Source organism: Mesorhizobium sp. HAY1-8B (assembly GCF_056868045.1).
This window is the reverse complement of record NZ_CP200321.1, coordinates 2,898,606-3,810,393: the sequence shown is the minus strand read 5'-3', so window position 1 is coordinate 3,810,393 and position 911,788 is coordinate 2,898,606. Positions and strand designations below refer to the sequence as shown.

General features: G+C 63.0%; 827 protein-coding genes, 5 tRNA genes, 17 pseudogenes and 3 riboswitches (2 of these 852 only partly in view). Of the genes and pseudogenes, 382 read left to right on the top strand and 467 right to left on the bottom strand.

The features are described from left to right. Positions 1-659 (top strand): annotated as a pseudogene (locus AC1VON_RS17840) (BTAD domain-containing putative transcriptional regulator) (it extends 1,350 nt beyond the left edge of the window). A gap of 645 nt (positions 660-1,304) precedes the next feature. On the opposite strand, the gene AC1VON_RS17835 reads toward AC1VON_RS17840, so the two are convergent. The 3 genes from AC1VON_RS17835 to AC1VON_RS17825 form a co-directional block, all read right to left on the bottom strand. Continuing rightward, the gene (locus tag AC1VON_RS17835) at positions 1,305-1,847 is read right to left on the bottom strand and encodes an invasion associated locus B family protein (protein ID WP_483124366.1); all 543 of its coding nucleotides are present in this window, start codon (positions 1,845-1,847) and stop codon (positions 1,305-1,307) included. A gap of 73 nt (positions 1,848-1,920) precedes the next feature. Continuing rightward, positions 1,921-13,299, bottom strand: a complete 11,379-nt coding sequence (locus AC1VON_RS17830) for an autotransporter-associated beta strand repeat-containing protein (protein WP_483124365.1) — start codon at positions 13,297-13,299, stop codon at positions 1,921-1,923. A gap of 423 nt (positions 13,300-13,722) precedes the next feature. Then, positions 13,723-14,616 (bottom strand): helix-turn-helix domain-containing protein, encoded by an 894-nt coding sequence (locus AC1VON_RS17825; protein ID WP_483124364.1) that lies wholly within the window; start codon positions 14,614-14,616, stop codon positions 13,723-13,725. 1,059 nt (positions 14,617-15,675) lie between these two features. On the opposite strand from AC1VON_RS17825, the gene AC1VON_RS17820 reads away from it, so the two are divergent. Then, positions 15,676-16,296 (top strand): hypothetical protein, encoded by a 621-nt coding sequence (locus AC1VON_RS17820; protein WP_483124363.1) that lies wholly within the window; start codon positions 15,676-15,678, stop codon positions 16,294-16,296. 125 nt (positions 16,297-16,421) lie between these two features. After that, positions 16,422-18,107 carry a hypothetical protein gene (locus tag AC1VON_RS17815; protein ID WP_483124362.1) on the top strand — a complete coding sequence of 562 codons (1,686 nt, stop codon included), beginning with the start codon at positions 16,422-16,424 and terminating at the stop codon, positions 18,105-18,107. 711 nt (positions 18,108-18,818) lie between these two features. Here the strand turns inward: AC1VON_RS17815 and AC1VON_RS17810 are convergent. Further along, positions 18,819-19,506, bottom strand: a pseudogene (locus tag AC1VON_RS17810) (D-lyxose/D-mannose family sugar isomerase). Between the two features lie 244 nt (positions 19,507-19,750). Between AC1VON_RS17810 and AC1VON_RS17805 the strand changes: the two are divergent. Then, complete coding sequence (locus AC1VON_RS17805; protein ID WP_483124361.1) at positions 19,751-20,809, top strand: D-TA family PLP-dependent enzyme; 1,059 nt, start codon at positions 19,751-19,753, stop codon at positions 20,807-20,809. Between the two features lie 25 nt (positions 20,810-20,834). Here the strand turns inward: AC1VON_RS17805 and AC1VON_RS17800 are convergent, their stop codons facing one another. The 8 genes from AC1VON_RS17800 to hutI form a co-directional block, all read right to left on the bottom strand. Next, a complete protein-coding gene (locus AC1VON_RS17800) occupies positions 20,835-21,599 on the bottom strand; it encodes a heme ABC transporter permease (RefSeq protein WP_483124360.1) in 765 nt (254 codons plus the stop codon). Positions 21,600-21,774: 175 nt separating this feature from the next. Further along, on the bottom strand, positions 21,775-23,547 hold the full coding sequence (locus tag AC1VON_RS17795) for a glucan ABC transporter ATP-binding protein/ permease (protein ID WP_483124359.1): 1,773 nt from the start codon (positions 23,545-23,547) through the stop codon (positions 21,775-21,777). Positions 23,548-23,919: 372 nt separating this feature from the next. Beyond that, positions 23,920-32,496: a glycoside hydrolase family 94 protein gene (locus AC1VON_RS17790; protein WP_483124358.1), complete on the bottom strand. Its 8,577-nt coding sequence runs from the start codon at positions 32,494-32,496 to the stop codon at positions 23,920-23,922. Between the two features lie 289 nt (positions 32,497-32,785). Beyond that, positions 32,786-33,364 carry a HutD/Ves family protein gene (locus AC1VON_RS17785; protein WP_483124357.1) on the bottom strand — a complete coding sequence of 193 codons (579 nt, stop codon included), beginning with the start codon at positions 33,362-33,364 and terminating at the stop codon, positions 32,786-32,788. Positions 33,365-33,376: 12 nt separating this feature from the next. Beyond that, positions 33,377-35,047 (bottom strand): urocanate hydratase, encoded by a 1,671-nt coding sequence (gene hutU, locus AC1VON_RS17780; protein WP_172350980.1) that lies wholly within the window; start codon positions 35,045-35,047, stop codon positions 33,377-33,379. Positions 35,048-35,076: 29 nt separating this feature from the next. Beyond that, entirely contained in the window at positions 35,077-35,895 is an 819-nt protein-coding gene (gene hutG, locus AC1VON_RS17775; protein ID WP_172350981.1) for an N-formylglutamate deformylase, read from the bottom strand. Further along, entirely contained in the window at positions 35,895-37,436 is a 1,542-nt protein-coding gene (hutH, locus tag AC1VON_RS17770) for a histidine ammonia-lyase (protein WP_483124356.1), read from the bottom strand. Before hutH ends, hutG begins: the two co-directional genes overlap by 1 nt. Then, positions 37,433-38,662, bottom strand: coding sequence for an imidazolonepropionase (gene hutI, locus AC1VON_RS17765; protein WP_483124355.1), 1,230 nt, complete (start codon positions 38,660-38,662; stop codon positions 37,433-37,435). The genes hutH and hutI overlap by 4 nt, the downstream gene beginning before the upstream one ends. Positions 38,663-38,759: 97 nt before the next feature. Here hutI and AC1VON_RS17760 point away from each other — a divergent pair, with 97 nt between their 5' ends. Further along, a complete protein-coding gene (locus AC1VON_RS17760) occupies positions 38,760-40,112 on the top strand; it encodes a formimidoylglutamate deiminase (RefSeq protein WP_483124354.1) in 1,353 nt (450 codons plus the stop codon). After that, entirely contained in the window at positions 40,109-40,849 is a 741-nt protein-coding gene (hutC, locus tag AC1VON_RS17755; protein WP_172350985.1) for a histidine utilization repressor, read from the top strand. The genes AC1VON_RS17760 and hutC (AC1VON_RS17755) overlap by 4 nt, the downstream gene beginning before the upstream one ends. Before the next feature lie 210 nt (positions 40,850-41,059). Here the strand turns inward: hutC (AC1VON_RS17755) and AC1VON_RS17750 are convergent, their stop codons facing one another. Further along, entirely contained in the window at positions 41,060-41,404 is a 345-nt protein-coding gene (locus AC1VON_RS17750; protein WP_172350986.1) for a RidA family protein, read from the bottom strand. A 221-nt stretch (positions 41,405-41,625) separates the two neighbouring features. On the opposite strand from AC1VON_RS17750, the gene aztA reads away from it, so the two are divergent. From aztA to AC1VON_RS17725, 5 genes are all read left to right on the top strand, one after another. Next, positions 41,626-42,456 carry a zinc ABC transporter ATP-binding protein AztA gene (aztA, locus tag AC1VON_RS17745; protein ID WP_483124353.1) on the top strand — a complete coding sequence of 277 codons (831 nt, stop codon included), beginning with the start codon at positions 41,626-41,628 and terminating at the stop codon, positions 42,454-42,456. After that, a complete protein-coding gene (gene aztB, locus AC1VON_RS17740) occupies positions 42,456-43,331 on the top strand; it encodes a zinc ABC transporter permease AztB (RefSeq protein WP_475451321.1) in 876 nt (291 codons plus the stop codon). Before aztA ends, aztB begins: the two co-directional genes overlap by 1 nt. Positions 43,332-43,360: 29 nt before the next feature. Next, positions 43,361-44,302 (top strand): zinc ABC transporter substrate-binding protein AztC, encoded by a 942-nt coding sequence (gene aztC, locus AC1VON_RS17735; protein WP_172350989.1) that lies wholly within the window; start codon positions 43,361-43,363, stop codon positions 44,300-44,302. Positions 44,303-44,404: 102 nt separating this feature from the next. Further along, positions 44,405-45,613: a zinc metallochaperone GTPase ZigA gene (gene zigA / locus AC1VON_RS17730; RefSeq protein ID WP_483124352.1), complete on the top strand. Its 1,209-nt coding sequence runs from the start codon at positions 44,405-44,407 to the stop codon at positions 45,611-45,613. 117 nt (positions 45,614-45,730) lie between these two features. Then, positions 45,731-46,069, top strand: coding sequence for a protein tyrosine phosphatase family protein (locus tag AC1VON_RS17725; RefSeq protein WP_056562770.1), 339 nt, complete (start codon positions 45,731-45,733; stop codon positions 46,067-46,069). Between the two features lie 10 nt (positions 46,070-46,079). Here the strand turns inward: AC1VON_RS17725 and AC1VON_RS17720 are convergent, their stop codons facing one another. Further along, positions 46,080-46,547, bottom strand: a complete 468-nt coding sequence (locus tag AC1VON_RS17720; protein WP_172350991.1) for an Lrp/AsnC family transcriptional regulator — start codon at positions 46,545-46,547, stop codon at positions 46,080-46,082. A gap of 138 nt (positions 46,548-46,685) precedes the next feature. Between AC1VON_RS17720 and hppD the strand changes: the two genes are divergently transcribed. Next, entirely contained in the window at positions 46,686-47,801 is a 1,116-nt protein-coding gene (hppD, locus tag AC1VON_RS17715) for a 4-hydroxyphenylpyruvate dioxygenase (protein ID WP_172350992.1), read from the top strand. A 22-nt stretch (positions 47,802-47,823) separates the two neighbouring features. On the opposite strand, the gene AC1VON_RS17710 is transcribed toward hppD, so the two are convergent. The 5 genes from AC1VON_RS17710 to hmgA all read right to left on the bottom strand — a co-directional run bounded on the left by AC1VON_RS17710 (position 47,824) and on the right by hmgA (position 51,958). Beyond that, positions 47,824-48,360 (bottom strand): DinB family protein, encoded by a 537-nt coding sequence (locus AC1VON_RS17710; protein WP_172350993.1) that lies wholly within the window; start codon positions 48,358-48,360, stop codon positions 47,824-47,826. Positions 48,361-48,364: 4 nt separating this feature from the next. Next, positions 48,365-48,658: a hypothetical protein gene (locus AC1VON_RS17705; RefSeq protein WP_172350994.1), complete on the bottom strand. Its 294-nt coding sequence runs from the start codon at positions 48,656-48,658 to the stop codon at positions 48,365-48,367. A 12-nt stretch (positions 48,659-48,670) separates the two neighbouring features. After that, entirely contained in the window at positions 48,671-49,687 is a 1,017-nt protein-coding gene (locus tag AC1VON_RS17700; protein WP_483124351.1) for a fumarylacetoacetate hydrolase family protein, read from the bottom strand. Between the two features lie 91 nt (positions 49,688-49,778). Continuing rightward, complete coding sequence (locus AC1VON_RS17695; RefSeq protein WP_483126343.1) at positions 49,779-50,633, bottom strand: MBL fold metallo-hydrolase; 855 nt, start codon at positions 50,631-50,633, stop codon at positions 49,779-49,781. Positions 50,634-50,644: 11 nt separating this feature from the next. Continuing rightward, positions 50,645-51,958 (bottom strand): homogentisate 1,2-dioxygenase, encoded by a 1,314-nt coding sequence (gene hmgA / locus AC1VON_RS17690; RefSeq protein WP_483124350.1) that lies wholly within the window; start codon positions 51,956-51,958, stop codon positions 50,645-50,647. A gap of 114 nt (positions 51,959-52,072) precedes the next feature. On the opposite strand from hmgA, the gene AC1VON_RS17685 reads away from it, so the two are divergent. From AC1VON_RS17685 to AC1VON_RS17670, 4 genes are all read left to right on the top strand, one after another. Continuing rightward, positions 52,073-52,516 carry a MarR family winged helix-turn-helix transcriptional regulator gene (locus tag AC1VON_RS17685; RefSeq protein ID WP_483124349.1) on the top strand — a complete coding sequence of 148 codons (444 nt, stop codon included), beginning with the start codon at positions 52,073-52,075 and terminating at the stop codon, positions 52,514-52,516. A 151-nt stretch (positions 52,517-52,667) separates the two neighbouring features. Continuing rightward, entirely contained in the window at positions 52,668-53,321 is a 654-nt protein-coding gene (locus tag AC1VON_RS17680) for a lysophospholipid acyltransferase family protein (protein WP_483124348.1), read from the top strand. Further along, entirely contained in the window at positions 53,318-54,268 is a 951-nt protein-coding gene (locus tag AC1VON_RS17675; RefSeq protein WP_172350999.1) for a phosphatidate cytidylyltransferase, read from the top strand. Before AC1VON_RS17680 ends, AC1VON_RS17675 begins: the two co-directional genes overlap by 4 nt. 7 nt (positions 54,269-54,275) lie before the next feature. After that, complete coding sequence (locus AC1VON_RS17670; protein ID WP_483124347.1) at positions 54,276-54,920, top strand: CDP-alcohol phosphatidyltransferase family protein; 645 nt, start codon at positions 54,276-54,278, stop codon at positions 54,918-54,920. A 32-nt stretch (positions 54,921-54,952) separates the two neighbouring features. Here the strand turns inward: AC1VON_RS17670 and tdh are convergent, their stop codons facing one another. Then, positions 54,953-55,987, bottom strand: a complete 1,035-nt coding sequence (tdh, locus tag AC1VON_RS17665; RefSeq protein WP_140768066.1) for an L-threonine 3-dehydrogenase — start codon at positions 55,985-55,987, stop codon at positions 54,953-54,955. Between the two features lie 52 nt (positions 55,988-56,039). Then, complete coding sequence (locus tag AC1VON_RS17660; RefSeq protein ID WP_172351001.1) at positions 56,040-57,227, bottom strand: glycine C-acetyltransferase; 1,188 nt, start codon at positions 57,225-57,227, stop codon at positions 56,040-56,042. A 308-nt stretch (positions 57,228-57,535) separates the two neighbouring features. Between AC1VON_RS17660 and AC1VON_RS17655 the strand changes: the two genes are divergently transcribed. Together AC1VON_RS17655 and AC1VON_RS17650 are read left to right on the top strand one after the other, a co-directional pair. Further along, positions 57,536-59,605 carry a putative bifunctional diguanylate cyclase/phosphodiesterase gene (locus AC1VON_RS17655; RefSeq protein ID WP_172351002.1) on the top strand — a complete coding sequence of 690 codons (2,070 nt, stop codon included), beginning with the start codon at positions 57,536-57,538 and terminating at the stop codon, positions 59,603-59,605. Between the two features lie 71 nt (positions 59,606-59,676). After that, positions 59,677-60,417, top strand: a complete 741-nt coding sequence (locus AC1VON_RS17650; protein WP_172351003.1) for a polysaccharide deacetylase family protein — start codon at positions 59,677-59,679, stop codon at positions 60,415-60,417. A gap of 120 nt (positions 60,418-60,537) precedes the next feature. On the opposite strand, the gene AC1VON_RS17645 is transcribed toward AC1VON_RS17650, so the two are convergent. Next, entirely contained in the window at positions 60,538-60,936 is a 399-nt protein-coding gene (locus AC1VON_RS17645) for a MarR family winged helix-turn-helix transcriptional regulator (protein ID WP_246740706.1), read from the bottom strand. A gap of 201 nt (positions 60,937-61,137) precedes the next feature. On the opposite strand from AC1VON_RS17645, the gene AC1VON_RS17640 reads away from it, so the two are divergent. After that, positions 61,138-61,545, top strand: coding sequence for a hypothetical protein (locus AC1VON_RS17640; protein ID WP_483124346.1), 408 nt, complete (start codon positions 61,138-61,140; stop codon positions 61,543-61,545). A gap of 149 nt (positions 61,546-61,694) precedes the next feature. On the opposite strand, the gene AC1VON_RS17635 is transcribed toward AC1VON_RS17640, so the two are convergent. Beyond that, a complete protein-coding gene (locus AC1VON_RS17635; protein ID WP_483124345.1) occupies positions 61,695-62,888 on the bottom strand; it encodes a phytanoyl-CoA dioxygenase family protein in 1,194 nt (397 codons plus the stop codon). Positions 62,889-63,001: 113 nt separating this feature from the next. On the opposite strand from AC1VON_RS17635, the gene AC1VON_RS17630 reads away from it, so the two are divergent. Then, positions 63,002-64,021: a LacI family DNA-binding transcriptional regulator gene (locus tag AC1VON_RS17630; RefSeq protein ID WP_483124344.1), complete on the top strand. Its 1,020-nt coding sequence runs from the start codon at positions 63,002-63,004 to the stop codon at positions 64,019-64,021. A gap of 13 nt (positions 64,022-64,034) precedes the next feature. Here the strand turns inward: AC1VON_RS17630 and AC1VON_RS17625 are convergent, their stop codons facing one another. Further along, positions 64,035-66,080, bottom strand: a complete 2,046-nt coding sequence (locus tag AC1VON_RS17625; protein WP_483124343.1) for an oxidoreductase — start codon at positions 66,078-66,080, stop codon at positions 64,035-64,037. 140 nt (positions 66,081-66,220) lie between these two features. On the opposite strand from AC1VON_RS17625, the gene queF reads away from it, so the two are divergent. Further along, entirely contained in the window at positions 66,221-66,682 is a 462-nt protein-coding gene (gene queF, locus AC1VON_RS17620; protein ID WP_140768082.1) for a preQ(1) synthase, read from the top strand. An 8-nt stretch (positions 66,683-66,690) separates the two neighbouring features. Here the strand turns inward: queF and AC1VON_RS17615 are convergent, their stop codons facing one another. The 4 genes from AC1VON_RS17615 to AC1VON_RS17600 all read right to left on the bottom strand — a co-directional run bounded on the left by AC1VON_RS17615 (position 66,691) and on the right by AC1VON_RS17600 (position 71,124). Further along, positions 66,691-67,299, bottom strand: coding sequence for a hypothetical protein (locus AC1VON_RS17615; protein ID WP_483124342.1), 609 nt, complete (start codon positions 67,297-67,299; stop codon positions 66,691-66,693). A 4-nt stretch (positions 67,300-67,303) separates the two neighbouring features. Further along, on the bottom strand, positions 67,304-67,783 hold the full coding sequence (locus AC1VON_RS17610; RefSeq protein ID WP_172351010.1) for a DUF3828 domain-containing protein: 480 nt from the start codon (positions 67,781-67,783) through the stop codon (positions 67,304-67,306). A gap of 97 nt (positions 67,784-67,880) precedes the next feature. Beyond that, entirely contained in the window at positions 67,881-69,530 is a 1,650-nt protein-coding gene (locus AC1VON_RS17605) for an ABC transporter substrate-binding protein (protein WP_483124341.1), read from the bottom strand. A 43-nt stretch (positions 69,531-69,573) separates the two neighbouring features. Then, entirely contained in the window at positions 69,574-71,124 is a 1,551-nt protein-coding gene (locus AC1VON_RS17600; RefSeq protein ID WP_483124340.1) for a trimethylamine methyltransferase family protein, read from the bottom strand. Between the two features lie 89 nt (positions 71,125-71,213). On the opposite strand from AC1VON_RS17600, the gene AC1VON_RS17595 reads away from it, so the two are divergent. Further along, positions 71,214-72,116 carry a LysR substrate-binding domain-containing protein gene (locus AC1VON_RS17595; protein WP_483124339.1) on the top strand — a complete coding sequence of 301 codons (903 nt, stop codon included), beginning with the start codon at positions 71,214-71,216 and terminating at the stop codon, positions 72,114-72,116. A gap of 50 nt (positions 72,117-72,166) precedes the next feature. Here the strand turns inward: AC1VON_RS17595 and AC1VON_RS17590 are convergent, their stop codons facing one another. Next, positions 72,167-72,475 (bottom strand): putative quinol monooxygenase, encoded by a 309-nt coding sequence (locus AC1VON_RS17590; protein WP_483124338.1) that lies wholly within the window; start codon positions 72,473-72,475, stop codon positions 72,167-72,169. 106 nt (positions 72,476-72,581) lie between these two features. On the opposite strand from AC1VON_RS17590, the gene AC1VON_RS17585 reads away from it, so the two are divergent. Both AC1VON_RS17585 and mutL read left to right on the top strand, forming a co-directional pair. Next, entirely contained in the window at positions 72,582-73,544 is a 963-nt protein-coding gene (locus AC1VON_RS17585) for a GlxA family transcriptional regulator (protein ID WP_483124337.1), read from the top strand. Between the two features lie 58 nt (positions 73,545-73,602). Beyond that, positions 73,603-75,492, top strand: a complete 1,890-nt coding sequence (gene mutL, locus AC1VON_RS17580) for a DNA mismatch repair endonuclease MutL (protein WP_483124336.1) — start codon at positions 73,603-73,605, stop codon at positions 75,490-75,492. Positions 75,493-75,534: 42 nt separating this feature from the next. Here the strand turns inward: mutL and AC1VON_RS17575 are convergent, their stop codons facing one another. Both AC1VON_RS17575 and AC1VON_RS17570 read right to left on the bottom strand, forming a co-directional pair. Then, positions 75,535-76,287 (bottom strand): hypothetical protein, encoded by a 753-nt coding sequence (locus AC1VON_RS17575; RefSeq protein WP_483124335.1) that lies wholly within the window; start codon positions 76,285-76,287, stop codon positions 75,535-75,537. Between the two features lie 110 nt (positions 76,288-76,397). Then, positions 76,398-77,291, bottom strand: a complete 894-nt coding sequence (locus AC1VON_RS17570; protein ID WP_483124334.1) for a DMT family transporter — start codon at positions 77,289-77,291, stop codon at positions 76,398-76,400. 90 nt (positions 77,292-77,381) lie between these two features. On the opposite strand from AC1VON_RS17570, the gene AC1VON_RS17565 reads away from it, so the two are divergent. Further along, the gene (locus tag AC1VON_RS17565; RefSeq protein ID WP_483124333.1) at positions 77,382-78,308 is read left to right on the top strand and encodes a LysR substrate-binding domain-containing protein; all 927 of its coding nucleotides are present in this window, start codon (positions 77,382-77,384) and stop codon (positions 78,306-78,308) included. A gap of 37 nt (positions 78,309-78,345) precedes the next feature. Here the strand turns inward: AC1VON_RS17565 and AC1VON_RS17560 are convergent, their stop codons facing one another. Next, on the bottom strand, positions 78,346-78,933 hold the full coding sequence (locus AC1VON_RS17560) for a hypothetical protein (protein ID WP_483124332.1): 588 nt from the start codon (positions 78,931-78,933) through the stop codon (positions 78,346-78,348). Between the two features lie 125 nt (positions 78,934-79,058). Here AC1VON_RS17560 and AC1VON_RS17555 point away from each other — a divergent pair, with 125 nt between their 5' ends. Continuing rightward, positions 79,059-79,292, top strand: coding sequence for a DUF2093 domain-containing protein (locus AC1VON_RS17555; RefSeq protein ID WP_172351021.1), 234 nt, complete (start codon positions 79,059-79,061; stop codon positions 79,290-79,292). A 97-nt stretch (positions 79,293-79,389) separates the two neighbouring features. Here AC1VON_RS17555 and lpxK read toward each other — a convergent pair whose 3' ends face one another. The 7 genes from lpxK to epmA all read right to left on the bottom strand — a co-directional run bounded on the left by lpxK (position 79,390) and on the right by epmA (position 86,205). Then, the gene (gene lpxK, locus AC1VON_RS17550) at positions 79,390-80,415 is read right to left on the bottom strand and encodes a tetraacyldisaccharide 4'-kinase (protein WP_172351022.1); all 1,026 of its coding nucleotides are present in this window, start codon (positions 80,413-80,415) and stop codon (positions 79,390-79,392) included. Between the two features lies 1 nt (position 80,416). Next, positions 80,417-81,733, bottom strand: a complete 1,317-nt coding sequence (waaA, locus tag AC1VON_RS17545) for a lipid IV(A) 3-deoxy-D-manno-octulosonic acid transferase (RefSeq protein WP_172351023.1) — start codon at positions 81,731-81,733, stop codon at positions 80,417-80,419. Beyond that, positions 81,730-82,521 carry a lysophospholipid acyltransferase family protein gene (locus tag AC1VON_RS17540; protein ID WP_172351024.1) on the bottom strand — a complete coding sequence of 264 codons (792 nt, stop codon included), beginning with the start codon at positions 82,519-82,521 and terminating at the stop codon, positions 81,730-81,732. Before AC1VON_RS17540 ends, waaA begins: the two co-directional genes overlap by 4 nt. 5 nt (positions 82,522-82,526) lie before the next feature. Next, complete coding sequence (locus AC1VON_RS17535; RefSeq protein ID WP_056562882.1) at positions 82,527-82,772, bottom strand: DUF4170 domain-containing protein; 246 nt, start codon at positions 82,770-82,772, stop codon at positions 82,527-82,529. Between the two features lie 76 nt (positions 82,773-82,848). Further along, positions 82,849-83,664, bottom strand: coding sequence for a 3'(2'),5'-bisphosphate nucleotidase CysQ (locus AC1VON_RS17530; RefSeq protein WP_172351025.1), 816 nt, complete (start codon positions 83,662-83,664; stop codon positions 82,849-82,851). Further along, positions 83,651-84,994: a TldD/PmbA family protein gene (locus tag AC1VON_RS17525; RefSeq protein WP_483124331.1), complete on the bottom strand. Its 1,344-nt coding sequence runs from the start codon at positions 84,992-84,994 to the stop codon at positions 83,651-83,653. The genes AC1VON_RS17530 and AC1VON_RS17525 overlap by 14 nt, the downstream gene beginning before the upstream one ends. Before the next feature lie 164 nt (positions 84,995-85,158). After that, positions 85,159-86,205 carry an EF-P lysine aminoacylase EpmA gene (epmA, locus tag AC1VON_RS17520; protein WP_483124330.1) on the bottom strand — a complete coding sequence of 349 codons (1,047 nt, stop codon included), beginning with the start codon at positions 86,203-86,205 and terminating at the stop codon, positions 85,159-85,161. A gap of 129 nt (positions 86,206-86,334) precedes the next feature. On the opposite strand from epmA, the gene efp reads away from it, so the two are divergent. The 9 genes from efp (at position 86,335) to AC1VON_RS17475 (ending at position 95,734) form a co-directional block, all read left to right on the top strand. Beyond that, the gene (gene efp / locus AC1VON_RS17515) at positions 86,335-86,904 is read left to right on the top strand and encodes an elongation factor P (RefSeq protein WP_206681856.1); all 570 of its coding nucleotides are present in this window, start codon (positions 86,335-86,337) and stop codon (positions 86,902-86,904) included. Between the two features lie 192 nt (positions 86,905-87,096). Next, positions 87,097-88,302, top strand: coding sequence for an MHYT domain-containing protein (locus AC1VON_RS17510; RefSeq protein ID WP_483126342.1), 1,206 nt, complete (start codon positions 87,097-87,099; stop codon positions 88,300-88,302). Positions 88,303-88,497: 195 nt separating this feature from the next. After that, entirely contained in the window at positions 88,498-89,361 is an 864-nt protein-coding gene (locus AC1VON_RS17505; protein WP_483124329.1) for an FAD binding domain-containing protein, read from the top strand. Between the two features lie 14 nt (positions 89,362-89,375). Beyond that, entirely contained in the window at positions 89,376-89,888 is a 513-nt protein-coding gene (locus tag AC1VON_RS17500) for a (2Fe-2S)-binding protein (RefSeq protein ID WP_172351029.1), read from the top strand. Next, positions 89,885-92,305: an aerobic carbon-monoxide dehydrogenase large subunit gene (locus AC1VON_RS17495; protein ID WP_483124328.1), complete on the top strand. Its 2,421-nt coding sequence runs from the start codon at positions 89,885-89,887 to the stop codon at positions 92,303-92,305. Before AC1VON_RS17500 ends, AC1VON_RS17495 begins: the two co-directional genes overlap by 4 nt. An 8-nt stretch (positions 92,306-92,313) precedes the next feature. Beyond that, positions 92,314-93,198 (top strand): AAA family ATPase, encoded by an 885-nt coding sequence (locus tag AC1VON_RS17490; protein ID WP_483124327.1) that lies wholly within the window; start codon positions 92,314-92,316, stop codon positions 93,196-93,198. Next, complete coding sequence (locus AC1VON_RS17485) at positions 93,195-94,403, top strand: vWA domain-containing protein (protein ID WP_483124326.1); 1,209 nt, start codon at positions 93,195-93,197, stop codon at positions 94,401-94,403. The genes AC1VON_RS17490 and AC1VON_RS17485 overlap by 4 nt, the downstream gene beginning before the upstream one ends. Positions 94,404-94,423: 20 nt before the next feature. Continuing rightward, positions 94,424-95,272, top strand: a complete 849-nt coding sequence (locus AC1VON_RS17480) for an XdhC family protein (RefSeq protein WP_483124325.1) — start codon at positions 94,424-94,426, stop codon at positions 95,270-95,272. Positions 95,273-95,275: 3 nt separating this feature from the next. After that, the gene (locus AC1VON_RS17475) at positions 95,276-95,734 is read left to right on the top strand and encodes an SRPBCC family protein (protein ID WP_483124324.1); all 459 of its coding nucleotides are present in this window, start codon (positions 95,276-95,278) and stop codon (positions 95,732-95,734) included. Between the two features lie 53 nt (positions 95,735-95,787). Here AC1VON_RS17475 and AC1VON_RS17470 read toward each other — a convergent pair whose 3' ends face one another. The 5 genes from AC1VON_RS17470 to AC1VON_RS17450 all read right to left on the bottom strand — a co-directional run bounded on the left by AC1VON_RS17470 (position 95,788) and on the right by AC1VON_RS17450 (position 102,206). After that, entirely contained in the window at positions 95,788-96,672 is an 885-nt protein-coding gene (locus tag AC1VON_RS17470; RefSeq protein WP_172351035.1) for a patatin-like phospholipase family protein, read from the bottom strand. Beyond that, entirely contained in the window at positions 96,669-98,141 is a 1,473-nt protein-coding gene (locus AC1VON_RS17465) for a M16 family metallopeptidase (RefSeq protein WP_483124323.1), read from the bottom strand. Before AC1VON_RS17465 ends, AC1VON_RS17470 begins: the two co-directional genes overlap by 4 nt. A 2-nt stretch (positions 98,142-98,143) precedes the next feature. Next, positions 98,144-99,496 carry a M16 family metallopeptidase gene (locus tag AC1VON_RS17460; protein WP_172351036.1) on the bottom strand — a complete coding sequence of 451 codons (1,353 nt, stop codon included), beginning with the start codon at positions 99,494-99,496 and terminating at the stop codon, positions 98,144-98,146. A gap of 128 nt (positions 99,497-99,624) precedes the next feature. Next, on the bottom strand, positions 99,625-100,179 hold the full coding sequence (gene rsmD / locus AC1VON_RS17455; RefSeq protein WP_172351037.1) for a 16S rRNA (guanine(966)-N(2))-methyltransferase RsmD: 555 nt from the start codon (positions 100,177-100,179) through the stop codon (positions 99,625-99,627). After that, complete coding sequence (locus AC1VON_RS17450; RefSeq protein WP_483124322.1) at positions 100,176-102,206, bottom strand: pseudouridine synthase; 2,031 nt, start codon at positions 102,204-102,206, stop codon at positions 100,176-100,178. The genes rsmD and AC1VON_RS17450 overlap by 4 nt, the downstream gene beginning before the upstream one ends. Before the next feature lie 241 nt (positions 102,207-102,447). Between AC1VON_RS17450 and AC1VON_RS17445 the strand changes: the two genes are divergently transcribed. Continuing rightward, a complete protein-coding gene (locus AC1VON_RS17445; RefSeq protein ID WP_172351039.1) occupies positions 102,448-102,903 on the top strand; it encodes a nucleoside deaminase in 456 nt (151 codons plus the stop codon). Here the strand turns inward: AC1VON_RS17445 and AC1VON_RS17440 are convergent. The 3 genes from AC1VON_RS17440 to AC1VON_RS17430 all read right to left on the bottom strand — a co-directional run bounded on the left by AC1VON_RS17440 (position 102,900) and on the right by AC1VON_RS17430 (position 107,955). Further along, positions 102,900-103,577, bottom strand: coding sequence for a hypothetical protein (locus tag AC1VON_RS17440; protein WP_172353003.1), 678 nt, complete (start codon positions 103,575-103,577; stop codon positions 102,900-102,902). The two genes, AC1VON_RS17445 and AC1VON_RS17440, sit on opposite strands and share 4 nt — an antisense overlap. 279 nt (positions 103,578-103,856) lie before the next feature. Next, positions 103,857-106,853 (bottom strand): isoleucine--tRNA ligase, encoded by a 2,997-nt coding sequence (gene ileS / locus AC1VON_RS17435; RefSeq protein ID WP_483124321.1) that lies wholly within the window; start codon positions 106,851-106,853, stop codon positions 103,857-103,859. 289 nt (positions 106,854-107,142) lie between these two features. Further along, positions 107,143-107,955 (bottom strand): MipA/OmpV family protein, encoded by an 813-nt coding sequence (locus AC1VON_RS17430; protein ID WP_483124320.1) that lies wholly within the window; start codon positions 107,953-107,955, stop codon positions 107,143-107,145. A gap of 189 nt (positions 107,956-108,144) precedes the next feature. Here AC1VON_RS17430 and AC1VON_RS17425 point away from each other — a divergent pair, with 189 nt between their 5' ends. Further along, positions 108,145-108,699 (top strand): HdeD family acid-resistance protein, encoded by a 555-nt coding sequence (locus AC1VON_RS17425; RefSeq protein WP_483124319.1) that lies wholly within the window; start codon positions 108,145-108,147, stop codon positions 108,697-108,699. 77 nt (positions 108,700-108,776) lie between these two features. Here the strand turns inward: AC1VON_RS17425 and AC1VON_RS17420 are convergent, their stop codons facing one another. Together AC1VON_RS17420 and AC1VON_RS17415 are read right to left on the bottom strand one after the other, a co-directional pair. After that, entirely contained in the window at positions 108,777-109,757 is a 981-nt protein-coding gene (locus tag AC1VON_RS17420; protein WP_483124318.1) for a bifunctional riboflavin kinase/FAD synthetase, read from the bottom strand. 6 nt (positions 109,758-109,763) lie between these two features. Continuing rightward, positions 109,764-110,624 carry a TIGR01459 family HAD-type hydrolase gene (locus AC1VON_RS17415; protein WP_172351043.1) on the bottom strand — a complete coding sequence of 287 codons (861 nt, stop codon included), beginning with the start codon at positions 110,622-110,624 and terminating at the stop codon, positions 109,764-109,766. A 363-nt stretch (positions 110,625-110,987) separates the two neighbouring features. On the opposite strand from AC1VON_RS17415, the gene AC1VON_RS17410 reads away from it, so the two are divergent. Both AC1VON_RS17410 and AC1VON_RS17405 read left to right on the top strand, forming a co-directional pair. Further along, entirely contained in the window at positions 110,988-112,973 is a 1,986-nt protein-coding gene (locus AC1VON_RS17410) for a TadE/TadG family type IV pilus assembly protein (protein WP_483124317.1), read from the top strand. 141 nt (positions 112,974-113,114) lie between these two features. Beyond that, the gene (locus AC1VON_RS17405) at positions 113,115-113,747 is read left to right on the top strand and encodes a LysE family translocator (RefSeq protein ID WP_140768156.1); all 633 of its coding nucleotides are present in this window, start codon (positions 113,115-113,117) and stop codon (positions 113,745-113,747) included. Positions 113,748-113,752: 5 nt separating this feature from the next. On the opposite strand, the gene AC1VON_RS17400 is transcribed toward AC1VON_RS17405, so the two are convergent. From AC1VON_RS17400 to AC1VON_RS17390, 3 genes are all read right to left on the bottom strand, one after another. After that, on the bottom strand, positions 113,753-114,619 hold the full coding sequence (locus AC1VON_RS17400; RefSeq protein ID WP_483124316.1) for a dienelactone hydrolase family protein: 867 nt from the start codon (positions 114,617-114,619) through the stop codon (positions 113,753-113,755). A gap of 100 nt (positions 114,620-114,719) precedes the next feature. Then, a complete protein-coding gene (locus tag AC1VON_RS17395) occupies positions 114,720-115,544 on the bottom strand; it encodes a DUF2189 domain-containing protein (RefSeq protein ID WP_483124315.1) in 825 nt (274 codons plus the stop codon). A 177-nt stretch (positions 115,545-115,721) separates the two neighbouring features. After that, the gene (locus tag AC1VON_RS17390; RefSeq protein ID WP_483124314.1) at positions 115,722-116,120 is read right to left on the bottom strand and encodes a VOC family protein; all 399 of its coding nucleotides are present in this window, start codon (positions 116,118-116,120) and stop codon (positions 115,722-115,724) included. A 97-nt stretch (positions 116,121-116,217) separates the two neighbouring features. Between AC1VON_RS17390 and AC1VON_RS17385 the strand changes: the two genes are divergently transcribed. Continuing rightward, complete coding sequence (locus AC1VON_RS17385; RefSeq protein ID WP_172351047.1) at positions 116,218-116,730, top strand: CAP domain-containing protein; 513 nt, start codon at positions 116,218-116,220, stop codon at positions 116,728-116,730. Between the two features lie 154 nt (positions 116,731-116,884). Here AC1VON_RS17385 and AC1VON_RS17380 read toward each other — a convergent pair whose 3' ends face one another. The 7 genes from AC1VON_RS17380 to AC1VON_RS17350 form a co-directional block, all read right to left on the bottom strand. After that, the gene (locus tag AC1VON_RS17380) at positions 116,885-118,420 is read right to left on the bottom strand and encodes a DHA2 family efflux MFS transporter permease subunit (RefSeq protein WP_172351048.1); all 1,536 of its coding nucleotides are present in this window, start codon (positions 118,418-118,420) and stop codon (positions 116,885-116,887) included. Positions 118,421-118,726: 306 nt separating this feature from the next. Further along, positions 118,727-119,908, bottom strand: a complete 1,182-nt coding sequence (locus AC1VON_RS17375; protein WP_172351049.1) for an HlyD family secretion protein — start codon at positions 119,906-119,908, stop codon at positions 118,727-118,729. Then, complete coding sequence (locus tag AC1VON_RS17370) at positions 119,905-120,384, bottom strand: MarR family winged helix-turn-helix transcriptional regulator (protein WP_172351050.1); 480 nt, start codon at positions 120,382-120,384, stop codon at positions 119,905-119,907. Before AC1VON_RS17370 ends, AC1VON_RS17375 begins: the two co-directional genes overlap by 4 nt. 138 nt (positions 120,385-120,522) lie before the next feature. After that, complete coding sequence (locus AC1VON_RS17365; RefSeq protein WP_483124313.1) at positions 120,523-121,572, bottom strand: FecCD family ABC transporter permease; 1,050 nt, start codon at positions 121,570-121,572, stop codon at positions 120,523-120,525. Beyond that, on the bottom strand, positions 121,572-122,519 hold the full coding sequence (locus AC1VON_RS17360; protein ID WP_483124312.1) for an ABC transporter substrate-binding protein: 948 nt from the start codon (positions 122,517-122,519) through the stop codon (positions 121,572-121,574). The genes AC1VON_RS17365 and AC1VON_RS17360 overlap by 1 nt, the downstream gene beginning before the upstream one ends. A gap of 45 nt (positions 122,520-122,564) precedes the next feature. Continuing rightward, entirely contained in the window at positions 122,565-123,353 is a 789-nt protein-coding gene (locus AC1VON_RS17355; protein ID WP_140768174.1) for an ABC transporter ATP-binding protein, read from the bottom strand. After that, positions 123,350-123,748: a DUF1636 family protein gene (locus AC1VON_RS17350; protein ID WP_483124311.1), complete on the bottom strand. Its 399-nt coding sequence runs from the start codon at positions 123,746-123,748 to the stop codon at positions 123,350-123,352. Before AC1VON_RS17350 ends, AC1VON_RS17355 begins: the two co-directional genes overlap by 4 nt. A 90-nt stretch (positions 123,749-123,838) precedes the next feature. Continuing rightward, positions 123,839-124,045: riboswitch (cobalamin riboswitch) on the bottom strand. 166 nt (positions 124,046-124,211) lie between these two features. On the opposite strand from AC1VON_RS17350, the pseudogene AC1VON_RS17345 reads away from it, so the two are divergent. Next, positions 124,212-124,523, top strand: a pseudogene (locus tag AC1VON_RS17345) (GyrI-like domain-containing protein); the annotation flags it as partial. A gap of 12 nt (positions 124,524-124,535) precedes the next feature. On the opposite strand, the gene AC1VON_RS17340 reads toward AC1VON_RS17345, so the two are convergent. From AC1VON_RS17340 to AC1VON_RS17325, 4 genes are all read right to left on the bottom strand, one after another. Then, complete coding sequence (locus tag AC1VON_RS17340; protein WP_172351055.1) at positions 124,536-125,486, bottom strand: bifunctional helix-turn-helix transcriptional regulator/GNAT family N-acetyltransferase; 951 nt, start codon at positions 125,484-125,486, stop codon at positions 124,536-124,538. A gap of 62 nt (positions 125,487-125,548) precedes the next feature. Then, on the bottom strand, positions 125,549-126,694 hold the full coding sequence (locus AC1VON_RS17335; protein WP_483124310.1) for a DSD1 family PLP-dependent enzyme: 1,146 nt from the start codon (positions 126,692-126,694) through the stop codon (positions 125,549-125,551). Continuing rightward, positions 126,691-127,968, bottom strand: coding sequence for a D-arabinono-1,4-lactone oxidase (locus AC1VON_RS17330; RefSeq protein WP_483124309.1), 1,278 nt, complete (start codon positions 127,966-127,968; stop codon positions 126,691-126,693). Before AC1VON_RS17330 ends, AC1VON_RS17335 begins: the two co-directional genes overlap by 4 nt. Positions 127,969-127,979: 11 nt before the next feature. Beyond that, the gene (locus AC1VON_RS17325) at positions 127,980-129,164 is read right to left on the bottom strand and encodes an MFS transporter (protein ID WP_483124308.1); all 1,185 of its coding nucleotides are present in this window, start codon (positions 129,162-129,164) and stop codon (positions 127,980-127,982) included. A gap of 124 nt (positions 129,165-129,288) precedes the next feature. Between AC1VON_RS17325 and AC1VON_RS17320 the strand changes: the two genes are divergently transcribed. The 3 genes from AC1VON_RS17320 (at position 129,289) to groL (ending at position 132,537) form a co-directional block, all read left to right on the top strand. Further along, positions 129,289-129,915, top strand: coding sequence for a TetR/AcrR family transcriptional regulator (locus AC1VON_RS17320; RefSeq protein WP_483124307.1), 627 nt, complete (start codon positions 129,289-129,291; stop codon positions 129,913-129,915). Positions 129,916-130,524: 609 nt separating this feature from the next. Beyond that, positions 130,525-130,821 (top strand): co-chaperone GroES, encoded by a 297-nt coding sequence (gene groES, locus AC1VON_RS17315; protein WP_006203049.1) that lies wholly within the window; start codon positions 130,525-130,527, stop codon positions 130,819-130,821. Positions 130,822-130,881: 60 nt separating this feature from the next. After that, entirely contained in the window at positions 130,882-132,537 is a 1,656-nt protein-coding gene (gene groL / locus AC1VON_RS17310) for a chaperonin GroEL (protein WP_483124306.1), read from the top strand. Between the two features lie 319 nt (positions 132,538-132,856). Here the strand turns inward: groL and AC1VON_RS17305 are convergent, their stop codons facing one another. Beyond that, the gene (locus tag AC1VON_RS17305; protein ID WP_172351062.1) at positions 132,857-133,465 is read right to left on the bottom strand and encodes a TetR/AcrR family transcriptional regulator; all 609 of its coding nucleotides are present in this window, start codon (positions 133,463-133,465) and stop codon (positions 132,857-132,859) included. 98 nt (positions 133,466-133,563) lie between these two features. Here AC1VON_RS17305 and AC1VON_RS17300 point away from each other — a divergent pair, with 98 nt between their 5' ends. From AC1VON_RS17300 to AC1VON_RS17275, 6 genes are all read left to right on the top strand, one after another. Next, the gene (locus AC1VON_RS17300; protein WP_483124305.1) at positions 133,564-134,577 is read left to right on the top strand and encodes a zinc-dependent alcohol dehydrogenase family protein; all 1,014 of its coding nucleotides are present in this window, start codon (positions 133,564-133,566) and stop codon (positions 134,575-134,577) included. Between the two features lie 36 nt (positions 134,578-134,613). Next, entirely contained in the window at positions 134,614-135,081 is a 468-nt protein-coding gene (locus AC1VON_RS17295; protein ID WP_483124304.1) for an OsmC family protein, read from the top strand. After that, positions 135,078-135,464 carry a nuclear transport factor 2 family protein gene (locus AC1VON_RS17290; protein ID WP_172351065.1) on the top strand — a complete coding sequence of 129 codons (387 nt, stop codon included), beginning with the start codon at positions 135,078-135,080 and terminating at the stop codon, positions 135,462-135,464. The genes AC1VON_RS17295 and AC1VON_RS17290 overlap by 4 nt, the downstream gene beginning before the upstream one ends. Positions 135,465-135,812: 348 nt before the next feature. Further along, positions 135,813-137,885, top strand: a complete 2,073-nt coding sequence (locus AC1VON_RS17285; RefSeq protein ID WP_483124303.1) for a TadE/TadG family type IV pilus assembly protein — start codon at positions 135,813-135,815, stop codon at positions 137,883-137,885. Positions 137,886-137,938: 53 nt separating this feature from the next. Next, positions 137,939-138,487, top strand: a complete 549-nt coding sequence (locus AC1VON_RS17280) for a TadE/TadG family type IV pilus assembly protein (RefSeq protein ID WP_483124302.1) — start codon at positions 137,939-137,941, stop codon at positions 138,485-138,487. Next, positions 138,484-138,924, top strand: a complete 441-nt coding sequence (locus AC1VON_RS17275; protein ID WP_140768207.1) for a TadE/TadG family type IV pilus assembly protein — start codon at positions 138,484-138,486, stop codon at positions 138,922-138,924. Before AC1VON_RS17280 ends, AC1VON_RS17275 begins: the two co-directional genes overlap by 4 nt. A 65-nt stretch (positions 138,925-138,989) precedes the next feature. Here AC1VON_RS17275 and AC1VON_RS17270 read toward each other — a convergent pair whose 3' ends face one another. The 9 genes from AC1VON_RS17270 to AC1VON_RS17230 all read right to left on the bottom strand — a co-directional run bounded on the left by AC1VON_RS17270 (position 138,990) and on the right by AC1VON_RS17230 (position 144,588). Beyond that, complete coding sequence (locus AC1VON_RS17270; RefSeq protein WP_464611202.1) at positions 138,990-139,601, bottom strand: LysE family translocator; 612 nt, start codon at positions 139,599-139,601, stop codon at positions 138,990-138,992. A gap of 103 nt (positions 139,602-139,704) precedes the next feature. Beyond that, positions 139,705-140,085, bottom strand: a complete 381-nt coding sequence (locus AC1VON_RS17265) for a YkgJ family cysteine cluster protein (protein ID WP_483124301.1) — start codon at positions 140,083-140,085, stop codon at positions 139,705-139,707. 4 nt (positions 140,086-140,089) lie between these two features. Continuing rightward, positions 140,090-140,254: a hypothetical protein gene (locus AC1VON_RS17260; RefSeq protein WP_172351069.1), complete on the bottom strand. Its 165-nt coding sequence runs from the start codon at positions 140,252-140,254 to the stop codon at positions 140,090-140,092. Position 140,255: 1 nt separating this feature from the next. Continuing rightward, positions 140,256-140,663, bottom strand: coding sequence for a hypothetical protein (locus AC1VON_RS17255; RefSeq protein ID WP_172351070.1), 408 nt, complete (start codon positions 140,661-140,663; stop codon positions 140,256-140,258). Then, the gene (locus AC1VON_RS17250) at positions 140,663-140,887 is read right to left on the bottom strand and encodes a hypothetical protein (RefSeq protein ID WP_483126341.1); all 225 of its coding nucleotides are present in this window, start codon (positions 140,885-140,887) and stop codon (positions 140,663-140,665) included. The genes AC1VON_RS17255 and AC1VON_RS17250 overlap by 1 nt, the downstream gene beginning before the upstream one ends. A 350-nt stretch (positions 140,888-141,237) precedes the next feature. After that, positions 141,238-141,447 (bottom strand): cold-shock protein, encoded by a 210-nt coding sequence (locus tag AC1VON_RS17245; RefSeq protein WP_010915421.1) that lies wholly within the window; start codon positions 141,445-141,447, stop codon positions 141,238-141,240. Between the two features lie 432 nt (positions 141,448-141,879). Continuing rightward, positions 141,880-142,203, bottom strand: a complete 324-nt coding sequence (locus tag AC1VON_RS17240; RefSeq protein WP_483124300.1) for a YciI family protein — start codon at positions 142,201-142,203, stop codon at positions 141,880-141,882. A 54-nt stretch (positions 142,204-142,257) separates the two neighbouring features. Further along, positions 142,258-142,926 (bottom strand): glutathione S-transferase family protein, encoded by a 669-nt coding sequence (locus tag AC1VON_RS17235; RefSeq protein ID WP_483124299.1) that lies wholly within the window; start codon positions 142,924-142,926, stop codon positions 142,258-142,260. Positions 142,927-143,142: 216 nt separating this feature from the next. After that, entirely contained in the window at positions 143,143-144,588 is a 1,446-nt protein-coding gene (locus AC1VON_RS17230; RefSeq protein WP_172351074.1) for a patatin-like phospholipase family protein, read from the bottom strand. A gap of 167 nt (positions 144,589-144,755) precedes the next feature. Here AC1VON_RS17230 and AC1VON_RS17225 point away from each other — a divergent pair, with 167 nt between their 5' ends. Further along, entirely contained in the window at positions 144,756-144,935 is a 180-nt protein-coding gene (locus AC1VON_RS17225; RefSeq protein WP_483124298.1) for a CsbD family protein, read from the top strand. A gap of 48 nt (positions 144,936-144,983) precedes the next feature. Here AC1VON_RS17225 and AC1VON_RS17220 read toward each other — a convergent pair whose 3' ends face one another. Both AC1VON_RS17220 and AC1VON_RS17215 read right to left on the bottom strand, forming a co-directional pair. Further along, entirely contained in the window at positions 144,984-146,117 is a 1,134-nt protein-coding gene (locus AC1VON_RS17220; protein WP_483124297.1) for a metallophosphoesterase, read from the bottom strand. After that, on the bottom strand, positions 146,114-146,338 hold the full coding sequence (locus AC1VON_RS17215) for a hypothetical protein (protein WP_483124296.1): 225 nt from the start codon (positions 146,336-146,338) through the stop codon (positions 146,114-146,116). The genes AC1VON_RS17220 and AC1VON_RS17215 overlap by 4 nt, the downstream gene beginning before the upstream one ends. Positions 146,339-146,399: 61 nt before the next feature. On the opposite strand from AC1VON_RS17215, the gene AC1VON_RS17210 reads away from it, so the two are divergent. Continuing rightward, positions 146,400-146,840, top strand: a complete 441-nt coding sequence (locus tag AC1VON_RS17210; RefSeq protein WP_483124295.1) for a hypothetical protein — start codon at positions 146,400-146,402, stop codon at positions 146,838-146,840. 53 nt (positions 146,841-146,893) lie between these two features. Here the strand turns inward: AC1VON_RS17210 and AC1VON_RS17205 are convergent, their stop codons facing one another. Continuing rightward, entirely contained in the window at positions 146,894-147,517 is a 624-nt protein-coding gene (locus tag AC1VON_RS17205; protein WP_483124294.1) for a TetR/AcrR family transcriptional regulator, read from the bottom strand. A 148-nt stretch (positions 147,518-147,665) separates the two neighbouring features. Here AC1VON_RS17205 and AC1VON_RS17200 point away from each other — a divergent pair, with 148 nt between their 5' ends. Next, complete coding sequence (locus AC1VON_RS17200; RefSeq protein WP_483124293.1) at positions 147,666-148,445, top strand: NIPSNAP family protein; 780 nt, start codon at positions 147,666-147,668, stop codon at positions 148,443-148,445. Here AC1VON_RS17200 and AC1VON_RS17195 read toward each other — a convergent pair. Both AC1VON_RS17195 and choX read right to left on the bottom strand, forming a co-directional pair. Next, a complete protein-coding gene (locus AC1VON_RS17195) occupies positions 148,442-149,278 on the bottom strand; it encodes an alpha/beta fold hydrolase (protein ID WP_483124292.1) in 837 nt (278 codons plus the stop codon). The two genes, AC1VON_RS17200 and AC1VON_RS17195, sit on opposite strands and share 4 nt — an antisense overlap. After that, a pseudogene (gene choX / locus AC1VON_RS17190) lies at positions 149,275-150,214 on the bottom strand (choline ABC transporter substrate-binding protein). Before choX ends, AC1VON_RS17195 begins: the two are co-directional and overlap by 4 nt. A gap of 81 nt (positions 150,215-150,295) precedes the next feature. On the opposite strand from choX, the gene betI (AC1VON_RS17185) reads away from it, so the two are divergent. Further along, a complete protein-coding gene (betI, locus tag AC1VON_RS17185; RefSeq protein WP_172351081.1) occupies positions 150,296-150,934 on the top strand; it encodes a choline-binding transcriptional repressor BetI in 639 nt (212 codons plus the stop codon). A gap of 54 nt (positions 150,935-150,988) precedes the next feature. Here betI (AC1VON_RS17185) and AC1VON_RS17180 read toward each other — a convergent pair whose 3' ends face one another. After that, positions 150,989-151,960, bottom strand: a complete 972-nt coding sequence (locus tag AC1VON_RS17180; RefSeq protein WP_483124291.1) for a glycosyl transferase family 90 — start codon at positions 151,958-151,960, stop codon at positions 150,989-150,991. A 186-nt stretch (positions 151,961-152,146) separates the two neighbouring features. On the opposite strand from AC1VON_RS17180, the gene AC1VON_RS17175 reads away from it, so the two are divergent. The 4 genes from AC1VON_RS17175 (at position 152,147) to AC1VON_RS17160 (ending at position 155,623) form a co-directional block, all read left to right on the top strand. Continuing rightward, positions 152,147-152,920 (top strand): SDR family NAD(P)-dependent oxidoreductase, encoded by a 774-nt coding sequence (locus AC1VON_RS17175; RefSeq protein WP_483124290.1) that lies wholly within the window; start codon positions 152,147-152,149, stop codon positions 152,918-152,920. A 128-nt stretch (positions 152,921-153,048) separates the two neighbouring features. After that, entirely contained in the window at positions 153,049-154,446 is a 1,398-nt protein-coding gene (gene fumC, locus AC1VON_RS17170; RefSeq protein ID WP_172351084.1) for a class II fumarate hydratase, read from the top strand. 176 nt (positions 154,447-154,622) lie between these two features. Next, complete coding sequence (locus AC1VON_RS17165) at positions 154,623-155,045, top strand: DoxX family protein (protein ID WP_172351085.1); 423 nt, start codon at positions 154,623-154,625, stop codon at positions 155,043-155,045. Between the two features lie 155 nt (positions 155,046-155,200). Further along, complete coding sequence (locus tag AC1VON_RS17160; protein ID WP_172351086.1) at positions 155,201-155,623, top strand: DoxX family protein; 423 nt, start codon at positions 155,201-155,203, stop codon at positions 155,621-155,623. A gap of 21 nt (positions 155,624-155,644) precedes the next feature. Here the strand turns inward: AC1VON_RS17160 and ppx are convergent, their stop codons facing one another. After that, on the bottom strand, positions 155,645-157,180 hold the full coding sequence (gene ppx / locus AC1VON_RS17155) for an exopolyphosphatase (protein ID WP_172351087.1): 1,536 nt from the start codon (positions 157,178-157,180) through the stop codon (positions 155,645-155,647). Further along, the gene (locus AC1VON_RS17150; protein ID WP_172351088.1) at positions 157,180-159,381 is read right to left on the bottom strand and encodes an RNA degradosome polyphosphate kinase; all 2,202 of its coding nucleotides are present in this window, start codon (positions 159,379-159,381) and stop codon (positions 157,180-157,182) included. The genes ppx and AC1VON_RS17150 overlap by 1 nt, the downstream gene beginning before the upstream one ends. A gap of 143 nt (positions 159,382-159,524) precedes the next feature. On the opposite strand from AC1VON_RS17150, the gene AC1VON_RS17145 reads away from it, so the two are divergent. Together AC1VON_RS17145 and AC1VON_RS17140 are read left to right on the top strand one after the other, a co-directional pair. Further along, on the top strand, positions 159,525-159,770 hold the full coding sequence (locus AC1VON_RS17145; protein ID WP_056563026.1) for a zinc-finger domain-containing protein: 246 nt from the start codon (positions 159,525-159,527) through the stop codon (positions 159,768-159,770). 19 nt (positions 159,771-159,789) lie between these two features. Continuing rightward, positions 159,790-161,028 (top strand): FAD-dependent monooxygenase, encoded by a 1,239-nt coding sequence (locus AC1VON_RS17140; protein ID WP_483124289.1) that lies wholly within the window; start codon positions 159,790-159,792, stop codon positions 161,026-161,028. A 130-nt stretch (positions 161,029-161,158) separates the two neighbouring features. Here AC1VON_RS17140 and AC1VON_RS17135 read toward each other — a convergent pair whose 3' ends face one another. From AC1VON_RS17135 to AC1VON_RS17110, 6 genes are all read right to left on the bottom strand, one after another. Then, positions 161,159-161,824, bottom strand: coding sequence for a TIGR02117 family protein (locus tag AC1VON_RS17135; protein ID WP_483124288.1), 666 nt, complete (start codon positions 161,822-161,824; stop codon positions 161,159-161,161). A 100-nt stretch (positions 161,825-161,924) separates the two neighbouring features. Beyond that, a complete protein-coding gene (locus tag AC1VON_RS17130; RefSeq protein WP_031240865.1) occupies positions 161,925-162,674 on the bottom strand; it encodes an amino acid ABC transporter ATP-binding protein in 750 nt (249 codons plus the stop codon). A 79-nt stretch (positions 162,675-162,753) separates the two neighbouring features. Next, positions 162,754-163,911, bottom strand: a complete 1,158-nt coding sequence (locus tag AC1VON_RS17125; protein WP_483124287.1) for an amino acid ABC transporter permease — start codon at positions 163,909-163,911, stop codon at positions 162,754-162,756. A 4-nt stretch (positions 163,912-163,915) separates the two neighbouring features. Beyond that, positions 163,916-165,103 (bottom strand): amino acid ABC transporter permease, encoded by a 1,188-nt coding sequence (locus AC1VON_RS17120; protein ID WP_483124286.1) that lies wholly within the window; start codon positions 165,101-165,103, stop codon positions 163,916-163,918. Between the two features lie 63 nt (positions 165,104-165,166). Further along, on the bottom strand, positions 165,167-166,195 hold the full coding sequence (locus tag AC1VON_RS17115; RefSeq protein ID WP_172351093.1) for an amino acid ABC transporter substrate-binding protein: 1,029 nt from the start codon (positions 166,193-166,195) through the stop codon (positions 165,167-165,169). Between the two features lie 26 nt (positions 166,196-166,221). Next, a complete protein-coding gene (locus AC1VON_RS17110; RefSeq protein ID WP_483124285.1) occupies positions 166,222-166,821 on the bottom strand; it encodes a hypothetical protein in 600 nt (199 codons plus the stop codon). 51 nt (positions 166,822-166,872) lie between these two features. On the opposite strand from AC1VON_RS17110, the gene AC1VON_RS17105 reads away from it, so the two are divergent. Both AC1VON_RS17105 and AC1VON_RS17100 read left to right on the top strand, forming a co-directional pair. After that, a complete protein-coding gene (locus AC1VON_RS17105) occupies positions 166,873-168,054 on the top strand; it encodes a cystathionine beta-lyase (RefSeq protein ID WP_483124284.1) in 1,182 nt (393 codons plus the stop codon). A gap of 224 nt (positions 168,055-168,278) precedes the next feature. Continuing rightward, positions 168,279-169,358 carry an HPP family protein gene (locus AC1VON_RS17100; protein WP_483124283.1) on the top strand — a complete coding sequence of 360 codons (1,080 nt, stop codon included), beginning with the start codon at positions 168,279-168,281 and terminating at the stop codon, positions 169,356-169,358. 80 nt (positions 169,359-169,438) lie between these two features. Here the strand turns inward: AC1VON_RS17100 and AC1VON_RS17095 are convergent, their stop codons facing one another. After that, positions 169,439-170,296, bottom strand: coding sequence for a crotonase/enoyl-CoA hydratase family protein (locus tag AC1VON_RS17095; protein ID WP_483124282.1), 858 nt, complete (start codon positions 170,294-170,296; stop codon positions 169,439-169,441). A 79-nt stretch (positions 170,297-170,375) separates the two neighbouring features. Here AC1VON_RS17095 and AC1VON_RS17090 point away from each other — a divergent pair, with 79 nt between their 5' ends. Then, complete coding sequence (locus AC1VON_RS17090) at positions 170,376-170,963, top strand: TetR/AcrR family transcriptional regulator (protein WP_172351097.1); 588 nt, start codon at positions 170,376-170,378, stop codon at positions 170,961-170,963. Here AC1VON_RS17090 and AC1VON_RS17085 read toward each other — a convergent pair. The 7 genes from AC1VON_RS17085 to AC1VON_RS17055 all read right to left on the bottom strand — a co-directional run bounded on the left by AC1VON_RS17085 (position 170,960) and on the right by AC1VON_RS17055 (position 175,676). Beyond that, positions 170,960-172,186 (bottom strand): anion transporter, encoded by a 1,227-nt coding sequence (locus AC1VON_RS17085; RefSeq protein ID WP_483124281.1) that lies wholly within the window; start codon positions 172,184-172,186, stop codon positions 170,960-170,962. The two genes, AC1VON_RS17090 and AC1VON_RS17085, sit on opposite strands and share 4 nt — an antisense overlap. Positions 172,187-172,315: 129 nt before the next feature. Further along, positions 172,316-173,278: a glycosyltransferase family 4 protein gene (locus tag AC1VON_RS17080; RefSeq protein WP_483124280.1), complete on the bottom strand. Its 963-nt coding sequence runs from the start codon at positions 173,276-173,278 to the stop codon at positions 172,316-172,318. A gap of 214 nt (positions 173,279-173,492) precedes the next feature. Continuing rightward, positions 173,493-174,281, bottom strand: a complete 789-nt coding sequence (locus tag AC1VON_RS17075) for a GGDEF domain-containing protein (protein WP_483124279.1) — start codon at positions 174,279-174,281, stop codon at positions 173,493-173,495. Positions 174,282-174,453: 172 nt separating this feature from the next. Beyond that, positions 174,454-174,675 carry a hypothetical protein gene (locus AC1VON_RS17070; protein WP_140768280.1) on the bottom strand — a complete coding sequence of 74 codons (222 nt, stop codon included), beginning with the start codon at positions 174,673-174,675 and terminating at the stop codon, positions 174,454-174,456. 173 nt (positions 174,676-174,848) lie between these two features. After that, positions 174,849-175,094, bottom strand: coding sequence for a hypothetical protein (locus AC1VON_RS17065; protein WP_246740713.1), 246 nt, complete (start codon positions 175,092-175,094; stop codon positions 174,849-174,851). Positions 175,095-175,244: 150 nt separating this feature from the next. After that, a tRNA-Arg gene (locus AC1VON_RS17060) sits at positions 175,245-175,321 on the bottom strand. Between the two features lie 49 nt (positions 175,322-175,370). Further along, positions 175,371-175,676, bottom strand: a complete 306-nt coding sequence (locus AC1VON_RS17055) for an ETC complex I subunit (RefSeq protein ID WP_015318428.1) — start codon at positions 175,674-175,676, stop codon at positions 175,371-175,373. A gap of 124 nt (positions 175,677-175,800) precedes the next feature. Between AC1VON_RS17055 and AC1VON_RS17050 the strand changes: the two genes are divergently transcribed. From AC1VON_RS17050 to AC1VON_RS17030, 5 genes are all read left to right on the top strand, one after another. Continuing rightward, positions 175,801-175,877 (top strand) — tRNA-Pro (locus tag AC1VON_RS17050). A gap of 176 nt (positions 175,878-176,053) precedes the next feature. After that, positions 176,054-176,491, top strand: coding sequence for a hypothetical protein (locus tag AC1VON_RS17045; protein ID WP_483124278.1), 438 nt, complete (start codon positions 176,054-176,056; stop codon positions 176,489-176,491). A 61-nt stretch (positions 176,492-176,552) separates the two neighbouring features. Then, positions 176,553-176,798 (top strand): hypothetical protein, encoded by a 246-nt coding sequence (locus AC1VON_RS17040; RefSeq protein WP_483124277.1) that lies wholly within the window; start codon positions 176,553-176,555, stop codon positions 176,796-176,798. Positions 176,799-177,200: 402 nt separating this feature from the next. Continuing rightward, positions 177,201-177,557: a hypothetical protein gene (locus tag AC1VON_RS17035; protein ID WP_483124276.1), complete on the top strand. Its 357-nt coding sequence runs from the start codon at positions 177,201-177,203 to the stop codon at positions 177,555-177,557. A gap of 124 nt (positions 177,558-177,681) precedes the next feature. Next, positions 177,682-178,431 (top strand): toll/interleukin-1 receptor domain-containing protein, encoded by a 750-nt coding sequence (locus AC1VON_RS17030; protein WP_483124275.1) that lies wholly within the window; start codon positions 177,682-177,684, stop codon positions 178,429-178,431. Positions 178,432-179,127: 696 nt separating this feature from the next. Here the strand turns inward: AC1VON_RS17030 and hdaA are convergent. The 3 genes from hdaA to AC1VON_RS17015 are packed head-to-tail and all read right to left on the bottom strand — an operon-like array spanning position 179,128 to position 181,562. Next, positions 179,128-179,832 (bottom strand): DnaA regulatory inactivator HdaA, encoded by a 705-nt coding sequence (hdaA, locus tag AC1VON_RS17025; RefSeq protein WP_483124274.1) that lies wholly within the window; start codon positions 179,830-179,832, stop codon positions 179,128-179,130. 1 nt (position 179,833) lies between these two features. Continuing rightward, positions 179,834-181,033 carry an AI-2E family transporter gene (locus AC1VON_RS17020; RefSeq protein ID WP_483124273.1) on the bottom strand — a complete coding sequence of 400 codons (1,200 nt, stop codon included), beginning with the start codon at positions 181,031-181,033 and terminating at the stop codon, positions 179,834-179,836. Then, positions 181,005-181,562: a CDP-alcohol phosphatidyltransferase family protein gene (locus tag AC1VON_RS17015; protein WP_483124272.1), complete on the bottom strand. Its 558-nt coding sequence runs from the start codon at positions 181,560-181,562 to the stop codon at positions 181,005-181,007. The genes AC1VON_RS17020 and AC1VON_RS17015 overlap by 29 nt, the downstream gene beginning before the upstream one ends. Before the next feature lie 210 nt (positions 181,563-181,772). On the opposite strand from AC1VON_RS17015, the gene purM reads away from it, so the two are divergent. From purM to AC1VON_RS17000, 3 genes are read left to right on the top strand one after another with little or no spacing between them, the layout of a single operon-like run. Then, positions 181,773-182,882 carry a phosphoribosylformylglycinamidine cyclo-ligase gene (gene purM, locus AC1VON_RS17010; protein WP_065004974.1) on the top strand — a complete coding sequence of 370 codons (1,110 nt, stop codon included), beginning with the start codon at positions 181,773-181,775 and terminating at the stop codon, positions 182,880-182,882. Continuing rightward, positions 182,879-183,586: a phosphoribosylglycinamide formyltransferase gene (gene purN, locus AC1VON_RS17005; protein WP_483124271.1), complete on the top strand. Its 708-nt coding sequence runs from the start codon at positions 182,879-182,881 to the stop codon at positions 183,584-183,586. Before purM ends, purN begins: the two co-directional genes overlap by 4 nt. A 15-nt stretch (positions 183,587-183,601) precedes the next feature. Next, positions 183,602-184,111 carry a SixA phosphatase family protein gene (locus AC1VON_RS17000; protein WP_483124270.1) on the top strand — a complete coding sequence of 170 codons (510 nt, stop codon included), beginning with the start codon at positions 183,602-183,604 and terminating at the stop codon, positions 184,109-184,111. Between the two features lie 49 nt (positions 184,112-184,160). Here the strand turns inward: AC1VON_RS17000 and AC1VON_RS16995 are convergent, their stop codons facing one another. The 4 genes from AC1VON_RS16995 to AC1VON_RS16980 all read right to left on the bottom strand — a co-directional run bounded on the left by AC1VON_RS16995 (position 184,161) and on the right by AC1VON_RS16980 (position 185,776). After that, positions 184,161-184,400, bottom strand: coding sequence for a DUF680 domain-containing protein (locus AC1VON_RS16995; RefSeq protein WP_483124269.1), 240 nt, complete (start codon positions 184,398-184,400; stop codon positions 184,161-184,163). A 221-nt stretch (positions 184,401-184,621) separates the two neighbouring features. Continuing rightward, entirely contained in the window at positions 184,622-184,855 is a 234-nt protein-coding gene (locus AC1VON_RS16990) for a DUF680 domain-containing protein (RefSeq protein WP_172351108.1), read from the bottom strand. 442 nt (positions 184,856-185,297) lie between these two features. After that, positions 185,298-185,525: a DUF680 domain-containing protein gene (locus AC1VON_RS16985; RefSeq protein WP_056563096.1), complete on the bottom strand. Its 228-nt coding sequence runs from the start codon at positions 185,523-185,525 to the stop codon at positions 185,298-185,300. Positions 185,526-185,572: 47 nt separating this feature from the next. Next, complete coding sequence (locus tag AC1VON_RS16980; protein WP_172351109.1) at positions 185,573-185,776, bottom strand: DUF680 domain-containing protein; 204 nt, start codon at positions 185,774-185,776, stop codon at positions 185,573-185,575. A 478-nt stretch (positions 185,777-186,254) separates the two neighbouring features. On the opposite strand from AC1VON_RS16980, the gene AC1VON_RS16975 reads away from it, so the two are divergent. Continuing rightward, a complete protein-coding gene (locus tag AC1VON_RS16975; RefSeq protein WP_172351110.1) occupies positions 186,255-186,923 on the top strand; it encodes a response regulator in 669 nt (222 codons plus the stop codon). Continuing rightward, positions 186,913-188,265, top strand: a complete 1,353-nt coding sequence (locus tag AC1VON_RS16970) for a sensor histidine kinase (RefSeq protein WP_483124268.1) — start codon at positions 186,913-186,915, stop codon at positions 188,263-188,265. Before AC1VON_RS16975 ends, AC1VON_RS16970 begins: the two co-directional genes overlap by 11 nt. A gap of 4 nt (positions 188,266-188,269) precedes the next feature. Here the strand turns inward: AC1VON_RS16970 and AC1VON_RS16965 are convergent, their stop codons facing one another. The 13 genes from AC1VON_RS16965 to AC1VON_RS16905 form a co-directional block, all read right to left on the bottom strand. After that, a complete protein-coding gene (locus AC1VON_RS16965; RefSeq protein ID WP_172351112.1) occupies positions 188,270-189,148 on the bottom strand; it encodes an ABC transporter permease in 879 nt (292 codons plus the stop codon). 13 nt (positions 189,149-189,161) lie between these two features. Next, complete coding sequence (locus AC1VON_RS16960; RefSeq protein ID WP_206681857.1) at positions 189,162-190,016, bottom strand: ABC transporter ATP-binding protein; 855 nt, start codon at positions 190,014-190,016, stop codon at positions 189,162-189,164. A gap of 263 nt (positions 190,017-190,279) precedes the next feature. Further along, positions 190,280-191,293, bottom strand: coding sequence for an ABC transporter substrate-binding protein (locus AC1VON_RS16955; protein WP_483124267.1), 1,014 nt, complete (start codon positions 191,291-191,293; stop codon positions 190,280-190,282). 158 nt (positions 191,294-191,451) lie between these two features. After that, positions 191,452-192,225 (bottom strand): 4-hydroxy-tetrahydrodipicolinate reductase, encoded by a 774-nt coding sequence (dapB, locus tag AC1VON_RS16950; protein WP_483124266.1) that lies wholly within the window; start codon positions 192,223-192,225, stop codon positions 191,452-191,454. Positions 192,226-192,234: 9 nt separating this feature from the next. Further along, positions 192,235-194,328, bottom strand: coding sequence for an ATP-dependent helicase (locus tag AC1VON_RS16945; protein WP_483124265.1), 2,094 nt, complete (start codon positions 194,326-194,328; stop codon positions 192,235-192,237). 287 nt (positions 194,329-194,615) lie between these two features. Further along, positions 194,616-195,659: a threonine aldolase family protein gene (locus AC1VON_RS16940; RefSeq protein WP_483124264.1), complete on the bottom strand. Its 1,044-nt coding sequence runs from the start codon at positions 195,657-195,659 to the stop codon at positions 194,616-194,618. Further along, positions 195,656-196,678, bottom strand: coding sequence for a succinylglutamate desuccinylase/aspartoacylase family protein (locus AC1VON_RS16935; RefSeq protein WP_483124263.1), 1,023 nt, complete (start codon positions 196,676-196,678; stop codon positions 195,656-195,658). Before AC1VON_RS16935 ends, AC1VON_RS16940 begins: the two co-directional genes overlap by 4 nt. 80 nt (positions 196,679-196,758) lie before the next feature. Next, positions 196,759-198,435 carry an ABC transporter substrate-binding protein gene (locus tag AC1VON_RS16930; protein ID WP_483124262.1) on the bottom strand — a complete coding sequence of 559 codons (1,677 nt, stop codon included), beginning with the start codon at positions 198,433-198,435 and terminating at the stop codon, positions 196,759-196,761. After that, on the bottom strand, positions 198,344-199,009 hold the full coding sequence (locus AC1VON_RS16925; protein ID WP_483124261.1) for a GntR family transcriptional regulator: 666 nt from the start codon (positions 199,007-199,009) through the stop codon (positions 198,344-198,346). The genes AC1VON_RS16930 and AC1VON_RS16925 overlap by 92 nt, the downstream gene beginning before the upstream one ends. 265 nt (positions 199,010-199,274) lie before the next feature. Further along, positions 199,275-199,493, bottom strand: a complete 219-nt coding sequence (locus tag AC1VON_RS16920; protein WP_483124260.1) for a hypothetical protein — start codon at positions 199,491-199,493, stop codon at positions 199,275-199,277. A gap of 344 nt (positions 199,494-199,837) precedes the next feature. Beyond that, a complete protein-coding gene (locus tag AC1VON_RS16915) occupies positions 199,838-200,998 on the bottom strand; it encodes a M20 aminoacylase family protein (RefSeq protein ID WP_483124259.1) in 1,161 nt (386 codons plus the stop codon). Between the two features lie 4 nt (positions 200,999-201,002). Then, positions 201,003-202,235, bottom strand: a complete 1,233-nt coding sequence (locus AC1VON_RS16910; protein WP_483124258.1) for an allantoate amidohydrolase — start codon at positions 202,233-202,235, stop codon at positions 201,003-201,005. After that, entirely contained in the window at positions 202,232-203,440 is a 1,209-nt protein-coding gene (locus tag AC1VON_RS16905; protein ID WP_483124257.1) for a diaminopropionate ammonia-lyase, read from the bottom strand. Before AC1VON_RS16905 ends, AC1VON_RS16910 begins: the two co-directional genes overlap by 4 nt. A 104-nt stretch (positions 203,441-203,544) precedes the next feature. Here AC1VON_RS16905 and AC1VON_RS16900 point away from each other — a divergent pair, with 104 nt between their 5' ends. Together AC1VON_RS16900 and AC1VON_RS16895 are read left to right on the top strand one after the other, a co-directional pair. Beyond that, positions 203,545-204,024, top strand: coding sequence for an Lrp/AsnC family transcriptional regulator (locus AC1VON_RS16900; protein WP_172351121.1), 480 nt, complete (start codon positions 203,545-203,547; stop codon positions 204,022-204,024). A gap of 82 nt (positions 204,025-204,106) precedes the next feature. Next, positions 204,107-205,249 (top strand): flavin-containing monooxygenase, encoded by a 1,143-nt coding sequence (locus tag AC1VON_RS16895; protein WP_483124256.1) that lies wholly within the window; start codon positions 204,107-204,109, stop codon positions 205,247-205,249. Between the two features lie 22 nt (positions 205,250-205,271). Here AC1VON_RS16895 and AC1VON_RS16890 read toward each other — a convergent pair whose 3' ends face one another. The 6 genes from AC1VON_RS16890 to AC1VON_RS16865 form a co-directional block, all read right to left on the bottom strand. Continuing rightward, positions 205,272-207,380, bottom strand: coding sequence for a molybdopterin-containing oxidoreductase family protein (locus AC1VON_RS16890; RefSeq protein WP_483124255.1), 2,109 nt, complete (start codon positions 207,378-207,380; stop codon positions 205,272-205,274). Between the two features lie 129 nt (positions 207,381-207,509). Continuing rightward, positions 207,510-209,387: an ABC-F family ATP-binding cassette domain-containing protein gene (locus tag AC1VON_RS16885; protein ID WP_483124254.1), complete on the bottom strand. Its 1,878-nt coding sequence runs from the start codon at positions 209,385-209,387 to the stop codon at positions 207,510-207,512. A gap of 137 nt (positions 209,388-209,524) precedes the next feature. Further along, positions 209,525-209,983, bottom strand: a complete 459-nt coding sequence (locus AC1VON_RS16880; RefSeq protein WP_056565530.1) for a Ros/MucR family transcriptional regulator — start codon at positions 209,981-209,983, stop codon at positions 209,525-209,527. 152 nt (positions 209,984-210,135) lie between these two features. Beyond that, the gene (locus AC1VON_RS16875) at positions 210,136-210,339 is read right to left on the bottom strand and encodes a hypothetical protein (protein WP_172351125.1); all 204 of its coding nucleotides are present in this window, start codon (positions 210,337-210,339) and stop codon (positions 210,136-210,138) included. Then, the gene (locus tag AC1VON_RS16870; protein WP_172351126.1) at positions 210,332-211,258 is read right to left on the bottom strand and encodes a DMT family transporter; all 927 of its coding nucleotides are present in this window, start codon (positions 211,256-211,258) and stop codon (positions 210,332-210,334) included. The genes AC1VON_RS16875 and AC1VON_RS16870 overlap by 8 nt, the downstream gene beginning before the upstream one ends. Positions 211,259-211,303: 45 nt before the next feature. Next, entirely contained in the window at positions 211,304-212,140 is an 837-nt protein-coding gene (locus AC1VON_RS16865) for a hypothetical protein (RefSeq protein ID WP_172351127.1), read from the bottom strand. A gap of 111 nt (positions 212,141-212,251) precedes the next feature. Between AC1VON_RS16865 and AC1VON_RS16860 the strand changes: the two genes are divergently transcribed. Next, positions 212,252-213,211, top strand: a complete 960-nt coding sequence (locus AC1VON_RS16860; protein WP_483124253.1) for a LysR substrate-binding domain-containing protein — start codon at positions 212,252-212,254, stop codon at positions 213,209-213,211. 66 nt (positions 213,212-213,277) lie between these two features. Here the strand turns inward: AC1VON_RS16860 and AC1VON_RS16855 are convergent, their stop codons facing one another. Beyond that, positions 213,278-213,790, bottom strand: a complete 513-nt coding sequence (locus AC1VON_RS16855; protein WP_483124252.1) for a DinB family protein — start codon at positions 213,788-213,790, stop codon at positions 213,278-213,280. Positions 213,791-213,956: 166 nt separating this feature from the next. On the opposite strand from AC1VON_RS16855, the gene AC1VON_RS16850 reads away from it, so the two are divergent. Next, positions 213,957-214,649, top strand: coding sequence for a glutathione S-transferase family protein (locus AC1VON_RS16850; RefSeq protein WP_483124251.1), 693 nt, complete (start codon positions 213,957-213,959; stop codon positions 214,647-214,649). Between the two features lie 84 nt (positions 214,650-214,733). Here the strand turns inward: AC1VON_RS16850 and AC1VON_RS16845 are convergent, their stop codons facing one another. Then, the gene (locus tag AC1VON_RS16845) at positions 214,734-215,006 is read right to left on the bottom strand and encodes a DUF2934 domain-containing protein (RefSeq protein WP_483124250.1); all 273 of its coding nucleotides are present in this window, start codon (positions 215,004-215,006) and stop codon (positions 214,734-214,736) included. Between the two features lie 442 nt (positions 215,007-215,448). Between AC1VON_RS16845 and ndk the strand changes: the two genes are divergently transcribed. Beyond that, complete coding sequence (gene ndk / locus AC1VON_RS16840; protein ID WP_091577236.1) at positions 215,449-215,871, top strand: nucleoside-diphosphate kinase; 423 nt, start codon at positions 215,449-215,451, stop codon at positions 215,869-215,871. A gap of 56 nt (positions 215,872-215,927) precedes the next feature. Here the strand turns inward: ndk and AC1VON_RS16835 are convergent, their stop codons facing one another. The 6 genes from AC1VON_RS16835 to AC1VON_RS16810 form a co-directional block, all read right to left on the bottom strand. Further along, positions 215,928-216,692, bottom strand: a complete 765-nt coding sequence (locus AC1VON_RS16835; protein WP_483124249.1) for a YbaY family lipoprotein — start codon at positions 216,690-216,692, stop codon at positions 215,928-215,930. A gap of 104 nt (positions 216,693-216,796) precedes the next feature. Beyond that, positions 216,797-217,276 (bottom strand): molybdenum cofactor biosynthesis protein MoaE, encoded by a 480-nt coding sequence (locus AC1VON_RS16830; protein WP_483124248.1) that lies wholly within the window; start codon positions 217,274-217,276, stop codon positions 216,797-216,799. A 5-nt stretch (positions 217,277-217,281) separates the two neighbouring features. Beyond that, positions 217,282-217,539, bottom strand: coding sequence for a molybdopterin converting factor subunit 1 (gene moaD / locus AC1VON_RS16825; RefSeq protein WP_483124247.1), 258 nt, complete (start codon positions 217,537-217,539; stop codon positions 217,282-217,284). Position 217,540: 1 nt separating this feature from the next. Further along, positions 217,541-218,137: a CDP-diacylglycerol--glycerol-3-phosphate 3-phosphatidyltransferase gene (pgsA, locus tag AC1VON_RS16820; protein ID WP_140768350.1), complete on the bottom strand. Its 597-nt coding sequence runs from the start codon at positions 218,135-218,137 to the stop codon at positions 217,541-217,543. A 97-nt stretch (positions 218,138-218,234) separates the two neighbouring features. Further along, complete coding sequence (gene uvrC / locus AC1VON_RS16815; protein WP_172351135.1) at positions 218,235-220,304, bottom strand: excinuclease ABC subunit UvrC; 2,070 nt, start codon at positions 220,302-220,304, stop codon at positions 218,235-218,237. Beyond that, positions 220,301-221,062: an SDR family oxidoreductase gene (locus AC1VON_RS16810; RefSeq protein ID WP_483124246.1), complete on the bottom strand. Its 762-nt coding sequence runs from the start codon at positions 221,060-221,062 to the stop codon at positions 220,301-220,303. Before AC1VON_RS16810 ends, uvrC begins: the two co-directional genes overlap by 4 nt. A gap of 413 nt (positions 221,063-221,475) precedes the next feature. Here AC1VON_RS16810 and AC1VON_RS16805 point away from each other — a divergent pair, with 413 nt between their 5' ends. Then, positions 221,476-222,132, top strand: coding sequence for an outer membrane protein (locus tag AC1VON_RS16805; RefSeq protein ID WP_172351137.1), 657 nt, complete (start codon positions 221,476-221,478; stop codon positions 222,130-222,132). Positions 222,133-222,193: 61 nt separating this feature from the next. On the opposite strand, the gene AC1VON_RS16800 is transcribed toward AC1VON_RS16805, so the two are convergent. Beyond that, positions 222,194-222,790, bottom strand: a complete 597-nt coding sequence (locus AC1VON_RS16800; protein WP_172351138.1) for a glutathione S-transferase — start codon at positions 222,788-222,790, stop codon at positions 222,194-222,196. A 46-nt stretch (positions 222,791-222,836) separates the two neighbouring features. Here AC1VON_RS16800 and AC1VON_RS16795 point away from each other — a divergent pair, with 46 nt between their 5' ends. From AC1VON_RS16795 to AC1VON_RS16785, 3 genes are all read left to right on the top strand, one after another. After that, positions 222,837-223,715 carry a hypothetical protein gene (locus AC1VON_RS16795; protein WP_483124245.1) on the top strand — a complete coding sequence of 293 codons (879 nt, stop codon included), beginning with the start codon at positions 222,837-222,839 and terminating at the stop codon, positions 223,713-223,715. A gap of 232 nt (positions 223,716-223,947) precedes the next feature. Continuing rightward, the gene (locus AC1VON_RS16790) at positions 223,948-224,187 is read left to right on the top strand and encodes a hypothetical protein (RefSeq protein ID WP_172351140.1); all 240 of its coding nucleotides are present in this window, start codon (positions 223,948-223,950) and stop codon (positions 224,185-224,187) included. Positions 224,188-224,223: 36 nt separating this feature from the next. After that, positions 224,224-224,535, top strand: a complete 312-nt coding sequence (locus AC1VON_RS16785) for a transcriptional regulator (RefSeq protein WP_172351141.1) — start codon at positions 224,224-224,226, stop codon at positions 224,533-224,535. Between the two features lie 78 nt (positions 224,536-224,613). Here the strand turns inward: AC1VON_RS16785 and AC1VON_RS16780 are convergent, their stop codons facing one another. The 4 genes from AC1VON_RS16780 to AC1VON_RS16765 all read right to left on the bottom strand — a co-directional run bounded on the left by AC1VON_RS16780 (position 224,614) and on the right by AC1VON_RS16765 (position 227,178). Beyond that, positions 224,614-225,450 carry an EamA family transporter gene (locus AC1VON_RS16780; protein ID WP_172351142.1) on the bottom strand — a complete coding sequence of 279 codons (837 nt, stop codon included), beginning with the start codon at positions 225,448-225,450 and terminating at the stop codon, positions 224,614-224,616. Further along, entirely contained in the window at positions 225,447-226,028 is a 582-nt protein-coding gene (locus AC1VON_RS16775; protein ID WP_172353009.1) for a TetR/AcrR family transcriptional regulator, read from the bottom strand. The genes AC1VON_RS16780 and AC1VON_RS16775 overlap by 4 nt, the downstream gene beginning before the upstream one ends. Before the next feature lie 137 nt (positions 226,029-226,165). Further along, positions 226,166-226,618, bottom strand: a complete 453-nt coding sequence (locus AC1VON_RS16770; RefSeq protein WP_140768369.1) for a hypothetical protein — start codon at positions 226,616-226,618, stop codon at positions 226,166-226,168. Positions 226,619-226,755: 137 nt separating this feature from the next. After that, positions 226,756-227,178, bottom strand: a complete 423-nt coding sequence (locus AC1VON_RS16765; protein ID WP_172351143.1) for a VOC family protein — start codon at positions 227,176-227,178, stop codon at positions 226,756-226,758. Here AC1VON_RS16765 and AC1VON_RS16760 point away from each other — a divergent pair. Then, a complete protein-coding gene (locus AC1VON_RS16760; RefSeq protein ID WP_172351144.1) occupies positions 227,165-227,365 on the top strand; it encodes a hypothetical protein in 201 nt (66 codons plus the stop codon). The genes AC1VON_RS16765 and AC1VON_RS16760 overlap by 14 nt on opposite strands. Beyond that, complete coding sequence (locus AC1VON_RS16755; protein WP_246740715.1) at positions 227,365-228,144, top strand: helix-turn-helix domain-containing protein; 780 nt, start codon at positions 227,365-227,367, stop codon at positions 228,142-228,144. The genes AC1VON_RS16760 and AC1VON_RS16755 overlap by 1 nt, the downstream gene beginning before the upstream one ends. Before the next feature lie 19 nt (positions 228,145-228,163). Here AC1VON_RS16755 and AC1VON_RS16750 read toward each other — a convergent pair whose 3' ends face one another. From AC1VON_RS16750 to AC1VON_RS16740, 3 genes are read right to left on the bottom strand one after another with little or no spacing between them, the layout of a single operon-like run. Then, the gene (locus AC1VON_RS16750) at positions 228,164-229,027 is read right to left on the bottom strand and encodes a 23S rRNA (adenine(2030)-N(6))-methyltransferase RlmJ (RefSeq protein WP_172351145.1); all 864 of its coding nucleotides are present in this window, start codon (positions 229,025-229,027) and stop codon (positions 228,164-228,166) included. Next, complete coding sequence (locus tag AC1VON_RS16745; protein ID WP_172351146.1) at positions 229,024-229,635, bottom strand: hypothetical protein; 612 nt, start codon at positions 229,633-229,635, stop codon at positions 229,024-229,026. The genes AC1VON_RS16750 and AC1VON_RS16745 overlap by 4 nt, the downstream gene beginning before the upstream one ends. A gap of 33 nt (positions 229,636-229,668) precedes the next feature. Beyond that, positions 229,669-230,346 carry a TetR/AcrR family transcriptional regulator gene (locus AC1VON_RS16740; RefSeq protein ID WP_172351147.1) on the bottom strand — a complete coding sequence of 226 codons (678 nt, stop codon included), beginning with the start codon at positions 230,344-230,346 and terminating at the stop codon, positions 229,669-229,671. 84 nt (positions 230,347-230,430) lie between these two features. Between AC1VON_RS16740 and AC1VON_RS16735 the strand changes: the two genes are divergently transcribed. Then, positions 230,431-230,901 (top strand): carboxymuconolactone decarboxylase family protein, encoded by a 471-nt coding sequence (locus AC1VON_RS16735; protein WP_172351148.1) that lies wholly within the window; start codon positions 230,431-230,433, stop codon positions 230,899-230,901. 189 nt (positions 230,902-231,090) lie between these two features. Here the strand turns inward: AC1VON_RS16735 and AC1VON_RS16730 are convergent, their stop codons facing one another. Next, complete coding sequence (locus AC1VON_RS16730) at positions 231,091-231,540, bottom strand: DNA polymerase III subunit chi (protein WP_172351149.1); 450 nt, start codon at positions 231,538-231,540, stop codon at positions 231,091-231,093. Positions 231,541-231,549: 9 nt separating this feature from the next. Further along, a complete protein-coding gene (locus AC1VON_RS16725) occupies positions 231,550-233,061 on the bottom strand; it encodes a leucyl aminopeptidase (protein WP_172351150.1) in 1,512 nt (503 codons plus the stop codon). Positions 233,062-233,425: 364 nt separating this feature from the next. On the opposite strand from AC1VON_RS16725, the gene lptF reads away from it, so the two are divergent. From lptF to rsmA, 6 genes are all read left to right on the top strand, one after another. Continuing rightward, the gene (gene lptF, locus AC1VON_RS16720; protein WP_483124244.1) at positions 233,426-234,628 is read left to right on the top strand and encodes an LPS export ABC transporter permease LptF; all 1,203 of its coding nucleotides are present in this window, start codon (positions 233,426-233,428) and stop codon (positions 234,626-234,628) included. Further along, positions 234,625-235,710 (top strand): LPS export ABC transporter permease LptG, encoded by a 1,086-nt coding sequence (gene lptG / locus AC1VON_RS16715; protein ID WP_483126340.1) that lies wholly within the window; start codon positions 234,625-234,627, stop codon positions 235,708-235,710. Before lptF ends, lptG begins: the two co-directional genes overlap by 4 nt. Continuing rightward, positions 235,710-238,130, top strand: a complete 2,421-nt coding sequence (locus AC1VON_RS16710) for an LPS-assembly protein LptD (RefSeq protein WP_483124243.1) — start codon at positions 235,710-235,712, stop codon at positions 238,128-238,130. The genes lptG and AC1VON_RS16710 overlap by 1 nt, the downstream gene beginning before the upstream one ends. 88 nt (positions 238,131-238,218) lie before the next feature. Then, entirely contained in the window at positions 238,219-239,154 is a 936-nt protein-coding gene (locus AC1VON_RS16705; protein WP_172351153.1) for a peptidylprolyl isomerase, read from the top strand. A gap of 13 nt (positions 239,155-239,167) precedes the next feature. Beyond that, positions 239,168-240,184 carry a 4-hydroxythreonine-4-phosphate dehydrogenase PdxA gene (pdxA, locus tag AC1VON_RS16700; RefSeq protein ID WP_483126339.1) on the top strand — a complete coding sequence of 339 codons (1,017 nt, stop codon included), beginning with the start codon at positions 239,168-239,170 and terminating at the stop codon, positions 240,182-240,184. A 25-nt stretch (positions 240,185-240,209) separates the two neighbouring features. After that, positions 240,210-241,049 (top strand): 16S rRNA (adenine(1518)-N(6)/adenine(1519)-N(6))-dimethyltransferase RsmA, encoded by an 840-nt coding sequence (gene rsmA, locus AC1VON_RS16695; RefSeq protein WP_172351154.1) that lies wholly within the window; start codon positions 240,210-240,212, stop codon positions 241,047-241,049. Positions 241,050-241,089: 40 nt separating this feature from the next. On the opposite strand, the gene gmk is transcribed toward rsmA, so the two are convergent. The 3 genes from gmk to mltG all read right to left on the bottom strand — a co-directional run bounded on the left by gmk (position 241,090) and on the right by mltG (position 243,940). After that, positions 241,090-241,746: a guanylate kinase gene (gene gmk / locus AC1VON_RS16690; RefSeq protein WP_172353013.1), complete on the bottom strand. Its 657-nt coding sequence runs from the start codon at positions 241,744-241,746 to the stop codon at positions 241,090-241,092. Positions 241,747-241,767: 21 nt separating this feature from the next. Continuing rightward, positions 241,768-242,658: a YicC/YloC family endoribonuclease gene (locus AC1VON_RS16685; protein WP_483124242.1), complete on the bottom strand. Its 891-nt coding sequence runs from the start codon at positions 242,656-242,658 to the stop codon at positions 241,768-241,770. 157 nt (positions 242,659-242,815) lie between these two features. Then, positions 242,816-243,940 carry an endolytic transglycosylase MltG gene (gene mltG, locus AC1VON_RS16680; protein ID WP_483124241.1) on the bottom strand — a complete coding sequence of 375 codons (1,125 nt, stop codon included), beginning with the start codon at positions 243,938-243,940 and terminating at the stop codon, positions 242,816-242,818. Here mltG and AC1VON_RS16675 point away from each other — a divergent pair. Then, complete coding sequence (locus AC1VON_RS16675) at positions 243,939-244,211, top strand: hypothetical protein (RefSeq protein WP_483124240.1); 273 nt, start codon at positions 243,939-243,941, stop codon at positions 244,209-244,211. The genes mltG and AC1VON_RS16675 overlap by 2 nt on opposite strands. Here AC1VON_RS16675 and fabF read toward each other — a convergent pair. The 4 genes from fabF to fabD form a co-directional block, all read right to left on the bottom strand. Next, positions 244,199-245,461 carry a beta-ketoacyl-ACP synthase II gene (fabF, locus tag AC1VON_RS16670; RefSeq protein WP_140768412.1) on the bottom strand — a complete coding sequence of 421 codons (1,263 nt, stop codon included), beginning with the start codon at positions 245,459-245,461 and terminating at the stop codon, positions 244,199-244,201. The two genes, AC1VON_RS16675 and fabF, sit on opposite strands and share 13 nt — an antisense overlap. 34 nt (positions 245,462-245,495) lie before the next feature. Further along, positions 245,496-245,732: an acyl carrier protein gene (locus tag AC1VON_RS16665; RefSeq protein WP_006203723.1), complete on the bottom strand. Its 237-nt coding sequence runs from the start codon at positions 245,730-245,732 to the stop codon at positions 245,496-245,498. Between the two features lie 199 nt (positions 245,733-245,931). After that, positions 245,932-246,669: a 3-oxoacyl-[acyl-carrier-protein] reductase gene (fabG, locus tag AC1VON_RS16660; protein WP_140768414.1), complete on the bottom strand. Its 738-nt coding sequence runs from the start codon at positions 246,667-246,669 to the stop codon at positions 245,932-245,934. A gap of 59 nt (positions 246,670-246,728) precedes the next feature. Continuing rightward, the gene (gene fabD, locus AC1VON_RS16655) at positions 246,729-247,676 is read right to left on the bottom strand and encodes an ACP S-malonyltransferase (protein ID WP_483124239.1); all 948 of its coding nucleotides are present in this window, start codon (positions 247,674-247,676) and stop codon (positions 246,729-246,731) included. A gap of 246 nt (positions 247,677-247,922) precedes the next feature. On the opposite strand from fabD, the gene AC1VON_RS16650 reads away from it, so the two are divergent. Then, entirely contained in the window at positions 247,923-249,884 is a 1,962-nt protein-coding gene (locus AC1VON_RS16650) for an LTA synthase family protein (RefSeq protein ID WP_483124238.1), read from the top strand. Positions 249,885-249,930: 46 nt separating this feature from the next. On the opposite strand, the gene AC1VON_RS16645 is transcribed toward AC1VON_RS16650, so the two are convergent. Further along, entirely contained in the window at positions 249,931-251,568 is a 1,638-nt protein-coding gene (locus AC1VON_RS16645) for a pilus assembly protein (protein WP_483124237.1), read from the bottom strand. A gap of 462 nt (positions 251,569-252,030) precedes the next feature. Between AC1VON_RS16645 and rpsF the strand changes: the two genes are divergently transcribed. The 13 genes from rpsF to AC1VON_RS16580 all read left to right on the top strand — a co-directional run bounded on the left by rpsF (position 252,031) and on the right by AC1VON_RS16580 (position 263,760). Continuing rightward, positions 252,031-252,522 carry a 30S ribosomal protein S6 gene (rpsF, locus tag AC1VON_RS16640; RefSeq protein WP_140768422.1) on the top strand — a complete coding sequence of 164 codons (492 nt, stop codon included), beginning with the start codon at positions 252,031-252,033 and terminating at the stop codon, positions 252,520-252,522. Continuing rightward, positions 252,522-252,770 (top strand): 30S ribosomal protein S18, encoded by a 249-nt coding sequence (gene rpsR / locus AC1VON_RS16635; RefSeq protein WP_006203718.1) that lies wholly within the window; start codon positions 252,522-252,524, stop codon positions 252,768-252,770. Before rpsF ends, rpsR begins: the two co-directional genes overlap by 1 nt. 216 nt (positions 252,771-252,986) lie before the next feature. After that, positions 252,987-253,571 (top strand): 50S ribosomal protein L9, encoded by a 585-nt coding sequence (gene rplI, locus AC1VON_RS16630; RefSeq protein WP_056563263.1) that lies wholly within the window; start codon positions 252,987-252,989, stop codon positions 253,569-253,571. A 176-nt stretch (positions 253,572-253,747) separates the two neighbouring features. Beyond that, positions 253,748-255,040, top strand: coding sequence for a class I SAM-dependent methyltransferase (locus tag AC1VON_RS16625; RefSeq protein WP_483124236.1), 1,293 nt, complete (start codon positions 253,748-253,750; stop codon positions 255,038-255,040). Between the two features lie 92 nt (positions 255,041-255,132). Further along, positions 255,133-255,456: a YnfA family protein gene (locus AC1VON_RS16620; RefSeq protein WP_483124235.1), complete on the top strand. Its 324-nt coding sequence runs from the start codon at positions 255,133-255,135 to the stop codon at positions 255,454-255,456. A 1-nt stretch (position 255,457) separates the two neighbouring features. Then, complete coding sequence (locus tag AC1VON_RS16615; RefSeq protein ID WP_483124234.1) at positions 255,458-256,435, top strand: small ribosomal subunit Rsm22 family protein; 978 nt, start codon at positions 255,458-255,460, stop codon at positions 256,433-256,435. A gap of 218 nt (positions 256,436-256,653) precedes the next feature. Beyond that, positions 256,654-258,147: a replicative DNA helicase gene (locus AC1VON_RS16610; RefSeq protein WP_172351163.1), complete on the top strand. Its 1,494-nt coding sequence runs from the start codon at positions 256,654-256,656 to the stop codon at positions 258,145-258,147. A gap of 45 nt (positions 258,148-258,192) precedes the next feature. After that, positions 258,193-259,596, top strand: a complete 1,404-nt coding sequence (gene radA, locus AC1VON_RS16605; RefSeq protein WP_056563272.1) for a DNA repair protein RadA — start codon at positions 258,193-258,195, stop codon at positions 259,594-259,596. Between the two features lie 47 nt (positions 259,597-259,643). Continuing rightward, complete coding sequence (locus AC1VON_RS16600; protein WP_483124233.1) at positions 259,644-260,309, top strand: CvpA family protein; 666 nt, start codon at positions 259,644-259,646, stop codon at positions 260,307-260,309. A gap of 93 nt (positions 260,310-260,402) precedes the next feature. Beyond that, entirely contained in the window at positions 260,403-261,872 is a 1,470-nt protein-coding gene (gene purF / locus AC1VON_RS16595) for an amidophosphoribosyltransferase (RefSeq protein WP_172351165.1), read from the top strand. Positions 261,873-261,896: 24 nt separating this feature from the next. Continuing rightward, the gene (locus tag AC1VON_RS16590) at positions 261,897-262,637 is read left to right on the top strand and encodes an SDR family NAD(P)-dependent oxidoreductase (protein ID WP_172351166.1); all 741 of its coding nucleotides are present in this window, start codon (positions 261,897-261,899) and stop codon (positions 262,635-262,637) included. A 93-nt stretch (positions 262,638-262,730) separates the two neighbouring features. Further along, positions 262,731-263,372 carry a hypothetical protein gene (locus AC1VON_RS16585; RefSeq protein ID WP_483124232.1) on the top strand — a complete coding sequence of 214 codons (642 nt, stop codon included), beginning with the start codon at positions 262,731-262,733 and terminating at the stop codon, positions 263,370-263,372. 169 nt (positions 263,373-263,541) lie between these two features. Next, positions 263,542-263,760 carry a hypothetical protein gene (locus tag AC1VON_RS16580; RefSeq protein WP_027045347.1) on the top strand — a complete coding sequence of 73 codons (219 nt, stop codon included), beginning with the start codon at positions 263,542-263,544 and terminating at the stop codon, positions 263,758-263,760. 162 nt (positions 263,761-263,922) lie between these two features. On the opposite strand, the gene AC1VON_RS16575 is transcribed toward AC1VON_RS16580, so the two are convergent. Further along, positions 263,923-264,429: an OsmC family protein gene (locus tag AC1VON_RS16575; RefSeq protein WP_483124231.1), complete on the bottom strand. Its 507-nt coding sequence runs from the start codon at positions 264,427-264,429 to the stop codon at positions 263,923-263,925. 231 nt (positions 264,430-264,660) lie between these two features. Between AC1VON_RS16575 and AC1VON_RS16570 the strand changes: the two genes are divergently transcribed. Then, positions 264,661-265,548 (top strand): DMT family transporter, encoded by an 888-nt coding sequence (locus AC1VON_RS16570; RefSeq protein ID WP_483124230.1) that lies wholly within the window; start codon positions 264,661-264,663, stop codon positions 265,546-265,548. A 54-nt stretch (positions 265,549-265,602) separates the two neighbouring features. After that, positions 265,603-266,512, top strand: a pseudogene (locus tag AC1VON_RS16565) (DMT family transporter). A gap of 196 nt (positions 266,513-266,708) precedes the next feature. On the opposite strand, the gene AC1VON_RS16560 reads toward AC1VON_RS16565, so the two are convergent. Continuing rightward, the gene (locus tag AC1VON_RS16560) at positions 266,709-267,572 is read right to left on the bottom strand and encodes a LysR substrate-binding domain-containing protein (RefSeq protein WP_483124229.1); all 864 of its coding nucleotides are present in this window, start codon (positions 267,570-267,572) and stop codon (positions 266,709-266,711) included. 111 nt (positions 267,573-267,683) lie between these two features. Between AC1VON_RS16560 and AC1VON_RS16555 the strand changes: the two genes are divergently transcribed. Further along, entirely contained in the window at positions 267,684-268,091 is a 408-nt protein-coding gene (locus AC1VON_RS16555; RefSeq protein WP_172351172.1) for a tautomerase family protein, read from the top strand. A 135-nt stretch (positions 268,092-268,226) separates the two neighbouring features. Further along, positions 268,227-270,443, top strand: a complete 2,217-nt coding sequence (locus tag AC1VON_RS16550) for an AMP-binding protein (protein WP_483124228.1) — start codon at positions 268,227-268,229, stop codon at positions 270,441-270,443. 27 nt (positions 270,444-270,470) lie between these two features. On the opposite strand, the gene AC1VON_RS16545 is transcribed toward AC1VON_RS16550, so the two are convergent. After that, positions 270,471-271,289, bottom strand: coding sequence for a CDP-alcohol phosphatidyltransferase family protein (locus AC1VON_RS16545; RefSeq protein ID WP_172351174.1), 819 nt, complete (start codon positions 271,287-271,289; stop codon positions 270,471-270,473). A gap of 3 nt (positions 271,290-271,292) precedes the next feature. After that, positions 271,293-271,991, bottom strand: a complete 699-nt coding sequence (locus AC1VON_RS16540; RefSeq protein WP_095204974.1) for a phosphatidylserine decarboxylase — start codon at positions 271,989-271,991, stop codon at positions 271,293-271,295. Between the two features lie 438 nt (positions 271,992-272,429). Between AC1VON_RS16540 and AC1VON_RS16535 the strand changes: the two genes are divergently transcribed. Further along, positions 272,430-273,296 (top strand): SMP-30/gluconolactonase/LRE family protein, encoded by an 867-nt coding sequence (locus AC1VON_RS16535; RefSeq protein ID WP_483124227.1) that lies wholly within the window; start codon positions 272,430-272,432, stop codon positions 273,294-273,296. Here AC1VON_RS16535 and AC1VON_RS16530 read toward each other — a convergent pair. The 4 genes from AC1VON_RS16530 to AC1VON_RS16515 form a co-directional block, all read right to left on the bottom strand. Next, complete coding sequence (locus AC1VON_RS16530; protein ID WP_172351176.1) at positions 273,293-273,640, bottom strand: antibiotic biosynthesis monooxygenase family protein; 348 nt, start codon at positions 273,638-273,640, stop codon at positions 273,293-273,295. The two genes, AC1VON_RS16535 and AC1VON_RS16530, sit on opposite strands and share 4 nt — an antisense overlap. A 132-nt stretch (positions 273,641-273,772) precedes the next feature. After that, positions 273,773-275,656 (bottom strand): ABCB family ABC transporter ATP-binding protein/permease, encoded by a 1,884-nt coding sequence (locus AC1VON_RS16525; protein ID WP_172351177.1) that lies wholly within the window; start codon positions 275,654-275,656, stop codon positions 273,773-273,775. A 26-nt stretch (positions 275,657-275,682) separates the two neighbouring features. After that, complete coding sequence (locus AC1VON_RS16520; RefSeq protein WP_172351178.1) at positions 275,683-276,030, bottom strand: ArsR/SmtB family transcription factor; 348 nt, start codon at positions 276,028-276,030, stop codon at positions 275,683-275,685. Between the two features lie 66 nt (positions 276,031-276,096). Beyond that, on the bottom strand, positions 276,097-277,029 hold the full coding sequence (locus AC1VON_RS16515) for a LysR family transcriptional regulator (RefSeq protein ID WP_483124226.1): 933 nt from the start codon (positions 277,027-277,029) through the stop codon (positions 276,097-276,099). A gap of 94 nt (positions 277,030-277,123) precedes the next feature. Here AC1VON_RS16515 and AC1VON_RS16510 point away from each other — a divergent pair, with 94 nt between their 5' ends. Next, the gene (locus AC1VON_RS16510; RefSeq protein ID WP_483124225.1) at positions 277,124-277,921 is read left to right on the top strand and encodes an NAD(P)H-dependent oxidoreductase; all 798 of its coding nucleotides are present in this window, start codon (positions 277,124-277,126) and stop codon (positions 277,919-277,921) included. A gap of 13 nt (positions 277,922-277,934) precedes the next feature. Here the strand turns inward: AC1VON_RS16510 and AC1VON_RS16505 are convergent, their stop codons facing one another. Then, positions 277,935-279,431, bottom strand: coding sequence for a LysM peptidoglycan-binding domain-containing protein (locus AC1VON_RS16505; RefSeq protein ID WP_483124224.1), 1,497 nt, complete (start codon positions 279,429-279,431; stop codon positions 277,935-277,937). 143 nt (positions 279,432-279,574) lie between these two features. On the opposite strand from AC1VON_RS16505, the gene AC1VON_RS16500 reads away from it, so the two are divergent. Next, entirely contained in the window at positions 279,575-280,186 is a 612-nt protein-coding gene (locus AC1VON_RS16500; RefSeq protein ID WP_140768468.1) for an LOG family protein, read from the top strand. A gap of 91 nt (positions 280,187-280,277) precedes the next feature. Here AC1VON_RS16500 and AC1VON_RS16495 read toward each other — a convergent pair whose 3' ends face one another. Beyond that, positions 280,278-281,162, bottom strand: a complete 885-nt coding sequence (locus AC1VON_RS16495; protein ID WP_483124223.1) for a LysR substrate-binding domain-containing protein — start codon at positions 281,160-281,162, stop codon at positions 280,278-280,280. A 111-nt stretch (positions 281,163-281,273) separates the two neighbouring features. Here AC1VON_RS16495 and AC1VON_RS16490 point away from each other — a divergent pair, with 111 nt between their 5' ends. Continuing rightward, on the top strand, positions 281,274-281,564 hold the full coding sequence (locus tag AC1VON_RS16490) for a muconolactone Delta-isomerase family protein (RefSeq protein WP_483124222.1): 291 nt from the start codon (positions 281,274-281,276) through the stop codon (positions 281,562-281,564). Between the two features lie 49 nt (positions 281,565-281,613). Here AC1VON_RS16490 and AC1VON_RS16485 read toward each other — a convergent pair whose 3' ends face one another. Beyond that, the gene (locus AC1VON_RS16485; protein ID WP_483124221.1) at positions 281,614-282,093 is read right to left on the bottom strand and encodes a hypothetical protein; all 480 of its coding nucleotides are present in this window, start codon (positions 282,091-282,093) and stop codon (positions 281,614-281,616) included. Between the two features lie 307 nt (positions 282,094-282,400). Here AC1VON_RS16485 and AC1VON_RS16480 point away from each other — a divergent pair, with 307 nt between their 5' ends. Next, the gene (locus tag AC1VON_RS16480) at positions 282,401-283,399 is read left to right on the top strand and encodes a transporter (RefSeq protein WP_172351185.1); all 999 of its coding nucleotides are present in this window, start codon (positions 282,401-282,403) and stop codon (positions 283,397-283,399) included. A 29-nt stretch (positions 283,400-283,428) separates the two neighbouring features. Here the strand turns inward: AC1VON_RS16480 and rarD are convergent, their stop codons facing one another. From rarD to cysS, 7 genes and pseudogenes are all read right to left on the bottom strand, one after another. Further along, positions 283,429-284,346: an EamA family transporter RarD gene (rarD, locus tag AC1VON_RS16475; protein ID WP_483124220.1), complete on the bottom strand. Its 918-nt coding sequence runs from the start codon at positions 284,344-284,346 to the stop codon at positions 283,429-283,431. An 83-nt stretch (positions 284,347-284,429) separates the two neighbouring features. Further along, the gene (cimA, locus tag AC1VON_RS16470) at positions 284,430-286,052 is read right to left on the bottom strand and encodes a citramalate synthase (protein ID WP_483124219.1); all 1,623 of its coding nucleotides are present in this window, start codon (positions 286,050-286,052) and stop codon (positions 284,430-284,432) included. After that, entirely contained in the window at positions 286,049-286,999 is a 951-nt protein-coding gene (gene pip, locus AC1VON_RS16465; RefSeq protein ID WP_483124218.1) for a prolyl aminopeptidase, read from the bottom strand. Before pip ends, cimA begins: the two co-directional genes overlap by 4 nt. Next, the gene (locus AC1VON_RS16460) at positions 286,996-287,472 is read right to left on the bottom strand and encodes a GFA family protein (protein ID WP_483124217.1); all 477 of its coding nucleotides are present in this window, start codon (positions 287,470-287,472) and stop codon (positions 286,996-286,998) included. Before AC1VON_RS16460 ends, pip begins: the two co-directional genes overlap by 4 nt. Next, entirely contained in the window at positions 287,469-287,960 is a 492-nt protein-coding gene (locus AC1VON_RS16455; RefSeq protein WP_483124216.1) for a GFA family protein, read from the bottom strand. Before AC1VON_RS16455 ends, AC1VON_RS16460 begins: the two co-directional genes overlap by 4 nt. A 6-nt stretch (positions 287,961-287,966) precedes the next feature. Then, positions 287,967-288,352, bottom strand: a pseudogene (locus AC1VON_RS16450) (VOC family protein). Next, entirely contained in the window at positions 288,349-289,782 is a 1,434-nt protein-coding gene (gene cysS / locus AC1VON_RS16445; RefSeq protein ID WP_483124215.1) for a cysteine--tRNA ligase, read from the bottom strand. The pseudogene AC1VON_RS16450 and the gene cysS overlap by 4 nt, the downstream one beginning before the upstream one ends. Before the next feature lie 416 nt (positions 289,783-290,198). Between cysS and AC1VON_RS16440 the strand changes: the two genes are divergently transcribed. Further along, a complete protein-coding gene (locus tag AC1VON_RS16440; RefSeq protein ID WP_140768494.1) occupies positions 290,199-290,354 on the top strand; it encodes a hypothetical protein in 156 nt (51 codons plus the stop codon). Positions 290,355-290,432: 78 nt separating this feature from the next. On the opposite strand, the gene AC1VON_RS16435 is transcribed toward AC1VON_RS16440, so the two are convergent. After that, positions 290,433-291,194: an SOS response-associated peptidase gene (locus AC1VON_RS16435; RefSeq protein WP_483124214.1), complete on the bottom strand. Its 762-nt coding sequence runs from the start codon at positions 291,192-291,194 to the stop codon at positions 290,433-290,435. 126 nt (positions 291,195-291,320) lie between these two features. Between AC1VON_RS16435 and AC1VON_RS16430 the strand changes: the two genes are divergently transcribed. The 4 genes from AC1VON_RS16430 (at position 291,321) to AC1VON_RS16415 (ending at position 293,769) form a co-directional block, all read left to right on the top strand. Next, complete coding sequence (locus AC1VON_RS16430; RefSeq protein WP_483124213.1) at positions 291,321-291,755, top strand: NUDIX hydrolase; 435 nt, start codon at positions 291,321-291,323, stop codon at positions 291,753-291,755. A gap of 62 nt (positions 291,756-291,817) precedes the next feature. Then, positions 291,818-292,195, top strand: a complete 378-nt coding sequence (locus tag AC1VON_RS16425) for a TIGR02301 family protein (RefSeq protein ID WP_172351195.1) — start codon at positions 291,818-291,820, stop codon at positions 292,193-292,195. A 453-nt stretch (positions 292,196-292,648) separates the two neighbouring features. Then, on the top strand, positions 292,649-292,906 hold the full coding sequence (locus tag AC1VON_RS16420) for a hypothetical protein (RefSeq protein WP_008874920.1): 258 nt from the start codon (positions 292,649-292,651) through the stop codon (positions 292,904-292,906). 71 nt (positions 292,907-292,977) lie between these two features. Beyond that, on the top strand, positions 292,978-293,769 hold the full coding sequence (locus tag AC1VON_RS16415) for a hypothetical protein (RefSeq protein ID WP_483124212.1): 792 nt from the start codon (positions 292,978-292,980) through the stop codon (positions 293,767-293,769). Positions 293,770-293,799: 30 nt separating this feature from the next. Here AC1VON_RS16415 and AC1VON_RS16410 read toward each other — a convergent pair whose 3' ends face one another. Next, positions 293,800-295,131 (bottom strand): dihydroorotase, encoded by a 1,332-nt coding sequence (locus AC1VON_RS16410; RefSeq protein WP_483124211.1) that lies wholly within the window; start codon positions 295,129-295,131, stop codon positions 293,800-293,802. Positions 295,132-295,206: 75 nt separating this feature from the next. On the opposite strand from AC1VON_RS16410, the gene ygfZ reads away from it, so the two are divergent. The 4 genes and pseudogenes from ygfZ to AC1VON_RS16390 all read left to right on the top strand — a co-directional run. Beyond that, complete coding sequence (ygfZ, locus tag AC1VON_RS16405) at positions 295,207-296,067, top strand: CAF17-like 4Fe-4S cluster assembly/insertion protein YgfZ (protein WP_483124210.1); 861 nt, start codon at positions 295,207-295,209, stop codon at positions 296,065-296,067. Continuing rightward, positions 296,067-296,702 (top strand): HD domain-containing protein, encoded by a 636-nt coding sequence (locus tag AC1VON_RS16400; RefSeq protein ID WP_483124209.1) that lies wholly within the window; start codon positions 296,067-296,069, stop codon positions 296,700-296,702. The genes ygfZ and AC1VON_RS16400 overlap by 1 nt, the downstream gene beginning before the upstream one ends. Before the next feature lie 65 nt (positions 296,703-296,767). Next, positions 296,768-298,909 (top strand): putative bifunctional diguanylate cyclase/phosphodiesterase, encoded by a 2,142-nt coding sequence (locus AC1VON_RS16395; RefSeq protein WP_483124208.1) that lies wholly within the window; start codon positions 296,768-296,770, stop codon positions 298,907-298,909. A gap of 165 nt (positions 298,910-299,074) precedes the next feature. Beyond that, positions 299,075-299,568: pseudogene (locus AC1VON_RS16390) on the top strand (SDR family NAD(P)-dependent oxidoreductase); the annotation flags it as partial. Between the two features lie 60 nt (positions 299,569-299,628). Here AC1VON_RS16390 and AC1VON_RS16385 read toward each other — a convergent pair. Further along, positions 299,629-300,519 (bottom strand): fatty acid desaturase family protein, encoded by an 891-nt coding sequence (locus tag AC1VON_RS16385; RefSeq protein WP_483124207.1) that lies wholly within the window; start codon positions 300,517-300,519, stop codon positions 299,629-299,631. 112 nt (positions 300,520-300,631) lie between these two features. On the opposite strand from AC1VON_RS16385, the gene AC1VON_RS16380 reads away from it, so the two are divergent. Continuing rightward, positions 300,632-301,549: a LysR substrate-binding domain-containing protein gene (locus AC1VON_RS16380; RefSeq protein ID WP_483124206.1), complete on the top strand. Its 918-nt coding sequence runs from the start codon at positions 300,632-300,634 to the stop codon at positions 301,547-301,549. A gap of 15 nt (positions 301,550-301,564) precedes the next feature. On the opposite strand, the gene AC1VON_RS16375 is transcribed toward AC1VON_RS16380, so the two are convergent. From AC1VON_RS16375 to rpoZ, 19 genes and pseudogenes are all read right to left on the bottom strand, one after another. Continuing rightward, the gene (locus AC1VON_RS16375) at positions 301,565-301,837 is read right to left on the bottom strand and encodes a DUF3303 domain-containing protein (protein ID WP_172351203.1); all 273 of its coding nucleotides are present in this window, start codon (positions 301,835-301,837) and stop codon (positions 301,565-301,567) included. A 121-nt stretch (positions 301,838-301,958) separates the two neighbouring features. Next, positions 301,959-303,425, bottom strand: coding sequence for a RimK family protein (locus tag AC1VON_RS16370; RefSeq protein WP_172351204.1), 1,467 nt, complete (start codon positions 303,423-303,425; stop codon positions 301,959-301,961). Further along, positions 303,422-304,528, bottom strand: coding sequence for a peptidase C39 family protein (locus AC1VON_RS16365; RefSeq protein WP_172351205.1), 1,107 nt, complete (start codon positions 304,526-304,528; stop codon positions 303,422-303,424). Before AC1VON_RS16365 ends, AC1VON_RS16370 begins: the two co-directional genes overlap by 4 nt. A 208-nt stretch (positions 304,529-304,736) precedes the next feature. After that, positions 304,737-305,528 (bottom strand): anti-sigma factor family protein, encoded by a 792-nt coding sequence (locus AC1VON_RS16360; protein WP_172351206.1) that lies wholly within the window; start codon positions 305,526-305,528, stop codon positions 304,737-304,739. Next, on the bottom strand, positions 305,525-306,043 hold the full coding sequence (locus AC1VON_RS16355; RefSeq protein ID WP_483124205.1) for a sigma-70 family RNA polymerase sigma factor: 519 nt from the start codon (positions 306,041-306,043) through the stop codon (positions 305,525-305,527). Before AC1VON_RS16355 ends, AC1VON_RS16360 begins: the two co-directional genes overlap by 4 nt. A gap of 161 nt (positions 306,044-306,204) precedes the next feature. Further along, positions 306,205-308,967 carry a DUF2339 domain-containing protein gene (locus AC1VON_RS16350; RefSeq protein WP_483124204.1) on the bottom strand — a complete coding sequence of 921 codons (2,763 nt, stop codon included), beginning with the start codon at positions 308,965-308,967 and terminating at the stop codon, positions 306,205-306,207. Positions 308,968-309,050: 83 nt separating this feature from the next. Then, complete coding sequence (locus AC1VON_RS16345) at positions 309,051-309,569, bottom strand: PaaI family thioesterase (protein WP_483124203.1); 519 nt, start codon at positions 309,567-309,569, stop codon at positions 309,051-309,053. Further along, on the bottom strand, positions 309,566-310,327 hold the full coding sequence (recO, locus tag AC1VON_RS16340) for a DNA repair protein RecO (protein WP_172351209.1): 762 nt from the start codon (positions 310,325-310,327) through the stop codon (positions 309,566-309,568). The genes AC1VON_RS16345 and recO overlap by 4 nt, the downstream gene beginning before the upstream one ends. Before the next feature lie 134 nt (positions 310,328-310,461). Further along, positions 310,462-311,598, bottom strand: coding sequence for a porin (locus tag AC1VON_RS16335; protein ID WP_483124202.1), 1,137 nt, complete (start codon positions 311,596-311,598; stop codon positions 310,462-310,464). Positions 311,599-312,175: 577 nt separating this feature from the next. Then, a pseudogene (locus AC1VON_RS16330) lies at positions 312,176-312,960 on the bottom strand (phosphotransferase). Positions 312,961-313,070: 110 nt separating this feature from the next. After that, a complete protein-coding gene (era, locus tag AC1VON_RS16325; protein WP_483124201.1) occupies positions 313,071-314,003 on the bottom strand; it encodes a GTPase Era in 933 nt (310 codons plus the stop codon). Then, entirely contained in the window at positions 313,988-314,701 is a 714-nt protein-coding gene (gene rnc / locus AC1VON_RS16320) for a ribonuclease III (RefSeq protein WP_483124200.1), read from the bottom strand. Before rnc ends, era begins: the two co-directional genes overlap by 16 nt. A gap of 2 nt (positions 314,702-314,703) precedes the next feature. Continuing rightward, positions 314,704-315,453 carry a signal peptidase I gene (lepB, locus tag AC1VON_RS16315; RefSeq protein WP_027053360.1) on the bottom strand — a complete coding sequence of 250 codons (750 nt, stop codon included), beginning with the start codon at positions 315,451-315,453 and terminating at the stop codon, positions 314,704-314,706. Positions 315,454-315,531: 78 nt separating this feature from the next. Next, positions 315,532-315,945, bottom strand: coding sequence for a holo-ACP synthase (acpS, locus tag AC1VON_RS16310; protein ID WP_172230668.1), 414 nt, complete (start codon positions 315,943-315,945; stop codon positions 315,532-315,534). After that, positions 315,942-316,541 (bottom strand): DUF2062 domain-containing protein, encoded by a 600-nt coding sequence (locus AC1VON_RS16305; protein ID WP_172351213.1) that lies wholly within the window; start codon positions 316,539-316,541, stop codon positions 315,942-315,944. The genes acpS and AC1VON_RS16305 overlap by 4 nt, the downstream gene beginning before the upstream one ends. Before the next feature lie 264 nt (positions 316,542-316,805). Next, entirely contained in the window at positions 316,806-317,207 is a 402-nt protein-coding gene (locus AC1VON_RS16300; protein WP_483124199.1) for a VOC family protein, read from the bottom strand. A gap of 103 nt (positions 317,208-317,310) precedes the next feature. Next, positions 317,311-317,889 carry an orotate phosphoribosyltransferase gene (pyrE, locus tag AC1VON_RS16295; RefSeq protein WP_172351215.1) on the bottom strand — a complete coding sequence of 193 codons (579 nt, stop codon included), beginning with the start codon at positions 317,887-317,889 and terminating at the stop codon, positions 317,311-317,313. Between the two features lie 24 nt (positions 317,890-317,913). Next, a complete protein-coding gene (locus tag AC1VON_RS16290) occupies positions 317,914-320,142 on the bottom strand; it encodes a RelA/SpoT family protein (protein ID WP_172351216.1) in 2,229 nt (742 codons plus the stop codon). 128 nt (positions 320,143-320,270) lie between these two features. Further along, positions 320,271-320,672: a DNA-directed RNA polymerase subunit omega gene (gene rpoZ, locus AC1VON_RS16285; protein ID WP_056563448.1), complete on the bottom strand. Its 402-nt coding sequence runs from the start codon at positions 320,670-320,672 to the stop codon at positions 320,271-320,273. A gap of 323 nt (positions 320,673-320,995) precedes the next feature. On the opposite strand from rpoZ, the gene AC1VON_RS16280 reads away from it, so the two are divergent. Both AC1VON_RS16280 and AC1VON_RS16275 read left to right on the top strand, forming a co-directional pair. Beyond that, a complete protein-coding gene (locus AC1VON_RS16280; RefSeq protein WP_056563452.1) occupies positions 320,996-321,577 on the top strand; it encodes a LabA-like NYN domain-containing protein in 582 nt (193 codons plus the stop codon). Between the two features lie 11 nt (positions 321,578-321,588). Further along, entirely contained in the window at positions 321,589-322,245 is a 657-nt protein-coding gene (locus tag AC1VON_RS16275) for a uracil-DNA glycosylase (protein WP_483124198.1), read from the top strand. 62 nt (positions 322,246-322,307) lie between these two features. Here the strand turns inward: AC1VON_RS16275 and AC1VON_RS16270 are convergent, their stop codons facing one another. After that, complete coding sequence (locus AC1VON_RS16270; RefSeq protein WP_483124197.1) at positions 322,308-323,321, bottom strand: zinc-binding alcohol dehydrogenase family protein; 1,014 nt, start codon at positions 323,319-323,321, stop codon at positions 322,308-322,310. Positions 323,322-323,431: 110 nt separating this feature from the next. Between AC1VON_RS16270 and AC1VON_RS16265 the strand changes: the two genes are divergently transcribed. Continuing rightward, positions 323,432-323,794 (top strand): winged helix-turn-helix transcriptional regulator, encoded by a 363-nt coding sequence (locus AC1VON_RS16265; RefSeq protein WP_483124196.1) that lies wholly within the window; start codon positions 323,432-323,434, stop codon positions 323,792-323,794. Between the two features lie 151 nt (positions 323,795-323,945). Here the strand turns inward: AC1VON_RS16265 and AC1VON_RS16260 are convergent, their stop codons facing one another. The 3 genes from AC1VON_RS16260 to dapA all read right to left on the bottom strand — a co-directional run bounded on the left by AC1VON_RS16260 (position 323,946) and on the right by dapA (position 326,212). Next, positions 323,946-324,656 carry a glycoside hydrolase family 25 protein gene (locus AC1VON_RS16260; RefSeq protein WP_483124195.1) on the bottom strand — a complete coding sequence of 237 codons (711 nt, stop codon included), beginning with the start codon at positions 324,654-324,656 and terminating at the stop codon, positions 323,946-323,948. A gap of 169 nt (positions 324,657-324,825) precedes the next feature. After that, complete coding sequence (smpB, locus tag AC1VON_RS16255) at positions 324,826-325,305, bottom strand: SsrA-binding protein SmpB (protein WP_006202221.1); 480 nt, start codon at positions 325,303-325,305, stop codon at positions 324,826-324,828. Positions 325,306-325,330: 25 nt separating this feature from the next. Then, on the bottom strand, positions 325,331-326,212 hold the full coding sequence (dapA, locus tag AC1VON_RS16250) for a 4-hydroxy-tetrahydrodipicolinate synthase (protein WP_483124194.1): 882 nt from the start codon (positions 326,210-326,212) through the stop codon (positions 325,331-325,333). 246 nt (positions 326,213-326,458) lie between these two features. Between dapA and AC1VON_RS16245 the strand changes: the two genes are divergently transcribed. After that, a complete protein-coding gene (locus AC1VON_RS16245; RefSeq protein ID WP_483124193.1) occupies positions 326,459-328,489 on the top strand; it encodes a lytic transglycosylase domain-containing protein in 2,031 nt (676 codons plus the stop codon). Between the two features lie 263 nt (positions 328,490-328,752). Beyond that, positions 328,753-329,640, top strand: coding sequence for an alpha/beta fold hydrolase (locus AC1VON_RS16240; RefSeq protein WP_483124192.1), 888 nt, complete (start codon positions 328,753-328,755; stop codon positions 329,638-329,640). Positions 329,641-329,708: 68 nt separating this feature from the next. Here AC1VON_RS16240 and AC1VON_RS16235 read toward each other — a convergent pair whose 3' ends face one another. After that, complete coding sequence (locus tag AC1VON_RS16235) at positions 329,709-330,785, bottom strand: tyrosine-type recombinase/integrase (protein ID WP_483124191.1); 1,077 nt, start codon at positions 330,783-330,785, stop codon at positions 329,709-329,711. A gap of 241 nt (positions 330,786-331,026) precedes the next feature. Further along, positions 331,027-332,199 (bottom strand): porin, encoded by a 1,173-nt coding sequence (locus tag AC1VON_RS16230; protein WP_483124190.1) that lies wholly within the window; start codon positions 332,197-332,199, stop codon positions 331,027-331,029. A 461-nt stretch (positions 332,200-332,660) separates the two neighbouring features. On the opposite strand from AC1VON_RS16230, the gene AC1VON_RS16225 reads away from it, so the two are divergent. Then, positions 332,661-332,751: transfer RNA gene (locus AC1VON_RS16225), tRNA-Ser, on the top strand. Between the two features lie 138 nt (positions 332,752-332,889). Further along, positions 332,890-334,077 carry a porin gene (locus AC1VON_RS16220; protein WP_483124189.1) on the top strand — a complete coding sequence of 396 codons (1,188 nt, stop codon included), beginning with the start codon at positions 332,890-332,892 and terminating at the stop codon, positions 334,075-334,077. Between the two features lie 290 nt (positions 334,078-334,367). Here AC1VON_RS16220 and AC1VON_RS16215 read toward each other — a convergent pair whose 3' ends face one another. The 3 genes from AC1VON_RS16215 to AC1VON_RS16205 form a co-directional block, all read right to left on the bottom strand. Beyond that, positions 334,368-336,047 carry a tetratricopeptide repeat-containing sulfotransferase family protein gene (locus tag AC1VON_RS16215; RefSeq protein WP_483124188.1) on the bottom strand — a complete coding sequence of 560 codons (1,680 nt, stop codon included), beginning with the start codon at positions 336,045-336,047 and terminating at the stop codon, positions 334,368-334,370. A gap of 180 nt (positions 336,048-336,227) precedes the next feature. Continuing rightward, complete coding sequence (locus tag AC1VON_RS16210; protein WP_483124187.1) at positions 336,228-337,889, bottom strand: tetratricopeptide repeat-containing sulfotransferase family protein; 1,662 nt, start codon at positions 337,887-337,889, stop codon at positions 336,228-336,230. A 399-nt stretch (positions 337,890-338,288) separates the two neighbouring features. Next, positions 338,289-339,941 (bottom strand): tetratricopeptide repeat-containing sulfotransferase family protein, encoded by a 1,653-nt coding sequence (locus AC1VON_RS16205; protein WP_483124186.1) that lies wholly within the window; start codon positions 339,939-339,941, stop codon positions 338,289-338,291. 121 nt (positions 339,942-340,062) lie between these two features. On the opposite strand from AC1VON_RS16205, the gene AC1VON_RS16200 reads away from it, so the two are divergent. Continuing rightward, positions 340,063-341,175 carry a pyridoxal phosphate-dependent aminotransferase gene (locus AC1VON_RS16200; protein WP_483124185.1) on the top strand — a complete coding sequence of 371 codons (1,113 nt, stop codon included), beginning with the start codon at positions 340,063-340,065 and terminating at the stop codon, positions 341,173-341,175. Here AC1VON_RS16200 and AC1VON_RS16195 read toward each other — a convergent pair. Next, positions 341,172-341,702, bottom strand: a complete 531-nt coding sequence (locus AC1VON_RS16195) for a MarR family winged helix-turn-helix transcriptional regulator (RefSeq protein WP_483124184.1) — start codon at positions 341,700-341,702, stop codon at positions 341,172-341,174. The two genes, AC1VON_RS16200 and AC1VON_RS16195, sit on opposite strands and share 4 nt — an antisense overlap. 185 nt (positions 341,703-341,887) lie before the next feature. Between AC1VON_RS16195 and AC1VON_RS16190 the strand changes: the two genes are divergently transcribed. From AC1VON_RS16190 to AC1VON_RS16155, 8 genes are all read left to right on the top strand, one after another. After that, positions 341,888-342,175, top strand: coding sequence for an acylphosphatase (locus AC1VON_RS16190; protein ID WP_483124183.1), 288 nt, complete (start codon positions 341,888-341,890; stop codon positions 342,173-342,175). Between the two features lie 68 nt (positions 342,176-342,243). Continuing rightward, positions 342,244-342,903 carry a TetR/AcrR family transcriptional regulator gene (locus AC1VON_RS16185; RefSeq protein ID WP_483124182.1) on the top strand — a complete coding sequence of 220 codons (660 nt, stop codon included), beginning with the start codon at positions 342,244-342,246 and terminating at the stop codon, positions 342,901-342,903. 54 nt (positions 342,904-342,957) lie between these two features. After that, positions 342,958-344,121 carry an isovaleryl-CoA dehydrogenase gene (locus AC1VON_RS16180; protein WP_172351230.1) on the top strand — a complete coding sequence of 388 codons (1,164 nt, stop codon included), beginning with the start codon at positions 342,958-342,960 and terminating at the stop codon, positions 344,119-344,121. A gap of 1 nt (position 344,122) precedes the next feature. Continuing rightward, positions 344,123-345,730: a carboxyl transferase domain-containing protein gene (locus AC1VON_RS16175; protein WP_483124181.1), complete on the top strand. Its 1,608-nt coding sequence runs from the start codon at positions 344,123-344,125 to the stop codon at positions 345,728-345,730. Position 345,731: 1 nt separating this feature from the next. Then, a complete protein-coding gene (locus AC1VON_RS16170) occupies positions 345,732-346,262 on the top strand; it encodes an O-acetyl-ADP-ribose deacetylase (protein ID WP_483124180.1) in 531 nt (176 codons plus the stop codon). Between the two features lie 120 nt (positions 346,263-346,382). Beyond that, positions 346,383-346,754 (top strand): hypothetical protein, encoded by a 372-nt coding sequence (locus tag AC1VON_RS16165; RefSeq protein ID WP_172353016.1) that lies wholly within the window; start codon positions 346,383-346,385, stop codon positions 346,752-346,754. 39 nt (positions 346,755-346,793) lie between these two features. Then, positions 346,794-347,168 (top strand): hypothetical protein, encoded by a 375-nt coding sequence (locus AC1VON_RS16160; RefSeq protein WP_172351233.1) that lies wholly within the window; start codon positions 346,794-346,796, stop codon positions 347,166-347,168. A gap of 49 nt (positions 347,169-347,217) precedes the next feature. Beyond that, positions 347,218-349,188 carry an acetyl/propionyl/methylcrotonyl-CoA carboxylase subunit alpha gene (locus AC1VON_RS16155; RefSeq protein ID WP_483124179.1) on the top strand — a complete coding sequence of 657 codons (1,971 nt, stop codon included), beginning with the start codon at positions 347,218-347,220 and terminating at the stop codon, positions 349,186-349,188. Positions 349,189-349,266: 78 nt separating this feature from the next. Here the strand turns inward: AC1VON_RS16155 and AC1VON_RS16150 are convergent, their stop codons facing one another. Both AC1VON_RS16150 and AC1VON_RS16145 read right to left on the bottom strand, forming a co-directional pair. Next, the gene (locus AC1VON_RS16150; RefSeq protein WP_483124178.1) at positions 349,267-350,388 is read right to left on the bottom strand and encodes a branched-chain amino acid ABC transporter substrate-binding protein; all 1,122 of its coding nucleotides are present in this window, start codon (positions 350,386-350,388) and stop codon (positions 349,267-349,269) included. Between the two features lie 432 nt (positions 350,389-350,820). Next, on the bottom strand, positions 350,821-351,087 hold the full coding sequence (locus tag AC1VON_RS16145) for an SEL1-like repeat protein (RefSeq protein WP_115145099.1): 267 nt from the start codon (positions 351,085-351,087) through the stop codon (positions 350,821-350,823). A 439-nt stretch (positions 351,088-351,526) separates the two neighbouring features. Here AC1VON_RS16145 and AC1VON_RS16140 point away from each other — a divergent pair, with 439 nt between their 5' ends. The 5 genes from AC1VON_RS16140 to AC1VON_RS16120 all read left to right on the top strand — a co-directional run bounded on the left by AC1VON_RS16140 (position 351,527) and on the right by AC1VON_RS16120 (position 355,207). Further along, entirely contained in the window at positions 351,527-351,868 is a 342-nt protein-coding gene (locus AC1VON_RS16140) for a DUF2147 domain-containing protein (RefSeq protein ID WP_172351236.1), read from the top strand. A gap of 225 nt (positions 351,869-352,093) precedes the next feature. Next, a complete protein-coding gene (locus tag AC1VON_RS16135) occupies positions 352,094-352,252 on the top strand; it encodes a hypothetical protein (protein WP_172351237.1) in 159 nt (52 codons plus the stop codon). A gap of 40 nt (positions 352,253-352,292) precedes the next feature. Further along, entirely contained in the window at positions 352,293-352,487 is a 195-nt protein-coding gene (locus AC1VON_RS16130; RefSeq protein ID WP_056563514.1) for a hypothetical protein, read from the top strand. Between the two features lie 116 nt (positions 352,488-352,603). Continuing rightward, complete coding sequence (locus tag AC1VON_RS16125) at positions 352,604-354,064, top strand: AMP nucleosidase (protein ID WP_246740717.1); 1,461 nt, start codon at positions 352,604-352,606, stop codon at positions 354,062-354,064. Positions 354,065-354,196: 132 nt separating this feature from the next. Then, the gene (locus AC1VON_RS16120; RefSeq protein WP_483124177.1) at positions 354,197-355,207 is read left to right on the top strand and encodes an endonuclease/exonuclease/phosphatase family protein; all 1,011 of its coding nucleotides are present in this window, start codon (positions 354,197-354,199) and stop codon (positions 355,205-355,207) included. A gap of 60 nt (positions 355,208-355,267) precedes the next feature. Here AC1VON_RS16120 and AC1VON_RS16115 read toward each other — a convergent pair whose 3' ends face one another. After that, positions 355,268-355,867 carry a DUF922 domain-containing protein gene (locus AC1VON_RS16115; protein ID WP_483124176.1) on the bottom strand — a complete coding sequence of 200 codons (600 nt, stop codon included), beginning with the start codon at positions 355,865-355,867 and terminating at the stop codon, positions 355,268-355,270. 55 nt (positions 355,868-355,922) lie between these two features. Continuing rightward, the gene (locus AC1VON_RS16110; protein WP_483124175.1) at positions 355,923-357,602 is read right to left on the bottom strand and encodes an electron transfer flavoprotein-ubiquinone oxidoreductase; all 1,680 of its coding nucleotides are present in this window, start codon (positions 357,600-357,602) and stop codon (positions 355,923-355,925) included. Positions 357,603-357,822: 220 nt separating this feature from the next. On the opposite strand from AC1VON_RS16110, the gene AC1VON_RS16105 reads away from it, so the two are divergent. The 3 genes from AC1VON_RS16105 to AC1VON_RS16095 all read left to right on the top strand — a co-directional run bounded on the left by AC1VON_RS16105 (position 357,823) and on the right by AC1VON_RS16095 (position 360,310). Further along, positions 357,823-358,467 carry a hypothetical protein gene (locus AC1VON_RS16105; protein WP_483124174.1) on the top strand — a complete coding sequence of 215 codons (645 nt, stop codon included), beginning with the start codon at positions 357,823-357,825 and terminating at the stop codon, positions 358,465-358,467. Positions 358,468-358,518: 51 nt separating this feature from the next. Continuing rightward, entirely contained in the window at positions 358,519-359,391 is an 873-nt protein-coding gene (locus AC1VON_RS16100) for a uracil-DNA glycosylase (RefSeq protein ID WP_483124173.1), read from the top strand. Positions 359,392-359,497: 106 nt separating this feature from the next. Further along, complete coding sequence (locus tag AC1VON_RS16095) at positions 359,498-360,310, top strand: helix-turn-helix domain-containing protein (RefSeq protein ID WP_483124172.1); 813 nt, start codon at positions 359,498-359,500, stop codon at positions 360,308-360,310. Here AC1VON_RS16095 and AC1VON_RS16090 read toward each other — a convergent pair whose 3' ends face one another. After that, positions 360,311-361,276, bottom strand: a complete 966-nt coding sequence (locus AC1VON_RS16090) for a DMT family transporter (RefSeq protein ID WP_483124171.1) — start codon at positions 361,274-361,276, stop codon at positions 360,311-360,313. It lies immediately after the preceding gene. After that, entirely contained in the window at positions 361,273-363,579 is a 2,307-nt protein-coding gene (locus AC1VON_RS16085; RefSeq protein ID WP_483124170.1) for a xanthine dehydrogenase family protein molybdopterin-binding subunit, read from the bottom strand. Before AC1VON_RS16085 ends, AC1VON_RS16090 begins: the two co-directional genes overlap by 4 nt. 154 nt (positions 363,580-363,733) lie before the next feature. Between AC1VON_RS16085 and pepN the strand changes: the two genes are divergently transcribed. Both pepN and AC1VON_RS16075 read left to right on the top strand, forming a co-directional pair. Continuing rightward, positions 363,734-366,379 (top strand): aminopeptidase N, encoded by a 2,646-nt coding sequence (gene pepN / locus AC1VON_RS16080; protein ID WP_483124169.1) that lies wholly within the window; start codon positions 363,734-363,736, stop codon positions 366,377-366,379. A 196-nt stretch (positions 366,380-366,575) separates the two neighbouring features. After that, a complete protein-coding gene (locus tag AC1VON_RS16075; protein ID WP_483124168.1) occupies positions 366,576-368,897 on the top strand; it encodes a PAS domain-containing sensor histidine kinase in 2,322 nt (773 codons plus the stop codon). A gap of 45 nt (positions 368,898-368,942) precedes the next feature. Here AC1VON_RS16075 and AC1VON_RS16070 read toward each other — a convergent pair whose 3' ends face one another. The 14 genes from AC1VON_RS16070 to AC1VON_RS16005 all read right to left on the bottom strand — a co-directional run bounded on the left by AC1VON_RS16070 (position 368,943) and on the right by AC1VON_RS16005 (position 384,786). Beyond that, positions 368,943-369,413: an EF-hand domain-containing protein gene (locus AC1VON_RS16070; RefSeq protein WP_172351249.1), complete on the bottom strand. Its 471-nt coding sequence runs from the start codon at positions 369,411-369,413 to the stop codon at positions 368,943-368,945. Positions 369,414-369,551: 138 nt separating this feature from the next. Continuing rightward, on the bottom strand, positions 369,552-372,512 hold the full coding sequence (locus AC1VON_RS16065; protein ID WP_172351250.1) for a bifunctional [glutamine synthetase] adenylyltransferase/[glutamine synthetase]-adenylyl-L-tyrosine phosphorylase: 2,961 nt from the start codon (positions 372,510-372,512) through the stop codon (positions 369,552-369,554). After that, the gene (locus tag AC1VON_RS16060; RefSeq protein WP_172351251.1) at positions 372,512-373,993 is read right to left on the bottom strand and encodes a sensor histidine kinase; all 1,482 of its coding nucleotides are present in this window, start codon (positions 373,991-373,993) and stop codon (positions 372,512-372,514) included. Before AC1VON_RS16060 ends, AC1VON_RS16065 begins: the two co-directional genes overlap by 1 nt. Before the next feature lie 130 nt (positions 373,994-374,123). Further along, positions 374,124-374,798, bottom strand: coding sequence for a response regulator transcription factor (locus AC1VON_RS16055; RefSeq protein WP_027041628.1), 675 nt, complete (start codon positions 374,796-374,798; stop codon positions 374,124-374,126). A 355-nt stretch (positions 374,799-375,153) separates the two neighbouring features. Further along, a complete protein-coding gene (locus tag AC1VON_RS16050) occupies positions 375,154-376,704 on the bottom strand; it encodes a Do family serine endopeptidase (RefSeq protein ID WP_172351252.1) in 1,551 nt (516 codons plus the stop codon). 133 nt (positions 376,705-376,837) lie between these two features. Then, a complete protein-coding gene (locus AC1VON_RS16045; protein ID WP_172351253.1) occupies positions 376,838-377,305 on the bottom strand; it encodes a cytochrome c-type biogenesis protein in 468 nt (155 codons plus the stop codon). Further along, positions 377,302-379,293 carry a heme lyase CcmF/NrfE family subunit gene (locus AC1VON_RS16040; protein WP_172351254.1) on the bottom strand — a complete coding sequence of 664 codons (1,992 nt, stop codon included), beginning with the start codon at positions 379,291-379,293 and terminating at the stop codon, positions 377,302-377,304. The genes AC1VON_RS16045 and AC1VON_RS16040 overlap by 4 nt, the downstream gene beginning before the upstream one ends. 26 nt (positions 379,294-379,319) lie before the next feature. Continuing rightward, complete coding sequence (gene ccmE / locus AC1VON_RS16035) at positions 379,320-379,763, bottom strand: cytochrome c maturation protein CcmE (RefSeq protein WP_027041623.1); 444 nt, start codon at positions 379,761-379,763, stop codon at positions 379,320-379,322. Between the two features lie 8 nt (positions 379,764-379,771). Continuing rightward, positions 379,772-380,911 (bottom strand): c-type cytochrome biogenesis protein CcmI, encoded by a 1,140-nt coding sequence (gene ccmI / locus AC1VON_RS16030; protein WP_172351255.1) that lies wholly within the window; start codon positions 380,909-380,911, stop codon positions 379,772-379,774. A gap of 187 nt (positions 380,912-381,098) precedes the next feature. Continuing rightward, positions 381,099-381,536 carry a hypothetical protein gene (locus AC1VON_RS16025; protein ID WP_172351256.1) on the bottom strand — a complete coding sequence of 146 codons (438 nt, stop codon included), beginning with the start codon at positions 381,534-381,536 and terminating at the stop codon, positions 381,099-381,101. A 187-nt stretch (positions 381,537-381,723) separates the two neighbouring features. Continuing rightward, complete coding sequence (locus tag AC1VON_RS16020; protein ID WP_172351257.1) at positions 381,724-383,151, bottom strand: ATP-binding protein; 1,428 nt, start codon at positions 383,149-383,151, stop codon at positions 381,724-381,726. Continuing rightward, entirely contained in the window at positions 383,135-383,800 is a 666-nt protein-coding gene (locus AC1VON_RS16015; protein ID WP_056563567.1) for a response regulator transcription factor, read from the bottom strand. The genes AC1VON_RS16020 and AC1VON_RS16015 overlap by 17 nt, the downstream gene beginning before the upstream one ends. Positions 383,801-383,904: 104 nt before the next feature. Continuing rightward, on the bottom strand, positions 383,905-384,204 hold the full coding sequence (locus AC1VON_RS16010; RefSeq protein WP_172351258.1) for a hypothetical protein: 300 nt from the start codon (positions 384,202-384,204) through the stop codon (positions 383,905-383,907). A 174-nt stretch (positions 384,205-384,378) separates the two neighbouring features. After that, positions 384,379-384,786: a DUF3168 domain-containing protein gene (locus AC1VON_RS16005; protein WP_172351259.1), complete on the bottom strand. Its 408-nt coding sequence runs from the start codon at positions 384,784-384,786 to the stop codon at positions 384,379-384,381. A gap of 358 nt (positions 384,787-385,144) precedes the next feature. Here AC1VON_RS16005 and AC1VON_RS16000 point away from each other — a divergent pair, with 358 nt between their 5' ends. Next, complete coding sequence (locus AC1VON_RS16000; protein WP_172351260.1) at positions 385,145-385,933, top strand: 2-keto-4-pentenoate hydratase; 789 nt, start codon at positions 385,145-385,147, stop codon at positions 385,931-385,933. On the opposite strand, the gene AC1VON_RS15995 is transcribed toward AC1VON_RS16000, so the two are convergent. The 5 genes from AC1VON_RS15995 to AC1VON_RS15975 form a co-directional block, all read right to left on the bottom strand. Beyond that, a complete protein-coding gene (locus AC1VON_RS15995; protein ID WP_172351261.1) occupies positions 385,930-386,736 on the bottom strand; it encodes an ABC transporter permease in 807 nt (268 codons plus the stop codon). The genes AC1VON_RS16000 and AC1VON_RS15995 overlap by 4 nt on opposite strands. Next, positions 386,736-387,569, bottom strand: coding sequence for an ABC transporter permease (locus AC1VON_RS15990; protein WP_172351262.1), 834 nt, complete (start codon positions 387,567-387,569; stop codon positions 386,736-386,738). Before AC1VON_RS15990 ends, AC1VON_RS15995 begins: the two co-directional genes overlap by 1 nt. A 20-nt stretch (positions 387,570-387,589) precedes the next feature. Then, on the bottom strand, positions 387,590-388,702 hold the full coding sequence (locus AC1VON_RS15985; RefSeq protein WP_172351263.1) for an ABC transporter substrate-binding protein: 1,113 nt from the start codon (positions 388,700-388,702) through the stop codon (positions 387,590-387,592). Between the two features lie 69 nt (positions 388,703-388,771). Next, the gene (locus AC1VON_RS15980; protein ID WP_483124167.1) at positions 388,772-389,866 is read right to left on the bottom strand and encodes an ABC transporter ATP-binding protein; all 1,095 of its coding nucleotides are present in this window, start codon (positions 389,864-389,866) and stop codon (positions 388,772-388,774) included. A 121-nt stretch (positions 389,867-389,987) separates the two neighbouring features. Continuing rightward, positions 389,988-390,884: a LysR substrate-binding domain-containing protein gene (locus AC1VON_RS15975; protein ID WP_140768646.1), complete on the bottom strand. Its 897-nt coding sequence runs from the start codon at positions 390,882-390,884 to the stop codon at positions 389,988-389,990. Positions 390,885-390,959: 75 nt separating this feature from the next. Between AC1VON_RS15975 and AC1VON_RS15970 the strand changes: the two genes are divergently transcribed. The 5 genes from AC1VON_RS15970 to AC1VON_RS15950 all read left to right on the top strand — a co-directional run bounded on the left by AC1VON_RS15970 (position 390,960) and on the right by AC1VON_RS15950 (position 397,183). Then, positions 390,960-392,546: a zinc-binding metallopeptidase family protein gene (locus tag AC1VON_RS15970; RefSeq protein ID WP_483124166.1), complete on the top strand. Its 1,587-nt coding sequence runs from the start codon at positions 390,960-390,962 to the stop codon at positions 392,544-392,546. Between the two features lie 40 nt (positions 392,547-392,586). Further along, a complete protein-coding gene (locus AC1VON_RS15965; protein ID WP_483124165.1) occupies positions 392,587-393,513 on the top strand; it encodes a dimethylarginine dimethylaminohydrolase family protein in 927 nt (308 codons plus the stop codon). A gap of 194 nt (positions 393,514-393,707) precedes the next feature. Beyond that, complete coding sequence (locus tag AC1VON_RS15960; protein WP_483124164.1) at positions 393,708-395,861, top strand: transglycosylase domain-containing protein; 2,154 nt, start codon at positions 393,708-393,710, stop codon at positions 395,859-395,861. Positions 395,862-396,036: 175 nt separating this feature from the next. Beyond that, entirely contained in the window at positions 396,037-396,621 is a 585-nt protein-coding gene (locus tag AC1VON_RS15955; protein ID WP_172351269.1) for a DUF1214 domain-containing protein, read from the top strand. Further along, positions 396,614-397,183, top strand: coding sequence for a DUF1254 domain-containing protein (locus AC1VON_RS15950; protein WP_172351270.1), 570 nt, complete (start codon positions 396,614-396,616; stop codon positions 397,181-397,183). The genes AC1VON_RS15955 and AC1VON_RS15950 overlap by 8 nt, the downstream gene beginning before the upstream one ends. 51 nt (positions 397,184-397,234) lie before the next feature. Here AC1VON_RS15950 and AC1VON_RS15945 read toward each other — a convergent pair whose 3' ends face one another. Continuing rightward, positions 397,235-397,420 (bottom strand): hypothetical protein, encoded by a 186-nt coding sequence (locus tag AC1VON_RS15945; RefSeq protein ID WP_136090370.1) that lies wholly within the window; start codon positions 397,418-397,420, stop codon positions 397,235-397,237. Between the two features lie 210 nt (positions 397,421-397,630). Here AC1VON_RS15945 and AC1VON_RS15940 point away from each other — a divergent pair, with 210 nt between their 5' ends. Next, a complete protein-coding gene (locus AC1VON_RS15940) occupies positions 397,631-398,665 on the top strand; it encodes a hypothetical protein (protein WP_483124163.1) in 1,035 nt (344 codons plus the stop codon). Here the strand turns inward: AC1VON_RS15940 and AC1VON_RS15935 are convergent. The 3 genes from AC1VON_RS15935 to AC1VON_RS15925 form a co-directional block, all read right to left on the bottom strand. Next, positions 398,643-398,990, bottom strand: coding sequence for a DUF1491 family protein (locus AC1VON_RS15935; RefSeq protein ID WP_172351273.1), 348 nt, complete (start codon positions 398,988-398,990; stop codon positions 398,643-398,645). The genes AC1VON_RS15940 and AC1VON_RS15935 overlap by 23 nt on opposite strands. Positions 398,991-399,058: 68 nt before the next feature. Continuing rightward, complete coding sequence (locus tag AC1VON_RS15930; RefSeq protein WP_483124162.1) at positions 399,059-399,871, bottom strand: peptidoglycan-binding domain-containing protein; 813 nt, start codon at positions 399,869-399,871, stop codon at positions 399,059-399,061. Then, complete coding sequence (locus tag AC1VON_RS15925; RefSeq protein ID WP_483124161.1) at positions 399,846-401,594, bottom strand: sensor histidine kinase; 1,749 nt, start codon at positions 401,592-401,594, stop codon at positions 399,846-399,848. Before AC1VON_RS15925 ends, AC1VON_RS15930 begins: the two co-directional genes overlap by 26 nt. 533 nt (positions 401,595-402,127) lie before the next feature. Between AC1VON_RS15925 and AC1VON_RS15920 the strand changes: the two genes are divergently transcribed. Together AC1VON_RS15920 and AC1VON_RS15915 are read left to right on the top strand one after the other, a co-directional pair. Further along, positions 402,128-402,478, top strand: coding sequence for a DUF5330 domain-containing protein (locus AC1VON_RS15920; protein ID WP_056563621.1), 351 nt, complete (start codon positions 402,128-402,130; stop codon positions 402,476-402,478). A gap of 119 nt (positions 402,479-402,597) precedes the next feature. Further along, a complete protein-coding gene (locus AC1VON_RS15915) occupies positions 402,598-403,026 on the top strand; it encodes a SufE family protein (protein WP_172351276.1) in 429 nt (142 codons plus the stop codon). Positions 403,027-403,114: 88 nt separating this feature from the next. Here AC1VON_RS15915 and AC1VON_RS15910 read toward each other — a convergent pair whose 3' ends face one another. Together AC1VON_RS15910 and AC1VON_RS15905 are read right to left on the bottom strand one after the other, a co-directional pair. Beyond that, positions 403,115-403,540: a Ros/MucR family transcriptional regulator gene (locus AC1VON_RS15910; RefSeq protein WP_010915014.1), complete on the bottom strand. Its 426-nt coding sequence runs from the start codon at positions 403,538-403,540 to the stop codon at positions 403,115-403,117. 448 nt (positions 403,541-403,988) lie between these two features. Next, a complete protein-coding gene (locus AC1VON_RS15905; protein ID WP_172353017.1) occupies positions 403,989-404,357 on the bottom strand; it encodes an SH3 domain-containing protein in 369 nt (122 codons plus the stop codon). Between the two features lie 115 nt (positions 404,358-404,472). Between AC1VON_RS15905 and AC1VON_RS15900 the strand changes: the two genes are divergently transcribed. The 3 genes from AC1VON_RS15900 to AC1VON_RS15890 all read left to right on the top strand — a co-directional run bounded on the left by AC1VON_RS15900 (position 404,473) and on the right by AC1VON_RS15890 (position 407,764). Beyond that, the gene (locus AC1VON_RS15900) at positions 404,473-406,596 is read left to right on the top strand and encodes a S9 family peptidase (RefSeq protein WP_483124160.1); all 2,124 of its coding nucleotides are present in this window, start codon (positions 404,473-404,475) and stop codon (positions 406,594-406,596) included. Further along, positions 406,593-407,219 carry a LysE family translocator gene (locus AC1VON_RS15895; RefSeq protein ID WP_172351278.1) on the top strand — a complete coding sequence of 209 codons (627 nt, stop codon included), beginning with the start codon at positions 406,593-406,595 and terminating at the stop codon, positions 407,217-407,219. Before AC1VON_RS15900 ends, AC1VON_RS15895 begins: the two co-directional genes overlap by 4 nt. A 155-nt stretch (positions 407,220-407,374) precedes the next feature. Continuing rightward, positions 407,375-407,764, top strand: coding sequence for an SET domain-containing protein (locus tag AC1VON_RS15890; protein ID WP_172351279.1), 390 nt, complete (start codon positions 407,375-407,377; stop codon positions 407,762-407,764). Between the two features lie 6 nt (positions 407,765-407,770). On the opposite strand, the gene AC1VON_RS15885 is transcribed toward AC1VON_RS15890, so the two are convergent. From AC1VON_RS15885 to AC1VON_RS15870, 4 genes are all read right to left on the bottom strand, one after another. Next, entirely contained in the window at positions 407,771-408,721 is a 951-nt protein-coding gene (locus AC1VON_RS15885) for a cytochrome c (protein WP_172351280.1), read from the bottom strand. A 7-nt stretch (positions 408,722-408,728) separates the two neighbouring features. Next, the gene (locus tag AC1VON_RS15880) at positions 408,729-409,166 is read right to left on the bottom strand and encodes a c-type cytochrome (RefSeq protein ID WP_172351281.1); all 438 of its coding nucleotides are present in this window, start codon (positions 409,164-409,166) and stop codon (positions 408,729-408,731) included. 162 nt (positions 409,167-409,328) lie between these two features. Next, complete coding sequence (locus tag AC1VON_RS15875; protein ID WP_056563640.1) at positions 409,329-409,925, bottom strand: superoxide dismutase; 597 nt, start codon at positions 409,923-409,925, stop codon at positions 409,329-409,331. Positions 409,926-410,102: 177 nt separating this feature from the next. Next, on the bottom strand, positions 410,103-410,981 hold the full coding sequence (locus tag AC1VON_RS15870; protein WP_172351282.1) for a branched-chain amino acid aminotransferase: 879 nt from the start codon (positions 410,979-410,981) through the stop codon (positions 410,103-410,105). 155 nt (positions 410,982-411,136) lie between these two features. On the opposite strand from AC1VON_RS15870, the gene AC1VON_RS15865 reads away from it, so the two are divergent. Next, positions 411,137-411,796 carry a haloacid dehalogenase type II gene (locus AC1VON_RS15865; RefSeq protein WP_172351283.1) on the top strand — a complete coding sequence of 220 codons (660 nt, stop codon included), beginning with the start codon at positions 411,137-411,139 and terminating at the stop codon, positions 411,794-411,796. A gap of 176 nt (positions 411,797-411,972) precedes the next feature. Beyond that, positions 411,973-412,803 (top strand): L,D-transpeptidase, encoded by an 831-nt coding sequence (locus AC1VON_RS15860; protein ID WP_172351284.1) that lies wholly within the window; start codon positions 411,973-411,975, stop codon positions 412,801-412,803. 85 nt (positions 412,804-412,888) lie between these two features. On the opposite strand, the gene AC1VON_RS15855 is transcribed toward AC1VON_RS15860, so the two are convergent. Next, positions 412,889-414,436, bottom strand: a complete 1,548-nt coding sequence (locus AC1VON_RS15855) for a helicase HerA-like C-terminal domain-containing protein (RefSeq protein WP_172351285.1) — start codon at positions 414,434-414,436, stop codon at positions 412,889-412,891. Between the two features lie 299 nt (positions 414,437-414,735). Between AC1VON_RS15855 and AC1VON_RS15850 the strand changes: the two are divergent. From AC1VON_RS15850 to AC1VON_RS15840, 3 genes and pseudogenes are all read left to right on the top strand, one after another. Further along, positions 414,736-416,177: pseudogene (locus AC1VON_RS15850) on the top strand (methylmalonyl-CoA mutase subunit beta). Continuing rightward, positions 416,174-418,294 carry a methylmalonyl-CoA mutase gene (gene scpA, locus AC1VON_RS15845; RefSeq protein ID WP_483124159.1) on the top strand — a complete coding sequence of 707 codons (2,121 nt, stop codon included), beginning with the start codon at positions 416,174-416,176 and terminating at the stop codon, positions 418,292-418,294. The pseudogene AC1VON_RS15850 and the gene scpA overlap by 4 nt, the downstream one beginning before the upstream one ends. A gap of 39 nt (positions 418,295-418,333) precedes the next feature. Then, positions 418,334-418,585 carry an AbrB/MazE/SpoVT family DNA-binding domain-containing protein gene (locus AC1VON_RS15840; protein ID WP_483124158.1) on the top strand — a complete coding sequence of 84 codons (252 nt, stop codon included), beginning with the start codon at positions 418,334-418,336 and terminating at the stop codon, positions 418,583-418,585. A gap of 6 nt (positions 418,586-418,591) precedes the next feature. On the opposite strand, the gene greA is transcribed toward AC1VON_RS15840, so the two are convergent. Beyond that, positions 418,592-419,065, bottom strand: a complete 474-nt coding sequence (greA, locus tag AC1VON_RS15835; RefSeq protein ID WP_056563662.1) for a transcription elongation factor GreA — start codon at positions 419,063-419,065, stop codon at positions 418,592-418,594. Positions 419,066-419,185: 120 nt separating this feature from the next. Here greA and AC1VON_RS15830 point away from each other — a divergent pair, with 120 nt between their 5' ends. Then, the gene (locus tag AC1VON_RS15830) at positions 419,186-420,562 is read left to right on the top strand and encodes a TIGR03808 family TAT-translocated repetitive protein (RefSeq protein WP_483124157.1); all 1,377 of its coding nucleotides are present in this window, start codon (positions 419,186-419,188) and stop codon (positions 420,560-420,562) included. Positions 420,563-420,571: 9 nt separating this feature from the next. Here AC1VON_RS15830 and AC1VON_RS15825 read toward each other — a convergent pair whose 3' ends face one another. After that, positions 420,572-421,576 carry an asparaginase gene (locus AC1VON_RS15825; RefSeq protein WP_483124156.1) on the bottom strand — a complete coding sequence of 335 codons (1,005 nt, stop codon included), beginning with the start codon at positions 421,574-421,576 and terminating at the stop codon, positions 420,572-420,574. A 125-nt stretch (positions 421,577-421,701) separates the two neighbouring features. Beyond that, entirely contained in the window at positions 421,702-422,868 is a 1,167-nt protein-coding gene (locus tag AC1VON_RS15820) for an acetyl-CoA acetyltransferase (protein ID WP_483124155.1), read from the bottom strand. A 199-nt stretch (positions 422,869-423,067) separates the two neighbouring features. Here AC1VON_RS15820 and betI (AC1VON_RS15815) point away from each other — a divergent pair, with 199 nt between their 5' ends. The 5 genes from betI (AC1VON_RS15815) to betB are packed head-to-tail and all read left to right on the top strand — an operon-like array spanning position 423,068 to position 429,350. Continuing rightward, entirely contained in the window at positions 423,068-423,658 is a 591-nt protein-coding gene (gene betI / locus AC1VON_RS15815; RefSeq protein WP_172351292.1) for a choline-binding transcriptional repressor BetI, read from the top strand. Continuing rightward, positions 423,655-425,184 (top strand): choline-sulfatase, encoded by a 1,530-nt coding sequence (gene betC, locus AC1VON_RS15810; protein ID WP_172351293.1) that lies wholly within the window; start codon positions 423,655-423,657, stop codon positions 425,182-425,184. The genes betI (AC1VON_RS15815) and betC overlap by 4 nt, the downstream gene beginning before the upstream one ends. After that, the gene (locus tag AC1VON_RS15805; RefSeq protein ID WP_483124154.1) at positions 425,181-426,185 is read left to right on the top strand and encodes a threonine/serine dehydratase family protein; all 1,005 of its coding nucleotides are present in this window, start codon (positions 425,181-425,183) and stop codon (positions 426,183-426,185) included. The genes betC and AC1VON_RS15805 overlap by 4 nt, the downstream gene beginning before the upstream one ends. Then, positions 426,178-427,830: a choline dehydrogenase gene (gene betA, locus AC1VON_RS15800; protein ID WP_172351295.1), complete on the top strand. Its 1,653-nt coding sequence runs from the start codon at positions 426,178-426,180 to the stop codon at positions 427,828-427,830. The genes AC1VON_RS15805 and betA overlap by 8 nt, the downstream gene beginning before the upstream one ends. A 56-nt stretch (positions 427,831-427,886) precedes the next feature. Continuing rightward, on the top strand, positions 427,887-429,350 hold the full coding sequence (gene betB, locus AC1VON_RS15795) for a betaine-aldehyde dehydrogenase (RefSeq protein WP_483124153.1): 1,464 nt from the start codon (positions 427,887-427,889) through the stop codon (positions 429,348-429,350). Positions 429,351-429,356: 6 nt separating this feature from the next. Here the strand turns inward: betB and AC1VON_RS15790 are convergent, their stop codons facing one another. From AC1VON_RS15790 to AC1VON_RS15780, 3 genes and pseudogenes are all read right to left on the bottom strand, one after another. Then, on the bottom strand, positions 429,357-429,965 hold the full coding sequence (locus AC1VON_RS15790) for a hypothetical protein (protein ID WP_483124152.1): 609 nt from the start codon (positions 429,963-429,965) through the stop codon (positions 429,357-429,359). Between the two features lie 4 nt (positions 429,966-429,969). Then, positions 429,970-432,207 (bottom strand): AGE family epimerase/isomerase, encoded by a 2,238-nt coding sequence (locus AC1VON_RS15785; protein ID WP_483124151.1) that lies wholly within the window; start codon positions 432,205-432,207, stop codon positions 429,970-429,972. Positions 432,208-432,250: 43 nt separating this feature from the next. Then, positions 432,251-433,149 (bottom strand): annotated as a pseudogene (locus tag AC1VON_RS15780) (LysR family transcriptional regulator). Positions 433,150-433,249: 100 nt separating this feature from the next. Here AC1VON_RS15780 and AC1VON_RS15775 point away from each other — a divergent pair. The 6 genes from AC1VON_RS15775 (at position 433,250) to AC1VON_RS15750 (ending at position 437,457) form a co-directional block, all read left to right on the top strand. Continuing rightward, on the top strand, positions 433,250-434,134 hold the full coding sequence (locus AC1VON_RS15775; protein WP_483124150.1) for an NmrA/HSCARG family protein: 885 nt from the start codon (positions 433,250-433,252) through the stop codon (positions 434,132-434,134). Between the two features lie 75 nt (positions 434,135-434,209). Then, positions 434,210-434,286: transfer RNA gene (locus tag AC1VON_RS15770), tRNA-Pro, on the top strand. Positions 434,287-434,970: 684 nt separating this feature from the next. Then, on the top strand, positions 434,971-435,258 hold the full coding sequence (locus tag AC1VON_RS15765) for a hypothetical protein (protein ID WP_172351299.1): 288 nt from the start codon (positions 434,971-434,973) through the stop codon (positions 435,256-435,258). Positions 435,259-436,275: 1,017 nt separating this feature from the next. Continuing rightward, on the top strand, positions 436,276-436,491 hold the full coding sequence (locus AC1VON_RS15760) for a hypothetical protein (protein ID WP_483126338.1): 216 nt from the start codon (positions 436,276-436,278) through the stop codon (positions 436,489-436,491). A 4-nt stretch (positions 436,492-436,495) separates the two neighbouring features. After that, positions 436,496-436,933, top strand: coding sequence for a hypothetical protein (locus AC1VON_RS15755; protein WP_483124149.1), 438 nt, complete (start codon positions 436,496-436,498; stop codon positions 436,931-436,933). A 179-nt stretch (positions 436,934-437,112) separates the two neighbouring features. After that, positions 437,113-437,457: a hypothetical protein gene (locus tag AC1VON_RS15750; RefSeq protein ID WP_483124148.1), complete on the top strand. Its 345-nt coding sequence runs from the start codon at positions 437,113-437,115 to the stop codon at positions 437,455-437,457. 46 nt (positions 437,458-437,503) lie between these two features. On the opposite strand, the gene AC1VON_RS15745 is transcribed toward AC1VON_RS15750, so the two are convergent. The 4 genes from AC1VON_RS15745 to AC1VON_RS15730 all read right to left on the bottom strand — a co-directional run bounded on the left by AC1VON_RS15745 (position 437,504) and on the right by AC1VON_RS15730 (position 442,949). Beyond that, positions 437,504-439,123 carry an ABC transporter ATP-binding protein gene (locus tag AC1VON_RS15745; protein WP_483124147.1) on the bottom strand — a complete coding sequence of 540 codons (1,620 nt, stop codon included), beginning with the start codon at positions 439,121-439,123 and terminating at the stop codon, positions 437,504-437,506. 33 nt (positions 439,124-439,156) lie between these two features. Beyond that, positions 439,157-440,278: an ABC transporter permease gene (locus AC1VON_RS15740; RefSeq protein WP_483124146.1), complete on the bottom strand. Its 1,122-nt coding sequence runs from the start codon at positions 440,276-440,278 to the stop codon at positions 439,157-439,159. Continuing rightward, on the bottom strand, positions 440,271-441,194 hold the full coding sequence (locus AC1VON_RS15735; protein ID WP_483124145.1) for an ABC transporter permease subunit: 924 nt from the start codon (positions 441,192-441,194) through the stop codon (positions 440,271-440,273). The genes AC1VON_RS15740 and AC1VON_RS15735 overlap by 8 nt, the downstream gene beginning before the upstream one ends. A gap of 162 nt (positions 441,195-441,356) precedes the next feature. Beyond that, positions 441,357-442,949, bottom strand: a complete 1,593-nt coding sequence (locus tag AC1VON_RS15730) for a peptide ABC transporter substrate-binding protein (RefSeq protein WP_483124144.1) — start codon at positions 442,947-442,949, stop codon at positions 441,357-441,359. A 283-nt stretch (positions 442,950-443,232) separates the two neighbouring features. On the opposite strand from AC1VON_RS15730, the gene AC1VON_RS15725 reads away from it, so the two are divergent. Next, positions 443,233-443,679 (top strand): TadE/TadG family type IV pilus assembly protein, encoded by a 447-nt coding sequence (locus tag AC1VON_RS15725; RefSeq protein WP_172353020.1) that lies wholly within the window; start codon positions 443,233-443,235, stop codon positions 443,677-443,679. After that, the gene (locus AC1VON_RS15720; protein WP_483124143.1) at positions 443,680-445,449 is read left to right on the top strand and encodes a hypothetical protein; all 1,770 of its coding nucleotides are present in this window, start codon (positions 443,680-443,682) and stop codon (positions 445,447-445,449) included. A 52-nt stretch (positions 445,450-445,501) separates the two neighbouring features. On the opposite strand, the pseudogene bglA reads toward AC1VON_RS15720, so the two are convergent. The 10 genes and pseudogenes from bglA to AC1VON_RS15670 form a co-directional block, all read right to left on the bottom strand. After that, positions 445,502-447,158 (bottom strand): annotated as a pseudogene (gene bglA / locus AC1VON_RS15715) (beta-galactosidase BglA). Further along, complete coding sequence (gene glgX, locus AC1VON_RS15710) at positions 447,158-449,158, bottom strand: glycogen debranching protein GlgX (RefSeq protein WP_483124142.1); 2,001 nt, start codon at positions 449,156-449,158, stop codon at positions 447,158-447,160. The pseudogene bglA and the gene glgX overlap by 1 nt, the downstream one beginning before the upstream one ends. A 199-nt stretch (positions 449,159-449,357) precedes the next feature. Beyond that, entirely contained in the window at positions 449,358-450,986 is a 1,629-nt protein-coding gene (locus tag AC1VON_RS15705; protein ID WP_483124141.1) for an alpha-D-glucose phosphate-specific phosphoglucomutase, read from the bottom strand. Between the two features lie 3 nt (positions 450,987-450,989). Beyond that, on the bottom strand, positions 450,990-452,435 hold the full coding sequence (gene glgA / locus AC1VON_RS15700) for a glycogen synthase GlgA (RefSeq protein WP_483124140.1): 1,446 nt from the start codon (positions 452,433-452,435) through the stop codon (positions 450,990-450,992). Positions 452,436-452,500: 65 nt separating this feature from the next. After that, the gene (gene glgC, locus AC1VON_RS15695; protein ID WP_172351310.1) at positions 452,501-453,766 is read right to left on the bottom strand and encodes a glucose-1-phosphate adenylyltransferase; all 1,266 of its coding nucleotides are present in this window, start codon (positions 453,764-453,766) and stop codon (positions 452,501-452,503) included. A gap of 53 nt (positions 453,767-453,819) precedes the next feature. Then, a complete protein-coding gene (gene glgB / locus AC1VON_RS15690) occupies positions 453,820-456,033 on the bottom strand; it encodes a 1,4-alpha-glucan branching protein GlgB (protein ID WP_483124139.1) in 2,214 nt (737 codons plus the stop codon). A 106-nt stretch (positions 456,034-456,139) separates the two neighbouring features. Beyond that, complete coding sequence (locus AC1VON_RS15685) at positions 456,140-458,608, bottom strand: glycogen/starch/alpha-glucan phosphorylase (protein WP_483124138.1); 2,469 nt, start codon at positions 458,606-458,608, stop codon at positions 456,140-456,142. Positions 458,609-458,739: 131 nt separating this feature from the next. Next, positions 458,740-459,549, bottom strand: coding sequence for an ATP-binding cassette domain-containing protein (locus tag AC1VON_RS15680; RefSeq protein WP_244493895.1), 810 nt, complete (start codon positions 459,547-459,549; stop codon positions 458,740-458,742). After that, a complete protein-coding gene (locus tag AC1VON_RS15675) occupies positions 459,525-460,586 on the bottom strand; it encodes an ABC transporter permease (RefSeq protein ID WP_140768752.1) in 1,062 nt (353 codons plus the stop codon). Before AC1VON_RS15675 ends, AC1VON_RS15680 begins: the two co-directional genes overlap by 25 nt. 160 nt (positions 460,587-460,746) lie before the next feature. Then, the gene (locus AC1VON_RS15670) at positions 460,747-461,724 is read right to left on the bottom strand and encodes a sugar ABC transporter substrate-binding protein (RefSeq protein ID WP_394811859.1); all 978 of its coding nucleotides are present in this window, start codon (positions 461,722-461,724) and stop codon (positions 460,747-460,749) included. 268 nt (positions 461,725-461,992) lie between these two features. Here AC1VON_RS15670 and AC1VON_RS15665 point away from each other — a divergent pair, with 268 nt between their 5' ends. The 4 genes from AC1VON_RS15665 (at position 461,993) to AC1VON_RS15650 (ending at position 465,991) form a co-directional block, all read left to right on the top strand. Then, positions 461,993-463,219 (top strand): ROK family transcriptional regulator, encoded by a 1,227-nt coding sequence (locus tag AC1VON_RS15665; protein ID WP_172351313.1) that lies wholly within the window; start codon positions 461,993-461,995, stop codon positions 463,217-463,219. Then, entirely contained in the window at positions 463,220-463,666 is a 447-nt protein-coding gene (locus tag AC1VON_RS15660) for an RbsD/FucU family protein (protein ID WP_172351314.1), read from the top strand. Continuing rightward, a complete protein-coding gene (locus AC1VON_RS15655; protein ID WP_483124137.1) occupies positions 463,663-464,601 on the top strand; it encodes a carbohydrate kinase family protein in 939 nt (312 codons plus the stop codon). The genes AC1VON_RS15660 and AC1VON_RS15655 overlap by 4 nt, the downstream gene beginning before the upstream one ends. A 247-nt stretch (positions 464,602-464,848) precedes the next feature. Next, positions 464,849-465,991 (top strand): DegT/DnrJ/EryC1/StrS family aminotransferase, encoded by a 1,143-nt coding sequence (locus AC1VON_RS15650; RefSeq protein ID WP_172351316.1) that lies wholly within the window; start codon positions 464,849-464,851, stop codon positions 465,989-465,991. Between the two features lie 13 nt (positions 465,992-466,004). Here the strand turns inward: AC1VON_RS15650 and cysQ are convergent, their stop codons facing one another. Genes cysQ through cysD form a run of 3 tightly spaced genes read right to left on the bottom strand, consistent with a single transcriptional unit; the run spans position 466,005 to position 469,652 of the window. Further along, the gene (gene cysQ / locus AC1VON_RS15645; protein ID WP_483126337.1) at positions 466,005-466,796 is read right to left on the bottom strand and encodes a 3'(2'),5'-bisphosphate nucleotidase CysQ; all 792 of its coding nucleotides are present in this window, start codon (positions 466,794-466,796) and stop codon (positions 466,005-466,007) included. A 10-nt stretch (positions 466,797-466,806) separates the two neighbouring features. After that, entirely contained in the window at positions 466,807-468,744 is a 1,938-nt protein-coding gene (gene cysN / locus AC1VON_RS15640; RefSeq protein WP_483124136.1) for a sulfate adenylyltransferase subunit CysN, read from the bottom strand. 2 nt (positions 468,745-468,746) lie between these two features. Continuing rightward, a complete protein-coding gene (gene cysD / locus AC1VON_RS15635; protein ID WP_056563762.1) occupies positions 468,747-469,652 on the bottom strand; it encodes a sulfate adenylyltransferase subunit CysD in 906 nt (301 codons plus the stop codon). Between the two features lie 593 nt (positions 469,653-470,245). Here cysD and AC1VON_RS15630 point away from each other — a divergent pair. Together AC1VON_RS15630 and AC1VON_RS15625 are read left to right on the top strand one after the other, a co-directional pair. Continuing rightward, entirely contained in the window at positions 470,246-471,478 is a 1,233-nt protein-coding gene (locus tag AC1VON_RS15630; RefSeq protein WP_483124135.1) for an O-antigen ligase family protein, read from the top strand. A gap of 18 nt (positions 471,479-471,496) precedes the next feature. After that, on the top strand, positions 471,497-472,450 hold the full coding sequence (locus AC1VON_RS15625) for an NAD-dependent epimerase/dehydratase family protein (protein ID WP_483124134.1): 954 nt from the start codon (positions 471,497-471,499) through the stop codon (positions 472,448-472,450). Here the strand turns inward: AC1VON_RS15625 and AC1VON_RS15620 are convergent. Together AC1VON_RS15620 and AC1VON_RS15615 are read right to left on the bottom strand one after the other, a co-directional pair. Further along, positions 472,429-472,977: a sugar transferase gene (locus AC1VON_RS15620; RefSeq protein ID WP_172351320.1), complete on the bottom strand. Its 549-nt coding sequence runs from the start codon at positions 472,975-472,977 to the stop codon at positions 472,429-472,431. The two genes, AC1VON_RS15625 and AC1VON_RS15620, sit on opposite strands and share 22 nt — an antisense overlap. 223 nt (positions 472,978-473,200) lie before the next feature. Next, a complete protein-coding gene (locus AC1VON_RS15615; RefSeq protein WP_172351321.1) occupies positions 473,201-475,189 on the bottom strand; it encodes a nucleoside-diphosphate sugar epimerase/dehydratase in 1,989 nt (662 codons plus the stop codon). 405 nt (positions 475,190-475,594) lie between these two features. Here AC1VON_RS15615 and AC1VON_RS15610 point away from each other — a divergent pair, with 405 nt between their 5' ends. The 9 genes and pseudogenes from AC1VON_RS15610 (at position 475,595) to AC1VON_RS15570 (ending at position 488,030) form a co-directional block, all read left to right on the top strand. Further along, positions 475,595-477,025 carry a phosphomannomutase gene (locus AC1VON_RS15610; protein WP_483124133.1) on the top strand — a complete coding sequence of 477 codons (1,431 nt, stop codon included), beginning with the start codon at positions 475,595-475,597 and terminating at the stop codon, positions 477,023-477,025. Continuing rightward, positions 477,025-478,441 (top strand): annotated as a pseudogene (locus tag AC1VON_RS15605) (mannose-1-phosphate guanylyltransferase/mannose-6-phosphate isomerase). The gene AC1VON_RS15610 and the pseudogene AC1VON_RS15605 overlap by 1 nt, the downstream one beginning before the upstream one ends. A 57-nt stretch (positions 478,442-478,498) precedes the next feature. Next, on the top strand, positions 478,499-479,485 hold the full coding sequence (gmd, locus tag AC1VON_RS15600) for a GDP-mannose 4,6-dehydratase (RefSeq protein WP_172351324.1): 987 nt from the start codon (positions 478,499-478,501) through the stop codon (positions 479,483-479,485). A gap of 38 nt (positions 479,486-479,523) precedes the next feature. After that, positions 479,524-480,465: a GDP-mannose 4,6-dehydratase gene (locus AC1VON_RS15595; protein WP_483124132.1), complete on the top strand. Its 942-nt coding sequence runs from the start codon at positions 479,524-479,526 to the stop codon at positions 480,463-480,465. Between the two features lie 36 nt (positions 480,466-480,501). Continuing rightward, entirely contained in the window at positions 480,502-481,287 is a 786-nt protein-coding gene (locus AC1VON_RS15590) for an ABC transporter permease (protein ID WP_483124131.1), read from the top strand. Between the two features lie 2 nt (positions 481,288-481,289). After that, positions 481,290-482,525, top strand: coding sequence for an ABC transporter ATP-binding protein (locus tag AC1VON_RS15585; protein ID WP_483124130.1), 1,236 nt, complete (start codon positions 481,290-481,292; stop codon positions 482,523-482,525). Beyond that, positions 482,522-483,382 (top strand): FkbM family methyltransferase, encoded by an 861-nt coding sequence (locus AC1VON_RS15580; protein ID WP_483124129.1) that lies wholly within the window; start codon positions 482,522-482,524, stop codon positions 483,380-483,382. The genes AC1VON_RS15585 and AC1VON_RS15580 overlap by 4 nt, the downstream gene beginning before the upstream one ends. Beyond that, on the top strand, positions 483,382-485,112 hold the full coding sequence (locus AC1VON_RS15575) for an FkbM family methyltransferase (protein WP_483124128.1): 1,731 nt from the start codon (positions 483,382-483,384) through the stop codon (positions 485,110-485,112). The genes AC1VON_RS15580 and AC1VON_RS15575 overlap by 1 nt, the downstream gene beginning before the upstream one ends. A gap of 2 nt (positions 485,113-485,114) precedes the next feature. Next, on the top strand, positions 485,115-488,030 hold the full coding sequence (locus tag AC1VON_RS15570; RefSeq protein ID WP_483124127.1) for a glycosyltransferase: 2,916 nt from the start codon (positions 485,115-485,117) through the stop codon (positions 488,028-488,030). A gap of 53 nt (positions 488,031-488,083) precedes the next feature. On the opposite strand, the gene AC1VON_RS15565 is transcribed toward AC1VON_RS15570, so the two are convergent. The 6 genes from AC1VON_RS15565 to AC1VON_RS15540 all read right to left on the bottom strand — a co-directional run bounded on the left by AC1VON_RS15565 (position 488,084) and on the right by AC1VON_RS15540 (position 494,651). Next, positions 488,084-489,208, bottom strand: a complete 1,125-nt coding sequence (locus AC1VON_RS15565) for an acyltransferase family protein (protein WP_483124126.1) — start codon at positions 489,206-489,208, stop codon at positions 488,084-488,086. 234 nt (positions 489,209-489,442) lie between these two features. Next, positions 489,443-491,587, bottom strand: a complete 2,145-nt coding sequence (locus tag AC1VON_RS15560; protein ID WP_483124125.1) for a hypothetical protein — start codon at positions 491,585-491,587, stop codon at positions 489,443-489,445. Then, on the bottom strand, positions 491,577-492,053 hold the full coding sequence (locus AC1VON_RS15555) for a hypothetical protein (protein WP_483124124.1): 477 nt from the start codon (positions 492,051-492,053) through the stop codon (positions 491,577-491,579). Before AC1VON_RS15555 ends, AC1VON_RS15560 begins: the two co-directional genes overlap by 11 nt. A 399-nt stretch (positions 492,054-492,452) precedes the next feature. Further along, positions 492,453-492,941 (bottom strand): class I SAM-dependent methyltransferase, encoded by a 489-nt coding sequence (locus AC1VON_RS15550; RefSeq protein WP_483124123.1) that lies wholly within the window; start codon positions 492,939-492,941, stop codon positions 492,453-492,455. Between the two features lie 151 nt (positions 492,942-493,092). Further along, a complete protein-coding gene (locus tag AC1VON_RS15545; RefSeq protein WP_483124122.1) occupies positions 493,093-493,737 on the bottom strand; it encodes a class I SAM-dependent methyltransferase in 645 nt (214 codons plus the stop codon). Next, positions 493,734-494,651 carry a glycosyltransferase family 2 protein gene (locus AC1VON_RS15540; RefSeq protein WP_483126336.1) on the bottom strand — a complete coding sequence of 306 codons (918 nt, stop codon included), beginning with the start codon at positions 494,649-494,651 and terminating at the stop codon, positions 493,734-493,736. The genes AC1VON_RS15545 and AC1VON_RS15540 overlap by 4 nt, the downstream gene beginning before the upstream one ends. Before the next feature lie 305 nt (positions 494,652-494,956). Here AC1VON_RS15540 and AC1VON_RS15535 point away from each other — a divergent pair, with 305 nt between their 5' ends. Then, a complete protein-coding gene (locus AC1VON_RS15535) occupies positions 494,957-496,081 on the top strand; it encodes a glycosyltransferase family 4 protein (RefSeq protein WP_483124121.1) in 1,125 nt (374 codons plus the stop codon). After that, positions 496,078-497,196, top strand: a complete 1,119-nt coding sequence (locus tag AC1VON_RS15530) for a glycosyltransferase (protein ID WP_483124120.1) — start codon at positions 496,078-496,080, stop codon at positions 497,194-497,196. The genes AC1VON_RS15535 and AC1VON_RS15530 overlap by 4 nt, the downstream gene beginning before the upstream one ends. Positions 497,197-497,253: 57 nt before the next feature. Here the strand turns inward: AC1VON_RS15530 and rfbD are convergent, their stop codons facing one another. The 6 genes from rfbD to AC1VON_RS15500 form a co-directional block, all read right to left on the bottom strand. Continuing rightward, positions 497,254-498,153 carry a dTDP-4-dehydrorhamnose reductase gene (gene rfbD, locus AC1VON_RS15525; protein WP_483124119.1) on the bottom strand — a complete coding sequence of 300 codons (900 nt, stop codon included), beginning with the start codon at positions 498,151-498,153 and terminating at the stop codon, positions 497,254-497,256. Next, entirely contained in the window at positions 498,150-499,220 is a 1,071-nt protein-coding gene (rfbB, locus tag AC1VON_RS15520; RefSeq protein WP_483124118.1) for a dTDP-glucose 4,6-dehydratase, read from the bottom strand. The genes rfbD and rfbB overlap by 4 nt, the downstream gene beginning before the upstream one ends. 13 nt (positions 499,221-499,233) lie before the next feature. Then, on the bottom strand, positions 499,234-499,785 hold the full coding sequence (gene rfbC / locus AC1VON_RS15515; protein ID WP_172351340.1) for a dTDP-4-dehydrorhamnose 3,5-epimerase: 552 nt from the start codon (positions 499,783-499,785) through the stop codon (positions 499,234-499,236). A 3-nt stretch (positions 499,786-499,788) separates the two neighbouring features. Then, positions 499,789-500,670, bottom strand: a complete 882-nt coding sequence (rfbA, locus tag AC1VON_RS15510) for a glucose-1-phosphate thymidylyltransferase RfbA (RefSeq protein ID WP_172351341.1) — start codon at positions 500,668-500,670, stop codon at positions 499,789-499,791. Between the two features lie 50 nt (positions 500,671-500,720). Then, a complete protein-coding gene (locus tag AC1VON_RS15505; protein ID WP_483124117.1) occupies positions 500,721-501,788 on the bottom strand; it encodes an NAD-dependent epimerase in 1,068 nt (355 codons plus the stop codon). A gap of 64 nt (positions 501,789-501,852) precedes the next feature. Continuing rightward, the gene (locus AC1VON_RS15500; protein WP_172351343.1) at positions 501,853-502,443 is read right to left on the bottom strand and encodes a biotin transporter BioY; all 591 of its coding nucleotides are present in this window, start codon (positions 502,441-502,443) and stop codon (positions 501,853-501,855) included. 114 nt (positions 502,444-502,557) lie between these two features. On the opposite strand from AC1VON_RS15500, the gene AC1VON_RS15495 reads away from it, so the two are divergent. After that, positions 502,558-503,466 (top strand): MBL fold metallo-hydrolase, encoded by a 909-nt coding sequence (locus tag AC1VON_RS15495; RefSeq protein WP_483124116.1) that lies wholly within the window; start codon positions 502,558-502,560, stop codon positions 503,464-503,466. 50 nt (positions 503,467-503,516) lie between these two features. On the opposite strand, the gene AC1VON_RS15490 is transcribed toward AC1VON_RS15495, so the two are convergent. Both AC1VON_RS15490 and AC1VON_RS15485 read right to left on the bottom strand, forming a co-directional pair. Further along, the gene (locus AC1VON_RS15490; RefSeq protein ID WP_172351345.1) at positions 503,517-504,302 is read right to left on the bottom strand and encodes a DUF1499 domain-containing protein; all 786 of its coding nucleotides are present in this window, start codon (positions 504,300-504,302) and stop codon (positions 503,517-503,519) included. 78 nt (positions 504,303-504,380) lie between these two features. Continuing rightward, a pseudogene (locus AC1VON_RS15485) lies at positions 504,381-505,841 on the bottom strand (long-chain-fatty-acid--CoA ligase); the annotation flags it as partial. 320 nt (positions 505,842-506,161) lie between these two features. Here AC1VON_RS15485 and AC1VON_RS15480 point away from each other — a divergent pair. After that, a complete protein-coding gene (locus AC1VON_RS15480) occupies positions 506,162-506,518 on the top strand; it encodes a hypothetical protein (protein WP_140768824.1) in 357 nt (118 codons plus the stop codon). Positions 506,519-506,652: 134 nt separating this feature from the next. Beyond that, a complete protein-coding gene (locus AC1VON_RS15475) occupies positions 506,653-507,042 on the top strand; it encodes a DUF427 domain-containing protein (RefSeq protein WP_483124115.1) in 390 nt (129 codons plus the stop codon). Between the two features lie 22 nt (positions 507,043-507,064). On the opposite strand, the gene AC1VON_RS15470 is transcribed toward AC1VON_RS15475, so the two are convergent. From AC1VON_RS15470 to ppdK, 3 genes are all read right to left on the bottom strand, one after another. Beyond that, positions 507,065-507,805: a polysaccharide deacetylase family protein gene (locus tag AC1VON_RS15470; RefSeq protein WP_172351348.1), complete on the bottom strand. Its 741-nt coding sequence runs from the start codon at positions 507,803-507,805 to the stop codon at positions 507,065-507,067. A gap of 206 nt (positions 507,806-508,011) precedes the next feature. Beyond that, a complete protein-coding gene (locus tag AC1VON_RS15465) occupies positions 508,012-509,115 on the bottom strand; it encodes a glycosyltransferase family 9 protein (protein ID WP_483124114.1) in 1,104 nt (367 codons plus the stop codon). A 119-nt stretch (positions 509,116-509,234) separates the two neighbouring features. Beyond that, positions 509,235-511,913, bottom strand: coding sequence for a pyruvate, phosphate dikinase (ppdK, locus tag AC1VON_RS15460; protein WP_483124113.1), 2,679 nt, complete (start codon positions 511,911-511,913; stop codon positions 509,235-509,237). Positions 511,914-512,138: 225 nt separating this feature from the next. Between ppdK and AC1VON_RS15455 the strand changes: the two genes are divergently transcribed. The 3 genes from AC1VON_RS15455 to AC1VON_RS15445 all read left to right on the top strand — a co-directional run bounded on the left by AC1VON_RS15455 (position 512,139) and on the right by AC1VON_RS15445 (position 513,921). Beyond that, complete coding sequence (locus AC1VON_RS15455) at positions 512,139-512,483, top strand: VOC family protein (protein WP_483124112.1); 345 nt, start codon at positions 512,139-512,141, stop codon at positions 512,481-512,483. Positions 512,484-512,622: 139 nt separating this feature from the next. Further along, positions 512,623-512,697, top strand: a tRNA-Gln gene (locus tag AC1VON_RS15450). A gap of 351 nt (positions 512,698-513,048) precedes the next feature. Next, a complete protein-coding gene (locus tag AC1VON_RS15445) occupies positions 513,049-513,921 on the top strand; it encodes a phytanoyl-CoA dioxygenase family protein (RefSeq protein ID WP_483124111.1) in 873 nt (290 codons plus the stop codon). Positions 513,922-514,007: 86 nt separating this feature from the next. Here AC1VON_RS15445 and AC1VON_RS15440 read toward each other — a convergent pair whose 3' ends face one another. Beyond that, positions 514,008-514,907 (bottom strand): LysR family transcriptional regulator, encoded by a 900-nt coding sequence (locus AC1VON_RS15440; protein WP_483124110.1) that lies wholly within the window; start codon positions 514,905-514,907, stop codon positions 514,008-514,010. A 128-nt stretch (positions 514,908-515,035) separates the two neighbouring features. Here AC1VON_RS15440 and AC1VON_RS15435 point away from each other — a divergent pair, with 128 nt between their 5' ends. Together AC1VON_RS15435 and AC1VON_RS15430 are read left to right on the top strand one after the other, a co-directional pair. Beyond that, positions 515,036-516,673, top strand: a complete 1,638-nt coding sequence (locus tag AC1VON_RS15435) for an ABC transporter substrate-binding protein (protein ID WP_483124109.1) — start codon at positions 515,036-515,038, stop codon at positions 516,671-516,673. Positions 516,674-517,180: 507 nt separating this feature from the next. Further along, on the top strand, positions 517,181-517,531 hold the full coding sequence (locus tag AC1VON_RS15430) for a VanZ family protein (RefSeq protein ID WP_483124108.1): 351 nt from the start codon (positions 517,181-517,183) through the stop codon (positions 517,529-517,531). 50 nt (positions 517,532-517,581) lie between these two features. On the opposite strand, the gene smc is transcribed toward AC1VON_RS15430, so the two are convergent. The 3 genes from smc to AC1VON_RS15415 form a co-directional block, all read right to left on the bottom strand. Next, a complete protein-coding gene (gene smc, locus AC1VON_RS15425; protein WP_483124107.1) occupies positions 517,582-521,040 on the bottom strand; it encodes a chromosome segregation protein SMC in 3,459 nt (1,152 codons plus the stop codon). Between the two features lie 57 nt (positions 521,041-521,097). Further along, positions 521,098-521,841: a DsbA family protein gene (locus AC1VON_RS15420; protein WP_483124106.1), complete on the bottom strand. Its 744-nt coding sequence runs from the start codon at positions 521,839-521,841 to the stop codon at positions 521,098-521,100. 154 nt (positions 521,842-521,995) lie between these two features. Continuing rightward, positions 521,996-522,505 (bottom strand): DUF721 domain-containing protein, encoded by a 510-nt coding sequence (locus AC1VON_RS15415; RefSeq protein WP_172351360.1) that lies wholly within the window; start codon positions 522,503-522,505, stop codon positions 521,996-521,998. Positions 522,506-522,618: 113 nt separating this feature from the next. Between AC1VON_RS15415 and mutY the strand changes: the two genes are divergently transcribed. Both mutY and AC1VON_RS15405 read left to right on the top strand, forming a co-directional pair. Then, a complete protein-coding gene (mutY, locus tag AC1VON_RS15410; RefSeq protein WP_483126335.1) occupies positions 522,619-523,713 on the top strand; it encodes an A/G-specific adenine glycosylase in 1,095 nt (364 codons plus the stop codon). Further along, positions 523,706-524,317 (top strand): HAD family hydrolase, encoded by a 612-nt coding sequence (locus tag AC1VON_RS15405; RefSeq protein ID WP_483124105.1) that lies wholly within the window; start codon positions 523,706-523,708, stop codon positions 524,315-524,317. Before mutY ends, AC1VON_RS15405 begins: the two co-directional genes overlap by 8 nt. Before the next feature lie 65 nt (positions 524,318-524,382). On the opposite strand, the gene AC1VON_RS15400 is transcribed toward AC1VON_RS15405, so the two are convergent. Continuing rightward, positions 524,383-525,516 carry a site-specific DNA-methyltransferase gene (locus AC1VON_RS15400; protein WP_172351363.1) on the bottom strand — a complete coding sequence of 378 codons (1,134 nt, stop codon included), beginning with the start codon at positions 525,514-525,516 and terminating at the stop codon, positions 524,383-524,385. A 177-nt stretch (positions 525,517-525,693) separates the two neighbouring features. Here AC1VON_RS15400 and AC1VON_RS15395 point away from each other — a divergent pair, with 177 nt between their 5' ends. Further along, a complete protein-coding gene (locus tag AC1VON_RS15395; RefSeq protein WP_483124104.1) occupies positions 525,694-526,383 on the top strand; it encodes an HAD family hydrolase in 690 nt (229 codons plus the stop codon). Positions 526,384-526,425: 42 nt separating this feature from the next. Here the strand turns inward: AC1VON_RS15395 and AC1VON_RS15390 are convergent, their stop codons facing one another. Next, entirely contained in the window at positions 526,426-527,157 is a 732-nt protein-coding gene (locus tag AC1VON_RS15390) for a hypothetical protein (RefSeq protein ID WP_172351365.1), read from the bottom strand. 129 nt (positions 527,158-527,286) lie between these two features. Between AC1VON_RS15390 and thrC the strand changes: the two genes are divergently transcribed. The 4 genes from thrC to AC1VON_RS15370 are packed head-to-tail and all read left to right on the top strand — an operon-like array spanning position 527,287 to position 533,494. Next, positions 527,287-528,684 (top strand): threonine synthase, encoded by a 1,398-nt coding sequence (gene thrC / locus AC1VON_RS15385; RefSeq protein ID WP_483124103.1) that lies wholly within the window; start codon positions 527,287-527,289, stop codon positions 528,682-528,684. Positions 528,685-528,698: 14 nt separating this feature from the next. Beyond that, a complete protein-coding gene (locus AC1VON_RS15380; RefSeq protein ID WP_172351367.1) occupies positions 528,699-529,991 on the top strand; it encodes a M16 family metallopeptidase in 1,293 nt (430 codons plus the stop codon). Between the two features lie 14 nt (positions 529,992-530,005). Then, a complete protein-coding gene (locus AC1VON_RS15375; protein WP_056563916.1) occupies positions 530,006-530,602 on the top strand; it encodes a GNAT family N-acetyltransferase in 597 nt (198 codons plus the stop codon). A 3-nt stretch (positions 530,603-530,605) separates the two neighbouring features. Further along, entirely contained in the window at positions 530,606-533,494 is a 2,889-nt protein-coding gene (locus tag AC1VON_RS15370; RefSeq protein ID WP_483124102.1) for an EAL domain-containing protein, read from the top strand. Between the two features lie 21 nt (positions 533,495-533,515). On the opposite strand, the gene AC1VON_RS15365 is transcribed toward AC1VON_RS15370, so the two are convergent. Continuing rightward, positions 533,516-534,124 carry a YqgE/AlgH family protein gene (locus AC1VON_RS15365; protein ID WP_056563921.1) on the bottom strand — a complete coding sequence of 203 codons (609 nt, stop codon included), beginning with the start codon at positions 534,122-534,124 and terminating at the stop codon, positions 533,516-533,518. 171 nt (positions 534,125-534,295) lie between these two features. Between AC1VON_RS15365 and AC1VON_RS15360 the strand changes: the two genes are divergently transcribed. The 3 genes from AC1VON_RS15360 to AC1VON_RS15350 all read left to right on the top strand — a co-directional run bounded on the left by AC1VON_RS15360 (position 534,296) and on the right by AC1VON_RS15350 (position 536,231). After that, positions 534,296-535,102 carry a protein-disulfide reductase DsbD domain-containing protein gene (locus tag AC1VON_RS15360; RefSeq protein WP_172351369.1) on the top strand — a complete coding sequence of 269 codons (807 nt, stop codon included), beginning with the start codon at positions 534,296-534,298 and terminating at the stop codon, positions 535,100-535,102. 76 nt (positions 535,103-535,178) lie between these two features. After that, positions 535,179-535,661 (top strand): peroxiredoxin, encoded by a 483-nt coding sequence (locus AC1VON_RS15355; RefSeq protein WP_056563927.1) that lies wholly within the window; start codon positions 535,179-535,181, stop codon positions 535,659-535,661. A 93-nt stretch (positions 535,662-535,754) separates the two neighbouring features. After that, positions 535,755-536,231 (top strand): DUF2938 domain-containing protein, encoded by a 477-nt coding sequence (locus AC1VON_RS15350; RefSeq protein WP_172351370.1) that lies wholly within the window; start codon positions 535,755-535,757, stop codon positions 536,229-536,231. Positions 536,232-536,235: 4 nt separating this feature from the next. Here the strand turns inward: AC1VON_RS15350 and AC1VON_RS15345 are convergent, their stop codons facing one another. The 13 genes from AC1VON_RS15345 to coxB form a co-directional block, all read right to left on the bottom strand. Then, complete coding sequence (locus AC1VON_RS15345; protein ID WP_483124101.1) at positions 536,236-536,820, bottom strand: histidine phosphatase family protein; 585 nt, start codon at positions 536,818-536,820, stop codon at positions 536,236-536,238. 42 nt (positions 536,821-536,862) lie between these two features. After that, positions 536,863-537,396, bottom strand: a complete 534-nt coding sequence (gene rnhA, locus AC1VON_RS15340; RefSeq protein ID WP_140768876.1) for a ribonuclease HI — start codon at positions 537,394-537,396, stop codon at positions 536,863-536,865. Then, entirely contained in the window at positions 537,393-538,370 is a 978-nt protein-coding gene (locus AC1VON_RS15335) for a homoserine kinase (RefSeq protein ID WP_172351372.1), read from the bottom strand. The genes rnhA and AC1VON_RS15335 overlap by 4 nt, the downstream gene beginning before the upstream one ends. Before the next feature lie 5 nt (positions 538,371-538,375). After that, a complete protein-coding gene (ispH, locus tag AC1VON_RS15330) occupies positions 538,376-539,386 on the bottom strand; it encodes a 4-hydroxy-3-methylbut-2-enyl diphosphate reductase (RefSeq protein WP_172351373.1) in 1,011 nt (336 codons plus the stop codon). A 118-nt stretch (positions 539,387-539,504) separates the two neighbouring features. Further along, positions 539,505-540,260 (bottom strand): SURF1 family protein, encoded by a 756-nt coding sequence (locus tag AC1VON_RS15325; RefSeq protein ID WP_172351374.1) that lies wholly within the window; start codon positions 540,258-540,260, stop codon positions 539,505-539,507. After that, positions 540,257-540,643 (bottom strand): DUF983 domain-containing protein, encoded by a 387-nt coding sequence (locus tag AC1VON_RS15320; RefSeq protein ID WP_483124100.1) that lies wholly within the window; start codon positions 540,641-540,643, stop codon positions 540,257-540,259. The genes AC1VON_RS15325 and AC1VON_RS15320 overlap by 4 nt, the downstream gene beginning before the upstream one ends. Positions 540,644-540,645: 2 nt before the next feature. Next, positions 540,646-541,137: a L,D-transpeptidase family protein gene (locus AC1VON_RS15315; protein WP_483124099.1), complete on the bottom strand. Its 492-nt coding sequence runs from the start codon at positions 541,135-541,137 to the stop codon at positions 540,646-540,648. Between the two features lie 90 nt (positions 541,138-541,227). Then, positions 541,228-542,106 (bottom strand): cytochrome c oxidase subunit 3, encoded by an 879-nt coding sequence (locus tag AC1VON_RS15310; RefSeq protein WP_172351376.1) that lies wholly within the window; start codon positions 542,104-542,106, stop codon positions 541,228-541,230. 1 nt (position 542,107) lies between these two features. Continuing rightward, entirely contained in the window at positions 542,108-542,740 is a 633-nt protein-coding gene (locus AC1VON_RS15305) for a cytochrome c oxidase assembly protein (protein WP_172351377.1), read from the bottom strand. Then, the gene (locus AC1VON_RS15300) at positions 542,740-542,901 is read right to left on the bottom strand and encodes a hypothetical protein (RefSeq protein WP_172347042.1); all 162 of its coding nucleotides are present in this window, start codon (positions 542,899-542,901) and stop codon (positions 542,740-542,742) included. The genes AC1VON_RS15305 and AC1VON_RS15300 overlap by 1 nt, the downstream gene beginning before the upstream one ends. 2 nt (positions 542,902-542,903) lie before the next feature. Further along, positions 542,904-543,848 carry a heme o synthase gene (locus AC1VON_RS15295; protein WP_172351378.1) on the bottom strand — a complete coding sequence of 315 codons (945 nt, stop codon included), beginning with the start codon at positions 543,846-543,848 and terminating at the stop codon, positions 542,904-542,906. Between the two features lie 74 nt (positions 543,849-543,922). Next, positions 543,923-545,575, bottom strand: coding sequence for a cytochrome c oxidase subunit I (ctaD, locus tag AC1VON_RS15290; RefSeq protein ID WP_140768894.1), 1,653 nt, complete (start codon positions 545,573-545,575; stop codon positions 543,923-543,925). 38 nt (positions 545,576-545,613) lie between these two features. Beyond that, positions 545,614-546,630, bottom strand: coding sequence for a cytochrome c oxidase subunit II (gene coxB, locus AC1VON_RS15285; protein WP_172351379.1), 1,017 nt, complete (start codon positions 546,628-546,630; stop codon positions 545,614-545,616). A gap of 259 nt (positions 546,631-546,889) precedes the next feature. Between coxB and AC1VON_RS15280 the strand changes: the two genes are divergently transcribed. From AC1VON_RS15280 to AC1VON_RS15265, 4 genes are all read left to right on the top strand, one after another. Next, entirely contained in the window at positions 546,890-547,450 is a 561-nt protein-coding gene (locus tag AC1VON_RS15280; RefSeq protein WP_483124098.1) for an invasion associated locus B family protein, read from the top strand. Between the two features lie 167 nt (positions 547,451-547,617). Beyond that, a complete protein-coding gene (gene tldD, locus AC1VON_RS15275) occupies positions 547,618-549,030 on the top strand; it encodes a metalloprotease TldD (RefSeq protein WP_483124097.1) in 1,413 nt (470 codons plus the stop codon). Between the two features lie 66 nt (positions 549,031-549,096). Beyond that, a complete protein-coding gene (locus tag AC1VON_RS15270; protein WP_483124096.1) occupies positions 549,097-549,804 on the top strand; it encodes an NAD-dependent deacylase in 708 nt (235 codons plus the stop codon). A 146-nt stretch (positions 549,805-549,950) separates the two neighbouring features. Then, positions 549,951-550,640: a transglutaminase-like cysteine peptidase gene (locus AC1VON_RS15265; protein WP_483124095.1), complete on the top strand. Its 690-nt coding sequence runs from the start codon at positions 549,951-549,953 to the stop codon at positions 550,638-550,640. Between the two features lie 190 nt (positions 550,641-550,830). Here the strand turns inward: AC1VON_RS15265 and AC1VON_RS15260 are convergent, their stop codons facing one another. The 4 genes from AC1VON_RS15260 to AC1VON_RS15245 form a co-directional block, all read right to left on the bottom strand. Beyond that, positions 550,831-551,256: a hypothetical protein gene (locus tag AC1VON_RS15260; protein ID WP_483124094.1), complete on the bottom strand. Its 426-nt coding sequence runs from the start codon at positions 551,254-551,256 to the stop codon at positions 550,831-550,833. After that, a complete protein-coding gene (locus AC1VON_RS15255) occupies positions 551,234-553,516 on the bottom strand; it encodes a caspase family protein (protein WP_483124093.1) in 2,283 nt (760 codons plus the stop codon). The genes AC1VON_RS15260 and AC1VON_RS15255 overlap by 23 nt, the downstream gene beginning before the upstream one ends. A 144-nt stretch (positions 553,517-553,660) precedes the next feature. Then, the gene (locus tag AC1VON_RS15250) at positions 553,661-554,905 is read right to left on the bottom strand and encodes a class I SAM-dependent RNA methyltransferase (protein WP_483124092.1); all 1,245 of its coding nucleotides are present in this window, start codon (positions 554,903-554,905) and stop codon (positions 553,661-553,663) included. Then, a complete protein-coding gene (locus tag AC1VON_RS15245; RefSeq protein ID WP_172351385.1) occupies positions 554,902-555,666 on the bottom strand; it encodes a TlyA family RNA methyltransferase in 765 nt (254 codons plus the stop codon). The genes AC1VON_RS15250 and AC1VON_RS15245 overlap by 4 nt, the downstream gene beginning before the upstream one ends. Before the next feature lie 163 nt (positions 555,667-555,829). Here AC1VON_RS15245 and AC1VON_RS15240 point away from each other — a divergent pair, with 163 nt between their 5' ends. After that, positions 555,830-556,231 (top strand): GFA family protein, encoded by a 402-nt coding sequence (locus tag AC1VON_RS15240; protein ID WP_483124091.1) that lies wholly within the window; start codon positions 555,830-555,832, stop codon positions 556,229-556,231. Here AC1VON_RS15240 and AC1VON_RS15235 read toward each other — a convergent pair. From AC1VON_RS15235 to AC1VON_RS15210, 6 genes and pseudogenes are all read right to left on the bottom strand, one after another. Then, on the bottom strand, positions 556,228-556,521 hold the full coding sequence (locus tag AC1VON_RS15235) for a hypothetical protein (protein ID WP_483124090.1): 294 nt from the start codon (positions 556,519-556,521) through the stop codon (positions 556,228-556,230). The two genes, AC1VON_RS15240 and AC1VON_RS15235, sit on opposite strands and share 4 nt — an antisense overlap. A 148-nt stretch (positions 556,522-556,669) precedes the next feature. Next, positions 556,670-558,584: pseudogene (gene dxs, locus AC1VON_RS15230) on the bottom strand (1-deoxy-D-xylulose-5-phosphate synthase). Positions 558,585-558,685: 101 nt separating this feature from the next. Next, on the bottom strand, positions 558,686-559,606 hold the full coding sequence (locus AC1VON_RS15225; RefSeq protein WP_172351389.1) for a pirin family protein: 921 nt from the start codon (positions 559,604-559,606) through the stop codon (positions 558,686-558,688). A 40-nt stretch (positions 559,607-559,646) separates the two neighbouring features. After that, positions 559,647-559,913 carry a DUF2277 domain-containing protein gene (locus AC1VON_RS15220; RefSeq protein WP_010914875.1) on the bottom strand — a complete coding sequence of 89 codons (267 nt, stop codon included), beginning with the start codon at positions 559,911-559,913 and terminating at the stop codon, positions 559,647-559,649. 112 nt (positions 559,914-560,025) lie between these two features. Then, positions 560,026-560,277 carry an exodeoxyribonuclease VII small subunit gene (locus AC1VON_RS15215; RefSeq protein WP_056565628.1) on the bottom strand — a complete coding sequence of 84 codons (252 nt, stop codon included), beginning with the start codon at positions 560,275-560,277 and terminating at the stop codon, positions 560,026-560,028. 3 nt (positions 560,278-560,280) lie between these two features. After that, positions 560,281-561,207, bottom strand: a complete 927-nt coding sequence (locus AC1VON_RS15210) for a histone deacetylase family protein (RefSeq protein WP_172351390.1) — start codon at positions 561,205-561,207, stop codon at positions 560,281-560,283. A 164-nt stretch (positions 561,208-561,371) separates the two neighbouring features. Continuing rightward, positions 561,372-561,567: riboswitch (cobalamin riboswitch) on the top strand. Positions 561,568-561,667: 100 nt separating this feature from the next. On the opposite strand from AC1VON_RS15210, the pseudogene bluB reads away from it, so the two are divergent. Further along, a pseudogene (gene bluB / locus AC1VON_RS15205) lies at positions 561,668-562,327 on the top strand (5,6-dimethylbenzimidazole synthase); the annotation flags it as partial. An 86-nt stretch (positions 562,328-562,413) separates the two neighbouring features. Here bluB and AC1VON_RS15200 read toward each other — a convergent pair. After that, complete coding sequence (locus tag AC1VON_RS15200; RefSeq protein WP_483124089.1) at positions 562,414-563,397, bottom strand: hypothetical protein; 984 nt, start codon at positions 563,395-563,397, stop codon at positions 562,414-562,416. Between the two features lie 92 nt (positions 563,398-563,489). After that, positions 563,490-564,098, bottom strand: coding sequence for a TetR/AcrR family transcriptional regulator (locus tag AC1VON_RS15195; protein WP_172351392.1), 609 nt, complete (start codon positions 564,096-564,098; stop codon positions 563,490-563,492). Between the two features lie 121 nt (positions 564,099-564,219). Here AC1VON_RS15195 and AC1VON_RS15190 point away from each other — a divergent pair, with 121 nt between their 5' ends. After that, a complete protein-coding gene (locus tag AC1VON_RS15190; protein WP_483124088.1) occupies positions 564,220-565,440 on the top strand; it encodes an MFS transporter in 1,221 nt (406 codons plus the stop codon). A 60-nt stretch (positions 565,441-565,500) separates the two neighbouring features. Here AC1VON_RS15190 and ribB read toward each other — a convergent pair whose 3' ends face one another. Further along, positions 565,501-566,601, bottom strand: coding sequence for a 3,4-dihydroxy-2-butanone-4-phosphate synthase (gene ribB, locus AC1VON_RS15185; RefSeq protein WP_140768934.1), 1,101 nt, complete (start codon positions 566,599-566,601; stop codon positions 565,501-565,503). A gap of 108 nt (positions 566,602-566,709) precedes the next feature. After that, positions 566,710-567,816, bottom strand: a complete 1,107-nt coding sequence (aroC, locus tag AC1VON_RS15180; protein WP_483124087.1) for a chorismate synthase — start codon at positions 567,814-567,816, stop codon at positions 566,710-566,712. A gap of 184 nt (positions 567,817-568,000) precedes the next feature. On the opposite strand from aroC, the gene AC1VON_RS15175 reads away from it, so the two are divergent. Beyond that, positions 568,001-568,261, top strand: a complete 261-nt coding sequence (locus AC1VON_RS15175; RefSeq protein WP_056564015.1) for a DUF1344 domain-containing protein — start codon at positions 568,001-568,003, stop codon at positions 568,259-568,261. Positions 568,262-568,271: 10 nt separating this feature from the next. Here AC1VON_RS15175 and AC1VON_RS15170 read toward each other — a convergent pair whose 3' ends face one another. From AC1VON_RS15170 to AC1VON_RS15155, 4 genes are all read right to left on the bottom strand, one after another. Beyond that, entirely contained in the window at positions 568,272-568,859 is a 588-nt protein-coding gene (locus AC1VON_RS15170; RefSeq protein WP_483124086.1) for a histidine phosphatase family protein, read from the bottom strand. Between the two features lie 52 nt (positions 568,860-568,911). Further along, the gene (gene fabI / locus AC1VON_RS15165; protein WP_483124085.1) at positions 568,912-569,730 is read right to left on the bottom strand and encodes an enoyl-ACP reductase FabI; all 819 of its coding nucleotides are present in this window, start codon (positions 569,728-569,730) and stop codon (positions 568,912-568,914) included. Positions 569,731-569,835: 105 nt separating this feature from the next. Next, positions 569,836-570,765, bottom strand: coding sequence for a DnaJ C-terminal domain-containing protein (locus tag AC1VON_RS15160; RefSeq protein WP_483124084.1), 930 nt, complete (start codon positions 570,763-570,765; stop codon positions 569,836-569,838). Between the two features lie 101 nt (positions 570,766-570,866). Beyond that, positions 570,867-571,328: an RT0821/Lpp0805 family surface protein gene (locus AC1VON_RS15155; protein ID WP_172351396.1), complete on the bottom strand. Its 462-nt coding sequence runs from the start codon at positions 571,326-571,328 to the stop codon at positions 570,867-570,869. A gap of 40 nt (positions 571,329-571,368) precedes the next feature. On the opposite strand from AC1VON_RS15155, the gene pdxH reads away from it, so the two are divergent. Then, positions 571,369-571,986 (top strand): pyridoxamine 5'-phosphate oxidase, encoded by a 618-nt coding sequence (pdxH, locus tag AC1VON_RS15150; RefSeq protein ID WP_172351397.1) that lies wholly within the window; start codon positions 571,369-571,371, stop codon positions 571,984-571,986. A gap of 6 nt (positions 571,987-571,992) precedes the next feature. Here pdxH and AC1VON_RS15145 read toward each other — a convergent pair whose 3' ends face one another. Continuing rightward, positions 571,993-572,742 (bottom strand): crotonase/enoyl-CoA hydratase family protein, encoded by a 750-nt coding sequence (locus AC1VON_RS15145; protein ID WP_172351398.1) that lies wholly within the window; start codon positions 572,740-572,742, stop codon positions 571,993-571,995. Positions 572,743-572,761: 19 nt separating this feature from the next. Next, entirely contained in the window at positions 572,762-574,531 is a 1,770-nt protein-coding gene (locus AC1VON_RS15140) for an acyl-CoA dehydrogenase family protein (protein ID WP_483124083.1), read from the bottom strand. 213 nt (positions 574,532-574,744) lie between these two features. Between AC1VON_RS15140 and AC1VON_RS15135 the strand changes: the two genes are divergently transcribed. Further along, a complete protein-coding gene (locus AC1VON_RS15135) occupies positions 574,745-574,981 on the top strand; it encodes a hypothetical protein (protein WP_483124082.1) in 237 nt (78 codons plus the stop codon). 66 nt (positions 574,982-575,047) lie between these two features. Here AC1VON_RS15135 and AC1VON_RS15130 read toward each other — a convergent pair whose 3' ends face one another. Further along, a complete protein-coding gene (locus AC1VON_RS15130) occupies positions 575,048-576,148 on the bottom strand; it encodes an autotransporter domain-containing protein (protein WP_483124081.1) in 1,101 nt (366 codons plus the stop codon). 418 nt (positions 576,149-576,566) lie between these two features. Between AC1VON_RS15130 and AC1VON_RS15125 the strand changes: the two genes are divergently transcribed. Then, positions 576,567-578,009, top strand: coding sequence for a caspase family protein (locus AC1VON_RS15125; RefSeq protein WP_483124080.1), 1,443 nt, complete (start codon positions 576,567-576,569; stop codon positions 578,007-578,009). 245 nt (positions 578,010-578,254) lie between these two features. Continuing rightward, the gene (locus AC1VON_RS15120; protein WP_172351403.1) at positions 578,255-579,352 is read left to right on the top strand and encodes a glycoside hydrolase family 25 protein; all 1,098 of its coding nucleotides are present in this window, start codon (positions 578,255-578,257) and stop codon (positions 579,350-579,352) included. A gap of 17 nt (positions 579,353-579,369) precedes the next feature. On the opposite strand, the gene purD is transcribed toward AC1VON_RS15120, so the two are convergent. Further along, positions 579,370-580,647: a phosphoribosylamine--glycine ligase gene (gene purD, locus AC1VON_RS15115; RefSeq protein WP_483124079.1), complete on the bottom strand. Its 1,278-nt coding sequence runs from the start codon at positions 580,645-580,647 to the stop codon at positions 579,370-579,372. Between the two features lie 154 nt (positions 580,648-580,801). Continuing rightward, a complete protein-coding gene (locus tag AC1VON_RS15110) occupies positions 580,802-581,623 on the bottom strand; it encodes a phytanoyl-CoA dioxygenase family protein (RefSeq protein WP_483124078.1) in 822 nt (273 codons plus the stop codon). Between the two features lie 89 nt (positions 581,624-581,712). Between AC1VON_RS15110 and AC1VON_RS15105 the strand changes: the two genes are divergently transcribed. Together AC1VON_RS15105 and ubiA are read left to right on the top strand one after the other, a co-directional pair. Next, positions 581,713-582,624, top strand: coding sequence for a LysR family transcriptional regulator (locus tag AC1VON_RS15105; RefSeq protein ID WP_483124077.1), 912 nt, complete (start codon positions 581,713-581,715; stop codon positions 582,622-582,624). Positions 582,625-582,693: 69 nt separating this feature from the next. Then, the gene (gene ubiA / locus AC1VON_RS15100; protein ID WP_483124076.1) at positions 582,694-583,677 is read left to right on the top strand and encodes a 4-hydroxybenzoate octaprenyltransferase; all 984 of its coding nucleotides are present in this window, start codon (positions 582,694-582,696) and stop codon (positions 583,675-583,677) included. 38 nt (positions 583,678-583,715) lie between these two features. Here the strand turns inward: ubiA and AC1VON_RS15095 are convergent, their stop codons facing one another. The 3 genes from AC1VON_RS15095 to AC1VON_RS15085 form a co-directional block, all read right to left on the bottom strand. Further along, a complete protein-coding gene (locus AC1VON_RS15095; RefSeq protein WP_056564066.1) occupies positions 583,716-584,282 on the bottom strand; it encodes a DUF6101 family protein in 567 nt (188 codons plus the stop codon). A gap of 184 nt (positions 584,283-584,466) precedes the next feature. Then, the gene (locus AC1VON_RS15090; protein ID WP_483124075.1) at positions 584,467-585,897 is read right to left on the bottom strand and encodes an FAD-binding oxidoreductase; all 1,431 of its coding nucleotides are present in this window, start codon (positions 585,895-585,897) and stop codon (positions 584,467-584,469) included. 9 nt (positions 585,898-585,906) lie between these two features. Continuing rightward, on the bottom strand, positions 585,907-586,881 hold the full coding sequence (locus tag AC1VON_RS15085; protein WP_483124074.1) for an L-threonylcarbamoyladenylate synthase: 975 nt from the start codon (positions 586,879-586,881) through the stop codon (positions 585,907-585,909). Between the two features lie 175 nt (positions 586,882-587,056). Between AC1VON_RS15085 and AC1VON_RS15080 the strand changes: the two genes are divergently transcribed. Then, complete coding sequence (locus AC1VON_RS15080) at positions 587,057-587,497, top strand: hypothetical protein (protein ID WP_483124073.1); 441 nt, start codon at positions 587,057-587,059, stop codon at positions 587,495-587,497. Between the two features lie 178 nt (positions 587,498-587,675). Then, positions 587,676-588,065, top strand: a complete 390-nt coding sequence (locus AC1VON_RS15075; RefSeq protein ID WP_483124072.1) for a hypothetical protein — start codon at positions 587,676-587,678, stop codon at positions 588,063-588,065. A gap of 76 nt (positions 588,066-588,141) precedes the next feature. On the opposite strand, the gene AC1VON_RS15070 is transcribed toward AC1VON_RS15075, so the two are convergent. Further along, the gene (locus AC1VON_RS15070) at positions 588,142-588,429 is read right to left on the bottom strand and encodes an ATPase (RefSeq protein ID WP_483124071.1); all 288 of its coding nucleotides are present in this window, start codon (positions 588,427-588,429) and stop codon (positions 588,142-588,144) included. A 109-nt stretch (positions 588,430-588,538) separates the two neighbouring features. Continuing rightward, positions 588,539-590,695, bottom strand: a complete 2,157-nt coding sequence (glyS, locus tag AC1VON_RS15065) for a glycine--tRNA ligase subunit beta (RefSeq protein ID WP_483124070.1) — start codon at positions 590,693-590,695, stop codon at positions 588,539-588,541. 191 nt (positions 590,696-590,886) lie between these two features. Between glyS and AC1VON_RS15060 the strand changes: the two genes are divergently transcribed. Further along, positions 590,887-591,063, top strand: coding sequence for a hypothetical protein (locus AC1VON_RS15060; RefSeq protein WP_483124069.1), 177 nt, complete (start codon positions 590,887-590,889; stop codon positions 591,061-591,063). 1 nt (position 591,064) lies between these two features. Here the strand turns inward: AC1VON_RS15060 and AC1VON_RS15055 are convergent, their stop codons facing one another. The 6 genes from AC1VON_RS15055 to AC1VON_RS15030 form a co-directional block, all read right to left on the bottom strand. Continuing rightward, positions 591,065-591,985 (bottom strand): glycine--tRNA ligase subunit alpha, encoded by a 921-nt coding sequence (locus tag AC1VON_RS15055; protein WP_172353028.1) that lies wholly within the window; start codon positions 591,983-591,985, stop codon positions 591,065-591,067. Positions 591,986-592,154: 169 nt separating this feature from the next. Next, positions 592,155-593,930, bottom strand: a complete 1,776-nt coding sequence (locus AC1VON_RS15050; RefSeq protein WP_483124068.1) for a tetratricopeptide repeat protein — start codon at positions 593,928-593,930, stop codon at positions 592,155-592,157. 183 nt (positions 593,931-594,113) lie between these two features. Further along, entirely contained in the window at positions 594,114-594,551 is a 438-nt protein-coding gene (locus tag AC1VON_RS15045; RefSeq protein ID WP_483124067.1) for a DUF1284 domain-containing protein, read from the bottom strand. Next, positions 594,548-595,141 carry a biotin transporter BioY gene (locus tag AC1VON_RS15040; protein ID WP_172351416.1) on the bottom strand — a complete coding sequence of 198 codons (594 nt, stop codon included), beginning with the start codon at positions 595,139-595,141 and terminating at the stop codon, positions 594,548-594,550. Before AC1VON_RS15040 ends, AC1VON_RS15045 begins: the two co-directional genes overlap by 4 nt. Positions 595,142-595,333: 192 nt before the next feature. Further along, positions 595,334-596,002, bottom strand: coding sequence for a GntR family transcriptional regulator (locus AC1VON_RS15035; protein ID WP_172351417.1), 669 nt, complete (start codon positions 596,000-596,002; stop codon positions 595,334-595,336). A gap of 106 nt (positions 596,003-596,108) precedes the next feature. Next, the gene (locus tag AC1VON_RS15030; RefSeq protein WP_172351418.1) at positions 596,109-597,125 is read right to left on the bottom strand and encodes a polyprenyl synthetase family protein; all 1,017 of its coding nucleotides are present in this window, start codon (positions 597,123-597,125) and stop codon (positions 596,109-596,111) included. Between the two features lie 199 nt (positions 597,126-597,324). Between AC1VON_RS15030 and AC1VON_RS15025 the strand changes: the two genes are divergently transcribed. The 7 genes from AC1VON_RS15025 (at position 597,325) to AC1VON_RS14995 (ending at position 601,664) form a co-directional block, all read left to right on the top strand. After that, positions 597,325-597,549, top strand: coding sequence for a putative signal transducing protein (locus AC1VON_RS15025; RefSeq protein WP_056564102.1), 225 nt, complete (start codon positions 597,325-597,327; stop codon positions 597,547-597,549). Further along, positions 597,549-598,364, top strand: a complete 816-nt coding sequence (locus AC1VON_RS15020; RefSeq protein ID WP_172351420.1) for a tRNA1(Val) (adenine(37)-N6)-methyltransferase — start codon at positions 597,549-597,551, stop codon at positions 598,362-598,364. Before AC1VON_RS15025 ends, AC1VON_RS15020 begins: the two co-directional genes overlap by 1 nt. A gap of 79 nt (positions 598,365-598,443) precedes the next feature. Continuing rightward, positions 598,444-599,304, top strand: coding sequence for a S49 family peptidase (locus AC1VON_RS15015; RefSeq protein WP_172351421.1), 861 nt, complete (start codon positions 598,444-598,446; stop codon positions 599,302-599,304). A 141-nt stretch (positions 599,305-599,445) separates the two neighbouring features. Further along, positions 599,446-599,631 (top strand): membrane protein, encoded by a 186-nt coding sequence (locus AC1VON_RS15010; RefSeq protein ID WP_013896713.1) that lies wholly within the window; start codon positions 599,446-599,448, stop codon positions 599,629-599,631. 26 nt (positions 599,632-599,657) lie between these two features. Next, positions 599,658-600,545 (top strand): 4-(cytidine 5'-diphospho)-2-C-methyl-D-erythritol kinase, encoded by an 888-nt coding sequence (locus AC1VON_RS15005; protein WP_483124066.1) that lies wholly within the window; start codon positions 599,658-599,660, stop codon positions 600,543-600,545. Between the two features lies 1 nt (position 600,546). Then, complete coding sequence (moaB, locus tag AC1VON_RS15000) at positions 600,547-601,101, top strand: molybdenum cofactor biosynthesis protein B (protein ID WP_483124065.1); 555 nt, start codon at positions 600,547-600,549, stop codon at positions 601,099-601,101. Continuing rightward, positions 601,035-601,664 (top strand): GFA family protein, encoded by a 630-nt coding sequence (locus AC1VON_RS14995; RefSeq protein WP_483124064.1) that lies wholly within the window; start codon positions 601,035-601,037, stop codon positions 601,662-601,664. Before moaB ends, AC1VON_RS14995 begins: the two co-directional genes overlap by 67 nt. 6 nt (positions 601,665-601,670) lie before the next feature. Here AC1VON_RS14995 and AC1VON_RS14990 read toward each other — a convergent pair whose 3' ends face one another. Continuing rightward, positions 601,671-602,645 (bottom strand): hypothetical protein, encoded by a 975-nt coding sequence (locus AC1VON_RS14990; protein ID WP_483124063.1) that lies wholly within the window; start codon positions 602,643-602,645, stop codon positions 601,671-601,673. 144 nt (positions 602,646-602,789) lie between these two features. Then, positions 602,790-603,317, bottom strand: a complete 528-nt coding sequence (locus AC1VON_RS14985; protein ID WP_172351426.1) for a glycosyltransferase — start codon at positions 603,315-603,317, stop codon at positions 602,790-602,792. 150 nt (positions 603,318-603,467) lie between these two features. Between AC1VON_RS14985 and AC1VON_RS14980 the strand changes: the two genes are divergently transcribed. Continuing rightward, entirely contained in the window at positions 603,468-604,622 is a 1,155-nt protein-coding gene (locus AC1VON_RS14980) for a PA0069 family radical SAM protein (RefSeq protein WP_483126334.1), read from the top strand. A gap of 154 nt (positions 604,623-604,776) precedes the next feature. Further along, positions 604,777-605,472: a ribonuclease HII gene (locus AC1VON_RS14975; RefSeq protein WP_483124058.1), complete on the top strand. Its 696-nt coding sequence runs from the start codon at positions 604,777-604,779 to the stop codon at positions 605,470-605,472. 104 nt (positions 605,473-605,576) lie between these two features. Here the strand turns inward: AC1VON_RS14975 and AC1VON_RS14970 are convergent, their stop codons facing one another. The 7 genes from AC1VON_RS14970 to AC1VON_RS14940 form a co-directional block, all read right to left on the bottom strand. Continuing rightward, entirely contained in the window at positions 605,577-606,068 is a 492-nt protein-coding gene (locus AC1VON_RS14970; protein ID WP_483124054.1) for a F0F1 ATP synthase subunit B, read from the bottom strand. A 10-nt stretch (positions 606,069-606,078) separates the two neighbouring features. Beyond that, on the bottom strand, positions 606,079-606,678 hold the full coding sequence (locus AC1VON_RS14965; protein WP_172351429.1) for a F0F1 ATP synthase subunit B: 600 nt from the start codon (positions 606,676-606,678) through the stop codon (positions 606,079-606,081). Between the two features lie 62 nt (positions 606,679-606,740). Next, positions 606,741-606,965 carry a F0F1 ATP synthase subunit C gene (locus AC1VON_RS14960; RefSeq protein WP_013896722.1) on the bottom strand — a complete coding sequence of 75 codons (225 nt, stop codon included), beginning with the start codon at positions 606,963-606,965 and terminating at the stop codon, positions 606,741-606,743. An 87-nt stretch (positions 606,966-607,052) separates the two neighbouring features. Continuing rightward, positions 607,053-607,811, bottom strand: a complete 759-nt coding sequence (locus AC1VON_RS14955) for a F0F1 ATP synthase subunit A (protein ID WP_172351430.1) — start codon at positions 607,809-607,811, stop codon at positions 607,053-607,055. Between the two features lie 83 nt (positions 607,812-607,894). Then, complete coding sequence (locus AC1VON_RS14950; protein WP_172351431.1) at positions 607,895-608,302, bottom strand: AtpZ/AtpI family protein; 408 nt, start codon at positions 608,300-608,302, stop codon at positions 607,895-607,897. Positions 608,303-608,558: 256 nt separating this feature from the next. Further along, complete coding sequence (locus AC1VON_RS14945) at positions 608,559-609,743, bottom strand: cell wall hydrolase (protein ID WP_172351432.1); 1,185 nt, start codon at positions 609,741-609,743, stop codon at positions 608,559-608,561. 145 nt (positions 609,744-609,888) lie between these two features. Continuing rightward, entirely contained in the window at positions 609,889-611,181 is a 1,293-nt protein-coding gene (locus AC1VON_RS14940) for an MFS transporter (RefSeq protein ID WP_483124040.1), read from the bottom strand. A gap of 120 nt (positions 611,182-611,301) precedes the next feature. On the opposite strand from AC1VON_RS14940, the gene AC1VON_RS14935 reads away from it, so the two are divergent. Beyond that, positions 611,302-612,219 (top strand): LysR substrate-binding domain-containing protein, encoded by a 918-nt coding sequence (locus AC1VON_RS14935; RefSeq protein ID WP_483124036.1) that lies wholly within the window; start codon positions 611,302-611,304, stop codon positions 612,217-612,219. A gap of 17 nt (positions 612,220-612,236) precedes the next feature. Here the strand turns inward: AC1VON_RS14935 and der are convergent, their stop codons facing one another. Beyond that, complete coding sequence (der, locus tag AC1VON_RS14930) at positions 612,237-613,676, bottom strand: ribosome biogenesis GTPase Der (RefSeq protein ID WP_172351435.1); 1,440 nt, start codon at positions 613,674-613,676, stop codon at positions 612,237-612,239. Positions 613,677-613,739: 63 nt separating this feature from the next. Next, positions 613,740-614,405, bottom strand: a complete 666-nt coding sequence (locus tag AC1VON_RS14925; RefSeq protein ID WP_172351436.1) for a tetratricopeptide repeat protein — start codon at positions 614,403-614,405, stop codon at positions 613,740-613,742. A 216-nt stretch (positions 614,406-614,621) separates the two neighbouring features. Between AC1VON_RS14925 and AC1VON_RS14920 the strand changes: the two genes are divergently transcribed. Beyond that, positions 614,622-615,638, top strand: coding sequence for a polysaccharide deacetylase family protein (locus AC1VON_RS14920; protein WP_483124028.1), 1,017 nt, complete (start codon positions 614,622-614,624; stop codon positions 615,636-615,638). Positions 615,639-615,673: 35 nt separating this feature from the next. Here AC1VON_RS14920 and sbmA read toward each other — a convergent pair whose 3' ends face one another. Together sbmA and AC1VON_RS14910 are read right to left on the bottom strand one after the other, a co-directional pair. Then, positions 615,674-616,933, bottom strand: a complete 1,260-nt coding sequence (sbmA, locus tag AC1VON_RS14915; RefSeq protein ID WP_056564147.1) for a peptide antibiotic transporter SbmA — start codon at positions 616,931-616,933, stop codon at positions 615,674-615,676. Positions 616,934-617,044: 111 nt separating this feature from the next. Then, positions 617,045-618,202 carry a YbfB/YjiJ family MFS transporter gene (locus AC1VON_RS14910; RefSeq protein ID WP_483124022.1) on the bottom strand — a complete coding sequence of 386 codons (1,158 nt, stop codon included), beginning with the start codon at positions 618,200-618,202 and terminating at the stop codon, positions 617,045-617,047. Positions 618,203-618,641: 439 nt separating this feature from the next. On the opposite strand from AC1VON_RS14910, the gene AC1VON_RS14905 reads away from it, so the two are divergent. From AC1VON_RS14905 to AC1VON_RS14895, 3 genes are read left to right on the top strand one after another with little or no spacing between them, the layout of a single operon-like run. Next, positions 618,642-619,634: a LysR substrate-binding domain-containing protein gene (locus AC1VON_RS14905; RefSeq protein WP_483124019.1), complete on the top strand. Its 993-nt coding sequence runs from the start codon at positions 618,642-618,644 to the stop codon at positions 619,632-619,634. Beyond that, positions 619,631-620,887 (top strand): aminopeptidase, encoded by a 1,257-nt coding sequence (locus AC1VON_RS14900; RefSeq protein ID WP_483124015.1) that lies wholly within the window; start codon positions 619,631-619,633, stop codon positions 620,885-620,887. The genes AC1VON_RS14905 and AC1VON_RS14900 overlap by 4 nt, the downstream gene beginning before the upstream one ends. Positions 620,888-620,912: 25 nt before the next feature. Next, on the top strand, positions 620,913-621,275 hold the full coding sequence (locus tag AC1VON_RS14895) for a DUF488 domain-containing protein (RefSeq protein WP_483124011.1): 363 nt from the start codon (positions 620,913-620,915) through the stop codon (positions 621,273-621,275). 94 nt (positions 621,276-621,369) lie between these two features. Here the strand turns inward: AC1VON_RS14895 and AC1VON_RS14890 are convergent, their stop codons facing one another. After that, on the bottom strand, positions 621,370-621,720 hold the full coding sequence (locus AC1VON_RS14890) for an ArsC family reductase (RefSeq protein WP_172351443.1): 351 nt from the start codon (positions 621,718-621,720) through the stop codon (positions 621,370-621,372). An 85-nt stretch (positions 621,721-621,805) separates the two neighbouring features. Between AC1VON_RS14890 and AC1VON_RS14885 the strand changes: the two are divergent. Next, positions 621,806-622,060 (top strand): annotated as a pseudogene (locus tag AC1VON_RS14885) (SRPBCC domain-containing protein); the annotation flags it as partial. A 90-nt stretch (positions 622,061-622,150) separates the two neighbouring features. Here AC1VON_RS14885 and AC1VON_RS14880 read toward each other — a convergent pair. The 7 genes from AC1VON_RS14880 to AC1VON_RS14850 all read right to left on the bottom strand — a co-directional run bounded on the left by AC1VON_RS14880 (position 622,151) and on the right by AC1VON_RS14850 (position 628,018). After that, complete coding sequence (locus AC1VON_RS14880) at positions 622,151-622,504, bottom strand: SnoaL-like domain-containing protein (protein ID WP_483124006.1); 354 nt, start codon at positions 622,502-622,504, stop codon at positions 622,151-622,153. Positions 622,505-622,632: 128 nt separating this feature from the next. Beyond that, a complete protein-coding gene (locus tag AC1VON_RS14875; RefSeq protein WP_483124002.1) occupies positions 622,633-623,271 on the bottom strand; it encodes a 2'-5' RNA ligase family protein in 639 nt (212 codons plus the stop codon). 133 nt (positions 623,272-623,404) lie between these two features. Next, a complete protein-coding gene (locus AC1VON_RS14870) occupies positions 623,405-624,490 on the bottom strand; it encodes an ABC transporter ATP-binding protein (RefSeq protein WP_483123999.1) in 1,086 nt (361 codons plus the stop codon). Next, positions 624,480-625,088, bottom strand: a complete 609-nt coding sequence (locus AC1VON_RS14865; protein ID WP_172351447.1) for a cupin domain-containing protein — start codon at positions 625,086-625,088, stop codon at positions 624,480-624,482. Before AC1VON_RS14865 ends, AC1VON_RS14870 begins: the two co-directional genes overlap by 11 nt. A gap of 134 nt (positions 625,089-625,222) precedes the next feature. Beyond that, the gene (locus AC1VON_RS14860) at positions 625,223-626,290 is read right to left on the bottom strand and encodes an ABC transporter substrate-binding protein (protein ID WP_172351448.1); all 1,068 of its coding nucleotides are present in this window, start codon (positions 626,288-626,290) and stop codon (positions 625,223-625,225) included. A 25-nt stretch (positions 626,291-626,315) separates the two neighbouring features. Beyond that, a complete protein-coding gene (locus AC1VON_RS14855; RefSeq protein WP_172351449.1) occupies positions 626,316-627,137 on the bottom strand; it encodes an ABC transporter permease in 822 nt (273 codons plus the stop codon). Further along, positions 627,134-628,018 (bottom strand): ABC transporter permease, encoded by an 885-nt coding sequence (locus tag AC1VON_RS14850; protein ID WP_483123985.1) that lies wholly within the window; start codon positions 628,016-628,018, stop codon positions 627,134-627,136. Before AC1VON_RS14850 ends, AC1VON_RS14855 begins: the two co-directional genes overlap by 4 nt. Positions 628,019-628,367: 349 nt before the next feature. On the opposite strand from AC1VON_RS14850, the gene AC1VON_RS14845 reads away from it, so the two are divergent. From AC1VON_RS14845 to AC1VON_RS14820, 6 genes are all read left to right on the top strand, one after another. After that, on the top strand, positions 628,368-629,525 hold the full coding sequence (locus tag AC1VON_RS14845; RefSeq protein WP_483123982.1) for a fumarylacetoacetate hydrolase family protein: 1,158 nt from the start codon (positions 628,368-628,370) through the stop codon (positions 629,523-629,525). Between the two features lie 103 nt (positions 629,526-629,628). Further along, complete coding sequence (locus AC1VON_RS14840) at positions 629,629-629,823, top strand: ATP-binding cassette domain-containing protein (RefSeq protein ID WP_483123979.1); 195 nt, start codon at positions 629,629-629,631, stop codon at positions 629,821-629,823. Positions 629,824-630,017: 194 nt separating this feature from the next. Continuing rightward, positions 630,018-630,953 carry a substrate-binding domain-containing protein gene (locus tag AC1VON_RS14835; protein WP_019856893.1) on the top strand — a complete coding sequence of 312 codons (936 nt, stop codon included), beginning with the start codon at positions 630,018-630,020 and terminating at the stop codon, positions 630,951-630,953. A 117-nt stretch (positions 630,954-631,070) separates the two neighbouring features. After that, positions 631,071-632,057 (top strand): ABC transporter permease, encoded by a 987-nt coding sequence (locus tag AC1VON_RS14830; protein ID WP_140769067.1) that lies wholly within the window; start codon positions 631,071-631,073, stop codon positions 632,055-632,057. Positions 632,058-632,060: 3 nt separating this feature from the next. Next, positions 632,061-632,852, top strand: a complete 792-nt coding sequence (locus AC1VON_RS14825; RefSeq protein WP_172351453.1) for an ATP-binding cassette domain-containing protein — start codon at positions 632,061-632,063, stop codon at positions 632,850-632,852. 137 nt (positions 632,853-632,989) lie between these two features. Then, on the top strand, positions 632,990-634,012 hold the full coding sequence (locus AC1VON_RS14820) for a LacI family DNA-binding transcriptional regulator (protein ID WP_483123968.1): 1,023 nt from the start codon (positions 632,990-632,992) through the stop codon (positions 634,010-634,012). A 313-nt stretch (positions 634,013-634,325) separates the two neighbouring features. Here the strand turns inward: AC1VON_RS14820 and AC1VON_RS14815 are convergent, their stop codons facing one another. After that, positions 634,326-634,916 (bottom strand): TetR/AcrR family transcriptional regulator, encoded by a 591-nt coding sequence (locus AC1VON_RS14815; protein WP_172351455.1) that lies wholly within the window; start codon positions 634,914-634,916, stop codon positions 634,326-634,328. Positions 634,917-635,395: 479 nt separating this feature from the next. On the opposite strand from AC1VON_RS14815, the gene AC1VON_RS14810 reads away from it, so the two are divergent. After that, positions 635,396-638,581: an efflux RND transporter permease subunit gene (locus AC1VON_RS14810; protein ID WP_172351456.1), complete on the top strand. Its 3,186-nt coding sequence runs from the start codon at positions 635,396-635,398 to the stop codon at positions 638,579-638,581. A 15-nt stretch (positions 638,582-638,596) separates the two neighbouring features. Beyond that, positions 638,597-639,748, top strand: coding sequence for an efflux RND transporter periplasmic adaptor subunit (locus AC1VON_RS14805; RefSeq protein ID WP_483123960.1), 1,152 nt, complete (start codon positions 638,597-638,599; stop codon positions 639,746-639,748). 44 nt (positions 639,749-639,792) lie between these two features. Here AC1VON_RS14805 and AC1VON_RS14800 read toward each other — a convergent pair whose 3' ends face one another. After that, positions 639,793-640,701: a LysR substrate-binding domain-containing protein gene (locus tag AC1VON_RS14800; RefSeq protein WP_483123956.1), complete on the bottom strand. Its 909-nt coding sequence runs from the start codon at positions 640,699-640,701 to the stop codon at positions 639,793-639,795. A gap of 101 nt (positions 640,702-640,802) precedes the next feature. On the opposite strand from AC1VON_RS14800, the gene AC1VON_RS14795 reads away from it, so the two are divergent. From AC1VON_RS14795 to AC1VON_RS14755, 9 genes are all read left to right on the top strand, one after another. Then, positions 640,803-641,591, top strand: a complete 789-nt coding sequence (locus tag AC1VON_RS14795) for a HalD/BesD family halogenase (protein ID WP_483123952.1) — start codon at positions 640,803-640,805, stop codon at positions 641,589-641,591. A gap of 123 nt (positions 641,592-641,714) precedes the next feature. Beyond that, positions 641,715-642,440 carry a GntR family transcriptional regulator gene (locus AC1VON_RS14790; RefSeq protein WP_172353030.1) on the top strand — a complete coding sequence of 242 codons (726 nt, stop codon included), beginning with the start codon at positions 641,715-641,717 and terminating at the stop codon, positions 642,438-642,440. A gap of 49 nt (positions 642,441-642,489) precedes the next feature. Continuing rightward, a complete protein-coding gene (locus AC1VON_RS14785; protein ID WP_483123949.1) occupies positions 642,490-643,593 on the top strand; it encodes a mandelate racemase/muconate lactonizing enzyme family protein in 1,104 nt (367 codons plus the stop codon). A 1-nt stretch (position 643,594) separates the two neighbouring features. Next, on the top strand, positions 643,595-644,779 hold the full coding sequence (locus AC1VON_RS14780) for a mandelate racemase/muconate lactonizing enzyme family protein (RefSeq protein WP_483123945.1): 1,185 nt from the start codon (positions 643,595-643,597) through the stop codon (positions 644,777-644,779). Between the two features lie 265 nt (positions 644,780-645,044). After that, complete coding sequence (locus tag AC1VON_RS14775) at positions 645,045-646,709, top strand: ABC transporter substrate-binding protein (protein ID WP_172351462.1); 1,665 nt, start codon at positions 645,045-645,047, stop codon at positions 646,707-646,709. A gap of 132 nt (positions 646,710-646,841) precedes the next feature. After that, positions 646,842-649,202, top strand: a complete 2,361-nt coding sequence (locus tag AC1VON_RS14770) for a molybdopterin guanine dinucleotide-containing S/N-oxide reductase (RefSeq protein WP_483123942.1) — start codon at positions 646,842-646,844, stop codon at positions 649,200-649,202. Between the two features lie 2 nt (positions 649,203-649,204). Beyond that, a complete protein-coding gene (locus AC1VON_RS14765; RefSeq protein ID WP_172353031.1) occupies positions 649,205-650,158 on the top strand; it encodes an ABC transporter permease in 954 nt (317 codons plus the stop codon). Continuing rightward, entirely contained in the window at positions 650,155-651,033 is an 879-nt protein-coding gene (locus AC1VON_RS14760; RefSeq protein WP_483123940.1) for an ABC transporter permease, read from the top strand. Before AC1VON_RS14765 ends, AC1VON_RS14760 begins: the two co-directional genes overlap by 4 nt. Next, positions 651,026-653,068 (top strand): ABC transporter ATP-binding protein, encoded by a 2,043-nt coding sequence (locus AC1VON_RS14755; protein ID WP_483123939.1) that lies wholly within the window; start codon positions 651,026-651,028, stop codon positions 653,066-653,068. Before AC1VON_RS14760 ends, AC1VON_RS14755 begins: the two co-directional genes overlap by 8 nt. Positions 653,069-653,086: 18 nt before the next feature. Here AC1VON_RS14755 and AC1VON_RS14750 read toward each other — a convergent pair whose 3' ends face one another. Then, positions 653,087-653,989, bottom strand: coding sequence for a LysR family transcriptional regulator (locus tag AC1VON_RS14750; RefSeq protein WP_172351466.1), 903 nt, complete (start codon positions 653,987-653,989; stop codon positions 653,087-653,089). Positions 653,990-654,104: 115 nt separating this feature from the next. Between AC1VON_RS14750 and AC1VON_RS14745 the strand changes: the two genes are divergently transcribed. The 8 genes from AC1VON_RS14745 to AC1VON_RS14710 all read left to right on the top strand — a co-directional run bounded on the left by AC1VON_RS14745 (position 654,105) and on the right by AC1VON_RS14710 (position 662,847). Beyond that, entirely contained in the window at positions 654,105-655,760 is a 1,656-nt protein-coding gene (locus AC1VON_RS14745; protein ID WP_483123935.1) for an ABC transporter substrate-binding protein, read from the top strand. A 172-nt stretch (positions 655,761-655,932) separates the two neighbouring features. Beyond that, on the top strand, positions 655,933-656,802 hold the full coding sequence (locus AC1VON_RS14740; RefSeq protein WP_483123934.1) for a DUF427 domain-containing protein: 870 nt from the start codon (positions 655,933-655,935) through the stop codon (positions 656,800-656,802). A gap of 116 nt (positions 656,803-656,918) precedes the next feature. Further along, positions 656,919-657,500, top strand: coding sequence for a hypothetical protein (locus AC1VON_RS14735; RefSeq protein WP_483123932.1), 582 nt, complete (start codon positions 656,919-656,921; stop codon positions 657,498-657,500). A gap of 59 nt (positions 657,501-657,559) precedes the next feature. Then, positions 657,560-658,324 carry an SDR family oxidoreductase gene (locus tag AC1VON_RS14730; RefSeq protein ID WP_483123928.1) on the top strand — a complete coding sequence of 255 codons (765 nt, stop codon included), beginning with the start codon at positions 657,560-657,562 and terminating at the stop codon, positions 658,322-658,324. 239 nt (positions 658,325-658,563) lie between these two features. Beyond that, the gene (locus tag AC1VON_RS14725; protein ID WP_172351471.1) at positions 658,564-658,719 is read left to right on the top strand and encodes a hypothetical protein; all 156 of its coding nucleotides are present in this window, start codon (positions 658,564-658,566) and stop codon (positions 658,717-658,719) included. Between the two features lie 26 nt (positions 658,720-658,745). After that, complete coding sequence (locus AC1VON_RS14720) at positions 658,746-659,720, top strand: ABC transporter substrate-binding protein (protein ID WP_483123920.1); 975 nt, start codon at positions 658,746-658,748, stop codon at positions 659,718-659,720. A gap of 77 nt (positions 659,721-659,797) precedes the next feature. Further along, positions 659,798-660,871, top strand: coding sequence for a quaternary amine ABC transporter ATP-binding protein (locus AC1VON_RS14715; RefSeq protein ID WP_483123916.1), 1,074 nt, complete (start codon positions 659,798-659,800; stop codon positions 660,869-660,871). After that, positions 660,868-662,847, top strand: coding sequence for an ABC transporter permease (locus tag AC1VON_RS14710; protein ID WP_483123914.1), 1,980 nt, complete (start codon positions 660,868-660,870; stop codon positions 662,845-662,847). The genes AC1VON_RS14715 and AC1VON_RS14710 overlap by 4 nt, the downstream gene beginning before the upstream one ends. A gap of 21 nt (positions 662,848-662,868) precedes the next feature. On the opposite strand, the gene AC1VON_RS14705 is transcribed toward AC1VON_RS14710, so the two are convergent. After that, entirely contained in the window at positions 662,869-664,227 is a 1,359-nt protein-coding gene (locus tag AC1VON_RS14705; protein ID WP_483123910.1) for an NAD(P)-binding domain-containing protein, read from the bottom strand. Between the two features lie 261 nt (positions 664,228-664,488). On the opposite strand from AC1VON_RS14705, the gene AC1VON_RS14700 reads away from it, so the two are divergent. Beyond that, a complete protein-coding gene (locus AC1VON_RS14700) occupies positions 664,489-665,208 on the top strand; it encodes a helix-turn-helix domain-containing protein (RefSeq protein ID WP_483123906.1) in 720 nt (239 codons plus the stop codon). A gap of 45 nt (positions 665,209-665,253) precedes the next feature. Here the strand turns inward: AC1VON_RS14700 and AC1VON_RS14695 are convergent, their stop codons facing one another. From AC1VON_RS14695 to AC1VON_RS14680, 4 genes are all read right to left on the bottom strand, one after another. Further along, on the bottom strand, positions 665,254-666,294 hold the full coding sequence (locus AC1VON_RS14695; protein WP_172351477.1) for a heme-dependent oxidative N-demethylase family protein: 1,041 nt from the start codon (positions 666,292-666,294) through the stop codon (positions 665,254-665,256). A 90-nt stretch (positions 666,295-666,384) separates the two neighbouring features. Further along, entirely contained in the window at positions 666,385-667,350 is a 966-nt protein-coding gene (locus AC1VON_RS14690; RefSeq protein ID WP_483123900.1) for a PDR/VanB family oxidoreductase, read from the bottom strand. Then, entirely contained in the window at positions 667,347-667,943 is a 597-nt protein-coding gene (locus AC1VON_RS14685; protein ID WP_483123897.1) for a dimethylamine monooxygenase subunit DmmA family protein, read from the bottom strand. The genes AC1VON_RS14690 and AC1VON_RS14685 overlap by 4 nt, the downstream gene beginning before the upstream one ends. Before the next feature lie 41 nt (positions 667,944-667,984). Beyond that, the gene (locus AC1VON_RS14680; protein ID WP_172351480.1) at positions 667,985-669,118 is read right to left on the bottom strand and encodes an aminomethyl transferase family protein; all 1,134 of its coding nucleotides are present in this window, start codon (positions 669,116-669,118) and stop codon (positions 667,985-667,987) included. Positions 669,119-669,404: 286 nt separating this feature from the next. Between AC1VON_RS14680 and AC1VON_RS14675 the strand changes: the two genes are divergently transcribed. The 16 genes from AC1VON_RS14675 (at position 669,405) to AC1VON_RS14600 (ending at position 686,770) form a co-directional block, all read left to right on the top strand. Next, entirely contained in the window at positions 669,405-669,692 is a 288-nt protein-coding gene (locus AC1VON_RS14675; RefSeq protein WP_172351481.1) for a hypothetical protein, read from the top strand. 12 nt (positions 669,693-669,704) lie between these two features. Continuing rightward, complete coding sequence (locus AC1VON_RS14670) at positions 669,705-670,082, top strand: hypothetical protein (protein ID WP_483123890.1); 378 nt, start codon at positions 669,705-669,707, stop codon at positions 670,080-670,082. A gap of 15 nt (positions 670,083-670,097) precedes the next feature. Continuing rightward, complete coding sequence (locus tag AC1VON_RS14665; protein WP_172351483.1) at positions 670,098-670,259, top strand: hypothetical protein; 162 nt, start codon at positions 670,098-670,100, stop codon at positions 670,257-670,259. A 14-nt stretch (positions 670,260-670,273) separates the two neighbouring features. Beyond that, the gene (locus tag AC1VON_RS14660) at positions 670,274-671,668 is read left to right on the top strand and encodes an APC family permease (RefSeq protein WP_172351484.1); all 1,395 of its coding nucleotides are present in this window, start codon (positions 670,274-670,276) and stop codon (positions 671,666-671,668) included. Between the two features lie 45 nt (positions 671,669-671,713). Continuing rightward, on the top strand, positions 671,714-672,403 hold the full coding sequence (locus AC1VON_RS14655) for a hypothetical protein (protein ID WP_172351485.1): 690 nt from the start codon (positions 671,714-671,716) through the stop codon (positions 672,401-672,403). After that, positions 672,400-672,729, top strand: a complete 330-nt coding sequence (locus AC1VON_RS14650) for a hypothetical protein (protein WP_483123884.1) — start codon at positions 672,400-672,402, stop codon at positions 672,727-672,729. The genes AC1VON_RS14655 and AC1VON_RS14650 overlap by 4 nt, the downstream gene beginning before the upstream one ends. Before the next feature lie 85 nt (positions 672,730-672,814). Further along, the gene (locus AC1VON_RS14645) at positions 672,815-673,711 is read left to right on the top strand and encodes a class II glutamine amidotransferase (protein ID WP_483123881.1); all 897 of its coding nucleotides are present in this window, start codon (positions 672,815-672,817) and stop codon (positions 673,709-673,711) included. 4 nt (positions 673,712-673,715) lie between these two features. Then, positions 673,716-674,447 carry a GltB/FmdC/FwdC-like GXGXG domain-containing protein gene (locus tag AC1VON_RS14640; protein ID WP_172351488.1) on the top strand — a complete coding sequence of 244 codons (732 nt, stop codon included), beginning with the start codon at positions 673,716-673,718 and terminating at the stop codon, positions 674,445-674,447. Positions 674,448-674,453: 6 nt separating this feature from the next. Then, positions 674,454-675,782, top strand: coding sequence for an FMN-binding glutamate synthase family protein (locus AC1VON_RS14635; RefSeq protein WP_483123878.1), 1,329 nt, complete (start codon positions 674,454-674,456; stop codon positions 675,780-675,782). A 33-nt stretch (positions 675,783-675,815) separates the two neighbouring features. Then, positions 675,816-677,123 carry a type III glutamate--ammonia ligase gene (gene glnT, locus AC1VON_RS14630; protein WP_483123876.1) on the top strand — a complete coding sequence of 436 codons (1,308 nt, stop codon included), beginning with the start codon at positions 675,816-675,818 and terminating at the stop codon, positions 677,121-677,123. Positions 677,124-677,159: 36 nt separating this feature from the next. Next, entirely contained in the window at positions 677,160-678,413 is a 1,254-nt protein-coding gene (locus AC1VON_RS14625) for a sarcosine oxidase subunit beta family protein (protein WP_483123875.1), read from the top strand. A 10-nt stretch (positions 678,414-678,423) separates the two neighbouring features. Continuing rightward, positions 678,424-678,699: a sarcosine oxidase subunit delta gene (locus AC1VON_RS14620; RefSeq protein ID WP_483123874.1), complete on the top strand. Its 276-nt coding sequence runs from the start codon at positions 678,424-678,426 to the stop codon at positions 678,697-678,699. Continuing rightward, the gene (locus tag AC1VON_RS14615; RefSeq protein WP_483123872.1) at positions 678,699-681,680 is read left to right on the top strand and encodes a sarcosine oxidase subunit alpha; all 2,982 of its coding nucleotides are present in this window, start codon (positions 678,699-678,701) and stop codon (positions 681,678-681,680) included. The genes AC1VON_RS14620 and AC1VON_RS14615 overlap by 1 nt, the downstream gene beginning before the upstream one ends. Further along, positions 681,673-682,299, top strand: a complete 627-nt coding sequence (locus AC1VON_RS14610; protein WP_483123869.1) for a sarcosine oxidase subunit gamma — start codon at positions 681,673-681,675, stop codon at positions 682,297-682,299. The genes AC1VON_RS14615 and AC1VON_RS14610 overlap by 8 nt, the downstream gene beginning before the upstream one ends. 141 nt (positions 682,300-682,440) lie before the next feature. Beyond that, complete coding sequence (locus tag AC1VON_RS14605; protein ID WP_483123866.1) at positions 682,441-684,810, top strand: trimethylamine N-oxide demethylase; 2,370 nt, start codon at positions 682,441-682,443, stop codon at positions 684,808-684,810. 250 nt (positions 684,811-685,060) lie between these two features. Further along, on the top strand, positions 685,061-686,770 hold the full coding sequence (locus AC1VON_RS14600) for a trimethylamine N-oxide permease (protein WP_483123865.1): 1,710 nt from the start codon (positions 685,061-685,063) through the stop codon (positions 686,768-686,770). Between the two features lie 74 nt (positions 686,771-686,844). On the opposite strand, the gene AC1VON_RS14595 is transcribed toward AC1VON_RS14600, so the two are convergent. From AC1VON_RS14595 to AC1VON_RS14575, 5 genes are all read right to left on the bottom strand, one after another. After that, complete coding sequence (locus tag AC1VON_RS14595; RefSeq protein ID WP_483123861.1) at positions 686,845-688,200, bottom strand: LLM class flavin-dependent oxidoreductase; 1,356 nt, start codon at positions 688,198-688,200, stop codon at positions 686,845-686,847. 192 nt (positions 688,201-688,392) lie between these two features. Further along, positions 688,393-691,533: an efflux RND transporter permease subunit gene (locus AC1VON_RS14590; protein ID WP_483123859.1), complete on the bottom strand. Its 3,141-nt coding sequence runs from the start codon at positions 691,531-691,533 to the stop codon at positions 688,393-688,395. 244 nt (positions 691,534-691,777) lie between these two features. Further along, complete coding sequence (locus tag AC1VON_RS14585; protein WP_483123856.1) at positions 691,778-692,914, bottom strand: efflux RND transporter periplasmic adaptor subunit; 1,137 nt, start codon at positions 692,912-692,914, stop codon at positions 691,778-691,780. 48 nt (positions 692,915-692,962) lie between these two features. Beyond that, entirely contained in the window at positions 692,963-693,568 is a 606-nt protein-coding gene (locus tag AC1VON_RS14580) for a TetR/AcrR family transcriptional regulator (RefSeq protein ID WP_172351500.1), read from the bottom strand. A gap of 422 nt (positions 693,569-693,990) precedes the next feature. Next, positions 693,991-695,631 carry an acyl-CoA synthetase gene (locus AC1VON_RS14575; protein WP_483123855.1) on the bottom strand — a complete coding sequence of 547 codons (1,641 nt, stop codon included), beginning with the start codon at positions 695,629-695,631 and terminating at the stop codon, positions 693,991-693,993. A gap of 202 nt (positions 695,632-695,833) precedes the next feature. Between AC1VON_RS14575 and AC1VON_RS14570 the strand changes: the two genes are divergently transcribed. Together AC1VON_RS14570 and AC1VON_RS14565 are read left to right on the top strand one after the other, a co-directional pair. Continuing rightward, positions 695,834-696,799 (top strand): sugar-binding transcriptional regulator, encoded by a 966-nt coding sequence (locus AC1VON_RS14570; protein WP_483123854.1) that lies wholly within the window; start codon positions 695,834-695,836, stop codon positions 696,797-696,799. An 86-nt stretch (positions 696,800-696,885) separates the two neighbouring features. Further along, the gene (locus AC1VON_RS14565; RefSeq protein ID WP_483123851.1) at positions 696,886-698,940 is read left to right on the top strand and encodes a bifunctional aldolase/short-chain dehydrogenase; all 2,055 of its coding nucleotides are present in this window, start codon (positions 696,886-696,888) and stop codon (positions 698,938-698,940) included. A 67-nt stretch (positions 698,941-699,007) separates the two neighbouring features. Here AC1VON_RS14565 and AC1VON_RS14560 read toward each other — a convergent pair whose 3' ends face one another. The 3 genes from AC1VON_RS14560 to AC1VON_RS14550 form a co-directional block, all read right to left on the bottom strand. After that, positions 699,008-700,060 carry a substrate-binding domain-containing protein gene (locus AC1VON_RS14560; RefSeq protein ID WP_172351504.1) on the bottom strand — a complete coding sequence of 351 codons (1,053 nt, stop codon included), beginning with the start codon at positions 700,058-700,060 and terminating at the stop codon, positions 699,008-699,010. 47 nt (positions 700,061-700,107) lie between these two features. Then, a complete protein-coding gene (locus AC1VON_RS14555) occupies positions 700,108-701,103 on the bottom strand; it encodes an ABC transporter permease (RefSeq protein ID WP_483123848.1) in 996 nt (331 codons plus the stop codon). Between the two features lie 82 nt (positions 701,104-701,185). Continuing rightward, a complete protein-coding gene (locus AC1VON_RS14550) occupies positions 701,186-702,697 on the bottom strand; it encodes a sugar ABC transporter ATP-binding protein (protein WP_483123844.1) in 1,512 nt (503 codons plus the stop codon). Positions 702,698-702,834: 137 nt separating this feature from the next. Here AC1VON_RS14550 and mtnK point away from each other — a divergent pair, with 137 nt between their 5' ends. Both mtnK and mtnA read left to right on the top strand, forming a co-directional pair. Then, on the top strand, positions 702,835-704,109 hold the full coding sequence (mtnK, locus tag AC1VON_RS14545; RefSeq protein ID WP_483123840.1) for an S-methyl-5-thioribose kinase: 1,275 nt from the start codon (positions 702,835-702,837) through the stop codon (positions 704,107-704,109). After that, the gene (gene mtnA / locus AC1VON_RS14540; RefSeq protein ID WP_172351508.1) at positions 704,106-705,200 is read left to right on the top strand and encodes an S-methyl-5-thioribose-1-phosphate isomerase; all 1,095 of its coding nucleotides are present in this window, start codon (positions 704,106-704,108) and stop codon (positions 705,198-705,200) included. The genes mtnK and mtnA overlap by 4 nt, the downstream gene beginning before the upstream one ends. Positions 705,201-705,212: 12 nt before the next feature. Here mtnA and AC1VON_RS14535 read toward each other — a convergent pair whose 3' ends face one another. Continuing rightward, the gene (locus tag AC1VON_RS14535; RefSeq protein ID WP_483123836.1) at positions 705,213-705,752 is read right to left on the bottom strand and encodes an Lrp/AsnC family transcriptional regulator; all 540 of its coding nucleotides are present in this window, start codon (positions 705,750-705,752) and stop codon (positions 705,213-705,215) included. 48 nt (positions 705,753-705,800) lie between these two features. On the opposite strand from AC1VON_RS14535, the gene AC1VON_RS14530 reads away from it, so the two are divergent. From AC1VON_RS14530 to dhaL, 4 genes are all read left to right on the top strand, one after another. Continuing rightward, a complete protein-coding gene (locus AC1VON_RS14530; RefSeq protein ID WP_483123832.1) occupies positions 705,801-706,976 on the top strand; it encodes an MFS transporter in 1,176 nt (391 codons plus the stop codon). A gap of 101 nt (positions 706,977-707,077) precedes the next feature. Beyond that, positions 707,078-707,260, top strand: a riboswitch (FMN riboswitch). A 76-nt stretch (positions 707,261-707,336) separates the two neighbouring features. Next, a complete protein-coding gene (locus AC1VON_RS14525) occupies positions 707,337-707,810 on the top strand; it encodes a 6,7-dimethyl-8-ribityllumazine synthase (protein ID WP_483123828.1) in 474 nt (157 codons plus the stop codon). 70 nt (positions 707,811-707,880) lie between these two features. After that, positions 707,881-708,894 carry a dihydroxyacetone kinase subunit DhaK gene (locus AC1VON_RS14520; protein ID WP_483123824.1) on the top strand — a complete coding sequence of 338 codons (1,014 nt, stop codon included), beginning with the start codon at positions 707,881-707,883 and terminating at the stop codon, positions 708,892-708,894. 15 nt (positions 708,895-708,909) lie between these two features. After that, on the top strand, positions 708,910-709,554 hold the full coding sequence (dhaL, locus tag AC1VON_RS14515) for a dihydroxyacetone kinase subunit DhaL (RefSeq protein WP_483123820.1): 645 nt from the start codon (positions 708,910-708,912) through the stop codon (positions 709,552-709,554). Here dhaL and AC1VON_RS14510 read toward each other — a convergent pair. Continuing rightward, positions 709,549-711,474, bottom strand: a complete 1,926-nt coding sequence (locus tag AC1VON_RS14510; RefSeq protein ID WP_483123816.1) for an autotransporter outer membrane beta-barrel domain-containing protein — start codon at positions 711,472-711,474, stop codon at positions 709,549-709,551. The two genes, dhaL and AC1VON_RS14510, sit on opposite strands and share 6 nt — an antisense overlap. Positions 711,475-711,723: 249 nt before the next feature. Here AC1VON_RS14510 and AC1VON_RS14505 point away from each other — a divergent pair, with 249 nt between their 5' ends. Then, positions 711,724-712,554 carry a FadR/GntR family transcriptional regulator gene (locus AC1VON_RS14505; protein ID WP_483123813.1) on the top strand — a complete coding sequence of 277 codons (831 nt, stop codon included), beginning with the start codon at positions 711,724-711,726 and terminating at the stop codon, positions 712,552-712,554. Here AC1VON_RS14505 and derI read toward each other — a convergent pair. From derI to AC1VON_RS14490, 3 genes are read right to left on the bottom strand one after another with little or no spacing between them, the layout of a single operon-like run. Next, positions 712,523-712,966 (bottom strand): D-erythrulose-4-phosphate isomerase, encoded by a 444-nt coding sequence (gene derI / locus AC1VON_RS14500; RefSeq protein WP_172351514.1) that lies wholly within the window; start codon positions 712,964-712,966, stop codon positions 712,523-712,525. The two genes, AC1VON_RS14505 and derI, sit on opposite strands and share 32 nt — an antisense overlap. A 27-nt stretch (positions 712,967-712,993) precedes the next feature. Continuing rightward, positions 712,994-713,752 carry a triose-phosphate isomerase gene (locus AC1VON_RS14495; RefSeq protein WP_172351515.1) on the bottom strand — a complete coding sequence of 253 codons (759 nt, stop codon included), beginning with the start codon at positions 713,750-713,752 and terminating at the stop codon, positions 712,994-712,996. 51 nt (positions 713,753-713,803) lie between these two features. Further along, on the bottom strand, positions 713,804-714,571 hold the full coding sequence (locus AC1VON_RS14490; RefSeq protein WP_483123805.1) for a DeoR/GlpR family DNA-binding transcription regulator: 768 nt from the start codon (positions 714,569-714,571) through the stop codon (positions 713,804-713,806). A gap of 272 nt (positions 714,572-714,843) precedes the next feature. Between AC1VON_RS14490 and fba the strand changes: the two genes are divergently transcribed. Then, positions 714,844-715,908 (top strand): class II fructose-bisphosphate aldolase, encoded by a 1,065-nt coding sequence (gene fba, locus AC1VON_RS14485; protein ID WP_172351517.1) that lies wholly within the window; start codon positions 714,844-714,846, stop codon positions 715,906-715,908. Between the two features lie 64 nt (positions 715,909-715,972). Here fba and AC1VON_RS14480 read toward each other — a convergent pair whose 3' ends face one another. From AC1VON_RS14480 to AC1VON_RS14420, 13 genes are all read right to left on the bottom strand, one after another. Continuing rightward, a complete protein-coding gene (locus AC1VON_RS14480; RefSeq protein ID WP_483123801.1) occupies positions 715,973-716,914 on the bottom strand; it encodes a sugar phosphate isomerase/epimerase family protein in 942 nt (313 codons plus the stop codon). A 49-nt stretch (positions 716,915-716,963) separates the two neighbouring features. Continuing rightward, complete coding sequence (locus tag AC1VON_RS14475; protein WP_483123799.1) at positions 716,964-718,052, bottom strand: class II aldolase/adducin family protein; 1,089 nt, start codon at positions 718,050-718,052, stop codon at positions 716,964-716,966. Continuing rightward, positions 718,022-719,539, bottom strand: coding sequence for a glycerol-3-phosphate dehydrogenase (locus AC1VON_RS14470; protein WP_483123798.1), 1,518 nt, complete (start codon positions 719,537-719,539; stop codon positions 718,022-718,024). Before AC1VON_RS14470 ends, AC1VON_RS14475 begins: the two co-directional genes overlap by 31 nt. A gap of 45 nt (positions 719,540-719,584) precedes the next feature. After that, on the bottom strand, positions 719,585-720,625 hold the full coding sequence (locus tag AC1VON_RS14465) for a 2-hydroxyacid dehydrogenase (protein WP_483123796.1): 1,041 nt from the start codon (positions 720,623-720,625) through the stop codon (positions 719,585-719,587). A 10-nt stretch (positions 720,626-720,635) separates the two neighbouring features. After that, on the bottom strand, positions 720,636-722,189 hold the full coding sequence (locus AC1VON_RS14460; RefSeq protein WP_483123794.1) for an FGGY family carbohydrate kinase: 1,554 nt from the start codon (positions 722,187-722,189) through the stop codon (positions 720,636-720,638). Further along, complete coding sequence (locus tag AC1VON_RS14455) at positions 722,189-723,313, bottom strand: ABC transporter ATP-binding protein (RefSeq protein WP_172351522.1); 1,125 nt, start codon at positions 723,311-723,313, stop codon at positions 722,189-722,191. Before AC1VON_RS14455 ends, AC1VON_RS14460 begins: the two co-directional genes overlap by 1 nt. Continuing rightward, positions 723,310-724,428, bottom strand: a complete 1,119-nt coding sequence (locus AC1VON_RS14450; protein ID WP_483123792.1) for an ABC transporter ATP-binding protein — start codon at positions 724,426-724,428, stop codon at positions 723,310-723,312. The genes AC1VON_RS14455 and AC1VON_RS14450 overlap by 4 nt, the downstream gene beginning before the upstream one ends. 2 nt (positions 724,429-724,430) lie before the next feature. Beyond that, positions 724,431-725,288 carry a carbohydrate ABC transporter permease gene (locus AC1VON_RS14445; protein WP_115143716.1) on the bottom strand — a complete coding sequence of 286 codons (858 nt, stop codon included), beginning with the start codon at positions 725,286-725,288 and terminating at the stop codon, positions 724,431-724,433. Positions 725,289-725,297: 9 nt separating this feature from the next. Next, positions 725,298-726,221 (bottom strand): carbohydrate ABC transporter permease, encoded by a 924-nt coding sequence (locus tag AC1VON_RS14440; protein WP_140769198.1) that lies wholly within the window; start codon positions 726,219-726,221, stop codon positions 725,298-725,300. Positions 726,222-726,377: 156 nt separating this feature from the next. Beyond that, complete coding sequence (locus AC1VON_RS14435; RefSeq protein ID WP_172351525.1) at positions 726,378-727,823, bottom strand: ABC transporter substrate-binding protein; 1,446 nt, start codon at positions 727,821-727,823, stop codon at positions 726,378-726,380. A gap of 45 nt (positions 727,824-727,868) precedes the next feature. Continuing rightward, a complete protein-coding gene (locus AC1VON_RS14430) occupies positions 727,869-728,843 on the bottom strand; it encodes a sugar-binding transcriptional regulator (RefSeq protein WP_172351526.1) in 975 nt (324 codons plus the stop codon). Positions 728,844-729,046: 203 nt separating this feature from the next. Beyond that, complete coding sequence (ftsZ, locus tag AC1VON_RS14425) at positions 729,047-730,078, bottom strand: cell division protein FtsZ (protein WP_172351527.1); 1,032 nt, start codon at positions 730,076-730,078, stop codon at positions 729,047-729,049. Positions 730,079-730,307: 229 nt separating this feature from the next. Further along, a complete protein-coding gene (locus AC1VON_RS14420) occupies positions 730,308-731,129 on the bottom strand; it encodes a LuxR C-terminal-related transcriptional regulator (RefSeq protein WP_244735191.1) in 822 nt (273 codons plus the stop codon). A 143-nt stretch (positions 731,130-731,272) separates the two neighbouring features. Here AC1VON_RS14420 and AC1VON_RS14415 point away from each other — a divergent pair, with 143 nt between their 5' ends. The 13 genes from AC1VON_RS14415 to AC1VON_RS14355 all read left to right on the top strand — a co-directional run bounded on the left by AC1VON_RS14415 (position 731,273) and on the right by AC1VON_RS14355 (position 745,275). Continuing rightward, complete coding sequence (locus AC1VON_RS14415; RefSeq protein ID WP_483123778.1) at positions 731,273-733,378, top strand: N,N-dimethylformamidase beta subunit family domain-containing protein; 2,106 nt, start codon at positions 731,273-731,275, stop codon at positions 733,376-733,378. Positions 733,379-733,419: 41 nt separating this feature from the next. Further along, positions 733,420-734,418 (top strand): ABC transporter substrate-binding protein, encoded by a 999-nt coding sequence (locus tag AC1VON_RS14410; protein WP_483123776.1) that lies wholly within the window; start codon positions 733,420-733,422, stop codon positions 734,416-734,418. Between the two features lie 72 nt (positions 734,419-734,490). After that, entirely contained in the window at positions 734,491-735,375 is an 885-nt protein-coding gene (locus AC1VON_RS14405; protein ID WP_172351530.1) for a polysaccharide deacetylase family protein, read from the top strand. Then, positions 735,372-736,085 carry an SDR family NAD(P)-dependent oxidoreductase gene (locus tag AC1VON_RS14400; protein ID WP_483123772.1) on the top strand — a complete coding sequence of 238 codons (714 nt, stop codon included), beginning with the start codon at positions 735,372-735,374 and terminating at the stop codon, positions 736,083-736,085. Before AC1VON_RS14405 ends, AC1VON_RS14400 begins: the two co-directional genes overlap by 4 nt. A gap of 56 nt (positions 736,086-736,141) precedes the next feature. Beyond that, the gene (locus AC1VON_RS14395; protein ID WP_483123768.1) at positions 736,142-736,882 is read left to right on the top strand and encodes an SDR family NAD(P)-dependent oxidoreductase; all 741 of its coding nucleotides are present in this window, start codon (positions 736,142-736,144) and stop codon (positions 736,880-736,882) included. 30 nt (positions 736,883-736,912) lie between these two features. After that, entirely contained in the window at positions 736,913-738,256 is a 1,344-nt protein-coding gene (gene hisD, locus AC1VON_RS14390) for a histidinol dehydrogenase (protein WP_172351532.1), read from the top strand. 46 nt (positions 738,257-738,302) lie between these two features. Continuing rightward, entirely contained in the window at positions 738,303-739,106 is an 804-nt protein-coding gene (locus AC1VON_RS14385; protein ID WP_483126333.1) for an ABC transporter permease, read from the top strand. Between the two features lies 1 nt (position 739,107). Continuing rightward, complete coding sequence (locus AC1VON_RS14380) at positions 739,108-739,893, top strand: ABC transporter ATP-binding protein (protein ID WP_244735192.1); 786 nt, start codon at positions 739,108-739,110, stop codon at positions 739,891-739,893. Between the two features lie 111 nt (positions 739,894-740,004). After that, positions 740,005-741,156 carry a C45 family autoproteolytic acyltransferase/hydrolase gene (locus AC1VON_RS14375; protein WP_483123761.1) on the top strand — a complete coding sequence of 384 codons (1,152 nt, stop codon included), beginning with the start codon at positions 740,005-740,007 and terminating at the stop codon, positions 741,154-741,156. Between the two features lie 204 nt (positions 741,157-741,360). Then, a complete protein-coding gene (locus AC1VON_RS14370) occupies positions 741,361-742,059 on the top strand; it encodes a GntR family transcriptional regulator (protein ID WP_172351534.1) in 699 nt (232 codons plus the stop codon). A 285-nt stretch (positions 742,060-742,344) separates the two neighbouring features. Then, the gene (locus AC1VON_RS14365; RefSeq protein ID WP_483123755.1) at positions 742,345-743,700 is read left to right on the top strand and encodes a glutamine synthetase family protein; all 1,356 of its coding nucleotides are present in this window, start codon (positions 742,345-742,347) and stop codon (positions 743,698-743,700) included. Between the two features lie 129 nt (positions 743,701-743,829). Further along, on the top strand, positions 743,830-743,982 hold the full coding sequence (locus AC1VON_RS14360; RefSeq protein ID WP_483123751.1) for an iron chelate uptake ABC transporter family permease subunit: 153 nt from the start codon (positions 743,830-743,832) through the stop codon (positions 743,980-743,982). Between the two features lie 177 nt (positions 743,983-744,159). After that, complete coding sequence (locus AC1VON_RS14355; RefSeq protein ID WP_483123748.1) at positions 744,160-745,275, top strand: anhydro-N-acetylmuramic acid kinase; 1,116 nt, start codon at positions 744,160-744,162, stop codon at positions 745,273-745,275. Here the strand turns inward: AC1VON_RS14355 and AC1VON_RS14350 are convergent. From AC1VON_RS14350 to AC1VON_RS14340, 3 genes are all read right to left on the bottom strand, one after another. Beyond that, on the bottom strand, positions 745,272-745,694 hold the full coding sequence (locus AC1VON_RS14350) for a GNAT family N-acetyltransferase (RefSeq protein ID WP_172351537.1): 423 nt from the start codon (positions 745,692-745,694) through the stop codon (positions 745,272-745,274). The two genes, AC1VON_RS14355 and AC1VON_RS14350, sit on opposite strands and share 4 nt — an antisense overlap. A gap of 68 nt (positions 745,695-745,762) precedes the next feature. Continuing rightward, positions 745,763-747,145: a sigma-54-dependent transcriptional regulator gene (locus tag AC1VON_RS14345; RefSeq protein ID WP_172351538.1), complete on the bottom strand. Its 1,383-nt coding sequence runs from the start codon at positions 747,143-747,145 to the stop codon at positions 745,763-745,765. Next, positions 747,142-748,962 carry a sensor histidine kinase gene (locus AC1VON_RS14340; RefSeq protein WP_172351539.1) on the bottom strand — a complete coding sequence of 607 codons (1,821 nt, stop codon included), beginning with the start codon at positions 748,960-748,962 and terminating at the stop codon, positions 747,142-747,144. Before AC1VON_RS14340 ends, AC1VON_RS14345 begins: the two co-directional genes overlap by 4 nt. 292 nt (positions 748,963-749,254) lie before the next feature. On the opposite strand from AC1VON_RS14340, the gene AC1VON_RS14335 reads away from it, so the two are divergent. Then, positions 749,255-750,583 carry a dicarboxylate/amino acid:cation symporter gene (locus tag AC1VON_RS14335; protein ID WP_172351540.1) on the top strand — a complete coding sequence of 443 codons (1,329 nt, stop codon included), beginning with the start codon at positions 749,255-749,257 and terminating at the stop codon, positions 750,581-750,583. A gap of 55 nt (positions 750,584-750,638) precedes the next feature. Here AC1VON_RS14335 and AC1VON_RS14330 read toward each other — a convergent pair whose 3' ends face one another. Genes AC1VON_RS14330 through AC1VON_RS14285 form a run of 10 tightly spaced genes read right to left on the bottom strand, consistent with a single transcriptional unit; the run spans position 750,639 to position 760,165 of the window. After that, on the bottom strand, positions 750,639-751,754 hold the full coding sequence (locus AC1VON_RS14330) for an ABC transporter ATP-binding protein (protein ID WP_172351541.1): 1,116 nt from the start codon (positions 751,752-751,754) through the stop codon (positions 750,639-750,641). Beyond that, on the bottom strand, positions 751,747-752,769 hold the full coding sequence (locus AC1VON_RS14325) for an ROK family protein (RefSeq protein ID WP_172351542.1): 1,023 nt from the start codon (positions 752,767-752,769) through the stop codon (positions 751,747-751,749). Before AC1VON_RS14325 ends, AC1VON_RS14330 begins: the two co-directional genes overlap by 8 nt. Continuing rightward, positions 752,766-753,488, bottom strand: a complete 723-nt coding sequence (locus tag AC1VON_RS14320; RefSeq protein ID WP_172351543.1) for a ribulose-phosphate 3-epimerase — start codon at positions 753,486-753,488, stop codon at positions 752,766-752,768. Before AC1VON_RS14320 ends, AC1VON_RS14325 begins: the two co-directional genes overlap by 4 nt. After that, positions 753,485-754,318 carry an alpha/beta fold hydrolase gene (locus AC1VON_RS14315; protein WP_172351544.1) on the bottom strand — a complete coding sequence of 278 codons (834 nt, stop codon included), beginning with the start codon at positions 754,316-754,318 and terminating at the stop codon, positions 753,485-753,487. Before AC1VON_RS14315 ends, AC1VON_RS14320 begins: the two co-directional genes overlap by 4 nt. Further along, positions 754,318-755,136, bottom strand: a complete 819-nt coding sequence (locus AC1VON_RS14310) for a sugar phosphate isomerase/epimerase family protein (protein ID WP_172351545.1) — start codon at positions 755,134-755,136, stop codon at positions 754,318-754,320. Before AC1VON_RS14310 ends, AC1VON_RS14315 begins: the two co-directional genes overlap by 1 nt. Then, positions 755,136-756,212: a Gfo/Idh/MocA family protein gene (locus AC1VON_RS14305; RefSeq protein ID WP_172351546.1), complete on the bottom strand. Its 1,077-nt coding sequence runs from the start codon at positions 756,210-756,212 to the stop codon at positions 755,136-755,138. Before AC1VON_RS14305 ends, AC1VON_RS14310 begins: the two co-directional genes overlap by 1 nt. Positions 756,213-756,223: 11 nt before the next feature. Further along, positions 756,224-757,045 carry a sugar phosphate isomerase/epimerase family protein gene (locus AC1VON_RS14300; RefSeq protein WP_483123734.1) on the bottom strand — a complete coding sequence of 274 codons (822 nt, stop codon included), beginning with the start codon at positions 757,043-757,045 and terminating at the stop codon, positions 756,224-756,226. Positions 757,046-757,050: 5 nt separating this feature from the next. After that, positions 757,051-757,887 (bottom strand): carbohydrate ABC transporter permease, encoded by an 837-nt coding sequence (locus AC1VON_RS14295; RefSeq protein WP_483123731.1) that lies wholly within the window; start codon positions 757,885-757,887, stop codon positions 757,051-757,053. Continuing rightward, entirely contained in the window at positions 757,884-758,816 is a 933-nt protein-coding gene (locus tag AC1VON_RS14290; protein WP_483123730.1) for a carbohydrate ABC transporter permease, read from the bottom strand. Before AC1VON_RS14290 ends, AC1VON_RS14295 begins: the two co-directional genes overlap by 4 nt. Positions 758,817-758,818: 2 nt before the next feature. Then, on the bottom strand, positions 758,819-760,165 hold the full coding sequence (locus AC1VON_RS14285) for an ABC transporter substrate-binding protein (RefSeq protein WP_140769269.1): 1,347 nt from the start codon (positions 760,163-760,165) through the stop codon (positions 758,819-758,821). 178 nt (positions 760,166-760,343) lie between these two features. Here AC1VON_RS14285 and AC1VON_RS14280 point away from each other — a divergent pair, with 178 nt between their 5' ends. Further along, the gene (locus AC1VON_RS14280; protein WP_483123725.1) at positions 760,344-761,492 is read left to right on the top strand and encodes a Gfo/Idh/MocA family protein; all 1,149 of its coding nucleotides are present in this window, start codon (positions 760,344-760,346) and stop codon (positions 761,490-761,492) included. 134 nt (positions 761,493-761,626) lie between these two features. Beyond that, on the top strand, positions 761,627-762,577 hold the full coding sequence (locus AC1VON_RS14275; RefSeq protein WP_483123722.1) for an alpha/beta hydrolase: 951 nt from the start codon (positions 761,627-761,629) through the stop codon (positions 762,575-762,577). On the opposite strand, the gene AC1VON_RS14270 is transcribed toward AC1VON_RS14275, so the two are convergent. Continuing rightward, positions 762,565-763,599, bottom strand: coding sequence for a LacI family DNA-binding transcriptional regulator (locus AC1VON_RS14270; protein ID WP_483123719.1), 1,035 nt, complete (start codon positions 763,597-763,599; stop codon positions 762,565-762,567). The genes AC1VON_RS14275 and AC1VON_RS14270 overlap by 13 nt on opposite strands. A 264-nt stretch (positions 763,600-763,863) precedes the next feature. Here AC1VON_RS14270 and AC1VON_RS14265 point away from each other — a divergent pair, with 264 nt between their 5' ends. Both AC1VON_RS14265 and AC1VON_RS14260 read left to right on the top strand, forming a co-directional pair. After that, the gene (locus AC1VON_RS14265) at positions 763,864-764,817 is read left to right on the top strand and encodes a sugar kinase (RefSeq protein ID WP_483123717.1); all 954 of its coding nucleotides are present in this window, start codon (positions 763,864-763,866) and stop codon (positions 764,815-764,817) included. Beyond that, entirely contained in the window at positions 764,814-766,097 is a 1,284-nt protein-coding gene (locus tag AC1VON_RS14260; protein ID WP_483123714.1) for a D-tagatose-bisphosphate aldolase, class II, non-catalytic subunit, read from the top strand. The genes AC1VON_RS14265 and AC1VON_RS14260 overlap by 4 nt, the downstream gene beginning before the upstream one ends. A gap of 6 nt (positions 766,098-766,103) precedes the next feature. Here AC1VON_RS14260 and AC1VON_RS14255 read toward each other — a convergent pair whose 3' ends face one another. The 11 genes from AC1VON_RS14255 to AC1VON_RS14205 form a co-directional block, all read right to left on the bottom strand. Continuing rightward, entirely contained in the window at positions 766,104-767,630 is a 1,527-nt protein-coding gene (locus AC1VON_RS14255) for a zinc-binding dehydrogenase (protein ID WP_483123712.1), read from the bottom strand. Positions 767,631-767,639: 9 nt separating this feature from the next. Next, positions 767,640-768,077: an SRPBCC family protein gene (locus AC1VON_RS14250; RefSeq protein ID WP_483123710.1), complete on the bottom strand. Its 438-nt coding sequence runs from the start codon at positions 768,075-768,077 to the stop codon at positions 767,640-767,642. Positions 768,078-768,118: 41 nt separating this feature from the next. Further along, the gene (locus tag AC1VON_RS14245; RefSeq protein WP_483123708.1) at positions 768,119-770,305 is read right to left on the bottom strand and encodes a flotillin family protein; all 2,187 of its coding nucleotides are present in this window, start codon (positions 770,303-770,305) and stop codon (positions 768,119-768,121) included. A gap of 89 nt (positions 770,306-770,394) precedes the next feature. Further along, positions 770,395-772,611 carry a Tm-1-like ATP-binding domain-containing protein gene (locus AC1VON_RS14240; protein WP_483123707.1) on the bottom strand — a complete coding sequence of 739 codons (2,217 nt, stop codon included), beginning with the start codon at positions 772,609-772,611 and terminating at the stop codon, positions 770,395-770,397. Next, positions 772,604-773,389, bottom strand: a complete 786-nt coding sequence (locus AC1VON_RS14235) for an ABC transporter ATP-binding protein (protein WP_202323499.1) — start codon at positions 773,387-773,389, stop codon at positions 772,604-772,606. Before AC1VON_RS14235 ends, AC1VON_RS14240 begins: the two co-directional genes overlap by 8 nt. 24 nt (positions 773,390-773,413) lie before the next feature. Continuing rightward, positions 773,414-774,661 (bottom strand): ABC transporter substrate-binding protein, encoded by a 1,248-nt coding sequence (locus AC1VON_RS14230; protein ID WP_056564548.1) that lies wholly within the window; start codon positions 774,659-774,661, stop codon positions 773,414-773,416. A 51-nt stretch (positions 774,662-774,712) separates the two neighbouring features. Next, positions 774,713-775,741 carry a branched-chain amino acid ABC transporter permease gene (locus AC1VON_RS14225; protein ID WP_172351558.1) on the bottom strand — a complete coding sequence of 343 codons (1,029 nt, stop codon included), beginning with the start codon at positions 775,739-775,741 and terminating at the stop codon, positions 774,713-774,715. Continuing rightward, complete coding sequence (locus AC1VON_RS14220; protein ID WP_483126332.1) at positions 775,738-776,739, bottom strand: branched-chain amino acid ABC transporter permease; 1,002 nt, start codon at positions 776,737-776,739, stop codon at positions 775,738-775,740. The genes AC1VON_RS14225 and AC1VON_RS14220 overlap by 4 nt, the downstream gene beginning before the upstream one ends. Positions 776,740-776,786: 47 nt before the next feature. Further along, on the bottom strand, positions 776,787-778,127 hold the full coding sequence (locus tag AC1VON_RS14215) for a metal-dependent hydrolase family protein (RefSeq protein WP_483123697.1): 1,341 nt from the start codon (positions 778,125-778,127) through the stop codon (positions 776,787-776,789). Between the two features lie 52 nt (positions 778,128-778,179). Continuing rightward, positions 778,180-778,959: an alpha/beta fold hydrolase gene (locus AC1VON_RS14210; protein ID WP_483123696.1), complete on the bottom strand. Its 780-nt coding sequence runs from the start codon at positions 778,957-778,959 to the stop codon at positions 778,180-778,182. Continuing rightward, positions 778,956-779,834: a fumarylacetoacetate hydrolase family protein gene (locus AC1VON_RS14205; RefSeq protein WP_483123692.1), complete on the bottom strand. Its 879-nt coding sequence runs from the start codon at positions 779,832-779,834 to the stop codon at positions 778,956-778,958. Before AC1VON_RS14205 ends, AC1VON_RS14210 begins: the two co-directional genes overlap by 4 nt. Positions 779,835-780,058: 224 nt before the next feature. Between AC1VON_RS14205 and AC1VON_RS14200 the strand changes: the two genes are divergently transcribed. After that, positions 780,059-780,730 carry a FadR/GntR family transcriptional regulator gene (locus AC1VON_RS14200; protein WP_056564565.1) on the top strand — a complete coding sequence of 224 codons (672 nt, stop codon included), beginning with the start codon at positions 780,059-780,061 and terminating at the stop codon, positions 780,728-780,730. Between the two features lie 18 nt (positions 780,731-780,748). Here the strand turns inward: AC1VON_RS14200 and pobA are convergent, their stop codons facing one another. From pobA to pcaD, 6 genes are read right to left on the bottom strand one after another with little or no spacing between them, the layout of a single operon-like run. After that, positions 780,749-781,921 carry a 4-hydroxybenzoate 3-monooxygenase gene (gene pobA / locus AC1VON_RS14195; RefSeq protein WP_483123682.1) on the bottom strand — a complete coding sequence of 391 codons (1,173 nt, stop codon included), beginning with the start codon at positions 781,919-781,921 and terminating at the stop codon, positions 780,749-780,751. Beyond that, positions 781,921-782,973 (bottom strand): 3-carboxy-cis,cis-muconate cycloisomerase, encoded by a 1,053-nt coding sequence (locus tag AC1VON_RS14190; RefSeq protein ID WP_483123677.1) that lies wholly within the window; start codon positions 782,971-782,973, stop codon positions 781,921-781,923. Before AC1VON_RS14190 ends, pobA begins: the two co-directional genes overlap by 1 nt. A 12-nt stretch (positions 782,974-782,985) precedes the next feature. Further along, complete coding sequence (pcaG, locus tag AC1VON_RS14185) at positions 782,986-783,600, bottom strand: protocatechuate 3,4-dioxygenase subunit alpha (RefSeq protein WP_483123672.1); 615 nt, start codon at positions 783,598-783,600, stop codon at positions 782,986-782,988. After that, complete coding sequence (gene pcaH, locus AC1VON_RS14180; RefSeq protein WP_483123669.1) at positions 783,600-784,355, bottom strand: protocatechuate 3,4-dioxygenase subunit beta; 756 nt, start codon at positions 784,353-784,355, stop codon at positions 783,600-783,602. The genes pcaG and pcaH overlap by 1 nt, the downstream gene beginning before the upstream one ends. Further along, complete coding sequence (gene pcaC / locus AC1VON_RS14175) at positions 784,345-784,752, bottom strand: 4-carboxymuconolactone decarboxylase (protein WP_483123666.1); 408 nt, start codon at positions 784,750-784,752, stop codon at positions 784,345-784,347. Before pcaC ends, pcaH begins: the two co-directional genes overlap by 11 nt. Further along, a complete protein-coding gene (gene pcaD, locus AC1VON_RS14170; RefSeq protein WP_483123663.1) occupies positions 784,745-785,554 on the bottom strand; it encodes a 3-oxoadipate enol-lactonase in 810 nt (269 codons plus the stop codon). The genes pcaC and pcaD overlap by 8 nt, the downstream gene beginning before the upstream one ends. Positions 785,555-785,647: 93 nt before the next feature. Here pcaD and pcaQ point away from each other — a divergent pair, with 93 nt between their 5' ends. Continuing rightward, complete coding sequence (gene pcaQ / locus AC1VON_RS14165; protein WP_483123659.1) at positions 785,648-786,565, top strand: pca operon transcription factor PcaQ; 918 nt, start codon at positions 785,648-785,650, stop codon at positions 786,563-786,565. Positions 786,566-786,677: 112 nt separating this feature from the next. Here the strand turns inward: pcaQ and AC1VON_RS14160 are convergent, their stop codons facing one another. Then, complete coding sequence (locus AC1VON_RS14160) at positions 786,678-787,607, bottom strand: aldose 1-epimerase (protein WP_483123654.1); 930 nt, start codon at positions 787,605-787,607, stop codon at positions 786,678-786,680. A gap of 60 nt (positions 787,608-787,667) precedes the next feature. Between AC1VON_RS14160 and AC1VON_RS14155 the strand changes: the two genes are divergently transcribed. The 8 genes from AC1VON_RS14155 (at position 787,668) to AC1VON_RS14120 (ending at position 795,928) form a co-directional block, all read left to right on the top strand. Next, a complete protein-coding gene (locus AC1VON_RS14155; protein WP_172351570.1) occupies positions 787,668-788,459 on the top strand; it encodes a FadR/GntR family transcriptional regulator in 792 nt (263 codons plus the stop codon). Continuing rightward, entirely contained in the window at positions 788,456-790,183 is a 1,728-nt protein-coding gene (locus tag AC1VON_RS14150) for an IlvD/Edd family dehydratase (RefSeq protein ID WP_483123645.1), read from the top strand. Before AC1VON_RS14155 ends, AC1VON_RS14150 begins: the two co-directional genes overlap by 4 nt. Before the next feature lie 9 nt (positions 790,184-790,192). Next, entirely contained in the window at positions 790,193-790,972 is a 780-nt protein-coding gene (locus AC1VON_RS14145) for an SDR family NAD(P)-dependent oxidoreductase (protein WP_483123641.1), read from the top strand. Between the two features lie 32 nt (positions 790,973-791,004). Further along, a complete protein-coding gene (gene araD1 / locus AC1VON_RS14140) occupies positions 791,005-792,003 on the top strand; it encodes an AraD1 family protein (RefSeq protein WP_483123638.1) in 999 nt (332 codons plus the stop codon). Between the two features lie 52 nt (positions 792,004-792,055). After that, entirely contained in the window at positions 792,056-793,003 is a 948-nt protein-coding gene (locus AC1VON_RS14135) for an ABC transporter substrate-binding protein (protein ID WP_483123634.1), read from the top strand. A gap of 155 nt (positions 793,004-793,158) precedes the next feature. Then, entirely contained in the window at positions 793,159-794,262 is a 1,104-nt protein-coding gene (locus tag AC1VON_RS14130) for an ABC transporter ATP-binding protein (RefSeq protein WP_483123632.1), read from the top strand. Continuing rightward, positions 794,259-795,131 (top strand): ABC transporter permease, encoded by an 873-nt coding sequence (locus AC1VON_RS14125; protein ID WP_483123628.1) that lies wholly within the window; start codon positions 794,259-794,261, stop codon positions 795,129-795,131. The genes AC1VON_RS14130 and AC1VON_RS14125 overlap by 4 nt, the downstream gene beginning before the upstream one ends. Then, a complete protein-coding gene (locus tag AC1VON_RS14120) occupies positions 795,128-795,928 on the top strand; it encodes an ABC transporter permease (RefSeq protein WP_483123625.1) in 801 nt (266 codons plus the stop codon). Before AC1VON_RS14125 ends, AC1VON_RS14120 begins: the two co-directional genes overlap by 4 nt. A 15-nt stretch (positions 795,929-795,943) precedes the next feature. Here the strand turns inward: AC1VON_RS14120 and AC1VON_RS14115 are convergent, their stop codons facing one another. From AC1VON_RS14115 to AC1VON_RS14085, 7 genes are all read right to left on the bottom strand, one after another. Next, positions 795,944-797,347, bottom strand: a complete 1,404-nt coding sequence (locus tag AC1VON_RS14115) for an FAD-binding oxidoreductase (RefSeq protein WP_483123622.1) — start codon at positions 797,345-797,347, stop codon at positions 795,944-795,946. A 213-nt stretch (positions 797,348-797,560) separates the two neighbouring features. Continuing rightward, complete coding sequence (locus AC1VON_RS14110; protein WP_483123618.1) at positions 797,561-798,820, bottom strand: ABC transporter substrate-binding protein; 1,260 nt, start codon at positions 798,818-798,820, stop codon at positions 797,561-797,563. A gap of 49 nt (positions 798,821-798,869) precedes the next feature. Then, on the bottom strand, positions 798,870-799,301 hold the full coding sequence (locus AC1VON_RS14105) for a DUF4440 domain-containing protein (protein ID WP_483123614.1): 432 nt from the start codon (positions 799,299-799,301) through the stop codon (positions 798,870-798,872). Beyond that, positions 799,298-800,353, bottom strand: a complete 1,056-nt coding sequence (locus tag AC1VON_RS14100; RefSeq protein ID WP_483123612.1) for an aldo/keto reductase — start codon at positions 800,351-800,353, stop codon at positions 799,298-799,300. The genes AC1VON_RS14105 and AC1VON_RS14100 overlap by 4 nt, the downstream gene beginning before the upstream one ends. Further along, positions 800,350-800,703, bottom strand: coding sequence for a TIGR04076 family protein (locus tag AC1VON_RS14095; RefSeq protein ID WP_483123607.1), 354 nt, complete (start codon positions 800,701-800,703; stop codon positions 800,350-800,352). The genes AC1VON_RS14100 and AC1VON_RS14095 overlap by 4 nt, the downstream gene beginning before the upstream one ends. 1 nt (position 800,704) lies before the next feature. Further along, positions 800,705-801,187, bottom strand: coding sequence for a DUF3830 family protein (locus AC1VON_RS14090; RefSeq protein ID WP_483123605.1), 483 nt, complete (start codon positions 801,185-801,187; stop codon positions 800,705-800,707). Next, entirely contained in the window at positions 801,184-801,918 is a 735-nt protein-coding gene (locus tag AC1VON_RS14085) for a GntR family transcriptional regulator (protein WP_483123603.1), read from the bottom strand. The genes AC1VON_RS14090 and AC1VON_RS14085 overlap by 4 nt, the downstream gene beginning before the upstream one ends. A 126-nt stretch (positions 801,919-802,044) precedes the next feature. Here AC1VON_RS14085 and AC1VON_RS14080 point away from each other — a divergent pair, with 126 nt between their 5' ends. From AC1VON_RS14080 to AC1VON_RS14060, 5 genes are read left to right on the top strand one after another with little or no spacing between them, the layout of a single operon-like run. Then, positions 802,045-802,845 carry an ABC transporter ATP-binding protein gene (locus tag AC1VON_RS14080; RefSeq protein WP_172351584.1) on the top strand — a complete coding sequence of 267 codons (801 nt, stop codon included), beginning with the start codon at positions 802,045-802,047 and terminating at the stop codon, positions 802,843-802,845. Beyond that, complete coding sequence (locus AC1VON_RS14075; protein WP_483123601.1) at positions 802,842-803,591, top strand: ABC transporter ATP-binding protein; 750 nt, start codon at positions 802,842-802,844, stop codon at positions 803,589-803,591. Before AC1VON_RS14080 ends, AC1VON_RS14075 begins: the two co-directional genes overlap by 4 nt. After that, positions 803,588-804,496 (top strand): branched-chain amino acid ABC transporter permease, encoded by a 909-nt coding sequence (locus AC1VON_RS14070; RefSeq protein WP_483123599.1) that lies wholly within the window; start codon positions 803,588-803,590, stop codon positions 804,494-804,496. The genes AC1VON_RS14075 and AC1VON_RS14070 overlap by 4 nt, the downstream gene beginning before the upstream one ends. Further along, complete coding sequence (locus AC1VON_RS14065) at positions 804,493-805,476, top strand: branched-chain amino acid ABC transporter permease (RefSeq protein ID WP_483123596.1); 984 nt, start codon at positions 804,493-804,495, stop codon at positions 805,474-805,476. The genes AC1VON_RS14070 and AC1VON_RS14065 overlap by 4 nt, the downstream gene beginning before the upstream one ends. Beyond that, the gene (locus tag AC1VON_RS14060; protein ID WP_483123592.1) at positions 805,473-806,777 is read left to right on the top strand and encodes an NAD(P)/FAD-dependent oxidoreductase; all 1,305 of its coding nucleotides are present in this window, start codon (positions 805,473-805,475) and stop codon (positions 806,775-806,777) included. The genes AC1VON_RS14065 and AC1VON_RS14060 overlap by 4 nt, the downstream gene beginning before the upstream one ends. A 21-nt stretch (positions 806,778-806,798) precedes the next feature. Here the strand turns inward: AC1VON_RS14060 and AC1VON_RS14055 are convergent, their stop codons facing one another. The 4 genes from AC1VON_RS14055 to AC1VON_RS14040 form a co-directional block, all read right to left on the bottom strand. Next, positions 806,799-807,455: a GntR family transcriptional regulator gene (locus tag AC1VON_RS14055; protein ID WP_483123589.1), complete on the bottom strand. Its 657-nt coding sequence runs from the start codon at positions 807,453-807,455 to the stop codon at positions 806,799-806,801. Positions 807,456-807,471: 16 nt separating this feature from the next. Beyond that, positions 807,472-808,782, bottom strand: a complete 1,311-nt coding sequence (locus AC1VON_RS14050; protein ID WP_483123585.1) for an aspartate aminotransferase family protein — start codon at positions 808,780-808,782, stop codon at positions 807,472-807,474. Beyond that, on the bottom strand, positions 808,783-809,724 hold the full coding sequence (locus AC1VON_RS14045; protein WP_483123581.1) for a phosphotransferase: 942 nt from the start codon (positions 809,722-809,724) through the stop codon (positions 808,783-808,785). A gap of 112 nt (positions 809,725-809,836) precedes the next feature. Further along, complete coding sequence (locus AC1VON_RS14040; protein ID WP_483123578.1) at positions 809,837-811,138, bottom strand: ArgE/DapE family deacylase; 1,302 nt, start codon at positions 811,136-811,138, stop codon at positions 809,837-809,839. A gap of 178 nt (positions 811,139-811,316) precedes the next feature. Between AC1VON_RS14040 and AC1VON_RS14035 the strand changes: the two genes are divergently transcribed. The 8 genes from AC1VON_RS14035 (at position 811,317) to AC1VON_RS14000 (ending at position 820,383) form a co-directional block, all read left to right on the top strand. Then, complete coding sequence (locus AC1VON_RS14035) at positions 811,317-811,964, top strand: GNAT family N-acetyltransferase (protein ID WP_483123575.1); 648 nt, start codon at positions 811,317-811,319, stop codon at positions 811,962-811,964. Further along, positions 811,961-814,675 carry a winged helix-turn-helix domain-containing protein gene (locus AC1VON_RS14030; protein ID WP_483123570.1) on the top strand — a complete coding sequence of 905 codons (2,715 nt, stop codon included), beginning with the start codon at positions 811,961-811,963 and terminating at the stop codon, positions 814,673-814,675. Before AC1VON_RS14035 ends, AC1VON_RS14030 begins: the two co-directional genes overlap by 4 nt. 85 nt (positions 814,676-814,760) lie before the next feature. Further along, a complete protein-coding gene (locus AC1VON_RS14025; protein WP_483123565.1) occupies positions 814,761-815,882 on the top strand; it encodes a class II histone deacetylase in 1,122 nt (373 codons plus the stop codon). Continuing rightward, positions 815,827-816,744 carry an urea ABC transporter permease subunit UrtB gene (gene urtB, locus AC1VON_RS14020; RefSeq protein WP_483123561.1) on the top strand — a complete coding sequence of 306 codons (918 nt, stop codon included), beginning with the start codon at positions 815,827-815,829 and terminating at the stop codon, positions 816,742-816,744. Before AC1VON_RS14025 ends, urtB begins: the two co-directional genes overlap by 56 nt. Beyond that, a complete protein-coding gene (locus tag AC1VON_RS14015; protein WP_483123558.1) occupies positions 816,741-817,727 on the top strand; it encodes a branched-chain amino acid ABC transporter permease in 987 nt (328 codons plus the stop codon). Before urtB ends, AC1VON_RS14015 begins: the two co-directional genes overlap by 4 nt. After that, complete coding sequence (locus AC1VON_RS14010) at positions 817,724-818,428, top strand: ATP-binding cassette domain-containing protein (protein WP_172351597.1); 705 nt, start codon at positions 817,724-817,726, stop codon at positions 818,426-818,428. The genes AC1VON_RS14015 and AC1VON_RS14010 overlap by 4 nt, the downstream gene beginning before the upstream one ends. A gap of 2 nt (positions 818,429-818,430) precedes the next feature. Continuing rightward, positions 818,431-819,132: an ABC transporter ATP-binding protein gene (locus tag AC1VON_RS14005; protein WP_483123551.1), complete on the top strand. Its 702-nt coding sequence runs from the start codon at positions 818,431-818,433 to the stop codon at positions 819,130-819,132. A gap of 81 nt (positions 819,133-819,213) precedes the next feature. After that, positions 819,214-820,383 (top strand): substrate-binding protein, encoded by a 1,170-nt coding sequence (locus tag AC1VON_RS14000; protein WP_483123548.1) that lies wholly within the window; start codon positions 819,214-819,216, stop codon positions 820,381-820,383. 44 nt (positions 820,384-820,427) lie between these two features. On the opposite strand, the gene AC1VON_RS13995 is transcribed toward AC1VON_RS14000, so the two are convergent. Both AC1VON_RS13995 and AC1VON_RS13990 read right to left on the bottom strand, forming a co-directional pair. Then, positions 820,428-822,074, bottom strand: a complete 1,647-nt coding sequence (locus tag AC1VON_RS13995; RefSeq protein ID WP_140769366.1) for an acetolactate synthase large subunit — start codon at positions 822,072-822,074, stop codon at positions 820,428-820,430. Positions 822,075-822,198: 124 nt separating this feature from the next. Beyond that, a complete protein-coding gene (locus AC1VON_RS13990) occupies positions 822,199-823,533 on the bottom strand; it encodes an aromatic ring-hydroxylating oxygenase subunit alpha (RefSeq protein ID WP_483123542.1) in 1,335 nt (444 codons plus the stop codon). Positions 823,534-823,666: 133 nt separating this feature from the next. Here AC1VON_RS13990 and AC1VON_RS13985 point away from each other — a divergent pair, with 133 nt between their 5' ends. Further along, on the top strand, positions 823,667-824,560 hold the full coding sequence (locus tag AC1VON_RS13985) for a LysR family transcriptional regulator (protein ID WP_483123539.1): 894 nt from the start codon (positions 823,667-823,669) through the stop codon (positions 824,558-824,560). A 4-nt stretch (positions 824,561-824,564) separates the two neighbouring features. Here the strand turns inward: AC1VON_RS13985 and AC1VON_RS13980 are convergent, their stop codons facing one another. Both AC1VON_RS13980 and AC1VON_RS13975 read right to left on the bottom strand, forming a co-directional pair. Then, positions 824,565-825,836 carry an NAD(P)/FAD-dependent oxidoreductase gene (locus AC1VON_RS13980; protein ID WP_483123537.1) on the bottom strand — a complete coding sequence of 424 codons (1,272 nt, stop codon included), beginning with the start codon at positions 825,834-825,836 and terminating at the stop codon, positions 824,565-824,567. A 16-nt stretch (positions 825,837-825,852) separates the two neighbouring features. After that, complete coding sequence (locus tag AC1VON_RS13975) at positions 825,853-827,835, bottom strand: alpha/beta hydrolase family protein (protein WP_483123535.1); 1,983 nt, start codon at positions 827,833-827,835, stop codon at positions 825,853-825,855. Between the two features lie 220 nt (positions 827,836-828,055). Between AC1VON_RS13975 and AC1VON_RS13970 the strand changes: the two genes are divergently transcribed. From AC1VON_RS13970 to AC1VON_RS13940, 7 genes are all read left to right on the top strand, one after another. Continuing rightward, on the top strand, positions 828,056-829,048 hold the full coding sequence (locus AC1VON_RS13970) for a dipeptidase (protein ID WP_172351605.1): 993 nt from the start codon (positions 828,056-828,058) through the stop codon (positions 829,046-829,048). Between the two features lie 293 nt (positions 829,049-829,341). Then, on the top strand, positions 829,342-830,901 hold the full coding sequence (locus AC1VON_RS13965) for an ABC transporter substrate-binding protein (RefSeq protein ID WP_483123529.1): 1,560 nt from the start codon (positions 829,342-829,344) through the stop codon (positions 830,899-830,901). 52 nt (positions 830,902-830,953) lie between these two features. Then, positions 830,954-831,901 (top strand): ABC transporter permease, encoded by a 948-nt coding sequence (locus tag AC1VON_RS13960; protein WP_172351607.1) that lies wholly within the window; start codon positions 830,954-830,956, stop codon positions 831,899-831,901. Further along, positions 831,879-832,769, top strand: a complete 891-nt coding sequence (locus AC1VON_RS13955; RefSeq protein WP_246740731.1) for an ABC transporter permease — start codon at positions 831,879-831,881, stop codon at positions 832,767-832,769. Before AC1VON_RS13960 ends, AC1VON_RS13955 begins: the two co-directional genes overlap by 23 nt. Continuing rightward, the gene (locus AC1VON_RS13950) at positions 832,766-833,749 is read left to right on the top strand and encodes an ABC transporter ATP-binding protein (protein WP_483123525.1); all 984 of its coding nucleotides are present in this window, start codon (positions 832,766-832,768) and stop codon (positions 833,747-833,749) included. The genes AC1VON_RS13955 and AC1VON_RS13950 overlap by 4 nt, the downstream gene beginning before the upstream one ends. Beyond that, positions 833,746-834,723 (top strand): ABC transporter ATP-binding protein, encoded by a 978-nt coding sequence (locus AC1VON_RS13945; RefSeq protein ID WP_483123523.1) that lies wholly within the window; start codon positions 833,746-833,748, stop codon positions 834,721-834,723. The genes AC1VON_RS13950 and AC1VON_RS13945 overlap by 4 nt, the downstream gene beginning before the upstream one ends. Positions 834,724-834,771: 48 nt before the next feature. After that, complete coding sequence (locus tag AC1VON_RS13940; protein ID WP_483123520.1) at positions 834,772-836,799, top strand: CocE/NonD family hydrolase; 2,028 nt, start codon at positions 834,772-834,774, stop codon at positions 836,797-836,799. 21 nt (positions 836,800-836,820) lie between these two features. On the opposite strand, the gene AC1VON_RS13935 is transcribed toward AC1VON_RS13940, so the two are convergent. Further along, the gene (locus tag AC1VON_RS13935) at positions 836,821-837,723 is read right to left on the bottom strand and encodes a LysR family transcriptional regulator (RefSeq protein ID WP_172351611.1); all 903 of its coding nucleotides are present in this window, start codon (positions 837,721-837,723) and stop codon (positions 836,821-836,823) included. A gap of 102 nt (positions 837,724-837,825) precedes the next feature. Here AC1VON_RS13935 and AC1VON_RS13930 point away from each other — a divergent pair, with 102 nt between their 5' ends. The 3 genes from AC1VON_RS13930 (at position 837,826) to AC1VON_RS13920 (ending at position 840,418) form a co-directional block, all read left to right on the top strand. After that, positions 837,826-838,815: a zinc-dependent alcohol dehydrogenase family protein gene (locus tag AC1VON_RS13930; protein ID WP_483123516.1), complete on the top strand. Its 990-nt coding sequence runs from the start codon at positions 837,826-837,828 to the stop codon at positions 838,813-838,815. Positions 838,816-839,044: 229 nt separating this feature from the next. After that, the gene (locus tag AC1VON_RS13925; RefSeq protein WP_172351613.1) at positions 839,045-839,338 is read left to right on the top strand and encodes a TFIIB-type zinc ribbon-containing protein; all 294 of its coding nucleotides are present in this window, start codon (positions 839,045-839,047) and stop codon (positions 839,336-839,338) included. Between the two features lie 75 nt (positions 839,339-839,413). Continuing rightward, on the top strand, positions 839,414-840,418 hold the full coding sequence (locus AC1VON_RS13920) for a Tim44 domain-containing protein (RefSeq protein ID WP_483123513.1): 1,005 nt from the start codon (positions 839,414-839,416) through the stop codon (positions 840,416-840,418). A 36-nt stretch (positions 840,419-840,454) separates the two neighbouring features. On the opposite strand, the gene AC1VON_RS13915 is transcribed toward AC1VON_RS13920, so the two are convergent. Further along, positions 840,455-841,552, bottom strand: a complete 1,098-nt coding sequence (locus tag AC1VON_RS13915; protein ID WP_172351615.1) for a lactonase family protein — start codon at positions 841,550-841,552, stop codon at positions 840,455-840,457. A gap of 199 nt (positions 841,553-841,751) precedes the next feature. On the opposite strand from AC1VON_RS13915, the gene AC1VON_RS13910 reads away from it, so the two are divergent. The 8 genes from AC1VON_RS13910 (at position 841,752) to AC1VON_RS13875 (ending at position 849,301) form a co-directional block, all read left to right on the top strand. After that, a complete protein-coding gene (locus tag AC1VON_RS13910; RefSeq protein ID WP_172351616.1) occupies positions 841,752-842,303 on the top strand; it encodes a MaoC family dehydratase in 552 nt (183 codons plus the stop codon). A 2-nt stretch (positions 842,304-842,305) separates the two neighbouring features. After that, a complete protein-coding gene (locus tag AC1VON_RS13905) occupies positions 842,306-843,466 on the top strand; it encodes a CaiB/BaiF CoA transferase family protein (RefSeq protein WP_483123503.1) in 1,161 nt (386 codons plus the stop codon). A gap of 14 nt (positions 843,467-843,480) precedes the next feature. Beyond that, a complete protein-coding gene (locus AC1VON_RS13900; RefSeq protein ID WP_483126331.1) occupies positions 843,481-844,626 on the top strand; it encodes an extracellular solute-binding protein in 1,146 nt (381 codons plus the stop codon). 24 nt (positions 844,627-844,650) lie between these two features. Next, positions 844,651-845,838: an ABC transporter substrate-binding protein gene (locus tag AC1VON_RS13895; protein ID WP_483123499.1), complete on the top strand. Its 1,188-nt coding sequence runs from the start codon at positions 844,651-844,653 to the stop codon at positions 845,836-845,838. 66 nt (positions 845,839-845,904) lie between these two features. Beyond that, a complete protein-coding gene (locus AC1VON_RS13890) occupies positions 845,905-846,642 on the top strand; it encodes an ATP-binding cassette domain-containing protein (RefSeq protein WP_483123493.1) in 738 nt (245 codons plus the stop codon). Next, positions 846,635-847,384, top strand: coding sequence for an ATP-binding cassette domain-containing protein (locus AC1VON_RS13885; RefSeq protein ID WP_172351620.1), 750 nt, complete (start codon positions 846,635-846,637; stop codon positions 847,382-847,384). Before AC1VON_RS13890 ends, AC1VON_RS13885 begins: the two co-directional genes overlap by 8 nt. Beyond that, positions 847,381-848,331 carry an ABC transporter permease gene (locus AC1VON_RS13880; RefSeq protein ID WP_172351621.1) on the top strand — a complete coding sequence of 317 codons (951 nt, stop codon included), beginning with the start codon at positions 847,381-847,383 and terminating at the stop codon, positions 848,329-848,331. The genes AC1VON_RS13885 and AC1VON_RS13880 overlap by 4 nt, the downstream gene beginning before the upstream one ends. A 1-nt stretch (position 848,332) precedes the next feature. After that, a complete protein-coding gene (locus AC1VON_RS13875; RefSeq protein ID WP_172351622.1) occupies positions 848,333-849,301 on the top strand; it encodes an ABC transporter permease in 969 nt (322 codons plus the stop codon). A gap of 63 nt (positions 849,302-849,364) precedes the next feature. On the opposite strand, the gene AC1VON_RS13870 is transcribed toward AC1VON_RS13875, so the two are convergent. Together AC1VON_RS13870 and AC1VON_RS13865 are read right to left on the bottom strand one after the other, a co-directional pair. Next, the gene (locus AC1VON_RS13870) at positions 849,365-850,204 is read right to left on the bottom strand and encodes an amidohydrolase family protein (protein WP_483123481.1); all 840 of its coding nucleotides are present in this window, start codon (positions 850,202-850,204) and stop codon (positions 849,365-849,367) included. Between the two features lie 66 nt (positions 850,205-850,270). After that, positions 850,271-851,056, bottom strand: coding sequence for an IclR family transcriptional regulator (locus AC1VON_RS13865; protein WP_172351624.1), 786 nt, complete (start codon positions 851,054-851,056; stop codon positions 850,271-850,273). Positions 851,057-851,223: 167 nt separating this feature from the next. Here AC1VON_RS13865 and AC1VON_RS13860 point away from each other — a divergent pair, with 167 nt between their 5' ends. From AC1VON_RS13860 to AC1VON_RS13825, 8 genes are all read left to right on the top strand, one after another. Then, positions 851,224-852,543, top strand: coding sequence for an ABC transporter substrate-binding protein (locus AC1VON_RS13860; protein WP_140769411.1), 1,320 nt, complete (start codon positions 851,224-851,226; stop codon positions 852,541-852,543). 125 nt (positions 852,544-852,668) lie between these two features. Further along, positions 852,669-853,565 (top strand): carbohydrate ABC transporter permease, encoded by an 897-nt coding sequence (locus AC1VON_RS13855; RefSeq protein WP_483123476.1) that lies wholly within the window; start codon positions 852,669-852,671, stop codon positions 853,563-853,565. Next, entirely contained in the window at positions 853,565-854,431 is an 867-nt protein-coding gene (locus AC1VON_RS13850; protein WP_483123474.1) for a carbohydrate ABC transporter permease, read from the top strand. The genes AC1VON_RS13855 and AC1VON_RS13850 overlap by 1 nt, the downstream gene beginning before the upstream one ends. Positions 854,432-854,435: 4 nt before the next feature. Beyond that, the gene (locus AC1VON_RS13845) at positions 854,436-855,533 is read left to right on the top strand and encodes an ABC transporter ATP-binding protein (protein ID WP_172351628.1); all 1,098 of its coding nucleotides are present in this window, start codon (positions 854,436-854,438) and stop codon (positions 855,531-855,533) included. A 3-nt stretch (positions 855,534-855,536) separates the two neighbouring features. Beyond that, entirely contained in the window at positions 855,537-856,649 is a 1,113-nt protein-coding gene (locus AC1VON_RS13840) for a mandelate racemase/muconate lactonizing enzyme family protein (protein WP_483123469.1), read from the top strand. Positions 856,650-856,658: 9 nt separating this feature from the next. Next, positions 856,659-856,988, top strand: a complete 330-nt coding sequence (locus AC1VON_RS13835; protein WP_483123467.1) for an L-rhamnose mutarotase — start codon at positions 856,659-856,661, stop codon at positions 856,986-856,988. Next, positions 856,981-858,057, top strand: coding sequence for a Gfo/Idh/MocA family protein (locus AC1VON_RS13830; protein WP_483123463.1), 1,077 nt, complete (start codon positions 856,981-856,983; stop codon positions 858,055-858,057). The genes AC1VON_RS13835 and AC1VON_RS13830 overlap by 8 nt, the downstream gene beginning before the upstream one ends. Further along, on the top strand, positions 858,054-858,509 hold the full coding sequence (locus AC1VON_RS13825) for a MaoC/PaaZ C-terminal domain-containing protein (protein WP_483126330.1): 456 nt from the start codon (positions 858,054-858,056) through the stop codon (positions 858,507-858,509). Before AC1VON_RS13830 ends, AC1VON_RS13825 begins: the two co-directional genes overlap by 4 nt. A gap of 14 nt (positions 858,510-858,523) precedes the next feature. Here the strand turns inward: AC1VON_RS13825 and AC1VON_RS13820 are convergent, their stop codons facing one another. From AC1VON_RS13820 to AC1VON_RS13780, 9 genes are all read right to left on the bottom strand, one after another. After that, positions 858,524-859,321: an ABC transporter permease subunit gene (locus AC1VON_RS13820; RefSeq protein WP_483123460.1), complete on the bottom strand. Its 798-nt coding sequence runs from the start codon at positions 859,319-859,321 to the stop codon at positions 858,524-858,526. Positions 859,322-859,323: 2 nt separating this feature from the next. Then, on the bottom strand, positions 859,324-860,181 hold the full coding sequence (locus tag AC1VON_RS13815) for a 2-aminoethylphosphonate ABC transporter permease subunit (protein ID WP_172351633.1): 858 nt from the start codon (positions 860,179-860,181) through the stop codon (positions 859,324-859,326). Then, positions 860,174-861,319, bottom strand: coding sequence for an ABC transporter ATP-binding protein (locus tag AC1VON_RS13810; protein WP_483123455.1), 1,146 nt, complete (start codon positions 861,317-861,319; stop codon positions 860,174-860,176). Before AC1VON_RS13810 ends, AC1VON_RS13815 begins: the two co-directional genes overlap by 8 nt. A gap of 32 nt (positions 861,320-861,351) precedes the next feature. Continuing rightward, positions 861,352-862,383: a 2-aminoethylphosphonate ABC transporter substrate-binding protein gene (locus tag AC1VON_RS13805; RefSeq protein ID WP_483123450.1), complete on the bottom strand. Its 1,032-nt coding sequence runs from the start codon at positions 862,381-862,383 to the stop codon at positions 861,352-861,354. 255 nt (positions 862,384-862,638) lie between these two features. Then, the gene (locus AC1VON_RS13800) at positions 862,639-863,649 is read right to left on the bottom strand and encodes a 2-hydroxyacid dehydrogenase (protein ID WP_483123446.1); all 1,011 of its coding nucleotides are present in this window, start codon (positions 863,647-863,649) and stop codon (positions 862,639-862,641) included. 2 nt (positions 863,650-863,651) lie between these two features. Beyond that, positions 863,652-865,010: a (R)-1-hydroxy-2-aminoethylphosphonate ammonia-lyase gene (gene pbfA, locus AC1VON_RS13795; protein WP_483123442.1), complete on the bottom strand. Its 1,359-nt coding sequence runs from the start codon at positions 865,008-865,010 to the stop codon at positions 863,652-863,654. 72 nt (positions 865,011-865,082) lie between these two features. After that, positions 865,083-866,540: a phosphonoacetaldehyde dehydrogenase gene (phnY, locus tag AC1VON_RS13790; protein ID WP_483123438.1), complete on the bottom strand. Its 1,458-nt coding sequence runs from the start codon at positions 866,538-866,540 to the stop codon at positions 865,083-865,085. A 256-nt stretch (positions 866,541-866,796) separates the two neighbouring features. Then, positions 866,797-868,056, bottom strand: coding sequence for a phosphonoacetate hydrolase (phnA, locus tag AC1VON_RS13785; protein WP_483123433.1), 1,260 nt, complete (start codon positions 868,054-868,056; stop codon positions 866,797-866,799). Between the two features lie 24 nt (positions 868,057-868,080). After that, the gene (locus AC1VON_RS13780) at positions 868,081-869,280 is read right to left on the bottom strand and encodes a 2-aminoethylphosphonate--pyruvate transaminase (protein WP_483123429.1); all 1,200 of its coding nucleotides are present in this window, start codon (positions 869,278-869,280) and stop codon (positions 868,081-868,083) included. Between the two features lie 266 nt (positions 869,281-869,546). On the opposite strand from AC1VON_RS13780, the gene AC1VON_RS13775 reads away from it, so the two are divergent. Next, positions 869,547-870,416, top strand: a complete 870-nt coding sequence (locus AC1VON_RS13775) for a LysR substrate-binding domain-containing protein (protein WP_172351641.1) — start codon at positions 869,547-869,549, stop codon at positions 870,414-870,416. On the opposite strand, the gene AC1VON_RS13770 is transcribed toward AC1VON_RS13775, so the two are convergent. The 14 genes and pseudogenes from AC1VON_RS13770 to ehuR all read right to left on the bottom strand — a co-directional run bounded on the left by AC1VON_RS13770 (position 870,413) and on the right by ehuR (position 885,673). Next, the gene (locus AC1VON_RS13770; protein ID WP_483123424.1) at positions 870,413-872,887 is read right to left on the bottom strand and encodes a GcvT family protein; all 2,475 of its coding nucleotides are present in this window, start codon (positions 872,885-872,887) and stop codon (positions 870,413-870,415) included. The two genes, AC1VON_RS13775 and AC1VON_RS13770, sit on opposite strands and share 4 nt — an antisense overlap. A 77-nt stretch (positions 872,888-872,964) precedes the next feature. Continuing rightward, complete coding sequence (locus AC1VON_RS13765) at positions 872,965-873,759, bottom strand: DeoR/GlpR family DNA-binding transcription regulator (RefSeq protein ID WP_483123420.1); 795 nt, start codon at positions 873,757-873,759, stop codon at positions 872,965-872,967. Between the two features lie 77 nt (positions 873,760-873,836). After that, the gene (locus AC1VON_RS13760) at positions 873,837-874,517 is read right to left on the bottom strand and encodes a GntR family transcriptional regulator (RefSeq protein WP_483123417.1); all 681 of its coding nucleotides are present in this window, start codon (positions 874,515-874,517) and stop codon (positions 873,837-873,839) included. Between the two features lie 97 nt (positions 874,518-874,614). After that, on the bottom strand, positions 874,615-875,736 hold the full coding sequence (locus tag AC1VON_RS13755) for an acyltransferase family protein (RefSeq protein WP_483123414.1): 1,122 nt from the start codon (positions 875,734-875,736) through the stop codon (positions 874,615-874,617). 196 nt (positions 875,737-875,932) lie between these two features. Further along, complete coding sequence (gene doeB / locus AC1VON_RS13750) at positions 875,933-876,934, bottom strand: N(2)-acetyl-L-2,4-diaminobutanoate deacetylase DoeB (protein ID WP_483126329.1); 1,002 nt, start codon at positions 876,932-876,934, stop codon at positions 875,933-875,935. A 5-nt stretch (positions 876,935-876,939) separates the two neighbouring features. After that, the gene (gene doeA, locus AC1VON_RS13745; RefSeq protein WP_483123411.1) at positions 876,940-878,118 is read right to left on the bottom strand and encodes an ectoine hydrolase DoeA; all 1,179 of its coding nucleotides are present in this window, start codon (positions 878,116-878,118) and stop codon (positions 876,940-876,942) included. Between the two features lie 89 nt (positions 878,119-878,207). After that, positions 878,208-879,200 carry a cyclodeaminase gene (locus AC1VON_RS13740; RefSeq protein ID WP_483123408.1) on the bottom strand — a complete coding sequence of 331 codons (993 nt, stop codon included), beginning with the start codon at positions 879,198-879,200 and terminating at the stop codon, positions 878,208-878,210. After that, positions 879,197-880,184 (bottom strand): annotated as a pseudogene (gene eutB / locus AC1VON_RS13735) (hydroxyectoine utilization dehydratase EutB). Before eutB ends, AC1VON_RS13740 begins: the two are co-directional and overlap by 4 nt. Positions 880,185-880,189: 5 nt before the next feature. Next, entirely contained in the window at positions 880,190-880,969 is a 780-nt protein-coding gene (gene eutA / locus AC1VON_RS13730; RefSeq protein ID WP_483123405.1) for an ectoine utilization protein EutA, read from the bottom strand. A gap of 3 nt (positions 880,970-880,972) precedes the next feature. Continuing rightward, positions 880,973-881,632: an ectoine/hydroxyectoine ABC transporter permease subunit EhuD gene (gene ehuD / locus AC1VON_RS13725; protein WP_172351648.1), complete on the bottom strand. Its 660-nt coding sequence runs from the start codon at positions 881,630-881,632 to the stop codon at positions 880,973-880,975. A gap of 33 nt (positions 881,633-881,665) precedes the next feature. Further along, positions 881,666-882,325, bottom strand: a complete 660-nt coding sequence (gene ehuC, locus AC1VON_RS13720; RefSeq protein ID WP_483123400.1) for an ectoine/hydroxyectoine ABC transporter permease subunit EhuC — start codon at positions 882,323-882,325, stop codon at positions 881,666-881,668. 120 nt (positions 882,326-882,445) lie between these two features. Continuing rightward, on the bottom strand, positions 882,446-883,297 hold the full coding sequence (gene ehuB, locus AC1VON_RS13715; protein ID WP_056564808.1) for an ectoine/hydroxyectoine ABC transporter substrate-binding protein EhuB: 852 nt from the start codon (positions 883,295-883,297) through the stop codon (positions 882,446-882,448). 79 nt (positions 883,298-883,376) lie between these two features. Further along, a complete protein-coding gene (gene ehuA / locus AC1VON_RS13710) occupies positions 883,377-884,162 on the bottom strand; it encodes an ectoine/hydroxyectoine ABC transporter ATP-binding protein EhuA (protein WP_274609139.1) in 786 nt (261 codons plus the stop codon). Between the two features lie 125 nt (positions 884,163-884,287). Next, positions 884,288-885,673 carry a MocR-like ectoine utilization transcription factor EhuR gene (gene ehuR, locus AC1VON_RS13705; protein WP_483123394.1) on the bottom strand — a complete coding sequence of 462 codons (1,386 nt, stop codon included), beginning with the start codon at positions 885,671-885,673 and terminating at the stop codon, positions 884,288-884,290. Between the two features lie 83 nt (positions 885,674-885,756). Between ehuR and AC1VON_RS13700 the strand changes: the two genes are divergently transcribed. The 5 genes from AC1VON_RS13700 to AC1VON_RS13680 all read left to right on the top strand — a co-directional run bounded on the left by AC1VON_RS13700 (position 885,757) and on the right by AC1VON_RS13680 (position 892,041). Further along, entirely contained in the window at positions 885,757-886,248 is a 492-nt protein-coding gene (locus AC1VON_RS13700; RefSeq protein WP_172351652.1) for an Lrp/AsnC family transcriptional regulator, read from the top strand. Between the two features lie 130 nt (positions 886,249-886,378). Next, positions 886,379-887,872: an NAD-dependent succinate-semialdehyde dehydrogenase gene (locus AC1VON_RS13695; RefSeq protein ID WP_483123391.1), complete on the top strand. Its 1,494-nt coding sequence runs from the start codon at positions 886,379-886,381 to the stop codon at positions 887,870-887,872. A gap of 37 nt (positions 887,873-887,909) precedes the next feature. Continuing rightward, positions 887,910-889,289, top strand: a complete 1,380-nt coding sequence (locus AC1VON_RS13690) for an aminotransferase (protein WP_483123387.1) — start codon at positions 887,910-887,912, stop codon at positions 889,287-889,289. An 8-nt stretch (positions 889,290-889,297) separates the two neighbouring features. After that, positions 889,298-890,407, top strand: a complete 1,110-nt coding sequence (locus AC1VON_RS13685; protein WP_172351655.1) for an alcohol dehydrogenase family protein — start codon at positions 889,298-889,300, stop codon at positions 890,405-890,407. A gap of 137 nt (positions 890,408-890,544) precedes the next feature. After that, on the top strand, positions 890,545-892,041 hold the full coding sequence (locus tag AC1VON_RS13680; protein WP_483123382.1) for an HAL/PAL/TAL family ammonia-lyase: 1,497 nt from the start codon (positions 890,545-890,547) through the stop codon (positions 892,039-892,041). Positions 892,042-892,053: 12 nt separating this feature from the next. Here AC1VON_RS13680 and AC1VON_RS13675 read toward each other — a convergent pair whose 3' ends face one another. Then, positions 892,054-892,980 (bottom strand): helix-turn-helix transcriptional regulator, encoded by a 927-nt coding sequence (locus tag AC1VON_RS13675; protein WP_483123379.1) that lies wholly within the window; start codon positions 892,978-892,980, stop codon positions 892,054-892,056. A 231-nt stretch (positions 892,981-893,211) separates the two neighbouring features. On the opposite strand from AC1VON_RS13675, the gene AC1VON_RS13670 reads away from it, so the two are divergent. From AC1VON_RS13670 to AC1VON_RS13660, 3 genes are read left to right on the top strand one after another with little or no spacing between them, the layout of a single operon-like run. Then, positions 893,212-895,416 carry a TonB-dependent receptor gene (locus tag AC1VON_RS13670; protein WP_483123375.1) on the top strand — a complete coding sequence of 735 codons (2,205 nt, stop codon included), beginning with the start codon at positions 893,212-893,214 and terminating at the stop codon, positions 895,414-895,416. Position 895,417: 1 nt separating this feature from the next. After that, positions 895,418-895,798, top strand: a complete 381-nt coding sequence (locus AC1VON_RS13665) for a hypothetical protein (protein WP_483123371.1) — start codon at positions 895,418-895,420, stop codon at positions 895,796-895,798. Then, a complete protein-coding gene (locus tag AC1VON_RS13660) occupies positions 895,795-897,063 on the top strand; it encodes an MFS transporter (RefSeq protein WP_483123367.1) in 1,269 nt (422 codons plus the stop codon). The genes AC1VON_RS13665 and AC1VON_RS13660 overlap by 4 nt, the downstream gene beginning before the upstream one ends. A 29-nt stretch (positions 897,064-897,092) precedes the next feature. Here the strand turns inward: AC1VON_RS13660 and AC1VON_RS13655 are convergent, their stop codons facing one another. Continuing rightward, positions 897,093-898,532, bottom strand: a complete 1,440-nt coding sequence (locus AC1VON_RS13655) for an NAD(P)-dependent oxidoreductase (protein WP_483123366.1) — start codon at positions 898,530-898,532, stop codon at positions 897,093-897,095. Between the two features lie 264 nt (positions 898,533-898,796). On the opposite strand from AC1VON_RS13655, the gene AC1VON_RS13650 reads away from it, so the two are divergent. Together AC1VON_RS13650 and AC1VON_RS13645 are read left to right on the top strand one after the other, a co-directional pair. Further along, positions 898,797-900,653, top strand: a complete 1,857-nt coding sequence (locus tag AC1VON_RS13650) for an ABC transporter ATP-binding protein (RefSeq protein WP_172351661.1) — start codon at positions 898,797-898,799, stop codon at positions 900,651-900,653. Then, positions 900,650-902,545 (top strand): ABC transporter ATP-binding protein, encoded by a 1,896-nt coding sequence (locus AC1VON_RS13645; RefSeq protein WP_172351662.1) that lies wholly within the window; start codon positions 900,650-900,652, stop codon positions 902,543-902,545. The genes AC1VON_RS13650 and AC1VON_RS13645 overlap by 4 nt, the downstream gene beginning before the upstream one ends. 1,519 nt (positions 902,546-904,064) lie before the next feature. Here the strand turns inward: AC1VON_RS13645 and AC1VON_RS13640 are convergent. Beyond that, positions 904,065-905,510 (bottom strand): DHA2 family efflux MFS transporter permease subunit, encoded by a 1,446-nt coding sequence (locus tag AC1VON_RS13640; protein WP_483123363.1) that lies wholly within the window; start codon positions 905,508-905,510, stop codon positions 904,065-904,067. A 320-nt stretch (positions 905,511-905,830) separates the two neighbouring features. Here AC1VON_RS13640 and AC1VON_RS13635 point away from each other — a divergent pair, with 320 nt between their 5' ends. After that, on the top strand, positions 905,831-906,151 hold the full coding sequence (locus AC1VON_RS13635) for a hypothetical protein (RefSeq protein WP_172351665.1): 321 nt from the start codon (positions 905,831-905,833) through the stop codon (positions 906,149-906,151). A 111-nt stretch (positions 906,152-906,262) separates the two neighbouring features. Continuing rightward, complete coding sequence (locus tag AC1VON_RS13630) at positions 906,263-906,619, top strand: hypothetical protein (RefSeq protein WP_483123361.1); 357 nt, start codon at positions 906,263-906,265, stop codon at positions 906,617-906,619. A 73-nt stretch (positions 906,620-906,692) separates the two neighbouring features. Here the strand turns inward: AC1VON_RS13630 and AC1VON_RS13625 are convergent, their stop codons facing one another. The 6 genes from AC1VON_RS13625 to hisD (AC1VON_RS13600) all read right to left on the bottom strand — a co-directional run. Continuing rightward, positions 906,693-907,475, bottom strand: a complete 783-nt coding sequence (locus AC1VON_RS13625; RefSeq protein WP_172351667.1) for an ABC transporter ATP-binding protein — start codon at positions 907,473-907,475, stop codon at positions 906,693-906,695. Between the two features lie 10 nt (positions 907,476-907,485). After that, complete coding sequence (locus AC1VON_RS13620; protein ID WP_483123359.1) at positions 907,486-908,349, bottom strand: ABC transporter permease; 864 nt, start codon at positions 908,347-908,349, stop codon at positions 907,486-907,488. A gap of 28 nt (positions 908,350-908,377) precedes the next feature. Continuing rightward, entirely contained in the window at positions 908,378-909,385 is a 1,008-nt protein-coding gene (locus AC1VON_RS13615) for an ABC transporter substrate-binding protein (protein ID WP_172353044.1), read from the bottom strand. A gap of 262 nt (positions 909,386-909,647) precedes the next feature. Continuing rightward, the gene (gene hutC / locus AC1VON_RS13610; RefSeq protein ID WP_483123357.1) at positions 909,648-910,379 is read right to left on the bottom strand and encodes a histidine utilization repressor; all 732 of its coding nucleotides are present in this window, start codon (positions 910,377-910,379) and stop codon (positions 909,648-909,650) included. Between the two features lie 31 nt (positions 910,380-910,410). Next, positions 910,411-911,436 (bottom strand): zinc-dependent alcohol dehydrogenase, encoded by a 1,026-nt coding sequence (locus tag AC1VON_RS13605; protein ID WP_483123355.1) that lies wholly within the window; start codon positions 911,434-911,436, stop codon positions 910,411-910,413. Positions 911,437-911,451: 15 nt separating this feature from the next. Next, positions 911,452-911,788, bottom strand: the 3' portion of a protein-coding gene (gene hisD, locus AC1VON_RS13600; protein WP_483123354.1) for a histidinol dehydrogenase. 986 nt of this gene lie beyond the right edge of the window; 337 of the gene's 1,323 nt are visible here — the last part of the coding sequence; its start codon lies beyond the right edge, outside the window — the gene reads right to left on this strand; its stop codon occupies positions 911,452-911,454.

The following is a 911,788-nucleotide window of genomic DNA, read 5'->3' as shown; positions in this document are numbered from 1 at the left end:
CCGGAGTTCGCCATAGCCTATGCCAGGGCGGCGCGATGTTATGTCACCCGAAAGAGCAACGGCTGGATGGTCGATCGCGCAAAAGAGGTTGCCGAAGCCATGCGACTGGCGAGGCGCGCGGTCGAGCTCGGGCGGGATGACGCGATCGCGCTGTCGTTCGGTGGATATGTGCTGGGCTACATTGGTGGAGAGCTCGAGGACTGTGCTGCCTGTATCGACCGGGCCCTTGTCCTCAACGCGAATCTGGCTGTGGCGTGGGGCTACAGCAGTTGGGCGAAGGCCTGCCTGGGCGAACCGGACGAGGCCGTCGAGCACGCCGCCCTTGCCATGCGCTGAGCCCATTGGACCCGCGCCTGTTCGCATGGCAGTTTTGCACTGCGCTGGCGCATTTCTGCGGTGGCCGCTACGACAACGCGGTCTCGTGGGCAAGAATGTCCTTGCTCTCCCAGCCCAACTACGCGAGCGCGATGCGCGTCATTGCGGCCAGTCATGCCCTTGCGGGACGGCTCGGGAAAGCACAGGAAATGGTCGCCCGCCTGCGCGTCCTCAATCCCACCCTCCGGCTTTCGAATCTCGCCGACGTGCTGCCCCCGTTCCGTCGAGCGGATGACCGCGATCGGTATATCGAGGGCCTCAGGAAAGCCGGGCTGCCAGAGTGACTTGCCCGCGAAATCGGGCTAGCGATCATTTCCCGAAGTCGACTCCAGATCAGCAACGGCTGTCGAAGCAGCGCCAGTCTCATCGCCCACTTCTTCAACAAAATCGGCGCAACCGCGACTTCCAGAGTGGTCGCCAGCTATGTCCGCTTCCAGGCGGAGGCAGAGCTGACCTTAACGGCCGAAACCAGGCGCAAAGCTGCCGTTCGCGTCGTGATAGCTTTTCGGGCCAGACTCTCCCATTCCCTGCCGGTCTGTGCAGCACCGAGACACGCCCATCACGCCCGACGCTGTGGAAGATATCGCATGCTCTCCGAGTGGGGGGAAAGGCGGTAGCGCTCTCCCGACTCGAACCCCCATAGATGCTTGGATCAAGTTGCACCACAGCGGATCCAGACACCCCGACCTCCTTCAGTAGCGCGCGCATCTCGACGGGAGCCGCAAGACAGAAAGTGCGAAAGGTTTCCAGGAACCCAGTCGATGGCCAATTGTAGAACCGTTGACGTCCGCATTGAGACCGGCAGCGGATCGACGGCTCTTGTTGTGAATTAATAGCCGACCACTGCATTACGACGCAGCGCAGCGCTACTTGAACCAGTGGCAAGCATCGGCTTTTTCGCTAAGAAGCGCGCGCTCCGGCAGGAATTGTCACGCTCCAGCGAGGACGCCAAGCCTGTCCAGAGCAGGTGCAAGCCCTTTCAACGACACGGGCAGGACCACATCCTTCTGGTCCGTGCTTCTGACCTTGATCTTCAGCACCGAACCGGCCCGCAAAGCTGCGACTGTCTCTTTCCCGAGGCTGAGGGGCACGATGCAGCCGGCCGGCAAGCAGGTGGAGAAGCGCAGCGCCTCCAGCGGCTGCCCGTCGTCGATCTGCAAGGTGGCGCCAGCGTCGAGCATAAGCCCAAACGGAAGGACGAGGTTGCCGCCAAGCGTCGCACCGCTGTTTCCCCTAAGCTCGACAGCCATGACTCGCTGGCCGTTCTGCTGCGTTTGTTGCTGGGAGACGGCGCACGCTATTTGTGGTGCCCCGCTTTGACAGGTCAGGTTCCAGTCCTGGTAGCTCTCCTGGAGCGAAGTCGCACCGCCTGGAAGCCCTGTCTTCTCTTGAGCAAATGCCGAAATCGCAAAGCCCATTACGAGCAGCGCGGTGGCCATCAATAAGCTTCTGCCCCAGTTCTTGCGCGTCATATCATCCACCTATCGAGCCGGGCGCACTCGATCCCGCTCCTGATCATTACATGCCAGCCCGGGTATCGGCTGACTACCATGTGACGCTGAGGCCGAGCTTCGCGCCGATCGACTGGCTGTCGCCAAACTCCTTCAGGCTCGACTTGGCGAAGGCCTCGCCAAAGACCGTGTAGCGATCGTCGGCCCAAGAGAGCGATCCGCCGAGACCTGCGCCGGCCCACAGAGGCTGATCGTGCTCGTGAAACGAAGTGCCCGAGACGTCCACGTTGTTGCCATCGAGGAAATCGTAATAGAGGTTGGCGATGCCGTAGAGGTGCGAGCGGTTTACCTTGCCTCGTGCACCCGTCCAGGCATCCTCATAGTCGAGGGACAGGCCGGCACGGCCGATCAGCGCCTCGCTGCTGTCAAGCGAAACCGCCGCGTCGAACGGATCGGTGAAGCTGTCGAAGCGGACCGCGGAATAGGAGAGCTGAGCCTGCGGCGCCAGCGTCCATTTGCCCCCGAGCGCTAATTTCTGGCCGGCTTCGATGCTCAGCGCATAGCCGAATCCATTATTGCCCTTGGCGAGCTCGCTGCCCAGCGTGGCGGACTTCAAGTCGCTGTCATACCACGACACCTGCGCCTGGCCATCGGCGTAGAAACCGTTATCGCCATACCAGGTCAGGGTACCAGCGAAGCCATAGCCCTTGGCATTGATGGAGCCGACGCCATAGATCGACGAGATCTCCGACGAGGCCGTGCCATAATGGAAAGAGACACCGCCGAGCAGGATACCGGTAGCGTCCTCGTAGAGCAGCCCGTCGACCCCCGTCTCCAGCTTCCATGTCGTCACGTCATAGTCCGAGACCGTTGTGGCGCTCTCGGGGCTCTGGCTCGTGTGAGCGGCCTCGATGCGGGCCCAAATGGCGTTCTGTGTCGGAACGCTGCCGATCTCGTCGGCGCCCTGAGCGGCACCTGTCCAGGAGCGGTTGCCGAGCCGCTGCTGCAGGGTACCCAGCTCGTTGAGACTCTGCAGGACGCCTGGATAGGCCTCATAGATCGGCACCGCCGGCGAATAGAGTGGGTTCGGCGATCCATTGATGAGCGCGGAGCGCAAATACCAGTCACCATCCGTCGGCGTGCTCACGCCGTTCTTGTAGAGCCGGTAGGCATAGGCGCCGCTGACCACGGCCTGGTCGCCCTGGAAGACATAGTCACCGGCAAGAGAGAAGGTGCCGACCGAGCTCCCGTCGATATCGACGATCTTGATGCCCTCGACGGTCTGGGCCCCTGCCCCACCGACATTGGCGACGGCAAGAATGCCGGTGCCGGAGGTGCTGCCGTGGATGACGACCTTGTCGGTGGTCGAAGCATCGCCATCGAGCGCGGCATTGAGGAAGATGGTTCCGCCGTTGCCGGTGTAATCGCCATTGACGGTGAGCGTCGTGCCCGGCGCGCTGCCCAACCGCACGGACCCCGCATTGCCGAGCGAGGCCACGGTCTGGTTGAAACTGCGGAGATCGAGCGTTGCACCTGAGGCGACGGTGTATGCCGATGCCGCGCCCAGCGCATCCGCCGCACCCGCCGACAAGGTGCCCTGCTGGACAGAGGTCGGGCCGGCGAAAGCGGAGCCCCCTGCGGTCAGCACAAGGGTTCCATCCCCGGCTTTGGTGAATGCACCCGATCCGGTCAGCGCGCCGTTCAGGGTCAAAGTCGTGGCGGCGGCGGTGGAGACCGTGCCGGAGCTCATCACGTTCACCGCGCGCGCGGTGGCGAAGCTGCCAGTGGTGCGCAGCGTGCCGCCGTCGAAGCTGAGTCCGCCTGCCGCGTCGCCAAGGTTAGCGTCGGCGGAGACCTGCAGCGTGCCGCCGTTGATCGCTGTACCGCCGGTGTAGGTATTGGCGCCGGTCAGGACCAGCGCGCCGCGGTCGGATTTGACCAATTGCGCGTCGCCCGAGAGAACCGAGGCGATCGTTGCCTTCATCGTGGCGCCGGCGGCGGTGCCGTCACCGACGACGATGCTGCTCGACGGTCCGGTAAGGTCGATGCCGTCACCCTGGACAACATAGCCATCGGTCATGAACTGCATGCCGGAGGCCGTCACCTGCCCCAAGCCGTCATCCACCGTCACCGCGCCGGCCTGGCCGGCAAAGATTCCAAAGGAGCCATCGTTAAAGGGAGCATTGATGGTGCCGGCCTCGTTGGCCCAGTTGTCATTGCCGGCCGAGGTCTGCCAGACGCCATCGCCGCCATTGATTACCCCGTTGTTCTTCGGCCCGGCAGCGCCGTCCCAGTAGTTGAAGGTCAGGCCTTGGGTGTTGACGAGGTTCACCTGGTGATCGATCGAGGTCTGGATCGAATAGCCGGTTGACGGGATCGTGCCCACGACGAGGCCGTTGTTGGTCAGCGTGCCGCCATAGCTGAAGACGCGGTAGACGCCCGGCCCGAAGGTACCGCCTGCGCTCGTGGTGACATTGAGCTTGCCGTCGAGGACGAGATTGCCGCCGACTGTCGTGAGGTCATTAAGCGCGCCACCGACGACGTTCGCCTCGCCGAAGGAATAGTTCAGGACCGAGCCGCTGGAGAGGTTGAGGTTACCAGTGATGGCCAGCGTGCCTGGGGTGCCGTCGACTGAGCCGGGCGCCAAGGTACCTCCGTCGGAGACAATCACATCGCCGCCGATCGAGCCCTTGCCGCCAATCGTCGCGCCGCTCGCGACCGAGACGAGGCCGGTAGCAGCGCTGTTGTCGCCATCGACATAGAGGCCGCCCGTCGTCACCGTGGTCGGCCCGGCATAGCTGTTGGAGCCGGTCAGGGTGAGTGCTCCGATGCCGGTCTTATTCAAACCGCCAACGCCGCTGACTGCACCCGAAAGCGTAAGGTCCGCATCGGTCTGGAAGGTGCCGGTACCTGCATTGAGAGTGACATTGCGCGCCGAGGTGATGGCGGCGGTGGTTTGCAGCGTTGAGCCATCGTCCAGGCTCAAGCCGCCGGCGGCGGCTCCCAGATTGGCATCGGCCGAAACCTGCAGCGTGCCGCCTTTGATGGCCGTGCCGCCGGTGTAGCTGTTGGTGCCGGCCAGCACCAGCGTGCCAAGGTCGGTCTTCACCAGTTGAGTCGCACCTGTGAGGTTCGATGCGATGGTTCCGCTGAAGCCTGCCCCGAGCAGCGTGCCGTCGCCGACCCGGATGGTCGACTGCGGCCCGAGCAATTCGATGTCCTGTCCCTGGACCACATACCCGCCGGTCGCGAACTGCATGCCCACGGCCTGCACCTGGCCATTGGTGTTGTCGACGCTGACCATACCGGCTGCGCCGGCAAAGATGGCAAGGCTGCCGTTGGTGAAGGCCGCGTTCAGGTTGCCATCCGAACCGGTCCAGTCGTCGTCTCCAGCGGCCCGCCAGGTTCCGTTTCCTCCGTTGACAACGTCATTGCTTTTTGGACCGGCGTCGCCATCCCAGAAATTGAGGGTCTGGCCGCTGATGTCGACGAGGTTGACCTGACCCGCGACCGACGTCTGCACCACGTGGCTGGCCGATGTTGTGTCCAGCCCGTTGTCGGCAAGCGCGCCGTCATAGCTGATGACGCGATAGATGCCCGGCCCGAAATTGCCGCCCGGGGCTTCCGTGACATTGATGGTGCCATCGAGCGTCAGATTGCCATGCACGACGGTCAGATCGTTGTAAGCGCCGCCGACCACGCCCGCCTGGCCGAACGAATAGTCGAGGTTCGACCCGGAGGCCAGATCGAGACTGCCATTGATCGTGAGCGTGCCGGGCGTGGCGCCAAGGCCGCCAGGAGCCAGTCTGCCTGCCACGTCAACAAAGACGTCACCGCCGACAACGCCCGTGCCGCCAAGCGTACCCGCGGCGACGATGGTCTGTCCGTTCGCCGCAGTCTGGTCTCCATTGATGTAGAGCCCACCGCCACCATTGATGATGGTGAAGCCGGAATAGCTATTCTCGGCCGTGAGCACGGTGGTCCCCGTTCCGGCCTGGGTAACGCTGCCGCTGCCGGAGATCGTGCCGTCGAATGTATAAAGGTTGGAGCGATTGAAGCTGAGCGTGCCGTCGTCGACCACATCGCCGAGAACCGCACCCGTCGTGCCGCCAGTGCCCAAAGCCAGGACGCCGCCCGCAATGGTCGTGCCGCCGGTGTAGGTGTTGTCGGCGCCGAGGAACAGCGCTCCCGTGCCGGTTTTTGTCAGCCCGCCCGCGCCGTCGATGGTTCCATTCCATACAAGCGTATTGTCAATCTCGAATGTGCCGCCGCCCGCTTCAAGGGTCGCGTTGCGTCCGGAAGTCACGTTGGACAGGCTGCTCACGTGCAGGGTGCCGCCATCGAAAGTGACCTTGCCCGCCGCACTGCCAAGATTGGCGTCGGCCGTGATCAGGACCGTGCCCCCTTTGATGAACGTGCCTCCCTGATAGGTGTTGGAGCCTGCCAGGACGAGTGTGCCGCCGCCTTGTTTGGTCAACGCGCCAACACCTGCGATGGTGCCGCCGAGCGCCAGGTTGGTCGCGCCGTCGATATCGAATGTGCCGCCGCCGGCGTTGAGCGTCACGAAGCGCCCGGAAGCGATACCGGCGGTTGTGTGCAGCGTGCCGCCGTCAAGCGAAAGAACCCCGGGGAAGCCGCCGAGATTGCTGTCGGAAGAAATCTGCACGGTGCCGCCATTGATCGCGGTGCCGCCGGTGTAGGTGTTGGCACCTGCCAAAACCAGCGTGCCGGCGTCGGTTTTGACCAGTTGCCCGGCCCCCGTGAGGTTCGAGGCGATGGTTGCCGTATAGCCCGCGCTCGCCGCCGAGCCGTCGCCAACGCGGATGGTCGACTGCGCCCCAACAAGCCCTAGGTCCGCGCCCTGCACCTGGTAGCCGCCGATCGCGAATTGCATGCCGACAGCCAAAACCGGGCCATTCGTGCCGTCCACCGTCACCGTCCCAGCCGTACCCTGGAAGATGGCGAAGCTGCCATTGGCAAAGGGAGCGGCGAAAAGTCCGGTCGAGTCCGTCCAGTTCTGGTCGCCGGCGGCACGCCAGGTGCCGTTGCCGCCATTGACGGCACCGTTGGAATGCGGACCGGCGTCGCCGTCCCAGTAGCTCAGCGTCAGGCCCGCCGAGTTGACCAAATTGACCTGGTTGGCGACCGATGTCTGCACGAAATAGTTCGGATCGGTGACGTTGAGGCCGTTGTCGATCAGCGAGCCGCCATAGTTGAACACGCGATAGATGCCGGGGCCGAAGCTGCCGCCCGATGTCTGCGTAATGTTGAGCATACCGTCGAGGGTGAGATTGCCGCCGACGTTGATCAGGTCGTTGAGCGCGCCGCCAGGCACATTGGCCTGGCCGAAATCGACGTTGAGGTTGGAATTGCCGAGGGCGAGATTGCCGTTGATGGTCAGCGTGCCGGGCATGCTGCCTGCTCCACCGGCGCTCAACGTGCCGCCGTCGGCGACCGTGACGCTGCCGCCGATAATGCCTGTGCCGCCAAGCGTCGCGCCGCCGGCGACCGAAATCTGCCCGGCCGCGCCCGACTGGTTGCCGTTGACGAGCAGGGTGCCGGCATTGACGTTGGTCGCGCCGCTATAGCTGTTGGTGCCAGTGAGCGTCGTAACGCCGCTGCCGAGCTTGTTGACCGTGCCGCTGCCCGAGATCGCGCCGGCAAAGATGTAATCGCTGTTGAGGTTGAAGGCGAGCACGCCGTTGTTCGTAACGGCTGGCGTCGCGAGCGCCCCGGCCGTCGCGCCGTTGCCGATTTGCAGCGTCCCGGACTGTATAGTCGTGCCGGCACTGTAGCCGTGGTTGCCGGTCAGCGTTAGTGTGCCGGCGCCCTGCTTGGAGAGAGTCTCGAAATTGCTGACATTGGCGGCGTCCAGTGTCCGCCCCGCGGCGGTAACCACTTGCAGCGTGTCGCCCGCGCCGGTTTCGCCGCCGGTGCCCGCATCGACGCCCGCGCCACTGATGACGGCGGTGTCATTGAGCACCAGCGTGTCGTTGCCGGCGCCGAGGTTGAGCTGTGCGGCGCCTGTGGCGAGCGTGCCGCTGACATTCACCGTGTCGTTGCCGGCGCCAAGATTGCCATTGCCGCGCAACGTATCGCCGGCGCCAATGTTGATGGTGCTTGCCCCGCCATCGCCGGTGATCGTCGAGAAGCCGCCGGCGGCGGCTCCGACCGTGCCGTTGACGGTGAGCGCGCCGGTGCCGTTCAAGGCGATCGTCGGCGTGGTGAGACCGCCATTGACCTGCAGGACACCCGCGTCGACTCGGGTCGCGCCGATGTCGTTGCCGGCTTGCGTCAGCACGGTGGTGCCCGTCCCGACCTGCGCGATGGTGCCGGGGCCGCTGAGAAGGCCGTTGAAATTGAACGTGTCGCTGCGGTTGAACGACAAAGTCGATGTGGCGGCATTGACGATCACATTGCCGGCGCCTGCATTGCCGGTGGTGCCGCCATTGCCGATCATCAAATTGCCGTTGTTGATGACGGTGTTGCCGGTAAAGGTGTTGTTGCCGGTGAGCGCCCAGGTGCCGGCATCGTTCTTGGCAAGCGTTGTCGCGCCGCCCGCGCCGTCGGCGATCGCCCCACCCATGATGTTGAGCGCGGTGTTGGTGCCGCCGAGCGCGATGGTGCGCGGACCGCTGCCGGAATAGGTCACGGCGGCCGTGTTGCTGAAGACGACGGCGCCCGTGCCGGAGGATTCGATGAAGCTGGTGCCGGCGGAAAGCGTGAACAGCCGGTCGGTCGTATCGCCGCTACCGGTATAGCGCAGGGTCGAGCCGTTGCCGATCACGAGGTTGGCGGCCGCGTTGGACGAGGCGCCGATGCTGCTTGCCGCGCCGCCATTTGCCAGCTTGCTGACGCCGAGTACGCCGCCATTGATCGTGGTGACGCCGGTGTAGCTGCTGTTTTGATTGTTGAGGATCCAGCTGCCGGCACCGTCCTTGGTCAGCGCGGTGACGCCGGCGCCATTGTTGGTGATCTGCGTGGCAAGGCTGTTGTTGCCGGTGTTGGTGCCGCCGAGCGCCAGCGTCTGGGGCGTGCCGGGAGTCGTGAACGCGATCGCCCCGGTATTCGTGAAGGCGATCGCGCCGGTACCCGAGGATTCGAGCCGGCTGCCGGCCGAGGCGCCGAGCGTGAACAGGCGATCGGTGCTGTCGCCAGTCCCGACATATTGCAGGGTGCCGCCGTTGAGGACGAGATTGGCCGCCGCGTTGCTCGACGCACCGATCGCGCTGTTGACGCCGCCGTTGGCTAGGCACGAAACCTGCAGTATTCCGCCTTTTGCTGTCGTGCTGCCGGTATAGGAACTGGCGCAGCTGGTGAGCGCCTGGGTGAAGGTTCCGCCCTTGACCAGCCCACCGCTCCCGCTGATCGCGCCGGCAAAACCGCCCGCTCCGCCGTTCGAGGCCATGGTCAGCGTCGCCGTGCCAAGCGTGACGTTGCCGCCTGCTGCGCCACCGCCATTCAGATAGGAGATGGAGGTGCTGAAATTGTTGAGATCCAGTGCGGCACCGGCGGTGTTGTTCAGGCCGAATCCACCCACTCCGATAGCACTGGTGGAGCCGGCGCGCAGGATGCCACCTGTAACCGTCGTGATGCCTGTGTAGGTGTTGTTGCCAGACAGGACGAGCGTGCCTGAGCCGTCTTTCCGGAGGGCGCCGGCACCGACGATCGGGCCGCTAACGCCGAGCACGGTGGCGGCATTCACCACGTTGATGGCGCCACCGGTAGTGGCGAGCGTGATGCCGCGGTCGATGCTGACGCTGCCGCCGGTATAGGCAAGGACGCCGCCGTTCAGGCCAAGGTTCGCCGAGGCGCTGGTCGAAGCGCCGATGCCGCTTGCCTGCCCGCCATTGGCAAGGCAATCCACGCTCAGCGTACCGCCAATGACGTTCGTCGCGCCGGTATAGGTGTTGTTGCAGCCAACCAGTGTCTGCGTGCTGCTGTTGTCCTTGGTGATGCCGCCGGCTCCAGTGATGGAGCCGCTGAAGCTGACGGTCGTCCCGCCCACCGTCAGGGTCGCTCCGCCGAGGCGCACGGTGCCGCCATTCGCGCCGCCTCCCGATAATCCGCCGACCTTGTTGTTGAAACCGTTGAGGTCGAGCGTGACGCCGGCGACATCCGCCAAATTCATGGCGTTGGGACCACCGAAGGCCTGGGTCGAGCCGGCGCGCAACGTGCCGCCGTCGATCATCGTCGGGCCGTTATTGGTGTTGGTACCCGAAAAAACCAAAGTGCCGGCGCCGGCTTTGTGGAACGGCACGGCGCCAACCACCGTGCCGCCGACGGTGAGCGTCGTAGCCGCATTGGTGACATCGATCGTACCGCCCGCGCTTCCGTTGAGCGTGAAGCCGCGATCGGTGCTGGCCGTCGCCCCGGTATATTGCAGCGTTCCGCCGGTCTGGATCACGAGGTTCGCGGCATCCGACGACGATGCGCCGATGCCGCTCGCCAGACCGCCATTGGCCAGCGTGCTGACAGACAGCGTACCGGCCGAGATGGTCGTGACGCCGGCATAGGTGTTGGCAGCGTTTGCGAGTGTCAGCGTGCCGGCACCGGTCTTGTTGAATCCGGCATCGTCCGACCCGACGACCACGCCGCCGAAACTCAGATTGCCGCTGTCGACCTGAATCGCCCGCGGCGCACCGCCATTGACCAAGGTGAAGCCACGGTCGGTCGTGCCCGCCCCGACACCCGTATATTCCAGCGTGCCGCTCTCGAGCACCAGGTTCGCCGAACCCGCGCTCGAAGCGCCAATGCTGCTCGCGGAGCCGCCATTGGCGACGCTGTCGATGGCCAGCGTGCCGCCGCTCAGCGTCGTGCCTCCGGTGTAGCTGTTCGCGCCGGTCAGTACGACCTTGCCGGTGCCGCCCTTGGCGAAGCTGGTCGCGCCGCCATTGTCGACGATCGTCGACGCGATCGTGAAGGTGCCGGTGCCGGTGCTGTTTTCGAGCACGCCCAGCGTACCACCGCCGGCCGCGCCGGTGATCGAGCCGCCGGTGATGGTCTGATTGGCATTGTTGACGCTGGCGGCGACAATGATCGTGCCGTCCACGCCCAGCGTGTTGCCGGCGCCGATGGTGACAATGGAGTTGGACGGGGCGGTGTATTTGATGCCGCCGAGCTGAACATTGCCGGCAACGGTGTTGGTGAACGGGGTGTTGGCCGCTCCGCCCGCGTCGCTGACCACGTCGCCGGTCAGCCAGGTGCTGGCATTGTCCTTGTTCGCATAGGCCGTGAAGGCGGTGATGACGCCGCCGCCGACCTGCGCGTAATCGGTGCCGTTGACGGTTGCCCAACTGAGCGCGCCGTCGCCGTTGGTCGTGGTGATGCTGCCGCTCGTCGGCAGCTTGAAATCGAGCAGGCCGCCGGTATGCGTGATCGCGCCGAGGTTGAGCGTCATGCTGCCGCCCGCGCCGGCGGTGGCAATGATCTGGTTGTTGCCCGCGCTGACGTTCAGGCCGTCGAACGTCTGGCTGTTCGCCACGCCCGCCGCGCCGGTCAGCGTGACCACGCCGCCGGCCAGGTTGAGGCCGGACGAGCCCGAGATGATGTTGCTGGCCGGGGCGCCAGCCGCGGCGAAGTTCAGCGCCAGCATGCCGCCATTGACCGTGGTGTCGCCGGTATAGGTGCTTGCCCCGCTCAGCGTCAGCGTGCTCGTGCCGCGCTTTACGAGTCCGCCGCCGACGGTGGCGCCGTCGGCGATGACGCCGGCATAGCTGGTGCTGGTGGTGCCGTTGATCGTCAGGTCGCCGCCGTTGAGCGTCACACTGCCGCCCGTGCCGGCGAGCGACGTGACGGTGGTATCAAAGGTGTTGAGGTCCAGCGTGCCGCCATTGACGATCACCGCGTTCGGCGCGCCGAACGCGGTGGCGCTGCCGGACCGCAGGGTTCCGCTGGTGACGGTGGTCGACCCAACATAGGTGTTGGCGCCGCTGAGCAGCCAGCTGCTTCCCGCAGCACCATTCATGACCAGGTTGCCATTGCCGGAAATCACGCCGGACACTGTGTTGCTGCCTGCGAAGCTGCCGCCAAGGGTGAAGGTGTCGCCGGGATTGGCTGGATTGAACGAGACCGCACCGCTCAGCGCCAGCGAGCCGGTGCCGTCATTGAAGACCGCGCTGGCGCCGTTGAGCGACAGCGTCCGGTCGGTGCTGGCCGCCGCGCCGGTGTAGGACAATATGCCGGTGTTGAGAAGGATGGACGAGCCCGTACCCAGCGAGCTGGCGACGCCCTGGTTCGCCAGTGAGCTGGCCTTCACGGTAACGGTCTGGATCGTGGCGGCACCGCCAAAAGTGTTGGCCCCACCCAATGTGATGGTGCGGTTTGTCCCGCCGCCCGTGAATACAAATGGCCGAACTGCAAGGTTGCTGCTGATGACGCCCAGCAGCCCCAGGTCTGCCGTCTGTGCGTTCAGAATGACAGATGGCGTATACCCGCCGCCCGCGATTATGTCCCCGGTTACCGTCAGCGTGCCGGTTCCCTGATTTGTCAGGGCGGAAGCACCGGTGCTGGGCGCCATGTTCCAGGCGCGGTTCGAGGTATCGCCGCTACCGATATAGATGGCGGAGGCGTTGCGGACGAAGACCGTGCCGTTGGCCACCGTGGTCGCCGCTCCGAGCGCGCTCGCCTCGCCCAGATTGCCGATCGACGTGAAGTACAGGTTGAAGCTGTCGGTAGCGACCTGGCCGGTGAAATCGTTGGTGTCGTCGCTCAGCGTCGTCTGTGCGACCAGGGAAAAGCCGCCGGCCCCGGTGATGTGCGCCGAACCGACGCCCCCACCAATGGCGGAGGCGCCGGAGAGCAGCGTAACAACACGGCCAGCGCCGAACGCGCCAGCGCTTTGCAGAATCGTGCCTGCCGACAAGGTGATGCCGTTGCTGGCGGCGCCGAGCGCCGAATCGCCACTGACGTTCAACCTGCCCGCGGTCACATTGATGCCGCCGCTGAAGGTGTTAGCGCCGGTAAGGGTCAGGATACCCGCGCCCGCCTTGGTCAGTCCCGCGGTGCCGGCCAGGATCGAACTGATGGTCGCATTTCCGTTGGTGGTGATCGTAGGCGTGGCGCCGGCGAGTGTCAGCGTGCTGCCCGTGACCGTATAGGTCGTGCTGGCATTGATGGTGAGGCTGTTCGCTGTGACCGGCGCGCCCAGCGTCACCGTGGCGGTGGTTCCATTGGCGCCGCCGAAGATGGCATTGTCGAGCGCACCGTTGTTCCACGGCGTGTAGGGACCGCTCACGCCGTCGCCATTGGGGCTCCACCTGTTAGAACTCACGTCCCAGGTCCCGGTGCCGCCCGTCCCGGCCGCCGTGCCGTTGGGATCCCAGTATCTGTCGGCGGCACCGGCCGTCCCGGTGGCCAGCGTCATCAGCAGGATCGCAGGCAGGAACGGGGCGGCTAACGCCCGCGCCGCCGAGAAGGCCGGCTGCGCCATATGAGCGGCGTAGCTCGCCGCTTCGCCCTTCCATTTGGTCATCCGGCCACCGCGCAGGAGCTGGGAGAAAATAGGCCTATCTGCTTCTCTCGCCGCCCGTCCCTTGTGAGCCGGTAGCGCTTGGGAGGATGCGCGCCCGGGATGTAGGTGGCCGGCTTTCAGCCTCGGGTCGCCGGCACCGCCGCCGCCGTCCTTCTGGTCATGGATGGTCCCATCGCAGGCCAAGCCAGCCATGTATCCCCCTATATTAGAAAGTAATAATGCGCCGAATCTTGAGGAATCAGGACATTGGATCAAAGATGGGCATGGAAACACCGAGCGGTATTTCAAAAAGGTACGCCGTTTGACAAAAACGTCCGACGCGCTTCGTTCTGATGATACGCTTCTACCGGAGTGTTACTCGAATACCACAACTCGTTATTTCGCAATGCTAATATAGGCTTAACGGACCCCCGAAATCGGGCGTTAGATTGAGGATCGAAGGCGGGTTGGCGTCGTGCCTCGATACTTCCTCATCGCCGCCGTCAGGTGGCTCTGGCTGGAAAACCCGCTCAGATAGGCAACTTCCGCAATCGTCACGGCTTCGTCCGAAAGCAGACGCGTGGCGTGGTCGAGCCGCAGGTCCAAAAGGTAGCGATGCGGCGCCATCCCGAAGGTTCGGCTGAATGCTTGGGTGAAATGCTTCGGTGAAAGCTTTGCAAGTGCGGCTAGCTCGTCGACAGAGATCTTGCGGGCGAGATTGATGCGCAGGAACTCCAGCAGTTTCTGCGCGGACTGCCTGGAAAGACCGCCCTTGAACTGCTCGGGTCCGCTGGTTCGTGTGGCATATGCGTGAAGCACGTGAATGCCCAGGATCGAGATCAGCTGCTCGACGTGGAAGCGGCTTGCTCCCTCCTTCTTCCTGAGCTCCGCCTTGAGCAGTTGGGCGACACGCAACGCATTGTCGTCCCGCGTGCCCGGGGGCGGAGGCGTCAACTCCGTTTCCACTGGGCCAAATTGCTGCCTGGCAAGTTCTTTGAGGCTGTCGTCCGGGTAGACGATAGTGGCGCTCTCCCGCGCCTGTGATAGACGCAGCCGCGCTTCAAGATGTGCCGGCTTGACGATGATGCTTCCTGCCGGCGCGTCATAGCGCTCGGCCTTGCCCCCTCCAAGTGTGGCACACACTGGTGCGGCCTCGAGACCGACAAGGACGACGTGTTCACCCGCCTCGAAGGTGTGCAGCCCGGGTGGCATGAGGTGATAAGTTGCCCTCCCCCGCTGCGTCGCAATTGTCCGCTCACCGGTTGTCGAAGAAAAAGCCTGCAAATCCTGATCGGATGAATTGAAGTCGGCATCAAGCTCGTGATCAGAAGAAATCATGTTAGTCGGTCGGTGTCATGGGCGGGTAGGAAACACATTCATGGCCTCTATTAGAATTCTCTAATTTACATAACGCTCTTCCATACAGCCTGGCTGAGCGTTTTCACCATTTGGTATGTAAACTGTTCCTCGAATGACCCGGTTCCCGGTCGTTCGATTTTGATTCAACTTAACGATGGGACAGCAGTCCTGTACCATACAAACGCAGCGGTTGTGGGCCACAGTCAAGCGGCTCTGCCCAGCGAAGCGGCTGCATCCGACCGCGCCTTGGCTCAATCATCGCCTCTGCCATGCGATGCCGGGCAAGCGGACGATAGGTCTATTACGGACGTCGTCCGTGCAGTAAACGGCTGAAGGAGGCGTCTCGCCGATCGCGCTTTTAAGTCAGTCCATAGGCTCCGAGTGTCACTCAATTTGACCAAACCCAGCCGCGAAAAAAATCCCATCGATAGGTTGCCGTGCGCAGATGCCGACGCATATTGATCGAGTTTTGAACCGCGGCTTGTGGCGCGAGCCACAAAATATCCAACAATGGTGACGGAACTTGCGTGCTCCGAAGCAGCAGCGCCTCCGGGGCTTTTGACTAAAGCATTGGAGGACCAGGAGAATGCGAGGGCGAAGCTGGATCCGGCAAGAGCGGCAGGCCGAAGCCCAACTGCTCAGGGAACAGATCGTCCAGCTGGAAACTGAGCTACTTACCTAGAGAGGCGCTGCCGAGCCAAGAAGGCTTACCGAGCTCGGCTACCACATTCATTCCAGCAAATTGCGGCTTCAGCGCCTGGAACGCTGCATCTCTGACCTGCAATCCGCCAATCGACGGCGAGAAGAACAGGCCCCATCAGGTCTAGGGATATTTCCTTAACACCTTGAACCCTTCGAACGCGTCATCCCACTGTTCTAACTCCTGAGGACTCACCCGTTGTGGCTTCTGGAAACGAGAGCCCAGTGCCTCGATCAACCGCCGTTCGGCCTCCCTAGCGTCTAGGCGTTCGAAAAAGATTGATGGCCGCGGTTGCCGCTGGCTAAGCTCCGTGAAGGTTTGCTGTATTGGGCTCCATAGTGGTCACTGACACCGAATTCATTCTCGAAAGCATCCGCCAAGGCTGTGTGATTCTTGCCGAGGACGAGTTCCTCATCGACCGACTGGTGAAGTATGTCGGCAACGGAAGGATCCGTTGGCATGTCGAGTTTCGTGGGCATCGCGTCGAGTTCACAACCGGCCAGTTGAAGAAGCAGCCCACCTTCCGCAGGAAGATGCTCGAACAGGCCGGTGTGCTGCCGCCGCAGCGTGCCGGGGCCGATTACAGGCGATGGGCTCTCGATCTGAGAAAGAATGCCATCGAGCTTCCCTGGCGGGATAGACCGGTTGATGCCGGTTTTGCCATCGACGGCCTTGTCAGTCTTGGAGGCGACCGCTGGACGGTTGACTATCAAGGCAAGGTCATCAAGTTCACGACGACCAAACTCCGCCGGCAAACCAGTTTCCGCAAGCGGATGCTGCTCAAGGCCAAGGTTCTGCCGCCCCAGCTGGATCCTGCTGCCTATCGCAAGTGGATGGATTGGCTCATTCAAAACGCCACCCAGGCAGATCTTCAGACCGGCGCTGCTTTGATGACCGAGAAAAGTTGGCTTGACGACTTGCCCGAGCTGGCCGGCTGGCAAAGTGAAGGAACCAACTAAGGCGGCTGGTGTGCCGGCGGTGCCACTCATGGTGTTTGCCATGCCTACAAATTTCGGCACACATTGATCGCTAGGGAATCTGGCCACGGCCTGGCTCGCGGCCGACAGGACTTTGAATGGAAGACATGGACCGATTCGACCTCGGCACCTATCGCCGCCCCATCTCCACACGCTCCACCGCGACCCAGCGCTGGTTCGATATCGGGCTCAACTGGTGCTACGGCTTCAACCATGAGGAAGGCATCAAGTGCTTCGACAAGGCGCTGGAGACGGATCCCGGGTGCGCCTTCGTGCATTGGGGCATCGCCTATGCGGCCGGGCCTTTCTACAATTTGACCTGGAAGGAGCATGGCGAGGCCGAGGCCAACGGCGCGACGAAGCGCTGCTTCGAGCATGTCCAGCTGGCGCGCGCCAACGCGGCTGGCGCCAGCGATGTCGAACGGCGGTTGATCGAAGCACTGGCCAGCCGTTTTCAAAAGCCGCACAAGGTAAGCCCGCAGGAATTCGAACAGTGGGATGATGCCTACGCCACCGCAATGCGGCGCGTGTACCAGGATTTTCCCGACGACCATGATGTGATGGCGCTGCTGGTCGAGGCGCTGATGATGCGCACGGTGCGGCGGCTTTGGAACCTCAAGACTGGTGAGCCGGCGCCGAATTCCGATGTCGTAGAGGCGCTGGAGGTCTGCGAGCGGTCAATCCGGCTGACCGAAGAGGCCGGCGCGGCACAGCACCCGGCGATCCTGCACCTGCATATCCATCTCCTGGAAATGTCCACCATGCCGGAACGCGGCATGCGCTCGGCCGACCGGCTCGGCGAGATGTGCCCCGATGCCGGGCACATGAACCACATGCCGGGGCATATCTATGTGCTGTGTGGCGACTATGAGAAGGCGAAGATCGCCAGCGAAAAGGCTGTCCGTGCCAACGACCTCTATCTCGCCTATGCCGACGAGCCGACCTATTATCTGCTCGGCTGCTGCCACGACCTGCACCTGATGATGTTCACCTGCATGTTCCTTGGCCAGTACCGGCCGGCGCTGTGGGCCGCCGACAAGGTGCGCAGCCTGGTGACGCGAGACGTGGTCGCCATCCAGGACCGGCCCAAGCTCACGCAAACAGTGGAAGGTTATCATGCGATGAAATCGCATGTGCAGGTGCGCTTCGGCCGCTGGCAGGAGATCATCGACGAACCCGTGGTTGAAGAGCCCGGCCTCTATGTACTGACGGCGGCCATGCAGCACTACGCCAAGGGTGTCGCGCATGCGACGCTCAGGCAATTCACGGAGGCCGAGCGCGAGCGTGTGCGGTTCCACCGTCATGTGGAGAACATCCCGGCCGAACGGCGTTTCCTCAGCAACCCAACCCGCGCTTCGCTGGCCGTCGGTGCCGCCTTGCTCGATGGCGAGCTCGCCTACCATCAGGGCCGGCACGAGGAGGCCTACCCCCATTTGCGGCGAGCGGTCGAGCTGGACGACAATCTCTCCTACACCGAGCCATGGGCGTGGATGCACCCGCCGCGCCATGCGCTGGCGGCGCTGCTGCTCGACCGGGGCCATGCGCAAGAGGCCGAGCAGGTCTATCGCGACGATCTCGGCCTGAGCGCCAAGGTGCAACGCTGCGCCCAGCACCCGGACAATGTCTGGGCGCTGCACGGGCTGGTGGAATGCTTGAGGCGCCGCGGCGAAAGCGAAGAGCTGCCGGCCCTGCAGGCAAGGCTCGCCGCGGCGATGGCCAAGGCGGATGTGGCGATCAGCTCGTCATGCCTGTGCCGGACGAGCGTGCAATCGGCGGCAAGCTGCTGTCATTGAGGCTACGGCAGGCGTGCCCCCTTGCCTCGACCACGTCTCATGGCCGGCCGCCGGTAGGTGTACCGATGCGACGTCCTCGTCGGCATTGGAAAACTGCCCATCGGCTCGCGAAACGCGCTGTCGTTGAGATCATCGTGACGGTCGACGCCTCGCAGAGCTGCAGTTTCACGCTGTCGATCAGGCCAGACCCACTGACCTGCATTCCTCAATTAGCACAGAGCAGTCTATCTCATCATGAAGTTGGGCGTGTGGGTCAGGCGCCAGCCAGGAAGCGTAAGACCGAAGCCGCTTGAGCCGGGCTGTTTTCTCGAGCCGCGCCTGACGCTCATCTTCGGGCTGAGTACGAGGCAGCCTTTTGTTCCACTCGCCAGGATACTGCATTCTCTGCTCTCCCCGGTCGGAGCGCATAAGAGACCCACTCAATGAGGGAGTTGGTCCCCTTGCCGGAGGACCACCTGTCGCTCCGGGTTCCCCGCTCTCCACCTGGGCTGGATGCCACCACAGGCGTCGACGAGAGTCGCCATCCATTTTGATGAGGCTGCCGCAATTAACCTCGGGCCTCGGCAAAGCTTTCCTTCACACCTCAAACTCGGCTTCATCGAGCGCCGTGGCTCAAACTGGCGACCAGCCTTGGTCATACCTGTGCCGGACGAGCGCGCAGCCGGCGCCAGGCTGCCGTTAAAGCTGCCGGTAGGCGACCGCCGCCTGCCCTCAGCCCAGCCATTTCTCATAGTCGGCCACCAGCAGGTGCACTGGAGCAACATCCTCGTCGATGTTGGAGAATCGGCCGATCGGCTCGCGGAACACGTTGTCGGTCAGATCGTCGTTGACGGTCGACACCTCACCGATCAGCACGTCCTTGCCCTCGGCCCAGAAGGCGTGCCAGACGCCGGGCAGCAGAGTGACGCTCTGACCGGGGTCGAGCTTCAGGAGGCCCCCCGCCGGCAGCCTGTGGATGGTTCCGTCGACCGGCACCGACACTTCCGCCTTGGGGTCGATACCGCCGTCGCGATCATGCATGAACAGTTCCAGCACCAGCTTGCCGCCGCCGCGGTTGATGATGTCCTCGGCCTTGATGTTGTGGCGGTGCATGGGCGACAGCTGGTCCTTGCGCGAGATCATGATCTTCTCGGCATAGAGCATGCCCATGCCCTTCTTCATGTCCTCGTAGCGGCCATTGCGCACGGTGAACAGGAACAGGCCGAGTTCCTTGAATTTCTCCTGGCCGTAGTCGGTGATGTCCCAGCCGAGCCGCGAGGTGAATATGGCGGAGGAGTTCGACCTGGCGTGCCTTCATCTCTTCCGGCGACCAGTAGGCGAAGGGCGGCATGATGTAGCCGAACGAGCGGATGAAAGCGTCGGCTTCGCGGATGATGTCGTTGATGGCGGAGCGTTTCATGATCGTAACCCTTCGTGTCGACATGCTTAGGTTGTTGCATGTCGTCATCCCAAAACCGCTGGGCACTTTTGGGCGACATGCATTGCAAATCGCATAGCCGAACGCCGATGCGGTGTCGATCCATCTCGCGCCTGCACGCCCGCTGCGCCAAGCGCGGATGGCCCATCGATCCGGTCCGCTGGCCGCGTGACATCACCCGCTTTCAGGCTCATAACCCCTGCGAATTCTCACAGAGTGATAGACTATGCCGACCATCCACGACCTCGACACGCCGTCGATCCTGATCGACGCCGCGCGCGCCGAAGCCAACATTGCCCGCGCACAGGCCCATGCCGACAGAAACGGGCTGAAGCTCAGGCCGCACATCAAGACGCACAAGCTTCCTTACTGGGCGAAGAAGCAGGTGGCGGCGGGTGCCGTCGGCATCACTTGCCAGAAGATCGGCGAGGCCGAGGTCATGGCCGACGCCGGGCTGTCCGACATTTTTCTTCCCTACAACATCCTCGGCCGCGCCAAGCTGGAGCGGCTGAAGGCGCTGCACGGTCGCGTCACCCTGTCGGTCACGGCGGACAGCATGGAAACGCTGGAAGGACTGGCCGCCACTTTCACCGATGCCGGCCATCGCCTCCCGGTGCTGGTCGAATGCGACACCGGCATGGGCCGCTGCGGCGTGCAGACGGCCGATGAGGCGGTTGCACTGGCAAGGGTGATCGACAAGGCCGGCGGCCTCACCTTTGGCGGGCTGATGACCTATCCTGCGGCGGGCCGCGCCGCGGAGGCCGAAGCTTGGCTCGCCGACGCCAGGCAGGTGCTGACCGCTTCGGGTCTCGCCTGCGAACGCATCTCCAGCGGCGGCACGCCGGACATGTGGCGCTCCAGCGATACATCTGTCGTCACCGAATATCGGCCCGGCACCTACATCTATCTCGACCGCTATCAGGTCGCCAAAGGTGTCGGTACCTTGGACGATTGCGCGCTGACGGTGCTGTCGACCGTGGTCAGCCACCCGACGCCGACGCGTGCCATACTCGATGCGGGCAGCAAGGCGCTGTCCAGTGACACGCTCGGGCTAAAGGATTTTGGCGAGTTGCTCGGCGCTGCCGACGCAAGGGTGACCGGGCTTAGCGAAGAGCATGGCACCGTCACGCTTTCCGGTGACGCGAAACTGCGCATCGGCGATCGCGTGCGCGTGGTGCCCGATCATTGCTGTGTCGTCACCAATCTGTTCAACCAGGTCAACCTGATCGACGGCGAGAAAGTGCTGGAAACGCTGCCTGTGGCGGCACGCGGTTTGATGGCGTGAGCACTTTCGGCGGGTAACAGGTGAACTAGGCCGGTTGCCTCTCGGCCTGTCGTGCCGCGACCCTGCGCATGGCGATGACCCTGCGGCGCCGTATCTCCGTGCGCATTGCCATCAAGTGCAACGCGAAGAACAGCACCGTGAAGCCGATAGCCATGACCAGCAGCGGCCACAGCAGGCTGGGATCGATGGTCGGCCCGCCGAGCCGGAATACCGAGGCCGGCTGGTGCAGCGTGTTCCACCAGTCGACGGAGAACTTGATGATCGGGATGTTGATGAACCCGACCAGCGTGATGATGGCAGCGGCCCAGGCTGCGCGACTGGCATCGTCGAGCGCGCGGGTCAGTGCGATGATGCCGAGATACATCAGGAACAGCACGAAGACCGAGGTCAGGCGCGCATCCCACACCCACCAGGTGCCCCACATCGGCTTGCCCCAGATCGAACCGGTGATCAGCGCAAGTGCCGTGAAGACCGCGCCGATGGGTGCCGCCGATTTCAGCGCGACATCGGCCAGCGGATGGCGCCAGACCAGCGTGCCGAGGGCGGAAACCGCCATCAGCGTGTAGCACATCATGGCAAGCCAGGCGAAAGGCACGTGGATGTACATGATGCGCACGGTGATGCCTTGCTGGAAATCCTCGGGCGCGGCGAAGCTCATATAAAGGCCGATGGCAAGGATGAGTGCGGCGATCGCCGCCAGCCACGGCACGACCTTGTCGACCAGCGCGACGAAGCGCGTCGGGTTGGCAAGGTCCATCCAGCCGCTCAGGCGTGAAGTCGTGTCGCTCATGCGACTTTACATAGACCGCCGGCGCGATTGGGGCAATCGAGCGGTGGTGTCGCAGGCTGGGTTACCCCTGCCCCTCGTGGGAGGGTCGCTGCGAAGCAAAGGGGCGGCGGCGCGCGCTGCCCCCACCCGGACCTCTGGTCCGACCTCCCCACAATGGGGAGGTAAAAGATGATGCTTACGCGGCTTCGCCCTGCACGGAGCGGCTGAGACGGCGGACTTCTTCGTCGTTGAGCAGGCCGCCGGCGCGCAGCAGGCTGGCGAAGCGGCCGTTGCGCAGCGACAGTTCAGCGAAGCCGCCCATTTCGACCACCCTGCCCTTGTCCATGAACACGACAAGGTCGGCGTCGCGAACGGTGGTCAGGCGGTGCGCGATGATAAAGGTGGTGCGGTCGCGCCGCAGTTCGTCGATCGCTTCCTTGACGCGATCCTCGGTCTCGACGTCGAGCGCGCTGGTCGCCTCGTCGAGCACCAGGATCGGAGCATCCTTCAGCACGGCACGGGCAATGGCGATGCGCTGGCGCTCACCACCCGACAACTGGCCGCCACGCTCGCCGACCACGGTGTCGTAGCCATTGCTCTTGTCCAGGATGAAGTCCTGCGCGGCAGCCGCGACGGCGGCGGCATGGATCTCAGCATTGCTCGCATCGGCGCGGCCAACACGAATGTTGTCCTCGATCGAGCGGTTGAGAAGCCCGGCGTCCTGGAACACGGTGGCGATCGAATGGCGCAGCGACTTGCGGGTCACGGTGCGGGTATCGATGCCATCGATCAGGATACGGCCGCTGGACGGCGAGAAGACGCGCTGCAGCAGATTGATCAACGTGGTCTTGCCGGCACCCGTCGGTCCGACGATGGCAACCGTCTGGCCGGCCTGAACCTCGAAGGACACGTCGCTGACGCCTTGCCCCGAATTGGCGAATTCGAAGCTGACATCCTCGAAACGGACATGGCCGGTGACATTGGTGAGGTCGCGCAAGCCATCCGGCTCCGCGGCATCGGCGGCCGAGTCCTCGAGCTTGTAGAAATCCTCAAGCTTGGCGCGGGCCTCGGAAATCTGGTTGGCGAAAGCCGACATCTGGTCGAGCCGCGAGATCAGCAGCGTGGCGAAGCCGGTGAAGGCGATCACATCGCCGACGCGCAACTGGCCATGCGTGACCAGATAGGCGCCGATCAAAAGCACCACCATCATCGAGATCGTTGACGACAGGCGATTGAGCGCATTGGCGATGGCCCACCAGTCGAGCACGGGATTTTGCGCGTCGAGCAGGTTCTTGACATAGCCGCGCAGCGTCTCAGCCTCATGGCCCAGACGGTTGTAGCTCTGCAGAACGGCGACGTTGCTCACCGAGTCCGTCACATGCGCGAACACCTTGTGGTAGTGACGCTCGACGGCGGCCTGGCCTGCCTTGGTGCGCTTCATGACCAGCCGGCCGATGCAGACATAGAGTACGCCCAGCCCGAGCAGCACCATCGACATGCGCACATCCATGCTTAGCGCCGTAGGCACCAGCAGTACGAGCGCAACGGCGGTGGACAGATGCTGGCGCATGAATTCGAGCCACAGGCTGAACAGCGTCTCAACGGCCCGCAACAACGTGTGCAGCGCGTTGGAAGTGCCACGCTGATGATGCCAGGCGAGCGGCATGGTAATGACGCGTTCGAACGACTTGCACAGCACTTCGCTACGCCGGGCGTGGGCAAACCGGTCGGCGCCGCGCGCCACCAGGACGAAAGCGATCACATTGAAGGCGCCCAGGCCAGCCCATACGGCAAGCGTGGAGAACACCGAGCCGTGCGCGGAAATCGCATCGATGACCCGGCCAAACATGATCGGCTCAAGAATTGCGATGGCGGCAAGGGCGACGTTGGCCGAACAGATCAGCGCCACGCGCTTCTTGTCGGCGGCCAGATAGCCCAGCGCTCTCCAATAGATCTGCAGAAGTGACACTTCAGCTACTCCGCCAACTCTCTATTGTGCCCAATACCAGTATTGTGCACTGCACCATTCCATGACACGTAACGGTTGATGCGTCGCAAAACAATGCCCGTCTATCGCTTCCGTTCCCATTTAGCGAACAAAACATGACGACGATGCGAAATCTGACGTGATCACCTAACGGTTTGAGATAAAAGGTGAAATGCCAGCCTTGCGGCAAAATCATGGCAGCAGCCGAGCACTGCCACATTTTTAATCACGACGGTATTGCGGGGCTTAATCGGAAGGCATCTTGCGGGCGCATTCGCGGACCGCGTGCAAGTAACGAGACGCAGCGTCGCGCGTCCCGAAGGACGCGCGAATAACTAACCTAAGCTATTGACTTTACGCTGGTATCTTGACCACGATCTCGGTCTTACTGCCGGCTTTGGGTTCGAATGAAGCGGACTTTGTTTTCGAACCGTCGACTTCAAGCGAGATCGTCTTGGTCTTTTTGTCGCGAATGACATGAACCTTGATCTCGGCGCCAAGCATCTTGAGCGTGGCGTGGTAGCCATCCCAATGGCTGGGCAGTTTCGGCCGGAACGTGATCTGCTTTCCGCGCCGTTCGATGCCGAGGATGCCCTCGACCGCCGCCCGGTAGAGCCAGCCCGCCGAGCCGGTGTACCAGGTCCAGCCGCCACGCCCGCCCTTGTCTTCTCCGGCATAGATATCGGCCGCCACCACATAGGGTTCGACGCGATAGTGTTCGGCCGAGGCCTCGTCGATTGCGTGGTTGACCGGGTTCAGCATCGAGAAGCAGCGATAGGCTTCGTCGGTCTGTCCCATCTCGGCGAGCGCGATGACGAACCACGTCGCAGCGTGGGTGTACTGGCCGCCATTCTCGCGCACCCCCGGCGGATAGCTCTTGATGTAGCCAGGATCCTTCTGCGTCTTAGAAAAAGGCGGCGTGAACAGTTTGACGATCTTGAGCTTGTCGTCCACGAGCAGGCTGGTTGCCTGCCGCATCGCCGTCGTCGACCGCGCCGGGTCACCCTCACCCGAAAGCACACTCCAGGACTGGGCGATGGAGTCGATCCTGCACTCTTCGGACGTGCGTGAGCCCAAGGGCGTGCCGTCATCGAAGCTGCCGCGCCGGTACCATTCGCCGTCCCATGCCGTGCTTTCAAGCGCCCGCTTCAGCGCATCGGCATGCTTTGCCCAGGCCTGCGCGCGCTTGCTGTCGCCCTCGGCCTTGGCGACGGTGGCGAAGTCGCCGAGCGTCTTCAGCAGGAACCAGCCCAGCCACACGCTCTCGCCCTTGCCGTGTTCGCCGACACGGTTCATGCCGTCGTTCCAGTCGCCGCCAAGGATCAGCGGCAGGCCGGCAGGGCTGCTGCGCTTGACGGCGAGGTCGAGCGCGCGCGCGCAATGATCGTAGAGTGATACCGTCTTCTTCGAGATTTCCGGAGTGAAGAAGGCATCGTGCTCGCCCTCGCCCAGCGCCTGTCCATCGATGAAAGGCAGCTGCTCCTTCAGGATCGCGGCGTCGCCGGTCACCGTCAGGTAGCGCGCCGTCGCATGGGCCAGCCAGACCACGTCGTCGGAAATCATCGTGCGCACGCCGGCTCCGGTGCGTGGCAGCCACCAATGCTGCACATCGCCCTCCGGGAACTGCCGCCGCGCGGCGTTGAGGATCTGGTCGCGCGCCAGCGTCGGATCATGCGCCAGCAGCGCCAGCGTGTCCTGCAACTGGTCGCGGAAGCCGAAGGCGCCGCTTGCCTGATAGAAGGCCGAGCGGGCGCGGATGCGGCAGGCAAGGCTTTGATAGGGCAGCCAGTGATTGACCATGGCGTCGAGCCCCTTGTCCGGCGTCTCGACCTGGATGGTATCGAGGAAGCCGCGCCACTCCCGCTCGTTGTCGGCCAGGCGCTGGTCGAAATCCTTGCCCCGGTGCTTTTGCACCAGCGCGCTCGCCTGCGCCGCGGAATCGGCATCGCCGAGCAGCCAGAGCAGCGTGACGTCGCCGCCGGCCGGGATCTCGATGTCGCGGGCGATCGCCGCGCAAGGATCGTCTCCGGCCTCGACGCGACCCGACAGCGCCGCGCCGCTCAGCACCGCCTGCGGCAGCTCGCTGGACCCGTGCCGGCCGAGGAACTCGGAACGATCTGCCGTCACCGAATGAGCAGCGGCATCAGCGGCGAGGAAGGCCACGCGCTCGCTGAAATCAAGCCCGTAGGGGTTTTGCGCCAGCAACGCGCCGGTCGCGCTGTCGCGGGACGGAACGATGGTCGCCGCGGTGCGTGACCGGTGCCCGCCAAGCACCCATTCGGCGTAAGCATAGACGCGCAGCCGCGCCGGCACCGAGCCGGAATTCTGGATGCGCAGCCGCGTGACCTTCACCGGATCAATGGGGTCCACGACATGGGTCAGGTCCATCGACAACGGCCCGCGCTTCGAGCGGAACGTCGAGAAGCCCTGCCCGTGCCAGGCCTCGTAGGTCATCGAGGGATCGCGCACCATCGCCGCGAGCGGCGAGAACGCCCGGCCGCTGGCCTGATCGTAGATATAAATGCCCTCGCCCGGCCGGTTCGAGACCGGATCGTTCGACCACGGCGTCAACTGGTAGTCGCGGCTGTTGCGGCTCCAGGTGAAGGCGGCACCCTCGGCCGAGGTGTGGAAGCCGAACGAGGCATTGGAGACGACGTTGATCCAGGGCTGCGGCGTGCTGCGCCGGCCAGCCAGGCGCACCACATAGTGCCGTCCGTCGCCGTCGAAACCACCAAAGCCGTTCCATTGGTTGAGGCCAGTGCCGTCGGCGCTGACATCCGCCACGGCCTGCGAGGCAAATGCATGCGCCGCTGGCGTCGAAATCTCTCGCAGCGTCGGCAACCCGGCCGGCACAATGGCGTCGCGCGCCTGCAAGGCAGCCGCCTCGGCCCGCTCTATCTGATCGAAGATAGTCCCGTTGCGCGTGTGCAGCACCACCCGGGCGACGGCGAGCAGCGTCTTGTAGGTGGTCTCTTCCATCAGGTCGCGGCGCACCGCGAAAATATGCTGTCGTGGCCCGAGTTCCTTGCCGCGCAGACGGCTGTTTTCGCACAGCGTCTCGACCGCCCGCTGCAGGTCCTGGACATAGGACGAGGCCTGCTCGTTGACGACGACGAAGTCGATCATCATGCCGCGGGTACGCATATATTCCTGGAAGCGCAGCGCCTGGGCGACGATTTCCAGGTCGGCGACGTCGCCGATCCTGACCAGGAAGATCGGAAAATCGCCCGAAATGCTGGTCGGCCACAGGCTCGACTGCTTGCCCAGGCCCGACGCGATGGATTCGGCGGGCAGGCGCAGGAACGCATCGGGATAGATCAGATAGCGTGCCAGTTTCTGCACATTGGCCGCATCGGTCAGGCTGAGGCCCATATGGCGGGTCTGCACCTGGCTGCGCGTCCAGGCAAGCATGGCCTGGCGGGCAAAGCTCTCCTGATGGTCAAGCCGATTGATGGCCTCGTCCAGCTCGGCGCGATTGGCCCCGACCACGGTCCAGAAGGTCAGCGATATCTTCTTGTTGGCGGGCACGCGTACCTGGCGGCGCAACGAGGCGATAGGATCGAGCGTGAAGCCGGAATGGCCGCCTAGTCTCGCGCCTGGATCGAAAGCGGCGGCATCGACGATGGAGCGGCCACGGCCGATGAAGGCGCGCCTGTCGGTCTCGGCCTCCGCATCGCGCGCCGGCCCGGACGGATCGGTGACGAAATGCGCCAGGGTGATATCAGGCTCGCTGGTTTCGCGCTTGCGGCGCGTGGCGAAGATCGCGCCTTTGTTGGCGGCGATCTCAGTCTCCACGAACATCTTCGAGAAGGCCGGATGGGCGTTGTCGGACGCCTCCGAACCCAGCACCAGTTCGGCGAAGGACGTCACCTCGATGTGACGATCGGATGTGCTTTCATTGTAGAGCGTTATGCGACGGCCTTCGCCATTGCCTTCGGAAACGACGATACATTCGACCTCGGAGCGCAACGTGCCGACCGATTTGACGAAGCTCGCCTTGTCGTCGGAGAACAGGGTCTGCGCCTTCTCCTCGGCCGCGCGCTTGGGCCCCGCCGTTGCCGACCACCAGTCTCCGGTGCTGACGTCACGCAGGAAGATGTAGGAGCCCAGACGGTCCTCGACTGGATCCGGCTGCCAGCGGGTCACGGACAGATCGCCCCAGCGGCTGTAGCCGGAACCGGTCGCGGTCACCATCACCGAATAACGGCCATTCGACATCACATTGGTCGAGCGCAACGCCCGCAAGGGATCAAGCACGATGCGGGTGTCGGGGCTCTCGGTCTCGGTCTCGTCCTTGGCTCGCTCGTCGGCTTCGGTCCTGACGGTGGCGGTCGGGATGTCGCGCGGCGCCCTTTCCTGCAGCAGCAATTCAGCCGATTCAATAACCGGATCGCTGTGGAAACGGTCGCGCAGGCGACCCTCGAAGATCGCGTCGGCGACCGCCGCGATCGACATGCCCGAATGGTGCGCATAGTAATTGAGCACGACCGCGTGGTTGGTGCCTTCCGGCACGCGCTGCGGCGTGAAATCGACAGCATCGTAATAGCCATGAGGGCCAAGCGCACCGATCTCGCGCAGCCGGGACAGGTTCTGCACGGCTTCGCGCGGGTTGAACTGCGCCGCCAGGATGGTGGCGTAGGGCGCGATCACCGTGTTCTGGCCAAGGCCGCGCTTCAGCCCAAGCCCGGGCACGCCGAAATTGGTGTACTGATAGGTCAGTTCCCGATCGCGGGCATTGTAGGCCGCTTCCGAAATGCCCCACGGCACGTTCTTCTGGCGACCGTACTGCATCTGGCGCTTGATAATCAGCTTGCTGGTCTGGTTGAGGATCGAGCCTTGCGGCTCCTTCATCACCAGCGGTGGCATCAGATACTCGAACATCGAGCCCGACCAGGACATCAGCGCGCCCTGGAAGCCGATCTCGACGATTGGGCGACCGAGCCGGAACCAATGCTCGGTAGGCAGGTCGCCCTTGGCGATGGCGAACAGGCTGGTCAGCCGCGCCTCGGAGGCGAGAAGGTCGTAGCAGCTTTCGTCGAGCTGGTGCTCCTCGACCCGGTAGCCGATCGACAGCAGCTTGCGTTCCGGCCGCATCAGGAAGGCGAATTCCATCTCGAAGGCGAAGCGACGCGTGCGTTCGCGCAAGGTCAGAAGCTTGGCGCGCAGTGCCTCGACGGCGTTGTCGTCGCTGTGGGCGTCGTGGACGTGCGCCTCGCAAGTCGCCTCCAGTCTTGCCGCCCAGTCGACGATGACGTCGCTCTGAGCCGACGCTGCCTCGGTGTGGATGGCCGTGGCCAGCTTGCGGATCTCGCCCGCCAGCACGGCAAGGTTGATGGTGCGGATCGAGGCCATTTCCGGCTGCGCCTTGATCGTCTCCACGGCACGCCGCATGCCGTCCAGGCGGTCAACGAGGCGCTGGCGCAAGGGCCGCAACTGGCGGCGATCGTCAGGCAACTCATCGAGGCTTTCGCTCAGAATGGTCACCGTGTCGAGAATGCCTTCGAAATCGCCCTGGAGGTGAACGGAAGGCGCTTCCGCCCATTCGGCACAGGCGGCAGCCACCGCCACCAGGTGGCCAGCGAGATTGCCGCTGTCGACAGCCGAGATATAGAGCGGGTAGAGCGGCTTCAGCGTCGTGGTGTCGTACCAGTTGAAGAGATGACCGCGGTGGCGCGGCATGCTCTCGATGGTCGTCATGGTGGCGTCGATGCGGGTGATGGCATCGGACAGGCTGATCCAGCCGAAATCGCGCGCCGAGACGACCGACAGCAGGTAGACACCGACATTGGTGGGCGAAGTGCGCGGTGCCACGACCGGTGCCGGGCTTTCCTGAAAATTGTCCGGCGGCAGATTGTGATGCTCCGCCGTGACGAAGCTTTCGAAATAGTGCCAGGTGCGCCGCGCCACGGTGCGCAGCGCGTGGATGTCGGCCTGCGATATGCGAAGGCGATCCTCGGTTTCGGCCGAGCGGCTGATCCAGCTGGCGATCGCCGGTGAGCCGATCCAGAACAGGGCGAAGAAGAAGGCGACGAAGGCGCCGGTGGAATCGGCCAGCACCGGGATGGCGAGGCCGACGAAGCCGATGATCACGGCGCCGTACATCATGCCATAATAGGAGCCGACATCATTGTCGCCCGCCTTGTGCGCCTGCGAGGCGGTGCGCCATTCCAGGAGGTTCTGGCGGCTGACGAACAACCGGTAGAGCGTGCGCACGATGGCATCGCCCATCATCCAGGCGTTGTGCGCCATCAGCACGATCTTCAGCGCCACCATGGCGGTGCCGAAGGCGACATCTCGAGCGAGAGCAGAGAAATGACCACGCGGCGTCTGGTCGCCGCTCTTGGGCAGGATGGCGTTGACGACGTCGAAAGTCGGCGCCATGAACAGGCTGAGGATCAGCAAGGCCTGCCATTGCGCGGCCTGCGTGAAGGGCAGCAAGGTCCAGCCTGCGATCGCCGCCATCACCCAGAAGATCGGCGTCAGCGAGCGGCGCAGATTGTCGACCATCTTCCAGCGCGACAGGGCCGGAACGCCTGAGCGTGGGTCGAGGATGAAGCCCAGCAACTGCCAGTCGCCGCGTGCCCAGCGATGGTGGCGCGAGGCGTCGACCGAGTAGCGGGTCGGGTAGTCCTCGACCAGTTCGACGTCGGTGACCAGTGCCGCGCGCGCCAGCGCGCCTTCGAGCAGATCGTGGCTGAGGATGGTGTTTTCCTCGATACGGCCTTGCAGGGCGGCCTCGAAGGCATCGACGTGATAGAGGCCCTTGCCGGTGAAGGACCCGTCGCTGAACACATCCTGATAAAGATCCGAGACGGCGAAGACATAGGGGTCGAGGCCGCGATTGGCCGAAAACACGCGCTGGAAGAACGAGGCTTCGTCACCGCTGGTGAGCGAAGCGGTGATGCGCGGCTGCAGGATCGTGTAGCCGGCGGTGACAACGCGCTTGGCCGCGTCGAAATGCGGGCGGTTGAGCGGATGGCAGAGCTTGCCGACAAGGGTCGCCACCGCATCGCGGGTGGTGCGCGTATCGGCATCGAGCGTCATCACATGGACGACTTTTTCGGGCAGCGGCACCTCGAGCGGCAGGAAAGTGGTGTCGCTGTCGCCACGCAGCAGAAGGTCAAGCTCGTGCAGCTTGCCACGCTTGCGCTCCCAGCCCATCCAGGCTCCTTGAGCGGCATTGAAGAGCCGGCGGCGGTGCAGGATGTAGAAGCGCGGCGCGCCTTCCGAAGGATAGCGGGCGTTGAGACGGGCGATCTCGGCGCGGGCATATTCGAGGATCTCGGTGTCGGCCGCATCGATCTCGATCTTGCTGTCGGGCCAGTCCGACAGCAGCGCGAAGTGGATCTCGTCCACCAGATTGGCCAGGTAATGCACTTCGATGTTGCGGATGTTCTCCTCGACATCGTCACGTGAGCCGATCAGCGAAGGGACGACCACAAGGGTGCGCGCCTCGGGCGGCACGCCGTGCCTGTAGTCATAGCCGATCAGGCGTGTCGGCTTGAGGAACAGCGAGACCACGGTGTTAAAGAAGGCAAGCGCGCCCTCGCTCGCCGGCACGGCAAACAGCGCCAGCATCAGCACGATCGAGGCCACCGACAGGCCGAGATTGGCCAAGGCATTGCCGGTGAGGACAAGAAGCAGGGCCGTCAGCGCGAAGACGGGCAGGACGATGCCGAGCCACCCGGTCTTGGCGAAGGTCCGCTTGGCTATCTGGCTGATCGTCGGCCGATAGCCGATCGCCTTTTCCAGCTCCAGCCGGCGTGGGCCGACGAGGAAGAAGCCGACATCGGTATGCGCGGACGGAGCCGGAATGGAATCGTCGCGATCCGATGCATGGTCGCTGGCGGCTTGGCCGGCCAGTTCGATGGCCTTTTCGGCGACGCGGTATTCCGAGAGGTTCGAGCGGCGCGCCAGTTCCTCGATCGCGGTGCGGTATTGGTCGCGGGAGAAGAAGTCGAGCGCGGCGAAATCGGTGCGCTCGCGCAGCACGGTGTCGATGCGGCTGACGCCCTCGAACCATACTGTCCAGTCGACGTCGTTGATGAGGCGCAGGCCGCGGATGATGTTGCCGGTCGTCACATTGCCGCTGGACAGCGTGTGATGCTCGGAGATGATGATCTCCTCGGCATCGGAGCCGGTCTTTTCGAGCTCGCCTTCCAGCCATTCCAGGGCCTTGCCGGCATTCTGCGATCCATCGCGCAGACGATAGAGAAGCTGGGTGGCGAAGGTGGTGTCCTGCGCGTGGGCGCTGAAATTGGCCAGGATGGCCTGGCGGTCGGCGCTGTCGTCGGTCGCCAGAACCTTGTCGGCCACGTCGTTGGCGATCTGGCGCATCTGGCGGGTGCGATTGACCCTGACCGCCAGCCGGCGGAGATTCTCGATCAGCACGAAGCGCAGCAGCGATGGCAGCGCCCAGAGTTCACCGATCTTCAGCGGCTCGACCGACTGAAAGCCCTGGACGATGGACTTGAACATGGTCGCGGAGACGGAACTGTCCGAATGCGCCACATAGGTCCAGGCCAGCGCCAGCGCGCGCGGCACGGTGCCGCCATCAGGCAGTTTCAGCGTCGGCAACTGGCGATAGAAGCGGCGCGGCAGATCGCGCTTGACCTGGAAAATGGTCTCCTCGACCAGGTAGTTGTTGTCGAGCAGCCATTGGGCGGCCGGGGTGATCGTTTCGCCCTTGGCCTGCGCCGCATTGGTCGAACGATAGACTTCGAGGATCTTCTTGGCACTGTCGCGGATGCGGGCCTGGAAATCGAACGGGGTCAGGCCGAACAGGTCGGCGAGATCGCCTTTTGCCAGGCTTTCGCCGAGCAGCCGGAGCCGTTCGTCCGGCAGGAATGTCGACCTTATCGGCTCTTCCGTGATGGCCGGAAAGCTCGCGCTGGTCTTCTCGATCTGGGCTGGATTCGTCTGAATATTCATTGAAAATTCCGTAAGCGGGCACTCAGCGGCGTTACCGCCACGGCAATGGCCCTAAAACCGGTTCAAATGCAATTGGTTGCATCAGCCCCTATGCCGAAAGTTTGTTTCCGCACCACGACAGGGCGTCCATCTTTCGACCAAACTCAAAGACGAGCGCCCCTCGCTCCCGTCAGGATCGATCGACGGAGAGGATTCGGGCTTTTTCGTGATGCCGGCAAGAGCTTACGCTATATTTCGCCGGCATTGCGATCATGTTTGGAAACAGGCGGTAACCGTTAGCGCGAAAGCGTCAGGCCGCGATGGTTATCCGGATCACGAACAACGTGGTATCCCGCACGGGTTCAACCCGCAGGATAGGTGCATCCGGCCCGAGCAGCAGCGTGTCGAGCGGCCCGAGGCGAATTGACCCGGCGTCGGGGAAAACAGCTTCGCCCTTGTGACAAAGGATGAGGGTCGAACCGGCCTCGGTTGCGATTTCCACAGGGCGCGAAATCGCCAGACGTTCGACCGAATGCAGCGTGCGGCCGCGGCGGGTCATGACGTTGAGATCGGTGATCGGGCCGGCGATCAGGGCCGCACTGGTCGGCAGGTCGGCCGGAAAGAAAAAAGGCGCGGAAGCCGGCGTTAACTGGGCCGCCGGCTGGCCGGCGATATCAAGCACGATCCCCTCGCCTTCGAGCACCGTCAGCGTGCGGTCGATGCCGGCAAAGCTGGAGAACGGCCCGCTGCCCTCGACACGTGCCATCGAGACGCGCCAGACGAAATCATCAAGGCCGGCGCCGTCAGGCGAGACCGCGATCTCGGTCGTCGCGCCGCCACCGTTCTTCCACGGCATCACGCGGTAGTCGGCGGCACGAAGGATGCGCATGACGTCAGCCTATCACCCGAGAATACCGGGCAGGTTGAGCTGATGCTCCCTGGCGCAGTCGATGGCGATGTCGTAGCCGGCATCGGCGTGGCGCATGACGCCGGTCGCCGGATCGTTCCACAGCACGCGCTCCAGGCGCCTAGCGGCGTCCGGCGTGCCGTCGGCGACGATGACCATGCCGGCATGCTGGGAGAAACCCATGCCGACGCCGCCGCCATGGTGCAGCGAGACCCAGGTGGCGCCCGACGCGGTGTTGAGCAGCGCATTGAGCAGCGGCCAATCGGAGACGGCGTCGGAACCGTCCTTCATTGATTCCGTTTCGCGGTTCGGCGAGGCGACCGAGCCGGAATCGAGGTGATCGCGGCCGATGACGACCGGCGCCTTGAGTTCACCCTTGGCCACCATCTCGTTGAAGGCAAGACCCAGCCGGTGGCGGTCGCCAAGACCGACCCAGCAGATGCGCGCCGGCAGGCCCTGGAACGCAATGCGCTCACGCGCCATGTCCAGCCAGTTGTGCAGATGGGTGTTGCCGGGAGTGAGTTCGCGCACCTTGGCGTCGGTCTTGTAGATATCTTCGGGGTCGCCGGAGAGCGCGGCCCAACGGAACGGCCCGATGCCCCGGCAGAACAGCGGGCGGATATAGGCCGGCACGAAGCCGGGGAAGGCAAAGGCGTTCTCGAAACCTTCGTCCTTGGCGACCTGGCGGATGTTGTTGCCATAGTCGAGCGTGGGCACGCCGGCGTTCCAGAACGCCACCATCGCCTCGACGTGTTCGCGCATGGAAGCGCGGGCCGCCTTTTCGACAGCCTTGGGGTCGCTGACGCGCTTCTCGCGCCACTCGGCCATCGTCCAGCCCTTCGGCAAATAGCCGTTGATCGGATCGTGGGCCGAGGTCTGGTCAGTGACCATGTCGGGGCGGATGCCGCGCCTGAACATTTCCGGCACGATCTCGGCCGCATTGCCGAGCAGGCCGACCGACTTCGCTTCGCCGGCCTTGGTCCAGCGTTCGATCATTTCCATCGCCTCGTCGAGCGTCTCCGCCTTCTCGTCGACATAACGGGTGCGCAGGCGGAAATCGATCGAATCCGGGTTGCATTCGATGGCAAGGCAGCAGGCGCCGGCCATGACGGCGGCCAGCGGCTGGGCGCCGCCCATGCCGCCGAGACCGCCGGTCAGGATCCATTTGCCCTTGAGGTTGCCGCCATAGTGCTGGCGGCCGGCCTCGACGAAGGTCTCGTAGGTGCCCTGCACGATGCCTTGCGTGCCGATGTAGATCCACGAGCCGGCCGTCATCTGGCCGTACATCATCAAGCCCTTCTTATCGAGCTCGTTGAACTTGTCCCAATTCGCCCAGTGCGGCACGAGGTTGGAGTTGGCGATCAGCACACGCGGCGCATCGGCGTGCGTGCGGAACACGCCAACCGGCTTGCCTGATTGCACCAAAAGTGTCTCGTCCTCGGCAAGCGTCTTCAGCGAGGCGACGATGCTGTCGAAATCGTTCCAGGTGCGCGCGGCCCGGCCGATGCCGCCATAAACGACCAGTTCGTTGGGGTTTTCGGCAACCTCGGGGTCGAGATTGTTCATCAGCATGCGCAGCGGCGCTTCGGTCGTCCAATAGCGGGCGTTGAGCTTGTCGCCGCGCGGCGCACGGACTTCGCGAATGTTGTGGCGAGGATTGTTCATCATTGTCCCTTCGAGTAAGGCGGCGCGCGTCAGCGCCCGGCCCAGTCAATGGCGGTTTCGAGAATCTGCTTCAGCGTGGCGCGGATCGGTGCAGCAAACCCGGCGTCGTAGGGTACCGGCCAATTGTCCGGTTCACCCTTTTCCTCGGGCTCGCGCATGTATCCGCGGTTGGAGAGCTCCATCTGCAAGGCGTGGACACCCTGTTGCGGCTGGCCAAAATGGCGTGTGATCCAGCCGCCCTTGAAGCGACCGTTGACGACAAAGGTTTCGCCGGTTTCGGCCATGATCTGGCTGACCATTGCCTGCAGATTCGGATCGGCGCTCTTGCCGTCATTGGTGCCGAGGTTGAACACCGGCAGCGTGCCTTCGAACAGGCGCGGCAGCACCGAACGGATCGAGTGGCAGTCGTAGAGGACGATCTTGTCATGCAGGCCACGCAGCCGGGCGATCTCGGCCCGCAAGGCGGTATGATAAGGCACGAAGAATTTCTCGCGACGCTCGTCGACCTCCGACGGTCCCGGCTCTTCGCCCTCGCGGTAGAGCGGATCGCCATCGAAGGTCTCCGTCGGGCACAGGCCGGTCGTCGCCTGGCCGGGATAGAGCGAAGCACCCGAAGGATCGCGGTTGACGTCGATGACGGTGCGCGAGATCGCGGTGTGGACGACGGTGGCGCCGAGGCTGCCGGCAAAGTCATAGAGGTTATCGATCCACCAGTCGCAGTCGCGCCGGCCGAGCCAGGGCGAGACCAGCCGGTTTTCGAGGCCGGCAAGGTCGATGCCGGTGTGCGGGATCGACACCAGCAGGGGTGCTGTGCCTTGGCTAACGGTGAGCCAGGGTGTGGCGGCCATCACGCCGCTCCTGAAATCGAGGGCAGCGCCACCGCGCCGGCAGCCCTGACGGTCGCGCCGCTGCGCACCATGGCGATTGCCTTCTCCATGTCGGGATGAAAGTGCCGGTCATTGTCGAGATGCGGCACTTCGGCACGGACCAGCTTGCGCACAGCCTCCAGCGCATCGCTCGACGCCAGCGGCTGGTGGAAATCGCACCCTTGCGCGGCGGCCAGCAATTCGATGGCGATCACAGCCGTCGCATTCTCGACCATGCCGATCAGCCGGCGCGCACCATGCGCGGCCATCGAAACGTGGTCTTCCTGATTGGCCGAGGTCGGGATCGAATCGACGCTGGCCGGATAGGCCTTCTGCTTGTTTTCCGAAACGAGTGCCGCCGCCGTCACCTGCGGGATCATGAAGCCGGAGTTCAGGCCGGGCTTCGGCGTCAAGAAGGCGGGCATGCCCGACAGCGCCGGATCGACCAGCATGGCAATGCGGCGTTCGGACAGCGAGCCGATCTCGCAAACGGCAAGCGCGATCATGTCGGCGGCGAAGGCCACAGGCTCGGCGTGGAAATTGCCGCCGGAGAGCGCGGTATCATCCTCTGCAAAGATCAGCGGGTTGTCGGTGACGCCATTGGCTTCGGTGCCCAGCGTGTCGGCCGCCTGGCGCAGCACGGTGAGTGCCGCCCCCATCACTTGCGGCTGGCAACGCAGGCAATAGGGATCCTGCACGCGCTCGTCGCCGATACGGTGCGATTCCCTGATAGCGCTGCCGGCCATCAGATTGCGCAGCGCGTCCGCCGTCTCGATCTGGCCGGGATGCTTTCTCAGCACATGGATACGCGCATCGAACGGAGCGTCGGACCCCTTTGCCGCGTCGGTCGACAAGGCGCCGGCAACCAATGCCGACTGGTAGAGCACTTCGGCCTCGAACAAGGCGGCAAGCGCATAGGCGGTGGAAAACTGGGTGCCGTTGAGCAGCGCCAGGCCTTCCTTGGCGCCCAATGTCACTGGCTCCAGGCCGTGCGAGACGAAAGCGACCTTGGCCGGGAAGCGGCCATGCGGCGTGAAGCATTCGCCGACGCCGATCATCACCGCCGTCATGTGCGACAGCGGCGCGAGGTCGCCGGAAGCGCCGACTGAGCCCTGCGCCGGCACGACGGGGATGACGTCGTTGGCAAGCATCGCTTCCAGCAACTCGATGGTTTCGGGACGCACGCCGGAGGCGCCCTGCGCCAGGCTGGCAAGTTTCAGCGCCATCATCAGGCGGGCGATCGCGACCGGCATCGGCTCACCGACGCCGGCGGCGTGCGACAGCACGATGTTGCGCTGCAAGGTTTCGAGATCGCCGGCCGGGATGCGCACGCTGGCCAGTTTGCCGAAGCCGGTGTTGATGCCGTAAACCGGCTCACCCTTGGCAACGATCCTGGCGACAGCCTCGGCGCTCGCCTTGATCTTTGGGCGGCAGGCATCATCCAGCTTCGGCACGTCGCCACGGTAGATGGCGCGCCAGTCGGCCAGCGTCGCATTGCCGGGCTTCAAGGTCAGTTCGGTCATTGTCCTCTCCATATGCGGGCATGGAGCGGGTTGAAGCCCATGCGGTAAACGAGTTCGGCGGGACGCTCGATGTCCCAGATCGCCAGATCGGCGGATTTTCCGACTTCCAGCGTGCCGGCCTTATCGAGAAGGCCAAGCGCTCGCGCGGCCTCGCGGGTGACCCCGGCAAGGCATTCATCGACGGTCAACCCAAAGAGCGTCGCGGCCATATTCATGGTGAGCAACAGCGAGGTGAGCGGCGAAGTGCCGGGATTGCTGTCGGTCGCCACCGCCATCTTCACACCATGGCGGCGAAACAAGTCGACAGGCGGCTTCTTGGTTTCGCGGATGAAGTAATAGGCGCCTGGCAGGATCGTCGCCACCGTGCCGGCCTTCGCCATCGCGGCAGCGCCCGCCTCGTCCGTATATTCGAGATGGTCGGCCGACAGTGCGCCATAGCGGGCGGCAAGCGCTGCTCCGTGCAGGTTGGACAGCTGGTCGGCGTGAAGCTTGACCGGCAGGCCCAAGGCCTTGGCGGCATCGAAAACCCGCGCCATCTGCTCCGGCGAGAAGGCGATGCCCTCGCAAAAACCGTCCACCGCATCGGCCAGTCCCTCGGCGGCAGCCTCCGGAACAATCTGCTTGGCGACCAAATCAATAAAAGCGTCCTTGTCACCCTTGGCTTCGGGCGGCAGTGCGTGTGCGGCGAGGCACGTCGTGCGGACGGTGACGGGGCGCTCATTCGCCAGCCGGCGGGCGGCGCGCAACGACTTCTTCTCGTTATCGAGATCGAGGCCATAGCCCGATTTGACCTCGACTGTCGTGACGCCTTCCGCCATCAGCGCATCGAGGCGCGGCAGCGTCTGGGCAACGAGTTCATCCTCGCTGGCAGCACGCAATGACTTGACCGAGGAAACAATACCGCCGCCAGCGCGGGCCACTTCTTCATAGGTAGCGCCAGCCAGCCGCATCTCGAATTCGTTGGCACGGTTGCCGGCATAGACCAGATGGGTGTGGCAATCGATCAGGCCGGGCGTGATCCAGCGGCCCTCGCAGTCAATGGTCTCGGCGCCCTGCCCTGCCGAAGCCGGCATCTCCACTTCGGCGCCGACATAGACGATAAGCCCGTCGCGGGCAGCAATTGCGCCCTTCTCGACGACGCCGAGGCCAGCCGTGCCGTCGGCCATGGTCGCCAACCGCGCATTGCGCCACAGACGAAAGCCGCTCTTCCCGTTTGCTCCAACCATCATCTTTTCCATTTGAAAGGATGGCAATTATGTATATACATATTGAAACGCGGCGCAAGTGGTATCGTCGCCCGGGCATGCAGATTTGGAGGCGGACGTGACGGCGATCTTTGCGGAACAGGCGCTTCTGCCCGAGGGCTGGCAAGGCAATGTCAGGATCGCGCTCGATGGAGGCCGCATCGCCTCCGTCGAAGCGGGCTCAGCTCCGCAGGCCGGCGACGAGCGCCACGCGATTCTGCTGCCGGGCATGCCCAATCTGCACAGCCACGCCTTCCAGCGCGGCATGGCCGGATTGGCCGAGCTTCGCGGCCCTTCTGCCGACAGTTTCTGGAGCTGGCGCGAGGTGATGTACCGCTTCGCTCTGTCGATGACACCGGATCAGGTCGAAGCGGTTGCCGCGCAGCTCTATGTCGAGATGCTGGAGGCCGGGTTTTCGCGCGTCGGCGAATTCCACTATTTGCACCACGACCGCGATGGAAAGCCCTATGCCAATCTCGCCGAGATGGCCGAACGGATCGCCGCCGCGGCTGGCGAAACCGGTATCGGCCTGACGCTGCTGCCGGTGTTCTATGCGCATTCCTCCTTCGGCGGTGCCGCGCCGAACGAAGGCCAGCGCCGATTCATCAACGATGTGAATCGGTTCACCCGGCTTGTTGAGAAGTCTAGCGAATCGGTTCGTGCCTTGAATCAAGCTGTCGTCGGCGTCGCGCCGCACAGTTTGCGTGCGGCGACGCCGGAGGAATTGACCCAAATTGCCGCTTTGGCGCCGAATGGACCGATCCACATCCATGTCGCTGAACAGGTGAGGGAAGTCGAGGACTGCCTTGCCTGGTCCTGCGCGCGCCCGGTCGAGTTTCTGCTTGGCGCTGCCGATGTCGATCAGCGCTGGTGCCTGATCCACGCCACGCATATGACCGACGCCGAAGCCATCGGCATGGGGAAGAGCGGCGCCATCGCCGGCCTTTGCCCTATCACCGAGGCCAATCTCGGCGACGGTACTTTTGCCGCGCCGCTATTCACCGAGCATGGCGGCCGCTTCGGAATCGGCTCCGATTCCAACGTGCTGATCGGACTACCGGACGAATTGCGCCAGCTCGAATATTCGCAGCGCCTTGCCTATCGTGCCCGCAATGTGCTGGCGGTGGCCGGCGGCTCGACCGGGCGCGCGCTGTTTGATGCAGCACTCGATGGCGGCAGCGTCGCGCTTGGCGCCGGCGCCTCGCAGATCGCCGCCGGCGCTGCCGCCGATCTCGTCTCGCTCGACGCCAAGACCCCCTCGCTGGCCGGCAAGACCGGCGACGCAATACTCGACGCCTGGATTTTCGCCAATGGAAGCAAGGTCGACTGCGTCTGGGTGCATGGGCAAAAACAGGTCAGCGGCGGCCGGCATGCACGGCGCGAAGCCATCGCCGAGCGCTTTCGCACTGTGATGACGGCGCTGTCGGCATGAGCACGGTCGAGACAGTTGATGCCGACAGCGGCGGTTCGCTGCACCAGCGCATCCTGTCCGACATCAGCGAGAAGATCCTGTCCGGTGCCTGGGCGCCCGGTCATCGCATTCCGTTCGAGCACGAGCTGACGACCGAGTACAATTGCTCGCGCATGACGGTGAACAAGGCCCTGTCGCAGCTGGCCAAGGCCGGGCTGATCGAACGCCGCCGCCGCTCAGGCAGCTTTGTCCGCCAACCGCAGTCGCAGGCAGCGGTGCTGGAACTTCACGACATCAGGATCGAGGTCGAATCACTTGGCCTACCCTATCGTTACGAGCGGCTGGAGCGCCTGAAGCGGCGCAGCAACGCTGACGACAGAGCGCTGCTCGGGCTGTCCGCCGCAGGGTCATTGCTATGGCTCGAAGGCCTGCATTTTGCCGGTGAGCGGCCCTTCGCCCTCGAGCAGCGCCTGATCAATCTTTCGGCGGTTCCGGAAGCCGGAGATGAAGAGTTCAGGGAAATCGCCGCCGGGCCCTGGCTGATCGGCCGTGTGCCGTGGAGCGAGGCCGAACACCGGATCCGTGCCATGGCCGCCGATGAGATTGTTGCCGACGCGCTCGACATCGATCCGGGCGCGCCCTGCCTGGTGGTCGAGCGCCGCACCTGGAGCGCGGAACACCCGGTCACCCATGTCCGGTTTGTCTATCCGGCGGAAAGCCACACGCTGGTGGCAAGGTTCACGCCGTCGCAGGGGTGAGGCGTATCCAGCCGAAGGCTGGCGAAAAGCCAACGATTTGGCTTTTCGAACGCCGAACGCCCGGAGCCACGGCGGAGGGCCGTTGCGCTGGGCTGGGTCCCCGCTGCCTTCGGGAGCGTCCCAGCGTTCGCTGGCCTTTCGGCGCGCCACGGACGCGCCGAATTCGCTGACGCGAACCGGCTCCTCACGCCCACAAGGGGGAGGTAAAGCTCAAATCGCCGCCGTGACGATAATCTCGACCAGATATTCCGGGCCGGCGAGCTTGGCTTCGCCGGTGGCGCGGGCCGGGGTGTGGCCCTGCGGCACCCACTTGTCCCATTCCGAATTCATCTCGGCGAAGGTGCCCATGTCGGCCAGCCAGATGATCGCCTGAACGATCTTGGTTTTGTCGGTGCCGGCCTTGGCCAGCAATTCGTCGATGGTCGCCAGGATATCGCGGGTCTGCGAGGCGACGTTGCCGCCGGGTTCGCCGACCTGGCCGGCCAGATAGACCGTGTTGCCGTGGATGACGATCTGGCTCATGCGCGGGCCAACATCGATGCGACGAATGCTCATGGGAGGTTCCTTCCTGTTATGGGTGGCGACTGTTTAGAGTTGCGGTTCGCTTCGGGCAAGGCCGCCGGCGCCAATTCCCCTTGGACCAGCAAGGGTGAGATTCACGGCAAGTTGAGCCGCCGGTCGCAATTCCGCCCGATTGGCTTGTTGACTAATGTAATAACATCACATATCCAATCGACCCCTGCCCGCAGCCGGGTTTCGCTGCTTCACGGAACGACATGACCCAGACCTGCCTGACCTTCCGTGACCTGACGCTGGGCTACAGCAGCCACCCGGCGATCCATCATCTCGACGGCACGATCCGCAAGGGGTCGCTGACGGCCGTGGTCGGTGCCAATGGGTCCGGCAAATCGACGCTGATGAAGGGTATCGTCGGGGTCCTGAAACCGATGGCTGGCGAGGTGGTTCGCGCACCCGGCGTGCGCGCCGCCTACCTTCCCCAGCAATCGGAACTCGACCGCTCCTTCCCGGCGCGTGTTGTCGACCTTGTTTCGCTGGGGCTCTGGCCGAAGCGCGGCATGCTCGGCCGCTATACCGCCGAGGATCGCGCGGCGGTCAGCCAGGCGCTGATGGCGGTCGGCCTTGGCGGCTTCGAGAAGCGCCCGATCGACACGCTGTCGGGCGGCCAGTTGCAACGCACGCTGTTTGCCCGCGTGCTGTTGCAGGATGCCGACCTGATCCTGCTCGACGAACCGTTCAACGCCGTCGATGCCAAGACTGTCGGTGACCTGATCGCCCTGATCAAGCGCTGGCATGGCGAAGAACGCACCATCATGGTGGTCGTCCATGATCTCGATCTGGTACGTCAGAATTTCCCCGAGACCCTGCTTTTGGCCCGCCAGCCGATCGCCTGGGGCGAAACGCGCGAGACGCTGAAGCCGGAAAACCTGTTGCGCGCCCGCCGTTTTCACGAAGCCTGGGAAGAGAACGCGCCCTGGTGCGAACCGGACGAGCACGCCCATGATCATGGCCACGATCACGATCATCATGACCATGCTCACGGGCACGATCACGACCATCACCACGGCGCCGGACCGAGGGCCGCCTGATGGACTGGGTCTACGGTCTTTTCATCGCGCCCTTCGCCGATTTCGGCTTCATGCAGCGGGCGCTGTTCGGCTCGCTGATGCTGTCGCTCGGCGCCTGCCCTATCGGCGTCTTCCTGATGCTGCGGCGCATGAGCCTGTCGGGTGACGCCATGGCGCATGCCATCCTGCCCGGGGCGGCCGCCGGCTTCCTGTTCTACGGCCTCGAAATTCTGCCGATGACCATTGGTGGCCTGATCGCCGGCATCGTCGTGGCGCTCGGCGCCGGTGCCGTCTCGCGCTTCACCATCCAGCGCGAGGATGCCTCAATGGCGGCCTTCTACCTGATATCACTCGCCATCGGCGTGCTGATGGTGTCGATCCGAGGCTCCAGCGTCGATCTCATGCATGTGCTGTTCGGTACGGTGCTGGCGCTCAACAATGAGGCGCTGATCCTGATCGGCGGCATCGTCGCGGTGACGTTGGTCAGCCTCGCTATCTTCTGGCGGGCGCTGGTCGCCGAATGCCTCGATCCGTTGTTTCTGCGTTCGGTCAGCAAGATGGGCAGCCCCGTGCATTTCATTTTCCTTGGTCTGGTTGTTCTCAATCTCGTCGGCGGCTTCCAGGCGCTCGGCACTTTGCTTTCCGTCGGGCTGATGATGTTGCCGGCGGCAGCCGCCCGCTTCTGGACGGTGCGCGTCGAGCCGATGTGCGTGCTGGCCGTGTTGATCGGCTTTGCCTCTTGCATCGCCGGGCTGCTTTTGTCCTATCACGCCTCACTGCCGTCCGGTCCAGCCATCATCCTGTCGGCCGGCGTCGTCTATTTCGCCTCGATCCTGTTCGGCACGCGCGGCATTCTGCGCGCCCGCATCATCCATCACCGTCACAGAACGGCCTGATCCCCGCCCCTGAAAGGAGACCCTCGTCCATGCTGAAATCCATCCGTGCCGCCCTGGCGATGAGCGTTATAACATTAACCGCCTTTGGCGCGTCGGCGGCCTTCGCGGCACCGCTGAAAGTGGTCGCCAGCTTCACCGTCATCGCCGATTTCGCCAGAAATGTCGGCGGCGACCGTGTCGACATCACCACCATCGTCGGGCCGGATGGCGATGCCCATGTCTATGAGCCGAGCCCGGCCGACGCCGTCGCCATGGCCAAGGCCGATATCGTTCTGGTCAACGGCCTGCATTTCGAAGGTTTCCTGCAACGGCTGGTCGATGCCAGCGCCACCAAGGCGTCGATCATCACCTTGACCAAGGGTGTGACGCCGATCGATTTCAAGCCTGAGTTCGCCGACGCCGACGCAGCCGAAGGTGCCGGCACCGGCGGCGGCAAGACGGTCACCGATCCGCACGCCTTCCAGTCGATCGCCAATGCCAAGATCTATGTGAAGAACATCGCCGAGGCGTTCTGCGCCGCCGATTCCGAAGGCTGCGTCAGCTACCAGACCAATGCCGCCGCCTACACCAAGAAGCTCGATGCGCTGGAAGGCGAAGTGAAGGCGGCGATCCAGTCGATCCCCGAGGCGAAGCGCGTCGTCATCACCTCGCATGACGCCTTCGGCTATTTCGAACACGAATACGGCCTGACCTTCCTCGCCCCGCAAGGCATTTCGACCGATTCCGAGCCGTCGGCCGCCGATGTCGCCAAGCTGGTCGAGCAGGTGAAGCAGGACAAGGCGGCCGCGATCTTCGTCGAGAACATCACCAACCCGCGCCTGATCGAGCAGATCGCCAGCGAGACCGGCATCAAGGTGGGCGGCACGCTCTATTCGGACGCCCTCTCGCAGCCCGATGGCCCCGGCTCGACCTATATCGACATGATGCACAACAACATCCGTCAGATCAAAGGCGCCATCCTCGGCAGTTGAGGAGCGCCACGCTCGGAAAGGCGGAGCCAGTCTCCGCCTTTTTCAGCACTCCATATGTAATAAAATAACATTACGATTTCACTAAGATCCCGGAACCCAATCATGAATAGAATGCCCGGTCTCAAACGCCTTCCCGTCACCGTGCTTTCCGGCTTCCTCGGTGCCGGCAAGACCACGCTGCTCAATCACATATTGTCGAATCGCGAGGGCCGCCGCGTCGCCGTCATCGTCAACGACATGAGCGAGATCAACATCGATGCCGAACTTGTGCGCGACGGCGCCGACCTGTCGCGCACCGACGAGAAACTGGTGGAGATGTCGAATGGATGCATCTGCTGCACGTTGCGCGACGACCTGTTGAAGGAGGTCCGCGCACTCGCCGAACAAGATCGCTTCGACTATCTGCTGATCGAATCGACCGGCATTTCCGAGCCCCTGCCCGTCGCCGCGACCTTCGATTTCCGCGACGAGCATGGGAATAGCCTGTCCGACGTCGCCCGCCTCGACACGATGGTGACCGTGGTCGACGCGCTCAATCTGCTCAAGGATTATTCCTCGTCGGATTTCCTCAAGCTGCGCGGCCAGTCGCTTGGCGAGCAGGACAGCCGCGCTCTGGTCGACCTACTGGTCGAACAGATAGAGTTCGCCGACATCGTGGTGCTGAACAAGATCGGCGTGGCGAGCCCGCACCAGCGCGACATGGCAAGGCTGATCGTGCGGGCGCTCAACCCCGGTGCCGAGATCGTCGAAGCCGATTTCGGCAAGGTGCCGCTCGACAAGGTGCTCGCCACCGGCCGCTTCGATTTCGACAAAGCGCAACAGAATCCGCTCTGGTTCAAGGAACTCAACGGTTTTCGAGACCATGTTCCCGAGACCGAGGAATACGGCATCCGTTCCTTCGTCTACCGGGCGCGAAAACCGTTCCAGCCGGCGAGGTTCCAGACCTTCATCGGCCGCGCATGGCCGGGCGTGGTGCGGGCCAAAGGCTTCTTCTGGCTGGCGACACGGCCGCGCCATGTCGGCGAAATGAGCCAGGCGGGCGCACTGGTGCGGACCGAAAAGCGCGGCCTGTGGTGGGCTGCCGTGCCGCGAAGCCGCTGGCCCGGCCATGCCGAATGGCGTCAAAGCATGGCCCCCTATCTCGACCCTGTCTGGGGCGATCGCCGCCAGGAACTGGTCTTCATCGGCTGCGAACCGATGGATGAGGCGCAAATCCGCGCCGAACTGGACGATTGCCTGGTCGACGCCGAGGACTTTCGGCCTGAATTGTGGCGAGCGCTGCCAGATCCGTTCCCGGCCTGGGCGGCCTGAGTTGGATTCTCCGCGGGAAACGTCTATCTGCGCTGAATGATTTCTGTCGGCGCGGATTGCCGGCCACGTCGGGGAGTGGCAAGACTCCTCGACAAACCAGATTGCGAGGATGTTGCCATGGAATACCGCGAGATCAGCGAAGACTATTCGGTCTCGGGCCAGATCCAGCCCGAAGACGTCGCGGCCATCAAGGCCGCCGGCTTCAAGAGCGTCATCTGCAACCGGCCGGATGACGAACAGCCCGGCCAGCCTTCGGCCGACACGCTCAAGGCGGCGGTGGAAGCCGCGGGCCTCGCCTTCCGCTACATCCCGGTGATCAGCGGCCAGATCACAGCCGAGAATGTCGAGGATCAGGCCGAGGCGCTGGACGAATTGGAAGGGCCGGTCTTCGCCTATTGCCGCTCCGGCGCGCGCTGCACGAATTTGTATGGGTTGATCCAGCAGTCGAAGGGCTAGAGACCAAGGATCAAATCGGCAGGGCGCCGGTCTCCTTCAGCGTCTCCAGCACGATCGCCGTCTTCACATGCTGCACCGATTCATGCGGCAGGAGCACACCGTTGACGAACTCCGACAGTGATTTGAGATCGGGCGTCACCACCTTCAGGATGTAATCCATCTCGCCGGTCAGCGCGTGCGCCTCTTGCACTTCGGGCAGCCGCGCCACCAACTCGCCGAAGCGCCGAGCGTTGTCGCGATTGTGTGTGGCCAAGGTCACCGAGATGACGTTGACCAGCGAGAAGCCGAGTTTGTCGCGATCAAGCACGGCGCGATAGCCCTTGATGTAGCCGTCCTCCTCAAGCCGCTGGCGACGGCGCGAGCATTGTGATGCCGACAGGTTCACCCGGTCCGAGAGATCATTGTTCGTCAGCCGCGCATCGCCTTGCAAGAGCGCCATTATCTTGCGGTCAAATTGATCAATGCGCGTCTCATCCATGATTTTTTCTCTCAACATGCATGCTTCGCGCATGAGATGATCATTTCAAGCGTTTGAATGCAAGCACCATGCGCCGGCTGCGCGCTATGATGGCGTCAGATGGCCGTCTCGGGCCAAGCCAGCTTCCGGAGGAATACCATGGGCCCCTTCCCGCATGACGCCCCGCCCGCCAAGATCAGCAGGGATAACCCCGCCGGCACCGATGGTTTCGAATTCGTCGAATTCGCGCATCCGGAACCGCGGAAGCTGGCTGAGCTGTTCACCCGCATGGGCTATGTGGCGGTCGCCAAGCATCGCACGAAAGACATCACCGTATGGCGCCAGGGCGACATCAACTATGTCGTCAATGCCGAGCCGGGCTCGCATGCGATGAAGTTCGCGGGCAAGCATGGCCCTTGCGCCGCCTCGATGGCCTGGCGCGTGGTCGACGCAAAGCATGCGTTCGACCACGCCGTCTCCAAGGGCGCCACGCCTTACGAAGGCGACGATAAGGCGCTCGACGTGCCGGCGATCGTAGGCATCGGCGGCTCGCTGCTCTATTTCATCGATGCCTATGGCAAGAAGGGCTCGGCCTACGATGCCGAGTTTGAATGGCTCGGCTCGCGCGATCCGCGGCCGCAAGGCGTCGGCTTCTATTTCCTCGATCACCTGACCCACAATGTCTATCGCGGCCAAATGGATAAATGGTGGGATTTCTACCGCAATCTGTTCGGCTTCAAGCAGATCCATTTCTTCGACATTGACGGCAAGATCACCGGCCTGGTCAGCCGGGCGATTACCTCGCCCTGCGGCAAGATCCGCATTCCACTCAACGAATCCAAGGACGAGACCAGCCAGATCGCCGAGTATCTGAAGAAGTACAATGGCGAAGGCATCCAGCACATAGCGGTCGGCACCGACGAGATCTACGCCGCCACCGACAAGCTCGCCGCCAATGGGCTGAAGTTCATGCCCGGCCCGCCGGAAACCTATTACGACATGTCGTATGCCAGGGTGAACGGCCATGACGAGCCGATCGAGCGGATGAAGAAGCACGGTATCCTGATCGACGGCGAAGGCGTGGTCGACGGCGGCATGACCAAGATCCTGCTGCAGATCTTTTCGAAGACGGTGATCGGGCCGATCTTCTTCGAGTTCATCCAGCGCAAGGGTGACGAAGGCTTTGGCGAAGGCAATTTCCGCGCGCTGTTCGAATCGATCGAGCAGGACCAGATCAAGCGCGGCGTGATCAAGGTCGACGGCAAGGCGGCGTAAGCTTGCAAGCGGGTCGAGCGGCCTACAAGCCGAGCCGCCCGACCTCATCGTTCCTGAGCTTCACATCATAATCGAGCAAAAACTCGTCCAGCTGCGGCGGCGCAACCGAGGTGCCGGACAGCATTGCGTGCACCTGGCCACGATGGTGGATGTCGTGCAGGAAGACATGGGCAAGGATATCGCCGATGCGCTCGGGGATCATGCCGTCCTCACGCCGGTCGGTGATGACCCGGCGGTCGAGATCGACCTCCGACAGGCCATCGCAGAAGGCGATCAGTCGCCGGTCGGCCGCGACCTGCGCGGCGAACAACGCATGGGGTTCGTCGAAAGGCACAAAATCATCATGGGCTGCGGCACCGATGCCGCCCTCTTCGAGAAAATCGAGATAGAGATGATCGACCGCCAGAATGTGGTTGAGCGTTGCCTTGATCGACGGGAAGAAGCTGGTGCGCTCGGCTTCGAACTCACCGGGCTTGAGCGCCAGAACGGCACGATAGAGCCGGTCATTCGACCAGAGATTGTTGCCGGCCATGCGGCGCAGATGATCCAGCAGGGTCATGAGATCATCCCCCTGACCGCACCAGATGCAAGCCTGCCGCCGTGATCGCGAATCCAGCGAGAACGATCAGCAGCAACCCGTTCATGTGCCGACGCATGGCTTGCGTTTCCTCGTCCCGCGCGACATTCATGTTGGTGATGGTGTGAAACATCATCGCCTTGCGCGGGAAGCCGCTGCGGTTGGTGAGATTCGGCGAGCGCGCCTCGATGCGATAGCTCAACCGTACCGCCAGGATGAAGACAGCCAGAATAGCCAGCGCCCAGACACCGGCCAACGGATAGAATACCTCCCCCGTCATTCCATTCCCTCGCTATCGTTCGTATTTCTCGACCGTCTGTTCGATGGCGCCGAAGATCGAATGTCCGGCCTTGTCCTTCATCTCGATCCGCACCGTGTCACCGAAGCGCAGGAACGGCGTCTTCGGTTCGCCTGACGCAATGGTCTCGATCATGCGCAGTTCGGCGATGCAGGAATAGCCGGCGCCGCCGGCCGAGACAGGCTTTCCCGGGCCGCCGTCGAGCTTGTTGGAAACCGTACCCGAACCAATGATGGTGCCGGCGACAAGCGGTCGCGTCTTCGCGGCGTGCGCGATAAGGGCCGGGAAATCGAAGGTCATATCGACACCAGCATTGGCGCGGCCGAACGGCTTGCCGTTGAGATCGGCAAGCAGCGGCAGGCTGACCTTGTCGCCATCCCAGGCATCATCGCCCAGTTCGTCCGGCGTCACCGCAACGGGTGAAAAGGCCGAGGACGGTTTCGATTGGAAGAAGCCGAAACCCTTGGCCAGTTCCGGCCCGGTGAGCGCGCGCAGGGTAACATCATTGACCAGCATGACCAGCCGGATGGCGGCGCGCGCTTCATCGAGGCTTGCCCCCATCGGCACGTCATCGACGATGACGGCGACTTCCGCCTCCATGTCGATGCCGAAGGCTTCGTCGGCCATGCGGATCGGATCGCGCGGCCCGATGAAGGAGTCCGAGCCGCCCTGGTAGATCAGCGGATCGGTCCAGAAGCTTGCCGGCATCTCGACGCCACGCGCCTTCCGCACCAGTTCGACATGGTTCACATAGGCCGATCCGTCGGCCCATTGATAGGCGCGTGGCAGCGGCGAATGCGCGTCGTGCTCGTGAAAGCGCGCTGATGGCATCGCATTGTTCTCCAGCGATTCCGCTATTGTGCCGAGATGCGGCGAAATCCTGCGCCAATCGTCGAGTGCCGCCTGCAGCGTGCGCGCCAGGAACGAAGCGTCGGTGTATTGCGTCAGGTCGCGCGAGACGACAACGAGTTTTCCGTCGCGCGTCCCGTCCTTCAATGTGGCAAGCTTCATGCGATTTCCTCTCCTGATGCGGCTTTGCCACCGCCTTGGCTTTTTGCCTTACGCATGATCTTTTCCGAAAACCGGTTTCCACTTTTCGGGATCATGCTAGCTCCACAACAAGGCCGTCGCGGGCGATCGTCAAGTCGCCGGCCCATGTTTTCCTGACAGCAGCAAGCCAGTCGGCCTCGGTGATCTCGGGATCGTCGGCGGGAATGAGGTGGTTGAGCACCAGCCTCTTGACGCCGGCATCGCTGGCGATGCGACCGGCTTCCTGGGCAAAGCTGTGGCTGGCGAGCAGATGTTCCTTGAGCCGCGCGCCATTGCCGGTTCTGGCGACCAACCGCTCGATGCCTTCCTCCAGCATGGCTTCGTGGACGAGAAGGTCAGCACCCTCGGCGAAATCGGCGAGCGGTGGAAAGAAGGCCGTATCGGCGGAAAAGACCACGGTTTTCCCGCCATGCTCGAAGCGCAGGGCAAAACAGTCGGTCACCGGCGGATGGTCGACACGCAGCGCCGTGACCTTCAGGCCACCTTGCTCGACCACCTGGCCCTCGCCGAACTCGTCGATCGAAACCAGATCGCGAATGTCAGGCCGACCCTCGTCGACGATGCGGATCTCGATGTCGAATTCCATCGCCTGGCAAAAGCGACGCCAGTAGTGGCCGGTGCCGGGCGGACCAAACACGCTGATCGGCGTCGCCAGCCCCGCCGTCCAGGCGGTATGGACCAGTGGCCCCAGTTCCAGCACATGATCGGAATGCAGATGCGTGATGAAGATCAGGTCGAGTGCCTTCAGGCTGATACCGGCATCGACCAGACCGCGGGTCGCGCCAAGCCCGCAATCGACGATGATGGTTCGCCCACCGATCTCAAGCAGCGACGAGCTCGGCCACGGCCCGCCTGGCCGCAATGCCGGCCCGCCCTTGGAGCCCAGCAGCACCAACCGATCCGGCATTGGCTTGCGGCTCAAGACCAGTCGCCCTCCAGCGTGCCATTAAAACGCTTCTTCAGGTCTGCCCAGCAATCGATGTAGTTGTCCTGGCGGGTTTCCAGTTCGGCGCCGTAGCGGGTCAGCATCTGCGGGAAGCGGGTCTCGAACATGAAGGCCATGGTGTTGTCGAGCTTGACCGGTTTCAGATCCGCGCGCGAGGCTTTTTCGAAGCCAGGGGCATCCGGGCCATGGGCCAGCATCAGATTGTGCAGGCTGATGCCACCGGGAACAAAGCCTTCTTCCTTGGCATCGTACTGGCCGTGGATCAGGCCCATGAATTCGCTCATGATGTTGCGGTGGTACCATGGCGGCCGGAACGTATCCTCGGCCACCAGCCATCGCGGCGGGAAGATGACGAAGTCGATATTGGCCGTGCCTTCCTCGCCGCTCGGCGCGGTCAGCACGGTGAAGATCGACGGATCGGGGTGATCGAACAGGATGGCGCCGACCGGCGAAAACGTCGCCAGATCATATTTGTAGGGCGCGTAGTTGCCATGCCAGGCGACGACGTCGAGCGGCGAATGGCCGATCTCGGTGACATGGAAATTGCCGCACCATTTCACGATCAGCCGGCACGGCGTCTCCTTCTCCTCGAACCACGCGCAAGGCGTCTTGAAATCACGCGGGTTGGCCAGGCAATTGGCGCCGATCGGGCCGCGATCGGGCAAGGTCAGCTTGGCGCCATAGTTCTCGCAGACGTAGCCGCGCACTTGCCTGTCGACCAATTCGACCTTGAAGACGAGGCCGCGCGGCAAAACGGCGATCTCGCCGGGCCAGAGCTCGATGACGCCCATCTCGGTGACGAGGCGCAAGGCGCCCACTTGCGGCACCACCAGCAACTCGCCATCGGCATTGAAGAAATGATCATCGACCATCGATGTGTTGGCGACATAGACATGCGCCGCCATGCCGCTCTGGCCGAGCACGTCGCCAGCCGTGGTGATGGTGCGCATCCCCTGAATAAAATCGGTCGGCTCCTTCGGCATCGGCACCGGGTTCCAGCGATACTGGCCAAGCGCCAGTTCGTGGTCACCGACATTGGGCGCGCTCTTCCACAGGGGATAGTTCGCCGCCTTGAAGCGGCCGGTGTGCTTGACGCTCGGCCGGATGCGATAGAGCCAGGACCGCTCATTGGTGCCACGTGGCGCGGTGAAGGGCGAGCCGGAAAGCTGTTCGGCGTAAAGGCCGTAGGCCGGCCGTTGCGGCGAGTTCCGCCCCTGCGGCAGCGAGCCGGGCAAGGTTTCGGTCTCGAAATCGTTGCCGAAGCCCGGCATGTAGGAAAAGGCCATCGCTTCCTCCCTTGCGCATCCGGCAAGGCGCCAGCCGGATTGACCAAACTGGTTTCATTTGTAACCATCGAAAATGTAACTATCAATGCCACCATGCGCGCAGGGAAATGAACCATGGACCCGGAGATCCTGGAACTCGAAAGCTTCCTGCCCTACCGGCTGTATCGCCTTGCCGATGCCGTCAGCCGCGAATTCTCGCGGATATACAAGGACAGTCACGGGCTGACGCGGCCGGAATGGCGCACGCTTTCCGGACTTGGCCAGCTCGGGACGATGACCGCGACAGAGCTCGGCGAGCAGTCGGCCATGCACAAGACCAAAGTATCGCGCGCGGTGGCCGAGCTTGAAAGGCGGCGCTGGCTCATCCGGACACCCGATGAGAACGATCGCCGTGTCGAGCATTTGAGGCTCACCAAAGCGGGCCTTGCCGCCTATCGTGAGATGGTGCCGTTGGCGAAGGCGTTTGAGCAAGTGCTGCTGGCCCAGTTGAGCGCCGACGAACGGACTTCCATCATAAAGGGCATCTTGTCGCTGGAAACCGCATTGGGTAGGAGATAGCCGCCGTCGCCGGAGGAGATATAAGACGGTCGCCGCGAAGGGGTAGCACGTTCAGGCAGCCACGGATCTCGCGATCCCTGCTTGTTCGATAGCGGATTTTCTGCGCCTGCGTGTCAGCTGGCGGATGATCCATGAGCGAATTGGGGGATGGATGAAGTCGCTGATTGCCAAGCCGGTGGCGGTGATCGTCTTGCTGTTTGCGCGTGCCATCACCGCTGTGCGGCCGTTCTGGCACGAAGGCAGGCTGCCTCGCCGTCGCTCGATCTTCTTTGCCAACCACTCCAGCCATGGTGATTTCATCTTGATCTGGGCTGTTCTGCCGCCGCGCCTGCGTCGGCGGGTCCGTCCCGTAGCGGGCGCCGACTACTGGCTGAAATCAAAACTCCGAAGGTTCATCGGGCGCGACGTTTTCAATGCCGTCCTGATCGATCGCAATCGCGACGCACGCACGATGGATCCTGTCGAGAGCATGGGGGAAGCGATGAAGGAAGGCTCTTCACTGATCCTTTTCCCGGAAGGCACGCGCAACCAGTCCGATGCGTCCTTGCAGCCATTCAAATCCGGCTTGTTCCATTTGGCGGCATTGCACCCCGATTTCGAGTTGGTGCCGGTATGGATCGCCAATCTCAACCGGGTGATGCCGAAGGGGGAGTTCGTTCCTATACCACTGATCTGCACGGTGACGTTCGGCGAGCCAATGCATCTGGCTGATGGCGAGGACAAGGATATGTTTCTCGAGCGGGCACGGGAGGCGCTACTCGCGCTGGCGCCGAAAAAGGCGGCGGCCGAGAGGGTAGAAGAATGAGCTCCACCCAATTCGACATGATGGTTCTCGTGCTCGGCGTCTGCGGGATCCTGCTTACGGCCTCCTTCGTGGGCCAGATCCTGGAACGACGCTTGTCGCCGGACGGCTCGAATCCTGCCATCGAGAACCTCAACGCCCGCATCAATGCCTGGTGGGTGATGGCGATCCTCATCGCCATCGCATTCGTCGCCGGGCGCATCGGCGTTCTGCTCCTCTTCGGCTTCTGCTCCTTCGCCGCCCTTCGCGAGTTCGTGACGCTGACCAATACGCGCCGTGCCGACCACTGGGCGCTGGCCACCGCGTTTTTCGTCGTGCTGCCGTTGCAGTACGTCCTGCTCTGGATCGAGGACTACGAGATCTTTTCCGTTTTCATTCCGGTCTACGCCTTCCTGTTGATGCCCATCATCTCGGCGGTGCGAGGCGACACGCAGCACTTCCTGGTTCGAATCGCGGAGGTGCAATGGGCGCTGATGATCTGCGTCTTCTGCGCCTCGCACGTGCCGGCTCTGCTGACGTTGCATATTCCCGGCTACGAGGGTCGCAATGTGCTTTTGATAGCCTTCCTTGTCATCGTCGTTCAGTTGAGCGATGTGCTGCAATATATCTGGGGGAAGATGATCGGGCGTACGAAGATCGCACCAAGGCTTTCGCCGTCCAAGACTGTTGAAGGTTTCGTCGGCGGCATCGCCTGCGCCAGCCTCGTCGGCGCTGGTCTGTGGTGGATCACGCCGTTCTCTCCGCTTCAGGCCGGCGCAATGGCCTTCCTGATCACGTTGATGGGTTTTTTCGGCGGCCTCGTGATGTCCGCCATCAAACGCGACCGCGGCGTGAAGGATTGGGGCCATCTGATAGACGGCCATGGCGGCCTGATCGATCGGCTGGATTCGGTGGTGTTCTCCGCTCCGATCTTCTTCCACCTCACGCGTTACTTCTGGTCGCCGGGATGAGGCAGTCATGAACACAGGCGATCGCAGACCCCTTGCAAGCCGCGACACGCGCTGGGCACAGGCGACGGCCAGACGTCTCGCCGCACTCTCGGTGACCCCTAACCAGATTTCGCAGGCCAGCATCCTCGCCGGCGCGCTGGCCGGCGCCGCCTTCTGGCTTGGCGGGCAGAGCGACGACATGGCGCGTTTGCTGTTGTTGCCGGGTGCCGCGCTGTTCTGCCAACTGCGCCTGCTATGCAACCTTTTCGATGGCATGGTCGCCGTCGAAGGCGGCAAGGCGTCAGCCGATGGGCCGTTCTGGAACGAGTTCCCGGACAGGATCGCCGACATCGCCATCATGGTGGGAATAGGCTACGGCATCGCCATGCCTGGCCTTGGCTGGGCAGCCGCCTGTTTTTCGGTTCTCACCGCCTATGTACGGGAACTCGGGCGGGCCAATGAAGCACCGAGCGATTTCTCCGGCCCGATGGCCAAACCGCATCGCATGGCGGTTGCAACCATGGCTGCACTGCTGTCCTCGGTGGAATTCCTCTGGCATGGCCGCAACGAGGTCCTGACGCTCGCGCTTGCCATCATCGCGATCGGCTCCGCCGCAACCGCGCTACGCCGCGCATGGCGACAAGTGCGATGGTTGAGAACCAAGAGCCCCTGAGGCCTTTTCCTGGCTAGGCTCGCCGAACGCGGCTACCAGTCCATCACGACCTTGCCCGAACTGCCGCTCCTCATCGCATCGAAGCCTGTCTGGAAATCGTCGATGCCGATGCGGTGCGTGATCAGTCCCGAGACATCGAGCGGGCCCTGCACCAGCGCGATCATCTTGTACCAGGTCTCGAACATCTCGCGGCCATAGATGCCCTTGAGATGCAGCATCTTGAAGATGACCTTGTTCCAGTCGATCTCGAAGCCGGTGGGCGCAATGCCCAGAATGGCGATCTTGCCGCCATTGTTCATGGTGTCGATCATGTCACGGAAGGCGGGGGCGGCGCCCGACATTTCGAGGCCGACGTCAAAACCCTCGGTCATGCCGAGCGCCGGCATGACGTCGCGCAGCTTTTGCTTCGAGGCGTCGACGACATGCTGGACGCCGAGCTTTTTCGCCAGCGCCAGCCGAACCGGGTTGATGTCGGTGATGACCACCTTTCGCGCACCGACGCATTGGGCAACCAGCGCGCCCATGATGCCGATCGGCCCGGCGCCGGTGACCAGCACGTCCTCGCCGACCAGATCGAAGGACAATGCCGTGTGGACGGCATTGCCCAGCGGATCGAAGATCGCCGCGACTTCGTCCGGCACATCGTCGGGGATCGGAACGACATTGTGCTGCGGGATCGCCAGATACTCGCCGAAAGCGCCCGGCCGGTTGACGCCGACACCGAGCGTGTTGCGGCACAGATGCCCCCTGCCCGCACGGCAGTTGCGGCAATGGCCGCAGACGATGTGGCCTTCGCCCGAGACGCGCTGGCCGACCTTGTATTCGGTGACGGCCGCGCCGAAATCGGCGACGGTGCCGACGAATTCATGGCCGGTCACCATCGGCACCGGCACCGTCTTCTGCGCCCACTGATCCCAATTGTAGATATGGACGTCAGTGCCGCAGATCGCCGTCTTCTTGACCTTGATCAGCACATCGTTGGGGCCGATCTCCGGGACCGGCACTTCTTCCATCCAGATGCCCGGCTCGGCCTTGGCCTTCACCAGCGCCTTCATCATGTTCGACATTCTCTTGTCCCTTGAATCTCTTGATCCGGAATCGCTTTTCGGCGCCGGCCGCTCAGGAAATCACGCCCAGTTCCCTGCCGACCGCGCCGAATGCCTCCACCGCCCGATCGATGTCGGCGCTGGAATGCGCCGCCGACATCTGGGTGCGGATGCGCGCCTGGCCTTTCGGCACCACCGGGAACGAGAAGCCGATGACATAGATGCCGCGCTTCAGCATGCGCGCCGCCATCTCCTGCGCCAGCGTCGCTTCGCCCAGCATCACCGGAATGATCGGATGATCGGCACCAGCCAGCGTGAAGCCGAGCTTGCCCATCTCAGATCTGAACCGCGCCGCATTGGCATATAGGCGTTCGCGCAACGCGTCGCCATTGCGAATCAGGTCGAACACCTTGATCGAGGCGCCGGCGATCGCCGGCATCAGTGTGTTGGAAAAGAGATAGGGCCGCGAGCGCTGGCGCAGCCAGTCGACCACTTGGCTCTTGCCGGAGGTGTAGCCACCGGAGGCGCCGCCGAGCGCCTTGCCCAGCGTGCCGGTGATGATGTCGACCCTGCCCTCGACGCCGCAATGCTCCGCCGAGCCGCGACCATTTTTGCCGACGAAGCCGACCGCATGGCTGTCGTCGACCATGACCATCGCATCGTATTTCTCGGCAAGGTCGCAGACGCCCTTCAGGTTGGCGATGATGCCGTCCATCGAGAACACACCGTCGGTGGCGATCAGTCGGAAGCGGCAATCCTTCGCCTCCTTCAATCGCGCCTCCAGATCGGCCATGTCGTTGTTGGCGTATCGGAAGCGCTTGGCCTTGGACAGCCTGACGCCGTCGATGATCGAGGCGTGGTTCAGCGCATCCGAAATGACCGCGTCGTCTTCACCGAGCAACGTCTCGAACAGGCCGCCATTGGCGTCGAAACAGGAGCCGTAGAGGATGGTGTCTTCCAGGCCGAGGAAGGAGGAAATCGTCGCCTCGAGCTGCTTGTGCTCCTCCTGCGTGCCGCAGATGAAGCGCACCGAGGCCATGCCGTAGCCGTAGCGATCGAGCGCCTGCGTGGCCGCCTTTCGCAGTTCGGCGCTGTCGGCGAGGCCGAGATAGTTGTTGGCGCAGAAATTCAGCACTTTCTCGCCGCCGACCTCGATCTGCGCCGACTGCATCGAGGAGATCACCCGCTCGGATTTGTAGAGCCCGGCCGATTTGAGCCCTGCGAGCTCGCTGTCGATATGGGAGAGAAATGCTGCGGTCATGGTCGGGCCTCGTTTGACGTGGGCAGACTGTCGTCCCGCTTGCGCAAAAAATCCATCGCAAAAGCGACCGGATCGGGTGGCCGGACAGCATCAACCGAGACGCGACGGGCATCGCCTGAGCGGCTACCCGAGAACGCACGCGAGAAGCAATGCTCAAATGCAGGCCGGCGGCGAAAGGAGCCGATAACCATTCAGCGATCTTTCCGCCTTTCCCCTTGCCGGCCGGCTGTCGATTTCCGGTCCTGTTAACGTTTGCGGTTCAATTGTGATCATACAGGAATCCGTTGGCGAGAGGGCCGCCCCCGAAAATGTCGCAGCAGCCGGTGCAAACCGTTTCAGGCAAGCTCATACTGCTGATCAAGGCCGGCTACTGGCTCGCGCTGCTGATCATCGCCACCATGGTGGCAGCCTCCTTCGTCCTGCTGCAGCAGACGATGGCCACGCAGCAGCACAACCACACCTTGCTCGATATCGTCGGCACGCAGAAGACATTGTCGCAGCGCATCGTCTTCCTTGCCAGCGCAACGGGTGCCGCGTCGCGCGACAAGCAGCCGGCGCTGGTCAGCGCGCTCAAGCAAGCCACGGCGGAATTCGAGACCAATTACGACCTGCTGCTCAAGGAGACGGGCGCGGATCCGCAGTCGCCGGCCAAGCTTGATGCGAAGTCGATCGAGAGCGTGCTTTTCGCCAAGCCCTTCCATCTCGACTATTTCTCGGTTGGGCTGATCGCCAATGGCGACCGTCTGATCTCGGCCTTTGAATCGAAACTCAATCTCGACAATGATGGCTACAAGGGCGGCGCTGAGCGCGTCAACCTCGATACGTCGGTCGCCAACGCAACCTTGTCGGGCTATGCGGCCCTTGGCCAGCGCATCAGCGCCGAGGCCGACGAGCGCTCCGAAAAGTTGCTCGCCCTCCACCGCACGCTGTTCTACGCCACGCTCGGCGTCATCCTGCTGGTGGCACTGTTCATCTTCAGGCCGATGTCCAATGCGATCCTGCGCAAGACGCGTGAACTGGTCGATGCGCGCAACTCGATGGCCTTCATCGCGGTTCACGACGGCCTGACCGGCCTGCACAACCGCACTTTCCTGACCGACCATTTCGACACGCTGATCAAGAGTGCGCACCGGCGGCGCGAACGCCTGGCCGTGGTCCAGCTAGACCTCGACCGATTCAAGCAGATCAACGATACGCTCGGCCACGCCGCCGGCGACTATGTCCTGGTGGTGACGGCGCAGCGCATGCGCGATTCGTGCCGGGCGTCGGATCTGTGCGCGCGGCTCGGTGGCGACGAATTCGTGATGATCCTCAATGGCGCGGGCAGCACCGAGGACATCAACATGCTGGCACGGCGGATCCTGGCGCATATCAACGAGCCGATCATCTTCCAGGGCACCACGATTCTTCCGGGTGCCAGCGGCGGCATCGCCGTCTATCCGATCGATGCCGACAATGCGCAGGACCTGCTCGTCCATGCCGATCTGGCGCTCTACTCCGCCAAGAAGATGGGCGGCGGCAATTTCTCGTTCTTCTCGGAGGAGCTGCGCCGCGAACTCGACTACCGCAAGCAGCTCGAGCACGACATCAAGGTCGCCATTTCAGAAAAAGCGTTCCAGGTCTATTTCCAGCCGCAGGTCTCCCTGACCAACGGCGCCATCAGCGGTATCGAAGCCCTGGTGCGATGGAACCATCCCGAGCGCGGCATGATCTCGCCGGGCGAATTCATTCCGGTCGCCGAGAAATGCGGTTTCATGCCGGAGATCGGCCGTATCGTGATCAGCAAGGCGATCAACGAAGCCGCCGAGTGGAACCGTGCCGGGATTGCCTTCGGCCGGCTTGCCGTCAACGTTTCGGGCACCGAACTGCGCGAGCACGATTTCGATGCGTTCTTGTTCGAGACACTGGAAAAGGCCGGGCTGCCGCCGCAGAAACTCTCGCTGGAAATCGTCGAATCCGTCATTCTGGACGACGAGAAGACAGGTATCGCCGCCAAGCTGCGCCACATCAGGGCCGCGGGCGTGCATCTGGAACTCGATGATTTCGGCACCGGTTATGCGTCGCTCAGCCACGTCAATCCCAACGAGATCGATCGGCTCAAGATCGACCGCCGCTTCGTCCAGAACATCCATGAGAATGGCGACAATTCCAAGATCGTGCGCGCCATCACCGAGCTTGCCCGCGGGCTCGGCATCTCGATCGTCGCCGAGGGGGCTGAAACCGAGGCCGAACTCGATTCGCTGATGGCGATCGGCTGCGACCAGGTACAGGGATATTCCATCGCCTTCCCTATGCCGCACGACAAGGCGCTCGAATGGCTGACCGCGCGCATGCCGAAGAAGGCCAGGCTGACGGTGCTGCAAGGCAGGCTGGCATAGGCGAAACCTGGCCCGCCTTGACAACCGCCGAGATGGCGGCCTGTCGTGATCGCAAACGGATATAGCGGCCTATGACATTCTTTCGGCTTGTGCTGGCGGCCATGCTGATGTCCGCGCTGCCGGCTTATGGGGCGGATCGCACCATCTATCTCACCTTCGACGATGGTCCGCTGAACGGCACCAGCAACATCCTCGATGTGTTGGCGGCGGAACAGGTTCCGGCAACGTTGTTCATGGTGGGCATGCACGCCGAGGCCAGTGCGTCCAACAAGGCCCTGGTACGGCGGGCCAAGGCGATGCCGCTGGTGACGATCGGCAACCACAGCTACAGCCACGCCTACAATCACTACCGGCACTTCTACAGCGACACGGAAGGTGTGGTTGCCGACATGCTCATGGCGAATGCCGTGCTTGGCCTGAAGCCCGCGGTGCACGCTCGACTGCCGGGGCGCGATGTATTCCGGCTGCCTTCGATGTCAAAGGACGACAACTCGCTTGGGCCCGCGCAAGCCGGCCGCGAGGATCCCGACTACGAATTCGTCGCGGCTTCCGGCTTCTATCTCTACGGCTGGGACCACGAGTGGGTGCACAAGGATAACGGCGAGCCGGTCCAGAGCGTCGACCATCTGGTCAGCGAAATCGATCACCTGTTCGGCTATGGCCGCTTCGCCAAGCCAGGCAAGCTGATCCTCTTGATGCATGACGAGATGTTCCAGGACAGTTTCGACGGCAAGACACAGCTCACCAACCTGATCACCGCACTGAAGTTGCGCCGCTATGCGTTTGGAACAATCCAGAGCTATGACGACTGAGCCAACGGCCTGGCTTTCCCGGAGCAGTGCAGTGTTCCACGGAAACGGCGCACCGCTCAAACTCTTTGTTTTGACGCAATTCCGGACGGAAAACCGCTCCACGCTTTTCCTGGAATTGCTTTAGCTCTCCAAATTGTCCCGCAATGCCGCCAGCACCTGCGCAAACTCCGCCAGACGCTCGTCGGGCAATCCTTTGCGGAGCCGCTTGTCGAAGGCGACTGCTGCTTGTCGCAACGTCTCGAACAGCTCTTCTCCCGCTTCTGTCAATTCGACCAGATGGACCCTCCGGTTGACGGGATCGCGGCGGCGCGTCAGCAGGCCCTGCGCCTCCATCGCGTTGAGATGGTGGGTCAGCGTCGCGCCCTGGATGCCGATCATGCCGGCGAGTTCGCGCTGATTGGCAAGCTTGCTCGACTTGACCGACAGCAGCGTGAGCCAGACCGGCAAGGTCCCGCCCGCTTCAACCAAAGCGGCGTCGAAGGCCTGCGCAACGAGCTTGGCGGTGCGGCCGAGATTCATGCCGACTGGCGGGCGTTCAAAGGGCGTCATTGCCGGACACTAGAGCAATTCCAGGAAAAGTGTGAAGCGGTTTTCCGCCCGGAATTGCGTCAGACAAAGACGGTGTCTTCCGCAGATGGAACAGGTTCGCGTTTATACATTGACATCTAATAGTTAGATATCTAACTATTGTGCACCAGCACGCGAGAGAGGAGAGCCGGCATGCAATATGTCTATATCGTGGTTATCGGTCTTCACGTCATGGCCGGCGTGTTCTGGGCTGGCACCACCATCACGCTCGCCCGCGATCCCGAGATCAAGGCGGAACGCTTCATCCAGCCGCAGATGGGCGCGGCCGGCATGGTTTTCCTAACCGGGGCACTGCTGTGGTATTTCTTCCACGGCGCCTATTTCGGCTCGATGGAAATGGTGCTGGCGCTCGGCATCGTGACCGCCTTTGCCGCCGCCGGCGTGCTCGGCGCCATGGTCAGGGCGCCCAGCAGGCGGCTTGCCGGCGCCAATGCGGAAATCGAAGCGCAACTGCGCGCCAGAATGGCGATGGGCGAACGCATTGCCGCATGGCTGCTGGTGGTCACCGTGCTGTGCATGGCAATCGCCAGGATGGTCTGAGCGTCGTCCGCATCGCAAGCTCACGAGATCGCACGTTGTCAGGCGATGAGCCAACGGCGTGCGGGCGCGCGGCCAGGCCGGCATATATGGGCTCTCGTATGCCGGTTCGACCGCGCGCCACCAACCCCGACAGTCGCGATAGGCGGTTCTCAGGTCAGTTTTTTACGCGCCTGTTTCTCGAGTTCGCCCACGAAGACGGCCGGGCTCCATCCTGCATCCAGAGCACGATGGAAAAGCGCCTGTTGTGTCTCCGGCGCAAGCCCGCCGAGCGGCGGGTCGCGATCGAGATTGGTCGGAAAGGAATAGCCTTCCGCCGACGACGCAATGGCGTTGCCCGCCGCCTGCCTGGTCAGGCTGCCGTCGCCCAGCATACGTTGCAGAATGGGATAGAGGGCCGCGCTCATGCGGGTCCGGTCCACGCTCTCCATGGCGCGGCCATAGGCCGATGAGACCTGCAAGAGATTCGCCATGCGCTGGATGTCGGCCGAACGGTTGGTGCCGGCGGCGTGGAACAGCGCCGGATTGAAGAAGGCCGCATCGCCCTTTTTCAGGGGCAGCTGAACATGATGCTCGGCGAAATAGGCCTGGAATTCGGGGCGGTTCATCGCCAGGTATCCAGGCAGGTAGGTCTGCGAATAGGGCAAATAAAGCGTGGGGCCGCTTTCCACCGGCATGTCGCAATGAGCGACGGCGCCCTGCAGCGTCAGCACCGGCGAGATGCGATGGACGTGCACCGGATAGCGTTCGATGATGGACGCGGTTTGGAAACCGAGATGATAGTCCCGGTGCGCCGACTGCGATGCGCCACCTGGCCTGACATTGTTCACCTGCGACGTCACCTGATAGGCTGGGCCGAGCCAGGCTTCCGATATCAGCGCGATGATATCGTTGCCGTAATAGGCGGCGAAGGTCGCGGGATCGCGCAGGCACAGCTTCTCCAGCGCATTCCACACCCGGTCGTTGGCGCCGGGCTTGGCAAAATGATCGCCGCCGCCTGCCCCGTCCGCACGCTCCTCGGCGATGATGGCATTGAACGCTTCAGTGGCTGCGTCGACTGGCGCCACATCCTCGAAGGCGCCGCGAAACACGACCACACCCGGACCGTCGGTCATCGCCTCGACCCATTCGGCCATAAGCGCCTTGCGCCGGGCCGGATCGCCGGCGACCGCACGAACCGGTGCACCATCGTAGATCAGGACGTTCTTCCGCACCTCGGACGCGAACGGATAGTTTGCTGGATTTGTCGTCCTTTGCGTCGACGCGGCAAAATCGTCGACGTTGCACACATCGGCGGCAAGCCAGACACGATCGGATCTGAGCTTGGCATAATTGTCGGTCTTCACGGCATCCTCCCCTTGGTCTTGTTTCGACTGGATGGCGGAAGTATAGCTCTGACTGAGAGGCGGCATACAGCTGAAACGCCTCAAAAACACCTCAAAACTTATCGAGACGGCCGATGTCGCATCCGTTCCTGGTGAAGGACATCGCCCTGCAGGCTGGCGTCAGCATCGCCACGGTCGACCGCGTCCTGCATGTGCGCGGCGGCGTGCGTCAGCACACCATACACCGCATAGACCAGGCGATCCGGGAACTGGAAACGCAACGCTCGCAACTCGGCCTGTCGGGCCGCAAATTCATTCTGGATCTCGTCATGGAAGCTCCCGTGCGCTTCACCGAGGCGGTGCGCGCCGCGCTGGAGGCCGAGATGCCGGGCCTCCATCCTGCCGTGTTTCGCGCGCGCCACCACCTTGCCGAAGTGCGCGTGGCGGCGAACACCGTCGCGCTGCTCGACGCGATCGCTCGTCGCGGCAGCAACGGGATTTTCCTCAAGGCGCCTGATATTCCGGAGATAGCGGCCGCGGTGGACCGGGTCGTCCGGTCGGGAATACCGGTCGTGACGCTGGTCACCGATCTGCCGAACAGCCGGAGGCTGGCGTATGTCGGCATCGACAACCGCGCCGCCGGCGAAACGGCTGCTTATCTGATCGGCGCATGGCTTGGCGGACGTCGTGCCGATGTCCTGGTCACCTTGAGCAGTAACCGGTTCCGGGGCGAGGAGGAGCGCGAAATCGGCTTTCGCCGCGCCTTGCGCGAAAACTTTCCCGACCTTGGGATCGTCGACATCAGCGAAGGCCACGGCATCGATCGCGCGACGGGCGAGTTGGTCCGCACCGCGCTGGCACATCATCCCCATGTTGCGGCCGTGTATTCGATCGGCGGCGGAAACGCCTCCATCGTGCAGGCATTCGCCGAGATGAACCGGCCCTGCCTTGTGTTCATCGGCCACGATCTCGACGCCGACAATCTCGAATTGCTGCGAAGCCGACACATCTCCGCCGTGCTGCATCACGATCTCAGGCAAGACATGCGTTCGGCCTGCATCCACATCATGCGGGCACAGGGCGCGTTGCCGAAATCGGTCGCGCCAGGCGCATCCAACATCCAGATCATCACGCCGTTCAACATGCCGGCCTGAGCAGACCCGCGCGTCAGATCCGCAGGCCGAACCTGATCCCGTCATAGATGGCGGCATGGATGTTGCGTGAGGCGACCGCGTCACCGATGCGGAACAGCACGAAGCCCGCCCCTGGATTGCGCGCCGGGAAAATGTCGCCGCCGCCGACCAGACGTTCGTAGTCGACCGCCCCGCCATTCTTCGACAGCGGCTTCAGGCTGAGATAGAGATCGTCGAGCGGCGCCGTGCCGTGCTCGACCACCACCTGGTCGACCCTGCGCTCCCCGCGCCAGCCATCGGCAAAATCCGAAGCGAGTTCCGCGACCAGCTGATTGCCCTCGCGGCGCACCGAGCGCAGGCGTGTGTTGATGGTGACGGTAACGCCCTTTTCCTGGAAGGCGTGCATATAAGGCACGTGGTTCATGCCGCCCATTTCAGGAGCGAAGAAACGCTCCGGCGAAACCAGCTCCAGTCTCGCGCCGCTGTTGGCGATCAACTCGGCCGCGCCCATGCCTTGATGGCCGCCATTGTCGTCATAGATGAGCACGTTCTCGGCCGGTTTGACGCTGCCGGCCATGATGTCCCAGCTCGAAGTGACGAGATTGTCGCCCGCTGTCAGCGGCGGGTTTTGCGGCAGGCCGCCGGTGGCGACGACAACCACATCGGGCGCCAGCGCCAGAACATCATCCTGCTCCGCCCAGGTGTCGTAACGGATTTCAACGCCGAGCCGGTCGAGCTCGGCCAGCCGCCAGTCGATGATGCCGATCAGTTCCTTGCGGCGCGGGTTCTGCGTCGCCAGACGCACCTGGCCGCCGGCCTGGCTCGAGGCTTCAAGCACCGTCACCTGGTGGCCGCGCTCGGCCGCGACACGCGCCGCCTCCAGTCCGCCGGCCCCGGCACCGACGACAACGACCTTTCTTCCCGGCCCCTCGGTCTTGACGATGATGTGCGGAATCTCGGCCTCGCGGCCGGTCGCCGCATTGTGCACGCACAGCGCCTCGCCGCCCTCATAGATGCGGTCGAGACAATAGGTCGCGCCGACACAAGGACGGATCTCGTGCTCGCGGCCCTCCATCACCTTCCTGATGATGTGCGGATCGGCGATGTGCGCACGGGTCATGCCGACCATGTCGAGCTTGCCGGTAGCAATCGCATGGCGCGCGGTGGCGACATCGGAAATGCGCGCTGCGTGGAAGGTCGGGAACTTTGTCGCCGCCCTGACCTCGCCGGCGAAATCGAGATGCGGCGAAGACCGCATGCCGGTCACAGGAATGACCTTGGTCAGTGCCGCGTCGCTTTCGATCGAACCGCGGATGATGTTGAGGAAATCGACCTTGCCGGAGCCGGCGAGCCGCCTGGCGATCTCGACGCCCTCTTCCTTCGACAGGCCTTGCGAAAAGTCCTCGTCGGCGACCATGCGAATGCCGACGACGAATTTTTCGCCGACCGCGGCGCGCACCGCATCCAGCACCATGTTGGTGAAGCGCAACCGATTGTCGAGCGAGCCGCCATACTCGTCGTCGCGATGATTGGTGGCCGGCGACCAGAAGCCATCCATCAGATGGCCGTAGGACTCGAACTCGATGCCGTCGAGGCCGGCGGCCTGGCAGCGCTGCGCGGCCGACGCATAGTCGGCAACAATGCGTTCGATGTCCCAGTCCTCGATGGTCTTGGGGAAAGCGCGATGCGCCGGCTCGCGCACCGGCGAGGCCGAGAGCACCGGCAGCCAGTCGGCCTTGTTCCAGCCGGTGCGGCGGCCAAGATGGGTGATCTGGATCATCACCTTGCAGTCATGCTCGTGGCAGGCGTCGGCGAGTTCGGCCAGCCACGGCACGATGCGGTCGTCATAGACATGCAAATTGCCGAAGGCGGCCGGGCTGTCGCGCGAGACGATCGCCGAGCCCGCGGTCATCGTCAGCGCCATGCCGCCCTTGGCCTTTTCGGCATGGTAGAGCCGGTAGCGTTGTTTCGGCATGCCGTCCTCGGAATAGGCCGGCTCGTGGCTGGTCGACATCACCCGGTTCTTCAGCGTCAGGTGCTTAAGCTGGTAGGGTTGGAGAAGCGGGTCGCTGCTGGTCATCGTCTTCCTGCCGTTTCAAATTGTGTTGGAGCAACATGTGCTGCTCCAGTTCCTATTTAAGCATCGGATTTATCCGAAAACCGCTGCGCACTTTCCGGTCCGATGCTAAGGAGCGGCGAAAATCGAAAGAGATCCCGCCCATGATCGATACCAAGACCCTTACCCAGCTCGGCGCCCACGTCGAGACGCCACAGAGCCCCGAACAGGCGGTCCTGGAGACCGTGCCGTTTTCGCGCGGCGACGGTCCGCCGGCGATCGTGCGTTTCACCTGCCCGGAATTCACCTCGCTGTGCCCGGTGACAGGCCAGCCGGATTTCGCCCACATCGTCATCGACTACGCACCCGATGCGGCTCTGGTGGAATCGAAATCGCTGAAGCTGTTCATGACCTCGTTTCGCAACCATGGCGCCTTCCATGAAGACTGTACGGTCATGATCGGTCGCCGCATCGTGGCGGCCACCAAGCCGCTGTGGTTGCGCATAGGCGGCTATTGGTATCCGCGCGGCGGCATTCCAATCGACGTCTTCTGGCAGACCGGCGCGCCACCCGAAGGCGCCTGGCTGCCGGACACCGGAGTGGCCCCCTATCGCGGGCGCGGCTAGCTCAGCCATCATTCGCACTGATATTGGCTGAGCGCCCATTCGCCCGTCACCGACAGCAGGTCCGATATCTTCCAGTCGCCGCCGACCTTCTTGAACTTCCACTCCAGCCGGTGCTGATGGCCTTCGACAACGAAGGCGACCACCACCTTGGCTTGATCGCCGTTCACCGCCTCGATGCTCTTCAGGCTCTTGTCGATTGCGAGCTTGTCGTAGTCGGCATTGTCGAGCGCCATGTTGGGGTCGAGGCATTCGCCCTGTCCCGAAGCCCGCAGCGCATCGCTCTTGTCGAGCACTGTCTTGGCCGGGTCGACAAAATTCTTGCGCTGGGTCGGATCGAGCTCCAGCCCGGGATGGTCGTAGAACGGCTTGACCATCGCCGTCGGCGAGCCCGGCAACACGGGCGCGGCCGGCTCGGATGGCGGCCATGCCAGCGGTGGCGTTGCCGGTTCCACCGCGTTGCCGGGTGGGTTTGCAGGGGGTGCATCGCCGCCGCCCGGCGCCGTCTGCGCCGGAGCGCTAGCCGGCGGGGCGCCGAACAGTCCCTGGGCAACAGCGCCGCTCAAACCCGCCGCCAGCAGGCACATTGCCGACAGAGCCAGGAATACGCGGCGGGCCATCGCATCACTCCGGATCTTGGCCCGCCATGCATTCGAGCTGGCTCAGCGTCCAGTCGCTGGTCTTCGAGGCAATGTCCGAAACCTTCCACTTTCCGCCGACCTTCTTCAGCGACCAGTTCATTTCGCGCTTTGAATCGTCTCCGTCCGAAAAAAGGCTGAAGCTCGCCACCACTTGCGCCGTATCGCCATCGACCGTCTCGGACAGTTTCAAGGTCTTGGAGACGGTCTTCTGGTCGAAATCCTGCGCATCCAGGCCAGGATCGAAGTCGATACAGGCGACCTGGTCGGGATTTTTCTTGGTCGCCTGGTCGTTGAGATCGAACAGTTTCGTCACCGGCTCGGTGAAGCGGTCCCGGTATTGTGCGTCGGCCTCGAACCTGACCGCCGGGACATAGAAGAACTTCACGGCGTCGGACGCCGGTCCGGCCAAGGCGGCTGCAGGCAAGGCTGTCGTAAGGGCGGCAAGAAGCACTGTCCGTCTCATGCAGAATCTCCGGCTTTTGATGGCTTGAAGCAATCAACACCACGCATCCTGCATATCGGCTTTTTTGCGGCTCATGAAGTCCCTGCCCGTCCTCCTTTCAGCTGTCGAGCCAGACGTTCTGGAGATCCATTTCGAAGGTCTGGTGGACCCCGTAATTCCTGACCTTCTTGTTGGTGTGGCTGAAGAGCTTCTGCCAGAAGGGCTGAATGATGACGCCCGAATCCTGCAGGATCTGCTCTACGTCCTTCATCACCTCCTTGCGCTTGGCCACGTCGATCAGCGACAGCGCCTGTTTGAGCTTGGCGTCGAAGTCGGGATTGGAATAGGCGGATTCATTCCACGCCTCGCCGGTACGATATCCCAGCGCCAGCACCTGAACGCCGAGCGGGCGCATGTACCAGATGGTCATCGAATAGGGATACTTCGTCCAGTCGTTCCAGAAGGTCGACCCCGGCAGCACAGTGCGCTTCACCTTGATGCCGGCGTCGCGCAACTGACCGGCGATCGCGTCGCCGGTGTTCTTCTGCCAATCGTCCTCGATGGTGATCAGCTCGTGCTCGAAGTCGGCCTGGCCGGCCTCCGCCATCAGCTTCTTGGCGCCGGCGGCGTCGCGCTCCTTCTTCGGCAGGGGATAATATTCGGGGTGGATGGGGCTGACATGGTGGTTTTCGCCGACCGTGCCGCGCCCATTATAGCCGAGTTGCAATACGGCGTTGTTGTCGACGGCCATCTGCAATGCGTTACGCACCCGTTTGTCGTCATAGGGTTTATGGGTGACGTTGGTGCGGGCAACGAGTGTCGTCGCCGTCGCAACCTCGGATTTCTGCAGACCCATCTTGTCGAGAATGTCGATGAAGTCGGCGGGCGATTCGAAATTGAGGTCGATCTCGCCGGAGTCGAACGCGTTGACCGTGGCATTGAAATCGGTGCCGTAGTCGATGAACTCGACGCCGTCGAGCGGCGCCTCGCCGCCCCACCATTTGCCGTTCTCGCGGCGCTTCACCACCGCCTTCTGGCCGACATCGTAGGAGACCAGTTCAAATGGTCCCGTGCCGACCGGCTTCTTGATCGGATCGGCGCCGTCGGCGTCGAAGTTTCGGTGCACGACAAGCGCGGGATAGTCGGTGAAGTTCGGGATCAGCGAGATGTCGGGCTCGCTGAGCTTCAGCTTGACCGTGTTGTCATCGACCTTGGTGATCGCGCCATCCCTCGCCTTTCCGGTTTTTGCGTCGATCAGCGCGCCGACGCGGGCGGCCATCGAATTGCCGGCGACGCCTTTCTCGCACCAGCGCGTGACGTTGTGGACCACGTCATCGGCGTTGAAAGCATCGCCATTGTTCCAGGTGATGCCCTTGCGCACATGCAGGACGTATTCGGTTGCGTCGTCGTTGATGTCCCAGCTTTCAAGCAGCACCGGCTCGAAGGTGAACTCTCTGGTATAGCGCACCAGCGGCTCCAGCCAGCTGCGCGAGATATTGGCAAGCTCCACCCAGTCATAGGTGCGCGGGTCCTTCTGCGCCTTGACCGACATCGAGACGTGCAGCGTGCCGCCCTTCTTCGGCTCCTCGGCCAGAGCCTGCTGCGGGGCGGCAAGACCGATCATGCCATAGGCCAAGGCCGTCGATGCGCCGAAGGCGCTTGCCAGGGCCAGGAACTCACGCCGGTCCATGCGGCCCGCGCGCGCGTCTTCCGCCATCGCCTCGATAGCGCTTGGGACACGATCGCCATTGCTTCTGAAGAATGTCATTTCTCTCTCCCATTGGTTCCGTCGGGTCGTTGCCCGTTCTTTCTCAACTGACGGTGTCCGGCAGCTTCTCCTCGCGCCGCGCGATCAAATCCCTGAGACCCTCGGCAATCCCCTCGTCCAGCTTCGGCTCCTCATAGTCGGCCAGCATGTTGCGCGCTTTCTCGCGGCCGCGCGTGTCGTGATCCTTCGCCCCTTCGGCATTCCATTGCTCGTAGGAATTGAAGTCCATGATCGAGGGCATGAAGAAGGCGGACTCGAAGTGTTCGAGCGTGTGCTGGGTGCCGAGGAAATGGCCTTGCGGACCGACCTCGCGGATCGCCGCCATCGCTTCCTTGAAATCGTCGAAGGAGAGCCCGCCCGCGTATTTGTACCAGCCGACAAGTTGCTCGCAGTCGGTGGCGAATTTCGAATAGCCGCAGGTCAGGCCAGCTTCCAGCCAGCCGGCGGAATGCCAGATATAGTTGGCGCCGGCGAGAATTGCGGCATGCATCAGCATGTTCGATTCGTAGCCAGCCTGGGCGTCGTTCAGCTTCGACCCGACATGGAAACCCGACGTGCGCCATGGCAGCCGGTATTTCCGCGCCAAGGCGCCCATCAGGTACATCATCTGGGCGGCTTCCGGCGTGCCGCCCATCGGCGCGCCGGTCTTCATATCGACCGTGACCATGAACTGGCCGTAGATCTGCGGCGAGCCCGGGCGGATGAGCTGGGTCAGCGCCACGCCGGCAAGCGCCTCGGCGTTGACCTGCGCCACCGCGCCGACGGCGGAAGCCGAGGTCGAAGCGCCGCAGAGCGCGAAAGGCGCCAGGATCAGCGGCTGATTGTGGCTCGCGTAGACCCGCATGGCGTCGATCATGGTGGCGTCCCATACCAGCGGCGAATTGCAGTTGGTGATCGCCACCAGCACAGGGTTGTCGCGTACGAACTCCTCGCCGAAGACGATGCCAGCCATCGCCATCGTGTCCTCGGCGCGCTCTTTCGACGTCACTATGCCCATGAACGGCTTATCGGAATGCTTCAGCGCCGAGTGGATGATGTGCAGATGCCGTTTCGGCACCGCTATCTCCATCGGCTCGCAGATGACCGAGCTCGAGGAATGCAGCGCCGGCGCCATGTAGGCCATTTTGTGGAAATTGTTGAGGTCGGCGAGCGTGCCATAGCGCCTGACATTGTCGAGGTCGCGGACGTAGGGCGCGCCATACATCGGCACGAAAATCGAGTTCTTGCCGCCGACGCGCACCGTGCGCTCGGGGTTGCGCGCATGGAGCGTGAACTCGGATGGAACCTTCGAGACGAGCTCCATGAGCAGCGCGCGGTCGATGCGGACACGCGTCTCCCTGACATCGGCGCCGGCCGCCTTCCAGAGCTCGATCGCGCCGTCGTCGCGGAATTCGCAGCCCACCTCCTCGAGGATCTTGAGCGATTCCTCGTGGATCAGTTCCACCGCCTCGTCAGGCACGATCTCATAGGCCGGAATCTTGCGCACCAAGGTCGGAAAGGAAGCGATCGGAGCGCTTCTGAGCGCCTTGCGGCCAAGACGGCCACCGCCGCGGCGATGGGTCTGTTCGGTCAATTCGACGGCCGGTGCGTTCATGGAGCCTCCTTCTTCCCGCCACACACGTTAGCGACCCGAAATATGGCTGTGACGCTGGAAAATCCTGATCTTCTGTATAAGCTGTGCTTATGCGAAGCTTGCGCCACCTCCTGCCCTCCGCCGGCAGCCTGATCGTCTTCGAGGCAGCCGGCCGGCTGTCGAGCTTCACCGCCGCCGGACGCGAGCTCGGCATGACGCAGGCAGCCGTCTCCTATGCGGTGCGCGGGCTGGAAGAGCAGCTCGGCGCCAAGCTGTTCCAGCGCCGTCATCGGCAGGTCAGCCTGACGGAAGCCGGCGAACGCTTCCACGCCGATGTCTCGCTGGGCCTGTCGCACATCCGCAAGTCGGCCGAGGATCTGCGCCTGCAGGCAACCGGCGGCCATGTGACGCTCGCAGCATCAACCGCTTTCGGCTCCTTCTGGATGATGCCGCGCCTGCAGCAGTTCCGCGACGAATTGCCGGGCATCGATCTGCGCATCCAGACCGCCGACCGCGACCTCGACATCATCGCCGAGGGTATCCCGCTCGGCGTGCGCGGAGGCGTGCCCGGACAATGGCCGGACTATCATTCGATGCCGCTCTCCGACGAGGAGATCTTTCCGGTCGCGGGCCCCAGCTATCTCGCCAAGTTCGGCCTGCCCAGGACCGTCGCGGAACTGGCCGCGCACCGGCTCATCCATCTTGAGGAGCCCTATCGCGAGGCCCCCAACTGGGACGAATGGTTCGCATCCGCCGGAACCAGCCTGCGCAACGCCGAGCGCGGACTGCGCATCAACGACTATGCCCTGGTGATCCAGGCGGTCATGGAGGGGCAAGGCATAGCGCTCGGCTGGCGGCATCTCGTCGAGCGGCTCGTGGCATCCGGCCTGCTGGTGCCGGTCACCGACCATGTGATGAGGACCGGCATTGCTTTCTACGTCATCTGGCCGAAGAACCGCGACCTCAGCGAGAATGCCCGCAAGGTAAGGGATTGGCTGGTGGCGCAGGCGTGAGTTCAATGCAATCCGACGCGTGGCCGGATTGCGTTCGCGGGCTGGAGCGATCAGACCGAACCGTCATTCTTGAGACCCAGCACGTCCACCTTGTCGATGGTCGGCGGGCCAGCGAACAGCGTTTCGGCATTGGCCATCAGCGCCTTTGCAATCTCGCCAGTGAGATGGGCCTGCCGCCCTGCCTCGTCGTGAAAGGCATCGAACACACCGAAGACGCTTGGCGAAAGCTGCAAGGCAAACCAGATCGGTGTTCCTGCTTCCCGATTGGCCAGCTGCAGTCCGGCTTTGAGGAACGCCGCGACATCCTTCTCCTTGCCCGGCTTGGCTTCGAAGCGTGCGAACAATGCGAGTTTGATCATTTGACTTCTCCTCTTTGTGCGGCCGAGGCGGCCGTCGAAACAACAGTTGCAGCATCGGGTGGCAAAGCGTATTGGCAAAAATGACATCTTTGATACCATTGTTGCCATGAATATTTCCGTCCTTGCGCTTGATGGCGTCTTCGACACCGGACTGGCCACGATGCTCGACGTGTTCGGCACCGCCAACGAACTGGTCGGAATGCTGGTGTCGCCGCCCAGCCGCTTCACAACGACTATCGTCGGGGTGAGCGCCTCGGTCCGCACGGCACAGGGCCTTCAGGTACCGGTCGTCGCGATGGGCAGCGAGCCAGATCCCGATTGGCTGGTGATCCCGGCGATCGGCCAGAAGATGCCGGGCCCGCTTGCCGCCGCCCTGAACCGGAGCGATATCGCCGACGCAACCAAGGCGTTGCGCGCGGCCGCCGAAACAGGCACACGCATCGGAGCTGCCTGTATCGGCACTTTCATCCTGGCGGAAACCGGCCTGCTCGACCACAAGCCGTCAACGACGACGTGGTGGCTGGCGCCGATGTTCCGGCAACTTTATCCGCGAGTGCGGCTCGATGCCGCGCGCATGCTGATCAATGACGGGCAGTTCGCAACTGCCGGAGCCGCGCTCGGCCACATCGATCTCGCTTTGATGATCATTCGCCAGACAAGCCCGGAACTCGCTGCGCTGACGGCGAAATACCTCATCGTCGACAGCCGGCCGTTGCAATCGGTCTATGCGATCTCCGACCACCTTGCCCATTCCAACCCGCTGGTCGAACGCTTCGAACGTTGGGCGCGCGACCATCTCGCCGCCGGGTTCAATCTCGACGAAGCAGCCACGGCACTCGGCGCCAGCAAGCGCACGCTGTCGCGACGGGTCAACGATGTGCTCGGCAAGACGCCGCTATCCTATTTTCAGGATCTGCGCGTCGAGCAGGCTGTGCATTTGTTGAAAACCACATCCGACAGCGTCGACGAGATCGCCGCGAAAGTCGGCTATAGCGAGGGGGTGACGTTGCGCAATTTGCTGCGTCGGCGGCTGCGCAAGGGTGTGCGCGAAATCCGTACCGCCAACTGATCCACCGCCAACGCAATTCTGCCTCTCCCGCGAAGCCCGAATCCGCCTATAGTGCCCCATGCCCATTCGCCAGCTTTCCGAAACGATGATCAACCAGATCGCCGCCGGCGAAGTCATCGAGCGTCCGGCAAGCGTGGTCAAGGAACTGGTCGAGAACGCGCTCGATGCCGGTGCTTCGCGCGTCGAAATCGTCACGGCAGGCGGCGGGCTGAACCTGATCCGCGTCACGGATGACGGTTCCGGCATCCCCCAACGGGAGCTGGCGCTGGCGATTGCCCGCCACTGCACCTCCAAGCTCGCCGAGGATATCAACGACATCCGCTCGCTCGGCTTTCGCGGCGAAGCGTTGCCGTCGATCGGCTCGGTGTCGCGGCTGTCGATCCGCTCGCGCACGGCATTGAGTGACAGCGCCGCCGAAATCGGCATCGAGGGCGGCCGCGTCCTGCCCGTCAAGCCGGCGGCGGCCAATCGGGGAACCACGGTCGAGGTGCGCGACCTGTTCTTCGCCACGCCGGCGAGGCTGAAATTCATGAAAGGCGAGCGCGCCGAAAGCTCGGCGACCAGCGATGTCGTCAAGCGCATCGCCATCGCCTTCCCGGCCGTGCGGTTCACGCTGGCCGGTTCCGACCGCTCGACGCTGGAACTGCCGGCGACCGATGACAGTCCGGAAGGCAGCCTGCGTCGCGTCGCCCAGGTGATGGGGGGCGAGTTTCCCGACAATTCCATTGCCATCGACGCGATGCGCGAAGGCGTGCATCTGACCGGCCATGTGTCGATCCCGTCCTTCACCCGCGCCAATGCGCTGCAGCAATATGCCTATGTCAACGGCAGGCCGGTGCGCGACAAGCTGATCGCCGGCGCCATCCGCGGCGCCTTCGCCGATGTGCTGCCGCGCGACCGCCACGCCGTAACGGTGCTGTTCCTTTCGCTCGATCCGGCCATCGTCGACGTCAATGTCCACCCGGCCAAGGCCGATGTGCGCTTCCGCGATCCGGGCCTGGTGCGCGGGCTGATCGTCGGCGCCATCCGCCAGGCTCTGGCGGACGCCGGCATCCGCTCAGCCACGACCGGAGCCGCCGGCATGATGGCGGCGTTCCGGCCGGGCGCCGCTCCCTACAATCATGGCGGCCCGGCCAACGGCCATCGCTCTTACGAAGCGGCATTCCACGCATCCGGCTCCACCGGTTTCGACCCCTCGCGCTCGTCGCAGCGGCCGCTCGACATGCAATTCGAAGGCTCTGGCTTTGAACGCGCCGGCGCAAGGCATGGCGGCTTTGGGGAACCCGGCCAGGCCGCATTCGATACCGGCCCGCTTGCCAGCGCCGATGCGCGCGCCGGGCAGAGCGAGGCGGCCGAGACGCTGCTTGGCACGGTGCTGGGTGCCGCGCGCGCCCAGGTGCACGAGAACTACATCGTTGCCCAGACCAGGGATTCGCTCGTCATCGTCGACCAGCACGCGGCGCATGAGCGGCTGGTTTACGAAGCCCTGAAGAACGCCCTGCATTCGCGCCCCGTGCCTTCGCAGATGCTGCTCCTGCCGGAAATCATCGATCTGCCCGAAGAGGATGCCGAGCGGCTCGCCATGCATTCTGAAACATTGGCTCGCTTCGGCCTTGGCATTGAGCGTTTCGGCCCGGGCGCCGTCGCCGTGCGCGAGACGCCATCGATGCTTGGCGAAACCAATGTCCCGCAATTGGTGCGTGATCTCGCCGACGAGATCGCCGACAATGACACGGTCGAAACGCTAAGAGAACGGTTGGACAAGATCGCCGCCACCATGGCCTGCCACGGCTCGGTGCGTTCCGGCCGGCTGCTCAAGGCCGAGGAGATGAACGCGCTGCTGCGCCAGATGGAGGCGACGCCGGGTTCGGGCACGTGCAACCATGGCCGCCCGACCTATATCGAGCTCAAGCTGGCGGATATCGAGCGGCTGTTCGGGCGGCGATGAGCAGTTCCGGACACAGAAGTCGGAACGAATAAAGCAGCCCACTCAGTGCACCAAGCGGTGATACTTTCCGGTTTTGAAAGAGAGGCCATACTCTACCGTATAGCCTCCGTTTCCGCCGCGAAAATTCACGGAAATAATCTCTTCGTCCTGCTTTTGAACGTTCATATAGATGGGCGTCATCAACATGCCTGCATTGCAGTCATCGTCGTCGAACCGGATGCTCTGAACGGCTTTCCTTGTCTTCTTGCTGATGACCTTCAGTTTGGTCATGCAGATGCCAGCATCGGTTTTGGTGAAGACACCGGCAAATCGATGGGCTGCCGTCTGCGCCCAAAAGGGAATCTCGACGATTCCATTGATCTTGCCCTCAGCCGTATCGTCGAGGCCCGCAACCTGCTTAAGCACGACCGGGAACTTCTCCGCTCCCTTGACCCAGACCCCCGTCGCGCCACTTTCGCTGATGTCGAGGGAAAGCGGGCATCCCGTGGTGTCGATGGGCGTCTTTGATCCCACCACCAACACGCGATCCAATTCCTTGTCGTCCGCGATCTCGCAAAGCGTGAGTTTGGTTCCTTCGGCTTTGCCGTAGAGCGCGACGGGGCTCTGCTTGGCATCATAAAAGTAGCTTCCCTCGACCGTGATCCCGCTGCCGAAGCCGTCATATCTTTGGAGCGACAGATGAACCGGGTTCGATCCGATAGAGCCTTCGAAATTTCTTACCTGATACCAACCCGCTGCGGCTTGCCCGGTCAGCGCCAACAGGCAGAAAACCACCGATATGAAAAGTCTTCCCATTCCGTCCCCCAGTGCAGGCAGCTAACCATAGCTGCGCTTCTGCGGGGTGTCTGCATGCTGGCGAAAAAGGGTTTTTGGTTTGAGTCCGCAAACGCCTCCAACCTCCTGTTTTACCTCTTCAAATTCACCACGATGACGCCGCCCAGCGCCAGCGCGCCGCCGAGGATGCCGAGCAGCGTCGGCACTTCGCCCAACCAGAAGAAACCGATCAGGGCGGACATGGGCGAGACCAGGTAGAGAAAGTTCGATGCACGCGCCGCCGGCAGGCGCGACAGGGCCGTCGCCCAGGCCGCGTAGGCGATCAGGCTCGGCACGATGCCGAGATAGATGACGGCGCCGAGACCCGCGGTGTTGGCGGCAGCCGCCTGCTGGAAAGCGGCGGGCAGGAAGGGTGCAAGGCAGAGCGCGCCGAGCACCATGTTGGACGCCGCGATGGTCAGCGGATGGTGGCGGGCAAACAACGGCTTCTGGACGATGGTGTTGACGGCCGAGCAGAGCGCGGAGCCGAGCACCAGCAGTGCACCGGCATTGAAGTGCAAGCCATGGCCGTCGGCCACGGCGATGATGCCAATGCCGGCGAAGGAAATCGCGGTGCCAAGCCAGGCCAGACGCGAAAAACGCTCGCCCAGCAGTGCCATCGCCATGATGGCGGTGAAGATCGGGCTGACATTGATAATGAAGCCGGCGGCTCCCGCCGAGACGGTCAGTTCGCCGAAATTGAGCATGGCCGTATAGAGCGCGACGAAAATGGCGCCGCCAAAGGCGAAGCGCCACAATTCGCCAACCCTGGGCAGCGCCGGGCGCTTGACCGCAAGGAAGATCGCCGCCGGCACCGCGGCGATGGCAAAGCGCAGGGCGCCAAGCTCCAGCGGCTGGAAGGCGGCAAGGCCGGCACGGATCGCCGGAAAGGCGGACGCCCAGCCGACAACCGTCAACGCCACGGCGACGGCGGCCGTGGTGTCCATCCGCTGTGTCTGATTCAACGTGCCCGTCATTGCGCTCATCTCATTGTCCTCGTGTTCTCCGTCCTGAAAGCCACAAAACGCCCTTTCCCGCTTGTTGACAAACGACCAAATCGAGGATCACCTGTGACTATGGATCACAGCTCAGACACAATGGTACCGCTCGAAACCCTGCGTGCCTTCGATGCGGCGGCGCGGACAGGCAGTTTTTCGGCGGCGGCCGAAAAGCTCAACATTACCCATGGCGCGGTCAGCCGGCAGATCGCCAAGCTCGAGGACTGGCTGGGGCTGAAGGTGTTCGATCGCGGCGCGCGCGGGGTGACGTTGACGATCGAAGGCAACCGGCTGTATCTGCGCACGTCCGAGGCTTTCGCGCTGATATCGACCCATTCCGACCGCTGGGTCGAGCCGCGCGGCACCGCAGTGGTGCGGCTGACCTCGATCCCCTCGGTGAGCGGGCTGTGGCTGATGCCGCGCATGGCGGCCCTGGAGAACAATCCCACCAAGCTGCGCATCGTGCTCGATGTCGACATCCGCCAGGCCGACCTTGCCGATGAAGGCATCGATCTGTCGATCCGTTGCGGCCGCGGCGGCATTCCGGGCCGCGTCTCGGTGAAACTTTTCGAGGAGCATGTCTTCCCTGTCGCCTCGCCGGAGCTTGCACGCGAGATCGGCCGCGGCGACCCGGCACGGCTGCTCAAATTCCCTCTGATCAACGATTCCGACGCCTCGGGCTGGCGCGCCTGGTTCGCGGCACAAGGCATGGACTATCGTCCGCGTCCGCAGGACCGGCGCTTCGAGGACTATAATCTGGTTCTGGACGCCGCCGCCTACGGGCTCGGCATCGCATTGGCACGTCCCCCGCTGACCGGGCATCAGCTGAAATCGGGCCGCATCGCCGCGGTCGAAGAGCGCACCGCGCTCAATCCGGTGTCCTACTGGCTAGACCGGCCAATGGGACGGCCACGCACGGCCGCGGCCGATCTCGCGCGCCGCATCGCGCAGCAGGCTGGATTGGCGCCCGAGAAGATCGAAGCGTTTATCGAGGCGGATCGATAGGCCTCCAGGCCGGCCAACCCGTCAACCGCTTCGCAACTCAGCGAAGCAGCAACAGAACGAACCCGAAGATCACGGTTGCCAATAAGCCGGTCATGATAGAAACAAAGCCTATTCTCACCAGCAGGCGCTCGGGGTTCGGCGCCGCACCACGGGATTGATTGCCCGGCCTTCGCTGCCCCGCCGGTGTACCCAGGGCGGCTGCGTTTTTCGGGACCGGAACCTGCGGTGGGATAAACGACAGCAAGGACACTCCCGCGGCCCTGGCGGGAGCGTTGTCATTGGCGGTTGCCGTGGGTGGCATGGCGCCTCGCTGCGTTTCGGTTTGCGGCGCCGCTTTCCTGGCCACGACCGTTGCCAACGCCGCCTCGTCCCTCGTCTCGATCTGGGCCTGATAGGCCTCAACGATGCCGGCCGACGCAATCTGCTGCGATTTGACGGCCATCGGCGCCGCCGGCATTGCCAACAGGGCCGGCGCCGTACGTTCCGCGAACAGGGAGGGCGCCGGGGGCTGGACCAGCTCCCTGACCAGGGCCGTCCTGACAGGATCTGCCTTTGCCAACGGCACGGGTTGCGGCGTCATCGCCTCCTTGAGCAAGGAAGCCAGGCGGGCGGAAGAAATATCCATCATGCCCCCGATAAAAGCGCTTTTCGGCCTCTCGTAGCGCCTCAGCATTGTCCGAGGCTTGTCGCGAGCTTGACCTGGCCGGAGATTTGTGGCGATGAAATCTCCATGAACCTCGGCACCACCGCATGATGAACCGTTTCGAAGGCCCGGGCGGCAAGGAAGCCCGCATCCGCTACCTCGATGGCGATTTCCAGGTCACCAGCCCCGGCTCGTTCGTGCGCTGTGCCGTGACCGGGGAAAGCATCCCATTGGATGAGCTGAAATACTGGAGCGTCGCCAGGCAGGAGCCCTACGTCAACGCCGCCGCCTCGCTGCGCCGCGAAATCGAAGCGCATCCGGAGCTGCGCAAGCGAAGCTAGAACGGTTCATCGTTTCACAGAAACGCCTAACCGTTCCAGCTCTTTGTTTGACGCAATTCCTGTAGGAAAACCGCTTCACACTTTTCCTGGAATTTCTCTAGCCTCTAAGCTTGCGTTGCCGCCAGGCATCGAGCGTTTCCTCGATGATGCGCTCAGGCACGTGGTCAAGCTCGAAAACCGTGTCGATTTCCAGCACGTCGAGACCGTCGAGAAAGCCCTGCGGGGCGCCGTGACGCAATCGGGCGGCGTCCTTGGCGGTGGTGATGAGGCCGAGGCCTTCGGTGCGTGCCGTCGCCGCCAGTTCGGCAAGCTCGTCCTCGGCGTAGAAATGATGGTCCGGAAAGGGCTTTGAAAGAACCACCTCGCCGCCGGCCTCGCGTACCGTGTCGAAGAATTTGTCGGGATGGCCGATGCCGGCGAAGGCCAGGAAGCGCTTGCCGGCAAGCCCTATCTTGCTGCTGGGCTCCGTATGGGCCTCGAAGATCGGCCGGCCGGCGCGGGCCGCCTGGCGCACCACGGCGTCGGCGGCGGTGCCCTCACCCATCTTCAGCAAGCCACTGGTGAAGACCAACTGATCGACGACCCTGGCCCTGAGCGGGCCGCCCGGAATGACACGGCCATTGCCGATCCCGTAGCGGGCGTCGACGACGACCAGCGCATAATCGATATGGATGCGCGCGCTTTGAAACCCGTCATCCATGATGAGGAAATCGCAGCCATGCCTTTCCAGCAGCAGCCGAGCGCCGGCGGCGCGGTTCGGCGTCACAGCCACCGGCGCGTGTTCGGCCAATAGCAGCGGCTCGTCGCCAACATGCCTGGCGCTGTCATGACTGATATCAACGACATGCGGTTCGGCGAAGGAGCCGCCATGGCCACGCGACAGGAAACCGGGCTTTAGCCGCATGCGCCTGGCCTGTTCGGCGAGCGCGATGGCGACCGGCGTCTTGCCGGTGCCGCCAACGGTGAAATTGCCGACGCACAGAACCGGCGCCTTGATCTTCTCGCGCCGGGCCCGCCGCATGCCGCGGCCGGCGACGAGCGCATAGACGGCCGACAGCGGCGACAGCGCCAGAACTTTCCAGTCCGGCTCTTGCCACCAGAATGGTGGTGCTTCGGAGGCCACCTTAACGCCCGTTCGCGCCCTTCAGGCGCGACTTGACGACCAGCGGCTGGATATAGGGTTCGAGCGATTTCAGCGTGCGCGCCAGCGCGCCGCGCATCTCATCGACAGTCGCTACCCCTGCCGCCATCATCTCATGGCGCGCCACTTCGTTGGTCAAAAGGAAGTTGACGGCGCCGGCCAGCATGTCGCGATCGCGCACCAGCTTGGCGCCGCCGCTGTCGATCAGCCGCTGATAGGCTTCGCGAAAATTCTGTACATTGCGGCCGGCAAGAACCGCGGTGTCGAGCATGGCCGGTTCGAGCGGATTCTGCCCGCCCTCGGAGGTCAGCGAACGGCCGACGAAGGCGATCTCGGTCAACCGGAGATAGAGCCCCATCTCGCCGATCGTATCGCCGAGCAGGATATCGGTGTCGGGTCCTATGCGATCGCCCTTGCTGCGCCGCGCGATCTTCAGCCCCATGCCCGAAATCTGCGCGGCAAGGGCCTCGGCACGATCGGGATGGCGCGGCACGACTATGGTCAGCAGGCCGTGGTGGCGCTTGTGCAGCGTGGCGTGGACCTCCGCCGCGACCACTTCCTCGCCATCATGGGTCGAGATCGCCGCCCAGGTCGGGCGGCCACCGATCTGCCGCTGCAAGGTGGCCAGTGCCCGTTCGTCGACCGGGGGCGGATTGGTGTCGACCTTCAGGTTGCCCGACACAGTGACCGGCCGGGCACCCAGCGCGCGGAAACGCTCGCCGTCGACATCCGACTGGGCAACGACATGGGCAAGGTTCTCAAACAGCGCCTCGGCGATGTTGGCGCGCTTTTTCCAGGAGCTGAAGGAGCGGTCGGAAAGCCTGCCATTGACCAGCACCTGCGGCACATGGCGCGCGCCAAGCTCGAGGATGGTCATCGGCCAGATTTCCGATTCGGCGATGATCGCCAGATCCGGCCGCCAGTGATCGAGGAAGCGGCTGACCGCCGGCTTCAGGTCGAGCGGCACATATTGGTGGATGATGCGGTCGCCAAGCCGCTCGTCGGCAACCTGGGCCGATGTCACGGTGCCGGTCGTCAGCACGATGTTGACGCCATAGTCGAGAATGCTTTCGACCAGGGGCACGACGGCTATGGTTTCGCCGACGCTCGCGGCATGGATCCAGATAACAGGCCCTTCGGGGCGAGGACGCCCCGCGACGCCGTAGCGCTCGCGGCGGCGGTTGCGGTCTTCCTTGCCGCGCGAGGTGCGCCAGGCGACATACGGTCCGACCAGCGGATAGGCCGCGGCACCTGCGAAACGGTATGCCCCCAGCATGGCGCGCGCCCAGCGGCCACTCATCGCCGGCCATCCACGAGACGGTAGGCCTCGGCGGTCGCGGCGTTGAGAGCGGTCGTGACTTCCTGGCGCTTGCGCTCCATTTCGGCGTCATCGGCGTCCGCCGCCACAAAGATCGGCTCGCCGATGGTCACAGCGGAACGGCCGAATGGCAGGTTGATGGTGGTCTTGTCCCAGCTTTTTTCAAGCACCTTGCGGCGGCTGGTGGCAATGGCGACAGGCAGGAGCGGCCGGCCCGAGAGGCGCGCCAGGAGAACGATGCCGAGCCCTGCGTCGCGCGGCGTGCCGTGTGGAATGTCTGCAATCATGGCGACGTTCTTGCCAGCCGTGAGCGACTTTTTGAGGGCGATCAAGGCCTTGGCCCCGCCCTTGTCGAGATGCCTGGCATTGTCACGCCCGCCCGAACCGCGCACCGCCTCAATGCCGAATTTCTCCAGCATGAGCGCGTTGAGCTCGGCATCGGCGCTGCGCGACACCATGGCGACCAGCGGCTTGCGCTTCGGATAATAGGCCGGCGTCAAAAGATGCTGGCCGTGCCACAAAGCGATGATGCCGGGCTCGAATTCGGCGTAGGCACCGCCCGAAAAGCGCGCCGATCCGGCGACCAGCGGGCTGGTCAGGCGAACCAGGCGCACGAACTGGGCGAGCAGGCTGGCAATGGCGTTCTTGACGAATCGCGACTGCGCGAGCGGTTCGCGTATCTTGCGCCAGAAGGTCTTGGTCGTGCGGCTGCCGCCCCTGCCCTTGGGCGCGGCGTCGCTGGCTGGCCCTTTCGCCAGGTCCTGCTCCATCGAAGTCAACCGGCGTCCTTGCTGTCGGGATCCAGCAGGCGGTGCAGATGAACGACGAAATAACGCATATGGGCATTGTCCACGCTGGCTTGCGCCTTGGCTTTCCACGCTGTGTGCGCGGATTGATAGTCTGGATAGATGCCGACAATGTCGAGCCCATCGAGATCGCGGAACTCGGTACCCCCAAGTTTCTTCAGTTCGCCGCCGAACACCAGATGCAAAAGCTGTTTCTTACCGTCTTCCGCGGTCATGTCGGTCCTTCACATATTGTGAGTTTGTGACAGGTCTAGACCAAAGCCGCCGACTTTGGAACCTTCGAAAATGCTTTCACGCATCCAGCCCGGCGATGACGTTGACGAGCACCGCCAGCAATTCACCGCTGCCGGCGGCGAGCGCGCCGTGGCGGGTCACCTCACCGGCATAGAGCGGCGCGCGGCCATTCGGGTCGAGCAAGCGGCCGCCGGCCTCGCGCAGGATGAGATCGGCGGCGGCGATGTCCCAGTCATGCGCGTTCGGCTTGACGAAGGTGGCGTCGAGCGTGCCGTTGGCGATCATTGCCAGGCGATAGGCAAGCGATGGGCTGTAGGGCGCCCGTGTCAGTCGCTTCTGCCAGCCGGCCGGCACCAGGTCGATCAACTGCTTCAACCCTGATATCTCGGCCTTGTCGCCAAGCGCCCGCACCGCGATGCGCTTGCCGTTGCGGAACGCGCCCTGGCCGGGCAGCGCCCAGTAGGTCTCGTCCATTGCCGGGCATTCGAGCACGCCGGCGAGCGTGCGGCCCTGCTCTACGACGGCGACGCTGACGCACCAGGTGCGCTGGCCTTCCAGGAAGCCGCGCGTGCCGTCGATCGGATCGACGACGAAGGTGCGGCGCGCCGAAAGCCGCGCCGCATCGTCGACCGTCTCTTCCGACAGCCAGCCATAGTCCGGCCGCGCCGCCAGCAGGGTGCGGCGCAGATAGGCGTCCGCGGCATGATCGGCTTCGCTGACCGGCGAGGTGCCGCCCTTCATCCAGACTTGCGGGCTGTTGCCGAAGTACTGCATGGCGATGAGACCCGCCTCGCGGGCGGCATCCTGCAGCAGCAGCAGATCCCCAGCGGCGTCGGAAGGGGCACCGGCGGTGGTCAGTTCAGGCTCCGGCAAGGGTCATGCCTTCGATCAGGAGCGTCGGTGCGGCGGTGCCGAAATTACGGTCGAGGTCATCAGCCGGCACCATGTTGAGGAACATCGTCTTCAGGTTGGAGGCGATGGTGACTTCGGCGACCGGATAGGCCAGTTCGCCATTCTCGATCCAGAAACCGGAAGCACCGCGGCTGTATTCGCCCGTCACCATGTCGACACCCTGGCCAAACACTTCGGTGACATAGAAACCGGTCTTGAGCGACTTGATCAGATCTTCGGGCGAGCGCTCGCCCGGTTCGATGGCGAGATTGGTGGAGGACGGCGAAACGGAAGAGCCGCTGCGCGATCCGCGCCCGTTGGTGGTCAGTCCCAGTTCGCGCGCCGCCGAAGTCGACAGGAACCAGTGGTTGAGCACGCCCTTCTCGATCATGAGAAGCTTTTCGCCTTCGACGCCTTCGCCGTCGAAGGGACGCGAGGCCTGGCCACGCGGCCTGAGCGGTTCGTCGGTGACCGTGATCGCGGATGCGGCAACCTGCTTGCCCATCATGTCGCGTAGGAACGAGGTCTTGCGCGCGACGGAGGCGCCGTTGATGGCACCGGCAATATGGCCGGCGATGCCGCGCGCCACGCGCGGATCGAACACCACGTCGACCGGCCCGGTCGCCGCCTTGCGCGCGCCAAGGCGGCGCACGGCGCGCTCGCCGGCCTTGCGGCCGATATCCGCCGGCGCGTCGAGATCGGCAAAATGCTGGCGCGAGGAGAATTCATAGTCGCGCTCCATGCCGGTGCCTTCGCCGGCGATGACGCTGGCCGAGCGCGAGAAACGCGAGCCGACATAGTGGCCAAGGAACCCGTGCGAGGTGGCCAGCACCAGGCCGCCAAGACCCGCACTGGCGCTGGCCCCGGCCGAATTGGTCACGCCCTTGACGGCAAGCGCTGCCTCATCCGCCGCAAGGGCTGCTTCCTTCAATTGGTCAGCGGACACTTCGGTGGCATCGAACAGGTCGAGATCGCGCGTTTGCCTTGCCAGCAGCGCCGGATCGGCCAGCCCCTGATAGGGGTCCTCGGGCGAGACCTTCGCCATGGCAACGGCTCGCTCGGCAAGCGCTGACGGGTCGGACGCAGCGGTGGCCGAGACACTCGCCACCCGCTTGCCGATAAAGACGCGCAGCGCGACATCCTCGCTCTCGGATGATTCCGTGCCCTCGACCTTGCCGAGCCGCACTGAAACTCCGGTCGAGCGGCCGCGCACGGCAACCGCGTCAGCGGCATCGGCGCCAGCCTTTTTGGCAGCTTCGACCAAGGCCGCGACACGGTCGGTCAACTTTGCTGCATCAAGCGTATCGGTCATGCCTGTGATCCTGCTGCTACGGCCAGCCCATGGCCGCCGCCCACCATCTATTGTTCCAATCCGGCTTGTGCAATGGCGAAGGCCGGAATCAGTGGATCGATTGCAGGTTGCCGACGCCGGCTTCTTGGCGGGCGGATCAAGGGCAAAGTCGGTGGCTGACCGGTTCACGGCTCCGCCACGGGCGTCCAGATCACATCCTCGATCTTCCGGGCACCGGTCGCCAGCATCGCCAGCCGGTCGAAGCCGAGCGCGATGCCGCTGGCCTGCGGCATGATGGCAAGGGCGGCGAGAAAATCGTCGTCCAGCGGGTAACGTTCGCCATAAATGCGCTCTTTCTCGTCCATCTCGAGGATGAAGCGCCGACGCTGCTCTTCAGCATCGGTCAGTTCGCCAAAACCGTTGGCGAGCTCGACGCCGCAGCAATAGAGTTCGAAGCGCTCGGCGACGCGGGCATCGCGCGGGCTTGGCCGCGCCAGCGCCGCCTCGGCGACCGGATACTCGCACAGGATGGTCGCGCGCCCCTGCCCCAGGAACGGCTCGATCTTTTCCACCATCACCCGGCTGAACAGGTCGGCCCAACTGTCGTCAGGTGCGGTTCGCAGGCCGGCCTTGGTCAAGGCGGCGTAAAGCGCGTGCCGGTCGGTGCCGCCATCGGCGGCGACGGTGGCCAGCAAATCGATGCCGGCATGGCGGGTAAAGGCATCCGCCACCGTCAGCCGTTCGGGCTCGGCGAACGGATCGCAGTCACGGTCCCGGAAAGAAAAGCGCGTCGCCCCCGCCCTCGTCGCGGCCAGCGCCAGCAGATCGGCGCAATCACGCATCAGGCTCTCATAGGTCTCGCCCACCCGGTACCATTCGAGCATGGTGAACTCGGGATGGTGCAAGGGGCCGCGTTCGCGATTGCGGTAGACCGGACCCAGGCTGAAGATCCTGACCTCGCCGGCGGCGAGCAGCTTCTTGCAGGCGAATTCCGGCGAGGTGTGGAGATAAAGCGGCGAGCGCGCGCCATCCGGGCCGACCGCTTCCGTGGCGAAAGCCGCCAGATGCGCTTCGTTGCCGGGCGAGACCTGCAAGGCCGATGTTTCCACCTCGATGAAACCCTTGCGGGCAAACCAGTCGCGCAGGGCAGCCGCCAGGCCATTGCGCAGCAGCAGGCGCGGCCGGCGGTCCGCGTGAACGTCAGGCGTCCACCAGGGTGAAGCGGCGGTCATGAGCGGATTGAAGGCGTGCTGGTGCGGGCCATGTCAGTTTGCGGCGGGGGCTGGCGGTTCGCGCCAAGATGCGCTACCAGCGCCGCACAAGCCGGCAAACGCCCGTCAACTCTCGCAGGATTTAAAACCGTGGTGAAAGTCATCGCCAGTTCGCTCCGCAAAGGCAATGTCGTCGACAAGGACGGCAAGCTTTATGTGATCCTCTTTGCCGAAAACATCCACCCAGGCAAGGGCACGCCAGTGACGCAGCTCGACATGCGCCGCATCGGCGACGGGGTGAAGGTGTCGGAGCGCTACCGCACCACCGAGCAGGTGGAACGCGCCTATGTCGAAGAGCGCGAGCACACCTTCCTCTACGCCGACGGCGAAGGCTATCACTTCATGAACCCGGAGACCTATGACCAGGTGACGGTGACCGAAGCCGTGGTCGGCGACGCCGCCCCCTATCTGCAGGAAGGCATGCCGGTGCAGGTCTCGCAGTTCAACGGCATCGCAATCGCCCTGGTGCTGCCGCAGCGCGCCACCTTCGAAGTGGTCGAAACGGAGCCGACGACCAAGGGTCAGACGGCGTCGTCCTCCTACAAGCCCGCCGTGCTCTCCAACGGCGTGCGCACCGCCGTGCCGCCGCACATCGCGCCAGGCACCCGCGTGGTGGTGATGACCGCCGATGGGTCCTATGTGGAGCGTGCGAAGGACTAGGCCTGCGCCAGAGCACGTCTTGTGATGGCCTGGTACCCTATGGCGCCAAGCTTGGAAATTTGTTGCGCTCACTGACGCGACGACTGCTGGAATCTGGCCGACAGCCGCATTGCAAATAGGGCCTTCGGATGTAAACTATCCCTCGGGAGAAGGTGCGCGGACAGGTGGATGTCTCGCGGGCCCAGTGCCGAGATGTTCGTAGGGCATAACCCCTATCTGGTCGCGCTCTCGGTGGTGATCGCGATCCTGGGAGGATACACAGGTTTCGGGCTCGCAGCCCGCGTGCGCGGTACCGCCGGTGCCGGGCGCAGGTTTTTGCTCGCCGGCGCCGCCTTTTTCCTGGCGGTTGGTATCTGGACCATGCACTTCGTCGGCGTGCTGGCGGCACCGCTCCCGAGCGACGCCGTTTATCTCGTCCTGCCGACCATCGTCTCCTTCCTGATCTGCGCCCTCGTCGTCGGCGTGTCGCTGTTCTTCGTCTCGGTCGGCGAGCCGTCGGATAGCCGTGTCATGGCGTCGGCGCTGTTGCTCGGAGCCGGTATCGTGTCGATGCATTATGTCGGCATACACGGCCTGGCCGGCGCCTTCCGCGTCGAGCACGAGCGCGCCATGGTGCTGATGGCGGTGCTGATCGCTGTCGGTACGGCCTATGGCGGCCTGCGCGTGTTCCTGGCGCGTCATGTCGGCAGGCGCCTGGCGCTCAGCGCGGCGGCTTTCGGGGTTGCGGTTTCCGGCATGCATTACACTGCCATGTACGGTATGCGCTTCGTGCCGGTGCCGGCTCTCGACCACGGCTCGGACGGCCTCATCGCCTCGCCGCAGGTCCTGTCCTTGATCGTCTCGCTTCTGTGCTTCCTGATCGTCGCAGGTTTTCTGCTGTTCCTCGTCCCCGAGCCGCGCGCTCGCGTTTCGGTCGCGTCCGGCGCTGCCGATGGGCAGGATTTCGATGCCGCGGAAAGCATGAGACCCGAGGGAAACGGTTTCGACCTGACGGGCCTGCAGGCGCAACGGCATTTGCCGCTGCAAGGACTCGGACAACGGCGTATCGCCGCCGCGACGCGACTGCCCGTCGAGGGCAGCGACGGCACACATTTCATCGATGTTGGAGAGATCCGCAGCGTCAAGGCGGACGCCCACTACACGCTCGTCCATGACGGCAATCGCGAACGCATGTGTCCATGGGCGATCTCGCAGGCCGAAACGCAGCTCGATCCCGCCACCTTTATCCGCGTCCACCGCAGTCATATTGTCTCGATCCCGCACGTCACGATGATCCGCAAGGAGGGAGACGGCGCCGTGGTGGAACTCGACGGCGTCGTGCCGCATCTTGTGCCGGTGAGCCGTGCCAAGATCGCCGAACTCAGGGCGAGGCTAGGCCTGATCCGACGCGCCACCTGACCACCTCCCCGGCATAGGTCACGATGACTGACGCAATTCGTGCGGATTTTACCGCATTTCGTGCCTTTCCGCGCTCTTCGTGACGCCTGAAGCCCGCATGTCTTGCGCATGCCGGACAGCGGGAACAGCCTTCCCACCAGATTATTCGTGACCGGAACCGCATCCGAGTTCCGGCTCGAGGGAGGATAGACCGACATGATTCCAGGACCTTTCAGCTATCACCGCCCCGCGAGCGTCGCCGATGCGATCAAGCTGCTCGCCAACCTTGATGAGGAGGCGCGGCCGCTGGCGGGCGGCCACAGCCTGATCCCGATGATGAAACTCAGGCTCGCGACGCCCGACCATCTGATCGACCTCCATGGCATAGATGGCCTCAAGGGTATCAGACGCGATGGCGACCGCATCGTCATCGGCGCCATGACCACCCAGCACGACCTGCTCGCCTCGGACGTGATCGCATCCTCCCTGCCGGTCCTGCATGAGACGGCGCTGCTGATCGCCGACCCGCAGGTGCGCTATCGCGGCACCATCGGCGGCAATGTCGCCAATGGCGACCCCGGCAACGACATGCCGGCGCTGATGATGGCGCTCGGCGCCGACTACCTATTGGAAGGTCCCGACGGCATCCGCACTGTGGCCGCACGGGAGTTCTACCAGGGCGCCTATTTCACCGCGCTCGAACCCGGCGAAATACTGACCTCGGTGTCGGTCCCCGTACCGCCGGTCGGCCATGGCTACGCCTACGAGAAGCTGAAACGCAAGATCGGCGACTATGCGACCGCCGCGGCCGCCGTGGTGCTGACCATGAGCGGCGGCAAGGTCGCGACCTGCGTGATCGGGCTCACCAACCTGTCGGAGACCCCGCTGCTGGCCGAGGACGCCGCACAAGCGGTCATCGGCACCAGCCTCGACGACGCTGCCTTGAAGAGATCGGCCGAGGCGGCGGAGGCGGTGATGGAGCCTGCCGGCGACGGCAGGGGGCCGGCCGAATACAGGAAACATGTCGGCGGCATCATGGTCCAGCGGGCGTTGAAACGCGCCGCGGCCAAGGCGGCCTGAGGAGGAGACCGGAGATGGCAACCCAGGCAAGGAAAACCCAGGTCAGCATGAAGGTGAACGGTGTCGAGGTCGACGGCCTCGTCGAGCCACGTACCCTGCTCGTTCATTTCATCCGCGAAAACCTGCAACTCACTGGAACCCATATCGGGTGCGAGACGACGCATTGCGGCGCCTGTACGGTGGATCTCAACGGCATGTCGGTGAAGAGCTGCACGATCTTTGCCGTGCAAGCCGACGGCGCCGAGATCACCACGGTGGAGGGCATCGCCAACGCGGACGGCACGCTGGCGGCATTGCAGGAAGGCTTCAGGCAGATGCACGGACTGCAATGCGGCTTTTGCACACCGGGTATGATCGTGCGCGCGCACCGGCTTCTGCAGGAGAACCCGAACCCCACTGAAGAAGAAATCCGTTTCGGCATCGCAGGCAATCTGTGCCGCTGCACCGGCTACCAGAACATCGTCAGGGCAATCCAGTACGCGGCCGCCAAGATCAACGGCACGGAATTCCAGGAGGCAGCGGAATGAACGACATGACCCCCACGCGCGAACAGCGCGAAGCGAAATTGGAAGGCATGGGCTGCAAGAGGAAGCGGGTCGAGGATATCCGCTTCACGCAGGGCCGGGGCAATTATGTCGACGACATCAAGCTGCCCGGCATGCTGCATGGCGACTTCGTGCGCTCGCCACACGCCCATGCCCGCGTCAAGTCGATCAACGCCGAGAAGGCGCTCAAAATCCCCGGCGTGCTCGCCGTGATCACGGCGGAGACACTGAAGACCGTGAATTTGGCCTGGATGCCGACGCTGGCGGGCGATGTGCAGATGGTGCTGGCCGACGGCAAGGTCCTGTTCCAGAATCAGGAAGTCGCTTTCGTCGTCGCCACCGACCGCTACACCGCCGATGACGGCATCAATGCCGTGGAGGTCGAGTATGAGGCGTTGCCGCCGCTGGTCGATCCGTTCAAGGCGATGGACCCCGGTGCGCCAGTGCTGCGCGAGGATCTTGCCGGCAAGACGACCGGTGCGCATGGCCCGCGCAAGCACCACAACCATATCTTCGAATGGACGGTGGGCGACAAGGATCTCACCGACGCCGCCTTCCGCAAGGCGGAGGTGACGATCAAGGAGATGATCTCCTACCATCGCACCCACCCGTCGCCGCTCGAAACCTGCCAGTGCCTCTGCTCCTTCGACAAGGTGAAGGGCGAACTGACCATCTACGGCACGTTCCAGGCGCCGCACGTCATCCGCACCGTGGTGGCGCTGATCGCCAAGATTCCGGAACACAAGATCCATGTCATCTCGCCCGACATAGGCGGCGGCTTCGGCAACAAGGTCGGCGCCTATCCCGGCTATATCTGCGCGGCGGTGGCATCGATCGTGACGGGCAAACCTGTCAAATGGGTCGAGGACCGTATCGAGAACCTGACGGCGACCTCCTTTGCCCGCGACTACCACATGACGACGGAGATCGCGGCGACCAAGGAAGGCAAGGTCACCGGCCTGCGCGTCCACGTGCTGGCCGATCACGGCGCCTTCGACGCCTGCGCCGATCCGTCGAAATGGCCCGCCGGTTTCTTCAACATCGTCACGGGTTCCTACGACTTCCCGGTGGCGCATCTGGCAGTCGACGGAGTCTACACCAACAAGGCGCCGGGCGGTGTCGCCTATCGCTGCTCGTTCCGGGTGACGGAAGCCGCCTACTGCATCGAGCGGGGCATGGATATCCTTGCCCAGAAGCTCGGCATGGACCCGGCGGAGCTGCGGCTCAAGAACTTCATCAAGTCGGAGCAGTTCCCATACCATTCCGCGCTCGGCTGGGAATATGATTCCGGCGACTACCACACCGCCATGAAGAAGATGATGGAGACGGTCGACTACGCCGGGCTGCGCAAGGAACAGGCCGCCAGGCGCGCAGCGTTCAAGCGCGGCGAGACCCGCGAGATCATGGGCCTCGGTGTCTCCTTCTTCACCGAGATCGTCGGCGCCGGCCCCTCGAAGAACTGCGACATCCTCGGCATCGCCATGTTCGATTCCTGCGAGATCAGGCTGCACCCGACCGGCGCCGGCATCGCGCGGGTCGGGACCAAGAGCCAGGGCCAGGGCCACGAGACGACGTGGGCGCAGATCATCGCGACCGAGATCGGCATTCCGGCCGACGACATCATGGTCGAGGAAGGCAATACCGACACCGCGCCTTACGGACTGGGCACCTACGGCTCGCGCTCGACGCCGGTGGCGGGCGCCGCCATCGCCATGGCCGCGCGCAAGATCAAGGCCAAGGCACAGATGATCGCCGCCTACAAGCTCGAGGTCCATGAAGACGATCTCGAATGGGACATCGACGGCTTCCGGGTAAAGGGACTGCCGGAGAAATTCCTCGGCATGAAGGATATCTGCTGGATCGCCTACAATTCCCCACCGCCCGGCATGGAGCCGGGGCTGGAAGCGGTGAGCTACTACGATCCTCCCAACATGACCTATCCGTTCGGGGCCTATATCTGCGTCATGGATATCGACGTGGATACGGGAGTCTACAAAGTCCGCCGCTTCTACGCGCTGGACGATTGCGGCACGCGCATCAACCCGATGATCATCGAGGGCCAGGTGCATGGCGGACTGACCGAGGCCTTCGCCATCGCCATGGGCCAGGAGATTGCCTATGACGAGGCCGGCAACGTAACCACCGGCTCGTTCATGGATTTCTTCATTCCGACCGCGGTCGAAACGCCGCGCTGGGAAACCGACTTCACCGTGACCCCGTCGCCGCATCATCCGATCGGTGCCAAGGGCGTCGGCGAAAGCCCCAATGTCGGCGGCGTGCCGGCCTTTTCCAACGCCGTCAACGACGCTTTCTCGTTCCTCGGCTCCACGCACATCCAGATGCCGCATGACTACTGGCGCAACTGGCGGGTGGCGAAGCAACTGGGGGCGGTCGGATAGTCCTTCCCATGGCCCTCCCCCGCGTCAAGATCGCCGGCCGCCTAGCCGCGGCAGGCTACATTGCCGACGCCGAACTGGCGACCGCCATCGGCATCATGCAGTTGCTCAAGCGGCCGCTGCTGCTGGAGGGCGAGGCGGGCGTCGGCAAGACCGAGGTCGCCAAGGCGCTGGCGTTCGTGCACGATACGGAACTGATCCGCCTGCAATGCTACGAGGGCCTCGACCAATCTGCCGCGCTCTACGAGTGGAACTATCAGCGCCAGTTGCTCGCCATCGAGGCGCACAAGGCCGGCACCGACCGCAACGCCGACACGATCGAGGACAGGATATTCTCCGAAAAGTACCTGCTCGAGCGGCCGCTGCTGGCCGCCATCCGGAGGAAAAAGCCGCCGGTGCTGCTGATCGACGAGGTCGATCGCGCCGACGAGGAATTCGAAGCTTTTCTTCTCGAACTGCTTTCCGATTTTCAGGTCTCGATCCCTGAGCTCGGCACCATCACGGCCATATCCGTTCCGCACGTTGTGCTGACCTCGAACGGCACCCGCGAACTGTCCGATGCGCTGCGCCGGCGCTGCCTCTACCACTATGTCGACTATCCCGACGTCGATCGCGAGGCACGCATCATCATGGCGCGAATCCCGCAGGCAGGTGCCGCGCTCTCGCTGCAGATCGCCCGCATGGTCGAAAGCATCCGCAAGGAGGAATTGCGCAAGGTGCCGGGCATCGCGGAAACGCTCGACTGGGCCGCGGCGCTTGTCGGCCTCGATGTGACGGACTTGCACGAGAAGCCCGAAAACGTGCACGAGACGCTGATCTGCCTGCTGAAAACCCGGGAAGACTGCGCGCGCATGACGCGCCAGGTCACGCAGCGCATATTGGGAAGAGTGGCATGAGTTGCTGCGGCACCCCTCCGAGCCTCGACGAGATGGACGAGGTTTCGCGCCTCGTCTCTCGCAAACTCTCGGCCTTCCTTGCCACGCTGCGCGGCGCCGCCTTCGCGGTGGGCGCGCGAGAAGGACAGGATGCCGCGGCGCTGCTTGCCGCTGGCTATGGGAAAAAGCCCGGCCTGCTGCGCTCGGCCTTCAAGCATCTGTTCTCGGCCCGCAAGGCCGACTGGGAGAAATTCGACGGCATCTTCGATGCGTTCTGGCTCAAGAAGCGCGTGCGTTCGCGCATTGCCGCTTCAGGCAGGCCCGCCAACGCCGACCATCCGTCGGTGAAGTCGCTTCAGGACGGCCAGGACAAGCAGAAGGGTGGCGAGGCGTTCGACCAGATCGCCTCCGGCGGCGAGGTGGGCGTCGAGGAACGGTCCGGCGAAGGACGCGCCGAGGGCGCCTCGCGGACGGAAACCATCGCCGAAACCGATTTCCGCAAACTCTCCGACCCCGCCGACATCGCCGAGGCGCATGCCGTCGCCGAACGGTTGGCGCGTGTCATGCGCACACGGCTGACGCGGCGCGACCTCGCGCGTCGGCGTGGCTACCGGCTGGACCTCAGGCGCACCATACATCGCAACATCAGCCATGGCGGCGTGCCGGTCAGCCTGGTCAGGCGACAGCGCAAGCAAAAGCCGCTGCGGCTGGTGATCCTGCTCGACGCTTCGGGTTCGATGAGCATGTATACCGGCGCCTTCCTGCGGTTCATCCACGGCGCCCTCGACGTCTTCCGCGAAGCCGAGGCCTTCCTGTTCCACACCAGGCTTGCCCATGTCTCCGACGCCATGAGGGAGAAGGATGCGGCGCGCGCGCTCGACCGTCTGTCGATGATGGCCCAGGGCGCTGGTGGCGGCACGAGGATCGGAGAGAGCCTGCAGACCTTCAACCGCTGGCACGCCGCCCGCGTCATCCATTCACGCACCTGCGTGATGATCGTCTCGGACGGCTACGAAACCGGCGACGCAGCCCTGCTCGGCCGCGAGATGGAGCAGCTCGGGCGGCGCTGCCGGCGCATCGTCTGGCTGAACCCGATGATGGGCTGGGAGGGCTACGCGCCGGAGGCCGCCGGCATCAAGGCAGCGCTGCCGCATGTTGATCTGTTCGCGCCGGCGCATACGCTGAAGAGCCTGGCCGCGCTCGAACCCTATTTGAGCAAACTGTGACGGAGACGGGAGGTTTTGCCATGAACGCCCATGTCGATGTGCTCGATATCGTATCCCGCCTGAAGGCGGCCGAAGAGCCCTTTGTGCTCGCCACCGTGGTGCGCACCGTGTCGGTGACGGCGGCCAAGGCGGGCGCCAAGGCCGTGATCCGTCCGGACGGCCGCATCGAGGCCGGCTGGATCGGTGGCGGCTGCGCGCGCGGGGCCACGCTCAAGGCGGCGCGCGAGGCGCTGACCGACGGGCAGTCGCGGCTGATCTCGATTCAACCGGAAAATCTTCTGGAGGAACTGGGCGTGCATGCGGGTGACGATCGTGACGGGATAAAATTCGCCAAGAACATGTGCCCGTCCAAGGGCACGATGGACATCTTCGTGGAGCCGGTGATGCCGCGCCCGTCGCTTGTCGTGCTGGGTTCCAGCCCGGTGGCGCTGGCACTGATCGAGCAGGCGAGGCCTCTCGGCTACCACGTCACGCTGGCATCGCCGATGGCGGACCTGTCCGCCATGCCCGACGCGGATCTGCTCGTCGACGGATTTCGGATCGAAGCACATCATGGCGCAAGACGCTTCGTCGTCGTTTCCACGCAAGGCAAAGGCGATGAGGCGGCGCTGAAATCGGCGCTCGGCATGGATGCCGACTACCGCGGTTTCGTCGGCAGCCGCCGCAAGATCGCGGCGTTGCGCGAAAAACTGGCCGCCGACGGCATCTCGCCTGCGGCGCTGGATGGCATCAAGGCGCCGGCCGGTCTCGACCTCGGCGCCATCACGCCCGAGGAGATCGCCCTGTCGATCCTCGCCGAAATCACACAACGCCGCCGCGAAGGACAGCGCAACACGGCGGCACATCAATCCGCAGCAGAAAAGGCATAGACGATGGATATGAACGGGCAAGAGCGCATCGAAGCGCCAATCGACGCGGTATGGCGGGCGCTGAACGATCCGGAGACGCTGCGTGCCTGCATTCCGGGCTGCGAGACGCTGGAGAAGACGTCGGGTACCGGCATGACCGCGACCGTCGTGCTGCGGGTCGGACCGATCAAGGCGCGTTTCGAAGGTACGGTGGAACTGACCAATCTCAACCCGCCGCACTCCTACACGATCTCCGGAGAGGGCAAGGGCGGCATTGCCGGCTTCGCCAAGGGCGGGGCCGATGTCTCGCTGGCCGAGGATGGGCCAAATGCCACGATCCTCTCCTACACGGTCAAGGCCGATGTCGGCGGCAAGATCGCCCAACTCGGCAGCCGGCTGATCGATTCGACCTCGCGCAAGCTTGCCGGCCAGTTCTTCACCAATCTCGGCAGCCAGATGACCGAGCACCCGATCTCGGCCTGACGGGGCAGAAGGAAAAGTTGCCAGTTCGGCACCCGCCGGTGCGCGCGACTATTTCAGCGTGCAAGGCGTCGGCTCGAAGAGGGTTGTCGTTTCGAGCCGATGACACGCTTTTCACGCGCCTCCACCACTCTCTCCAGCTCCCGCTTGAGTTGATCCTTGATATCAGCCGTCTCGTTCATCAGGGCGTCGATCTTCAGGAAATCGAGTACGCGGTATTTCGATACTGCCGGGCGGACCAGTATGTCGGGGCGGCATTGTTTCAGCTTGTTGGCGATGATCGACTGCATCATCAGCTGCGTGGCGCCGAACATCAGGTCGACGGAGGTGGGCCGCTTGCGGTCGACCTCTTCCGGCGCGCCGACGACGTCGACGCCGATGATGATGTCGGCGTCGTTCTCGATCAGGTCGAATGGCACGGGATTGTAGATGCCGCCGTCGATCAGCAGCCTGCCGTCGCGCATCACCGGGCGGAACACGGCGGGAATGGCGGCCGAAGCGGCCAGTGCGGAATGCAGGTCGCCATCCGCGAACACCGCCAGCTTGTGGCCGAAGTAATCGGTCGCCGTCACCTTCAGCGGGATTTTCAGCTCGGCGAAGGTTTCGGGGATGGCCTCGGGCAGAAACGCCTTCAGGATTCGCTCGACATTGAACTGGCTGACACGGATGCCGTTCTGCATGGCTTCGGCGATCGTGCCCGGACGAGCGCGCCACATGCGGCTCGCCACCTCGGCGCGCCGGCCGAGGATCGAGCGTGCATAGTCGTGGATATCCTTGCCGGTCATGCCCGCGGCCATGCCGGCGCCCATGATGGCGCCGATCGATGAACCGGCGATCGCCACCGGCTTGATACCGAGTTCGTCCAGCACTTCGATGACATGAATATGCGCCAGCCCGCGCGCGCCGCCGCCGCCGAAAGCTATGCCGAAGGTCGGGCTCATCCCTTGCCGGCCCCCGCCAGCCGAGGTCCGACCACCATGATGGTCGGCTCGGCTGTCAGCAGCTTTTTCGCCGCCGCCTTGACCTGGTCGAGCGTCACCGCGTTGATGTAGCCGGCGCGGCGCTGCATGTAGTCGATGCCGAGATCGTCGAGCTGCAATTCGACCAGCGTCGCGGCGATGGAACTCGATGAGTCCAGATTGTTGATAGCATAGGCGCCAATCAGGTATTTCTTGGTCGCCGCGAGTTCTGCCTCGGTCGGGCCGTTCTCGGCCAGCTGCTTGACGACATCGCGCACGATACCGAGCGTCTCGGCCGCGCGGTCGGAGCGCGTTCCGGTGGTGACAACCAGCGCGTTGGCATGGTCCTGGTTGACCAGCGAGGAATTGACGCCATAGGCCAGCCCGCGCTTTTCGCGCACCTCCTGGAACAGGCGCGAGGTGAAGGTGCCGCCGCCGAGGATCTCGTTCATCAGCACCGCCGGAAAGAAATCCGCCGACTTGCGCTTCACGCCGGGCCAGGCGAGCTGCAGCGAGGTCTGCGGCAAGTCGTAATTGACTTCCAGATGCTGCGCCAGGTTGGGCTCGATATCGGCGACAGGCGCGAGCGCCTGGTTCTGCGGCAGGTCACCGAACACCATGTCGAGCTTCTTCTTCAGCGTCTCTGCGTCGATGGCGCCGACCACTGCGATATGCAGGCCGCTGCGGGCGAACATCGCCTTGTGCAGGGCCTTCAGATCATCCTGCGTGATGGCCGCGATGCTCCCCCTGGTGCCCTGGACCGAGCGCGAATAGGGATGGTCGCCATAGATGGCGCGCGCCCATTTGTTCTGCGCCACCGTATCGGGGTCGTTCTCGTTGGCGATGATGCCGGACAGGATCTGGGCGCGGATGCGGTCGATCGGCGCCTGGTCAAAGCGCGGCTCGTTGACCGCCAGCCGCAACAGGTCGAACGCCTGGTCGCGCTGCTCGGCCAGCATGCGCATCGAACCATAGATGCCGTCGCGGGTCTCGTCGAAGCTCATCTCGGCTCCGGCATCGTCGAGCTTGATCTGGAAGGCTTCCGAATCGAGAGGCCCGGCGCCCTCATCGAACAGGCCAGTCATCAGATTGGCCAGACCTTCCTTGCCCACCGGGTCCTGCGTCGAGCCGCCGCCGAAGACGAAACGAACGGCGACGACCGGTACGGAATAATCCTCCACCAGCCAGGCCGTGACGCCTTTCGACGAGGTGACGGACTGGATTTCCATGGCGCGGGCGGCAAGCGCCGGCAGGACCAGGAAGAGGATGGCGAGGAGCAGAGTGAACAGCGGGACGCCGATATGTCTTGGCGACGATTTAGCAAGGTCGGCGCTGCCCCTCACCTGCCTGCCGGCATCCTCTCCCGGAAAACGGTCGGACGGACGCTCCGAGCGCCGATTTCGCCAATCACCGGCTTTTGCGGCACCAACGCCCATGCGGATCGAGCTCATCATCAATTCCCCGCCTGTTGCTGCGGCAAGAGATAGCCGGTGGTCGAGCGAGCCAGCACCAGGTAGCGTGCGGCGACGGCCTTGACCTCGTCGGCCGTGACCTTTCGGATACGGTCCGGCCATTGCTGGACATCCTGCACATTGCCGCCAGTGGCGAGCGTCGAGCCATACATTTCGGCCATGGAGTCCTGTTTGTCGCGGGTAAAGACCATCGACCTGATATAGCGGTCCTTGGCCTTTTCAAGCTCATCGGATGTGACGCCGTCGCTGGCGATGCGCGCCACCTCGGCATCGACCGCGGCCTCGACGTCGGCCAGCTTGGCGTCGCCGCGCGGCGCGCCATAGACGGTGAAATTGGTGTCGTCGAGCATGGTGCCCTGGAAATACGCACCGGCATTGGAGGCGATGCCCTGCTTGACCACAAGCGCCTGGTAGAGCCGGCTGCGATTGCCACCGCCGAGGATTTCGGCAAGCAGGTCAAGCGCCTCGGCCTCGCCCGGCTTGGCGGTGTGGTAGGACGGCACCACCCATTGCGTCGAGAAACTCGGCACGCTGACGCGGGCGTCGGAGAGCGTAACGGTGCGCTTGGTGTTCTGCTCCGGCTCGACCGGGCGGATGCGCGGCGGCAGGTCCGGGCCGCGCGCCACCTTGCCATAGGTCTTCTCAGCCAGCGCCTTCACCGTCTCCGGTTCGACATCGCCGGCCACGATCAGCACGGCATTGTTGGGCCGGTAGTATTTGTCATAGAAGGCGGTGGCGTCGGTGCGGTTCAGCTGTTCCATCTCCTGCATCCAGCCGATGACCGGAATGCGATAGGGCTGGTTCTGCCACAGCGTGGCATCGACTTCCTCGTCGAGCACCGCCTGCGGATTGTTGTCGATGCGCGAACGGCGCTCTTCGAGGATGACATCGCGCTCGGTCTTGATGACATCGTCTGTGAGGATGAGGTTGCGCATGCGGTCAGCCTCGAAGCCCATCATCTGCTCGAGCGCCGACGGCGCCACCGTCTCGTGGAAGGCGGTGTAGTCGTAGGAGGTGAAGGCGTTGTTGGAGCCGCCAATGTCGGAGACGGCGCGGTCGAACTCTCCGGCCGCGTGATTTGTCGTCGCCTTGAACATCAGGTGTTCGAAGAAATGGGCGATGCCGGATTTTCCCGGCGGCTCGTCGGCGCTGCCGATCTTGTACCACACCATGTGAGTGACGATCGGCGCGCGATGGTCGGGAATGACCACCACTTCCATGCCGTTGTCGAGCAGGAAGTTGGTGACCGTGCCATCATCGGCTGCAAGGGCGGGGCTGATTAGTGCCAGAGCGGTCGTCAGCAGCATTGCGCGCAGCCATTCAGGACGTTTCATTGATGGCTCCGGTTGTCATGGCGGGACGATAGGCGGGGTTGCCAGCCGAGGCAAAGCGAATTTGTTCGTCATTTTGAAGGCGCTCGGCCTACCCTTTGCCTTGGGAAGGGATCGCGAACGCGGGCGTATCAGTCAGCCTCGATGAAACGGATCACGGTTTCGCCGTAATTGCGCTCATCCAGCACGGAAAAGCCCGGGCCTGGTTCAAAGGGAACCACCGCCGTCTCCTCGACCACGCACAGCGCGCCGGGGCGCAGCCAGCCGCCGGCTTTCGCCGACCGCAAGGCAAGCTCGCCAAGGCCCTTGCCGTAGGGCGGATCGGCGAAGACAAGGCCAAACGGCGCCAGCGTGCCCGCCTCGCCAAGGCCTGTCGCATCACGACGAAAAATCTTGGTGCGGCCGGTCAGGCCGAAGGCTTCGACATTGTCGCGGATCAGGCCACGGCCTTCGGCCGATTCCTCGATGAAGACACCATAGGATGCTCCGCGCGACAGCGCCTCCAGACCCAGCGCGCCGGTTCCGGCGAACAGGTCGAGCACGCGCGCGCCGTCCAACTGTTCGGCAAAACGATGCGCCAGCACGTTGAAGACGGCCTCGCGGGTGCGGTCGGTCGTCGGACGGATGGCGCTGCTGCGAGGCGTCGCCAGCGGACGCCCACGAAACTCACCGCCGACGATTCTCATCTTGTCCGGGGACCCTTGGGGCCGCCGCGCGGCCGCTCACCGGCGCCGGCGCCGCCAGGACGCTCGCCACGCGGCTTGCCGAACGGCTTGGCGCCTGCCGGTTTGCCATAGGATGGTTTGAACGACGCCTTGCGCGCCTTGGCGTCGGCCGCCTTGGCGGCATCGGCTTCCGCCCTACCCTTGCCGATCGGCCGGGCACCAGGCGCCATCCAGACATTGGCCTTGCGCTGGCCAGGCGGCTCGATCGGCCGCTGCTCGCGCTCGGATTTCTTGCCGCCACGAGGTTTGTCGCCGAAGCCACCGCGCGGCTTGTCGCCAAAACTGCCGCGTGGCTTGTCACCAAAGCCACCACGCTCTGGCCTCGGACCACGCTCGCCAAAGCTCTTTTCCGGCCGCGTGCTCCTTTCGGGGCTTGTCGACAATTTGCCGAGCGCCTCGTCGCGGCTGCCTTCGCGGCGCTTGCGGTTCTTGATCAGCCCGCCCTCGCCGATCGGCCGGCGCTCGCCATCGCGCGTGAATTTCGGCCGTTCGGGTTCCGGCTCGCGAACTTCAGTGCGCCGCACCGGCTTGTTGGAAAAGGGTTTTGCTATCTCGGCGTCGAAATTGGCGCCGGATTCCTCCACCAGGCGTTCGCCAAGCTGGTCGCGCAGCACGCGGCCCTTGATCTCCAGCACGTGACCTTCGGGAAGGTCCTCGAGCTGGAACGGGCCGTAGGAGATGCGGATCAGCCGCGTCACGTCGAGGCCGAGCGCGCCGAGGATGTTCTTCACTTCCCGGTTCTTGCCTTCGCGCAGGCCGATTGTCAGCCAGGCATTGGAGCCCTGCTCGCGGTCGAGGCTGGCTTCGATGGCGCCATAGAACACCCCATCGACGGCAATGCCTTCGCGCAGGCCGGCAAGCGCGCTTTCCTCGACCTTGCCGTGGACGCGCACGCGGTAGCGGCGCAGCCAGCCGGTGGCCGGCAGTTCGAGCACGCGCGACAGGCCACCATCATTGGTGAGCAGCAGCAGGCCTTCGGTGTTGATGTCGAGCCGGCCGATTGTCATCAGCCGCGGCAATTCGGCCGGCAGCACGTCGAAGACGGTCTTGCGGCCCTCGGGATCACGGTTGGTGGTGACGACGCCAGCCGGCTTGTGGAACAGGAACAGGCGTGTGCGTTCGATCGGCGGGATCTCCATGCCGTCGAGATGGATGATGTCGCCAGGCATGACATTGAACGCCGGCGAAGACAGCGCCCGGCCATTGACCTTAACGCGGCCGGCGGCGATCAGTTCCTCGGCATCGCGGCGCGAGGCAAGCCCGGCGCGCGCCAGCCGCTTGGCGATGCGTTCGCCGGCCTCTTCCGTGGCCTCGGCGGGCCGAGGTCGCGGCCTGAAGCCTGCTGATGCCCCTTGCGGCCGATCACTGAAGTCGCGTTTGGGACGGTCAGAAAAGTCACGCTTCGGACGATCGCCGAAATCGCGCTTGGGTCGGTCGAAACGCTTTTCGCCACCCTCTGCCGAAGCGGCAACCGGACGGTCGCCACGCGGCGCGTAGGGTTTGCGCGGTCCTTCACGCTTCTCGTAGGGCTTGCGCTCGCCTTCAGCCGCCATCGGACGGTCGCCGCGCGGCGCGTAGGGTTTGCGTGGGCCTTCACGCTTCTCGTAGGGCTTGCGCTCGCCCTCAGCCGCCATTGGCCGTTCGCCGCGCGGTGCGTAGGGTTTGCGTGATCCTTCGCGCTTCTCGTAGGGCTTGCGCTCGCCTTCTGCCGCCACGGGCCGGTCGCCGCGCGGCGCGTAGGGCTTGCGCGGTCCTTCGCGCTTCTCATACGGCTTGCCCGCGGGGCGCGGCCCCTTGCTGAATGGCTTGTCGCCGCCCTTGAAGTCGCGCTTCGGGCGCTCGCCCTCGGCGGCCATCGGCCGATCGCCGCGCGGCGCGTAGGGTTTCTTGGCGCCGAAGGATGGCTTGCCGCCCCTGTCGCCTCGCGGAGCCGAGGGTTTCTTGCCCGGACCTTTTTGGCGCGGAGATTTCTTGTCGTTGTCGTCCATGTGGCCTTTGTCCGTTTGCGCTGCTACAGCGTGGCGCATCCTTTCGGGCGCGCAACGAACGCTGTAGCACTTTGATTTGGCGCATGATCTTTTCTGAAAATCGAGTCCGATTTTCAGGCTGATGCGCTCAATAACAGGATCATCAGAGTTTGTCAGGGAAAAGTGGCGACCGGTTTTTCCGGCAAGACAAGCGAAAATCAAAAGCCTGGAGTGGCGAGGAGACAATCGGAATGGAAACCGCGTGAAGCGGCCGGATTTCATGGCGGCGGCGCTGAAGGAGGCCGAAGCGGCAGCCTTGCGCGGCGAAGTGCCTGTCGGCGCCGTCATCGCCATGGGCAACACAATCGTGGCCAGTGCCGGCAACCGTACCCGCGAGCTGGCGGACCCGACGGCGCATGCCGAGATGCTGGTCATCCGCGAAGCCTGTGAGAAACTCTCAAGCGAGCGGCTTACCGGCCACGATCTCTATGTGACGCTGGAACCTTGCGCCATGTGCGCCGGCGCCATTTCCTTCGCCAGGCTGCGCCGTCTCTATTTCGGTGCCGCGGACGAAAAGGGCGGTGCGGTGGTCAACGGCGTGCGCTTCTTCGCCTCGCCGACCTGTCACCACACGCCAGACATCTATCCGGGCATGGGAGAAACCGAAGCGGCCCTGCTGCTCAAGGAATTTTTCAGGGAACGCCGCGACTTGCTCTAGAGCGACGGCAGCCAGTCGAACCAGCCGCCCTTCTTGCCTTCCGCCTGTTTCTTCAAACGGCGTTCCTTCTTGTACTCGTCTTCGCCGAGTTCGTTCTGTGGCGCGGCGTCCGATGCGACACGGTAGGCCAAGGGCGGCTCGCTCAAATACTTGCGCGTGTTCGGATCGCCCTGCTTGCTCTCGGCGAGACGGCGCTGGATTTCGGCGGCGCGACCCTTGTCGGAATCAGCAGGCGACCAAGCCGGCGGGTGGCTGGAGCCAGACTCTTCCATAGCCTTTTTCACCGCAGCCGGATCCGTCTGCACATCATCAACGATCTCCGCCTGGTAGTTCGGATCGTTCTGATGGGCGGTGGCGTCGGCGCGCAAGCGCGCGCGGCGCTGCTCGGGCGATTCGGGCCATTCGGCGCTTGCCGTCTCGATGCTGTCCTGCGGTACAGGCAGGGCTTCCTTCTGTCCGGGCCCGGGCTTTACCAAGGTGGGGCGCGGCTTGTAGTCGATCGGTTCCCTGCGCTTCGGCGCGAAGGAAACGGCGCCGGTGAGATCCCCGGCGAGCTGTTCGGCGGCAGTCTTGTCGGTGCCATAGGTCGGAGAGCCCATGCAGCCGGACAAAGCGAGGCCCGATGCGACAAGCGGCGCCAGCAGCGCGAGGCGCGCATTATATCTCTCGGTCATGCCAAAAAGTCCCACTCTAGACAGCCTCTCGATCGCCACCGGTCTTGATGTCCGGCCCCCATCGTCCAAGCACTTGCGACGGAAATCCGGCGACAATTTGTCTTCCGGAGTTTCGCGTGTTTACCTCAACCGCTCGTTAAGGGCAACGCACGGGCGGATCCGCGCCGCCCTGCGTGGCATTTGTGCACCGATATGCCGCGCATCCGGCCACGCGCGCCGTGATCCCAAAACCGCGGCACACCCTCGGGCCAGGCCCGAGAGTGGTTTGGGCGACATGCATCAAAGCCGGCCGAGCGCCTGCAGCTCATGCAGCACGGCAGCGTCGCGCGCCGAGACATCGGGAAATGCAGCATCCTGGCCGACATCCGCCGTGTAGCGCCAGGAACGCGCGCATTTGACCAGACCGCGATCCTCGGCCTTCTCGACCACCACGGCGACGCCCTTGACGTCGTCGAGCGTGAAGGCACCTTCCGGCGCCCGGCCATGGGCGATGACGAGATCGCTGGTGATCGCCATCTCTGCCATGTCGACGTCCGATATGGCCGCCTCAAGCGCCGCGTCGTTGATCGTGACCACTGGCACCGCCTCAAGCGAGGAGCCGATCACCTTCTGCGCCCGCGCAATCTCCAGCGCGCCGGTGACGACACGGCGGACCTGCCGCACCTTGCGCCATTTTTCCGCTAGCGCGTCATTCTTCCAATCCGCCGGGATTTCCGGGAATTGGTCGAGATGCAACGAAACGGCATCAGGATGCCGGTCGAGCCAGGCCTCTTCCATGGTGAAGGGCAGCATCGGCGCCAGCCATTTCACCAGGCAGTCGAAGAGATGGCGCACCACCTGCACCGAGGCCTTGCGCTTCACGCTCGACGGCGCGTCGCAGTAGAGCGCGTCCTTGCGGATGTCGAAATAGAAGGCCGACAATTCGACCACCATGAAATCGAGCAATGCGCGGGTGATGCGCTTGAATTCGAAGGCGTCGTAGCCCTGGCGCACCACCTCGTCCAGTTCGGCCAGCCTATGCAGCATCAGCCGTTCGAGTTCCGGCATTTCTTCCAGCGGCACCGTCTCGCCATCGTCATGGGCGAGCGTGCCCAGCATCCAGCGAATGGTGTTGCGCAGTTTGCGGTAGGCGTCGATGTTGGTCTGCAGCACGTTCTTGCCGAGCCGCTGGTCTTCCCAATAATCCGTCGTCACCACCCACAGGCGCAGAATGTCGGCGCCGGATTGCTTGATCACGTCCTGCGGCACCACGGTGTTGCCGAGCGATTTCGACATCTTGCGTCCGTCCTCGTCCATGGTGAAGCCATGGGTGACGACGGTGTCGTAAGGCGCCCTGCCCCTGGTGCCACAGCTTTCGAGCAGCGAGGAGTGGAACCAGCCGCGATGTTGGTCGGAACCTTCGAGATAGACGTCGGCCGGCCACTTCAGATCGGGACGGTCCTCCAGCGTGAAGACGTGCGTCGAGCCCGAATCGAACCAGACATCGAGGATGTCCGTCACCTGCTTCCAACGGGAAGCGTCGTGATTGCCAAGGAAACGCTCCTTGGCGCCGGCGGCAAACCAGGCGTCGGCGCCTTCCTTCTCGAAGGCATCCATGATGCGCTGGTTGACCGCCTCGTCCTTCAGCACATTGCCGTCCTCATCGGCGAATACGGCGATCGGCACACCCCAGGCGCGCTGGCGCGACAGCACCCAGTCGGGACGCTCCTCGATCATGGCACGGATGCGGTTCTGGCCGGCAGCCGGCACGAAGCGCGTGTCGTCGATGGCCTTCAACGCGCGGCTGCGCAGCGTGGTACCGTCGCCGAGGTTCTTGTCCATGTAGACGAACCATTGCGGTGTGTTGCGGAAGATGACCGGCTTCTTCGACCGCCAGGAATGCGGATAGGAGTGCTTCAGCCGGCCGCGCGCGAACAAAGCGTTGCGCTTGATCAGTTCATCGATGACCGCCTGGTTGGCGTTGCCCTTCTTGCCATTGTCGTCGATGACGCGTGCCGGTCCGCCTTCGCGATCCGGGCCGAAGCCCGGCGCGTCCTTGGTCAGGAAGCCGGCGTCGTCGACGGTAAACGGGATCGCGGTATCGACGCCGCGCGCGCGCAGTTCGGGCGCCGCATCCATCCAGGCGTCGAAATCCTCGCGACCATGGCCGGGTGCAGTATGGACGAAACCGGTGCCGGCATCATCGGTGACGTGGTCGCCGGCAAGCATCGGCACGGGGAATTCGTAGCCGCCGCCGAGGCCCTTGAGAGGGTGCGAAAGCACAAGATTTCCAAGCTGTTCGGTGCTGATGCCGTGAAGGCGCTTCAAGGTTACCTTGGCCTTGGCCTGGCTTTCCTCGGCCAGGGCGTCGGCAAAGATCAGCTTCTCGCCCGGTTGCGGACCAAACGCATTCTCGGCCGCTGTCACCTCGTAGAGCCCGTAGGCGACGCGCGGCGAATAGTTGACGGCACGATTGCCCGGGATGGTCCAAGGAGTCGTCGTCCAGATGACAACATGGGCATCCAGCAAATCCAGCGACCGCCCGCTCAGATCCGGATCGAGTTCCGCCGGCTGCCCGTCCACGACACTGGCAACGACAAGATTGGCGACAGGAAACTTCACCCAGATCGTATCGGACTCGTAGTCCTGGTATTCGATCTCGGCCTCGGCCAATGCGGTGCGCTCGACGACGCTCCACATCACCGGCTTCGAGCCACGATAGAGCTGGCCCGACATGGCGAATTTCAACAGCTCGCCGGCGATGCGCGACTCGGCATGGAAGGCCATCGTCGTATAGGGATTCTTGAAATCGCCGACGACGCCGAGCCGCTGGAACTCGCCACCCTGCACAGAGATCCAGTGCGCGGCGAATTCGCGGCATTCCTGGCGGAATTCGTTAACCGGCACCTCGTCCTTGTTCTTGCCCTTGGCGCGGTACTGCTCCTCGATCTTCCATTCGATGGGAAGGCCGTGGCAGTCCCAGCCAGGCACGTAGTTCGAGTCATAACCGCGCATCTGGAACGAGCGGGTGATGACGTCCTTGAGGATCTTGTTCAGCGCATGGCCGATATGGATGTTGCCGTTGGCGTAGGGCGGGCCGTCATGCAGTACATATTTCGTGCGGCCGGCGGCACTCTCACGCAGCTTGGCGTAGAGGTCCATGTCCTGCCAGCGCTTGACCAGCACCGGCTCCTTCTCGGGCAAGCCGGCGCGCATCGGGAAATCCGTCTGCGGCAAATAAAGCGTCTTGGAATAGTCGATCGTCTCGGCCTTGTCGGCGGTAGGGGTATCGGTCATTGATCTGCCATCTCAATTGCCCGGCGGCGGGAAAGCCCCGGGGCTTGAAGTCTTTGGTTGATGCATATCGTTTTCCCAAAACCGGACCCACTTTTGGGCGATATGCGTCGATGTTCTGGAAAAAGCGCGAGGGTGCGCGCAAAAGTCCCGGCGGCTCCGGCGGCGCTCAGGCCGCCCGGAACACCGGGCCGGTAATTCGTATCGTCAGCACACGAAGGCGCGAAAAGCTCGTCATTGGTGGGCTTTTAGCGGAGATAGGCGCAGGAATAAAGCGTCTCGTTCGATTCGCCTACATCTTGAAGTCGAAGCGATAGGTGGTCGACACACCGACCATGAACTGGTTGCGATCGCCGCGCTCCCTGACCAGGCTGGAATCGGCCGCCGGACCCTCCAGGCGCGAATATTCGCCGAACAGGCTGGCGGTCATCGGATCGGTCACTTTCCAGGTCACCGCGCCGCCGAGGCCGACGGATTTCAGGCCGCCACCAGGATTATACTGGCTCAGGCCCGAGGCCACGGCTTCCTGCGCGTTGACGCCATAATAGGCGTCGAAATAGTTGGCCGAGGCAAAGGACACGCGCGGGCCGCCCGAAATCCTGACGGTTGGCGTCACATCGTAGAAGGCGTCGGCGGCGATATCGGCGACAAAGCCATTATGGGCACGGATGCCGTGCCGCAATTCGGCGCGCGCGCGCATCCAGTCCGTCGGGTAGAATTCGAAAAAGCCGCCGACTTCACCACCCCAACGGACCGGATCGAGGCCCTTGAGTTCGTCGGCATCGCCGTCATCACGCGAAAACAGGAACTTGCCGGTCAAACCGGCGCGAACGCCTCCATCATCGACGAGCGCCAGCGAAATGTTGTCGTTTCGCGAGGTGAAGCGTGCCTGGGGACCGGCCTTGCCCAAAGAAATGATGGGCTGGGCGCTAAGCATGTATTTCTTGCCGCCCTCGAAATTCGGCGTAACCAGGCCAGTGGCGCCAACCGTCAGATACCAGTCTCCGGACAGCCAGCCGAAAGCGCCGTCGCCGGCCTCGGCCGCGCCTGACGTGGCCAGCATGACGGTAGCCAAGGCTGCAGAAATCTTTCCGAACGGACTCATGGCTACTCCACTAACACGATACAACTGTCCCTCAGCGACAGCTTTGACGAGGCTTTGGTAAAATTTGATTTAAAGCAGAGACATAAGCCTCGCATTGCTTGCATCATCCGATCCGCCCTTCGGCTGGACGCGGGTCGGCCCCAAGGGTAACTTGGTTTTATTCTGGCAGTCCTCAAGGGAGGTGGCGACATGACACTGCACGGCGATACACTGAAGAACGCGATCGGCCAGACGCGAGAAAAGTGGGGATGGTTTGTCGGTCTGGGGGTATTGCTGCTGATCCTCGGCGGCATTGCCTTCGGCAATTTGTTCATCGCCACGGTGGCTTCCGTCTACGTCGTCGGCTGGCTGATGCTGGTGGCCGGCATCATCGAGATCATGCATGCTTTCGGGGTCAAGACCTGGGGGCGCTTCTTCTACTGGCTGCTCAGCGGCCTGCTTTACGCGGTCGCCGGGTTTTTCGCTTTCGACAATCCGCTGCTGGCCTCGGCGGTGCTGACCTTCCTGCTGGCCGTCGCGCTCATCGCTTCCGGCGCGCTGCGGGCCTGGGTCGGCTACAGTCACCGTCCGGAACAAGGCTGGGGCTGGGTCGTCGCTGCAGGCGCCATCAGCGTGCTTGCGGGCCTGATCATCGCCATGGGTTGGCCGGTCAACAGCGTGTGGGTGCTCGGACTGTTCCTGGCAATCGACCTGATCTTCCAGGGCTGGACCTTCATCGCCGTCGGCCTGGCTCTGAAAAAGTAAACCTGGGGCCTTACCCGGGCACGGTCTTGTGCGAAAACCGGTCCACCGGCACGGACATCCGGTCCGGGATACCGCTTTTAAAAAGCGATGGCCGCGTCGAGCTGTGAAAGCGGCTTGACGCCGTCAAGCAGCGCCCTCGCCTCGGCTTCGTCCCTCTTCATCTGCATGACCAGAGCGTCGAGCCCGTCGAATTTGATCTCGCTGCGCAGGAAACCGAAGAACGAGACCTGGCAGGTCTCGCCATAGAGGTCGCCTGAAAAATCGAAGACGAAGGTCTCCAGAAGCGGCGCGCCATTGTCGTCGACGGTCGGGCGGCGGCCGAAGCTAGCGACGCCATCGTGCAACGCGCCGTCGACGCGCCGAAAGCGGACGGCATAAATTCCTTCCTTGAGGGTGGCTTCCGCGGGAAGCCGCATATTCGCGGTCGGAAAGCCGAGCGTTCGGCCGAGCTGCTGGCCACCGACGACCTCGCTTTCGACAGTGAAGCGATAGCCGAGCAGACCGGCGGCCTCGGCCACCTCGCCATCGCAGAGCAAGCCCCGGATCCGGCTTGACGAGACCACCTCGGCGCCCTCGTCGCGAAAAGCGTCGACGAGCGTGACGCCAAAGCCATGGCGTTCGCCGGCCGCCATCAGATAGGCTGGTCCGCCCTGGCGGTCCTTGCCGAAATGGAAATCGAAACCGGTCACGGCGTGGGTGATGCCGAGCGTCTTCTCCAGCACGTCGGTGACGAAGGCTTCCGCCGACAGCGAGGCGAAGTCGCGCGTGAACGGCTGCTCGACGAGCGCGGCAAAGCTGAGCAACGACAGAATGCGCGCCTTCATCGGCGGCGGCGTCAGCACGAACAACGGCATGTCGGGCCTGAAGACCTTCCGCGGGTGCGGCTCGAAGGTCAGCACCAGGGCCGGCACGTCACGCCGCGCGGCCTCGGCCAACGCCCGCTCAAGCACCGCCTGATGGCCACGATGGACACCATCGAAATTGCCGATCGCGACAACGCCGCCCCGCAGATCGGCGGGCAGCGGCGCGGTTGTCGAGAGATGCTGGAAGGCCACCATTGTCACCTACTGCAGTCTGGCTATGACGGCCACCGGACGATAGCCGTGCCGTTCCAGGAAGAGACCGAGCTTTGCCGGATCCGGCCGGGATGCATCGCCGTAGTCGCGGGCATGGATGCCGCCGGAGACATAGAGAACGTCGAAACCATTGTCGGCCGCGCCTTTCACATCGGTCATCATCCCGTCGCCGATGGCCAGTACCTGCGAACGCTCAACCGGTCGCCCAAGCACCTCCGCCACTTCTTTCATCGCGAGGTCGTAGATCGGCGTGTAGGGCTTTCCCGCGATCAGCGTGCGGCCGCCGAGCTGGGCATAGTCGCGCGCCAGGGCGCCCGCACACCAGATGATCCGTTCGCCGCGCTCCACCATGATATCGGGATTGGCGCAGATGAATGGCAGGTTCCTGGCACGCAATCGGCGCAAAAGATCCGTATAATCCTCAGGCTTCTCGACCTCGTCGTTGAACAGCCCGGTGCAAACAACACCGGCGGCCTCGAATTCCTCGACGAGATCGACATCGAGGCCGTCATAAAGGGTCAGATCGCGTTCGGCGCCGATGTGGAAGATCTTGCGCGGGCCCTCCGCGATCAGGTCGCGGGTCACATCACCCGAAGTCACCACACGGTCGTATGCCGATGGCGGAACGCCGATCACGCTCATCTGAGCCACGACGTCGGCGCTGCGGCGAGGCGAATTGGTGATAAGGACAACCGGGATACCGGCTGTCCTCGCCTCGGCAAGCGCCGCCGCGGCCGCCGGAAAATGCCATTCGCCATTGTGCACCACGCCCCAGACATCGCAAAGGATTGCCGAATAGGCTTTCGAGACGTCTTCGAGCGAGCCGACGATTTCAGGCGAATTCGCCATGCCGTTTCCTTCAATATGAGCGTTGCGAGTGCCACGGCCGACGGGTCGCCGCAGCGGGTTCGAATTATCCGAACCGCTTCATGCTGTCACCAGCTTTCGCCTGGCAGCCTCGTCAATTGATCAATGAGAGTTGGACTGAACGACCATGAGCGCCGTCTTATCCCTGTTACTTGTCAACCCAGTATGCCCAGATCCTGCGTCGGCAGGCGTTTTTCTGGACGGCATCAGGGCTGTGGCCTTTGATTGGTTAGCGGTTGGTGAAGCGCCAACCAAGCAATAGAAAGGTTTCCCAAACCCGTCTTTCAGCGTTTTGTGAGAAGCTGGCGCAGACCGAGAATCCGCCGGCGGGGGCCGCTGCAAGACATGCATGAAATCTGGCGTCAGTTCCGCCGCGACCGGCGCGGCAACTATGCTCTTATGACAGTCGTGGCGATGGTACCGCTGATGGGCGGCCTGGCGATCGCGGTCGACTTCACGGAAATGAACCGCGAAAAGCAGATGGTGACGAACGCGCTGGATGCCGCCAACTTCGCCACGGCGCGCCGGCTGACGGAAGGCGCGACCGACGACCAGCTGAAGGCCTACGCGCTCGACTTTTTCAACGCCAACCTGAATGATGTCGATCCCGCCAGCACGACGCTGAACGTCATATTGCCGAGCAACACCAGCGGCGGTGGCCTGCTCACCATGACGGCGCAGCTTGCCTACAAGCCCTATTTCTACCCGGCCTTCGCGCAGCTTGTCGGTAAATCCGCAATCGATGCGAACCAAAGGATCAGCTTCAACGTCACCTCCCAGGTGCGGCTGAAGAACACGCTGGAAGTTGCCCTGGTGCTGGACAATTCCGGATCGATGACCACACTCGGCACCGGCTCCGGACAGAAGCGCATCGATCTTCTCAAGACCGCGTCCAAGCAACTGGTCGACACGCTGGCCCAGCAGGCGGCCATGATCAAGCAGGTCGACAAGCCGGTGCAGTTCGGCCTCGTGCCCTTTGCCGCTTCGGTCAATGTCGGCCCCGGCAATGGCAACGCGTCGTGGATGGACACAGAGGGCCTGTCGCCGGTGTCGAACGAGAATTTCGACTGGTCGACGCTGAATGCCGCCAACAAATACGCCCAGCAGACCAACGGCATCTGGTACAAGCGCGGCACAGGCTGGGGCAGCGAGGAAGGCCAGATGCTGACCCGGTTTTCGCTCTACCGGGACATGAAGGTCGTCACCAACCACGAGCGCGTCGTCAACAGCAAGCGGGTGGTTTGCGACGAATACAATTCGAACAACACCTGCAAGCGCAGCCACGACGAATATGACTATATCAACTCCTACGGTCCGTTCGCCAGTTGGCAAGGCTGCGTGGAGGCCCGGCCCTACCCCTACAATGTCAACGACACGCCGCCATCCGGCGGCACCGCCAACACCGGCATAGGCGTCGGCGATCCGGCAACGATGTTCGTGCCCATGTTCGCCCCGGACGAGCCCGGTAATCACTGGAAGCTCACCCAGGATCCCGACGAGGCGGCACCGGTGACATACGGCGCGGTGAACAGTTGGTGGAATGACGATCCTTCGAGCAGCACCGGCCAGTCGCGACTGCGCAACATGGCCAAATATTTCCAGCCGCGGCCGATCAATGCGCCGGCGCTGCCTGCCGGCAACGGCCCGAACTACAGCTGCACCACCAATCCAATCACGCCACTGACCGATGTCAGCGTCACCGATGGGCTCACCTCGATCAAGGCCGCCATCGACCTGATGCAGCCGAATGGCGGCACCAATGTTCCCGAGGGCATGGCTTGGGGCTGGCGCGTGGTTTCGAGTGGCGAGCCGTTCACGCAAGGGCGGGCGGAAACCGAGAAAGGCAACGACAAGGTGGTGATCGTGCTGACCGACGGCGCCAACACCTATTATACGCCGTCCTCGCTGGGCTATTCCGATCCCGCCAACTCGAAATCAACCTACGCGTCCTATGGCTATCTCAACCCCGGCTACAACGGCACCTCGGTCGGTCGCCTGTTCATGGGCACGTCGAGCGCCATCGGCCAGTTCGACTATTCGAACGGCAACTACACCAACGCGCTCAACGAGCAGATGGCAGCGCTTTGCAACAACGCCAAGGCGGCCAACATCATGGTGATGACGGTGGCGCTCGACCTGTCGACGACCAAGGCCAGCGACAAGCTGGCGATCGATGCGCTGAAATCCTGCTCCTCGGACTCGCGCTTCCGCAAGGACCCGACGAACCCGAGCAAGCCGGCGAAGCTGTTCTGGAATGCGACCGGCGCCAGCCTGTCGAACGATTTCAAGGAAATCGGCAACGAACTGTCGAACCTGCGGGTGGTCGGCTAGAGCGCGTCGCGTCGAACGGAATCATGCACGCGCTGGCGCAATGCCTGCACCGCCCAAGCCCTTGCGGACGCCCGCGGCGACAGGCAGATATTGGCCGCTCGCGGGATCGCGCATCCATCGCGGCACGCTTGGGGACAAACAATGCCCGATACCGCCAACCATCTCGCCTTCGCGCTGGTCTGCCTCGGCATGGTGCTGACGCCAGGCCCGAACATGATCTACCTGATCTCACGCTCGCTGTCACAAGGGCCGAAGGCCGGGCTGATCTCGCTTGGCGGGGTTGCGGTCGGCTTCCTGTTCTATGTGCTTTCGGCGGCGTTCGGGATCACCGCACTGCTGCTCGCCGTGCCCTATGCCTACGATGCGCTGCGCTTTGCCGGCGTGCTCTACCTCTTGTGGTTGGCCTGGCAAGCGGTGAAGCCTGGCGGACGTTCGCCCTTTCAGGTGCGCGACCTGCCGAAAGACGGGCCGCGCAAGCTGTTCGCCATGGGGCTTATGACCAATCTGCTCAATCCGAAAGTGGCCGTTCTCTATCTGTCGCTGCTGCCGCAATTCATAAGCATTGGCAAAGGCCATGTCCTGTCGCAGCTGCTGGTTCTGGGCGCGACGCAGATCACGATCAGCTTGACCGTCAATGCCATCATCGCGGTGACGGCCGGTTCGATCGCCACATTCCTTGCCGGACGGCCATTGTGGCTGGTCATCCAACGCTGGATGATGGGAACCGTGCTGACGGCACTGGCGCTGAAGATGGCGACCGACGCGCAGCGCTGATTTCTCTAGCCGCTGAAGGCTTTTTCCAAAAAAGCACGAACGTCGTTTATCGATCGATCGGCCGCAGCCGCGTTGTACTCGACCCGATGGCCGTAGGCCTCGTTGCCGACCTTGAATTCCGGGGCGTCAAATGCATGACGAGCCCCCTCGTAGACGTTAAGCTGCACCGAGCTCCCCCTGCCGCTGCGCTGAGCCATCATCTCCCGGCACTTCTTGGCTGGACTGAAATCGTCAAGCTCGCCGACCAGAATCAAGGTCGGAACCGCCATGTCGCCATTCGCTACGGAACAATTTGGATAGTAGGCAATCGCTGCCTTGAATTTACGGTCCGTCAGCCGTTCGGCGCCACCAAATTGCACGGCCTCCAGCGTTGTGATCCCGCCAGCAGAGAATCCCAGCAAGGCTATACGCCGTGGGTCGACAAACCTATCTTTCGACAGAAACTCCTCGGCCCCATAGGCATCATAGACACGATCAGCAAGCACGCCGCGATCACACGTCTCGTGAATACCGCGTGTGCTGAAACTATCGACAACGAGCACGACGTAGCCCCAAGAGATCAGCCGGTCGGGCCAGGTTTGCCTGTCATTCGAGAGCACACCCGCACACCCGTGGAGAAGTACTATCGCGGAAAACGGCCCATTGCCCTGAGGTCGCGTCAGATATCCCTGCAGCGGCGTGCCGGGAACAGCTTCCAGGACTTTGCCGCTTGCTTGAGCATTGCGAAGCTGAAATGGAGTTGGCGTTATTGCGGCACTTGCAAAGCGTACCAGTTGATCGGCGCTTGCGTACGCCGCGTTGAGATAGCCAGCAACGCCAACGCAGACGAGCCAGACAATCGCTCTGGGCAATCCCTTCAGGGTGCACGCCATCGGTCAATCTCGGTCACTTACAAACGCCTGACGAGCCGAACACATCGGCTTGTCAAGCAGCTCAAGGCTTGCTCACGGGCTGTGTCGACCGGACGCTTCCCTACATTGGCCGGCGGATCGGCCGGATCTGCGCCGGCTCGATCACCTTGCGGTAGAGATGCCAGGTGGCGTGACCCAGGATCGGCATGACCACGGCCAGCCCGGCAAACAGCGGGATCGAGCCGATCACCAGAAGCACGGCGACCAGCAGCCCCCACAGTGCCACCTGAAGCGGGTTGGCCATCACCGCCCGGGCCGAGGTCTCGATTGCCGAGACGGCACCGACATCACGGTCGAGCAGCAGCGGAAAGGCGATCACCGTCGTGGCCAGCACCACCACCGCAAAGACAAAACCGGCCGCGTTGCCGAGCAGAATCAACGTCCAGCCCTTGCTGGTCGTCAGCACATCGCGGACAAAGGCGCCGATCGAAGCCGGTGGCTGGTCGCCGAACAGGCTGGTGTAGATCGATTGGGCGGTGAACAGCCAAAACAGGAACAGCGCAAACAACATGATGCCGATGACCGCGATCGACGGCAGCGCCGGGGAGCGGCGCACATCGAGCGCGTGGCGCCAATCCGTGTTCATGCCGAGTTCGCGCCGGCGGCTGATCTCGTAGAGCCCGATCGCGGCGAAAGGGCCGACCAAGGCAAAGCCCGACATCAAGGGATAGACAAGCTGGATGGCGTTGGAGCCCGACGTCCATTGCGTCAGGATCAGGCCGACGACCGGGTAGATCAGGCACAGGAACACGTAGTGCGAGGGCTTGGCCCAGAAATCCTCGGCGCCGAGCTTGAGCGCGTCCCAGAGATCGGCCGTGGTGATGCGGCGCACCGCGGGCTGCACATGCATCCCGTAGGCGTCCGCCATGACATGAAAGCCGGCCATAACCATCCTCCGTTTTTCTTCGGGGGGCGGTCACCGCCTGGGATGGCCGCCCGTAGCTGCCACTTCATGAACGAAGGTATCATAGCCGATCTTCCCGGGATTGTCGCCGCGCGGACCGCGTTTCGGCTCTCCTCACGGGATTTTCATCTCCCGGCCCGGCAGAACCCAATCCCGCCGCTATCGGGGCGAATTGAAAACCGCCTCTATGTGATGGCCATCCGGATCGATGACAAACGCAGCGTGGTAGTGTGGGCCATAGTCAGGCCGCGGGCCTGGCGCGCCGTTGTCGCGCCCGCCGTGAGCAAGCGCGGCCGCGTGGAACCGCGCGATGCTCTGACGATCCGGCGCGGCGAAGGCCAGATGGAAACCCGGACCGGGCGGGCGTTGTCCTTTCGGGCGAAGTTTCAGCGCCAGCTTGTCGCCGCCACCGGCAATCCCGTAGCCTACGGCCTGATCGGGCTCGCCGGGTCTGAGATCATCCCAGACCCTGACATAGCCGAGCGGCGCCAGCACGGCATCATAGAAGGCAGCCGAGCGCTCGATGTCGGAAACGCCAAAGGAGATGTGATGCAGCATGTCTTGGATCTCCTTTTCGAATCGGCTTGTGGCCTTGGGTCGCGATTTTCACCGCCCTGCCCGGCAAAAGCCATGATCGCGACTATGTCAGACGGGCATGAAAGCTGAAAAAGTCGAAATCCGTCAAAAAGGCCTGAACAGGCGCACATGGCTCAAGGCAGCCGGCCTCGCGGCCTTGGTCGGGCTCGCCGCCTGCAGCACGGTCTCGCTGCCGACCGGACAAGGCGCCGGGGTTTCCTCTTCCGCGACCGGCACGCTGGCGAGCCTGCGCGCCACGGCGGGGCTGGGGCCGCTCGTTCCCGACACCCAGCTTGAACAGGCGGCGCTTCAGCAGGCCGGCTACATGGCATCGCGGGAACGCATGAGCCACACCACGGGCTGGGGCAAGGATTTCGCCTCGCGCGTCAAGGACAATGGCATTGCCGGTGCCGCCGCCGAAAACATCGCCGAAGGCCGCTTCGACCAGCAGAAGCTGTTCGACATCTGGGCGCACTCGCCCGGCCATCGCCGTAACATGCTCGACCCGCGCTTCACCCGCTTCGGCCTCGCCTATGTGCGCGACGGCCGCGACTCCAGCCTGCGGTACTGGGCTCTCGTGCTCGGGAAATAGAAAGTCCCTGCCCGACCTATTTGGTGGTCGTCTTGAATTTTCCGTCCCGCTGGGTCAACGGCCAAACGATGCAGGCCGCTTCCGCAATGAGCTAGCACCAACCGACGCGGCTATCCTAGTCTATATTGGCGGCAGGCACATGCCTGCCGCGGGCCTAGTCCATATGCGCGGCGGGTGCGCCGCCGCCCGCCGGACCGGCTTTCGGCTTGCGCAGCAGGAAGACGAACGGGATGGCGAGCAGCGTCATCATCATCAGTATTTTGAAATCGTTGACGTAGGAGATCATCATCGCCTGGATATTGACCATGCGATCGACCTCCGACAGCGCTGTCGGATCGCCGCCGGCGGCCGCGGGCGAGACTGCCCAGAGGTTGGGATTGAACGGGTTGATGAAGGCAGAAAGCTCGGCGTGGTTGATCTGCGTGTTGCGCACCAGCAGCACCGTCACGACCGAGACACCGATCGACGAGCCAAGATTGCGCACCAAACTGAACAACGAGGTTGCGTCGGTGCGGTAGCGCGCGTCGAGCGTGGCGAAGGCAACTGTCGACAGCGGCACGAACACCATTCCCATGCCCAGGCCCTGGATCACGCCGGAGCTGAGGATCAGCCAGTTGTCCATCTGCGGCGTGAAGCTGGCCATGGTGTAGAGCGACTGCGCGGTCAGCAGAAAGCCGATGACGACGAGAATTCTGGCGTCGATCTTGTTCATGAGCCGCCCGACGACGAGCATCGAAATCATGGTGCCGATACCGCGTGGACCTATGACGACACCGATGGTGACAGTCGGATAGCCGAAAATGGTCGACAGCATTGGTGGCAGCAGCGACATCGAAGCCAGGATGAGCACACCCATGACGAAGATGAACGCCAGGCCGGTCACGAAGTTCCGGTCGAGAAATATCTTGGGGTCGATAAAGGGATGTTCCGCCGTCACTGTGTGAATGATGAACACCCAGAAGCCCGTGATGGCCAGGCCAAGTTCGATCCATATTTCGACCGAGGAAAACCAGTCGACCTCGCCACCCCGATCCAGCATCAGCTGCAGTGCGCCGACGCCGAGCGATATCATGGCAAAGCCGAAGAAATCGAAGCTGCGCACCCGCCGGGCAACGGCCGGCAAATAGGCGGCCATGCCAAGGAAGGCGACGATGCCAACCGGCAGGTTGATGAAAAACACCCAGCGCCAGTTGAAATTGTCGGTCAGCCAGCCGCCCAGCGTCGGGCCCAGGATCGGTCCCAGCATGATGCCGGCGCCCCAGATGGCCATGGCCTGACCGTGACGCTCCTTGGGGTTGATGTCGAGCAGGAAGGTCTGCGACAGCGGCACGATGGCGGCGCCGAACACGCCTTGCATCAGCCGGAACAGCACGATGGTTTCAAGGCTCCATGCCAGGCCGCACAGCATGGAGAAGACGGTGAAGCCGACCACGGTCGTCAGGAACAACTCCTTGCGGCCAAAGCGGTCGGCGAGCCAGCCGGTGACCGGCGTCATGATGGCGGCGGCGACGATGTAGGAGGTCAGCACCCAGTTGATGTTGTCGGGAGATGCCCCGAGATCACCTGTCATGGTCGGCAGCGCGACGTTGGCGATGGTGGTGTCGAGCGCCTGCATGACGGTCGCCAGCATCAGCGCAACGGTGATCAGGCCACGATGCGGCACTTCCTTGAAAGGTTCGGGCGTGCTCATGATGCGGAACTTCCAGCAGGTAACAAAAACGTGTACACAGGGTTTCCGGGCGGCAAAGCCTTCCGTTGAGAGACCTTCATCGCGGTGGGACGCGAGTATCGATGTGGGGGTTACATCGACTGAAAGTCTCTGATGAGCGGATGCCTGCCGCCCGGAAACATGAGGACCGAGGGGTCCGTGTCGAAGATTTCAGATTTCGGCCAGCCCGCGGCGCGGCTCGAACCAAGCGCTGATCCTTCCCACTCCTCCCATCAGACCAATCCTGCTATCCGCTTCCACCCGCTGGTCTGCGGGCCTCCGCCGACGTTACTGCGCGGGCTCGCCAGCCGTGGCGTGACCGAATATTGCGGGAAAACCACGCGCAACGCCGGTATCGACGGTAACGCTGGCGCTCATGCCGGTCCGCAACGCCATCTTGGCGTCGGCGTCGGTCAGTTCCAGGCGCACCGGGATGCGCTGCGTGACCTTGACCCAATTGCCGGTGGCGTTCTGGGCGGGCAGCAGCGAAAATTCCGCGCCCGTTCCCGCACCGATCGCCTTGACCGTCGCCTCGAAAGTCTTGCCCGGATAGGTATCGACGACGATCTCGGCCTTCTGGCCCGGCTTCATGTTGGTGAGCTGGGTTTCCTTGAAATTGGCATCGATCCAGGTGTCGTTGGTCTCGACCAGCGAAAACAGCGGCGTGCCGGAGCCGACGAACTGGCCGACCTTGAAGGACGAGGCCTGCGATATGACGCCATCGGCGGGCGCCTTGACCGTGGTCTGCGCCAGGTCGTAGGCGGCCTTGTCGCGCGCGGCGAGCGCCGACATCACGGTTGGATGCTTGTCGGTTTCGATGTCGGGATTGCCGCCAAGTGCGGCCTTGGCGCTGATGATGCCTTGCTGGGCAACGGCGACCTGCTGCTTTGCCTTGTCGAGGTCGTTGCGGGCCTGGTCCAGCGACGACTTGGCGTTGATGCCCTTCTGCGCGAGATCGGCGGCGCGGTCATATTGCGACTGGGCGTAGTCGACCTCGCTGCTGGCGGACTTCTCCTGCGCCATAGACTGGCTGTAGGCGGCACGCAGTTGCTCGACATTGAGGCGTGCCGCGGCAACCGCGGCGTCGGCCTGGGCGAGCGCGATCCGGTAAGGCTCGGGGTCGATGGCGAACAGGAGATCCCCCTGCTTGACCATCTGATGGTCCGATATGGCGACCTGGACGATGCGGCCGGCGGTGTCCGAGGCGATCGACACCTTGGCCTGCTGCAGATTGGCGTTCTCCGTCTCCTGATAGCGCCCGCCGGTCACCCAGACATAGCCGCCACCGATGATCAGCGCGGCCGGCAAGGCGAACATCAAGAGGAAGCGGCCCATGCGGCGCTTCTTCCTCGGCGCCGCCGGGACCGGCGCTACTGGCGGGGCAACCGCGACAGGGGCGGCAACCGGCTGGGCCGGCGCTTCCATCTCAACCTTGGGGGCGTTTTCGTCAACCTTGGCTGCCGCGTTCATGCTGCTGCGCCTTTCGTAGGCTCGACTTTGTCCGAGGACGAGGTATCGCCGTCGGCGAGATTCTGCGCCATCGCATCGAGCGCCCTGATCAGGACGCGGCGGTCCTCGGGCGAAACGCCGACAAGCGATTCCTCATAGACTTCGCCGGCGAGACTCTTGACCTCGGCATAGGCAGCGCTCGCCTTGGCTGTCGGGAAGATCATGCGCACGCGGCGGTCGGCGGCGTCGGCGCGGCGTTCGATCCAGCCGCCCTCCTCCATCCGGTCGACGAGGCGCGAGACGCTGATCGGCTCGATTTCGAGCAGTTCCGCGAGCCGCGCCTGGGTAACGCCTGCCTCCTTGGCGACACGCACCATGAGGCGCCATTGCGCCGACGAAAGGCCAAGCCCGCTGGCGCGCGTCTCGAAGCGCTTGCGCAGCAGACGTTGCACGTCGTGGATCAAAAAGCCCAGTCTGTCTATGCCATCAGAAACCATGAGCGATACATATAATAAGCGTGCTTACTATTCAAGATGTCACGTGACGGTGAAAGCCGGCAAATGTGCGTGGCGGTCGATCGTGGCTGGCAATCCGTGAACCGCTGGAGACAGCCGGACGTCAGGAATCGGCCTTTTTCACAGGCGGTTTCGGACGACCAGCGTAACGACGAAGAAGGCACCAAGCGAACTGGTGATGATGCCGATCGGCAGTTCCTGCGGCGGCAGAAGCGTCCGGGCCAGAAGATCGCTTGCCAGCAGGAGCACCGCCCCGAACAATGCACAGCTTGCGATCAGGCGCAGATGCAAGGGACCTGCCAGCGGCCGCGACAGATGCGGGATCATCAATCCGACAAAGCCGATGACGCCGGCGACCGAGACGAGAATTGCCGTCGAGAAGGCTGCAACGAGAAACGTCGCCCTGCGCATGCGCGCCACCGGCACGCCAAGGCTTTCGGCGGCACTTTCACCGGCCAGGAAGGCGTCCAGCCTGCGGTGGTTCCACAGTCCGTAGGCCGCGATCGTGCCGGCTCCCAACGCGCCCAGCCAGACATTGTCCCAGCGCGCCAGCCCGAGCCCGCCCATCGTCCAGAACAGCACCGAATGGGCGGCGCGCTGGTCTCCGGCAAAGACCAGATAATTGGTAAATGCCGTAAACAGGAAGGAGACGGCAAGGCCGGCGAGGATCAGCCGCTCCGGCCCCTGCCCCCTTACCCGGGCGACCAGCAGCAGCACGATGCAGGCGGCCAGTATGCCGCCGGTGAAGGCCGCGACCGGCAAGGTCCAGATGCCAAAACTGTCGCCGAAGACGGTGATGACGGAAACAGCGCCGGCGGCGGCTCCCGACGACAGGCCGAACAGGAAAGGATCGGCGAGATCGTTGCGGGTCACCGTCTGCAGCAACGCGCCTGTGATGCCGAGGCCGGCACCGACACAGACCGCCAGGATCGTGCGCGGCAGCCTGAGATCGATGACGATCTTGCCGACCGGGCCCGACACCTGGTGCTCATTCAACCCGACGGCATGGCCAAGCGAGGCGATGACGTCGCTCAACGGGATCAGCGTCGAACCATAGGCGATCGACAGCAGCACGAGGGCGACGACCGCCACCGTGCCCGCCACCATGGCCAGCGCGAATGCCTTGTGCCCGGAAAGCGCGCCGGATTTATGCCCGGGGGCAAGAAGCATCAGAACGCTTCCGGATGCATCGCCTTGGCGATCTTGGCGATCGCCTCGATGTTTGCCGGTCCAGGCGTCAGTTCGGCATAGCGAAGGGCCACGAAACGCTCGTTCTTGACCGCGTCCGTCTCCTTCATCGCCGGATGCGCCTTCAAGAAATCGAGCAGCTTCCTGTAGCCGCCGCCATCCTGGTAATCGAGCAGGATGAGGAATTGCGGATTGCGCGACGCCACCGTTTCCCAGTCCGTGTTGCCCCAGCTGGTGTCCATGTCGGCCATGATGTTATCGCCGCCGGCCGCTGTGATCATGGCGCTCGGGATGGCGAATTTTCCGGCGGTGAACGGCTTGTCCTCGCCGGAATCATAGAGGAACACACGAGTTCCCTTGGCGTCGCCGACCTTCGCGGTGATGTCCGCGAGTTGCGCCTTCCAGCCGGCGACAAGCTTCTGCGCCTCGGTCTCCTTGCCAAAGATCTTGCCCAGCTTTTCAACATCGCCATAGAGCAGGTCCATGGAAGCCGCCGGGCGGTTCTTGTCGAGATGGACGCAGCTTTCGGTCAGCACCAGTGTCTTGATGCCATGCGGGGCGAGCGTGTCGGGCGTCACGTCGCCGCCCGGCTTCATGCCATAGTACCAGCCGGCGAAGAAGAAATCGGGCTCGACGGCGACCAGGTTCTCGAGCGTCGGGTATTTGGGCGCGAGTTCCGGGATTGAGCCCTGCTCGGCCTTGAATTCGGGGCCGACCTTGTACCATCCGGTGATGCCGGTCAGGCCGACGATCGACGGCTGCAGCTTCAGCGCGAAGGCCATCTCGGCCATGTTGAGGTCATGGATGACGGCGCGCTTGGGCGGCGCGTCGAAGGTCAGCGGCTTGCCGCAACTGTCGACGGTGACGGGGAAAGCGAAGGCGGTAGAGGCCAGCAAGGAAAAGACGAGCGACAAGGCGAGACGTTTCACGGATTTTGCTCCTTGGTTGAACAGCGTTGATGAGGGATGGTTCGATCAGGATGGTGGCGCGGCGCGGTTCGGAACATCGAACACCGTCAGTTCACGGTCCTCGGTAGGGTGGCGCAGGCGAAACACGTCGACGCCGAAAATCTCGCGGATCAGCTGTTGCGTCAGCGCTTCGCGCGGTGCGGCCAACGCGTGCAGCCGGGCTTCGTTCATCACCGCGACCCTGGTGGCGAAAGGCGCCACCAGGGCCAGGTCATGCAGCACCGCGATCACCGTCATGCCGAAGCCGGCGACGAGTTCGAGAAGCTCGCCGCGAGCACGCGGGTCAAGATGGTTGGTCGGCTCGTCGAGGAACAACACCTTTGGTTGCTGTGCGATGGCGCGCGCCAGCTGGGCGCGTTGGCGCTCCCCTCCAGACAGCGAGCCAATGGTGCGGCCGAGCAGCGGCAAAAGGCCGGTCCGGCGCAGGGCGTCGACGACAATGTCGCGCTCCTCGCTCCTGCGCCTCAGGCCGGCATGCGGAACGCGGCCAAGTTCGACATAGTCGATCACCGCCAGCCGCGGATCCGGCTGGTCGGTCTGGCCGACGACGGCCATGTGCAGGGCCCGCTCGGCCGTCGAGATCCTGTCCAGCCGTCGCCCGCCAAGCTTCACCTCGCCCGAACTTGGCCTGAGCATGCCCGACAGCATGCGCAGCAGCGTCGTCTTGCCGGCACCATTGGGGCCGATGATGGCGAGACGATCGCCGGTGGCGATAGAGAGGCTGACCGCATGGACCAGATTCCGGCCATTCGCCACAGCACCCAGGTCGCGCGCCTCGAGGAGTGGCATTGTCATCGGCTATCACCCGCCAGCTTGCCCCGCGCCGGGATGCGGGCCAGCGTCTTGCCGGCCAGTCGCGACGGACGTTCTCCGGAATTGCACCAGCCGTCGGCGAGCGAGGCGTAGAGCCTGGCAAATCGCACGAGATCACCGGCGTCGGCCTCGGCATCGACGGAGCCGAAGAGATAGGTAGCCTTGCCCGGCGCCTGGAAGGCTACCGTCAGCGGCCGTGCGCAGCCCGCCATGCATTCGACGCCTTCGACCGTGAAGCCATGCGACACGGCGGGTTCATCATGGGCCGAGAGCCGGGAGCGCAAATCGGCGCACAGGCTTTCGCCCGACCTGATGCCGGTCGGAACGTCACGGCAAAGCGTGCACACGATGATGTGGTGATCGATAGCGCCGTCCAACTTCCGTCACTTTCCAAAACTGGCGACGGAAGGATGTTGGCGAGCCGGCCGACAAGACCGACGTCCACGTTTCCTCCCGGCACACCCCGTCCGGTCAACTCAGTGATGGCAGGTCTCCTGGCTCGCGGGTCCTTGCTCAATCCTGCCTTCCCAGCCTTGCCGGCCAGTGGCATTTCGGATCTTGCTCACCGCTTACAGTTGCGGGGGCAGCCACGGCTTCGACCTTTTTAGGATCTCACCGTGTTCCCTTTTCACCCCTTGCCTTTCGACTCGGGGACCATCACCACTCGATCGTAGTTTTCCCCAATTTGCTTCGCAACGGATTTCTCGATGCATTGTCGATCCCGCGGCGGCGCTGAAATTGCGGACGTAATGTAATTACATTACGATTTAAATCGTGCCGCTCGGCGAAGTCAAGTGAGGCTTTCTGCCGAAAGAAGACATCGAGCCAGTCTCGCTCCTGGACGTCGCCTACGGCGTCTGCGTCAACGGCGACGACGCCGGCAATTTCGACTACGTCGCCGGTGTCGAGATCACCGATTTTTCCGACCTTCCAAGGGAACTCTGCCGGGTGCGGATACCAGCCCGGAAATATGCGGTGTTCGCGCATCGCGAGCACATCTCGACCATCCGCCGCACCGTCAATACAATCTGGAACAAATGGCTGCCGGCCTCCGGGCACGAGATAGCGGACGCGCCCGAATTCGAGCGCTACGGTCCGGAGTTCGATCCGAACAACGGCAATGGCGGGCTGGAGATCTGGATACCCGTCAAGGCTTGGCGGAGATCACAATTCCAAGTCCCAGGTCTGGCCAACCAGATCCTTGCCGAAGGAGTGGTGCGGTTCTTCCTCGGTCAGTTTGAAGCCGACCGCCTGGTAGATGTGCCGGGCGGCGATCAGGATATCGTTGGTCCACAAGGTCAGCGTCTTGTAGCCCTTCGCACGGGCAAAGCCGATGCATTCCTCGACCAGCCGCCTACCGATGCCGAGGCCACGCGCCGAAGGTTCGACATAAAGCAGGCGCAGCTTCGCCACCTGATCCGATTTGCGCACGACGAAGACCGAGCCGACGACCTCGCCATCGCGCTCGGCGATCCAGCTTCGTTCCCATTTCGGGTCGAAGGATTTGACGAATGCCGCGAGGATTTCGGCAACCAGCGCCTCATAGGTTTCGTCCCAGCCATAGTCCTGCGCGTAGAGCATCCCTTGCCGGCGGGTGATCCAGCCGATGTCGCCGACCTGCAGCGGTCGTAACAGATAAGGGATCCTTGGCTCATCGCTTTCACCCAGCAAAGCCTGGACCGTCCGCATGGATTTCACCAGCCGGTCCTGCTCCGACGCAGGTAGCCTATCGAGAAGGGTCGCGACCTGGTCGTGCGAATCCTTGTTCAGCGGCGCGAAGGCATTCCTTCCCGCCGTCGTCAGCGCAATCGACGATTGCCTGGCGTCCGAAACCAGCGTTGACCTGGAGATAAGGTGAAGGCGCTCGAACTTCTTCAGCAGACGGCTGACATAGCCGGCATCGAGACCGAGGTCGCGCCCGAGGTCGGTCGCGGTCAGACCGTCGCGGTGCGCCAGTTCGTAGAGCACACGCGCCTCGGTCAGGGAGAAGGCGCTTTTCAGCAGCCCTTCGTCGAGCAGCCCGATCTGGCGGGTGTAGAAGCGGTTGAAAGCCCGCACCGCATCGATCAGGTCCTTGTTGGGCGCTTCGTTGCTGGGCTGATGGTGAATCGTCATCGACATCTCCTGTCTTTTACAGGATCAATCATTTACTTGACGGAGTCAATCATCCGATACGATCACATCATCGGCAACACCGGCCAGCGATCAACGATCCTGCCGCTGGAAAGCACCGCGATCGGCCCGAATTGCTGCAGCACCGCCTCGCTTTGCGTCGGCCGCAGGAACGCATAATCGCCGGGCATCACAGCTGCGTCAGCCGGCAGGCCCATGAATTGCTGGTTGGAGGAAAGGCCGAGCAAACCGTTCGTCTTCATGCCTTCTGGAAATACAGGCTCGGCCATCCACTTACCGCCATAGAGATAGCAGCCCTTGCGCGGGAACCGGCCAAGCGCCCGCAAGAGGCGGGAGACGGCGGGGGGGCCTGGCAGCATCGGTTCGACCACTTTCAGGATCGGCGTCGCGATGAAAGCCGCCGGTTGGAAATTTTCGAGGCCGGGCGTATCGAAATCGCCGGGCAGCACGAAGGCCGAGCCCATCGACACTTCGTTGGCAATGCCGCGGTGATGAAGCAGCGCGGTCTTGCTGCCGCCAATGTTGAGGATGCTTCGCTGGTCAACACCCACGCGCGCCACGAAATCGGCGGCCTGTTCCGAGGCCCGCGTCAACGCCCTGGCCGGCCCGCCGAACAGGCCGGGAATGTGCGGTGCGTGCGCCTCATAGGCCATGACGCCTTCGCAGCGCAGCGCTTTGTGGGCCGGCAGCATCTTCAACGCCCGCGACAAGGCCTCCGGTTTGGCAAACCCGCCGCGATGCAGGCCGACATCGATCTCGAAGGCGATACGCAGTTCGATAGCGAGCTCGGCGGCCAGAGCGCCATATTCCGCCAGTCTTTCGTCGCTGTCGACCAGCCAGCAGACACGCGACCAGTCGGCGTCGCCCTTCACCAGCGCCGCTCTTGCCGAGCTAACCGGCATCGGTTTGCCGTACAGCAGATCCGCATGCGGGAACGCGTTCAGCACCGCCGCGCTGATCGGCGGATGGAAGGTCATGAAGCGATCGGTTCCGAGCGTCTTGCCGATATGCGAAAGCAGCGGCAGGCAAGCGAGCGACTTGTCGACCAGCCGCACGGCAAGGCCGGGATCAAGCCTGTCCTTCACCAGGGCGATGTTGCTGTCCAGGCGGTCGCGGTCCAGCACCAGACAGGGCTGGAAGATACCGGCCTGCTTCAGCGCCCGCGAAAGCGTGGCAAAATAGGCACTCATGATTCGACGCCGAATAAGCCGGCCATGTAGGGTGAGACGAAACGGTTTCGCGGATCGATGTCGCGACGCACCGCCATGGCATCGTCCCAGCGTGGATAGAGCTTCTTGAAGTCCGCCGCCTTCAGGCTGTGCATCTTGCCCCAATGCGGCCTGCCGCCATATCTGCGAAAGATCGGCTCGGCCGCCTGCATGAATGGCAACGGATCGTTCGCCGCGTCATGGTGGATGGCGATCGAACAGGTCGGCCTGTTGAAGAAGGGCGAGAGCCAGAACTGATCGGCCGCGACGCTGCGCACCTCCATGGGAAAATAGACTTCGGGAAAGCGCTTCTCGGTCAGCTCGATGATTTCGGCCAGCGCCTTCGGTCCTTCCTCGAACGGAAGATGATATTCCATCTCATTGAATTTGGTCTGCCTGTCGCTGGCATAGACATTGAGCCAGTCCTGCACATAGTCCTCGGCCGGCACCTTGGCGACGGCGCCCTGGATCAGCCGGCGGCGCAGTGACGGCAGCCAGGCGAGCCCTGTGCGCAGCCGGCGCAGTGTCCTCAGTCCGGCCTCGTCATTCTCGGTAGGACGCGCGGTGGTCGCCGCGTCGCTCAAGTCGCTGGCGATGAACTGCGCATGGCCGGAGAACGGGATGTAGTAGAATTCGGCCGACCGGTGCGCGGTCATCATCGTTTCGAAATCGCGCAGCATGTCGGCGACCGGCAGCACCCATTTGCGGCGGCGCAGCCGGTAGGTCGCAATGTTGTTCAGCGTCACTTCGCTCAAGACGCCGAAGGCACCGAGCGCGACGCCGATGGCGTGGATCGTGTCCTGATCCCCTGCCCGCTTGAAGTCGCGAACCTTGCCAAGCCCGTCGACGATCTGCACCGTCTCCAATTGCGTGTGATAGGCGCCGAGCGTCGGTCCCGAGCCATGGGTCGCGGTGCCCAATGCGCCGCCTATCGCCTGGCGGTCGATATCTCCCATATTGGGCAGGCCCTGGCCGATACCCTGCAGGATGTGCATGAGCGAACCAAGCCGCGTCCCCGCCCGCACGCGCGCCTGTTGCTTTTCAGGGTCATGCGAGACCAGCCCCTCCAGTTTCTCCAGGGACAGGATGGTGCCTTGCGATTTCACCAGCGGCGTGAAGGAGTGACCGGCACCGACGACGCGGATCGGGCCGGGTGCGGTGCGAATGAGATCACCAACTTCACCGGCATCGGCGGGGCTGGCGATCAGCCGCGGCTCGGCGGTGACATAGCCCGACCAGTTGCTCCAGTTGGACATATTACCCCCGATCAGGCAACGGCGCCGCGGTGCCGCGAGACGACGACGAACAGGCCGAGCAGCAGCACGCTGGCCAAGGCACTGCCGACAGCGAATTCCGGAACCGGGCGAAAATCCTTGCCGTCAATGAGCAGCGACGCCGCGACCGGCCCGATCGCCAGGCCAAGGAGCTGCGCGGCCGGCACCAAGAGCACGGCCGTGCGTGTCTCGTCCGCTGTGATCGTCAGCCGGATTTGATAGGGCACGATGAACAGGAGAATAAAACCCATGACCAGGGCGGCGACCCAGAAGATCGCGAGATCAGGCCCGCTGGCGAGGATGAGCGAGGCGACAAGTGCGACGGTGCCAATTGCCGCTATGGCGACGCGATAGTCGATGCGCGCCTCGAACACGGTCGCCGTCATCGCGCCCAGAACCTGCATCGCGAGGCTGGCTGACACGATCAGGCCAACGGTGCGGCCGTCGATGCCGAATTGTGCGCCAATCGGTTCCAGAAAGGCCCAGATCGAGCCAAAGAACATGAAGTAGCAGAAGACGCACAACAGCGCCGTGATCGAAGGAGCCGTCAGCACATTGGCCAGATTCTCGTCCTTGGGCAGATCGGCGTAATCGGCGGGGACAGTGAAGGCGACCATCAGCGACAGGATGCAGACGACCGCCAGAACGAGGAAGCCGCCGGCCGACCCGGCCGCTGGAATGACATAGAGCGCCAGCAGCAGGGCAAGAGGGCATTGCGCCAGCGTCTGCATGGTGACGAAATAGCCGCCGATGCGCTCGGCCCGGCGCGAGCGGGCGATCAGTTCGGTGGCGACCGCGACAAGGCCGCCTTCGGCAAGGCCGGCCACGGCGCGGGCCGCCATCAACATGTTGGCGCCGGCGGCATAGGCGGTCCCGACATTCGCCAGCGCCAGCAGGAGCAGGAGGGCCGCACTTTTCCGGCGCATGTTGCGGGCCGAGAGCAGCGTCGCAACAATGGCCGAACCGATCGCGATGGCGATCAGCTCGGCGGTGGCGACCAGTGCCAGTTCATCGCCGCTGACATGGCCCTCTGTGTAAAGGGCGCCGAGCAAAACCGGCTGCATACCGAGAATGAGCAGACCGACCGATCCGATCCACAGGGCGGAGGCAAGCTGGCCGCCGGTCGGGTTGCCGACCAGCCAGTCGCCGCTTCCGGTATGCGAGTCACCAGATGTCAAAGGCGCCTCCCAACATCCTTGCCGCACGGCAAAAAAGCTGACAATCTGTCAGCTTTTCAGGACCTGATACTTGATCATATTTCTTGTCAACCAGAATTTGGCAGTTCGAGCGAAAGACCGGTGCATGACACAAGCGAGGCGAACAGCGACCGAACCGAGGCGCAAGCCGAAGCAGGAGCGCAGCCGCGAGCGCATCGATGCCATCCTGTCGACAACCATGAAGCTGATCGGCGAGAAGGGCATCGACGCCGTCACCATGAAGGAGGTCGGCATGCTAGCCGGCGGGCCAATCGCCACCGTCTATCACTACTTCCCCAACAAGTCGGCGATCCTGGCGATGCTATATGAACGGTTTTCGGAGGTCAGCCGCGCGCGACTGACTGGTATCATCGCCGATATCCGCGAAGCCGAGGACGTCATCGTCGCGGCCGACCGGCTGCTCGACGATTACCTCAGCCGCGTCGCCGGCGATCCGGCCATCCAGGATCTGCAGAACGCCATCCAGGCCGACAAGGCGCTCAAGAATCTCGACATCGCCGAAACCCGGCACCAGGCCAGGATGTTCTGCGACCGCGTCATCGGCTTGATCGAGCCGCCGAAGCACGAGCAGTTCGAACGCATCGTTCTGCTGATCTTCCAGCTCGCCGGCGGCGTGGTGCGCCTGGCACTCGCGGAAGGCGAAGCGGAAAGCCGCCGCACCATCGAGGATTACCGGTCGATCATCCACACCCAGTTGCGGCTGTTTCTTTAGCGGGAGCGGCGACCTTGGCCACTGTTGGCCTATATTGCCTGACGGATGAGGCCTTCGAAGCCGTCGGCCAGATCGGCGGCGCCGGCCGCGAACATCTTCGCGAGATTCTGGGGACGGCCGGGAGTTCTTGTTAACATCGAGGAGAATGGCCCTGCCCTCATGCAGGACGAAATCGAACTTTCCGTAGTCGAAGCCGAGTTCGCGCCGCCGCTCACGCATTTCGTCGGGAACCGGGACGGGCTTACGCCGGATCGTTTCCGATGCGTGACCAGGCTGTTGGCGAGACATAGCGGGTACAGCGCTCGTGCTCTCCGCAAAACACCAGAAACGCCCCGCAAAACCGTCGGGTTCTCTTTCCGGGGTGAACTTCTCCACGACCAGATCAACCGGGATTTTTCGGCACCGCCGGTCAGCGCGAGAAAAATTTCCCGTGACTGCCCCTTCCGGTGCGCCTTGACTCTCGCAGGTCGGCGGCCTATTTCAGCGCCACGTTAGCACTCGCCATTGGTGAGTGCTAACCACAGCTCCGGCGCCGCCGGGCGTTGTAGGTTGTCCGGCTTCGCCGGACGGAGGAACTGTTTCTCACCGTTCTCATTCGAGGAAGAAAAAATGGCAAAGTCGAAGTTCCGCCCGCTTCATGACCGTGTGGTCGTTCGCCGGGTCGAATCCGAATCCAAGACCGCCGGCGGGATCATCATCCCGGATACGGCGAAGGAAAAGCCGCAGGAAGGCGAGATCATCGCTGTAGGCTCCGGCGCTCGTGACGAAGCTGGCAAGCTGGTCCCGCTGGACGTCAAGGCTGGCGACCGCATCCTGTTCGGCAAGTGGTCGGGCACCGAAGTCAAGCTCAATGGCGAAGACCTTCTGATCATGAAGGAATCCGACATCATGGGCATCATCGGCTGATTATCGGCCTCACCGTCAACTGAATTCGGGCTTACCCCAAGCCCCTGCCAGGAGCTCAAAATGGCTGCTAAAGACGTAAAATTCTCCCGTGATGCCCGCGAGCGCATGCTGCGCGGCGTCAACATCCTCGCCGACGCGGTGAAGGTGACCCTCGGCCCCAAGGGCCGCAACGTCGTCATCGACAAGTCGTTCGGCGCCCCGCGCATCACCAAGGACGGCGTCACCGTCGCCAAGGAAATCGAGCTTGAAGACAAGTTCGAGAACATGGGCGCGCAGATGGTCCGCGAAGTTGCTTCGAAGACCAACGACATCGCCGGCGACGGCACCACGACCGCGACCGTTCTGGCGCAGTCGATCGTCCAGGAAGGCCACAAGGCGGTTGCCGCCGGCATGAACCCGATGGACCTGAAGCGCGGCATTGATCTCGCCGTCACCGAAGTCGTCGCGGCTCTTGGCAAGGCTGCCAAGAAGATCAAGACCTCCGAGGAAGTTGCCCAGGTCGGCACGATCTCGGCCAATGGCGACGAGTCGGTCGGCAAGATGATCGCGGAAGCGATGCAGAAGGTCGGCAACGAAGGTGTCATCACCGTCGAGGAAGCCAAGACCGCCGAGACCGAACTCGAAGTCGTCGAAGGCATGCAGTTCGACCGCGGCTATCTCTCGCCCTACTTCGTCACCAACGCCGACAAGATGGTTGCCGATCTCGAGGACGCCTACATCCTGCTCCACGAGAAGAAGCTCTCCAATCTGCAGGCCATGCTGCCGGTTCTCGAAGCCGTCGTGCAGACCTCGAAGCCGCTGCTCATCATCTCGGAAGACGTCGAAGGCGAGGCTCTGGCCACGCTCGTCGTCAACAAGCTGCGTGGCGGCCTGAAGATCGCCGCCGTCAAGGCGCCGGGCTTCGGTGATCGCCGCAAGGCCATGCTGGAAGACATCGCCATCCTCACCGGTGGCCAGGTCATCTCGGAAGACCTCGGCATCAAGCTCGAGAATGTCGGCCTCAACATGCTCGGCCGCGCCAAGAAGGTGTCGATCTCGAAGGAGAACACCACCATCGTGGACGGCGCCGGCAAGAAGGCCGAGATCCAGGGCCGCGTTGCCCAGATCAAGCAGCAGATCGAAGAGACCACCTCGGACTATGACAAGGAGAAGCTGCAGGAACGTCTCGCCAAGCTGGCGGGCGGCGTTGCGGTGATCCGCGTCGGCGGTGCGACGGAAGTCGAAGTCAAGGAAAAGAAGGACCGCGTTGATGACGCCCTGAACGCGACCCGCGCGGCCGTGGAAGAAGGCATCGTCGCCGGTGGTGGCGTGGCCCTGCTGCGCGCTTCGGCCAACATCAAGGCTACCGGCGCCAATGCCGACCAGGCTGCTGGCATCAACATCGTGCGTCGCGCGCTGCAGGCTCCTGCCCGCCAGATCGCCTCGAACGCCGGTGCGGAAGCTTCGATCGTTGCCGGCAAGATCCTTGAGAACAAGGGCGCTACCTTCGGCTACAACGCCCAGTCGGGCGAGTATGGCGACATGATCGCCATGGGCATCGTCGACCCGGTCAAGGTCGTACGCACCGCTCTCCAGGACGCTGCTTCGGTCGCCGGCCTGCTCGTCACCACCGAAGCCATGATCGCGGAGGCTCCGAAGAAGGAGTTGGCTGGCGGCGGCATGCCTGGCGGCATGGGCGGCGGCGGCATGGGCGGCATGGGCGGCATGGACTTCTAAGAAGTCCATAAAGCACGCCCATGAACTAGGATTGCTCAAGCCCGCAAGCGGGCTTGAGTGGCGGCATGGACTTCTAAGAAGTCCATAAAGCACGCCCATGAACTAGGATTGCTCAAGCCCGCAAGCGGGCTTGAGTGGCGGCATGGACTTCTAAGAAGTCCATAAAGCACGCCCATGAACTAGGATTGCTCAAGCCCGCAAGCGGGCTTGAGTGGCGGCATGGACTTCTAATCCAGCCTACCTGGCTTATGCATGCGAAAAGGGCGGCAGCGATGCCGCCCTTTTTGTTGTGCGGTTGGCCTGGCCGGCAATAGCTCTCTTATGCTGCGGTCTCTGCTTGCCGCGCCACCTTGCCGGCAAGCACCGCCTGCTCGATCAGCGCAGCCACCTCGTCGGCCACGGCATTGAGCGGTGCGCGGTCGTGGGTGGCGCGGGCAATCACCATCAGGCCCTCCAGCGAGGATTCGACCAGCAGCGCCAGCGCCTGCGCGCGGCGTTCGGCCACCCCTGCCCTGACGAATGCCTGTCGTAGCAGGCCTATCCACTGCTCGAAGGCGGAGCGGCAGATTTCCGCAAGGTCCGGCACGTCATTGGGCGCGTCGAGCACGACCGGCGCGATCGGGCAGCCGAGCGAAAACTCATTGTCCTCCAGCATCCGGGCCACGGACTGATAGATATGGTGGACAGCGACCGCCGGATCATTTTCCGCAGCCAGTTGCGCGCCCAGCCGCTCCGTCACCTCGGCCACGCTGGCGCGAGTCACCTCTACGACCAGCTGGTCCTTGCCGCCCGGGAAATGGAAATAGAGCGAGCCTCGGGGTGCCGCGCTGGCACTCAAAATGTCGTTCAGCGACGTGCCGTGATAGCCGCGCCGCCGCAAAAGCAGCGCCGTCGCCTCGATCATCCGGGTGCGTGTATCCGTTGCCATGTCAACCTCTGTCAGGAGCACGCATTATAGGTCTTGCGTCGAATATGACAATCGGTCTACATAATATGTAAATCGGTCTACATATTCCAGAGAGAACAATGCGCAGCTACAGGCTTGAAGAACGGGGTGACGGCATCGACAGGCTGGCGATGCGGGAGGAAGCGGTGCCACAGCCGGGGGCGCATCAGATTCTCGTGCGGGTGCGCGCTGCCTCGCTCAACCGCCGCGACACCATGATCCTTAACGGCACCTACCCGCTGCCGCCTCGCCTGGGCATCGTGCCGCTGAGTGACGGCGCCGGCGAAGTCTTTGCCATCGGTGACGGCGTGACGCGTTTTGCTGTCGGCGATCGTGTCACCGGCAGCTATTTCGCGCGCTGGGTCGATGGCCGCATGCATCCGGGCGTGGTCGACCAGCTCGGCTGCACGCTGGACGGTATGCTGAGCGAATATGCCCTGCTCGACGAGCAATGGGCGGTCCGCCTGCCGGAGCATCTCTCCTGGCATGAGGCAGCGACACTCACCTGTGCCGGGCTGACGGCCTGGAGCGCGTTGACAGGCGCGGAGGCTCCAAGGCCTGGACAATGGGTTCTGACCATCGGCTCGGGCGGTGTCGCGCTGTTTGCCTTGCAGTTCGCCAAACTCATGGGCTGCCGTGTCGCCGCTATCACCTCGCGCACCGAGAAGGCCGACAGGCTCCGCGCGCTCGGCGCCGACCTCGTCATCGCCACCGCCGACGCGCCGCAATGGGGCATGAAACTACGCGAGCAGACCGGCGGGATCGATCTGGTCGTCGAGACCGGCGGCCCGGCGACCTTTGGTCAATCGCTGATCGCCAGCGCTCTCTACGGGCGGATCGTGCTGCTTACCGTGCAGGACCAGAAAGGCAGATCGGTGGAGATTCCAGCCGCCGTCTACCAACGCAGCCTTGCCACCATCGGCCGCGTGTTCGTGGGCAGCCGCGACGGGCTGGAAACGATGCTTGCCGCCGTCGCCACGCATCGGCTGAAGCCGATCATCGACAGGATCTTCCCGTTCACCGATGCGCGCGAAGCTTACCGCCATTTCCGGCAGGGCGACGTCTTCGGCAAGGTCGTCATCGACGGCGCGTGACCGCAGCATTCCCCAAACCAGAGAGGAGTATCAGCCATGACAATCCGCGAAGCATCCGCCCAATGGCAGGGCACGCTCAAGGAAGGAGCCGGGCGGCTGCGGCTGGGCAGCGGCGTGTTCGAGGGCGCCTATTCCTTCCCCTCACGTTTCGACAACGGTCCGGGCACCAATCCGGAGGAACTGATCGCGGCCGCGCACGCCGGCTGCTTCTCGATGGCGCTTGCCGCCGCCCTCGGCAGCGAAGGCCATACGCCCGGCAGCATCCACACGACCGCACGGGTGCATCTCGGCGCCACGACAGCCGGCCCGACCATCACCCGTATCGAACTGAAGACGCAGGCAAGCGTCGCCGGCCTGGCGGCTGAAGACTTCGAGCGGCTGGCGCAATCGGCCAAGGCGGGCTGCCTCGTCTCACGGGCGTTGGCCGGCGTCACCACGATCACGCTGAAGGCCGACCTCATCGACGCCGCCATTGACCACGGAAAGAAGGAACCCATTCAATGACCAGGGAAGTCATCATCGACATCGCCACCGCAAAGCGCTCCAGTGAAACGGCGGAAATCATGCAGCGTTATAACGACGTGTTCCAGCGCCACGATCCGTCCGCGCTCCACGAACTGGTGGCGGAGGACTGCGTGATCGAGAACACCACGCCGGCGCCGGACGGCACCCGGCGCGCCGGCAAGGCCGCCTGCGTCGAACTGTGGTCGGCGATCGCCACCGGGCCGGACACGCGCTTCGACATCGAAGAGACTTTCGTGGCCGGCGACCGCGCAACCATCCGCTGGCGCTACTGGATGGCCGACGGCAACTCACTGCGTGGCGTCAACCTGATGCGCGTCGCGGACGGACAGATCGTCGAGGCGATGGGCTATGTGAAGGGGTAGAGCGTCGCAACTCCGCAGAGATTTCCTGGCGGCTTTCTCAAGAACCGGGCGACGACAAATACGGGGAAGCGGGCCGGCGAAGGCGTGCCGCTCCCCGCACCGGGCGTGCGACACAACAATTCGTGGCATGGCGCGACGGCGGAGATGTGCCGCCTTGCGCGAGCGCCCCTGCCATCAAGGAGAACGGCTGACTATTCCTCGGTCATTTTCGTAAACAAAATCATATACTTAAATCAATTCTCCGTGATCCAGAAAAAACTGTCAGACAATATTTTTTAACACATTCGCGATTACTAAAGAGGGAGAGCAGACGAAATTGCTCGAGCGTGTGGTGTCGGGTAATCATCGATGCAATTTTTCCAGCGATTTTTGCGGAACCGCGACGGCAACATCCTGATCATCTCGGCACTGGTGATGCCGGTCCTGATCGGCATGGCCGCCCTGGTAACCGAATATGGCGCCGCGCTGGTCCAGCAGGCCGACAATCAGCGCGTTGCCGACCTTTCGGCCTATGCTGGCGCGCTCGCCTACAATGCCAACAAGTCCACCGACCAGATGACTGCCACAGCTGTCGGCGTCGCGGTGCTTAACGGCGTCACCGCCGCCAATGTCCAGGTCAGCCTGGTTGCCTCCCCCAAGACAACCGGCGTCAAGGCCGTTTCGGTTTCGATCAACACTTACAGGACCCTGTTCCTGGCACGCGTCCTGAACGATCGCCAGCAGTTGCAGATCTACGCCAATTCGGTGGCCGAGGTTGGCGCGCAACCACAGACCCCCGGATGCATGCTCGCGCTCGACGGTACGCAGACCGGCGTGACGCTGAGCGGCGGCACCTCGATCTCGGCGCCGAAATGCACCGTCTCTTCCAACAACACCGTGACCGTCCCTTGCGGCACCAGCATTTCGGCGATCGGCGTCAACTACAATTCCGCCGCGGCTCCAAGCCAGCCCTGCAACGGCATCACCGGCCCAAACGGAGCGGCTGCGGTGATCACCAAGAAATCGACCCCTGACCCGTTGGCCGGCAATGCCGCGGTCGCCGCCGCCGTGGCCCGCATTTCAACCGTGGCCGCATTGTCGGCGACGACCGCCCCTTCCGCTCCAACCAATACGACCGGCACCAACATCGACTTCGCGTGGGACCAGACCGCGACAATGAACGCAGCTGTGGCCGCTGGCTGTACCGCGTCCTGGTCGCAGCCGACCTGGACGTTCAGCTGTGGCAACAAGACGACCGTCAATCTGGGGACCGTCACTATTGGCGGCGGCATCAACCTGAATTTCGCCCTGAACGGCGCGGCAACGACCACCTACAATTTCGCCGGGGATTTCACCACCAGCGCCACGACGAGTTTCGGTCCCGGAATCTACAATTTCGCCAAGTCCCTGACGACGGCGGGAACGACCACTTTCAAGGCCGGTACCTATAAGTTCGGCAAGCAGGTGACCACCGCCGGAACTACCACCTTCGGCGCCGGCACTTTCAACTTCACCAAAGGCTTGACCACCGGCGGCGGCGCCACAACGACGTTCGGAGCCGGCACCTTCAAGATCGGCCGCAGCGACACCGCCTGCAGCGGCTCGGGGCAGGTCAGCATCTGCAATACCTCCACCTTGACCTTTGGCGGACCGAGCGTTTTCGAGCTGCCCGGCGGCTATACCAACACCGGCGGCTCGACACTCACCTTCGGCTCGGGCACGACCAATTCCTACAAGATCGGCCCCGGCAGCAACGGCGATGCCATCACGATCGGCGGCGGGTCCACGACCATCATGGCCGATGCGACCGGCGCGAGCAGCGTCTTCCAGGTCGTCGGCAATGTGAATGGCGGCGGCGGCGGCAGCTGCTTTGTCGTCAGCGCCGCGGCACAGCACGACATCTCAGGCAACTTCATCGGCTCGGGCGCCATCCTGCTCGGCGCCGGCGTCTATACCGTGGACGGCTATTTCGCGCTTGGCGGCAATGGCGGCGGCAGCGCCAACTGCAACGGCAGCACGATCAGCGTCAGCGGTGCCAATGTGACGCTTGTGCTGTCAGGCAAGGCCAAGTCCAGTTCGGGAAGTTGCAACGGCTATGTCTTCTGCGTCGCCGCCGGCTACAGCAACATCGTGCTCACCGCACCGCAATCGGGAGCAACGGCGAAGCTGGCGGTTATCGGTCCGACGGCGACCACAAACACCGGCGGCGCGACATTCGCCGAAGGCGGCTCCAACGCCCAGATATCAGGTGCATTCTACTTTCCCTATGGCCCGATCGTGATGAATGGCGGCTCGAGCGTGCTGGGATCGAAAACCGACTCGACCAAGTGCCTGCAGATGATCGGCTCGCGCATCACGCTATCGGGCGGCACCGCGGCCGCTTCGGAATGCATCGCCGCCCCGAGCACCGGCGCCAGCAGCAAGGTGAGCCTCGTGCAATGAGAAATCCGTCACGCCTCGGCCTCGGCCTGCCCGCCGGCAGGGCTCGTTCATTCATGGACTTCCTTCGTCGTCAGAAAGCAGGCGTGTCGGCGGTCGAGTTCGCGCTCGTCACTCCGGTGCTGCTCGTCATCCTCGCCGGAACCGTCGACATAGGCGGCTCGCTGAAGGCCAAGTTCGAACTGAGCTCGGCGGTCTCGGCCGGTTCGAACTATGCGCTGCTCAATGGCGACAAGGTCAACTCCTCCGGCGGCAGCGCACTGGCCGGCAACATCGCCACGGTGGTGACGAGCGGCCTGAGCGGCAATGCCGGCAACATTCAGGTCGTCATCAACAACGGCCCGACGATTGCGTATGACGCCAGCACGTCCAAGGCGACCCAGAGCGGCACGGCAGCGAATGCGGACCTCTGCTACTGCCCGGGCAATTCCGGGACCGTCGCCTGGAGCGTCCCGGTCGCATGCGCCAGCATCTGCAGTGCCGGCGGGATCGCCGGAAAATTCGTGACGATCGCGGCCAGCAAGCCCTACACGCCGCTTTTCGGCGGCTTTGGCATCGTCACCAACGGCAATATCACCGTCAACTCGGTGGTGCAGCCGCAATGAGCCGTTGCCGGTCGTTCCTGCGCGACAGATCCGGCGCCAATGCCGTCGAGTTCGCGCTGCTGTCGGTGCCGTTGCTGATGGTGTTGATGGGCACGTTCGAGTTCGGTCGCATGTACTGGGCGCAGCACGTGCTGAATGAAATCGCCGCCGCGGGGGCGCGTTGCGTCGGCGTGCTGCAGAGCGGATGCACACAGAACGGCGCCTACAACGCCGCCAGCGCCATCAGCTATATCAGCAACAGGGCGGCAACCGACGGCATCGTCCTGAGCACGACCAACATCACCGTCAGCAACAACACCACCTGCTCGGGCCTGTCCGGCTTTTCGAGCGTCCAGGTCTCCTACACGTTCGCGACCGTGCTGCCGGCCTTCCTGACTTCGCTGGCGAATGGCCCCAACCTCAGCGCCAAGGCTTGCTTCCCAAATCAGGGTGCCTGATGCAGTTCGCCCATAAGCGATCTCGGTTTTGAGAGAGCGACACGCATCGAAACAAGGGCGTGGAGCTACCGATCGGCAAGTGCCAGCTTGGCGCCGAGCATGACAAAGGCGCCCGCGAACGTCCTGCGCATCCATGTCAGCACCATCGGCCGCGACACGACATGACTGCGGATCGAGGCGGCGAAGATGCCGTAGCCGACGAAAACCACGAAGGTCAAAAGCATGAAGACGGAGCTGAGTTCCAGCATCTTCGACAGCGCATTGGGCTCGGTGGTGCTGACGAATTGCGGCAGGAAGGCGAAGAAGAAGATCGACAGTTTCGGATTGAGCACGTTGACGAGGATGCCGGTGGCGATCACCTTGCCGGCCGAGCGCGGCGCGACATTGTCCTCGACGCTGAGGCCGCCCTTCTCCTTCAGCGTGTTCCAGGCCATGTAGATGAGATAGGCTACGCCGATATATTTCAACGTCTCGAAAGCAACCGCGCTGGTGTGCAGCAGTGCCGCAAGCCCGGTGATGGCGGCCGCCATGTGCGGGATGATGCCCAGCGTGCAGCCAAAGGCCGCAATGATCGAGGCTCGCGCGCCGCGCGAAAGTCCGGCGCTCAGCGTGTAGAGAACGCCCGTGCCGGGCGAAGCCACGACGATCAGCGACGTCAACAGGAATTCGATGCTCACGATGGTTCCTCCACGGCCCTGCCCGGCCAGGAAGGTACCGGGCCAGCGGGCGCCGCACAAGCGGAGGCGATTTGCGCAATCCCCATTCGGGTGAGATCGGTAGCTACACCGGCAATCCGATCGCCCGGCGCGCCATCAGGCATTCCGAGTCGCCGGGCATGCAGGCGCGACAGACATCCGGACGCAATTCGTAGATGCCGCATGCGGTCAACTTGCCGATTTCGCCCGACAAGGCCGAACAGCGCACGCCCTCGCAGCGCATGCCCGACAGGTCGGCCGCTACGTATTTCTCAGGGATGCGGTCGAGCTGCGCGTCATCCTCGGTCGAGAAGCGCGGCCATTCGGCTGAATAGGAACAACACGCGCCACAGCTCTGACAGTCGAAGGCAGAAGCGGTGTCGCGTTGCGGCGACGAAAGGCTTGCAGCAGGAACCAGGGCGAGCAGCCCTGGCGTGGCAGAATTGCGATCGGCGTCCTGCGGCAAGGCGCTATTTCTTCTTGCCTGTCTTGCGCGCCGGCGCTTCAACGGGCGACTTGAACAGATCGGTCGCGGCGTCGGCAGCTTCGCCGGCCTTCGCGGCAACTGGCTTGGCCGGCTTTGCAGCGGGAGCCGGCGTTGCCGGCTGATCCTTGGCGGAGAATTTAATGGCCATGTCAGTCCTCGTCGGCGAAACGCGATGATGGTGCGCGCGGATTGCGCAAGCGGCCGATCAGCGCCGAAACCGCCGTGATGTTCATTTCCTCGGGCGACCAGTTCCTGGCTTCCGCGATGTGATGCGGCGCCAGTTCGCGATGCGTGCTGCCGCTATAGGCGGCATCCTGGTAGGTCACCTGCTCCTGGGTCTTTTTGTCCTCGCGGACATATTCGATCAGGTAGTTCGGGGCTTCGGCACGGCCGCGCACGCCAACGCGCACCTGGGCATCGCCGTGGGCGCGCTTGCAGCGTTCGAGTTTTTCCAGCACGCGCCGGACGTATTCGACCGGCTTGTCCAGGGTTTCGACCATGTCGGCAATGGTCGCATCGGCGGCGATCGGCGTCGGGGGTACGCGCTTGGTGGCCATCAGCGTTTTCCGGCTCGTTTCGGCTGCACCGCGAGTGCCGCCGCCGCCGCCATCTCGTCGGCTTCCTTTTCCAGTCGCAGCTCGCGCAAACGGGCGGTCTTGGCTTCACGCGCCTCGCTTACGGCATCGCGCTCGGACATGATGCGGTTGAGCGACATTGACTGGGTTTGCGTCCTGCTGAACAGCGACACCGCGGGATCGGCGGCCTTCGAATGGGCGGTCAAAATCTTTCTCCTGTCAGGAGCCTGGTGCCGATAGGACGAGACCGGCTCTTCGGTCAGGACCTTGCACGAAGCAACACGGCATTGGGGCAGCGGATTCAAATTGCTGAGGCGTTCCTTAGCACGTTCAGCCCGACGCGCAGCGCATTTTCGGCGGCAACAAGCGTAAAATGAAAAAGGCCAGGCACCGCCTGACCTCCCTAGGAGCACCGGACATCCAGATGGATGCACAGGAACACTCCTTCCATGCGCATGATGTGCCTTGGAAACTCAGGTTTCCAGGCCATGCGCCCGAATTCGCCCTTCACCGGTGCCAGTACATCCGTGGTCACCGGGAGGGCTGAATTCTTTCTTCAGGCCGCCTTCAACTGGTCGGCGGACATCTTGCCCGACTTGTTGTCGCGGACCATCTCGTAGCCGAGCTTCTGGCCCTCGACGATGTCGCGCATGCCGGCGCGCTCTACGGCCGAGATGTGGACGAAAACGTCGGCCGAGCCGTCGTCAGGCTGAATAAAACCAAAACCTTTGGTGGCGTTGAACCATTTAACTGTGCCGGTGCTCATAAACGAACCCTTTCCATGGCAAATATTCGTTAATCGCGGTGCGAATGCACAACGATTTTTGTCTCGATTTTTGATGGGGAAGTTCGTCAAAGACGCGCATGCATGCGCGGATAACAAAAGTCAGTCAAACAAATATCGACATGTTTCTTGTAGGCTTCTTTTATCACCGAGTCAATTTCTGGTTTTCCATCGACCTGAATTCAACCTAGAATTGCTCAGGCATGAGACCTCAACTGGCGAGGCGGCCGAAAGACAAGGTCCCCACAAAAACGCGCGACGCCCGGAACCAACCCCATGCCGACGCATTTCAACGGTGTCAGCAATTTAGAGAGCAATCTCGGAAAGCTGACAAAAGGACGCCTCCCGCACGACAATCGGTGCGAGAGGCGTTCTTGCATGTGCCAGGAGGCCGAAGCCGGGCCGCGAGCCTTGCTATATAATGGCGCTGATCAGCGGCAGGATCTCGTAGTGGAAACCGCGGCCGGAACGCGACACCGGATCGTCATCGATCACGGCCCTCGCCTCGGCTTCGCTCCCGACACGCAGGACCAGTAGGCCCCAGGGACCGGCCGGGTCGGCGACCGGCCCAGCCACGATCATGGTACCCTCGCGAAGCTTGCGACGCAGGTAGTCGGCATGCCGCCCCATCAGTTCCCTTTCTTCCTCGGTCATGGTGAAGGCGAAATCCGGTCGAGGCGGGATCAGCCGGCAGTGAAAGATCAATGGCACCGTGGGCGGTCCGTCGTTGCTGGCCATCGATCCTTCTCCAAAACCCCGTCAATCGACCATCGGTGTTCCGCCTCGATTGACCTATTCGTCCGGTCCCGGCTCCGGCCAGGGCTCCTTTGCCGCTTCCGCGTACCAGTGCCACATCGCCGGCGTAGCCAGCACGGCGTCGACATAGGCCCTGGTGTCGGGCGCGAGTTCGCCGCCATAGGTGTCGAAGCGGGTGACGACCGGCGCGTACATGGCATCGGCCGCGGTGAAATGGCCGAACAGGAAGGGGCCGTCCTTGCCGTATTTTTCGCGACACGCGCGCCAGATGGCCTCGATGCGAGCACGCTGCACTTCCCCTTCGGCGTCGAGCGGCTTGTGGCCCTTGGGCCGGCGTAGATTCATCGGCCAGCCATAGCGGACCTCGCGAAAGCCGGAATGCATTTCGGTGGCCACCGAGCGGGCCAAGGCACGGGCGCCGACATCATCGGGCCAGAGCCCTCTGTCCGGAAACAGGTCGGCAAGATATTCAAGAATGGCAAGGGTTTCCCAGACGATCCTGCCCCCGCCCTGCAACGGCTTATGATCCAAGACGGGGACCAGTCCGGTCGGCGACACCTTGGCAAGATTGGCAAAGGTCTCGGGCGTCCGCAGGCGCACGAAGCTCTCCTCGAACGGGATCTCCAGATGCTTCATCGCCAGCCATGGCCTGAGCGACCAAGAGGAGAAGCATTTGTTGCCGATGTAGAGCGTGAATTCAGCCAAGGCGATTTCCCCAAATTTTCGTCACACTAGAGCAATCCCACGAAAGGTGTGTAGCGGTTTTCCCGGGAAAAGCGCGAGCGCTTTCCCTTGGGGGTTGCATCCAAACAAAGAGTTGGAGCAGTTCGACGTTTCCGTGAAACGATGAACTGCTCCAGCCACGCGGCGCAATGGCAGCCAAGCGTTTCGGCCGCTTTGCTGCGTTCACCCGTGATGAATTCAGTTTGCCTGTGCAGCCAATTGCGCCCCCGGCGAAACACCGGCGCGGGCGCGGATCGCGGCGACCGCGCTGGCAATATCGGCATTGACGCGCAGCGCCTCACGTCCGGCTTCTATGGTGAGGTCGACCTGCTCGACCGGCAGCTTCAGCCGGGTCGGTATGGCGTTGAGCCTAATTTGCACCGCCGGATCGAGATCGGCGAAAGACAGGTGCTGCACCACGAGCCGGACGTCGCGGCAATTCCAGCCGCCCGTCGAGCCTCGATAGGCGGCCACCGTCGGGGCCGGCAAAGCGCAGCGGTAGCGCACCAACTCCTGCTTCCACTGCGAGACGGCCAGGGTCAGGGCATCGAATTCGTCACGCACCGAGGAAGAAAGCGTGGTGCTGGTCACGGCGTCGAGCAATTCCGAGGCCTTTGGCCCATGGAGTGTTTTCGCCCAACTCACATCCCTGTTGCTGCCCGCATCGGCGACGATGAAGATCAGCGTCGTCAGGCGAACGGCTGCCGAAGGCGACAGCGGCCCGTAGGGCGTGCCGGCGGCCGAGCGCTCAAGCGAAAAGCCGGTTACGCCGATATTGTCGGTCAAACCGCCGTCGAGCAGCTTCACATAATCGAGCGGATCGGCGTTCTGGTAGGAATCGAGCGCGCTGGCGTAGGCCTTCAGCCTAAGCGAGGCGTTGCGGTCGGCAAGCGCCCGGCTCAGCCACAATGGCTTGCGGTAGCCGCAATCCGGCTTGGTCGCGGCGACCACGATCGGGGCGAAGACGATGGGCACGGCGGCGGAGGCGGCAACCGCATCGGCCAGCCGCACCTTGTCAAGGTCGCTGCACAGGGCCGCGAAGGTGTCGTAGGTGAACATGAACGGCGTACGGTTGTAGATATCCGACGCGTTGACCCAGACGATCGGGCGGTCCGGCCTGCGGAATGCCTCGAAAGTCGCGCCGTCGAAAAGATGGTCGTTCAGCCATTTGGCGAAGCCGCTGCGGTCATTGACGCCGCCATAATAGGCGCGCACGAGATTGAGCGGCGACACCGACGTCCTGAGATCGGCTTCCGCGTCCTGGATCAGGAAGCGCTGGCGAAAATCCTGGTAGCCGTCCTTGCCCTTGTAGCCGAAATAGGCCGCCGCGATGGCGCCGCCAGACGCTCCGGAAATCATCCTGATGTCGTCGACCAGCGTGCGGCGGTACGGTCGCTCGTCGATGACGATGTCGTCCAGGGCCTGCAGCACGCCATAGGAGAAGGCTGCCGCCCTGGTGCCCCCGCCTGAAAAGGCGAGGCCGACCACGGTCGAACCATCGTCGCCCGGATCGGGGATGAAGGTCGGTGAAGGGTGTCCTGCTTCGGATGTCAGGACGTTGATCGGTCCGACATCGTCGGCGATGCAACCTGCCGTCAGCAGGGAGACAGCGACCGCCAAGGCAAGGCGAGACAGAAAACGCATAGAACTCCCCCGGCGGGCCGTAGGCTGATCCCGCGCAGAACCTAGCCGCATTGCCTCGGCAGAGGCAACCAGTTGTCTGGGGGCACCCTTCAGGCCTGCGGAACGTAAGCAAGGCTGGCCCGTTTGCCTATCGCGAGTGAAAATCCCGAAATCCCAGGAGATGCGAAATGGTGAACAAGGATCAGGTCGCCGGCGTGGCCAAGCAGGTCAAGGGCTCGATCAAGCAAGCAGCCGGCAAGGCCACCGGCAACCGGCAGACCCAGGCCGAAGGCATGGCCGACAAGGTCGCGGGCAAGGTGCAGAAGGCCTATGGCGATGTGAAGGACAAGGTCAGGAAGGCGTTCTGATTCCGCATCAGGAAGATCGGAAAAGGCGGCTGCCCGATGCCGCCTTTTTCATGTGCTCCAGCCCTTGCTGAAAGCGTTGGTGAAAGCGATCTCGCCGTGGTCGTCGGTCGCCTCGCCCAGCACCACGTCCATGCCATCGCTGGTTACCCTGGCCAGAGCGAACCCTCCCATATAGGCAGCCTTCGGCTTGAACAGGTCCAGCCCGTCGCGACGGTAGATCAGCGAGGTTTCGTGCTGATGACCGTGGAAGATGGCAATGACATTGTAACCCTTCAGCGCCACCACCAGCGCCTGCCTGTCGGCCTCGCCCCACCAGTGCGGCGCACCGGCGCCGTCATCGTCATAGGTCCGCTTGGAGGGATCCCACCGCTCCGTCGAAAATGTGTCCCAGCCATAATGCTGGAACAGGATGACGGGACGGCCATCCGCCGCATAGGTCGCCAGATCCTGCTTGAGCCATGGCAGGCTGCTATCGGCGCCATGGCCGGTATCGCCGGCGAAGCGATGTGTCTGGACGAGATGCAGGCCGCCCCAATCCCATGAATAGCAGTCGGTCTCGACATCGTAGTCGGTGGCCGGCACGGGCGGCTTGAAGAACACGCCGGCACGATGGTTGACTTCAACATAGTCACGCAGTTCGCGTCGGTACCAGTCGACATGGTGCGGCGGGCCGTTCTGGTCGAGATCGTGGTTGCCGAGCCCGACATAGACCGGCATGTGGACGCGATCCGGGCCGACGCCTTGGCTGTAGCGCTGGCTGAATTGAAGCAGCTGCGTACCCTCGCTCGGCTGGGTGATCTGGCCGCCGCCATCGTCGGTGATGTCACCGCCGATGACAAGGCCGAGCGGCATGCCGATCCGGCGGCCCGCTGAACGCAAGCGGGTGGCGACACCGTTGATCTCGGCCGGCCAGTCCTTGTCGCCGATGGCATTCAGTGCAGCGACGTTGCGCAGCAGCGCGGCGTCGGTCTTGCCTTCCTGCTGGCAGTTGGGGCTCAGGCCGCTTGCCATGCGACAGGCATGGACATCGGCGATGAACAGGAAGGTGGCGTCGATGGGCTGGATGCGCTGCCCAGTCTGGCCGAACGCCGGACGTGAAAGCGCGCCAGCCGCGGCAAAACCGGCGGCCTGGACCAGAAAGCCGCGTCGTGAAAGCAAAACAGGGGAATGGCGATTCATCATGCCGGAATTTCAGCACAAGCGATGTCCGTCCGTCCAGTTTCGGCAATATCGCCACTGCCTTGACCATCGACATCGCAATCAACGTCTGCCACTTCTACCTGCGCTTGTATTTTCAAGAACGGGGGCGTCATGAAGAGCGCGCTTGTCGGCATGGCATTGGCGGTTCTGCTGCCTGCAAGTGTTGCGTTTGCCGGTCCATGCGTCGATGCGAAATCGGCCAAGAATGGCTTCATTCTGGCGAGGCCTGGTATCCAAAGCGAATTTCGGCCAGTGGCGGGCGGGATGATTTCCGTCGCCAATACTTACGAGTTGCAATCACCGCAGAAGCAGTTCCTGTTTGCCGGCCTGATCGAGGTTTTTCGCGACAGCGCCACCGGCCGGGTGGCAATGATCCCGTTTTCCGACCTGCGAAAACTGTTTCCGCTGAAGACGGGAGCCAAGAGCACGATCGAGTTCGTCGAGCTGTCGCCTGACAAGCAGCCGAAGGCCACCAGGACGCTGACCCTGGTCGTCAAGGGCAAGGAAACCTTCAGCCTGGGCGACTGTAAGTACAACGTTCTGGCGATCAAGGAGACCTTCAAGAACGGGAGTGGCGAGACGCTCGATGCGTTCACCGCGCTCTACTCACCCGACCTGCAAGCCGCTCTTGCCCGGCGCTATGATGAAGGGACCAGTGCGGAATTGGTCAACGGCTACGAGACGATCAAACCGCTGGCCGAATAGGGACCGGGCTGCCCGCGTTTATCGCGGCACCGGCCGCGAAGCGACAACTTGCCTTAGATGGTGCCATGCCGCCGCAGCACCCTGCGACGTCGCCTCTCGCCCCGAGACGGTGCGACTTGGGAGGCGCCGCGCTCCAAAGCCGCGAGGCAGTCGCGCAACGGGCCGGCGTCCTGCGCCGTCTTGGCCATCGACATGGCGCCGGAATAGGTGGCGATGGCAAGTGCGGCAAAATGCTGGGGATCGGTACCTTGCTCCCTGCCCTCCTGCTGGTCGGCACCGACCTTGTCGGCGATCGCCTGGCGCCATGCCGCAAAGATGCCGGCAAGGGCAGCGCGCAGATCGGGATCGGCAAGCGACAGTTCATGCGCCAGATTGTTGAGCGGGCAGCCGCGCACGAAACCCTGCTGGTCCAGTTCCGCCGCCACGGCCTCGAACACGGTCCGCACCCCGTCGCGCGCCGAAGCCGCCGTCTTGACCGGCGCGATCCATGTCTGCTCGACCGCCGCCGCCACGCGCTCCTCGATCACAGCCAGGGCAAGCGCCTTTTTGGTCGGGAAATGGTGATGCAACGCGCCGCCGCTGACCCCTGCCGCCGCCATCAGGTCGCCCAGGCTGGAAGCGTGATAGCCGCGTGCCTGAAACGCGACCTCGGCCACATCGAGAACTTTCCTGCGCATCCCCTCTGGGTCGTTGACGCGTTTTCCAGGCCGTACGCCCGATCGGGTGGTCATCTCTGCTGACATTACCGGACAATAGCATGTTGACAAAACAGGACAACCGGTCTGTTTATAAACAGGACGATCACCCTGTTTCTGGAGACTCCCGATGAATCCGCGCCTCGAACTTCCCATGAAGGTGCTCGCCTCGCCCGTCGTCGAGTTGAGGCAATACACATTGAAGCCAGGGCAGCGTGAAACGCTGATTGCCCTTTTCGACCGGGAGTTCATCGAGAGCCAGGAGGCGACTGGCATGGTCATCATCGGCCAGTTTCGCGACCTGGACCGTGCCGACATGTTCGTCTGGCTGCGCGGTTTCGAAAGCATGGACACCCGCAAGGAGGCCCTGGCCACCTTTTATGGCGGGCCGGTCTGGGCCGCGCACCGTGACGTGGCCAATGCGACGATGATCGATTCCGACGACGTGTTGCTGCTGAAGCCGGCATGGCCGGGCGCCGGGTTCGACCTCTCGGGCACGCAGCGCGCCGCCTGGGCCACGGGCGAAAAGCCAATTCAAAACAAACCGCTGGCTGGCATTGTTGTCATCCGGATTCATCATCTGCGGCCAGGCGTGGAGACCGACTTCGCCAGTCGCTTCAAGGCCGAGGCGGTACCCATGATGAACGCCTCCGGCGTCCGCCTCCTCGCCGCTTTTACCACGGAGCATGCCGAAAACAGCTTCCCGCGCCTGCCCGTGCGGGCGAGCGAAAACGTCTTTATTTCCGTTACCGGCTTCGACGCCGAGGCGCATGCCCGCCATGAAGCCGTCCTGGCCGCGTCGCCGAACTGGCGGGCCTTTTGGCAGGCAGCTGAGCTCGACCTGACCAAGCCAACGGAGACTTTGCGGCTGTCGCCTACTTCGCGATCGTTGGTCGGGCTGAGCCTCTAGGCTCCCAATGCCTCGATGATGGCCCCGGCGACGAAGGCCGGATCCTCCCAATGCGGGTTGTGGCCACACGTTTCGGCACGCACGAGTCTCGCCCCCGCCAGGCTGCGCAACAGCGCCTCCTGGTGCGCCTTGCCGAACAGCGGGTCGCACGCGCCGGCGATGATCAGCGTTGGGGTCCGCACGGCCTGTGCCCCACTGGTCAGGTCGGCCGGGCATATCTCTTCCAGAATGGCGCGCCAGCGCGCCACGGGCATCGCCGATGCGTCTTTCGCCAGGCCGGCTAAAAACGGCTGGGGCACATCGGGCCGGCAGGCATGCCACCAGTCATAGAACGGGTCGGCTGGCGATATCGGGTCACATAGGGCCTGGACACCCGTAACGAGTGGATGGTCGTGTGCGAAATCGGGCTTCAGCGTGCCTGCCATGAGCACTAGCCCCCCTAGGAGCTCGGCGTATCGTGCAGCCAGAGCGATGGCCACCATGGCGCCCAGCGAATGGCCAACGACAACAGGCCGATCGAGTTGGAGATGCCGGATCAGCCCGGCAATATCATCGGCGAAGTCGGTAATGCCGCAACCCTTGCCCGCTGGCGACGCACCGTGGCCGCGCAGGTCGGGCATGATCAGCCGGCGGCCGGCCAGGTGCGGCGCCAGCAGCGAAAAGCTGCGGCTGGTGTCGGTGAAGCCATGCACCAGAACCAGCGCCGGCTCGGCGCCCGATATCTCGACATAGGCGATCTCGAGGCCGCCGGGATTGACGAATTGCTTGCGGTCGGCCCAGCCGTCCTGCTCCGCCCAGGCATCAGAGACCGCTTCCAGCGCGATCGCCGTCACAGCCCGAGCTTCTCCTTGACCGCGGCAAGGCCGGGCTTGCCGTCGAAGGTGGTGACGCCGGCGAGCCAGGTGTCGAGGCGGTCCTTGTTCAGCGTGATCGCCTTCAGTGCGCCGTCCTCCGGCTTCATGCCGTCATTGATCAGGTAGCCCATGCCGACATTCTCGAAATCGATGTCGAAGGCGAGATTTTTCAGGAACTGCGCGACGTTGGGACATTGCTGCAGATAGCCCTTGCGCACCTGCGTCGTCACCGTCGCGGCACCGAAATTCGGGCCAAAGAACTTGTCACCACCAGTCAGATATTTGAAATCGTACATGGTGTTCATCGGATGCGGAGCCCAGCCCTGAAAGACGATGAACTGCTTCTCCTTGATCTCATAGCCGACCTCCGAGAGCATGCCCGCTTCGCTCGAACTCGACCACGTGCCAGCCGTCAAGGCCGAAGGCCGGATCGGCAATGGCGTCCATCATCAATTGATTGGATCCGGGTTCGATGCCGTACATTTTCTTGCCGAACTTGTCGGCGAATTTGTGCAGGTCGGAAACATCCTTGACCCCGGCCTCCCAGACATAAGTCGGTACGGCGAAGGTGTATTTGGCGCCGACGAGATTGACGCGGACATTCTCGATCGAGCCGTCCTTCTTGTAGGGCTCGTAATAGGTGACCATCGCGGGATCCCAGTAACCCAGGAACAGGTCGAGATCCCTGTTTTTCATGCCCTCGTAGATGACGTTGATGCCGAGCACTTCGCTCTGCGACTGATAGCCGAGCGCTTGCAGCAGGACGTTGGCCACCCCTGTGGTGAAGGCGAGATCGTTCCAGCCAGGCTCGGCCATGCGAACCGTCTTGCACTCTTCTGCCTCTGCTGCCCGGGCCGCGTGAGACGCCAGCACCAAAGCGGCAAGGCACACGCCATTTGCAAGGATGCGCAACATTCCGGTTCTCCTCTTGTCCTCAATTGACCAACTGGTCTTTTTATTGTCCCGCTGGTCAATAGTTGATCTAGACGGACGAAGATGTCAACGTGGATTCGCAATGCCTGGATCGAACCCGTGAAACTCAAGCGTCTCGGTGACATACGCCGCAAAGAGTTGCGGCAAGCCGCTTTCGCGGTGCTGGAGCGCGAAGGCATTGCCGGCGCGACCCTGGAAAAGGTTGCCGCCCATGCCGGCGCCTCCAAGGGCATCGTGCTGCACTATTTCCGCAACAAGCAGGAATTGTTCGAACATGCGATGCGGGAAGCCAACGCCGTGCTGCGCGACGCTGTGGTCGCCCGGCTTCGCCAGGCGCGCACGCCAAGGGAACGCCTCGATGCGGTGATCGATGGCAATTTCGAGGAGCATCTGTTCCAGCCATCGCTTTGCCATGCCTGGCTTTCGCTCTGCGCCGAGGTGCCGCGCGACGAAAAGCTGGCGCGTATCCAGAAGGTGCTTCACGCGCGCATGCGCTCGAACCTGTTGTCCGGTCTGCACGGCCTCACCTCGCCCAAAATTGCCGACGACATCGCGCTTGGCGTCACCGCGCTGATCGACGGGCTTTGGTTGCGGCTCGGCCTGGAGCCGGGCAGCGTGTCGCGCGAACAGGCTATCCGCCAGGTCAAGGATTTCGTCGCCGCGCGGCTGGCCATGCACCAGCCTGCGACCGTCAGCGCATAGGCCGGCCCGGCCTCTGGGCAGGCCGGAATTCCATGCCAAGCGAAGGGCGCGCCGTCAGGGCGGCCAGCCGGTCGCGCGCTTGCGCCGCTCAAGGCCGGATTTCAGATTGCCGCCGGCGGCGGCGTGATCCTTCAGAAGCCTCGCCCATGCCGCCACCGCTGCCGCCCGTGTCAGGCGGGTCCTGGCGAAATCCTGCGCCTCCGCGGCTATCTCGGCCTCCAGTTTCGGATTGGCGCGCAGCCATTCTATGCGTTCGGCCAGATCGGACAGGTCGCGCGCCACCGGGACATAGTGGCGAAACGGTTCGATATCGTCGAAGAACCACTCGCGCCACGGCCGATCCTGCAACAGCACGACCCGTTTGGTGTGGAGCAGCATCTTGAAGCGGCCACTGTAGCCCGCGCCCTCGACATCGATCATGTACCTGTAGGTAGCGACCTGGTCTTCCATTGTCTTGAAGGTCGCGGAATACCGATTGATGCTGGTGTTGTAGTTCGGCTCGGTGTCGTAGGCCTCAAGCAGATCCGGCCGCGCCTTTGCAATCTCGACTATCGCATGGCGAGCATGGTTCATGCAGCGTCCCGCCCAGAACAATCTGTCATCGCGCGGCGGCTCTTCCGAGGCGGCAGCCATCGCCCGCGTCTTCTGGTCGTAATCGTCGAACTTCGCGTCCGGCCAGCCATCGAAAACGAAATCAGGCGCGGCCACCTCGCCATAGCCGTCGGCTTGGGAGAAGGCAAAGCGTGTGCGGAAATAACGATGCCTTCTGCGCGACGGCGTATCGCCGAGCAGCATATAGAAGGGCGGCAGGCTTTGGACGCCCAGGGACGCCAATGCCTCGGCGATCAAGGTCAGGACCTGCACGTGCCGCTCAAGCCAGGCAGCGCGGGAGCGCACCTTGAGCGTCCCGCCTTCGAAACGGCAGTGTATCTCGCCGCGATTGAGCCCAGGCAGAAAGCGCCTGCCAACCTCGACGACGTCGACAGCCACGGGAAGCGCTTTCGGTCGGTTCTTGAGTGGTGCCATTTTCAAAAGACGCTCGTCGCGGCCCGTTTCAATCAACGCGGCTATCCCGTTGGCGCGGCGGATGCAAGGGGCAGACAATCCCGGCATCGGCACCTGACGAAGTTCATACCGTGGGATAGGCCCGCGGCTTGACCCGGGCCGCGACCATGCGGTGCTCTGGCCTGACCCAAAACTTCGGAGCACCAAATGAGGCTTCAAGACAAGCGTGCCCTGGTGACCGGCGGCTCGGACGGAATCGGCCTGGCAATCGCCGAAGCGTTCCTGCGCGAGGGCGCCGATGTCCTGATCGTCGGCCGCGACGCCGACAAGCTCGAAGCCGCGCGCGACAAACTGGCCGCGGCCGGCCCAGGCGGAACCGTGGAGACATTGTCGGCCGACCTTGCCACAAGCCCCGGTATCGCAGCGGTTGCCGAACACGTGAAAGCTTCCGGCCGGCCGCTCGACGTTCTCGTCAACAATGCCGGTGTGGCCTATCTCATGCCATTCGAGACCGTCAGCGAGGCGCAATTCCAGCACTCCTTCGCGCTCAATGTGACAGCCGCGTTCTTCCTCACCCAGGGACTGTTGCGGCATTTCGGTGCTGGCGCCTCCGTCATCAACATCTCCTCCTATTTCGCCAACAAGATGATCCCGAAGCGGCCGTCCAGCCTCTACTCCCTGTCCAAGGGCGCGTTGAACTCGCTGACCAAATCGCTTGCCTTCGAGCTCGGCCCGCGCGGCATCCGCGTCAACGCCATCGCGCCCGGCACGGTCGACACAGCCATGCGCCGCAAGACCATCGACAACCTGCCAGCCGCGGCAAAGGCGGAACTGGCTGCCTATGTCGAACGCAGCTATCCGCTGGGCCGCATCGGCCGGCCCGAGGACCTTGCCGGGATGGCGGTATATCTCGCCAGCGACGAGGCTGGGTGGACCAGCGGTGGGGTCTTCCCGGTGGATGGAGGCTATACGGCGGGATGAGGCCACACGGAGAAAGGAGAAGCGCCCATCTTCAACCGATTTGCATTCGCACCACCCGCAATCTCCGCTTGAAGGCCATTGTGCAACGCGATACGCCGTTGCCCAAATCGACAGACCGGAGACTTGCCGTGAGCACGCCAAAGACCAGAACCGAAACCGATACGTTCGGCCCCATCGAGGTTGCAGCCGACCGCTATTGGGGCGCACAGGCGCAGCGCTCCCTGGGGAATTTCAAGATCGGCTGGGAAAAGCAGCCGGCTTCGATCGTGCGCGCGCTCGGCATCGTCAAGCGGGCCGCGGCGGAAGCCAACATGGAGCTGAAGCGGCTTGATCCGGCGATCGGCAAGGCGATCATCGCGGCCGCGCAAGAGGTCATCGACGGCAAGCTCAACGACCATTTCCCGCTGGTGGTCTGGCAGACCGGCTCCGGCACCCAGTCCAACATGAACGCCAACGAGGTGATCTCCAACCGGGCGATCGAGATGCTTGGCGGCGTGATGGGGTCGAAGAAGCCAGTGCATCCCAACGACCACGTCAATATGAGCCAGTCTTCGAACGACACCTATCCGACGGCCATGCACATTGCCTGCGCCGAGCGCATCGTGCACGATTTGCTGCCAGCGCTGAAGCACCTGCACAAGGCGCTGGACGCCAAGGCCAAGGCCTTCAATCACATCATCAAGATCGGCCGCACGCACACGCAGGATGCCACTCCCCTCACCCTCGGCCAGGAATTTTCCGGCTATGCGGCGCAGGTCGCCTCCTCGATCAAGCGCATCGAAATGACGCTGCCCGGCCTGCAGGAACTGGCGCAGGGCGGCACCGCCGTCGGCACCGGCCTGAATGCGCCTGTCGGCTTCGCCGAGCGGGTGGCTGATCGCATCGCCGCCATCACCGGCATCGCCTTCGTCACCGCGCCGAACAAGTTCGAGGCGCTTGCCGCCCACGATTCCATGGTGTTCTCGCACGGCGCCATCAACGCGGCTGCCGCCGCACTGTTCAAGATCGCCAACGACATCCGCTTCCTCGGTTCCGGCCCACGCTCTGGGCTTGGCGAATTGTCGCTGCCGGAGAACGAGCCTGGCTCTTCGATCATGCCCGGCAAGGTCAACCCGACGCAGTGCGAAGCGATGACACAGGTCTGCGTGCAGGTGTTCGGCAACAACGCCGCGGTGACCTTCGCCGGCAGCCAGGGCCATTTCGAGCTCAATGTCTACAATCCGCTGATGGCCTACAACTTCCTGCAGTCGGTACAGCTCCTCGCCGACGCGTCGGTCTCCTTCACCGACAATTGCGTCGTCGGCATCGAGGCCCGCGAGGACAACATCAAGGCGGCCCTCGACCGCTCGCTGATGCTGGTGACGGCGCTGGCCCCGACCATCGGCTACGACAACGCCGCCAAGATCGCCAAGACGGCGCACAAGAAGGGCACCACGCTGCGCGAGGAAGCGCTGGCCACCGGCCTGGTCAGCGAGGCTGACTATGACCGGCTGGTGCGGCCGGAGGACATGACGCATCCGGGATAAGGTGTTTTCGGCGGGAGAATTTACTCCCGTCGCCGCGCCGTTCGACACGAATTTCACGCCTACTGCCCGATCACGGGAATGTATAGGCTGTGAACAATGTGTCGCCGGATAGGCGGCTTTGGTGAACAGTCGGCATCGTCTATCTCTGGGTCATTCAACCCATTCGGAGAGCCACCATGTCCATCAACACTTCAGCCGCCGGCGCCGGCGCCGCGTCCAACAGCTCTGTCACCATCCTCCTTGGCCGCATCCTGCTCGCGGTTATTTTCCTGCTTTCCGGTTTCGGCAAGCTCACCGCCATCTCCGGCACAGCGGCCTATTTCGGCGGCCTCGGCTTGCCGGCGCCAACGGCAACGGCCGTCATCGTCGGTCTGATCGAACTGCTTGGCGGCCTCGCCGTACTGGTCGGCTTCCAGACCAGGATCGCTGCCTGGGTTCTCGCTGTCTTCACCGTCGCCACCGGTTTGGTCGCGCACACCGGCTGGGCCGACCAGATGCAGATGATCCAGTTTCTCAAGAACCTCGCCATCACCGGTGGCTTCCTGCTGCTGGCTTCATCAGGCGCCGGCGCCTACTCCATCGACGCCAAGCGCGGCTAATCCTCCTTTCCTTACATGAAAGAAGCGGCGCGGAATTTTCCGCGCCGCTTTTTCGTTGTCTGGAATAACCAGTTCGGTTTCGGCTCTAGCCTCGCAGGCGTAAACTGCGCGGTGGCCGGCTCGAGCCCAATCGGGCGCCGGCAAGGGAGGTGGCCATGACCCGCAACGCATTGCTTCTGGTTTCGCGACTGCTGTTTGCCGTGCTGTTCGTACCGTCCGGCTTCCAGGCCCTCGCCAACATTGCCGGCACGACCAGTTATTTCGCCGGCCTCGGCCTGCCGCTGCCTCCCCTTGCCGCCTGGGGCACGGGCCTGTTCGAGCTGATCGCCGGATTGCTGGTCCTCGTCGGCTTCCAGACGCGGATCGTGGCGCTGCTGCTGGCGGCCTTCTGCGTCGTTGCCGGCTTCATCGGCCATTACGGCCAGGGCGCTGACGATGCGACGCTCGCCTTCCTGCACCAGCAGATGCTGATGAAGGACATTGCGATCGCGGGTGGCTTCCTGGCGCTGGCCATGGCCGGTGCCGGAGCCTGGTCGGCCGACGGACGCAGTTTCGGCATCGGTGCGGACGCGACCTGAGCCTCGATCCACCGGAACGCGCTATTTGACCGAAACGCTCGGCCCGCCTTCCACTGCCAGCACCAGCCTGCGGTTGGTGATCCGAGCCAGCTGCGCCAGCCGGCCGGCCGGCCGCTCGCCGTAGAGGTCCGAGAGCGAGGCCGGCAACACCAGCGCCAGCACGCCATTGGCGCGCTGCTCCCATTTCAGCCTGGGCATGATGCCGGGCATCGAGGCCGTCAGCAGATAGACGACGCGCATCATCGCCGCCAGCACCCGGGCACGCTCGAGGTAGCGCGGCGTCGCCAGCGCCTTGATTTCCGGCGCGATGGATTCGTTGAAGATGCCGTCGTGACGATAGGCGTTGGCCAGTGCCAGGAAGGCACGGCCCGGATGGTCGACGCCGAAGAAAGAGGCATGGGCAATGATGTTGAGCGATTGCCTGCCGCGATACTCGGGATGCGCGCGCCAGCCGATATCGGCCAGCAGTGCGGCGGCATGGCGGTAGCGCGCCTCATCCTCGGTCTCGTCGATGCCGAAGGCAGCGAAGGATTTGGCCGTCCAGTCGACCAGTTCATGCGCATGGGTGACCGAGCGCGAACGCAACCGGGCGAGCTCCTCGGACGCCGAAATCAACGGATCCGCCTTCTGCTCCGCCTCGTCGAGCAACGAATATAGGAAGCCTTCGCGCACACCGAGCGCCGAGACGATGATCTTCGACGGCTGCATCGCCGCCATGATCTCCTGCAGGACGATGGCGCCGTAGGGCAGCAGCGAACGGCGGTTCTTCGAGACGCCTTCGATCCCCTTGACCTTCTCGATCTCGGCTTTGCCCACCTGCTTGAGAAAGTTCGCCGCACTGTCGGCTGATATCTCGTAATGGTGCATGACGCCGAGCGGGTAGTTCGTCATCTCCATGTGCAGCCGGGCCAGGTTTCGCCAGGTGCCGCCGACGGCGTAAAAAGGCCGGCCCTGCCCGCCCTTCAGCAGCTTGGCCCGCGCAAGCTCTTCGCGCGCGATCTTCTGCGCCTGAGTGAGCGAGTTCTTTGCCATGTCCTGCAGGCGCAGGCCACCGAGCGGCAGCGTTATGCCGTCACCGATCGCCTCGCCACTGACGTCGACCAGTTCGAGGCTGCCACCGCCCAGATCGCCGGCGATGCCATTGGCCGGATGGAAGCCGGAAATGACGCCGAGCGCCGAATAATAAGCTTCCTGGCGCCCGCTGATCACCCGGATCTCGGTCTTGAGCACGTCCTCGGCCCGATGGATGAAATCGGGACCGTTGATCGCCTCGCGCGCGGCGGCGGTGGCCAAGACATACATATGCTCGGCGCCGGCCTGGTCGGACAGCGCGCGAAAGCGGCGGAACTCCTCCATCGAGCGCGTCACCGCCTCGGGGTCGAGTTTGCCGGTCGAGACGATGCCGCGGCCAAGACCGGCCAGCATCTTTTCGTTGAACAGCATGGTCGGCGAGCGCGCCAGCCCTTCATAGACAACGAGGCGGATCGAATTCGACCCGATGTCGATGATGGACAGCGGTCGGCGATCCTGCAGCCGGCCCTGGGAATCAGACAGCATCAGGTGGACGCTGCGGCGTTCTTCTTGCGGCGCTTGAACTGCGCGATGCGCCTGGGCGCATGCGACTTCAGCGCGTCACCCCGTCCGGACAGGCTCGGATTGGTCATGAAATATTCCTGCGCGTTGAACGGTTCCTCGCCCTCCTCCAGCACCACGCGCCGGGAGGTTCCATCAGCCAATACGTCGAAACTTTGCTGATTGTCCATGATATTGCCAAGCATGATCTGGCCGAGCACCTGTTCATGCACAGTTGGATTGGTGATCGGCACCATGGTCTCGACGCGACGATCGAGATTGCGCGGCATCAGGTCGGCCGAGGAAATGTAGACGATCGCCTCGTCCGACGGCAGGCCATGGCCGTTACCGAAGCAGTAGATACGGCTGTGCTCGAGGAAGCGGCCGACGATCGATTTGACCCTGATGTTTTCCGACAGGCCCGGCACCTGTGGCCGCAGGCAGCAGATGCCGCGCACGACGAGGTCGATCTCGACACCGGCGCGGCTGGCATCATAGAGGGCGTCGATGATGATCGGGTCGACAAGCGCGTTCATCTTCATCCAGATGCGCGCCGGCCTGCCCTCCAGTGCATGGGCGACTTCGTCGGAAATGTGCTGCAGGATGCGGTTCCGCAGCGTGAACGGCGAGATCGCCAGCCGCATTTCGGCGGTCGGCTCGGCATAGCCGGTGATGAAATTGAACAGCTGCGCGACGTCGCGGGCAATCGTCGGGTCAGTGGTGAAGAAGGACAGGTCGGTGTAGATGCGCGCGGTGACCGGATGATAGTTTCCGGTGCCAAGATGCACGTAATTGCGTAGCTTGCCATCCTCGCGCCGCACCACCAGCGACATCTTGGCATGGGTCTTAAGTTCGAGGAAACCGAACACGACCTGCACGCCGGCGCGCTCCAGGTCGCGCGCCCAGCGGATATTGGCTTCCTCGTCGAAGCGCGCCTTGAGCTCGACCAGTGCGGTCACCGACTTGCCGGCCTCGGCCGCGTCGACCAGCGCGCGCACGATCGGGCTGTCGTTGGAGGTGCGGTAAAGCGTCTGCTTGATCGCCACCACTTCGGGGTCGGCCATTGCCTGGCGCAGGAACTGCACCACCACGTCGAAGGATTCGTAGGGGTGGTGGACGATGATGTCCTTCTCGCGGATAGCGGCAAAGCAATCGCCGCCATGCTCGCGGATGCGCTCGGGAAAGCGCGGATTGTAGGGTGTGAATTTGAGGTCATCACGGGGCACGGCGACGATCTCCGAGATCTGGCTGAGCGCCAGCGGTCCGGTCAGGACGCTGATGCGGCTCGATGACACGCCGAGTTCGCTGGCCACGAAATCGCGCAATTCGCCAGGCATCAGCTTGTCGAATTCGATGCGGATCACCGATCCGCGACGGCGGCGCTTCAGCGCGGTCTCGAATAGGCGCACCAGATCTTCCGATTCTTCCTCGACCTCGATATCGCTGTCGCGAATGATGCGGAACGTGCCTGAGCCCTTGACCTCGTAGCCGGGGAACAGCTTGCCGATATAGAGCCCGACCGCCTCTTCCAGCGGGATGAAGCGGACATGGTGCTTGCGATCCGGAAGACGGATGAAGCGCTTCAGCGCCACTGGCAGGCGCAGGAGCGCGCTCATTTCCTCGCCGTTCTTGCGATGGCGAAGCTGCAGCGCCATCGAGAAGCCGAGATTGGGAATGAACGGGAACGGATGCGCCGGGTCGATCGACAGCGGGGTGAGCACCGGAAACACCTGGTCCTGGAAATGCTCTTCCAACCAGATCTTCTCGTCCTTGGTCAGAGCGTCGCGGGTGATGGTCTCGATGCCTTCCTTGTTGAGCAGCACAGTCAGCGCCGAAAGGCTCTTCTGCTGGTCTTCCTGCAGCCGTTCGACCTCCCGCAGCAGTTGTTCGAGCTGCTGCTCGGGAGTGCGGCCATCAGGGCTCTTCAGCACGATGCCCTCGCGGACCTGGCCGGCGAGGCCGGCGACCCGCACCATGAAGAATTCGTCGAGATTGGCAGCCGAGATCGAGAGGAAACGAACGCGCTCCAGCAGCGGATGATGGGTGTTCAGCGATTCCTCGAGCACGCGGCGATTGAACTGCAGCCAGGAAAACTCGCGATTGACGAAACGATCGGGATTGCCGCCTTCCGGGCTCGCCGCTTCGACATTGATGAATTCGCTCTGCACCGGCTTCAGTTCGTTCATGGTTCCTGCTCTTTCCACCGCTCAGCCGGTTAACCGGCTTAACTTATCCTCTGACAGGCTTTTGCGACAGTTTCATTTCATCGATCTTGCAAAGAGACCTGTTATGATCCAGATGCATGCGAGACTGCGTTAAGGAGACGACGATGGCAGGCGGTTCCATTCCCCATTTCCAGAACGATGCGGGCCATCCGGCGATTGACATCGGCGTCAGGGAATTCATGTGCACGGGCGCCAACCCGCCTTTCGATCACCCGCATGTGTTTCTCGACATGGGCGACGACAATGAGAAGGTCTGCCCCTATTGCTCGACGCTCTACCGCTATTCGCCAAAGCTGAAGGCGACGGAAACGCTACCTGCCGGCTGCCTCTACATCGACCAAGCCGCCTGATTCCTTCGCGACGGACCTGATGGAAGACACGCGCTCCCGGCAAATCGTCATCGCCGGAGCGGGCGTCGCCGGGCTGACCTCGGCACTTGCTTTTGCCAGACGCGGCTATCCCGTGCAGGTGTTCGAGCAAGCGCCGCGCCTGGAAGCTGTGGGCGCCGGCCTCCAGCTTTCCCCCAACGCGACACGCATCCTGCGTGACCTCGGCGTACTCGACCGGCTGTTGCCGGCGGCGGTGCGGCCGGAGGCCGTGGTGCTGAAGGATGCGAGGACGTTGCGCGAATTGGCGCATGTGCCGTTGGGGCAGTCGGGTGAAGACCATTGGGGCGCTCCCTATCTCGTCGCGCACCGGGCCGACCTGCAGAGCGCGCTGATGGCGCGTGTTGCCGAGATGCCTGATATCCATCTCACCCTCGGGGGGCGTGTCCAAAGAATTGCGACTGGCAGCCATGGTGTCACGGCGACCGTCGAGATCGGCGGCAAGACGGCGGAAGAACAAGGCTCCTTGCTGGTCGGCGCCGATGGCGTCTGGTCTTCTGTGCGCGGGCTTGTCGATGCAAAAAGGATGGCATCGCCAAGAAACCGTTTTTCGGGAGAGTTGGCCTGGCGCACTACCGTCGCTTCCGACAGCAGCGCCGGGCGGGCTTTCGCCGCGATCGGCGCAGCCGATTGCGTCACGACTTTCCTGCATCCGGGTTTCCACATGGTCGCTTATCCGGTCAGCAAGGGCGACGCATTCAACCTCGTCGCCTTCACCAAAGGCGAGCGCATTGCCGAGGGCTGGTCCGGCCATGCCGATCCCGGCATCCTCGCCGCCGCCATGCGCGGCACCGCGCCAGGGCTTGTGCAGCTGGTGGAAATGGCCGGCCCGTGGCTGACCTGGCCGTTGCATACCGTCGAACAGAAACAGCCCTGGACAACGCCGGCCGGCGTTGCGCTGATCGGCGATGCCGCGCATGCGATGACGCCATTCGCGGCACAGGGCGCGGCGATGGCGATCGAGGATGCCGCGACGCTTGCCACTCTGGTCGCCGGCTTCCCCGCCGATCCGCGACAGAGCCTCACCATCTGGGAGAATCTGCGGCGGCCGCGCGTGGAGAAGGTGCTCAAGCGCGGTGCGCTCAACCGGCTTGCCTGGCACGCCCGGGGCCCGGTGGCGCTGGCCCGCAACCTGGTGCTGGCGACGCGGCCGGCGGAGAAGCTCGCGGCCGATCTCGACTGGCTTTATGGCTGGGAGGAACCGAAGGTCGTCAGGCGGTAGGACGTCGAGACAAGTCAGCCCGATAGGTTGTCGGGACAGCGCCTCCCTCTGTCCTGCCGGACATCTCCCCCCACTGAGGGGATTTTTGGCGGCTTTGGCGCCGGCGTCATCTTGGAAACGTTGCCGAGTCTCAATTATACAACCGCATCGACCACCCCAGCGACACCGGCAGCGGGTTCCACCAGCCGGTCCGCAGGCCAGCGGTACGCAGAGCGGCAGCGGTCCAGGTGTTGCATCCGACCAGCGCGTTGAAATGGCCGTTGGCTTCGAAAAAGCCGTCGAATTTTGAATAAGCGGCGTTCTGGACATGGATCGGACCGTTCAGTCCCTGCTGAAAACTGGCCTGGATGAAATCGAGCAACGCCGCGAACCGCTTCCCGTCAATGTCGAAGCCCGCGACATCCGGGTGTGGTTCGGCGATGGCGCCGGCGACATCGACATGCATCACCGAGGCATCGAGCGTCAGCGCCTTCATCACCGGACCGGCTTTGAGTTCGGACCAGGTCGGTGTTTCCAGATAGAAGGCGCGGCCTCCCCAACCGAAGACGATGTAGCGCACCTCCGGACTATCGGCCGGGATGCCGGCTCCGACCAGAAAATGAAAGCGCTGACGCACGGCATCGTCCACCGGGATGGCAATGTCGGTATGGATCGGATTCTTCAGCACCAATATGTGCCGCATGCCCTCGCCCGCGGATGCCGCCGGCCAGAGCGGGCGCGGCACCAGCGTGCCGAGGCCCGCTGCAAGCACGATCACGGCGAGCGATATGGAAAGGAAACGCAGGACTTTTCTCATCGATGACGCCCGCTGCTCTGCCGCCAATCGCATCAGCCGACCCATAACAAAAGAGCCCGGCCGCATTGCGGCCGGGCTCTTGCGCTCGGTGTGAAACCGGTCAGTGCAGGATCTGCGACAGGAACAGTTTCGTGCGCTCATGGCGCGGATGGTCAAAGAATTCGGCCGGCGTGTTCTGCTCGACGATCTGGCCCTGATCCATGAAGATCACCCGGTTGGCGACCTTGCGGGCAAAGCCCATTTCGTGGGTGACACACAGCATGGTCATGCCTTCCTCGGCGAGCCCCACCATGGTCTCCAGAACTTCCTTGATCATTTCCGGGTCGAGCGCCGAGGTCGGCTCGTCGAACAGCATGATGCGCGGGTTCATGCACAGCGAACGCGCGATCGCCACACGCTGCTGCTGGCCGCCTGAAAGCTGTCCCGGATACTTGTTGGCCTGCTCCGGGATTTTCACGCGCTTGAGGAAATGCATGGCGATTTCCTCGGCCTGCTTCTTGGGCGTCTTGCGCACCCAGATCGGCGCCAGCGTGCAGTTTTCCAGGATGGTCAGATGCGGGAACAGGTTGAAGTGCTGGAACACCATGCCGACCTCGCGACGCACCTCGTCGATCTTCTTCAGGTCGTTGGTGAGTTCCTTGCCGTCGACGATGATCTTGCCCTTTTGGTGCTCCTCCAGCCGGTTGATGCAGCGGATCATGGTCGACTTGCCGGAGCCCGAGGGCCCGCAGATGACGATGCGCTCGCCGCGCATCACCTTCAGATTGATGTCCTTCAGCACATGGAATTCGCCATACCATTTGTGCATGGCGATGATGTCGATGGCGACATCTGTGGTCGAGATGTGCATCTTGGCGGCGTTGACCTTGATCTCTTCCGCGCTGACGGCATTTTCGGTGGCCATTGACAGGGTTCCCTTGGTCTTTCGTTTAGCGTTTGTGGCCGGTGTCGAGCCGGCGTTCGGTGTACATTGAATAGCGCGACATGCCGAAGCAGAACAGCCAGAAGACGAAGGCGGCAAAGATCAGGCCGGACTTGGCCGTCTGCGCCGTCGCCCAGTTGGCGTCGGAGAAGTTCTGCTTGACGATGCCAAGCAGGTCGAACATCGAGATGATGGTGACCAGGCTGGTGTCCTTGAACATGCCAATGAAGGTGTTGACGATGCCCGGTATGACCAGCTTCAGCGCCTGCGGCATGACGATGAAATACATCTTCTGCCAATAGCCGAGACCGAGCGAATCGGCACCCTCATATTGCCCCTTGGGAATCGCTTGCAGGCCGCCGCGCACCACTTCGGCCATATAGGCGGCCGCAAACAGCGACACGCCGATCAGCGCGCGCAGGTACTTGTCGAAGGTGACGCCCGGCGGCAGGAACAGTGGCAGCATGACGCTGGCCATGAACAGAACGGTGATCAGCGGAATGCCGCGCACGGCCTCGATGAAGATGACGCACAGCATCTTGACGATCGGCATTTTGGAGCGCCGGCCAAGCGCCAGCACGATGCCAAGCGGCAACGACACGACGATGGCCACAAAAGATAGCGACAGCGTTACCAGCAAGCCCCCCCAGCGCGCGGTTTCGACATGTTCCAGACCGAACACGCCGCCCACCAGCAGGAAGAACGCCACTACAGGTAACCCGACAATCAGCAGCAGGGCGTTGAGGCCCTTGCGCGGCACGCTCGGGATCAGCATCGGCACCATAAGCACGACGAGCAGTATGCCAACCAGAATCGGCCTCCAGCGTTCCTCGAGCGGATAGGTTCCGAACATGAACTGGCCGAACTTGGCGTTCACAAAGGCCCAGCAGGCGCCAGACCAGCCGTCCGGCTGAATTCCGCCTTGCGTTACCGTGGCACAGACGGTCCGGTTCGGTCCTGTCCAGACAGCGTTGATGAAGGCCCAGTTGATGATCTGCGGGAGGATCATCACCACCAGTGCGATACCGATTATGGTCATAATGGTATCGCCCGTCGAGGCGATCAAGTTCCTGCGCACCCACGCACTGAAGCCCGAGACGCCGGCAGGCGCCGGTTGCGCCAGCACCATTTCGGTGCGAACCCAGGACATATCATGTTCTTGCATGTCCTTACCTCTCCACCAGCGCCATTTTGGCGTTGAACCAGTTCATCAGCAGCGAGGTCAGGATGCTGATGGCCAGATAGATCACCATCATGATGACCACGCATTCCACTGCCTGGCCGGTCTGGTTGAGCACCGTTCCGGTCGTCGCCGTCAGGTCGGGATAGCCGATGGCGATGGCGAGGGAGGAATTCTTGGTCAGGTTGAGATATTGGCTGGCCAGCGGCGGAATAACGATGCGCATGGCCTGCGGCACGACCACCAACCGCAGCGCCTGGCCGGAACGCAGGCCAAGCGCCGCCGAGGCCTCGCTCTGACCCTTGGCGACACCGCGAATGCCGGCGCGCACGATTTCGGAAATGAAGGCGGCGGTATAAAACGACAGCGCCAGATAGAGTGACAGAAACTCCGGCTTGACGACGAAACCGCCGCTCAGGTTGAAAGTCGACTGCTTGGGAAAATCGAAAGTCAGCGGAAAGCCGCTCAGCGCGTAGGCGAGCAGCGGCAGCCCGACAATCAGCGCCAGTGATGTCCAGAACACCGGGAATTGCTGGCCGGTCGCCATCTGGCGCTGATGCGCCTTGCGGGCGACGAACCACGCCATGGCGATGCCGACAAGCAGACCCACCAGAATCAGCCAGGAGCCGTCACCCCAGATAGCGCGCGGGAAATAGAAGCCGCGCTGGTTGAGGAAGGAACCGAAAGGCAGATGATAGCTGTCACGCGGCGCCGGCAGCACGGCCAGCACGCCGGAATACCAGAAAAAAATGACCAGCAGCGGCGGGATGTTGCGGAACACCTCGACATAAACGGTACAGATCTTCTGGATCAGCCAGTTTTTCGACAGCCGGCCGATGCCGACGATGAAACCGATGATGGTGGCGGTGATGATGCCGACAAAGGCGACGATCAACGTGTTGATCAAGCCGACGATGATGGCCCGGCCATAGGTGGAGTCCGACGTGTAGGCGATGGGCGTGTCCGAGATGTCGAAACCGGCGCGGCCCCTCAGAAAGCCGAAGCCGGAGGCGATGTGAAGGTTCGTGAGGTTCACGATGGTGTTGTGGACAATCCACCAGACACCCGACACCAGCAAAGCAACGACCAGGCATTGATAGAAAATGCTGCGGACTTTGGGATTGTTTATAAGAGAAGCCCGGCTGGGCTCTTCGCGAAGAACTTCCTGCGATGCCATGTGACCGTCCCCTGGAAAGAGAAACCGGAAGGCAGAGTATCTGCCTTCCGGATCACATTTCGGTCAGCGGATCGGCGGAGCGTATTGCAGGCCGCCCTTGGTCCACAGCGCGTTGATGCCGCGCGCGATCTTGAGCGGGCTGCCCGAGCCGACATTGCGATCGAACATTTCGCCGTAATTGCCGACGGCCTTGACGATGTTGACGACCCAATCGTTGGAGACGCCGAGATCGGTGCCGATCTTGGTGTCGGCCTCCTGGCCGAGCACGCGCTTGATCTCCGGGCTGGCCGAATTCTTCATCTCATCGACATTGGCCTTGGTGATGCCGAGTTCCTCGGCGTCGAGCAGCGCGAAATAGGTCCACTTGACGATATGATACCACTGGTCGTCGCCTTGGCGCACGGCCGGGCCCAGCGGCTCCTTGGAGATGATCTCGGGCAGCACGACGTGATCGGCCGGCGAGCCGAGCGTCAGGCGGATGCCGTAAAGGCCCGACTGGTCGGTGGTGTAGACGTCGCAGCGGCCGGCATCATAGGCGGCATTGACCTCTTCGAGCTTCTCGAAGACGACCGGATTGTACTCCATCTTGTTCGCCTTGAAGTAGTCGGCGAGGTTGAGTTCGGTGGTGGTGCCGCTCTGCACGCAGACGGCGGCGCCCGAGAGCTGGAGGGCCGAATTGACGCCCGGCAGCTTCTTGGCGTTGATCATGAAGCCTTGGCCGTCATAGTAGGTGGTGCCGATGAAATTCAGGCCGAGCGCGGTGTCGCGGTTGATGGTCCAGGTGGTGTTGCGCGACAGGATGTCGACCTCGCCGGACTGCAGCGCGGTGAAGCGCTCCTTGGCGCTGAGCGGCGTGAACTTGACCTTGCTGCCGTCACCAAAGACGGCGGCCGCGACAGCGCGGCAGAAATCCGCGTCTATGCCCTGCCAGTCGCCCTTGTCATCCGGCGCCGAGAAGCCAGCCAGACCGGTCGAGACGCCGCACTGGATGAAGCCCTTCGCCTTTACGGTGTCGAGCGTCGTGGCCGACGCGGCCGACGCCATCAATCCAAGCGTAGCGGCGCCAAGAATGCCGATAGCAATATGTTTCATGACCCACAGACCCTTTTCTCTGTTTTTCAGGCAAACCCTGATCTTTTTTCCCGCGTGAACGCAGCTCCCATCCCGGCCCATTCCCGGAACCCCGCATCGTAACCGACGCGCCGCCTCCCATTCACGAATGGCATCGAAGGCGATAATTCCGGTGAGGTCAAGGAAAATGACCGAATCCGAACGTGTTTGAAAATCGATTGCCCGAAATGCCCGAACCGCAGACAAACGCGCTCGATATCCAGGCCGTGAACCCATAAATCTGCCGAACGGACGGCATGCAAGATCCTCTGCGACCCGATAGCCAACTTATTATTACTGCACAGCAACACATCAACGCTGCACCAACAGCCGACACTTCTTGACCAGTTGGCGCTCAAGCGCCCGATTTTACCGACGGCATAGTGCATGCTCGACATCGTCCCGATCTCGTGAGCGATCCGGCCCGCAGCAGCTCGAATTCCAGAATCGGCGAGCGCTCTCTCTATTGCCGCGCGCAGCGATATCGTATCCGGGTTCGGCAGCGCGATGCCCGAGCCGGTTCGGCCGGCACATGACAGAAGACGGCCTCCGCGAAAGAAATTGGCATATCCGAAGTCGGTTTCCTGGCGAACGCCATGCTGTTGCACGGCCCATGCCGCCGCACTATGGCTAGCGGCCTACCAGAAGAGGCAGGACGAATGGCAAAAGACGGCAACAAGCAGGGTTCCGGCACTGTGGGCATCAACACGCGGCTTGCCCATTCGGGTAACAACCCGCACGACTATTTCGGCTTCGTCAATCCGCCGGTCGTGCATGCCTCGACGGTGCTGTTTCGCAATGCCGCCGCGATGGCGAGCCACAGCCAGAAATACACTTACGGCACGCGCGGCACGCCGACGACGGACGCCCTTGCCCAGGCCATCGATGCGCTGGAAGGATCCGCCGGCACGATCGTGGTGCCATCGGGCCTGGCGGCGGTGACCATTCCGCTGCTCGCCTTCGTATCGGCGGGAGATCATCTGCTGATCGTCGACAGCGTCTACCATCCGACCCGCAATTTCGCCGACACGATGCTGAAGCGGCTCGGCGTCGAGGTGGAGTATTATGATTCCCGTATCGGCGCCGGCATCGCCGCCTTGATCAAGCCCAACACCAGGGTGGTGTTCACGGAATCGCCGGCGTCCAACACATTCGAGGTGCAGGACATCCCGGCGATCGCCAAGGCGGCGCATACGGCCGGCGCCATCGTGATGATGGACAACACCTGGGCGACGCCGCTCTATTTCCGGCCGCTCGACCATGGCGTCGACATCTCCATTCATGCCGCGACCAAGTATCCGGCCGGCCATTCCGACGTGCTGCTCGGCACGGTGTCGGCCAATGAAAGCTACTGGAAACAGCTCTATGAGAGCTTCTGCACGCTTGGTTGCTGCGCAGGCCCCGACGATGTTTACCAAGTGCTGCGCGGCCTGCGCACGATGGGCGTGCGCCTGGAACATCACCAGCGCAGCGCACTTGCGATCGCGTCGTGGCTCGAAGGCCAGAAGGGCGTGGCGCGTGTGCTCCACCCGGCCCTTCCCAGCCACCCGGACCACGATTTGTGGAAACGCGACTTTTGCGGTTCGAGCGGCATCTTTTCCATCGTGCTTGCCGGAGGCGGCCAGAAGGAGCAGCACGCTTTCCTGGACGCGCTGCAGATCTTCGGGCTCGGCTATTCCTGGGGCGGCTACGAAAGCCTTGCGGTGCCGGTCTGGCTTGGCGACCGCGTCGTTGCACAAGCCCCTTATGAAGGTCCGCTGATCCGTCTGCAGATCGGCCTCGAGGATGTCGACGACCTGAAAGCCGACATCATGCGCGGGCTGGCCGCTGCCGCTACCTGACCGCGCAAACGGGCTGAGGCGGGACAGGACCGCCAAACGGCCGCAAGGCCTTGGCGCTGATGACAAAGCGCGAGCCGCTCGTGGCATCCCATTGCCGTGCGGCGCGCAATATTATTCTCCCGGACCGCGACTTTCCGGATTTGTTTGACTTTCAAATCCGCGGATTCGACCGCATTGCGTGCTGCACGGCATTCCCGACCAATCCATTTGTCACAAAGCTTGCCATGGCCTTTCGTCTTTTTGTCCCCATCCTTGCCGGCGCGACGCTACGCGAACGCATCCTGGCGTGTATCGGCGCCACGATCGGCATCGCGCTGACCGGCGTGATCAGCGGGCTGGCGATGGGTGGCGGCCCGCACGTGGCCCTGCTGGTGGCGCCGATGGGCGCCTCCGCCGTGCTTCTCTTCGCCGTGCCGGCGAGCCCGTTGGCGCAGCCCTGGTCGATCATCGGCGGCAATTCCATATCGGCGCTGGTGGGGGTGACCGTGGCGCATTTCGTCCATGATCCGGTCATTGCATCGGGCCTCGCCGTAGCTTTCGCGATCGCGGCGATGTCGTTCACGCGCTGCCTGCACCCGCCAGGCGGCGCGGCGGCGCTGACCGCCGTGCTCGGCGGGCCTGCCGTTGTCAGCGCGGGCTTCCTGTTCCCCTTCGTGCCGGTGGCCTTGAATTCGATCATCCTGGTCACGCTCGGCTTCCTCTTCCACAGGCTGGCGCGGCGCACCTATCCACATGTCGCCGCACCCGCCGCCAACAGCCATGGGACAGCCGATCCGCCGGCGCAGCAGCGCGTCGGCTTCCGGCCCGAGGATATCGACGCGGCACTGACCACGCTCGACGAAACCTTCGACATCGACCGCAACGACCTCGAACGGCTCCTGAGACAAGTCGAGCTGCAGGCCATGGTGCGCTCACACAGGACGTTGCTCTGCGAGGACATCATGTCCCGCGACGTCGTGTCAGTGTCGGAGCAGGCCACCATCGAGGAGGCCCGCCAGCAGCTGCTCGATCATAATATCCGGACCCTGCCGGTGGTCGACGCGGACGCCCGTCTGGTGGGCGCGGTCGGCCTGCGTGAACTGACGAGGGCCAGCGACACTGTGAAGGGCGTCATGTCGAGGGCCGGCACAGCCTCGCCCGACACGCCGGCGATGGGCCTGCTGCCGGTGCTGACCGACGGGCGCAGCCACGCCGTGGTCATTGTCGACCGCGAACGGCGCATTCTCGGCCTGATCACCCAGACCGATCTTCTGGCGGCGGCCGCGCGCGTGCAGACGACAGACAAGGCACTGGCGGAGGCTTAACATAGGAAAGCCAGGCAGGGCCGCAGCGATCGACTATTTCTGCCGCTTCCATCCCAACATGGCCATCTCGACGTTTCGCCCTAACCCGCCGCCTGATCGAGCCGTAGCGAGGCGCGCCTGGCTTCGTCCGGCCTTGCGATGTGCGTCCAGGAGCCGTCATAGCCGGGCTTACGCCGCTCGATCCAGGCATCGAGCCCTTCGCGCAAATCAACGGTCGGAGCCATGCGGGCGAACTGCTCGGCCTCGACCAGAAGCCCTTCGGCGACGCCGAGATTGATGCCGCGCGCCACCGCGGTGAGGATGCTGGCGAGTGCTGCCGGCGAATGCGTGATGATGCGGCGGGCAAGATCGTGCGCCGCCGGCATCAGATCGACATGCGGCACGACCTGATTGACGAGACCAAGTTCGAGCGCCCGCGGCGGTGGAAACCAGTCACCCGTCAACAGCAATTCCAGCGCGCGCTTGCGCCCGGCAAGTCGCGGCAGGCGCTGCGTGCCGCCGAAGGTCGGCGGCATTGCGAGGTTGATCTCGGGTTTGGCGAACAGCGCGCGGTCGCTGGCGATGGCCAGCGGCACGGCTTCCGTGATTTCGCAGCCGCCGCCGAAGGCAATCCCGTTGACGGCGGCGATGATCGGCTTGCGGAAGGCCTCCAGCCGCGCCGTCAGCCGCTGGCCGCGCATGACGAAGTCGCGCAACGCCACATCCGTGCCGGCGGCGACACTCAGTGAGAATTCGTTGATATCACCGCCGGCGGAAAAGGCGCGTTCCCCTGCCCCGGTCAGAATGACGGCGCGGACCGCATTGTCGGTCTCTATCGTGTCGAGGATCGCGAGCAGGCGATCGATCAGGGCATAGTTCAGCGCATTGAGCTTTTCGGGGCGGTTGATGGTGAGGACGCACACCCCGTCGCGGGTCTCGTTCAGGACAAGATCGGCCATTGTTCTTCCTTTCCAGATACGACAGAAAGGGATCATGCTTTCGATTGCATGTATATTCACTAGTCGGTATACATGCTCCATGCCTGAAGCCGCCAGTCCGACCCGCAAACGCATCGTCGATGCCGCGACGAAGCTGTTTTACGCCGAGGGAATCGGTCGTGTCAGCGTCGATGCCGTTGCCGAAAAGGCAGGCCTCACCAAGCGTACGCTTTACTACCACTTCAAGAGCAAGGACGACCTCATCGCTGCCTATCTCGACGGTCGCGACCAGCCCAATCTGCGGCAGATGGCCGGCTGGTTCGACGCGGCAGAAGGTGAGGCGGACCGCAGGGTCGAGGCGATCTTCAGCAATCTGGCACGGGTTGCGCACCATCCGAAATGGAAGGGATGCGGCTTTCTGCGCACAGCCGCGGAACTCGCTTCGATGCCTGGACATCCGGCGGTCAAGGTCGGCTCGCGTCACAAGTCAAATTTTGAGACATGGCTGGCTGGCGCGTTGTCCAACCATGGCATCGAGGAACCGCAGGTTGTGGCGCGCGAGATCGTACTGCTGATCGACGGTTGTTTTTCGATCATGCTGATCCATCGCAATCCCGACTACATCGAGGCAGCCGGACGAGCGGCGGCCATGCTGGTCAGGGCACGAATTTCAGGCAGCCCAGCCTAGAAACCCAGCGCCAACCATGCGGTGCCGGCGACGAGCGTGATCAGCGTCAGCGGCAAGCCGACCTGGAAGAAGGCGCCGAAGGACAGTGGTGTGCCGGCAGTCTTGGACTGCTCGGCGACGATCAGATTGGCGACCGAGCCGAGCAGCGTGAAATTACCGGCAAGCGTCGAGCTCATCGCCACCACCAGCCAGGCGCGTTCGGGGTTTTCCAACCCGGGTATGAACGGCCGCAGTGCCAGCACGGCCGGCACATTGCTCATGATGTTAGAGAGCACCGCGGTGAACCCGGACAAACGCCAGACATCGTCCAGGCCGAGATTCTTGGCCGAGGCGACGAGATCAGGCGTCAGCAGCGTCTTTTCGGCGCCGGCAACCACCACGAACAGACCTGCGAACATGAACAGCAGCGGACCGTCGATCTCACGGTAGATGCGTTCCGGCTTGATGGCGCGAGTGAGCAGCAGAATGGCGCCGCCGATCAACGCCGCCTTGGCAACGGGAACGCCGGCGAAGAAGGCAACGGCCAGGCCGATGCAGACGATCACGGCCTTCAGCACCTGCCCGCGATGCATGCGCCCGCGCGACACATGCGGCGCTAGTTCAGCGGTGCGGGTGAATTCGGCCCGATAGACGATGCGCACGATGACGATGACCGCGACGAGGCCGAACAGTGCGACCGGCGCGAGCGCCGCTGAAAAGGCAGGATAGGAAATGCCCGACAGCGCGCCGATGACCATGTTCTGCGGATTGCCGGTGATGGTGGCGACACTGCCGCAGTTCGATGCGGTGGCGGTGGCGATCAGGTATGGAATCGGGTTGCGGTTGATGACGCGGGTGACGTGGACGACGATCGGCGCCATGACCAGGCAGATGGCATCATTGACCAGGAAGGCCGACAGCACGCCGGTCAGCAGCGTGACCATCACCAGGAGCATGAAGGGCGCGTGCGCGTGTTCGATGGCGATGGCGCCAAGGCCGCGAAAGGCGCCGGAGACTTTCAAATGCGCCACCACGATCATCATGCCGAGCAGAAGCGTGATGGTGTCGAAATTGATCGCGCGGTAGGCATCCTCCATGCTGATCGCGCCGATGGCGATCATCGCGGCGCCGCCAAGCAGCGCAATCCCCGCCCGGTCGAGGCGCAGTCCAGGTATACGGCCGATAGCCACGCCGGCATAGGTCAGGACCAGGATCAGCAACGCCGCCGCGCCCATCAATGTCATCGGTAAGAAGCCCCGCTCGATCAGGTGGCACCGATGCGGTCCGCCCGGTGGTTCTTTTGCATGTCAACTTTGGCGATGTCGAGATTGATGACAAACGGACTGAGCAAGCTGTCGTTGCGGGCGGTATCGCTAACGCCGATAGAAATCCAGCCGCTGTTGCAATGCCTGCGGCGAAAACAGCCGCTCGACGGTCTGCCGCGCTTTGTGGCCCACGTCAGCCCGCAGCGCTGGATCGGCCTTGAGCTCGGCCAAGATTTGCGCCGCCTGTTGCGTCGTCTCAAAGAGAAAACCGTTTTCGCCATGAATGATATGGTCGGCGTAGCCGCCATGCGAATGGCAGACCACGGGCAAACCGCAGGCCATCGCCTCGAACACCACGCGGCCGAAGGTCTCCACATGCGAGCCGGTGCGGTAGTAGAACACGTCGAGCGTCGGCAAGAATTGTTCGGCGGCAAACTGGCCTTGCGGCAGGAGTTCCAGTTGCGGGTGTGGCGTAAGCTTGTCCTTGAGCGGCGTCCCGCCCTGGATCCGCACCGCAACGCCATCGGCCAGCAATGCCTCATAAAGCGCCGCATCGTCGGCATGATGTTTGTCCGCCGTGTCACGGCTCAGCCGGCCCACCGTGAACGGCCGATCCGACCTTGCCGGCCATGGTGAGAAACGCTCGATATCGATTGGCGACGGATGCACGACGCCTTCGACCTGCAGCATGCGCTTCTGAAAATCGGAGATCAGCACCAGTTCGGCGTCGGGCCAGCCCAGCAGGCGCGGCATGCCGGTCGTCAGCGCGATGATTTTTGGGTGAAAGGTGTTGAAGACATAGATCAGCCGGCGTGGTCGCCGGATCAGGTAAGGCCAGATTTTGTTGCGCCAATGCGCGCCGAGGAAGACGTAGGTGCCGCCGTCCGGCACGTCGCGCTTTGTCGGCGAGACGCGGTGAATCGGAAATTGCTGCATCAGTTCGTCGGACACGCGCGAAGAGGTTGCCCAAAGACGCACCTGCTGGTCGGCGCTCAACAGCCGGTACAGGTCGAGGGTCTCGCGCTCGCTGCCGCCAAACGGGTTTTGAAAACTGTTGAAGAAATGGATCATGATCGCCGCGCTTGCCTGGCCTTGCCCGGGGCCATCCCGCCACTCGTTCGCCGGCACCGAAAGGTCGCGACTGCGCCAGCGGGCCGGAAGACCGAGGAGATCAAGAAAGCAGAAATGTCTCTGGCGATGCCCAATACATCACCTTAGCCGGAGGAAGCATACCGACAAGAAGGCGTCAAGGAACCGGTCGCCTTCATGCGCTGCAAGGCTGCCTTCAATGCACCGTGGTGGCGCTGGGCTGAGACACCAGGGCGGCTTCCGCCGGGTCAAAACTGACCTGGTCGCGTCCATTCGACTTGGCGACATAGAGCCGCCTGTCGGCGGCGGAGAAAATCGCCTCGTAGGTCGTCGGCCCGCTGAAGCTGGTGCCGCCGATCGAGACGGAAAGCGGACAGGCGCGGCCGCCGGGCGAAAAATCCATTTCGCGAATGCGCCGGCGGATGCTTTCGGCAACCAGCCAGGATTGCGGGGGGTCGACACCGGGAAGAAACACGCCAAACTCCTCGCCCCCGATGCGGCCGACGATATCGCTGCCGCGCAATTGCCCCTTGATCGCCTGCGCGATCAGCTTGAGCGCCTGGTCGCCGCAGTCATGGCCGAGCCGGTCGTTGATCGACTTGAAATGGTCGGCGTCGATGATCAGCAGCGCGCCGGAACGGGCATGCTCCTGCTTGCGGGTCTCCTCGAGATAGGCCTCGACCAGCATCGAGAAGGCGCCGCGGTTCAGCACCGCCGTAAGACTGTCGGTCGCGGCGATGACGCTGAGTTCGCGTTGGGCTATGGCCAGTTGGCGGATCTTCCACATGAGAAGAAACAGAAACGTGCCGCCCAGCCCCAAGGGAAGAAGCAGGTCCGTCAGTTGCGCGCGCCAGACAGCGTCGGACGACAGATAGGGGAAATTGAACGAATCAACAAAAAACGCCACGGCAATGAAGAATGCCGTGCCGGCCGCGGTGACAGCGATCACCCTGCCCCAGCTGGTCGGCGACAGGTCGAGCTTCATTCCATTCCACTCCGTTAGCCGCCTCTACTATGACGTGCCAACGCAAACAAAATGATAAGACTTTCCCTTCAATTCGAGATCAGGGAGCCGGAGCACGCCCATTGGTGGTCGGGCTCCGGCGGGGAAAGCAGTTCGGTCCCTAAATTTCGCGCGATGCGGGCATTCCCGAACGTCAACGGCCGGGCGCCGGTCGACTTGCCTCCACAACGAAGGATGCGGCGATCAGGTCGTCGGCATCCAGTCGTAGCGAGCCGTCGCCTGCTCCCATGATGGCGGCGACCTTGTGGAAGGTCTTCATCTCATAGTCGGAAATTTCGGCATCCTGCATTCTGGCCTTGAGTTCAGCGATACGCCGCCCCAAGGCGGGGGACGTTCCAATTTCTCGTTTCGACATGGCCTGGCTTCTCCTCCCCCAACCCGCACTTGTTTTGCCCCGCCCATTCGCTGGCCCGCACATTGCCTTTTTATGAGGTTCCGCGAATACAAGGCCCCGAACGCCTCATGGGGCCTAAGGTTCCAATCTCGGCAGATCACGAAATAATTCCGGATCGCCGGTCGAGCTTTGCCTTATTGCGCGGTCATCGCCACTATCGTCGTACTTGAGTTCCGCGCCTCCACCCGCTCCAGGCATCGACCCGGAATATTCGGCCATGTCGCGGTGGCGCACTCCTTATCAGCGACCGCAACGGGCTCGCTATGCCGCACGGCGGCCGCTTGCGTCGCCGTGGACGCGAAAAGAACCGTCTGGGTTATCAGAGCCGAGAAAACGGCAACCTGGAACAACACGGCGGCGAAGGCGATCTTCTTGAGCATGCGAGGCAACGTGCTGGCGGGCATCAGGTTCCCGCAGACTGCACCGTCATTCACCGCATGGAAAAGAACCCATGAGGAACGAAATCTGCAAAACGACCAATTTCGGTTGGTTTCAGGCTCTTAATATAGCATCTAACCACTTGAAAAGATTGGCGATCCCGACAGGATTCGAACCTGTGACCATCGGCTTAGAAGGCCGGTGCTCTATCCAGCTGAGCTACGGGACCGCTGGGCCGGCCAAAAGGGACCGGCTGGATATCTGGCGCTGGCTGCGGTTCAATGCGTCCAGGGCGTCCTGCGGTCATAGCGGAAATTTTCCGCATAGGAAATCTGGCGGCGCTTGGTCTCTTTCGGCTCCTCGACACGGAAGGCAAGCCCTTCCTTTTCGGCGTAAGCCACGGCCTCTTCCCGCGTGTCGAAGGTGAGCCTGATCTGGCTTCTCATATCCCCAGAGGTCGTATAGCCCATCAGGGGATCGATCTTCTTGCGCATCTCGGGATCGAATTCCAGCACCCAGTGGCCGGTCTTGGCCTTACCGGACTGCATCGCGGTTTTGGCTGGGCTGAAAATGCGCGCGGACATGGCCACCTCATTGTTATGCAAGGCGGCATCGCCGCCCTTTGCCCGTCATTACTGCGCAATGCGCATGGCGGCAAGGTTTTTGCACTTGCCATATAGCACCGAAATGAATAGGCAACAGACCGTTCGGAGTGTAGCGCAGGCTGGTAGCGCATCTGGTTTGGGACCAGAGGGTCGGGAGTTCGAATCTCTCCACTCCGACCATTCTAACCCCTTGAAATCGCTGAAGCCCTTGACCTGTAAGGGTTTCTGTCCGTATTTATGTTACAAAATGCGTAACAAAGCGGATGAAAGTCGATTGCGGAAAGGTGCGGAACCTTCTCAATCGGGGTGGCCGATATTTTGCACGGCTTGTTATACTCAAGGAGATTCGGCCCTTCATGGATGGCAAGACCGAGCTTCGAACATCGCTCGGCCCCGACTACCGAACCGCCCTCAAACTCTTGCCCGGAGCGGTTGCCGATCTTCAGCACAAGATTGCGCTCGGCGAGCGCCGCGCCGTTGAGACCGGCACCAAGCCTGTAACGGTCGGACGTTATCCCCTCGCCGCCGACCAGATCGCACTTCGGAATTATCAGGCCCGGCTCGCATTCGATGACGCCGCTCGGAATGATTGGCGCTACGCCAGCGTAGGAGTGGATGACCTATTCGCGGCGAAACTTCGCGAAGGAATCGCCGGCCGCTTGAGCGATGCCGATCTTGTCGAGTTGGTCGGTGCTCGGATTGAGCGCTATCGCCATCTTGGAAACACAACGGCCGAAATAGGTTCCGACGAATGGCGCACTGTGGCGCGCGCCATGTGCATTTTCCGAGTATGAAGCTCTGTCCCGCGTTGCCGAGCGCGATGAAGGCGACTTCACCGGCAAGCCCTCGCATCCCATGCTGGCACAAGCCAAGATCGAAGAACCGCCTGCAAAGCGCGTCACCTTCGGAAGCATCATCGATGCGGAGGTGAAGCGCTGCGTTGTCACTGCACACTGGCACCGCGAAGGGCGCATGATCTTCATTCGCTATGGCGAGCGCATGAAGCGGGAGAAGGCCGGCGAGAACGATGCAACGATTGATTTCGTTACCCGCGACGTTCTTCGCGGCTGGATCGCTGAAGACCTCAAGGAACCGGAATAGTCGCTCTATGCTCGCCGACCTGAAGCCCGCCGCTCATGCGGCGGGCTTTTCGCTGCCATCGGGACAATTTATCAGCCGGAAGTGGGGAATACGAGAGCCATTCCAGCTTGCCAACTGTTTGCCGCAGACTTCGCAGTCTTCGCTATCATGATCCCGAAATATCGTTTTGGTGTAGGTCACTTCATACTCCGCACCGCAGTGCGAGCATTTCGTTGTCTCTGACATGCTTCACTCCATTGGGATTTCGATAAGCTTTAGATGGTGACGCCGGTCCGAAGGTTAAGGCCGCTTGTGCATCACCACGATGCAGTTTGATGATCAAGAACAAAATAGGAACAAAACCCTTGACTGCCTCCCGGCGTCGGTGGAACCTCCCGGCATCAAACAGATGGAGGTTGCAACATGGCCGAACCTGCAAAGGTCGCGGACGGCGAAGCTTTTCCCTTGCGGCTGAAGTGGCGGCAGACATGGAGGGACAAGGACGCCGACTATGCCGTCGACGCGGATGGCTACACCGGTGGCGTCGGCCGTATCTACCTCTATGAGCACGGCCCGCAACAAAGCTTGTGGTTTTGGGCGATGAACGCACGCGGCGCGGAAATCAGCCGGAACGTTGGCGAGCTTCACGGCGTCGCGAGATCGGCCCCCGCCGCCGCGCGCATGGTCGAGGAAGCTTGGTTCGCAGCAATCAAGGGTTCATCCCTTGACCGCCCGGCACCGAAGCGCAATGCCTATGGAATGCTGAAGGCTGGAGAATAGCCGCACTGATCCCTCGATGCTCAACTAGAAGCCCGCAAGACAAGCCATGGGCTTTTAAACTCCCATAGGTAGGAATACGATAAAAGAACTGCTTGAAAGAATCACTTAAAGGACACGCGGGGCTATGCCACTTGTTTTCGTAAGTCATGCTGCGACGGATAGCGAGATAGCTATAAATTTTCAGGATGACGTGAAGGCTGACTTCCTAGGAATGTGTGATCTTTTCGTCTCGTCGAACTTAGACAGCCTACAAGCTGGTTATGAGTGGCAACAGGTGATCAAAAAGAACTTGGCAGAGTGCGCCATACTTGTCGGTCTGCTTTCTCCTGAAGCACTTCAACGTGGGTGGGTATATGCCGAATTCGGTGCTGGATGGATTCGTGATATTCCAACCATACCGGTTTGTCATTCCGGACTTGAAAGAGGACAACTTCCACCCCCGATTTCCGCTTTTCAGGGCTTAAACCTATGGCAGGCTGACCATCTGGGGCATTTATATGGGCTCATTAGCAACGCCGTCGGATGTCAAAAGCCAGCTATAGATTTTTCCGCACGCTCATCCAAATATCATTCGATAACAGAGACGATCAGGATCAACCGTATATCGCTGAATGGCACGCGCCAAATCTTTGATTGGAATCCGCAACTGAAGGACCTTTTGGTCGCGGGGCAGCCTGACGAAAACGTGTTAATTCCTGCAAACCTTGATCAGCTTTTCCAAGAATACATTAAAGAGGTGTCAAGCCGTAACTATTTGAAGATTGAGCGACGTGGCATGGGGATGGGCACCAGAGTTGGCCCTCAAGCGTCGATTTTTGAGTTTCAACGTGGGGATAATTTTGACGAATTGCTATCGCGGCTAGATGGCCAGTAGCCATCTAGAAATTCTCCAGCCGCTAGCGCCGGCCAATACCTTGAGTGATTCATGCTTCGATCCGCTCAATGGCGTTTGCGCGTTCGGCTGGCTGTCGGCATAGATTTCCATAGGCCGGAACGTTCCATTTTTAGGCTTGTTCCAACGTTACAATGCATCTCTTAACTAGCTGATTTTGTTATACGAATCGGGAGTTCGAATGCCTCCACTCCGACCATCCCTTTCGAAAAAGGCAGTATCGATAGCCATTGGCGTGATCGCATGGCCATCTTTGGTCGCTTCCGGCCGTGGACCTTGCTGCGACGGTTTTCCGGTGCGAATCTGAAGACGGCAACGGGAGCACTTCAAAAATGGCGGGAAACGACAGGCCGTGGCGGTCAGAATGGTCGCGGCCGGGCACAGGTGATCGCTCGGTGCATTTGAAGGTAAGCTCGCCGGGCGAGAACCCCAACAACCTCATTCCCGGCGAGCCTACAACCTGATTTGGAACGCAATCAGGACCGGGGTCAGCCGGCAACCTCGCGCTGCAAGAAGGATGCCAGATGTTATTTCCCAAAATGGGACAGGCTTCGCGTTCGCTGACCGCCTGAAAACCGAGTCACCCAGAGCGCGTTGCGTCAAAACAGATCGATGCGGCCCGCTCCATGTCCCTGTTTGTGCACGTCGTGTCCTGAGGGCACCCCTGGGCGACATCCGTCAAATCTCGAACGCGCCCTGCCCTTCGTCCATGGCGCTGACCGCTTCCGACGCCAGCGCCCGCGTGATCGGCGTCTTGCGCTCGAGCGCGGTGCGGTCCAGCCGCTCCACCACGCGCATGGCGGTCGCCAGTGAGCGCTCGATGCGCCGCACCAGATACTGCACGACATGCGGCTCGACCTCGACTTGGCGGTCAGCGAACAGCTTGGTTATGACGCCGGCGAGCAGGAGATCATCGGGCTCGTGGATTTCGACCGTCGCCGCCGCTTTCAGCCGCGAGGCAAGATCGGGCAGGGAAACACCCCAGGCCGATGGAAAACGGCGCGCCGTCAACAGCAGCGTCGAGCCGGCGCCACGCACCGCATTGATCAGATGGAACAGGCCTTGTTCGTCGATCGCGCCTGTATCGACATCGTCGATCAGCACCGGCCGGGCGCCAAGGTTTGCGATGCTGTCGCCGATGCGCCCGGCATTCACGGCCACCGCGTTGGCACGCGAGCGCCAGATGGCAGCCAGATGCGTCTTCCCGGACCCGGCGGGACCTGCCAGCACCACCACCGGCGCGGGCCAGTCCGGCCAACGGTCGACCAGCGCCGCCGCCTGGTTGTTGGTGCCGGAGACGACAAGTTCGTCGCGCGAATAGCCGGTGCCGTGGCCGAGATCGAGCGGCAGCTGGCGCGGCGGATCGGTTCGCTGAGCGGTCACTTCAGCGACGCGGCTGCGTGCGGTGGCCGCCGCGATCGGCCGGCAGCGGCGGCAAGGCCTCTGTCGCGCGACCCTTGTAGAGCGGCGATTCGAGATAGCGGGCGATGGCAAAGCGAACCAGAACCGCGACGGCCGCGGAAGCCGGAACGGCAATCAGCAGGCCGACAAAGCCGAACAGCGCGCTGAAGGCGAACAGCGCGAACATCAGCCATACCGGATGCAGGCCGACGCTTTTGCCGACCAGCCTGGGCTGCAGGATGTTGCCCTCGATGAACTGGCCGATGAAGAAGACCACAGCGACAGCGACGATCATCGTCCAATCCGGCCAGAACTGGACGAAGGCGACGCCGACGGCCAGCACCAGCCCGGTCAGCGAGCCGACATAGGGGATGAAGGAGATCAGCCCGGCGAACAGGCCGATGAGGATCGCAAAATTCAGCCCGGTCAGCGTCAGGCCGGTGGCGTACATGGCGCCCAGCACCAGACAGAGCGTGCCCTGGCCGCGCACGAAGCCGGCGGTCGCGGTGTTGATGTCACGCGCGATGGCGCGCACGGTCGCGACGTTGTCACGCGGCACCCAGCTGTCAATGACGGCCACCATGCGGTCCCAGTCGAGCAGCATGTAGAAGGCAACGACCGGCGTCACCACGAACAGGCTGACCACCGAGACCAGTGCCATGCCGGAACTCCACAGCGAAGTGAATACGGTGGTGACCAGGCCGAAGCCCGAGGTCAGCAGGGAATTCAGCCCGTCACGCAAGCCATTGGCATTGACCCCGAATTTCCGCTCCAGCCATTTCGGATCAAAGGAGGTGATCAGGCTCTGCAGCCGGGTGAGATATTCCGGCAGCTTGCCGGCGAAATCGGCCATCTGCGTCGCCAGGACCGGAATGAGGATGACGAAGGCCAGCACCAGCACGATGAGGAAGGTGATGAGGATGACCACCGTCGCCATGAGGCGGGACAGGCCGAGCCGCTGCAGCCGGTCGGCGACAGGGTCGAGGAAATAGGCAAGCACCATTCCGGCGACGAAAGGCAACAGGATGGCGCTGAAGACATAGAGGAAAAGCGCCAGGATCGCCGCGCCGGCCAGCCAGAAGAAGATCTGGCGGCGGAACGCGGAGGACGCGGCAAGATCGGCAGGCGCGCCCTCGATCACTGCCGCTTCTTTCTCAGATGTCCGGATTGGAGCTTTCGCCATAGCCGCTCATATGCCTCAGCCAAGCCACGAGATAGGCTGCGGCCGAAGCCACGGTCAAGACCCCGGACAGCAATATGAGGGCCTGCCGCAGAGGGTCGAGGCGCACGGCAAAGGCGAGTTCGCCCAGCACAACCGCCGCCAGCACGATCTGGATGGCGGTATTGGCCTTCGATACCAGAAACGGCTTTATCTCGACGGGATGAGCCATCACCGTGGACAACAGGATCGCGCAGACAATCAGCGCATCGCGCGCTACCACGGTGACGACCAGCCACAGCGGCAACTGCCCGGTGAAGCCCATGACGACGAACACCGAAACCAGAAGCAGCTTGTCGGCCATCGGATCGAGATACGCACCAAGCCTGGACTGCTGGTTGAAACGGCGTGCGATAAAGCCATCGACACCATCCGACACGCCGGCAATGACGAAGCCGGCAAAGGCCCAGTCCCAGCGCGACTGCAGCATGGCCAGCACCACGGCAGGCACCAGAACAAGGCGCAGGATGCTGATCAGGTTGGGGATGGTCAACGTGTTGTCCCGCCGTATTCTCTTTTCCGGATAGATGAGGGAGTTGGAAGGGCGACACAAGGGAGAAGCAGTCCGTTCCAAGCGCGGGCGCCATGCGGGATGCCAGGCTATCCACGTTTTTGTCAGGCCAAATGGCGCTCGGTTCCGCCGTTATCCTTGCGGACCGAAACCGTTCATGCGAAGAGCCCGCAAACGAGCAGGAAAATTGTGATGAGCAAGCGCGAAACTGGCCAGCACAAAACGGGCCAGTCAAAAACGAGCAAGCGCAGGAACGGGCTCACTTATGCCGAGGCCGGTGTCGATATCGATGCCGGCAATCTCATGGTCGAGAAGATCAAGCCGCTGGTGCGCGCCACGCGCCGGCCGGGCGCGGACGGCGAGATCGGCGGTTTCGGCGGCCTGTTCGATCTCAAGGCCGCCGGTTTCACCGATCCGGTGCTGGTCGCCGCCAATGACGGTGTCGGTACCAAGCTCAAGATCGCCATCGATGCCGGTAAGCACGACACGATCGGCATCGACCTCGTCGCCATGTGCGTCAACGACATCGTCGTGCAGGGCGCGGAACCGCTGTTCTTCCTCGATTATTTCGCCACCGGCAAGCTCGACCCCGACCAGGGCGCGGCGATCGTCGGCGGCATTGCCGAAGGTTGCCGTCAGGCCGGCTGCGCGCTGATCGGCGGCGAGACAGCGGAAATGCCAGGCATGTATCACGGCAAGGATTATGACCTCGCCGGATTTGCCGTGGGCGCGGCCGAACGTGGCCAGCTTTTGCCCACGGACGACATTGTCGAAGGCGATGTGCTGCTCGGCCTCGCCTCCTCCGGCCTGCATTCGAACGGTTTCTCGCTGGTGCGCCGCATCGTGGCCGCCAGCGGCCTGGCGTGGAGCGATCCGGCGCCATTCAACGACGAGGCGACGCTGGCCGAAGCGCTGCTCGAGCCGACCCGCATCTATGTCAAATCGATCCTCAAGGCCATCCGCAACACGCATGGCATCAAGGCGCTGGCCCACATCACCGGTGGCGGCTTTCCGGAAAACATTCCGCGCGTGCTGCCCAAGGACTTTTCGGCCGAACTCGATCTCGAAGCGATCGACGTCCCGCCGGTGTTCTCATGGCTCGCCAAGACCGGCGGCGTGGCGCCGGAAGAGATGATGCGCACCTTCAATTGCGGCGTTGGCATGATCCTGGCGGTCGCGTCCGGTCAGGCGGCGCAGGTCGCCGCCGTGCTGCAGGAAGCCGGCGAGACGGTGACGCCGATCGGCCGCATCGTGCCGCGCCGCGATGCCGGCGTCATCTATCGGGGCTCGATCGGCCTATGAGCAGAAAACGCACAGTCGTCCTGATATCGGGGCGCGGCTCCAACATGACCGCGCTGATCGCCGCTGCCAGCGACCCGGCCTTCCCGGCCGAGATCGTCGGCGTCATCTCCGACAAGGCGGACGCCGCCGGCCTCGGCATCGCCAAGGCACGCGGCATCGCCACGCAGGTCATTACCCGCGCCGACCATGGCAGCAAGCAGGCGCACGACATGGCGATCGACGCGGCGCTTGAGGCCTTCAATGCCGAGATCGTGGCGCTGGCAGGCTACATGCGCATCCTCACATCAGGCTTCGTCCAGAAATGGCAGGGCCGCATGATCAACATCCACCCTGCCCTGCTGCCGGCGTTCAAGGGCCTCGACACCCATGCGCGCGCGCTGGCCACCGGCTTGCGCATCCACGGCTGCACCGTGCACTTCGTCACATCCGAGATGGATGACGGACCGATCATCGCGCAGGCGGCCGTGCCGGTGATGGTCGGCGACAATGCCGATACGCTGGCCGCCCGGGTGCTGAAGGCCGAACACCGGCTTTATCCGCTGGCGCTCGGGCTGGTCGCCGAGGGCAAGGCGCGCATGGAGGACGGGCGCACGGTGCTTGCCCACTTTGCCGATGACGCCGACAACGGCACCTCGGTGGTGATGGCGCCCGATCCGCTGCGCGAGGAAGCCGACCTGGAACATCTGGCGCGGATCACGCCCTGAGCCGAGAACGCGGCGATGAGACAACTTCTTCTCCTGCGCCATGCCAAATCGAGTTGGGACGATCCTGATCTCGATGATTTCGACCGGCCGCTCGCCGAGCGCGGATTGAAGGCGGCGCGATCGATGGGCCGGGAGCTTGCGGCGCGCGACTGGCTGCCGGACCAGGTGCTGGTATCGTCGGCGCTGCGCACCCGAGACACCTGGCGGCTGGTCGCCGCGGAGTTGCCGGCGCATCCACGGGTCGCGTTTGCCCAACCACTCTACGAAGCTTCGGCTGCTGATATTCTGGGCCAGATCCATAAGGCCGACCCGTCGAGCGGCTGCCTGATGGTGGTTGGCCATAGTCCTGGACTGGAGGATCTGGCAAAACAACTCGCCGGTCCAGGCTCGGAGGCCAAGGCGCGCAAGAGGATCGAGGAAAAGTATCCGACGGCGGCCCTTGCGCGCTTTGTCTTCGACGGCGACTGGTCCGCCCTGTTCTCCGCGCGGCTGACGCATTGCCTGCGCCCGAAGGATTTGGGCTAAAAGCCCGTGCCGGGCGGATGCGGCGGACAAGTCCGCCGCATCCGAATCCTCAGTTGCCCCAGATGCCCTGGCCGGATTCCGGCCAGTCGGTGGTGGTCTTCATCCTGGTATCGGCTGCCTTGTGCCCGGCCATATCCGTGTTCTTGACCGCGCCGGTGACGGCATGATCGACGCCGGCAACCGAGGCAACCGGCTGGTTGGCATTGTCGGAGCCAAAGTGGTCGCTGCCGGCAAAAGCGCCGCCGGTCGCAAAGAGAAGAGCGACGGCGGCGAAAGCAATCTTGTTCATTTCAATCTCCTGTTCATCCGTTGGGCGGCGTCTTGGGAGGACGGTTCCGCTGGGGATAAGACTCGGGGCCACCCGGTTTTATTCCTGGGGGTGGACGCTTTTTCTGCCGGATGCGAGGATTGGCTGGTCAAACCGATGCCACCTGCCCTGTCGCACAAAGAAACAAGAGCGGCGGGCCATGCCCACCGCTCTTTGTTATCGAAGCCTGCCCGAGCGTCGGCTCAGTTGCCCCAGATACCCTGGCCGGATTCCGGCTGGTTTGAATCGGGCGTCAGCTTGAAGCCGTGATGCTCGACCGGCTTGCGGATCGAAGCCGTGTGGCTGTGATCAATATTGCCAGCGGGCGCGGTAATGGCCGGCTGGTTGACGTTGTCCGAGCCATAATGGTCGCTGCCGGCGAAGGCGCTGCCCGTGGCAACGAGGATGGCGGCGGCGGTAAGTGCGATCTTGGTCATTTTCTTTACTCCAGTATTTCCAGTTCTGTCCGTCTAGTGGCGTGCCCTTGGGAGGAATTTCGCGTCGCTCGGACAGGCTGCAGGTGGTTTTTTCATTCGCCGACTTCCAATCACGAAGATGTTCCATCACGCACCGGATCGAGACGTCCGACCTCTGCCAAATGGTAGAACGCCAACAATTTTATTGACCAATATCATATGGTTATAGGAAATCGTCCAACGCATGGCACGGCGATTTACTGAATCAAGCAGTCGCCATTCGCTCACGGCTCGTCAACATAAGTTGAACCGACTGGTTCGATTTCGATCAGCCCCCATGTGAGCCGCTGGAGCCCTGCCTCCTTCATAACTCGATCAGCATTGGCACTTATCACCATGCACAAAAAACAAGAGCGGCGGGCCAAGCCCACCGCTCTTTGTCGTCTACCGTGGTTTGAAGGGATTAACGGCCCCAGATGCCCTGGCCCGACTGAGCCGGCACGTTGGCATTGGCGTCGCCCTGTACCTTTACGGACTTGGCGATCGAACCGGTATGCGTGTTGTCGACGTTGGAGATCGACTGGTTGGCAACCGGCTGGTTGACATTGTTGGAACCATAATTGTCGCTGCCGGCAAAAGCGGTGCCCGTGGCAACAAGGATGGCAGCGGCGGTAAGAGCGATCTTGGTCATTTTAAGTACTCCTGAATTGAAGGTCGGATTGAAATCGACAGTCGCGATTAGCGGCCGAAGAGGTTACGGTCAGCGCCCTGCGGAGCCTGGGTCTGGACGGTGGCGGTCGACTTCGAGATCGAAGCGGTGACCGAATGGTCGACAGTGGCGGCGGGCTGGTTGACGTTGGCCGAGCCATAATTGTCGCTGCCGGCGAAAGCGGTGCCCGTGGCAACGAGGATGGCAGCGGCGGTAAGAGCGATCTTTGTCATTTTCTTTACTCCAGTATTTATCTGTCCTGTCCGTCTAGTGGCGTGCCCTTGGGAGGAATTTCGCGTCGCTCGGACCACCCCGAAGTAGGGAATGCTTTTTGGGATTTCCAGCCGCTCCGGTCCTGCAGGATTTCGTTATATTATAGACAATGCATATTGCGTCGCAGCAAGCCAAATACGAATTATGCAATTATTTCATCATGTTGAACTCTTCCCTTCTGACGAAGGCCTAGTGATTTTGGACGCCATCGTTCACCGTCTGCGATACAATCTGTCAATCAGAACCGAACCGTTCGGTTCGATCAATATGCGGAAACAGGCTGATTTGAACCAGGATGGGTGTGCTGTCACCCGCGCCAGAGCCGCATTTGTCTTGCGTTGAGATCGATACTGTCGCTCATTCAAGAGAGATCAGGGGTGCCGCGGCGATCAAGCCTTGGGCGTTCCGCTGGGAGATGGGATCCGGGCCGACATAGATATGCGACTGCTGCTTGTTGAGGACAATCGTGAACTCGCCGACTGGTTGGGCAAGACCCTGCGCCAGGCGAATTATGTGGTCGACATCGTCCATGACGGCGAGGATGTCGAGCATGCGCTGGCGGCGGGCGATCATGCGCTTGTCATCCTCGACCTGGCACTGCCGCGCATGGGCGGGATGGAGGTGCTGCGCATGCTCCGGGCACGCGGCAACGCAGTGCCAGTCATTGTGCTGACCGCCAACGCCAGTCTCGATGGCCGGGTCAAAGGCCTCAATGAAGGCGCGGACGACTATCTCGCCAAGCCGTTCCAGATCGAGGAGCTTGAAGCGCGCATCCGCGTGCAACTGCGTCGCGCCAATGACCGGACCGCGCCTGTCGTTGCCTGCGGCGATCTCGTCTTCGACACCAACACGCGGCTGTTTTCGCTCGCCGGCGAAATGCTGGCACTGACGCCGCGAGAACACGCAGTGCTTGAACAATTGATGGTGAAGGCCGGGCGCACCGTGAGCAAGGCCGCACTGTCGGCTGCCATCTATGACTTCGAGACCGATGCGGATCCAAGCGCCATCGAGATCTATGTGCACCGTGTGCGCAAGAAGCTCGAAGGGTCGCGGGTCCAGATCGCCACCTTGCGCGGTCTCGGCTATCTGTTGCGCCATGAGGATTAACAGTCTTCGGCTGCAATTGCTGGCCTGGGTGGTGCTGCCGCTCGCCGGGCTGGCAGCCATCAATCTATGGACCAGCCAGCGTAACGCGCTAGCGACCGCCGATCTGGTCACCGACCGAATGCTGGTCGGCTCGGCGCGGGCGATTGCCGAGCAGGTCGCGATGGTCGATGGCGTGCTCGACGCAACGGTGCCTCCGGCTGCCATCGAGATGTTCGATACCGGCGACCGCGACAGCGTCTACTACCGGGTCGAGACCGCCGGCGGGCGTTTGCTGACCGGCTATCCGGATCTCCCCGAGGCGCCGCAGCATGCCAGCATCGGGGCCAGCTATCGCGATCATGAGCTACGGCTCCTGACGCTCAGCCATGCCGTCATCGGTGCCGGCGACGACTCGCCGATATCGGTCACCGTGGGCGTTACACTTGCCGGCCATGATGCGATGGTGAAGCGGCTGTGGTTCAGTGCCTTTGCCCAGCAGCTGGCGCTCGTGGCGATTGCCGGCGTGTTCGTGCTGCTCGGCCTGCGCCGGGGCCTGGCGCCGCTGATCCGGCTGCGCGACGCGGTCCGCTCGCCGAGCCGCAGCGATCTCGACCCGGTCGAGGTGCCGGGCGCGCAAAGCGAGATCCGGCCGCTGATCGACGCGCTCAACGTCTATATGGAGCGCGTGCGGGGGCAGATGGCGGCGCAGCGCCGCTTCATCGCCAATGCCGCGCACCAGTTGCGCACGCCGCTGGCGCTGCTTTCGACGCAGGCGAGCTATGCCTTGAGGGAAACTGTCCCCGACGCACGCCAGGAAGCGCTGTTCGCGCTGCAGGCAAGCTCCGGCAAGCTCGCCCGGCTGGCCGAACAGTTGCTCACCTTGTCGCGGGCCGAGCCCGGCAGCCGGCGGCCACGCGCCGATCGCATCGACCTGACCGAGGCCGCCAGACACGTGCTGGAAACGCAGGCGCCGGCGGCGATCGCCCGCAATATCGATCTCGGCCTTGAAGAGACCGGTCCCGTGCCGGTTGTCGGCGACGGCACCATGCTGCGCGAAATGATCGTCAACCTCGTCGACAATGCGCTGCGCTACTCCTCATCAGGCGGCAGCGTCACGGTGAGACTGGCGGCCGTCGATGGCGAAGCCGTGCTGGCGGTTGCCGATGCCGGGCCTGGCATTCCGCTGGACGAAAGAGACCATGTGTTCGAGCGCTTCTACCGCATCGCCGGTTCGACCGAGGAAGGCAGCGGGCTGGGGCTCGCCATCGTGCGCGAGGTCGTCGAAAACGCCGGCGGCCGCGTCACCCTGCGGGATGGCGCGGTCGGCGGCCTGGTGGTCGAAGTCAGGCTGCCCCTGGCCTGACCAATCAGGTGCCTTGCTCGTTGAAGGGTGCCGGCCGCCATTTGACGACATAGTTCTCGAAGCGGGTGATGATGAACTCCACCACCAGCGCCATGACAGCCAGGATGATCATGGCGGCGAAAACGCCGTTGGCGTTGAAGGCACCTTGCGCGGTCGAGATCAGCAGGCCCATGCCTTGCTTGGCGCCAAGGAACTCGCCGACGACGGCACCAACCAGGGCAAAGCCGAAGCTGACATGCAGGCTGGCCAGAATCCAGCTCATCGCCGAGGGGATGATCACCGAGGTGGTGATCTGGAACGGCGACGCGCCGAGGATCTGTGCGTTGGCGATCATCGCCCTGTCGGCCTCACGCACGCCCTGGAAGGCATTGGCGAAGACGACGAAGAACACCATCACCACCGCAAGCGCCACCTTCGAGGCCATGCCGAGGCCGAGCGCGATGATGAACACCGAGCCCAGCACAACGCGCGGTACGGAATTGGCGATCTTGATGTAGATCGAAAAGACGTCGGCCAGCAGCCGGTTGCGGCCAAGGATGATGCCGGCGGCGATACCGCCAACGGCGCCGATGACGAAGCCGAGGAAGGTTTCCTCAAGCGTCACATACATCTGCAGCCAGAGCGATCCTTGCGACGTGCCCTCGGTGACCCACACCCAGATCTGGTCCCAGATGCCGGATGGGCTGGCGAAGAAGAACGGGTCGATGACATTGTAGTCGGCGCCGAGTTCCCACAGGCCAAGGAAGACGACGAGGATTGCCACGCGCAGGCTGATGACGAGCGCATGGCGCCGGCGCAGCCGCGCCCTCGCCCGGGCTTCGGCAACGGCGATCGAAGCATCGCGGACGGCAGCCTGATTGTCGGTCGGAGAGATTGCGGTCATGCTGTTTCTCCTTTCAATGGCTAGCCTGCAGGCCACGGCTCTGGCCGAGCTGTACTTCCTCGCGCAGATCGTTCCAGATCACCTTGGCGATCTCGATGAACTTCGGGTCGTAACGGATGTCGGCCATGACACGCGGGCGCGGCAGGCCGATACGGTAGACGCTCTTGACCGTGCCCGGCCCAGCGGTCAGCACATAGACCTTGTCGGCCAGCGCCACCGCTTCCTCGAGGTCATGAGTGACGAAGACGACGGAGGATTTCTGCTCCGACCACAGGTCCAGCAATTCGTCCTGCATGGCGGTGCGCGTCTGCATGTCGAGCGCGCTGAACGGCTCGTCCATCAGGAGGATCTTGGGCTGGTTGATGAAGGTCTGCGCCAGTGCGACGCGCTTGCGCATACCGCCCGAAAGCTGATGCGGATAATGCCTTTCGAAGCGGCCGAGGCCGACGCGGGCGATCCAGTCGCGCGCCCGCTCATAGGCCTGCGCTTTCGGCGTGCCGCGATAGAGCGGGCCGGCGGCGACATTGTCGAGGACGCTGCGCCACGGGAACAGCGCATCGGCCTGGAAGACGAAACCGATGTCGCGGCTGATGTCGGTGACCGGATTGCCCATGACGCGGACATTGCCGGTCGTCGGCCGCAGCAGCCCGGTGACGAGATTGAGCGTCGTCGACTTGCCGCAGCCGGTCGGCCCGACGACGCAAGCGAACTCGCCACGCGCCACGGTCATGGTGAAATCCCTTATAGCCGTCATCATATGGCCGTCGGGCGTGACGAAGCGCAGCGTCACATCATCGATGGCGATAGCGGCGTCGGCGGGTGGCGCGGCCTGAGACAGCTTCTCGGCCGCCATGGTTTGCACTTGCATGGCGCACTCCTGAGGTGTTGGCGCGGAGATGCCGTCGGTCGGCCAGCAGACCTTCCGTCATCGGCATCCGGAAAGGCGCCGCTGCCGAACTGATTCAGCCAAGCGGCGCAACTTGTTGTTCTTCAACGCGCGGAGCGGAAATCCGCAGCCGTCGGACGGCGCTAGAGCATTTCACCGTTTCATGGAAACGGCGAACCGCTCTAACTCTTTGTTTTGACGCAATTCCGGACGGAAAACCGCTTCACACTTTTCCTGGAATTGCTCTATTTGGCGGCGTCGACGAATTCCGTCGTGAAGGTCTTCGACAGGTCGATCTGCTTGCCCTGGAGGCTCTTGGAGAAAGTCGACAGAACTTTCAGCACCGTCTCCGGGCCATCGGCCGGCATGCGACCGTCGGGCGTGAACATCGCCTTGCCGCCGGCCAGGCCCTGCACATAGAGGTCCTTGTTGCCGGCGTAATAATCCTTCGGCATCTTGTCGGCGATTTCCTCGGCCGAATGCGTGGCGATGAATTTCATCGTCTTGACGAAGGCGTTGGCGAGTTTTTGGGCCTCGTCCTTGTGGCCTTCGAGCCAGGAAGACTGGACATAGAAGGACGCCGCCGGATAGTCGCCGCCCAGCGCTTCCCTGGTCTTTTCAGGCGTGCGCATGTCGACCAGCACGCTGGCCTCGCCGGTCTTGAGCAATTGCGCGATGGTCGGCTCGGTGGTCATGCCGGCCTGGATCTGATCCTGTTTGACGGCGGCGATGAAGGTGTTGCCGGCGCCGACCGGCAGCAGCGTGTAGTCGCCGGGCTTCAGGCCGTTGCGCACGGCAAGGTACTGGGTGAGGAAATCGGTCGAGGAGCCGAGACCGGTGACGCCGAGCGTGGCGCCCTTGAAGTCGGCTGGCGACTTGATCTCGGGGTGCTTGGCGGAGACCAGTTCGACCTCACCCGGCGCTTGGCTGAACTGGACGATCGACTGGATGTACTTGCCCTTGGACTGCAGGTCGACGGTGTGGTCGTAGAAGCCGACGACGCCCTGTACGGCACCAGCCAGCAATTCGTTTTCGGCCTCAACGCCGGCACGCGAATTGACGAGCTCGACATCGAGCCCTTCATCCTTGAAGTAGCCGAGCTGCTGGGTGAGCACGGCCGGCAGGTAGATCTGCTTTTCCATGCCGCCGACGATGATGGTGATCTTGTCCGCCGCCGATGCTACCGTCGCACCAGTGGCGACGAGGGCAAGCGTCAGGGCTGCTGAACGCAAAACGCGTTTCGAGATGAAACCGGTCACTTTATTTCCTCCACCTGGGCGGCGCGCCATCCCGGCTGTGCCGCATTCCTCCATGCCGGCCGCTCCCGCACCGGACACACGGCGAAAGCCGCAATGCCGTCATTGCATGCCCAAGCTTTCAGCTGGCTTTCAGCCATTTTGACGGCCGTGGAATCTGGTCACGAAGCGCCAAAACCGAGAACGTCGCACATGTCGTATTCGCCAGGCGAGCGTCCCGACACCCAGAGTGCGGCGGCGACGGCGCCATGGGCAAACATGATGCGGTCGCCGGCGGCATGGGACAAGGTCACAAGCTCGCCTTCGGCACAGAAGCTGACGCTGTGTTCGCCGACAACGCTGCCGCCGCGCATCACCGCAAAACCGATCTCGCCGGCTGGCCGCACGCCGGTGACGCCGTCGTGGACGCGCCTTGCGACCGCGTCCAGTGCGACGCCGCGTCCGCCGGCAACGGCCTGGCCCAGCATCAGTGCGGTGCCCGACGGTGCATCGACCTTGTGGCGATGGTGCGCCTCGAAAATCTCTGCATCCCAGTCATCGGCATCGAGCGCCCTCGCCGCCTGCCCGACCAGCCCGACCAGCATGTTCAGCCCAAGCGAAAAGCTGCCGGAGCGGACGATGGGAACCGTTTTCGCGGCGTCGGCGATGGTGGCCAGTTCGACGGCATCGAAACCGGTCGAGCCGATCACCAAAGCGGGGCCGCCGCGGTTTGCGCAAAACCTTGCCAGGTTGGCCGAAGCCGCAGGTGTGGTAAAATCGATCACCACATCGGCCGTGGCAAGCGCCTCGTCGCGGCTTACCAGCCCGTCGCCGGCGCTGCTTGGCCGATGGAAGCGGGCGGTCAGCGACAGCCGCGGATCGGCCTGCACGGCCTCGGCCATCTGGCGGCCCATGCGACCGAGTGCGCCGGCAATGGCAATCCGGATCGGCGCCATGGCCTTCGGCTATTTCCACATGCCGCGCATGCGCGCGCCGATGTCAACGCGCACTTCGGGCCGGGGCGCCCTGCCCTGCGCCGCTTGCCCGCCCGGCCACGACACCTGCTGGAATGCCGTGAGCATGGAGGCCGGGATGAACCGCGTGCGCGAGGCATAGAGATGGCGGTCGCCGCGTGCCGCCTGGCCATGCGGAAAGAAGCGCTGCGGCATGACCAGGTTGAGGCTGTCCTTGGCCCGCGTCATCGCCACGTAGAGCAGCCGGCGCTCCTCCTCGATATCCTCCTTTGTGCCGACACCGAGATCGGCCGGAATGCAGCCATCGACCGTGTTGAGCACGAAGACGTTCTTCCATTCCTGGCCCTTGGCCGAATGGATGGTCGACAGGATCAGATAGTCCTCGTCGCGATGTGGCGGTCCGGCCTGGTCGCTGGTCGCGTCCGGCGGATCGAGGGTCAATTCGGTCAGGAAGCGTTCGCGCGAGGCGTAGCCCGAGCCGATCTGCTCGAGCTGCAGCAGGTCGGCACGGCGCGTGATGACATCCTCATGGATGCGCTCCAGATGCGGCTCGTACCAAAGCCTGACCTGCTCGAGATCCGCCGGCCATTTTGCGCCGGCCCGCAGGCCGGAATAGAGCGAGACGAAACCCGGCCAGTCGTCCGCCGCTCGTTGTGGCGGCCGCCAGCCAGCCAGCCCCATCGCCTCATCAAGTGCTGTCGTCATCGTCTCGACGATCTGTGCGGCGGCTGAAGGGCCGATCCCCGGCATCAGCTGTAGCACGCGGAAACCGGCGACGCGGTCGCGTGGGTTTTCGGCAAAACGCAGCACCGCCAGCACGTCCTTGACATGCGCGGCGTCCAGGAATTTCAGCCCGCCGAATTTGACGAAGGGAATGTTGCGCCGCGTCAGCTCGATTTCCAGCGGCCCGCTGTGGTGCGAGGCGCGAAACAGCACCGCCTGCGATTTCAGCGCCGTGCCAGCCTCACGCTCGGCAAGGATCGTATCGCAGACGAAGTTCGCCTGCTCGACCTCGTCGCGCACGGTGACCAGCCTTGGCTTGTCGGTGGATTTGCGCTCCGACCACAGGTTCTTGGTGAAGCGCTCCGAAGCCTCGCCGATCACCGCATTGGCGGCGGCCAGAATGGTCTCGGTCGAGCGGTAGTTGCGCTCCAGCATCACCACATCGGCGGCTTGGGCGAACTGTTTTGGGAAGTCGAGTATGTTGCGCACCTCCGCGGCGCGGAAGGAATAGATCGACTGCGCATCGTCGCCGACCACCGTCAGCCCGGCACCGTCGGGTTTCAGCGCCATGAGGATCGACGCCTGCAGCCGGTTGGTGTCCTGGTATTCGTCGACCAGCACATGGTCAAAGCGCCCGCCCAGATGCGCCGCGATTTCCGGCTCGGCCGCCATCTGCGCCCAGTAGAGCAGCAGATCGTCGTAATCGAGCACGTTCTGCGCCTGCTTGGCTTCGACATAACCGGCGAACAGCAGCTTGAGCTGATCGGCCCAACCGGCGCACCAGGGGAAGGCCGACCCCAGCACTTCGCCAAGCGGCGCCTGCGCGTTGACGGCGCGCGAGTAGATGGCGAGGCAGGTCCCCTTGGTGGGGAAGCGAGCCTCGGTCTTGGAGAAGCCGAGCTCATGACGCACGAGATTCATCAGATCGGCGGAATCCTCGCGATCATGGATGGTGAAGGCCGGGTCGAGGCCGATCTCCAGCGCATAGTCGCGCAACAGCCGCGCGCCGATGCCGTGAAAGGTCCCGGCCCAGGTCAGCGCATCGGTGATGACAGCGGCGTCGCGGCCGAGCACTTCGCCGGCGATACGCTCGACACGTTTTGCCATTTCGGATGCGGCGCGGCGCGAAAAGGTCATCAGCAGGATGCGGCGCGGGTCGGCTCCCCTGACGATGAGATGGGCGACGCGATGCGCCAGCGTGTTGGTCTTGCCCGAGCCCGCGCCGGCAATGACCAGCAAGGGCCCGGCGATCTTGCCGTCACCATGCTCAACGGCCTGACGCTGCGCGTCGTTCAGCCGGGCGAGATAGGCAGGCTGAGCAGTCGGCTCCAGAAAAGTCGAATCATGGGCGGCGAGGTTCATCGCCCATCAAGCATCGTTTCCGCTTTGTTCGCAACAAGGAAGCGGTGATATGCCATGGCGAAGCAGGACCAACCGAGGAGCGGGATTTGGTTCCCGGTCAACTGCCTAGGGCCGCGCGGCAAGGATAGAGAACTGCGACGCTCCGCGAGCGAAACGCCTGGCGACTCCAGCACGCGTCAGACCGTTGAGTGACAAAAGCACCGACTTGGTGGCTCAACGCCACGTCACTACCGCTTCAAGCGCCGATTGCCGGCATTGCGGCCAAGGCCTTAAAGCCTGCTGGGTGATCATCGATCATTTGTGTAACTGGCATTGATGATTGCCTCAGCCAATCTTTCAACATCGTCTATATCGGTGGCGTAAGACATAACGAATCTTGCCGTTGTCTCTTCGTTCTCTTCATCTATCAAATAGAATTTGAATCCACTTTTTCGCAGACGTTCATATGTGCCCATGTCAGCTTTCAGGAAAACCATATTGGTCTGCGCTGGATAGCAAGGCGCTATGCCGTTTTGCGAGAGGGCACTGCCCAACCGACACGCCATCGCGTTTGCGTGTCGGGCTGACTCCCTCCAAAGATCATTGTCGAAATAGGCTTCGAGCTGCGCCGCCAGAAACCACAGGCGGGAGGGCAGATGGCCTGACCGCTTCATCAATCGCTTGAAATCATCGGCCAGGCCATGCTCGAAGAAAACAACGACCTCAGTCCCTATCGCGCCGCCCTTTGTCGCACCAAGGCACAGGACATCGACGCCCGCGCGCCAGGTAAGCTCGGCAGGCGTCGAGCCAGATGCCACGACGACATTGGCAAACCGGGTGCCATCCATATGCACTGCCGCGTCATGGCCTTTGGCCCAGCTGGCCAGCCGCAGCACTTCATCCGCTGAATAGTATGTGCCGACTTCCGTTGCCTGACTTAGCGAAAGCGCGGTCGTTCGCAATTGGTGCACGTCATCAAGAATTCCGAAGCCACGGGTGCAGGTTTCGGCGTCCAGTTTTCCATTCTTGCCATCCAGGGCTTTCAGCCTTCCCTGGCTGTGAAACTCCACCGCGCCGCATTCATCCCGATAGACATGCGATAACCTATGGCAAAGAATCTGGCCGAAACGTCCGGACATCTGGGCGAGAGCGAGGGCGTTTGCCGCGGTTCCCGTCAGAATTGGAAATGCCGCAACCTCGTGCTCGAATATTTCGGCAAGTCTTTCTTCCAACCTGGCTGTGATTTGATCGTCACCATAGGCGTCCATCCACATGCCGCTTCCTTGGACGGCCGCTTCAAGGATTTGTGGTAACGGCGGAGCGACATTGTCGGATCGAAAATCCTTGTTCATTCCGAGACCAGGATTTCCTCACGCGAAACATCGGCCAGCAGGTGACCAAGGCAGTCGCCCCTGCGAACCCTGCCGATGGCCCGGCTGCAAATCCATGTTCCGGATTCCGGGAAAAATACCCGCAACCCGGTTTGCATCGGGGTTTCAGGATTGAGAATTGTGCCCGCAAGGTCACCCTTCCCGACCTCGTCGCCCAGGGCGGCGGCGGGTTCAAAGATTCCGTCGCGATCGGCATAGAAATAGTGCCGCTGGCTCGCGTGCATCAGCCGGCTTTCGATCTCCTCTTTCCATTCGCTTGCCAGCGGAAGAATTTTCAGATGCGCCATTAGGCGGTACATCGCGCGCTCGGCCACCCAGGCGGCCTGTCTGGAAATCCTGCCGCCACCGCCGAATTCGCCACTGAGGTAGACAACGCCGTTTCGGTACGCGGCGCGGCCAGCCTCCGATCCCTCGGGTATACCCTTGTGAGCCCAGGCGATGGGAGCATTCATGAATTCAAGTGCATGGAGCGTGCCTACCGCCTTGTCAGGATCGTTGGAAACAGTCGCATAAGTGCATGGCATATATTCCAGGGAGCTGCCGCCTGAATGGAAGTCGAAGAAGACGTCACACATCGGCAGGATGGTGTTTGCTATATAGTCGGCGATCCGGGACGTGGGATTGTCGGAAATCGAGTCGCCAAAACAGCGGTTCAGGTTTCCGCCGTCGAGTGGAGACACTCGTGATCCCTCCAGCGCGGCCGGCAGATTTGCCGCCGGCAATACGATGATGCGGCCCGATACCGAGTCTGCATCCAAGGTCTGGATTAGGCGGGTCAGGATTGCCTGACCCTCATATTCGTCCCCGTGCGATCCGGCCATCAACAGCAGTGTTGGTCCGCTTCCGTTCTTGAAAAGCGAGATAGGGATCGGAATGATCCCGTAAGCGGAGCGATGGACGGAATGCTCCAGGTTCAGGAAGGAATCCTGCCGTCCTGCACGGTTCCAGTCGATGTCCGTCCATAGCGGCGACAATGACAAATCTTCCTCCTGCTCAAAAAGATCCGATCATGGGGAACCGGGTTGACCGGCTCTACATGGAATCTCCATCGCTTGTGGCGTCAGGCCGAGAACCAGACGCGCTCGGCGGCGCGGTCACCCGACAAGTCCGAGACGGCACTCGGCTCAAATCCATGAACGCGAGAACTTCTTGCATCCAGGAAGTCGGCAAATACGGGGATTACGCTGGGGCCTTCATTGTTGAGAATTGCCTGCATCTCACCGTAGATTTCCTTGCGCTTGCCGAAATCCAATGCCGACTTCCCTTCTGCAAGAAGCTTGTCGAATTTCTCGTTTGACCAATAGGACTCGTTCCATGATGCGCCCGACTTATAAATAAGCGAGAACGTCTGATCGATTGGGCGGGTCAGCCAGACCGACATGCAGAAAGGCTTTTTCATCCAGGTATCCGTCCAGTAGCCGTCCGCCGGCCGCCGCTGAACTTTGAGATTCACGTCGCCGGCAGACGCGCCGTTTTGATAAATGGTGGCCATGTCGATCGCCTCCGGGAAAGCGGCATCGGAGGTGAATAGATCAAGTGACAGCGAATCCAGGCCAGCCTGCTTCAGATAGAATTTCGACTTGTCCGGATCGAACTGGTGCTGTGGCAGCTCGGCGTTGTAGTAGGGGCTCAAGGGAGAAATCGGCTGGTCGTTTCCAATGATGCCCAAACCCTTGAACATGAGGTCCAGGACCTTCTGGCGGTCAAACGCGTATTTCAGGGCCAGTCGCACATTGTTGTCGGATGTAGGCTTGACGTTGTCGAGCGCGATGAACGTCCAGTGAATTCCGCCAGGGCTGCGTACGATTTCAATGTTGGGAATCGCAGCCATGAGACCGGAAATCTTGCGGTCCACGCGGTTGATGATGTCCGCCGCACCGCTCCTCAAAGCCGTGACGCGAGCCGTCGCGTCATTCATCACCGTGGTCTCGACCGCATCAACATGCGCCCGATCAGGCTTCCAGTAATTTTCGTTGCGCTCCACGATCGAGCGAATTCCCGGCTCGAAGACACGCAACTTGTACCCGCCGGTCCCGACCAGATTTTTGAAGTCGGTGAACCCATCGGGAACGATCATCGCGTGATAGTCCGAGAATGCGTACATGAAGTCCGCATTCGGAGCGTCCAGTTCGATTGTCAGCTGGTTCTTGCCATCGGCTTTCACGTCCTTGATCGAGTTGAAAATAGCCTTCGCGCCTGATGAGGTTTCCCCTCGATGCAGGTTGATCGAATAGATAACGTCGGCAGCTTCGAGCGTCTTGCCATTGTGAAATTGCACATCCTTGCGCAAATTGATGATCCAGGATTGAGCGCCTTTCGTCTCCCAACTCTCGGCAAGCTCGGAGACGAGCTTGTTGTCTGGCGTTATCTCGACCAACTGATTGCAAATGGAGACACCGACGTTTCGAGCCACTGTTTCGGTGTATGTTCGTGGATCCAGCGAGTCGCCGGAGCTTCCGCCCGCCAGCGCCATGCGCAAGGTACCACCTTTCTTCGGCGCCTCGGCGCGAGCGCTTCCAATTCCGACCCCGGCAACGGTTGCAGCAAGTCCAAGTCTGGCCGCGCCCGACAGGATTTCGCGTCGCGTTGGCGACCAGCGCAAATCGGATGGCAGTTTCATGGCATTCCCCTTTGTTGATTGTTTGTCAGGCTGACCGACGGCGCAGTTCGGCAAAATCGCGCAGATCGTCCGCAAGGCTGCTTTCGCCGTGCTCACGAATTGCTTTTTCGGCAGCATTCGGATCGCCCGACAAAATTGCCTCGACGATCGGGCGATGCCAGCTGGTCAGGTCTATTCGGCTTGGCCAATGACTTTCCGACCAGCGATAGAGCCACTCGACTTTGTTTGAGAGGCCGAAATATTGGCGGGACAAACTGGCATGCCCCGCAAGATCAACAATCGTCCTGTGGAAACCGAGATCCGCATCGACGCGCTCGCCGCTGTCCTCGCTGGCCTCCGCCTTTTGAAGGCGGGCAAATGCCGCCTTCAATTTGCTCTCGGTTTCCTTGTTTTTGCCAACAGCGACCAGACGAGCTCCAAGGCCCTCAAGCGCGCCACGAAGCGTGTAGGTCTCCCATAGCTCTTTCTCGGATATGTCTCGAACCGACCAGCCGGAGTACGGCTGCTTCACGATCAAGTCTTCCGTCTCCAGGGCGGAGAGGGCCGCTCGGACGGTGCCACGGCCCGTACCAAGCTGTTCCGACAGGTCAATTTCGGTAAGCCGAGCCCCCGGTAAGAGCCGCCCGTGCAGTATCTCGATACGAAGCTGGGCAGCGGCTCTGTCCACGAAACTGAGTTTGTCGATTTTCATATCGGCCTCCAGCAGTATGCTTGGCGATTGTCGACAATCGATAATCGCCAGACATGTTGCTGTCAATCGTCTTCCAGATCGATTTGGACGGCGTTCCGGTGCCTGGAGCCGGGCTCTTCTTGTTAGCGCATGGGACGGAGGGGAACGCCTGCTTCAATCCATTCGCCAGTAGCGATGGTCTGCGGCCTCGGTCATCGGCCTGGACACTCCAGCGGACCGTCATGTTCCCCGCAGGCGATGTGGCCTTGCAGGTGCTGCTTCACGTTCATACCGGCGCAGCATGCTGTCTTGTGGAAATGAGATGATGCCCGAGAACGTTAACTAACGCTCGAAGTCTCTCCGGTATTTCGGCGATGCATTCCTCGAGACGCTTCAGGCGGAACTTGGCATTGCGAAGTTCGTGTCCTGCTTCAAGCCGCCGATGCCTCCCCTGAGAGGAAGTCGTCATCAGGTCGCGCTCCAGTTCGGCGATGCGCGCGCGCACCTGCCGTGCCTCCTCCTGACGCAACGCCTTTATCCAGCTCCGCCCGCGCATCCGTCTTCCCGCAAACACCCCAAGGACCCGGCGGCTTCTATGCCAGCAAGACCCTAACTTCCGGCAAGTGCGAATATTCTAAATTTAATGATCTCTAATTTAGCCAGGGATCGCCGCAACGAAGAAGGCCGGCGCCGCTTGGGAGGAGAAGGCGCCGGCCAAGCGGATAAATCAGGTCCGCCGCAGGACGAAAGCTAGCTGAGTCTTGCCCCCACGTCATGTGGGATCGCGGATTTCGGGCTTTCCCGGGCGTTTCCCCCCGGCAAAGCGCGTTGAAATGCATCCGTAGCCTGTCAAATCGCAAGCCTTTGCCTGGCAATGGCGGCATGGAAACTGGCGCCGAAAACCAGCCCATCATCATTGAAGTCGTAGCTGGAATTGTGCAGCGGCGCCGAGGCTTCGCCATTGCCGAGAAAGACGAAGCAGCCCGGCACGTGATCAAGGAAGCGGGCGAAATCCTCCGACGCTGTCATCGGCTCGCGGGCGACCGCGATGTTGCCGGGTTCGAAAACGTGTTTGGCGGCGGCGAAGGCCGCGTCGACCAGTTCGGCATCGTTGCGCAAGGGCACGAATTCCCTGGTGTAGTTGACCTCGGCGGCAACGTTGTAGGCGGCAGCGGTGCCCTCGGCGATGATGCGCATCTGCCGCTCGATCTCGGCGCTGACTTCGAGGCGGAAGCTGCGCGCGTCACCGAGGATGCGGGCAAGACCGGGCAGCGCATTGCGGGTACCGTCGGTGATCAGTTCGGTCACCGAAACCACCGCGACGTCGGCCGGGCTCAGCCGGCGTGAGACGATGGTCTGCAGATTGGTGACCAGCGCGCAGGCGGCGACCAGCGTCTCGTTGCCCGAATGCGGCCGTGCCGCGTGGCCGCCGAGCCCCTTGAGCACGATCTCGAAATTGTCCTCGGCCGACATGATCGGGCCGGCGCGGGTCTCGAAATGGCCGACGGGCAGGCCGGGCATGTTGTGCAGGCCGAAGATCTCGTCGAAGGGGAAGCGCTGCATCAGACCGTCATCGAGCATGGCCAGCGCGCCCCTGCCCCACTCCTCGGCCGGCTGGAAGATGAAGCGCACGGTGCCGTCGAAACCACCCTCGCCGGCCAGCAGCCTTGCAGCGCCGAGCAGCATGGCGGTGTGGCCGTCATGGCCGCAGGCATGCATCACACCGGGATTGCCGGAGCGATAGGGCGCGATCGATTGCTCTGCTATGCGCAGCGCATCCATATCGGCCCGCAGCGCAATCGCCCGATTGCCGGTGCCGCGCTTCAAAGTGCCGACGACACCGGTGCCACCGACGCCTTCGGTGACATCGTCCAGGCCGAATTCGCGCAGTTTGGCGGCAACGAAGGCGGCGGTGCGTTTCTCCTCGAAGCCGAATTCGGGGTGCGCGTGCAGGTCGCGCCGCCAGGCGGTCATCTCGCGCTTCAGTGTTTCGCGATCGAGATCAGCCATGTCCTCACCCTTCCAGCTCGGCAAGCTCAGTGATCACATCAAGCAAGATGTTGGCGCCGGCAACAAGCTCGGCATCCTCGGTGTGTTCATGTGGGCTGTGGCTGATGCCTCCGGCGCTCGGCACGAAGATCATCGCCGCCGGCGCGATGCGCGCGATCATCTGCGCGTCATGGCCGGCGCCCGAGGTCATGCGCCGCGAGGCAAGCCCGCGCTTCTTCGCGGCGGCCTCGATCAGTTCGACCACTCGGCCGTCGAAGATAACCGGCTCGAAGCGCGCGAGCCTTTCGACCGTCACGGCGATACCTTCGGCGGCGAGCTGTTGCAAAAAGGCCGCCAGCGCCGCCTCTTCCGCCTGCAAACGCTGCTCGTCCGGATCGCGCAGATCGACGGTGAAGACGGCGCGCGATGGAATGACGTTGATGGCATTCGGCTCCAGGCGCATCGTGCCGACTGTGGCAACGGTTGGCGCGTTGGATGCCGCCGCCCGGTCATGCAGGAAGGTGACGATGCGTGCCGCGGCATATCCGGCGTCGCGGCGCATCGACATCGGCGTGGTGCCGGCATGGTTGGCGACGCCATCGAGGGTGATGCGTTGCCAGGAGATGCCCTGCAAAGTCTCCACCGCGCCGATTGGAATGCCTTCGCGCTCCAGGACCGGCCCCTGTTCGATATGCAGTTCGACATAGATGTGCGGCTTGAGAAAGCCCGGTTCGCGGTCGCCGGCATAGCCGATGCGGGCAAGTTCCTGCCCAAGCGTGCTGCCGTCGGTCCCGACAGCGGCAAGTGCCGCCTCGACATCGACGCCGCCGGCATGGACCAGCGAGCCCATCATGTCGGGAGAGAAGCGCACGCCTTCTTCATTGGTGAAGGCCGCGACGGCGAGCGGGCGCGACGGCGAGAGGCCCGACGCCTTCAGCGTCTCGATCACCTCCAGCCCGGCAAGCACGCCGTAGCAGCCATCATAGATGCCGGCGTCGATGACGGTGTCGATATGCGAGCCGATCAGTAGCGGCGCCTTGCCTGCATTGCCGGCGCTTTGCCAGATACCAAAAATGTTGCCGATGCGATCGATGGCAACTTGGAGTCCGGCCTGGCGCAGCCAGCCGACGAAGAGGTCGCGGCCTTGCTTGTCGGTGTCGGAAGCGGCCAGCCGGGTCAGCCTGCCCTCACCGTCGCGGCCGATTGCGCCCAGTTCACGAATGCGGCCAAGCAGGCGCTGTGCATCGACCGCGATCACGGCGTTGCCTCGGCGGCAAGCTTGCCGGCCAGCACATCGGCCGGGCCCATGCCGACCAGTTCGGCATAGCGATGCGGGTCGGTGGCGCCTTCGGTGTTGATCACCAGCACCCGGGACTTACCGTCGAGGCCCAGGTCTGTTCTGTTTTCGGCCATCGCCCGGATGAGTCCGGCAAGGCCGACGCCGCCACTCTCGCCGGCGATGATCAGCGGATCGCCGCCGGATGGCTGGGCCAGCCGACGCATCACCGCGATGGCGTCGTCCTCGTCCACGGTCATGAAGGCGTCTGCGGCGCGCGCCAGCACGCGCCAGGCGACCTGCGATGCCTCGTAACATTCAAGCATGGCCATGACAGTCGGCTGATCATGCGCTACCTTGACCACACGCCCTGCCACGGCAGCCGCGACGATACATGCGGCACGTGCGGGCTCGACGACAGTGAAGGTTGGCCTGGCTTCGCCGAGCACGATGGCGAGGTGGCCAGCCACAGCGGCGGCAATGCCGCCAACGCCGGCCTGGACAAAGACGTGGGTTGGCGGTTCGCTGAGCTGGCGCAGCGCTTCGCGCACGATCGCCGTATAGCCTTGCATCACCAGGCCAGGAATGCGCTCATAACCCGGCCATGACGTATCCGACACCACGGTCCAGCCTTTCTGGGCCGCGACTTCGGCGGCTTGCCTGACCGAGTCGTCATAATTGCCGTCGACACGAACCATCTCCGCGCCATAGCGGGCTATTGCCGAGATGCGCTCGTCGCTGACCCCGGCATGGACAAAGATCACGGCCCTGGCGCCGGCAAGCTCGGCGCCTTGCGCGACAGAGCGGCCATGATTGCCGTCGGTGGCGCAGGCGAACGTCATCTTTGCCGCGACCGAGCGAACATCGGGTCGATCGAGATCCTCGACATCGACGGGGCGGCCAAGCCGCTTGCCTGCCTCCTCCAGCACAAGGCGGAAGACGGCATAGGCGCCGCCCAGCGCCTTGAAGCTGCCGAGGCCGAGACGAAAGCCCTCATCCTTGACGTGCAGCGCAGCGAGGCCGAGTTCGCCCGCCAGCGCCGGCAGCGCGTGCAGCGGCGTCATCGCGTGATTGTCGCGATGGGCAAGAAAGCGCTCGACCGTATCCGCGCCGGCGATCCCAAGGGTTTCGGCGTCGGCCGCATCAAGCGGCTTGCCGTGCAAGGCATTGCGATTGGGCAGGAACACTGGCGACCTCCTTGGCATCAGGCGAAACCATATTGCAGGACAGGCGCAAAGAGCGCTGTAATTGGGCCTTCGAAATGCAAGTTTGTTTCGTTGGGATATCGCCATTGCCGCCATCGCCGCCGCCGCTCGACAGTTTCGATCTCGCCATCCTTGCCATCCTGCAGCGGGACAACACGACGCCGCAGCGCCTGATCGGCGAAGCGGTGAACCTGTCGGCACCGGCGGTGCAGCGCCGCATCAAGCGCATGGAGCAGACCGGGGTCATTGCAAGCCATGTCGCCATCATCGACCCCGCGGCGGTCGGCCAGCCCCTCACCATCTTCGTCGAGGTCGAGCTGGAGAGCGAGCGCACCGAACTGATCGACGCAGCCAAGCGGCAATTCTCGCAAACGCCTGAAGTGCAGCAATGCTACTACGTCACCGGCGAAGCCGACTTCATCCTCGTCATCACCGTGGCCGACATGGGGGCCTATGAGGCGCTGACGCGAAAACTGTTCTTCGGCAGCAACAATGTCCGGAAATTCCGCACCTTCGTCGCCATGGACCGCGTCAAGGTCGGGCTGACGGTGCCGTTGCCGGACTGAGCCTTGCCGGCAGGCAAGGCCCCCGCCGGACCCGCCATGCTTTTGACATTCTCAGGACGCGAATTGAGCGGCGGAGGCGCGCTTGGACGATACCACCCCAGTTGCGATCATCGGTGCCGGGCCGGCGGGCCTGGCTGTTGCCGCATGCCTGCGCCAGGCCGGCGTCGACTTCATCTTAATCGAAAAAGAACAGCAGGCCGCACCCGCATGGCGGCGGCACTACGAGCGCGTCCACCTGCATACCACCAAGCGCTATTCGTCCCTGCCCTTCGCGCCCTTCCCGAAGCATTATCCACGTTATGTGCCGCGCGATCTCTTCGTCGACTATATCGATGCCTATGCGCAACGCTTCGACCTGCGACCCCATTTTGGGGAAACGGTGGAAGCGATCGCCCGGGAGGACCACGGCTGGCGTGTGGAGGCGACATCCGGTCCGCTGCGCGCCAGGCATGTGGTGATTGCGTCAGGCTACAATGCCGAGCCCTTGCGTCCCGGATTTGCTGGGATCGACACCTTCACGGGCAAGACATTGCACAGTGCCGACTATCGCAATGCCACGCCTTTCGCCGGCCAGTCGGTGCTGGTCGTCGGCATGGGCAACACCGGCGCGGAGATTGCGCTCGACCTGGCGGAAAACGGCGCAAAACCGACGATTTCCGTGCGCGGCGGCGTTCATATCGTGCCGCGTGAGCTGTTCGGCGTGCCCATCCAGATGGTCGGCATGGCGGCGCGGCTGGGGCCGCAACGCGTCAATGACGTTCTCTTCCCCCTCATCCTCGACCTGGTGCTGGGCAGGCCGGAAAAATATGGGCTCAAACGGCCGAGACAGGGACTGCTGCAACAGATTGCGGCCGCATCGCGCATTCCGGTGATCGATGTGGGCACCATCGACAAGATCCGCGAAGGTGCGATCAAGGTCGCGCCCGATATCGCCGAGATCTCGGAGCGCGGCGCCCGTTTTGCCGACGGCAAGCATGGCGAATTCGACGCGATCATCTTCGCCACTGGTTTCCGGCCGGGCTATGCCAAATTTCTCGAGCCCGGCATCCAGCCAGACCGCAGTGGCGTCACCGCACGGGCCTCGGATCTCGGCCTCTATCTCGTTGGCTTCCACAATGCGGTCACCGGGTTGTTGCGCGAGATCGCGATCGAAGCCCAGGCGATCGCCGATGACATCCATTACCGGCTGAACAGAAAAAGGACCACCGAAATCCTGCCGATATAGTCGGCCCAGCGCTTCGCCCGGCTCAACTTGCCTTGCGCAGCCAGACCTTGTTGTCGTGGAAGGCGGCGCCGCCATAGGGCGCCGGCGCATCGGCGCCGGTCAGCACGTTGATGCCCTCGCCGCGCTCATGCGCGCTGTTCGGCCAGATGCCTTCGGCGATCACCACGCCGCGCTTGATGCCGTCGAAGAATTTCGCGTGCAGCACCAGGTCGCCCCGCCGGTTGCCCACCTCGACACGGTCGCCATCGGCGAGCCCCAGGTTAGCCGCATCGTCTGGATGCAGGAGCAGTGCCGGCCTGCCTTCCTTTTCCTTCGACACCGGCGTCTCCGCAAAGGTCGAGTTGAGGAAGTTGCGCGCGGGCGAGGTCGTCAGCCGGAACGGATGCGCCTCGTCGGCCACCTCGATCAGATCGACATGGTCGGGAAACTCGGGCAGCCGTTCCACCGGCCCGAACAGGCCCATGCTCTTCGGCGGCCGGTTGGGAGCCGCCTGGCCGGTCCAGTCGGCACGGAAGCGGAATTTTCCATCCGCGTGGCCAAATCCTTTAATGAAATGCGCGGTCTCGAAATCAGGTTGCAAATCCACCCATTTCTGCTCTTTCAAGCTGTCGAAGCTGCCCAACCCGCGCTTGCCGAGAATGATGTCGATGTGCTGGTGTTCGGTCAGGCCAAAACCCGGGCGATCGGCGACACCCAGGCGCTCAGCCAACTGTTCGATAACGAAATGGTTGGTGCGCGGCCCTTCCGGAGGGTCGATCAGCTTGGGGCCGAGCGTGATGTGCTGGTTGCCGCCGCCTTTGTAGACATCGTCATGCTCGAGGAACATCGTCGCCGGCAGCACGACATCGGCGAGCTTGGCCGTGTCGGTCATGAACTGCTCGTGCACGCACGTGAACAGGTCTTCGCGCCGGAAACCCTGCGTCACCAGCCGCTGCTCGGGCGCGACGTTCACCGGATTGGTGTTCTGGATCAGCATGGCCGTCACCGGCGGGCCGCCATAAAGCGCGTCGCTGGCTCCGGTCAGCACCGGGCCGATGCGCGAATGGTCGAGATAGCGGATCGAGGGATCGCGCATCCTTGAGCCTTCCAGCACGTCCTGGTTGAGCTTGAAGATGCCGGAATTGGAATGGAAGGCGCCCCCGCCCTCATATTGCCAGCTGCCGGTGACCGCGGCGATGCAGGACGCGGCATGCATGTTCACCGCCCCGTTGCGCTGACGGGCAAAGCCATAGCCGAGGCGGAAATAGGTTTTCCTGGTCGTGCCCACCAAGCGGGCAAAGGCCTCGATTTCGGCCACTGAAAGGCCGGTGATCGCGGCCGCCCACTCCGGCGTGCGCGTCCTCAGATGCTCTTCCAACCCCTTCGGGTCGTCAGTGTATTTTTCGAGATAGGCATGGTCGGCCAGGCCGTCCCTGAACAGCACATGCATGACCGCGCAAGCCAGCGCGCCGTCGGTGCCGGGCTTCAGCACCAGGCCCATGTCGGCCTGCTTCATGGTCGCGTTTTCATAGACGTCAATGACGACGATCTTCGCCGCACGCTCCTTGCGCGCCTTGATGGCGTGGGTCATCACATTGACCTGGGTGACCACGGCATTGGTGCCCCAGATCACCACGCAGTCGGATTTCGCCATCTCGCGCGGGTCGGGCCCGCGCAGGGCGCCTGCCCCCATCATCCAGCCGGTCCAGGCGAGATTGGTGCAGATCGATCCGAAGAAGCCCGAATACTTTTTCGCGTGACGCAGCCGGTGGATGCCGTCGCGCTGAACCAGTCCCATCGTGCCGGCATAGAAATAGGGCCACACCGTCTCCGAGCCGTATTTCTCTTCGGCCGCGATGAACTTTTCGGCGACGAGATCGAGTGCCGCCGCCCAGCTCGCTTCCTGCCAAGCGCCGTCGCCCTTGGCGCCGGTCCGCACCAGCGGCTTCAGCAGCCGGTCGGGGTGATGGACACGGTCGGCATAGCGCGCAACCTTGGCGCAGACGACGCCCGATGTGTAGCTGTTGGCTTTGGCGCCATGGACGCGGCCAATGCGGTTGCCCTCGAGCAGTTCGATCTCGAGCGCGCAGGTCGACGGGCAATCATGCGGACAGGCCGAATGGCCGATGCGAAGCTTGGCGTGCTGGTTCATGGGGTGAGGTTAGCCGGTTCCAGACATAGCGTGTAGGGCCAGATTTGCCGACAAGCTGCGTTTGGGAGACGTCTTTTCCACCTGCTACCGCATAACGGTAGCTCACCGTCCCTTTGATGGGGGGGTAAATCACTCCGCCGTGCCTTCCTCATATTCAGCCGACATGGTCAGCCATTTTTCCTCGTGGCCGGCCAACGTCTGGGCGAGCTGCGAGCGTTCCTTGGCCAGGCGTGTCGCGGTCGACGGGTCCTTCTCGTAGATCGCCGGGTTGGCCAACTCGTCCTCGATGCCGTCGATGCGCTTGCGGATGCGGTCCATCAGCGCCTCGGTGGCGCGGATTTCCTTGGCCAGCGGCTCGAAAGCGGCGCGGCGCGCTGCCGCATCGCGGCGGCGGTCGGCTTTTGACGCCTTGTCCGCCTCGCGCTTGCCACGGCGATCGCCGGACACGCCGGTGACCAGCGTCTTGTAGTCCTCAAGGTCGCCATCATACGGGTTGACCGCCCCGTCCTTGACCAGCCACAGCCGGTCGGCGGTCGCCTCGAGCAGGTGGCGATCATGCGAGATCAGGATGACGGCCCCGGGAAATTCGTTGAGCGCATGGATCAGCGATTCACGGCTGTCGATGTCGAGGTGGTTGGTCGGTTCGTCGAGGATGAACAGGTTCGGCCCCTCGAAGGCCGACAGGCCCATCAGAAGACGCGCCTTCTCGCCGCCGGACAGGTCCTTGGCGGGCGTATTCATCTTCTCGGTGGTGAGACCGAACTGGGCGACGCGGCCGCGCACCTTCGATTCCGGAGCCTCCGGCATCAGCCGGCGGACATGCTCATAGGCATTTTCCTCCGGACGGAGATCGTCGAGCTGGTGCTGGGCGAAGATCGCCACCTTCAGCCCGGGCGCCACGGTCATGGTGCCGCTCTCCTGCTTGAGCCGGCCGGACAGCAATTTGGCGAAAGTCGACTTGCCGTTGCCGTTGGCTCCGAGCAGCGCGATGCGGTCGTCGGCGTCGATGCGCAGCGTCATCTTCTTCAGGATCGGCTGGCCTTCGGTGTAGCCGACATTGACGTTGTTCAGCGCAATGATCGGCGAGGCAACCGTCTTCACCGGTTCGGGGAAGGAGAACGGCCACACCGAATCGTTCACGATGGCCGCGATCGGCTTCATCTTTTCCAGCGCCTTGATGCGCGACTGCGCCTGCCTCGCCTTGGAGGCCTTGGCGCGGAAGCGCTCGACGAAGGATTCCATATGCTTGCGGGCGGCTTCCTGTTTGACCCTGCCCTTTTCCTGCAATTCCTTCTGCTCGGTATACTGGCGCTCGAACTGGTCGTAGCCGCCGCGCCAGAAGGTCAGTTTCTTCTGGTCGAGATGAACGATCGAATTGACGGCGCGGTTGAGCAGATCGCGATCGTGCGAAATCAGGAGCACCGTGTGCGGATACTTCGACACATAGTTCTCCAGCCACAGTGTGCCTTCGAGATCGAGATAGTTGGTCGGCTCGTCGAGCAGCAGGAGGTCTGGCTCTGAAAACAGCACGGCGGCGAGCGCCACGCGCATGCGCCAGCCGCCGGAGAAGGACGAGGCCGGACGGCGCTGCGCCGCATCGTCGAAGCCAAGGCCGGCCAGGATGGTGGCCGCGCGGGACTCGGCCGAATGCGCGTCGATGTCGGCCAGCCGCATATGGATGTCGGCGATGCGGTGTGGATCGGTGGCGGTCTTTTCTTCTTCAAGCAGCGCCGTACGCTCGAGGTCGGCCTTGAGCACGATCTCGATCAGCGGCTCCTCGGTTCCCGGCGCTTCCTGCGCCACCTGGCCGATGCGCGTGTTCTTCGGCAGGCTGATCGAGCCTGTCTCGGAGGGAAAATCGCCGGTAATCGCCTTGAACAGCGTTGTCTTGCCAGTACCGTTGCGACCGACAAGACCGGCCTTGGTGCCGGCCGGCAAGGTCAGCGAGGCATGGTCGAGAAGCAGGCGCCCGGCCATGCGGAGCGAAAGGTCATTGATGATCAGCATGGCCGCGCTTTTGCACCGGACATCGACGCTTCGCAAGACCTTGCGGACCGGTTGGCCGCACAAGGCCTGAAAACGGCGCCTGCAATTGCGCCGTCACAGCCGCCGATCAATGGCTCGCCGTAGCGGCCGGCAAGGCTTCAGGCAGTGGCCTTGCCACGCTTTGTCGCCTTGGCGACGGTGGCCGGTGCCGCCGGCTTGCGGCCAAGTCCCGTCGACTTCGCCAGCGCCGACCGGGTCGCCGAGTAGTTCGGAGCAACCATCGGATAGTCCGGCGGCAAGCCCCATTTGGCCCGATAATCGTCCGGGCTCAAACCATAGTCTGTCCTGAGGTGTCGCTTGAGCGACTTGAATTTCTTCCCATCCTCCAGGCAGACGATGTAATCGGGAAACACCGACTTTTTCGGATTGACAGCCGGAACCAGGCTCGGGCTTTCCACGACGGCCGCGCCAGCCAGCTTTCGAACCGAGGCGCTGACGCTGGCAATCAGGTCAGGCAGGCCGGAAGCCGGAAGCGGATTGTTGCCGACATAGGCCGAGACAATATCGGCCGTCAGCTCGATCACGGTCTTATCCTCGATATTTGACAATTCTTTCATCCTATTTGCGATAAAATCATCCACCACAGTGAAGACTTTTGCCGATGTATCTCTTTAACCGCGTCCCCCAACGGGCCGCCAAGTTCCAAAACGAATCAAGACTTGGTGTCAACTACTTTTATGGAAAATCGACGTCACGCAAATTAGAAAATCTAATACTTGGAACCGGCAGACTTGGTTGTCCGGCCGTCGGCCAATATCTCAAGAATACGCTTCCAGCGGGCACAGCGCCCGAAATCCTTCTGTTCAATCGCCTTTTCGGCCTTCATCGCTGCGTAAAGCGGTGCCTCGACGCCGAATTCCTTGATCAGCCAATGCGCTTCCTGCCTGGCGAGACGTTCATTTTCGTCAAACATGGTCTTGTGCCTCCGAACGTTCCAGGCCGACCGCTATACAACTGCCGATGACAAGGACGGCTCCGGCGATAGCGGTCGTCGTCAGTCGTTCGCCGGACAGGGTCAGCAGCAACGTCGACGCGATCGGCGTGAGATAGGCTATGACAGCGACCTTGCCGCTGCCTTCGAGCTTCAAGGCGCGTGACCAGAGGTAATAACCCAGGCCCATCGGGCCAGCGCCAAGATAGAGCCCAAGGGCCAGATCCACGCCGGCGGGCCACGCAACACCTTCGCGAGCCGACCATAAAAGCGTCAAGGCGATGCCGACCAGCGACGATGGCAACAAAAGGCGCTCGGGCGACGTGGCGAGCCGCCCCACCATCACCGAATAAAAGGCCATGCACAGCGCGGACCCGAAGGCGGCGAAATAGCCGACAAGATCGCCCTGGAACCAGGTGCTCTCACGCCCGCCCGATATCACCAGTACGACGCCGACGAACCCAAGGGCCGCGGCAAGCCCCAGCAAAACCGGACGCCGCGGATTTTCGAAAACGATCACCGCCGCAGCGACCATCAAGGGCCAAGTGTAGGCCACGAGATTGGCTTCGATCACCGGCATCGATGCGAAGGCAACATATTGCAGCACCATGGTGCCGACCAGACCGATGAGGCCGACCGCGAGAGGCGCGAGTGCGGCCCGGAGCGCCACCGACGGAGCCTCCTCCCGGCTCATGAACCGGATCAGGGCGAAGACCAGTACAGCGCCCGCAAATTGCAGGAACTGCACCTGCGACACCGGATGGGTCGCCAGCAAGGATTTGCCGACCAAGGCATTGGTCGACCACAAGGCCACCGCGCCGGCGGCGAAGACCAGCGCGGATATCGAGCCTGATCCATGCCGAAAGAATCGGCATCGAACTCTATCTCCAGGCTTGACCATGATCTTGTCCGAAAACCGGGCCCCACTTTTCGGAATCATGGTTCGCTACCATGATTCCCGTGCCCCGCCCGGAACCTGTGCTTCGGCGGTTGGGGCAGGCGTGGGATGCTCCGCCTCGAACCGGCGATAGGCGGGCAACTGGTTGGTCCAGACATCTTCGGCCAGCTCGTTGACCCACTCGCGATCATGGTCGTTGTCGGCGGCAAGATAGAACATGCGATTGTCGTCGACATAGGGCTTGGCCACCGAACGCTGGTTGAGCACCAGTGTGACGCGCTCGCCGTACTGGATCGGCGCGGTGCGATGCAGGACGCCAAGAAACTGTCCGAGTGTCGCGTAATTCATCTTGTGATCGATGCGCATGATGCGGTTGCGCGGAATCTCGCGGCCGGATTCGAGGATGGCGCGACCGGTCTCGGAATCATCGCAATAGATCTCGAGATGGCCGCCGACCAGCGGATTGCTGATCGACAGCGGAATGAGTTCGGTGACCGGAACGCCGTCGCAATGCCACTCGACGGCACCATCCCTTGGATTCATGAAGGTGACGGTCGAGCCGACGATCGATAGCGGATAGGGCTCCAGCTTCGTGCCCATCATGTCGGACAGTCGCTCCAGGCGCAGCTTGTCGTGCAGCAATTCCCTGATTTCGGGGATGAAACGGTCAGCGCCGGTGATAAAGGTCAGGTCGAGGTGCTTGTGCACGGCATGGCTGGCCTTGAGCTTCAGGGCAGCCTCCTCAATTGCGGCAAGCAGGGCCGGATCATAGCCATGCAGATACTGCGCAACGCCGAAACTCGACACTTTCCAGGCGGTTTCATGTCCGATGATGGCCTCACGGCTCATCGCATAGCGCAGTTCGGGTATGGTGTGTGCGTTCATTGTACTTCTCCAAGTGGGGGCAAACACTTGGTTAACAGTCGATTAAATTAGTCCCCCCTGTAAAATTAGGAATGCTAGTGCTACCGTAAGCCCAGCTTAAGGTCGAAACCCGTGCGCCTGCTCAGTCAAGTCAACCTCAATTCGCTGAAGATCGTGGAGAGTGCTGCAAGGCACGGCAATTTCACGCGTGCGGGCGAAGAGCAGTTCATCACCGCTTCCGCGGTCAGCCAGCGCGTCAAGAGCCTGGAGGACCAGCTGCGCTTCAAGATTTTCCAGCGCGGCGGCAATGCGGTGTCGCTGACGCCGGAGGGTGAGACCTATGTCTCGCGCGTTCGCGAGGCGCTGGAGCGAATCGTTGCCGCCAGCATGGAAGCGACCGGGCAATCGCAGGAGCATGTGCTGAAAATATCCGTGCTGCCGACCTTTGCCGCGCGCTGGCTGTTTCCGCGCCTGCCGCTGTTTCAGCGGCAATATCCCGATATCGTGATGCGGGTTTCGACCTCCTACGCGACACATGAGTTCACGACCTCCGATTTCGATCTCGAAATCCGCTATGGCGACGGCCACTTCAATGGGTTGCCGTCCGATCTGCTGTTTCGGGAAGACCTGACGCCGGTGTGCAGCCGCAAGCTGTTCCATGAGGTACTCGGCGACAAGCCGCTGTCGAAGGTGACACCGGACGACCTCAAGCTCTTCACGCTGTTGCATTCCGATACCTGCACCCAGAACTGGCAATCCTGGCTGGCCTTCGCCGGCGCTAGCTTCGTGCTCAGCGAGACCAAGAGCATCTATTTCAACTCGTGCATGATGTCCTACGAGGCAGCCAATGCCGGAATGGGTTTCGCCGTCGCCAACCGCGCCTATATGGCCAGCGACATCCGCGCCGAAAGGCTGGTCGCGCCCTTTGCCGTCCACCACCCGAACACGGCCGGCTGGTATTTCGTCTCCCCGCACAAGAGCCTTGCCGCACGCAAGGTGCTGCTGTTCAAACAATGGGTGATGGCGGAAGCGGCCCTGACGCAACGCCAATTGGATAGCGAAATCAGAGACTTGGCTTCTGAGGCCGTCTGAAATTCGGATCGTCCCTCGATGACGACGCGAACCACCAGCTCTCGAATCCAGAACGAAAACAACTGATCAGGCGAAAGCCCTGCCCTCCTCGGTGCGCTGGAAATGCGCCAGATCGAGCTGCACGGAAGGGCGACCGAGAACCGTCAGGATCATATGCGCCTGACCGCGATGATGGGTCTGGTGGTTGAAGACATGAGCCAGCGCCGGCGCCAGGCGCTGCGAGACGGTGCGCATGTCCGATACGGTCATATAGGTGAAGCGGCCCGACAGCGCCCTGTCGCTCAAGCCGGCGAGCCAGTCGATGATCCGCCGGTCCTCCGCCTCGCGCGCCGCTCTCAAATTGGGCAAGGCGCGATGCAGCACGGCGTCCAGCGCCGTCGGCGCGTCGCCTTCGCCGGTGAAGCGCTTCATCCAGATGCGATCGGCGGCGAGCAGGTGGTTGAGCGTGCCCATCAGCGAGCCGAAGAAGGCGCCGACATCGCGATTGAATTCCTCCTCGTCGAGATCGGCGGCGGCGGCATAGATGCGGCCATTGGCCCATTGATTATACGCCGCAAACATCATGAAGTGCTGTTTCATCTTTTCTCCGCCGCCCCGTCTCGGGGTGTCGGGAGCGATACCTAGAGCAATTCACCGTTTCACGGAAACGGTGAATTGCTCTAACTCTTGTGTTGACGCAATTCCGGACGGAAAACCGCTCGCACTTTTCCTGGAATTGCTCTGGACCGCAAAGGGACCCGCGCCAATGACCATTCTGCTTTATGATCTCGTCGGGCGTGACGAGAGCCGTCCGTTCAGCCCGCATTGCTGGAAGGCAACGATGGCGCTGGCTCACAAGGGGCTCGATGTCTCAACCGCGCCGACGCGTTTTCTCGAGGTCCCCACCATAGAGGGCGGCGCTTCGAAAAGCGTTCCGGTGATCCGCGACGGCGACAAGGTGGTCATCGATTCCTTCGCCATCGCGCTCTATCTCGACGAAGCCTATCCGGACCGGCCGACGCTGTTTGGCGGCGAAGGCGGCAAGGCGATGGCGCGCTTCATCGAGCGCTGGTCGCAATTGACCATCCATCCCTACGTCACCACGGTCGCGCTCACCGACCTCCATGCCATGCAGGACGAAGAGAACGCCGTGTATTTCCGGCAGAGCCGGGAGCAGCGTCTCGGCAAGCAGTTGGAAGATGTCGTCGCGGCACGCGACGGCGGGTTGGCGGCGTTTCGGGCCTCGCTTGAGCCGCTGCGCTCGATGCTGAGCTATCAGCCCTTCATCGGCGGTGCCTCGCCGCTGTTTGCGGACTATATCGTCTTCGGCGCGTTGCAATGGGCGCGCATTGCCACGCCCTATCAGCTGCTCGAAAACAGCGACGTGGTGGCGCAATGGTTCAGCCGCTGCCTCGACCTGCATGGCGGGCTGGGACGAAAGGTGGCGGCGGCGGCGTGACGGCCGCAAAACGCCCGCCCTGCCGGCAAGGCAGCGCTGGCGCCGTCAATCCGTGTAGAAAATCAGCGGCGGGGTAGCTAGCCTTTACTTGGCCGCCTTCTTTGGCTTGCTGGTTTTCGGCTTGCTGACTTTCGTGGCGGCCTTTTCTTCCTTGGGCGCGGCCTTTGCCTTGCCAGCGCCAGATGCCTTCTTGGCCGGCGTCTTGGCCGCCGACGGCTTGGCCGCGTCCTCCCGATCGATGTCGGCCGCCGCCTGGCGCCAATGGCGTTCGTGGTGACCGGCCGGTTGCCCTTCTTCCTGCCAGATCTGATGTGCGCGATTGCGAATGCGCTCCTGACGATCGTCTGCCATGGTCATGTTGTCTCCATTCGGGCCGACCTCAGCGCGGCGCCGACACGCGACTATAGCAAGCAAAGCGTTGCTGTGCAGCCGTCTGATCCGGCCCAGGGAACTGCCGGCCCGACATCGAAGCGCCCGGCCGGTCCGGGCGCTTCGCTATCGCCATGGGGGCTCTTCACTCGCAAGGCCAGGCAATTGGCTTTCCGTCCGCTTCGCGGACCTGCCCGGCCCTTCGCTGTCGCTCCGGGCGTTCGTCGCTCGGAAAGCCAAGCAATTGGCTTTCCGTCCGCTTCGCGGACCTGCCCGGCCCTTCGCTGTCGCTCCGGGCGTTCGTCGCTCGGAAAGCCAAGCAATTGGCTTTCCGTCCGCTTCGCGGACCGCTCCTCACCCCTTGGCAATGGGTCGGGCGGCTTGTATAGAGCCCGCCACTCTCAATTCCATTCTCAGACAAGGACGACCCATGGCGCTCGAACGCACCTTCTCCATGATCAAGCCGGACGCAACCCGGCGCAACCTCACCGGCGCCATCACCAAGATGCTCGAAGACGCCGGCCTGCGCGTCATCGCTTCGCGCCGTGTGTGGATGAGCCGCCGCGAGGCGGAAGGTTTTTACGCTGTCCACAAGGACCGCCCGTTCTTCGGCGAACTGGTCGAGTTCATGTCCTCGGCTCCAACCGTCGTCCAGGTTCTGGAGGGCGAGAACGCCATTGCCAGGAACCGCGAAGTGATGGGTGCCACCAACCCGGCCAACGCCGCCGAAGGTACCATCCGCAAGGTGCATGCGCTGTCGATCGGCGAGAATTCGGTGCACGGCTCCGACGCGCCGGAAACCGCCGCGCAGGAAATCAAGTACTGGTTCTCGGACACCGAGATCGTCGGCTGAGCCGACACTGCCAAGTCTCGAAAAGGCCGGCAATCGCCGGCCTTTTTCATTGGCGGTCAGCTCGCGGCGCTGAAGCGAAGGATTTCGCGACCGTCCTTGTCTGATATGGTGAGCTTGCCGGCATCGAGCTTGTAGGACGCCGCCCTGGCCAAGGCATCGAACAACGCCTTTTCCTCGGCCATCACCTCGGGTGCGCAGGCCTTGTGGGTCGAACCGATATTGCTGATCGCGATCGCCTGGCCATCGACCTTCGCTGTGGCAAAATAGGCGTTGCAGGGGCCACTGCCGCCAGCCTTGCCGGCCTCGCTGACCCTGAACGTCGCCTGCGGCGCGGTGATGGCGCCGATGCCGTCGACATAGTCGACCACCCAAAGCTGGCCAAAGACGGAAGCCGTCGGCCCGGTGCCTGGCGCGACCATCTTGAGTATGATGGTTTGCGGGGCGGCGGTCAGCGGATCGAGCTGACGGCGCACATCGGAAATGAACATCAACTTGCCATCGACAGTGATCCGCGCCTGCAGCGCATAGGTCATCCGTGACTGGATCGCCGATGGATCGAATTTGATCTCGAAGCTGATCGGCACCTGGCCGGTCGGCTTGATAGTCTGCTCGCCGATGACTTTGGCCGGCGCGTCGGTCAGCGAGACATCGACAAGCTGGACGGAAAGCACGGCGCTGGGCGGCAGGGCGATGCGCTCGCGATAGATCACCTCGCCCCTCACCGCCTTTTCGGCAGCCACGGACAGTTCCGGCACCGCCAGGATACCGACGATCAGAGGCACGAAGCCGAAGACGAAGAACTCCGCGAGCCTGTCCAGCATGACCACCTCCCTTGCCGGGATCGCCAATCTCCGGGCTGCCAATGGCTGACCACGCCGTCCATCTGGCCAAAGGATTACGGTCAATGCATGGCTGCGACGGGTATTTATTCGGAAGGCGATTTCCAGCGCCCCGCGGCTTGGGCGTCGGTTTCCTTGGCCTCGACCCAACCGCCCTCGGAACCATCGGCGCGGTGCTCCTTCTTCCAGAAGGGTGCACGCGACTTCAGATAATCCATGAGGAAATCCGCCGCCTCGAACGCCGCCTGACGATGGGCGGAGGCGGCCACCACCAGCACAATATTCTGTCCCGGCGCGATCTTGCCATGGCGGTGGATGACGGTGAGGCCTTGCAGCGGCCAGCGCTGAACCGCCTCAGTGGCGATACGACCGATCTCGGCCTCCGCCATGCCGGGATAATGCTCGAGCTCCAGTGCTGACAAGGTGCCCTGCTCATCCCGGCAAAGACCGGAGAATGTGACCACCGCGCCAATATCGGCGCGGCCTTGCGTCATGCCGGCAATCTCGGCGGCAACGTCGAAATCCTGGCGCTGGATGCGCACGATCGGCACCAGGACGGCCGACATGAGTATCAGCCCCCGGTCATTGGCGGGAACAGCGCGATCTCCCGCGCGCCCGATATCTTCTCGTGGTGGTCGACATGTTCCTGATTGATGGCAACACGGATCACGTCGGGATACTGCAGCGCGTGCTCGTAGCCCTCGCCGCGCGACTGCAGCCAGCGCAACAGGTCGGCGACCGTCTCGATGCCGGCCGGCAATTCAACGTCTTCCTCCGATGTGCCGATCCGTTCGCGCACCCAGGCGAAATAGATGAGACGGGTCGTCATCTCACTCATCCATGATGTGCTTGAGGCCGGCGCGGAAATAGTCGTAGCCGGTGTAGAGCGTGACGAGCGCCGCGATCCACAGCAGCACCAGGCCGGTCTGCGTGGTCAGCGGGAATATCTTGTCGCCGGCCGGACCTGCCAGCAGGAAGGCGATGGCGACCATCTGGATGGTGGTCTTCCACTTGGCAAGCTGCGTCACCGGCACCGAGACCTTGAGCGCCGCCAGATATTCGCGCAGGCCCGAAACCAGGATTTCGCGGCACAGGATGATGATCGCCGCCCACAGCGACCAGCCGGCGATGCCGGCATGGCGATCGGTGTCGGCCGCAAGCAGCAAAAGGCACGTGGCGACCAGCAGCTTGTCGGCGATCGGATCGAGCATCTTGCCGATGTTGGAGGTCTGCTGCCAGGCGCGCGCAAAATAACCGTCGAAATAATCGGTGATGGATGCGAGCAGGAAAATGATCAGCGCCGACCAGCGGGCGAAGTCGCTGGATTTGAGATGGCCTTCGAGAAAAAAGCACAGAACCACCAGCGGCACCGCGATGATGCGGGCGTAGGTCAGTATGTTGGGCAGGTTGAACGCGCGCTGGGCCATGTCTGGTGGACTCTTTCTGCCTGCGTACTCAAATCAGAAGGGAATGTAGGGGGTCAACAGGCCAGATTCGACTGACCAGCTGAAACTGCCGAATTTTTCAACTTTCGTGAAAATGATTGTAGACCAGCTTGGCGACTTGTTCGGAAATGCCATCGACTTTCCTCAGATCCTCGATCGCCGCACGGCTCACCGCCTTGGCCGTGCCGAATGCCAACAGCAGCGCCCGCTTGCGGCCGGGACCGATGCCGGCAATCTCATCGAGCGGGCTCTTGACCATTTCCTTCTTGCGCCGCGCCCGGTGCGAACCGATGGCGAAGCGATGGACCTCGTCGCGCAGGCGCTGCACGAAATAGAGCACGGGGTCGCGCACCGGCAGCGAAAACGAGTCCCTGCCCCTGACGAAAAAACGTTCGCGGCCGGCATCGCGGTCCTGGCCCTTGGCGATGCCAATGGCCACGACGCGGTCCTCGATGCCGAGATCGGCGAGAATCTTGCGCACCGCCGTCATCTGGCCCTGACCACCGTCGATCAGGATGACGTCGGGCCAGGCCGGGAAGCTGCCGGAGATGTCATCATCGATATCATCGGTCGCCTCGCCTGCCGCAGCGTCGTCGGCCACGGCAACATCGCCATGCTCCTTGAGCAGCCGCGAAAAGCGCCGCTCCATCACCTCGCGCATCATGCCGAAATCGTCGCCCGGCGTGATCTCGGTCGAGCGGATGTTGAATTTCCGGTACTGGTTTTTGACAAAACCTTCCGGCCCGGCGACCACCATGGCGCCGACGGCATTGGTGCCCATGATGTGTGAGTTGTCATACACCTCGATGCGCACCGGCGGCTTGGCCAGCCCGAAGGTCTCGGCGAAACCGGCAAGCAATCGTCCTTGCGTCGACGTTTCGGCCAGCCTGCGGCCCAACGCCTCCCTGGCGTTCTGAAGGGCGTTGTCGGTCAGGTCCTTCTTCTCGCCGCGCTGCGGCACCGAGATAGCCACCTTGCGGCCGGCGCGGGTGGAGAGCGCCTCGGCCAGCAGCTCCTGGTCTTCGACCCCACGCGACAGCAGAATGGCGCGTGGCGTCGGCTTGTCGTCGTAGAACTGCGCCAGGAACGAGCCCAGCACCTCCGATCCCTCCAGTGCAGGGTCGGCCTTGGGGAAATAGGCGCGGTTGCCCCAGTTCTGGCCGGTGCGGAAGAAAAAGACCTGGATGCAGACCTGGCCACCTTCCTGATGGATGGCGAAGACATCGGCTTCGTCGACGGTCTGCGGGTTGATGCCCTGATGGCTCTGCACGTGCGACAGCGCCGCCAACCGGTCGCGATAGATGGCGGCGCGCTCGAAATCGAGGTCTTCGGACGCCTGCTGCATGGCGGCCGAAATTTCGGTCTTCACCTTCTGGCTGCGGCCGGACAAAAAGTCCTTCGCCTCGGCGACCAGTTCGGCGTAGCCCTCATGCGAGATCTCGCCGGTGCAAGGGCCGGCGCAGCGCTTGATCTGGTACAAAAGGCATGGCCGCGTGCGGTTCTCGTAGAAGGAGTTGGTGCAGCTTCTCAGCAGGAAGGCGCGCTGCAGCGAATTGATGGTGCGGCCGACGGCGCCGGCCGATGCAAAAGGGCCGAAATAGTCGCCCTTGCGCGACCGCGCACCGCGATGCTTGTAGATGCCGGGCGAGACATGGTCGCCGGTCAAAAGGATATAGGGGAACGACTTGTCGTCCCGCATCAGCACATTGAACCGCGGCCGCAAGCGCTTGATAAGGTTGGCTTCAAGCAGCAGCGCTTCGATTTCGGTGCGGGTGACGACGAACTCCATCGTCGCAGTCTCGCGGACCATGCGGCCGATGCGATTGGTGTGGAACCGGCCTTGCGCGTAGTTGGTGACGCGCTTCTTCAGGCTGCGGGCCTTGCCGACATAGAGCACGTCACCGGCGGCGTTCATCATGCGGTAGACGCCGGGGGCATTGGGCAGCCGCTTGACCAGCGTCTGGATCACCTCGGCGCCGACCATGCCTTCGGCATCGCCGGCATGCGGCGTCCAGTCGATGGCCGTGAAGGCGACATCGGGGCCAGTTGGTTCGACGATCTCCTCCAGCGCCTCGTCCTCGAGGTCGATTTCGGGAGGAAGATCATCGGCGCCGCCGCGCACCTTGTTTTTGTGATCGAGTGGACTCATTCAGCCATGCCTGTCACATCGGGCGTCTGCCATGCAAGATGCTGGCCGCCATCGAGCGCGATCATCTGGCCGGTGACCGAGCGCGCATCCCAAAGATAGCGGATGGTGGCGCCGAATTCAGGCAATTCCGGGCCGCGCTTCAGGATCAGGCCGGCGACCTGTGCGTCAAAATCGGAATCATCCTGGCGCATGTTCTTCAACGTCGGCCCCGGACCGATCGCGTTGACACGAATGTTTGGGCCCAGCGCCTGCGCCAACATCTGCGTCTGCGTCCACAGGGCGGATTTGGACAGCGCATAGGAAAAATAGCGCGGCGTCGGCCGCCAGACGCGTTGATCGATGATGTTGACGATCAGCCCCTCCTGCCCTTCCGGCAAAGCGCGCGCGAAATTCTGCGCCAACAGCGCCGGCGTCTTCACATGAATGGCAAAGTGGCGATCCCAGGCCCGCCAGTCGAAGTCGTCAACGGAATCATCGACAAAGAGCGAAGCGTTGTTGACCAGAAGCGAGATGGACCCCAGCGCGGCTTCCGCCTGGCCGACAAGGTCGTTGACGGAATTCATATCGGTCAGGTCGGCGCTTACCACCGCCGCGCGGCCGCCGGACTGGTTAATCCCCGCGGCCAAGGCGTCAGCCTCACCGCGCGAGCGATTGGCGTGGATGGCGACTGCAAAACCATGGCTGGCGAGGTCCTCGACGATCGCCTTGCCGATCCGTTTCGGCCCACCGGTCACCAGCGCCGTGGTGGCTTTGCTCATCTTCAGTCAATCCTCAATTTCGGCACGAAAAGACGGCGCCGGCAAAATATGGCTCGCCATCCGTTAAATGGCGTTCGCACCTGGGGCAACATTGTGGCGAAACCGCCTGGCGGGCATTCAGACTCGCCCCATAACAAGGCCAGTCATATCCCCATATAGGGCGCAGGACTCCTTGCACCAAGCGGTGTGCGGCGCAACATGGCCAAGCTGCTGACATTTCGCTGTTGCGAAGATGCAACGTCATGGTTCTGCCTCATTCGCGCCGGGGAATGACCCAAGTTCAGGTTCGCTTCAGCCGCATTTTGACACGACATTTGGAACCGACGAACGCCAGATCCGTTTCACCCCCCGGACGGGTTGATGGCGATCGTAAGAAACAAGCCTGTGTCCTGTGGCTTAAGGAGTAAAGAACAATGCAAGCCAATCTCAAATTCGCACGGCCGCTGGCCGTCGCGTTCGGGCTCTTCGCCCTCGGTGGAACCGCTTATGCCGCGGACGTCGTTCAGGAAGAGCCGCCGGCACCCGCTCCGGTTGCCGAACTGCCTGTCGCGTCCTGGGCCGGCCCCTATGCCGGTATCAACCTCGGCTATGGCTTCTCCGGCCGTACCAAGGAAAAGGATACCGGTTTCGACACCAGCACGAAGGGTTTCGTCGGTAGCGTCTTCGGCGGCTATCAGTGGCAGCAGGAGAACTTCGTGTACGGCGGTGAAGCCGAACTCGGCTACAACGGCGTCAAGGGTGACGACAATGGTATCCACTCCAAGGGTGGCCTCGAAGGTTCGCTGCGTGCCCGTCTGGGTTATGCCGTGACCCCGGAAATCCTCCTCTACGGCACCGGCGGTCTCGCCGGCAGAAGCCTGAAGGTGGAAGACTCCGACCTCCTCGCCAGCGACACCGCTACGATGATCGGCTGGACCGCCGGCGTGGGTACCGACATCAAGCTGACCGACAATGTCTTCGGCCGTGTCGAGTATCGTTACACCGACTTCGGCAGCAAGAGCTTCGATGGTATCGGCAAGGTCAAGGCCACCGACAACCGCGTCACCTTCGGCGTCGGTATGAAGTTCTAAGTCGTTCAAGCCACGACACGAAAAAGCCGGGCCTCGCGCCCGGCTTTTTTTGTGGCCGCCGTCACCCCGGGATCGCGGACTTCAACTCCGGGAATTTCTCGTCGAAACGCGCCATCCAGCGGGTCAGCCGGCCGCGACCCTTTTCCCATTTGCCGGCAAAGCGCAATGACAGGTAACCAAGGCAAGCCCGCAACGCCATCTGGCCGGCGGTGATCTTCTTCGGCAGTTTCGGCGGGTTGGCGTTGAGCAGGTCGAGAGCGGAGGTGATCTTCGCCCACTGCCGGTCGAGCCAGGGCTGATAGACCATGTCCTCAGGCCGGGTGCGGCGCTCATAGACCATCGACAGCGCGCAATCGCAAATGCCGTCGGCCAGCGCCTCCAGCACTTCCGCTTCCAGACGCTTGTCGGGATTGCGCGGGAACAACGCGTTCTTCGAAATCCGGTTGAGGTGCTGGGTAATGGCGCGGCTGTCGTGAATCGAACGACCGTCATCGAGCACCAGCACCGGAATCTTGCCGAGCGGATTGGCTCCGATCAGTTCGGCCGGTTTGTCCTCGGTCTTGACCGGCACCAGATCGATCGCGATCCCAGCATAGGCCGCAGCCATCCTGACCTTGGAGCTGTAGGGAGAGGTGGATGCGTAGAGCAGCTTCGGCATGATCGGTTTCCTGTTTGCGGACGTCCAGTGTTGACTGGACAGCCACTTGCGATCAACCGCCAGAGCGCAAAAAAAGAACTGCCAGAAACCGGTTGCGGTTTCCATCCCGGGCATCAGCCTACAGAGTGGTACGCCGGAAACGCGAGCGAGCGACGACAGCAGGCTGATTATGTTCAAACCTGCATTTGCATCTCACCAACCCAGGCACTGCGCCGGAGCCTTCGCCAAGCACGACAAGGAGACGGTTCAATGGGCGAGCGAGGCAGCCAACCGGCGCCTCGCTTTGCTTGCCCCCTCGGTCTCATCCCGATGTTCAGCCCCGAGGGCTGAACCCGCTGCCGGACTTGCTTCGATCCAGTGCGTCAGAGCGTCCTTGCCGAGCCCCGAAGGACACGCGACGCCCCAACGACCGGTCTACTTCTTGGCCGGAGCCTTCGCCTTCGCGGGCGCTGCCTTGGCCTTCGGCGCGGCGGCTTTCTTCACCGCGGGCTTTGTAGCGGCCGCTGCTGCTTTCGCGGCCGGCTTTGCCGCTGCCTTCGCGGCGGGCTTTGCCGCTGCCTTCGCGGCGGGCTTTGCCGCAGCCTTGGCGGGCGCCGCCTTCTTGGCTGCGGGTTTTGCCGCTGCCTTGACCGCAGGCTTCTTCGCCGGTGCAGCCTTCGCTGCAGGCTTTGCCGCTGCCTTGACGGGCGCCGCCTTCTTCACTGCGGGCTTCGCCACAGCCTTGGCCGCTGCCGGCTTCTTGGCCGGTGCTGCTTTCGCCGCGGGCTTTGCCGCCGCCTTCGCAGGCGCTGCTTTCTTCACTGCCGTTGCGGCCTTCGCCGCGACTGCTTTTGCGGGTGCTTTCTTTGCCGGTGCTTTGGAAGCCGGCGCTTTAGATGACTGCTTAGCCATGTCATGCCCCTTCACGTTATGCCGATGGCCGTGAATGACCCCGGCGCGCAATGCATATCTGACTCGCGGCTCGCTAGCCAGCGAAGCAATGGTATGATTTTCTCAGCTTAAATTTTCGTTGAGATCGTGACGCGATCGCACTCATCATCGCAAAAATCCGTCGCTGATCTTCTGATACCACCGGCAATTTGACACCGGCATTCTCGATGCGAGCCCACCATCGAACTCCCAAGACTAGCGAGCAACTTTACGCATGATCGTCGGCCGTGAATATCATGACCTGCCACCTCATCGAGGCGATCATCTTCCGCAAGCGAACGGTCTATGTGGATCACGAGCGCGATACGGCGACCGATCTGAGGATCACCTTGTCAAGCATGCATCCCTACCTCCAATTGACAGATAACTCTGCACAGCAGAGTATTCTGCAAAGATGCGGTCGCGCTTTGTCGATCGCGCAAGAAGCAAGTGGCGCTGCCGCTTTCCGAGAGCGCCGTGCCACATGACGACAATCCAAGGCCTTGCCGCATTGGAGCCCATCGATGAGCGTCGACGACATCATTCACCAGAGTATGCGGCTCAGGATCATGGCCATCCTCAACACGCTGGAAAGGCGCGAGGCGCTGGAGTTCACCCAATTGAAGATCATGGTCGAAGCCACCGACGGAAATCTCGGGGCACACCTCGATACGCTGGCCAGGGCGGGCTATGTCGATATTGAAAAGCTTTTCGTCGGGCGACGGCCGCAGACCCGGGTCAAGGCAACAACGATCGGGCGGCGGGCCTTTCGCGGTCACATTGCCTTTCTTCGCAAGATCATCGATCAGGCGGAGGCAACGCGGCGCGGGAAATAGCACTGCAATTGAGCGAACACCGTTGGCGCGTCGCAACGACGGCGGCGCCCCGCGTGTAGGGCAGGCACATGGATTTCGTCACGGCTGATAGCCGAGGCAGATGGCCCCGAGCGCCACGACGGCGCAGGCGCCGACCCGCCGGGGTGTCAGCGTCTCGCCGAGAAACAGCCGGCCGATGAAAGCCGCGAAGACGACACTGGTCTCGCGGACCGCGGTGATCGGACCGGCAGGTCCGAGCGCGAAGGCCGCCACCACGACGCCATAGGCCAGAAGCGCGAACAGGCCGCCGCCCAGTGCCTTCCAGGTCTCCGGCGCCCACGGGTCGACAGCAAGCCGGCCACGACAGGCGACGAAGGTCGCCGGCAGCAATGCGCCATAGGCCAGCAGGACCCAGGCGGTGTAGGCGCCGACATTGCCCGCCGCGCGAACGCCGATTGCATCGACCGTCGCATAGGCGGCGATGATAGCTCCCGTTGCCAGCGCATAGAGGATCGATGTCGTGGCGGCTCTTCCTCGTCCGAGCGAAAGACCCATGATGCCACCGCCGACCAGGGCGACGCCGACGGTCTCCAGAACGGTGAGCTGCTGGCCGGCCAGCAGGAAGCCGCCAAGGGTGACAAGCAGAGGCACGCTGCCGCGAACAATCGGGTAGACCTGTCCCAATTCGCCATGTTTGTAGGCGGCCACCAGGAACACGCTGTAGCCAACCTGCAGGCAGGCCGAGAGCCCGACATAGAGCCAGGCCGACGTAGCCGGAAAACCGTTGAGGATTGCCACGGGAATGGCCAGCACCGTGCTGGAGAAGCTCATGACGGTGACGGTCCACAACCTGTCGGCGCCTGTTCGCAGGAAAGCGTTCCAGCTTGCGTGCAGGATCGCCGCGAACAGCGCGAGGCCGACGACCAGCGGGCTCATTGCGGCCTGCGCGAGGCAGCGACGATGTCCAGGGCCGCCTTGCGGGCTTCACGAAGAGCGGTACTCGCCTGCCCCATCTGCGCCATCAGGGTGGCCCCTTCGATCAGCATCAACAGCGTCGCCGCCACGTTCTCGGCGCGCCCGCGCGGCATCACCTGCGCGAGGATCGATCGCATGCGCTGCCTGAAGCCGTCCTTCTGCCTGGCGACGGCCTTGAATACGGCATGCCGCGGATCGCCGAACTCAGCCAGCGCATGCGCGAACAGGCAGCCGTGGAAATCCGGGCTACGGAACCAGCGGCCATGCCAGTCGAAAATCTTCGCGATCTTCTGCTCCGGCGTCATGCTCTCCCGCGCAAGCTGGTCGAGCTGTTCGTCAAAACGCCTGGCGCGATAGTCGAGCACCGCGACGATCAGTTCATCCTTGCTGGGGAAGTGGCGATACATCGTCATCTTGGCCACATCGGCCTCGGCGATGATCCAGTCGATCCCGGTGGCGTGGAAGCCGGCACGCTTGAACAGCGCGTAGGCGGTTTCGACGACGTGCTGGCGTTTGTCGGAGACAGGCGACGGCGTCATGATGCGCACCAAGTGATGAGACAGGTCTGTCTCATACCTATGCGATGGATCTCACCGTCTGTCAACACGGCACGGAAAAGGCCTGCGGCTGATTAAGCCGCAGGCCTTGAAGAAAATCGAGAAACGGAAGGTTGCGTCTAGCGCAGGACGCGGCAGCGGCCGTTGTAGACCATCCAGCGGTCGAAGCCCGAGACGCAGAATTCGACATTGTCGCCGATCGAGGCAAAGCCCTGGCCTTCCTCGATCAGGTACCAGATGGACCGGTCGCGCCCGTCGGAGAGGCTGACGGTGGCCCCGCAGTAGCGGCGGCCGATCGGCCAGGTGTCGTCGGCCGGCAGATAGCGGTGCTGATGAATGCGCCGGAAGTCGGTGATCTGCACATCCGGCAGATGCGGCACATGATGCACCTGGTAGGAGAAGCGGGAGGTGATCTTGCTCAGCACCCAAGGCTGGCCGCAGACGCCGCCATCGTCGTCCGAATAGACGCCAAGGTCAGCCGCCTGGACCGCATGGGTAATGCCAAGAGGCGCGGCGAGCGGGGTACAGAGCGAAATCAGGGCAGCAAGTGCGGATTTGGCGAAGCGAGTCATGACAGCCTCTCAAGGTCGATTGCGCGCACTGTGCGGATTCGCTTGGCGTCGGTCAAGCGGTTGCTCAGACAATGGTTTCCAGAAACGAGCTGGAGCGTCTACCAACGTACCTACCGGCTACACGTTCCTCTCCAGTATCAGTCTTCCGGAAGAAAGGCGGGGTTGAAGACGACCTCCCAGAGATGGTCATCCGGATCCTGGAAATAGCCGGCATAGCCGCCCCAGAACGTATTCTGGGCCGGCTTGACGAGACGCGCGCCTGCTCTGACGGCCTGCGCCATCACGGCATCAACCTCGGCTTCGCTCGTGACATTGTGCCCGATGGTGAACTCGGTCGGGCTGCGGCCGGTCTGGTCGATGCCGGCGTCACGGGCGATGTCGGAACGTTCGAAGATCGCGAACTTCAAGCCGCCCTGCAGATCGAAGAAGGCGACGGCGCCATGCTCGAACTCCCTGCCGATGATGCCCTCGGTCGGAAGCCCAAGTCCGTTTCGGTAGAATTCGAGCGAAGCTTCCAGACTATCGACACCAAGGGTGATGACACTGATGCGAGCTTTCATTTTGATTTCTCCTTTCTATATTCTGGACTTGTGCGGTGACGTCAGCGCGGATGCGGTGGCTAATGCCAGCGTAAGGCTTCATGTGATTGCCATTGCTGGAGCGGCGCGCATTGAAGATTTCGGTCAAGATGGCGGAGAGCGCCGGCCAAACGGCGAGCCTGCGATTGCTGGCCAAGCAGACGGATGATGGCTGAAGGAATGGAAGCGGTACTGGCGCAGACCACCGGCTTTTTCCAGGAACGTCCGGCAGACAGGCGGCTGGGTGCCGTCTTCGCGTCCGTCTGGGTCCACCGCATGCAGGACCAGGACGCTCCACCTGTCGTGATAACGCCGGATGCGACGATCGACCTGCAGTGGATCGACGGCCGGTTGCGGGTCGCGGGGCCGGACCGGGAGCCGCAGATCGAGATATTGCCTTCAGGAGCGACGATTGTCGGGTTCAGATTCCGGCCAGGTGCGGCCGCCGCGTGGCTGGGCGTGCCGGCCAACCGGATCGTCGGAGAACGCCTCGACCTCGGTGACCTCTGGGGCACCGGGGCGCGCCATCTGGCATGCCGCGTGCGGGCCACGCCCGATCTTGCCAAGCTGGTAGGACAATTGGAGAAGGCAATCGGGGAATACACGCAAGAACACCGTGCGCCCGATGTAGTCATGGGCAATGCATTCGACGTCATCGACCGGGGGCTGCCGGCCGGCAAGCCGCTGGTGCCGTTCCTGCTGCACAGCTTGCATATGAGCGAGCGGTCGCTGCGTCGCCGTTTCGAGGAAAGTTTCGGCTACGGCCCCAAGACGCTCGACCGCATCCTTCGCTTCCATCGTTTCCGGCGTCTGCGGCAGGCATCCAGCAATGCCTCGACCGCTGTATTGGCGGTCGAGGCCGGCTATGCCGATCAGGCCCATTTGATACGCGAAAGCAGGCGGCTGTCCGGCATCACGCCGTCGGCACTGGCCGCCACCGGCGCATAGAGCGCCCGGCCGACAGGGTTCAAGCCGTGCCCGCCTGCTCCCCGGCCAGCCATTCCAGCGACCAGTGCGCCGGCTTTTCCACCGCAAGCAATTTGTGCAGTGCCGGCAACACCGTCCGCAATTCGGCTTCCAGCGTGAAGGGCGGATTGACCACCACCATGCCGCTGCCATCAAGGCTGGGTTCCGAAGAGGGCGGCCGGATCTCGAATTCGATGTCGAGGATTTTCGGGATGCCGGATTGCTTCAGCGCCTTCCTGAAGGCGATGATCGCCTTGCGGTCCTTGATTGGATACCACAGCGCGTAAATGCCGCCGGGCCAGCGCTTGTGCGCCCTTACGAGCCCGTCGACCAGGCGGCCGAACTCGCCCTCCTCCTCGAATGGTGGATCGATGAGAACCAGGCCGCGCTTCTCCTTCGGCGGCAGATGCGCGCCCAGCGCCAGCCAGCCGTCGAGTTCCATCACCCTCACCTGGAAGTCACCGGCGAATTCCGCCTTCAGCTTGGCGGCGTCTTTCGGGTGCAGTTCGATCGCCGACAACCGGTCCTGCTTGCGCAGGAGATGGCGCGCCAGCATCGGCGAACCCGGATATTTCTTCACGCCGTCCCCGGGATTGAGCGACCGCACAGCCTCCAGATAGGGCGCCAGCAACGCGCCCGCCCTGGCGTCGAACGAGGCATCGATCAGCCTGCCGATGCCACCCTGCCATTCGCCGGTCTTCTGCGCCTCGAGCGACGACAGATCGTAACGGCCAATGCCGGCATGGGTGTCGACGACGCGAAAAGCCTTGTCCTTCTGCTTGAGATAGTCGAGCAGCCGCGTCAGCACGACATGCTTGACGACATCGGCGAAATTTCCGGCGTGGTAGGCGTGGCGATAGTTCACTTGGGTCCCCTGCCCCAGCGCGGCTGCGGTGGTTGCGAGTTCGGATTGTCCGGCCGGCCGCCACCGGAACGCAGGGACAGCAGGAAGCCGATCAGACCGATCGCCATCAGCGAGAGGCCGACCGGCCGCGCACGACGGTCAGCTTCGCCGACACCGGAGCGCAGCACAAGGTCGACCGCCCGCATCGGTATGTCCTCGGCATCGCCCGGACCGACGGTGAAGACATAAGGGCCGGGACTGACGGTCGCGATGACGCCCGCCTCGTCGCGAAAGATCTTGTCGGGCAGTTGCGGGCTCGCCTGGCGCGGGTTGTCGACATGGTTGAACTGCAATGTCGATGCAAGCACCGTGCGGCCATTGGTGGCGGCGGTCAGGGTCAACACCGTGCGTTGCTGCGAAACGATGCGCTCGGCTCTCGCGGTCAGGTCGACCAATGCCCGCACCGGCGCATCGCGGCCCGAGAGCGACACGGTCACTGGTTTGAAGCGGCCTTGTTCATAGACCCGCCAGGTACCGATCTCGCGGCCGGAAAAATTGGTCATCGCCCAGGGATAGATAAGGCCTATACCGGTGCCGGCGAGCAGGATCAGGACAAACAGAAAGCGCATTCAGACAGTCACCTTGTAATCATGCCTTGGCAATCACGCCTTGCCTGGCAACTGGCCTGTACCGGCACCGTCGCGCAGGCGTTCCATTTCGTCCAGCAGCATGTCGAGGCCGAGTTCGAATGTCTTGTCGAATTCTGCGGCGCCGAAAAAGCGCCCGGCCGCCGTGACATTGGGAAAATCCCGGGCCAGTTGCTCGTCGCTGACCGTGTTCACAGCCGATGGCCCCTTGGCATAGCCCGCATTCTCGTCCAGCACCGCCCCCATCAAGTAATAGCCGACGGCGCGAAACAGCCGCGCGCTGAGTTCGGTGTCAAAGCCGGCATCCCTGAACAGGCCGATAATGCCGTCCAGCCAGGCAAGGCAGATGGGCGAGTTCATACGGTAGGTGACGAAGAAAGCGGCATAGGCGGGATGGTCGCGGCCGATGCGACGAAAATCCTCGATGGCGATGCGCATCCTTTGCCGCCATGGAAGGCTGGCGTCGGGCATTTCAAGCGCACCTATCAACCGGTCGACGAGGGCTTCGTGCAAATGCGCCACCGAAGGAAAGTGGTGGTAAATGCTCATCGCCTCGCAACCGAGTGCCGCCGCCAGCTTGCGCATGGAAAAGCCGGCAAGCCCCTCCTTCTCGATCACCTCGAAGGCCGCGTCCTCGATCATCTCGCGCGACAGGCGGCCACGTGTTCCGGCTTTTTTTATCGATGAGTCCATGCGCCGCTTGACAACTTACACTGTAAGGTTCAATTTCCACATCACCTTACACCGTAAGGCTTGGAAAAACCAGAGGAGAATGTCATGTTCGACTATCGCATTCTTTCATCCGTGCCTTCTTCCATCCGCCGGACCTGCCTGCTCGCCGCTACCGGCTGCGCACTGACGCTGGCCGCGGCACCTGCCCATGCCGACGACTATGATGCGACCCTCATGGACATCCAGTCGACCATGGGTGGCGTACCGAGCTTTGTGAAGCAATTTCCCAAAGCCGGTCTGCCCGGTGCCTGGGCCGAGGTCAAGGCCATCGAACTCAGTGACAAGACGGCGCTGCCGCCAAAGGTCAAGTCGCTGATCTCGCTGGCGGTGGCGGCGCAGATTCCGTGCAGCTATTGCATCTGGTCGGACACCCAGGACGCTAAGCGCGCCGGCGCCACCGACGAGGAGATCCAGGAAGCCGTGACAATGGCTGCGTTGACCCGCCACTGGAGCACCATTTTCAATGGCATGCAGGTCGATTTCGACACGTTCAAGAAGGAAATGGGCGGGCAATAAGCCCGCAGGCAACAAGGAAATGGACGGGCAATAGGCCGGTCAGCAAGAAGGAAATGGGGAAGTGGCGAATCAGCCGATGACGGTTGTCATATTGAAGAGACCCACCAAAAGGCGGGTCTCTTCATGGGCAGCCCATGCAACCGACACTCGATTGCGACCCGATCGCCATGTCGGCCGTTTCGCCGAGGCCTAGGCCTTGCGCTCCCAGCGGCGGTCTGATGTCTGCTGCCAGTAGGTCACGGCGTGGCCCGCGTCCTTCATCGTTTTCCAATGCACGCGGGCCGCCTCGACCTGGGCGGCGTCATGGCCGTCGAACAGGAACACGGCGCGCTCGTAACCGGCAAGATCGGGCGGTGCCGCGCCGTCGACCAGGAACCTTATCTTGGCTTCGTTGGGATTGCCGTCGCCGGTGGTCAACAGGACAGGCTGTTCCCCGGGATAAGCCTCGCGATCGGTCGCGTGGGCCAGGAACGAATCATCGCGGAAGGTCCACAGATGCTGGTCGAGCGCGTCGCGCCGTTCCTCGGTGCCGGTCTGCACCACGGCGCGCCAACCCCGATCGACGCTGCGCTCGAGCAGGCCCGGCAGCGCATCCTCGAGCGTCGATTCGGTCAGATGGTAGAACAGCACGTCGGCCATGGATCGAGGTCAGCTTTCGTAATGATCGCGCACCAGCCGGTCGAGCAGCCGCACGCCGAAGCCTGAACCCCATGACTGGTTGATCTCGCTCGACGGCGAGCCCATGGCCGTGCCGGCAATGTCGAGATGCGCCCAGGGCGTATCCTTGACGAAGCGCTGCAGGAACTGCGCGGCGATGATGGCGCCGCCATAGCGGCCGCCGATGTTCTTCATGTCGGCGTTCTTGGAATCAATCAGCTTGTCGTACTCGGCACCGAGCGGCATGCGCCACAGCCGCTCCTGAGTCGCCTGCCCCGCCCCCGTCAGCCTCTCCGCCAATTCGTCATTGTTGGAAAACAGGCCGGCATAGTGCAGGCCGAGCGCGACCATGATGGCGCCGGTCAGCGTCGCCAGATTGACCATGAATTTCGGCTCAAAGCGGTCGTTGCAGTACCACAGCGCGTCGGCCAGCACGAGACGCCCCTCGGCGTCGGTATTGAGCACCTCGATGGTCTGGCCCGACATGGAGGTGACAATGTCGCCGGGACGCTGGGCATGGCCGTCGACGGCGTTCTCGACAAGACCAATGATGCCGACGACATTGGCTTTCGCCTTGCGTGCGGCCAGGGCGTGCATGAGTCCGGTTACCGCGGCAGCGCCACCCATATCGCCCTTCATGTCCTCCATGCCAGACGCCGGCTTCATCGAATTGCCACCGGTGTCGAAGGTGACGCCCTTGCCGACGAAGGCGACCGGGCTGTCCTTGGGCTTGCCGCCATTCCACTGCATGATCGCCATGCGCGCGCCGCGTGGCGAGCCTTGCGCAACGCCGAGCAGCGAGCCCATGCCGAGTTTCTTCATCTCCTTCTCGGTCAGGATCTCGACCTTGACGCCAAGCGCCTCGAGGTCCTTGGCCCGGGCAGCGAACTCGACCGGTCCCAGAATATTTGCCGGTTCGTTGACAAGGTCGCGCGCCAGAAGCACGCCGTCGACCACCGCCTCGGCATCCGCGAAGGCCTTCCTGGCGCCTGCCGGGTCGGCGGTATGGATGGTTATCTTGACCGACTTCTTCGGATCGGCCTTCACGTCATCCTTGTCCTTCCTGGTCTTGTACTTGTCGAAGGAATAGCCGCGCAGGAGGATACCAGCCGCAAGATTGGCGGCGTCCTTGCCATCAGGCGAGGCGCCGGCAAGGTCGAGCACGACGGCAACGTCGGTTGCCTTGCGCAACGAGGCTGCGATGGTGCCGCCGAGTTTCAGCCAGGCATATTCGTCGAGCCCCGACGCCTTGCCGGCGCCGATCGCGACCAGCCTGTCGAGCGACGTTGCCTGCGGCGCCAGAACCTCGACGACGCCGGCAAACTTGCCCGTGAACTCGGCCACCGGGAAGGCCCGCTCCAGCGTCTTGCCAGGATCGTACGCCGAGGCGGCGTCGCTCAGGTTGCCATCATCCGCCGACAGCACGAAAACCGTGCCCTTCCTGTTCGCCGCCGCCTGAGGCGCGGCAAATTTTGCAAAGGCGATCGACGGTCTCGGGTTCATCATGTCCTGCTTTCGGGGATTGCGCGATGGTGCGCGAAGCGGTTTGAAGCGATCCGCGACATTTGGTCGTTTTCCGGTATTTGGCAAGACTTTGCCAAAATGGCTACCCATATGACACACGGAATCGATGGCGATTCGTCGCGGCACGGCCCCGCTTCATGCCGCAACATGTTGTTAACCATCGATGTTCGCCCTTTCTTATCCATTCCCTCCGACACTCCGGTCCACTGCGGCACGCGACATGGGACGGGAACCGGATCGCCTGCCTGATCGAGCCCATCGGAGCCAGTTGTGCGGTCGTCGCCGGACAGCTACCCTGAGTGTGGTGGCATGATGCCGTTCGAGAAAATCGAGTAAAGCCTTCATGAAGGTCGTTGAACGCTACATCATGCGCCGCGCTTTCGTGGTCTTCCTGGCAGCGCTGGTCTGGACGCTGGCCATCGTGTGGACCACGCAGGTGCTGGCCAAGATCGACCTCGTCACCGACAGCGGCCAGTCGTCGCTGACCTTCTTCGAGGTCGCCGCCCTCATCCTTCCCTCGATCATACCGATCGTCGTGCCTTTCGCGCTGGTGGTAGCGGTTGCCCAGACACTCAGTGTCATGAATTCGGATTCCGAACTCGCTGTCATCAACGCGGCAGGCGCCTCGCGCTGGACGATCGTGCGGCCAATCATGCTTCTCGCCCTTGCGGCCAGCGTTTTTTCCTTTGCCGTCGACAATGGCATCGACCCCTATGCGAGGCAGAAGAACCGCGCCCTGGTGGCGCAGTCGCGCGCCGACCTGTTGTCGCTGATCATCCAGGAAGGCACCTTCCGCAAGATCGAGGACGGCCTGTTCCTGCAGATTGGCGAGCGGCTTCCAGACAATCGGCTGGGCGGCATCTTCGTCGCCGATTCGCGCGAGGAAGGCGTCAATCTCGTCTATTATGCCAAGACGGGCAGCATCGTCGAACGCGGCGGCGAAAAGGTGCTGATGATGAATGACGGCGTCATCCACCGCAAAACGCTGACCGGCGACCTCAGCGTCATCCGGTTCACCTCCTATGCCTTCGACATGTCGGCCTTCATGGCGGCGGCCTCCGAGGTGACGCTGCTGCCTAAGGACCAGACAACCCAGTACCTGCTCAATCCAAGCCCCAACGACAAGAATTTCCAGCAAAGACCGCAGGAATACAGGGCCGAGATCGACCAGCGATTTTCGGAATGGACCTATTCCATGGTGTTCGCGCTTATCGCACTCGCGGTCGCTGGCGACGCGCGCTCGCATCGTGAGGCGCGCGTCAATCCCTTGATCACGGCGATCACCATATCCCTGTTCGTGCGCTGGCTGGGTTTCTTTGCCGCCAGCAAGGCGGATGAGATTCCGCAATACGCCTATATGGTCTATGGCGTGCCCATCGTGGCTTCCGCCGTTGCCATCTGGTTCATCGTGTCGAACCGCACCATGGAACTGCCGGTTGCCTGGGCGGACTGGATGACGAACCTGGCCGGCCGCTTCGGTGACGGCTGGAACGCCCTCAAGCTGCGTTGGTCACGGCGCGGCACTTCAGGTCAGGGGATCGGCTGATGGGCTGGACACTGGGCCGTTATTTCTTCTTCCGTTACGTGACGATCACGATCTGGTTCTTCCTGGGCCTTCTGGCGCTGGTGTTCCTGATCGATTTTACCGAACTTTCCGGTCGCACCACCGGCCTGCCCGGCTTCACCTATGGAACGGCCGTTGCCATTTCGGGCCTTCGCATGCCGATGATCATGCTGCAGACGGTGCCGTTTGTCGGCCTGTTCTCGGCGATGGCAACGCTGGTGTCGCTCAACCGCCGCTACGAGCTGGTCATCGCGCGCTCCGCCGGCGTTTCCGCCTGGCAATTCCTTTTGCCATGCTGCATCGGAGCATTGCTGTTCGGCTTCGTGTCGGTCGGGCTCATCAATCCGCTCGCCGCGCACGCCTTCTCCTTGTCCGAGCAGATCGAGACCCAGTTGCGCTCCGGCAAATCGAACACGGTTTCGGCCGATGCCGCCCCCTGGATTCGTCAGAAAACCGGCTCTGGCGACACCATAATCGGCGCACGGGCCATCCTCAACCAGGGCCTGGAGATGGCCGACGCCGTCTTTTTCGTCCTCGACCAGCAAGGCAATATCGTCGAGCGCAAGGATGCCGCGCGCGCTTACCTGCGGGACGGTTATTGGGAATTGCAGGACGTGAAGACCTTCAAGAACGGCACCATCCAGCCCGCCGCAAGCGATCGTGTGCCGACCAATCTGAAGCCGGAATTCGTGCAGGAGCGGCTGGCGCGCCCGGAGACCATTCCATTCTACGACCTGCCCGGAAAAATCGAGGTTGCCCGTTCCTTCGGCCTCAAGGCAAATGCCTTTGCCATGCAGTTTGATTCGCTGGTGGCGTTGCCGTTCCTCCTCGTCGCCATGACGCTGATTGCGGCAACAGTTTCAATGCGATTTGCGAGGATGGGACAATCAGCAACGATGATTCTGGGTGGCGTCGTTGCCGGGTTTCTGCTTTATGTCGTTTCGGTGCTGGTGAAGGCATTCGGCGTGGCGGGGTTCGTGCCGACTGCCATAGCCGCCTGGGTGCCAGTTGTGGTAGCTATGTTCTTCGGGGTGACTTTCCTGCTATACAAGGAAGACGGCTAGTGAGGGAGGCGTTTTTGCCCAGCAACAGGCAGGCCAGTTTGGCGCGCCTCTATGCGGCGAGCGCCTTGGCGTGCCTGCTTGCCTGCGGCGTTCCATTGCCTGCGTTCGCGCAGGAAGTCGGTGATGTGGCGACCAAGGTTCCGTCCGGCTCGCAAATGCTGCTGGCCGCCGATACGCTCGAGTACAACAACGACAACCAGACCGTGACCGCTGTCGGCGGGGTCCAGATCGACTATGGCGGCAACCGCCTCGTCGCCCAGAAGGTCGTATACAACCGCAACACCAAGCGGATGGTTGCCAGCGGCAATGTCGAAATCGTCAACAGCGACGGCACCAAGATCAATTCGCAGCATATCGATATCACCGACGATTTCGCCGACGGCTTCGTCAACGCGCTTCGCGTTGAAACCGTCGACAAGGCCTATTTCGCCGCCGAAAGCGCCGAGCGCATGGGCGGCGTGCTGACCACCTTCCACAATGGTGTCTACACCGCCTGCGAGCCATGCGAGGACAAGCCCGACAAGGCGCCTACCTGGCGCGTGAAGGCCAGGAAGATCATCTGGAACGGCGAGAAGAAGACGGTTCGCTTCGAGAATGCGAATTTCGAGTTCTTCGGCTTTCCGCTCGCCTACCTGCCGGCTTTCGAGATCGCCGACCCGACGGTGAAGCGCAAGAGCGGTTTCCTGATCCCCAGCATCAGCTACAACAGCCATCTGGGATACAGCGTCAAGGTTCCCTACTATTTCGCACTTTCGCCGACCTATGACCTGACGGTGTCGGGAAGTGGCTACACCAAGCAGGGCTTCCTCGGAGAGGCCGAGTGGCGGCAGCGCTTCGACAATGGCCAATACAGTTTGAAGATGGCCGGCATCCAGCAGCAGGATCCCGACGCCTTCATCGACAGCGCTGGCCGCAACGTCGACTCCGGCGCCGCGGGCGACCCGAACAAGTTCCGCGGCATGATGGGCACGCAGGGACAGTTCGCAATCAACGAGCGTTGGAATTTCGGCTGGGACGTGCTGCTGCAGACGGACAAGAACTTCTCCAACACCTACAACATCGACAAGTACAATGCCGCCGTCCACCAGTCGTCGGTCTACCTGACCGGTCTCAATGGCCGTAACTATTTCGACGTGCGCGCCATGCATTTCGAGGTCCAGGAAGATACGCTCAACAGCAATCTCGCGGCGCGAAGTGGCCAGCAGCCCTGGGTGCTGCCCTCGCTGGATTATGCATACATCCCCGATGCATCCATCGCAGGCGGTCAGTTGTCGATGAACGTCAATACGCGGGTGATCCGCCGCGATGATCTCGATGAGGCTTTCGAGAAGCCATACAATGCCGGCACGCCGGTGCAGCGCGTGCGCGGCATCGCAGGTGAGTCCAGCCGTCTCACGGCCGAAGCGGAATGGAAGCGGTCCTTCGTCACCGACGACGGACTGGTGCTGACTCCGTTGCTGGCGCTGCAGGGCGATGTCGACTACCTCAACGCGTCGTCGGGGTCGCTCGCAGCCGTCAACCAGATGGCGACGAATTTGGGCGAGCAGGACAACATGCGTTCGTCGTTTGCCCGTTACATGGCAACAGCGGGCCTCGAAATGCGTTGGCCGATGCTGTTTTCGATGGCCAGCGGGTCGAGCCATGTCATCGAGCCGATGGCGCAGGTATTCCTGCGTCCGAGCGAACAGTATGTCGGCGGCCTCGCCGTCCCCAATGAAGACGCCCAGAGCATGGTTTTCGATGCGACCACGCTCTTCGAACGCGACAAGTTCTCCGGTTACGATCGCGTGGAAGGCGGCTCGCGCGCCAATGTCGGGTTCCGCTATTCCGGCTCCTATATCAACGGCTGGGGTACCAATGCGATTTTCGGCCAGTCCTACCAGATTGGCGGTGACAACTCCTTCGCCGCGCCGGATCTGGTCAATGTCGGCGCCTATTCGGGCCTTCAGAACACCAAGTCCGACTATGTCGGTCTGTTTGGCATCAACAGCCCGAATGGATTCGCGGCTTCCATCAGCGGTCGCTTCGACGAACAGACCTTCGATATCCGCCGCGCCGAGGTGAAGGCCGCTTATTCGGGCCTGCCGGTGTCGTTGAGTGCCAAGTACGCCTTTATTCAGGCCCAGCCGCTCTATGGCTTCACGACCGACCGTCATGAGGTCACGCTGGGTGCATCCACGCACCTTGCCGAGAACTGGCGCGTGTTCGGGACAGGAACCTACGACCTGCAGGAAAGCCTGTTGGTCAAGGATGGAGTCGGCTTCGCCTACAACGATTCCTGCTTCACCTATCTGATGACGTACTCGCAGTCGCGTGACCTGAACACCAGGGAAGTGACACAGAGCATCGGCTTCAATCTGTCGTTCCGCACCCTCGGCGACTTCGGCTCGTCGACCAGCGCGATCGACACCATCCAGTAGCCGGCGACATCGTTTCGCCGCATAGGGCTGGCACGGATTCGCGCACCCGGAAGAGGACGAAATTGGGCGGAACCGGGATAGAATTGGGATGCTAATGATGAGGAAATACCTCTTTTCAGCAGGGTTCGCGCTGCTTGTGGCGGCGACATCCGTGTCGATGACCGTCATGACGCCGCCGGCCTTCGCCAGCGAGATCAAATACGTCGTCAACGACATACCAATCACGTCAGGCGATATCGCGCATCGTGCCGCCTTCCTGAAACTGCAGCACAAGAAGGGGGGCGACGCCGCCCAGGAAATGATCGATCAGACGCTACGCCTTGCCGAAGCCAGGCGGCTTGGCATCCGCATCAGCGACGCGCAGGTCGAGGCTGCCTATCAGCGCTTTGCTTCCAGCAACAAGATGCAACTCAGCCAACTCGACGGCGTCATGGAAAAATCCGGAGTCGGCAAGGACCACTTCAAGGAGTTCATCCGCGCCCAGATGGCCTGGAACCAGGCCTTGAGCGCGCGTTACCGTTCCGGAGAAGGCGGCAGCGTGACCGAGCAGGACGCGGTCAGGCGCATGCTCGACAAGGGCGGGGCCAAGCCAAGCGCCACCGAGTACATGCTGCAGCAGGTCATCTTCGTCGTGCCGGCCGCCGAACGCAGCGCGACGCTGGCCAAGCGCAAGCGCGAGGCTGACGCCATGCGCGCCCGCTTCAACGGTTGCAATACGACGCGCGAGTTCGCCAAGGGCCTGATCGACGTCACCGTTCGCGATCTGGGCCGGGTTCTGGCGCCGCAACTGCCGCCGGACTGGGCCGAGCAGATCAAGGCCACCAAGGTTGGCGGCGCCACTGTCACGCGCGAAACCGAGCGCGGCGTCGAGTTCATCGGCATCTGCTCGTCGCGCGAAGTGTCCGACGACAAGACCGCCCAGATGGTGTTCCAGAGCGAAGGCTCCAACGACAAGGCGGCCGACGATCTCAGCAAGAAATATGTCGACGAGCTGAAGGCGAAAGCCCGCATCGTCAAGCGCTGACGTGAGCAGCGCGATGAAGGCGCTGGCGCTGAGCGTTGGCGATCCGTCCGGCATCGGCCCCGAAATCGCTATCGCCGCCTTCCTGGCGCGCGAGGCAACCGGCTTGCCCGCATTCTATCTTTTGGCTGATCCGGCGCTGATCGCATCGCGGGCAAACCACCTCGGCGTGTCGGTGCCGATCGTCGAGACAACACCGGCGCAAACGGCGCAAATTTTCGTCGATAGCCTGCCGGTCGTTCCACTGGCCGCCCGGTTCATCGACAGCCCCGGCAGGCCGGATCCGGCCAATGCGGCGGGCACGATCGAGGCGATCGACCGCGCTGTCGCCGCTTGCCTCGCCGGCGACGCCGCTGCCGTGGTCACCTGCCCTATCGCCAAGAAGCCGCTCTACGATGCCGGGTTCCGCTTTCCCGGCCATACCGAGTATCTGGCGCATCTGGCGGCCCGGCACAGTGGTATCGAGGTGACGCCGGTCATGATGCTGGCAGGCCCTGATCTGCGCACCGTTCCCGTTACCATCCACATCGCGCTGGCCGAGGTGCCGAAGTCCCTGACCACCGAATTGATCGTGGCGACCGCGCGCATCACCGCCACCGACCTCGCCAGTCGCTTCGGCATAGCCAGGCCGAGGCTTGCCATTGCCGGCCTCAATCCGCATGCCGGCGAAGGCGGCTCCATGGGCCAGGAAGATGGACGTGTGGTGCGCCCGGCGGTCGACATCCTGCGCGCCGAGGGCATCGATGCTTTCGGACCTCTGCCGGCCGACACGCTGTTCCATGCCCGGGCGCGGGCGGGCTATGATGTAGCGCTGTGCATGTATCACGACCAGGCCTTGATCCCGGCCAAGGCACTGGCCTTCGACGAAGCGGTCAACGTCACGCTCGGCCTGCCCTTCATCCGCACGTCGCCCGATCATGGCACCGCCTTCGACATCGCCGGCAAGGGCATTGCGCGGCCCGATAGCCTGATCGCCGCATTGAAGCTCGCCAGACGGCTCGCCGACATCGACAACATGGCCGCGGCCGCATGAGCGCTCCCGTTTCGGATCCGAACGCATGAGCATCGACGGGCTGCCGCCGCTGCGCGATGTCATCGAGCGCCATGGGCTGCAGGCAAAAAAAGCGCTCGGCCAGAATTTCCTGCTCGATCTCAATTTGACGGGCAAGATCGCACGCAGCGCCGGCGACCTGACAAACGCAGCGGTGATCGAGGTTGGTCCGGGGCCTGGCGGCCTGACAAGAGCGCTGCTTGCCAACGGCGCCCGCCGGGTTGTCGCCATCGAGCGCGACGAGCGCTGCCTGGCGGCACTGGCCGAAGTCTCCGCTCACTATCCCGGCCGGCTGGAGGTGATTTCCGGCGACGCGCTGAAGACCGACTTCGCCGCCCTCGCCGCGGCAGCGGCCGGAGATGGTGGCATGGTGAGGATTGTGGCCAACCTGCCCTACAATATCGGCACGGAATTGCTCGTCCGCTGGCTGACTGTGATGGACTGGCCGCCCTTCTACGCCTCGATGACGCTGATGTTCCAACGTGAGGTGGCCCAGCGCATCGTCGCCGCGCCTGGCAGCGATGCCTATGGCAGGCTTGGCGTGCTGGCCGGCTGGCGCACGCAAGCCAGGATTGCCTTCGACGTGCCGCCCCAGGCATTCACGCCGCCGCCCAAGGTCACCTCTTCGGTGGTGCATCTGGAGCCGCGCACGACACCCTTGCCCACTGACGTGAAGAAACTCGGGCGCGTCACCGAAGCCGCCTTCGGCCAACGCCGGAAGATGTTGCGACAGAGCGTGAAAAGCCTGGGCGGCGAGGCCTTGCTCGAGCGTGCGGGCATCGACCCGACAAGACGCGCCGAAACGCTTAGCGTCGAGGAATTTGTGCGGCTGACGAACGCAGTGTAGCTCTTTTCTCACCGTCTACGGGGAGAGAAGCAGAGAGGCCTCACTCCGTCTTCTCGTCCAGCAAGCCGGAGACGAAATCGAACAGACCGGGCCGGCGGTCCCGCCGCAATCGTTCGGCGACGACGATGCCGCGCACCTCGGCGAAGGCGCGGTCGAGATCGTCATTGACGATGACGAAATCATATTCCTTCCAGTGCTCGATCTCATTGCGGGCGTTCTTCAGCCGCGTCTCGATCACCGCTTCCTGGTCCTCGGCGCGGCGTTTCAACCGCGCCTTCAATTCCTTCATCGAGGGCGGCAGGATGAAGATCGAGACGATATCGGCACGCATCTTCTCCTTGAGCTGCTGGGCGCCTTGCCAGTCGATGTCGAACAGCATGTCGCGGCCCTGCGCCAGCGCCAGTTCCGCGGGTTCGCGCGGTGTCGCATAGCAATTGCCGTGCACTTCCGCCCACTCCAGCAGTGCATCGGAATCACGCAGCCGCTCGAACTCGCGCATGGTGCGGAAATGGTAGTGAACACCCTCGATTTCAGAGCCGCGGCGCGGCCTGGTGGTGACCGAGACCGACAATTCGAGGCTGGAATCGCTTTCCAGAAGGTTGCGCGCGATCGTGGACTTGCCGGCACCGGATGGCGACGACAAGACGAGCATCAGCCCCCGGCGGCGAATGCGGCCTCCCAAATCCCTGGGAACCATCGGTTCCTTGGCAACCATCGGCTACTCCAGATTCTGGACCTGTTCACGAAACTGGTCGACCACGGCCTTCAGCTCCAGCCCGATCGCGGTGACGGCTGCGGCGTTCGACTTCGAGCACAGCGTATTCGATTCGCGGTTAAATTCCTGTGCCAGAAAATCGAGCTTGCGGCCGACGGCGCCGCCACCCCCAAGCAGGGCCCGGCCAGATGCGACATGCGTCTTCAGCCGGTCGATCTCTTCGCGAATATCAGCCTTGGTCGCAAGGAATGCCGCCTCCATGTGCAGCCGGCTGGCGTCCAGATTGGCGGAGGCGTCCATCAGCAGCCTGACCTGCTCGGCGATGCGTTCACGGATCGCCGCGGTGTCGCGTGAGGGATCCGCCTCCGCGCGCAACGTCAGTGCCTCGATGGCATCGATGTGACCGGACAGCAGCAAAGCCAGTGCCGCACCCTCGCCCTGCCGTGCCTGTTCCAGCCCTTTCAGCGCGACGTCGAGCGCCACGGTGATGGCGGCGTCGAGCGCGGCGCGCGCCTCCTCGGTTTCGACGGTTTCAGGAATGTCGAGCACGCCTCGCAGCGACAGCAATCCGTCGGCTGTCGCCGGGGCAACACCGAATTGTTCCTGCAGACGCTTGGCGAGACCCGCAAGGTCTTTCAAAAACGCCTCATTGACGACGGGTTGCGCCTGCGCGCCACCGGCGCGGCCGATCGTGAGCGTCGCCTGGAAATTGCCACGGGCGAAACGCTTCTGCAGCGTCTGTCGGACCGCCGGCTCCAGCCGCTCGAAACCTTGCGGCAACCGCAGCCGTACCTCGACGCTCTTGCCGTTGACGGACTTGACCTCCCAGGCGATCGAGGTGCCGTCATGCTCGGCGACGGCACGTGCGAATCCTGTCATGCTCTGCAAATTCATGTCGCCTGCACATCCCTGGCGCATCACCCCGAAACCGGTTTTCCGGACAGGGTAAGTGCTGCTTGAAAACAACCACGCCGCGGGCGCGTCGAAATCGGACGCGTGGCGTTCTTTCAAATGTCAGGCTGTCGCCTTCCGGGCAACGCCTTTCTTCGTCCTACTGGACATCACCCGCATCGCCGCCGGCATCGCCATTGTCGCCACCGGTGCTATCGCCGCCGTCGGCGGGCTTGTCGGCAGCAGGCTTGTCGGCAGCAGGCTTGTCCGCATTGCCATTGGCACCAGCGGCAGCGGCCTTGGCCGCGTCATCGGCCTGCTTTTTCTGCAGCGCACGATAACGAGCGACGTTCTCATTGTGCTCGTCCAGCGTCGCGGCAAAGACGTGACCGCCCGTGCCGTCGGCGACGAAATAGAGATCGTCGGTCTTCGATGGATTGGCCACGGCCTCAAGTGCCGCACGGCCCGGATTGGCGATCGGCGTCGGCGGCAGGCCGTTGATCGCATAGGTGTTGTAAGGCGTCTGCTTTTGGATGTCGGACTGGTAGATCGGGCGGTCGGCGGGCTTTCCCTTGCCACCGAACAGACCATAGATGATGGTCGGATCGGATTGCAGGCGCATGCCCTTTGCCAACCGGTTCAGGAAGACGGCGGCGACGCGCGAACGCTCGTCACCCCTGCCAGTTTCCTTCTCGACGATCGACGCCAGGGTGACAAAGTCCTCGATACTGGCGAGCGGCAGGTCCGGCGCGCGCCGCTGCCATACTTCGTCAACCAGCTTCTTCTGATCGGCCAGCAGCTTGTCGATCATCTGCTGGCGCGTCGCGCCACGCGTGAAGCGCAGCGTGTCTGTGGCAAGGCTGCCCTCGGGAGGCGTTGTCGAAGGCATGTCGCCACTCAGGGCGGGTTCGTCGGCGATACGCTGCAGGGCCTGCTCAACTGTCAGCCCTTCCGGGATGGTCAGCGAGTACATCACCGACTTGCCGCTCTTCAGGAGTTCCATGATGTCGCGCATGGATGCCCTGGGCTTGATTTCGTATTCGCCGGCCTTGAGCGCGGAATCATTGCCGAAGGCTCGCACGCCAAGGCGGAAGACACGGGCGTCGCTGATCAGTCCGCGGCGCTCAAGCTGGTCGGCGATGTCCTGGACGCCGGTGTTCGCCTTGACCAGGAAGGTGTCGCCATTGGCCGAAGGACCGGGTTCGGTGAATTCCTGCTTGCCGAAATAGAGCGCCACGCCCGCCGCCAGAACCAGCAGCATCACCGAGGAGATGACGAAGTTCATGAACACCACGACCTGGCTGCGCGAAGCGCGCGAGCGTTTCGGCGGCGGTGTTCCGGCTTCCGGCCGCAAGGCCTCGCTGGCTGTCTTCGGCACGATCGGCCCGGTGTTCGCCGGCCGTTGCCCGAATTCTCCGTTGCCCACCGGATTTGTGTTCATTTTGCCCTACCGTTTGATCGCCCAGCGAATCCCCTGCGGCAGAGTAGGGGCGAATATGGCAAAATTGACGGCACGCCGAAGCATCGTCCGGCGGCCGGACGATCAGCCATTGTAGCGCTGGAACACAAGCGAAGCGTTTGTGCCGCCGAAGCCGAAGGAATTGGACAGCGCCACGTCGATCTGGCGGGAGCGAGGCTTGTTCGGCACCAGGTCGATCGCGGTTTCACGCTCCGGGTTGTCGAGGTTGATGGTCGCCGGTGCGATATTGTCTCTGATCGCGAGAATCGAAAAGATCGCCTCGGCGGCACCCGCCGCCCCCAGCAGATGGCCGATCGACGACTTGGTCGACGACATCGAAATCTTCGACGCGGCATTGCCAACAAGCCGCTCGACGGCGCCGAGTTCGATCGTGTCGGCCATGGTCGAGGTGCCATGCGCGTTGATGTAGTCGACATCGGAAGGCGTAAGCTTGGCCCGGTTCAACGCCGCCGTCATGCAACGGAAAGCGCCGTCGCCGTCTTCAGCCGGCGCGGTGATATGATAGGCATCGCCCGTGAGACCGTAGCCGGTCACCTCAGCGTAGATTTTCGCCCCGCGTGCCTTGGCATGCTCGAGTTCTTCCAGCACCACGACACCGGCGCCCTCGCCCATGACGAAGCCGTCTCGGTCACGGTCATAGGGACGCGAGGCCGTCTGCGGCGTGTCATTGCGCTCGGTCGACAGCGCCCGACAGGCGGCGAAGCCTGCGATTGACAGCCGCGTCACCGGCGCTTCGGCGCCACCGGCGACCATCACGTCGGCATCACCCCACATGATCAGCCGGGCAGCATCGCCAATGGCGTGCGCGCCGGTCGAACAGGCAGTGACGACGGCATGGTTCGGGCCTTTCAGCCCGTGCCGGATTGAAACCTGGCCAGAGACAAGATTGATGATCTGGCCAGGGATGAAGAAGGGGCTGATGCGGCGCGGCCCACGCTCCTTGAGGATGATCGCGTTCTCGGCGATGCCCTCGATGCCCCCAATGCCGGACCCGATGAGCACGCCGGTGGCGCACTGCTCCTCATGCGTCTTGGGCTCCCAGCCGGAATCCTTCAGCGCCTCGTCGGCGGCGGCAATCCCGTACAGGATGAAGTCGCCGATCTTGCGCAATTCCTTAGGCTCGAGCACGGCCTCTGGATTGAAGGTAGCATTGCTGCCGTCACCACGCGGAATGACGTGGGCGACCTTGCAGGCAAGATCCTCCACCTCGAACTCGGTGATGCGCTTGGCGGCGCTGCGGCCGGTCAGAAGTTCCTTCCAGCTGTGCTCAAAGCCCATGCCGAACGGCGACAACAACCCAAGGCCCGTGACGACGACACGCCTCATCGCAGGTCCTCCCCGGTGATGACTGCGGAAAGCGTCAGGCCGAAGCCTTGTCGATGTACTTCACCGCATCGCCGACGGTCAGGATGGTCTCGGCCGCGTCGTCGGGAATCTCGACGCCAAACTCTTCTTCGAACGCCATGACGAGTTCGACCGTATCGAGGCTGTCAGCGCCCAGATCATCGATGAAGCTCGCCTGCTCCGTCACTTTGTCGGCATCGACGCCAAGGTGCTCGATGACGATCTTCTTGACGCGCTCTGCGGTGTCACTCATTTGGGCATCCTCGTCTTTTGTTTGTCTGTCTTCGTTAGCGGGCAGAATGCCGCTAATCAAGCTGAAAGATGGTCCTGCCGGAAACGCAACGGCTACGGACCGGTTTTTGCCCGAACCGCCGGGTTGCGGGCCGCATTACACGAAAAATGGCCGAGGTCCAAGGTGAAATGGTGTCTTTTCACAACCCCGCCATGTCTGGTCAAATCATGGCCATGCCGCCGTTGACATGGATGGTCTGCCCGGTGACGTAGGCGGCTTCGTTGGAGGCGAGGTAGGCGACGGCGGACGCCACTTCAACACTCGATCCCATGCGGCGCGTCGGGATCGCCGCCATGATCGCCTCTTTCTGCTTGTCGTTGAGCTTGTCGGTCATCGCCGATTCGATGAAGCCCGGGGCAACGCAGTTGACTGTGATGTTGCGGGTGGCGATCTCCTGCGCCAGCGACTTGGAGAAGCCGATCATCCCGGCCTTGGAGGCGCAGTAGTTGGTTTGGCCGGGATTGCCGGTGACACCAACCACCGAGGTGATGTTGATGATGCGGCCATGGCGGCGGCGCATCATCGGATGGGTGAGTTCGCGCGTCAGCCGGAAAACGGCGGTCAGATTGACTTCGATCACGCTGTCCCAGTCGGCGTCCGACATGCGCACGAACAGCCCGTCCTTGGTAATGCCGGCATTGTTGACGAGGATGTCGACGCCTTCGAGATCGGCCTCCGCCTTCTGGCCAAGCGCCTTGACCTCGTCGCGATTCGCCAGATTGGCCGGAAACAGCTTTACCCGGTCGCCGAGTTCGGCGGCCAGTGTCTCAAGTTTCTCGATGCGGGTGCCGTGCAGGCCGACAATGGCGCCTTGCGCATGCAGCACGCGGGCGATCGCCTCGCCGATGCCTCCCGATGCGCCGGTGACGAGCGCCTTGCGGCCGGTCAGTTCGAACATTTTTGTCTCCTGATCTGAGAAAACACCCTTCACACGGAAGGGGTCAAATCGCCAGTGTATTATGCGAGTGCGGCCAGTGCCGCCTCAACATCGGCCGACGTGCCGACAGCCGATGTAGCGATATCGCGGTTGATGCGCCGTGCCAGGCCCGACAGCACCTTGCCGGCGCCGATCTCGTAAAGCGTCGCGACGCCGTTGGCGCCGAACCACTCCACCGTTTCGCGCCAGCGCACGCGGCCGGTTATCTGCTCGACCAGGCGCCGGGCGATCTCATCCGGATCGCCGGTCGGGGTCACGGTGACGTTAGACACCACGGGAACCGCCGGCGCGTTCTTCACCACTCCGGCGAGCGCGTCGCGCATGACGTTCGCCGCCGGCGCCATCAAGGCGGAATGGAAGGGCGCCGAGACCTGCAGCATCAGCGCCCGCTTGGCGCCCTTTTCGGTGCACAGTTTCGCCGCCAGTTCGACCGCGGCCTTGGCGCCGGAGATGACCAGCTGGCCGCCGCCATTGTCGTTGGCGATCTGGCAGACCTTGCCGGATCCTTGCGCGGCCTCGGTGCAGGCGGCTTCGACATCCGCCTGCTCCAGTCCGATGATCGCCGCCATGGCGCCCTCGCCGGCCGGCACCGCCGCCTGCATGGCGTTGCCACGAATGCGCAGCAGTCGGGCTGCATCGGCGACGGAAACAAAGCCGGCGGCGGCAAGGGCCGAATATTCGCCCAGCGAATGGCCGGCGACATAAGCGACCTTGTCCTTCAGCGAGAAACCGCGCGCTTCCAGTGCCCTCACGGCAGCCAGCGAAACCGCCATCAGTGCCGGCTGCGCATTGGCGGTCAGCGTCAACGTCTCTTCCGGACCTTCCCAGATCAGCTTCGACAGGTTCTCGCCAAGCGCGTCGTCGACTTCCTGGAAGATCCTGCGCGCTTCCGGAAAGGCATCGGCAAGATCCTTGCCCATTCCGACAGCCTGGCTGCCTTGTCCCGGAAAGGTGAATGCGACGGCCATGCTAGGGCTCCCGAAGACTGGTTGTGCTTGCCTGATAACACGAATTTTTCCTGCCTGTGGCGCAAGGCAGCCCGCCAAGTCAAGCCCGGCTCGGCCTGTCTCCAGACCTGAACCCTGCGCCGAGTGCCTGTTCCGAAAGGGCTTTTTGGCGATCACTCCTGATGAAAACCGCTCACGAATCGTTCGCTGGCTCTTCTTATTTCCGCCACAGGCGCTAGCTTTGCGTGACAATTATATGACAATCGCATGATTTGGGTTGTCGCTGGGTGGGAAGTTGAAGTGGCAAAGAGTTCGAAACGCGCCGGTAAAGCCGCGCCTCAGTTCCTGGAAGACGATCCGTCCACCGGCTATCTGCCGGGCCGGACATGGCCGGTCGTCCGCTACGGATTGATCAGCCTGGCGATCTCAACCATCCTGGTGTTCGCCATCGAATTGATCGTGCGCGGTGACTTTGCCGGCACCGTCTCCTTCTTCCTGCAGCCGCTCAAGCCGGGCTGGACGACCATCGTCGTGTTCGCGCTGATCCTGATCGGCCTCGACGCCGTGCTCGGCCGCAGCCATCAGAGCCTGATGATTGTCGCGCCATTGACGCTCTCGCTGGCCTTTGTCGGCCACCAGAAATCGCATTATCTCGGCGATCCGCTCTACCCGACGGATTTCCTCTACGCCCGCCAGATCTTCGCCCTGTTGCCGCTCCTGGTGCGTGAACGGCCGATGACCGCGCTCGCCATGGTCGTCGGCATCGTCGCCGGCCTATCGCTGCTCGTCTACGGCTGGCGGCTGTGGCGCCGCAAGGTTCCCGCGCTCAGCCACAAGGGTCGCCTTGCCCGGCTGACGCTGGCGGTGCCGCTGCTCGCCTTCTTCGTATCGATCATGGACTATGCCACCTTCTCATGGACCAGGGATCGGCTGCAGATCATCCCGATCATGTGGGACCAGAAGGAAAACTACGCCTCCAACGGCTTTGCGCTGGCCTTCGCGCTCAACGTGCCGATGGCCCATGTCTCGGCCCCCCCGGGCTATACGGAAAAGGCGATCGCGGCGATCGACCGGCCGCAGATAACGGCCTCGGTGCCTAATGAAAAGCCAGACATCATCGTCGTCATGAGCGAATCCTTCTGGGATCCGACCAAGCTGCCCGGCGTCACCATCACACCGGATCCCATTCCCACCGTGCGGGCATTGCGTTCCGGTTCGATGTTCTCGCCTGAATTCGGCGGCATGACCGCAAATATCGAATTCGAGGCGCTGACCGGTTTTTCCAACGCTTTCCTGCCGGCCGGCAGCATCCCCTACCAGCAATATGTGCGCACGCCGACACCATCGATGGCGACCTTCCTGAAGAGCGAGGGCTACCGGGCGCGCGCCATCCATCCGGGCACCAACTGGTTCTGGAACCGTGGCGCGGTATACGCCGATTTCGGTTTCAACGATTTCAAGTCGGAAGAGACGCTGCCGCCCATGGAAAAGCGCGGACCGCTGGCATCGGATGCGGCGATGACGGATGAGATCATCCGGGAAGCCGACGCCAGTGACGATCCGGTGTTCTTCTTCGCGGTCAGCCTGCAGAACCATGGCCCCTATGAACCGAACCGCTATTACAACCCGACCCACGCCGTGCAGGCCCCGATCAGCCAGTGGGCGCGCGATTCGCTGTTGAGCTATGCGGAGGGTTCAGCCGACGCGGACCACGGCCTTGAACGGCTGATCGAATGGGCCAAGAAGCGCGAACGGCCGACGATTGTCGCCTTCTTCGGCGACCATCTGCCGCCGCTGGGGCCAGTTTATGTCGAGACCGGCTTCCTGAAGGACAACGTCGCGCCACGCAAGGAGCCGACACCGCAAGCCGCCCTCGACCATCACGAGACACCGCTGATCATCTGGTCGAACCGCTCCGGTCCGGTCGCGGATCTCGGCACGGTCAGCCCGGCATTCCTACCCTATCACATACTCACCGCAGCCGGCATCACCCATCCCTACTACACGGGCTTCCTGGGCGAGATGCGGGAACGCTACCGCGTCGTCGACCGCAACCTGCTGCTGACCCCGGCCGGCGAAGCCACGCCCGATTGGTCACGTCAGAAGGAGATCGATCCGGCAATCCGCGATTTCCGGCTCATCCAGTACGACATGATGTTCGGCAAGCGCCATGCCGCGCCCGACTTCTTCCCCGAGACGGTCGACAAGATCGTCGCCCATACGAGTTAAGGGTTCCACATCCTTCAGATGCGGCAGCCCTCTCGAGATCGAGCGCTCAGTTCGTGAGTTGCAGCTTCGAGAACTTGTTGGCGATCTGCTGAAAGACGTTCGGCAGTTTGGCCGGGTCGTTGACGGCATAATAGTCGCTCGGGTCGGAAGCGCAGGCGCTGTAAAGCGCCCGGTTGGCGGCGGTGTCTGACTGCAGCACCATCGTGTAGATCTGCACGCCTTCGTTCTTCAATTGCGTGCAAACGCTCTTGGTCCAGCCGTCGACATTGCGGGCCGCCGTCGTCTGGTTGTCCGACCCGAAGCGGCCACCCGCCAGGTAGCCATAGGACGTGTAGTCGGACTTGGTCGGCTGATTGCTGGCGCCATAGACGACATTCTCGCCGTCGGTAAGCAGCATGACAATCTTGCTGACGCCCGGCGACTTGAATGGCACCCCATCGGTATAGGGCGCGCCTGGTGAAAGCACCCGCATGCCCCACGACAGGCCTTCCGAGACATTGGTGCCGGAACCGTTCCATTCCGTCATCTGGCTCGCCGCCTTGCGCAATTTGACGAAGTCGTCGGTCAAGGGAACGATAGGGGTCGGGCAGGAGCGATTCGGCCCGACGGTGATGGCGGTGCCGGTTTCGGTGACGAGTTGGTTCGTCGAGGCGACATATTTGGCGATTTTTTCCAGATCAGCGGCCAACAGCGCGTCGATCGCACCTCCGAGCAGGCCGCTGAGGTCGATACCCAGCGCATTGATGCCGGACTGCTTGAGCTTGTTCTTGTCTATGGTGTCGTCGAGGTACGAATTGTTGTAGCCGGTCGCCGAGTTGCCATAGGAGCCTGACGGCTTGGTGGCAGGTGCTGGATCGTCGGGAGCGAAATAGGGCACGAACAGCGTGTCGGGCTTGTTCGGATCCGGTGGCGTATCGGAAATGTTGTAGGCGCCGGGGCGAGCCTCGACGCAGCCTTTCCATCCGGTGTCTTTCCAACCGCCCTTCAGCCCCAGTTGCTTGAACAGCGCCATATGGGTCGGCCGCTTGCCGTCGATGATGGGAAAATTGATGCCGTTGGTCGAGGACTTCCCGTCCATGTCGATCCAAGACGGATCGAACCCATCGCCATTGACGTTGACCGCCGTGACAAAGGGAACCAGCGAGGCACGCACCTGGCGCGTCGGCGATTTTGTCGCCTCAAGCGTGTCCAGCAGGGACTTCGTTGCCGTCCTCAATGCCGTCATGCGGGCACCGGCCATCGAGCCGGTATTGTCCAGCACCAGCACGACTTCGAGCTGATTGTTCGATTCGACAGCCGAGGCATCGACGACGATGTGCCTGTTCTGGCCGAACAGGAAGGCGAAGTTCAAATTGACGTCCGCCGAGGCAACCGCCTTTGTCTTGATGAAGTTGACGCCCCTGTCGACGGTCAGCGTCGCCTGCGCGTTGGCGAGTTCGCCATGTCCGACGATGTTGGCCTGAAAATAGCGATCGAAGGCGTCCGTGCGGGTAATATCCAGATCGCCGAGATGAGAGGAGGCGAGATTTGCGGCGTCGAGCGCATTCTGCAGGTTGCTCTTGGCCCGCATGATGGTCGACACATCAACCGCGAAGGCGACGGCCGACAGGATGGCCGGCAGACCGAGCCCCATCAGAAGCGCGAAATTGCCGCTCTTCGAGCGCCAGAATTTGTTGAGAAGCATCCTTACCCCCGGAAATGCTCACCGCTTGGCCTACGCGGATTGCGCGGGCTTTTGCGCCTTCCATGATGAATCGACCGTTGACGGCGGGGCTCAACCCTGTGCAACCTCACATTGTGGTTAAAGGCTGGTTGCCAAAAATCGCCAGGCGGTACGGACGCAGCCGCTTCATTTCCAGCGCGCTGCGACATCGGGAACGCCGCTTGCCCTTGCCTTCTCGGTGGATTGCTGTATAGACGCCGCCAATCTGCCGGTCCCAGCTGGGGGCTGAACGGAGGGCCGGAGGTTTTATCAAGAGCCTTCGTGTGAAGCCAGAAGTGCTTCCGCCTCCCGTGTCTCCGCTCTCGACCGTCTCGTCATGCTCCTTTCTTCCCCGTGCCCTCCTGGGCTCAACGGGTCAGAGAAGTTGCAGAGGCTTTTGCCGCCGGGAACCGGGAGAGAAACGAAGAAAGGCACTGAACCATAATGGCTCTTTACGAACATGTGTTTCTTGCCCGGCAGGACCTCTCGCAGCAGCAGGTCGATGCGCTTGTCGAACAGTACAAGGGCGTCATCTCCGCGAATGGCGGGTCCGTCGGCCGGGTGGAGAACTGGGGACTGAAGTCCCTCACCTACCGGGTCAACAAGAACCGGAAGGCATACTACACGCTCATGGACCTCGACTGCCCGCCGGCAGCGCTCAACGAGATGGAGCGCCAGATGGGCCTGTCCGAGGACGTCCTGCGTTTCCTGACCATCAAGGTCGAGGCGCATGAGGAAGGTCCCTCGGCCATGATGCAGAAGCGCGAAGAGCGCTCCGAGCGCGGCAGCTTCGGTGACCGCGATCGCGGCCCGCGTTCGTTCGGCGACCGTGATCGCGGCGACCGTGGCGATCGTCCGCCGCGTTCGTTCGGCGATGCCGGTGGCGATCGTGGTCCGCGCCGTCCGCGCGAAGGCTTTGAAGGGGGTGCAGAATAATGGTCGACATCAACCAGATCCCGACCCGGCGCCCGTTCCACCGTCGCCGCAAGACCTGCCCGTTCTCCGGCGCCAACGCGCCCAAGATCGACTACAAGGACGTGCGTCTCCTGCAGCGCTACATTTCCGAGCGCGGCAAGATCGTGCCGTCGCGTATTACCGCCGTCAGCCAGAAGAAGCAGCGCGAACTCGCCAAGGCGATCAAGCGCGCCCGTTTCCTCGGCCTGCTGCCCTACGTGGTCCGCTAAATCTCTCGAACGGGCGGCTCGCCGCCCGTTCCTTTCGCCGGCCATGACGGGCATGATCGGTTCAGGCATCAAATCCCGAGTTGAGGCCAAGGCCTCTAACTGCCGCGACAGGCAGGACAGCGACACCGGCGGCAACGCCTCTTTTGCTTCCTGACCTGTTCCAGAGAATTCGGCGCCTGCCCTGTGGACGGGCGCCCAACCAAAAGGAACAAAACCATGGAAGTCATTCTTCTCGAACGCGTTTCCCGCCTCGGCCAGATGGGTGATACCGTCAAGGTCAAGGACGGCTTTGCCCGTAATTTCCTGCTGCCGCAGGGCAAGGCGCTACGCGCCAACGAAGCCAACAAGAAGAAGTTCGAAGGCCAGCGCGCCCAGCTCGAAGCCCGCAATCTCGAGCGCAAGTCGGAAGCCAGCCAAGTTGCCGAAAAGCTCGACGGCAAGAGCTTCATCGCCGTTCGCTCGGCCGGCGAGACCGGTCAGCTCTACGGTTCGGTGTCGACGCGCGACATCGCGGATCTGTTGACGGCGGAAGGCTTCACGGTCAACCGCAACCAGATCCAGCTCAACCAGCCGATCAAGACCATCGGTCTCACCAATGTGGCGATCGCGCTGCATCCGGAAGTCGAAGTCACCATCACGCTCAACATCGCCCGCACGGCCGATGAGGCCGAACGCCAGGCCAAGGGCGAGACGCTGACCACCGCCGAAGCCATTTATGGCGACGACATCAATGACAATGCGCGGCCGGAAAACTTCTTCGATCCGAACGCCGAGTTCGACGGCGGCGAAGACAACGCCTGATCGCCCACGACAAGCAAAGGAGCAGCGCTCCCGATCACTTTGTCGTAATCCAGCCATTCTGGACCAATGCCCGGGCCTCTCGCCCGGGCATTTTTATACCAAATGGAACTTTTCGAACCCCTATATATTGTTGCAGAATTAAGGCAGCCGGTCTGACCGTGAGGGGACATTTGGTTATGAACATTCTGCTGAAGCGCGTTCTCGATCGCCTGGTGCGCACGGGCAATCTCAAGGTAACCGGGCCCAAGGGCTTGACAGTCGTCTTCGGCGACGGCAGCGGCGAGCCAGTGCACATGCACATCAAGACCCGGCACGCCGAACGGGCCATCACCTTCGACCCGATGCTGGCCGTGCCTGAAGCCTACATGGACGGTGAACTCGACATCCTCGAAGGCGGCGTGCTCGGCCTGATGCGCATTGCCTTCCAGAACATGGGCAGCGGCGGCATCGACGCGACATGGTCGAAAGCCATCGAGGGCCTGCGCCACGCCTTCCGCCGACTGCAGCAGATCAACACCGCCTCGCGCTCGCGCCGCAACGTGCAGCGTCATTACGATCTGTCGGGCGACCTGTACCGGCTCTTCCTCGACGAGGACATGCAGTATTCCTGCGCCTATTTTGAGCAGCCGGACATGACGCTGGACGAGGCGCAGGCGGCGAAGAAGCGTCATATCGCCGCCAAGCTCAGGCTGAAAGCCGGCCAGACCGTGCTCGATATCGGCTCCGGCTGGGGCGGGCTCGGCCTTTATCTCGCCAAGGCCTTCGACGTCGACGTGCAGGGCGTGACGCTGTCGACCGAACAGCATGGCGTGGCCACCGACAGGGCGCATGCGCAAGGCCTGGAAAATCACGTCCATTTCGAGCTGAAGGACTATCGCGAACTCAACGAACGCTTCGACCGCATCGTTTCGGTCGGCATGTTCGAACATGTCGGCGTGAACCACTTCCGCACCTTCTTCGACAAGGCGGCAACGTTGCTCAAGCCCGATGGCGTCATGCTCCTGCATACGATCGGCCGCTCCGGCGTGCCGTGGGCGACCAGCGCCTTCATCCGCAAGTATATTTTCCCGGGCGGCTACATACCGGCAATGTCGGAGGTGCTGCCGGCGATCGAGAAGTCCGGCCTCGTGGTCACGGATGTCGAGATCCTGCGGCTCCACTATGCCGATACGCTGAAGCACTGGAGCCAGCGTTTCGCCGCCAATCGCGACAAGGCCAAGGCCATCTACGACGAACGCTTCTGCCGTATGTGGGAATTCTATCTGGCCGCTTCCGAAGCCGCCTTCCGCTGGCAGGACCTGGTCATCTTCCAGTTCCAGATCACCAAGAAGAACGACACGCTGCCGGTGACCCGCGACTATATGGCAAAATGCGAAAAGGCACTGGAAATGCGTGACCTGGGCCGCCGCGAAGCGGCTCCCGTCGAGAAGGCCACCAAGCCCGCGCGGCGCCGCAAGGTGGCGGAGTAGAAACGAAACGTTGGTGCGCTCTCGCCATTGCCGCTTGCCATTCCCGGCCCCTGCCCTGAAAAAGGCCTCGTGATCGTCACGGGGCCTTTTTCATGACCTATGTCGTCTATGCCGCCGCCGCACTGGCCGAGATCGCAGGTTGTTTTTCGGTGTGGGCCTGGTGGCGGCTGGAAAGATCGCCGCTGTGGCTGGCGCCGGGCTTCGTCTCGCTGCTCCTGTTCGCCTGGCTTCTGGCGCTGGTCGATACCAATGCCGCCGGCCGTGCCTATGCCGCTTATGGCGGCATCTACATCGTCGCCTCGCTTGGCTGGCTGTGGCTGGTGGAAGGCGTGCGGCCCGACCGCTGGGATCTTGGTGGTGCCGCGCTCTGCATGGCCGGCGCTTCGCTCATCCTGCTCGCGCCGCGAGGAGCCTAGCGTGGAACTGCCTGCCTCTCTTCGACACGCCGTCGATCGCATCCTGGAAAAAGTCCCGCTGCCGGAACTGAAGCAGGCGGCGAAAACCCTGTCGGACCGCTACCGCGCCGAACTGCGCGACGGCCGCCTGCACATGGCGCAGGACATGGCGGTCAAGGCCTATCTGGCGACGCGGCTGCCGGCGACCTATGCCGCGGTCCGCGCCAGCCTCGACGCACTGAACGCGGCCCGGCCGGATTTCGCGCCGAAAACCCTGCTCGATGTCGGCGCCGGTCCTGGTACGGTGCTTTGGGCCACCAACGATCTCTGGCCCGATCTCGAACAGGCGGTTCTGCTGGAAGCGAGTGCGGCGGTGCGCAAGATCGGCGAGGCGCTTGCCGCCGACGCCATCCCGGCCCGAACCGTTTGGCAGGCCGGCGACGTCACAACAGACCTAGCCGACCTTCGGCCGGCGGATCTTGTCACCTGCGCCTATGTGCTGGACGAGATCGTGCCGGCATCGCTGCCCAAGATGGTCGACCGGCTGTGGCGGTTGACGACGGACACGCTGCTGATCATCGAGCCGGGCACGCCGGCGGGCTGGCAGCGCATTCTGGCGGTGCGCGCGCAACTGATCGCGGCCGGCGCGCATGTGCTGGCGCCTTGTCCGCACGAAGCGCCCTGCCCGCTCAGCCCGCCCGACTGGTGTCACTTTGCCCGCCGCGTCGCCCGCTCGCGCCTGCACCGGCTGGCCAAGGACGCTGAGGTGCCGTGGGAAGACGAGAAATTCATTTTTGTCGCCGCGTCGCGCCAGCCCACCGCCTCCCACGCCCCGCGCGTCATCGCACCGCCGAAATCGGGCTCGGGCAAGGTTCTGCTCAAGCTTTGCCGGAAAGACGGCGACACCGCCGAGCAACTCTTCACCAAGCGTGACGGCGCGGACTTCAAGCTGGCCCGGCGGCTGAACTGGGGCGACAGGCTGGAACCACGCGGTACGTGAACGGCCGATTGTTCTTGCTTCGTTCCAATAGTACGAGTAAGAATCGCCGCTTGCCGAGTCAACCGGAATCGGGACACAGGAACACTGTCCTGTGGACGGTTTTCCGTTCCTGTGAACAACGGGCATCAAGGTTGGTTGGTCGTGGGGTGATGCAGAAAGGTCAGCACGGTTTCGTTTCGTTCTGATATCGAGAGGCCGGGATCGAAATCGGGGATATCATGGCAGAGGCAGCGAGAAAATTCGGCGTGGCGGAGCAGCAACCGCTTTATCGCGAGGCGCCAAACAACATCGAGGCGGAGCAGGCGCTGCTCGGCGCGATCCTCGTCAACAACGATGCCTTCTACCGCGTCTCGGACTTCCTGAAGCCGGGCCATTTCTACGAACCCCTGCACCGCCGGATCTTCGAGATCGCGGCCGAGCTCATCCGCATGGGCAAGGTGGCGACGCCGATCACCTTGAAGACCTTCCTGCCGGCCGACGAAAAGGTCGGCGACATGACGGTGGCGCAATATATCGTGCGGCTGGCGGTCGAAGCCGTCACCGTCGTCAACGCCACCGACTATGGCCGCGCCATCTATGACCTGGCGACGCGCCGAGCGCTGATCACCGTCGGCGAAGACATGGTCAACATCGCCTATGACGCGCCGGTCGACATGTCGCCTTCCGAGCAGATCGAGGACGCCGAGCGCCGACTGTTCGAGCTGGCCGAAACCGGCCGCTACGATGGCGGCTTCGAGAGCTTCACCGACGCGGTCAAGACGGCCGTGGACATGGCCAATGCGGCCTATATGCGCGACGGACACCTGTCGGGCCTCGCCACCGGCATGCGCGATCTCGACCGCCGCATGGGCGGCCTGCAATCGTCCGATCTGATCGTGCTTGCCGGCCGCCCGGGCATGGGCAAGACGTCGCTCGCCACCAACATCGCCTTCAACATCGCCGAGGCCTATGTGCCGGCGCAGCAGGCAGACGGATCGTTCAAGGCGGCCAATGGCGGCGTCGTCGGCTTCTTCTCGCTCGAAATGTCGTCCGAGCAGCTCGCAACCCGTATCATCTCCGAGCAGACGGAAATCTCGTCCTCAAAAATCCGCCGCGGCGAAATCAGCGAAATGGACTTCGAAAAGCTGGTCGCCTGTTCGCAGACCATGCAAAAAATCCCGCTTTTCATCGACCAGACCGGCGGTATCTCCATTGCGCAGCTGTCCGCCCGCGCACGCCGCCTGAAGCGCCAGCGCGGCCTCGACCTGATCGTCATCGACTATATCCAGCTGATGCAGGGCTCGAGCGCCAGGGCCTCGCAGAACCGCGTGCAGGAAATCACCGAAATCACGACGGGCCTGAAGGCGCTGGCCAAGGAACTGGCCGTGCCGATCATCGCGCTCTCGCAGCTGTCGCGTCAGGTCGAAAGCCGCGACGACAAGCGCCCGCAACTCTCCGACTTGCGTGAATCCGGTTCGATCGAGCAGGACGCCGACGTCGTGATGTTCGTCTACCGCGAGGAGTATTACCTCAAGAACCGTGAGCCGAAGCTCGGCACGGAGGAATACGTCAAGTGGGAAAACGAGATGAACGAGATGCGCGGCAAGGCCGAGGTCATCGTCGCCAAGCAGCGCCACGGCCCGACGGGATCGGTGACACTCGCCTTCCACGGCGAATTCACCCGCTTCTCCGATCTGGCGGAAGAGCACCATATCGCGGAGAGGTTTGAGTAGCTTTTTGACCTACCGACCCGCTCCGTTCCAACTCGCGGCAGCCTAATGGCCAAATCGCGCGTCCAGTTCATCTGCCAGAACTGCGGATCGGTGCATCAGCGCTGGGCCGGCAAATGCGACGCCTGCGGCGAGTGGAACACGCTGGTCGAGGAAGGCACGTCCGGCGGTATCGGTTCGGGGCCAGCCAACACGCGCAACGCCCGCAAGGGCCGCGCGGTGGTGCTGACCACGCTCTCCGGCGATATCGAGGACGCGCCGCGCATCATATCGGGCATCGGCGAGCTCGACCGCGCCACCGGCGGCGGTTTTGTACGCGGTTCCGCACTTCTGGTCGGCGGCGATCCCGGCATCGGCAAGTCGACGCTGCTCACCCAGGCCGCTGCCGCGCTGGCGTCAAAGGGTCACCGCATCGTCTATGTCTCGGGCGAAGAAGCCGTCGCGCAGATCCGGCTGCGCGCGCAACGCCTCGGCGTTGCCTCGGCGCCGGTCGAGCTCGCGGCGGAAACAAATGTCGAGGACATCCTCGCCACGATCGCCGACGGCAAGCGGCCGGATCTGGTTATTCTCGATTCGATCCAGACGCTGTGGACCGACCTTGCCGATTCGGCGCCGGGCACGGTCACCCAGGTGCGCGCCGCCGCACAGGCGATGATCCGCTATGCGAAATCCACGGGTGCGGCCATCGTCCTGGTCGGCCATGTCACCAAGGAGGGCCAGATCGCCGGGCCGCGCGTGGTCGAGCACATGGTCGACGGCGTGCTCTATTTCGAGGGCGAAGGCGGCCACCATTACCGCATCCTGCGCACGGTGAAGAACCGTTTCGGACCGACCGACGAGATTGGCGTCTTTGAAATGTCGGACAAGGGGTTGCGCGAGGTCTCCAACCCGTCGGAACTGTTCCTGGGCGAGCGGCATGCGAAATCGCCAGGCGCGGCCGTTTTCGCCGGCATGGAAGGCACAAGGCCGGTTCTGGTCGAGATCCAGGCGCTGGTGGCGCCCTCCTCGCTTGGCACGCCGCGCCGGGCGGTGGTCGGCTGGGACGGCGCGCGACTTTCGATGGTGCTGGCTGTGCTGGAGGCGCATTGCGGCGTTCGTTTCGGCACCCATGACGTCTACCTCAATGTCGCCGGCGGCTACCGCATCAGCGAGCCGGCGGCCGATCTAGCGGTCGCGGCCGCACTGGTTTCCTCGCTCACCGGTCTTGCCCTTCCCGCCGATTGCGTCTATTTCGGCGAAATCAGCCTTTCGGGCGCTGTGAGGCCGGTTGCGCATGCGCAACAGCGCCTCAAGGAAGCCGAAAAGCTGGGTTTTGGTAGCGCGGTTCTGCCCTTGGGCAGCGAGGAACTTGCCGGAGGGATCGGGGCCGGCGCTTTCCAGCCCACCGAGCTTGCCGACCTCGTGGCGCGCATAGCCGGCTCACGGCGCAGCCGCGTCGACGATGAAGAATAACGCGGCTCGTCGAGCCGTGAAAAAGAGATCGGAGTGGGGCGAAAGACATGCCGATTACGCTGCTTGACGGAATCCTGGTCGGCTTCACCCTGGTCTCGGCGATGCTCGCCATGGTTCGCGGCTTCTCGCGCGAGGTCCTGTCTGTCGTCTCGTGGGCGGCGGCGGCGGCGGCGGCTTTCTTCTTCTACAAGCCAGTCCTGCCTTACCTTAAGCCCTACATCGACAATGAGAAGATCGCCATGGCGGCCTCCGCCGGCGTCGTCTTCATCATCGCGCTGATCGTCGTCTCGGTCATCACCATGAAGCTTGCCGACTGGATCATCGATTCGCGGATCGGCGCGCTCGACCGCACGCTTGGTTTCCTCTACGGCGCCGCGCGCGGCATCCTGGTCGTCGCCGTCGCGCTGCTGTTCTTCAACTGGCTGGCTGGCGCCAAGGCACCGGCCTGGGTGATGGAGGCCAAGTCGCGGCCGCTGCTGGAGCAGATCGGCGCCAAGCTTGAAAGCCTGCTGCCCGAGGATCCGGAAAACGCGATCCTCAAGAAGCTCAATCCGAATCAGCCCGCTGCCGAGACGCCGGCCGCTCCGGATGCACCGGCGGCGGACGCTCCTGCCGGCGGCGACGACGCCAATGCACCAGCTCCCGACGACAATGATGCCGGCCCGGCGGACAACACGGCCAAGCCAGCAGCGCCGGCAGCCCCGGCAAACTGACGCGCTTGGACTGACGATGGTGTGAACGACTGCACGGCGCGCGTTGCTTTCGACGCGAACCCGCACTATATGGCGATTTTAGCGGAGCTTAAGATGGCAGACGCAGACGACGTGCTTTCCGCCGAGGCCGACGACCATTTCCATGACGAATGCGGTGTGTTCGGTATTTTCGGCCGACAGGACGCAGCGGCCATCGTCACGCTCGGACTGCATGCGCTGCAGCATCGCGGCCAGGAAGCGGCCGGCATCGTTTCCTATGATGGCAGCCAATTCCATGTCGAACGCCATGTCGGCCTGATCGGCGACACTTTCACCAAGCAGCGCGTCATCGACAGTCTGCAAGGCAACCGCGCCATCGGCCACACGCGCTACGCCACGACCGGCGGCGCCGGCATGCGCAACATCCAGCCCTTTTTCGCCGAGCTCGCCGATGGCGGCTTTGCCGTCGCCCACAACGGCAATCTCACCAACGCCATGACGGTGCAGCGCGCGCTGCAGAAGCAGGGCGCGATCTTCTCCTCCACCTCCGACACCGAGACGCTTTTGCACCTGGTTGCGACCAGCAAGGAGCGCGACCTCAACTCGCGTTTCATCGACGCCGTTCGTCAGGTCGAAGGCGCGTTCTCGCTGGTGGCGATGACGGCCAAGAAGATGATCGGCTGCCGCGATCCGCTCGGCATCCGCCCGCTGGTGCTGGGCGATCTCGACGGCGCCTGGATCCTCGCCTCCGAAACCTGCGCGCTGGACATTATCGGCGCGCGCTTCGTGCGCGACCTGAAGCCCGGCGAGATGGTCGTCGTCACCTCCAAGGGCATTGAAAGCCTGTTCCCGTTCGAGCCGCAGAAGACCCGCTTCTGCATCTTCGAATATGTCTATTTTGCCCGACCGGATTCGTCGGTCGAGGGTCGCAACGTCTACGAGGTGCGCAAGCGCATCGGCGCCGAACTGGCGCAGGAAAACCCGGTCGAGGCCGACATCGTCGTGCCGGTGCCGGATTCGGGGACGCCGGCGGCGATCGGTTTTTCGCAAGCCGCGGGCATTCCCTTCGAGCTCGGCATCATCCGCAACCACTATGTCGGCCGTACCTTCATCCAGCCCGGCGATTCGATCCGCCATATGGGCGTCAAGCTGAAGCACAATGCCAACCGCCGCATGATCGAAGGCAAGCGCGTGGTGCTGGTCGACGATTCGATCGTGCGCGGCACCACCAGCCAGAAGATCGTGCAGATGGTGCGCGATGCCGGCGCAAAGGAAGTGCACATGCGCATCGCCTCGCCGCCGACCAGCGCTTCCTGTTTCTATGGCGTCGACACGCCGGAGAAGTCGAAGCTCCTGGCGTCGCGCATGTCGGTGGAAGAGATGGCCGAATTCATCCGCGTCGATTCGCTCGGCTTCCTCTCGATAAACGGGCTATACCGCGCCGTCGGCGAGGCCAGCCGCAATGACGAGCAGCCGCAATTCTGCGACGCCTGCTTCACCGGCCAGTACCCAACCCGCCTGCTCGACTTCGAAGGCCACGACAATGTGCGCACACTGTCGCTGCTGGCGAACAACGGGGCGTAGGCTAGACCTTACGGAAATTCTCGAATGACCCTCGACCTTACCGGCCGCGTTGCGGTCGTCACCGGCGCCTCGCGCGGCATCGGCTATTTCATCGCCAGGGAATTGGCCGCCGCCGGCGCGCATGTGATCGCCGTTGCGCGCACCGTCGGAGGCCTCGAGGAACTCGACGACCAGATCAAGGCGGCCGGGGGCCAGGCGACGCTGGTGCCTCTCGATCTCGCCGACATGGCCGGCATCGACCGGCTGGGCGGCGCCATCCATGAGCGCTGGGGCAAGCTCGACATTCTCGTCGCCAATGCCGGCGTGCTCGGCGTCATCTCGCCGATCGGCCATGTCGAGGCGAAGACCTTCGAGAAGGTGATGACCATCAACGTCACCTCGACCTGGCGGCTGATCCGCTCGGTCGACCCGCTGCTGCGGCTCTCGGATGCCGGCCGGGCCATCATCCTGTCGTCCAACGCAGCGCATTCGGCGCGTGCCTTCTGGGCGCCTTACGCGGCATCGAAGGCGGCGGTCGAGACCATGATGCGCTCCTGGGCGCATGAGACGCAGAGCCTGCCGTTGCGCGTCAATGCCGCCGACCCGGGCGCCACCCGCACCGCCATGCGGGCCCAGGCCGTACCCGGCGAGGATCCGGAGACGCTGCCGCATCCCCAGGAGATCGCCAAGCGGATCGTGCCGCTGGCCAGCCCCGAGCTGGAAGAGACCGGGCTGATCTTCCAGGCCAAGCACAACCGCTTCGTCTCCTACCGGCAGCCTGAATGAGCTCACGCCTTCGGTTTGACGGGTCCCAAAGGGATTAAAAGGGCCTCCGGCTACGTTCTTCTGACGTAGGACATTCGAAACCGGAGGACCGATATGCGCAGACTTCTTCTCATTGCCACCACCGCCTTTGTGACCGCTCTCGGCGCGACAGCAGGTGTGGCCGTCTCCCAAGATGCCAAGATGAGTTTCTTCGTCACCAGTGTCGGCTCCGGAAAGGGTGCCGATCTTGGCGGCTTGAAGGGCGCCGACGCGCATTGCGCTTCGCTGGCCGAGGCCGCCGGCGTCACCGGAAAGACCTGGCATGCCTATCTCTCGACCAGCGCCGAGGATGCACGCGACCGTATCGGCAAGGGGCCCTGGTTCAACGCCAAGGGCGAGAAAATCGCCGATGATGTCGCCTCCTTGCATGGCGACGCCAACGGCATCACCAAGCAGACGGCGCTGAGCGAAAAGGGCGAAGTGGTCACCGGCCGTGGCGACACGCCGAACCGGCATGATGTGCTGACCGGATCGAAACCCGACGGCACCAGGATCGCCGACCAGACTTGCGGCGACTGGACGATGAGCGGCGCCGAAGGGGCGGCGATGATGGGGCATCACGACCGCACCGGGCTTGACAATTCGGCGGCGGCGAAGTCGTGGAATTCCTCGCACGCCTCGCGTGGCGGCTGCAGCCAGGAAGCGCTGAAAGGCACTGGCGGCGACGGCTTGTTCTATTGTTTTGCGACCGACTGAGCGCTGCCCGCAGCAATATGCCGGTTAGCAGCCTGCCGATTGATCACGCGGCTGTGATCTGAAGGGGAAAGGCTGCCCCGCGGTCATGCTTTCGTCATTTCCGAGGAGTTGTTAGGATCGGAACGACTCCCACAACAAGCGCCCCGCTGGGCAGAACAAGGAAATCCCCATGGCTACAACCGCAGCGTTGGTCTGGTATCTGGTAATCGCCGGCCCGCAGGGCGGCATGGTGGTGCTGCCCAGCACCTTTGACAAGCGCGAGCAATGCACCGCCGCCATCACCGAGTATCAGAAGCAGCCGACACCAACCGGCTGGTCCGTGCAATGCGTACCGAGCGCCTCGCCCTTCACCGACGAGGGTGATGCCGAAGAGCCGGCTGCGCAATAATGAACGCACTCTCCTCCCTTGAGGGGGAGATGGCCGGCAGGCCAGAGGGGTCGCCGCACGTGGAGTGCTGACCTCCTTTACCAGCGAAAGGGGTGTCGCGTCAGAACGTTCCGACCCCCTCTGTCGCCTTCGGCGACATCTCCCCCTCAAGAGGGGAGATCATTAGCGCCGGGCGCTCACCGTCAGCTCCGGCTTCTGGTTGATGGTCTGGAACACCACGCAGTAGCGCTCCGTCAGCTTCAGCAGTGAGTCGATACGCTCCTGAGGTTCATTCGTGTCGAGACTGAAATTGAGCCGGATGGCACGAAAGCCGACCGGCGCATCCTTGGCGACACCCAGCGTGCCGCGAAAATCAAGATCGCCTTCGGCCTCCACCGAGGCGGCGCCGAGCTTGAACTCGAGCGCTGTCGCCACCGCCTTCAGCGTCACGCCGGCGCAGGCCACCAAGGCCTCAAGCAGCATGTCGCCGGAACAGAGCTCGAGCCCCGAGCCGCCGGTTGCCGGATGCAGGCCGGCGATGGCGATCGCCCTGCCCGTCTCGACCTTGCAGGCCACCGACTGGTTGTCGATCGAACCCTTCGCTCTCAACGTGATCAGCGCCCGCGAGGCGTCGTCGCGGTAGGCCTGCTTAAGCGGCGCCTGCATGGCCTTCAGTTCGGTTGCATCCATTTGCGTTGCCTCTTTCGCTTTTGCGGCCAGCGAGCAGCGTGGCTTTGGCAGATATAAGTGCCGATCGCGTCCCGGAAGCAAGACCGCCAGGTCCTGCCCCAACGCAAGCTCAGGGCTGGCGTAGCGCTGTGCCAACTTTCGACCGTATAGCTTGGCAAGAAGGCCCGACTTCCCGGCCATCACGTTGATCCACGAAATTTCTGTCGCTTCCTGTAACACTGGTCCGCGCCTATGGCCGATGTCGCCATTCTCGAAACACGCGAAAGGGTTCTCGCCGGAATCCTGCTGACCGGTGCCGCCTATCTCTTGTTTTCGACGCAGGACGCCTCGATCAAGCTGCTGGTGACCGGAATGACGGTGTGGCAGATCATGTTCTTCCGCAGCATCACCATTCTGAGTGCCTGCGCCGCGATGGGCGGGCGGCAGCTGTTCGCCGACACGCTACGCTCGCCGATCGTGCGGCCAATGCTGGTGCGCAGCGCCTTCACGCTCGCCGCCTGGCTATGCTACTACAACGCCGCGCGCAGCGTGCAGCTTGCCGAACTGACCACCGTCTATTACGCGGCGCCGATCATCGTCACCGTGCTTTCGGTGTTCCTGCTCGGCGAAAAAGTGCCGATGCTGCGCTGGCTGGCGGTCTTGATTGGTTTTGTCGGTGTCTTCGTCGCTTGCGATCCCACCCATCTCGGCCTGTCGGTGCCGGTGCTGCTGGTGTTGGCGGCCGCACTTTTGTGGGCCATCGCCATCGTGCTCCTGCGCAAGACCGCGCTTGCCGAGCGCTCGATGATCCAGCTCCTCCTCAACAATTTCTATTTCCTGGTGTTTTCGGCGGTACCGGCGCTTTTGCGGTGGCATACGCCTGATCTGACCGAGTTGCTGCTTCTCGCCAGTGTCGGCGCGCTCGGCGGCCTGGCGCAGTATCTCCTCTTCGAAGGCATGAAGCGCACGCCGGCATCGATCCTCGCGCCTCTCGAATACAGTTCGCTGCTGTGGGCGTTCGCGCTCGGCTTTGCGATCTGGGGCGACGTGCCGCGCCGCGAAGTGTTTCTCGGCGCCGCGCTGATCGGCGCCGCCGGGCTGCTGATCGTCGGCGGCGAACATTTCCGCAAGCGGCTGTGATGTTCATCAGTGGTGACAGTACGATGTCAGGACCGGACGGCGTAGGCTATCGGCATGACTGACGTGACAGCCACTGCTGATACTGTCGCCGAGCGCACATTGGGTATTATCCTGGTGTCGTGCTCGGCGGCTGTCTTTGCCCTGACGGGCGTGTTGACAAAATCGATCCATGCCGACCCGCTGACCATCATCTGCTGGCGTGGCTTTGTCGGCTCGATCCTGATCACGCTCTATGTGTTGTGGCGACGACGCCGATCCGGCGGGCGCGAGAGCCTGCGGCTTGGCTGGCGCGGCTGGCTGCTGGCGGTGGAAGGGGCACTGGCGAGCATTGCCTTCATTTCGGCGTTCAAATTCACATACGTCGCCAATGTCGCGGTCATCTATGCCACCGCACCTTTCATGACCGCGGTTCTGGCCTGGATTCTGAACTCGCGAACCTTTCCGCATGCAGACGATGGTCGCCGCCGCCGTCTCGCTTTGCGGTGTGGCGATCATGGTTTGGTCCGGTTTCGGCACCGGCCACCTCTTCGGCGACGGGCTGGCGCTGCTGATGACCATAGGCAGCGGTCTTTACATGATCATGGTGCGTGCCTTCCGCGACACGCCGGTGGTCTGGGCCGGTGCGGTGTCGGCATTTCTGCTGTTCGTACTCGGCTGGTTTGTCACCGACCCGCTGGCGGTTTCATCCAGGGATGTCGCGCTCCTCGTCACTTTCGGTGCGTCCTTCGCGCTGTCGTCGATCCTTTGGACGGAAGGGGCGCGGCTTATCCCTGCGGCCGAATCCGGGCTGCTCGGCTCGGCCGAGGTGCCGTTCGCGATCCTGTTTGCCTTCCTGTTTCTTGGCGAGATCGCGCCAGAAGCCAGCATGATCGGCGGCGCCATCGTGCTCTGCGCGGTCTTCGCCCATGCCGGCCGGGACTGGCTGTCGGCCCGCTCCCAACGCACGGCGTCAAATATTTCTTAAAAAAGTGACACAGTCACGGAACCATCATCGGACTCAGACATTATTGATGCGACGGGTCACCCCCCAAGTCCCCCCAAACCCCTCGGCCCGTCCTACTCCAAGCCGACCGTAAGGTCGGCTTTTTCTTGGCTAAACAGGCCCCACCGCAAGGTCGGCTTTTTCCATACCTTGTCGACGATATCCGAGCTCTCCCGAATCAACCAAGCGATCCGGCCAGAGCCAGATTGCCGCCGAGCAGTGTCGCCAGATCGCCCGCCGGAATATCGGCCCCGGCGCGCAACCGGATCGCGAATTCCGCCATCGGAACCTGCGGCAAGCCAAGCTCGCGCGGCGCCTCGACGATGCCGGAATGAGCAAAGCGCGCGGTGCGCAGCGTCAATGCGACGCCGGCATTTACGGCCGTGCGCAACCCAGCCAGGCTGGCACTTCCGGCGGCGATCCGATAATTGCGGCCGGCGGCATCGAGTGCCGCGAGTGCGGCCTCGCGAAAACCGCAATAGGGATCGAGCAGCGCCAGCGGCAGTTCTTCCTGCCGCGAGGCCAGCCCTTTGCGTGAACACAGCCATATCATCGGTTCGCGCAGTACACCGACCTCGTCCGGAGCCGCCGTCTGGCGCATGACGATCGCAATATCCAGGCTGCCGGCCTGCAGGGCCTGCGCCAGTTCGGCCGAGCGGCCAACGCGCAATTCGATCCTGACGCGGGGATGGCTGGCAGCGAAGGCACGCAGCAGATCCGGCAGGCCGCTGTCGGCGAAATCCTGCGTCGTCCCGATGGCGACACGCCCGGCAGCCCGCGCCCCCTTCAACGCCAGCCAGGCCTCGCGATGAACGGCAAGAATGCGCCTGGCATGACCGACGAGATCCTCGCCGGCCGGCGTCAGCCCACGCCCCCTCCCCTGTGGCGCCAGAAGCGGCTCGCCGACGATCTCCTCGAGCCGCTGCATCTGGGCCGTCACGGCCGAGGGCGAGCGGCCGACACTCGACGCCGCCCGCGCCAGCGAGCCGCTGTCGACGAAAGCGAGGAAGGTTTTGAGCAGGTCGGGTTCCAGAGCTTCCATAATTCGATAATATCGAATCTTTAGTTGAAAACAATTCGATTTTTTTGATTTAAAGATGGTGACATGGTCTCTCCAACGGCGATCAGACGCCGCTGAGCCAGGAGAAGAAAAATGCCCATCATCAACATCAGCCTCACCGGCAAGCCAGACGCCTCTTTGTCGGCCAGGATTGCCGGGGAAATAACCGAGATCACCGCCAGGCAGTTGCGCAAGGATCCGACCATCACAGCCGTTGCCGTATCCTATTTCGATCCGCAACATTGGTTCGCCGGCGGCAAATCGCTGGCCGAGCATGGCTCCAACACGTTCTGGCTGGATATCAAGGTGGTCGACGGCACCAACACCAAGCTCGAGCTGGAAGCCTATCTCAAGGCTCTCTTCGATGCCTTCGACCGTCTCCTGGGCGGCGTGCACGAGGAAAGCTATGCCTTCGTGCATGAAGTACCTGCCGCCGCCTATGGCTATGGCGGCAAGACCCAGGAGTTCCGATTCATCAGCGGGCGGTTGAAGGCGGCATGACGGCCTTGGCCTTCTCCCTCCAGAGGGAGAAGGCCCCCTCTTCCACATTGACCTCACGCCCACTTCCGCTACCTTCTGCCCCCGAAGCGGCCGCGGAAGAGCCGCTATGACAAAACTTGTTGGGAGAGACGCGGCATGATCCTGACACTGGCGCTGCTTGCGGGTCTTGTTGCAGCCTGGCTGCTGATCGGCGTGGTGGAAAAATTCCGCCTCGGCCTGCGCTTCACCCAGGCGCTGCTCTATGTGCCGTTCAAGCTCGCCTACCGGATCAGCGACAACCGCGTCAGGATCGCCCGCAAGGCGCAGGTACCGGTCATCTACGTGATCTCGCACCAGTCGCGCTTCGAACCGGCGCTGATGCTGTCGCTGCTGCCCGACGACACGCTGCATATACTTGACGAGGTCTCGGCACGCTCGCCCTGGCTCGAACCCTGGCGCGAACTTGGCCGCACCATTGCCTTCAATGCGGAACACGTCTTCGTCAGCCGCCGCCTGGTGCGTGTGCTGAAGGGCAAGGGCCGGCTCGCCGTCTATCTGCCGGATGCGGTCGAGCCCGACGTCAAGACGTTTCGCCTGTTTCGCGCCGTCACCCGCATCGCCATGCAGGCCGACGCCCGCATCGTCCCGATCTTCGTCGCCGGCGCGCGCAGCCTGCCTGTGTCGCTGACGCCTGCGGACAAGGCGCCGCGGCACTGGTTTCCGCGGCTGTCGATCAGCGTTCTGGAGCCGATGACCATCGCCGAACTTGTGGCGCGCAGCCCGGACCAGGCCTCGAACACCAATGCGCTGTTCGACCGCGTCGCCGAGGCCCGGCTTTTTGGCACCGACCTCGATCGCGGCCTGTTCCTGGCCATTCGCGATGCGGCATTCAGAGTCGGCGCCTCGCATCCGATCATCGAGGATGTCATTTCGGGCGCGCTTAGCTATCGCGAGATGTTCATCGGCGCGCGCGTGCTGGGCAGGCGCTTCGAGACGGTAACGGCACCGGGCGAGGCAGTGGGGATAATGCTGCCCAACGCCAATGGCGTCGTGCTGTCGCTGGTCGGCCTTCTCTCGGGCGGACGAGTCGCGGCTATGATCAACTACACGGCCGGGCCGGCGAGCGTCACGGCGGCCGTGCGCACGGCCGTCATCCGCACCGTCATTTCGTCGCGCGCCTTCGTCGACAAGGCCGATCTCGCCGATATCGTGGCGGCGGCCGAAAAGGGTGGCGCCAGGCTGCTGTGGCTGGAAGATATTCGCACCAGCGTCACCCCGCTGGACAAGCTTGCCGCCGCCTTGCTGTGGCGCTGGCCGCTGCAGCGGCAGGACGCCGCCAAGCCGGGCGTGATCCTGTTCACCTCGGGTTCTGAAGGCACGCCGAAAGCGGTCGTTCTGTCGCAAAAGAACCTGCTCGCCAACGCCATGCAGGCCGAAGCGCGCATCACCATTTCGCCGGCCGATATCCTGCTCAACGTACTGCCGGTGTTCCACTCCTTCGGCCTGACGGGCGGCACCATATTGCCACTGGTTACCGGGGTAAAACTGTTCCTCTACCCCTCGCCGCTGCACTACAAGATCATCCCCGAGATCGCGCGCAAGGTGAAGCCAACGATCATGTTCGGCACCGACACATTCCTCGCCAACTATGCGCGCACCGCCAAGGACGGCGACTTCTCCAGCCTGCGCTTCGTCGTCGCCGGCGCCGAGGCGGTGAAGCCGGAAACCCGCCGCGTCTACCGCGAGCGCTTCCAGGCCGAAATCATCGAGGGCTTCGGGTTGACCGAGGCAGCACCCGTGGTTGCCGTCAACACCGCGATCCATGGCCGTGACGGTACTGTCGGGCGGCTCTTACCGGCCATGCGTATGAGGCTGGAACCGGTCGAGGGCATTACGGACGGCGGTCAGTTGTGGCTCGACGGACCCAATCTCATGATGGGCTACATGACAGCGGACCGTCCCGGCGAGTTGCAAACTCTGACCGGCTGGCACGATACCGGCGATATCGTCGCCGTGGACCGCGAAGGCTTCATCAGCATTCGCGGTCGCGCCAAGCGCTTCGCCAAGATCGCCGGCGAGATGGTGTCGCTGGGCGCGGTCGAGATGCTGGTGCAGTCGCTGTGGCCTGAAGAGCGCCACGCCGCGGTTGCGGTGCCGGACAAGAGGCGCGGTGAGCGCATCGTGCTGGTCACCACCGCCGACGATGCCAATCCCGAAGAACTGCGCCAGTTTGGCAAAAAGGCCGGGGCAGCCGAACTGATGGTGCCGAACGACATCGTCAAGGTGGAGGAAATTCCGGTGCTCGGTTCCGGCAAGACCGACTATGTCTCGACCAGGAAGCTGGCAATCGACAGGCTGGGCGTGGCCGCCTGAGTCGGATCAAGGACTTCGGCGGGCCTTCTATCCTATGTCCGAAGGCGGTACTTTCTCGCCCTCGAGCGAGGCGCGCTTGGAGTAAGCGCGCACGGAAAACGGCAGGAAGATCAGATAGCCCGCGACCGATGCCGTCAGCGTGTACCAGGGATAGGTCATCAGCAGGAGGACGTAGAGCACGACGGCCAGGATGACCGGCAGCACCCTGTCGCCCGGGATCTTGATGCTCTTGCCGGAATAGACCGGCAGCCGGCTGACCAGAAGAAAGGCGACCAGGATGGTGAAGCCGGTGGCGACGAAGGCCGCCGGGCGGCTGGGCTCCACCCCGAGCCGCAGGAAATAGAGATAGAGCGGCAGCATCACCAGCACCGCGCCTGCCGGCGCCGGCACACCGACGAAATATTCGGTCTGCCACAAGGGGCGTTCGGCCTTGTCATCGTCGAGCACGTTGAAGCGGGCGAGCCGCAGCCCGCAGGCAATGGCGAACAGGAGTGCCGCGATCCAGCCCGGCGAGCCGGCGCGGTCGAGCAGGAAGGCATAGAGCACCAGAGCAGGTGCCACGCCGAAATTGACGATGTCGGCCAGCGAATCCATCTGCGCGCCGAATTTGGAGGTTGCCTTCAGCATCCGCGCCAGGCGGCCATCGATGCCGTCGAGAAAGGCGGCCAGCAGCACCATCACCACCGCCGGTTCGAAACGGCCTTCAAAGCCGAAGCGGATGCCGGACAGTCCGGCGCAGATGGCAAGCACGGTGACGAGGTTGGGCAGCACCATGCGCATCGGGATCTCGCGGATGCGCGGACCGCCGCTGGCATGTGCCTCGAACTTTTTGAACGGCGCGCCCAAGGCTCAGGAAATCCGCACAAGGGGAGTGCCGGCGACACCACCGAATTCGGCAAGCACGGTTTCACCGCCGACCGCCGTCTGGCCAACGGCAACACGAGGCGTCGCGGTCAGGGGCAGGAACACGTCGACGCGCGAGCCGAAGCGGATCAGGCCGAACCGCTCGCCTGTGCCGATCGAGCCGCCGGCCTCGGCCCAGCAGACGATGCGGCGCGCCACCAGGCCGGCGATCTGGACGGCAGCCACCGTGCCGTTGGGGCTCTCGATGACCAGGCCGTTGCGTTCGTTCTCGGTGCTGGCCTTGTCGAGTTCGGCGTTGAGGAATTTTCCCGGCCGATGTTCGATCTTGGCGATGCGGCCGCGCACGGGCGAGCGGTTCACATGGCAGGAAAAGACGTTCATGAACACCGAAATGCGGGTCATTTCGACATTGCCGAGGCCGAGTTCACGCGGCGGCAGGGCCGGACCAACCGCCGAGATGATGCCATCGGCCGGGCTCACCACCAGCCGATCGTCCACCGGGGTGACGCGCTCGGGATCGCGGAAGAAATAGACGCACCAGGCGGTCAGGATCAGGCCGATCCAGAACAGGATGGAGGAGAAATAGCCGAGGAAGAGCGTCGCCGCGCCAAAGGCGGCAATGAAGGGGTAGCCCTCGCGATGGATCGGTACGAACGCGTTCTTGACCGTGTCGACAAGGCTCATGGGATGGGGGCGGTCCCTGTTTCAGGTTCGGCCTCAATAGCCGAAACACCCCCTACCCGCAACGCGACAATCCGCGGCGCGGGCGAACGGGCACACCCACCCGGCGTCGGAACGCCAGGCGCTCCGCATTTCTGGAAGTCGCGGTCGACTTGTGCACCCATGCCATAGCCGTCAAGATTCCGGCCTGCACGGAGCAGATCTCATGAAAAGCCGAGGATTCACGATCCGCGTAGTTCTCCTGCGCCGCGCGACCGCTGGCAAGGACGGTGGTTTGGAGCCACCTTCATGCAGCGCAATGGCCATGCCGATGGGGCATTCGTCCTGAGCGAAAAGCAGCAACTCACTGTCGGCGAACAGCCCTCTCGTTCGTCCTTGGTGAGAAAACGCGCCATCGCACCCGCAAAGGGCCGATGACGCACGCAACGGAGACTCTCGATCATGCAGACATCGTCCGGCACCAAAGCTCGTCTCATCACGGAAGGCCTGGCCTTCGGCGAGTCGCCGCGCTGGCATGACGGGCGGCTGTGGGTCTGCAACTGGGGCACCGGCGAGATCATAGCGGTTGATGCCGATGGCAACCGCGAAGTCATGCTCACCGTGCAGGCGGACTTGCCCTATTCCATCGACTGGTTGCCGGATGGACGCCTGCTCATTGTCTCAGGTCGCGAGGGTTTGCTGTTGCGGCAGGAAGCCGATGGCGGGCTCGTCACCCATGCCGATCTGCGCGGCTTGTCGAAAAGTCCGTGGAACGAGATCGTCGTCGATGGGCGCGGCAATGCCTATGTCAATGGCGGCGGGCCGGCGCCGGCGCCCGGTGAGCATTTCGGTCCGGGCACCATCGCTCTGATCACGCCGGACGGCGCGACCCGGCAAGTTGCAGACAATATCGCCTTTGCCAACGGCATGTCGGTGACACCGGACAACAAGACACTGATCCTTGCCGAATCCCATGGCAAACGGCTGACCGCTTTCGACATCGCCGCCGACGGCATCCTGTCCAACCGGCGCGTCTGGGCCGATCTCAACGGCTATCCGGATGGCATCTGCCTCGATGCCGAAGACGCGGTCTGGTACGCGGATGTTCCCAACAAGCACTGCGTGCGGGTGCGCGAGGGCGGCGAGGTGCTGCAGACCGTCGCCGCCGATCGCGGCTGCTTTGCCTGCATGCTGGGCGGTGCGGACCGAAGGACATTGTTCATCGCCGCCGCCGAATGGCGCGGCTTCGAGCACATGGTCAGCGACGCCCGCACCGGCCAGGTGCTCGCCATTGAAGCACCAGCACCTGGGGTCGGCTGGCCTGGCTAAAGTCCCGGTACCCGTTGATAGTTGGCGATGTCGGCCCGGACACCGAGCCGGGCGATCGTCTCCTTCGGGTCGAAGGCAACGCGCTCATGCGCGGCCTTGACGATCGGAACCACATTGTCGACGGCAGCCTGGCTTTCCCATTCGACGATAGTGACGAGATTGAATTCGCCTGGTCCGGAGAATTGTTCGAGCAGAAAATCCTGCACGAAACCTTCCTGCAGGCGCAGCAGCTCGTGCGTCATCTTCACCTTGGCGAGGATTTCCTCGCGGGCATTGGCAGGTACGACGAACTTGTCGACCCTGAACACGCTGCTGCCGTTAACGTGGTGATTCTTAAAGCTCATATCCACTTTTTCCGTCCTCGATGATGCGGTTTCCGGCTCTCGGTCGACGGTCTACAATCTCAACTTAAGTTGAGGTCAAGCGGATTTTTTCTCCTTCTCTCCTTACGAGAGAGAAAGAAGAGCCGCCCGCAGCTACGACACCTCCGACGTCCGCCGGCGAACGATGACGCCGAGTTCGTCGCCCTCGCGAGCGAGACGCAGCCGCTCCTCGGCTTCGGTCGCCTCGCGCTGGCGGTCCCACATCGAGGCGTAGAGGCCGTGCTTGCGCATCAGTTCGACATGGGTGCCGCGTTCGGCGATCTGGCCATCCTTGAGCACGATGATTTCGTCGGCCGAGATCACCGTCGACAGGCGGTGGGCAATGACAATGGTGGTGCGGCCCTTGCTGACCAGATCGAGCGCGGCCTGGATCTCTTGCTCTGTGTGGCTGTCCAGCGCCGAGGTCGCTTCGTCGAGCATCAAGATCGGCGGCGCTTTCAGGATGGTGCGGGCGATCGCCACGCGTTGCTTCTCGCCACCCGAGAGTTTCAGGCCACGCTCGCCGACCATCGACTTGTAGCCGTCAGGTAGTTTTTCGATGAATGGCCCGATCTGGGCGAGTTCGGCCGCCTTGCGGACCTCCTCCTCACTCGCGCCGACGCGGCCGTAGCGGATGTTGTAGGCGATGGTGTCGTTGAACAGAACCGTGTCCTGCGGCACCATGCCGAGTACCGCGCGCAAGCTGTCCTGGGTGACATCCCTGACGTCCTGGCCGTCGATGAGAACCTGGCCGCCCTGCACGTCGTAGAAGCGGAACAGCAGCCGCGAGATGGTCGACTTCCCGGCGCCCGACGGCCCGACAATGGCAACCGTCTTGCCCGCCGGCACTTCAAAGGAGACACCTTTCAGGATCTTGCGGTTCGGATCATAGGAAAAATGCACGTCGCGAAACTCAACCTTGCCGGCGCCGACGGCCAGCGGCTTGGCGTCCGGCTTGTCGACGATCTCCTGCGGCACGTCGAGCAGGTCGAACATGTGCTCGATATCGGTGAGGCCCTGCCGGATTTCACGGTAGATGAAGCCGATGAAGTTGAGCGGCACGGAAAGCTGCACCAGCATGGCATTGATGAAGACGAAATCGCCGACGGTCTGCGTGTGAGCCTGCACCTCCAGTGCCGACATGCACATGACGACCACCGTGCCAATGCCGAAGATGACACCCTGGCCGAAGTTCAGCCAGCCGAGCGAGGTCCAGGTCTTGGTGGCGGCGACCTCGTAGCGGGCCATCGAGCGGTCGAAGCGCTCCGCTTCCATGCGCTCATTGGTGAAGTATTTGACCGTCTCGAAATTGAGCAGCGAATCGATCGCCTTGGTGTTGGCGTCGGTGTCGCTGTCATTCATGTCGCGGCGGATCGAAATGCGCCAATCGCTCGCTTTGACCGTGAACCAGACATAGAGGCAGACGGTAGCCGCCACCACGGCCACGTATTTCCAGCCATAGGTGAAACCGAATATGCCCGCGGTCAGCGCGAATTCAAGGATGGTCGGCGCGGTGTTGAGCATGATGAAGCGCACGATCGTTTCGATGCCCTTGGTGCCGCGTTCGATGATGCGCGACAGGCCGCCGGTGCGGCGCTCCAGGTGGAAGCGCAGCGACAGCTGGTGCATGTGGACGAAGGTGCGGAAAGCAAGCTGGCGCACCGCATGCTGGCCGACCCGTGCAAACAGCGCATCGCGCAACTGGTTGAAACCGAGTTGGACGAGCCTCAGGACATTGTAGGCAATAACCAGCATCACAGGGGCAAGCAGGAAGGACGGCAATGGCGGCGGCGTTCTGGCCCCACCAGCCAGCGCATCGGTCGCCCATTTGAAGAAATAGGGACCGGCGACCAGTGTCACCTTGGCAACGACCAGCAGCAGCGTCGCCCAGGTGACGCGCGCCCTGAGATCGGCGCGGTCGGCCGGCCACATATAGGGCCAGAGATTGCGCAATGTCGCCAGGGTAGATGTTTCGGCGGAGACGGTTTTTTCGACCACTTTTTCTTGCCTTTTGGGTGGGAGGGTCAGCGGCCGGAGCAGCAGGAATTGACGAGGGCGCTCAGCGATGCCGATGTCTCGGCGAGGGCCGCGCGATCGACGGCATAGCGGGAGCGCCGGCGGTCGGGCTCGAAGCGGACAAGGCCGGCCTCGACCAGTATCTTCAGATGCTGCGAGACCGTCGACTGCGCCAGATCGAAACGATCGACGACCTCGCGGCAGCAGCACGAATTGCTGGCCGAGAGGTGCTTCAATATCTCGATACGCGCGGGATGCGACAGCGCCGCGAATCGCGCCGCGACAGCGCGACTGTCGCAGATGCGGTTGGATAGCGCGCTGCCAGCGCGGTCTGGTTCAAGGGTGGATTCTGTCATCGTTCATCGGCGATAGACGATGGATGTCACCGCCGCAAGCTGCTCTTCCGGGCAGATCGGATCGCGCTAATGCCCTGAGACGGATTTCTCGATCCCTGGAATGACGGCAATCTGTTCAGCCAGGAACTCGACCAGCAAGCGGACCCTTGCGACGCCCGCGCGCTCCGGGACGATCAACATGTTCAATGGGACCGACGGCAGCGAATAATCCGTCAAAATCGTCTCGAGCAGGCCCGCCGCCAGAAGATCGTCCACAATCCATCGATGCGCCGGCGCGATGCCTCGACCAGCGACCATGGCCTGCCGCGCGGCAAGCCCATGGTCGATCCGCAGCCGCCCCGAGAAAGGCACGGTGTGGCGTTCGCCGCCCGCGCCCTGCAAGGCAAGCGTTTCGCTGCCCGCCACGTTCGACATCCGGATGCCCTCATGCCGAGACAGATCCGAAGGAACGGCCGGTCTTCCCCGCGCCGCCAGGTAATCCGGAGATGCCACGAGCAGACGCCGCGACTGGCCGAGGGCCCGCAGCTTCAACGAACTGTCCGTGAGCGGCCCCAGCCGAAGCGCGATGTCGACGCCCTCGCGGACCAGATCCACCCGCTCGTCCGTGAGGCTGAGGTCAACGCCGATGTCGGGATGACGGTCCTGAAAAGCGAAGATCAGCCGGCTGACATGCAAGACACCGAAAGCCGCCGTACAGCTTATCCGGATTGTGCCGGCGGGCGCGCCACGCGTGCCTCGGGCCTCATCGCTGGCCTGTTCTACAAGACGCAGTATCTGAACGCTGTTGGCATAATAGCGGCTGCCTTCGGCGGTCATCGTGACACGCCGGGTCGTCCTGCTGAGCAAAGGCACGCCGACAGCTTCCTCGAGCTCCCGCACATGCCGTGTGATCGTCGACTGCCCGACACCAAATTCCCGCGCGACCGCCGACAGGCTGCCACGCTCGGCCACACGAATGAAGGTGCGCATGCGCTCGAATGTAATGTCTGACTTATCCATTATTCGGCACAATATTATGCATTACCTGCATATAGTGGATTGAACAGCCATTGGCTACCTTCCCGCCAGTTTTCCTCAACACTGGATCTGACCCATGAAAGTGCTGCTTGTCTTCGCTCACCCTGAATCCCGCTCGCTGAGCGGCGCCCTTCGCGACGTCGCAGTCAAGGAACTCGAGGCTCAAGGGCATGAGGTGCGCGTATCGGACCTTTACGCCGATGGCTGGAAGTCCGAAGTCGATCGCGCCGACTTCCCATCACTGGAACCCGATGCGCGGCTCATCCCCGTCGCGGCTTCCAAGAAGGGTTTCGAGGCCAACACGCTGACCGCAGATGTCAAGGCCGAGATCGAGAAGCTCCTGTGGGCCGACACCTTGATCCTGCAGTTCCCGCTTTGGTGGTTCGCCATGCCGGCGATCCTCAAGGGCTGGGTCGACCGTGTGTTCGCCTACGGATTCGCCTATGGCGTTGGCGAGCATAGCGATCGGCGCTGGGGAGATCGTTACGGCGAGGGTACCCTTGTCGGAAAACGCGCGATGTTGATCGTGACCGCCGGAGGCTGGGAGGAGCACTATACGCCGCGCGGGATCAACGGATCCATCGATGACCTGCTGTTCCCGATCAATCACGGGATCCTGTACTACCCTGGATACGACGTACTTCCGCCGTTCGTGGTCTACAAGGTCGATCGTCTCGAAGAGGCAGGCTTCGAACCCGTGGCCGAACGCCTGCGTGACAGGATGCGGACACTGGCGACGACGCCGCCCATCCCATACCGTCGGCAAAATGGCGGAGATTATCTCATCCCGAGCATGAATCTCCGCCCTGAGCTGGGCGATCCGCATGCAACCGGCTTTGCCCTTCACTCCAACCGCGTGGGCGATGCCAGTTGATCGAAGTGGGCTTCTACTGCGTCTTTGCCGGAGCCGTGGTCGCCTGCTCTCCCATCGCCTTGAGGTCGGCAGCTTCGCCTTCCTTGGACTTTCCCGGGACCTTGAATACCTGTCCGGGCCAGATGCGGTCAGGATTCCTGATCTGGTCCTGGTTGGCGAGGTAGATGGTGGAATAGCGCACGCCATGGCCATAGACGCGCCGCGAAATCCGCCACAGCGTATCGTGGCGGCGGATGACGACGGCGCCGTCGGCATGTTCGAGCTTGGGCGATACGACCTCCGGCACATCGCCTGGCGGCGTGGCTTCCGCCACGACGGCCGGAGCCTCGGTGGCGGGCGCACCTGGAGCCGGAGCGGCAGGAGCATCCGCGGCGGCCGGTACGGCCGGCTTGGTCTCAGCTGGCTTGCCATCCGCTGGCTTGGTTTCGGCGGGCGCCACGGCAGCGACCGCTTCGCCCGGCTCGCGCTCGAACGGCACGGCGGCGCGAGCCACAACCTTCACGCCATCGGCATCGAGGCCGTCGACATGAATGGTATAGCTGCCGACCGGAATGTCGCGCGTTGCCTCGACGAGGAAATGACCATCCGGCGATGTCTGCGCGTCACCGAGCAGGATGTCGTTGGCATAGGCGCGCACCTTGCGGCCCGGATCGGCGAGGCCGGCGACAAAGATCTTGTTGCCGTCTATCTCCACCGCCTCGACGACGATCTTGGGTTCGCCCACGGCTGCGGCGGGCGGTGTTGCCTCCGCGACGGCTGGCGCGGGTGCGGCTGGTGCCGGCGATGCAGCGGCGGGAGCAGTTGGTGCCGGAGCAGCGGGAGCGGCTGCCTGATCGCCGGCGGGCGCGGCTGGTTTGGTCTCGGGTGCCGGAACTGTCAGCAGTTCGGCCGGCTTGCCTGGCTCCTCGACCATGGCCAGCACCTGGCCGGCCGCGTTGGCCGGAACCGAGACCACGGCGGTCTGCGCCGAGGCAGTCACAACCGTGCCGACCGTCGATCGCAGGGCAATCGTATAGTCGCCGGGCTTCAGCGGATCGTCGAGCACGATGACAAAGGCGCCATCCGGACCCGCCAAGGTCGAGCCGATCACGGTCGTGCCGTTCAGGATCTCGACCTTTGAATTGGGTGCCGCATTGCCGGCAACGACGATCGAACCATTGCTCTCGACGCGCACGACATCGAAAGTGGGCGCAATCGGACCGGCCGCTGCCGGCGCGACGGGCGCCGCCGGATCGGCAGCGGCCGGGGGCATGGCCTCTGTTGCAGGCGCGGCCGGGGCCGCTGTCTGTGGCGCCGCCGCGGGAGCAGCCGGCACCGCCGGCGCTGGCAGTCGTCCTTCCGTGCCGGGATCAGCCGGTTTCGGCGCCTCGGGCGGCGTCAAGGCCACGACCTGCGCCGGGGCGGCTGGATGAAGATACGGGTCGAGTGCGCCCGATACATAGGCGGTTCCCGCGGCCGCGACGGTCCCACCCGCCGCGAACAGGAACGCCTTCAATGGATTAATCGCCATATTTCCCTACCCCTTAGCCACCTAATGCCGGTCTAGCGTGTTTTCCCAAAGTCGACAAGAAAAACGGGCCGGCAACAAAAAGCCCGGGCTTGTCAACCCTTGGGGCTTGACCAAGCTTTCAGACCCAATCACCAATCATTCGCATGAATACGATTCGATCCGTCTGCGTCTATTGCGGCTCGTCTCCGGGCCGCGATGAAGTCTATGCGAAGGCCGGACACCTGCTTGGGCGCTCAATTGCCAGAGCGGGCCTGCGGCTGATCTATGGCGGCGGCACCAAAGGCATTATGGGCGCCGTCGCCGACGGCGCGCTCAAGGCCGGCGGCAAGGTCACGGGCATCATTCCCCGCTTCCTGATCAACAGGGAAGCAACCGAAACCGCGCTTGACCGGCTCGACGAATTGCTGATCACCGACAACATGCACGAGCGCAAACACAAGATGTTCGAGAAATCCGACGCCTTTGTGGCGCTGCCTGGCGGCATCGGCACAGTCGAGGAGATCGTCGAGATCATGACCTGGGCGCAACTCGGCCATCACCGCAAGCCGATCGTCTTCGGCAACGTCAACGGATTCTGGGACCCGATGACGGCGTTGCTTGATCACATGGCGGCGGAAGGTTTTATTCACACCGCGCAACGGGTCAAGCCGCTGGTCGTCAATGATCCCGAGGCCATCGTCGCCGCCATCATGGTGGCAGGGTCCTCCGTCGACGCCCCGACGGAAGGCGTGCAGTCGGTGATAGACAAGATGTAAGGGAGTAAGGGAATAGGGCAGTAGGAAGACAGCACCTACTGCCCTACTGCCCTACTGCCCTACTGCCCTACTGCCCTACTGCCCTACTGCCCTACTGCCCTACTGCCCTACGCAAATCCCCAATCACCGCGCGCTTATCCTGCCGCCGCCAGGCAAGATGGATCGCCACGCTGCGCTTGAACCAGGGAAGGTCGCGGAAAATGATGCCCGGCGGCGCGACGCTTCGCAGGCTCTCCTGCACCGTCGCCAGACCCAGTCCGGCGCTGACCAGGCCGAGCGAGGTCAAGGGATCGGCCGTCTCATAAGCGATGTCGGGCACGAAGCCAGCTTCGATGCAGGCGGCCAGGAACTGGCCGCGGTTGGTATCGGCGGGCTGACGCACCACGGTGATCCAGGTGCGTCCATCGAGATGATGCGGGCGGATGTCGGCCACAGCCGTGAGCGCATCGCCCTCGGGTATCGCCAGCACCAACGGCTCGCGACGGGCCAGCATCGAGGCAATTTCGGGATAGTCGGCCGGCGGGGGGGAATAGACCAGGCCGAGATCGAGCGTGCGCTGGCGCAGCCCCTCCAACTGCGCGGCAGAGCGCAGGCTCATCAGGCTGAGATGCAATTGCGGCCGCTCTCGTCGAAACTGCCTGAGCATGCCGGCGACCAGCCCGGCATGCACCGCGCCCTCGACATAGCCGATAGCAAGGCGGCCGGCCGCGCCGGTCGCAAGGTCACGGCCGAACATCTCCAGCCGCTTCGCGCCGGCGAGAAGCATCTTGGCCTCGGCGAGAAAAGCGCGACCTTCTGCATTGAGATGAACCCGCTGCTTTGCCCTTTCGAACAGAGCAAAGCCCAGTTGCTCCTCGAGTTGCATGATCTGCCGGCTGAGCGGCGATTGCGAGATGTGCAGCAGTTCGGCGGCGCGGCCGACATTGCCGGTCTCGGCCACGGTGACGAAATACCGGATCTGGCGCAGGTCGAACACTTTTTCTCCGAAACACCTAGTCTCAATAGGTCTCAACTCTAGCCTAATCAGTCTTGGACAGTCTGACCAGCCAAAAGCGATAGTCGGCCATCCCAACCAAAGGAGACCGAGATGCAGTTCTTTGCCCTTCTCACCCGCAACACCACAAAGTTCAGCGACGCCGACTTTGCACCGCTTTTGCCGGGCGAGGCCGAACAGCGGCGCACGCTCTACGCCGAAGGCGCTGTGCGCCAAGTCTGGAACCGTGGCGACATTCCCGGCAGCGGCATGATGTTCGAAGCATCCGACGATGCCGAAGTGCGCGGCCATCTCGCCACTTTGCCGCTGATAAAGGCCGGCATGATGGAGATCACCGCGATCGTGCCGCTCAATCCCTATCCGGGATTTGGGCCGAAACGGTAAACCGCATCGGACGGCGCGGCGGGCGGCGAGGCCGGCCGCGTGTGTATCGTCATTGCCATTCCTGGTAGGACGCTTGCTGGGAGGTGGGGGCGACAGAGGCCGGCTGGGCTGTCGACACCCTGGCGAATACCGCGCTGATCGAGATGCTTCGCACGCTTATCCCTGCCATCGGTGGAACGGTCGTTTCGATCGACGCCCCGTCCGGCCATTGTACCTTGATGGTAAATTCACCAGGCGGAAAACTTTCTCGATTGGCTTGGATCGCGCCCAGCAATGGTTCCAAGGCGCTACCATCGATGACGTTGCCATGGCGCGCGTGTTTCTGCGCGTACGCCCATTCATCACGCACCGTCCCGAGCGCTCTGTCAAAGTCGGTAAAGCCGTTCTTGGCCACCGGCGTCATGGAGATCGTTTGCGACCGGACGCTGACACCGAGCAACTGTAGCGCAGCCGAGTCCTTCACACTGGAATCGACCGCTTTGTTCAAGCCGCGATCTGCCAGCAGGCCAATTGAAAACTGAAAATTCATCGATCAAATCTGAACGTTGCCAATCATCGTACAGTATTGGAGACTGGTAAACACTGCGTTTTCGCGACCAATCGACCTTGCAGCTGCATATCTGCTCGAGCCACCTGGCTGACAATTTCTGAGCCACCGTTCGCAACGCTAGCCAAACAAACCGACGGCAACTGTTGCGTCCAGCCCTGCCGCTGCTCGACACACTGTGACCGGCTGTCAAGAAACCGTCACACGGAGCCGGGTTCGCTTGTGCTAGAAGTGGCGGTGAGGTGCCGCTAACGCGGCGCTGCGGTCGCAACCTGTATCTGGCACTGCCATGGATATCGCCCTCGCTCCGGAAGGCACCGACCTGTCGCCTTACCTGCCCGATGAGCACGGGCTGTTCTTCAGCTATCATTTCACGGCGGAAGGCTCCCGCACCAAGGATCCCGCGCAGGCGCGATGGACATGGCGCAGCTACCAGATCACCGATCTCCACGCTCGCCAGGAGATCGGCGCCGAGAAGGTTCTGCCGGCCCCGGCGCGCGATGCTTTCCTCGCCCCCAGCCATGGCTGCCACATCGACTATGAGGATGGCTGGCTCTACGGCGATCTGCCGGACCTCAAGCACGATTTTTCGGAAGCGCGCGGACTCGTCCATTTCCGCTTCGCCTTCAACGACACTATTCTGATCGGCGCCCGCAAGCAGCCGCTGGAGTCGGTCGACGCCGTGCGCAAGGTAGTGGAAAGTGGATCGCGGAAATTCCGCTCGCCGTCGGACCTGATCGAGGCGGTCATGGGCCAGTCGCTTGATGGCATGGCGATAGAACTCGGCAAGCTCGGCGACACGCTCGATGGCATCGAGGACCGCGTCGTGCGCGATGCATGGCACAATGAACGGCAAGCGCTGGTCGAGGCGCGCCGGCAGCTGGTGGTCATCCACCGGCAGATGGCAACGCTGACCACCCTGTTCCGGCATCTCGACCATTCGCATCGCGACGAGTTGCCGGATTCGATCAACGACATGGCGGCCCGACTCTCGCACCGGGCGCAGACGCTCTACCATGACGGCGAGCAGTTGCAGGCGCGCACGCGGCTTCTGCAGGACGAGTTGATGGCCAAACTGACCATGCAGTCGAACCAGTTGCTCTATGTTCTCTCTGTCATGACGGCTGTGCTGCTGCCGATGACCATTATCTCCGGCCTGTTCGGCATGAATGTCGGCGGACTGCCGCTTGTCGACACGCCATTGGGCTTCTGGGTGGTGACGGCGGTTTCAATGGCTATCGCCGCGGCCACCTATCTGTTCGTCAGACGGCTTGGCCGAGGCCTGTAGCGGCAATTGGCAATATCTTGCGCCGAAGCCTATCGGGCAGCAGCCCGGCGGGCCGTCATCAGCATCGACCAGGAATAGATCGCCAAGGCTGTCCAGATCAGGGCAAAGGCGGCGGCCTGGGTGGTGCCGAACGGCTCATCGAAAATCAGGACCGCGATCAGGAACACCATGGTCGGCGCGATATATTGCATGATGCCGATGGTGGAGAGGCGCAAAAGCTTGGCGCCGAACGCAAACAGAAGCAGCGGCACCGATGTGACCGGACCGCAGCCAATCAGCAATGCGGTATCGGTGCCGTTGCTGGACACGATGTGATCCTGTCCGGTCGCGATCAGGTAGACGATATAGAAGAGAGCGGGCACGGACAGCAAAAGCACTTCGAGCAGAAAGCCCTGGCTTGGCCCGATCGGCAGCGTCTTGCGAAAGAAGCCGTAGGCGGCGAAGGAAAAGGCCAGCGCCAGCGATACCCATGGAAGCTTGCCGCCCTCGATCGTCAGCACCGCCACGGCGACCGTCGCCAGCACCACCGCCGCGATCTGCAATTTGTCGAGTTGTTCGCCAAGCAGCAGTGCACCGACGACGACGCTGACCAGCGGGTTGATGTAATAGCCAAGCGCGGTCTCGACGGTGCGGTCGACGGCGATCGCCCAGACATAGATGCCCCAGTTGACCGAAATCAGCGCCGCCGTCAGGCCCGCCATGGCGATGGTGCGGGGTGAGCGAATTGCCGCCTTGAAGTCCGCGGTGCGGCCGGCCCAGACCAGAACCGCGGCGGCGATCGGCACGGACCAGACGATGCGGTGGGCGATCACCTCGGCAAGCGGCAGATGCGCCACCGCCTTCATGTAGAAAGGCAGCAACCCCCACAGGAGATAGGCGCCCAACGCCAGCAGGAAACCGCGGCGGGCCTTTGAATCCGCGTCCAGGGCAATTGATTCAGTGGCCATGGGCCAACGCTATGGCCCAGTAATCTTGGCAAGACCATCACAAAGTTCTGATGGATCAATGGACTTTCGCTGATGGGTCAACCTTATTCGGCGGCAACCAGCCCAGCCATCTCACGGTTCTTCATCAGCTTGTAGATGATCGAATCCATCAGCGCCTGGAACGAGGCGTCGATGATGTTTTCGGAAACCCCGACCGTCCACCAGCGTGCGCCTGTGCCGTCATGCGATTCGATCAGCACGCGGGTGATCGCCTCGGTGCCGCCATTGAGGATACGCACCTTGAAGTCGGCGAGTTCGAGGTCGACGATCTCGCTCTGGTATTTGCCGAGATCCTTGCGCAGCGCGATGTCGAGCGCGTTGACCGGTCCGTGCCCCTCGGCCACGGACATCTTCTCCTCGCCGTCGACCAGCACTTTCACGATTGCTTCGGACACGGTCTTCAACTGGCCGTTGGCGTCGAAACGCCGCTCGACCATGCAGCGGAACGAGGTGACGTTAAAGAACTCCGGCAGGCCGTGCAGCATCTTGCGGGCGAGCAGCTCGAAGGAGGCGTCGGCGCCCTCATAGGCATAGCCTTCGGCCTCGCGCTCCTTGACGACTGATATCAGCGCATCGAGCCGATGATCGTCCCTGGGCACCTCGATGCCGCGCCGTTTCAGTTCGGCGAGGAAATTGGCCTTGCCGCCCTGGTCGGAGACCATGACGCGCCGGCGGTTGCCGACGGATTCCGGCGGAACATGCTCATAGGTCGCCGGCTCCTTGGCCAGCGCCGAGGCATGGATGCCGGCCTTGGTGGCGAAAGCCGAGGCGCCGACATAGGGCGCCTGCGCTTCCGGGGCACGGTTCAAGAGTTCATCGAATGCGCGCGACAAGCGCGAGATGCCGGTCAGCGCCTCGGCCGAAATGCCGGTCTCGAAGCGATCGGCGAATGCCGGCTTCAGCGCCAGTGTCGGCACGATCGAGATGAGGTTGGCATTGCCGCAGCGCTCGCCAATGCCGTTCAGCGTGCCCTGGATCTGGCGCACGCCGGCCTCGACAGCGGCCAGGGAATTCGCAACCGCCTGGCCGGTGTCGTCATGGGCGTGGATACCCAGATGATCGCCGGCAATGCCCGTTTCGATGACCTTGGCGACGACGGTGCGCACTTCCGAGGGCTGCGTGCCGCCATTGGTATCGCACAACACCACCCAGCGCGCGCCGGCATCATACGCCGTTTTCGCGCAGGCCAGCGCATAGTCCGGATTGGCCTTGAAGCCATCGAAGAAATGCTCGCAGTCGACCATCGCTTCTTTGCCGGCGGCGACGGCGGCCTCGACCGAAGTCTTGATCGACTCCAGATTCTCCTCGTTTGTGCAGCCGAGGGCCACGCGGACATGATAATCCCAGCTCTTGGCGACGAAGCAGATGGCGTCCGACTTCGACTGCACGAGCGCCGCAAGGCCGGGATCGTTCGAGGCGGAGACCCCTGCCCGCTTGGTCATGCCGAAGGCGACGAACTTCGCCTTGGCCGTGCGCTTCTTCTGGAAGAAGGCGGTGTCGGTCGGATTCGCGCCGGGATAGCCGCCCTCGACATAGTCCATGCCGAAGTCGTCGAGCAGTTTTGCAATCGCGATCTTGTCCTCGACGGAAAAGTCGATGCCCGGCGTCTGCTGGCCATCGCGCAATGTGGTGTCGAAGAGATAGAGGCGGTCGCGGGTCATGGTCATTTGCCTGCAAATTTGTCCGTCGCGCGGATCAACTGGTCGAGGATTCCGGGCTCGGAATAGGCGTGGCCGGCGCCTTCGATCAGGTGGAAGTCGGCCTTTGGCCAGGCCTTGTGCAGCGCCCAGGCGTAGCGCGCCGGACACGGCATGTCGTAGCGGCCATGGACGATGGTGCCGGGAATGTCCTTGAGCTTGTGCGCATCGCGCAGAAGCTGCCCCTCCTCCAGCCAGCCGGCATGGACGAAATAGTGGTTCTCGATACGGGCAAAGGCGACGGCATAGTCGTCCTGTCCAAACGGACCGCTGGTTTCAGGCTCCGGCAGCAGCGTGATCGTCTCCCCTTCCCACAGGCTCCAGGCGCGAGCAGCCTCTATCTGCGCCTTGCGATCCGTGCCGACCAGACGCTTGCGGTAGGCCGCCATCATATCGCCGCGCTCGGCCTGCGGGATCGGCGCCAGGAAACGTTCCCACTTGTCGGGAAACATCTCGGAGACACCGAACTGATAATACCATTCGAGTTCCGCGCGCGTCAGCGTGTAGATGCCACGCACCACCAGCTCGCTGACGCGGTCAGGGTGCGTCTCGGCGTAGGCCAGCGCCAGCGTCGAGCCCCAGGAACCGCCGAACACCAGCCATTTGTCGAAGCCGGCCATTTCGCGCAGGCGTTCGATGTCGGCGACGAGATGCCAGGTCGTATTGGCCTCCAGCGAGGCGTTCGGCGTCGATTTTCCGCAACCGCGCTGGTCGAACAGGATGACGTCGTAGAGTTTTGGATCGAACAGCCGCCGATGCTTTGGCGAGATGGTGCCGCCCGGTCCGCCATGCAGGAACACGGCCGGCTTGGCACCCTTGGTGCCGGAACGCTCCCAATAGACCGTGTGGCCGTCGCCGACATCGAGCATGCCTGAGTCGAACGGTTCGATTTCCGGATAGAGTGTGCGCAAGCTCATAGTTTCAAGCCCTGTTGCGGCCAGTTGGCGGTTTCGTGGTCGGGGTGTTGGAAGGAGATGATCTGCTCCTGCCTGGCGTAGTAGTCGGGATCGTCGTGGACCGGCGCCTCGAAGATCTTTTCCATCCAAGGCAACCGGGCCGCATAGTTGACCTGGATCTGCGGCGCCAGATCCGAGCGGTCGTCGAAGGCGCCGATGGCGATCTCGAGCCCGCTGGGCTGGCGGTAGGTCAACGGCGTGCCGCAGCGGGCGCAGAAGCCGCGATCGATGTTGATCGACGACTGGAAATAGCTCGGTTCCTCATGGGTCCATTCGACACCATCCCGGGGCACGGTGACCAGCGCGCCGAAGAACGAGCCGAACTGCTTCTGGCACATGCGGCAATGGCAGATTGACGGGCGCCCGAGCGCTCCCTTGATGCGGAAGCGCACGGCGCCGCACTGGCAGCCGCCGGTTCGGACGGTCTCGGTCATGGTCTTTCCTCCGGCGGCCATTGTTCGGTGTCGTGATCGGGATGCTGGTAGGAGACAAGCTCGGCGAGATAGGGAGCCGAACCCATGTCCGCCATCGTATCTTCGCCCGGCAATTGCGGAATGGTGTCGACATAAGGCAGTTTTGCTTCGGTGCCCCACTGTACAGTCGGTGCGATGCCTGCCGGATCGTCGAAGGTGGCGATCGCCAGCGCAAGTCCGTCGGGCGCCTCGAAGGTCAGCGGCGTGCCGCATTCGGCGCAGAAGCCGCGCCAGGCGGCATTGGAGGAGCGGAAACGCTTGGGCTCGCCGCGCGTCCAATCGAGCTTGGCGCCATGCACCGAGACCAGCGGCATGTAGAAATTGCCGCTCGCCTTCTGGCACATGCGGCAGTGGCAGATCGAGGCGTCGCCAAGCGCGCCCTCGACGCGGAAGCGCACCGCGCCGCATTGGCAGCCACCTGTATAGACCGGTCGGTTGTCGAGGCTCATCGCGTCTCACTCCGGATCATGGCAGACCGCCTCGACATTGTTGCCGTCGGGATCAAAGACGAGGCACCGTAGTAATTCGGGTGATAGTGTGGGCGCAGCCCCGGCTCGCCATTGTCCTTGCCGCCGGCGGCAAGCGCTGCCGCATGAAAGGCGTTGACTTCGGCGCGGCTGCGCGCGGTGAAGGCAACGTGCTGATGGGCCTTGGGCTTGTCCTTGGCGGTCTGCAGCCAGAACACCGGGCGGTCGCGGCCGTAGCCGCCGATCCTGGCGCCGCCTGTGTACTCCAGCGGCACCATGTAGATCAGCGAAGCGCCAAGCGGTGCCATCGCCTTGTCGTAGAACGCCTTCGAAGTGTCGAAATCGGCAACGTTGATGCCAAGATGGTCGATCATCTTTTTACCTCCCAGGTCGTGATGCGTTCGCCGGTCGCCGGATCCTTGCCGTCCTTCAACTGCACGCCTTGCACCAAAAGGTCATCGCGGATGCGGTCGGCCTCTGCCCAGTTCTTCGCCGCGATGAGAGCGAGGCGATTGGCGATTGCCTTGGCGATCTTGTTCTCATCCACCTCTTCGGAGCCGACATCGAAGCCAAGAAACAGCAGCGACGCCTTCAGTGCGGCAGCGGCTTCGTTGCCATCGGCTGCCTCACCGGCCAACTGCGTCAAAACCTGGAAGGCGGCATAGGTGGCCAGGTCATCGGAGAGGGCCTCCACGACCTTTGCCGGCAGTTGCCCGACGGTCGGCGCAAGGTCCGCCGCGCGTTTCCACTTGCGCAGCGTGTTCTCCGCCTCCTCCAGCTTGCGCACGGAAAAGTCGATCGGCTCGCGGTAGTGCGTCATCAGCATCGCCAGCCGCAGTACCTCGCCCGGCCAGCTGCGGCCGCCGAAGGTCTCGGTCTCCAGCAGTTCATGGATCGAGTAGAAATTGCCGAGGCTCTTCGACATCTTCTGCCCCTCGACCTGCAGGAAGCCATTGTGCATCCAGACATTGGCCATGACCGACGTGCCGTGGGCGCAGCGCGACTGGGCAATCTCGTTCTCATGATGCGGGAAGATCAGGTCGAGGCCGCCGCCATGGATGTCGAAAACCTCGCCGAGATAGGCCGCGGACATGGCGGAGCATTCGATGTGCCAGCCCGGCCGGCCCCTGCCCCATGGGCTTTCCCAGCCCGGCTCTGCCGGCGATGACAGCTTCCACAGCACGAAATCCTGCGGGTTCTTCTTGTGCGCGTCGACGGCGACGCGAGCGCCGGCCTGCTGCTCGTCGAGATTGCGCTTCGACAATTGCCCATAGTCCGGCATCGACGCCGTGTCGAAGAGAACTTCGCCAGCGGCAACATAGGCATGGCCGCGTTGGATCAGGCTTTGAATCAAGGTGATCATGTCGGCCTTGCCGTCGGCGCGCGGCTCGACGAATTCGGTGGCGCGCGGTTCGACCGTCGGCTCGAGGCAGCCGAGCGTGGCGACATCCCTGTGGAACTGGTCGGCGGTCTTTTCCGTCACCCGCCGGATCGCTTCGTTGAGCGACAGCTTTCCGGTGGATATCTCGCCGCCGAAATCGCGCAACGCACGCGCGTTGATCTTGTCGTCGACGTCGGTGATGTTGCGCACATAGGTGACGTGGGCTTGTCCATAGAGATGGCGCAGCAGACGGAACAGCACGTCGAAGACGATGACCGGCCTGGCATTTCCGATATGGGCGAAGTCGTAGACGGTGGGGCCGCAGACATACATGCGCACATTCAGCGCATCGATCGGAACGAAATCCGTCTTTGAACGCGTCAGCGTGTTGTAGAGGCGCAGGCCCTTCGATGCGTCAGACATTCCATGCCTTCCCGGTTCAGAACTTCTTGTTTGCATGGAGCCAGTCTCGCGCCGAGACGCAAATCAGGCTCCAGCCTGCTGGCCGGGGCGTTTGTCCAATCTGGGGAAAGATGAGGCGAAAACGTCCGGACCAGCGCGAGGCTAGCCAATAATGCAAATGCCACAGATGGCGAAAGACGTTTTCATGGGCGGCTTTATCGCCTTGGCCGGTGTTGCCGTCAAGTCGCTGATCCCGGGAAAAACGTCGCCAAGACTGGTAAACTCGTCGCTCGATCACGCGGAATCAGCCAGTGAAACATTTTATTAAACATGTCGGCACAGTCATGAAACATTCGCCGGCTAGTTCACCAAGCGTCACGATTTGGTCGGAATCAGCCATCAAACGCAGACACGAAAACGTTACCAGGGAAGAGAACATGCCTCGAAGCAAGCAGGAAGCCAACCGCGCCAAGCAACCGGCGTTGGCCAGCCACTATCGCGCAATCGGCCCGGCCGCGATCGTCGCCGCACTTCTTCATACCGCGAAGAAGAAGAAGCCGGCGCAGAAGATCGTATCGCCGCGCGCCGCCTGAGATGATGTTCCGCCGGCGCGATCGCCGGCGATGAGGGTGCGAACAGGCACCCTGGAATAAGGCCCTCGACAGGCTTCGCTAGAACAGCGTCATCTGACTGTCGTCGGTGCCCGGCTTCTGGCGTCTGACCTTCTCGGGCTCCGCGCCGATCTCCCCTCTTACTTGAATCTCCGGTCCGGTGTTGGCGACCTTGTTGACGAGGTCGGAGACTGGAATCGCCTCGAAGAAATCGAGTTGCGCCGGTCGCAGCAGGTCGGCGACATCACGCGGCTCCTGCGTGCGGCAATCCAGCCAGCGAGCGAAGTCCCTGGGATCGATGACCACCGGCATCCGATCATGGATATGGGCGATGTCGGCATTGGCGTTGACCGTCAGGATTGCGCCAGTATCCATTTCCGAGCCGCCCGGCTCCGCATAGGTCTCGATCAGGCCGGCAAAGGCGACCAGCCCGCCATGCCTGGGCCGGATCCAATAGGGCTGCCCCTTCTTGCCCCCGGTCTGCCGCCATTCGTAGAAGCCCGACGCCGGCACCAGTGCGCGGCGATGACGCATGGCAGCCTTGAACGAGGCCTTTTCGATCGCGCCTTCCGAGCGCGCGTTGAACAGCAGCGGAAACTCCCTGGTGTCCTTCACCCAGGCCGGGATGAGCCCCCAGCGCACCAGCATCGGTTGTCGGTCCGGCAAATTGGAACCCGGTGAGCGCGGCGCACCAGCGGTCGCCATCAGCACCGGCTGGGTTGGCGCGATGTTGTAGCGCGCCGGGAAATCTTCCAGTTCGACCAAGCCCAGAAAGGCAGCGGTTTGATCCGGCGTGGCCGTCAAGGCAAAACGTCCGCACATGATCGATTGCTCCTGCCCTCGAATGGTTGCCAAGAAAGTGGCGATGGAACAGCCGCACTGCAACCGCTAAAGCTGTCTGACGCCAACCGTCCACAGCGGGCCGCGGCGGTCGAACGGTTGAAAACCATGAACGATACACGAAAGATACTGCCGGCCGTCTCGGTAGCCGTGGTGCGTGGCGACACCGTGCTGCTGGTCAAGCGAGCCCGGCAGCCCTCACAGGGGCTCTATGCCTTTCCAGGCGGCAAGGTCGAGACCGGCGAGACGCTGGAGGATGCAGCGAAGCGCGAGCTGCTGGAAGAGACCGGTCTGCGTGCCACCGGTTTCCGCCCGCTTCGGGAAATCCATATCGACGGCAGGGGTGATTCCCACCCTGTCGATTACCGCCTCACGGTCTTCGGCGCCGCCTATGCCGGCGGGGAGGCCGTGGCCAGCGACGATGCCGAGACAGCCGCCTTCTACACACTCCGCGAGATGGCGGCGCTGCCGCTTGCCGGTTCGGTGTTCGCGGTGGCGGAAGATCTGCTTGGCCGACCTGCTGGTTCCCCTGAAAGCCGCTGAATTCCTCAACGGTCGCGCCGGAAACGCCTTGCAGGCGACAAATTGTTTGGCCACATAGACCTATGAGCCGCGCTCCTTTTCTTGTTGCTTTATGCCTTGCCGTCAGTACGGCCGTGGCCGTGCGGCCGGCGCTTAGCGCCGAGTCGCCGTTCGAGCCGGGGCTGATGCGGCTGGCAGAGGTCCTGGGGTCGCTGCATTTCCTGCGCAATCTGTGCGGGGAGAAGGGCGACCAGTGGCGTGGCCAGATGGAGAAACTGCTCGATTCGGAAAATCCCGACCCGGAGCGCCGCGCCCGCCTCATCGCCAGCTTCAATCGCGGCTATCGTTCCTTCGGCGGCACCTATACCCAGTGCACCGCTTCAGCCACCGAAGCCATCAGCCGCTACATGAAGGAAGGCGAGACGCTGTCGCGCGACATCGCCTCGCGCTATGGAAACTAATGCATGTCGCCCAGAGTGCCCCGGCTTTGGGGACGCGACATGCGTGAGAACAATGACCTAATGCGCGTTGCATGACTCTGTTTCGACGCCACGCGCTTTAGGCAATCCATCAACAGATATCGGGGGCATCATCGGACATGTTGGAGAAATCCGGCTTGTACCGGTCTGTGTCTTGGTGCAATCCTGATGTTGCACTTCTGCAACAGCGTTAATCAAACGTTACCGCACGAATGCGAAATTAACTCAAACTGAAGGTTTTCGACCCGCAGGCCGGCCTAATCGGCTAAGTTTGATCCGGATTGAAACGCAGCTTCGCCAGACACAGCCGCTCCCTGTAAAAGACGATCAAAAAAATGTCGTATTTACAGATACTTACTTAGGCTGCGTGTAAACGGAACAAATCAAGCATGACCCCCATTGACGGGTCGCCGCTTGAAAGGGTGGACATCGCTTATGGAACATGGTGTCAACGACATCGACGCGCTGGTCAGGGAAGAAAAACGCCTGACGGCGGTGGAGAGCCACAGCGAAGCCTGGGCTGAAGGCCTTTCGGCCGGCATCGAGCCCGAGATCATTGCCGAGGCGGCGCTAGAGACCGCGTTCGGTGAAATGCTGCGCGCCAACGGCGAGACATCGGCCCTTGCCCTGCTCGACCGCATGCGTGAAAAGGTTATTGCTGGCGCCTTCGAACCCGAGCGGCTGCGGCACTGAACCGACATCCGGTTCTTTGACGATCGAGTGCCGTTTGGGCATCATGCCCGGGAGCCAAGGAGATACGGGCAGTGAATTTTCCGATGTCAGGCCGGTCGAAGGGCCTGGTGCTCTACATCCGCCTCGCCGCTTGTTGTGCCGCGATTGCGTTTGTGACGTGCCTGGCCAGCAGCCCGGCCTATGCGCTGAGCGAAATCCAGCGCGAAGAGCTTCCCTCACCCGTCACACCGTCAGCGGATGACGACGCTTCGTCGCCCGGCGGCGCGATTCCCATGCCTGACCCGATGGGAACGCCGCCTTCGACCGGCCAGCAACCGGCCGCTCCGGACGCGGCGGAGCCCGACAGTCCAGCGGATGGCGGCAGCAACAGGCCGCGTGTCGATCCCGAAGCACCCTTGCCGGAAGTCGTCTACGACCTCGGCAAGCTGCCGGAGCCCGTGCGGCGCATGCACGACCTCATCATCGAAGCCTGCAAGAGCGGCGACATCGAGAAGCTCAGGCCCCTGATCGGCAAGGGCGACAGCATGACCCAACTGTCGCTGGCCGACATCGACGGCGACGCCATCGCCTTCCTCAAAGGCCTGTCGGGAGACCCAGACGGCCAGGAGATCCTGGCCATCCTGGAGGAAGTGCTGAGTGCCGGCTATGTCCATGTCGACGCCGGAACACCGCAGGAACTGTATGTCTGGCCGTATTTCTTCGCGCTGCCGCTGGACAAGCTCGACGCCAAGCAGCGGGTCGAACTGTTCAAGATCGTCACCGCCGGTGATTTCGACGACATGAAGCAGTTCGGCGCCTATATCTTCTATCGCGTCGGCATCACGCCCGCCGGGGAGTGGACGTTCTTCGTCGCTGGCGACTGAGCGACCCTCGACAAGAGAGGTTGAGGAAGCCTATCCCGGCAGCGCCTCGGAAAACTCCACCGCCCTACCTTGCCCAGGCGTCACGATCTCGCCTTCCCACATGACGCGGCGGCCGCGAATGACCGTGCCGACCGGCCAGCCGGTCACTTCCTTGCCGTCATAGGGCGTCCAGCCGGCCTTCGAGCCGGCCTGGGCATTGGTGATGGTTTCGCGCCGCTTCATGTCGACCACAGTGAAGTCGGCGTCGTAGCCGGCGGCGATGCGGCCTTTTCTGGCCATGCCGAAGATACGCTGTGGACCGTGGCTGGAGAGATCGACAAAGCGCTGCAGGGTCAGCCGGCCGGCGTTGACGTAGTCGAGCATGATCGGCACCAGCGTCTGCACACCGGTCATGCCCGAGGGCGAGGCCGGATAGGGTTTTGCCTTTTCGGCCAGCGTGTGCGGCGCGTGGTCTGAACCGAGCACATCGACAATGCCTTGTGCGATGCCATGCCAGACGCCGTCGCGGTGGTGGGAGGCGCGTACCGGCGGGTTCATCTGGATCAGCGTACCGAGCCGGGCATAATCGTCGGCACTCAGCGTCAGATGGTGCGGCGTCGCCTCGCAGGTCGCGACGTCCTTGTGCTGTTCAAGGAACAGAATCTCCTCGGCGGTCGAGATGTGCAGGACGTGGATGCAGGCGCGAGCTTCGCGCGCGATGCGCACCAGCCGTTCGGTGCAGCGCAAGGCGGCGATCTCGTCGCGCCAGACCGGATGCGATGACGGATCGCCCTCGATGCGTTCGCCCAGACGTTCGCGCAACCTGAATTCGTCCTCGGAATGGAACGCGGCACGACGGCGGGTGTTCCTCAGGATCGAAGCGACACCTTCGTCGTCCTCGACCAGCAGATCGCCGGTGGACGATCCCATGAAAACCTTTATACCCGCCGCTCCCGGCAGCCGCTCGAGTTCACCGACATCCCTGGCGTTATCGCGGGTACCGCCGACCCAGAACGCGAAGTCGCAATGCATGCGGCCGCTGCCGCGCCGGACCTTGTCGGCAAGTGTTGCCTCGCTGGTGGTCAGCGGGTTGGTGTTCGGCATCTCGAACACCGCGGTGACGCCGCCGAGCACCGCCGCCCTCGATCCCGTTTCCAGATCTTCCTTGTGCTCCAGTCCAGGCTCGCGAAAATGCACCTGGCTGTCGACGACACCGGGCAGGACGTGCAAGCCGCGGCAGTCGATTGTCTCACCGGCCGAGGCCTGGCGAAGATCTCCGATGACCGCAATGCGCCCGTCCTTCACGCCGATATCGCGTTGCCCCTCGCCGTCATGGTTGACCACCGTGCCGCCTGTCAGGATGAGGTCGTAGGTCATGGGCATGCTCTCTTGCGGGGGGAGTGTCAGCGGCTTACGTAATGGCCAACCGTTTTGCAAGATCAGGCTTTTATCCTCCCCATGCCCTTTACCCTGCTGAAAGACCGCGCGCTCATCTCCGTTTCCGGCCCGGAGGCCGAGCACTTTCTGCAAAACATCCTGACCACCGACCTCGATGCACTCGGCGAAGGCGAAGCAAAGCCCGGTGCGCTTTTGACGCCGCAAGGCAAGATCCTGTTCGATTTCCTGATCTCGCGTGCCGGTGAAAACGCCTTCCGACTGGAATGCCGTGCCGATATTTCAGATGATTTCATTCGCCGGCTGATGCTCTACAGGCTTCGCGCCAAGGTCGAGATTGCCAAGTCGGAACAAGCGCTTGTCACTGTTGCGTGGGGAAAAGAGTCAATCGCCTCGGAAAATGATTCAACCGTGTTTGCCGACACGCGCTTTCCCAATGAAAGCGTCGCGCGCTCGTATGCCGGCCCCCAAGACGCCGGCGACGACGACGCCTGGCAAGCCTTCCGCATCGCCCACGGCATTGCCGAGAGCGGCGCCGATTATGCGTTGGGCGACGCCTTTCCGCATGACGTCCTGCTCGACGAGACGGGTGGCGTCGGCTTCAGGAAGGGCTGCTATGTCGGCCAGGAAGTCGTCTCGCGCATGCAGCATCGCGGCACGGCGAGGCGTCGCGTACTGATTGTCCAGGCAAGTCCTCTCCTGCCCGCCGCAGGCACCGACCTCACCGTCGAGGGACGCCCGGTCGGTACGCTCGGCTCGAGTGCCGGCGGCACGGGACTTGCCATTGCCCGCATAGACAGGGTCAAGGCAGCGTTGGACGCCGGCCAGCCGATCCTGGCGGGTGATGTCCCGGTGACGGTGACCATTCCCCCATGGGCCAAATTCCGTTTTCCTCAGGAAACCGTCAGCGCGGAGGAAGCCTGATGGCGGCGGACCGCGCCGGTGCGCCGCCACGTGCCTGGCAGCGCATGCTGTCCGGCCGTAGGCTCGACCTGCTCGACCCCTCCCCACTCGACATCGAGATTTCGGACATAGCCCATGGGCTTGCCCGGGTCGCCCGCTGGAACGGCCAGACCAGCGGCGAGCATGCGTTTTCGGTCGCCCAGCATTCGCTGCTGGTCGAGGCCCTGTTCAACGAACTGGCGCCACAAGCTTCGGCCGATGACCAGTTGGCCGCGCTGCTGCACGATGCGCCCGAATATGTCATCGGCGACATGATCTCGCCGTTCAAGTCGGTGATGGGCGGCAGCTACAAGGACTGCGAGTTGCGCCTGCAGCGCGCCATCCATCTGCGCTTTTCCCTGCCGCCCGAACCGGCCCCGGCACTGCGCAGGGAGATCAAGCGTGCCGACCAGATCGCCGCCTATTTCGAGGCAACGCTACTCGCCGGCTTCTCCACCGCCGAAGCGACCGAATTCTTCGGCCGTCCGCGCGGTTTCTCCGCCGAGCGCTTCGATTTCACACCGCGCTCGGTGACCTCGGCGCAGAATGCCTTCCTGAAGCGGTTTTCGGGGATCGAGAAGTCGCGGCACCCAGTTGCGACGTCGGCGGTAGGGTAGAAAACGCTAAATTAACCGGAACGGATAACAGTGCGGTGTTCGATCACGCACCGCAGGCGCGCCTCATGCCCGTCGTGGATGTCAAGAATGGTTCGGTCGTCCCGGAGCGGGTGGCCGAAGGCATGGAGCACTCGCGCCGCATGGAAGACGAGCTGCGCGAACAGAACGAACGCTTTTCAGCCGCCGTCGAGAACATGTCGCACGGCCTGTGCATGTTCGACGCCGACGAACGCATGATCATCTGCAACGGCAACTACCTCAATATCTTTCGCCTCGACGCCAAGCTGATACGTCCTGGCATCCGCTTCATCGACATCCTGCGGCACAGCGTCGACATCGGCATCGCCTCGCAAACCGCGGACGAGCTTTATGCCATCCGCAAACCCTATATCGACCAGGCGAAACCCTCGACCTATGAGGAGACGCTGTCGGATGACCGCATCGTCAGCATCTCGCACCGCCCGCTGGCCTTGGGCGGCTGGGTTTCGATCTACGAGGACATCACCGAACAGCGGCGCGCCGAGCAGGAGCTGAAGGAGCAGCACCGCCGCTTCGACGCCGCGCTCGCCAACATGTCGCAAGGCCTGCTGATGTATGACGGCAACGGCAAGATGATCGTGCGCAACCGGCGCTTTCTGGAACTCTACAACGTCACAGCGGCGGACTTCCCGCTTGGGACAACGCACCGCGACGCGCTGGAACGGTTGCTGGAACTCGGCATCTATACGAAGATCGATGTCGACAGCGAAGTCGCCAAAACCGAAGCCTGCCTGGCGGCGGCAAAGATGCATTCGGCCTATCGGTATCTAACCGACGGCAGGACGGTTCTGGTCACGCACCAGCCGATGAGCGGCGGCGGCTGGGTGGTGACCTTCGACGACGTCACCGAACGCCGCCGCACCGAAGAGCGCATGACCCATCTTGCGCATCACGACACGCTGACCGGACTGCCCAACCGCTCGATGTTTCGCGAGCGGCTCGACCTAGCGCTGGACGATGACGCGGCTACGCCGTTGGCGATCTTCTCGCTCGATCTCGACCGCTTCAAGGCGGTCAACGACACCTGGGGACATCCTGCCGGCGACTGGCTCCTGAAAAGCGTGGCCGAGAGGCTGCAGCGCTGCCTGCACAATGAAACAGACATCGTCGCCCGTTTCGGCGGGGACGAGTTCGTCATCATGCAGTTCAATTCCAGGGGCATCGCCGAGGCGGAAAAACTGGCGAAGCGCATCGTCGAGGCAATCGCAAAACCGTTTCGCGACAAGAGCCGGGAGATGCATGTCGGTATCAGCCTGGGCATTGCCGTTTTCCCCAACGATGGCAGGGACGCCGATACGCTGCTGAAAAACGCGGATACGGCGCTCTATCGGGCGAAGAGCGAAGGGAGAAACCTGTATCGCTTCTTCGAGCCCGAAATGGACGCCGTGGTGCAGGCCCGCCGGGCGATCGAGGTCGACCTCGAGGCTGCGCTGCCGCGCCAGGAATTCGATCTCGACTTCCAACCCATCATGAACATCGCCTCCGGCGAGATCATCGGCGCGGAGGCCTTGATGCGCTGGCATTCCCCGGCGCGCGGCACCGTCGCGCCAGACGAATTCATTCCGGTCGCCGAAGAAACCGGACTGATCGTGCCGCTTGGCGAGTGGGCGCTGAGGACAGCCTGCACGGCGGCGGCAAGCTGGCCTCCCGGCTTGCGCATCGCGGTCAATGTCTCGGCCGTGCAGCTTAGAAGCGGCGGCTTTGCCCGCAGCGTCATCTCGGCGCTGGCCTTTTCTGGCGTGCCGGCCGCACAGCTGGAACTGGAAATCACCGAAACCGTGCTGATGGACGAGAGCGAAGCCGTGCTCAAGACGCTGCGACAGTTGCGTGAACTCGGCATCCGTATCGCGCTGGATGATTTCGGCACTGGCTATTCCTCGCTCGGCTACCTCAGGCGTTTCCCGGTCGACAAGATCAAGATCGATCGCTCGTTCATTGGCGATATGGCCAATCACGACACCGCGGCGATCGTCCGCACCGTCATCGGGCTCGGCACCGAGCTTGGCATCGTTGTCACGGCCGAGGGCGTCGAGACCGAGGAGCAGCTCGACATGCTGCGCAAAAATGGCTGTGTCGAGGCTCAGGGGTACCTGATCGGCGTACCGTCAAAGGCATCGGATATTCAGCGTCTGTTGAAGTCGCGTGAACTGCACAGCCAGATCGGCTGACCTCAGGCCAAGGCGTCTTGTCACACCGTCCCGAACCGAGCTGTTCGAGAGTATGCCGTCGGGCCTCTATTGTTCCGCCGCGCCATCTATTTGGAGATCAGTTCCCAGCTTGGTCTCGACAGGCGCGCCGCCATAAACGCAAAGCGGCCGCATCGATGTACTCTCGATGCCGGCGGCGGTTCCATGCTGCCGCTCGGCCAGATAACCGAACAGCATTTTGACGAAACCTTCGACCGTAACGTCAAGGCGGTGCTGTTCACGGTGCAGAAGGCGCTCGCACTGCTGACCGATGAGGCCTCGGTGATCCTGACCGGTTCGACAGCCGGCTCGACCGGCGCGGCCGCGTTCAGCGTCTACGGCGCGTCCAAGGCGGCGCTGCGTAACTTTGCCCGCAGCTGGATTCTCGACCTGAAGGAGCGGCAGATCCGCGTCAACATCCTCAGTCCTGGCCCGACCCGTACGACAGGCCCCGCCGAGCTTGCCGGACATGAAGCCCAAAGCCAGAAGGGCTTGCTAGACTTCCTTGCTGCCCAGGTGCCGATGGCCGGCTTGGCGATCCTGATGAGATCGGCAAGGCGGCGGTGTTCCTGGCCTCGGACAATTCCAGCTTTGTCACCGGTGCCGAACTGTTCGTCGATGGCGGCATGGCCCAGGTCTAACCGCTCATGCCGAAAGGTCGCGCCCTCGACCGGACGCGACCGATTGCCGGCTGCCCGGCATCAGCGCAATGTCTCTATGTATTTTTCATGGAAGCTGACATAGCCCGGCTCGATCACCTTGAGATGCTGCTCGATCAGTGCGTGAAACTGCGGCAATTGGTGAAACGGCACACCAGGATAGGCATGATGCTCGGCGTGGAACGGCATGTTCCAGGCAAGCTTGCGCACCACCCAATTGGTCAGCGTGGTTCTGGTGTTCTCCAGCATGTTGGCGACGAACGGACAGCGGCCGTGCTCGGCCAGGAGATAGAGGCGCAGAAACGGCTGACCGAGCAGAGCCGGAATGATCCAGACATAAAGGAGCGCAGAGAGCTGGAAATGGACTGCGAGCAGAATGAGCACGGCGTAGAAGACAATCATGGCGCGCGCCTCGGCGCTAACCTTGGGTCGACCTTTCGGCGGCACATAGCTTTCCTGGCTGCCGCCGGCCGCATTGGCGTAGAGCGTCTTGATATGGCCCCACCACAGCGGAATGCCGGAGACATGCACGAGATACTGCCGCAGCGTTTCCGGCTTGGGAAAGGCCAGTTCCGGGTCGCTCTCGGGATCCTGGGTGAAGCGGTGATGGGCGAAATGGAAATAGCGGAACCAGTCGGCCGGCAATGCAAGCGCCACGCTGCACACCCGCGCCACTGCATCGTTCAGCCACTGCGTCTCGAAGGCGGTGCGATGAACCGTCTCGTGCAGCAGCGTGAACAGGAACACGATCAGGATGCCTTGCGGCAGCATCAGCAGCGGCCAGAATGGCACCTTCGCGGCAATCAGCGATCCAATGATCACAATCGCACCCCAGTGGGCGCCGAGTTGAACGAGACCCGCGGCGTCGGACTTGGCGGTCAGACGGCTGCGTTCTTCCGGGGTTAGTGACGCGATTATGTCGCGATGGTCCATCGGCTGGATCCAGGCTGGCGATTTGACGACGCTTACCCTAGCCGCTGAAAAAGCTTTCCAAAAGCCACGATTCCTGCGATTTGGATAAGCTTATCTTATCTATATGGCGATCATGGTCACATCTCCGTCGCTTAAAGGGCTTCAGGCTTTCGAGGCCGCGGCACGCACGGGCAGCTTTGCCGCGGCGGCGGAGGAGCTTTCGGTTTCGGCCGCCGCCGTCAGCCAGCTTATCCGCACCGTCGAGGAACAGATGGGCCGCAGGCTGTTTCATCGGGTCAACCGCAAAGTGGTCCTCACCGAGGCCGGCGCGGAGATGCTGCCACGGCTGACCATGGCCTTCCAGGAAATCGGCAGTGTCTCGCGCGAACTGGGCGGCGACGCATTTCGCCCGCGCCTGGTGGTCTCGGTGCCGCCATCCATGGCCATGGGCTGGCTTTCGCAGCGTCTGTCCGGTTTTGTCGCAAGCCATGGCGCCGCCGATATATCGCTGCGCGGTGACGACGACCCCGTGCCGTTCGACCGCGAGTTGATCGACATCAGGCTCTCTTACGGTCCGCACTATCGCGAGCACCCGACCGAGGACATCGCCCGGGACGCCGTCTATCCGGTCTGCGCACCATCGCTTTCCAGCGCAATCAACGCCGGCGACGGTCCGCTCGCAGGGCTGCCGCTGATCCACACCGACTGGGGTCCGACCGGCGCATCGTTTCCGTCCTGGCGCAACTGGTTCGAGGCGGCCGGTGTCCAACCTGGCCGGGCAGCGCAGCGCGGCCTGTCGGCCAACTCGTCGCGTGCGGCGCTCGACCTCGCCATTTCGGGGCTGGGCGTGGCGCTGGCACAAGGGGTCTATTGTGCCGAAGCACTGGAGGACGGCAGGCTGATAAGGCCGGCAGCCGGGGCAATTGCGCTACGCCAGCCCTATTGCCTGACGATTCCGGAGCGCAGCGCCAGACGCGATGTCGTGGCGGCGTTCCGCGACTGGCTGATCAAGGAATGCCAGCGCGTGGTGGGCTCACCGGCGTTGCGTTGAACCGATACGCGATGGTCACAGGTGTCCGCTCAAGGCCACCACCATGTCCTTGCTGGTGGCCACGGGAACGATCTCGAATTCGACCAGATCAGCCCATTCGATGACCCAGCGCTGCAGAAGCGTGACGTCATCGGCCTCGACGAGCAGGAAGCAGCGGCTCATATCCGCCGCGATCCAGCTGTGGTGCACGACAAGTTCCTCCGGCTTCAGACGGCCCCGGTCGCGAAAGCGGCGGTAAATGTCCTTGCGATCGCAGCCGGTGAAATCCTCGATCACGATGAACTGCATGTTTTCCCCCCTTGGAGCAATTTCAGGAAAAGTGTGAGCGGTTTTCCGTCCGGAATTGCTTCAAAACAAAGAGATAGAGCAGCTCGCCGTTTCCGTGAAACGGCGAGCTGCTCGGGTCGAACTATTGCCGCCCCGGCCGGTCGAGCCGTTCCAGAAACCACTGCGTCAGCCGGATCCAGACCTCGTCCTTTTCGCCGGAATCCTCCCAGCCATGGTCGAGATTGGGATTATCGTTGACCTCGATGACGAAGACGCCGTCCTTGGTCTCCTTGAGGTCGACGCCGTAGAGGCCGTCACCGATGCAGCGTGCCGCCTTCACCGCCGTCTCGACGACATGGGTGGGCGTCTCCTTCAGCGTGAAGGTCTTGATGCCGCCCTGGTCGGGCTTGCCACTGGCCTTGTGGTTGACGATCTGCCAGTGCTTCTTGGCCATCAGATAGTGCACGGCAAACAGCGGCTGGCCGCCGAGCACGCCGACGCGCCAGTCATATTCGGTGGGAATGAATTTCTGCGCGATGAGGAGATCGGAATCCTCCAGCCATTCCGTGGCGAGCGTCTTCAGTTCCTCGAAGTTGGCGCATTTCTTGACGCCACGCGAGAAGGATGAATCCGGGATCTTCAGCACCAGCGGGAAACCCAGCGTCTGCGCCGCGAGTTCAAGATCCGAGGTGCCGGCGATCATCACCGTCGGCGGCACCGGCACCTTGTTGTAGGACATCAGCTCGTTGAGATAGACCTTGTTGGTGCAACGGATCATCGACAGCGGATCGTCGATGACGGGCATGCCTTCCTGCTGGGCGCGGCGGGCGAAGCGATAGGTGTGGTTGGAGATCGACGTGGTCTCGCGGATGAACAGCGCGTCGTAGTTCGCCAGCTTGGCGAGATCCTTCCTGGTGATGGGTTCGATTTCGACCCCCATCTTTTCGGCGATCTTGGCCCAGTAGCGCAGCGACGAAATTTCCGATGGCGGCAATTCCTCATGCGGATCGACCAACGTGGCGAAGGTGTAGCGCGCCGGCGTGCGCCCCTTGGTGTCGCGCCATTCGCGGTTGGTGTAGGTCTCCAGGCACTGGATGAAGCTCTTTTCCTCGTCCTCGGTCATGCGCGCCAGCGGATGAAAGCCGATCTTGCGGATCGAGGCCCATTCGGCGCTGTCCTTGATGTGCACCTCGAGCGCCGGCGCCCGGAACCAGTCGAACAGGAGCTTGGCGAAGCGGTCCCAGACCTTTGACGGGCCGATGCCGAAGAAGATGCAGACCTTGGGGGGAAAGGAGCCGCCGAGATCCTTGCGGCATTTGTTGAGCGCCAGTTCCAGTTCGGGCAGCGCATGTTCGTAGAGTTTGCGCTCCGACAGGTCGATCATCGTCTCGACGGTCGGGATAACCTTATGGCCGCGCGAGCTCGCCAGCAGCGAGGCATAGTAGCCGCGGCTCTGGTAGCCGTAATTGTTCGACAGGTTTATGACCTTCGGCCGCTGGCCCCGAAACAGCGAGGGATGCGCGAGGTAATCGCGGTTGGTGATGATCTTGTGCGGTGTCGCCACCTGGTCGAGATCGCTCTGCCGGCCGGTTAGAATGACCCAGGTCATTGTGTGTCGCGCTTCCCCAGAGTGATGGCGGCACGCAGTCCGTCGCGGCCGAACTGCGCCATGTTCATGAAGATGCCGTAGGGCACTGGAATGTTGGCGGCATCAAGGATGGTTTCCTGCCTTTCGTCCTCGACCCAGGGATCGTGGATCAGAATATGATCGCCGTCATCGCCGATGGCCAGCACCCAGTGCGGCACCTTCTTGCCGAACATCAGGAAGCCGCTGATCAGCACCAGCACCAGTTTTCCCGCGGCGATCGCGGTGCGGATATCATCGATGGCGAACGAACGGTAATTCACCGGGATGCCGTAAAGTTCCGCGCGGCGGCGAAAGTCGACCTGGGCCAGTTCCATCACCCGGCGCTTCTCCTCGCTGCGCACCGACTGCAGGAACAGCGCACCGTAGAAGGAAACAAAGATCTCCGCCGCGAGCCCGCTCTCGTACCCCGACACAGCCAGGCCGAACGGCTCGCAGCCGCCCGGTCCGGACATCATGAAGACGGTGGTCGCCTCACGCCAAAGGCGGATTTCCATCACCGGATCCGGCACGAAGTCGCGGTCGAAATTGGCCATCGCCATCATCAGGCAGCATGGGCCGCAGGTGAACTCGCAGGTCTGCTGATAGAATGGCACCCTGGTGGCGACAGGAAGGTCGCCGCGCAATGTCTTTTCATAACGAAGCGCCGTCGCGCCGTCCTCGTAGTAGCCGGGCTCGCGGCCAATCTTGCGGTAGCCGGCCTGCTCATAGATGCGGATGGCCCGGTCGTTGTCCTCGCGCACTTCGAGACGCAGCATCATACGGTCGTGCTCGAAGGCTGCCTCCTCCGCCGCCGACAGCAGCCGGCGCCCGATGCCGAGCGCGCCGAAAAACGGTCCGACGGCTATGGAGTACAGCCGTGCCACCCCACTGCCCTTGCGAAACAGCACGATCGCATAGCCGGCGAGGCGGCCATCGACTTCGGCGACCAACGTCTCGGCGGTCTCGCGCTCGATGAACAGGCGAAAAGAGCGGCGGGAAATGCGATCGCTCGAAAAAACGGCTTTCTCGATGGCGGCGAGATCATCGACGTCAGAGGCGCGGGCCGTGCGGATCTCGGCAGGCATGCGACTTGAGAAAACCTCGATTGCGTTGCGGGAACGGCCCCGGTCAAAAGCGTCGCAAACACCGGCCGAAGCGCCGATATTCATCAAGCGCTATCGCTCCTTGATTAGGGCCGAATTGTGACAGGTTCCGTGGCGGCAAGGAAGCCCGCGGGCTTTGAACAGGATCGCTGTTTCGACAGGTCACCGGCGGCGGATGATTGCGGTCAACTCAGCTTGCCAAGCCTGCCAGAAGCTGGCCGTAGGCACTCTTGGCCACGACCGCCAATTGCTCGCGCGGCAGCGAGCCGACGACGGCGCAGCCATAGCCCTTGTCCAGCCAGTAGACGGCCTGCGGGCCATCCTGCGCCGAAGCGTAGGTGCCCTTGGCATTCTCCGTCGATTCAGCGGTGACGAAGAGGGATATGCGCTCGCCCTTGTCGTCCTCATAGAGCAGCATCGCGGCCTTGGCTTCGCCGGCCGGCAGCAACCGGCCGCCGATCAGTTGAAAGCCATTCGCGCTCAAGTCCGGCGCCACCAGCTTCAGTCCGACCCGGTTGGACAGCCAGGTCTGCAAATGATCCTTGTCGCTGGCCAGCACCTCCACCGCATGCCGCTTCTCGGCAGCATAAATGACATGGGCGGCGATCGCCTGTTCGGCGAGCCGATCCTCGGCAGGATCCTCCTGTCCGATGCCGTCAATGCCGGCAAAATAGCCGCCAAATCCGCCCGTGGCCAGAAGCACGGCCGCCGCCGCGGCCAGCCACCAGCGCGAGCGGGGCACCGCAGTCCTAACAGGCGCTTCGCCGAGCACCATCTTGCGCAAGCGCGCGGGAACAGGCTCGTCCAGCACACCGGCAAAGGCGGAGCGCAATGCCTCCCGGTCGGCTGTGAAGCGGGCGCTTCTGGCCTTCATCTCGGGATTGGCATCGAGCCAGGCATCGTAAGCGGTGCGTTCGTCAGCCGGCAACTCGCCATCGAGCGCCATATGGATATCACGTTCGGAAAAATCGCGGCGGATCATTTCTCGACGATCCTTATCGCGCGGCGGCGTGCCGTGTCATCCAGCAACCCGCGCAATTCCTCACGCCCGCGTGCAATGCGCGACATCAGCGTGCCGGCGGGCACGCCCAGAATATTGGCGGCCTCGGCATAGGAAAAGCCTTCGATGGCAACCATGACAAGGGCCGCGCGGCGATCGGGGCTGATCGCCTGCAGCGCGTCGATGATCTCGCGCGAGGCGACGCCATCCAACTGTTCGGCCGGCTGGGCAACCGCCTCGCCCGCTTCCAGTGGCAGCATCGCCGCTTCGCCGCGACGGTTCACCTTGCGCATCTGGTCGATGAACAAATGATGCATGATCGTAAACAGCCACCTCCTGGGGCTTTCTCCCGTCTGCCAATTGTCGAGCCGCATGAGTGCGCGCTCGAGGCAGTCCTGAACGAGATCGTCGGCAGAATCGCGGTCGCGCAAAAGCGAGCGTGCGTAGCGGCGCAGGCGCGGTATTTCGCCAAGGATTGCTGCCTTCTTTTCGTCCATGACCGCTGGTTCTGAGGTCGCCCTTGTTAATCCCGATTGAACGCGCCTTCCCGGCGTGGCGCAAGCGGCCAGCGCGAAGCGGTCCGCCGCCCTGGTCACCCAAGCAATGAGATAACGCTGGCGAGTGCCGGTTTATTCCCGGCTGATTGAGCCCCCTAACGTCATTGCTCCGCGACCGGTATCGTCTCCTTCGCAGCCTGAGTCAGCAGCCGCTGGTAGAACAGGCCGATGCCGATCAACACGGCGCCAAGGCCGATGAAGGACAGCGCCCTGAGCACGCCTTCCAACTCCGACATGTCGAAGAGGAAGACCTTCAGCACCGCAGCCGCGATCAGCACGGCGGAGGCAATACGAAGCACCTGCGACTTCAGCCAGACGCCGGCTGTGAGCAATGCCACGCCGATCACCAGCCAGAGCGCCGAATAGGTGTAGGTTTCCAGCTGGCCGAGCCCGCTCCACAGGCCGATGAACTCGCCCTTGAACAGGCGCCTTACCGAGAGCGTAGCGTAAGTGAGGGCAAGTGCTGCCGCCACCAGCGCCAGCATCTGCGCATACCATTTCGGCCGCTTGTCCCTGATGTAGAGCGCCAGCCCGCCGGCAGCGACCGCCGGCAGGAGATAGGCCAGGAACAACAGGTTGAACACCGGGATCCGGCCCGTCGATTCGTCAGTGAATAATGGGTTCAGTACCACGAAATGCCGGATGACGATGAGGGCGACCGAAATCACGCCGGCAGCCATCGAACCATAGCGCAGCACCGAACTTGGCGAGCGCATGTCGATGGCGACCAGGATGGCGCCGGCGCCGATGGCGATCAGCGTGTAGATCGCCTGTTCGGCGAGCGTCATCGCGCCCGTGTCGATGACGCCACCATGCATGGCGTGACGCACCAGCATGGCGACGGTCAGCAGCGCAAACAGCGCCGCCGCCGCCTCCATGGCGAGGCGCGGCCGGCCATTGGTGGTGCGGGCGAGTTGCCAAGCGGCGAAGCCAAAGGCGAGCGCCGGTACGCCATATCCCGGCAGCAGCCAGTTGAACAGCGGTGTCGTCGACAGGAATTCGGCGCCGACGATCGTCGGATCGAAGGCGACACGGCCAAGCACCGCGATCACGGCGCCAACCGAAATCCAACCGAGCACGGGATAAGAACGCCAGCGCGTTGCCAGCGCAGGCACTATGGCCGCGGCACCGAGCAGAATGGTGGTCCAGCCGGAATCGAACGCCATGTGCAGCGTCAAGAGGCCGGCGATCGCCGCGCCGCCCAAGGCGAACGACACCGCCATGCCGCCCTTGAGTAGCGGCTCCTCGGCGCGAGCGATCCACTCGCCACCGGCGGCGAAGACCATGACCAGCAGGGCTGCAACGGCGGCATAGGGATAGTCACGGTCGAGATTGCCGAAGGTGAACCAAAGCGCCAGCAGGATGACCAGCGGCACGATGACACCCGATGCCGACCAGGAGGCCGACCGCAACCAGGACGATGCCGCGAACTTGCGGGCGGCCCACAAGCCCGCGCCGATGAAGACCAGGCCCAGTGCAATGCCAATGCGCCAGGTCAGACCATTGGACATGGCCAAGGGCAAGCCATCGACCCCGAGAGCGCCTGCCGAAAGGTCGGACGCGATCGAGGTTGGCGGGATGATGCCGAGATAGATCAGGACCGTCGCCAGCCCTGCGGTGTAAAGCAGCGGCAGCGCCAGCGGACGATAGAGCGCAACGACCACCATCGCCGCGAGGATCGCGGCGCCCGGCAAGGCATAGCCTGCGGCGGCGAAAGCCGGGTCAACCGACAGGCCCAGCGCCGAGAAGGCAACGAAAAGGCCAGGCACGATGGACGGCCAGTCAAAGGCCCTTGCGGTTTCGTCGCGATGGCCGCCGAGCCAGACAAAAGCGAGGATGGCCAGCGTGACGGCGTCGATGAACAGGATTGCGGACAGGTTCACGCCCGGGGCATCGGTCATGTAGAGGATGGTCCAGATGCCGGTGCCTAAAAAGGCGGCCGCCATCAGCGCTTTCCAGTCGCGCATGCGAGCGATGACGCCGGTGGCGGCGAGCACTATGGCGAGATAGCCGAACAGCGCCCAGGGATTGGGCGCCTGCGAGGCGATCAGCACCGGCGTCACCATGGCGCCGACAAGGCCGATGCCGGCCAGAGCCTGGCCATGGACGAGAGCCGCCGCGATGGTGGCAACGCCGATGGCACCGAGCAGCGTAAAGGCGAGCGCCGGGCCGATGAAGCCGTAGATACCGTGGGCGGCATAGACGGTGCCGAACAGGATGAAGGCACCGGCCGCCGTCAGGATCGCCGGAATATAGGCGCCCGCAACACCTTGCACCGGCACCTTGAAGCCGGTACGGCGAATGAACTCGCCGCCGGCGACCAGCACCAACCCGAGCACCGCTGCCATGGTGAGCCGCACACCAGGGCCGAAAATGCCGGCCTCGATCGTGTAGCGGATCAGGAACAGGCCACCCAGTGCCAGCGCGATGCCGCCGACCCAGACGGCCCAGCGGGTGCCGAGCGCCGTCTCGATATCCGGCTTGCCGGGTGCCCTTGCTGCTGCGGCCGGCTCGACGGCTGCCTTCGGAACCTCGCCCGCTGACCAGGGGCCGGACACGATCTCGCCTGGCGGAGATTCGGTCTCCGTGGTCGGTGTCTCCGCAGTCGGCGACTCCGCTATCGCCGGCTTGCTTACCGCTAACGAGGCGACATCGGCCACTGCTGCAGCCACCGGCACGGCGTCCGCCTTGCCATCGGTCGCGGCCTGCTCGGACGGCTTGGCCACCGGCGGCACGACGCCTGAAAGGACAAGGCTGCGCAGCGCGCCAAGCTCGCGCTCGATCAGACCGATGCGGTTCTGCTGGCGCGAAATGATGACGAACAAGGCGATGATGGCGACAAGGCCGATCAGGCTCTCAAACATGGCGGTTCCCCCAAACCAGGCCAGTTTTCACTGACGTTTCATCTCACTGACATTCAAATACGGCGGCTAAACGGCTGGAAAACTCAACGTGCCGCCAGATTGGCGGCTGGAAATATCGAACATGTCTCCGTGCCGAAAGCCAGCAGCTTGCCGCCGGCATCCTTCAGCGTCGCTTCCGACACGGCAAGCGTGCGGCCCTTGTGGACCACCTTGCCTTCGCAGACCACCTCGCCGGTCCTGGGCGTGATCGGCCGCGTGAGATTCACCTTGAATTCCGCCGTCGAATAGGCCTCGCCTTTTTCAAGCAACGTCTGCACGGCGCAGCCCAATGCCGAATCGAGCAGCGTCGCCGCCCAGCCGCCATGCACGCTGCCCAGCGGGTTGAGATGGCGCTCGCCCGGCATACCGCGAAAAACCGCCCGCCCCTCCGACACTTCGGTAAGGGTGAAATTCAACTGAAAGGAAATTGGCGGCGCCGGATATCCGCCGTCGATGATGCGCTGCAGCAGTTCCAGGCCTGTGTATTTCAGGATGTCGGCGTGCGGAATAGTGCCGAGGCCGAGCGGCGAGACCCGGCCCGGATACAGTTCGACTTCGGTCATGCTGCGTTGTCTCCTGCAACGATCTTGCGCGTCGCATGGTGCTTGCGCAAGGCGGCGAGAAAGCCCGCGCGGGCATCGGGCTGTTCGATGGCACGCGGCTCGTAGACGTGGCGCGTGAAGAAAAACCCGGTCAGCCGGAAGGCATCCTCGACCGCCGCCGGATCCGCGCGCAGGCCGGAGCCGCGCTGCAGAAACGCCGGCAGCACCAGCATCTTGTCGCGCCAGGGCGCGCCGGCGTCGCGCGACACCGCGCGGCCCGACTTCGGCGAGACATAGGCAAGGTCCTGCCGCGTGCCGGTGGCGGCGCATTGGCTGAGATCGAGGCCGAAGCCGAGTTCATCAAGGATCAGAAGCTCGAAACGCGCTACCAATTCTCCGGCGGCATCGGCATCGTCGAGATGGGCGATCATGACGGCGAGCGCTTCGTAAAGGCCGCCATGGGCGTCACGCTCGGGCAACAGGCGCAGATGCGTGGCCATGGTCTGCAGTCCATAGACAGCGACGGCGCTGTCCATCAGCCGGGCGGCGTTCATTTCGATCGCCTCGACCTGGAACGTACCGAGATGTTCGTCAAGGCGCGCGCGCCATAAGAGATCGACGCGATTGCCGGGTTGGAGAACAGGTTGCTGCTTTCGCGAACGGCCGCCGCGAACGAGGCCGAGATAACGGCCATGCGCACGCGTCATCACCTCGAGAATGGCGCTGGTTTCGCCATGCTTGCGGGTGCCGAGAATGATTCCCTCGTCGCGCCATTCCATGCTCGGAGCTTTTCACCGATCGGGTGGCGAAATCAAGGTATGGGCCTGGCGCCTGGCGGACTTGCATCGGGATGCGCGCAAAAAACCGCCCGCAGCGATACGCTGCGGGCGGCCTGGTAAGGTCAGTCGATCGGTTAGAAGTTGCGCTGGAAGCGGACGATGCCGCCGACGCTGCTCTTCTTGTCGGCCTTGGTCCAGTTGTTGAAGTCGACGTCGTCGAATTTTCCTGCATTGAGGTAATCGACTTCAGCCGTGATCGTGTAGCCGGGCACAATGGTGTAGGCCACGTTGGCAGCGACGCCGAGGTTCTTCCAGTCGTCATAGGAGATCTGGGCGTTGAACGAGGTTTTGTCGTTGAACTTGTAGGTGCCGCCACCCCAGATCGCCCAGTTTCCGCCCCATGGCTTGTACTGGGTACGGCCTGTGCCGAACTCGTTGATGTTGTCGTTGGTGCCGTAGCCGCCCATGACGAACAGCGACAGTTCCTTGCTGACGTTGACGTCCAAACGGACCTTGCCGGACACTTCCTCATAGTTGCTGTCATAGGCGACGACGCCGGTGATCGCGCCCCAGTCGCCCTTGTACTTCAAGCCGCCGACGACATGCGGAACATAGCTGTCGATCGTGTTGGCGGCGGTGCCTTCTTCGAGCGAAACCACGCCCGTGAAGCCGCTGCCAGCGTCGAAGTAGTAGCTGATGAGGTTGGTATCCTTGACACCATACGGGATGAGCGTGTCCTGGATAACGTTGCCGGCATAGCCGATGAATGCATCGTAGGGCGTTTCATCCTTACCGACGCGCAGACCACCGAGCTGGATCCAGGCGAAGTTGAGGGTTGTCGTCTTGTTGCCAGCCTGCCAGCCAGTTCCGTCACCCGAATAGTCGCCAGAGGAATTGCCGAACTGGAAGCGGGTCTCGGTGAAGGTCTTCAACGTGCCGAGCTCGGTTTCCTGGCCGGTATAAGTCCTCAGCGCGAAACGCATGTTCTTGTAGTAGGTGTCGTGCCTACCGCCGTCCATGTGATCGGCAACGTTATTGACGCCATCCAGCGAGCCGGAATCGCCGACGCCCATGTCATAGCGGAGATAGCCGCCGATGCGCAGGCAGGTCTCGGTGCCCGGGATGTAGAAGTAGCCGGCGCCGTAGACGTCGCAGATCTTGACGTATTCGGCCGGCTCCGGTTCGGCGACGACAACCGCGTCAGCGGCGCGAGCGCCGGAAACCGCGATCAGGGCCGCGGCTGAGCCGAGAAGGAGGCTCTTGATGTTCATTTTCTGACCTCTCCAGTCATAGTTTAAATGGCTTCGGATTTGTGGCTGGCGGATATGTTTTCCCGCCTCACCCCCACAACGAAAAGGCGCGCACCGCGTCCCCTTTTCGCGGCGAACATACCCATCAATCTTCCGCCTTCAATGACGGTTTTTGAAATAACGGCGATTCTTTGAACAGATTAATGCTGTGTTGCACAAATAACACTGACTTACATCACGATTGGCACAAATGGCACAATGTCATATATTCAATATATATCCAGACAGTTTCTCGGCTAACTATGACTTTAGAAACAATATATTTCCAGTTTCCCAACCTAACGTTGGCTTTTTCCGATTTTTTATCGCGAAAAGTAACCGCAATTTTGCGTGTGGCATATCCGGGGCGGCATCCTCCGCTCGCGGCATTGCGAGGAAATTCCAATGCCTCTGCCAGATTGGCCAAATCTCGCCGAGCCGGTCGAAACATGCCCGCGTGGGCTGCGGCGCTCTCGATTAAGGCAGCAGTGTGCTCTTTCTCAAACCCAACGCGGCAAACGCAGGCGAGCAGGAAACAAGGACGATTCGAGGAATCACATCACGTCCAGTGGTTGCGATCGGCCAGCACCGCGTCGATGACACGCCAGGATTTTTCGATCTCAACCAGATTGTCTATGTGGCCGGCGGCGGTGATCAACGCCTTCCACGGCGCCCAGCCACGTCCGCGTGCCCAGGTTGCATCATCAACGGCGATGCCAGCGCGGAAAACGTCCCTGCTCTCGTCCTCGAACAAGGTCCAGGCAATCGTAAAGTCGCAGGACGGATCGCCGACACCGGAGGTGCCGAAGTCAATCACGGTGCTCAGACGGCCCTTTTCGACAAGGAGGTTGCCCCAGCTGACATCGCCATGGGAACAGACCGGCGGCCCCTGCCGGTGGCGGCAAGGGCTGCTTCCCATACGGCACTCGCCGTGCTGGCATCGATGCGACTGCCAAGTGCAATGATCGCTTGCCTTGTCTCGCCGCCATAGACGGTCAGGGAACCACCACGGAAGAAATTGTGCGGCCCAGGCGCCGGTCCGCCGGTCGGGTCGATGCGTTTCAACGCAGTCAGGAATGCGGCGAGGTCCGTCGCGAATTGCGACAGGTTGGCGATGCGCTCCCGCTTCGCGGTCTCGCCTTCGATCCAGCCATGGACGGACCAATGCCAGGGGTAGCCGTCGGCCGGAATTCCCATGGCCAGCGGTACCGGAATGGGCAGCGGCAGAAGCGGCGCCAACCTCGGCAGCAGCGATGCTCCTTTGCCACTTGCAGGGAATGGGCGGCGGCGCCTGGCAGCTGCACGGTCATCTCGTCGCCAAGTTGAAAGGTCCTGTTGCTCCATCCGCCAAGCTCAACCGGCCTGACCGCAAGGTCCTTCCGCTGGGGGAATTGCGTGGCGACCAACCGGCGGACGAGAGCCGTGTCGATGATGGGCCTGCTATCCATGGGCCGCTAGTGCGGGAATTCGAGACCCATCTCGCGATAGCGCTCGGGATCGTCGCCCCAGTTCTCGCGCACCTTCACGAACAGGAACAGATGCACCTTCTGTTCAAGAATGCCTGCAATCTCCATGCGTGCCGCCTGGCCGATGGCGCGGATGGTTTCGCCCTTGTGGCCAAGCACGATCTTCTTCTGGCTGTCGCGCTCGACATAGATGGTCTGGTCGATGCGCACCGAGCCGTCCGGCTTCTCTTCCCATTTCTCGGTCTCGATATGCGAGGAATAGGGCAGTTCCTGATGCAGCCGCAGATACAGTTTTTCGCGGGTGATCTCGGCCGCCAGCTGGCGCATCGGCAGATCGGAGATCTGGTCTTCCGGATAATACCAGGGGCCGGCCGGCAGCGCCTGCGCCAGATAGTCGAGCAGATCCTTGCAGCCGGAGCCGGTCAGTGCGGAGACCATGAAGGTGCGCTTGAAAGGCACTTTCTCGTTCGCGGCCGCGGACAGGGCCAAGAGCGTCTCATGCTTGACCCTGTCGACCTTGTTGAGGATCAGCGCCCTCGGCTGGCGTACGTCCTTCAGCCGTTCGAGGATGGCGTCGGCATCGCCCCTGATGCCGCGCTCGGCGTCGATCAGCAGCAAAACGATATCGGCATCCTTGGCGCCGCCCCACGCGGTGGTCACCATCGCCGTGTCGAGACGCCGCTTGGGCTTGAAGATGCCGGGTGTGTCGACGAAGACGATCTGCGCATTGTCATGCGTGGCGATGCCGCGCACGATGGCGCGAGTGGTCTGCACCTTGTGGGTGACGATCGACACTTTGGCGCCGACCAGCTGGTTGACCAGCGTCGACTTGCCCGCATTGGGCGCGCCAATAAGCGCGACGAAGCCGGAATGGGTGACAGGGGTTTCTGCAGTCTCAATATCGGTCATGCCGCGTTCCATACACCTTCGCGCAGCAGAAGGGCAGCCGCGGCTGCCTGCTCGGCTTCGCGTTTGGAACGGCCGCTGCCGGTCGCCGGCTGAAATGCGCCAACCCTGACGCTGACGGTGAACAGCGGATCGTGGTCCGGCCCCTCGCGGCTGTCGATCTGGTAGGCAGGAACCGCACTCGCCGCCTGATGCGCCCATTCCTGCAATTCGGTCTTGGCGTCGCGGCGCGCGGCACCCGATGCCTGCGAACGCGGCTGCCAGTATTTGTGGATGAAGGCGCGTGCCGCCTCCAGCCCACCGTCGAGGTAGAGCACGGCGATCAGAGATTCCAGTGCGTCGGCGCGCAGATTGACGCGCTTGCGCCCCTCGAGCCCGCGCACATCCGATCCGGCGCGGACCAGATCCGGCAGCCCGATATGTTCGGCGATCTCGGAAAGCGCCTCGGCATTGACCAGCGCATTGAGCCGCAGCGACAATTCGCCTTCGGCCGCATCGGGGAACGCCGCCAGCAGCATGTCGGCAACGACCAGGCCGAGAACCCGGTCGCCGAGAAATTCGAAACGCTCATAGTCGGTGCCGGCATTGGCGCCGCGGGCACTGGCATGGGTGAGCGCCCGCTGCAGGCGCTGGCGGTCGGCAAAGGCATGGCCCGTGCGTTCCACAAGCGCTTCGGCGAGCGCATCGGCGGTCAGGCGTTTGGCCGCTGCCATCCCTAATTGACGAAGTGGAACAGGCGCGACGCACGCATCAGCGACGGCCATTTCCAGATTTCGAGCGGGCTTGCCTTGCCGGCGATCGAGAAGAAAACAAGATTGGCGCGGCCAACCAGGTTCTCGGCAGGAACGTAACCGACGGTGAACCGGCTGTCGGCGGAGTTGTCCCGGTTGTCGCCCATCATGAAATAGTGGCCGGGCGGCACGTCGAATTCACGCGTGTTGTCGCCGATCGAATTCGGATTGAGGTCAAGCGTATCGTAGCTGACGCCGTTGGGCAGGGTTTCCCGATAGACGTCGATCGGCTGAGGCATTTCGGTGATGTCGGGATTGTCGATCTGGCCGGTCTTCACGCGCGGCACGCCGACGCCGTTGATGAACAGCTGGCCATTCTTCATCTGGATCTTGTCACCAGGCAAGCCGACCACGCGCTTGATATAATCGACGGACGGATCCGGCGGGAACTTGAACACCACCACATCGCCGCGCTTGGGCTCAGAGCCCCAGATACGGCCCGAGAAGAGGTCGGGACCAAAAGGCAGCGAATAGCGCGAATAGCCGTAGGACCATTTGGTGACGAACAGATAGTCGCCTTCCAGAAGCGTCGGCCGCATTGATCCCGACGGGATCGAAAAGGGCTGGAACAAGAGCGTGCGGATAACGAGCGCGAGCAAGAGCGCCTGGACGATGACGCTGACGGTTTCGCCAAGCCCGCCGGATTTCTTCTGGGATTTTTCAGCCACGCTCATGTCGTCCTCGATTGTGCGTTGGATGGTATAGAGTCTCGGCGCGCGCTGGGCAACGTCAATGCCGGTCGTCAGATGCAATCAATGTGGCGCTTCTTCGACGGGCAACGCCTCGATGATCACAAAGGCTTGAGCGAGCGGAAAATCATCCGTGATGGTGAGGTGGATCGCCGCCCGATGGCCTTTCGGCAGGATTTTTTGCAGTCGCGCCAACGCGCCGCCGGTCAGCGCCATGGTCGGCGCGCCGCTGGGCAGGTTGACGACGCCCATATCGCGCCAGAACACACCTTGCGCCAGACCCGTACCCAGCGCCTTGGCGCAGGCCTCCTTGGCGGCAAAGCGCTTGGCGTAGGAGGCAGCGCGGGCACGGCGGTTCTCCGAACGCGCCTGTTCGACCTCGGTGTAGATCCTCTGGACGAAGCGCTGACCGTGACGCTCCAGCGATTTCTCGATGCGCCTGATGTCGATCAGATCGCTGCCGATGCCGATGATCATTGTGCGGCGGAACCGACGCTTCCGCCAGGATGAGACGATTGCGCGTGGCGATGCGCGCGCTCTGCCAGCCGCTTGCGCCTTTGCTCGCGAAAGACATTCATGCCCCAGCGCGTGGCACCGTAGAACAGGAGGCCGAACACCAGCCCGAGCGGCACCGCGCCGATCAGCATGGGTTCCAGCACGGGATGCCACAATTTCGCGAAGGAAAGCGTGTGCAGCATCTCGCCCAGATGCGCCGGCGGACCATGCGCCGGCAGGCGATCGTGCAGGATGAGCTTGCCGGTTTCCCAGGATGCGCCCCACAGAATGGGAAAAGTCAGCGGGTTGCCAAAGAAGACAGCGCCGAGCGCCGCCGCCACCAGATTGCCGGCGATAACCCAACACAGGACGGCGGCAATGATGAAATGGAAGCCCACGGGAAAGAATGAGGCGAAGACACCAGCCGCCACCCCGGCGGCCACCGCATGCGGCGTCGCCTTCAGGCGCAGGATGCGCTTGGAAAAATACTGCAGCGAGCGCGAGAACGAACGGCGCGGCCACAGATAGGTGCGCACCCGCTCCAGGAGACCATCAGGCTTGCGGCGACGAAAAAGCACTCTGTTCCTATTCCCGATACTTTACAGCTTACATGCCGGCTGTCTCCAGCCGGGCTTCAACCGCCACATCTTGCGCTTTGCGGCCACTGAAAGGCAATCGCGACTTTGATATAGCGATACGCACCCCCGACAACAACCGAAGGCCGCCTGCAGGGCGGCCGCACCGCCATAATTCTTGGTAAGGTTCGCCCTTCCAACACAGGACAATCACGGCGAATTTGAGAAGCGCCTTCGGCTTTTTGTCGCAGTCGAATGCTGGAGATACTACCGCAGGTACCGGCTGACCTCGACAAGATTGCCGTCCGGGTCGCGGAAATAGACGGATATCATCGGCCCCCGTGCCCCGACGCGTTCGACCGGTCCCAATTCGAGCGCAACGCCATTGGCTTCGAGACGGGCACGGATTTCGTTGAGCGGCTGTTCGGTGATCAGGCAGAAATCGCCAGAGCCCGGAGTCGGAGCCTTCGCCTTGGGCTCGAAAGTGCGGCTGATCTCATGGACATTGATCTTCTGGCCGCCAAAAGCCAGTGCCGTCGGCCGGCCCGGCGCATCGATGCGCTCAAAGCCCAGCACGCGCTGGTAAAAGGCGCAGGTCGCCTCGAGCGAGGCCACGGTCAACACGAAATGATCGATACCGACGATCATCGCCAATTTGCCTTCATGCATGTCATCCACTCCCAAAACCGCTGCACTTTTGGGCGACATGCATGTTTGTTTCATGCATGTCGTTGTCCCAAAACCGCTGCACACTTTTGGGCGACATGCACAGTCAAATGTTGCGGCTGCCGGGCTTGACCGCAGGTATCGCGGCAAGCTCCGGCGGCAGCCGGTCCGGCGGATAAGCTGGAACCTCATATTCGGCGAGCGCGATCAGCGGCACCCCGACATGGGTCTTCCCAGCCGAACGGTCGATGATGCAGGCCGCGGCCACCACCTCGGCGCCAAGTTCGCGCAGGCACTCGATGGTTTCGCGGATCGACAGGCCGGTGGTGACAATGTCCTCGACGATGACGACGCGCGCGCCCCGAGCGATCTCGAAGCGGCGCAGGCGGAACTCGCCCCCTTCCCGCTCGACCCAGATCGCCGGCACGCCGAGATGACGTGAGGTCTCGTAAGCCGGGATCAGGCCGCCAATCGCCGGGCCGACAATATAGTCTATCGTGCCCGGCACCGCGGCGCGGATCTTCTCGGCCAGCGCCTTGCACAACCGCTCGGTCTTGTCGGCATGCATGAACACTCGTGCCTTCTGCAGGAAGACCGGGCTGCGCAAGCCCGACGTCAGGATGAAATGCCCCTCCAGGACAGCGCCCGCCTCACGGAAAATGCCTAGCACTTCATCGGTGTTCATCAGGTCCCCCAGTTGCCAATTGTTTTAACCGTTCACGCGCCGTGCATCGCTGACGCTGGAATTGTCCTTGAGCTGAGACAGCAGCCGGTTGAGATGCTTCAGATCCCAGACTTCGAGATCGATCAGCATTTCGGTGAAGTCGGGCGCGGTGCGCACCATCGACAGCGTATGGATGTTGGCGTCGTTGGACGCGACGACCTGGGCAATATCGGCGAGCGACCCTGGCGCATTGATGGCGGTGACCGAGACACGCGCTGGGAACCGTTCCTTGGTGCGCTCGTCGATGTCCCAGCGCACGTCGATCCAACGCTCGGGCTGGTCGTCGAAGGCCTGCAGCGCCGGCGACTGGATCGGATAGATGGTGATGCCGGTGCCCGGCTGGACGATGCCAACGATGCGGTCGCCTGGCACCGCGCCTTCCGGCGCGAAGCGCACCGGCAGGTCGCCGCGCACGCCTCGGATCGGCACGGCGCCGTCGCGTGGCTGGTCCTTGTCCTTGCGCGCCGCGCGGCCTGGAATCTGGAATAGCATGCCGGCGGCGTTGCGGATCTTCGACCAGCCCTCCTCGCGCTGCTTGGGGGCCGCGGGCGTGACACGCTCGTCCTTGTAGTCGGGGAAGACCGCCTTCATGACGTCGGCGGAGGCCAGTTCGCCACGGCCGACGGAGGCCAGCACATCCTCGATGTCTTTGCGCGCCAGCCGGTGCAGAACCGGCTTCAGGCTTTCCTTGGTGAAATTCTTGCCAGCCCGCTCGAAGGCGCGCTCCAGAATGCGCGCGCCGAGGCCGGAATACTGCTTGCGGATGGCGTTCTTGGTGGCACGACGGATGGCGGCGCGCGCCTTGCCGGTGACGACGACCGATTCCCACGCGGCCGGCGGCACCTGCGCCTTGGAGCGGATGATCTCGACCTCGTCGCCGTTCTTCAGTTCCGTCATCAGCGGCATGATGCGGCCATTGACCTTGGCGCCGACGCAGGTGTCGCCGACATCAGTGTGCACGGCGTAGGCGAAGTCGATGGGTGTAGCGCCGCGCGGCAAGGCGATCAGCATACCCTTCGGCGTGAAGCAGAACACCTGGTCCTGGAAAAGCTCCAGCTTGGTGTTTTCGAGAAAGTCCTCTGGATTGTCGCCCTCGGCGAGTTGCTCGATGGTGCGCCGCAGCCAGGCATAGGCGTTGGTCTCCTTCGAGATCGCATGGCCGGCGCCGTTCGTCTTGCCGCCGGTGTCCTTGTAGATCGAATGCGCCGCGACGCCGTATTCGGCAATCTTGTTCATCTCGCGGGTGCGGATCTGCAGTTCGACGCGCTGGCGCGACGGCCCGACGATGGTGGTGTGGATCGAACGGTAGTCGTTCTGCTTCGGCGTCGAGATGTAGTCCTTGAAGCGGCCCGGCACCATCGACCATGTGGTGTGGATGGCGCCGAGCGCCCGGTAACAATCCTCGACCGTATCGACGACGACGCGGAAGCCGAAAATATCGGACAGCTGCTCGAAGGACAGCGCCTTGGCCTCCATCTTGCGGAACACCGACCAGGGCTTCTTCTGCCGGCTCTTCACGCTGGCGTTGATGGCATGCTTTTCAAACAGCGCCGACAGCGCCTTTTCAATGTCGGTCAGCACGCCCTTGTTGCGCTCGAATATCTCGGCAAGCCGCGCGGTGACGGCACGGTAGGCTTCCGGATTGATGAAGCGGAAGGCGATCTCTTCCAGCTCTTCGCGCATGCCCTGCATGCCCATGCGCCCGGCCAGCGGCGCGTAGATGTCCATCGTCTCCTCGGCGATGCGCAGGCGTTTGGCCTCCGGCATGTGGTCGAGGGTGCGCATGTTGTGCAGCCGGTCGGCAAGCTTGACCAGCAGCACGCGGACATCTTCCGAAATCGCCAGCAGAAGCTTGCGCAGGTTTTCCGCCTGCTCCGCCTTCTTCGACACGAGATCAAGCTTCTTAAGCTTGGTCAGGCCCTCGACCAGCTTGCCCATTTCGGGACCGAACAGATCGTCGATCTCGGCCCGCGTCGCCGTGGTATCCTCGATGGTGTCGTGCAGCAGGGCGACGGCGATCGTCGCCTCGTCCATGTGCATTTCAGTGAGGATCGCGGCGACTTCGAGCGGATGCGAGAAATAAGGGTCGCCGGAAGCGCGCTTCTGGTGGCCATGCTTCTGCATGGCATAGACATAGGCCTTGTTGAGCAATGCCTCGTTGACGTCAGGCTTGTAGCGCTGGACGCGCTCGACAAGCTCATACTGACGCATCATGGGCGGAATCTCTCGGAGATGACATGAATCATGCGCCGCACTGCTGTACGGCGCATGTCATAGATAGCCACGAAACTGCCGAGACGGAAGTGCCGGAAACGTGTTCCGGGCAGGTCCAGAAAACTCTCTTAGTAATCGTCGCTCTTCTCAGGCGGCACAAGGCCTTCGATGCCGGCCAACAGATCTTCCTCGGTCATGCGATCGAAGGTGATGTTGTCTTCTGCATCGTCGGTTTCGGCGGCAGCGACGGCGCCGCCGGTCTGATCGGCGATCACCTCGCCATCGGCTTCGGGCTCGTCGACCTCGACGTGCTTCTGCAGCGAATGGATCAGGTCTTCCTTGAGATCGTCGGGCGACAGCGTCTCGTCGGCGATCTCGCGCAAGGCGATGACGGGGTTCTTGTCGTTGTCACGAGGAACGGTGATCTGCGCGCCCTGGCTGATCTGGCGAGCACGGTGGCCGGCCAAAAGCACCAGCTCGAAGCGGTTGTCGACCTTGTCGATGCAATCTTCAACGGTTACGCGGGCCATGGACTGCCCCTTTCATGCCTGGATTTAATGGAAAACAGGCGCGGTCCATAACCCGAACGTCGCCAAAATACAAGCATCATGGCATTGACGGGAGCATTGGGCACACAATCTCCCGTTCAGACACCTGATTTGGCAAAACCGGGCCGCATCCTTGATTCGCCGCCGCGATCACAATTGCTTGCATTGTCCCATCACGCCTTGGATTGCCCCCAAACTGGCGTTATCTCGGATGGCTAGGGTCAGCCGGTTTATTATGAGCCTGGCCAATAGTCGCTACCGCATTTCGTTTAGACGGCCGCATTTTCGAAAAAGGACTATTTTCCATGTTCGACCCTCGTGAAAAAATCGCCCTCTTCATCGACGGTGCCAATCTCTACGCCACGTCGCGGGCGCTCGGCTTCGACATCGACTATCGCAAGCTGCTGTCCAGCTTCCAGAAGCGCGGCTATCTCTTGCGCGCCTATTATTACACGGCGCTGGTCGAGGATCAGGAATACTCCTCGATCCGCCCGCTGATCGACTGGCTCGACTATAATGGCTTCAAGGTGGTGACGAAGCCAGCCAAGGAATTCACCGACTCGACCGGTCGCCGCAAGATCAAAGGCAATATGGACATCGAGCTCACCGTCGATGCGCTGGAACTCGCCGACGTCGTCGACCACTATGTCATCTTTTCCGGCGATGGCGACTTCCGCACGCTCGTCGAGGCGCTGCAGCGGCGCGGCCGCAAGGTATCGATCGTCTCGACCATGGCCTCGCAGCCGCCGATGATCTCGGACGATCTGCGCCGCCAGGCCGACCACTTCATCGACCTGACGACACTCAAGAACGAAGTTGGCCGTGATCCCTCCGAACGGCCGGTGCGCCGGCCCGAACCGGCTGAAGTCGAAGAGGACGACTACTGAGGCCGGTCGCCTTGACCGCCCTCTCCCATGCCGAACCCGATCGCGACTGCCCGCTGTGCCCGCGGCTGCATGACTTCATTGCCGAATGGCGGCAGCGCGAGCCGTCCTGGTTCAACGCACCGGTGCCAACCTTCCTGCCACTGGGCGGCGAGGATACCGTCCAGCTTCTGATCGTCGGGCTGGCGCCCGGCCTGCGCGGCGCCAACCGCACCGGACGCCCCTTCACCGGCGACTATGCCGGCGACCTGCTCTACTCGACATTGATCGCGCACGGTTTTGCACGCGGTGAATTCAAGGCACGGCCCGATGACGGGCTGGAGCTTGTCGGCACCGCGATCACCAATGCGGTGCGCTGCGTGCCACCAGAGAACAAGCCGGTCGGCGCCGAGATTTCGACCTGCAGAACATTCCTGGTGCCGACCATCGCCCGCTTTCCCAACCTGCGCGCCGTTCTGGCGCTGGGGTCGATCGCGCACCAATCGACCGTGCGCGCGCTGGGCGGGCGCGCTGCAGCCTATCCGTTCAAACATGGCGGGCAGATGGAGGCGGGCGATATCACGCTGTTTTCGAGCTATCATTGCTCGCGCTACAACACCAATACAGGCGTTTTGACGGAAGCCATGTTCGTCAATGTATTCAGCCAGATCGCGACGTTCCTGCGGAAATGACGCCGTACTATTCCTGACGCGCTTCCCAGGGGAAAGCGCTACGCGCCTTTCCCGGAATTGCTCTAGAACCCCTCCAGCACGATCTTGCCCTTGGCGGTGCCGGTCTCGATCAGCGCATGGGCGCGCTTCAGATTGGCGGCGTTGATACGGCCGAATGTTTCGCCCAGCGTGGTGCGGATGGTGCCGGCGTCGACAAGGCGTGACAGTTCGTTGAGGTGCTCGCCTTGCACGGCCATGTCCTGCGTCTCGAACAGCGAGCGCGTGAACATCAGCTCCCAATGGACCGAAACGCTCTTGCGCTTGAACGGATTGATATCGAGTGTCTGGGGATCGTCGATCAACCCGAACCGGCCCTGCGGAGCGATCAATTCGGCAATCTCGGCCAGGTGCCGGTCGGTATTGGTTGTCGAGAACACAAAGGCTGGTGCGCCGATGCCCAGCGCGGCGACTTCGGCGGCCAGCGGCCTGGAATGGTCGACGACATGATGGGCGCCAAGCCCAAGCACCCAGTCGCGTGTCTCTGGCCTCGATGCGGTGGCCACCACTGTCAGACCGGTCAGTTGGCGTGCAAGCTGGACCGCAATCGAGCCGACGCCGCCAGCGCCGCCGATGATGACGATGGCATTCGCGGCGCCCATGACAGGCTTCTTCACGTCAAGACGGTCGAACAGCGCCTCGAAGGCGGTGATCGCCGTCAGCGGCAGCGCGGCAGCCTGCGCATAGTCGAGCGAGCCAGGTTTGCGACCGACAAGGCGCTCATCGACAAGATGGAATTCGGCATTGGTGCCTTGCGGCGCGAGCGCACCGGAATAGAAGACGTCGTCACCGAGCTTGAACAGGCTGGCGTCCGGACCCGTTTCAACGACCCGACCGGCGGCATCCCAACCAAGCACCCGCCAGGTTCCGGCTTCGGGCCTGGCACTTCGGCGTATCTTGGTGTCGACCGGATTGACCGAGATCGCCTTCACCTCGACCAGCAGTTGACGGCCTGTCGGCTCTGGCTTGGGCAGGTCGATATCGACGAGGGAGGCCTCATCAGTGATGGGAGTTGGGATCTGATAGCCGACGGCGCGCATTTTTGTCTCCGCGATTGCTGTTGAGCTTTGTCTGGAGCAGAGATGCGGACTATGCGCGCCAAGCGCAAGAATGCACATATAGAGCACATAGTGTCGAAAAGGATACCGTCATGCCGCGCATTCGCCATGAGCGATTCGATTGCAGCCCCGGCTGCACCGTGGAGGGAACGCTCCGCTATATCGACGGAAAGTGGAAGGGCGTCGTGCTCTACCATCTGTTCGAGGGGACGCTGCGCTTCAACGCGATACGCCGGCGCATTCCCAACTGCACGCAGCGCATGCTGACCAATCAGCTCCGCGAACTGGAAGCCGATGGGCTGATTGCCCGCAAGATCTATCCGGAAGTACCACCGAAGGTGGAATACAGCCTGACCCCGCGCGGCAGAAGCCTGGAGCCGGTCATAACAGCCTTGAAAGTTTGGGGCGATGCGAATGTGACGTTGGCGCCGGAGGCATCGCAGGCGGCGGCTTGAAGCGGCCGCTGCTCAGCAATGGCAAGACGTGCAACCAAGGTAGCTTGGCGATGCCGGCGGCAACCGGATCGTCAATATTTGCAACGGCATAGCCCGGTTTGTGAAGAAACCGATTCGGACGCGCAATCCCGATCGCTTCGGCCGGACGGCCTCAATGCGCTGGTGCAAGCAGCGCCGCCAATTTCTCCGACCCGCCCTGCAAGACATTCAGGTCGACGTCACCCTGGATGCCATCCACGCGTCCCCTGTTGTGATACTGCCAATAGATCCAGTCGTGGCGATCCGGTTCCACCAGCAGAGAGCGAAGCCATAGCGGGCGCGCGGCGATCTGCCCGGCATACGCGACCTCGGCCTCATCGGTCAGATAGACGATCGCCGTCTTGCCGAACGCTTCCTCGACAGGTCCGAGAAAAGCCTGGAGTTCGGTATTCAATTGTTCGGGCGATGGACGCTGCGGACAGTTGCCGCCGAACTCGATATCGACGACCGGAGGCAGCAAGGGCTGATCCTGCGGCACGACCGAGATGAAATTCTTCGCCTGGTCGGCGCCGGGCCGGCAGAAGGTGAAGAAATGATAGGCGCCGACGGCGAGGCCAGCCGCGCGAGCCTCACGCAGATTGGTGGCAAAGGCACGATCGACGTGATCGCCGCCCTCGGTCGCCTTGATGATGGCGAAGGCGACATCGGCGGCGGCAACGCGCCGCCAGTCGATTTCGCCCTGATGGTGGGAAACGTCGATGCCTCTGACCGGATATTTGCCACGGTCCGGGGAGTATGTGTGGAAGTAGACGAAGCCACCGGCAGCGACCAGGGCCGCAAAGACCAGGCTGACCGATCCCCAGAGGATTATCCGGCTCTTCAAGACGACCCTCTCTCAGGTATTTTCTGGCTCCATACGTTCGAAACTTGAAAGCCAAACGGTTGGCTTTTCTAGGGCTACCGCCCGATACCCCGCCCTTCGCTATGGCTCCGGGCGTTCGTCGCTCGAAACGCCAAATCGTTGGCTTTTCGCCCGCTTCGCGGACCGCTCCTCACCCACGCTCCTTCAAGAGCCGGCCCTTCTCGCGCGACCAGTCGCGCTGCTTTTCGGTCTCACGCTTGTCGTGCAGTTTCTTGCCGCGACCGACGGCGAGCAGCAGCTTGGCGCGGCCCTGATCGTTGAAATAGATCTTTAGCGGCACCAGGGTCATCCCTTCGCGGTCGACGCTCTGCGACAGCTTGGCCATCTCACGCTTGTTGAGCAGGAGTTTGCGGCGCCTCCGGGGCTCGTGATTGAAGCGGTTGGCCTGCAGATATTCCGGCAGATAGGAATTGATCAGCCAAATCTCGCCGCCTTCGACCGAGGCGTAGCTGTCCTGGATGTTGGCCTGGCCCTGGCGCAGCGACTTGACCTCGGTGCCGGTCAGCACCAAGCCGGCCTCGATCGTGTCGAGCACCTCATAGGAAAACCGCGCCTTGCGGTTCTCCGCAACGGTCTTGTTGTTGGGATCGGCTTTTCTGACTTGATTCATGATGTGGAGAGGTGGCGCCTCATCCTTAATTTATCAAGCCGGCGTGCTTCATGGCCGCGTCGATCTTTGCAGCGGTCAACTCCTCGACCGTGACCAGCGGTGAACGCAGCACGTTCTCGACCTTGCCGAGCTTCGACAGCGCGTATTTGGCGCCGGATACGCCGGGCTCCAGGAAGATCGCCTTGTGCAGCGGCAAGAGACGATCCTGCAACTCAAGCGCTTTTGCACTGTCGCCGGACAGCGTTGCTTCCTGGAATTCGGCGCACAGCCGCGGCGCGACATTCGACGTCACTGAGATGCAGCCGACACCGCCATGGGCGTTGAACCCGAGCGCCGAGGCATCCTCGCCGGAAAGCTGGATGAAATCCTTGCCGCAGGTCATGCGCTGCTCGGACACACGCTCAACCTTGCCGGTCGCATCCTTGACGCCGACGATATTCTTGAAGTCGTGCGCCAGCCGGCCCATCGTCTCCGGCATCATGTCGATCACCGAACGCGGCGGGATGTTGTAGATGATGATAGGCAGCTTCGTCGCCCTGGCGACGGCGGCGAAATGCTCGTAGAGGCCGCGTTGCGTCGGCTTGTTGTAATAGGGCGTGACGACCAGGGCGGCATCGGCGCCGGCCTTTTCGGCATATTGCACGAGCCCGACGGCTTCCGCGGTGTTGTTGGAACCGGCGCCGGCGACGACCGGAGCGCGGCCATTGGCGACCTCGATGCAGACCTTGACGACATGGCGATGCTCATCATGCGACAGGGTCGGCGACTCGCCGGTCGTGCCCACCGGAACCAGGCCAGTCGTGCCTTCCGCGAGCTGCCATTCGACAAATGCGCGAAAGGCTTTCTCGTCGAAACGCCCGCTCTTTTCGAACGGTGTCACGAGCGCAGTAAGCGAGCCTCTCAGCATGTCGTCCAACTCCTTGGGACTTCTTGGGTTTTATCAGTCGGTTTGTCGTGCGCGCCTTCTAGCCGAAAGCGAAGCGGCGCACCATAGTCTCGACATGGTTGCGCGGCAAGCATTGCCATGGTGCCAGCAAGCGCAATTCGGACGGCCTCGATAACTCTTTGTTTACGAGCCCTTCACGACCTAAGTTTAGGCTTCGAGGCTTCTTCGCCTTCTGGTAAAATGCTGGATTAGGAAAGACACGAGATCATGCCGGCCAGTCGGCCCCACCTCTTCGCGCTGCTTGGCGCCATCGCGGTGCTGATGCCCGGTGTGGCGATCGGCGGCAGCGTCGATGTGCAGGTCACCTCGGCGATCCCGATGCCCAGCCCGCAGGACGGGGCGCAGCAGGCGCCCTCACCCAGCGTCGCGATGCTGAAGAGCGGGTTGGACGCACTGGCGGCCGGCGATATTCCAGGCGCCCGCGGTGTGCGCGACGCGCTTCCGGCTCAATCGCTCGACCAGCATATACTGGCTTGGGCGATCGCCCTCTATGGCGGCGACAAGGTTCCGAGCGGCGATATCGCCGCGGCCGCGAGGATGCTGCCCAACTGGCCAGGCACCGTCGCCTTGCGCAAGAACAGCGAGCGCGCGCTCTATCGGGAAAACCCCGCCCCCGGCATCGTCATTGCGGCATTCGGCGGCAGCCAGCCGCAAACATTCGAAGGCGTCATGGTTCTCGCTCGCGCCTATGTGGCGACAGGCAACGTCAAGGCGGCACGCTCGGTGCTGTCGCCGTTCTGGCGCACCACGGTCCTGGAAGCCAAGGACGAGACGGCGTTGATCAAGGAATTCGGCGGTCTGATCCCTGCCGCCGACCACCGTTTTCGCATGGATCGTATGTTCTATGCCGATCGGGTGAACTCCGCCCTGCGGGTTGCCGGCCTTGCCGGCGCCCAGCAGTTCGCCGATGCCTGGGCTGCAACCGACAGAGGCGACAAGAACGCGCTGAAACTGCTGAAGGCAGTGCCGGCATCCCAGCGTTCGGCCGGCTATTTCTTCGCGCAGGCCGAATATCTTCGCAAGCAGGAAGATTTTGCTGGCGCCGCCGCCGTTGTGATGAAGGCGCCGACGGACCGCGAGGCTTTGGTCGATCCGGACGCCTGGTGGGTCGAACGCCGGGTGCTGTCGCGCGAACTGGTCGACCAAGGCGACATGACGACGGCTTACCGGATCGTCGCCACGCATGCCGCCGAAAGCGCGGCCAATGCTGCGGAGGCCGAGTTCCACGCCGGTTGGTATGCGCTGCGCGGCCTCAACGATCCCAAGCTTGCCGCGACGCATTTTTCACGTATCGCCGAGTTGGCGCAGGGGCCGATGACATTGTCGCGCGCCTATTACTGGCTCGGTCGTGCGGCGGAAGTCGGCGGGCCGGGCAATGCCAAGGACTATTTTGGGCGTGCGGCGGCCTTTGGCACGACCTTTTACGGCCAGCTTGCCGCCGAACGCGTCGGCCGCCAGGCACTCAATATCGTCTATCCCCAGCCGAGCGCTGCCGACCGGCAGAATTTTGCCAGCCGGGAGGCCGTCAGCGCCATCAAACGCCTGCAGGAGGCAGGCTACGACCGCTATGCCGAAACGCTCTACCGCGACCTTGCCGGACAGTTGACCAGCCCGGGCGAATTGGCGCTGCTCGCTGTCCTTGCCGAGAAACAGGGCAACCATTTCATGGCGCTGAAGGTCGGCAAGATCGCCGGCGCGCGCGGTATCGATGTCGGTGCGCTGTCGCATCCGCTCGGTGTCATCCCTGATTCGGCCAATATTTCCGGCTCGGGCAAGGCGCTGGCCTATGCGATCGCTCGCCAGGAAAGCGAATTCAACATCGGCGCCGTATCCAGCGCTGGCGCACGCGGGCTGCTGCAGCTGATGCCGGGAACCGCCAAGCAACTGGCGAAGAAGGCCGGATTGCAGTTTTCGCAGGCACGGCTGACCACCGACGCCGGCTACAATGCCACACTCGGTTCAGCCTTCCTTGGCGAACAGCTCGATCGCTTCAACGGCTCCTATGTGCTGACCTTCGCCGGCTACAATGCCGGCCCCAACCGGGCCAGCCAGTGGGTGGCGAAATACGGCGACCCGCGCGGCAAGGACATCGATGCGGTGGTGGACTGGATCGAGCGGATTCCCTACACGGAAACAAGAAGTTACGTACAGCGCGTGATGGAGAATTACGAAGTCTACAAGATGCGTATTTCCGGCAAATACGACATCGTCGGCGACCTCGTGAACGGGCGCAGCTGAGGGCTCGACAGGCCCTTTCGCCAACGCTGCCGATCTCGCTCGATGGCCGGCAGGCCAGAGGGAGTGGGAAGGATCTCCAGTCCTTTGAATGGTCCTGTCCCGGGGAATGAGCTTGCAGGTCAACGGGACGGCCCCTCTCCCCTGCCAGGCATCTCTGCCGCAGGAGGAGATCGGGAACTTCGGTCTCGCCTTCTATTTGACCGCTCCCGCTCTCACCTGTAGCAGTCAGGGATGATCCCGCAGCAAGAAGGTGGCATGTCCAGATGCCTGGTACCGAAGGCTTTTGCGACTTGTTCTACGCCGCGCCAGATGGGCTGAGACTTCATGCGCTCGTCTATGGCGAAGCGAATTCCGGACATTGGCCGGTCGTCTGCCTGCCTGGCCTGACCCGCAACGCACGAGATTTTCATGAGCTGGCGCTGCGCCTTTCAACGGGCTCCGATCCGCGCAAGGTGGTTGCCTTCGACTATCGCGGGCGCGGGCAATCGGCCTATGACCCCGATGTCAGCCATTATAATGTCGGCGTCGAGGCCGGCGACATCCTTGCCGGTCTGGCAGCACTGGGCATCGAGGAGGCAGCTTTCATCGGCACCTCACGCGGCGGGCTGATCATCCATGTGCTCGGCGCCCTGCGACCGGCAGTGCTGAAAGCCATTGTTCTGAATGATATCGGGCCGGAGATCGAGCCGGCCGGCCTCGCCCATATCCAGTCCTATCTTGAACGCGCGCCGAAGCCGAAGACCTTCACTGAAGTGGTGAATGTCCAACGCCATGTTCATGGCCAGGACTTTCCCGCACTCACCGACGCCGACTGGACGCGAATGGTGGGGGCGCTCTACCGTGAGACGGATCAAGGGCTGTTGCCGGATTTTGACCCGAAGCTGGTCGACACCATTGCGAGTCTCGACCTGTCGCAACCATTGCCCGCGCTCTGGCCGCAGTTCGACGCGTTGGCGGCCATTCCCTTGCTCACTGTCCGCGGCGCCAATTCGAGATTGCTGTCGACCCAAACGCTGGATGAGATGCGAAAGCGCCATCCTGGCACCGAGACGATCACCGTCACGGGTCAGGGGCACGCACCATTCCTCGAAACCGGCAGTCTGCCTGGCGATATAGCGGCCTTTCTTGATCGGGCTGAGCGCCAAGACTGAATAAAGTAAACCCCAAGACCAGATCTGGTCCTTGGGTCACAGCAACAGTATAGCCGCGCCTGTCGGAATTATTTGGCCTTCGAGCTTTTCCCCAAGGCTTTTGCCGGCTTTGCCGCAGCCGCCTTGGTCGTTTGGCCCCGCTTTGGCGCCGAAGGCGCGGTCAGCGGGGACGAGAAGGCCGAGCTTTCATCACAACGCGAGGCATCCTCGCTTCGCGGCGTTTCCAGCACGACGACACAGCCGTCGAGATCGTTGGTGGCCAGATGCGCGTAGCGCATGGTCATCGAAAGAGTCTGATGGCCAAGCCACATCTGCACGCGCCTGATGTCGATGCCGCCCTGGACAAGGCGCGAGGCGCAGGTGTGACGCAAGATGTGCGGCACGACCTGGTCATCGGCGCCAAGACCGACTTCGGCCTTCGCGTCATTCCAGATGGCACGGAACTGTGCCTGGCTGAGCTTGGTGAACGGGCCTTTGGGCCGGCGCCCTTCGGCCGGAGGCAGCTTGATGACTTCCTTGACACGCTCGGTCATCGGAATGGTACGGCTGCGGCCGGATTTGGTGATCCAGAAGCTGACACGGTGTTCCTGGATGTCGTTCCAGATCAGCCCGAGCGCCTCGCCGAGACGGCATCCGGTGTCGACCAGGAAGACGGAAAGCCTGTAGGCATCCTCACTGCGGCTTCTGATGGCGGCAAACAGCCTTGCCTCTTCGTCCCTCTCGAGGAACCGAATCCGTCCCGCCCGCTCTTTCTGGCGGCGGAACTCGGGCAGGCTGTGGATATCTCCCATCTTGTAAGCCTTGCGCAGCAGTTTGCTGAGGGCAGCCATCTTTCGATTGATGGTTGCGTTGCTGTTGCCGCGCTGGCGCAAGGTGCCGATAAGGTTATCAAGGGTACTCTGGTCAAAGGCGCTGAAACGTTCTCCAAGGAGAATTTCATCTATTTCGCCGATGAAAGAGCTGACATTGTATTTATGCCGGCCATCATCCCACAGTATGTCCCGATAGGCTGAAAAAAGCTCTCCAACTCGGTACGACTTTACTTCTCTTATCTTGTTGTACGTGTACTTGATCTTCGAATTCTGAGAAGAAAACATCGAAAACGGATCTGAGGGGCTAGCCTCCTGGATCGCTTCGTTGGTCATAATTCGTCGCGCCCCCCGAGTGGATAGATCAGCCCTATCCGCTTGGAAGCGTCCTTTCAAGAGTTTTAATCACGCGGTTGTGATCTCATCCGCCCATCAGCGAATCCCACGAAATCACTCTGCGGACTTGTTCAGCTACCGATTCCCCCTCTTCCTTCGTTTGCGTTGACCCAGTCACGAAACAAAAACAGCCCGGGCGTTTGTGCGCCCGGGCTGGATTTCACCTGTAAGGAACCAGCCCTTAGAAGGAGCGCTGGAAGCGGAGGATACCGCCGATGTTGCTCTTCTTGGAGGCGCCGAACCAACCCTTCGCGAGGTCGTCGCTGCCGACGTTCTGATAGTCGACTTCAGCCGTGACATTGAAGCCGGGAACCACGTCGTAGGACACGTTCGCTGCGATGCCGAGGTTCTGCCAGTCGTCATACGAAACCTGGGCGTTGAACGAGGTCTTCTCGTTGAACTTGTAGGTGCCACCGCCCCACACTGCCCAGTTGCCGCCCCACTGCTTGTACATGGCGCGACCACCGGCAAACCCGGTCGTCGGAGAATCGCCAATATTGTCGTCGGAGCCGTAGCCGCCCATGATGAACAGCGACAGTTCGTTGGAGACGTTGACGTCCAAGCGAACCTTGCCGGAGACTTCTTCGTAGTTGCTGTCATAAGCAATCACGCCGGTGACCGCGCCCCAGCCCTGCGTCCACTTCACACCGCCGACGACATGCGGAACATAGCTGTCGATCGAGTAGGCGCCGTAGCCTTCTTCCAACGAAACCACAGCCGAGAAGCCGTTGCCGGCATCGAAGTAGTACTGAATGACGTTGGTGTCGAAGCCGCCGTAAGGAACAATCGTATCCTGGATGACGTTGCCGGCGTAGCCGATGAACGTATCAAAAGCCGATTCATCCTTACCAATGCGCAGGCCACCGAGCTGGATCCAGGCGAAGTTCAGCGAGACACTCTTGTTGTGCCCCTGCCAGTTGCCGGCGTCGGCATTGCCATAAGGCCCGGTGCTCTGGTCGGTATAGTCGCCGGAGTTGTTGCCGAAGTTGAAGCGCGTCTCGGTGTAGGTCTTCAACGTGCCGAGTTCGGTTTCCTGGCCGGTCCAGGTCTTCAGCGTGAAACGAGCCTGCTTGTAGTAAGTGTCGTTGCTGTCGCCGTCCATGTGGTCCGGAACGTTGTTGACACCATCGTTAGTGCCGTGGTCGCCCACGCCGATGTCGTAACGGACATAGCCGCCGATGCGCAGGCAGGTCTCGGTGCCGGGGATGTAGAAGTAGCCAGCGCCGTAGACGTCGCAAATCTTGACGTATTCAGCGGGTTCCGGCTCGGCGACGACGACGGCGTCGGCGGCGCGCGCACCGGAAACTGCGATCAGGGCCGCAGCGGAGCCGAGAAGAAGGCTCTTGATGTTCATTTTCTGACCTCCAGTCAAAAGTTAAAAAACGGGTCTGGGTATTCTTTGCTGAAGGACAGCGTTCCCTGCCCCATCCCCACTACCGAAAAAGATGCGCACCGCGCCGCTCCTTCGAATTCGACATTACCCATGAGGCGGCGGCGTTCAACAACGATCGTACCGGCGAAAGGGCAGTTCGGCTGCTATCCCCCTGCGTTGTTGCACAAATGACACGATTTGGCCTCACTCAGAAAGCTCTCGTTAACCATCAGACGCGCCGCAGCCGCTTGTTTCCCGCCGAATCCGACAATCTGCCGACGGAATCATGACGGGCGTCCGAGTCACCGGCCAGGGAATTGCCGCAGAACCGCCGCATCAGGGAAACCCGCGGTTCGCGCCCTCGATATAATGACTTCTTTTTTCGAGATAATGGCTGGGGCTTGTTGATTGTGCCGGCGCTTTTCTTTATCCAGCGGCGCAACGGAGAGGTGGCCGAGTGGTCGAAGGCGCTCCCCTGCTAAGGGAGTAGAGGTCAAAAGCTTCTCGTGGGTTCGAATCCCATCCTCTCCGCCATCCTGCCTCGCGCCGCCGCACCGCGCCGATATTTTCCCAGCAATAACAGACAGATGATCCTGCGCTTGGCCGTTCCGGCGGTAACGTCAGGGTCGTTCCAGGCCTTCATTTGGTTCGATTCTGACTGGAGGTCAGAAAATGAACATCAAGAGCCTTCTTCTCGGCTCCGCTGCGGCCCTGATCGCAGTTTCCGGTGCGCGCGCCGCCGACGCCGTCGTCGTCGCCGAGCCGGAACCCGCTGAATACGTCAAGATTTGCGACGTCTACGGCGCTGGCTACTTCTACATCCCCGGCACCGAGACCTGCCTGCGCATCGGCGGCTATGTCCGTTACGACATCGGCGCTGGTGATGTCGGCACGTTCACCGGCGCACGCGCCGCCGACGTCGTTAACGGCAAGAACCAGGGCACTTACTACAAAGACGCCCGCTTCACGCTGAAGACCTGGACTGGCCAGGAAACCGAACTCGGCACGTTGAAGACCTACACCGAAACGCGCATGAATTTCCAGAATCACCCCTTCGACAACGGTGTATACAATAAAGCCGATAACAGCTTCGACATGCACTTCGCCTGGATTCAGCTTGGCGGTCTGCGGGTCGGCTTGGACGAATCGGCATTCGATACGTTCGTCGGCTATGCCGGCAACGTCATCAACGATACCATCGTCCCCTACGGCGGGTTCAAGACCGGTGTCGTTCAGTACTATTTCGACGCAGGCAACGGCTTCTCGGCGATGGCCTCTCTCGAAGAAGGTTCGGGCGGCGATGCACAATTCCCCAATCATTCGGGGGGATATGGTTATGGTCGCTCCACGGTCGACAGCTATGTTCCGCATATCGTCGGCGGCTTGAAGTACACGCAGGGCTGGGGTGATATCGTCGGCGTTGTCGCCTATGACAGCAACTACGAATCCGTCTCGGGCAAGGTTCGCGTGGACGTGAACGTTTCCAATGAACTGACGCTGTTCGGCATGTTCGGCTACGGCTCCGACGGAAAGCTGAACGACTTCAACGGACCCGGCACCACCCCTGCGAATGGTCGCGGCTTCTACAAGCCGTGGGGTGGTAACTGGGGCTTCTGGGCCGGCGGCACCTACAAGTTCAACGAGAAAACCTCGTTCAACCTCCAGGTGTCGGGTGATCAGTGGAAGGACTATGGTGTCGCGGCCAACATTGCCTACACCGTCGTTCCCGGCTTCACGATCACGCCCGAAGTTGACTACCAGCATGTTGGTTCGGGCGCCTTTGACGCCGGCAACATTTGGGCAGGCGCTGTCAAGAAGAACGCCGTCGGCGGTATCATCCGCTTCCAGCGCGATTTCTAAGACCAGATATTTCTGGGGAGACAGGAGAACCCGGCGGGCAACCGCCGGGTTTTTCTTTTTCTGATGCACGCCGTTGTTCCAACGCCGCTGCGCACTTTGGGCGGTGGAGCAAGTTCTGCACCGCAGCGGCGCTCTCAGATCACGGCAAGAATCCTCGGGTCAAGCCCAAGGACTACGACGGCGTCGCATTGGCGATTCCACCAAGCGCCGAACCACCCTACAAAGCGCGTCGCGATCTTTTCAGATTCGCTTCTTAGCTCTTTGACAGGCTTGGCTTGGGAAACTATCGGTCAAACGTCGGCGAGGTCGCCCAACGCTTCAATCAAAGGCTGGATCTCACTTTCGTAATTCTTCCAGCGCTTCACCGACGACTTGTAGATCGGTTGACGAACCTGCCAGCGGCTGGGCGTGGTGACCGCCCCTTCCCTATCGAAGAAGCGTAGGCATGCGTCATCCCAAGGCAGGCCGAGATAATCGATGAGCCGGCGCGACTGTGCCTCTTGATCCTCTACAAGCATCTCATAGCGATTTTCAAAGATACGACCCGGGAAAACCTCGTTCCAGTGACGCATCAAGCGATCATATTCTCGATAGTAGAGGCCGAGTGCCCGCAGGTCTGAATTGTAGCTGTGTGCCGAGCTGAAAGGCAGGACAAAGCATGACACGCAATTGTCGATCGCATCGCGGCGGCAGTGAATGATGCGGGCATTGGGAAAGAGCAGGGTGAGGAGGCCGATCAATTCGAAATTGTGCGGCATTTTATCGATGATTCGCTGCGCAGTCGGAGCGCGCTCCCGCAGATAGGAAAGATGCTCTTCGGCCAACGTCCTGGACAAGCCTTCGGTGACCGTCATAATCGGCTTGTTGAGATCAGAAGCTGTGGGTTTAAGACCGATCGCGTTCGCCACCCGCCACAGCTTGCTAAGCTCTCCAGCGCCATGAACGTCGGGATGGCTGGCGCATATTTGTTCGGTCAGTGTCGTCCCCGAGCGCGGCATCCCGACCACGAACACAGGCGCTTCGGAAGGGTTCCCGTAGCTGGACCTTTTGGCAAACAGATCCGGCGTGAAGGTCTCAATGCTCAGATCCACGAAACGACGATACTGATCGATGTCGAACTTGTAGCCGGCGGCCTGTTTCGCCTCGTTGAAATGGTGGAACGCCTCAGCGTAGCGCTTGAGGTCGTTCAGCACCTTGCCGGCTGCGTAATGCAGACTCTGCACGGCCTCCGATTTGAGTCGCGGACCGTCTAGTTCGCGAAGGACCGACGGAAGTTCCGCAGGCTCTTCGGTAAACTTTCGGCTCTGCACGAGGTCGTAATAAGCCGCCGCCACGTCAACGCGGTGTTTGATCGCCTCTCTGAGATAGACGCCGGCCTCCTCCATGCGCCCAAGGCCGGTGAGCGCGGCAGCCATTCCGATCCGCGCTTTGGGGTGATCGCGGTTAATTTTCAGCGCCTTCTCATAAAGCGGCAAGGCCAAGTCGGGTTTGTCGAACTGGGTATAAATGCGACCCAGGGCACACAGGGCCTCTACAAGATCGGGCTGCACTTCCAAGGCATACAGGATGTGTTTGATCGCAGCTGAAAATTCGCTCAGCCTGCCATAGGCTTCACCGAGGCTAAGATGATAATAGGGGTTTTCAGGCTCCTCGCCGACCGCGCGTGCGAAGTAACGCAGGGACGCCTCGTCGTCATAGCCCATACAGACGGTGCCCATGATGTAGAGCGCCAGCGGATGGTGTGGCGTGCGCGCTAAAACCTGCAGGCATAGGTCCTGAGCCTCATCAAGCCGCTTGGCCTGTTGATGCTCGTAGGCTTGCTGCAGCAACAAGCTGTCAGCCTGTGCGCGTGAAGGCGAATTTGTTTTCGGCAGGCTTGCCTGCACTGAGGCTGGCCGTGGCAATCCAGGTTTCGGCGCGGTGACGGACTTTAGGTGTTTGGACCAGGCAGGCGGCAGACGATTATTCATCATTCCTAGCTAGCAAAAAAAGCCAATCGAATCCAGAACATCTGACCATATCGACGGCTTCCAGCAGAAGGCCCATGCGTTAACCGCAGGGCCCTTTCGCTTGAGCAAAGTTGATCTTCGGAACAGACGCTGCAGCCTGTGCCGCAGCTTTCAATTCCGAGCCGTAAGCTGCTGTCACGATCAGGTATCCGCCAGGTCGCCCAACGCTTCAATCAGTGGCTGAAGCCTGCCTTCGTAGCTTTTCCAACGCTTGACAGATGATTTGTAGACCGGTTGACGAACCTGCCAGCGGCTGATCGTCCTGACGGGACCAGCCTTTTCAAAGAAACGGAGGCAAGAATTGTTCCACGCCAGACCAAGGTGGCCCACAAGGCGGCGTGACTGCCCTTCTTGATCGGAAACAAGGTCTTCGTAGCGATTCTCGAAAATACGCCCAGGAAGAACCGCCTTCCAATGGCGCATAAGGCGATCGTACTCGCGGTAATATAGTCCTAGCTGTGCAAGGTCCGAATTGTATTGATGCGCCTTGCTAAGATTTGAGATGAAGCAAGAAAAACAATTGTCAATCGGATCGCGCATGCAGTGAACAATTCGGGCGTTTGGAAAGAGCAGGGCGATTAAGCCGATACGCTCGAAATTGTGAGGCATCTTGTCAACGATACGGGCGGCGGCGGGCGCATAGAGATGCAAGTTGGAGAGATATTCGCCGGCGAGCACCATGGATCGTTGCCTCGCCATGGACGCAACGGGCTGCCCGAATGCGCATCCCGGCTGCAATTTGAGGCCGTTGGCCACAGCGATTCGACCCAGCTTAGTGAGTTCCCCCGCGCCGTGAACGTCGGGATGGCTGGAGCAGATCTGTTCGGTCAGCGTCGTGCCAGAACGCGGCATCCCCAGCACAAATACTGGTTTTTCGGAAGGGTCACCATATCCAGCCCTCGCCGCAAAGAACTCAGGATTGAACATCTCGATCCACGAATCCACCTGCCTACGGTAGGATTCAATGTCAAAACGGCAACCGCTATTCGCGGCGGCCCTAAGAAAATGATCCATAGCCTCGTCGTGGCGACCAAGGTCGTCCAGGACCTTGCCCGCAGCCTTGTGAAACTCGCAGAGTGCATCAGCGGGGTTCGTGGTTTTTTGAAGTTCGTTCAGAATGGACTTGAGTTCGGGCGGCTCGATGGAAAATTTTCGAATTGCTACGAGCGTATTATAGGATGAAGGCACATTTATACGCTTGGCGATGCTCTCGTTCAGGCATACCGCAGCTTCGTCCATGCGCCCGAGCGCAACGAGAGTACTAGCAAGATGCATTCGGGCCGGTGCATGATTGGGATCCATTTCAAGCGCTTTTTTATAGAGCGGTACAGCCATATCTGCCCTTTCAAACTCGGCATAAGCTTCGCCAAGTCGGCAAAGGGCCTGCATCAGATCCGGCTTCAACTCACAGGCACGCTGCAGATGACGGATGGCGAGCGGGTAGTCACCAACCTTTAGATAGGCTTCGCCTAAACTGAGCTGATAGTGTGGATTATTGGGCTCCTTCACGGCCGCGCGCGCGAAGTACTTGATCGCTAACTCGTCGTCGAAACCGAGCCCCAGCGTGCCGAGAATGTAGAGCGCAAGCGCGTGATTGGGCGAGCGTGTCAGGACACGATGGCAAAGTTCTTCGGCCTGCGGCAACCGGTTGGCTTGCTGAAATTCCAGCGCCTCTTTCAGCAACATATCATCGGTTGGACCATGTGAAGCTCCGGACTTCGAGGCCTGAGCTGGAGGTCCGATCTTTTGCGCGGGCAGCCTCTTGAGATGCTTGGACCAGGCGGGCGGCAATCGTGAAGTCATTGTGTCTCGGTAGCAAAAACAGTCCACGGAAGCCAGCACACTGCATCCGAATGCTCGCCGAGCTTCAAATAGGCTCCACCCGACATCACGTGATACTGTGAATTTTGAGGCGTCTCCTTACCGCTCGCTCAAACATCGAACCTCCGTCACGGCGGTTGCGGGATCTCGGCACGGACGGGGTCTTCAGGTGTTTGGACCAGGCAAGCGGCAGACGGTTGTTCATCATTCCCAGCTAGCAAAAAAACCAATCGAATCCAGAACATCTGACCATATCGACGGCTTGCAGCACAGGTCCCATGCGTTGGTCGCAACGCCTTGGCTCGAGCAAGGATGTTCTTCGGAACAACGCAGCAGCCTGTGCCGCACCTTTCAATTCTGACTCGTAAGCTGCTGTGATGATCAGGTGTCCGCTAGGTCGCCCAGCGCTTCAATCAGCGGCTGAATCTCGCTTTCGTAATTCTTCCAGCGCTTGACGGAAGATTTGTAGATCGGTTGGCGCACCTGCCAGCGGCTGGGCGTGTTGACCGAACCGTCCCTGTCGAAAAAGCGCAGGCAGGTGTCATCCCAAGGCAGTCCAAGATAGTCTATAAGACGGCGCGATTGTGCTTCCTGATCGTCAACGAGCGTCTCGTAACGATTCTCAAAGATCAAGCCTGGGAAAACCTTGTTCCAATGCTGCATCAGCCGGTCATATTCGCGGTAGTACAGGCCAAGCGTTCTCAGGTCGGTGTTATAGCTGTGTCCCTCGCCGAACCTTAAGACAAAGCAGGAGATGCAATTGTCGATGGCATCACGACGGCAATGAATGATGCGCGCGTTGGGAAAAAGAAGGCCGATCAGACCGATCAATTCAAAATTGTGCGGCATCTTGTCCACGATCCGACGGGCGGCAGGTGCCCGCTCACTCAGATAAGCCAAGTGCTCTTCGGCCAATGTTCCGGACAGTTTCTTTGTGATCGACGCGATCGCCTGGTTCAAATCGCTGGCCGACGACTTTCTCAGTCCGATCGCATTGGCGACCCGCCTAAGCTTCATAAGTTCGCCCGCGCCATGAACATCGGGATGACTTGCGCAAATCTGTTCCGTAAGCGTCGTTCCCGAGCGAGGCATGCCGACCACGAACACGGGAACTTCGGAAGGATTTCCATAACCAGCCCTGCCCGCCAGCATCTCAGGCGTGAAAGTCTCGATTAGCGCGTCAACCCAGCGACGATAAAGGTCGATATTGAAGTTGCGGCCGGAGACCTGTTTCGACTTCTTGAAATGGTCGAACGCATCCTGATAGCGCTTGAGGTCGTTCAGCACCTTGCCGGCGGCCAGATGGAGCTTTTCCGCGCCGTCCCGGTCAAGCTTGGGATTTTCCAGTTCATCAAGGATGGATTTGAGTTCCTTTGGTTCTTCGGTGAACTTCTGCGTCTGCACGAGATCGTTGTAGGCCGTCGGCACCTCGATGCCGCGTTCAATTGCCTCATGGAGGTAGCCGGCCGCCTCATCCATGCGTCCCACACTGGTGAGCGCACGAGCCAATCCGATCCTCACCTTTGGATGATTCCGGTTGATTTTCAGCGACTTCTCGTACAGCGGCAAAGCCATCTCCGGCTTGTCAAAATCGAGATAGGCATCCCCCAATGCACCAAGTGCCTCTATAAGGTCCGGCTGCAACTCCAGGGCATACTGTATATGCTTTATTGCTGGCGAATACTCGCTCACCTTAACATAGGCCGAGGCCAGACCGAGATGGTAGTAGGGATTTTTGGGTTCCGCATCGACCGCTCTCGCGAAATATCGCAAGGCCGCCTCATCCTCATAACCCAGGCAGATGGTTCCCAGTATATACAGAGCGAGGGGATGATTTGGCGTGCGCGATAGGACTCGAAGGCACAGGTCCTGAGCTTCGTTGAGGCGTTTGGCCTGCTGGAGGGCGTAGGCCTGTTTCAGTAGCGCTTCGTCGGCCTGCCTACGTGAAAGCGAATTTGCCGTCGGCAGATTTGGTTTCGGCGTGGGGCCAGGCTTGATGTGTTTGGACCAAGTGGGCGGGAGACGATTGTTCATCTTGCCTCGCTAGCAAAAAGAGGCGACGGAATCCAGCGTTACGGCTGCAGACCGCAGGGTGCTTGCACGGCCAGGCTGGTCACGCTAGCAAGAAACTCCCTTTGCCATGCGAGCTTCCGTCATGCGTCTGCGCCCTCCCCTCACGCCGCTCATCGCCGCACTTCCGTCCACCGTGCCGTTCGTCGGCCCGGAAGCGCAGGAGCGTGAGCGCGGGCGCGCCTTCCGAGCCCGCATCGGCGCCAACGAGAGCAGTTTTGGTCCTTCGCCGCGCGTCATCGCCCGCATGGAGAGTGTCGCGCGCGACCAATGGATGTATTGCGATCCCGACAATTTCGACCTGAAGGTCGCGGCTGCCGCGCATCACGACGTCGCGGTCGAGAACGTCGTTGTCGGCGAAGGCATAGACGGCCTGCTCAGCCTTGTGGCGCGCATGTATGTGGCACCTGGCGACGCGGTGGTCACCTCGCTCGGTGCGTACCCGACCTTCAACTTTCATGTTGACGGCGTCGGGGGGCGGCTGATCACGGTTCCCTATGAAAACGACAAGGAAAGCCTGGAGGGTTTGCTCGCAGCGGTCATCAGGGAAAAGGCGCCGCTGGTCTACCTGTCCAACCCGGACAATCCGATGGGCAGTTGGTGGGTGGCGGACGAGATCATCCGTTTCATCGAGGCGTTGCCTGAAACCACCATGCTGGTGCTCGACGAGGCCTATGGCGAATTGGGGCCAGCCTCGGCCCTGCCACCGATCGATATCTCGCGGCCAAACGTTGTCCGCATGCGAACGTTTTCAAAGGCTTATGGACTTGCCGGTATACGCTGCGGCTACGCGATCGCAGAAACCCAGGTGATCCGCGACTTCGAGAAGATCCGCAATCACTACGGCGTCAGCCGCATGGCGCAGGGCGCCGGCGTCGAGGCGCTCGCCGACCAGGCCTATCTCGAGACCGTAGTGGCGCGGGTGGCTGCCGGCCGCCGCCGCATCGCTGATATCGCCGAGCAGAACGGATTGAAGCCTTTGGCCTCGGCGACCAATTTCGTCACCATCGACTGCGGGCATGATGGCGCCTTCGCGCTGAAAATACTGCAGGGGCTGTTGTCGCGCGATGTATTCATCCGCAAGCCGATGGCGCCAGGGCTCGACCGCTGCATTCGCGTCAGCGTCGGCCTCGATCACGAACTGGATATTTTCGCCGAGGAATTGCCCGGCGCGCTGGCCGCGGCGCGAGGGAACTAGGCAATTTCGCCGCACTCGGAATCCATCGCGCCACCGAGCAGCCTCCTGACGCGTGCGAGCATGTCCGACAACTCGGCGGCCTCCTCGTCGCCCAGGCCCGCGGTCAAGCGGATAAGGTCTCGATCCGCTGCCGACTGAAGTGCGGCAAGCGCGGCGCGGCCGCGTGCGGTGAGCGAGAGGACGCGCCGACGCAGAGTATCGGGACCGGCACGCGTTTCGATCAAGCCGGCGGCGGAGAATTTTCGAAGGATTCTCACAACATAGGCAGGATCCAGTTGGAGGTCCCGGGCGATTTCGGATGCCGCTGGTGCGAAATCGAGTTGAAACACTCGCGCCAGGAAGCCTGCCTTGTCGCCAGGGTTGGAGGCAATAAGGCTGGTCCGGTGCTCCAGCTCGAACAGTACCCGCGCCTCGGCCAGCGTATAGGCACTGTGGGTCAAGGTTTCGTCGAGCAGCCCGATCAGGCCGGTATAGAAACGGTTGAAGCGCCTGAGGTCGCTGACCAAGGCATTCCGATCGGTCGGCATGTCCGGCGCCCCGGGAAGATTCCCACATCGCCGGATCATCGCAAAAACTTGACCAAGTCAGTTATTTATTGGAGGAAGTCATCTATCCCCCGGATGAAACACAGCTCGACAATTCGAAAGAATCCTCCCCTCAAACCAGTTGCCTTCGTTCGATCCTGCGCCAGACTCCATGCGAGGAGCGAGCCATGAAAGAGCAGCGGAAAAGGGCGGTGAAGGTGCGTGTCCAGGGCAAGGTGCAAGGCGTCGGCTACAGGATCTGGACGCGAGGCGAAGCGACAGGGCTTGGCCTGATGGGCTGGGTACGCAACGAAAGAGACGGATCGGTAACGGCATGGCTGACCGGCACGGATACGGCGGTTTCGACGATGATCGAGCGCCTTTGGCAAGGCCCGCCGGGTGCAGCAGTCTACCAGATCGATATAGAGGAAATCGAGAGTTGGATTGCGCCTGGAGACTTCAGGGTTGTCGCATAGGCGGCTCCAATGGGGCCCCTTGAATTAATTGAACGTTCGTTTTATTATAGCCGACCAAAGAGGCGATCATGGCGCGCACTACAGGATCCGATGGCGAGCGAACGGAGGCGGCAGTCCGCGAGGCGGCGGTCAACCTGATCGCACGCTATGGCTACGAGGCGATGTCCATGCGCCAATTGGCCGCCGAAGTAGGCGTGCAGGCGGCCGCGCTCTACCGCTATTTCCCGACCAAGGAAGACCTGCTGTTCACGCTGATGCGCGAGCACATGGAAGGGCTTCGCGAAGCCTGGGAAAACGCCCGGCCAGCCGGCGCCGATCCGGCGGAGCAGCTTGCGGCCTATGTGCGCAACCACATCGCTTTTCATATCGAGCGCCGGCACGCCACGCATGTGTCGAACATGGAATTGCGCAGTCTGTCGCCCGACAGGCTGACACAGATCCTGCGCATGCGCACGGGCTACGAAAAGGAACTGCGCGCCATCCTGCGTGACGGCGCCGAAGCCGGTGTGTTCAGCATCGAGGACACCGGCCTGACAGCCATGGCTCTGATCCAGATGATGACCGGCGTCATTGTCTGGTTCCGGCCGGGCGAGCGGCTTTCGGTCCCTGAAGTAACGGCGACATATCTTTCAATGACAATGCGGCTCGTCGGCGCGAAGATCGCTGACAGCGCCGCGCGTCCATCGGACGCGCAAAGGACGCCGTCCCACTTTAATTTTCGCGCATGATCCTTTCCGAAAATCGAAGCCGATTTTCGGGGTCATGCGCCACGGAGGAAAAACATGTACACGAACACGCTCAGCTTCGGGCTTGACGAGGACATCGAAGCGCTGCGCGACATGGTGCGGCGCTTCGCCCAGGACCGGATCGCGCCGATCGCCGGCGACATTGACCGCGACAACGAATTTCCGGCGCATCTGTGGCGCGAGCTCGGCGCGCTCGGTCTGCTTGGCATAACGGCAAATCCCGATTTCGGTGGCAGCGGCATGGGTTACCTTGCCCATGTCATTGCCGTCGAGGAGATCTCACGTGCCTCCGCGTCGGTCGGCCTCTCCTACGGCGCTCATTCCAATCTCTGCGTCAACCAGATCAACCGCTGGGCAACGCCGGCTCAGAAGGAGAAATTCCTGCCGCCGCTGTGTTCGGGAGAACGTGTCGGTGCGCTGGCGATGTCGGAATCCGGCGCCGGCTCCGACGTTGTCTCGCTCAAGTTGCGCGCCGAAAAGCGCAATGACCGCTATGTGCTTAACGGCACCAAGATGTGGATCACCAACGGCCCGGATGCCGAAACGCTGGTCGTCTATGCCAAGACCGATCCGGAGCGGAAATCGCGCGGCATCACCGCCTTCATCGTAGAGAAGGCGATGACAGGGTTTTCCGTGGCGCAAAAACTCGACAAGCTCGGCATGCGCGGCTCCAACACCGGCGAGCTGGTGTTCGAGGATGTCGAAGTGCCATTCGACAATGTGCTGCATGAGGAAGGGCGCGGCGTCGAGGTGCTGATGTCGGGCCTCGACTATGAGCGCACCGTGCTTGCCGGTGGCCCGATCGGCCTGATGGCGGCGTGCCTCGACGTGGCGATCCCCTACGTGCACGAACGCAAGCAGTTCGGTCAGGCGATCGGCGAGTTCCAGCTTGTGCAAGGCAAGCTTGCGGACATGTACACGGTGATGAATGCCGCGCGCGCTTATGTCTATGCCGTCGCCGCCGCCTGCGACCGCGGCCAGACCACGCGCAAGGACGCCGCCGGCTGCGTACTGTTCGCGGCCGAAAAGGCGACGCAGATGGCGCTCGACGCGCTGCAACTGCTTGGTGGCAATGGCTATATCAACGACTATCCGACCGGCCGGCTGCTGCGTGACGCCAAACTCTACGAGATAGGCGCCGGCACTAGCGAAATCCGGCGCTGGCTGATCGGCCGCGAGATCATGGCGGAGGGGGTTTAGCATGGCCGTCCTTCAGACGCAGGTATCGCCCTCCTCCGAAACCTTTCGTGCCAATGCCGAACGCATGCGCGGACTGGTCGCCGACATCGCCGAAAAAGCGGCCATCGTCGAGCGCGGCGGTTCGGAGGAGGCGCGCGAGCGCCACATCTCGCGCGGCAAGCTGTTGCCGCGAGAACGTCTCGCGCAATTGCTCGACACCGGCTCGCCTTTCCTCGAGATCGGCCAGTTCGCGGCATGGTCGATGTATGGCGAGGAAATTTCCTCGGCCGGCATGATCGCCGGCATCGGCCGCGTCGAAGGCACCGAGGTGATGGTCGTCGTCAACGATGCCACGGTGAAGGGCGGCACCTATTATCCGCTGACGGTGAAGAAGCATCTGCGCGCGCAGGAAATCGCGCTGCAGAACAATCTGCCCTGCATCTACCTGGTCGACAGCGGCGGCGCCAATCTGCCCAACCAGGACGAAGTGTTTCCCGACCGCGAACATTTCGGCCGCATCTTCTACAACCAGGCCAACATGTCCGCGGCCGGCATCCCGCAGATCGCCTGCGTCATGGGTTCCTGCACGGCCGGCGGCGCTTATGTGCCGGCGATGTCGGATGAGACGATCATGGTGCGCAACCAGGCGACCATCTTCCTCGGCGGCCCGCCGCTGGTGAAGGCGGCCACCGGCGAGGATGTCAGCGCCGAGGATCTCGGCGGCGCGGACGTGCATACCAGGCTTTCCGGCGTCGCCGACCATTATGCGATGGACGACGAGCATGCGCTCGCCATCTGCCGTCGCATCGTCAAAAACCTGAATCGGAACAAGACTGTAAGCCTGAGCTTACAGAAATCGATTCCACCACTTCATTCGGCGAATGAACTCTACGGCGTCGTGCCGACCGATCTGCGTCAGCCTTATGATGTACGTGAGGTGATCGCGCGTATCGTCGACGGCTCCGAATTCGACGAGTTCAAGCAGAATTACGGCACGACGCTGATCACCGGCCTTGCCCATCTCCACGGCATGCCGGTCGGCATCATCGCCAACAATGGTGTCTTGTTTTCCGAAAGCGCGCTGAAGGGCGCGCACTTCATCGAACTGTGCTGCCAGCGCAAGATCCCGCTGGTCTTCCTTCAGAACATCACCGGCTTCATGGTCGGCCGGAAATACGAAGCCGGCGGCATCGCCAAGGACGGCGCCAAGCTGGTGATGGCGGTTGCCACCGCCAGGGTTCCGAAGGTGACCGTCATCATCGGCGGTTCGTTCGGCGCCGGCAATTACGGCATGTGCGGCCGCGCCTACTCGCCGCGCTTCCTGTGGATGTGGCCGAATGCCCGCATCTCGGTGATGGGCGGCGAGCAGGCGGCGACCGTTCTTGCCATGGTCAAGCGCGAGGGCATCGAGCGCAAAGGGGGCGAATGGAGCGCCGAGGAGGAAGCAAAGTTCAAGAAGCCGATCCTGATGAAATACGAGCACGAGGGCCATCCGCTTTACTCGTCCGCCCGTCTTTGGGATGACGGCATCATCGATCCGGCAAAGACGCGCGAGGTGCTGGCGCTCAGCCTTTCGGCGGCGCTCAACGCCGAAATCGAGGACACGCGCTTCGGCGTGTTCAGGATGTGAAATGAGCAAGGCGCCGGACAGGATCCGCATCCACACAGGCGACATCACGAAGCTGGATGTCGACGCCATCGTCAATGCCGCCAATTCGTCACTGCTTAGCGGCGGCGGCGTCGATGGCGCCATCCATCGCGCGGCGGGCCATGAGCTCGAGTTCGAATGCCGGATGCTGAACGGATGCAAGGTCGGCGACGCCAAGATCACCAAGGGTTACAAACTGCCGGCTCGACATGTCATCCACACGGTCGGGCCAGTCTGGCAAGGCGGCGGCAGAGGCGAAGCCGAGTTGCTGGCCTCCTGCTATCGCAAGTCGCTGGAACTCGCGGCCGCCAATGATTGCCGCACCGTGGCATTCCCGGCGATTTCGACCGGTGTTTACCGCTACCCGAAAGATGAGGCGACCGACATCGCTGTCGGGGCGATCGGCACGTTCATCGACGAAAAAAACATACCGGAGACTGTCATCTTCTGCTGCTTCGATGAACAAACGGCGGAACTATACCGGCGCGCCGTTGCTGCGCTTCGGGGGGCCTGAACTGTATGGACCAATCAATTCATCAGCATAGGCAAACTCGAATCCCCGCCAACGAACTGGCGGCGAGGCAAGATGTTCGCTACTGCTTGTTCCGCGCAATACAATGGGGACAGGGCGAAGATGATGCTGAAATATCACCGGGGTACGGTTGCCTCGATACTTGCAATCCTACTAATATTCGCAACGACTGCCGCCAACCCGGCCGGATCGCTGGCAGGCAGCAGGGGCGACGTGCGTTACCCGATAAACATTCCCGTGGGGACCACCGGAGGCTGCGGCAAGATCTATGGAGCATATCTCGCAGCCGCGGGCCATTCGGCCTTCGCGGCGACGCCGATCGTTCCGGCGAGCGAGTATTTCATTTGTGGCGTGAAGCTAAATGCACCGTCACAGAAGGCGGCCGAGGAACTGGCGCTGAAATCCTGTCAGGCCAGCAAGAGCAAATACAAGGTTACCGTCGCTGGCGCCTGCAGTCTCGCCGCGTCCAAATAGGCTGGAAGGCGCGCGGTTTTTCTCTTTGGGGGAAGCAGAATGAAATCCACGAACTCCAGGCGACCAGCCATCGCGATACTGGCCGGGTTGTTCATGATCGTCTCGTCCGGCATCGGCGTGGCCGGCTCGCTGGCGGGAAGCGAGGGAGACAAGCGGTTCCCGCCGGCTTTGAATGGCGACCCGAAGTCGCCATGCACCAAGGCGTACAAGGCCTATGTGGCGGCCAGCGGCCATTCGGCCTACGCCACCACGCCGTATTCCAGGGTGGTCTCGCTATACATCCTGTGCGGCACGCGGCTGAATGCACCGTCGCAAAAGGTGGCGGAAGAGCTGGCGATGAAATCCTGCCTGGCCACACGTGCGCACTACAAGGTGACGAATGGCGGCGCCTGCGAGATCGCCGCTTCGAAATAGGCCGGCGCCTGCCAGAATGGCGCCGCCCGCCACAAACCCGGGAGGCTCCATGTTCGCCAAGATCCTGATCGCCAATCGGGGCGAGATCGCATGCCGTGTGATCCGCACGGCCCGCAAGCTCGGCGTGCACACCGTCGCCGTCTATTCGGACGCCGACGCGAAATCCCTGCATGTCGAGATGGCCGACGAGGCTGTTCATATCGGCCCCTCGCCTGTCGGCGAGAGCTATCTGCGCGGTGACAAGATTGTAGGGGCGGCTCTTTCGACCGGGGCGCAGGCCATCCATCCCGGTTACGGATTCCTGTCGGAAAATCCCGATTTCGTCGACCAGGTGGTGACGGCGGGGCTCACCTTCATCGGCCCGTCGGCGGCCTCGATCCGCGCCATGGGACTGAAGGACGCCGCCAAGCGGCTGATGGAGAAAGCCGGCGTTCCTGTCGTTCCGGGTTATCACGGCGAGGCGCAGGAGATCGTGCTGCTTGCGTCCAAGGCGCGCGAGATCGGTTATCCCGTTCTGATCAAGGCGCGCGCCGGCGGCGGCGGCAAGGGCATGCGGCGCGTCGAGCATCCCGATGATTTTTCCGAGGCGCTGTCCAGCGCCCGGCGCGAAGCAAAGGCTGCTTTTGGCGACGACCGTGTGCTGGTCGAGAAATATGTCGACAAGCCCCGGCACATCGAAGTGCAGGTGTTCGGCGACAATTTCGGCAATGCCGTGCATCTTTATGAACGCGACTGTTCGGCACAACGCCGCCACCAGAAGGTGATCGAGGAAGCGCCCGCCCCGGGCATGACGCCGGATTTGCGCAAGGCGATGACGGAAGCGGCTGTGAAGGCCGCAACGGCGATCAACTATTCCGGCGCCGGCACCATCGAATTCATCGTCGATGCCTCGCAGGGCCTCAAGGCCGACCGCTTCTGGTTCATGGAAATGAACACCCGCCTGCAGGTCGAGCATCCGGTCACCGAAATGGTCACCGGCACCGATCTGGTCGAGTGGCAGTTGCGGGTCGCCAGCGGCGAAAAGCTGCCGAAGTCGCAGAGCGAGATCGCGCTTGCCGGCCATGCCTTCGAAGCGCGCATCTATGCGGAGGACGCGGCAAAAGGGTTCCTGCCTGCTACGGGCACGCTGCATCATCTGAAATTTCCCGAAACAGCACCCGACGCGGCCACGATGCGCATCGAGACCGGCGTGCGGGCCGGCGATGCCATCTCGCCCTACTACGACCCGATGATCGCGAAGCTGGTCGTCCATGCAAAGGACAGGCAAGCCGCGCTCGAAGCACTCGGCACAGCGCTATCGCAGACCGAGATTGCCGGCTCCACCGTCAACACCGCCTTTCTTGCCGCTCTCGCCGCCGATCCGGACTTTTGCGCTGGCGACGTCGACACCGGCCTGATCGGCAGACAGCAGGCGACGCTGACCGAACTCCCGCCGCCGACCGGCGAAATCATCGCGGCAGCCGCCCTTGCCGCGTCCGGCGCAGGATTATTGCCGCCGTCGAACGACCCGTGGTCGTCGATTTCCGGCTATGCCCATTTCCACGGCGTGGCGCGGCGCACACGGTTGAAGTTCGGCGAGGACGATATTCTGGCAAAGCTCTCGGTGCGGCCGGACGGGCGTTTCCAGGTGGCGCTCGGTGCGCCCTATGCCAGCGCCAATTCGCATGATTTTCGCGCCGCTCCACGCCTCGCCCGCTGGCCAGGCCACATCACGGTGTTCGAAGGCGCCATCGGCTATACTTTCGCGGTGCCCGACCCGTTGGCACGGAGCGATGACGCGGCGGCCGCGTCCGGCAGCCTGCGCGCGCCGATGCCGGGTCTGGTCAAGCTGGTGCGCGCGGCAAAGGGCGATGCGGTGATCAAGGGACAAGCTCTCCTGATCCTCGAGGCGATGAAGATGGAGCACACCATCGCCGCCCCGCATGACGGGGTGATTGCCGAAATCGCCACGGAAGGTGCGCAAGTCACCGACGGGACGGTGCTTGTGCGGTTCGTCGAGGAGCAGACCGCCTCAGGCTGATACACCGAGCGCATCGCCGACCGCAAAACGAAATGGCCGGGGCGAACCCCGGCCATTTCTCTGGATTATCGCCTCGGATTACTGTGCGATCGGCGCGTACTTGCCGTCATGCCACTGGTTGATGTCGTAGCTGGCGTTCTTGAGGTCGCCCTTCTCGTCGAAGGTGACGTCGCCGACAACGGTGCTGATCGGCGTGCCGTTCTTCAACGCTTCGGCAACCTTGGCCGGATCGTCGCTGCCGGCACGCTTGATGCCTTCGGCGAAAGCCTGGACCACGGCGTAGGAGAACAGCGTGAAGCCTTCCGGCACGAAGCCGCCGGCCTTGATCTTCTCGACGGCGGCCTTGGCTTCCGGCTTTGCCTGCGGGTCCGACGGGAAGACGAACATGGTGCCTTCGCCGGCCGGGCCAGCAACCTGCCAGAACTCCGGCGAGGCGATCGAATCCGGCATGATCAGCTGGAACTTCAGGTTCTGTTCGGCCGACTGGCGCAGGATCAGGCCGGCTTCAGGATGGTAGCCGCCGAAATAGACGACGTCGGCCTTGAGATCCTTGAGCTTGGTGACAAGCGCGGAATAGTCCTTCTCGCCGGGATTGATGGCGTCGTAGTAGACTTCCTTCAGGCCACCGGTGTTCATGGTTGCCTTGACAGCGTCAGCCACGCCCTGGCCGTAGGCGCTCTTGTCGTGCAAGATGACGACGTTCTTGCCGGCATACTTCTTAGCGATCCACGGGCCGATGAAGGCGCCCTGTGCGTCGTCACGCGTATAGAGGCGCATGATCGTCGGCCAGCCGGCCTTGGCGGCCGCGTCGGTCAGCACCGGGTTCGAGGAAGCCGGGCTCATCATCAGCGCGCCGGCTTCGGCATAGACGGCCGAAGCGGGAATGCTCGAGCCCGAGCAGGCATGCCCATCGATGAACTTGACGCCGTTGGCGACGATGCGGTTGGCAACCGACACGGCCTGCTTGGGATCGCACTGGTCATCCTCGATGTCGAGCTTGATCATCGAGCCGTTGATACCGCCCGCGGCATTGATGGCATCGGCGGCGGCCTGTGCGCCCTGCTTGAACTGATCGCCGATGGTGGCGAGCTGTCCGGTCATCGGGCCGACCACCGAAACGGTGATGTCGTCGGCGAATGCGACCGGCGCACTCATCATCAGGCCGAAAATGGCCGCGCTCAAAATACTCATTTTTTTCATTGCAATAGAACTCCTCCACTCACGCGCGGCCGCCCCGGCCGCGCTTCTTCCAGAGAGGCGGGACAATTTCATCCTTCATCGGGCCTGTCTAGGCGCATTGACGCCGCTCGATTGGGCCTGGGAGGCCTCATCCACGCAAAAAAGCCACGCCAGCCTTGTTCCGGCCGGTCATGGCTTTTTTGCCTGTCGGGCTGTTTCCCCAGCGCCCCCGCGCCGCGAACCCCAACTTGGCCGTCCCTGTCTTTCCTGTTGACCATGCCCGAAAACCGGATTCCACTTTCCGGGATCATGGTCCGTCGTACGGCTTGACCTATTTCGCCTGCCGCATTCTTGTTGTTGGCCTGTGGCCTGGCTATCTGCGCAGCCTTGTCCCTGTTGTGGCCCGACCGTCTTTGAGCGATCTGGACCCGAGCCTTTCCGCCTCGCGGAAACCTAGTGCATGGTCATCCATTCGCGGGCTTCGCGCAGCGCCCTGGCAATCTCGACCTTCGACATGGCCGCCGACAGTTCCGAGCGCAGTTCCGCGGCGCGGGCCGAACCCTTGATGGCGGCGATGTTGAACCATTTGTGGGCGGCAACGACGTCGGTCTCGCAGTCGCGGCCGGTCGCATACATCATGCCCAGTTCGAAAAGAATGTCGGCCTGGGCAGTTGCCCCCATGGCGCCGAAGCCTGCTTCAAGCATTTCAAAACGTGCCATTTTAGTCCCCTGTCTGGCTCCCGAGAGCTGCCTCCGTTTGTCTTGTCCGGGCCGCTCTTTCGATGCTTTCGAGAATGCCGCTCAGGCTTGAATCCGTCGTTAAATGGCGTGCTTAATTTGAGGAAAACAAAGCTAAAACAAGAGGTAAACGCGGAAATTCGTTAAGGATACGAAGCCAGCGTTTCAGCCAATTTTCGCTAAATTTGACGAAAATTTTCCGGGCCTCAATCAACACTCCGCTAACCACGGGAGACAAACACGATGCGCCGGTCGTTTTCATTTCCCTCCGCGACGAGGCGAATTCAGGCGCTTTCAGAATCCCAAGGTCTTCCGTTGCGGCACCGCTTTTGTTTTGGCGGGAGCTGGATTAGCTTACGTTTGCGTAAGCGGCAGACCGGCGAGGCGGAGCATCCGGCCGGCCATCCAAAGGGAGGAAGACATGTTTCGAAAAGTGAGCCTGGCCCTTGCAGCCACATTGATCATGGCGGGAACGGCGTGGGCCGATCCGATCGAGGGCAACTGGAAGACGCAAGCCGGCGACACCGCGGCGATTTCAGGCAGCGGCTCGTTTTCCATCACGCTCAAGTCGGGCAAATATACCGGCAAGACCATCGGCTCGCTCAAGGCGGCTGGCGACAACAAATATGCCGGCAGCATCACCGACCCGGCAAACGACAAGACCTATTCGGGCAAGGCGACGTTGTCGGGCACCTCGCTCAAGATGAGCGGTTGCGTGCTCGGCGGTCTGATCTGCAAGAGCCAGACCTGGCACAAGCTCTGATCTACCATATCCTTGGGACATGATGACGGGGCCTGGCAGGCCCCGTTTTCGTTTCATCGGCAGGCCGAGCACTGGTGCTGTTGCCCTGCCTCCGGTGGCCATATCAGGCCGGCGGCGACCGGAGCAGATCCCGTCAATCATTTTGAACCGCAGATGAACACCGGCATCAGAGCCGGTTCAGAGGCGTTGGGGCATTCTCCTGCGTGTTGAAGGAGACACCACCCGATGCTTGCTCGCCGCTTCACCATCGTCTGCCTGCTGATGAGCCTGTTTGGAATGTTCTTCGCCATCCTCGTCGCCGAAGCGGGCCGTTCCCCCCGCTCCTGGGACGAAGCCGGTTCCAGGACATGCCGCCTCGCCTGCCCCACCCACCTTCGCAACTGAACCAAAGAAACCAGACCTCGAAAAGAAAAGCTCAGACATCATGAACCGCATCGCCGCCAACGCTCTCAAGACCCTTCGGCTTCTGCCGCGGGCGGCGCTTATCCTGATGGTCCTGGCCGCTCCGGTCCTGGCCGTACCGATGATGCGCGCCGATGCCGGCTCGACGATCGAGGCCCCGGCCCTGAAGAAGTCCGGCGTCGGCTTCGTGCTGCTGGTCAGTCTGCAGCGAGGATAAAGAAAAATGGCGCTTTGGGCGCCTTCGACAGCCATACCCCTCCCAACCGCTCGTCCGAGTCTCTATATTGAGCCATGGAAAAGCGAATCTACCCTCAAGCCATCGAATCTGTCGTCATGCCGGAGCCTTTTGGCCGGCAAAGCTTCGACGATGCCGCGAAAGCGGTCGCGGCACTGCAGTTGCTTTATGACCGCAACACCAGGTTCCTGCGCGATTCCTTCGCCGCCCTGGCCGCCGGCGGTGACAGCAGCAAGCGCTACCGCGCCTTCTATCCCGAGATCGGCGTCACCACGAGTTCGTTCACCCAGGTCGACTCGCGCCAAGCCTATGGCCATATGCCGACGCCCGGCCATTTCGCCACCACGATCACGCAGCCGCACTTGTTCGAGAACTACCTGATCGAACAACTTCGGCTGATCATGCGCAACCACGGCGTGGCGGTCACGGTTTCGGAATCGACCACTCCCATTCCATTGCATTTCGCCTTCCTGGAGGGAACTTACGTCGACGGCGCTGCCGCGGAGCGCATCAAGCGGCCGATCCGCGACCTGTTCGACGTACCGGATCTCGACGGCACCGACGATCAGATCGCCAACGGCACGTTCGAAGTGGCCTTCGGAGAACCAAGACCGCTAGCCCCATTCACGGCGCAGCGTATCGACTACTCGCTGCACCGCATGACGCACTACACGGCGACCAGCCCGCAACATTTCCAGAATTTCGTGCTGTTCACCAACTACCAGTTCTACATTGACGAGTTCGGCGCCCGCGCCCGCGACCTGATGGAGAAGGGCGGCGGCGGTTATGTGGAATTCGTCGAACCGGGCAATGTCGTGACCAAGGCCGGACAAAGCGCGCCGAGCGAAGGCGTTGGACCACAGCGTCTGCCGCAGATGCCGGCCTATCACCTGAAAAAGGCGAACCATGGCGGCATCACCATGGTCAACATCGGTGTTGGCCCATCGAACGCCAAGACGATCACCGACCATATTGCCGTGCTGCGGCCGCATGCCTGGGTGATGCTCGGCCATTGCGCCGGGCTGCGCAACACCCAGGCGCTCGGCGACTATGTGCTGGCGCATGCCTATGTGCGCGAGGACCACGTACTGGACGACGATCTTCCGGTCTGGGTGCCGATCCCGCCGCTGGCCGAGATCCAGGTGGCTCTGCAGGAGGCGGTTGCCGAAGTCACCGGCCTGTCCGGCTACGATCTGAAGCGCATCATGCGCACCGGCACGGTCGCCACCATTGACAACCGCAACTGGGAACTGCGCGACCAGCGCGGGCCTGTGCAGCGCCTGTCGCAGTCGCGTGCCATCGCGCTCGACATGGAATCGGCGACGATCGCCGCCAATGGCTTCCGCTTCCGCGTGCCCTACGGCACGCTGCTTTGCGTGTCCGACAAGCCACTGCATGGCGAGCTGAAACTGCCTGGCATGGCGACCGAGTTCTACAAGCGGCAGGTGGCGCAACACCTGACCATCGGCATCAGGGCGATGGAGAAGCTGGCCGAGATGCCGATGGAGCGGCTGCATTCGCGCAAGCTCCGGAGCTTTTCGGAAACAGCGTTCCAGTAGGTGGCCACAACGTCTCGGCGAGGCAATTCGTCGTCTTGCTCAGGCCGCAATTTGGCCGATAAGCAGATTGAACGGATCGTCAGGCGGCCTTCACCAGACACGACCTCAATGACAACAGGCGCGCGCTTGAAAATGACGGCTGGGTTGGCATTCCTGGCGATGACGGCACTGTCGGCCGCGCTGTTGGCCGGGTTCTTCGGCTCGCTCCACCCCGCCTTCGATTCCTTCTCGCATTTCCGCATGCACTTCAGCGTTCTCATGGCGCTTCTGGCACTGCCGCTGCTCGCCAGCTCGTTTCGGCTGCAAGCGGCAGCGGGGCTGCTCTTTGCCATCGCCTGCCTGGCCACGACGGCAGGCGCCCTGCCGAGGCTTTGGCCTCAGCCCGCGGTTGCCAAGCCTGCCGATCAGGCCGTCTACAGCCTGCTGCAGATGAACCTGCGCTTCAACAACCCGACGCCGAAGAAAGTGCTCTCGCTGATCGGCCGCACCAATCCGGACGTGATCACCCTCGACGAAGTGTCTGGCATGTGGACGACCGAGCTTGGCACCATCACCAGCGCCTATCCCTACCGTATCCTCTGCCCTTACCCGAACGGCATGTTCGGGGTGGCGTTGCTGTCGCGCCGGCCGTTTGCCCCCGACACCGCACCGCGCTGCGAGCCGCGTGGCGCGATGGCGACCGCCACCATCGACTTCGGCGGGATCGGGGTCGATGTCGCCGCGATCCATTTGAGCTGGCCGTGGCCGAAGGAGCAGTACTGGCAGATTGGCGAACTGGCGGAACCACTGGCCGGGCTCGGCGAGACCGCGATCATGGCCGGCGATTGCAACGCCGTGCCGTGGAGCGCGGCGGTGCGGCGGGTCGCGGCTCTCGGCAGGCTGACCGTCATGCCGTCGGCCGGACCGACCTGGATCCACCGGACACTACCCGACTTCCTGCGCCGCTATGCAGGTCTGCCCATCGACCAGGTGTTCAGCAAGGGCGGGCTGACGATCCTGTCTTCGACGCGGCTGGAGGATACCGGCTCCGACCACCTGCCGGTGCTGGTCGAGTTCACGCTGAGGCCGCAGGAACAGAAACCGTTCGATGAGCATGAAACCGCGACCGTTTCCCTGCCGGAGCCAGCGAAGCCGCGCGGTTGAGTTTTAGCCGTCCATCTGTGGCACGAGCATCAACTTCGCCCGGAAAGCTCGGGTGAAGCGCTATGATTTCGCCAGGGCGTCAACCAGATATTCGACGTGACCGCCTTCCCGGTGCTCGCGCGCGTCAAAGGCGTTTTGCTTGCCCTCGTACTCGTCAAAGACAGCGTCGATTCGCCGGCGTGCTTCGCGCCGCGTTTTGGAGCACTGCCCATCGTTCGCAGCGGTCAGGCCGGTAAGCGATTTCTCGGTCGCCGCCATCATCTGCCTGGCAATTTTGCCATGCGTCTCCTCATGCGTGCGAACACCGGTGAAGAACCGCGCCCAGCGCTTATCGAGCGCCGGCGGGAGCACGGAAACGACATGTGGGTAGGTGAAATTCAGGTTGAGCGTGCCGTTGGCCTGTTTGATCCGGCAGGAACCCTTGACCTGAACAAAGTCGAAATCCCAATCCTTGGTATAGCTGGTCTGCGCGATGGCGCGGGCCATGAAGCCATGCCTTGGCCCGTTGCGGTCCATGGATTCGATCAGCGCCTCGCCGGTCGTGCCTGAAATGTCGTATGTCTTCGTCTTGACCAGGACCTTGACGTCCGCCGAAGCGACGGAGGTCAGGCTGCACGACGCGCAAATCGTCGCCAGAACTAAACGTGCGAGCAAGCGCATCCACGCTTCCCTTCAAAGATGACCAACGGCAGCATGCCGTCGGCGCTGAGGGCATTCACATACCCTGGTAGACCGGGCCTTCGCCGCCCTGCGGCGGCACCCAGCTGATGTTCTGGTTCGGATCCTTGATATCGCAAGTCTTGCAGTGGACGCAGTTCTGCGCGTTGATGACAAAGCGCACATCCTTGGCCGCCGGATCGGCGGCGGCGTTGCCGTCCTTGTCGACCCACTCATAGACGCCTGCCGGGCAATAGCGTGTCGAAGGCCCGGCAAAGACATCGTGCTCCGAGCGCTTCTGCAGTTCCATGTCGCCGACCAGCAGGTGGACCGGCTCGTTCTCCTCATGATTGGTGTTGGACAGGAACACCGAGGACAGGCGGTCAAAGGTCAGCACGCCATCAGGCTTCGGATAGGCGATCTTCTTGTGCCTGGCGGCGGGCTCGAGCGCGGCATAGTCGGCCTTGCCGTGCTTCAGCGTGCCGAAGGGCGAGATGCCGAACAGCGTGTTCAGCCACATGTCGAGGCCCCCGAGGCCGATGCCGACGATGGTACCGAAGCGCGACCACAGCGGCTTGACGTTGCGCACCTTCTTCAAATCCTTGCCGATGTCGGTCGCGCGCCAAGCTTCCTCGTAGCTGGAAAGCTCATCATTGGCACGGCCCGCGCCAATCGCCTCGGCGACATGCTCGGCCGCGAGCATTCCCGACAGAACTGCATTGTGGGAGCCCTTAATGCGCGGCACGTTGACGAAGCCCGCGGCACAACCCATCAGCGCGCCGCCGGGGAACGACAGTTTCGGCACCGACTGCCAGCCGCCCTCGGTGATGGCACGCGCGCCATAGCCCAGCCGCTTGGCGCCCTCGAAGGTACCCGCGATCGCCGGATGCGTCTTGAAGCGCTGGAATTCCTCAAATGGCGAGAGATAGGGGTTCTTGTAATTGAGGTGGAGGACGAAGCCGACCGCCACCTGATTGTCCTCGAGATGGTAGAGGAAGGAGCCGCCGCCGGTCTTCATGTCGAGCGGCCAGCCGAAGGAATGCTGCACCAGGCCAGGCCGATGGTTCTCCGGCTTGACCTGCCAGAGTTCTTTCAGGCCGATGCCGTATTTGCCGGGCTCGCGGCCGTCGGAGAGCTTGTATCTGGCGATCAGCTGCTTGGCGAGCGAGCCGCGCGCGCCCTCGCCGATCAGCACATATTTGCCCATCAGCGCCATGCCCGGCGCGAAGCCCGGGCCATGCGTGCCGTCCTTCTCGACGCCCATGTCGCCAGTGACGACGCCGGTGACGGCGCCTTCCTCATTGTAGAGCAGTCCAGCGGCGGCAAAGCCCGGATAGATCTCGACGCCAAGCGCCTCGGCCTTGGTCGCCAGCCAGCGGCAGACATTGCCGAGGGAGACGATGTAATTGCCGTGATTGTTCATCAACGGTGGCATCAGGATATTGGGCAGACGGAAAGAGCCGGCGGGGCCGAGCACCAGGAAATGGTCCGCCGTGACCGGGGTCTTGAAAGGATGACCTTCTTCTTCGCGCCAACCGGGCAGCAGCCGGTCGATGCCGACAGGATCGACGACGGCGCCGGAGAGGATGTGGGCGCCGACCTCGCCGCCCTTTTCCAGCACGACGACGGAAAGCTCGGGATTGACCTGCTTGAGGCGGATGGCCGCGGCAAGGCCGGCCGGACCGGCACCGACGATGACCACGTCGAATTCCATGCTCTCGCGTTCGATATCGCTCATCAACCCCTCCGCACTGGCTTGCCGCTGTTGCGTATCTTGCTGGCTTCTGCGCTGCATAGCGCATCAATTGGCGACAGGAAACCGGCGCATACGTGACAATGCGGATTTGGCCAAAAAGTCGCGCATCCCGCCGCATAATGGCCGTCAGCGCCCCGCGAGAACCGCGGTCCCTGCGTTTTTTAATTGTTCGACGGCTTCCTTATCGGCCATACTTCCCGCCATGCGCATTCCTGGGCCAGCCGGCTTTCCTTCGACGCGCTTTGTTTTCACGCCCGGCCGGGCCTGCCGGGCGATTCTTTTGGCCCTTCTGACATCGGCGCCAGGGTACGCCACGGCGGACGAGGTAAAAGTCTGGGCGACGGGCGCCTACTCCTTCTCCGACGAGCTCGGCGGCTTCCGCATCACCGGAGCCTCAGGCATCGGAACCAAGAACGATCCGCTGGTCATAACGGAAGAGCTTAATTCAGCGACACCGGTGACGCTGACCATCCGCACCACGAAGCCGATCCAGACATTCGGCAAGGCGGGCGAGTTCGCCAACGGCATCATGTATATGCGCATCGACGTGCTCAACAACAGCGGCCAAGCCTGGATCGAATTCCAGTTCGAGCTTCAGGAGATACTGGACCAGCCGAGCGTGTTTGGCGACGGGCTTTCGTTCGACCAACGCAACAAGACGCCCGACAATATCTGGTCCAGCAATTTCGCCGATTTCGACCGCGACTTCGAACCCTACGACCGGTTGCTTTTCAAGAACGGCAAGGTCGATCCGATGAAGACCGCCAGCTTCGAGTTCCTTATGACCGACTACACGCCACGATGGACCTTCTATCTGGTGCAGGATCCGCGCATCCCAACGGGATAGGGCGAGCGGCCGGCCTTGCAAATTGCAGCCACGCGGACGAATGTGCGCGCCATGACTGCCGCGTCCCCCAACAGCCCGACCGATATTGCCGACATCCTGGCCTTCTACGCCAGCGCTGGCGTCGATGAAGCGCTGGAAGACGCCCCGGTGAACCGCTTCGCCGAGGCAGCGCCGAGGCCTGTCGAGCGCGCACCGGCGCCGGTGGCGCCCCCTCTCGAGGACAGGGCGCCGGAGCGGCCCGCGGCATCACCCGGGTTGGATGCAAGCAAGGTGCCGGATGCGCCGGCGCGCACCGTGCCCTCCGCCATACCCGACGAGGCGCAGGCCGCTCTCGCCCGGCAAATGGCGGCAAGCGCCTCGACACTGGAAGAGCTGCGCCAGCACATGGCCGCCTTTGATGGCTGCAATCTCAAGGCCACCGCGAAGAATCTCGTGTTCGCCGACGGCAACCCGGAGGCCGCGGTCATGCTGGTCGGCGAAGCGCCCGGCCGCGACGAGGACATTGAGGGTCTGCCCTTCGTCGGCCGTTCGGGCCGACTGCTCGACCGCATGCTGGGCGCGATCGGGCTCGACCGCACCTCGGTCTACATCGCCAACGTCATTCCCTGGCGGCCGCCGGGCAACCGCACGCCGACCCCGCACGAGACAGAAATCTGCCGGCCGTTCATCGAGCGCCAGATCGAATTGGTCAATCCCAAGGTCCTGGTCAATCTCGGCGGCCCGTCGGCCAAGACCTTGCTCAACACTTCGGAAGGCATTTTGCGGCTGCGTGGCAACTGGCGCGTCCACACCACGGCCGCGGGCACCGCCATTCCGGCCATGCCGACGCTGCATCCAGCCTATCTGTTGCGGACGCCGGCGCACAAGAAGCTGGCATGGCGGGATTTTCTCGAGGTGAAGGCGAAGCTGCGGTCACTCTCCTAGATCGAGATGACGTTGGACTGAAGCATTCCCACTTTTCGGGATCATGCCCTGGCGATAACCTCGCAGGTAATTGAAATGCTATCCCTGTCGGACTAGCCATCCTCCCATGACATCAGCCCAAACTTCCGCCGGCAGTCTTATCCGCGAATGGCGCACGCGACGCCGCATGAGCCAGCTCGACCTCGCCATGGAGGCCGAGATTTCGCAGCGGCACCTGAGTTTTGTCGAGAGCGGACGCGCCGCGCCCTCGCGCGATATGGTGCTGCATCTGGCCGAGCAGCTTTCGATCCCGCTGCGGCAACGCAATCAATTGCTGCTGGCCGCGGGCTTTGCGCCGAGCTTCAGCGAACGGCCGCTCACCGACACGACGCTGGCGCCCGCGATGGCGGCGGTCGAAACCGTGCTCAAAGGGCATGACCCGTTCCCGGCACTGGCCGTCGACCGGCACTGGAACCTGGTTTCGGCCAATGCCGCGATCGCTCCGTTCCTTGTCGATGTCAGCGAGGCTTCCCTGCTGGCGCCACCAGTCAATGTGCTTCGCCTTTCCCTGCACCCCGGCGGCATCGCACCGCGCATCGTCAATCTCCAGGAATGGCGCACGCATCTGCTGGAGCGCCTCAAGCACCAGAACGATGCGACCGGCGACCCGGTGCTGGTCGAACTGGAGCACGAGTTGCGCGGCTATCCTTCCGGCCTCAAAGGCGGCCGGCCGGCACCCGTCGAGCCGAACGCCATCGTGCATCCGCTCAGGCTTGCCCATGGCGATCAGGTGCTGTCGTTCATCAGTACCATCACCGTGTTCGGCACACCGCTCGACGTGACCTTGTCGGAACTGGCGATCGAATCCTTCTTCCCGGCGGATGAGCAGACACGCGCCGTGCTGCTGCGGCTGGCGAAGGAGCGCGGCGAGCGGTCCTGATCAACCCTGAGGCAACGTCGCCTTGCGCGTTCGCCTGCGTTCCAGGCCCAGTTGCCGTTCGCGCCAGATGATGAAGATGCCGGCCGCGACGACAACCAGGCCGCCGACCAGCGTGCTGAGCGAGGTCACGTCGCCGAAAACGAAATAGCCGACGACGACGCCGAGGATCATCGAGGTGTATTCGAACGGTGCCACCACCGACGCCTCGGCATGGCGATAGGCCGAGGTCATCAGGATCTGGCCGAGGCCACCGCAGAAGCCGGCCATGATGAGCAGCGCGGCTTGCACTGGTGTCAGCGACTGCCAACCGAAAGGCAGCGTCAGCAGCGAGAGCACGCTCGCGGTCGACGAGAACCACAAAACGATGGTCGCTGTCTTCTCCGTCTGCACGAGATTGCGCACAAGCAGCATGGCGACAGCCGAGATCGCCGCGGCCACCAGCGCGGCCATGACGCCCAGGACCTCCTCGTCGTCGAGCGCTTCATCCGAATTGAGCAGGGTCAGTTCCGGCCAGGAGATGATGAGCACGCCAATGAGGCCGACGGCGACAGCGCTCCAGCGATAGACCCGGATCGTTTCGCCAAGGAAAACCGAGGAAAACACCACGACGAGCAGCGGCTGCGCATAGTTCAGGGTGATCGCCTCGGGCAGCGGTAACCTGGTGAGCGCGAAAAAGCCAAGTCCCATGGCACCAACGCCGACGACACCGCGCGCGACATGGTTGAAGGGACGTTTCGTGACGAATGCCGTCGCCAGATGCCCTTTCAATGCCAGGAAGGCAATGATCGGGAAGATGGCGAAGAAGGAGCGGAAGAACACGATCTGCCCGGCCGGCACCTCGCCGGCCGCCTTGATGCAGGTTTGCATGCCGACAAAAACCGCCACCGAGACGATCTTGAGCGCGATGCCCCTCAGCGTACCGTGGCCGCCCGTCGTTCCTGGTTCCGCCCCCGCCCCTGATGTCACGTTGGCGATGCACCCCTGATCGCGGACCAGATGCGCGCCGGGGTCGCCGGCATCTCGATATGCCTGATGCCGTAGGCACGCCACAGCGCGTCGGTCACCGCGTTGAGCGCGGCCGGCGTCGAACCGATCGTGCCGGCCTCGCCCGCGCCCTTGATGCCGAGCGCATTGGTGGTCGACGGCACGTTGCGGGTCTCGAAATGGAAGAACGGAAAATTGTCTGCGCGCGGCATGGCATAGTCCATGAAGCTCGCCGTCAGCAATTGTCCATCCTCGCCATAAATGGTTTCCTCGGTCAGCGCCTGGCCGATGCCTTGCACGACGCCGCCATGTACCTGGCCGGCGAGCAGGATCGGATTCACGGTAACACCGAAATCGTCGACAATCGTGTAACGCACGATGTCGGTCGTGCCGGTGTCGGGGTCGATCTCGACCTCGCAGATATGGGTGCCGTTCGGATAGGTGCATTCGTCCTGGACGAACTCGCCGAAACCCTTGAGATCATCAGGGGTTTTCGCGGCCTTGGCGATGCTGGAAAAATCGATCGTGCGGTCGGTACCGACGATGCGGGCAACCCCGTCGGCCAGTTCGATATCGCCTGCCGAGGCTTCCAGCTCGTCGGCCGCGATGCGCTTGATCTTGTTGGCCAGGTCCTCGCCCGCGCGGGAGGCCGATACACCCCCCAATGGAATGGACCGTGAGCCGCCGGTACCGCCGCCGGCCTTCAATTCGTCGGTGTCGCCCTGGCGGACATGGATCTTGTCGATGTCGAGATTGAGCTTTTCCGACAGGAACTGTGCATAGGCGGTGGCATGCCCCTGCCCGTTCGTCTGGGTGCCGATCTTGAGCGTCACCGTGCCGTCGCCGTTGAGTTCGACAAAGGCCGGTTCGGAGCCAGGAAAGGCGCAAGCCTCGATATAGGTCGCCATGCCGATGCCGCGGATCTTGCCGGCGGTCTTCGCCTGCTCCAGCCGCTGCGCAAACGTCTTCCACTCAGACCGTTCGATGGCGCGGTCCATATGGCCTTCGAATTCACCATTGTCGTACAGGCGGCCGGTCTGCGTGCGATAAGGGAATTGCTCCGGTCGGATGAAGTTGCGGCGGCGGATTTCGTCGACAGGCAGGCCGAGATCATGGGCGCAGGCATCGACCAGCTTTTCCAGCAAGAACGCCGCTTCGGGCCGGCCGGCCCCGCGATAGGCGTCGACCGGGCAGGTGTTGGTGTAGAGGCCGGTCACCGAGACATCGAGCGCCTGGATGTCATAGACGCCGGTCGACATGGTGACGCCGATATAGGGAATGAACGGGCCGTATTGCGAGACATAGGCGCCGATATTGGCGAGCAGCGCGACCTTCATGCCGAGGAAGCGACCATCCTTGTCCATGGCCATTTCAGCCGTAACGGCGTTGTCACGGCCTTGCGCGTCGGTGAGGAAATGTTCGGTCCGGTCGCCGGCCCATTTCACCGGGCGGCCGAGCCGCTTCGCGGCCTCGAGCACCAATGGATATTCCCGGTAGACGAAGCTCTTCGGCCCGAACCCGCCGCCGACATCGGGCGTGATGACGCGCAGTTGGTCCTTCTTGATCTTGAACAGGTTGGCCAGGATGTACTGCATGGAATGCACGCCCTGAGACCCGGTGGTCAGCACCAAGCGGTTCTCCCCGACATCCCATTCGCCTATCGCCGAGCGCGGCTCCATGTAGTTGCAGACCAGCCGGTTGTTGACGAATTCGATGCGGGTGACATGGGCCGCCCTGGCGAAGGCCGCCTTCGTCTTCGCCTTGTCGCCCATGTGGTAGGTGAAGGCACGGTTGGAGCCCAGTTCCGGCCAGACCAGCGGCGTGCCTTCGGCAAGTGCCGTCGCCGTGCCTGAAGCGGCGTCCTCGCCGTCGTAGTCGACATCGATCAGTTCGGCGGCATCCTGCGCCAGGGCACGGCTGTCGGCGACCACAAAAGCAACGGCATCGCCGACATAGTTGACGCGGTCCCGGCACAGGATCGGAATGTCGCGCGTCGGCGCCTTGGTGCCGTCCGGCTGTGCCTGCATGACACCGGACTTGAGATCGCCAAGATGAGCGAGATCCTTGCCGGTCAGCACCAGATGGACACCGGGTGCCTGCCTTGCCGCTTCAGTCGAGCCGATTCTGAAGCTTGCCTTGGCGACCGGCGAGCGCAGGACATAGCCATGCACGACGCCGGCCGGCTTGATATCATCGGTATAGCGGCCCTGTCCCTGGATGAATGCCGCATCCTCGCGCCGCAGCACGGAAGCGCCCATGCCGAATTTCGGTGTGACGACGGTCATGGCTGCCTCGTGATGATGTGGAGAATGAACGCCTGAAATAGGCATCGGTTGAGTTTTGTCGAGGGATCGTTTCGTGTAAAGAGCGCGGACTTCAAATTTCTTGGACCAGCGGGCACTGTCCGCTTCCAACGCAATCGACAGGAAAAACAACGGAATGCGCACGGACACCGGCCAGGTCTTCAAGCTCGAAGACTATCGCCCCAACGACTATCTCATTCCGCAGACCAATCTCACCTTCCGCCTTTCGCCCGAGGCCACAATCGTCACCGCAACGCTGACGATCGAACGCCGCGACGGCGTGTCCGCGGCGGCGCCGTTGGTGCTCGACGGCGATGGACTGATACTCAAGCGCATCGAGATCGACGGCCAGAAGGCAAGTCCGGCGGACCTGCTGGTGACACCTGACCAACTCACCATTCTCAAGCCGCCGGCCACGCGCCGCTTCCAGCTGCTCATCGAAACCGAACTGGCGCCGGCCGGCAACGAAGCCCTGATGGGTCTCTATCGCTCGAACAACGTCTATTGCACGCAATGCGAGGCCGAGGGCTTCCGCCGCATCACCTACTTCCTCGATCGGCCCGATATCCTGTCCGTCTACACCGTGCGGATCGAGGCTCTGCGCGAGGAGGCGGCGCTGCTCCTGTCCAACGGCAATCCGATCGACAAGGGCGATCTCGGCGACGGCTGGCACTATGCCGGATGGCACGACCCCTTCCCCAAGCCGTCCTATCTGTTCGCGCTGGTGGCCGGCAATCTCGGCCAGGTGGCCGACAGTTTCGTCACCACATCCGGCCGCGAGGTCGAACTCGGCATCTATGTCGAGCCCGGCAAGGAGAAGCTCGCCGGCTACGCGATGGACGCGCTGAAGCGGTCGATGCGATGGGACGAGGAGGCATTCGGTCGCGAATATGACCTCGATGTCTTCAACATCGTCGCCGTGTCGGACTTCAACATGGGCGCGATGGAGAACAAGGGCCTCAACATCTTCAACGACAAATATGTGCTGGCCGATCAGGAGACCGCGACGGACGCCGATTTCGCCAATATCGAGGCGATCATCGCGCATGAATATTTCCACAATTGGACAGGCAACAGAATCACTTGCCGAGACTGGTTCCAGCTTTGCCTGAAGGAAGGGCTGACGGTTTTCCGCGACCACGAATTCTCCGCCGACCAACGCTCGCGGGCGGTCAAGCGCATCGCCGAAGTGCGCACGCTGAGGGCGCACCAGTTTCCCGAGGACCAGGGTCCGCTGGCGCATCCGGTGCGGCCGCGCCGCTACCGCGAGATCAACAATTTCTACACGGCGACCGTTTACGAAAAGGGGTCCGAGGTGGTGCGCATGATCCGCACCATCCTTGGGGCGGAAGCCTTTCGCGCCGGCATGGACCTCTATTTCGAGCGGCATGACGGCGAAGCGGCCACGATCGAGGATTTCATCAAGGTGTTCGAGGATGCGTCGGGCCGCGACCTGTCGCAGTTCGCGCTCTGGTATCATCAGGCGGGTACACCCAATCTGACGGTCAGTACGACGCACAATCCGGCCGCGCGGGAGTTCACGCTCGAGATCGAGCAGTCGGTGCCGCCCACCCCCTCCGAAAGCCGCAAGCGGTTGATGCATATACCGCTCGCCTTTGGCCTGATCGGCGCCGGCGGCAAGCCTGTCGAGTACAGCGGGGTCGAGGGCGCCAGCGTCGAGGACGGCGTCATCCATGTCCGCAAGCGCCGCCATATGGTACGCTTTTCAGGCGTTGGGGAACGTCCGGCCGTGTCGCTCAACCGCGGCTTTTCGGCGCCGGTGACGCTGTCGGTCGAGCAGAAGGCCGACGATCAGTTCTTCCTTGCCCGCCATGACAGCGACGCCTTCTCGCGCTGGCAAGCCTTCAATACCCTCCTCACCGATGCGCTGATCGCTGCCTTCCGCGAGATCCTTGGCGGCAAGCAGCCTGACTTCACGCCACGGCTGACCGAGCTTGCCGGCCGCGTCGCCGGCGACGAGACGCTGGAGCCCGCCTACCGGGCGCTGGCGCTGGCGCTGCCTGGCGATGCCGATATCGCGCGCGACATCGGCAAGAACATCGATCCCGACGCCATCCACACGGCCCGACAGGCCCTTGCGCTGGCAATAGCCACGGCGAACCGGGAACTCTTCGCGCAGCTGTATGATCGCCTCGTGGACAAGGCCGCGTTCAGCCCGGATGCGACAAGCGCCGGACGACGCGCCCTGCGCAACGTCCTTTTGGACTATCTCTCGCTGCTGCCGGGCGGTGCGGCACTTGCCGCCGGACATTTCCAGTCCGCCACCAACATGACCGACCGCGCTGCCGCGCTTGCCGTGCTCGCGCATCGTCACCATGGTTCGCCGGAGGCAAACAAAGCGCTGGCGGCTTTCGAAAAGACCTATGCGTCCGACCCCCTGGTCATGGACAAATGGTTCCAGATCCAGGCCAGCGTACCGGGGCCGCAGGCTGTCGACACGGTTCGTGCCTTGACTGCTCATGCAGGCTTTTCCATGGCAAATCCAAATCGGGTACGCTCGCTGATCGGCACATTCTCCAGTGCAAACCAGACCGGTTTCCATCGCCCCGACGGCGAAGGCTACCGGTTCTTCGCGCAAACGGTGCTTGAGGTCGAAAAGCGCAATCCGCAAGTGGCGGCAAGGCTGGCGACGGCACTGAGATCATGGCGTTCGCTCGAACCGGGCCGGCAGGCCAAGGCTAGGGAAGCCCTGCTTTCGATCGCCAATGCCGAAAACCTGTCGGCGGATCTGCGCGATATTGTCGAGCGCACGCTGGCCTAGATACCCTCGGCCTTCTCCCACATGGGAGAGGGCCGAGGCGCGGCGCCTCCAAAACCGATTATTTTAGTCGATTTTTAATCTTTTTTCGCCGGACCACTGGACAAGGCGAATCACCTTTGATTCTTTACTGACGATTCGGAAGTGCGGCGTTTGCCGGATCACAAAGCAGCATAGGCAAATTCGGGGAGTGCCATTTATGGCGAAGGCGGACGCGTGGGGCGCGCCCGGTGGGATGGCTTTTGCGCGTCGCGAGACGCGCGGCGACGGCCTTGCCGGGAATACGCGGCTCATCGCCGAACCGGCCTACAAGCGGCTTCTGGCCGCCGAACCGCTGCTGCGCCGGTCGATACCGGCCCTCATCATCATCTTCCTGCTCGTCATCGCGGCGCTTCGCGTGCTGTCGCTGATGAACGAGCGCGACGACGTCGAGCGTGATGCCAAGGCGATCCTGACACTGGCGGCGGGCCAACTGGCCAGCTCTCTTGCCACCACTTCGGACCCCCTGCCCGGCGCCATCCAGGACCTGCTGGAGACCACCAGCCGTCAGGGCGCGATGGGCCGCAGCCATGTGCTCGTCATCACCGACAGCGCCTTCAAGATCACCGCGGTGACGCCGCGCTCGATCCCCTGGCAAGGCCATTCGCTCGACGGCCTCGTCCAGGGCGGCCAGCCACTATTCATGTTCGGCGACCGCGCTGGCGTCATGGAGGTCAGCATCGGCGGCCAGGACTGGTATGCCGCGGTCAGCGTCGCCAAGGATCGGAAGGGAGCAGCGGCGGCTCTGGTGCCGCAGGACGCAGTCTTCGACACATGGCGCAAGACCGTCTCGCTCAACGTCACGCTGTTCGTGCTGACGGCCGGCGTCCTGATCATCATCCTCTATGCCTATTTCGGGCAGGCGGCGCGCGCACAGGCCGCCGACCGCATCTACCTCGAAGCGCACCAGCGCATCGACATGGCGTTGGTCCGCGGCCGCTGCGGCCTGTGGGACTGGGACATGGTACGCGGCAAGATGTACTGGTCGCGCTCGATGTACGACATGCTGGGCTACGAGCCCTGCGAGACGATGCTGTCCTTCGGCGAGGTCGACGAGATTATCCATCCCGAGGACGGCGACCTGTTCGACCTCGCCAACAGAATTGTCGCCCGCGAGATCGACCACATCGACCAGGTGTTCCGGATGCGGCATGCCGATGGCCAATGGGTGTGGATGCGTGCCCGTGCACAGGTCATGGATCCGGAAGCGCCGGAAATCCAGCTTATCGGCATCGCCGTCGACGTCACCGAGCAGCGCCATCTGGCGCTGCGGTCCGAGGCGGCCGACCTTCGCCTCAGGACCGCGATCGAGAACATCAATAAATCCTTCGTGCTGTGGGATTCGACGCAGCGGCTGATCATGTGCAACTCCAAATACCAACAGGACAACGGGCTCTCGGATCGCGACGTGATGCCAGGCGTGACGCGCGCTTCCCTGGAAGAGCGCATGCTGGCCTTTGCTTCCGAGCGCAGGCTTGCCAACACCAATGGTCCGCAAGGCGGCGCCACTTTCGAACGGCAGCTGTCCGACGGCCGCTGGCTGCAGGTCAACGAACTCAAGACCAGGGATGGAGGCATCGTCTCTGTCGGCTCCGACATCACCCAGATCAAGCTGCATCAGGAGAAACTGGTCGACAGCGAACGCCGGCTGATGGCGACGATCCATGATCTCAGCCTCGCCCGCCGGGCCGAGGAGGAACGGTCTCGCGAACTGGTCGACCTCAACCGCAAATATATGAAGGAAACCGAGCGCGCCGAAGCGGCGAACCGGGCCAAATCCGAATTCCTGGCCAACATGTCGCATGAATTGCGTACACCGCTGAACGCCATCATCGGCTTCTCCGAATTGATGGAACAGGGGCTGTTCGGCCCGCTAGGGTCGGAGCGCTACGAGGAGTACGCAACCGACATCAACAGCAGTGGCAAATATCTGCTCGGCGTGATCAACGATATTCTCGACATGTCCAAGATCGAAGCCGGCCAGTTCTCGCTGGACCAGGAACAGATCGACCTCGGGCCGCTGATCAGCGAGACGGTGCGTGTCGTCTCGCTACAGGCCGCGCAGAAAGCGATCACCGTGGAGACACGCATCGCCGACGCGCTGACCTTGTTCGCCGATCGCCGCGCGATCAAGCAGATCGTCATCAACCTCCTGTCCAACGCGGTGAAGTTCACCGGCCAGGGCGGCCACATATCGGTCAGGGCCCGCAACACGTCGGCAGCCCTGGTGCTGACCATCGAGGACAATGGCTGCGGCATCCCGAAGGAGGCGCTCGGCAAGCTCGGACGGCCCTTCGAACAGGTGCAGAACCAGTTTTCCAAGAACCATGCCGGATCAGGCCTTGGCCTCGCCATCTCGCGCTCGCTGGCCGAGCTCCAGGGCGGCGCGCTGAAGATCCGTTCGACCGAAGGCGTCGGCACGATCGTGTCGGTGCGCATTCCGGTGAAGAAGGCGCCGGCGGCGGTCAGGGCCGCCGCTTGAGCGGCAGGCTCCGAGCGATATCGCTGGAGCCTGGATCAAACAATCTTATTGGACGCTGCCGTCGTCATCCGATTGCCGAGGATGGCCAAAGTGGTGGCCCTTCGGCAGTTCGCTCTTCTCGATCTTGCCGTCATTGTTCTTGTCGAGCATGGCGAACACCTTCTTCTCGCGACCGGTGATGTCATCCGTGGTCAGCGTGCGGTCGCCCCTGGTGTCGTAACGGGCGATGATGCGCCTGGCCATGCGTTCGAAGCGCGCCTTCTCCAGCGCGTCAGCGAGTTGGGCGACGGTCAGCTTGCCGCCATTGGCGGCAGCGAGCTTCTTCAGCCGCGCATTCATGGCGTCCGAAAACTGGTCGAAGGTGATGGCGCCGTCTGAATCGCTCATCGCCTTGTCGAGGCGGGCCATCATGCCGTCGCGCATTTTCGCGCTGGCATTGTTTTCGGCATAGGCGGTGGTGCCGACGGCGCCGGCAAGTGCTGCGAAGGCAAGGGCAAGCTTGGTTGACTTTCTCATGGTCTTCTCCTGTTGCATCGTCACCCCCGATGCGAGAGCGGCGGATCTTCGGTCCTGTTGCCGCTCTATCTCTTTGTCGAGCATCGGATCTTCCCAAAACCGGTTTCCACTTTTGGGTCCGATGCTTCGACAGCTATTTCACGGTCGTCCGGCGCGAAGCAAAAGGTCAAAGTCCTTCCTGACCTTTTGCGACGTCTCCTTGAGGTGTGCTTCCAGCACACCGAAATCCGGCAGGTCGGTAACCGCCAGCAGCAGATCCGAAAGCCCTGGCGGAACGTCGTCGCGCTCAAACGGCCCGGTGAGACAAAGCCGGGTCATCTGGGTCAGCGCTAGGTAAAGTGCGAAGGCGGCAGCAAGCTCCTGCCTGACGCCGGCATCGGCGAAGCCAGGGCCGAGGCGGGACAGAATCTCGGCCGTACCGGTGACACGCGGCCCTTCCTCGACCTGCCCGGTGATGACAGCCACTTGGGCGATGAATTCGAGATCGATGAGCCCGCCGGGGATCAGCTTGATGTCCCAGGGGTCACGCGCCGGCTTTTCCTTCTCGATCATGGCGCGCATGTCCGCGGCCTCGGTCTTCACCTTTGCCGCGTCGCGCTGCTGGCCAAGGACGGAGGCAACTTCCGCTTCGACCTCGGCGCACAGGCCGGCGTCGCCACCAATGGCGCGTGCGCGCGACAGCGCCATGTGCTCCCAGGTCCAGGCCTCCTGGCGCTGATATTTCTTGAAGGCATCGATATGGGTGGCCACCGGCCCCTTGTTGCCCGACGGCCGCAGCCGCAGGTCAAGTTCGTAGAGCACCCCTTCCGCCGTTGGCGCCGATACCGCCGAAATCAGCCGCTGCGTCATGCGGGTGTAATAGTGGGAAGGCGCCAGCGGCTTGTCGCCTTCGGAATCCTCGGCGTTCGCCTCATGGTCGTAGAGCAGGATGAGGTCGACATCCGACCCTGCGGTCAATTCGCGGCTGCCGAGCTTGCCCATGCCGAGCAGCGAAACCACACCGCCAGCGATCATGCCGTGCCGCGCCGAGAATTCGGCGGTCACCGCTTGCAACGCCGCCTCGATGGTGAGATCGGCGAGATCGGAAAAGGCGCGGCCGGCCCGGGCCGGATCGATTGAACCGGCGAGCAGCCGCACCCCGATCAGGAACTTTTGCTCCGAGGCAAAGATGCGCAACCGGTCGAGCACCTCCTCATAGACCCTGTCACCTTCGAGGAAGGCGGAAAGACGTGCCGAGAGATAGGCACGATCAGGCAGTTCGCTGAGAAGAGCGGGGTCGAGCAGGCCGTCGAACACATGCGGCCGGCGTGTAATGATCGCCGCCAGCCGAGGCGCCGCGCCCATGATCGTCGCCATCAGCTTGAGCAGCGCCGGGTTCGACTGCAGCAGCGAGAACAGTTGGATGCCGGCAGGCAGGCCGGCAAGGAATTCGTCGAAACGGATCAAGGCTTCGTCCGCCCGGCGCGTCTGGCCGAAGGCCTTGAGCAAGGCCGGCGTCAATTCCGTCAGCCGCTCGCGCGCCTCCGCCGACTGGGTGACGCGGTAGCGCCCGAAGTGCCAGCCGCGGATGACACGGCAGATGTCGCTCGGCCGCTGGAAGCCGAGACCGTGCAAGGTCTGCAGCGTGTCGGGGTCGTCGACATCGCCGGTGAAGACCAGATTGCCGATGCCCGCCGAAAGCTCGGGTGCCGTTTCGAACAGCGCCGCATAGTGGCGTTCGACCTGCTGCAGCGAGGCGCGGAATGCCAGGGAAAAGGCAGCCGCGTCGGCAAAGCCCAGCATATGGGCGATCCGCTCAAGCCCCTCATCGTCTTCCGGCAGCGTATGCGTTTGCTCGTCGGCCACCATCTGGATGGCGTGTTCGACACGGCGCAGGAACCAGTATTGGCTGGCGAGCGCATCACGCGCCTCAGTGGTGATCCAGCCGCGTGCGGCAAGCTGGCCGAGCATCGGCACGGTTTCGCGGCCGCGTAGTTCAGGGAAGCGGCCGCCGGCGATGAGTTGCTGGGTCTGGACGAAGAACTCGATTTCGCGGATGCCGCCACGGCCGAGCTTGACGTTGTGCCCCTTCACGGCGATCTCGCCATGGCCCTTGTGGGCGTGGATCTGGCGCTTGATCGAGTGGACATCGGCAATCGCCGCGTAGTCCATGTACTTGCGCCAGATGTAGGGCTGCAGCTCCTTGAGGAAAGCAGCACCCGCGGCCAGATCGCCGGCCACCGGACGCGCCTTGATCATCGCCGCACGTTCCCAGTTCTGGCCACGCGCTTCGTAGTAGCGTAGCGCGGCCTCAACGGGGATCGCCAGCGGGGTCGAACCGGGATCGGGACGCAGCCTCAGATCGGTTCGGAAGACATAGCCGTGCTCGGTGCGGTCCTGCAGGATGCGCACCAGTCGTCGCGTCAGTCGCGAAAACAGCTCGGTTGCGTCGAGAGGATCGACGACGGCGGGCGATTCCGGGTCGAAGAAAACGACAAGGTCGATGTCGGAGGAGAAATTCAGTTCATGCGCGCCGAGCTTGCCCATGCCGAGCAGGATCCAGCCCGATTGTCGCGAGGGGGTGTCAAGATCAGGCAGTTTGAGCTTGCCCTGGCCGTGGGCGTCGCGCAGAAGGAAATCGACGGCCGAACGGGTGCAGGCGTCGGCAAGATCGCTCAGCCGCCGCACCGTCAGCGACGTTTCCGCCTCACCGGCGAGATCGGCCAGCGCGATCAGGAAATGCGCCTCGGCCTTGCACTGGCGCAATTCCATCATCAGGCTGGATTCGGAAACTGTCTCTGCCAATGCCGACTGGTCGATCGCGGCGGTGATCGCTTTCAGGCGGGCCTCGACCGGCTGATCGAAAAGAGCATCCAGGATCCGCGGCCGGCGACGCGCCGTATCGCGCAAAAACGGCGAGAGGTCGAAGACAGCAGCCAGGAAATCCTGGCCCTCCCCCTTGGCGTTCAGGAATTTGGCCAGCCTTGTCAGCCCTTCTTCGCGTGCCGCCGCGGCAATGTCGGCCAATTCCTGTCGCGCCTGGCCATCATCGAGCGGGGCGAGCCCAACCGCCGGCTTCAGCAACCAGTCCGTGACCGTCCGTTTCGCGACCGCAGCCATTAGTGATCCTCCCGTGCGGGGAAACTCATGACCACGGATAGTCCCGGATTGCCAGGCAGGAGATCAAGCCGCCCATAGTGGAACGTCATGACCGCCTTGGCGAGGCTGAGGCCAAGGCCGGAACCGGGCTGCGAACGGCTCTTCTCCAGCCGCACGAAACGTTCGGTCGCCCGGGCGCGATCGGCATCGTCCGGAATGCCCTGGCCGTTGTCGGCGACACAAAGCCTGATCTCGCCATGCGTCCGCTTGAGCGTCACACGAACCGCCGGCTTGGACGTGGAATCCGTCGAGTATTTGATGGCGTTATCGACGATGTTGGACAGCGCCTGGCCGATCAGCTCGCGGTTGCCGTCGACGAGAAAAGCACCGTTCACGTCGGCTTCGAGCGAAACGCCAGCCTCTTCAGCCACCGGCTCGTAAAGCTCGACGACATCACGCACCGCCGCCGCCAGATCGACGCGGTTGGTGTGTTCGGACGAATATCCGGCCTCCAGGCGGGAGATCATCAGGATGGCGTTGAAGGTCTTTATCAACTGGTCGGACTCGGCGATGGTGCCTTCCAGCGCCTGGCGATAATCGGCGGGCTTGTGCTTGCCGGAAAGTGTCGCTTCGGCCCGGTTGCGCAGCCGGGTCAGCGGCGTCTTCAGATCATGCGCGATGTTGTCGGAAACCTGCTTCAGGCCTTCGTTGAGCGTCGCGATCCTGGCCAGCATGGAATTGAGGTTTTCCGAAAGCCGGTCGAACTCGTCACCGGCGCCGGTCACCGGCAGCCGGCCCGACAAGTCACCGCCCATGATGCGGCGGCTTGCCTCCGAAACGCTGTCGATGCGCTTGAGCGCGGCGCGGCCGACAAAGAACCAGATCAGGATGCCGCCCAAGCCCATCATGCCAAGCGCCAGCGTCAGCGCACGGCGGATGACAGCGCGGAAACGTTCCGGTTCGCCAAGGTCGCGGCCGACCAGCATGATCATCTGGTTGGGCAGCCGCAGCACCAGTGCAATGGCGTTGTGGCCCTGCGCGCCTTCGGTCTGCTGGGCCGCGCTGCCACCAGTTGCGGGAGGTGTCGTCTGGTCGGTCGTTCCGCTGCGCAGGCGGTCAAGCTCACCTTCTCCGAAGCGTTTGTAGGAGAACGGCTCGGTCGTCCAGCCCTCGGTGTCGATCACCCCCGGTTCGAGGCTCTGCACGTTGCCGGTCAGGATCTGGCCATTGGCGTCGGCGATCAGATAGAGATTGGCGCCTGGCTGACGCGATCGTGCCTCCACCACCCTGACCAGAACCGGCAGGCCACCGCGTTGATAGGCCCGGGCAAGACCGAGCACTTCGTCGTTGATGGTCTCCTGCGTCTGCGACGTCAGCATGCGCGCCGACAGCGAGGTCATGTAGAATACAAGCAGCACGGCGCAGAGCGCGAAGAGCAGGAGGTAGAGCGCCGAGAGCCGCGCTGCCGTCGTCCTCATGATGGCGGGCACGGAAAGCGCCATGCTGCCGCCTAGATCAGCATGACGATTGGTCGAATCGTCATGCTGATCTAGCTCTTTGTTTGAGCATGATCTTTGGACAAACGGAGCCGTTTGTCCGAGAAAACCGGTTCCCATTTTTCGGGATCATGCTCTAGCCGCCCTTCAGCATGTAGCCGGCGCCGCGAACCGTATGCAGGATGGGCTTATCGAAGCCTTTTTCAATCTTGCCGCGCAACCGCGAGACGTGGACATCGATGACATTGGTCTGCGGGTCGAAATGATAGTCCCAGACATTCTCGAGCAGCATGGTGCGCGTCACCACCTGGCCAGCGTGGCGCATCAGATATTCGAGCAAGCGGAATTCGCGCGGCTGCAGCGTGATCTCGCGCGCCGCACGGCGGACCGAATGCGACAGCCTGTCGAGTTCGAGATCGCCAACACGGTAGACTGTTTCAGCCTCCTTGGCGCTGGCGCGCCGGTTCAACACCTCGACGCGGGCCAAAAGCTCGGAGAACGCATAAGGCTTGGTCAGATAATCGTCGCCGCCGGCGCGCAGCCCGGTGACCCGGTCATCGACCTCGCCCAGCGCCGACAGGATCAGCACCGGCGTGGTGTTGCCCCGGGAGCGAAGACCGGCAATGACCGACAGGCCGTCGCGGCGCGGCATCATCCGATCGATGACCATCACGTCATAGTCACCGGCATCGGCAAGCGCGAAACCGGTTTCGCCATCGCCGGCGACGTGGGCGGTATGACCAGCCTCGGCAAAGGCTTTCTGCAGATAATCCGCAGCTTCGCGATCATCTTCTATGACGAGAATCTTCATAGGGCCGTTATACGCGATTTCCCTGGAAGGTTGAGTAGCCGGCATCTGCATTTTAGCCTTTGCCAAAGCGCATCGCGATCAAGATGATCGAGACCAAGCGCGATAAGATCTTGTTCCCTGGTGGTCTTCATCCCGAACATGCCTGCTTTCGGGACATGATCCTGAGATCACCACATCCTCTCGCCCCAGGTCCGAGGGAATGTTTTTAGGCGGCTTCCAAAATGTGCGGCAGCGGGCGATGGGAGGCCCGCTGCCGCTGGAGGAGAGCACGATGACTGACTAACGTACCCGGCTCCATGCTTTCCCATGCGGCGGCTCGGGGGTGTTTGAACCCGCCGCATCGGAAAAGTCGTTGTCAGCCCTTGGCGACAGGCAGCGCGACGAAACGATTGTTGTTGTCGCGGGTGATCTGCATCAGCACCGCCTTGCGGCCGGACTTCACCGCGTCGGTCATCGCCTTGGTGACGTCCTCGGTGCCGTTCACCTCGTTCGAATTGACAGCGGTGATGATGTCGCCCGGCTGGATGCCGCGGTCGGCGGCATCGCTGTCGGGGTCCACATCGGTGACCACAAGGCCCTTGCCGTTTTCGGACTTGGTGACGGTGAGGCCGAGATCGGCCAGCGTGTCGGGCTTTGCCGGAGCGGCGGGTTGCTGTTGCTGGTCGTTCGAAGCCTGCTTGTCGCTGGCCGGCAGCTTGCCGAGATCGACCTTGACCGTCTGGCTCTTGCCGTCGCGCCAGACGGTGACGTCAACCGACTTGCCCGGTGAATACGCACCAATCAGGCGGGCGAGTTCCTTCGGCGATGCAACGTCCTTGCCATCGACCTGGGTGATGACGTCACCAGCGGTGATGCCTGCCTTCTTGCCGGGGCCATCGTCCTGGGCGCTGGACACCAACGCGCCATTGTTGGACTTCAGGCCAAGCGACTCGGCGATATCAGACGTGACCGGCTGGATTTCGACGCCGAGCCAGCCGCGCTGCACCGCACCGCTCTTCATCAGATCGCCGACAACCTGCTTGGCGGTCGAGGCAGGAATATCGAAAGCGATTCCAACGCTGCCGCCCGAGGGCGAGAAGATGGCCGTGTTGATGCCAACCACCTGGCCGTTGAGGTTGAAGGTCGGGCCGCCCGAATTGCCGCGATTGACCGAGGCGTCGATCTGCAGGAAATCGTCATAGGGGCCGGCGCCGATGTCACGACCGCGCGCCGACACAATGCCGGCGGTGACGGTGCCGCCGAGGCCGAACGGATTGCCGACGGCCACCACCCAGTCGCCGACGCGAACCTTGGAATCGTCGGCGAAATCGACATAGGTGAACTTGCCGCCCCCTTCGACCTTGAGTACGGCGAGATCGGTGCGCGGATCGGTGCCGACCAGCTTGGCGTCGAGTTCCTTGCCGTCATTGGTCACTACGGTGAAGGCGGTGCCCTCTTCGACGACATGGTTGTTGGTGACGAGATAGCCGTCCTCGGAAATGAAGAAGCCGGAGCCCTGGGCCACCGGGCGCGGCTGGTCATTGTTGCGGTCGCGGTGACCGAAGCGACGGTGGCCATCGTCATTCTGGCCGCCCTGGTCGCCAAAGCCGCGGAATTCCTTGAAGAAACGGCGCAACTGCGGATTGTTGGGAAGATTGTCGAAGCCATCCTGGTCGTCGGAACCGTCATCGGCGGTCGGCTGGATCTTGGCCTTGACCTTGACGCTGACCACGGCGGGCGAAACACGCTCCACGACATCGGCGAAGCTCGGAACCTGCGGGGCCTCGACACGCACGGCGTCGGCCAGGACGGGGCTGGTTCCACTGGTCAACGCGCCAACACCGATCGCGCCGGCAATGGCGACGGACGCGGCGGCAGCCAGGAGACGCTTACGGGTGCGGGAATATGAATTGGGGGCAATATTCATGGGGTCTCGTATCCTCTTTCAAATGGACCTGCCTTGATCGGCATCCTCGAAGAGAGAGAATTAGAGCGGTCCACATTACAGCGCCATTTCCGACGCATGAAACTTTGGTAATGTTGGCGGGCGCCAGCAGCCGTCAGTCGCGGCGAAGGATGGCGTCCAATGCCGCCTGTTCTTCCGAAGACAGGGACTGAGTCGCCAGGGTTCGGCGCGACCTTGCACTGAGTACAATGAAGACGCCCCCGATCAGCAACAACAGCACAGGCGTGCCCCAAAGCAACGCGTTGCGCAGATCGAAACGCGGCTTAAGCAGCACGAACTCGCCGTAGCGGGAAACCACATAGTCCATCACCTGCTGGTCGGTATCGCCGGCGACGAGGCGTTGGCGCACCAGGATACGCAGGTCCCGGGCAAGATCGGCATCGGATTCGTCGATCGACTGGTTCTGGCAGACCATGCAGCGCAGGCCTTCCGAGAGTGTCCGGGCCCTCGCCTCAAGCACCGGATCGGCCAACATCTCGTCGGGCTTCACCGCCAGCGCCGAGCCGGCGAAGCCAAGCGCCAGCATCAGGACAAGCAATGCGACGGAGAACCTTGCCTTCATGGCAGGCTCGCGGTTGCCACGGCATCGGCCTGCTTGCGCCGCCGCGACGGCGCGCCGACACGCAAGCGCCTGTCCATCAACGACATGGCAGCGCCCGCCATCATCACCAGGCCGCCGCCCCAGATCAGCGTCACCAGCGGCTTCCACCACAGGCGCACCACCACCGATCCGTCCTTGCCCTCGTCGCCGAGCGAAATGTAGAGCTGGGAAAAACCAAGGGTCTTGATACCGGACTCCGTCGTCGTCGTCTGCCGCACCGGATAGAAACGCTTGGCGGAACTGATCACGCCGACAGGACTGCCGCTGACGCCGATCAACTCGAAGCGGCCACGATCCTCGGCGTAGTTCGGGCCCTGCGCCGGGTAAAGCCCGACGAAACGCAGCGTATGGCCTGACAATTCCACCGTCTCGCCGGCGCGCATGGTAAGGATCTTCTCGGTGCCGAAGGAGAGCGTGGCGACAATGCCGAGCAACGTCAGGCCAAGGCCGAGATGGGCCAATGCCGTGCCGAAGACCGAGCGTGGCAGGCCGACGAAGCGCCTGAACATGACGGCCGGTGCAACCGATCCGACACCGGACTTGACGGCAAGGTCGGTAAGGGCTCCGGCGACCAGCCAGACGGCAAGGCCGATGCCGAGGGCGGCGAAAACCGAAGCGCCGTCGATAAACAGGCCAGTGACCAGCATCGCCGCCAGCGCCAGCGCGAAGGCAGCCATCAGGCGCTGCGCCGCGGCGAAGACATCGCCACGCTTCCAGGCGAGCAGCGGTCCGAATGGCACAAGGGCCAGAAGCGGCAGCATCAAGGGGCCGAAGGTCAGGTCGAAGAACGGCGCGCCGACCGAGATCTTGCCGCCGGTGAGCGCTTCCAGCGCCAGCGGATAGAGCGTGCCGACGAGCACGGTGGCGGTCGCCGTGGTCAGGAACAGATTGTTGAGGACGAGCGCGCCTTCACGCGAGATCGGGTGGAACAGTCCGCCGGCCGTCAGCCTTGAGGCGCGCAGCGCGAACAATGCCAGCGAGCCGCCGATGAACAGCGTCAGGATGCATAGGATGAAGACGCCGCGCGTTGGGTCGGTGGCGAAGGCATGCACCGAGGTGAGCACGCCCGAACGCACCAGGAAGGTGCCGAGCAGAGACAGCGAAAAGGTGAGGATGGCGAGCAGCAGCGTCCAAATCTTCAGCGCCGAGCGCTTTTCCATGACGATGGCCGAATGCAGCAGCGCGGTGCCCGCCAGCCACGGCATGAAGGAAGCGTTCTCAACCGGGTCCCAGAACCAGAAACCACCCCAGCCGAGCTCGTAATAGGCCCAGTAAGACCCCATCGCGATACCGCCGGTCAGGAACATCCAGGCGACCAGCGTCCATGGCCGCACCCAGCGCGCCCAGGAGGCATCGATGCGGCCCTCGATGAGGGCGGCGACCGAGAAGGAGAAGCAGATCGAGAAACCGACATAGCCGAGATAGAGCAGCGGCGGATGAATGGCGAGGCCGAGATCCTGCAGGATCGGGTTGAGATCGCGGCCTTCGATCGGCGCCGGGTTGAGCCGGATGAAAGGATTGGACGTCGCAAGGATGAACAGGAAGAAGGCAGCGCCAATGGCGCCCTGCACGGCCAGCACATTCGCGCGCAGCGTCGCCGGCAGGTTGGAGCCGAAAGCCGCGACAAGGGCACCAAAGAAGGTCAGGATCAGCACCCAGAGCAGCATCGAGCCTTCGTGATTGCCCCAGGTTCCGGTGATCTTGTAGATCAGCGGCTGCAGCGAATGCGAGTTTTCCCAGACGCTCGCCACCGAAAAATCGGAGTGCGCGTAGGCACCCGCCAGCGCGACGAAGGACAGCGCCGTCAACGCAAAGCCCGTTATCGTGACAGGACCGCCGACAGCCATCAGGCGCTGGTTGTTCAGCCGCGCGCCGAACAGGGGCACGATCGTCTGCACCAGCGAGAGCGCGAACGCCAGGACCAGGGCGAAATGTCCGGTTTCAACCATGATTGACCCCTGCCCTTCTGCCAGACTCACTCACTCTTGCTCTCCTGCCAGACGCCCTTGGCCTTCAGCCCGTCGGCCACCTCCTTGGGCATGTAGCGCTCATCATGCTTGGCCAGCACGCTGTCGGCAACAAAGACCCCGTCCGGGCCAAAAGTGCCTTCGGTGATGACGCCCTGCTCCTCGCGAAAAAGGTCGGGCAGGATGCCGGTATAGGTGACCTTGACCGATTTATGCGTGTCGGTGACGGAAAAGGCGACTGTCGCGCCCTGCCCGCGCTGGATCGTGCCTTTTTCGACCAAACCGCCGAGCCTGATGCGCTGGCCGGGCTGGACGCTGGCGGTGGTGAGGTCCGCCGGCATGTAGAAATAGGACGCCTTCTGGCCAAGCGCGTAGAAGGTCAGCCCGGTGGCGGCGCCCAGGAAAGCCAACCCACCGACGATCACCGACAACCGTTTCTGCTTGCGTGTCATGACACGTTCTACTCCGTCGCCGCCAGGCCGAGCGAGGCGGCAAAGGCGGTGAATTTCTTGGCCTCGTCACTGCCGGGGCCAAAGACGGCAATGGCGCGACCCAGCGCCTCGCGCGCCTGGTTGGCCTTGCCCAGCACGACATAGGAACGAACGAGCCGCATCCATCCTTCCGGGTCACGCGGATTTTGCCGCAGTTTTTCATCGAGGCCGGCGACCATCGTGTTGATCATGGCTTCGCGATCCTGCGGCGACATGGAGGACGCAGCGTCGACATCCGCGGCATCGGGACCTTTTGCGTCAGCGCCGGAAGCGACTTCGGGGCTGGCGGACTTGGCCAGCGCCTGCTCGACGGACCCGCGCCAAGGCGAGTCGGGCGGCAAGGTGGCCAGCATGGTTTGCCAGGCCGTGACCGCGTCCTTGTTTCGCCCCTCCTGCGCCAAGGCCATGGCCAGATAGAAGCGGGCTTTCGCGTTGGCCGGATCGAGCTTGAGCGCCGCCTCGAAGGCATCCTGGGCATCGGCGGAAACAATGCCGCCGGCCGCACCGGCGATCGCCTCGCCGAGGCCGGCCTGGCGAACCGCGCTATCTCCGTCGAGGCGGATGGCATTGCGGTACGCCGCCACCGCCTCGGAAAAGCGCTGCATGCGCAGATAGACTGGGGCCAGCACATCCCAACCCCGGCCGTCGGAAGGATTGGCGGCAAGGTGGGCCTCGGCCCGCGCAACCAGTTCGTCGACCGAGCTGTCGGCCGGATTCTTTGTCAACCGGTCGCTGAGCGGCTGCGACGGCAAATCAGGCGAGCCAATCTGGCTGTAGAGACCCCAGCTGACCAGCGGTACAGCCAGTACGGCCACTGTCGCGACAAGTCTTGCGGAAAAAAAAGCCTGCCTGGCCGACGTCTTGCCGGCCGCATCCGCATTGTCGAGGCGAAGGATGCGGCGCGCGATTTCGGCGCGCGCCTCGGCCGCTTCGACCGGCTGGATCAAGCCGCGTGCGACATCACGGTCAAGCTCGGACAATTGATCGCGATAGACTTCCAGATCGTGATCGCCGCTCGACGACGCGCCCCTGGCGCCTCCGGCCAGCGGCAGCAGCACCGCCAGGCTCGCACCGAGCGTCAGTATCGCGGCTATGACCCAGAACAGCATGGTTCTTCCAATAACGGCAGAGCCCTGCCCTGCCAACACAGGCATCCTGCGACGCTTTGACGGTCAGCGCGCCGAATGTCCTTGATCGACGTCAACCGGCCGGATTCCAACCAGAGCCGATCCGATCTTTGTTTTGTGCATGTCGTTGTCCCAAAATCGCTGCGCGCTTTTGGGCGACATGCAGCTTTCAGGTCAGCGGCGTCCAGCTGCCGTCGGCGTTGCGGCAAGCGGTTCCGCGCGCCGTGACGCCGGCTCCACCCGTGAAGACGGTCTGCGTGTACTGGCGGCAGTCTTGCGAACCAACACGATAGGGTTGGGCCGGAACGACCTCGCCATAGCGGGATGCCTGATCGCCCTTCCACGCCACCTTCTGGCCGCTCGTCGTATATTCGAGCGCCTTGTATTCCGCCTCGAGAGCGCTGCGTTTTTCGGATTCACTGAGGCCGGCACCGATCGAGCCGCCAATGAGGCCGCCACCCATCGCCGAAATGATCGATTTGGTGACTTTGCCATTCGCTGGAGGCGTCGACGCTGGTGTCGGCGCCAAGGTTGGGCCCTTGCCGCTCAAGGTGGTGCAGCCGGAGACGGCCAGGAGTGCGGAAACGAGCGCGACGCGAATCTTCATGCCAACAACCGGTTTTCTTGAATTGGAGCCTGCCATGGATGCGCCGGGGGCCGCGTCATCGGAGAAGTAGACGTGGCCATAGTATTGATATTTGTCGGAAATTTGGCCGCTGCCGGCCGCTCCGGGACCAATCGATATACCGTCATGATGTGCGCCGTCCATCGCTGCCGATCGGCCCTGAGTAGCATTACTGAAGGCTCCGCAATCGCACCACCGCCTTCAGTCCGCCCATGCCGGACCGTTCGAGCGCCAGAACGCCTCCATACTCGTTGATAAGGTCGGCGACAATGGCAAGCCCCAGACCCGTTCCCGGTTTTGTCTCGTCCAGGCGCCTTCCACGCTTCAGCGCGTCGCGCGCCTTGTCCTCGGGGATGCCCGGGCCGTCATCCTCGATGCTGATCTCGAAAAAATTGTCATCCTTGCTGGCCAAGGACACAACCGAGACCGACACGGCGCTTTTTGCCCATTTCATCGCATTTTCGAGAAGATTGCCAAGCAGTTCCTCGAGGTCCTCGCGCTCTCCGGCAAAGACGATCTCGGTGGCCGGCAGCGACAGCGACAGGCTGGTCTGCGGGTTGAGCTTCTGCAAGACCCGCACCATGCGCTGGACCAGCGGCGCCACCGGCGTGCGATAGACGACGCTGTCGCGCTGCGCAGCGACGCGGGCGCGCTGCAGGTAATGGTCAACCTGCTTCTGCATCGAGGCGGCCTGTTCGGCGATCAATTGTCCCTTGGCGCCGCCAAGTGCCCTGCCCTCGTTGAGCAGCACGGCAAGCGGCGTCTTCAGCGAATGGGCGAGATTGCCGACCTGGGTTCGCGAGCGCTCGACGATGCGTTTGTTGTTCTCGATCAAGGCGTTGGTTTCGTTGGCCAACGGTTCGATCTCGGCCGGGAAGCGGCCGTCGAGCCTCTGTGCGGTGCCTTCGCGCACCATGGCAAGTGCGTTCCTGACCCTGCGCAGCGGCTGCAAGCCGAGCAGGATAGCGATCGCGTTGATGGCGATCATGCCGACGCCGAACAGGCTGAGATAGGTCAGCAGGCGGCGCTGAAAGGTAGCGATCTCCTGTTCGAGTTCGCTCTGGTTGCCCATGACACGAAAACGCGCGGCGCGGTTCTTGGCGTCGAGGACGAATTCGCTCTCGAACACTTCGAGCTGCTCACCGTCGATGCCTTCGGCCGCATAGCTGCGCTGGAAGCTGGCATTGAAGGGCACGTCGGCCACGCTCGGCGACGGGATCTTGCTTGTCATCGACGACGAGTGAAGGTCGCCATGCACACCTTCCGAGGCAGGCTCGACCGACCAGTACCAGCCCGAATTCGGCTCCGAGAAGCGGAGGTCTCCAAGGTCGGGAGCACCGGTGAGCGCTCCCGTGTCGGAAATGCCGATGGAACCGATCAGGTTGAACAGATGCGCCGACAAAAGGCTGTCGAAGCCACGCTCGCTGGCCTGGCGATAAAGCGTGGTGATCAGGGTGAAGATGACGACAAGGGTCAGGATCGCCCATACGGTGGAAAAGGCGATCACGCGGAACGTCAGCGAACGCGGCCACAAACGCAGCGAAAGCGGCGCCCTTGCGGTTGGTTTGATCGGTTCCGAGTTACGCCTCCGGCTCACGCATGCGGTAGCCCATGCCACGCACGGTTTCGATCATGTCGATGCCCATCTTCTTTCGCAACCGCCCGACAAACACCTCGATGGTGTTGGAATCGCGGTCGAAATCCTGGTCGTAGAGATGCTCGACCAGTTCGGTGCGCGAGACGACCTCGCCCATATGGTGCATCAGATAGGCAAGCAGGCGGAATTCGTGCGAGGTCAGCTTCAACGGCACGCCGTCGACATCGGCCTTCGATGCCTTGGTGTCGAGGCGGAGCGGCCCGCAGGTGAGTTCGGACGAGGCATGGCCGGCGGCGCGGCGGATCAGCGCCCTGACCCTCGCCAGCACCTCCTCGATATGGAACGGCTTGGTGACATAGTCGTCCGCTCCGGCATCGATGCCGGAGACCTTGTCGCTCCAGCGGTCTCGCGCCGTCAGGATCAGCACAGGCATCTTGCGGCCGCCCCGGCGCCAGCGCTCGACCACGCTGATGCCGTCCATCTGGGGCAGGCCAATGTCGAGCACGACGGCATCATAGGGTTCGGTGTCGCCGAGGAAATGGCCTTCCTCGCCGTCAAAGGCGCGGTCGACGACATAGCCGGCGTCGACCAGCGCGTCCGCTATCTGCCTGTTGAGATCCTTGTCATCCTCGACGACGAGTACGCGCATGCGGAGATCGACACCTGTTGAAGAGTTCGTTCAGATTGAAGACTGGCAGATATAGGCCGATTCCGACGGCCTGGGAAACGTGGCCCGTAAGATGGAGCATTGGGTCAGTTTTGCGGGACGATAATCTCGGAACGGCGCGGACGCTGTCCGTCCTTGCCTGGCACCAGCACGACGATAACGCAGACCGGCTGGCCTCCGCGTGTCGACTGTGAGGCCTTGGCCAGCGTTCCGCCATTCTGCTCTGCCACCTGCTGGCCGATCGCGTAGCAGTCGGACGCAGCCAGGACGATCGAGCTGCTCTGGTCTGGCGCGATCACCGGCATCGCCATCGCCTGCGACGCGAGCAGCCCGGCAGCACTGAGCGCCAGGGTCGCGGTTCGAAAGAGGGAGCGAAACGTTTTCATGGTCGGCGTTGTAACGCATCTGTGCTGAACGTGAAATGAACAGTGATCGACACGAAAATCATTCCCGCTAGTCCCCCTGAAACGCGAGATGCCCGATGGTGATTTCGACGCCCCAACCCGACGAAATCCCGGAAATGCCAGTCTAGACTCCGTTTTGGTCAGTTTGGAAGCGTATCAGGCATTTTCCTGCGTCAGCGCACGAAACCGCAGCAGCCCGTGATGTACAAGGAGATCTTCGTCGTAACGGGCCTCGGTGAATTCGAGCGACAGGCGTGTCTTGCCGCGCCGGCCGACAACCAGCGCGGCGTTGGCAAGGCGGGCCTTGACGGCGGCCATGATGGCAAGGGTTTCGTCTTCACCATGAGCTTTCGACCAGACGTGCAGCGTGATCAGCTGATCATCGTTGTTCTCGGCGCCGGTGTCCCAGTCAAAGGCGCTGGTCTGGCCACAAGTCACATAAGGGAACGCGGCATTGTCGGCCGCCCTTTCGAGCAGCCCGGCGCCACCGAGCAGCGCCGACAACGACTTGTCGGTTTTGAGCCTCAGAAAAAGTGCCTGCAGCAAATCGCCGGGCGCTGTCATATTCATTCCTCAAGCCGCTGTGCAACCGACAATGCGTTTCCAAGCCTGCCGGTTTCCCTGTGCCTTGCCAGATATAGCGTTGGCTACGGGAAAACGACGGCGATTCGTCATAAGAATTATGCATGCTGATGATCTCGAAAATACGACTTGCCGACAATCCCGCCGATAGATGCGGAAGACCAGGACCAGGAAGCCGCGCATCAAGCATCGGCGCCGCCCGGCAGGTAGCGCATGAATTTGGTGTCCCGCTTGCCTGACCGCGCGATCTTGCCTCATATGGATGGGTCCACGATGGAATGTTCCTTGCCGGCTCTAGCCAGGCAACGGGGGCATTTTCCCGAGATTTTCGGAGCTGATGATGCTCGATCCAGAAAAGGCCAGAGCCGCGTCCCGGTTGCTGGTGGACCATTGGGACAAGGGCACCCGTCTCGACGCCATACCCCTCGAGTTGCGGCCGCAAACGCGGATCGACGGTTACGCCATCCAGTCGCATGTGATGGATCGCTCAGCGGCCCCGCTTTTCGGCTGGAAGATCGCAGCAACCAGCCTCGCCGGACAAAGGCATATCAACGTCGACGGCCCGATGGCCGGGCGTCTCATCGCCGAGAAATCGGTCGAGGTTGGCGGGACCGTTTCGCTCGCGACGAGCAAGATGCGCGTGGCGGAGATCGAATTCGCCTTCCGCTTCGGCCGCCAGTTGCCGTCGCGTCCAGTACCCTATGAAATCGCCGAGGTGATGGAAGCCGTGGCGACCTTGCACCCGGCGATCGAAATACCGGACTCACGCTATGACGATTTCTGCGCCGTCGGAGCGCCGCAGCTCATAGCCGACAACGCCTGTGCCAATCTGTTTGTCATCGGCGAGGCGATAGAAGACGACTGGCGCGACGTGAATCTCGCGGAGCACCCGGTGGTCGGGTTCGTTTCCGGCAAATCCCGGCACGATGGAAAGGGCGCGGCCGTGCTGGGCGACCCTCGGATCGCGCTCACATGGATCGTCAATGAACTCTCGGGCTTGGGCATGGCACTTGAGCCGGGACAGGTGGTGATTACAGGCACCTGCGTGACGCCGATAAGCGTCGAGGCCGGCGACGAAGTGATTGGCGATTTGGGCCGGTTCGGCCGCGTGTCGGTACGGTTTATCTAGGCCCCGGTGCGCAACCTGACCACGAAGCTGCGCACCGCAAGCACCAGCACGGTGATGATGATCAGGATCACCGACAGGGCCGCGATCGCCGGGTCGATGTTGTCGCGCAGGCCCATCCACATCAGGCGCGGCAGCGTGATGGCATTGACCGAGGTGATGAACAAGGTAACGCCAATCTCTTCCCAAGAGAGCACGAAGGACAAAAGCGCCGCGGTGATGATGCCGAACTTGATGTTGGGCATGATGATGCGGGTGGCACGCTCCCAGACACTGGCGCCTAGTCCCCTCGCCGCAAGGTCGATGCGCCGATCTATCTGGCTGAGCGAGACGAGGATCAGCACCGTGGCGAAGGGCACCGTCATCACCGAATGCGCCATGGCGACGCCGAGCCAGGTGTCGTAGCCGAAGAACGAGCTGAAGCCTGAGATCGAGGTCAGCAGGAAGTAGAGCGTGATTGCCGAGACCACCGGCGGCACGACCATCGGCAGCAGCACGAAACCGACCAGCGCGGCGGTGAAGCGGGGCTGGAACATCCACACACCAAGGCTGAAGCAGAGCGCCAGCACGGTGGAAATCGCGCTGCTGACGATCCCGATCCGGATTGACAGCAGGATCGACTGGATCCAGCGCGGGTCCTCGATCAGCGAGCGATAGTGGCGCAACGACAGTTCTCCGGACGGCATTGCCAGCATGCGGCTCGGCGTCAGGGACACAGGGATGACGGCCAGCAGCGGCATCAGCAGGAACAGCGCCACCAGGGCGGCGAGGATCAGCGAGACGGGCCCGGGGCGATAGGTCGGCATCAGATCAACTGCTTCGGTCTGACATAGCGGAACAGCAGCGCCATCAGCGCCCCCACGAACAGCACCAGCACGACGCTGATCGCAGCCCCCAGCCCCCAATCCGGGCTCTGGAAAATCCTGAGATAGATCAGTTCGGCGATCATCACGCTGCGGCCGCCGCCGAGGATCGCCGGCGTGACGAAGAAGCCGAGCGAGAAGACGAAGACGATCAGCGCCGAGCCTATGATGCCGGAGCGGGTCATCGGCACGAACACCGTCCAGAAGGTGCGCATGCGGCTGGATCCAAGCCCGCGTGCCGCGAGCAGCACGCGCTCGTCGAGGCTGCGCATGGCCGACGCCAGCGGAAAGACCGCGAAGGGAATGAGGAAATGCGCCATGCCGACGACGACGCCGAACTCGTTACGCACCAGGGTCAGCGGTTCGGAGATGAAACCGATCGATTGCAGCCAGGTGTTGATCAGGCCGCGATTGGACAAAAGCGCCACCCAGCCGAAGGCGCGTGTCAGCACCGAAATCCAGAATGGCACCAAGATACAGAATTCGGCGATGAGGCGTTGCGCCGGGCTGCCGCGCACCCAGACGACCGTGATGGCATAGGCGGCGGCAACGGAAACGACCGTGACGATCGCCGCGATGCGCAGCGTGCGGATGAACACCGACTGGACCAGATCGTCGGTGAGCAACGCTTCATACTGGCCAAGCCCCGGCGTCGGCAGAGTAAAACTCCACTTCACCACGCCGAGGAACGGCCAGGCATAGGCCAGGACGAGGAACAGGAGCAGCGGCGCCATCAACAGCGCCGCGCCCATCCTGTCGGAGAGAACGCCTCTCATCTCAGATCAGCATCCAGCTCTCAGGCGGAGATGATCTTGGTGTATTCGTCGAGCGCCGCGCCGTAGTTCTTGGCGTACCACTCCATGTCGAGCGCGATCTGCTTCTTCATGTTTTCGGGATCGACCGGGTTGATGCGCTTCTTGTCGGCGGGGATCAGCGCGTCGGCCGCCGGATTGGCCGGGCCCTGGCCGAGCTTGTCGAACATGACGAGCTGCTTTTGCGGATCCTGTGCGCTGGCGATGAACTTCATCGCCGCGTCCTTGCCTCCGGGGTTGTTCTTGAGCACGGCCAGCGCGCCGGGCGAGATCAGGCCCTGGTCCCAGATGAACTTGATCTTGCCGCCGGAATCCTGCTCGATCAGCGAGGCGCGGGTGGACCAGACGATGGCCATCGAGGCCTCGCCATTGAGCAGCACGCTCTGGCTCTCTGCGCCGCCGCCCCAGTAGGCGACGACATTTTCCTTGAAGGCGGCGATCTTGTCATGCGCCCGCTTCAGGTCGAGCGGATAGAGCGACGCCGGCGCGATGCCGTCGGCCAGAAGGGCCGCTTCCCAGCTCGAAACGCCCCATTTGTAGAGCGAGCGCTTGCCGGGGAACTTCTTCACATCGAAGAAGTCGGCCATGCCTGTCGGGGCATCCTTGCCATATTTCTCGGAATCGTAGGCGATGACATAGGAGAAGAAATAGGTCGAGGCGGCATACTCCCAGCCGAAGCCTGGCCGCATCTTCGTCTTGTCGACGATCTTGTAGTCGATCGGCTCGAGCGCACCCTGGGCACCGAGCGTGATGGCCGAGAACGGATCGACGTCGACCAGATCCCAGGTCGGCGCGCCGCTCTTGAACTGCGCCGAAATGGCGCCCTCTGTCGGGCCCGAGCCGTCCATCTTGACGGTGATGCCGGTGTCCTTGGTGAAGGCCTGGCCATAGGCCGCATCATAGGCGGTGATGGCGTCGCCGCCCCAGTTGACCAGCACCAGTTCCTTGGCCTGGGCGAAGGCACCTGTCGAGCGCAGCAGCATCGGTGCGCCGGCGAGCACGAGAGCTGCGAGCTGCGTGAACTGGCGGCGCGAAATCTCGCCGCGTCTGGTCCTTTCGGACAGCGTCTCGATTGCGTGTTTCTTGGTATCGTTCATGTCAGTTCCCCTTTGTTTTAGTTGATTTCAATCCGGAAGCCGGTGCGGCAGATCAAGCCGCGCCAGCGCTCATTGTCCTCCATCCGGAAGGAGGAAACCCTTTTCCGCCGGCCAGGTCAGCCAGACGGAGTTGCCCTTGCTCAGCGCCGCGGCCGCGACCTCGTTCGGCACCGAGACGGTCACTTTCGCGCCTTGCCGCGTGGTCAGGTCGAGTTTGGTCGCCGCGCCCAGATAGGTCGAAGCGATGGCGGTGGCGGCGATGCCATTTTCGCCGGCGGCTGCCTCCCGCGCGATCGACATGTGCTCCGGCCGGATCGCCAGGATGGCGTCTCCACGGACTTTCTCGGCCTTGCAGTGCATGTTGACAGCGCGGTCCTCGCAAAGGCCCGTCGAGCCATTGTCGGCGGGCTTAACCCCCTTCAGCGGCAACATGTTGATCTCGCCGAGGAATTCGGCGACGAAGCGGTTGTCCGGCCGATCATAGACTTCGTCCGGCGCGCCGACCTGAAGCAGCTTGCCATGATTGAAGATGGCGACGCGCGAGGACAGCGCCAGCGCCTCGCTCTGGTCGTGGGTAACGAAGACGAAGGTGGTGCCGGTTTCCTGGTGCAGGCGCTTCATCTCGGCCTGCATCTGGCCGCGCAAGCTCTTGTCCAGCGCCGAGAACGGCTCGTCGAGCAAAAGCACGCCCGGCTCGAACACCAGCGCCCGGGCAAGCGCCACGCGCTGCTGCTGGCCGCCGGAGAGCTGCGCAGGCAGCTTCTTTTCGTGGCCGATCAGGCCGACGCGCTCGATCATCTCGCCGACACGCTTCTTGATCTCGGAGGCCGATTTCTTGCGGACCTTGAGCGGGAAGGCGATGTTGGCCTCGACGCTCATATGCGGGAACAGAGCATAGCCCTGGAACACCATGCCGGCGGCGCGCTGCTCGGCCGGGCGGTTGGTGATATCGGCGCCATCGCTGAGGAGACGGCCCTCGGTCGGCTGCACGAAGCCGGCCAGGATCATCAGGAAGGTGGTCTTGCCAGAGCCGGAGGGGCCGAGCAGCGTGAGGAACTCGCCGCGGCCGATATCGAGCGTCAGATTGTCCAACGCACGGAACGAGCCGAAGCTCTTGCCGATCCCGATTGCCTTGATCTCTGCGGCCCGGCCGGGTTGCTGCATCCTGCCTCTTCCTCAGTCCCAGGCGGAAATCGTAGGCAGGCCGGCGGCTCACCGCAACCGAATAGTTTTCGCCTGATCGGCAAATTTGATTCACGTCTGGGCGGCTGGCGCCATTTCGCCCTCAATAGGGCTGAATGCGGTTCTCCGAGAGCTTCGACCTCAGCCACCCCGCGAACGCGTCCAGCACCGGGTGCGAAGCCTTGGCGTGTTCGGAGACGAGGAAGTAGGAGCGCGGCGACTTGATCGCGATGTCGAACGGCCGGACCAGCCGGCCTTCGCTGAGTGCCCGGCGGCTGGTCAGTTCGTCGCCCATGGCAATGCCCTGGCCGGCAATCGCCGCCGAGAAGACGAGGTTCATGTCGGAAAAGAAGATGCCGCCCTCCGTGTCTGGGTTTTCGACCTTGGAAAGGGCCAGCCAGCGCGCCCAATCCTCGGTATCATCGAGATGGAGCAGATTGGCGCGCAACACGTCCGCTGGCTTCGAAAAGCCGCCGACCTTGTTCAGCAGCGTCGGGCTGCAGAGCGGCGTGAACGAGATTTCGCACAGCAGCTCGGCCATGCGGTTCGGCCAGTTGCCGACGCCAAAGGCGATGAAGGCGTCGGCATCCGCATTGCTGACATCGTCGAGCCGCCTAGGCGTCAGGATACGCAGCGCCACATCGGGGTACATCTGCCGGAATTCGCCAATATGGGTGCATAGAAACAGGGAGGCGAAGCCCGGGGTGCAGGAGACGGCGAACGAACCGCCGACGCCGGTGCCGGCATCGCGCGTCACCGCATCGCCAAGAACGGTGAGCGCCTTGCGCACGTCACTGGCATAGCGCTGGCCGCGCGGAGTGAGCGCGACGCCCTTGCCGATGCGCTCAAGCAGATCGAAGCCGAGGTCGCGTTCGAGAAGCCGCAACTGGTGACTTACCGCGCTGCGGGTGAGGTGCAGTTCGTCGGCGGCACGCCAGACGCTGCCGTGGCGGGCGAAACTGTCGAGGGCGCGCAGCGCCTGCGTGGAGGGAATTCTCAAGAGGTGAACCGAATTTGCACGAACCGGGAAAACATATCACTTTTTGGCGAGCCGCTTCACTGCTTTCTTTGATGCATGGACAAACCGGTGACGACATCAGCGCAAGAGACGGCCCTTGCCTGCCTCGATGGCATCCAGCCGCTGCTGTCGGCGTGGACGCGCACCATCTTCGATTTCGGCGAGACCGCCTGGCGCGAATATCAGTCCGCCGCCTGGTATGTGGAGCGGCTGAAGCGAGAAGGCTTTGCCGTCGAGGAAGGTTCCGGTGGCATGCCGACCGCGTTCTGCGCCCATTGGACGAATGGCGCCGGGCCGACGGTAGGCCTCTATGCCGAGTATGACGCAGTGCCCGGCAACTGCCAGGACGCGGTGACGGTGAAGCAGCCGCGGCCCGGCCTCGGCGTCGAGGCCGGTGGCCACACCGACCCGCATTCGGGGCTCGGCATGGCAAGCCTCGGCGGCCTGCTGGCCGCCAAGGCGGCGATGCAGCACCATGGCATTCCAGGCACGCTGCGCTTCACCGGCGAGCCGGCCGAAAAGGTGCGGGGGTCAAAGCCGATCCATGCCGCGAAGGGCTACTATGACGGCCTTGCCGGCATGATCTCGTTCCATCCCTTCTACATGCTGCCGCTCTGCAACACGGCGCGCTGGGACACGCATTGCGGTGCCGCCTACGCCATGATCTACCGCTTTGTGTGCGACGAGCCCGAAAACTGGGTTCGCGCGGGCGATGGCGCGCCGATCCCGCAGGCGCATTCTGCGGTGCGGGCGCCCGGTGCCAATGACGCGCTGATGACGATGTACATGGCCTCCAGGGCGCTGCGCGATTCCATGTTGCCGCATCAGGGCGGCTGGTCGATCAGCGAGGCGATCCTGACCGCCGGCCAGGCCACCGCCGACAACCTGCCGGCGGGGCTGGCCGAGATCCAGTACATGATCCGCGTGCCGACCATTGCCATGGCCGAACAGGTCACCGCCGTGCTCGACCGCAATGCCGCGGCCGCCGCCGCGATCAGCGGCTGTCGATACGAGCGCCATTGGGTTTCGAAGTCGCGGCCCGGACTGGCCAATCACGCCATGGCCGGGATCGCCTATGACGCGCTCTCGACGGTCGGACCACCACACTGGGACGAGCCCGCAAAGGCCGTCGCGCGCGAAATCCAGGTCAACGCCGGTGGTACGGCAACCGAAAATCCCTTCATTGATGAGCTGGAGAGGCTGATTTCGCCACAGGAGGCCGAGGCGATCCTGCGCCGCGACCTGCCGCCCTCGCAGATGAATTCGACCTCCGACGACTACACCGACATGAGCTGGCATGCGCCGACCGCGCGCTTCTATGTCGCGCGCCCGGCGCTGCGTTCGGCGAATGGCCACGTTTATCCCTCCTGGGTAATGAATGCGCTGGGCGGCATCTCCGCTACCATCGACCCGATGGTCACCTGTGCGGCCAAGACGGTCGCGCTGTCGGCGCTGCGCCTGCTCGAGGATAGAAAAGCCCGCGATGCGGCGATGGACGAGTTCATCACCCGTACCGGCGGCGGCGTTGGCGGCGCGAACTGGATCGCGCCGCTGTGCGACTATGAACCGCCGATCAATTTCCGTTGGCCGGAATACGTCTCCACGGCGCGCGGCCGCGACTGGTGGATCCCAAGCAATGCATGACCCGACCAACCCTTGAGAACAAGCCCACGAGGAGAACACCATGACCGTTCATGATCGCATCGAGCCGTTTTCGCTGCAACGCCGCAATCCGGCAGGCGGCACCAAGCCGCTGACCGCCTGGGGTTTCGCCAACGAAACCGACGTGCTGACCGACGTGCTGCTCGGATCGCCGAACTTCCTGCGCCATCTGTCGACCAGTTCGCTGTCACGAAAACATCTGCGCGAAGCGCCGTGCAACGTCCAGATCGCGCAGGCGCAGCACAAGGACCTGGTTGCCGCCTACGAGCATTTCGGTGTCAACATCCACTGGCACGAGCCGACGCCGGAACTGCCGATGCAGGTTTATTCCCGCGATTCCAGCGTCATGACGCCCTATGGCGCCATCATCACCGCCATGGCCAACTGGTGGCGGCGCGGCGAGAACTACGCCGCCATCCGCACCTACGAAAAGCTCGGCATCCCGATCTATGACATGGTCACGGCGGGTACGTTCGAGGGCGGCGACTTCAACGTCATCGAAGAGGGCGTGGTGCTGATCGGCTGCGGCGGCGCCCGCACGCAGGAGGAAGGTGCGCGCCAGGTGCAGGCATGGTTCGACAAGGAGGGCTGGGAGACGCGCATCGCCTTCATCGACGAATACTATGTCCATATCGACCTGATGGTGGTGCCGATCGCCGAAAAGCTCACCGCGGTCTGCCTCGCCTGCACCGAGCCCGGCATTGTCGACTGGCTGAAGGGCAAGGGCCACGAGATCATCGACGTGCCCTTCCAGGACACGATGGCGCTCGGCTGCAACTTCATGTCGCTCGGCAAGGACCGGGTGATCGCGCCGACGTCCTCGAAGACGCTGATCGAAAAGCTCAAGGCGCGCGGCTTCGAGGTCGCGGCCGTCGACATGAGCGAGATCTCCAAGACCGGTGGCGGTATCCACTGCATGGCGCAGGCGCTGAAGCGCGAAGCGGCGTGAACGGTCCAGGCTTTTCGGGTGGGGCGATCGGTTACAGCCGTTCTCCCCGCTCCGCCATCGACAAACCTTGCGGCTGTGTCCTCGCCGCCCTTGTGAGCGTCGGCAAAATGGATGAATAGTCCAAACAGGGCGCCGCCCTGAAATTGCCCGCTTGCGGTTTTCAGGTCGCGCCACAGCCGAGCCGGGTTTTTTGAATGGTCAGCCCTGAACAGCGTAAGAGAAGAGGTCCGATCGCCTCCCGCCTTCTGGCGCTGGATGCCTGGATCGATTCCTCGCTCTACGAGATCGGGTTCAAGGCGCGCCAGTTCTGGGAGGCGGCGACAATCTTCTCGCGGCGCTTCCGTCTCAAGGGCTGGCGTCGCGGCATCATCGAGATTTTGAGCGAAGGTTTTACGCTCGGCGCCGGCGGCATTGTGGTGATGCTGGCGCTGGCCATCCCGGCGTTCCAGGATACGGCCGGCGACTGGCGCGCCCAGGGCGATTTCGCCGTCACCTTCCTCGACCGCTATGGCAACGAGATCGGCCAGCGCGGCATCATCCAGCGCGACTCGGTGCCGGTCGACGAGATGCCCGATCACGTCATCAAGGCAGTGCTCGCCACCGAGGATCGGCGTTTCTTCGATCACTACGGCATTGATGTTCTGGGCCTGTCGCGCGCGATCTTCGAGAATGTGCGCGCGAACTCGGTCGTCCAGGGCGGCTCCAGCATCACCCAGCAGCTGGCCAAGAACCTGTTCCTGACCAATGAGCGAACCTTCGAACGCAAGATCAAGGAGGCCTTCCTGTCGCTGTGGCTCGAAGCCAATCTGTCGAAGAAGGAAATCCTGCAGCTCTATCTCGACCGGGCCTATATGGGCGGCGGCACGTTCGGCATCGAAGCGGCGGCCGACTTTTATTTCGGCAAGAGCGTCAAGGACCTGAACCTTGCCGAGGCGGCAATGCTGGCCGGCCTGTTCAAGGCGCCGACCAAATACGCGCCGCACATCAACCTGCCGGCGGCGCGTGCCCGCGCCAACGTGGTGCTGTCCAACCTGGTCGATTCCGGCTTCATGACCGAAGGCCAGGTGCTGCAGGCAAGACTGCACCCGGCCGACGTCGTCGACCGCGGCGAACAGAAGAGTCCCGACTATTTCCTCGACTGGGCCTTCGACGAGGTCAAGAAGATCGCCAAGCCTGGCCAGCACTCGCTGGTTGCCCACACCACCTTCGACGCCAACATCCAGAAGGCGGCGGAAGAGTCCGTCGAATTCCACCTGCGCCAGTTCGGCAAGGAGTACAACGTCACTGAAGGCGCAGTGGTCGTCATCGAGACCAATGGCGCGGTGCGGGCGATCGTCGGCGGCCGCGACTACGGCGCCAGCCAGTTCAACCGCGCCACCAAGGCGCTGCGCCAGACCGGCTCGTCGTTCAAGCCCTATGTCTACGCCACGGCGATGGAGCATGGCTTCACGCCGAACTCTGTCATTTCGGGCGGACCGATCAGCTGGGGCAACTGGTCGCCGCACAATTACGGTGGCGAGTCGGCGGGCAACATCACGCTGCTGATGGCGATGGCCAAGTCAATCAACACCGTGCCGGTGCGGCTGGCCAAGGACCATCTCGGCATCGGTCCGATCAAGGCGATGGCGGAATCATTCGGGGTGGAATCGCCGCTGGAGGGGCACAAGACCATGGTGCTCGGCACTTCGGGCATGACCGTGATGGACCAGGCGACGGGCTACAGCGTGTTCGCCCAGAACGGCTTCGTCGGTTCCCGGCACGGCATCACCCAGCTCGTCACCCGCACCGGCGACGTGGTGTATGACTGGACCAAGGATGCGCCGCCGCCGCACCGGGTGCTCTCCGAGCAGGCGCTGAAATCCATGAACACCATGCTGACGGCAGTACCCGTGATGGGCACGGCCCGGCGTGCCCAGATTCCCAACATCGTCGTCGCCGGCAAGACCGGCACGACGCAATCCTACCGCGATGCCTGGTTCGTCGGCTTCACCGGCAACTACACGGCGGCCGTGTGGCTGGGCAATGATGATTTCACCCCGACCAAGAACATGACCGGCGGCTCGCTGCCGGCGATGGTGTGGCAGCGCCTGATGGTCTACGCGCACCAGAACATCGATCTGAAGCCGATCCCCGGCATCGACAAGCCGTTCGTCGACGAGGAAATCGCGGCCAAGGCCGCGGACGCGCAGAAGAAGAGCGAGGAACAGGCCGCGGCCGAGGCGGCCGCCGAACGCCCGCCGGTGCTGTCGAGCCGGACAACGCAGACGCTGAGGGACATGACCCAGCTGTTCCAGTCGGCGCCCAAACTCGACGCCCCTGCCCCGCCCGAAACGCTTTCGGCGCTGTGACATCCGCCCCGGCGCGGGTTTTAGCTCTTTGTTTTTATGCATGTCGTTCTCCCAAAACCGAGGCCACTTTCGGGCGACATGCATTAGCCGAGGTGCAAATCCACCACGCCGGCTTGCCACGAGGCCCCACGCCGCGATATCCCCGAACGGCAATCCTTCGCGCACGCGGCCCTTCATGCTCAAGAATGCCTTCCTGATGCTGCTTTCGCTTGCCATAGCCATTGGCGGCGGCGGCGCCAGTGTCTGGTATGCGCTGAATATCCAGGATGGCGTCGGGGCGATCCGCATCGGCCAATGGACCGCCTTCCCCGATATCGGCACGCCGGCCGCCGACCCCTATTCCAAGGCGCGCGTGGCGCGCGAGGGCGTGCTGGCGCTCGGCCGCGCCGAGGGCCTGTCCTTCGTCGCGGAAAATGATGCTGCCGGCGACCAGCTCAAGCGGGAATGCAGCTACAGAATAGAGGGCGGATTTCCGACGGCCCGCTTCTGGACGCTCTACGCCGCCGATCAATCGCTCGGCGTCGTCGAGACCGGCAAGCCGCGGCTTGCGGCCCTTCAGTCCTACGAGGTGCTGCGCCAGGCCGACAATTCGGTGATCATTTCAGTCGGCCATCATCCGATGCCCGGCAACTGGCTTTTGACCGACGGTTCCGGCCGGATGTATTTCGTCCTGACCTTCTACGACACGCCCATCGCCAGCAGCACCGGCCTATCGGACGTTTCGCTGCCCAGGATCGTGAAGGCCGGCTGCGATGCGTAATGTCCCAGCCGCGCTGCGCCGTCTTTTCCATGCCGTCCTGCTCGGCGTTGTCGGCGCCGGCATCGTGCACATCGTGGTGCTGCTTCTGGTGCCGGAATTTTCAGAACGCGACGCCTGGTCGCGCCTGTCCATGGCGTCCGATCTCTACAGAATGAACCGGCTCGATGCCGAGGCGGGCGGCGCGCCGGTGGTGAAATCGGTCGACCCGCTATTCTATGCCACGGCCTGCCGGTTCGACCTCGAGGAAGGAATGGTTCGGATCAAGGCGCCGGGGAACGTCCCCTTCTGGTCGGTCTCGGTCTATGACCGCAGTGGCCACAATGTCTATTCCTTCAACGATCGTACGGCGACCGGCGGCAAGCTCGACGCGGTTGTGCTGACACCTGCCCAGATGATCGATGTGCGCCAGGACTTGCCCGAGGATCTGCAGGGGGCGATCTTCGTCGAAGCGCCGATCGACGAGGGCATCTTCGTCATCCGCAGCTTCGTGCCGGACGACAGCTGGAAGCCGATCGTGTCGCGCTTTCTCGATCAGAGTTCCTGCGAGTTGCAGGATTTCTAAGCCGCTAGCCAAAAACCCAGAGCTGACGGCCTGACGGACCAGGCCGCGGCTTCAGTGATGCGGCACCGGTGTCCGCGGCGATCCCGGCTTGTCGGGCCCGGCCGGCCGCGCTTCAGCGGTGCTGGACCGCTCATAGCGGATGCCGGGAAAGATGATGACCGCCGCCGGTATTTCGGTGGTTTGCTTGGCTCGATTGGTCGGTGCCGCACGCGGCACGAAAGACAGTACCATGCCCATGATTCGCGCATTCCTCTCGGTTTCCCCGGAGCACAACGCAACGCCTCCAAATATCATTAAGGCCGGCAGAGGGTTAACGGAGCGCTAACGGATCACCGCTAACTTGATCTTTGTCTTGAGGTCTGGACGTTCTGACCAAGGCAATCGCGAAACCGACATGGTCCCGGTCGAGCGTGATCAAGGCTTTGTATCGAGTATCGGGTATCCTTCGTGTCATCTTCGGACTTCAGGCAAATCGCGATACGGACCGAATCAGGCAAGGCCGAAAGGCTGTTCCGTGCCGCAGTGTCGGCGTTCTGCTCGCTGACCCGCCCATCGCGCCGCGAGATCGGCCAGCTCGAGGACCTGACGCTGCCGCTGTTCGATGATGTGTCCGTCGAATCGCGGCGCTATGTGGCCGCTGCCCTTTCCGAATGTGAATATGCTCCCGCCGCGTTGGTGCGGCGCCTGTGCGAGGAACCGGTCGACATCGCCGCGCCGCTGCTGATCCGTTCGCGCGCCGTCAGCGATATCGACCTCATCGCGCTGATCGGCCGGCACGGGCTGCCGCATGCGCGCGCCATCGCACGCCGCAAGGATCTGAACCCGACCATCGCCGATCTGATCAGGGTGCTCGAAAGACCGACGCTGGTGCGGGTGCGGGATCCGGAGGTGCAGCCCCCCGCGGCACCAGCCGCCGCGCTCGTCAATGCGGAAGCGGCAGAGGACAGCGCGACAGCACAACAGCCCCCCGGCATTGCCGCCGAGAATGCACGGCGCAGGCTGCGCTCCATGATGCGCACCGGCGACGAAGCCCTGGCGGCGAGGGTCGACGCGTTCCCCGGTTCGGATACCTATGTCAAACTGCGCGAGACGGCGCTGACCGGAAACGCCGCGTTCTTCCAGACCGCGCTTGCGGACGCCCTCGACATTGATTTCTCGACCGCGCGCTCGCTGACCGCCAACCAGAACTATGCCTCACTGCTCGCGGCGCTGCGTTCGCTCGACCTCAGCGAGGACCGGGCCTTCCTGATCACGGTCGCCATATATCCCAGCCTGTTTCCGCATCCGCAGGCCATCCGCACCTATCTCGACCGCTACCGCCTGCTGCATCGCGATGTGGCACTGGACAAGGTGCGGGGTTGGAAGGCCGAGACGGTGTCCAGGATGGTTCGTGACGCCTCACCGGCGAACAGCGACAGCCGCAAGGCCTCGAACAGCGACGATGTCGCCGCCCCCGTCCTCAGGGCGTCTTCACGGAAATAAGCTCTTCGACCGGAACAGTCCCGGCCTCGATCTCGACCACCCAGATGTCCGGATCGAATTTTTTTTCCCTCTCAAGACGGGCGTCCAGCACGGCCGGATCGTCGCCGGCGGCGAGAAGGCTGAAGAAACGGTCATCGGGCTTGGCCGAATCATAACTTGTCTGCGGCGCCGGTCCGTAAAGGGCGATTTCACCCAGCCTGCCCCGCGCCAACACGAAGACAGCGCCGGCCTCGGTCGCGCCACGGTTGACCACGGCGGCAAATCCGCCAGCGCCGAAAACGCGGCGCACCAAGGCGGAAACCCACAGATCCGATGTGACGCGCATGAAAACTCCGCAAGCCGTGCGGGCTATCTAGCGATAATTCCACCGCTCGGCGAGCCGTCATTTCCCGATCAGTTGGTCAGGCCGATCTCGCGCATCTTGACGTAGACGATCTCGTCGGGCTCGCCGGTCTGCGGCAGACCGAACAGCGACTGGAATTCCTTGATCGCCGCCTTGGTGCGCGCGCCGACGACACCATCCAACCGCATGTCGTCATTGCCGAACGCCTTGAGTCCGGCCTGGATCTTGACGATGCGGGGGTCGGGTCCCTGGGCCGGGGCGGTATCCGCCTGCCCGGAATTCGCCTGCCCGGAATTCGCCTGCCCGGAATTTGTCTGCAGGGACACCGGGACGGCGGCCTGCGTATCCGGGCGAGGTTGCGGTTTGGGCACGGAGGCGGTCTTCGGCGTTGCGCCAAGCTGATCGAGCAACAGGGCATCGATCTCGCCGGAAGCGTTGAGCCCGACCTTCTGCTGGTAGGCCTGTATGGCCTTGCGCGTGTTGGGCCCGGAAATGCCGTCGACCGTGCCGGAATAGAAGTCGAGATCCTTCAATATGCCTTGCACCTGCTCGACCACCGGGTCGCCCTTCATCGGGGCGGGCGCCGCATTGGGCCGCACGATGTTGATCGTCGTCTCCGGTTCGTCGGAGGCAGTGTGCGGAAAACCCTGGAAATTGCGGGTGGCGAAGAACGCCCCGGCATGCGGGAAAGGCTGATACCACAGCGCATTCGCCGAGACATAGAATAGCGTCACCAGGAATGCCGTCGATCCGCCCACCAGCACGGGATTGCGCGAAATCATGCCGCCGACGGCGATGGCGCCGTCCTGGAAGGCGTTGCTGCGGCGTTTGACCGCCTTAGGCTGTTTTGCGGAGCGAGCCATTTCTGTCCCCTTTCGCCCTCGTCACCGGCATCGTCAGCACCCCTGCCTCGTTCGCCGGGCGCCCCTTCGGCCCGTTGACCGGCAGGCTGATGGTCACCGTGGTGCCCTCGCCCGGCATGCTTTCGATCGACATGGTGCCTTCGTGAAGCCCCACCAGCCCCTTCACCAGTGAAAGGCCAAGACCGGTCCCCTCGAAACGGCGCGTATAGTCGTTCTGGATCTGCATGAAGGGCTTGCCGAGGTTGGCGAAGTCCTCCTCGGCGATGCCGATGCCGGTGTCCCTGACCCAGAAATGCAGGCGCGAGCCGATCCGCTTGGCACCAACGACGACATCGCCGCCATCGGGCGTGAACTTGATCGCATTGGAGACGAGATTGATGAGGATCTGCTGCACCGCGCGGCGATCGGCGTTGATATCGCCGGCGTCGGGAGCGATCTGCGTCTGCAGGTCGATGTTCTTGGTCTGCGCCTGCAACCGCATCATCGACTGGCACATCTCGACGGCTTCCATGAACCGGAACGGCTCCGGTTCCGCCGTGTAGGCGCCCGATTCGATCCTCGACACGTCGAGTATGGATGTCACCACGGCCAGAAGATGCTGGCCTGAATCCCGCACAAGGCCGACATACTCTTTCTGGCGCGGATCCTTGAAGGCGCCGAACATCTCATGCAGCAGCATGTCCGAGAAGCCGATGATGGCGTTCAGCGGCGTGCGCAGTTCATGGCTGACCACCGCCAGGAATCGGCCCTTGGCCACTTCGGCGGCGGCTGCCACCTCATTGGCCTGTGCGAGTTCTCCGCGCAGCCGGGCTGTTTCGTCATTTTCGCGCAGGACCAGCGTGAAGACATCGCCCTGCTCCTCACCGCGCACCAGTTCCAGCAGGAACGGCCGATAATTATCGGCCATCAGGCGATTATCATTCTGGCCGTTGCCGTTCTGGGGCAGCCTGATGCGCAGTTCGAGGCGGCGCGACAGGGCACCATCACGCATGTCGGCAAGGGCGCTGAGATAGGAGACACGGTCCGACAGATGGACGCGGTCGAAGAAGCCCGTTCCGGAAAGCAGTTCAGGAGGCAATTTCAAAAGCGTGCGCGCCTTGGCGGACGCGTCCAGGACTTCACCGTGTCGGGCGACCCGCATGACCACCGCGTCGATGATGTCTTCCAGCCTGTCGCCCGGATCCAGCGTATCAGCCGCACCGGTGGTGTCGCGAAACGCCGATACGCGCGGGATGAGCGTCAGTGCCCAGGCCAACGGCACCAGCCAATGCCAGGCCGCGATCTGCGCGCCCGCGAAGGGTAGGAAGGCCGCTGCCAGAGGCTGAAGGGCAATGGCGGCTATGGCCGAGACCGCCCCCCACAGGGCCGCGCGGCGCGAAGTGCCGATCCACCAGGCTTCGAAAGGCAGCGCCAGGGCAAGCACGGCGACGGGAGAACTCAACCCGCCGGCGGCGGTGATGAGGCCGCCAAGGGCAACAGCCGCCATCGCGAGGGCGACCGGGGCCGCCGCGGCCATCTTGCCGGTCGCCGCCACCAGCAAGGCGACGAACCAGCACAGACCGAAGGCGGCGAAGATGGCGGCCATTGTCACAGCGGCGCCCATGCCTGATGTGACCAGCGTGACCGCGGCACCGGCGGCAAAGAATGGCGCCGCCAACATGACGCCGATGAAACGGCGCTGGCGTTCGCGGCCGCTCTGCCCAAGAATGGAGGGATGGACCATACGTTCGCAACCGGCGGCAATCGCGCCTGGCAATTCAGCGTATCTGGCCTTGATCGGCATCAATTCAACGCACTCGCACTCGTCGTGAACAGCTCTGCTTTTGCAGATTGTTTTGATTGGCTCTGAAACTCTCATCCAGCGTTTAAGGAATGGATAAGGCAGCGCCGACCAAAGCCCGGCCTGCGGCAAATATCGGGACGGCGACGGCCGAAAACCCGGGCAAATGCCGCCATAGTAAATGGAGGGTTATCTCCGAACGCCCACCGTCGGCGGACCATGGATGGGAATAGAACCGCCCCAATCCGAGGAAACATCAATGGAAACAAGCAGATCGATGGTTATCAGAAAGTAACGAAAATCGTCCCGATATGAAACAAATCCACTGCAAAACGCTTTGTTTCGAATTTGCCTAAAATTTGAGGAAAATTCTCTGCGAACCTGCAAGCCGTCCTTTGTGCCTGTGTGCCAAGATCCTGCCCATAAAAGAGGTCATGCCATGTGACGCATGATCCGGTCACGACGAGAGGCGAGGCATGTTCTTTCTGATAAGAATGGCTTTCTGGTTTTCACTGGTGCTGCTGGCGCTGCCGCTGAGTGTCGGTTCCGAGGAGCCCGGGCAGGAAAGCGTCGGGCCGATCCAGGCCCTGTTCGCGGCACGCGACGCGGTGGGTGACATTGCCGGCATCTGCGAGCGCAAGCCCGACGTCTGTGAAACCGGCAAGTCGGCGATGCACACCATCACCGCACGCGCCAAGGAGACGGCCAAGATCGCGGCCGCCATGCTGGACGACAAGTCCGCCGGCCCCGACACCTCGACAATGACGGGCAGCGTGCCGGAAGAGATCGTCTTGCCCGAGACCGTCAACCTGCCGGTAAAGAACTAGACTGCCGATAAGGAATTAAGCCGTCTCGACGGCACACCGCGGGCCGTCTGCCCTCTCGACGCCCGCGGTGTCCTTGTTTTTTCCGTGACGCGGCACTGCTGCGTGATTATATCCGGGTCATGACGACCACGATCCAGACGATCCGCGACGACTTCTCCTTCCTTGATGAGTGGGAGGACCGCTATCGTTACGTCATCGAGCTCGGCGAAGCGCTGCCTCCCTTCCCCGATGCGGAACGCAACACCGCCAACAAGGTGCCAGGTTGCGTCAGCCAGGTCTGGCTGACCACCGAACGGGGACCGGGCAGCGATCCGGTCATTACATTCACCGGCGATTCGGACGCCCATATCGTGCGCGGGCTGGTCGCGATCATGCTGGCGCTGTTTTCCGGAAGGACCGCCAGCGAAATCCAGAAAACCGATGCGGAAGCAACGCTGAAGGCACTCGGCCTGGACGAACACCTGTCGCCCCAGCGCGCCAATGGTCTCCGCTCGATGGTCAAGCGCATCAAGCGCGATGCCGAGGCGGCACTCAAGCAGACCGCCTGACGCCCCTGTCGGCCAACAATCGTGTCCCCAAAAGTCAAACGGCGCCCGAAGGCGCCGTCGATGTCGGTTCGACCTGACAGCGCAGCGACTATCGCGCCTTGCGCTTGCGGCCGAGGCCCATCTTCTTGGCAAGCTGCGAGCGGGCCGCCGCATAGTTCGGGGCAACCATCGGGTAGCTCGGGTCGAGGTTCCACTTTTCGCGATACTGGTCCGGCGTCAGATCATAGTGGGTCATCAGGTGACGCTTGAGCGACTTGAACTTCTTGCCGTCTTCAAGACAGACAATGTAGTCGTCATGAACCGAGCGCTTCGGATTGACAGCCGGCTTCTGCTTGTCGGCAGGGGGCTGTTCGGCGGTACCGCCCACGCGCCCGAGAGCGGCATGGACATCGGATATGAGGTTCGGCAGTTCGCCGACCGGGACGGGATTGTTGCTGACATAGGCGGCCACCACATCGGCGGTCAGCTCGATCAGCGCATCATTGTTTCTGGAAGGTGTTTCGACAATATCCATGATCTTCAGGCCCCAACAAGAGTTACGTCGGTCTGTGCCCCTTTTACAGGCAGGGCATTGCACGAATTTATGAAGGTAGAATTTCCTCGATTCGTGTCACGGTCGCATCAATGCGACCATAGCGCAAGTAAGTCAATTCTCTCTTTGCATTATATTTACGAAAGTTGATCAACTATTGGCCAATCAGCTTCAATCTTTCGTGCATTATGTAATTTTTCGATATTTCGCGCTCCAAACCGGCAAAGGCTGACGTTACGTCAGATCATCGTTACATTCGCGACAACTCACAAGACAGATTTCAATGCTCCGGTTTGCTTTGCCATCGGGTGAACAGTCTTGGTTGTCACATCCGCCAGCAAAACCACAGGTTGCCGCCGCCTTTTCGGGCAGGCGACCAAGGCGACATGTCCGCCAGCCGGCCGCCTCGGGGCCAATCGATGCCGCTCGATCAATACGGGGTGATGAACTTGCCATAGGCCCAGCCGGTGACGAAGGTGCCGTTCTTGGCTGGATCATGCCAGATCTCACACCAGCGATAGCGAACGGTCCGCCGTTGCTTCCATGCCGGTTGATTGGCGATGTCGAGCAGGTTTATGCCATCGGTGCATCGTCCGGTCATCTGCAGGACGGTCCCGTTCGGGTATGCGGCCTGCTTCTGGGATGTGGTTGATGGATATTTACGCACGTTGAGCGTGTCGCCGAACGGCAAATTGGCCACTTGCCAAGCCGCGAATACGGTCGCATGAGACTGGCCGGCAAAGACCAGTGTTAGCGAAGCAACGGCGAAAGTCGCGGCAATCCGAGACCGAATGGTCATCATCTTTCCTCCCGGCCCATCTCAAGGAGCCGACACCACCTCTAGGCTGCAGCCCTTGAACCCACCCTGATCGGCGTGTTCATTCACCATTCAAGATATTCCCCAGCGAGACGCAATGACCAAGACTCCCCGATTTCCGATCGTCAGCCCGCCAACACCCGAGAAGCGGCCGGTTTCCGATACCCATCACGGCATCACGCGAACCGATGAGTACGCGTGGCTGCGAGCCGACAACTGGCAGGAGATGTTCAGGGATTCTTCCCTGCTCGATGCGGGCATCCGCGCCGAACTCGAAGCCGAAAACACCTATCAGTCGAAGCTGATGGCCGACACGTCGGACCTACAGAAGCAGCTTTTCAAAGAAATGAAAGGCCGTATCAAGGAAGACGATTCATCCGTTCCCATGAAGGACGGGCCCTATGCCTATGGTTCTTCCTTCAAACTCGGCGGCGAGCAGCCGCGCTATTTCCGCATGCCGCGCGACGGCGGGCCTGAGCAGATCCTGCTCGACGGCGACATGGAGGCGGAAGGCAAAGCCTATTTCCGGCTTGGCGGTGTCGACCATTCGGCCGATCACGGCAAGCTGTTGTGGGCCTTCGACGACAAGGGTTCCGAGTTCTACACGCTGCGCGTGCGCGACCTTGCCGACGGCAAGGAACTGACCGACCAGATTCCCGCTACCGGCGGTTCGGGTGTGTGGAACGCGGGCAATGACGGGTTCTTCTACACGCGCCTCGACCCCAACCACCGGCCGTCAAAGGTGCTGTTCCACGCACTGGGACAAGACCCTGAAAACGACCGCCTGATCTATGAGGAAACCGACCCCGGCTTCTTCATGAATGTCGACGGCACCCGCAACAACCAATGGATCATGATCGGCATCAACGATCACGAGACCTCGGAATACCGACTGTTGAGCGCCAGCGATTCGTTTGCCGAACCCAGGCTGGTGTCGGCGCGCGAAACCGGGCTTCAGTATGAGTTGGAGGAAGGCGGCGACGTCTTCTTCATCCTGACCAATGCGGACGGCGCGAAGGACTTCAAGATCATGACGGCGCCGGCAAGCGATCCGGTTCGCGCCAACTGGCGGGAGCTGGTTCCGCATGAGCCGGGCCGGCTGATTCTGTCGGTGATCGGGTTCAAGGACCATATGGTCCGGCTTGAGCGCAAGGAGGGCCTGCCTCGCATCGTCGTGCGCGATCGCGCCAGTGGTGAGGAGCACCTGATTTCCTTAGACGAGGAAGCCTTCTCGCTCGGCCTGTCGGGTTCTTATGAATACGACACCGAAATCATGCGCTTCTCCTACTCGTCGATGACGACGCCGGCGCAAGTGTTCGACTACAATATGCGCACCCGCGAGCGGGTGTTGCTCAAGACCCAGGAAGTGCCGTCCGGCCATGATGCGGACCATTATGTCACCAGGCGGCTGATGGCGCCCGCCGCCGATGGCGAACTGGTGCCGATCTCGCTTCTGCACCGTCGCGACACGCCGCTGGATGGAACCGCACCTTGCCTGCTCTACGGCTACGGCTCCTACGGCATCACCGTGCCGGCCGCCTTCAACACCAACTACCTGTCGCTGGTCGACCGCGGCTTCGTCTACGCCATCGCCCATGTCCGCGGCGGCAAGGACAAGGGCTATGGCTGGTACGATGACGGCAAGCGGGCGCACAAGATGAACACCTTCACGGATTTCATCGCCTGTGCGCGCCACCTCGTCGCCGAGCGCTATACCGCGCACGACCGCATGGTCGCGCAAGGCGGCTCGGCCGGCGGCATGCTGATGGGCGCCGTCGCCAACATGGCGCCGGACTGCTTTGGCGGTATCGTCGCCGAGGTTCCCTTCGTCGACGTGCTCACCACCATGCTCGACGCGACCCTGCCGCTGACGCCGCCGGAATGGCCGGAATGGGGCAATCCGATCGCGTCCGCCGACGACTACCGGACGATCGCCGCCTATTCGCCCTACGACAATGTCGCGGCACTCGACTATCCGCCGATCCTGGCGCTTGCCGGCCTCACCGATCCGCGCGTCACCTATTGGGAGCCGGCCAAATGGGTGGCGCGGCTGCGCGACCGCAAGAGCGGCGACAATCCGGTGCTGTTCAAGATCAACATGGATTCCGGCCATGCCGGTGCGTCCGGCCGGTTCTCACGCCTGGAAGAGATCGCCTATACCTATGCCTTCGCGCTTAAGGTGACGGGCAAGGCGCAGCTTGCCGAGAAGACGCTCAAATGATCGATCTGTCCACGTTGATTGCCTATATCGCCGTCGTGCTCGGCTTTGTCTTTATCCCGGGCCCGGCCACGCTGTTGACGATCGCCCGGGCAACGAGTTCGGGAACAAAGGTCGGGATCGCGACTGGCGCTGGGATCGCGGCCGGCGACATATTTCATACTGTCATGGCGATGGTCGGTATCTCAGCGATCATCGCCACGTCGGCGACGCTGTTCAGCATCGTAAAATATATCGGCGCGGCCTACCTCGTCTACCTTGGCATTCGCGCCATCATCGAGAAAACGCCGGCCGATCCCTCTGCCGGCGCGCTCGCTATCTCCGCCGGCAAGGCGTTTCGGCAGGCTGTCCTGACCGAAGTGCTCAACCCCAAGACCGCGCTGTTTTTCCTGGCATTCCTGCCTCAGTTCGTGCGACCCGAAAACGGAACGGTCATGCTTCAATTGGCCGTATTGGGAGTTGTCTTCGTCGTGCTCGGTCTTTTCAGCACGGTCGTCTTTGCCGTGAGCGCCGGTCGCCTCGGCAGTTTCCTGCGCCGAAATCCGACCGTGCTGAAATGGCAGGGCAAGATTGTCGGCGGCATCTATTGTGCCTTGGGCGTCCGCCTGGCCTTGCAGCAACGCTGAGGGCTCGGGACAGCACGTTCACTTTTGGGTTCGGCGATCATGACTTTTTTGAATTCCGCTTTGCTCATTTGCGCTCGCAATTGTACCAGCCCCGCGCTAACCAGTGCGCGGCTTTTCGCAAGCCGCGCTTGCCATCTTTGCTACTGGGGTATGCTATGCTGCTCGTCGACGTCTATCTCGACAAATCGCCGATCCAGGGCATCGGCGTCTTTGCCAAGCACCACATCCCCAAGGGCACGCTGATCTGGAAGCTCGATCCCCGCTTCGACCGGATCATCGACGTCGAGACCTATGAGGGCGAAACCGGGCCGGTGAAGAACTATCTCGACCGCTATTCCTACCCGGACCGGCGCGATCCTGCCTATATCGTCTTCGAAGCCGACGACGCCCGCTACATGAACCATGATGACGAGCCGAATTGCGATGTCTCCTCACCCGAGGAAACCTTTGCGCTGCGCGACATCGCACCCGGCGAGGAACTGACCTGCAACTACAATCTTTTCTTCGAGGCCGGCTTCGATTTCCTCGGCGATCGGCACCTCTAGTCGATATCAGTTCGCCGGTTTCTTGCGCGCGGGATAACCGTTCGGGTGCGGCGGTACTGCCTTGAGATAGGCGGCGATTGCTGCACGATCCCCCGCAGTCAGCTCGGCCATGTTACGCTGCACGTCGACCATGGCGCCGCCGACGGAATCGAAGTCGGGCGTGAAGCCGGTTTCGAGATAGTTGGCTATATCGGCTTCCGACCAGTTGGCGATGCCGCCCTTGCCCGATGTGATGTTCGGTACGACGCCCGAGCCCTCCGCGGCCACGGCACCGGCCAGCCACTCGCTTTTCTTCGTCCCGCCCGCGAAATCACGCGGCGTGTGGCATTCGCCGCAATGGCCGGGTCCTTCGACCAGATAGCGGCCGGCCATGACCGGATCGGGCGTGCCATCGTGCAAGGCAATGACAGGCTGATCGCTGAGATAGAGCCGCTTCCACAGGCCGATGCCACGGCGGATGTTGAACGGGAATGCCAGCGTATTGGCCGGTGCCTTGCCGGCGACCGCGGGCAGCGTCTTCAGGAAGGCATAGAGATCGGCAATGTCAGACGGCTTCATGCGGGCGTAGGACGCGTAGGGAAAGGCCGGATAGAAATGCTCGCCAGACGGCGACACGCCCTTGAGCATGGCGTTGGCGAGATCCTCGACCGACCATGCGCCGATGCCGTCCTTGGGATCTTGCGAAATGTTGGGCGGAACGAAGGTGCCGAACGGCGTTTTGAGTTCGAGGCCGCCCACCAGTTGAAGCCGCGCATCGCCCTGCGAGCCGGGCTTTGCGTGGCAGGATGTGCAGCCGCCGGCATAGAAAATGCGCTTGCCCCGGCTAGCGTCGCCCGGCCCGAGTTGCGCCAGGGCCGTCGTATCCAGCCTGACCGGCGCCGACAAAAGCCAACCGCCGGCCGCGCCGACGCCGCCCAGAACGAGGGCCGCGCCGACGAGCTTCTTCAGCCATGCCATCAGGCAATCAGCCCTTCTTGATCCTGTAGCCCTGATGGCAGGCGCCGCAATCCGAGCCGAGGGTGCCGACTTGCGCCTTCAGCGCGTCGATATCGGCGGGAGCCGCGGCGACCGCGGCCTTGACGTCGGCGAGATATTTGTCCTCGGCGGCCTTGAAGCCCGCCGTGTCTTCCCAAATCTTCGGCCCGGCCGTGGTGTCGCCGGTATCGCTGCCTTTCGGGAACAAGGCATCGACGTCGAACTTCTCGGCATTCGCCTGCAGCGCCTGCAACTGCGTCAGCACGGCAGCGGCATCAAAGGGCTCATCGCCCTTGACCACTTTCGACAGGCCGCCGACGATCTTTCCGCGCTCCTTCATCAGAGCCTGCCGGTCGAGGATCGGATCGGCAAAGGCCGCCGAACCGGCGAAGGCGAGCGTTGAGATGGCGATGACAAGCTTTCTCATTCATTTGGCTCCATGATGAAGGCATTTCAGGACAGGTCGTTAACGGATGTCGCGGACGGATTATTCCCTTCCTTCGACCGATTTTGCCGAACGGTGAGTGACTGGAGACCTCGGCTCCCAAAAAGAAAAGCCCCGGAATGCCGGGGCTCTTCTGCGGGTCGATCAAGCTTTTTCGTACAATTCCAGCACGTGATCCCAGTTGATCAGGCTGTCGACGAACGCCTCGAGATATTTCGGGCGCGCGTTGCGGTAGTCGATGTAATAGGAATGCTCCCAGACATCGACGCCGAGGATCGGCGAGGCGCCATGAACGAGCGGGTTCTCGCCGTTCGGCGTCTTCGAGATCGCTAGCTTGCCGTCCTTGACCGAAACCCAGGCCCAGCCCGAACCGAACTGTGTCGTGCCGGCCGCGATGAAGTCGGCCTTGAACTTGTCGTAGCCGCCGAGATCGCTGTCGAAAGCCTTCTGCAGCGCGCCAGGCAGCTTGTTGCCGCCGCCGCCCTTCTTCATCCACTTCCAGAAATGGATGTGGTTGTAATGCTGCGCGGCATTGTTGAAGAGGCCGGCATTCTTGCCGAACGACTGCTTGACCACCTCTTCGACCGACAGATCGCCAAGGCCCGCCTCGGCGGCCAGCTTGTTGCCGTTGTCGACATAGGCCTTGTGGTGCTTGTCGTGGTGATACTCCAGCGTCTCTTTCGACATGTAAGGCTGCAAGGCCTCGTAGTCATAGGGCAGAGCGGGCAATTCAAAAGCCATGGGTAGTACTCCCTCGTGGAAAAATCCGGTGTCGATACCGGATTAAGATAGGTCTGGATTGAGCTGGAACAACTCCGGAAGTGAAGCGCCGGTTCCCTTTCTAAGCGGGTTCCGGAAAACTGTCACACGGTTTTCCTGCGGTGAAAAGTGCAGCGACAAAAAGGCCGGACTGGCGCGTCAGCCAGCCGATTTCGAATGCGCCCATTCCCAATAGAGCTCACGCGCCTTCTTGGCCACCGGTCCGGGTTGCAGGTTGCGATCCTCGATGCGCGTGATCGGCACCACCTTGGAGTGGTTGCCGGTCGAAAAGATCTCGTCCGCTTCGAGGAAATCGCGTACCGACAAGGTCTTTTCGGTGGCTTTGAAGCCATACTCACCGAGCAGATTTATCGTGCGCGAACGCGTGATTCCGGACAGGAAGGTGCCGTTCGGCGCCGGCGTAAAGACATGTCCATCCTTGACCAGGAAAATGTTCGAGGTCCCGGTCTCGGCGACGTTGCCAAGCATGTCCAGAACCAGCGCATTGTCGAAGCCGCGCATCTTGGCTTCGAGGATGGCGCGGCCATTGTTGGGATAAAGGCATCCGGCCTTGGCATTGGTCGGCATGGTTTCGATCGTCGGGCGCCGGAACGGCGACACCGTCACCGAAAAGCCGGACGGCGAGATCATCGGCGATTCATAAAGGCAGAGGCAGAAACGGGTCGATGCGGGATCGGCCGGCACGCCCATGTAGCCGCCATGCTCGGCCCAGTACATCGGCCTGATATAGACCGCCGTCTTGCCGTCGAACTTCTTCAGCCCGTCCCAGGTCAGCCCGATGATCTGTTCGGGCGTCATGTTCGGCTTGAGGCCAAGCGCGATCGCCGAGGCGTTCACCCGCCTGGCATGGAGGTCGAGGTCGGGCGCTACGCCTTCGAACCAGCGCGCCCCGTCGAACACGCTGGTGCCGAGCCACATCGCATGGCTGCGCGGCCCCAGTATGGCGACATTGCCCTCGTACCAGTCCCCGTCGACGAAGGTCCATGTCGCGGATTGCGCCGCTGCCGCCAGTGTCATTGCGTTGTCCCGTTCCAGTCAATGTTGTGTGACAACATTGGATGATGCTTTGGCCACCGCCGTCAACGGGCATCGGGGAGTTTTGTTGAGGCCAGCGGCGGGCCCGGTGCAATCAAGGCTTGCACCGCGCCCCGCCTCGCCTCAAAACTGTCGCCATGCAATACGCCGCCTATGTTTTCGACGCCTACGGCACACTGTTCGACGTGCATGCCGCCGTGCGCCGCCATGCCGACCGGATCGGGCCGGACGGCCAGTTGCTGTCGGAGATCTGGCGCGCCAAGCAGCTCGAATATTCCTGGGTGCGTACGCTGATGGGCGCCTATGCTGATTTCTGGCAACTGACCGAGCAGGCGCTCGACTTCGCCTTGCGCAAGGTCCCGTCGGCCGATTCAAGCCTGAAGGCTAAGCTTCTCGAAGCCTACTGGCGACTGGATTGCTATCCTGAGGTGCCGGCCGTGCTGAAGGCGCTCAAGGCCTCGGGAGCCAGGCTGGCGATCCTCTCCAACGGCTCGCCCGAAATGCTGGAAGCGGCCGTCAAGTCCGCCGCGCTCGACCAGGTTCTGGACGACATCTATTCCGTCGACGCGGTGCGCCGCTTCAAGACCGATCCGGCGGTCTACGACATGGTCGCCACCGGCTGGCGCCTCTATCCCGGCGCTGTGTCCTTCCAGTCCTCCAATCGCTGGGACATTGCGGGTGCCACCAAATTCGGCTTCCGCACGGTGTGGATCAACCGTTCCAACCAGCCCGAGGAATATCGGGACTTCCCGCCAACCCTGATCCTGCCGACCCTCGAAGCCCTGGTCACCGCCTAAGTTGTCCATCTGTTGCCCTGCCGCCACAGTGGCGGCGCGGTCACAGCTTCGCCTTTGTTTGTCCACGTTCGGGCCAGAATCGGAACCGCCTATCGGGCCAGGTGTTGTCAGGCACCTGCAACGGGTGATCGGCGTATTGACGCTTTGTTGCGATTTGAGTCTTAAAGAAGGCAGTCATGTCCATAACCGAAATCGAATCCTATCGCCTGAGCCGTCGCGGCTTCCTCAACGCCGCAGCATTGGGCGCCGCATCGATCGCGGTTTCCGCATGCGCCACCACCGGCCCAGGGCCGGTCGAGCCACCGCCGCCGGCCTATGTCGAGCCGCCGCTTGCCGACTATGCGTCGATGTACGCGGCCGTCAGCGATGGCGGCTTCGACCTGCCGGCCATCCCCGTCGACAGGATCGATCCACAGTTCCTGCGTCAGATCGTTCCCGACCCGACCGGGCAGAAACCAGGAACCATCGTCGTCGATACAACAGGCCATTTCCTCTATCTGGTTCGCCCGGGCGGTCAGGCCATCCGCTATGGCGTCGGCCTTGGCCGCGCCGGCTTCGAATGGGCGGGCGACGCTGTCGTCCAATGGAAGCAGAAATGGCCTAAATGGACGCCGCCGGATGAGATGATCGCCCGGCAGCCGGAACTGAAGCAATACAGCGCCGACAATGGCGGCATGCCCGGCGGCCTCAAGAACCCGCTAGGTGCCCGTGCGCTCTATCTCTTCCAGGGCAATGTGGACACGCTTTACCGCCTGCACGGCTCCCCGGAATGGCGCTCGATCGGCAAATCGGTGTCATCGGGCTGCGTGCGCCTGATGAACCAGGACATCATCGACCTCTACGACCGTGTGCCGTCGAAAAGCCCGGTCATCGTGACCAGCGATGCCAGCCAGCCGATGGTGGCGGCGGCGACCGCGAACCACAAGGCCATCCCGATCGATGCCGGCGTGCCGGACGGATCTGTCCTGCTCGGCCCCGTCAAAGCGGTCACGAACGCGATCTTCTGATCCAGCTTCGCCCAGCGAATATGCTCGGCGCCGCGTGTCCAAGGGGACGCGCGGCGCTATAAGCATGGACTTTGCTGCACTGGGCTCAGCGCCCCCGCGACAGGCTGCCCAGGATACCACGCACGATCGCACGTCCGACCGACGAGCCGACCGAGCGCACCACCGACTTGATCGCCGCCTCGGCGACCGTCTGGCGATTGGAGGGGCGCGGTGCCGGCGCGCGGCGGCCACCCGGCTGCGGTGCGGGATCGTCATTGCCGAAGCCCGGAATTGTCCAGCGCGAGCCGCCGGTGCCTGCCTGCTGCGCCTGCGCTTCGGCGTCCTGCGCGTCCTTGGTCTTCTTCTGCAGGATCTCGAAGGCCGATTCGCGATCAATGACCTGGTCGTACTGGCCGGAGACGGGGCTTTCCGCGACCAACTTTTGCCGCTCGGCGGGGGTTATGGGCCCAAGCCGCGACGACGGCGGACGGATCAGCGTGCGCTGTACCATGGACGGCACGCCCTTGGCCTCCAGCGTCGAGACCAGCGCCTCGCCGGTGGCGAGCTGGGTGATGGTGGTGGCGCAGTCGAAGTCGGGATTGGGGCGGAATGTTTCCGCCGCCGTCCGTACCGCCTGCTGCTCGCGTGGCGTATAGGCGCGCAGAGCGTGTTGAACGCGGTTGCCGAGCTGTGCCAGCACCTTCTCGGGGATATCCAGGGGATTCTGCGTGACGAAATAGACGCCGACGCCTTTCGAGCGGATCAGGCGGACCACCTGTTCGACGCGGTCGATCAGCACTTTCGGCGCCTCGTCAAAGAGCAGATGCGCCTCGTCGAAAAAGAACACCAACTTCGGTTTGTCGGGATCTCCCACCTCGGGCAGTTCCTCGAACAGTTCCGACATCAGCCAGAGCAGGAACGTCGCGTAGAGCCGCGGGTTCATCATCAGCTTGTCGGCTGCGAGCACGCTGATGGCGCCCCGACCGTCACGCGTGGTGCGCATGATGTCGGAGATGCGTAGAGCCGGCTCGCCGAAGAAGTTGCCCGCGCCCTGTTGCTCCAGCACCAGCAGCGTGCGCTGGATGGCACCGACCGATGGCTTGGTGACATTGCCGTAGCGCGCGCTGATCTCTTCGGCGCGCCCGGCGATGTTGGCAAGCAGCGCCTGCAGGTCCTTGAGGTCGAGGAGCAGCAGGCCCTCTTCATCGGCAATGCGGAAGGCAATGTTCATTATGCCTTCCTGCGCGTCGGTCAGGTTCATCAGCCGCGACAGGAGCAGCGGTCCCATTTCCGATATCGTTGCGCGGATTGGGTGGCCTTGCTCACCGAAAAGGTCCCAGAAGATGACGGGGAATTCCTGGAAATCGTAGGGGTCAAGCTTTACCTGTGCGGCCCGCTTGACCAGAAAATCCTGAGCCGTGCCCATCATGGCGATACCGGACAGGTCGCCCTTGATGTCGGCGCAGAACACCGGCACGCCGGCATTCGAAAAGCCCTCGGCCAGAACCTGCAAGGTAACGGTCTTGCCGGTACCGGTGGCGCCGGTCACCAGGCCATGGCGATTCCCGTACTGCAGCAGCAATTGTTCGGGACGCTGATAGCTGTCATCGGGCTTGCGGCTGGCGCCGATGAAAATACTGGTGTCGTCAGCCATATTTCGGGTCTCCGCAAAGTGATGTGTCTAAAAGCCAGCCTTTGCCCGAAGGTATAGAGAGGCTCTCGCACAGCGACAATGCCAATCGCCCAAATTGCCCCAATCGGACTTATCGCCGAAATCGGATTTTGGAACTTGCGGATTTTGCTGGTGTTTGGCAATCGTTCATGGTCCGTCCACGTAAGCTGACCTATATCAGATGGATCGAATTCAGACCCTGGACGCGCATTGCGATAACCGGCCGGGGACCTTAGACTGAGCCGCTCCGGGCTGGTGCGGCGACATAACGAGGAAGATGGATGGGCGCTGGAGCCTTGACCAGGGATGTTGAACCGGCGGATGCCGAACGCCAGCGATGGCTGGCCTTGGCGGAAAAAGCGTTGGCCGGCGCATCCTTCGAGGAAAAGCTGGTTTCGCACACCGACGACAGCATCCGCATCGAGCCACTCTATGCCCGTGCGGCCGGGGCCGAGCCGATCGTGCGCGCGAATCCTCGATCGCCGTGGATTGTCAGCCAGCGCGTCGACGATCCCGATGTCGATCGTGCCAAGGCGCAGGTCCTGGATGATATAGCGCAGGGAGCGACAGGATTGTCGCTCGTCTTCGAAGGTGCGCCGAACGCATTCGGCTACGGCTTGCCGAGAACCGCGCAGGCTCTGGAGACGGTGCTGGAGGGCGTACCGCTCAACCGCGTGCAGATCCGCATCGATACCCACCCATGGAGCCGGCCGATGGCCGACTGGCTGGTGGCGTTCCTGAGCAAGCGTCGCTCCGATCCAGCAAAGCTAAACCTATCCTTCGGCATCGATCCGGCGGCGATCCTCGCCGGCACCGGCCGGCTGCGCATGTCGATCGAGGCGCTGCAGGAATCGATGCCGCAATCGCTGGCGCATTTCTTCTCGATGGGCGTGCCGGGCGTGCTTCTGGAAGCGGACGGCCGCGTCTTTCACAATGCCGGCGCCACGGAGGCGCAGGAACTCGGGATCATGCTGGCTTCCGCGGTTTCGTATCTCAGAATGTTCGAGAAGGCGCGGCAGCCGCTCGTCTATGCCGCGCCTCATATCGGCTTCGCACTCAGCGTCGACCAGGACCAGTTCCTCTCCATGGCCAAGGTGCGGGCCCTGCGCAGGCTTTGGGCACGGGTGCAGGAGGTTTGCTCGATCCCCAATTCCACGGCCAACATCCATGCCGAGACATCATTTCGCATGATGACGGCATTGGACCCGGAAACCAACATCCTGCGCACGACGATCGGCTGCTTCGCAGCGGCAGCGGGGGAGCGGATTCGATCTCCATCCTGCCGCATACGATCGCGCACGGCCTGCCAGCTCCCTTTGCCCGCCGCGTCGCACGCAACGCGCAGCTGATCATGGCCAATGAAAGCCATGTCGATCATGTCGCCGATCCCGCGTGTGGTTCCGGCGCGGTCGAGGCGCTGACATCAGATCTTTGCGAAGCCGCCTGGGCGGAGTTGCAGACGATCGAGGCCGAAGGGGGGATACTGTCCAGCCTTCGTGACGGGCACATCCAGAAGCGCGTTCGCGCCGCGGCCGCTCGTCGCGACGCCGCCTTCAAGTCCGGCGAGCGGGCCATCATCGGCACCACACTCTATCCACAGAAGACCGAGCGCCCGGTCGAGACACTGGACGCGGTGCAGCGGCCGGCTTTCACTGAAGGTGTCGTCCTGTGCGAACCGCTGTTTCCGGCCCGCATCGACCAATCCATCGGGGCGCTCTCTTGATTCCGGATTTCAGCCAGATCGGCTGGGTGCCGCCGCGCCGCGCACCGGCCGAGGTCAAGGGCCAGCGGGTGACGCCGGAAGGGCTTGTGGTCAAGCATCTGTACAATCAGGGCGACCTGAAGGGCCTGCCGTATCTCGACACCTATCCGGGCTTGCCGCCCTTCGTGCGTGGCCCCTACCCCACCATGTATGTCCAGCAGCCGTGGACGATCCGGCAATATGCCGGCTTTTCGACGGCCGAAGAGTCCAACGCCTTTTACCGGCGCAATCTTGCCGCCGGCCAGAAAGGCCTGTCCGTCGCCTTCGATCTCGCCACGCATCGCGGCTATGACAGCGACCATCCACGCGTCGCCGGCGATGTCGGCATGGCTGGCGTCGCCATTGATTCCATCCTCGACATGCGGCAGCTCTTCGACGGCATTCCGCTCGGCGACATGACGGTGTCGATGACGATGAACGGCGCGGTGTTGCCGATCATGGCGCTCTATATCGTCGCGGCGGAAGAACAGGGGGTTGCGCAGAAGGATCTGGCCGGGACCATTCAGAACGACATTCTGAAGGAGTTCATGGTCCGCAACACCTACATCTATCCGCCAAAGCCCTCGATGCGGATCGTTTCGGACATCTTCTCCTACACGTCGAAGAACATGCCGAAGTTCAATTCGATATCGATCTCCGGCTACCACATGCAGGAGGCCGGCGCGACGGCCGACCTGGAGCTCGCCTATACGATCGCCGACGGCATCGAATATGCCCGCGCCGGTGTCGCGGCGGGCCTCGACATCGACCGCTTCGCGCCGCGCCTCTCCTTCTTCTGGGCGATCGGCATGAACTTCTTCATGGAAGTGGCCAAGCTCAGGGCCGCGCGCCTGCTGTGGGCGACCCTGATGAAGAAGAATTTTGCACCGAAGGACGAGCGCTCACTGTCGCTTCGCACCCATTGCCAGACTTCCGGCTGGTCGCTGACGGCGCAGGACCCCTACAACAACATCATCCGCACCATGATCGAGGCGATGGCCGCGACTCAAGGGCATACCCAGTCGCTGCACACCAACTCCTTCGACGAGGCGATGGCGCTGCCGACCGATCATTCGGCGGGTATCGCCCGCAACACGCAGCTCGTCCTGCAGAAGGAATCCGGAACCACGCGCACCATCGATCCGTGGGGCGGGTCGACCTATCTCGAACGGCTGACCCATGATCTGGCGGCGCGCGCATTGAGCCATATCGAGGAGGTCGAGGGTCTCGGCGGCATGGCGGCGGCGACGGAACAAGGCATCCCCAAGCTGCGCATCGAGGAAGCAGCGGCGCGCACGCAGGCGCGCATCGATTCAGGCGAGCAGATGCTGGTTGGGGTCAATGCGCATCGCCCCGAGAACGACATCGAAGTCGACGTGCTGAAGATCGACAATGCCGAGGTCAGGGCCCGGCAATTGTCCAAGCTGCAGCGGCTGAAAGGCACGCGCGAGGTCGCTGCCGTGGAAAGCGCACTCGATGCACTGACCCGCGCCGCGCAAGGCAACGAAAACCTGCTGGAATTCGCCATCCGCGCCGCGCGCGCCAATGCCACGGTCGGCGAGATTTCGTTCGCGCTGGAAAGGGCGTTTGGCCGCCACGTCGCGACGGTGCAGACCATTTCCGGCGTCTACCGCAAGGCGCTTGGCGACAATCCCGTGGTCGACGGGTTGCAGGACAAGATCAGCGCTTTCGAGAAGAAAAATGGCGGCAAGCCGCGCATCCTCGTTGCCAAGATGGGACAGGACGGCCACGACCGAGGGCAGAAGGTGATCGCCACCGCTTTCGCCGATCTCGGCTTCGACGTCACCGTCGGCGCGATGTTCCAGACACCGGAAGAGATCGCGAAACTGGCGGTCCAGCATGACGTCCATGTCATCGGCGCCTCATCGCTGGCGGCAGGGCACCTGACGCTGATCCCCGAACTGCGCGACGCGCTGAAGAAGCTTGGCCGAGGCGACATGCTGATCGTGGCCGGCGGCGTCATCCCGCCGCAGGACTACGACGCGGTGCTGCAGGCCGGGGCGGCGGAAATCTTCCCGCCGGGGACTGTCATCCCGGAAGCGGCGGACCGGTTGATGGATCGGCTGCTGGCGGGCTGAGCGAAACCATTCTGTATTGCTGGAAAAGGTTGTGCCACAATGACGGGCGCAACCGTAGCGACAGTGAAGACTCTCATCCACAAGCTCGACGACGGATCAGGGGCCGTGATCTTGCCACCGGAAATGCTCGACAGCCTGAAGCTGCAAGTGGGCGATCAACTCCAGATTATCGAAACCGATGACGGCGTCATTCTAAGACCGGTGGAGAGCAACGACGTCGAACGGCAGATGCGCGCTGCTCGTGATGTCATGGACACATATGAGGTCGCGTTGCAAAGGCTGGCCAAGTAGCTGTTGTCAGCTATCCGAGAGCTTGACGATTTCCCATTCCTTGCCGTTGACCGCGGCCACGTCGCCAACCTTCTTGCCGAACAGCGCGACGGCCATCGGCGAAACATGCGAAATGCTTCCCTTGGTGGGATCGGCCTCGTCCTCGCCGACGATCTTCCAATGCACTTTCTTGCCGTCATCGCCTTCCAGCGTGACGCCCATGCCGAAGCGGACGACGTCGCTGCCGGGCTCCGGAACGGACAGTTCGGCACTCTCCCGCCGCGCGGTCCAGTAGCGCAGATCGCGTGACACGACCGCGATGCGCTCGCGATCGGCTTTCCTTTCGGCTTTCGCCAGAACGTCGCGCAGATCGGCCAGATTGTCCTCGATCTGCGCCAGGCCGCGTTCCGTCACAAGATTGCGGTGCGGGCTGATTGGCCGTTCGCCGACGCCGGCGATGGCGTTTTCGCTGTCTTCTTCGCGGGTGAAAGCTCTGCTCATTCCCTGAACCTAGGCCTCGAGTGGCAGCTCGACAAGTCATTGTCGATAAGTCGTGAAGCGGAACAGGGCGTCTGGCACGATTCCTGCGGTGTTATGATCGAACACTGGGATTGTGTGCCGATGTTGAACAGACGGACCCTGCTGACGCAAACCGCCGGCTTTGCCGTGATAGGCCTTGCGCTTGGCAAGGCGGCGGCCGCCAGCCTGACCGGCATCGAAAAAGCCTCGATGCGCGGCTCGATCAATGCCACCGAACTTGGCGTGCAGCCCGGGACATTCGACGATCAGAGCAAGGCCTTTGCCAAGCTGCTGCGCGACGCGAACAGCCGGGACATACCGGTGTTCCTGCCGGCGGGCACCTATGTGGTGTCCAATCTCTCGCTGCCCAGCCGCGTGCGTCTTTCCGGCGTGCCGGGGGCAACGCGCATCGTCTATGGCGGCGACGGCCATCTCTTCATGACTGAACAGGCCGACCATATCGAGCTCGCCGGGCTGGTCTTCGACGGTTCGAACCGGTCGATGGGTGACTATGCGCAAGGGCTGCTCGATCTGCGCCGGGTCGGCCATCTCGTCGTCGACAATTGCCAGATAACCGGAAGCGGCAAGAACGGACTGGCGCTGGAACACGCGACGGGCCGCATCGAACGCTCCGACATATCGGGCTCGGCGGACGCCGGCATCTACTCGGTCGAAGCGGGCGGGCTGGCAATCACCGGCAATGCCGTCTCCGACTGCGCCAATGGCGGCATCCTCGTGCATCGCTGGCAGGCGGCCGAAGACGGCACGATGGTCACCGGCAACCGCGTCGAACGCATCGGCGCGCGCAGCGGCGGGACCGGCCAGAACGGCAACGGCATCAACGCCTTCCGTGCCGGCAACGTCATCATTTCGGGCAACGTCGTCTCGGATTGCGCTTTCTCGGCTATCCGTGCCAACAGTTCCAGCAACCTGCAGATATCTGGCAACACCTGCTCACGCTCGGGCGAGACCGCGGTCTATTCCGAATTCTCCTTCGAGGGCGCCGTCATCAGCAACAACATCGTCGATGGCGCGGCCAATGGCATATCGATCGTCAACTTCAACGAAGGTGGCCGCATGGGTGTCTGCTCCGGCAACATCGTGCGCAATCTGTCGACCAGCGGCCCCTATACCGCCGATCCGCCCGGATTCGGCGTCGGCATCGGCGTCGAGGCCGACACCACCGTTTCCAACAATGTCATCGAGAACGCGCCGCTCTACGGCATGTCGATCGGCTGGGGCCCGTATCTGCGCAATGTGGTGGCCACCGGCAACATCATCCGCAAGGCAGGCACAGGCATCGTCGTCAGCGTGGTCGAGGGTGCCGGCACGGCAGTCATCTCGGACAACGTCATCGACGGCGCGTTGAACGGCGCCGTCGTCGGCCAGCGCTGGGCGGAGCCGGTGACAGCAGACCTGACCCAGTCAAGCAACACCGGCTTTGCGCATCTGACGGTCGAGCGCAACCGCGTCAGTTGAGAGCAATCTTCAATTCAAGACTGGGGTTGGCCTCAGCGCCCCGACCTTGGCACCGATCCGGCTTTCGATCGGCGCATTGGCCAGTTCGAGCAGCTTCGCCGACAGGGCCTCGTCCGCACGCAGCAGCTTGGCGAGGACGGCGGCGACCATGGCCTCGCCGGCGCGGCCGGCGCCATCATCGCATTTGATCGCGATGCCAAGGCCAAGTTCAGGTATCGCGCTGCAGTGGACGCCTTCGGCACCACCCTTCGCAAAGATCCGGCCAGGTGCTGCTTCCATCAGCGCGACGTCTTCGCGGCCTGTGCCGGCGACAAAGAAGGGCTCCGCCATGCAGGCGGAAAGCAGGCGCTTCGCCGCCTTGGCTCGCTCGGGACTGAAACCGTGTGTCGTCGCCATGCGGGCAAAGCCGAGCGCGAAACTCCGGAGCGGTACCGCATAGGTCGGGATCGAGCAGCCGTCGGTCGCTCGCTCATCCGGGCCATGGACGGCGCCGGTAACAGCCTGCATGGCGTCGCGCACCATTTCCTGCAAAGCGTGCCCCGCCTTGACATAACCACGGTGCGCAATGCCGGAGTGCACGCAGGTGCAGAGGAAACCGGAATGCTTGCCCGAGCAGTTGTTGTGCAGCGCGTTGGGCAAATCGCCGGTGCGGGCGAGCGCAATCTCGGCGTCATGGTTCGAGGGCCAATGCGTGCCGCATTCAAGCGCCGACCCGTCCAGCCCGGCCCTGGCCAACATGGAGCGCGCCAATTCGACATGCGCAGGCTCGCCCGAATGCGAGGCACAGGCCAGCGCCAGTTCGCGGTTGCCGAAGCCATAGGCATCGGCAGCGCCGCTTTCGACAAGCGGCAGGGCCTGGATCGCCTTGACCGCTGAGCGCGGGAACACCGGCCTCGAGGTGTCGCCGATCTCCAGGACCGCTTTGCCGTCGGCATCGAAGACCGCGACAGCACCGCGATGCGCGCTCTCGACGATCGCGCCGCGCAAGACTTCGATCAGAACCGGATTTGCCATGCCACCTCCCGCGCATGACCTCGAAAATCGGAACCGATTTTCGAAAAGGATCATGCGCCAAATTAAAGTTCTACAGCGTCCTTTGCGCGCCCCAAAAGGCACGCGGCGCTGTAATGCTGGGCGGTTTATCTGATCCGGTCGAGAATGGAAACGTAGTTGGCGACCGCCGCTCCGCCCATGTTGAAGATACCGCCAAGCTTCGCGCCCGGCACCTGGATGCCGCCGGCTTCACCGACAAGCTGCATGGCGGTCAGCACATGCATCGAGACACCAGTTGCACCGATCGGATGGCCCTTGGCCTTCAGCCCACCGGATGGATTGACCGGCAGGCGGCCGTCTTTCGCCGTCGTGCCGTCCAGCGCCAGCCTGGCGCCCTCGCCCGGCTTGGCCAGGCCCATCGCCTCGTATTCGATCAGTTCGGCGATGGTGAAGCAGTCGTGCGTCTCGACAAAGGACAGGTCGTCCAGCGTCACGCCGGCGCTCTTCAGCGCGCGGGTCCAGGCCTGCTCGCAGCCTTCGAAGGACAGGATATCGCGCTTCGACATTGGCAGGAAATCCTGCACATGTTCGTTGGCGCGGAAGGCGACGGCCCGCCGCATCTTCAGCGCCGTCCCGGTGTCGGCAAGGATAAGGGCGGCGGCACCGTCGGAGACCAGCGAGCAATCGGTGCGCTTCAGCGGGCCAGCGACGAAGGGGTTCTTCTCGCTCTCCTGACGGCAGAATTCGTAGCCGAAATCCTTGCGCATCTGCGCATAGGGATTGTCGACACCGTTCCTGTGGTTCTTGGCGGCGATCATGGCGAGCGCGTCAGACTGGTCGCCATAGCGCTGGAAGTAGGCTTGAGCGATCTTGCCGAAGACACCGGCAAAGCCTGCAGGCGTCTCGCCATCTTCCGGCAGATAGGACGCCTTCAAGAGATTTTTGCCGATTTCCGGTCCAGGCGTCGTCGTCATCTGCTCGGCGCCGACCACCAGCACGATGCGGGCAGCGTTTGCATCGATGGCACGGATGCCTTGCCGGACCGCCGCCGATCCCGTGGCGCAGGCGTTCTCGACACGCGTTGCCGGCTTGAAACGCAGCCGGTCATCCGCCTGAAGCACCAGGCTGGCGGTGAAATCCTGCGCCGAAAAGCCAGCGTTGAAATGGCCGAGCACGATCTCGTCGACCTCTTCCGGGCCGATGCCGGCATGGTCGAGTGCGTCCGTCGCGACCTTGACGATCAGGTTCTCGAGCGTCTCGCCCTCCAGCTTGCCGAAGCGCGAATGCGCCCAGCCGACGATGCATGCGGTCATGGCAATCTCCATCCTTGGCGCTATCCTAGCATACGGACTAGCGGCACATCGCGCCGTTATTGTTCAAATATAAACATTCTCGCCGGAGCCGTGAAGGGCCGCAAGCCGACAATCGCTTGGTGCAGGTCACGCCTATGTCGATTTTTTGTTGATTGACCCGTCAATAAAAAATAACCTCCGCGCAAAAATCGGGAACAACATGCCGAAAGTCGGAATGGAGCCACTGCGCCGCAAGGCGCTCATCGACGCGACGATCTCGGCGATCGGCGAGCGCGGGTCGCTTGACGTGACCATGTCCGAGATCGCCGGGCGTGCCGGCGTGTCGTCCGCGCTTGCTCATCACTATTTCGGCGCCAAGGACGAGCTGTTGTTCGCAACGATGCGGCACATATTGGCCGAACTGACCATCGATATGCGCCGTGCCCTGCAATCCACCGCGTCTCCACGCGAACGCGTCTCCGCCGTGGTTGCCGTCAACTTCTCCGACATCCAGTTCCAGGCCGAAACCATCGCCGCCTGGCTCGCCTTCTATGTCGAGGCGCAGAAATCATCGGCCTTGCGCCGGCTGCTCAGGATCTATGCGCGGCGGCTGCATTCGAACCTGATGAGCGGGCTGACCGGCATCCTGCCCCGCGCAGAGGCCGACCGCGCCGCGGAGGCGACAGCGGCGATGATCGACGGGCTCTACATCAGGCGGGCGTTGAAGGACGGCGTGCCCGACGCCGCGACAGCGATCGCGCTGGTCGAGGACTATCTCGAAACCAAACTCGGCGAGCGGCAAAAACAGTGACAGCGAAGCGACCCAATTTCCTGATCGTCATGGTCGATCAGCTCAACGGGACCTTTTTCCCCGATGGGCCTGCCGCGTTTCTGCACGCGCCGCATCTGAAAGCACTGGCAGCACGTTCGGCGCGCTTTGCCAACAACTACACGGCTTCGCCACTCTGTGCGCCGGGCCGCGCCTCGTTCATGAGCGGCCAACTGCCGTCGCGCACCGAGGTCTATGACAATGCAGCCGAATTCGCCTCGTCGATCCCGACCTTTGCCCATCACCTGCGCGCCGACGGCTATCACACCGTGCTGTCGGGCAAGATGCATTTCGTCGGCCCCGACCAGTTGCACGGCTTCGAGGAGCGACTGACGACCGATATCTATCCCGCCGATTTCGGCTGGACGCCGGACTACCGCAAGCCCGGCGAGCGGATCGACTGGTGGTATCACAATCTGGGTTCGGTGACCGGCGCCGGCGTCGCCGAGATCTCGAACCAGATGGAATATGACGACGAGGTCGCCTTCCACGCGGTGCAGAAGCTCTATGACTTCGCCCGCGTCTCCGACGATGCCGCGCACCGGCCCTGGTGCCTGACCGTTTCCTTCACCCATCCCCACGATCCCTATGTGGCACGGCGGCAGTACTGGGATCTCTATGAGGATTGCCCGGCGCTCGAACCAGAAGTTGGCTTCATCCCCTACGACCGCCAAGACCCGCATTCGCAGCGGCTCTACAAGGCTTCCGACTACGACAGTTTCGACATCACGGCAGAGCAGATCCGTCGCTCGCGGCGCGGCTATTTCGCCAACATCTCCTATCTCGACGACAAGGTGGGCGAATTGCTGTCGGTGCTCGAGCGCACGCGCATGCTCGACGACACGGTCGTCCTGTTCTGCTCGGACCACGGCGACATGCTCGGCGAGCGCGGCCTGTGGTTCAAGATGTGCTTTTTCGAGGGCTCGGCGCGGGTGCCGCTGATGATCGCCGGCAAGGGCGTGCCGGCCGGGCTGATCGAGGCGCCGGTCTCCAATCTCGATGTGACGCCGACATTGTGCGATCTCGCCGGCATAGACATGAGCGCGATCGCGCCATGGACCGACGGCCAGTCGCTGCTGCCGCTACTTGAAGGCAAGCCGCGTACGGCGCCGGTGCTGATGGAATACGCGGCCGAAGGCTCAAACGCGCCCTTGGTGGCGATCCGTGACGGCCGCTACAAGTTCGTCCATTGCGAGATCGATCCGCCGCAACTCCATGATATCGAAGCCGACCCGCATGAGTTGAGCAATCTTGCCGCCGATCCGGCGCATGCGGATCTGGTGGCGGCCTTCATGGAAAAGGTGCGCGCGCGCTGGGACATGGCGGCTTTCGACGCCGCCGTGCGCGCCAGTCAGGCCCGCCGCTGGGTGGTCTATCCGGCGCTGCGCAACGGCACGCACTATCCCTGGGAGTTCCAGCCGCTGCAGAAAGCCTCGGAACGCTACATGCGCAACCACATGGATCTCAACGTGCTCGAAGAGCAGAAACGGTTCCCGCGAGGCGAATGATGGCAGACCTTCTCGTTCCCTCCCTCGATCATCTCAAACAGGCCTATGCGGTCACCTCCAGGGCGACGCAGATCACACCATTGCTGGAGTCGACGGCGCTCGCCCGAGAGACAGGTGCGGCCCGCGTCTTTATCAAGCCGGAATCGCTGCAATGGGCCGGATCCTTCAAGGTGCGCGGTGCCTATTGGCGGCTCAAGCAGCTTTCGCCCGATGAAGCGAAAAAGGGCGTCGTCGCCTATTCCTCCGGCAATTTCGCGCAAGGGCTGGCCGCCGCCGGCCAGGCGCTCGGCATTCCGGTCACCATCGTCATGCCGATCGACGCGCCGGCCGCCAAGCGCGACGCGACGGCGGGCTATGGCGCACGCGTCGTGCTGACCGACCATGGCGAACGCGCGCGTGAGGAAGTCGCCGCCGCCAAGGCGCGCGCGATCGCCGAGACGGAAGGGCTGGCACTGCTGCATCCGTTCGACGATCCCGAGATCATCGCCGGCCAGGCCGGTGCCGGCCTCGAGGCACTCGACCAGCTTGCCGCCAAGGACGCCAGCGCCGACCTGTTGTTCTGCTCGGTCGGCGGCGGTGGACTGATCGGCGGCGTTTCGCTCGCCTTCCACTACCTGTCGCCCGCAACCGAGATCATCGGCGTCGAGCCGGAAGGTTTCAACGGCATGGGCTCGTCGCTAGCGCATGGCAGCATCGAGACGATGCCGATCGGCCCGAAGTCGATCTGCGACGGGCTGATGTCGCGACGGCCGGGCGACGCGCCGTTCGCCGCGGTCAAGACCGCTGGTGTTCGCGGCATCACCGTCGATGATCAATCTGTGCGCCGCGCCATGCGGATCGCTTTCGAGCGCATGAAGCTGGTGCTCGAACCGTCCGGGGCTGCGTCACTGGCGGCACTGCTCGGCGGCAAGGTGGATGTGAAGGACAAGACCGTCCTTGTTGTGGCTACCGGCGGCAATGTCTCGCTCGCCGATTTTATGGCGCATATGAACCATGCTTGAAGCGGATTTCGTCATCATCGGCTCAGGCTCGGCCGGTTCGGCCATGGCCTATCGCCTGTCGGAGGACGGCAAGCATTCGGTCATCGTCATCGAATTCGGCGGCAGCGATATCGGGCCGCTGATCCAGATGCCGTCGGCCTTGTCGATCCCGCTCAACATGAGCCTCTATGACTGGGGTTTTGCCAGCGAGCCGGAGCCGCATCTCGGCGGCCGCGTGCTGGCGACGCCGCGCGGCAAGGTCATCGGCGGCTCGTCCTCGATCAATGGCATGGTCTATGTGCGCGGTCACGCGCGCGATTTCGACCACTGGGCCGAAGAAGGTGCGACGGGTTGGGGCTTTGCCGACGTGCTCCCCTATTTCAAGCGCATGGAAGACTCCGATGGCGGCGAGGATGGCTGGCGCGGGCATGGCGGCCCTCTGCATGTCCAGCGCGGCTCGCGTAAGAATCCGCTCTATGGCGCCTTCCTCGAGGCGGGCCGCCAGGCCGGTTTCGAACTGACCGATGACTACAATGGCGCCAAGCAGGAAGGCTTCGGCCCAATGGAGCAGACCATTCGCGGCGGCCGTCGCTGGTCGGCGGCATCAGCCTATCTGAAGCCGGCGCTCAGGCGGAGAAACGTGAGTCTGGTCAAGGGCTTTGCGCGCCGGGTGATCATCGAGAATCAACGTGCCATCGGCGTCGAAATCGAAGCTCACAAACAGATTCAGGTCGTTAAGGCGCGACGCGAAGTGATCGTCGCCGCGTCGTCGATCAACTCGCCAAAGATCCTGATGCTGTCCGGCATCGGGCCAGCTGAGCATTTGCGCGAAAACGGCATCGCCGTCGTGGCCGACCGGCCCGGCGTCGGCCGCAATCTGCAGGATCACCTGGAGCTTTATATCCAGCAGGAATCGACCAAGCCGATCACACTGAATTCGGTGCTCAACCCGTTTTCCAAGGCACTCATCGGGGCGCAGTGGCTGTTCTTCAAGTCAGGCCTCGGCGCCACCAACCATTTCGAGGCCGCCGCCTTCGTGCGCTCCCAGGCCGGTGTCGACTACCCAGATATCCAGTACCACTTCATCCCCGCGGCGGTGCGCTATGACGGCAAGGCGGCGGCGAAGTCGCACGGCTTCCAGGCGCATGTCGGACCGATGCGGTCGAAGTCGCGCGGTTCGGTGACGCTGCGCTCTCCAGACCCGAAAGCGAATCCGGTGATCCACTTCAACTACATGTCGCATCCGGATGATTGGGCGGAGTTCCGCCACTGTATCCGGCTAACCCGCGAAATCTTCGGCCAGAAGGCCTTCGACGCCTATCGCGGCCAGGAGATCTCGCCGGGCAGCCATGTGCAGTCGGATGACGATCTCGATGTCTTCATCCGCGACCACGCCGAAAGCGCCTACCACCCCTGCGGCACCTGCAAGATGGGCCGCGCCGACGACCTCATGAGCGTCGTCGATGCGGAATGCCGGGTGATCGGCGTGGAGGGACTGCGGGTCGCGGACTCCTCGATCTTCCCGCGCGTCACCAACGGCAATCTCAATGCACCGTCGATCATGACCGGTGAAAAGGCGTCCGACCACATTCTTGGCCGCACGCCGCTGGCGCCGTCCAACCAGGAACCATGGATCAATCCACGCTGGCAGGCGTCGGACAGATAGAGCATGATCCAGATTGAGCCGCCCACTTCCGCGGCGCCGGACCATTGGAGACTCCCATGCGCGCCCAGCCCACGGCATCGCACTATGTCAACGGACGCTATATCGACGACGAGCAAGGCGCGCCGCTGCCCGTCATCTACCCGGCAACCGGCGAGACCATCGCCATGCTGCGCTCGGCGACACCGAACGTCCTGGAACTCGCCATCGAGGCCGCGCGGGCCGCGCAGCCGGCCTGGGCACGGCTGAAACCGGTCGAGCGCGGCCGCATCCTGCGCCGCGCCGCTGACATTCTTCGCGCCCGCAACGCCGACCTCGCCCGCATCGAGACGCTCGACACCGGCAAGGCGATCCAGGAGACGCTGGTGGCGGACGCGCCTTCCGCCGCCGACTGCCTTGAATATTTCGGCGGCGCGGTCGCCGCCTATAATGGCGAGGCCGTCGATCTCGGCGGGCCTTTCGCCTACACACGGCGCGAGGCGCTCGGCGTCTGTGTCGGCATCGGCGCCTGGAACTACCCGATCCAGATCGCCGGCTGGAAATCGGCGCCTGCGCTGGCCATGGGCAATGCCATGGTGTTCAAGCCGTCGGAGAACACGCCGCTTTCAGCACTGGCGCTGGCCGAAATCTACAGCGAGGCCGGCTTGCCCGACGGGCTCTTCAATGTGGTGCAGGGTTATGGCGATGTCGGCGCCGGCCTGGTGGGACACGATGTCGTCGCCAAGGTCTCGGTGACCGGCTCGGTGCCCACCGGACGCAAGGTGCTGTCGCTCGCCGGTTCGAAGATGAAGCATGCGACGATGGAGCTCGGCGGCAAGTCGCCGCTGATCGTCTTCGACGACGCCGACATCGAAAACGCCATCGGCGGCGCCATGCTCGGCAATTTCTACTCCACCGGCCAGATCTGCTCTAACGGTACGCGCGTCTTCGTGCAGAGCGGCATCCATGACCGCTTCGTCGACCGGCTGATCGAGCGGACGAAGAAAATCCGCATCGGCGATCCGCTCGACCCCGAGACCCAGATGGGGCCTCTGGTCTCGAAAGCACAGCATGAGAAGGTTGTCGGCTATATCGGGATCGGCAAGCAGGATGGCGCCACACTGGCCTGCGGCGGCAACGTGCCTTCGCTGCAAGGCTTTGACGGCGGCTTCTTCGTCGAGCCGACGGTGTTCACCGGTGTCACCGACACGATGCGCATCGCCCGCGAGGAGATTTTCGGGCCTGTCATGAGCGTGCTGAAATTCGACGGCGAGGACGAGGTGATCGACCGCGCCAACGACACCGAATTCGGCCTCGCCGCCGGTGTCTTCACCCGCGACCTGCCGCGCGCCCACCGCGTCATCGCAGAGTTGCAGGCCGGCACATGCTGGATCAATGCCTACAATCTGACGCCGGTCGAAATCCCCTTCGGCGGCTTCAAGCAGTCCGGCATCGGCCGCGAGAACTCGCTGGCGGCACTGGCGCTCTATTCGCAGCTCAAGTCGATCTATGTCGAGACGGGGGATGTGGCAAGCCCGTATTGATTTGCTTCAGGCTTCGCCCCTTCTAGCAAGGGCCACGATCGCCTTCTCAACGATTTCCTCGTCCTTCAAGTCTGAGAGCAATACGATTATATTTGACTTGAGCCCACTTCTTATCGCGCCGCCAATCCGGAACAGTCCACTTCTAACATACACAGGTTGCGCAAGTTTTAGGTGAACGACAACAGTATCCCTGACTGATTGAAACCTTATGTGCTCGACGTTGCTCCATGGCATCGGCTCGTCTAACTGACGCCTATCCCACAACGTTTGTCTGTCAAGAATGAGTAATGGGCGCGAACTCGCCGCGTCGAATATCATCCTTACAAGCATTCCCGCAAAGAGGACGCTGACAAAAAGGCACCCGACCACTCCAGCCACCCACGCTATTCGATCGAGTGAGTTGCCGGTCTCCCAATTTTGAACTGCGATCGAATAGAATCTTATTGAAGAGGACAGTGCCCACACGGCGGCGATTCCGAAGATCGGATAATACCAACGAAAACGGCCACGGGCCTCTAATGGAAGATCTACCCTCTGTGGCGGAATGTCCTGGGTCTTCCAGAGGGTTGTATCACCCGGAACGTCCACAAATTCGCTACCGCCCGCCTCACCCAACGTCTCACCCCTTCTCCGCCGTCCCATCCAGATACTGCGTCAGCGCACAGACCAGGTGATAGAAGATGCTGGCCGGAACATCCGATGCCAGCGAGCGGCCGCGTTCGTCGATGCGGTCTATCCATAGGCCGAGCGGCGCCGGGTCGATGTGCCAGCGAAACAGCCGGCCAACCCGTTCCTCGATCTCCGGCTTGAGATCGGGTCCGCCCGAACCGTCCAGCGCAATCGCCGCCTTGACCGCTTCGGCCTGCGGCCAGCTGCGCGAGATCAGGTCCAGCGGCAGGCCCTGCCGCGAGACCGCCCCATAGGCAAGGCCGGTGGCGCGGTTGAGGCCATTGGCGATGGCCGAGGCGTAGAGCTTTCGGGCGAAGCCGCTCAGTTCGGCCTGGCCGCTGCGTCCGGCGAAATCGACCAGCAGCGAAGCCCATTCGAAGTGATGGCCGGGCTCGGTCCACGCGCCCTTCTCACCGGCTGACGGCTTCCACTCGTCATCGAAATATTCGCCCAGCGTCCAGCTTTCCCGGTCGAAGAAATGGCTGCGGAAGAGATCGATGATGCGTGCCGCACGGCGCAGATGAGCGCGCTCGCCGGTGGCCTGGTGCCAAGCCAGGAACGCCTCGAGCAAATGCATGTGCGGGTTGGAGCGCCGTTCGCCCTTCCCGTCCGATGTTTCGAGGAAACCGGTCATGCGATGATCCTCGAGATGCGCATCGAGGAACGCGAAGGTTTCCTCGCCGAGCCGCAAGGCATCGGGATTGCCGGACATATGGGCATGGGCGAGCGCCAGGAGCACGCAGGAATGATCGTATGCATCCTCGGTGGCGTCGGCGACGGAGCCGTCGACATGGAGCGTACGCACCCAGCCGCCTTTGTCGGTGCGGCCATTCCTGGCCATGAACTCGATACCGTGGCTGATCAGCCTGTGGGCCGGACCATGCCAGCCGCGCGCGCTGGCGACCGCGAAGGCATAGACCTGCCTGGCCTGGGTCCGCATGCGCTTGGGCTTCATGAGCGGGTTGGTGTCGAAGCCCAGCGCTTCATGGAAACCGCCATGACGCTCGTCGACGCCTGATGTCGACCACAGCGGCAATGTCTCCTGAAACAGCCAGTGGTGCACACGCCGCCGCCAGGCGCCGCTTTCGATGACGCGGTCATGCGCCGGCGTGAACCTGGTTTCCAGCCGGCCCGATTTCTCGAGCTGCTCGACGATCTTCTTGACGTGCTGGCTGTGACTGACCGGCGCGACGAAAGTCGCATCGGCGGTCGAAACGATGGCCACATCCTTCATGGCGATCGCCGACAACAGGCGGCCGTCGCTGCGGATGTAGGAGTTTTCGCAATCGATGGCGACGACATCGCCGATGACGACATTGCCTTGCTCGTCGGCCGGACCGACATCGAGCAGCGACTGCCAGGAGCCGAGATCGTTCCAGCGGAAGTCGGCCGGCACCATGGCAATGCCTTGCGCCCGCTCCATGATGGCATAGTCGATCGAGATCGAGGGGATGGCTTCATAGAGCTCCAGCGGCATATAGAGGCCGGACAGGTCCGATGTCGCCGCCTTGTAGGCGGCCGCGGTGGCCTGCCAGATGTCCGGCTGGAACGCCGCGAAGGCATCGCGCATGGCGCCGGCTCGAAACAGGAAGATGCCGGTGTTCCAGTAAAAGCTCTCCGCCCTGAGATAGCTCTGCGCCGTCGCAAGGTCCGGCTTTTCGACGAAGCGCGTGACGTCGAAGATGCCACCCTGCGCGCCCGCCACCTCGATATAGCCATAGCCGGTCTCGGGCTGCGTCGGCTTGATGCCGAACACCACGAGCCGACCGGCGCGCGCCGCCTCGGCGCCGGCCTCGATGCTCTGCCAGAATTGCCCTGCGGTCGATATTTCGTGGTCCGATGGCACAACCAGGACCAGGCTGTCGCCGAATTCGGACAGGGTGCGCAGCGTTGCCAGTGCGATCGCGGCGGCGGTGTTGCGCCCCGTGGGCTCGAACAATGGACCACTGCCGGCGAGATCGAGGCCAGCCAGGTCGGCATGGACACGTTCGGCATGGCGCTCGGAGGCAATCAGGAAGATCGGCGTTTCGCCGGTCGGCCTTGCCGTCAGCCGGCGCAAGGTCTTGGCCAGCATGGAGCCGTCGCCCGAAAAATCGTGAAACTGCTTGGGATTGTCCTCGCGCGACAACGGCCAGAGCCGCGAGCCGACGCCGCCGCTCATGACAAAACTGACGATGCGCTGGCTCATTCGGGTCTCGCTCGGAAGTTGGTCTAGGGTAGCAGGCATGCCTTTAAGCCGTGTTTACCCGATTGGAAATCCGCTCGACCGCAAGATCGATGAAGGCCTTGACCAGGGGGAAAGGTGCCGGCTGCTGGGATAGAGAACATATAGACCGCCCTCGGGCGTCGTGTAGCCGTCGAGAACGCGCCGCAACCGCCCCTCGTTGATCAGCCCCTCGGCCATCAGCTGGGGCAATTGAGCGATGCCGAAGTCCGCGAGCGCGGCCGCCACCACCGCCTGCATCTCATTGGCGGCGAATCGCCCGGCGACCACGACAGTTTCCTGGCCTTGTGGTCCATCAAGCACCCAATGAGCGCCCGAGGCCGACTGGCCCGCGATGACGCATCGATGGCGGGCGAGATCGGCCGGGCTTTCCGGCATACCATATCGCGCGAGATAGGCGGGGCTGGCGCAGAGCAGCCTGTGCGTGGAACCGATCTTGCGGGCAATCAGCGTCGAATCCTCAAGTCTCCCGGTGCGGAAGGCGAGGTCGATGCCGTCCTCGATCAGGTTGAGCTTGTCGTCGGTGAGGCGGAGTTCGACATTGGTCTTCGGGTACAGCGCCAGAAACTCGACCACGGCGCGGATGAGGAAGTGACCGCTGAAACCAACCGGGGCCGAAATCCGGATCGTACCCGAAGGCTCCGCCCTCGCCTCCGCGAGACGCAGATTCGCCTCCTCGATCGTCCGCAGCCCTTGGCTGCTTTGCTCATGATCGAGACGTCCGGCGTCCGTCAGGTTGAGGCTGCGTGTGGTGCGTTGCAGCAGCCGCACACCGACCTCGCGTTCGAGCGCGGCGACACGGCGGCTGACAGTGGTCTTGGGCATGGCGAGCAAGCGTGCGGCCGCGGTGAAGCTGCCGGCTTCGACGACGCGGGCAAAGACGGTGACATCGTTGAGGTCGATCATTGTGCTCAATATTGGGACAAAGTTTTCCAATTATAGGCAATTATGCATCAATGAGACAGACGCTAATTTGCTCCAGACAAGACAAGATGGAGCAAATGAGATGACCAGGAAACGAAGCATTCTTGTGACGGGAGCCACGGGCCAGCAGGGGGGCGCCGTTGCGCGTGCCCTGTTGTCGAGGGGCCATCGCGTCAAGGCGCTGACGCGCAAGCCGGACAGCGAAGCCGCACGGCAACTGGCTGCGGTAGGCGCCGAAATCGTGGCCGGCGATCTCGCCGACACAGCCTCCGTCGTGAAGGCGGCAAGAGACGTCGACACCATGTTCCTGATGGGCAACAGCTACGAGGCCGGCCTCGAGGAGGAAACCCGCCAGGGGATTCTTGCCGCCGATGCGGCAAAGGCCGCCGGCATCGGACACCTGATCTATTCATCCGTTGCCGACGCCGACAAGAAGACCGGCATTCCGCATTTCGAAAGCAAATACCTTGTCGAGCAGCATGTCAGGCAGCTCGGCATTCCCTATACGATCAGCGCGCCGGTCGCCTTCATGGAGAATGCAGTTGCGCCGTGGTCGATCGACGCGCTCCGTCAAGGCATTCACGCTTTCGCCTTGCCGCCGAAGCGCGTCGTCCAACTGGTTGCGCTGGCCGATATCGGCGCCTTCGTCGCTGCACTCGCGGAACGGCGGGAACAGGTATTCGGCAAGCGCTTCGATTTCGCCGGGGACGAACTGTCCGGCGAGGAGCAGGCAAGAATCCTGTCCGAGGCCATCGGTCGCCCGATCCGCTATCAGGAGATCCCGATCGCGGCTGCCCGCCAGCAGAGCGAGGACGCGGCACTGATGTTCGAATGGTTCGACCGCGTCGGTTACGACGTTGACATCGCCGCCTTGCAAAGGGAGTTCCCCGAAGTGCGCTGGCACGGTTTTGCCGACTGGGCGCGCGCATTTAACTGGAACACCAGCGGCCTGCGCGGCGAAAGCTGATGAAATGCGACAGAAGTGCTGCCATTGCCGCTTGCAGGAATGAAGTGTGGCGGCTATAAGCCCGCCGTCTGGTCACGGAGTGTAGCGCAGCCTGGTAGCGCACCTCGTTCGGGACGAGGGGGTCGCAGGTTCAAATCCTGCCACTCCGACCAGAAAAACAACGCGTTAGCGCATCCCGACTTGGCGCTTGACTGATATGCCACCTGAAAACCGGGCGAGATGATACGCCTCCTCAGTTGAGTTGGCTGAGCCATAGCCAATGCGCTTTGCAGCGAAGAGGAGCAGTAAGCTCTGCCGCCATATTGGTTTGCGGCCGTCAGCCTATGGCGCTTTCCCAGCATCCGCTTCGGCTGATCAGGTGCCGAAAAAAGTGTCGACGAACCTCACTCCCGTCACACTTATCGGAGGCCAAAGAAGCTCAATATCGCCAACACGATGACTATCGCTCCAACGAGCCAGATGATGTTGTTCATGATCTCTCTCCTGTCGCCTGGGAGGCCCGCGCCTCTGGCGGAGGACGCGGGCCGATCCGCCATTGCCGGCCGATCTTCAGCGGACACCAACGCGCTTGCCGCGGGAGTAGAACTATTAGATAGACCTAATGTTCCACCGCATGGCAAGCTGGATGTCGCGAATTTTTGAGCTCAGATCGTCGTGCCGGTTGAATGAGCATCGGGCACTTCGAAAAGCGCCCTTTCTCTGCCCTGGGCAATGCGATCGCCCGACCTTCGACTTGCCCTTAGGCATCCCTACTGCCTTGGGAAAACCCCGGAACCAAAGCGGCCAGCCGCAGTTGTATCCACCGAAGGGCTATTCAAGTAAGTGGAGAAAATATAATGAAAACAATGATCATGTGCGCGTTGGCGCTTTCCGTGGGATTGCCGGTCGTGGCGTCGGCAGCCGAGGCCGATGTGGTTATCAGGACCCATCATCGACACCACCACAAGGTCAGGATCATCAACGAGGATGGACAGCGCCTGCATCACCGTCACCACGGCACGGTCGCGTTCTACGACCATGGCCGCCGGCATCATCACCATCGTCGAGACGCCCTCGTGGTCACGGGTTCCGTCTCCACACACCATCACCGCCATCCCGTGGTGATCGAGAACGGCGGCTACTGATAACACGGCCGCTGGCCCGGCTTATTACCAGGAGTCGGGCCAATTCGCGCGATGGTGCTGGTCCAATACCCCTCGCCCGTTAGTCACCGCCGAGCTTGACTTACCCATCGACAGGCTGGGCCACCAGCTTCAGGGTTGTGATCGGCGGCGTCTTTCGAAGATGTCGATCTTGCGGCTGTATGTCATCCGAATTTGGTTGTCACAACCTTCACAGGTCAGCGACTTGATGCTCTTTATCAGACGGCCTTTACGGATCATCATTCGGTTGCATCGAGGACATTGGATCATCATGTCATCATCATACCGGTCCGGTGAAAGTGCCATATTCGCCTCCCAATGATGCTGGCAAGCAACGTACGTGCCGCGTGGATATCTCGGTTGTGATGTGTGGAGCGGCCGGCGTTAATCGAGCGTGATCTATTGGCTCACGATCCGCGATTCCCGTCTGGCATCGGAGCCACGTGTTTCTGCGTCTGCGATAGAAAAAGAGCCTAAGCTGCGAAAGCCGGGAGTATCGCGGAAAAGCTAACTCCGGCTTTGCCGTGGGGCCGTACGACAGTGGGCTCGAAAATCCGTGGTCGCGGAAGCCTTCTTCTGCTCCCCGACTTGAGACTGAGGGTTCGCTCGCCGCATGGAAGCGGCGGGCGAACCCTATCGGCGCAGGAAGGGACATAGCTGCGCCAATCTGCAGGACACTCGTACTCGATCTCTCGGATGGTCAGCCAAGAGTTATTCCAATCGCCATGAAGGTGATGGCCACCGCGAAGATCAGCGCGAGCAACCAGCGCGCTTGGCCAACACTCTTTTCCATCAGTTTCTCCTGAACATGCAGCGGACAACGGCTGCGAACGGGGGGCTGTTCCAGGCAGCATCACAGGTAGGACCATTGCATTTTACAGCCAGACTTAAGTCCAGCTCCCTACCAGACCGAAGCCCAGCTCGGGAACGATTACGCTTCGACTCTGTTCGGTGACTGGGCGCGCGAGGGCGATCAAGCGAATTTGGATGAAAGTCACCATGTCGAACAGCGAGGCCGCAAGATCCGATGCATTGGGGACGCGCGTAGCCGCCCTCGAGGCCAGGATGCAGCAAGCCCGGATTACCATGAGCGAAATGAAGACATTCCAAAAGGTTGCGGCCATGATGGAAGACGGGCAGGGCAGCATCGATGGCGACGATTTGATCGCCGCGTCCTTCGTGACCGGCACGTTGCTCGACAAGGAAACGCTCTGAGACCATGCGGACCATTAGCAGGCTTTTTGATTCTCATGCCGAAGCGGGCCGGGTTGCTGGAGAACTGGTGGCGGCTGGTGTTCCTCACATTCAGATTGCCATTATTGGCCCCTACCAGGATGAAATCGGAGTTCTAAAGTCTCCGGGCGTCATTCTCGGTCTGGTCGGTGCGGCATTGGCGTGCCTTGGTGCCGTGGCCGTCTACGGTGTCAATTCCCTTCACGCCGGATTACCGGCAACAGCTGTGATTTGCGCGGTCTGTGGCGGCGCTTGCGGGTTGCTCGGCTCATTCATCACGACTGCTGCCAAACCCGACGATCTGAGCGTCGCCGAGGGGATCGTCCTGGTGACGGCCCATGTCGATGAAAACAAGAGCGGCATCGCCCAGACAGTGCTCCGTGGTGAGCCCCCGCTGGCCGGACTTGTCGCCGAAGCAGCATGAGAATCCCTGGAGATGACAGGCCGACAAGCCGTGCGAACGAGAGAGCGCCGGCAGACGACATCTCGTCACGACCGGCACGGATTGCGATCGGGCTCGACAGCAGGCGCAAACTTTGTCGAAATGGGCATCGGCTCTAGGCAATTCGATGAAAGCCGGTAAGCTGGCGACCGGATGCGGACATGAATTTTATCTCAACGACAGCCTGGACACCGGTTCTTGTGATTGCCGTGCTTCTCGTGGCCGGCTGCTCCTCGATCGGCAGAACGGTAGATCCGGCGAAGTACGACAAGATGACCTGTGTCGAGCTCAACAGCGCGCTGGGCGAAACCGCCAGCGAAATCTCGCAAACCGCGATTACGCGCGGCAAGGTCGCCAACACCAATGTTCCGCGCTGGCTGCTTGGCGGCTCGCGGGTGAAAACCGCCGTCGCCAATCGGGAAACAGCCAGGATAGACCGGCTGAAACAGCAGCAGGATGCCATTGCCGCTGCGCGCGCACGCAAGTGCCCGAGGTCTGCGGGCTGAGCGAACGGAGGCCGCCACGATGATTGCCTTCAGTTGAAGCGCCGCCTCACGCGCTCAGCCGAAAGCGCGTCACGTCGATCGCCGCGTTCATCAGAGTCTGCGTGTAAGGCGCTTGCGGGTTGCTGAAGATCGCCTCGGTCGGCCCCTGCTCGACGATCTTTCCCTGCTTCATGACGATGATGTAGTCGGCCATGGCGCGCACCACGGCGAGGTCGTGGCTGATGAAGAGGTAGGACAGTTCATGGTCGGCCTGCAGCTTGCGCAGCAGTTCGACGATCTGCTTTTGCACCGAGCGATCAAGCGCGGAGGTCGGCTCGTCCAGCACGACCATTTTGGGCTTCAGGATCATCGCCCGGGCAATGGCGATGCGCTGCCGCTGGCCGCCCGAGAATTCATGCGGGTAGCGGTTGCGGGCGTTGGGATCGAGCCCGACTTCGCGCAAGGCCTCGACCGCGCGCTGGTCACGCTGCTTGCTTGAAAGGTTCGGCTCATGCACCAGAAGGCCTTCGGTGACGACCTGGCCAACGGTCATGCGCGGCGACAACGAGCCGAACGGATCCTGGAAGACGAGTTGCATCTGGCGCCGCAGCGGCCGCATCTCCTGCCGGTCGGCCGTGGAAATGTCGCGATCGCCAAAACGGATCAAACCATCGCTCGGCAGCAGCCGCAGCAGGGCGCGACCGAGTGTTGATTTGCCCGAACCGGATTCGCCGACAATGCCGATGGTCTGGTTGCGCTGAAGCCGGATCGAAATGTCATCGACGGCACGCAGCATCAGTGGCTCGCCGGCCAGAAACCCACCGCCGATCCTGAATGTGACTTCGACATTCCTGCCTTCGAGCACCACGGGCGCATTGGCCGGCGGTGGCGCCTTGGTTCCCGTCGGCTCGGCCGCCAGCAGCATCTTGGTGTAGGCGTGCTGCGGGTTTGCGAAAATCGCTTCCGCCTCGCCTTCCTCGACGACCTCGCCCTGGCGCATGACATAGACACGGTCGGCGAAACGCCGGACGATGCCAAGATCGTGGGTGATGAAGACGATCGCCATGCCGAGCTTGCGCTGCAGTTCGGCGAGCAACATCAGGATCTGCGCCTGGATGGTCACGTCGAGCGCCGTCGTCGGCTCGTCGGCGATCAGGATGTCGGGGTCGTTGGCCAGCGCCATGGCGATCATAACGCGCTGACGCTGGCCGCCGGACATTTCGTGCGGATAGGACTTCATCCGCCGCTCGGGGTCGGGGATGTGCACGAGGCGTAAAAGCTTGAGCGCTTCTTCGCGTGCCTCAGCGGCATTCAGGCCGCGATGCCGGCGGATCGGCTCGATCAGCTGGTTGCCAATCGAATAGAGCGGATCGAGCGAGGTCATCGGCTCCTGGAAGATCATGCTGATCTTGGCGCCGCGCACCTTGTTCAGGTCGGATTTGCTCAGTGTCAGCAGATTGCGGCCGCGATAGTCGACATGGCCCGTGGCTTCGCCATTCGAAGCCAGCAGGCTCATCGCCGCCATCATGGTCTGGCTCTTGCCGGAACCGGACTCGCCGACCACGGCAACGGTCTCGCCGGCATTGACGTGGATGTTGATGCCCTTGACCGCCTCGACGGCGCCGTCGAGCGTGCGGAAGCGGACGCGCAGGTCCTTGACGCTGAGAATCGTTTCGGGAGTAGCCATGTCAGCGATCCCCATCTTTATCGATCCTCCATCTCAGCGATCCCTTGGGTCGAGCGCGTCGCGCAGGCCGTCGCCGACGAAATTCAGGGCGAACAGCGTCGAGACGAGGAAGAAGGCGGGGAACAGGAGCAGCCAGTTTGCGGTGCCGATGTTCTTAGCGCCAACCGAAATCAGCACGCCCCAGCTGGTCATCGGCTCCTGCACGCCGAGGCCAAGGAACGACAGGAAACTCTCCAGGATGATGACCTGCGGCACCAGCAGCGTCATGTAGATCACCACCGGGCCGAGCAGATTGGGGATGACATGGCGCAGCAGGATGCCGCGCTGGCCGACGCCCATGGCTTCGGCCGCCTGGACATATTCCTGGCGGCGGATGGACAGCGCCTGGCCGCGCACGATGCGGGCCATGTCGAGCCACAGCACCGCGCCGACGGCCAGGAACATCAGCACGAAGTTGCGGCCGAAGAACACCACCAGCATGATGACGAAGAAGATGAACGGCAAGGAATAGAGCACATCGACGATGCGCATCATCACCTCGTCGATCTTGCCACCGGAAAAGCCGGCGGCGGCGCCATAGATCACACCAATCACCACCGCCACGACTCCGGCGAGCAGGCCGATGGCCAGCGAGATGCGCCCGGCCATCAGCGTGCGCGACAGCAGATCGCGGCCGGTGTTGTCGGTGCCAAACAGGAAATATTGCTGCTTGACCGATGTGCTCATCGTCACCTCGAGCCCGTCGGGCGATTTGGTCTCGATCTTGGTGTCGTCAAAGGCATCGGAGCGGTCGAGGTAGCGGATGTTGCGATCATCGATCGGCTTGATGGAGGTGACCGTGACCGTGACGCGGCTGCCTTCCTGATGCCATTCCTTGAGGTCGACACGCATGCGCTTGATGGCGTCCGTGAGCGCGCCCTGGATCATGTCTGGCTTCGGGTAGGCCGATAGGCTTGGCGGCATGCGCACATAGTCGGCATAGATAGTCGTGTATTGATGCGGCACGAACCAGGGGCCGAACACGCTGACGATCCCGATCAAAGCGAGATAGTAGAGGCTGAACATAGCGGCGCGGTTGGCCTTGAGGCGCGCCCAGGCATCGCCCCAGAGCGAGCGACCAACGATGGTGGGAGCCGTGGCTGCGATGTCAGTCATAGCGCACCCTCGGATCGACGACCGCGTACATGACGTCGACGATCAGGTTGAAGACGATGGTGAAGATGGCGATCACCACCACCGTCCCCATCACCAGCGTGTAGTCGCGGTTGAGCGCGGCATCGACGAAATAACGGCCGACGCCTGGAATGGAGAAGATCGTCTCGACGATGACGGAACCGGTCAAAAGGGCGGCCGCCGCAGGGCCGGTAAACGAGACGATCGGCAGGATGGCGCCGCGCAAGGCGTGCTTGACCACCACCGACCAGTCGGAAAGGCCCAGCGCGCGCGCCGTGCGGATGTGATGGGAGCGCAGAGATTCGATCATCGAGCCGCGCATCAGGCGGGCAACGATGGCGATCTGCGGCAAGGCAAGGGTGAGCACCGGGCCGACCTTGTTGATGAAGGCGCCATCGCCCCAGCCGCCGATCGGCAAAAGCTTCCAGGTCAGCCCGAAGAGGAGCTGGATAACCGGCGCGATGACGAAGGTCGGTATGGTGCTGCCGGCGGTCGCCAGTGCAATCACCGTATAGTCGCCAAGCTTGTTCTGGTTGAGTGCGGCAATGGTGCCGAGCACGGAACCCAGCAGCAGCGCCAGGACCAGCGCCGAGGCGCCGAGTTGCACCGAAATGGGCAGGCCCTTGGCGAACAGCTCTGTGACGGTGAAGTCCGGCATGTTGTAACTCGGGCCGAAATTGCCGCGCAGGAGATTGCCGAGATAGTGAACATATTGCAGCCAGAGCGGGTCGTTGAGGCCGAACTGGGCTTCAAGGTTGGCCTTGATCTCGGGGCTCAGCCCCCGCTCCTGGTTGAATGGGCCGCCTGGCGCGACGCGCATCAGGAAAAACGCCATCGTCACGATGACGAACAGCGTCGGTATGGCGGTCAAAAGCCGCCGGAATACGTATCGCAGCATCGGTGCCCCGCTTGATCCGGACACGCCCATCCCTTTGGATGACTGTGCTCCAGCCTTCAAATCTTCGCACCGGATTTTCCGAAAATCGATTGCGCTTCCCGGGCCGATGCGATGGCAAACCAGCACCGCCGCGCAAGGAGTGCGCGGCGGCTTGGCCAGGGATCAGTCCTTGCTGACGAAACGCGACGGATGGATGTCCATCACATTGTCGACGAAGCCATGCAGCTTCGAGGACACGATGTCGTGGTAGCTGTAGTAGAGAAGCGGAATCTGGCCGACATCGTCGACGAGAATGCGCTCGGCCTCGGAGAGCTCCTTCATGCGCTCCTCGGGCTTGCCGCCGGCGGCGGCTGCCTTGTCCATGGCCGCCTCATAGGCCGGGCTGTCATAGTTCGAATAGTTGTTGCCGCTCGCCTTGCGCGAGATGCCGAGGAAGGTTTCCGGATCCTTGTAATCGGCGATCCAGGCGGCACGCGCCACGTCATAGTCGCCCTTCTGCTCAAGGAAGGAGTAGTGGGTCTTGGTGTCGGTGTTGAGCAGCGTGACGTCGACGCCAAGCGGCTTCAACTGCTCCTGGATGGCAACCGCCGTGTTCTTGTGGTTCTCCGAGGTGTTGTAGCGGATTTCCATCTTCAGCGGATGTTCGGGCGTGTAGCCAAGCTTCTCGAGGATTTTCTTGGCGGCGTCCTCGCGATCGATCTGCGGCATGTCGGCGTATTTGGCCATTGCGGGCGTGTAGCCCTCGATGCCGGGAGGCACCATGGAATAGCCGGGCAGCATCGAGTTCTGCCAGACCTTTTCGGCGATGAAGTCGCGGTCGATCGCCATCGAAATGGCGTTGCGCAGTTCAGGGTTGTTCCACGGCGCCTTGTCGGTCTTGATCGCGTAGTAATAGGTGCCGAGATATGGGCCGACATGGATCTGGTCGCCGAACTTGGTCTTGAGGTCGGCGAGCTGTTCGGTCGGCAGATCGTCGTAGCTGTCGAGTTCGCCGGCTTCGAAGCGCTTCATGGCCGAGGAGCGATCTTCGGTCGGGATGTAGTTGACCACGTCGAACTTGACGGTCGCCGCGTCCCAGAATTTCGGATTCTTGACCAGTTTCATATGGTCGTTGGGGACCCATTCGGCCAGCGTATATGCGCCGTTCGAAACAAGGTTGCCGGGCTTGATCCAGTCAGCGCCGAGCTTTTCGATCGAGGCCTTGCTGACCGGATAGGTCGCCTGATGGGTCAGCATCTCCAGGAAGTAAGGCGTCGGCGCCTTCAGCGTCACTTCCAGGGTGTTGGCGTCGATCGCCTTGACGCCCATGTCCTCGGGCTTGCCCTTCTGGGTGTTGACGTCCTCCGCACCCTTCACCGGATAGAGCATCGAGGCATATTCGGCGCCGGTCGCGGGGTCTTCCAGCCGATGGAAGGCGTAGACGAAGTCGTCGGCCGTCACCGGGCTGCCGTCCGACCACATGCCGTCCTTGCGCAGCTTGAAGGTGTAGACGGTGCCGTCGTCCGATACCGTCCAGCTTTCGGCCGCGCCCGGAATGAGGTTCGCCTTCTCGTCCTGCATGACCAGTCCCTGGAACAGGTCGCGCAACACATTGGCTTCATAGACCGTCGAGGTCTTGTGCGGGTCGACCGATTCCGACTCAGCGGCGGTGCCCCTGTTATAGACGGTCTCCGCGAAAGCCGGCGTGTAGAACGCACCGGCGGCTACGGCCATGGTGGTGGCGAACACCGTCGCCTTCAGCATGTTTTTCAGCATGAAGTTCTCCCTGTCGGCGCTGCCGTCGGCGCGCCTTTTCGTGTTGACGCCCCGGGACCGATATCTGGTTCCTTCAAGCGCGCCGCCGGTTCCCTCCGGCAGCTGGTGGCAGGAGACTAGACAGGAGGTAAGCTGTTTTCAACCGAGTACTGATTGACCCTAAGTCAATCCTCCCAACCGAAGAAGCAACGGCTAAATTAGAGCGGCTTTTTCAATTGTACGCATCCCCTGGTTGTACCCAGAGTTTTCGCTTTCTGCATGCGAATTTTGGCATGCTGCTATCATGGTTCAGAACCTCATTTCCACGGCCCGAAGGCGCGCATTCCGAACAGACGATTCGGGAACTTCAGCGGTCGAATTCGCTTTGCTGTCGCCGCTCTTTATCCTCCTGCTACTCGGAATGGTTGCGTACGGCATCTATTTTGGCGCCGCCAACTCGATCCAGCAGATCGCGGCCGACGCCGCCAGGACGGCCATTGCCGGATTGAACCAGACCGAGCGGCAAACGCTGGTGGCCTCCTTCCTCACCAACAATGCCGGCGGCTACCCCTTCGTGGACGCCAGCAAACTGACCTACCAGGCCAATGACAGCGTGGCCGATGGAAGCCAGTTCGTGGTGTCTATCTCCTACGATGCGCGCAACCTGCCGATCTGGAATCTCTTCCCGGGCATAGCCATGCCGGGGACCACCATCAAGCGCCAGTCAACGATCAGGGTCGGGGGAATCTGAATGCCGCAGCGTCGGGGCAAGGGCATCGGCCGGCTTGTACGGTCGATGCTGGGCGACAGGAATGCGAACTTTGCCGTCATGACGGCACTGAGCGCGCCGGTCGCGCTGGCGCTGGCCGCGGTGGCCATCGATGAAGCCTCCATCTATACCGAACGCCGCGAAGCCCAGGCGATGGTCGATCTGGCGGCGATCACCGCCGCATCGAACATCAACAATGTCAACACGGCGGTCGTGACCACGCTCACCGACAACGGCATGCCAGGCGTCGTCGTTCAAGCCTCGGGCCAGACCATCCCTCCGGCCGTCGGAAAGACGGTGGTGACGGTCACAAAGGGCCGATATGCCTCATCGACCACCAATGTCACCCAACGCTTCCAGGCGGGCGTGACACCTTACAATGCAGTGCGTGTCACGCTGGCGAAAATCCCCGCCCGCTATTTCGCGAGCTCGCTCATCCCCACTCCGGTCATCGGCACCCAAGCCACGGCCAGCATGACGCCGCAGGCCGCATTCTCGGTCGGATCGAGACTGCTCAGCGTCAACGGCGGCATCCTCAACGCGCTTCTAAGCGGACTTCTCGGCGGCAACATCTCGCTCAGCGTCATGGACTATAACGGGCTGATCTCGGCCGACGTCAGCGTGCTCTCCTTTGTCAGTGCCTTGGCCACACAACTGAACATCACCGCCGGCACCTATTCGAACGTGCTGGCCTCGAAGGCGACTGTCGGCCAGATCGCCACCGCCATGGCCAACGTTCCTGGTCTCGGCAATACGGCCAAGGTCGCCCTGCAGACCATCGCCACCAAGTCGACGAGCACGGTCAAGATCCCGCTCAGCAGTCTTATCGACCTTGGTTCCGTCGGCAGCCTGGGCCTCGGACAACAGCCGTCCGGCCTTGGGGTCGACGCAAGCGCCATGGGGATGCTGACCGCCGCCGCCGTGCTCGCCAACGGCACCAGCCAGGCGGCGGTCGATCTCGGCGCCACCATTCCCGGACTGCTCTCCACCAAGCTCAACATCGCCATTGGCGAGCCGGCGCAATCCTCGCCCTGGCTGGCGATCGATGGCATCGGCACCACTGTGCGGACGGCCCAGACGCGCATCAAACTGACGGCCTCCGTCGGTGTCGGCACCCCCGGCCTCGGCGGCGGCATCAGCCTCTTGGCCGTCAATCTGCCGCTTAATGTGGAAGTCGCCTACGCGGAAGCGAAGCTGACCGACATTACCTGTCCGACAGGGCCCTCCAGCATCAGCGTTTCCATCGCCGCACACCCCGGCATTGCCCAGCTGAACCTGGCAAACAGCAACAATCCCTCCGGTTTCGCCAATTTCAGCCAGCCGCAGACCTTCACCGACGCCGAGATCGCGGATGTGAGCCTGAAGCTCCTGCTGATCAATATCCCGCTGATCCAGGTGATGGGTTCGGCCGCGACCGCGATCACCAACAACAGCCCGCAAACACTGACCTTCAACGCCACCGATATCGCCAACAAGACGATCAAGACCGTTTCGACGCGCAACATCTCGCAGTCGCTCACCACGTCACTGGTCAACAATTTGTCGCTTTCGGTCGGTGTGCTTGGTCTCGGCATCGACCTCACCGCCCTGCTCGGAACGGTCAAACCCGCGGTGGTGGCGGTGCTGAACACCGTAACGGCACCCGTCGACGATTTGCTTTACAACGTGCTTTCGGCCCTGGGTGTCGGTGTCGGCCAGGCCGACGTTCGTGTCACCGGAGCAACCTGCGGACGCGCGGTGCTGGTTCAGTAGGGCGTCTTTCGGCCAAGCGAATGGCTTGGCCGAAAGACGGTTGAACCGCCGCTCAATCGAGCCGGCCAAGGAAGCAACCGAGAGCCGGCAGCGAGATCGTCTCTTCCTCGACAGCCGCGGTGCCACCCAAGACAGCAGCAATTGCTTCGATATCCCCGGGCAACGGCCAATTCGCCGGCTCCCTAGCGAAATTGAAGACACAGAGCAGCCTCTCACCGCTGCCTTCGCGGATGAAGGCGAGCACGTCACCCTCGGCGTCGAGAAAGCGGATCGAACCGCTCACCAGCGCTGGATGGCGCCTGCGCAAGGCAAGCGTCGAACGGTAGGCTGACAGCACAGATTGGTCGTTGCCGTTCTGCACATCGGCGGCACGGGCGCGATGGCTGGCCGGTACCGGCAGCCAGGGCCTGGCCGTCGAGAAGCCCGCATTGTCGGCGCCGGCCTCCCAGACCATCGGCGTGCGGCAACCATCCCTGCCCTTCACGCCGGGCCAGAAGCGGATGCCGACGGGATCGCGCAGATCCTCATAGGCTAGCTCCGCCTCTTCCAGGCCAAGCTCTTCGCCCTGATAGAGGCAGATCGAGCCGCGCAGGCAGGCGAGCAGCATGATCGAGAATCTGGCCACCGTGTCGGGATCGCCATCCAGCCCTGTCCAGCGGCTGACATGGCGCACCACGTCATGGTTGGAGAACGCCCAGCAAACCCAGCCGTCGACGACCGCATGTTCGAAAGCCTCGACGCAGCCGCGCACATGCGCCGCCGAAAATTGCGAACCGAGCAGGTCGAAGGTGTAGCACATCTGCAGCTTGTCGCCACCGGAGGTATAGGCGGCCAGCGTCTGCAGCGAGCGGCCCTCATCGCCGATTTCACCAACCGCGGCACGGCCCTCATACTCGTCCAGCAATGCCCGGAAACTTCCGAGAAAAGCCAGCGTTTCCGGCTGCGTCTTGTCGAACAGATGCTCCTGGTAAAGGTAGGTGTTGGTCTCGCCATTGGTGCCGGCGACACTCGACGCCAAGGGCGGATTGCTGCGTAGCCAGCGGTCGTGGACATAGTAGTTGACGGTGTCGAGCCGGAAACCGTCGACGCCACGCTCCAGCCAGAACCGAACCGTGTCCAGCAGCGCATCCTGGACCTCCGGATTGTGGAAATTCAGGTCGGGCTGCGAGGCCAGGAAATTGTGCATGTAATATTGCCGGCGAGTTCGAATCCCACTCCCAGGCCGGGCCACCGAAGACGGACAGCCAGTTGTTGGGAGCGTTGCCGTCGGGCTTCGCATCGGCCCAGACATACCAGTCGGCCTTGGGGTTGTCGCGGCTGGCGCGGCTTTCGATGAACCATTCATGCTTGTCGGATGAGTGCGACAGCACCTGGTCGATGACGACCTTCAGGCCCAGCCGGTGCGCTTCGGCGACCAGGATGTCGAAATCCTCCAGCGAACCGAACATCGGATCGACGTCGCGATAGTCCGACACGTCGTAGCCCATGTCGGCCATCGGCGACTTGAAGAAGGGTGACAGCCAGACGGCATCGACGCCAAGCGAGGCAATGTGGGCGAGCCTTGCCGTGATACCCCTGAGATCGCCGCTGCCATCGCCGGTCGTGTCCTGGAAGGAACGCGGGTAGACTTGGTAGATGACGGCGCCGCGCCACCACTCGGCCCCCTGCCCCGCCCCCGGGTCGGCAGGGTTGGCATCTTCATCGGCCATCACGAACCCTTCCCGGCGCCGCCCTTTCCGGTCCGGCGCTCGATCATGAAATTGACGCCGCGGCCCGGCATTGGCCGCGCAAGGTCGACCGCCTGCGTTTCGATCGCCGGCTGCCATCGGAACCCTTCCCGCTCGGGCAAGGTGAAGACGCATTGGCGGCGATCGCCGTTGATGATGACGGCAAGGCGGCCGCCGCCTGAATCGCCCAACAGCATGACGAGGCGATGTCGGCCGGGATCGTTCCAGTCCGCCTCGGCCAGCGGCATGCCGGTCTCGGTCAACCAGGCGACGTCGGGGATGCCTGGAGCCTCGGCCGATTGTCCCGTCAGGAAATGCGTGTCCGACAATGCCGGGACGGCACGGCGTAGTGTGGCCAGCGCCGATACGTAATGCTCCAGCACCTGGTCGCGGCCCGTCCAATCCAGCCAGGTGATGGCGTTGTCTTGCGCGTAGGCGTTGTTGTTGCCGTTCTGGGTACGACCAAATTCGTCGCCCGCGGTCAGCATGATGGTGCCCCGCGAGGCAAATAGTGTGGCAAGCAGCGCGCACTGGTCTTCGAAGCGAGCTTCGCCGATCGCCGCGTTGTCCGTCTCGCCCTCGGCGCCATTGTTCCAGGACAAATTGTCGTTGTGGCCATCACGATTCTGCTCGCCATTGGCCGCGTTATGCTTACGCTCATAGGCGACGATATCGGCCAGCGTCATGCCATCATGCGCGGCGATGAAATTGACCGTGCGGCTGGCCGGCTGGCCTGCCTTGCCAAAAACATCTGATGAGCCGGCAAGCCGGGTCGCCAACGCTCCAACCGCGCCGACGTCGCCACGCCAGAAGCGTCTGGCATCGTCGCGATAGCGATCGTTCCATTCCAGGAAGCGCGCAGGGAAATTGCCGAGCTGATAGCCGTCCGGGCCGATATCCCAGGGTTCGGCGACCAGCACGCGATCGGCAAGGACTGGATCGCCAGCGATGGCCTCGAGCAAGGGCGCGGCGGGATCGAACATGCCGTCCACGCGGCCCAGCACCGGTGCCAGATCGAAGCGAAAGCCGTCGACGCCGGCATGGCGGACAAAATGGCGAAGCGTGTCGAGCACCATGTCGCGCACCACCGGATGGTCGCACGCGACCGTGTTGCCCGTGCCGGTGTCATTGACCAGCCTGCCATCCGGCTGGTGCCGGTAGTAGGCTTGATTGTCGAGGCCGCGCAACGACAGCGTCGGCCCAAGCCTGTCGCTTTCGCCTGTGTGGTTGAAGACGAGATCGAGGATGGTGCCGATGCCGGCCTGGCGCAGCGTCGCGACGGTTTCGCGCAATTCGGCCAGACCGCCGGGCGCCAGCCGTGGATCGAGCGCCATGAAAGTGACGGGGTTATAGCCCCAGGCGTTGCTCAGGCCCAGCGGTGGCAGATGCCGCTCGTCGATCGACGCCGTCACCGGCATCAGTTCGACGGCGGACACACCGAGGCGCTTCAGATGCGCGATGATGGCGGGGTGGGCGAGCGCTGCGAGGGTATCGCGCTGTTCTTCCGGCACATCGGGGTGGAGCTTCGTGAAGGAGCGGACATTCAGTTCGTAGATCAAGCCGCCCGGACGAAACAGCGGCGGCAGCACAGGCACTGCCTCGGGCAAGGCCCTTGCCACGGTCTTGGGCATCAACGGCGCGGTGTCCGCGCCCTCGTTACGCCGCGCGGCGAGCCGCCAGTGGTAAGCATAAGGCCGGTCGATTTCCGCGGCGTAGGGATCGATCAGCAGCTTGTCGGGATCGAACCACAGCCCAAGCTCGGGCGCATAGTCGCCATCGGCACGGAAACCATATCGCGTGCCCGCGGCAAGGCCGGAAACGAAGAGCGCATGCACTCCCTCGCCTTCCGGCTGGAGCTCCAGCCGGTCGATTTCCCGATTGTCTTGCTCGTCGAAGATAGAGACCCAGAGGCGACGGGCCGACGAAGACCAGGCGGCAAAGCGGATGCCTTCGGGGGTGTTTGTGGCGCCGAGTTGGGTCATGCGAGCGCCTCCCCTTCTCCCCTTGTGGGAGAAGGTGGATCGGCGCGCAGCGCCGAGACGGATGAGGGGTGTGTGACGGAACGAGGCGTTGGCAATCTCGATCGAAGAACGCGCCAAGCTGGAGCACCCCTCATCCGACCTCGCTTCGCGAGGCCACCTTCTCCCGCAAGGGGAGAAGGGAAAGCCCTCACCGCCACCCTCAAGTAATCACGCTCGGCTTGTTGCGACCGGTGTGGCTCTTGATCCCGGCAATGTCGTCGGCGGCGGCGATGAGGTCGGCGAGTGCGACCTGGGTGTCGAGATCGTGCCGCGCCTTGTCCGGCTCGTAGCGCTCGATATAGACGCGCAAGGTGGCACCTGAAGTACCGGTGCCGGAGAGCCGGAAGACGACGCGAGAACCGCCTTCGAACAGCACCCTGATACCCTGGTGCTCGCTGGTCGAGCCGTCGACCGGGTCATGATAGGCGAAGTCGTCGGCCTTGGTGACCTTCAGGCCGCGCACGCTGGTGCCGGGCAGCGAGCCGAGCTTGGCGCGCAATTCGTCGACCAGTGCATTGGCGCGGTCGCTCTCGACCTCTTCATAGTCGTGGCGCGAATAGTAATTGCGCCCGTAGGCCGCCCAGTGCTCGGTGACGACCTGCTTGCAGCTTTCGCCGCGCGCGGCAAGGATGTTGAGCCACAAGAGCACCGCCCAAAGGCCGTCCTTCTCGCGGACATGGTTGGAGCCGGTGCCCGCACTTTCCTCGCCACAGATCGTCGCCATGCCGGCATCGAGCAGATTGCCGAAGAACTTCCAGCCGGTCGGGGTCTCATAGATGCCGATGCCGAGCTTTTCGGCGACCCGGTCGGCCGCGCCACTGGTCGGCATCGAGCGGGCGATGCCCTTCAGCCCGTCCTTGTAGCCGGGCGCCAGCCGGGCATTGGCGGCGAGCATCGCCACCGAATCCGACGGGGTGACGAAAATGCCCTTTCCGATGATCAGATTGCGGTCGCCGTCGCCATCGGAAGCGGCACCAAAATCCGGCGCATCCGGCCCCATCATCTCATCATAGAGGTGCTTGGCATGGACCAGGTTCGGATCGGGATGATGGCCGCCGAAATCGGGCAGCGGCTTGAAGTTGCGGCAGGTGCCGTTGGGCGCGCCAAGCCGGTTTTCAAGGATCTCCTTGGCATAGGGACCGGTCACCGCGTGCATGGCGTCGAAGCGCATGCGGAAGCCCGACTTGAACAGTTTGCGCAACGCGTCGAAATCGAACAGGCTTTCCATCAGTTCGGCATAGTCGGCGACCGGATCGATGATCTCGACCGTCATGCCGGCGGCCTTGATCGTGCCGATCGTGTCGATGTCGATCGGATCGATGTCCGATGTCTTGAAGCTCGAAATCGCCTTGGTCTTGGCGAAGATCGCGTCGGTCAGCTTTTCCGGCGCCGGGCCGCCATTGCCGGCATTGTACTTGATGCCGAAATCCTCGTGCGGGCCGCCCGGATTATGGCTGGCAGACAGGATGATGCCGCCGAAGGTCTTGTATTTGCGGATGACATGCGAGGCGGCGGGCGTCGACAGGATGCCGCCCTGCCCGACCATCACCTTGCCGAAGCCGTTGGCGGCGGCCATGGCGATCGCCTTCTGGATGACCTCGCGGTTGTAGAAGCGGCCGTCGCCACCGATCACCAGGGTCTTGCCCTTGAACCCGTCGAGCGCGTCGAAGATCGACTGGATGAAGTTCTCGGCATAGTGCTCCTGCTGGAACACAGGCACCTTCTTGCGCAAGCCCGACGTGCCGGGCTTCTGGTCGGAGTAGGGTTTGGTGGGGACGGTGCGTATCATGCTTCAGGCAACCCTTTTCGAAAGCAGCAGGCGATAGAGTTCAACGTATTTTTCGGCGCTTCGATCCCACGACACGTCGGTCTTCATGCCCTGGCGCTGGATGGTTTCGAAGACCGCGGGGTTGGCGTAGGCTTCGGCCAGGCGGCTTATGGCGTGCAGCATCGCGCCGCCGTTGTTGGGTGCGAACTGGAACCCTGTCGCCACGCCGGCCGCCATCGCTGCTTCATTGGCGTCGATGATGGTGTCGGCGAGGCCGCCGGTGCGGGCAACCACCGGTACGCAGCCGTAGCGCAGGCCGTAGAGCTGCGTCAGTCCGCAGGGTTCGAAACGTGAGGGGATGACTATGGCGTCGCAGCCACCCTGCATGGTGTGCGACAGCCCTTCGTCGTAGCCGACGACCACGCCGATGCGGCCACGGTGGCGTGCGGCGGCGGCAAGCAATGCGCCTTCCAGGCCGGCGTCGCCCGAGCCCAGTATGGCCAAACGTACACCGGTCGCCACGACACCGTCGATCACCGTCGCCAATATGTCCATGCCCTTCTGCCAGGTCAGCCGGCTGATGACGCAGACGATGGGGCTGTCGTCGCGGTCTAGGCCGAAGCGATCCTCCACGGCGGTCTTGTTCGGTGCCCGCGCCTTGAGCGTGGCGGCCGTATAGTTCGATACCAGATGCCTGTCTGTCTCCGGATCCCAGATGGCCGTGTCGATGCCATTGACGATGCCGTAGAGATCGCTGGACCGCATGTTGATCAGGCCGTCGAGACCCATGCCGAACTCCGGCGAGCGGATCTCCTGCGCATAGGTCGGGCTGACGGTGGTGATCGCCCAGGCGGCCTGCAGGCCGGCCTTGAGGAAGCCGACGCCGCCATAATATTCGACGCCGTCAAGGGCCATCGCCACCGCGGGCAGACCGAGCTCGCCGAAGATGCCGGCGCCGAACTGGCCCTGGAAGGCGAGATTGTGGACGGTCATCATCGACGGCGTGCCGACCGCCTTGCCGTAGCGCATATAGGCCAGCGTCATCGCCGACTGCCAGTCATGGGCATGGACTATGTCTGGCAGGTAGCCCGAGATGGCGCCGCCGGCGATATCGGCGCCGGCCTGGCTCAGCGCCGCGAAGCGCCGCCAATTGTCCGGCCAGTCCGCGCCCGAAGCATTGCCATAGGGACCACCGGGACGGTCGAACAGATGCGGCGCGTCGAGCACGAAAAGATCGAGCCCGGCAAGCTCGACAGAGTGGATGGAGGCCTTACCGCCCTGCAGCAACGGATACTGGTAGACGGCCTTCCTTTTCTTGAAGCCTTCCATCACCACGGGAAAGCCTGGAATGAGCGTGCGCATGGCCATGCCCTTGGCCGCCAGCGCGACGGGCAGCGCACCGGTCACATCGGCCAACCCGCCGGTCTTGATCAGCGGAAATATCTCGGGCGTGACAGACAGAACCTGCATGCGTCTAACCGATCCTGTTCTGAGCAATTCCGGAAACCCGTTCTCACACTTTTCCTGGAATTGCTCTAGAGCCCGAGTTTGTTGATCATGTCCTGTGTGACCAGGCAGATGCCTTTTTCCGAAACGCGGAAGCGCTTGGCGTCGAGCACGGGATCCTCGCCGACCACCAGCCCTTCCGGTATCCTTACACCGTGGTCGATGACGACGCGTTTCAACTTTGCGTTTCGTCCGACATGAACATCGGGCAGCATGACGACCTCTTCCAGCGTCGAATAGGAATTGATGCGCGCGCCGGTAAAGATCAGGCTCTTCTTCAGCGTCGCGCCGGAGACGATGCAATCGCCCGAGACCAGGGAGGAAACGGCCGAGCCGCGCCGGCCATCCTCGTCATGGACGAATTTTGCCGGCGGCTTCAACTCGGCATAGGTCCAGATCGGCCAGTCGCGGTCGTAGAGGTCGAGCTCCGGCGTCACGTCGGTCAAGTCGATATTGGCTTCCCAATAGGCGTCGACCGTTCCGACATCGCGCCAGTAGGCTTCGTTCTCCGCGGTCGAACGCACGCAGGACTTGGTGAAGCGGTGCGCGATCGCCTTACCATGCTGGACGATATAGGGGATGATGTCCTTGCCGAAATCGCGGCTGGAGCCGGGCTCGGCGGCGTCGCGGCGCAGTTGCTCCATCAGGAACTTGGTCTTGAAGACGTAGATGCCCATCGAGGCCAGGGCGAATTCCGGGTTACCCGGAATGCCGGGCGGATCGGCGGGCTTTTCGACGAAGGCGATGATGTTGTCCTTGGCATCGACATGCATGACGCCGAAGCCTGTCGCTTCCATGCGCGGCACTTCGAGGCAGCCGACGGTCACGTCGGCATTGGCGTCGACATGCTGGCGCAGCATCATCTCGTAGTCCATCTTGTAGATGTGGTCGCCGGCGAGGATGACCATGTATTCCGGGCCATAGGCCTCGATGATGTCGATGTTCTGGTAGACGGCGTCCGCCGTGCCCTCATACCACTGCGTTTCCGACACACGCTGGCTGGCGGGAAGGATGTCGAAGCTTTCGTTTCGTTCGGGCCTGAGGAAGTTCCAGCCGCGTTGCAAATGGCGGATCAGCGAATGCGCCTTGTACTGGGTGGCGACGCCAAGGCGGCGAATGCCCGAGTTGAGCGCGTTGGAGAGCGCGAAATCGATGATGCGCGTCTTGCCGCCGAAATAGACCGCCGGCTTGGCGCGACGATCGGTCAGTTCCTTGAGGCGGCTGCCACGGCCGCCGGCCAGTACATAGGCCATGGCATCGCGCGCCAGCGGCTGGATCCGTTTCAAGTCTGCCATTTCCACCCTCCCAAGTTACTCAGTCTCGCCATGTTGTTCCGGCCTTGACGGGCTCAGTCGGCAACGAGTTCGAGCATGATTGTCGACAGCGGCGGCAAAAGCATCGTTGCCGAGATGCTCTTGCCCTCAAGCCTTGCCTCGACCATGCCGCCATTGCCCATGCCGGAACCGCCATATTCGGATGCGTCGGTGTTGATGATCTCGCGCCACTTGCCGACCTTCGGCAACGGCACGCGATAATTGTCGCGCGGCACCGGCGTGAAATTGGAGATGACGGCCACCGGGCTGCCGCCCGGCGCGTTGCGCAGCCAGGCGAAAACCGAATTCTGGCTGTCGTCGACGATCAGCCAGGAAAACCCTTCCGGCTCGCAGTCGCGGCCGTGCAGCGCCGGGCGCGACCTGTAGAGATAGTTGAGATCGCGCACCGTCTGCCAGACGCCGCGATGCGGGCGGAAATCGAGCAGGTTCCAGTCGAGCGCGCGTGCCTCGCTCCATTCGCGGCGCTGCGCGAACTCCTGTCCCATGAACAACAGCTTCTTGCCGGGATAGCCCCACATGAAGCCGTAATAGGCGCGCAAGGTCGCGAATTTCTGCCAGTCGTCGCCGGCCATCTTGCCCAGCAGCGTGCCTTTGCCGTGCACGACCTCGTCATGCGAGAGCGGCAGCACGAAATTCTCCGAGAAGGCGTAGGTCAGGCCGAAGGTCAGATCGTTATGGTGGTGCTTGCGGAAGATCGGCTCCTTGGAAAAATACTCCAGCGTGTCGTGCATGAAGCCCATGTTCCACTTGAAGCCGAAACCCAGCCCGCCCTCATGCACAGGCGCCGAGACCTTCGGCCATGAGGTGGATTCCTCGGCGATGGTCATCACGCCCGGATGGTGGCCGTAGACCTCCTTGTTCATCCTCTGCAGGAAGGAGACCGCCTCGAGGTTCTCGCGGCCGCCCTTCTCGTTGGGGATCCATTCGCCGGCCTTGCGCGAATAGTCGAGGTAGAGCATCGAGGCGACCGCATCGACGCGCAAACCGTCGACATGGTATTTCTCGGCCCAGAACAGCGCGTTGTTGACCAGGAAAGACACCACCTCCCGGCGACCGAAATTATAGATCGCGGTGTTCCAGTCGGGATGAAAACCCTTGCGCGGGTCGGCATGTTCGTAGAGCGCGGTGCCGTCGAAATGGGCCAGTCCATGCGCGTCGACCGGAAAATGCGCCGGCACCCAGTCGAGGATGACGCCAACGCCGGCGCGGTGCGCCCCATCGACGAAACGGGCAAAGCCGTCCGGATCGCCGAAGCGGGCCGACGGCGCATAGAGCCCGGTCGTCTGATAGCCCCAGGACGGATCATAGGGGTGTTCGGAGATCGGCATGAACTCGATGTGAGTGAAACCGGTCTCGACCACATAGGGGATCAGCCGGTCGGCCAGTTCGTCCCATGACAGGAACGTGCCGTCGTCGCCAAGCTGCCAGGACCCGGCGTGGACTTCGTAGATCGAAATGGCTTCGCGCCGGTGATCGGCATTGCGCCAGAAATTGCGGTGAGCCTCGTCGCCCCACTCATGCCCCGGCGGCACGGCAACGATCGAAGCCGTGGCCGGACGCAGTTCGGATTTGAACGCGAACGGGTCGGCCTTCAGCGGCAGTCTGACGCCATCGGGGCCGATGATCTCGTATTTGTAGGGTCGGCCGGCACCGATGTCGGGCACGAACAATTCCCAGATGCCGGTATCGCGGCGATCGCGCATCGTGTGACGGCGGCCATCCCAGTCGTTGAAATCGCCGACCACCGAGACGCGCCGCGCATTGGGAGCCCAGACGGCGAAATGCACGCCGGTAGCACCCTCGTGCTCGATGACATGCGCGCCAAGCTTGTCGAACAGCCTGAGGTGCGAACCCTCGGCGATATAGTAGTCGTCCATCGGCCCGAGCACCGGGCCGAACGAATAGGGATCGGTCAGCCACCAGTCGCCGCCGGCATTGCGCGCGTGGTAGCGCAGTGGTTGCCGCTTCTTGATCGACAGCTTGCCTTCGAAGAAGCCGGCATCATCCCGCTTGGACAACTCACCGGCCTCGATGCCCGTCAGCGTATAGGCGGCGACGGTTTCGGCATGCGGAACGAAGCAGCGGGCAAACAGGCTCTTGCCGATCTCGTGGACACCAAGGACTGCAAACGGATCCCCGTGCGTACCGGCGACAATCGCCGCAACATCGCTGGCTGGCGCCAGTCCGTCCGGCCCGCTTGTCGCAGCGGTCGCGCGCGGCTTCCTCATCAGGCAGTGTCCCTCCCAGGGCACCAGGTGTTTGTTTCTGGTGATGTGAGTTGACATTCAACCCGCATCACCGGGACCACGTTGTTCGTGGCCTCATGCAATCACATCAGACAGGCACGTTCCAGATTTCTTTCGCGTATTGGCGGATCGTGCGATCGGAAGAGAACCAGCCGACGCGCGCGACATTGCGGATCGCCCGGGCATACCAGTCCGGGCTGTTGCGCCAGACGGCGTCGACCTCGCGCTGGGCAGCGGTGTAGGCATCGAAATCGGCGGCGACCATGAACCAGTCGCTGTCGTAGAGGCCGTTGATAAGATCGCGGTAGCGGTCCGGGTCGTCCGGCGAGAAGACACCCGAGGATACGGCCGCGACCGCCTGCGCCAGTTCGGGGGAACCCTCGATCACGGCGCGCGGGTTGTAGCCATTGTTGCGCCGCTCGGCGACCTCGGCCGTCGTCAGGCCGAAGATGAAGATGTTGTCGTCGCCGACGCATTCCTTGATCTCGACATTGGCGCCGTCGAGCGTGCCGATGGTCAACGCGCCGTTGAGCGCGAACTTCATGTTGCCGGTGCCCGACGCCTCCATGCCAGCGGTCGATATCTGCTCGGACAGGTCGGCGGCCGGCATCATGATTTCGGCCAGGCTGACATTGTAATTCGGCACGAACACCACTTTCAGCAAACCGCGAACGGCTGGGTCGCGGTTGATGACCCTGGCGACGTCATTGGCGAGTTTGATGATCAGCTTGGCGTTGTGATAGCTGGGCGCCGCCTTGCCTCCGAAAAACTTCACGCGGGGCATCCAGTCACGCTCGGGATGCGAGCGCATCTGGTCGTAAAGCGCAACCGCCTCGAGGATGTTGAGAAGCTGGCGCTTGTATTCGTGGATGCGCTTGACCTGGATGTCGAACAGCGCCGAGGGATCGACCTTGATGCCGAGCCGGTCGGCGACGAGATTGGCCAGCCGCGCCTTGTTCTGTCGCTTGACACCAGCGAACTTCTCCCTGAACGCGCGGTCATCGGCAAGGCTGTCAAGCCCTTTGATGGCCTCGATGTCGTCCAGAAACCGGTCGCCGATCGCCTCGCGGGCGAGCGAGGTCAGTCCGGGGTTGCACTGGATCAGCCAGCGCCGCGGCGTGATGCCGTTGGTCTTGTTGTTGATGCGGTCGGGATAGAGCTTGTGCAGGTCGGCGAACACCGTTTCCTTCATAAGCTCGGTGTGCAGCGCCGAGACGCCATTGATGGAGTGCGAGCCGACAAAGGCCAGATTGCCCATGCGCACGCGGCGGTCGCCGTTTTCCTGGATCAGCGAGATGCGGCTGATCTGCTCGCCCGAGAACTGGTTGGTGGCGCGGGCCTCCAGAAGTACCTGCGCGTTGATGGCGTAGACGATCTGCATATGGCGCGGCAAAAGCCGTTCAAACAGCGGCACCGGCCAGCTTTCCAGCGCCTCGGGAAGGAGCGTGTGGTTGGTGTAGCCGAAGGTGCGCTTGGTGATGTCCCAGGCGAGGTCGAAGTCCATGCCGTGGACATCCATCAGGAGCCGCATGAGCTCCGGCACCGCGATCGCTGGATGGGTGTCGTTGAGGTGGATCGCGGCCTTGTCGGGCAGCGACTTCAGGTCGCCATATTGGCTCAGATGCCGCTGCGCGATGTCCTGCAGCGAGGCGGTGGAGAAGAAATATTCCTGCCGCAGCCTGAGCTCCTGCCCGGCGACATGGGAATCGGCGGGATAGAGCACGCGGGACAACGCGTCGGCCTTGTTGCTCTCGGCCAGCGCGCCGATGTGGTCGCCGGCATTGAACTTGTCGAGCAGGATCGGATCGACCGGCATGCCCGACCACAGCCGCAGCGTGTTGACGCGGTTTGCCCGCCAGCCGACGACGGGCGTGTCGTAGGCAACGGCCAGGACATGCTCGGTCGGCTTCCAGACATGGCGCTCGAGCCGTCCATCCTTTGACGTGATGGACTCCACCGAGCCGCCGAAGCCGACCTCGAAGGAGCGTTCGCGCCGTTCGAACTCCCAGGGGTTGCCGTGATCGAGCCAGGTCTCGGGCAGTTCGACCTGCCAGCCGTCATGGATTTCCTGGCGGAACATGCCGTTGGCGTAGCGGATGCCGTAGCCATGCGCAGGAATGTCGACGGTCGCCATGCTTTCCATGAAGCAGGCGGCGAGCCGGCCAAGGCCGCCATTGCCGAGCGCGGCATCGGGCTCGAGCGCCGCGATGAGATCGAGGTCGACGCCGAGAGACGACAGCGCCTCGCGCATATTGTCCATCAGGCCGAGATTGGAGAAGGCGTCGCGCATCAGGCGGCCGATGAGGAATTCCAGCGACAGGTAATAGACGCGCTTTTCCTGCTGGTCATAGGCCTCTTTGGTTGCCTGCATCCAGTGATCGACGATGCGGTCGCGCACGACCTTGATCGAGGCGGTCAGCCAATCATATTGCGTCGCGACGGTGGTGTCCTTGCCGACCCTGTATTTGAGGGCCATCAAGACTTCCCTTGCGAGCGTCTTTGGATCTGGATTTTCGAGCAGTGGCGGAAGGGTTTCGGATGTCATCGCGCGCGTCATGCTGCCTCTCGTGCGGTTGCCACGATCATACCGGCTTTCACCATTCATCCCAGCCCATGTTACTGCATTGCAGCATATATTCAATCGATTTAGATTAAGGTCCGCCAGCTTACCCTGCGGCAATTTGGCGGTCAGGCGGCCAGCGCGGCCTCCGGAGGCGCCTTCGCGCCGGTCATGAAGGCGACCGCATCGGACATCGTATACTGCTTGGGATCGATGACGGCGAGACGACGACCGAGGCGGTGGATGTGGACACGGTCGGCCACCTCGAAGACATGCGGCATGTTGTGCGAGATCAGCACGATGGGCAGGCCGCGCTTCTTGACGTCGAGGATCAGTTCGAGCACGCGGCGGCTCTCCTTGACGCCAAGGGCGGCCGTCGGTTCGTCCATGATCACAACGCGGCTGCCGAAGGCAGCGGCACGCGCCACCGCGACACCCTGGCGCTGGCCGCCCGAGAGCGTCTCCACCGCCTGGCCGATGTTCTGGATGGTCATCAAGCCGAGTTCTGTCAGCTTGTCGCGCGCGCGCTTTTCCATCGCCGGACGGTCGAGCATGCGCAGCCATTGGCCGAGAAAGCCGGGTTTACGTATCTCACGGCCGAGAAACATGTTGTCGGCGATCGACAGTGCCGGCGACAGGGCCAGGTTCTGGTAGACGGTTTCGATGCCGGCTTCGCGGGCTTCCATTGGCGACTTGAAGGCAACGGTTTTGCCTTCAAGCCTTATTTCGCCTTCGTCAGGCACTACGGCGCCTGAAATCGCCTTGATGAGCGATGACTTGCCGGCACCGTTGTCGCCGATGACGGCGAGAATTTCGCCGGGGTAGAGGTCGAAGTCGGCATTGTCGAGGGCGGTGACGCGGCCATAGCGCTTGACCAAGCCACGCGCGGTGAGAATGGGCTCCTGGGTCATGACTATGCCGAAACCTTTCTGATCCATTGGTCGACCGCCACGGCGCCGATGATCAACACACCGGTGAGCAGCACTTTCCATTGCGGATCGGCGCCCAGCATGTTGAGTCCCATCGAGACGACGCCGACGATCATGGCGCCGAACAGCGTGCCCAGGATCGAGCCGCGCCCGCCGAAGAGAGAGATACCGCCGATCACCGTGGCGGTGATCGCCTGCAGATTGTAGTCGGTGACTGCCGCCGACGGCGAGATCGAACCGTTGCGGCCGATGGAGACCCAGGCGGCGAAAGCGGCGATCAGCCCGGCAAGAGTGTAGACGGTGACCAGCACCTTCTTGGTCTGGATGCCCGACAGCTTGGCCGCCTCCTGGTCGTCGCCGACGGCGTAGACATGGCGGCCCCAAGCGGTGTGGTTGAGCACGTACCAGAGGAGCAGCACCAGCGCGACCATGGCGATGACGCCTAGCGTCAGCACCGCGGTTCCGACCTTGAAGCTCAGGGCGAACAGATGCAGCAGCGGCGCCTGGGTGTCGACGTCGGTGTCACGGATCGTCTCGTTGGCCGAATAGATGAAGTTCGTGGCCATGACGATGTTCCAGGTGCCCAGCGTCACGATGAAAGGCGGCAGCTTCATGTAGGCGACCAGCAACCCGTTGAGCAGCCCGCAGGCAGCACCGGCGGCAAGCCCGATCGCCACCGCGAGCACGCTCGGCAGGCCGTAGCTGACGGCGCAATTGCCCATGATCACGGCTGAAATCACCATGATGACGCCGATCGACAGGTCGATGCCGGCGGTCAGGATGACCAGCGTCTGCGCAGCGCCCAGAATACCGACGATGGCAATCTGCTGCAGGATCAGCGTCAACGTGTAGGACGAGAAGAAGCGCCCGCCAATGGTGATGCCGAAGATCATGATCGACAGGACCAGCACGATCAGCGGCACCGCCGCCGGTGTCGAATGCAGGAAATGCTGGATGCGCCTGACTGCCGACTTGTGCTCGTCGAACGCAGCAACGCTGGTGTCGCTGCTCGAGAGAACTTTCTCGAATTCCTGAGCCTGAGACATGTTTCCTCCCCGTAGGGTGTCAGCCACGCGCCGACGCCCGTCCACGCCTTTCCGGTCTATCGCCGGGATTGTTCGCGGTCACGCGAGCCATCGTCCACCCGAAGCGGCCGGGGATCAAGCCCCGACCGCTCGAGTTCGGTAATTGCCGGTCAGACCAGCATCAGCCCCAGCACTTGGCGAGGCCTTCCTTGGTGTCGATGGACTTCACGCCCTTGGCCGGCTTGTCGGTCACCAGGTTGACGCCGGTGTCGAAGAAATTCTTGCCTTCGGTCGGCTTCGGCTTGGTTCCATCCTTGGCGAAGGCGGCGATCGCCTCGATGCCGAGCGCTGCCATCTGCAGCGGGTACTGCTGCGACGTCGCGCCGATGACACCCTCTGTCACGGACTTCACACCGGGGCAGCCGCCGTCGACGGAGACGATCAGCACCTGCTTTTCAAGGCCGACGGCCTTGAGCGCCTGGTAGGCGCCGACAGCGGCCGGCTCGTTGATGGTGTGGATGACGTTGATGGTGTTGTCCTTCTGCAGAAGGTTCTCCATCGCCTTGCGGCCGCCCTCCTCGTTGCCGTTGGTGACGTCGTGGCCGACGATGCGCGGATCGGTCTCATCGCCGATCTTGTTGGGATCCTTCACGTCGATGCCGTAGCCCATCATGAAGCCCTGGTCGCGCAGCACGTCCACCGTCGGCTGCGACGGGGTCAGGTCGAGGAAACCGATCTTGGCGTCCTTGGCCTTGTCGCCGAGCGTCGCGGCGGCCCAGGCGCCGATCAGCTTGCCGGCTTCCAGATTGTCGGTGGCGAAGGTCGCGTCGGCCGCGTCGATCGGGTCGAGCGGCGTGTCGAGCGCGATTACCAGCAGGCCGGCGTCGCGGGCCTTCTTGACGGTCGGCACGATGCCCTTGGTGTCGGAGGCGGTGATCAGGATACCCTTGGCGCCGTCGGCGATGCAGCTTTCGATCGCCGCCACCTGGCTCTCACTGTCGCCGTCGATCTTGCCGGCATAGGTCTTGAGGTCGACGCCGAGTTCCTTGGCCTTCGCCGTGGCACCTTCCTTCATCTTGACGAAGAAGGGGTTGGTATCGGTCTTGGTGATCAGGCAAGCGCCGACACCGGCCGCGGATGCGGACGATGCAAACGCCATCAGACCCAGGGCAGCCGCGGCAAACACGGTCGATTTCAATAGTTTTGTATTGGTCACGATCTTCCTCCCAGTGGAACCATTCCGGATGCCGGCCAACCGGCATCTACGGCGCATCCAACGAATTTCTCCCAGCGTGGACGCCTCTTCAAAAGACACCAGACCGAGGGTCCTGTCAATAATTAAATCACTCTTATTTATTATTGACAGCCTTGCGTCCTTCACTCATTCTGGCCCAAAAGCATTGAGGGGAAACGACGGGAGGAACAGGGTGGAAACCGCCACTGCGAGGCACGGTTCGCCCGAAGCGAATGAGAGCCTGATTCACCGCGGCACCAACCAGAGCGGCATGCGCGACCACAACGAGCGGCTGGTGCTCTCGTTGGTGCGTCAGCATGGCAGCCTGGCGAAATCCGATATCGCGCGCATGACCGGACTGTCGGCACAGACGGTTTCGGTCATCATGCGCGAATTGGAGGAAGAAGGCCTGCTCGTGCGCCAGGCGCCGCTGCGCGGCAAGATCGGCCAGCCCTCGATACCGATGGCGCTCAATCCGGAGGGCGCCTTCTTCATCGGCCTCAAGATCGGCCGCCGCAGCGCGGAACTGGTGCTGATCGATTTTCTCGGAAATGTCCGCTCGATGCTGCAGCACTCCTATCGCTATCCGGCACCGCGCGAGACGGTGGAATTCGTCACCGATGGCATGAAAAAGATGCGCGGCGAACTGACGCCGGCGCAGGACAAGCGCATTGCCGGGCTCGGCATCGCCATGCCGTTCGAATTGTGGAACTGGGCCGACACCGCCGGCGCGCCGCGCGACGTCATGAACGAATGGCGCCACCGCGACATCAGGGGCGATATCCAGGCGCAATGCGATTTTCCGGTCTATCTGCAAAACGACGCCACGTCGGCCTGCGGCGCGGAACTCGTCTTCGGCCAGGCGGGCGGCGCGCGTGACTTCGTTTATTTCTACATCGGCGCCTTCGCCGGCGGCGGCATCGTGCTCAACGGCCGGCTGTTCGGCGGCCCGACCGGCAATGCCGGCGCGCTCGGCTCCATGCCGGTGCCCGGACCGGACGGCAAGCCGACCCAGCTGATCGACGTGGCGTCGATCGCCATGCTGGAAAAAGCGCTCAATGCCCGCGGCGTCGAAGCTTCGCATCTGTGGACGTCACCCGAGGACTGGGGCGAGATCGGCTCCGAACTCGACGACTGGATCGCCAGTGCCTCACAGGCGCTTGCCTATGCCATCGTCGCGGCGTCCTCGGTCATCGATTTCGAGGCGGCGGTGGTCGACGGCTGGATGCCGCAGGCGGTGCGCCGTCGGCTGGTCAATGCCATTATCGCGGCCATCGCGACAATCGACGGCGAAGGCCTGAAACTACCTGCGGTTCGCGAGGGAACCGTCGGCATCCATGCCCGGGCGCTCGGCGGCGCCAGCCTGCCGCTGTCCGAACGCTTCCTGATCGGTTCGACAACGATTTCCAGGAGCGCCTGAATGCTGATCGGAATCCCGGCGTTGCTCGGTCCGGAACTTCTGGCGACATTGCGCGCCATGGGCCATGGCGACGAGATCGCCCTGGTCGACGGAAACTATCCGGCAGAGGAGCAGGCAAGGCGCCTCATCCGGGCCGACGGTCATCCGCTCATTCCGGTGCTCGACGCGATCCTGAGCATCCTGCCGGTGGACGACGCGGTGCCGGAAGCGTTGTTCCGCGCATCCGTGAAAGGCGACCCGTCGCGCGCCGATCCAGTCCATCACGAGATAGAGGCGACCTGTGCCAAACACGCGCCCGGCCGCAAGGTGGTTGCGCTGGCCGGCGCCGACTTCTATGCACGGGTCAAAACGGCGCATGCCATCGTCGCGACAAGCGAGCCGCGGCTTTACGCCAACATCATCATCCGTAAGGGCGTGATCTATCCGCCGGAGACCGGGAAGCCATGATCCTTTGCTGCGGCGAAGCCCTGATCGACATGTTGCCGCGCACCACGACGCAGGGGGAGCCTGCCTTTGCTCCCTATGTCGGTGGCGCGGTGTTCAACACGGCTATCGCGCTTGGACGGCTCGGCGCGCCAGCCGGCTTCTTTTCGGGCCTGTCGTCGGATCTTTTCGGCGGCCAGTTCAGGGACGCGCTGGGGGCGAGCAAGGTCAGTTCCACCTACGCCCATACCTCGCCCAGGCCGACGACGCTGGCTTTCGTGAAGCTCACCAACGGCCAGGCGACCTATACCTTCTACGACGAGAATACCGCCGGACGCCTGCTTACCATCGATGACCTGCCGGCGCTTGGCAACGAGATCGAGGCCATGCTGTTCGGCGCCATCAGCCTGATCTCGGAGCCTGCCGGCAGTGCCTATGAAGAGTTCATGCGGCGCGAGCATGCGAGCCGTGTCATGATGCTCGATCCCAACATCCGGCCGAACTTCATCCCGGACAAGGCCAAGCACCTCAGGCGCATCCGGGAGATGATGGCGATGGCCGACATCGTGAAACTGTCGGACGAGGACCTGAACTGGTTCGGCGAAGCGGGTTCGCACGAGGACGTCGTGCGAAACTGGCTCGAGCGCGGCCCGAAACTGATCGTCGTCACGCATGGCAGCGAAGGCGCCGTCGGTTACACCAAGGACCACGCCGTCACCGTGATGCCGGAAAAGGTCGAGGTGGTCGACACGGTCGGTGCGGGCGATACGTTCAACGCCGGCATCCTCGCCTCGCTGCATGAACAGGGCCTGCTGACGAAGGCGGCCATCGGCGGCCTCACACAAGACGCGATCCGCAAGGCACTGGCGCTTGGTGCCAAGGCAGCGGCGGTGACCGTATCACGCGCCGGCGCCAATCCACCGTGGCGGCACGAAATTGCTGAGCAACGTTCAACATAAGTTGAGCCAGTCGATCACTTTATGTTTCGCAGGACCGTTCCCCAGGGCTATAAAGGCTGGATTGCGCCCGACGAGGCCCGGATTTCCGGCATCTGGCCAGTATCCGCCGGAAAGCAGTGGTAACAGACCGCGACAGCCGGGCAACCGGCGGCCCCGATTGTGCGGCTTTCTCGGCAGGCGCAACTCTGGTACCAGCGGGCCGTTATCTGGCTAAACCGCCTTGTTAAAAACCGTTTTTGAGGCCGACATGCAGTTCATTGATCTTGGCGCGCAGCGCGAACGCATCCGCGACCGGCTGAAAGCCGCGATCGACCATGTTGTCGAGGACGGTCGCTACATCCTCGGCCCCCAGGTCGCTGAATTCGAGAAGAAGCTCGCCGCCTATGTCGGCACCAAGCATGTCGTGGCCTGCGCCAACGGCACCGACGCGCTGCTGCTGCCGCTGTTTGCGGCCGGCATCGGCCCGGGCGATGCCGTGTTCGTGCCGAGCTTCACCTTCGCCGCCACCGCCGAAGTGGTGGCGCTGGCCAAGGCGGAACCCGTGTTCGTCGATGTCGATCCAGTTACCTACAACATCGACATCGCCAGTCTCGAGGCGGCCATCGCCATGATCAAGAAGGAAGGCCGGCTGAAGCCGAAGGCGATCATCCCGGTCGACCTGTTCGGCCTAGCCGCCAACTACGAGGCAATCATGGCCATTGCCGACCGCGAAGGACTGTTGGTGATCGAGGACGCCGCCCAGTCGATGGGCGGATCGCATGACGGCAAAATGTGCGGCGCCTTCGGCCATGTCGGCTCGACCAGCTTCTACCCGGCCAAGCCGCTTGGCTGCTATGGCGACGGCGGCGCGATGTTCACCAACGATGACGCGCTGGCCGACAAGCTGCGTTCCTTCGCCTTCCACGGCAAGGGCGAGACCCAGTACGACAATGTTCGCGTCGGCATCAATTCGCGTCTCGACACGCTGCAGGCGGCGATCCTCATAGAAAAGCTCGCCATCCTCGAAGAGGAGATGGTCGCGCGCCAGGTGGTGGCAAATCGCTATGCCGAAGGGCTCGGCGACATCGTCACGGCTGCCCGCAATCTCGATGGCAGCCGCTCCGCCTGGGCCCAATACGCGATCGAGACGCCCAAGCGCGACGGTCTGAAGGCGCATCTCGGAGAGAAGGGCATTCCGTCCGTCATCTACTACGTCAAGCCGCTGCATGCGCAGGTCGCCTATCGCGACTACCCGCGCACGCCGACCGGCCTTGCTGTTTCGGAGGACCTGCCGAAGCGCATCCTATGCCTGCCGATGCACCCCTATCTCAGCGAAGCCGACCAGGACCGGATCATCGAGACGATCCGCAACTATATCGGCTCGAACTCGGCGCAGGCCGCAGCCGAGTAATCGGCAGCGGCTCTCAGGCTGGGCCTGCCCCTGGCCTGCCGCTGGCGATGAAATGCGGGTTGGCGAAATCCTCGTCGTCGGCCTGATCGCGTTTGCCGTAGGCCAAGGGCTTGCCGTCCAGCGTGCGTGTCATACCGCCCGCCGCGCGCAACACAGCGTCGCCCGCAGCGGTGTCCCATTCCATGGTGCGGCCGAAACGCGGATAGACGTCCGCCTCGGCACTCGCCAGAAGGCAGAATTTCAAGGACGACCCGACCGAGACGATCTCGGCGGCGCCGAGGTCGCGAATATAGGCTTCGGTTTCCGGCGTGTTGTGCGACCGGCTGGCAACCACGGCCAGCGGGGCCGCTGCCGTTCTCACCGAAATCGGCCTGCGGCCGACGATCTGGTAGTCGCCGTCGATTTCCAGGGCTTCCGCCCTGCCCGGCCGGCCGGAAAAGAAGCGGCCTGTGCAAGGCGCGAAGACGACACCGACTTCCGGCACCCCATGGCGCACAAGCGCGATGTTGACGGTGAAGTCGGTGCGGCGATTGACGAATTCCTTGGTACCGTCGAGCGGATCGACGAGGAAGAAGGCGTCGCCAAGATCGGGCGGCATGACACCGGCCGCCGCTTCCTCCTCGGCCACGCAGGGAATCTCGGGAAATGCGGCGCGCAGGCCGGCGAGAATGATCTTCTCGCTCTCGCGGTCCGCCTCGGTCACCGGCGAGGAATCTGATTTGCGGTCAACCGCGCAGCCTGCGTGGAACACACGCATGACCTCGCGTCCGGCCGCCAGGGCCAGTTGCTCGAAGATGTCGAGCATCGACTCGTCGTCAGATACCGCCGCCATTGTCATATTGGTCTTCGGCAATGTCACGCTCGTTCAGCCAGTGTTCCAGGGCATCTACCATCTCTTCAGCCGATCTGCCGAGCGTCTTGAGATGGATTTCCGGTTTTTCCGGTGCTTCGTAAGGAGAATCGACACCGGTGAAGTTCTTGATCTCGCCGTTCAGCGCCCGGGCATAGAGGCCCTTCGGATCGCGCCTGGCGCACTCCTCGAAAGGCGTGTCGACAAACACCTCGATGAACTCGCCGTCGGCCATCAGTTCGCGCGCCATGCGCCGTTCGGCGCTGAACGGCGAAATGAACGAGACAATGACGATCAGCCCGGCATCGGCCATGAGCTTGGCCACTTCGGCCACGCGGCGGATGTTCTCGACCCGGTCGGCATCGGTGAATCCTAGATCGCGGTTGAGACCGTGACGGACATTGTCGCCGTCCAGGATATAGGTGTGCCGGCCGGTGGCGAACAGCTTCTTCTCGAACAAATTGGCGATGGTCGACTTGCCGGAGCCCGAAAGCCCGGTGAACCAGAACACGGCGGGCCGCTGGTTCTTCATATCGGCGCGCACGCGCTTGCCGACATCGAGCGATTGCCAGTGGATGTTTTCGGCACGACGCAGCGAATGCACTATCATGCCGGCGCCGACGGTGGCGTTCGAGATGCGATCGATCAGGATGAAAGCGCCGGTGGTGCGATTCTCGGCGAAGGGATCGAAGGCGATCGGCACCCGCGTCGAGATGTTGCAGATGCCGACTTCGTTCATTTCAAGCGACTTGGCTGCTTCATGGGCGAAGTCGTTGACATTGATACGGTATTTCAGGTCGGTGACGGTAGCGCTGGTCTGGTCTGTTTCGGTGCGCAGGATGTAGGAACGGCCCGGCAGCAGCGCATGCTCGTCAAACCAGACGATGTTGGCGGCGAACTGATCGGCAACCTGCGGCCTGGCGGCCGGCGAAACCAGCATATTGCCTCTGGAGACCTCGACCTCATCGTCAAGAACGAGCGTGATGGCCTGGCCGGCCACCGCCTGTTTGAGATCGCCGCCATAGGCGACAATGCGTTTGACATGCGAGGACTTGCCGGATTTGGCGACCACGACCTCGTCGCCTGGCGCAATGGCGCCGGACGCGATCGTGCCGGCAAAGCCGCGGAAGTCGAGATTGGGGCGGTTGACGTACTGCACCGGAAAACGGAATGGCTGCTCGACAGCCGCCTCTTCGACCGAAACGGTCTCGAGGTGCTCGATCAGCGTCGGGCCGGAATACCATTGCATGTTGTCGGAGCGGCCGCTGACATTGTCGCCGTAGCGGGCCGACATCGGGATCGGCACGATGGTCTGGAAGCCGAGATCACGCGAGAATTGTCCGTAGTCCTCGACGATCCGGTCGAAAACCGCCTGGTCGAAATCGACGAGATCGATCTTGTTGACCGCCAGCACGATATGGCGGATGCCGAGCAGCGAAGCGATGATCGAATGACGCCTTGTCTGGCGCAGCACCCCTTGCCTTGCATCGATCAACACGATCGCCAGGTCGGCGGTCGAGGCGCCCGTCGCCATGTTGCGCGTATACTGTTCGTGGCCGGGCGTGTCGGCGACGATGAACTTGCGCTTCGGCGTGGCAAAAAAGCGGTAGGCGACGTCGATGGTGATGCCTTGCTCGCGCTCGGCCTCGAGGCCGTCCACCAGCAGCGCGAAATCGATGTCGTCGCCGGTGGTGCCGTGCTTGCGCGAATCGCGCTCGAGCGCGGCGAGTTGGTCCTCGAAGATCTGCTTGGTGTCGGACAACAAGCGTCCGATCAGCGTCGACTTGCCGTCGTCGACCGAACCGCAGGTCAGGAAGCGCAGCAGCGACTTCTTCTCCTGCGCGGCCAGATAATCACGGACGCTGTCGGTGGGAGCAAGGCTTTTTGCCATGATATGACGCATGGTCAGAAATACCCCTCGCGCTTCTTCTTTTCCATCGAGCCTGCCTCATCACGGTCGATCAGGCGACCTTGGCGTTCAGAGGTGCGCGCGGTCAGCATCTCGCCAACGATGGCTTCGAGCGTGTCGGCATCGGATTCGATGGCGCCGGTCAGCGGATAGCAGCCTAAAGTACGGAACCGGACCAGCCGGTTCTCCACCGTCTCGCCGGGACGCAGTTTCATGCGGTCGTCGTCCTTGAGGATCAGCATGCCGTCGCGTTCCACCACCGGCCGTTCCTTGGCGAAATAGAGCGGCACGATCGGGATGTTCTCCTGCAGGATGTACTGCCAGATATCGAGTTCGGTCCAGTTCGACAGCGGGAAGACGCGGATCGATTCGCCCGATGCGATGCGGGTGTTGAATATCTTCCACATTTCGGGGCGCTGGTTCTTCGGATCCCACACATGCTGGGCATTGCGGAACGAGAATATGCGCTCCTTGGCGCGCGACTTCTCCTCGTCGCGGCGAGCGCCGCCAAAGGCGGCATCGAAACCGTATTTGTCGAGCGCCTGGCGCAGCGCCACGGTCTTCATCACATGAGTATGAGTGTTCGAGCCGTGGTCGAACGGATTGATGTTGTCGCGCACGCCGTCTTCGTTGACATGGACCAGCAGGTCGAAGCCGAGTTTTTGCGCCATTTGATCGCGAAAAGCGATCATTTCGCGGAATTTCCAGGTGGTGTCGACGTGAAGAAATGGAAATGGCGGCTTGGCGGGATAGAACGCCTTCATTGCCAGATGCATCAGCACGGATGAATCCTTGCCGACCGAATAGAGCATGACCGGCTTGGTGAAGGCGGCCGCGACCTCGCGGAATATGTGGATGGACTCGGCTTCAAGCCGCTGCAGATGCGTAAGCGCTATGGTCATGGACTGTGAGCGTTCTCTCGTGCCTTGCTACAGAAGACCTTGCGTCAAATCATCGAGCTTTTTGCGCCCGGTTCAAGCTTCGCTTCTGGACAAAGTGTTTTCGTGCGGGCGTTCTAGCAGATCGGCGCACGGCAGAACAATGCAAGACGAGCCTGGCAGGCATCGGTTCGAGAATGAATTTTCCATGCTTTCGCCAGAACCCGGAAATTTCTGTTCGCAGGGCCTCCAATCGAGAAAAGGCAGGAAAAATATTGCTCGGGAGAATGTGACGGCAAACGCTTCCGGAACCCTTTCCCAATCGACGGGCGCCGGCCGCCGATTTTCGGTGACAACCTGTCCCGCCGCACTATCGAAAAGACAGCTCAGCCGCTATACAAGCGTCTCGAAGCGGGCAAGATGCATCATGAGGCATGGGCAATTTCGAGGCGAGCACATTCGGTTCCACTAAACGGGATGTGCCGCATAAAGCTACTCGAGAATAGCGAGCCCGAAACTTGGACCGGCTTTCGTCTGTAAGACAGCAATTCACGCCTTCGCGGATCAATATCTATTTTTCCATTCTTTGCTTCTTTTTTCCCCCGGTTCTGGGATCGGTGGTCAGCTTCGTGTTCAATGGTGGTGGCCTGTGGTCCATCCTGTTGATCGCCTTCAGGAAAAGACGTTTCAATACCGACCCGGCGATGATGGTGCTGACGATCGCGATCTATGCCTATTGCGCGGCCAATCTCGTGGCTTCCATCGTCAACAACGCGATCGCCAGGGACGCGTCGCACCTGATCCCGCTCGTCACCTTCCTGTTCTTCCCCATCTCCTATTCGACCTGGAGCATTACGCAGAAAACGACGCTCGTGCGCATCATCGTGCTGAGCAGCATGGCGGCCTGTTTTGTGGCGCTGTTTCTGGCGGTCTTCCAGCAATATTGGCTTGGTAAGCGCGCCGAGGGCGGAGCCGGAAACGCAATCGTGTTCGCGGAGGTCCTCTGCCTTGGAGTGATGGTCTGTGTGGCCGCTGCCCTGTCGGGCATCGAGCGGCGCGGGACCGCCCTCGTCTGCGCGGCACTCGGCGGGACGATCGCCATCATCTACTCCCAAACACGCATTATCTGGCTGGCACTGCTGATCGCCGGCATCGCCGTTCTGCTGATCAACCAGCGGAAACTGAGAGGAAGAAATGCCGTGCGCCTGCTGTTGCTGTTGCTGGCGGTCGGCGTCGTGGTCGCTGCTGTCGGCTTCCAGACCATATCCGGGCGGGTCGATTTTCTGCGCTCCGACTGGGATGCGCTTGCCACCCGTGGCGACCACACGACACCCTTGGGATTGCGCGCCGCTCTGTGGGATATCGGCCTCAAGGCGTTTCATGAGATGCCATTGTTCGGACATGGAGTGGGTGCCACCCAGACCTTGATAAAGCAGGGCTTCCAGGATCAGTTCGGCATGGACGCCGGCTTCAGTCATTTCCACAACGGCTTTCTGACCGCCCTGGTGCAGGCGGGAATACTGGGCGCCGTGACGCTGGCGGCGATCTTCGTGGTTGCCGCCTGGAATGCCGCCCTGGTGCTGCGCAACAGCACGGACCCAATCGAGCGGTTCGGCGCTACCATGATCGTCATCGTTCTGATCACCTATCTGACCGCGGGGATGACGGGCATCCTGATCGGCCATGACATCCTGGATTCGGTACTGATGGTGTTCCTGGTGTCGGGAACCTATCTTGCCTCCGGGCGTCAGGCTCCGTTGGCGGAAGGCCAGGCACTTTCGCTTGTGACCGAAAAACATATCTTTCCGCCAAGGACGGAAGAGCAGACGCTTCCATCCGCCATCCAATAGCTGTTTCGGGCAAAGGCCATGAAAGTTCTGGTGACAGGCGCGACGGGCTTCATCGGCCGTCAGGTGGTGCACCGGCTTCGCGAAGCAGGCGCCGAGCTTCGCCTGGCGTCCCGCCACCCGGAGAGGCTTGGTCCGGGACATGATGCCATGCGGATGCCCGGTTTCGATGCGCCGACCGCTGCCTTCATGGCGCTTACCAGGGATGTCACGGATGTCGTCCATTGCGCGGGCCTGAACAATGATGAAGGCAACGCCACCGAAGCCGATTTCCGGGCGGCCAATGCGGAATTGAGCGGGCGGCTGGCACAGGCCGCCGCCGAGCAGGCAAGCGGACGTTTTATCCAGCTCTCCTCGACCCGGGCCGTGATCGGCGCGCGCGTCAGCGCAACGATCAACGAGGACACGATTCCCGATCCGCAATGCGCCTATGGGCGCTCGAAGCGTGAAGCCGAGATCAGGGTGCTGGACGCCTATGCATCGCATGGCCGTTCCGACGGCATCGTATTGCGGCTGCCTCCAGTCTACGGAAGCGGCATGAAGGGAAACCTGGCAACGCTGATGCGCCTGGCCGACACGGCCCTGCCGCTGCCGACAGGTGCCCTGACGGCAACCCGCTCCCTGCTGTCATCGCAATCCGCGGCGGGAGCGATATGGCATCTGCTCAGCCGTTCGGGATCGCTGCGCCCGATCTACATTGCCAGCGATGTGCCGCCGATATCGATCGCCGACATTGTGCACGCCTTTCGCAGCGGTTTCGGACGGCCGACGCGCCTGATGGCCGTGCCGGCCGCGCCGTTGCGGGCGGCCGCGATCCTCTCGGGCAAGCGGATATTCTGGGACAGCATGACCGCGACGCAGATATGCAACCCTGCCTTGCTGGTATCCGAAGGCTGGCTGCCGGAAAGCGGCACGCTGGAACGACTGGTCGAGATGGCGCGGTTCGCAAACGCTCAATCGCCTCCGTTGCGATAGAGCGTTCCAAACAGGATACGAAGGTCGAGCCAGAATGACGCCGTCCTGAGATAGGCAGCATCCGTTTCGGCCAGGAGCCGCGGGTTCGACATGTCGATGCCCCTGATCTGGGCCATGCCCGTTATGCCTGGCAGTACCGCCAAAACCCCCAGCCGCCTGCGATACTCGATCAACTCCGTCTGTGTCGGCAGGCAGGGACGCGGCCCGACCAGGCTCATCTCGCCTTTCAGAACATTCCAGAATTGCGGCAGTTCATCGAGCTTGAACTTCCGCAAGGTCCTTCCGACAGCAGTCACGGCATTCGCCGGGGCTTCATGCGAGGGCAAGGACGGCGTCCCCTGGACCATCGTCCTCAACTTGTGGCAGCGAAACAGCACGCCGTCGCGACCGACCCGTGTCTGGGAAAAAATTGCTGGACCGGGTGACGATGCCCGCACGGCGAGCATGGCGAGCAATAGAACGGGAGATGTGGCCACCAGCAGCAGCGTCGCGCCGGCAAGATCGAAGATTTTCTTGGCTGCCTTCATGAATGGCCGATCGTGCTCCCTGCCAAAAGCCCCGCAGGGCAACACCGCTGATGAAGCCGTCAATCCGGTCGACCTAGCACGTGGTCGCCTCTCGACCAAGCGCACCGCGCGGCCATTCAAGGTTCATGGGGTGCCGCTTGGTTCCCGGCAGAAAGCCGCCGATGGAGACAGCTTTTGCGTTTGCGCCAACCAGGTTTCAAGACCGAAGATCGCCCCGGCAGGTTTAAGTCGCCTGCCCAGCCGTTTTCGGGATTGCCCGCTGGTCCGTACTCCCCCTCGCCTTCTTGGCGCGGTCGAGACCTGCCAGCACGGCGAGCGACGCGGCCTTGCCCTGGTTCTTCATCGATTGCTGAAGTGCGGCAAGTGCGACCTGGACATCCGACCACTCCACAACGTCCGTGCTCAAGCCAAAAATCTTCGAAATGCCGAGTTCGACGAGTTCCTCGTCTTCACCATGCAGCGTTTCATGGAGCTTCTCGCCAGGCCTGATGCCGGTAAAGCGGATCGGGATGTCCGTGTACGGGCTCTTTCCCGACATGCGGATCATCGTTTCGGCCACTTCGAGGATCGGCACCGGCTTGCCCATGTCGAGCATATAGACGGCATAATCTTCGCCGCTTGGCCGTGATGCGGCATCGGCCGCCGACATGATGACGAGATCGACGGCTTCGGCCACTGTCATGAAATAGCGTGTCATGCGCCGGTCGGTGATGGTGACAGGTCCGCCAGCCTCGATCTGCGACTGGAATATGGTCGCCACGGAACCGTTGCTGCCAAAGACATTGCCGAAACGGACGGCGATGAACTTGGTGGCGGGGCGGCGCCCACCCGGGTCGCTCGGGGGTGTCCCATGCAAGGCGCTGACGATCTGTTCTGCAGCCCGCTTCGTGATGCCAAGCACGGACGACGGATCCACGGCCTTGTCGCTCGACACCAGGACAAACTGCGCCACTCCGCATCTGGCGGCAACCTCTGCGCAGACGAGTGTCCCGAAAACATTGGTCTGGATGGCCGAGTCCCAATTCTCCTCGAGCAGCGGAACGTGCTTCAGCGCCGCCGCATGGAAGATGATATCCGGTTTGAATTCCGAGACGACGCGCGTTATCTGGCGCCGATCGGCGACATCGGCGATACGGACCTTGAGGCGGTCATGGTGCTGCTCGTCAATATATTGGCTCAACTGGAAGATACCGAACTCGGAATTGTCGACAACCAGGACCGCGTCGGCTCCAAGCTCCAGCGACCGTTTGACCAAGGTTCGGCCGATGGAACCGGCGCCACCCGTCACCAGAACACGCTTACCTCCGACGAAGGCGCCGATGCGTTTGATATCGGACGGCACCGTCGAGCGACGCAGGATCGTTTCCATCTCGACAGCGTCGAGAACGAGCTTTCCCTCCTGCCCCAGTTGCGAAAGTCCCGAGAACTGCACGACCGCTATATCGCCATGCCGGGCGACCCGAACGAGTTCGGAATACTCTTCGATCTCATGCTCGGCACCGCTGCCGAAAATAAGCAAGTCGAGACTTGCCGTCCCCTTTGCGTATTCTTCCAGCGCCTCGACCAGGCGGGGGCGAATGGCCACGACGGGTACGCCCTGGATACGGGTGCCCTCGGGAGCCCCGTTTTCGATCGCCAAGATTCCGACAATGGAATACTCGGCCGGCTGGGCTGTGCGGGTGAAACGGATGATTACGTCTGCCTCGCTCAACTTGCCGACGAACATCGCCCGCTTGATCGAGGTCTTGCCGGTGCCGCGGCTCAAGATGCGCCAACTCGCACCGTCGCGAAGGAACCGATAGAAAATCCGAGGCGCGGAGATGATGGTGAAAGAAACCAGAAAAAAGACGATAAACTGGCGCTCGTTGAGGCCCGCCACAGGCTGAAAGGAACGGACAACGAGCGAAACGCAATAAAGCGTGACCGTCAAGATTCCGCAACTCTTCAGGATGTTGAAGAAATCCGGCGTCGAGGCGAAACGCCACACGGTATTGTAAAGGCCGCAATATCTAAACAGCAGGTGGCTGAGAACAATGATGCTCGCCCAGCAAGCAAAACCCGCTGGGGAAAAGGCTTCGAACGACAGTCTCGATTGCGATAAAGCCAGGCTGAGCGCCACCGCGATCAGGACCATCACGATATCCAGAACCATGATGATAGCGCGACGCACCTTCGGCCGAAGTCCGGATACGGCTTCTAGATGGGATGTCATCGGGCAGTACTGAACTCCGGGCGTGAGAACTTCAACACTAGTACGAAGCCAGATCGAATACCATTCGCCACCGGCCACCCGTTGTCAGCGCCAAATCCTCGGCCCCCGCCTTCTCTACCGCATAGCGTGGACTTGAGGCCATCGCCAGAGATTTTTTCGCAGGCGGTTGATTAGACCGGGCATGTCGATCAGGACCGTGTGCAACAGCAAGTGCAAAAGTAGCACTCGCTTATACAAGTGACAGGCCTCTCGGACCGATACTCACCAAGTGTCGTCGAAATCATTGCCGACGCACTATTTTGAAGATCACGAGGGAAACGCTGGACGGCTGGCCAAGCGATTTTCGGTTGACAGAGGAGCCTACTGCAATATGACGGCCTTTCCTTCACCAGCCAAAGCGAAGTGATGAAATTTGGATCGAGTGGCCTTCGAGGCCTGGCTTCGGAACTGGTCGGGAAGCCGAGTGGACTTTTTACCGAGGCTTTCGCTTGGCGCCTGGCCGCAGGCGGGGTCCAGCCGAAAGCCAGGGTGCTGGTAGGTCGCGACCTGCGTGACAGCAGTCCCACCATTGCCGCCAACTGCATGGCGGCCTTGGCGACCAGCGGACTTCAACCGATCGATTGCGGCGCCATTCCGACACCGGCTTTGGCGCTCTATGGCCTGCAGCATGGCATGGCGGCGCTCATGGTGACGGGTTCGCATATTCCTGCCGACCGCAACGGCATCAAGTTCTACAGCCCGCGTGGAGAGATCAGCAAAGCCGATGAAGTCGCCATCGCACAGTATGCCGCTGAAAAGTCAGATTCCTATCGCTCGCCGCCGTCTCCGGAAACCGCATTTCCGACACACCATGATCAGGCGATCGCCGCCTATCGCGCACGCGCCGAGGATATATTGAAGCCCGGCTCCCTTTCGGGTTTAAGGATCGGTGTCTATCAGCACAGCTCGGTCGCGGCGGATCTCCTGGTCGAGATTCTCCGATCCTTCGGCGCCAGCGTGACGTCCGTCGGGAAATCAGATACTTTCGTGCCCGTTGACACAGAAGCTGTGAGCCCGACCACAATTGCAAAGTTCAGGGATTGGGCGCGAGAATTCAAACTCGATGCCATCGTGTCGACGGACGCCGATGCCGATCGTCCGCTCATCACCGACGAGAACGGTGATCTGTTTCGCGGCGACCTGATCGGCCTCGCCGTAGCCTTGTATTTGCGGGCAGATGTTGTCGTGACACCGGTGACCTCCAATTCAGGCATTTCGAAAACCTTCGGTTTTGAGGTGCTGAGGACGAAGGTCGGATCCCCGTTCGTGATCGAAGCCATGGAAGCTTCATACCGTACCGGCAGCATCGTCCTCGGCTTTGAGGCCAATGGCGGCGTCCTCCTTGGGTCAGACTGTTCGCTGCACGGGAGGACATTGACGGCACTGCCGACGCGAGATGCGATGCTCCCCATCCTTGCCGTCCTTGGCACGGTTGCGTCGGCAGGAAAAAAGCTGTCGCATCTGCGCGAACTCTGGAAGCTCCCGGCATGCGCGAGCGAGCGCCTTGAAAACTTCCCGGTGGAAAGTTCGCGCAGCCTGATGCGTCGGCTCGCCGATCGGGAACAACTGCAGCGATTTCTGGCCCCTTTCGGGACTGTCGCTCAAGTCGATGAGACCGATGGCCTCAGGACACGAATGGCGACTGGCGAGATCATCCATCTGCGGCCGTCCGGCAATGCGCCGGAACTGCGGTGCTACTCGGAGGCTGCAAACCAGGACAGAGCGGCAGCGATCGTGGCGCTTACGCTTGAAAGGGCGCGGGCAATCACATCCACAGACGAAACAGAGGGCGTTTAATGAAAGTGGTTCCCGTCATCATCAGCGGGGGAGCCGGATCGCGTCTATGGCCTGCCTCGAGGCAATCGCACCCCAAGCCTTTCCTCAAAGTGGCAGACGGACACTCTCTTATTCAACACACCGTGTTGCGCGCTGCTTCGATCGAGGGCGTCGTGGAACTCGTTGCGGTGACTTCCCGCGACCACCTCTTCCTGACCAAGGACGACTTCGACCAACTGGACTCTGTCGTGCTGCCACGCACATTTCTGCTTGAGCCGGAAGGCCGCGATACGGCCGCCGCCGTTGCCGCCGCCACGATCCACGCCAAGGCGACGCAGGGACCTGATGCAATCCTGTGCGTCTTTCCCGCGGATCACATGATCGGCAATCTGCCTGCGTTTCTGAATGTCATGGGCCGGGCCATCGACCACGCGAAACAGGGCCGGATCGCAACCCTGGGCATCAATCCAACCAGACCGGACACCGCATTCGGTTACATCGAAGCCGACGGCGAAAAAGTTGTCCGGTTCGTTGAAAAGCCAGACCTCGAGACCGCTCAAGCCTATCTCGCATCCAAGCGTTTCTTCTGGAACGCCGGCATCTTCTGCTTCAGCGCCCAGACCATGCTCACCGAAATGGCCTTGCATTGTCCCGCGGTCATCGAGGCCGTTTCCAGAAGCTATGAGAACGCCCGTTTCAGCGAAGGCGAAGGCTTTGCCAAAATCGAACTCGCGCCCGAGCATTTCGGCTCGGCTCCACGTATCTCTCTCGACCACGCGGTCATGGAGAAGGCGGGCAATCTTGCCGTGATACCCTGCGACATGGATTGGAACGACATCGGATCCTGGAACGCGATGGCCGAATTGGTCGCCCCCGACGAAAACGGAAACAGGATACGCGGCGATATTCACATGATCGGCACCGCCGGCAGCTATATCACCTCCGACAGGCGGGTCATCGGCACCGTCGGCGTCAACGACCTGATAATCGTCGATTCCCCGGATGCGTTGCTTGTCGCATCCCGCGACCGCGTTCAGGACGTCAAAAAGCTGTTCGAGAAGTCTCAAGGCTTCCGGACATGGGGCGCATCTCCTTCACAGCACGGTACACCGACCCTGGGGTACCTATACGGTTCTGGAGGAAGGCGAGCGCTTCAAGATCAAACGCATCGAGGTGAAGCCTGGCAGGCGTTTGAGCCTGCAGATGCATTACCATCGTTCGGAGCACTGGGTCGTGGTCAGCGGCTCCGCGAAAATCGTCAATGGCGACCAGGAGTTGTTCCTGGCAACAAACGAATCAACCTACATCCCCTGCGGCCATAAACATCGGCTGGAAAACCCCGGCAGAATTGACCTGGTGATCATTGAAGTGCAAAGCGGCGATTATCTCGGCGAAGATGATATTGTGCGCTTCGACGACGTATATGGTCGCGCCTGACAATCCCCCGGCTCGCGATGCTTGGCGAGCAAACACCAGATACAATCGAGAACATTGATGACAAAGAAAGCTTTGATCACCGGCATCACCGGGCAGGATGGCGCATATTTGGCGCAGTTGCTGCTTTCCAAGGGATACGAGGTCCACGGACTGGCGCGGCGATCGAGCACGGCTGACGTCAATACAACGCGCCTGAAATGGCTTGGCATCGAAAACGATGTCCGGATCGTTGATGGCAACCTGACGGATTTGTCCGGCCTGGCTCGAACCATGCGCGATGTCAAGCCCGACGAGGTCTACAACCTTGCCGCCCAATCCTTCGTCAAATCATCGTGGCAGCAGCCGATCCTGACGGGCAATGTCACCGGCATAGGCGTGACCAATGTGCTCGAGGCACTTCGTCTCGAATCGCCCGAAGCCCGTTTCTACCAGGCGTCGTCCTCGGAAATGTACGGTCTTATCCAGGAGCCCATGCAGTCGGAGACAACGCCTTTCCATCCGCGTTCGCCTTACGCGGTTGCGAAGCTCTATGGCCACTGGATTACCATCAATTATCGCGAAAGCTTCGGCCTGCATGCCTCGAGCGGCATCCTGTTCAATCATGAATCTCCGCTTCGCGGCATTGAGTTCGTCACCCGAAAAGTCACGGACGCGGTGGCGCGCATCAAGAAAGGCCTGGCAAAGGAGTTGCGGCTCGGCAACATCGATGCCAAGCGCGATTGGGGTCACTCCAAGGACTATGTCCGTGCTATGTGGCTTATGGTGCAGCAGGACCAGCCGGACGATTACGTCGTCGCGACAGGCAGGACGACGACCGTGCGCGACATGTGCCGAATCGCGTTCGAGCATGTCGGGCTCAAGATCGACGATCACCTTGTGATCGATCCGGACCTGTTCAGACCGGCCGAAGTCGAAATTCTGCTCGGAAACCCTGCGAAAGCCAAGCAGAAGCTGGGATGGGAGGCGACGATCTCGCTGGAAGACATGATCCGTGAAATGGTGGACGCCGATCTCGAACGTCACGCCAACTCGGCCAAGCGCTGAGTTGAGCGGAGAGCCCTTTTAGCGTTATGGTCGATAGGTTGACGCATCGCATCCTGATAACCGGGGCAACAGGGTTTGTCGGCACAGCACTGTTGCGGCTGCTGGAGCGGGAACACGCTGGCTGCAAGGTGTTCCCGCTTGGCCATGGCGCAGGCCAACGAAACGCGATCGACCTGCAGGACCGAAAGGGGATCGACGAGGCCGTCCGCGAGGTACAGCCCACCGCGCTCATTCATCTGGCCGCGGTCGCCGCACCTTCCGATGCACGCAACGCGCCGCGACATGCCTGGAACGTCAATTTCACGGGAACGATGAACCTCGCCCAATCCGTGCTGCACCACGCGCCGGACGCCCGGTTTGTGTATGTGGGTAGTTCCGAAGCCTATGGCGCTTCCTTCCGGAGCGCGGCAGGTCCGGTAACGGAAGATGTGCCGCTTCGCCCGATGACGGTCTACGGCGCCACCAAGGCGGCGGCGGACCTGATGATCGGGCAAATGGCGTATGAAGGTTTGCGCGCTGTGCGCTTTCGTCCCTTCAACCACACCGGCCCCGGTCAGTCCGATGCCTATGTGGTTTCCGCCTTCGCACGCCAGGTCGCCGAGATCGTGTCCGGCAAGAGCGAACCGGTCATTCACGTCGGGAACCTCGAGGCGGAGCGCGACTTCCTTGATGTTCGCGACGTGGTGCGCGCGTATGCGAGCTCCGCGGTGCTGAATCTGGATGCCGCACCGGATCAAGTCTACAACATCGCATCGGGACAACCCCGCAAAATCCGTGATATCCTGGATACGCTTGTTGCGCAGTCGGGCATCGACATCGAAGTACGCGCCGACCCTGAAAAACTTCGGCCGAACGAGATCCCCACCGCATCAGGTGATGCTTCAAAGGCACGCGCCGAGCTCAATTGGCAGCCTTTGGTGCCATTCGAGCAGACAATAGCCGACGTTTTCGGGTATTGGCACCGGCTATGTAATGCCTGATGACGACATCACCGCAGCGCGCCAAAGGTTGAGCACATGTTTCGAAGCCTGTGGCAGTACCGCCATTTCATCACTTCCTCCATCAGGGGCGACCTGAAAGGGCGTTTCGTGCGGTCGCGCCTGGGCGGCCTGTGGTTCATCCTTCACCCACTTGCGCAGGCACTCATCTTCTCGATCGTCCTTTCGGAAGTTCTCAAGGCAAGGCTCCCGGACACTGACAGCCCCGCGGCCTATCCGATCTATCTCCTGTCCGGCATGGCGGCCTGGACGCTGTTCAGCGAGATTCTGACACGCAGCATGACCGTATTCATCGAGCAGGCACCGGTGATGAAGAAGATCGCCTTTCCGCGCTTGTGCCTGCCCGTCATCGTGGGGGGCACGGCACTCATCAACCACCTGCTGCTGCTCGTCGCCCTGTTTGTCATCTTCATCTTCCTCGGGCATATTCCGGGCCGCGCCCTTGTCTTGCTGCCGATCGGGATCATCCTGATCGCCGCGATCGGCTTCGGCCTTGGCGTGATCCTCGGCGTGATGAACGTGTTCATTCGCGATGTGGCGCAAGTCATGATGATCGTGCTGCAGCTCTGGTACTGGCTGACGCCGATCGTCTATCCCGCCAATGTTCTGCCCGAAAAATATGCTTTTCTGATCGGCCTCAATCCGATCGCGCCGCTGGTGGCGCTTTATCAGGACGCGTTGTTGTTCAACCGCTGGCCAAACCCTGAAAGCCTGATCGTGCCGGCTGCACTGGGAGTTGTGAGCATGGCTTTCGCAATGATCTTCTTTCGGCGCGCAAGCCCCGAACTCGTCGACGTGCTGTAGCCATGACCGTGCTTTCTGTCAGCCATCTGTCGAAACGCTATGCGACCTACGCAAGCAATCTGGAAAGGTTTGCCGGCTGGTTCGGCGCGCCCGTCAAGCCCACGGAGGAATTCTGGCCGGTAAGGGACATCTCGTTCTCCCTGGTGGCCGGCGAGGCGCTGGGGCTCATCGGCCAGAATGGTGCCGGCAAGAGCACGCTTCTGAAGCTGATCACCGGCACCGTGCGGCCTACCGAAGGCACGGCAAGCGTTGGCGGCCGCATCAGCGCCATCCTCGAACTCGGGCTCGGCTTCAACCCCGAATTCACGGGGCGCCAGAACGCCTACCATGCCGGCGGACTGATGGGGCTGTCGCAAACGCGGCTTGCCGAACTGATGCCGCATATCGAGGACTTTGCCGAGATCGGCGACTTCTTCGACCAGCCGCTGCGAACCTATTCGAGCGGCATGCAGGCGCGGCTGGCCTTCGCGCTCGCCACCGCTGAACGGCCTGAGGTGCTGATCGTCGACGAAGTGCTTTCGGTGGGCGACAGCTATTTCCAGCACAAGAGCTTCGACCGCATACGCAGTTTCAGGGCCGCCGGCACGTCGATCATTCTGGTCACTCACGGTATGGGCGACGTCAGATCCTTGTGCGACCGGGTGATTCTGCTGGACAAGGGACGGGTGCTGAAGGACGGGCCGCCCGACGAAGTGGTCGACTACTACAACGCCCTGATCGCGACCAAGGAGAACGCCAAGCTGACCATCGAGCAACGGCGCGAGAAGGACAATTGGACATTCACGCGGTCGGGGACATTTCAGGTCAAAGCGTCGGCACTGGAACTTCTCGATGCCGAGAGTCGCAGACCGGTCAAGATCGCTGACGTAGGACAGTCCTTGGTGTTGAGACTGGTGGCAAAAGCAGAGACTGACATTTCTCGACTGGTGCTCGGCTTTATGCTGCGTGACCGCACCGGACACATCGTCTGGGGCACTAACACCTGGCACACCCAGCAAGCCCTCCAGAACGTTAAAGCAGGCGAGGAAATTGAATTCCAGTTGCCCTTCACCTGTAACCTTGGCCAAGGCTCGTATTCTTTCTCGCCCTCGCTTGCTAGTTCGGACACGCACCTCGAAAACAACTACGAGTGGCAGGACAACGCGCTGGTGTTCGATGTGATAAATGCGACCCAACCATTTTTCATCGGGACATCCGCACTTGACGCTCGGTTCATCATTCGTGGGATTGCGGCATGAATGAACTGGAACGGGCCATAATGACGAGCAGTTGCATGGACTGCGCCGGAATAGCGAAAGTGCAGAATGCGGGCCGCATTCTAGACACGCCAAACGGGCCGATCCAGATCATGCACAATGGCCTGAGGGTAAAGGCGGGTGGATATCATGGTGATTGGATGGCGCAGATCATTCGCGCACTTCGAGGTCATCACGAACCTCAAGAAGAACTGGTCTTTCACCACATCTTGCGTTATGCGCGTCACAATTCTCTGATCGTGGAACTCGGCGCGTTCTGGTGTTATTATACGTTGTGGTATCTGCGTGAAATTGCCGGTGCCTCGGCGATCTGCATTGAGCCGGATCCGAACAATCTTCAGTTGGGCCGAGACAATGCGAGTCTGAACCGACTGGAAAACCGCATCAGCTTTCTTAACGGCTGTGTCGGTGGCGAGAGTCTCGAAAGCCTCGAATTGCGTTGTGAATCAGACGGGCAGATTCGAACGCTACCTTGTTTTGATATGGCTGCGGTGTCCCGATTGACAAATGACCGGACCATCGAAGTCCTGCATCTGGATGTGCAGGGCGCCGAGTTGCCCTTTATTCGCTCGATGGCATCAGTGATAGACCGCCAGCAACTGCGATTTGTGATCATATCGACTCACCACAGCAGCATATCTGGATCGCGAACCACGCATGCTGATTGCAAGGAGGTACTGCTCGATCTCGGCGCCGTCATCCTGGCCGAACATGATGTGCAGCAATCCTACAGCGGTGACGGCATGATCGCGGCGAGTTTCTTTGCAGAGGATCGCCGTATCGAGCTTCCGCCGATATCGCTGAACAAGGCTCCTCTCTCATTGTTTCCTGACCGCTGATGATCACCTCATACGCACAGAATTTCGAAGACGTGATCTTGTGGCGTGCTCTCAAGTCGGTAGAACGCGGGTTCTATATCGACATTGGCGCTCAGGATCCGGTGGTGGATTCCGTTAGCCTCTCGTTTTACGAACATGGCTGGCGCGGGATGCACGTTGAGCCCGCAGCTCTTTATGCCACTAAGTTGCACACTGCGCGACCAGACGAGGAGGTAATCGAGGCCGCCATCGGAACCGGCACCGGTCTACTCGCTTTCTATGAATTTCCTGGAACGGGTCTCAGCACCGGAGATCCTGTCATTGCCAAACAGCATATCGAAGCCGGATTCGAAGTGAGAGAACATCCTGTGCCGATCATCAGCCTCCAGGATGTTCTGAACCGCTGCGCGGAAAGGGAGGTTCATTGGCTGAAGATCGATGTCGAGGGCATGGAGTCTGCGGTCATTGAAAGTTGGGGCACTTCCATGGTGCGTCCTTGGATTGTCGTAGTGGAGAGCACCTTACCGCTCTTGAACGAGACTAGCCACGAGTCATGGGATCCCAGCCTTAGGGGACTCGGCTATGAGTTTGTCTATTTTGACGGCGTGAATCGTTTCTACGTCAGTGAGAAACATCCAGAACTGAAGGCATCATTCGGACCGGGGCCAAACTTTTTCGACAGCTTCGCTTTTCCAGCTTCCGGCCAGTCCGACATGCTCGCCCCAATGAGGCAGCGCTTGGAAGCCGCGGAAGAGACGAGGGCGGAGGCTGAAAACCGGCTTGAGGCGGCGAGAGCGGAAGCTGCCTTGTTGAATGCCAGACTTGTCTCACTCGAAGCTGACTTGCATGGCGCCGAAATCGCACGGAACGAAGCGGACCAGCGTATTAATGACGCTGCGGCGGCCATCGACAGGCTTCGACAAGAAAAAGCGCATACTGAAGAGGATTATACCGCAACAAAGGCTAAGAATCTTGCTTTAAGAGCCGCGTTGCGCCAAGTAAATAGAACGCTAGCTGAAGAGATTCGAGAAGGCAAAGCGTTGCGTCTTGCGTTAGACCGCGATGAACAAGCTACTGATTTGCCCCCGAGCGATGTTTCTAGTGAACAGCAAGCGCTACAGCTCGAGGGAAAATCCGATACGAGCGTTGAGGCTCAGCTTGGCGAAAACTCACAGAATGGCATATCTCAGGCAGCAGTCGATCGGATCACCGCGCTTGCCAATGTGCTTGAAACGGAAAGGCATGCTCAGGAAAAAGCCCGTCAATGGCAGTCGGTAGCGACGGAGTATCGAAAGCAAATCGACGATATCTACCGCAGTCGTTCCTGGCGCTTAACCCGTCCCTACCGGGCCATCGGATATGCCGTAAGGGGAAGTGGGTCCGCCACAATCTCGGCGACAGCCCATATTATATCTTTGCCGAGGCAAATAGCGGCGCGTGCGCTGTTTTTAGCTATTCGTCTTGTGCTTGCACGGCCTGCATTGAAATGGAGAATTATCGCCTTTCTGAGCAGGCACCCCAACATACTGCAACATTTGCAGGCGTTCGCGCGTTCTCGCGGTATCATTACCACCCGAACAGTAGTGGAACCACCCGGGCCAATGGCGATGGCGGTGCCCGTGTATGACCCCTCCAGCGATACCATCCAAGTGTGCATGGACGTCGTTTCCGAAAATGTAACCAAGCGAATCACTTCGCGATCCAAGCGTATCTTGGAAACATTAGAAGCCCGTCGGAAGGAGCGGCGGTAGCAATGCGCATCGTCATCGATATGCAGGGAGCCCAGGGCTCAAGTGCCAAGCGCGGGATTGGGCGTTACACGCTGGCGCTCACGCACGCTTTGATCAGGAATGCTCAAGATCATGAGATCCTGCTCGCGTTGAATGGTGCAGATACCGAGCTAGTCTTGGATATTCGCTCAACGCTAGCGGGACAATTACCGCATGAAAACATCAAGGTCTGGCATACACCTAAGAAAGTATCAGATCTATTCGATGATAATCCTTGGCTCCGGCGATCAGCGGAAATGCTCCGCGAGGCGTTCCTGGCGAATCTGCGGCCGGACGTCTTGCTTGTCACAAGTCTGTTCGAAGGGCTCGACAGCAGCGCCGTTACAAGCATTGGGGAACTTACCACACGTATCCCCACAGCTGTCATCCTTTTCGATCTGATCCCCTATCTGCATCGTTTTCCATATCTGCAGAACCGAACCATTGAGATGTGGTACGAAAAGAAGCTCGACCATTTGCGGCGCGCAGACGCATGGCTGGCAATTTCCGAGGCAACTCGAAATGATGCGGTGAGATGGTTGTCGCTGCCGCCGGACAAAGTCGTAAACGTATCGAGCGCGGTTGATGAATCTTTTAGAGCGTTGGACCTTTCAGATATCGAAATCGATCGTATCAAGAAAAAATACGGCCTAGTCAGACCTTTTGTTATGTATACTGGCGGAATTGACTATCGGAAAAACATCGAAGGCCTGATACGGGCTTTTGCAAAGCTTCCCATCGATATCAGAAAAGCCTATCAGCTGGCCATCGTCTGCAGTATTCAAGACGACAGCAGGGCAACACTTTCTCATCTTGCTTCCAGCCTCGATCTGGATAGAGACGAGCTCCTGCTCACCGGATATGTTCCGGAGGAGGATCTCATTGGGCTTTACAATATGTGCTCTTTGTTTACTTTCTCATCTACCTATGAAGGTTTCGGTCTCCCCGTAGTAGAGGCGATGCGGTGCGGTGCGGCGGTGATTGGCTCAAACACGTCGAGCATTCCCGAGGTGATCGGTTGGGATAAGGCGATGTTCAATCCCAACTCCGTCAACTCTATCTCCGACAAATTGATGGAGGCGCTTTCAGACGATGATTTTCGTTCCAAGCTGGTCGAAAATGGCACTCGGAGAGCTGGGTTGTTTTCGTGGGAAGCCACGGCAGCGCGTGCCTTGGATGCGATTGAGGAACTGCATTGTTCAACCAACAGGCAAACTCACCGGCAGAATGAAAAAACCAGGCCGAAGCTCGCGTATTTCTCGCCGCTTCCACCCGAAAGGAGCGGTATTGCCGGCTTCAGTGTGGAACTGCTTCCTGAGTTGGCGAGACACTACGACATCGATGTGATCGTTGCGCAAAAGACAGTTTCCAACACATGGGTGCAGGCGAACGTTCCGGTTCGGAGTGTGCAATGGTTTGAAAAACACGCATCGTCCTATGATCGGATCCTGTATCACTTCGGCAATTCCATGTTTCACGAGCATATGATTGGCCTACTGGAGCAATTCCCAGGCGTCGTCGTCCTTCACGATTTTTTCCTAAGCGGCTTGCATGCCCATCGGCAAGTTCACGCAGGAGTAGACAATGCCTGGAACCGAGAACTGTTTTTCTCACATGGGTATCTCGCCGTTTGGGAGCGACTGCGAACCAATGTCGATGCGATTCAGAAATATCCGTGCAGTCAAAGGACAGTTGAGAACGCATCAGGGCTGATTGTGCACTCAACCTATTCCGCCAGGCTTGTTCGAGACTACTATGGAGGAGAATCAGAAATTGATATGCAAACCATCCCGCTGGCCCGCGCTCCTTCGCAGTTGCCCACGAAGGAAGATGCTCGAAAAAAGCTGGGAATTGACGCTGACGCTTTTGTCGTCTGCAGTTTCGGCATACTGGCACCGACAAAGCTCAACCATCGCTTGATGGATGCGTGGTCGGCTTCTGCGCTGTATAAGGACAAACGCTGCAAGTTGATATTTGTAGGCGAAAATGGCTGGCCAGAATATGCTGCGCGTCTTGAGAAAAAGCAGAAGAGGCGGCGCGCGGAAATCACCGGATGGGTCAACGAGGAGACATATCTGTACTACCTTGCTGCCGCCGACGTCGCCGTTCAGCTGCGAGCGGATTCGCGGGGCGAAACTTCGGCTGCGGTTCTTGATTGCCTTAACGCCGGCTTGGCGACGATCATCAACGCTAACGGGTCGATGGCCGAGATCGACGCCAATGTGGCGGTCCAGCTTGATGATATTTTCTCAGACAAGGCACTTTCCGGCGCGTTGGAGCGTCTTCATTCAGACTCGGAGTTGCGCGAGACACTCGCAACACAGGCACAAGACTATGCCGCAGCGCGCCATTCGCCTCGGCTGTGCGCGGATATGTATTCCGACTTTATCGAAGCCGTTTACGCGAGGGTGAAAACCCAGGATTTGCTCGGCGCAGTGGCTGCATTGTCGGAAGCGCCACGTGACGAGGAAGACCTCGTAACTTTTGCCGAATGTGTAGACAAGACCGTCCATCGGAAAGCGAGACTACCGCACCTGCTGATCGATATCTCTGAACTTGTTACCGGCGGCGGTTTTGATCGGAAGGCGGAGATCATCGCGACCATCCGGGACCTTCTTCTAGCCCCCAACCGAGATCGCCGGGTCGAAACGATCTTCTTTGATTCCGAAATTGGCCTCTTCCGATATGCGCGTGACTATACGTTCTCGATGTTGGGATGTCCGATAACGTTGGAGGAGGACGGGATCGTAGACGTTCGCAGCGGAGATGTTCTGGTGGGTGCAGTCTCGTCGGCATCAGGCGAGCATGAGCGCAGGAATGAGATTGTTCAGGGTTGGAAGGCCCAAGGCGTCAGCTTAGGACACAAGCTCGCCGATTGGAGAGAACGGGCGGTTGCGTAATATCTGGCTGCCATGTTTCATACGCGCCGTATTTTCCTTTGGTCCAACCACAGTCATTTCTGCGGTACAAGGCCGGATGTAGAAGTTTCCCCAGATCGGATATTAGCCGGGTTTCCCGATTGGATCTTGCCACTAAGTCGGCGCGTTGGGATTTCGACCAAATAGTGAATCACCGTGGCTGTGGAAATCGCCAGGGCAAAAGCCGCAGCAAGCGCTGCTGTTCTAGGGGCCCCATTGTCCATTGTGATCCGCATCACCACGTACCCGGGGACAGCATGAACGAGATAAAATGGATAGCTGATATCGGCCATGAAGCGGGCAACCCTGCCTTTAGGCACCAACTCCGGAAACCGGAAACTGAAAGAGAAAACTGCCGCCCCCAAGAGATATGCTCTGCCCACCTCGAACAGGAAATGCCCTCCTAGAACACTGAACCACGCGGCGACAGTTGAACCAATAGCAATAGAGAAGATTGCGACAGCTTGGAGCACCGACATTTGTTTGACGTGTAAAAAGTAGAAGCATACCCCAATGAACATGAACGTCAGATATGGGGCCCTTGATATCAGAAATACATCAGGAAGAAACGAACGCAATGACGCCATCAGCGCCAAGACTACAGGAATCAAGAAAAGCAACATCGAGCGCTGCCTGAAAAGGCAGCCAGCCAGAGCGCAAATAACGTAAAAATATACCTCAACCTCGAGCGTCCAAACTACGGAATCAATGTCGCGGGTGTTGGCAACGGCTCGCAGGCCAGGCACAAAATGGAATGCAATGTCTCTGACTTCAAATGGCCAAGGCGCTTTGAAATACCAAGTTCCGACCCTGATTACGCATAGTACAACAGTGAAGCACGCAGCATAGGTCGGAAACAACCTCATTGCTCGAGCAGCAAGGAATCGGAGTGAAGAACTTCTCGTAAGCGATATTGGGATCACCATCCCGCTGATCAGAAAAAAAATTGCAACCCCAAAAGCCCCAAGATTGATCCCCGACCCCATCGCGATTTTTGTGAATACTGGTATCGGGTGAGGCGCCGCCATAGCCGGAATCCCGGTGTAATGAGAGACGACGTCTCTAAGCAGCCAGAACAACGCTGCCAGATGGCCAAAGGCAACAGCCAACGCAGCAAAACCACGTAGCGAGTTGGCGAACTCGATCCTGTTGCTAACCATTTTTCGGGTTGCTTCCTCCAGACATTTTTGAGCTCGTCATACAATGGCTCCTGCCGATTACGAGCACGATCGCCACACCATCGATCTTCTCAAACGATTCAGGCGATCGCAGTCTGCGTGAGATAATTCTCAAGGCATAAGTGCACAGCGCAAACTCACTGATTGGCGGAAGCGGGCGATTGCGTGATCTATAGCTCTCTCAATACGACCACGATCGAAAGCGACCTCTAGACATTAGGGCCGCTCCATCTTTTCGAGACGATATCCTGATATACTAAAGTCACTGTCTTTGGTTGCAAAGGTCCTCAATTCAACGCCGGGAGTTTGATCAGTCAAAGAAAAGAAGCCCTGCGCTACTACCTCTTGTTCAGTTTTGACGATTTCAAAATGTCCGTGCGTGACAGTGCCAGCGCTCGAAGTAACATCGACCCACGCGCCACTTGCTGCCTTCACGTGCCCGATAACCGAGAGCTTGTAATTTCCGGCTCCCAAGGTCAGATATGGACCATATAGAAGAAAACCCTCCTGACCTGTTGTCGTCATCTTCCCAGAAATCAGCGTTCCAACCTGGGTAGACAGCGAGCCGTCGACCGATCGGAGGTATCTGCATAGTGGCTGACGGCAATTTGGGTCTGGTCCTCCGACCACGATACTTGCGTCATCTACGTTAGGTATGGTGATTTCAATATTCGGCTTTACCACCATATAGAGGCCGGTCTTGGCCTCTTTGAGCACAGCAACACGATCACTGCGATCTGCCAAGGCAGCCTCATTGAATGTGAAAAAAGGTCCGCTGCAACTGGACAACCATGCGTCTGAGGTCATGCGAACTATCTCGTAGTCATGGAGATGAAACAGGTAGAGATTAAGCCGTTCCCGTTGCTCGCTGGGAAGGTCCACAGGGCCAATTTCGTCAAACGCAATGCACGTCCCAGGTGCGAAATTAGCTCTCACGACATCCTGCAGCGCCGTCGAGTCACCGAATTCGGCCTCGAAAGCGCTGTGTTTGGAAATCTGACTGCTGACGGAAATGCAGAATACCACGGATATCAGGACCAACGACTGCCAGCGGCCAGCGGCGAAGCAGAGACCGCAAAACACGGCTCCAAACAGGAACCACACAAAGGGTTCTGCCGCCGGAAACACCACAGAGGGCCAAAACGCCGAGATATTTATAAAGACGGTGGAGGATTCGATCGCATAAACGTACTTGATGAAAACCGCAAAGAGCGCCGGCAGACCTAACGATAGTCCCAGAATCCACGACGAGCGGGATCGGGCACCGGAGACACCTAACGCGACAATGATTGGCACGACGGCTTCGCAGTAGCGCCCATAAAACCAATAGCTTGCCCAGTTAAGCTGCGCGAATGTAAACCCAACAGAGCCGAGGCTGGCGATTCCGGCGATTGAGATCAACACATAGACCGCCAATGGGCTGAGTTGAACCGACGATCTTGGAGCACCGGGAACCAGTTGGCTCAAAAGGAAGGCCAAGCCCAAAATAAACAGTCCACCAGTCGCCACTGTGAAATAGCTTATGGTACCAAGACAGCGGACAATGACTTCTAGTATTTGTGGCGGATTCTTTAGAACCGATAATACGGCGCTCGCAGAAGGGTAATGTTCATGGACAGTCAGGTCGTCCGGAGTCATGGCATCTTTTATGAGTGGAGCCAGCCCAAACTGATATAAAATAACCATTGCTACAATCACAGCGCTAGCCAGGACTGTGGGGAACACAAGCCTCCTATCCAGGATGGCACCAGTGATCAGAGCTAAAATGGCAGCACATGCCACTACAATTGCCGTGGGGTGCACCCAATAAGCCAGCCCAACGACAAAACCGAAGATAGCAAAAACCCATATAGGTTTTCGTTCACAGGGCGCCAGAAGATAGATCGACAGAGAAAATAGGAAAACTGACGCCGGCTGCGAAAAAGAAAACCCAGAAATGCTGGGGAATGCCGGGTAACATGCCGTTATAATTACGGATACCACAGAAATAAATCGATTTTTTTCTATACTATAAATTACTATGTATATAAAAGAGAAGGCCGCTCCAAATAATATTGAGTTTGTTGCGACAATTGCTTTCCAAATTAGTGTCGGAGAGTCGAACATCAAAAAGGCAGGGATCAGAAAAAGAGAGTAACCGAAATGGTAGCTGCTTGCAGCGTCAATTTTGTCACCTGTCAAGAACGCAGCATAACTAAGATAGCCGACCTCATCATCCAAGAATATCGGCCCGGAGAACTTAACGTTAAGAAAGAAGTAACTCGTCGATATGACAAAGAAAATGCACGCGATTGCGAAACATTCTGATTTTAGCGTAACGCCGTTGCAAACGCCGCGGCCGGACGTGTCTTCAATCTGCATTGTTAATCCCATAAACTCGACCAGCAACCTGCCCGCCGGCAAAAAAGAGAAGGTCGCCCAGAACAGTGATCGCGCGCCCGATCACCACAGCCAAGAGAATAACCGGGCCAGGGCTAAGCCCGCCAAGGAGGAAGAGCAGAACGGCTTCTCTGATACCCAGGCCGGCCGGCGCGCCTGGGGTCGCGAGTCCCGCAAGCCAAGCGATTACATAGGCGCCGGCTATTGCCGGATAGAGAGCGAAGTCGGCAGAGCCAGCAGCCAGGCCGTAGGCGGCGACGAAGATTGTACCCGTAACAGCCAAGTATAAGGCGTAAAACGCTGCCGACTTGGCTAGGGCATGTCCGAGCACCCGCCTCGTCAGCAATAGAAGCGCTACCGCAGTAGCCAAAAACAGAGACAAGCTGAGAGTCACGCCGATATCCGGAAAAACGATCGGTAAAACGAGAGGAATAAAAAAAGAGTGCATCCTGCAATGATCAGCAATTCCAAGAAAAACGACTTGACCAAGGAGGTACTAGCCACCCCAGCTGCCATCCCCAACGCCTGCCGGCCGACAAATTGGAAAACATTGCCCGGGACATATTTCGCCAGTTGTGAAGTGGCGTAGACCCACACCGCCCACCTTAATGACCGCCGGGCTCCGACGCGATCGAGAATCCTATGCCAACCTGCGGCGAGTAAGATATTCGACGCCCCAGACAGAATTGAAATAAATACGAATAAAATCACCTGAACTTTATCAAAATTTCTAAACTCTATCTGTCCTTTGTATATATACAATCTATTGCAAATAAATATTATAGAAATTACCGCGATAAAAATTCCAAAAAACTTGGCATTATTTAATAGTAATTCTCTTGTCTTATTATACATCATCATGTGTGAACGAAAAAATCTGATTCCCACCGAAGAGAAAACGTCGATAATTGACCATTTTTAAACCTGCAGCGCGCCCGACATCAATTATTTTCTTCTTGTCGAGTAGACCTTCATGTTCTTCGTTCGCGCTTCGGCTAAAGATACCGATTCGTGAGCCCATCCAATGAACCCAGCTCATAGAGGGATGGGGCGTCGTACATACAATTCGTGCCGCCGGCACGTGCGCTAAGTTTGACTTCAAAGCGGCCAAGAAGGCCTGCGGGTCCTTTACGTGCTCGATTACCGCCAAAGCAGCAACAGTGTCGAAGAGCTCGGTGGCCAGATGTTCCGTTTGGAGAAATTTATGCGAAGGAAAGTTCTTTCTGGCAGCCGCGATCGAAACCGGGTCCAGGTCAATTCCCACGTAGTTCCGGCTGTCAACATACTCCGCCAAGGAACCATTGCCGCATCCAACGTCCAAAACACGGCCTTTCATGTACTCTCTAACAGCGAAAATTCGCTGCCGTTTCAAGAATGGGGAAAGCACTCCCTCAGTCGCTTGATCAGCCAATTTCTACCCCTTGAATGTCATTCCGAGCCCAAACAGATGCGGGTTCGACCAGCCTCCCATGTAAGGACAAATGTCTTCATCGTTGCCTCTTTATAGAACGACAATGCAGCATGGTCCAAGGCAATGGCGACAGGACTTCAACCACCTCGAAAAACTGGGAGACGAGCGAGACGAAGCCGCGCTGTGACCAGTGCTGCAGATGACCAGGCGTATTTCCCAAGGCCGAAATGTATTTCCCGCGCGCAAGATTAAGTGCCCGCCAGAGCGGTTCGCGAGGAACACTGAGGATCAGGTCCGATCCTGCAACGCGCTGCAGCGCCTGCAAAGCCTTTTGCGGGTCTTCCAGATGCTCCATCACCTCGCAACAGACAATGAGATCCGCGCTATCGCGTTCCGGCGTCACTTCATAAATGCTGCGGACCGCGAAACGACCGGGGTCCATGCCGCGTCCGCGGGCGTTCTCCTTTGCCATGCCGATAACCTGGGTGGAGAAATCGGTGCCCCGCGCATCAATGGCTTGGCCAAGCCACCGCATGACCCAATAGCCCTCTCCGCATCCGACCTCGTGAATGGTAGCGGGGTTCGCCTTTGTCACCAAGCTGGACAGAGCATCGTCGAAGCCGGTGACCATCCGGCGGGCGATAGGATTTCGCGTACCGTATTTGTCATAGGTGTTACCTATGACAACACCGTCCTCTGCCTTTCCGCCAGCTACCTTCATTCGCCCAGTCTGCTTTCCTGCCGCTTCGGCTGTGGTCGCTTGATTTCTCCTTGCGTCGCGCGCTGCGTATATCTGATGTCTTCGAGAAGCTTGCGGTTGGCCGCGATCACATCGGCCAGGAAGGCAACCAGAAGTGCCTGGAAGCCCATTGACATCAGCACGCCCGCCAGGACCACCGACTGGACGTGACCGCTGCTTGCATCGACAAGGTAGAAATAGAGGAAGCGCAGGCCGAGCAGGAAACCGAGGCCGAAAAGGACGGCTGCGATCGCGCCGAAGAACCGGGCCGGCTGGTAGATGACGAAGATGCGCACGATGGTGAAGATCGAGCGCTTGAGATACGAAGGAATGCTCTTGACCAGCCGCGACGGTCGCAGATCGCCGTTGACGCGGATCGGCACCGAGACCACGCGCATGTTCTTGCGGCCGGCCTGGATGATGGTTTCCAGCGTGTAGGTGTAGTTGTTGAAGACGACCAGACGCTGGGCAGCGTTGCGCGAGATCGCGCGGAATCCGCTCGGGGCATCCTGCACATCCGTGCCGCTGCTGACGCGAACCACCCAGCTGCCGAGCTTCTGCAGCAGCTTCTTCAATGGCGAGAAGTGCTCAATCTCCGATATCGGCCGAGCGCCGATGACCATGTCCGCGCGTCCCTCAAGAACCGGCTTGGTAAGTGCAGGCAGATCGGCCGCGTTGTATTGGTTGTCGGCATCGGTGTTGACGATGACATCGGCGCCTCGCGCGAGGCCGGCTTCGATGCCGGTCATGAAGGCGTAGGCAAGGCCACGATTGCTGGTGTGGCGTATGACGTGGTCGACGCCATTTTCCTCCGCGACCCTGGCCGTGGCGTCGGTGCTTCCGTCGTCGATGATCAACCATTCGACGCTGTCGAAACCGGCAACGGTTCGCGGCAGATCATTCAGCGCTATCGCGAGCGTTTCGGCTTCGTTATAGCAAGGAATCTGGATGATCAGTTTTGGCAGGGGCTTTGCTCTCGAATTGGGGGCCTCATGATCCGTGCATCTACCATCCTCATGCTGAGGCGCAAGCGGTTTCCCCGGTAAAGATGATCTTTCCCATCTCGAACCACGGAGTCGACGGAATGTATATTAGCGTTACTTCATGATGCTCGTCGCCTGACCACACTTCGAAGATTTGCTTCCGGGTATATCGTAAAAATGTCCGGAATCCTTTGCCCAGTTCATTTCCGGAGACAAGCTTGAGGATCGGGATCGATGGCAGGAATCTCGGATCGGCTACCGACGGGATCGGCCGGTTCGTCCACAATGCCGTGAAGGCATTGGCGGCTCTCGGCGCCGATGTGGTCGTCTATGCCCCTGGCAGGATCAATCCGGATTACGACCTTCCGCCTGGCGTTTGCGTGCGGGTCGCCAACTTCAAGGGGCCTGTCGCCCGCACGTTCTGGGGCCAGGCCGTGTTGCCTTCCTTGGTCCGGCGCGACCGCGTGGAGGTGTTCTGGGGACCATCGCACCGCCTGCCCTTTGTGCTGGGCGGCGACATCGCTCGGGTGGTGACGATTCACGACCTCGTCTGGCTGCACGCCGCGCGGACCATGCGGACCCGGACCTGGGTGGGCGACCGCCTGCTGATGAAGCCCGCGCTGCGGACCGCCGACGCCGTGGTTGCCGATTCGACAGCCACGGCCACCGTCTTGACGGCCGAATTCCCCTGGCTGAAATCGCCGGTCAGCACGGTCCACCCCGGCACGGTCGCCCTGCCGGCCCCCGGCGATGTTTCGAGCCTGCGGCCGCTCGGCATCGGCAAGCCCTACGCGCTCTTTGTCGGCACGGTCGAGCCCCGGAAGAACCTCGGCAATCTGATTGAGGCCTACGGTTTGCTGCCGGCCGATACCCGGTCCGGCTGCGATCTGGTCATCGTCGGCGGCACAGGGTGGAAACAGACGGGCCTTGCCGATAAGGTGCGCGCCGGCGGGCTGGAGGCGAACATCAAGTTTACCGGATTCGTCGACGACATGACGCTCGCCACGCTTTATGCGAATTGCCTGTTTCTGGCGATGCCATCTCTCTACGAGGGGTTCGGTTTTCCGATCGTCGAGGCACAGTCTTTCGGCAAGCCGGCGCTGACCTCGAACACGTCGTCAATGCCTGAGGTGGCGGGCGACAATGCCGTCCTCGTCGACCCGAACGACCCCGAGGCAATCGCCGCTGCATTCCACCGGTTGTGCGTCGATGCGGAATTCCGAAACGGCATCGCCGCGGGCGCGAAAAGGAATGCCGGACGCTTCACCTGGGAAAACCACGCCAAGAGCATGCTGCGGATTTTTGAACAGGCCATCGAGCAAAGACGGAAGGCCCGCGTTTGAAAGTCCTGCACTTCTTCAAGACCTATTGGCCGGATTCGTTCGGCGGCGTGGAGCGCACGATACAGGCCATTGCCCGAAGCACCGCGAGCCACGGCATCGAAACGGACGTGCTGTCATTGAGCCCCACTCCGGCTGAGAACACCCAATGGTTTGACGGCCATATGGCCCATAAGGCCAAGCTCGATTTCGAACTCGCCTCGACCGGATTCTCGCGCTCGGCTTTTCGGAAATTCGCGGAACTCGCCGGGAAGGCCGACCTGCTGCACTACCATTTTCCATGGCCATTGATGGATATAGTGCATTTTCATTCCCGTCACGGCAAACCGGCGGTCGTCACCTATCATTCCGACATCGTCAAACAGAGGCTGATACTGCCTTTCTATCGACCGCTGATGCTGCGTTTCCTGAAGGACGTGGACACGATCGTTGCGACATCCCCGGACTATCTGGGATCGAGCCCTGTCCTCAAAGTCTTCAAGGCCAAATCGACGATCATTCCCATCGGCATCGACGAAACCGCTTACCCCGCGCCGACCGAATCCGACACCATCTGGTGCCAGTCGGCGGTGGCGGAGCCCTTCGTCCTGTTCGTCGGCGTTCTGCGCTACTACAAGGGACTCGATGTGCTGATCGAGGCCGCGGACAGGGTTCGATGCAAGATTGTCATTGCCGGCTCGGGACCGATCGAGCAGCAACTCAAGCTGCAGGCCAGGACGTTGCGGCGCGACAATGTGATTTTCCTGGGCGAGGTTTCGGAGTCGCACAAAATGGCGCTCCTCCACAGCTGCCTCGGGTTCGTTTTTCCTTCGAACCAGAGGTCGGAAGCTTATGGGCTATCGCTGGTCGAGGCGGCAATGTGCGGCAAGCCGATGATTTCATGCGAGATCGGAACGGGAACCAGTTATGTGAACAAGGCCGGCGAAACCGGGCTGGTCGTTCCGCCTTCCGATCCAGCACGGCTTGCCGAAGCGATCAGCCGGCTCGTCGATTCGCCTGGCGAAGCCGCGAAATGGGGGCGAGCCGCCCGAGATCGCTATGCCAGCCTCTTTACATCGGACAGGATGGGAAAGGCTTACGCCGATCTCTATCGCCAGCTCGACAGCCGTCGACGTTGAGTGCCGCTGCAAGGCACGGCTTGTGAAACGCAGCGAGCCGCCCTCAAGGACGCTTGGTCATCCGGCCGGGGCCTGCCCGCTTTGGAGCCGACGGACCACCGCCTCCGTCGCCTGCCGCCAGTCAGGCGCGCTCCACCCGAATACATCAGCGAACTTCGCGCTCGACAGCCGCGAATTGGCGGGGCGCCGCGCCTTGGTCGGATAGTCCTTGCTGGCAATGTCGCGCACTTGCGCCCAGGCACCGCCGGACGCTCGGCTGGTGTCCAGGATGTGACGGGCAAAGCCGCTCCAGTTGGTCTCGCCGGTGCCGGCCAGATGATAGGTGCCGAACGCGCCGACGCTCTTGTCGCCATGCAGCACCACCGCCGCATGCAAGATGGCGTCGGCCACATCGAGCGCGGAGGTGGGATTTCCCCATTGATCGGCCACCACCGAAATCTCGTCGCGGTCGGCGGCCAGCCGCAGCATGGTTTTCACGAAATTCCTGCCGAACGGGCTGTAGACCCAGGCGGTGCGCAGAATAAGGTGGCGCGGGCCGGCGGCGGCCACCGCCTGTTCGCCAGCGAGCTTGGAGGCGCCGTAGACGCCGAGGGGCGCCGTCGCGTCGGTCTCGACATAGGCGTGGGTAGCGCTGCCGTCGAAGACATAGTCGGTCGAAAGGTGGATGAGGGGAGCGCCGAGCCGAGCCGCCGCCTCAGCCACCTTGCCGGCGCCGGTCGCGTTGACCGCAAAGGCGAGGTCGGGCTCGTCCTCGGCCTGATCTACCGCCGTGTAGGCGGCGGCCGACACCACGATATCCGGCTTCGCAGCCGCAATGGCGTCGATGATGGTCTCGGGTCTTGCCAGGTCGAGTTCCGGGCGGCCGATGGCGACGACCTCCATGCCGGCCTTTCCTTGGCCAGCCTCCAGCAGGCTTGCCGCGACCTGGCCGTCACGTCCGGTGACGACGAGCCTCACGCGCCAGCCTTGCGCGCTTCGCCCAGTCTTTCTCCGGCATAGCGCTGCTCGCGGATCGGCCCCCACCACCATTTATTTTCGAGGAACCAATCCACGGTTCTGGCCAGGCCGCTGTCGAAATTCTCGGTCGGCGTCCAGCCGAGTTCACGGCCGATCTTGGAGGCATCGATGGCGTAGCGGCGATCATGGCCGGGGCGGTCGGTGACGAAGGAAATCAGTTCGCGATAGCGCTTGCCGCCGGCCCGGGGACGCCTGATGTCGAGCAGGTCGCAGATCGTCTCAACGACGGCGAGGTTCGTCCGTTCCGAATTGCCGCCGACATTGTAGCTCTCGCCCGGATGCCCTCTCGTCGCGACGAGTTCCAGGGCCCGCGCATGATCCTCGACGAACAGCCAGTCGCGCACGTTGGCGCCGGCGCCATAGACAGGCAGCGGCTTTTCGTCGAGCGCGTTGAGGATGACCAGCGGGATCAGTTTTTCGGGAAAATGATAGGGGCCGTAATTGTTCGAACAATTGGAAAGCACGACCGGCAGGCCGTAGGTCTCGTGCCAGGCCCGCACCAGATGGTCCGAAGCCGCCTTCGAGGCGGAATAGGGCGAGGACGGTGCGTAAGGCGTCTCCTCGACGAACATGCCGCCATCGAAAGGCAGATCGCCGAACACCTCGTCGGTCGAGACATGGTGGAATCGGAAGCGGCCCTTCCTGTCATCGGCAAGGCCACGCCAATATTCGAGCGCCGCATTGAGGACCCGGTAGGTGCCGACAATGTTGGTCTCGATGAAGGCGCCCGGTCCGTCGATCGAGCGGTCGACATGGCTCTCGGCGGCGAGGTTCATGACGATGTCGATATCGTCACGGCGCAGGAGATCGAGCACTGTCCTCTCATCGCCGATATCGCCATGGACGAAGCGATAATTATGCGCGTTTTCGATCGGCCGCAGCGAAGCCAGGTTGCCGGCATAGGTCAGCTTGTCGAGATTGGTCACGCGGTAGGCCGGATTGGCGCACAGATGCCGGCACACCGCCGAACCGATGAAGCCGGCCCCGCCTGTCACCAGAAAATTCATGCTGCTGTCCTCATCAGGCAAACACCTCGGTGTCGGCGAGCATCGGCGCCTTGCGGTCCTTGTCCGAAAGCTGGAACCCGCTGGCCACCGAAGGCCATTCGACGCCGATCGCGGGATCGTCAAAGCGGATAGACCGGTCGTGCTCAGGCGAATAGGTGTCGGTCACCTTGTAGAGGACCTCGGTGTCGGGCACGAGGGTCAGGAAGCCATGGGCAAAGCCCTTGGGCACCAGGATCTGGTTACCCTTTTCGGCCGAAATCTCGTGGCCGATCCATTTTCCGAAGGTTTTCGAACTGCGGCGAATGTCGACACAAACGTCCAGAATCCGGCCGCGTACAACGCGCAGCAACTTGTCCTGCGCTCGGGGCGCAAGCTGGTAATGGAGCCCGCGCAAGACGCCTGCCTCGGCCGAATAGGAATGGTTGTCCTGCACGAAAAGCAATTTTATTCCAGCCTGCGCAAACCGCTCGGCATTGTAGGTTTCCATGAAGAAACCGCGCGCATCGCCGTGCCGCTTTGGAACAATTTCCAGTACGCCTTCAATGCCGAGGGACCTGATCTCCAACGCCTAGCCCTCCGACAGATCGGCGACACGCCGGCGCAGATAGGCGGCATATTCATTTTTTCCCAGCCGGGTTGCGCGCTGCAGCACTTGCTCTGCCGTCAGCCAACCCTGCTCGAAGGCGATCTCCTCAGGGCAAGCGACCTTGATGCCCTGTCGATGTTCGATCGTGCGCACGAAGGAAGACGCGTCGTTCAGACTGTCATGGGTCCCGGTGTCGAGCCAGGCATAGCCGCGTCCCAATCGGTGCACATGCAGCAGGCCGCGGTCGAGATAGGCGTTGTTGACCGCCGTGATTTCCAGCTCGCCGCGGGCCGAAGGACGAATGGACGAGGCGATGTCGACAACAGTGTTGTCGTAGAAATACAGCCCTGTAACAGCCCAGTTGGATTTCGGCTTTTGCGGCTTTTCCTCGATCGTGAGCGCGGTTCCGGTGACCTTGTCGAAGGATACGACGCCATACCGTTCAGGATCATCCACGCGGTAGGCGAAAACCGAAGCGCCCGTGTCGCGCGAAGCGGCGGTGCGGCAAAGCTGCGACAGCCCATCGCCGAAATAGATATTGTCGCCCAGGATCATCGACACACTGTCTTTGCCGATGAACTCGCGGCCGATGATGAAAGCTTCCGCAAGCCCATTGGGGTGCGGCTGCTCCGCATAGGAGATATCCAGCCCGAACTCCGATCCGTCGCCGAGTAAATCACGAAAAACGGGCAGGTCTCGCGGCGTCGAAATAACCAGGATCTCCCTGATATCCGCGAGCATCAATACGCTCAGCGGATAATAGATCATCGGCTTGTCGTATACCGGAAGAATTTGTTTGGAGACTGCCAACGTCAGCGGATAAAGGCGTGTTCCACTACCTCCCGCAAGGATAATTCCTTTCAAGAAGCTCTCCCTGACATGCCCAAATCCCCTCGGCGGCAGTGGGAGCCATACTACACCCTGAAAAAGCTGCTGCCAGCGCCCGCTTTTACCGCAGAGTCGTTACCAAAATACGCCAGATACCACTCGACGAATCGCCCTACCCCTTCCGACACGGAGGTACCGGGGCGGTATCCGACCGCCTCCTGCAATGCTGAAATGTCGGCGAACGTATCGAGCAGGTCCCCCGCCTGCAGCGGCAAGAGCTCGATGATGGCCTTGCGGCCAAGCGCGTTTTCCAGCGCCTCGACATAGGCGGTCAGCTTCACCGGATTGTTGTTGCCGATGTTGAAGATGCGCCAGGGCGCACTGCTCGTTGCCGGATCCGGATGGCTGGAATCCCAGGCGGGGTTGCCGGCGGCAGGGCTGTCGCTGGTTCGGATCACCCCTTCGGCGATGTCATCGACATAGGTGAAGTCGCGCGTGTGGTTGCCATTGTTGAACAGCTTGATCGGCTCGCCGGCCAGGATGCTCCTGGTGAACAGGAACAGCGCCATGTCGGGACGCCCCCAGGGGCCGTACACGGTGAAGAAACGCAGCCCGGTGGTCGGCAGCCCGAACAGATGGCTGTAGCTGTGAGCCATCAACTCGTTGGCGCGCTTGGTCGCGGCGTAGAACTGCAGCGGATGATCGGCCGGGCGGTGCTCGGAGAACGGCATGTCGGTGTTGGCGCCGTAAACGCTCGAGGTGCTGGCGTAGGTCAAGTGCGTTATGCCGCCGCCGCGGCAGGCCTCCAGCATGTTGGTGAAGGCGATGATGTTGCTTTCGACATAGGCGCGCGGGTTTTCAAGGCTGTAGCGGACCCCGGCCTGGGCGGCGAGGTGGATCACCCGGTCAAAGGCGTGGTCGGCAAAGCAGCCGTCCACGATGCCCCTGTCGGCAAGATTGCCATGGATGAAATGATAGCCGGCATTGGTGCTTCGGCTTGCCTCGGCAAGCAGCCGCAGCCGCGCCTGCTTGATCGCCGGATCGTAGTAGTCGTTGACGCTGTCGATACCGACAACCTCGTCGCCGCGCTCGATGAGCCGCCTGGCGACATGATAGCCTATGAAGCCGGCGACGCCGGTGACCAGAACCTTCATCAGAAGCGCCCGTCCTCGGGAATGGAGCCCTGACGTCTATGGCACGCCAAGCTTTCGACAGACCTCAGGAGCGCTTGAGCAGCGACCACACGGCCGGCACAAGGCTTGCCGCGAGCGCAACCTTGATCAGGTCGCCGACGATGAACGGCACGACGCCGAACTGCCAGGACTTTTCCGGGCCGATCAGCAGCGCGAGCCAGGCGAAACCCATCGCCATCATCACCACTTCGGCAACCAGCATCGCGTTGAAAAGCTTGATCGGATGGCGATCCCAACCGCGATCCGCGGCCCAGCCGACAATCGCCGCCATGACCACGAAGCCAGCGAGGTAGCCGCCGGTCGAGCCAAGCATGTAGGCGATGCCGATGCCCTTCTCCGGCGTGCCCTGGAAAACCGGGAAGCCCATGGCGCCTTCCGCCATGTAGAGCAGCAGCGTGGCAACGCCGAGGCGCATGCCGAAGGCGGCGGCGATCAGCAAGACGGCGAGCGTCTGCATCGAGATGTCGACGGGGCCGAGCACGACCCTGGTCTTGGCCGACAGGGTCAGCAGCAGCGTTCCGGCGATCGCCAGGAAAAGCTGTGTTGCCAGTCGCGCCGCGCCATCCTGCGGCAAGGCCAGAGAAACAAGCGGGCGCATCGTCGTTGCAGTTGCCATGGTCTTCCCCAATCCGATCTGTCGCGATCCGATAATCGCGGTCTAGCGTTTTCCTATATTGGCTTGCGTGCTATGCGGCAATCGGTTTTGCCGTTCCGGGAACAATGTGCCGATATGGCTCTCAAATTCGATACCAGCTTCGATCCGCATTACGGCCAGGGCGTGAGCGTGGCACCGGACGTGCAGCGCGTCACGGTCCGAAATCCCAGCCCCTTCACTTTTCATGGCACCAACAGCTATGTCGTCGGGCGCGACACGCTGGCGGTGATCGATCCCGGGCCCGATGACGACGCTCATCTTCAGGCCTTGCTCGACGTGATCGCCGGCAGGCCGGTCAGCCATATCTTCGTCAGCCACACGCATCGCGACCATTCCCCGCTGGCGGCCCAGTTGAAACAGCGCACCGGTGCCTTGGTGATGGCGCAGGGGCCTCACCGGCCGGCAAGGCCACTTCATGTTGGCGAGACCAACGCACTCGACGCCAGCGCCGACACCGCTTTCGTTCCCGACACCGCCCTGCCGGACGGCACGTTGGTCGCCGGCGACGGCTGGGCGATCCGCACGGTTCTGACCCCCGGCCACACCGCCAATCACGCGGCATTCGCGCTGGAAGGAACCGGCATCCTGTTTTCGGCCGATCATGTCATGGCGTGGGCGACGTCCATCGTCGCGCCGCCGGACGGAGCGATGGCCGACTACATGGCATCGCTGGACAGACTGATCGAGCGCGACGACCGCATGCTGCTGCCAGGCCATGGCGGGCCGGTAACGGCGCCGCGCGCGTTCATGCGCGGGTTGAAGACGCATCGCAAGATGCGCGAACGGGCCATTCTGGAGCGGGTCAGAGCCGGCGACCGGACGGTTCCCGACATGGTCAAGGCGATCTACCGGGATACAGATCCGCGGCTGCATGGTGCTGCCGGACTGTCGGTGCTTGCCCATCTCGAGGATCTTGTGGCGCGTGGCGTGGTGTCGACGGACGCGGCTCCCGCCATCGACGGCATTTTCACGCCGACCCGATAGGCCTGCCCTGGGCCCTACCCTCCCAGCAGGCATGGGATCGGCGGAAAAGACTACTCGGCCGGAGCCGCCCCGACCTGGCCGGCGACTTCCTGGTCCAATTCCGCCAGGAAATCGGTGACGCGCGCGGCATTGTCGCCAAGGTCGTAGCGACCGTAACGCGAGGCCGACCGCATGTCGACGATCACCGTATCGCCATCGTCCGTCACGCGGATCGCCACATCGGCGGGAAGGCCGAGCACGAAACCCTTGGCGACAGCGGTAATGGTCACATCGCTTTGCCCGGCGAGGTCGGGATAGGGTTCGGAAAGATCCCAGCCGCGCCGGTCGAGCACGGTCTCGACGGCATTGACGATGGTCTCGAATGGCAGGTCGTAGCTGCGCGCGGTGACCAGCGGGTAGCTGTCGGTCTGCAGCCGCTGTTCGCCCGGCGTCGACGGCGAGAGCACGTTCATGTCCTTTGTCCGGTCGCTGACATCGAGCGCGGGCGGATCATCGAAATCGGTCGAGATGTCCCTGAGCGGCGGATAGATCGTCGCCCAGTAGGCGGCAACGCCGTAGGGAACGAGCACCAGCAGGGCCAGCAAGGCGCCGACGGTCAGGTCACGGCCGCCGTGATCACCAAATTTCCATAGTCGCGAAAAGGCAAAGGCGGCGAACAACAGCGCCAGCGCAGCGAGCAGCGCGACGATGCCCAGCACCCATAGGAACACCGGGGTTTCGACGAGATCGAAGCGGTGGCCGACGAAATCGGTCAGCAGAAGCACCGCTGAAAATGCGGCCGTGCGCCGCGACCAGCCGGCAGCCTTCGAGGTTCGCCGTTCGGGAATGCTAACCATTGTTCTCTGCGCTGCCCCAACCCGGACGGAGGTTTAGTGCCTTTTCGCGTCGGCTTGAAGCCGAAACACGCAACATCCCCTCCCCGGCTTGGCGACCACGACCAGCAAGGGCCGCTCGCCCCATTTCGAATGATGGACGCCGATCGCCGCCGCCTCCGCAACGTCCGGATGGCCGACGGCCAGATTCTCGAGATCGATAGTCGAAATCCACTCGCCGCCGGACTTGATGACGTCCTTGGCTCGATCAGTGATCTGCATGTAGCCGCCAGCGTCGATGTGAGCGACGTCTCCGGTGTCGAACCAGCCGTCCTCATCGAACTGCTCGGCACCGGCGCCACCGTAGTAGGCGCGGGCAACGGCCGGTCCACGCACCTTCAGCCGGCCGAAGGTCTTGCCGTCCCAGGGTTGCGCATTGTTCTCGTCATCGGTCACCTTCATTTCGACGCCGAAGGGCGGGTAACCCTGTTTCTGCTTGACGTCGAGCCGGGCCTCCCCCTCCAGGGCTGCATATTCCGGCTTCAAGGTGCACAGCGTGCCGAGCGGCGACATCTCGGTCATGCCCCAGGCATGGATGACCTGGACGTTGTAATTGTCCTGGAACTTCGTCATGATCGCACGCGGGCAGGACGAGCCGCCGATGACGACCTTGTTCAGATAGGGCAGCTTCTTGCCGGTCTCCTCCAGATATTGCAGCAGCATCATCCAGATGGTCGGCACGGCGGCACTGAAGGTCACCTTCTCGGTGTCGAGCAATTCATAGATCGAGGCGCCGTCCATCCTGCAGCCGGGCATGACCAGCTTGGCGCCGATCATCGGTGCGCTCTGGCCAAGGCCCCAGGCGTTGGCGTGGAACATCGGCACCACAGGCAGGATGGTGTCGCGTGAGGACAGGCCCATTGCGTCGGGCATGGCGGCGATCATGGCGTGCAGCACGTTCGAGCGATGGCTGTAGACGACGCCCTTGGGATCGCCTGTCGTGCCCGATGTGTAGCACATACCGGCGGCGGTGCCTTCGTCGAAGGTCCTCCAGGCGAAATCGCCATCGACCTCGTCAAGCCAGTCCTCATAGGCGACGGCATTGGGCAGGGTCGTTTGCGGCATGTGCGCCTTGTCGGTTAGCACAATCACCTTTTTCAGCGATTTGACGGCACCGGCGATCTTCTCAAGCAGCGGTATGAAGGTGAGGTCGACGAAGACGGCCTTGTCCTCGGCATGGTTCATGATCCAGACGATCTGCTCGGGAAACAGGCGCGGGTTGAGCGTATGATAGATCGCGCCGACGCCCATGATGCCATACCAGGCCTCGATATGGCGCGCCGTGTTCCAGGCCAGCGTGGCGATGCGGTCGCCCAACCCATAGCCGTCACGCTCCAGCCTCTGGGCGACCTTGAGGGAACGACGATGGATGTCGGCATAGGTGGTGCGCACGATCGGTCCCTCGACCGAGCGTGACACGATCTCGCGCACTCCATGCTGTCGTTCGGCGTTGTCGATAAGCTTGTGGCACAGCAGCGGCCATTCCTGCATCAGCCCCAGCATTCCGCTCCTCCTCCCTCGCGCATTTTGCGTCGTAGCTTCGAACCATTGTGAAGCGAACCGGCGGATTGTCCAGTCACCCGCTTGCGCGGCGAACGAATTTCCGCGCCCGTGCCGCTACGGCAAGCGGTTGAATCTTGACATGTTTTGGGCTTCCTCCTCCGGGCCAATCGTGCCACCGAGACGGCAGGAGGATCGAAATCACCACGGCGGCGCAGCGCCTTATCCGGCGAAATGACTTGGAAATCCGCCACAATCCGGCCATCGTCGGCGTTAAGTTTCGTTAACGGGCAAGGGGCGATTGGCGACTGAAAGAGGTTCGCATGGACGCGCAGCTCGACGACAAAGCCCTTGAGAGCACAATTGCGGAAAGCCTGGCCGATCTGGTGCCGGACGAAAAGACTGTTTCCGAAGACGAATTTGTTGAAGTTGTCGGCGGCGCGCTCGAAGCGGTCGGCGGCACGCTGCTGTTCAAGATGTGCGTCCAGAACGAAGGCGAAGGCCAGCACGTCGCGGCGGCATCCGTCGGCGATGGCGGCAACCGTCAGTTCCTGCTGCTCACCTTGCCAACCGTTGGTGGCTCTCTGAAAGTCGAAACCGTTTCGAGAAGCAGCAACCCGGTGGCGGGCATCGCGGCCGCCTATGCCGGACTGATGGACGCATTCAAAACCGCTGCCTGAGCCGGGGCGGACGCTCGAAAGCGCGACGCGCCGTGCCACGCCTTGGTGATTGGCGCCTGTATTCTTGATGAAAACGGACCTTGCGCAACGGCTGTGCCCGCCACACCTTAGGGAGCCAGGCAAGGAGAACCAGCATGGACAAGATCGCCAACCCGGCACCCGGCTTCCAGCGCAATCCCGACAAGATCATCACCATCGAGCCCTATGTAGGCACCGTTACGGTACGCGCCGGCGGTACGGTTATCGCGTCGTCCACGAAGGCCAAGGTGCTGACGGAGGCTCCCTACCCCGCCGCCTTCTACATTCCGTTCGCCGACATCGATTTCGGCAAGCTGAGCGCTACCGAACACTCGACCCATTGCCCCTACAAGGGCGATGCCAGCTATTGGAGTGTGCTGCCTGCCGGCGAAACCGGTCAGAATGCAATGTGGGCTTACGAGCGGCCTTTCGACGAAATGACCGAAATCCGCGACCACGGCGCGTTCTACGCCAGCAAGGTCACGGTCGAGGCCACGCCAGCCTGAGCACTTCGACCTGAATGCACCCTCAGTCGGTGGTGCCGTGATTGCCGGTACCGTCGGCATCGTCCAGGCGCACGAAGGTCATGCCCTTGTCCTTGAGTGCCAGCAGGCCCTGCACCACGCCCTCGCCGGCGGCATGGGTCGGCTGGTTGATATGGGCGATGATGACGTCGCCGTCCTTGGCCGCAGCGATGCGCTTGGCGGTTTCCTTGGCGCCCAGCAGCGAGCCGCCATCGCCATTGATCGAGAAGCCGGCGATCTTGAAACCGAGCTTGCGGATCATCGCGATCGCCGAGGGGCTGTATTCGGCGGTTGCGCCGCGGAACCATTTCGGCGCGGGCTCACCAGTCCGTGCAAGCGCCGCGGCCCCCGACTCAACCTCGGTCAACACTGCATCCGGGCTGCCGGCGCTGCGTATGCCATAGATCTTCTGCGGCGTGTCGACCGCCGGAACATGGCGCCCGCCGTGATTTTCCAATTCGAAAAGGTCGCGATGCGCCCGCATGATCTCGACGGCCGCGGCGTTGCGCTTCAGCCAGATGCCGGTGACAAAAATGGTGGCCGGTATCTTGTTTTCCACCAGCGCCGAGAGAATGCGTGTGTCTGTCTGGCCATCGCAGGCATCGAGCGTGAGCGCAACGCGGCCCGCTCCGCTTGCCGCGGGCTTGATGTGCAGCGTGGGCTCGACAAGCGGCGCGGCTTGGGCGCTGGATATCGCCGCCAGCGATATGGCGATCATGCAGAGATGTCTTTGCAGCAGACGCATCAAACCGAATTCCCGACTGAAGCAGTTCACCGTTTCACGGAAACGGCAACCCGCCCTTTGTTTTGGAACATTTCCCATGGGGCGATTTCAAGCCGCCATCCCAAGACCCGCATGAAGGCGGAAATCAGGACGATGGGTAGCAGAAAAATGCCTGGCGCGGCAATTTGACCGCCGGGCTTGCGAACGATCCATCCGACGACAGCCGTTCAGACGGCCCGTTCCCGCTTCATCTCGGTGCGCGCCAGAAGATCGCGCGCCGCCTCGACGACAGGCTTCACCTCCAGGCGCCAGACGCAGCATGCCTTGCGGGGGTCGGTCCGGCGGCACAAGCCCTTGGCCACGCAGTCGCACGGCATCGGCGGCCGAAGCGCGATGCTGGGCACGCCGAGAGGCCCCCAGCGCGACGGGTTCGTCATACCGAACAGGCCGACAACGGGTGTGCCCGCGGCCGCGGCCATATGCATCGGGCCGCTCTCGTTGCCGAGAAACAGTCGCGCCTGCTTCAGGACGGCCAACAAGGTCTCGAGCGACAGCGTCCCGACAAGATCGACGACCGGCGTCGCCGTCCTGGCGATGATCCGCGCGGCGGTCCCCTGCTCCTCCGGCCCTCCGACCAAGACGACGCCCAATCCGGTATCGATTGCAATTTCGTCGATCGCCTCGGCAAAGCGTTCGGGCTGCCATTGCCGGCCCTTGAAACTCGCTCCCGCGTGCACCGCCACGAAGCCGTTTGGGTTGAGACCACGCTTGCCCAGAAGCGCCAAGGCTTTCAGGATCTCGAACGGCAGAGGCTGAATGCTTGGCACCGTCACGCGCAGATCAAGGCCGAGCGCTTCAACGGGCGAAAGATAGCGATAGACAAAATGCTGGCCGCCAAATCCGAACGGCTTGGCAAACACATTGGCGGGTTGCCGCTCCAGCAGCTTCAGAGGCCGTTCGGGAGGATTGTAGCCGACGCGGGTCTTGGCGTTGACGAACCCGCTGATGATGCGCGAGGTCTTTGAATCGGTCAGGTCGATCGTCAGGTCAAAGCGGAAGCCGCGCAGGGCCCGCACCATGGCATAGAGCTCTTTTCCACGCTCCAGCGCGGTGCCGCGCATGCGGGATCGCCTGAACGTGACCACTTCCGAGGCGATACCATGCGTAACCACGAAGCTTTCGAACTGCGCTTCGCAGAGGAACACGATCCTGGCGCCGGGGAATTCGAGTTGCAGGTTCCTGGCGAGCGCCGAGGCGAGGACGATGTCGCCTATGAACTTCGTTTGAATGACCAGGATCGAGCGGAACGGCGCGGGTGATATCTGCAACATATGATTCCCGGGACAATTGGCGGGCCGTCCGCAAATTGGGCAGGAACAATGTCGAGATTACGCAGTGCCTTCAGCACGTTCGCGTGAGTTTTCATACAAAACCGTAAGCTTTGATCTCCCTATCCGCGCCCCGTCTTTGCTACCTGCACCGCTGCCTGCGCGGCCGCCAGCCTGGCGATCGGCACGCGATAGGGCGAGCACGACACATAATCGAGACCGACCTCCTCGCAGAAACGGATCGATGAGGGATCGCCGCCATGTTCGCCGCAGATGCCGAGCTTGATCTCCGGCCGTGTCGCCCTGCCCTTTTGCGCGGCCATGCGCACCAGTTCGCCCACACCGTCGATGTCGAGCGAGACGAACGGATCCTGGTCGATGATGCCCTTCTGGCGATAAGTCTCCAGGAACGAGGCCGCATCGTCGCGTGAGATGCCGAAGGTGGTCTGGGTAAGGTCATTGGTGCCGAAGGAGAAGAACTCGGCCGACTCGGCGATCACATGGGCACGGATCGCCGCGCGCGGCAGTTCGATCATGGTTCCAGTCAGATAGTCGATCTTGACGCCGCTCTCGTCCATGACGCTCTTGGCGACCGCATCGATGCGCGCCTTCACATAGTCGAGTTCCTTCACGAGGCCGACCAGCGGCACCATGATCTCGGGCACCACCAGCGCGCCGGCCTTCTTGCCGGCTTCGATGGCAGCCTCGAAAATGGCGCGTGCCTGCATCTCCGCGATCTCCGGATAGGAGACGGCCAGCCGGCAGCCGCGATGGCCAAGCATCGGGTTGAATTCGTGCAGGGCCTCGGTGCGCTGCCTGAGCTTGTCGGCCGATACATTCATGACGGCGGCGACCTCGGCGATTTCGGCCTCGGTCTTGGGCAGGAATTCATGCAGCGGCGGATCGAGCAGGCGGATCGTCACCGGCAGGCCCGCCATGATCTCGAACAGTTCCAGGAAATCCGAACGCTGCATGGGCAGAAGCTTGGCCAGGGCGGCGCGCCGGTCGCTCTCGGTGTCGGCGAGGATCATCTCGCGCATGGCGACGATGCGGTCGCCGTCGAAGAACATGTGCTCGGTACGGCAAAGCCCGATGCCTTCCGCGCCGAAAGAGCGTGCCATGCGGGCATCGAGCGGCGTTTCGGCGTTGGTGCGCACCTTCATGCGGCGCACGGCATCCGCCCATTCCATGATGGCGGCGAAATCGCCCGAAAGTTCCGGCTGCAGCATGGCAACCGCGCCCTTCAGCACCTGGCCATTGCCGCCATCGATGGTGATGATGTCGCCCTTGCGGAAGGTCTGCCCCATCGAGATCAGCGTGCCCGCCTTATAGTCGACGCGCAGCGTTCCGGCGCCCGACACGCAAGGTTTGCCCATGCCGCGCGCGACAACGGCGGCATGGCTGGTCATGCCGCCGCGCGTGGTCAGGATGCCTTCCGCCGCATGCATGCCGTGGATGTCCTCGGGGCTGGTCTCGATGCGCACCAGGATCGCCTTGCGGCCTTGGGTCTTCAGATCCTCGGCATCGCCGGAGGAAAAGACGATCTCGCCGGTGGCGGCGCCCGGCGAGGCCGGCAGACCGACGCCGATGACGTCACGCGCGGCTTTCGGATCGATGGTCGGATGCAGCAACTGGTCGAGCGAGCCCGGATCGATGCGGGCGACAGCCTCTTCCTTCGAGATCAGGCCGTCCCTGGCCATCTCGACCGCAATCTTCAGCGCCGCCTTTGCGGTGCGCTTGCCGGAGCGGGTCTGCAGCATCCACAATTTGCCGCGCTCGATGGTGAATTCGAGGTCCTGCATGTCGCGGTAGTGCTTTTCCAGGCTGTCGGAGATGGTGACGAAGGACTGGAAGGCGTCGGGCATCAGCTTTTGCAGCGACGGCTTGTCGGAGCCGGCGGCGATGCGGGCCGCCTCGGTGATGTTCTGCGGCGTGCGGATACCGGCAACGACATCCTCGCCCTGCGCGTTCACCAGGAACTCGCCATAGAGCTGCTTTTCGCCGGTCGATGGGTTGCGGGTGAAGGCGACGCCGGTGGCCGAGGTCTCGCCCATATTGCCGAACACCATGGCTTGCACGTTGACCGCCGTACCCCAGCTTTCGGGGATGTCATGCAGACGCCGGTAGGTGATGGCGCGGTTGTTCATCCAGCTCGAGAACACGGCGCCGATGGCGCCCCAGAGCTGTTCTTGCGGATCCTGCGGGAACGGCCTGCCGAGCTCTTCCTCGACCTTGGCCTTGTAGAGCGCGATCACGCCTTGCCATTCGATGGCCGTCAGTTCGGTGTCGAGTTCATGGCCGAGGCTGGCCTTCTGGTCTTCCAGGATCTCCTCGAACACCTCGTGATCGAGCCCCATGACGACATCGGAATACATCTGGATGAAGCGGCGATAGCTGTCATAGGCAAAGCGCGCATCGCCGGAATCGGTGGCCAACGCCTCGACGGTTTCGTCGTTGAGGCCGAGATTGAGCACGGTGTCCATCATGCCCGGCATGGAGGCGCGAGCCCCGGAGCGTACCGACACGAGCAGCAGCTTCGACGGATCGCCGAACTGGCGGCCGGTCAGCCGGCCAATGTGATCGAGCGCGATCGCGACATCGGCTTCCAAACCCGCCGGATAGGCGCGGCCATTGGCGTAATAGGCATTGCAGACCTCGGTGGTGATGGTGAAGCCTGGCGGCACCGGCAGGCCCAGGCTGCACATCTCGGCAAGGTTGGCACCCTTGCCGCCCAGCAGATTCTTGTCGCCGGCACGGCCTTCCGCCGCACCATCGCCAAAGGTGAAAACCCATTTGGTCATGCTTTGCTCTCCGGTTGCAGGAGATTGGAAAGATTGGCGAAACGGAAAGTTCCGCCCTGGTCCGACTTTGGAGCGATATGATGCTGCAGTGCGAAAGGCAAGCGCCGGAAAAGCCGTTCCGCCGCTACAATCGATTAAGAAAAAGCCCGGCCCGGACATACGGCAAAAAGACTTGCCACCTCACGGTTCGACGTCTAGAACATAAAGGGAACAAATAGGTGCCCCATGAAACTGACTGGAAAATTCGACTATCTGGAAATGCCGGCGACGGGCGGCACGCTGGATCGGCTGAAGGCTTTCTACAGTTCCGCCTTTGCCTGGTCGTTCACCGACTATGGACCCACCTATTCGGCCTTTGCAGAGGGCCTGGATGGCGGTTTCCAGGCCGATGCCGCGGAAGCACCGGCCAAGCCGCTGCCCGTGCTCTACAGCGACGACCTCGAGGAAACGCTTGGCGCCGTCGAAAGCGCCGGCGGCACGATCGTCAAGCCGATCTTCGCATTTCCCGGCGGCCGGCGCTTCCACTTCGTCGATCCGGCCGGCAATGAGCTCGCAGTGTGGTCCCAATAGCCTGTTCATTGACCATCTGGCGGCAACGCGCCGCAGGCCAGCCGAGTGTTCTCGCGTCACTCATGAGCATTGTGCTTTGGCATTGTGCTTTTCGGCTGCTCTGCTAATAACGCGCCGCACAAGCGACTCTGACGGCTATTGGGGCGTCGCCAAGTGGTAAGGCATCGGTTTTTGGTACCGACATTCCCAGGTTCGAATCCTGGCGCCCCAGCCACCCCTACAGGTGCGTCCGGTTGTCATCGGGGCCGGTCTCACGGCTCGTTGGGATGACAAAAAGGAATGGCAGGGTCAGGCGAGCGATGAATGCCTGATACGGCATGACATTCGCCGAAGCAGGCTGTCATCATCGATCAAAGCGATTTTCCATATGGCGCGCTGGATGCGCTGCGTCTGGGCCAGACGCCGCGATCTTTGCGAGCGGACACCCGGGTTCGGGATTCACGCCCGCCTTCGCCAGCGGCATTTTTCCGATATTCGGGAAAGTCGCTGCCAGAATCCACGACTTATCGCCCGCAATGCCTTTGTTACGATCGCCACGGATCACTAGACAGGGGTTGTCAAAGACATGTTGACGGACAAGCAGGCACGCGAGGCGGTGGAGCAGTACCGCGAGGAAGGATATGCGATCGTTCGACAGTTCGTCGACGGCGACGAGATGGTCCGGCTGAAGAAGGAAACGGATGATGTTTACGCCGAAGGGCTCAAGCATCACGCCACCTACAGGCATGGCAATCTCAGCTTTCAGATTCTGCCCGAGTCGGATTTCGGCCAGCGTTACGTGCTGCAGGCGTACTGGTTTTCCTGGGTCAATTCCTATTTCGAGCAATTCCGGCGCAGCCCGGACTATCTGAAACTGCTTGAAGGCCTGATTGGCCGCGACATCAGGCAAATCGCCCAGCAACTGCACTGGAAGCCGCCAGGCGCCAATGTCACGGGTTACCGCTTCCACCAGGATCTGCGCTTCCGCAACCAGGCCGCCTTCGACAATGTCGCCGACGCGACCGTGACCACCGGCCTCGCCGTCGACCGCGCGACGCTCGATAATGGCTGCCTCCAGGTCGTGCCCGGCAGCCACAAGCTCGGCTATCTCGGCCTCTCGGACGAGGGAACCGGCGAGCTGATGAAAGGCCTTACCGCCGAAGAGGAGTTGCGCAGGGTCGGCATCGATCCGGCGACCATCGTTCCGCTGGTGCTGGAGCCGGGCGACCTTGCCATGTGGGGGCTGCTTACGGTGCACGGCTCCTCACCGAACAAGTCGCAGCACGATCGCGCCTTCGCCCTGTCGAGCTATGTGCGGGCGGACTCGACGCAGCGCGGCGAATGGGCGTTCCGGGATGGCGTCTCCATGCCGCTCGGCAAGACGCCGACGCTGTGCAAATACGAAAAGCTCTTCGAGGAGCCGGGACCGATGTACGACACCACCGCCTGGTGGAAATGACATTGCCGCGTCGGGCGACGGGGGCAAAAGGGGCCTGGCGTTCGCGCCAGGCCCCTGACTGCGTTCGCCAGCGGCCTCGCAAAGTCTCAGGCGGTGAAATCCGCCGACAGTTCGCGCATCAGGAAGTCGACGAAGGCGCGCACCTTGGCGGCGATATAGGTGCGGTGCGGATAGAGCGCATAGATCGGGCTGGAGCCCGGGCGAAACTCGTCAAGCTGCACCTCCAGACGGCCGTCCCGGATCGCGGCATCAACCAGAAGGCTCGGCAGGTTGCCGATGCCGAAGCCGGCGATGGTCATCTGATAGGCGGCCTCCACGCTGTTGGTCGAGATGCGTCCGCCAATTGCAGCGTCGAACGGCCCGTCGGGTCCGATAAACGGCCATGTGCCCAGCCGCTTGGCGAAGTTGCTCAACACGCAGGAATGGCTTGCCAGCTGGTTCGGATGGGTCGGCCGGCCATTTCTGTTCCAGTAGTCCGGCGTGGCGCAGACATAGTTGCGAACCTCGCCAAGGCGCCTCGCGATCAAGGCGGAATCGGCCTGTCCGCCGAAACGGATGGCGACATCGTAGCCCTCCTCGACAATGCCAACGACGTAGCGCGCGGTCAGGTCGAACTCGATGCTGGTGAGCGGGTTCTCCTCCAGAAATTTCGGCACCAGCTTGGTAATGCGTGTGTGGCCAAGGACATTGGAACAGGAAACCCGGATCAGCCCGCGCGTTTCCTTGTGCAGGCCGCGCGTCGAATCCTGCAGTTCCGAGATGTCGTCCAGCAGGCTGCGGGCCCGCGGAGCATAGTCACGTCCCGCCTCGGTGAGACTGAGGCGCCTTGTGGTGCGGTTGATGAGACGCACGCCAAGATCCTCTTCCAGATCCTTGATCATGCGGCTGACCGCCGTGGTCGACATGTTGAGATCGCGCGCCGCCGCCGAGAGGCTGCCCAGCAGGCAGACCCGGTCGAACACGCGCATGGCCGTCAGAAGATTCATCCTGGCTTCCCCTCGCCGCCGCGTCTGCTCCACCCTTCGCGGCGTCCGACAGAAGACAGCGCCCGGCGATCGTGCGGCAAGGGCATTCCACCGAATTTGGACGTAAAATCAACAATGGGAGAAACGATATGACATCCAAGCCTCTTCATCCCGCGATCGACGCCTTTGCGCGGGGTACAAAAAATGGCGCGCTCGGCCGCCGCGAATTCCTGGCGCTGGCCAGCGCCTTTGGCGCCAGCACGGCGGTCGCCTACGGCCTCATCGGGCAGCCGGTTCCGGCTCTGGCTGAAGAAGCGGCCCAACCCAGGAAGGGCGGTGTCGTACGCGTCGCCATGCAGGTGATGGAACTGGAGGATCCGCGCAGTTTCAAGGTTTCGCAGATGGGCAACATCGCCATGCAATTTCTCGAACCGCTGGTGCGCTGGAAGCCGGATTTCACCTTCGAGCCGGTCCTGCTGCAGAGCTGGGAAATCAACACGGACGCCACGGAGTACGTGCTCAAGGTCCGCCCAGGCGTGAAATGGTCGAACGGCGACGATTTCACCGCCACTGACGTTGCCTTCAATATCACGCGCTGGTGCGAAAAGGGTGCCGCCGGCAACTCCATGGCCGGACGCATGAGTTCGCTGATCGATCCCGACACCAAGGTGGCGCGGGCCGGCGCGATCACGATCCGCGACGACCACACCGTGGCGCTGAAACTGTCGCAACCCGACATCACCATCATCCCGGCAATGACGGATTACCCAGCATTGATCGTGCATCGCAGCTTCAATCCGAAAGAGGCGGCCCTGTCGGCAAATCCCGTTTCCACGGGTCCGTTCGAACTCAAGAAGCTCGATGTCGGGGTCGCCGCCTCGGTGCGCAAGCGGCCGGAAGGCTCGTGGTGGGGCGGCGAGGTGTTCCTGGATGGCATCGATTGGATCGACTACGGCACCGACTCGGCCGCCACCGTCTCCGCTTTCGAATCGGGGGAGATCGATTTGAACGGCCAGACGCAGTCCTATGACGTCGCCATGCTCGACGGACTGGGCTTGAAGAAGAGCGAGATCGTCACCGCCGCCACCATCGTCTCGCGCTGCAACATCAACGCCAAGCCCTACGACGACAAGCGTGTGCGCAATGCCATTCAGCTTGCGGTCGACAATGAGGCGGTGCTGCAGCTCGGCGCCAACGGCATGGGCATGGTGGCGCAGAACGATCACGTCGGGCCGATGCACCCCGAGCACGCCGACCTGCCGCCAATCAAGCGCGACGCGGTCCGGGCCAAGGCGCTGCTGGAGGAAGCCGGCCAGCTCGATTTCGAGTTCGATCTGATCTCGGTCGAAGCCGACTACCGCAAGGAAAGCTCCGACGTCGTTGCCCAGCAGATGCGTGACGCCGGCTTCAAGGTGAAGCGCACAGTCATCCCGGAATCGGCATTCTGGAACGATTGGACCAAGTACCCCTTCGCGACGACCAACTGGAATGCCCGCCCGCTCGGCATCCAGACCTATGCACTTGCCTATCAGAGCGGCTCGGCATGGAACGAGACAGGGTTTGCCGATCCGGCGTTCGATGCCAAGGTTCACAAGGCCAATGCCATCGCCGATCCGGATCAGCGTCGCGCGGTTATGAAGGAATTGCAGCTGATGCTGCAGGAATCCGGCATCATCGTTCAGCCTTACTGGCGAAAGCTGTTCTGCCATATGAAACCTGCCTTGATGGGCTATCAGATGCATCAGGCCTATGAGCAGGATTTCACCAGGGCCTGGCTCGCCGCCTGATTACCAGGACAACAGGGCGGCGCTTTCCGCAGCGCCGCCCCCGCCATTTCTTTTCACCTCAACGAGCATTTCGCCCCACGGCGACACTATCGAGGACCGATGAGGAGCAGTTCAGGTTTCGCGTCGGACACGTCGCGCAGACGCGTCCGCACGTATCTTGCCTCGACAGATCCGCGAGAATCCCCGGCCGTGTCGCCGGGTTCGCCAGACCATCTTCCGTGCGAGAAATCCCGGTTTCCGCGTTTGTCATCGTCAAGAAGCTCCAGTTCACGAGGAGAGCTTATCTTTGCCGAAATGAAACGGAACCCGCTTTGATGGCCACTGACCTTCCCAAAAAACGGGAAAATTCACCCTTCCATGCCGGCGAAACTTCGTTGCTTTTCCAACAATCCGATGCAATCGTGACGCTCTGCGCTTCTCCTGCGTAGTGCATCGGGTTCAGTCGGCAGGCTTCGACCTCAAAGCGGTCGAAATCGCTGTTGGGGCACAATGACATCCTGCTCAGTCGTGTTACGGACCGCATTTGTCGTTACGTTCGTCGCGGTTCTTATCCTCGCGCTGCTGCCGGAGCCCTGGCTTCAGGAATTCGGAATCGATATCGGTTTCAGCGATGACAAGCTCAACCACGCCAGCGCATTCGCCGTCCTAGCCGCCCTTGGCAGCCTGGGATGGCCCAAGCATAAGCTCTGGCTGGTGATTTTCCTGGCCGCGGTCGGAGCTGCTATCGAAGTCCTTCAGGGGACGTCGGAGATAGACCGCGATTTCGATGTGTTCGACTGGGTTGCCGATTGCATCGGCATCGCGTGCGGGCTGGTGGTGGCGGGTTGTGCAACCTGGCTCATGCGCCGTCGAGGCTGAGCGCCAATCGCACATTGTCCCGACGGCGGAGCGCGATCAGCACGGACACCTCAGCTCGCCTCGCGCATCGCTTCGGCTGCCTGCAGGTCGACCGAAACCAGCTGGCTGACGCCCTGCTCGGCCATGGTCACGCCGAACAGCCGGTCCATGCGGGCCATCGTGATCGGATTGTGCGTGATGATGACGAAGCGCGTCTCGGTGGTCTTGGCCATCTCGTCCATGAGATTGCAGAAGCGTTCGACATTGTGATCGTCGAGCGGCGCATCGACTTCGTCGAGGACGCAGATCGGCGCCGGATTGGTCAGGAAGACGGCGAAGATCAGCGACATCGCCGTCAGCGCCTGCTCGCCGCCCGACAGCAGCGTCATGGTCTGCGGTTTCTTGCCCGGTGGGCGGGCAAGGATTTCGAGACCTGCCTCGAGCGGATCCTCGGATTCGATCAGCTGCAATTCCGCCGTGCCGCCACCGAACAGGTGCGAGAACAGCCGCTGGAAATGGCTGTTGACCACGTCGAAGGCGGCGAGAAGCCGCTCGCGGCCTTCGCGATTGAGGCTCTGGATCGCTTGCCTGAGCTTGCGGATCGCTTCGATGATGTCCTCGCGCTCGGAAACGATCGCCTCCAGCCGGTCGGAGAGCTCCTTCTGCTCTTCCTCGGCGCGCAGATTGACGGCGCCGAGCCGTTCGCGCTCGATCTTCAAGCGGTCGAGCTGGCGTTCGATCTCGGCCATCTCGGGCATCGGAGCGTCGACTTCCAGGCCGGTATGGCGAATGACCAGATGCGGTGGCGTGTTCAGCGTTTCCTGGATGCGCGCCTCGACCTCAAGCCGGCGCTCGTCGGCCGCCGTCAGCCTTTCCTCGGTACGGGCACGGGTCTCGCGCGCCTCGGCCAGCGACTGGATGGCTGAGGTAGCCAGCTTGTCCAGTTCGGCCTGCCTGTTCTCCGCCTCCTGCAAACGATCGGCGGCCGCCTTGCGCAAGGTCTCGGCCTCGGTAAGCTGCGACAGCAGCGCGCGCCGCTTGGCGTCGATCTCGTCGGGAGCATCAGCCAAGCGTTCGCGCTCGGCCTCGGCCTCGGCCTTGCGGTCGCCGAGCGAGGCAATCTGCGTCGAGGCGTTTTCGGCACGCACCAGCCAGTTGCTGCGTTCGGCGCCGATGGCATCGAGCCGGCGTGCGCGCGCCTCGGCTTCACGCCGCAATCCCTCATGGACGGCGCGGGCATCGGCAAGCGTGGCGCGGTCGCGGGAGACATTGGCCGAGGACTGTTCGAGCTGCAATTGCAGGTCGCCGAGATCGGGCGCGTCCTGCAGCAGCATTTCGGCCTCGACGAAAGCCGCCGAGGTTTCCTCATGGCTGTCGACGATGCGCGCGCGGGCCTCGTCGAGGGCCGCGCGCCGGCTCGACAGCTCGCCGCCCGCCTTTTCGGCGTCGGCCAGCGCATTGCGGGCAGCGTCCAGGCGGTGCTGGGCGTCGCGTCCGGCCTGGCGCGTATTGCGTTCGGCCTCGCTTGCCTGGCGAAGCGCCTGTTCGGCCTGTGCCAGCGCCTCCTCGGCCTGACGCAGGACAAGCGTCGCCTGCACCGCTTCGGCATCGAGTTCGGCAAGCCGGTTCTTCTGCGCCAGCCGTTGTGCAGCGGCCGTCGGCGCATCGGCGCTGGCCGTGAGACCGTCCCAGCGCCAAAGCGCGCCTTCGCGGCTGACCAGCCTCTGGCCCGGCGCAAGCAGCGCCTGCAGCCGGCGGCCGTCAGCCGCCTCGACGATACCGATCTGCGCCAGTCGGCGCGCCAATTGCGCGGGGGCACGAACCACGCTGGCCAGGCTCTTGATACCGTCCGGCAGGGCCGCGTCACCTGCATGGATCTGGCTTTCGCCCCAATGCACCGGCGCGCTGCGGTCGAGCGGCACGTCGAGGTCTTCGCCGAGGGCCGCACCCAGCGCCGTCTCAAAGCCGCGCTCGACGCTGATCTGCTCCAGCACCGAAGGGAAGAGATCGCCGCTGGCGGCATTGAGTATCTTGGCCAGGGTGCGCGCTTCGGTCTCGATGCCCGCCAGCTCGGCCCTGGCGTCCTGCAGCGGCGGCCGGGCAGCGCTTTCGGCGGCCCGGGCATCGATGACCGACTGCTCGGCCTGCGCCACCGCTGCCTCGGATTCTTCGAGCAGCGCCACGGCCTGTTCGACCAGCAGCCGCTTCTCGGCCGGATCCGGCAGGCCAGCCACCTTGGAGAGGATGTCCGACAATTCGCGGTCGACCTCGGCGAGTTGCCGGGCGAAACGGTCGCGGCGCTCAGCGGTTTCGCGCAGCGTCCGTTCGATCTGATGGCGCGAGGCGGCGGCCTCGGCCCGTTCGGCTGTCAGAGCTGCGAGCTTGGCTTCGCTCTGCGCAAGCGTCGACGCCGCCTGTTCGAATGCCGCGCGAGTGGCGGCCTCGCGTTCGGCGGCGCCGGCGTTCTCGGAATTCAGTGCAGCCTCTTCGGTGCGCAGGCGTTCGAGAACATCGGCATTGTCACGCACCATCCGCTCCTCGCGGGCGATGTCGCCGTCAAGTTGCTGCAACCGACGTTCGATTTCGGCCTGGCGGTTGCGGATGCGGCCGGCCTCCTCCTCGATCTGCGACTTGGCGATCGACAGGCGCTGGAAGGCGGCGGCGGCCGCGGCTTCCGCGTCGCGCAGGTCGGGCAAGCGGTGAGCGCCGATGCCTTGTTCCCTGGCGGCGGCCATCTGCGCGGCGGCGCGGTCGCCAACCAGGGCGGTGGCGGCAGCCAGCGCCGAACGCGCTTCGCCTTCCTGCGTCTTGGCCAGCGTCCAGCGCAGATGCAGCAATGTCGCTTCGGCCTTGCGGATATCGGCCGACAGGTTCTTGAAGCGTGACGCCTGGCGCGCCTGGCGCTTGAGGCTCTCGATCTGGCTTTCCAGTTCGCCAACGACATCGTCCAGGCGTTCGAGGTTCTGTTCGGCCGCCTTCAGCCGCAGTTCCGCCTCGTGGCGACGGGTGTGCAGGCCGGAAATGCCGGCCGCCTCTTCCAGCAGCGCACGTCGCGCCTGCGGCTTGGCCTGGATCAACTCCCCGATACGGCCCTGCCCGACCATCGATGGCGAGCGCGCGCCGGTCGACTGGTCGGCAAACAGAAGCTGCACGTCCTTGGCGCGCGCTTCCTTGCCATTGATGCGATAAAGCGAGCCTGCCTCGCGCTCGATGCGGCGCGACACCTGCAATTCGTCGGCATCGTTGAACGCGGCAGGCGCCGAGCGGTCGGTATTGTCGAGGAAAAGCGTGACTTCGGCGGTATTGCGCGCGGGCCGCGTACCCGAGCCGGAAAAGATCACGTCGTCCATGCCGGACGCGCGCATGTTCTTGTAGGAGCTTTCGCCCATCACCCAGCGCAGCGCCTCGACAAGGTTCGACTTGCCGCAGCCGTTCGGCCCGACAATGCCCGTCAGGCCGCGTTCAATGACGAACTCGCCGGGCTCGACGAAGGACTTGAAACCAAGGAGGCGGAGGCGCGAGAACTTCATTCACGCGCCCCATAAAGGCGAGCGCCGAAACGCTGCCGCTTCAGCGCTGACCTGATGTCAGAGCAGAGGGTCGATGATGGCCGACATTTCCTCAATCGACATCGCCCCTTTGTAGGTCTTACCGTTGATGAAGAAGGTCGGTGTCGAGTTGACCTTGAATTCACTGGCGCCGCGCTTCTGGACAGATCTCACATCGTCCAGAAGTTTCTGGTCCGTCAAGCAGGCCTCGAAGGACTCCTGTGTAAAACCGGCGAGCTTCGAGATTTGCAGCAGCGCATCCTTGGTGTTGGACACGCCAACCCAGTTCGCCTGCTGCCGGAACAGCACGTCCACCATCGGGAAATAGTTATCCTTGGCGCAGCGCGCCAGCATGAAACCGGCTTCCGCGCTCGGATCGAACGGAAATTCGCGCAGGATATAGCGCGCCTTGCCGGTGTCGATGTACTTGGTCTTCAGATCCGGGAAGGTGGTCTCAGCGAAATGCGCGCAGTGCGGGCAGGTCATGGAGGCGTATTCGACGATGGTGACCTTGGCGTCATCCTTGCCGAGCTGCTTGTCGGGCAGCGCGCCCGGCTTCAGCAATTCGGCCATGTCGACGGTGCCCTGCGCTTCCGGCACCTGGACAGCCGCCGGTGTTGCCGGCTTTGCGGGTGCGGCCGGATCAGCAGGCTTCACATCCGCCGCCTTGGCCTCTTCGCCGGAGTCGCTGCAGGCGGCAAGCAGGGCAACCGCCGGGATCGCGGCCAGCGAAGACAGGACGTTTCTGCGAGACAGACTTTTGCCGAACGAAGGACGGTTCATACGAATCACCTGACAAGGGTTGGATTTTGCAATGCAAAGGCACGAAAAGGCGAGAGTTGGCGCGAATTAAGGCATCTCCATCCCCAATCCAATCGCGGCACCCGACAAAGGCGATCACGAATGCGAGATGCTGACGACAAATCCATGACTGTCTTCAGGGGGTTTTTGACTTCCTTTCACCCAGGATGGTTGCGCCAAGCCTTTCCAGCGAGGCACGCAACCCTTCATCCTCGATCAGTTCGACCGTGCTGGACAATTTCGTCTTCTCCGCCGCCGTCAAGGGCCTGAAGCTGGGTTTAGGCCGTCCTTTGTCCGACGTCACCGGTTTTTGCACGATCCTGATGCGGCCTATTGCCGTAAAGCCGAGGAAGGCGTTGACCCGGTTGATGATCTCGCCGGTCTCATGCTGCAGATGAAGCGCCGCCATGCCCTCGCAGGCGATAACCAGCACCGCCGGCTCGAACGGATCGTCCTCGTGCAGGCGACGCGGCCACTGGATTTTCTCGGGCCGCGAGCGGCTGGCGAGGCGCGGTCCGGCGATCTCTTCCCAGGACTGGACGAGACCGATCGAGATGCCTGCCCTTTTGCGCAGCACCGGATCGAGGATTTTGGTCGCAAGATCGCTCACCGGGACGGGATTGCCGTAGGGCGTTCTCCCTGCCATGTACGTTCTCCAGCCACGACCCCAGCAATACCGGCCAGGCCAATACACGATCAATGGCACCAGCAGACCAGACCCGCAAGGCCCAGCCCCCCGAAGCCCAGACCGGCAAGGCAATGTCGGGCGATATCGCGTCGCGCCTTCTGGCCTGGTACGACGTGCATCATCGCGACCTGCCGTGGCGCGTGAGCCCGCGCGACCATGCACGCGGCGTGAGGCCCGACCCCTACCGTATCTGGTTGTCCGAAGTGATGCTGCAGCAGACGACCGTCGAGGCGGTGAAATCCTATTTCCGCGTCTTTGTCGAGAAATGGCCTGATGTCGAGGCGCTGGCCGCGGCGCCGACCGAGGACGTGATGAAGGCCTGGGCGGGGCTTGGCTACTATTCCCGCGCACGCAACCTCAAGGCCTGCGCCGATCTGGTGGCTGCGCGTGGCGGGCGGTTTCCCGATACCGAGGCTACCCTGCGAGACCTGCCCGGCATCGGCGCCTACACCTCGGCGGCCATCACCGCGATCGCCTTCGACCGCCCCGCCGCCGTTGTCGACGGCAATGTCGAACGCGTCATATCGAGGCTGTTTTCGATCACGACGCCGCTCAGCGACGCCAAGCCTGAGATACGCGCCCATGTCGAGGCCATGGTGCCGGCGGCAAGGCCGGGCGACTTCGCCCAGGCGATGATGGATCTCGGCGCCACGATCTGCAGCCCGCGCCTGCCACGCTGCATGCTGTGCCCGCTGCGCGAGGACTGCAGCGCCGTCGTCTCAGGCGACCCCGAAAATTTCCCGGTGCGGCTGCCAAAAGCCGACAAGCCGCAGCGACGCGGTGCTGCTTTCGTCGCGGTGCGCGAGGACGGTGCCATTCTTCTGCGCAAACGGCCCGAGAAAGGTTTGCTTGGCGGCATGACCGAGGTGCCGACCACGGACTGGACGGCGCGGATGGATGGGGCCACCACACCGGCGGCGGCGCCCTTTTCCGGCGACTGGCGGCGTGCCGGGACAATCACGCATGTCTTCACCCATTTCGCGCTCGAGCTCGACGTCTTTAGCGCCAATATAGAAGGTGAAGCGCCGGCAGGGTGTTTCTGGTCACCAGCCCATGAGATTGCCGGAGAGGCGCTGCCCACTGTCATGAAAAAGGCAATCGAGGCTGCGATACCCGGCGCGACGAGAAAGCAATCAACGCTCAGTGCAAAGAGGCCCCATGACTGAAATCCGCCACATCGTTTTCGACATCGGCCGTGTGCTGATCCACTACGATCCAAACATCCCGTTCAGTCGCCTCATTCCCGATGCCGAAGAGAGACAGTGGTTTTTCGACAATGTCTGCACACATGACTGGAACATCGAGCAGGATCGCGGACGAAGCTGGGAAGAGGCCGAGGCGCTGCTGATCGCGGAGTATCCAGATCATTCGGAAAACATCCGCAATTTTCGTCGCCATTGGCACGAAATGGTGCCGCATGCCTATGACGACAGCGTCGCCATCATGCTCGGCCTGATCGAGCGCGGCCATGACGTGACCATGCTGACCAACTTCGCCTCCGACACTTTGGCCGAAGCCCGCAAACGCTTCGATTTCCTGGATCGTCCACGTGGCGTGACCATCTCCGGCGAGATCGGCAAGATCAAACCGGATCGCGACATTTACGACCATCACGTGGCTGCGTTCGGGCTCGAACCATCGGCGACGCTCTTCATCGACGATAGCCAGAAGAATGTCGACGGCGCCCGGGTGGCGGGCTGGCAATCGGTGCTGTTCACCGATGCCAGGACGCTTAAAGCGGATCTTGAACGCTTCGGAATCAAGGCGTGATCTGAATCGCTTGCGGCGATCCGCTCAGATCTTGAATCAACGTGAAAGCAGCAATTGGCAGGGAGTTAGCCCCCTGCCCGCTCCATGCCGAGGCGGGCAATGCGGCGCAGTTCGTCGATCGGGGTGAGCCCACCGCTGCGCTCATAGTGCCAGAAGGTCCAGCCGTTGCAGGCATCCAGTCCCTGCACCTCGGCGCCGATCTTGTGGATCGAGCCGGCGCTGTCGCCGATCGCCACCGTGCCGTCGGCACGCACCTTGGCCGCCCAGCGCTTCTTGGCGTCATAGAGCGTGGCGCCCGGCGTCACCAGCCCGGTGTCGATCAGGCTGACGAAGGCAACGCGCGGCTCGGCGCGCTTACCGGTCAAGACCGTCAGATCGGCATCCTGCAGCGGTCGCACCGCATCGATACGCTCGTTGGCGGCGTCGATATAGGCCTGCTCGCGCTCGATGCCGACGAAATGGCGGCCAAGACGCTTGGCCACGGCGCCTGTCGTGCCGGAGCCGAAGAAAGGATCGAGCACGATGTCGCCCGGCTTGGTCGAGGCCATCATGATGCGGGCCAGCAGGGCTTCAGGCTTCTGAGTCGGGTGCAGCTTGTCGCCATTGTCGTTCTTCAGCCGCTCGCCGCCGGTGCAGATCGGGAACAGCCAGTCGGAGCGCATCTGGACATCGTCATTGGACGCCTTCAACGCTTCATAGTTGAAGGTGTAGCCCTTGCCCTTCTGGTCACGCGAGGCCCAGATCATCGTCTCATGCGCGTTCTGGAAGCGGCGCCCGCGGAAATTCGGCATCGGATTGGTCTTGCGCCAGACCACGTCGTTGAGGATCCAGAAGCCCAAATCCTGCATCTTGGCGCCGACCCGGAAGATGTTGTGGTAGGAGCCAATGACCCAGATTGTGCCGTTGGGCTTCAGCACTCGCCGCGCCGCCAGCAACCAGGCGCGGGTGAAAGCGTCGTAGGCTTCAAAACTCTCGAACTGGTCCCACTCGTCGTCGACCGCGTTGACCTTGGATTGATCGGGGCGATGCAGATCGCCGTCAAGCTGCAGGTTGTAGGGCGGATCGGCGAAGATGACGTCGATCGACTTTTCCGGCAGGCGGTCGAGCGCCGCGACGCAGTCGCCCTTCAGGATCGTGTCCAGCCATTCAGATTGCTGGGGGGCAAGGGAAAGCTCGTCGAGAAGACGCACGGCAGACATTTTTACACCCAAGGCACGCGTTACTGTTTACTCCCCGTTATGGTTACCGATCAGCGTAAATATTCGGTGAAGGCAAACGCGATCGTCCGTCAGGTTTGCGAAGGCCGGGCCATTGGTGTATGCCGCGCCGCTTGAGCCCGAGAGGCCATTCCTCCACCCTCCTTGTTCCGGATCACCATGCCCCAGCCAGACCTTGTCATCTTCGATTGCGACGGCGTGCTCGTCGATTCCGAAATCATCGCCGCGCGGGTCGAGGCAGAGTTGATAACCCTGGCCGGATACGAAATCTCGGCCGAGGAGATCGCGGAGACCTATGCGGGCCTGACGTTCAAGGACATCCTGATGCGGATCGAGGAGAAGTCCAAAATCCCGTTCCAGGCATCGCTCATCGATCGCGCGGAGGATCTGGTCGACCGCAAACTGCGAAGCGACGTCCGCGCCATCGAGGGCGTGCGCGAGGCGGTAGCCTCGGTCACGACACAGCGCTCCATCTGCTCCAACTCACGTTCGGAGCGGATCGGATTCATGCTGGAGAAGGTGCATCTGCTGCCATTTTTCGCCGGCCGTATCTTCTCGGCGCTGGAGATACCGAGCAAAAAGACCAAGCCCGCCCCGGATGTGTTCCTGTTCGCGGCGGAAAAACTCGGCGCGAATCCGGCGAACACCTTCGTCATCGAGGATTCCGTGCACGGCGTCACCGGCGCAAGGGCAGCCGGCATGCGCGTGATCGGCTTCACCGGCGCCAGCCACAGCTATCCCGGCCATGCCGACGCGCTGACAGAGGCCGGCGCCGAGACGGTGATCCGCCGCTGGGCGGAGCTGAAAAGCGTGATCGCGGCATTATCGGAATGGTCGGCTGACGCCTGAGACGCGGGCGCCCGGGCGGACGCACGCTGTGCCTATGACCGCTCAGTTCGTCGCGGCGGCCTTCTTCCTGTGGGTCTTCTTCGGCTTGTCGGTGGTCCCCTTCGGCGCGGTTTCGTCATAGCCGGCATAGGCCTGATAATCCTGCGCCGTCGGCGCCGGCACCACGACATTGGAATCGGTGAAGACGAACTGGGTGGCGACCGAGGGATCGGTGACATGGACCTGATACTGGTGGATCTGCGAGTAGAGCACGTCGGTGCCGTGCATCACCGCGGTGCGGATCGGCATGGTGATGGTGCCGGGCGAGAACTTGGGTCCCGGCACGATCTTGCCGGCGACCGCTATCTTCATCGTCATCTGCCCGTCGGCACGGCTGCAGTCGCGGGTCACGTCGGCAATCGACGCCTGGTAAATGATCCTCGCCGAATCATCGGGGGGAGTGGCAGCGGCGGCGTCGGCAGCAGCCTGGGCAGCGGCATCCGCCGCGGCGTCGCCTGTCTTCTTGACTTTGGGCTTGGCCTTCTTGACCTCGTTGGCATAGGTGTTGAAGAAGGCCGTACCGTCGCGCACCGTTACCCTCGGGCAATAGGCGTTCAACTGGCTGGCCAGGACCTTGGGATCCTGCGGCGGCGGTGGCGCTGCCGGGTCCTTCTTCTTGCCGAAGCCGAGGTCAAGGATGCCATTGTCGCCCGATTGGCAGCCGGCGGCGGCGAGCATAAAGCCGGTGAGCGCAAGACCCGCCAAAAAGCGGCCACGTGATGTACGAAACGCCATGAAACTGCACTTCCCTCTCGTAAAGCTGGTGACGTATATCAACGGCGCGGCAAAAATGCGACTGGAGCCGGCACAGAAATTAACCACCTTGTGGTGAACGGAAGAGCCGAGCAGCAACGGGACTGAGACATGCAATATGTGAGTACGCGCGGCGAGGCGCCCGCGCTTGGATTTTCCGATGCCGTGCTGGCCGGCCTGGCCCGCGATGGCGGGCTCTACGTACCACGCGAGTGGCCGCACTTCTCGGCAGCCGACATCCGTGCCATGCGAGGCCTTGCCTATCCCGACCTTGCCATACGCGTGCTGACGCCGTTCCTTGGTGGCGAGATCCCAACTCCGGTCTTCGAACGCCTGGTGCGTGAAGCCTATGCCACCTTCCGCCACGAAGCGGTCTGCCCGCTGGTCCAGACCGGCCCCAACACTTTTGTCCTCGAACTCTTCCATGGGCCGACGCTGGCGTTCAAGGACGTGGCAATGCAGCTGCTCGCTCGGCTGATGGATCATGTGCTTGCCGAACGCGACCAGCATGCCACCATTGTCGGCGCCACTTCAGGCGATACCGGCGGCGCGGCCATCGACGCCTTTGCCGGGCGCAGCCGAACCGACATCTTCATCCTTTTCCCGCATGGCCGCGTTTCGCCAGTGCAGCAGCGGCAGATGACGACGTCGAAGGCTGAAAACGTCCATGCGTTGGCGATCGAAGGCAATTTCGACGACTGCCAGGGCCTGCTCAAGGACATGTTCAACGACCACGCTTTCCGTGACCGGGTGGCCCTGTCGGGGGTCAACTCAATCAACTGGGCCCGCATCATGGCCCAGATCGTCTACTATTTCTCATCGGCCCTGTCGCTCGGCGCACCGGACAGGTCGGTGTCATTCACGGTGCCGACCGGCAATTTCGGCGATATCTTTGCCGGCTACGCCGCCAAGAAGATGGGCCTGCCGATCGAACGGCTGGTCATCGCCACCAACGACAACGACATATTGGCCCGCACCTTCGCCACCGGCGAATACCGCACCAAAGGCGTCTTCGCCACCACGTCGCCATCGATGGATATCCAGGTGTCGTCGAATTTCGAACGCCTGCTGTTCGAGGCCTCGAACCGCGACGCGACGACCGTGCGGCGCTACATGGATGGCCTGAAGCAGTCCGGCGCCTTCACCATTGAAGCCCGCGAAATCAACAGGATGCGGTCCGAATTCGACGCCGGCCGTGCCACCATGGACGAGGTCGCCGCCACCATCCGCTCGACGCTCGCGGCCAGCAATTATCTTCTGGATCCGCATACCGCCGCGGCCGTGCATGTCGCGGCCGGCAAAACATCAGGCGCCGTGCCGATGGTGGTGCTGGGCACCGCCCATCCCGCGAAATTTCCGGCCGCCGTCGAGGCCGCCAGCGGCGTCTCGCCCGCCCTGCCCGCATGGCTAGGGGGATTGATGACATTTGAGGAAAAATACACGGTACTTCCATCCGACCTGAAAATGGTGGAAGATTACGTCAGTCGCCGCGCGCGGGCGGCGCGTTAGGGAGTACGAGCCATATGGGTGTTGAGGTAAGCCGTCTGTCGAACGGCCTGACAGTCGCCACCGAAACCCTTCCAAGTATCGAATCGGTTGCCTTGGGTGCCTGGGTCAAGTCCGGCGCCCGCAATGAACGTGACGAAGAGCATGGCATGGCCCATCTGCTCGAGCATATGGCGTTCAAGGGCACAAAGCGGCGAAGCGCTTTCGAAATCGCCTCGGAAATCGAGGATGTCGGCGGCGAGATCAACGCCGCCACCAGCGTCGAGACCACGTCCTACTATGCCAGGGTGCTGTCCGACGACGTGCCGCTGGCGGTCGATATCCTTGCCGACATCCTGCAGGAGTCCGAATTCGACCCGCAGGAGCTCGAGCGCGAGCAGCATGTGATCCTGCAGGAGATCGGCGCCGCGCACGACACACCAGACGATATCGTCTTCGACCGTTTCACCGAGACGGCCTTTCGCCACCAGACCATCGGCCGCTCTATCCTGGGCACGCCGGAAACCGTCAAATCCTTCACTTCCAAGCAGTTGCACGACTTCATCGAACGCCAATATGGCGCCGAGCGGATGGTGATCGTGGCCGCGGGCGACATCAAGCACGACAATTTCGTGCGCGAGGTCGAGAAGCAGCTCGGCGGCTTTCGCAGCAAGGCCGACAGCACCATTCCGCAATATGCGCAGTATGTCGGCGGCGATTTCCGCGAGGACCGCGACCTGATGGACGCGCAGATCGTGCTGGGCTTCGAGGGCCGCGCCTACCATGTGCGCGACTTCTACGCCTCGCAGGTTCTGTCGATGATCCTCGGCGGCGGCATGTCGTCGCGCCTGTTCCAGGAAGTCCGCGAGAAACGTGGCCTCTGCTACTCGGTCTATGCTTTCCACTGGGGCTTTTCCGACACCGGCATATTCGGCGTCCACGCCGCGACCGGCCAGAGCGACATTGCCGAACTGGTACCTGTCATCATCGACGAACTGCAGAAGGCCGGAGAGAGCATCCTGCAGGAAGAACTCGACCGCGCGCGTGCCCAGTATCGCGCTGGGCTGATCATGTCGGCCGAAAGCCCGGCCAGCCGTGCCTCGCAGATCGCGCGGCAACTGCTCTTGTTCGGCAGGCCGATCGCCAAGGAGGAATTGATGGAGCGCCTCTCGGCGCTTACGGTGGAGCGGCTGACCGACCTGTCGTCGCGGATGTTCTCGACCAAGCCGACACTTACCGCTGTCGGGCCTGTTGGTACGCTGGCGCCATATGAGGCGATTCTCGATTCGCTTCCGGGCACGCAGACCATGGCCCGCAGGCTCGCCGTCTAAGTCCCCAAAGCGTCGTGTTCGCGCTCCCTTTCTTTCGCCGTGACCTGCCGGCGCTGAAGGGTAACCTCGTTACGCTTCGCGTTCCATTCACCAATGACTACCGTGAATGGTCGACGTTGCGCGGCGAAAGCCGGGCATTCCTGGAGCCGTGGGAGCCGCGCTGGACTCCCGATGAACTCGACCGCACGGCATGGCGCCTGCGCATCTCACGCTATCGCGAGGATTATGCGCAAGGGACCGCGATCGCCTTCTTCATCTTCGAGAAGTCGAGCGGCAAGCTGGCCGGCGGAATCACGCTCGGCAACATACGCCATGGTGTCTCGCAAAGCGGCCATGTCGGCTACTGGATCGGCGAGCGCTTCGGCGGCCGCGGGCTGATGACCGACGCGGTCAAGGTCGTGGCCCGCTTTGCCTTCGATACGCTGAGGTTGCACCGGATCGAAGCGGCCTGTATTCCCGACAATATCCGGTCGGTCCGCGTGCTTGAAAAAGCCGGATTCCGGCGCGAAGGACTCTTACGATCCTATCTCAGGATCAACGGCATCTGGCAGGACCACTATCTCTACGCCCGGATCGCGGACGATCCGCCGAGCGCTGGAACGAAGGACTGATTTTTGACGAATTTCCTGCGCAACGGGCCGCTGTTCGCCTTTGTCCTCGCGGCAATCCTGACGCTGTGCGCGGCATCGTCGGCCTTTGCCGTCGAACCAATCAAGATCGCCCGCGACGACGTTGCGCTCGACCTGTCGCGCGCCTTCGAGATCTACCGCAACCAGGGTGAGAACTTCCAGGTGTCGACGGCGCCCGGGCCAGACGGCATCGTGCGGCGCATCGAGGTCGAGGCCAATGACGCGCGCTCGACCGGCGACTGGGCGGTGTTCGCGCTGGCCAACACCACCGACCAGCAGCTCGACAGGCTGATCGTGGCGCCGCATTTCCGTCTGGTCAATTCCGGCATCTTCTGGCCCGATCTTGGCGCCACCCGCATTGCCGCCATCACGCCCAGCGAGGGCTTCGCGCTCGACCGCCAGACCAGCCCAGACGCAGATGTGTTCCGGGTGACACTGAACCCGGGAACGGTGATCACCTTCATCGCCGAACTCGCCTCGCCCAAGCTGCCGCAGGTGTATCTCTGGGAGCCGGAAGCCTACAAGGATTCGGTCAACTCCTATACGCTGTTTCGCGGCATCGTCATCGGCATCGCCGGTCTGCTGGCACTCTTCCTGACCATCCTTTTCGTGGTCAAGGGGACCTCCATGTTCCCGGCGACCGCAGCCCTCGCCTGGGCGGTGCTTGCCTATATCTGCGTCGATTTCGGCTTCCTCAACAAAGTCATCGAGATTTCGCCCGGCAATGAGCAGATGTGGCGAGCTGGTACGGAGGTGGCGCTTGCCGCGACCTTCGTGGTGTTCCTGTTCGCCTATCTCAACCTCAACCGATGGCACGGCCATTTCAGCTATGGCGCCCTGGTCTGGATCCTTGGGCTGCTCTTGATCGCCGGTGTCGCCATCGTCGATCCGGCGGTCGCAGCCGGCATCGCCCGTATCTCCTTTGCCGCCACCGCATTGACCGGGCTCGGGCTGATCATCTTCCTCGGGATTCGTGGTTATGATCGTGCGATCATGCTGGTGCCCAGTTGGGTCATGGTGCTGTTGTGGCTATGCGGGTCGTGGATGGCGATCACCGGCATGCTCGACAACGACATCGCCCAGCCGGCACTCGGCGGTGGGCTGATCCTGATCATCCTGTTGATCGGCTTCACCGTCATGCAGCACGCCTTTGCCGGCGGTGCGCTGCATCAGGGACTGTTCTCCGACCTCGAACGCCAGGCGCTGGCGGTTGCCGGGTCGGGCGACACGGTGTGGGACTGGGACGTTCTGCGCGACCGCGTGGTCACCAAGCCCGATGTCAGCATCCAGCTCGGCCTGGCGCCCAACAGCCTGGGGGGTGCGGCGCGCAACTGGCTGCCGGTGCTGCACGCCGACGACCGCGACACCTTCCGCACGACGCTCGACGTGGTGCTCGAGCATCGCCGTGGCCGGGTGGCGCAGAATTTCCGCCTGCGCGGGGCTGACGGGCACTATCACTGGTTCAATTTGCGGGCTCGACCGGTCATCGGATCGGACGGCGAGGTCATCCGCTGCGTCGGCACCATGGTCGACGTCACCGAGCAGAAGAAGTCCGAGGAGCGGCTGCTGCACGACGCCGTGCACGACAACCTGACCGGCCTGCCGAACCGCGAATTGTTCATGAACCGGCTGGAAGCGATCATCTCGATCGCGCGCACCGAAGAGAAGGTGCGTCCGACCGTCTTCGTCATCGACATAGACCGCTTCAAGCAGGTCAATGACGGGCTCGGCATCTCGGCCGGCGACACCATCCTGCTCACCATAGCGCGCCGCCTGCACCGGCTGCTCAAGCCGAAGGATTCACTGTCGCGCTTCGCCGGCGATCAGTTCGCGCTGATGCTGCTGTCCGAACAGGACCCTGCCCGCATCGCCGGTGTGGCGGATGCCATCAAGCACGCGATCAACAACCCGATCACCTTTGCCAAGCGCGAGATCGTGCTGACCGCCTCGATCGGCCTGATCACCTGGACCTCGGCCCAGACGTCGGCCGAGGACATGGTCAAGGACGCCGAGCTTGCCATGCACCAGGCCAAGCGTTTTGGCGGCGACAGGATCGAGCCGTTCCGCCCGGCTTTCCGCACCGTCGGAACCGACCGGCTGCAGTTTGAATCCGATTTGCGGCGCGCCATCGAACGGCGCGAATTCACGCTGGCCTACCAACCCATCGTGCGCCTGGAAGATGGCAGCGTTGCCGGCTTCGAAGCCTTGCTACGCTGGGATCATCCACGTCGCGGCATGATCCCGCCGGCGGACTTCATCCCAGTCGCCGAAAGCTGCGGGCTGATCGTGCAGCTTGGGCTGTTCGCCATGCAACAGGCGGCCGAGGATCTCGCTGGATGGCAGAAGCAGATCGGTGATGCGCCGCTGTCGGTCTCGGTCAACCTGTCCAGCCGTCAGCTCATCCGCCGCGACCTGGTCAGCGATGTCCGCTCGGTCATCGCGCGGGCCAATCTGAAGCCGCGCTGTTTCCGGCTGGAACTCACCGAGTCCCTGGTCATGGATAATCCCGAACAGACCGCCCATGTGCTGACCAAGCTGAAGCAGCTTGGCATCGGCTTGTCGCTGGACGATTTCGGCACCGGCTATTCCTCGCTCGCCTATCTGACGCGGTTCCCGTTCGACACCATCAAGATCGACAAGAGTTTTGTCGACGACAACACGCCCAAGCGCGCTGTCCTGCTCAAATCCATGGTCAACATGGCGCATGAGCTCGGTCTGTCAGTGGTTGCCGAAGGCATATCGGACGAGCGCGACGCGCTGGAACTGCGCCAGATGGGTTGCGAATACGTCCAAAGCTTCATGTTCGGCGCGCCGATGCCGGGCGACCAGGTGCTGAAGACGTTGAAGGAACAGTATCCGCTGACGCAGGCGTGATGCGTCCAAGCTTCGGCAGCTTCAGGCGTGACCGGCGGCCAGGCTGAGATGGGCGAGATCAATGCCGATCGAGGCGAGAATTCGATCGTATTTGCGCTCGATATCGGCGTCGAACAGAAGCCCGGGGCTGGCCGGGCAGGTCAGCCAGCCATTCTCGGCGATCTCGGTTTCCAGTTGGCCGGCGCCCCAGCCCGAATAACCCAGTGCCATCAGCGCATGGCGCGGGCCGCGGCCCGACGATATGGCGCGCAAAATGTCGACCGTCGCCGTCAGGCAGATATCGTCGGAAACGGTCAGCGACGATTCCACGCGATAGTCGCCGGAATGCAGCACAAAGCCCCGGCTGCGATCGACAGGGCCGCCATTGCGCACGACGAAATCGCGCGCCTGCGCCGGCAGGCGGATCGCCTCCTGCTCGTTCATGATGCCGAGTTGCACGAGAAGGTCCGGAAACAGCATCTGCTGTGTCTGATTGATGATCAGGCCCATCGCGCCTTCATCGCTGTGCGCGCAGATGTAGATGACCGAGCGCGTGAAACGGTCGTCCTTCATGCCGGGCATGGCAATCAGGAACTGATCGTCGAGAAAGCCGCGTCCAGCGGCCGTCTTCTTGTGGCGCAACAAGTCCATGGCAGGGAGGGTACCGTGTTTCCCGGGCGCCGAAAAGATGTGCCGCGCCGGATTCGACCAAAGCCCATGTTGCCCGTGGGCCCTGGCTTGCCACCGGGGGTCACGCAAATATGATGCCGGCAAGGCCATGAAATCATTGCACCGCCACGAACGGACGATCAAATCACCGCCATGCAAAGCTTGAAAATCCTGCTGCTCGGCGCCGCCATCGGATCGGCGACCGTCCTCCCCGCCTCCGCTTCCTCATCCGCATGGTACAACAGCGAGGGCGGCAAGGTGCGGCTGGTGACATCAGGCAAGCCGGACGAGGCCGGCCGCATCCAGGGCGTGCTCGACATAGCGCTCAAGCCCGGCTGGAAGACCTATTGGCGCGATCCGGGTGACGCCGGCGTGCCGCCGCAACTCGACATTTCGGCCAGCACCAATATCGCCGATGCCGCCCTCTCGTTTCCGGCGCCCCAACGCCACGACGATGGCTATGGCAAATGGGCCGGCTACAATTACCCGGTTTCGCTGCCTGTGACATTCACGCTGGCGACGCCGAACCAACCGGCGGTCATCGACGCCGATATCTTTCTCGGCATTTGTGAAACGATCTGCATCCCCGTGCAGACGCGGCTGACCGTCGACCCCACTTCCGATCCCGACAATGCCGACGACGCAGCCTTGGTGAAGGCGAGTTTCACAGCCTTGCCGGCGCCGGCAAAGCCTGATTTCGGCATCAACGTGCTGCCGGGCGATCACGAGACACTGGTTGTCGAGGCAAGCTTTCCCGGTGACCCGGAGGCGGCGGATTTCTTCGTCGCCGGCGAGCGGGACTACATGTTCGGCACCCCTTCCCGCAGCGAGAAGGACGGCAAGCTGATCTTCACCGTACCGATCCTCGACCGTCCTTCGACAACGCCCACGGATGGCGGACTTCACTACACGCTGACGAGTTCGGCGGGCGCGGTCGAAGGACTGCTGCCTTTCCCTTGACGCCTCGATGGTTGCAGGAAGCCGCCGAGTTCGCTACGCAAGCACGCACTCTTCCCATTCCCCAAGCGAGGAACTCATGACCATTTCCGTTGGCGACAAGCTGCCCGAGGCGACCTTCAAGACAATGACCGCCGATGGCGCCAAGGCGATCACGTCAGCCGAGATTTTCCCGGGCAAGAAGGTGGTTCTGTTCGGTGTTCCCGGTGCCTTCACGCCGACCTGCAGCAACAACCATCTGCCCGGCTATCTCGAAAACCATGACGCCATCCTGGCGCGTGGCGTCGACACCATCGCCGTCGTTTCGGTCAACGACGTTCATGTCATGGGTGCCTGGGCCCGCTTCACCGGCGGTGAGGGCAAGATCCTGTTCCTCGCAGACGGCAACGGCGATTTCGCCAAGGCGGTCGGCCTTGATGCCGATTATTCCGGTGGCGGCATGGGCCTGCGCTCGAAGCGGTTTTCCATGGTCGTCGACGACGGCAAGGTGACCGCGGTCAATGTCGAGACCAAGCCCGGCGTCGACGAGTCCGGTGCGGCTCATATTCTCGGACAGCTCTGAGCTTCGACGATCGCGTCGGGCGAGGCCGCGACGGCTGACCTCGCCCAAACCGCTTGCACTCCAGAACTGCCGATTTTCGGGGGATCCCCAGCAATGTTTGACGTCTTCTGGCGCGCTATCGCGATTGGCGTCGGCGCCACGGCGCTGATGGATCTCTGGGCCATCTTCCTGCACAAGGCGTTCGGCCAGCCACGGCCGAATTGGGGACCGGTCGGGCGCTGGGTCTGGCATCTCGGTGACAAGGTCTTTCACGATGATATCGGCGATGCAGCGCCCTACGCACACGAAGTGGCGCTGGGCTGGGCCTTTCACTATTTCGTCGGCATCGTCTACGGCATCATCCTGGTGGTGGTGGCTGGTGCGGGCTGGCTTGCCGCGCCGACCTTCCTGCCGGCCTTCATCCTCGGCATCGTCACCGTCGGTGCCGGCTGGTTCCTGCTGGCGCCCGGCATGGGAGCGGGGTGGGCAGCCTCGAAGCGACCCAATCCCATGCGGATTCGGGCGCTCAACCTGGTCTCGCACACAGTGTTCGCACTCGGGCTTTGGGGCACCGCGCTGCTGATCCGCTAAGGATTCAGGGCTGTTCCAGTCTATCGATCGGCCGCCATCCGTGGATGACGTGACGCGCGCCGATATCGTAGGCAAAATAGTTGCCGCCGCCGGCCGGCTGATCCGCTTCGCGGCTGATCTCCCGCCCGCTGAGGGAGAGAAGGAGGAGCGTTCCTACGCCTCCATGGCCCACAATAGTAACGTCGCCAGCGTCATGGATGCCGAGCAGGGCGCTGACCTCGCTCACGATACGATGCTGCGCATCAATTGCCCGCTCCCACCCGCGAATGCTTTTGCGCGGATTGGCGAAGAACTGGTCGGCGACTGCTTCGAACTCCAGTGGCGGCAGGAAACCTGTCGCCGACCGGTCATTCTCATGCGTCCGTTCTCTCACCTCGACGGCAAGGCCGACATGTCTTGCGAGGATCTCAGCGGTTTCTATCGCCTTGCGTTCAGACGAAGATACGATGCGCCGTATCGATCCGACCCACGGTTGATCGAGCATCACAATCGCTCGTGCACGCCCAAAACCGGATAGACCCCATTCCGGCACGGGAACAGTGGCATCGACTTGAACCTGGGGATGCGTCACATAGTAGAGGTTCGGCATGGTCGAGAGGTTACTGCCTGAGCACGGACCAGTTGCCGGAAATCAATAGCTCTGTGTCGAACGACGCGCTTTCGTGGCCGGCGGCTGTTTTGCCTGGACATCCGGCCTCGGCGCTGACCCCGCCGGCTTGAAGGAGCCTTTCTTGAACGGCGCCATGCCTTCCCTGGCCAACTCGTCGGCGCGTTCGTTCTCGGTATGGCCGGCATGGCCCTTGACCCAGTTCCAGGTCACTTTGTGGCGCCGGTTGGCTTCGTCGAGCGCCTGCCACAGCTCACCATTCTTGACCGGCTTCTTGTCGGCGGTCTTCCAGCCGTTCTTCTTCCAGCCATGGATCCATTTGGAAATGCCGTCCATGACATATTTGCTGTCGGTATGAAGTTCGACCGTGCAAGGCTCCTTCAGCGCATTGAGCGCCGAGATGGCGGCCAGCAACTCCATGCGGTTGTTGGTGGTCTCGGCCTCGCCGCCCGAAAGTTCCTTGGTGGTACCGTTGAAGCGCAAGATGGCACCCCAGCCGCCAGGGCCGGGATTGCCCGAACAGGCGCCGTCGGTGAAGATTTCAACCTGTTTGCTCATGATACCCCGTATTCGGCCAATCCATATTCCGAAGCAGATTTGATTGCCCGATGGAATCGCATCCGTCTGATGTATTCGGCCGGGTCCCGCTTCATGACCAGGCCACCATCGGGAACGGTGAGCCAGTCGTAGAGCCGGGTCAACATGAAGCGCAGGGCCGAGCCGCGCGCCAGCATCGGAAGTGCTGCCTTTTCCTGATCGCTCAGGGGCCGCACGCTCTGATAGCCGGCGAGCAGCGCCTTGCCCTTGGTGAGATTGAAGGAAAAGTCCTTCTCGAAGCACCAGGCGTTGAGGCAGGTGGCGACGTCGTAGGCATAGAGATCGTTGCAGGCGAAATAGAAGTCGATCAGGCCGGAGAGCTTTTCGCCGAGGAAAAACACGTTGTCCGGGAAAAGATCGGCATGGATGATGCCTTCGGGGAGGCCCTTCGGCCAGTTCCGCTCGAAATCGGCGAAGTCGGCATCGACCTCGGCCGCCAGGCCCGGCTCAACCTCGTCGGCCCGGCCACGGGCTGCGGTCCACAGCTTGCGCCAGCCGTCGATGGCCAGCGCGTTGGGACGGGTCATCGAAAAATCGGCTCCAGCCAGGTGCAGGGCGGCCAGCGCCTTGCCGACCTCGGCGCAATGCGTGGCTGTCGGCCGTCGCAGCGAAAGCCCTTCGAGGAAGGTGATGATGACCGCCGGGCGGCCGGCCAGTGTGCCGATGACGCTGCCGTCATGCGCTGTCACCGGCAGCGGGCAGGACACCCCCTTGTTGGCGAGATGGCCCATCAGCCCAAGGAAGAAGGGCAGGTCCGCCTTCTCGACGCGCTTCTCATAGAGCGTCAGGATGTAGGAACCCGTGGAGGTGTGCAGCAGGAAGTTCGAATTCTCGGTGCCTTCGGCGATGCCCTTGTAGGACAGGAGATCGCCAACCGGGTAGTGCTTCAGGAAAGCGCCGAGTTCGCCCTCCGCAACATCGGTGTAGACCGCCATGTGCCTTACGCGGCTCCATTGACGAAGGCCATGTCGGCAGGCGTCAGTTCGACATCGCGCAATACCCGCATGACCGGAAAATCCTCCGTTTCGGTGGCCGTGACGGCCAGGTCGATGGTAACATCGAAGCGCTGGCGGAACGCGTCGATGATCTCGTCGACGATGATCTCCGGCGCGGATGCCCCAGCCGACAGGCCAAGGGTCGAAATGTTGCCGATGTTATTCCACGGAATCTCGGCGGCACGCTGCACGAGAAGCGACATCGTGGCGCCGGCACGCTCCGCGACCTCGACAAGGCGGCGCGAATTGGAGGAATTCGGGGCGCCGACGATCAGGTAGAGATCAGCTCCCGGCGCGGTGTCCTTGACCGCTTCCTGGCGATTGGTGGTGGCGTAGCAGATCGATTCCGCCGCGGGCGCCTGAAGGTCGGGAAAACGGTCCTGCAGCGCACGGATGATGCCGGCGGTGTCCTCGACCGACAGCGTGGTCTGGGTGACGAAGCCAAGCGCCTTCGGATCGGTTGGCACAAGCATGGCCGCGTCGGCCTCGGTCTCGATCAACGTGACCGCGCCCTCGGGCAATTGCCCCATCGTGCCGATCACCTCTGGGTGTCCGGCATGGCCGATCAACAGCACATGGCGGCCAAGCCGCTGATGGCGCATGGCCTGCTTGTGGACCTTCGAGACCAGCGGACAGGTGGCGTCCAGATAGAACAGGTTGCGCGCCTGCGCGTCCGCCGGCACCGATTTGGGCACGCCATGCGCCGAGAAGACGACCGGCGACTGCCGATGCTCGGGCGGGATTTCGGAAAGCTCCTCGATGAAGACGGCGCCAAGGCTTTGCAGTCCTTCGACGACGTAGCGGTTGTGCACGATCTCGTGGCGGACATAGACCGGCGCGCCATATTTCTTCAGCGCCAGCACGACGATCTGGATGGCACGGTCGACGCCGGCGCAGAAACCGCGAGGCTGGCAGAGCCGTATCGTCAGAGGAGGCTTGGCGGTTGTCTGAAGCATTGAATCCTGGCCGGTTAGTCAGCGCCGAAATGAGGTGCCTACCCCTGCCCTGTCAAGGGCATCGGTAGAAAGGGGGCGTTAGTAGAAAGGGACACCGGTAGAAAAGCGGCTCGCGCGTTCATTCCTCTTTCGCGGGACGGCGAAGCCGCAGGATGAGCACGGCTGCGAGTGCTGCGGCAAGCCCATACCAGGTGACGGCATATTGCAGGTGGCTGTTCGGCAGGTCGATGATGGTGACGCCTCCGATCGGCAGACCGCCGGGATTCGGCGTCTTGTCCGCATCGATGAAGATCGGCACCAGCGTGAACCCGGCAGGCAGGCCGGCGCTCGCCGCCATGACGTCGCGGTCCTTCCAGTAGAAGATGTTCTTCGCCACGTCATTGTCAGGAAGCATCATCGACGGTTTTGCCGGCAGCGGATTGCGGGCAAGGCCGGTGACCGTGACCTTGCCGGTCACCTGTCCCTTGTTCCGCTTGGCGGCGTCCTTCAGATCATAAGGCACGAAGCCACGATTGATCAGCACGAAGCGGCCATCGTCGAGGGCAAGGGGCGTGTAGACGTTGAAGCCGGCCTCGCCTTCCCAGGTCGCATAGAAATGCCGCTCGCCCGAATGCAGGAACGTCCCGGAGACCGTGACCGGCGTGTAGTCGACATCGCCGGTCGAGGTGAATTCCTTCTCGACCTCGGCCAGCGGCACAGGCGCGGAGTGGGTGCGTCGATCGATGGTCTGCAGAAGGCCTTCTTTCCAGTGCAGGCGCTGGACCTGCCAGGTGCCGAGCGCCAGAAGGATTAAAAGCAGCAGCAGGCCAAGGCCGAGCAGCAACGCCGATCGCGGCCGCGAACGGCCACGATCCTTGACGGAGGCCTCGCTCATTCGCTGTGGTCCAGCCGGCCTTCGGCCGCCTTGTTGGCATATTGCAGGGTGAGCAGCACTCCCTTGATCAGCCGCAGCGCCGTCAGGCACAGCACCAGGGCCAGCGGAATCCATATCAGCAGATGCAGCCAGAGCGGCGGGCTCAGCGTCACTTCGATCCAGAGAGCCAAGCCGACGATGATAAAGCCGATGATCAGGATGACGAAGACCGCCGGCCCGTCGCCGGCATCGGCGAAGGAATAGTCGAGGCCGCAATTGATGCAGCGCTTGCCGACGGTGAGGAACCCGGAAAACAGCCGCCCCTCGCCGCAGCGTGGGCAGCGGCCATGCAGGCCAGCCGAAATCGGATCGATCGGAGGCCAGATCGCTTTGTCGTCATTCATGGTTATTTCTCGATCTCGATCGGTGTCCCATCGGTCACCATTGCCCAGATGTCGTCCATGTCGGAATCCGTAACGGCAATGCAGCCATCGGTCCAGTCGACCAATTGAAGCAGCCAGCCCCACCAGCCGAAACCATTCGGCTGGCCATGGATCATGATCATGCCACCAGCGTCGACATTGCGCGCCTTCGCGGCCGCCAGATCGCCGGCATTGGGATAGGAGATGTGGATCGACTTGTGCGCGATGCTGTTGGGGTTGCGCCAGTCGAGAATATAGCGGCCTTCGGGCGTGCGCTGATCGCCCTCCTGGCGTTTGTGGCCGAAGGGATCTCCGCCGAGCGCGATACCGTAGCTGCGCAGGACCTTGCCGTCGCCGACCAGTTCGAGCCGCCGTTCCGCCTTGCGGACACGCACCAAATCGACCTTCTCAGCCGCAAGGGCCGGAAACGCCAGGAGAATAAATGCACAAATCGCCCAGGAAACTGTCCGCCGCATCGGCAACCGATGGGCGATCATTGCGCCGAAAAGAAGAAGGCGGCCCGTCGCCGTGGCCGCCTTCCAGAATCCAAATGTTGAAGGCCCGGATCAGTGGCCTTCGATCACCGCGCCGACCGATCCCCAGACATAGATCGATGCAAACAGGAACAGCCAGACCACGTCGACGAAGTGCCAGTACCAGGCGGCCGCCTCGAAGCCGAAATGCTGCTTGGGGGTAAAGTCGCCCTTCATCGCCCGGATCAGGCAGACCAGCAGGAAGATGGTGCCGATGATGACATGGAAGCCGTGGAAGCCCGTCGCCATGAAGAAGGTCGCGCCGTAGATGGAATCCCTGAAGGCGAACGGAGCGTGCATGTACTCGTAGGCCTGCACCATGGTGAACAGCATGCCGAGGCCGACGGTCAGCACCAGGCCGTTGATCAGCCCCTTGCGATCGCCATGCAGCAGCGAATGGTGCGCCCAGGTGACCGTGGTGCCCGACAGCAGCAGAATAACGGTGTTGTAGAGCGGCAAATGGAAGGGATCGAGAACTTCCATGCCCTTCGGCGGCCAGACGCCACCGGTAAAGGCGGTGCGGGCATATTGCTGCGCCTCGCTCGGAAACAGGCTGGCGTCGAAATAAGCCCAGAACCAGGCGACGAAGAACATCACCTCCGATGCGATGAACATGATCATGCCGTAGCGCAGATGCAGCGACACGACGCGCGTGTGATGCCCCTCATGCGCTTCCTTGATCGTATCCGACCACCAGGCGAACATGGTGTAGAGCACGATCACGAGACCGATGAAGAACAGCCACGGATTGGCGATGTTGAAGCCGAAGATCGGGAACGATCCACCCTTCAGATATTCCATCAGGGCGACACCGCCAAAGGCGGTGACGAGCGCCCCTACCGACCCCAGGAAAGGCCACGGGCTCGGGTCGACGAGATGATAGTCGTGATGTTTTGCGTGCGCGTCTGCCATATCAACCCCCGAGATTTGCTTCGGTATCTGAAACTGTCTTGCTGTTGCCCTTGGCCGGCTCCGAGGAGGCGACCGGCTTGTTCTTCTCGACCGGGAACATCGTGTAGGACAGCGTGATCGTCTTCACGTCCTTCAGTTCCGGCACATTCACGATATCGGGGTCCACATAGAACAGGACCGGCATGTCCAGCGTCTCGCCAGGCTTCAGCGACGTGTCGGTAAAGCAGAAGCACTCGACCTTGTTGAAGTAAGGACCCGCCAGTTCCGGCTGCACGTTGAAAGTGGCTCGGCCGGTAACGGGGCGATCGAACTTGTTGGTCGCCTGATAGTGCGCCTGCACCGTCTCGCCGATCTTCATGGTCATCGAGCGCTGGACCGGCTGGAACTCCCACGGCACGCCGGCAATATTGGCGTCGAAGCGGACGGTGATCTCGCGGTCAAGCACGCGGCCGGCATACTGCTTCTCGACACGTTGCGTCGTGCCGCCATAGCCGGTCGCCTGGCAGAACATCTTGTAGAGTGGCACGGCGGCATAGGCCATGCCGATCATGCCGGTGAAGAAGGCAAGACAAACAGCCGCGACGATGCGGTTGCTGTTTTTCCCGGCCGTCTTTCTAGGCGTCTCGACGCTCATCACATCTTGCCCGACAAATTGTGGCCGAACTTCACGATCGTCGCGATGTAGAAAATGACGACCAGCACCGCCAGCGCCACGCCTATGGCGATGGATCGGCTGCGCTGGGCCTTCCTCTGGCGATCGGTCAAGGTGACCGTCTCGAGCTTTTCCTCGATCATGATCATGCTCCACCCATGGCAAGCGCGCGTTCGACAACGCTGTCGGCCAGGTAGGCAGCGAAGATGGCGAAGAGATAAAGCAGCGAATAGGCAAACAGCGCCTTGGCCGGTTTCATGGCGCGGTCGTCGTCGGCCATGCCGAGCACTTTCCAGGCGTACCAGACAAAGCCGAGCCCGAGTAGTATGGCGGCCACGCCATAGAAGGGCGTGGTGTAGCCGAGCAGCCACGGCAGCACGCCGACCGGGGCCAGCACCAGCGCATAGGCGAAGATCTGACGGCGGGTCGACGCCTGGCCGGCGACATTGGGCATCATCGGGATGCCGGCGCGCTCATAGTCCTCGGACTTGAACAGCGCGAGCGCCCAGAAATGCGGCGGCGTCCACAGGAAGATGATCAGGAACAGGACGATGCTCTCGAGACTGACCGATCCGGTCACCGCGGCCCAGCCTATGACCGGCGGGATCGCGCCGGCCGCGCCGCCGATGACGATGTTCTGCGGCGTCCAGCGCTTCAGCCACATCGTGTAGACGACGGCGTAGAAGAAGATGGTGAAGGCCAGCAGCGTCGCCGACAGCCAGTTGACCAGCACGCCGAGCGTCATCACCGACAGCACCGAGAGCACCAGGCCGAAGCTGAGCGCCTCGTGCGGTTGGATGCGGCCGGACGGCACTGGACGGCTGGCCGTCCTGGTCATGACAGCGTCGATGTCTGCGTCGTACCACATGTTGAGCGCGCCAGAGGCGCCGGCGCCGATGGCGATAGAAAGGATGGCGATCACCGCCAGCAGGGGATTGATGGTCACGGGTGCGGCGACCAGCCCCACGAAGGCTGTGAACACCACCAGCGACATGACGCGCGGCTTCAGCAGGGCGAAGAAATCGCCCGCCGTCGCTTCCGACATGCGGAAGCCCGCTTCGTCAATGCTGGTTTCGTCGACTAGGGCCATGCGTACTCAGTCCATCATTCCGTTGGCCAAAACGCCGGCGGGCCGGCGGTTTCGTGTTCGAGCGGGGAGTCGCCTTACTTGATCTTCGGCAGCTGCTCCCACTGGTGGAACGGCGGCGGCGAAGGCAGCTGCCATTCGAGCGTGGTGGCGCCCTCACCCCATGGGTTGGCACCGGCGATCCGCTTCTTCTGGAAGGCTTCGAACACGCCGTAGAGGAAGATCACCACACCAACGGCCGAGATATAGGAGCCGATCGACGACACATAGTTCCAGCCGGCAAACGCGTCCGGATAGTCGATGGTGCGGCGCGGCATGCCAGCCAGGCCAAGGAAGTGCTGCGGGAAGAAGATCAGGTTCACGCCGACAAAGGTGACCCAGAAGTGGGTGTTGGCGATGACAGGCGAATACATGTAGCCGGTCATCTTCGGGAACCAGTAGTACCAGCCGGCGAAGATCGCGAACACCGCGCCCAGCGACAGCACGTAGTGGAAGTGGGCGATGACGAAATAAGTGTCATGCAGCGAACGGTCGAGACCGGCATTGGCCAGCTGGACGCCGGTGACGCCACCGATGGTGAACAGGAAGATGAAGCCCAGTGCCCACAGCATCGGCGTCTTGAAGGAGATCGACCCACCCCACATCGTTGCGATCCAGGAGAAGATCTTCACGCCCGTCGGCACCGCGATGACCATGGTGGCGAAGACGAAGTAGCGCTGCGTGTCGAGCGACAGGCCGGTCGTATACATGTGGTGCGCCCACACGATGAAGCCGACGGCGCCGATCGCGACCATGGCATAGGCCATGCCGAGATAGCCGAACACGGGCTTCCTCGAGAAGGTCGAGACGATATGGCTGATGATGCCGAAGCCCGGCAGGATCAGGATGTACACTTCCGGATGGCCGAAGAACCAGAACAGATGCTGGAACAGCAGCGGATCGCCGCCATTGTCCGGCGCGAAGAAGGCCGTGCCGAAATTGCGGTCGGTGAGCAGCATGGTGATGCCGCCGGCCAGGACCGGCAAAGACAACAGCAGTAGGAAGGCGGTGACCAGCACCGACCAGGCGAACAGCGGCATCTTGTGCAGCGTCATGCCCGGAGCGCGCATGTTGAAGATGGTGGTGATGAAGTTGATGGCACCGAGGATCGACGAGGCACCGGCGATGTGGATCGACAGGATCGCCAGATCCATGGCCGGCCCGGGCTGACCCGAGGTCGACAGCGGCGGATAGAGCGTCCAGCCACCGCCGACACCGTAGGCGCCAGGCGCGCTCGGCACGAACATCGAGGTGAGCAGCAGGATGAAGGCCGGAGGCAACAGCCAGAAGGAGATGTTGTTCATGCGCGGAAACGCCATGTCGGGAGCACCGATCATGATCGGCACCATCCAGTTGGCGAAACCGCCGATCAGGGCCGGCATGACCATGAAGAAGATCATGATCAGCGCGTGCGCGGTGGCAAAGGCATTGTACATGCTCTTGCCGCCATCGATCGCGGCGTCACCGTTCATACCGTAGACCATCTGCGCCAGACCGCTGAAGATCTGGATGCCAGGCTCCTGCAGTTCCATGCGGATGGCAACCGACAGGGCGCCGCCGATGATGCCGGCCATGATCGCGAAGATCAGGTAGAGCGTACCGATGTCCTTGTGGTTGGTCGAATAAACCCAGCGCACCCAACCGTGATAAGGCTTGTGGTCGTGCCCGTCGTGAGCTGCAGCGTCTGCCATGTTCCGCTCCGTTCCCTAAATCTTGCTAACCCGCGGCATCAATTGCCTGCGGCCGCTACCTTGTTCTGGCCTTCGACCTCGGCCATGAGCGTCTTGTTGGCGCCGGGCAGGTCAGTCTTGGCCGCCGCCAGCCAGGTCTTGAACTGCGCATCCGAGACGACACGAATGGCGATCGGCATGAAGGCATGGTCCTTGCCGCAAAGCTGCGAACACTGGCCATAATAGAGGCCTTCCTTCTCGGCCTTGAACCAGGTCTCGTTGGTACGTCCCGGAATGGCGTCGATCTTGATGCCGAAGGACGGCATGGCGAAGGAGTGGATCACGTCGGTCGCGGTGACAAGCACGCGCGTCATCGTGTTGACCGGCACCACCAGCTCATTGTCGACGGCGAGCAGGCGCGGATAGACCTTGCGATCCTCCTTGCCCGCCTTGGCGCGATCGCCATCCTGGAGAATGGCCGAATTGAAGGAAAGCGTGTTGTCGGTCTGATACTCGTAATCCCAGTTCCACTGGTTGCCGGTCGCCTTGACGGTCAGCTTGGCTTCTTCCGGCGGGGTGTACTGCGCGGTCAGGAGCTGGAACGAGGGAATAGCGAGGCAGAGCAGGACCACGACCGGGCCAACAGTCCAGATCACCTCGATCAGCGTGTTGTGGCTGGTCTTGGAGGGGACCGGATTTGCGCTCGCGCGGAATTTCACGATGCAGTAGGCGAGGAGAAGCAGCACCAGAATGGTGATCGGGACGATGAACCACATTGTGTAGTTTCCGAACCACTCGATCTGCCGCATCATATCGGTCGCCGGCGCCTGGAAGGTCGTCTCCCACGCCACGGGCTGATCGGCATGGGCGGATGTACCGGCAAAAATCGTGGCAGCGGCACAAGCACTCAGAAACTTGGCACTTGCTAGAAACCTGGCGCCAGCTAGGAAATTTCTCATCGCCCTCTTCGTCTCCCAGTTCCTCGCGGCTGCGCCAACGAGAATAACGAACAATGCCGGGACGGGAATCCCGACAGTCTCAAGGTGGTTCAAACCATACTCTTTTTCCCTCCGCAAGAAAGGAGCGGAGGAAACTGTGCGGCATTTTTGCGCGCAAGCTGGCACGGCTCTTCCGTGGCGGCGGCCACGGCGGCGAATCGCGTATGTTCGGCGGGTCGCCCGCCTCATGCCGGCGGAGCGTGCCAAGCGTCGCAATTCAGGCAAAATTGGCATGGAAAAGCGCAGTATTGCCTGTTTCGGGACAGTTCGGACGCGGTCTCGTCCTTTACTTGGCATTGGCGCGGCTTAAAGTGCCGTGATTCGCAATGGAGCCGTCATGAACTCTTGGCTTTCGAGACTGAGGCACACGAGACTAGGGCTTTCGACAGCCCTGGCGAAGGTCGTGTTTCTCGCCGTCCTGTCCACAGCCGGTCTGTTCGTCGCGAGTGAGGCCGATGCGGCCCAGCCGAGCGGCACGGTGCGCTCGACGCATGGCGCCTGGTCGATCATCTGCGACACGCCGGCCGGCGCGACCTCCGAGCAATGCGTCATGATGCAGAATGTCGTTGCCGAGGATCGTCCGGAGATGGGGCTGTCGGTGGTCGTGCTGCGCACCGCCGACAACAAGGCCGAAATCCTGCGCGTGCTGGCGCCGCTAGGCGTGCTGTTGCCCAACGGGCTCGGCCTCAACGTCGACGGCAAGGACATCGGCCGCGCCTATTTCGTGCGCTGCTTCCAGGACGGCTGCTACGCCGAGGTCATTCTGGAAAAGCCGCTCCTCGACACGCTGAAGACCGGCACGTCGGCGACGTTCATCGTCTTCCAGACACCTGAAGAAGGCATAGGCATCCCTGTCGATCTCAAAGGTTTCGCCGAGGGTTTCGCCGCCCTTCCCTGATCCCGCCTTTTTGGGAAACCGGACCCTGACGCGGCTTTCGTGAATCGAAAGCGGGGCTTGCATCAACTGGCCGCCGCCATTCGTCGACGCCGATCTTCATTGCCGATTGTGCGGGCGCGGCTTCGCGCCTACATCGGGGGAAAGCAATCTTCCCACGGGTGCACGCCATGAACAGCCTGATCGGCCAATTCGACATTTCAGACGATCGTATCAAGCAGATCGTTGCCGACACCATAAACGGCGCCGACGACGGCGAACTGTTTCTCGAATACAGCGAGAGCGAAGCGCTGATGTTCGACAATGGCCGGTTGAAGACCGCCAACTTCAACACCGACCAGGGCTTTGGCCTGCGTGCGGTCGCCGGCGAAGCCAGTGGCTACGCTCATTCGAGCGACCTCTCCGAGGCCTCGCTGCTGCGCGCGGCCGCTGCCGTTACAACCGTCAAGGGCGGCTATTCCGGCACGCTTGCCACGCCGCCCGCCCGCACCAACCGCCATCTCTACGGCGACGAGAACCCGATCCCCTCGCCTTCCTTCGAGGCCAAGGCAAAGCTGTTGCAGGAAATCGACGCCTGGCTGCGCGCCGAGGATCCGCGCGTTCGCCAGGTGACGGCCTCGCTCGCCGCGTCCTGGCAGCATGTCGAGATCGTACGCGCAGACGGTCAGGTGGTGCGCGACATCAGGCCGCTGGTCCGCATCAACGTCTCGGTCGTGGTTGGCGACGGCGACCGCCAGGAAAGCGGCTCCTACGGCATGGGCGGACGCAAGGCCTTTGGCGAATTCCTGATCGAGGACAGCTGGAAGCATGCCGCCAAGGAAGCGCTCCGTCAGGCGCTGGTCAATCTCGAGGCCATTCCCGCCCCGGCCGGCACATTCGACATCGTGCTGTCCAGCGGCTGGCCGGGCGTCATGCTGCACGAAGCCGTCGGGCACGGGCTGGAAGGCGACTTCAACCGCAAGAAGACTTCGGCCTTCGCCGGCCTTTTGGGCCAGCAGGTCGCCGCCAAGGGCGTCACCGTGGTTGACGACGGCACAATCCCGGAGCGGCGTGGCTCGCTCACCGTCGACGACGAAGGCACGCCGTCGGCCCGCAACGTGCTGATCGAAGACGGCAAGCTGGTCGGCTACATGCAGGACCGGCAGAATGCCCGGCTGATGGGCATGAAGGCCACCGGCAACGGAAGGCGCGAGGGCTACGCGCACCAGCCGATGCCGCGCATGACCAACACCTACATGACTTCTGGCGACATGGAGCCGGACGAGATCATCGCCTCGGTCAAGAACGGCATCTATGCCGTCTCCTTCGGCGGTGGCCAGGTCGACATCACTTCGGGCAAATTCGTGTTCGGCTGCACCGAGGCCTACATGATCGAGAACGGCAAGGTAACGCAGCCGATCAAGGGGGCGATGCTGATCGGTAACGGCCCTGATGCCATGCATCGCGTCTCGATGGTCGGCAATGACATGAAGCTCGACAATGGCATCGGCATGTGCGGCAAGGCCGGACAGGGCGTGCCGGTCGGCGTCGGCCAGCCGCATCTCAGAATGAACCAGATGACGGTCGGCGGCACAAGGGTTTGAGGCCTTGGAGCCGTTTCGGTAACATCATCCGCCAAAGTGGTGTTTCCGAATGCAGGCGGCCCGGCTATGCCCAGATCAAGGATCGTCATCCTGACAGGTGCCGGCATTTCGGCGGAATCGGGCGTCGCGACCTTTCGCGACCCCGATGGTGTCTGGGCGAAATTCAACCTCGAAGATGTTGCGACGCCGGAAGGTTTTGCCCGCGATCCCGCCAAGGTGCAGGACTTCTACAACATGCGCCGGCGACAAAAGGACAGCGTCGAGCCAAACCTGGCCCATGCGGCACTGGCCAGGCTGGAGCGCGAAATCCGAGGCGACATCCTCCTCGTCAGCCAGAACATCGATGATCTGCATGAGCGCGCGGGCTCGCGAAACCTGATCCATATGCATGGAGAGCTCGGCCGCGTGCTTTGCCAGGACTGCGGCGGAAGCAGCCCCTGGGCCGGCGACATCGCCGTTCACTCCGGATGCCCAGCCTGCGGTGCGAAGGGACGGTTGCGGCCCGACGTGGTCTGGTTCGGCGAGATGCCGTACCGAATGGAAGAGATCGGCGAAGCGTTGACGCGTTGCGACCTGTTCGTGGCGATCGGAACGAGCGGCAACGTCTATCCGGCGGCGGGTTTCGTCGAGGAGGCGCGCGCCGCCGGCGCCTTGACGATCGAACTCAACCTGAAATGCGCCGGCTGGGGCTCCCGCTTCGACGACCAGATGGAAGGACCGGCGACGCAAGTGGTGCCTGCCTTCGTCGAACGTATTCTCTCCGCGACCAGCTGATGCTGACGTTTTCTGGCCTGAATCCTGGTCGGCACCTTGAAGTGAACACAATCCAAGTTAGGAAATTATTAAGTGTTTAACTGCCTGGGCTGCATTTGCGCACGAACGCAGCACCAGCTTCCTCGTTGCGGTGGTGGTTTTTGGCAATGCGGCATTCCCCCGTCCTGACCTCGTCTATCCTGCTTGGCTTCGTTTCGTTAATCGGTGCGACGTCGCTGCAAGTCAGCCCGTCGGCGGCGCAATCGACCTTGTTCAAGCGAATATCGACGCGCCCATCCACGGATGGGCCACTCTCCGCGGCCGTTGGCGGCCCCACCAGTGTCCCCTACGGTTGGATCGATTTCTGCCATCGCCGACCAAAAGAGTGCAAGGTGCCCGCTCTGCCGGCCGCCAACATCAAGCTGACCGCGCAGAACCTGCGCACCCTCAAGCGGATAAATCAAAAGGCGAACAGTTCCATCAAACCCGTCAGCAATTTCGACCACTGGGGCACGATGACGGACCACTGGGATTACCCGGTTGACGGCAAGGGCGACTGCAAGATCTACGCACTCTACAAGCGCAAGCTTCTTCAGGAGGCTGGATTTCCCCGGCAGGCGCTGCTGATGACCGTGGTGCACGACCTTGACAATGAAGGCCACACCATCCTGACGGTGAAAACCGACAAAGGCGATCTGGTCCTCGACAATCTGGTCGACGAAATCAGGCCCTGGAATGCGACCGGCTACTACTTCGTGAAACGCCAGTCGCAGCAGAACCCGAATATCTGGGTTTCGATCAACCGGCGGGGCGGTACGCCGAAGGCCCTTGCGGATGTTGCCAAGCTCGTGGACTGAGAGGCCCGTCAGGACCGTGGCGGTCCAGACGCCGCAAACCTTCGGAGGATCCGCGACCGTCCTCATTCGCTCTTGATGGAGCCCAGGTGAAACCGGCCTTAGACGAAAACCCGGTTCCATATTTTCTGGTGTCGCCGCCAGCCTCCCCGGAATGGCAGGCTGGCAACGATAGTCGTGAAACAGGCGAAGATCAGGTGGCCTTGCCGCCGTTCTTCTTGCAGTCCGCCCTGGACTTTTCACGGGCCTTGCCGTGCAGTTTCTGGGCATCCGCGAGCGCGGAACACTGTTTCGAAATCGCGGTTTTCTCAGGCGTCATGGCAGTCGTCTTTGCCTTCTTCGCGGTGGCGGTCGTTGTGGCGGCCGGCGCCGTCGTGGTCGCAGCCGTCGTCGCCGCGGCGGCAGTTCCCGTCGCAATGAACCCGGCCAGGGCGATGGACGTCAGAACGCTTGCAATCCTCATTGTGGTCACTCCCTTGAGCGCCCGCCGGCATTGACTGGTAACAGCGAGCCAGGGCAGCACGCAATCTTGACCGTAGCCAACCACGCGGTTGTGATGTGATCGTGTGTGGCCATGTCCGCCGTCCACCAATGCGCTACCTCTTGCAGGCAGGCTCATTGGGGTGCCAGCACGGCGGCTTCTTGCCAGCCTCCCGCTGCGGCTGTTGCTGTGTCGGCGGCTGCCGCCGCATCTGGGCAGCGTGGAATTCCGGCTTCTGCGGCTTCGGAAATGCCTGTGCCTGCTGCTTGAATTGGCGACGCGGATTGCCGCTCGAAACCTTGTCGCCCGCCGGCCCGCCATCGGCCGGCAGCTTGTGGAATCTGGGGGCCTTGCCCTGTCCATTGACTGCCCCATTCGTCGTGTCCGGGCCGCCGGCGCCCTGGCCATGAAGCTTCTTGAATTTGCCATTGGCCGCGATCTGGCCATTGAGCGCCGCGGGATTTTTGATCTTCGGTTTCAACTGGGCATTCTGCGCATTGCCGGTAGGCGCGATGGCGCCGGCTGGTAGCTTGTGGAACTTGGGAGCCTTGCCCTGTTCATTGGTCACCGGCCCCGCGCCATTGGCGGTCGCCGCGGCACCAGCAAGGCCCTGCTTGCGCAACAATTTGCGAGATTTGTCGTTGGGCTGGTTTTGACCGCTGAGGACCGGCTTGCCGTTGACAAGCGGCAGTGTCTTGCCATCGGCGCCGGGCAGAGCGTGACCGGCCAGCCTGTCCGCCGGCAGTGTTTTCGGCAGCGGCGCGCCGCCGTTCTGCTGGCCCGTCCGGACAAGCTTCGACGGCAAGCCACCCGGATTGACTTTGGCGAGCGTTGCTTCCTTCTTCTGCAGGAAGGCCGGCAGCGCCACCTTGGTCGCAAGCGCGGCCGCACCGAGGCCCACCGCACCTGCGGTCAGCTTCTGGCCGGTGGTCAGGCCGCCCTGATTCTCGTTGATGGTCGTGTTGTTGACGATGGTTGTGTTGTGGATGTTGTTGAAGATGACGTCGTTCGGCGGTGGGAGGATGTCATGCGGCGGGTTCACCCAAGCAGGCACCGGCACAAAGACAGGCGTCGGCAGAACGAAGATCCCGACCGGCGGCGGCGGTGGTGGCAATTCGATGAAGTCGCGCGGCCGCGGCGGCAGGAAGATCACCGCCACGGGCGGCGGTGGATCGAAGTCGAATTCCGGATCGTCGAAATAGAGCACGGGCCGGTCGACATAAACGATCTCTTCCGGCGGTGGCGGCGGCACGTCATAGTCATAGACCGCGAAATTCTGCGGCGGCTCCAGGGCAGCGTCGAAATGCTCGAGCCTGCGGCGGGCGTCCCAGGCATGGGGGCCACGCGGATAGCGATCGAGATAGGACCAGTAGGCTTCGGGCGTGTCCCTGAGCCAGGTCTGGCGCCAGGTGATCGCCTCGCGCCGCGCTGCCAGGATCGCGCGCACGCGCCTGGCCATCGGGTCATGCGGATAAGCAACGATGAAATCTTCGTAGCCGCGCATCGTGTCGCGATCGAGAGCCGCGATGTAGGCATCATGCGCATCGAAATCGCGTATCTCCCTGGTCCGGTTGGTCCGCACCTCGGCGGCGGAAACCTGCGGCGCCGGAGCATCCGGGCCGCGGTCGAAGAAGGCAAAGGGATCGGTGATCTTGGAGGCGTTCCAAGGCACCTCCGCACCATCGGTCACTTCATTGACCCGCAGCCGTGTACGGTCAAACACATCGCCTAGCTGCAGGCCACCATCCCTGATCATCTCGGCAAGCGCCTGAGCATAGGCCCCATACGGCCCCTTGCCTTCCGGCGCGACCGTGCCTGGGGCAGCGTTGAAGGCAATCAGCATATTCGGGTCGGGATCGACGAGTGCGAGGCCCCCGGCCAGCGGCTGGTTCGACTTGGCGAAAGAATTTGGCCGCGCCGCATCGAGCACGACGATGTTGACCTTCGTCGGCAGCGCGGCAAGCGGCTTTGTAAGGTCGGAAACCCGGACCGCGGCCATCGGCACGTCAGCCGCATTGGCGATCTCGGCATCGACGGGCGCGAAATAGTTCTCGCCTTCGAACTGCAATCCCTGCCCGGCTAGATAGACAAATACCACCGCGTCGGGGCCGGCCGCGGTCACCTTGGCGAGGAAATCGCGATAGGCGCCACGCAGCGATTCCTGGTCAACGTCGCGCGCGCCGACCACGTCGAACCCAGCCGCCTGCAATGTTTGGGCGATCAAGCCCGCATCATTGGCCGGCGTCGTCAGGGCGCTGGCGGGATAGGCGGCATTGCCGATGACGAAGGCAAGGCGCTTTTCGCCTTGCGCCAGCGCCCCGGCCATCGAGCCGAATGCCAAAATGGAGAAAGCGAGGAAGAAAGCGAGGAATTTCAAGACCGTCCGCATTACGATCATCCGTCAGGTGAGAGTGACGATGCTTCCGCCCCAGAGCCCAGACTAGGCTTGCGCAAAAAGGCGGCTTTGCGGCGTTAATCCGACGTCTTTCGGTATCGAGCGGTCGGATTCCCCGGTTTCAACGAAACGTGATCATTGTCCAGCTCAGCCGCGCCTTTTCCTGGGCTTTTCCAGCAGGGCGACCGCCTCGACATGCGGCGACCACAGGAACTGGTCGATCGGCGTCACGCTTTTCAAGGTGTAGCCGCCGTCGAGGAGGATGCGCAGGTCGCGAGCCAGCGTCACCGGGTTGCAGGACACCGCAGCAACGAACGGAACGTCCGAGCGGGCGATCTGCTTCGACTGGTCCTCGGCACCCGCTCGCGGCGGATCGAAGACAAGACCGTCAAAGGCGTTCAACTCCTTGAAGGTCAAGGGTCGGCGGAACAGGTCGCGGCGTTCGCCCGTCACCCGCTTGATGCCAGTCGCGAAGCGTGATCCCCGGTCGAGCGCCGAAAGTGCCGCCGCATCGCCCTCCACCGCATGGACTTCCGACTTCGCCGCAAGCCGGAGCGCAAAGCTGCCACAGCCTGCGAAAAGATCGGCGATCTTCTTGGCGCGCTTCAGATGTCCGCCAACAATCTCGGCCATGGTCTGCTCGGCTGCTTCGGTTGCCTGCAGGAAGGCACCCGGCGGCACGGCGACAGCGACGCTGCCGAACATCACCACGGGCTTTCTCGGCTCGATGATGATCTCGTCATCTATGGACAGCCTGGCAAAACCTTGCGCAAGGACAAAATTGGACGCGATGCGGCGCTGGTGTTCGCCGAGCTTGCCGGATTCATGCACCGCGACATCGAGGCCGGAACCCGTCACGGTGACCGCCATCCGGAACGATCTGGTGGTGGCGCATATCAAGTCGGCGAGCGCCTTCAACTGGCCAAGCGCTCCGACGATTTCGGGCAGCGAGATCGGACATTCCGATATGGAAATGATTTCCGGCGACAGATGGCGATTGAAGCCGAGCAGCATGCCTGTATCGCTGCGACGCGCGGCAAGCACGACACGGCGCCGCGTCTGCGGCGCGCAGGCAACCAGCGCGTCGATGTCGCACTCGATGCCCTTGCCCTTCAGGGCGTGCACCATCTTCTCGCGTTTCCACTGGCGATAGGCTTCGGCCTCGAAATGCTGGAGGGCACAGCCTCCGCACTCCGTGAAATGGCGGCAGGCCGGCTCGATGCGCAGCGGCGAAGCCTCCAGCACCGCCATCAACGTGGCGCGATCCCTTTCGCGCGCAGCGTTGACGACCTCGCCGGGCAGCGTGAAGGGAATGAACAGATCGCCGCTTTCGGTTTCGGCAATACCGTCACCCTGGGCGCCAAGCTTTTTGATGGTGAAGCGCGCGCTCATCGATCCTTGATCCCGCCGAGCAGGAATTCGCGATTGCCGTCGCCGCCTTCGATTGGCGACAGATGCAGGCCGAGCGAGCGCCAGCCGGGCACGGCGTCCAGCCAATCCTGCAGCAGGCCGGCGACCCGGGCGGCATCGAAGGGGTCTTTCAAGAGGCCGCCCTTGCCGATCGCCTCGCGACCCGCCTCGAATTGCGGCTTGACCAGAAAGACCGCGGCGGCACCAGGCTTCGCAATGGCGAGCGCCGGCGGCAGCGCCAACTTCAGCGAGATGAAGCTGACGTCGGAGACGATGAAACCGGGAACACGGCCGGCAAGATCGGCGATGGTGAGATCGCGGGCGTTCAGCCCTTCGATGACCGTCACGCGCGGATCGCCACCGACATCAGGATGTATCTGGCCGTGACCGACATCGATTGCCGTGACATGGGACGCGCCGCGTTCGAGCAGCACCTGGGTGAACCCGCCGGTCGAGGCGCCGATGTCGAGCGCTTCGCGGCCGGCTGGGTCGAGGCTGAAATGGTCGAGCCCGCCGATCAGCTTCAGCGCCGCGCGCGAGACATAGCCTTGCGCCGGATCATCGATGGCAACAAGGCATTGCGGCGAAACGTTCTGACCGGGCTTGCGGGCAATGGTGCCGTCGACCGTCACCGTGCCACGCTCGACCGCGTCGCGGGCACGCGAGCGGCTGGCAAACAGGCCGCGCTGGACGAGCAGGTCGTCGAGCCGCTGGCGGGTGCTGGCTGGCAGAGGCGAGTTCATCGGCCTTCATGGCGAAAGCTGGCGGCGAAGGCAAGGACATTGGGTCGAACAAGGAAAGAGCGGCGTGCGGATCAGGCCACGCCGCGGCTTGCGTGCATCGCATCGGGTTCGGCAAAATGGTGTCGAGGAGGAGGACCTCCATCGTCGGAACCGGGGACAAAGAATGCTGACGGGAACCTGCCACTGTGGCGCAACCCACTGGACCCTTGCGGGCGATCCCGGGCCGATCACCGCCTGCAACTGCACGCTTTGCCGCCGCTATGGCACGCTCTGGGCCTATGACTATGTCGATGAGCGCATTCGCGTCGCGGGACCGATGGCCAGCTACACGCGCGTCGGAAAGGATACGCCTTCGCTCGAAATCCTGTTCTGCCCGACCTGCGCCTGCGTGCTCGCCTGGCGCGGCCTGCGCGCCGGTGCCTCGGGTCGAACGCGCATCGCCGTCAATGTGCGGCTGGCGCCGCCCGACGCTGTCGCCGATCTGCCGATCGACCATTTCGATGGCCTCGACACATATAACGACCTGCCGCGCGATGGCCGCTGCGTGCGCGACATGTGGTTCTAGAAGATAGTGCGCGACACTTGGCGCTCGACGGCGGGAGACAAGCCGTCATGCCGATCCCCTGAAGCTTGCTCCCGTGGAGGCTCAGCCGCAACCGCGGACGCAGGCGCGGGTTCCGATACGACCACCAATTGCGGCACCTGCTTGTAGGAGAAGCCGCCCCTGATATCGCCCATCTTGCTTGCGACGATGCCCATCGCCGCCTTTTCGAGATTGCGGTCATAACGCGTCTCGGAGGCGGCGGGTGTTGCGATGATGGCTAAAAACGCCACGCCGCACAGAAGCGTCTTCATTGTTATTGTCTCCCTGCCTGACGTCGATCTAGCAGGGCGCCGTTGAAAAACGGCCAAGAGACACGGTAAGCAAAGCGCCAAACGGCAGCGTAAACAGTGCGTTAAGAAATCAAGCCGGCAAACTGATTCAAGCGCTTGAGATTTTGATTCAGGCGCGCTGGGCGCGGGCCGTATGCGCGAGCGCGGTGAAAACGGTGCGCACGATGCCGGCGGCATCGAGCCCGGCATCGGCATACATCTTTTCCGGCTTGGCGTGGTCGGCGAACACGTCGGGCAGCACCAGCGGGCGCACCTTCAGGCCGCTTTCCAGCAGTCCTTCATGGGCAAGGAACTGCAGCACGTGGCTGGCGAAGCCGCCGATGGCGCCCTCTTCCACCGTCACCAGAACCTCGTGCGAACGGGCCAGCCGCCGGATCAGATCCTCGTCGAGCGGCTTGGCGAAGCGGGCATCGGCGACGGTGGTGGAAAGCCCGGCCGCGCCGAGCTCCTCGGCAGCAACAAGGCAATCCTGCAAGCGCGTGCCGAAGGACAGCAGCGCCACCTTTGTGCCTTCCCTGACAATGCGGCCCTTGCCGAGTTCGAGAACCGAGCCGCGCTCCGGCATGTCGACGCCGACGCCATTGCCGCGCGGATAGCGGAAGGCGATCGGGCCGTCATCATAGCTTGCCGCAGTGCGCACCATGTGGCGAAGCTCCGCCTCGTCGGCAGCCGCCATCACGACAAAGCCCGGCAGGCTTGCCAGGAAGGTGGTGTCAAAAGCACCGCAATGGGTGGCGCCATCGGCGCCGACGAAGCCGGCACGGTCGATGGGGAAACGAACCGGCAGTTTCTGGATCGCGACGTCGTGGACGACCTGGTCGTAGGCGCGCTGCAGGAAGGTCGAATAGATCGCCGCGAACGGCTTGTAGCCTTCGGTCGCCAGGCCCGCCGCGAAGGTGACCGCGTGCTGCTCGGCGATGCCGACATCGAAGGTCCTGGCCGGAAACACTTCGCCGAACAGATCCAGCCCCGTGCCGCTCGGCATGGCGGCGGTAACCGCGACGATGCGATCGTCCTCTAGAGCCTCCTGGATCAGGCTTTCGGCGAACACCTTGGTGTAGGCCGGCGCGTTGGCCGGCGCCTTGGCCTGCGCGCCGGTGATGACGTCGAATTTGTTGACGCCATGATATTTGTCGGCGGCGGCTTCCGCCGGCGCGTAGCCCTTGCCCTTCTGGGTGACGACATGGATCAGCACCGGGCCTTCGCCATTGTCGCGGACGTTTTTCAGGACCGGGATCAGATGCTCGAAGATTGTGACCGTCGATCGGGCCGATATGGTAGAAGCCGAGCTCCTCGAACAAGGTGCCGCCGGTGACGTAGCCGCGCGCATGCTCGACCGCCCTTGTAATGGCACGATCGGCGCGCTTGCCGAGATAGGATGTCAGTTTCTTGCCGAAGTCGCGCAGGCCGGCATAGGCCCTGCCCGAGGCCAGCCGCGCCAGATAGGCACTCATCGCACCGGTCGGCGGCGCGATCGACATGTCGTTGTCGTTGAGGATGACAATGAGCCGGGCATCGAGAGCGCCGGCATTGTTCATCGCCTCATAGGCCATGCCGGCCGACATGGCGCCGTCGCCAATGACGGCGATGACATTGTTGCGGCCACCGGAGAGGTCACGGGCGGCGGCCATGCCAAGGCCTGCCGATATCGAAGTCGAGGAGTGGGCGGCACCGAAGGGATCGTATTCGCTCTCGGCGCGGCGGGTGAAGCCGGACAGGCCGCCTTCCTGGCGCAGCGTGCGGATGCGGTCGCGGCGGCCGGTCAGGATCTTGTGCGGATAGGCCTGATGGCCGACATCCCAGATCAGCCGGTCGTCTGGGGTGTTGAAGACATAGTGCAGCGCGATCGTCAGTTCGACCACGCCAAGGCCGGCGCCAAGGTGACCACCGGTGCGGGACACCGCGTCGACGAGTTCGAGGCGAAGTTCTGATGCCAGTTGCGGCAGTTCGCTCTCGTCATGCGTACGCAAGTCCGCCGGAATGCGGACCTTGTCGAGAAGCGGCGTATGCGGCGTTGCGTTCACGGGTGCTCGGGCTTTCTGTTCAACGGCGGGATAAGCCGCCGGCCTGCGAAAGTAAATGCGTGCCGGTGACACGGATCAAGCAGGTCCCCTTGCCGATTTCCTCAGCTTTCCGGCAGCGGGATGAACTCTTCCTCGTCTCCAGGAACGATATCGAAGCGGCCCGTCTTCCATTCCTGCTTGGCCTGTTCGATGCGCTCCTTGGAGGAGGAGACGAAATTCCACCAGATGTAGCGCTGCGAGCCGAGCGAGGCGCCGCCGAACAGCATGAAATGCGCACCGGTTTGCGACGACACGATGATCTCGTCGCCGGGCCGGAACACCAGCAGGCGTTCAGCCGGGAAGACGTCACCCGAAATCGTGACCTCGCCCTCCAGTGTGTAGATGGCGCGTTCCTCCGCATCGGCCGGGATCTTTATGTTGGCGCCGGGCGCCAGCCTGAGGTCGGCGTAGAGCGTCTCGGCGTCGGCCCGTACCGGGGAACGCAGTCCCTGGAAGTCACCGATCACAACGCGGCCTTTGACGCCTTCGGCATCGATCTCGGGCAGCCGCAAGGCAGCGGTGTTCTCGAATACGGGCGCCACTTCCTCCTTGCCGTCCGGCAGTGCCAGCCATGTCTGCAGGCCGGAGATCGACATCGGCGCGCCGCGCAATTCCTCGGGCGTGCGCTCGGAGTGGACGATGCCACGGCCGGCGGTCATCAGGTTCACATCACCGGGCTGGATGACCATTTCAGTGCCGAGCGAATCGCGATGCCTGATCTTGCCGTCGAACAGATAGGTCACCGTCGACAGGCCGATGTGCGGATGCGGACGGACGTCGAGCGCCTGGCCTGCACGCAGGATTGCCGGACCCATGCGATCGAAGAAGATGAACGGCCCGACCAGCCGTCTCCTGGCGGTCGGCAAAGCACGACGGACCTCGAAGCCGCCAATGTCCTTGGCGTTCGGGATGACCATCAGTTCGATCTGGTCGCTGGCAAAGGCATCGCCGGCTTCAGGGTCTTTCCCGGGGAAGAAGCTCATGAACTCTCCTTGTCAGCGTTCGGTGACCGCTTTGGCGACATCACGCAAAGCGGATCGCCGCCTTTGCCCGCAGTTTGGCGGCCACTTCTTCGCGGTTACGCGGATGCTGGTTGGTTTCGAGCGAATCGAGAAGTTCGCGCGCCGATGCCGCAATGGCCTCCACTGCGTGGTCGAACGCATGCTGGTTCTGTTTCGAAGGCCGCGTCGTTCCGCTCAGCTTGCGGACAAATTGAAGGGCTGCGTCGCGCACTTCGTCATTGGTTGCCGGCGGATCAAAATTGAACAGGGTCTTGATGTTTCTGCACATCGCTTCCGTATCTCCTCTTGTCCTGGAGCCGTTTCAATCGGAACGAGTTTTATCCTCAACCATGATCGTGTCCAAAAACCGGAGAGGCAAGACCATGGTTCGCGGCCATGCCTCAGTCCGCGTCGAGCGGCTCGGTTCCAACCGGCTTGCCGTCGCGCGATAGCCTGATCTTCTCAACCTTGTCCTCGGCCGCCTTCAGCAGCCGGTCACAATGCGCCTTCAGGGCCTCGCCGCGCTCATAGATCCGGATCGACTGATCGAGCGGCACGTCGCCACGCTCCAGATCATCGACGATCTTCTCCAGCGCGTCGAGTGCCTGCTCGAAGCTCATCGCCTTGACGTCTTCGTTGGTCTCAGCAGCCATCATTCATCCTTTCATCAGTCGCCCGACATGGGCGGCGACCGAAAATGCCAGTCCCTGCAGATCGTAGCCGCCCTCAAGCAGGCTGACGAGCCGGTTGCCGCTGTGGCGGGCGGCGCGCTGCATCAGCTGGCCAGTCGCCCAGTCGAAATCGTCCTCGGTCAGGTTGATCTCGGCCAAGGGATCACGGTGATGCGCGTCGAAACCGGCCGAAATGATGATGAGGTCGGGCGCGAAATTGTCGAGCGCCGGCAGGACGCGCGACAGGAAGGCATCGCGAAACACCTCGCTGCCGGTCCGCGGCGCCAGTGGTGCGTTGACGATGTTGCCGGCGCCAGTCTCGCTCTTCGCGCCAGTGCCGGGATAAAGCGGCATCTGGTGCGTCGAGCAATAGAGCACCGAGGGATCGTCCCAGAAAATATCCTGTGTGCCATTGCCGTGGTGCACATCCCAGTCGACGACTGCGACACGGTCGATGCCGTGCTTCTTCTGCGCATAGCGGGCCGCGATCGCCGCCGTGTTGAAGAAGCAAAAGCCCATTGCGGTGGTCTTTTCGGCATGGTGGCCGGGTGGCCGGGCGGCGACGAAGACATTGTCGGCGCGGCCTGCGAAGACGTCGTCGACGGCGGCGTTGGCGGCGCCGATCGCGGTTATCACCGCCTGCCAGCTCTTCGGGCTGGCGGTGGTGTCGGCATCGATGCGGGCAATGCCTTCGTCCGGGATGGCGGCGCGCACGCGCGCGATGAAATCGGCCGGATGCGCGTAAAGGATGGTGGCCTCGTCGCCTTCCGGCGCCTTGACGCGGTCGAGCTCGGCAAAGGCTTCGTCGTCAAGCACGCGCTCGATGGCGCGCAAGCGGTCCGGCCGCTCGGGGTGACCGGGGGGCGTGATGTGCTCAAGGAAGATCGGATGCGTGTAGAGACGAGTGGCCATGATCCCTATCTAGTGCCCCAACGCCGCGATGGCCATGCGTCGCGGCCCGATGGCTGGGGAAAATCGCTTCTGCGTCCATTGGCGTCGCTGTGGGGATTGGCGCCGCGGACGCTTCGGCATAAGGTCGCCGTCACTGCCTGGTGCCCGCCAGTCTGTTTGTCTAGCCGCATTCTGCGGCGCCAAGTGATTCCACTTGGCTGCAAATGCTCTGGCGGGAGAATCGGGAACACGGTTGAATTCCGTGGCGTGCCCAACGCTGTGAGGGGGACCGCGCCGGTAAATGCCACTGTCGATGACGGGAAGGCACCGGACGCGGGTTGATCCTGAGCCAGAAGACCGGCCTGGCAGGCACCGTCATCCGCATGGTCAGGCGGATGACATCAGAGCGACGTGCGTCCACTTGGACGCACAAAGTGCGCTCTGACGGTGTGAAACTATTGCAATCGCAAGGGGACAAGCGATGCCGGATGCTATGATCGCTCCTGTCGGCGACGGATTTGACCAGATGGCGCGCGACGCGGTCTACCGCGCCATGTTCACGCGGCGCGATGTGCGCAGCCATTTCCTGCCTACTCCTCTCGACGATGAGGTGTTGGCACGGCTGCTGCTTGCCGCCCATCACGCGCCATCGGTCGGGTTCATGCAGCCGTGGAATTTCATCGTCATCCGCGATGCCGCGCGACGGGAGAAGGTGCGCGACCTGTTCCTGGCCGCGCGAGAACAGGAACTGCCTGAAATCGAAAAGGAAAGGCAGGCACTCTACCGCAAACTCAAACTGGAAGGCATCTGCGAAAGCGCGCTCAACATCTGTATCACCTGCGACCGCCAGCGCTCGAAGGGCTCGCCGCTGGGACGTTGGCACAATCCGGAGATGGACCTCTACAGCACGGTCTGCGCGGTGCAGAATTTCTGGCTGGCGGCACGCGCCGAAGGCGTCGGCGTCGGCTGGGTCAGCATCATCGAGGCGCAGGCGCTGAAAAGCCTGCTGTCCATTCCCGACCATGTAACGCCGATCGCTTATCTCTGCGTCGGCCGGGTTTCCGAGTTCGCGCCCAAACCGGACCTTGAAACACATGGCTGGGGCCGGCGCCTGCCCCTGCCCGAACTGATCATGAGCGAGACCTTTTGCGGGAAAGGCGAGGCACCGCTCAAGTCAGCGGCGGCGCGCCTGAACGCCGTCGATGCCGCCCAGGCCTGCCCGGCCGATCAGCGCGTCGCGCCGGCCGTGCCCCAGCGCGAGCCGCCGAAGGAGGAAAGCGCCTTGTCCTTGAGTTCCCTGAACTTCGATGACGCCTCGGCCAGCCGCGCGTCCCAGGCCGGATCAGGCACCTGGCCGGCGATGGTCTTGAAATAGACCTGCATCAGGCAGGCGATGGCGAAGGGCTCGATGAACGCCGCCTTGAAGGCCCAGGCAAAGACGATGGCCAGCACGAAGGCCCAGCCGGCGAGCTGTCCGGGCATGAGGAAAAGAATGGCCCCGGCCGGGGCGAGCATCAGCAGAAAGATGACGAAGGACACGCCCCACATGATGACCGCCAGCCAGACGGCGTTCTTGACCATGGTCTTGCCGTTCTGGGCGTAGAGAACCACGCCCTGCCGCGCGGTTTCGAAAGGCGAGGACGAGTTGATGCGGATGTTGTAGCCGAGGATGATCTCGTCGACATAGGTGAGAGACAGGCGGATCACCGTGTTGATGAAGGAGACCAGGCCGCTCAGGCCCGGAATGGGCAGAAAGGCGGCGACGCCGCCGAGCAGGCCGGTGATCGCGCGGATGGCGCCCTTGACCAGCTGGTCGACGACGAAAAGGATGTTGGCCTCGGCGAAACGCTCGGTCACGACCTGCCGGGCATAGGCGATCTGGTTCTGGCCGGCAGGAACATGATGGCCGTCGATCAGGTGGACCATGACGGCGATATGGCCGGCCTTGACGACGTAGAGGATGTATTCGCGGATCCAGTAGACGGCGATGGAGACGATGCCGAAACCGACCACGCCGCCCCACAGGGCAAAGGACAGCGGTCCATCGGGATCGGTGGAGATATGGCCGACGCCATAGCCGACCGAGGCGCCCGTGCCGGTCGCCATGATGTAGGCCAGCGTGATGCCGAAATAGACGATCATGCGAAAGACAATGAAAGGCCAGGTCCGCATCATGATGGACACCGACCTGCCGATATCGAAATCCCACATGCCCCGAATCTCCCCTCAGAGATGGCTGGGGAGGATGCGCTCTAACCGAAGATTGTCAATCATGGGCGGGGCACCAGGCCGCAGACGGGACTTCAGTTCGATTGCGGACCCGGTTCTTTGAGCAGCCCCTCAAGCAGTTGCTTGAACGCCGCCACCACCTTCCTCGACGTGGCTTCGGGGTCGTTTGAATTGGCGATCCGCTGCGACGCCTGGCTGCTCGCCCCGTTGATAAGGCGCGCGGCCGTTTCAGGGTCGACGCCCGGGACGACCACCCCTTCCCTCTGCAGCGCGGTCAGATGATCCGTCATTGAGCCAACGCAGGCATTGGCATTCGACCATTGTGCCGGATCGCCCAGCACAGCAGGGCCATCCCGGAACATTATGCGCTGGATTTCCGGCTCCAGCGCCATCTCGATATAGGTGGTGCATTCGTCGACGAAACGCTGCCAGCGGGTCGGCGCTCTCGACGCGATCTCGTTCACCCGAGCCGCCATCTCGCCGTCGATTTCGGCGATAACCGCCTCCAGCAGCCCCTTCTTGTCGCCGAAGTGATGATAGAGCGCGCCGCGCGTCAGCCCGGCGGATGCCGTGAAATCGTCCATCGACGCTTCGGCATATCCGATCGAACCGAACGCCTGGCGGGCAGCGGCGATCAGCTTGGCGCGCGTCTCGGCGATCATCTCCTTGCGGGGTCTGCGCATTCTGCCTGGCCTTATCCACATACGCCACGTATGCCAATTGACATACGCTGCGTATGATCTATCTAGTTCTCATACGCTCCGTATGTAATTGGCATATCGCCTTTTGTCGAGGAACCGGATCATGCAGAACCCTTACTCAGAGATCTTTCGCGCCCCCGGTGCCAAGGGCTTCGCAGCCGCCGGTTTCCTGGCGCGCCTGCCGATCGCCATGGCGCCCATCGGCATCGTGGCGATGCTGTCGCAGACGCGTGGCGAATACTGGCTGGCCGGCGCTGTCTCGGCGACATTCGCATTGGCCAACGCTTTCCTGGCGCCACAAATATCAAGACTGGTCGACCGCCTTGGCCAGACCCGGATCGTCGTGCCCACCACAATCATCTCCGTGCTCGCATTCCTGGCGCTGATTGCATCGGCCAATAAGGACTGGCCGGTCTGGACGCTGTTCGTGTCGGCGCTGCTGGCCGCCGCCATGCCCAGCATGCCGGCAATGGTGCGCGCACGCTGGACCGAGATTTTCCGCGGCCGGCCCGAGATGAGCACCGCCTTCGCCTTCGAGTCGGCGGCGGATGAGTTGGTCTACATCGCCGGCGCATCGCTGTCGGTGGGCTTGAGTGCCGCCCTGCTCCCGGAAGCGGGCATGCTGGCGAGCACGCTGTTCCTTGCCTTGGGCTCGACGGCGTTCATCCTGCAGCGATCGACCGAGCCGCAAGTGCGGCCGATTGGTCACGGCTCGAGCGGCTCCGCAATCCGCCTGCGCCCGGTGCAGATCATCACATTCGCCCTGATCTTCATCGGTGCCACCTTCGCGACGACGGAAGTCAGCACCGTGGCAATCACCAAGGAACTCGGCCAACCCGGCGCCGCCAGCCTCGTCATTGGCGTCTACGCGCTGGGGTCGTTCGTGCTCGGCATCATTGTCGGGGCGCTCAATCTGAAAACACCGCTGCAACGCCAGTTGGCCATCGCGGTAGCCGTCATCACGGTCAGCACGCTGCTGCCGCTCACCGCCGGCACCGTGCCGCTTCTGGCACTCACCGTCTTCATCAGCGGCGTGGCCATCTCACCGACCTTCATCACGGCCTTCGGCCTGATCGAGCGGCATGTGCCCGAAGCGATGCTGACGGAGGGCATCACCTGGGTGACCACGGGGATCGGTATCGGCATGGCACTGGGCTCCTTCGCCGCCGGCGCCGTGGTGGACGCATTCGGCGCCCAGAGCGGGTTCTGGGTTTCAGTGGCGGCAGGCACCATCGCGTTGATCACGGTGCTGCTTGGCCAGCACAGCCTTGCCACCCATAAATGCGAGTTGGAGGGATGCGACGACGCCGCCGTTCCGGCCTAGTGACCGCCAGGATATGTCGAGATTCAGGTCAGGCCGACCTCAACTGAATCTCGACATGGCCTAGAGAATTTCGGTCTTCGCGATATGGATGCCAAAACCCTCGAGGCCGACATAGTGGCGCTCGCGCGAGGCGATCAGGTTGATCGAGGAAATGCCGAGGTCCTTCAGGATTTGCGCGCCGAGGCCGATCTCGCGCCATTCGTTCTCGCGCCGGCGGGCCTCTTCATGATCCTCGCGGTCGCCGCTTGCCGGCCGTTTGCGTTCCTGATGCGCGACGCCGACGGAACCCTCGCGCAGATAGACGATGACGCCGCGCTTGCGCTCGCCCATCGCCTTCATGATGCCGTCCAGCCGATGGCTGGTGCCGAAGACGTCGGTCACCACATCCTCGGAATGCAGCCGCACCGGCACGTCCTCGCCGTCGCGGATGTCGCCGAAAACGACAGCGACGTGATGCATCGTGTCCCACGGCAGCGTGTAGGTGAAGACCTGTGCCTTGCCGCCGAGCGTGTCGATGTCGGAGCAAGCGACGCGCTCGACCAGCGTTTCCTTGCGCTGTCGGTAGGCGATGAGGTCGGCGACCGAGACCTGTTTCAGACCATGCTCTTCAGCGAAAGCCTGCACCTGCGGGCCGCGCTTGACGGTGCCGTCGTCATTGACCAGTTCCGAAATGACACCGATCGGCGGCAAGCCCGCGAGCTTGCAGAGATCAACGGCCGCCTCGGTATGGCCCGAACGCATCAGGACCCCGCCTTCGCGCGCGATCAGCGGGAAGATGTGGCCGGGACGGACGAAATCGGAGGCGCCGACATTGCCGTTGGCGAGGTTGCGCACGGTGAGCGTGCGGTCGTCGGCCGAAATGCCCGTCGTCGTGCCATGCTTGAAATCGACGCTGACAGTGAAGGCGGTGGTGTGCGCGGAATCATTGTCGGCGACCATCGGCTGCAGGTTGAGCCGCTTGGCCTCCTCGCGCGGCATCGGCGTGCACACGATGCCGGAGGTGTTGCGCACGATGAAGGCCATCTTTTCCGGCGTGCAGTGAACAGCGGCGACAATCAGGTCGCCCTCATTCTCGCGCCCGTCATCATCCATGACGACGACGATCTCGCCACGTTCGAAGGCTCGGATGGCTTCGACAATCTTCTTCTGATCGTAAGGCATGGGCGCTCGCTTTGCTCGCAGGGCAGTAGGGAATAGGGCAGTGAGGAAGTAGGGAAAAGGAAAGTTTGGGCTGTTTCGGCGGGCAACGTAACATACTGCCCTGTTGCCTTATTCCTCTCCCTTCCCCGTCTGTCCTCGATGCCGCAGATAGTGGTCAGCGATCGCGCAGGCAACCATCGCCTCGCCGATCGGCACGGCGCGGATGCCGACGCAGGGGTCGTGGCGACCCTTGGTCATCACCTCGACGTCGTTGCCGTCCTTGTCGATCGACTTTCGCGGTGTCAGGATCGACGAGGTCGGCTTGACGGCGAAGCGCGCAATGATCGCCTGTCCAGTCGAGATGCCGCCGAGGATGCCACCGGCATTGTTGGACAGGAACACCGGCTTGCCGTCATTGCCCATGCGCATTTCGTCGGCATTCTGTTCGCCGGTGATACGGGCGGCCTCGAAACCGTTGCCGATCTCGACGCCCTTGACGGCATTGATGGACATCAGCCCGGAGGCGATGTCCTGGTCGAGCTTGGCGTAGATCGGCGCGCCGAGACCTGGCGGAACGCCATCGGCGACGATCTCGATCACCGCGCCGACCGACGAACCAGCCTTGCGGATGCCGTCGAGGTACTGCGTAAAAACGGGAACAGAAGCGGGATCGGGGGTGAAGAACGGGTTCTCGGCATCACCGATGAAATTCCAGTTCCAATTGGCGCGATCGATCGACTTCTCGCCCATAGACACCAATGCGCCGCGCACCACCATGCCCGGCACCACCTTGCGGGCAAGCGCTCCTGCAGCAACGCGCGCGGCCGTCTCGCGGGCCGAGGAGCGACCGCCGCCACGATAGTCGCGTATGCCGTATTTGACGTCATAGGTGTAATCGGCATGGCCCGGCCGGTACTGGCGCGCGATCTCGCCATAGTCCTTCGAGCGCTGGTCGACATTCTCGATCAGCATCGAGACCGGCGTGCCTGTGGTGATCATCGTCTGGCCGTCCCCGTCGAGGACAAAACCGGACAGCACCTTCACCTCGTCCGGCTCGCGGCGCTGGGTGACGAAGCGCGACTGGCCCGGCCGGCGCTTGTCGAGTTCGGCCTGGATTTCATCCCGCGTGAAGCGGATGCCTGGCGGGCAGCCGTCGACCACGCAGCCGAGCGCTGCTCCATGGCTTTCGCCCCAGGTGGTGACGCGGAAAAGGTGGCCGAACGTGTTGTGAGACATGGAAAACTGCCCTGCCCGGCAGCCGAGCCGGTTGAAGCCTGCCTTCTATTGGCGTTTTTTGCGGTGGTCAAACTGTCATCCCCGCCGTTTAAGTTTTGACACATTCGGCTGGTTTCTGCTTTCTTCCATCCGCCGTTGAGGATCCGCCGCCACAGTGCCGGCGCAATGACCAAAGAGGACAATCATGCGTACCCTGATTGGCGCTGTTGCCGCCATGCTGCTTTGTTCCACCGCCGCCTTCGCCGGACAGACCGAGGGCCTGATCAAGAAGATCGACAAGGATGCGCTGACGCTGACGCTGGACGACGGCAAATCCTACAAGCTGAACGCCGAAACCGATCTCGACTCCCTGAAGCCGGGCATGGACATCGTCATCGCTTACGACGTGACCAATGGCGAGAATGTCGTGACCGATATGCAGTTGCCGGACAGCGACACCAACTAGCTCAGGCGGCTTAAAGCCACTCCAGGCTCTGTCCTTCGAGCTTGAGCACGCGATCCTGCGGTATCTCCAGGTTCGCGGCCTCGTCCTCGGCCATGTCCAGCACGAAACGGAACAGGGTGCGCATGACGCCGCCATGCGTCACGCAGATCGTCCTGCGGTCGAGTTCGTCGAAGCAAGGCTTCACCCGTTCGAGCAGCATCTGGTAGCTTTCCGCCCCCTCGCCGGGCGGCTGAAAATTCCATTTGTCCAGGGCGCGTGACCGGCTTGCTCCGGGAGACCGCGTCTCGAGCTCGGCGAAGGTAAAGCTCTGCCAGTCGCCGAAATTGACCTCAACCAGCCTGACATCGGTTCGATAGGCGAGCGGATCGAGCTTCATCGCGGCGCGGATGCGTTCCATCGTTTCGCGCGTCCGCCGCATCGGGCTGGCGACGAAATCGAAATCCCTGACATCGTTGACAAGTTCGGCCAGCCGATGCCCGTTTCCGGTCGCCTGTTCGCAACCAAGGGCATTGAGATCGGTGTCGGCCTGGCCCTGAAGCCGGAACTCGGCGTTCCACGCAGTCTGGCCGTGGCGCACGATATAAACCAGCGGGTACATCAGGTCTTCCGGAGGTCGGGCCAGGGCCTGGACGGAGGATGAGCGGAGGGAGTTATTCCTTGACCGTCGAAATATCGGGCGCGTCGACCGCCTTCATGCCGACCACGTGATAGCCGGAATCGACATGATGCACTTCGCCGGTGACGCCACGCGACAGGTCGGACAGGAAATAGACGCCGGAATCGCCGACCTCTTCCTGGGTGACCGTCTGCTTCAGCGGCGAATTGTATTCGTTCCATTTCAGGATGTAGCGGAAGTCGCCGATGCCGGAGGCGGCCAGAGTCTTGATCGGCCCGGCGGAGATGGCATTGACGCGGATCTTCTTGGCGCCAAGATCGACGGCGAGGTAACGCACGCTGGCCTCGAGCGCGGCCTTGGCGACGCCCATGACGTTGTAGTGCGGCATCACCTTCTCGGCGCCATAGTAGGTCAGCGTCAGCAGCGAGCCGCCATCGGTCATCAGCGCTTCGGCGCGCTTGGCTATGGTGGTGAAGGAATAGACCGAAATGTCCATCGTGCGCAGGAAGTTGTCGCGCGTCGTCTCGACATAGCGGCCGGTCAGTTCGTCCTTGTCGGAAAAAGCGATGGCGTGGACGAGGAAGTCGAGCTTGCCCCAATGCTTGGCGACATTGGCAAAAACCTCGTCGAGGCTCGCCGGGTCGGTGACGTCGCAATGGCCGGCGACAAAGGCGCCCAGTTCCGCCGCCAGCGGCTCGACGCGCTTCTTGAACGCCTCCCCCTGATAGGTCAGCGCGATCTCGGCACCATGATCCACACAGGCCTTGGCGATGCCATAGGCAATCGACCTGTTGTTCGCGACGCCAAGAATGAGGCCGCGCTTGCCGGCCATCAGGCCCTGTCCACCCGCCATGTGAGCGCTCTCCGCAAGGTTTGTGCTTTGTGGAGTGCCTATCGCACAGGCACACTGCCCCTTCAAGCGCTCAAACCGGACAGTTCGGGGGACAAAAGCGCCGGATCAGCCTTTTTGGCCGCGCAACAGCGTTTCCAGCGCGTTGTCGCCGCCTTCCGGCAGCATGATGCGCACATGGGCGTAGAGGTCGCCATGGCCGCCGGCCTTTTCCGGAAGACCCCGCCCTTTCAGGCGCAGCACCTTGTCCGAACTCGACCAGGCGGGAACGTTGACCGCGAGCTTGCCGGTCGGTGTCTCGACCGGCACCTTGGCGCCGAGCACCGCATCCGCCAGCGGCACCGGCAGATCGGCATGCAGGTCGCGGCCTTCGATGCGGTAGCGCGGGTGCCGGCGGATATGGATCTTGACCAGCGCGTCGCCAGGCTGGCCCGGCCCCTGCTCGCCCTGCCCCTTCAACCGGATGGTCTGACCATCCTCGACAAAGGCCGGCAGCTTGACAGCCACCTTGCGGCCATCGGGAAACATCGCCGTCACCTTTTCGGCGTTCGCCGCTTCCTCGATGGTGACGTCGAGCGTGACGTTCAGGTCGGCCGCCGTCGCCGGCTGGCGACGGTCGCCCGCGCCCGCGCCGCGCGCGCCGGAAAAGGCGTCGCCGAAAATCTGGCTGAAAATATCGCTGTTGCCGTCGAAAGGATCGCCGCCCGGGCGCCCTGACCGGAATTCGAATCGCGAACCACCGGGCCCTTGCTGGCGGCGAAACCCTGCAAAGGGGTCGCCACCACCGGCGGCACCTTCAAAACCCTGGAAGCGCGGCTTGCCGTCGGCATCGATCTCGCCGCGATCGAAAGCGGCACGGTTCTTCTCGTCGCCGACGATCTCATAGGCCTGATTGGCCGCGGCAAAACGGTCCTTCGCCTTGGGATCATTCGGATTCTGGTCCGGATGATGTTTCTTGGCGAGTTTCCGGTATGCCGATTTTATGTCCTTGGCCGATGCGTTCTTTGCAACGCCCAGCACCTCATACGGGTCGCGCATGCGTTCTGCCCTGGAGAAGAGTTGAGTCCATACTTGCCCCCTATATGCGCTCGAATAGGAAGAAATTCCAGTAGCGGACCGTCATATCAAAAAGCGGAAAGTCAGAGCGCCTTGAAGCCCTGCATGCGCCAGCCGCCGGCACCGGCAAGGCACAGTTCACCCTCGAACATGGCAACGCCGTCAAAGCTTTCGCGTGAGGCCTTGAAGCGGCGGCACGTCTGGCCCCGGTCCTTCAACTCCGCCAGTTCGGTGATGGAGCCACGCGACCCGGTGCCGGCATTCGCCCACGGCACGGCCTGGCCGCCGAGTTGCTCGATATCGGCGGAGGACACCGCATTGCCGATCGTCGTCTGATCGGAGTCGCGATCCGAATCGGCGGGCGCGGATGAAGCCGAGGTGCTGCTGGTCAGGATCGAGCGGTCGACTTCGGCTTTTTCCAGGCTGAATCCACCTGCGCCACAGCCAACAAGAGGCAGGGCGATTGACACGATCGCCGCTTTCGCGCTGGCCGAAGCGATAACGCTCCATTGCCTGCTGTCAAAAGCCTGCGCGATACGCGACAATCGGCAACCTCCCCCGGTTCGTGACAATTTGAGAAAAACTATGAGTGACACAGAGTTAACAAGCAGTGACTTTACCGAGGCGGCCGAGCCGTTTCGACTCTTTGCCGCATGGCTGGACGACGCCACCAAGAGCGAAATCAATGATGCCAATGGCGTGGCGCTGGCTACCGTCGATGGCGAGGGCATGCCGGATGTGCGGATGGTGCTGCTCAAGGGCTTCGATGAAGGCGGCTTTGTTTTCTACACGAATTTCGAGAGCGCGAAGGGCCAGGAGATTCTTGGCAGCATGAAGGCGGCGATGTGTTTCCACTGGAAATCGCTGCGCCGCCAGGTGCGCATTCGCGGCCCGGTGGAGATCGTCAGCGACGCCGAAGCCGACGCCTATTATGGGACGCGGCCACGCGGCAGCCGCATCGGTGCCTGGGCCTCGAAACAGTCACGGCCGCTTGAAAGCCGCTTCGCGCTTGAGAAAGCGGTCGCCGAATACACGGCGCGTTATGCCATCGGCGAGATTCCGCGGCCAAAACACTGGTCGGGTTTCCGTATCGTCCCAAAGACGATCGAGTTCTGGCACGACAGGCCGTTCCGATTGCATGACCGGGTGGTCTTTTCACGCAACGCCAAGGGCGGGTGGGACAAGACGCGGCTTTATCCCTGAGGCTTGCTACTTCTTCCTTGTCATGAACGCCGTGAGCGCCGCGCGCGCCTCATCCGACTTCAGCCGCTCGCGGAAATGCTCGCTTTCCTCGCCGATGCGCGCGACGAGGTCGTCGCGTGGGCCGCGCATGAGATCGCGCGCGATCTTCAGCGCCTGCGGCGGCTTGGCCGCGATCTGGCCGGCAGCCGACAGCACCGATGCCTCCAGCGCACCCTCCTCGACCACCTCGTAAATCAGGCCGGCGGCCTTCGCACGCCCGGCGGAAAAGCCCTCGCCAAGGCCAAGCAGCGCGAACGCGCCTTGCTGCCCCAGGACCCGCGGCGCCAACAGGCTCGATCCTGCCTCGGGCACCAGGCCAAGATCGACGAAAGGCGTCCTGAAGACGGTGCGCGGCGTGGCGAAGGTCAGGTCGCAATGCAGGTTTATCGTGGTGCCAATGCCGACCGCGATGCCGTCGACGCCGGAGACGATGGGTTTTTCGACCCTGGCCAGCGCCATGAGGAAATCCCAGACTTCCGTGCCGCCGTCGCCACCCGTGGCCACGACCATGAAATCGGCAAGGTCGTTGCCCGAGGAGAACGCGCCGGGCACGCCGAGGAACACATGGACGCGGATCGCCGGATCGGCGTCACCCTCGGCCAGGGTTTGCGACATCTTGGCGTACATGGCGCGCGTCAGCGCGTTCTTCTTGTCCGGGCGATTCATGCGGATGACCTGGATGGCGCCCTGGCGCTCGACGAGGATATGGTCTGTCACAGTGCTTTCCTTGTGAACGTCAGGCTGAAATCAGTGTCTTGCCGGCAGCCACGAGGCTTTCCGCGCCATCGACAACACGCCCTTTCAGGGCACCCGTCTCGCCGAGCAGGTTTTCGGCAAAGAAGCGGCAAAGGCCGATGCGGCCCTCATCGGCAAGAGCGCCCCGCGCCAGATAGGCGCCGCCGGCGGCAAGCGAGATCAGCCTGAGATAAGGCGTCGCCCCCGCCAGCACCTCCTCCGTCCGGCCGTCCGCCGACTGTTTTTGCAGGAAACGCGTCGCCTGCGTCAGATCGCCGAGTGCTGCGTCGAGCGCATCCGCGGTGCGACCGAAACCGTGCAGATTTGAGGTGCGCACGGCCTTGGCGGCCACAGCCAGTTCGCCGATGAAGCCATGCACATGCTCGCCGCCGCCGAGCGGCAGCTTGCGGGTGACCAGGTCGATCGCCTGGATGCCGTTGGTGCCCTCGTAGATCGGCGCGATGCGCGCGTCGCGGTAGAGAGCCGCCGCGCCCGTCTCCTCGATGAAGCCCATGCCGCCATGCACCTGGAGGCCGAGCGAGGCCACTTCTACGCCGACATCGGTCGAAAACGCCTTGGCCAGCGGCGTCAAAAGATTGGCACGATGACGCCAATGCGCAGCCTGGTCACCATCCGAGACCCGCGCCATGTCGATCGCATGGGCACAGGAATAGCTGATCGCCCGCGCCGTCTGCGTCAGCGCCTTCATGGTCAAGAGATTGCGTTGCACGTCGGGGTGGTGAACGATCGGCGCCATGCCGGCGCCGGCGTAATCCGCCGCCTTGCCCTGGCGGCGCTCATTGGCATAGGCGATCGCCTTCTGGGTGGCGGTTTCCGCGACGGCGACCCCCTGCATGCCGACGGCCAGGCGGGCATTGTTCATCATGGTGAACATGCAAGCGAGGCCCTTGTTCTCCTCGCCGATCAGCCAGCCAATGGCGCCGGGCTTGGCGCCCTGGAACCCATCGCCATAGATCATGGTGCAGGTCGGCGAGGCATGGATGCCGAGCTTGTGCTCGAGGCCGGAACAGAAGACATCGTTGCGGGCGCCGAGCGAGCCGTCGTCGCCGACCAGGAATTTCGGCACCAGGAACAACGAGATGCCGCGCGTGCCGGCAGGCGCGTCGGGCAGCCGCGCCAGCACCAGATGGATGATGTTGTCGGTGAAATCGTGCTCGCCATAGGTGATGAAGATCTTCTGGCCGAAGATGCGGTAGGTGCCGTCGCCGGCAGGCTCGGCGCGGGCGCGCAAGGCAGCGAGGTCCGAGCCCGCCTGGGGCTCGGTCAGGTTCATCGTGCCCATCCATTCGCCGGAGACGAGCTTTTCGAGATATTTTGCCTTGAGCTCTTCCGAAGCATGCTTGTCCAGCGCTTCGACCGCGCCCATGGTCAGCGTCGGGCCGATGCCGAAGGCCATGGCGGCCGAATTCCACATTTCGAGCGCGGCGACGCCCAGCATGGTCGGCAGCGCCTGGCCACCATACTCCTCGGGCCCGGACAGTGCGTTCCAGCCGCCATCGATCCAACGGCGATAGAGCTCCTTCCAGCCGGGCGGTGTGGTAACGGCAGCGTCCTTCAGCATAGCACCGTGTTCGTCGCCGATCTTGTAGAGGGGGGCCACTTCCTCGGTGGCGAAACGGCCTGCTTCGCCAAGGACGGCATCGACCAGATCCTCGCTGAGATCGCCAAATGCGCCGGCATCGAGCCCCTGCTTGAGCCCAGCCACGTGCTTCAGCGTAAAGGCGATATCCTCTACCGGTGCCCGATACATGCCGCTCGATCCTCCTGATGCATCGGCCTCGCCGACCCTAGAGCCAGTTCCACCGCAAAACCATCCGCCTTTGGGCCGTCTCCCATCTTCTTTTTACGTAAACGTCAAAACTTGTCACGCGGATTTTGCAATCACGCTGACCTGTATTAAATTCTGTCGAAGCTGGATCAAGTCGACCGGCGACGGACCTGCACCAGCCGACCGGAACATCTCATGCTCGCCAGACCCGACGCCTACCGCTGCATCGAATGCGGCCTGCCCTATCGCGCGCCGGGATTCTGGTACCATGAGGGCAGAGTGGAACATGGTGCGGCCTACTGGTCGGATCGCGGCATATTGTGCTCGCCACAATGCTCGCTGGCCCACCACCGCAAACGCGCCGCCGAAGGCACGCTGCAGCAGGAGCCCGCGCCCGACCCGTTTGAATTTCCGCCAAGCATCCGGCGCTAACCGAATAGTCGCCCGCCGAGCATCTTGCGTTGCCGGCGACGGAAATGACCATCCTGTCGTCTATGTTCAGAAGGCGATCTTTACGCCCAGCTTGCCACTGACGGTTGAACTGTCTTGGGACCACTTGCCCCGGATCTCACTGCTGACGGTGGTCGATTGGGACATTTTCAGATTGAAGCCTGCCGACACCGCCGCCGAGAAGTCCGCATCTTCGAAGCTACTTTCGATTCCGGATACGCTCGCGGTGTTTGAATAGCCGAAGCGCTGCTGCAGATCGGCTCGCGCATAAGGGCTGATCACCATACCGTTTCCGAGTTGATAATCGGCATAAACTCCGGGCTCGAACTTGATTGCGCCAAATGACAGGCGGCTTTTTCCGTACGAAACACCAGAGCTGTCCGTGTATTCGTCGCCGGTGAAACTAACACCAAGCAATCCACCACGCAGATCGAAGCGCACCCGATCGGTCAAGTTGAAGATGTGGCCGATCGATCCCGTCACGGCGTAGCCTTGTGTGTCATACGTGCCGGAGCCGAGGCCCGTGCTTTCGACATCGGTGTTGCCGAGGAAGGCCGATGCAGCCACGAGCATATAGCTGGTGCCGCGACGATAGAGCCCATAACCGCCGAACATACCGCTTCTGTTGGTGGCTTCGCCGTTGGGAGGAAAGAAACCGAGCGCATTGGCGTCTACGTTGGCCGAAGCATAGCCGCCAAACAGCCCCAGGTTTAGTCCGTGCTCATTGTCGAAACCGAAGTGCTTTGCAGCGTTGAAGTCCACGCTGACCGCGGCGGAAAATTCGTCAACGTCGAAATCCGGTCCGGTGATCACGGTCGGTCCCTGTGAAATCGTGAAGCCGTCGTGCTTCGTGTGCGCCAACTGGCCCGAAGCGAAGACGCCGAACGGCGTCGACAAAGCCTGCGGGGGTCCGCTCGCAAGGCCGACATCTGACTCGATTGCGTTATCGACAACACCCAGAAGCGCATCCAGGGACGTATCGACAACCGCGCCATTGGCTATGCCGTTGAGATAGCACTGCCCTGACAGAACAGTTCCCTCGCCAACGAAGATGCAGGCGGCGGCCTTCGAAGGCAGGAGGACGACCATGGCACCGATCGAGAGCGCAATCGCGTTGACCGGATCAAAATGCCATTTCTTTGCTGTCATTGTCATTTCCCCTCTTTATTACAAGTAAGACAATAATAATCAGGGATGCAATTCGCCGGCGATATTCAAAATATCCGTCCGGCTTCAGCGCGCGCGCTCAACATACTGCGACTGCACTATAAGGACTATAACATGTTATGCCCTGGGAAGATATGGTTTCGAATGTCGAATCGGTTTCCGCGTGCCGGCGCGGCTGCAGTCCTTGCCAAGCGAACCTTTTGAGTGCGTGTAAGACGATGTTTCGCTCGGCCTCTCAAACGCGGGTCGCGAGACCCTCGCCCTTTCTTTGAGGCGGTTTGTGATGTAAAATTCAATGGTCTTCGGAGATACGGGTTCCGGCGTCCGAGGGGGGCGGCGCATCAGCCGGACGGACACTTCGACGGCGCGAACGTTGTCGCAGCTGAAACGAGCCCGTGACATGACCTACAGTCTCTTCCGGCACTTTGCTGCAGTTCTGCTGGTCGTGTTTTTCGGTTCGATGGGTGCCCAAGCCGCGGTCGAGGAAGTGCTTGCGTCAAAGCCAAGCAAGCGGCTTGCCATCGTCATTGGCAATTCGCATTACCAAAGCGCCCGCCTTCAACATTTGACCAATGCGGTAAACGACGCCACACAACTCTCCGAAAGTCTGAAAAGGCTGAATTTCGACGTGCTGACGGGGCTCGACCTTTCGTCGGACGGTTTGGTCAAGCTCTTTGACAGGGCCGACGGCAAACTCGCAACCGCCAGCGCCGTGGTGATCTTCTACGCCGGTCACGGCGTTCAGTTGCAGGGAGAGAACTATCTCCTGCCCGTCGATACACCCGATCCTGAAACCCTGGAAAAACTGACCGCGGGCGCGATCAGGCTAAACGACGTGATCGCAAAGTTTTCCAACCGGGAGAGGCAGACGTTTATCTTTCTTGACGCTTGCCGCAACAACCCGGTCGGCAAAGGCGCCAGCGTCATGGATGGCCTTGCCCAGGTGGAAGTGGGCGAAAACACGTTTGTTGCCTTCGCGACCCAGCCAGGCAACATCACGGCCGATGGCTCGGGAGACAACAGCCCCTTCACCACAGCCCTGTTGAGGAACGTTGAGATTCCCGGACTCAGCATCTCGGATATGATGATCCGCGTTCGCAACGAGACCGAGGCACTCACCGCAGGTCGTCAGGTTCCATGGGACCAGTCGAACCTTCGTGAGCAATTCTATTTCACCGAGCAACAAGAGCTCGACCCGGCTCAGTTGAGCGCTAGCCTGTCTCGCATTCTGTCGGACCCGGCCGCCAAGAAAAAACTGCAGGTCGAGCTTGCCTCCAATGACCTACAGACCGCCGTGCTTATCGTGGGACAAACATTGCGATCGGCCGAGATTTCAGCCCCGCCCGGCGCTCCACCGGAACCGGCAGGTACGCAGCTTGCCAGCCTTGAAGGAGCCCGGCAAAGCGTGGTTTCCGGTCTCGAAACATTGATCGTCGGCACGTCGGCCGATGAGCCGGGCCCTGCGAAAGCGACCGACCTAGCACGCAACATCCAGACGGAATTGCGCCGCTTGGGCTGCTATCGCATGACGGTTGATGGGGATTGGGGCAAGCACTCGGTCCAAGCTCTCAACAACTACTACAAGAACACCAGGCGGGCCGCATCGGGGACCGAGCCAACGGTTGAACTTCTGGGCGATCTCTTCTTGCACTCCGGCCGTGTCTGCAAGGATCCGGTCATCGTGAAGGTCAAGCCGGCGAAGGTCGCGTCGGACGCCGCTCCGCCGCGCAAAAAGGGAGCGGCGAGCCGAAAGACCTCCACGCCCTCACGTTCGCCATCGTCGCGTCCCGCCGCTCCCCCTCCCGACATCAGTGGCGGAATTGGGATTGGCGGTGTGTTTTAACCTGGCACAGGCTGCCCCGGCATCGAGAAGCATTCCTTAACCATGACGGTTCAGGATTTGCCTTTGATCAACGGGGATTCCCTGTTTTGAAATTGCAAAGGCGTTTCCATCGCCGTTCAAAGAGCGCTGTGCCAACGCTCGCCAAACCCTTTTTCCCTGGGCATGCCGCTTCTCTAAAACCTCTGTATATTTCCTGGCGACACGCACTGACGCCTCTGGCTTTCGCGGCGACCGTGGCGCTGTCGATGGCTGCGCAGGCTTCGGATTTCTCCGAGCCGTGGAAGAATGCCGACCGCGCCCTGGTGGTCGATGCCTACGAATACAATTCCATCGACTGGGCGCAACTTGCCACCGACAAGCGCATCGTCGGATTCATCAACAAGGCTTCCGACGGCATGCCGCCGCCCTATTTCTGTTTTGGCAGCGACACCGACGTGAAGCTCTGCAAGGCGCTGTGGAAACGCCATGCGGTGACGCGCGAACTGTTCCAGACGCGCCGGGTCGTGGCCAAGGCGCTCGGCATGAAATGGGGTGCCTATCACCTGGCCCGCCCGGGCAATCCGGTCGAGCAGGCCAATAATTTCCTCGATTTTGCCGATCCCGCGCCGGACGATCTCATGGTTCTCGACCTCGAGGGCAACGATCCCTCGCAATGGATGTCGCTCGACGATGCCGAGGAATTCGTACGCCAGGTGCATCGGCGCATGGGTCGTTTCCCGGTGCTCTATACCAACGGCAAGACGGCCCAGTACATCGCCGACAATCGCTACAAGTACCGGCTCCTGTCGCGGCTGCCGCTTTGGTACGCCCGCTACAAGCCCGATATCGACGTGCATTTTCCGATGGGCAACTGGCAAGGCTATGCGCTCTGGCAATTTTCCGCGCAGGCCAATTGCGGCCGCTTCCGTTGCCCCTACAGGGTTGCCGGCACGCCTAACGATATCGACGTCAACGTCGCACCAACCGATGCCGCCACGCTGCGCCAGCAATGGCCCTTTGGCGGGCTGATCGACGTGCCATCAGACTATCTTGCCAGCGTGCCGGTGCCGCTCTCGCGCGAGGCAGCGCTCGCCGGCAAGGCGACCCTGATCTATGCGGATGTGGCGACGCCGCCGACGTTCGAGGAAATGGTCGCGGTGCTTGGCTCGCGCTGGTCGAAATTCCGCGACGGGTTCCGCATGCCTGTGGTGAAGACGGTGCCGCGCCGGCCCGGCTTCGGCATTGTGCAATATGTTGCCTGGAAGCGAACCGAACAGCGCTCACCCGAGCAGCTCGACGCCGCCTTCGCCGGGGCCGATCCGGTCAGCACCGCTTCGACCGAAATCGACCGCGGCCAGCAATAAGCCGCCGTGCCGTAATCTCAGTTCGCCTGCTCGCGCGCCACGGCCTGCCAGCCGATGTCGCGACGGCAGAATCCGTCCGGCCAGTCGATCCGGTCGAGCGCGGCATAGGCCCGCGCCTGTGCCTCGCCGACCGTGGCTCCGGTTGCCGTGACATTGAGGACGCGGCCGCCATTGGCAACCAGTGCACCGCCATTGATGGCGGTGCCGGCGTGGAAGATCTGGACGCCTTCGCCCGCCGCCTGCTCGACGCCGCGGATGACGGAGCCTTTTTCCGGCGTGCCGGGATAGCCCCGAGCGGCCATCACCACGGTGAGCGCCGCCTCGTCGCGCCAGCGTATGGAAGTGTGCGCCAACTGGCCGTCCACGGCGGCGTTGAGCAGCACCAGCAAATCGTCCTTCAGCCGCATCATCAGCACCTGGCATTCCGGATCGCCGAAACGGGTGTTGTATTCGATCAGCTTCGGCCCCTTGTCCGTGATCATCAGCCCGGCGAACAGAATGCCGGCGAAGGGCGCGCCGAGCTCGGCCATGCCACGCATCGTCGGCTCGATGATTTCGCGCATGGTGCGCTCGACCATCTCAGGCGTCATCACCGGCGCCGGCGAATAGGCGCCCATGCCGCCCGTGTTGGGGCCGACGTCGCCGTCGCCAACGCGCTTGTGATCCTGTGCCGTGCCGAAGGGCAGTGCGGTGGTGCCGTCGCAGAGGCAGAAGAAGCTCGCCTCCTCGCCGGTCATGAACTCCTCTATCACCACTTCCGCGCCGGCGGCGCCGAAGGAACCTTCGAAACAGGCATCGAGTGCCGCCAGCGCCTCGTCCAGCGTCATGGCGACGGTGACGCCCTTGCCGGCGGCGAGCCCGTCGGCCTTGATGACGATCGGCGCACCAGTCTTCTCGAGATAGGCCTTGGCGGAGGCCAGATCGCCGAAACGGCCGTAGGCGGCGGTGGGGATGTTATATCGCGCGCAGAGGTCCTTGGTGAAACCCTTCGAACCCTCCAGCCGCGCGGCGGCTTTCGAAGGCCCAAAGACGCGGATGTTTTCTGCGCGCAGATCGTCGGCAATGCCAGCGACGAGCGGCCCTTCCGGGCCGACCACGACGAGGTCGATTTTTTTCTCCCGGCAGAAGGCGGCCACGGCGGCATGATCGGTGATATCTAGCTTCACCAGCTCGGCCTCGGCGCCGATGCCCGGATTGCCGGGGGCCGCGTAAAGCTTGGTCAGCAGCGGCGAGGCGGCAATCTTCCAGGCAAGCGCATGTTCGCGGCCGCCGGAGCCCAGAAGAAGAACGTTCATGGCCACCTCTTGATGCAAACCCTGGAGAGCACCCGCTATTGCTCTCCGGGCGATGGGTCAAGGCATCAGGGTGTTTTGATCAGAATTGCACACGGGAACGTTATCCCCGGCCAGATATGGGCGCCGATTTCTGGCGCCCGTATTCTGGCCCGCTTCAGGCGGGGAAAACCACCGGGAACCAGTCCTCGCGCAATTTCTGGCCCGGCTGCATGCCGTGGCCATGATAGGGCGGTGATGTTCGGCCTGGCCGCTCGACATAATGAGCATCGTCGCCGACCCAGCGCAGTGACAGTGCCCGACGCCGTGCCGCGGTAAGGTTGCCGCGCGCGCCATGCGCTGTGCGGAAGTCGAACAGGATGGCGTCGCCCGGCTCCATCTCCCATTCGAGAACCTTCATCGACGGATCGTTATCGGGATCGGGCACCGGCAGGTAGTCGCCCTCGCCGGCATAGAAATTGCTGTCGTCGAGCCAGCGCACCGGCAGGATCATCTTGTCCCATTTGTGCGAGCCGGCGATCAGGCGCAGCGTCGCCTCCTTTACCGGGTCGATGGGAATCCAGAAGCTCACCGTCTGCTGGCCGTCGACGAAATAGTAGGGGATGTCCTGATGCCAAGGCGTCGGCTTCTGCGTGCCGGGCTCCTTGACCAGAACGTGATCATGGAAGAACTGCGCGGTGCGCGACTGCATTACCGCCGCCGCCAGTTCGGCGGCCGGCGATTCGCGCACCACCCTGACGAATTCGGGAATACGCTCCCAGTTGCAGTAGTCATCGAAGAAACTGCCACGGCCGTTGGCGATGTCGGAAGCGGTGGCGCTGCGGTTTTGCATATTGCGCTCGATGCCGGCGGCAATCGTATCGACCCAGCCCTTGAAGGCGCCGCGGATGCAGACCGCGCCGTCACGCTGATAGTCGGCAATCGTATCCGCGTCGATCACGGGGGCGTCGGCAGTGTGGGTGGCAGCTTGGGAAGCCATAGCGTTCTCCTCTTGGAATGAACCGACTATCGCAATCCCCTCTCATTCAGTAAAATAATAACTTTCCATCTGATATATAGAGTAGGCCTATGAACGTCACCCTCACGCAATTGCGCTATCTCGTCGCCGTGGCGCGCCATGGCAGCGTCACCGGCGCGGCAAAGATGCTGAACGTCTCACAGCCTTCAATTTCCGTGGCGATTGACGCGGTCGAAAAAAATTTCGGCCAGAAGCTGTTCGTCCGCCAGCGGGGAAGTGGCGTGTCGCCGACATCGTTCGGTCGCGCTTTCGTGGCCAAGGCGAGACAGGTTCTCACCGAAACGGACGAACTTGTCAGCCTGGGTTCAAGCAAATCTGCTGTCGGCGGCGAACTGGTGCTGGGGTGCTTCGAGGATCTGGCGCCATTCTTCGCACCGGCGCTGCTCCGCGCCTTTTCCGAACGCTATCCCGCGGTGAAAGTCGTCGTTCGCGACGAGACGTTCGAGACGCTTGGGCGGCGGCTTGGCGACGCCGCCATCGATCTCGGCCTCACCTATGATCTCAGCTTGCCGACACATTTCGCGCGCATCCTGCTGCACGAACTTCGCCCGCACGCGCTGTTGCCGGCGGGCCATGCCCTGGCGGACCAACCATCGGTCAGCCTGGCGGACCTCGCCGCCTATCCGCTGATCACGACCGATCAGCCGCACAGCTGGCAGCATATGCTCGATCTGTTCCGCAGCCGCGGCCTCTCCCCGGTGGCCGACAGGGCAACGAGTTCATTCGAACTCCAGCGCAGCATGGTGGCGAACGGTTTTGGTGTCGCCGTCAGCTACACCCGGCCGCACGGGGACAGCAGCTATGACGGACTGCCGTTGATCTGCAAGCCGCTATCGGATCCGCTGCCCATGCAGCGCATCATCCTCACCTATGACACGCATCAGCGCGTATCGAATGCAGCACTCGCATTTGTCGAAACAGCGAAGGCCTGGTTTTCCACGCGCGACATCTTCACCTCCTGACGGGTTGACGGTCGTCCCTCGCCGGCTTGCCGCTTGACGGTTTCCGCGCCTGCTGCCACTCCATGGAACATGGAACCTATCCAATCGAAAACGGCCCAGGGCCGCGTCGCCGATGCGCCGAATGGCCATTGGGTCTACCGCGTGCTGCCGCGCTCGATTTGGCCCTATGCGCAGCTTGCGCGATGGGACAGGCCGATCGGCTGGCAATTGCTTCTGTGGCCGTGCTGGTGGTCGGCGGCGCTCGCGGCGAGCGCCTATCCACGCCCCGGCGATCCGCTGCTCACGCTGCTGCCGGCGCCATGGTATCTCGTGCTGTTCCTGGTCGGCGCCATCGCCATGCGCGGCGCCGGCTGCACCTACAACGACATCGTCGACGAAGGCATAGACAACCAGGTCGAGCGCACCCGCTCGCGGCCGCTGCCGTCCGGCCAGACCACGCGCCGGCGGGCCTGGCTGTTCCTTCTGCTGCAGGCCCTGGTCGGCCTTGCCGTGCTCCTGCAGTTCAACGGCTTCGCCATTCTGCTCGGCGTCTGCTCGCTGTCGATCGTGGCCATCTATCCATTCATGAAGCGGATAACCAACTGGCCGCAACTGTTTCTCGGCCTTGCCTTTTCCTGGGGTGCGCTGATGGGATGGGCGGTCGAGTTCGGCGATCTCGATGGCCCCGCCATCATGCTCTATATCGGCTCGATCCTGTGGGTGATCGGCTACGACACGATCTATGCGCATCAGGACAAGGAAGACGACGCCATTGTCGGCGTGCGCTCGACGGCACGGCTGTTCGGCGACAACACCAAGGCGTGGCTGGCGGGGCTTTATGGCGGTACGCTGATCTGCTTCGCCATCGCCTTTGCCTCGGCGCAGGCACCGGTGGTGGCGCTGGCGGGATTGATCGCCGCCGGCGCCCACATGGCCCGCCAGATCACGGTTCTGGATATCAACGATCCGGACCAATGCCTGCGGCTGTTCCGGTCGAACAACCAGGTCGGCTGGCTGATCTTCCTCGGCCTGATCGGCGGCGCATTGTGGGTGGCACTGAAGCCGCTGGTTTAGCGGCTTCGCCTTTCAGCAATCCCGAACCGGGGTCATGCTCAGTCGCGAGAAATAATCTCCTGGCCGCCGATGACCAGCCTGAGACCAAGGTTGCCGGCCCTGCGGCGGGCGAGGAAGCGCGGGCGGCGCGTGGTCGAAATGCGGCCCTTTCGGCGATCCTGCGGCGGCAGCGTCTTGATGGCGGCGCCGAGCGATTCTTCCAGCGTGCGGGCAACCCCGTCCGATTCGATCAGGAGCATCGGCAGGCGGTAGGCATCGGCCCAGGCGCGCCAGTCGGCGGCGACATCATCGAGGTCGTCGGCCACCAGCAGAGGCACCGACAGCATTGGGTCGTTGTGCAGGAGTTCGAGGGTAACCGTGACATTGCCGTCCGGATCCTCCATCGCGCGGGCGGCAACGCCGCGGAACGCATTGGCGGGCAGTGCGATGATCGCGGGCACGCCGCTCATCTCCAGCATGCGACGGATCACGGCGCCGCGCTGGTCAATGGTGAAGGTCACGTCGCCGTAGTCGTCGCGTGTGGCGTAGCTAACCACCTGCGGCAGGCGGAATGGGTCGAGGCGCATGTTGCGTCCCGCCCAGACTGGCTTCAGTCCAGTGTTCATAGAGTGCCTTCCTGTCTGTCTCCTGAGAGCCGGTGTCCGGTTCTCTCCGGGCCAGTTTTCCCGGCCTCGTTATGGGGAAACAGTAGCGTGGGCTCCTTACCGCCGCGCTTAAGAAAGTCGGTTAAATTTTGCTGATCTCAGGGATGGTTATCGGAATGCCACCGGGCACAAGATGTTGAAAGGATCAGATAACCTTACCGGGATTCATGATGCCGGCAGGGTCGAAGGCAGCCTTCACCCTGCGCATCAGATCGATGGCCATCGGCGGCGCGGTGGCGATCAGTTCGTCGCGCTTCAACTGGCCGATGCCGTGCTCGGCGGAGATCGATCCATGGAAGGACCGCACGACATCGTGCACGGCCTTGTTCATGGGATGATAAAGGGCAAGAAACGCCTCGTCGTCGCCGTCGAGCGGCCGCGAGATGTTATAGTGAAGGTTGCCGTCGCCCATATGGCCGAAGCAGACCACGCGGGCGCCGGCACTGACCGAGGCCACCGCGCCGGCGGCCTCTTCGATAAAACGCGGGATCGATGCTATCGGCACCGAAATGTCGTGCTTGATCGAAGCGCCTTCCGGCTTCTGGCATTCGGGGAGCGTCTCGCGGAAATTCCAGAAGGCGTCGCCCTGGGCAAGGCTTGCCGCGACCACCGCATCGCCAACGATGCCTTGCTCGAGACCATCCGCCAGCACCTCCTCGATCAGAGCCCGGCCGTCGGCATCCGAGCGGCCGGAGGAAACCTGCATCAAGACATACCAGGGCCAGTCATCGGCCAGCGGCCGCACGACACCTTGACCATGCTTGAGCGTGAAATCGTAAGGTCTCTTGCCGATCAGTTCGAAGGCGGTGAGCGAAGCGCCGGCGCGGTCCATCGCCAGGCTGAACAGCGCCAGTGCCGCCTCGGGCGACGACAGTCCGGCGAAAGCGACCTCGCACCCCTTCGGCTTCGGGAACAGTTTCAGCACGGCGGCGGTGATGATGCCGAGCGTGCCTTCGGCGCCGACGAACAGGTTCTTCAAATCGTAGCCGGTGTTGTCCTTCTTGAGCTTGCGCAGATCGTCGAACACCTCGCCGGTCGGCAACACCACTTCGACGCCGAGGCACAGTTCGCGCGCGTTGCCGTAGGCCAGCACGCCGGTGCCGCCGGCATTGGAAGACAGGTTGCCGCCGATCTGGCAGGAGCCTTGCGCGGCGAGCGACAGCGGAAACAGCCGGTCGGCGGCGTCGGCCGCCTCCTGCAGCGTCTGCAGGATAACGCCGGCCTCCGCCGTCACTGTGTTCGATAGAACATCGATCTCGCGAATGCGGTTCAGCCGCGACAGCGACAGGATGATCTCGCGGCCGGATCTGTCCGGCACCTGGGCGCCGACCAGCCCGGTGTTGCCGCTTTGCGGCACGACCGGCGTTCCCGTCTCGGTCGCCAACCGCATGATCCGGCCGACCTCTTCGACACTGCCCGGTCGCAGCACCAGCGATGTCGCGCCATGCCAGAGCCCGCGCCGCTCGATGAGATAGGGCGCGATGTCCGGTTCGTCGCGCAGCGCGTATTTGTCGCCAACGATCGCCGCGAAGCGATCGATGAGAGCGGGATCGAGTTTTTGCGAAATGTCGGTCATGTGGGAAAACTACGGTGCGGGCTGTACATTGTCACGAGGGGCGGCGGCACGCGAGAGCCGGTCATTGATGGCCTCGCCAAGACCATCGAAAGGAATCGTCTCAACGGCGATGGTGCGCGCGCCGCTGCGGTCGAGTTCCTGCATATAGGCGAAAAGATTGCTTGCCGCTTCGCGCAGGTCACCGCTTTCAGACAAATTGAGGAACGCTGCGGCATCACGCCAGCCTTCGGCCCGCTGATCCCCAAAGGCAAGCAACGCTTCGCCCTCGCCGACCGTTCCTGCATTGAGCCGCATCGCCGCGCCCGGCGCGTAGTGCGAGGCAAGCATGCCCGGCGCCTCGATGCCGGCGGCACCGCCACGCAGCAGTTTCACACCAATGGCCGCCTCGATCTCCTCGGCGGCAACGCCGCCGGGCCGCAGCAGCCGCAAGCTCCCCCCTTCGGCCTTGAGGATGGTCGATTCCAGCCCGACCGGCGTCGCGCCGCCATCGACCACCAGCTTGATGCGCGCGCCGAGATCCGCCGCCACCGCTTGTGCCGTCGTCGCGCTGATCTTGCCGGATGAGTTGGCGCTGGGGGCGGCAAGTGGCCGGCCGAGCTTTGCGATGAGGTCACCGCCAAAGCCCCTCGGCATGCGCAAGGCGATCGTATCCAGCCCGGCCGTGACCAGCGGATGGATGCCGTTGCCGGGCCGCTGCGGCAGCACCAGCGTCAGCGGACCCGGCCAGAACGCCTGCGCCAGTCTCCTCGACAGCGGATCGAATATAGCGATGCGCTCGGCCATCGCCATGTCGGCGACATGGGCGATCAGCGGATTGAAACGCGGCCGCCCCTTGGCCTCGAAGATGCGCGCCACGCCGATGCCGTTGGTGGCATCGCCGGCAAGCCCATAGACGGTCTCCGTCGGGATGGCCACGACATCGCCGCCCTGAAGCAGAGCCAACGCCCGCTCCAGCGCTTCGTCGACGGCAAGTATCTCAGCCATTCTCGTCACCTCGCAGATGCCGGCTGCGTAGTACGATGGCGGCTATTGGGCAAGCCGGCTGTTGGGCAAGAGGGTCTTGGCGATTTATCAATTCCTAAAATGCTACGTTTCCGCGAAAGCCGGTATCAATTCCGGTCCGCTACCGTCAGGGCCTGGGCAAAGGGGAGTGGCCATCGTGTCTGTGCGTATCCTGCTGGGGATCACTCTGGCGGCGTTGAGCGGTGGAGCTCAGGCCTCGTCGCTTGTCTTTCCCGGCGCGCCGGCCGCGACACCCTCCATCCTTGCCCTGAAGGCGGACGGCATCCAGGCAAGCGACGTGCTCTCCGTCGTTGCGCTCGGCGAACCCGAGGTTACTGATGAAAAGGTGGCGGCGATCCCCAACACGCCCGAGCCACGGCACGGTTTCATGCCAGGCCCGATGATCATTCGTGGCGGCGTGGTCGGCGGCGACTTCTCGACACCGACGCAAGTCAAGGCACCGGCCACGACCGCCACCTCTGCTCCTGCTCCAGCCCAGGCGACCGCCTCGGCGGCTCCGGCGTCGGGTGCGCAGAAGAAGCCGACCGCACCGGCAGCCGCATCGACGCCCGCTGCTGGGGCCGGCAAGGTCAAGTAGCGGCCACAGATTGCTGGGCTGGCCAGATCGTTGACAGCTTGACGGCGCCCTGCGCACCATTGCCGCGCGAGTTCGCCTTGACGTATCTGACCGTTCGAAGCCGCCTGGATTTGGTCAAGCGATTCAGGCTAAGGGGCGGGCCGGGTGGACGGGCTTCGCCGTTTAAAGGGGGTTGATCATGAGACTATTCAGGACCGTTACCGTGGCCGGGCTTCTGCTGGCGTCGCTGCTGGGTGCCAGCGCGGCGCAAGCCGATGATATGCTGGGATCCTATGTGGCGCGTATTTCCGATCGGGATCACCAGGCGAGCGACGGCTATGCGCTGGACAGCGCCGCGCAGATGGTGCGGCAGGATCGCGCTAACTGGCACAAATTCCATCGCCGCGACCGCGACGATGAGGGTGATGCGTGGTTCAGGACCAACGACCAGCGCGCCGATCTGCAGCGCATGCTGGAGCGTCCCGGCGCGATGAGTTCCTCGACCAAGCGCGCCATCGTCAATGGCGAACCGCTGATCCAGGTCGATGTCTACGAAAACAGCGTGCGGGTCAGCATCCTGGAGAACTGACAAGCATCCGGGAAGACGATAAAAAGGGCGGCGCCGCTGCGCCGCCCCCTCTTCCCGACAGAACCGGATTGAAATCTCAGGCCGCTTCTTCCTTGTCGTCGTCTTCCTCGGACTCGGCGTCTTCTTCTTCGTCCTCGGCGTCGTCGCCTTCGGCTTTCACGGCTTCATCGTCGCCTTCGTCAAACTCTTCGCCGTCTTCATCGTCGCCTTCTTCGTCATCGCCATCCTCGTCGTCATCCGACAGATCGGCGGCTTCGACCGTGGCGGCGGCGGCGTGATCGATGGCGGTTTCGGAAGCGGATTCAAGCGCCTCGGCGGCGGCCGAGGTTTCTTCAGTCACTTCGATTTCGTGATCGGAATTCATGGAAGCCTCCGTTGGGTTGGGGAACATGTCCCTTCTGCCACGCAGAGATCATCGTCATATGACTGTAAGCCGGCTCGAACGGCCGGCTTACAGATATTTTCCTGAGCGCTCAACCAGCGATTTTCGAGAAATCAGCGACCTGACCGGTGGCCGCGCGGATGCGCGTGAGAAGCGCCAGACGGTTGGCTCGCACCGCCAGGTCTTCATCGTTCACGAGAACGGCTTCAAAGAATGAATCAACGGGTTCGCGCAACGCGCTAAGCGCCAGCATCGCGGCGGAAAAGTCTTCGTTTTGAATCGCTTCGCCGGCTTGCTTCTCGGCCTGATTCACCGCAGCGAACAGCGATTTCTCGGCATTCTCCTTGAACAGAGCCGGCTCAACGGTTTCGGCGACCGCCGTTTTCTTCTTCTCTTCGGCCGCCAGGATGTTGGCCGCACGCTTGGTGCCGGCGAGCAAGTTCTTGCCGTCCTCGGTGTCGAGGAAAGAGCCGAGCGCCTCGACGCGGCGGACGATCTGCAGGAGGTCGTCGGACTGCGGGGTGATGACGGCGTCGATGAGATCGTGCCGGGCGCCCTGATCGCGGAGGTAGACTTTCAGGCGGTCGTGGAAGAAGGCCAAGAGGTCTCGTATCTGCTCCGCGCCGCTCTCCGCATAATGGGCACCAGCGCATGCGAAAAGGGAAGCGAGCCGCAATTGAATTCGATTCTCGACCAAAATCCTCACAACACCCAGCGCTGCGCGACGCAACGCATAGGGATCTTTTGACCCCGTCGGCTTTTCATCGATCGCCCAGAAGCCGACCAGCGTATCGAGCTTGTCGGCGAGTGCGACAGCGACCGACACCGGATCGCTTGGTACATAATCGGACGGGCCCTGCGGCTTGTAATGCTCCTCAATGGCTGCCGCCACGGAGGGATTCTCGCCCTGGAGAAGCGCGTATTTGCGGCCCATGGCGCCCTGCAATTCGGGGAACTCGCCAACCACCTCGGTGGTGAGATCAGCCTTGGCGAGAACGGCGGCGCGGGCGGCGAGCGCCGGATCGGCGCCGACGGTCGGCGCCAATTCCTCCGCCAACCGCTTGATCCGCTCCACCCGCTCGCCTTGTGTACCGAGCTTGGCGTGGAAGGTGACGCCGAGATGGTCGAGGCGGGCCATGCGCTGGTCGAGCGGCTTTTTCAGATCGAGCCCAAACTTTTTCGCCGAAGCGTCGAGCCGGCCGAGATCCGGCAGATCGCCCTGGTCGGTCGTCCAGAAATAGAGCGCGTCGGAGAGGCGCGCGCGCACCACCTTGCCGTTACCGTGGGCAATCTCCTTGCCGCCGTCCCTGGCCTCGATGTTGGAAGTGAGGATGAAGCGGTTTGACAGCGCGTCGCCTTCACCTTGCGGGCGCGTGACGAAGCACTTCTGGTTGGCGCGGATGGTCAACCGGATCACCTCGGCCGGAATGGCCAGGAAAGCCTCTTCGAACTCACCCATCAGCACGACAGGCCATTCCACCAGCCCGGCTACTTCCTCCAACAGCCCATCGTCCTCGACCAGGTCGAGCCCGTTGGCAAAGGCGAGGTTGCGGGCGTCGGCGAGGATGATCTCCTTGCGCCGGTCGGCGTCGAGCACGACCTTCGCCGCTTCCAGCTTGCTCACATAGTCGTCGAAACGGCGCACCGTGATTTCGCCCGGTGCGAGGAAGCGGTGGCCGTAGGTGATGTTGCCGGAGCGGATGCCGTCGATCTCGAAATCGACCACCACCGGCTCCTCGGTCTCGGGGCCGAAGGTGCACAGGATCGACTGTAGCGGCCGCACCCAGCGCAGCGAGCCCGGCTTGGCCGAGGCCGGCCCCCAGCGCATCGACTTCGGCCACGGGAAATTGCGGATAGTGCCCGGCACCAGTTCGGCGATGATCTCTTCGGCTGCCCTGCCCGGCTTCGAAATGTGGGCGACGTAGAAGTCGCCCTTCTTCGGGTCGGAATGGACATGCGCCTCGGCGATCGAAGACAGGCCGGCCTTGCGCAGGAAACCCTGGACCGCCTGCTCGGGGGCCGTCGTTGACGGCCCCTTGATCTCCTCGCTTATGTCCTTGGAGCGCGCCGTCAGGCCCCTGATGTCGAGCGTCAGGCGCCGCGGCGTCCAGTACTCGCGCGCCGCCTCATAGGTCAGACCCGCCTCGACCAGACCATCGGTCAGCATCTTCTTGAGATCACCCGCCGCCTTGCGCTGCATGCGGGCGGGAATCTCTTCCGAGCGGAGTTCTAGAAGCAGGTCAGGCATTGGTTGAGGCTCACGCGGCAATGGTGAGCGCGGCATAGCAACTCGGCTGGCCGCTGTCACCCTTTCCAGAAATTTTGGCTGCCCTGTCGGGACGCGGCGGCCCCGCCCGTCCTTGGATCAAAGATTTCCATGAACCGAACGCAGCGCTGAAGCGACACACGCTCAGGCAGGGAACTATTGGCTGAACGACCATGAAAACGGCATCCAGACTTCTGCAGATCCTCGCGCTCAGCGCCTGCTTCACCGCGCAGGTCCATGGCGCCTTCTGGATGCCGGGTGTCAGGCAGGCACTGCGGACGATGGCCGGACAGAGCGGCCAGATCCTGTCGCCGATCAACGCTTCCCTCGAAATGATGGAGGGGGCCTGACTCAGGCCGCCAAACCACCAGCCTGCGTCTTCAAGAACGCTTCGCCGCAGGCCTTCGCCAGATTGCGCACCCGCAGGATGTAGCTCTGCCGCTCGGTGACCGAGATCACGCCGCGTGCGTCAAGCAGGTTGAAGACATGGCTGGCCTTGATGCACTGGTCGTACGCCGGGAAGACCATCTTGTGCATCGGCAGATTGTCGTTCGAAGCCGGTGCGCCGGCATCGAGCAGCGCCTTGCATTCGGCCTCGGCGTCCTCGAAATGCCTGAGCAGCATCGCTGTGTTGGCGTATTCGAAATTGTGGCGCGAATATTCCTGCTCGGCTTGCAGGAAGACGTCGCCATAGGTCACCTTGTCGACGCCCTCGCGGCCGTTGAAGTTGAGGTCGTAGACATTGTCGACGCCCTGCACATACATGGCCAGCCGCTCCAGCCCATAGGTCAGTTCGCCGGCCACCGGCGCACATTCGATGCCGCAAACCTGCTGGAAATAGGTGAACTGCGAGACTTCCATCCCATCGCACCAGCATTCCCAGCCAAGCCCCCAGGCGCCCAGCGTCGGGCTTTCCCAGTCGTCCTCGACAAAGCGGATGTCATGCAGCAGCGGGTCGACGCCGATCGCCTGAAGCGAACCGAGATAGAGCTCCTGCAAGTTCGGCGGGTTCGGCTTCAGGATCACCTGGTATTGGTAGTAATGCTGGAGCCGGTTCGGGTTCTCGCCGTAGCGGCCATCCTTGGGACGGCGCGAGGGCTGGACGTAGGCAGCGTTCCAACGACGCGGCCCGAGCGCGCGCAGCGTCGTTGCCGGATGAAACGTGCCGGCGCCGACCTCCATGTCGTAGGGCTGGAGGATGACACAACCATAGGCCGCCCAGTAATTGTGCAAGGTCAGGATCAGCCCCTGGAACGAGCGGCTGGGATGCATATGTGCGGGAATTTCAATCGTCACGGGTGGCCTCGACAGCAAAGGCTAGCTTGCCGGCACGTCCTAGAGACACGACGGCGAAGCGTCAAGCAAGGCACGCCGGATGCGGCTCCCGAAAGGGCGCAGCGGGGCTCCCAAAGAAGCCCCGCTCGCATTCAAAAAGCCGATTTCACCCCTTCGGGGCAGGCACCGGCTCGGGCTTGACCTTCGGGGTTTCCTGCGCCGTGTTGGATTCGATCGGCGGCAGGCCCTTCATCAGCTTCTGCTGCAGCGTGGCCAGCACGTCGGGATCGGGCTTCAGGTCGCGGGCCTGGTTCCACTGGAAAGTGGCTTCCAGCTTGCGGCCGACGCGCCAGTAAGCGTCGCCGAGATGATCGTTGAGAACCGGATCCTCCGGCTTCAGCGATACGGCACGCTCCATCTCGCGCACCGCGTCATCGAACCTGCCGAGCCGGAAATAGGCCCAACCGAGCGAATCCACGATGTAACCGTCGCTCGGCCTGAGGTCGACGGCCTTCTGGATCATCGCCAGGCCTTCCTTGAGGTTCGTATTCATGTCGACCCAGGAATAGCCGAGATAGTTCAGCACCTGAGGCTGGTCCGGCTGCAATTCCAGCGCCTTGCGGAAATTCGGCTCGGCCTTTGGCCATTCCTTGAGGCGCTCATAGGCGATGCCGCGCTGGTAGAAAATGTTCCAGTTGGCCGCGGTCGGCGTCTTCAGCACCTCGACAGCCTTGTCGTAGAGGTTGGCGGCGGAGCGGAAATCATCCTTGGAGGAATAGACGCCGCCGAGCGCCAGATAGGCGCGCATGTCGTTGGGATGGGCGTCGACGAAGGCCTTCAGGTGGGTGATCGCCTCGTCATGGCGGTCGAGATCGGCAAGGTTGAGGCCAAGCTGCAAGTCCGAAAGCTCTTTCAGCGGCGAAGAATCAGGGATGCGCCGATAGAGCGCGATGGCGCCCTCGCCGTCCTTCAGCTGTTCGGCGACAGCGGCGAGTTGCACGAGAGCCGCGTCGCTGTCAGGCCTCAGAGCCAGGGCGTATTGCAGGTAAAGACGGACGAACGGCTCGCCGCCGCCACGGTTGAGCGCGGTGGCGAGATCGAGCAGGATTTCGGACGCGCCGTCGGACGGACCTGAGACAAACGGCGCGATCTTGTCGCCCTTGGCGATCCTGTCGCGCAAGGTGACGATTTCGAGCTTGCCCGGCGAAAACGTTTCGGCCTGATCCAGCACCGATATCGCCTTGGCCTTGTCGCCCTTGCGGGCCAGGAACGAGGCATAGGCCTGGGCATTGCGCATCCAGGTTTCAGGCGCCGCGCCGCCGGCGGCCGTGTCCTGCATCGTCGCGGCGTAGATCGCCTCGGCCTTCTCGGGCATGTTGGAGGCATCGGCGATCAGCGCGCGGTGGAAGGACTTGAACAGGCCGAACCAGTCCGGGCCCTGAAGCTTGTCGATGGAGGCCATTGCATCGCTGGCCTGGCCGGCACCCTGTTGGGCCCAACCGGACATGACGCCGGAGATCAGCCGGTCGAGGTCGGATTCCAGCGACAGCTTGAGCCAATACTGCGCCTTGGTGAAATCCTTCTTGTGGAAGGAATCGACGGCCAGCGCCAGGCGCGAGAAGCGCTCGACATCGGGCACTTCCTTGAGCTTGTCGGCATAAACCAGGGATTCGTCGAAGCGGCCTTGCGCAATCAGAGACAGCATCAGGCTCTGTTGCAGGCCGGTGTCGCTCGGGTCGAAGGCCAGGGCCTGCTTGTAATAGGCGATGGCGCTGTCGAGGTCGTTGTCGCCTTCGGCGATCCGGGCAGCCAGATAGGCACCCGAGAACGAGGAAATCTTGACCGGTTCGGTGGATTGCTTGGCATAGGCCGGCAAAGCCGAGATCGCCATGCCGGTCACAATTGCCAGCCTTGTCAGCCAGCGCGCTCGTCCTTGCTGCATCGTATCCCTTTCAGCCAGGCGCCATCTCCGCGTCAGCGGGATCGACGTAGACTCGATCTTTCCGGGCAAAGCATGGCCTTTTTGGGGTCACGCTTCAATCCGCCTGAAATTCACAATCGGGTCAGCCGATTAACAAACCATGGCTGCAGCGGATTTTCGACCGGGGAAAAGCCGGCGTCAAGGTCAGCGCGGCACGACGGATCGCTGCACCTTGGTATCGGGAAAGCCGCCGGCCGCTATCGCGCCGCACAACTCGTTCCATTCGCAGCCGCCGCAAGCCTTGCGTACGCCACCAACGGAAAACGCCCGGCGCATCAGCGCCAGTGTTGCCACATCGAGATCGAGGCGGATGCCGGGTTGGACTGGCAGGGCCAGCAAGTCCTCGACATTGCGTGCCGCAAGCCGGTCCCGCTCGATGACGCTCTGGTTGAGACAATGCGGTTCCGGCCCGTCGAGCAACGGCGCGCAGACATCATCCGGACCGGAGACGAGGAGGATGTCCTCGCCACGGCTCAGGCGCTCCGCGATCCCGTCATAATTGGCGGTGAAGGCGGGGCTGTATCCCTTGCCCACATAGGTGAGCAGGCAAAGGAGGTGATGGGCGCGCAGCCTAACCGTCACGGATTGGCCGGCTTGGCGTTGCCGCCGCGAAGCGCCATGAGTGTCGCCGCACCAAGCGCCGACTTCAGCAATCCGCCGACGATGAACGGCAGGAAGCCGAAGGTTATGGCCTTCTCGGCGCCGATCATGACGGCAAGCCATGCCGTGCCCAGAACCAGGCAGGCAAGGTTGCCGAGCAGCATGGCGGCGAAGGCAAGCACTACCCTGTTGCTGTTCCAGCCGCGTTCGGCCAGCCAGCCGACAAGCGCGCCGACAACCGGGAAAGCGAAGAGATAACCGCCCGTCGGCCCGACGAAATAGGACGCGCCCCCTACCCCTCCGGACAGAACTGGGAAGCCCACAGCGCCCTCGACCAGCCAGGCGGCGATGGTGATGGCGCCAAGCCGCCAGCCGTAGAGCGCGCCGATCAGTGTTACCGCGAAGGTCTGCATGTTTACCGGGACCGGCACCATCGGCACCTCGATGTAGGACGCCAACGCCAGGAACAGCGTGCCGAGCACGACGGCTCCGACCTGCCAGCCGAGAGCGCGATCCTGGAGCCTGAGCGGGCTGAAAGAAGGTTTGCGGGAGTTGAATGCGATGTCTGCCATTGGGATACCTTCGACCGATTTGAAATTATAGATAATTTCTGTTTTCGATCTATTATCGAATCCACATTTTCGCCGGGATAGCAAGCCTCCGCTTGGTGGGGATGGCCTAAAAGCGCGTCGCGACGCGGCTTAGGGCAGTGTTTCATGCCTGTCGTTCCCCCACAGCAGGGAGCCACTTTTGGGCGACATGCCTCAACCCACGATCGCGAAGGCCTCGCGCGTCGCGCCGGAGGCAGTCCTGACCGGCTTGCGGCCGATCCATTGGACATGGCGTCCCAGCGTTGCAGCTGCCGATTCGGTGTTTCCCTGCCGCAAGGCGGTCAATATCGCCCGGTGGTCCTGGTCGGTGCGTGCCTCCCACTCCGAACGCCATGCCGCGAACAGGAAGCGCGCACTGGCGGCATGCAGATCATCGATGGTGGCGAGCAGGCGGGGCATGGCGCATGGCGCCAAGATCAGCCGGTGAAAGGCGCGGTTGGCTTCTTCCCATGACCTGACGTCGCGGGACTTGTCGCCGGCCTTGGTCGCCTCCTCGGCGAGGTCGAGAATGGCTGACGTCAGATGCGGCGCGGCATGACGTAGCGCCAGCACTTCGAGTGCCGCCCGCATTTCGGCGACCTCCTTGACCTCGCCAAGATCGAATGCGGCGACACGCACGCCGCGGCGCGGTTCGCTGACGGCCAGGCCTTGCGCCTCCAGGCGGCGGAACGCCTCGCGCACCGGAACATGGCTGGTGTGGAATTCCTCGGCGACATGATCCTGGCGCAGCCTGGCCCCCGGCTCTATCGCGCCAGAGATGATGCGGTCCGCCAGCACCTTGCTGATGCGCACCGCGATGGTGTCGTCCGTGCCCTTTGCCATGTTTTATAGATAATTTGCGGCAGGGCAGCTTGTCGAGATGGCGACGCCGTATTCATTGGCGTTCTCCCCAGCACAAGCCAAGGGAATTCCGGGAAGGCCGGCCTTCTCAGTTCACCCGGCTGATGCAGAAATCGATGACGTCGATCAGCGCCGATTTCTGCGGCGTTTCTTCCAGCGGCGCCAGCGCGTCGCGGGCGATCTCGCCGAAATGGCGAGCGCGGCCGATCGTATCGGCGATGGCGCCATGGCGGGTCATCAGGCCGATCGCCTTTTCCAGGCCCGCGTCGTCGACGATATTGTCCTCGATGGCACGTTTCCAGAAGGTGCGCTCGGCCTTGGTGCCGCGCCGGTAGGCGAGAATGACCGGCAGGGTCACCTTACCCTCGCGGAAATCATCGCCGACATTCTTGCCCAGATCCTTGCTGGCGCCGCCATAGTCCAGCGCATCGTCGATCAGCTGGAAGGCAAGGCCGAGATTCATACCGTAGGAGCGCAGGGCCGCGCGATCGTTGCGGGTCGCCTGGGCAATGACGGGGCCGACTTCGGCGGCGGCCGAAAACAGTGCGGCGGTCTTGGCCTTGATGACGGCGAAATGCTCGTCCTCGGTGGTCTCCAGGTTCTTTGCTGCGGCAAGCTGCATGACCTCGCCCTCGGCGATGATCGAGGCCGCGCTCGACAGGATGTCGAGCGCCTCGAGGGAGCCGACATCGACCATCATGCGGAAGGCCTGGCCGAGCAGGAAGTCGCCGACCAGCACGCTCGCCTGGTTGCCCCAGATCATGCGGGCAGTCTTCTTGCCGCGTCGCATGCCGCTCTCGTCGACGACATCGTCGTGGAGAAGCGTGGCCGTGTGCATGAACTCGACCGAGGTGGCGAGCTTGACGTGACCCTCGCCGGCATAGCCGAACATCTGCGCGGCGGCGAGCGTCAGCATCGGCCTGAGCCGCTTGCCGCCGGACGAGATCAAATGGTTGGCGACCTCGGGAATCATCTCGACGTCGGAGCCGGCCTTCGACAGGATCAATTCGTTCACGCGCCCCATATCGGCGGCCGTCAGATCGATCAGATCCTTGATGGAGGCGGGTTCCCGCTTCCCGTTTTCGATGTTGAGAACGACACCCACGACAATCACTCCCGTCTTGGTATAACGCGTGCGACGGCACCCTTAGTCCCAGTATGGACTCTAGGGCGGCGGACACGGCCACGGCAAGTGGCGAATTGGCGCGGCGTCGGTAACAGCCTGTCAACCGCTGGGGGAGCGAGGCTCGGCCAGGGAATCTCCGCCCGTTTACATCAATAGCGCAAACTGCGAGTTTCATCAGATGATAGAACTTGTCCGCACAAACGATGCCGTGATCATCTCCTTCGTCGAATCGCTGATGCGCGACGCCGGCATCGCCTGCTTTGTCGCCGATCAGAATATGAGCATTCTCGAAGGGTCGATCGGTCTTTTGCAGAAGCGCGTGATGGTCGACGCCGACCAGGTCGATGCCGCGCGGCGTATCCTGACGGACGCCGGCATCGCCAACGAGATCCGCACAAAATAATGCCGGCCGCGCCAGCCGCCCCTGCCCTTGACACCCTTGGCCCGGACACGCCGGCCCACACGGTCGACGCCTTCCATCGCGGCCGGTTCTGGCTGGTGCAACCCAAGCATGGCGGCCATCGCGCCGGCATGGATGCGATGATGCTGGCGGCGTCCGTACCGTCCGCCTTTGGCGGACGCCTCGCCGATTTCGGCGCCGGCGCCGGCGCGGCCGGCCTGGCCGTGCTGTCGCGATGCCCGGCCGCCCAGGCCGTGCTGGTCGAACGCGCGCCGGAAATGGCGGCCTTTGCCGCGGCCACCCTTGCTCATCCCGGCAATGCCCATCTCAGCGATCGCGCATCCGTGCTCGTCGCCGATGTCACAGTATCCGGCCAGGCCCGGGCGGCGGCAGGTCTGGCCGACAATGACTTCGACTACGTCATCATGAATCCGCCCTTCAACGCCGCCCGGGACCGCGCCACGCCTGACCGGCTGAGAAAGGAAGCCCATGTCATGGAGGACGGGCTGTTCGAAAGCTGGATCCGCAGTGCGGCGGCGGTTGTCAAGCCGCGCGGCGGGTTGGCCGTCATCGCACGGCCCGAACAGCTAGGCGCCATCCTCGACGCGATCGCAGGCCGTTTCGGCGATGCCGAGATGCTCGCCGTGCACCCTCGCCCCGACGCGGCGGCGATCCGCATCGTCGTGCGCGCAGCGCTGGGAACCCGCGGAAAACTCGCCATCCGTCCGCCCCTGATGCTGCACGCGCAATCGGGTAATGGCCCCGACGAGCGCAGCGAAATGATCGCCAACGGTCTCGCCTCGCTGTTTGGAGATTGAGCTATTCCTGGCCGCCACATTGCCGTTGGCCGGGAAATCCCTACATGCCTGCAACCCATCGACCGGAGACCGCGTCCTCGTGAAACGTCTTTTCAACCGTCTGCTGCCGAAATCCTGGCGCTCCACCGTCGTCACCATTCCGGTCATCCGGCTGCACGGCACCATCATGTCGGGCGGCCAGTTCCGGCAGAACCTGTCGCTGGCCTCCACCGCCGGCCTCATCGAGAAGGCCTTTTCCTTCGACGCGCCGGCGGTCGCCGTCTCGATCAATTCGCCCGGCGGCTCGCCGGTGCAGTCGCGGCTGATCTTCAAGCGCATCCGCGACCTGGCGAACGAAAAGAACAAGAAGGTTCTGGTCTTCGTCGAGGACGTCGCCGCCTCCGGCGGCTACATGATCGCGGTCGCCGGTGACGAGATTTTTGCCGATCCCTCCTCCATCGTCGGCTCCATCGGCGTGGTCTCGGCCTCGTTCGGCTTTCCTGAACTGATGAAGAAGATCGGCGTCGAGCGCCGTGTCCACACTGCCGGCCAGAACAAGGCGGTGCTCGATCCATTCAAGCCCGAGAAGAAGGAGGACATCGAGCGGCTGAAGGCGTTGCAGCTGGAGGTGCACGGCACGTTCATCGATCTGGTCAAGGAGCGGCGCGGCACGAAACTGAAGGACGATCCGGACCTGTTCACCGGCCTGTTCTGGACCGGCAAGAAAGGCCTGGAACTCGGCCTCGTCGATGCGCTCGGCGACATGCGCACCGTGCTGAAGACCCGGTTCGGGGCGAAGACCCAGCTCAGGCTGGTCTCGGCGCCGCGGGGCTTCCTCAGCCGTTTCGGCCTGTTCGGCTCGAGCAGGGGCTTTTCGGCGCCCGACATCGCCGGCGCCGCCGCCAGCGGCATCATCGATGCGGCGGAAGAGCGCGCGCTGTGGGCTCGCTTCGGGCTTTGAAAACCGGGCGAAACCGTCTAGCATGAGTGCTTGTAGTCTCATGCATGTCGTTTTCCCAAAACCGGACACAGTTTTTGGGCAACATGCACCAACCGACCCGACCGGCCGCCTTCGCCGGCCCAGCGTGGGAGGAGTTTTGACATGCCGCAGATCATTTTCTTCACCGTCGTCGGCGTCGCCGCCTATTTCGGCTACCGCACTTTCGTCCGGGAAGCCGAGCGCGTGACGGCCAAGGTGCGGCGGACTGAAAAGCAGGCGGCCAACGGCGCTATGGGTACGCTGGTCAAGGATCCGAAGACCGGCGAATACCGGCTGGCCAAGGACTGAGCATCATCCCCCACACGACTGACGCCGTGGACACCGAAATCGGTTCGCGCACCTGGCCAGCGCATGCCAAGATCAATCTGGCACTCCATGTCACCGGCAGGCGGCCTGACGGCTATCATCTGATTGAAAGCCTGGCGGTGTTCACGCGTTTTGGCGACCGCGTCGAAATCGCGCTCGCCGACAGCGATGATTTCACCGTGTCCGGCCGTTACGCGCCGGCAGTTCCCCTGGACGCCAGCAATCTCGTGCTGAAGGCGCGCGATGCCCTGCGACGAGAGGCCGGCTCCGTACGAACTCCGCCGGTTGCCATAAAACTCGAAAAGAACCTGCCGGTCGCCTCCGGCGTCGGCGGCGGATCGAGTGACGCGGCGGCCGTATTGCGCGGGCTGGTGCGGACATGGGACCTGGCCATCGACGACGCCAAGCTGGCGAGGATCGGTCTCTCGCTTGGCGCCGACGTCCCGATGTGCCTGGCGGCAAAGCCGCTGGTGGCGCGCGGCATTGGTGACGAGCTGTCGATGGTGCCGGATTTTTCGGCGCTTGGACTGGTGCTGGTCAATCCGGGCACGCCGGTGTCGACGGCGGAAATCTTCGCAGCGCTATCCCGCCGCGACAATGAACCACTGGCGCCGCTGCCGCGCAGCATCGATTTTCACAGCCTGCGCAACTGGCTGGAGGTCACCCGCAACGATCTCGAACCGGTAGCCGTGGCGCTGCAGCCCGCCATAGGCCGGGCGCTGTCGTGGCTTGATAAGGCCGGATCGGGGTTTTCACGCATGTCCGGATCGGGCGCGACATGCTTCGGTCTGTTCGAGACCGGCAATGTCGCCAAGCGGGCGGCAGCCGAAATACGCGGCCGCCAGCCCGACTGGTTCGTCGCGGCGACGCGGAGCATCGCATCGGAGGCTGAGTGAGATGGCTGGGATTAACGAGAGCCGTTCGTTCATTCCGGTTCGCATCGCGGTGCTGACCGTTTCCGACACGCGCAGCCTTGCCGACGACAAATCCGGCCGGACATTGGCCGATCGCATCACCGAGGCCGGCCACATCCTGGCCGCCCGCGATGTCGTCACCGATGACCGCGACAAGATCCGCGACACGGTCCTGGCGTGGTCGCGGGACAAGAATATCGATGTCGTCATCACCACCGGCGGCACCGGCTTCACCGGGCGTGACGTGACACCGGAGGCGCTGGAGCCGATCTTCGAAAAGCGCATGGACGGCTTTTCCGAAGTGTTCCACCGCATCTCCTACGACAAGATCGGCACCTCGACGATCCAGAGCCGCGCGACCGGCGGCGTCGTCAACGCCACTTTCGTCTTCGTGCTGCCGGGCTCGCCCGGCGCCTGCAAGGATGCCTGGGACGGCATCCTGAAGGCGCAGCTCGACTACCGTCACATGCCGTGCAATTTCGTCGAGATCATGCCGCGCCTGGACGAACATCTGCGGCGCGGGAAGTCGACTCCGTAAAAGCCGAGGGCAAAGCCCCGGTTTCACGCCGCGTTTGCCAGGCAGAAAGGCGCCGGCGCCTTCGAAAGGCCATTCCAAACCGGATGCCGGAGAAAGTACCTTCTCGTGAAACGGCAATAGCCGATCCCGACAAGGACGATGCGATGACCGAGCATACCGGCGGATGCCATTGCGGCAACATACGCCTTCGATTTTCAACCGAACGCGATCCATCGCAAATCGAAGTCCGCGCCTGCCAATGCTCGTTCTGCATCAAACATGGCTCGCGCGCCGTCGCCGATCCGGACGGCAGGCTGATTGTCTCGGTCGGGGATATCGAGCGATTACGCAAATACCGGTTCGGGCTGAGGACGGCCGACTATCTGATCTGCGCGGATTGCGGCGTCTATGTCGCCGCGATCGCCGGAGACGACGCGAAAGCAATCGTCATCATCAGTGCCATGGACGACCAAAAGGCGTTCAGCCGCGAGCCTGTCCCTGTCGATTTCGACGGGGAAAGCAGAGAGCAACGCGAAGCCAGGCGTCGCCTCCGCTGGATGCGGGTCGAGATCAGCTTCGACTGATCCCGCTCAGCGGATGACCGGCTCTCCATGGAAGCGCCGGCGTGACGGGCGCGAAACACCGAAGCCCACCTCCATCATCAGCCTCGGCGTGCGCGCCGGCACGGTGCCCATGTGGAAACCGAACGGGTCCTCGACAAAGCCGAGGCCGGCCTCTCCGGTCAGGGTCACCGGGCTTTGCTCGCCATAGACGTCCAGCACCTCCTGGGCGGGATGGCCGACCAACAGGGTCAGTTGATGCTTCATGGCGCGGCGCCTGTGGCTGCCCCTGACATAGACATGCGGACCGGTGTCGGCGTCGACAGGCCTGAGGTAGAAGAAGAATTTCAGCATGCGCCAGTCATCGAGGTCGAAATGATACTTGCCGAGCGAGGCAAGGTTCTTGTCGGCGTCGGAGGCCGCGCCGGTCGGAAAGCTCCACCAGACGCGTGTGGTGATCAGTTTCGCCTGGCCGCCGAGATAGTGCGCGGCAATGTCGAGCAGCAGCGGATCGCGCTGGATGGCGAGTGCGGCCGGGCAGTCGAGGATGCGCTCGAAATAGTGTCCGCTGAGCAACGAGCGAGCCAGGCGTTTCTCGGCTTTCGCATGCTCGCCCGGCATGAATTCGAGACGACGGTCGAAATTGCCGAAGCAAGGCGTGCGTTCTGCGAAACGCGCGATCTCCTCATGAATTTCCGATGGCAGGACCAGGCCTGAAAACAGGCCGTCGGAGCGCAGCGCATCGACCACCGCCGCCCGCTCGACACCGGAAAACATCGTATCCCCAACATTGTCGGCAGGACGGGCGCGTTTTGCACCCAGCCAATGCATCCGTCGCCCAGGCATGGTGCGCGCCAGCATGAACATCGGCAGCCAGGCAGGGTTTTCGCGCAGGTCCGTGAGATAGGTCGGAATGCGTACGGCGATGCGCCGCAACAAGCTGCCATTGCGGGCAATGGCCTCGAGACTGGCGGCGCCGGATTTGTCAGGGGTTGAAAGGTTCATCGGATCCTCGTCCATGAGCGCGACCCCGATGCCGCATCGGTGCTCACCACTCGCATGACCCAAACCCAATTCACCACCTCGGGGAGAGGCTAACCCCGCGTCACGTTTTGTGCAATGCACAATAGACAGAGCATATGCAAAAAATCACTTTGGCGAGCGGTGCTGCTGCCTCGGCGGCGCTACCCAGATCTCGGCGTCGAGCCTCTTTGTCGCCAGGCCACGCGCCAGCGCCTCGGCGCTACCGGCGCTTTTCGACAAGGACGCGGCTTGCCGCTTGCTGATCACCAGCCCGTCGGCGAGCGCACGGTTTCCCGAAAAGACCCGAGCCAGGAACGGTGTGCGGCTGCCCCGCGCGCGCGAGAATCGCGCCGCCATGGTTTGCCGCGCCGTGTGGGCGACAACCGCATCGATCCACCCCTCCACCAGCCGCGCGCCCGGCTCCAGCAGCAGCAGCCAGTCACCCTTGGCCTGGCGGATCCCCACGGCAATGCCGCCGCTTGCCACGTACTGGCAGCCGGCATGCTCGGCGACATGATGCGTCTGGTCGGTGGAGCCGGTGTCGCAGACGACGACCTCGCGCACCACGCCCTCGACAGCGCCGCCAATCAGCGAGCTGAGCGTACGGGCGAGAGCCTCCTCGTCATTGCGCGTTTCAATGAGAACACTGAGCATGTTTAGCCGAATAGCGGAAAGCAGCGCACAGCGCCAGTTTTTGCAGCGCAGCATAGAAAGTTCTTGATTTGTTCTCATCGAGAAAATAGGAATAATTTCATGAACCGAGCGATTCGAAACAACATGGACAGTCCCTGGGAGCGGGCCAAGATGGAACCGATCGTGCGCGCCGACATTGCAGCTTTCGGAGCTGGACGAGCCGAGATGGCCAATGCGATGATCGAGCAGAGTGGCATGCGTATCCGTCCGGACCGCAATCGCGGCCGGTCGGCGGGCATCAATCCGTCCGGCCGGTTCGAGCCGGTCAGCCGCCATGTCTTCGATGATGGCTGGGATTCGCTGGAGGAGCTGCCGCCCTTCAAGACCGAAGTGCAGGTTGAAAAGCCGCGTACCATCATCACCCGCAACGAATCGCCTGACATCTCCTTCGACCGGTCGATCAACCCCTATCGCGGCTGCGAACATGGCTGCGTTTATTGCTTCGCACGGCCGACGCACGCCTTCATGGGCCTGTCGCCGGGCTTGGATTTTGAATCCAAGCTGTTCGCCAAGCCGGATGCGGCAAGGTTGCTCGACAAGGAACTGTCGAAGGACGGCTACCAGCCGCGCACCATCGCCATCGGCACCAACACCGACCCTTACCAGCCGATCGAAAAGCAGTACCGGATCATGCGCGAGATCCTCGAAGTGCTGGAAGCGCGTGGCCATCCGGTCGGCATCGTCACCAAGTCCGCATTGGTGACGCGCGATATCGACATCTTGTCGCGCATGGCCGAGCGCGGGCTGGCCAAGGTGGCGCTGTCGGTGACGACAATGGACCGCATGCTGGCGCGCACCATGGAGCCCCGCGCGTCGACGCCGACCAAGCGGCTGGAGGCTATCCGGCAGCTTTCGGATGCCGGCATTCCGGCTTCGGTCATGGTGGCGCCGATCATCCCCGGCCTCACCGACCAGGAGATGGAACGGATCCTCGATTCGGCGCGCGCGGCGGGCGCGCGCGAGGCGGGTTACGTCGTGCTGCGCCTGCCTTTGGAGGTCAGCCCGATCTTCAAGGACTGGCTGCTGCGCCATTATCCCGACCGCTACCGCCACGTGATGTCCCTGATCCGTTCGATGCGCGACGGCAAGGACTACGATTCGGAATGGGGCAAGCGCATGAAGGGCGCCGGACCCTACGCCTGGCAGATCGGTCGCCGCTTCGAGATCACCGCCAAGCGGCTCGGCCTCAATGCTGAGCGGCGCACGCTCCGCAGCGACCTGTTCGTCGCGGCCGGAAAGGACCAGGAGCAGTTGATGCTGCTCTGAACGCCCCCTTTCGCCGCCGCCGCTTCATTGCGGTCACGGCAAAGAATCCCGTCCGGCCTGCCCCGGCCTGCAGACGGTGCCCTCCCGGTCCGGCGCCCCACCCGACCCGGAGGGACTTGCGGAGAATCGGAGCCGATGCGAACCTCGCCGCAACATGGCTCGCGCGCGTTCCGATTCTCCGCTTCTCTTCGAAATCGTCGAGAAACCCGATTTCTCCTTCGAGACGAAGGCGATGGCTGACGGGCTATGGCCTGTCGCGGGAATGGATGAGGCCGGTCGCGGCCCGCTGGCCGGGCCGGTGGTCGCGGCCGCGGTGGTGCTCGACCCCGCCAACATCCCCGAAGGCCTCGACGATTCCAAACGTCTCAGTCATTTGCAGCGCGAGGCGCTGTTCCTGCGCATTCTTGGCTCCGCGCAGGCGGTTTCGATGGCGTCGATCAGCGCCGAAGGCATCGATAGCAGCAACATCCTCAAGGCAAGCCTGGAGGCGATGCGGCGCGCGCTGGTCGGGCTGTCGGTCCGCCCGAAACTCGCGCTTGCCGACGGCCGCGATGTGCCGCCCGGGCTGCCGTGCGACGGCCGCGCGTTGATCAAGGGCGACCAGCGCTCGCAGTCGATCGCCGCCGCCTCGATCGTCGCCAAGGTGATGCGCGATCGCATGATGTGCGGCTGCGGCAGCCATCACGACCGCTACGGCTTTGAAGTCCACATGGGCTACGCCACGGCCCGCCACCGTACGGCGATCGAGGCGCATGGCCCCGTCGCACGGCTGCACCGCGTGTCATTCGCGCCGTTCAGGCTGGGCGGGGCGGAGGTGGCTGAGGAAGAGAGCTTGGCCGGGCTGGACTGAGCTGAGCGAGCGATCTCCCCCTCGAGGGATTATCCGTGCTCAATGCGCCCAACAAAAAAGCCGCCGGGTTGCGGGCGGCTTCATGTCGGCAGCTCGAGAACCGCTCAGTTCAGCTTGGCCTTCACATCCGCGAGCGAAGCCTTGAACAGGTCGGCGCCGGCCTTGACATCGACCTTGGCGGCCAGCAGCGCGCGGGCGGCTTCGACGGCGACATCGACGGCGCTGGCGCGCACTTCGGCAACCGCATCGCGCTCGGCCTGACCGATCTTCTGCTCGGCAAGCGCGGTGCGCCGAGCGACATAGTCCTCGGACTTCTTATGCGCGTCGGCGGCGAGCATTTCGGCTTCGCGCTTGGCGGCCGCTACGATGTCGGCAGCCTCCTGCTCGGCTTCCTTGCGCTTCTTCTTGTACTGGCCGAGCAGTTGCTGGGCCTCGTCACGCAGCTTGCGGGCTTCGTCGAGCTCGCTGCTGATCCTGGCGGCGCGGGCGTCAAGCGCCTTGGCGATCAGGCCGGGCACCTTGATGTAGATGGCGACGCCCAGGAAGATGATCAGGGCAATCGTGGCCCAGAGCGTTGCGAGAGATGTAGCGTCCATGATGCGCTCCTCACCGGGCCACGGATTTGACCGCGGCCGCGACCTCGGCCTTGCTGGCCTTGCCGCCGACCAGGGCCTCGACGATCGCCGAAGCGGTGTCCTCGGCAATGCTGCCGACTTCCTTCATGGCGTTGGCCTTGATGGAAGAAATGCGTGCCTCGGCCTCGCCAAGCTTCTCGTCGAGCGCGGCCTCGATCTTCTTGCGTGCGGTCTCGGCTTCCGTCTTGGCCGCATCGGCGGCCTGCTGGCCGATCGAATTGGCGTTCTTCTTGGCTTCCGCCAGTTCCTGCTCGTAAGCAGCAACAGCGGCGTCGGCCTCGCCCTTCAACTTGCTCGCCTGATCGAGATCCTGGCTGATACGGTCATTGCGCACATCGATGATGCCGCCGACGCGCGGCACCACGACGCGCTTCAGGAAGAGGTAGAACAGCCCAAAAGTGATCGCCAGCCACAGAAGCTGCGACGGGAAGGTCGCAGGATCGAACGGCGGAAATGCGCCATGCGCTTCGGCAGGCACGCCGGTGGCGGAGTGCGTGTCGCCTCCGGTCGCGGCATGGCTGGTATCGGCGGCAGGCGCGGACTCTTGCGCAAAGGCAGATGTCACGAACATGGACTATCCCCAGATATCAGGCCCGCCGCTTGCGCGGCCGGCCTGTCCAATCTTCCCAAAGCTCAGCCGAACAGGGCCAGCAGCGCGATGAGAAGCGAGAAGATGCCCAGAGCTTCGGTCACGGCGAAGCCGAAGATCAGGCGGCCGAACTGGCCGTCAGCAGCCGACGGGTTGCGCAGCGCGCCCGAGAGGTAGCTGCCGAAGATGTTGCCCAGGCCAATGCCCGCGCCACCCATGCCCAGGCAAGCGATGCCGGCGCCGATGTACTTTGCTGCTTCTGCGTCCATTTGTTCAACTCCTTTGGATCTGAAAATTCCGTTGGTATTCCATCCGGCGCCAGAGTTGGAAACTCGTAAGGCCGGAAACTCTTGGGCCTAGTGCCCGGGATGCAGGGCGTCGTTGAGATACATGCAGGTCAACACCGCGAAGACGTACGCCTGCAGGAAGGCGACCAGCAATTCAAGCGCCGTCAGCGCCACCGCCATGGCCAGCGGCAGGATCGAGCCCGCGACGCCGACCGCGCCGAGCGCGGAGAGGCTGACGACGAAGCCCGAGAACACCTTCAGCGTGATGTGGCCGGCCAGCATGTTGGCGAACAGACGAACCGAGAGGCTGACCGGGCGCGACACGAAGGAGATGACTTCGATCAGCACCACCAGCGGCAGCAGGAACACCGGCACGCCATGCGGCACGAACAGCTTCAGGAAACCGAGACCGTGCTTCATGAAGCCGTAGACCACCACGGTTCCGATCACCAGGGCGGCGAGGCCGAAGGTGACGATGATGTGGCTGGTGACGGTGAAGAAATAGGGGAAAAGGCCGAGCAGGTTGGCGACCAGCACGAACATGAACAGCGAGAACACGAAGGGGAAGAACTTCATGCCCTGCGTGCCGGCGGCATCGCGCAACATGTTGCCGACGAACTCGTAGGCCATTTCGGAGATCGACTGCAGCCGGCCGGGAACCAGGCTGCGGCTCGACGTCGTCAGGAACAGGAACGCGGCCGCGACAACCACGGTCGCGACCATGAACAGTGCCGAATTTGTGAAGGACAGGTCGTAGCCGCCGATGTTAATCGGAACCAGCTTGATGATATGGAACTGGTGGATCGGATCGACCTTGTCAGCTGCCACGTTCTAACCCCGTCAATGCCGCGTACGGCCAAATTACCATTGCCGCACGAGGCGGCTATTTCCAAATGCCGCCTGAAGGGCGGTCATTTGCTGTCGTCCCGGCCAGAGCGCGATTTATCGCCCTGTCCGAATTCTGCCACAACGCCCGCGGAACGCATGACATTGAGCACGCCGGCGCCAAAACCAAGCAGCAGGAAAACGATCAGACCCCACGGCGATGTCCCCGCCATACGGTCGATGATCCAGCCGATACCGGCGCCCACCACCACGCCAGCGATAAATTCACTGGAGAGTTTGACCGCCTGGCCATATCCGGCCGCACTGCCCGCTTTCGCGTCGTCTTTCCCCTCGAGCCGGTTCGGCAGCCTTGTCGCAAGCGATGCTTCAAGTTCACGCCGACGTCGCTCAAGATCGTCGTCGCGGATGCCGGTTTCATGCTGATTGCCGCGGCCGGTTTCTCCGGTTCCGTCTGGCCTGCTTTTATCGGCCATCGCAACCCCCCTGCCCGGTCAGACCGTCACCGTCCGTCCGCTTCTAAAGTCGCCGGCAACATAGTTAGAGGGTTTGCGCCCGTCAAGCCACGGGCGGAAGATCATTGCCATGTATTTTAGGCAATAAAATCAAAGAATTAGTAAGGTGCGACATCGTGCCCGCCGCGACGACGGGGATGCGTCGCGCGAATCCCCCGGACAATGGCTCCTCAATCGAGCCCGTAGCCGGCGGAAAAGACCAGCGGCCGACAGGCCTTCAGCTCCACCCGCCGCCATAGGTGCGGTAGAAGATATGCAAGCCGATCTTGGTCATCTTCTGCATCGTGCGCGCCCATCCCGGATGGACATATTGGGCATAGTAGTGGGTCGACGATCCGACCTCCGGGATGAATATCTTGCCGGCGGTGACGGCCATGGCGATGTCCTGCGCGGTCTTGTAGGCGACCGGGCTGTCGATGCGCTTCCTCCTGCCGTCGCAAGCGAAGGAGAACTGGCAACGGTTGAACCAGCTGTCGTTCTGGTAAACGACGCCGCAGATCGAATTGGGGTAGGCCGGATTGCGGACGCGATTGAGGATGACCTGGGCAACGGCAGCCTGGCCGCGCACGGACTCGCTCCTCGCCTCGAAATAGATGCCGTTGGCCAGGCATGCCTGCTCCTTCTTGGAGAAGACACTCTCAGGCAGCGGATTCTGGATCCACCAATGGTCACCCTTGGCCATCGGCGGAATGAAGCGGCCACTGTTGGGCTGCTCGTCCTGGAGGAGGGCTTCGAAGGGCGAGGCCTTGGCATAGTCCGGCTCGGATTGCGCATAAGCCGTTGCCAGCACATCCGGATGATCGTTGTTGACGAGGGCCGCAAGCATGGCCGGCACGCCGGGATCCGGCTTCTTGTCCTCACGCGCATGGAATTCCGCGGCGATCTGGATTTCCTTGCCTTTGATCTGGGGCTTGGCAAATGCCATTTTCAGATCGCTGTCCATGCTCGGCCGCATCAAGGATGAGGTCCGCTGGAAGATCGAACCGGCGTTGAAGTTCTTCGGCGGTGCAACAGGAGACACCTGGACGATGCGGCCCTTCTTGTCGGCGCGCATGACGCGATCCTCGTCGGGCGAGCCGCTGACCTTGCCGCCCTTGCCGCGAAACGAGACAGAGCCGACGCCCGCCAGGTGAATACCCGATCCGGAGATCGAGCCAGTGACATCGGAATCGACGAACGGCATCTCGGCGGCATGCACCGAACCGGCGACGGATCTCTCGACATAGGAATTCCAGCGCGCGGTCGGCGATTCGAGGCCGGAAACCAGACTGGTCATGTCCTGGTAGGCAGCGACGGTCGGGAAACCGATCCAGATGCCGAGGCCGATGATGAGCGGAGACACAAAATTGCGCTTCTTCTCACCGGCGGCGGCAGCAAGCCGCTTCAAGACGCGTCGATGCACGGAACTCTCTCCAGGAACGCTACTGACCCCACTGGAGAGCAAAATGATGCATTAACCTTGATGGGACGTTAACGGGATCGATCGGGTTTTCTCAGTCGGCTCAAGGTCGTGGTTTCGAAGTCGGGCGGTTTTGCGGCGGGAGCATTCAGGCCGGCCGCAGGAAAATCGGCCATGCGATGAGCGCGCAGATGGCGGCCGACAGCCAGACGCCGGACCATGACCAGAGGTGCAGCAGCCCAGGAATGGCCACCGGCACCAGGAAGAATCCAACGAAAACAAAGGTGTTGGCCAGACTGAGCGCGGTTCCGACATGGCCGGCGCCGGCAAGCGTGGCAAGCTCGGTGTAGGCAACACCATGCCAGGCGGAGACCGAGATGCCTGCGGCAATCAGCACTAGGGGAAGAACAGCGATCAGGAAGGACTGGCCGCCCGGCATGGCGGGGCTGGCCAGGACCAATACCCAGAGCACCACGAAGGCAAGCGCGCTGAACGCGCTGCATCTGCGAAGGAACTGACGGCGATTGCCGTGGCGGTCGGTGAAGCGGCCGCTCCAGACGCGCATGACCATGGCGCCGATCTGCACGGCTGCCAAGCTCGCACTGATCGCGGCGGTTCCCAGCCCTGCGAAGTCGTGCAGAAACACAGACGCGAAAGTGAGCACCGCCACCTGCGGGAAGCAGAGCAAGCCGATAGCGGTGGCGATGCGCCAGACCTCGAGGTTGCGCAGCGGCGCCGATCCGGCCGCGGTCGTCGAAACGACGTGATCCACGGTCGGCGGCTCGTGCAGCCAACGCCAGGCGAACAGGGCGGAGAGAGCGGATGTGCCGGCCAGGAGCCCGAACACCGCGGAAAAGCCGAAAACCAGGGCGAGCGACGGCAGGACAAGCGCGCCCAAGCCACCGCCCAGCGGCACCGCCGTCTGACGGATGCTCATGGCAAAGCCACGTTCATTTTCCCGGAACCAGCCCATGATGGCACGGCCGCTCGAGCCGTTGACGCTGCCGCCCAGCAATCCGGTGACGAGCAGGCTTGCCGACAGGAGCGTGATATCGGGAGCGCCTGACCTCGTCGGCACGACGAGCACGGCCATGGCAAGCAGCCATGCCGCCGTCGCCCCAAGTCCGATCAGAAGCACGCGGCGATCGCCCCAGCGATCGGTGAGCAAGCCCCAGGGCAATTCGCTGAGCGCAACGCCCAGTCCGAGGAGGCCAAGCGCCAGGCCAAGCTCGGCATTGCTCAGGTGATAGCCCTGACGAAGCACGACGGCCGTTGCCGGTATGCCGGAGAAGGTGGCCGAGAAACTGGCGTTCGCGGCGACACCGATGCCCAGGACCTTCCAGCGATGGCCAGGGCTGAACACCCTTCCGGTGGAGCCGGCAGCCCTGTCTTGCAGGATCTGTGTTGGCCTTTGGTCGGTGCAGTCAACGATGGCGGACATGATTTCATTCCCATGGGGATCCAGTCGCCTGGACCTTGACCCCATCTCTCTATCGCCATAAATCCGTCCTAAAAATCAGGAAGTTTTTGACTATCAATCCTGAAAATCAGGATACTCCTTATGCAACGCGTGACCTTCGACCTCGACGTCCTCCGCAGTTTCGTCACCGGCATGGAGCTCGGCAGCTTTGCCAAGGCCGCCGACCGGCTTGGCCGCTCGACCTCGGCGGTCAGCGCGCAGTTGAAGAAGCTGGAGGAGCAGGCAGCGACGCCGATCTTCCGCAAATCGGGGCGCGGCCTCGCCTTGACGGAGGCCGGCGAGACCATGCTCGGCTATGCGCGACGGCTGATCGAGCTGAATGACGAGGCGGCGGCGGCAATCCATGATGTCGAGCTGGAGGGCTGGGTGCGGCTCGGCCTGCAGGAAGATTTCGGCGAGGCGGTGCTGCCGGATGTGCTCGGCCGCTTCGCCCGCGCCCACCCCAAGGTGAAGATCGAGGCCAGGATCGCGCGCAGCTTCGAACTCGCCGACAAGATCACGTCAGGCAGTCTCGATATCGCGCTTGCCTGGCACAATGGCACGATGCTGCCCTATAGCGAGCACGTCGCCGACGTTCCAATGCGCTGGATCGGTCCGACCAAGCGCATCGAGACCAGCCTGCGCGACGGCGAGCCACTGCCGCTGGTGGCACTCGAAGCGCCATGCCTGCTGCGCACAGTGGCGACGGAAACGCTCGACCGCGCCGGATTGCCATGGCGCATGGCCTTCTCCAGCCCGAGCCTTGGCGGCATATGGGCGGCCGTGGCCGCGGGGCTGGGGTTGACGATCCGCACCGACATTGGCCTGCCGGCCAGCGTCAGCGCGATGAAGCCGGAGATTGCCGGCCTGCCGGGGCTGCCCAAGATGGCTCTGTACCTGCATCGCCGGGATGCCGAACTCGAGCCGGTGGCGGCGCGCCTCGCCGATATACTGCTGGAGGCGGCGCGACAGGCACTACCCGACAATGCGCGGACTGCCGGCCTACGCGCCGTGGCCTGATCGGACGAGCGCCAGGCTCAGCCGCGTTTCTTGGCCCGGCCGGCGAACGGGTTGTCCGAGGTGCGCAGCGCGATGCGGATCGGCACGCCCGGCATGTCGAACGCTTCGCGCAGGCTGTTGGAGAGATAACGCACATAGGATTGCGGCATCGCATCCGGGCGCGAGCACTGGACCACGAAGCCCGGCGGCCGCGTCTTGGCCTGCGTGACATATTTGACCTTCAGCCGGCGCCCGGCAACGGCGGGCGGCGGATGATGCGCCAGGATGGCTTCAAGCCAGCGGTTGAGCTTGCCGGTCGAGACGCGGCTGTTCCAGACCTTGTGGGTCCTCAGCACCGCGTCCATCAGCTTGTCAAGGCCGCGCCCTGTCTCGGCCGAGACCGGAACGGCCTGGATGCCGCGTACCTGCGGCAGCAGCCGCTCGGTCTTTTCGCGCAGTTCCGCCAGAAGTTCCTGCGGATGATCGATCAGATCCCATTTGTTGAAAGCGATCACCGGCGCCCTGCCCTCGCGGATGATCAGGTCGGCGATCTGCAGATCCTGCTTCTCGAAGGGGATCGTGGCGTCGAGCACGATGATGACGATCTCGGCGAAACGGATGGCGCGCAAGCCGTCCTGCACCGACATCACTTCCAGCTTTTCGTGGATCCTGGCCTTGCGGCGCATGCCGGCCGTATCGAACAATTTCAGCCGGCGGCCATGCCAATCCCAGTCGACCGAGATGGAATCGCGGGTGATGCCGGCTTCCGGTCCTGTCAGCAGCCGCTCCTCGCCGATCAGCGCATTGATCAGCGTCGACTTGCCGGCATTCGGACGGCCGACGACGGCGATGCGCATCGGCTTGGTGTCGTCGTAAGTGTGCGTATCCTCGGCGTCGGGATCGGCAATGTCCTCGCCGATCAGCACCTCGGTGGCGGCGATCTCGTCGTCTTCGCCCTCTTCCTCCTCACCAAAGGCGCGCGCCTCGCCGAGTGCCGCGATCACCGCGTCGCGCAGATCGGGCATGCCCTGGCCATGTTCGGCCGAAACCGGGATCGGCTCGCCAAGGCCGAGTTCCCAGGCCTCCAACATGCCGCCCTGGGCGCCTTTCGCCTCGGCCTTGTTGGCGACCAGAACGACCGGCTTGCCGGATTTGCGCACGATTTCCGCAAAGGTCCTGTCGTCCGGCAGCAGGCCGGACTTGGCATCGATGGTGAAGAAGATCAGGTCGGCTTCTTGGATGGCGATCTCGGTCTGCGCACGCATGCGGCCAGGCAGGGTCGAGGCGGCGGCATCCTCGAAACCGGCTGTGTCGATGACATCGAAATGCAGGTCATAGAGCTTGGCGGCGTGGACGCGACGATCGCGGGTGACGCCCGGCGTGTCGTCGACCAGCGCCAGCTTCCTCCCCACCAGCCGATTGAAAAGCGTCGATTTGCCGACGTTAGGTCTGCCGATAATGGCGACTTTGAAGGTCATAAGGTCCTACAATCATGCATGTCGCTATCCCAAAACCGCTGCACACTTTTGGGCGACATGCATTTACGAGGCATTGCCCGAGCCGCGGATCAGCTCGGACATGAGCGTTGCCCGCTCGCGGGTGTTGCGTGGGGCGCCGTCATCGGCGGCGATCTGGTCGAACAGTTTCAGCGCGTCCTGGGTCTTGCCTTCCTTCCAGGCAGCAAGGCCGAGCGCCTCCCGTGCCGTATGGCGCAGCGTGTTGGTGTCCGATGTAAGCGCCTCGACGCGGCTGGAAACGTCGGCGAAGGAGCCGTGATCGACGAGCAGCAACGCTGCCCGCAGCCGCGCCATGTCGCGAATGCCCTGGGGTATGGCGGTGTCGGCGGCGACTTCGTCGAAGTCCTTGACGGCGGCATCGGTGTCGCCCTTGCTCGCCTTGACGGTGGCGGCGCGCATGCGGGCAAGAAGGGGATAGGCGCCGTAGCCATCCTTCTCCAACTGATCGAGCGCGGCCAGCGCCTCGTCGTTCTTGCCGTCATTGGCAAGCTTCAGCGCCTGCGAGAACGCATCGCCCGAGCGGTTGGCGCGCGTCTCGTCCCAATAGCGATAGCCGACGAATGCGGCGGTGCCGAGCACCACGAGGACCGCAATGACAAGCAAGGCCGGGCCGAAACGGTCCCACAGCGCCTGCGCCTGTTCGCGACGGATCTCGTCATTCACTTCACGGATAAAACTGTCGTCGGACATCAATCAAAACCACTTTTGCCCCGGGCCGGGGCGGTTCATGAGCCCGCGTTTTAGCGAAATTTTGTCGGCATGGAAGGGGTTCGGGCGGAAAATCGCCCATTCCCCAGGGCAAACGGATCTTTGCTCCGGGCAAACGGACAAAATGACCCAATCGCACCCACGCCACATTTCGGGGATAGCCGGCTTGCTGACCGCCCGGAGCCTGTAAGTTTGTCGATGCCTCGTTTGTCTCGCGTTGTTGCGTTCTCTCTTGCCTCTCTTGCCTCGCTCGCCGCTGCCGGCGCGGCTCTGGCCGATCCGCCCGCGCCGCCAATGCCGGCAAAGCCGAAGCAGGTCGTCATCATCTCCTTCGACAGCGCCCGCGACATCTCACAATGGAAGCGCAGCCGGGCGCTGGCGCAGCGCACCGGCGCGCATTTCACCTATTTTCTCTCCTGCGTCTTCCTGCTGTCGCCGGAGACGCGCAAGGAATACACCGCACCCGGCAAGACATCAGGCAAATCCAACATCGGCTTTGCCGCCTCCAAACAGGAAGTCGCCGAACGGCTTGACCAGATCGGCCTTGCCGCGCATGAAGGCCACGACATTGCCAGCCACGCCTGCGGTCATTTCGACGGCAAGGAATGGAGCAAGGCCGACTGGCTGAAGGAGTTCGCCTCGTTCGAGCACATTCTCGAGAACGCCTATGCGATCAACGGCATCGCGCCTGAACCGCAGGGCTGGCGTGATTTCGCGCGACACGCCGTTGTCGGCTTCCGCGCGCCGTATCTGTCGACGAGCAAGACGCTTTACGAGGCCTTGCCTGCCGCCGGCTACGAATTCGACGCCAGCGGCGTCTCGCAAGGCCCTGCCCTGCCGCCGACCGTCGGCGGCATCACGCGCTTTTCACTGCCGCAGATCCCGGAAGGACCGAAATCACGGCCGGTGATCGCGATGGACTACAATCTGTATGTCAGGCATTCCGGCGGCTTCGAGCGGCCGAGCAAGGCGGGCGAATTCGCCGACCGGACCTATCAGGCGTTTCGCGCCGCGTTCGATACGCAGTATCAGGGCAAGCGCATTCCGCTGGAACTCGGCTTCCATTTCACGCTGATGAATGACGGCGCGTATTGGGACGCGCTGGAGCGCTTTGCCGGCGAGGTCTGCGTGAAGGCCGATGTCGAATGCATCAGTTTTCGCGATTATGTCACGCGGCAAAGCGCTGGCCAGAAGCAGGCAACGGTCGGCGGCTGAGCCGCCAACCCGTTTCGGATCAAACCCAAATCTTCTCAGGCCGGATCTTCGGCGCCATGTCTTGCCAGGTAACGCTGGTCGATCTCGGGCAGTGGCTCACCCAGGAGCGTGGCCTCGAAGGCGCGCAAGCGCTTGTGGACCGACTGAAGCTCGACGATGGTCGACCAGGAGGTCAGCAGAAACTGCAGCGAACCCGTCACCTTACCAAAGGCGTTCGAGATCTGGTTCAGCGCGCCGAACGTTATCTTGTGGGCGACCAGAGACGGACCCAGGATCAGCAGGGAGAAAATATTATCGGCCTGCAGGTAGGTGTACCGGACGACGTTGAAATAGATGTAGTGGAAATAGAGCCTGAAATAATTGTGCCTGACATTGGCGAACAGCTCGGCGGTGGTTGCAGGCTGTGCACGGTCCGCATGATCCTCGCCGTAAACCAGTTCCTTGCGGTAAGCCGCCTCGACGCGCTGGTTACGGAACTGCAGCCCCGGAAGCTTCAGGCCGGCTATCATCACCGAGATCGTTCCGAACAGACACCAGGCCAGTGCCGCGACCACCAGGGGCTGGGGGATCGCGCCGATGATCGGCAACTCGCTGATATGGGCCTGCAACTGGATCATGACCGGCAGGAAGGCGATCAAGGTCATGATCGACTGCACAAAGCTGGAGCCGAGATCTTCCATGATCTGCGAGAACCGCATCGTGTCTTCCTGGATACGCTGCGAGGCACCCTCGATATGGCGCAACCTGGCCCAGTTCTCGATGAAGTAGTTGTTCATCGCCGTGCGCCAACGGAAGATCCAGTGGCTGACGATGAAGGCATTGACCACCTGCACATTCATGCCGACCAGCGCGAGCCATGAGAAGTCGGCCAGTCCGGTATAGAATTCACCGTTGGTCGACTTGCCGGTGCCTGACATCAGCCCTTGCACATAGTCAAAGAACGGCCCGTACCAGGCGTTGACGGCGACGCTGACCTGCACATTGAAATAGATGAAGAACAGGATGACCGCCGTCATCAGGATCGACCAGCGCTGCCAGGGATGCGGCGAATACCAGCTCCAGAACGCGTAGAAGATGGCCACGCAGACCACGAAATAGATATAGAACCAGAGGAACGGCTTCGACACCAGCACGGCAATGCCGATGATTGGCGGCGCGTCGGCCGCCGCCGCCGGCAGGCCGAAGACGGCGCCCAATTGCTCACCACCGAAAAACCAGAACAGGATCGCCGCAAGGCTCCAGATGGCGGCCGAAGAAAAGAAGAGCTTCGGCTGCGGGAAGAAGGATACGAACACTGGGCGAATTCCTTGCTTTAGGCGCAAATCAGCTGACAACAGCGGGCATAAAGTCACACATTAGTGGGAAAGAAAATGCCTGCCCGATGCCCGGTGCCAGCAAGACCACAATCATGGCGATTTTGGCGCGGCCGACCAGGTAACGGCGCCGGAGACGACCAGCATGGCCGCGGCGAGGAGCGAAGCGAGGAAGAAATCACCTGACATCTGCGCCAAAAAACCGGCAACGATCGGGCCGATGATCTGGCCCAGGCCGAACGACGCCGTCATCAACGCAAAGATGCGCCGGGGCGCCTTTGGCGCCTGCTGGCGTGCGGCCTGCAAGCCAAGCGCGGTGATGGCGATGAAGGTGCCGCCGAGCAGCAGGCCGCCGAGCAGCGGCCCCGTATATCCGCCAAGCGCCACGCTGGCGGTGACGCCGATCACTTCTATGAAACATGCGAGCGCATAGGCGGCGTAAAGGCCAATCCGCGCGGCGATCTTCTGCCACAGCCACGTCGAGGGAAAACCGGCAAGGCCGGCGACCAGCCACACCATGGCCTCGAAGACGCGGCTGCCGCCGCCCTGGCGGACGATGGCGACCAGGAATGTCGCGGTCACCACATAGCCAAAACCGAACAGGCCGTAGGCGACGATGATCTTCATCAGCGACCGGGCTTTCGGCAGGACCGGCTCACGGGCGGCTTCGCCGTTGACAAGCGGGCCCTCGTTCGCCAGCAGCGCCACGACGACCAAGCCGCAAGCCGAAATCAGAGCCGACCACAACCAGCCCGCCGCCCAGCCGGCATGTTCAGTGACCAGCACCGCCATCATCACCGCCGAGATCGCCATGCCGAGCCCGACACCGCCGAAATGCCAGGCCTGCAGGTCGCCACGACCGGCGGCATTGATATGGCTGAAAACGATGCTGGCCATGAAGACCATGACGAAGGCGCTGGCCAGACCCGCCAGAAAGCGGATGAGGAGAAAGGCGGGCATGGCGTCGGTCAGCCCCATCAGCGCGGCCAGGACAGTGCTGGCGCCAAGAGCCGCCAACATCAGCAGACGTTCCCGGCCATGCGCCCAACCACCGGCCGCAGCAAACGCACCGACGAGATAGCCGAGATAATTGGCCGAAGCGATCCACCCGGCATTGGCCGGCGACAGATGCAGCTCTTCCATCATGCCGGGCAGGATCGGCGTGTAGACGAAGCGGCCGATGCCCATGGCGACGGCCAGCGCGATCATGCCGGCGACGGTGAAGCGAAGCGCTGCTGAGGTCGATTTCATTGCGGCGCACAATAAATGCCGGCGCCGCCGAAACAACCGCATTTCGTTGGGCCAATACGACCGCCAATGCGCCACGCTTTGTCCGACATTTCCTCAAGCCGGACCGCGCGGCCTCGGCTCAGCGGCGTTCACCCAAACCGGCAGGGGGTGAGCAGGTCTCGTGCTCGGTCCGCCGTGCCGTCAGCCTGAACGGCATGTCGCCGAGTTCGCGCTCCGACATGGTGTTCAGCACAGGATGTGAAAGCGGGTCTGTCAGCCATCCCTGTGCCTCGCTCCCTGAGTGAGGCACGCATGAGGCATTCGCGGCAAACATGCCCCTCAGCGACGACACCATCCTCAGCATTTCCGGCTCCGCGGGTCTGTCTCCCATCAACAAAGTCTGCCGTTCCGATGTGAGTTTCAATTGAGATTTCGGCCGGACCCGTTTAGAAAATCTCAAATGGCCATGCTCAATCGCGTTCATCTCAACGGCCTTCGGGCCGTCGAAACGGTTGCCCGTCTCGGCTCGCTTGCAGCGGCCGCCGGCGAGCTCAACGTTTCCGCCAGCGCCGTCAGCCAGCAGATAAGCCGCACTGAAAAGCAGCTCGGCCAGGCGCTGTTCGAGCGCACGGCCAGCGGTCTCGTGCTGACAGAATTCGGCGCCGTGTTCGCAACCCGCCTTGGCGCTGGATTTCGCGAGCTTGCCCAAGCCGTGGCGCTGGCAGACGAAGCGACCCAATGCACCCTGGTGGTTTCGGTGGCGCCGGCCTTTGCCTCGAAATGGCTGCTGCCGCGCCTTTCGCGTCACTTCGACCGGCACCCCAATGTGCTGCTGCGCATCGACGCTTCGGTGCGGCTGGCCAATCTGGATCATTCCGACATCGACATCGCCATCCGGCTTGGCGACGGCAAATGGCCTGGCGGGAGCGCGGAACTGCTTCTGGCGCAGGAAGTTTTCCCGGTCTGCGCACCCGGCATCGCCAGGAAATTGAGCTCGATCGAGGACCTTGCCCAGACCTGCGCCATCACCGACGAGCGGGCGATGATCAACTGGGACAGCTGGTTCGCCGCCGCCGGTGTTGCGCCCGTCACCTTCCAGAAGGGCGCCCGCTTCACCGATCCGATGCTATGCCTGGACTCGGCGATTGCCGGCCATGGCGTGATGCTGGGCTGGCAGTTGCTGACGGCGGATGCGCTGGCCGATGGACGGCTGGTGGCGCCGTTCGGAATCCGTGCCCAGAGCGGGCTCGGTTACTGGCTGGTGACCTCGTCGACGAAGGCGGAAAGCCGCAAGGTCCGGGACTTCAAGATCTGGATCAAGGAAGAGATCGAGGCGACGATGGCGCAATTCGGATCGGCGACTACAGGTCCCGCCGGCGCGATCACGGTGGAAAGCACCACGTCCCCGGTCTATGTAGAGTCGGATATCCAACTACGGCAGGCAGGATCATGACCACACATTCGCGCGGCGTTTCCGCAACGATCGACCCGGTGAAGCTCGACAGGCTGGCGGAAGTCGCCATCAAGGTCGGGCTGCAATTGCAGCCGGGACAGGATCTGGTGCTGACCTCGTCGATCGCGGCCCTGCCGCTGACCAGGCGCATCGTCGAACACGCCTACAAGGCCGGCGCCGGGCTGGTGACGCCGATCTTCAACGACGACGAGATGACGCTGGCGCGCTACCGCTTCGGCGCCGACGCCGGTTTCGACCACGCCGCCGGCTGGCTCTATGAAGGCATGGCGAAGGCCTTTTCCAACAATGCGGCCAGGCTTGCCGTGCGCGGCGAGGATCCCTCGCTGCTGTCGGCGCAGGACCCGGCGAAAGTGGCGCGCGCCAACAAGGCGAATTCCATGGCCTACCAGCCGGCGCTGGAAAAGATCACCGGCTTCGACATCAACTGGAACATCGTCGCCTATCCGGACCTCGCATGGGCCAAGCAGGTTTTTCCCGGCGATGCCGACGATGTCGCCGTGGTCAAGCTCGCCGATGCCATCTTCGCCGCCTCGCGAGTGGATGTGGAGGATCCGATCGGCAACTGGAAGGCGCACAATGCCGCTCTGCGCGGCCGCACCGAATGGCTGAACGGCCATAATTTCCATGCGCTGCATTTCACCGGACCGGGCACCGACCTCACGGTCGGACTGGCGGACGGCCATGAATGGATGGGCGGCGCCTCGACCGCCAAGAACGGCATCACCTGCAATCCCAACATCCCGACCGAGGAGGTCTTCACCACGCCGCATGCCAGGCGGGTCGAGGGCCATGTCTCCTCGACCAAGCCGCTCTCCTACCAGGGCACGCTGATCGACGAGATCTCGGTGCGGTTCGAGGGCGGACGGATTGTCGAAGCCAAGGCTTCGAAGGGGGTGGATGTGCTTAAGAAAGTGCTCGACACCGACGAGGGATCGCGCCGTCTGGGCGAAGTCGCGCTGGTGCCGCATTCCTCGCCGATCTCGGCCAGCGGCCTGTTGTTCTTCAACACGCTGTTCGACGAGAACGCCGCCTGCCACATCGCGCTCGGCCAATGCTATTCCAAGTGCTTCGTCAACGGCGCCTCGCTCAGCCAGGACGAGATCGCGGCCCGCGGCGGCAACAAGAGCTTCATCCACATCGACTGGATGATCGGTTCGGACAAGATCGACATAGACGGCGTGCACAAGGACGGCAGCCGCGTGGCGGTCATGCGCAAGGGCGAGTGGACCTGACGGCTTGCCAGCCTGCGAGGGCGGGATGACTGTCGATATCGCGGTCAAGCGCATCTACGAAGCACCCGACAAGGCCGATGGCCAACGGGTGCTGGTCGATCGCATCTGGCCGCGCGGCGTCAGCAAGGAGCATGCCGCGCTGGCGCTGTGGCTGAAAGAGATCGCGCCGAGCGATGATCTGCGCAAGTGGTTCGGGCACAAGCCCGAACTCTGGACGGAGTTTCAGAAGCGGTATCGGGCTGAGCTCGATGAGAATGAAGAGGCGGTGGCGCGACTGCGCGGACTGCTCCGCCACGGCAAGGTGACGCTGCTCTACGGCGCGCATGACGAAGCGCACAACAATGCGGTGGCGCTGGCGGGCTATCTCAGCGCGGGCGCTCGCAACTAGCCACCGTTGGCCACAGCTTCGTCATCAGCTCCGAGGAATCAGACCGCCTCGGAGCCTTGCGTTCAGGCAATGACGAAGCGGGCGAATACAGCGTCTACTTGCCAACCGCCTGCGCATAGACATCCGGCTTGAACCCAACCAAGATCTGGTCGCCAACCTCAAGCACCGGGCGCTTGATCATTGTCGGTTTGGCCAGCATCAGCGCCTTGGCCTTTTTTTCGTCGAGCGACTGCTTGTCGGCGTCCGGCAGTTCGCGGAAGGTCGTGCTGCCCTTGTTGAGCAGCTTTTCCCAGCCGACCTTGCCAACCCAGCCACCCAACCGCTTCGCATCCAGCCCCTCCGAGCGAAAGTCATGGAAGCGATAGGCAACGTCGTGGTCCTCCAGCCAGACGCGCGCCTTCTTGACCGTGTCGCAGGTGGTGATGCCGTAGATCGTAGTCGTCAAAGCGCGTTTCCCTTGGGCTGACAATCGAATCCCTCCCACAACCTAAAACCGCCCTTCCCGATTTGCCAGCGCCCAGGCCCGCAACCATTGCTGCTATCTCGACATCGTGCCGAACGAGCGGCTGGTGTGGACGGATGCGCTGCTGCCGGGCTATCGGCCGTCAGGCGAGCCCTTCATCACCGCGGTCATTTCCCTCCAGCCGGATGGCCGAGGCACGCGCTACACCGCCACCGCCATCCACCGCGACGAGGCGACCCGCGACAGCCATGAGGAGATGGGTTTCTTCGATGGCTGGGGCACGGTGGCCGACCAGCTTGCCGAGTATGTGAAGATGATTTGAGCGGCACATTGCGGCCAGGACGCCGTCCCGGCCGCAATGCTTGTATCTCGAAGCGAAGTGCAGGCTCCGAAGTCGGAGGCATCTCCTGCCTCAGTAGTAAAAACGCTCTTCGGTAATCTTGCCGTTCTTGACCGTGTAGAGGCCAACCTCGTCCATGGTTACACGCTGGCCGGTAGCCTTGGGCGTAACGTCGAATGTGAAGCGCACCGCGAACTGGTCGCCGTTGACATAGGGTCCCTCGACCGAGCCACCGTGGACCTCATGGTTCTCCTGCCACCATTGGCTTTTCTGCCTGAGGGCCTCCTTGCCATGGCTGCCGGCCATCGGTCCCTCCATGGCTTCGTAGCTGGCGATGTCATCGGCATTGTGCTTTTCGGCGGCACCGTTGTGGTCTCCCTGCTTGAGGAGCTCGGTGAAATCCTTGGCAATTTCCGCGATGGTCATTTGTGTTCCTCCTGTTCAGACGCACTCGAAGTGGGGAAGCGCTTGCCGGCCCGCCACCCCTGCCCGCATGACAGCTGACAAGCCGTGTCAGGACGATCGATATAGCGCGGCTGTGTGACGACGATTTCTCACATACCGGCCAGGGAATCGTCCTGACCGGTCAATTGCCAACGTCCACACTCATCGTAGACGCCCTTGCCGATGAGACTGTGGATCAGCACAAAATCCCGCACCAACCAGTTGACTGGATCAATCGTCCGTTCGCGGAGTTTGGGCACACGCGCTTCATCGCGAAGCAGCGTGACATGCGGTTCGATGGACTTTGTGAGAAAGCATTTCAACGGGCTGTCGGAAATCAGCGCAGTAAGCTTGCGCCAGAATCCTTGTAGGGCCGGATTGCTGCCACTGCCGCCGCGCAGAACAAGCGAACCACCGCCAAAAGCCGACAAGCGATCGAAGGAAACCTCGAAAGGTTTTGCAACGATCATCGAACCTATACGGCAGGCGGTTTCGACCAACTCCTCCGGAAACCCGTCATGGTCGCCGAGACCGACGAGCGAGATATGGATGTGGTTTTCCGGAACAAACCACCCTTGCAGCCCCAGTTCGCGATCCAGGGCGACAGCCTTCCGAGCGAGAGGGCCGGCAATAGCGTTCTCGGCACGGACGGCGAAGAATATCCGGTCATCGAAATGTCGCTCGAACTCTTCCCATTGGAAAAAGGTCTGGCCGTTCCTGGCGGTTCCGAATGCAGGTTGCCCACCCATAACTGAACTCGACCGGCAAATTGTATCCGAATTTTAGAACAAAAAGAGAACATGTCAAGTGGAAACGGGACTGACAGGGCCCTCCCAGCATGTACCCGCGCAGCTGTGCGGCGACCTTTCGAAGGTGGTCAGACTAGCCCGACAGCATAGGGCAGTTCGCCCCACGGCGCAGGCTGATATGCGCCACGTCGCCAACGCTGAATTGAAACCCCTCGGCCTGGCGGGGCGCGTCGATGACGATCGGAATGCCTTGCCCGAGTTCGGCATGCAGGCGCAGCGTACGGCCGTGAAAGACGATGCTGTTGACGCGCGCCGGCGCTGTGCCGGCCGTGGCTTCGGTCGTCGCCAGGAGATCCTCCGGCCGCACGCCGATGATGCGCGTTGCGCCCGCGCTCGGGGCCTCGCCATTTTCCGGCATGGCTTCCAGCGGCAGAGCGCCGGCGGCGAACCGCAAGCGATCGCCGTCTCGGCCGACAAAGCGCGACTGCAGCAGGTTCATCGTGCCGATGAAGCTGGCGACGAATGTGGTGGCGGGCCGATCATAGAGGGTCGCCGGCGGCGCGATCTGCTCGATGCGACCCTTGTTCATGACGACGATACGGTCGGAGATCGACAACGCCTCGGTCTGGTCGTGCGTGACCATCACGAAGGTGGTGCCAAGCCGCGACTGCAGCCGCTTCAACTCGACTTGCATCTGTTCGCGCAGATGCGCGTCCAGCGCCGACAGCGGCTCGTCGAGCAATAGCACGCGCGGCTCGCAGACGATGGCGCGGGCGAGCGCGACGCGCTGGCGCTGGCCGCCCGACAGTTCCAGGACGCGAGCGCGAAGCTTGTCTGCGAGACCGACCATCTCCAGGGCTTCGCCGACGCGCTTTGCCTGCTCGGCGCCGGACAGTTTTCGCAAGGACAGGCCGAAGCCGACATTCTCGGCGACGTTCATGTGCGGAAACAGCGCGTAGTCCTGGAATACGGTGTTGACCGGCCGGTCGAAGGGCCGAAGGGCCGTGATGTCACGGTCGTCGAGCAAGACCTTGCCGCTCGACGGGCTTTCGAAGCCGGCAATGACACGCAGGCTGGTGGTCTTGCCACAACCGGACGGACCGAGCAGCGTGATGAATTCGCCGCTGACAATGTCGAGATCGACGGCATCGAGTCCGACGATGCCACCTGGAAAAACCTTGGAAACCGCCTGCAGCCGGACGAGTGGATCAGGCGCCATCGCGAACCTCGGACGGCTTCGTGGTGTTGACCCAGAGAATCTGGCACTGCTCCGAGCCGGGATTGCGGAAGGCGTGCAAAAGCGTGCTCTTGAAAGCAAAACTGTCGCCGGTCTTCAGCCCGTATCTTGTCGAATCCACCACCAGTTCGACCTCGCCCGAAAGCACGAAGCCGAATTCATGGCCGGCATGGGCATAGGCTTCCGCCGTACCGCCACCGGCTTCCACGGTCACCAGCATGCCGGTCAGCGTCGCGCCGGGCGGCGACAGCAGGGCCTTGGCGATGCCTTCGGATTTCACCGGAATCGCGCGGCGGCTGTTGGCGCGCACGCAATAGAGATCGTTGACGGCCTCGTCGCCGTCGGCGATCAACGCCGAAGGCTCGATGTCGAGCGCGGCGGCGAGCGGCCAGATTACCTTGACGCGCAACGAGGACATGCCGCGTTCGATCTGGCTGAGCGCGCCAATCGACACGCCTGCCCTCGCGGCCAGTTCGGCCAGCGACAGGCGGCGCTCGAGCCTCAGCGCCCGCACGCGCCGGCCGACCCGCACATCGGCATCGTCCTTCGGCTTCTCCGCCGTTTCGTCAAGAACATCCATGCATTCGTCCTCGTTGCAGTACTTTGGCTCGCGCCCGGCAAGCTTGCCTTCGGCACCCACTTACCCTGGCGTTGGCCCCACCCCTCACCTGCCTGCGATGAGGGGCAGCGCCAGCGTCCGCAATTAACCGCTGATCACCCGCCAGCCTTCACTTTCTCGAACATCTTCGCCACATCGTCGTTCTGTTTCATCGGCCCGGTGAAGATCGTGCTCTTCAGCATCACCTCCGGGTCGGACGGCAGTTGCAGCTTCTCAAGTTCGTCCTTCGATACGCCGGCGAAAGCGGTGCTGAGCGAGCTGCCATAGCCATAGGACTGGATCAGGAATTTGCCGGAGTCGGCGTCGAGCCTACTGTTGATGAAGTCATAGGCGAGATCGACATTCTTGGCGTCCTTCAGCATGACGAAGCCGCAGGCCCAGGTCAGCATGCCTTCCTTCGGCTTCATGAACTCGACCGGCACGCCCTGCTTCTTCAGCGATGTGGCCGATGCGTTCCAGGTCATGGCGGCGACCAGCTGGCCGCTGGCCAGCGCCTGCTCGACCGAGGTCATGTCGGTGGTGTAGCTCGACAGCAGCGGGCGCTGTTCGCGCAGCTTTGCCGCGACCTTGTCCATCTGCTCCGGCGTCATGTCAAAGGGGTTCACGCCGGCGAGAAGTGCGGCGACGATGGGCGTGTCATGGACGGCGTCGATGGTCGCCATGCGGCCGGCATATTGCTTGTCCCAGAGCAGGTTCCAGCTCGCCTCGGGATTCTTCACCAGGTCGGTGCGGTAGAGGATCGAGGTGTTGCCCCAGTCCCACGGCACCATCCAGACCTTGCCGTCGCCGGCTTGCAGGTCGGGCAGGTTCTTGAACACCGGGAAGATCGAATCCCAGTTCTTGATGCGCTTGGTGTCGATCGGCTGCAGCAGGCCTTCCTTGTTCCAGCGCGCCACCTTGTCATAGCAGGGATGGGCGATGTCAGGACGGAAGCCGGCCTTGACCTTGGTGAAGGCATCGTCGTCGTCGCCGAAGATCGAAGCCTCGACACCATCGGGATGCGCGGCAAGGAAGCTCTTGTTGAAGTCGGGCAATTCGTAACCCGACCAGGTGAAATACTGCAGTTTTTCGGCGGCCAGCGTCACGGTCGAAGACAGTGCGAGCGCCAATGCCGCGAGGCCGGCCCGGGCCTTGTGTCCGGTTATCGATTTCAGGAATGCCATTTCGTTCTCCTCTTGGTTGTTATGGTCAGGCTGGATTGCGGCGCGCCGCGCCGAGCCCGCGATGGCGCAGGATCTCGGCGGTACCGGCGATGATGAAGGAAACGGCAAGGATCACCGTCCCCAGCGCCATGACGGTCGGCAACGATCGGGGGAAGCGCAGTTGGCTCCAGATGTAGAGCGGTAGTGTCGGCTCGGTTCCGGCGAGGAAGAAGACGACTATGAATTCGTCGAAGGAGATCAGGAAAGCAAGCATGAAGGCCGACAGCACGGCTGGCAGGCTGAGCGGCAGCATGACGCGCCGGAACGTCGTCCAGTCGGAAGCGCCAAGGTCGAGGGCCGCCTCGCGAACAGTCCTGGGGATGGCGGCGAAACGGCTGCGCATGATGACCACGGTGGTCGGCAGAGCCACCAGTATGTGGCCGAGAACGATGGCGATGCGCGATGGCCCGAGGCCGATCAGGTTGACAAGGATCAGCAACGATATGCCGACGATGACGCCGGGGATGAGGATGGGAAGCCGTGCGATGGCGCTGATGGTGGTGGCCAAAGGCGAGCGGCCATAGAGATCCATATAGGACACGGTGATGCCGCACAGCGTGGCGCCTGAAGCCGCGACAACGCCGATGACGAGGCTGTTGGCGAGCGCGCCCGAAAGCGCCGGATTGCCGTAGAGCGTCGCGTACCATTGCAGCGTGAAGCCCTGCAGGGGAAACGCCGCCTGGATGGAATCGTTGAAGGAAAACAGCGGGATAAGCAGCACCGGCAGATAGAGGAACACCAGATAGGCAAGGACGTAGAGGCCGAGCCAGCGGCCATCCCGTTTCGTCCCGGCGCGTTCGGCCCTCATGTGCGGCTGCCAAACCTGCGGTCGGCGCCGCGCGCGACCAGCACAACGAGGAGGATGACGAGCATGACGCAGACCGAAAGGGCCGCGCCGAACGGCCAGTCATTGGCCTTGCCGAACTGTGACTGGATCAGCGTGCCGATCATGGTGCTGGCCGGGCCACCGACCATGGCCGGCGTGACATAGTCGCCGACCGTCGGCACGAAGACGACAAGAGCCGCGGCCAGAACGCCGGGCATGGAGTTTGGCAAAACGACGCGGCGGAACGCGGTGAACGGCCGCGCGCCAAGGTCGGAGGCGGCCTCGATCAGGGATTTCGGGATCGTGTCCAGCGCCACATAGATCGGCAGGATGGCGAACGGCGCGTAGGCATGGGCGAGCGTGACAACCACCGCCGCCGGCGTGTTGAGGAAGGCCAGCGTCGGCTCTGACCAGATGCCGCTTTCGATCAGCGCCGAATTCAAGACGCCGTTATAGGCGAGCACGATCTTCCAGGCGAAAACGCGCAGGAGATAGCTGGTCCAGAATGGCAACGTCACCAGGAACAACAGCAGGCCACGCCGCCGCCCGGCATGGAAGGCAAGATAGTAGGCGACGGGATAGGCGGTGACGACCGTTGCCAGCGTCACCAGGCCGGCAATGACCAGCGAGCGCAGCGTCACCGTCCAGTAGAGCGGATCGGTTGCCACGGTGATGAAGTTTTCGACGGTCAGCCCAACGCCGAGCAGCGAGCCGTCATTGCCGCGGAAGGCGAGGAACAGCACCAGGCCAAGCGCAAACAGGATCAGCAGGAACGTGACCAGTGCCCCCGGTAGCAGCATGGCGAGGCGGAAGCCCGGTATAGACCGGGGCTCGGGCACCTCTGCTGCAACCAGCGTCGACATGGACCTGCTCATCGAGATTTTGAAATTGGCCAAGATTTTTTCATATTTCTGAAACTGTCAAGCAGAATCCCATTGGCGGAAGTGGCCGCGATCAACGCCTAAATTCGCCGAGACCGCAGCCGCACGGGCTTACGTGTCCTGCATGAAAATCCATCGAGCGTTTCATGTTCTTGAAAAAACTCGCGGTTTTGTGACACCGGCACGGACCGTGCTGTCGCAGATCCGGACTTCATAGCCAAAGCCCGGCACCTTGGATCACCATCGGTGGGATAGACCTTTGAGCGGAATCCGGTGAAAGTGCCGCGCCGATCCGGCAAGCCGCATTTTCGATGATCAGAGGATCCCACGCATGACAAACCCGACGCATCTGCCTACCGAGGGCCTTTTTGTCGGCCGCGCCAGGGGTGGCGATGCCTCGCATCCCATGGTGGTCACGGTGCGTGACGGCACCGTCTTCGACATCACGTCAAGCGTGGCGCCGACCGTGCGTGACATCTGCGAGATGGCCGATCCGGAAAACCATGTACGTTCGGCCAAGGGCAAGCCGATCGGCTCGCTCGATGACATCGCGGCCAACAGTTTCGAGGCGACGCGCGATCCGGCAAAACCCCATCTGCTTTCCCCCGTCGACCTGCAGGCCGTCAAGGCATCGGGCGTGACCTTCGTCGTCAGCCTGCTAGAGCGGGTGATCGAGGAGCAGGCGCGCGGCTCGGCGGAAAAGGCTGACGCCATCCGCGCCGACATTGCCGGACTGATCGGCCATGATTTGTCGAAGCTCAAGCCCGGGTCGCCGGAGGCCATGGAGATCAAGGCCAAACTCATCGCGCGCGGCGCCTGGTCGCAATATCTGGAAGTGGGCATCGGCCCCGATGCAGAGATCTTCACCAAGTGCCAGCCGATGGCCTCGGTCGGCTTCGGCGCCGATGTCGGCCTGCACCCGGTATCGACCTGGAACAATCCGGAACCGGAGATCGCCATGATCGCCGGCTCAAGCGGCAGGATCGTCGGCGCCACCATCGGCAACGATGTCAATCTGCGCGACGTCGAAGGGCGCTCCGCACTGCTGCTCGGCAAGGCCAAGGACAACAACGCCTCCGCATCACTTGGCCCCTTCATCCGCTTGTTCGACGACACGTTCTCGATCGACGATGTGAAGCGGGCTGTCGTGCGCCTGAAAGTCGAGGGCGAGGATGGGTTCTCGCTGGAGGGCGCAAGCTCGATGGCCGAGATCAGCCGTTCGCCGGAAGAGCTGGTTGCCGCGGCCATGGGACCGCACCACCAGTATCCGGATGGGTTGGCGCTCTATCTCGGCACCATGTTCGTGCCGTCGAAGGACCGCGGCGAAAAAGGCAAGGGCTTCACCCACAAGGTCGGCGACATCGTCACCATCTCGTCGGAAAAATTCGGCGCGCTGGTCAACCGGGTGCGGCTGTCGCCCGATTGTCCGCACTGGACCTACGGTGCCAGCCATTTGATGCGCGACCTTGCGAAAGCTGATCTTATCTAGAATCTCTACCCAAACCGCCGCAATCAACATGATTTTGTGCGGGATCCGATGACGGCGGACGCAATCCGCTTCAAGATCGCGGTGCGGTCGGGGGGCCGCTCCGATGTCCGATTCGCCGATCCTGTTCGTGCGCAACGTCGCCAGGCGCTTTGGCGGCACGATCGTGCTCGAAGACATGAACCTTATGATCGAGCGCGGCTCGATCCACGCGCTGGTCGGCGAAAGCGGTGCCGGCAAGTCGACGCTGACAAGGGTGCTGGCGGGCTGCGCCCCTGCACCGATCATCAGGCTGCCCTGAAAAGTCACCCCAACTGATGCAATCTGATGGCTCTACTGATGGCGGCGCGTCGGGCGCCAACTACATCTGCAGATGGAGGCTTGCCATTCGTTGAAAAAGGGAATGCTCTTAGGCATCCGAGCGGCGCTGGCAAAAGACGCAATCCGGCTGAGCCGGAACAAGGGACGGATCATCTTCAACCGGGAGGAAATGAAATGCTGACAAGACTGAGACTTGTGCTCTACGGCCTGCTGGTCGCGCTGACGGTCATTCCCGCCGCGGCGCAGGCCAAGACCTTCTACTGGATTTCACATGGCGGCCCGGCCGACCCGGTCTGGACCTACTTCCTGGCCGGCGCCAAACAATGGGCCAAGGACACCGGCAATACCGTCAACACCTCGTTCCACAATGGCGATGTCGCCTCCCAGCAGGAAGCGGTTCGCGCCGCCCTCTCGGCCAAGGCCGACGGTATCGTCACCACCAGCCCCGATCCGGGCAGCCTTGTCGAGATCGTCAAGGAAGCCCGCGCCGCCAACATCCCGATCATCAACTTCAACACACCCGATCCCAAGGCCAATTTCAATGCCTATGTCGGCGGTGACAACGTCACCTTCGGCAAGCATTGGGCGCAGTATCTGGTCGACAAGGGCTTGGTGAAGAAGGGCGACTTCGTCTGGATGCCGGTCGAGATTCCCGGCGCCACCTATGGCGTCCAGGAAGAAGAAGGCATCAAGAGCGTGTTCGGACCGCTCGGCATCACCTATGAAGTGACCGAAGCGACGCTCGACCAGGCCGAGGTGATCAACCGCATGGTCGACTACCTCACCGCCCACAAAGGCAAGGTCAACGCCATCATCGGCCTCGGCGACCTCGTCACCGGCTCGATCAAGCGGGTGTTCGACCAGGTCGGCGTCAAGCCGGGCGAAATTCCGGTCGTCGGCTGGGGCAATTCGCTCGACACCACGCAGGAAGTGCTGAACGGCTATGTCAATGCCGGTCAATGGCAGGACCCGCAGGCGACCAGCTATGTCGCGCTGTCGCTCGCCAACATGGCCGCGTCAGGCATTCCTCCGGGCTTCAACGTCATCACCGGCGCGCTCTACGAAAAGGACACGGCCGGCATCTACGACAAGATCCTGTCCGGCAAATAACCGCGATCCTGGCGCCGCACCGTCCTGGCACGCGGCGCCAGGTTTCCCTTGCGCCGCGACTGGCCCGCCTGATGCGGTGGGGATCGCGGCCCGTTCCAACCATGTCGCGGGTTCCCTGTGGAAAATCATTCGCTCATCCAACGCCTGATCGCGCGGCCTGAATTTGGTCCCTTCGTGCTGCTCGTCGTCGAGATCGGCGTTTTCTGGGGCTTCAACCACGACTTCCTGTCGCCGCAGAACATCTCCAACACGCTGGCCTTCACCGTCGAGCTCGGCCTGATCGCGCTGGCGATGACGCTGTTGATGACATCAGGCGAATTCGACCTTTCCGTCGGCTCGCTGTTCGGCTTTTCGCCGGTGCTGATGTGGACGCTGTTCAACAGTGGCGTCACCTCTCTGGAAATGGGCTTCGTCGTCGCGCTGCTGGTCGCCGCCTTGATCGGCCTGGTCAACGGCTGGTTCGTCACGCAGCTCAAGATCCCGTCCTTCCTGGTGACGCTCGGCATGCTGCTCGTGGTGCGCGGCAGCGCCCTTTTCATCACCGACGGTTTTCCGCAGCGCACCTGGAGCGCCGAAGGCAGCTGGCTGGCGGAAGCGCTGGTCGGCGACTTCTTCATCGGGCCGTTCCGCATCTACATGTCGCTGTTCTGGTTCATCGCCGCGGCGATCGCGCTCGGCTATGTGCTGACGCAGAGCCGGACCGGCAATTGGATCCAGGCGGCGGGAGGCAATCCCAACGCGGCGCGGGCCCGCGGCGTCAACGTCAACCGCGTCAAGATCGGCCTGTTCGTGCTCTCCTCGGTCATGGCTTCGCTGGCCGGCGTCATCTCCTCGCTGCGCACGTCCGCAGCCAATCCCAACAGCGGCACCGGCTACGAGCTCGAAGTCATCGCCATGGTGGTGATCGGCGGCACGGCGCTGACCGGCGGGCGCGGCACCATCATCGGCACGGTGCTCGGCATCCTGATCCTGCGCGTGATGCGCAACGGCATCGTGCTGATCGGCGTGCCGGGACTCGCCTACAACATCTTCATCGGCGCGATCATCCTTGGCATGATGGCGCTCCACTCATGGCTGGAACGCCGGCATCAGGCAGGGACTTGAACCATGGCCGAGCCATTGATCCGCATGCAGAACATCCGCAAATCCTATGGCCGCGTGCAGGCGCTCGAGGACGCCAATTTCCATGTCAATGAGCGGGAGATCGTCGGCCTGCTCGGCGACAACGGCGCCGGCAAGTCGACGCTGATCAAGGTGCTGTCGGGCGCCGTGCCGCTGACCAGTGGCGATATCTTCATCCGCGGCAAGAAGGTGACCTTGCGCAGCACCAGCGACGCCATCGCCCAGGGCATCGAGACGATCTACCAGGACTCGGCACTGGTCACGCAACTGTCGATCGCCCGCAATTTGTTCCTCGGGCGCGAACCGATCAAGCCGCCGCGTTTCCTCAACCGCATGGACCAGGAGGCGATGAACACTGTCGCCCGCGACCTGCTCAAACAGGTCGGCATCTCGAAGAACATCCCACCGACGACGCCGATCGGCTCGCTGTCGGGCGGCGAGCGCCAGGCGGTGGCGATCGCGCGCGCCATGCATTTCGACAGCGACCTAATCATCCTCGACGAGCCGACCAACAATCTTGGCGTCGCTGAAACGCAGGGCGTGCTGAGCTTCGTGCGCAACGCCCGCGATTCCGGCCATTCCTGCATCTTCATCGCGCACAACATCCATCATGTCTTCCAGGTGGTCGACCGCATCGTCGTCATGCGCCGGGGCAAAGTGGTCGCCGACGACATCGACCCGAAGAAGACGACCGTGACGGAAGTCGAACGGATCATCACCGGCATGTCGGACAAGGAAATCCGCGACGCCGTCGCCGACGGCAAGCCGTCACACTGAGGACGGGCGGAAGCCGTCTTGTCGAGGCAGCCGAACGTGCGTCGCGGTGATGGGTGTCGATCACCCGTCACTCATATCGCGTCGGCCGCCAAATCGCTTGTCTGGCGCGCCATCGCATCGGCGCATAGGGTTGCGGCATGAAGGCCACCGTCTCCGACATCGCCAGGAATTGCGGGCTTTCGACCGCGACGGTCGACAGGGTGCTCAACAACAGGCCGGGTGCCAGCGCCGCCAACCGGCAGCGCGTCATGGAGGCCGCCAAGCAACTTGGCTATCTGCCGGTCGCCGACCAGGTGACGCTTCCCTCGAAGCCCGCAAACCTCGAATTCTTCCTGCCGATCGGCAGCAACGCCTTCATGCAGGATCTGGCAAGACACATCGAGGACTATGCGTCGCGCCTTCCGCTGGTCGCCTCCTGCCGGATCCACAACCTCGCCGGCATCGCGCCCAATGCGCTGCAGAGCGCCGTCGAAAACCTGTCGCTGAGGGCCAATGGCGTCGGCGTCATCGCCATCGACCATCCGCGAACCCGCAACATCCTGCGCGACATTGTCGACACCGGCATCCGCCTGGTGACGCTGGTGTCCGATATTCCGGCCGCTCCCCGCTCGGCCTATGTCGGCATCGACAACCGCGTGGCGGGACGGACGGCCGCGCTCTTGATGGGACGCTTCCTCGGCGACCGCGAGGGCCATCTTGCGATGGTCGTCGGCTCGCGCTCCTATCGCGGCCACGAGGAACGTGAAATGGGCTTTCGCTCCGTGCTTGGCGAGGAATTTCCCAACCTCACCGTAACCAGTGCCGTCGAGATCAACGATGAGCCGGATGCCAGCTATGCCGAAACCATGAAGGCGCTGCACAACGAACCGGAACTGCTCGGCATTTATTGTGTCGGAGCCGGACGCTCGGGCGTTGCAAAAGCCATTCGGGAAGCCAGGCCCAACCGCAAGCCGGTCTTCATCTGTCACGACCTGACGAGGGAAACGCGAGGCTACCTCGTCGACGACCTCGCCGATGTCGTCATCGACCAGAACGCCAGGCTGATCGCCGAACAGTCGGTCATTCGCCTGCTGGGCTCCATTGCCTCATCGGCGCCCTACCTGACGCGAAAATTCATCGAGCCACGACTGATCTTCAGGGAGAACGTTCCGGTGCAATGAGACCGTGTTTCCCAGCTTTTGCGGACGACACGGCAAATCTGCACAGCAGCTATGCACAATTCATTGTTGCCGAATCATTGGGCAACTCGTAGGTTCTGGTTGTCGGCCATCTACTCCTCCCAGATGCGATGCCGACGCTGAATGGGGTGCACCTCCTCCCGCACCGCATTCGAAATCGAGCCCGCTGCCACCTCCTCCCGGCAGCGGGCTTTTTTCGTTCAGCCATCAGGAGTAGCGGCACAGCCGGCGCCAAAGGCGGCCAGGTATCGCTTCGGTCATATGATCGGCAAACCACCGACAGAGGCGGCGAAACTCAACCGGCGGCGGTGCCCCGGAAGGAAACGATCAGCCCTTCGGCCATGCGCACGAACTGCGTGCTCGGACCTTCGGTACCCACCGTCTGCACGCTGACGCGCGCGCCCTCGAACAGCAGCGATAGCGTATCAGCGAGAAGTTCTGCCTGGCCGATGCCGGCACCCCGGCACAACGCCACAAGGCGATCACGCTGGGCTTCCTTGAGTTCCTTGATGACGCGCCTGGCCGGATGATCCGGTTCGGTCAATTCTGCGGCGGCATTGGCCATGTCGCAGCCGCGACCATCAGCATTGAGCATGGCTGCGGCCTTGCGAACCCAGGCATGCAGTTGCGCAAGCTTGTCGCCAGGAAACTCGGCCTCGAAAGCGTCCCACATGGCGCCGGCCTTGGCCGCGTTGGCGCGCAGGCACTCGACGATCAGCTCGTCCTTGGATTCGAAGTGACGATAGAGCGTCATCTTGTTCGTGCCGGCAGCTTCAGTAATAGCGTCGACGCCGACGCCCTTGATGCCGTGCTTGTGGAACATGTCGCGTGCCGTCTCCAGGATTCGATCCCGGGGACGAGAGCGCTCCACGACGCCGTCTGTCATCATGATCTCCTTTCGTTTCCAAAAAACCCTCGGCCACCTCTTGACTAGGGTGTTACCGGTCTGTAACTTCCAGAATGTTACTTACTGGTAACACCTATGTCGTCCGTCGTCAATAACAAGGCCGTGAACTGGTCCTGCCAGATGAGAGGGACGAGAAACTGCCAATCATGCGGCCTCGGCCGGTGAAGAAATGAAAACGGTTCGCGAGCATGGGCTGCGAATCGACAGACAAGGAGCCGGCCAATGCCACAGCGCCGCGATCTTACCATAGATGAGGCCGTCCGGGATCCGATGATCCGGCTGGTCATGAAGGCAGATGGGGTCGACCCCCGCGCCTTCGAGAGAATGCTTCGCTCGCTTGCCGATGGGCAGCGGCGCGAGGTGCCGTTGCTGCGTTCACGGGAAGCTTCCCGTGACGGGCACGGCCAGTTGTCCAGGGTTGCCAGTGCCTTCGGGCGGGCAAGAGCAGCCGGCGAGGCATGTGTGTCGTGGTAAACTTTTTCATTCACCGTCCGATCTTCGCCTCGTCGATCGCCATCATCATGGTGCTCGCCGGGACGATTTGTTATTTCCTGCTGCCGGTCTCGCAGTTTCCCGACATCACACCGCCCCAGGTCGTGGTCAGCGCCCACTATCCGGGCGCCAGCGCGCAGGTGGTCGCCGATACGGTGACGACGCCGTTGGAGCAGCAGATCAACGGTGTCGAAGGCATGACCTACATGTCGTCGACGAGCTCCAATGACGGCTCCTCGACCATCACAATCACCTTCGATGTCGGCTATTCCCTGAGCACGGCCGCCGTCGACGTCCAGAACCGCGTCTCGCAGGCGGCCTCGTCGCTGCCGGCGATCGTCAACCAGGGCGGCGTGACGATCAAGAAGCAGAACCCGAATTTCGTTCTCATCGTCAACCTGACCTCGCCCGACAAATCGGTGGACCCGGTGGCGTTGAGCAACCTCGCCTACCTGCAGGTCGTCGATCCGCTGAAGCGTTTGCCCGGCGTCGGCGACGTGCAGATCTTCGGCGAGCGGCGCTATTCGATGCGTGTCTGGCTCGATCCCGACAAGCTCGCCAATCTCGGCATCACCGCGGTCGACGTCCAGAACGCCATCTCGGAGCAGAACGTCCAGGTCGCGGCCGGCAAGATCGGCCAGTCGCCGGCGCCGGCCGGCACCGCCTTCGAAATGCAAGTCAACGCCGTCGGCCGCCTGAGCGACCCTAAGGAGTTCGGCGACATCGTCGTGCGCGCCAACACCGATAGCGGCTCGCTGGTGCGGCTGCGCGACGTGGCCCGTATCGAACTCGGTGCCCTGCAATATTCGTCCTCGGCCTTCTTCGGCAAGGACCCGACGGTCGTGCTCGCCGTCTACCAGATGCCCGGTTCCAACGCGCTCGATCTGCAGCAGCACGTCAAGGACAAGATGCAGGAGCTGTCGGCACGTTTCCCCAAGGGCGTCTCATACGCCATGCATTACGACACGACGCGCTTCGTGTCGGCCTCGATGCATGACGTGCTGATCACGCTCGGCGAAGCCTTGGTGCTGGTCGTCGCCGTGGTGTTCGTCTTCCTCCAGAGCTGGCGCACGACGATCATCCCGACCATTGCCATTCCGGTGTCGTTGGTGGCGACGATGGTCGTCATGGAGATGATGGGCTTCTCGCTCAACATGCTGTCCCTGCTCGGCATGGTGCTGGCCATCGGCCTCGTCGTCGACGACGCCATCGTGGTGGTCGAAAACGTCGAACGACAATTGGAGGCGGGCCTCAAACCGCTGGCGGCGACCAAAGCCGCGATGGCCGAGGTCACCGGACCGATCATCGCCACCACGGCGGTGCTGATGGCCGTCTTCGTGCCCGTCGCCTTCATTCCCGGCGTCTCCGGCAAGCTCTACAATCAGTTTGCGCTGACTGTGGCGATTTCGGTCGGCATCTCGGCCTTCAACTCACTGACGCTCAGTCCGGCCCTCAGTGCCGCGTTCCTGCGCCATCGCGGCGAGACGCAGTTCGCCCCGTTCCGCTGGTTCAATACAGGCTTCGACAAGGCGTCACATGCCTATGCCCACGGCGTGCGCATCCTCATCCGGCTGCGCTGGATCATGCTCGGCCTGTTCGCGGCCGGACTGGTGGCAACCTACTTCGTCTGGCAGAAGCTGCCGTCGACCTTCCTTCCCGTCGAGGACCAGGGCTACTTCTTCGTCGTCATCCAGCTGCCCGATGGTGCCTCGCTGGAGCGCACCGACGCGGTGGCCCAGAAAGCGCGCGACATATTGCAGGCGACACCCGGCGTCGACATCGTCGGCTCGATCAGCGGCCTGAACTTCCTGACCAGTGCGGCGCAATCGAACTCGGCGGTCGAATTCGCCATCCTGAAGCCATGGGAAGAGCGTGGCCCCGACCAGAGCGCGTCCAAGCTCGTCGCCGATGTACGCGGCAAGCTGATGCAGATTCCGGAGGCGTTTGCGCTCTCCTTCGATCCGCCCTCTATCCCCGGTATCGGCACCACGGGCGGCTTCGAATTCGTCGTCGAGGACCTCACCGGCCGCGGCAGCACGGCCCTCAACGACGCGACGCAGGCCGTGATCGCCGAGGCGCGCAAGCAGCCGGAAATCAACCCGCAGCAGCTGTTCTCGCCGTTCTCGACCTCGACGCCGCAGTTCAACTACGACCTCGATCGGGCCAAGGCGAAGCTGCTCGGCCTCAACCTGCCCGATGTCTTCAACACGCTGCAGATCTATCTCGGTTCGCTCTACGTGAACGATTTCAACCTGTTCGGCCGCACTTTCCGGGTGACCATCCAGGCCGACAAGGATGCACGTGCGGGTGCCTCCGACATTTCACGGCTCTATGTGCGCAATGCCTCAGGCGGCATGGTGCCGCTCTCGACGTTGGGCAAGCTGGTGCCGTTCGTCGGCCCGGAAACCGTGCCCCACTACAACAACAACGCCTCGGCCACGATCAATGGCGGCGCTGCCCCCGGCTTCTCTTCAGGCCAGGCGGTCGCCGCAATGGAACGGGCCGCTGCCACCGCGCTGCCCAGGGATTTCGGTTTCGAATGGACCGGCATCACCTTCCAGGAGCTCAAGGCAGGATCGATCGCGTCGGTCGTCTTCGGCCTCGCCATCGTCTTCGTCTTCCTGATCCTGGCTATGCAGTATGAGAGCTGGGCGATGCCGTTCATGGTGCTGCTGGCGGTGCCACTGGCCCTGTTCGGCGCCTTCGTAGCCCTGTTGCTGCGCGGTATGCAGATCGACGTCTACTCGCAGATCGGCTTCGTCATGCTGATCGGCCTGGCGGCGAAGAACGCGATCCTGATCGTCGAGTTCGCAAGAAGGCGACGCGAGGAGGGCCTCAGCATCGTCGAGGCGGCGATGGAAGCCGCGCGGCTGAGACTCCGGCCGATCCTGATGACGGCTTTCGCCTTCATCCTCGGCGTGCTGCCGCTGATGTTCGCCACTGGCGCCGGCGCCGCGAGCCGTCAGTCGATCGGCACCACCGTGTTTGGCGGCATGGTCGCCGCGACCATCCTGTCGCTGGTGTTCGTGCCGGTCTTCTACGCGGTCATCGAACAATTGCGGGAACGCCGTGAAGGCGGCGAACCCGTCTCCCAACATCCTGAACCAACCGCCGAACCCGCCTTGCCTCCCCTGGCGGAAGCGGCCGAATAAGATTGGAGACTAATCATGCGTAAATGGAAAATCGCGTTGGGAACGGCTGTCGCGCTGGGCGCCATCTCGGTGGCCAGCGTCCATCTGCTCGACATGGGCAACCTCAGGCTCAGCGCCAGCACGGCTGGGGCTGCGCCTGCTCCGGCGGCATTCGTCATGCCGGTGCCGGTGGCAAGCGTCGTCAAGAAGACGATCCCGATCTATCTCGACTATGCTGCTCGCATCGAGCCGATCCGCAGCATCACGCTGCAAGCGCGCGTGCCGGGCTATCTGCAAGAACAGACCGCGCAAGATGGCGCCGATGTGCGGCAGGGCGACCTCCTCTACAAGATCTCGCCCGACGACTTCCAGGCAGCTCTCGACCAGGCGAAAGCCCAGGTGCAGCGCGATACGGCGACGCTCGACTATGCGCGTTCCAATCTCGGCCGCGGCACCGAGCTCGCCAAGAGCGGTTACCTCGACAAGGACAGCTTCGACCAGCGCACAAGCACCTTGCGCGAAGCGCAGGCGTCGCTGGCGCTCAACCAGGCAGCGGTGCGCACGGCGGAGCTCAATCTGAGCTATGCCGAGATCCATGCGCCGTTCACCGGGCGCCTGGGCCGCAATCAGGCTTCGGTCGGAACGCTGGTCAGCGTCGCCGGCACGGTGCTCAACACGCTGGTGCAGCTTGACCCGATCTATGTCACCTTCAATCCGAGCGAGACGGATCTGGCAGAGATCGAGCAGGCCCGCGCGGCCGGCCCGATCGAGGTCGAGGTTCTGCTTCCGGGCGAGACCGAGACCAGCCAGAAGGGCGAACTCACCTTCATCGACAACACGGTCGACCATTCGACCGGAACCATCACCGCACGCGCCACCATCGGCAATGCGAAGTTCACGCTCATGCCTGGCCAGTATGTCCGCGTGCGGCTGCATATCAGGCAGCAGCCCGACGCCCTGATGGTGCCGCAGACGGCGCTGGGTTCGAGCCAGCTCGGCAAATATCTCTACGTCGTCGGCAAGGGCAACACGGTCGACCAGCGTCTGGTCTCGCTCGGCCCGACCAGCGGCGATCTGGTTGCGATCCTGAGTGGCGTCTCCGAAGGCGACCAGATCATCACAGGCAATCTGCAGAAGATCGGCCCCGGAATGCCGATTTCGCCACTGCCACAGAAACCGGCTACCTGAATCCCCCGCAGGCCCGGTTTCCGCGCGGCGCCCCCGACCTTTTCTCAGGTCGCGGGCGCCGTTTTCACGAGCAGGCCGACAAGAGCGGCCACATCGGCGCGATCGGCCCTGGCCGGTGGCATGAATGCACAATAAGGATGGCCGAGGCGCACTGAAACAGTGGAAAGCGCAACCAGGCGGCCCGTATCCAGATCGGCTTGCGCCATCACCCGCTGGCCAAGGGCAATGCCCAGGCCGAGCCTCGCCGAGGCGATCGCCAGACTGGACAACCCGACACGGCGCCCATGCGACGGGTCTGGCGAGCGGCTGCCGCCGCATGCCGCGAACCAGTCCGCCCAGGTTGGGTGCGAGGCATAGTTCGGCCCCCAATTGGTGTGGATGAACAGGCTCTCATGCAGGTCCGTGAGCCCCGGATCGCCATTGCCATGCCGGTGCCAGAATTCCGGCGCGCAGACCGGCAGCACATCGTCATGGACAAGGCGGATCATCCGCAGGCCGGGATAGTGATAGTCGCCATAGGATATACGCAGATCGACATTCTGGCGCATCAGATCAATCGGATCGTCCTCCGCGCGCACATCGATCGCCATGTGCGGAAAGGCCTCGAGCAGTGCAGCCAGCCTCGGCGCCAGCCATAACTCTGCCAGCGAAAACGGCACGCTGACGACCAGACGCGTTCTCAGGCCGCCTTCCAGCATGCGCTGGCCGATAGCGGCGATGTCGCCAAGCGCACGCGCGGTCTGCGGGTAGATGGCGTGGCCGGCGTCCGTCAGCGTGATGCGGTTGCCGGTGCGCACGAACAGCTGCTTGCCGAACCAGGTTTCGAGATTGCGGATCTGCTGGCTGACCGCCGCCGAGGACACGCCAAGCTCGCTCGCGGCCAGGGTGAAGCTGCCGGCACGGGCGGCGACCTCGAAGGCCTTGATCGCGTTCAGCGGCGGCAGCCGTTCCATGACAGGCTCCATAAGTTTTTCTTGGTCATTCGTAATAATTTTCCGCGTTGAGGGAAAGAATTTTTTGCCGTCTTCTGTGTCCAACCCTTGGAGCATGCGACATGAAAGACATTCTCGATCTCGACCGCTATCCGCTCGACCGCGAAGGCAGCGCCGACTGGCGGCGTCTCGTCGGGCAGTCCGTCGCGGCGCTCAAGGCCGACGGCATGTTCAATCTCGAAGGTTTTCTGCGGCCCGGCGTCGCCGAACAGGCGGTGCGGGAAATCAAGCCAGTCATGGACACGCAGTCCCATGTCCACAAGCGCATGCACAACATCTACTTCAAGCCCAGCATCCCCGAACTGGCACCTGACCACCCCGCCTTGCGCAAGGTCGAGACCATCAGCCACACTCTCTGTGCCGACCAGCTTCCCGGCAGCATCGTGCTTGCCATCTACGAATATGAACCGCTTGTGCGTTTCCTGGCGGCGACAATGGGCAAGACAGAACTGCATGTCATGCAGGATCCGCTGGCCCGCACCAATGTCATGGCCTACCGCGCCGGCGAGGCGCTGAACTGGCATTTCGACCGCTCGGAATTCACCACGACGCTTCTGCTGCAGCAGGCCGAGAGTGGCGGCGACCTCGAATACCGCACAGATCTGCGCTCGGACGACGATCCAAACTATGACGGCGTCGCCCGGCTGCTCGAAGGGCGAGACCCCGACGCAAAAATCCTGCGCATGAAGCCCGGTACGCTCAATGTCTTCCGCGGCAAGAACACCGCGCACCGTGTCACCACCGTCGAAGGCGAACGCGAGCGCATGATCGCGGTGTTTTCCTATTACGAGAAACCCGGCGTGATATTCAGCGCCGAGGAACGGGTCGGCTTCTACGGCCGGGCGGCCTGAGCCGCCCTCCACGGCATCCAGGTCGGGCTTTGCCTGGCGCCGAGAAAAAATCCGAAAATGAGACCTTGTTAGATTGTCGACAATCTGATTGTCTTGCGGTCTGTTCTCGCTGGAGTGAGCCGGATAGTGAAGACGGATTTCAGCCCGATTGCCGACACGACGCGCCGCGCCGAGATCGTGGCGCTGCTGCGGCGCGCGATCCTGACCGGCCAGTTGGAGCCTGGCCAGAAGCTTAACGAGGTCAGGATTTCCGAGCAGATGCGGGTCAGCCGCGCGCCATTGCGCGAGGCAATGCGTGAGCTGGTGCAGGAAGGTCTCCTCGCCAGCATCCCCTACGCCGGCACCTTCGTCGTCGACGTCACCGCCAAGGACATCGACGATGCCTATTCGCTGAACAAGGTTCTGGACGAATTCGCCATCGAGCGCACCTGGCCGCTGCGCGACCAACGCTTCTTCGACGAGATCGACCGGCGCCATGAGGCGGTGAAGCAAGCGACGCGGGCTCTCGACACCACGCGCCAGATCGAGACCGCGCTGCAACTGCACGGACTGATTTACGAATGGGCCGACAATTCGGTGCTGCTGGAAACCTGGCAGCGGCTGACCAGCCGGCTGCAGATGTATTTCGCGCTCCATCTGCATGCCCGCAACGAGCCGGTGCCGGTAGAGGACATCCACGAGACCTATGTGCGGCTCATGAAAGGCAAGGATATGCGCGCCGCCCAGCGCTATGCCCGCGAACATATCGACATGGATTTCGAGGAGCTGCTCGCCTATGCGCGCGGGCTGGAGCAACGGGAATCGAAGGGCGCCAAGGCCGATCGCGCCGGACGGAACAACAACGGCTGAGGGCCTCGCCATCAAGGCGATGCTTTCCTGAAATCACGGACAGACAATAGTGCAGATCAAATCCATCAAGGCCTACCATGTCGTTCAGCCCTTCGTGGACGGGCCCTACCGCATGTCAAAGGCGCGGGTCGCCGACTGCTTCGACGCGGTCATCGTCGCCATCACTTCCGATAGCGGCGTGACCGGCTGGGGCGAGATGGCGCCGCTCGGCAATTTCTACTCGGCCGCGTTTCCAGCGGGGACACGCGCGGGCGTGCCGGAGATCGCGCCGCATCTCATCGGACAGGATCCGCGCGGGCTGGCCAGCATTGGCCGGCTGATGGACACGGTGTTCAAAGGCCATCCCTACATCAAATCGGCGCTCGACATGGCCTGCTGGGACCTGGCCGCACGCGCCGCCGACGTGCCCCTGGTGACCATGCTCGGCGGCCGCGAGAGCGATATGGCGGAGATCTACCGGGTCGTCACCCACGGCACGCTCGACCAGATGGCGGCACTGGCAAAAAGGATCATCGCCGAGGGCTGTCGCCGTTTGCAGGTCAAGGTCGGCGGCAATGTGCACGACGACATCGAGCGGGTAACGACGGTCGCCTCGGCCGTGCCGAGAGGTACGGTGATTTTCTGCGACGCCAATGCCGGCTGGACACCCTATCAGGCACGGCAGTTCGCCGATGCCACGCGCGGCATCGACTACACGTTCGAGCAACCCTGCACGACGATCGAGGAGAACATGTCGGTGCGCCGCATGCTGGACAAGCCGATGGTGCTCGACGAATCCGTGACGTCGCTGGAAGAGATGCTGGAGATCCACCGCCTGGGGGCGGCCGACGGGTTGACGCTGAAAATCTCGCGGCTGGGCGGCGTGACCAGGACCCGGCAGATCCGCGACGTTGCCGTCGACCTCGGTTTCATGATCACGGTCGAGGACACAGGCGGCGCCGAGATCGACACAGCGGCGATGGCACATCTGTCGCTGTCTACACCGCAAGAGCGGCGATTGCATGCCCTTGCCTTCCATGAATGGGTGACGGTGCGCACGGCCTCCAACGCCCCGCCGGTCACCGGCAGCCATATGGGCATTCCGGATGGGCCTGGCCTCGGCATCGACGTGGACCCGAGCCTGCTCGGCAAGCCTTTCTTCGAGATCGGCTGAGATGAAAATCCGCGGCATCAAGGCCACGCCGATCAATCTTCGCCTCGAAGCGCCCTATGGCTGGGTCTTTGGCGAGCTCGACGGCTTTTCGCAGACCATTGTCGAGGTCGAGACCGAGGATGGGCTGATCGGCCTCGGCGAAGCGCCGACGCCGGCGGCAGCAGCGATCATCAACGATGTCTTGGCCGAGCGCCTGGTCGGACGCGATGCCTTCGACATCGCCGGCGCCGAATATGTCTGCCTGCCCTACTGGACCGGCGTGCAGTCGATCAACGATCGCACCCGCATCATGGCCTTCGGCGCCATCGAGATGGCGTTGTGGGACCTGCGCGGCAAGGCGTGGAAGCAGCCGCTCTACCAGCTGCTCGGCGGCGCGGTGCGCAAGGATATTCCGTTCACCGACTATTTTTCGCTGCGCGGCGACGGGCCCAGGGTGAAAGGCGAGACGACGCCCGAAGAAGTCGCCGATTATTGCGTCGAACTGCACGAGACGCATGGCACGACCTTTTTCGAAGGCAAGTTTTCGACCGAGGACCCGAAAGTCTCGCTGAGAATGGTCGAGCTGATCCGCGAAAAGCTCGGCGACGAGGCGATGATCCGCATCGATTCCAACCAGGCTTATTCGCTGGCCACCGCGCGGCGGCTGGCGCGGCCGCTCGAAGACCTCGGGGTCCGCAACTGGGAGGATCCGGTGGCGACGATCGAGGAGATGCGGCAATTGCGGCAGCATTGCTCGATCCCGTTCTCGACCCACAATATCGATATTGCGCGCGCCATGGACCTCAAGGTTCCTGACGCCTTCGTCGGCAATCCGACGGCGCATGGCGGCATCGGCCGCCTGCTGCGCTTCGTCGGCGCCTGCGAACATGCCGGCGTCGATTTCTGGTGCTACAGCGGCGACAGCGGCATTGGCAGCGCGGCCTATCTGCATCTGTGCGCGGCGCTCGGCTGTATCCGGGAGCCGAACCAGTCGCTGTTTCGCATGCAGCCGATGGACATCACCGAAGAAGGGCCGTTTTCGCCGAGGAACAATGTCGTACGCGTGCCGGAAGGCCCGGGTCTCGGCGTTACCTTGTCGCGGAAAAACCTCGCGGCCTGCCATCGCGACTTCACCGAGAACGGCCCGTGCAACAAATATCACGACCCGGCAAAGCCCGGAACATATCGCCGCCTGCCGCTGAACTAGGAGACAGAGAAGGAAAGGAGACTAGCCGACAGCAAGGGTCCGCCGCAGCGATTTGGATCGCCAAGGCAGCACCTGACGGGTGGAAGCATTGCCTCAAGAAAATCTGACCCCCGCGCCGCAAGGATCGGATGGACCAGAAAAGACAGCATGCTACAGTCCCGGACGACCGACTTCGTTGATGGCCGGGACAGGAGAACTCCACGGGATTTCGTCAACCGCAAGTGCATTCTTCAGCCATAAGAAACAAGGGGAAAGGGTTAAACCCATGAGCAAGAACTATCGCATTCTCGACCTGATCCGGCGCAACCGCTCGCCGCTCGAAAATCACCTTATCGACGGTCTCGTCGACGGCCGCGTCAGTCGCCGTGACTTCATCCGCCACGGCAGCCTGCTCGGCCTGTCGCTGCCACTCCTGGGCGGCATCACCACGGCCGCCGGCCTCAGTGGCATGCCGTCGCTCGCCCGCGCCCAGGGGGCGCCCGGCGCGACCATCCGCGTCGCCAGCAGCGTGCCGGCGGCAGCCATCGACCCGGTCACCATCGCCGACGCCGGCGGCCTGCTGGTTATGCAGCAGGTTGCCGAGTTCCTCTGCGTCGATGGCCCGGACCTCGTGCTCAAGCCGGCGCTGGCCGAAAGCTGGAAGCCGAACGACAACGGCTCGGTATGGACCTTCAAGCTGCGCAAGGGCGTGAAGTTCCATTCGGGCGGCGAGATGAAGGCCGAGGACGTGGTGGCCAGCATCGACCGCCTTGCCGACCCGGCAAACTCGTCCAACGCGCTGTCGGTGTTCACCGGCATCCTGTCGAAAGGCGCCAGCAAGAAGGTCGACGACTACACGGTGGAATTCCATCTCGACGCGCCGAACGGCAACTTCCCCTACATGCTGTCATCGGACAATTACAACGCCGTCATCATCCCGGCGAGCTACAAGGGCGACTACGAGAAGAGCTTCGACGGCACCGGGCCGTTCAAGGTCGAGAAGTACACGCCGAAAGTCGGCGCATCCTTCGTCCGCAACGAGAATTATTGGGGCGAGAAGGCCCTGCCCGATCGCACGGAATTCACCTTCTTCACCGATGTGCAGCCGATGATCCTGGCCCTGCAAGGCGGCCAGGTCGACATCATCAACCAGATGCCGGTTCTGGCCGGCGTCGCCCTGCTCAGCGATCCGAGCGTCGACATCATCAGCCTGAAGTCCTCAGCGCATCAGCAACTGCACCTGCGCTGCGACGACGGCCCGTTGAAGGACGCGCGCGTGCGCCGCGCCATCGCGCTCAGCATGGATCGCGACAAGCTGGTCGCTGGCCTGATGAAGGGTCGCGCCGTGGCGGGCAATGACAGCCCGTTCGCGTCGGTCTACCCGTCGACCGATACCAGCGTGCCGCAGCGCAAGCAGGACATCGCGCAAGCCAAGCAGTTGATGGAAGCGGCGGGTGTCGGCAAGGGCTTCAAGATCACGCTGACCACCGAGCGCTACCTCGAAATCCCCGAATATGCCCAGCTCATCCAGAACTGGGTCAAGGAGATCGGCATCGAGCTCGAGCTCAACATCCTCGACCAGAGCGCCTATTACGGCGACGCGGTGTTCGGCAAATCGAACTGGCTGGATTCGGTGATGGGCATCACCGACTATGGCCACCGCGGCGTGCCGAATGTCTATCTCGCTGCCCCGCTGAAGAGCGAAGGCACCTGGAACGCGGCGCACTTCAAGAACAAGGACTACGACGCGCTGGCGACCAGCTACATCGCGGCGCTTGATCTCGAGGCGCAGAAGGCCGACGCCGGCAAGATCCAGAAGCTGCTGCTCGAGGAAACGCCTGTTATTTTCGGCTATTTCTACGACTACCTGACGGCGACGGCGAAAGGCGTGGCCGGCGTGCAGCCGACCGCCATGTCGCAGCTCTTCCTCGAAAAGGCATCGAAGGCCTAAGCGGAGGCAGACAAGCCCATCCCGCGACCGCCAGCCCCAGTGGGGCTGGCGCTTTCGCTGTCAGGCCGAGGCAAGGCGCTACGCGCCGGCCTGACGCGGAGCCTCGCGTTGCGGGACGATCGATCATTGCCCATGGAGTCCGCGACCCTGCTCACCACCATGCATTGGGGGACCTACGAAGTCCGTGCCGAGAACGGCAGGCTCGTCGGCGTCGAGCCATGGAGCGGCGACCCCGATCCATCGCCGATCGGCAAGTCCATGCTCGGCACCGTCCAGGGCGATCTGCGTGTCTCCCGTCCCGCCATCCGGCGCGGCTGGTTGGAGGGGAACAGGTCCGGCGGCAAGGGCGGGCGCGGCAGCGAGGCTTTTGTCGAAGTCTCCTGGGACACGGCGCTGGACATCGTGGCGTCCGAACTGGACCGTGTTCGCGTCGAGCATGGCAACAGCGCCATCTATGCCGGCTCCTATGGGTGGGCGAGCGCGGGACGGTTCCACCATGCCCAGAGCCAGGTCCACCGCTTCCTCAACGTGATCGGCGGTTATACGAGTTCGGTGCTCAGCTATTCCTACGGCGCGGCCGAGATCATCCTGCCGCATGTGCTTGGCGGGACCGATGGCCTGACGGGCAATCATTCCACCTGGGACGGGATCGAACGGCATAGCGAACTGATCATCGCTTTTGGCGGCCTGCCCTGGCGCAATGCGCAGATACAGGGCGGCGGCACGGCCCGTCACGAAGCCGCCGCGGCCTTGCGCAATGCTGTTGCCAACGGCGCCCGGCTGATCAATGTCTCGCCCGTGCGCGATGACGCACCGCGTGGCGTCGAGGCCGAATGGCTGACGCTGCGGCCGAACAGCGACACCGCCTTGATGCTGGCCCTGTGCCATGTCCTCCTCAGCGAGCACCGCCATGACGAGGCATTCCTTGCGCGCTATTGCACCGGCTTCGAGGCTGTGCGGGCCTACGTCCTGGGAGAAACCGACGGCCAGCCGAAAAGTCCGACATGGGCTGCCGCCCTGAGCGGCGTGGCGCAGGACAGGATCGTCGCCCTGGCCAGGGAAATGGCCGCCAAGCGCACGATGTTGATGGTGAGTTGGTCCTTGCAGCGCGCCGACCATGGCGAGCAGCCATACTGGGCGGCGATCACGCTTGCCGCGCTGCTCGGCCAGATCGGATTGCCGGGCGGCGGGCTTGGCTTCGGCTATTCATCGACAAATGGCGCCGGAAGACCGGAGATGGGATTCCGGTGGCCATCCGTGCCGCAAGGCAGGAACCAGGTGCCGGACTTCATCCCGGTCGCGCGGATGGCCGACATGCTGCTCGACCCGGGCGGTTCCTTCGAATTCAACGGCGCCGCAATGGCCTATCCCGACATCAGGCTGGTCTACTGGGCCGGCGGCAATCCGTTCCATCATCACCAGGACCTGAACCGACTGGTCGAGGCTTGGCGGCGGCCTGAAACGATCATCGTCAACGAGCCCTTCTGGACCGCGACGGCGCGCCATGCCGACATCGTGCTGCCGGTCACCACGCCGCTGGAGCGAAACGACCTCGCCTTCTCGAACCGCGAAAACCTCGTCGTCGCCATGAAGCAAGCGATCGACCCGGTTGGGGAAGCGCGCGACGATTATCGGATTTTTGCCGACCTGTCGACGCGGCTCGGTACCGGCGAAGCCTTCACCGAAGGGCGAGCAGCCAGCGACTGGATCCGGTTGCTTTACGAGCAGGCCAGGGACAATGCGAACGCGGCCGGAGTCGAGATGCCGCCCTTCGACCGTTTCTGGCATGACGGCCACGCCGACCTTGCCCGGCAGGTGACGTCGCAGACTTTGCTCGGTTCCTTCCGCGCCGATCCGGAGCGCCATCGGCTGGCGACGCCATCGGGCCGCATAGAGCTGTTCTCGCCGACGATCGACTCCTTCGGCTATGACGACTGTCCCGGCCATGCCGTCTGGCGGGAGCCGAGGGAATGGCTGGGCAGCGAGCTTGCCAGCCGGTTCCCGCTGCATCTCCTGTCACCGCAGCCCGCCGACAAGCTGCACAGCCAGTATGATCACGGCTCGGTCAGTCGGGCAGGCAAGGTATCGGATCGCGCGCCGCTGTGGATCAACCGGGCGGATGCCGCAGCGCGCGGCATCCTGGACGGAGCTGTCGTGCGCGTCTTCAACGATCGCGGAGCGTGCCTCGCGGGCGCCGTGCTGACGGATGGCCTGATCCCCGGCGTCATCCAGTTGCCCACCGGAGCATGGTTTGACCCCTCCACACCGGGACAGCCGCACAGTCTGGAAAAGCATGGCAATCCGAACGTGCTGACGCCAGACCGGGGGACGTCGCGCCTTGCCCAATCACCGACCTGCAATTCGACGCTGGTCGAGGTATCTCGATTTGACGGAAACGTCCCCCCGGTGACAGCCTTCGATCCGCCTGCCACAGTGCGTTTAGCCGATGTGCCCGGCCTGGCCGGACCGCAGCCCCATCACAAGGAGGCTTAGCCATTCTTTCCTTCTTTGCCCGGCGTGTTTCCCTGTCGCTTGTGACGCTGTTCCTGCTTAGCATCATGGTGTTCCTGGGCGGTCAGGTGCTGCCCGGCAATGTCGGGCGTGCGATCCTGGGGCCGTTCGCCGATCAGCGCGCGGTCGACGCGCTCAATCATACGCTGGGCGTCGATCGCCCGCTGCTCACCCAGTATGCGACCTGGATCTGGAATTTTATCCGGGGCGACATGGGCACGTCCTACATCTTCCGCTCGCCGGTCGCGCCCTTCGTCATCGATGCCTTGGGCAATTCGATGAAGCTGGCGGCGGTCGCCTTCGTGCTGGTGGTGCCGATCGGCATCCTCGGCGGCGTCATTGCCGCACTCAACCTCAACCGACCGCTCGATCGCATCATCAGCCTCGGCGGCCTATCGGTGACGGTGCTGCCGGAATTCGTCACCGGCATCATCTTGATCCTGATCTTTGGTGTGTGGCTGCGCTGGCTGCCGATATCGGCCGCATGGCCGCGTGACGCCGGTTTCTTCACGCAGCTCTATTACCTGATCCTGCCTTCGCTACCGCTGTTCCTGGTGCTGTTCGGCTACATCGCCCGTATGGCACGCTCCGGCATGATCGAGGCGCTCGATTCCGACTATACAAGGACAGCCGTGCTCAAGGGCCTGCCCTGGCGCACCGTGATCTGGCGCCATGTGCTGCGCAATGCGCTGCTGCCGACCATCACCGTCATCGCCACCCAGACCGGCTATCTCATCGGTGGCCTGGTGGTGATCGAGACGCTGTTCCGCTACCAGGGCATCGGTTCGCTGATCTTCACCGCCGCGCGCGGCAAGGATTTTCCGATGCTGGAATCGGGCATCCTGACCATCGGCATCGTTTATGCCGTGGCGACATTGATCGCCGACTTCCTCTATTCCGTGCTCAATCCACGCATCCGGCTGGGGTCAGACCAATGAGCGCCGTGCAGACCACCTCTCCTCCACAAGACGGTACGCGCCGGCGCAGTCCCCTTGCGGAAGTCTTTTTCTCGCTCATGCGCTCGCGGACCTTCCTTGTCGGCCTTTTCATAGTGCTGTTCTGGGTCGCCTGCGCGTTGTTCGGCGAGCACTTCGCACCCTACGACCCGCTTGCCGACGACATCATCAACGCGCTGGCGCCGCCTTCGTCCGAACATTGGTTCGGCACCGACCAGATCGGCCGCGACGTCTTCTCGCGCGTCATTGTCGGCTCGCGCGATATCCTCACCGTCGCCCCGCTTGCGACACTGCTGGCGACGGTCGCCGGCACGGCACTTGGCCTGCTCACCGGCTATTTCCGCGGCATTGTCGACGATGTCGTCAGCCGCATCCTCGAAGCCTTCATGGCCATCCCCGTGGTCATCGTCGCGTTGCTCGCCATCGTCGCGCTCGGCACCTCCAAGGCCACCGTTATCGTCGTCATTGGGCTCAGCTTCGCGCCGATCATCGCCCGCACCGTGCGCTCGGCGGTGCTGGCCGAGCGCGAACTCGATTACGTCGCCGCCGCGCAACTGAGGCACGAGAGCGCCTTTCACACGATGTTCGTCGAGATCCTGCCCAACGTCGTCCCGCCGATCCTGGTCGAGACCACCGTGCGGCTTGGCTACGCCATCTTCGCGGTCGCCACACTCTCGTTCATGGGCTTCGGCATCCAGCCGCCCTCACCCGACTGGGGGCTGTCGATCTCCAGCAATTACGGCATGATCGGCGGCGGCTTCTGGTGGACGGTGCTGTTCGACGCGCTCGCCATCGCCTCGCTGGTGATCGGTGTCAACCTTGTGGCCGACGGCGTTCATGGAGCGCTCAATGACTAACTCCGCGAAGGCGCAAAACGCGCTCGAACTCACCGATCTGTCGGTCGCCTACCGGGTGGCCGGGCGCAATCGCGCCGTGCTGCGCAATCTCAGCCTCAACATCGGGCAAGGCGAGGCCTACGGGCTGGTCGGCGAATCCGGCTGCGGCAAATCCACTGTCGCGCTCACCGTCGTGCGCTATCTGCCAAGGAACGGCTCGATATCGGGCGGCGTGATCTCGCTCGACGGCCAGGACGTCATGAAGCTCGATGCCGAGGCCTTGCGGCGCGCGCGCGCCGAAAGCGTCTCCATGGTCTATCAGGATCCCGGCAAGGCGCTGAACCCGTCGATCCGCATCGGTCGTCAGTTGACCGAGATCTTCGAGCTTGGCGGCATAACAGGCCAGGCGGCCACCGATCGCGCCATCGCCATGCTGAACCGCGTGCGCATCTCCGATCCGCCAAGCGTCATGCAGCGCTATCCGCACCAGCTCTCCGGCGGCATGCAGCAGCGCGTGGCGATCGCCATGGCGCTGGCCAACGATCCCTCGATGCTGATCCTCGACGAACCGACCACCGGCCTCGATGCGACGGTCGAGGCCGAGGTGCTCGACCTCATCGCGCAGCTTAGGCAGGAGCTGTCGGCCTCGATCCTGTTCATCAGCCACAACCTCGCCGTCGTGTCCAACATGTGCGACCGGGTCGGCGTGCTCTATGCCGGCATGCTGGTCGAGGAAGGACCGACCGATGTCGTCTTCAACGACCCGCGCCATCCCTACACAGTCGCCCTGTTGCGCTGCCTGCCGCGCGGCGGCCAGCGCAAGGACCAGGGCCGGCTCGACACCATTCCTGGTTTCCTGCCCGGCATTGGGGCTGACATCAAGGGCTGTGCCTTCGCCGACCGCTGTGCGCTCGCCGATGATCGCTGCCGCAGCGAATTGCCGCCGCTCTATGATCTGAGCGACGAGCGAGGCAAGCGCCTGTCGCGCTGCTTCCATCACGACAAGGCGCAAGCCCTGCCACGTGCCACACCGAGCGATGTGGCGACGGCACCCAAACCGGCAACCGCACCGGTGCTGCGCGTCGCCGGGCTGAACAAGACTTATGCCAGCCACGGCCATCCCTTGCGTGCCGTGAAGGATGTCTCGCTGGATCTGCGGCCCGGCGAGACGCTGGGGCTGGTCGGCGAATCCGGCAGCGGCAAGACCACCTTCGCCAGGCTGCTGCTCGGCTTGGTCCCGCCCGATGACGGCGGCACCATCGAGCTCGAGGGCAAGGCGCTGGCGCCGAAGCTGGAGAACCGTGGCGACGACCAGGTCAAGGCGATGCAGATCGTCTTCCAGAACCCGGACTCCGCGCTCAACCGCTCGCATTCGATCCGCCACATCCTCGGCCGCGCCTTGAAGCGGCTGGCGGGCCTATCCGGCAAGGCGCTGGAGGCGCGCCTCGACGACCTCGTCCGGTCTGTGCGACTCACCGACCGGCATCTGGCCGTCAAGCCGCGCCAGCTGTCAGGCGGGCTGAAGCAGCGCGTCGCCATTGCGCGTGCTTTCGCCGGTGATCCGCGCATCGTCGTCTGCGACGAGCCGACCTCCGCACTCGACGTCTCCGTCCAGGCGGCAATCCTCAACCTGCTCGCCGATTTGCAGTCGAAGGAAGATGTCAGTTACATCTTCATCTCGCATGACCTTGGTGTTGTGCGTTACCTCTCCGACAAGATCGCCGTGCTCTATCTCGGACGCATCATGGAGATCGGGCCATCGGAGGAAGTCTTCTCTGGGCCGCATCACCCCTATACGGAAGCGCTGCTGTCAGCCGTGCCCAAGCTTGACCAGACCGAGACGGCACGCATCCGGCTCGACGGCGAGATCCCCAGCGCCACCAACCCGCCCCCGGGATGTGTGTTCCACACGCGCTGCCCGCGCAAGATCGGCCCGATCTGCGAGCAGCAGGAGCCGCCGCTGGCCGAGGCGCAACCCGGCCATTCGATCCGCTGCCACATCCCCTACCCGGAACTTGCCAGGCTGCAGAAGGCGGCCGTGACCGAGCCGGCATAGCGAGGCATGGCCGGCCGGCTACCTCCGGCCGGCCATGCCCAGGGAGCGGTCGCCTTCGGAAAAACCCTGATCGCTGCTCCAGTTCCTGGCCAGCGAGCGCAAGCCCGTCAGCGCGATGTCGAGCACGTCAGACGACACGGGGTTCGAGGGATAGGCGAGATAGATCGGCCGCTGGAACACCGGGGCGTTGTCGATGCGCCGCATCTCGCCGCGTTCGATATGGCCGCTGACGGCGCTGAGCGGCAGATAGGCGGCCGCCTGTTGCGACAGCACATGCTGCAGGCCGATGAAGACCAGCCCGGCCGAAATGGCCGGTTTGACCATGCCGGCGAAAGCGCGGTCGTGCTCGATGCGGAATTCGAGCCCCCAATCCATCAGTATGTAATTTTCGGTCCATGGCTTCGTCTGCGCGGCGTGCTGGACGAGCACGACCTGATCGACGGCCAGCGTCTCATAGACGATGCCGGGATGCGGCCGCGGCAGATAGAGGATGCAGATGTCGAGCAGGCCTTCTGCCAGCTGGTCGATCGCCAGATCCGGAAAACTGCCCTCGAGCCGCAGCGCCACGTTCGGCCTCTTAGCGCGCATCCACTCGACCCATGGCGAGGTGATGCGCTCCCACAGATAGGCGGGTGCGGTCAGCCGCAGCAGGCTGTCATAGCCATCGGGAACGGCGATATCCTGCCGCGATTGCTCCCAGGTGCGAGTGATGGAAGAGGCGTGCGGCAGGAACTGCCGGCCGGCCGGCGTCAGCGTGACGCCGTCGCGGTCGCGCACGAAAAGCCGGCGTCCCAACTGCTCCTCCAACCCTCTGATCCGCGCGCTGACGGTGGATTGCGCGAGGTTGAGCCGGCTGGCCGCGACTGTGAAGCTGCCATGCTCGGCAACTTCGAGGAAACTGCGCAGGTTTTCGGTATCCATGCTCACCCCTTGCATCGAAAATTTCGATGGCACCCAACAAAAAATATCGCTTTCCGGCCGCAGTCAACAATGACCTAAATGGCCGATCCCCCGAGGGCAAGCGAGGAACGCAGCCATGCCAAGGCCTTTCGTGACAATCGACGCCGCCCGCAAAAATCTGACGGCAATCGAAAATTCCGCTGTCGACGACTTGCTGGCCGGCAGGCTCGACCGCCGCGATTTCCTGCGTCATGGCAGCGTGCTCGGCCTTTCCCTGCCGTTCCTGGCCAGCCTTGTCGCGGCTGCCGGCCTCGGCACGCAAAAGGCCCGCGCCGAGGGCAAGCCGGGCGGCACGGTGCGCGCCGGCGTCGCCACGCCGGGCGGCGCCATCGATCCCGTCACCTACTATGACAGCGGGAGCTACCAGCTGGTTTTCCAGACCGCCGAATTCCTCTGCGTCACGCAGCCGGATCTCACCTTGAAGCCGGTGCTGGCGGAAAGCTGGTCGCCGAACGCGGACGGCAGCGTCTGGACCTTCAAGCTGCGCAAGGGCGTGAAATTCCACAATGGCGAGGACTTCAAGGCCGACGACGTGGTCGCGACCTTCGACCGCCTCGCGGACCCCAACGGCGCCTCGAACGCGCTTTCGGTGTTCAAGGGCCTGCTGTCGAAGGGCGGCACGCAGAAGGTCGACGACCACACTGTCGCCTTCCATCTCGATGCACCCAACGGCAGCTTTCCCTATTCGGTGTCGATCGACAATTACAACGCCGTCATCCTGCCGGCGAGCTACAAGGGCGACTACGAAAAGACCTTTGAAGGCACCGGTCCGTTCCGGCTGGAGAGCTATACGCCGAAGGTCGGCGCGACCTTCGTGCGCAACCCCGACTATTGGGGCGAGAAGGCGCTGCCCGACCGGCTCGAATTCAAATTCTACGGCGACGTGCAGCCTCGCATCCTGGCGCTGCAGGCCGGCGAGGTCGACGTCCTCGACGCCGTTCCGCTCGATGTCAGCCAGGTGGTGGTCAACAGCCCCGACATCACCGTGCTGCGTGTCGCCTCGACCGCGCATCGCCAGTTGCACATGCGCTGCGATACTGGTCCGTTCACCGACAAGCGCGTGCGCCAGGCGCTGGCGCTCAGCATCGACCGTTCCAAGCTGGTCGATGGCCTCTGCCGCGGCATGGCGGCGACAGGCAATGACAGCCCGTTCGCGCCGGCCTTCCCCGCCACCGACAAGACGGTGCCGCAGCGCGTCCAGGATATCGCCAAGGCCAAGCAACTGCTCGAGGCCGCCGGGCTCGCCAGCGGCTTCGACATGACCCTGACGACGCTGCGCTATTCCGACATCCCGGGCTACGCGCAGCTGTTCCAGAACTTCGCCAAGGAGATCGGTGCCCGCATCGCGCTGAACATCGAGGACCAGGACAAATATTACGGCAAGGCGGTGTTCGGCCAGTCGGACTGGCTGGACAGCCCGTTGGGGATCACCGACTACGCGCATCGCAGCGTGCCCAACGTCTTCCTCAAGAGCCCGCTGGTCAGCGACGGCCCGTGGAACGCGGCGCATTTCAAGAGCCCGGCCTATGACGGTATGGTCGCCAGCTATCTCAAGGCGCTCGACATCGGTGCGCAGCGCGCGGCCGCATCCGACATCCAGAAACTGCTGCTCGACGAGACGCCGGTGATCTTCAGCTATTTCCCGGATCTGCTGGTGCCGGTGCGCAAGAATGTCAGCGGCCTGCCGCCGATCGCCGCCGGACTGCTGCTCGATCGCGTATCGCTGGGATAGAGGCTGGATTGGACAATTCTGTCTTTCGGGCGGTGAGGCTATCCCCTGGCAGGCTGCAAAGAGCGATGGGGGGCCATCGCTCGAGCCGCTCGATGCAAGAGAAACCCGCCGCCCGGAAACCCTCCGACACAATGGTTCAATCCAGGTTCATCTCGCTTTGCGCCAACGCTCGATGACAAAAGAAAAGAAACGGGAGACTACCATTCGCAAGCCTCATTTGCGCGGTCGCGGACCGCATTTCCCCCTGCTCGACACTATCGTGCAGTATGAGTCGGAACCCGGCTATGTCGCCTTCACCATGCCGACGCAGAAGCGGCTGCGCGTGCAGGTGGGGTCGATGATCGTCGCCGACACGACCAAGGCGCTGGTGCTCTACGAATCCGACCATCTGCCGGTCTATTACTTCCCGATCAGCGACGTGCGCGAGGAGTTCCTGCTGCCCAGCACGACGACGACCGAGAGCCCGTTCAAGGGCGTCGCCACGCACTATTCGCTGAACACAGGCATCACGCTGGTCGAGGATGCGGCCTGGCGCTATGTCGATCCGGTCAAGGGGTCGCCTGACCTGTCGGACTACATGTCCTTCTATTGGCCCAAGATGACGCACTGGTATGAAGAGGACGAAGAAATCTTCGTCCACGCCCGCGATCCGTTCCGCCGGGTCGACTGCCTGCCATCCTCGCGACGGGTGCAGGTCATCCTTGACGGCGAGCAGGTCGCCGATTCACGACGCGGCGTGTTCCTGTTCGAGACCGGCCATCCGGTGCGCCACTATCTGCCGATCGCGGACACGCGGCTCGATATGCTCGCACCCAGCCGCTACATTTCACGCTGCCCCTACAAGGGCATCTCCAACTATTATCACGTGACGACGCCCAAGAAGCGGCACGAGAACCTCGTCTGGTACTATCCCGAGCCGGTGCACGAAGCCGAGCGCATCAAGGGCCTGGTCTGCTTCCACCACGAACTGGTCGACAAGATCTTGGTCGACGGCGTCGAAATCCCGAAGGAATTCACGGCCGCGTCCAGCGGCTATTTCTGAGCTGTCACTGGCTGACTGCGTTCGAAGTCAGCCAGGTTTCGAGTTTTCGTTCGCCCGGGCCGATGCTAGGCTCAGCTCTGGCGCCGGACGATTGCTCATGAAGACAGTACTTCATCATGCGACTCTGCCCTGGCTCGTTGCCCTGGCTCGTTGCCCTGGCCGCTTTGCCCGTGCCGGCGTTTGCCGAAAATGATCCGGCTTTCGAGCTGAAGCTCGACATCGACCAGGACGGCAAGATGGACAGGGCCGTGGTGATGCAGGAGCCCGGCGAACCGGCCGATCTGTATATTTACATGGCAGCCGGCGAGGAGAAGCTCGATCCCTCGCGCCCGCCCGACTTCGTCAAGAAGGAGCTGACCGAAGACCGGGTCATCGACCTTGAAGGCAAGGGCAAGGGATCGCTGGCGATGATGTCCTGCTTCGGCTGCGGCGCCAGCAAGTCGACGGAAGACACGCTGACAATCGTCTACCGCCATGGCCAATTCCTGGTCGGCGGCTACAGCCGCAGCTGGGACTGGAACCAGCAGACGTCGGATGGCGTCAAGACGACGGTGGGGGGCTGCGACATCAACTATCTCACCGGCAGGGGCACCGTCTCAAAGGACCTTGAGGACGGCAAGCCGATCAAGGGCAAATTCAGGCCAGTGCCGCTCAAGGACTGGTCCTCGGACAAGCGCCCCAAGGCTTGCGATTTCTGAAGAGGTTGATCGAACTGCCATGCAGCGCATACCCTCCCCTTAATTAGGGAGGACTATTGATGGATCTTTTCAAGCTGGACGGCGATGTCGCGCTGGTCACCGGCGCCGGCAGCGGAATTGGCCAGGCAATCGCGATCGGACTGGCTGAGGCAGGGGCTGATGTCGCCTGTTTCGGTCATGCATCGAAGGGTGGGCTGGAGGAGACCGCGCACCGGATCACGGCACTTGGCCGCAAGGCACTGGTGCTGACCGGCACAGTGACATCCGAAAGCGATCTCGCGGCGGCAATCGATCGCGTCGAGGCCGAACTCGGTGCACTGACCGTCGCCGTCAACAATGCCGGCATCGCCGGCTCGGAACCGGCCGAGACCTTGTCGCTGGAGACATGGCAGAAGGTGCACGAGGTCAACGTCGCCGGCGTGTTCCTGTCCTGCCAGGCCGAGGCGCGCAAGATGCTGGCGCGACGCAAGGGCTCGATCATCAACATCGCCTCGATGTCGGGCACCATCGTCAATCGCGGGCTGACGCAGGCGCACTACAACTCTTCGAAAGCCGCCGTCATCCACATGTCGAAGAGCCTTGCCATGGAGTGGGCCGATCGTGGCTTACGCGTCAATGTCGTCAGCCCGGGCTATACGCTGACGCCGATGAACAAGCGGCCAGAAGTGGCTGAGGAGATCAAGATCTTCAAGCGCGACACGCCGATGGGACGCATGGCGGCGCCTGAGGAAATGGTCGGACCGACGGTGTTCCTCGCCAGCCGCGCGTCGAGTTTCGTCACCGGCCTCGACCTGATCGTCGATGGCGGTTACGTCTGCTGGTAAGATCGCATCTCGCAGAACTTCGCCTGCGGTCTGAATTTGTGCGGCCGCGAGGCGTTAGTCGTTGCGCGAGATGAACGTTGGTATATATAATTTCACCCCATGAAACGGCGTTGGCGAGACGGGGCTTGCCGGGCCGGTAGCCGAGATCATGGGACCTTGATGGCTCGCACCTTGCAGGGCGCCGCAAGACTGGCAATTGATCCGCGGATGATCGCTGTCGTGGCGATGCATCGGCAGCCATGACGTTGACCTTCCCGGCATATTCCACCGTCACCGAAATTCAGCATCATTTCGCCTGCGCCGGCTTTAGCCGCGACGTGGCGGCAACGGCCTTGCGCAACGACCAGTCTTTCCACCACAATCATAAAAAGACGCAAGAAGGGAACCAACAATAATCGCCACAGCTTGAAGGAGAACAAGCATGTCATTTCGCAGCTATATCTCGAAGTTATCGATGAGTGCCGTCGCGCTCGCGACACTAAGCCTGTTGTCGCCTTCCGCCCACGCCGCCGCACCGGAATCCAACGACCCGATCAAGATCGCGCTGTTCGACTGGACCAGCGTCAACCTCAACGCCAAGATCCTCGGCGGCATCCTGGAAAAGCTCGGCTATACCGTCGAATATCCGACCGCCGACTACCTCTCGAGCCTCACCACCGGCCTTACCAATGGCGACCTCGATGTCGGCATGGAATTCTGGGACACGACCGCCGGCGAAGCCATGAAGGCGTCCGATGCCACCGGCCAGACCGAACGGCTCGGCAAGCTCGGCCCGAAGGCCAAGGAAGAATGGTGGTTTCCCGAATATATGAAGGAGAAATGCCCGACCTTGCCGGACTGGCATGCGCTGCTCGACCCGACATGCGCGGCTTCATTCTCGACAGCGGAGACGGCGCCGAAGGGCCGCTATCTCGGCGGCCCGGTGACCTGGGAAGGCTTTGACGACGAGCGCGTCGCGGCGCTGAAACTGCCCTTCACCGTGATCCATGCCGGCACCGACGCGGCGATGTTCGCGGAACTCGATTCAGCCTATCAGCGCAAGGCGCCAATCATGCTGTGGATCTATTCGCCGCATTGGGCGCCGGCGAAATACAAGGGAGAATGGGTGCAATTCCCCGAATACACGCCCGAGTGCTACAACGACCCGAAATGGGGCGTGAACCCCGATGCCAAATATGACTGCGGCAAGCCGCATGGCGAGATCTGGAAATATGCCTGGAACGGCATGAAGGACAAATGGCCGGTCGCCTACAAGGTGGCCAAGGCCTACACGATCGACACCGACGAACTCAACAAGATGAGCGGCGAGATCGACCTTGACGGCAAGACGCCGGAAGACGTCGCCGCCGCCTGGATCGCCGCGCACGAGGCCGACTGGAAAGCTTGGGCGCAGTGATCGTTCCGACTGGAGAAATGAGATCCGGCCGTTGATCGGTCGGGTTTCAAGTCTTGATGTTCCAGAAGGAAGATTGGATGACGACTGAACAGGGATCGGCGCAACCGGGCACGGATCACCGCCCGGTAAAACTTGCCTGCCGCAATGTCTGGAAACTGTTCGGGGCGAACGCGGCCAATTTCATCCGCGAGCGCGACGGCAGGGCCAGCATGGCCGATGTCACTGCCGCCGGACTGGTCGGTGCCGTGCGCGCCGTCGATCTCGAAATCCGCCAGGGCGAGATCTTCATCATCATGGGGCTGTCGGGCTCCGGTAAATCGACGCTGGTGCGCTGCATGTCCAGGCTGGTCGAGCCGAGCCACGGCAAGGTCGAGTTCGAAGGCAAGGACCTGCTCAAGATCTCCGACGCAGCCCTCATCGAGTTGCGGCGCCACCGCATGGGCATGGTGTTCCAGAACTTCGCGCTGCTGCCGCATCTCAATGTGCTGGACAACATCGCCTTTCCGCTCAGCATCCAGGGGCAAGACAGGCCAACACGCGAGGCGCGCGCCCGCGAGGTCATCGAACTCGTCGGCCTGCGTGGCCGCGAACATTTCTATCCTCGCGAGCTTTCCGGCGGCCAGCAGCAACGCGTCGGCATCGCCCGCAGCCTAGCGACAAAACCGGAGATCTGGTTCCTCGACGAGCCGTTCTCCGCGCTCGATCCACTGATCCGCCGCGAAATGCAGGACGAATTGATGCGGCTGCAGACCATGCTGCACAAGACCATCGTCTTCATCACCCATGATTTCGACGAAGCCATCCGGCTCGCCGACCGCATCGCCATCATGAAGGACGGCGAGGTCATCCAGATCGGCACACCAGAGGAACTGGTGGTCAATCCGGCCACCGACTATGTCGCAGAATTCACCCGCGACGTCGACCGCGCCAAGGTGATCTCGGCGCGCAGCCTGATGCGCGCCTGCGACGGCTCGGAGTATGGAGGGACCGTCGCGCCGGATGCCAAGATCGCCAGTTTCTCCGCCAGCATCGTTTCCGTCGGCAAGCCGTTCGCCGTGGTCAACGGCACCGGCAAACCTATCGGCGAAGTGACGCCGCAAGCCGTGATCGGGCTTCTGGCCGGCTTGGACAAACCGAGAGCCGGCGCATGACGGTGACGGCAAGCGCCAGCGAAGCAAGGCCGCCGGTTCAGCGCTGGCTGCTGGTCTGGGCGCTGGCACTTGCCGCCGTGCTGGTGGTGTTCCTGCTGCAGGAAAGTGTGCCCTGGGCAGTCAACTATCCGGCCGATGCGGTCGTGCCGGTCGCCGACTGGGTCAGCGCGCTGATGCGCTGGATCAAGTCGAACCTGTCATGGCTGACGCGCTCGATCACCGCGGTGCTCGGCGTGCCGCTCGACTTCGCGCTCAATCTCTTGGCCAAGAATTTCAAGATCGGCCACGGCGCGGACGCCTATGTCCTGCCGCGCCTGTCCTGGGTCGGGGTGTGCGCCACGGCTTTCCTCGCCGGCCATGCCGTGGGCGGTCGCAAACTCAGCCTGCTGGTCGGCGGCTGTTTCCTCTACATCGCTCTGTTCGGCCAATGGACCAGCGCCATGTTGACGCTGGCGCTGATTTCCATCGCCGTGCCGTTCTGCATCGTCACCGGCCTGTTCGCCGGCATCTGGGCCTGGCGCAAGCCTTGGGCGGAAAGGTTCATCGTCTCCCCTGCCCTAGACCTGATGCAGACCATCCCGACCTTCGCCTATCTCATCCCGATGCTGCTGCTGTTCGGCAACAGCCCGGTATCGGCGATGATCGCTACCGCCATCTTCGCCACGCCGCCGATGGTGCGGGCGACGATGCTCGGCCTGACGCGGGTGCCGCTGGAGATCGGCGAATTCAGCGACATGGCCGGCTGCACGGCGCGGCAGAAACTGTGGCGGGTGCTGTTGCCCTCGGCGCGGCCGACGCTGATGGTCGGCGTCAACCAGGTCATCATGCTGGCGCTGAACATGGTGATCATCGCCTCGATGATCGGCGCCGGCGGCCTCGGCTACGATGTGCTTCTGGCGCTGCGTGCACTGAAGGTCGGTGAGGCTATGGAAGCCGGGCTCGCCATCGTCGCGCTGGCGATCGCACTCGACCGGCTGAGCCAGGCCATCGCGCACAAGCAGGCAAAGGGTCATGTCCATCAGGAATCGAGCCCGACTCTTTGGCGGCGCTACCCCAACCTGACGCTGGCCATCGCCATACTTGCCGTCACCACGCTGCTTGGGCTGTTCGTGCCGGCTTTCGCCGCGGTGCCGAAGGCGATCACCTTCACCACGGCGCCGCTGTGGAAGGCGGCGGTGAACTGGGTAACGATCAACTTCTTCGACATCATCGAAGCGTTCCGCGTGGCGCTGATCCTCAATGTGCTCAACCCGGTGCGTGCCTTCTGCGAAGGCTTTCCGTGGCTCGGCGCGGTGTTCCTGCTCGGCCTCGCCGGCTATCAACTCTCGGGTCCGCGCCTGGCCGCCCTTGTCGCGGCGCTGACCGTCTTCTGCGCCGTCACCGGGCTGTGGGAAAAAACCATGGCGACGGTCTATCTCTGCGGCATCTCGGCCTTCATCGCCTGCCTGATCGGCATCCCGATCGGACTGATGGCCGCGCGCAGCGACCGCTTCGAGAAGATTGTCACGCCCATCATCGACACGCTGCAGGTGCTGCCGTCCTTCTGCTTCATCATCCCGGTTGTGATGCTGTTTCGGGTCGGCGACGTCACCGCCATGATCGCCACCGTGGCGTTCGCCGTGGTGCCGGCGATCCGCTACACCAATCACGGCATCAGGCAGGTGTCGCCGGCACTGATCGAGGCGGCCAAGGTGTCTGGCTGCACGCCGCGCCAGACCTTCTTTCGCGTGCAATTGCCGCTGGCGCTGCCGGAGATCATGCTCGGCGTCAACCAGACAATCCTGATGGCGCTGGCGATGATCATCATCTGCGCCATGGTCGGCACACGTGATCTCGGCCAGGAGGTGTTCATCGCGCTGTCAAAGGCTGATTCCGGCCGTGGCATTGTCGCGGGCCTCGCGATAGCCTTCATCGGCATCGTTGCCGACCGGCTGTTCAACGCCTGGACGGCGAAAGCGCGGGCAAGGCTGGGATAGGGCAGGACGATGCGCCGCGGCCTATTCCGCCGCGACGCCCTTCACTTCGAGATAGCTCTCCATGGAATCGTCCAGCGCCTGCAGCCACGGCGTATGGTGCAGCGGCGCCATGGTGCCGGTCATCAGCGAGCGGTAGGCGTGATCGCGGAAACTCATGATGTCTTCCGCCTTGTGGTGCTCCCACTCCATGAAGGTCTGGTTGACCGCCTCGACATCGAAACCCGGATAGTCGGTCTGCTCCATCAGTTCCTTGGTGTAGTCGCCCTGGAACCAGATCATCTGCTCGGCGTCTTCCAGCGTTTCCTCGCGCGCGCGCCACTTGGCGCTGTGCTCGGCCATCGCCTTGGCGGAGGGGAGCTTGATACGGCCCATGATGACGTCGCGAGCGTACCAGGCCTGCGCGTCGAACATGTTGAAGGTGTAGAACTGATCCTGCATGCCAATATAGAACAGCTTCGGATTCTTCTCCCAGACGACGCCCTCATAGAGGTCCAGCGGCCACATGCGGTTGGCGGTCTTGAGTTTCAGATCGTCGGTGAGGAAGGGGAAGGAATGCAGGTAGCCGGTGCACAGGATAATGGCGTCGACATCCTTGGTGGTACCGTCCTTGAAGTGAGCCGTCTTGCCGACCACCTTCTGCAGCAGCGGCACTTCCTTCCAATTCTCCGGCCATTTGAAGCCCATCGGCTTGGAGCGGTAGCTGGAGGTGATCGATTTGGCGCCATATTTGTAGCATTGCGAACCAATGTCCTCGGCTGAATAAGAGCGGCCGATGATCAATATGTCCTTGCCCTTGAACTCCATGGCGTCGCGAAAATCATGGCTGTGCAGGATGCGGCCGTTGAAGGTGGAAAAACCTTCGAAATAGGGCACATTGGGCACCGAGAAATGCCCGGAGGCAACGACGACATTGTCGAATTCTTCGGAATAGGTGACGTCGTTGGTGCGGTCATGCGCGGTGACGGTGAATTTCTTGGTCTCGTCCGAGAAAGTGACCATGCGCACGGGGCTGTTGAAGCGCACCCATTTGCGCACGCCGGATTTTTCGACGCGGCCCTTGATGTAATCCCACAGCACGGCGCGCGGCGGATAGGAACCGATCGGCCGGCCGAAATGCTCCTCGAAAGTGTAGTCGGCGAATTCCAGGCACTCCTTTGGCCCGTTCGACCAGAGATAACGGTACATCGAACCGTGCACGGGGTCGCCATGTTCGTCGAGGCCGGTGCGCCAGGTGTAGTTCCACAGGCCGCCCCAGTCGGATTGCTTTTCGAAGCAGACGATTTCGGGAATCTCGGCGCCCTTGTCGGCAGCCGACTTGAAGGCCCTGAGCTGTGCCAGCCCGGACGGTCCGGCTCCGATGACGGCAACGCGAGTTTTCATTTCCAGGCCTCCTCTTTTTTGATTTCCCCAGCGAAACAAATTTCACTGGGAGTGACAGTAATTGGCCCTTCCGCGCTGTCAACAGACATCTGCTGGAACGGCATTTGCGCGCAACGGATTCCTGACGAAAAACCCGCAGCGATTACAATCGCCGAGCCGGCACATGCGACACAAGATGGCTTGCCGTCGCGGTTGCGCTCATGTATCGGCACCTGAGATGTTCACCGTGAGTGAAATAAATCCTGAGGTTGCGGGGGCGAGATGGCAAAGACAATTTCCGGTTCGAAGGCTCGTCCTGGTCCCGCAAAAGCCAAGCCGCTGCCGAAGGCCTCGGCGGACGGCAAAACCATCCGCGCGCCGCTGACGCAGAACCCGCACGCCATCCGCGACACACGCGAGAAAGTGCTGGAGGTCGCGATCGGCCGCGAGGTGCGGGCGTTCCGCAAGAAGCTCGGCATCACCGTCGCCGATCTCGCTGTCGCCACCGACATTTCGCTGGGCATGCTGTCGAAGATCGAGAACGGCATAACCTCGCCGTCGCTGACCACCTTGCAGGCGCTGTCACGGGCGCTCGGCGTTCCCGTCACCGCTTTCTTCCGTCGCTTCGAGGAAGAGCGAAGTGCTGTCTTCGTCAAAGCCGGCGAAGGCCTCGATGTCGAGCGCCGCGGCACACGTGCTGGTCACCAGTACAATCTGCTTGGCCATATCGGCTCCAACACCAGCGGCGTCGTCGTCGAGCCCTATCTGATCAGCCTGACCGAGGACTCCGATGTGTTCCCGACCTTCCAGCATGAAGGGATGGAGTTCCTCTATATGCTGGAAGGCGAGGTCGTCTACCGGCACGGCGGCAACCTCTATCCGATGAAGCCCGGCGACAGCCTGTTCTTCGACGCGGACGCGCCACACGGACCCGAACAGCTGACGAAACTGCCGATGCGGTATTTGTCGATTATTTGCTACCCGCAGAACAGCGCGGGTTAGCTAATCTCCCCCCTCGTGGGGGAGATTAGCAGCTTCGGCGGCAGCTTAGTCCGGCCCAAACCCCGGGCTGGTAACACTCCCGTCATCCAGCCTCGACAGCCACTCCACCAGCGTCGGGCGGTAGCGCGTAAGGCCCTTGTAGGTCGCGAGTTCTTCAGGCAGGTCGCGGATGACGCGGTGCAGGCGCCGCGCCCATTTCGGCTGCGTCACCAACTCGTCCATCTTGATCAGGTAGCAGCGGATCGGAAAGACGATGCCGTTGGAGCGCGGCAGCCGCCAGAAGCTCTGCAGCTCGACGCGCAGATGGACCTTGTCGCCGACATTTTCCGGCGTCACGGTTGTCCGGTCCGGACCCCATTTGTGATAATTTTCCGGGCTTGTGTCGAGGCGCGGATTGATGGTCATCGTCCAGTTGAGACGACGCGCCGGCTTGCCTTGCTGGATGTTGGTGAGGAACTTCAGCGCCCGGGTAAAAATCCCCTTCTCATGCGCCAGCGGCACCGGCGCGTGCCACTCGAAAAAATTCATCCCTATGTCGAAATCGAGCGACCAGTCGGCCTGGGTGGTGACCATGCCGGCATCCATCCACAGATTGCCGTCGCGCTGATCGAGGATGCAGAAATCGCCCTGGCTCTGCCTCGTGATATATTCCATCGGGCCGTAAGGCAGCGTCGAGGTGTCGCCGAAGGTGAAGGTATCGTCGATGCCGAGCGGCCGGTTGATCCAGCGCCAGCGATCACCGTCGCGCGTCAGCGTGAAATGCTCGGGATAACCAAGCGCCTGCTGCTCCATCAAAAGCTCAAGCAGGTCCCAGCCGGCCAGCGTCATGTGCGGCAACGATTGGCAGCGCAGCGGATCCTCGGCCAGCACCAAAGCGCGATCCTGCATCTCGGCGACATAGTGTTCGTCGACATCGATCAGGTTCTCCAGCACGCTGCCCTTTGGGCCGACGACATGCGGCTCGATGTTGACGGCATACATATAGGCGTCTTCGTGGAACGGGAACGGGAACCGCCTGATATGCTCTGGGCTGTTCCTGAAGGTGAAATCGTCGCGGAACGTTTCCTTGCGAAAGGTGATGCCCATGATTTCCTCCTAGAGCGGGATGCCCGCTCTATCTCTTTGTTTAGCCGCATTTCTGCGACGCCAAGTGTATCCACTTGGCTGCAAAATGCTCTACCGCTCCAGCACCAGCGACCGGCCCTCGAAGCGCGACACGCACGGCATGATCTTGCAACCGGAGCGATGGTCTTCCTCGCTCAGCCAGTGGTCGTTGTGGATGAACTTGCCATCGTAGGAGATGACGTTGGTCTCGCACTGGCCGCAGACGCCGCCGCGGCAGAGATAGGGCGGATCCACGCCGGCCGCCTCGATGGCCTCGAGCAGGCTCTGCTGTTCGCCGACGCGGATCGTCTTGCCGCTGACGGCCAGCGTCACGTCGAAGGGCAGTCCGGGCTGGGGTGCCGCGAAATGCTCGAAATGCACGGCTTCCGACGGCCAGCCCAGGCTTGCCGCACGGTCACGCACCCAGTTGATCATGCCGGCCGGGCCACAGACATAGAGATGCGTGCCGAGCGGCTGCGTCGACAGCAGCCGGTCAAGGTCGATACGCTCGTCGCGGTCGTCATGGTAGAGCCTGATGCGTCTGTCGTAACGCTCCCGCAGCACGTCGGCATAGGTGCCGAGCGAGGCGGTGCGGCAGGTGTAGTGCAGTTCGAAATTGCCGCCCTCCCCGGCCAGCTGCGCGGTCTGCGCCATGAAGGGCGTGATGCCGATGCCGCCAGCAAGCATCAGGTGCTTTTTTGCACGCAGGTCGAGCGAGAACAGATTGACCGGGTAGCTGATCACCATCTCCAGCCCCGGCCTGACGCTCCGATGCATGAACAGCGAGCCGCCGCGGCCGACATCGTCACGGCGCACCGAGATCGTATATTCGCGCGTGTCGAGCGGCGAGCCCATCAGCGAATAGGGATTGAGCCGGGTGCGATCGCCGTCGCGCATCTCGACCACAACATGGGCGCCGCCGGAGAAGGTCGGCAACATCTGCCCGTCGCGCCGGCGGAAATGGAAGCGGGTGACCAGTTCGTTGACCGGTACGACGTCGCTGACCACGACATCAAGCTTGGTGGTGCCGGTGCTCATGGGAAGGCCTCCTCCATCGGAGGATTCTCAGAGCGATCCTCGGCGTTGATGCACACGCCCTGGAAAGCGGCGAGGCGCCTGGAATAGTGATCGCGCACCAGAAGCAGCAGCCCACAATGCGAACAGGTAGCGGGCTGCGTCGTCACGTTTTCGGTGATGCCTTTGCAGTGCACGCATTGCATGCGCCGTGCCAAGGAACCGCGATGCTCGGTCTGCATGGAGGTATGGTCGATGCCGGCTTCGAGCGCCACTTGCATGGCCTGGCCGATCAGGCCTTCGGTGCCGGCGAGGTAGAGGCGCAGGCCCATATGGGCATTGGCCAGCGTCTGCTTCAGCCTCGGCAGCAGGCTGGCGAAGGACGGCGCGAGATGGAACTGGGCCGGCCTCAGCCCTTCGAGCGCGCCGATATGCTTGCTGTCGGGCCCCGGGATAAAGACGATCTCGGCCCCGTCGAAGAAACCGGGCGGAGCCATCTTTGCCATATCGACGATCGCCAGCGCGCCTTCCGCATCGGCGATGAAAAGATGATGCTTGCCGGGCTGCGGGGACAGGGTCCCGTAAATGGGCCGGCTGATGATGGTCTTGGCTGCCATTCTCTCTTTGTGCCTTAAAACCCCTCGCTGTTTATGATGCCTCAACCCTTGGCGGTACGCTTGGTCTTTTTGGGATCGTCGAAAGGCAAGGGCTGCGCGGTCGCCTTGATCGATCCGCTCTTGTTGCGGATCTCGAGCTTGGTATCCTTGACCGCGCAGTCGACGTCGAGGCGGGCGATGCCCATCGATTTCTTGACCAGCGGCGAATACATGGCACATGTCACCACGCCGACCTTTTTGCCGTCGCGGTAGACTGGTGCGCCTTCGTCGGCGGGCTCCTTGCCGTCGAGCAGCACGCCATAGATCTTGAAGCGCTCCTTGCCCTTCAGCCGGTAGTGTTCCTCGGCCCCACGGAAGCCGGTCTTCCCAGGGCTGACGGTGAAGTCGAGGCCGAGCTCCCACAGCGTGTCGCCGGGGCCTTCGTTCTCGAACGGATACTTTTGGGAATTATCGTAGGGGTAGAAAAGCAAATAACTTTCGACACGCAGCATGTCGAGCGTGGTGAAGCGGCACGGAATGATGCCGGCGCTCTTGCCCTCGTCGAGAATCCTGTCCCAGATCGTGCCGGCGTCCTGGCCGCGGCAGAAGATCTCGTAGCCGCGCTCGCCGGTGTAACCGGTGCGCGAGATCATCACCGGGAAACCAAACAGCTGCGTCTGCATATGATGGAAGTAGTTGAGATCGCGGATACCGGGCACGTGCTTGGCCAGATAATCGACTGCAGTCGGTCCCTGCAGCGACAGATCGTGCAGATTGTCGTCGAAGCGCAGCGAGACATCGCGGCCCATCGCGGCGCGCTGCAATTCCTCATGGCCGGTGCCCGAACCATGCACCACCATCCAGCTGTTCGGGCCGGTGCGGTAGAGGATGCAGTCGTCGGTGAATTTTCCCGCCTCGTTCAACATGCAGGCATAGGCCGACTTGCCCGGATAGATCTTCTCCACGTCGCGCGTGGTGGCAAGGTCGATGAGATGCGAGGCATGCGGCCCTGATATGTGAACCTTCTTGAGCCCCGACACGTCCATCAGACCGGCCTTGGTACGGATGGCGATGTACTCTTCGTCGGCGTCCTTGTCGTAGGTCCAGGCGGTCCCCATGCCGCTCCAGTCTTCGAGCTTCGAACCCAGCGCGCGGTGGCGATCCGCCAGGGTCGAAAATCTCCAGGATGCCGTCATCCGCTCGTCCTCCGTTCAAAAATCCACTGTTCCCTGCTCCTTGGCGCGGAGGCCGGAGCTTTGGCTTGAATATTGACCGCAAACGCGGGAGAGCCGCAATCCCCTGAAAGCAAATAATTTCATTGTCAGGCAAAATTGGCCGTCCCGAGCAAATGGTTAACCCGACGTAAATTCATCTTGACAATTGCGGGAAACGGTCTGAATTTATGAAAAAAATTTCACTCTCTTGAAAGAGAGCGGTGCGCGGAGGATTCGGAACCGGGCGCCGGGAAAAGGGGAGAAACCGATGTCAGACCTGCAGCAGCGCATCGAAGCGCTGTACCGTTCCGACTTGCGCGGAGCCGCGTTGCTGATCATCTGCCTGTGGGCGACGATCCTCTTCGTCCTGCTGATGACCTGGCCACACATACCCGATGCCGGGATCAAGCTCGTGGTGGCAATCGCGGCCGCCGCGGTGCTGATCTTCAACACGGCCGCCATCCTGGCGATGGTCAAGCACTACAAGGAAGACAAGGACTTCATCTACGGGCTCGATATCAAGAACGCCGACGCCTTCCGCAACCGCAAGTCCTGAGGGGTAGAGAGCATGTCCCGCTACACGCCGCCGGAGCAGAGCAAGGCCGGGCAGATCTTCGATATCGTCGTGGTGGTCGTCGCCATATTCGTGGCGCTGTGGCTGCCGCTGAAACTGGGTCTTGCCGGAGCCGCCAAATCCATCGACGCGCTCGACGCCAAGACCTGGGAAGCGCTTGGCCAGAACCCGACGATGGCCTCGATCTGGGAAAAGCTCGGCTACACGCCCGAAACCGCGCACGACATCATCCAGAACCGTTTCCACTACGTCATCGACTGGCCGACGCTGATCATCATGGCGGCGGTGCTGATCGGCTATTTCGTCTTCCTGTTCCGCGCATCCGACCGCGAATATCGCGACGTCATCAACGAAAAGTTCGACGACAAGTAATCCGGGGGACGCATCATGTGGGTGGCACTCTCTTACGCATCTTGGGGCATATCGATCGTGCTCGCGCTGTGGATGCTCTACGACTGGTTCAAGGTGGATACCACCTATACCGAGGATGTCCTGACTTCCTCACGCGAAGGCGAGCTTGAAGCCGTTTCCGAAAAACACCGGATCTGAGTGGGGATTGAACAATGACGATCACGCTTGAGCCGGTAATCCACGGGGACAGGGTCTCACTGCTACGCGTGCTTGGCCCGGCCCATGTCTGGGCGCTCGGCGTCGGCATCGTGCTGGTCGGCGAGTTCACCGGCTGGAATTTTGCCGCCGACAAGGGTGGCGCGCTGGCGGCGCTGATCGTCTGCTGGATCGTCGGGCTGCTCTACACCTCGGTCGCCATGATCGATTCCGAGGTGACATCGACCGTCGCCGCTGCCGGCGGCCAATACGCGCAGGCCAAGCACATCGTCGGACCGCTGATGGCTTTCAACGTCGCGCTGTTCCTGGTCTTCGCCTACACCATGCTGGAAGTGTCCGATGCCATCCTGCTCGGCGACACCATCGTCGCCAAGGCCGGCGTCGAAGGGCTCACGCACAATTCCTTCATCGCCGCCACCATCGTGGTGCTGGCGTGGCTCAACTATCGCGGCGTGCTGATGACGCTTAACGTCAACTTCGTCATCACCGCGATCGCCTATATCGCTATCGTCATCCTGTTCTTCTCGGTCAGCCCGTGGACGCAAGGCGCCGTGCTGAAGCTCAATGAGCTGGTCACTCCCGAAAACGCTCTGCCCTATGGCTGGATCGGCGTCATCGCCGCCTTCCAGTTCGGCATCTGGTTTTATCTCGGCATCGAAGGCACAACGCAGGCGGCCGAGGAAGTGCGCTCGCCGGCCCGCTCCCTGCCCTACGGCACCATGGCTGGCATGATCACGCTTCTGATCGCCGCCGCCATGACCTGGTATGTCTGCGCCTCCCTGATGCCGTGGGAATATCTCGGCATCACCTACTATCCGCTGTGGGACGCGGGCAAGCTGACCGGCAGCCCGCTGCTCGAGAACCTTTTGTTCATCGCGACGCTGCTGGCGGCGCTTGCGTCGGCCAATGGCTGCATCAACGACGCGGCACGGGCCTGGTTCTCGCTCGGCCGTGACCGCTATCTGCCGAGTTGGTTCTCGGCCGTACACCCGAAATATCGCACGCCCTATCGCTCGATCCTGTTCCTTTTGCCGATCGCGCTTGCCTTCGCCTTCATCGCCGACCTCAACCAGGCGATCACCTTCTCGATCCTGTCGGGCGTGCTGCAATATACGTTCATGAGCATCAACATCATCATGTTCAGGAAGAAGTGGCCGCTCGGCTCGATCCGCCGCGGCTACACGCACCCCTTCCATCCGCTGCCGGCGATCGTGCTGTTCTGCCTGTGCGTGGTGACCTTCTTCGCGATCTTCCTCGGCTTCGGTTCGCAGCTGATCGCGATGGTCGCCTTCTACTTCCTGATCTCGCTGTGGTTCCATTTCTACCGCTACAAATTCGTGCGGCGCGGCGACCAGTTCACCATGCCGTGGCCGAAGCCCCAGGGCTATTGATGGGAGAAGGCCCGTCCGGATACTGGGCGGGCCTGGCATGACGAAATGTCCGACGTGACGTCAGCACTGCTTGCCGGAGCAATTGTCCTGGCCCTCGTCCTTCACCTTGCCTGGCTGGCGCGCGCCAGCCGCAACAGGGCGGCAGTGGCGCTCGCCGTCGAACAAGCCAACATCCGCACCGTCATTGCCGACGCAGCCGATGTTTCGGACGGCACCGCCGGTGTCCTCACCTGGGAAGGATCTTGGAATGGCCAGCGCGTCCAGATACGCACCATCGTCGACACGCTCGCGACGAGAAAACTTCCGGCGCGCTGGCTGAGCGCCTCCATCACCGAAAAGGTGGCGGTGCCAGGCACTTTCGACATGATGATGCGGCCGGGGTCGCCAACGACCTTCTCCAATTTCGATCATCTCGATCATACGCTGCCGAAGAGTTCGGCATTGCCGGCCGAGGCTGTGGTGCGGACGGATCGCAAAGGCGTCCGCTTCCCGCAGGAGATCATCGCCGATCACCTGGGGATCTTTTCCGAAGGGCGCGCCAAGGAACTGCTGATCACTCCGAACGGAGTGCGCATCGTCTGGCTGCTGGCGGAGGCGGAACGCGCGCGCTACGGCGTCTTCCGGCAAGCCGAATTTGGCGACGCCACGCTGGACCCGACACAGATCGAGAGACTGCTGGAATCAGCGTCGACGCTTCGCGACGCCATCAACAGAAACGACAGGCAAGCCGCATGACCAATTCAGCCGCCGCACCCGCGCCTCCAAACCCCTATCTGGTACTCAGCGCGGCAATCGTCCTGCCGGCTAGCGGACATGTCATTCTCGGAGTGCCGGTGCGCGGCCTGCAGTTTCTTTTCTTCATGGTGATCCTGGCATGGGTGACGGCCAAGATCGCCCCGCCTGATGCCAGCTTCGTCGGCCGCCATGCGGGGGGCTTCCTGATCTATGCCTTGTCGGTCCTCGATGCCTACAAGTTGGCCCGCATCCGCCATGCCCAATGGGTTCACAGTGCCCGGCAGGACAGCGATAGTGGGCATGGCGGCATTGCGCCGCATACGTAACTAGAGGAAAATTTTTTTCATATGATTGAATTTATGGGACTCATTCGATACATCATCGTCTAGCTACAAACGCCGGGAGGCTGACATGTGCGGAATCGTCGGACTTTTTTTGAAGGACAAGTCGCTTGAGCCTCAACTTGGCTCGATGCTGTCACAGATGCTGATCTCGCTCAGCGATCGCGGCCCGGACAGCGCCGGCATCGCCATCTACGGCGCGCCTTCCAAGAATCAAGCCAAGATTACCATCCAATCGGCCAAGCCGGAGCGCGATTTCCGCGGACTTGACACCGAACTCGCCAAGGCCATCGGAACGCCGGTGAGCATCGCGGTGAAATCGACCCATGCCGTGGTCAGGACCACGCCCGCCAAGATCGACGAAGCGCGCGAGGCCATCCAGGCACTGCGTCCCGACATCCGCATCATGGGTGCCGGCGACGTTGTCGAAATCTACAAGGAAGTCGGCCTGCCAGAGGCGGTGGTCGACCGTTTCGACGTCCGCAGCATGACTGGCACGCATGGCATCGGCCACACCCGCATGGCAACGGAATCGGCGGTGACGACGATGGGCGCGCATCCGTTCTCGACCGGCGCCGACCAGTGCCTGGTGCACAATGGCTCGCTTTCGAACCACAACAATGTCCGCCGCGAGCTGGTTCGCGAAGGCATGAAATTCGAGACCGAGAACGATACCGAAGTCGCGGCCGCCTATCTCTCCTCGCAGATGGCGCATGGCAAGAATCTCGGCGAAGCGCTGGAAGGCACGCTCTCCGATCTCGACGGCTTCTTTACCTTCGTCGTCGGCACCAAGAACGGCTTCGGCGTCGTGCGCGATCCGATCGCCTGCAAGCCCGCCGTCATGGCCGAGACCGACCAGTATGTCGCCTTCGGCTCGGAATATCGCGCGCTGACCAAGCTGCCCGGCATAGACAATGCGAGGGTCTGGGAACCGGAACCCGCAACCGTCTATTTCTGGGAGCATTGAGTTCATGCCGGCAACCAAACTTTCGAAGGCCGCGACGCAAGACCACGCCTCCCGAATCTTCGATCTCGATGTGTCGTCGCTGCGCGAGCTCAACCAGGCGCTGCACAATCTGGCTCCCGGCTCGAATGAAACGGCATGGGAAGTGCTGCACCCGAAGGGCAGCCATTCGGTCGCCGTCGGGGTCGACCAACCTGTTACCATCGATGTGCGTGGCAGCGTCGGTTACTACTGCGGCGGCATGAATTCCGGCAGCACCATTACCGTCCATGGCTCGGCGGGCCCCGGTGTCGGCGAGAACATGATGTCGGGATCGATCATCGTGAAAGGCGATGCCAGCCAGTATGCCGGCGCAACCGGCAAGGGCGGCCTGTTGGTCATCGAAGGCAACGCGTCGTCGCGCTGCGGCATTTCGATGAAGGGCATCGACATCGTCGTGCACGGTAATATCGGCCACATGTCGGCCTTCATGGCGCAGTCCGGCAATCTGGTGGTGCTGGGCGATGCCGGCGATGCGCTGGGCGATTCCATCTACGAGGCGCGGCTGTTCGTGCGCGGCAAGGTCGACAGCCTGGGTGCCGACTGCATCGCCAAGGAGATGCGGCCCGAGCATCTCGAGTTGCTGCAAGGCCTGCTCGACCGCGCCGGCATCACCGGCGTCAAGCCGTCGGAGTTCAAGCGCTACGGCTCGGCGCGCACGCTCTACAATTTCAATATCGACAACGCCGACGCGTATTGAGGCAGCATGACCTACAAGAATCCGCCGACGACGCCGCGCAAATCCGCGACCTTCGACGACTACACGCTTTCCGAAATCCGCCGCGCCGCGGCAACCGGCATCTATGACATCCGTGGCGGTGGCGCCAAACGCAAGCTGCCGCATTTCGACGATCTTCTGTTCCTTGGCGCCTCGATCTCGCGCTATCCGCTCGAAGGCTATCGCGAGCGCTGCGACACCAGTGTCGTGCTGGGCTCCCGTCATGCCAAGAAGCCGATCGAACTGAAGATCCCGATCACCATCGCCGGGATGAGCTTTGGCTCGTTGTCCGGCCCGGCCAAGGAAGCCCTCGGTCGAGGCGCGACGCTGGCCGGCACCTCGACCACCACGGGCGATGGCGGCATGACCGAGGAAGAGCGCGGCCATTCCAAGACGCTGGTCTATCAGTACCTGCCATCCCGCTATGGCATGAACCCGCGCGACCTGCGCCGGGCCGATGCCATCGAGGTCGTTGTCGGCCAGGGCGCCAAGCCCGGTGGCGGCGGCATGCTGCTCGGCCAGAAGATTTCCGACCGTGTCGCAGAGATGCGCACGCTGCCCAAGGGCATAGACCAGCGCTCGGCCTCACGCCACCCCGACTGGACCGGACCCGACGATCTCGAGATCAAGATCCTCGAACTGCGCGAAATTACTGACTGGGAAAAGCCAATCTACGTCAAGGTCGGCGGCGCGCGCCCCTATTACGATACAGCGCTTGCGGTGAAGGCCGGCGCCGATGTCGTCGTGGTCGACGGCATGCAGGGCGGCACGGCCGCCACGCAGGAAGTGTTCATTGAAAATGTCGGCCAGCCGACGCTCGCTTGCATCAGGCCGGCGGTGCAGGCGCTGCAAGATCTCGGCATGCACCGCAAGGTGCAGCTGATCGTCTCCGGCGGCATCCGCAACGGCGCCGATGTCGCCAAGGCGCTGGCGCTAGGCGTCGATGCCGTCTCGATCGGCACGGCAGCCTTGGTCGCGCTCGGCGACAACGATCCGCGCTGGGAGGCGGAGTACAACGAACTCGGCACCACGGCCGGAGCCTATGACGACTGGCATGAGGGCCGCGACCCCGCCGGTATCACCACGCAGGATCCCGAACTGATGAAGCGGGTCGACCCGGTGGCCGCCGGCCGCCGGCTGGCCAACTACCTCAAGGTGATGACGGTCGAGGCGCAGACCATCGCCCGCGCCTGCGGCAAGAACAGCCTGCACAATCTCGAGCCCGAGGATCTCGTCGCGCTCACCATCGAAGCCGCCGCCATGGCTGGCGTACCGCTGGCCGGCACCAACTGGATACCGGGGAAGAACGGCTTCTAACATCACGAAATCCATAAGCGAGGGAACTACATAATGGGGAACGATCTCGCCGCATTCGCCAAGGAGAACGGCGTCAAATATTTCATGATCTCCTACACCGACCTGTTCGGTGGCCAGCGCGCCAAGCTGGTGCCGGCGCAAGCCATCGCCGACATGCAGAAGGACGGCGCCGGCTTCGCCGGGTTCGCCACCTGGCTTGATCTGACGCCGGCGCATCCGGACATGCTGGCGGTGCCGGATCCGGATTCGGTCATCCAGCTGCCATGGAAGCCCGACGTCGCCTGGGTCGCCGCCAACTGCGTCATGGACGACAAGGAGGTCGACCAGGCGCCACGCAACACGCTGAAGCGACTGATCTCGGAGGCTGCCGGCGACGGCATGCATGTGAAGACCGGCGTCGAAGCCGAATTCTTCCTCATCTCCCCGGACGGCAGCGTCATCTCCGACAAGTACGACACGGCCTCAAAGCCCTGCTACGACCAGCAGGCCGTGATGCGCCGCTACGACGTCATCGCCGAGATCTGCGATCACATGCTGGCGCTGGGCTGGGGGCCCTACCAGAACGACCACGAGGATGCCAACGGCCAGTTCGAGATGAACTGGGCCTTCGACGATGCGCTGGCAACCGCCGACAAGCATTCGTTCTTCAAGTTCATGGTCAAGTCGGTGGCCGAGAAGCACGGCCTGCGCGCCACCTTCATGCCAAAACCGTTCCAAGGCCTGACCGGCAATGGCTGCCATGCCCACATCTCGGTGTGGGACAAGGCCGGCAAGACCAATGTCTTCGCCGACAATTCGATGGAGCTCGGCCTGTCGGCCAAGGGCAAGAATTTCCTCGGCGGCATCATGAAGCATGCCTCGGCCTTGGCCGCGATCACCAACCCGACGGTCAACTCCTATAAGCGTATCAACGCGCCACGCACCATCTCGGGCGCGACCTGGGCGCCGAACACCGTCACCTGGACCGGCAACAACCGCACCCACATGGTGCGCGTGCCAGGCCCCGGCCGCTTCGAACTGCGCCTGCCGGACGGTGCGGCCAACCCTTATCTGTTGCAGGCCGTCATCATCGCCGCCGGCCTCGACGGCATCCGCTCGAAGGCCGACCCCGGCAAGCGTTACGATATCGACATGTACCAGCACGGCCACACGGTGAAGGGCGCGCCTAAACTGCCGCTCAACCTGCTCGACGCGCTCAGGGAGTTCGACAAGGATAAATCGCTGAAGACGGCGCTGGGTGAGGAATTCTCGTCGGCTTACCTAAAGCTGAAGCACCAGGAATGGAATTCCTATGCTTCGCACTTCACGCAATGGGAGCGCGACCACACGCTGGACATCTAGCCATACCAGCGGTGCGAGCGACCTCGGAATGAACTGATGAAATACTCGATCTTCTCGCTCGCTCGTGCCGCCCTTTCCGGCCACAAGACCTGGCAGCGTACCTGGCGCGACGCCACGCCGAAGGATCGCTATGACGTGGTGATCGTCGGTGGTGGCGGCCATGGCCTGGCCACGGCCTGGTTCCTCGCCAGCGAATACGGCATCAGGAACGTCGCGGTGCTGGAAAAGGGCTGGATCGGCTCCGGCAATGCCGGCCGCAACACCACCATCATCCGCTCCAATTACGGCCTGCCCGGCAATACCGGCTTCTACGAACTGTCGATGAAGCTGTGGGAGCGGATGGAGCAGGATCTCAACTACAATTCGATGGTCAGCCAGCGCGGCGTCATCAACCTTTACCATTCGGACGCGCAACGCGACGCCTATGCGCGGCGCGGCAACACCATGCGTATCAACGGCATCGACGCCGAACTGCTCGACCTCGCAGCAGTCAAGAAGATGATGCCCTTCCTGAATTTCGACAATGCGCGCTTTCCAGTGCAAGGCGGGCTGTTGCAGCGGCGCGGCGGCACGGCGCGGCACGACGCCGTGGTCTGGGGCTACGCCCATGCGGCGAGCGGGCTCGGCGTCGACATCATCCAGAATTGCGAGGTGACAGGCTTTGTCTGGGACGCCAACGGCAAGGTAACCGGCGTCGAGACCTCGCGCGGCAGGATCGGCGCCGGCAAGGTCGGCATGGCGGTCGCCGGCTCCTCGTCGCGCGTCGCTGATATGGCGGGGCTGCGCCTGCCGATCGAAAGCCATGTGTTGCAAGCCTTCGTCTCCGAGGCGATCAAGCCGCTGATCCCCAACGTCATGACCTTCGGCGCCGGCCATTTCTATGTCAGCCAGTCGGACAAGGGCGGGCTGGTCTTCGGCGGCGACATTGACGGCTACAATTCCTACGCCCAGCGCGGCAATCTGCCCGTGATGGAGGATGTCTGCGAGGGCGGCATGGCACTGATGCCGATGATCGGCCGCGTGCGCCTGCTGCGCCAGTGGGGCGGCATCATGGACATGTCGATGGACGGTTCGCCGATCATCGACAAGACGCCGGTCGACGGGCTCTATCTCAACGCCGGCTGGTGCTATGGCGGCTTCAAGGCAACGCCAGGTTCCGGCTTTGTCTTTGCCCATCTTCTGGCCCGCGACACGCCGCACGAGGAGGCAGCACGGTTCCGCCTCGACCGGTTCCGGACTGGCGCCATGATCGACGAAAAGGGCCAGGGCGCCCAACCGAACCTGCACTGAGGACGGTCACATGCGTATTGTCTGTCCCTTCTGCGGCGAACGCGAACTCGGCGAGTTCACCTATCTCGGCGACGCCAAACCGGTGCGGCCGGCGGCTGGCGCTGCGGAAGACGAGGTTTACGACTATGTCTATCTGCGCGACAACATCGCCGGCGTGATGAGCGAGAACTGGTATCATGGCGGCGGATGCCGGGCCTGGCTGAAGGTCACGCGCAACACGCTGACGCATGAGATTTCCGCAGTCGAACCGGCACCGGGCGCCGGTGCCGCGAAGGTTGACGCGTGATGGCCGGCGCGCAGACAAACCGGCTGGACAATGGCGGTCTCATCGACCGCTCGGCGCAGTTGAACTTCCGCTTCGACGGCAAGAGCTTTTCCGGCTTCCAGGGTGACACGCTGGCGTCCGCGCTCGTTGCCAATGGCGTCAAGCTGGTCGGCCGCTCGTTCAAGTACCATCGCCCGCGCGGCATCCTGACATCAGGCTCGGAAGAGCCCAACGCGCTGGTCGAGTTGCGCACCGGCGCCCGGCGTGAGCCGAATACCAAGGCAACGACGGCGGAGCTCTACGAGGGGCTGGAAGCAGCCAGCCAGAACCGCTGGCCGTCACTGCGCTTCGACGTCATGTCGGTCAACCAGCTGTTCGCCCCGATCTTCGTTGCCGGCTTCTACTACAAGACCTTCATGTGGCCGGCGAAGTTCTGGGAAGCGATCTACGAGCCGGCGATCCGCCGCGCCGCGGGCCTTGGCCGCGCCGCCGGTGTTGCCGATCCCGACCACTACGACAAGGCCTGGGCGCATTGCGATGTGCTGATCGCAGGCTCCGGTCCGGCTGGCCTTGCGGCGGCACTTGCTGCGGGCCGCAGCGGCGCCCGCGTCATCCTGTGCGAAGAGGATTTTGCGCTCGGCGGCCGCCTGCTCTCGGATGGCGGCACGATCGATAGCCTGCCGGCCGGCCAATGGCTGTCGCGGACGCTGGCCGAGCTCGCGGCAATGCCCGATGTCCGCATCATGACCCGCACGACGCTGTTCGGCGTCTACGATGGCGGCACCTATGGCGCGCTGGAGCGGGTCAACGACCACCTGCCCTCGCCGCCCGAACACCAGGTCCGCCAGCGGATGTGGCGGATCGTGGCGAAGCGCTGTGTCGTCGCGGCCGGTGCCATCGAACGGCCGATCGTCTTTGCCGGCAACGACACGCCCGGTGTGATGATGGCCTCGGCGATGCGCACCTATGTCAAGCGCTACGCCGCCACTCCCGCAAAACGCGTCGCGCTGTTCACCAACAATGAGGATGGCTGGCGCACGGTCGAGACCGCACTTGCAACCGGACTGCAGATCGCCGCAGTGATCGACGCGCGGGCCGACGTCTCCCCTGCCCATCGCTCACTTGCCTCCAAGGGCGACTTCCCGGTGCTGCACGGCGCTGTCAGTGGCGTTGACGGCGGAAAGGATGGCGTGAGGAAAATCATCGTGTCGCTGACCGGTGGGGCGCGCGCGGAGGTCGAGGCCGACGGGCTTGCCGTTTCCGGTGGCTGGAATCCGGCGGTCGGGCTCACCTCGTATCATCGCGGCCGGCCAAAATGGCGCGACGACATCGCCGCCTTCGTCCCCGACGGCGCACCTCCCGGCATGGTCGCAGCGGGTGCGGCCAACGGCGATTTCGGCCTCGGCGCCTGTCTGAGCCAGGGGTTTGCCGCCGGCGCGGCGGCGGCGCGTGATGCAGGACATGAAGGCAAGGCAGGCACCGCGCCCGGCGCCGACGACGAGGCGTTCTCCCTAACGCCGCTCTGGCATGTCGCCGGCAAGGGCAAGGCCTTCGTCGACTACCAGCACGATGTCACCGCCTCCGACATTGAACTGGCGCAGCGCGAGGGTTTTGAATCGGTCGAACATCTGAAGCGCTACACGACGCTCGGCATGGCGACCGACCAGGGCAAGACCTCGAACGTTGCCGGCCTCGCCATCATGGCGGCGGTGAGCGGCCGCTCCATTCCCGAGACAGGCACGACGATCTATCGGCCGCCTTATGTGCCGGTTGCCATCGGTGCCTTTGCCGGCCATCATCGCGACGAGACTTTCCACGCGACGCGGCTGACGCCGTCGCATCACTGGGCAGCCGAACAGGGTGCCGTCTTCGTCGACACCGGGCTGTGGAAGCGCGCGCAATGGTATCCCCGCGCCGGCGAGAAGGACTGGCTGGAATCGGTGACCCGCGAGGTCAGGGCGGTGCGAAGCGGCGTCGGCTTCTGCGATGTCTCGACGCTCGGCAAGATCGACGTGCACGGCCCGGATGCCGGCGCCTTCCTCGACCGCGTCTACATCAACACTTTCTCCAACCTCGCCGTCGGCAAGGCGCGCTACGGGCTGATGCTGCGCGAGGACGGCATCGTCTACGACGACGGCACGACGTCGCGGCTGGCCGAGGACCATTACTTCCTCACCACCACCACGGCGAAGGCCGGACTGGTGATGCAGCATCTCGAATACTGCCGGCAAGTGCTGTTCCCGGAACTCGACGTCCAGCTGACCTCGGTCTCCGACCAATGGGCGCAGTTCTCCATCGCCGGACCGAAAACCCGCGATCTGCTCAAGGGGATCGTCGACCCGGCGGAAGACCTGTCGAACGAAGGTTTTCCATTCATGGGCGCGCGCGAAGTCGCCTTGCGCGGCGGCATCAAGGCGCGGCTGTTCCGCATCTCCTTCTCCGGCGAGATGGCGTTCGAGATTTCCGTGCCAGCGCGCTATGGTGAAGCGATGGCGCGCAATCTGATGCTGGCCGGCAGACAATTCGGCGTCACGCCTTACGGCACCGAGGCGCTCGGCGTGATGCGCATCGAGAAGGGTCACATCGCCGGACCGGAACTGAGCGGCACGACGACGGCCGCCGACCTTGGCCTCGGCAAGATGATGTCCACCAAGAAAGATTTCATCGGCCGTGTCATGGCCGGCCGCGAGGCGCTGGCAGCGCCGGATCGTCAGGTCGTCGTCGGCGTCAAGCCCACGGACAGAGCGTGCCGGCTGCGCTCCGGTGCGCACATTATCCCGAAGGGGCAGACGCCCGGGCCAGGCAACGACCAAGGCTATATCACCTCGGTCTGCTTCTCGCCGACATCAGACCAGTGGATCGGGCTCGCGCTCGTCGAGCGCGGCCGCGAACGCATCGGCGAGATCGTCCATGCGCATGACCCGATACGCGGCGAAGACTATGATGTCGAACTGTGCAATCCCGTCTTCTACGATCCGGATGGAGGGCGCCAGCGTGGCTGAGTTTTCCTGGGACATCCGCAGTCCGCTCGAGCGGGCGCTCGTATCGGGTGCGTATGGCGCACGTGGCGATGTCGGCGTCTTGCTGACCGAGATCCGCAATTTCGACCTCGTCCAGGTGATGGCGCGGCGCGGCAAGGCAGCCGACATGGCCAAGGCCGCGAAGGGCAGGTTCGGCGTTGCCGCTCCGGAAACGCCGAACGCGATCGCCGCGGCGGACGCAACACTGATCTGGTCGGGACCGGATCAGTTTTTTGTCCTGTCCAAGGGCGGCAAGCATGGGACGGGAGCGCTTGCGCCTGCCTTTGCCGCATCGACGTCGCTGTCCGACCAATCGCATGCGCGCGTACTGATCAGTGTCTCCGGCGCCAAGGCACGCGCAATGCTGGCCAAGCTGTCTTCGATCGATCTGCATCCCGATACGTTCGCGGTTGGGACGGCTGCCGCGACCTCGATGGATCACACCAGCGTCACGCTCTGGCGCGGCAATGACGGGGCGGATGGGTCGGCGGTGTTCAACGTTCTTGTGTTTGCGACTTTTGCCGAAAGCCTGTGGCACACGATGCTGGACTCATCTGCGGAGTATGGCGTCAACATCGAGCATTCCGAGGAACTGACTTAGCGCTTGTACGCGCCTCCTCCTTCTCCCTTGCGGGGAAGCAAGAAAGAGCAGCCGCCTTGCCAAACGCAACCGCGCTGCTATTCTTGTTGCTAAAATAATTTCACACACAGGCAAACTTGTTTCTCGAACCGCAAGGCTGAGATGAATCAGTCGCCCTACCCCACGGTCACAGCAGGACCGCCGCGCCCAAGCCTCATCCTGAGGCCCGGCCAGATCGCGCTGCCGCCGGGCATGGAACGCTATACGATCCAGGGCAATGGCGCGGCGCTGATCGAGGTCGAGGCCGGCGATACGATCACGGTCCGCAATGTCGAGGGTGGCCAGGCCTGCGAACTGCTGGCCTGGGACGTCACAGGCGCCACCGATGCCGCCATCCTCGGCGAAAGATCCAACAGCAATGCCGCAGGCATCAAGGCGTTGCTGACCGAAGGCGATGACAGTCTCGCTGCCCTGCGGCGGGGCATCGCGCGCCGGCAAGTTCAGCTTGACCAGGCCAAGGCAGTCCGCGTCTTCGGCAGTGCCACCCCTGCAGGCACCGAACAGGGTTTCATCGTCGCTCGCGACGGCTCGATGATCGTCGCTGCACCCGGCGGCCCGATGCTGGTCGATGGCCACGACACGGCAACGCCGCTTACGGTTGTCGTGCGCCGCGCCACGATCCGCCTGAAGACAAAATCGCAGTTGGCCGATCCACTCGCCGATCCGGTGCTCGACCTCAGGGTGCACTCGGCAACCGCCGAATCCTATTTCGTCAAGGCGGGCGACTATCTGCAGATCATCGATGTCGACGGGCGCCAGTGCACCGACTTCCAGTGCTTTTCGGCGCGCAAGCTCGACAAGGGGCTCGACCATCCGCTCGACGTGACCACGACACGCACGCTGATGGGATCAAGCTATCCGATGCCCGGCCTGCATTCGAAGTACTATGACCAGGACATGGAGCCGCTGGTCGAGGTGGTGCAGGACACGTGTGGCCGGCATGACGCCTTCGCGCTCGCTTGCGCGGCCAAATATTACGACGACATCGGCTATCCAGGTCACACCAATTGCTCGGAGAACTTCAACCGCGCGTTGTCGGACAAGGGCGTCAATCCCCGCGCCGGCTGGATGGCGATCAACTTCTTCTTCAACACGGCGATCGACGCGCACGGCGTCATGGTGTCTGACGAGCCGTGGTCCAGGCCAGGCGACTATGTGCTGCTGCGCGCGCTCACCGACATCGTCTGCGTTTCCTCCGCCTGCCCCGACGACACGACGCCGGCCAATGGCTGGGACCTGACCGACATCCACGTGCGGACCTATTCCGGCCAGCACAAATTCTCGCGAGCGATCGCCAGACGCATGACGCCCGATTCGGAACCGAAAATGACCCGCGAGACAGCCTTTCATTCGAGCTTTGCCAAGCACACCCGCAACTTCGTCGAGTATAGGGGCTATTGGCTGGCCAACTCCTTCGCCAAGGATGGGCCGATAGCCGAGTACTGGGCATGCCGGCAGGACGCGGTGATCATGGACCTGTCGCCGCTGCGCAAGTTCGAGGTCACCGGCCCGGATTCCGAAGCGCTGCTACAATACACGCTGACCCGCGATGTGAAGAAACTCGGCGTCGGCCAGGTCGTCTACTCCGCCATGTGTTACGAGCATGGCGGCATGATCGACGACGGCACGCTGCTGCGGCTCGGCAAGGACAATTTCCGTTGGGTCGGGGGCGACGATCTTTCCGGCGAATGGCTGCGCGAGACGGCAAAAAAGCTCGACCTCAACGTGCTGGTGCGCTCGTCGACCGACCAGATGCATAATGTCGCCGTGCAGGGCCCGAAAAGCCGCGACATCCTCAGAGAAGTGATCTGGACTTCACCGTTGCAGCCATCGATTGATGAGCTCGAATGGTTCCGCTTCGCCGTCGCCCGCATCGGCGGCGGCAACGGCGTACCGGTCGTCGTCTCACGCACCGGCTATACTGGCGAGCTCGGCTACGAGATATGGTGCCATCCGCGCGACGCAGAAAAGGTGTTCGACGCCATATGGCAAGCCGGCCAGCCGCATGGGTTGAAGCCAATGGGCCTGCAGGCGCTCGACATGGTGCGCATCGAGGCCGGACTGATCTTCGCCGGCTACGAATTCTCGGACCAGACCGACCCGTTCGAGGCCGGCATCGGCTTCACCGTGCCGCTGAAGAGCAAGACCGATGATTTCGTTGGCCGCGAGGCGCTGATCCGGCGCAAGGAAAACCCGCAAAACAGACTGGTCGGCCTCGACATCGACGCCAATGTCGCTGTCGGCCATGGCGATTGCGTCCATGTCGGCCGTGCCCAGATCGGTGTCGTCACCTCGGGCATGCGTTCGCCGGTCCTGAACAGGAACATCGCGCTGGCTCGGCTCGACGTCACCCATGCGGCCATCGGCACCGAGGTTGAGATCGGCAAGCTCGACGGCCATGCCAAAAGGCTGCCGGCGCGTGTCGTCGCCTTCGCCCACTACGATCCACAGAAGACCAGACCGCGTTCCTGAGCATTGCCTTCAGGACAGGCAAAACCGCGCCAGCAGCGCCGCGAGGCGTATGCTTGCGTGCGCGCGCAAGCGTGATGTGTACGGTTTCACAAAACGCTTGACCTGAAAGCGCGCCGGATCAATCTTCACTCTTAAGAAAAAAAAACGACTGAGTGGAAACATTGGAGTCGTGTCGTCATGGGCCGGGGAGCAAGCTTCGCAAAGTCGAGGCATCGCCGGCGGGGAACATCGAAAAGGGGAAGTCACTGACATGAGCACCATAAGCACGACCCTGGAACAGCCTGCCGAGAGCAAGCTGCTCAGGCATATCGACTGGCGCGGCGCCTTCTGGGTGGCAAGCGGCGTTCCGGCACTGGTTCTGTTTTCGATCGGCGGCATTGCCGGCACGACCGGGACGCTGGCCTTCCTGATCTGGACGGTGTCCATGATCATGGGTTTCCTGCAATCCTTCACCTATGCCGAGATCGCCGGCCTGTTCCCGAACAAGTCCGGCGGCGCCTCGATCTACGGCGCCACAGCCTGGCTGCGCTATTCCAAGTTCATCGCGCCGCTGTCGGTGTGGTGCAACTGGTTCGCCTGGTCGCCGGTGTTGTCGCTCGGCTGCTCAATCGCCGCCGCCTATATCCTCAACGCGCTGGCGCCGGTGCCGCTGTTCACCGAGACCTCGGCGGAAGTCGTCGCCTATATCGCGGCGCATGCCGGAACGGCACCCGCCGACGCCATCACCGCCGTGACCGCGGCCGCAACGCCCGCAATCCGCAACTGGACGCTGTACAGCCACACGCTGGGTCCGGTTTCCTTCACGTTCAATGCGACCTTCTTCATCGGCGCGGTGCTGATGCTGATCATCTTCTCGATCCAGCATCGCGGCATCCTCGGCACCGCCAATGTACAGAAGTATATCGGCCTGCTGGTCATCATCCCGATGCTCATCGTCGGCGTCGTGCCGATCGTCACCGGGCAGATCAACTGGGCGAATTTCTCGCCGCTGGTGCCGCTGGCCGCCGCCTATGCGCCCGAGCCAGGCGCCTGGAACATCGCCGGCTGGACGCTGGTGCTCGGCGGCTTGTTCATCGCCGCCTGGTCGACCTACGGCTTCGAGACCGCCGTCTGCTACACTTCCGAATTCAAAAATCCCGGCACCGACACGTTCAAGGCCATCTTCTATTCCGGCCTGCTCTGCATGCTGTTGTTCATCCTGGTGCCCTTCACCTTCCAGGGCGTGCTGGGCCTCAACGGCATGCTGGCAACGCCGATCGTCGACGGCTCCGGCGTCGCTGACGCGCTTGCCGGCATGGTAGGCGGCGGCAAGCTCATCCACAGCCTGCTGGTGATGCTGATGATCCTGGCGCTGGTGCTGTGCATCATGACGGCGATGGCCGGCTCCTCGCGCACGCTCTATCAAGGCTCGGTTGACGGCTGGCTGCCGCGCTATCTCAGCCACGTCAACGAGCATGGCGCGCCGACCCGTGCCATGTGGACCGACCTCTGCTTCAACCTGATCGTACTGGCCATCGCCTCGGCCGATGCGACGAGCTTCTTCTTCATCCTCGCCGTGTCGAACTGCGGCTACATCATCTTCAATTTCCTCAACCTCAATGCCGGCTGGATCCACCGCATCGACAACGGCCATATCGCACGGCCATGGAAGGCGCCGACCTGGCTGCTCGGAATCGGAGCCATCTTCGCCTATGTCAACGCGATCTTCATGGGCGCCGGCGCCAAGGTGTGGAACCCGATGGCGCTGTGGGCCGGGCTGATCACCGCGGCGCTGATCATTCCGGTGTTCTGCTTCCGCCACTACATCCAGGACAAGGGCAAGTTTCCCGACCACATGCTGGCCGATCTCGGCATGACGGGAACTGACCTCTCGGTGAAGAAAGCGGGCATGCTGCCCTATCTGACGCTGGTCGCCGGCGTGGTCGTGATGCTGATCGCCAACTGGATATTCGTCATCTGACAGAGGCAACTTAACAGGTATCGGGCGCGCTTCGGCGCGCCCGATATTTTCGGCCACCGGCCGGGGGCTTCACCTCACCCAGCCTTGCGGACCGACGCTTCCGTACCTTCGAAGAACCGGTTGGGCGGCCGCTTCAGGCCGAGATTCTCGCGCAGCGTCGAGCCCTCATACTGCCGCCTGAAGATGCCGCGCCGCTGCAGCTCGGGCACCACCTTCTCGACGAAATCGTCGAGCCCGGCGGGCAGGTAGGGAAACATGATGTTGAAGCCGTCCGATCCCTCGGCGACCAGCCATTCCTCCATCTCGTCGGCAATGGTTTTCGGCGTGCCGACGAAAGCAAGGCCGGAATAGCCGCCCAGCCTCTGGGCAAGCTGGCGCACCGTCAGGTTTTCATCCCGAGCCAGTTCGATGACGCGCTCGCGGCTGCTCTTCGAGGCATTGGTCTCCGGTATTTCCGGCAGAGCGGCGTCGGGATCAAAGGCCGACGCGTCATGTCCAAGAGCGATCGACAGCGAGGCAATGCCGCTCTCGTAGTAGACCAGGCTGTCGAGCTTCGCCCGCTTGGCCCGCGCTTCCTCGACACTGTCGCCGACAATGACGAAAGCGCCAGGCAGGATCTTGATGTCGTCGCGGGAACGGCCAAGTTTTTGCGCCCTGCTTTTAACGTCGGCGAAGAAGCGTTGGCCCGACCCGAGATCACCATGGGCGGCGAAAATGACTTCCGCCGTTTCCGCGGCCAACTGCCGCCCGGCCTCCGACGCGCCGGCTTGCACGATGACCGGCCAACCCTGCACCGGCCGCGCGATGTTGAGCGGCCCGCGCACAGAGAGATGCTCGCCCTTATGGTCAAGCACATGCAATTTGGCGGGATCGAAATAGAGGCCGCTTTCCGCATCGCGGATGAAGGCGTCGTCGGCAAAGCTGTCCCAGAGGCCGGTGACGACATCGTAGAATTCCCGCGCCCGGTGATAGCGCTCGTCATGCTCGACATGTTCATCCAGCCCGAAATTCAACGCCGCATCGGGATTGGACGTCGTCACGATGTTCCAGCCGGCGCGCCCGCCGCTAATATGGTCGAGTGACGCGAATCGACGGGCGATGTGATAGGGCGCGTCAAAGGTCGTCGATGCGGTGGCAACCAGCCCGATGTGATCGGTGACGGCAGCAAGCGCCGACAACAAGGTGAACGGCTCGAACGAGGTCACCGTGTGGCTGCGCCGAAGCGCCTCGATCGGCATGTTCAGCACGGCCAGATGATCGGCCATGAAGAAAGCGTCGAATTTCGCCGCCTCCAGCGTCTGCGCGAAACGCTTCAGATGCGCGAAGTTGAAGTTGGCGTCGGGATAGGCGCCCGGATAGCGCCAGGCGCCGGTGTGCAAACTGACGGGACGCATGAAGGCGCCGAGCCGCAATTGCTTCTTTTCTGCCATGGGAAGACACCCTGATGAGGACGAGCGTTGCCGCTCCGGTGGCGCTCAGCATGGAACCGCTTGGCCGCACTGGGAAGGAATTCTGTTTTGCAAAATCGGCGCCAGAGAGCATTTTAATCGGCGTGATGGGATCAGCCGCCGCGCCGGACCATCCGCCATCGACATCAGCGATGGCGGATGATCAGCTCCGCTCTATTCGGCTGCCAGCGCCAGTTGCGGCCTTTCCGGCTGTTCCGTCGCGGATGCTTCCGCGGCGTCGACACCACGCTTCTTCGGCTCGCGGCCAAAGAACAGGGCATAGCCGGCGGGCAGCACCAGGATGGTCAGCACGGTGGCGACCACGATGCCGCCCATCATCGCATAGGCGAGCGGCCCCCAGAACACGGCGCGCGAGATCGGGATCAGCGCCAACACCGCCGTCATCGCAGTCAGCACGATCGGCCGGAAACGGCGCACAGCCGAGCCGATGATGGCCTCCGAGCGCTCCATGCCTCTGGCGATGTCCTGGTCGATCTGGTCAACCAGGATGATCGAGTTGCGCATGATGATGCCGAGCAACGCAATGACGCCGAGGATAGCGACGAAGCCGAACGGCGCGCCGCTGATCAAAAGGGCCGCGGCCGCGCCGATGATACCGAGCGGACCGGTGGCCAGCACCAGCATCGCCTTGCCGAAGTTCTGCAGCTGGATCATCAAGAGCACGACGATGATGGCCAGCATGATCGGCGCCTTGGCGGCGATCGAAGCCTGGCTTTCGGCCGAATCCTCGGCACCGCCCTGGATTTCGATCTTGTAGCCGGGCGCCAGGCCGTCGCGCAGGCCCTGGATGTCCTTGTACATCTTGGTGACAACGTCATTGGACTGCACGCCGTCGGGCAGCGTCGCCCGCACGCTGATCGTCGGCAGGCGGTCGCGGCGCCACTCGATGCCTTGCTCCAGCACCGGAACCACCTTGGCCACCTGCGAGAGCGGCACGAAGCCGCCGAAATCGGTCGGGATATAGACCGAGTCAACCGACGACAGCAGGCTGCGGCTGGCGTCCGGCTCGCGAGCGACGATGGACACGGTCTCCTCGCCGTCGCGGAAATTGTCGAGCGGCGCGCCGGACATGGTTGCCTGCAGCATCTGGCGGATGCGCTGCGAGGTGACGCCGAGCGCACGGGCACGGTCCTGGTCGATCACCAGCTTCATCGCCGGCACCGGTTCGAGCCAGTCGTCATGGACCGCGCCGAGCAACGGATTCTCGCGGAACTTCGCCTTGACCTGGTCGGCGATGCGGCGCACCTCCTGGCGATCCGGGCCCATGACGCGCATCTGCACCGGCCAGCCGGTTGGCGGTCCGAGGAACAGGCGGTCGACCTTGGCGCGGATCGAGGGGAAGTCCTCGGCCAGAACCGTGCGCAGCTTGACGATCAGCCGCTCGCGGGCCGGCTCGTCATTGGCCATCACCAGCATCTGGGCGAAGTTCGGATTGCTGAGCTGTTGGTCGAGCGGCAGGAAGAAGCGCGGCGCGCCTTCGCCGATATAGGTGGCGATGAAGCGCTTGTCCTTGTCGTTCATCATCTTGGCCTCAAGCGCCTTGGCCTGCGCTTCGACCTCCTTGATCGAGGTGCCTTCCGGCAGCCAGAGGTCGACGAGGATCTCCGGCCGCGACGATTGCGGGAAGAAGTTCTGCGGAATGAACTGGAACGCCCACAGGCTTGTGGCGAAGGTCACCAACGTCATGACAAGCACGATGATGCGATGGCGCACCGCCCAGCCGACGGTGGCGCGAAGCCGGCGGTAGAAGCGCGTGTCGAAGGCATCGTGATGGGTACCGGCATGCTTGCGCTGCTTGAGGATCATGTTGCCGAGCCATGGCGTGAAATAGACCGCGACGAACCACGACACGATCAGAGCGATGCCGACGACATAAAACAGCGTGCGCACATATTCGCCAGCCGTGGATGCGGCAAAGCCGACCGGAATGAAGCCGGCGGTGGTGATCAGCGTGCCGGTCAGCATCGGGAAAGCGGTCGATGTATAGGCGAAGCTCGCCGCCTCGATCTTGACCAGGCCCTCCTCCAGCTTTCGCTCCATCATCTCGACGACAATCATGGCGTCGTCGACAAGCAGGCCGAGTGCAATGATCAGGGCGCCCAGCGAAATGCGCTGCAGGTCGATGCCGAGCTCGTACATGATGGCGAAAGTGGCTGCGAGCACCAGCGGAATGGCAATGGCGATGACCAGGCCAGAACGCCAGCCGATCGACAAGAAGGAGACGACAAGCACGATCAGCAGCGCCTCGCCGAGCGCGTGCATGAATTCGGCCACCGCATCCGTGACGACGCCCGGCTGGTCGGAAATCTGGTCGACCGACACACCATAAGGCAGCCCCTCCTCGAAGCGCTTGTAGGTCGCCTCGACATCCTTGCCGACGTCGGTAACTTTAAACCCCTTGGCCATCACGACGCCAAGCTGCACGCTGTCATGACCGTTGAAGCGGTATTTGCGCTGGAAGGGATCTTCGAGCCCCGAGGTCACGGTGGCGATGTCGCCGAGCCGGGTGACCTGGCCCCCGGCGCGAAGGCGCAGTTCCCTGATATCGGCGGCCTTGGTGACGTCGCCTTCGACCGAGATGCGCACCGAATTGATGCCGGTGTCGACGGCACCGGCCGGATCGACATTGTTCTGGCCCTTGATCGCATTCTGCAGGTCGGTCAACGTCAGGCCGCGCTCGGCCAGCGCCTTGGACGAGACGTCGATATAGAGCTTTTCCGGCTGGTCGCCGATGATGACGGCCTTCTCGACGCCGGGCGTGGTCAACAGCATGTCGCGCGCCTGGATGGCGAATTTCTTCAGCTCGGGATAGGAGAAGCCATCGCCGCTGATCGAATGCAGCGTGATGAAGGTGTCGCCGAACTCGTCGTTGAAATAGGGGCCGAGCAACCCTTGCGGGAGGTCGCCGGATATGTCGCCGACCTTCTTGCGCACCTGATAGAAAGCATCCGTTACCTCGGCGGCGTTGGTATCGCCCTTGATCTGCACCGTGATGATGGCGCTGCCGGCGCGGGTGAAGGAGCGTACGAAGTCGAGATGCGGCGTTTCCTGCAGCTTGCGCTCGATCTTGTTGACGACCTGGTCCTCCATCTCCTGGATCGAGGAGCCCGGCCAGATCGCCTGCACGACCATGACGCGGAAGGTGAAGTCGGGATCTTCCTTCTGGCCCATGCGCATCAGGCCGAGCGCACCAGCGATGATGATCAGCCCGAACAGGAACCGCGCTATGGAGGGGTGACCGATGGCCCAGCGCGAAAGGTTGAAGGGCCGCTTTTCTTCAGTGGAGTTCGTCATCGGTGCTGGTCCACTTTGCTGTTTGCCGGCGCCTGGTGCTTCGAAGAAGCGCGGCGCGCGAAAACGAAATCATTTGCGTTCGATACTGGCTTCCGGGCGGCGAGGCTTTCCGAGCGGAGAGACACTCATCGAGGTGGGACGCTAGGATCGATGCGGGGGTACATCGGCCTTGACGTCTCGACCTTCGGGCGCACGCCGCCCGGAAACCTGCGGCCGCGGGAACGCGCGGCCGACCTGTCTGTCGTCAGCGCAGCCGGCTGGCGTCGTCGGCCGAGGCGGACTGCTGCGCGATGCCGCCGGCGAGCTTCACCTTCAGATTCTCGGTCATGAACTGTGTTCCGGCGGCGACCACGATATCGCCGGGATTCAATCCTTCTGCGACACGCACGCCATCGGCGGCGAACTTGGCAACCTTCACCGGACGGGCATGGACGGTGTCGGCGCCACGATCGACGGTCCAGACGATCGACTGGCTATCTTTCTCAGCCAACGCGCTCAGCGGGATCGATACGAGTTGCTTTTCATTGGCCGCCGACGCCTCGATATTGGCAGTCATGCCGAGAAGCACGCGCTGGTCGTTGGGCAGGCTGACGCGGACAGCGAAGGTGCGCGACTGCGGATCCGCGCTGCCGGCAACCTCGCGAACCTTGCCGTCGAGCGTCAGTGTGTTGTCGGACCAGAAGCCGGCCTTGACTGACTTGCCCGGCTTGAACTCGGCGATCTCCATTTCCGGGACCGCGATCAGCACTTCCTTCTCGCCGTCGACCGCGACGGTGACCACTGGCGCACCGGAGCCGACCACCTGGCCGAGATCGGCGTTCACGGCCGTGACGATGCCGTCCTTGTCGGCCTTGAGGTCGGTATAGCCGACCTGGTTCTTGGCCTGTGCAAGCGACGAACGGGCGGAGTCGCGCGTGGCAACCGCCTGGTCATAGGTCAGCGTCGCCTGTTCGAGCTGCGATTTCGGTGAGAAGTTCTTGGCAAAAAGCTGCTCGGCGCGCTTGCGCGCAAGCTCTGTCGTCTCGACCTGCCGTTCGGCGGCATCGAGGGCTGCCTGCGCGCTCTTGACCGAAAGGTCGTAGTCGGTGGGATCGATGCGGGCAAGTACATCGCCCGGCGCCACGTGCTGGCCGATGTCGACAAGGCGCTCGGTGATCTTGCCGTTGACGCGGAAAGCCAGCGCGCTTTCGGTGCGGGCCCGCACCGAACCGGAGTAGGAGAGCGTGCGGGTGTCGTGCGCTTCTGCAATCTCGACAACCTTGACCGGGCGGATGATCTCCTTGACCTCGGCCTTCTCCTGGCTGCAGCCGGCGAGCGTGAGCCCTGCAACGACCAGGCCCGCGACCGGCAACCGGCGGATGATGGAATTGGACAAGGACATCGTGGTACTCCCGACTGGAGGCGGACTGTCGACACCGGCGACCGGCGTCTATTTCAAGGCTCTGATGGCGTAGTCGATAAGTTCGTCGGGCATTGCCCGGTTGGTCTTGGCAAGGCACTGCGCCACCATCTGCGGGTGGCAGAGAATGACGGTGGCGGCGCCAAAGCAGCGCGAGGCGGCTTCGGGATCCTGCTCCCTGAACTCGCCGGTCTCGACGCCCTCGCGGATCACCTCGGCGAACAGGTCGTGAATGCTGTTGACGTGCTTGTCGATAACGCTCCAGTCGCGCTCGAGCGCGACGATGACCATCTCATGGACCTTCTGCTCGTCGAGCATGGTCTCGAGCGTCATCTTGTACTGGGCGTGAATGTAGCGACGCAGCCGCTCCTCCGCGCTGAGCGGCAGGTGCATGATCTCGTAAGCCATCTTGTAGCTGGCGCCGAGCATCCGGCCGCAGACGGCTTGGTGGATTTCAACCTTGGAGGCGAAGAAACGGTATATGTTGGCCGGCGACATGCCGAGTTCGCGGGCGATGTCCGCGACATTCGTCTTGCCGTAGCCATAGTGCCGGAACAGGCGCTCGGCGCAGTCGAGAATGCGCGTCACATTCTCCTGCCTGGCGGCATCGACCACGATGTTGGCGGCTTCGGACATGGGTCCCTGTCGTTTTACGAGTGACGAATTTTAATTTTCGTCACTCGTAAATTGAAGAGAGGGAGATGTCAACGCGAAATCGACGTACGCGTATAATTGGTGACAGATGGTGACAGTTGGCGGGTGCGACAACCGGCGCTCGCGATTGGGATCGGCCCCATGAATTCGTCATTCTAGGGCGCAGCGACGCAGCGCACTCCCCAGGATCCATGCCGGGACGTCTGCCGAAGAATGAGACGGATCAAAGCGTTACGCGGATCAGCATCGACAGCCTGCGAAGAGCCGTTGGAGCACGGCCGCTAGGTCGCGGCATGGATCCCAGGGTTTCCGCGACGTCGCTTCGCGACTGATCCACCCTAGGATAACCACGTCAGGCAGGTCCGCGACAAATTGTCGAGGCCATGGCAAGAATGACGGTGCAGCTACGTCCCCTTGGCCATCTCCCGGAGCCGGAACTTCTGGATCTTGCCCGTCGACGTCTTCGGTATCTCCGCAAATATCACCGCTTTCGGCACTTTGAAGCGGGCAAGCAGCGCACGGCAATGCTCGATGATCTCGGCCTCGGTCGCGGTCTTGCCAGGCTTCAGTTCGACATAGGCCACGGGCACCTCGCCCCACTTGTCATCATGGCGCGCCACCACGCCACAAGAGGCAACGGATGGGTGTTTGTAGAGTGCGTCCTCGACCTCGATCGAGGAAATGTTCTCGCCACCCGAGATGATGATGTCCTTGGAACGGTCCTTGAGCTGGATGTAGCCGTCGGGATGCATGACGCCGAGATCACCCGAGTGGAACCAGCCGCCGGCGAAGGCATCGTCGCTTGCCTTGCGGTTCTTCAGATAACCCTTCATGACGATGTTGCCGCGGAACATGACCTCGCCGATCGTCTCTCCGTCGGGCGGCGTCGTCTGCATCGTCTCGGGATCCATGACGGTCAGCCCTTCGAGTGCTGCGTAGCGGACCCCCTGCCGTGCCTTCTTGGCGCTGCGCTCGCCTTTTGCCAGACCGTCCCATTCACCGTGCCATTCGTTGACCACGGCCGGACCATAGGTCTCGGTCAGGCCGTAGAGGTGGGTGACGGCAAAGCCGGCATCGGCCATGCCCGACAGCACGGCTTCCGGCGGCGGAGCGGCCGCGGTGTTGAAGGTCACGATCTGCGGGAACTCACGCTTGTCCTCGTCCCTGGCGTTGATCAGCACCGACATCACGACCGGCGCGCCACACAGATGGGTGACGCCATGATCGGCGATGGCGTCGTAGATCGGCTTCGGCCGTACCCAGCGCAGGCAGACATGGGTGCCGGCCTGGACGGCGAGCGTCCACGGAAAGCACCAGCCGTTGCAATGGAACATCGGCAGCGTCCAGAGATAGACGGCGTGCTTGGCCATGCCGGCATGGATGGTGTTGGTGTAGGCCATCAGCGCCGCCCCGCGATGGTGGTAGACGACGCCCTTGGGATTGCCTGTCGTGCCGGAGGTGTAGTTGAGCGAGATGGCGTCCCATTCATCGTCGGGCATCGACCAGGCAAAGTCCTCGTCGCCGCCGGCGACAAAGTCCTCATAGTCTGATGCGCCGATCCGCTCGCCTTTCGGATAGGGCGCGTCGGCGGCGTATTCGGGATCATCGTAGTCGATGACCAGCGGCTTGACGTTGGCCAGATCAAGCGCCTGCCGGACGACACCTGAGAATTCACGATCGACGATCAGCACCTTGGTCTCGGCATGGTCGAGTTGGAAGGCGATGATCGCGGCGTCGAGGCGGGTGTTGAGCGAATGCAGCACCGCCTGGATCATCGGCACGCCAAAATGCGCCTCCAGCATTGGCGGCGTGTTGGACAACATGACGGTGACCGTGTCGCCCTTGCCGATGCCGCGCTTCTGAAGCGCCGAGGCGAGCTTCAGCGAGCGGCGCCAGAATTCGCGATAGGAGATGCGCTGGCTGCCATGGATGACGGCGATATGATCAGGATAGGTCTTTGCGGCGCGCTCCAGATAGGTAAGCGGCGTCAGCGGCTGGTGGTTGGCCGCGTTCCTGTCGAGATCCTGTTCGTAGGGATTGCCCATCCCGTCCTCCCCAAAGTTCTTTTCGAGCTTTCTAACCTTAGGACTCTCGTCAGGCCATCCCCCCGGATGGCCGAAAATGCTATGCTATCCAGGCTTTGTAGAACGGCGATCCCGGATGAACCTTGCCGAGAGGCGATCGTGTCCCCGCATCCGAATTTGACTTTTGTCGAGAGCCGTGACTAATGTCAGCCGAGGAGACGGCATGGCGATCCGACCGGCAGAACAGCTCATTCACAAGGCCGCCTGGCTCTACTACGCGCATGGCCTGCGGCAGGACCAGGTTGCGAGCCAGCTTAACATTTCCCGTGCTTCGGTGGCCATGTATCTGCGCAAGGCGCGCGAGACGGGCATCGTCAACATCTCGACCTCGACCCAGCTGTTCACCGATGATGTCATGGCGCGCAAGCTCGAGGACGCGCTGGGCCTCGACGCGGTCTGGATCGCGCCGGAGAACGGCCATATCCCGGACCCTTCGACTGACATCGCCGTGCTGGCGGCGAGCGTCTTTCTGGAACTGGTCAAGAAGGGTGACCGCATCGGCGTTGCCTGGGGCCGCACCGTCTACATGATCGCCGACATCATGTCCTATGCCGACCTGCAGGATGTCACGGTGGTGCAGCTCTGCGGCAATCTCGGCGCGCCGTACTCCTATCGGCCCGACCAGTGCACCATGGAAATCGCGCGCCGGCTCAACGCCAAGGGGTTGAACTTCTATGCGCCGCTGGTGCTGTCGACGGAAGAGCTGGCGCGCGCGCTGCGGGACGAACCGGTGATCCGTGAGCAGTTGTCGGGTATCAAGGACTGCGATCTCGCGCTTTACTCGGTCGGCGCGGTCGACGCCGAGAGCCATCTGGTCAAATGCGGCGCGCTGACACCGGGCGAGATGGCGGAGTTGCGCAGCCGAGGTGCCGCGGGCGTCATTGCCGGGCAGATCATCGACGCCGAGGGCAAGGTGCTCGACTGCAGCTACAACCGCCGGGTGATCTCCGCCGAGCTTGCCTCGCTGCGCGCCATCGCCAGGCGGCTGATGGTGGTGCAGGAGGACAGCAAGTTCGAACCGCTGCTCGCGGCGATCGCCGGCGGGCTTTGCACACATCTCGTGGTCGGCGCGCATATGGCGCAGCGGCTGCTCGATCATGCCGGAGCGGCAACCCAAAAGGCATCCTGAATAAGCAATCTTTCGCCGGCGCATTGTCATCAAGGCGTCGCGGCATTCCTGTTCACCACCCAAGACAGCAACTGGACGAAGCGAACATGAAGAACCTGTGGAACGACGAAGCGGCGGAGAAACTTGTTGCCGACTATGCCAAGAAAGGCGTCGGCCGCGACCTGGCCTTGCGCGTCTACACCACGCGGCTGCTGGGCGGCGTGCCGCAGCTGGTGCTGCATGGCGGCGGCAACACCTCCTGCAAGATCAAGGCGACCGACCTCGTCGGCGATGAATGGGACGTGCTCTGCGTCAAGGGCAGCGGCTGGGACATGGCCGTCATCGAGCCGCAAGGCCTGCCGGCGGTCAAGATGGGCGCCCTGCTCAAGGCGCGCGCGCTGGACAAGCTCTCCGACGAGGACATGGTGGCGCTGCAGCGGGCGAACCTGATCGATCCGTCCTCCCCCAATCCCTCGGTCGAAACTTTGCTGCATGCCTTCCTGCCGCACAAATTCGTCGACCACACCCATTCGACCGCGATCCTGGCCATCGTGGACCAGGAAGACTCGAAGCCGCTGGTGAAGACGGTATTCGGCAGCAAGATGGGCTACGTACCCTACATCATGCCAGGCTTCGACCTTGCCAAGGCGGCGGCCGACGTTTTCGATGCCGACCCGACCGTTGAAGGCCTGATCCTCGACAAGCACGGCATCTTCACCTTCGGCGACGACGCTAGGCAGGCCTATGACCGGATGATCCACTATGTGAATGTCGCCGAGGACTATGTGGCCAAGCACGCCAAGCCGAAGGCGGCGAAGGCCGCGCTACCGGCAAAGCTTTCAACGCCGGCTTCCATCGCGCCGATGCTGCGCGGCGCCGTCGCGGTGTCGCGCGGCGAAGGCCGCTTCGACCGCATGATCTCTGACTTCCGCACCTCGGACGCGATCGTCGATTTCATCAACTCGGCCGCGATCGCCGATTATGCCGGACGCGGCGTGTCGACACCCGACCTTTCGATCCGCATCAAAACAGGCCCGATGGCGGTGCCGGCGCCCGATGCCGACAAGGCCGGCGACTACAAGGCCGTCATCAAGAGCCATGTCGACGCGTTCGCCAAGGATTATCGCGCCTATTTCGAGACCAATGACGCGCTCGACGACGTCAAGCGCATCATGCTCGACCCGATGCCGCGCCTGACGCTGGTGCCGGGGCTGGGCATGTTCGGCCATGGCCGCACGCTGAAGGATGCCAAGATCGCCTCCGACGTTGGCGAAATGTGGATCGAGGCGGTGCGCGGCGCGGAAGCGGTCGGCCGGTTCCATCCGCTGTCCAAGGCTGATCTGTTCCCGCTGGAATACTGGTCCCTCGAACAGGCCAAGCTTGCCTCCAACAAGCCGAAGCCGCTGACTGGCCAAGTGGTGCTGATCACCGGCGGCGCCGGCGCGATCGGGGCGGCGACCGCAAAACTGTTCGCCGAGAATGGCGCCCATGCCGTCGTTGTCGATCTCGATGCCGACAAGGCTGCTGATGCCGCCAAGAAGGCCGGCAACAATTCGATCGGCGTCGCCGCCGACATCACCGATCCGGCCCAACTGCGTGCCGCCTTCGACAAAGCGGTTGCCGTCTTCGGCGGCATCGACATCCTGGTCTCCAACGCGGGGGCGGCCTGGGAAGGGCGGATCGGCGAACTCGATGATGCGCTTCTGCGCAAGAGCTTCGAGCTCAATTTCTTCGCCCACCAATCGGCGGCGCAGAACGCGGTGCGCATCATGCTCGAACAGGGCACAGGCGGGGCGCTTTTGTTCAACACCTCCAAGCAGGCGGTGAACCCCGGCCCGAAATTCGGCGCCTATGGCGTACCGAAGGCGGCGACTTTGTTCCTGTCCAGGCAATATGCGCTCGACTACGGCGCCCACGGCATCCGCTCCAACGCCGTCAACGCCGATCGCATCCGGTCCGGCCTTCTGACCGACGCCATGATCGCCAGCCGCTCCGGCGCGCGCGGCGTCTCGGAGAAGGAGTACATGTCCGGCAATCTGCTCGGCCAGGAAGTGACCGCACAGGACGTGGCTCAGGCCTTCCTGCATCACGCGCTGGCCGAACGCACCACCGCTGACGTGACGACCGTCGACGGCGGCAACATCGCGGCGGCGCTGCGGTAGGCATTTCCGGCTGACAACAAAAAGGGCGGCTCACGGGCCGCCCTTTTCATATCTGTCGTGACGACCCTTACTTGGCGTTCGGGTTCGGCATCCAGGCCGGCATGGCGACATCGGCATGGGCGAACTGCGGCAGCTTGGCCGACAGGTCTTCCATGTTCTTGATATCCTTGTCGATCAGTTCCTTCTGGGTGATCAGTGTCGGCGGCACGATGACGTTGTGGCCGGGGTCCTCACCGGCGAGCAGTTGTGCCAGAGCGCGCACCGAGACCTGGCCGACAACGGCCGGGTTGGTCGCCGCGGTCGCTGCCCAGGCGCTGTCGGGCTCGCGCATCGCCGCGATATCCGAAGTCGAGATATCGGCCGAATAGATCTTGATGCCCTTGTTGAGACCCGCTTCGTCGACGGCGATCTTCACGCCCTTGGCGAATTCGTCATAGGGGGCAAACATCACCTTGATATCAGGATGAGCCGAGAGCACCGAACGAGCCTGGTTGGCGACGGAGTTGGCGATCGGGTTGTCAAGCGTGCCGAACATGGCCACTTCCTTGATGCCCGAATACTTCTTCTTCACATCAACCCAGGTCTCGTTGCGGCGGTCGAGCGGCGCGATCCCGGCGACATAGACATAGCCCGCATTCCAGCTTTCGCCATTATCCTTGACTGCCTGCTCGAGCGCGAGGCGGGCAAGGTCTTTGTCCGACTGTTCGATCTGCGGGATCTTGGGGTTTTCGACATTGACGTCGAAGGCTACCACCTTGATGCCGGCGTCAACGGCGCGCTGCGCGGCGTCCTTCATCGATTCCGTCAGCCCGTGCTGGATGATGATGCCCTGCACGCCGAGCGCGATCGCCTGGTCGACCATGTCGGACTGAAGGGCGGCGTCCTGGCGGCTGTCGAGCACGCGCAGGTCGATGCCGAGCGCTTTCGACTGCGCCTCGACGCCCGAGAGATAGGCCTGGAAGAAGTCGCCGGTCGAGAGATAGCGCACCAGCGCGATCTTGACGCCGGGCTTGTCGAACGGCGCCGGCTTGTCCGCGCCAAAAGCCGGCACCTGCATCAGCATGGTTGCGCCGGCCAGCCCGAGGGCCACCTTCCCCAGAAGTCTTCTTGTGATGTTCACCTTGTTTTCCTCCACTCTGTTGAGCCCAAAATCCTATCCGGCCGAAACTATCTCCGGCCCCTGCCCGACAAGGCAAAGGTGAAGACAAGGGCGACGACCAGAACCACGCCCTTGACGAAATCCTGCGTGTAGTAAGGCGCGTTCATCATCGTCAGGCCTTGCAGCAGGATGCCGACGAACAGCGCGCCGACAGCGGTGCCGAAGGCGTTCGGCTTGGCGGCGCCAAGCACCGCGTAGCCGATCAGCGCCGCGGCGACCGCATCGAGCAGCAAATTATTACCCGAGGCGATATCGCCGCGTCCAAGCCGAGCCGCGAGCAAAATGCCGCCGATCGAGGCAAAAACTCCTGAAATAACGTAGGCCCAGATCTTGTAGGCCTTGACCGGCGCGCCGGCGAGTTCAGCGGCGCGCTCATTAGAGCCGACCGCATACATCATGCGGCCGAAGCGTGTGTATTCGAGGAAGAACCAGATCAGCACGGCCAGCACCAGCAGCACGACCACCGACACCGGAATGAGGTTCGGGATGAAGAAGTCGAAGCGGTGGCGACCGAGCGCCAGGAAGGCATCACCGAACTTGCCATTGGCGACCGAGCCGTCGGGCATGGTCATGCCGGTGGCGATCGAGCGACCTTCTGTTGGGATGCGCTGCAGGCCAACCAGCAGGAACATCATGCCGAGCGTCGCCAAGAGATCGGGCACGCGCATATAGACGATCAGCCAGCCATTGATCAGGCCGACAATGGCGCCGATGAGCAGGCAGACGACGACCGCGACGACCGCGTTCTGCTCCAGCACCACCATGACATAGGCAGCCGCCATCATCGCCGATGTGGCGACCGAGCCGATCGACAGGTCGAAGCCGCCGACGACCAGCGTGGCGGTGACGCCGAGCGCCAGCACGCCGGTGATGGCGACCGACTGGAAGATGAAGACGGCACTTTGCGGCGAGACAAACCCGTCGGCGGCGATCGCGAAATAAGCGACCAGCCCGAGCAACAGGACAATGAAGCCATAGCGGATGGCGTAGTCGCGCAGCGTCATTCAGCGCACCCGCGCGACGCAGCCATTCTTACCCAACTCGAACCCATCGTCTCTCCATTCCAATTTCTACCCGCCGCCACGCTCAGGCCGCGCTGTGCAGTGGCCCGCCGGCGACCTCGGCCAGCAAGCGATCAAGATCGACTTCGGCGTTGCGGTGTTCACCGACGATTGTGTGTTCCGACATCACCAGAATGCGGTCGGCCGTCTCCAGCGCCTCGTCGAGTTCGGTGACGAACAGAAGCGTCGCGCGGCCATGGGCACTTGCCCTCAGCTTGGCGGCGATGTCGCGCCTGGCCGAGATGTCGACGCCCTGAAACGGCTCGTCGAGGATGAACAGCTTTGCGTCTTGCGCCATCCAGCGGGCGACCATCACCTTCTGCTGGTTGCCGCCGGACAGTGCCGACATCTCGTCCTTCTCGGAGCGGCAGACGATGCTGAGTTCCTCGATCTGCCGGCGCGCGGTGGCGCGTTCGAGGCGGCGCTTGAGCACGCTGAGATTCGACATCCGCTTCAGGAACGGCAGGCTGACATTACGCTCGATATTGAAGCCGCCGACAATGCCGCTGGTGGCGCGGTCCTTGGCGACGAGGAACACGCCGGCGGCGATCGCATCACCGGCGGATCGCGGCGCGTAGGGCCTGCCGTTCATCGTCATCGTACCCGACAGCGGCTTGCGCACACCGAACAGCGTTTCGGCAAAAGCGGTCTTGCCGACACCGACGAGGCCGGTGATGGCGACGACCTCGCCATCGCCAAGCGTCAGCGAGATCGGCCTGGCGCCCTGCGCGATGCGCAGGCCTTCGATGGTCAGGACCATCTTGGCGGAACTTCTGGCAACGATCTGGTCAAGATGGATCTTGCGGCCGAGCATGGCATTGACCGCGCCTTCATAATCGAGCGGCTTGGTGTCGAAGACACCTGAAACGATGCCGTCACGCATGGAGACGATGCGATCGGCAAGCCGCCTGATGTCAGACATGCGGTGCGAGATGTAGAGGATCGCCACGCCCTGTTCGCGAAGCCTGTCGACCAGGGCGAACAACCGGTCGGCTTCGGCGCTGGAGAGCGAGGAGGTCGGCTCGTCGAGGATCAGCACCTTCGGCTGGTGCGCCAGGGCGCGTGCGATCGCCACCATCTGGCGATCGGCCAGCGAAAGGTCGTTGACGCGGGCCTTGAGATCGATGGCCAGCCCCATGCGGTCGGCGACGGCCTTGGCCTCGCGGCGCACCCGGGCCGGATTGAACAGGGTGGGTGCGGCCTTCCCGCTCAGCCTGTCGAGCGTCAGGTTGGTGGCCACATCGAGGTCGGCCACGACACCGTCATTGATGTTCTGATGCACGGTGACGACGCCGGAGCGGATCGCTTCCGCCGGCGTGTTCGGCGCGAAGTCCTGCCCGGCAAGCGTCATGGTGCCGCCGCCACGCTCGTAGACGCCGCTGATGATCTTGACGAGGGTGGATTTGCCGGCGCCGTTGGCGCCCATCAGCACGGTCACTTCGCCGGAATGCAGCTCAAGCGAGATGCCGCCAAGCACCTCGTTGCGGCCAAAGGATTTCCTCAGTCCCTCTACGCGGAACACGGCATTGCCGACCATGCGTTCCTCCCTGACCTCGACGCTATGGTCAATATCGGCAATTGTCAACACGATTGACAATTGCCAGACAGCTTCCTAGCTTGGCCCCGCCGCTAAGGCTCCCTTATGATCGGAGCGCACAGGCGGGAGGGAGACGAATGACTGGGAAATTGCCGTTCGAAGCATTGTCGGTGGAGACGCTTGCAACGCGCCTCGGCACGAACGAGGCACTGTGCGCGAAGATCGGCAAGGACACGACACAATGGAAGGTCCGCGAAGTCGGCGACGGCAATCTGAACCTGGTGTTCATCGTCGAGGGTGCCGGCGGCGGCGCCATCGTCAAGCAGGCCCTGCCCTATGTCCGGCTGGTCGGCGACAGCTGGCCGCTGCCGCTGAAGCGTTCCTTCTTTGAGTATCACGCGCTGACCCGTCAGGAGGCGCGCGCGCCGGGCTCGGTGCCGGCGATCTATCATTTCGATGAAGGCCAGGCGCTGATCATCATGGAGTATCTGGCGCCCCCACACACCATTCTCAGGCGCGCCCTGATCGACGGGCGCCAATTGCCCAACATTGCCAGGGATATCGGCCTGTTCATGGCTCGGACGCTGTTTCGCGGTTCGGACCTGTCGATGGTGACGAGGGATCGCAAGGCCGATCTGGCGCTGTTCGCCGACAATGTCGACCTCTGCGACATCACCGAGAACCTGGTGTTCTCCGATCCCTATTTCGACGCCAAGTTGAACCGGCATACCTCGCCGCAACTCGACGGTCTGGTTGCGGACCTGCGTGCCGACCGCGACCTCAAGGTCGAGGCGCAACGGCTGAAGCACATCTTCGCCGCCAATGCCGAGACGCTGCTGCATGGCGATTTACATTCCGGCTCGATCATGGTCACCGACAGTGAGACCAGGATGATCGATCCGGAGTTCGCCTTCTACGGGCCGATGGCCTTCGATGTCGGCATGCTGCTCGCCAATTTCTGGATGTCCTTCTTCTCGCAGCGCGGCCATGAGCAGAAGAGCAAGCGCGACACCATGCGCACCTATCTGCTCGGGGTCACCGCACGGACATGGGCGGTTTTCCGCGCCGAGTTCTCGCATCTTTGGCGCACCGAGCGTACCGGAATGCTCTATCAAAGAAGCCTGTTCGAGGATCAGGGCGACGTACTCGCCGCCGAGCAGGCGCTCGATCATGTGCTGCACCAGATCTGGACCGATCTTCTCGGCTTTGCCGGCATCGAGGTGCACAGGCGCATCCTCGGCCTCGCCCACAATGCCGATTTCGAAACCATTGCCGACGAGGATCTGCGCGCCTCTTGCGAGGCGAAGGCGCTCAAATTCGGCCGTCACATCGCCGTCAACCGGCGGCGGATACACAGCATCGACGAGGTCAACAATCTGGCCGCGCTGATCGAACAGGAGAGCAGCATTTGAACGTCGGCGAGCGCCACTATCGCACCATCTGGCTGAGCGACGACGGACGTTCGGTTGACATTATCGACCAGCGCTGGCTGCCGCATGATTTCCGCATCGAGACGATCGGCACGGTTTCCGGCATCGCCACCGCCATCCGCGACATGTGGGTGCGCGGCGCGCCGCTGATCGGCGTCACCGCCGCCTATGGTGTTGCCCTGCAGATGGCCGACGACCCGTCCGACGAAGCGCTCGATGCCGTATGGGAGACGCTGCACGAGACACGCCCGACGGCGATCAACCTGCGTTGGGCGCTCGACGAGATGCGGCGCTTCCTCAAGCCGCTGCCAAAAGAACAACGCGCCGAAGCCGCCTATCGGCGCGCCAGTGAGATCGCCGACGAGGATGTCGGTCTGAACCGCGCCATCGGCGAGAACGGTCTTGCCGTCATCAAGGCGATCGCGGCACGCAAGCAGCCGGGTGAGACGGTCAACATCCTGACGCATTGCAACGCCGGCTGGCTGGCCACCGTCGATTACGGTACCGCCACCGCGCCGATCTATCTGGCAACCGAAGCCGGCATTCCGGTCCACGTCTATGTCGACGAGACCCGCCCGCGCAACCAGGGCGCCCAGCTGACCGCCTGGGAGATGGCCGGCCACGGCGTGCCACACACACTGATCGTCGACAATGCAGGCGGCCATCTGATGCAGCGCGGCGCGATCGACATGGTCATTGTCGGCACCGACCGGACCACCGCCGACGGCGATGTCTGCAACAAGATCGGCACTTATCTGAAGGCGCTCGCCGCCGCCGATAATGACGTGCCGTTCTATGTCGCGCTGCCCTCGCCGACCATCGACTGGACGGTGCATGACGGGCTCAAGGAAATCCCGATCGAGCAGCGCTCGGCCGACGAGGTCTCGCTGGTATGGGGCAAGACCGCCGGCGGCGAGATCGCCCAGGTGCGCATCTCGCCCGAAGCGACGCCCGCGGCCAATCCAGCCTTCGATGTGACCCCGGCGCGGCTGGTGACCGGGCTGATCACCGAACGCGGCATCGCCAAGGCATCGCGCGAAGGTCTGAAGGCGATGTTCCCCGAACGGGCGTAGAGCCGATGCCAGCTAATACAGCGGCTTGCTCATGTGGTTGGGCGTTGGCCATTGCGTGGTGACGCCAGGCTGCACCGGGCGTTCGAGATAGGTCGACAGCACCACATAGCTGCGGGTCGAGGTGACGCCGGGCGTATCGTAGAGGCGAGCGAGCAGGCCTTCCAGCGCCCTCGTATCTTCGGTGCGGACCTTCAGCAACATGCAGGTGTCGCCGGCGACGGTGTGGATCTCCTCGACTTCCGGATATTGCGAAACCGCCATCAGTTCCGGGGTCTTGCCCCAGCCCCTGGTGTCGATATGCACGAAGGCCAGCAGTGGCTTCTTCACCGCCTTGGGGTCGATGATCGCGGCTGTGCCGCGAATGGCGCCGCTGCGCCGAAGGCGCTTGACCCGCTCATGCGCGGCTGGCGGCGAAAGCCCGACCCGATCGCCGAGTTCCGCATAACTGACCGTGGCATCGTCGACGAGAACGCCTAATATCTTTCGGTCAATTGCGTCGACATCGCGGGGCGCCGGCGTGTTCCGCGGAATGATATCTGTTTCTTCATCCATATCGACAATCCCAATTGCCACAGAATTTAATACGGCCATTATGGCTATATGTCGAACAGCAATCAAGCTACAGCCCTGCCAACGGGTGCCAGGCCACCCATCCCGGCCCTCGCCTATCTGTTGACCGGATGCATCGCCGTGATCGGTTCGAATTCACTGGTCCTGGGCCCGATAGCCCCGGCCGTGGCGTCGTCCTTCGCGAGCAGCGTCCCGGCCGTGATGATCGCAGCGGCCGCCTTTGGCCTCGGGACCTCGGCAAGCGCCCTGTTCCTGGCACGCTATATCGACCGGCTCGGCGCTCGCCGGATGCTGCAGGGGGCATTGCTGTTGCTGGCCATAGCCCTGGTTGCCAGCGCGGCCGCACCGATACTGATCATGCTGGTCGCGGCCCAGCTCGTCGCCGGTATTGCCGCCGGCATCGCCATGCCGGCGATCTATGCGAGTTCGGCGGCGATCGCACCGCCCGGCCGCGAAAGCGGGACCATCGGCGTCGTGCTGACCGGATGGACGCTCAGCATGGTGGCCGGCGTTTCGCTCTCGGCCGTGCTTGCCGATCTCGTGCACTGGCGCGCCGTCTTCGCGGCCGTCGCGGTACTGGCAATGCTGGCGCTGACCAGTCTCACGATGACGTCGCTGAGCGGCATCAGGAAGAGCGGCCCGGCCCCGACACCGCTGGCGGCGCTCGGCATTCCCGGCATCGTGCCACTTCTCATCGCCTGCGCAGCCTTCATGACCGCCTTCTACGGTGTCTATGGCTATCTCGGCGATCACCTTCACAGTGGACTGGGCAAGCCGGTGAGCGCCAATGGCTGGGCAGCCCTTGCCTATGGCATCGGCTTCGGCACGGCTGCTCTCCTCGACGGGGTGATCGATCGCCTGGGCGCTCGCCGCGTCATGCCATTCGCCTATCTTCTTGTCGCCATCGTCTACGTCGCGATCGCCGCGAGCAGCAACAGTTTCGGCCTGACGCTCGCGATGGTGGCGGTGTGGGGGCTTGCCAATCATTTCGGACTGAATGTGCTGGTGATGAGTCTTTCGGCGCTCGATCCCTCACGGCGCGGCACGATCATGGGCCTGAACAGCTCGGTGACCTATCTGGCGGTCTTTGTCGGCACCACCGGTTTTGGGCCGCTCTATTCCAGCTTCGGCTTTGCGGTCTGTGCGATGGTTGCGGCACTGCTGATGCTGGTTGCCGCAGCGGCGGCCGCGTGGCGCACGCGATAGAGCGCTTCTTTTACGTGATTGCTCCAGTCGACAGAACGCGATTGGCCACCGGCCTGTCGCCCGGTTGACAGTGGCACCCCTGCCCTCCATACAAAGCCCGTTAATGTTCTCAGGGCGGGGTGAAAGTCCCCACCGGCGGTAAGGACTCTCGGTTGTGCATGATTCCTTTCGGGGTCATGCACGGGACCCAAGCCCGCGAGCGCTTTCCAAGACAATTGGAAAGGTCAGCAGATCCGGTGTGATTCCGGAGCCGACGGTTAGAGTCCGGATGAAAGAGGACGAACGGAAAACGGACCGCATCGGCGGGCCGGATTTCGTGTCGTGCGTCCTGATTCTGGTTCGAAACGGAAGGATGGACCCATGAATCAGCATTCCCATAAAGACTACGAAACAACCCGCATCGCCGTCATCAGAGCGCGCTGGCATGCCGATATCGTCGACCAGTGCGTAAGGGCTTTCGAGGCGGAACTCGCCGACATCGGAGGCGACCGCTTCGCCGTCGATGTCTTCGACGTGCCCGGCGCCTACGAGATCCCGCTGCACGCCAAGACCTTGGCCGAGACCGGCCGCTATGCCGCGATCCTCGGCACGGCCTTCGTCGTCAATGGTGGCATCTACCGGCATGAGTTCGTCGCCAGCGCCGTCATCGACGGCATGATGAACGCGCAGCTGTCGACCGGCGTGCCGGTGCTTTCGGCGGTGCTGACGCCACACAATTATCACGACAGCGCCGAGCATCATCGCTTCTTCTTCGAGCACTTCACCGTCAAGGGCAAGGAGGCGGCCAACGCCTGCGTGCAGATTCTCGCCGCGCGGGAAAAGATCGCGGCATGAAATCTTCCCGGCCGGGTGGAAATCGAGACAACACCCGGTAGTATTTGCGAAAATACCGAGTTCGGGGAGGATGCCGGTGCAGACCAAGAAGATCATCAATGACGGCAACCGCGCCGTCGACGAGATGCTCGAAGGAATCCTCGCCGCGCATCCTCGTCACCTCATGAGCACGGATGGCAGCCCGCGCTCGATCATCGCCCGCGACGGGCCGCGGCCCGGCAAGGTCGGGCTGGTCATCGGCGGCGGCTCCGGCCACGAGCCGACCTTTCTCGGCTTTGTCGGCAAGGGACTGGCGGACGCGGCGGCCATCGGCAATGTCTTTGCCTCGCCACCGCCCGATCCGATCCTCGAATGCGCCAAGGCCGTCAGCGGCGGCGCCGGCGTCCTGTTCATGTACGGCAACTATGCCGGCGACGTGATGAATTTCGACATGGCGGCCGAGATGGCCGCGATGGACGACATCGAGGTGCGCACCGTGCTGGCCACCGATGACGTCGCCTCGGCACCGCGCGACCAGCGGCAGAAGCGCCGCGGCGTCGCCGGCAACTTCTTCATCTTCAAGGCGGCCGGTGCCGCCTGCGACCTCATGCTCTCCCTGGACGAGGTCGAGCGCATCGCGCGCAAGGCCAATGACCACACCTTCACCATGGGCGTGGCCCTGTCACCCTGCTCGCTGCCGCAGACAAGGCGGCTGAATTTCGAGATCGGCGCCGACGAAATGGAGATCGGCATGGGCATCCATGGCGAACCCGGCATCGCCCGCGGCAAGCTTGGGAGCGCCGACGAAATCACCGACGAGATGCTGGACAAGATTTTCGCCGAGATGGCGCCGAAGCGCGGCGACAAGGTCGCGGTGCTGGTCAACTCGCTCGGCTCGACGCCGCTGATGGAGCTCTACATCATGAACCGCCGGGTCAAGCAGCGGCTCGACGATATCGGCGTTTTGATCCACGCGACCTGGGTCGGCAATTACTGCACGTCGCTGGAAATGGCCGGCGCCTCGGTGACGCTTTTTCATCTCGACGAGGAATTGCAGACCATGCTCGACCACCCCTGCGACTGCGCCATGTTCCGTGCCGGCTGACGAAAGAGCGTTCCCGTGACCATCGATGCCGCCGACCTGAAAAGAATGTTCGATACGATCGCGGTGGCGATCGAGACCGACAGGGACAGGCTCTGCCAGCTTGACGGCGTCATTGGCGACGCCGACCACGGCATTGCCATGGCGCTCGGCTTCAACGCCGTGCGCGAAGCGCTGGCCTCGCTCGACCTTGCGGCGATCGAGCCGACGGCGCTGCTCAACACGGCGGCGAAATCGTTCCTGAATGCCGTCGGTGCTTCCTCGGGCCCGCTCTATGCGACGGCCTTCATGCGCGCCGCCGCCTCCGCCAAGGGCAAGGCGACGCTGGCGGAGACGGATTTCATCGCCCTGTTCCAGGCCATGGCGCAAGGCATCAAGGATCGCGGCAAGGCGGAGCCGGGCGAGAAGACGATGGTCGATGCCTGGCAGCCGGCGGCGGAAGCAGCCGCCGCGGCCAATCTTGCCGGCAAGAACTTGGCCGAGAGCCTCGGGGCAGCCCTTGCCGCCGCCGAGTCTGGTGCTGAAGCGACCAAGAACATGATCGCCGCCAAGGGCCGCTCCTCCAGGCTTGGCGAGCGATCGCTCGGGCATATCGACCCTGGCGCCGCATCGGCTGTTACCGTGATCGGCGCGATACGCAAGAGCCTGACATCGACCCTATAGTTTCAGATCGAAGCTGACCTTGAAGGCATGTCCCTGGGCATCCTTCGCGATCTGGCCGGAATAGGATGCGCCGAGCTTGGCATTGGACGACAGGAGAACGTCGAACCCGGCTTCGACCGCCAGCGCATCCCTGGCGATTGGCACGCCCGAAATGGTGAAGGATGCTCCGGTGTTGAAGGCCAGATCGGAGGTCGGACCGACGTTGCCGTAGGCGTGCTGCCAGCCCAGCATGCCGTGCAGGGCGGCCTTGGTCACCCCCGTGTCGAACTGGGTCGAAGCGCGAACGCCAAATGTCGAGAAGGTGTTTTCCGTCGTCGTCTTCTGTGCCGTCAGCGCCGAAGTCGTGCCGCCGGTCTCGGCGAAACCATCGGTCTTCAGATTGACGTAGGCGAGATTAGCGAAGGGTTCAAAGGCATTGCGTCCGATATCGAAGCGATAGGCCAGTTCGCTGAAAGCCTGCGCCGTCGCGGCATTGTAGTCGGCGGAGAGCTGTTCGGCGAAGGCGGGGAAGACCACGTTGCGCCTGGTCTCGATGTCATGCCAGCCATAGATCGCGCCGGCGCGGAAACCGAACTGTCCCAGTTGCGTGCCGGCATAGACACCGAGATTGTAATTGTCGCTCGAACCGGATGAAGCCCGGTCGGTGACATCGAACCTCGAATGGCTGTAACCGCCGAGCACGCCGAGCCGCCAGCTTCCGACCGGTGCGTCGGCGCCGCCGATGAATCCTGTCGTGTTGCGGCCGAAGGCAGCGGCATCGCCGGAGCCGTTCGTATCGCCAGTCATTGCAAGTGCCTGGCTCCAGATCACGATGCCATCGGCATTGGCGGGCGCGGCGCGCACGCCGTCGGTGTCGATGCTGGCGGTCGTCAAAACCGGTGTGGAAACCCCATCGAAGGCGGCGCGAATTCGGCTGTTCGCGGCGTCCCGCGCGAAACGGCTATCCTCCACAAGCGCGCCATTGATATCGGCGTGGATCTCTCCGGAAAGCGCGTTTCCATAGGGACGCAGATAGCGATAGAAACCGACCGCCTCCACGGTGGGGTCGCTCTCCAGCGCTTCCCGATTGAGGATGTACATCGACCAACCGTCCTTCGTCTGGTTGAAGGAAAGCCCTTCGACTTCCTGTTCGCGGCCGATGTTCAGATTGCCCAGATTCTCGACTTCGCCGGTCTTGAGGTTCGCCCGGTAGATGATCTTCTGGTCATTGTCGGTCGAAAAATACATCCAGCCGTCCAGAAGCTTGCCGCCCTGTGCCTGGTCGATGGTGTGCGTCAGCGGGATGTATTCCTTGAAGCTCCAGTCCGACAGATTGTAGACCGCTATCTCCGTCGCATTCTCATAGGCCATGCCGTAGCCGAGGCCGTTCTTGGCATCGACGGCCACCCAACTGGCAATATCATGGATGCCATGGGGCGGATTGAGCGAAAATGCCTGACCGGTGAAGCTCAGGTCACTCGCGCGATACACCGCGAAAACCGGGTTTTCGTATTTGCCCCCAGTGACTGGGTCGCGCTGGCTCGAGTCCAGTGAAATATAGAGAAGCCCGTCGGCATAATCGATATCGCCGATGTGGTTCAGCCCGATATCGGAATATTGGGACGGAAGCTTGAGAACATTGGGAATGGCGGGCGAGACAGTCAGGGACGGATTATAGTTCCTGTCCGTGCGCTCGAGAATATTGGTGCCGGAGAAATACCAGTTCGTGCCGTCCGTCGTCACGCCCTGTTGCTTCGAGGATATCGCGTCGCCGGTGAAGGTCGTCTTCTCGACCATGATCCAGGGCTCGACGGCAAACGCCGGCACCGATGTCATGGCGAGCGCACTGGACAGAACGATGCAGGAGGCTATGGTTTTCGGAAGACAGACCGTCCCCTTGAGGGCGGCTTTGCTGGCGTGATCGATCATCTTGGAAGACATTTCTGACGCGTTCCTGTTGGTGTTTGTAATCGACGGCTCGACGCGCACGACATCGACCAACGACGGTGGCGGCCGCCGGCGATGGCAAGACACGAGGTTTTGTGGCTCTTCGGGTGCTATCTGCGCTGTGGTTCGTCGATCGCTCTGGCGGAGAGTTCAACGATGTGCTCACTAGGGCGGGTACGTGACAATCGTATGAATAATGGGAATAGTATGAAGAATTCAGCCCCCGTCTCTCGGGCGTCCCGGATGACGTCGCGCATGGCCGGCTCGTCGCATTCCGGTCTTCACGGCAGACTGCTCAATGAAATCGGCCTCAGCATCGTGCGCGGCGAACTGATTCCCGGTGACCAGTTGCCGAATGGCGACGATTGGAGCGCCTCCTATGGCGCGAGCCGCACGGGCCTGCGTGAAGTCGTCAAGGTTCTGGCTGGCAAGGGCATGGTGGAAATGCGCCCCCGGACCGGGACCAGGGTGCGCCCGCGCAAGGATTGGAACTTTCTCGATCCGGATGTGCTCTTGTGGCGTTTCGGCTCGAGAACGACAGCAGAGGAGGCGCGTTCCCTGTTCGAACTGCGGCGCGCGATCGAACCGACAGCAGGGGCCTTGGCGGCGCAGCGCGCCAGCCCGGAGCAGATCGCCGATTTGCGGGCAATCCTCGAAGAGATGGAACAGGCCGGTGATGACGGCGAACGTTTCGCTGTGCCGGATCTGGCTTTCCACCAGGCGATCCTGCACATGTCGGGCAACGAGTTGATCGGTTCGCTCGCCGCTTTGATCGAGACCGCGCTGGTGATCAGCTTCCGGCTTTCGGACGACAACCCAGCCGGTCAGCGCCATTCGCTCAGCCTGCATCGGCAGATTGTCGAGAGCATCGAAAAGCGCGACTTCGGCAGCCACCAGCAAGGTGCTGATCGACCTGCTGGACGGAGCGGAAGAGGATGTGCGGCGTTCCCTCGCTGCCAGGCTCGGCAGACAGAAGTAGGCCGGCATCGCAGCATGCTCAGCGCGGAACCAAGCCCGCCCAGCTATGCCGCGGGCCTGCGGCTCATGCAGGCTTCACCGCGTCGAGCCTGTTGATCGCCTCGACATTGCCGGCCGAGGGACCTTTGTCGTCGAATTCCGACGCCAGCCACGTATCGACGATCGCCTTGGCCAATTCCGGGCCGATGACGCGGGCGCCCATGGTGATGATCTGCGCGTTGTTGGATTTCGCGGCCCGCTCGGCCGAATAGGTATCGTGGGTGAGTGCGGCGCGGATGCCCGGCACCTTGTTGGCCGAGATCGACACGCCGATGCCGGTGCCGCAGAACAGGATACCGCGCTCGTTCTCGCCGTCGATGATGGTCTGGGCGAGTTTTTGCGAGAGGTCGGCATAGTAGCCGGCCTGGCTGAGATCACTGACCGTCAGGCCGGATTTGGTGGCAAGGTGTGCGGCGATGACATCGAGCAGCGGCTTGCCGGCGCTGTCTGCTCCAATGGCTATTTTCATGGTTTTCCCTTTCGTGTTTGGATGATTTCAGATCGCAGCCGAAGCACGGCCTAGGATGTCGATGTAGCCATCCGCCTGCCAGGCGGAGCGGCCGATGAAGAGGCCATCGATATTGGGCTGACCGATCAGCTCGGCGGCATTGCCGGGATTGACGCTGCCGCCATAGAGGACCGGCGGCACGGACGGCAGCAGACCGCCGGCGACCTTCTTGATCAACGCCTGCTGCTTGTCGGCATAGTCGGAGCTGGCCGGAATGCCCTTGTCGCCGATCGCCCAGACAGGCTCATAGGCGAACAGGATTTTTGTGCCCTTCGCCTGACCTTCGAGATATTGCAGCGCCCCCTCGACCTGGGCGCTCAACACGGCATCGGCCTTGCCGCCTTCGCGCTCGGCCAACGTCTCGCCGACACAGATCAGCGGTATCAATCCGTGCTTCACGGCGGCGGCCGTCTTCAGGCCGACGGTGCGGTCGGTCTCGCCGAAATGCTCGCGCCGTTCGCTGTGGCCGAGCTCGACCAGATCGAGCCCGCAATCCATCAGCATCAGCGGCGAGATCTCGCCGGTCCAGGCGCCGGCATCGGCCCAATGCATGTTCTGAGCACCGACCTTGACGCGCGTCGACGACAGCGCCCGCTTGACCTCGCGCACCGCCGTGAAAGGCGGGATCACGAAAGGCTGGATGCGGTCATCGAAGTCTGGGATGAAACCGGCCAGGCGCTGAGCGAAAGCCATCGCCTCGGCGAGCGTCTTGTTCATCTTCCAGCTTGTACCGACCCAGTAAACCACGCGTACTGCTCCTTACTTTTGTCCAGCGATCAGCGCCCGTCTTCGGGATCATTATCCCTTGTCGATCACCGTCAGCGACACGCCAGCGACATCCAGCGCGGCGCGCATCGCCGGCTCGGGCGCCCGGCCCGTAAAGACCGTGTCGAAGGCGCTGAGATCGGTGAGGAAGTGGAGCGCCGTGCGGCCGAACTTGCCGTGATCGACCAGCAGATATTTGCGGGTCGCCGCCGCCATCATCAGCCGCTTGGCCTGCACCACCTCCTGGTCCTGGTGGAACGCGGAAGCGCCATGGATGGCCGAGGATGACAGGAAGGCAACGTCGGCGCGCAGCGATTTGAGCGACGCCTCGGCCAGCAGGCCGAAGAAGCCGTGGAACTTCTTGCTGTACTGGCCGCCGAGCGCGATCAGGCTGATGCCACCTGCGCCGGCCAGATCCTGGATAACGGCCAGATTGTTGGTGATCACGGTCAGCGGCCGCAGATCGGCGAGATGCCGCGCAATGCCGCCCGCCGTCGAGCCATCGTCGATGATCACGGTCTGGCCGGGCTCGATCATGCCCACAGCGGCAGCCGCCAAGCGCTGCTTTTCCTCGGTCGCCTGCTTCTGACGGTAGCGGAAATCGCTTTCGAACAGACCGCTCGGCTGGATCGAGGCGCCGCCGCGCACCTTGCGCAAGAACCCGCTTTCCTCGAGCTCGTCGAGGTCGCGGTGCACGGTCATCTTGGAGACGCCAAAGAGCAAAGCCAGGTCGTCGACGCCGGCCTGACCGGCGTCCATCAGAAACTCCATGATGCCTTGACGCCTGATATCGCTCTTCATTGCCGCTGACCGCCAACGCCGAAGCGTGGCTCCCTGACCGGACCCAAACGATAACAGATATCGTCGCAAAAGTAGCAAATATTTTGTGATAATGGGACGATTTCTTGGGATATTCCGCTTGCCCTGATCGCGGCCCTGTAACAAGAATTGCAGCTGGGACGACCGGTTGCGGTTGCGGTTGGGCCGAAATCCGGCCAGAAGCATCGGTGGGCTGGACGATGCGCGGACAGTCCGCAACCACAGGTTCGAAACCAGATACGGGAGACTATTCGTTGGCTCGCATCACACTGAGACAATTGCTCGATCACGCCGCCGAACACGGCTATGGCGTGCCGGCCTTCAACATGAACAACATGGAACAAGGCCTCGCCATCATGGAGGCGGCGGAAGAGACCAAATCGCCTGTCATCCTGCAGGCAAGCCGCGGTGCGCGCGCCTATGCCAATGACGTGGTGCTGGCCAAGCTGATCGACGCGCTGGTCGAAATCCACCCCGATATCCCGGTCTGCATGCATCTCGACCATGGCAACAACGAAGCCACCTGCGTCACCGCGATCCAGTACGGCTTCACCTCGGTGATGATGGACGGCTCACTCAAGGAGGACGGCAAGTCGCCGGCCGACTACGCCTATAATTCGGGCATCACCAAACGCGTCGTCGACATGGCGCATTGGGGCGGCGTCTCTGTCGAAGGCGAGATCGGCGTGCTGGGCTCACTGGAGAGCGGCGGCGGCGAGCAGGAGGACGGCCACGGCGTCGAAGGCGCGATCAGCCACGACCAGCTTCTGACCGATCCGGAGCAGGCGGTGCAGTTCGTCAAGGACACCCATGTCGATGCGTTGGCGGTGGCCATGGGCACCAGCCACGGCGCCTACAAATTCTCGCGCAAGCCGGACGGCGCGGTGCTGGCGATGAACGTCATCGAGGAGATCCACCGCCGCCTGCCGAACATGCATCTGGTCATGCACGGCTCTTCCTCCGTGCCGGAGGAGTTGCAGGAGATCATCAACAAATATGGCGGCCAGATGAAGCCGACCTGGGGCGTGCCGGTCGAGGAGATCCAGCGCGGCATCAAGCACGGCGTGCGCAAGATCAACATCGACACCGACAACCGCATGGCGTTGACCGGCGCGATCCGCAAGGTGCTGACGGAAAACCCGAGCGAGTTCGACCCACGCAAATATCTGACGCCGGCAATGGCGGCGATGCGCAAGCTCTGCAAGGAGCGGTTCGAGCAGTTCGGCACCGCAGGCAACGCGCCGAAGATCAAGCCGCTGCCGGTCTCGGAAATGGCCAAGCGCTACAAATCGGGCAGCCTCGACCCGAAATTCGGCTGAGTCCCGCCGACCGAAAATCTGGCTGCATCTTCGGGCAGGAGCCGCACAGGCTCCTGCCCGATCTCTATTCGGCCCTTGGCAAAAGGCTGGGCCTGCCTGTCTCGATGAACGGCGCCCAATAGTCGACGGACTCGCGGATCATGGCGACCACCTGATGGTCGACCGGCTCACGCTCACGGAACGACAGTTCGAGGCAAATCTCGTTGTCGGTGCCACCGCCGCGGCGCACCGTCTCCAGCAGCTTTTCCGGCGTGATACGGCCGTCCCTGTTGTAGGCTGATGTGAACGGCCAATGGCCGCCCTTGTTCATCGACGACTGCTTGATGTGGATGATCGGCGACTTCCTGGGAAAGGCCCCGGCCCAGGCATAGGGATCGATGTCGGCCGGATTGCTTGAGGTGACGTCGCCGTGGTCGATGTCGACCATCATCTCCAGCGGAATGGCCATGCCGGCGGCGTCGATCGCGCTCTGCAGCATCCGGCAGTTCTCGATGGTGTGGCCGAACTCGCGGCCGACCGACATCGGCTCCCAGAACAGGTAGCTCAGTCCGGCCGCACGGGCGTGCTCGGCCACCTCGCGCCAGCAGTCCAGCGCGATGTCGAACAACCGCGCGCGACGCTCGGGGTCGTCAAAGTCGCGATGGGTGAAGATGGCGAACTGCGTGCCCATGCCGCTGGCGCCAAGTTCGGCCGAGATGTCTGCGAACGTCTTGAACCAGTCGACATAGTAGCGGCGCACATCCGCGTCGGGATGGCCGAAATGATTGAGCCGGCCGTAAGGACCGGTCATGCCGGAGGTGACGCGCACGCCGGTGCGGGAGAGTGCACCGCGAAACAGGCGGACGAATTTGACGATCGTCGCCGCCGGCCAGCCCGGATTGACGAATTCATGCGTGAGTTGCACGTCCCTGATGCCAATGCCGTAGGCGATGGTGTCGATCAGATCAGCCGGATCGGCAAAGCGGTTGACCAGCGGATTGGTGTTGAGGGAGAGCGTGAAGGCCAAGGCCGCTATCCCTCCCGGCGCAACGGCGCGATTGTGGAGCGGAATGCCGTCATTGCAGCGTCGCCCCCTCGCGGTTGAGTTGCTGGCGGTATTTTTCAGCGTCCCAGTTCAACAGTTCGCCATTCTCCTTCGGACTGAGATAGTTGACGCGCGCCGCGCTATCGACGCGGGCGACGACGTCGGCCAGGCAACGCGCCATCGCTTCGGCACCGGCATTGGCATCCCGGCGCATCAGCACGCCCTTGCCGGGAAAGAGGATGGACGTCGGCGCGGCCGCAGTGCGGGCGACGGTCGCCGCCGCGTTCTCGCCGGGACCGGCGATCACCGAGCCAACGCCGAGAAAGATGACATGATCAGGATAGAGGCTGCCGGAAGCGGCGATGCGGCAACTGGCGAGATCGGTCGCGACGGCATGCGCGGCCGCCGAGGCCGGCAACCGGTAGTCGCTGCCGGCAGCGAGCCTCAGCAGCGCGTCAAGATCGGGCGGAGAAGCCGGCCGTGGCGGCCGCGCGAGCAGCCCGGTCACCCGTTGTAGAAGCAACGCCGCTTCGGCGACCGTGTCGGCAGCGACCACCAGCCCATGATTGCCAAGCACGAGCACGTTGGTCGCAGGCTTCAGCCGCTCGGCGATCCCTTGCGCCAGCGGCAAGCCAGGCCGGCGATAGGGGACGAAAGCCCAATCGAGGCCACGCAGGCGCTCCTCCAGCAGGGCTTCGGCATTGGCCTGTACGGCGATCGAGATCGTCTCGACGCAATGGACGTGGACGACGATCTTCTGCGGCAGCAAAGCATGCACCGTCGTCTCGATGGAGGGCCGCAGTTGGCGAGGATTGAGGTCCGCCAGTGTGAACTGCCCAGCCACCTCCGCCGCCGGGCTGCGATGCGCCACGGCATCGAGCAGTGGCGCCAGCGCGACCGGCACCATGATCTCATCGTCGCGCGCGTTCTTCAGCCATGTGCCTGAGGCTTTGATCCACAGCACGCCGGCCTGCTTGATGGAGGTGTTGCCGCCGGCGCCCTGGACCAGCAGCGGATCGGCGCCGATACTGGCCGACAAGGAGCGCAGCATGCGGAATTCGGTGGTGCCGGTATCGACGGGATGGACCATCAGCCTGCCTTCGCCAGCCGGTTCACGCACCAGTGCTCGAAAGCCGCCCTCTCCTCGGCGGACAAATGCAGGCCATGCTTGGTGCGCCGCTGCAGGATATCGGCCGACGTCAAAGCCCACTCCCGGTCGAAGAGATAATTGGCCTCGCGCTCAAAGAAGTCCCTGCCGAAGCAGCGCCCGAGTTCATCGATCGAACGGGCCGCGCCAACCAAAGCCCGTGTCCTGGTGCCGTAGAGCCGACCATAATGCTTGAGCAGCGATGCCGGCATCCATGGATACTCATCTCCGAGATCGCCGAGAAACTGTTCGAAATCGGCATTGGCGATGTCACCGCCGGGCAGATGCGCCTTCGCGGTCCACGGCTTGCCCATTTTGGGAAAGAACGGAGCGATCCTGTCCAGCGCATGCTCGGCCAGTTTGCGGAAGGTGGTGATCTTGCCGCCGAAGACGGAGAGCAGCGGCGCCTGCCCGTCCGGTGCGTCGAGCTCGAAAATGTAATCGCGGGTGACGGCGCTGGGATTGTCGGCATTGTCGTCGTAGAGCGGCCTGACGCCGGAGAACGAATAGACGACATCGCCGCGCGCGAGTCCGCGCTTGAAATAGCGGTTGACCACCCTGATCAGGTAGTCAATCTCACTCCCATCCGCCGCCACATCCTCAGGCCGGCCGTCATAGGGAATGTCGGTGGTGCCGATCAGGGCGAGATCATTCTGATAGGGGTTGATGAAGATCACACGCTTGTCGCTGTTCTGGATGAGATAGGCCTGACGCCCCTCCCAGAATTTCGGCACGACGATGTGGCTGCCCTTGACCAGGCGGACATTGCGCCTGGAGTTCTGGCCAGCAACGCGGTTGACTATGTCATTGACCCAGGGGCCGGCGGCATTGATCAGCGCGCGGGCTCGAACCATCGTCCTGATGCCCGTCCTGCCGTCCTGCATCTCGACAACCCACAGGCCGTTCTCGCGGCGGGCGGCGGTGCAGGCGGTTCGGGTGAAAACCCTGGCGCCGCGCTCGGCGGCGTCGAGCGCGTTGATGATGACGAGGCGGGCGTCGTCGACCCAGCAATCGGAATACTCGAAGCCGCGCCGGAAGGCGTCCTTGATCGGCGCGCCTTCGGGCGCGGTGCGCAGGTTGAGCGTGCGGGTCGCCGGCAGCCGCTTGCGGCCGCCGAGATGGTCGTAGAGGAACAGGCCGAGCCGCACCAGCCAGGCTGGCCGGTCGTCCGGGCTGTGCGGCAGCACGAAGCGCATCGGCCAGATGATGTGCGGCGCCGATTCCAGGAGCACCTCGCGCTCGATCAGCGCTTCGCGCACCAGGCGGAATTCGTAATATTCGAGATAGCGCAAGCCGCCATGGACTAGCTTGCCCGAGCGCGAGCTGGTGCCTTCGGCGAGATCGTCCTTTTCGCACAGGATGACGGAAAGGCCTCGGCCGGCGGCATCACGCGCAATGCCGGCGCCGTTGATACCGCCGCCGATGACGAAGAGGTCGACGATTTCAGTGCCACCGCTCATGCCGCCATGGCCTCGATGCCGATTTGATGCGTCATGGCCGTTGCCTCAGCATGGATTGACCGGAGGCAGGCCGGCGAGGTAGCGGCGCACCTCTTCGGCGGCCTGTTCGGCGGCATAGGTGACGGTGCGCACCGAGGCGCCGGCGATATGCGGCGTCAGCGTCACAGTAGGAAGCTGCAGCAAAGGCCAGTCCGATGGAACCGGTTCGACCGCGAACGTCTCCAGCATGGCGCTGGCGATCTGGCCCGAAACCAGCGCCTCGTAGAGCGCGTCATAGTCGACCAGGGGCCCGCGCGCGGTGTTGACGAAGATCACACCAGGCTTCATCCGCGCGATGGTGTCCTTGCCGATCAGGCCGCGCGTCTCCTCGGTCACCCGCGAATGTAGCGTGATCACATCGGAGCGGGAGAGGAGATCGTCAAGCGCGACGAGTTCGACGCCGGCATTGCGGTCCTCGGCGCTCAACTGCACATAGGGGTCGCTGACCAGGACGTGACAGCCGAAGGCCCGCAGCAGGCGCACCACCTTGGTGCCGATATTGCCGTAGCCGACAACGCCGACGGTCATTTCGTTGAGTTCGCGACCGGTGCGGTCAGCGCGGTAGAGATCGCCGCGCCAGTCGCCCTTGCGCAAGGCCTCGTGGCCGACCCGGATCAGCCGCGTCTCGGCCAGGATGGCGCCAATGGTGAACTCGGCCACTGCGGTCGCGTTGCGGCCAGGCACATTGACGACGGTGATGCCGTGCGCCTTGGCCGCCGCCATGTCGATGTTGATCGGGCCGCCGCGCGAAACCGCGACCAGCTTGAGACCCGGCACGCGCCGCATCATGCCCTCCGACAGGGGCGCCAACTGGGTGACAAGGATTTCGGCATCGCCGATGAAATCGACGACCTCGTCGGGGTGGCCGAAATACTCCTTGATCTTGTCGAGGCCGAGCGCCGGATTGCCGAACTCCATCGGCTCGTCGGGCCAGGCCGTCTGCAATGTCCTGATATCGAGGTCGCCGCTCGCGACCTTCTCGATTTTGGCGCGAAACACCTCCGGAAGCATGAAGTTGTCGCCAATGATCGCTATTCTCTTACGCATACTCGATTTCTCAACTTGCCTGCACTGAAGCCATAGCGCGCCAGACTGGCCGCAATGCCTGGTGCGCCAACATGTAGGATGGGATCATTTTGTCGTAGATCGCGGCGAGGTTCCGGTCGCTCGGCTCGGCTTCGCCAAGCAGCGGTGTCACCCATTCGCCGACGCATTCGTCCATGGACGGGTAGAGACCGACACAGACAGCGGCGATCATCGCCGCGCCAGCCGCTCCCGCCTCTTCACGCGCGCTGGTGCGGATATCGGCACCCACCGCCGCACCCAGGATCTTGCGCAGTGCCGGGCTCCTGGCCGCACCGCCTGTCAGGCGGACTTCGCGCGGCAGCGGCCCCATGGCCGCGTAGCAATCGCGCGCCGCAAAGGCCAACCCTTCGAAGACGGCGCGGACGAGGTCGGCATAGCCGTGCCGCGAGGAAATGCCGACGAAGCCCGCCCGCGCATTGGCATCGACGAACGGCCCTCGCTCACCCGCCTCCGACACATAGGGCTGATAGAGCAGCGAGGCGGGCTGCGAGGCCGCTATCCAGGCATCGACCAGCGCGATCATCTCGCCATTGCTGCGCGAGATGCCTTGGGAGGCGAGGATGCCGGAGGCAAGGCCAAGCACCCAGTCGATGTTGAGCGTCGCCGCCATGTTCGACTGCATCTGCGCGAACACGCCGGGCGCCGGCATCGCCATGGTGTAACCGGTCGCTGCTTCGTTGAGCTGCACATCGTCGGGGGTCTCGGCCAGCCGCATATGCATGCCGGTGGAGCCGATGATCGAGCAGCCGGGCTTGCGCTCGCGGTCGAGCAAGCCTGCGCCGAGCGCGGTGCAGACGACATCGACATAGCCGAGCACCACCGGCGTACCGGCCAGCATGCCGGTGGCGTCGGCCGCCGCCCGCGACAGCCCGGTGCCGTGCCTGGTGCCGTCGACGATCGGCGGCAGCAGATGCCTGAGATCGGCGACGCCGAGCACGTCGAGCACATCGTCGCAGTAGTCGCGGGTGTGGAAATCGCCGAAGGTGAAGGTTCCCTCGGAAGGATCGGTGGCGCGTTCGCCGGTCAGCTTGAAATAGAGCCAGTCCTTGCAGTGGAACGCGGTCGCCGCCTTGCCGAGCATTTCGGGCATGGTGCGCTTCATGAAGACGAACTGCGAGCCTTGCTGGCAGGCGGCAAGCCCGCTGCCGGTCTTTTCGAAGCGAAGCCGATCCTCGGGCCGCGCGCGGATCTCCTCGACAATGGCCGCGGCGCGCGCGTCGAGCCAGAGCCAGCCCTTGGCCACCGGCTCGCCCTTGGCGTCGATCAGCCAGGTGCCATCGCCTTGCCCGGTCACCGCGATCGCCACCGTCCGGCTGGCGAGATTGGGCACCTTGTCGGCGAGTTGGCGCAATGTCGTGGCGGCATCGCTCCATGTGCGCGCCAGATCCTGTTCGGCGCCGCCGCCCGGCAGTGTCTCATAGTGGTTGGGCAGTGATGCGGCGGCAATCTGCCGGCCCGCCGTGTCGAAAGCGATGGATTTGATGACGGAGGTACCGGCATCGATGCCGATCAGTATGTCGCGCATCACGCAAGCTCCATGCCGTGCGAAATCGCCTTGCCGCTGGCCTGATCGAAGACATGCAGGTTTTTCGGATCGATGCTGACATTGATCGGCGCACCAAGATCCAGGCGGGTGCGGTCATGCTCGACCAGCACCAGCGAGCCGCCGGCGAAGTCGGCCGCTATGTGCGTCTGGTCGCCGAGCCATTGGTTGGCCGAAACCCTGGCGGGAACACCTTCCTTCGAGCGCCGGACCGCATAGGGCCTGATGCCGATGACGACCCGCTCGCGGCTGAGCAATTGATCGCGCACCGGCGCGCTGAAGGCGTCCTTGTCGTAGTCGAGCGACAGGCCGTCGGGCAGCCTGAGATTGATGCGACCGGCGGCTGTCGCGACATAGGCCTCGAAGACGTTCATCGGCGGCTCGCCGACGAATGTGCCGGTGAACAGGTTCGCCGGGCGCTCCTTGATCCGGTCCGGCGTGTCGAACTGCTGCAGCACGCCGCCTTCCATCACCGCGATGCGGTCGGCAAGCGCATTGGCCTCGGTCTGGTCGTGGGTGACCAGGATCGCGGTCAGGCCGCGCTCCTTGATGAAATGCTTGATGCGACCGCGCAGCACGGCGCGCAACTGCGGTTCGAGCTGCCCCATCGGCTCGTCCAGGAGATGCAGATCGGCCTCGCGGATCAATGCGCGGCCGAGGCTGGCGCGCTGCTGCTGACCGCCGGAGATCGAGCTCGGATAGCGCTCCAGTATGTCCTCGATCTCGAGCAGCTTGGCGATGCTGGCGACCTTGGCGTCGACCTCGCTCTTCGGCAGCCGCGCCGCCTTGAGCGCGAAAGCCATGTTCTCGCGCACGGTTAGCGGTGGATAGAGCGAGTAGCCCTCAAACGCCATCGCCACATTGCGCTTGACCGGCGCCAGAGTGTGCACCTGACGGCCGCCAACCGAGATCGCGCCGCGCGATACCTCCTCGAAACCGGCGATCATGCGCAGCGTCGACGTCTTGCCGCAGCCGGACGAACCGAGCAGCGCCACGATCTCGCCCTTGGCGATTTCCATGGTCAGGTTCTTGACGGCGTGGACGCCCCGGTCGATCGGGCCATAGAATTTGTCGACGCTGGTTATGGTGAGCGCGCTCTGGCTCATGCCGCTTCTCCATTGCGCAAAGCGACAACGTTCTTCGAACCGATGCGCTCGCCGCTGGCGTGATCGAACAGCAAGGCGCTCTTGCCGTCGACGGCGATATGGGCCTTGCCCTCGCTGCGCCCCGGCGTTCCGGCCGGGCGCGAAACCAGGATCTCGCGGCCGCGCACGGTGCGCACCAGCGTGACGATCTTTTCGTTGAGCGGCGTCTCGGCCTCGACCGTCACGGGAATGGCGCCGGGGATGCCCTCCTCGACGAAGCTCAACGCTTCCGGCCGCAGGCCGATCACACAGTCGCGGCCGACCGCCGTGTCATAGGCGCCTGCCAGATGGACCTGGACATTGGACAGGCCGACATAAATCCCCCTGGTATCCCGCGCGGGCTTGACGTCGAGCAGGTTGATGGTCGGGTCGCCGAACAGCCGCGCGATCTCGATATTGGCCGGCTCGCGATAGATCTGCTCGGGGGTGCCGAGCTGCCTGATGACGCCTTGCGACATCACCGCGATCCGGTCGCCGAGCGCCATGGCTTCCTTGTAGTCCTGGGTCACGTAGACGACGGTGGCGCCGCGGTCGGCGAGCAGGCGTGGCAGTTCCAGCCGCATCTCGAAGCGCAGCTTGGCGTCGACATTGCGCAAGGGATCGTCAAGCAGGAGAAGCGGCGGCGAGCCGACCAAAGCACGGGCAAGGGCCGTGCGCTGCTTCTGGCCGTTGGAGAGCGCGCGCGGCTTGTGGGAGAGCACATGGGCGATCTTCAACAGCTTGGCGACGCTCTCGACGCCGGCCTTGATCGCGCTTGGCGACGACCGCTTGGCCTCCAGGGGCGTCGCGATGTTGTCGAATGCGCTCATATGCGGAAACAGCGCGAAATTCTGGAACGCCATGCCGACGCCACGAAATTCCGCGTCGACATCGGTCATGTCGCCGCCGCCGATGAAGATCTTGCCTTCATCGGGATCGATGACGCCGGCAACCAGCCGCAGCAGCACCGTCTTGCCGGCTCCGGATGGACCGAACAGCACGAGGGTCTCGCCGTCGGCGACGGTCAACGACAGATTGTCGAGGACGGTCTGGCTCTTGTAGCGCTTGACGATGTTTCTGAGTTCGAGGCTTGCCATGTCTATCCTTTCACCGCGCCGAGCGAGAGGCCTTCGACCAGATAGCGCTGAGCATAGAGGGCGAGCGCCAGCGTCGGCGTGATCGAGAGCACGATGGCCGCCGAGATCTGGCCGTACTGGATGCCCGAGGAGGTGATGAAGGCAAGCGCGCCGACCGTCACCGGCTGCTTGTCGGCCGAGGCCAGCACCAGCGCGAAGACGAAATTGTTCCAGGCGAAGATGAAGGCGAGCAGGCCGGCGGCGGCGATGCCGGGGCCGGCGAGCGGCAGCGCGATCTTGCGGAAGGTGGCGAACCAGGAATGGCCGCCGATGCGGTAGGCATATTCGATGTCGGCCGGGATATCCTCGAAATAGCCGCGCACGATCCACAGGATCAGCGGCAGGCAGATCAGCTGGTAGACCCAGATCAGCCCGATATAGGTGTTGGCGAGCCCGAGCTTCTGGAAATAGAGGGTAAGCGGCAACAGCACCAAGAGCGCCGGCGCGAATTTGAACGACAGCAGCGTAAAGGCGATGTCCTCCGAGCCGCGGAACTTGTGGCGCGCGAAGGCGTAGGCCGCCGGCACGCCGAGCAGCAGCGAGACCGCCACCGAGGTCACCGACAGGAACACCGAATTCCAGAGGTTGCGCATGAAGGCAATGTCGAGCGTGCCTGCGGCGGTCATCAGCTTGCCGGTGATCAGCGCCGTGTAATTGGCGAGCGTCGGCTCGAAGATCAGCTGCGGCGGAATGCGCAAGATGGTCTCGTTGGTCTGGAACGACATCATGAATATCCAGACGATCGGAAACATGAAGAAGATCACGACCAGCGTCAGCGCTATGCCACGCAGGATGCGTTCGAGAAGCGAGGTATGTTCCATCCCGGCCTCCTATGCCTGGCCGCGGGCGCGCTCGCGCAGCCGCAGCCAATTCTTGATGAAGATGTTGGAGAGCAAGTAGGTGATCGCCCACAGGATGATCATCAGCGCCGCCGAGCGGCCGACATTGGTCGACTGGAAGAAGTTGAGATAGGCCTCGACCTGGAAGACGGTCAGCGTGTCGCCCGGGCCGCCTTGGGTCATTGCATAGATGATGTCGAACTGCTGGATGGAATCGAGCAGGCGAAACAAAGTCGCCGTCAGGATGTAGGGGGTCAGCATCGGCAGCGTGATGCGGAAGAATACGAAGCTCCTCGGCACGCCATCCAGCGCCGCCGCCTCGAAGGGCTGCGTCGGCAGGCTGCGCAAGCCGGCGAGCAGCAGGATCATGATGAAGGGTGTGTAGACCCAGATGTCGACGAGGACGACCGTGAACAGCGCCGTCGACGGCGACGATGCCCAGCGGAAATCCTGCAGCCCGATCAGACTGGCGAGATAGCTCAAGACGCCGAAGCCGGGATTGGTCATCAGCTTCCACATCAGCGCGGCAAGGGCGGGCGCCGTCATCAGCGGCATCAGGAGCATGATCGAGATGAAGTTGTTCAGCGTCGACCGCTTCTGCAGCAGCAAGGCGATGGCAAGGCCGAGAAGAAGCTCCAGCACGACGGTGGTGCCGGCATAGAGTAGCGAGACCTTGAGCGTGTTCCAGAACTTCGGATCGGTGAAGAAGGAGATGTAGTTGTCGCCCCAATTGAACTGCCGCGCCCAGGGCTGGCTCAGCCGATAGCGCTGGAACGAATAGACGACCGAGGTCAGGAACGGGATCAGGATGCCGATACAGACAAGCAAAGCCGGCAGGCTGAGCACATAGGGCAGCACCCGCTTGCTGATCCTGAAGCCGGATGGCCCGGCCCTTTGGGTTGTTACGGCGGTCATCCGCTGCTCCGTGATCCCTGTTGCTTCGCCCTGCCGGCCGCCCGAGGGAGCCGGACGGCCGGTGGGCGAGTTGGCGGCAACCTCGCGGTGCCGCATCGCAGTCCTGAAATGGTGGGCAGGACTGGCCTGCCGGAGCAGGCCAGTCTCCGGGTCCGGCTAGCCGAGACCGGCTTCCTTGAGCTGGCCGTTGATGCTTTCGGCGAGCTTGTCGAGGCCCTCGTCGACCGGCACTTCCTTGGCCACCATCTTCTGCAGCGTCGCCGCCCATTCGGTGGTGAGGTCGAAGAACAGCGGCTGCGCCGTGAACTTGATCGAGGCACCGGCCGCCGAGGCGTCGAACATCTCGACGTAACCCGGATAGCTCTTGTTCAGCTTCTCGCGGAACATTTCGTCCTTCCAGACCGACTGGCGGACCGGATCGACGAAATCCATCTTGGTGGCGCCGAACAGCCCGTGCTCGGGACCCGAGGCCCATTGCAGGAAGTACCAGGTCGCGTCCTTGTCCTTCGAGAAGTTGGACATCGCCAGCGACCAGATCCAGATGTTGGGCGTCGAGGCCTTGGCCTCAGGGTTGGCGGTGAAGGCGGCGTAGGCAAGCTTGCCGGCCATCTTGTTGTCGCCGCCATTCATGAAGTAGCCGAGGCAGTCGGCGTCGAAGATCATCGCCGAGGCACCGGCGCCAAGGTCGGTGCCGACCTGATACCAGGTGTAGGTCGACCAGTCCTTCGGGCCGCTCTCCTGGATCATCTGCACCCATTTGGCGTGGAAGGCCTTCGAGCCGGCCGTGTTCATCGCCGCCGCGAGCTTGCCGTCGGCGGAAACAGTCAGGTCCTTCTCGTTGAAGTTGGCATAGGCCGACAGGAAGCCCGGATGGATCGTCGCCCATGAGCGCGAACCGCGCACACCGATGCCGTAGACGCCGCCGCCAATGTCCTTCTGCAGCTTGGCCGCGGTGGTGATCATCTCGTCGATATTACCGGGAATACCGACGCCGGCCTTGTCGAACATGCCCTTGTTGTAGGTGATGTTGTTCTGCTCGAACGCCCACGGAATGCACCACTGCTTGGCGTCTTCCGAACCCAGCGCCCCACCCGGCTTGCCGTTCCAGGCGCAGGATGACTTCACGCCCGGCAGGATGTCGTCCCAGGCATAGTTCGGGTTGGTCTTGGCCGGATCCTTGATCCATTCGTTGAGGTCGGTGATCCAGCCGGCAGGGCCATAGGTCCAGGTCATGTAGGCGCCGGTCATGAAGGCATCGTATTCGGGCGAACTGGCCGAAAGTGCTGCCGTGACCTTGTCGAAATAGACGTCTTCCGGGAACACGTCATAGACGACGTTCATGCCGGTCAGCTTCTTGAAGTTCTCGAGGTCGGCAATCATCGCATCGGCATAGGGATGCTTGTTGAGCAGGAGCTTGATGGTCTTGCCCTTATGCGCCTGCCAGTCGAAATCGGCGGCGAGTGCGCGGGTCTGCCCCAGATTGAGCAGCGTGCCGGCCGTGCCGGCGGCGAGGCCCATCGCACCCAGGCCCTTGATCAGTCCGCGACGGTCGACCTGTCCACGCAGGAAGGCGTCAATGAGGTCTTTCTCTTTCTCATGCATTTCGTCTTCTCCTCCACAGGGTAGTTTCAACCAAACTGATGCCGGCTACCCGACCGGCGTCTCCTCCACGAGAGATCGCGCCGTCCGCTCGTCCGATATCAGGCCCTTGAGATAGCGGCCTTCCAGCACGGACTTGATGGCGCGAACCTTGATCTTTCCGCCGGCGACGGCGACGATCCGGCGGCTGGCGATGTCCTCCCGCGTCAGCGCCAGCGCCCGGTTGGAAACGGTGGTCGCCACCGCCTTGCCGGCTTCATCGAAGAAATGACCGAGTAATTCGCCGACGCCGCCGTTGCGGCGGATCTCCTCCATCTCGCCCTTTTCGATCATGCCGGTGGCAACCAGCGATGCCTCGCGCTCGGCGGTGCCGATGCCGGCGAACAAGAGGTCGGCGGACCGCGCGAGATCGAAGACCTCGCTGATGCCCTTCTGCCCGAGCAGAACGGTCCGGTCCTCGGCGGTATTGGCGAACATCGGCACCGGCATCACATAGGCTTCGGCGCCGGTGCGTTCGGCGAGCCGATGAATGACATCATGCGGATTGGCCGAGAATTTGCGCGTCAGGCCGCCAAGCAACGAGACGAAGCGGATCTTGTCGGTCGAGGTGCGCGGCAGATACTCCACGCAGGCGGCCAGCGTGCGGCCGTGGCCGACACCGATCAGTGCTTCTTCGCCGCGCTCGATCTCGCGCTTGAGGAACTGCGCGCCGGCAATGCCGAGCGCCTTGAGCGGCAGATCCTCGGAATCGAAGTCCGGAACCACCTCGCAATAATCGAGGCCGTAGCGGCGGGACAGTTCGTCCTCGAGCTCGACGCATTCGGAGACTTCGCCGTCGATATAGACCTTCACCAGCCCTTCCTGGTTGGCCTTGGTGATGAGGCGATGGGCCTTGAGGCTGGTCAGCCCCAGCCGCTTGGCGACCTCCGACTGGGTCAGACCACCGGCATAGTGAAGCCACGCGGCGCGTGTCGCCATGCTGGTTTCGTCGTCGCGCAGGAGACCGTTGCCGAACCCTACCATTTCCACCCTTTGATATTTTTATCAGTTGCTGCAAAATTTTTCACACGACTCGATCAGAGTCAAGCGCAGCCTTCCGCCGTCATGCACGGAGGTTCAAAACGGCTCCTGGCCGTCCAGGGGTACGGAGAGGGCGCGAGTACGCCGCGCCTGCGTTCCTTCGCAGGCCGCCTGCCCGGTGGCCGGTCAATTCGAAGGAAAAAGGTCTACTGCAAGATCCTTGCGGCGGACGGCATGGAATGGTCGTGCGCGACACCGGCATCGGCATCGGCGAGCGCCCTGTCGAGGCCGGTCGCCACCACCGAAACCCTGAAGCGGCCTTCCATGCTCTTGTCGAAGATGGCGCCGACGATGATGTCGGCGTCCTCATAGACCTCCTCGCGGATACGGGTGGCGGCCTCGTCGACCTCGAACAGGGTCATGTCCCGGCCGCCCGATATCGACACCAGAACGCCCTTAGCGCCCTTCATCGATACTTCGTCGAGCAGCGGGTTGGCGATCGCGGCTTCCGCCGCCTTCATCGCCCGGCTTTCGCCTGATGCCTCGCCGGTTCCCATCATGGCGCGGCCCATGCCGCGCATCACCGATTTGACGTCGGCGAAGTCGAGATTGATCAGGCCTTCCTTGACGATCAGGTCGGTGATGCAGCTGACGCCGGAATAAAGCACCCGGTCGGCGAAGACGAAAGCATCGGCGAAGGTGGTCTTGGCATCGGCGATGCGGAACAGATTCTGGTTCGGGATGACGATCACCGTGTCGGCGGCTTCGCGCAGCCGCTCGATGCCCTCTTCGGCCATCTGCATGCGGCGCCTGCCCTCGAAGGTAAAGGGCTTGGTGACGACGCCCACGGTCAATATGCCGGCCTTGCGCGCCGCTTGCGCAATGATCGGCGCGGCGCCGGTGCCGGTGCCGCCGCCCATGCCGGCGGTGACGAAACACATATGCGTGCCGGCCAGATGGTCCATGATCTCGTCGAGCGATTCCTCGGCCGCGGCACGGCCGATCTCGGGCAGCGATCCCGCGCCCAGCCCTTCCGTGACGTGCGCGCCAAGCTGGATCAGCCGCGTCGCCTTCGACATGGTCAGCGCCTGGGCATCGGTGTTGGCGGCTATGAATTCGGTTCCCTGAAGCTGTTCCGCGATCATGTTGTTGATGGCGTTGCCACCGCCGCCACCGACGCCGATAACGGTGATCTTGGGTCTCATCTCGGAGATTTCCGGCTTCTTGAACTCGGCCATGCCTGCTTCTCCCTCGCCAATTGCGCGCTTCACGACCCACCCGTGGATTGCCTGCAAGACATTGCAATCGAGCGGCATGACGCGAATCAGTCCGTTCGGATGGGTGCCCCAAAAAGCCAGAGAGCGGCCGGACGTGCAAGTGCGCGGAAGCTCAAGATTTGTGATGAAGGGGCCGACCTCGTGCGACCAGCGGTCCGATCCCGGGCGATTGACCGTGATCCGGCCTTCTTCAGGACGCCTTCCGCTCTGGAACCTGGCTGGTGGCTCGCTCCAGGATCGGCATCATCAGCGCGAACAGCTCCGCCTGCGATGACAGGCTGCATTTGTTGTAGAGCTGCTTGCGGAAAACCTTCACCGTCTGCGGGCTGACACCGAGGTTCAAACCGATCGATGGCGAGGAGTGTCCCTGCAAAATAAGGAGCGCCACTTCTGCCTGGCGCTTGCTCAACAGCACATTGTGATGCGTCCGCATCGCCGCGATCAGGCTGTCGGTGATCGACATCGGGCGCGGAGCGACCGCGGGCGGGGCTTCGGACGCAACCCAATGCGCGCGCAGCAGCGACATGATCGCCGGCTCGTGCGCGCGCAGGCAGTCCTCGGCCTTGGCCGCGAAGGCCTGGCCGGAAGAACCGTCCTTGCCCATCGAGATGGTGATGGTGGCATTCTCCCCGATCGGCAGCACGACCGATATTTCGTCGGTGATGCCGATCCGCCCGTAATACCACTTGAAATAGCGGCTGCGGCGAAACTGGTCAGGCGCCACGTCGAGAAGACGATAGAGCCCCGGCGCGCCACGCCTCAGGTGAAAATGATAGATCGGATCAAGCAGATAGGCGGCCGGCAGATATTGTTCGGCGAGATAGCGAAACACATCGGGGCCATAGATCTTCTTGTAGAGCACGTTGGGCACGGCGGTGCCCGAGAAAACGATGACGATGACATTGTCGTAGCTGAGGCAGCGCCGCAGATACTCGGTAACAGCCGGATAGAACTCGCGTTTGCCGATCGCATCGATGGCCAGCGCGAGGCCTTCAAAGATGGACTTTGTCACCAATCATACCCCGATGGGGGTATATACCCCCAAGAAACGATACCCGTAGTGTAAAACAAAAAAAACAGGGGTACGAGAGAATTGTCCAGTTTGCCATTCAAGAGAGCACACAGGCCGGGATCGCGGCGCGGATTTTTGCCGCGATGAGACGCCCCGTCGATCATGGCGCCATGGCCGTTTCGGGCTACACGGTTCCCTGGCACATAGCGGCCGGAGCGCCGGTCGCGCTTCATCTCTCCTCGTCTCAGCCAGTGCGCGACGTGCGGATCGTGCGGCTCGATACGCCCACGGCCGAGTTCATGAACTGGCGTGTCGAACCGACAGGGAATGCCGCATCGCATCGCGACTTCGACCATGGGTCCTTCCTGAAGATCGCGGCAACGGAAATGGCCAAGGCCACTGAGATCAGCGGCGTCGCCTTCGAAGTGTATTTGACTCGAAATGACGGCCCCCGCGTGCTCTTCGAATGCGGAAATCTGCGCCTTGGGTTGCAGGACGGACGTCTGACATCAAGCCATGACGGCAAGCCGCAGGAAATCGGCGAGACCTTGCCGGCAAATACGTGGCTGACGGTCGAGATTTCGTCCGATGGCAACGGGACGATCCTGAAGATCGGCTCGGACGACCTCTTGTCGCCATATCGCCTGCATCGTCAATTCGATCGGACTTGGTCTCCCACCGGCGACATGGTCTTCGGCGCCAGTGCGGCGAACGATGTCAAAACGCTGAATGCCAAGTTCTCGGCGATCGCGCTGCAGACCGCGACCGGACACATCGCCTGGACGTTCCCCACCTTGCTGCCGAGCGGCCCGATCGTCTCCGCCGGCGGAGACAGCGTCCTCTTGCTGGAAACCATCAACCAGCCGGCGTTCTGCATGACCTCGCGGCGCTGGGATGGATCAAGTTTCGACCCCCGGCTGGTGCCGTCGCATTACGACGCGGTGCATTGCCATGACGACGACATGGGCGCGTTGCAGTGGCCGGCCTCATACCATCTGCATGTTCCGGACGAGGTGCCTGCGGGCGTCTATGCCTTCGAGGTCGGCCATGACGAAGGAGCGGAGCGCATCGTCTTCTTCATCACCTCGTCCGTGCGCCGTGCGCCGCTGCTGTTCCTGGTGCCGACGGCCACCTATCTTGCCTATGCGGATGAATTCCTGCCGGCGCATCTTTATGAATGGATGTGCGAGGATCTTGGCCATCGCTTCGCGATCGACAACAATCTGAAGTCGCTCTACGACTATCACAGCGACCTCAGCGGCGTGTCGATCGCTTCCTACAAAAAGCCGAAGGCAACCCTGCGCGACGACTACAATTACCCGCTATGCGGCTGCCCGCACAATCTGCCGGTCGACCTGCATTTTCTGCGCTTCTGCCACAATAACGGCATCGCCTTCGATCTCATCACCGATCGCGACCTGCATGAGCGGGGCCTTGCCGGCTTGCTTGATTATCAAGCGGTCATCACCGGCAGCCACCCCGAATACATGTCGGTCGAGATGGAACATGCGCTGCGCCAGTTCGCCGCGACAGGCGGCGGCATCGCCTATCTCGGCGGCAATGGTTTTGCCGGCAAGGTGGCATTTCAGAACGATCTGATGGAACTGCGCCGTTCGCCGCTCGAAGCCGGCCGCACCTGGGATGGCCCGATCGCCGAACAGTCGCTGTCGATCACCAACCAGCCCGGCGGCCATCTTCGCGCCAGCGGGCGTGGCGAATTCTCGCTGACCGGTGTCGCCATCTCGCTGATGGGTTTCGATGGTGCGCGGCCGTTCACGCGCACGCCGCAGAGCCATGACGCTTCAGCCGCATGGCTGTTCAAAGGGGTCGCCAACGAGACCTTCGGCGACGAGGGCATCGTGCTTGGCGGTGCGGCCGGCTACGAGGTCGATGCCACCGATCCGCATCTTGGCACCTCCCCCGATACGACGGTCATCGCGCGCGCAACCGGCTTCCCGGACAGCTTCGTCCATGATGCGACGCGCTGGTACGAGGGCGGCGCGGAGGAGCGCGCATCGCGACGCTGCGCGGAGATGACGCTGCGCCATCTGCCTTCGGGCGGTCTGATCTTTTGCGCGAGTTCGGTCGCCTGGTGCGGCGCGTTGCCGACCGGCGATGCCATGAACGACGTCGGCAGGATCACGAAGAATTTGCTGACGCATCTGGCGGCGGCAAAGAGCCGGACGAACCCGGACCGACAGCAACAGAGCGGGGGCCAACCCGCCGCCCGATCGGGTTCGACGGCATAGCGACAGTTCAACATCACACTTTGGGAACAAGGACCAGGATCATGGGATTGAGAAAACACTTCATCGGGGCGGCCGCCCTGTTGGCACTCGCCACCGCAATGCCGTTCGCGACACAAACGGCAAAGGCACAGGACCTCCCGGTCGAACCGGGCGTGTTCAAGCTCGCAATATCGCCCTGGCTCGGCTACGGCATGTGGTACATCGCCCAGGAAAAGGGCTTCTTCAAAGCCAACGGGCTGGAAGGCGTCGAGCTGACCAATTTCGTCGAAGACAAGGATATGGGCGCGGCGGTTGCCGCCGGACAGGTCGACGGCGACAATGAGTCCATCCAGCAGTTGCTGGCCAAGGTGCAGGCCGGCATTCCGATCAAGGGCGTGCTGCTGCTCGATGCCAGCACAAAGGCCGATGCCATCCTGGTCAACAGCGAGATCAAGACCGTGGCCGATCTCAAGGGCAAGCAGGTTGCCTTCGAGCGCGGCTCGACCAGCGATCTGCTGCTGAACTACGTGCTGCAGAAGAACGGCATGACCATCGACGACGTCAACGTCCTGCCTATGCCAGCCGCCAGCGCCGGTACGGCTATCATTTCCGGCACCGTGCCGGCGGCGGTGACCTATGAACCGTATATTTCGGCCGCTATCGGCGCCGACAAGAACATCAAGGTGCTGGCCGAGGCCGGCGAGGCGCCGGGCTTGATCAGCGACGTGCTCTCCGTGCCGGAGGAGACGCTGAAGAAGAAGCCGGGCCAGGTGCAGGCCATGCTGAAGAGCTGGGACCAGGCACTCGAATATTACCGCGCCCACACCGAGGAAGGCCGCGCGATCATCGCCAAGGGCGTCGGCGCCGAGCCGGCGGACCTCGCGACGGCCTTCGACGGCGTGTCCTATTATTCGGTCAGCGAAAGCCAGAAGGCGCTGAACGGCGTGTTCAAGTCCGACACCTATCCCGGCATCGTCAAGGCGGCGATCGCCGCCAAGCTGATCGACAAGGATATCGCCTACGACGCCGCCATCGACCCGACCGTGGCACATTCCAAGTAGTCGCCTACGAACCGGGAGGCAGGCCATCGCGGCTCTGCCTCCCCCATCGCAATGGCGGGAAGAAATTCAGACATGACCAGCACCGCCGTTCAAGTGGCCTTGACGTTCGATTTCGATGCCTATTCGACATGGATCGGCAGCCATCGGGCGACGTCGCCGAGCATGCTCTCGCGCGGCGAGTTCGATCCGATCGGCGCGCGCCGCATCCTCAACGTGCTGGACCGGGCCGGCATCCCGGCAACCTTCTTCGTGCCTGGCCATTCGGCGCTTGCCTTCCCGCCGGTGGTGCGCGCCTTCCGCGATGGCGGCCACGAGATCGGCCATCATGGCTGGGTCCATGAGAACCCCGTGCTGCTGACGCGCGAGGAAGAGCGCACCGTCCTGCTGAGAGGCCTGGAAGCACTGGACAAGGTCGCCGGCGTCAGGCCCTCCGGCTACCGGTCGCCGGCCTGGGACAACAGCCCGTCCACCGTCGAACTGCTGCTCGAATTCGGTTTCGAATACGAGAGTTCGATGATGGGCAACGACCACGAACCGTACTGGTGCCGGATCGGTGACGCGTGGTCGACCACGGAGGAATTCCGCTTCGGCCTGCCGGTCGAGCTCGTCGAGATGCCTGTCGCCTGGCATCTCGACGATTTTCCGCAATTCGAATTCCTGGCGACCGACAAGGGCTATCTGCCTGGCGGCCGCGCGCCGTCGACGGCGCTTGAGATCTGGAAGGCCGAGTTCGACTTCCTCTACCAGCGGATCGGCAGCGGCGTGATGGTGGTAACCATGCACCCGCAGATCATGGGACGTGGCCACAGGCTGCTGATGTTGGAAGAATTCATCCGCCATGTCGCCTCGCATGAGCGCGCCGGCTTCACGACTTGCCAGGACTACGTTCGCCATTGGCGCAAGGGGCGTTCGCCTTCCTTGCCCGTGGATGCCGGCGACAACAGGTTGGTCAGATGAAAACGGCAATCGTGACAGGGGCCGCCGGCGGGATCGGCGCGGCGATCGCGACGCTGTTCGCCTCATCAGGCGCGACCGTGATCGCGCTAGACCGGTCGTTCACCGGTGTAAGCGAACAGGCCACCGGTGCCGGCCAGATCCTGTCGGCCTCCTTCGATGTCGCTGATGAAGCCGATTGGACTGCCATTTCCGACATGGTTTCCGAGCGGTTCGGTCATCTCGATGCGCTGATCAACAATGCCGCCATCTTCAATCCGGTGCCGTTCCTGGAAGAAAGCGTTGCCGGTTTCCAGGCCGTTACCGATGTCAATCAGCTTGGCACGTTCCTCGGCATGCGCGCCGCCGCGGCGCTGATGCCGACGCAGGGCGGTTCCATCGTCAATGTCTGCTCGACGGGCGGGTTGAGGGGGTTCAGCGGTGCCTTCTCCTATTCGACCTCGAAATGGGCGATCCGCGGCATGACCAAGGTCGCGGCGCGCGAACTGGCCGGCCGCAACATCCGCGTCAACGCGGTGCATCCGGGCCTTGTCGATACGCCGATGCTTGGCGAGAACACCGCCGAAAACCTGACCAAGATGGCCGCCTCGGTGCCGCTCAACCGGCTGGCGAGGCCAGAGGAAATCGCGCATCTCGTCGCGTTCCTGGCGTCGCCCGGCAGCGAGTACATCACCGGCTCCGAATTCACGATCGACGGCGGGCAGACGATCTAGAGCATGATCCCGAAAGACGGGGACCAAGACGTAGATCAGGCCGGAAAGGACTGGCAATGGAAAGGCGATTTCAGGGAAAGACCGCCGTGGTGACCGGCGCCGGCAACGGCATCGGCCTCGCCACGGCCAGGCGCCTGCAGGCCGAAGGCGCCGAGGTGCTTTCGGTCGACTGGAACGCTGACTACCTGGCGGACTGCGTGGAACCGAAACTGACGATCGATCTCGCCGGGGACGATGCCCCGGCGCGGATCGTCGCAACCGCCAAGGCGCGGTTCGGTACCGTCGACATGCTGATCAACAATGCCGGCGTCGCCGGGCCGAAGGCGCTTGCCGACAGCAGCGACGCATTGATCGACCATGTCATGGGCATCAACGTGCGCGCCGCGATGCGGCTGACACGCGACATGCTTCCCCATCTGACGAAACCCGGCGGCTGCATCGTCAATGTCTGTTCGGTGTTCGGCGAGATCGGATTTCCAAACACCGCGCCTTATGCCGCGTCCAAGGGCGCACTGTCGCAACTGACGCGCCAGCTGTCCGCCGATCTGTCGGCCGACGGGATCCGCGTCAACGCCGTGGCGCCCGGCGTCATCAACACGCCGATCGTCGCCGAGCGAATCGCTTCGGACGCCTGGTACCGGCGCGCCATGATAGAAACCACGCCGATCCGGCGCGTCGGCACGGCCGAGGATGTCGCCGGTGGCATCCTGTTCCTGTGCGGCCCGGACGCCCAGTTCATCACCGGTCATATCCTGAACATCGACGGCGGCTGGCTGGCCGCGCGCGTCGCCCCGTGAGGGGTGTTTCGACAGCACGAAGGAAATAGAATGTCACCTGTAGCAATCCACGACCTGGCCAACATGTCCTGCGAGGCGCGCACACGCCTGCTCGAGCGGACCGAGGCCGATCTCACCGACACGATCCGCAAGGTCGAGCCGATCATCGCCGCCGTGCGGACCAGGGGTGACGATGCCCTGATCGAGCTTGCCGCCCAGTTTGACGGCGTGACGCTGGACCGCGCGGCGTTGAAGGTGTCCGCGAGCCAGATCGCCGGCGCCGAGAAGGAACTCGATCCCGAGATCGTCGCGGCGATCCGGCTCTCGGTGGCGCAGGTGAGGCGCTTCCATGAGGCGCAAATGCCCGACAATCTCTGGCTGAGCGAGGAAACCGAAGGCGCGCTGATCGGCGACCGCTGGACGTCGATCGATTCCGTCGCCTGCTACGTGCCGCGAGGCAAGGGTTTCTTCCCGTCGAGCGCGATCATGACCGCCGTGCCGGCCAAGGTGGCGGGCGTGCCAAGGGTGGTCATCGTGACCCCGCCGGGGCCGGACGGTTCGGCCGACGCCGCCACGCGCTTCATCGCGTTCTTGATCGGCATCGAGGACATCTATCTCTGCGGCGGCGCGCAGGCGGTGGCGGCGGTTGCCTACGGCACCGAGACCGTGCCGAAATGCGCAAAGATCGTCGGCCCCGGCAGTCCATGGGTCAGCGCGGCACGCCAGCTTCTGTCGAACCGGATCGATCCGGGCAGCCCGGCCGGTCCGAGCGAGTTGCTGGTCTATGCCGACAGTTCGGTTCCGGCGGCACTTGCCGCATTGGAGCTGACGGTTGAATCGGAGCATGGCCCCGACTCATCCGCCTTTGTCGTGACGACCGATCGTTCCCTGGCGGAGGCCATCGCCGCCGCAGTGCCGCAGTTCTGGGAGGCAATGGGAGAGTACCGCGCCGATTTTTCCCGCACCGTGCTGAACGGCAGGAATGGCGGCATCGTGCTGGCGCCTTCGATCGAAGCGGCTTTCGACTTCATCAACGACTACGCGGCCGAGCATCTGGCCGTGCTGTCGACCTCGGCCTTCGAGTTGCTGCCAAGAATCCGAAACGCGGGCGAGATCCTGCTCGGTCCGCATTCGGCAATTCCGATCGCAAACTTCGTGCTTGGACCGAGCCACGTCCTGCCGACGGGCGGGCGCGCCAACACCGCCTCGCCGCTGTCCGTCTTCGATTTCATGAAGCGCTCCTCGATCGCCTATTTGTCCCAGGCGGCCTATCAAAGGCTGGCGCCGGCCGCGCGCACCTTTGCCCAATATGAAGGCTTCATGGCGCATGCGAATTCGGTTTCGGAAATCCGCGACCGCATCCTGTCGAACAGCAGCCCTTTCACCGGCCCGTGAGATGACGATGACCCTACAGACCGACACAGCCGTCCCGAAGCAGACCATGCAACGCCCCCAGCGCAAACCGTTGCTGAGCATGGCGGCGGAGATTTCCGGCTCGACCTATCTCTTCATCGCCGTCTGCGCCTTCCTGCTCTTCATCGCGGCGTGGTTCCTGGCGACCGGGCTTGGCGTGGCGAAACCGATCTTCCTGCCCTCGCCCGTCGCCGTCGTTGCCAAGCTTGGAAAGCTGGCCGCCGATGGAACACTGGCCAGCGATGTCGGCAACAGCGTCTACCGCATCATGATCGGCTTCCTCATTGCCTCGGTGATGGCGCTGGCGACGGCCATCCTGATAGGCGCCTATCGCTTCTGGGAGGCGGCGATCGAACCGTTCCTCGACTTTGTCCGCTACATGCCGGTCGTGGCGTTCGTGCCGCTGACCATCCTGTGGAGCGGCACCGGCGACATCCAGAAGTTCCTGATCATCTGGATCGGCACCTATTTCCAGCAGGCGCTGATGTTCAAGGATAACATCAAGCGCGTTCCCACAGACTTCATCGGCTTCGGGCGGACACTGGGAATGAGCGATCTGCGTGTGCTGATGCGCATTGTCGTGCCATCGGCGATGCCGCAGATCTGGGACACGCTGCGCATTTCGCTGGGCTGGGCATGGACCTGGGTGACGCTGGCCGAACTGGTCGCCGCCAATTCGGGGCTCGGCTACCGGATCACGGTTGCCCAGCGCTACCTGCAAACCGACATGGCGATCGGATACATTCTGGTGCTCGGCATACTGGGCCTTGCGACGGACCAGATCATGCGCTTCCTCGGTCGGCATTTCTTCACATATGAGAGGAAGTCCTGACATGCAGGCGCATCCCAAGCTGAAGATCTCGCATCTGCAAAAGTCGTTCACGAACGGACGTTCGACGATCAAGGTGCTTGACGACATCAACCTCGAAGTCGGCGACAACGAGTTCGTTTCGCTGGTCGGCGCGTCGGGCTGCGGCAAGAGCACGCTGCTGTCGATCATCGCCGGCCTGCAGGACTATGAACAAGGCGAGATGCTGGTCGACGGCAGCCCGATCAACGGGCCGGGCCGCGACCGTGGCGTCGTCTTCCAGTCCTACACCTTGCTGCCATGGCTGACGGCACTGCAGAATGTCGAGTTCGCGCTGCGCGAGACCGGGCATGATGCCAAGGACATCCCCGAGGTGGCGCGCCAGCATCTCGACCTGGTGAAGCTTTCGCGCTTTGCCGACAGCTTTCCGAGCCAGCTGTCCGGCGGCATGAAGCAAAGGGTCGCCATTGCGCGCGCCCTCTCCTACCGGCCGAAGATGCTTCTGATGGACGAGCCTTTCGGCGCGCTCGACGCGCTCACCCGTGGCCAGATGCAGGAACTGCTGATGCAGATCTGGCAGGAACATCGCCTGACCGTGATCTTCGTCACCCACGATGTCGAGGAGGCCGTCTATCTGTCCGATCGCATCTTCGTCATGGGCCTCAACCCTGGTCGCATCAAGGAGTGCATCACTGTGCCTTCCGTCAGGCCACGGCCGACCGGCATTCAGCATGACCGCGACGTCCTCGAACTTCAGGCGCAAGTGCTGAAATCCATTCGCGAAGAGACCCGTCGCGCCGAGTTCGATTGAGCGTCAAGCCAGGAGCGGCCCATCGCTTCACCCAGAGCGGCGCCGCGAATTCCGGCGCCTGACGAAATGGACTAGGGTCGAACCCACCGGCAAAATTCGAGGTCTCTTTCCATGACGGCAGTCGCGCCCTTTCCGCTCGTCGATGTGAGCGGAACACCAACCGATCGCGGCAAGGCCCATGGCGAGCAGGCGCGTGGCCGCATCCATGCATCGGTCGCGCTCTATGCCGGGCAGCTCGAGCGGTTCGGCTTCGGCCAAGACGATGTCGAGCGCTTCGGCGACATGTTCCTGCCTCGCCTTCGGCAATGGGCGCCTGACCTCGTCGAAGAGATGGAAGGGATCGCCGCTGGTGCCAATCTCGGCTTGTCCTCGATCGTGCTGGTCAACGCCCGCACCGAAATCCTGCAGCTGGCCAAGCGCGAAAAGGGTATCTCCGACGACGAGCCGGACGGCTGCACGGGCGCCGTGATCCTGCCGGAAGCGGCGAAGGCTGGCCGCTTGATCCACGGCCAGAACTGGGACTGGCGTGCCGAATGCGCCGAGACCTCGATCGTGCTTCGCGTGCGGCGCGACGACGGCCCGGATCTCCTCACCTTCACCGAGGCCGGCGGGCTCGCCCGCAGCGGTTTCAACGCGGCCGGCATCGGCATCACCGCGAACTATCTGGAATCCGATCGCGACTACCGCGACATCGGCATTCCCCTGCCCTTCATCCGGCGCCGCGCGCTGGAGGCCAGGCATTTCGCCCATGCCATCAGGGTGGTGGCGACGACACCGAAGTCCTGTTCCAACAACATGATGCTGAGCACCGCCGAGGGTTTTGCCGTCGACATCGAATGTGCGCCGGACGAAGCTTTCCCGATCTATCCCGAGAACGACCTGATCGTGCATGCCAATCACTGGCAAAGCCCGATCGCGCTGTCGAAGCTGCGCGAGACAGGGCTCAGCGACGTGCCCGACAGTCTCTACCGTGACTATCGCGTGCGCCGGCATCTCACCGCGCGGCACGGCGATATCACCGCCGATGATCTCAAGGAGGCGCTCATCGACGATTTCGGCGCGCCGTTCAGCGTCTGCCGCCCGGCGATCCGCGAGGGCGGCGGCAACCTTTCGGCGACGGTGGCGATGATCATCTTCGAGCCGGCGAGCGGCATCATGGAGATCGCACCGCTACCGGCCGACAACCGCACCTTCGCACGTTATGAACTGGCGATGGACGAGGCGGTTCTCGAGAAAGCGAGAAAGGCCGCAGCCGCGCGCTAAAAGGACGGCATTCGCACGGGGGAGCGGAAGCGCTACCCGCCCCGACTGCCTTGCGACACGGCTTGCGGCGCCGCGATCGAAGCGTCTATCATACGGTGATAAATCACTCGCCTCGGCGTCCCATCGTGCTCTGCCCAGACGGGATTGTCTGCGGTTATAGTCGTCAGGGGTAGATTTCAGAACGAATGAAGTAGTGCCCCGCCAATGGCCGACAGAACACAATTCGGGTTGAGCGCGGTCGACACCGTACCCCTGCATGAGAAGGTCTATCTGGAGCTTGTGCGGGCCCTGATGTCCGGTCAGTTCACGCCCGGGCAAAAGCTGACCTCGCGCAAGCTCGCCAAGGAACTCGGGACCAGCGACATGCCGGTGCGCAGCGCCTTCATGCGGCTGCAGGCGCTGCGGGCGCTGAGCCCGATGCCGAACGGCAGCGTCGAGGTGCCGGTGATCTCCGCCGACCGGTTCTCGCAGTTGACCGCCGTGCGCACAATCCTCGAAGGCTCGGCGACGGAGCTCGCGACAAAGCTCATCAACGGCAACAATCTGAGGACGATCCGCCGCCATTGCACGGAATTGACCCTGGCGGCGCGCAAGGGCGATATCGACGACTATCTCAGGAAGAACTACGCCTTCAAATTCTCGATCTATCGTCATTGCGGCAACGAGCAGCTGATCTTCCTGGTCGAGACCGTGTGGATGCAGGTCGGCCCCTTTCTCAGGAATCTCGCCATGGGGTTCGAGGACGATCTCTCCTTGATCCTCGATATCGACTATCACGAGGAAGTGGTCGCGGCGATCGAGGCCCAGGACGCGATACGCGCCCGCGCGGCCATCATGCGCGACATCGACGAAGGCGCCGCGCACATCCTGCGGCAGGCCAGATTTCCGGACGCCAGAACCTAGGATTGCCGGCAATAGCCGCTCGGCGCAAAGGCCGATCATGCCGGCTCGGCGGCAAACCCGGCACGCCGAATGCCCCTTGGCTTTCCACCCTCTTGCCTCTATGTTGCGATCGCAGATCGCGCAATTGGTTTTGAAATGCCTCCCGACATCCCAGCTAGTGAATTGAAAAAATAAGGAAAATACCTGGCAGCGGCCGGATATTCTTTCCGAAAACTCACAAGCATTTTTACCAGGGATAGCGCAGCCGGCACGGCTTGGGCACCTTCGAAAACCAGAGGTTGGAAATTGAGCGATGCAATTGCGGACGTTCTGAGCTGGCTTGAAAGCAGAAACGACATCCAGAGCCTGAGGGCGGCGGTGTGCGACCTCAACGGCGTCATGCGGGGAAAACGCATACCCGTCGAGCAGGCCCGCAAGGCGCTGGAGGGCAAGCTGCGCATGCCCTACTCGCTGATCGGGCTCGACATCTGGGGCGAGGACATCGAAGGCAACACGCTGGTTTTCTCGACCGGCGATGCCGATGGCCTTTGCCAATGGACGGGACGCGGTATCCTGCCGGTGGACTGGACCGCGCATCCGACCGCGCTTGTCCCGCTCTGGCTCGCCGACGAGAGGGGCGCACCCTATCTCGGCGATCCCCGGCGGGCGCTGGCCCGCATCCTCGACCGCTACAAGGCGCTCGGCCTGACCCCGGTCGCGGCGACGGAACTCGAATTCTACCTGGTCGATCCGCAGTCGCAGCGGCCGGTCGGACCTGTCTCGCCGGTCACCGGGCGGCGTCTCGATTCCGACGCGGCGCTGTCGATCGACGAGATCGACGATTTCGAATCCTTCATCCATGACGTCTACGAAGCCTGCCGGGCGCAAGGCATTCCCGTCGACACGGCGATTGCCGAAAACGGCGTCGGCCAGTTCGAGATCAACCTCAACCATGTCGCCGACGCCTTGCGGGCGGCCGACGATGCCGTGCTGTTCAAGCGCACGGTGAAGGGCATTGCCCGCAAGCACGGCTTTGCCACCTGCTTCATGGCGAAACCCTATGGCGACCGGGCCGGCAACGGCTTTCACGTCCATTTCAGCCTGGTCGACGCCGAAGGCCGCAACGTGTTCGACGACGGCACGGATCAGGGCTCGGAAACCATGCGCCACGCGGTCGGCGGCCTGCTGGCGGCGATGGCCGAGAGCACTTTGGTGTTCGCGCCGCACTTCAATTCCTATCGCAGGCTTCGCCCGCGCTCCTATGCACCGACCGCGGTCGCCTGGGGTTACGAGAACCGCATGGTCGCGATCCGCATTCCCGGCGGCCCGACCGGGGCGCGCCGCATCGAGCATCGCGTGTCGGGAGCGGACGCCAATCCCTATCTGGTGCTTGCCGCCATATTGGGCGCAGCCCTGATCGGCATCGAAAGACAGATGTCGCCGGGCGAACCGACCGGGAACGACGGACAAGGCGCGGCACCAGCCAAGCTGCCGCCGGACTGGGCCTCCGCGATCGCCACTTTCGAATGTGGAACGCATGTGGCGGAAATCTTCCCGTCGATCCTGCGCGACTCCTTCGTCGCGTGCAAACGCCAGGAGTTGAACACCTTTGCCCTCAATGTCAGCGACTTCGAGATCGAGACCTATCTCGAAAGCGTTTAAGGCCGCGCCATCGGCTGACCGCGCTCTCCGCCATGGTCGTCGGACCCCTGAGCTTCGTCGGCCTGATAGTGCCGCATCTTGCCCGGCTCGCCGGCTTTTTCCCGCGCAAGCGTTCATCTCGCGGGCGCGATGCTTCTGGGGGCCTTGCTGATGATCGTCTCGGACTGGCTGTCGCGCATGGCGGCCTTTCCCTACGAACTGCCGGCTGGGCTGTTCGCCTCGCTGCTCGGCGGGCCGTATCTCGTCTACCTGCTGGCCAAGGGCGTGCCGCGCCAGAGTTGATAGACCTGTTGCAGCGTGCCTCCGAGGCAAGCCTGGATCCCCGACAGCCGGCGCAAGACGTGGATCGAATTCTGCAGCAACCGGACGCAGACCTTGCCCATCGATCGAATCCGTCCGACATCTCATTCCAGCAGTGGAATCACCCCGCTTCGGTGATCTCATGAATGGAGCGCAATGATGGAACCAATCTGGGCCGTCGGCCTGATGACCGGCACCGTGCTTGACGGCAATATCGACGTCGCGCTGATCAAGACCGATGGCGAGCGGATCGACGATTTCGGCACCTATCGGCTGATGCCCTATCCCCAATCGATCCGCTCGCTGCTGGAAGAGACTCTGACGGCTGCACGGGCCTGGAATTTCGTCGGACCGGAACCGGCGATCTTCCGCAAGGCCGAGGAAGCGCTGACGCGTGCCCAGTCGGCAGCGGTGAAGGAATTGGTCGAGGGCTACAGCATGACGATGGCCGATATCGGTGTCGTCGGCTTCCACGGCCAGACCGTGCTGCATCGCGCGCCGCAGGTCGGACGGCTCGGCCAGACCCGGCAACTCGGCGACGGCGAGCTGATGCACGCCATTTTGGGCACCAAGGTCGCCTATGATTTCCGTTCGGCCGACATGCGCGCCGGCGGGCAAGGCGCACCCCTGGCCGCGGCTTACCACACCGCGCTGATGCGCAGCGCCGGGGCGAGCGGCGAGGTGGCCGTGCTAAACCTCGGCGGCGTCGCCAACATCACCTGGTGGGATGGCGCAGACAATGTCGTCGCCTTCGACACTGGACCCGCCAATGCGCCGCTCAACGATTTCATCAAGTCGAAGGGGCTCGGGGAAATGGACCGCGACGGCGCACTTGGCCGGGCGGGCACGGTCGACGAAGCAAGGCTGGCCAAGCTGTTGCAGCATCCCTATCTCAGCAAGCCCTACCCCAAATCGCTGGACCGTTTCGACTTTGGCGCCGCGATGGCGGACGGCTTGAATGCAGAGGATGGTGCCGCCCTGCTCACTGCCTTCACCGCCGGCGCTGTCGGCAAGGCGCTGGACCTCTTGCCGAGCCGGCCCAGAAAATTGGTGGTCAGCGGTGGCGGCCGCCACAACCCGACGATGATGGCAATGCTCGCCAGCCGAGCCGGTGTCGAGGTGGTGCAGGCCGAAAGCCTCGGCTGGAGCGGCGATGCGGTGGAGGCCGAGTGTTTTGCCTTCCTCGCCGTGCGCGTGCTGCGCGGCCTGCCGATCAGTTTCCCGAGCACCACGGGTGCGCCGCGGCCGATGCGCGGCGGAAAGCTTGCCGATTAAACCAGTTTCTTCTGCAGGAAGATGCGGCTGCGGCCGACCGGAAAATCGGCCAGCGCGCCGAAGGGTTGATAGCCCTGGCGCTGATAGACCTTGTCGGCGTTCGGGTTGAAGGTGTCGATCAACGCGCCATGGCAGCCGCGCGCCGCGGCTTCCTGCTCCGCAGCGTCCAGCATCTTGCCGGCCATGTGCTGGCCGCGCAGCCTTTCGTCGACCCACAGCCATTGGACGTAAAGCCAGCCCCAGGCTGTGTAGCCCGAAATGCCGGCGACAACCGCGCCATCTTCATCGCGTACGAACACAGCCAGCGCTTTCCTTTCGGATGCGCCGACATCGCCGTCGTTGAACGCCGTCAGGCGCTCGCCGAGAAAGGCCAGTTCTTCCGGCAAGGGGTTTGCCGTTGTTTCTAGGTTCGTCTTCATGGTTCTTTCCGGAAAGCTCGGCTGGATGGGAGTGGAGCGTTACGAGGCGCAAGACCCTGGTGCAATGTCTATGTCGGCTCTCGAACAGGTTGCGGATCTCCACCATTGCGGAATTCGGATGCGGCGATGCCGTAGCGCTTGAGCTTGTCGTAGAATGTCTTGCGCGGCACGCCGAGCGCGTCGATGGCCCCGCGCACATCGCCGCCATGGTCGCGCAGCGCGTCGCGAATGAGCTGTGCCTCATATTGCCCGACCCGCTCCGGCAACGCCGCCGAGGGTTCCGGCAGCCGCACGGTCGCCTCGGCTTCGTCGTCCGGGCCGAGACCGAGCGCCACCCGGTCGGCAAAATGGGCAAGCTCGCGCACATTACCCGGCCAATCATGCGACTGGAGATGATCGCTCACCGCGACGTTCACCTTTGCGACCGGCCGGCCGAAGCGCTCCGCCGCCTTGCCGAGGAAATGCCCGAACAGCATCGGGATATCGCCGCGCCGCTCACGCAGCGGCGGAATGCGCAGCGTCACCACGTTGAGGCGGAAATAGAGGTCCTCGCGGAAATCGCCGCGCTGGTCGGGCCGGCCGAGATCGACCTTGGTCGCCGCCACGACCCTGAGATCGAGGCGCCTGGTCTCGTTCGAGCCAAGCGGCGTGAGGCTGCGCGTCTCCAGGACCCGCAGCAGCTTGACCTGCAGGGCCGGCGGCATGGATTCGATCTCGTCGAGGAACAGCGTACCACCGCTGGAATGTTCAACGCGGCCGATCCGCCGCCGCTGCGCGCCGGTGAACGCGCCGGCCTCGTGGCCGAACAGCTCGCTTTCGATGACGGTCTCGGGCAGAGCACCGCAGTTCAACGCCACGAAGGGTTTTGCCCGACGCCGGCCCCACCGGTGCAAGAGATCGGCCACCACTTCCTTGCCGGTTCCGGTCTCGCCTTCCACCAGCACATCGACATCCATGTCGGCGATCTGGCGCAAGGTCTCGCGCAGGCGGCGGATTGAGGGCGCTTCGCCGATCAGCGGCAGGCCGTCGGCAGCTTGGGCCGCGGCTTCACGCAGGCGCCGGTTCTCCATCACAAGCCGCCGCTTCTCGCTCGCCCGTTTCAGCGCCTCGACGAGACGATCGCCGGCATAGGGCTTTGGGATGAAATCATAGACGCCGTCTTTCAGTGCGGCCACGGCAAGATCGACATCGCCATGCCCGGTGACCAGGATCACGGGTATGTCCGCATCGATCGCCTTGATACGATCGAACAGCTGCAGGCCGTTCATGCCCGGCATGCGGATATCGCTGACGACGACGCCATCGAAGTCCCTGTGGACGACAGCAAGCGCTGCCTCGGCGGCGTCGCGCGCGACCACCGTGAAGCCGGCGAGTTCGAGCAATTGCATGGTGGCGTGCAGCAGGTCGGCATCGTCGTCGACGAGCGCCACGAGCCCTGATCCCTCGTTCATTCAATTCGCCTTAAATCAATGGTGAAGGATGCTCCGGCGGCGCTGTCGGGATCGAGCCGCAGCGTGCCGCCCAATTCCTGGGCGATCTCCTGCGAGATCACCAGCCCGAGGCCGAGGCCCTTCTCCTTGGTGGTCTGGAACGGCATGAACAGACTGCTGGCAGTTTCCGGCCCGAGGCCGGGACCGTTGTCGCGCACAGAGATCAGCACCCTGTCGTCGCGCTCGGCAAGGTCGATCTCAATGCGGGGATCGGGCTGGTCCTTCATGGCGTCGAGTGCGTTCTGCAACAGGTTGACCAGGATCTGCTCCAGCCGGATGCGGCTTGCCATCACCATCGGCGATGCATTGCCGCGTGGCTTGACGATGGTGACGCCGGAATCGCGGATGCGCCCGGACAGCAGCGACAGGGCGCCGTCGATCGCCTCGCGCACCGGCAGCGGCGAAGCGGCGACACCGGGGCGGCGGGCGAAAGTGCGCAAGGTGCTGGTGATGGCGCCAATGCGTTCGGTCATCGAGACGATCGAGGTCAGATTGCCGCTTGCCGGTTCTGTCCTGCCGCCTTCGAGAAAGCGGCCGGCATTCTCGGCATAGGTGCGAATCGCGGCGACCGGCTGGTTGATCTCATGCGCCACGCCCGCAGCAATCTGGCCGAGGATGGAAAGCCGGTTGGCCTGGGCGAGATCGTCGCGCAATCGGCGGACCTTGGCTTCGGCGCTCTCGCGCTCGGCGATTTCGCCGGCGAGTGCGGTGTTGGAGCGTGTCAGTTCGGCGGTTCGCGAGGATACCCGGCTTTCGAGCTCGGCATTCATGCGCGCCAGCGCCTCCTGCCGCAGCCGGCGTGTGCGGCGGCGCCTTGTGAGCACATAAGCAAGCAAGCCGGTCAGCAGGAGCCCAAGCAGCGTCGTCAGGCGCGCCGTGTTGGCGGCAGACGAGAGGGCGGCGTCCGCCGGCGTCAGCAGCCAGAGGCGCCAGCCGGGGACCGCACCGGGCAGATCCTGCACCACCTCGACGAATTGGCGCGGCTTTCCCGAACTCTCGATCGTCGCCAGGCCGTCGCCGGCGCCGCGCCGCATCGGCAGCGGTTCGAAGGCGGCATCGGCCAACTGCAGCTGCTCATGGGCAGCGGCGGCATCTTGGGCGGAGAGCGGCGCCAGCGCATGAAACCGCCATTCGGGCTGGCTGGTGGCCAGAACGACGCCGCGTTCATCGGTGACGAAAACGAGGAACCCGCTGGAGTGCCAATTGGCCTCGACACCGTCGAGTTCGACCTTCAACACCACGACGCCCAGCGGCTTGCCGTTGTCGTCGACGCGACTCGAAAGATAGAGACCCGGCCGGCCGCTGATCGTACCCAGGCCATACTGGCTGGCGGAGCCCTTCGCCATGGCCTCGTTGAAATAGTGACGAAAATTATAATCGATGCCGACAAAGCTGGCCGGCTCGCCGGCATTGCTGGCTGATATAGCGATGCCCGCCGTGTCGATGACGTAGATGGCGGAGGCCGAGGCATCGCCGGCGATCGCCTTGAGCTTGTCGTTGAGGGCCGCTTCCTGCATGGTCCCGGCCCGGCGCAGCGCCCCGCGCACGGCATCGTCGCGAGCCAGCACCAAGGGAACCAGGCGCTGCTTCTCGATTTCGCCTGTCAGCGTTCCCGCCGCCAGCGGCAGGGCGGCAAGTGCCGTGTCGCGCAGGTCACTGGTCGCCTGGCCGGTGGCGATGCGCCCCGCGATGGCGATCGCGCCGGCCAGGATCGCAAGGGCGATAAGGACGACAAGCCAGCGGCCATCGCGCAGCCGGCCAACCGCCTCGCGCAGCATTTCACAACCGGCTGCGGAGCCGCTATCGGTGCCTGTCTGCGGCGTCTGCCCTCTCCTTTCCTAGAGCCCGCCACTCTAATGCGAAATTCCGCCCAGGCAAACGCCTTCTGTGCGGAAATCCGCACACACCTCCGACGAAGGCAGCTGAAGAACGCCCCGAATCCCGGGATTCCGGGCTTTCCCCGATCTGGCACGGCGCTTGCAAAACTCCCTCCAGCGGCGGGCGACCGGAACGCCGCGATGGGAGAAGTCACGCAGGGCGGGTTCCGTCCATCCGGCCAGGGAGAGTTCGATGCACATCGCAGACCAATCGGGCGCGGCCGCCGCGCAGCGCAAGCCCCTCTATGCCCAACTCTACGTGCAGGTGCTGGTGGCGATCACCATCGGCATCCTGCTCGGCCATTACTATCCGTCGATCGGCGAGAGCATGAAGCCGCTCGGCGACGCCTTCATCAAGCTGGTCAAGATGATCATCGCCCCGGTCATCTTCCTGACGGTGGCGACCGGCATCGCCGGCATGAGCGACCTGCAGAAGGTCGGCCGCGTCGCCGGCAAGGCGATGCTCTACTTCCTCACCTTCTCGACGCTGGCGTTGATCATCGGCCTCATCGTGGCCAATGTCGTGCAGCCCGGCGCCGGCTTCAACATCGACCCCGCGACGCTCGACGCCTCGACCGTCAACACCTATGCCGCCAAGGCGCATGACCAGTCGGTCACCGGCTTCCTGATGAACATCATTCCCGGCACGATCGTCGGCGCCTTCGCCGATGGCGACATATTGCAGGTGCTGTTCTTCTCGGTGCTGTTCGGCATCGCGCTGGCGCTGGTCGGCGACAGGGGCGCGCCGGTGCTCAACTTCCTGCAGGCGCTGATGGCGCCGATGTTCAAGCTGGTCAGCGTTTTGATGAGGGCCGCCCCCATCGGCGCTTTCGGCGCCATGGCCTTCACCATCGGCAAATACGGCATCGGCTCTGTCATCAATCTCGCCATGCTGGTCGGCACATTCTACGCGACGTCGCTGCTGTTCGTGTTCGTCGTGCTGGGTGCGGTCTGCCGTTACAACGGGTTCTCCATACTGTCGCTGCTCCGCTACATCAAGGAAGAGCTGCTTTTGGTGCTGGGCACTTCCTCGTCGGAAGCCGCCCTCCCCTCGCTGATGGAGAAAATGGAGAAGGCCGGCGCCAAGCGCTCGGTGGTCGGCCTGGTCATCCCGACCGGCTATTCCTTCAACCTCGACGGCACCAACATCTACATGACGCTGGCGGCACTGTTCATCGCGCAGGCGACCAACATCCACCTGTCGATGGGCGACCAGATCCTGCTGTTGCTGGTTGCCATGCTGTCCTCGAAGGGTGCCGCAGGCATCACCGGCGCGGGCTTCATCACGCTCGCCGCGACGCTTTCGGTCGTCCCCTCCGTGCCGGTCGCCGGCATGGCGCTGATCCTCGGCGTCGACCGCTTCATGTCGGAGTGCCGGGCGCTGACCAACTTCATCGGCAACGCGGTCGCCACGCTGGTGGTGGCACGCTGGGAAGGCGAACTCGACGAGGCCAAGCTGGCGAGAGCCCTGGCTGGAACAGCCGACGACAGCCTGCCGGCGGACATCGTTCCCGCCGAGTGATCCACAGGAACGCTCGATAGCGAATGGCCGGAGGCATCAATGCCTCCGGCCATTTTCATGCCTCGAAGACGTCAGGCGGCGTGCGTTCTGCCAGTGGCGCCAGCGCCTTGCCGTCGGCGGCGAACAGATGACAATGGGACGGATCGACCTGCATCGCGATTGCGCGGTGCAGCGGGGTGGTGTCGGTGCCTTCGGTCTGCACGACAAGCCTGGCCGTCTCGCCGATATCGGCATGCAGGATGGTCAGGCCGCCGAGCCGTTCGGCCAGCACCGTCTCGCCCTTGAACTGGCCGGCATCGACGATGCGGATATGCTCCGGCCGGATGCCAAGCAACACTTCGCTGTCCGGACCAAGCTTTCCGGCCTCGACCGGAACGACCAGGCGGGGCCCGCCCGGCAGGGCAACCGCAACGCCATTCCCATCCGCCGACATGACCCGCACCGGCAGCATGTTCATCTTCGGTGAGCCGATGAAGCCGGCGACGAAGACATTGGCCGGGCGATTATAGAGATCGAGCGGAGAGCCGACTTGCTCGATCGTGCCGCCGTTGAGGACGACGATCTTGTCGGCCATGGTCATCGCCTCTGTCTGGTCGTGGGTGACATAGACGATGGTGGCTGCGAGCCGCTCGTGCAGTTGCATCAGTTCCAGCCGCATGTTGACGCGCAGTGCCGCATCAAGGTTCGACAGCGGCTCGTCGAACAGGAAGACTTTCGGCTGGCGCACGATGGCGCGACCGATGGCGACGCGCTGGCGCTGGCCGCCGGACAATTCCTTGGGCCGCCGGTCGAGCAGATGCGACAGCTGCAGCACGTCGGCCGCGGCCTTGACCTTGGCGTCTCGCTCGGCCACCGGCAGGCCGGCGATCTTCAGCGCGAAGCCCATGTTCTCCGCCACCGTCATATGCGGATAGAGCGCGTAGGACTGGAACACCATGGCAAGGCCGCGCTCGGACGGATCGACCTCGTTGATGCGCGCGCCATCGAGCATAAGCTCGCCCGCGGTGATCTTCTCCAGGCCCGCGATCATGCGCAGCAGCGTCGACTTCCCGCAGCCGGACGGGCCGACGAAGACGACGAATTCGCGGTCGCCGACGTCGAGGTCGACGCCCTTGATGACCTCGGCATTGCCGTAGGACTTGCGCACGCCCCGCAGCTTGAGCTCAGCCATTGAAGTCCCTCCTCTTGTCCGGGTAGGTGCTTGGACCGACAGGCATGCGGGCCGCCAACGCACCCAAATCATCAAACAGCACAAGGCTGGCGGCGCCGACCAGCCCGGCATGGCGGCCAAGCTGCGCCTGGACGACCGGCACGTCGCGATAGGCGCGCATGGCGCGCTGCCGGATGGTCGCCTCGATGACCGGATGCATCAGGTCGAGGCCATTGGCGATGCCGCCGCCGACGACCAGCACGTCGGGCGAGTAGAGATGCAAGAGATTGGTGAAGCCGACGCCCAGCCAGCGCGCCTCCTCCTCGAGCAGGGCCAAGGCGAGATCGTCCTGCAGCCGCGCGGCCTCGACCACGTGGCGGCCCGTGACCTCGCCGTTGGCCGAGAGGCGGCGCAGCGTCGAGCCGTCAAAGGCTGATGTCGCGGCGTTGGCGCGGCGGCCAAGTGCCGTGCCCGAGGCGATGGCCTCGAAGCAGCCGACGACGCCGCAGACGCAGCGCTCGCCCTCATTGGTGATGGTCATATGGCCGATCTCGGCGGCCAGCCCTCGGCGGCCATGGAGGATTCGTCCGTCGGCAACGACGCCGCCGCCAATGCCGGTCGAGACCGTGACGAAGACGAGCGAGCGGGCGCCATGGCCGGCACCGAAGCGCCATTCGCCAAGGGCCGCCGCGTTGGCGTCGTTCTCCAGCCGCACCGGCAGGCCGAGCCGGCGTTCAAGGATATCGGCCAGCGGCACATCCTGCCAGCCGGCAAGCGTTGGCGGCCCAACGGCAATGCCGGCCAGCGGATCGAGCGGTCCAGGCGCGCCGACGCCGACGCCGACAATGGCGAGCCCCGGCGCTTCGGCGTGAACCGTCGCTGCCAGTGCCTCGATCTGGCCGATCACCACATCGGGTCCGGCCTGCGCCTGCGTCGGCACGGCGGCAAAGGCCAGGATCTTGCCGTCACGGTCGACCAGGGCGGCCCGAAGCTCGGTGCCGCCAAGATCGATCGCAAGGGCGGCTTCAGTGCTCATGCCGCGACCTTCAGCCCATGCAGCCAGCCGATGCGGCCGGCCAGATCCTTGTCGCCAAAGGCGAGCGAACCGAGCACCACGGTCTCGGCGCCGGCGGCACGCAGCTGCGGCACGGTCTCGTGGCGGATGCCGCCATCGGCGGCGAGAACGACGGCAGCCTCGCGACCAGCCTCTCGCAGGATGGCGCGGGCAGCACCCAGCCTGTCGCAGGCTGTCTCCGACAGGCCCTGGCCCTTGACACCGATCGCGGTGCCCAGCAGCGTGACGAAGGCGACCTCCGAGACGAAAGGCTTTACCGCCTCGACCGCCGTCTCCAGCCTCAGCACGACGCCGGCTTCGGCGCCGAGCTCACGGGCCAGTCGAACGGCCCGCAATCCCGCTTCGCCGTTTTCGGCATGGACGCTGATCATGTCGGCGCCGGCCTCGATGAACTGGCGCGTCTGGGCTTCGACGATTGCCGCATCGACCATCAGATGGACGTGGATGGGTTTGGCCGTCAGGCCGGCGATGCGGGCGACGAGATCGGGGAAGAACAGGAAGGACGGGGCGAAGTGGCCGTCCGCCACATCGATGTGATGCAGATCGACATAGGGCTCGATGCGCTTCAAGTCGCTCTCGAAATTGGCGAGGTTGGCCGACCAGAGCGAGAATTCGGCGATCAAGCGATCGCGCGGCAATGCGGCGATGGCGGCCGGGCCTGACAGGGGCTTTGAAGTCATGATTGGTCCTGGTTGTTGAAATGTCTGTCGAGAAAGCCGCCGATGGCGGCGCGGATTTCGGCGAAATGGCGATCTTTGTCGGAGGCCTTTGGCGTGACCTCGGCGAAGACCGCATTGGGGATGGTCTGGGCGAGCTCACGGGCGGTGGCCAAGGGATGGACGAGGTCGATGCCGCTGCCGATGATGAGCGTGGGTATTGCGAGGCTGGCGGCTTGCGCCCGCGTCACGCCGGGCCCGTCATTGGCGATCGCCTGCATGACCTCGGCAAAGACATCAGCGTTTTCGCGCTGGAAGAAGCCGAGCAGCGAGGCGAGATTGTCCGGCGCCTCCGTGCGAAAATGGGCTGATGTCGCGGAGGACGCGAAGGCGTCTCGGGCCTCAGCCAGTGGAAGCCGGCGGATGAGTTCCGCCACTTCCGTGTAAGGGCGCATGTTTTGCGGCGCCGCGGCGAAGGCCCAGGCGGGACGCACCAGCACCAGCCCAAGCACGCGGTCCTGGTGGTAGGCGGCAAGCCGCAACGCGATCGCCGCCCCCATCGAGATGCCACCGGCGATGAAGCGGTCGAGCCCGGCCGCATCGGCGGCGGCCAACACGTCATCGGCGAACATCGCGATCGAGAATGGACGCTTGCTGCCGGCGCCAGAAGCGCCCTGCGCGCGGCATTCGACGGTGAGCCGGCGGCGCAACACGCTATCGGGAAAATTCTGCGCCACCTGCACTTCATCGCCACCAAGACCATGCTGGAAGACGACGGGAAGCCTGCCCTGCCCCGTGTCGAAGACATGAAGGGCGGCATCGTCGCGACGCATGACCGTCGGCGCGGCGCTCATCAGAGCAGCCCCCGCAGGAAGGCGGCGACATCAGGCGCCTCATCAGCGGACAGGCCGTGGGTGATGAGCGCCCGATCGAAGCCCACCGCTTTCAACCGCGCGACGAAATCAGGAAAGTCGACGATGCCTTGCCCCGCCGTGGCGAAGCAGCCGTCACCATGCCGATCCTTGGCATGCGCCATGGCGATGTTGCCGGCGGCCTCCTCGATCGCGTCCGCAACGATCGCACGCGCTTCGTCCGGCGTCGCGTGCTCGAACAGGTTCGCCGGATCGAGCACGATCTTGAGATGCCTGGAGCCCATGTCGGCGATCAGGCGCGTCGCATCCGTAGCGGAGGTGACAATATTGGCCTGCTCGGGCTCGATGCCGAGATCGACGCCGGCTTCTTCCGCCAACGCCAGCGCTTTCGCCATCTCGGCAGCCATGTCGGACCAGGCGGACGGTGTGGCATTGTCGGGATGATAAGCCCATTGATCGGCGCCATTGCGCGAGCCGGTGCAGAGCGTGACCAGTGGGATATCCAGGGCAGCCGCCGTCTCGATGACGACGGCAAGGCGCCGCAGGCCGTCGTCGCGCACCGCCTTGTCGGGATGCGCCATATTGTAGGTGCCCGACAGCGCGACGAGCGAAACGCCCGATAATTGCGCGGCAGCGCGGATGGAAGCGATGGCATTCGCTGGTACCGCATCCGGCATCGACGGCAGGCCGGCGCAGGCGAGGTTGAACTGCGTCGTCTCGTATCCGGCCTGCTTCACCGCAGCCAGCACAGCGGCCGGGTCGCTGCCCGCAAAAGTCTTGGCGAAGATGCCGAGGCGCATCAGACCGAACCCGAAACCGACGCGAGCTCGACCCGCTCGCCGGATACAACCGAGCGGGCAATCGCCACCATGGCGCGGATCGAGGCGATGCCGTCCTCGACATTGGCGCCGCGCATCGGCGCGCCGTTCAGTACGGTATCGGCAAGACCTTCCAACTGGCGGCGGAAGAAATGGCCGTCGGCGCCGAGCGGTTTGCGCGAGGTCGCGTCCTTCTCATGGAAGATGTCGACCTCGCTGGCGCGGAAGTACCAGGGGTTGAATGTCTTGGCGATGACCGAGCCGTTCTCGCCATAAAGCTGAAACCCTTCGTGCCAGTCCATGCGTACGGCCACTGTAAGATCGAGATGGCCGAGCGCGCCGCTGGCGAATTCCGTCTCGACGAACCAGCAATAGGCGCCGAATCGTTCGTTGAGGCGGGCGCGCACGGCGGTGATCTCTCCGCACAGGAAGCGCGCGGTATCGACGAGATGCGAGCCGTGCGCCAGCATGAAGTACTGCCGCAAATCGGCCTTTGGATTGCCCGAAGGTTTCTTCGCCAGCTTGCTGGTGACGGGCAGCGGCTGAATGGCATCGGTGTTGGTGTAGCGATGGGTGGAATCGCAATACCAGGCCTTCAGCGCCAGCACCTCGCCCATCTCGTCGCGGACGAAGTCGCGGGCCGCCTCCAGCGCCGGGTCGAAGCGCTTCATGTGACCGACCTGCAGCACCTTGCCGGAGCGTTTCACCGCTGCCGCGAGAGCCTCGCCTTCCTCGACGGAGGTGCCGATCGGCTTTTCGCAGAGAACATGCTTGCCGGCATCGAGCGCCTTGATGGACATCGGCACGTGATAGGCGTCAGACGTCGCCACGATCACCGCCTCCAGCTCGGGATCTCCGAGCATCGCGTCATAGTCGGCATACATCTTCCGCGGCTCGTAGGTGGCGCCCATGCGGGCGAGCAGGTCGGGCGCCGCGTCGCAGATGGCGTAGAGGTCGGCATTTCCGGCCTTCGCGCAGGACTGCAGATGCGCGAACTGCGCGATGGGGCCGCAGCCGAGCACACCGACCCTGAGGCGTCTGTCTTGTTTCTTGATCATCGTCTCGTTCTTCAGGCGCCGTAGCCGCGCATTGTCTGGCGGTTGGTCTTGACCGCGCCGGCGGGATCGGCGGCGGCCGTTTCGGATTCCTCTTCCAGCACCAGCCAGCCGTTGAAACGCGGCGCGGTGTTCGCGATCTCGATGACCGCCTGGGTGTCGCAGACGCCTTCGCCCAGCATCGCCCAGGTACCGTTGGCGTCGACGTCCTTCAAATGGATATAGCGGATGCGGTCGCGATAGGTGCTCAGCGTGTCGGCCATGTCCTTGTGGCCGCGCAATATGTGGCCGGTGTCCGGCACCCAGCCGACCAGCTCGGGGTCGAGCAAGGCAAAGATCTTGTCGTAATCGGTGCGATCGAACAGCAGCGTGTTGTGGTGCGAACTCGGATGCACCGCGACTTGGACACTGGCCTTGCGGCCAAGCTCGCCGGCCTTGTTGTAAACCTCGGCGGCGATGGCGAACTTGTCGTCGCGCGGCCCTTCGGACACCACGGTTGCCGACCCCATCGACACCAGCGCGCCGGGAAAGGCGGAAGCGAAATCGATCCAGCGCTGCGCCGCCTCGAGGTCGGCGCCGATCTCCTCCTTGAGCGTGAAACCGCTCTTTGAACCGAAGGCAAAGGAGACGAGCGTCAGGCCGGACGATTTCAGCGCGGCGGCGAACTCCGACGGCCGGCCAGCGTAGCGGCCGATCATGGTGTCGGTGATCTCGATACCGGCATAGCCGCCATCGGCGATCGCCTTCAACAGATCGTCGGGGCCGCCGGTCCAGGCTTTTCCAAGCATTTCCCAGGTGAAGGTCTGGCAGCCGACCTTGAGCTTCGTCTGTGTCATGTCGTTCATTCCTTGACGCCGCCCTGGGTCAATCCCTCGATGATGTGGCGCTGGAAGAACAGCACCAGAAGGATCAATGGCACGGTCACCACGGCGGAGGCCGCGGCGATGTCGCCCCAGGGGACATAATAGAGGTTGGTGAAGTTGGCGATGCCGACCGGGATCGTCTGCCGGTCGATGTTGGAGGTGAAGGCGAGCGCGAAGAGGAATTCGTTCCACGCGGTGATGAAGGCAAGCAAGCCTGTCGTCACCAGGCTCGGCAGCGACATCGGCAGGATGATGCGCCAGAGCAGGCCAGGTACGCTGACGCCGTCCATGCGCGCCGCCTCGTCGATCTCGCGCGGCAGCGTCTCGAAATAGCCGAACAGCACCCAGGTGACGAGCGGCAGGCCGAGCGCCAGGTAGGTGATGATCAGCGCCGTGTAGGTATCGAGGAGGCCGAGATTGGTGGCGACGAGGTAGAGCGGGCCGACCAGCGCGATCTGCGGGAACATCGACACCGACAGGATGACCATGAGGACACCGAAGCGGCCCTTGATGTTGAGCCGCGACAGCGCGAAGGCGGCCAGCGAGCCGACAAACAGGCACAGAAAAGTCGTTGCCAGCGAGACCACCAGCGAGTTCCAGACATAGCGGTGAAGCTGCTTCTCGAAGAAGGCGTTGTAATAATGCTCCAATGTGAAGGGATGCGGGATCAACGACGGCGATCCCGAGGTCAGCATCTTGTCGAGCTGGAAGGAGGTCGAGAACTGCCAGAGGAAAGGGCCGCCCGACCAGATGAGGATCAGCAAGGCGCCGACATAGATGGCGAAGCTCTGCAGCGGTGAGCGCGTCTCGTTCATTGCGCCCTCCTGATCTGGCGGACAAGGAAGACGACGAAGACCAGCGCGATGATGCCCTCGGTGATGAACATCGCCGTCGACACGGCCGAGCCGTAGCCGAACTGCAGCGTCGAGAAGAGTACCTTGTAGGATAGGGTCGATAGCGTTTCGGTGGAATTGGCGGGGCCACCGCCGGTCAAGACATAGACAAGGTCGAAGACGCGGAAGGCATCGAGCGCGCGGAACAGGCCGGCGATCAGCAAGGTCGGCATCAGGAGCGGCAAGCGGATATGCCAGAAGGTGATCCAGCCCTTTGCGCCGTCCATGCGCGCCGCCTCGATCAGCGAATTGGGCACCGTCTGCAGACCGGTCAGAAGCAGCAGCGCCATGAACGGCGTCGTCTTCCAGACATCGGCGATGATGATGGTGATCATCGCCGTGTCGGGCGAGCCGTACCAGTTGATGTTCTGGTCGATCAGCCCGGCATGCAGGAGGATGTAGTTGACGATGCCGTTTTGGCCGTCGAACAGCCAGCCGAACATCTTTGAGGTGACGACGGTAGGCATCGCCCAGGGCACCAGCATGGCCGCGCGGACAAGCCCTCGCCCCTTGAAGGCTTCGCACAGGATCAGAGCCATGCCGAGCCCGATCACCGTCTCCAGCACCGTCGAGGCGGCAGTGAACCACATCGTGTGCCACCAGGCGTTCCAGAACTGCGGGTCGCCCCACAGCTGCACATAGTTGGAAAAGCCGATGAAATCCTGATCCTGCGTGATCAGCGAGGTGTTGGTGAGCGAAAGATAGAGCCCGTTGACGATCGGGTAGAAAGAGACTGACGCCAGCGACACGAAGGCCGGCGTCAGCAGGACTAGGGCCCAGAAGGCGCCGGGGAGCGCCCTGCCAAGCCGCCGCGGTCGGCCAGCGCCTGAAATCGTGGCGGCCGCGGTCATGGTCAGGCGACGATCTTGTTGATCTGATCGGCGAGCGCGTCCATCTCGGCCTGCACCTTGCCGGAAACCAGCGCCTTGGAGATGCCGGACTGCAAGGCGAGCGTCACCTTGGCGTATTGCGGCGTGATCGGCCGCGCCGTGGCACCGGTGAACACTTTCTCCAGGCTCGCCATGAAGGGCTGTTCCTTCTTGATCTGCTCGTCCTGGAACAGTGCCGGACGTGTCGGCGCCAGGCCGAAGTTCAGCGCGATGCGATGCTGGGTCTCGGTCGACGACAGCCAGGTGAGCAGCTCGATCGCGGCCTCGCGCTGCTTGGAGTTGGCATTGACGCCAAGCTGGTAACCGCCAAGGCAGGCCGAGCTCTTGCCGCCGGGGAACGATGGCAGCGGCGCCACGCCAACCTTGTCGACGACCTGCGAAGCCTTGGCGTCCTGCGCGATCGGGTAGACATAGGACCAGTTGCGCATGAACATCGCCTTGCCCGAGGTGAAGGGCTGGCGCGATGGCTCCTCGTCCCAGGACAGCACGTCCTGCGGGCTGATCTTGGTGGTTGCGATGGTGTCGTGCAGGAACTGGATCGCCTCGACCGCACCCTTCTGGTTGATCAGCGACGACTTGCCGTCGGGCGCCAGGATCGCGCCATTGTTGGAGGTGATGATCTCGACGGCGTCGCAGACCAGGACCTCGGCCTGCTTGCCCTGCCAGAGATAGCCGAAGTCGACATCGCCGGCCTTTTGCGCCGCAGCGGCGATGGTGGCCATGTCGGCCCAGTTTTCCGGCACCTTGCCGCCGTGCTTTTCCAACACATCCTTGCGGTAATAGAACATGCCCGAATCCATGAACCAGGGAAGGGCCGTGAGCTTGCCGCCATAGGTACAGGCGTTGAGGGTTCCGGTGAAGTAGGCGCTGCGCTTGTCGGCCGGGAAATACTCGTCCAATGGCAGCGCCCATCCGGCGGCGGCAAAGCCGGCGATCCAGATCACGTCCTGGCTAAAGACATCGGGCGTGCCGTTGCGGCGGGCGAGTTGCTGCACCAGCCCCTGGTAGACTTCAGTCGAAGAACTCGGCGGCGGCAGCTCGATGTTCTTGACCAGGATGCGATCCTGCGATTCGTTGAAGGCCTTGATCAGGTCGCCGAAGGTCTCCTTGCCGAAGAAGGCCGCGCTGGCGAAGCTGATTTCGGCGCGCGACTGCGCACGGGCGCGGCCAATGCCGAGGGACGTCCCCGCCCCGAATGCCGCCGCGCCGAGCAGGCCGGCGGAACCGATGAGAAACTGGCGACGATCGGCGATCGTCACATGACCCACAGGCTTAGGTGCGGCGGTCGGCCGTTTTTTCATGTCTGTCATTTTCTCTTCTCCTCCTAGGGCTGGCAGCCTCCCGATGTCGCGCCAGCATTTCCGCATGTTCTATAAAAATTTTACGCGCGTCAATATTTAAAATATTGTATAGCGTTTTTCGAAGGCGATCCATTGCCAGGGCAGTGGATTCGGCAAAGCATGACCATGTTGGGAGGACCGATCGAAAATGCAGGCAAAATCAAAGGCAAAGCTCGCAATCGGCGTTATCGGATGCGGTAACATCTCGATGACCTACCTGCGCAATGCCGCCCTTTTTGGCGGAATCGAGTTGCGTGCATGCGCCGATATCTCCGCCGATATGGCGGCGTTGCGGGCGAAGGAATATGGCATCGAGGCGCTTGGCGTCGATGCGCTGCTGGCCGATCCCGAGATCGATCTTGTGCTTAACCTGACCATTCCCGCCGCACATTTCGACATTTCGCTTTCCGCACTTTCGGCCGGAAAACACGTCTTCACCGAAAAGCCGCTGGCGACATCGGCCAGCGACGGGCGGCGGCTGGTGGCGGAAGCGGCCAAGCGGGGCGTCCTGCTCGGGTCGGCGCCCGATACATTCCTTGGCGCCGCCGGCCGTCGGGCGCGGCGCCTGATGGACGAGGGCGCCATCGGCCGCCCGGTCACCGGCACCGCCTTCATGATGGGGCGCGGCATGGAGCACTGGCATCCCAACCCGCAATTCTACTACCAGCCAGGCGGCGGCCCGGTGTTCGACATGGGGCCCTATTATCTGACCATGCTGGTCAATCTGCTTGGCCCGGTCGCGCGCGTCATGGCGATGGCGACGCGCGGCCAGGAGGAGCGCCTGATCACCGCGGAAGGACCGTTCAAGAACACCACCTTCAAGGTCGGCACGCCGACCAACGTTTTGTCGCTGCTTGAATTCCGCTCCGGCGCCACTGTTACCTTCGGTGCTTCATGGGACGTCTTCAAGCATTCCAATCATCCGATCGAACTGCATGGCACGGAAGGCTCGCTGCGCCTGCCCGATCCCGACACGTTTGGCGGCACCGTCTCGCTGTCCGAACGCGGCGCGGAGTGGAAGGAGTTCGCCAGTGAAAGCGAACTCTACGGCGCCCGCAACTGGCCCTATGCGGCACCTGACCGCGCCAATTACCGCATGCTCGGCGTCGCCGATCTCGTGCGCTCGCTAGAGACAGGCGCGACGCCCCGCGCCTCCGGCAATCTGGCGCTGCATGTGCTTGAGATCATGGAGGCGATCCTGCGCTCAGGCGAAACCAAAAGCTCGGTCGCCGTTGCCGGTGACGTCGTCCAGCCGGCGCTGCTGACCGAGGACGAGGCAAGCAGCCTGCTCGCATAGAGTCGGATGATTTCAGGTCGAATCGACCCGAAATCATCCGACTGTGAATCAGAGAGATAGAGCATGATGTCGTCCGAAAACCGCTTCACACTTTTCGGCATCATGCTCTAGGCACGGCCATGATGGAGATGGCGATGACGCTCGATCCTGATGCCTTGCGCGCCCTCGAAATCGGCCGTGCGGCCGGCGGCGAGCCGTTCGAGAACGGCAGCGTGGCGGCGGCGCGCGCCGCCTACAGCGCGTCCTTCGCGACGCAGCAGGGCGAGCACGAGCCGGTCGCGGCAACCTCGCAGCGGCAGATCGACGGGCAGAATGGCCCGATCACGATCCGCGTCCATCGCGGCATCGGCGCACCGCGAACCCGGGCACGTGCCGTACTCTATCTGCATGGTGGTGGCTGGGTCATCGGCAATCTCTGCTCGCATGACGAGATCTGCCGCTGGCTGGCCAATCTGGCTAACGCCGTCATCGTCTGCCCCGATTATCGGCTGGCGCCGGAGCACAAGTTTCCCGCCGGGCTCGAGGATTGCACGGCAGCGCTTCGCTTCATGGCGGAAAACGCCGGAGAGCTCGGCATCGACTCGGCGCGCATCACGGTCGCTGGTGACAGCGCCGGCGGCAACCTTGCCGCCGTTCTGGCGTTGCACGCCCGGGACGGGCTGGCGCCGCCGCTTGCCGCTCAGATCCTGATCTATCCCAACACCGATGCGCGCCAGACGGCGGACAGCTACCGGCGTTTCGGCGATGGGTTCGGGCTCACGGCCGCCACCATGGCCTGGTTTCGCGACCATTATGTGCGAACGCCAGACGACATCACGGACTGGCGCGTCTCGCCGCTGCTTGCATCAAGCTTGGCTGGCGCTGCACCCGCGTTTGTCGCGATCGCCGGCCACGACATCCTTGCCGACGAAGGGACTGCTTATGCCGAACGCCTGCGCGTCGAAGGGGTGCCGCTGGTGCTGCGGCACTGGCCGGGTCAGATCCACGGCTTCGTCTCGATGGGGCGCCACATTCTGGCGTCGCGGCAAGCGGTGAGCGAGGCGGCGGCCTGGCTGCAGCCGCAGACGCGCGCTCACGCCGACTGACGCATCACCAGCGTCGCGCCGAGCTTGACGTTGCGCGCCATCTCCTGTCCAGGGGAATCCTCCTCGTCCAGCAAGGCCAGCAGGATCTCGACGCTGCGGCCGGCCATGGCGGCAAAATCCTGCGCCATGGTGGTCAGAGCCGGACAGGTGTAGCGGCTGAGTGGATGATCGTCATGGGCGGCGACACGGAAATCGCAGTCGGCCCGGCGGCCGATCTTCAGCCCGCGCGAAAAGGCGGCAGACATGACACCGAAGGCGAGACGGTCGTTCGCGCACAACAGTGTGCGGGCCGGCAGGCCGCCCTTCTCGAGCGTCCTCTCCATCCATTCATGGCCGATGCGCTCGAAATCCCAGCTGTAGTCGCCCGCCGCCTTAAGGACGACGGGTTCCAGGCCGGCGGCCTGCATCGTTTCAATATAGCTCCGCAGGCGTTCGCCCGAATTGTGGTTGACGTGCGGAATGTCGACATAAACCGGCGGCTCGCCGGACCGGCAGAGATAGTCGACGATGGTCGACGTGCTCTGGTGGTTGTCGTTGCCGACGAAAGGCGTGTCACCCTCGATGTAGGTGTCGAAATAGACGATCGGAATATCCTCGCTCATCCGCTCGAAGACGCCGGGTTCGGAGACCAACCCCAGTGGAGCGACGATGGCGCCGGCGACTTTCAGCGACATCAGTGTTTTGACCGATTCCGCCTCCAGTTTCGGCGAACCGTGCGAGGAGATGACGATCGGCCAAAAACCCTCGTCGCGGCAGCGCAGTTCGATACGGCTGACCATTTCGGCATAGAACGGATCGGTGAGCGCCGGCACGACGATGCCGACATTGCGGGTGCGCTTGCGGTTGAGATTGCGCGCGAAAACATTCGGCTGATAATCCGATGAACGCAGTGCTGCCTCGATGCGCGCCCGGGTCGCCGGCTTCACGCTCGCTGGATCGTCGAAATATTTCGACAGGGTCGGCCGTGATACGCCGGACGCCCTGGCGAAATCATCCATCGTGCGGTGGGTCTTCTCCGCCATCGATATTTCCAGCCCCTTTGTCCCGCGCCGCCGACAACTTTCCGGTCAGGCCAGAATCAGTCCTGTGACCGTTGCCGTTAGGCAGCATTGCTTGACCGAATTTGTTCAGTCAAATTTTCGCGTTTCCACTACAATGCAAAAGCATTGCGCACGTCAAATTATTTATTGACGCTCTGAAAACGACAACCTAGGCTTTGGGACCTGTACGGACGTGGAGAAGGCGCTCGGCAACCGGCCGCAGGGCAATCTGGGAATGGTGAGGACATGAAGAAACTGGTTTGCGCCGGCGAGATCCTGGTCGAGATCATGGCCGAGCGGATCGGTCAGAGTTTCCTTGCCCCCGGCTCTCTGGTCGGCCCGTTTCCCTCCGGCGCGCCGGCGATCTTCATCGACCAGGCGGCGCGACTCGGCCAGCCAGCGGGTCTGATCGCGGCCGTCGGCGATGACGATTTCGGCCATTTGAACATCGAGCGCCTGCGCGCCGACGGGGCCGACATCTCCGCCATCAAGGTCCACCGGGGTGCCGCCACTGGTACCGCCTTCGTTACCTATGAGACCGACGGCAGCCGGCACTTCGTCTACAACATCAAGCACAGTGCCGCCGGCCTGATCGAGATCGGTGCCGAGGCGCGCGCGCTGCTGGCCAGCGCCGACCATTTTCACGTCATGGGCACCTCGCTGTTCTCGCCCGAGGTGATCGAAGTGGCGCGCAACGGGATCGAAACGGTCAGGGCGCGTGGCGGCACTGTTTCCTTCGACCCCAACATCCGCAAGGAGATGCTCGATCTGCCGGGCCTGCGCGACGCGCTGCATTTCGTGCTGTCGAAGACCGATGTCTTTCTGCCAAGCGGACCGGAACTGTTCATCTTCGCCAAGGCGACCGACGAGGAGAGCGCGGCGCGTGAAATGCTGGATCGCGGTATCTCCACCGTGGTCGTCAAGAAAGGCGCGCAAGGCGCCGTTCATTACGACAAGACCGGACGGACCGCGGCGCCGGGCTTCGTCGTCAACGAAATCGACCCGACCGGCGCCGGCGACTGTTTTGCCGCGGCCTTCGTCTCCTTCTGGCTGCGCGCAGAAGCGCCCGAGAAGGCGCTGCGCATCGCCAATGGCTGCGGCGCGCTGGCGGTGACCAGGAAGGGGCCGATGGAGGGCATCGCCTCGCTTGCCGCCGTCGAAGCCTTCCTTGCGACCGCCAAGGCCGGAGCGCCAGTATGAGCCGGGCTACGGACAGGCTGGCGGCCGTAGCGGCGCGCCGTGCAGCGGGCGAACGCTGCGGCATCACCTCGATCTGCTCGGCTCATCCGCTGGTGATCGAAGCGGCGCTGCGCCACGGCAAGGCGCGCGACGCCGATGTGCTGATCGAGGCCACCTGCAACCAGGTGAACCATGAGGGCGGCTATACCGGCATGACACCAGCGGATTTTCGCCGCTTCGTCGAGACGATCGCCGGCAAGGTCGGCTTTTCCCTCGACAGGCTGGTGCTCGGCGGCGATCATCTCGGCCCCAATCCGTGGAAACACCTGCCGGCGTCCGAGGCCATGGCGAGGGCCGCGCGCATGGTCGACGCCTACGCCGTGGCCGGCTTCACCAAGATCCACCTCGACGCCAGCATGGGCTGTGCCGGCGAAGGTGCCGCACCTCCCGACGCGACGATCGCAGCGCGCGCCGCCGAACTGGCGGAAGTGGCCGAGGCCGCGACCGAACGAACGGGCGGCACCAAGCCGGTCTATGTCATCGGCACCGAAGTGCCGGTGCCGGGCGGCGCCCTGGAAGCAATGAACCATCTGGCGGTGACGACACCGGAGGCCGCGCGTCAAACCGTGCGCATCCACCGCGATGCCTTCAGCCGGCGAGGTCTCGACCAGGCCTTTTCGCGGGCGCTCGGTCTCGTCGTGCAGCCAGGCGTCGAATTCGGCAATGCCGAGGTGCTCACCTATGAACCGGAACGCGCCCGTGTATTGGCCGGCACGTTGCGGGATCTGCCGCAATTCGTCTTCGAGGCGCATTCGACCGACTACCAGCCGGTCTCGGCATTGACCGCGCTGGTCGACGACGGATTTGCCATCCTCAAGGTCGGGCCGTGGCTGACCTTCGCGCTGCGCGAGGCGCTCTACGGCTTGAGCCATATCGCCGAGGTTCTGGTTCCCGACCAGGCGCGCGAAAACCTGCCGACGGCGATGGAGCGCGTCATGCTGGCGGCGCCGGACAATTGGAAGAATTACTATCACGGCTCCGAGACTGAACAACGGATCGAACGCCATTTCTCCTACAGCGACCGCATTCGCTATTACTGGCCGGCACCGGCAGCCCAGCAGGCTGTGGATGCGCTCATGCAGGCGCTCGGCGACCGCGACATCCCCCTACCCCTCATCAGCCAATATCTCGTCCATCTCGATGGCGCGGTGGCGAACCGGTCCGTGGCGCCAAGGGCCGCAGAATTGCTGATCGCCAGTGTGACCGAGGTTCTCGACATCTACGCCAGCGCAACCGGCTGACCACGGCTACGGCTTGGGCATCAGGACCAGCGCTCCCGTGGTGCGGCGCGATTCCAGATCGCGGTGCGCATCGGCGGCATTGGCGAGATCGTAGCGCGTCGGCGCCTCGATCCTGACCACACCCTGGCGAAGCGCTTGGAAGAACCTGGCGACGTGCGGCGCAAGTTTTTCCGGCGTGTCGGTGAAATGGGCATAGTTGGGTCGCGAAATGGTCAGCGACTTCGACGCGAAGCGGCCGATATCCCAATTGCCGACCGGCCCAGACGCCTGGCCGAAGCTGACGAGGTGGCCGCGCACGGCAAGGGCGGCGAGCGAGCCAGCGAAGGTGTCGTTGCCGACCGCGTCATAGGCGACATCGGCTCCCCTGCCCCCTGTCAACCGCATGACGGCATCGCCGAAATTCTCGCGGGAATAGACGATGACATGGTCCGCGCCGAGACGCTCGACGACGCGGGCCTTGTCGTCGCTCGACACGGTCGCGATCACCGTCGCGCCGAGATGACGCGCCCATTGCACCAGCAGCTGACCGATGCCGCCGGCTGCCGCATGGATGAGGACGATTTCGCCCGGCTTCACGGCATGAACGTCGTGCAGCAGGAAGCTCGCGCTGACGCCCTTGAGCAGGCCGGCGGCGGCGATCTCATCCGTGATGTCGTCCGAAAGATGAACCAGCAATTCAGGCGCCATGTTGCGCCGCTCGCTGTAGGCGCCGACCGGCGGACAGGCATAGGCGACGCGGTCGCCGGCCGAAAAGCCGGACACCGCCGGGCCGACTGCCTCGATGATGCCGGCCGCTTCCATGCCGGGCACGCCGGGCGGCTTCAAAAGGTCGAAAAACCCGGTGCGGCAATAGACGTCGATGAAATTGACGCCGATCACCGTGTGACGGATCCGCACTTCGTTCGACGCCAGCGGTGGCAGTTCGATATCCCTGAGCCGCAACTCCTCCGGTCCACCGTAACGCTCGACGACGATCGCACGGGTCTTTGCGGTCTGGCCGAGCGCGATCCTTGGCACCGCATGCGGCATGTCGATGGGCGGAGTCGGCGCAACAATTGCCTGGGGCGATCTCGTCTCGACAGGAGAGCCGACGCTCCGGCGCTTCAGAAGATTGCGCACCGCCGCGAAGCCGGCCTGATAGATGCCTTCGGTGACCAGCCCGACCAGTTCGTCGCGGCGATGCGCCGGCGGCTGGAATTCAGAGCGCCATTCCCAGAAGGTGGCATTGCCGTCGGTCACCGGCTTCAGCCTGATCGAGGCGACATAGCCCATCAGAGGCAGCGGCGCTTCGAGCAGGCAGTAGCTCAGCCGGCGGTCCTTGTCGGATAGTGCCAGCAATTGCTCGCGCAATTCACCGCCGTCATTCAGCCGAAAGTGGCGCACGGCGCCAACCGCATCGACCGGTTCGCCGCCCTCGATCTCGCTAAAGGCGATGGCAGGATGCCAGCGGTCATGGCCGTTGAAATCGCGCAGGATCGCCCAGACCTCGTCAACTGATGCCTCGATGATCGTGCTCTGGCAAACCTTGACCATCGGCCGGCGTCAGCGCCCGAACCGGTGTTTCAGCGCGCCCAGGGCGGTCTGGAAGACGCCATTGCCGATCTGATGCATCAAGGTCGCCTCGCGATCGGCCGCGCAGTCGAACTCCGCCTGCCACTCGGCGAGCGTCAGATTGCCGTCGGTGATCGGCGTCAGCGACAGGGTGGCGACATAGTTCTCCACCGCCATCGGACTTTCGAGGATCGCGTAGCTGCAGGACAGGTCGTAGTCGGACAGCGCCAGCAGCTTTTCGCGGATGCGGCCACCGTCCCTCAGCGTGAAACTCCTGATGCAGCCGATCTGGTCGGCCTGCGCGTTCTGCTCGATGCGGCTTTCGGCGACGAACGGCGCCCAGCTTGGCAATGCGTTGAAGTTGCGGACGAGCTTCCAGACTTCCGCGGCCGGAGCCGGAATGACCGATGAGACATAGACCTTGGTCATTTCAGATAGCCGCCGATATTTGCCACTGCACGATCATCCCGTCAATGATCGCGGTCGTCATCGTCGTCCTTGGCGGCCTTTCCCTTGCCCTTCTTGTCACGGGTCAGGCTGGAAATGTCCTTGGCGTCGCGCAGCACATCGGTCATCCGTCCGAGCGAGCCGCCCTCGATGCCGATCTCCTTCATCAGATTGTCGATCATCGGCGCCTGCACCCGGTAGCGCAACGCCGAGTCGATGACCTCGTCGGTGACGTTGCGGTTACCACCGGTGCCACCGTTGAGGCCGTCGACATGCAGGATCTTGATGCCGTCGATCTTCTCCATCGGCTTGACGCTCTCGCGGATGATGCCTTCCATGTGGTCGAGCAGCTTGCCGCGCAGGCGCCCGGCGCGGGCTTCGCTCGACAGCAGGTTCTCGGCCTCGTTGAGCTGGCGATGGCCTGATGCGTCGACCTCGTAGCGCTGGGCCGCGGCAAGGGCGTGGATCTTCTCCGCTTCCGCCGAAGCGACTGCGGCGATCTTCTGCGCTTCCGCCAGGCTTTTCGCCGCCTTCATCTCGGCATCCGCGGCCGATGTGATGCGCAGCGCTTCCCGCTCTGCCTCGCGCTGCGCCCCGATCAGGTCGGTCAGCTTGCGGCGCTCGGCGATCTCGCGCTCGCGGGCGGTGAAAGCCTGTTCCTCGGCCTGGACGGCCTTGGCACGCACCGCTTCGGAAGCCGCGATCGCCGAGGACCGTTCCTGCGTCTTCTTGGCGATGTCGATCGCCTTCTGGATTTCCGCGATCTCGATCTTCTGGTCGCGATCGACGCCCAGTTGGCGGATATCGCGATCCTTGATCAGCCGCGCTTCCTCGATGCCACGCTCGGTGGTGATGCGGGCGCGCTCGACCTCCTCACTGGCCGAAATCTCAGCCTCCTCGAACGCCTGGCGCTTGGCGATCTGCAGCGCTTCAAGGTGACGCTCGCGTTCGATGCGGACCTCGTCCACCACCCGTTCCTGCGCGATCCGCGCCGTTTCGGTGGCCTGGTTCTCGACGATCTCGGCGCGGCGTTTTTCCGCCTCGGCCCGGGTCACTTCCAGCGCCTTTTCGGCGAGCGCGATCTGGCGTTCCAGTTCAGCGACTTCGAGCAGCTTCTTGCGTTCGATCTCGAGCTTGCTTTGCGCGCCCTCACGCTCGATGCGGGCCTTCTCCAGCGACAGTTCGAGCGCGATCTGCTCGCGCTCGGTCAATTCGCGCATCTTCATCTCGGTCTCGTCGAGCGAACGGCGGCGCGCGATCTCGCGGCGCTGCGTGTCTTCCTCGCTCTTGATGCGTTCCTCGGTGATATTGCGCTCCTGGTTGAGCCGCGATTTTTCGACGGCCTCGCGCGACGAGAGCTGTGCCTGCTCGGATTCCTGGTCACGCAACGCACGCTCAATGGCCAATTCAGACCGCTGCGCGGCGCGACGGATCTCGACCTCGCGCTCCTGTTCGAGGCGTGCATATTCGGTGTCGCGGTCGATTTCCAGCACCTTGCGCTGTGTGTCGAGGTTCTGGTTGCGGATGTCGACCAGCGTGCGCTGTTCGATCTCGTTGCGCATGCGGCGGCGGGTCTCGATCGATTCCGTCAGTTGCGTCAAACCCTCGGCGTCGAAGGCGTTGGAGGGATCGAAATATTCGAGGCTGGTCTGGTCGAGGTCGACGATGGCGACGCTCTCCAACTCGAGCCCGTTGGCCGCGAGCGATTCCTCGGCGAGCCTGCGCACCTTGGCGGCATAGTCGCCGCGCAACTCATGCATCTCTTCCAGCGTCATCTGGGCGGCGACGGTGCGCAGCGCGCCAGCGAACTTGCCTTCCAGCAATTCGCGCAGGCTGTCGGGCTGCAGCGTGCGGCGGCCAAGCGTCTGTGCGGCAGCGGCCACCAGTTCGCGGCTGGCGCCAACGCGCACGAAGAACTCGGCGATCAGGTCGACGCGCATGCGGTTGCGGGTGATCAGCGCCAGCGCATCCTCGCGGCGCACCTCGATGCGCAGCACGTTCATGTTGACCGGAGTGATCTCGTGCAGAACCGGGATGACGAAGGCGCCACCATTCACCACCACCTTCTCACCCATGAAGCCGGTGCGCACGAACGCCGTCTCCTTGGTCGAGCGGCGATAGAGCCAGCGCAAGATGTAGACGGCGATCGCCACGACGACCGCGGCAATGATCAGCCACAACAGGAAAGCGCCAAAGGTCTGCGCGTCCATGATCTATCCTCCCCAAGACAATGCGGTCGGCACGGGGCGACCGGCGATATTTTCAAACATCCACCCGCATGGTGGCGAAGTCCAATTCTTCATGCCCGCCTCTGCAGCTTCGGCGTGACCGCGTGGAATGCAGCGATCGCCGCGTCGACGAAAGGCGTGTCGTTGATGTTGGCCCGCACCCGCTCGATATGGCGCAAAGGCGTGCGGCGCACCGTCTTCTCGATCGCCTCGAACAAAGCGTTGTCGGCTTCCGGGTCATGAAAGGGCTGACCGGGCGCATCGAGCATCGAGACGCCGCCCTCCGGCAGCAGGAAGCGCACCGGACCGTTCATGGCGTTGAGCCGCGTGCCGATCCATTCACCAAAGGCGCGGTTCTCGTCGCGCGTGGTACGCATCAGCGTGACGTTGGGATTGTGGATGACGAATTTGCGGCTGCGGAATTTCTCCGGAATGCTGTCACGCGGACCGAAATTGACCATGTCGAGCGCACCCGTCGAACCGACATAGGGCAAACCAGTCCGGATCGCAGCACCAAAACGATCCTCCGTCGCCGGGAACACGCCGCCGACGATCATGTCGGCCACTTCCGTGGTGGTGAGGTCGAGGAAGGCCGACAGCAGCCGGGAATCGCCGAGGTTTTCCATCGCCCGCCCGCCAATGCCGGTGGCGTGGAAGACGAGGCAGTCATAGTCGGCTTCGAGGCGCCTGGTCACCGCTTGCACCAGGGGGGTGGTGACGCCGAACATGGTGATGCCGACGGCCGGCCGCGCCAGCTTGCGTCTTGCTTCCCAGACCTCGGCATTGGGCAGTTGCGCGACCATGCCGGCCATGGCGTGCGCGGCATTGGAGAGCACCTGTTCGGTGATCGAGTTCAGCCCCTGCACATCGGCGACCGAATGGAACATCATGATGTCGGCGCCGCCGACATATTTGGCGACATCGCCGGCCGCCACAGTCGAGACCATCAGCTTGGGAATGCCGACCGGCAGCACGCGCATGCCTGCCGTCGCCAGCGTGGTGCCGCCGGAACCGCCCGCCGAGATGACGCCGCCGATGCGTGGCTCACGCTCGATCCAGCGTGCGAAAGCTTCCGCCATGGCACTGACCGAGCCGCCGCGATCATTGGTGAAGACGGCGGAGGATCCACGCGCGTGCATGCCGGCCACCTGCATGGCGGGCACATCGGCACTGGTCGGCTTTCCCGATGTCGACAGGTCGACGGTGCGTACGGGCAGACCAAGCGACTTCAGCCGGTCGGCAACGAAGCGCAATTCCTTGCCCTTGGTGTCGAAGGTGCCGACGACCAGCACGGTCCTGCCGATGCGTTCGGCGAAGGGGATGGCGAAGACCTTCTTCAGGTCGTCCTGCGGTGCCGTCTTGTCGACCGCGGCCTGTCGCAATTCGGTGACCGGCACGTTCCAGCGATTGGGCAGTTCGGTGACCGGTCGATAGACGCCGCTCTGCGGCATCGGTTCGGTCGAGCCGCCGCCAGCCCTGTCGACGCGATAGACTTCCGCCAGTTGTTCCCGGGCCTGCGCGGCTTCCGCCGGCGTGACGGGTGTCTCCTCGGCATGGCGGCCGACGCCGAGCAGCCGCTGCTGCAACTCACGGTCGGCGGCGAGCGCCTTGGCATCCATCAGCCGGTTGATGCGGCCATTGACCATGATGGCGACCTGGTTCGATACCGCGGTCGCCACGCCGATATTCTGCTCGATGACCATTACCGCCATCTCGCCTTCGGCGGCGAGGTCAATCAGCATGCGCTCGACCTGGTCGACGATGACCGGCGCCAGGCCTTCGGTCGGCTCGTCCATGACCAGCAGCTTAGGATCGCTGAGCAGCGCACGCGAAATCGCCAGCATCTGCTGTTCGCCGCCCGACAGCTGCGAGCCGCCATTGGTACGGCGTTCGGCGAGCCGCGGAAAGGTCTGGTAGACGCGCTCGACCGTCCAGCTGGCATCGCGCCTGTTGCCGGCGGCCAGACGCAGATGCTCGTCGACGGTCAGGCTCGGCCAGACACGGCGCCCTTGCGGGACATAGCCGACGCCGAGGCGGTGGATTTCGTGCGGCTCAAGAGAGGTGATCTCCCGGCCATCGACGCGGATCGAACCGGACTTCGCCCGTTTCAGCCCAACGATGGTGTTGCAGAGCGTCGACTTGCCCATGCCGTTGCGGCCGACCACCGACAGCACACCGCTTTCCAGCGTCAGCGAAACACCCTGCAGCGCATGGCTCTCGCCATAGAAAACCTGCAGATCGTCTATGCGCAGCATTGCCTTGGCAATCTTTCCGGGACGCTCAGCCATGCTTGCCCCCGAGATAGATTTCCTGGACCTCGGGATCGGCTTCGATCTCCTGCGGCGTGCCTTCCTTGAACAGGCGGCCATTGTGCATCATCGACACATATTCCGAGACACGGAGTGCTACGTCGAGATCATGCTCGATGATGATGTAGCCGATATGCTTCGGCAGCGCGTTGAGGATGGCGACGAGGTCGCGACGTTCGGTCGGCGACAGGCCGGCGGCCGGTTCGTCGAACAGGATGAAGCGCGGCGCGCCCGCCAGCGCCAGCGCGATCTCCAACTGGCGTTGCTGGCCATGGCTCAGCGTCGCCACCAGCGTGTCGCGATAGGCTTCGAGGTGCACGGCGTTGAGGATCGATTCCGCTTGCACCATGTTGACGTCGGTCGTTGCCGGACGCAGCAGCGAAAACCGCCGACGCGAGACGCCGCGACAGGCGAGAAAGATGGAATCGAGGACCGACAGGCCCTTGAACAGTTGCGAAATCTGATAGGTGCGGCGCAGGCCACGCCGGATGCGCTCATGCGGCGGCAGGTCGGTGATGTCCTCGCCGAAGAAGCGGATGCGCCCCGCCGTCGGCAGGAAATCGCCGGTGACGGCGTTGAACAGGGTCGTCTTGCCGGCGCCGTTGGATCCGAGGACCGCGCGCCGTTCGCCGGCCGCGATCCTCATATTGATGCCCGAGAGTGCCACCAGCGCCCCGAAATGCCGCGCCACGCCATCAAGCTCCAGCGCATAGGCGCCGGTGCTCTGGAGACGGTTTGCTGCGAAGCTTTCGGTCACTGGCGGCTGCACCCAAGTGTGGTGTTATGGGCAGCTCGGATTGTCGCGGTTGACCGCGCCGAGCTTCATGAACTCGTCTTCGGGAATGCCGAGCGTCTGGTTGACCTGCGGCACGACCTTGACCAGTTTGTTGAGGAGATTGCCGTCGGCGCCTTCGGTGACCTCGGTCAGGAAAATATCGGCGATGGCGTTGCGGTTCTTGTCGAGCGACACCTTGCCCGTCGGCGTGTCGAAGGACAGCTTCGACAGCGCGTCGCGCAACTTCTTGCCGCCATCGGAGACATCGCCGCCAACCTGGTCGAGACCAAGCAGCGTCGCCTTCATGTCGACATAGTAGCCATGGGCGAAGAGCGAGGGTGACGGAAACGCACCCGGCTGCTTCTTGTAGGCCTCGACGAAGGCCTTCCAGGCCGGCGCGTCGTTGGTGTCGGCGGTCGGGCCAGCGGATGGCGTGCCCTTCAGAACTTCCTTCAGCTTGCCTTTCGACGTCAGCACGGTCTGGTCGACAGTGATCGAGCCGCCGATCAGCGGCGCGGTGCCGCCACCCTGCTGGTACTGGGTCAGGAAGTTGACCGCATCGGCGCCGCCAAGCGCGACGTAGATTGCGTCGACGTCCTCAGGGATGGCGGCGATGACCGAGGAAAAGTCCTTGTTGCCGATCGGCACCCAGGATTTCGACGGCACATGGCCGCCGGCCTTGCAGAACTCGGCCATGAAGCCGAACACCTGCGTGTAGGGGAAGGAATAATCCTCGGCGACTGTGGCGACCTTCTTGTAGCCCTTGTCCTTGAAGGCATAGGTGCCCAAGCCTGCCATCCACTGCGCGCCATCGGTCGAGAAACGGAAGAAGTTCTCAGCCGGATCGCGCAACGTGGTGTCCTGCGCGGCCGATGTGCCGTTGATGAAGGTCACGTTCGGTTGCGTCTTGGCGTAGTCCTTGACGGCGATGCCTTCGTCGCCCGAAAGCGGACCGACCAGCACCTTGACGCCGTCCTGCTCAACCAGCTTGCGCGCCGCGCGCACGGCGCTGTCGGGCGAAGCATCGGACGAACCCTTGACGATCTCGATCTTCTTGCCGGCGACGGTGCCGTTCATCTCGGCAACGGCGGTCATGGCGCCGCGCTCGCCGTCCTCGCCGAGCACCGTGAACGGGCCTTCGAAGGTGGCGAGCAAGCCGATCTTGATGGTGTCGTCGGCAGCCAGTGCCATCGAAGGCGCGGTCAGCCCGGTGAATACCGCCAGCGCCAGTAAAGTACGTCTATGCATCCTCATGATTTCCTCCCGTTGATTTCATTTTTGCAGTGGTTCATTCCATCCCGGTTGCTACGGTCCGGGACGCAAGGACTCCTGGGCAAGATGTGGCTTGATCCTCCCCCACAACCCAAGAATTCCATCCGGTGAGACGAAGACGATCACCAGGAACACCATGCCGATCAGCGTGTTGAAGCGCTCGGCGCCGACGATGTCGATGGCGAAGGTCTGCATCAGGACGACGACGACCGCGCCGAGGAACGGCCCGATCGGGTGGCGCAGGCCGCCGATGACGGCAATGATCAGCACGTCGATCGCGGCATCGACGCCGATGGTACCGGGCGAGACGCGGCCGTTGAACCAGACCAGCAGTACGCCCGCCAGTCCGGCGATGACACCGGCGAGCAGCCAGGCGAAGACCTTGTGCGCGGTGACGTGGTACCCCAGCGCGCGCATGCGGCGCGGATTGTCACGGATCGCCTGCAAGGTCATGCCGAAGGTCGAACGCGAGCCGTAAAGCACCGCCGCATAGGACAGCGCCGCCAGGCCCAGACAGAGATAGTAGAATGGCCTGGGATCGCGCCAGTTGACGCTCCAGAAGACCGGCGCACGGATGCCGGCATAGCCGGAATGGCCATTGAAGATGGCGTAGTTCTGCTGCGCGAAATAGAAGGTCGCGGTGGCGATCGCCAGCGTGATCATAATCGTGTAGATGCCTTCGGTGCGCACCGAGATCCAGCCGATCAGCGCCGACGCCAAGGCCGCCGCGAGAACCGCGAACGGAACCGCGAGCCACCACGGCCAGCCGAGACCGAGAATGCTGGAGTTGTTGTTGCCAAGGATGGCGATGGCATACGCCGCTATGCCGGCGACGGTGATCTGCGCCAGACTGACCATGCCGCCATAGCCGGCGAGCAGCATCAGCGACAGGCCCAGCATGCCGAAGATCAGCGAATAGCCGCCGATCTGCGTCAGGAAGAAATCGGACGCCACCAATGGATAAAGCACCAGTGCGACGGCAAGGATGATGTGGCCGGCGCCGAGCTTCTCCAGCCAGTTCTGCTGCGGCGTGGCGCTGGTGGCGGGGATGGCCAGACTCATCGTGCCTTCCCCATGATGCCTTGCGGCCGCACCGCCAGCGTCACCACCATGATGACGAACGTCAGCACGATGCCATAGGTCGGGAAGTAGACGAGGCCGATCTGCTCGGCCAGGCCGATCAGCAGTGCGCCGATGGCGGCGCCCGTGATCGAGCCCATGCCGCCGACGATGACGACCACCAGCGATGCCAGGAGATAGCGGACATCCTCGCCTGGCGCGACCGATAGCGCCGAGCCACCGACGACGCCGGCAAAGCCGGCAAGGCCGGCGCCGACGGCAAAGACGATGGCGAAGACCGCATGCACATTGACGCCCGATGCCTGCAACATGGCGCGGTCGTCGACGCCGGCGCGGATCATCATGCCGACGCGGGTCTTGTGCAGCATCAGCCAAAGACCGACGCCGATGACGATCGCCGCGGCCAGCACCACGACGCGGTAGAGCGGATAGGTGAGGAAGACCGAGGCGCCGTTGGAGCGCACCGCCGTGATAACGGGCAAGGTCAATGCGCCGTCGAGCCATTCAGGCGTGGTGATCTGGTAAGTGCCGCCGGCCCACACCGCCAGCATCAGGTCGGCGGCCACGATCGAGATGCCGATCGAAACCAGGGTCTGGCGAAGATCGTCGCCCTCCAGCCGACGGAAAACGAAGACCTGCATGACGACACCGACGATGGCCAGCACCGCGAAGCCGGCGGCGACGCCGAGCAGCCAGTAGCCGGTGCGGTTGGTGACTTCGTAGCCGATATAGGCGCCAAGCAGGTAGAGCGAGCCATGCGCCAGATTGACGTTGCGCATAAGGCCGAAGATCAGGGTGAAGCCGCTGGCAACGAGGAAATAGAGGCCCGCCAGGGTGATGCCGTTGAGGACGGCGCTGACGAAGGCCTTCTTCGAGATAAGGATCGCGTTCAGCCAATCCGGCCAGACCGCGAAGACCAGCCATGCGACGACAGCGGCAGCGAGCAGGCCGACGAGGCCCCATGCCTGCCGGCTTGTCATGCCGCCGCCATCCGAGAGGGATGACGAAGATGGCTGGTCGAGCAGGCTCATGCCGTCAGCCGCCGGCGCTGCTCGTTCATGCGCGGCGCCTTGTGGAACTTGCCGTCCTTCATGATGGCAAGGATGCGGTTCTTGTCCTGCAGAATGCGCACGTCAGAGATCGGATCGCCGTCGATCAAGAGAAGGTCGGCAAGGTAGCCTTCCTTGATCATGCCGAGCTCGTCACCCATGTTCATGATCTGACCGCCATATTTGGTGCCGGCCTGGATCGCCTCCATCGGCGAGAAGCCCAGCATCTCGACGAAGGTCTGGATGTCCTTGGCGTTGGTGCCTTGCGGCGTCCAGGCAAAGCCATAGTCGCCGCCGATGCAGACGCGGATGCCGCGCCGGTGCATCTTCTTCATCGTCTCGATGCACATTTCGAGCTCGCGCTCGTATTCAAGCGACAGCGGCGAGCCCGGCTTGATGCCCCACTGCTCGGCGTGACGTGCTGTGTTGATCAGCCAGGCGATGCCCGGTGCGACGAAGTGCTTGTCCTTGGCCGCTTCGAGCATGTCGAGCGCTTCCTCGTCGGCGAAGGAGGCATGGTAGATGTTCTGGATGCCGTGGCGGATGCACTGTTTGACCGAGCCTGACGAACGCGCATGCGCCGACAGCACCTTGTTGCGGCAGCGCGCCTCGGAGGCAGCCATGGCGACCTCCTCTTCCGACATCGGCGTCTCCTCGGCGCCCATGCCGGTGATGCTTTCGCCGGACAGGTTGAGTTTTATCGAATCGACGCCGTATTTGATCAGCTGGCGCACGGTGCGACGGATTTCCTCCGGCCCCGAGACGACGAGGCCGAGGTTCAGCCCCTCATGCGGAATGTGCGACGGCGCGGAATCGCCGAGGCCGCCGACCGTGGTGATTTCCGGACCCGCCGCGAGGTAGCGCGGTCCCGGAAAGCGGCCCTGGTTGATGAATTTCTTGGCGACGACATCGAGACGCGGCTTTGCGGCGGCCGCACCCCGGCCGGCGGTGAAGCCGGCGTCAAGCACCAGCTTGGCCATCTCCATGGTGACCAGCATGTGCTCTTCGATTTCCATCATCTGGATGGGGTCGATGCCGGGCGCGTTGTTCCAGGACAGATGCAGATGCGCGTCGATCATGCCCGGCATCAGTGTCGCGCCCATACCGTCGATGACGGTTGCACCTCCTGCCGCGCCACCGCTGTAGGAGGACGACGAGGACGAGCTGAAGCGCGATGAGCCCTTGGTGATCTGCTTGATGCGGTTGCCCTGCACCAGCACCTCACCGGTGTATGGATATTCACCTGATGCGTCGAGCACACGCACATTGGTGAACAGCGTGCTGCCCGAACCGTTGCCGTTCCAGCTGTCGTCTGCCATCACAAGCCTCCCAACTTGCCGAGCGCATGAGTTTACGCCCGATCAGAAATCCTCACCTATCAACCCGTCTCAAAAAATCGGCGAGCTTCTGGCTGCTTTCGCGCGGGTTTTCCACCGTGGCCCAGTGCCCGCACCGATCCAGCGACGAGAATACGGCGCCCTTGATCTTGTCGGCAAGCGCCTGGGCGACCCCTGGCGGATTGACCGTGTCGGCGTCGCCGGTGACCAGCAATGTCGGCGCCGAGATCCTGCGCGCATCGATGGCGGTCGCCTTGGCCAGAGCCTCGCAGGTACGGGCGTAGGATTCGGGATCCTGACGCGTGATCGATTCCCGCACGAAGGCCACGGCCGCCGGCGAGGTTTCCCTTGTGTGGGCGGAAATCGCGTTGGCGACGATCTGGTCGGCGATATCGGCAATGCCGCCCGAGCGCGCCAGACGCGCCCGGTTGGCGAGCCCTTGCCGTGTTGCTTCCGCCGGTTCCGCCAGGGCGCCGAACAGCGCCAGCGATGTAACCAGCGATGGCTGCGCCGCGGCGATCTGCTGGCAAACGATAGTGCCCATCGAATGGCCGACGAAGTGCGCGGCAGCAACCCCCATGCCGGCCATGGCGCGGATCACGGCCTCGCTCATCCCTTCGACGGTCAGCGGCTCGATCGGGCGCGGCGAGCGGCCGGAGCCCGGCAGGTCGAGCCGGATGACGCGATAGGCGGAAAGCGCCGCCATCTGCGGCTGAAACATGTTCGACGTGCCGCCAAGGCCATGGATCATCACCACGGCAGCGCCCTCGCCGACAACTTCCGCAACCACCTGACCAACAGTGACCGTGGTCATTGCGCGTGCTCCGCAAAGCGGTTTTCCAGCGTGCCGATGCCATCGATCTCGATGCGCACGACGTCACCGGCCTTGAGGTATCTCGGCGGGTCGAAACCGATACCGACCCCGACCGGGGTACCGGTGGCGATGATGTCTCCGGGCTTCAGCGTGATGCCTTGCGACAGCGTGGCGATGATGGTCGGAATATCGAAGATGAGCAGCGATATGCGGGAATTCTGGCGCAGATCCTCGTTGACGAAACACCGGATGCCGGCGGTTGCCAGGTCGAGTTCGTCCCTGGTCACCGCCCATGGTCCCATGGGGCAGAACGTGTCCTGCGACTTGCCGATCAGCCACTGGCTGTATCTGCCCTGCAGATCGCGGGCCGTGACGTCGTTGACGATCGTGTAGCCCCAGACATGGTCGAGCGCGTTCTCCTTCGATATGCCGCGCCCGCTCTTGCCGATGATGACGGCCAGCTCCGCCTCATAGTCGATGGCGGTCGAGACCGACGGATCGATCAGCACGCTGGCATGGTTGGCGACGACCGATTCAGGAACCTTGGAAAAGATGATCGGATGCTTCGGGATCGCGCCGGCGCCGGCGCTGGAATCGAAGCCGCTGCGGGCGAATTCATGCGCGTGCTCGTGATAGTTCTTACCGACGCAGAAGATGTTGCGGCGCGGTTGCGGGATGGGCGCTTCGATTTCCACCTGCGCCAGCGGGATGGGCGACAGGGTGCGCGGCATGCCGGCGCCGTTGCGCTCGATCAAAGCCAGAATGCCTGATTTGGCCTGGTCGACGGAAAAATCGAAAGGCGCGATTGTCTGGGCGTCGAGATCGACAAGCCCCACGCGACGTTCGCCGGCGATCGAAAAAGTCGCGACCCGCATCCAGATCCTCCCTGAACCAATATTGAGCCAATTATTCGCTCTTTTGTTACACGCTATCGCCGATTGGTTTAGCCCGCAAGAGGAATCTGGGTTGGTCGCACCAAAAAGGATTTGATTGCCAGCCCCGCCGCTTCACAGGATATCGACCGCAGCCATGCGATGGACGGCGGTATCTGAAGCTGTTATCAATGGTTCAGTATCGGATCAGATAAAAGTGACCGGACATGCCCAAGCTCGTTGCCAGCGATATCGCCACCGCGCTGAAGAAGCGGATTTCTTCCGGTGAATGGATCGAGAATGGCCGCATGCCGCCGGAACGCGACCTGGCGAGCGAATTCGGCGTGGCGCGCAACACGGTGCGCCGTGCCGTCTCCTTCCTCGAGGACGACGGCACCGTGGTGCGGCATGTGGGGCGCGGCACATTCCTGACCGCCACCAATCCTGGTTCGATGGCAGCGGTTGTCGGTCGCATGGAAGGCACCAGCCCGGCCGACATGATGGAGATCAGGCAGTTACTTGAGCCGGCGGCGGCAGCCTTCGCCGCCACCAATGCCAGCGCCATGGAACTCAACGCGGTGCGCGAGGCGCATAAGATCGCTTCAGAGTCGCAGGACATGCCGACCTTCGAGCATTGGGATGCGGAGTTTCACCACCGCATCTTCGCCTGCTCGCGCAACGACTTCCTAAAGGAGATCCACAATCTGATGCGCATCCTGCGCAATCAGGCGCCATGGTTCGAAATGAAAAAGCGTTCCTTTTCCGAAGAACGCCGCGGCATCTATTGCAGCGAGCACCAGATCGTTCTCGATGCGCTGCTGCGCCGCGACCCGGAGAGCGCCAGCCAGGCCATGCTGGCGCATCTGAGAACCGTCGAGCGCAACCTGCTGGGCCGGTAAATCCGTGTACCGCCATCCTCAATAGGGCAGGCCGACATAATTCTCGGCGAGCGCGGTCGACGCTGCGCGCGAGTGCACGAGGTAGTCGAGTTCGGCCTCCTGGATGCGCTGGCCGAAGTCGCCGGTATCGGGAAAGCGGTGCAGCATGGTCGTCATCCACCAGGAAAAGCGCACCGCCTTCCAGACCCGCGCCAACGCCTTGGCGGAATAGGCATCGAGACCCGCCTCGGACTTCCCCTGATAGAAGTCCCAGAACCCGTTGAAGAGATAGCGCACGTCGCTGGCGGCGAGGTTGAGGCCCTTGGCACCGGTCGGCGGCACGATGTGAGCAGCATCGCCGACCAGGAACAGCCGGCCGAAGCGCATTGGCTCGGCAACGAAAGAGCGCAGCGGCGCGATCGACTTTTCGAAGGAAGGCCCGGTGGTGACGCTGGCCGCCGTCTGTTCCGGCAAGCGGCGGCGCAGTTCGTCCCAGAAGCGATCGTCCGACCAGGCCTCGACACGGTCACCCTCGGGGCACTGCACATAGTAGCGGCTGCGATGCGTCGACCGCATCGAGCACAGTGCAAAGCCCCGCTCGTGATTGGCGTAGACCAGTTCGTGATCTGCCGGCGGCACTTCGGCCAGCACGCCGAGCCAGCCGAACGGATACTGCCGCTCGAACGTTTTCAGCGCGCGCTCCGGCACCGATCCGCGGCTGACGCCATGATAGCCATCGCAGCCGGCAATGAAGTCGCAATCGATGCGATGAGAGACGCCGTCCTTGTCGTAGGTGACAAATGGTGCGGCACCGCCGAAATCATGCAGCGCCACATCCGACGCCTCGTAGACGGTGACCAGGCCGGCCGCGTCGCGCCTGTCCATCAAATCATGCGTCACCTCGGTCTGGCCGTAGACCGTGACATGCCCGCCACCGGTGAGTTCGGCGAGATCGATGCGGTGCAGGCGCCCGTCGAAGGCGAGCGAGATGCCGGAATGCGGCAAGCCTTCGGCATGCAGCCTTGCGGCAGCACTGGCCTCCCCAAGCAGATCGACCGTGCCCTGTTCGAGCACCCCTGCCCGCACGCGGCCAAGCACATGGTCGCGGCTCGAGCGTTCCAGAATGACGGTCTCGACACCTATGCCCGCCAGAAGTTGCCCAAGCAGCAGGCCGGAGGGTCCCGAGCCGACGATGACGACCTGCGTGCGCATCAGTGGCCGAGACTTTTGATCTGTGAGGCGAGTTCGGCGGCAAGGCGCAACGATGCCGCGGTTGCGACCACCATCTGCGGCAGCAGCAGCCATTCCAGCGTCCATGCCGCGCCCGAACGTTCTTGCTCATGCAGCAGCGCCTGATGCATGCCGGAAAGCTGCGTGGCGTTGAAGCGGGCCAGCGCCACCAGCGCTTCGGCCTTCACCGGGTTCTGTTTGTGCGGCATGGCCGACGAGCCGCCACCTCCCGACAGCTCGATATCGCTTCCACCCTGCGCCATCAGGGCAATGTCCTGGCCGAACTTGCCGAGGCTGCCGGTCAGCAGCGACAGCCAGCCGGCGAAATCAGCGAGCGCGTCGCGCTGGCTGTGCCATTGCGGCGCATCGCCAAGTCCGAGTTTTGCGGCAAGCGCGGCGCGCACCGCCGGTCCCTTGTCGCCAAGCTTTTCCAGTGTGCCGGCTGCTCCGCCGAACTGCACGAGCAGCAGGCGCCCGGACTGTTCAGACAATCTTTCCCGATGCCGCTGCAGCGGCCCGCGCCAGGCGTTCACGCGATCAGCTACTTGAATAGGGATCGCGGGCTGCATGCGGGTCATGCCGGTCAGCGCCCTGCCCCCAAAGCGCTCCTCGAGCGACGTGAGGCGCAAAACGGTCTCGGTCAGGAGCAGGCTGAGATGGTCGACGACGGATTTCAGTCGAAGCACCAAGCCAGTGTCGATGACATCCTGGCTTGTGGCACCGAAATGCACTTTGTCGCCATGCGGCTCGCCAACCGCCACTCTGAGCTGACGCACCAATTCCGGCACGATGACGCCGTCCTTGGCGGCAGCGGCGCGCAGCAAGGTCGTGTCCGGCCGGAACGAGGCCAGCGCTACCCCGATCGCCACCGCCGCGTCCCTGGTGATGATTCCGTTCTCGGCCTCGGCTTGCGCCAGCGCGCTCTCGAACGCCAGCATCGCCTCTATCTCCGCCTCGACGGAAAAATGCCTCGCCGCCTCCTCGTCGCCGAGAAAGGCGGAAAGCAATGGATGGTCGAAGGGCGATATGGTCATATCGCGGATCTCCTAGCTGTCGAAGAAGACCGTTTCCTTCTCCCCCTGGAGATGGACATCGAAGACGTAGGTGTCGCCCTGGCGCTCGGCGATCAGCGTCGGCACGCGGACGCGGTGCTCGATACGCGCCAGGATCGGATCCCCGGCATTGGCTTCTTCCTCATCGGAGAAATACAGCCTTGTGTGCAGACCGAGATTGATGCCGCGCGCGACGATCCACAGCGTGATGTGCGGTGCCATCAGGCGGCCATCGCGGAACGGCACGCGGCCGGGCTTGATCGTCTCGAATGCGCAGACGCCGGTGTCCATGTCGGTCGGGCAACGGCCCCAGCCGAAAAAGTTCGGATCGGCGGCACCGCGCAATTCGGCCGGCGAATTGTAGAGCCCGTCCGCGTCCGCCTGCCAGATCTCGATCAGAGCGTCCTTGAGCGGCGTCCCGGTGCCGTCAAGCACCCGGATGCGCAGGCCGATGCGCTCGCCTTTGGTCTTGTCGTTGACCATGGTAGCGCCAAGATCGGTCGCATAAACGCCGCTGATGCCGCAGAAATTCGGCGTCAGCCCGATATGGACGTAAGGGCCCGCTGTCTGCGAAGGGCTCTCCTTCAGCCTGTCGAGCGACTGGGCCATCAATTGCCCTCCGGCCGGTTTTCGAACAGCGACGAGCGGCGCCCGCGCAGCACGATATCGAACTTGTAGGCGAGCGCATCCATCGGGATCGTCGCCTGCGTGTCGAGGACGGCCGTCAGCGCCTCGATGGCCGCCTTGTCGGCGATACCGCGAACGATCGGGCATTTCCAGATCAGCGGGTCGCCCTCGAAATACATCTGCGTGATCAGCCGCTGGCCAAAGCCATGGCCAAAAACCGAAAAATGGATATGCGCCGGGCGCCAGTCATTGGGGCCGTTCGGCCAGGGATAGGGCCCGGGCTTGACGGTGCGGAAGGCATAGAAGCCATCCTCGCCGGAAATGGTGCGGCCGCAGCCGCCGAAATTCGGATCGAGCGGCGCCAGATAGCCATCCCTCTTGTGGCGGTAGCGGCCGCCCGCATTGGCCTGCCAGAATTCGAGCAGCACGCCGGGCACGCCAATGCCACGTTCGTCAAGCACGCGCCCATGGACGATGATGCGCTCGCCGATGGCGCTCTCGCCCGGCCTGGCGAAATTATGGATCAGATCGTTGTCGAACTCGCCCAGCATGGCGTGGCCGAAGACAGGTCCCGCTGTTTCCGACAGTGTGTTGTCGAAGGACAAAAGCGCCTTCCGCGGCGAGCGCAGCACCGAACTCTTGTAGCCCGGCGTCAGCGCCGGCGGGTGCCATGTCCGGTCGCGCTGGAAGAAGGCGCCGGTCTCGGGCCTCCGGTTCGAGCCGGACTCAGCGGGCATTGTTGGCTCCGTCCATCTCCGAAAACACGTCCTTGGCGATCTTGAAGGCACGGTTGGCGGCCGGCACACCGGCATAGATGGCGACATGCAGGAACGCCTCGCAGATGTCGTTGCGCGTGGCGCCGGTGTTGGCGGTGGCGCGCACATGCATGGCCACTTCCTCATCATGTCCGAGCGCGGCCAGCAGCGCCAGCGTGACGATCGAACGCTCGCGCTTGGTGAGACCCGGTCGCGCCCACACCGTCCCCCAGGCGGCCTCGGTGATCAGTTCCTGAAACGGCTGGTCGAAATCGGTGGCCGCGACCTCGGCTCGATCGACGTGGCGGTCGCCGAGCACGGACCGTCGGACGTCAAGGCCTGTCCGATGTCTCGCCGTGTTGCCGGGGACTTCATCCATGGGCCTCTCCAGGGGCAAGCGATGCGACAAAACCGCGGATCAGCGCGACCAGCGCCTCCGGCCGCTCGATGCACGGAATATGTCCGGCGTTGCGGATGATTTCGAAACGTGCGCCGGGGATCAGTTCCGCCAGCGAGCGGACGAGATCGGGGGGCGTCGAGCCGTCCTGATCGCCGACGACGCAGAGCGTCGGTACAGCGATGCGGCGCGCGCTCTCGGTGAAATCGGCGTCGCGGACAGCCTTGCATGTCCCGATATAGCCCGGCAGCGCCTGCCTGGTCAGCATGTTGCGGCAACCGGCAAGGTCGGCGGGGCGCCCGGCATGGAAATCCGGCGTGAACCACACTTTCATCACGCCATCGGCGATCGCCTCGATGCCGTAGCGCTCCACGACCGCGATGCGGCTGTTCCAGCTTTCGGCGGTACCGATCTTGTGGGCGGTGTCGCTAAGGATCAGGCCCTCGATGCTTTCAGGACGGCGCATATGGAGGCCTTGCGCCACCATGCCGCCGACCGACAGGCCAACCAGCACGACCTGGTCGAAACCGAAGTGGTCGATGAGGGCGTTCAGATCGTCGACATGGTCGTTTATCGAGTGGACGCCGCCGCCAATGTCGGAGAGGCCATGGCCGCGCTTGTCATAGACGAGCAGCGGCATCTCGCCGGCCAAAAGCGCAACGACCTCGTCCCAGATCCGCAGATCGGTGCCGAGCGAATTGATGAACACGACCGGGGGCGTCTTGCCGTCCGCCTCGACATATCGATGGTGCAGCGTGATGCCGCCAATGGTGACGAATGGCACGATTTCGATCCTCCATCTCCACATTGCACGCCGCATTTGGTTCGGTAAAATGATATTTTGCGCCGTTTCATTAACTCAGGGGTTATCAAATTCATGCCCGGCAGCCGCATCCGGTTCCGTCACCTGCAAGCCTTCCTGGAAGTCGCCCGGCAGGGCAGCGTGGCCCGCGCCGCCGACCTCCTGCATGTCAGCGCGCCGGCGGTGACCAAGACATTGCGTGAACTGGAAGACGCACTCGGCATCGCCGTGGTCGAGCGCGACGGGCGCGGCATCCGGGTCACCAGGCTTGGCGAAATCTTCCTGGACCACGCCGGCTCGGCAATATCGGCGTTGAAGCGGGGCATCGATTCCGTTCGCCAAGACGGCACCATCAATCGCCACCCGATCCGCATCGGCGCGCTGCCGACAGTATCGGCGAAGGTCATGCCGCAAGCCATGAGCCTGTTCCTCAAGGAGAACACCGGAGCCGCGATCAAGATCGTTACCGGCGAGAACGCCGTGCTGCTCGAGCAGTTGCGCACCGGCGCGCTCGATCTCGTCGTCGGTCGGCTGGCGGCGCCCGAAAACATGACCGGTTTCTTCTTCGAGCACCTCTACTCGGAACAGGTGCTGTTCGTCGTGCGCGCCGGACATCCACTGCTGAGACCAGGAGCGGACATCTTCGCCAGGCTCGACGAATTCCCGGTGCTGATGCCGACCCGGGAATCCGTCATCCGTCCCTTTGTCGATCGCCTCTTCATCACCAATGGCATGACCGCGCCGGCAACCGAGATCGAGACGGTCTCGGATTCCTTCGGGCGTTCCTTCATGCGGCAGAGCAATGCTGTGTGGATCATTTCGGCCGGCGTGGTCGCCAACGAGCTCGCGAGCCGTGCCTTCGTCGCCTTGCCGGTCGACACCGCGGAAACCAAGGGGCCGGTCGGCCTGACGATGCGCACCGACACCGCGCCCTCGCCCGCCTTCACGATCCTGCTGCAGACCATCCGCGAAGCCGCAAGGCCGGGCGCCTGACCTTCGGCACGTTCATGCCATCAGGCCAGATCCGCGTGCCGACCGAGCGGCATCCGCGCGGCCATGTCGTGCCGGGCTCGCAAGGGCGCCAAGCTTGCCGCCGACGGCAAGGTCAGACAGCCAGTGACGGCGTGAAGCGAACGCTGGCGGATCGCGTCTGCCCGGGCGCCAGCATCATGCAGCCGGTGCTGATGTCGTCGTCGTTCACGCGGTTGAAGGCATCGGTGATGTTGCTGACCGGCTCGGCGCAAAAGAACGGCTCGCCCGGCGGCGTGTAGAGGACGAGGAAGTCGAGCGGTGCCTCGGCCTCCATGTCCAGTTGCCGTCCATGCTCCGGCCAGGAGATCCGGGCACGATGCGTCCATCCGGTGAAGACCGTGTCGAACTCCACCTCCGATACGTCAAAGCCGATGGATGGATCGGCCCCAGCCGGCGGCAGGACGTGACGGACGGGCAGGATCTCCGCATCAGTTTCCCACATGCCGGACACCGACGCCTGGACATGCGTCCACGGCGTCGACGGGAAATAGGGATGGAGGCCGAAGCCAGCCGGCATCGTCGCGTCCGACAGGTTGCGCACGGCAATGGTTATGGAAAGCGTACCGTCAGCCAGCGTGATCTCCTGCTCGGCTTCATAACTCCATGGCCAGGAATCGGCGGCGTGGCGATAGCGCAGGATGATCGTGCTGGCTTCGTGCCTTATGACCGTCCAAGGGTGGCGCCAGCCATGGCCATGCTCATGGTGCGGGTCCTCCGGCCGACTAGGCAGTTGGACCGTGCGACCCGCGAATTCGAAGCGTCCGGCCCTTATGCGATTGGAATAGGGGACGAGCGGGAAGCAGGCCATGGCGCCGGCATCGCGACGGCTGATCGCCGGCGGATCCGCCGGGCGTAGCCAATCCACGACAGAGCCAGCCTGCCACCACCGATACGATGCCACGGCGCCGCCGGCAGCAGGAGCAATGTCGACAGTCGCGATGCCGTCGCTGATTGAGACCAGTTCGGTGTGCCGCGCGGCGACGGCAGCGGAATTCTTTGTCATCGGCACTCCCCATCCCTTGACTCCGATCGCCATGGCTATAAGACATATCATATGAATAGTATGAAGAATAAGAAATCTTTCAGCACGGCGCGCACGTCACGGGTTGCCGTTGCGGTTTCCAGTGGTTCCACCGCGCTGCACGCGACCGTCGTCGAGCAGATCGGCTTGCGCATCGTCCAGGGCGACTTCCTGCCCGGCGAGGCCCTGCCCAATGCGGACGATTCCAGCGAGATGCTGGGCGTCAGCCGCACGGTGCTGCGCGAGGCGATCAAGGTGCTGGCCGGCAAGGGGCTGGTCGAATCGCGGCCGAAGACCGGCACGCGCGTGCGTCCCCGCTCCGACTGGAATTTCCTCGACCCCGACGTGCTGTCATGGCGCTACGCCGGCGGCATCAGTGCCGACGATGTGCGTGCGCTGTTCGAATTGCGCCGTGCCATCGAGCCGATGTCGGCCGCCCTCGCCGCCCAGCGCGCCAACCCGGCGCAGATCGCCGAGATCCAGGCGGCACTCGCCGAAATGGAAGCGGCGAGCGACGACGGCGACCGCTTCGCCAAGCCCGATCTGGTGTTCCATCAGACCATCCTGCGCATGACCGGCAATGAGCTGATCGGCTCGCTGGCCGCACTGGTCGAAACCGCGTTGGTGATGAGCTTTCGCCTCTCCAACGACAATCCGGATGGACAGCGCCACTCCTTGCCGCTGCATCGCGAGGTCGCCGAGAAGATCGCCGCCGGCGACGCGCTCGGTGCGCAGAAAGCGCTGCTGGTGCTCATCGACAATGCCGAGGACGATGTGCGCCGCAGCGTCGAGAACCGCAACAAACGCCGCAACGATCGGGGCCAGCAATCGTGACCGAGACCAAACGCAAACTGCGGTCCGAAGCCTGGTTCGGCGGTGAAGGCAAGAACGCCTTCATGCACCGCAGCTGGATGAAGAACCAGGGCATCCCGGCAGACGCCTTCGACGGCCGCCCGGTGATCGGCATCTGCAACACCTGGTCCGAATTGACCCCGTGCAACGCACATCTCCGCGCCTTGGCCGACCACGTCAAGCGCGGCGTCTACGAGGCCGGCGGCCTGCCGCTGGAGTTTCCGGTGATGTCGCTGGGCGAGAGCAACATGCGCCCGACAGCCATGCTGTTTCGCAATCTGGTGAGCATGGATGTCGAGGAATCCATCCGCGGCAATCCCATCGACGGCGTCATCCTTTTGGTCGGTTGCGACAAGACCACGCCAGCGCTCCTGATGGGGGCTGCCTCGTGCAACCTGCCGACCATCACTGTCTCCGGCGGGCCGATGCTCAACGGCAAGTTTCGCGGACAAGACATAGGCTCGGGCACGCATGTGTGGAAATTCGCCGAGGAGGTGAAGGCAGGGCGCATGCCGGTCGCCGACTTCCTCGCCGCCGAGCAAGGCCAGAGCCGGTCGGCGGGCAGCTGCATGACGATGGGCACCGCCTCGACCATGGCCAGCATGGTGGAAGCACTCGGCATCGGCATGCCGGACAATGCCGCGATTCCGGCGGTGGATTCGCGCCGCGGCGTGCTTGCCCAACTGGCCGGACGCCAGATCGTCGAGCTCGTTCGCCGCGACGTGACGATAGCGCAGATCCTCACCAGGCAAGCGTTCGAGAATGCCATCCGCGTCAATGGGGCGATCGGCGGTTCGACCAATGCGGTGCTGCACCTGATCGCCATCGCCAACCGGGTTGGTGTCGATCTCAGCCTCGAGGACTGGGACCGTCTTGGCCGCGACGTTCCGACGATTGTCGATCTGATGCCGTCGGGCCGATTCCTGATGGAAGACTTCTACTATGCCGGGGGGCTAGCCGCGGTCATGGCGTCGCTTGATGAAGTGGGGCTTCTTCATCGCGACGTCATGACCGTCAGCGACAAGACGATCGGTGAGCTGATCGATGGCGCGCCCAACTACAACCGCGAGGTCATCCGTCCGCTGAGCGAGCCGCTGACAGAGCAAGGCGGCATCTCGATCCTGCGCGGCAATTTGGCGCCCAACGGGGCCGTCATCAAGCCGTCCGCGGCGACGCCCGGGCTGATGCAGCATCGCGGCAAGGCTGTCGTCTTCGAGAACATCGAGCACTACTACGCCCGCATCGACGATCCGGAACTGGATATCGACGCCTCTTCGGTGATGGTGCTGAAGAACTGCGGACCGCGCGGCTATCCTGGCATGGCCGAGGTCGGCAACATGCCGCTGCCGGCCAAGCTGCTCAAGCAGGGCGTCTCCGACATGGTGCGCATTTCGGACGCACGCATGAGCGGCACGGCCTACGGCACCGTCGTGCTGCATGTGGCGCCTGAAGCGGCGGCAGGTGGCACGCTGGCGCTGGTGCGCGACGGCGATCTCATCGAGCTCGACGTCGCCGGCCGCCGTCTGGAATTGCTGGTATCGGACGAGGAACTGGCGATCCGCCGCCGCGACTGGAAGCCTCCGGCACCGCCCGAAGGCGGCTACCAGAGCCTCTATGTCGAGCGCGTTCTGCAGGCGGACAAGGGCTGCGATTTCGACTTTCTCGTCGGCCGGCGCGATGCCGGCATTCCCCGGCATTCCCACTAGAGGCTCGCGATGACGGATCCAATCGGCAGCTACGCGACCTATCCAAGCCTCAAGGGCCGCAGCGTCTTCATCACCGGCGGCGGTAGCGGCATTGGTGAAAGCCTGGTGCGCCATTTCTGCGCGCAAGGCAGCCGTGTGGCTTTCGTCGATCTGGCCGAGGAACCGTCCCGGCGGCTCGTCGATGCGATCGCGGCCGAGGGACATGACGCGCCGCTGTTCATTCCGTGCGACCTGCGCAATGTCGAAGAGCTGCAGGCGGCCACCACGCAGGCAGCGCGGCACAATGGCCCGATCCAGGCGCTTTGCAACAATGCCGGCAATGACGACCGGCATCAGACCAAGGACGTCACGGTCGCCTATTGGGACGACCGCATGGCGGTCAATCTGCGCCACCAGTTCTTCGCGGCGCAGGCGGTGCGCCCACAGATGAGTGTGCAGGGCGGCGGCTCGATCATCAATTTCGGCTCCATCACCTGGATGGTCGGCGATCCCGATTGCCCGGCCTATGTCACCGCCAAAGCCGCTGTTTACGGCATGACGCGGGCGTTGGCCCGTGAACTCGGCCCCGAGCGCATCCGCGTCAACTGCATGGTGCCTGGCTGGGTGATGACCGAGCGCCAGATGCGGCTGTGGCTGAACCCGGCCGGCGAACGCCAGATCGCGGAAAGGCAGTGCCTGCCGGACCGGCTGCAGTCCTCCGATATCGCGCGCATGGCGCTGTTCCTCGCCGCCGACGACAGCCGCATGTGCACAAGCCAGCAGTTCATCGTCGATGCGGGTTGGGTGTAACCCGCACGGCCCCAAGGGAAGAAGGGTATTTCATGCGTCTTGTTCAGTTCAGAATGCCGGATGGCAGCAGGCGGGTCGGTCGTGTCTCCGATGACGGCAATCGCCTGCATCCGCTCGAAAAGACCGCCAGCGTGCTGGACCTTGCCGAAGCGGCGATCGCCGAGGGTGTGTCCATCGCCTCGCTGGTCGAAAAGCGGGCGGGCGCCGCGACAGTCGACTATGACGAGCTGTTGCGCGATGGCTGCGTGCTCGCCCCGCTGGACCACCCGGAGCCGGCGCGGTTCCTGGTCACCGGCACCGGCCTGACCCATACCGGAAGTGCCGCCGCGCGCAACCAGATGCATGTTCTGACCCATGGCGAAGGTGCCGAGGAATCCGATTCCTTGAAAATCTTCCGCATGGGCTTGGAGGGAGGCAAGCCCGGCGCCGGCAAGATCGGCATCCAGCCCGAGTGGTTCTTCAAGGGCGTCGGCACCTGCATTGTGCCGCCTGGCGCGCCGCTGCCGATGCCGGCATTCGCGAAGGCCGGGGCAGAGGAAGCCGAGATCGTCGGGCTTTACCTGAATGGTCCGGACGGCCATCCCCACCGCATCGGCTATGCGCTCGGAAACGAATATTCCGACCACGTGACGGAGGGCGAGAACTATCTCTACCTCGCGCATTCCAAGCTGCGCTCCTGCTCGATCGGCCCTGAACTGCTGATCGGCGAGCTGCCGAACGAAGTGCGCGGCTATTCCCGCATCCTGCGCGACGGCACCGTCATCTGGGAGCAGGAATTCCTGTCGGGCGAGGCGCACATGTCGCACTCGATCGCCAACCTCGAACATTTCCATTTCCGCTACCCGATGCACCGCAGGCCGGGCGATCTGCATGCCTATTTCTTCGGGGCGGCGGTGATGAGCTACGCCTCCGGCGTCAAGACGGCTTCCGGCGACGAGTATGAAATCCAGGCACAGACATTCGGCAAGCCGCTCCGCAACCGAATGGTGTCGGTGCCGGACGAGGGGCTGGTCACCGTCACCCAGCTGTGACGGCAAAAGTCCGATAATTACGGTCCACCAGAACGACAATGGGAGATTAAAAATGGGACTGAAGAAAGCGTTTCTAAGACTGGCGACAATCGGGCTCGGCATCGGCCTGATGACATCGGCCGCACTGGCCGCGAACCTGCGGGTTCTGGCTTGGGACGGCTACGCCGACCCGGACTGGGTGAAGGACTTCACGGCCGCCACCGGCATCGGCGTCGATGTCGTCTTTATCGGCAGCGACGACGAGATCTGGGCCAAGATCAAGGGCAGCGAAGGGCAGGATTTCGACGTCTTCGCCGTCAACACCGCTCAGCTGCAGCGCTACATCAAGGCCGATCTGGTGTCGCCGATCGACATCACCAAGCTGCCCAACCAGAAGGAAGTGCTGCCGCGCTTCCGTGATCTGTCGCAGGTCAGCGGCGACACCAAGGACGGCAAGGTCTACGGCATTCCCTTCTGCTTCGATTCCATCGGGCTGATCTACGACACCGACAAGGTCAAGCCGGCGCCGACTTCGATGTCGGTGCTCTGGGATCCGGCCTACAAGGGCAAGATCCTGGCCTATGACAATGGCGAACACAATTTCTCGTTCACCGCACTGACGCTCGGCTACAAGGATCCGTTCAACCTCAATGAGGAGCAGATGGCGGCGGTCAAGGCCAAGCTGGTCGAACTCAAGCGCAATGTGCTGAGCTTCTACACCACCGCCGACGAGGCGCAGCAGATCTACCAGAACAATGACGTTGCCCTGATCTGGGCCAATTACGGCCAGCAGCAGGTCAAGGCACTGCAGAAGATCGGCGCCCACGTCGCCTACATCAATCCAAGCGAGGGCGCGCTGGCCTGGCTGGACAACTGGGTGATCTCCAAGGGCGTCCGCGACAATGCGGCGGCCGAGAAGTGGATCGACTTCATGCTGACGAAGAAGGTCAGCGGCGAGCTTTCCGAGCGCACCGGCTTCGGCAACACCGTGGTCGAGTTCGAGCAGCGCCGGCAGCAATGACAAGCTGGTCTGGCTCAATAATGTCGAGGACCCGCTCAAGCGCTCGGATCTGTGGAACGAGGTCAAGGCGACGCCCTGATCCTTTCCGCACCTGATTTCGAAGGACCCGGCGGTCCGGACGTTCCGGACCGCCGCAGCGTATGCGAGACTATATCATGAACCAGAACACCGACCTGCTGACGCTGCGGTCCGTCTCGAAATCCTACGGCACGGTTCCGGTGCTGCACGACATCGACCTGTCGATCAAGGACGGTGAGTTCCTGACCGTGCTCGGGCCTTCGGGTTCGGGCAAGACGACCGTCCTGCGGCTGATCGGCGGGCTGGAGCCTCTGACGTCGGGCGAGATCCGCCTCAACGGCCAGGACATCAGCCGCATGCCGATCAACAAGCGGCCGTTCAACACCGTGTTCCAGGACTATGCGCTGTTCCCGCACATGACCGTTTCCGGCAATGTCGGCTACGGGCTTTCGGTGCGCCATGTGCAGCGCAAGGAGACCGCGCGCCGTGTCGCGGAGGCGCTGGAACTGGTGCAGCTCGGGCGTTTCGCCGACCGCTTCCCGGCACAGCTTTCCGGGGGCCAGCGCCAGCGCGTCGCCCTCGCCCGCGCGCTGATCTGCCAGCCACGCCTGATCCTGCTCGACGAGCCGCTCGCGGCCCTGGACCTTGAATTGCGCCGGCAGATGCAGGAGTTCCTGAAATCCATCCAGCGCGAGATCAAGACCACCTTCCTGTTCGTCACCCATGACCAGGAGGAGGCGATCGGCATGGCCGACCGGATCTGCGTCATGCAGGCGGGGCATATCCGCCAGATCGGCACGCCGCACGACCTCTACTACAAGCCGAATTGCGAGTTCGTGGCGCGCTTCTTCGGCGAGAACAATCTGGTGGCCGGGAAACTCGGTCCCGTCCAGGGTGACCTGCGATCGATCGAGACCGCGCTTGGGCGCCTTGTCTGTTCGATCGGCGGTCTGCCGCATTTACAAGCCGCGCCAGATGGTGCCGGCGCCTTCGCGGCGTTCCGTCCCGAAGCCTTGCATCTTGCCGACGCCAAGGACAGCGGCAACCGCTTTTCCGGCACCATCGCGGACGTGGCCTTTGCCGGCTCGTCGACCGTCGCCACAATCGCCTCGGGTGCCGACGATGCCGCGCAACGCCTGCGGCTGCGCATGCCGAGCCGGATCGGCGGCAGCGCGCTGAAATCCGGCGAAACGGTCTCGCTCTGCTTTGCGCCGCATGAAGGCCACCTGGTGCTGGCATGAGCGCGGCCACCACGACACAGCCCTCACAAAGGCGCTTGTCGCTGCTGGTGACGGTGCTGGCCTTCGCCTTGCCTGTGATCTTCGTGCTCGTGCCGCTGGCGATCTTCCTGGTCTACAGCTTCTTCAGCGTCGACCAGGGCACGATCGTCTACGCGCCGACGCTCGGCAATTATGTCAGGTTCTTCACCGACCCGATCTTTCTGCCGGTGTTCTGGAACACCATCGTGCTGTGTTTGTCGGTGGCCGTCATCTGCATCCTGCTCGCCTATCCCGCGGCCTATTTCCTGACGACCCTTAGAGGGCGGTGGCGCTATGCCTTGCTGATGCTGCTGCTGGTGCCGCTGCTGATGAGCTACGTGATCAAGATCTACGCGATCCGCAGCATCCTCGGCCTCAACGGCTTCCTCAACAAGGCGCTGGTGGCGCTCGGCATATTGCAGCAGCCGTCGACACTTTTCGTTTTCAACATGAACGCCATCCTGTTGACGCTGAGCCTGCTTTTGATCCCCTTCGCCATCCTGCCGATCTTCCTGTCGCTGGAGCGCATTCCCCAGACCCTGCTGCGCGCCTCGGATGATCTTGGCGCCAGCCGCTTGCAGACGTTCCTGCGCATCACCTTGCCGCTCAGCCTGCCCGGCGTCGCCTCGGCGGCGAGCTTCGTCTTCGTGCTGGCCATCGGCGACTTCCTGACGCCGCAAATGGTCGGCGGGATCAGCGGCTTCACCTTCGGCCGCATCCTCTACAGTCAGTTCGGCACGGCCTATAACTGGCCGTTCGGCGCCGCGCTGTCGGTGGCGCTGGCGATCGTGGTGATCTGCGCCATCCTCATCGGCGAACGCTTCGGACGCAACCGGGGGACGTCGATATGAACGCCCTGCCCCGGCCCTCCACCATCTTCCTGGCCGCGATCACAACGCTGGTCGCGGTGCTGCTCTACAGCCCCCTGTTCGTGCCGATCGTGTCGTCGTTCTTCACCATCTCGCATGGCGATGTCGACTGGTCGTCGCCCACCCTCTCTACCTATCGGGCGCTGGCCGGGAACGACGACATCCTGGCTGCCCTGCGCACCACGCTGATCGTCGGCGTTTGCACCGTCATCCTCTCGGTGGTCAGCGGAACGCTGCTGGCGCTTTACTATCACGGCCGCCGTTCCGGACGCTCGGTCCTGCAGTTCATCATCTTCCTGCCCTTCCTGATGCCGCCGATCATCAGCGGCCTGGCGCTGCTGATCTTCTTCCGCGAGATCGGCCTCGAGCGCTCGCTGCTGACAGTCGTCATCGGCCATACGGTCTTCGTGCTGGCGATCGTCTACCGAACCGTGCTGATGCGCCTGCAGTCGATGAGCCGCACGCTGGTCGAAGCGTCCTACGACCTGGGCGCCACCGGTTGGCAGACCTTCTGGCGCATCATCCTGCCGAACCTGTCGAGCGCAATGGTCGGCGGCGCTATCCTGGCCTTCGCGCTATCGTTCGACGAGACAATGATCACCATCCTGGTCACCGGCACGCAAAGCACGCTGCCGGTCAGGCTGTGGGCGATGATGCGGCTCGGCTTCTCACCCGACATCAATGCGCTGGTGGCGCTGATCCTGATGTTCACCGTGCTGCTCTGCGTGCTCGCCGCCCGCTTTCTGATCCCCAGGCAGATGGCGACGGAACGCACCTGAGTTATCGGAGACCCGTCATCGTGCGAAGGTCGTCGGATCGAGATCGAAGACACGCCCCCGGTTAAGAATGTTCTTCGGGTCTAGAGCCATCTTCAGCCGCCGCATCGTGGCGATCTCGGCGTCGCTGCGAACCAGATGCAGCCACTGCTTCTTGTCGAGGCCGATGCCGTGCTCGGCTGAAACGCCGCCGCCCGCCACCGCCACGCCGCAATAGATGATGCCGTAGGCCGCCGCCGGATCGGCAGTGCGCACCTGATAGTGCAGATTGCCATCGCCGAGATGGCCGAAGACATAGATCTCGGCGTTGGGGTCAAAGGCGCGGATCGCGGTCTCCGCTTCTTGCAGGAACGCCCCCATCCGTGCCAGCGGAATGCTGATGTCGACGCTGATCAGGCCTCTGATCGAAAACAGGACGCGATTGGCGTCTTCCCGCACGTCCCACAGCGCCCGGAATTCGCGCGCCGACTGAGAGACCACGACATCATCGACCACGCCATCCTCGACCGCCTGCATCAGGACTTCCGCGAAGCGCTCGCTGTCGCGTTCGGGCTCGCTGCCCTGGATCTCGGCCAGCACATAGACCGGTGAGCCGGCCGGCAACGGCGCCGGCATCGCCATGCTGCCAACCATGAGGTCATAGAGCGGCGCGAAGTTGACCTCATAGGCGGACAATAACGGACCGAGCTTTTGCCGCAACAGCCCAAGCAGGGCGATCGCCGCATCGAGCGAAGCGAGCGCGCAGAAGGCGTTCACCTCGGAGGCCGGCTTCGGGTGTAGCCTGAGCGCGGCGCGGGTGACGACGCCGAGCGTCCCTTCCGCGCCGATGAAGAGCTGGCCGAGGTCGTAGCCGGAATTGTCCTTGGGCAGACCCTTCAGCGAGGACAGCACGCTACCGTCGGCAAGCACGGCCTCCAGTCCCAGCACCTGGGCACGGTACATGCCGTAGCGCAGCACACGGATGCCGCCGGCATTGGTGGCGATGTTGCCACCGACCGTGGCCGAACCGCGCGCGCCGATATCGACGCCGAACATCAGCCCGGCACCATCGGCCGCCTCCTGCACAGCCTGCAGCGTCGCACCGGCTTCAGCGATGATGGTGGCGGCTTGAGCGTCCGGCGCGGCGAGGCCGCTCATGCGTTCCAGCGACAGCACGATCTCGCCCGGCTGGACGCGTGCGCCGCCGGCCAGCCCGGTGCGTCCGCCTTGGACGACGACCGGCTGGCCGAGAGCGTTGCACCCGGCGAGTGCCGCCGCGACACCGACGGTATCGCGCGGGCGCAGCACCACTTCGGGCAGCACGCCAAGCTTGCCGTCTGGATCGTCGCGATAGCGCTGTTCGACATCGGAGCCGGCAAGCACGCCGCCCGCGCCCAGCCGATCGCCGAGCGCGGAGAGAAGTCGTTCCGTTTCAGGCGACATCGGGATCAGGCGCTTGCGTGGCGAAGCACAGCGTCTGCATCCATTGATCGGACGGGCCGATGAGTATTCGATCCGACACGCTCGCCATCCTTCAATTGCAGCCGGCCGATCCTATTCTTGATCGCTTGCCGTGCAAGCGATATCGCCTGCCCCAAGCGATGCCGGCATCAGTCGCGACAAGATGCGATTGATGCCGGAAGCACTGTTTCCAGCTCACTGAAGCTTGGCCTGCAGCGCGTTGACGTCGTCGGTGGTCATTTCGCCATCGGTCGTCACCTTGCCGTCGACGATCTTCCACAACCGGAACGGGCCGGTGATGTCGCCATATTTGTCGAAGGCGACCGGGCCGATGACGCCTTCGTAGCGGATCGGCTTGCCGTCCTTGATCAGGCCGAGCGCCTTGGCGAACTCCTCCTTGCCGGCAAAGATCGGCGTGCCGGCCGGGTCGACCGCCTTGTACATCGCGTCCTTGATCTTGGCCGGATCCTCGGAGCCGGCAATGGCGATGGCGAGGCCGACGATGACGCCGGCATCATAGGACCGGTCGGCCGCCGGATTGGACGGCTCGATGCCGGAGAATTCCTTGTAGTTCTTCATGAAATAGTCGGTGGAGGCGGTCGGGCTGGTTCCCGACGACGTGCCATAGGCGTCCTTCAGATAGTCGGCGCCGACGGACTCGATGAAATCAGGGCTGTTCATGCCGTCATTGAGCAGGAATTTCTGCACGCCGCCCTGCGAAATCCAGGTGCGGGCAACGGTTGCGCCGTCGACCGGCGTGCTGACGAGATAGAGCCCGTCCGGCTCGCCGGCCATCGCCGCCGTCACTTCCGAGGCATAGCTGGACTGCTTCTCGTTGTAGGGCGTGTCGGAGACGATGGTACCGCCGAGCGCTTTGTAGGCGCGCGAGAATTCGGCCACCATGTTGACGCCGAAGTCGTTGTTGACGTGAATGATCGACAGCTTCTTGAAACCCTTGTCGATGGCGTATTTGGCGGCGGCGACACCCTGCAGCGCATCCGAGGTGATGGTACGGAAGAAGATGCCGTTGGTCTTGCCGTCGCGGCCGAGTGCGGTCAGCGTCGGCGAAGAGGATGCCGGCGAAACCTGGACGATCTTGGCCGGTGCGGTCACCGAGGTCAGGATCGGGATCGACACCGAGGAGATAATACCGCCGATGATGACCGGCACTTTCTTGACCTGAACCAGCTGGGTTGCGGCGTCGACCGCGATATTGCCCTGGCTCTGGCTGTCGCGCGTATCGGTCGCGAGGTCGCAGCCGCGTACCCCGCCGGCTTCGTTGATGTCGCGGAAGGCCATTTCGACCGACTTGGCACCGGCCTGGCCGTATTCGCCGGCCGGGCCGGTCAGTTCCATGACGAGGCCGACGGTGATCTTGCAATCGGCGGCCTGCGCGGCGCCCGCCATTGTGACGAGAGCGAGCGCGGTGGTGAGTTGGAGTATTGTCTTTCTCATTGTTGTTCCCCTTAAGTTGTCAGGCAATAATTTGATCTCTGGAGCGTGTTCAGCGTTCCGGCATCTGCAGCCAGGTTTCATGCAGATGCCGCCATTCGACACCGTTGGGCGCCGATGAACTGGAGGTGAAGACGGCGCTCGACTGGCGGCGGGTGTGCTTGCCGCCACGCAATTGCGCCTCGACGTAGAAGACGACAATCGTGTCCGCATCCCGCCAACCGGGCCGGATGTCCTCGATCGAAATGGCGAAGCCGTCATCGCACGTGGCGCGGCTGGAGCGGACATGATCGACGACAGCAGCGCGATCAAGCACTTTGCCGTCCGGTGCGACCATGCTGAAGCCGTCGCCCATGGCACGCTCGAAGCGCGTGAAATCCACCGTGTCAGCGCGCGTGGCGACGAACCAGTCGACGAAGAAGCGATGCAGGCCGACGACCTCGGCGCTGGCCTGCGAAAACAGCGTCGCGTTGGTGGCGCTCATGTGCGGCCTGCATTGAGATTGTAGTGCATGATCGAGCCGTGGCGGCCGTGGCGGTCACGCTCCAGCGTGTAGACGTCGCCCAGGGGGCCTCGGCCTTGCGCGATCACGGCCGCGATCTTGGCCCGGTCATCGACATCGAGCGCGACATCCATGATGCCCGCGTTAGCCAAGGCATGCGCCTGGTTACGGGCGCCGACGACAACCGCGGCGACTTGCGGCTGCTCGAGCACCCAGGCGCTGGCGATGGTGGCGATGTCGACACCGTGGCGATCCCCGACGGCCTTCAACGCCTGGAGCAGTTGCTGGAACAGGTCCCAGCCGCCGAAGTCGTCGATGATCAGCTTGTATTTGACCAGCGAGCGGTTTTCGAGCGGCGTGGCGGGTTCGGCCACGCCGAGCCACTTGTCGCTGAGAAAGCCACCCGCCACCGAACCGTAGCAAAGGAAGCTGACGCCGTTTGTCTTCGCAAGCGCGGCGAGGCTGTGAGCGGGCCGCTGGTCAAGCACGGAATATTGCAGCTGCTGGCTGACCAGCGGAATGCCGGCGGCGAGAATCTCGGCGAGCCGTGGCGTGTCGAAATTGGTGGTGCCGAGATTGCGCACCTTGCCCTCCCGGCGAAGCTCGTCGAGCCAGCCCATCGCTTCGACATAACGAGGCTGGTCATAGTCCCACCAGTGGAACTGCACGAGATCGAGACGCTCGGTCTTCAGCCGCCGCAGCGACTGGTCGACGATGCCCCTGATGTAATCCCGGCTGATGCTGGTCAGCCTTTCGAGGTCGGGCACCAGCTTGGTGTGTACCTTCATCCTGGCCGCGACATCGAGGCCGCGTTCGCTGGCCAGTCGCAAGCGGGCGGCGCCGATCAGTTCCTCGACGCCGGTGTAGATGTCGGCACAGTCATAGGTCCAGATGCCGGCGTCGAAGGTGGCGATCAGGTCGGTCACCGCCTGGCCGCGGTCGATGGCCCCGTGCCCACCGGCGAGTTGCCAGCCGCCGCGAATGACGCGGGAGATCGTGTAGCCTGGGCCGAGTTCGAAGGTCTTGGCGGTCATGTCTGCTTATCCTCCTTCGGCAGCGGCACGGCCGTGGTCTCGGCATGGCTGAACCGCCGCTTGGCAAGCCTGACGATCCGCAGACGGCTAGCGCAATTGGGATCGGGACAGGCGATCTCGGCGTCCGAGGTCATCCAGTCATTTGGATGGGTTGGCCGCTGCTTTGCGGCCAGCAGCGGAAGCACGGCGGCAAGCGAGTAGATCGAGAAACCCTGCCCCGCCGGCATCGACAGCATCTCGCCCTTGAGTTCGAAATAGTCTCCAGCCTTGGCGCCGCAATAGATCGGCTTGCCCTCGGGGATGACCGCCTCGACGCGAAGGTCGAAGAGTTCGAAACCGTCGTCGGCCATGTCAGGCCTCCACCAGGCTGAAGGTGATGTCGCAGGTGCCGTTGCGGCGGATCAGCCCGCATGCGGCGGCGAACTGATCGCGCTCTTCGGCGCGCACTTGCGCCACCACGCTGCCGGCCAGCCAGCCGATCGGGAACAGAAGCCGCGCGCCCTGCCCATAGAACAGACCAATGTCGAAGATAGCATTGGGATTGCCGCCCCACATGCGCGGCGGCACATAGGACAGCACGATGTCGCCGGGCTGAGGCGTCAGCGTCGCGTTCTCCGCAGGCAATGGCCTGGCATAGGCTTGCCCCTCGATATCGGCAGCGGGAACCGGGCAGGAAATTTCCGGTCCCGTCCACATGGCGTGGATGCCCGGAACGACACGCGGCGTGCCGAGATATGCCTTGAGAAAGGCAGCGTTTTCCGGCGCCTTTTCGGCCAGCAACAGTGCCGTGACCGCAAGCTTCGAGCGTGGCTCGGTGATTCTGATGGCGGTCATGTCTGATCTTTCGAGGAGGCCGATTGCAGCTTGCTGCGCAGGAAGGTGAAAGGCCGGCTGATGTCAGCGACCAGCGACTCGCGCGCTGCCTGTGCATCCTGCGTGGCCAGCGCCGTGACGATGCGGCGGTGATAATGGGCGGTGTCGACCTCGCCGGCCTCCGAGAATGCATAGATGGCGACGCGGATGCATGGCCCCGATTGCAGCCACAGGCTCTCGATCATCGGGATCAGCACCGCCGAGCCGCAGCAGCGATAGATCTCGAAATGAAAGCTCTGGTTAAGCATCACTTCGCGATCAACATCCTTCTTGTGCTTCAGCGCCCGCATCTCGTCCCATTCGCCGAGAATGGTCTCGATAGTGGCGATCTGGCGCGAACCCATGCGCGCGGCGGCCAGCGCGATCGCCTCACCCTCGATCAGGATGCGGGCCCGAAGGAGATCGTCGAGCCGTTCCAGCGTGATCGGCGGCACACGCACCGAGCGGTTGGGCAGCGCTTCGAGTGCCTTCTCCGTGATCAGCCGGCCAAGCGCCTCGCGCACCGGCATGGTCGACGTGACCAGTGCATCAGCAAGCCCACGGATGGTCAGCACCTGGCTCGGTTCGAACAGACCGCCGATCAGGGCGCGGCGCAATTCCGAATAGACACGGTCCTGCACGGTTTCGCGGCCGACCGGAGCAAGCTGGGCAGCGATCGCCTCGTTGTTCTTTTCGATGGCAGCCTTTTGCATGGAATCCCGTTCTTGGCCGGTTTTCGGCTTGCGGACGAAATTAAAGCCGAATAGCGTGATCAACGCAAGTGTGATCACAAATCAAAAATAGGGAGACGGCAACGACCGTCTTCGGCCAGAGGGTTGATGAGCGAGGCAGCGGAGCGCCAAGGGCAGGAGGCCCGTGCGTCGGTTCTGACAGCAAGCAACGTCGTCAGACGATTCGGCGGCCTTGTCGCCGTCAACGATGTCTCGTTCGACGTCAAAGCCGGAGAGATCCTTGGCCTGATCGGGCCGAATGGCGCCGGCAAGACAACGATGTTCGACCTGCTTGCCGGCAGTATTCTGCCTTCCAGCGGTGACATCCTTATCAACGGCGTGCGCGTCTCCGGCGAAGCCGCGCATCTGCGCATCGGCCGTGGGCTTGGCCGCACCTTCCAGATCCCGCGCCCGCTGCCCAATCTGACACTGATCGAAAACATCATGCTGGCCGCGCAGGGCCAGGCCGGCGAAAGGCTGCTCGCCAACTTCGTCACGCCGTGGCGGGTGGCGGCGCAGGAAGAAGCGGCCAGGGCCAAGGCGCTGGACCTTTTGGAACTCGTCACTCTCACCCATCTCGCGCATGAGCCGGCGCGTGTGCTGTCCGGCGGCCAGCGCAAGCTGCTGGAACTCGCTCGCGTCATGATGGCCGACCCGGCGATCATCCTGCTCGACGAACCGGCGGCCGGCGTCAACGCGACGCTGCTGGAAGTCATCATCGACCGCATCCGCGACATCAACGCGCGTGGCATCACCTTCCTGCTGATCGAACACAACATCGACATGGTGACGCGGCTTTGTCACCGCGTGCTGGTCATGGCGAGCGGCCAGTTGCTCAGCGAAGGCACGGCGGAAGAAGTTGCCCGCGACCCGCGTGTCATCGAGGCCTATCTCGGGGGCACCGCATGAGCGAGACCGTCCTCGACGTGCGCGACCTCGAAGCCGGTTACGAGCCTGGCGTGCCGATCGTGCGCGGCGCCTCGATCATCGTCAGAAAAGGCGAGATCGTCGTCGTCCTCGGCCCCAACGGCGCCGGCAAGTCGAGCTTCATCAAGGCGATCGCCGGCCTTGTCCCGATCACCGGCGGCAGGGTGTTCCTGGACGGCAAGGACATCACCGCCGTGCCCGCCCACACCATGGTTCGGCTTGGCCTGGCCTTCGTGCCGCAGACCGAGAACATCTTTCCGCTGATGTCGGTCGAGGACAATCTCAGGGTTGCCTGCGGCATCCTCGAGCGGCGCGAAATCCCCGGCCGTATCGAGGAGATGTATGCCACCTTCCCCGACCTCGTCCGCCAGCGCCGCACCGCCGCCGGCAACCTCTCTGGCGGACAACGCCAGATGCTTGCAGTCGCCCGGGCGCTGATCGTCCATCCCAAAGTGCTGGTGCTGGACGAGCCGTCGGCCGGCCTGTCGCCGAAATTCGTGTCGATGGTGTTCGAGATGCTGGCCGGCATCCGCAAGTCCGGCGTCACCATCCTTTTGGTCGAACAGAACGCCAAGGCGGCACTGGCCATCGGTGACCGGGCCTATGTGCTGGTCGAAGGCAAGGACCGACACGAGGGTGTTGCTTCCGAACTGTGGAACGATCCTGTGGTCGCCGAACTCTATCTCGGCCAGCGCCCTTCTCACATCAGCAAGGGAGGCGCGGCATGAGCCTGCAATTTGTCGTCGACGGACTGCTGACCGGTTCGATGATCGGCCTTGGCGCCATCGGCGTGACGCTGACCTATTCGATCCTGCGCTTCTCGAATTTTGCTCATGGCGACTTCATGGCCTGGGGCACCTATGCGACGCTGGCCGTCGTCAGCGCCATTGGTGCGACTTTCGGCAAGGTAGCACCCATCGCGCCGCTATCCTTCGGCTGGCCGCTCCTTGTCGCACTGGTCATTGGCATGGCGTTCACCGCTCTGCTGGCGCTGCTGCTCGACAGAGTGCTGTTTTCGCGGCTTCGCTCGCAAGGGCAAGCCATCATCGTGGTGATGGCGAGCTTCGGCGCCTCGATGGCGCTCAGAAGCCTGCTCGAATTCACCTTCACCTCGCGGCCGACCTATTTCAGCCGGGCGATCCAGATCGCCATGCCGGTCGGCTTCGGCATCCGCATCACCCCTGACCAGATCGCGCTGCTGCTGCTGACCGCCATACTCGTGCTCGGCGTGCATCTATTGATGACGCGCACGCAGACCGGCCGCTCCATGCAGGCATTGAGTCAGAACGCAGCATTGGCCCGCATCGTCGGCATCGACGTCGCCAGCGTGGTGCGCGTCACCTGGATCATTGGCGGGGCGCTGGCCTGCGTCGCCGGCGTGATGATCGGCATCCTGGTGCAGATCCGCCCGTTCATGGGCTTCGACATGCTGCTGCCGATGTTCGCCGCGGCCATCCTCGGCGGCATCGGCAGCATCCCGGGCGCCGTGCTCGGCGGCCTGATCATCGGGCTCGCCGAAGCCGGAGCGGTGCAATTGATCGGCGCCGAATGGCGCGCCGCCGTCTCCTTCATCATCCTGATGGCGGTGCTGTTCGTGCGGCCGATCGGCCTTTTCGGGGTTCGGGAAAGATGATCGATCTCATCGGTTACGGCGCCTTCTTCCTGACCACCGCACTGATCTTTTCGCTGGTCACGCTGGGGCTCAATCTGCAGTGGGGGCTGACCGGGCTGTTCAATGTCGGCCTCGCCGGCTTCGTCGCCATCGGCGCCTACACCTCGGCCTTGCTGACCACACCGGATGATGCGGCACGGCTGGGTGGCTTCGGTCTGCCGATCCTGGTCGGCTGGCTGGGCGCCATGGTGGTCGGCGGCATCGCCGCCGCCCTGACCGGCATGGCGACATTGCGGCTGAGGTCCGACTATCTGGCGATCACCACATTCGGTGTCGCCGTCGTCGTGCAACTGGTCGCGCTCAATGCGCAGAAGCTGACCGGCGGGCCGTTCGGTATCGGCTTCATTCCGCGTCCCTTCGGCAGCCTTGCCGAGACGCCGCTGCTGTTCAACCTGTCGAACCTTGCCGTCGTCTGCGTCGTGACGCTGATCGCCTATCTCGCACTGGAGCATCTGTCGCGCAGCCCGTGGGGACGCGTGCTGAAGGCGCTGCGCGAGGACGAGCGAGCGGCGATCTCGCTCGGCAAGAGCGCGCGTTTCTACCGCGTCCAGGCCTTTGCCGTCGGCGGCGCCATCATGGCGCTGGCAGGTGCGTTGCAGGCGCATTTCACCGGCTTCATCGCGCCGGACAACTATCTGCCGATCCTGACCTTCCAGGTCTGGGTCATGCTGATCGTCGGCGGCTCGGGCAGCAATCTCGGCGCCGTCATCGGCAGCATCCTGGTATGGGGGATCTGGGCCGGATCGGGCACGCTGACCAGCGTGTTGTTTGCGCCCGAGCAGCAGGCGCGCGCCGCCTCGCTGCAGATCGTCGCCATCGGAGTCATGCTCTGCGTCATCCTGCTGAGCCGACCGAACGGGCTGTTCGGCGACAGGCCACGGCGGCCACGCCTGGACAAGCGAGCGAAGGCGGTCGCGACCAAGGGCAGTTCCGGCTCATGAATGCCGTGACCCGGCGGGAGGCACATGGCGTTTCGCTCTGGCACGCTGTCAGCCGCGACCGCCGCCAGCGGTCGCCACTACAGGGCGAGATCAATGTGGACCTTGCCATTGTCGGCGGCGGTTTTTCCGGCCTCTCGACCGCATTGCATGCCGCGGGGAAAGGGCTTTCCGTCGCGGTCCTGGAAGCCGAAATCATCGCCTGGGGGGCGACCGGCCGGAATGCCGGCTTCATCGTGCCGAACTTCGCCAAGATGGACCCGGACAACATCCTTGCACATCTCGGCCTCGAGCGCGGTGAACGCCTGATCGACTTTGCCGCCGGTAGCGCCGACCTCGTCTTCGACCTGATCCGGCGGCACGGCATCGACTGCGGCGCCGTGCAGAACGGCTGGATCCAGCCGGCGCATTCAGCGGCAGCTTTCGAGAAGGTCAAATCGCGCGCCGGGCAATGGGCACGGCGCGGCCGACCAGCCGTTACCCTAGATCAGCAGGCCGTCGCGGCGCTGACTGGCGCGCGCGGCTATGTCGGCGGCTGGATGGATCGTTCGGGCGGCGTGCTCAATCCGGTCGCCTATGCGCACGGGCTCGCCGATGCGGCGGAGAAGGCCGGCGCGAGGATCTTCGAACGGACGCACGTTGCCTCGATCGATCGTGTGGCCGATGGCTGGTCGCTGAAAACGCCATCGGGCTCGGTGCGTGCCGGCAAGGTGCTGGTCGCCACCAACGCCTATGGCGGGTCGCTCAATCCGTTGCTGCAACGGACCTATATTCCGCTGAAGGTCTTCCAGATCGCAACCGGGCCCCTGCCGCGCGAGGTGCGCACGCGTCTACTCCCCGGCGGGCAAGGCGTCGGCGACACCAGGCGCAATCTCTTCACCTTCCGCTTCGATGCCGAGAACCGGTTGATCAGCGGCGGCATGCATATTCTGAACGCCGGCGCCGATACGCGCGTGCCGCGAGCGATCTGGCGGCGGCTCGCCCGGCATCTCGATTTGCCTGACCTGCCGCCGCTTGCCTATAGCTGGTCGGGGATGGCCGCGGTCGAACCGGATTTCCTGCCGCACCTCATGGACCTCGGGCCGGGGCTGATCGCCGGCCGCGCCTGCAACGGGCGTGGCATTGCCATGACGACGGCGATGGGCAAGGTGCTGGCCGACTGGGCCGCCGGAACCGAGGCGCGTGATCTGCCGCTGCCCTTTGCGCCGCCAGCGCCGATCCCGTTCCATACGCTGCTGCGGCACGCACCCAACATGCTGCTTGGCTGGAGCATGCTGCGCGACCGAATGGACGAGGCTGGATAGCGTGCCTGGCCGTGCGGGTGATCAGTCGGTCGTGCGAAGATTTTCGGAGAGAATTGCGGCCGCGACGGCGATGTCTTCTTCGAGGGATGCTCGAACCACCGAACCGCTGTGCTGCTGCAACGCGGCAACGATCCTGCGATGCGCATCGTTCGACTGCGGGATGTAGCGATCGGCCTGCATCAACAGCTTGAGATAGGGCCCTACCCGCCCCCAGAGGTCGCGGATCATGTTGAGCAGGATCGGCGCACCGGCATGCTGGTAGATGGCGAAATGGAAGGCCTCGTTCAGCGTGAGGTAGGCCCTGGCGTCATCAGCCTCGACGGCGCGCTGCATGCCGTCGAGCGTGACCTGCAGCTCAACCAGCCCGCTTTCTGTCATCCGCGAGGCGGCCATCTCGCCCGCCAGCCCCTCGACGGCGATGCGGATGCGCGTCAGTTCCTCGAAGGCAGGCAAGGATAGCAAGGGCACGATGACCGAGCGGTTGTTCTGCATCTCGAGCAGGCGCTCGGCGACAAGCCTCTGCAGTGCCTCGCGGATCGGCGTCGTCGATATCCCGAACGTCTCGGCGAGCTTGCGGATGACCAGTGTCTGGCCTGGGCTGAAGCCACCTGAAATCAACTCCTGCTTGAGCGCGCCATAGGCGCGGTCGTTCAGGGTCTGATGTTCAAGCTTCAGCATGCGCGGCCCGCTCCGGTCACCAGTTCGACAAGGCGCGATCGAGCGTCTCGGCCAGTTGCTCGGCATTGTCCCTGGCGAACGGCAGAGGCGGCCTGATCTTCAGCACATTGCCGCGCGGACCGCAGGAGGAGATCAGCACGCCATCCTCGCGCATGGCTTCGACAACCGCCGATGTCTTGGTGGCGGCCAAGGCTTCGTCGCCCTCCGCCGTCAACTCGACGCCGAAATAGAGGCCATTGTGTCTGACATCACCGACCATAGCGTGCCGGCTCTGCAGGGCGCTCAACAGGTCAGCCGTATAGGCGCCGACCATGCGCGCATTCTCGATCAGACCCTCGCCTTCGATCACCTCGAGCACGGCAATGCCAACGGCCGCCGCGACCGGATTGCCGCCGAAGGTGTTGAAGTAGCCGGTGTTGGAGCCGAAGGATGAAACAAGCCGCGGTCGCACCAGCACCGCGCCCATCGGATGGCCGTCGCCGATCGGCTTGCCCATGGTGACGACGTCGGGCTCGAGGCCATAATTGGCAAAACCCCACATGCCCTGGCCAAGCCGGCCGAAGCCGGACTGGACCTCGTCGGCGATTACGATGCCGCCAGCCTTCCTGACGTGATCCGCCGCCTCGCGCATGACAGCCGCATCGGGGAAGAAAATGCCATCGCTGGAGAAGGCCGAGTCGAGCAGCAGCGCCGCCGGACGAATGTTCTGCGCACGCATGTCCTCGATGGCGGCCGCGACATTCCTGGCGAAATCGCGTGCGGCGCGGCCATGGTCGCGGAACGTGTCCGGCGCTGCCACGGTCCGGTGGTGCGCGGGCACGCCCTTCGCCCCGACCGCTGCAGGTGACAGCTGCGCGGTGGCGATCGTTGCACCGTGATAGGCGAAGTCGGTGATGATGACGCCGCTGTTGCCAGTGGAATGCTGGGCGATGCGGATCGCGAGATCATTGGCCTCGCTTCCGGTGCAGGTGAACATGGCGTGGCCGAGATGGGCCGGAACGGTGCCGAGCAGTTTTTCCGCGTAGTCGAGGATGATCTCGCTCAAGTAGCGTGTGTGCGTGTTGAGCGTGGCGGCCTGGCCCGACAGCGCCTCGACGACGCGCGGATGGCAGTGCCCGACCGAGGCGACATTGTTGTAGGCGTCGAGGAATTTGCGCCCCTGCGCATCGTAGAGCCAGACGCCGCTGCCGCGCACCAGATGGATCGGGTTGCGGTAGAAGGCGCGGTAGGTCGGCCCAAGCAGTCTGGCGCGACGCTCGAGCAGCGCGCGGTTGGATGCCGTCGCGTCGGCGTTTGCAGGGTTTGGCGAGGATTGGGACACGAGCATCTACTCCGGATTAGAATGGTCGAGGAAATAACGGCGGGCATCGATGGACGACAGACCGTCCAGCCGTTCGAGCGAGGCCCAGACTTCCGCGCCGTGGCGCAGGACATAGTCGCGTTTGGCTGGGAAACGTTCCGCCTGCCAGGTGGCGATGTTCACGATGAGCGCAAGGCGGGCACGGATCAGATTGAAAAGAATGCCGATCTCTTCGACCTCGAGCGGCTGCACCGATTGATAGCCGGCGACGAAGCGCGCCGCCGGCGCCAGTGGATGGCCTTCCGCCGGCCAGCGATAGACGGCGCCGATGGCGAGGTCACAGATCAGCGGCGAGTGGATCATATCGCCGAAATCGAGGATGCCGCTCACGACCTCCGGCCGCGAAGCGTCCATCACGACATTGTAGGAATTCATGTCGTTGTGGACGATCTGGGCGCGCAGTTTAGGGATTACCGGTGCCGCATGCGCCTCGAAGGCGTCGATCGCACGTTCGACCATGGCGCGCCGGCCAGCGTCAGTGATATGCGCCAGCATCGGCCGCGTCTTGGTGACCTTGCGGATATCCCAGAGCAGGTCACTGCCGGCGGCAGGATGGAAGAAACCGCGCAGCGCGCGACCGAGGCGGGCGAGGAAGATGCCGAGATTGCGATCCTGCGCCGCCGATGCCGGCGAGCGCGAAAGCAACTGGCCGGGCAGATAGGTGACCAGCCGGATGATACGCGGCGCCGACCCACCGATGCTGACCGTGAATTGGGCCTCGCCTTGCAGGCTTTTGCGTACCGAGGGAACCGGCAAGGCTGGGTCGACCGCCAGGATATGGTCGAGCGCCTTGTTCTGGAAGTCGGTGAAGCCGGCCTCCTCGGCTGGGTGGGAAACCTTCAGGACGAACTCGCCGTCGCCTTCGGTCTGGATGTGGAAATTGTGGTCGCGTTCGCCCGGCAGCGGCACGCGCTACCGACGAGGCCATAGTGCCGGCGCAAGATGGCAAGCGCGTCGGCGATCGAAACGTCGGGCGCGTCCTCGGCGAGCGTTTCACCGAAACCGTCGGGCACGGCTGCATTCATGCGCTCACCTCCGGATCGAGCGGCTCAAGGCCGCACCAGTCGGCGATGAACAGCGCGATGGTCTGGGTGACCTTGCGCACCGAATCGAGATCGACAGCCTCGTCGTAACCATGCGGCATGCGGCAGATCGGGCCGTATACGATCGCCGGCGTGTCGGCATAGAGGCCGAAGAAGCGCGCATCCGTCGTCGCCGAGGTGACGTGTTCCGTCAGCGGCTCGCCCCACACGGCGACATGGCTGCGGCGCAGCACGGCTTCCATCTCGTCGGCGCCCTCCAGTACATAGCCCTCGGCCATGAAGCCATTGTAGGTCATCTTGGGCGGGCGATTGGCCAGGAATGGATCGGCACGGGCCGCATCGGCGATGCAGGCTTCGAGCTCGGCCCTGGCATCTTCGAGCTTCTGCCCGGGATAGGTCGCGACCCGCATCTCGAAGACACAACGCGCCGGAACGCTCGATGTCCATTCGCCACCTTCGATCTTGCCGAGATTGAAGCGGATCGGATGCGGGTGATCGCAGAAATGCGGATCATCGACCTTGCGCGCATTCCAGACGATTTCGAGCTGCTTCAGCGCCTGGATGATGACGAAGGCCTTCTCGATGGCATTGGCGCCGGCCGAGAAAGCGCCCGAGGCATGCTGCGGATCGCCGTCGACCTCGACCCTGAACCAGATCGGTCCGACCTGCGCGCGCATCAATCGCGGTTCCAGCGGCTCGGGAATGAAGGCGGCATCGGCGCGGTAGCCGCGCTGCAGGCAGGCAAGCGCGCCATTGCCGGTGCACTCTTCCTCGACCACCGACTGGAGATAAACCTTCGCGGCCGGCTGATAGCCGATCCTGCGCAAGGCGGCCAGCGCGTAGAGACAAGCCGACAGGCCGGCCTTCATGTCGCCGGCGCCGCGGCCGTGCATCCAACCATCCTCGATGGCCGGATCGTAGGGATCGCGCACCCAGCGGTCGCGCGGCCCCGTGGGTACCACGTCGATATGGCCGTTGAGGATCAGCGAGCGGCCGGTGGCGTTTCTCGGCGTGTGGGTGGCAACGACATTGAAGGCGTCATCGTAGGACACCGCCACGGGAGAAAACCCCGGCAGGTCGCGGATCGCATCGACATCGACACGCCACATATCGACTGCATAACCATCGGCCTCATAGGCCGCTGCCATGAAGGATTGCGCCGCGTGCTCCTCGCCGCGTTGGGAGGGAAAGCGCACGAGGTCCGCCAGGAATGCGACTTGCAGCGCGAAGCCGTCATCGACCGCGCGCAAAATGGCTTCGTCGGCAATTCGCTCAGGCATGGATATTCCGCTTTCTCGTGAATGGTGTATCATATCTCATATGCCATTTCGTGGAAAGGCAAGGAGACAGGTCGGGCCAAAACTATGGCCCAACCCGGGAACCTCTTGGCAGGCGGGCTCAGAGTTGGCATCAGCTTCCTGCATGCCGGCGAAACCGCATGGCGAAGATCGAGGATAGATGCTGGTCACCGAAGGCCCATTGCCGGATGAAATCACCGATCTCTCGGCCGGTTACCGGCGCGTGCCGGCCGGCAAGATCGTCAATGCGGTGACATGGATGGAAGCGTGCGCACCGGTGCCGGGTCTCGCCCAACCCCTGGCAATGACCCGGATCACCAAGCCCGACAGTGCCGCCTACCGCACGATCTTCCTTGAGATCGGCGCTCCCTGGCTGTGGGATCGCGCCGCCGAAATGTCGGATGCCGAAGTCGCCGCGCATTTCGCCGACCCGCGCCAGCATCTCTACTACGGCCATGATGAAAGTGGCGGCCATGTCGGCATGGTCGAATTCCGTGTGGCGGACGGCAACGAGATCGAGATCACCTATTTTGGCCTGTTTCCTTCCTTGACCGGCCGGGGTCTCGGCAAGCGGCTGATGGCGGGAGCGCTCGACCAGGCATGGCGCCTCGGCCCCCGCCGCATCTGGCTGCACACCAGCAGCATCGACCATCACAGCGTCATCGGCTTCTACCGAGCTTGCGGGTTCGAACCCTATGCGGCGGGGTTCGAAATCACCGACGATCCCCGGATCAAGGGAACCCTGCCGCGCGATGCGGCCCCGCAAATCCCGTTGATCGAAACGGAATGGGTGCCCGGCGCCAGATGAGATCGTCTTCGCAACCTGCCAGCCTTTCGTCGTCTCACCATCGCCGGTGGGTACGGCGCGAAAGCATCCTGTCGAGGCTGGAGCGGCACATCGACACGCGCATCGTTCTGTTCGCCGCGCCCGCCGGTTTCGGCAAGTCGACGACGATGGCGCAGTGGGCCGCGGAAGTCGCGCGTCTGGGCCGACTAACCGCATGGTTCTCCTGCGAGGCCACGGACAATGACGAAGGCGCCTTCCTGTCGCATCTGGTGGGCGCGTTGCGCCATCTCGTCCAGAACCCGGCCGAACTCGACCTCGCCTTCCAGTCGAGCCCGATCCCGCAGCTCGACGTGGTGCTATCGGCTCTTGTAGCGGGTCTTGCCGCGCGCGACGCCGACATCACCCTGTTCTTCGACGACTACCACGCCATCGAGGCGCCGGTGGTGAAGCGGTTCATGGAGCGCCTGACGAGGCAGGCACCGGCCAACGTCGCTTTCGTCATCGGTTCGCGCAACCTGCCAGACCTGCAACTTGGCAAGCTCAGGGTGCTTGGCGACGTTTTCGAAATCGGCCCGGACGATCTGCGCTTCGCCTCTTCCGAGGCCGAGGCCTTCTTCAACGACAAGCTGGGCCTGAGCGTCAGCAGCGGCACGGTGGAAACCTTGTGTTCACGGACCGAAGGCTGGGCCGCCGGCCTGCAACTCGCCTCGCTTTCACTGAGTGCGGCGCATGCGCCAGAAACCGTCATCGGCAATTTCACCGGCGCCAACCGCAACGTAGCCGACTTCCTGATGGGGGAAGTGTTCCTGGAGCTGCCGCCGGCCCTGGCGAAATTCCTGCTCCACAGTTCAATCTTCGAACGTTTCAGCGCCGAGGCCTGCCGGGCCGTCTTGCGCGCGGTGGATGCCGAGGCCGACATCACCGAAATCGAGACCCGCAACCTGTTCCTGGTGCCGCTCGACGAGGAGCGGCGCTGGTTCCGCTATCATCACCTGTTTCACGACTTCCTCAGCCGCGAAATGGAACGGCGCGAACCGGAGATGATCGCGCCGCTGCACCTGGCCGCCGCCGAATGGTTCGGCGAACGCAAGATGCTCACCGAGGCCATCGGACACGCGCTCGCTGCCGGCGACCAGGCGCGCGCGGCGGTGTTCGTCGAAAATAATGCGCTCGAACTTATCGCCCAGTGCCAGCTGCTGTATGTGCGGCAGTTGCTGGCACTGCTGCCGAGGAAACTGGTCGACCACCGCATCCGGCTGCAACTCATCGTGCTGTGGCTGGCGGTGCACTCAAGCCAGCCCGAGATCGCCCAGCAGACGCTCGCCAATGCGCGCAAGCTCGTCGAAACCGGGCCGGCCGACGGCAAGGATCCCGGTACACTGACCGGCACCACCATCGAGGCCGAGATCGCGGTCCTCGATGCCGCCGTGCACAGCACGCTGGAGCAGTTCGAGGCCGCGCGCGATACCGCGCTGTCCGCCCTGCGCATCATCGCGCCGGACGCCTGGTTCATGGAGGGCGCGACGGCCAACGTCATCGGCTACAACCTTTATGCGCTGGGCGATCTCGAAGGGGCTCGGGCGGCGGCGGACGCCGCGCGCAAGGCGCATGAGCGAAGCGGCAGCCTGCTCGGCGTCACCATCGCCAACTGCTACATGGCCGTCATCGAGCGCTCGGCCGGCCGCCTGCCCGCCGCCGAAAGGCTGCTGCGCAACACGATCATCGAGGCCAGGACGCGCATCGGCGCGAACTCATATGCCGAGGCGCTCGCCGGAACGCTGCTTGCCGAACTCGCCTATGAGACCAACGCATCCGGCGAGGCGCTGACATTGGTCGAGAATCTCGGGCCGCTGATCGAGGGCGCCGCCGTCATCGTCTATCCGCTGGCCAGCGTGCCGACCTATGCCCGCGTGCTGCAGCTGACCGGTCGTGGCGACGCGGCACTCGACATGCTGGAGCGCGTCTACCAGCGTGTGCGCGGTTCCGTTTATCGCCGGCTCGCTTCGGTGCTGGTACATGACCGCATCCGGCTGCTCATCGACCAGAGCCGCGTCGCCGAGGCGCGCGCTCTGCTGACCGAGCATCGCCGCGAAAGCACTGAGACCGCCCCCACTGTCGCCAACGAATTCGAGTTCTTCGCTGAAGGCAGGCTGCTGACGGCGGAGAAATCCCACGCAGCGGCGGCGGCGATTTTTGACGTGTTGCTGGAGCGAACGAAAAGCAGCGGACGCATGCGTCGCCACATACTGGCGCTGATCCTGCGCGCCAGGAGCGCCGGCCACGACCAGCGCGAAGCTGATCGCTATCTCCTCGAAGCGTTGCGCCTTGCCCAACCTTCCGGCTTTATCCGTTCCTTCGTCGACGAGGGCAGGCCCGTCGTGGAAGGGTTGATGCGGCTGCGCGCCGCGCAAGCAAAGACCGAGCCGTCGCTGTCGGCCTATGCAACGCGCATCATCCATGCCGCGCAGACCATGCCTGTGCCGACGCGCAAGCCGGCGGCACCCGCGCCCGAAAAGGAACAGCTCACCCAGCGCGAATCCGAACTGCTGCGCTGCCTGTCGGAAGGCATGTCCAACCGCGATATCGCTGTCGCGCTGTCGGTGAGCGAAACGACGGTGAAATGGCATTTGAAGAACATTTTCGGCAAGCTCTCCGTATCGAACCGCGTCCAGGCCGTGCGCGCCGCGCAGGCGGCCGCCGATCTTCGGCCCCCTTCGAAAGGAGGGGCATAGACATCTGGCGCAACCCCCTCTTTCGGGTCGGGCCATGGTATCGTTAGCCTGCTAGCGTCATCCCGGATTGCAGAGGACGCTGCGCATGGCGACAGGTTACGTTTTTCACGAACAGCTGATGTGGCATGACACCGGCCCCAGCGCCGACATGATGCCTCCCGGCCGTTTCGTGGAACCCGGACGGCATCTGGAATCGCCAGGGTCGAAGCGCCGGCTCAACAACCTGATCCAGGTCAGCGGCCTGGGGCGCCATCTGGTGCCGATCATTCCCGAGCCGGTGACGGTCGAGGACCTGCTGCGCGTGCACACGCAGCGCCACGTCGACGACATCAGGACACTGAGCGAGCGCGGCTCGGGCTTCGCTGGCCCGCAGGCGCCGATCGGCTTCAACAGTTTCGACATCGCCCTCTTGTCCGCCGGCACCACCTATGCGGCAATGCGCGCCGTGCTCACCGGCCGTGTCGACAACGCCTATGCGCTGGCGCGCCCGCCGGGTCACCATGCCGAGCCCGACCAGGCGATGGGCAACTGCCTGTTCTCCAACATCGGCGTCTCCGTGCGCCGGCTGCAGCATGAAGGCCTGCTCGGCCGCGCCGCGATAGTCGACTGGGACGTGCATCACGGCAACGGCACCGAGACGGTGTTTTATTCCGATCCATCGGTGCTGACGATTTCGCTCCACCAGGACAATCTCTACCCGACCGGGCGCGGCGCGCTGGCCGATAATGGCAAAGGTGAAGGTGAAGGCTACAACATCAACATCCCGCTGCCGGCCGGCAGCGGCACCGGCGCCTATGAAGCGACGTTCGACCGCATCGTCGCCCCGGCGCTGCGCGCCTTCAAGCCGGACCTCGTCATCGTGGCTTCCGGTTTCGATGCGTCGGGTTTCGATCCGCTCGGCCGCATGATGCTCAATAGCGAATGTTTCCGGCGCCTTGCCGCGCGCATGGTGGCGCTGGCCGCCGAGACATCGCAAGGACGCCTGATCATGACCCATGAAGGCGGCTATTCCGAAGGCTATGTACCGTTCTGCGGCCATGCCGTCATCGAGACGCTGGCAAATCATCGCACCGAAGTGGTGGATCCCCTGTCGGATCATATCGACGAATGGGCGGGGCAGGACTTACAGCCGCATCAGGCTACGGTGATCGATGCCGCCGAAGGCCTGCTCGCCGGCCTGCGCCAACGCCTTGCCAGTGCTGCCTGACACGATGGATTTTCTGATCACCACGCTCCTCAACGCGCTGACGCTGATCAGTATCCTGATGCTGGTCGGGCTCGGGCTGGCGATCAGCTTCGGCCTGATGAACGTGACCAATCTGGCGCATGGCGAGTTCGTCACGGTCGGCGCCTTCGCGGTCTATTTCGTCCAGAGCATCGGCGGCTCCTTCTGGCTGGGGCTGGCCGCTGCCCCCATCGCCGGCGCGGTGGTCGGCTGCATCCTGGAATTCGCCATCATCCGCCACCTCTACTCGCGGCCGGTCTCGACCGTGCTTGCCACCTGGGGCGTCAGCCTGATCCTGCAGCAAGGGCTGGAACTGACCTTCGGTCTCGGCGCCAAGCCAGTGACGCCGCCGATCGAGGGCACGTTCGACCTCTTCTTCACCGTCTATCCCGCCTACCGGCTGATCCTGATCGCCATCGCCATGCTGACCTTGCTCGGCGTCGTGCTGCTGATCAGCCGGACATCCTTCGGCCTCGACATCCGCACCGTCATCCAGAACCGAGAAATGGCCGAGGGCGTCGGCATCAACACGCGGCGCACCTACGCCATCGCCTTCACCTTCGGCGCGGCCATTGCCGGGCTCGCCGGCGGGCTGGTCGCGCCGCTGGCGATCGTGCTGCCGCAGATGGGCGTCAACTATCTCGCCAATGCCTTCTTCGTCGTCATTGTCGGCGGTGTCGGTTCGATCGGCGGCCTCGTCGCCGGCAGCGTCTTCGTCGGCGGGCTGACCAGCGTGCTCAACTACCAGATCTCGCCGTCGCTGGCGCAAGCGATCGTGCTGCTCGCAGCCATTGTCGCCGTACGGCTGCGACCCAACGGCCTGTTCAACGGAGCGTCGCGATGATCGCGCGGGATCGCAACTGGCTGCTGGTCTTCGCCATCTGCGCTGCATTCGCCGCCATCTATCCTTTCTTCGCCGACGGCTACCAGCTGACAGTGATCCGCGACGCACTGATCTTCGGCCTGTTTGCAGCCAGCCTCGACTTCTTCTGGGGCCGCACTGGCATCCTGTGTTTCGGCCACGCCGCCTTCTTCGGCATCGGTGGCTACGTCATGGCGCTGATCACACTCAATGACGCCATCCTCTTCGGCAGCCTGTTGGGAATCATGAGCGCGGTGGCCGGTGCCGCCTTCGTCGCCGCCATCATCGGCTACTTCCTGTTCTTCGGCGGCATCCGCGGCAGCTATTTCACCATCGTCACGCTCGCCATGGGCGTCATCTGTCAGCAGGCCGCGATCTCCTGGAGTTCGGTCACCGGCGGCGACAGCGGCCTGATCGGCATCCCGCCGATCGAATTCGATCTTGGCGGGATGCATGTCGATCTCAGCCAGGACCTGCCTTCCTACATCTTTGTCGCATGCATCGTCGCGGTGGTCGTGCTGGCGCTGTGGTCGATCAGCCGTGGCCGCTGGGGCACGGTGCTGACCGCCATCCAGGACAATGAGGTCCGGGCTGCCGCGCTCGGACACAACGCACCCTTGCGGCTGCTCGTCACCTTCGTCCTGTCGGCCGCGATCGCCGGGCTCGCCGGCGCGCTTTATGTCTGCATGGCCGGGCTGGTGGCCCCCGATCTGTCCGGCCTGCTTCTGTCGACCGAAGTCATCGTCTGGGTGGCGGTCGGCGGACGCGGCACGCTGCTCGGCCCGGTGCTGGGCGCCATCGCCATCCAGCGTGCGCAGCAGACAATCAGCAGCTTCAATCCGAGCCTGTGGCCGTTGCTGCTCGGCTGCGTCTTCGTCATCATCGTCTTCGTGCTGCCGGACGGCATCCTGTCGATCTACGCGCGGCTGAAGAGCCTGTTCAAAGGCAGGAGGCAGGCGCAATGAGCGACGTGCTGCTCCAGGCCGAGAATGTCGGCATCCGCTTTGGCGGACTGCAAGCGCTGGAAGACTTGAACCTGACGGTGCGCGACAAGGAACTCTGCTGCATCATCGGGCCGAACGGCGCCGGCAAGAGCACTTTCCTCAACGTGCTGACCGGCACGCTTCGGCCGACCAGCGGCAGCGTGCGCTTCCTCGGCCACGACATTGCCGGCCTGCCGCTGCATCGCATCGCCCGGCTCGGGATCGCGCGAAAATTCCAGATCCCGTCGGTTTTTCCGAGCCTCTCGGTCGAAGACAATCTGAAGGTGGCACGTTGGGGTGCGCCCTCGCCGGTCCGACCGGTCGGCGAATTGCTGGAGCTGGTGGCACTCACCAACCGAGCCGCCACCCTGGCCGGCGAACTGGCGCATGGCCAGAAGCAATGGCTGGAGATCGGCATGGCGCTGGCGATCGAACCACGGCTGCTGCTGCTCGACGAGCCGACGGCTGGAATGACACCACAGGAAACGATGGCGACCGCGCAGATGCTGCTGCGACTCAAGGGCGAGTTCTCGATTGTCGCCGTCGAGCACGACATCCGATTCGTGCGGGCGCTGAACTGCGAAACGCTGGTGCTGCACCAGGGGCGCCGGCTGCGCAGCGGTCCCTTCCACGACATCGAGGCCGACGAAATGGTCCGCGACGTCTATCTGGGGAGGCGCTGACCATGTTGCGGACATTTGCCGTTTCGGCCGGCTACGGCCCGCTCCCGGTGCTGAACGGCATCGACCTCAGCGTGGCGCCGGGCGAGGTCGTCGGCCTGCTCGGCCGCAACGGGGCCGGCAAGACGACGCTGCTGCGCGTCATCGCCGGTGCTTTGAGGGCCAGCGGCGGCGCCGTGGTTCTCGGCGACCAGGATCTTACCAATGCAGCGGCCTTTCGCCGTGCGCGGGCGGGCATCGCGCATGTGCCGCAAGGCCGAGGCATCTTCAACCAACTCACTGTGCGGCAGAACCTGGAAGTCGGCACGCGTGCCGCCCGTGATCGCGGCGACGGCGGCATCCCGACCGACATCTTCGGCTATTTTCCGATCCTGCGCGAACGCGAGGCACAGATCGCGGGCACGCTCTCGGGCGGCCAGCAGCAGATGCTGGCGATCGGCCGCGCGCTCTGCGGCCTGCCGTCGGTGCTGCTGCTCGACGAACCCTCGGAAGGCATCCAGCCGAACATCGTGCAGTCGATCGCCGAACTGGTGCCGCGGATCGCCCGCGAGCGAGGCATCGCGATCGTTCTGGTCGAGCAGAATCTCGATCTCGTTCTCAAAGCGGCGGACCGCTGCCTGGTGATGGAGAAGGGCAGGATCGTGCATGAAGGCACGCCGGAGGCGTTCGCCGACGAGAGCCTGCTGAAGGATTTGTTGGCCCTATGAGGCGCGGCTGAAGCGCGCCTGGGACCTGTTGGCTTTGCAAGGCGTGCATGGGGCGCGCCTGGACTGGAAGGGAACACAAGAATGATAAGCAGAAGAACGATCCTGAAATCCGGCGGCGCTGCCGCCGCCTTCGCCATGGTCGGCGCGCCATCGATCCTGCGCGCCGCCGACACCGTCAAGGTCGGCCTGTCGATCCCGATCACCGGCCTGCAGGCAATCCTCGGCGAGACGCTGCTCAATTGCTACAAGCTCGCCGCCGCCGAACTCAACGCCGCCAACGGCATCGGCGGCCGCCAGGTCGAACTGTTCATCGAGGACAACCAGACCACGACCAAGGGCGCCATCGACAAGGCACGCAAGCTCCTCAATGAGGACAAGGTCGACGTCATCATGGGCACGATCATCTCGCCCGAGCGCAGTGCGACGCTGTCGGTGACGTCGAAGGCCAAGAAGCTGTTCTTCTACCCGACCAATTTCGAGGGCGGCGAGTGCAACCGCTACTTCGTCGCGACCGGCCCGATCCCGATGCAGCAGGTCGACCCGATGATGCCGTGGGTAGCCGAGAACCTCGGCAAGACCATCTACATCATGGCCTCGGACTACGCCTGGCCGCAGAAGATGACCGAGGCGATCACGGCTGCCTACGAGAAGGCCGGCGGCAAGATCATCGGCGCCGACTACTATCCGTTCGGCACCACGGATTTCGGCCCGGCCTTCCAGAAGATCAAGTCGCTGAAGCCCGATGTCGTCTGGTCGATGGTGGTCGGCAACGACGCTGTCACCCAGCTCAAGCAGTATCGCAGCTTCGACATCAAGCAGCCGCTGATCGCGCCGCTCGATGAGGTCTTCAACAAGGACGCGCTGCCGCCCGGCGTCGCCGCCGGCACCTACGCGCCGCAGCCGTACTGGATGGCGCTCGACAATCCGGTCAACAAGAAGTTCATATCGAGCTTCCGCGAAAAATTCGGCCAGGAAAAGATGGTCAACGGCATCGGCGAGGCCGGCTATAACGGCCTGCATCTCTATGCGCTGGCCGCCGAGAAGGCCGGATCGCTGAAGGACGACGATGTGCTCAAGGCGCTGCCGACCATCGAGTTCGACGCGCCGCAAGGCAAGATCCGCGTCGATGCCTCCAACAACCACACGCTCTGCCATTCCTATGTCGGCAAGGCGGCGGCCGACGGCATCAGCTACGAGATCGTCAAGGATTTCGGCAACATCGCGCCGGTCACGCCCTACTGCAAGGTGTAGGCCCTCGCACCCAACCAATCCTGACGGCGGCGTTGCCGCCGCCGTCAGGGCTTCTGTGGCGCCGGCAGCCGCTCGCGCAGTTCGTCGACAAGCACCCTGGTATTTTCGGAATAGTCGATGGGCACGACGACGAGATGCACGCCACCGCCGGCAAAGGCCTGCTCCAGCGCCGGCCGCAATTGGGCGATCTCGCCGACCCTGGTTCCCCTGGCGCCATAGGCCTCGGCGTATTTGACGAAATCAGGGTTGCCGAAGGTCATGCCGAAATCCGGGAACTCGTCGACCGCCTGCTTCCAGCGGATCATGCCATAGGCATGGTCTTCGAGCAGCAGGACGACAAGGTTTAGCTTGAGCCGGACAGCGGTCTCCAGTTCCTGGCTGTTCATCATGAAGCCACCGTCGCCGCAAATGGCCATGACGCGGCGTTGGGGATAGAGCAGTGCCGCCATCATCGCCGACGGCAAGCCGGCGCCCATGGTGGCCAGCGCATTGTCGAGCAGCAGCGTGTTTGCCATGCGCGTGCGGTAATTGCGCGCGAACCAGATCTTGTACATGCCGTTGTCGAGAGCGAGGATCCCGTCCGCCGGCATCACGGCGCGCACGTCATGCACGATGCGTTGCGGCGTGAAGCGGTCCTCGGTGGCGCGCGCGGCGATGCGGCTCAAAATGCCTTCACGCAGCGGCAGCAAGGCCTGTGCATTGGGGATCTTGCCTTCGACGCGGTCGGCCAGCAGCGCCAGAGAGGGGCCAAGGTCGCCGACGATCTCGGCCTGCGGGAAATAGACCTGCTCGACATCGGCTGAGTGATAGCCGACATGGATCACCTTCGGGCCGTTGGTGCCCATGATGAAGGGCGGTTTCTCGACCGTATCGTGGCCGATGGTGATGATCAGATCGGCCTGTTCTATGGCCTCGTGCACGTAGTCGCGCTCCGAGAGCGCCGCCGTCCCCATATAGAGTTCGGTGCCGCCAGGCACGGTCCCCTTGCCCATCTGTGTGGTGAAATAGGGTATCTGTGTGCGCAGCACGAACTGAGCGATATCCGGGGTCACGCGCGGGCGCGACGCTGCCGCGCCGAACATCAACAGCGGACGCTTCGCCTCCATGATCATCCGGGCAGCCCGATCCAGCGCGTCCGCGCCGGCAATGGGCAGGTCGACCGGATGCGTCGGCACCAGCGCGACCGGATCGCACTGGGCCGCCGCTATGTCTTCCGGCAATTCCAGATGCACCGGACCTGGACGCTCCTCCTGCGCGACGCGGAAGGCCTCACGCACCAGCGAGGGGATCATCTTGGGCGAGACGATCTGGCGCGACAGCTTGGTCAGCGGCTTCATCGCAGCGACGATATCGACGATCTGGAAGCGCGCCTGCCGCGATGACAGGATGCCCTTCTGGCCGGTGATCATGATCATCGGCATCGCGCCGAGCAGCGCATAGGCCGCGCCGGTCGTCAGATTGAGCGCGCCGGGGCCAAGCGTGGTGATGCACACGCCCGGCTTGCCGGTGAGCCTGCCGTAGGTAGCAGCCATGAAGGCCGCCGCCTGCTCGTGGCGGGTCAGGATCAACTGGATCGACGAGCGGCGGATGGATTCGACGATATCCAGGTTCTCCTCGCCCGGAATGCCGAAAATCCGCTCGACCCCTTCGTTTTCGAGGGCCGCCACGAACAGATCCGAACCCTTGGTCATGAATCGTCTCTCCTGCAATGCGCACATTCCGTCAGCCACCTTCATATGGCACCGGAACGCGACGCCTCAAAGACCTGAAGCGTGCACTCATTTTGCAGAAGAGACCGAATCCGCGTCTTGCAGGTCAAAGCCGCGTTGAGCAGGCCGCCTTGGGCGATGCAAAGAGCTGCGCCGGCGCGGACCATTGGCTGGCCGGCGCGCCGCGCGTGCCGGTGATCAGCGAGCGCAGTTCCGACAGATAGGTCTGCACGAAGAAGGAGGTCTGGCTTTCCAGCGGCGTATAGGGGCCCGGCCGGTAGGCGCGCGACAGGATGCCGTCGGCATTGTCCTCGGTGATCTTCTTGTCCTGCACCGTGGTCACGTCCCACATCCAGCTGATGGCGTCGGCGTCGACGTCCTGATCGGCGTCCTTGTCGACGAGCCAGGTCAGGATGACGTCGGTCTCCATGGCGCTGCGCGGTATCATCTGAAACAGGGTGACATAGTCGTTGGCAGCACTGGCGAAGGACAGCCGTCCGAGGCGGAAGCCGCTTTCGCCGCCATCATAGGCACTGCGGCCGCCCATCAGGCACGAAACCCCCTCGCCCGTATTGGACAAGGTGTTGCGGCCCGAGCCGATCGGCTTGCGGTGCATGGCGAACGGCATGGTGTCGAGGTCGCCCGGCTGCCATGCGCCCTTGTGGAATTCGGCATCGCCGATGACGCTGTGCCAGGCCTCGATTTCATTCTGCCACTCGACCGCCTTGTCGGCGTCGCGGGTCGCGGTGACTTTGACATGGCCGTTGACGCGGTAGTATTCGGGATGCGCCGGCCGGCAATGGTAGCATTCGAGGAAGTTCTCGAGCACCAGCTTCCAGTTCGCCTTGGTCAGGTAGTTCTTGCGGGCGACAATGCGCGCCCGGTCAAGGCCGTTTTCGCACAACCCATCCGTCAGCCCCGCCGCGACAGGCTCGATGTCGGGCAAGGAATTGGCGTCCAGGCCACAGAACACCAGGCCGCCGAAACATTTCGAGGGCACGCGATGCAGCCCGAGCGCCTCCGGGTCCACGCTTGGCGGAAGATCCTGCCGCGACTGCAGTTCGCCGGTCAGCCTGAACGACCAGGCGTGATAGGGACAGACCAGAAGCTTGCCGCGGCCATCCTTGGTGCAGAGCCGCGAGCCACGATGGGTGCAGACGTTGTAATAGGCCGCGATGTCTTCCTCGCCGTCACCGAAGCGCACGACGATGATCTCCTCGTCGAAGAGCTGACGCACGATGTAGCGCCCTTTCTCGGGCACTTCGCTGGCGTGGGCGACAAGCACCCATTGGCGCGGGAACCACAGATCCCGCTCCAGCGCGAAGATAGCCGGATCCGTATAGAAAGCCTGTTCCAGGGACCAGTCCTGACGCTGCCGGTCAATCAGGCGGACAATCTCGTTTCGATCGATGGGCTGGCTGTTCGGTGTGTTGGCCTGCACGGCGAACACCTTTCTGCACGCTGGCGTTAGGATGATGTTTCGATAGAGTTTGCGATGCCGAAAAGCTTGCCGCAAATACAGAAATGGTAGACCTTCATATCGAAAAGGCATGAAGACAGGACCGGGCCGAATCGTGAAAACCCTCAAGACGTCACTTCCGCTTCTGAACGCCATGGTCGCCTTCGAGGCGGCCGCGCGGCATGGCGGCCTGACACCCGCCGCGCAGGAACTCAACATCGCGCAATCCGCGGTCAGCCGCCACGTCGCCAATCTCGAGAGGCAACTTTCGGTCGAACTGTTCACGCGTCAGGGCAACCGCGTCGCCATTACCGGAGCCGGCATGGCGCTGGCCGAAGCGATCCGCGAAGGGCTAACGACCATCAGGCAAGCGGTGGAGGAGTTGACCGAGCACGACAGCGACACATTCGTCGTCGGCTGCAGCCATGATCTGGCGCAAGCGTGGCTGATGCCCCGCTTCGGCCTGATCACTTCGCTTGTCGCCGATGGCCGCGTGCTGCTGCAGACATCCAACGACTACAGGGATTTCGACCAGCCTGAAGTGGCACTGTCGATCCGCTTCGGCGAACCCGAACAATGGCCTGATCTTGTTGCCGAAAAGCTGTTCGACGGGGAATGGTATCCTGTCTGCGCGCCCGCTTTCCTGGCCCGGCATCCGGCGCTTGCGACGGAAGAGCCGGAGGCTTTCCTTGACGTGCCGCTGCTGCATCAGGCGACGCCGCCCAGGGCGATCGACAGCTGGCAATCGTGGATCGGAACCGACCGCAAGCTCGAAGGGCCCAGGTTCACGAGCTATATGTCGATGATACACGAGACCATCGCCGGGCGCGGCGCGGCACTGGCCTGGGCCGGCTTCGCCGACGAGCAGCTTCGCCGCGGCCAGCTCATCCGTTTGACCAAGGCCTCGCGTCGCCACGCCGGCTCCTTCCACATCGTGATCCGGAAGAATGCCGGTCCGCTGGTCAGGTCGGTGGCGCAGGCACTGCTTGGCAGCGTCGGCACCACCTGAGGGATCAGGCTTCGCGGCCAAACCTTGAGGCGTCGTGACGCGCGCCCCAGGCCGGCATGGCGGCCTCGACCTCGGCTTCCGACTTGAAGGCATCGGAGGCGTAACGGTCGACGCGGAAGCGTCCGGGCGACACGAACGGGGTCTGGCCGAGGGCGAGTTCGCAGGCGAGCCGGCCAAGGCCCGGGCCATGGGTGACGCCGCTCTCATTGTCGCCGCCGGCGATCACGACATTGTCGCTGCCCGGGACCTTGCCGACCACGAGGCTGTTGTCGGGCGTGTAGCACGGCACGCCTTGCGCCCAACTCGCGATCTTCGAACCGCGCAGCGGCGGGAAGATCGTCTGCAATTCCGCAAGCTCTTGTTCGGACGTCGCCTGCATCAGTTCCAGATTGTGCGGCTGACCGGGTTCGATGTCGCTGTCGGCCGTTTTGTAGAGAGGTTGATAGTGCCGGCCGGTGCCCCACATGACGGCGCCGAATGTTTCGCGCAGCCACAGCCGCAACTCGCGACACTGGACTGTCGGGATGGTCGACGGCAACCCCCTGTTGTCTGTGACGATGCGCGTCGCGACGACCCGCAGCAGCGGCAGCTGCCAGCCAAGTCCTGCGATCACCTGGTTGTTCCAGGCGCCGGCGGCAACGATCGCGCCATCGGCCTCAATGCTGCCCTGATCGGTTTCGATCGTTACCCGGTCGCCCGCATCCTGGATGGCGGTGACGCGCGTCCCTTTGCGGAAGACGCCGCCAAGCTCGCGGATCTGGCGGGTGATCACCTTCATCGCCAGGGTAGTATCCATCTGGATGCCGTGCGGGTTGTAAGCCGCCGAATGGACGCGCGCCGGATCGACCAGGCCCTGCATCTTCTGGCCGATCTGCACGGCGTTCAGATCCTGCATTTCCGGCGGCGCGTAGGGAGAGTCCAGCACCGGACGCACGAAGCGCTCGCGTCCATCCTCGGTCAGCGCCATGATCAAGGTGCCGTTCGGCCGGTAGCCGATCTCGACGCCGACCTCGTGCAGCCGGCGATAGAAATCGAGCCCGTACTGCTGAAGCTGAAAACCTTCCTCGCCGAGCGGGATCATGCCTGCGGACCAGTGGGAGACGAAACCCGCACCGGCGCCAGTGGTCGCCGCGCCCGGCTGACCCGCATCGATGATGGTCACCTGGCGCACGCCGGACCGCAGCAGATGCACGGCCGCGCTGCAGCCGATGATGCCACCGCCGATCACGGCGATATGTCGGTTGCTGCCTCCGGCGTGGTTGCCGTTTGTGCTCATCTCTTCTGTTCTCCCTTCACTGATGGCCGGTCCCGCCGGCGGGGCCGATATGTCTTTCCAGCCACCACAGGATGCGCGCGGCGCTGTCGATGTATTCGGGGTAACCGCGCAGGCTGTGCCCAGCCTTCGGATAGATGACGAGAGCGCTCGGCGCTCCGGATCTCAGGGCCGCGAAATGGCATTCCTCGGCCTGTCCCGGCGGTGTGCTCTTGTCGATGGCGCCGGCCATGATCAGCGACGGCACGATCTTCTTCTGCTTGTGGAAGGCGGGGCTGCGCGAAAAATACTCGCCGCCGGATTGCCACGGCGACGTCGTCAGCATGATCTCGTCAAATTCAGGGATTTGCGACGTGCGGTGCTGGCTATACCAGTCGCCAACCGGGGAGATCGGCACCGCCGCGGCGAAGCGGTCGCTCTGCGAGGGCAGCCAGGCTGACATGAAGCCGCCATAGCTGGTGCCGGTTACGGCGACGCGCGTGGCATCGACCAGGCCGCGCGCTACCAGCGCGTCGACCCCGCTGATGATGTCCCGCGCGTCGGCGCCGCCCATGTCGCCCTTGACCGCACGGGCAAAGTCGTCGCCGCGCCCGGTGCTGCCACGCGGGTTCGGGAACAGGATCGTCCAGCCACGGCTGGCAAGAATGGCGCCGGCGCGGGAACGGCCAAGCCAGCGGTTGCGGTGCGCCGAAACCGGCCCGCCATGAACGTCCACCAGGAGCGGCGTCGGGGTCGTCGCGCCAGACGGCCGCACCAACCAGCCCTGGATCGTCAGCCCGTCCGGCGCACTCCATTCGAAAGGTTCGACCGCGCCGCAGGCGGCCATCGCCTTGGCAGCACCGGGCGCGGCCAGCGAGGCCAGTTCAACAATGGAGCCATCCATCTCTTCGGCCAGGAACGGCGCGCACGACCAGGATTCGGCGATGAACAGCGAGCCCCTGTCTCCAATCGGGTGAGACGCGGGCACCCACTCGCCATGGGTGAGTTCGCGCGACGCCCAATGTTGCGTCGCGACCGCATGGTCGAGGGAGAAATCGCCGCTCACGGTTTCTGGACCACCAGCGCCGGCAAAATGGATGACCGTTGCCGAACGCCATTCGACCGATGTCACATCGATGCCCGGCGTGTCGGCAATTACAACCGCGCCGGTTTTCAAATCGAGGATGGAAAGCAGGCCCGCGACCAGCCCGCGATCGCTGCAGAATGCCTGGACGAAGGCGACCTTGTCTCCGCCCGGACCGCCCCTGACGCAGCCGATCTGGTCCTTTGGCGTATGTATCGTCCGCGCGGAGCCCGAGCCGGCGTCGACCAGCGCCAGGTGCGCCCTATACCAGCTGCCCTCGCTGTGATCGTCGCTGACCAGGGCGGCAATGCTGTCATTGCCCGACCAGCTCGCTTCCCAGACATTCAGCGGCGGGGCGGTGAGCGGGCGGGCGGCACCTTCGAGATCCCAGATCCATATGCGGCGCCAAAGGTCCTCGCCCTCACCCAGCCGAACCTCGGGCAGCCAGGCGACGGCTTCCGCTTGTTGTTTCTGGGCATAGCCGCCGTGGATACCGGCAAGGTCGGCGGCGGTTCCGGCAACCACCAGAAGAAGTTTCTTGCCATCCGGCGACCAGTCGAGCTGCTCGATGCGCCCTTGCAGGGCGGCGCTCGCGACAACGGCACTGTCGGACCATATCTCGATCAGGTCCGTCGCGGGACCGTCACCCTGGCAGGCGAACGCCAGCAGCGACCCGTCAGGCGACAAACGGATCTGCCGCGCTTCCTTTTCGCTCAGCCGTTGGAGCGGACCGCCACCGCGTGCGACCTGGTAGAGCCTGCTCGCAGGTCCATCCTCGATCGCTCCTTCGAAACTCTGGCCGATGAAATGGAGTTGTCCCGCGCCATGATGGCCGCAAAGCGAGCGGCCGCCGAAGACGTGGCCGGGGGCGCCCAGAAGATCGCTGTAGAAGCCGTGGACGGCTTCGAATTCCACCGAGGAGCGAAAATCCCGTTGCATCGGATACCCTCATAATCATGCGTTGCTGACACCACCACACGGAGCCGCGCCGCACTATCCTGATGGCAACGACGGCGACCATACAGGCTCAATCGGAGCTGTCTAGACACATGTGTCTGTGGCCTGATAGTTGATGGGCACTGCATCTGGATCATGCGACCCGAACGCTGATTGATCCGGCATTCCGAGATTTTGGTACTGCCGAGAGAGCGAGGAAAAAGTGACCGTTTCGAATGCCGCCCGGGCAATTTTTGACAGTGAAATCATTTGGGACGCGCATTCCGGCTTCATGCCGGATCCGGCGGCGGACCTGAACAATCTGCAGATCTGGCGCGATGCCGGCATCGACTATCTGTCGATCGACGTCGGCTTCGATCTGTTGCCCTGGGAGCAGACTGTCAGGACGCTGGCGAATTTCCGCCACTGGATCCTTTCCAATTCCAAGCACTACACTCTGGTCTCCTCGGTCACGGAAATCCGCAAGGCCAAGGCCGAGGGCAAACTCGCGATCACCTTCGACATAGAGGGCATGAACGCGCTCGACGGCCGCATCGAGATGGTGGAGTTCTACCACCAGCTCGGCGTGCGCCAGATCCTGTTTGCGTACAACAGGAACAATCTGGCCGGCGGCGGTTGCCACGATGTCGAGACCAGCCTGACAGCGTTCGGCCGCGAGGTCATCGACGAGATGAACCGTCTCGGCATGTTTGTCGACGTCACGCATACCGGCTACCGCACTTCAATGGAGGTCATGGAGTATTCCAACCGGCCGGTCATCTTCTCGCACTCCAACCCCAAGGCGCTTTGCGGCCACGGCCGCAACATCACCGACGATCAGATCAAGGCCTGCGCGCGCACCGGCGGCATTGTCGCGATTGTCGGGCTCAATCGTTTCCTCGGCGAAGGCCGGACGGATTCGGAGAGGCTGGCCGACCACATCGAATATCTCGTCGATCTGATCGGCCCGCGCCATGTCGGCATCGGGCTGGACTACGCTTTCCCGGTAGACGTCAAGGGCATCGACCGCATCATCTCCGACAACCCGCAATTCTGGCCCAAGAGCGAATATCCGGAAGGCGCTACGACCTACTCGGCCCCTGGCCAGATGCGCGAACTGGCCGAAGTCCTGCTGCGTCGTGGCCAATCGGAGCAGGCAGTGCGCGACGTCATGGGCGGCAATTTCATGCGGCTGGCGACCGAGATCTGGAAGTAGTCGAGAACGCGGGCCGCGCTTCAGCTTTTGATCCAGCTTCCGCCGACCGGCGGGCCAGCTCGCCCGGAGGGCGGGTCGATCGCATTTCGACCCCCGCCGGAGTGCCGGCAGGGGCGGATCGGATATCGGGATTTTGCGCAAGACCGGCCATATCCAAGATTCGAACATGCCAGCAAAATTTTCGCTAGACATACATGTCTATCCCTAGCAGTTTTAGCCGACCGATAAATTCGGCGCGGTTCAAAAAAGCCAGCAGATCAAGCACGACAATTAAAACAGCAGAGGGGTAGAGCATGTCCATTTTTACCGACACCAGGGTTTCGCGACGCGGCCTGCTGGCTGGAGCCGGAGCCTTTGGTCTTGCCTCGATGGTCAATCCGAAAATCTCCTGGTCGGCCGATGGCCCGATCCTGAAGGTGCGCTCATACTCCGACATCCAGACGCTCGACCCCTGCTTCCGGCTGGCCGCGCCCGAAGGCGATATCACCAGCGTCATTTTCGCCGGGCTCGTCGTCACCACGCCTGGCGAGAGCTGGGGCTGGCGGCCGATGGCGGCCGAGACGATCACGCAGCTCGACCCGCTGACGGTCGCCTTCAAACTGCGCGACAATATCGGCTTCACCGACGGCTATGGCCAGATGACCGCGGAAGACGTCAAATTCTCGATCGAGCGCATCGCCGACCCGGCCAACAAGAGCCCCTATTCAGGCGACTGGGCGACGCTCAAGGAAGTCGAGGTCAAGGACAAGCTCTCTGGCATCATCCATCTCAAGCAGGCATTCGCGCCGCTGTGGACATCCACCTTGCCGACGCCGTCCGGGACCATCCTGTCCAAGAAAGCCATCACCGAACTCGGCGGCAAGTTGGGCGTCAAGCCGGTTGCGCAGTCGGGCCCCTACATACTGAAGGAATGGCTGCCCAAGCAGCGCACGGTGCTGGTGCGCAACCCTGACTGGAAGTACGAGCCGGGCGGCTTTGCCGAAATCCACATCCATCCGATCGAGGACGAGAAGACAGGCGAACTCGGCTACGAGGCCGGCGATCTCGACTACACCTGGACCGCGGTCTCCTCGATCTCGCGGCTGAAACAGACGCCGCCGCCGAAGACCAAGGTCGTCGAGAAGCCGTCGCTGGCCTTCGTCTGGCTGGGCATGAACCAGGATGTCGCGCCGTTCAACAATCCGAACATGCGCCGCGCGGTGCAATATGCCGTGGACCGCAAGGCGGTCGTCGATGCGGCCTATTTCGGCGCGGCCGCCACCGCAACCGGCATCATCGCGCCCGGCCTGCCCGGCCACCGCGAGAAGAACCTCTTCGACTACGATCCGGACCGCGCCCGCGACATGATCGCCAAGGAGGGGCTCGCCGGCACCACGATCACGCTCGACATCCTTAACAAGACCGAGCGCCTGACCGCCGCTCAAGTGGTCCAGTCGAACCTGCAGGATGTCGGCCTCAACGTCGAGATCAAGCAGAACGACAGCGGCACCTTCTGGACGCTCGGCGCCAAGGAAGGCGACTACTGGAAGAAGCTGCAGATGATCATCAGCCGCTTCTCCATGCAGCCGGATCCAAGCTGGGCCACCGCGTGGTTCACACGCGACCAGATCGGCGTCTGGAACTGGGAGCGTTTCTCCAGCGAGGAATTCGACAAGCTCAATGCCGAGGGCATGGTCGAACTCGATCCGGCCAAGCGCGATGTCATCTACAAGAAGCTGCAGGACCTGATGGAGGAAAACGGCAACTACGTCTTCCTCACCCACGAAGTCACCGGCGTCATGTATCGCGACTCGGTCGTGGCCGGCCTGAAGCCGAACGGTGAACCAGTGTTCACCGATTTCAAACCGGCATGACATCGACCCGCGGGGGCCTGCCCCCGCCGGAGACGTTCCGACGGGTAATGACATGATCCGCTACGCCCTCAAGCGCCTGTGGCTGGGCGCCATCATCATCAGCTTCGCGCTGATGATGATGTTCGCCATGGTTTACCTCATCCCCGGCGACCCGGCCTCGGTCGCGCTGGGACCACGCGCGACGCCGGAGATGAAGGAGGCGTTGCGCGAGCGCATGGGCCTGGATCAGCCCGTCTGGCGGCAATTCGCGAACTTCTATGGATCAGCCTTGCATGGCGATCTCGGCACGGAAGTCTTGTCCGACCGGCCGGTGCTCAACGTGGTGATGGAGCAACTGCCGTTCACGCTGGCGCTCATCATCGGCGGCATCACCTGGTCGGTGGCGCTCGGCATTCCGCTCGGCTGCATCGCGGCGGTGCGGCGCGGCGGCTTCGTCGACCAAGTGATCGGCGTATTGTCGGTGGCGATGATCGCGGTGCCGTCCTTCGTCGTCGCCATCTATTCGCTACTGGTCTTTGCCGTTGCCCTGCAATGGCTGCCGGCAATCGGTGCCGGCGACCCCGGAAACCTCGCCAGCCAGCTTCAGCATCTCATCCTGCCGTCGTTGGCGGTCGGGCTAGGCTGGATCGGCTATATCTCGCGCATGGTGCGCGCCTCGATGCTGGAGACGCTCGAGGCCAGCCATATCCGCACGGCACGCGCCTTCGGCCTGCCGGAACACCGCATCATCTACACCTACGCGCTGCGCATCGCCGTGCTGCCGACCATCACCCTGCTCGGCGTCGGCATCGGCCACATGCTGTCGTCTTCGGTCTTCGCCGAAATCGTCTTTGCCCGCCCTGGCATCGGCAAGCTGGTCTATGAAGCGATTTCGGTGCGCAACTACCCCATCGTCTCCGGAGCCGTGCTGGTCACCACGGTCTTCTTCGTCCTCGTCAACGTAGTGGCAGACATACTGGTCGGCCTATTGGATCCCCGTGTCAGATCAAGTTTCAACTGAGCTGTCCTTTCGCGGCAGCCGCCTCGGCGGCGTGTGGCGCACCGTGCGCCGCATCATGCGCGAGCCGCTCGGCGCCATCGGCCTGACGCTGGTGGCGGTGGTGGTGCTTTCGGCTGTGTTCGCCGGTGTCCTGACCAGCTATACGCCGAGCAAGATTTCGCCGGCCGAGCGCTTCGCCTCGCCCAGCCTTATGCACTTGCTCGGCACCGACCATCTCGGCCGCGATCTCTTCACCCGGGTTCTCTACGGCGGACGCGTCGCGCTGATGATCGCGCTGGGTTCAACCCTGGTGTCGCTGATTGTCGGCGTGGTGCTGGGCCTGATCGCCGGCTATGGCCCACGATGGCTCGACAATGTGCTGCTGCTTATCTTCGACGCGGTGAAGAGTTTCCCGACCGTCATGCTGGCGCTGACGCTGGTCACCCTGTTCGGCCCTTCGCTCTACGCGGTGGTGCTGGTGGTGATGCTGGTCAACGTACCGGGCTATGCGCGCATCATCCGCACCCAGACGCTGGTGCTCAAATCCGCCGAACATGTCATGGCGGCCCGCTCGATGGGCGCAAGCGCCAGCCGCATCCTGCGCGTCCATATCCTGCCCAACATCATTGGCCCAATCCTGATCCTGGTGTCGATGGACATCCCCGTGGTGGTGGCGATCGAGGCCGGCATGAGCTTCCTCGGGCTTGGCGTGCGGCCGCCGACACCGAGTTGGGGCGCAATCCTCAATGACGGCTTCGCCAACATCCGAGATTCCTACTGGATCGTGATCGCCGGCGGCCTGCCGATCGTGCTGACCACACTCGGCTTCACCTTCTTCGGCGAGACCTTGCGCGATCTCTTTGATCCCCGGCTGAAGGGACGGTCATGACGGTTCTCGCGGTCAAGAATCTCAGCGTTGCCTTCCACACCGAGAACGGCCGGCTGGAGGCGCTGAAAGACGTCAGCTTTTCCGTACCCTCCAACCGCAGCGTCGGCGTGGTCGGCGAATCCGGCTGCGGGAAGTCGACGCTGATCAACGCCATACTCGGCCTGCTCGCCGATAATGGCGAGATCTCGTCGGGCGAGATCGTCTTCGAGGGCGACAAGGACCTCACCCGACTTGACCCGACCGCGATGCGCGGGCTGCGTGGCCGCAGGATCGCCACCGTGTTCCAGGATCCGATGGGCGCGCTCAATCCCGTGCTTTCGGTGGGACGGCAGATGCGTGATATCCAGTATCGCTCAGGCCTGTCGAAGCGGGACAAGGACGCGCGCTCTGTCGCCATGCTGCGCAAGGTCCGCATTCCCGATCCGGAAAGCCGGCTGGCGCAGTTTCCGCACGAATTCTCCGGCGGCATGAAGCAACGCATCGCCATCGCCATGGCGCTGATGATGGAGCCGGCGCTGCTGATTGCCGACGAGCCGACCACCGCGCTCGACGCGACGTTGGAGGTGGCCACCATCGAGTTGCTCAAGGACCTGCAGCGCGATATCGGCTGCTCGGTGCTTTTCATCTCGCATCACCTGGGGGTTATCGCCGAACTCTGCGACGAGATGATCGTCATGTACGCCGGCGAAGTGGTGGAGAGCGGCACGACCCGCGAGATCTTCCATGATGCGCGTCATCCCTATACGCAAAAGCTGCTCGCCTGCGATCCGGCGCGGCTGTCGCACCGGGTCGCCCGCCTGCCGACCATCGCTGGAACCTTGCCGGACCTGCGCCGGCGGCCGAGCGGCTGCGTCTTCCAACCGCGTTGCGACCGCGCCGATGCGCAATGCCTGACGACGCCTCCGAACGCTCCACTTGGCGGATCTCATATTGCCCGATGCTGGCACGCGTACGTTCCCCTGGGGGTGATGAGCGCATGAGCTCCGATGACCTGCTCCGCGTCAGCGATTTACGCGTCTCGTTCCGGGTTGGCGGGCTGACCGCCAGGCTGGCTGGCCGCGCCACGGAGATCGAGGCGGTTTCCGGTGTCAGCTTCAACCTGCAGCGCGGGACCACTTTCGCGCTGGTAGGCGAATCCGGCTCTGGCAAGACCACTCTCGCACGCACGATCAATGGTCTTCAGCCCGTCAAATCAGGCACGATCCTGTTCGAAGGACAGGAGTTGCAAGGTCTTTCCAACGCCGAGATGAAGCCGGTGCGGCGGCGCATGCCGATGATGTTCCAGGATCCGATCGGGTCGCTGTCGCCACGGCTCAGCGTGCGATCGCTGCTGTCGGAGCCCTTCGTCATCCATGGGCTCTCCAACCGTGATCTCAACGCCGAGGTCACACGGCTTCTGACGCTGGTCGGGCTGCCGCGCGAGTTCGCCGACCGCTATCCGCACCAGTTGTCCGGCGGCCAGGCACGCCGCGTCGGCGTCGCGCGGGCGATCGCGCTCGATCCGGTGCTGGTGGTTGCCGACGAGCCGACGGCCGGCCTCGATGTTTCCGTACAGGGTGAGGTGCTGAACCTGCTCAACGATCTGCGCGACCGCATGGGCCTGTCGATGCTGATCATCACCCACAATCTGCATGTGGTGCGCCAGATCGCCGACCGCATGGCGGTGATGTATCTCGGCCGCTTTGTCGAACAGGGCGAGACCGAAGCGATCTTCCGCGCGCCGCATCATCCCTATACGGCGGCACTTCTATCGGCCAATCCGGAGCCCGATCCCGACAGGATGCACCAGCGCATCACGCTGCCGGCGGACGTGCCGTCGCTGCTGGCGCGGCCCAAGGGCTGTGAGTTCCATACACGCTGCCCGCAAGCACAAGACCGTTGCGCGGTCGATGCCCCTATCCCGGCCGCTGTAGGCGACAGCCGTCTGACCTGCCATTTCCCGCTGAACACATAAGGACAGCTCTCGGCACAAATATTGGCCGGGGCGTCGAGAGGAGCCGCCATGCAAGATATCCGCGTCATCACCGATTTTCCGCGCAAGGTGCGCGAGATCGAGAACCTCTGGATTCCGATGCCGGACGGCGTCAAGCTGGCGGCGCGCATCTGGTTGCCGGAAGACGCCGACGCCGATCCGGTGCCGGCGATCCTTGAATACCTGCCCTATCGCAAGCGCGACGGGACGGTGGAGCGCGATGCGCTGACGCACCCCTATTTCGCCGGGCACGGCTATGCCGGCGTGCGTGTCGACATGCGCGGCTCGGGCGACAGCGAAGGGCTGTGCAAGGGCGAGTATCTGAAGCAGGAACAGGACGACTGCCTGGCGGTGATCGAATGGTTGGCCCGGCAACCCTGGTGCTCGGGCAGTGTCGGCATGATCGGCATCAGTTGGGGTGGCTTCAACGGACTGCAGGTCGCCGCCCGGCGCCCGCCAGCGCTGAAGGCTGTCATCTCGCTGTGCTCGACCGACGACCGCTACAATGACGACGTGCATTACCTTGGCGGCGCCATGATGTGCGACAATCTGATGTGGGGAACGACTGCCTGGGCAATCGCCATGACGCCACCTGATCCGCTGATCGTCGGCGACCGCTGGCGCGATCTCTGGGAGCAGCGACTGAATGGCAACGGCATATGGATGCAGGACTGGTTCGAACACCAGCGCCGCGACGATTTCTACAAGCATGGCTCGATCTGCGAGGACTATGCCGATGTCGAAATCCCGGTCTACGCCGTGGGCGGCTGGGCCGACGGCTATCCCAACCCGATCTTCCGCATGCTGGAAAATCTGCCCGGTCCCCGCAAGGGCCTGATCGGCCCCTGGGGGCACAAATATCCCCACTTCGCCATGCCCGGCCCGCGCATGGGCTTCCTGCAGGAATGCCTGCGCTGGTGGGACCAGTATCTGAAGGGGATCGACACCGGCATTGCCGACGAGCCTATGCTGCGCGCCTGGATCCAGGATCCGGCGCGGCCGGCAGCGATCTATGATGAGCGGCCTGGCCGCTGGGTGGCCGAGCCGTCCTGGCCGGGACCGGGCGTCGGGCAAAAGGTGCTGAACCTTGCACCCCATGTGCTGAGCGAGGCCAAGGGCGATAACGCGATCCTGGAGATTTCATCGCCACAGACGGCCGGCCTGTCTTCAGGCGCCTGGTGTGGTTACGGCGTCATGCCGACCTTGCCGGTCGACCAGCGGACCGAGGAAGGCAACGCCCTCATCTTCGAGACGGCGCCTTTGACCGAAGCGCTCGAGATCCTCGGCTTCCCCGAATTCGAGGTCAAGCTCGCCTCCGACAAACCGGTCGCGCTCCTCTCCGCTACCCTGTCGCAGGTGTTCGCGGACGGCGCGGCCTCACGTGTCAGCTACGGTATCCTCAACCTCAGCCATCGCAACGGCGACCTGGAGATCGAGCCGCTGGTGCCAGGGCAAGCGGAGACAGTGCGCATCAAGCTGCGCTGCTGCGGGCAGCGTTTCGAGGCCGGCGAGCGCATCCGGCTGGCGCTGGCGACGTCGCACTGGCCGATCGTCTTCCCGACGGCCGAACAGGCGACGCTGTCGATCCATTGCGGCGACAGCCGGCTGATCCTGCCGGTGCGAGCACCGCAAAAGCTGGACGACACGCTGGGACCATTCCTCGGCCCGGAGAGCGCCAGCCCGATGGAGCAGGAGGTGCTGGCCAGGGGCGACGGCTTCCAGCGCTCGGTGTCGACCGACCAGATCACCGGCGAGACCGTCTACCTGGTGATCAATGACGGCGGTACGGTGCGGCACCCGCATACGGGAATGACCCTTTCGGCAAGGCATGTCGACCGCTTCACCATCCGCCCCGACGATCCGAACACGGCGGTCGGCACCTGTACATGGGAGAAATCCTACGGCAGGGGCGACTGGCAAGCGCGTGTTTCGGTCAAGGCGACGGTGCGCGGGCTGCGCGATGTTTGGCGGATCGAGACCCACATCACCGCGCATGATCGCAACGAGGTGGTCGTCGATCGAAGCGAGGTCAAGGAGTATCCGCGCGACCTCAACTGAGAGGCCCGGCGCGGCTCGCGATCACGCCATCAATTTCGGCAAGGCGGCCGCCAGCGCATCGACTGCGAGCCGCACCTTGAGCGGCAGATGCGGCGTCCGCAGCCAAAGGGCGTGGCAGTCATACAGATAGCGCGGCTTGTCCGATAACAGCAACACCAGCGCACCGGCTCGAATGCGCTCGCGAACCAACCACCAGGGCAGCCACGCCAGCCCCATGCCTTCGACCGCAGCATCGGCGATGGCATCGAGATCGTCGAGCCGCAGCCGGCCGCTGGGCACGATCTCCTGCGCTGCTTGCCCTTCACGCGCAAGCAGCCAGGGCTGAACGACCTGGCCGAGCCGGCGATAGACGATTGCCTGATGATCGGCGAGGTCCTCGATCCGCCGCGGTTCGCCATGGCGTTGCAGATAGGAGGGCGCGGCGCAAACGATCATGCCCTGACGCGCAACACGGCGCGCGATCACGCCAGCCTTGTCGTCCAGATCGCCGGTCCGGATGGCGAGATCGTAGCCGTCCTCGGCAAGATCGGCGAAGCGGTCGCTGAGTGACAGGTCGAGTTCCAGCATCGGATACTGTCGCGCCAGCTTCAGCAGCACGGGGGTCACGCAGTGGCGGCCGAAATGCGCCGGCATGGTGACGCGCAGTTTTCCGCGCGGTTCGGAGAGTTGGTCGGCGGCCAGCACATCGGCGGCTTCCGCTTCGGCCAGCACGACCCGGCAGCGTTCGTAATAGGCGCGGCCGAAATCGGTCAGGCTCTGACGGCGCGTGGTGCGGTTGATGAGGCGCACACCCAGCCGTTCTTCGAGAAAGCGGACATGCTTGCCCACCATAGGTCCGGACAGGTCGAGCGCGACCGCGGCAGCCGCGAACGAGCCAAGGTCGGCCGCCTTGATGAAGACGGCCATGCTCTCAAGCCGATCCATATTCGAAACCTTCGGTTTCTACTGCTTTATCCCTACGCCCATTTATCCATGAAACCTTTATCCGCATAGCTCATTCGGTTCAGATAATTTGGAGTAACCCGAATGGCACGTATCGTCCGCCTCCACCAGCATGGCGGTCCCGAAGTCCTGCGCATCGAGGAGGTCGACCTCTCACCACCGGGTCCGGGCGAAGTTCAAATCCGCGTCAAGGCACTCGGCATCAATCGCGCAGAGGCGCTGCTGCGCGCCGGCACCTATATCGAGACCGCTGCCCTGCCCTCAGGGCTTGGCCTTGAAGCGGCAGGGGTTGTCGAAACAGTGGGCGAAGGCGTGGAGAATTTTGTCCCGGGCGACGCTGTCAGCGCCATCCCTCCACAATCGATGGTGCGCTGGCCGGCTTATGGCGAATTGGTCACCTATCCCGCCGCGCAGCTCGTCAAGCACCCACCGTCGCTTGACTGGAAAGGGGCGGCGGCGGTCTGGATGCAATATCTCACCGCCTATGGCGCGCTGATCGACATTGCCAAACTTGGCAGTGGGGATGCCGTCGTTATCACAGCGGCGTCGAGCAGCGTCGGGCTTGCGGCCATCCAGATCGCCAACAAGGTTGGCGCAACGGCGATCGCGGTGACGCGGACATCGACGAAGAAACAGGCCTTGCTCGACGCCGGAGCGGCTGAAGTCGTGATCCTGGCCGAGGAGAATCTCACCGCACGGCTGAACACAATCGTGGGACCAAAAGGCGTACGGGTCGTGCTGGATGCCGTCGGCGGCCCGATCTTCGGGCCGCTGACGGCAGCGATGACAAAGGGAGGCATTCTGATCGAATACGGCGGCCTCAGCAGGGAGCCGACGCCGTTTCCCCTGGCTGCGGTGCTGGGCAAGACGCTGACGCTGCGTGGCTACCTCGTCCACGAGATTACCGGCGACCCGGCGAAATTGGAGGCAGCAAAGGCGTTCATCCTCGAAGGCCTGGAGGCAGCCACGCTGAGGCCGATCATCGACAGGACCTTTGCCTTCGACCAGATCGTCGAGGCGCATCGCTATCTCGAATCGAACGACCAGTTCGGCAAGATCGTAGTGACGATCTGAGATCGTGGTGACGATCTGAGATCGTGGTGACGGTCTGAGCAACGGCAAACAAATCACCCGTGCCGGCACTATCGCCCTTGAAGGCGCGGCTCCGCATTCCTAACTGAACGGTGCGGGCCGGGCCCCTCTGACTGTCGCCAATGGCGACCGTGATGTCGGACCGCTTTAACGGGCCCGTTTCCACCCTTTTAGGTCAAACGGGCTCAATCCTTTCGGTTTGGAGCCCCGTATGACGTCTTCCCTCCTTGGCCTGGTTTGCCCCTCCTGCCGCGTCGCGCTCGTGATGAGCGAACGCCAGGGTATCGAAATCGACTACTGTCCGCAGTGCCGCGGCGTCTGGCTTGATCGAGGCGAACTCGACAAGATCATCGAGCGTTCCGGCAGGGAGGCGTCGCCCGCGCCGCAGCCAGCAGCCTTTTCCCCACCGCAGCAAGGCCATGGCCGCGATGACGATTATTCGCGCTCGCAGGGTCACCGTTATCCCAAGCGGAAGAAGTCATTCTTCGAGGAATTGTTCGATTGACCGGATGTCGCTCCGGTGCCCGGGCCGACGTTTGCTGAAAATTTCTAAAACCACATCGATAAAGGTTCATTTCCGATGATGTCTCGCACCAGCCGATTTGCAACCCTGTTCGCCGGACTGTTCCTCGCATTCTCCATGGTCGCGATCGATCATGCCGAGGCGCGGCGCGGCGGCAGTTTCGGCAGTCGTGGCACGCGCACGTTCCAGTCGGCGCCGCCGACCAGGACCGCTCCGGCGCCGACCGCTCCGGTGGAGCGTTCAATGACGCCCAACACCGGTGTGAACTCTGCCGCCCGGCAGCCGCAGGCCGGCCCGCAGAGGCCGGGCTTCATGAGCGGCTTCGGCGGAACGATGATGCGAGGCCTGCTGATCGGCGGCCTGATCGGGCTGCTCTTGGGACAAGGCTTCGGCGGTCTGGCCGGCATGTTCGGCTTCCTGCTTCAGGCCCTGCTCATCGGTGGCGCGATCATGCTGGCCATCAGGTTCTTCCGGTCGCAATCCGCGCGCGGCCCCGCGCCGGCACTCGCGGGTGCCGGCAATGCCCAGGTGTCGCGCAATGCCCAGGTGTCGCGATTTGAGAACCGCGCAACGGGACAGCAGCAGACGGCAGGATCGTTCACAATTCCCGGCTTTGGTGGCGGTTCGGGCGGGAACTCGCCGGCCGCTGTCTCCGAGGACATCACACTGGCTCAGAGCGACCTCGATGCGTTCCAGCAGTTGCTGACCGACATCCAGGAAGCATTCGGGCGCGAAGACCATGCCGCCCTGCGCCGGGCGACGACACCCGAAATGGTGTCCTATCTCTCGGAAGAACTGGCCGACAATGCCCAGAAAGGTCTCAGGAACGAGGTCTCTGACATCACTCTGCTGCAGGCCGACATCGCCGAAAGCTGGCGCGAGGATGACCGCGACTACGCCACGGCCGCGCTGCGCTACGAGTCTCGCGACGTGATGCGCGAACGGGCCAGCGGCAAGGTCGTCGAGGGCGACGAGGGCCATCCGACCGAAACGACCGAGCTGTGGACATTCACGCGTCAGAATGGCTCGAGCTGGAAGCTCTCGGCCATACAGCAGGCCTGAGCCCGGCCAGGTCATCCAAGGGTCGCTGCGAGCCCCTCAGCGCACGATCCTGACGCACATGGGCGTGCCGATCTCTATGGCGCGTCCAGTGTCGGTCAGCATGCCGCTCGCCGCGTCACGCGCGAAGATCGAGATGCGGTCGGCATTCTGGTTGGCGGAGAACAGATGGCTGCCGGACGGCGTCAGCGCCAGGTTGCGTGGCGTGGCACCCCCGCAAGGGGCATAGCCGACGAGGCTCAGCGCGCCGGTCTGCTGGTCGACAGCCATGATGACGACGCTGTCGTGACCACGGTTGGAGCCATAGACAAAACGGCCATCCGGCGAGATCTGGATATCAGCGCAGTGATTGCTGTCGCGCGCCTCGGCCGGGACCGCCGGCTTGGCATCGATGATGGAGAGCTTGCCGGATGCCTCGTCCAGCGCCATCGACACGACGGTCGAATCCAGTTCGTTCATGACGAAGACGAAGCGTCCGTTCGGATGCAGTGCGAGATGACGAGGCCCCGCGCCCGGCGTCAGGGCGGACTCGGTGAGCTTCGTCAGGTTTCCATCCTGCCCGATCCGGTAGGATACCAGCCGGTCGATGCCCAGATCGGCGACGACGGCCGTTCCGCCGGCAATGGTTTCGGTGACACTGTGGGCGTGCGAGCGTTCCTGCCGCACCGCGTTCGGGCCGCTGCCCCTGTGCGAGACACTGGCCAACGGCGCCGACAGCGCGCCGTCCTTCTCAAAGCCGTAGACCGCTACCGCACGATCCGGACCGCCCTCCCCCATGCCATAATTGGCGACCAGCAGTTTGGTCCCATCGCGGGTGATGGTGTTGTGAGCGGTGATGCTGCCCAGCGATGGCTGCTTGTTCAGATAGGTGAGCGTGCCCGAGCCACGATCGAAGCGGTAGGCGGAGACGGTGCCCTCGCGCCAGACGAAAACTTCCGAATTGGCGTAGATACGCGAGCCATCCGGCGTCACCGACAGGAAGGTCGGATTGTCGACGTCGTTGGTCTCCGCCAGTTTTCGTATTTCCAGCGTTGCTTCGTCGAAGCTGTAGACGCCGAGCCCGACGCCCCGCGCGCCCTGAAAATAGGGCGCCTCGCGGTTCAGGCTGCCGACGAAGACCAGACAATCCTTGCTCATGATTTCCTCCCTGCCCGCCAGCGCCTGTGGCTTGCGGGGCCGGCCAAAATTTCGCCCGTCCTCGCTTGCAACGCAACCCCATATGTGAAAATACTATTTACAAAAGAAGATTGACGGGAGGAGACGTCGTGCAACCAAGCGCCTTTGGCGGTATTCAAGCGGTTGCCTGGAGCCTTCTGCGAGACCGCCGGAGCCAGCCATGACCGACTTCGCCCCCACCGTTGGGGTCGCCTCGACGCACCCGAAGAACATGCCCGAGGAGCACGCCGCCCTGCCGGTGTGGAATGCCGAGAACTGGTTCTACGAAGACTGGCCGGTCGGGCAGAAAATCCGCTCCTTGCGGCGCACGATGGCCGAGGGCGACAGCCATCTGTTCAACACGCTGGTGCTCGACATCCACCCTTACGTGCAAGACCAGATGTTTGCCGAGAGCGAAGGCATTTTCGGCAAGCGGCTGATCGCCGGCGCTTTCGTCTTTTCAGCGGGCCTCGGGCTGGTCGCCACCAACTGCGTCAACGCCTTTTCCTACGGCTATGACAAGCTCCGCTTCATAAAGCCTGTCTTCATTGGCGACACGATCTATTCGATCCGCTCCAACCTCGACAAGAAGCCCCGGTACAAGGAGATGGGGCTGATCCGCGCCAGCTACGAAGTGTTCAAGGGCGAAGGCGAGCTCGTTCTGTATTGCGAGCATCTGCAGACGGTGAAGTACCGCAACCCAGCCGATTTCGTCGGCAAGACGGAGAAGTGAAGATGCCGGCAGCAGCCGAATTGCCGCTCGCCGGTCTCGTCGTCGTCGACATGAGCCAGTTCCTGTCCGGGCCCTATTGCTCGCTCCGGCTGCTCGATCTCGGCGCCCGCGTCATCAAGATCGAACGCCCGGACGGTGGCGACCTGTCGCGCCGGCTCTATCTCAGCGACACCGAGATCGGCGGCGATTCCACCATCTTCCACGCCATCAACCGGGCCAAGGAAAGCTTTGCCGTCGACCTCAAGAACGAGGCCGATCTCAAAGCGTTGCGCGGGATTCTGGCCAAGGCCGACGTGCTGATCCAGAATTTCCGGCCAGGCGTCATCGAGCGACTCGGCTTCGACTACGAGGCCGTCCGCAAGATCAACCCAAGGCTCGTCTATGCCTCGATCAGCGGCTATGGCGAAGAGGGTCCATGGGTCAAGCGGCCCGGCCAGGATCTGCTGGCGCAGTCGCGCTCCGGCGTGATGTGGTTGAATGGCGACGAGGACCAGGGACCGGTGCCGTTCGGTCTTGCGATCGGCGACATGCTGGCAGGTGCTGCCTGCGCGCAAGGCATTCTGGCGGCCTTGGTGCGGCGCGGCATCACCGGCCAGGGCAGCCATATCGAAACCAGCCTGCTGGAGGCGCTGGTCGACTTCCAGTTCGAGGTGCTGACGACGCATCTCAATGACGGCCGCCGCTTGCCCAAGCGCTCCAAATTCCGCAGCGCGCATGCCTATCTGTCAGCGCCCTACGGCGTCTACCCGGCCAAGGATGGCTACCTCGCCATCGCCATGACGCCGATCCCGAAACTCGCCGATCTGCTGTCGCTCAGTGAGTTGGCGCCTTATCGCGATAAACCGGCCTCGTGGTTCACCGCGCGCGACGACATCAAGGCGATCATCGCCCAACGGATCGCCACCAGGACCATCGACGAATGGCTTGCCATTCTCGAGCCAGCCGACATCTGGTGCGCCAAGGTGCTGACCTGGCCGGAGATGCTGGCAAGCGAGGGTTTTCAGTCGCTAGACATGCTGCAGACGGTGACGCGCGAGGACGATGTCTCGATCCTCACCACAAGTTCACCGCTCAGGGTCGACGGCATCAGGGCCAAGGTCGATCGCGCCGCACCGCGTATCGGCGAGCACAGTGCCGCAATCCGCGCGGAGTTCGGCCTGTGACCACGCTCAAAGGCATGACCTGGAGCCATCCGCGCGGCTACGATCCGATGGTCGCCTGCTCGTCGCTCTGGCAGCAGAAAACCGGCGTCGCCATCGCATGGGACAAGCGTTCGCTGCAGGATTTCGAATCCTTCCCGGTCGAGGAGTTGGCGCGCGCCTATGACCTGATTGTTATCGACCATCCGCATGTCGGCCAGATCACGGCGGAAAGCTGCCTCGCGCCGCTGGATGTCGCCGGCCGCGAAGCGGAGCGCACCGCGCTCGCTTCGGGCAGCGTCGGCCAATCCTATCCGAGCTATAGCTGGCAAGGGCGGCAATGGGCCTTCCCGATCGATGCCGCCAGCCAGGTCCAGGCCTGGCGGCCGGATGCGCTCGATGCGCCACCGGCCCGCTGGAGCGAGGTGCTCGATCTCGCCCGGCACGGCCGCGTGCTGTTGCCGTTGCGGCCACCGCATGTGCTGATGGTTTTCTACACGCTGGCCGGCAATCTCGGACACGCTTGCGCCACCGATCCTTCCGGTGATCTCATCGATATCGAGGCGGGCAGCCAAGTCTTCGAAGCGATGCGCGAGATCGCCGCGCTGGTCGGGCCGGCCTGTTTCGAGATGGATCCGATCGCTGTTTCGGAACGGATGGCGGAGGCCGGTTCCCGGATCGTCTGCGCGCCGCTGATCTATGGCTACGTCTCCTATGCGATATCAGGGTTTCGCGCGCACCGGTTGGCCTTCACCGACATTCCGGCCGTCGGCTCCAACGGCCCAATCGGCTCCGCGCTTGGCGGCACCGGCATAGCGGTGTCGGCCCTTTCCAAAGCAAGAGATGCCGCGATCGATTTTGCCTACTGGGTCGCCAGCGGCGATGTCCAGCGCGGCCCGTATGCCGTCGCCGGCGGACAGCCCGGCCACGCAGCAGCCTGGGAAGACCAGAGCGTCAACGCCGCGACCGGCAATTTCTATCGCGACACGCGCGCCACGCTGGAAGGCGCATGGGTGCGGCCGCGCCATGACGGCTACATGGCGTTCCAGCAGGCGGCGTCCGACCGCATCCTTTCGGGCATGACCTCCGGGCACAAAGCCGCCCAGGTCGTTGCCGATCTCAATCGCCTGTTCCGGGAGAGTGCCCCTGCGCAGGTGTCCGGCGTTGCCGGTGGAGGAGCCTGAACGAAACCGAACGGAGGAGAGACAATGAAAAACATGATGCGCGGCCTGATGGCCGCAACCGCGTTTGTATCCATCACGACAATTGCCCATGCCCAGGATGTGCAAGGCGTCATCGGCGGGCTGCCGACCGAACTCAAGGCACAGTATGACGGTGCGCCGCAGAAGGTGCTGCCTTCGGCATGGGACAATTTCACGCCGCCGCCGAAGCCGTGGAAATGGTGCCACTCGGAATCCTACCAGGGCAATCCCTGGCGCGTAACGGTCACCAAGGAGTTGAAGCGTCTGGTCGACGGGCTGATAGCCGACGGCACGGTGTCCAGCTTCGAAGTGTCTGACTCCAACAACGACGCCAGCCAGCAGATCAACCAGATCCGCGCCTTCATCGACAAGAAGTGCTCGATCATCACCTCGATCCCGGGCTCGGCGACGGCGCTCGACGATGCGATCGACGCCGCCGCCAAGGCCGGCATTCCGTTCATCACCGCGGCCGGCTCGGTGACCAGCCCGAACGCGATCAATGTCGATTCCAACTATGCGCGCTGGGGCTACGACATGATGACGGCGATCGGCAAGGCGCAGCCGGACGGCGCCAGCATCCTGCTCGTCGAAGGCATTGCCGGCCACCCGATCGTGGTGCAGGAACGCCAGGGTGCCGACAAGGCGTTGGCCGAGAATCCCAAGCTGAAGATCTCGCGCAACGTCAACGGCAACTGGACGGCCAATGTCACCAAGACAGTCGTGCTGCAAGCGATCGCCACCAACCCAGCGCCGATCGATGCGGTGTGGACGACCGGCAGCGAAAGTCGCGTCGTCGCCGAGGCCTTCGCCGAGGCAGGACGGCCGGCGCCGCTGATCACCGGTTCAATCACCGGTGATGCGCTGGGCTATTGGAAAGCCAACCCCGACAAGTACCGCTTCGAAGGCCATGCCGTGCTGCCGCACTGGACCGCCGAGACGCTGTTCCGTGTCGGCGAGCGCATGCTCGACGGCCAGAAGCCGAAGCTCAACACGCTGCTGATCCCGATCCCGCCGGTGCACAGCGCCGATCTCGGCCAATGGTACAAGGACTGCATGACGACGGATGCCGTCTCGATCTTCCCGATCCCGCCCAAGGATCCGATGCCGGAGGAATGGCTTGACGCCTATTTCTCGAATCCGGCACCGACCAAGGGCTGGGATTATGCGAAAGTTCCAGACGCCTGCGCCAAGTGACGGCTAGGACAGACCCAGCAAGCCGGCTTCCTTCGGGGAGCCGGCTTGCCAGCTTCGAAACACGGCATGCTTGAAATCAAAGACATATCCAAACGCTATGGCGAGACGGTCGCGCTGGCTGACGCTTCTATCGCGTTCCGGGCGGGGACCATCCATACCATCCTGGGCGAAAACGGCTCGGGCAAGAGTACCATGGTCAAGCTGTTGTCCGGTATCGTCCAGCCGGACAGCGGCGCGATCCTGCTGCAAGGAAGGCCGTTTTCGGGCGCAAACCCGTCGGTCTTCCAGGCGCAAGGTTTTGCTACCGTGTTCCAGGAGGTGCTGATCGCACCGGATCGCAACGTGACGGACAATATACTGCTCGGCCTCGATGGGCTGCTCCGGCGTGCCGTGCCACGCAACGAGCGCCGCGACAGGGCGGCAGCCGCGCTCAAACGCTTCGCCGTGACTGACGTTCCTCTCGACATGCCTGCCGGGCTGCTGCCACTGGCGGCGCAGCAATTGGTGGTGCTCGCCCGAGCGATCGTGCGCAATCCCAGGATTCTGATCCTCGACGAGGTCACCGCGGCTCTCGATTTCGCCGACCGCGAATCCGTCTTTTCGCTGATGCGCTCACTGGCCGGTGAAGGCTGCCTTATCCTGTTCATCACGCACCGCATGGACGAGGTGATGTCGTTGTCGGATCGCATCTCGATCCTGCGTGGCGGCAGCGTGGTGCGCACCGAGGAGCGCGGCGCCTCGACACCAGCGGAACTTCTCAAGGCCATGGCGCCACGCACTGCGGCGGAGCTGACGCATGGTTGACCACACGGCTCCTGGTCTCGCCGTCCGCGACCTCGTCATCGCGCCGGGCGCCAGCGCAATAATGCAAACCATCGCTCCCGGCGAAATCGTCGGCCTTGCCGGCCTCGACGGCCATGGCCAGGAGCTGTTCCTGAAAATGCTCGCCGGCCTGGTGGCGCCACTTGGTGGCTCGATCGAGCTCGGCGTCTCCGGCGCGTCTCGCAAGATCACCGGGTTCCGCAAGGCCGTCGCCAGCGGCATCGCCTACCTGCCGCGCGACAGGCGCGCGAACGGTATTTTTCCCACGCAATCGGTGCTCGACAATTTCGCCGTCTCGACCTTGTCACGCGATACGCGGCTTGGCCTGATCAGTCCAACGGCGCGCAAGGCGCGCTACGACATCTACCGCGAAAAACTGTCGATCGTGGCACCCCGGCCGGATGCACAGATCACCACTTTGTCGGGCGGCAACCAGCAGAAGGTGCTTTTGGCGCGGGCACTGGCGCTGGAGCCCGCCATCCTGCTGCTCAACGACCCGACGCGCGGCGTCGACGTGGCGACGCGGCATGTGCTCTACGACGTCTTTCGCGGGCTGGCGGCCGACGGCATGGGCCTGGTCATCCTGTCCAGCGAGATCGAGGAGATTCTTCTCCTATGCCAGCGCGTGCTGGTGTTCAGGGAAAACCAGGTCGCGGCGGAAATCTCCGGCGAGGCGCTGACTACCGATAGCGTGATCTCCGCCATGTTCGGACGGGCGGCATGAGCCCTATCACGCGCCTCCTGTCGCTTGGGCGAAGCGTCGGTTTCGCTGTCCTGCTGCTGGTCGTCCTGCTGGCGGTCAATCTCGCCCTCAGCCCGGGGCGGTTCCAGCCGGGATCATGGGGCGCGCTGGTCGGATTGGCCGCGCCCTTGATCGGCGCGGCCATCGCCTCGACACCGGTGATCCTCGCGGGGCGCGGCGGCATCGATATCTCGGTCGGGCCGCTGATGGGTTTCGTCAACGCGATGGTGATCCAGTTGCTGTTCCTCAAGGCCGGTATCTCCTCGCCCCTGCTGCTCGTCCCGGCGGCCCTGCTCGTCGGCGCGCTGGTCGGCGCGGCGAACGGTTTTCTGGCGACGATCGTGCGCATCCAGCCGATCGTCGCCACGCTTGGCACCTATCTGATCCTCACCGGCGTGACGCTGACGATCCTGCCGGCGCCGATCGGCCCGGCGCCGGCATGGCTCAAGTCCTTGGCTGGTTCCTGGTCGATGCTGCCGCTGCTGTTAATGTTCCTTGCCTGGTGGCTGGTGCGGCGCATCCCCTACTACGACCAGTTGATGGCGGTCGGCAGCGACGATCGCGCCGCCTACACCGCCGGTGTCGATGTCACGCGCGTGCGCTTCATCGCCTATGTCATGACCGGCATCCTCGGCGGCTGCGCCGGGCTGATGCTGACGGCGCTGATCGGCTCCGCCGACCCCAATATCGGGCCGACTTATACGCTGATCGCGATTGCCGCCGTCGCGCTCGGCGGCGTCAGCCTGGCCGGCGGTCGTGGCGGCGTTGCGGGGGCCGCCATCGGCGCCATCGACATCTTCCTGCTGCAGAGCGTGCTGACGACGTTCAACGTCTCGACCTTCGTGCTGCAGATCGCCTATGGCGCCATACTGGTGCTGGCGGTGATGCTGACCGCGCTGCAGGAACGTCTTGCCACGAGGGGACGCTGACATGACTGGGCGAAACCTGTTTGCGACAACCAATGCCCGTGTCGTCGGCGCTTTCTGCGTCGCCGCCCTTCTGCACCTTGCCGGCACAGTTCTCATTCCCGGCTATTCAGCGCCGTTCGCGATACGCGCCATGCTGGTGCTTGCCTCGCTGCTGGCGGTCGCCTCGATCGGGCAGACATTGGTCGTCATCATGGGCGGCATCGACCTGTCCATCCCCTTCGTCATCGGCTTCGCCAATGTCGTGGCCGCGCAGCTCTACGGCGATGGCTGGAATTTTGTCCTGGTCTGCGGCCTCGTCGGCGTACTGGCGATTCTGATCGGCGGCTTGAACGGCCTGATCGCGCGCAGCCTCGACATCCAGCCGCTCATCGTCACGCTCGGCATCGGCATGGTCGTGCAAGGGCTGGTACTGTTGTGGACGGCAGGCTTCCCGTCAGGCTCGGCACCGCAAGCGGTTTCCAGCTTCGTGTCGATCGGCGGATCGGCCGGGCCACTGCCGGTGCCGTGGCTGGTGCCGAGCCTCGTCGTGCTGGCAGCGCTCGTCGTGCTTGTGCTGGAGCGGACGCCTTATGGCCGCCGGCTCTATGCGCTGGGCAGCAATCCGGGGGCGGCACCCCTGGCGCTGATCGACCCGGTTCGCATGTGGGTGATCACCTATGCGGCGAGTGCCTTCTTCGCGGCCGTCGCGGGCGTGCTGCTGCTCGGCTTCACCGGCTCGGCCTATGGCGATGTCGGCCAACCCTATTTGTTCCAGACCATCGCGGCCGTGGTCGTCGGCGGCGCCGCACTTGTCGGCGGCCGCGGCAGCTATCTCGGCACCATCGCGGGCGTGCTGGTGCTGACCGAGATCAATACGCTGCTGATCGGGCTTGGCTTCCAGCCCTCGGCGGTGCAAGCAGCTTTGGGTTTCATCATCGTGCTGCTGGTCTCGCTCTACGGCCGCGAGCGGCACGTCTCGACGACGATCTGACGGCGATTGTTTGTTTGACGCAATTCCGAACGGAAAACCGCTCCGCACTTTTCCTGGATTGCTCTACTTCAACCGCCAGAGCTTGCAGGCATTGCCAGACAACAACCTGTCACGCTCCGCGACGCTGCAGCCGGAAAGCAGCGCATGGGTCGCCGCCACCCAGGTCGAGAGACCGCCGCCGAGCGTGCAGACCGGCCAGTCGCTGCCCCAGACGACACGGTCCCAGCCGAACGCAGCGATGGTGTGTTCGACATAGGGCCGCAGCGTCTCGACCGTCCAGTTGCCAGGATCGGCATAGGCGACGACGCCGGAGATCTTGGCCATGACATTCGGGCGTCGGGCGATCTCGCTCATGTGCTCGCGCCATGGGTGCTCGCCATTGCCCTTGATGTCGGGGACGCCGCAATGGTCGAGGACGAACTGGACATCGGGCGCCAGGTCGGCCAGCACGATCGCCTTGGGAATCTGGTGCGGCAGCACGACGAGGTCGAAGGTCAGGCCGGTGCCGCCAAGCCGCTTGATGTTGCCGCGGAACAGGTCGCTTTCCGACAGATCATCGGGCACGACGTGGAGCACGCGGCGGAAACCCTTGACGAAAGGATTTGCCCGCTGGCTTTCGAGATAGTCGGCAAAGTCAGCCTCTTCCGGCCGGCACGATGCGATCACTCCCGCCAGCATGCTGCCCGCCTGCCGCGACAGGCCCTGGACGCGGGCGGTCTCTGCCTCGATGTCGGCCGGATCGACATCGACCTCCATATGCAGCACGCACTGGATACCGACACGCTGCGCTTCAGTGGCATATTCCTCATAGGAAAAATCACGGTTGAGCGCCGGCACGCCGGCGAGCCAGGGATAGCGTAAGGCCGAGCGATCGATGAGATGCAGATGGGTGTCGATGATCATGGCGAGGCTCCTCCCTCCAGCGTTTTCAAATCATCTCACGGAGGAATTCTTCATTCAAATAAGAATTTATGTCGATGAACCGACAGTCGAGCCCGCGAGGTGCGACAGCTTCTCGCACGTTGCCAGCAAGAGCTCGATGGTCCGGGTGATGTCGGGCGCGGCAGGCGTGTTGATGACGGTGATGTAGGGGATCGACAGCGCGGCGATCGCCTTGCCGTCGGAACTGCGCACCGGTGCCGACAGATTGAAGACGCCAGCGGTCTGCATCGAGGCCATCATCTCGTAGCCACGGTCGCGGATCTGGTCGAGCCGAGTGAAGAACTCGGCCGATTGCGGCGTCTTGTCTGTGCTGCGGACGTATTCGGAAATCATCATCTGCCGCTCTTCCTGCGAGCGGAAGGCGAGCAGCACATGGCCCGAACCGGTGTCGAACAGACTGATGTGGGAGCCGACCCGGATCGAGATGCCCCAGTAGTCCGGAGCCTCCTGCTGGGCGATGACGACGGCGGAACCGCGATCAAAAACAACGAGTTGATTGGCCTGCTGCGAGGTCTCGGCCAGTTCGCGCATCAGCGGCGTGGCGTAGGAAACCAGCCGCCGCACCGGAGCGTGCAGTTGCGCCAGGCCGAACAGTTTGAGCGTCAGCGAGTAGCGGTCGCCGTCCAGCCGGGTGACGTAGCCGCGCCGCACCAGCCGGTCCAGCATGCGGTAGAATTCGTTGGGGCTGCGGTCGAGTTTCTTGGCGATTTCCGCCTGCGTCAGGCCGCCATCGACGCCGGCCAGGAGTTCCAAGATGTCGAGCCCCTTGTCGAGCGCCGGCGCGCGATAGCGCTCGTCTTCGCTGTCATCCATGGGCATTTCTCCAGTGAATTCCGCCTTTCATATACGCAGGAACGTGGCCGGCGGAAACAAATTTCGCCTTGACGTACGTATGAATGTTTTGTTTGTATATGAATGTAGCATTTCTTGTCACGCGGACAAGTTGCGGTCGCGCCACGGCGCACCCAGGGAGGAAACCAATGAACAGACTGCTTTCCGGCGTCTCCGCCGGCGCATTGGTGCTTGCATTTGGTGCAGGCACGGCCCTTGCCGGTGACCTGCCCGGCAAGTTCGAAGGCGTGACCGTCGACGTGAAGCTGATCGGCGGCCAGCAATATGAAAAGCTCTACGAGCGCATTCCCGAATGGGAGAAGGCGACCGGCGCCAAGGTCAACATCCTGACCAAGAAGAACGGCTTCGACATCGACAAGGAGCTCAAGTCCGACATCGCCTCGGGCAGCACCAACTGGTGCGTCGGCTGGAACCATTCGTCCTTCGCGCCACAGTACACGGGCCTCTACACCGACCTCAGCAAATTGCTGCCCAAGGCGGAGATCGACGCCTTCGTGCCGTCAACGATCAAGGCCGCGACCATCGATGGCAAGCTGGAAATGCTGCCGCGCGCCCAGTTCGATGTCTCTGCCCTCTACTACCAGAAGAGCCTCTACGAGAACGCCGACAACAAGGCCAAGTTCAAGGCGAAATACGGCTATGACCTGGTGCCGCCGGACACATGGAAGGAAGTCACCGACCAGGCCGAGTTCTTCGCCAACCCGCCCAATTTCTACGGCACGCAGTTCGCCGGCAAGGAAGAAGCGATCAACGGACGGTTCTACGAGATGGTGGTCGCTGAGGGCGGCGAATATCTCGACAAGGACGGCAAGCCGGTCTTCAACTCCGAGGCCGGCATCCGGGCGCTCGACTGGTTCGTCAATCTCTACAAGGCCAAGGCGGTGCCGGCCGGAACCACCAACTATCTCTGGGACGATCTCGGCCAAGGCTTTGCCTCGGGCACCGTTGCCATCAACCTGGACTGGCCGGGCTGGGCCGGCTTCTTCAACGATCCGAAATCGTCGAAGGTCGCCGGCAATGTCGGCGTGAAAGTCGCGCCGAAGGGGTCTTCGGGCAAGCGCACCGGCTGGTCGGGCTTCCACGGTTTCTCGGTGACAGAGAACTGCCCGAACAAGGAAGCCGCGGCCTCGCTGGTGTGGTGGCTGACCAACGAGGACAGCCAGAAGCTGGAAGCCGCCGCGGGCCCGCTGCCGACCCGCACAGCGGTCTGGGACTGGGACCTGAAGCAGGCCGAAAACGATCCCTACAAGAAGGAGGTCCTCTCCGCTTTCCAGGAAGAAGCCAAGCACGCCTTCGCCGTGCCGCAGACGCCTGAATGGATCGAGATCTCGAATGCCGTCTATCCCGAACTGCAGGCGGCGATCCTTGGCGACAAGACCTCCAAGCAGGCGCTGGACGAAGCGGCCGCCAAGGCGACGCAGATCCTCCAGGACGCCGGCAAGCTTTAGAACCCTCTCCCAAGGCTGCCTCCCCCATCGTGATGGGGGAGGCGATCGCGTCTTGTCGGAGGCTCCGCGATGGAAATCGCCTTTCGGCGTCCCGCCCACGCAATGCAAAACCCCAAAGGATTCTGATGAAGGGCTTCAAGCCATCGGCGCCGTTCCTGCTGCTGCTTCCGGCCTTCATCGTGCTGGCGGCGGTCGTCGTCGTGCCGCTGCTCTTGTCGCTCTATTCCAGCTTCACACCCTTCCGCCTGACCAAGCCCGAGACATTCTATGTCTTCATCGGTCTCCGGAATTATCTCTCGATCCTGGGCAACACCGATTTCTGGTGGGCATTCGGGCGCACGGTGCTGCTGCTGACCATCGCGCTCAATCTCGAAATGCTGCTTGGCCTCGGTCTCGCCATGCTGGTCGAGAAGGCGACACGCGGCCAGCGCATCCTGCGCACGCTGATGATGTTTCCGATGATGTTCTCGCCGATCCTCGTCGGCTTCCAGTTCAAGTTCATGTTCAACGACAATATCGGCCTCGTGAACAACGCCTTGCAGTCGCTCGGCATCACGCAGGACGCCATTCCCTGGCTGATCGAGGGCCATCTCGCCTTCATCGCCATCTCGATCGCCGAGATCTGGTCGTCGACCGCGATCTTCGCCATCCTGATCCTCGCCGGCCTGCTCGCAATGCCCAAGGAGCCGATCGAGGCGGCGCGCGTCGACGGCTGCACGCCGTGGCAGACATTCCGTTATGTGACGTGGCCGTTCGTCATGCCCTTCGCCTACATCGCCATGACCATCCGCTCGCTCGACGTGGCGCGCGCCTATGACATCGTCAAGATCATGACCGACGGCGGACCGGCCGGCCGCACCGAGCTGCTCTGGACGCTGGTGGCGCGCACCGCCTACAGCGACGGGCGCATGGGCATGGCCAATGCCATGGCCTATTTCTCGATCCTGCTCTCGATCGCCTTCACCGTCTACTTCTTCAACAAGCTCGCCGCGGCGCGCACGCAGATCGGTGCGGAGTGGTGATGGACGAGAATTCTTCCGCCCGCCTGAAGCGCCGGCTGCTGGGTGTCGTCCATCGCACCGGCCTGTTCCTGGCGATGCTGACCATCTGCCTGCCGGGCCTGTGGATCGTCATCTCGTCGTTGCGGCCGACGGTCGAGATCATGGCCAAGCCGCCGGTGTGGATTCCGCAGGAGATTTCTCTCGACGCCTATGTCGCGATGTTCTCAGGCATCGGCAAGGGCGGCATCCCGGTCATCGAATATTTCCGCAACTCGCTGATCATCTCGGTGACCTCGACTGTCATCGCGGTCGCTATAGGCATGGCCGGCGGCTATGCCTTCGCGCGCTATCGTTTTCGCGGAAAGTCCAGCGTCTTCCTTGGCCTCATGCTGACGCGCACGGTGCCCGGCATCGCGCTGTCGCTGCCTCTGTTCTTCCTCTATGTGCGGCTCGGCATCATCGACACGCATTTCGGGCTGATCCTTGCCTATGTCGCGCTCAACGTGCCGTTCACCATCTGGCTGATCGACGGCTTCTTCCGCCAAGTGCCGAAAGACCTCGCCGAAGCCGCGCAGATCGATGGCTGCACGCGCTGGCAGGCGTTCTGGCAGGTCGAGTTCCCGCTCGCAGGACCGGGCATCGCATCCGCCGCCATCTTTGCCTTCCTGACCTGCTGGAACGAGTTTGCTTTGGCCTCGCAGCTGACCCGTTCGGTCAGCGCCAAGACGCTGCCGGTCGGTCTGCTCGACTACACGGCGGAGTTCACCATCGACTGGCGCGGCATGTGCGCTCTGGCGGTGGTGATGATCATCCCGGCGCTTACCCTCACCTACATCGTCCAGAAACACCTTGTCGGCGGCCTGACCTCCGGCGCGGTGAAAGGCTGATCCCATGGCAACGGTTTCTCTCAAAAAGCTGACCAAGCGCTACGGCAATATCGAGATCGTGCACGGCATCGATCTCGATATCACCGACCGCGAATTCATCGCGCTGGTCGGTCCGTCCGGCTGCGGCAAGTCGACGACGCTGCGCATGATCGCCGGGCTGGAGGAGATCAGCGGCGGTTCGATCGAGATCGGCGGGCGTGTCGTCAACGATCTGCCGCCGCGCTCGCGCAACATCTCGATGGTGTTCCAGTCCTACGCGCTTTATCCGCACATGACGGTGCGCGAGAATCTCGGCTTCTCCCTGAAGATCGCCGGTGCTGCCAAGGAAGAGATGGACCGCCGCGTCGCCGAGGCCTCGGCCATTCTCGGCCTCGACACGCTGCTCGACCGCCGACCGTCGCAACTGTCCGGCGGGCAGCGCCAGCGCGTCGCCATGGGCCGCGCCATCGTGCGCGACCCCGACGTCTTCCTGTTCGACGAGCCGCTGTCCAATCTCGACGCCAAGCTCAGAACGCAGATGCGCACCGAGATCAAGAAGCTGCATGCCAAGGTGCAGTCGACGGTGATCTACGTCACCCACGACCAAGTCGAGGCGATGACGCTCGCCGACCGCATCGTCATCATGCGCGACGGATACATCGAACAGGTCGGCACGCCCGACGAGGTTTTCCGGCGACCAGCGACACGCTTCGTCGCCGGCTTCATCGGCTCGCCGCCGATGAACCTGCACGAGGCGACAATCGATGACGGCCAGATGGTGTTCGCCAGTGGCGAGAAACTGCCTTTGCCCGGCCAGTTCAAGGCCAATGTCGCGACCGGCGACAGAGTGGTGTTCGGGCTGCGGCCGGATGACATCTATCCGACCGGCCACGGCATCAGCTCCGGCGGCGCGGCAGATGTCCACCAGATCGAACTGCCGATCACGGTCACCGAACCGCTCGGCAACGAGACGCTGGTGTTCGTCGAATTCAACGGCAGCGACTGGGTGTCGCGCATGCTGAACCCGAGGCCGCTCAAGTCGGGCGAGCGGGTCGCCATGAGCCTTGACCTGTCGCAGGCACATCTGTTTGCCACTGAGACCGGAAAGACATTGCGGAGCTGACCGATGGCTAGAATCGAGAAAATCGAACTGCGGATGGTAGACCTTGTGCCCAAGGTCAAGCGAACCGACGCGATCCAGAGCTTCGTCAGCCAGGAAACGCCGATCGTCACGATCACCGATTCCGACGGCGCGGTCGGTACGGGCTACAGCTACACGATCGGCACCGGGGGTTCGTCGGTGATGCGGCTCCTGTCCGATCATCTGGCGCCGCGCCTGGTCGGCCGTGATCCTGACATGATTGAGGCGATCTGGCACGATCTCGAATTCGCCACCCATGCGACGACGATCGGCGCCATCACCGCTATCGCGATCGCAGCGATCGATACGGCACTTTGGGATCTCAGGGCGAAGAAACAGAACCTGCCACTGTGGAAACTGGCCGGCGGCGCCAAGGACCGCTGCCCGCTCTACACCACCGAGGGCGGCTGGCTGCACATCGAGACGGCCGCACTTGTCGACGATGCCCTGGCCGCCAAGGCCAAGGGCTTTCGCGGCTCGAAGGTGAAGATCGGTAAGCCGCACGGTTCGGAGGATCTCGCGCGCCTGTCCGCCGTCCGCAAGGCTGTCGGCGACGGCTACGAGATCATGACCGATGCCAACCAGGGTTTTTCCGTCGACGAGGCGATCCGGCGTGCGGCCAGGCTGCGCGAACTCGACCTTGCCTGGATCGAGGAGCCGTTGCCCGCCGATGATATCGACGGGCATGTGCGGTTGTCGAATTCGACGCCGACGCCGGTTGCGATCGGCGAGTCGCTCTATTCCATGCGCCATTTCCGCGAATACATGCAGAAAGGCGCCTGTTCGATCGTCCAGGTCGATGTCGGCCGCATCGGCGGCATCACGCCCTGGCTCAAGATCGCCCACGCGGCGGAGGCCTTCGACATTCCGATCTGCCCACATTTCCTGATGGAACTGCATGTCAGCCTGACCTGCGCTGTTCAGAACGGCCGCTATGTCGAGTACATTCCGCAGCTCGACCAGTTGACCGGCAAGCGCATGCGCATCGAGGATGGGCATGCACTGGCGCCCGACGAGTCCGGCATCGGCATCGATTGGGACTGGGACGCGGTCAAGGCCATGAGCATCGCCGAATTCACCACGGCGATCACCAAATAGGAGACGGATATGCAGCGGATGGGGATGATGCTGGGGTTGAAACCGGAAAAGGTCGAGGAGTACGTCCGCCTCCACGCCGCCGTCTGGCCCGACGTGCTGACCATGATATCGGCCTGCAACATCAAGAACTATTCGATCTACCTGAAGCGGCCCGAGAATCTCTTGTTTTCCTATTTCGAGTATCACGGCACCGACTACGCGGCCGACATGGCCAAGATGGCAGCCGACCCGAAGACCCAGGAATGGTGGGCGGTCTGCATGCCGTGCCAGGAGCCGCTGGCGACCCGCAAGGATGGTGAGTGGTGGGCTTCGATGGACGAGGTCTTCCATCATGACTGAGGGCGGTTTCGACCCTGCCTCGCTCATCCAGTCCTGGCCCAAACCCTCGAAGCCCCGGCCGATCGTCACTTTCGGTGCAGGTTCGATCGTCGGAGATGCGCATTTCCCAGCCTACAGAAAGGCAGGTTTTCCGGTCGCCGGACTTTATGATCCGGACCAGACAAAAGCGCGGACCCTGGCCGAGAAATGGGGCGTCGCCGCATTTCGCTCGGTGGAAGAAGCGGCCACCGTCAAGGATGCGATCTTCGATCTGGCAACGCCGCCGGGACGGCACGCCGAGATCCTAGAAGCTCTCCCGGACGGCGCGGTCGCATTGATCCAGAAGCCGATGGGCAACTATCTCGGCGAGGCAACCGAAATCCTTGAAATCTGCCGCGCCAAGAACCTCAAGGCGGCTGTGAACTTCCAGCTGCGCTTCGCGCCGATGATGCTGGCGCTCAAGGATGCCGTCGCCAAGGGCTGGCTCGGCGAGGTCGTCGATTTCGACGCCTGGCTGGCGCTGGCGACGCCGTGGCAATTGTGGGAGTTCCTGCTCAAGGCGCCCCGCGTCGAGATCGCCATGCACTCGATCCACTATCTCGACCTCGTCAGGCAATTGCTTGGCGATCCCCGTGGCGTGCACGCCAAGACGCTCGGCCATCCCAACCACAAGGTCGCGCAGACGCGCACCAGCGCCATTCTCGACTATGGCGACACGGTGCGCTGCGCGCTGTCGATCAATCACGACCATAAGTTCGGCCGCCGGCACCAGGCCTGCGAATTCCGCATCTGCGGCACCGATGGTGCGGCCTACCTCAAGCTCGGCCTCAATCTCGATTATCCCACTGGCGAGCCGGATATCCTGGAAATCCATCCGAAGGGCGGAACGGACTGGGTTACCGTGCCGCTTGCCGGTGAATGGTTCCCCGACGCTTTCGTCGGGCGCATGGCCAATGTGCAGCGCTTTGCGGCCGGAGAAGACGACGAACTGGTCAGCTCGGCCGAGGACGCCTGGAACACCATGGCGCTGGTGGAAGCCGCCTATAAATCGAGTGCGGCGCCGGCGACGCCGATCGCGGAAAGACCCTGATGGAACAGATTCTATATTTCGAGGATTACGAGATCGGCTCGTCACGCCTGACCAGCGGCCGCACCATTACAGAGACGGATTTCATCGTCCATGCCGGCCATACCGGCGACTTCTTCCCTCATCACATGGACGCCGAGTACATGAAGACGACGCCGTTCGGCCAGCGCATCGCGCATGGCACGCTGGTGTTCTCGGTCGGCATCGGCTTGACCGCAAGCATCATCAACCCGGTCGCCTTCTCCTATGGCTATGACCGGCTGCGCTTCATCAAGCCGGTGTTCATCGGCGATACGATCCGCACGCGCACCACCATCACGGCCAGGGAAGACGACCCCAAGCGACCGGGTTCCGGACGCGTGATCGAACGCTGCGAGGTGATCAACCAGCGTGGCGAAGTGGTGCTGGCGGCCGACCACATCTACATCGTCGAACGCAAGCCGGCGCAGAGCTGAAGCTCAGGCGATCCTCAAGAACCGGTGGCGCGTGCGGTGATGCGCTCGAGCCCAAGCAGCAGGACCAGCGTCGCCGCCACCAGGATCATGGTGAGCGCCGCGCCGGCAAAGATGTCGCCGCGATCGGTGAGGCTGAAGATCGACACCGGCAGTGTCACCCAGCCCGGCGGATAGACCATGACGGTGGCGCCGAGTTCGCCCATCGACAGCGCGAAGCTCAAGCCGAAAGCGGCGACCAGATAGGGTGCGAGCAGTGGCAGCGTGACGTGCCAAAGCCGATAGGCAGGCCGGGCGCCGAGGCTTGATGCCACCTGTTCGAAGTCGGGCGAAAGCCGTGCCAGGCCGGCCGAGACATTGCCGAAGGTGAAGGCGGAGATCAGCACGAAATGCGCGATCATGACGATCGCCACCGTGCCGTTGAGCAGCAGCGGCGGATGGCTGAACGCGACCAGCAGGCCAAGGCCGACCGACACAGAAGGCACCGCACTGGGAATGAAGAACAGCAGGCCGAGCAGACGCTGCAAGGCGTGCCCTTGAAGGCGAAGCGAAAGGGCCGCCCAGGTACCGCTGACCAATGCAAGCGCACTGGCCAGGAAGCCGGTGATCAGACTGGCCTTGATCGAGCTCCAGGCCGACCCTTTGATCACATCGGTGTAATGCTCCATCGTCAGGCCATTGGGCAGCACGCCGTTCCACTGGTCGGCAAGGCTGGACAGAAGGATGACAGCAAGCGGCGCCAGGAACAGCACGCCGAAGATCAGCGCAAAAAGCAACCACAGCATGATGCGACCAGGGCGTGACCAGACCAGCATGGCTAGCCCCCCAACCGGCCGGCGGCGAAACGGTAGAGCCCGAACAGGCCGAGCGACAGCGCGATGTTGACCACTGCAATGATGCAGGCCACCTGATAGGCCGATTCCTGGATCGCCTTGCCGTAAATCAGCAGCGGCAGCGTGATGACGCCCTTGGCGCCGATGAACAACACGATGCCGAATTCGTTGACGGTCAACAGCAGACAGAGACTCCCTCCGGCTATGAGCGCGGGCACCGCCGCCGGAAGGATCACCTGTCGCACGATGCGGAACGGCCTGGCGCCGAGCACGCTTGCCGCTTCGATCTGGCCCCGGTCGACGAGCGAAAAGGCAGCGAGCAGCGGCCGCAGGATGAAGGGTGTGTAGACCGTGACTTCGGCCAGCACCACGCCCCATGTCGAATAGAGGAAATCGACGGGTGGCAGCGGCAGCGAGAAGGCTTCCATCAGCCCGGTGTTGAGCATGCCGGCGGAGCCGTAGAGGAAGGTGAAGGCAAGCGTCACCAGGAAGGTCGGCAAGGCGATGAAGGTGTCGATCAGCCGGGCGATGAAACCACTGCCGGGGAACGGCACGAAGGCCAGGATCAGCGCCAGCACGAGGCCAACGATGAGGCATCCGGCCGTCGCCGCGACCGAGATCGTCACCGTGTTTATCAGCGCGTTGAGGAAGAACCGCGAATGCAGGACGCGAAAAATCTCGGCGGCATTGGCAACGCCACTGTCGTCAAGGAAAGCCTGCCGGGCAATGAGCGCCAGAGGATAGAAGAACAGCAGCGCCAGCAGAGCCGCCGGTGGCACGATCCAGAATTTGCCGGGTTCCCGCCTAGTCGCCGGGGCGTCGAGGGCGACCGCCTCAGACACCGGTATCTTCCGGCAGAAGCGAGGTGTCGGCAGGGGCGAAGAACAGCGGCACCTGGGCGCCGGGTTCGGGCAAGGCGATCGGCAGCTTCGTCGCCGAGACGCGCACCGGCGTACCCTGGACATCGAGCACGAGATGGGTGAGCTCGCCCTGCCAGTGCACTTCCCTCAACGTGCCGACGATGCGGTTGGTGTGCTCGCTGTCGGCCGTCAGGCTGAGATGCTGCGGCCTGATACAGAGCAAGCTCTTGTCGCCGGCCTTCTCGGCGCGACCGGCGCCTGTGAGCACCGCATCGCCATGCCTTGCCGTGGCAAAGCCTTTCGACCCAACGCCCTCGGCGACCGTCACCGGCAGGAGATTGGCGCGGCCGAGGAACTCGGCGGTGAACCGGTTCGGCGGGCGGCGGTAGAGTTCGGTTGTCGGTCCGTGCGAACAGACGCTGCCGTCACGCATGATGGCGATCTTGTCGGCGAGCGTCAGCGCCTCGGTCTGGTCGTGAGTGACATAGAGGATGGTCAGGCCCGGCAGGCTGCGGTGCAGGCGAGCAATCTCCTCGACCATGTTGCGGCGGATCTGCGCGTCGAGCGCCGACAGAGGCTCGTCGAGGAGCAGCACACGCGGGCGCACAGCCAAGGCGCGGGCAATCGCGACGCGCTGCTGTTGGCCGCCCGAAAGCTCGCGCGGATAACGCCGGGCAAAAGTCGCCATGCCGACGGTGCCGAGCGCATCCCTGACCCGCTCGGCGATCAGCGCCTTGTCGGCGCCCTGTGCCCGCAGGCCAAAAGCAACGTTGTCTTCAACCCGCATATGCGGAAACAGCGCGTAGTTCTGCACCACCATGCCGAGGCCGCGTTCGTAAGGCGGCAGGTCGGTCACGTCTGTCGCGCCGATGCGGATGCGGCCACTTGCCGGCCGCACGAAACCAGCGACGGCCCGCAAGGCGGTGGTCTTGCCGGAGCCGGACGGGCCGATCATCGCCAGGATTTCACCGGGCGCGATATCCAGGGTCAGCGGATGCAGGACGACATGCGCGCCATAGGCGACGCTGACCTTGTCGAAGTGGACATTGGAGCCGGCGCCGCGAATTTTCGCGGCGTCGATGTCCATGACACTGGTACCAGTAAAGGCCGCGGCCGACATGGCTTGGTCCTCCGGATCTCTGCCCTCGGGTGTCAGCTTCCGGTCGCCTCGTTCCACTTCTTGACGTAGTCGGGAAGCTTGCTCAGCGCCTCGTCCCAATTCGGCGACCAGATGGTGACGCCCTTCATCGCCTCCTGCGCCTTTGCGAAGTTGGCGTCATCCGGCTTCACGTCCTTGCGGGCCGGCAGGCCGAGCGCAACCGAGCTCACCGTGGACTGGGCTTCCTTGGAGAGCAGGAAGTCGATCAGTTTCTTGCCGTTGTCGGCATTGGGTGCGCCGGTGACCAGACCGATTTCATAGGGCAGCGCAAAGGTGGAGCGGGTGCCATCCGGGCCGGCGGGCCAGAACACCTTGATGTTGGGATTGTCGGCCATCTGCGACATGTTCATCTGCAGATCGCCATTGGCGACATGCAGTTCGCCCTTGTTGACCAGCGCGGTCAGCTTGCCGGTCGACGCGGACGGGCCGACATTGTTGTCCTGCAGCTTCTTCATGAACTCGAAGCCGGCATCCTCGCCGCCGAAAGCATGGATGATCTGCAGCATGACGGCGGTGCCGTCACCGGCCTGGCCGGGGGTCGAATACTGGATCTTGCCCTTGAACTTCGGGTCGAGCAGATCGTTGTAGCTCTTGGGTGCTTCCGACAGCACGGCGCTGTTGTAGATGAAGTTCATGTAGTTGTTGACCAGCGGCCGGTACTTGTCGGCGCCGCCGTCGATCTGGTCGGCGCCTGCCGGCTTGTAATCCTGCAGCAGGCCGTCGGCGGCGGCGCGCTGGACGAAGGGCGGCAAGGTCACCAGCACGTCGGCCTGTGGGTTCGATTTTTCCTTGGCGACACGCTCGACGACACCGCCGGAGCCGGCCTCGATATACTGCACGGTGATGCCGGTCGCCTTGGTGAAGGCGGCGAACTCGGTCTCGTACCAGCTGCCATTGCCGTCATGCAGGCCGTCGGCGGAATAGATGGTGACGACGCCGTCGGCGAAAGCCGGTCCGACGAGAGCCGACGACGCCAGGAGCGACGCGGCGAAAGCCATGGCGATGGTTGCATTGCGCGATTTCATGGATCAGTTCCCCTGTGATTGTTGGCACATTCTTCGATGCACTAGGACCAATCGGCTTCGGATCTCTGGCGGACGTTGAGCCGACTGGATGTCGTCGTTGTGACAACTTTGGGGATTGAGGATCGATAAGTAAAATCTATTTATTTTATGACAGACAAGCTTCTACTGATATTTGTCATGAAACTGTCGCATCCCTGTCTTGGGCGTGATCACCGTTGCGCCGAAGGCAGCTATCTATTTGAAAAATTAAATCTATCAGTTGAACGAAACGCCCGAGATCTGCGCCCGCAAACGCGGATCCTGCGAGCGGATGGTCACCGGCCGACCTTCGAGGATCTCGAAGCAGCGCGCGAGCGTGTCGTCTTCGAGCCGCCGCATCGCCTCATGCGTGAAGAAGGTAAGATGCGGAAACAGGATCACATTGTCGCGATCGAACAGGGTGCTCATCGGATGGCCTGACCTAGCCAATGGCTCGACCGAATAGACGTCAAGCGCGGCGCCGCCGATGCTGCCGGCAACGACCGCCTCGACAAGCGCCGCCTCGTCGATCAGCGCGCCGCGCGAGACGTTGATGATGATTGCGGAGGGTTTCAGGCAAGCGAGTTCGGCCTTGCCGATCAGGCCGCGCGTTTTTTCGTTGAGCACGCAATGAAGGGAAACGAAGTCGCAGGCGCGCAGCATGGCCTGGAGGTCGTCAACCTTCTCGATGCCGGCGGCGTGCATCGTCGTGGCATCGACACCGGGATCGAAGCCGAGAACCCGGGCATGAAACCCCTGGCCCGCCATGCGCGCCATGCTGCGGCCGATCTTGCCGCAGCCGACGAGCCCCAGCGTGGCGCCGGACATGTCTCGGCCGAGCCAGCGCTGCTCGGGCCAGACCCAGCCGTCACGCGATACCGCCGCTGTGATCGCCGGCAATCGCTTGGCAAGCGCGATCATCAGCGCGAAAGCGCCCTCGGCCACGGTTTCCTCGGCGTATTCGGGCACGTTGACGACGGGAATGCCACGCCGCATCGCGGCAGGGATGTCGATCGCATCGATGCCGACGCCGTATTTGACGATGCCCTTCAATTTCGGCGCTGCGTCGATCACCGGCGCGGTGATAGGCGTGTAGCACATGAGAAGGAGATCGGCGTCGGCAACGGCGTGGATCAAGTCTGCTTCGGCAATGCCGTCCGGCAGCGTCACCAGTTCAACGCCGCTTGCCCGCAAGCCGGCATCGATGCCTGGGCATTCGAGTTCCCGATCGGTGCGCACTGCCTTCATGGTCAGGCTGCAAGCACGGCGCGCTCGACGATGTCAAGCGCGCGGTCGAGATCGGTTTTCGAGATGACCAACGGCGGCGACAGCGTCAGCACATTGCCATGGCTGATCTTGAAGCTCAGGCCCTGCTCCAGGCAGGCATAGAAGACGCGTTCGGCGAGATCGCGCGCCGGCTGGCGCGTGGCTCGATCCTCGACCAGTTCTACGCCGACCATCAACCCCCTGCCCCTGACGTCACCGACTTCAGGCGAACGCGCCATCAGGTCCTGCATGCGTCCAAGCATATGCCGGCCGAGTTCGGCCGCCCGTTCGACCAGCCCCTCTTCGAGGATGATGTCGATGGTGGTCAGCGCGGCCCGCGTCGTCACCGGGTTCTTTTCGTGGGTGTAGTGACCGATCGCGAAGCCGCCGGCGACGTCGAGGTCGCGGCGCGCGATGACGGCGGCAATCGGCAGGATGCCGCCGCCCAACGACTTGCCGAGGACGACGATGTCGGGCGTCACGCCGTCATGTTCGTGGGCGAAAAACTTACCTGTCTTGCCGAGACCAGTCGGGATCTCGTCGAAGATCAACAGCGTGCCGTGCCGGTCGCAGGCTTCGCGCACCCGCTTCCAGAAGCCAGGCGGCGGCGGGTTGGGCGTCGCCCGCATCGGTTCAGCGACGACTGCGGCCACATCCTGCTCGCGGCCAAGCACATAGGCGATCATGTTGGCGCAGGCGAGCCCGGACGCTTCAAGGGAATCGTGGCCATAGGGGCAGCGATAGCCGTCCCAGGGCGCGACATGCTCGGTACCGGTCATCATCGGGCCTGATATGTGCGAGCGGAAGGTCGCCTCGCCGCCAACGCTTGCCGCGCCGAAGCCCGCGCCGTGAAAGGCATCCCAGAACGACACCGTCTTGAAGCGGCCAGTCGCGGCGCGCGCGATCTTCAGCGCCACCTCGATGGCGTCCGAACCACCCGTTGTGAACAGCACCTTGCCAAGATCGCCCGGCGCCAGCGCCGCGAGCTTCTCCGCCAGTTCGACGGCGGGTTCGCAGGTGAAGCGGCGCGGCGCGAAGCAGAGTTCATCAAGCTGCTTCTTGATTGCGGCGACCAGTCTCGGATGGCCGTAGCCAAGATGATGCACACTGTTGCCGTGGAAATCCATGAAGCGGCGGCCGGCGGTGTCCTCGATCCAGATGCCTTCCGCCCTGGCGATCGTCGACAGGCAGGGGCTGGAGAGGCTCTGGTGCATAAAGGTGGCCGCGTCGCGATCGAGCAGACCGCGGATGCGGGGATCGTCCTGGCCGGCGTCCCAGTGGCCGCGTGCCGCCGTGGTGTTTGAATCGCCCTCGATATGCACAAGCTCTGATATTGCGGCCATCATCATCTCCGAAACGCGAATGAGGGAGCGTGGAACGCCCCCTCGATTATTCTGCCAGTCGACACTGCCCGGTCACGACCAAGGCAGCGAGAATGTTTTCACATTGGTGTAGCTCTTCATCGCTTCGATGACGCCTTCCTTGTAGCCGTTGCCCGAATCCTTGATGCCGCCGAAGGGCGACATCTCGATGCGGTAGCCGGGCACTTCCCAGATGTTGACCGTGCCGACCTGCAGGCCCGCAATGTATTTCTGCATGCGCGGAAAGGAGTTGGTGCAGACACCCGAGGACAGGCCGAAGGCGGTCGAGTTGGAGAGTGCGATCAGCGCCTCGTCATCGTCCGGCGCGCGCACGATCGGGATGATCGGCCCGAACGTTTCTTCCATCACCAGTTCAGACGTATGCGGCACGCGATCGACGACGATCGGCGGCAGCAGCGCACCCTGGCGGCCCGGATTGTAGAGAATTTCGCCGCCTTGCTCCGCGGCCATGTGGACGCGGTTTTCGAACAATGCCGCGGCCTTCTCGTGCACGACAGTGCCGAGATCGGTCGAGCGGTCCATAGGGTCGCCGAAGCGGATCTTTTTCGCCCGCTCCAAAACCAGTGGGACGAAACGGTCGGCGACGCTTTCCTGGACAAGGATGCGCTTGACCGCCGTGCAGCGTTGGCCGGAGTTTTTCGTTGCACCGGCCACCGCGAGATCGGCCGCCTTGGCGAGATCGTCATCAGAGAGATCGTTGAGGATGATCAGCGGATCGTTGCCGCCGAGTTCCAGCACCTGGCGTCTATAGCCGGCGGTGCGGGCGATCATCTTGCCGATCGGCACGCCGCCGGTGAAGGTGATGAGATCGATGTTCTCGTTGGTGATCATCTCGTTGCCGATTTCGGCCGGCCAGCCGGTCACCACCGACAGCATTTCCGGCGGCAGCCCGGCTTCGTAGAGAATGTCGGCCAGAAGCAGCGCGGTCAGCGGCGTCAATTCGGTCGGTTTCACCACCACGCAATTGTTGGTGGCGATCGCCGGCGCCACCTTGTGCGAGACCATGTTGAGCGGATGGTTGAAGGGCGTAATCGCCGAGATCGCCTTCAGCGGCTCGCGGGTGGTGAAGATCTTGCGCGCCTTGCCGTGCGGGGTGAGATCGCAGGAGAAGATCTGGCCGTCATCCTGGATGCACATCTGCGCCGACAGCGTGAACACGTCATAGGCGCGGCCGACCTCATAGAGCGAGTCGGTCTTGGAGATGCCGAGTTCGAGCGTGATGAGATCGGAGACCTCTTCGCGGCGCGACGCCAGCGCTTCAGCGGTGCGAAACAGGATCTGCTGGCGCTCGTAGCGCGTCAGTTTCGACTTGTAGCCAGCGGCGATCTCGAAGGCTTTCCGCGCATGCTCGGCGCGACCGGCTGGCACGGTGCCAATGACTGCATTGGTGTAGGGGTAATGGACCGGGACGACGCCATCGGCGTCGACCTTGCGACCCGCTATGCGCATCGGCTCGTGGCGGACCTTGATTGAGGTGTCGAGCTTGGTCATTTCGAGTTCCCGGTGCTCAGTACGCAACATTGATCTTTTATCAGCGAGGCCATCGCGTCTCGGCAATGGCTTCCCCCTCTCCGTCGCCGCTTTCGCGGCGCCACCTCTGGCCCCTCCGGAGGGAGAGGAAGGGAGCAAAGGTCGGCCAGATCAAGCACCCTTCCTCTCCCCGTCGATCAGAGGAGAGGTGGCCCGAAGGGCCGGAGTGAGGGTCGACCAGCGCCATCATGGACGGCCACACACCCGCCCAATTCAATCAGCCCGCCAGTGCCGCCGCCATCGTCGCGTAGTAGAAGGCGTCGAAATTGCGCAGCGTCGGCTCGTTGGGCAGGTCAGGCAGCACGCGGTTAACGATAAACGGTACTTCCTGCTCCGTCAGTCCGCCATGCGAGCGCAGCGGCTCGTTGAGGGCCGCCAGATCATGGCGATGCTCCGACGTGCCGATCGTCTTGTTCTCGGTCGAGATCAGCACGATGTCGCCGATCCTATCGGCTGGAAGCTCGAAGCGCTCGCAGGCGGTCGGGCTGTCGACGACCAGCATGATGCCGTCTGTCTTGGCGAGCCGCGCCATGATGCCGGCCTGATCGGCGCCATCAGGCAGATAGGCGGTGGCGAAGGAGCCGAGCGCTCCGTGATGGACGACATAGGGGTCGGTGATCGGCAGGATGACACGGGCGGCGTCCTTGCCAAGCCATTGGTCGAGCAGGTCCTGGACATAGACCACATCTGGCGAACCGTCGGCCTTGTGCTTGGGCTTCATGCCATGGTCGGCGGTGACGACGATCGCCGCGCCCAGCGCATCGAGCTCGGTCAGGTACTTGTCGAACATCTCGTAGAAGGCGTTGGCCTGGGGCACGCCGGGCGCATATTTGTGCTGCACATAGTCGGTGGTGGTCAGGTACATGATATCAGGACGGAATTCCCTAAGCATCTGGACGCCGGCGGCGAAGACGAATTCCGACAGTTCAGCCGAATAGACCTCAGGCACGGGCAGTCCGAAGTGCTTGGAGGCATTGTCGATGCCGTGCTCGACCTTGGTGGTGGTGTCGGACTTTTCCGCCGAGAAACACAGTGCACGGCCCTCATCGAAAGCCAGTCCCTTGCCGAGCAGCGCACGCAACTTGTCCTTGGCGGTGACCACGGCAACCTTGGCGCCAGCATCATAGAAGGCCTGGAAAATGGTCGGCGCGCGCAGGAAGCGCGGGTCGTTCATCATCACTTCCTTCCCGGTCTCGCGCTCGTAGAGATAGTTGCCGCAAATGCCATGCACCGAGGGCGGGCGGCCGGTGGCGATCGACAGATTGTTGGGGTTGGTGAAGCTCGGAACGACCGAGTGCGCGAAACGCACCGTGCCCTTCTCTTTGATCCTGACCAAAGCCGGCATCAGCCCGGCCTTGATCGCCTCGTCGAGATAGGCCGGTTCGCAGCCGTCAAGGCAGATGGCGATCGCCGGCACGCGCGGCCAGGCGTAGGTGCGGCCGTTGACGGCGACGTTGATGGGAGACATCTGGTTCATCGAAAATCCTCGAAATCGGCCGCGTCAGGCGGCGAGTTTGGCGCGCTCGGCGATTGCCGCGGCGGGTGGTGCGGCGGTGTCGACGCCCATTTCCTTCAAAGACCCTGCCGCCGCATCGACGACGCGGCGCATCACATGTTCGTCCATCTGGCCGATGCAGCCGACGCGGAAGGAATCCACGACGGTCAGCTTGCCCGGATAGATGATGAAGCCCTTGTCCTTCATCAGTTCGTAGAAACGATCGAAGGCGAAGTTGGCGTGGGCCGGATTGAAGAAGGTGACGATGATCGGCGACAGCCAGCGGTCTTTCAGCAAAGTCTCGAAGCCGAGCTCACGCATGCCGGCGACCATGACGTCACGGTTCCTGGTGTAGCGGGCGCCACGGCCGGCGACGCCGCCTTCGGCCTCGTGCTGGCGCAGCGCTTCGAGGAAAGCGGCGACGACATGGGTCGGCGGGGTGTAGCGCCACTGGCCTGTCTTGTTCATGTGCGCCCACTGCGCATGGACATCGAGCGACAATGAGTGGCTGCGTCCCTTGGCGGCTTCAAGTTCGCTCTTGCGGGCGATGATGAAGCCGAAGCCCGGCACGCCCTCGATGCACTTGTTGGCGGAGGAAACCATCGCCTCGTAGCGGATCTCGTTGACGTCGAGCGCAACGGCGCCGAAGGCGCTCATCGAATCGACCAGCAGCTTGCGGCCCTTTGCATGCACCGCTTCGGCTATCTCGGCGACCGGGTTGAGGATGCCCGAGCTGGTCTCGCAATGGATGGCGATGACATGGGTGATGGCGGGATCCGCCTCGAGAGCGGCCGCCACCTCGTCGCCGCGCGGCGGCAGATAGTCGCCCTTGTCGATCAGCGTATAGTCGCGGCCGAGATATTGCATGGTCTGCGCGGCGCGCAAGCCGTAGGCGCCGTTGGCCAGCACCAGCACCTTGCCGTCCCTCGGCACGAACGAACCGAGCATCGCCTCGACGCAGAAAGAACCGCTGCCCTGCATTGGCACGCAATCGAACTCGTCATTCGCGTCCCCGGTCAGCGCCAGCAGGCGGCGGCGCATGTCTGATGTCATGGCCCGGAAGTCGCCGTCCCAGGATCCCCAGTCGCGCAGCATCGCCTGCTTGACCGAATAGGCCGTGGTGAGCGGGCCCGGGGTCAACAGATACGGCTCGCCCAGCGCCGGCCTGGCCAACGGCTCCGCGGCAAATTTCGTCTCGGCGAGCATGGTGTCCTCCGACAGATCGCTGCTTTTTGATGTGGCCTCATTCTTGGCCCGAATGACATATTTGTAAAATCGTTATTTTGTATCGAAATATCGATTCTGACGATAGTCCGTGAGGGCCGTGCGGCACAAATTGCATTCGGTCATGACACGGTTGTGAAGCCGGATAAGTCCGCTTTGGTTACATAAGACAAATCGTTAACCTCTGACTTTTGAAAATCCAGGCTTATGATAAATTACCCTGCGATTCCGGCACCGAGGTGAAAAAGATGCGCTATGTCCAGCTACGAGCCTTTCATCAAGTAGCGATCTCCGGTGGTTTTTCGCGGGCCGCCGAAGCGCTGTTCCTCACTCAGCCGGCGATATCGGATCAGGTGCGCAAGCTGGAGGAAGAGTATGACGTGCTGCTCTTCAATCGGAACAAGAAGCAGGTCACGCTGACCCATTCGGGCCAGAAGCTGCTCGAAATAACCCACCGCATGTTCGATACCGAGCAGCAGGCGCTCGAACTTCTGACGGAGTCGCGCGCGCTGCGTTCCGGCACGCTGCGCATCGTCGCCGATGCCGCACACCATTTGCTTCATATACTCGGCAGCTTCCGGGCCCGCTATCCCGGCGTCCAGGTTTCGGTGCGCGCCGGCAACACCGAGACGGTGATCAGCAGCCTCTACAGCTACGATGCCGATATTGGTGTCCTGGGCGAGGTGCCGACCGGGCGCGATTTCGAGGTGCTGAAACTGAATTCGACGCCGATCATCGCCTTCACCTCCATCGACCATCCGCTGTCGGGCAAGAAGTCGCTGACGCTGAAACAACTCGCGCAGGAACCACTTGTCATGCGCGAGCGCGGTTCGAAGACCCGCCAGAAGCTCGAGGACCTGGCCGCGGCGTCGAAGGTCGAACTCAGGCCGGTGATCGAGGCGGAGGGCCGCGAAGCCGTCCGCGAGATCGTTGCCTCGGGTGCCGGCATCGGCTTTGTCTCGGCGGCCGAGTTCGGCCAGGATTCGCGTCTGGTACCGATCACCATCGACGCGCCCGAAACCTTGATGGACGAAGCGCTGATCTGCCTGCGCGAACGCAGCGGCGGCAAGCTCGTGCGTGCCTTTCTCGATATGGCGCGCTCGATGTCGGCGGATTAAGCGGCAGCCCTGATCTCTAGCGCATCCGCCTTCACCCGCTCCGACTTCGGATCGTAAGGGCTGCGCAGATGCGCCGTGGCGGCATGGCGCACGCCGGCAAGGTCGATTTCGAAACGGCCGCCGGTGAGGAACGCGGCATCGACGCCGGCTTCATTCTCGATGAGCCCGAGCGCCACCGATCGGCCGAGCGTGTGGCCGTAGGCGGCTGAGCGAACCTCGCCGACAGGCTTGTCGTCGCGCAGGATCAGTTCGCCGCCCCACAGCATCGGCTCGGCATCGTCCAGCGTGAACAGCACGATCCTTTTTGCCGGTGCCGTCGACCTTGCCTCGACCAGCGCATCGCGGCCAATGAAGCCGCCCGGCTTGTCCATGGCGACAGCGAAGCCAAGCCCGGCCTGCCAGGGATTGATATCAGGCGTCAATTCCCTGCCCCAGGCACGAAAACCCTTTTCGATACGCAAGGCGTCGAGCGCGTAGTAACCGGCATCGATCAGCCCAAATTCACGGCCCGCTTCATGCAGCGCCTCGTAGACGCCGACGGCGAATTCGGTCGGCACGATCAGTTCCCAGCCGAGTTCTCCGACATAGGTCATGCGATTGGCATAGGCGGTGGCGTAGCCGATATCGATCTCGCGGATGGTGGCGAAGGGGAAAACGGCATTGGAAAAGTCCGATGACGACAATTTGCCGAGGAGATTGCGCGAGCGCGGCCCCATCACAGCCAGCACCGCATAGGATGAGGTGACGTCGGTCAGGATCGCATGTGCATTGGATGGGATGTTCTTGACGATCCAGTCGGCGTCGTGGACCGCTTGCGCCGCGCCGGTGACGACAAGGAATCTTTCGGCGGCAAGCCGCATCACGGTGAGATCGCTTTCATAGCCACCGCGGGCGTTGAGCACACCGGTGTAGACGGAGGTGCCCACCGGCACATCGACGTTGCCGGCGCAGATCCGGTTGAGCACCGCGCAGGCGTCGCGGCCCTGGACAAGAAGCTTGGCGAAGGAGGTCTGGTCGAAGATGGCGACGGCCTCGCGCGTCGCCTTCATTTCGCGTCTAACGGCCTCGTGCCAGTTCTGGCGGCCGAAGGCATAGTCATTCCCGGCCTTCTCTCCCGGGGCCGCGAACCAGTTGGCGCGCTCCCATCCCATCTTGGAGCCGAAGCAGGCGCCCTTGGCGGCCAGCCGGTCGTGGAGCGGCGAGCGGCGGAACGGCCTTGCGCTGTCCAGTTCGCGGTTCGGCCAGGGCATGGCGTAGTGCAGGCCGAGCGTCTCCCTGACTCGGTCATGCAGCCAACGCGGATTGTTGTTGAAGGAGGCGAAGCGCCTGATGTCGACCGGCCAGAGATCCATGGTCGGCGCGCTGTTGACGATCCATTCGGCGAGCGCCCTGCCCGCGCCGCCGGCGCTGGCGATGCCCATTGAATTGAAGCCTGCGCCAACATAGAAATTCTTCAGCTCCGGGGCCTCGCCCAGGATGAAATTGTTGTCGGGCGTGAAGCTCTCGGGACCGTTGTAGAATTTCTTTACCTCTGCCTCAGCCAATTGCGGCACGCGGACCAGCGCGTTTTCCATCAGGATTTCGAACTGATCCCAATCGTCAGGCAACAGCGCGAATTCGAAATTTACGGGAATGCCGTTCATACCCCATGGCTTGGCGTGCGGTTCGAAGCCGCCCATGACCAGGCCGCCGACCTCTTCCTTGAAGTAGATGAAGCCGTCGGGGTCACGCATGACTGGCAGGTCCGGATGCACGCCCTCGATCCGGCCGGTGACGATGTACATATGCTCGGCCGAGTGCAGTGGCACCGAGACGCCGCACATCAGTCCGACCTTGCGCGCCCATTGGCCGGCGCAGTTGACGACGATCTCAGCTGCGATGTCGCCGCGATCGGTCTCGACACCACAGACGACGCCGTTCCTGATGCTGATGCCGGTGACCTTGACCCGCTCGAAGATTTTCGCCCCGCGGTTGCGCGCGCCCTTGGCCAGCGATTGCGTCAGATCCGTTGGATTGGCCTTGCCGTCTCCCGGCAACCAGACGGCGCCGACCAGATCGTCCGTCGCCATCACCGGCCATAGATTTCCGGCTTCCCTGGGCGAGATGACATCGATCTCCACCCCTTGAGCACGGGCCGAAGCGGCCGTGCGCTTCAGCACTGTCATCCGGTCGGCGGTACGTGCCACCGACAGCGAGCCGCAATTCCTCCAGCCGGTGGCGAGACCGGTCTCGGCCTCCAGTTCGCTGTAGAGCTGCGTGGAATAGCGGATCAGGCTGGTCATGTTGGAGTGGCTGCGCAACTGCCCGACCAGGCCGGCGGCATGCCAGGTGGTGCCGCCGCTAAGTTGGCCCTGCTCGAGCAGGACAACATCGGTCCAACCAAGCTTGGTCAGATGATAGGCGACCGAACAGCCGATGATGCCGCCGCCGACAATGACGACACGTGACTGGGTTGGAAATTCATGTGCCATGAGCGGTCCGCCACGTGAGGAATGGCCGGCACACTATCACAGGAAGGTCAAATATCAACTCAAAAAGTCACAAAATATCACATCAATATCGCCACGATGAGTCCGGGGCCCTTTTTCGAAAGCGCTTCGACAAGCGCCGGTTCGGGACTGGCGTCGACGATCACGCCGGCGGCGCGGTCGAAGTTTGGAATCCTGAGCGGCGTCAGCTTGCCGAACTTGCTGCTGTCGAGCACGAAATAGGCCCTGCCTGCGAGCGCGATCATGCGGCCACGTTGCTCGGCCCCGGCGCGAGTGAAGTCGGTCACCTCTCCGTCCGGCGACAGGGCACCGCCGCCCAGAAAGGCGATGTCGACGCGAAAGCGGGCCATGGCATCGAGCGTGTCGATGCCGGAAGCCGCTTCCTCGCCCGGATCGATCTCGCCACCCAGCATGTGCACGCGCATGCCGGGGACATGGCACAGATGCAGCGCGATCTTCAGGCTGGCGGTGCAGATGGTGAGATCGCGCAGACCGGCCATGGCTTGCGCGACGGCAAAAGTGGTGGTGCCGGAATCGAGGAAGACAACCATTCCGTCCTTGATCAGGCCGGCGGCGGCCTTGCCGATTGTAGCCTTGCCTGGGGTATTTTCCTGGCTGCGCAGGCTCATCGCCGGTTCACTCGGCTCGAAGCGGGCGGCACCGCCATGCACGATGCCGAGCCTGCCCTGGTCTGCAAGCAGCTTCAAATCGCGCCGGATGGTTTCGCGCGAGACATCGAAGAACTCGGCCAGTTCGGCGACGCTGACGGAACCCTGGGCGCTCAGCCGCCTGAGGATCTCGTCGTGGCGGCGCGGGGCAAGGGCGCGCGCCGGCAAGTGACTGACGGGAGACATGGCTATCCTCGAGTCGAACATTGATGTTGCAATATGTGGCAGCGAACCTGCACACGCAACCGCGCCTTCGGCCAAGCTTAGGGCTTCCGCGACAGGCCGCCGCTCTCTATCGCATCGACGAGTGTCTTGCTGCCCTCGCGAAGATGCTGCCGCAAAACGCTCACGGCCTTCTTGCCGTCGCGCTGGCGGCACGCGGCCAACAGATCGCGATGTTCGCTCTGCGAGCGGTTGCGATAGTCGAGATTCGACAAAAGGATGCGGACATAGCGATCGGCGGCGTTGTGATGCGCCTCGATCAGGCTGAGCAGACGTTGGTTGCCGCAGGCATGGTAGAGCGACAGGTGAAAGGTGCGGTTGAGCGCACCCCAGCGGCCGACATTGCGCTCCGCATCGATCTGGTCGAGCGCCTGTTCGGCCTCGTCGAGTTTGCCACCGGACAAAGCGGGCACGGACAGCCGCAGCGCTTCGCATTCGAGCAATTCGCGGACAGCGTAGATTTCGCCGATCTCAGCGCCGTCCATACGGGCGACATGCGCGCCCTTGGTCGGGTGAATGGAGACGATGCCCTCGGCTTCCAATTGGCGAAGCGCGTCACGGATCGGCATGCGGCTGAACCCGAACTGCTCGGCCAGTTCGTCCTGGCGCAAAGCGGTGCCGGCCTTCAGAGTGCCGCTGGCGATGGCCTCGCGCAGCACGTTGGCGACCTGCTCGGCAACCGTCTGCGGCCTCTCGATCAGGCTTTCGGAAAATCCGCGCAAGCGACGCTCCCCTGTCTCGTGGCGCCCAGCGTAGTGGAAAACCACCGGACTGGATATGCGTATCCTCGTGTACGAGCGGCGATCGGAGGCGCGCCGTCTATACCGCCGTGGCCGGCCTGTCCTTGAACAGGACCGGATCAGCAGCTGACGGTTCCGCATAGCGCATTCGCAGGCGCAGGAATGGCGCTTCGATGCAAGTGTAGCTGAGATAGCCGATCGGGATCGTCGCCAGAAAGCACAGCAAGGACCACAGGCAGGCAATGTAGAAATTGCTCATGCTCATGATGTTCGTGTCTATGAACGCCGCCAACTGCATGACGAAGAACAGATGGAGGAGATAGATCGAATAGCTGTAAGCCCCCGCTTTCTCCAGGATCTTGAACGGCAGGCCTGTCCGCTTCCTCGAAAAGCTGGTGTCGTAGTAGGCGATGGCGAATGAATAAGCCGCCGCCTCCAGGGTCGGCAGGATGATCCATATCCAGTGCGGCGATGGATAATGCCCAAGCTGGTAAAATCCGCCGGCGGCATCGAACCACCAGAAGAAGACCGAAAAGGCCATGAGAATGGCCAGCGCCAGCCAGTGCCGGTCTTTCGCATAGGCACGGAGATGAAAGGCAAGAATGCCGGCCAGAAACTGATCCGCATGGCCAATGATGGTCCAAGCCGCCGCCAACTGCACCTCGCCGAGGTGCACATAGAGCGCCGACCTCAACAGAATCGCTGCCGCGATAAACAGCAAAGGCGCGAACAGGAAGCGTCTGGACGCCATCAGCAGGAAGGGCAGCAGAATGTAGAAGTGGGCTTCCACGGTTATCGACCAGCCGCCATTCGGGAGAGTGGGAAAGATCAATCCCTTCCCGACGTCGGTGAAATACTCGCCCAGGGGCTGGCCCGCCTCATATCTGCGGCAAGCCTCAATGGCTATGACGGCCAGCAGGAGCGGAAGCAGCCTCAGCGCCCGGTTAGCGAGGAAGGGCAGATAGCTGACCTGTTTCCCGTCCAGAAGCTTGGCGAACAGGTAGCCGGAGAGCGTCATGAACAAGGAAACGCCAGTGATCCCCTCATCCAGGAGGCTGAAAATGGGTAGAGCCGGTACGAAATCATACGGGACCGGCCCCTGAGGAGACTGGTGGAGGAAATGCCAGGTGAAAACCAGGAAAGCCGCCAGGCCACGAACATGGTCAAGCGCCGGATAGTGTTCTCCAGTCGAAGATCTCATGATTCAGACCAGGCGCCCCGAGCGTTCAACGATCATCGCCATGTCGCGCAGTGCCGCAGCGACGGCAGCAGAGCGAGGGTTCCGCTTGCCAATGCCCAGTTTGGACGACTCTCGTTAATTTACACTTCCCTTCGATGGAGAAAATCCGGCGCGGCCTGCCGCAACCGCCGGAGAACGCTCGGCATGCGCCCTTCGATCAATCGACTTCGACAGCAACCACCGCCGCGCAATCGCCGGCCTTGACCAGGCCGGGAAAATGCCGCGCCGCGAGCATGCCCGACATTTTTGCCCGAATCTCCTGCGGAACGATGCCGGTGCGGCCAACGGAGTGGATGCGCGCCAGAACCGAGCCTTCCTGGACGGGCTCGCCGAGATCGACCATGGTCTCGATCATGCCGTCGTCCTCGGCGAAAGAGAAGCAATCGCCGGACGGCATGTCCAGCCATTGAGTTCTACCCTTCTCGACCGCACCAGCAACAATGCCGGCGTGGCGCAGCACATTGAGAATGCCGCGCCCCGCGATCCGCACCGTTTGCGCGCGTGAGGTGCCGCCGCCGCCAAGCTCGGTGCTGACGAAGACCTTGCCCATTTCCTCCGCTGCCGTGTCGTACATGCCGACGGCATCGATCTCGATCATGCGCATCGAGAACGGGGCAGAGAATGCCGCCACCGCATCGAAGGCTTTCTGCTCGAGCGCCTTGTCGGGCACAGTGTGCGCGGCGCAGAACGGGACGAAGTCCAGCGTCTTTCCACCAGAGTGAAAGTCGAACACGATGTCGGCGCGGGGCAGCAATTCACGCTGGAAATAGTCGGCGATCTTCTCGGTCACCGTACCATCCGGCCGGCCGGGAAAGCTGCGGTTCATGTTGCCCTTGTCGATCGGCGACGTCCGCGTGCCGGCTCTGAAAGCCGGATAGTTCATTGCCGGCACGATGATCACCGTGCCGCTGACTTGCGCGGGATCGAGCGTACGGGCGAGATCGTAGAGCGCCAGCGGCCCTTCATACTCGTCGCCATGGTTGCCGCCGGAAAGCAACGCCGCCGGTCCCTTGCCGTTGCGGATGACGCAGATCGGGATCATCACCGAACCCCACGCAGAGTCGTCTCGGCTGTAGGGCAGGCGCAGGAAACCATGCTGGACACCGTCGCGGTCGAAATCGACGGTCGGTGCAATCGGCGACGGTCGGAGGCTGGACAGCGGGCTCAATTCTTCACCACCAGTTTGCGCGGCACATTGGCCAGACACTCTACACCGGTTTCGGTGATCAAGATGGATTCGGTGATTTCCAGACCCATCGTCTCCAGCCACAAGCCGGTCATGAAATGGAAGGTCATTCCGGGCTTGAGTTCGGTGCGGTCGCCGGGGCGCAGGCTCATGGTGCGCTCGCCCCAATCCGGCGGATAGGATAGGCCGATCGAGTAGCCGGTGCGGTTGTCCTTGACGATGCCGTACTTTTTCAGGACGGCGAAGAAGGCGTTGGCAATGTCCTCGCAGGCATTGCCGGGCTTTGCGGCCGCAAGCCCCGCCTCCATGCCTTCCAGCGTCGCTTTCTCGGCATCGAGAAATTCCTGCGTCGGTTTGCCGAGGAACACGGTGCGCGACAGCGGGCAATGGTAGCGGTTGTGGCAGCCGGCGATCTCGAAGAAGGTACCCTCGCCCCGCTTCATCGGCTGGTCGTCCCAGGTCAGGTGCGGCGCCGAAGCGTCCACGCCCGACGGCAGCAGCGGCACGATCGCCGGATAGTCGCCGCCAATACCGTCGACGCCGCGCGTGCCGGCATCATAGATCTCGGCGACGAGATCGCATTTGCGCATGCCGACTTCGATCTTGTCGACGATGCGCTGGTGCATGGCCTCGACGATACGGGCGGCCTTGCGCATATAGTCGATCTCGGTCGGGCTCTTCACCGCGCGCTGCCAGTTGACCAGCGCGGTGGCATCGACCAAGCGGGCATTGGGCAGATGCTTCTGCAGCGAGGCGAAGGCGGCGGCCGAGAACCAGTAATTGTCCATCTCGACGCCGATGGTGAGCTTGCCCCAGCCGCGATCGGCAAGCACGCTCGACAGGAAATCCATCGGATGCCGCTCGGTCGACTGCACATAATGGTCGGCATAGCCGACGATGTTGTCATGCGCGAGATAGGCGGTTCGCTTGGCGCCATTGGCATCCTGGCCTCGGCCATACCAAACCGGCTCGCCCGAAGGCGGCACGATGACCGCCTGGTGCACATAGAACGACCAGCCGTCATAACCGGTCAGCCAGGCCATGTTGGAGGGGTCGCTGACAACAAGGAGATCGACGCCCCTGACCTCCATGGCTTTCCGCGTTTTCGCGAGGCGATCGGCAAATTCGCCGCGCGAGAATTTCAGGTTTGGTTGCATGTTCTTGGTCCTCGTTTGTTGGAGCTTGCGCATGATCTTTTTCGGAAAACCGGTTTCCACTTTTCCGGATCATGCTCCAGCGACCCGCATCAGCTTTCAAAAATGGTTCCGGAGCTGGTCGCCAGCGCGCGGTCGCGGGCGAGCGCGGCTATCGCGGTGTCCTGCACGCCAGTGCCGGTCAAGTCGGCGATGGTGATGTCGCTGGCCGAGCGCCGGCCATGTTTGACGCCGGCGATGATCTGGCCGAGTTCGATGACTTCAGCATCAGCCGCCATCACTCCCGCCGCGATTGCATGGTGGAGTTCGCCCAGCCGCCGTGTTTGGTGGGGGCTATCAGCGACATAGAGATCGGCCATGCGCAGGATCGCAGGCGCGATCTCGTTCTTGTGCTCGGCATCCGAGCCCATGGCGGTGATGTGCTGCCCGGCGGCGACGAAGCCGGCCTTGATCAACGGCTCGGTCGACGGCGTGGTGGTAACGATGATGTCGGCGCCGGCAACGGCGCTTGCCGCGTCGGGCTCGGCGCGCACGACGATGCCCAGTCTTTCGCGCAAGCAGGCAGCAGTCGCTTCGGCCTTGCTGGCATCGCGCGCCCAGATGCGTGCTTCCTCGATCGGCCTGACAAGGCGCAATGCTTCCAATTGCAGACCTGCCTGCAAACCGGCGCCGAAAATCGCCGCCACGGTGGAGTCTTCGCGCGACAGATGCTTCGCCGCGACCGCGCCTGCCGCAGCGGTGCGGACATCTGTCAGGTAGCCATTGTCGAGCAGCAGCGCCTCGACCACACCCGTGTTTGCCGAAAGCAGTACCATCATGCCGCCACCGCTCGGCAGGCCGAGCTTCGGATTGTCGAAGAAGCCGGAGCTGATCTTAACGGCGAAGCCGTCGATACCGGGTACGTACGCGGACTTCACGTCGACCTCGCCGCGATGCTCGGGGATATCGAGCCGCAGGATCGGCGGCATCGCCACCGGCAAGGTAGCGAGCGCGCGAAAAGCGTTTTCGACGCAGGCAATGGCGTCGAGGTCGAGCATCACGATCTTGCGCAGTTCTCTCTCGGTGAGGATCGTCATCCGGCTCATGCGGCACGCTCCGCGATCGCCTCACCGCAGATGATCCCGCGGTGCGCATTCATGTCGATGTTGCGGCCGGAGAGCAGAACCACCACCGGCCCTTTCGTCTTGACCTTGCCAGCGAGCAGCGCGGCGATGCCGACCGCGCCGGCGCCCTCGACGATCTCGCGCTCCTGTGCATAGGCATGGCGGATGCCGGCGGCGATCTCGTCCTCGCTGAGCAGGATGACGTCGTCGAGCAGGTCGCGGCACATGGCGAAGGTCAGCCTGTTGTCGAGGCCAATGCCGCCGCCGAGCGAATCCGCCAGCGTCGGCAGTTCCTCCACCAGGACAGGCCGGCCGGCATCGAGGCTCGCCTTCATCGCAGCACCACGCGCCATCGAGACGCCGATGACTTTTGTGCCTGGGCTGACGCCTTTGACGGCGGCAGCAACCCCTGAGGCCAGGCCACCGCCGGAGAGTTGCACAAGCACCATAGCGGCATCCGGAGCCTGCTCGATCATCTCCAGCCCGAGCGCGCCTTGCCCGGCGATGATGGCGGGATGATCGAAGGGCGGCAGCATGACCAGCCCCTCCTGCGCCACCAGCCGCTCGACCTCATGCTGCGCGTCGTCCTGGCTGTTGCCGACGATGCGGACCTCGGCGCCGAGTTCGGCGGATCTCGTCCAGCTTGTTCTGGGGCACCAGACGCGACATGCAGATCACGGCGCGCATGCCTTCGAGTTTCGCCGCGTGCGCTAGAGCCCGACCGTGATTGCCGGTCGAGGCAGCAACGACACCGCGCGTCCTCTCTTCCGCGCTCAGCGAAGCGACGGCATTCGAGGCGCCGCGCAGCTTGAAACTACCGGTGGTCTGGCGGTGCTCGAGCTTGAGGTAAACCGGCACGCCAAAGCGTTGCGAAAGGCTTTGGGACGTGACGGTTGGTGTCCGCTCGACCTTGTTGTGAATTCGCTCGCGCGCGGCATTAATATCGCTCAGCGTCACTGTCGCCATGATCGTCAGTCGCGCGGCAAAGGCAGCGTCATCAGACGGCCGAATTCAGGATGGGCTGTGTCGTCGCCACACAGCCGCAAACAATTCCAGGCGCTGGCCTGATTGCTGGTGACCACCGGGCGTCCGATCGCCTGTTCCATCCCAGTGACGGCAAGCGCACCGCGCAGCGCCGTGCAGGACACGAACAGCGCTTCCGCGCTCGCATCGGTCGTCTGGCGCGCGAGATCGATAAGCGCCGCTGGCGGAATGCGCGCCATCTCGCGATCGTCCTCAAAGCCGAGACAGGTGAAGCTGGCGATCTCGAAGCCACGCGCCGCGAAATACGTCGCCATCGGCCTGGAGGTTTCGACCGTGTAGGGTGTCAGGATGCTGATGCGACGCACGCCGAAGGCGTTCAGCCCGCGCACGCCGGCCATCGGCGGCGTGACCACGGGAACCCCCGGCTTGGCGGCCTGGATCGCCACCTCGATCTCGGCATCGCCGATCACGACCGAAGCCGAGGTGCAGGAATAGCAGATCGCGTCGAGCTTCTCGTCGGGCAGGATCAGGGCAGCGCCTGACGTCAGCGCCGGCTGCATCTTGCGCAGGTTTTCCGGTGTTGTCGGATTGGCATAGGGGATGCGCGCGACATAGACGCCGATGCGCTCGCTCGCGACCATGCGGCGAAAGTCCGGTTCGCTGGTGTGATCCGTGGCCAGGATGATCAGGCCGATACGCTGGTCGAGCGGACGATCATCGAGCAATGGCCGCTTCGGATGGACTGTGATTTCGGGCAAGGGCTTCATCGGTTACCTCTCGATCTTGCCGTAACGACGCTCCAGCCAGCGCAGCAGCACGACCGAACAAAGACTGATGGCGAGGAAGAAGGCGCCGACCAGCGTGATCGGCTCCAGATAACGATAGTAGGTGTTGGCGACGCTTTTCGCCTGGTTCATCAGCTCCAGCACGGTGATCGCCGAGAGCAGCGGCGTCTCCTTGAACATGGCGATGAAATAATTGGCCAGCGCGGGGATCATCGGTGGGATGGCCTGCGGGATGATGATGTGCGTCCAGGTCTGCCTGGCGTTGAGGTTGCAGGCCTTGGCGGCCTCCCACTGGCCGCGCGGCACGTTTTCGATGCCGGCGCGATAGACCTCCGCCGTGTAGGTGCCGTAATGCAGCCCGAGCCCGATGACACCGGCAACCAGCGGCGGCAGAAGAATGCCGATGTCGGGCAGCACATAGAAGATGAAATAGAGTTGCACCAGGAGCGGTGTGCCGCGGATGAATTCGGCCGCCCAGCCGACGGTACGCGACAGCACCTTGTTGGGCGAGCGGCGCGCCAGCGCGATGCCCAGCCCGACGATCGCCGCCAGCACCGAGCCGAGCAGCGTCGCCAGGATGGTGATCTTCACCCCCTGGATCATCGTCGGCAGGATCTGCCGGACAAAATCCCAATCCCAATCCATCAGCGAACCTTGGCCATCAGCGCGCCCCGGCCATCAGACACGCACTCCGTCAAGGCCGCGCGCCATGCGGCGCTCCAGCGAGCGCACGCCCCATGAGATGAGCAGCGCCAGGATGAAATAGATGACCAGAATGGTGGCGAAGGGCACCATGGTGTTGCCGGTCTGGGCGCGCACCACCTGCGCCTGGAAGGTGAGATCCGCGAGCGAGATCAGCGAGACCACCGACGTCGCCTTGAGCAATTCGATGGCGTTGTTGCCGAAGGTCGGCAGCATCACCAGAAATGCCTGCGGCAGGATGACATGGCGCAAGCCTTGCCAGCGACCGAGATTGAGCGCGATGCAGGCTTCATGCTGTTCGCGGCCGATCGATTGCACGGCGCCGCGCACCACTTCGGCGGCATAGGCGCCGACATTCAAGCCGAGCGCCAGCACGCCGGCCTGGAGCGGGGTCAGTTCGAAACCCACCAAGGGCAACACGAAATAGGCGAAGAACAGCTGCACGAAGATCGAGGTGCCGCGGAAGAATTCTATGTAGGCGGTGGCAAGCGCGCGCAGCGCGAAGAAGCGCGACAGCCGCCCCATGCCGGCAAGAAAGGCCATCACAAGGGCAAGCACCGACCCCATCAGCGTCAGCTCGATGGTGACAAGCGCTCCCTGCAATATCAGGCCGAAATAGCCGGACCACTGGGTCATTCGATTAGAGGTTCCAACGTTAGGCAGATGGGGGGCAGCACGAACCAAGCAGAGCATGGCGCCGCCCCTCATCCGTCACTTCGTGACACCTTCTCCCCGTGAACGGGGAGAAGGCAAAAATCACTTCGCCGCGCAGAGCTTGTCGCGCGTCGTCGACATCGCGGCCGCGGCCGAGAAGCCGTAGGGCTCGATGATCTTGGCGAACTCGCCCGACTTCTTCATCTTGGCGAGCTCGACGTCAAAGGCATCGCGCAGCGCCTCGTCGCCCTTCTTGAAGGCGGCGCCATCGCAATAGACCGGCGCGCCCTGCACCGGCGCGATGACTTCGAGGTTCGGATCATTGGCCTTTTTCATCAGATCGTTGATCGACAGGACCGGCAGCGAGTAAGCGTCGATGCGGCCATCCTGTACCATCTTCAGGCCGCTCTGGCCGTCCGGCACGACGATGACGCGTTCGCGCGGTACGCCGGCGTTGAGCGCCAGTTTCTCCTCGGTGCCACCGCCGGGCGCGCCGATGGTGGCCGATGTGTCCTTCGCAACGTCCTCGTAGCTCTTGAAGCCCTTCGGATTGCCCTTCTTCACCAGCATCGCCTCGGCGTCGCACAGCACCGGCTCGGAATAGGCGACCGCGGCGCAACGCTCCGGCTTCATGAACAAGCCGGCGGTGACGACGTCGAAGCGACCGGCCTGCAGACCGGGGATCATGGCGCCATATTCCGAGATCGAGGCGACGACATCGGCGACGCCAAGCCGCTTGAAGATCTCACGCGCCACGTCGGGCGCGGCGCCCGAAACCTTGCCGTCGGCGGCGACCGCCGTATAGGGCGGTTCATTGGCGATGGCGAGACGGGCGAAGCCCTGGGACTTGAGCTGCTCGAGCTTGCTGTCGTCGGCCGAGCCCGGAATCGAGGCGGCCAGGACTGCCGTCAGTGCAAGGCCGGCGACGCCGGCCAGAATGCCAAGTTTCTTCATTGTTCCCAACTCCTTGTTCTTGGTTTTGTCATTTTGGTTTTGATTGAGGGACGGCTTCGCCTTCCCTCGGGCATGGCGGTCAGACGCGGTGTCCGGCCGCGATGATCTTCTTCAGGAAGCCTTGCGTGCGCTCCTGTTTGGGATGGCGGAAAATCTCGTCGGGCTTGCCTTCCTCGACGATCTTGCCGCGATCGAAGAACAGCACCCGGTCAGCGAAATCGTGGGCGAAGCCCATCTCATGAGTGACCAGCAGCATGGTCATGTCGGTCTCGGCGCAGAGCCGCCACAAGACGTTCAACACCTCCTCCACCAGCTCCGGATCGAGCGCCGATGTCACCTCGTCGAACAGCATGATCTTGGGCTGCAGAGCGAGTGCCCTGGCGATCGCCACGCGCTGCTTCTGGCCGCCGGACAGTTGCGCCGGCATCGCCTTGGCCTTGTCGGCCATGCCGACCATGTCGAGCAGCTCCATCGCCCTCTTCTCGGCGGCGGCGCGCGGCGTGCCCTTGGTCAGCATAGGCGCCAGCGTCACATTGTCGATGACGCTCTTGTGTGGAAACAGGTTGAACAGCTGGAAGACCATGCCGATCTTCTGGCGCATCCGCGCCAGATGCCGCTCGTCGGCCGGCAGCAACTGGCCGTTGCGCTCCATGTGGTAGAGATGCTCGCCCTCGATCTGGATGTGACCGCCGTCGATGCGCTCCAGTGTCATCAGGATGCGCAGGATCGTGGTCTTGCCCGAGCCGGAGGGGCCGATCAGCGCCAGCTTCTCGCGCGGCATGACCTGCATCGACAGCCCGTCCAGCACCTTGAAGGCTCCGAAGCTCTTCGAAATGGCATCGACCTTGATGATGGGTGCGGACAAATGAATTTCCCCGTGCTGGAGAAGCCTGTGCCCTTAACGATGCGGAACGAGCCAAATCATGTCAATTAGGAAAATAATATCATGACAATTATTCTGATTCCGCACAATTTCGAAGCATAGTCGGCCTAAATCGCCAGCAGCAGATGCTCCGGATCGCCAAGCAAGAGCTTGGTGACAACGCCGAGACCGGCGCGCAGTTCCCCTTCGGTGGTCGAGCCCAGCGAGATACGGACCGCCGGATGCCACGGCGCATCCGAAATGCGGAAAGATGTGCCAGGGGCGATCGCCACGCCCTGCAGCCGGGCCTGGGCGACAAAGCCCTCCTCGGCGCGGTCGTCGGGCAGCTGCAGCCAGACGTGCAGCCCGTCGCGCCGTGCGCGATAGTCAATCCCGGCAAGCACCTCCGCTGCGATATCCTGCCGCCGCCGCAGGGCCGTGCGCTGCCAGCGGACGAGTTCCATCGCGGTGCCGTCTGTCACCCATTTGGTGGCGATCTCGGCCACCAGCGGCGTGGCCATCCAGTTGGAGACCAGGTGCCGGTTGGCGACGGCGGCGACATAGCGGTCCGGCGCTGCGAGATAGCCGATGCGCAGACCTGGCACGGTGATCTTGGTGAAGGAGGTGACGTAGAGCGTGCGCTCCGGGGCAAAGGCAGCGACCGGCGGCGGCCGCTCCTCGACCAACGGCCCTAGTACATCGTTCTCAATGATGGCGATGTCGTGCTTGCGCGCGACCGCGGCGATCTCGGCGCGTCGAGCCGCATCCATCAGCGTTGCCGTCGGATTGATCACCGAAGGCTGCACAAACACGGCGCGGATGTCGGAAAGCCGGCAGGCCTCGTCCAGTGCTTCCGGGATCAGGCCATTGTCGTCGATCGGCAGGCCTTCGAGGTTGAAGCCGAGATAGCGCGCCAGGGGCACCAGCGTGTGATGGCCGATCGCCTCGGTGGCGACGGTCGATCCCGGCGGCGCCACGCTCATCAGCGCCACCGTCATGCCGGCGGTGGCGCCGTTGGTCAGGCTGATATTCTGCGCGGAGGCATCGAGCCCGCACAGTTTCAGCCATTCGACCGCCACGGCACGGTGGCGCGGAAACACCATATTCGGCCGGAAGGATAGCGCCGAACTCGACGGCAGGTTTTCGGCGAGCCACCCCAATGCCTGCTTCAACCGCTCCAGATGCATCGGCTCGCAGACCGGCTTCAGGATGGATAGGTCGATGACCTCGCCAAGACGCTCTGGCAGATAGGGCGGTTCCGGTTCGCGGCGCTGCGTCTGGACAAAGCTGCCACGGCCGATCTCGCCCGAAATCAGGCCGCGCCGGATCAGTTCCTCATAGGCGCGGCTGACCGTTTGCACCGACAGTTTGAGGTCATCGGCCAGCCGGCGATGCGTGGGCAGACGGGCGCCATTGGCAAGACGCCCGTCATGGATGGCGCGCGCGAACTGGTCGGCCAGCGATTGATAGGCTGGCCGCCGGATGAGCGCGGGATCTGGTTGCCACAATGTCATGACTTATTAGAGATCGAAATCAGTGCAATTGACAATCGAAATAATGCGCCATCATGCTACCGTGGACGAAAAAGTGGGCTCTGATGACTGCAGCGAAACTCGACGCGATCGACCTCAAAATCCTGGATGCCATCCAGCGCGACGGGCGCATCACCAAGCTGGCGCTGGCCGAGCAGGTGGGGCTGTCGCCGACGCCGTGCTGGATGCGGCTGCGCAAGCTGGAAAAGGCCGGCATCGTTTCGGGCTATCACGCCCGGATCGCCATGCGCGTCGTGGCGCCGGTCGCCACCGTGCTGATGGAGGTGACGCTTGCCAGCCACCGCCAGGCTGATTTCGACCGCTTCGAGCGCGTCATCCGCGACATCCCCGAGATCGTCGCCTGCTGGTCGGTGGGTGGCGGCGTCGATTATCTGCTGAAGGTGATGGCGCGCGACATCGATGCCTACCAGCGGCTGGTCGACGGCTTGCTCGAGCGCGAGATCGGGATCGACCGCTATTTCACCTACATCGTGACCAAGACGGTGAAGGAAGAGATCGTGCTTCCCATCGCCGAGTTGCTGCCGGCGTCGCCGTAGTGCCGGAGAGATCGTCTGCGGAGGCGGCACAATAGAGAGAATCTCTCTCCTTCAGGACGCCCAAACAGCCTCTCTGTCTGCGCATGGCGGATAGTCTTCCCGTACCAGTCCGAACCGGGAGGCCTCGACCATGTCCGCGCATTTCGCCCGCTCGCATCGCCACGAAGCGCTCGACCGCCTCGCCGACCGCCGGCTGCTGCGCGAGTTGGCCTATGTCGACGGCCACTGGACGGCGAGCGAGGCCGCCGAAAGTTTTGAGGTCACCGATCCGGCGACCGGCACCACGGTCGCCTTCGTTGCCGCGCTGGATGCGCGGCAAACGACAAAAGCGATCGATGCCGCCGCACGCTCCTTTCCTGCCTGGCGGTCGCTGCTGCCGCAGGAGCGGTCAAGAATCCTGCGAAAATGGTTCGAGCTGATCATCGCAGCGAAAGACGATCTGGCTCTGCTGATGACGCTGGAGCAGGGCAAGCCCCTGCAGGAGTCGCTCGGCGAGATCGACTACGCCGCCTCCTTCGTCGAATGGTACGCGGAGGAAGCCAAGCGCCTCAACACCGAGAGCATCACCAGCCATCTGCCGAACGCGGAAATGATGATACGCCGCGAACCGCTCGGCGTCGTCGGCGTCGTCACACCGTGGAATTTTCCGTCGGCCATGTTGACCCGCAAGGCGGCCGCCGCCCTTGCCGCCGGCTGCACCATCGTCGCGCACCCGTCCTCGGAAACGCCGCTGTCGGCGCTGGCGCTGGCCGAACTTGGCGAGCGCGCCGGTCTGCCGGCCGGGGTCTTCAACATCGTCACAGGCAGGGCCGCGACCATCGTCGGGCGGATGTGCGAGGATCCGCGAATCCGTGGCATGAGCTTTACCGGCTCGACCGAGATCGGCAGGCTGATCGCGGCACAGAGTGCGCCGACGATGAAGCGGCTGGTGATGGAGCTTGGCGGCCACGCGCCACTGATCGTCTTTGCCGATGCCGATCTGGACAAAGCGGTAGGCATTGCCATCGATGCCAAATTCGCCACATCGGGCCAGGATTGCCTTGCCGCCAACCGGATCTATGTCCAGCGTCCGCTCTACGAGCGCTTCTGTGCCGCCTTTACGAGGCGCATCGAGGCGCTGCGGACCGGTAACGGCCTCGCCGATAAAACCGACATCGGACCGCTGATGCATGAGCGCGCCGTCGCAAAGGTCGAGGAACAGGTCGCCGATGCGCTTGCCCATGGCGCGCGCTGTCTCACTGGCGGCAAGCGGCATCAGGCTGGGCCATTGTTCTACCAGCCGACACTGCTGGCCGATGTCACCGATGAGGCGTTGATCATGCACGAAGAGACCTTCGGGCCGGTCGCGGCGGTCACGCCCTTCGACAGCGAGGACGAGGTCATCGGACGCGCCAACGCCACCGAATACGGCCTGGTCGCCTATGTCGTGACAGAGAACGGCGCGCGCCAGCAGCGCATGGGCCGGGCGCTCGACTATGGCATGGTTGCCGTCAACCGCGTCAAGATCACCGGCGCGCCGATCCCCTTTGGCGGCGTCAAGCAATCCGGCATCGGCCGCGAAGGTTCGCGCCATGGGCTGGAGGCTTTCACCGATCTCAAATATCTCTGCCTGAATGTGGCTTAAGCCGCGCTCGGTTTGTCTTTCAAGGAGTCAAGAAAAGATGCTCGACCAGTCCAACGAACTCAATGCCTGGGATCGCGACCACTTCTTCCATCCCTCGACGCATATGGGCACGCATGCGCGGGGTGAGAGCCCGACCCGCATCATGGCCGGCGGTGAAGGCGTCACCGTGTGGGACAACAATGGCAAGAAGAGCATCGATGCCTTTGCCGGCCTCTATTGCGTCAATGTCGGCTACGGCCGCCAGAAGATCGCTGATGCGATCGCAACCCAGGCGAAGAACCTTGCCTATTATCATGCGTATGTCGGCCACGGCACCGAGGCCTCGATCACGCTTGCCAAAATGATCATCGACCGCGCGCCCAAGGGCATGTCGAGGGTCTATTTCGGCCTCTCCGGCTCCGACGCCAACGAAACCAACATCAAGCTGATCTGGTACTACAACAACGTGCTCGGCCGGCCGGAGAAGAAGAAGATCATCTCGCGCTGGCGCGGCTATCACGGCTCGGGCGTGATGACGGGATCGCTGACCGGGCTCGACCTGTTCCACAACGCTTTTGACCTGCCGCGCGCGCCGATACTGCACACCGAGGCGCCCTATTACTTCCGCCGCGCCGACCGCTCGATGAGCGAGGAGCAGTTCTCTCAGCATTGCGCCGACAAGCTCGAGGAGATGATCCTGGCCGAAGGGCCTGAAACCGTCGCCGCCTTCATCGGCGAGCCGATCCTCGGCACTGGCGGCATCGTGCCGCCGCCTGCCGGTTATTGGGAAAAGATCCAGGCGGTGCTGAAGAAATATGACGTGCTGCTGGTCGCCGACGAGGTGGTTACGGGCTTCGGTCGGCTGGGCACCATGTTCGGCTCCGACCATTACGGCATCAAACCGGACCTGATCACCATCGCCAAGGGCCTGACCTCGGCCTATGCGCCGCTTTCGGGCGTCATTGTCGCCGACAAGGTGTGGCAGGTGCTGGTCGAAGGTTCCGACAAGCTCGGCTCGCTCGGCCATGGCTGGACCTATTCGGCGCATCCGATCTGCGTTGCCGCGGGCGTGGCCAATCTCGAACTGATCGACGAGATGGATCTGGTGACAAATGCCCGCGAGACCGGTGCCTATTTCCGAGCCGAACTGGCAAAGGCCGTCGGTGGCCACAAGAATGTCGGCGACGTGCGCGGCGACGGCATGCTGGCGGCGGTCGAGTTCGTCACCGACAAGGACGACCGGGTGTTCTTCGATGCTTCGCAAAAGATCGGTCCGCAAGTGGCGACGGCGCTTGCCGCCAGCGGCGTCATCGGCCGCGCCATGCCGCAGGGCGACATACTCGGCTTCGCGCCGCCGCTCTGCCTGACGCGCGAAGAAGCCGACATCGTGGTGGCCAAGACCGCCGATGCGGTGAAAAGCGTGTTTGCCAATCTCTAAAATCGACGATGAATGCCATGACAGAAAATCTCCCCGCCACCATGGCCGCCGTGCTGCTCACCGGGCACGGCGGACCGGAAAAGCTCGTCTATCGCACCGACGTTAAGGTGCCCGCGCCCGCCCCGGGGGAAGTGTTGGTCAAGGTCAGCGCCTGCGGCATGAACAACACTGATGTCTGGGTGCGCCAGGGCGCCTATGGCACGGAAGAAGACGCTTCCGCCGTGTCGACCTGGCGGCGGCAGGGCAACACGCTTGTTTTCCCGCGCATCCAGGGCACCGACACGGTCGGCACCATCGTTGCGGTCGGTGATGGCGTTTCGCCAGACCGTATCGGCGAGCGGGTTATGGTCGATTTCTCGATCTACAATCGCGACGACGATTCGTTGGCCGACATAGATTATATGGGCCACGGCCGCGACGGCGGTTATGCCGAGTATCAAACCGTGCCGGCCGAGAACGCGCATGTCGTCGACACGGAGATGAGCGATGTCGAACTGGCCACCTTCTGCTGTGCCTACCTCACCGGCGAGCAGATGCTGGAACGCGCTGGCCTGAAGGCCGGCGAGCGGGTGCTGGTCACCGGCGCCTCAGGCGGCGTCGGCTCGGGCATCGTGCAACTGGCACGGGCGCGCGGTGCCATTCCCTATGCCGTCGTTGGCAAGGGCAAGGAACAGGCGGTGCTCGACATCGGCGCCGAGGCCGTCATCACCCGTGGTGTCACCGACCTGCCGCAAGCGGTAGCCGAGGCGACCCACGGCCAGCCGGTCGATGTGGTGGCCGATCTCGTCGGCGGCGCGATCTTCAATGACCTGTTGCGTATTCTCAGGCCCGAAGGCCGTTACACCACCGCCGGTGCGATCGCCGGTCCGGTCGTGCAGCTCGATCTCAGGACCATGTATCTCAAGCAACTGCAGTTGCATGGCTCCAGCCAGGGCACGCGCGCCGATTTCCGCCGGATCGTTGGATATATCGAGGCGAGAAAAATCCGGCCGCTGGTCGGCGGCGTCTACAGGCTCTCCGATTTCCACCACGCGCAGGCGGATTTCGTTGCCAAGGATTTTGTCGGCAAGCTGGTGGTGGTGCCCGATGCTGTCGCGGAGCAGCCGGCGTCGTTCTAGAAATCTCCCCCCCGCTTCTGCCGGCCTTCTCGCCGCTGCCACAATGGGAATGACTTGCAGTCCAGCCAGCAAGTCGCCACAAACGGCGATGCCCATCGTCATTTGGCCCGGGCGTCTGGTGACAGGAACAGCGAGACATGACAGCCCGAATGATAGTGCTCGACGCCAATCCTCTCGGCGTCGCGGATGTGGCTGAGATTGCCAGACGCAGAGCCCGCCTGATGCTGGGCGAGGAGGCGATGCGCCGCATCCGGGCGAGCCGCGCCCTCATCGAGCATCTCACCGGGCTTGGCAAGCCGATGTACGGCGTCACGACAGGCCTCGGCGCCTGTGTCGACACGCCGCTCGCGCAGGCCGACCTGATCGCCTTCCAGCACAGCGTGCCGCTCAGCCATAGCATGGGCATCGGGCCTGCCCTGCCGACCGAAGCGGTGCGGGCGCTGATGACCGCGCGCATTTCGGGCATGGCCGCCGGCGGCACCGGCACCTCCGAACGCGTGGTCATGGGTCTTGTGGCGGCGCTCAACGCCGGCGTCCATCCGGTGATCCCCACCTGGGGATCGATCGGCGCGGCCGACCTTGCCCATCTCGGCCATATGGCCAGGGCGCTGCGCGGCGATGGCGAGACGGAGTTCCAGGGCAGGATCATGCCCTCCGCCGAGGCGCTGGCTCTCGCCGGGCTCGAGCCGCTCGACCTGCGCGAAAAGGACGGCCACGCCATCATCGTCGCCAACAGCCTGTCGACCGGGACGGCGTGCCTGTGCCTCGAAGACGTCGCCCATCTCATCGACTGGGCGTTGGCTGCCGTGGCGCTTAACTATGAGGCGTTTCGCTCCTCCCTCACCGCGATCGACGCTGATGCCCTTGCCGCGCGGCCGGCCTTCGGCCAGCGCGAGATCGGTGTGCGGCTACGAAAGGAGCTCGTGGGTAGCGGCCTCTGGCAGGACAAGGCGGCGCGGCGCCTCCAGGATCCGCTCAGCTATCGCTGTGTGCCACAGGTCTGGGGTGGCCTGCTCAATGCGTTCGAACAGGCAAAGCAGGCAACGGAGATCGAACTGACCCATTCGGGTGACAACCCCGTCATCCTGCCGGAGGACGAGCGGGTGGTTTCCAACGGCAATTTCGACCTCACGGCAATGACGCTCGCCTGGGAACAGCTCGGCCAAGCGCTAGCGCATTGCGCCGTCGGCACCGCCAACCGCTGCATGAAGCTGATGTCACCGACCATAGCGGATCTGCCGCGCTTCCTGTCGGCCAGGGGCGGCAGCCGCCAGGGTTATGCTGAACTGCAGAAGCCGCTTGCCGCGCTCGAAGCCGAGATCCGGCATCTGGCCAACCCGATGTCGCTGAGCCCGCTGGCGGTTTCGGACGGCATCGAGGACCAGTCGTCGATGGCACCGCGTGTGGTGGCCAAGACGGCCGAGATTATCGAGCGCATGCGCTATCTGGTTGCGATGGAACTGATCTTCGCGGCGACAGGCGTGGAGTTGCGCGGCGTCGTCGACAGCATGGGCGAAGGGCCGCAGCGCACCTTCGCCGCTGTCCGCGCGCTTGTCAGCCCGCTCGACGACGACCGCGAGATGAGCACCGACATGACGCGGGTTGCGCGGATGGTGGCGGGACCAAGATACTGAGCAAGGCGGACCTCACTCCTCTGCCGCGCTTTGCTCCCGGACGGCGGACGGCGCCACGCCATAGCGCTTCCGGAAAGTGCGGTTGAAGTAGGAAATATCTCCGAAGCCGACTTCGTAGGCGGTGGCGCCGATTGAACGCGCGCCCGAGCCCTGCGACAGCAGTTTGAGCGCCTCGGCGAGCCGCCGTTCGAGAAGATACTTCGAAAAGGTCGTCCCCTCACGCTGAAACAGCTGCTGGACATATCTTGGCGTGACACCGAGAACCCCAGCCACGATGGAAATGTTGAGACCGCCATCGCGCAGATGGTTGTCGACGTAGCGCTTCACAGGTGACAGCCGATCCCTGTCCTGCTCCGATGGAGCTTCCAGATAGGCAACGACCAGTGGCAGTATTTCGTTGAAATGGGCATTCGCCATCTCAGCCTCGCCAGCCGAATGCGGTCCACGCATCAGCAGATAGGCGCCATAGGTGATCAGAAGCTGCAGCGGCGGGAACGTCCTGGGGATCGGTCGCAGCATCAGCTTCGACAGGGTTTCGCCAGAAATCCTGAACGCGCTGCCCGGCAGGCTGCCGCAGTCCAGCCGGCCTCCCTCCGGCAGATACCAGCTGTACGGCATCTCGCCGGATACGAAAAGAAAATCGCCTAGCGCGGCTTCCGTCTTCAGCCCGCCCTGCTCGACGACGAGGGGACCTTCCATGCTTCGCAGCATCAGAACCCTGTCCGAACCGGACGTTCCCTTGCCCAACAGTCGCAATGGCGAGGACGGGAAGAAGCATGTCATGACGCTCAGATTGTCGAGACCGCATCTGACGCCGCGCATCCCCGGAAGGACACCCCGGCCTGCCTCCAGCGCAACCTCGCCGATGATCTCGCGGAAATGAGCGGCGCATGACCGCCTGGCTTCGGCATCGTCATGACCCGACATATCGAAGTTCACCGGGCTGATCCCGCCGGCATTGATAGGTCTGTGATATAACTGCAACATTTCCAATTCGGCTTGTCCGAGTTCGTTTTCAGCAGTGCCGGCTTCGCTTTACCCCAAGTGTGCCGCCGCCCCGATTGATAACATGAGTAATTGAGACATGTTTATTCGATCCGGGACAACGGAGCCAGTGCTTTATGGCTCGCGCCTTGACGGCGCCCGGATGGCCAATTTGGGGGTGCCACTATGTTTGACAGGCTGCTCGCGGGAACTTGCCTCGCACTGCTTCCACTTGTTTTCACCACGCTTCCGGTTAGCGCTGAGGACGGGACGGAACAGGCGCCCGCGACGCTGCTCGAGACGGTGGTGGTGACGGCGAGCCGAACGGAGCAGCCGATCTCCAGCATTCCCGGGTCCGTTCAAGTCATCGAAGGTGCCGAGCTTGCGCAAGAGCTGAAACAGACGAGCGACCCTGCAACGCTGATTTCCAGGCTGGTGCCTGGATTCTCGATAGCCAACCAGACGATTTCGGGAGCCTCCGAAAGCTTTCGGGGCCGTGGCGTGCTCGTGTTGGTCGACGGCGTTGCGCGCAACACCCCGCTGCGCGACGTTTCGCGCACGCTTGCGCTGATTGACCTCGGCAAAGTCGAACGCATCGAGGTGGTGAACGGGGCGAGCAGCCTCTACGGCTCGGGCGCCACCGGCGGTACCATCAATTTCATCACCAAGAGGGACGCGACCGAAAAGCCGACCGTGACGGTGGAGACGAAGGTGAAGGCCTTCACCGCCAACCCCGGCAAATCCGCGGCACCCGAAGTTTCGCTCTCGGCCACACAGAAGATCGGCAAGTTCGACTATCTGATCTCGGCAAGCGGTCAGCGGACGCGGCGGACCTATGACGGCGATGGCCGCGAGCTGCCATCCGATGCCATGCTTGGCCAGGGCGGCGGCGACCGCACGGACTTCGGCAACCTCTATGCAAGGCTGGGATATGAGGATGGGTCTCGCCGCTTCGAGGTCTCCGGCGAACTCGTGCGCATGGAGCAGAATCCGGACTGGTTCTCCAACTTCCAGGCCACGCCGGCGGTGCCAGACTACACCGCGCCCTATACGGGCGAATCCGTGATGGAGAATTCGAAGTATTTCACCGCCCGCTATACCGATACCGCCTTCGCACTGGGTTCGCTCGAAGTGAAGTCTTTCTACAACGACATGGAGAAGCGCTTTCCCTTCACGCGCTTCGACCGCTTCGTCAACAACCAGGTCTATTATTCAGGCAACCCGCTCAACCCGCAGGCCAGTTTTGCCCAGACCACGCTCTTCAGCAAACGCGCGGGTGTCACCGCGACGGTCGAGACCCCTCTCGACGTGCTGCTGCAAGGCTCGACGCTGACCTGGGGGCTGGACTTCGTTCATGACAACACTTTCCAGCAGCTCGAGAACGGCTGGGACGTCATCAGCCCGATGAAGCAGAATTCGGTCGCCGGCTTTGCCCAGTTGCAGGTTCCGGTAACGGACCGGCTTCGCCTGCAGGGTGGGTTGCGCTACGAGCGCTACTTCCTCGACATTGAGGACTTCAATCGCCCGGCCATCTTCTACATCAACCGGCCCTATCCGGCGATCGACGTCATCGGCGGTTCGTTCGACTACGACAATCTGACATTCAACATCGGCGGTACGTTCGACCTGACGCCCGATGTCCAGCTTTATGGCGGCTTCTCGCAAGGGTTCTCGCTGACCGACATCGGCAGCTTCACGCGCCGGGCCGGCGCCAACAGCAGCGCCGAGCTTTGCGACGCCTATGGAGCACTGGCGTGCCCTGGCGCCGGTGCGCCGGATTATACGGTCAGTTACGCCGATATCGCGCCGAGCCCGCAGATCGTCAACAATTACGAGATCGGCGTTCGCGGCGGCGAGGCCGATTATGGCGGCTCGCTGTCGGCTTTTCTTTCCACCTCCGACCAGGGCGTCAACTACGACATCGCCTCCAATCGCGTCTCGCAGCAGAAGGAGGAAATCTGGGGCGTCGAAGCCACCGCGTGGTGGAACCTCACCGGCAACCTCACTGTCGGCGGCATCCTTGGTTACACCGAAGGCCGCTACGACAAGGATGGTGATGGCAAGATCGACGACTGGCTGCCGAACAACAGGATAGCCACGCCGGTGCACGGCACCGTCTACGGAACCTATGTCTTCGACAACGGCCTCAACCTGCGCGGCGAAGTCCAGTTCTTCACCGGCCGGGACAAGATCACGACGGTGCCCGAGATCAAGGGAGCGGCGCTGGTAAACGTCCTTGCGAGCTACAAGGTCGGCGAGGGCGACCTCAGCGTCGGCATCGAGAACCTGTTCGACACCGACTACATGAACCCGACAGCAAGCGCCACGCGCAACAACGTCGTCAACGGTTTCGGCCGGACGATCTCGCTCGGCTACAAGGTCACCTTCTGAGATGGTCCACTTCGAGATGCATGATGACGGTATCGTCGATCTGCGGCTCTACCCGCCGCACGCGCAAACAGATGAGGCCGACTATCTCTCCGCGCTCGACCGCATCGGCCATCTCGATGGGCCCTATGCCATCGTGGTCGACATTTCGGGCAACATGCATCTGTCCCGCGAGGGTGAAATTCGTCAGGCGGCATGGGCAAAGGCGACACGACAACGCATTTCCAGTTCGTGCCGGGCGCTGGCGTTGGTGCGCGAGAATCCCAATCCACGATCACGCCAGTCCTTCGAACGGCTCTGGGCCATTCCGGTCCATGTCACCAGCAACCGCGACGAAGCGCATCAATTTGCCGCCAGGCATCTCGGCAGGGCCGCAAGATCGTGACCGAGCTCGCGTCGCAAGCCATCGGCACACCAGTCGGCCAGCGGGATTCGGGCCGCCTGCGGCTCTTTTCCGTCCTGGCCGGTCTGTATCTCGCGCAAGGCATTCCGGGGTATCTCCTGGTCGCCGCCGTGCCGCCGATCATGCGCGAGCTTGGGGTGTCGCGAACCGCCATCGGCATGCTTGCCATACTGATGATCCCGCTGACGATTAAATTCCTCTGGGCGCCGCTGGTCGACCGTATCAGGCCGATGGCGATCGGGCATCGCCGTGGCTGGATCCTTCCCACCCAGATCGGCACGGTGATTGCGATCGCAGCACTTGCCCTGGTGGAACCGATCGATCTGAAAGCCATATTCGTCATAGGGTTCGCGATTGCGGTCCTGACATCGACGCAGGACATCGCCACCGACGGCTATGCCACGCTTGCCTTGAAGCAAGAGGATCGCGCCATGGGCAATGCGATCCAGGGCGGAGCGGTTGCGCTCAGCGTCATCGTCGGCGGCACGGTTTCGCTGCTTCTCTACGGCTGGGTCGGCTGGCAAGCCATGGTGCTGACGATCGCGGCGATCTCGGCATTGCCGCTGATCGCGATCGCCTTCATGCCGGAGGACACGATCACAAGAACTGTGGAGACGCGTGCAAGACCGTCGCTTTCCAGCTTCCTGAAACGGCCGGAGGCCGTGACGGTTCTGATGATCGCCTTGACCTACCGCGCGAGCGAGGGGTTGGTGAAATCCATGGAAGGGTCCTATCTGGTCGACGCCGGCTTGCCGTTGTCGGCGATCGGATATCTAAGCGGCATCTCGGCGGCAACGGCCGGCATTGCCGGTTCCTTCGTCGCGGCCATGCTGGTTCGACGCTCGGGTGCGGGCGGGACGTTGCTTTTGCTCGGCACGCTGCGCACGGTCTGTTTCCTGTTGTTTGCCCTCCACGCGGTCGGCCAAGTGACAGGCATATGGGCATTGCTGGGAGCGGCTGGATTTCAGACCTTGATCCGCTACATGGAGATCGTCGCGCTTTACAGCCTGTTCATGGCGGTGTCGTCGAAGGACCAGCCGGGGACCGACTTCACCATTCTATCCTGCGCCCAGATCATCATCTATCTGGTTGGCTCGATGATGGCCGGGGCAATCGCCGACCGCATCGGCTATTCCGCGCTCTTCTTCATCGCCACGCTTGTTTCCGGTCTGGCCGTAGTGCTGACGGCGCATCTTGTCTCGAGGCTCGCGAGGAAACTGCCGAGCGCAGGATGCGTCCTGAAATGATGCACCTGGGTGGCGCACGGCAGGCCGAACTATTGGTAAGGGCCCCTGAGATTGAGCTTCTCGGCCAGGAGGCAGAAGCGGTCGATCAGCCGGACAAGTTCTTCGCCTTGTCTACCGACAATCGCGCCGCGCTCGGCGGGAGGCGCCTCCGATAGAGCCTTCCACAACCGGCTTTGCCGGTCGCAGACATCAGCCAGTTCGGAGCACTCGCTGGCGGTCAATTTCAGGAGATGATCCGCTGTCACCGGTCCGATGCCGGGCGGCGTCGTCGCGCCAAGGGAAAGATAGCCCGGCGGCACGGTGCCTTTCGCATTGGTCACGGATTTGCGGCAGATGACATCGAAAATCTGGTCGACGGCCTGCTTAGCGCCGGCCACGCGCGAGGGATGGTCCGTGTCGGCCGCGGCGTGCGGCAGAAGTTCAAGCCTGGCACCATGCCTTTCGACAAGACCGAGATAGGGCAGCATCGGGCCGGAGAGACGCCCGGTCGACACATCGCTGAAGAGATCGGCATCGATGGCGGCGTGGCGCACCTGCCCTGCATCCAGCGCGTCGCCAAGCGCCGCAACGTCGACAAGCTCACCGCGGTCGTAATTGACCAGCACCGCGCCCCTGTTCATGCGTGACAGGACATCCGAACCGATGAGCCCGGCATTGGCGTAACGGCCAGTCTGCGCGTCCTGCTTGCCCAGGCCGACATGGACACTCAGCACATCGGCGCCTTCCGCCGCATCGACGAGGTCCGCCGCATAGGCGAAACCTTCGGCCTCGATCCAGTCGCGGTGCCGTGGCCGCGCATGAACCACCACGCGCATGCCGAAGGCGCGGGCGAGCTTGGCCACCTCGCGGCCGATATTGCCATAGCCAATGATCGCGATCGTCTTGCCTTCGAGCTTCTCGGTCGGAAAATCGCGCAGTTCCCTGCCGGTGTCGAAGGCGCCGCGCGCCACCCGGTCGTGCAGCAAGTTGACCGGGAGATCCGGCAGCACTTTCAGGATCGCCTTCATCACCATCTGCGCCGTGGCGCGGCTATTGATGCCGGGCGTGTTCATCAGCACCGCGGTGCCGCCCTCGCCCCCGCCGCCGCCCCAGGAGCGAGAGCCCATATTGGCGGTGCCGGCGCCGATGCGCACGCCGGCCAGCGGAAAAACGGTCTCGGCGGGCAGAAAGGTCGCCGCCGCGATGACGGCGTCATAACGTCCGTCGCCCGCGGCTTCGATCAGCTCTTCCCGGGCGCTGAGGTCCGGCTGGTAGAAGAAATGCACCCGGCCCTGTTCGAGATCGGCTTTGTCGCCAAGCGCGGACAGGTGGAAGCGGCCGCCCTTGGCCTCGACATGGACGCGCGCCTCGTTCGGATCAGGCTTGCCGTCGGGTCCGAGTCGCAGGCCGACCAGATCGCAGATCAGCACCGTGTAGATGGTTTGCGGATCGATCAGCTCCGCGGCCTGTGTGTTGGTGTTTGTGGTCACGTCGTTCCCCATGCAAGCGCGGCAAGCCCTGCTTCGGCAGCAGGGTATCCTGAATAGTCAGAACCTATCGGCCCGGAAAGGTGCCAGATCGATCGCCGGCGGCAAACCGGCGGCAAGTTGCGACACGATCGCCTTTCAGGCACAGTGCGATGCCGCCATTGGCCCCTTGAAGGGTCAAGTCCGACACGCGTAACATCGCGCCATCAGAACTGAGTCTGCTTTATTCATCCGGGCTAATGTCCGGATTGGACTGGGTATTTTCCTTTGAGCACGGATGCAGCCAGCGGCGTGGCGAAGCGCGGCAAATCGTTTGCCCATGTGGCGGAAGCCTCGTGGGGCAAGGGCCTCGGCACCTTGTTGCGGATCGTGCGCATGACGCTGCGCCATCCCTGGCAAGTCGCCATCACCCTTGTCTCGACCGCCATCGCCGCGACGCTGCAGCTTTTCATTCCGCGCCTCCTGGGACGAGCCATCGACCAGGCTCAGGGCGTGATGGCGGCGGGCGCCGGAACCGCGGCCGAGCAGGCGCTCTGGAACACGGCGCTGACACTGCTCGTCGTCAGTATCCTGCGTGGCCTCTTCACCATGGCGCAGAACTATTATGGCGAGGCGGTCGGCCACCAGACCGGCTATGAATTGCGGCTCGCCTTCTACGAGAAGATCCAGCGCCTGAGCTTCTCCTTCCACGACCGGGTCCATACCGGCGATCTCATCACGCTCGGGCTGCTCGATCTCGACGGTGTGCGCATGTTCTTTTCCACCGGCATCCTGCGCGTGGTGCTGCTTGGCGTGCTGATCGGCGTTGGCGCCTACCTCTTGATCAGCACCGATCTCATGCTCGGGCTGCTCAGCCTCAGCTTCGTGCCGTTCGTTGCCTGGCGCTCCTCCGTCACTCAGCTCAAGCTGCGCAGCACCTGGCTGACCCTGCAGGAACGGCTGTCGGTGCTGAGCCGGGTGATGGACGAGAACCTCGGCGGCATCCGTGTCGTGCGCGCCTTCGCGGCGCAGCGCCATGAGCTCGCAAAATTCGATCGCGCCAAGCAGGACGCGCTAGAGCTGGCCAATGAACGCGTCGACATCCGCGTCTCCAACACCAGCGCCATGAATTTTTCCTTCCTGGCCGCCATGGGGCTGGTTCTGTGGTTCGGCGGCCAGAAGGTGATCGCGGGCCAGATCAGCGTCGGCACGCTGGCCCAGTTCCTCACCTTCATGACCATCCTGCAGATGCCGGTGCGCCAGCTCGGCCTGATGGTCAATTCGTTCGCGCGCGCCTCGACCTGCGGCACACGGCTGTTCGAACTGCTCGACACCGAGCTCGACATCAAGGACGTGCCCGATGCCAGAGAGCTGGTCATCACCGAGGGCGTGCTGCGTTTCGACAATGTCGGCTTCCGGTATGAGGGCACGGGCGGCCGCCCGACCCTGTCCGGCATCTCTTTCGAGGCCAGGTCCGGCGAGACGGTCGGCATTGTCGGTCCGCCCGGCAGCGGCAAGTCGACCATCGCGCATCTGATCCCGCGCTTCTACGACGTGACCTCTGGCGCGATCACCATCGACGGCCAGGACATAAGCAAGGTCACGCTGCAGTCGCTGCGCAAGGTGGTTGGCGTCGTGCAGCAGGACGCGTTCCTGTTCACCACCTCGATCGAGAACAACATCGCCTACGGCAATCCCTGGGCGCGTGAGACCCGCATTGGACAGGCCGCCGAGTATGCCCAGTTGCACAACTACATTATCGGGCTTCCGGCCGGCTACACCACGGTCGTCGGCGAGCGCGGCGCGTCGCTTTCCGGCGGCCAGCGCCAGCGCCTGACCATCGCGCGCAGCCTGATGCTGCGGCCATCGGTTCTGGTATTCGACGATTCCACGGCGGCCATCGACGCCGGCACCGAGCAGCGCATCCGCGCGGCGATGAAGCGCTTCGCCAGGGATCGTGTAACGCTGATCATCTCTCACCGGCTGAGCTCTCTGATGCATGCCGACCAGATCCTGTTCGTGGAGGGCGGTCGGATCGTCGAGCGCGGCACGCATGAGGAGTTGCTGGCGCTCGGCGGGCGCTATCGCGCGCTCTACGACCTGCAACTGCGACCGGACGAAGACCGGCTCGAGGGAGCCGCATGATGCCGACACAGGACGACGACGAGAAGGATGACAAAAGCGGACGGCCGACAAAGGCGGTCGTCGGCTCGCACCGCGACGAGGAAGAGGTTTTCGGCAAGGCCTATGACCCCCGCATCATCAGGCGCATCTGGAGTTTCGTCAGGCCGTATCGGGGCCGGATATTCATCTCGGTCGCCGCGGTGCTGGTGTTCACGCTGACGCAGCTCGCGATCCCGCTGGTCATTCGTTACGCCATCGATCACGGCATGGCTCCGGGCAGGCTCGACCGTTCGGTGATGGTCTTCGCGATCACCGCCTTCACCGTGATCATCCTCGTCAACTACGCCGCCAGCCATGTGCAGGAGAGCGTGGTCGGCAAGGTGGCCGAAAACGTGCTGTCCGACCTGCGCCGCGCCATGTTCAGCCATCTGCAGCGTGTCTCGCTCAGCTTCATGGACAAGACCGAAGTCGGCCGGCTGATGTCGCGCCTGCAGGGCGACGTGAATTCGATGCAGGAATTCCTCGAGACGTCGGTGATGTCGGTGGGCGATATCGTGCTTCTGTTCGGCATCGTCACCGTCCTGCTCTGGCTCGATTTTCGGCTCGGGCTGCTGACGCTGTCGACCATGCCGATGCTGTTCATCGTGCGCCTGTTCTGGCTGCCGCGCGCCAAGGTCGCCTTCATGGCCGCGCACGAGACCAACTCCATCGCCAATGGCGCTCTGGCCGAAGGGATCCACGGCGTGCGCACCGTGCAGAGCTTGGAGCGCCAGCATGTCAACTTCGACCTGTACGACGAGAAGGTGCTGGCCAATCTCAACGCCCATCTGCGGTCGGCGAAATACGCGCAGGTGATGGTGCCGATCGTCGACACGCTGACCGGCATCGCCATGGCGACGGTCATAGTGGTTGGCGGTTCGATGGTGCTGTCACATAGCCTCGATGTCGGCGTCATGGTGGCGTTCCTGTTCTATATCCAGCGCTTCTTCGACCCGATCCGATCGCTGACCATGCAGTACAGCGTCATGCAGCGCGCCATGGCTTCGGGCCAGCGCATCTCCGAGGTGCTCGACGTTCCGGTGGATGTCAGCGACAAGGAAAACGCGGTGGCGCTGTCGCGCGACATGGACGGCTCGGTCGAATTCAAGAACGTCACCTTCGGCTACCGGCAGAACCAGCCGGTGCTGAAGAACATCTCCTTCCGCGTCAATCCGGGCGAGACCGTGGCCCTTGTCGGCCCGACCGGGTCCGGCAAGTCGAGCTCGATGGCGCTGGTGCACCGCTTCTACGATGTCTGGTCGGGCGAGGTTCTGGTCGGCGGCCATGATGTGCGTGACCTGACGCAGGATTCGCTCGGCGATCAGGTGGCCATGGTGCTGCAGGAGCCGTTCCTGTTCTCCGGCACGGTGCTGGAAAACATCCGCTACCACAAGACATCAGCCAGCCGCGAAGAGGTGGTGCGCGCCGCACAGGCGGTCGGTGCACACGACTTCATCGAGCACTTGCCCGATGGCTACGACACCGAGCTCGAACAGCGCGGCGGCAATCTCTCGCTCGGCCAGCGCCAGCTGATCAGTTTTGCGCGCGCGCTGGTGGCCGACGCCAAGATACTGGTGCTCGACGAGGCCACCGCCAGCATCGATTCCTACACCGAGATGCTGATCCAGAAGGCGCTGATAAAGCTTCTGGAGGGCCGCACCGGACTGGTCATCGCCCATCGGCTGGCCACCATCCGCGGCGCCGACCGCATCATCGTGTTGCAGAATGGCGAGATCGTCGAAAGCGGCAACCACGAGCAGTTGATGCAGAGGAAAGGCCTCTACGCCCGCCTCTACAACATGAACTACGCTTCGTTCGACGACATTTCCGAAGAAGAGATGGGAATGGACGCGGCGATCGGCAAAGCGACGTGAGGGGTGCTTGCCGAGTCGACCCGACCGTCCGACAACTCGATTTTTCGCGGGCTCACGTCAACTCGCGATCAGATCTGCGGCGATTGGGATTTGCGCGTCTCTGGTAGCGGCAACCCGCTGGCCGTGCGGCCGACCGGGTTATAAGGCCGCTCATATCTGGCGCATAATGCGCGGGACAACACCGTCGTCGGTTACTGAAGCTAGTACCAGCGACCGCGACCATAAAAACCGCCACCGCCGAGCACAATAACGATAAGAACTATGACCAGAATTGTGGTGATATCCATTTACGCCTCCTGAGCGCGCGTGGCCGGATTGGCGGTCACCGCTCTTGCTTGTAGAGCATGAATTGTTCTTGTTTATTTTGACATACACCAACGTTCCGCACGGCATTCTTGTTCCAATGGACTTATCAAGCATGGCTAGCTTATCGGAACCGCTAGCCCTCTCACCCCCGTTGGAAGGTTTCAGCAACCATGTCCTGGCTCGCCAAGGAACCAACTGGCCTGCCGATTTCTTTAGCTGCATGAAGAAACCTAGCATACTGGGGACGGACGATCACGATCACACCGGTTCGGTCGGTATGCCGCCCGAATTCCCATCCCAAAATCAGAATGCTGAAGGAGATTTCGGCGGTCGATTTGGATATGGACATCCCGCTCACAGGCCGGATCCTTTGCCACATACACGTTTTCGGCGGGGGCAGTTCGTCCTCTGCCGCTCGATAAAAAGAAGAGATGGCGCTAACCGGCTATGCAAAAACCCTACGAAATAGCATATTTCGCCAGGAAGCATGGGATCACGCAGGCTCAGGCACGACAGATCACCAAGGATTTCGGCCCCTCACGCGTCAGGTGCGACACGGCCGCCCAGGAGCTGAACTTGGCCGTGGCACGTTCATCGCCTCGCATGGGCGACGGCCGGCATCTGTCTTCGCTACCGAAGGAATAGCTGATTCTGGACGCGGATGGCCGATGCATTGGTCTTGGCACAATCAGCGAAGCCACTTCCTGAACCTCGCGGCTTTGTTCCGTAGGAATGCAGCAGCTGCCGCATCAGACGCCCTTCGCGATGGCCCATTCGCCGCAATGATGAACTTGGCATCTTTCAGCGTGAGACCGTACTTCTTCGCAAAGTAGGTGACGCCATAAGGCTCGTCTTGGGGTATGCCCGCGTTTGTGTCAGCCATTTGTGCCTCGCATGATGGACAGTCTGGCTCGGCTTCGGCCTCTTACGACCAGTCTGGGCTACATCAACCTTCAGCGACAGGCGATGGTTCCGAAACTGCAATATCCCAGGCGACGCTTTCACGCCCGGCATAGCGGTTCAGCCTTTTTTCTCGTGATTGCCCGCAAAGGCTTTGCCAGATGCATTTGTTTCGGAAACGGCGAACTACGCCTCGTTCGCCGACATTCGCAGGATGAGATGGAATTGGACGCTGCAGTCGGCCGGGCGGCGTGGCCGGTGCGGGCAGAGTTCGAACCGAAGATGTCGCTGCCTGCCGCGCTCTCCGAGAGACCTATTTGCGCGTTCCCCTGACGTGGCCGCTGACCTGCACGCCGTCCTCGGCGCGCAGGTACAGAAAGCCGGGAATGGAGATCAGCGGGATGATCGCGGTCAACAGGAATACCTGGTGGAAACGTTCCGGTGTGAGCACGTGGGTCTCCCCCGCTATCAGGCCCAGCAGCATGGCTGCGATCGAGACGCCAAGCGAAACGCTGAGCTGCTGCAGCACGCCGCCAAGGCTGGTGGCGCGGCTGAGCTTGTCCGCGGGCAGGTCGGCATAGGATAGCGTGTTGGAGGTCATGAACTGGGCCGAGCGGACGATGCCGAACAGGAAGACGTAAAGGCCGATCATCCAATGCGGCGTATCGGCATTCATCAGGGCGAAACCAGCCACGGTGGCGGAGCCGACGATGGCGCTGCCGATCAGCACGGCACTGAAGCCGAAGCGACGCAGCAGCGGCGACAGCAGCGGCCGCATCAGCAAGGCGCCGAAGCTGCCGACGAATGTCAGCGAGCCCGAGGTGACCGGGCTCATGCCGAAGCCGACCTGCAACATCAGCGGCATCAGAAACGGCACGCCGTTGAGACCTACGCGGCACAGGCCGCCGGCAAGCGTGCCGACCCAGAAGGAGCGAAATCGAAACAGCGTCAGGTCGACGGCCGGTGCCACGACGCGACGCGCATAGCGCCCGAAAGCCAGCAGCAGCAGGACGGACGCGGCCAGGACCAGCACTGTGGCTGAAACGGGAATGATCGGCCGGCCGATGTTTTCCAGCCCGAATTGCAGCAGCGCGACGCCGCATCCCACCATCAGGAACCCGGCGAAGTCGAAGCGCTGCACTGTTTCCTCGTGGAAATCGTCGACGAAGCGCAGCGCCGCCAGGATGCCAACGCAGCCAAACGGCACGTTGACGTAGAATATCCAGCGCCACGAGGCGTAGGTGGTCAGCAGGCCGCCGAGCAGCGGCCCGATGACCGGCCCCATGATGGCCGGCAAGGTCATGTAGGTCATGGCGGTGATCAGCCCGCTGCGCGGAAAGCTGCGCAGCAGGATGAGCCGCCCGACCGGCGTCATCATGGCGCCGCCCAACCCCTGCAGCGCGCGCATGACCAGCAGCATACCGAAACTGTTGGCCATGCCGCACAGGGCCGAGCCAAGGGTGAAGGTGAACAGCGCCAGCGCGAACACCCTGCGCGCGCCGAACCTGTCGGCAAACCAGCCGCTGACGGGAATGAACACGGCGAGCGTCAGAATGTAGGTGGTAATCGCAAGGTTAAGGCGGACCGGCGTCGTGTCGAGGCTTTGCGCGATGGCCGGGATCGCGGTGGTGATGATGGTGGAGTCGAGCTGCTCCATCAGAAAGGCGATGGCGACGATGATCGGGATGATCAGCCTCAGCCGCGGATCGCGCTCGGTGGCAAATTGAGGCTGTTCCAATGCTCCGGCCAATTCCGTCATGCAGGCTGCTTATAAGTTGTGGCCAAAGTGGCGCATCCCGGTTCAAAGGCAAGATTGCCTCACTTGTGCCAGCCAGCCGGGACCTGATCGCACGCCGTCTTATGGTCCGACAAATAGGTTGGGGGTAGTCCTTTCCACCCTGCCGGAAGTCAACAAATCTTGACCGGCCGCCGTGAGCGGACTGGGCAACGGCTGGACCAGCGACGTCACCCAAAGACGCTGCGCAGTTCAGCGGGCGCCGTCCCGGTTTCGTGAAGGAACGTGTCCGACGCGGGACGGCTTTCCTTCCCATATCTTTGGAACGGAAAGGAGACATTCCCATGAAAAGACAACTCGTATTCCTCAGCTCCATCCTGCTGACCCTGGCCACCAGCGCGATCCCGTTTGCAACCGTCGCCGATGCCGCCGTCGTCAAGCATCATTATGTCCACCTCACCGCTGCCCATGGCGGCCATTCGAATGGCGGGCATGGAGGTCACGGCGGCTGGGTTGGCGGCGGTTGGACCGGCGGCAATTCGGCCACCGGCAATGGCTGGATGGACAACTACTACAACGGTTACGGCAGCTACCATGGCTACGCTGGCGACTTCTGCGGAACCATCGCGTGGACGCTCGACCTGTGCGGTCCCCACGGCCCCTGATCGCTGACCGCACCGCCGGCCTGAGCAAGACAGGCGCCCGGATGTTCCGGGACGCCAAGGAGGCCGTTTTCCTCCCGTACGCAGTGTCGCAAACAGATAGGAGTGACGCTCATGAAAAGACAATTCGTTTTCGCAAGCTCGGTCGTGCTGGCATTGGCAGCAGGCACGACTTCATTTGCCACCACGGCCGACGCCGCGTTCGTCAGGCACAATGGCGGTGGCCATGCCATGGGTCATTTCGGCGGCGGCCACTTTGGCGGCCGCCAAAGTGGCCGCCATTTCGGTGGCGGGCATAGATACGCCTTTCACCACGGATATGAACGCGGTCGCCATTGGGCCGGCGGTGGCTGGAGGGGCGGCTATTACGGCGGGTACTATGATGACTACTATTGCGGACCCGTTCAGCTGGCGCTTGGGCTCTGTGTCCCATACCGCCCCTATTATTATGGCCCATTCGGAATTCTCTGATCGCTGTCCGGCCATGGCACCTGCGCTCTGGTGCCATGGTTCCGTCGGGCTCGGAATGTCGAGCGCCCCGATGCTAGGCGATTTCGGGGCGCCTTGATGCCTCGCGGATCGCCTTGTGGACGCCGCGCTGCAAATCCATGAAGGTCGGGGTTTCCATCACCTCTTCCCGGCGCGGGCGTTCGATGTCGACGTCGAAGGTCTGCATGATGCGTCCCGGACCGATCCCCATGACGACGATCCGGTCCGACAGATAGACGGCTTCCTCCACGTCATGCGTGACGAAGAGCACGGTCAGCCTGTGCTCTTCCCAGATCTGGGTCAGCAGCTCCTGCATCTGATGCCGGGTAAGAGCATCGAGCGCGCCGAAGGGCTCGTCCATCAGCAGCATCTTGGGGCGATAGGACAGCGCGCGCGCAATGGCGACACGCTGCTTCATGCCGCCCGACAGTTCGGACGGAAAGCGGTCGGCACTCTGCGACAGCTTGACGAGGTCGAGATGCTCGAGCGCGATCTCACGGCAGGCCGTGCGATCGTAACCGGCGGCCTTTAGGGCGAACTCGATGTTCTGCCGCGCCGTCAGCCAGGGAAGCAGCGTGTAGGACTGGAAGACGACGCCACGGTCGAGACCAGGCTGCAGGATGGGCGCGCCATCGATGCTGAGATCGCCAGCGTCGAAGTCCTGCAGTCCGGCGACGATCGACAACAGCGTGCTCTTGCCGCAGCCCGACGTGCCGACGAGCGAGACGAACTCATTGTCGGCAAGATCGAGGTTGATGTCGCGCAGCACTTGCGTGCGCCGCTCGCCGGTGCCGAAGCTCTTGTCGAGACCGGCGATGCGCAATTTGGGAACGGTCATCGGCGGTTCCTCATTGCGAATGGCCATCCTGGCGGAACAGGACCTTTTCCAGCGCCTTCATGACCTGATCGGTGATGAGACCGAGCAGGCCGAGCAGCAGGATGTAGCCGATGATGGTGTTGGTCTGGAAATAGCGCTGCGACACCGTGATGCGATAGCCAAGCCCCGACGTCGCCGCGACGAGTTCGGCCAGTACAAGCCAGGTCCACGCCCAGCCAAGGCTGATGCGCAGCGTATCCCAGATGCCCGGCAAGGCGCTGGGCACCACGATGCGCGTCAATATCTTGCGGTCCGGCAGGCCGAGCGTGCGGCCAAGGCCGATGAAATCGGCGGGAACCCGCTTCACATTGTCCATGATCATCAGCACCTGCTGGAAGAAAGTGCCGATGAAGATGATCAGGAACTTTTGGGTATCGCCGGTGCCGGCCCACAGGATGGAGAGCGGCACGAAGGCGACGACAGGCATGTAGCGGATGAAATCCACCAGCGGCTCGATGGCCGCTTCCCAGGAGCGGAAACTGCCGATCAGCACGCCGATCGGGATCGACAGCGCCGAGGCGATGAGGAAGCCGATGGAAATGCGATACGCCGAGGCCGTGAGGTCCACCCACAGCGTGCCGTCGGTGGCGAGCTTGGCGATCTGGGTCGCGACGCTGCCGGGCGACGGCAGGAAGATCGGCTTCACCCATTCCAGGCCGGTCGCCGCCCACCAGGCAAGGCCAAGCCCGACAAAGACGGCCACCGCGATCATCAGGAAACGCGACCTCGCTATGGGGACGCCGATCCCCGAGGATCGGCGGCGCCTCGCCTGTTTCGTGGCCGCCGCTGGCGTGGGGCGCGCCGGGCCGGTTTTCGCCGGAGGCTCCGCGGGCATCTGCGTTACCACCGCGATCCGGCCTTGGTCATTGCGCCGCCTTGACGAAGGACGGGTCGATCATCTGCTCCGGCGTCACGTCGGCCTGCAGCAGCTTGGCGTTCTTGGCCGCCGCCTCGACGTCGGCGAAGGTCTTGGTGGTGAAATCGCCGGTGAGCGCCGTCTTGTTTTCGGCCAGCGAGTAGTAGCGCACGCCGTCGAAAGCGGTGTTCAGGTCCTTGACGTCGGAACCGACGGCCTTGGCGATGATGGCGCGGCCGCCGGGCGTGTCTGCGTTGTAATCCTTGAGTGCGGCGTCCCAGCTCTTGATCATCGCCAGCACCTGGCCGGGCCGGGACTTGATCACCTCGTCACGCACCACCAGCACGTCGCTGATCAGGCCGGGATCCTCGCCGGCGGTGAACAGCAGCTTGACGTCCTTGTTCTGCGCCATGGCGACGGTGAGGTATGGTTCGTAAGTGACCGCGACCGGCACCTGCCCCGCGATCAGGGCGCCGCCGGCGTCGGACGCCGGCATCGGAACGGCTTTCACATCGTCGATCGACATGCCGTTCTTGGCGAGCGCATATTTGAGCAGGATGTCGCTCGTCGTGCCTTCCTCGAAGGCGACCTGCTTGCCCTTGAGGTCGGCGATGGTGGTGACGTCCTTGCCTGCGATGATGGCATCGGCCGTCATCGAGACATCGAGCAGCAGCACGATCTTCACCGGCAGGCCGGCGGCAACCATGCCCATCGCCGTGTGGGTGGCGATGTTGGCCGCGTCGAGCTGGCCGCTGGCCAAAGCGGCGTTGATGTCCTTGTCCTCGGCGAAGTTTACGATCTGAACGTCCGGCAGGCCGTTCGCCTTGAACAGGCCCTTGGCGTCGGCGACGTGCCACTGGCCATAGCCGAGCCAGGGCTCGATGCCGATCTTGAACGATCCGGCCTCGGGCGTCGTGGGAATGGCGGCATCGGCCGCGTGGGCCGCTGGCGCGGCGGCGAGCCCGATGGCGGCGGCCATCATGAGCGCGCGAAATTGTGCTGCTAGGTTACGCATCATCCAGTTCCCCTTGATGATCAGACCGCTTTTTTACCCAGGCATCCGGTCTGGTGAGACTGCGGGTTTCTGCTCTCGCGGCACTGTGCCTCGGCGTCTTGCCCACCACTTCATGGTGAAGTGCAGCGATATTTCAGCGTCAGCGGCAGCGGATGTCAAGACTAAAATACATACATGCATATACAAGTTAGACTGGCATAGATTTCCTGCCAATTCGGCCCATCAGCCTCCCGCCATCTGTCACGCACTCGCCCTGCTGCCGTCAGTTGGTCTTGGTGGGGGAATAGCGGCTGCCGAGCGAGTAGCGGCTGCCGGCATAGGTCAGCTTGCTGATGGTGGCGACGATCGCGCCCGTCCATGTCCGGCGGTGCAGAAACAGGCAGCAGCTGCCGACATCGATGTTGAGATGCCGCGCCGTCTCGGCATCGGCCGGGATGGCGGAAATGATGTGCTCGACCTCGGTCACCGGGGTCTTATGCATGAGGTAGTCGTAGGTCGCCGTCTTCGAAAAATCCTGCTTGTCGTAGTCGGGGATCAGGCTCGGATTGACGAAGCGCTCTTCCAGCTGCACCGGCAGATCGTTCTCGAAATTGACGACGACCGAGTGATAGATCGACACACGCTTCGGGAACTCGAAGGACAGCGCAAGCTCCTTTGTCGGCGTGATGGTTTCCAGCACGAGGACTTCCGAGCGATGCCGGTTGCCGCGCTCGACGATCTCGGCCGCGATGTTGTTGATCTCGATCAGCGTCGATTGCGGCCGGGGCGGCGCGATGAAGGTGCCCACACCTTGCAGCCGGATCAGGAAGCCCGCCGCGGTCAGTTCCCGCAAGGCGCGGTGAACCGTCATGCGCGAGACACCCAGCGAAACCACCAGCTCGTTCTCGGACGGCAGCTTGCGATCCTTGCCCCACTTGCCCGATCCGATGTTGGTCAGGATGTAGTCCTTCACCTTCTCGTAAAGGGGGCTTGCCGTATCGGGCAAATCGATCATTTCAAAATCCTTTCCGGCAATTTATCGGAAATCACGCCGGCTCAACAGGTTGCCGCATGCGGATGATTGTTTTCAAGCCATCGCTCTCCCCCGCCAACAGCCGCTCATAGGCGGCCGGAATGTCGTCGAGGCCGATCTCGCGATCGATCAGGGCCAGCAGCGGCTCGCTCAATTCACCCAGCATCCCGACAGCATCGGGTAGTTCGTCGGCGAAGGCATGGCACCCCAGCAGCGCGATCTCGCGTTCGACCAGAAGGTTGGGATCGATGTCGAGACGGCCATGGAAGATGCCGACCATCGCCACCGCGCTGCCGGCATCGAGAACCCCGAGCAACTGGGTGAACGCGGCGATGCTGCCGGTCGCCTCGACGGCCGCCAGCAGCGGCGCATTGGCGGTCGCGGCGGCAATGGCGTCGCGGTCGAGGTCGACGATTGTTGCGCCGGTCACCCCTGCCACGCGGGCGCAGCGCGCCTGGTTGCGGTCGGCGACAAGCACGGTGCCAGGGAAGGTTCGGGAGAGCAGCAGCGCGGCAAGACCACCGATCGGCCCGCAGCCGACGACAAGCACGGAGCCTGCCGTCTTCGGCAGACGCCGCACCGCGTGCAGCGCCACGGCAAGCGGCTCGGCCATCGCGGCGACCCGCTCGTCAATCGCTGGATCGACACCATGCAGCAGACGCTCGGGCAACACCGCCTGCTCGGCGAAGCCGCCGTCGCAGACCTCGCCGACGAAGCCCAGCGAGGCGCAGAGATGGCGCCGGCCAGCACGGCATTGCACGCAGTCCCCGCACCAGAAGCGGGAATCGGCAACCACCCTGTCGCCGACGGCGATGGTGTCGACGCCCTCGCCGAGCGCGATCACCGTGCCGGTCAGTTCATGGCCGGCCGTCGAAGGTGAGCGGCTTATCCATTGTCCGGTGCGGAAATTGTGCAGGTCCGAACCGCAGATGCCGGCGGCGTCGACCCTGAGTTTCACCCAGCCCGCATCCGGCGCGCCCGGCGCGGTGATGTCCTCCACCCGCAGATCGCCGGGTCCATAAAGCCGTGCCGCCTTCATCGCCATCGTCTCCGCTCAGCCGGCGAGGTAGCGGTCGCGGATCTCCGAGACCGCGTTTTCATGCGAGCTGAAGCCCTCGTAGCGGGCGAGCCTGCGGGCATGCTTCGCCAGTTCCGGGTAGGCGGCCGAGGTGACATAGCCGACCGACGAGCGCTTGACGAAATCCGTCACCGAAAGCGGTCCATAGGTACGCGCCCAGCGGCTGGTCGGCAGCACCGCGTTCGGCCCAAGGACGAAATTGGCAAGGGTCACCGGCGTGTGCGGACCCATGAGGATTTCGGCCGCCTCGGTGATGTGCCCGAGATGCGCGAACGGCTCCTTCGACAGGATTTCCAGATGCTCCGGCGCATAG

Bases quoted from the DNA above. Each gene is read 5' to 3' on its own strand.
- AC1VON_RS13945 (WP_483123523.1), top strand. From the start codon at position 833,746: ATGAGCTCCGATGACCTGCTCCGCGTCAGCGATTTACGCGTCTCGTTC.
- AC1VON_RS13605 (WP_483123355.1), bottom strand. From the start codon at position 911,436: ATGAAGGCGGCACGGCTTTATGGACCCGGCGATCTGCGGGTGGAGGAC.
- AC1VON_RS16570 (WP_483124230.1), top strand. From the start codon at position 264,661: ATGGCCGATGTCGCCATTCTCGAAACACGCGAAAGGGTTCTCGCCGGA.
- AC1VON_RS16215 (WP_483124188.1), bottom strand. From the start codon at position 336,047: ATGAATAATCGTCTGCCGCCTGCCTGGTCCAAACACCTAAAGTCCGTC.
- AC1VON_RS15895 (WP_172351278.1), top strand. From the start codon at position 406,593: ATGATCGATCTGTCCACGTTGATTGCCTATATCGCCGTCGTGCTCGGC.
- AC1VON_RS15455 (WP_483124112.1), top strand. From the start codon at position 512,139: ATGAAACTGACTGGAAAATTCGACTATCTGGAAATGCCGGCGACGGGC.
- AC1VON_RS16365 (WP_172351205.1), bottom strand. From the start codon at position 304,528: ATGCCTGCCGAGATCCGCACGGCCCGCGCCTCTGACGTCGATGATCTC.
- AC1VON_RS14845 (WP_483123982.1), top strand. From the start codon at position 628,368: ATGACAAACCCGACGCATCTGCCTACCGAGGGCCTTTTTGTCGGCCGC.
- AC1VON_RS16965 (WP_172351112.1), bottom strand. From the start codon at position 189,148: ATGACCGCAATCTCTCCGACCGACAATCAGGCTGCCGTCCGCGATGCT.
- AC1VON_RS17600 (WP_483124340.1), bottom strand. From the start codon at position 71,124: ATGAACGCACCGGCCGTCGAATTGACCGAACAGACCCATCGCCGCGGC.
- AC1VON_RS17200 (WP_483124293.1), top strand. From the start codon at position 147,666: ATGAATCCGCGCCTCGAACTTCCCATGAAGGTGCTCGCCTCGCCCGTC.
- AC1VON_RS14025 (WP_483123565.1), top strand. From the start codon at position 814,761: ATGGCGACAGGTTACGTTTTTCACGAACAGCTGATGTGGCATGACACC.
- AC1VON_RS14805 (WP_483123960.1), top strand. From the start codon at position 638,597: ATGCGTAAATGGAAAATCGCGTTGGGAACGGCTGTCGCGCTGGGCGCC.
- AC1VON_RS15225 (WP_172351389.1), bottom strand. From the start codon at position 559,606: ATGAGCTTCTTCCCCGGGAAAGACCCTGAAGCCGGCGATGCCTTTGCC.
- pcaG (WP_483123672.1), bottom strand. From the start codon at position 783,600: ATGGCCCAGTCGCTCGACAGGCTGAAGGAGAGCCCTTCGCAGACAGCG.
- AC1VON_RS16190 (WP_483124183.1), top strand. From the start codon at position 341,888: ATGAAAGAGCAGCGGAAAAGGGCGGTGAAGGTGCGTGTCCAGGGCAAG.
- AC1VON_RS17650 (WP_172351003.1), top strand. From the start codon at position 59,677: ATGACATTCTTTCGGCTTGTGCTGGCGGCCATGCTGATGTCCGCGCTG.
- ndk (WP_091577236.1), top strand. From the start codon at position 215,449: ATGGCGCTCGAACGCACCTTCTCCATGATCAAGCCGGACGCAACCCGG.
- AC1VON_RS13820 (WP_483123460.1), bottom strand. From the start codon at position 859,321: ATGCTGGTCTGGTCACGCCCTGGTCGCATCATGCTGTGGTTGCTTTTT.
- AC1VON_RS17800 (WP_483124360.1), bottom strand. From the start codon at position 21,599: ATGAGCGACACGACTTCACGCCTGAGCGGCTGGATGGACCTTGCCAAC.
- AC1VON_RS14430 (WP_172351526.1), bottom strand. From the start codon at position 728,843: ATGGTAGGGTTCGGCAACGGTCTCCTGCGCGACGACGAAACCAGCATG.
- AC1VON_RS14215 (WP_483123697.1), bottom strand. From the start codon at position 778,127: ATGGCAGACGACAGCTGGAACGGCAACGGTTCGGGCAGCACGCTGTTC.
- AC1VON_RS13900 (WP_483126331.1), top strand. From the start codon at position 843,481: ATGACCTGGAGCCATCCGCGCGGCTACGATCCGATGGTCGCCTGCTCG.
- AC1VON_RS14860 (WP_172351448.1), bottom strand. From the start codon at position 626,290: ATGGCATTCCTGAAATCGATAACCGGACACAAGGCCCGGGCCGGCCTC.
- AC1VON_RS15070 (WP_483124071.1), bottom strand. From the start codon at position 588,429: ATGAATTCCGATCACGAAATCGAAGTGACTGAAGAAACCTCGGCCGCC.
- AC1VON_RS15215 (WP_056565628.1), bottom strand. From the start codon at position 560,277: ATGGCTGCTGAGACCAACGAAGACGTCAAGGCGATGAGCTTCGAGCAG.
- AC1VON_RS14265 (WP_483123717.1), top strand. From the start codon at position 763,864: ATGAAGAAACTGGTTTGCGCCGGCGAGATCCTGGTCGAGATCATGGCC.
- AC1VON_RS16930 (WP_483124262.1), bottom strand. From the start codon at position 198,435: ATGCTGCCGAAAAAGCAATTCGTGAGCACGGCGAAAGCAGCCTTGCGG.
- AC1VON_RS16585 (WP_483124232.1), top strand. From the start codon at position 262,731: ATGCGCAGACTTCTTCTCATTGCCACCACCGCCTTTGTGACCGCTCTC.
- AC1VON_RS14440 (WP_140769198.1), bottom strand. From the start codon at position 726,221: ATGACCGCCGTAACAACCCAAAGGGCCGGGCCATCCGGCTTCAGGATC.
- AC1VON_RS13865 (WP_172351624.1), bottom strand. From the start codon at position 851,056: ATGGATGACAGCGAAGACGAGCGCTATCGCGCGCCGGCGCTCGACAAG.
- AC1VON_RS17080 (WP_483124280.1), bottom strand. From the start codon at position 173,278: ATGATCCATTTCTTCAACAGTTTTCAAAACCCGTTTGGCGGCAGCGAG.
- AC1VON_RS16265 (WP_483124196.1), top strand. From the start codon at position 323,432: ATGCCGCGCATTCGCCATGAGCGATTCGATTGCAGCCCCGGCTGCACC.
- AC1VON_RS17355 (WP_140768174.1), bottom strand. From the start codon at position 123,353: ATGACAATGCCACTCCTCGAGGCGCGCGACCTGGGTGCTGTGGCGAAT.
- dapB (WP_483124266.1), bottom strand. From the start codon at position 192,225: ATGGCGCCGATCCGGATTGCCATTGCCGGCGCACTCGGTCGCATGGGC.
- AC1VON_RS14535 (WP_483123836.1), bottom strand. From the start codon at position 705,752: ATGGATGAAGAAACAGATATCATTCCGCGGAACACGCCGGCGCCCCGC.
- AC1VON_RS14160 (WP_483123654.1), bottom strand. From the start codon at position 787,607: ATGACAAAGAATTCCGCTGCCGTCGCCGCGCGGCACACCGAACTGGTC.
- AC1VON_RS17370 (WP_172351050.1), bottom strand. From the start codon at position 120,384: ATGGTTTCTGATGGCATAGACAGACTGGGCTTTTTGATCCACGACGTG.
- AC1VON_RS17485 (WP_483124326.1), top strand. From the start codon at position 93,195: ATGAGTTGCTGCGGCACCCCTCCGAGCCTCGACGAGATGGACGAGGTT.
- gmd (WP_172351324.1), top strand. From the start codon at position 478,499: ATGACAAAGAAAGCTTTGATCACCGGCATCACCGGGCAGGATGGCGCA.
- AC1VON_RS16400 (WP_483124209.1), top strand. From the start codon at position 296,067: ATGGCGGCGGACCGCGCCGGTGCGCCGCCACGTGCCTGGCAGCGCATG.
- ispH (WP_172351373.1), bottom strand. From the start codon at position 539,386: ATGCTTCAGACAACCGCCAAGCCTCCTCTGACGATACGGCTCTGCCAG.
- hutC (WP_483123357.1), bottom strand. From the start codon at position 910,379: ATGATCGATTTGCCCGATACGGCAAGCCCCCTTTACGAGAAGGTGAAG.
- AC1VON_RS15315 (WP_483124099.1), bottom strand. From the start codon at position 541,137: ATGCGGCGGACAGTTTCCTGGGCGATTTGTGCATTTATTCTCCTGGCG.
- AC1VON_RS14975 (WP_483124058.1), top strand. From the start codon at position 604,777: ATGGCTCGCGCGCGTTCCGATTCTCCGCTTCTCTTCGAAATCGTCGAG.
- AC1VON_RS16705 (WP_172351153.1), top strand. From the start codon at position 238,219: ATGCTAATGATGAGGAAATACCTCTTTTCAGCAGGGTTCGCGCTGCTT.
- AC1VON_RS16235 (WP_483124191.1), bottom strand. From the start codon at position 330,785: ATGACCAACGAAGCGATCCAGGAGGCTAGCCCCTCAGATCCGTTTTCG.
- betI (WP_172351292.1), top strand. From the start codon at position 423,068: ATGCCGAAAGTCGGAATGGAGCCACTGCGCCGCAAGGCGCTCATCGAC.
- tdh (WP_140768066.1), bottom strand. From the start codon at position 55,987: ATGTCGAACATGATGAAGGCGCTGGTGAAGGCCAAGGCCGAGCCGGGC.
- AC1VON_RS14260 (WP_483123714.1), top strand. From the start codon at position 764,814: ATGAGCCGGGCTACGGACAGGCTGGCGGCCGTAGCGGCGCGCCGTGCA.
- fabF (WP_140768412.1), bottom strand. From the start codon at position 245,461: ATGAGGCGTGTCGTCGTCACGGGCCTTGGGTTGTTGTCGCCGTTCGGC.
- AC1VON_RS15675 (WP_140768752.1), bottom strand. From the start codon at position 460,586: ATGTCTCAGGCTCAGGAATTCGAGAAAGTTCTCTCGAGCAGCGACACC.
- AC1VON_RS16130 (WP_056563514.1), top strand. From the start codon at position 352,293: ATGAACCGCATCGCCGCCAACGCTCTCAAGACCCTTCGGCTTCTGCCG.
- AC1VON_RS15735 (WP_483124145.1), bottom strand. From the start codon at position 441,194: ATGCTGCGATACGTATTCCGGCGGCTTTTGACCGCCATACCGACGCTG.
- AC1VON_RS14095 (WP_483123607.1), bottom strand. From the start codon at position 800,703: ATGGCCGACGACGGTTTCGAACTCTTCGACCTTCGCGTCGAGGCGGTC.
- AC1VON_RS15075 (WP_483124072.1), top strand. From the start codon at position 587,676: ATGAGACTATTCAGGACCGTTACCGTGGCCGGGCTTCTGCTGGCGTCG.
- AC1VON_RS17790 (WP_483124358.1), bottom strand. From the start codon at position 32,496: ATGAATATTCAGACGAATCCAGCCCAGATCGAGAAGACCAGCGCGAGC.
- AC1VON_RS14710 (WP_483123914.1), top strand. From the start codon at position 660,868: ATGACGGTGACGGCAAGCGCCAGCGAAGCAAGGCCGCCGGTTCAGCGC.
- AC1VON_RS14015 (WP_483123558.1), top strand. From the start codon at position 816,741: ATGATCGCGCGGGATCGCAACTGGCTGCTGGTCTTCGCCATCTGCGCT.
- AC1VON_RS16760 (WP_172351144.1), top strand. From the start codon at position 227,165: ATGCGAGCTTTCATTTTGATTTCTCCTTTCTATATTCTGGACTTGTGC.
- AC1VON_RS17375 (WP_172351049.1), bottom strand. From the start codon at position 119,908: ATGAACGCGGCAGCCAAGGTTGACGAAAACGCCCCCAAGGTTGAGATG.
- smc (WP_483124107.1), bottom strand. From the start codon at position 521,040: ATGAAGTTCTCGCGCCTCCGCCTCCTTGGTTTCAAGTCCTTCGTCGAG.
- AC1VON_RS15580 (WP_483124129.1), top strand. From the start codon at position 482,522: ATGAATGAACTGGAACGGGCCATAATGACGAGCAGTTGCATGGACTGC.
- AC1VON_RS14275 (WP_483123722.1), top strand. From the start codon at position 761,627: ATGACGCTCGATCCTGATGCCTTGCGCGCCCTCGAAATCGGCCGTGCG.
- AC1VON_RS17380 (WP_172351048.1), bottom strand. From the start codon at position 118,420: ATGAGCACGCCCGAACCTTTCAAGGAAGTGCCGCATCGTGGCCTGATC.
- AC1VON_RS17500 (WP_172351029.1), top strand. From the start codon at position 89,376: ATGGCAACCCAGGCAAGGAAAACCCAGGTCAGCATGAAGGTGAACGGT.
- AC1VON_RS17725 (WP_056562770.1), top strand. From the start codon at position 45,731: ATGGAATACCGCGAGATCAGCGAAGACTATTCGGTCTCGGGCCAGATC.
- mutY (WP_483126335.1), top strand. From the start codon at position 522,619: ATGTCGGGCGATATCGCGTCGCGCCTTCTGGCCTGGTACGACGTGCAT.
- rarD (WP_483124220.1), bottom strand. From the start codon at position 284,346: ATGGCCACTGAATCAATTGCCCTGGACGCGGATTCAAAGGCCCGCCGC.
- AC1VON_RS13635 (WP_172351665.1), top strand. From the start codon at position 905,831: ATGAAAAGACAACTCGTATTCCTCAGCTCCATCCTGCTGACCCTGGCC.
- AC1VON_RS17585 (WP_483124337.1), top strand. From the start codon at position 72,582: ATGAATATTTCCGTCCTTGCGCTTGATGGCGTCTTCGACACCGGACTG.
- AC1VON_RS14445 (WP_115143716.1), bottom strand. From the start codon at position 725,288: ATGGAACATACCTCGCTTCTCGAACGCATCCTGCGTGGCATAGCGCTG.
- AC1VON_RS17805 (WP_483124361.1), top strand. From the start codon at position 19,751: ATGCCGACCATCCACGACCTCGACACGCCGTCGATCCTGATCGACGCC.
- AC1VON_RS14855 (WP_172351449.1), bottom strand. From the start codon at position 627,137: ATGAGGGCCGAACGCGCCGGGACGAAACGGGATGGCCGCTGGCTCGGC.
- AC1VON_RS15550 (WP_483124123.1), bottom strand. From the start codon at position 492,941: ATGAAAGGCCGTGTTTTGGACGTTGGATGCGGCAATGGTTCCTTGGCG.
- AC1VON_RS16045 (WP_172351253.1), bottom strand. From the start codon at position 377,305: ATGAAGGCAAGGTTCTCCGTCGCATTGCTTGTCCTGATGCTGGCGCTT.
- AC1VON_RS16870 (WP_172351126.1), bottom strand. From the start codon at position 211,258: ATGGTCAAGCCTGGAGATAGAGTTCGATGCCGATTCTTTCGGCATGGA.
- AC1VON_RS14050 (WP_483123585.1), bottom strand. From the start codon at position 808,782: ATGCTCGTGTCCCAATCCTCGCCAAACCCTGCAAACGCCGACGCGACG.
- AC1VON_RS15120 (WP_172351403.1), top strand. From the start codon at position 578,255: ATGGCTGCGCAGGCTTCGGATTTCTCCGAGCCGTGGAAGAATGCCGAC.
- AC1VON_RS16115 (WP_483124176.1), bottom strand. From the start codon at position 355,867: ATGCGCTTGCTCGCACGTTTAGTTCTGGCGACGATTTGCGCGTCGTGC.
- AC1VON_RS16040 (WP_172351254.1), bottom strand. From the start codon at position 379,293: ATGGTTGAAACCGGACATTTCGCCCTGGTCCTGGCGTTCGCGCTCTCG.
- AC1VON_RS14255 (WP_483123712.1), bottom strand. From the start codon at position 767,630: ATGGTCAAGGTTTGCCAGAGCACGATCATCGAGGCATCAGTTGACGAG.
- AC1VON_RS16120 (WP_483124177.1), top strand. From the start codon at position 354,197: ATGACGGCTGGGTTGGCATTCCTGGCGATGACGGCACTGTCGGCCGCG.
- AC1VON_RS17405 (WP_140768156.1), top strand. From the start codon at position 113,115: ATGCCCGATACCGCCAACCATCTCGCCTTCGCGCTGGTCTGCCTCGGC.
- AC1VON_RS16000 (WP_172351260.1), top strand. From the start codon at position 385,145: ATGCTCGATCCAGAAAAGGCCAGAGCCGCGTCCCGGTTGCTGGTGGAC.
- AC1VON_RS15855 (WP_172351285.1), bottom strand. From the start codon at position 414,436: ATGGCTGACGACACCAGTATTTTCATCGGCGCCAGCCGCAAGCCCGAT.
- AC1VON_RS17670 (WP_483124347.1), top strand. From the start codon at position 54,276: ATGAACACAGGCGATCGCAGACCCCTTGCAAGCCGCGACACGCGCTGG.
- AC1VON_RS16575 (WP_483124231.1), bottom strand. From the start codon at position 264,429: ATGGATGCAACCGAACTGAAGGCCATGCAGGCGCCGCTTAAGCAGGCC.
- AC1VON_RS16070 (WP_172351249.1), bottom strand. From the start codon at position 369,413: ATGAGAAAGTCAACCAAGCTTGCCCTTGCCTTCGCAGCACTTGCCGGC.
- AC1VON_RS17180 (WP_483124291.1), bottom strand. From the start codon at position 151,960: ATGGCACCACTCAAGAACCGACCGAAAGCGCTTCCCGTGGCTGTCGAC.
- AC1VON_RS15765 (WP_172351299.1), top strand. From the start codon at position 434,971: ATGAAAACAATGATCATGTGCGCGTTGGCGCTTTCCGTGGGATTGCCG.
- AC1VON_RS14675 (WP_172351481.1), top strand. From the start codon at position 669,405: ATGTCAGACCTGCAGCAGCGCATCGAAGCGCTGTACCGTTCCGACTTG.
- AC1VON_RS16245 (WP_483124193.1), top strand. From the start codon at position 326,459: ATGCCGGCCAGTCGGCCCCACCTCTTCGCGCTGCTTGGCGCCATCGCG.
- AC1VON_RS16350 (WP_483124204.1), bottom strand. From the start codon at position 308,967: ATGTTTGAGAGCCTGATCGGCCTTGTCGCCATCATCGCCTTGTTCGTC.
- AC1VON_RS16540 (WP_095204974.1), bottom strand. From the start codon at position 271,991: ATGAGCCTTGTCGACACGGTCAAGAACGCGTTCGTACCGATCCATCGC.
- AC1VON_RS16975 (WP_172351110.1), top strand. From the start codon at position 186,255: ATGCGACTGCTGCTTGTTGAGGACAATCGTGAACTCGCCGACTGGTTG.
- AC1VON_RS16855 (WP_483124252.1), bottom strand. From the start codon at position 213,790: ATGAAACAGCACTTCATGATGTTTGCGGCGTATAATCAATGGGCCAAT.
- AC1VON_RS16530 (WP_172351176.1), bottom strand. From the start codon at position 273,640: ATGAGCTTTAAGAATCACCACGTTAACGGCAGCAGCGTGTTCAGGGTC.
- ehuD (WP_172351648.1), bottom strand. From the start codon at position 881,632: ATGGATTGGGATTGGGATTTTGTCCGGCAGATCCTGCCGACGATGATC.
- AC1VON_RS14405 (WP_172351530.1), top strand. From the start codon at position 734,491: ATGACCAGCACCGCCGTTCAAGTGGCCTTGACGTTCGATTTCGATGCC.
- AC1VON_RS15840 (WP_483124158.1), top strand. From the start codon at position 418,334: ATGACGGGCGCAACCGTAGCGACAGTGAAGACTCTCATCCACAAGCTC.
- AC1VON_RS16960 (WP_206681857.1), bottom strand. From the start codon at position 190,016: ATGCAAGTGCAAACCATGGCGGCCGAGAAGCTGTCTCAGGCCGCGCCA.
- AC1VON_RS17335 (WP_483124310.1), bottom strand. From the start codon at position 126,694: ATGAGTGCCTATTTTGCCACGCTTTCGCGGGCGCTGAAGCAGGCCGGT.
- pyrE (WP_172351215.1), bottom strand. From the start codon at position 317,889: ATGAACACCGATGAAGTGCTAGGCATTTTCCGTGAGGCGGGCGCTGTC.
- AC1VON_RS14210 (WP_483123696.1), bottom strand. From the start codon at position 778,959: ATGACCACGGTCACTGTTGGTCAGGTGGTTGCGGAAGTTGTCGGCGAG.
- AC1VON_RS15565 (WP_483124126.1), bottom strand. From the start codon at position 489,208: ATGGTTAGCAACAGGATCGAGTTCGCCAACTCGCTACGTGGTTTTGCT.
- AC1VON_RS17175 (WP_483124290.1), top strand. From the start codon at position 152,147: ATGAGGCTTCAAGACAAGCGTGCCCTGGTGACCGGCGGCTCGGACGGA.
- AC1VON_RS14490 (WP_483123805.1), bottom strand. From the start codon at position 714,571: ATGAAGAGCGATATCAGGCGTCAAGGCATCATGGAGTTTCTGATGGAC.
- derI (WP_172351514.1), bottom strand. From the start codon at position 712,966: ATGAAAATAGCCATTGGAGCAGACAGCGCCGGCAAGCCGCTGCTCGAT.
- AC1VON_RS15680 (WP_244493895.1), bottom strand. From the start codon at position 459,549: ATGGATCAGAAAGGTTTCGGCATAGTCATGACCCAGGAGCCCATTCTC.
- thrC (WP_483124103.1), top strand. From the start codon at position 527,287: ATGCAATATGTGAGTACGCGCGGCGAGGCGCCCGCGCTTGGATTTTCC.
- AC1VON_RS14880 (WP_483124006.1), bottom strand. From the start codon at position 622,504: ATGACCATCGCGGAAATTGCCAAGGATTTCACCGAGCTCCTCAAGCAG.
- AC1VON_RS14965 (WP_172351429.1), bottom strand. From the start codon at position 606,678: ATGTTCGTGACATCTGCCTTTGCGCAAGAGTCCGCGCCTGCCGCCGAT.
- AC1VON_RS13870 (WP_483123481.1), bottom strand. From the start codon at position 850,204: ATGATCATCGACACCCATCTGCATCTCATCGATCGCTCGGCCTTACGC.
- glgX (WP_483124142.1), bottom strand. From the start codon at position 449,158: ATGACCCAACTCGGCGCCACAAACACCCCCGAAGGCATCCGCTTTGCC.
- AC1VON_RS16940 (WP_483124264.1), bottom strand. From the start codon at position 195,659: ATGAACAAGGATTTTCGATCCGACAATGTCGCTCCGCCGTTACCACAA.
- AC1VON_RS17680 (WP_483124348.1), top strand. From the start codon at position 52,668: ATGAAGTCGCTGATTGCCAAGCCGGTGGCGGTGATCGTCTTGCTGTTT.
- ygfZ (WP_483124210.1), top strand. From the start codon at position 295,207: ATGCCCTTTACCCTGCTGAAAGACCGCGCGCTCATCTCCGTTTCCGGC.
- AC1VON_RS13665 (WP_483123371.1), top strand. From the start codon at position 895,418: ATGGTCCACTTCGAGATGCATGATGACGGTATCGTCGATCTGCGGCTC.
- AC1VON_RS14775 (WP_172351462.1), top strand. From the start codon at position 645,045: ATGAGCAAGAACTATCGCATTCTCGACCTGATCCGGCGCAACCGCTCG.
- AC1VON_RS14660 (WP_172351484.1), top strand. From the start codon at position 670,274: ATGACGATCACGCTTGAGCCGGTAATCCACGGGGACAGGGTCTCACTG.
- AC1VON_RS14605 (WP_483123866.1), top strand. From the start codon at position 682,441: ATGAATCAGTCGCCCTACCCCACGGTCACAGCAGGACCGCCGCGCCCA.
- AC1VON_RS17120 (WP_483124286.1), bottom strand. From the start codon at position 165,103: ATGGCATCGCAGGAAGTTCTTCGCGAAGAGCCCAGCCGGGCTTCTCTT.
- AC1VON_RS14900 (WP_483124015.1), top strand. From the start codon at position 619,631: ATGACCACACATTCGCGCGGCGTTTCCGCAACGATCGACCCGGTGAAG.
- AC1VON_RS16800 (WP_172351138.1), bottom strand. From the start codon at position 222,790: ATGCCGAAGCTGCTCTACGCATCCACCTCTCCCTACAGCTCCAAGGTC.
- AC1VON_RS14575 (WP_483123855.1), bottom strand. From the start codon at position 695,631: ATGGGCAATCCCTACGAACAGGATCTCGACAGGAACGCGGCCAACCAC.
- AC1VON_RS16995 (WP_483124269.1), bottom strand. From the start codon at position 184,400: ATGAACAAGATTGCTTTCGCCGCCGTCGCTCTTCTCTTTGCGACCGGC.
- gmk (WP_172353013.1), bottom strand. From the start codon at position 241,746: ATGGTTCCCAGGGATTTGGGAGGCCGCATTCGCCGCCGGGGGCTGATG.
- AC1VON_RS16845 (WP_483124250.1), bottom strand. From the start codon at position 215,006: ATGACCATGGCAGACGATCGTCAGGAGCGCATTCGCAATCGCGCACAT.
- AC1VON_RS14155 (WP_172351570.1), top strand. From the start codon at position 787,668: ATGAAGAATAAGAAATCTTTCAGCACGGCGCGCACGTCACGGGTTGCC.
- betI (WP_172351081.1), top strand. From the start codon at position 150,296: ATGTCAACGTGGATTCGCAATGCCTGGATCGAACCCGTGAAACTCAAG.
- AC1VON_RS14985 (WP_172351426.1), bottom strand. From the start codon at position 603,317: ATGCTCAGTGTTCTCATTGAAACGCGCAATGACGAGGAGGCTCTCGCC.
- AC1VON_RS15905 (WP_172353017.1), bottom strand. From the start codon at position 404,357: ATGACCATTCGGTCTCGGATTGCCGCGACTTTCGCCGTTGCTTCGCTA.
- AC1VON_RS16485 (WP_483124221.1), bottom strand. From the start codon at position 282,093: ATGAATTTTCAGTTTTCAATTGGCCTGCTGGCAGATCGCGGCTTGAAC.
- AC1VON_RS15545 (WP_483124122.1), bottom strand. From the start codon at position 493,737: ATGAAGGTAGCTGGCGGAAAGGCAGAGGACGGTGTTGTCATAGGTAAC.
- AC1VON_RS15335 (WP_172351372.1), bottom strand. From the start codon at position 538,370: ATGGCGGTCTACACCGATGTTGCGGAGGGCGAACTCGGCGCTTTCCTG.
- AC1VON_RS15560 (WP_483124125.1), bottom strand. From the start codon at position 491,587: ATGCAGATTGAAGACACGTCCGGCCGCGGCGTTTGCAACGGCGTTACG.
- rpsF (WP_140768422.1), top strand. From the start codon at position 252,031: ATGGCTCTTTACGAACATGTGTTTCTTGCCCGGCAGGACCTCTCGCAG.
- AC1VON_RS13920 (WP_483123513.1), top strand. From the start codon at position 839,414: ATGATGTCTCGCACCAGCCGATTTGCAACCCTGTTCGCCGGACTGTTC.
- AC1VON_RS15615 (WP_172351321.1), bottom strand. From the start codon at position 475,189: ATGACATCCCATCTAGAAGCCGTATCCGGACTTCGGCCGAAGGTGCGT.
- AC1VON_RS14760 (WP_483123940.1), top strand. From the start codon at position 650,155: ATGAGCGCCGTGCAGACCACCTCTCCTCCACAAGACGGTACGCGCCGG.
- aztA (WP_483124353.1), top strand. From the start codon at position 41,626: ATGACCCAGACCTGCCTGACCTTCCGTGACCTGACGCTGGGCTACAGC.
- AC1VON_RS14395 (WP_483123768.1), top strand. From the start codon at position 736,142: ATGGAAAGGCGATTTCAGGGAAAGACCGCCGTGGTGACCGGCGCCGGC.
- AC1VON_RS17030 (WP_483124275.1), top strand. From the start codon at position 177,682: ATGCCACTTGTTTTCGTAAGTCATGCTGCGACGGATAGCGAGATAGCT.
- AC1VON_RS16625 (WP_483124236.1), top strand. From the start codon at position 253,748: ATGAACATTCTGCTGAAGCGCGTTCTCGATCGCCTGGTGCGCACGGGC.
- hutH (WP_483124356.1), bottom strand. From the start codon at position 37,436: ATGACCGAACTGACCTTGAAGCCCGGCAATGCGACGCTGGCCGACTGG.
- AC1VON_RS15500 (WP_172351343.1), bottom strand. From the start codon at position 502,443: ATGGCAACTGCAACGACGATGCGCCCGCTTGTTTCTCTGGCCTTGCCG.
- AC1VON_RS16160 (WP_172351233.1), top strand. From the start codon at position 346,794: ATGAAATCCACGAACTCCAGGCGACCAGCCATCGCGATACTGGCCGGG.
- AC1VON_RS14200 (WP_056564565.1), top strand. From the start codon at position 780,059: ATGCCCAAGCTCGTTGCCAGCGATATCGCCACCGCGCTGAAGAAGCGG.
- AC1VON_RS17640 (WP_483124346.1), top strand. From the start codon at position 61,138: ATGCAATATGTCTATATCGTGGTTATCGGTCTTCACGTCATGGCCGGC.
- cysS (WP_483124215.1), bottom strand. From the start codon at position 289,782: ATGTCTGACGCATCGAAGGGCCTGCGCCTCTACAACACGCTGACGCGT.
- AC1VON_RS14360 (WP_483123751.1), top strand. From the start codon at position 743,830: ATGCTTCTGGGGGCCTTGCTGATGATCGTCTCGGACTGGCTGTCGCGC.
- AC1VON_RS15395 (WP_483124104.1), top strand. From the start codon at position 525,694: ATGCCCCAGCCAGACCTTGTCATCTTCGATTGCGACGGCGTGCTCGTC.
- AC1VON_RS16555 (WP_172351172.1), top strand. From the start codon at position 267,684: ATGCCCATCATCAACATCAGCCTCACCGGCAAGCCAGACGCCTCTTTG.
- AC1VON_RS14715 (WP_483123916.1), top strand. From the start codon at position 659,798: ATGACGACTGAACAGGGATCGGCGCAACCGGGCACGGATCACCGCCCG.
- AC1VON_RS17225 (WP_483124298.1), top strand. From the start codon at position 144,756: ATGGTGAACAAGGATCAGGTCGCCGGCGTGGCCAAGCAGGTCAAGGGC.
- AC1VON_RS14665 (WP_172351483.1), top strand. From the start codon at position 670,098: ATGTGGGTGGCACTCTCTTACGCATCTTGGGGCATATCGATCGTGCTC.
- AC1VON_RS14910 (WP_483124022.1), bottom strand. From the start codon at position 618,202: ATGAAATCGACCTCAGCAGCGCTTCGCTTCACCGTCGCCGGCATGATC.
- AC1VON_RS15055 (WP_172353028.1), bottom strand. From the start codon at position 591,985: ATGCATCCCAGCCGCTCGTTCCAGGGGCTGATCCTGACCTTGCACAAT.
- AC1VON_RS15750 (WP_483124148.1), top strand. From the start codon at position 437,113: ATGAATTTTATCTCAACGACAGCCTGGACACCGGTTCTTGTGATTGCC.
- araD1 (WP_483123638.1), top strand. From the start codon at position 791,005: ATGCGTCTTGTTCAGTTCAGAATGCCGGATGGCAGCAGGCGGGTCGGT.
- purF (WP_172351165.1), top strand. From the start codon at position 260,403: ATGGCAGACGCAGACGACGTGCTTTCCGCCGAGGCCGACGACCATTTC.
- AC1VON_RS14230 (WP_056564548.1), bottom strand. From the start codon at position 774,661: ATGAGGATGCATAGACGTACTTTACTGGCGCTGGCGGTATTCACCGGG.
- AC1VON_RS17330 (WP_483124309.1), bottom strand. From the start codon at position 127,968: ATGTCCAACTGGAGCAACTGGTCGGGCTATGTCACCGCCGAGCCGCGG.
- AC1VON_RS16065 (WP_172351250.1), bottom strand. From the start codon at position 372,512: ATGGCTGCGGTCGCGAAACGGACGGTCACGGACTGGTTGCTGAAGCCG.
- AC1VON_RS16220 (WP_483124189.1), top strand. From the start codon at position 332,890: ATGAACATCAAGAGCCTTCTTCTCGGCTCCGCTGCGGCCCTGATCGCA.
- AC1VON_RS15085 (WP_483124074.1), bottom strand. From the start codon at position 586,881: ATGGCTGAGATACTTGCCGTCGACGAAGCGCTGGAGCGGGCGTTGGCT.
- AC1VON_RS16005 (WP_172351259.1), bottom strand. From the start codon at position 384,786: ATGACAGCGCCCGGCGATTTGCTGCAGGCACTTTTTCTGAGGCTCAAA.
- AC1VON_RS15060 (WP_483124069.1), top strand. From the start codon at position 590,887: ATGAAAACGGCATCCAGACTTCTGCAGATCCTCGCGCTCAGCGCCTGC.
- AC1VON_RS14950 (WP_172351431.1), bottom strand. From the start codon at position 608,302: ATGGCCGATAAAAGCAGGCCAGACGGAACCGGAGAAACCGGCCGCGGC.
- AC1VON_RS16455 (WP_483124216.1), bottom strand. From the start codon at position 287,960: ATGAGCCTCGACAACCGACCGGTCTATACAGGTGGCTGCCAATGCGGC.
- AC1VON_RS16155 (WP_483124179.1), top strand. From the start codon at position 347,218: ATGTTCGCCAAGATCCTGATCGCCAATCGGGGCGAGATCGCATGCCGT.
- AC1VON_RS15950 (WP_172351270.1), top strand. From the start codon at position 396,614: ATGCGTAATGTCCCAGCCGCGCTGCGCCGTCTTTTCCATGCCGTCCTG.
- pip (WP_483124218.1), bottom strand. From the start codon at position 286,999: ATGAGCTTGCGCACACTCTATCCGGAAATCGAACCGTTCGACTCAGGC.
- AC1VON_RS15610 (WP_483124133.1), top strand. From the start codon at position 475,595: ATGAAATTTGGATCGAGTGGCCTTCGAGGCCTGGCTTCGGAACTGGTC.
- AC1VON_RS15260 (WP_483124094.1), bottom strand. From the start codon at position 551,256: ATGAGCCTGCCTGCAAGAGGTAGCGCATTGGTGGACGGCGGACATGGC.
- AC1VON_RS17700 (WP_483124351.1), bottom strand. From the start codon at position 49,687: ATGAAGCTTGCCACATTGAAGGACGGGACGCGCGACGGAAAACTCGTT.
- waaA (WP_172351023.1), bottom strand. From the start codon at position 81,733: ATGAGTGGCCGCTGGGCGCGCGCCATGCTGGGGGCATACCGTTTCGCA.
- AC1VON_RS13695 (WP_483123391.1), top strand. From the start codon at position 886,379: ATGTCCGCGCATTTCGCCCGCTCGCATCGCCACGAAGCGCTCGACCGC.
- AC1VON_RS17575 (WP_483124335.1), bottom strand. From the start codon at position 76,287: ATGGGAAGACTTTTCATATCGGTGGTTTTCTGCCTGTTGGCGCTGACC.
- AC1VON_RS15400 (WP_172351363.1), bottom strand. From the start codon at position 525,516: ATGTCTGCCGTGCGTCTTCTCGACGAGCTTTCCCTTGCCCCCCAGCAA.
- AC1VON_RS17385 (WP_172351047.1), top strand. From the start codon at position 116,218: ATGAAAGCTGAAAAAGTCGAAATCCGTCAAAAAGGCCTGAACAGGCGC.
- AC1VON_RS17255 (WP_172351070.1), bottom strand. From the start codon at position 140,663: ATGGCCACCAAGCGCGTACCCCCGACGCCGATCGCCGCCGATGCGACC.
- AC1VON_RS17490 (WP_483124327.1), top strand. From the start codon at position 92,314: ATGGCCCTCCCCCGCGTCAAGATCGCCGGCCGCCTAGCCGCGGCAGGC.
- AC1VON_RS14755 (WP_483123939.1), top strand. From the start codon at position 651,026: ATGACTAACTCCGCGAAGGCGCAAAACGCGCTCGAACTCACCGATCTG.
- AC1VON_RS15135 (WP_483124082.1), top strand. From the start codon at position 574,745: ATGCTCGCCAGACCCGACGCCTACCGCTGCATCGAATGCGGCCTGCCC.
- hmgA (WP_483124350.1), bottom strand. From the start codon at position 51,958: ATGGCCTTTTCCTACATGCCGGGCTTCGGCAACGATTTCGAGACCGAA.
- AC1VON_RS15415 (WP_172351360.1), bottom strand. From the start codon at position 522,505: ATGGCAGGGAGAACGCCCTACGGCAATCCCGTCCCGGTGAGCGATCTT.
- AC1VON_RS17245 (WP_010915421.1), bottom strand. From the start codon at position 141,447: ATGAGCACCGGCACAGTTAAATGGTTCAACGCCACCAAAGGTTTTGGT.
- AC1VON_RS15255 (WP_483124093.1), bottom strand. From the start codon at position 553,516: ATGATCGTAATGCGGACGGTCTTGAAATTCCTCGCTTTCTTCCTCGCT.
- AC1VON_RS17085 (WP_483124281.1), bottom strand. From the start codon at position 172,186: ATGACATTGATGGGCGCGGCGGCGTTGCTGATCCTGGTCCTGACCTAT.
- AC1VON_RS14075 (WP_483123601.1), top strand. From the start codon at position 802,842: ATGAGCGAGACCGTCCTCGACGTGCGCGACCTCGAAGCCGGTTACGAG.
- dapA (WP_483124194.1), bottom strand. From the start codon at position 326,212: ATGCTGAGAGGCTCGCTTACTGCGCTCGTGACACCGTTCGAAAAGAGC.
- AC1VON_RS17410 (WP_483124317.1), top strand. From the start codon at position 110,988: ATGCATGAAATCTGGCGTCAGTTCCGCCGCGACCGGCGCGGCAACTAT.
- AC1VON_RS16490 (WP_483124222.1), top strand. From the start codon at position 281,274: ATGCAGTTCTTTGCCCTTCTCACCCGCAACACCACAAAGTTCAGCGAC.
- AC1VON_RS16735 (WP_172351148.1), top strand. From the start codon at position 230,431: ATGTTCGACTATCGCATTCTTTCATCCGTGCCTTCTTCCATCCGCCGG.
- recO (WP_172351209.1), bottom strand. From the start codon at position 310,327: ATGGAATGGCGCGACGAGGGAATCATTCTCGGCACCCGCAAGCATGGC.
- AC1VON_RS15175 (WP_056564015.1), top strand. From the start codon at position 568,001: ATGCGTACCCTGATTGGCGCTGTTGCCGCCATGCTGCTTTGTTCCACC.
- AC1VON_RS15875 (WP_056563640.1), bottom strand. From the start codon at position 409,925: ATGGCTTTTGAATTGCCCGCTCTGCCCTATGACTACGAGGCCTTGCAG.
- AC1VON_RS17035 (WP_483124276.1), top strand. From the start codon at position 177,201: ATGGCCGAACCTGCAAAGGTCGCGGACGGCGAAGCTTTTCCCTTGCGG.
- AC1VON_RS14835 (WP_019856893.1), top strand. From the start codon at position 630,018: ATGCTGACAAGACTGAGACTTGTGCTCTACGGCCTGCTGGTCGCGCTG.
- AC1VON_RS14090 (WP_483123605.1), bottom strand. From the start codon at position 801,187: ATGACCGCCATCAGAATCACCGAGCCACGCTCGAAGCTTGCGGTCACG.
- AC1VON_RS16015 (WP_056563567.1), bottom strand. From the start codon at position 383,800: ATGCGCGTACTCGTCGTCGAGGATGACAAGGATCTCAACAGGCAGATA.
- AC1VON_RS17535 (WP_056562882.1), bottom strand. From the start codon at position 82,772: ATGACCGCGGAAGACGGTAAGAAACAGCTTTTGCATCTGGTGTTCGGC.
- AC1VON_RS14810 (WP_172351456.1), top strand. From the start codon at position 635,396: ATGTGTGTCGTGGTAAACTTTTTCATTCACCGTCCGATCTTCGCCTCG.
- AC1VON_RS14190 (WP_483123677.1), bottom strand. From the start codon at position 782,973: ATGACCATATCGCCCTTCGACCATCCATTGCTTTCCGCCTTTCTCGGC.
- AC1VON_RS14780 (WP_483123945.1), top strand. From the start codon at position 643,595: ATGAAAATCCGCGGCATCAAGGCCACGCCGATCAATCTTCGCCTCGAA.
- aroC (WP_483124087.1), bottom strand. From the start codon at position 567,816: ATGTCTCACAACACGTTCGGCCACCTTTTCCGCGTCACCACCTGGGGC.
- AC1VON_RS14115 (WP_483123622.1), bottom strand. From the start codon at position 797,347: ATGTCGCCTGAAACGGAACGACTTCTCTCCGCGCTCGGCGATCGGCTG.
- AC1VON_RS16535 (WP_483124227.1), top strand. From the start codon at position 272,430: ATGCAGACATCGTCCGGCACCAAAGCTCGTCTCATCACGGAAGGCCTG.
- AC1VON_RS17785 (WP_483124357.1), bottom strand. From the start codon at position 33,364: ATGCGCATCCTTCGTGCCGCCGACTACCGCGTGATGCCGTGGAAGAAC.
- AC1VON_RS14400 (WP_483123772.1), top strand. From the start codon at position 735,372: ATGAAAACGGCAATCGTGACAGGGGCCGCCGGCGGGATCGGCGCGGCG.
- pdxA (WP_483126339.1), top strand. From the start codon at position 239,168: ATGAAGGCGCTGGCGCTGAGCGTTGGCGATCCGTCCGGCATCGGCCCC.
- AC1VON_RS14305 (WP_172351546.1), bottom strand. From the start codon at position 756,212: ATGATCAAGAAACAAGACAGACGCCTCAGGGTCGGTGTGCTCGGCTGC.
- AC1VON_RS14010 (WP_172351597.1), top strand. From the start codon at position 817,724: ATGAGCGACGTGCTGCTCCAGGCCGAGAATGTCGGCATCCGCTTTGGC.
- AC1VON_RS14550 (WP_483123844.1), bottom strand. From the start codon at position 702,697: ATGGTCGGCAATGCCGTGTTCCGCGTAGAGGGACTGAGGAAATCCTTT.
- AC1VON_RS15990 (WP_172351262.1), bottom strand. From the start codon at position 387,569: ATGAGAGGCGTTCTCTCCGACAGGATGGGCGCGGCGCTGTTGATGGCG.
- pgsA (WP_140768350.1), bottom strand. From the start codon at position 218,137: ATGGCCCAGCGCGCGTTCAACCTGCCCAACATACTGACCTACGCCCGC.
- AC1VON_RS16270 (WP_483124197.1), bottom strand. From the start codon at position 323,321: ATGCGCGCCGTCGGCTATCAGATCCCAACTCCCATCACTGATGAGGCC.
- AC1VON_RS14290 (WP_483123730.1), bottom strand. From the start codon at position 758,816: ATGACCGCGGCCGCCACGATTTCAGGCGCTGGCCGACCGCGGCGGCTT.
- AC1VON_RS15915 (WP_172351276.1), top strand. From the start codon at position 402,598: ATGACGACCACGATCCAGACGATCCGCGACGACTTCTCCTTCCTTGAT.
- hutI (WP_483124355.1), bottom strand. From the start codon at position 38,662: ATGGTTGGAGCAAACGGGAAGAGCGGCTTTCGTCTGTGGCGCAATGCG.
- phnY (WP_483123438.1), bottom strand. From the start codon at position 866,540: ATGACCAAGCTCGACACCTCAATCAAGGTCCGCCACGAGCCGATGCGC.
- AC1VON_RS14470 (WP_483123798.1), bottom strand. From the start codon at position 719,539: ATGAGCGGTGGCACTGAAATCGTCGACCTCTTCGTCATCGGCGGCGGT.
- AC1VON_RS14325 (WP_172351542.1), bottom strand. From the start codon at position 752,769: ATGAGCACTGAAGCCGCCCTTGCGATCGATCTTGGCGGCACCGAGCTT.
- AC1VON_RS14060 (WP_483123592.1), top strand. From the start codon at position 805,473: ATGAATGCCGTGACCCGGCGGGAGGCACATGGCGTTTCGCTCTGGCAC.
- AC1VON_RS14720 (WP_483123920.1), top strand. From the start codon at position 658,746: ATGTCATTTCGCAGCTATATCTCGAAGTTATCGATGAGTGCCGTCGCG.
- AC1VON_RS16135 (WP_172351237.1), top strand. From the start codon at position 352,094: ATGCTTGCTCGCCGCTTCACCATCGTCTGCCTGCTGATGAGCCTGTTT.
- rsmD (WP_172351037.1), bottom strand. From the start codon at position 100,179: ATGAGAATCGTCGGCGGTGAGTTTCGTGGGCGTCCGCTGGCGACGCCT.
- AC1VON_RS14525 (WP_483123828.1), top strand. From the start codon at position 707,337: ATGAATCAGCATTCCCATAAAGACTACGAAACAACCCGCATCGCCGTC.
- AC1VON_RS14355 (WP_483123748.1), top strand. From the start codon at position 744,160: ATGGAACCAATCTGGGCCGTCGGCCTGATGACCGGCACCGTGCTTGAC.
- pepN (WP_483124169.1), top strand. From the start codon at position 363,734: ATGCGCACGGACACCGGCCAGGTCTTCAAGCTCGAAGACTATCGCCCC.
- ribB (WP_140768934.1), bottom strand. From the start codon at position 566,601: ATGCCTTACGATCAGAAGAAGATTGTCGAAGCCATCCGAGCCTTCGAA.
- AC1VON_RS15490 (WP_172351345.1), bottom strand. From the start codon at position 504,302: ATGGTTAGCATTCCCGAACGGCGAACCTCGAAGGCTGCCGGCTGGTCG.
- AC1VON_RS16810 (WP_483124246.1), bottom strand. From the start codon at position 221,062: ATGAGCAAAGCCACCACGGCGCTGGTGACCGGTGGGCCGAAACGGATC.
- AC1VON_RS15440 (WP_483124110.1), bottom strand. From the start codon at position 514,907: ATGAATCTTCTGACGGCCATGCGCGTGTTCGACCGGGTCTGCCTGCTG.
- AC1VON_RS17365 (WP_483124313.1), bottom strand. From the start codon at position 121,572: ATGCTTCTTGCCCCCGGGCATAAATCCGGCGCGCTTTCCGGGCACAAG.
- AC1VON_RS14620 (WP_483123874.1), top strand. From the start codon at position 678,424: ATGCGTATTGTCTGTCCCTTCTGCGGCGAACGCGAACTCGGCGAGTTC.
- AC1VON_RS16550 (WP_483124228.1), top strand. From the start codon at position 268,227: ATGATCCTGACACTGGCGCTGCTTGCGGGTCTTGTTGCAGCCTGGCTG.
- AC1VON_RS16755 (WP_246740715.1), top strand. From the start codon at position 227,365: ATGGCTGAAGGAATGGAAGCGGTACTGGCGCAGACCACCGGCTTTTTC.
- AC1VON_RS14285 (WP_140769269.1), bottom strand. From the start codon at position 760,165: ATGACAGACATGAAAAAACGGCCGACCGCCGCACCTAAGCCTGTGGGT.
- AC1VON_RS14875 (WP_483124002.1), bottom strand. From the start codon at position 623,271: ATGGGTGGGCAACCTGCATTCGGAACCGCCAGGAACGGCCAGACCTTT.
- AC1VON_RS17115 (WP_172351093.1), bottom strand. From the start codon at position 166,195: ATGAAACATATTGCTATCGGCATTCTTGGCGCCGCTACGCTTGGATTG.
- AC1VON_RS14700 (WP_483123906.1), top strand. From the start codon at position 664,489: ATGGCAAAGACAATTTCCGGTTCGAAGGCTCGTCCTGGTCCCGCAAAA.
- AC1VON_RS16435 (WP_483124214.1), bottom strand. From the start codon at position 291,194: ATGTGCGGACGTTTTGCCTTGACGGCCACGCCGGATCAAACCGCTGCC.
- AC1VON_RS15405 (WP_483124105.1), top strand. From the start codon at position 523,706: ATGACTGAAATCCGCCACATCGTTTTCGACATCGGCCGTGTGCTGATC.
- AC1VON_RS14865 (WP_172351447.1), bottom strand. From the start codon at position 625,088: ATGGATGTTCTTGACGAAACGGCGGAGAAGCCGAAGGACGATGCCGAT.
- AC1VON_RS17630 (WP_483124344.1), top strand. From the start codon at position 63,002: ATGTCGCATCCGTTCCTGGTGAAGGACATCGCCCTGCAGGCTGGCGTC.
- AC1VON_RS14615 (WP_483123872.1), top strand. From the start codon at position 678,699: ATGGCCGGCGCGCAGACAAACCGGCTGGACAATGGCGGTCTCATCGAC.
- AC1VON_RS15240 (WP_483124091.1), top strand. From the start codon at position 555,830: ATGCTGACGGGAACCTGCCACTGTGGCGCAACCCACTGGACCCTTGCG.
- AC1VON_RS17695 (WP_483126343.1), bottom strand. From the start codon at position 50,633: ATGCCGGATCGGTTGGTGCTGCTGGGCTCCAAGGGCGGGCCGGCATTG.
- AC1VON_RS16205 (WP_483124186.1), bottom strand. From the start codon at position 339,941: ATGAACAATCGTCTCCCGCCCACTTGGTCCAAACACATCAAGCCTGGC.
- AC1VON_RS16230 (WP_483124190.1), bottom strand. From the start codon at position 332,199: ATGAACATCAAGAGCCTTCTTCTCGGCTCCGCTGCGGCCCTGATCGCA.
- AC1VON_RS17020 (WP_483124273.1), bottom strand. From the start codon at position 181,033: ATGGCGAAAGCTCCAATCCGGACATCTGAGAAAGAAGCGGCAGTGATC.
- AC1VON_RS13950 (WP_483123525.1), top strand. From the start codon at position 832,766: ATGACGGTTCTCGCGGTCAAGAATCTCAGCGTTGCCTTCCACACCGAG.
- hutU (WP_172350980.1), bottom strand. From the start codon at position 35,047: ATGAACAATCCTCGCCACAACATTCGCGAAGTCCGTGCGCCGCGCGGC.
- AC1VON_RS15170 (WP_483124086.1), bottom strand. From the start codon at position 568,859: ATGTACCCGCTGGTTTATATCGTGCGCCACGGCCAGACTGCGTGGAAC.
- AC1VON_RS14205 (WP_483123692.1), bottom strand. From the start codon at position 779,834: ATGCGGGTCGCGACTTTTTCGATCGCCGGCGAACGTCGCGTGGGGCTT.
- AC1VON_RS17420 (WP_483124318.1), bottom strand. From the start codon at position 109,757: ATGGTGGCCTTCCAGCATCTCTCGACAACCGCGCCGCTGCCCGCCGAT.
- AC1VON_RS14850 (WP_483123985.1), bottom strand. From the start codon at position 628,018: ATGTCGACGCTGGTTGCAGCAGAGGTGCCCGAGCCCCGGTCTATACCG.
- AC1VON_RS16170 (WP_483124180.1), top strand. From the start codon at position 345,732: ATGAGCAAGGCGCCGGACAGGATCCGCATCCACACAGGCGACATCACG.
- AC1VON_RS16945 (WP_483124265.1), bottom strand. From the start codon at position 194,328: ATGAACCTCGCCGCCCATGATTCGACTTTTCTGGAGCCGACTGCTCAG.
- aztC (WP_172350989.1), top strand. From the start codon at position 43,361: ATGCTGAAATCCATCCGTGCCGCCCTGGCGATGAGCGTTATAACATTA.
- pcaH (WP_483123669.1), bottom strand. From the start codon at position 784,355: ATGCCCGCTGAGTCCGGCTCGAACCGGAGGCCCGAGACCGGCGCCTTC.
- AC1VON_RS14070 (WP_483123599.1), top strand. From the start codon at position 803,588: ATGAGCCTGCAATTTGTCGTCGACGGACTGCTGACCGGTTCGATGATC.
- AC1VON_RS13850 (WP_483123474.1), top strand. From the start codon at position 853,565: ATGGACGAGAATTCTTCCGCCCGCCTGAAGCGCCGGCTGCTGGGTGTC.
- AC1VON_RS15575 (WP_483124128.1), top strand. From the start codon at position 483,382: ATGATCACCTCATACGCACAGAATTTCGAAGACGTGATCTTGTGGCGT.
- moaD (WP_483124247.1), bottom strand. From the start codon at position 217,539: ATGACGACCCGTCTCATCTATTTCGCCTGGGTGCGCGAACGGATCGGC.
- AC1VON_RS16165 (WP_172353016.1), top strand. From the start codon at position 346,383: ATGATGCTGAAATATCACCGGGGTACGGTTGCCTCGATACTTGCAATC.
- AC1VON_RS15965 (WP_483124165.1), top strand. From the start codon at position 392,587: ATGACCGTTCATGATCGCATCGAGCCGTTTTCGCTGCAACGCCGCAAT.
- AC1VON_RS14450 (WP_483123792.1), bottom strand. From the start codon at position 724,428: ATGGCAAGCCTCGAACTCAGAAACATCGTCAAGCGCTACAAGAGCCAG.
- AC1VON_RS15865 (WP_172351283.1), top strand. From the start codon at position 411,137: ATGCAATACGCCGCCTATGTTTTCGACGCCTACGGCACACTGTTCGAC.
- AC1VON_RS15035 (WP_172351417.1), bottom strand. From the start codon at position 596,002: ATGGCAAAGGGCACGGACGACACCATCGCGGTGCGCATCAGCAAGGTG.
- AC1VON_RS13620 (WP_483123359.1), bottom strand. From the start codon at position 908,349: ATGCCCGCGGAGCCTCCGGCGAAAACCGGCCCGGCGCGCCCCACGCCA.
- AC1VON_RS17415 (WP_172351043.1), bottom strand. From the start codon at position 110,624: ATGGCGAATTCGCCTGAAATCGTCGGCTCGCTCGAAGACGTCTCGAAA.
- AC1VON_RS17055 (WP_015318428.1), bottom strand. From the start codon at position 175,676: ATGTCCGCGCGCATTTTCAGCCCAGCCAAAACCGCGATGCAGTCCGGT.
- betA (WP_172351295.1), top strand. From the start codon at position 426,178: ATGCTTGAAGCGGATTTCGTCATCATCGGCTCAGGCTCGGCCGGTTCG.
- AC1VON_RS14570 (WP_483123854.1), top strand. From the start codon at position 695,834: ATGGCGATCCGACCGGCAGAACAGCTCATTCACAAGGCCGCCTGGCTC.
- AC1VON_RS15480 (WP_140768824.1), top strand. From the start codon at position 506,162: ATGGACGCGCAGCTCGACGACAAAGCCCTTGAGAGCACAATTGCGGAA.
- fabD (WP_483124239.1), bottom strand. From the start codon at position 247,676: ATGGCCGTCGCATTCACCTTTCCGGGACAAGGCAGCCAGGCTGTCGGA.
- AC1VON_RS15445 (WP_483124111.1), top strand. From the start codon at position 513,049: ATGTTGACGGACAAGCAGGCACGCGAGGCGGTGGAGCAGTACCGCGAG.
- rsmA (WP_172351154.1), top strand. From the start codon at position 240,210: ATGAGCATCGACGGGCTGCCGCCGCTGCGCGATGTCATCGAGCGCCAT.
- aztB (WP_475451321.1), top strand. From the start codon at position 42,456: ATGGACTGGGTCTACGGTCTTTTCATCGCGCCCTTCGCCGATTTCGGC.
- AC1VON_RS13755 (WP_483123414.1), bottom strand. From the start codon at position 875,736: ATGAGATCTTCGACTGGAGAACACTATCCGGCGCTTGACCATGTTCGT.
- AC1VON_RS17130 (WP_031240865.1), bottom strand. From the start codon at position 162,674: ATGCACATCTCGACCACAGATGTCGCCATCGACATCATCGCCATGCAC.
- AC1VON_RS15555 (WP_483124124.1), bottom strand. From the start codon at position 492,053: ATGCACTCTTTTTTTATTCCTCTCGTTTTACCGATCGTTTTTCCGGAT.
- AC1VON_RS17570 (WP_483124334.1), bottom strand. From the start codon at position 77,291: ATGAGCGCAATGACGGGCACGTTGAATCAGACACAGCGGATGGACACC.
- AC1VON_RS16645 (WP_483124237.1), bottom strand. From the start codon at position 251,568: ATGCTTCTCAACAAATTCTGGCGCTCGAAGAGCGGCAATTTCGCGCTT.
- AC1VON_RS15755 (WP_483124149.1), top strand. From the start codon at position 436,496: ATGCGGACCATTAGCAGGCTTTTTGATTCTCATGCCGAAGCGGGCCGG.
- AC1VON_RS16210 (WP_483124187.1), bottom strand. From the start codon at position 337,889: ATGACTTCACGATTGCCGCCCGCCTGGTCCAAGCATCTCAAGAGGCTG.
- AC1VON_RS13700 (WP_172351652.1), top strand. From the start codon at position 885,757: ATGACTGCAGCGAAACTCGACGCGATCGACCTCAAAATCCTGGATGCC.
- AC1VON_RS16665 (WP_006203723.1), bottom strand. From the start codon at position 245,732: ATGAGTGACACCGCAGAGCGCGTCAAGAAGATCGTCATCGAGCACCTT.
- AC1VON_RS14510 (WP_483123816.1), bottom strand. From the start codon at position 711,474: ATGTCTTCCAAGATGATCGATCACGCCAGCAAAGCCGCCCTCAAGGGG.
- AC1VON_RS14920 (WP_483124028.1), top strand. From the start codon at position 614,622: ATGCCTCGTTTGTCTCGCGTTGTTGCGTTCTCTCTTGCCTCTCTTGCC.
- AC1VON_RS14625 (WP_483123875.1), top strand. From the start codon at position 677,160: ATGAAATACTCGATCTTCTCGCTCGCTCGTGCCGCCCTTTCCGGCCAC.
- AC1VON_RS16675 (WP_483124240.1), top strand. From the start codon at position 243,939: ATGAACACCACGACCTGGCTGCGCGAAGCGCGCGAGCGTTTCGGCGGC.
- AC1VON_RS15090 (WP_483124075.1), bottom strand. From the start codon at position 585,897: ATGACCGACATTTCGCAAAAACTCGATCCCGCTCTCATCGATCGCTTC.
- AC1VON_RS14295 (WP_483123731.1), bottom strand. From the start codon at position 757,887: ATGAACGAGACGCGCTCACCGCTGCAGAGCTTCGCCATCTATGTCGGC.
- AC1VON_RS15745 (WP_483124147.1), bottom strand. From the start codon at position 439,123: ATGGCTACTCCCGAAACGATTCTCAGCGTCAAGGACCTGCGCGTCCGC.
- AC1VON_RS16200 (WP_483124185.1), top strand. From the start codon at position 340,063: ATGCGTCTGCGCCCTCCCCTCACGCCGCTCATCGCCGCACTTCCGTCC.
- AC1VON_RS14415 (WP_483123778.1), top strand. From the start codon at position 731,273: ATGAGACGCCCCGTCGATCATGGCGCCATGGCCGTTTCGGGCTACACG.
- AC1VON_RS13940 (WP_483123520.1), top strand. From the start codon at position 834,772: ATGCAAGATATCCGCGTCATCACCGATTTTCCGCGCAAGGTGCGCGAG.
- AC1VON_RS16770 (WP_140768369.1), bottom strand. From the start codon at position 226,618: ATGACTCGCTTCGCCAAATCCGCACTTGCTGCCCTGATTTCGCTCTGT.
- AC1VON_RS14580 (WP_172351500.1), bottom strand. From the start codon at position 693,568: ATGTCCGAAGCCGCCAACATCGTGGTCGATGCCGCCAGGCAGGAGAAT.
- AC1VON_RS14280 (WP_483123725.1), top strand. From the start codon at position 760,344: ATGCAGGCAAAATCAAAGGCAAAGCTCGCAATCGGCGTTATCGGATGC.
- AC1VON_RS14940 (WP_483124040.1), bottom strand. From the start codon at position 611,181: ATGTCCGCCATCGTTGACTGCACCGACCAAAGGCCAACACAGATCCTG.
- AC1VON_RS15720 (WP_483124143.1), top strand. From the start codon at position 443,680: ATGCCGCAGCGTCGGGGCAAGGGCATCGGCCGGCTTGTACGGTCGATG.
- AC1VON_RS15930 (WP_483124162.1), bottom strand. From the start codon at position 399,871: ATGGCTCGCTCCGCAAAACAGCCTAAGGCGGTCAAACGCCGCAGCAAC.
- AC1VON_RS14595 (WP_483123861.1), bottom strand. From the start codon at position 688,200: ATGGCAGAAAAGAAGCAATTGCGGCTCGGCGCCTTCATGCGTCCCGTC.
- AC1VON_RS17090 (WP_172351097.1), top strand. From the start codon at position 170,376: ATGCCTGAAGCCGCCAGTCCGACCCGCAAACGCATCGTCGATGCCGCG.
- AC1VON_RS15900 (WP_483124160.1), top strand. From the start codon at position 404,473: ATGACCAAGACTCCCCGATTTCCGATCGTCAGCCCGCCAACACCCGAG.
- AC1VON_RS15110 (WP_483124078.1), bottom strand. From the start codon at position 581,623: ATGGCTTCCCAAGCTGCCACCCACACTGCCGACGCCCCCGTGATCGAC.
- AC1VON_RS16380 (WP_483124206.1), top strand. From the start codon at position 300,632: ATGGTCACATCTCCGTCGCTTAAAGGGCTTCAGGCTTTCGAGGCCGCG.
- AC1VON_RS17285 (WP_483124303.1), top strand. From the start codon at position 135,813: ATGCAATTTTTCCAGCGATTTTTGCGGAACCGCGACGGCAACATCCTG.
- AC1VON_RS16745 (WP_172351146.1), bottom strand. From the start codon at position 229,635: ATGCGCTTTCTGTTTGTCCTGATCCTGCTCGCCGGCACCGGTATAGGC.
- AC1VON_RS17595 (WP_483124339.1), top strand. From the start codon at position 71,214: ATGCGAAGCTTGCGCCACCTCCTGCCCTCCGCCGGCAGCCTGATCGTC.
- AC1VON_RS17140 (WP_483124289.1), top strand. From the start codon at position 159,790: ATGGAAGACACGCGCTCCCGGCAAATCGTCATCGCCGGAGCGGGCGTC.
- AC1VON_RS13875 (WP_172351622.1), top strand. From the start codon at position 848,333: ATGACTGGGCGAAACCTGTTTGCGACAACCAATGCCCGTGTCGTCGGC.
- AC1VON_RS13830 (WP_483123463.1), top strand. From the start codon at position 856,981: ATGACTGAGGGCGGTTTCGACCCTGCCTCGCTCATCCAGTCCTGGCCC.
- AC1VON_RS17510 (WP_483126342.1), top strand. From the start codon at position 87,097: ATGTTCGTAGGGCATAACCCCTATCTGGTCGCGCTCTCGGTGGTGATC.
- AC1VON_RS13685 (WP_172351655.1), top strand. From the start codon at position 889,298: ATGAATGCCATGACAGAAAATCTCCCCGCCACCATGGCCGCCGTGCTG.
- AC1VON_RS14340 (WP_172351539.1), bottom strand. From the start codon at position 748,962: ATGCTGCGCGAGGCGGTTGGCCGGCTGCGCGATGGCCGCTGGCTTGTC.
- AC1VON_RS17660 (WP_172351001.1), bottom strand. From the start codon at position 57,227: ATGACCGCAGCATTTCTCTCCCATATCGACAGCGAGCTCGCAGGGCTC.
- AC1VON_RS14335 (WP_172351540.1), top strand. From the start codon at position 749,255: ATGCACATCGCAGACCAATCGGGCGCGGCCGCCGCGCAGCGCAAGCCC.
- ehuB (WP_056564808.1), bottom strand. From the start codon at position 883,297: ATGAAGAAACTTGGCATTCTGGCCGGCGTCGCCGGCCTTGCACTGACG.
- AC1VON_RS17835 (WP_483124366.1), bottom strand. From the start codon at position 1,847: ATGACGCGCAAGAACTGGGGCAGAAGCTTATTGATGGCCACCGCGCTG.
- AC1VON_RS14990 (WP_483124063.1), bottom strand. From the start codon at position 602,645: ATGAACCTTTCAACCCCTGACAAATCCGGCGCCGCCAGTCTCGAGGCC.
- AC1VON_RS16925 (WP_483124261.1), bottom strand. From the start codon at position 199,009: ATGAAAATCGACAAACTCAGTTTCGTGGACAGAGCCGCTGCCCAGCTT.
- AC1VON_RS13835 (WP_483123467.1), top strand. From the start codon at position 856,659: ATGCAGCGGATGGGGATGATGCTGGGGTTGAAACCGGAAAAGGTCGAG.
- AC1VON_RS17705 (WP_172350994.1), bottom strand. From the start codon at position 48,658: ATGACGGGGGAGGTATTCTATCCGTTGGCCGGTGTCTGGGCGCTGGCT.
- AC1VON_RS17390 (WP_483124314.1), bottom strand. From the start codon at position 116,120: ATGCTGCATCACATCTCCTTTGGCGTTTCCGACATCGAGCGCTCGGCT.
- AC1VON_RS15095 (WP_056564066.1), bottom strand. From the start codon at position 584,282: ATGAACACTGGACTGAAGCCAGTCTGGGCGGGACGCAACATGCGCCTC.
- AC1VON_RS15475 (WP_483124115.1), top strand. From the start codon at position 506,653: ATGGACAAGATCGCCAACCCGGCACCCGGCTTCCAGCGCAATCCCGAC.
- AC1VON_RS17275 (WP_140768207.1), top strand. From the start codon at position 138,484: ATGAGCCGTTGCCGGTCGTTCCTGCGCGACAGATCCGGCGCCAATGCC.
- AC1VON_RS14315 (WP_172351544.1), bottom strand. From the start codon at position 754,318: ATGAGCGCCGCGCCGACGGTCATGCGTCGCGACGATGCCGCCCTTCAT.
- AC1VON_RS14435 (WP_172351525.1), bottom strand. From the start codon at position 727,823: ATGCATGAGAAAGAGAAAGACCTCATTGACGCCTTCCTGCGTGGACAG.
- AC1VON_RS17465 (WP_483124323.1), bottom strand. From the start codon at position 98,141: ATGAGCTCGATCCGCATGGGCGTTGGTGCCGCAAAAGCCGGTGATTGG.
- AC1VON_RS15235 (WP_483124090.1), bottom strand. From the start codon at position 556,521: ATGAAGACGCTTCTGTGCGGCGTGGCGTTTTTAGCCATCATCGCAACA.
- AC1VON_RS16835 (WP_483124249.1), bottom strand. From the start codon at position 216,692: ATGCTGGACAGGCTCGCGGAGTTCTTCGTCTTCGGCTTCGTGCCTCTG.
- AC1VON_RS17220 (WP_483124297.1), bottom strand. From the start codon at position 146,117: ATGATGAATCGCCATTCCCCTGTTTTGCTTTCACGACGCGGCTTTCTG.
- AC1VON_RS15270 (WP_483124096.1), top strand. From the start codon at position 549,097: ATGCCCAGATCAAGGATCGTCATCCTGACAGGTGCCGGCATTTCGGCG.
- AC1VON_RS16740 (WP_172351147.1), bottom strand. From the start codon at position 230,346: ATGGACTCATCGATAAAAAAAGCCGGAACACGTGGCCGCCTGTCGCGC.
- AC1VON_RS15625 (WP_483124134.1), top strand. From the start codon at position 471,497: ATGAAAGTTCTGGTGACAGGCGCGACGGGCTTCATCGGCCGTCAGGTG.
- AC1VON_RS17675 (WP_172350999.1), top strand. From the start codon at position 53,318: ATGAGCTCCACCCAATTCGACATGATGGTTCTCGTGCTCGGCGTCTGC.
- AC1VON_RS16830 (WP_483124248.1), bottom strand. From the start codon at position 217,276: ATGTCGGCCGTCCTGGTGCCGATCGTGCGCATCCAGCGCCAGGATTTC.
- AC1VON_RS15390 (WP_172351365.1), bottom strand. From the start codon at position 527,157: ATGGCGTTTCGTACATCACGTGGCCGCTTTTTGGCGGGTCTTGCGCTC.
- AC1VON_RS17000 (WP_483124270.1), top strand. From the start codon at position 183,602: ATGAGACAACTTCTTCTCCTGCGCCATGCCAAATCGAGTTGGGACGAT.
- AC1VON_RS13980 (WP_483123537.1), bottom strand. From the start codon at position 825,836: ATGAGCACAAACGGCAACCACGCCGGAGGCAGCAACCGACATATCGCC.
- AC1VON_RS16765 (WP_172351143.1), bottom strand. From the start codon at position 227,178: ATGAAAGCTCGCATCAGTGTCATCACCCTTGGTGTCGATAGTCTGGAA.
- AC1VON_RS17815 (WP_483124362.1), top strand. From the start codon at position 16,422: ATGGACCGATTCGACCTCGGCACCTATCGCCGCCCCATCTCCACACGC.
- AC1VON_RS15320 (WP_483124100.1), bottom strand. From the start codon at position 540,643: ATGAATGACGACAAAGCGATCTGGCCTCCGATCGATCCGATTTCGGCT.
- AC1VON_RS14135 (WP_483123634.1), top strand. From the start codon at position 792,056: ATGGGACTGAAGAAAGCGTTTCTAAGACTGGCGACAATCGGGCTCGGC.
- AC1VON_RS17825 (WP_483124364.1), bottom strand. From the start codon at position 14,616: ATGATTTCTTCTGATCACGAGCTTGATGCCGACTTCAATTCATCCGAT.
- AC1VON_RS17300 (WP_483124305.1), top strand. From the start codon at position 133,564: ATGCGCAGCTACAGGCTTGAAGAACGGGGTGACGGCATCGACAGGCTG.
- AC1VON_RS14270 (WP_483123719.1), bottom strand. From the start codon at position 763,599: ATGGCGGAGAAGACCCACCGCACGATGGATGATTTCGCCAGGGCGTCC.
- cysD (WP_056563762.1), bottom strand. From the start codon at position 469,652: ATGACCATAGCGCTTACGCATCTGCAGCGGCTTGAAGCCGAGTCCATC.
- ctaD (WP_140768894.1), bottom strand. From the start codon at position 545,575: ATGGCAGACGCTGCAGCTCACGACGGGCACGACCACAAGCCTTATCAC.
- AC1VON_RS17720 (WP_172350991.1), bottom strand. From the start codon at position 46,547: ATGGATGAGACGCGCATTGATCAATTTGACCGCAAGATAATGGCGCTC.
- AC1VON_RS13855 (WP_483123476.1), top strand. From the start codon at position 852,669: ATGAAGGGCTTCAAGCCATCGGCGCCGTTCCTGCTGCTGCTTCCGGCC.
- AC1VON_RS14465 (WP_483123796.1), bottom strand. From the start codon at position 720,625: ATGCGTAAGAGAATAGCGATCATTGGCGACAACTTCATGCTTCCGGAG.
- AC1VON_RS14925 (WP_172351436.1), bottom strand. From the start codon at position 614,405: ATGTCCGACGACAGTTTTATCCGTGAAGTGAATGACGAGATCCGTCGC.
- AC1VON_RS17605 (WP_483124341.1), bottom strand. From the start codon at position 69,530: ATGACATTCTTCAGAAGCAATGGCGATCGTGTCCCAAGCGCTATCGAG.
- AC1VON_RS15570 (WP_483124127.1), top strand. From the start codon at position 485,115: ATGCGCATCGTCATCGATATGCAGGGAGCCCAGGGCTCAAGTGCCAAG.
- AC1VON_RS17295 (WP_483124304.1), top strand. From the start codon at position 134,614: ATGACAATCCGCGAAGCATCCGCCCAATGGCAGGGCACGCTCAAGGAA.
- AC1VON_RS15470 (WP_172351348.1), bottom strand. From the start codon at position 507,805: ATGCGTCTGCTGCAAAGACATCTCTGCATGATCGCCATATCGCTGGCG.
- urtB (WP_483123561.1), top strand. From the start codon at position 815,827: ATGCCGCCGAAGGCCTGCTCGCCGGCCTGCGCCAACGCCTTGCCAGTG.
- AC1VON_RS16730 (WP_172351149.1), bottom strand. From the start codon at position 231,540: ATGGCCGACGTGCTGTTCTACCATCTGACCGAATCGACGCTCGAGGAT.
- AC1VON_RS14350 (WP_172351537.1), bottom strand. From the start codon at position 745,694: ATGAAGACGAACCTAGAAACAACGGCAAACCCCTTGCCGGAAGAACTG.
- AC1VON_RS15040 (WP_172351416.1), bottom strand. From the start codon at position 595,141: ATGGCAGACATCGCATTCAACTCCCGCAAACCTTCTTTCAGCCCGCTC.
- AC1VON_RS14735 (WP_483123932.1), top strand. From the start codon at position 656,919: ATGCGACTCTGCCCTGGCTCGTTGCCCTGGCTCGTTGCCCTGGCCGCT.
- AC1VON_RS16060 (WP_172351251.1), bottom strand. From the start codon at position 373,993: ATGGCGCTTTCCGTGCCCGCCATCATGAGGACGACGGCAGCGCGGCTC.
- AC1VON_RS15705 (WP_483124141.1), bottom strand. From the start codon at position 450,986: ATGATACGCACCGTCCCCACCAAACCCTACTCCGACCAGAAGCCCGGC.
- hutG (WP_172350981.1), bottom strand. From the start codon at position 35,895: ATGGCCGCCACACCCTGGCTCACCGTTAGCCAAGGCACAGCACCCCTG.
- AC1VON_RS14565 (WP_483123851.1), top strand. From the start codon at position 696,886: ATGAAGAACCTGTGGAACGACGAAGCGGCGGAGAAACTTGTTGCCGAC.
- AC1VON_RS17525 (WP_483124331.1), bottom strand. From the start codon at position 84,994: ATGACCGATACGCTTGATGCAGCAAAGTTGACCGACCGTGTCGCGGCC.
- AC1VON_RS17480 (WP_483124325.1), top strand. From the start codon at position 94,424: ATGAACGCCCATGTCGATGTGCTCGATATCGTATCCCGCCTGAAGGCG.
- AC1VON_RS15920 (WP_056563621.1), top strand. From the start codon at position 402,128: ATGTTCTTTCTGATAAGAATGGCTTTCTGGTTTTCACTGGTGCTGCTG.
- AC1VON_RS15730 (WP_483124144.1), bottom strand. From the start codon at position 442,949: ATGCTGAAAAACATGCTGAAGGCGACGGTGTTCGCCACCACCATGGCC.
- AC1VON_RS16300 (WP_483124199.1), bottom strand. From the start codon at position 317,207: ATGCATGAAGGCAAATTGGCGATGATCGTCGGTATCGATCATTTCGTG.
- AC1VON_RS13880 (WP_172351621.1), top strand. From the start codon at position 847,381: ATGAGCCCTATCACGCGCCTCCTGTCGCTTGGGCGAAGCGTCGGTTTC.
- AC1VON_RS16195 (WP_483124184.1), bottom strand. From the start codon at position 341,702: ATGCCGACCGATCGGAATGCCTTGGTCAGCGACCTCAGGCGCTTCAAC.
- AC1VON_RS17395 (WP_483124315.1), bottom strand. From the start codon at position 115,544: ATGGCCGGCTTTCATGTCATGGCGGACGCCTACGGGATGCATGTGCAG.
- AC1VON_RS14105 (WP_483123614.1), bottom strand. From the start codon at position 799,301: ATGAGCGCCACCAACGCGACGCTGTTTTCGCAGGCCAGCGCCGAGGTC.
- AC1VON_RS16520 (WP_172351178.1), bottom strand. From the start codon at position 276,030: ATGACAGAATCCACCCTTGAACCAGACCGCGCTGGCAGCGCGCTATCC.
- AC1VON_RS15355 (WP_056563927.1), top strand. From the start codon at position 535,179: ATGACCATTTCCGTTGGCGACAAGCTGCCCGAGGCGACCTTCAAGACA.
- AC1VON_RS14345 (WP_172351538.1), bottom strand. From the start codon at position 747,145: ATGAACGAGGGATCAGGGCTCGTGGCGCTCGTCGACGACGATGCCGAC.
- AC1VON_RS17460 (WP_172351036.1), bottom strand. From the start codon at position 99,496: ATGAAACGTCCTGAATGGCTGCGCGCAATGCTGCTGACGACCGCTCTG.
- AC1VON_RS15660 (WP_172351314.1), top strand. From the start codon at position 463,220: ATGCTGATCGGAATCCCGGCGTTGCTCGGTCCGGAACTTCTGGCGACA.
- AC1VON_RS14905 (WP_483124019.1), top strand. From the start codon at position 618,642: ATGGCCATGCTCAATCGCGTTCATCTCAACGGCCTTCGGGCCGTCGAA.
- AC1VON_RS17590 (WP_483124338.1), bottom strand. From the start codon at position 72,475: ATGATCAAACTCGCATTGTTCGCACGCTTCGAAGCCAAGCCGGGCAAG.
- AC1VON_RS16875 (WP_172351125.1), bottom strand. From the start codon at position 210,339: ATGTTTGACGAAAATGAACGTCTCGCCAGGCAGGAAGCGCATTGGCTG.
- AC1VON_RS16240 (WP_483124192.1), top strand. From the start codon at position 328,753: ATGCCTGGTACCGAAGGCTTTTGCGACTTGTTCTACGCCGCGCCAGAT.
- AC1VON_RS14680 (WP_172351480.1), bottom strand. From the start codon at position 669,118: ATGACGGCATCCTGGAGATTTTCGACCCTGGCGGATCGCCACCGCGCG.
- AC1VON_RS17070 (WP_140768280.1), bottom strand. From the start codon at position 174,675: ATGTCGAAACGAGAAATTGGAACGTCCCCCGCCTTGGGGCGGCGTATC.
- AC1VON_RS16360 (WP_172351206.1), bottom strand. From the start codon at position 305,528: ATGATCCGCCGCGATTTTTCCGAACGTGATATCCATATGGCGCTCGAT.
- AC1VON_RS16430 (WP_483124213.1), top strand. From the start codon at position 291,321: ATGAACGATACACGAAAGATACTGCCGGCCGTCTCGGTAGCCGTGGTG.
- AC1VON_RS14530 (WP_483123832.1), top strand. From the start codon at position 705,801: ATGTCGAACAGCAATCAAGCTACAGCCCTGCCAACGGGTGCCAGGCCA.
- AC1VON_RS16510 (WP_483124225.1), top strand. From the start codon at position 277,124: ATGAAAGTGCTGCTTGTCTTCGCTCACCCTGAATCCCGCTCGCTGAGC.
- AC1VON_RS16410 (WP_483124211.1), bottom strand. From the start codon at position 295,131: ATGCCCATGACCTACGACCTCATCCTGACAGGCGGCACGGTGGTCAAC.
- AC1VON_RS14670 (WP_483123890.1), top strand. From the start codon at position 669,705: ATGTCCCGCTACACGCCGCCGGAGCAGAGCAAGGCCGGGCAGATCTTC.
- AC1VON_RS17710 (WP_172350993.1), bottom strand. From the start codon at position 48,360: ATGACCCTGCTGGATCATCTGCGCCGCATGGCCGGCAACAATCTCTGG.
- AC1VON_RS16785 (WP_172351141.1), top strand. From the start codon at position 224,224: ATGAGCGTCGACGACATCATTCACCAGAGTATGCGGCTCAGGATCATG.
- AC1VON_RS16590 (WP_172351166.1), top strand. From the start codon at position 261,897: ATGACCCTCGACCTTACCGGCCGCGTTGCGGTCGTCACCGGCGCCTCG.
- AC1VON_RS16480 (WP_172351185.1), top strand. From the start codon at position 282,401: ATGGATATCGCCCTCGCTCCGGAAGGCACCGACCTGTCGCCTTACCTG.
- AC1VON_RS17565 (WP_483124333.1), top strand. From the start codon at position 77,382: ATGGATCACAGCTCAGACACAATGGTACCGCTCGAAACCCTGCGTGCC.
- lepB (WP_027053360.1), bottom strand. From the start codon at position 315,453: ATGAGCGTGGCTGAAAAATCCCAGAAGAAATCCGGCGGGCTTGGCGAA.
- cysQ (WP_483126337.1), bottom strand. From the start codon at position 466,796: ATGCTCGACATCTTCGAGCAACTGGCCCTGGCGGCCGGACGCGAGGTC.
- AC1VON_RS15125 (WP_483124080.1), top strand. From the start codon at position 576,567: ATGACCTACAGTCTCTTCCGGCACTTTGCTGCAGTTCTGCTGGTCGTG.
- AC1VON_RS15870 (WP_172351282.1), bottom strand. From the start codon at position 410,981: ATGACACTGGCGGCAGCGGCGCAATCCGCGACATGGACCTTCGTCGAC.
- AC1VON_RS15880 (WP_172351281.1), bottom strand. From the start codon at position 409,166: ATGAGAAAGCTTGTCATCGCCATCTCAACGCTCGCCTTCGCCGGTTCG.
- AC1VON_RS14895 (WP_483124011.1), top strand. From the start codon at position 620,913: ATGACTGTCGATATCGCGGTCAAGCGCATCTACGAAGCACCCGACAAG.
- phnA (WP_483123433.1), bottom strand. From the start codon at position 868,056: ATGAACCAGATGTCTCCCATCAACGTCGCCGTCAACGGCCGCACCTAC.
- glgC (WP_172351310.1), bottom strand. From the start codon at position 453,766: ATGGCAGACTTGAAACGGATCCAGCCGCTGGCGCGCGATGCCATGGCC.
- AC1VON_RS16970 (WP_483124268.1), top strand. From the start codon at position 186,913: ATGAGGATTAACAGTCTTCGGCTGCAATTGCTGGCCTGGGTGGTGCTG.
- AC1VON_RS15995 (WP_172351261.1), bottom strand. From the start codon at position 386,736: ATGCCGACCTATCGCCCCGGGCCCGTCTCGCTGATCCTCGCCGCCCTG.
- AC1VON_RS14065 (WP_483123596.1), top strand. From the start codon at position 804,493: ATGATCGATCTCATCGGTTACGGCGCCTTCTTCCTGACCACCGCACTG.
- AC1VON_RS14410 (WP_483123776.1), top strand. From the start codon at position 733,420: ATGGGATTGAGAAAACACTTCATCGGGGCGGCCGCCCTGTTGGCACTC.
- AC1VON_RS16150 (WP_483124178.1), bottom strand. From the start codon at position 350,388: ATGAAAAAAATGAGTATTTTGAGCGCGGCCATTTTCGGCCTGATGATG.
- AC1VON_RS15955 (WP_172351269.1), top strand. From the start codon at position 396,037: ATGCTCAAGAATGCCTTCCTGATGCTGCTTTCGCTTGCCATAGCCATT.
- AC1VON_RS14110 (WP_483123618.1), bottom strand. From the start codon at position 798,820: ATGAGAAAGACAATACTCCAACTCACCACCGCGCTCGCTCTCGTCACA.
- AC1VON_RS17450 (WP_483124322.1), bottom strand. From the start codon at position 102,206: ATGGACGACAACGACAAGAAATCTCCGCGCCAAAAAGGTCCGGGCAAG.
- AC1VON_RS15200 (WP_483124089.1), bottom strand. From the start codon at position 563,397: ATGTGGGATTTCGATATCGGCAGGTCGGTGTCCATCATGATGCGGACC.
- AC1VON_RS17655 (WP_172351002.1), top strand. From the start codon at position 57,536: ATGTCGCAGCAGCCGGTGCAAACCGTTTCAGGCAAGCTCATACTGCTG.
- AC1VON_RS14645 (WP_483123881.1), top strand. From the start codon at position 672,815: ATGTGCGGAATCGTCGGACTTTTTTTGAAGGACAAGTCGCTTGAGCCT.
- AC1VON_RS16460 (WP_483124217.1), bottom strand. From the start codon at position 287,472: ATGACCGAGACCGTCCGAACCGGCGGCTGCCAGTGCGGCGCCGTGCGC.
- AC1VON_RS14590 (WP_483123859.1), bottom strand. From the start codon at position 691,533: ATGACGAACTCCACTGAAGAAAAGCGGCCCTTCAACCTTTCGCGCTGG.
- AC1VON_RS16505 (WP_483124224.1), bottom strand. From the start codon at position 279,431: ATGGCGATTAATCCATTGAAGGCGTTCCTGTTCGCGGCGGGTGGGACC.
- ccmE (WP_027041623.1), bottom strand. From the start codon at position 379,763: ATGACACGCAAGCAGAAACGGTTGTCGGTGATCGTCGGTGGGTTGGCT.
- AC1VON_RS16515 (WP_483124226.1), bottom strand. From the start codon at position 277,029: ATGGATAAGTCAGACATTACATTCGAGCGCATGCGCACCTTCATTCGT.
- AC1VON_RS13840 (WP_483123469.1), top strand. From the start codon at position 855,537: ATGGCTAGAATCGAGAAAATCGAACTGCGGATGGTAGACCTTGTGCCC.
- AC1VON_RS15310 (WP_172351376.1), bottom strand. From the start codon at position 542,106: ATGGCAGACGCGCACGCAAAACATCACGACTATCATCTCGTCGACCCG.
- AC1VON_RS14725 (WP_172351471.1), top strand. From the start codon at position 658,564: ATGACGTTGACCTTCCCGGCATATTCCACCGTCACCGAAATTCAGCAT.
- ileS (WP_483124321.1), bottom strand. From the start codon at position 106,853: ATGACCGATACCCCTACCGCCGACAAGGCCGAGACGATCGACTATTCC.
- AC1VON_RS17750 (WP_172350986.1), bottom strand. From the start codon at position 41,404: ATGAGCATTCGTCGCATCGATGTTGGCCCGCGCATGAGCCAGATCGTC.
- glyS (WP_483124070.1), bottom strand. From the start codon at position 590,695: ATGCCTGACCTGCTTCTAGAACTCCGCTCGGAAGAGATTCCCGCCCGC.
- AC1VON_RS15760 (WP_483126338.1), top strand. From the start codon at position 436,276: ATGTCGAACAGCGAGGCCGCAAGATCCGATGCATTGGGGACGCGCGTA.
- AC1VON_RS15195 (WP_172351392.1), bottom strand. From the start codon at position 564,098: ATGCGCAGACCCCGCAAGGAGATGATCGCCGAGACGCGCGCCAAGCTG.
- glnT (WP_483123876.1), top strand. From the start codon at position 675,816: ATGGGGAACGATCTCGCCGCATTCGCCAAGGAGAACGGCGTCAAATAT.
- AC1VON_RS16185 (WP_483124182.1), top strand. From the start codon at position 342,244: ATGGCGCGCACTACAGGATCCGATGGCGAGCGAACGGAGGCGGCAGTC.
- AC1VON_RS13800 (WP_483123446.1), bottom strand. From the start codon at position 863,649: ATGAAGGCAGTGCGCACCGATCGGGAACTCGAATGCCCAGGCATCGAT.
- rnhA (WP_140768876.1), bottom strand. From the start codon at position 537,396: ATGAGCAAACAGGTTGAAATCTTCACCGACGGCGCCTGTTCGGGCAAT.
- AC1VON_RS15620 (WP_172351320.1), bottom strand. From the start codon at position 472,977: ATGAAGGCAGCCAAGAAAATCTTCGATCTTGCCGGCGCGACGCTGCTG.
- rfbB (WP_483124118.1), bottom strand. From the start codon at position 499,220: ATGAATTTTCTGGTGACAGGCGGGGCCGGCTTCATCGGTTCGGCGGTG.
- AC1VON_RS15360 (WP_172351369.1), top strand. From the start codon at position 534,296: ATGCAAAGCTTGAAAATCCTGCTGCTCGGCGCCGCCATCGGATCGGCG.
- glgB (WP_483124139.1), bottom strand. From the start codon at position 456,033: ATGAGGAAGCCGCGCGCGACCGCTGCGACAAGCGGGCCGGACGGACTG.
- AC1VON_RS17340 (WP_172351055.1), bottom strand. From the start codon at position 125,486: ATGACGATTCACCATCAGCCCAGCAACGAAGCGCCCAACAAGGACCTG.
- AC1VON_RS14005 (WP_483123551.1), top strand. From the start codon at position 818,431: ATGTTGCGGACATTTGCCGTTTCGGCCGGCTACGGCCCGCTCCCGGTG.
- AC1VON_RS13775 (WP_172351641.1), top strand. From the start codon at position 869,547: ATGCGCTATGTCCAGCTACGAGCCTTTCATCAAGTAGCGATCTCCGGT.
- AC1VON_RS14245 (WP_483123708.1), bottom strand. From the start codon at position 770,305: ATGGACGCGCAGACCTTTGGCGCTTTCCTGTTGTGGCTGATCATTGCC.
- AC1VON_RS15280 (WP_483124098.1), top strand. From the start codon at position 546,890: ATGAACTCTTGGCTTTCGAGACTGAGGCACACGAGACTAGGGCTTTCG.
- AC1VON_RS14300 (WP_483123734.1), bottom strand. From the start codon at position 757,045: ATGACACAGACGAAGCTCAAGGTCGGCTGCCAGACCTTCACCTGGGAA.
- mltG (WP_483124241.1), bottom strand. From the start codon at position 243,940: ATGAACTTCGTCATCTCCTCGGTGATGCTGCTGGTTCTGGCGGCGGGC.
- AC1VON_RS14505 (WP_483123813.1), top strand. From the start codon at position 711,724: ATGACGTCGCGCATGGCCGGCTCGTCGCATTCCGGTCTTCACGGCAGA.
- AC1VON_RS14330 (WP_172351541.1), bottom strand. From the start codon at position 751,754: ATGGCTGAGCTCAAGCTGCGGGGCGTGCGCAAGTCCTACGGCAATGCC.
- AC1VON_RS14705 (WP_483123910.1), bottom strand. From the start codon at position 664,227: ATGAAAACTCGCGTTGCCGTCATCGGAGCCGGACCGTCCGGGCTGGCA.
- AC1VON_RS14145 (WP_483123641.1), top strand. From the start codon at position 790,193: ATGACGGATCCAATCGGCAGCTACGCGACCTATCCAAGCCTCAAGGGC.
- AC1VON_RS16095 (WP_483124172.1), top strand. From the start codon at position 359,498: ATGACATCAGCCCAAACTTCCGCCGGCAGTCTTATCCGCGAATGGCGC.
- AC1VON_RS16290 (WP_172351216.1), bottom strand. From the start codon at position 320,142: ATGATGCGTCAGTATGAGCTTGTCGAGCGCGTCCAGCGCTACAAGCCT.
- AC1VON_RS14080 (WP_172351584.1), top strand. From the start codon at position 802,045: ATGAGCGAGGCAGCGGAGCGCCAAGGGCAGGAGGCCCGTGCGTCGGTT.
- AC1VON_RS14815 (WP_172351455.1), bottom strand. From the start codon at position 634,916: ATGACAGACGGCGTCGTGGAGCGCTCTCGTCCCCGGGATCGAATCCTG.
- groES (WP_006203049.1), top strand. From the start codon at position 130,525: ATGGCAAAGTCGAAGTTCCGCCCGCTTCATGACCGTGTGGTCGTTCGC.
- AC1VON_RS17240 (WP_483124300.1), bottom strand. From the start codon at position 142,203: ATGGCCAGCAACGACGGACCGCCCACGGTGCCATTGATCTTTCACTGC.
- groL (WP_483124306.1), top strand. From the start codon at position 130,882: ATGGCTGCTAAAGACGTAAAATTCTCCCGTGATGCCCGCGAGCGCATG.
- betB (WP_483124153.1), top strand. From the start codon at position 427,887: ATGCGCGCCCAGCCCACGGCATCGCACTATGTCAACGGACGCTATATC.
- AC1VON_RS14690 (WP_483123900.1), bottom strand. From the start codon at position 667,350: ATGAGCACCGGCACCACCAAGCTTGATGTCGTGGTCAGCGACGTCGTA.
- AC1VON_RS13640 (WP_483123363.1), bottom strand. From the start codon at position 905,510: ATGACGGAATTGGCCGGAGCATTGGAACAGCCTCAATTTGCCACCGAG.
- greA (WP_056563662.1), bottom strand. From the start codon at position 419,065: ATGAGCAGAGCTTTCACCCGCGAAGAAGACAGCGAAAACGCCATCGCC.
- AC1VON_RS14000 (WP_483123548.1), top strand. From the start codon at position 819,214: ATGATAAGCAGAAGAACGATCCTGAAATCCGGCGGCGCTGCCGCCGCC.
- AC1VON_RS13965 (WP_483123529.1), top strand. From the start codon at position 829,342: ATGTCCATTTTTACCGACACCAGGGTTTCGCGACGCGGCCTGCTGGCT.
- AC1VON_RS17145 (WP_056563026.1), top strand. From the start codon at position 159,525: ATGGCAGGCGGTTCCATTCCCCATTTCCAGAACGATGCGGGCCATCCG.
- AC1VON_RS16180 (WP_172351230.1), top strand. From the start codon at position 342,958: ATGTACACGAACACGCTCAGCTTCGGGCTTGACGAGGACATCGAAGCG.
- AC1VON_RS15345 (WP_483124101.1), bottom strand. From the start codon at position 536,820: ATGCCGAACCTCTACTATGTGACGCATCCCCAGGTTCAAGTCGATGCC.
- AC1VON_RS17205 (WP_483124294.1), bottom strand. From the start codon at position 147,517: ATGCGCAGGAAAGTTCTCGATGTGGCCGAGGTCGCGTTTCAGGCACGC.
- AC1VON_RS14225 (WP_172351558.1), bottom strand. From the start codon at position 775,741: ATGAGTCTGGCCATCCCCGCCACCAGCGCCACGCCGCAGCAGAACTGG.
- AC1VON_RS14655 (WP_172351485.1), top strand. From the start codon at position 671,714: ATGTCCGACGTGACGTCAGCACTGCTTGCCGGAGCAATTGTCCTGGCC.
- AC1VON_RS15825 (WP_483124156.1), bottom strand. From the start codon at position 421,576: ATGGCAAATCCGGTTCTGATCGAAGTCTTGCGCGGCGCGATCGTCGAG.
- AC1VON_RS13895 (WP_483123499.1), top strand. From the start codon at position 844,651: ATGAAAAACATGATGCGCGGCCTGATGGCCGCAACCGCGTTTGTATCC.
- hisD (WP_172351532.1), top strand. From the start codon at position 736,913: ATGTCACCTGTAGCAATCCACGACCTGGCCAACATGTCCTGCGAGGCG.
- AC1VON_RS15210 (WP_172351390.1), bottom strand. From the start codon at position 561,207: ATGGCCACTCGTCTCTACACGCATCCGATCTTCCTTGAGCACATCACG.
- AC1VON_RS14740 (WP_483123934.1), top strand. From the start codon at position 655,933: ATGACAAAAGAAAAGAAACGGGAGACTACCATTCGCAAGCCTCATTTG.
- AC1VON_RS15860 (WP_172351284.1), top strand. From the start codon at position 411,973: ATGTCCATAACCGAAATCGAATCCTATCGCCTGAGCCGTCGCGGCTTC.
- AC1VON_RS17615 (WP_483124342.1), bottom strand. From the start codon at position 67,299: ATGGCCCGCCGCGTATTCCTGGCTCTGTCGGCAATGTGCCTGCTGGCG.
- AC1VON_RS13765 (WP_483123420.1), bottom strand. From the start codon at position 873,759: ATGTCTCCCGTCAGTCACTTGCCGGCGCGCGCCCTTGCCCCGCGCCGC.
- AC1VON_RS15020 (WP_172351420.1), top strand. From the start codon at position 597,549: ATGCCGGCCGCGCCAGCCGCCCCTGCCCTTGACACCCTTGGCCCGGAC.
- AC1VON_RS13890 (WP_483123493.1), top strand. From the start codon at position 845,905: ATGCTTGAAATCAAAGACATATCCAAACGCTATGGCGAGACGGTCGCG.
- AC1VON_RS16375 (WP_172351203.1), bottom strand. From the start codon at position 301,837: ATGCAGTTCATCGTGATCGAGGATTTCACCGGCTGCGATCGCAAGGAC.
- AC1VON_RS16580 (WP_027045347.1), top strand. From the start codon at position 263,542: ATGGCTACAACCGCAGCGTTGGTCTGGTATCTGGTAATCGCCGGCCCG.
- AC1VON_RS14380 (WP_244735192.1), top strand. From the start codon at position 739,108: ATGCAGGCGCATCCCAAGCTGAAGATCTCGCATCTGCAAAAGTCGTTC.
- AC1VON_RS16385 (WP_483124207.1), bottom strand. From the start codon at position 300,519: ATGGACCATCGCGACATAATCGCGTCACTAACCCCGGAAGAACGCAGC.
- rpoZ (WP_056563448.1), bottom strand. From the start codon at position 320,672: ATGGCCCGCGTAACCGTTGAAGATTGCATCGACAAGGTCGACAACCGC.
- AC1VON_RS15300 (WP_172347042.1), bottom strand. From the start codon at position 542,901: ATGATCGAGGAAAAGCTCGAGACGGTCACCTTGACCGATCGCCAGAGG.
- queF (WP_140768082.1), top strand. From the start codon at position 66,221: ATGATCGATACCAAGACCCTTACCCAGCTCGGCGCCCACGTCGAGACG.
- AC1VON_RS16100 (WP_483124173.1), top strand. From the start codon at position 358,519: ATGACTGCCGCGTCCCCCAACAGCCCGACCGATATTGCCGACATCCTG.
- AC1VON_RS16850 (WP_483124251.1), top strand. From the start codon at position 213,957: ATGACCATTCTGCTTTATGATCTCGTCGGGCGTGACGAGAGCCGTCCG.
- AC1VON_RS13905 (WP_483123503.1), top strand. From the start codon at position 842,306: ATGCCGGCAGCAGCCGAATTGCCGCTCGCCGGTCTCGTCGTCGTCGAC.
- AC1VON_RS14040 (WP_483123578.1), bottom strand. From the start codon at position 811,138: ATGCCTGAGCGAATTGCCGACGAAGCCATTTTGCGCGCGGTCGATGAC.
- zigA (WP_483124352.1), top strand. From the start codon at position 44,405: ATGAATAGAATGCCCGGTCTCAAACGCCTTCCCGTCACCGTGCTTTCC.
- AC1VON_RS15250 (WP_483124092.1), bottom strand. From the start codon at position 554,905: ATGAGCGCGCGCTTCACCATCAAAAAGCTTGGCGCCCAGGGTGACGGT.
- AC1VON_RS15725 (WP_172353020.1), top strand. From the start codon at position 443,233: ATGGTTCAGAACCTCATTTCCACGGCCCGAAGGCGCGCATTCCGAACA.
- AC1VON_RS15245 (WP_172351385.1), bottom strand. From the start codon at position 555,666: ATGAACTCGCCTCTGCCAGCCAGCACCCGCCAGCGGCTCGACGACCTG.
- AC1VON_RS16885 (WP_483124254.1), bottom strand. From the start codon at position 209,387: ATGCTGATCATCAATGACCTTTCGCTCCGCATGGCCGGGCGCCTGCTT.
- AC1VON_RS14980 (WP_483126334.1), top strand. From the start codon at position 603,468: ATGGAACCGATCGTGCGCGCCGACATTGCAGCTTTCGGAGCTGGACGA.
- der (WP_172351435.1), bottom strand. From the start codon at position 613,676: ATGACCTTCAAAGTCGCCATTATCGGCAGACCTAACGTCGGCAAATCG.
- AC1VON_RS16685 (WP_483124242.1), bottom strand. From the start codon at position 242,658: ATGAATTTGCAGAGCATGACAGGATTCGCACGTGCCGTCGCCGAGCAT.
- AC1VON_RS16335 (WP_483124202.1), bottom strand. From the start codon at position 311,598: ATGAACATCAAGAGCCTCCTTCTCGGCTCAGCCGCGGCCCTGATCGCG.
- AC1VON_RS15190 (WP_483124088.1), top strand. From the start codon at position 564,220: ATGCAGAACCCTTACTCAGAGATCTTTCGCGCCCCCGGTGCCAAGGGC.
- pobA (WP_483123682.1), bottom strand. From the start codon at position 781,921: ATGCGCACGCAGGTCGTCATCGTCGGCTCGGGACCCTCCGGCCTGCTG.
- AC1VON_RS16355 (WP_483124205.1), bottom strand. From the start codon at position 306,043: ATGGACGAAAAGAAGGCAGCAATCCTTGGCGAAATACCGCGCCTGCGC.
- AC1VON_RS14100 (WP_483123612.1), bottom strand. From the start codon at position 800,353: ATGACCGCCAAGACCTTCGAACTCGGCCCAGGCTACACGATCTCCCGC.
- AC1VON_RS15420 (WP_483124106.1), bottom strand. From the start codon at position 521,841: ATGAACCGTCCTTCGTTCGGCAAAAGTCTGTCTCGCAGAAACGTCCTG.
- eutA (WP_483123405.1), bottom strand. From the start codon at position 880,969: ATGAAGCCCTTGCCCGAAATCACAGTCCATCCGAAGCGGCCATTGCTC.
- AC1VON_RS13910 (WP_172351616.1), top strand. From the start codon at position 841,752: ATGACCGACTTCGCCCCCACCGTTGGGGTCGCCTCGACGCACCCGAAG.
- AC1VON_RS14640 (WP_172351488.1), top strand. From the start codon at position 673,716: ATGCCGGCAACCAAACTTTCGAAGGCCGCGACGCAAGACCACGCCTCC.
- AC1VON_RS17165 (WP_172351085.1), top strand. From the start codon at position 154,623: ATGTCCATCAACACTTCAGCCGCCGGCGCCGGCGCCGCGTCCAACAGC.
- AC1VON_RS14820 (WP_483123968.1), top strand. From the start codon at position 632,990: ATGAAGGCCACCGTCTCCGACATCGCCAGGAATTGCGGGCTTTCGACC.
- AC1VON_RS15435 (WP_483124109.1), top strand. From the start codon at position 515,036: ATGACATCCAAGCCTCTTCATCCCGCGATCGACGCCTTTGCGCGGGGT.
- AC1VON_RS14770 (WP_483123942.1), top strand. From the start codon at position 646,842: ATGGAGTCCGCGACCCTGCTCACCACCATGCATTGGGGGACCTACGAA.
- AC1VON_RS16865 (WP_172351127.1), bottom strand. From the start codon at position 212,140: ATGAACGCACACACCATACCCGAACTGCGCTATGCGATGAGCCGTGAG.
- pdxH (WP_172351397.1), top strand. From the start codon at position 571,369: ATGAGTGACACAGAGTTAACAAGCAGTGACTTTACCGAGGCGGCCGAG.
- AC1VON_RS15685 (WP_483124138.1), bottom strand. From the start codon at position 458,608: ATGACGCGCGCGATGACATCCGAAACCCTTCCGCCACTGCTCGAAAAT.
- AC1VON_RS15650 (WP_172351316.1), top strand. From the start codon at position 464,849: ATGCAGTTCATTGATCTTGGCGCGCAGCGCGAACGCATCCGCGACCGG.
- AC1VON_RS16775 (WP_172353009.1), bottom strand. From the start codon at position 226,028: ATGACGCCGTCGCCTGTCTCCGACAAACGCCAGCACGTCGTCGAAACC.
- AC1VON_RS15160 (WP_483124084.1), bottom strand. From the start codon at position 570,765: ATGCGCGACCCGTATGAGGTGCTGGGCGTTGCAAAGAACGCATCGGCC.
- AC1VON_RS17645 (WP_246740706.1), bottom strand. From the start codon at position 60,936: ATGAATCTCGGCCGCACCGCCAAGCTCGTTGCGCAGGCCTTCGACGCC.
- AC1VON_RS17105 (WP_483124284.1), top strand. From the start codon at position 166,873: ATGGCAAAAGACGGCAACAAGCAGGGTTCCGGCACTGTGGGCATCAAC.
- AC1VON_RS16395 (WP_483124208.1), top strand. From the start codon at position 296,768: ATGCCCGTCGTGGATGTCAAGAATGGTTCGGTCGTCCCGGAGCGGGTG.
- AC1VON_RS14220 (WP_483126332.1), bottom strand. From the start codon at position 776,739: ATGACAAGCCGGCAGGCATGGGGCCTCGTCGGCCTGCTCGCTGCCGCT.
- AC1VON_RS15670 (WP_394811859.1), bottom strand. From the start codon at position 461,724: ATGGCGTTTGCATCGTCCGCATCCGCGGCCGGTGTCGGCGCTTGCCTG.
- AC1VON_RS14585 (WP_483123856.1), bottom strand. From the start codon at position 692,914: ATGTCCTTGTCCAATTCCATCATCCGCCGGTTGCCGGTCGCGGGCCTG.
- AC1VON_RS14035 (WP_483123575.1), top strand. From the start codon at position 811,317: ATGCTGGTCACCGAAGGCCCATTGCCGGATGAAATCACCGATCTCTCG.
- AC1VON_RS17540 (WP_172351024.1), bottom strand. From the start codon at position 82,521: ATGGAGCAGGACCTGGCGAAAGGGCCAGCCAGCGACGCCGCGCCCAAG.
- AC1VON_RS16425 (WP_172351195.1), top strand. From the start codon at position 291,818: ATGAGCCGCGCTCCTTTTCTTGTTGCTTTATGCCTTGCCGTCAGTACG.
- AC1VON_RS17135 (WP_483124288.1), bottom strand. From the start codon at position 161,824: ATGAGAAAAGTCCTGCGTTTCCTTTCCATATCGCTCGCCGTGATCGTG.
- AC1VON_RS13740 (WP_483123408.1), bottom strand. From the start codon at position 879,200: ATGAGCCGGATGACGATCCTCACCGAGAGAGAACTGCGCAAGATCGTG.
- AC1VON_RS16780 (WP_172351142.1), bottom strand. From the start codon at position 225,450: ATGAGCCCGCTGGTCGTCGGCCTCGCGCTGTTCGCGGCGATCCTGCAC.
- AC1VON_RS17495 (WP_483124328.1), top strand. From the start codon at position 89,885: ATGAACGACATGACCCCCACGCGCGAACAGCGCGAAGCGAAATTGGAA.
- AC1VON_RS14800 (WP_483123956.1), bottom strand. From the start codon at position 640,701: ATGGAACGGCTGCCGCCGCTGAACGCGATCAAGGCCTTCGAGGTCGCC.
- AC1VON_RS16600 (WP_483124233.1), top strand. From the start codon at position 259,644: ATGCCGATTACGCTGCTTGACGGAATCCTGGTCGGCTTCACCCTGGTC.
- AC1VON_RS16075 (WP_483124168.1), top strand. From the start codon at position 366,576: ATGGCGAAGGCGGACGCGTGGGGCGCGCCCGGTGGGATGGCTTTTGCG.
- purD (WP_483124079.1), bottom strand. From the start codon at position 580,647: ATGAACGTTCTTCTTCTGGGCTCCGGCGGCCGCGAACATGCGCTTGCC.
- AC1VON_RS16125 (WP_246740717.1), top strand. From the start codon at position 352,604: ATGCCGGAGCCTTTTGGCCGGCAAAGCTTCGACGATGCCGCGAAAGCG.
- AC1VON_RS15365 (WP_056563921.1), bottom strand. From the start codon at position 534,124: ATGGACTTGTTGCGCCACAAGAAGACGGCCGCTGGACGCGGCTTTCTC.
- hutC (WP_172350985.1), top strand. From the start codon at position 40,109: ATGAGCACGGTCGAGACAGTTGATGCCGACAGCGGCGGTTCGCTGCAC.
- AC1VON_RS16085 (WP_483124170.1), bottom strand. From the start codon at position 363,579: ATGACCGTCGTCACACCGAAATTCGGCATGGGCGCTTCCGTGCTGCGG.
- AC1VON_RS14030 (WP_483123570.1), top strand. From the start codon at position 811,961: ATGAGATCGTCTTCGCAACCTGCCAGCCTTTCGTCGTCTCACCATCGC.
- ehuR (WP_483123394.1), bottom strand. From the start codon at position 885,673: ATGACATTGTGGCAACCAGATCCCGCGCTCATCCGGCGGCCAGCCTAT.
- ccmI (WP_172351255.1), bottom strand. From the start codon at position 380,911: ATGCTGTTCTGGGTCATAGCCGCGATACTGACGCTCGGTGCGAGCCTG.
- AC1VON_RS13645 (WP_172351662.1), top strand. From the start codon at position 900,650: ATGATGCCGACACAGGACGACGACGAGAAGGATGACAAAAGCGGACGG.
- AC1VON_RS16985 (WP_056563096.1), bottom strand. From the start codon at position 185,525: ATGACCAAGATCGCTCTTACCGCCGCTGCCATCCTTGTTGCCACGGGC.
- AC1VON_RS14935 (WP_483124036.1), top strand. From the start codon at position 611,302: ATGCAACGCGTGACCTTCGACCTCGACGTCCTCCGCAGTTTCGTCACC.
- AC1VON_RS13690 (WP_483123387.1), top strand. From the start codon at position 887,910: ATGCTCGACCAGTCCAACGAACTCAATGCCTGGGATCGCGACCACTTC.
- AC1VON_RS13995 (WP_140769366.1), bottom strand. From the start codon at position 822,074: ATGACCAAGGGTTCGGATCTGTTCGTGGCGGCCCTCGAAAACGAAGGG.
- AC1VON_RS15325 (WP_172351374.1), bottom strand. From the start codon at position 540,260: ATGAGCGAGGCCTCCGTCAAGGATCGTGGCCGTTCGCGGCCGCGATCG.
- AC1VON_RS14460 (WP_483123794.1), bottom strand. From the start codon at position 722,189: ATGCGCGACATACTGATCGGCATCGATGCCGGTACCTCCGTCATCAAA.
- AC1VON_RS15945 (WP_136090370.1), bottom strand. From the start codon at position 397,420: ATGGGCATGGTACTGTCTTTCGTGCCGCGTGCGGCACCGACCAATCGA.
- ppdK (WP_483124113.1), bottom strand. From the start codon at position 511,913: ATGACCAAATGGGTTTTCACCTTTGGCGATGGTGCGGCGGAAGGCCGT.
- AC1VON_RS14695 (WP_172351477.1), bottom strand. From the start codon at position 666,294: ATGGGCATCACCTTTCGCAAGGAAACGTTCCGCGACGATTTCACCTTC.
- AC1VON_RS13915 (WP_172351615.1), bottom strand. From the start codon at position 841,552: ATGAGCAAGGATTGTCTGGTCTTCGTCGGCAGCCTGAACCGCGAGGCG.
- AC1VON_RS17685 (WP_483124349.1), top strand. From the start codon at position 52,073: ATGGACCCGGAGATCCTGGAACTCGAAAGCTTCCTGCCCTACCGGCTG.
- AC1VON_RS16915 (WP_483124259.1), bottom strand. From the start codon at position 200,998: ATGGCTGATCTCGATCGCGAAACACTGAAGCGCGAGATGACCGCCTGG.
- AC1VON_RS15130 (WP_483124081.1), bottom strand. From the start codon at position 576,148: ATGACAGCAAAGAAATGGCATTTTGATCCGGTCAACGCGATTGCGCTC.
- AC1VON_RS16370 (WP_172351204.1), bottom strand. From the start codon at position 303,425: ATGACCTGGGTCATTCTAACCGGCCGGCAGAGCGATCTCGACCAGGTG.
- AC1VON_RS17475 (WP_483124324.1), top strand. From the start codon at position 95,276: ATGGATATGAACGGGCAAGAGCGCATCGAAGCGCCAATCGACGCGGTA.
- AC1VON_RS13930 (WP_483123516.1), top strand. From the start codon at position 837,826: ATGGCACGTATCGTCCGCCTCCACCAGCATGGCGGTCCCGAAGTCCTG.
- ppx (WP_172351087.1), bottom strand. From the start codon at position 157,180: ATGCTGTCTGATTCCCAGGGCCGGCTGCAGGATCGCCGACCGCTGTCC.
- AC1VON_RS15265 (WP_483124095.1), top strand. From the start codon at position 549,951: ATGCGGCATTCCCCCGTCCTGACCTCGTCTATCCTGCTTGGCTTCGTT.
- AC1VON_RS17425 (WP_483124319.1), top strand. From the start codon at position 108,145: ATGACACTGCACGGCGATACACTGAAGAACGCGATCGGCCAGACGCGA.
- uvrC (WP_172351135.1), bottom strand. From the start codon at position 220,304: ATGAGTCCACTCGATCACAAAAACAAGGTGCGCGGCGGCGCCGATGAT.
- AC1VON_RS14685 (WP_483123897.1), bottom strand. From the start codon at position 667,943: ATGGCAGCCAAGACCATCATCAGCCGGCCCATTTACGGGACCCTGTCC.
- fabG (WP_140768414.1), bottom strand. From the start codon at position 246,669: ATGTTCGAACTGACCGGCCGCAAGGCGCTCGTCACCGGCGCATCGGGA.
- rplI (WP_056563263.1), top strand. From the start codon at position 252,987: ATGGAAGTCATTCTTCTCGAACGCGTTTCCCGCCTCGGCCAGATGGGT.
- AC1VON_RS16140 (WP_172351236.1), top strand. From the start codon at position 351,527: ATGTTTCGAAAAGTGAGCCTGGCCCTTGCAGCCACATTGATCATGGCG.
- AC1VON_RS15890 (WP_172351279.1), top strand. From the start codon at position 407,375: ATGCTGCTCGTCGACGTCTATCTCGACAAATCGCCGATCCAGGGCATC.
- AC1VON_RS13770 (WP_483123424.1), bottom strand. From the start codon at position 872,887: ATGGCACATGAATTTCCAACCCAGTCACGTGTCGTCATTGTCGGCGGC.
- AC1VON_RS17555 (WP_172351021.1), top strand. From the start codon at position 79,059: ATGATGAACCGTTTCGAAGGCCCGGGCGGCAAGGAAGCCCGCATCCGC.
- AC1VON_RS15985 (WP_172351263.1), bottom strand. From the start codon at position 388,702: ATGAACGATACCAAGAAACACGCAATCGAGACGCTGTCCGAAAGGACC.
- AC1VON_RS15050 (WP_483124068.1), bottom strand. From the start codon at position 593,930: ATGCAGCAAGGACGAGCGCGCTGGCTGACAAGGCTGGCAATTGTGACC.
- AC1VON_RS15380 (WP_172351367.1), top strand. From the start codon at position 528,699: ATGGGTGTTGAGGTAAGCCGTCTGTCGAACGGCCTGACAGTCGCCACC.
- AC1VON_RS16890 (WP_483124255.1), bottom strand. From the start codon at position 207,380: ATGAACCAGCACGCCAAGCTTCGCATCGGCCATTCGGCCTGTCCGCAT.
- AC1VON_RS17505 (WP_483124329.1), top strand. From the start codon at position 88,498: ATGATTCCAGGACCTTTCAGCTATCACCGCCCCGCGAGCGTCGCCGAT.
- AC1VON_RS15505 (WP_483124117.1), bottom strand. From the start codon at position 501,788: ATGAAGGTTCTGGTCACCGGCGTCGCCGGCTTCATAGGCTATCATGTC.
- AC1VON_RS14055 (WP_483123589.1), bottom strand. From the start codon at position 807,455: ATGCTGAAGCTTGAACATCAGACCCTGAACGACCGCGCCTATGGCGCG.
- AC1VON_RS14600 (WP_483123865.1), top strand. From the start codon at position 685,061: ATGAGCACCATAAGCACGACCCTGGAACAGCCTGCCGAGAGCAAGCTG.
- AC1VON_RS17440 (WP_172353003.1), bottom strand. From the start codon at position 103,577: ATGACCGAGAGATATAATGCGCGCCTCGCGCTGCTGGCGCCGCTTGTC.
- AC1VON_RS15820 (WP_483124155.1), bottom strand. From the start codon at position 422,868: ATGACCGCATGCATCGTCGGCTGGGCGCATTCGCGCTTCGGCAAGCTG.
- AC1VON_RS15935 (WP_172351273.1), bottom strand. From the start codon at position 398,990: ATGCGCGTCACATCGGATCTGTGGGTTTCCGCCTTGGTGCGCCGCGTT.
- AC1VON_RS13885 (WP_172351620.1), top strand. From the start codon at position 846,635: ATGGTTGACCACACGGCTCCTGGTCTCGCCGTCCGCGACCTCGTCATC.
- AC1VON_RS17830 (WP_483124365.1), bottom strand. From the start codon at position 13,299: ATGACCAAATGGAAGGGCGAAGCGGCGAGCTACGCCGCTCATATGGCG.
- purM (WP_065004974.1), top strand. From the start codon at position 181,773: ATGAGCAAGCGCGAAACTGGCCAGCACAAAACGGGCCAGTCAAAAACG.
- AC1VON_RS15925 (WP_483124161.1), bottom strand. From the start codon at position 401,594: ATGGTCCATCCCTCCATTCTTGGGCAGAGCGGCCGCGAACGCCAGCGC.
- AC1VON_RS13860 (WP_140769411.1), top strand. From the start codon at position 851,224: ATGAACAGACTGCTTTCCGGCGTCTCCGCCGGCGCATTGGTGCTTGCA.
- AC1VON_RS17430 (WP_483124320.1), bottom strand. From the start codon at position 107,955: ATGAGTCCGTTCGGAAAGATTTCTGCAGCCTTGGCTACCGTCATGCTG.
- AC1VON_RS15105 (WP_483124077.1), top strand. From the start codon at position 581,713: ATGAACGTCACCCTCACGCAATTGCGCTATCTCGTCGCCGTGGCGCGC.
- cimA (WP_483124219.1), bottom strand. From the start codon at position 286,052: ATGACCATGACCCGCGACCGCCTCTATCTCTTCGACACCACATTGCGC.
- AC1VON_RS16610 (WP_172351163.1), top strand. From the start codon at position 256,654: ATGGCAGAGGCAGCGAGAAAATTCGGCGTGGCGGAGCAGCAACCGCTT.
- AC1VON_RS16650 (WP_483124238.1), top strand. From the start codon at position 247,923: ATGATTTGGGTTGTCGCTGGGTGGGAAGTTGAAGTGGCAAAGAGTTCG.
- epmA (WP_483124330.1), bottom strand. From the start codon at position 86,205: ATGACCGCCGCTTCACCCTGGTGGACGCCTGACGTTCACGCGGACCGC.
- AC1VON_RS14310 (WP_172351545.1), bottom strand. From the start codon at position 755,136: ATGCGCCTCGGCATCTTCGCCAAGACTTTTGCGGGCAGCGACCCGGCC.
- AC1VON_RS15010 (WP_013896713.1), top strand. From the start codon at position 599,446: ATGCCGCAGATCATTTTCTTCACCGTCGTCGGCGTCGCCGCCTATTTC.
- AC1VON_RS14125 (WP_483123628.1), top strand. From the start codon at position 794,259: ATGAGCGCGGCCACCACGACACAGCCCTCACAAAGGCGCTTGTCGCTG.
- AC1VON_RS16980 (WP_172351109.1), bottom strand. From the start codon at position 185,776: ATGACAAAGATCGCTCTTACCGCCGCTGCCATCCTCGTTGCCACGGGC.
- AC1VON_RS14635 (WP_483123878.1), top strand. From the start codon at position 674,454: ATGACCTACAAGAATCCGCCGACGACGCCGCGCAAATCCGCGACCTTC.
- AC1VON_RS17040 (WP_483124277.1), top strand. From the start codon at position 176,553: ATGCTGGCACAAGCCAAGATCGAAGAACCGCCTGCAAAGCGCGTCACC.
- AC1VON_RS16345 (WP_483124203.1), bottom strand. From the start codon at position 309,569: ATGACCGAAGTCGAACTGTATCCGGGCCGGGTCTCGCCGCTCGGCCTC.
- AC1VON_RS16990 (WP_172351108.1), bottom strand. From the start codon at position 184,855: ATGACCAAGATCGCACTTACCGCCGCCGCCATCCTCGTTGCCACGGGC.
- hppD (WP_172350992.1), top strand. From the start codon at position 46,686: ATGGGCCCCTTCCCGCATGACGCCCCGCCCGCCAAGATCAGCAGGGAT.
- AC1VON_RS15025 (WP_056564102.1), top strand. From the start codon at position 597,325: ATGATAGAACTTGTCCGCACAAACGATGCCGTGATCATCTCCTTCGTC.
- AC1VON_RS16105 (WP_483124174.1), top strand. From the start codon at position 357,823: ATGCGCATTCCTGGGCCAGCCGGCTTTCCTTCGACGCGCTTTGTTTTC.
- AC1VON_RS14870 (WP_483123999.1), bottom strand. From the start codon at position 624,490: ATGGCGCCTGATCCACTCGTCCGGCTGCAGGCGGTTTCCAAGGTTTTT.
- rnc (WP_483124200.1), bottom strand. From the start codon at position 314,701: ATGGCAGCGGCCAAACGCCTGACCGCCGATGCGCTCGCCGAAGCGCTT.
- AC1VON_RS15740 (WP_483124146.1), bottom strand. From the start codon at position 440,278: ATGACTGACATCGCAGCCACGGCTCCCACCATCGTTGGTCGCTCGCTC.
- ftsZ (WP_172351527.1), bottom strand. From the start codon at position 730,078: ATGGCCGAGTTCAAGAAGCCGGAAATCTCCGAGATGAGACCCAAGATC.
- AC1VON_RS14455 (WP_172351522.1), bottom strand. From the start codon at position 723,313: ATGAGCCAGAGCGCGCTCACCATAACCAGCGTCGACAAATTCTATGGC.
- AC1VON_RS14960 (WP_013896722.1), bottom strand. From the start codon at position 606,965: ATGGACGCAGAAGCAGCAAAGTACATCGGCGCCGGCATCGCTTGCCTG.
- AC1VON_RS15295 (WP_172351378.1), bottom strand. From the start codon at position 543,848: ATGGCCCTAGTCGACGAAACCAGCATTGACGAAGCGGGCTTCCGCATG.
- AC1VON_RS13960 (WP_172351607.1), top strand. From the start codon at position 830,954: ATGATCCGCTACGCCCTCAAGCGCCTGTGGCTGGGCGCCATCATCATC.
- AC1VON_RS13805 (WP_483123450.1), bottom strand. From the start codon at position 862,383: ATGAAATCGCGCAATGCAACCATCGCCATGGCTTTCGCCGCGTCGCTC.
- ubiA (WP_483124076.1), top strand. From the start codon at position 582,694: ATGGAACCTATCCAATCGAAAACGGCCCAGGGCCGCGTCGCCGATGCG.
- AC1VON_RS15655 (WP_483124137.1), top strand. From the start codon at position 463,663: ATGATCCTTTGCTGCGGCGAAGCCCTGATCGACATGTTGCCGCGCACC.
- AC1VON_RS14555 (WP_483123848.1), bottom strand. From the start codon at position 701,103: ATGACGCTGCGCGACTACGCCATCCGCTATGGCTTCATTGTCCTGTTG.
- AC1VON_RS15140 (WP_483124083.1), bottom strand. From the start codon at position 574,531: ATGTATCGGGCACCGGTAGAGGATATCGCCTTTACGCTGAAGCACGTG.
- AC1VON_RS13630 (WP_483123361.1), top strand. From the start codon at position 906,263: ATGAAAAGACAATTCGTTTTCGCAAGCTCGGTCGTGCTGGCATTGGCA.
- AC1VON_RS16420 (WP_008874920.1), top strand. From the start codon at position 292,649: ATGGAACATGGTGTCAACGACATCGACGCGCTGGTCAGGGAAGAAAAA.
- AC1VON_RS17560 (WP_483124332.1), bottom strand. From the start codon at position 78,933: ATGGATATTTCTTCCGCCCGCCTGGCTTCCTTGCTCAAGGAGGCGATG.
- AC1VON_RS13625 (WP_172351667.1), bottom strand. From the start codon at position 907,475: ATGACCGTTCCCAAATTGCGCATCGCCGGTCTCGACAAGAGCTTCGGC.
- smpB (WP_006202221.1), bottom strand. From the start codon at position 325,305: ATGAATCAAGTCAGAAAAGCCGATCCCAACAACAAGACCGTTGCGGAG.
- AC1VON_RS16145 (WP_115145099.1), bottom strand. From the start codon at position 351,087: ATGGCACGTTTTGAAATGCTTGAAGCAGGCTTCGGCGCCATGGGGGCA.
- AC1VON_RS14840 (WP_483123979.1), top strand. From the start codon at position 629,629: ATGTCCGATTCGCCGATCCTGTTCGTGCGCAACGTCGCCAGGCGCTTT.
- AC1VON_RS13975 (WP_483123535.1), bottom strand. From the start codon at position 827,835: ATGCAACGGGATTTTCGCTCCTCGGTGGAATTCGAAGCCGTCCACGGC.
- AC1VON_RS14970 (WP_483124054.1), bottom strand. From the start codon at position 606,068: ATGGACGCTACATCTCTCGCAACGCTCTGGGCCACGATTGCCCTGATC.
- AC1VON_RS15830 (WP_483124157.1), top strand. From the start codon at position 419,186: ATGTTGAACAGACGGACCCTGCTGACGCAAACCGCCGGCTTTGCCGTG.
- AC1VON_RS17290 (WP_172351065.1), top strand. From the start codon at position 135,078: ATGACCAGGGAAGTCATCATCGACATCGCCACCGCAAAGCGCTCCAGT.
- AC1VON_RS15220 (WP_010914875.1), bottom strand. From the start codon at position 559,913: ATGTGCAGAAACATCAAGACCCTGTTCAATTTTGATCCGCCGGCAACC.
- AC1VON_RS15910 (WP_010915014.1), bottom strand. From the start codon at position 403,540: ATGGATATTGTCGAAACACCTTCCAGAAACAATGATGCGCTGATCGAG.
- AC1VON_RS17150 (WP_172351088.1), bottom strand. From the start codon at position 159,381: ATGAACGAACTGAAGCCGGTGCAGAGCGAATTCATCAATGTCGAAGCG.
- AC1VON_RS15495 (WP_483124116.1), top strand. From the start codon at position 502,558: ATGGCTCTCAAATTCGATACCAGCTTCGATCCGCATTACGGCCAGGGC.
- AC1VON_RS17095 (WP_483124282.1), bottom strand. From the start codon at position 170,296: ATGGCCGATCTTGTCCTGAACGAGACCCGCGACGGGGTGTGCGTCCTC.
- radA (WP_056563272.1), top strand. From the start codon at position 258,193: ATGGCCAAATCGCGCGTCCAGTTCATCTGCCAGAACTGCGGATCGGTG.
- AC1VON_RS14825 (WP_172351453.1), top strand. From the start codon at position 632,061: ATGGCCGAGCCATTGATCCGCATGCAGAACATCCGCAAATCCTATGGC.
- AC1VON_RS15585 (WP_483124130.1), top strand. From the start codon at position 481,290: ATGACCGTGCTTTCTGTCAGCCATCTGTCGAAACGCTATGCGACCTAC.
- AC1VON_RS14650 (WP_483123884.1), top strand. From the start codon at position 672,400: ATGACCAATTCAGCCGCCGCACCCGCGCCTCCAAACCCCTATCTGGTA.
- glgA (WP_483124140.1), bottom strand. From the start codon at position 452,435: ATGCAGGTTCTGTCTGTCACGCCCGAGATATTTCCGCTGATCAAGACC.
- AC1VON_RS14795 (WP_483123952.1), top strand. From the start codon at position 640,803: ATGAAAGACATTCTCGATCTCGACCGCTATCCGCTCGACCGCGAAGGC.
- pbfA (WP_483123442.1), bottom strand. From the start codon at position 865,010: ATGGCCGCAATATCAGAGCTTGTGCATATCGAGGGCGATTCAAACACC.
- AC1VON_RS16280 (WP_056563452.1), top strand. From the start codon at position 320,996: ATGTTCGACCCTCGTGAAAAAATCGCCCTCTTCATCGACGGTGCCAAT.
- AC1VON_RS17230 (WP_172351074.1), bottom strand. From the start codon at position 144,588: ATGCGTTTTCTGTCTCGCCTTGCCTTGGCGGTCGCTGTCTCCCTGCTG.
- rpsR (WP_006203718.1), top strand. From the start codon at position 252,522: ATGGTCGACATCAACCAGATCCCGACCCGGCGCCCGTTCCACCGTCGC.
- AC1VON_RS15785 (WP_483124151.1), bottom strand. From the start codon at position 432,207: ATGAGCCAGCGCATCGTCAGTTTTGTCATGAGCGGCGGCGTCGGCTCG.
- AC1VON_RS13935 (WP_172351611.1), bottom strand. From the start codon at position 837,723: ATGGATCGGCTTGAGAGCATGGCCGTCTTCATCAAGGCGGCCGACCTT.
- AC1VON_RS15465 (WP_483124114.1), bottom strand. From the start codon at position 509,115: ATGTTGCAGATATCACCCGCGCCGTTCCGCTCGATCCTGGTCATTCAA.
- AC1VON_RS16175 (WP_483124181.1), top strand. From the start codon at position 344,123: ATGGCCGTCCTTCAGACGCAGGTATCGCCCTCCTCCGAAACCTTTCGT.
- AC1VON_RS15305 (WP_172351377.1), bottom strand. From the start codon at position 542,740: ATGAGCGTCGAGACGCCTAGAAAGACGGCCGGGAAAAACAGCAACCGC.
- lptF (WP_483124244.1), top strand. From the start codon at position 233,426: ATGAAGGTCGTTGAACGCTACATCATGCGCCGCGCTTTCGTGGTCTTC.
- AC1VON_RS17075 (WP_483124279.1), bottom strand. From the start codon at position 174,281: ATGAAGCTCGACCTGTCGCCGACCAGCTGGGGCAGGGTGATCGCTGTC.
- AC1VON_RS14750 (WP_172351466.1), bottom strand. From the start codon at position 653,989: ATGGATACCGAAAACCTGCGCAGTTTCCTCGAAGTTGCCGAGCATGGC.
- AC1VON_RS13780 (WP_483123429.1), bottom strand. From the start codon at position 869,280: ATGCTCGCCGAGACGAAATTTGCCGCGGAGCCGTTGGCCAGGCCGGCG.
- AC1VON_RS15885 (WP_172351280.1), bottom strand. From the start codon at position 408,721: ATGGCATGGCTGAAGAAGCTCGTCGGCGCGGCCCTCGTTCTGGGCGGC.
- AC1VON_RS16880 (WP_056565530.1), bottom strand. From the start codon at position 209,983: ATGAAAGAATTGTCAAATATCGAGGATAAGACCGTGATCGAGCTGACG.
- ehuC (WP_483123400.1), bottom strand. From the start codon at position 882,325: ATGACCCAGTGGTCCGGCTATTTCGGCCTGATATTGCAGGGAGCGCTT.
- AC1VON_RS13845 (WP_172351628.1), top strand. From the start codon at position 854,436: ATGGCAACGGTTTCTCTCAAAAAGCTGACCAAGCGCTACGGCAATATC.
- AC1VON_RS14120 (WP_483123625.1), top strand. From the start codon at position 795,128: ATGAACGCCCTGCCCCGGCCCTCCACCATCTTCCTGGCCGCGATCACA.
- fabI (WP_483124085.1), bottom strand. From the start codon at position 569,730: ATGGCGGGTGGACAGGGCCTGATGGCCGGCAAGCGCGGCCTCATTCTT.
- AC1VON_RS17610 (WP_172351010.1), bottom strand. From the start codon at position 67,783: ATGAGACGGACAGTGCTTCTTGCCGCCCTTACGACAGCCTTGCCTGCA.
- AC1VON_RS17470 (WP_172351035.1), bottom strand. From the start codon at position 96,672: ATGAGCCCGACCTTCGGCATAGCTTTCGGCGGCGGCGGCGCGCGCGGG.
- AC1VON_RS14520 (WP_483123824.1), top strand. From the start codon at position 707,881: ATGCCGGTGCAGACCAAGAAGATCATCAATGACGGCAACCGCGCCGTC.
- AC1VON_RS17280 (WP_483124302.1), top strand. From the start codon at position 137,939: ATGGACTTCCTTCGTCGTCAGAAAGCAGGCGTGTCGGCGGTCGAGTTC.
- AC1VON_RS15775 (WP_483124150.1), top strand. From the start codon at position 433,250: ATGACCAGGAAACGAAGCATTCTTGTGACGGGAGCCACGGGCCAGCAG.
- mtnK (WP_483123840.1), top strand. From the start codon at position 702,835: ATGACTGGGAAATTGCCGTTCGAAGCATTGTCGGTGGAGACGCTTGCA.
- AC1VON_RS16725 (WP_172351150.1), bottom strand. From the start codon at position 233,061: ATGAACCCGAGACCGTCGATCGCCTTTGCAAAATTTGCCGCGCCTCAG.
- AC1VON_RS14085 (WP_483123603.1), bottom strand. From the start codon at position 801,918: ATGCAAAAGGCTGCCATCGAAAAGAACAACGAGGCGATCGCTGCCCAG.
- AC1VON_RS17100 (WP_483124283.1), top strand. From the start codon at position 168,279: ATGGCCTTTCGTCTTTTTGTCCCCATCCTTGCCGGCGCGACGCTACGC.
- AC1VON_RS15980 (WP_483124167.1), bottom strand. From the start codon at position 389,866: ATGCAGCAACCCGGCCGGGCCGCAGAGATCAAGGCAATCGGGATCGGC.
- AC1VON_RS16560 (WP_483124229.1), bottom strand. From the start codon at position 267,572: ATGGAAGCTCTGGAACCCGACCTGCTCAAAACCTTCCTCGCTTTCGTC.
- AC1VON_RS14370 (WP_172351534.1), top strand. From the start codon at position 741,361: ATGGCCGACAGAACACAATTCGGGTTGAGCGCGGTCGACACCGTACCC.
- AC1VON_RS14130 (WP_483123632.1), top strand. From the start codon at position 793,159: ATGAACCAGAACACCGACCTGCTGACGCTGCGGTCCGTCTCGAAATCC.
- doeA (WP_483123411.1), bottom strand. From the start codon at position 878,118: ATGCAACCAAACCTGAAATTCTCGCGCGGCGAATTTGCCGATCGCCTC.
- AC1VON_RS14730 (WP_483123928.1), top strand. From the start codon at position 657,560: ATGGATCTTTTCAAGCTGGACGGCGATGTCGCGCTGGTCACCGGCGCC.
- AC1VON_RS16055 (WP_027041628.1), bottom strand. From the start codon at position 374,798: ATGAAGATTCTCGTCATAGAAGATGATCGCGAAGCTGCGGATTATCTG.
- AC1VON_RS16500 (WP_140768468.1), top strand. From the start codon at position 279,575: ATGAATACGATTCGATCCGTCTGCGTCTATTGCGGCTCGTCTCCGGGC.
- AC1VON_RS16440 (WP_140768494.1), top strand. From the start codon at position 290,199: ATGCCTCGAAGCAAGCAGGAAGCCAACCGCGCCAAGCAACCGGCGTTG.
- moaB (WP_483124065.1), top strand. From the start codon at position 600,547: ATGGCTGGGATTAACGAGAGCCGTTCGTTCATTCCGGTTCGCATCGCG.
- AC1VON_RS17260 (WP_172351069.1), bottom strand. From the start codon at position 140,254: ATGGCCATTAAATTCTCCGCCAAGGATCAGCCGGCAACGCCGGCTCCC.
- AC1VON_RS15805 (WP_483124154.1), top strand. From the start codon at position 425,181: ATGATGGCAGACCTTCTCGTTCCCTCCCTCGATCATCTCAAACAGGCC.
- tldD (WP_483124097.1), top strand. From the start codon at position 547,618: ATGAACAGCCTGATCGGCCAATTCGACATTTCAGACGATCGTATCAAG.
- AC1VON_RS16050 (WP_172351252.1), bottom strand. From the start codon at position 376,704: ATGAATATTGCCCCCAATTCATATTCCCGCACCCGTAAGCGTCTCCTG.
- AC1VON_RS14250 (WP_483123710.1), bottom strand. From the start codon at position 768,077: ATGACCAAGGTCTATGTCTCATCGGTCATTCCGGCTCCGGCCGCGGAA.
- AC1VON_RS14375 (WP_483123761.1), top strand. From the start codon at position 740,005: ATGACGGCAGTCGCGCCCTTTCCGCTCGTCGATGTGAGCGGAACACCA.
- AC1VON_RS13810 (WP_483123455.1), bottom strand. From the start codon at position 861,319: ATGTCGGCCGCGGCCTTTACTGGTACCAGTGTCATGGACATCGACGCC.
- AC1VON_RS16620 (WP_483124235.1), top strand. From the start codon at position 255,133: ATGACCTATGTCGTCTATGCCGCCGCCGCACTGGCCGAGATCGCAGGT.
- AC1VON_RS14745 (WP_483123935.1), top strand. From the start codon at position 654,105: ATGCCAAGGCCTTTCGTGACAATCGACGCCGCCCGCAAAAATCTGACG.
- AC1VON_RS17125 (WP_483124287.1), bottom strand. From the start codon at position 163,911: ATGCAAGAACATGATATGTCCTGGGTTCGCACCGAAATGGTGCTGGCG.
- pcaC (WP_483123666.1), bottom strand. From the start codon at position 784,752: ATGGATGAAGTCCCCGGCAACACGGCGAGACATCGGACAGGCCTTGAC.
- AC1VON_RS17065 (WP_246740713.1), bottom strand. From the start codon at position 175,094: ATGCTCAAGAAGATCGCCTTCGCCGCCGTGTTGTTCCAGGTTGCCGTT.
- pcaQ (WP_483123659.1), top strand. From the start codon at position 785,648: ATGCCCGGCAGCCGCATCCGGTTCCGTCACCTGCAAGCCTTCCTGGAA.
- AC1VON_RS17305 (WP_172351062.1), bottom strand. From the start codon at position 133,465: ATGGCAACGGATACACGCACCCGGATGATCGAGGCGACGGCGCTGCTT.
- AC1VON_RS14240 (WP_483123707.1), bottom strand. From the start codon at position 772,611: ATGGCTGAGCGTCCCGGAAAGATTGCCAAGGCAATGCTGCGCATAGAC.
- AC1VON_RS17045 (WP_483124278.1), top strand. From the start codon at position 176,054: ATGGATGGCAAGACCGAGCTTCGAACATCGCTCGGCCCCGACTACCGA.
- AC1VON_RS14385 (WP_483126333.1), top strand. From the start codon at position 738,303: ATGCAACGCCCCCAGCGCAAACCGTTGCTGAGCATGGCGGCGGAGATT.
- era (WP_483124201.1), bottom strand. From the start codon at position 314,003: ATGGAACGCGGCATGACCGATATTGAGACTGCAGAAACCCCTGTCACC.
- purN (WP_483124271.1), top strand. From the start codon at position 182,879: ATGAGCAGAAAACGCACAGTCGTCCTGATATCGGGGCGCGGCTCCAAC.
- AC1VON_RS15350 (WP_172351370.1), top strand. From the start codon at position 535,755: ATGTTTGACGTCTTCTGGCGCGCTATCGCGATTGGCGTCGGCGCCACG.
- AC1VON_RS17400 (WP_483124316.1), bottom strand. From the start codon at position 114,619: ATGGCGTGCACCCTGAAGGGATTGCCCAGAGCGATTGTCTGGCTCGTC.
- AC1VON_RS15590 (WP_483124131.1), top strand. From the start codon at position 480,502: ATGTTTCGAAGCCTGTGGCAGTACCGCCATTTCATCACTTCCTCCATC.
- AC1VON_RS16010 (WP_172351258.1), bottom strand. From the start codon at position 384,204: ATGAAAACGTTTCGCTCCCTCTTTCGAACCGCGACCCTGGCGCTCAGT.
- AC1VON_RS17320 (WP_483124307.1), top strand. From the start codon at position 129,289: ATGACACAAGCGAGGCGAACAGCGACCGAACCGAGGCGCAAGCCGAAG.
- AC1VON_RS16110 (WP_483124175.1), bottom strand. From the start codon at position 357,602: ATGAGCGATATCGAACGCGAGAGCATGGAATTCGACGTGGTCATCGTC.
- AC1VON_RS14320 (WP_172351543.1), bottom strand. From the start codon at position 753,488: ATGACTTCAAAGCCCCTGTCAGGCCCGGCCGCCATCGCCGCATTGCCG.
- AC1VON_RS13925 (WP_172351613.1), top strand. From the start codon at position 839,045: ATGACGTCTTCCCTCCTTGGCCTGGTTTGCCCCTCCTGCCGCGTCGCG.
- AC1VON_RS13680 (WP_483123382.1), top strand. From the start codon at position 890,545: ATGACAGCCCGAATGATAGTGCTCGACGCCAATCCTCTCGGCGTCGCG.
- AC1VON_RS15970 (WP_483124166.1), top strand. From the start codon at position 390,960: ATGGACAAACCGGTGACGACATCAGCGCAAGAGACGGCCCTTGCCTGC.
- AC1VON_RS15960 (WP_483124164.1), top strand. From the start codon at position 393,708: ATGGTCAGCCCTGAACAGCGTAAGAGAAGAGGTCCGATCGCCTCCCGC.
- AC1VON_RS17160 (WP_172351086.1), top strand. From the start codon at position 155,201: ATGACCCGCAACGCATTGCTTCTGGTTTCGCGACTGCTGTTTGCCGTG.
- AC1VON_RS17210 (WP_483124295.1), top strand. From the start codon at position 146,400: ATGATTTCCGTCGCCAATACTTACGAGTTGCAATCACCGCAGAAGCAG.
- acpS (WP_172230668.1), bottom strand. From the start codon at position 315,945: ATGATCATCGGCATCGGCAGCGATCTGATCGACATCAGGCGCATCGAG.
- AC1VON_RS13615 (WP_172353044.1), bottom strand. From the start codon at position 909,385: ATGCGTAACCTAGCAGCACAATTTCGCGCGCTCATGATGGCCGCCGCC.
- mutL (WP_483124336.1), top strand. From the start codon at position 73,603: ATGCCCATTCGCCAGCTTTCCGAAACGATGATCAACCAGATCGCCGCC.
- AC1VON_RS13670 (WP_483123375.1), top strand. From the start codon at position 893,212: ATGTTTGACAGGCTGCTCGCGGGAACTTGCCTCGCACTGCTTCCACTT.
- AC1VON_RS17625 (WP_483124343.1), bottom strand. From the start codon at position 66,080: ATGACCAGCAGCGACCCGCTTCTCCAACCCTACCAGCTTAAGCACCTG.
- AC1VON_RS16805 (WP_172351137.1), top strand. From the start codon at position 221,476: ATGCAAGCCAATCTCAAATTCGCACGGCCGCTGGCCGTCGCGTTCGGG.
- cysN (WP_483124136.1), bottom strand. From the start codon at position 468,744: ATGCGTCATATCATGGCAAAAAGCCTTGCTCCCACCGACAGCGTCCGT.
- AC1VON_RS16025 (WP_172351256.1), bottom strand. From the start codon at position 381,536: ATGAAGATTCGCGTCGCGCTCGTTTCCGCACTCCTGGCCGTCTCCGGC.